This is a genomic window from Bacillus sp. FSL K6-3459 (genome assembly GCF_038003305.1).
Lineage (GTDB): Bacteria > Bacillota > Bacilli > Bacillales > Bacillaceae > Bacillus > Bacillus pumilus_O.
On record NZ_JBBOOW010000001.1, the window covers coordinates 2,992,670 to 3,696,298 of the forward strand.

The 703,629-nt window shown below is 41.4% G+C and carries 686 protein-coding genes, 5 tRNA genes, 1 other RNA gene, 5 pseudogenes, 4 riboswitches and 2 other annotated features (1 of these 703 running past the window's edge); of the genes and pseudogenes, 207 read left to right on the plus strand and 490 right to left on the minus strand.

Features of this window, described 5'->3' with window-relative positions; translation table 11 throughout:
- Positions 1-1,393 carry the 5' portion of a heavy metal translocating P-type ATPase gene (locus tag MHI35_RS15330; RefSeq protein WP_335349301.1) on the minus strand. It extends 707 nt beyond the left edge of the window, so only the first 1,393 of its 2,100 coding nucleotides appear in the window; it begins with the start codon at positions 1,391-1,393; the stop codon falls past the left edge of the window.
- Between the two features lie 431 nt (positions 1,394-1,824).
- Here MHI35_RS15330 and MHI35_RS15335 point away from each other — a divergent pair, with 431 nt between their 5' ends.
- Genes MHI35_RS15335 through MHI35_RS15345 form a run of 3 tightly spaced genes read left to right on the plus strand, consistent with a single transcriptional unit; the run spans position 1,825 to position 4,392 of the window.
- Positions 1,825-2,568 (plus strand): metal ABC transporter ATP-binding protein, encoded by a 744-nt coding sequence (locus MHI35_RS15335; RefSeq protein ID WP_144521952.1) that lies wholly within the window; start codon positions 1,825-1,827, stop codon positions 2,566-2,568.
- Positions 2,568-3,440 carry a metal ABC transporter permease gene (locus MHI35_RS15340; RefSeq protein WP_335349300.1) on the plus strand — a complete coding sequence of 291 codons (873 nt, stop codon included), beginning with the start codon at positions 2,568-2,570 and terminating at the stop codon, positions 3,438-3,440. The genes MHI35_RS15335 and MHI35_RS15340 overlap by 1 nt, the downstream gene beginning before the upstream one ends.
- Before the next feature lie 13 nt (positions 3,441-3,453).
- Positions 3,454-4,392 carry a metal ABC transporter substrate-binding protein gene (locus MHI35_RS15345; protein ID WP_335349299.1) on the plus strand — a complete coding sequence of 313 codons (939 nt, stop codon included), beginning with the start codon at positions 3,454-3,456 and terminating at the stop codon, positions 4,390-4,392.
- A 37-nt stretch (positions 4,393-4,429) separates the two neighbouring features.
- Here the strand turns inward: MHI35_RS15345 and MHI35_RS15350 are convergent, their stop codons facing one another.
- The gene (locus MHI35_RS15350) at positions 4,430-4,978 is read right to left on the minus strand and encodes a hypothetical protein (protein ID WP_144521948.1); all 549 of its coding nucleotides are present in this window, start codon (positions 4,976-4,978) and stop codon (positions 4,430-4,432) included.
- 89 nt (positions 4,979-5,067) lie between these two features.
- Between MHI35_RS15350 and MHI35_RS15355 the strand changes: the two genes are divergently transcribed.
- Positions 5,068-5,676 carry a TetR/AcrR family transcriptional regulator gene (locus MHI35_RS15355; protein WP_211063565.1) on the plus strand — a complete coding sequence of 203 codons (609 nt, stop codon included), beginning with the start codon at positions 5,068-5,070 and terminating at the stop codon, positions 5,674-5,676.
- Positions 5,677-5,692: 16 nt separating this feature from the next.
- Here the strand turns inward: MHI35_RS15355 and MHI35_RS15360 are convergent, their stop codons facing one another.
- From MHI35_RS15360 to MHI35_RS15400, 9 genes are all read right to left on the minus strand, one after another.
- Complete coding sequence (locus MHI35_RS15360) at positions 5,693-6,625, minus strand: response regulator (protein WP_144521944.1); 933 nt, start codon at positions 6,623-6,625, stop codon at positions 5,693-5,695.
- The gene (locus MHI35_RS15365; protein ID WP_144521942.1) at positions 6,622-7,938 is read right to left on the minus strand and encodes a sensor histidine kinase; all 1,317 of its coding nucleotides are present in this window, start codon (positions 7,936-7,938) and stop codon (positions 6,622-6,624) included. The genes MHI35_RS15360 and MHI35_RS15365 overlap by 4 nt, the downstream gene beginning before the upstream one ends.
- 116 nt (positions 7,939-8,054) lie before the next feature.
- Positions 8,055-9,500: an aspartate ammonia-lyase gene (gene aspA, locus MHI35_RS15370; RefSeq protein WP_088001228.1), complete on the minus strand. Its 1,446-nt coding sequence runs from the start codon at positions 9,498-9,500 to the stop codon at positions 8,055-8,057.
- A 16-nt stretch (positions 9,501-9,516) separates the two neighbouring features.
- Positions 9,517-10,794, minus strand: coding sequence for a cation:dicarboxylate symporter family transporter (locus MHI35_RS15375; RefSeq protein WP_003213370.1), 1,278 nt, complete (start codon positions 10,792-10,794; stop codon positions 9,517-9,519).
- A gap of 306 nt (positions 10,795-11,100) precedes the next feature.
- On the minus strand, positions 11,101-13,536 hold the full coding sequence (locus MHI35_RS15380; RefSeq protein ID WP_144521938.1) for a heavy metal translocating P-type ATPase: 2,436 nt from the start codon (positions 13,534-13,536) through the stop codon (positions 11,101-11,103).
- 80 nt (positions 13,537-13,616) lie between these two features.
- Positions 13,617-13,823, minus strand: a complete 207-nt coding sequence (gene copZ, locus MHI35_RS15385; protein WP_012011271.1) for a copper chaperone CopZ — start codon at positions 13,821-13,823, stop codon at positions 13,617-13,619.
- A 72-nt stretch (positions 13,824-13,895) separates the two neighbouring features.
- The gene (locus MHI35_RS15390; protein WP_012011272.1) at positions 13,896-14,201 is read right to left on the minus strand and encodes a metal-sensing transcriptional repressor; all 306 of its coding nucleotides are present in this window, start codon (positions 14,199-14,201) and stop codon (positions 13,896-13,898) included.
- Positions 14,202-14,302: 101 nt separating this feature from the next.
- On the minus strand, positions 14,303-14,758 hold the full coding sequence (locus MHI35_RS15395; RefSeq protein ID WP_144521936.1) for a DUF6376 family protein: 456 nt from the start codon (positions 14,756-14,758) through the stop codon (positions 14,303-14,305).
- A 275-nt stretch (positions 14,759-15,033) separates the two neighbouring features.
- Entirely contained in the window at positions 15,034-16,623 is a 1,590-nt protein-coding gene (locus tag MHI35_RS15400) for a histidine kinase N-terminal 7TM domain-containing diguanylate cyclase (protein ID WP_144521934.1), read from the minus strand.
- A gap of 64 nt (positions 16,624-16,687) precedes the next feature.
- Between MHI35_RS15400 and MHI35_RS15405 the strand changes: the two genes are divergently transcribed.
- Positions 16,688-16,930: a hypothetical protein gene (locus MHI35_RS15405; protein ID WP_144457080.1), complete on the plus strand. Its 243-nt coding sequence runs from the start codon at positions 16,688-16,690 to the stop codon at positions 16,928-16,930.
- 810 nt (positions 16,931-17,740) lie between these two features.
- Here the strand turns inward: MHI35_RS15405 and ssrA are convergent.
- From ssrA to MHI35_RS15440, 7 genes are all read right to left on the minus strand, one after another.
- Positions 17,741-18,103, minus strand: a transfer-messenger RNA (tmRNA) gene (ssrA, locus tag MHI35_RS15410).
- A 175-nt stretch (positions 18,104-18,278) separates the two neighbouring features.
- Entirely contained in the window at positions 18,279-18,749 is a 471-nt protein-coding gene (gene smpB / locus MHI35_RS15415) for an SsrA-binding protein SmpB (RefSeq protein ID WP_012011279.1), read from the minus strand.
- A gap of 139 nt (positions 18,750-18,888) precedes the next feature.
- Complete coding sequence (rnr, locus tag MHI35_RS15420) at positions 18,889-21,231, minus strand: ribonuclease R (RefSeq protein ID WP_335349298.1); 2,343 nt, start codon at positions 21,229-21,231, stop codon at positions 18,889-18,891.
- Positions 21,232-21,250: 19 nt separating this feature from the next.
- Positions 21,251-21,997, minus strand: coding sequence for an alpha/beta hydrolase (locus MHI35_RS15425; RefSeq protein ID WP_144521926.1), 747 nt, complete (start codon positions 21,995-21,997; stop codon positions 21,251-21,253).
- A 124-nt stretch (positions 21,998-22,121) separates the two neighbouring features.
- Positions 22,122-22,355, minus strand: a complete 234-nt coding sequence (gene secG, locus MHI35_RS15430; RefSeq protein WP_003212746.1) for a preprotein translocase subunit SecG — start codon at positions 22,353-22,355, stop codon at positions 22,122-22,124.
- 185 nt (positions 22,356-22,540) lie between these two features.
- Positions 22,541-22,831: an AbrB/MazE/SpoVT family DNA-binding domain-containing protein gene (locus tag MHI35_RS15435; protein ID WP_335349297.1), complete on the minus strand. Its 291-nt coding sequence runs from the start codon at positions 22,829-22,831 to the stop codon at positions 22,541-22,543.
- 26 nt (positions 22,832-22,857) lie between these two features.
- Complete coding sequence (locus MHI35_RS15440) at positions 22,858-23,091, minus strand: helix-turn-helix domain-containing protein (RefSeq protein WP_111291378.1); 234 nt, start codon at positions 23,089-23,091, stop codon at positions 22,858-22,860.
- Between the two features lie 153 nt (positions 23,092-23,244).
- On the opposite strand from MHI35_RS15440, the gene MHI35_RS15445 reads away from it, so the two are divergent.
- The 3 genes from MHI35_RS15445 to MHI35_RS15455 all read left to right on the plus strand — a co-directional run bounded on the left by MHI35_RS15445 (position 23,245) and on the right by MHI35_RS15455 (position 24,581).
- Positions 23,245-23,649 (plus strand): helix-turn-helix domain-containing protein, encoded by a 405-nt coding sequence (locus tag MHI35_RS15445; RefSeq protein WP_012011285.1) that lies wholly within the window; start codon positions 23,245-23,247, stop codon positions 23,647-23,649.
- Positions 23,650-23,779: 130 nt separating this feature from the next.
- Entirely contained in the window at positions 23,780-24,178 is a 399-nt protein-coding gene (locus tag MHI35_RS15450; protein WP_144522024.1) for a helix-turn-helix domain-containing protein, read from the plus strand.
- Between the two features lie 82 nt (positions 24,179-24,260).
- Positions 24,261-24,581: a winged helix-turn-helix transcriptional regulator gene (locus tag MHI35_RS15455; RefSeq protein ID WP_211063570.1), complete on the plus strand. Its 321-nt coding sequence runs from the start codon at positions 24,261-24,263 to the stop codon at positions 24,579-24,581.
- 81 nt (positions 24,582-24,662) lie between these two features.
- On the opposite strand, the gene MHI35_RS15460 is transcribed toward MHI35_RS15455, so the two are convergent.
- From MHI35_RS15460 to MHI35_RS15475, 4 genes are read right to left on the minus strand one after another with little or no spacing between them, the layout of a single operon-like run.
- A complete protein-coding gene (locus MHI35_RS15460) occupies positions 24,663-25,352 on the minus strand; it encodes an ABC transporter permease (protein ID WP_044138966.1) in 690 nt (229 codons plus the stop codon).
- Between the two features lie 21 nt (positions 25,353-25,373).
- On the minus strand, positions 25,374-26,291 hold the full coding sequence (locus MHI35_RS15465) for an osmoprotectant ABC transporter substrate-binding protein (protein WP_144521920.1): 918 nt from the start codon (positions 26,289-26,291) through the stop codon (positions 25,374-25,376).
- 13 nt (positions 26,292-26,304) lie between these two features.
- Positions 26,305-26,958, minus strand: a complete 654-nt coding sequence (locus MHI35_RS15470) for an ABC transporter permease (RefSeq protein WP_003213477.1) — start codon at positions 26,956-26,958, stop codon at positions 26,305-26,307.
- Between the two features lie 13 nt (positions 26,959-26,971).
- Positions 26,972-28,120, minus strand: coding sequence for a betaine/proline/choline family ABC transporter ATP-binding protein (locus MHI35_RS15475; RefSeq protein ID WP_211063571.1), 1,149 nt, complete (start codon positions 28,118-28,120; stop codon positions 26,972-26,974).
- A gap of 269 nt (positions 28,121-28,389) precedes the next feature.
- Here MHI35_RS15475 and MHI35_RS15480 point away from each other — a divergent pair, with 269 nt between their 5' ends.
- Positions 28,390-28,926 (plus strand): GbsR/MarR family transcriptional regulator, encoded by a 537-nt coding sequence (locus tag MHI35_RS15480; protein WP_012011291.1) that lies wholly within the window; start codon positions 28,390-28,392, stop codon positions 28,924-28,926.
- 55 nt (positions 28,927-28,981) lie between these two features.
- On the opposite strand, the gene MHI35_RS15485 is transcribed toward MHI35_RS15480, so the two are convergent.
- Positions 28,982-29,614 carry a MarC family protein gene (locus MHI35_RS15485; RefSeq protein ID WP_335349296.1) on the minus strand — a complete coding sequence of 211 codons (633 nt, stop codon included), beginning with the start codon at positions 29,612-29,614 and terminating at the stop codon, positions 28,982-28,984.
- Positions 29,615-29,731: 117 nt separating this feature from the next.
- Between MHI35_RS15485 and MHI35_RS15490 the strand changes: the two genes are divergently transcribed.
- Together MHI35_RS15490 and MHI35_RS15495 are read left to right on the plus strand one after the other, a co-directional pair.
- Complete coding sequence (locus MHI35_RS15490; protein ID WP_335349295.1) at positions 29,732-30,196, plus strand: hypothetical protein; 465 nt, start codon at positions 29,732-29,734, stop codon at positions 30,194-30,196.
- 15 nt (positions 30,197-30,211) lie between these two features.
- A complete protein-coding gene (locus MHI35_RS15495) occupies positions 30,212-30,676 on the plus strand; it encodes a GNAT family N-acetyltransferase (RefSeq protein WP_335349294.1) in 465 nt (154 codons plus the stop codon).
- A 20-nt stretch (positions 30,677-30,696) separates the two neighbouring features.
- Here the strand turns inward: MHI35_RS15495 and MHI35_RS15500 are convergent, their stop codons facing one another.
- The 13 genes from MHI35_RS15500 to MHI35_RS15560 form a co-directional block, all read right to left on the minus strand.
- Positions 30,697-30,978, minus strand: coding sequence for a hypothetical protein (locus MHI35_RS15500; protein ID WP_144457067.1), 282 nt, complete (start codon positions 30,976-30,978; stop codon positions 30,697-30,699).
- On the minus strand, positions 30,975-31,343 hold the full coding sequence (locus MHI35_RS15505) for a hypothetical protein (RefSeq protein ID WP_211063574.1): 369 nt from the start codon (positions 31,341-31,343) through the stop codon (positions 30,975-30,977). Before MHI35_RS15505 ends, MHI35_RS15500 begins: the two co-directional genes overlap by 4 nt.
- Positions 31,340-32,737 (minus strand): hypothetical protein, encoded by a 1,398-nt coding sequence (locus MHI35_RS15510; protein ID WP_335349293.1) that lies wholly within the window; start codon positions 32,735-32,737, stop codon positions 31,340-31,342. Before MHI35_RS15510 ends, MHI35_RS15505 begins: the two co-directional genes overlap by 4 nt.
- The gene (locus MHI35_RS15515) at positions 32,709-33,476 is read right to left on the minus strand and encodes an ATP-binding cassette domain-containing protein (protein ID WP_144521902.1); all 768 of its coding nucleotides are present in this window, start codon (positions 33,474-33,476) and stop codon (positions 32,709-32,711) included. The genes MHI35_RS15510 and MHI35_RS15515 overlap by 29 nt, the downstream gene beginning before the upstream one ends.
- A gap of 58 nt (positions 33,477-33,534) precedes the next feature.
- Positions 33,535-33,804 (minus strand): hypothetical protein, encoded by a 270-nt coding sequence (locus tag MHI35_RS15520; RefSeq protein ID WP_012011299.1) that lies wholly within the window; start codon positions 33,802-33,804, stop codon positions 33,535-33,537.
- A gap of 257 nt (positions 33,805-34,061) precedes the next feature.
- Positions 34,062-35,354 (minus strand): phosphopyruvate hydratase, encoded by a 1,293-nt coding sequence (gene eno / locus MHI35_RS15525; protein ID WP_012011300.1) that lies wholly within the window; start codon positions 35,352-35,354, stop codon positions 34,062-34,064.
- Positions 35,355-35,383: 29 nt separating this feature from the next.
- Positions 35,384-36,919 carry a 2,3-bisphosphoglycerate-independent phosphoglycerate mutase gene (gpmI, locus tag MHI35_RS15530; protein WP_335349292.1) on the minus strand — a complete coding sequence of 512 codons (1,536 nt, stop codon included), beginning with the start codon at positions 36,917-36,919 and terminating at the stop codon, positions 35,384-35,386.
- Complete coding sequence (gene tpiA, locus MHI35_RS15535) at positions 36,912-37,673, minus strand: triose-phosphate isomerase (RefSeq protein WP_119125386.1); 762 nt, start codon at positions 37,671-37,673, stop codon at positions 36,912-36,914. The genes gpmI and tpiA overlap by 8 nt, the downstream gene beginning before the upstream one ends.
- 30 nt (positions 37,674-37,703) lie before the next feature.
- Complete coding sequence (locus MHI35_RS15540) at positions 37,704-38,888, minus strand: phosphoglycerate kinase (protein ID WP_144457059.1); 1,185 nt, start codon at positions 38,886-38,888, stop codon at positions 37,704-37,706.
- Between the two features lie 213 nt (positions 38,889-39,101).
- The gene (gap, locus tag MHI35_RS15545; protein WP_012011304.1) at positions 39,102-40,109 is read right to left on the minus strand and encodes a type I glyceraldehyde-3-phosphate dehydrogenase; all 1,008 of its coding nucleotides are present in this window, start codon (positions 40,107-40,109) and stop codon (positions 39,102-39,104) included.
- 31 nt (positions 40,110-40,140) lie between these two features.
- A complete protein-coding gene (locus MHI35_RS15550) occupies positions 40,141-41,178 on the minus strand; it encodes a sugar-binding transcriptional regulator (RefSeq protein WP_012011305.1) in 1,038 nt (345 codons plus the stop codon).
- A gap of 314 nt (positions 41,179-41,492) precedes the next feature.
- Positions 41,493-42,908 (minus strand): amino acid permease, encoded by a 1,416-nt coding sequence (locus MHI35_RS15555; protein WP_335349291.1) that lies wholly within the window; start codon positions 42,906-42,908, stop codon positions 41,493-41,495.
- A 106-nt stretch (positions 42,909-43,014) separates the two neighbouring features.
- Entirely contained in the window at positions 43,015-44,208 is a 1,194-nt protein-coding gene (locus tag MHI35_RS15560; protein ID WP_144521892.1) for an ornithine--oxo-acid transaminase, read from the minus strand.
- Positions 44,209-44,417: 209 nt separating this feature from the next.
- Here MHI35_RS15560 and MHI35_RS15565 point away from each other — a divergent pair, with 209 nt between their 5' ends.
- Entirely contained in the window at positions 44,418-45,860 is a 1,443-nt protein-coding gene (locus MHI35_RS15565) for a sigma-54 interaction domain-containing protein (RefSeq protein ID WP_284553787.1), read from the plus strand.
- A 27-nt stretch (positions 45,861-45,887) separates the two neighbouring features.
- Here the strand turns inward: MHI35_RS15565 and MHI35_RS15570 are convergent, their stop codons facing one another.
- Both MHI35_RS15570 and rpoN read right to left on the minus strand, forming a co-directional pair.
- Positions 45,888-46,625, minus strand: a complete 738-nt coding sequence (locus MHI35_RS15570) for a FadR/GntR family transcriptional regulator (RefSeq protein ID WP_335349290.1) — start codon at positions 46,623-46,625, stop codon at positions 45,888-45,890.
- A gap of 172 nt (positions 46,626-46,797) precedes the next feature.
- On the minus strand, positions 46,798-48,096 hold the full coding sequence (gene rpoN, locus MHI35_RS15575; RefSeq protein WP_211063578.1) for an RNA polymerase factor sigma-54: 1,299 nt from the start codon (positions 48,094-48,096) through the stop codon (positions 46,798-46,800).
- Positions 48,097-48,166: 70 nt separating this feature from the next.
- On the opposite strand from rpoN, the gene yvfG reads away from it, so the two are divergent.
- The gene (gene yvfG, locus MHI35_RS15580; RefSeq protein ID WP_003213121.1) at positions 48,167-48,382 is read left to right on the plus strand and encodes a protein YvfG; all 216 of its coding nucleotides are present in this window, start codon (positions 48,167-48,169) and stop codon (positions 48,380-48,382) included.
- A 19-nt stretch (positions 48,383-48,401) separates the two neighbouring features.
- Here the strand turns inward: yvfG and MHI35_RS15585 are convergent, their stop codons facing one another.
- From MHI35_RS15585 to MHI35_RS15675, 19 genes and pseudogenes are all read right to left on the minus strand, one after another.
- Positions 48,402-49,727 (minus strand): MATE family efflux transporter, encoded by a 1,326-nt coding sequence (locus tag MHI35_RS15585; RefSeq protein WP_144521884.1) that lies wholly within the window; start codon positions 49,725-49,727, stop codon positions 48,402-48,404.
- A 62-nt stretch (positions 49,728-49,789) separates the two neighbouring features.
- Positions 49,790-50,605 carry an ABC transporter ATP-binding protein gene (locus MHI35_RS15590; protein WP_144521882.1) on the minus strand — a complete coding sequence of 272 codons (816 nt, stop codon included), beginning with the start codon at positions 50,603-50,605 and terminating at the stop codon, positions 49,790-49,792.
- Positions 50,606-50,618: 13 nt separating this feature from the next.
- The gene (locus MHI35_RS15595) at positions 50,619-51,434 is read right to left on the minus strand and encodes an ABC transporter ATP-binding protein (RefSeq protein WP_186325034.1); all 816 of its coding nucleotides are present in this window, start codon (positions 51,432-51,434) and stop codon (positions 50,619-50,621) included.
- 4 nt (positions 51,435-51,438) lie between these two features.
- Positions 51,439-52,272, minus strand: coding sequence for a nickel ABC transporter permease subunit NikC (gene nikC / locus MHI35_RS15600; protein ID WP_088001183.1), 834 nt, complete (start codon positions 52,270-52,272; stop codon positions 51,439-51,441).
- On the minus strand, positions 52,269-53,213 hold the full coding sequence (gene nikB, locus MHI35_RS15605; RefSeq protein ID WP_144502953.1) for a nickel ABC transporter permease subunit NikB: 945 nt from the start codon (positions 53,211-53,213) through the stop codon (positions 52,269-52,271). Before nikB ends, nikC begins: the two co-directional genes overlap by 4 nt.
- 18 nt (positions 53,214-53,231) lie before the next feature.
- A complete protein-coding gene (gene nikA, locus MHI35_RS15610; RefSeq protein WP_335349289.1) occupies positions 53,232-54,854 on the minus strand; it encodes a nickel ABC transporter substrate-binding protein in 1,623 nt (540 codons plus the stop codon).
- A 149-nt stretch (positions 54,855-55,003) separates the two neighbouring features.
- On the minus strand, positions 55,004-56,182 hold the full coding sequence (locus MHI35_RS15615) for a DegT/DnrJ/EryC1/StrS family aminotransferase (protein ID WP_211063653.1): 1,179 nt from the start codon (positions 56,180-56,182) through the stop codon (positions 55,004-55,006).
- The gene (locus tag MHI35_RS15620) at positions 56,182-56,868 is read right to left on the minus strand and encodes an acetyltransferase (RefSeq protein ID WP_335349288.1); all 687 of its coding nucleotides are present in this window, start codon (positions 56,866-56,868) and stop codon (positions 56,182-56,184) included. Before MHI35_RS15620 ends, MHI35_RS15615 begins: the two co-directional genes overlap by 1 nt.
- Entirely contained in the window at positions 56,831-57,424 is a 594-nt protein-coding gene (locus MHI35_RS15625; RefSeq protein WP_313960127.1) for a sugar transferase, read from the minus strand. The genes MHI35_RS15620 and MHI35_RS15625 overlap by 38 nt, the downstream gene beginning before the upstream one ends.
- 20 nt (positions 57,425-57,444) lie before the next feature.
- A complete protein-coding gene (locus tag MHI35_RS15630; RefSeq protein WP_335349287.1) occupies positions 57,445-58,959 on the minus strand; it encodes an MATE family efflux transporter in 1,515 nt (504 codons plus the stop codon).
- Between the two features lie 28 nt (positions 58,960-58,987).
- Positions 58,988-60,016 (minus strand): polysaccharide pyruvyl transferase family protein, encoded by a 1,029-nt coding sequence (locus tag MHI35_RS15635; RefSeq protein ID WP_144521871.1) that lies wholly within the window; start codon positions 60,014-60,016, stop codon positions 58,988-58,990.
- Positions 60,017-60,531: 515 nt separating this feature from the next.
- Positions 60,532-61,044, minus strand: a pseudogene (locus tag MHI35_RS18940) (glycosyltransferase family 2 protein); the annotation flags it as partial.
- 27 nt (positions 61,045-61,071) lie between these two features.
- A complete protein-coding gene (locus tag MHI35_RS15645) occupies positions 61,072-62,175 on the minus strand; it encodes an EpsG family protein (protein WP_335349286.1) in 1,104 nt (367 codons plus the stop codon).
- 14 nt (positions 62,176-62,189) lie between these two features.
- Positions 62,190-63,320, minus strand: a complete 1,131-nt coding sequence (locus MHI35_RS15650) for a glycosyltransferase family 1 protein (RefSeq protein WP_335349285.1) — start codon at positions 63,318-63,320, stop codon at positions 62,190-62,192.
- A complete protein-coding gene (locus tag MHI35_RS15655) occupies positions 63,313-64,152 on the minus strand; it encodes a glycosyltransferase family 2 protein (RefSeq protein WP_335349284.1) in 840 nt (279 codons plus the stop codon). Before MHI35_RS15655 ends, MHI35_RS15650 begins: the two co-directional genes overlap by 8 nt.
- A gap of 2 nt (positions 64,153-64,154) precedes the next feature.
- Entirely contained in the window at positions 64,155-65,294 is a 1,140-nt protein-coding gene (locus MHI35_RS15660; RefSeq protein WP_335349283.1) for a glycosyltransferase family 4 protein, read from the minus strand.
- Positions 65,260-67,134 carry a polysaccharide biosynthesis protein gene (locus tag MHI35_RS15665; protein WP_335349282.1) on the minus strand — a complete coding sequence of 625 codons (1,875 nt, stop codon included), beginning with the start codon at positions 67,132-67,134 and terminating at the stop codon, positions 65,260-65,262. The genes MHI35_RS15660 and MHI35_RS15665 overlap by 35 nt, the downstream gene beginning before the upstream one ends.
- A gap of 165 nt (positions 67,135-67,299) precedes the next feature.
- Positions 67,300-67,983: a CpsD/CapB family tyrosine-protein kinase gene (locus MHI35_RS15670; protein WP_119125404.1), complete on the minus strand. Its 684-nt coding sequence runs from the start codon at positions 67,981-67,983 to the stop codon at positions 67,300-67,302.
- Entirely contained in the window at positions 67,973-68,704 is a 732-nt protein-coding gene (locus MHI35_RS15675; protein ID WP_088001164.1) for a YveK family protein, read from the minus strand. Before MHI35_RS15675 ends, MHI35_RS15670 begins: the two co-directional genes overlap by 11 nt.
- Positions 68,705-68,961: 257 nt before the next feature.
- On the opposite strand from MHI35_RS15675, the gene slrR reads away from it, so the two are divergent.
- Entirely contained in the window at positions 68,962-69,432 is a 471-nt protein-coding gene (gene slrR, locus MHI35_RS15680) for an HTH-type transcriptional regulator SlrR (RefSeq protein WP_144471469.1), read from the plus strand.
- A gap of 86 nt (positions 69,433-69,518) precedes the next feature.
- Here the strand turns inward: slrR and MHI35_RS15685 are convergent, their stop codons facing one another.
- The 4 genes from MHI35_RS15685 to MHI35_RS15700 form a co-directional block, all read right to left on the minus strand.
- Positions 69,519-69,743, minus strand: coding sequence for a phage holin (locus MHI35_RS15685; protein WP_211063587.1), 225 nt, complete (start codon positions 69,741-69,743; stop codon positions 69,519-69,521).
- Positions 69,744-69,882: 139 nt separating this feature from the next.
- The gene (locus tag MHI35_RS15690) at positions 69,883-70,788 is read right to left on the minus strand and encodes an iron-hydroxamate ABC transporter substrate-binding protein (protein WP_211063654.1); all 906 of its coding nucleotides are present in this window, start codon (positions 70,786-70,788) and stop codon (positions 69,883-69,885) included.
- A 17-nt stretch (positions 70,789-70,805) separates the two neighbouring features.
- Entirely contained in the window at positions 70,806-71,807 is a 1,002-nt protein-coding gene (locus MHI35_RS15695) for a FecCD family ABC transporter permease (protein WP_211063588.1), read from the minus strand.
- Complete coding sequence (locus MHI35_RS15700; RefSeq protein WP_249407407.1) at positions 71,804-72,739, minus strand: FecCD family ABC transporter permease; 936 nt, start codon at positions 72,737-72,739, stop codon at positions 71,804-71,806. Before MHI35_RS15700 ends, MHI35_RS15695 begins: the two co-directional genes overlap by 4 nt.
- 414 nt (positions 72,740-73,153) lie before the next feature.
- Between MHI35_RS15700 and MHI35_RS15705 the strand changes: the two genes are divergently transcribed.
- Entirely contained in the window at positions 73,154-74,563 is a 1,410-nt protein-coding gene (locus MHI35_RS15705; protein ID WP_211063590.1) for a polysaccharide deacetylase family protein, read from the plus strand.
- Positions 74,564-74,577: 14 nt separating this feature from the next.
- Here MHI35_RS15705 and abc-f read toward each other — a convergent pair whose 3' ends face one another.
- The 5 genes from abc-f to MHI35_RS15730 all read right to left on the minus strand — a co-directional run bounded on the left by abc-f (position 74,578) and on the right by MHI35_RS15730 (position 79,235).
- A complete protein-coding gene (gene abc-f / locus MHI35_RS15710; protein ID WP_211063591.1) occupies positions 74,578-76,137 on the minus strand; it encodes a ribosomal protection-like ABC-F family protein in 1,560 nt (519 codons plus the stop codon).
- 398 nt (positions 76,138-76,535) lie between these two features.
- Positions 76,536-77,705, minus strand: coding sequence for a macrolide family glycosyltransferase (locus MHI35_RS15715; RefSeq protein WP_211063592.1), 1,170 nt, complete (start codon positions 77,703-77,705; stop codon positions 76,536-76,538).
- Positions 77,706-77,966: 261 nt separating this feature from the next.
- Positions 77,967-78,431, minus strand: a complete 465-nt coding sequence (locus tag MHI35_RS15720) for a DinB family protein (protein ID WP_335349281.1) — start codon at positions 78,429-78,431, stop codon at positions 77,967-77,969.
- A gap of 305 nt (positions 78,432-78,736) precedes the next feature.
- A tRNA-Arg gene (locus MHI35_RS15725) sits at positions 78,737-78,812 on the minus strand.
- Between the two features lie 117 nt (positions 78,813-78,929).
- A complete protein-coding gene (locus tag MHI35_RS15730; protein WP_211063594.1) occupies positions 78,930-79,235 on the minus strand; it encodes a TM2 domain-containing protein in 306 nt (101 codons plus the stop codon).
- 227 nt (positions 79,236-79,462) lie between these two features.
- Here MHI35_RS15730 and clpP point away from each other — a divergent pair, with 227 nt between their 5' ends.
- Positions 79,463-80,059: an ATP-dependent Clp endopeptidase proteolytic subunit ClpP gene (gene clpP / locus MHI35_RS15735; RefSeq protein ID WP_024719872.1), complete on the plus strand. Its 597-nt coding sequence runs from the start codon at positions 79,463-79,465 to the stop codon at positions 80,057-80,059.
- 59 nt (positions 80,060-80,118) lie between these two features.
- Here clpP and MHI35_RS15740 read toward each other — a convergent pair whose 3' ends face one another.
- Positions 80,119-80,697, minus strand: a complete 579-nt coding sequence (locus tag MHI35_RS15740; RefSeq protein WP_335349280.1) for an LOG family protein — start codon at positions 80,695-80,697, stop codon at positions 80,119-80,121.
- 137 nt (positions 80,698-80,834) lie between these two features.
- Between MHI35_RS15740 and MHI35_RS15745 the strand changes: the two genes are divergently transcribed.
- Positions 80,835-81,164, plus strand: coding sequence for a MazG nucleotide pyrophosphohydrolase domain-containing protein (locus tag MHI35_RS15745; protein WP_211063596.1), 330 nt, complete (start codon positions 80,835-80,837; stop codon positions 81,162-81,164).
- Between the two features lie 28 nt (positions 81,165-81,192).
- Here MHI35_RS15745 and MHI35_RS15750 read toward each other — a convergent pair whose 3' ends face one another.
- Both MHI35_RS15750 and MHI35_RS15755 read right to left on the minus strand, forming a co-directional pair.
- Positions 81,193-82,815: a SulP family inorganic anion transporter gene (locus MHI35_RS15750; protein WP_211063597.1), complete on the minus strand. Its 1,623-nt coding sequence runs from the start codon at positions 82,813-82,815 to the stop codon at positions 81,193-81,195.
- Positions 82,816-82,852: 37 nt separating this feature from the next.
- The gene (locus tag MHI35_RS15755) at positions 82,853-83,434 is read right to left on the minus strand and encodes a beta-class carbonic anhydrase (RefSeq protein WP_144521836.1); all 582 of its coding nucleotides are present in this window, start codon (positions 83,432-83,434) and stop codon (positions 82,853-82,855) included.
- A gap of 553 nt (positions 83,435-83,987) precedes the next feature.
- On the opposite strand from MHI35_RS15755, the gene MHI35_RS15760 reads away from it, so the two are divergent.
- Together MHI35_RS15760 and MHI35_RS15765 are read left to right on the plus strand one after the other, a co-directional pair.
- Positions 83,988-84,965 carry a 2-hydroxyacid dehydrogenase gene (locus tag MHI35_RS15760; protein WP_211063598.1) on the plus strand — a complete coding sequence of 326 codons (978 nt, stop codon included), beginning with the start codon at positions 83,988-83,990 and terminating at the stop codon, positions 84,963-84,965.
- Positions 84,966-85,149: 184 nt separating this feature from the next.
- Complete coding sequence (locus MHI35_RS15765; protein ID WP_417894681.1) at positions 85,150-85,638, plus strand: ribonuclease; 489 nt, start codon at positions 85,150-85,152, stop codon at positions 85,636-85,638.
- Positions 85,639-85,703: 65 nt separating this feature from the next.
- Here MHI35_RS15765 and MHI35_RS15770 read toward each other — a convergent pair.
- The 18 genes from MHI35_RS15770 to MHI35_RS15855 form a co-directional block, all read right to left on the minus strand.
- A protein-coding gene (locus MHI35_RS15770; RefSeq protein ID WP_340991683.1) for an IS3 family transposase occupies positions 85,704-86,854 on the minus strand; the annotation gives its coding sequence in 2 pieces (ribosomal slippage) (positions 85,704-86,581 and positions 86,581-86,854; 1,152 coding nt in all).
- A gap of 118 nt (positions 86,855-86,972) precedes the next feature.
- A complete protein-coding gene (locus MHI35_RS15775; protein ID WP_211063599.1) occupies positions 86,973-87,719 on the minus strand; it encodes an arylamine N-acetyltransferase family protein in 747 nt (248 codons plus the stop codon).
- A 39-nt stretch (positions 87,720-87,758) separates the two neighbouring features.
- Positions 87,759-88,016, minus strand: a complete 258-nt coding sequence (locus MHI35_RS15780) for an HPr family phosphocarrier protein (protein WP_335349279.1) — start codon at positions 88,014-88,016, stop codon at positions 87,759-87,761.
- Positions 88,017-88,042: 26 nt separating this feature from the next.
- Positions 88,043-88,993 (minus strand): DNA-binding protein WhiA, encoded by a 951-nt coding sequence (whiA, locus tag MHI35_RS15785; protein ID WP_003213321.1) that lies wholly within the window; start codon positions 88,991-88,993, stop codon positions 88,043-88,045.
- A 17-nt stretch (positions 88,994-89,010) separates the two neighbouring features.
- A complete protein-coding gene (locus tag MHI35_RS15790; protein WP_211063600.1) occupies positions 89,011-89,970 on the minus strand; it encodes a gluconeogenesis factor YvcK family protein in 960 nt (319 codons plus the stop codon).
- The gene (gene rapZ / locus MHI35_RS15795) at positions 89,971-90,858 is read right to left on the minus strand and encodes an RNase adapter RapZ (RefSeq protein WP_041816354.1); all 888 of its coding nucleotides are present in this window, start codon (positions 90,856-90,858) and stop codon (positions 89,971-89,973) included.
- Positions 90,859-90,897: 39 nt separating this feature from the next.
- Positions 90,898-91,362, minus strand: coding sequence for an 8-oxo-dGTP diphosphatase (locus MHI35_RS15800; protein ID WP_003213484.1), 465 nt, complete (start codon positions 91,360-91,362; stop codon positions 90,898-90,900).
- 357 nt (positions 91,363-91,719) lie between these two features.
- The gene (gene trxB / locus MHI35_RS15805; RefSeq protein ID WP_088001298.1) at positions 91,720-92,670 is read right to left on the minus strand and encodes a thioredoxin-disulfide reductase; all 951 of its coding nucleotides are present in this window, start codon (positions 92,668-92,670) and stop codon (positions 91,720-91,722) included.
- 233 nt (positions 92,671-92,903) lie between these two features.
- Positions 92,904-94,295 carry a PcsB-like coiled-coil domain-containing protein gene (locus MHI35_RS15810; RefSeq protein ID WP_151022497.1) on the minus strand — a complete coding sequence of 464 codons (1,392 nt, stop codon included), beginning with the start codon at positions 94,293-94,295 and terminating at the stop codon, positions 92,904-92,906.
- Between the two features lie 363 nt (positions 94,296-94,658).
- A complete protein-coding gene (locus MHI35_RS15815) occupies positions 94,659-96,116 on the minus strand; it encodes a tetratricopeptide repeat protein (RefSeq protein WP_335349278.1) in 1,458 nt (485 codons plus the stop codon).
- A gap of 131 nt (positions 96,117-96,247) precedes the next feature.
- On the minus strand, positions 96,248-96,877 hold the full coding sequence (gene hisIE, locus MHI35_RS15820) for a bifunctional phosphoribosyl-AMP cyclohydrolase/phosphoribosyl-ATP diphosphatase HisIE (RefSeq protein WP_144502978.1): 630 nt from the start codon (positions 96,875-96,877) through the stop codon (positions 96,248-96,250).
- Positions 96,874-97,632, minus strand: coding sequence for an imidazole glycerol phosphate synthase subunit HisF (hisF, locus tag MHI35_RS15825; protein WP_144485348.1), 759 nt, complete (start codon positions 97,630-97,632; stop codon positions 96,874-96,876). Before hisF ends, hisIE begins: the two co-directional genes overlap by 4 nt.
- Positions 97,629-98,366 (minus strand): 1-(5-phosphoribosyl)-5-[(5-phosphoribosylamino)methylideneamino]imidazole-4-carboxamide isomerase, encoded by a 738-nt coding sequence (gene hisA, locus MHI35_RS15830; RefSeq protein ID WP_335349277.1) that lies wholly within the window; start codon positions 98,364-98,366, stop codon positions 97,629-97,631. Before hisA ends, hisF begins: the two co-directional genes overlap by 4 nt.
- Positions 98,363-99,001, minus strand: coding sequence for an imidazole glycerol phosphate synthase subunit HisH (gene hisH / locus MHI35_RS15835; RefSeq protein ID WP_211063606.1), 639 nt, complete (start codon positions 98,999-99,001; stop codon positions 98,363-98,365). The genes hisA and hisH overlap by 4 nt, the downstream gene beginning before the upstream one ends.
- The gene (hisB, locus tag MHI35_RS15840) at positions 99,001-99,585 is read right to left on the minus strand and encodes an imidazoleglycerol-phosphate dehydratase HisB (RefSeq protein WP_335349276.1); all 585 of its coding nucleotides are present in this window, start codon (positions 99,583-99,585) and stop codon (positions 99,001-99,003) included. Before hisB ends, hisH begins: the two co-directional genes overlap by 1 nt.
- Positions 99,582-100,871: a histidinol dehydrogenase gene (gene hisD, locus MHI35_RS15845; RefSeq protein ID WP_211063608.1), complete on the minus strand. Its 1,290-nt coding sequence runs from the start codon at positions 100,869-100,871 to the stop codon at positions 99,582-99,584. Before hisD ends, hisB begins: the two co-directional genes overlap by 4 nt.
- Positions 100,868-101,509, minus strand: a complete 642-nt coding sequence (gene hisG, locus MHI35_RS15850; protein WP_211063609.1) for an ATP phosphoribosyltransferase — start codon at positions 101,507-101,509, stop codon at positions 100,868-100,870. Before hisG ends, hisD begins: the two co-directional genes overlap by 4 nt.
- Positions 101,502-102,677 carry an ATP phosphoribosyltransferase regulatory subunit gene (locus MHI35_RS15855; RefSeq protein WP_211063610.1) on the minus strand — a complete coding sequence of 392 codons (1,176 nt, stop codon included), beginning with the start codon at positions 102,675-102,677 and terminating at the stop codon, positions 101,502-101,504. The genes hisG and MHI35_RS15855 overlap by 8 nt, the downstream gene beginning before the upstream one ends.
- Positions 102,678-102,910: 233 nt before the next feature.
- On the opposite strand from MHI35_RS15855, the gene MHI35_RS15860 reads away from it, so the two are divergent.
- From MHI35_RS15860 to MHI35_RS15870, 3 genes are all read left to right on the plus strand, one after another.
- On the plus strand, positions 102,911-103,705 hold the full coding sequence (locus MHI35_RS15860; RefSeq protein WP_335349275.1) for a C39 family peptidase: 795 nt from the start codon (positions 102,911-102,913) through the stop codon (positions 103,703-103,705).
- A 199-nt stretch (positions 103,706-103,904) separates the two neighbouring features.
- On the plus strand, positions 103,905-104,471 hold the full coding sequence (locus MHI35_RS15865; RefSeq protein WP_144521811.1) for a MarR family winged helix-turn-helix transcriptional regulator: 567 nt from the start codon (positions 103,905-103,907) through the stop codon (positions 104,469-104,471).
- A gap of 70 nt (positions 104,472-104,541) precedes the next feature.
- Entirely contained in the window at positions 104,542-105,570 is a 1,029-nt protein-coding gene (locus MHI35_RS15870) for a serine hydrolase domain-containing protein (RefSeq protein ID WP_335349274.1), read from the plus strand.
- A 364-nt stretch (positions 105,571-105,934) separates the two neighbouring features.
- Here the strand turns inward: MHI35_RS15870 and MHI35_RS15880 are convergent, their stop codons facing one another.
- From MHI35_RS15880 to hprK, 6 genes are all read right to left on the minus strand, one after another.
- Positions 105,935-106,363, minus strand: coding sequence for an Rrf2 family transcriptional regulator (locus MHI35_RS15880; RefSeq protein WP_012011375.1), 429 nt, complete (start codon positions 106,361-106,363; stop codon positions 105,935-105,937).
- A 69-nt stretch (positions 106,364-106,432) separates the two neighbouring features.
- Positions 106,433-106,951: an acyltransferase gene (locus MHI35_RS15885; RefSeq protein WP_335349273.1), complete on the minus strand. Its 519-nt coding sequence runs from the start codon at positions 106,949-106,951 to the stop codon at positions 106,433-106,435.
- Position 106,952: 1 nt separating this feature from the next.
- Positions 106,953-107,603 carry a pyrophosphatase PpaX gene (gene ppaX, locus MHI35_RS15890; protein WP_335349272.1) on the minus strand — a complete coding sequence of 217 codons (651 nt, stop codon included), beginning with the start codon at positions 107,601-107,603 and terminating at the stop codon, positions 106,953-106,955.
- A complete protein-coding gene (locus MHI35_RS15895) occupies positions 107,600-108,544 on the minus strand; it encodes a nucleoside recognition domain-containing protein (RefSeq protein WP_335349271.1) in 945 nt (314 codons plus the stop codon). Before MHI35_RS15895 ends, ppaX begins: the two co-directional genes overlap by 4 nt.
- 19 nt (positions 108,545-108,563) lie before the next feature.
- Positions 108,564-109,388, minus strand: coding sequence for a prolipoprotein diacylglyceryl transferase (lgt, locus tag MHI35_RS15900; RefSeq protein WP_335349270.1), 825 nt, complete (start codon positions 109,386-109,388; stop codon positions 108,564-108,566).
- A gap of 11 nt (positions 109,389-109,399) precedes the next feature.
- On the minus strand, positions 109,400-110,332 hold the full coding sequence (hprK, locus tag MHI35_RS15905) for an HPr(Ser) kinase/phosphatase (RefSeq protein WP_003212943.1): 933 nt from the start codon (positions 110,330-110,332) through the stop codon (positions 109,400-109,402).
- Positions 110,333-110,509: 177 nt separating this feature from the next.
- On the opposite strand from hprK, the gene nagA reads away from it, so the two are divergent.
- From nagA to MHI35_RS15920, 3 genes are read left to right on the plus strand one after another with little or no spacing between them, the layout of a single operon-like run.
- Entirely contained in the window at positions 110,510-111,700 is a 1,191-nt protein-coding gene (gene nagA, locus MHI35_RS15910) for an N-acetylglucosamine-6-phosphate deacetylase (protein WP_335349269.1), read from the plus strand.
- Positions 111,700-112,425 (plus strand): glucosamine-6-phosphate deaminase, encoded by a 726-nt coding sequence (gene nagB / locus MHI35_RS15915; protein ID WP_211063615.1) that lies wholly within the window; start codon positions 111,700-111,702, stop codon positions 112,423-112,425. Before nagA ends, nagB begins: the two co-directional genes overlap by 1 nt.
- A 24-nt stretch (positions 112,426-112,449) precedes the next feature.
- Positions 112,450-113,175 carry a GntR family transcriptional regulator gene (locus MHI35_RS15920; protein ID WP_211063616.1) on the plus strand — a complete coding sequence of 242 codons (726 nt, stop codon included), beginning with the start codon at positions 112,450-112,452 and terminating at the stop codon, positions 113,173-113,175.
- 29 nt (positions 113,176-113,204) lie between these two features.
- Here the strand turns inward: MHI35_RS15920 and MHI35_RS15925 are convergent, their stop codons facing one another.
- The 5 genes from MHI35_RS15925 to MHI35_RS15945 all read right to left on the minus strand — a co-directional run bounded on the left by MHI35_RS15925 (position 113,205) and on the right by MHI35_RS15945 (position 119,183).
- The gene (locus MHI35_RS15925) at positions 113,205-117,062 is read right to left on the minus strand and encodes a metallophosphoesterase (RefSeq protein WP_335349268.1); all 3,858 of its coding nucleotides are present in this window, start codon (positions 117,060-117,062) and stop codon (positions 113,205-113,207) included.
- Between the two features lie 94 nt (positions 117,063-117,156).
- The gene (locus MHI35_RS15930) at positions 117,157-117,543 is read right to left on the minus strand and encodes a phage holin family protein (RefSeq protein WP_088001106.1); all 387 of its coding nucleotides are present in this window, start codon (positions 117,541-117,543) and stop codon (positions 117,157-117,159) included.
- A complete protein-coding gene (locus MHI35_RS15935; protein WP_044139369.1) occupies positions 117,544-117,738 on the minus strand; it encodes a PspC domain-containing protein in 195 nt (64 codons plus the stop codon). It abuts the gene before it with no gap.
- A gap of 6 nt (positions 117,739-117,744) precedes the next feature.
- A complete protein-coding gene (locus MHI35_RS15940; RefSeq protein WP_211063618.1) occupies positions 117,745-118,836 on the minus strand; it encodes a DUF4097 family beta strand repeat-containing protein in 1,092 nt (363 codons plus the stop codon).
- Between the two features lie 11 nt (positions 118,837-118,847).
- Positions 118,848-119,183 carry a hypothetical protein gene (locus tag MHI35_RS15945; RefSeq protein WP_144493042.1) on the minus strand — a complete coding sequence of 112 codons (336 nt, stop codon included), beginning with the start codon at positions 119,181-119,183 and terminating at the stop codon, positions 118,848-118,850.
- A gap of 197 nt (positions 119,184-119,380) precedes the next feature.
- Between MHI35_RS15945 and MHI35_RS15950 the strand changes: the two genes are divergently transcribed.
- Entirely contained in the window at positions 119,381-119,611 is a 231-nt protein-coding gene (locus MHI35_RS15950; RefSeq protein ID WP_144521791.1) for a hypothetical protein, read from the plus strand.
- Between the two features lie 227 nt (positions 119,612-119,838).
- Here the strand turns inward: MHI35_RS15950 and uvrA are convergent, their stop codons facing one another.
- The 3 genes from uvrA to MHI35_RS15965 form a co-directional block, all read right to left on the minus strand.
- On the minus strand, positions 119,839-122,715 hold the full coding sequence (uvrA, locus tag MHI35_RS15955) for an excinuclease ABC subunit UvrA (RefSeq protein WP_211063619.1): 2,877 nt from the start codon (positions 122,713-122,715) through the stop codon (positions 119,839-119,841).
- Positions 122,716-122,722: 7 nt separating this feature from the next.
- The gene (gene uvrB, locus MHI35_RS15960) at positions 122,723-124,708 is read right to left on the minus strand and encodes an excinuclease ABC subunit UvrB (RefSeq protein ID WP_335349267.1); all 1,986 of its coding nucleotides are present in this window, start codon (positions 124,706-124,708) and stop codon (positions 122,723-122,725) included.
- Positions 124,709-125,004: 296 nt separating this feature from the next.
- The gene (locus MHI35_RS15965) at positions 125,005-125,250 is read right to left on the minus strand and encodes a CsbA family protein (protein ID WP_012011392.1); all 246 of its coding nucleotides are present in this window, start codon (positions 125,248-125,250) and stop codon (positions 125,005-125,007) included.
- Positions 125,251-125,533: 283 nt separating this feature from the next.
- Between MHI35_RS15965 and MHI35_RS15970 the strand changes: the two genes are divergently transcribed.
- The 6 genes from MHI35_RS15970 to MHI35_RS15995 all read left to right on the plus strand — a co-directional run bounded on the left by MHI35_RS15970 (position 125,534) and on the right by MHI35_RS15995 (position 133,457).
- Positions 125,534-128,065 (plus strand): PEP/pyruvate-binding domain-containing protein, encoded by a 2,532-nt coding sequence (locus tag MHI35_RS15970; protein ID WP_335349266.1) that lies wholly within the window; start codon positions 125,534-125,536, stop codon positions 128,063-128,065.
- 90 nt (positions 128,066-128,155) lie between these two features.
- The gene (locus MHI35_RS15975; RefSeq protein ID WP_335349265.1) at positions 128,156-128,728 is read left to right on the plus strand and encodes a TetR/AcrR family transcriptional regulator; all 573 of its coding nucleotides are present in this window, start codon (positions 128,156-128,158) and stop codon (positions 128,726-128,728) included.
- Between the two features lie 40 nt (positions 128,729-128,768).
- Positions 128,769-130,103, plus strand: coding sequence for an MFS transporter (locus MHI35_RS15980; RefSeq protein WP_335349264.1), 1,335 nt, complete (start codon positions 128,769-128,771; stop codon positions 130,101-130,103).
- A gap of 275 nt (positions 130,104-130,378) precedes the next feature.
- Positions 130,379-131,362: a YncE family protein gene (locus MHI35_RS15985; protein WP_335349263.1), complete on the plus strand. Its 984-nt coding sequence runs from the start codon at positions 130,379-130,381 to the stop codon at positions 131,360-131,362.
- Complete coding sequence (locus MHI35_RS15990; RefSeq protein ID WP_335349262.1) at positions 131,359-132,045, plus strand: response regulator transcription factor; 687 nt, start codon at positions 131,359-131,361, stop codon at positions 132,043-132,045. Before MHI35_RS15985 ends, MHI35_RS15990 begins: the two co-directional genes overlap by 4 nt.
- Positions 132,042-133,457, plus strand: coding sequence for a HAMP domain-containing sensor histidine kinase (locus MHI35_RS15995; RefSeq protein ID WP_211063626.1), 1,416 nt, complete (start codon positions 132,042-132,044; stop codon positions 133,455-133,457). Before MHI35_RS15990 ends, MHI35_RS15995 begins: the two co-directional genes overlap by 4 nt.
- A 175-nt stretch (positions 133,458-133,632) precedes the next feature.
- Here MHI35_RS15995 and MHI35_RS16000 read toward each other — a convergent pair whose 3' ends face one another.
- Both MHI35_RS16000 and MHI35_RS16005 read right to left on the minus strand, forming a co-directional pair.
- Complete coding sequence (locus MHI35_RS16000) at positions 133,633-134,982, minus strand: amino acid permease (protein WP_144521775.1); 1,350 nt, start codon at positions 134,980-134,982, stop codon at positions 133,633-133,635.
- A 75-nt stretch (positions 134,983-135,057) separates the two neighbouring features.
- Positions 135,058-135,282, minus strand: a binding site (T-box leader).
- 90 nt (positions 135,283-135,372) lie between these two features.
- Complete coding sequence (locus MHI35_RS16005) at positions 135,373-136,047, minus strand: NAD(P)H-dependent oxidoreductase (protein ID WP_144521773.1); 675 nt, start codon at positions 136,045-136,047, stop codon at positions 135,373-135,375.
- Between the two features lie 228 nt (positions 136,048-136,275).
- On the opposite strand from MHI35_RS16005, the gene MHI35_RS16010 reads away from it, so the two are divergent.
- Entirely contained in the window at positions 136,276-136,641 is a 366-nt protein-coding gene (locus tag MHI35_RS16010; RefSeq protein WP_058013581.1) for a winged helix-turn-helix transcriptional regulator, read from the plus strand.
- Positions 136,642-136,650: 9 nt separating this feature from the next.
- Here MHI35_RS16010 and MHI35_RS16015 read toward each other — a convergent pair whose 3' ends face one another.
- The 3 genes from MHI35_RS16015 to ctpB all read right to left on the minus strand — a co-directional run bounded on the left by MHI35_RS16015 (position 136,651) and on the right by ctpB (position 140,053).
- Positions 136,651-137,838 (minus strand): PDZ domain-containing protein, encoded by a 1,188-nt coding sequence (locus tag MHI35_RS16015; protein WP_335349261.1) that lies wholly within the window; start codon positions 137,836-137,838, stop codon positions 136,651-136,653.
- 68 nt (positions 137,839-137,906) lie between these two features.
- Entirely contained in the window at positions 137,907-138,260 is a 354-nt protein-coding gene (locus MHI35_RS16020; RefSeq protein WP_007500014.1) for a swarming motility protein SwrAA, read from the minus strand.
- Positions 138,261-138,604: 344 nt separating this feature from the next.
- Complete coding sequence (gene ctpB / locus MHI35_RS16025) at positions 138,605-140,053, minus strand: carboxy-terminal processing protease CtpB (RefSeq protein ID WP_144523395.1); 1,449 nt, start codon at positions 140,051-140,053, stop codon at positions 138,605-138,607.
- A gap of 153 nt (positions 140,054-140,206) precedes the next feature.
- On the opposite strand from ctpB, the gene MHI35_RS16030 reads away from it, so the two are divergent.
- A complete protein-coding gene (locus MHI35_RS16030; protein ID WP_003213751.1) occupies positions 140,207-140,947 on the plus strand; it encodes a sulfite exporter TauE/SafE family protein in 741 nt (246 codons plus the stop codon).
- 50 nt (positions 140,948-140,997) lie between these two features.
- On the opposite strand, the gene MHI35_RS16035 is transcribed toward MHI35_RS16030, so the two are convergent.
- The 5 genes from MHI35_RS16035 to MHI35_RS16055 form a co-directional block, all read right to left on the minus strand.
- Positions 140,998-142,263 carry a murein hydrolase activator EnvC family protein gene (locus MHI35_RS16035; RefSeq protein WP_335349260.1) on the minus strand — a complete coding sequence of 422 codons (1,266 nt, stop codon included), beginning with the start codon at positions 142,261-142,263 and terminating at the stop codon, positions 140,998-141,000.
- A gap of 111 nt (positions 142,264-142,374) precedes the next feature.
- On the minus strand, positions 142,375-143,265 hold the full coding sequence (ftsX, locus tag MHI35_RS16040) for a permease-like cell division protein FtsX (protein WP_012011409.1): 891 nt from the start codon (positions 143,263-143,265) through the stop codon (positions 142,375-142,377).
- Entirely contained in the window at positions 143,258-143,944 is a 687-nt protein-coding gene (gene ftsE, locus MHI35_RS16045; protein ID WP_144523397.1) for a cell division ATP-binding protein FtsE, read from the minus strand. Before ftsE ends, ftsX begins: the two co-directional genes overlap by 8 nt.
- A gap of 380 nt (positions 143,945-144,324) precedes the next feature.
- A complete protein-coding gene (gene cccB / locus MHI35_RS16050; RefSeq protein WP_012011412.1) occupies positions 144,325-144,654 on the minus strand; it encodes a cytochrome c551 in 330 nt (109 codons plus the stop codon).
- A 48-nt stretch (positions 144,655-144,702) separates the two neighbouring features.
- Positions 144,703-145,551 (minus strand): YitT family protein, encoded by an 849-nt coding sequence (locus MHI35_RS16055; protein ID WP_144523398.1) that lies wholly within the window; start codon positions 145,549-145,551, stop codon positions 144,703-144,705.
- A 189-nt stretch (positions 145,552-145,740) separates the two neighbouring features.
- Between MHI35_RS16055 and MHI35_RS16060 the strand changes: the two genes are divergently transcribed.
- Positions 145,741-146,475 (plus strand): alpha/beta family hydrolase, encoded by a 735-nt coding sequence (locus MHI35_RS16060; protein ID WP_335349259.1) that lies wholly within the window; start codon positions 145,741-145,743, stop codon positions 146,473-146,475.
- Between the two features lie 16 nt (positions 146,476-146,491).
- Here MHI35_RS16060 and MHI35_RS16065 read toward each other — a convergent pair whose 3' ends face one another.
- The 24 genes from MHI35_RS16065 to MHI35_RS16180 all read right to left on the minus strand — a co-directional run bounded on the left by MHI35_RS16065 (position 146,492) and on the right by MHI35_RS16180 (position 168,570).
- Entirely contained in the window at positions 146,492-148,285 is a 1,794-nt protein-coding gene (locus MHI35_RS16065) for a M3 family oligoendopeptidase (protein ID WP_335349258.1), read from the minus strand.
- Positions 148,286-148,409: 124 nt separating this feature from the next.
- Positions 148,410-149,511 (minus strand): peptide chain release factor 2 gene (prfB, locus tag MHI35_RS16070; protein WP_144523401.1). Its coding sequence is split into 2 segments (ribosomal slippage): positions 148,410-149,438 and positions 149,440-149,511, totalling 1,101 coding nucleotides; the frame shifts between segments, so codons are not numbered across the junction.
- A 67-nt stretch (positions 149,512-149,578) separates the two neighbouring features.
- The gene (gene secA, locus MHI35_RS16075; RefSeq protein ID WP_144523402.1) at positions 149,579-152,104 is read right to left on the minus strand and encodes a preprotein translocase subunit SecA; all 2,526 of its coding nucleotides are present in this window, start codon (positions 152,102-152,104) and stop codon (positions 149,579-149,581) included.
- Between the two features lie 186 nt (positions 152,105-152,290).
- A complete protein-coding gene (gene hpf, locus MHI35_RS16080) occupies positions 152,291-152,854 on the minus strand; it encodes a ribosome hibernation-promoting factor, HPF/YfiA family (protein WP_003213481.1) in 564 nt (187 codons plus the stop codon).
- 189 nt (positions 152,855-153,043) lie between these two features.
- Complete coding sequence (locus MHI35_RS16085) at positions 153,044-154,729, minus strand: methyl-accepting chemotaxis protein (RefSeq protein ID WP_144523403.1); 1,686 nt, start codon at positions 154,727-154,729, stop codon at positions 153,044-153,046.
- A 32-nt stretch (positions 154,730-154,761) separates the two neighbouring features.
- Positions 154,762-155,142: a hypothetical protein gene (locus tag MHI35_RS16090; RefSeq protein WP_012011419.1), complete on the minus strand. Its 381-nt coding sequence runs from the start codon at positions 155,140-155,142 to the stop codon at positions 154,762-154,764.
- Positions 155,143-155,155: 13 nt separating this feature from the next.
- Positions 155,156-155,497 carry a flagella biosynthesis regulatory protein FliT gene (gene fliT, locus MHI35_RS16095; protein ID WP_211063632.1) on the minus strand — a complete coding sequence of 114 codons (342 nt, stop codon included), beginning with the start codon at positions 155,495-155,497 and terminating at the stop codon, positions 155,156-155,158.
- On the minus strand, positions 155,494-155,898 hold the full coding sequence (gene fliS, locus MHI35_RS16100) for a flagellar export chaperone FliS (RefSeq protein ID WP_058013567.1): 405 nt from the start codon (positions 155,896-155,898) through the stop codon (positions 155,494-155,496). The genes fliT and fliS overlap by 4 nt, the downstream gene beginning before the upstream one ends.
- 17 nt (positions 155,899-155,915) lie before the next feature.
- Positions 155,916-157,430, minus strand: a complete 1,515-nt coding sequence (locus tag MHI35_RS16105) for a flagellar hook-associated protein 2 (protein WP_144523405.1) — start codon at positions 157,428-157,430, stop codon at positions 155,916-155,918.
- A 20-nt stretch (positions 157,431-157,450) separates the two neighbouring features.
- A complete protein-coding gene (gene flaG / locus MHI35_RS16110) occupies positions 157,451-157,792 on the minus strand; it encodes a flagellar protein FlaG (RefSeq protein WP_211063633.1) in 342 nt (113 codons plus the stop codon).
- A gap of 162 nt (positions 157,793-157,954) precedes the next feature.
- Positions 157,955-158,179, minus strand: coding sequence for a carbon storage regulator CsrA (csrA, locus tag MHI35_RS16115; RefSeq protein ID WP_211063634.1), 225 nt, complete (start codon positions 158,177-158,179; stop codon positions 157,955-157,957).
- Complete coding sequence (fliW, locus tag MHI35_RS16120) at positions 158,173-158,607, minus strand: flagellar assembly protein FliW (protein ID WP_144523408.1); 435 nt, start codon at positions 158,605-158,607, stop codon at positions 158,173-158,175. Before fliW ends, csrA begins: the two co-directional genes overlap by 7 nt.
- A gap of 28 nt (positions 158,608-158,635) precedes the next feature.
- On the minus strand, positions 158,636-159,214 hold the full coding sequence (locus MHI35_RS16125) for a DUF6470 family protein (protein WP_340992695.1): 579 nt from the start codon (positions 159,212-159,214) through the stop codon (positions 158,636-158,638).
- Between the two features lie 48 nt (positions 159,215-159,262).
- Positions 159,263-160,174 carry a flagellar hook-associated protein FlgL gene (gene flgL / locus MHI35_RS16130; protein WP_144523410.1) on the minus strand — a complete coding sequence of 304 codons (912 nt, stop codon included), beginning with the start codon at positions 160,172-160,174 and terminating at the stop codon, positions 159,263-159,265.
- A gap of 9 nt (positions 160,175-160,183) precedes the next feature.
- Positions 160,184-161,704, minus strand: a complete 1,521-nt coding sequence (gene flgK / locus MHI35_RS16135) for a flagellar hook-associated protein FlgK (RefSeq protein ID WP_144523411.1) — start codon at positions 161,702-161,704, stop codon at positions 160,184-160,186.
- 15 nt (positions 161,705-161,719) lie between these two features.
- Entirely contained in the window at positions 161,720-162,202 is a 483-nt protein-coding gene (locus tag MHI35_RS16140) for a flagellar protein FlgN (RefSeq protein ID WP_034660146.1), read from the minus strand.
- A 17-nt stretch (positions 162,203-162,219) separates the two neighbouring features.
- Entirely contained in the window at positions 162,220-162,483 is a 264-nt protein-coding gene (flgM, locus tag MHI35_RS16145; protein ID WP_144523413.1) for a flagellar biosynthesis anti-sigma factor FlgM, read from the minus strand.
- Between the two features lie 79 nt (positions 162,484-162,562).
- Positions 162,563-162,982, minus strand: coding sequence for a TIGR03826 family flagellar region protein (locus MHI35_RS16150; protein ID WP_335349257.1), 420 nt, complete (start codon positions 162,980-162,982; stop codon positions 162,563-162,565).
- A gap of 56 nt (positions 162,983-163,038) precedes the next feature.
- Complete coding sequence (locus tag MHI35_RS16155; RefSeq protein ID WP_335349256.1) at positions 163,039-163,725, minus strand: ComF family protein; 687 nt, start codon at positions 163,723-163,725, stop codon at positions 163,039-163,041.
- Entirely contained in the window at positions 163,722-164,015 is a 294-nt protein-coding gene (locus MHI35_RS16160; protein ID WP_335349255.1) for a late competence development ComFB family protein, read from the minus strand. Before MHI35_RS16160 ends, MHI35_RS16155 begins: the two co-directional genes overlap by 4 nt.
- Positions 164,016-164,081: 66 nt before the next feature.
- Complete coding sequence (locus MHI35_RS16165; RefSeq protein ID WP_335349254.1) at positions 164,082-165,461, minus strand: DEAD/DEAH box helicase; 1,380 nt, start codon at positions 165,459-165,461, stop codon at positions 164,082-164,084.
- A 119-nt stretch (positions 165,462-165,580) separates the two neighbouring features.
- Positions 165,581-166,423, minus strand: a complete 843-nt coding sequence (locus MHI35_RS16170) for a DegV family protein (protein WP_144523417.1) — start codon at positions 166,421-166,423, stop codon at positions 165,581-165,583.
- Between the two features lie 217 nt (positions 166,424-166,640).
- On the minus strand, positions 166,641-167,330 hold the full coding sequence (gene degU, locus MHI35_RS16175) for a two-component system response regulator DegU (protein WP_008348273.1): 690 nt from the start codon (positions 167,328-167,330) through the stop codon (positions 166,641-166,643).
- 64 nt (positions 167,331-167,394) lie between these two features.
- On the minus strand, positions 167,395-168,570 hold the full coding sequence (locus MHI35_RS16180) for a sensor histidine kinase (RefSeq protein WP_003213166.1): 1,176 nt from the start codon (positions 168,568-168,570) through the stop codon (positions 167,395-167,397).
- 221 nt (positions 168,571-168,791) lie between these two features.
- On the opposite strand from MHI35_RS16180, the gene MHI35_RS16185 reads away from it, so the two are divergent.
- Together MHI35_RS16185 and MHI35_RS16190 are read left to right on the plus strand one after the other, a co-directional pair.
- Positions 168,792-169,460, plus strand: a complete 669-nt coding sequence (locus MHI35_RS16185) for a YigZ family protein (RefSeq protein WP_012011434.1) — start codon at positions 168,792-168,794, stop codon at positions 169,458-169,460.
- Positions 169,445-170,536: an LCP family protein gene (locus tag MHI35_RS16190; RefSeq protein ID WP_335349253.1), complete on the plus strand. Its 1,092-nt coding sequence runs from the start codon at positions 169,445-169,447 to the stop codon at positions 170,534-170,536. Before MHI35_RS16185 ends, MHI35_RS16190 begins: the two co-directional genes overlap by 16 nt.
- A 126-nt stretch (positions 170,537-170,662) precedes the next feature.
- On the opposite strand, the gene MHI35_RS16195 is transcribed toward MHI35_RS16190, so the two are convergent.
- The 15 genes from MHI35_RS16195 to MHI35_RS16265 all read right to left on the minus strand — a co-directional run bounded on the left by MHI35_RS16195 (position 170,663) and on the right by MHI35_RS16265 (position 188,239).
- The gene (locus MHI35_RS16195; protein ID WP_340992703.1) at positions 170,663-172,015 is read right to left on the minus strand and encodes an IS1182 family transposase; all 1,353 of its coding nucleotides are present in this window, start codon (positions 172,013-172,015) and stop codon (positions 170,663-170,665) included.
- Between the two features lie 131 nt (positions 172,016-172,146).
- Positions 172,147-173,214 carry a glycosyltransferase family 4 protein gene (locus MHI35_RS16200; protein ID WP_144523660.1) on the minus strand — a complete coding sequence of 356 codons (1,068 nt, stop codon included), beginning with the start codon at positions 173,212-173,214 and terminating at the stop codon, positions 172,147-172,149.
- A 131-nt stretch (positions 173,215-173,345) separates the two neighbouring features.
- Positions 173,346-174,545, minus strand: coding sequence for a teichuronic acid biosynthesis protein TuaH (tuaH, locus tag MHI35_RS16205; protein ID WP_211063640.1), 1,200 nt, complete (start codon positions 174,543-174,545; stop codon positions 173,346-173,348).
- A gap of 16 nt (positions 174,546-174,561) precedes the next feature.
- The gene (gene tuaG / locus MHI35_RS16210) at positions 174,562-175,317 is read right to left on the minus strand and encodes a teichuronic acid biosynthesis protein TuaG (protein ID WP_335349759.1); all 756 of its coding nucleotides are present in this window, start codon (positions 175,315-175,317) and stop codon (positions 174,562-174,564) included.
- Between the two features lie 24 nt (positions 175,318-175,341).
- On the minus strand, positions 175,342-176,019 hold the full coding sequence (tuaF, locus tag MHI35_RS16215; RefSeq protein WP_211063642.1) for a teichuronic acid biosynthesis protein TuaF: 678 nt from the start codon (positions 176,017-176,019) through the stop codon (positions 175,342-175,344).
- A gap of 72 nt (positions 176,020-176,091) precedes the next feature.
- Entirely contained in the window at positions 176,092-177,549 is a 1,458-nt protein-coding gene (gene tuaE / locus MHI35_RS16220) for a teichuronic acid biosynthesis protein TuaE (protein ID WP_211063643.1), read from the minus strand.
- Positions 177,550-177,588: 39 nt separating this feature from the next.
- Complete coding sequence (locus MHI35_RS16225) at positions 177,589-178,518, minus strand: NAD-dependent epimerase/dehydratase family protein (RefSeq protein ID WP_144523655.1); 930 nt, start codon at positions 178,516-178,518, stop codon at positions 177,589-177,591.
- A gap of 18 nt (positions 178,519-178,536) precedes the next feature.
- A complete protein-coding gene (gene tuaD / locus MHI35_RS16230; protein WP_144523654.1) occupies positions 178,537-179,871 on the minus strand; it encodes a UDP-glucose 6-dehydrogenase TuaD in 1,335 nt (444 codons plus the stop codon).
- Between the two features lie 79 nt (positions 179,872-179,950).
- Positions 179,951-181,135: a teichuronic acid biosynthesis protein TuaC gene (gene tuaC / locus MHI35_RS16235; RefSeq protein WP_335349760.1), complete on the minus strand. Its 1,185-nt coding sequence runs from the start codon at positions 181,133-181,135 to the stop codon at positions 179,951-179,953.
- The gene (gene tuaB / locus MHI35_RS16240) at positions 181,132-182,583 is read right to left on the minus strand and encodes a teichuronic acid biosynthesis protein TuaB (protein ID WP_335349761.1); all 1,452 of its coding nucleotides are present in this window, start codon (positions 182,581-182,583) and stop codon (positions 181,132-181,134) included. The genes tuaC and tuaB overlap by 4 nt, the downstream gene beginning before the upstream one ends.
- Before the next feature lie 18 nt (positions 182,584-182,601).
- Positions 182,602-183,261: a sugar transferase gene (locus MHI35_RS16245; protein WP_144468298.1), complete on the minus strand. Its 660-nt coding sequence runs from the start codon at positions 183,259-183,261 to the stop codon at positions 182,602-182,604.
- Positions 183,262-183,460: 199 nt separating this feature from the next.
- Entirely contained in the window at positions 183,461-184,039 is a 579-nt protein-coding gene (locus tag MHI35_RS16250) for a hypothetical protein (protein WP_335349762.1), read from the minus strand.
- Positions 184,040-184,272: 233 nt separating this feature from the next.
- On the minus strand, positions 184,273-185,763 hold the full coding sequence (locus MHI35_RS16255; protein WP_211063648.1) for an N-acetylmuramoyl-L-alanine amidase: 1,491 nt from the start codon (positions 185,761-185,763) through the stop codon (positions 184,273-184,275).
- 22 nt (positions 185,764-185,785) lie between these two features.
- On the minus strand, positions 185,786-187,894 hold the full coding sequence (locus tag MHI35_RS16260) for a SpoIID/LytB domain-containing protein (RefSeq protein WP_417894691.1): 2,109 nt from the start codon (positions 187,892-187,894) through the stop codon (positions 185,786-185,788).
- Between the two features lie 21 nt (positions 187,895-187,915).
- Positions 187,916-188,239, minus strand: coding sequence for a lipoprotein (locus MHI35_RS16265; RefSeq protein ID WP_012011448.1), 324 nt, complete (start codon positions 188,237-188,239; stop codon positions 187,916-187,918).
- 182 nt (positions 188,240-188,421) lie between these two features.
- Here MHI35_RS16265 and tagU point away from each other — a divergent pair, with 182 nt between their 5' ends.
- Both tagU and MHI35_RS16275 read left to right on the plus strand, forming a co-directional pair.
- Positions 188,422-189,345 (plus strand): polyisoprenyl-teichoic acid--peptidoglycan teichoic acid transferase TagU, encoded by a 924-nt coding sequence (tagU, locus tag MHI35_RS16270; protein ID WP_144523647.1) that lies wholly within the window; start codon positions 188,422-188,424, stop codon positions 189,343-189,345.
- 114 nt (positions 189,346-189,459) lie between these two features.
- A protein-coding gene (locus tag MHI35_RS16275; RefSeq protein WP_284553710.1) for an IS3 family transposase occupies positions 189,460-190,610 on the plus strand; the annotation gives its coding sequence in 2 pieces (ribosomal slippage) (positions 189,460-189,733 and positions 189,733-190,610; 1,152 coding nt in all).
- A gap of 61 nt (positions 190,611-190,671) precedes the next feature.
- Here MHI35_RS16275 and MHI35_RS16280 read toward each other — a convergent pair.
- The 5 genes from MHI35_RS16280 to wecB all read right to left on the minus strand — a co-directional run bounded on the left by MHI35_RS16280 (position 190,672) and on the right by wecB (position 196,740).
- The gene (locus MHI35_RS16280) at positions 190,672-192,504 is read right to left on the minus strand and encodes a CDP-glycerol glycerophosphotransferase family protein (RefSeq protein ID WP_249407334.1); all 1,833 of its coding nucleotides are present in this window, start codon (positions 192,502-192,504) and stop codon (positions 190,672-190,674) included.
- The gene (locus tag MHI35_RS16285) at positions 192,494-193,687 is read right to left on the minus strand and encodes a CDP-glycerol glycerophosphotransferase family protein (RefSeq protein ID WP_340992715.1); all 1,194 of its coding nucleotides are present in this window, start codon (positions 193,685-193,687) and stop codon (positions 192,494-192,496) included. The genes MHI35_RS16280 and MHI35_RS16285 overlap by 11 nt, the downstream gene beginning before the upstream one ends.
- A complete protein-coding gene (locus MHI35_RS16290; protein WP_144520625.1) occupies positions 193,675-194,700 on the minus strand; it encodes a ribitol-5-phosphate dehydrogenase in 1,026 nt (341 codons plus the stop codon). Before MHI35_RS16290 ends, MHI35_RS16285 begins: the two co-directional genes overlap by 13 nt.
- On the minus strand, positions 194,693-195,409 hold the full coding sequence (locus MHI35_RS16295; RefSeq protein ID WP_144520622.1) for an IspD/TarI family cytidylyltransferase: 717 nt from the start codon (positions 195,407-195,409) through the stop codon (positions 194,693-194,695). The genes MHI35_RS16290 and MHI35_RS16295 overlap by 8 nt, the downstream gene beginning before the upstream one ends.
- 197 nt (positions 195,410-195,606) lie before the next feature.
- Positions 195,607-196,740, minus strand: coding sequence for a non-hydrolyzing UDP-N-acetylglucosamine 2-epimerase (gene wecB / locus MHI35_RS16300; protein WP_144520619.1), 1,134 nt, complete (start codon positions 196,738-196,740; stop codon positions 195,607-195,609).
- A 269-nt stretch (positions 196,741-197,009) separates the two neighbouring features.
- On the opposite strand from wecB, the gene galU reads away from it, so the two are divergent.
- On the plus strand, positions 197,010-197,891 hold the full coding sequence (gene galU / locus MHI35_RS16305; RefSeq protein WP_034660174.1) for a UTP--glucose-1-phosphate uridylyltransferase GalU: 882 nt from the start codon (positions 197,010-197,012) through the stop codon (positions 197,889-197,891).
- A 26-nt stretch (positions 197,892-197,917) separates the two neighbouring features.
- On the opposite strand, the gene tagH is transcribed toward galU, so the two are convergent.
- Positions 197,918-199,519, minus strand: coding sequence for a teichoic acids export ABC transporter ATP-binding subunit TagH (gene tagH / locus MHI35_RS16310; RefSeq protein WP_335349552.1), 1,602 nt, complete (start codon positions 199,517-199,519; stop codon positions 197,918-197,920).
- 19 nt (positions 199,520-199,538) lie between these two features.
- Positions 199,539-200,366, minus strand: a complete 828-nt coding sequence (locus MHI35_RS16315; RefSeq protein ID WP_065097920.1) for an ABC transporter permease — start codon at positions 200,364-200,366, stop codon at positions 199,539-199,541.
- Between the two features lie 273 nt (positions 200,367-200,639).
- On the opposite strand from MHI35_RS16315, the gene MHI35_RS16320 reads away from it, so the two are divergent.
- A complete protein-coding gene (locus MHI35_RS16320) occupies positions 200,640-203,255 on the plus strand; it encodes a bifunctional glycosyltransferase/CDP-glycerol:glycerophosphate glycerophosphotransferase (protein ID WP_335349553.1) in 2,616 nt (871 codons plus the stop codon).
- Between the two features lie 52 nt (positions 203,256-203,307).
- Here the strand turns inward: MHI35_RS16320 and MHI35_RS16325 are convergent, their stop codons facing one another.
- The 3 genes from MHI35_RS16325 to tagD form a co-directional block, all read right to left on the minus strand.
- Positions 203,308-205,569 (minus strand): CDP-glycerol glycerophosphotransferase family protein, encoded by a 2,262-nt coding sequence (locus tag MHI35_RS16325; protein ID WP_211062557.1) that lies wholly within the window; start codon positions 205,567-205,569, stop codon positions 203,308-203,310.
- Between the two features lie 78 nt (positions 205,570-205,647).
- A complete protein-coding gene (locus tag MHI35_RS16330; RefSeq protein ID WP_340992725.1) occupies positions 205,648-207,648 on the minus strand; it encodes a glycosyltransferase in 2,001 nt (666 codons plus the stop codon).
- A gap of 119 nt (positions 207,649-207,767) precedes the next feature.
- The gene (gene tagD, locus MHI35_RS16335; protein WP_144520602.1) at positions 207,768-208,157 is read right to left on the minus strand and encodes a glycerol-3-phosphate cytidylyltransferase; all 390 of its coding nucleotides are present in this window, start codon (positions 208,155-208,157) and stop codon (positions 207,768-207,770) included.
- Between the two features lie 368 nt (positions 208,158-208,525).
- Here tagD and MHI35_RS16340 point away from each other — a divergent pair, with 368 nt between their 5' ends.
- Both MHI35_RS16340 and MHI35_RS16345 read left to right on the plus strand, forming a co-directional pair.
- On the plus strand, positions 208,526-209,296 hold the full coding sequence (locus MHI35_RS16340; RefSeq protein ID WP_044140062.1) for a WecB/TagA/CpsF family glycosyltransferase: 771 nt from the start codon (positions 208,526-208,528) through the stop codon (positions 209,294-209,296).
- An 11-nt stretch (positions 209,297-209,307) separates the two neighbouring features.
- Entirely contained in the window at positions 209,308-210,495 is a 1,188-nt protein-coding gene (locus MHI35_RS16345; protein WP_335349555.1) for a CDP-glycerol glycerophosphotransferase family protein, read from the plus strand.
- Positions 210,496-210,512: 17 nt separating this feature from the next.
- Here MHI35_RS16345 and MHI35_RS16350 read toward each other — a convergent pair whose 3' ends face one another.
- From MHI35_RS16350 to MHI35_RS16405, 12 genes are all read right to left on the minus strand, one after another.
- Positions 210,513-213,143 carry a glucosaminidase domain-containing protein gene (locus MHI35_RS16350; RefSeq protein ID WP_211062559.1) on the minus strand — a complete coding sequence of 877 codons (2,631 nt, stop codon included), beginning with the start codon at positions 213,141-213,143 and terminating at the stop codon, positions 210,513-210,515.
- Positions 213,144-213,268: 125 nt separating this feature from the next.
- Positions 213,269-214,219 carry a mannose-6-phosphate isomerase, class I gene (gene manA / locus MHI35_RS16355; protein ID WP_211062560.1) on the minus strand — a complete coding sequence of 317 codons (951 nt, stop codon included), beginning with the start codon at positions 214,217-214,219 and terminating at the stop codon, positions 213,269-213,271.
- 147 nt (positions 214,220-214,366) lie between these two features.
- Complete coding sequence (locus MHI35_RS16360; RefSeq protein ID WP_144520590.1) at positions 214,367-215,188, minus strand: carbohydrate ABC transporter permease; 822 nt, start codon at positions 215,186-215,188, stop codon at positions 214,367-214,369.
- Positions 215,185-216,150, minus strand: coding sequence for a carbohydrate ABC transporter permease (locus MHI35_RS16365; protein ID WP_417892629.1), 966 nt, complete (start codon positions 216,148-216,150; stop codon positions 215,185-215,187). The genes MHI35_RS16360 and MHI35_RS16365 overlap by 4 nt, the downstream gene beginning before the upstream one ends.
- A gap of 61 nt (positions 216,151-216,211) precedes the next feature.
- A complete protein-coding gene (locus MHI35_RS16370) occupies positions 216,212-217,477 on the minus strand; it encodes an ABC transporter substrate-binding protein (protein WP_144520587.1) in 1,266 nt (421 codons plus the stop codon).
- A gap of 102 nt (positions 217,478-217,579) precedes the next feature.
- Positions 217,580-218,998 (minus strand): response regulator, encoded by a 1,419-nt coding sequence (locus MHI35_RS16375; RefSeq protein ID WP_335349556.1) that lies wholly within the window; start codon positions 218,996-218,998, stop codon positions 217,580-217,582.
- Positions 218,992-220,434, minus strand: coding sequence for a sensor histidine kinase (locus MHI35_RS16380; RefSeq protein ID WP_211062563.1), 1,443 nt, complete (start codon positions 220,432-220,434; stop codon positions 218,992-218,994). The genes MHI35_RS16375 and MHI35_RS16380 overlap by 7 nt, the downstream gene beginning before the upstream one ends.
- Positions 220,431-221,372, minus strand: a complete 942-nt coding sequence (locus MHI35_RS16385) for a sugar-binding protein (RefSeq protein ID WP_335349582.1) — start codon at positions 221,370-221,372, stop codon at positions 220,431-220,433. Before MHI35_RS16385 ends, MHI35_RS16380 begins: the two co-directional genes overlap by 4 nt.
- 127 nt (positions 221,373-221,499) lie before the next feature.
- Positions 221,500-221,955, minus strand: a complete 456-nt coding sequence (locus MHI35_RS16390) for a GNAT family N-acetyltransferase (protein ID WP_335349557.1) — start codon at positions 221,953-221,955, stop codon at positions 221,500-221,502.
- Between the two features lie 121 nt (positions 221,956-222,076).
- Positions 222,077-222,676 (minus strand): bifunctional 4-hydroxy-2-oxoglutarate aldolase/2-dehydro-3-deoxy-phosphogluconate aldolase, encoded by a 600-nt coding sequence (locus tag MHI35_RS16395; protein ID WP_335349558.1) that lies wholly within the window; start codon positions 222,674-222,676, stop codon positions 222,077-222,079.
- Complete coding sequence (locus tag MHI35_RS16400; protein WP_335349559.1) at positions 222,648-223,664, minus strand: sugar kinase; 1,017 nt, start codon at positions 223,662-223,664, stop codon at positions 222,648-222,650. The genes MHI35_RS16395 and MHI35_RS16400 overlap by 29 nt, the downstream gene beginning before the upstream one ends.
- Positions 223,665-223,750: 86 nt before the next feature.
- Entirely contained in the window at positions 223,751-224,761 is a 1,011-nt protein-coding gene (locus MHI35_RS16405) for a LacI family DNA-binding transcriptional regulator (protein WP_335349560.1), read from the minus strand.
- Positions 224,762-225,023: 262 nt separating this feature from the next.
- On the opposite strand from MHI35_RS16405, the gene kduI reads away from it, so the two are divergent.
- The 5 genes from kduI (at position 225,024) to MHI35_RS16430 (ending at position 230,447) form a co-directional block, all read left to right on the plus strand.
- A complete protein-coding gene (gene kduI / locus MHI35_RS16410; protein WP_211062567.1) occupies positions 225,024-225,851 on the plus strand; it encodes a 5-dehydro-4-deoxy-D-glucuronate isomerase in 828 nt (275 codons plus the stop codon).
- A 4-nt stretch (positions 225,852-225,855) separates the two neighbouring features.
- The gene (gene kduD, locus MHI35_RS16415; protein ID WP_211062568.1) at positions 225,856-226,629 is read left to right on the plus strand and encodes a 2-dehydro-3-deoxy-D-gluconate 5-dehydrogenase KduD; all 774 of its coding nucleotides are present in this window, start codon (positions 225,856-225,858) and stop codon (positions 226,627-226,629) included.
- Positions 226,630-226,734: 105 nt separating this feature from the next.
- Positions 226,735-228,201 (plus strand): spore germination protein, encoded by a 1,467-nt coding sequence (locus MHI35_RS16420; protein ID WP_144520560.1) that lies wholly within the window; start codon positions 226,735-226,737, stop codon positions 228,199-228,201.
- Between the two features lie 3 nt (positions 228,202-228,204).
- Positions 228,205-229,305: a GerAB/ArcD/ProY family transporter gene (locus tag MHI35_RS16425; RefSeq protein WP_088002321.1), complete on the plus strand. Its 1,101-nt coding sequence runs from the start codon at positions 228,205-228,207 to the stop codon at positions 229,303-229,305.
- The gene (locus MHI35_RS16430) at positions 229,302-230,447 is read left to right on the plus strand and encodes a Ger(x)C family spore germination protein (protein ID WP_211062569.1); all 1,146 of its coding nucleotides are present in this window, start codon (positions 229,302-229,304) and stop codon (positions 230,445-230,447) included. The genes MHI35_RS16425 and MHI35_RS16430 overlap by 4 nt, the downstream gene beginning before the upstream one ends.
- Before the next feature lie 12 nt (positions 230,448-230,459).
- On the opposite strand, the gene MHI35_RS16435 is transcribed toward MHI35_RS16430, so the two are convergent.
- Positions 230,460-231,857, minus strand: coding sequence for a bifunctional glycosyltransferase family 2 protein/class I SAM-dependent methyltransferase (locus tag MHI35_RS16435; RefSeq protein ID WP_335349561.1), 1,398 nt, complete (start codon positions 231,855-231,857; stop codon positions 230,460-230,462).
- A gap of 137 nt (positions 231,858-231,994) precedes the next feature.
- The gene (locus MHI35_RS16440; RefSeq protein WP_144520548.1) at positions 231,995-233,359 is read right to left on the minus strand and encodes a sugar porter family MFS transporter; all 1,365 of its coding nucleotides are present in this window, start codon (positions 233,357-233,359) and stop codon (positions 231,995-231,997) included.
- A gap of 271 nt (positions 233,360-233,630) precedes the next feature.
- Here MHI35_RS16440 and MHI35_RS16445 point away from each other — a divergent pair, with 271 nt between their 5' ends.
- Complete coding sequence (locus MHI35_RS16445; protein WP_211062570.1) at positions 233,631-234,596, plus strand: LCP family protein; 966 nt, start codon at positions 233,631-233,633, stop codon at positions 234,594-234,596.
- A gap of 189 nt (positions 234,597-234,785) precedes the next feature.
- Positions 234,786-235,667 (plus strand): Cof-type HAD-IIB family hydrolase, encoded by an 882-nt coding sequence (locus MHI35_RS16450; protein WP_186325005.1) that lies wholly within the window; start codon positions 234,786-234,788, stop codon positions 235,665-235,667.
- A gap of 56 nt (positions 235,668-235,723) precedes the next feature.
- Here MHI35_RS16450 and MHI35_RS16455 read toward each other — a convergent pair whose 3' ends face one another.
- From MHI35_RS16455 to pgsB, 5 genes are all read right to left on the minus strand, one after another.
- Positions 235,724-236,947 carry a C40 family peptidase gene (locus tag MHI35_RS16455; protein ID WP_211062571.1) on the minus strand — a complete coding sequence of 408 codons (1,224 nt, stop codon included), beginning with the start codon at positions 236,945-236,947 and terminating at the stop codon, positions 235,724-235,726.
- Positions 236,948-237,054: 107 nt separating this feature from the next.
- Positions 237,055-237,225, minus strand: a complete 171-nt coding sequence (locus tag MHI35_RS16460; RefSeq protein ID WP_003213661.1) for a hypothetical protein — start codon at positions 237,223-237,225, stop codon at positions 237,055-237,057.
- Positions 237,222-238,388: a CapA family protein gene (locus MHI35_RS16465; RefSeq protein ID WP_144520536.1), complete on the minus strand. Its 1,167-nt coding sequence runs from the start codon at positions 238,386-238,388 to the stop codon at positions 237,222-237,224. Before MHI35_RS16465 ends, MHI35_RS16460 begins: the two co-directional genes overlap by 4 nt.
- Before the next feature lie 18 nt (positions 238,389-238,406).
- Positions 238,407-238,856 carry a poly-gamma-glutamate biosynthesis protein PgsC gene (gene pgsC / locus MHI35_RS16470; RefSeq protein ID WP_012011488.1) on the minus strand — a complete coding sequence of 150 codons (450 nt, stop codon included), beginning with the start codon at positions 238,854-238,856 and terminating at the stop codon, positions 238,407-238,409.
- A gap of 15 nt (positions 238,857-238,871) precedes the next feature.
- A complete protein-coding gene (gene pgsB / locus MHI35_RS16475) occupies positions 238,872-240,053 on the minus strand; it encodes a poly-gamma-glutamate synthase PgsB (RefSeq protein WP_012011489.1) in 1,182 nt (393 codons plus the stop codon).
- Between the two features lie 747 nt (positions 240,054-240,800).
- Here pgsB and MHI35_RS16480 point away from each other — a divergent pair.
- The 9 genes from MHI35_RS16480 to rbsB all read left to right on the plus strand — a co-directional run bounded on the left by MHI35_RS16480 (position 240,801) and on the right by rbsB (position 250,252).
- Complete coding sequence (locus tag MHI35_RS16480) at positions 240,801-242,282, plus strand: spore germination protein (RefSeq protein ID WP_335349562.1); 1,482 nt, start codon at positions 240,801-240,803, stop codon at positions 242,280-242,282.
- On the plus strand, positions 242,272-243,369 hold the full coding sequence (locus MHI35_RS16485; protein ID WP_211062573.1) for a GerAB/ArcD/ProY family transporter: 1,098 nt from the start codon (positions 242,272-242,274) through the stop codon (positions 243,367-243,369). Before MHI35_RS16480 ends, MHI35_RS16485 begins: the two co-directional genes overlap by 11 nt.
- The gene (locus tag MHI35_RS16490; protein ID WP_211062574.1) at positions 243,359-244,501 is read left to right on the plus strand and encodes a Ger(x)C family spore germination protein; all 1,143 of its coding nucleotides are present in this window, start codon (positions 243,359-243,361) and stop codon (positions 244,499-244,501) included. The genes MHI35_RS16485 and MHI35_RS16490 overlap by 11 nt, the downstream gene beginning before the upstream one ends.
- A 117-nt stretch (positions 244,502-244,618) precedes the next feature.
- The gene (locus tag MHI35_RS16495) at positions 244,619-245,599 is read left to right on the plus strand and encodes a LacI family DNA-binding transcriptional regulator (RefSeq protein ID WP_211062575.1); all 981 of its coding nucleotides are present in this window, start codon (positions 244,619-244,621) and stop codon (positions 245,597-245,599) included.
- A 2-nt stretch (positions 245,600-245,601) separates the two neighbouring features.
- Positions 245,602-246,480 (plus strand): ribokinase, encoded by an 879-nt coding sequence (gene rbsK / locus MHI35_RS16500; protein WP_211062576.1) that lies wholly within the window; start codon positions 245,602-245,604, stop codon positions 246,478-246,480.
- A complete protein-coding gene (rbsD, locus tag MHI35_RS16505) occupies positions 246,477-246,869 on the plus strand; it encodes a D-ribose pyranase (protein ID WP_144520516.1) in 393 nt (130 codons plus the stop codon). Before rbsK ends, rbsD begins: the two co-directional genes overlap by 4 nt.
- A 15-nt stretch (positions 246,870-246,884) precedes the next feature.
- Positions 246,885-248,366, plus strand: coding sequence for a sugar ABC transporter ATP-binding protein (locus MHI35_RS16510; RefSeq protein ID WP_211062577.1), 1,482 nt, complete (start codon positions 246,885-246,887; stop codon positions 248,364-248,366).
- A gap of 1 nt (position 248,367) precedes the next feature.
- Positions 248,368-249,321 (plus strand): ribose ABC transporter permease RbsC, encoded by a 954-nt coding sequence (gene rbsC, locus MHI35_RS16515; RefSeq protein ID WP_144520510.1) that lies wholly within the window; start codon positions 248,368-248,370, stop codon positions 249,319-249,321.
- Positions 249,322-249,334: 13 nt separating this feature from the next.
- Positions 249,335-250,252, plus strand: a complete 918-nt coding sequence (gene rbsB, locus MHI35_RS16520) for a ribose ABC transporter substrate-binding protein RbsB (RefSeq protein ID WP_012011498.1) — start codon at positions 249,335-249,337, stop codon at positions 250,250-250,252.
- A gap of 234 nt (positions 250,253-250,486) precedes the next feature.
- On the opposite strand, the gene MHI35_RS16525 is transcribed toward rbsB, so the two are convergent.
- Positions 250,487-251,089 carry a flavin reductase family protein gene (locus MHI35_RS16525; protein WP_417894689.1) on the minus strand — a complete coding sequence of 201 codons (603 nt, stop codon included), beginning with the start codon at positions 251,087-251,089 and terminating at the stop codon, positions 250,487-250,489.
- A gap of 65 nt (positions 251,090-251,154) precedes the next feature.
- Positions 251,155-252,051 carry an acetoin biosynthesis transcriptional regulator AlsR gene (alsR, locus tag MHI35_RS16530; protein ID WP_144520505.1) on the minus strand — a complete coding sequence of 299 codons (897 nt, stop codon included), beginning with the start codon at positions 252,049-252,051 and terminating at the stop codon, positions 251,155-251,157.
- Positions 252,052-252,201: 150 nt separating this feature from the next.
- Here alsR and alsS point away from each other — a divergent pair, with 150 nt between their 5' ends.
- The 5 genes from alsS to MHI35_RS16555 all read left to right on the plus strand — a co-directional run bounded on the left by alsS (position 252,202) and on the right by MHI35_RS16555 (position 256,469).
- Positions 252,202-253,902 (plus strand): acetolactate synthase AlsS, encoded by a 1,701-nt coding sequence (gene alsS, locus MHI35_RS16535; RefSeq protein ID WP_335349563.1) that lies wholly within the window; start codon positions 252,202-252,204, stop codon positions 253,900-253,902.
- Positions 253,903-253,937: 35 nt separating this feature from the next.
- Complete coding sequence (budA, locus tag MHI35_RS16540) at positions 253,938-254,708, plus strand: acetolactate decarboxylase (RefSeq protein WP_058013511.1); 771 nt, start codon at positions 253,938-253,940, stop codon at positions 254,706-254,708.
- A gap of 153 nt (positions 254,709-254,861) precedes the next feature.
- A complete protein-coding gene (locus tag MHI35_RS16545) occupies positions 254,862-255,338 on the plus strand; it encodes an Lrp/AsnC family transcriptional regulator (RefSeq protein ID WP_335349564.1) in 477 nt (158 codons plus the stop codon).
- A gap of 16 nt (positions 255,339-255,354) precedes the next feature.
- Complete coding sequence (locus MHI35_RS16550; protein WP_417894688.1) at positions 255,355-255,936, plus strand: chromate transporter; 582 nt, start codon at positions 255,355-255,357, stop codon at positions 255,934-255,936.
- Positions 255,936-256,469: a chromate transporter gene (locus tag MHI35_RS16555; protein WP_144520661.1), complete on the plus strand. Its 534-nt coding sequence runs from the start codon at positions 255,936-255,938 to the stop codon at positions 256,467-256,469. Before MHI35_RS16550 ends, MHI35_RS16555 begins: the two co-directional genes overlap by 1 nt.
- Before the next feature lie 236 nt (positions 256,470-256,705).
- Here MHI35_RS16555 and MHI35_RS16560 read toward each other — a convergent pair whose 3' ends face one another.
- Both MHI35_RS16560 and MHI35_RS16565 read right to left on the minus strand, forming a co-directional pair.
- On the minus strand, positions 256,706-258,025 hold the full coding sequence (locus tag MHI35_RS16560) for a UDP-glucose dehydrogenase family protein (RefSeq protein WP_335349566.1): 1,320 nt from the start codon (positions 258,023-258,025) through the stop codon (positions 256,706-256,708).
- Between the two features lie 116 nt (positions 258,026-258,141).
- Positions 258,142-258,285 carry a hypothetical protein gene (locus tag MHI35_RS16565; RefSeq protein WP_003214884.1) on the minus strand — a complete coding sequence of 48 codons (144 nt, stop codon included), beginning with the start codon at positions 258,283-258,285 and terminating at the stop codon, positions 258,142-258,144.
- Between the two features lie 186 nt (positions 258,286-258,471).
- Between MHI35_RS16565 and MHI35_RS16570 the strand changes: the two genes are divergently transcribed.
- Entirely contained in the window at positions 258,472-260,079 is a 1,608-nt protein-coding gene (locus MHI35_RS16570; RefSeq protein ID WP_211062581.1) for an SWIM zinc finger family protein, read from the plus strand.
- Positions 260,066-262,843 (plus strand): DEAD/DEAH box helicase, encoded by a 2,778-nt coding sequence (locus MHI35_RS16575; protein WP_144520484.1) that lies wholly within the window; start codon positions 260,066-260,068, stop codon positions 262,841-262,843. Before MHI35_RS16570 ends, MHI35_RS16575 begins: the two co-directional genes overlap by 14 nt.
- 70 nt (positions 262,844-262,913) lie before the next feature.
- Here the strand turns inward: MHI35_RS16575 and MHI35_RS16580 are convergent, their stop codons facing one another.
- The 3 genes from MHI35_RS16580 to MHI35_RS16590 form a co-directional block, all read right to left on the minus strand.
- On the minus strand, positions 262,914-263,702 hold the full coding sequence (locus MHI35_RS16580; RefSeq protein ID WP_144520481.1) for a PAS domain-containing protein: 789 nt from the start codon (positions 263,700-263,702) through the stop codon (positions 262,914-262,916).
- Positions 263,703-263,855: 153 nt separating this feature from the next.
- Positions 263,856-264,716: a Cof-type HAD-IIB family hydrolase gene (locus tag MHI35_RS16585; protein ID WP_335349584.1), complete on the minus strand. Its 861-nt coding sequence runs from the start codon at positions 264,714-264,716 to the stop codon at positions 263,856-263,858.
- A gap of 375 nt (positions 264,717-265,091) precedes the next feature.
- Complete coding sequence (locus MHI35_RS16590; RefSeq protein WP_335349567.1) at positions 265,092-265,448, minus strand: hypothetical protein; 357 nt, start codon at positions 265,446-265,448, stop codon at positions 265,092-265,094.
- A gap of 117 nt (positions 265,449-265,565) precedes the next feature.
- Between MHI35_RS16590 and MHI35_RS16595 the strand changes: the two genes are divergently transcribed.
- Complete coding sequence (locus MHI35_RS16595) at positions 265,566-265,976, plus strand: YwpF-like family protein (RefSeq protein ID WP_003215215.1); 411 nt, start codon at positions 265,566-265,568, stop codon at positions 265,974-265,976.
- Between the two features lie 198 nt (positions 265,977-266,174).
- Here MHI35_RS16595 and mscL read toward each other — a convergent pair whose 3' ends face one another.
- Complete coding sequence (mscL, locus tag MHI35_RS16600) at positions 266,175-266,570, minus strand: large conductance mechanosensitive channel protein MscL (protein ID WP_003215139.1); 396 nt, start codon at positions 266,568-266,570, stop codon at positions 266,175-266,177.
- 126 nt (positions 266,571-266,696) lie between these two features.
- Positions 266,697-267,131, minus strand: coding sequence for a 3-hydroxyacyl-ACP dehydratase FabZ (gene fabZ, locus MHI35_RS16605; RefSeq protein ID WP_106025530.1), 435 nt, complete (start codon positions 267,129-267,131; stop codon positions 266,697-266,699).
- Positions 267,132-267,349: 218 nt separating this feature from the next.
- Here fabZ and MHI35_RS16610 point away from each other — a divergent pair, with 218 nt between their 5' ends.
- Positions 267,350-268,405, plus strand: a complete 1,056-nt coding sequence (locus MHI35_RS16610; protein WP_211062583.1) for a tetratricopeptide repeat protein — start codon at positions 267,350-267,352, stop codon at positions 268,403-268,405.
- Between the two features lie 14 nt (positions 268,406-268,419).
- On the opposite strand, the gene MHI35_RS16615 is transcribed toward MHI35_RS16610, so the two are convergent.
- The 4 genes from MHI35_RS16615 to spoIIID form a co-directional block, all read right to left on the minus strand.
- Complete coding sequence (locus tag MHI35_RS16615; RefSeq protein ID WP_211062584.1) at positions 268,420-269,238, minus strand: flagellar hook-basal body protein; 819 nt, start codon at positions 269,236-269,238, stop codon at positions 268,420-268,422.
- A 30-nt stretch (positions 269,239-269,268) separates the two neighbouring features.
- On the minus strand, positions 269,269-270,108 hold the full coding sequence (locus MHI35_RS16620) for a flagellar hook-basal body protein (protein ID WP_144485572.1): 840 nt from the start codon (positions 270,106-270,108) through the stop codon (positions 269,269-269,271).
- Between the two features lie 124 nt (positions 270,109-270,232).
- Entirely contained in the window at positions 270,233-271,234 is a 1,002-nt protein-coding gene (gene mbl / locus MHI35_RS16625) for a cell shape-determining protein Mbl (RefSeq protein ID WP_012011515.1), read from the minus strand.
- A gap of 184 nt (positions 271,235-271,418) precedes the next feature.
- Entirely contained in the window at positions 271,419-271,697 is a 279-nt protein-coding gene (gene spoIIID / locus MHI35_RS16630; RefSeq protein WP_008343327.1) for a sporulation transcriptional regulator SpoIIID, read from the minus strand.
- Between the two features lie 338 nt (positions 271,698-272,035).
- Between spoIIID and MHI35_RS16635 the strand changes: the two genes are divergently transcribed.
- The 3 genes from MHI35_RS16635 to MHI35_RS16645 all read left to right on the plus strand — a co-directional run bounded on the left by MHI35_RS16635 (position 272,036) and on the right by MHI35_RS16645 (position 274,356).
- A complete protein-coding gene (locus tag MHI35_RS16635) occupies positions 272,036-272,449 on the plus strand; it encodes a MarR family winged helix-turn-helix transcriptional regulator (RefSeq protein ID WP_144493101.1) in 414 nt (137 codons plus the stop codon).
- Between the two features lie 15 nt (positions 272,450-272,464).
- Entirely contained in the window at positions 272,465-273,652 is a 1,188-nt protein-coding gene (locus MHI35_RS16640) for an MFS transporter (RefSeq protein WP_211062585.1), read from the plus strand.
- Between the two features lie 104 nt (positions 273,653-273,756).
- Positions 273,757-274,356 (plus strand): undecaprenyl-diphosphatase, encoded by a 600-nt coding sequence (locus tag MHI35_RS16645; protein WP_144520459.1) that lies wholly within the window; start codon positions 273,757-273,759, stop codon positions 274,354-274,356.
- Between the two features lie 37 nt (positions 274,357-274,393).
- On the opposite strand, the gene MHI35_RS16650 is transcribed toward MHI35_RS16645, so the two are convergent.
- The gene (locus MHI35_RS16650; RefSeq protein ID WP_211062586.1) at positions 274,394-275,782 is read right to left on the minus strand and encodes an MFS transporter; all 1,389 of its coding nucleotides are present in this window, start codon (positions 275,780-275,782) and stop codon (positions 274,394-274,396) included.
- A 178-nt stretch (positions 275,783-275,960) separates the two neighbouring features.
- On the opposite strand from MHI35_RS16650, the gene MHI35_RS16655 reads away from it, so the two are divergent.
- From MHI35_RS16655 to MHI35_RS16675, 5 genes are all read left to right on the plus strand, one after another.
- Entirely contained in the window at positions 275,961-276,848 is an 888-nt protein-coding gene (locus MHI35_RS16655; protein WP_211062587.1) for a transporter substrate-binding domain-containing protein, read from the plus strand.
- Between the two features lie 40 nt (positions 276,849-276,888).
- The gene (locus MHI35_RS16660; RefSeq protein WP_078061638.1) at positions 276,889-277,566 is read left to right on the plus strand and encodes an amino acid ABC transporter permease; all 678 of its coding nucleotides are present in this window, start codon (positions 276,889-276,891) and stop codon (positions 277,564-277,566) included.
- Between the two features lie 10 nt (positions 277,567-277,576).
- Positions 277,577-278,317 (plus strand): amino acid ABC transporter ATP-binding protein, encoded by a 741-nt coding sequence (locus MHI35_RS16665; protein ID WP_144499984.1) that lies wholly within the window; start codon positions 277,577-277,579, stop codon positions 278,315-278,317.
- A gap of 193 nt (positions 278,318-278,510) precedes the next feature.
- Complete coding sequence (locus MHI35_RS16670) at positions 278,511-279,719, plus strand: ammonium transporter (RefSeq protein ID WP_335349568.1); 1,209 nt, start codon at positions 278,511-278,513, stop codon at positions 279,717-279,719.
- A gap of 18 nt (positions 279,720-279,737) precedes the next feature.
- The gene (locus MHI35_RS16675; protein WP_003214763.1) at positions 279,738-280,085 is read left to right on the plus strand and encodes a P-II family nitrogen regulator; all 348 of its coding nucleotides are present in this window, start codon (positions 279,738-279,740) and stop codon (positions 280,083-280,085) included.
- 80 nt (positions 280,086-280,165) lie between these two features.
- Here MHI35_RS16675 and MHI35_RS16680 read toward each other — a convergent pair whose 3' ends face one another.
- A complete protein-coding gene (locus MHI35_RS16680; protein WP_335349569.1) occupies positions 280,166-281,062 on the minus strand; it encodes a M23 family metallopeptidase in 897 nt (298 codons plus the stop codon).
- Between the two features lie 116 nt (positions 281,063-281,178).
- Here MHI35_RS16680 and MHI35_RS16685 point away from each other — a divergent pair, with 116 nt between their 5' ends.
- Complete coding sequence (locus MHI35_RS16685) at positions 281,179-281,688, plus strand: GNAT family N-acetyltransferase (protein ID WP_211062588.1); 510 nt, start codon at positions 281,179-281,181, stop codon at positions 281,686-281,688.
- 233 nt (positions 281,689-281,921) lie between these two features.
- On the opposite strand, the gene MHI35_RS16690 is transcribed toward MHI35_RS16685, so the two are convergent.
- Genes MHI35_RS16690 through MHI35_RS16700 form a run of 3 tightly spaced genes read right to left on the minus strand, consistent with a single transcriptional unit; the run spans position 281,922 to position 284,807 of the window.
- Positions 281,922-282,452 carry a TlpA family protein disulfide reductase gene (locus tag MHI35_RS16690; protein ID WP_335349570.1) on the minus strand — a complete coding sequence of 177 codons (531 nt, stop codon included), beginning with the start codon at positions 282,450-282,452 and terminating at the stop codon, positions 281,922-281,924.
- The gene (locus tag MHI35_RS16695; protein ID WP_335349571.1) at positions 282,449-283,006 is read right to left on the minus strand and encodes a MauE/DoxX family redox-associated membrane protein; all 558 of its coding nucleotides are present in this window, start codon (positions 283,004-283,006) and stop codon (positions 282,449-282,451) included. The genes MHI35_RS16690 and MHI35_RS16695 overlap by 4 nt, the downstream gene beginning before the upstream one ends.
- A gap of 1 nt (position 283,007) precedes the next feature.
- Positions 283,008-284,807 (minus strand): ABC transporter ATP-binding protein, encoded by a 1,800-nt coding sequence (locus MHI35_RS16700; protein ID WP_335349572.1) that lies wholly within the window; start codon positions 284,805-284,807, stop codon positions 283,008-283,010.
- Between the two features lie 98 nt (positions 284,808-284,905).
- Between MHI35_RS16700 and MHI35_RS16705 the strand changes: the two genes are divergently transcribed.
- Positions 284,906-285,415: a thiol:disulfide interchange protein gene (locus tag MHI35_RS16705; protein ID WP_335349573.1), complete on the plus strand. Its 510-nt coding sequence runs from the start codon at positions 284,906-284,908 to the stop codon at positions 285,413-285,415.
- 44 nt (positions 285,416-285,459) lie between these two features.
- Here MHI35_RS16705 and MHI35_RS16710 read toward each other — a convergent pair whose 3' ends face one another.
- On the minus strand, positions 285,460-285,864 hold the full coding sequence (locus MHI35_RS16710) for a hypothetical protein (protein ID WP_335349574.1): 405 nt from the start codon (positions 285,862-285,864) through the stop codon (positions 285,460-285,462).
- A 33-nt stretch (positions 285,865-285,897) separates the two neighbouring features.
- Positions 285,898-286,092 (minus strand): hypothetical protein, encoded by a 195-nt coding sequence (locus MHI35_RS16715; protein ID WP_003215165.1) that lies wholly within the window; start codon positions 286,090-286,092, stop codon positions 285,898-285,900.
- A 299-nt stretch (positions 286,093-286,391) separates the two neighbouring features.
- On the opposite strand from MHI35_RS16715, the gene MHI35_RS16720 reads away from it, so the two are divergent.
- The 4 genes from MHI35_RS16720 to rpsN all read left to right on the plus strand — a co-directional run bounded on the left by MHI35_RS16720 (position 286,392) and on the right by rpsN (position 288,670).
- Entirely contained in the window at positions 286,392-286,814 is a 423-nt protein-coding gene (locus MHI35_RS16720; RefSeq protein WP_144520422.1) for a DUF5362 family protein, read from the plus strand.
- A 142-nt stretch (positions 286,815-286,956) separates the two neighbouring features.
- On the plus strand, positions 286,957-287,106 hold the full coding sequence (rpmG, locus tag MHI35_RS16725; RefSeq protein WP_003214771.1) for a 50S ribosomal protein L33: 150 nt from the start codon (positions 286,957-286,959) through the stop codon (positions 287,104-287,106).
- Positions 287,107-287,187: 81 nt separating this feature from the next.
- Complete coding sequence (locus MHI35_RS16730; protein ID WP_335349575.1) at positions 287,188-288,384, plus strand: GTP-binding protein; 1,197 nt, start codon at positions 287,188-287,190, stop codon at positions 288,382-288,384.
- A gap of 16 nt (positions 288,385-288,400) precedes the next feature.
- Positions 288,401-288,670, plus strand: coding sequence for a 30S ribosomal protein S14 (rpsN, locus tag MHI35_RS16735; protein ID WP_012011533.1), 270 nt, complete (start codon positions 288,401-288,403; stop codon positions 288,668-288,670).
- Between the two features lie 253 nt (positions 288,671-288,923).
- Here rpsN and moaA read toward each other — a convergent pair whose 3' ends face one another.
- Together moaA and fdhD are read right to left on the minus strand one after the other, a co-directional pair.
- Positions 288,924-289,931: a GTP 3',8-cyclase MoaA gene (gene moaA, locus MHI35_RS16740; protein WP_144520417.1), complete on the minus strand. Its 1,008-nt coding sequence runs from the start codon at positions 289,929-289,931 to the stop codon at positions 288,924-288,926.
- Positions 289,932-289,941: 10 nt separating this feature from the next.
- Positions 289,942-290,655, minus strand: a pseudogene (fdhD, locus tag MHI35_RS16745) (formate dehydrogenase accessory sulfurtransferase FdhD); the annotation flags it as partial.
- A gap of 208 nt (positions 290,656-290,863) precedes the next feature.
- Between fdhD and MHI35_RS16750 the strand changes: the two are divergent.
- Together MHI35_RS16750 and MHI35_RS16755 are read left to right on the plus strand one after the other, a co-directional pair.
- Positions 290,864-292,129: an L-lactate MFS transporter gene (locus MHI35_RS16750; protein WP_335349576.1), complete on the plus strand. Its 1,266-nt coding sequence runs from the start codon at positions 290,864-290,866 to the stop codon at positions 292,127-292,129.
- A gap of 82 nt (positions 292,130-292,211) precedes the next feature.
- Positions 292,212-294,560, plus strand: coding sequence for an FdhF/YdeP family oxidoreductase (locus MHI35_RS16755; protein ID WP_211062598.1), 2,349 nt, complete (start codon positions 292,212-292,214; stop codon positions 294,558-294,560).
- 52 nt (positions 294,561-294,612) lie between these two features.
- Here MHI35_RS16755 and MHI35_RS16760 read toward each other — a convergent pair whose 3' ends face one another.
- The 6 genes from MHI35_RS16760 to MHI35_RS16785 form a co-directional block, all read right to left on the minus strand.
- On the minus strand, positions 294,613-295,290 hold the full coding sequence (locus MHI35_RS16760; RefSeq protein ID WP_335349577.1) for a VWA domain-containing protein: 678 nt from the start codon (positions 295,288-295,290) through the stop codon (positions 294,613-294,615).
- An 82-nt stretch (positions 295,291-295,372) separates the two neighbouring features.
- Positions 295,373-296,071 carry a VWA domain-containing protein gene (locus tag MHI35_RS16765; RefSeq protein WP_335349585.1) on the minus strand — a complete coding sequence of 233 codons (699 nt, stop codon included), beginning with the start codon at positions 296,069-296,071 and terminating at the stop codon, positions 295,373-295,375.
- A 325-nt stretch (positions 296,072-296,396) separates the two neighbouring features.
- Positions 296,397-297,422: a stage II sporulation protein D gene (gene spoIID / locus MHI35_RS16770; RefSeq protein WP_335349578.1), complete on the minus strand. Its 1,026-nt coding sequence runs from the start codon at positions 297,420-297,422 to the stop codon at positions 296,397-296,399.
- 254 nt (positions 297,423-297,676) lie between these two features.
- A complete protein-coding gene (gene murA / locus MHI35_RS16775) occupies positions 297,677-298,984 on the minus strand; it encodes a UDP-N-acetylglucosamine 1-carboxyvinyltransferase (RefSeq protein WP_211062601.1) in 1,308 nt (435 codons plus the stop codon).
- A gap of 32 nt (positions 298,985-299,016) precedes the next feature.
- Positions 299,017-299,751, minus strand: a complete 735-nt coding sequence (locus MHI35_RS16780) for a YwmB family TATA-box binding protein (protein WP_211062602.1) — start codon at positions 299,749-299,751, stop codon at positions 299,017-299,019.
- A 128-nt stretch (positions 299,752-299,879) separates the two neighbouring features.
- Positions 299,880-300,110 (minus strand): DUF1146 family protein, encoded by a 231-nt coding sequence (locus MHI35_RS16785; RefSeq protein ID WP_211062603.1) that lies wholly within the window; start codon positions 300,108-300,110, stop codon positions 299,880-299,882.
- 137 nt (positions 300,111-300,247) lie between these two features.
- On the opposite strand from MHI35_RS16785, the gene MHI35_RS16790 reads away from it, so the two are divergent.
- The gene (locus MHI35_RS16790; RefSeq protein WP_249407337.1) at positions 300,248-300,754 is read left to right on the plus strand and encodes a hypothetical protein; all 507 of its coding nucleotides are present in this window, start codon (positions 300,248-300,250) and stop codon (positions 300,752-300,754) included.
- A 42-nt stretch (positions 300,755-300,796) separates the two neighbouring features.
- Here MHI35_RS16790 and MHI35_RS16795 read toward each other — a convergent pair whose 3' ends face one another.
- The 21 genes from MHI35_RS16795 to prfA all read right to left on the minus strand — a co-directional run bounded on the left by MHI35_RS16795 (position 300,797) and on the right by prfA (position 317,749).
- On the minus strand, positions 300,797-301,192 hold the full coding sequence (locus MHI35_RS16795) for a F0F1 ATP synthase subunit epsilon (RefSeq protein ID WP_003214592.1): 396 nt from the start codon (positions 301,190-301,192) through the stop codon (positions 300,797-300,799).
- A gap of 24 nt (positions 301,193-301,216) precedes the next feature.
- A complete protein-coding gene (gene atpD, locus MHI35_RS16800; RefSeq protein WP_012011546.1) occupies positions 301,217-302,638 on the minus strand; it encodes a F0F1 ATP synthase subunit beta in 1,422 nt (473 codons plus the stop codon).
- Positions 302,639-302,662: 24 nt separating this feature from the next.
- Positions 302,663-303,529, minus strand: coding sequence for a F0F1 ATP synthase subunit gamma (locus tag MHI35_RS16805; RefSeq protein ID WP_012011547.1), 867 nt, complete (start codon positions 303,527-303,529; stop codon positions 302,663-302,665).
- An 88-nt stretch (positions 303,530-303,617) separates the two neighbouring features.
- Positions 303,618-305,126 carry a F0F1 ATP synthase subunit alpha gene (atpA, locus tag MHI35_RS16810; RefSeq protein WP_144520392.1) on the minus strand — a complete coding sequence of 503 codons (1,509 nt, stop codon included), beginning with the start codon at positions 305,124-305,126 and terminating at the stop codon, positions 303,618-303,620.
- A gap of 16 nt (positions 305,127-305,142) precedes the next feature.
- Complete coding sequence (locus MHI35_RS16815) at positions 305,143-305,688, minus strand: F0F1 ATP synthase subunit delta (protein WP_012011549.1); 546 nt, start codon at positions 305,686-305,688, stop codon at positions 305,143-305,145.
- Complete coding sequence (gene atpF, locus MHI35_RS16820; RefSeq protein WP_003214532.1) at positions 305,685-306,206, minus strand: F0F1 ATP synthase subunit B; 522 nt, start codon at positions 306,204-306,206, stop codon at positions 305,685-305,687. The genes MHI35_RS16815 and atpF overlap by 4 nt, the downstream gene beginning before the upstream one ends.
- Positions 306,207-306,326: 120 nt before the next feature.
- Entirely contained in the window at positions 306,327-306,539 is a 213-nt protein-coding gene (gene atpE / locus MHI35_RS16825) for a F0F1 ATP synthase subunit C (protein ID WP_003214968.1), read from the minus strand.
- A gap of 49 nt (positions 306,540-306,588) precedes the next feature.
- A complete protein-coding gene (gene atpB / locus MHI35_RS16830; protein ID WP_088003385.1) occupies positions 306,589-307,323 on the minus strand; it encodes a F0F1 ATP synthase subunit A in 735 nt (244 codons plus the stop codon).
- Between the two features lie 7 nt (positions 307,324-307,330).
- Positions 307,331-307,714, minus strand: a complete 384-nt coding sequence (locus tag MHI35_RS16835; RefSeq protein WP_003215321.1) for an ATP synthase subunit I — start codon at positions 307,712-307,714, stop codon at positions 307,331-307,333.
- 496 nt (positions 307,715-308,210) lie between these two features.
- Positions 308,211-308,840, minus strand: a complete 630-nt coding sequence (gene upp, locus MHI35_RS16840; RefSeq protein WP_003214553.1) for a uracil phosphoribosyltransferase — start codon at positions 308,838-308,840, stop codon at positions 308,211-308,213.
- 147 nt (positions 308,841-308,987) lie between these two features.
- A complete protein-coding gene (glyA, locus tag MHI35_RS16845) occupies positions 308,988-310,235 on the minus strand; it encodes a serine hydroxymethyltransferase (RefSeq protein ID WP_144520389.1) in 1,248 nt (415 codons plus the stop codon).
- A gap of 177 nt (positions 310,236-310,412) precedes the next feature.
- Positions 310,413-310,952, minus strand: a complete 540-nt coding sequence (locus tag MHI35_RS16850) for a TIGR01440 family protein (protein WP_211062606.1) — start codon at positions 310,950-310,952, stop codon at positions 310,413-310,415.
- Positions 310,953-310,964: 12 nt separating this feature from the next.
- A complete protein-coding gene (rpiB, locus tag MHI35_RS16855) occupies positions 310,965-311,414 on the minus strand; it encodes a ribose 5-phosphate isomerase B (protein WP_003214714.1) in 450 nt (149 codons plus the stop codon).
- 140 nt (positions 311,415-311,554) lie between these two features.
- Positions 311,555-312,013 carry a low molecular weight protein arginine phosphatase gene (locus MHI35_RS16860; protein WP_335349579.1) on the minus strand — a complete coding sequence of 153 codons (459 nt, stop codon included), beginning with the start codon at positions 312,011-312,013 and terminating at the stop codon, positions 311,555-311,557.
- A gap of 63 nt (positions 312,014-312,076) precedes the next feature.
- Positions 312,077-312,631 (minus strand): manganese efflux pump MntP, encoded by a 555-nt coding sequence (locus tag MHI35_RS16865; RefSeq protein WP_144458927.1) that lies wholly within the window; start codon positions 312,629-312,631, stop codon positions 312,077-312,079.
- A gap of 60 nt (positions 312,632-312,691) precedes the next feature.
- Positions 312,692-313,744, minus strand: coding sequence for an L-threonylcarbamoyladenylate synthase (locus MHI35_RS16870; protein WP_144520377.1), 1,053 nt, complete (start codon positions 313,742-313,744; stop codon positions 312,692-312,694).
- Positions 313,745-313,905: 161 nt separating this feature from the next.
- Positions 313,906-314,349, minus strand: coding sequence for a GNAT family N-acetyltransferase (locus MHI35_RS16875; RefSeq protein ID WP_335349580.1), 444 nt, complete (start codon positions 314,347-314,349; stop codon positions 313,906-313,908).
- A 62-nt stretch (positions 314,350-314,411) separates the two neighbouring features.
- Complete coding sequence (gene spoIIR, locus MHI35_RS16880; protein WP_144520371.1) at positions 314,412-315,068, minus strand: stage II sporulation protein R; 657 nt, start codon at positions 315,066-315,068, stop codon at positions 314,412-314,414.
- 119 nt (positions 315,069-315,187) lie between these two features.
- Positions 315,188-315,667 carry a hypothetical protein gene (locus tag MHI35_RS16885; RefSeq protein WP_012011560.1) on the minus strand — a complete coding sequence of 160 codons (480 nt, stop codon included), beginning with the start codon at positions 315,665-315,667 and terminating at the stop codon, positions 315,188-315,190.
- Between the two features lie 137 nt (positions 315,668-315,804).
- Positions 315,805-316,692 (minus strand): peptide chain release factor N(5)-glutamine methyltransferase, encoded by an 888-nt coding sequence (gene prmC / locus MHI35_RS16890; protein ID WP_335349581.1) that lies wholly within the window; start codon positions 316,690-316,692, stop codon positions 315,805-315,807.
- Positions 316,682-317,749, minus strand: a complete 1,068-nt coding sequence (gene prfA, locus MHI35_RS16895) for a peptide chain release factor 1 (protein ID WP_144469734.1) — start codon at positions 317,747-317,749, stop codon at positions 316,682-316,684. The genes prmC and prfA overlap by 11 nt, the downstream gene beginning before the upstream one ends.
- Positions 317,750-317,960: 211 nt before the next feature.
- On the opposite strand from prfA, the gene racA reads away from it, so the two are divergent.
- On the plus strand, positions 317,961-318,509 hold the full coding sequence (gene racA, locus MHI35_RS16900) for a chromosome-anchoring protein RacA (protein WP_211062613.1): 549 nt from the start codon (positions 317,961-317,963) through the stop codon (positions 318,507-318,509).
- Between the two features lie 126 nt (positions 318,510-318,635).
- Positions 318,636-319,988 (plus strand): IS1182 family transposase, encoded by a 1,353-nt coding sequence (locus tag MHI35_RS16905; RefSeq protein ID WP_172692994.1) that lies wholly within the window; start codon positions 318,636-318,638, stop codon positions 319,986-319,988.
- A 125-nt stretch (positions 319,989-320,113) separates the two neighbouring features.
- Here the strand turns inward: MHI35_RS16905 and MHI35_RS16910 are convergent, their stop codons facing one another.
- The 10 genes from MHI35_RS16910 to MHI35_RS16955 all read right to left on the minus strand — a co-directional run bounded on the left by MHI35_RS16910 (position 320,114) and on the right by MHI35_RS16955 (position 330,506).
- On the minus strand, positions 320,114-321,070 hold the full coding sequence (locus MHI35_RS16910; protein ID WP_012011564.1) for an AEC family transporter: 957 nt from the start codon (positions 321,068-321,070) through the stop codon (positions 320,114-320,116).
- Positions 321,071-321,162: 92 nt separating this feature from the next.
- Positions 321,163-322,863 carry an oxaloacetate-decarboxylating malate dehydrogenase gene (gene malS / locus MHI35_RS16915; RefSeq protein ID WP_211062614.1) on the minus strand — a complete coding sequence of 567 codons (1,701 nt, stop codon included), beginning with the start codon at positions 322,861-322,863 and terminating at the stop codon, positions 321,163-321,165.
- 279 nt (positions 322,864-323,142) lie between these two features.
- A complete protein-coding gene (locus MHI35_RS16920) occupies positions 323,143-323,745 on the minus strand; it encodes a thymidine kinase (RefSeq protein WP_003214626.1) in 603 nt (200 codons plus the stop codon).
- Between the two features lie 87 nt (positions 323,746-323,832).
- On the minus strand, positions 323,833-324,033 hold the full coding sequence (rpmE, locus tag MHI35_RS16925; RefSeq protein WP_003215407.1) for a 50S ribosomal protein L31: 201 nt from the start codon (positions 324,031-324,033) through the stop codon (positions 323,833-323,835).
- Between the two features lie 130 nt (positions 324,034-324,163).
- Positions 324,164-325,447, minus strand: coding sequence for a transcription termination factor Rho (gene rho, locus MHI35_RS16930; RefSeq protein WP_003215202.1), 1,284 nt, complete (start codon positions 325,445-325,447; stop codon positions 324,164-324,166).
- Between the two features lie 364 nt (positions 325,448-325,811).
- Positions 325,812-326,777, minus strand: coding sequence for a class II fructose-bisphosphatase (gene glpX, locus MHI35_RS16935; RefSeq protein ID WP_039182142.1), 966 nt, complete (start codon positions 326,775-326,777; stop codon positions 325,812-325,814).
- A 32-nt stretch (positions 326,778-326,809) separates the two neighbouring features.
- Positions 326,810-328,099, minus strand: coding sequence for a UDP-N-acetylglucosamine 1-carboxyvinyltransferase (locus tag MHI35_RS16940; RefSeq protein ID WP_012011568.1), 1,290 nt, complete (start codon positions 328,097-328,099; stop codon positions 326,810-326,812).
- A gap of 246 nt (positions 328,100-328,345) precedes the next feature.
- Positions 328,346-328,984, minus strand: a complete 639-nt coding sequence (fsa, locus tag MHI35_RS16945) for a fructose-6-phosphate aldolase (protein WP_003215343.1) — start codon at positions 328,982-328,984, stop codon at positions 328,346-328,348.
- Positions 328,985-329,095: 111 nt separating this feature from the next.
- A complete protein-coding gene (locus MHI35_RS16950; RefSeq protein WP_012011570.1) occupies positions 329,096-329,953 on the minus strand; it encodes a class II fructose-bisphosphate aldolase in 858 nt (285 codons plus the stop codon).
- A 178-nt stretch (positions 329,954-330,131) separates the two neighbouring features.
- Positions 330,132-330,506 carry a response regulator gene (locus MHI35_RS16955; RefSeq protein ID WP_003214681.1) on the minus strand — a complete coding sequence of 125 codons (375 nt, stop codon included), beginning with the start codon at positions 330,504-330,506 and terminating at the stop codon, positions 330,132-330,134.
- A gap of 180 nt (positions 330,507-330,686) precedes the next feature.
- On the opposite strand from MHI35_RS16955, the gene MHI35_RS16960 reads away from it, so the two are divergent.
- Entirely contained in the window at positions 330,687-331,217 is a 531-nt protein-coding gene (locus tag MHI35_RS16960) for a DUF2529 domain-containing protein (RefSeq protein ID WP_335349723.1), read from the plus strand.
- A 42-nt stretch (positions 331,218-331,259) separates the two neighbouring features.
- On the opposite strand, the gene pyrG is transcribed toward MHI35_RS16960, so the two are convergent.
- From pyrG to MHI35_RS17030, 14 genes are all read right to left on the minus strand, one after another.
- The gene (gene pyrG / locus MHI35_RS16965; RefSeq protein ID WP_217016021.1) at positions 331,260-332,867 is read right to left on the minus strand and encodes a glutamine hydrolyzing CTP synthase; all 1,608 of its coding nucleotides are present in this window, start codon (positions 332,865-332,867) and stop codon (positions 331,260-331,262) included.
- A 238-nt stretch (positions 332,868-333,105) separates the two neighbouring features.
- Positions 333,106-333,645, minus strand: coding sequence for a DNA-directed RNA polymerase subunit delta (gene rpoE / locus MHI35_RS16970; RefSeq protein WP_217016020.1), 540 nt, complete (start codon positions 333,643-333,645; stop codon positions 333,106-333,108).
- 480 nt (positions 333,646-334,125) lie between these two features.
- Positions 334,126-334,629, minus strand: a complete 504-nt coding sequence (locus tag MHI35_RS16975; protein WP_335349722.1) for a hypothetical protein — start codon at positions 334,627-334,629, stop codon at positions 334,126-334,128.
- Positions 334,608-335,222 carry an ATP-binding cassette domain-containing protein gene (locus MHI35_RS16980; RefSeq protein ID WP_335349721.1) on the minus strand — a complete coding sequence of 205 codons (615 nt, stop codon included), beginning with the start codon at positions 335,220-335,222 and terminating at the stop codon, positions 334,608-334,610. The genes MHI35_RS16975 and MHI35_RS16980 overlap by 22 nt, the downstream gene beginning before the upstream one ends.
- Before the next feature lie 30 nt (positions 335,223-335,252).
- Positions 335,253-335,783, minus strand: coding sequence for a stage II sporulation protein M (locus MHI35_RS16985; protein WP_144520337.1), 531 nt, complete (start codon positions 335,781-335,783; stop codon positions 335,253-335,255).
- Positions 335,784-335,796: 13 nt separating this feature from the next.
- Positions 335,797-336,243, minus strand: a complete 447-nt coding sequence (locus MHI35_RS16990; protein ID WP_335349720.1) for a hypothetical protein — start codon at positions 336,241-336,243, stop codon at positions 335,797-335,799.
- Between the two features lie 695 nt (positions 336,244-336,938).
- A complete protein-coding gene (locus tag MHI35_RS16995) occupies positions 336,939-337,118 on the minus strand; it encodes a hypothetical protein (RefSeq protein WP_335349719.1) in 180 nt (59 codons plus the stop codon).
- A 150-nt stretch (positions 337,119-337,268) separates the two neighbouring features.
- On the minus strand, positions 337,269-337,559 hold the full coding sequence (locus MHI35_RS17000; RefSeq protein ID WP_025093875.1) for an uberolysin/carnocyclin family circular bacteriocin: 291 nt from the start codon (positions 337,557-337,559) through the stop codon (positions 337,269-337,271).
- A gap of 1,058 nt (positions 337,560-338,617) precedes the next feature.
- Positions 338,618-338,809, minus strand: a complete 192-nt coding sequence (locus tag MHI35_RS17005; protein ID WP_088003344.1) for a hypothetical protein — start codon at positions 338,807-338,809, stop codon at positions 338,618-338,620.
- Between the two features lie 307 nt (positions 338,810-339,116).
- On the minus strand, positions 339,117-340,259 hold the full coding sequence (locus MHI35_RS17010) for an acyl-CoA dehydrogenase (RefSeq protein WP_088003341.1): 1,143 nt from the start codon (positions 340,257-340,259) through the stop codon (positions 339,117-339,119).
- Between the two features lie 16 nt (positions 340,260-340,275).
- Positions 340,276-341,388 (minus strand): acyl-CoA dehydrogenase family protein, encoded by a 1,113-nt coding sequence (locus MHI35_RS17015; protein ID WP_144520325.1) that lies wholly within the window; start codon positions 341,386-341,388, stop codon positions 340,276-340,278.
- An 11-nt stretch (positions 341,389-341,399) separates the two neighbouring features.
- Positions 341,400-342,263 carry a 3-hydroxybutyryl-CoA dehydrogenase gene (locus MHI35_RS17020; protein WP_144520322.1) on the minus strand — a complete coding sequence of 288 codons (864 nt, stop codon included), beginning with the start codon at positions 342,261-342,263 and terminating at the stop codon, positions 341,400-341,402.
- A 19-nt stretch (positions 342,264-342,282) separates the two neighbouring features.
- Positions 342,283-343,458: an acetyl-CoA C-acetyltransferase gene (locus MHI35_RS17025; RefSeq protein WP_211062622.1), complete on the minus strand. Its 1,176-nt coding sequence runs from the start codon at positions 343,456-343,458 to the stop codon at positions 342,283-342,285.
- Between the two features lie 102 nt (positions 343,459-343,560).
- Positions 343,561-345,672 carry a heterodisulfide reductase-related iron-sulfur binding cluster gene (locus MHI35_RS17030; protein ID WP_144520316.1) on the minus strand — a complete coding sequence of 704 codons (2,112 nt, stop codon included), beginning with the start codon at positions 345,670-345,672 and terminating at the stop codon, positions 343,561-343,563.
- A gap of 143 nt (positions 345,673-345,815) precedes the next feature.
- On the opposite strand from MHI35_RS17030, the gene cls (MHI35_RS17035) reads away from it, so the two are divergent.
- The 3 genes from cls (MHI35_RS17035) to MHI35_RS17045 all read left to right on the plus strand — a co-directional run bounded on the left by cls (MHI35_RS17035) (position 345,816) and on the right by MHI35_RS17045 (position 348,315).
- Positions 345,816-347,012 (plus strand): cardiolipin synthase, encoded by a 1,197-nt coding sequence (gene cls, locus MHI35_RS17035; protein WP_144520313.1) that lies wholly within the window; start codon positions 345,816-345,818, stop codon positions 347,010-347,012.
- 12 nt (positions 347,013-347,024) lie between these two features.
- A complete protein-coding gene (gene uvsE, locus MHI35_RS17040) occupies positions 347,025-347,987 on the plus strand; it encodes a UV DNA damage repair endonuclease UvsE (RefSeq protein ID WP_335349718.1) in 963 nt (320 codons plus the stop codon).
- Between the two features lie 73 nt (positions 347,988-348,060).
- The gene (locus MHI35_RS17045; RefSeq protein ID WP_003215306.1) at positions 348,061-348,315 is read left to right on the plus strand and encodes a hypothetical protein; all 255 of its coding nucleotides are present in this window, start codon (positions 348,061-348,063) and stop codon (positions 348,313-348,315) included.
- A gap of 27 nt (positions 348,316-348,342) precedes the next feature.
- Here the strand turns inward: MHI35_RS17045 and MHI35_RS17050 are convergent, their stop codons facing one another.
- The 3 genes from MHI35_RS17050 to cls (MHI35_RS17060) form a co-directional block, all read right to left on the minus strand.
- The gene (locus tag MHI35_RS17050; RefSeq protein WP_335349717.1) at positions 348,343-349,341 is read right to left on the minus strand and encodes a S66 family peptidase; all 999 of its coding nucleotides are present in this window, start codon (positions 349,339-349,341) and stop codon (positions 348,343-348,345) included.
- Between the two features lie 72 nt (positions 349,342-349,413).
- A complete protein-coding gene (locus MHI35_RS17055) occupies positions 349,414-351,129 on the minus strand; it encodes an ABC transporter ATP-binding protein (protein WP_335349716.1) in 1,716 nt (571 codons plus the stop codon).
- A 105-nt stretch (positions 351,130-351,234) separates the two neighbouring features.
- Positions 351,235-352,737: a cardiolipin synthase gene (gene cls, locus MHI35_RS17060; protein ID WP_335349715.1), complete on the minus strand. Its 1,503-nt coding sequence runs from the start codon at positions 352,735-352,737 to the stop codon at positions 351,235-351,237.
- A gap of 156 nt (positions 352,738-352,893) precedes the next feature.
- Between cls (MHI35_RS17060) and MHI35_RS17065 the strand changes: the two genes are divergently transcribed.
- Positions 352,894-353,865: a S66 family peptidase gene (locus MHI35_RS17065; RefSeq protein WP_335349714.1), complete on the plus strand. Its 972-nt coding sequence runs from the start codon at positions 352,894-352,896 to the stop codon at positions 353,863-353,865.
- Between the two features lie 394 nt (positions 353,866-354,259).
- Positions 354,260-354,517 (plus strand): hypothetical protein, encoded by a 258-nt coding sequence (locus MHI35_RS17070; protein WP_335349713.1) that lies wholly within the window; start codon positions 354,260-354,262, stop codon positions 354,515-354,517.
- A gap of 70 nt (positions 354,518-354,587) precedes the next feature.
- On the opposite strand, the gene argS is transcribed toward MHI35_RS17070, so the two are convergent.
- From argS to speE, 5 genes are all read right to left on the minus strand, one after another.
- Positions 354,588-356,261 (minus strand): arginine--tRNA ligase, encoded by a 1,674-nt coding sequence (gene argS / locus MHI35_RS17075; protein WP_335349712.1) that lies wholly within the window; start codon positions 356,259-356,261, stop codon positions 354,588-354,590.
- Positions 356,258-356,680 carry a DUF1934 domain-containing protein gene (locus MHI35_RS17080; RefSeq protein ID WP_058013446.1) on the minus strand — a complete coding sequence of 141 codons (423 nt, stop codon included), beginning with the start codon at positions 356,678-356,680 and terminating at the stop codon, positions 356,258-356,260. Before MHI35_RS17080 ends, argS begins: the two co-directional genes overlap by 4 nt.
- A 124-nt stretch (positions 356,681-356,804) precedes the next feature.
- Positions 356,805-357,152, minus strand: a complete 348-nt coding sequence (locus tag MHI35_RS17085) for a hypothetical protein (RefSeq protein ID WP_335349711.1) — start codon at positions 357,150-357,152, stop codon at positions 356,805-356,807.
- A 76-nt stretch (positions 357,153-357,228) separates the two neighbouring features.
- Positions 357,229-358,101: an agmatinase gene (speB, locus tag MHI35_RS17090; RefSeq protein WP_335349710.1), complete on the minus strand. Its 873-nt coding sequence runs from the start codon at positions 358,099-358,101 to the stop codon at positions 357,229-357,231.
- 69 nt (positions 358,102-358,170) lie between these two features.
- Positions 358,171-359,001, minus strand: coding sequence for a spermidine synthase (gene speE, locus MHI35_RS17095; RefSeq protein ID WP_012011597.1), 831 nt, complete (start codon positions 358,999-359,001; stop codon positions 358,171-358,173).
- 225 nt (positions 359,002-359,226) lie between these two features.
- Between speE and MHI35_RS17100 the strand changes: the two genes are divergently transcribed.
- Positions 359,227-361,296: a transglycosylase domain-containing protein gene (locus MHI35_RS17100; RefSeq protein WP_335349709.1), complete on the plus strand. Its 2,070-nt coding sequence runs from the start codon at positions 359,227-359,229 to the stop codon at positions 361,294-361,296.
- Positions 361,297-361,421: 125 nt separating this feature from the next.
- On the opposite strand, the gene MHI35_RS17105 is transcribed toward MHI35_RS17100, so the two are convergent.
- The gene (locus MHI35_RS17105; protein WP_012011599.1) at positions 361,422-361,940 is read right to left on the minus strand and encodes a YwhD family protein; all 519 of its coding nucleotides are present in this window, start codon (positions 361,938-361,940) and stop codon (positions 361,422-361,424) included.
- 12 nt (positions 361,941-361,952) lie between these two features.
- Positions 361,953-362,609: a site-2 protease family protein gene (locus MHI35_RS17110; RefSeq protein WP_260982954.1), complete on the minus strand. Its 657-nt coding sequence runs from the start codon at positions 362,607-362,609 to the stop codon at positions 361,953-361,955.
- 113 nt (positions 362,610-362,722) lie between these two features.
- Here MHI35_RS17110 and MHI35_RS17115 point away from each other — a divergent pair, with 113 nt between their 5' ends.
- On the plus strand, positions 362,723-362,908 hold the full coding sequence (locus tag MHI35_RS17115) for a 2-hydroxymuconate tautomerase (protein ID WP_003214939.1): 186 nt from the start codon (positions 362,723-362,725) through the stop codon (positions 362,906-362,908).
- A gap of 49 nt (positions 362,909-362,957) precedes the next feature.
- Here the strand turns inward: MHI35_RS17115 and MHI35_RS17120 are convergent, their stop codons facing one another.
- Complete coding sequence (locus MHI35_RS17120) at positions 362,958-363,770, minus strand: zinc-dependent metalloprotease (RefSeq protein WP_144520286.1); 813 nt, start codon at positions 363,768-363,770, stop codon at positions 362,958-362,960.
- A 340-nt stretch (positions 363,771-364,110) separates the two neighbouring features.
- Here MHI35_RS17120 and MHI35_RS17125 point away from each other — a divergent pair, with 340 nt between their 5' ends.
- Positions 364,111-365,439, plus strand: a complete 1,329-nt coding sequence (locus tag MHI35_RS17125; RefSeq protein ID WP_335349708.1) for an LLM class flavin-dependent oxidoreductase — start codon at positions 364,111-364,113, stop codon at positions 365,437-365,439.
- Between the two features lie 38 nt (positions 365,440-365,477).
- Here the strand turns inward: MHI35_RS17125 and MHI35_RS17130 are convergent, their stop codons facing one another.
- Complete coding sequence (locus tag MHI35_RS17130) at positions 365,478-366,362, minus strand: LysR family transcriptional regulator (protein WP_335349707.1); 885 nt, start codon at positions 366,360-366,362, stop codon at positions 365,478-365,480.
- A gap of 150 nt (positions 366,363-366,512) precedes the next feature.
- Between MHI35_RS17130 and ssuE the strand changes: the two genes are divergently transcribed.
- From ssuE to MHI35_RS17170, 8 genes are read left to right on the plus strand one after another with little or no spacing between them, the layout of a single operon-like run.
- Positions 366,513-367,064 carry an NADPH-dependent FMN reductase gene (ssuE, locus tag MHI35_RS17135; protein WP_335349706.1) on the plus strand — a complete coding sequence of 184 codons (552 nt, stop codon included), beginning with the start codon at positions 366,513-366,515 and terminating at the stop codon, positions 367,062-367,064.
- Positions 367,048-368,073, plus strand: a complete 1,026-nt coding sequence (locus tag MHI35_RS17140; RefSeq protein WP_335349705.1) for an LLM class flavin-dependent oxidoreductase — start codon at positions 367,048-367,050, stop codon at positions 368,071-368,073. Before ssuE ends, MHI35_RS17140 begins: the two co-directional genes overlap by 17 nt.
- Positions 368,073-368,327, plus strand: coding sequence for a glutaredoxin family protein (locus tag MHI35_RS17145; RefSeq protein WP_335349704.1), 255 nt, complete (start codon positions 368,073-368,075; stop codon positions 368,325-368,327). The genes MHI35_RS17140 and MHI35_RS17145 overlap by 1 nt, the downstream gene beginning before the upstream one ends.
- Before the next feature lie 26 nt (positions 368,328-368,353).
- Positions 368,354-368,917, plus strand: a complete 564-nt coding sequence (locus MHI35_RS17150) for a GNAT family N-acetyltransferase (protein ID WP_335349703.1) — start codon at positions 368,354-368,356, stop codon at positions 368,915-368,917.
- Between the two features lie 13 nt (positions 368,918-368,930).
- Complete coding sequence (locus tag MHI35_RS17155; RefSeq protein WP_335349702.1) at positions 368,931-369,692, plus strand: amino acid ABC transporter permease; 762 nt, start codon at positions 368,931-368,933, stop codon at positions 369,690-369,692.
- A gap of 17 nt (positions 369,693-369,709) precedes the next feature.
- Positions 369,710-370,552, plus strand: coding sequence for a transporter substrate-binding domain-containing protein (locus tag MHI35_RS17160; protein WP_340992821.1), 843 nt, complete (start codon positions 369,710-369,712; stop codon positions 370,550-370,552).
- Between the two features lie 16 nt (positions 370,553-370,568).
- Positions 370,569-371,279: an amino acid ABC transporter permease gene (locus tag MHI35_RS17165; RefSeq protein ID WP_335349700.1), complete on the plus strand. Its 711-nt coding sequence runs from the start codon at positions 370,569-370,571 to the stop codon at positions 371,277-371,279.
- Entirely contained in the window at positions 371,276-372,019 is a 744-nt protein-coding gene (locus tag MHI35_RS17170; protein WP_335349699.1) for an amino acid ABC transporter ATP-binding protein, read from the plus strand. The genes MHI35_RS17165 and MHI35_RS17170 overlap by 4 nt, the downstream gene beginning before the upstream one ends.
- A gap of 93 nt (positions 372,020-372,112) precedes the next feature.
- Here the strand turns inward: MHI35_RS17170 and MHI35_RS17175 are convergent, their stop codons facing one another.
- The 3 genes from MHI35_RS17175 to MHI35_RS17185 all read right to left on the minus strand — a co-directional run bounded on the left by MHI35_RS17175 (position 372,113) and on the right by MHI35_RS17185 (position 374,337).
- Positions 372,113-372,613 carry a YwgA family protein gene (locus MHI35_RS17175; RefSeq protein ID WP_119125510.1) on the minus strand — a complete coding sequence of 167 codons (501 nt, stop codon included), beginning with the start codon at positions 372,611-372,613 and terminating at the stop codon, positions 372,113-372,115.
- A 30-nt stretch (positions 372,614-372,643) separates the two neighbouring features.
- Positions 372,644-373,945, minus strand: coding sequence for an HD domain-containing protein (locus MHI35_RS17180; RefSeq protein ID WP_007497716.1), 1,302 nt, complete (start codon positions 373,943-373,945; stop codon positions 372,644-372,646).
- 170 nt (positions 373,946-374,115) lie between these two features.
- Entirely contained in the window at positions 374,116-374,337 is a 222-nt protein-coding gene (locus MHI35_RS17185; protein ID WP_003215259.1) for a DUF1450 domain-containing protein, read from the minus strand.
- Between the two features lie 238 nt (positions 374,338-374,575).
- On the opposite strand from MHI35_RS17185, the gene MHI35_RS17190 reads away from it, so the two are divergent.
- A complete protein-coding gene (locus MHI35_RS17190) occupies positions 374,576-375,376 on the plus strand; it encodes an RsfA family transcriptional regulator (RefSeq protein WP_335349698.1) in 801 nt (266 codons plus the stop codon).
- Between the two features lie 34 nt (positions 375,377-375,410).
- Here MHI35_RS17190 and MHI35_RS17195 read toward each other — a convergent pair whose 3' ends face one another.
- The 5 genes from MHI35_RS17195 to MHI35_RS17215 all read right to left on the minus strand — a co-directional run bounded on the left by MHI35_RS17195 (position 375,411) and on the right by MHI35_RS17215 (position 379,950).
- The gene (locus MHI35_RS17195; RefSeq protein ID WP_119125513.1) at positions 375,411-375,644 is read right to left on the minus strand and encodes a DUF5970 family protein; all 234 of its coding nucleotides are present in this window, start codon (positions 375,642-375,644) and stop codon (positions 375,411-375,413) included.
- Positions 375,641-377,917 (minus strand): glycosyltransferase, encoded by a 2,277-nt coding sequence (locus MHI35_RS17200; protein ID WP_335349697.1) that lies wholly within the window; start codon positions 377,915-377,917, stop codon positions 375,641-375,643. The genes MHI35_RS17195 and MHI35_RS17200 overlap by 4 nt, the downstream gene beginning before the upstream one ends.
- Positions 377,918-378,035: 118 nt before the next feature.
- Positions 378,036-378,521 (minus strand): tetratricopeptide repeat protein, encoded by a 486-nt coding sequence (locus MHI35_RS17205; RefSeq protein ID WP_335349696.1) that lies wholly within the window; start codon positions 378,519-378,521, stop codon positions 378,036-378,038.
- A gap of 29 nt (positions 378,522-378,550) precedes the next feature.
- Entirely contained in the window at positions 378,551-379,396 is an 846-nt protein-coding gene (locus tag MHI35_RS17210) for a lipoate--protein ligase family protein (RefSeq protein WP_335349695.1), read from the minus strand.
- Positions 379,397-379,563: 167 nt separating this feature from the next.
- The gene (locus tag MHI35_RS17215) at positions 379,564-379,950 is read right to left on the minus strand and encodes an SMI1/KNR4 family protein (RefSeq protein ID WP_335349694.1); all 387 of its coding nucleotides are present in this window, start codon (positions 379,948-379,950) and stop codon (positions 379,564-379,566) included.
- 242 nt (positions 379,951-380,192) lie between these two features.
- On the opposite strand from MHI35_RS17215, the pseudogene MHI35_RS17220 reads away from it, so the two are divergent.
- Positions 380,193-380,374, plus strand: a pseudogene (locus MHI35_RS17220) (protein rep); the annotation flags it as partial.
- Positions 380,375-380,419: 45 nt separating this feature from the next.
- Here MHI35_RS17220 and MHI35_RS17225 read toward each other — a convergent pair.
- The 8 genes from MHI35_RS17225 to pta form a co-directional block, all read right to left on the minus strand.
- Entirely contained in the window at positions 380,420-381,052 is a 633-nt protein-coding gene (locus MHI35_RS17225) for a hypothetical protein (RefSeq protein ID WP_211062640.1), read from the minus strand.
- Between the two features lie 25 nt (positions 381,053-381,077).
- Entirely contained in the window at positions 381,078-381,320 is a 243-nt protein-coding gene (locus tag MHI35_RS17230; protein WP_211062641.1) for a hypothetical protein, read from the minus strand.
- A gap of 533 nt (positions 381,321-381,853) precedes the next feature.
- Positions 381,854-382,120: a hypothetical protein gene (locus tag MHI35_RS17235; protein ID WP_335349693.1), complete on the minus strand. Its 267-nt coding sequence runs from the start codon at positions 382,118-382,120 to the stop codon at positions 381,854-381,856.
- Between the two features lie 13 nt (positions 382,121-382,133).
- Positions 382,134-383,468, minus strand: a complete 1,335-nt coding sequence (locus MHI35_RS17240) for a TRAP transporter large permease subunit (protein WP_335349692.1) — start codon at positions 383,466-383,468, stop codon at positions 382,134-382,136.
- Between the two features lie 45 nt (positions 383,469-383,513).
- On the minus strand, positions 383,514-384,389 hold the full coding sequence (locus MHI35_RS17245) for a prephenate dehydrogenase/arogenate dehydrogenase family protein (protein WP_335349691.1): 876 nt from the start codon (positions 384,387-384,389) through the stop codon (positions 383,514-383,516).
- A gap of 12 nt (positions 384,390-384,401) precedes the next feature.
- On the minus strand, positions 384,402-385,073 hold the full coding sequence (locus MHI35_RS17250; RefSeq protein ID WP_335349690.1) for an RraA family protein: 672 nt from the start codon (positions 385,071-385,073) through the stop codon (positions 384,402-384,404).
- A 145-nt stretch (positions 385,074-385,218) separates the two neighbouring features.
- A complete protein-coding gene (locus tag MHI35_RS17255; protein WP_211062646.1) occupies positions 385,219-386,070 on the minus strand; it encodes a MurR/RpiR family transcriptional regulator in 852 nt (283 codons plus the stop codon).
- Between the two features lie 115 nt (positions 386,071-386,185).
- A complete protein-coding gene (pta, locus tag MHI35_RS17260; protein WP_144520240.1) occupies positions 386,186-387,157 on the minus strand; it encodes a phosphate acetyltransferase in 972 nt (323 codons plus the stop codon).
- Positions 387,158-387,397: 240 nt separating this feature from the next.
- Here pta and hemQ point away from each other — a divergent pair, with 240 nt between their 5' ends.
- Together hemQ and MHI35_RS17270 are read left to right on the plus strand one after the other, a co-directional pair.
- Complete coding sequence (gene hemQ / locus MHI35_RS17265) at positions 387,398-388,168, plus strand: hydrogen peroxide-dependent heme synthase (protein ID WP_211062647.1); 771 nt, start codon at positions 387,398-387,400, stop codon at positions 388,166-388,168.
- Positions 388,169-388,235: 67 nt separating this feature from the next.
- A complete protein-coding gene (locus MHI35_RS17270) occupies positions 388,236-389,396 on the plus strand; it encodes an MFS transporter (protein ID WP_335349689.1) in 1,161 nt (386 codons plus the stop codon).
- A gap of 211 nt (positions 389,397-389,607) precedes the next feature.
- On the opposite strand, the gene MHI35_RS17275 is transcribed toward MHI35_RS17270, so the two are convergent.
- Positions 389,608-390,087 (minus strand): Lrp/AsnC family transcriptional regulator, encoded by a 480-nt coding sequence (locus MHI35_RS17275; protein WP_335349688.1) that lies wholly within the window; start codon positions 390,085-390,087, stop codon positions 389,608-389,610.
- A 145-nt stretch (positions 390,088-390,232) separates the two neighbouring features.
- Between MHI35_RS17275 and MHI35_RS17280 the strand changes: the two genes are divergently transcribed.
- From MHI35_RS17280 to MHI35_RS17305, 6 genes are all read left to right on the plus strand, one after another.
- Positions 390,233-391,465, plus strand: a complete 1,233-nt coding sequence (locus tag MHI35_RS17280) for an MFS transporter (RefSeq protein ID WP_335349687.1) — start codon at positions 390,233-390,235, stop codon at positions 391,463-391,465.
- 149 nt (positions 391,466-391,614) lie between these two features.
- Entirely contained in the window at positions 391,615-392,217 is a 603-nt protein-coding gene (locus tag MHI35_RS17285; RefSeq protein WP_144520225.1) for a bacilysin biosynthesis protein BacA, read from the plus strand.
- A 1-nt stretch (position 392,218) separates the two neighbouring features.
- Positions 392,219-392,926, plus strand: a complete 708-nt coding sequence (locus tag MHI35_RS17290) for a cupin domain-containing protein (RefSeq protein ID WP_335349686.1) — start codon at positions 392,219-392,221, stop codon at positions 392,924-392,926.
- Positions 392,923-393,684: an SDR family NAD(P)-dependent oxidoreductase gene (locus MHI35_RS17295; RefSeq protein WP_335349685.1), complete on the plus strand. Its 762-nt coding sequence runs from the start codon at positions 392,923-392,925 to the stop codon at positions 393,682-393,684. The genes MHI35_RS17290 and MHI35_RS17295 overlap by 4 nt, the downstream gene beginning before the upstream one ends.
- 15 nt (positions 393,685-393,699) lie before the next feature.
- Positions 393,700-395,121: an ATP-grasp domain-containing protein gene (locus tag MHI35_RS17300; RefSeq protein WP_335349684.1), complete on the plus strand. Its 1,422-nt coding sequence runs from the start codon at positions 393,700-393,702 to the stop codon at positions 395,119-395,121.
- Between the two features lie 18 nt (positions 395,122-395,139).
- Positions 395,140-396,333 carry a pyridoxal phosphate-dependent aminotransferase gene (locus MHI35_RS17305; protein ID WP_335349683.1) on the plus strand — a complete coding sequence of 398 codons (1,194 nt, stop codon included), beginning with the start codon at positions 395,140-395,142 and terminating at the stop codon, positions 396,331-396,333.
- A gap of 14 nt (positions 396,334-396,347) precedes the next feature.
- Here MHI35_RS17305 and MHI35_RS17310 read toward each other — a convergent pair whose 3' ends face one another.
- From MHI35_RS17310 to MHI35_RS17365, 12 genes are all read right to left on the minus strand, one after another.
- Positions 396,348-397,139 (minus strand): SDR family oxidoreductase, encoded by a 792-nt coding sequence (locus tag MHI35_RS17310; RefSeq protein WP_335349682.1) that lies wholly within the window; start codon positions 397,137-397,139, stop codon positions 396,348-396,350.
- A gap of 102 nt (positions 397,140-397,241) precedes the next feature.
- Positions 397,242-397,697, minus strand: a complete 456-nt coding sequence (locus MHI35_RS17315; RefSeq protein ID WP_335349681.1) for a dTDP-4-dehydrorhamnose 3,5-epimerase family protein — start codon at positions 397,695-397,697, stop codon at positions 397,242-397,244.
- Entirely contained in the window at positions 397,690-398,544 is an 855-nt protein-coding gene (gene rfbD, locus MHI35_RS17320) for a dTDP-4-dehydrorhamnose reductase (protein ID WP_335349680.1), read from the minus strand. Before rfbD ends, MHI35_RS17315 begins: the two co-directional genes overlap by 8 nt.
- Positions 398,545-398,547: 3 nt before the next feature.
- Positions 398,548-399,513, minus strand: coding sequence for a dTDP-glucose 4,6-dehydratase (gene rfbB, locus MHI35_RS17325; RefSeq protein ID WP_335349679.1), 966 nt, complete (start codon positions 399,511-399,513; stop codon positions 398,548-398,550).
- Positions 399,510-400,250: a sugar phosphate nucleotidyltransferase gene (locus tag MHI35_RS17330; protein ID WP_335349678.1), complete on the minus strand. Its 741-nt coding sequence runs from the start codon at positions 400,248-400,250 to the stop codon at positions 399,510-399,512. Before MHI35_RS17330 ends, rfbB begins: the two co-directional genes overlap by 4 nt.
- Before the next feature lie 2 nt (positions 400,251-400,252).
- Positions 400,253-401,281, minus strand: coding sequence for a PseG/SpsG family protein (locus tag MHI35_RS17335; RefSeq protein WP_335349677.1), 1,029 nt, complete (start codon positions 401,279-401,281; stop codon positions 400,253-400,255).
- The gene (locus MHI35_RS17340) at positions 401,278-402,018 is read right to left on the minus strand and encodes a cytidylyltransferase domain-containing protein (protein ID WP_144520194.1); all 741 of its coding nucleotides are present in this window, start codon (positions 402,016-402,018) and stop codon (positions 401,278-401,280) included. The genes MHI35_RS17335 and MHI35_RS17340 overlap by 4 nt, the downstream gene beginning before the upstream one ends.
- On the minus strand, positions 402,008-403,132 hold the full coding sequence (locus MHI35_RS17345; RefSeq protein WP_335349676.1) for an N-acetylneuraminate synthase family protein: 1,125 nt from the start codon (positions 403,130-403,132) through the stop codon (positions 402,008-402,010). Before MHI35_RS17345 ends, MHI35_RS17340 begins: the two co-directional genes overlap by 11 nt.
- A 1-nt stretch (position 403,133) precedes the next feature.
- Complete coding sequence (locus tag MHI35_RS17350; protein WP_335349675.1) at positions 403,134-404,009, minus strand: GNAT family N-acetyltransferase; 876 nt, start codon at positions 404,007-404,009, stop codon at positions 403,134-403,136.
- Positions 404,006-405,184, minus strand: a complete 1,179-nt coding sequence (locus MHI35_RS17355) for a DegT/DnrJ/EryC1/StrS family aminotransferase (protein WP_144520184.1) — start codon at positions 405,182-405,184, stop codon at positions 404,006-404,008. Before MHI35_RS17355 ends, MHI35_RS17350 begins: the two co-directional genes overlap by 4 nt.
- A 21-nt stretch (positions 405,185-405,205) precedes the next feature.
- Positions 405,206-406,618: a capsular polysaccharide export protein, LipB/KpsS family gene (locus MHI35_RS17360; protein WP_211062660.1), complete on the minus strand. Its 1,413-nt coding sequence runs from the start codon at positions 406,616-406,618 to the stop codon at positions 405,206-405,208.
- Positions 406,619-406,624: 6 nt separating this feature from the next.
- Positions 406,625-407,395 (minus strand): glycosyltransferase family 2 protein, encoded by a 771-nt coding sequence (locus MHI35_RS17365; protein ID WP_335349674.1) that lies wholly within the window; start codon positions 407,393-407,395, stop codon positions 406,625-406,627.
- A gap of 175 nt (positions 407,396-407,570) precedes the next feature.
- Between MHI35_RS17365 and MHI35_RS17370 the strand changes: the two genes are divergently transcribed.
- From MHI35_RS17370 to MHI35_RS17380, 3 genes are all read left to right on the plus strand, one after another.
- Positions 407,571-408,245: a YIP1 family protein gene (locus MHI35_RS17370; RefSeq protein ID WP_144520178.1), complete on the plus strand. Its 675-nt coding sequence runs from the start codon at positions 407,571-407,573 to the stop codon at positions 408,243-408,245.
- A gap of 210 nt (positions 408,246-408,455) precedes the next feature.
- A complete protein-coding gene (gene gerQ, locus MHI35_RS17375; protein WP_144520175.1) occupies positions 408,456-408,998 on the plus strand; it encodes a spore coat protein GerQ in 543 nt (180 codons plus the stop codon).
- A gap of 129 nt (positions 408,999-409,127) precedes the next feature.
- Positions 409,128-409,745 (plus strand): cupin domain-containing protein, encoded by a 618-nt coding sequence (locus tag MHI35_RS17380; protein WP_144520172.1) that lies wholly within the window; start codon positions 409,128-409,130, stop codon positions 409,743-409,745.
- Positions 409,746-409,785: 40 nt separating this feature from the next.
- Here the strand turns inward: MHI35_RS17380 and MHI35_RS17385 are convergent, their stop codons facing one another.
- The 3 genes from MHI35_RS17385 to MHI35_RS17395 all read right to left on the minus strand — a co-directional run bounded on the left by MHI35_RS17385 (position 409,786) and on the right by MHI35_RS17395 (position 411,901).
- Complete coding sequence (locus MHI35_RS17385) at positions 409,786-410,157, minus strand: DUF423 domain-containing protein (protein WP_211062662.1); 372 nt, start codon at positions 410,155-410,157, stop codon at positions 409,786-409,788.
- Positions 410,158-410,227: 70 nt separating this feature from the next.
- The gene (locus tag MHI35_RS17390) at positions 410,228-411,535 is read right to left on the minus strand and encodes a purine/pyrimidine permease (protein ID WP_012011649.1); all 1,308 of its coding nucleotides are present in this window, start codon (positions 411,533-411,535) and stop codon (positions 410,228-410,230) included.
- Positions 411,536-411,568: 33 nt separating this feature from the next.
- A complete protein-coding gene (locus MHI35_RS17395) occupies positions 411,569-411,901 on the minus strand; it encodes a YwdI family protein (protein ID WP_058013403.1) in 333 nt (110 codons plus the stop codon).
- A gap of 160 nt (positions 411,902-412,061) precedes the next feature.
- Here MHI35_RS17395 and MHI35_RS17400 point away from each other — a divergent pair, with 160 nt between their 5' ends.
- Positions 412,062-413,420: an aldehyde dehydrogenase gene (locus tag MHI35_RS17400; protein WP_144520166.1), complete on the plus strand. Its 1,359-nt coding sequence runs from the start codon at positions 412,062-412,064 to the stop codon at positions 413,418-413,420.
- Between the two features lie 33 nt (positions 413,421-413,453).
- On the opposite strand, the gene MHI35_RS17405 is transcribed toward MHI35_RS17400, so the two are convergent.
- Together MHI35_RS17405 and MHI35_RS17410 are read right to left on the minus strand one after the other, a co-directional pair.
- Complete coding sequence (locus MHI35_RS17405) at positions 413,454-414,134, minus strand: uracil-DNA glycosylase (RefSeq protein WP_144520163.1); 681 nt, start codon at positions 414,132-414,134, stop codon at positions 413,454-413,456.
- A complete protein-coding gene (locus tag MHI35_RS17410; protein WP_335349673.1) occupies positions 414,131-414,958 on the minus strand; it encodes a glycosyltransferase family 2 protein in 828 nt (275 codons plus the stop codon). The genes MHI35_RS17405 and MHI35_RS17410 overlap by 4 nt, the downstream gene beginning before the upstream one ends.
- A 128-nt stretch (positions 414,959-415,086) precedes the next feature.
- Between MHI35_RS17410 and MHI35_RS17415 the strand changes: the two genes are divergently transcribed.
- Both MHI35_RS17415 and MHI35_RS17420 read left to right on the plus strand, forming a co-directional pair.
- Complete coding sequence (locus MHI35_RS17415; protein ID WP_211062664.1) at positions 415,087-415,392, plus strand: general stress protein; 306 nt, start codon at positions 415,087-415,089, stop codon at positions 415,390-415,392.
- A gap of 126 nt (positions 415,393-415,518) precedes the next feature.
- Positions 415,519-416,328, plus strand: a complete 810-nt coding sequence (locus MHI35_RS17420; RefSeq protein WP_012011655.1) for a bifunctional hydroxymethylpyrimidine kinase/phosphomethylpyrimidine kinase — start codon at positions 415,519-415,521, stop codon at positions 416,326-416,328.
- A gap of 293 nt (positions 416,329-416,621) precedes the next feature.
- Here the strand turns inward: MHI35_RS17420 and MHI35_RS17425 are convergent, their stop codons facing one another.
- The gene (locus MHI35_RS17425; protein WP_008359596.1) at positions 416,622-416,876 is read right to left on the minus strand and encodes a hypothetical protein; all 255 of its coding nucleotides are present in this window, start codon (positions 416,874-416,876) and stop codon (positions 416,622-416,624) included.
- Between the two features lie 273 nt (positions 416,877-417,149).
- Here MHI35_RS17425 and MHI35_RS17430 point away from each other — a divergent pair, with 273 nt between their 5' ends.
- Entirely contained in the window at positions 417,150-418,505 is a 1,356-nt protein-coding gene (locus tag MHI35_RS17430; protein WP_340991384.1) for an IS1182 family transposase, read from the plus strand.
- Between the two features lie 83 nt (positions 418,506-418,588).
- Here MHI35_RS17430 and MHI35_RS17435 read toward each other — a convergent pair whose 3' ends face one another.
- The 4 genes from MHI35_RS17435 to MHI35_RS17450 form a co-directional block, all read right to left on the minus strand.
- Positions 418,589-420,046: a sucrose-6-phosphate hydrolase gene (locus MHI35_RS17435; RefSeq protein WP_335349768.1), complete on the minus strand. Its 1,458-nt coding sequence runs from the start codon at positions 420,044-420,046 to the stop codon at positions 418,589-418,591.
- Positions 420,047-420,065: 19 nt separating this feature from the next.
- Complete coding sequence (locus tag MHI35_RS17440; protein ID WP_144520145.1) at positions 420,066-421,454, minus strand: sucrose-specific PTS transporter subunit IIBC; 1,389 nt, start codon at positions 421,452-421,454, stop codon at positions 420,066-420,068.
- Between the two features lie 254 nt (positions 421,455-421,708).
- Positions 421,709-422,542 carry a PRD domain-containing protein gene (locus MHI35_RS17445; RefSeq protein WP_211062667.1) on the minus strand — a complete coding sequence of 278 codons (834 nt, stop codon included), beginning with the start codon at positions 422,540-422,542 and terminating at the stop codon, positions 421,709-421,711.
- A 52-nt stretch (positions 422,543-422,594) separates the two neighbouring features.
- Positions 422,595-422,873, minus strand: a complete 279-nt coding sequence (locus MHI35_RS17450) for a hypothetical protein (protein ID WP_211062668.1) — start codon at positions 422,871-422,873, stop codon at positions 422,595-422,597.
- A 500-nt stretch (positions 422,874-423,373) separates the two neighbouring features.
- Between MHI35_RS17450 and MHI35_RS17455 the strand changes: the two genes are divergently transcribed.
- Both MHI35_RS17455 and MHI35_RS17460 read left to right on the plus strand, forming a co-directional pair.
- Positions 423,374-425,800 carry a S8 family peptidase gene (locus tag MHI35_RS17455; RefSeq protein ID WP_335349767.1) on the plus strand — a complete coding sequence of 809 codons (2,427 nt, stop codon included), beginning with the start codon at positions 423,374-423,376 and terminating at the stop codon, positions 425,798-425,800.
- 81 nt (positions 425,801-425,881) lie between these two features.
- Positions 425,882-426,109 carry a hypothetical protein gene (locus tag MHI35_RS17460; protein ID WP_335349766.1) on the plus strand — a complete coding sequence of 76 codons (228 nt, stop codon included), beginning with the start codon at positions 425,882-425,884 and terminating at the stop codon, positions 426,107-426,109.
- A 15-nt stretch (positions 426,110-426,124) separates the two neighbouring features.
- On the opposite strand, the gene MHI35_RS17465 is transcribed toward MHI35_RS17460, so the two are convergent.
- The 3 genes from MHI35_RS17465 to MHI35_RS17475 form a co-directional block, all read right to left on the minus strand.
- On the minus strand, positions 426,125-427,126 hold the full coding sequence (locus tag MHI35_RS17465; protein WP_335349765.1) for an LLM class flavin-dependent oxidoreductase: 1,002 nt from the start codon (positions 427,124-427,126) through the stop codon (positions 426,125-426,127).
- Between the two features lie 55 nt (positions 427,127-427,181).
- Complete coding sequence (gene nfsA / locus MHI35_RS17470) at positions 427,182-427,931, minus strand: oxygen-insensitive NADPH nitroreductase (RefSeq protein ID WP_335349764.1); 750 nt, start codon at positions 427,929-427,931, stop codon at positions 427,182-427,184.
- Between the two features lie 110 nt (positions 427,932-428,041).
- Positions 428,042-429,253 carry an FtsW/RodA/SpoVE family cell cycle protein gene (locus MHI35_RS17475; RefSeq protein WP_144520124.1) on the minus strand — a complete coding sequence of 404 codons (1,212 nt, stop codon included), beginning with the start codon at positions 429,251-429,253 and terminating at the stop codon, positions 428,042-428,044.
- A gap of 476 nt (positions 429,254-429,729) precedes the next feature.
- Between MHI35_RS17475 and MHI35_RS17480 the strand changes: the two genes are divergently transcribed.
- Entirely contained in the window at positions 429,730-429,996 is a 267-nt protein-coding gene (locus tag MHI35_RS17480; RefSeq protein WP_003215279.1) for a spore morphogenesis/germination protein YwcE, read from the plus strand.
- A 100-nt stretch (positions 429,997-430,096) separates the two neighbouring features.
- On the opposite strand, the gene MHI35_RS17485 is transcribed toward MHI35_RS17480, so the two are convergent.
- The 9 genes from MHI35_RS17485 to MHI35_RS17525 form a co-directional block, all read right to left on the minus strand.
- A protein-coding gene (locus MHI35_RS17485) for an IS3 family transposase (protein ID WP_340991683.1) occupies positions 430,097-431,247 on the minus strand; the annotation gives its coding sequence in 2 pieces (ribosomal slippage) (positions 430,097-430,974 and positions 430,974-431,247; 1,152 coding nt in all).
- A 118-nt stretch (positions 431,248-431,365) separates the two neighbouring features.
- Positions 431,366-431,746: a cytochrome aa3 quinol oxidase subunit IV gene (gene qoxD, locus MHI35_RS17490; RefSeq protein ID WP_012011667.1), complete on the minus strand. Its 381-nt coding sequence runs from the start codon at positions 431,744-431,746 to the stop codon at positions 431,366-431,368.
- A 1-nt stretch (position 431,747) separates the two neighbouring features.
- Positions 431,748-432,365 carry a cytochrome aa3 quinol oxidase subunit III gene (gene qoxC, locus MHI35_RS17495; protein WP_012011668.1) on the minus strand — a complete coding sequence of 206 codons (618 nt, stop codon included), beginning with the start codon at positions 432,363-432,365 and terminating at the stop codon, positions 431,748-431,750.
- On the minus strand, positions 432,365-434,323 hold the full coding sequence (gene qoxB, locus MHI35_RS17500) for a cytochrome aa3 quinol oxidase subunit I (RefSeq protein ID WP_003215069.1): 1,959 nt from the start codon (positions 434,321-434,323) through the stop codon (positions 432,365-432,367). Before qoxB ends, qoxC begins: the two co-directional genes overlap by 1 nt.
- A 27-nt stretch (positions 434,324-434,350) precedes the next feature.
- Complete coding sequence (gene qoxA / locus MHI35_RS17505; RefSeq protein WP_211062824.1) at positions 434,351-435,307, minus strand: cytochrome aa3 quinol oxidase subunit II; 957 nt, start codon at positions 435,305-435,307, stop codon at positions 434,351-434,353.
- 516 nt (positions 435,308-435,823) lie between these two features.
- Entirely contained in the window at positions 435,824-436,906 is a 1,083-nt protein-coding gene (locus MHI35_RS17510) for a M24 family metallopeptidase (RefSeq protein WP_335349551.1), read from the minus strand.
- A gap of 4 nt (positions 436,907-436,910) precedes the next feature.
- A complete protein-coding gene (gene galT / locus MHI35_RS17515) occupies positions 436,911-438,431 on the minus strand; it encodes a UDP-glucose--hexose-1-phosphate uridylyltransferase (RefSeq protein ID WP_335349550.1) in 1,521 nt (506 codons plus the stop codon).
- Between the two features lie 34 nt (positions 438,432-438,465).
- Positions 438,466-439,458 (minus strand): UDP-glucose 4-epimerase GalE, encoded by a 993-nt coding sequence (gene galE, locus MHI35_RS17520; RefSeq protein ID WP_335349549.1) that lies wholly within the window; start codon positions 439,456-439,458, stop codon positions 438,466-438,468.
- The gene (locus MHI35_RS17525) at positions 439,458-440,636 is read right to left on the minus strand and encodes a galactokinase (protein ID WP_417894686.1); all 1,179 of its coding nucleotides are present in this window, start codon (positions 440,634-440,636) and stop codon (positions 439,458-439,460) included. The genes galE and MHI35_RS17525 overlap by 1 nt, the downstream gene beginning before the upstream one ends.
- A 181-nt stretch (positions 440,637-440,817) precedes the next feature.
- Here MHI35_RS17525 and MHI35_RS17530 point away from each other — a divergent pair, with 181 nt between their 5' ends.
- A complete protein-coding gene (locus tag MHI35_RS17530) occupies positions 440,818-441,663 on the plus strand; it encodes an AraC family transcriptional regulator (protein WP_335349547.1) in 846 nt (281 codons plus the stop codon).
- A 35-nt stretch (positions 441,664-441,698) separates the two neighbouring features.
- Here the strand turns inward: MHI35_RS17530 and MHI35_RS17535 are convergent, their stop codons facing one another.
- Positions 441,699-441,956: a hypothetical protein gene (locus MHI35_RS17535; protein WP_088002509.1), complete on the minus strand. Its 258-nt coding sequence runs from the start codon at positions 441,954-441,956 to the stop codon at positions 441,699-441,701.
- A 27-nt stretch (positions 441,957-441,983) separates the two neighbouring features.
- Positions 441,984-442,367 carry a GtrA family protein gene (locus MHI35_RS17540; RefSeq protein ID WP_180992577.1) on the minus strand — a complete coding sequence of 128 codons (384 nt, stop codon included), beginning with the start codon at positions 442,365-442,367 and terminating at the stop codon, positions 441,984-441,986.
- A 456-nt stretch (positions 442,368-442,823) separates the two neighbouring features.
- Here MHI35_RS17540 and MHI35_RS17545 point away from each other — a divergent pair, with 456 nt between their 5' ends.
- From MHI35_RS17545 to MHI35_RS17570, 6 genes are all read left to right on the plus strand, one after another.
- Positions 442,824-442,964 (plus strand): anti-repressor SinI family protein, encoded by a 141-nt coding sequence (locus MHI35_RS17545; RefSeq protein ID WP_003215413.1) that lies wholly within the window; start codon positions 442,824-442,826, stop codon positions 442,962-442,964.
- 298 nt (positions 442,965-443,262) lie between these two features.
- Positions 443,263-443,952 (plus strand): class I SAM-dependent methyltransferase, encoded by a 690-nt coding sequence (locus MHI35_RS17550; protein ID WP_211062676.1) that lies wholly within the window; start codon positions 443,263-443,265, stop codon positions 443,950-443,952.
- Complete coding sequence (locus tag MHI35_RS17555) at positions 443,945-444,613, plus strand: glycosyltransferase family protein (protein WP_211062677.1); 669 nt, start codon at positions 443,945-443,947, stop codon at positions 444,611-444,613. The genes MHI35_RS17550 and MHI35_RS17555 overlap by 8 nt, the downstream gene beginning before the upstream one ends.
- Before the next feature lie 107 nt (positions 444,614-444,720).
- Complete coding sequence (locus MHI35_RS17560) at positions 444,721-445,035, plus strand: DUF485 domain-containing protein (RefSeq protein ID WP_144520101.1); 315 nt, start codon at positions 444,721-444,723, stop codon at positions 445,033-445,035.
- Positions 445,032-446,573: a solute symporter family protein gene (locus tag MHI35_RS17565; protein WP_058013379.1), complete on the plus strand. Its 1,542-nt coding sequence runs from the start codon at positions 445,032-445,034 to the stop codon at positions 446,571-446,573. Before MHI35_RS17560 ends, MHI35_RS17565 begins: the two co-directional genes overlap by 4 nt.
- A gap of 492 nt (positions 446,574-447,065) precedes the next feature.
- Positions 447,066-447,404: a DUF4288 domain-containing protein gene (locus MHI35_RS17570; RefSeq protein WP_211062678.1), complete on the plus strand. Its 339-nt coding sequence runs from the start codon at positions 447,066-447,068 to the stop codon at positions 447,402-447,404.
- 26 nt (positions 447,405-447,430) lie between these two features.
- Here MHI35_RS17570 and MHI35_RS17575 read toward each other — a convergent pair whose 3' ends face one another.
- The 4 genes from MHI35_RS17575 to cidR form a co-directional block, all read right to left on the minus strand.
- Positions 447,431-447,805, minus strand: a complete 375-nt coding sequence (locus tag MHI35_RS17575) for a nuclear transport factor 2 family protein (protein WP_211062679.1) — start codon at positions 447,803-447,805, stop codon at positions 447,431-447,433.
- Between the two features lie 134 nt (positions 447,806-447,939).
- The gene (gene thiE, locus MHI35_RS17580; protein WP_211062680.1) at positions 447,940-448,608 is read right to left on the minus strand and encodes a thiamine phosphate synthase; all 669 of its coding nucleotides are present in this window, start codon (positions 448,606-448,608) and stop codon (positions 447,940-447,942) included.
- Entirely contained in the window at positions 448,595-449,419 is an 825-nt protein-coding gene (gene thiM / locus MHI35_RS17585) for a hydroxyethylthiazole kinase (RefSeq protein WP_211062681.1), read from the minus strand. Before thiM ends, thiE begins: the two co-directional genes overlap by 14 nt.
- Positions 449,420-449,436: 17 nt before the next feature.
- On the minus strand, positions 449,437-450,324 hold the full coding sequence (gene cidR, locus MHI35_RS17590) for a cidABC operon transcriptional activator CidR (protein ID WP_211062682.1): 888 nt from the start codon (positions 450,322-450,324) through the stop codon (positions 449,437-449,439).
- Between the two features lie 165 nt (positions 450,325-450,489).
- Between cidR and MHI35_RS17595 the strand changes: the two genes are divergently transcribed.
- Together MHI35_RS17595 and MHI35_RS17600 are read left to right on the plus strand one after the other, a co-directional pair.
- Positions 450,490-450,873 (plus strand): CidA/LrgA family holin-like protein, encoded by a 384-nt coding sequence (locus MHI35_RS17595; RefSeq protein WP_012011691.1) that lies wholly within the window; start codon positions 450,490-450,492, stop codon positions 450,871-450,873.
- The gene (locus MHI35_RS17600) at positions 450,867-451,547 is read left to right on the plus strand and encodes a CidB/LrgB family autolysis modulator (RefSeq protein ID WP_012011692.1); all 681 of its coding nucleotides are present in this window, start codon (positions 450,867-450,869) and stop codon (positions 451,545-451,547) included. The genes MHI35_RS17595 and MHI35_RS17600 overlap by 7 nt, the downstream gene beginning before the upstream one ends.
- A 37-nt stretch (positions 451,548-451,584) precedes the next feature.
- Here the strand turns inward: MHI35_RS17600 and MHI35_RS17605 are convergent, their stop codons facing one another.
- Complete coding sequence (locus MHI35_RS17605) at positions 451,585-452,766, minus strand: class I SAM-dependent rRNA methyltransferase (RefSeq protein ID WP_335349546.1); 1,182 nt, start codon at positions 452,764-452,766, stop codon at positions 451,585-451,587.
- Between the two features lie 117 nt (positions 452,767-452,883).
- Between MHI35_RS17605 and MHI35_RS17610 the strand changes: the two genes are divergently transcribed.
- Positions 452,884-453,267, plus strand: a complete 384-nt coding sequence (locus tag MHI35_RS17610; protein ID WP_012011694.1) for a VOC family protein — start codon at positions 452,884-452,886, stop codon at positions 453,265-453,267.
- 81 nt (positions 453,268-453,348) lie between these two features.
- On the opposite strand, the gene MHI35_RS17615 is transcribed toward MHI35_RS17610, so the two are convergent.
- The 3 genes from MHI35_RS17615 to MHI35_RS17625 form a co-directional block, all read right to left on the minus strand.
- A complete protein-coding gene (locus MHI35_RS17615) occupies positions 453,349-454,077 on the minus strand; it encodes an amino acid ABC transporter ATP-binding protein (RefSeq protein WP_088002532.1) in 729 nt (242 codons plus the stop codon).
- The gene (locus tag MHI35_RS17620; protein ID WP_041816038.1) at positions 454,074-454,718 is read right to left on the minus strand and encodes an amino acid ABC transporter permease; all 645 of its coding nucleotides are present in this window, start codon (positions 454,716-454,718) and stop codon (positions 454,074-454,076) included. The genes MHI35_RS17615 and MHI35_RS17620 overlap by 4 nt, the downstream gene beginning before the upstream one ends.
- A 69-nt stretch (positions 454,719-454,787) precedes the next feature.
- Positions 454,788-455,552 carry a transporter substrate-binding domain-containing protein gene (locus tag MHI35_RS17625; RefSeq protein WP_144520083.1) on the minus strand — a complete coding sequence of 255 codons (765 nt, stop codon included), beginning with the start codon at positions 455,550-455,552 and terminating at the stop codon, positions 454,788-454,790.
- A gap of 528 nt (positions 455,553-456,080) precedes the next feature.
- Between MHI35_RS17625 and MHI35_RS17630 the strand changes: the two genes are divergently transcribed.
- Entirely contained in the window at positions 456,081-457,166 is a 1,086-nt protein-coding gene (locus tag MHI35_RS17630) for a Rap family tetratricopeptide repeat protein (RefSeq protein WP_144520080.1), read from the plus strand.
- Positions 457,167-457,185: 19 nt separating this feature from the next.
- On the plus strand, positions 457,186-457,326 hold the full coding sequence (locus MHI35_RS17635) for a hypothetical protein (protein WP_162900864.1): 141 nt from the start codon (positions 457,186-457,188) through the stop codon (positions 457,324-457,326).
- 48 nt (positions 457,327-457,374) lie between these two features.
- Here the strand turns inward: MHI35_RS17635 and MHI35_RS17640 are convergent, their stop codons facing one another.
- The 5 genes from MHI35_RS17640 to MHI35_RS17660 all read right to left on the minus strand — a co-directional run bounded on the left by MHI35_RS17640 (position 457,375) and on the right by MHI35_RS17660 (position 463,619).
- Positions 457,375-458,007 carry a GTP pyrophosphokinase gene (locus tag MHI35_RS17640; RefSeq protein WP_065097768.1) on the minus strand — a complete coding sequence of 211 codons (633 nt, stop codon included), beginning with the start codon at positions 458,005-458,007 and terminating at the stop codon, positions 457,375-457,377.
- A 94-nt stretch (positions 458,008-458,101) separates the two neighbouring features.
- Positions 458,102-459,115 (minus strand): ABC transporter permease, encoded by a 1,014-nt coding sequence (locus MHI35_RS17645; RefSeq protein WP_211062685.1) that lies wholly within the window; start codon positions 459,113-459,115, stop codon positions 458,102-458,104.
- On the minus strand, positions 459,112-460,608 hold the full coding sequence (locus MHI35_RS17650; protein WP_211062686.1) for a sugar ABC transporter ATP-binding protein: 1,497 nt from the start codon (positions 460,606-460,608) through the stop codon (positions 459,112-459,114). The genes MHI35_RS17645 and MHI35_RS17650 overlap by 4 nt, the downstream gene beginning before the upstream one ends.
- Positions 460,609-460,677: 69 nt before the next feature.
- Entirely contained in the window at positions 460,678-461,796 is a 1,119-nt protein-coding gene (locus tag MHI35_RS17655) for a sugar ABC transporter substrate-binding protein (RefSeq protein WP_211062687.1), read from the minus strand.
- Positions 461,797-461,965: 169 nt separating this feature from the next.
- A riboswitch (SAM riboswitch) is annotated at positions 461,966-462,075 on the minus strand.
- A gap of 116 nt (positions 462,076-462,191) precedes the next feature.
- Positions 462,192-463,619, minus strand: coding sequence for a DUF1565 domain-containing protein (locus MHI35_RS17660; protein ID WP_211062688.1), 1,428 nt, complete (start codon positions 463,617-463,619; stop codon positions 462,192-462,194).
- A 366-nt stretch (positions 463,620-463,985) separates the two neighbouring features.
- Between MHI35_RS17660 and MHI35_RS17665 the strand changes: the two genes are divergently transcribed.
- Positions 463,986-465,077 carry a branched-chain amino acid aminotransferase gene (locus tag MHI35_RS17665; protein WP_211062689.1) on the plus strand — a complete coding sequence of 364 codons (1,092 nt, stop codon included), beginning with the start codon at positions 463,986-463,988 and terminating at the stop codon, positions 465,075-465,077.
- Positions 465,078-465,184: 107 nt separating this feature from the next.
- Here the strand turns inward: MHI35_RS17665 and MHI35_RS17670 are convergent, their stop codons facing one another.
- From MHI35_RS17670 to sigY, 13 genes are all read right to left on the minus strand, one after another.
- Complete coding sequence (locus tag MHI35_RS17670; RefSeq protein ID WP_144520071.1) at positions 465,185-465,583, minus strand: hypothetical protein; 399 nt, start codon at positions 465,581-465,583, stop codon at positions 465,185-465,187.
- 118 nt (positions 465,584-465,701) lie between these two features.
- Positions 465,702-467,030, minus strand: coding sequence for a 6-phospho-beta-glucosidase (locus tag MHI35_RS17675; RefSeq protein WP_335349545.1), 1,329 nt, complete (start codon positions 467,028-467,030; stop codon positions 465,702-465,704).
- A complete protein-coding gene (locus tag MHI35_RS17680; RefSeq protein ID WP_012011706.1) occupies positions 467,027-467,353 on the minus strand; it encodes a PTS lactose/cellobiose transporter subunit IIA in 327 nt (108 codons plus the stop codon). The genes MHI35_RS17675 and MHI35_RS17680 overlap by 4 nt, the downstream gene beginning before the upstream one ends.
- 26 nt (positions 467,354-467,379) lie before the next feature.
- Positions 467,380-468,729, minus strand: a complete 1,350-nt coding sequence (gene celB, locus MHI35_RS17685) for a PTS cellobiose transporter subunit IIC (RefSeq protein ID WP_012011707.1) — start codon at positions 468,727-468,729, stop codon at positions 467,380-467,382.
- A 14-nt stretch (positions 468,730-468,743) separates the two neighbouring features.
- Positions 468,744-469,049 (minus strand): PTS sugar transporter subunit IIB, encoded by a 306-nt coding sequence (locus MHI35_RS17690; protein ID WP_012011708.1) that lies wholly within the window; start codon positions 469,047-469,049, stop codon positions 468,744-468,746.
- A gap of 119 nt (positions 469,050-469,168) precedes the next feature.
- Positions 469,169-471,115, minus strand: coding sequence for a BglG family transcription antiterminator (locus tag MHI35_RS17695; protein WP_211062691.1), 1,947 nt, complete (start codon positions 471,113-471,115; stop codon positions 469,169-469,171).
- Between the two features lie 236 nt (positions 471,116-471,351).
- Positions 471,352-471,963: a class F sortase gene (locus MHI35_RS17700; RefSeq protein WP_211062692.1), complete on the minus strand. Its 612-nt coding sequence runs from the start codon at positions 471,961-471,963 to the stop codon at positions 471,352-471,354.
- A 71-nt stretch (positions 471,964-472,034) separates the two neighbouring features.
- Entirely contained in the window at positions 472,035-473,417 is a 1,383-nt protein-coding gene (locus MHI35_RS17705) for a copper amine oxidase (RefSeq protein ID WP_211062693.1), read from the minus strand.
- A gap of 125 nt (positions 473,418-473,542) precedes the next feature.
- A complete protein-coding gene (locus MHI35_RS17710; protein WP_249407340.1) occupies positions 473,543-473,656 on the minus strand; it encodes a hypothetical protein in 114 nt (37 codons plus the stop codon).
- Between the two features lie 83 nt (positions 473,657-473,739).
- Positions 473,740-475,110: an NADP-specific glutamate dehydrogenase gene (gene gdhA, locus MHI35_RS17715; protein WP_211062694.1), complete on the minus strand. Its 1,371-nt coding sequence runs from the start codon at positions 475,108-475,110 to the stop codon at positions 473,740-473,742.
- A 314-nt stretch (positions 475,111-475,424) separates the two neighbouring features.
- Entirely contained in the window at positions 475,425-475,637 is a 213-nt protein-coding gene (locus MHI35_RS17720) for a transcriptional regulator (RefSeq protein ID WP_088002567.1), read from the minus strand.
- A complete protein-coding gene (locus tag MHI35_RS17725) occupies positions 475,634-475,945 on the minus strand; it encodes a YxlC family protein (RefSeq protein ID WP_144520053.1) in 312 nt (103 codons plus the stop codon). The genes MHI35_RS17720 and MHI35_RS17725 overlap by 4 nt, the downstream gene beginning before the upstream one ends.
- Positions 475,945-476,475, minus strand: coding sequence for an RNA polymerase sigma factor SigY (sigY, locus tag MHI35_RS17730; protein WP_144520050.1), 531 nt, complete (start codon positions 476,473-476,475; stop codon positions 475,945-475,947). The genes MHI35_RS17725 and sigY overlap by 1 nt, the downstream gene beginning before the upstream one ends.
- Positions 476,476-476,949: 474 nt before the next feature.
- Between sigY and MHI35_RS17735 the strand changes: the two genes are divergently transcribed.
- Positions 476,950-477,987 carry a pectate lyase family protein gene (locus tag MHI35_RS17735; protein ID WP_249407351.1) on the plus strand — a complete coding sequence of 346 codons (1,038 nt, stop codon included), beginning with the start codon at positions 476,950-476,952 and terminating at the stop codon, positions 477,985-477,987.
- A gap of 57 nt (positions 477,988-478,044) precedes the next feature.
- Here MHI35_RS17735 and cydC read toward each other — a convergent pair whose 3' ends face one another.
- The 15 genes from cydC to MHI35_RS17810 form a co-directional block, all read right to left on the minus strand.
- Entirely contained in the window at positions 478,045-479,778 is a 1,734-nt protein-coding gene (gene cydC, locus MHI35_RS17740; protein WP_211062696.1) for a thiol reductant ABC exporter subunit CydC, read from the minus strand.
- Complete coding sequence (gene cydD, locus MHI35_RS17745) at positions 479,768-481,504, minus strand: thiol reductant ABC exporter subunit CydD (RefSeq protein WP_335349544.1); 1,737 nt, start codon at positions 481,502-481,504, stop codon at positions 479,768-479,770. The genes cydC and cydD overlap by 11 nt, the downstream gene beginning before the upstream one ends.
- Entirely contained in the window at positions 481,504-482,520 is a 1,017-nt protein-coding gene (cydB, locus tag MHI35_RS17750) for a cytochrome d ubiquinol oxidase subunit II (protein WP_012011719.1), read from the minus strand. The genes cydD and cydB overlap by 1 nt, the downstream gene beginning before the upstream one ends.
- Complete coding sequence (locus MHI35_RS17755) at positions 482,507-483,922, minus strand: cytochrome ubiquinol oxidase subunit I (protein ID WP_012011720.1); 1,416 nt, start codon at positions 483,920-483,922, stop codon at positions 482,507-482,509. The genes cydB and MHI35_RS17755 overlap by 14 nt, the downstream gene beginning before the upstream one ends.
- A gap of 330 nt (positions 483,923-484,252) precedes the next feature.
- Positions 484,253-485,368 carry a heme oxygenase gene (gene isdG / locus MHI35_RS17760; protein WP_417894687.1) on the minus strand — a complete coding sequence of 372 codons (1,116 nt, stop codon included), beginning with the start codon at positions 485,366-485,368 and terminating at the stop codon, positions 484,253-484,255.
- A 7-nt stretch (positions 485,369-485,375) separates the two neighbouring features.
- A complete protein-coding gene (locus MHI35_RS17765; RefSeq protein ID WP_144455253.1) occupies positions 485,376-486,389 on the minus strand; it encodes a FecCD family ABC transporter permease in 1,014 nt (337 codons plus the stop codon).
- On the minus strand, positions 486,386-487,324 hold the full coding sequence (locus tag MHI35_RS17770) for an ABC transporter substrate-binding protein (RefSeq protein ID WP_144520033.1): 939 nt from the start codon (positions 487,322-487,324) through the stop codon (positions 486,386-486,388). Before MHI35_RS17770 ends, MHI35_RS17765 begins: the two co-directional genes overlap by 4 nt.
- Before the next feature lie 18 nt (positions 487,325-487,342).
- Positions 487,343-488,095: a class B sortase gene (gene srtB, locus MHI35_RS17775; RefSeq protein ID WP_335349542.1), complete on the minus strand. Its 753-nt coding sequence runs from the start codon at positions 488,093-488,095 to the stop codon at positions 487,343-487,345.
- 26 nt (positions 488,096-488,121) lie between these two features.
- Complete coding sequence (locus tag MHI35_RS17780; protein WP_335349541.1) at positions 488,122-488,892, minus strand: ABC transporter ATP-binding protein; 771 nt, start codon at positions 488,890-488,892, stop codon at positions 488,122-488,124.
- The gene (locus tag MHI35_RS17785; protein ID WP_144455244.1) at positions 488,879-489,865 is read right to left on the minus strand and encodes a FecCD family ABC transporter permease; all 987 of its coding nucleotides are present in this window, start codon (positions 489,863-489,865) and stop codon (positions 488,879-488,881) included. The genes MHI35_RS17780 and MHI35_RS17785 overlap by 14 nt, the downstream gene beginning before the upstream one ends.
- A 33-nt stretch (positions 489,866-489,898) precedes the next feature.
- Positions 489,899-490,786 (minus strand): heme ABC transporter substrate-binding protein IsdE, encoded by an 888-nt coding sequence (isdE, locus tag MHI35_RS17790; RefSeq protein ID WP_224925603.1) that lies wholly within the window; start codon positions 490,784-490,786, stop codon positions 489,899-489,901.
- A gap of 75 nt (positions 490,787-490,861) precedes the next feature.
- The gene (locus MHI35_RS17795) at positions 490,862-492,685 is read right to left on the minus strand and encodes an NEAT domain-containing protein (protein ID WP_335349540.1); all 1,824 of its coding nucleotides are present in this window, start codon (positions 492,683-492,685) and stop codon (positions 490,862-490,864) included.
- 18 nt (positions 492,686-492,703) lie between these two features.
- Entirely contained in the window at positions 492,704-493,357 is a 654-nt protein-coding gene (gene isdC / locus MHI35_RS17800) for a heme uptake protein IsdC (RefSeq protein ID WP_335349539.1), read from the minus strand.
- Between the two features lie 20 nt (positions 493,358-493,377).
- Positions 493,378-493,836, minus strand: a complete 459-nt coding sequence (locus MHI35_RS17805; protein WP_144520018.1) for an NEAT domain-containing protein — start codon at positions 493,834-493,836, stop codon at positions 493,378-493,380.
- 370 nt (positions 493,837-494,206) lie between these two features.
- The gene (locus MHI35_RS17810) at positions 494,207-494,539 is read right to left on the minus strand and encodes a winged helix-turn-helix transcriptional regulator (protein ID WP_224925607.1); all 333 of its coding nucleotides are present in this window, start codon (positions 494,537-494,539) and stop codon (positions 494,207-494,209) included.
- A 176-nt stretch (positions 494,540-494,715) separates the two neighbouring features.
- On the opposite strand from MHI35_RS17810, the gene MHI35_RS17815 reads away from it, so the two are divergent.
- The 4 genes and pseudogenes from MHI35_RS17815 to fosB all read left to right on the plus strand — a co-directional run.
- Complete coding sequence (locus MHI35_RS17815) at positions 494,716-495,609, plus strand: VOC family protein (protein WP_144520012.1); 894 nt, start codon at positions 494,716-494,718, stop codon at positions 495,607-495,609.
- Positions 495,587-496,348: a GTP cyclohydrolase II gene (locus MHI35_RS17820; RefSeq protein WP_144520009.1), complete on the plus strand. Its 762-nt coding sequence runs from the start codon at positions 495,587-495,589 to the stop codon at positions 496,346-496,348. The genes MHI35_RS17815 and MHI35_RS17820 overlap by 23 nt, the downstream gene beginning before the upstream one ends.
- Positions 496,335-497,426: a bifunctional diaminohydroxyphosphoribosylaminopyrimidine deaminase/5-amino-6-(5-phosphoribosylamino)uracil reductase RibD gene (ribD, locus tag MHI35_RS17825; protein ID WP_335349538.1), complete on the plus strand. Its 1,092-nt coding sequence runs from the start codon at positions 496,335-496,337 to the stop codon at positions 497,424-497,426. Before MHI35_RS17820 ends, ribD begins: the two co-directional genes overlap by 14 nt.
- Positions 497,427-497,472: 46 nt before the next feature.
- A pseudogene (gene fosB, locus MHI35_RS17830) lies at positions 497,473-497,868 on the plus strand (metallothiol transferase FosB); the annotation flags it as partial.
- 920 nt (positions 497,869-498,788) lie between these two features.
- Here fosB and MHI35_RS17835 read toward each other — a convergent pair.
- The 7 genes from MHI35_RS17835 to MHI35_RS17865 form a co-directional block, all read right to left on the minus strand.
- Positions 498,789-499,649 (minus strand): polysaccharide deacetylase family protein, encoded by an 861-nt coding sequence (locus MHI35_RS17835; protein ID WP_211062703.1) that lies wholly within the window; start codon positions 499,647-499,649, stop codon positions 498,789-498,791.
- 65 nt (positions 499,650-499,714) lie between these two features.
- Positions 499,715-500,044, minus strand: a complete 330-nt coding sequence (locus MHI35_RS17840) for a PTS lactose/cellobiose transporter subunit IIA (RefSeq protein WP_024423898.1) — start codon at positions 500,042-500,044, stop codon at positions 499,715-499,717.
- A 19-nt stretch (positions 500,045-500,063) separates the two neighbouring features.
- A complete protein-coding gene (locus MHI35_RS17845; RefSeq protein WP_012011735.1) occupies positions 500,064-500,387 on the minus strand; it encodes a PTS sugar transporter subunit IIB in 324 nt (107 codons plus the stop codon).
- Between the two features lie 12 nt (positions 500,388-500,399).
- Positions 500,400-501,833, minus strand: a complete 1,434-nt coding sequence (locus MHI35_RS17850; RefSeq protein WP_224925610.1) for a glycoside hydrolase family 1 protein — start codon at positions 501,831-501,833, stop codon at positions 500,400-500,402.
- Positions 501,830-502,894: a mannonate dehydratase gene (uxuA, locus tag MHI35_RS17855; protein WP_211062706.1), complete on the minus strand. Its 1,065-nt coding sequence runs from the start codon at positions 502,892-502,894 to the stop codon at positions 501,830-501,832. The genes MHI35_RS17850 and uxuA overlap by 4 nt, the downstream gene beginning before the upstream one ends.
- A gap of 14 nt (positions 502,895-502,908) precedes the next feature.
- Positions 502,909-504,219, minus strand: a complete 1,311-nt coding sequence (locus MHI35_RS17860; RefSeq protein WP_335349537.1) for a PTS sugar transporter subunit IIC — start codon at positions 504,217-504,219, stop codon at positions 502,909-502,911.
- 89 nt (positions 504,220-504,308) lie between these two features.
- Positions 504,309-506,267: a BglG family transcription antiterminator gene (locus MHI35_RS17865; RefSeq protein ID WP_335349536.1), complete on the minus strand. Its 1,959-nt coding sequence runs from the start codon at positions 506,265-506,267 to the stop codon at positions 504,309-504,311.
- A 135-nt stretch (positions 506,268-506,402) separates the two neighbouring features.
- Between MHI35_RS17865 and MHI35_RS17870 the strand changes: the two genes are divergently transcribed.
- Positions 506,403-506,618, plus strand: a complete 216-nt coding sequence (locus MHI35_RS17870; RefSeq protein WP_335349535.1) for a hypothetical protein — start codon at positions 506,403-506,405, stop codon at positions 506,616-506,618.
- Between the two features lie 45 nt (positions 506,619-506,663).
- On the opposite strand, the gene MHI35_RS17875 is transcribed toward MHI35_RS17870, so the two are convergent.
- From MHI35_RS17875 to MHI35_RS17900, 6 genes are all read right to left on the minus strand, one after another.
- Complete coding sequence (locus MHI35_RS17875; RefSeq protein WP_335349534.1) at positions 506,664-507,089, minus strand: YwqH-like family protein; 426 nt, start codon at positions 507,087-507,089, stop codon at positions 506,664-506,666.
- Positions 507,090-507,371: 282 nt separating this feature from the next.
- Entirely contained in the window at positions 507,372-507,635 is a 264-nt protein-coding gene (locus tag MHI35_RS17880; RefSeq protein WP_335349533.1) for a YwqI/YxiC family protein, read from the minus strand.
- 33 nt (positions 507,636-507,668) lie between these two features.
- A complete protein-coding gene (locus tag MHI35_RS17885) occupies positions 507,669-508,094 on the minus strand; it encodes a YwqH-like family protein (RefSeq protein ID WP_050944558.1) in 426 nt (141 codons plus the stop codon).
- 297 nt (positions 508,095-508,391) lie between these two features.
- Complete coding sequence (gene nhaC / locus MHI35_RS17890; RefSeq protein ID WP_211062708.1) at positions 508,392-509,798, minus strand: Na+/H+ antiporter NhaC; 1,407 nt, start codon at positions 509,796-509,798, stop codon at positions 508,392-508,394.
- Between the two features lie 144 nt (positions 509,799-509,942).
- Complete coding sequence (gene aspA, locus MHI35_RS17895) at positions 509,943-511,364, minus strand: aspartate ammonia-lyase (protein ID WP_144519984.1); 1,422 nt, start codon at positions 511,362-511,364, stop codon at positions 509,943-509,945.
- Positions 511,365-511,392: 28 nt separating this feature from the next.
- Positions 511,393-512,382, minus strand: a complete 990-nt coding sequence (locus MHI35_RS17900) for an asparaginase (protein WP_144519981.1) — start codon at positions 512,380-512,382, stop codon at positions 511,393-511,395.
- A gap of 207 nt (positions 512,383-512,589) precedes the next feature.
- Here MHI35_RS17900 and MHI35_RS17905 point away from each other — a divergent pair, with 207 nt between their 5' ends.
- Positions 512,590-512,937, plus strand: a complete 348-nt coding sequence (locus MHI35_RS17905; RefSeq protein WP_003214932.1) for a helix-turn-helix domain-containing protein — start codon at positions 512,590-512,592, stop codon at positions 512,935-512,937.
- A gap of 57 nt (positions 512,938-512,994) precedes the next feature.
- On the opposite strand, the gene MHI35_RS17910 is transcribed toward MHI35_RS17905, so the two are convergent.
- The 5 genes from MHI35_RS17910 to MHI35_RS17930 all read right to left on the minus strand — a co-directional run bounded on the left by MHI35_RS17910 (position 512,995) and on the right by MHI35_RS17930 (position 516,405).
- Entirely contained in the window at positions 512,995-513,462 is a 468-nt protein-coding gene (locus MHI35_RS17910; RefSeq protein WP_211062709.1) for a helix-turn-helix domain-containing protein, read from the minus strand.
- Between the two features lie 98 nt (positions 513,463-513,560).
- Positions 513,561-514,088 carry a YfjD family protein gene (locus MHI35_RS17915; protein WP_144519975.1) on the minus strand — a complete coding sequence of 176 codons (528 nt, stop codon included), beginning with the start codon at positions 514,086-514,088 and terminating at the stop codon, positions 513,561-513,563.
- A gap of 21 nt (positions 514,089-514,109) precedes the next feature.
- Positions 514,110-514,868 (minus strand): hypothetical protein, encoded by a 759-nt coding sequence (locus tag MHI35_RS17920; RefSeq protein WP_335349532.1) that lies wholly within the window; start codon positions 514,866-514,868, stop codon positions 514,110-514,112.
- Positions 514,869-514,880: 12 nt separating this feature from the next.
- Positions 514,881-516,077, minus strand: coding sequence for a DUF6861 domain-containing protein (locus MHI35_RS17925; RefSeq protein WP_119125732.1), 1,197 nt, complete (start codon positions 516,075-516,077; stop codon positions 514,881-514,883).
- Between the two features lie 4 nt (positions 516,078-516,081).
- On the minus strand, positions 516,082-516,405 hold the full coding sequence (locus MHI35_RS17930; RefSeq protein WP_144519967.1) for a WXG100 family type VII secretion target: 324 nt from the start codon (positions 516,403-516,405) through the stop codon (positions 516,082-516,084).
- Positions 516,406-516,631: 226 nt separating this feature from the next.
- On the opposite strand from MHI35_RS17930, the gene pepT reads away from it, so the two are divergent.
- On the plus strand, positions 516,632-517,864 hold the full coding sequence (gene pepT / locus MHI35_RS17935; protein WP_335349531.1) for a peptidase T: 1,233 nt from the start codon (positions 516,632-516,634) through the stop codon (positions 517,862-517,864).
- A 288-nt stretch (positions 517,865-518,152) separates the two neighbouring features.
- Positions 518,153-518,332: a hypothetical protein gene (locus MHI35_RS17940; RefSeq protein ID WP_041816054.1), complete on the plus strand. Its 180-nt coding sequence runs from the start codon at positions 518,153-518,155 to the stop codon at positions 518,330-518,332.
- Between the two features lie 84 nt (positions 518,333-518,416).
- Here MHI35_RS17940 and MHI35_RS17945 read toward each other — a convergent pair whose 3' ends face one another.
- A complete protein-coding gene (locus tag MHI35_RS17945) occupies positions 518,417-519,094 on the minus strand; it encodes a DUF3298 and DUF4163 domain-containing protein (RefSeq protein WP_041816056.1) in 678 nt (225 codons plus the stop codon).
- 161 nt (positions 519,095-519,255) lie between these two features.
- Between MHI35_RS17945 and MHI35_RS17950 the strand changes: the two genes are divergently transcribed.
- From MHI35_RS17950 to MHI35_RS17970, 5 genes are all read left to right on the plus strand, one after another.
- Positions 519,256-520,113, plus strand: coding sequence for a MurR/RpiR family transcriptional regulator (locus MHI35_RS17950; RefSeq protein ID WP_186325007.1), 858 nt, complete (start codon positions 519,256-519,258; stop codon positions 520,111-520,113).
- A 198-nt stretch (positions 520,114-520,311) separates the two neighbouring features.
- Positions 520,312-521,205: a 2-hydroxy-3-oxopropionate reductase gene (garR, locus tag MHI35_RS17955; RefSeq protein ID WP_144519955.1), complete on the plus strand. Its 894-nt coding sequence runs from the start codon at positions 520,312-520,314 to the stop codon at positions 521,203-521,205.
- Positions 521,206-521,212: 7 nt separating this feature from the next.
- Positions 521,213-522,634, plus strand: a complete 1,422-nt coding sequence (locus tag MHI35_RS17960; protein ID WP_335349530.1) for a four-carbon acid sugar kinase family protein — start codon at positions 521,213-521,215, stop codon at positions 522,632-522,634.
- A gap of 51 nt (positions 522,635-522,685) precedes the next feature.
- Complete coding sequence (locus MHI35_RS17965; RefSeq protein ID WP_088002647.1) at positions 522,686-524,005, plus strand: gluconate:H+ symporter; 1,320 nt, start codon at positions 522,686-522,688, stop codon at positions 524,003-524,005.
- Positions 524,006-524,085: 80 nt separating this feature from the next.
- Positions 524,086-524,198, plus strand: a riboswitch (SAM riboswitch).
- Between the two features lie 87 nt (positions 524,199-524,285).
- Positions 524,286-525,410 (plus strand): 5-methyltetrahydropteroyltriglutamate--homocysteine S-methyltransferase, encoded by a 1,125-nt coding sequence (locus MHI35_RS17970; RefSeq protein WP_335349529.1) that lies wholly within the window; start codon positions 524,286-524,288, stop codon positions 525,408-525,410.
- 54 nt (positions 525,411-525,464) lie between these two features.
- Here MHI35_RS17970 and MHI35_RS17975 read toward each other — a convergent pair whose 3' ends face one another.
- From MHI35_RS17975 to MHI35_RS18025, 11 genes are all read right to left on the minus strand, one after another.
- The gene (locus MHI35_RS17975) at positions 525,465-526,883 is read right to left on the minus strand and encodes a glycoside hydrolase family 1 protein (protein WP_335349528.1); all 1,419 of its coding nucleotides are present in this window, start codon (positions 526,881-526,883) and stop codon (positions 525,465-525,467) included.
- Entirely contained in the window at positions 526,855-528,762 is a 1,908-nt protein-coding gene (locus tag MHI35_RS17980; RefSeq protein ID WP_335349527.1) for a beta-glucoside-specific PTS transporter subunit IIABC, read from the minus strand. The genes MHI35_RS17975 and MHI35_RS17980 overlap by 29 nt, the downstream gene beginning before the upstream one ends.
- 327 nt (positions 528,763-529,089) lie before the next feature.
- Positions 529,090-529,923: a BglG family transcription antiterminator LicT gene (gene licT, locus MHI35_RS17985; protein WP_044140329.1), complete on the minus strand. Its 834-nt coding sequence runs from the start codon at positions 529,921-529,923 to the stop codon at positions 529,090-529,092.
- Between the two features lie 224 nt (positions 529,924-530,147).
- The gene (locus MHI35_RS17990) at positions 530,148-530,963 is read right to left on the minus strand and encodes a YwqG family protein (RefSeq protein WP_335349526.1); all 816 of its coding nucleotides are present in this window, start codon (positions 530,961-530,963) and stop codon (positions 530,148-530,150) included.
- Between the two features lie 172 nt (positions 530,964-531,135).
- Positions 531,136-531,975: a methyl-accepting chemotaxis protein gene (locus tag MHI35_RS17995; protein ID WP_088002664.1), complete on the minus strand. Its 840-nt coding sequence runs from the start codon at positions 531,973-531,975 to the stop codon at positions 531,136-531,138.
- Positions 531,976-532,124: 149 nt separating this feature from the next.
- Entirely contained in the window at positions 532,125-532,859 is a 735-nt protein-coding gene (locus MHI35_RS18000; RefSeq protein ID WP_144519936.1) for an energy-coupling factor transporter transmembrane component T family protein, read from the minus strand.
- Entirely contained in the window at positions 532,849-534,447 is a 1,599-nt protein-coding gene (locus MHI35_RS18005) for an ABC transporter ATP-binding protein (RefSeq protein ID WP_335349525.1), read from the minus strand. The genes MHI35_RS18000 and MHI35_RS18005 overlap by 11 nt, the downstream gene beginning before the upstream one ends.
- Positions 534,422-535,021: an ECF transporter S component gene (locus tag MHI35_RS18010; protein WP_335349524.1), complete on the minus strand. Its 600-nt coding sequence runs from the start codon at positions 535,019-535,021 to the stop codon at positions 534,422-534,424. Before MHI35_RS18010 ends, MHI35_RS18005 begins: the two co-directional genes overlap by 26 nt.
- A complete protein-coding gene (gene tenA / locus MHI35_RS18015) occupies positions 535,018-535,704 on the minus strand; it encodes a thiaminase II (RefSeq protein ID WP_335349523.1) in 687 nt (228 codons plus the stop codon). Before tenA ends, MHI35_RS18010 begins: the two co-directional genes overlap by 4 nt.
- 87 nt (positions 535,705-535,791) lie before the next feature.
- Positions 535,792-535,895, minus strand: a riboswitch (TPP riboswitch).
- Between the two features lie 56 nt (positions 535,896-535,951).
- The gene (locus tag MHI35_RS18020; RefSeq protein WP_211062721.1) at positions 535,952-537,079 is read right to left on the minus strand and encodes a hypothetical protein; all 1,128 of its coding nucleotides are present in this window, start codon (positions 537,077-537,079) and stop codon (positions 535,952-535,954) included.
- A 140-nt stretch (positions 537,080-537,219) separates the two neighbouring features.
- Positions 537,220-537,876, minus strand: a complete 657-nt coding sequence (locus MHI35_RS18025) for a type 1 glutamine amidotransferase domain-containing protein (RefSeq protein ID WP_144468094.1) — start codon at positions 537,874-537,876, stop codon at positions 537,220-537,222.
- Positions 537,877-538,130: 254 nt separating this feature from the next.
- On the opposite strand from MHI35_RS18025, the gene MHI35_RS18030 reads away from it, so the two are divergent.
- Positions 538,131-538,295: a hypothetical protein gene (locus MHI35_RS18030; protein ID WP_186314361.1), complete on the plus strand. Its 165-nt coding sequence runs from the start codon at positions 538,131-538,133 to the stop codon at positions 538,293-538,295.
- A gap of 34 nt (positions 538,296-538,329) precedes the next feature.
- On the opposite strand, the gene MHI35_RS18035 is transcribed toward MHI35_RS18030, so the two are convergent.
- From MHI35_RS18035 to MHI35_RS18045, 3 genes are all read right to left on the minus strand, one after another.
- Complete coding sequence (locus MHI35_RS18035; protein ID WP_050944576.1) at positions 538,330-538,701, minus strand: DUF1304 domain-containing protein; 372 nt, start codon at positions 538,699-538,701, stop codon at positions 538,330-538,332.
- Between the two features lie 5 nt (positions 538,702-538,706).
- Positions 538,707-538,961, minus strand: a complete 255-nt coding sequence (locus MHI35_RS18040; RefSeq protein WP_144468096.1) for an ORF6C domain-containing protein — start codon at positions 538,959-538,961, stop codon at positions 538,707-538,709.
- 208 nt (positions 538,962-539,169) lie between these two features.
- On the minus strand, positions 539,170-541,551 hold the full coding sequence (locus MHI35_RS18045) for an immune inhibitor A domain-containing protein (RefSeq protein ID WP_211062723.1): 2,382 nt from the start codon (positions 541,549-541,551) through the stop codon (positions 539,170-539,172).
- A 262-nt stretch (positions 541,552-541,813) separates the two neighbouring features.
- Here MHI35_RS18045 and MHI35_RS18050 point away from each other — a divergent pair.
- Positions 541,814-542,964 (plus strand): IS3 family transposase gene (locus MHI35_RS18050; RefSeq protein WP_340991683.1). Its coding sequence is split into 2 segments (ribosomal slippage): positions 541,814-542,087 and positions 542,087-542,964, totalling 1,152 coding nucleotides; the frame shifts between segments, so codons are not numbered across the junction.
- A 65-nt stretch (positions 542,965-543,029) separates the two neighbouring features.
- Here MHI35_RS18050 and MHI35_RS18055 read toward each other — a convergent pair.
- From MHI35_RS18055 to MHI35_RS18090, 8 genes are all read right to left on the minus strand, one after another.
- The gene (locus tag MHI35_RS18055; RefSeq protein WP_119125590.1) at positions 543,030-543,323 is read right to left on the minus strand and encodes a putative quinol monooxygenase; all 294 of its coding nucleotides are present in this window, start codon (positions 543,321-543,323) and stop codon (positions 543,030-543,032) included.
- 25 nt (positions 543,324-543,348) lie between these two features.
- Entirely contained in the window at positions 543,349-543,987 is a 639-nt protein-coding gene (locus MHI35_RS18060; protein WP_012011776.1) for a nitroreductase family protein, read from the minus strand.
- 14 nt (positions 543,988-544,001) lie between these two features.
- The gene (locus tag MHI35_RS18065) at positions 544,002-544,445 is read right to left on the minus strand and encodes a MarR family winged helix-turn-helix transcriptional regulator (protein WP_088002687.1); all 444 of its coding nucleotides are present in this window, start codon (positions 544,443-544,445) and stop codon (positions 544,002-544,004) included.
- 234 nt (positions 544,446-544,679) lie between these two features.
- Entirely contained in the window at positions 544,680-545,981 is a 1,302-nt protein-coding gene (locus tag MHI35_RS18070; RefSeq protein ID WP_144519924.1) for a pyrimidine-nucleoside phosphorylase, read from the minus strand.
- Between the two features lie 25 nt (positions 545,982-546,006).
- The gene (locus MHI35_RS18075) at positions 546,007-547,188 is read right to left on the minus strand and encodes a NupC/NupG family nucleoside CNT transporter (protein ID WP_144458143.1); all 1,182 of its coding nucleotides are present in this window, start codon (positions 547,186-547,188) and stop codon (positions 546,007-546,009) included.
- A 166-nt stretch (positions 547,189-547,354) separates the two neighbouring features.
- Positions 547,355-548,026 carry a deoxyribose-phosphate aldolase gene (deoC, locus tag MHI35_RS18080; protein WP_211062724.1) on the minus strand — a complete coding sequence of 224 codons (672 nt, stop codon included), beginning with the start codon at positions 548,024-548,026 and terminating at the stop codon, positions 547,355-547,357.
- Positions 548,027-548,109: 83 nt separating this feature from the next.
- Entirely contained in the window at positions 548,110-549,054 is a 945-nt protein-coding gene (locus tag MHI35_RS18085; RefSeq protein WP_335349446.1) for a sugar-binding transcriptional regulator, read from the minus strand.
- A 60-nt stretch (positions 549,055-549,114) separates the two neighbouring features.
- Positions 549,115-549,990, minus strand: coding sequence for an aldose 1-epimerase family protein (locus tag MHI35_RS18090; RefSeq protein WP_211062726.1), 876 nt, complete (start codon positions 549,988-549,990; stop codon positions 549,115-549,117).
- A 240-nt stretch (positions 549,991-550,230) separates the two neighbouring features.
- Between MHI35_RS18090 and MHI35_RS18095 the strand changes: the two genes are divergently transcribed.
- Positions 550,231-552,051, plus strand: a complete 1,821-nt coding sequence (locus MHI35_RS18095) for an acyltransferase family protein (RefSeq protein ID WP_211062727.1) — start codon at positions 550,231-550,233, stop codon at positions 552,049-552,051.
- Positions 552,052-552,079: 28 nt separating this feature from the next.
- On the opposite strand, the gene MHI35_RS18100 is transcribed toward MHI35_RS18095, so the two are convergent.
- Entirely contained in the window at positions 552,080-553,177 is a 1,098-nt protein-coding gene (locus tag MHI35_RS18100; RefSeq protein WP_211062728.1) for a saccharopine dehydrogenase family protein, read from the minus strand.
- Complete coding sequence (locus tag MHI35_RS18105) at positions 553,174-553,881, minus strand: class I SAM-dependent methyltransferase (protein WP_211062729.1); 708 nt, start codon at positions 553,879-553,881, stop codon at positions 553,174-553,176. The genes MHI35_RS18100 and MHI35_RS18105 overlap by 4 nt, the downstream gene beginning before the upstream one ends.
- Positions 553,882-554,010: 129 nt before the next feature.
- On the opposite strand from MHI35_RS18105, the gene MHI35_RS18110 reads away from it, so the two are divergent.
- Positions 554,011-555,018, plus strand: a complete 1,008-nt coding sequence (locus MHI35_RS18110; protein WP_211062730.1) for a helix-turn-helix transcriptional regulator — start codon at positions 554,011-554,013, stop codon at positions 555,016-555,018.
- Positions 555,019-555,257: 239 nt separating this feature from the next.
- Here MHI35_RS18110 and yidA read toward each other — a convergent pair whose 3' ends face one another.
- Positions 555,258-556,070: a sugar-phosphatase gene (gene yidA / locus MHI35_RS18115; RefSeq protein WP_211062731.1), complete on the minus strand. Its 813-nt coding sequence runs from the start codon at positions 556,068-556,070 to the stop codon at positions 555,258-555,260.
- Positions 556,071-556,379: 309 nt separating this feature from the next.
- Between yidA and MHI35_RS18120 the strand changes: the two genes are divergently transcribed.
- Together MHI35_RS18120 and MHI35_RS18125 are read left to right on the plus strand one after the other, a co-directional pair.
- Positions 556,380-556,739 carry a MerR family transcriptional regulator gene (locus tag MHI35_RS18120; RefSeq protein ID WP_012011790.1) on the plus strand — a complete coding sequence of 120 codons (360 nt, stop codon included), beginning with the start codon at positions 556,380-556,382 and terminating at the stop codon, positions 556,737-556,739.
- 144 nt (positions 556,740-556,883) lie between these two features.
- Positions 556,884-557,867, plus strand: coding sequence for a Gfo/Idh/MocA family protein (locus MHI35_RS18125; protein WP_144520637.1), 984 nt, complete (start codon positions 556,884-556,886; stop codon positions 557,865-557,867).
- A gap of 41 nt (positions 557,868-557,908) precedes the next feature.
- Here MHI35_RS18125 and MHI35_RS18130 read toward each other — a convergent pair whose 3' ends face one another.
- The gene (locus MHI35_RS18130) at positions 557,909-559,423 is read right to left on the minus strand and encodes a methyl-accepting chemotaxis protein (RefSeq protein ID WP_335349445.1); all 1,515 of its coding nucleotides are present in this window, start codon (positions 559,421-559,423) and stop codon (positions 557,909-557,911) included.
- Between the two features lie 320 nt (positions 559,424-559,743).
- Between MHI35_RS18130 and MHI35_RS18135 the strand changes: the two genes are divergently transcribed.
- Complete coding sequence (locus MHI35_RS18135; RefSeq protein WP_211062733.1) at positions 559,744-561,081, plus strand: amino acid permease; 1,338 nt, start codon at positions 559,744-559,746, stop codon at positions 561,079-561,081.
- A 32-nt stretch (positions 561,082-561,113) separates the two neighbouring features.
- Here the strand turns inward: MHI35_RS18135 and MHI35_RS18140 are convergent.
- The 6 genes and pseudogenes from MHI35_RS18140 to MHI35_RS18165 form a co-directional block, all read right to left on the minus strand.
- Positions 561,114-562,210: pseudogene (locus tag MHI35_RS18140) on the minus strand (hypothetical protein).
- A gap of 90 nt (positions 562,211-562,300) precedes the next feature.
- Complete coding sequence (locus MHI35_RS18145; RefSeq protein WP_211062734.1) at positions 562,301-563,629, minus strand: GntP family permease; 1,329 nt, start codon at positions 563,627-563,629, stop codon at positions 562,301-562,303.
- 24 nt (positions 563,630-563,653) lie between these two features.
- The gene (gntK, locus tag MHI35_RS18150; RefSeq protein ID WP_211062735.1) at positions 563,654-565,198 is read right to left on the minus strand and encodes a gluconokinase; all 1,545 of its coding nucleotides are present in this window, start codon (positions 565,196-565,198) and stop codon (positions 563,654-563,656) included.
- A 184-nt stretch (positions 565,199-565,382) separates the two neighbouring features.
- Positions 565,383-566,240 (minus strand): MurR/RpiR family transcriptional regulator, encoded by an 858-nt coding sequence (locus MHI35_RS18155; RefSeq protein ID WP_211062736.1) that lies wholly within the window; start codon positions 566,238-566,240, stop codon positions 565,383-565,385.
- 91 nt (positions 566,241-566,331) lie between these two features.
- Positions 566,332-567,267 (minus strand): nucleoside hydrolase, encoded by a 936-nt coding sequence (locus MHI35_RS18160; protein WP_211062737.1) that lies wholly within the window; start codon positions 567,265-567,267, stop codon positions 566,332-566,334.
- A gap of 94 nt (positions 567,268-567,361) precedes the next feature.
- Positions 567,362-567,862, minus strand: a complete 501-nt coding sequence (locus MHI35_RS18165) for a DUF1433 domain-containing protein (protein WP_119125602.1) — start codon at positions 567,860-567,862, stop codon at positions 567,362-567,364.
- A gap of 101 nt (positions 567,863-567,963) precedes the next feature.
- On the opposite strand from MHI35_RS18165, the gene MHI35_RS18170 reads away from it, so the two are divergent.
- The 3 genes from MHI35_RS18170 to MHI35_RS18180 all read left to right on the plus strand — a co-directional run bounded on the left by MHI35_RS18170 (position 567,964) and on the right by MHI35_RS18180 (position 571,639).
- Positions 567,964-569,457 (plus strand): lipase family protein, encoded by a 1,494-nt coding sequence (locus MHI35_RS18170; protein ID WP_417892267.1) that lies wholly within the window; start codon positions 567,964-567,966, stop codon positions 569,455-569,457.
- A 12-nt stretch (positions 569,458-569,469) separates the two neighbouring features.
- On the plus strand, positions 569,470-569,880 hold the full coding sequence (locus MHI35_RS18175) for a hypothetical protein (RefSeq protein WP_211062739.1): 411 nt from the start codon (positions 569,470-569,472) through the stop codon (positions 569,878-569,880).
- An 82-nt stretch (positions 569,881-569,962) separates the two neighbouring features.
- On the plus strand, positions 569,963-571,639 hold the full coding sequence (locus tag MHI35_RS18180) for a hypothetical protein (protein WP_211062740.1): 1,677 nt from the start codon (positions 569,963-569,965) through the stop codon (positions 571,637-571,639).
- 15 nt (positions 571,640-571,654) lie between these two features.
- Here MHI35_RS18180 and MHI35_RS18185 read toward each other — a convergent pair whose 3' ends face one another.
- A complete protein-coding gene (locus tag MHI35_RS18185; RefSeq protein ID WP_003214942.1) occupies positions 571,655-572,554 on the minus strand; it encodes a LysR family transcriptional regulator in 900 nt (299 codons plus the stop codon).
- 172 nt (positions 572,555-572,726) lie between these two features.
- Between MHI35_RS18185 and MHI35_RS18190 the strand changes: the two genes are divergently transcribed.
- From MHI35_RS18190 to MHI35_RS18220, 7 genes are all read left to right on the plus strand, one after another.
- Positions 572,727-573,722: a LacI family DNA-binding transcriptional regulator gene (locus MHI35_RS18190; RefSeq protein WP_211062741.1), complete on the plus strand. Its 996-nt coding sequence runs from the start codon at positions 572,727-572,729 to the stop codon at positions 573,720-573,722.
- A gap of 170 nt (positions 573,723-573,892) precedes the next feature.
- Positions 573,893-575,158: an extracellular solute-binding protein gene (locus MHI35_RS18195; RefSeq protein ID WP_119125607.1), complete on the plus strand. Its 1,266-nt coding sequence runs from the start codon at positions 573,893-573,895 to the stop codon at positions 575,156-575,158.
- A gap of 138 nt (positions 575,159-575,296) precedes the next feature.
- On the plus strand, positions 575,297-576,535 hold the full coding sequence (locus tag MHI35_RS18200) for a carbohydrate ABC transporter permease (protein WP_003214698.1): 1,239 nt from the start codon (positions 575,297-575,299) through the stop codon (positions 576,533-576,535).
- A gap of 1 nt (position 576,536) precedes the next feature.
- On the plus strand, positions 576,537-577,379 hold the full coding sequence (locus MHI35_RS18205; RefSeq protein ID WP_144459924.1) for a sugar ABC transporter permease: 843 nt from the start codon (positions 576,537-576,539) through the stop codon (positions 577,377-577,379).
- An 11-nt stretch (positions 577,380-577,390) separates the two neighbouring features.
- Positions 577,391-578,599 (plus strand): glycoside hydrolase family 53 protein, encoded by a 1,209-nt coding sequence (locus MHI35_RS18210; protein WP_211062742.1) that lies wholly within the window; start codon positions 577,391-577,393, stop codon positions 578,597-578,599.
- Positions 578,600-578,622: 23 nt separating this feature from the next.
- A complete protein-coding gene (locus MHI35_RS18215; RefSeq protein WP_211062743.1) occupies positions 578,623-580,689 on the plus strand; it encodes a beta-galactosidase in 2,067 nt (688 codons plus the stop codon).
- Between the two features lie 294 nt (positions 580,690-580,983).
- Entirely contained in the window at positions 580,984-582,312 is a 1,329-nt protein-coding gene (locus MHI35_RS18220; RefSeq protein WP_144519866.1) for a CitMHS family transporter, read from the plus strand.
- A gap of 45 nt (positions 582,313-582,357) precedes the next feature.
- Here MHI35_RS18220 and MHI35_RS18225 read toward each other — a convergent pair whose 3' ends face one another.
- The 7 genes from MHI35_RS18225 to MHI35_RS18255 form a co-directional block, all read right to left on the minus strand.
- Complete coding sequence (locus MHI35_RS18225; protein WP_144458308.1) at positions 582,358-582,789, minus strand: DUF4064 domain-containing protein; 432 nt, start codon at positions 582,787-582,789, stop codon at positions 582,358-582,360.
- A gap of 27 nt (positions 582,790-582,816) precedes the next feature.
- Positions 582,817-583,770, minus strand: a complete 954-nt coding sequence (locus tag MHI35_RS18230; RefSeq protein ID WP_151021153.1) for an ABC transporter permease — start codon at positions 583,768-583,770, stop codon at positions 582,817-582,819.
- Positions 583,767-584,696, minus strand: coding sequence for an ABC transporter ATP-binding protein (locus MHI35_RS18235; protein WP_335349444.1), 930 nt, complete (start codon positions 584,694-584,696; stop codon positions 583,767-583,769). The genes MHI35_RS18230 and MHI35_RS18235 overlap by 4 nt, the downstream gene beginning before the upstream one ends.
- Before the next feature lie 323 nt (positions 584,697-585,019).
- Positions 585,020-585,358: a zinc ribbon domain-containing protein YjdM gene (locus MHI35_RS18240; RefSeq protein WP_335349443.1), complete on the minus strand. Its 339-nt coding sequence runs from the start codon at positions 585,356-585,358 to the stop codon at positions 585,020-585,022.
- A 92-nt stretch (positions 585,359-585,450) separates the two neighbouring features.
- Positions 585,451-586,590 carry a glycerate kinase gene (locus MHI35_RS18245; RefSeq protein WP_335349442.1) on the minus strand — a complete coding sequence of 380 codons (1,140 nt, stop codon included), beginning with the start codon at positions 586,588-586,590 and terminating at the stop codon, positions 585,451-585,453.
- Between the two features lie 31 nt (positions 586,591-586,621).
- Positions 586,622-587,893, minus strand: a complete 1,272-nt coding sequence (locus MHI35_RS18250) for a GntP family permease (RefSeq protein WP_144519850.1) — start codon at positions 587,891-587,893, stop codon at positions 586,622-586,624.
- Between the two features lie 117 nt (positions 587,894-588,010).
- Positions 588,011-589,123: a CdaR family transcriptional regulator gene (locus tag MHI35_RS18255; RefSeq protein ID WP_335349441.1), complete on the minus strand. Its 1,113-nt coding sequence runs from the start codon at positions 589,121-589,123 to the stop codon at positions 588,011-588,013.
- Between the two features lie 161 nt (positions 589,124-589,284).
- Between MHI35_RS18255 and MHI35_RS18260 the strand changes: the two genes are divergently transcribed.
- The 4 genes from MHI35_RS18260 to MHI35_RS18275 all read left to right on the plus strand — a co-directional run bounded on the left by MHI35_RS18260 (position 589,285) and on the right by MHI35_RS18275 (position 594,357).
- A complete protein-coding gene (locus MHI35_RS18260) occupies positions 589,285-589,935 on the plus strand; it encodes a TetR/AcrR family transcriptional regulator (protein ID WP_211062748.1) in 651 nt (216 codons plus the stop codon).
- Positions 589,936-590,004: 69 nt separating this feature from the next.
- Entirely contained in the window at positions 590,005-591,258 is a 1,254-nt protein-coding gene (locus MHI35_RS18265; protein ID WP_335349440.1) for an MFS transporter, read from the plus strand.
- On the plus strand, positions 591,255-593,582 hold the full coding sequence (locus tag MHI35_RS18270) for an ABC transporter permease (protein WP_335349439.1): 2,328 nt from the start codon (positions 591,255-591,257) through the stop codon (positions 593,580-593,582). The genes MHI35_RS18265 and MHI35_RS18270 overlap by 4 nt, the downstream gene beginning before the upstream one ends.
- Positions 593,583-593,595: 13 nt before the next feature.
- Positions 593,596-594,357, plus strand: coding sequence for an ABC transporter ATP-binding protein (locus MHI35_RS18275; RefSeq protein WP_335349438.1), 762 nt, complete (start codon positions 593,596-593,598; stop codon positions 594,355-594,357).
- Positions 594,358-594,388: 31 nt separating this feature from the next.
- Here MHI35_RS18275 and MHI35_RS18280 read toward each other — a convergent pair whose 3' ends face one another.
- Positions 594,389-594,601, minus strand: a complete 213-nt coding sequence (locus MHI35_RS18280) for a hypothetical protein (protein WP_211062752.1) — start codon at positions 594,599-594,601, stop codon at positions 594,389-594,391.
- Positions 594,602-595,015: 414 nt separating this feature from the next.
- Here MHI35_RS18280 and MHI35_RS18285 point away from each other — a divergent pair, with 414 nt between their 5' ends.
- Positions 595,016-596,194 (plus strand): Rap family tetratricopeptide repeat protein, encoded by a 1,179-nt coding sequence (locus MHI35_RS18285; protein WP_335349437.1) that lies wholly within the window; start codon positions 595,016-595,018, stop codon positions 596,192-596,194.
- Between the two features lie 100 nt (positions 596,195-596,294).
- Here MHI35_RS18285 and MHI35_RS18290 read toward each other — a convergent pair whose 3' ends face one another.
- From MHI35_RS18290 to MHI35_RS18305, 4 genes are all read right to left on the minus strand, one after another.
- The gene (locus MHI35_RS18290; protein WP_335349436.1) at positions 596,295-597,143 is read right to left on the minus strand and encodes a PRD domain-containing protein; all 849 of its coding nucleotides are present in this window, start codon (positions 597,141-597,143) and stop codon (positions 596,295-596,297) included.
- A gap of 30 nt (positions 597,144-597,173) precedes the next feature.
- Positions 597,174-598,640 (minus strand): glycoside hydrolase family 1 protein, encoded by a 1,467-nt coding sequence (locus MHI35_RS18295; RefSeq protein WP_335349435.1) that lies wholly within the window; start codon positions 598,638-598,640, stop codon positions 597,174-597,176.
- 4 nt (positions 598,641-598,644) lie between these two features.
- Positions 598,645-600,504: a beta-glucoside-specific PTS transporter subunit IIABC gene (locus MHI35_RS18300; protein ID WP_335349434.1), complete on the minus strand. Its 1,860-nt coding sequence runs from the start codon at positions 600,502-600,504 to the stop codon at positions 598,645-598,647.
- Positions 600,505-600,851: 347 nt separating this feature from the next.
- Positions 600,852-601,730, minus strand: a complete 879-nt coding sequence (locus MHI35_RS18305) for a hypothetical protein (RefSeq protein WP_335349433.1) — start codon at positions 601,728-601,730, stop codon at positions 600,852-600,854.
- A 175-nt stretch (positions 601,731-601,905) separates the two neighbouring features.
- On the opposite strand from MHI35_RS18305, the gene MHI35_RS18310 reads away from it, so the two are divergent.
- Both MHI35_RS18310 and MHI35_RS18315 read left to right on the plus strand, forming a co-directional pair.
- Entirely contained in the window at positions 601,906-602,457 is a 552-nt protein-coding gene (locus tag MHI35_RS18310; protein ID WP_144458519.1) for a PadR family transcriptional regulator, read from the plus strand.
- Between the two features lie 4 nt (positions 602,458-602,461).
- Positions 602,462-602,944 (plus strand): DUF4188 domain-containing protein, encoded by a 483-nt coding sequence (locus tag MHI35_RS18315; RefSeq protein ID WP_335349432.1) that lies wholly within the window; start codon positions 602,462-602,464, stop codon positions 602,942-602,944.
- Positions 602,945-602,955: 11 nt separating this feature from the next.
- Here MHI35_RS18315 and MHI35_RS18320 read toward each other — a convergent pair whose 3' ends face one another.
- On the minus strand, positions 602,956-603,579 hold the full coding sequence (locus MHI35_RS18320; protein WP_335349431.1) for an NUDIX hydrolase: 624 nt from the start codon (positions 603,577-603,579) through the stop codon (positions 602,956-602,958).
- Positions 603,580-603,749: 170 nt separating this feature from the next.
- On the opposite strand from MHI35_RS18320, the gene MHI35_RS18325 reads away from it, so the two are divergent.
- The gene (locus MHI35_RS18325; protein WP_012011842.1) at positions 603,750-603,956 is read left to right on the plus strand and encodes a helix-turn-helix transcriptional regulator; all 207 of its coding nucleotides are present in this window, start codon (positions 603,750-603,752) and stop codon (positions 603,954-603,956) included.
- On the plus strand, positions 603,953-604,633 hold the full coding sequence (locus tag MHI35_RS18330) for a DUF3169 family protein (RefSeq protein WP_335349430.1): 681 nt from the start codon (positions 603,953-603,955) through the stop codon (positions 604,631-604,633). Before MHI35_RS18325 ends, MHI35_RS18330 begins: the two co-directional genes overlap by 4 nt.
- Positions 604,634-604,681: 48 nt before the next feature.
- Here MHI35_RS18330 and MHI35_RS18335 read toward each other — a convergent pair whose 3' ends face one another.
- Positions 604,682-606,028 carry an amino acid permease gene (locus MHI35_RS18335; RefSeq protein ID WP_335349429.1) on the minus strand — a complete coding sequence of 449 codons (1,347 nt, stop codon included), beginning with the start codon at positions 606,026-606,028 and terminating at the stop codon, positions 604,682-604,684.
- 161 nt (positions 606,029-606,189) lie between these two features.
- A riboswitch (glycine riboswitch) is annotated at positions 606,190-606,269 on the minus strand.
- A gap of 216 nt (positions 606,270-606,485) precedes the next feature.
- Between MHI35_RS18335 and MHI35_RS18340 the strand changes: the two genes are divergently transcribed.
- From MHI35_RS18340 to MHI35_RS18350, 3 genes are all read left to right on the plus strand, one after another.
- Positions 606,486-607,508 carry a LacI family DNA-binding transcriptional regulator gene (locus tag MHI35_RS18340; protein ID WP_335349428.1) on the plus strand — a complete coding sequence of 341 codons (1,023 nt, stop codon included), beginning with the start codon at positions 606,486-606,488 and terminating at the stop codon, positions 607,506-607,508.
- A 435-nt stretch (positions 607,509-607,943) separates the two neighbouring features.
- Positions 607,944-609,125, plus strand: a complete 1,182-nt coding sequence (locus MHI35_RS18345; RefSeq protein WP_144457271.1) for an MFS transporter — start codon at positions 607,944-607,946, stop codon at positions 609,123-609,125.
- Positions 609,126-609,143: 18 nt separating this feature from the next.
- Positions 609,144-610,046 carry a quinate/shikimate dehydrogenase gene (locus MHI35_RS18350; RefSeq protein ID WP_144457273.1) on the plus strand — a complete coding sequence of 301 codons (903 nt, stop codon included), beginning with the start codon at positions 609,144-609,146 and terminating at the stop codon, positions 610,044-610,046.
- Positions 610,047-610,286: 240 nt separating this feature from the next.
- Here MHI35_RS18350 and MHI35_RS18355 read toward each other — a convergent pair whose 3' ends face one another.
- The 3 genes from MHI35_RS18355 to MHI35_RS18365 all read right to left on the minus strand — a co-directional run bounded on the left by MHI35_RS18355 (position 610,287) and on the right by MHI35_RS18365 (position 614,100).
- Positions 610,287-611,480, minus strand: a complete 1,194-nt coding sequence (locus tag MHI35_RS18355; protein ID WP_335349427.1) for an MFS transporter — start codon at positions 611,478-611,480, stop codon at positions 610,287-610,289.
- A 332-nt stretch (positions 611,481-611,812) separates the two neighbouring features.
- Positions 611,813-612,427 (minus strand): hypothetical protein, encoded by a 615-nt coding sequence (locus MHI35_RS18360; protein ID WP_335349426.1) that lies wholly within the window; start codon positions 612,425-612,427, stop codon positions 611,813-611,815.
- 437 nt (positions 612,428-612,864) lie between these two features.
- A complete protein-coding gene (locus MHI35_RS18365) occupies positions 612,865-614,100 on the minus strand; it encodes a TerD family protein (RefSeq protein ID WP_335349425.1) in 1,236 nt (411 codons plus the stop codon).
- A gap of 163 nt (positions 614,101-614,263) precedes the next feature.
- On the opposite strand from MHI35_RS18365, the gene MHI35_RS18370 reads away from it, so the two are divergent.
- On the plus strand, positions 614,264-614,425 hold the full coding sequence (locus MHI35_RS18370; protein WP_335349424.1) for a hypothetical protein: 162 nt from the start codon (positions 614,264-614,266) through the stop codon (positions 614,423-614,425).
- A 4-nt stretch (positions 614,426-614,429) separates the two neighbouring features.
- Here MHI35_RS18370 and MHI35_RS18375 read toward each other — a convergent pair whose 3' ends face one another.
- Together MHI35_RS18375 and bglA are read right to left on the minus strand one after the other, a co-directional pair.
- The gene (locus MHI35_RS18375; protein ID WP_335349423.1) at positions 614,430-615,410 is read right to left on the minus strand and encodes a restriction endonuclease; all 981 of its coding nucleotides are present in this window, start codon (positions 615,408-615,410) and stop codon (positions 614,430-614,432) included.
- A gap of 155 nt (positions 615,411-615,565) precedes the next feature.
- The gene (gene bglA, locus MHI35_RS18380) at positions 615,566-617,005 is read right to left on the minus strand and encodes a 6-phospho-beta-glucosidase BglA (protein WP_335349448.1); all 1,440 of its coding nucleotides are present in this window, start codon (positions 617,003-617,005) and stop codon (positions 615,566-615,568) included.
- A 185-nt stretch (positions 617,006-617,190) separates the two neighbouring features.
- On the opposite strand from bglA, the gene MHI35_RS18385 reads away from it, so the two are divergent.
- Positions 617,191-617,901 carry a GntR family transcriptional regulator gene (locus tag MHI35_RS18385; protein WP_211062768.1) on the plus strand — a complete coding sequence of 237 codons (711 nt, stop codon included), beginning with the start codon at positions 617,191-617,193 and terminating at the stop codon, positions 617,899-617,901.
- Positions 617,902-617,943: 42 nt separating this feature from the next.
- On the opposite strand, the gene MHI35_RS18390 is transcribed toward MHI35_RS18385, so the two are convergent.
- Entirely contained in the window at positions 617,944-618,534 is a 591-nt protein-coding gene (locus MHI35_RS18390) for an Imm64 family immunity protein (protein WP_211062769.1), read from the minus strand.
- 173 nt (positions 618,535-618,707) lie between these two features.
- On the opposite strand from MHI35_RS18390, the gene MHI35_RS18395 reads away from it, so the two are divergent.
- Positions 618,708-619,604, plus strand: a complete 897-nt coding sequence (locus MHI35_RS18395; protein ID WP_335349422.1) for a PhzF family phenazine biosynthesis protein — start codon at positions 618,708-618,710, stop codon at positions 619,602-619,604.
- Positions 619,605-619,647: 43 nt separating this feature from the next.
- Here MHI35_RS18395 and MHI35_RS18400 read toward each other — a convergent pair whose 3' ends face one another.
- The 4 genes from MHI35_RS18400 to MHI35_RS18415 all read right to left on the minus strand — a co-directional run bounded on the left by MHI35_RS18400 (position 619,648) and on the right by MHI35_RS18415 (position 622,142).
- Positions 619,648-620,520, minus strand: coding sequence for a LysR family transcriptional regulator (locus MHI35_RS18400; protein ID WP_335349421.1), 873 nt, complete (start codon positions 620,518-620,520; stop codon positions 619,648-619,650).
- A gap of 5 nt (positions 620,521-620,525) precedes the next feature.
- Positions 620,526-621,035 (minus strand): LURP-one-related/scramblase family protein, encoded by a 510-nt coding sequence (locus tag MHI35_RS18405; RefSeq protein ID WP_335349420.1) that lies wholly within the window; start codon positions 621,033-621,035, stop codon positions 620,526-620,528.
- A 104-nt stretch (positions 621,036-621,139) separates the two neighbouring features.
- Complete coding sequence (locus MHI35_RS18410) at positions 621,140-621,481, minus strand: darcynin family protein (RefSeq protein WP_335349419.1); 342 nt, start codon at positions 621,479-621,481, stop codon at positions 621,140-621,142.
- 70 nt (positions 621,482-621,551) lie between these two features.
- Positions 621,552-622,142, minus strand: coding sequence for a Crp/Fnr family transcriptional regulator (locus MHI35_RS18415; protein WP_335349418.1), 591 nt, complete (start codon positions 622,140-622,142; stop codon positions 621,552-621,554).
- Between the two features lie 100 nt (positions 622,143-622,242).
- On the opposite strand from MHI35_RS18415, the gene MHI35_RS18420 reads away from it, so the two are divergent.
- Both MHI35_RS18420 and MHI35_RS18425 read left to right on the plus strand, forming a co-directional pair.
- A complete protein-coding gene (locus MHI35_RS18420) occupies positions 622,243-622,491 on the plus strand; it encodes a hypothetical protein (protein WP_335349417.1) in 249 nt (82 codons plus the stop codon).
- Between the two features lie 17 nt (positions 622,492-622,508).
- Positions 622,509-622,751, plus strand: a complete 243-nt coding sequence (locus MHI35_RS18425; RefSeq protein WP_211062774.1) for a hypothetical protein — start codon at positions 622,509-622,511, stop codon at positions 622,749-622,751.
- A 57-nt stretch (positions 622,752-622,808) separates the two neighbouring features.
- Here MHI35_RS18425 and MHI35_RS18430 read toward each other — a convergent pair whose 3' ends face one another.
- From MHI35_RS18430 to MHI35_RS18475, 10 genes are all read right to left on the minus strand, one after another.
- Positions 622,809-623,657 carry an MBL fold metallo-hydrolase gene (locus MHI35_RS18430; RefSeq protein ID WP_335349416.1) on the minus strand — a complete coding sequence of 283 codons (849 nt, stop codon included), beginning with the start codon at positions 623,655-623,657 and terminating at the stop codon, positions 622,809-622,811.
- Positions 623,658-623,726: 69 nt separating this feature from the next.
- A complete protein-coding gene (locus MHI35_RS18435; protein WP_335349415.1) occupies positions 623,727-625,556 on the minus strand; it encodes a hypothetical protein in 1,830 nt (609 codons plus the stop codon).
- A 258-nt stretch (positions 625,557-625,814) separates the two neighbouring features.
- Positions 625,815-626,834, minus strand: a complete 1,020-nt coding sequence (locus tag MHI35_RS18440; protein WP_335349414.1) for a hypothetical protein — start codon at positions 626,832-626,834, stop codon at positions 625,815-625,817.
- Entirely contained in the window at positions 626,819-628,405 is a 1,587-nt protein-coding gene (locus tag MHI35_RS18445) for an ATP-dependent nuclease (RefSeq protein ID WP_335349413.1), read from the minus strand. The genes MHI35_RS18440 and MHI35_RS18445 overlap by 16 nt, the downstream gene beginning before the upstream one ends.
- 129 nt (positions 628,406-628,534) lie before the next feature.
- Entirely contained in the window at positions 628,535-629,014 is a 480-nt protein-coding gene (rlmH, locus tag MHI35_RS18450; protein WP_335349412.1) for a 23S rRNA (pseudouridine(1915)-N(3))-methyltransferase RlmH, read from the minus strand.
- An 80-nt stretch (positions 629,015-629,094) separates the two neighbouring features.
- A complete protein-coding gene (locus tag MHI35_RS18455; protein ID WP_008360116.1) occupies positions 629,095-629,265 on the minus strand; it encodes a CxxH/CxxC protein in 171 nt (56 codons plus the stop codon).
- Between the two features lie 161 nt (positions 629,266-629,426).
- Positions 629,427-630,257, minus strand: coding sequence for an energy-coupling factor transporter transmembrane component T family protein (locus MHI35_RS18460; RefSeq protein ID WP_335349411.1), 831 nt, complete (start codon positions 630,255-630,257; stop codon positions 629,427-629,429).
- Positions 630,248-631,963 carry an ABC transporter ATP-binding protein gene (locus MHI35_RS18465; protein ID WP_335349410.1) on the minus strand — a complete coding sequence of 572 codons (1,716 nt, stop codon included), beginning with the start codon at positions 631,961-631,963 and terminating at the stop codon, positions 630,248-630,250. Before MHI35_RS18465 ends, MHI35_RS18460 begins: the two co-directional genes overlap by 10 nt.
- Positions 631,964-631,982: 19 nt before the next feature.
- Positions 631,983-632,540, minus strand: coding sequence for an ECF-type riboflavin transporter substrate-binding protein (locus MHI35_RS18470; RefSeq protein WP_335349409.1), 558 nt, complete (start codon positions 632,538-632,540; stop codon positions 631,983-631,985).
- Between the two features lie 14 nt (positions 632,541-632,554).
- The gene (locus tag MHI35_RS18475; RefSeq protein ID WP_012011872.1) at positions 632,555-633,415 is read right to left on the minus strand and encodes an SAM hydrolase/SAM-dependent halogenase family protein; all 861 of its coding nucleotides are present in this window, start codon (positions 633,413-633,415) and stop codon (positions 632,555-632,557) included.
- Between the two features lie 110 nt (positions 633,416-633,525).
- Positions 633,526-633,796: a binding site (T-box leader), on the minus strand.
- 192 nt (positions 633,797-633,988) lie between these two features.
- Here MHI35_RS18475 and MHI35_RS18480 point away from each other — a divergent pair.
- Together MHI35_RS18480 and MHI35_RS18485 are read left to right on the plus strand one after the other, a co-directional pair.
- Positions 633,989-634,678 (plus strand): ABC transporter permease subunit, encoded by a 690-nt coding sequence (locus tag MHI35_RS18480; RefSeq protein WP_211062781.1) that lies wholly within the window; start codon positions 633,989-633,991, stop codon positions 634,676-634,678.
- Positions 634,679-635,560 carry an ABC transporter ATP-binding protein gene (locus MHI35_RS18485; RefSeq protein ID WP_211062782.1) on the plus strand — a complete coding sequence of 294 codons (882 nt, stop codon included), beginning with the start codon at positions 634,679-634,681 and terminating at the stop codon, positions 635,558-635,560.
- Between the two features lie 36 nt (positions 635,561-635,596).
- Here MHI35_RS18485 and MHI35_RS18490 read toward each other — a convergent pair whose 3' ends face one another.
- The 11 genes from MHI35_RS18490 to MHI35_RS18540 all read right to left on the minus strand — a co-directional run bounded on the left by MHI35_RS18490 (position 635,597) and on the right by MHI35_RS18540 (position 643,735).
- Positions 635,597-636,064: a GNAT family N-acetyltransferase gene (locus MHI35_RS18490; RefSeq protein WP_211062783.1), complete on the minus strand. Its 468-nt coding sequence runs from the start codon at positions 636,062-636,064 to the stop codon at positions 635,597-635,599.
- 68 nt (positions 636,065-636,132) lie between these two features.
- Entirely contained in the window at positions 636,133-637,323 is a 1,191-nt protein-coding gene (locus MHI35_RS18495) for a S1C family serine protease (protein WP_417894684.1), read from the minus strand.
- A 78-nt stretch (positions 637,324-637,401) separates the two neighbouring features.
- Entirely contained in the window at positions 637,402-638,196 is a 795-nt protein-coding gene (locus tag MHI35_RS18500; protein WP_012011877.1) for an MBL fold metallo-hydrolase, read from the minus strand.
- Between the two features lie 6 nt (positions 638,197-638,202).
- The gene (locus tag MHI35_RS18505; RefSeq protein ID WP_106036268.1) at positions 638,203-639,066 is read right to left on the minus strand and encodes a two-component system regulatory protein YycI; all 864 of its coding nucleotides are present in this window, start codon (positions 639,064-639,066) and stop codon (positions 638,203-638,205) included.
- Entirely contained in the window at positions 639,053-640,432 is a 1,380-nt protein-coding gene (gene yycH, locus MHI35_RS18510; protein ID WP_335349407.1) for a two-component system activity regulator YycH, read from the minus strand. Before yycH ends, MHI35_RS18505 begins: the two co-directional genes overlap by 14 nt.
- Complete coding sequence (gene walK / locus MHI35_RS18515; RefSeq protein ID WP_169056093.1) at positions 640,422-642,260, minus strand: cell wall metabolism sensor histidine kinase WalK; 1,839 nt, start codon at positions 642,258-642,260, stop codon at positions 640,422-640,424. The genes yycH and walK overlap by 11 nt, the downstream gene beginning before the upstream one ends.
- 7 nt (positions 642,261-642,267) lie before the next feature.
- On the minus strand, positions 642,268-642,975 hold the full coding sequence (gene yycF / locus MHI35_RS18520) for a response regulator YycF (protein WP_003215017.1): 708 nt from the start codon (positions 642,973-642,975) through the stop codon (positions 642,268-642,270).
- Between the two features lie 348 nt (positions 642,976-643,323).
- Positions 643,324-643,396 (minus strand) — tRNA-Phe (locus MHI35_RS18525).
- 27 nt (positions 643,397-643,423) lie between these two features.
- Positions 643,424-643,500: transfer RNA gene (locus MHI35_RS18530), tRNA-Asp, on the minus strand.
- Between the two features lie 81 nt (positions 643,501-643,581).
- Positions 643,582-643,653: transfer RNA gene (locus MHI35_RS18535), tRNA-Glu, on the minus strand.
- 6 nt (positions 643,654-643,659) lie between these two features.
- Positions 643,660-643,735 (minus strand) — tRNA-Lys (locus tag MHI35_RS18540).
- Positions 643,736-644,063: 328 nt separating this feature from the next.
- Here MHI35_RS18540 and MHI35_RS18545 point away from each other — a divergent pair.
- A complete protein-coding gene (locus MHI35_RS18545) occupies positions 644,064-644,588 on the plus strand; it encodes a peroxiredoxin family protein (protein ID WP_012011881.1) in 525 nt (174 codons plus the stop codon).
- A 29-nt stretch (positions 644,589-644,617) separates the two neighbouring features.
- On the opposite strand, the gene MHI35_RS18550 is transcribed toward MHI35_RS18545, so the two are convergent.
- The 4 genes from MHI35_RS18550 to MHI35_RS18565 form a co-directional block, all read right to left on the minus strand.
- Positions 644,618-644,827 (minus strand): hypothetical protein, encoded by a 210-nt coding sequence (locus MHI35_RS18550; RefSeq protein WP_012011882.1) that lies wholly within the window; start codon positions 644,825-644,827, stop codon positions 644,618-644,620.
- A gap of 15 nt (positions 644,828-644,842) precedes the next feature.
- On the minus strand, positions 644,843-645,976 hold the full coding sequence (locus tag MHI35_RS18555) for a DUF418 domain-containing protein (RefSeq protein ID WP_335349406.1): 1,134 nt from the start codon (positions 645,974-645,976) through the stop codon (positions 644,843-644,845).
- A 136-nt stretch (positions 645,977-646,112) separates the two neighbouring features.
- The gene (locus tag MHI35_RS18560; RefSeq protein ID WP_144523322.1) at positions 646,113-647,402 is read right to left on the minus strand and encodes an adenylosuccinate synthase; all 1,290 of its coding nucleotides are present in this window, start codon (positions 647,400-647,402) and stop codon (positions 646,113-646,115) included.
- Positions 647,403-647,618: 216 nt separating this feature from the next.
- Positions 647,619-648,200: a TetR/AcrR family transcriptional regulator gene (locus tag MHI35_RS18565; RefSeq protein WP_335349405.1), complete on the minus strand. Its 582-nt coding sequence runs from the start codon at positions 648,198-648,200 to the stop codon at positions 647,619-647,621.
- A gap of 136 nt (positions 648,201-648,336) precedes the next feature.
- Here MHI35_RS18565 and MHI35_RS18570 point away from each other — a divergent pair, with 136 nt between their 5' ends.
- Positions 648,337-649,542 carry a cytochrome P450 gene (locus tag MHI35_RS18570; RefSeq protein ID WP_335349404.1) on the plus strand — a complete coding sequence of 402 codons (1,206 nt, stop codon included), beginning with the start codon at positions 648,337-648,339 and terminating at the stop codon, positions 649,540-649,542.
- Positions 649,543-649,574: 32 nt separating this feature from the next.
- On the opposite strand, the gene MHI35_RS18575 is transcribed toward MHI35_RS18570, so the two are convergent.
- From MHI35_RS18575 to MHI35_RS18590, 4 genes are all read right to left on the minus strand, one after another.
- Entirely contained in the window at positions 649,575-649,988 is a 414-nt protein-coding gene (locus MHI35_RS18575; protein WP_211062789.1) for a VOC family protein, read from the minus strand.
- 129 nt (positions 649,989-650,117) lie between these two features.
- A complete protein-coding gene (gene dnaB / locus MHI35_RS18580) occupies positions 650,118-651,482 on the minus strand; it encodes a replicative DNA helicase (RefSeq protein ID WP_012011888.1) in 1,365 nt (454 codons plus the stop codon).
- A gap of 209 nt (positions 651,483-651,691) precedes the next feature.
- On the minus strand, positions 651,692-652,657 hold the full coding sequence (locus tag MHI35_RS18585; RefSeq protein ID WP_335349403.1) for a DUF4885 family protein: 966 nt from the start codon (positions 652,655-652,657) through the stop codon (positions 651,692-651,694).
- Positions 652,654-653,601, minus strand: a complete 948-nt coding sequence (locus MHI35_RS18590) for a DUF4885 family protein (RefSeq protein WP_211062791.1) — start codon at positions 653,599-653,601, stop codon at positions 652,654-652,656. Before MHI35_RS18590 ends, MHI35_RS18585 begins: the two co-directional genes overlap by 4 nt.
- 109 nt (positions 653,602-653,710) lie before the next feature.
- Here MHI35_RS18590 and MHI35_RS18595 point away from each other — a divergent pair, with 109 nt between their 5' ends.
- The 13 genes from MHI35_RS18595 (at position 653,711) to MHI35_RS18655 (ending at position 673,094) form a co-directional block, all read left to right on the plus strand.
- A complete protein-coding gene (locus MHI35_RS18595) occupies positions 653,711-654,568 on the plus strand; it encodes a hypothetical protein (protein WP_211062792.1) in 858 nt (285 codons plus the stop codon).
- Positions 654,569-655,147: 579 nt separating this feature from the next.
- Positions 655,148-656,029, plus strand: coding sequence for an alpha/beta hydrolase (locus tag MHI35_RS18600; protein ID WP_211062793.1), 882 nt, complete (start codon positions 655,148-655,150; stop codon positions 656,027-656,029).
- Between the two features lie 7 nt (positions 656,030-656,036).
- Positions 656,037-656,822: a 2,3-dihydro-2,3-dihydroxybenzoate dehydrogenase gene (locus MHI35_RS18605; RefSeq protein ID WP_211062794.1), complete on the plus strand. Its 786-nt coding sequence runs from the start codon at positions 656,037-656,039 to the stop codon at positions 656,820-656,822.
- Between the two features lie 26 nt (positions 656,823-656,848).
- Positions 656,849-658,030: an isochorismate synthase DhbC gene (gene dhbC / locus MHI35_RS18610; protein ID WP_211062795.1), complete on the plus strand. Its 1,182-nt coding sequence runs from the start codon at positions 656,849-656,851 to the stop codon at positions 658,028-658,030.
- Positions 658,031-658,054: 24 nt separating this feature from the next.
- Positions 658,055-659,674 (plus strand): (2,3-dihydroxybenzoyl)adenylate synthase, encoded by a 1,620-nt coding sequence (locus MHI35_RS18615; RefSeq protein WP_211062796.1) that lies wholly within the window; start codon positions 658,055-658,057, stop codon positions 659,672-659,674.
- A 19-nt stretch (positions 659,675-659,693) separates the two neighbouring features.
- The gene (locus MHI35_RS18620) at positions 659,694-660,602 is read left to right on the plus strand and encodes an isochorismatase family protein (RefSeq protein WP_211062797.1); all 909 of its coding nucleotides are present in this window, start codon (positions 659,694-659,696) and stop codon (positions 660,600-660,602) included.
- Positions 660,603-660,617: 15 nt separating this feature from the next.
- Positions 660,618-667,766 carry an amino acid adenylation domain-containing protein gene (locus MHI35_RS18625; RefSeq protein WP_284553801.1) on the plus strand — a complete coding sequence of 2,383 codons (7,149 nt, stop codon included), beginning with the start codon at positions 660,618-660,620 and terminating at the stop codon, positions 667,764-667,766.
- A 20-nt stretch (positions 667,767-667,786) separates the two neighbouring features.
- Positions 667,787-668,014, plus strand: a complete 228-nt coding sequence (locus MHI35_RS18630; RefSeq protein ID WP_003215360.1) for an MbtH family protein — start codon at positions 667,787-667,789, stop codon at positions 668,012-668,014.
- A 125-nt stretch (positions 668,015-668,139) separates the two neighbouring features.
- On the plus strand, positions 668,140-669,765 hold the full coding sequence (locus MHI35_RS18635) for a helix-turn-helix domain-containing protein (RefSeq protein WP_335349402.1): 1,626 nt from the start codon (positions 668,140-668,142) through the stop codon (positions 669,763-669,765).
- 98 nt (positions 669,766-669,863) lie between these two features.
- Positions 669,864-670,829: an iron-hydroxamate ABC transporter substrate-binding protein gene (locus tag MHI35_RS18640; RefSeq protein ID WP_144523310.1), complete on the plus strand. Its 966-nt coding sequence runs from the start codon at positions 669,864-669,866 to the stop codon at positions 670,827-670,829.
- A 77-nt stretch (positions 670,830-670,906) separates the two neighbouring features.
- A complete protein-coding gene (locus tag MHI35_RS18645) occupies positions 670,907-671,641 on the plus strand; it encodes an alpha/beta hydrolase (RefSeq protein WP_335349401.1) in 735 nt (244 codons plus the stop codon).
- A 70-nt stretch (positions 671,642-671,711) separates the two neighbouring features.
- Positions 671,712-671,858, plus strand: coding sequence for a YycC family protein (locus MHI35_RS18650; RefSeq protein WP_003214589.1), 147 nt, complete (start codon positions 671,712-671,714; stop codon positions 671,856-671,858).
- 21 nt (positions 671,859-671,879) lie between these two features.
- A complete protein-coding gene (locus tag MHI35_RS18655; protein ID WP_211062802.1) occupies positions 671,880-673,094 on the plus strand; it encodes a CynX/NimT family MFS transporter in 1,215 nt (404 codons plus the stop codon).
- Between the two features lie 39 nt (positions 673,095-673,133).
- Here MHI35_RS18655 and rplI read toward each other — a convergent pair whose 3' ends face one another.
- Genes rplI through MHI35_RS18670 form a run of 3 tightly spaced genes read right to left on the minus strand, consistent with a single transcriptional unit; the run spans position 673,134 to position 676,528 of the window.
- Positions 673,134-673,583: a 50S ribosomal protein L9 gene (gene rplI / locus MHI35_RS18660; RefSeq protein WP_012011896.1), complete on the minus strand. Its 450-nt coding sequence runs from the start codon at positions 673,581-673,583 to the stop codon at positions 673,134-673,136.
- Positions 673,580-675,559 carry a DHH family phosphoesterase gene (locus MHI35_RS18665; RefSeq protein WP_041816092.1) on the minus strand — a complete coding sequence of 660 codons (1,980 nt, stop codon included), beginning with the start codon at positions 675,557-675,559 and terminating at the stop codon, positions 673,580-673,582. The genes rplI and MHI35_RS18665 overlap by 4 nt, the downstream gene beginning before the upstream one ends.
- Positions 675,560-675,589: 30 nt before the next feature.
- On the minus strand, positions 675,590-676,528 hold the full coding sequence (locus tag MHI35_RS18670; RefSeq protein ID WP_211062803.1) for a YybS family protein: 939 nt from the start codon (positions 676,526-676,528) through the stop codon (positions 675,590-675,592).
- Between the two features lie 302 nt (positions 676,529-676,830).
- Here MHI35_RS18670 and MHI35_RS18675 point away from each other — a divergent pair, with 302 nt between their 5' ends.
- A complete protein-coding gene (locus MHI35_RS18675; protein ID WP_335349400.1) occupies positions 676,831-677,757 on the plus strand; it encodes a manganese-dependent inorganic pyrophosphatase in 927 nt (308 codons plus the stop codon).
- A 47-nt stretch (positions 677,758-677,804) separates the two neighbouring features.
- Here MHI35_RS18675 and MHI35_RS18680 read toward each other — a convergent pair whose 3' ends face one another.
- The 3 genes from MHI35_RS18680 to MHI35_RS18690 all read right to left on the minus strand — a co-directional run bounded on the left by MHI35_RS18680 (position 677,805) and on the right by MHI35_RS18690 (position 679,962).
- Entirely contained in the window at positions 677,805-678,662 is an 858-nt protein-coding gene (locus MHI35_RS18680; protein WP_335349399.1) for a DUF3298 and DUF4163 domain-containing protein, read from the minus strand.
- The gene (locus MHI35_RS18685) at positions 678,663-679,157 is read right to left on the minus strand and encodes an RNA polymerase sigma factor (protein ID WP_144523304.1); all 495 of its coding nucleotides are present in this window, start codon (positions 679,155-679,157) and stop codon (positions 678,663-678,665) included.
- A gap of 148 nt (positions 679,158-679,305) precedes the next feature.
- On the minus strand, positions 679,306-679,962 hold the full coding sequence (locus MHI35_RS18690; RefSeq protein WP_211062807.1) for a hypothetical protein: 657 nt from the start codon (positions 679,960-679,962) through the stop codon (positions 679,306-679,308).
- An 84-nt stretch (positions 679,963-680,046) separates the two neighbouring features.
- Between MHI35_RS18690 and katX the strand changes: the two genes are divergently transcribed.
- Positions 680,047-681,657 (plus strand): catalase KatX, encoded by a 1,611-nt coding sequence (katX, locus tag MHI35_RS18695; RefSeq protein ID WP_392387443.1) that lies wholly within the window; start codon positions 680,047-680,049, stop codon positions 681,655-681,657.
- A gap of 48 nt (positions 681,658-681,705) precedes the next feature.
- On the opposite strand, the gene wrbA is transcribed toward katX, so the two are convergent.
- The 10 genes from wrbA to MHI35_RS18745 all read right to left on the minus strand — a co-directional run bounded on the left by wrbA (position 681,706) and on the right by MHI35_RS18745 (position 689,632).
- Positions 681,706-682,320 carry an NAD(P)H:quinone oxidoreductase gene (gene wrbA / locus MHI35_RS18700; protein ID WP_186299398.1) on the minus strand — a complete coding sequence of 205 codons (615 nt, stop codon included), beginning with the start codon at positions 682,318-682,320 and terminating at the stop codon, positions 681,706-681,708.
- Positions 682,321-682,392: 72 nt separating this feature from the next.
- The gene (locus tag MHI35_RS18705; protein ID WP_144503429.1) at positions 682,393-683,001 is read right to left on the minus strand and encodes an alpha/beta hydrolase; all 609 of its coding nucleotides are present in this window, start codon (positions 682,999-683,001) and stop codon (positions 682,393-682,395) included.
- A complete protein-coding gene (locus tag MHI35_RS18710) occupies positions 682,998-683,969 on the minus strand; it encodes a ring-cleaving dioxygenase (RefSeq protein WP_335349398.1) in 972 nt (323 codons plus the stop codon). Before MHI35_RS18710 ends, MHI35_RS18705 begins: the two co-directional genes overlap by 4 nt.
- A gap of 192 nt (positions 683,970-684,161) precedes the next feature.
- On the minus strand, positions 684,162-685,679 hold the full coding sequence (locus tag MHI35_RS18715; RefSeq protein ID WP_335349397.1) for an ABC transporter permease/substrate-binding protein: 1,518 nt from the start codon (positions 685,677-685,679) through the stop codon (positions 684,162-684,164).
- The gene (locus MHI35_RS18720; protein WP_144523558.1) at positions 685,672-686,637 is read right to left on the minus strand and encodes an ABC transporter ATP-binding protein; all 966 of its coding nucleotides are present in this window, start codon (positions 686,635-686,637) and stop codon (positions 685,672-685,674) included. The genes MHI35_RS18715 and MHI35_RS18720 overlap by 8 nt, the downstream gene beginning before the upstream one ends.
- Before the next feature lie 209 nt (positions 686,638-686,846).
- Positions 686,847-687,086 (minus strand): 30S ribosomal protein S18, encoded by a 240-nt coding sequence (gene rpsR / locus MHI35_RS18725; RefSeq protein WP_008347556.1) that lies wholly within the window; start codon positions 687,084-687,086, stop codon positions 686,847-686,849.
- A 44-nt stretch (positions 687,087-687,130) separates the two neighbouring features.
- Positions 687,131-687,676: a single-stranded DNA-binding protein SsbA gene (gene ssbA, locus MHI35_RS18730; RefSeq protein ID WP_003215157.1), complete on the minus strand. Its 546-nt coding sequence runs from the start codon at positions 687,674-687,676 to the stop codon at positions 687,131-687,133.
- Positions 687,677-687,712: 36 nt separating this feature from the next.
- Positions 687,713-688,000, minus strand: a complete 288-nt coding sequence (gene rpsF / locus MHI35_RS18735; protein WP_003215073.1) for a 30S ribosomal protein S6 — start codon at positions 687,998-688,000, stop codon at positions 687,713-687,715.
- A 108-nt stretch (positions 688,001-688,108) separates the two neighbouring features.
- On the minus strand, positions 688,109-689,209 hold the full coding sequence (ychF, locus tag MHI35_RS18740; RefSeq protein ID WP_012011909.1) for a redox-regulated ATPase YchF: 1,101 nt from the start codon (positions 689,207-689,209) through the stop codon (positions 688,109-688,111).
- A 216-nt stretch (positions 689,210-689,425) separates the two neighbouring features.
- Positions 689,426-689,632: a DUF951 domain-containing protein gene (locus tag MHI35_RS18745; protein WP_012011910.1), complete on the minus strand. Its 207-nt coding sequence runs from the start codon at positions 689,630-689,632 to the stop codon at positions 689,426-689,428.
- A gap of 285 nt (positions 689,633-689,917) precedes the next feature.
- Between MHI35_RS18745 and MHI35_RS18750 the strand changes: the two genes are divergently transcribed.
- On the plus strand, positions 689,918-691,237 hold the full coding sequence (locus MHI35_RS18750; protein WP_335349396.1) for a hydrolase: 1,320 nt from the start codon (positions 689,918-689,920) through the stop codon (positions 691,235-691,237).
- Positions 691,238-691,252: 15 nt separating this feature from the next.
- The gene (locus MHI35_RS18755; RefSeq protein ID WP_044139037.1) at positions 691,253-691,663 is read left to right on the plus strand and encodes a hypothetical protein; all 411 of its coding nucleotides are present in this window, start codon (positions 691,253-691,255) and stop codon (positions 691,661-691,663) included.
- Between the two features lie 25 nt (positions 691,664-691,688).
- On the opposite strand, the gene MHI35_RS18760 is transcribed toward MHI35_RS18755, so the two are convergent.
- Positions 691,689-692,744: a YkvI family membrane protein gene (locus tag MHI35_RS18760; RefSeq protein WP_144523554.1), complete on the minus strand. Its 1,056-nt coding sequence runs from the start codon at positions 692,742-692,744 to the stop codon at positions 691,689-691,691.
- 72 nt (positions 692,745-692,816) lie between these two features.
- Here MHI35_RS18760 and yyaC point away from each other — a divergent pair, with 72 nt between their 5' ends.
- Complete coding sequence (gene yyaC / locus MHI35_RS18765) at positions 692,817-693,443, plus strand: spore protease YyaC (RefSeq protein WP_144493287.1); 627 nt, start codon at positions 692,817-692,819, stop codon at positions 693,441-693,443.
- 25 nt (positions 693,444-693,468) lie between these two features.
- On the opposite strand, the gene MHI35_RS18770 is transcribed toward yyaC, so the two are convergent.
- The 10 genes from MHI35_RS18770 to rpmH all read right to left on the minus strand — a co-directional run bounded on the left by MHI35_RS18770 (position 693,469) and on the right by rpmH (position 703,009).
- Positions 693,469-694,323 carry a ParB/RepB/Spo0J family partition protein gene (locus tag MHI35_RS18770; protein ID WP_211062813.1) on the minus strand — a complete coding sequence of 285 codons (855 nt, stop codon included), beginning with the start codon at positions 694,321-694,323 and terminating at the stop codon, positions 693,469-693,471.
- Positions 694,316-695,077, minus strand: coding sequence for a sporulation initiation inhibitor protein Soj (gene soj, locus MHI35_RS18775; RefSeq protein ID WP_034620351.1), 762 nt, complete (start codon positions 695,075-695,077; stop codon positions 694,316-694,318). Before soj ends, MHI35_RS18770 begins: the two co-directional genes overlap by 8 nt.
- Positions 695,078-695,474: 397 nt before the next feature.
- On the minus strand, positions 695,475-696,350 hold the full coding sequence (gene noc, locus MHI35_RS18780; RefSeq protein ID WP_034660661.1) for a nucleoid occlusion protein: 876 nt from the start codon (positions 696,348-696,350) through the stop codon (positions 695,475-695,477).
- Between the two features lie 105 nt (positions 696,351-696,455).
- Positions 696,456-697,175 carry a 16S rRNA (guanine(527)-N(7))-methyltransferase RsmG gene (rsmG, locus tag MHI35_RS18785; protein ID WP_012011919.1) on the minus strand — a complete coding sequence of 240 codons (720 nt, stop codon included), beginning with the start codon at positions 697,173-697,175 and terminating at the stop codon, positions 696,456-696,458.
- Between the two features lie 13 nt (positions 697,176-697,188).
- A complete protein-coding gene (gene mnmG / locus MHI35_RS18790; protein WP_095286178.1) occupies positions 697,189-699,075 on the minus strand; it encodes a tRNA uridine-5-carboxymethylaminomethyl(34) synthesis enzyme MnmG in 1,887 nt (628 codons plus the stop codon).
- A gap of 17 nt (positions 699,076-699,092) precedes the next feature.
- Positions 699,093-700,472, minus strand: coding sequence for a tRNA uridine-5-carboxymethylaminomethyl(34) synthesis GTPase MnmE (gene mnmE / locus MHI35_RS18795; protein WP_044139031.1), 1,380 nt, complete (start codon positions 700,470-700,472; stop codon positions 699,093-699,095).
- Positions 700,473-700,875: 403 nt separating this feature from the next.
- Positions 700,876-701,499 carry an RNA-binding cell elongation regulator Jag/EloR gene (gene jag, locus MHI35_RS18800; protein WP_211062814.1) on the minus strand — a complete coding sequence of 208 codons (624 nt, stop codon included), beginning with the start codon at positions 701,497-701,499 and terminating at the stop codon, positions 700,876-700,878.
- Positions 701,496-702,278, minus strand: coding sequence for a YidC family membrane integrase SpoIIIJ (gene spoIIIJ, locus MHI35_RS18805; RefSeq protein WP_088002962.1), 783 nt, complete (start codon positions 702,276-702,278; stop codon positions 701,496-701,498). The genes jag and spoIIIJ overlap by 4 nt, the downstream gene beginning before the upstream one ends.
- A 158-nt stretch (positions 702,279-702,436) precedes the next feature.
- On the minus strand, positions 702,437-702,796 hold the full coding sequence (rnpA, locus tag MHI35_RS18810; protein WP_003214983.1) for a ribonuclease P protein component: 360 nt from the start codon (positions 702,794-702,796) through the stop codon (positions 702,437-702,439).
- A gap of 78 nt (positions 702,797-702,874) precedes the next feature.
- Positions 702,875-703,009, minus strand: a complete 135-nt coding sequence (rpmH, locus tag MHI35_RS18815) for a 50S ribosomal protein L34 (RefSeq protein ID WP_008360908.1) — start codon at positions 703,007-703,009, stop codon at positions 702,875-702,877.
- Positions 703,010-703,629: the final 620 nt, after the last annotated feature.

A 703,629-nucleotide genomic window follows, 5' to 3' on the forward strand; every position in this document is an offset into this window, starting at 1 on the left:
CATATGCTTCGATCTGGCTTTCATCAAGTGGCGAGTTGTATGCCGCTTTAATCGATTCTGCAATAGGATGAGAGGAATGGGCTTCTGCTAGTGCTGCAAAAGAAAGTAGCTCTTCTTCTGACCACTTGCCACTGGCTGGGGCAATATTGGTCACTGTAAAGTTTCCTTTTGTGAGCGTGCCCGTCTTATCAAATACCGCATATTTCACAGAATTTAATGCTTCTAAATAGTTACTGCCTTTGACAAGGATGCCTCGTTTAGACGCTGCCCCAATTCCCCCGAAAAATCCTAATGGAATGGATACAACAAGAGCACAAGGACAAGAAATGACGAGAAAGACAAGTGCTCGGTATACCCAGTCAGACAATTGGGCTGATGGAATAAGAAGCGGCGGTACAAAGGCAAGCAATAAGGCGAGCACGACGACAGCCGGTGTATAATATTTTGCAAACTTTGTAATGAAATTTTCTGTCTGTGCTTTTCGGCTGCTTGCATTCTCAACCAAATCTAAAATTTTCGTCACTGCCGATTCGCTTAACTCTTTTTGCACTTGAATTTCAAGTATACCGTTTTGATTCACAAATCCTGCAAGAACTTCTTTTCCTGCTTCTACATCCCTCGGCACCGACTCCCCTGTTAATGCGGATGTATCAACAAGCGAGAAGCCTTCGATAACGAGTCCATCCAGCGGAATTTTCTCACCAGGCTTCACGACAATACGATCACCAACTTTTACTTCTTCTGGATTCACTTTTTTCGTTTCATTTCCTACTTTTAGATTCGCGTATTCTGGACGTATATTCATTAATTCACTAATTGATCGTCTTGAACGGTTCACTGCCGCCCCTTGGAAGAGCTCTCCAATTTGGTAAAAGAGCATCACTGCCAGTGCCTCTGGATATTGCTGAATCACAAAAGCGCCGGCTGTTGCTATGGTCATTAAAAAGTTCTCATCAAATACTTGGCCGCGCACGATATTTTTCAGCGCTTTAAAAACCACATCACCGCCGACTAGTAAATATGCTGCGAAGAACATAAGGAACTTTAATACACCATCTTCAGGTATAAAGAAAGCGGCTGTTCCAATGACTGCACCGCCAATTAATTTCAGCACAATCGTTTTTAAATTTTTCGTCCCATGATCATGATCGTGATGATGACCATCTTCTTTCGGTGATACACTCACATGAGGTTCTATGGACTGAACAGTTTTTTCAATTCGCTTCGACATCGTTTCTTGCTTATCTGCATGCGTCACAGTTAAGGTGCCTGTCGCAAAGTTAACAGAGCAAGCTTCCACTCCATCCATTTTGCTGACACCTGTTTCTATTTTACGTGCGCAGTTGCCGCAATCAAGACCGCTTAATACGTATTCATCCTTCATCTTTTTCATGTTCTCACCTTTTTCTATATGATAAGTAACGTTCCCTAGATCGATTCAACCTATTAAAAATTAAGAGCTTTATATATGAGCATATATTCATATATTGGATTACCCTTATTATATGAGGATTTCTTATCTTCTGTCAATCATTTATGAAGAAATAAATGGTTTTTTTATGTCCCATTCTGTCACACGGATTTTCAATAAACCAAGCTCATGTCCCTCGCTCTGCGCATAACATAAAAACGATCGTTTGACCTCTGACAGAATAAGTACAGTTTTTCTCTTTACAAAAGAAGGACATACGCTTAGAATGAAATAAAAGTTTCCCTAAGGAAACAAATTAGCATTAGAGAATCATTTCATCCTTTAGTCAAAATTATTTAATGTATGCATATATCTTTAGGAAGTGCAATGATGATTGAAAGGGGCCGCAAGAGATGCCAAATGCTTTAACAATCGACCGTCTTCATGTTTCATATCACGGGCAGGATGCTTTAGAGAACATCTCTCTTTCCATACAGGAAGGAACAATGACAGGAATTATAGGTCCAAATGGTGCCGGTAAATCAACTTTACTCAAGGCTTGTTTGGATTTAATTGAAAAAGACCAAGGGGATATTCGCTTTTTTGAACAGCCCTTTAAACAAGTAAGAAAACAGATTGCCTATGTACCTCAGAGAAATGATCTAGACTGGACGTTTCCTATTCATGTGCTGGATACCGTCCTACTTGGAACATATCCGAAGCTCGGCCTGATCAAACGTCCAAAAAAAGAAGACCGGGCATATGCGTACCACTGTTTAGAAAAAGTCGGCATGCAGGACTTTGCCAAAAGACAGATTGGTGAGTTATCCGGCGGTCAGCAGCAGCGCGTCTTCCTCGCAAGAGCACTTGCGCAAAATGCACAGCTCTTCTGTTTGGATGAACCGTTTGTTGGGATTGATATGGCGAGTGAAGAAACGATGGTTCGCATTTTGAAGGAATTACAAGATGAAGGAAAAACCATTTTAGTGGTCCATCATGATTTAAGTAAAGCCGATGATTACTTTAGCCATCTCGTTCTGTTAAATAAAAAACTTATTAAAGCTGGACCGGTACACGACATCCTTCGCCCAGAGGTCATGCTGGAGGCATATGAAACGCAGCTACCATTCTTAAAATCAGCAGGAGGAGACGTGTAATGGAATTTTTAACCGGACTCTTTGAATATGCGTTTTTACAAAAAGCATTATTTACATCCGTCATGGTCGGCATTATTTGCGGGGTCATTGGCTGCTTTATCATTTTACGGGGCATGGCCTTGATGGGAGACGCCATTTCGCATGCTGTCCTACCAGGTGTTGCCATCTCTTATATGCTGGGCATTAACTTTTTCTTCGGGGCCGTCTTAACTGGCGTATTAACAGCGATTGGGATCGGATACGTGAGTCAAAACAGCCGTATTAAAAATGACTCTGCGATTGGGATTGTCTTCACCGCTTTTTTCTCAATTGGGATCATTTTGATCACCTTTTTGAAAAGTTCCAGTGATTTATATCATATCTTGTTTGGAAACGTTCTAGCTGTTCGATCATCTGATATGTGGATTACGCTTGGCATCGGCATTTTTATCCTGCTAGCCGTCATCGTTTTCTACAAAGAATTGCTCATTAGTTCATTTGATCCGGTCATTTCTTCGGTTTACGGTTTACCGAATCGAATGATCCATTATTTTCTCATGACGTTGTTGACCCTTGTAACCGTTGCTTCACTGCAAACTGTTGGGATTATTCTTGTCGTTGCCATGCTTATTACGCCGGCAGCCACTGCGTATCTTTTAACAGACCGGCTATCGATCATGATCTATCTATCTGCTTTTTTCGGGGCAGTATCAGCTGTCGTCGGACTTGGGCTTAGTTTTACGTATAACTTGTCGTCTGGCGCTTCTATCGTGCTGGTCGCGACCATTTTATTCGGAAGTGCCTTTATCTTTTCACCAAAACAAGGAATTCTATGGAGATCATTAAAATCTAAACGAAAACGAACGCAGCTAAAAAAGGAAGCGTCTATGTAAAAGGAGGACATATATGAAGAAGGTATTTGCAATCCGTTTGACCGCAGTATTCATTGCCCTTATGATCATCACAGGCTGTTCTAGTAAGCAAACTAATTCCGGCAAAGATGACGGCACATTAAAAGTCGTCACGACCTACTCCATTCTTTATGACATTGTGAAGGAAGTAGGCGGAGAGCACGTCTCTATTCACAGCATTGTTCCCATTGGTACAGACCCACATGAATTTGATCCACTGCCAAAGGATGTTCAGCATACAACGGATGCAGACCTTGTTCTATATAATGGTTTAAACCTTGAAACAGGGAATGGCTGGTTTCAAAAGTTGCTCGAATCGAGTGGCAAGGACGGGGATGATGCACCTGTAGCTGAAATGAGTAAAGGCGTCAAAGTAAAACATTTATCTTCAAAAGGACTAGAAAGCCAGCAGGACCCACATGCTTGGCTAAATGTCGAAAATGGGATTCTGTATGCTAAAAATACCAGAGATGCACTTATTAAAGCGGATCCTGAGCATCAAGAGGATTACGAAAAAAATGCAGAAGCCTATATCAAAAAGCTTCAAGCGCTTCACGATGAAGCAAAAGACAAGTTCGGCCAGCTGCCAAAAGACAAAAAGCGTCTTGTGACAAGTGAGGGAGCCTTCAAGTATTTTGCAGATGCTTATGGACTGAAGGCAGGCTACATTTGGGAAATTAACACAGAGAATGAAGGGACACCTGGACAAATGAAGCGCATCATTCATTTCGTCAAAGATCATCAAGTGCCTGCGCTCTTTCTCGAAACAAGTGTCGATCAACGCAGTCTCGAAAGTCTATCTGAGGAAACCGGTGTTCCGATTAAAGGAAAAGTATTCACTGACTCCATTGGTAAGAAAGGTGAAGATGGAGACAGCTACTATAAGATGATGAAATGGAATATTGACACCATTTACAAAGGATTGTCATCATAAGAAAAGACAGGTGGAGTGAACCCGCCTGTCTTTTTTGTTAGCCTGCTATATTTTCTGGGTGTTTTTTCGGCCAAATGACGTAGCTGATGCTAATGACGAAATCAATGGCTAAGACCATCCCCCACATACTGACAAGCTGTACCAACGATTCCGTTCGTTCTGGTGCTTGGATGAGATAGGTCAATCCATATAACAGTCCCGCTCCGATGACATAAGAGATTAAATGCCGCGTCCAGCCGACCATTTCATATACAGAACGCTCTTTACCGTACTTTGGTTTTCCCTTTGGCCTCGGGCCTCCTGCAAATCGATAAGCAAACCGGACATCTGCCCATTTCACCATCTGATGACCAAAAGCAAGACTCACCCCAATATAAACAGCCGCGAGCCCATGAATGACACTCGCCACAGCCCCCTGTCTTAAATCCAAATACGTCGCTACCAGAAGAATGAGATCCAAAATCGGTGTACAAATGAGAAAGAAGGCGCCCCACTTTTTCTGTTTAAACACATAACGCAGTGTTAACCCCACCAGAATAAACAGCCAAAAGCCAATTTCACATGCGACAATCAATAACCCGACCAATATTCCCCACATCCTTTTTAACACAATTGTATTAAATAAAAAATAACACAACTGTGTTAAAAAAACAATAGCTGTGCTAAAATCAATGTATGCCAAAAATCGTCGATCACCATAAACAAAAACAAAAAGTCGCTCAAGCTGCTATGAGAGTGATTAAACAGGATGGATTGGAGAACGCTTCTGTACGAAAAGTAGCGGTAGAAGCTGGCATTTCAGCGGGCTCTATGCGTCATTATTTCTCCACACAGCTGGAGCTATTTCTGTTCTCTATGACATTGATTCAGGAAAGAGTCAAAGAGCGGATGACTGAACTTCAGCTGAACGGTTCAACGGAAGAAAATGTCCTCGCGTTATTAGAACAGGTTCTTCCACTTGATGAAGAACGAAGATTTGAAATGGAGGTGTGGCAGGCTTTTACAGTCAAATCGATGACTGAACCTGATTTACAGCCGCTCAATGCAAAAATGTATGACGAGCTTTTCCAAATGACCCAATCTTGTTTAATGACATTAAAAGAAGATGGACTTTTGCTTGATGATATCGATCTTTTCGTCGAAACTGAGCGGCTTTATGCGGTCATCAACGGGCTTGCATTGAATGGAATCTTGCAACCTCATCGCTTACCGCCTCAGCTCATACGCTCCGTACTGCTGATGCACCTGCAATCCATCACCAAAAAAGACATGTCTCCCTCATAAGGGAGCATGTCTTTTTTTAATCTTCCATAAAAATACGTTTTGCTTCGTAATAGAGTACTTGCACAAATTTCTTCACATTGATACGGGTATGTTCTTCTCGACCACTCGTCTCTTTTGTTAATTCACTCATTTTCTTTCGCACGATAGTGAAATCAAAGAATTTAGATGCGTAATTTTCAAAAGTCGGATGAGAAAAATCAGTTAACCCAAGTGAAGCGATGTGTTTCAAGGATTGGTTGATCGCACGCCTCACCCGCTGTTCCGCTGCCTTCGCTTCTCTTGCAATGTCTGCCGATGTGTAAGGCTCATTTAATTTATCCTCCGTGACACCATTGAAAATGACCTTTAAAGAAGGAAAGGAATCATGATGTTCGGTATGCAGCGCTAAATACTGATCTGTGAAGAGAATCATATCTAATAAATCTTTAGATCCCTTTTCACCCACAATCCCAAGCTCTGCTAGCAAGAACTGACCTGCCTCTGCAAGCGTTTTCCCTCGCTGCTTCGTTTTCGTCTGACCGCGCTGCTGAAACTGCATGACAGATTTGAGTGAGTGCTGAATATTTTCAATGGAATGCTCTAAATGAAGCCGCTCAATCATGAGGTGGAGCACACTTAACACCTCTACACGATTGATTGGCTTTGTCACATAATACTCGACACCAAGCGTATACGCCTGACCGATTAATTCCTTTGTTTCTACCTGTGAAAGCATTAAGTATTTCCCATGAAACTCATCCTTTATAGCTCGAATCGTTTCAAGACCGTCTCTTTCCGGCATCAATAGATCAATACATAAGATATCAATGTGCAAATCATTTAAGTAGCTTGCTGTTAACTCTGCGCCATCCTCTGCTTCTCCTGCGACAAAGCCAAGCTCTTCATCTTCAATGAGCTGAGCGAGTGAAGAACGCACGGCTTCATCGTCATCCACAATAAAAAATCTCATCTCCCAATCCCCTCTTTTCTACTGACTTGATCCATTGGTATTGTTAACGTGAAAGTCGTTTGTTTATTTGGGATACTCTTCATCTCAACACTTCCACCAAGCTTCTCCGCTGTATCCTTTACATAGGAAAGACCGATACCACTTGATGGATTCCCAGCCTGATCGTATTTTAAAGTAAAGCCAGGCTTAAAAATCACATGATGATTACGCTCTTTAATGCCAGGTCCGTTGTCACTAATTTGAAAGATCACATGGTTCTCTTTCTGGGAAATAGAGAGTGACACCTCACCATCCACCGGAATGGCTTCGACAGCATTGGAAACGATATTATTTAACAAAGATAGAATGGTATACACGTGATAGACGGGATGCTGCCCATCTTCATCATAATGAAAGACAACGTTTTTTTTAAGAGATTCTGCGTAATTTTCATGAATACGGATCACAAGCCCAGCAATATGCGCAGGACTTGCATACGCCTGAAAATTTTCTTCATGAATCAGCTTTGATAAGGCAGAAAAAATCCGCTGGTTATCCTTTTTGATCTCATGCACCTCTCCTGCGATTTGCAGGGCTGTTTTTCCGAGCTTTTTCAAATCCAAAGATTCCGTATCCTTTGCGTGATGCAGGGATTGATACAATTGGTAGGAAGTCGCAGTAATGTGCTCAGCATGTGCAAGTGTTTTATGAAAGTATGTAGATTCCGTATATAGGTTAGACAGGAGCATGAGCAGATGTTCCTTTTCCTTTTTCATCTGACGCTCCCTCGCCTGCTCTTCATATAATCGAATCATTGTATAACAAGCCAACACGAAAAAGCTTCTGAAAATCGCTAAAACGAACAGTTGAAACAGCGTCCGCATCGTTAAAATTTCATCGATGGTACCACGAAGTGCAATCATTTCAACAACGCTCGCACATAGCTCCATGATGATGCCTGTCGCTCCAATCAGCCAAGGCTGATCGCGGAAACGTCTGACCTTTAATAAATAAAAGAGCGTGCCGTAGACGACGTAATAAAGCAGAGGAGGAAATCTTAACGAAACCGCTTCTTCCAGAGGAAGATGACCTGTGACGGCTATATCAAGGAGCACGCGAAACGCAAAAACAGAAACCCCTGCAATGATACCGCTCGCCCATGCCGGGAATTTTTTCATTTGAAGCAGGATAAAGAAAAAGACAACGGTTCCAAAGCTGACCCGAAAGCTGTCCTCAAATGGATAAAATTTAAACTCTCCGCCAATCGGTGTCAGTACAATGAGCATCACAATTAAATAAGGCTCTGTATTTAGCCATTTTTTCAGTAGATTCAAACGCAGTCACATCCCTAATAATTGACGATAGTATACTATGTGAGCTTGAGAAAAACAAACATCCATGAAAAAGCGCACACCGGAACTTTGTCGGTGTGCGCTTCTCATGATGCCGCTTAATCTTCTAAACGATCCTTTTCTAAAAGTGATGCGCCAGCAATACCTGGTTTAGTCATTTCAAAAGGATTTAAGATGACGTCAAGCTCTTCCTCTGTTAACACATCATTTTGCAGACAAAGCTCACGTACAGATGCGCCTGTAAGAATCGCTTCTCTTGCAATTCGTGCAGCAGCTTCATAACCAATATGCGGATTCACCGCTGTCATGACACCAGCACTTTTTTCTACATATTCTTTTAATCTCGTTTCATCTGCTTTTAGATCACGCAAGCAGTTGTCCATGAATGACTCAAATACATTTTTCATCATGCTGAGAGATTGTAGTAAGTTGAATATTAAAACTGGCTCCATGACGTTCAGTTCAAGCTGACCAGCCTCTGATGCAAGACAGATCGTGTGGTCATTTCCGATGACTTGGAATGCCACTTGGTTCATGACCTCAGGCATAACTGGGTTGACTTTCCCTGGCATGATGGATGAACCTGGCTGTCTCGGCGGTAAGTGAAGCTCACCAAAGCCTGCTCTTGGACCTGATGCCATCAAGCGAATATCGTTCGCCATTTTGGACATATTCATCATACATACTTTCAGTGCAGCTGATACTTCAGTATAAGCATCCGTATTTTGCGTGGCATCGACTAAGTCTTCTGCTCCAACTAACGGTAATCCGCTAATGTCAGATAGATAGCCGACCACTTGGCGAATATATTTAGGATCAGCATTCAGGCCAGTTCCGACTGCTGTTGCACCCATATTGACTTCATATAAATGCTGTTTAGACTGCTTGATACGTTTAATATCACGAGCAAGAACCTTTGCATAAGCACTAAACTCTTGACCAAGTCTGATTGGAACAGCGTCCTGAAGATGCGTACGTCCCATTTTGATCACATGATCGAATTCTTGTGCTTTTTCTGTCATGACTTGATGCATGTTTTCCATCGTATAAAGTAGTTTTTCAATCATATTCAATGTTGAAATATGAATCGCTGTTGGGAAAACGTCGTTTGTTGACTGAGACATGTTCACATGCGTGTTTGGACTTAGCTCAGTATAAGCGCCTTTTTCCTTTCCTAGTAGTTCAAGCGCTCTGTTAGCAATGACTTCATTGGCATTCATATTCATTGAAGTGCCAGCCCCGCCTTGAATTGGATCGACAATAAATTGATTGTTCCATTTTCCTTCAATAACCTCATCTGCGGCTTGAACAATTTTTTCTCCAAGACCAGAATAGAGTCGTTTTGTATCCATATTTGCAAGTGCGGCTGCTTTTTTGACAATCCCTAATGCTTTGATGAGTTCCTCATGAACATGGTAGCCAGTAATTGGAAAGTTCTCTACTGCACGTAATGTTTGAATTCCATAATACGCTTGAGTGTCTACTTCCTTTTCACCTAGAAAGTCTCGTTCGATTCGAACTTGCTTGTCCTGTAGCTTCGTCATTTGAAAAGATCTCCTTTTACGCTGCTTTTGTTTGTTGTTTTAATTCCTCAATATACTTCTTCGATTTCTCTTGATCAAACACTTTTTCCCACTTAGACATGACAATGGCTGCAAGTGAGTTACCAAATACGTTAACAGTTGTACGAACCATGTCAAGAATACGGTCGATCCCAACGATGAAGGCAAGTCCTTCAAGCGGCAGTCCCATTGCACCAAGTGTTGTGATGACAACAACGATGGATGCACCTGGTACACCAGCCATTCCTTTAGATGTCAGCATCAAGATTAATAGTAACGTAATTTGCTCATAGATGGAAAGTGGCATGCCATACATTTGTGCAACAAATATGGCGGCAATGGATTGATAGATGGCACTTCCATCTAGGTTAAAGGTGTAGCCTGTTGGGATAACGAACGACGTGATCGCTTTCGGGCAGCCGAACTTCTCCATTTTATCCATTAGTCTAGGAAGTACAGCTTCTGAACTTGCTGTTGAGAATGCAAGAATGATTTCTTCTTTTAGCACTCTAAATAGTGTAAAGACGCTTGTTCCAGCTAATTTTGCGATAATGCCAAGTACGACAATCACGAAGAATGCCATTGTGCCGTAAACGACAAGTACCAGCTTACCTAGCGGGAGAAGCGCTCCGACCCCGAATTTGATCACCGTCACACTGATGAGCGCGAATACACCAAATGGTGCAAACTTCATCACTTTATTGGTCACCCAGAACATGGCTTCGAGTATCCCCTCAAAGAATCCTAACACTGGTTTTCCTTTGTCTCCTACTGCGGCAATTCCTAATCCGAATAAGACGGTAAAGAAGATCGTTGGTAATAGATCACCTTCTGCAATAGATTGGAACACGTTTGTTGGCACTAGATGCACAATTGTTTCAGAGAAACTTGCTTTTTCGGAAGAAGCTTTTGATGTCTCTTCATATTTAGAGATATCGCCTTTTTCCATGTTGCTCATGTCAATTCCTGTACCAGGATGGAAGACGTTTGCTGCAAGCAGTCCTACTGCTAATGCAATCGTTGTCACAATTTCGAAGTAAAGAATCGTTTTTCCACCGAGCCTCCCGATGGTTTTCATATCTCCTACACCAGCTACTGCTACAATCAACGCAGCAATAACAATTGGAAGAACGATCATTTTAATTAAATGGATGAATATATCGCCAATCGGCGTTAACACATTAATAACGGTTTCATTTTGATAAAACAGTGCTCCCACGATAACACCCAGAACAAGCGCGATGAGTATTTGAGAAGCTAACCCTAACTTTTTCATACGTGAACCCCCTTTTTTTGATAACGCTTTCTTTGTTGCTTAATCGCATCTTAACGATGAAACTACAAAAAACGACAAAAAGGAACAAAAAGAAGTGAATTTTTTATGAAAAATCTTTTAAAAGGTGGGTTTTTCCACAAAATTGTTAAAAAAAGACTTCGCTTTTGGGCGAAGTCTACTGGTTTTGCAATTATTCACTTGGTGTAACTTGTTGTGGTTAAAGTCTACCGTATATCGCATAACCAATGAGAACAAGAGCAACGTAGAACAATGCACTCATCGTCCAAACCCATTTGACATTCAGTTTCATTGTGCCACTCCCTCTCTAACCGGTTTCAATCGCTGCAATCTGAGCGCGTTCAATACAACCGACACAGAGCTAAAGGCCATTGCTGCTCCTGCAAGCCATGGCGCAAGAAGGCCTAAAGCAGCTATCGGTATCCCGATACAATTATAAGCAAGCGCCCAAAAAAGATTTTGCTTGATGTTTCTCATTGTTTTTTTGCTAAATTCAAGCGCATCCGCAATGGCATGGAGGTCTCCTGTCATGAGCGTGATATCTGCTGCTTCCATGGCGACATCTGTCCCTGTTCCAACTGCCATCCCTATATTTGCTGTTGCAAGGGCCGGTGCATCATTGATGCCGTCTCCGACCATGGCGACTTTCTTTCCTTGTTCCTGAAGCGCCGCAATGTGTGCCGCCTTTTCCTCAGGCAGAACTTCAGCAATGACATGATCAATGCCCGCCTGTTTCGCAATCGCCTCTGCTGTCAGCTTGTTATCACCTGTCATCATCACGACGTGAATCCCTTGCTCTTTCAGACGCTTGATTGCTTGAGGGGAGGACGATTTGATCGTATCTGCGACTGCGACAATGCCGGCGACTTCGCCGTCAATTGCGACAAGCATAGCCGTTTTCCCCTGCTGCTCCAGCGTTGTGACGGATGCTTCGACTTGATCATATGGGATATGATGTTTCTGCAATAGCTTACGCGTTCCAATCAAAAGCTTGTGTCCTGCTGCCTTTGCTTCAATCCCATGACCTGGGTCCGCTTGGAAGGCATCAATCTCGACCGCTTCAAGACCTTGTTCCTTCATTCCATCTGTGATCGCTCTAGCAAGCGGGTGTTCCGACTGCTGTTCTACTGATCCTGCTAACTGCAGCAATGCATCTTCTGTCCACTTAGCATATGCCTGCACATCTGTCAGACTCGGTTCCCCTTTTGTCACAGTTCCCGTTTTATCTAACACTACCGTGTCGAGTGATTCAGTCACTTCTAAATGCTCCCCGCCTTTAAACAGGATGCCTGATTCAGCGGCACGGCCGCTTCCAGCCATAATCGAGGTTGGTGTAGCAAGACCAAGTGCACACGGACATGCGATGACGATGACCGCTATAAAGGTTTCAAGGGCTGCTGTCACATTTCCTGGATCAACAAAGAAGAACCAGATTATGAACGTGAGCACTGCAATTCCTACAACGATGGGAACGAATATCCCTGATATTTGATCGGCCATCCTTTGAATCGGTGCTTTTGAGCCCTGTGCTTGTTCTACGACTCGGATAATTTGTGAAAGGGCGGTCTCTTTCCCAACCTTTGTCGCTTTCACTTTTACAAACCCATTTTTATTGATGGTTGCCCCGATGACCGAATCACCAGCCGTTTTATCAACAGGCAAACTTTCGCCAGTTATCATGGACTCATCGATTGCGGTTGTGCCCTCCACGATCTCTCCATCGACCGGTACTTTCTCTCCCGGTTTGACAAACACAAGGTCATTTACTTTCACTTCAGTAATAGGCACGGTCATCTCTTTCCCATCTCGCTCAATGACCGCTTCTTTCGCTTGTAAACCCATCAGCTTTTGAATCGCTTCTGATGATCTCCCTTTTGCTCTTGCTTCCATTAATTTTCCGAGTACGATCAACGTAATGAGTACAGCACTTGTTTCATAATAGAGGGCTGCCTCATGTGTGCCTTGAACCGCTGACTGAATGCTTTCATATAAACTATAGAAAAACGCAGCTGATGTCCCAAGTGCAACAAGAACATCCATGTTGGCACTTTTATTACGTAACGCTTTATACGCACCTACATAGAAGGGCCAGCCGACAATAAACTGAACGGGTGCTGCTAACGCCAGCTGAACCCAAGGATTCATGAACGCTTCAGGCAGCCAAATAAAAGACGTGAAAGAAAAATGGCTGACCATTGCCCAAAGAAGCGGCAGTGACAGGATCATTGAAAATAGAAAGCGCGCCGTCTGCTTCTCTATTGCTGCTTGGCGATGATCTTTCTTTCCTTCCTCTGCATCGTCTACAGCTGGTTCAATTAAAGAATACCCAATGGACTGAACCACATCCTTTATACCACTTGTAGACGTCTGTCCTGGGTGATACGTGACCTGAAGGGTCTCCAGCGCAAAGTTCACAGATCCGTGATCGACACCATCCATACGATTGATTTTTTTCTCAATTCGGTTGGCACAAGCTGCACACGTCATTCCCTCTATATCAAATTCTGCTTGCTCCATCACTACATCGTAGCCGAGGGATTGAATTTTTTGCTTGAGATCATCTGGTGTGAGTTGTTCTGCTTCATACACAATATGAGATGTTTCCAGCGCCAAATTCACATTGGCATCCTCCACGCCTTCCAGCCTGTTTAGGCCTTTTTCAATACGCCCTGCACAGGCAGCACACGTCATTCCCGTAATTTGAAAGTCGATTTCCTTCTTCATTAATCTCACCTCTCCATATACACCATGGGGGTATTATATTTTGAAAAAAATACGTGCTGTTATGCAGCACGTATGTTCATTTATACGACATCATATCCCTGTTCTTCAATTACATCAGAGATACGGTGCAACGTGACTTGATCTGGGTGAAATGAGACTTCCACCTCTCCTTTGTCTAAATGAACTTTCACAGATTCAACACCTGCTAGTTCTCCTACATTTCCTTCGACTGCTTTCACGCAATGTCCGCAAGACATGCCCTGCACTTGAAGTGTTGCTTGTTCCACTTCTCATCGCCTCCATCAATCAATTTCTACAATTTACTATACCCTAGTAGGGTATCAATGTAAACATAAATGCTACGATTTTGTCAGTTTCGTAAAGACCGTCATTAACTCTTCAATGGCTTCATCCCCATTGCCGCTCTTGATTGCATCTGCTACGCAATGATGTGTATGCTTTTCCATCAAATGAAGACTGACCTTTTTCAAAGCCGCATTGACGGCCGAGATTTGATTCACAACATCTATACAGTAACGATCGTTTTCAATCATTTGCTGAATCCCCCGCACTTGTCCTTCCACTCGTTTCAACCGATTAATCAATTGGTCTTTTTCCTTCTCGGCTCTAGGCGAAGCCATATGTCTTTCTTCATGTTCTGTCATGTGATCACCTTTTTTCTAATATGACTTGTCTTTACCTAAATTAAAGCATATCTCCACCCGAAAAGGCAAAGATATGCTGAATACACTCTATCGTGTTTGCTTTAGTTTGTTAATTGTTCAATGTCCTGCAATAGATTAACGGACTGATGAAGCTGCTTGATCAACCCTTGCTGTTCCTCAAGCATGGCAGCAATGTCGATGTTGTCTGCTTTCAATTGCTGTAAATACGTCTGAATTTCCTCTGACAGCACTTCATTTTTTTCAATGATCTGCGCATGTAGGTCTTCTGCTATTTTTGGCGCTGTGACTTCATTAAATTCTTGAATGTCTGCCTTCAATGATTCTAGCTGCTGGGTTAATTCTGCCTTTTTGGTGGCGTTTTTCACAGCTTCTTCAGCGAGTTTTGGAAAGTCCTCTGTAAATTGCTGAATGTCTGTCACATACTCATTTACCTCAGTGACATATGTGGTTGTATCGTTGACTTGATTAAGTAAGCTGGAGCACCCGCTTAATACAAGCGTTCCGGAAAATAGGAAAGCCATCACATATTTTTTCAAGATCGATCATCCTTTCATCTGTGGGATTAAAAGCATCGGTTCTGCTTCTCTATCACACAGATGCAAAAAGACCTTAAAAATAGCCAGACCTTTGCCTCATGTGTGATAGGCAAAGGTCTGGCTAACATTGTTCATGCCGGAATGGCCGAGAAACAACGAATGTTTCTGTAATGACGACCAGACCGTAAAAGCTACTCCCCTTTAGGAAACCGTTCAAATGTTATGTTTATCATATCGAATGTTAGGACAACCGTCAATGAGAAGCAAGTGGTAGATCAATTCTCTTCATAAAGCATATAGTCCGCTCCAGTAGATGCATAAATACGGTTGCGTCCTTGGCGTTTTGACATATACAAGGCTTGGTCCGCTTCAAATAGAAGAGTTTCTAATACATTGGGATCATAAGCTGTGTGAGCAATTCCAAAGCTTGCTGTCACCCGCACTTTTTCCTCATCATTCTCAAAAAAACTCACCTCAAACGAATGTCTAATTCGCTCTGCGATATGACAGGCCTCTTCAAAAGAATGATGCGGCAGACAAATAGCAAACTCTTCTCCGCCATATCGACCGAATAAATCGTCCATTTGTAAATGCTGCTGACAAATGGTGACAACATGACGCAGCGCCTCGTCTCCAATATGATGTCCGTGCGTGTCATTGATTTGTTTAAAGAAATCAATGTCGAACAGCATAACAGCCGTATCCTGCGCATCCTCTTCCAGGATCATCTGCGTTCGTTCAATAAATGAAGAACGATTGAAGATATTCGTCAATCCATCAATATACGCACGACGCTCCAGCTCTTCCTGCAATAAACGCTGCTCTGTTACATCACTGATCACAATTTGCCTGCCCTCGACCTCTCCTCTTCTATTAAATAGAGACGATGCGGTCAAGTGATAATAGCTGGAATGATCTTTTTCCCTTTCCAACATTAAATCATATTGCGAATGATCCTGCGGAGAACGCAGCCATTGAATGAAGTCATGATCTTTGATGAACCCTGAGAATATATCGTCTATTTTAAAACCAATCCCCTTTTTATTAGAAAGGGCTGGAATGATCGATGCAGCAGCGGGATTGTAGTCTATGAGTGTTCGGTATCGATCTAAAATGAGAACTCCCTCAGACATATGCTCAAACACACGCTCCATTGCAATGGGAGAGAGCTTAAAGAGCTGGAACGACATAATCGCCCATAAATAGAGCGCATTGGTTAAAAACATCACCACAGGTACCGGATCAATATGGAGAGGTGTCACGCCTAATAAATAGATAAAAGATGTCGTGATTGGCAGTAACATGCCCACTAGCAAAATAAGGATCTGCTTTAAATACTCTTTTTTTGTCACACGCAAAAACCAAACCAGCATAAAAATAGCGAGCATCGAACAGCCAAACGTATAGACGCCATGAATGATATACCAATAGCCAATCGTAAAGTCAGCCAATAAAAATCCGTCTACTGGATTCATCGTAATGCTTCGATAAAAGAGTGAATGAAAAGAGTTGGTGAACACCATAATGGTGGTGAGAGTTGGAATCAGTAAGATGAGAAGCACGCGGCGCTTTGTGAAATATTGATGGAACCCCGTAAATTGCAGCACAATCATCAGACTGAATGGCGCGATGAACGGAAGACCTATGTATTGAAAACAAACCCAGAACATAATCTCCCTAGGTGTACTTGCTAATAATTCAAATGTGTGCCCAAAGATATAAATCGCAGTTGCTCCAGACATGTACATAAACAATTGACAGCCAATATACCGGTGGCGGTTCGCATGAGCAATGATTGATAATATCACGGACAGAATGCCAGAAACACTCATGATCACAATAAAATGTAAAACAATCGAATCCATGTAAACGCCCCAATTTCAGTTATTTAGAACTAGTCTAATCTTACTATATATGAGGAAGTCACAAATGGGAAGATGTGATTTTGATTTGGGTGGAGGTTTTTTGTACAGTTTCGGTCAAATTTTGTCCATGAAACCTTATATTTCCGCTACTTTTTGCTTAATTTTAGGGAGAGATATGTTGCGATTGGAGAAATATCTGTACAATGTGGAGATTGGGATCAATGAAGAGGAGGCTATCAAGGTATATGACTTTTTTGATTATAATGGCGGGGCTGTTTATGCTGATTTTTTTGGAGAAGCCGTTTGAGAAGAGAAGTTCTGGATTGATATTTTTGGTGAGTTATATACTGCTGATTGCGATTTATGTGATTCAGACAACGTTTGTGGAACTTGTGTCGGATGGATTTTTGATGTTGATTGCCGGGATTGTAGTTTTTCCTTTGTTTGTTCGGTTGGTGGTGCCTTCTCAAAAGACACGTTCTTGAAAACTATACAAAATTGAGAATATGTTAGTACTTATTTTGTCAGTTTAATTATAAGTTGAATAGAAAGCTAATTAATATTTAAATGTAAAAGATCACTTAAATTATATTCAATTGAATTACCTTACAAAAAATAAGCAAGCAGAAGCTTGCTTATTTTTCATAATCACTTATTAGTAAATAACTTATCAATAATGTTAATAGCAATAAGACAAATAGGAAGTGCAATGATAATGTACAAAAAGTTTTTTGGTACAAACATATTGTAATAATAGAAAAATACACTGATAAAGAGAATCATAACAGCATACTTTATTATACTTTTCACAAAATTCCTCCTAATAAATATCCACCCAACCATTATTAGGGCGTTTATCCCTTTTATCCAATTGTTTAGCAATTTGGGTTCCAATATCCAAATAATTTAGTGCAATTGCGACAGCAACACCAATAGAAACCGCTAATTTTTTAGCTCCCAATAAAAAAAAGACGCTAAAAATAGCGCCTTTTTTATTAAAGTTTTTAATAACATTCTTTTATGCTAACCAATCATTTAGAAAAACATGTTACCAAAATGTTGCCAATCCCGGACCAAGGGCTTTCAAACCCTTGATACGACTGCATTTCAAAAAAATAGATGGAGACGGTGGGAGTCGAACCCACGTCCAGAGACATCGATTACTTAAGCGTCTACGAGCGTAGTCAACATATTTGGTGTTCACTCATCCGCATGCCTGCTGACGGGCGCTTGGAGAGCTAGTCTGATGGATCTCTTCTTACGTCCTCAGACGAAAACGTAAGCGTAGCCTACTTCATTGGGCTCCTCACAGACACATAGGCGATGTCAGGAAGAGCTCGCTGCGCTTATTAGGCAGCTAGTGCTAAGTTTTGGTTAAAACTTTTAGTTTTGCCAGTTACATTTAGGTGCGTGTTAACGAGATCGCCTCTCGGCTCGCAGCCTAAGCTCGAACCATCCCTGTCGAATCCGTAACGTCCCCTTGTAAAAGGGATATACGGGATGGAAGTTCAGCTTCACTGCTTCCGTATATAATTATTATAACAATCTCATCACTTGAAACAACTGGTGGTTTCTGTAAAAACAGCGATGATTGTTTACTGCATAACATATTGTAGCATAATGCTTCCGCTCTCAGCAAGCCATCTGCATCAGGGCTAGAATTGCTTTTGACGATCACGGAAGGCACGCTCGATTTCACGTTTTGCATCTTTTTTCTTCAGATCTTCACGTTTATCGTATTTCTTTTTCCCTTTACCAATTCCGATCAACACTTTGGCAAACCCATTTTTCAAATAGAGTTTCAGAGGTACGAGTGAGTAGCCTTCTTCCTTTGTCGCACCAATCAACTTGCTGATTTGCTTACGATGAAGCAGCAGCTTTCTCGTTCTCAGCGGATCATGGTTATAACGATTCCCCTGCTCGTATGGGCTCACGTGCATGTTGTGAAGAAACACTTCTCCTCGCTCGATTTTGGCAAAGGAATCTTTTAAATTCACTTTTCCTGCACGAATCGATTTGATTTCAGTTCCTTGTAACACAAGGCCGGCTTCATATGTTTCTTCTATAAAATAGTCATGATTTGCTTTTTTGTTTTGGGAAACAACCTTTCCCTCTCCCTTTGGCATTGGCGTACACCCTCCTTTTGACACAAACACGGTCCAAATCGTACGGATTATTTTATCAAACAATCCAGCTTTCGACAATGATGACGCTATGTGGTCAAAAAGCAAATAGAGCGTGATGCCCTATTTGCTTTTTGTCACGTTACTTTTTCTTTTTACGCTTTTGTTTTGGCGCGTTATCAAATACGCGTTTTTTCTTTTTCTTCTTTTTACGGCCTGTGAACCAGTCACTTCCGCCTTTATCCTCTTTGGCTTTATCACCAGAAGCATTTTGACCTCCGCGCGTTTTTTTCGCTGGTGAATCTGTCCGTTTTTTAAACTTAAAATCTTTTGGCGATTTACGGCGGGTGCCTTTCATACCGACTATTTCAAAATCAATCGAGTGCTCATCTTTATTGACATTCACCACTTTGACTGTGATTTCATCACCGATACGGTAGACATTTCCTGTGCGTTCACCGATCATGGCAAAGTGCTGCTCATCAAAGCGATAGTAGTCGTCGGTCATGTAGCTGACATGGACAAGACCTTCAATTGTATTCGGCAGTTCAACAAATAGCCCGAAGTTCGTCACGGAACTGATCATGCCATCAAACTCTTCACCGATTTTATCAAGCATAAATTCTGCCTTCTTGAGATCATCTGTTTCACGCTCTGCATCGACTGAGCGGCGTTCCATGGTAGACGCATGATCTGCAATTTCAGGAAGCAACTGGCCCCACTTTTCTAGGGTTGCTTCGTCTGTCTTTTTCTGAATCAAATAGGTTCTAATCAGTCTATGCACGATTAAGTCCGGATAACGGCGGATCGGCGATGTGAAATGTGTATAGAATTCCGTTGATAAACCAAAATGGCCGATGCTTTCTGGATCATACTTCGCCTGTTTCATCGAACGAAGCATGACAGTTTGAATCACAACTTCTTCTGGTTGATCCCTCACAGCATCAAGTACACTTTGAAGTGCCCGCGGATGGATGTTTGTTGACGTTCCTTTCACAATGTAACCAAACGTTGTCACGAACTCTAAAAAGCGCTGAAGCTTCTCAGGATTTGGTTCTTCGTGAATTCGATAGATAAAAGGTACATTCATCCAGTGGAAATGCTCTGCAACCGTTTCGTTTGCTACAAGCATGAATTCTTCAATTAATTTCTCGGCGACAGAACGTTCACGAACGACAACGTCTTTCGCTGCTCCTTCTTCATCTACAAGCACTTTTGCTTCTTTGAAGTCAAAGTCTACAGCTCCGCGCTCCATTCGTTTCTCGCGAAGAATCTCTGCAAGCTTCTCCATCTCTTGGAACATTGGCACAAGCGGCTCGTATTTGTCTAAAAGCTCTTCGTCTTGATCGACTAGAATCTTATTCACATCAGAATAAGTCATTCTTTCCGTCGTTTTGATCACACTTTGGAAAATCTCGTGTTTGACGACCTTTCCATTTCGATCAATGACCATTTCACAAGATAGTGTGAGACGATCGACCTTCGGATTCAATGAACAAATACCGTTTGATAGGCGATGCGGGATCATCGGAATGACGCGGTCTACGAGATATACACTCGTTCCACGCTCATAAGCTTCCTGATCAATCGGAGAGTTCTCTGTGACATAATGAGAGACATCTGCAATATGCACGCCTAGCTTATATTTGCCATCATCCAGCTTTTGCACCGTAACGGCATCATCTAAGTCCTTCGCATCTGCTCCGTCAATGGTGACAATCGTTTCGTTGCGCAGATCACGTCTGCCTTCGAGGTCCTTTTCATCAATCGTTTCAGGTGTGTCTACTGCCTGCTGGAGCGCTTCTTCTGGGAACTCCCCTGGCAAGCCATGTTTATGAATAATTGATAGGATATCAATGCCAGGGTCATTTTTATGACCGAGGATTTCAGTCACTTCGCCCTCTGCACTCATTCTTCCTTCTGGGTAGCTAGTCAGCGTCACGACCACTTTATGCCCCTCTACTGCTCCATTTTTAGCGGATTTCGGGATGAAGATATCGGTTGTGATTTTTTTATCATCAGGAATGACAAAGCCAAAGCTTTTTGTTTCTGTGTAGGTACCGACAACCGTCTGAGTATTACGCTCCAGAATTCGGATGACCGTTCCTTCTTTTTTTGTACCGTTTGATTTGTGGCTGACACGAACCATGACCGTATCACCATTCATCGCTGTGCCTAGCTCATTAGGCGGAATGAAAATATCATCCTGTCCAAACTCTTCTGGTGTCACAAATGCAAAGCCTTTTGCATGAGCAGACAGCTTTCCTTTTACCAAGTTCATTTTTTCTGGTACACCGTAGCGGTCGCTACGCGTGCGAACGATGAGTCCTTGATCTTCCAGCATTACAAGTGCTTTGACGAGCTCTTTATAATCGTCAGGATTAGTAATCTCCATCATCACTTCCAGCTCTTGAACGGTTAACGGTTTATACGCTTCATCTTTCATAAAAGCGAGTAATTCATTCATAAATTCTTCTTTTTGCACACTCTAACCCCCTATATATTTAAACTGACCAATCAAGTGATTCTAAGAATGCATATACATCCTGATGAACTTTCTCACGCTCTTTATCAAGCGTGATCGCATGGCCTGATTCTTCATACCATGTCAAATGCTTTTGATCTGTCTCTACTTCGTTGTAAATGATATTCGCACTGTCTGTATTAATCATATGATCGTGACGTGCCTGAACAACAAAAGTAGGTGAATAAATCATGTCAACATTGTTTCTGACATCAGCAATGAGTTCTTGCAGGCTCCTCAGTGTACCCATTGGCGTTTTCTTGAACTCTTCCATTTCCTGTTCAATTTGGTCCTCTGACTTACCCTCGAATTTCTTATAGTTACGGGCATATTCTAGTACACCCTGGTACATGACCTCTTCACTTTTTATGTACATAGGTGCACACATAGGTACAATTCCCTTTACAGGTACAGTGTAACCTAATTTCAATGAAAAAACTCCTCCGAGGGATAGGCCGCAAACCGCAATTTCCTCATAGCCTTCATCTTTTAAGAATTGATAGGCTTCTTGCACGTCCTTCCACCAGTCATCCGGTCCAAAATGGACAAGCTCTTCTGGCGGCACACCGTGTCCTTTATATTGTGGTGCATGACACGTATACCCTCTTTCGTTCAAATAACGGCCAAGCATTCGAACATCGGCTGTATTCCCAGTAAAACCGTGAAGAAGGAGCACCGCCTTTTCTCCACCTTTAAACGTAAATGGTTTTGGTGTAACAACTTTCATGATGTGACTTCCTTTCCTTCTGATATGGTTTATATTTTCCACTTGTATGTATGAAACAAACACAAAAGAGTGCTGATAATAAAAAAAGGTCTGAAAAAAGATCAGACCTTCTGTTACTCGCGCTTTACACGCCTAAATATGCCAATGCAAGTGTCAAGATGAAGAAAAGCACTGACAAAATAACCGTTAAACGGTGAAGTATCAAGTCAAGACCTCTCGCTTTTTGCTTACCGAAAAGCTGCTCGGCTCCACCTGAAATAGCGCCTGACAGTCCAGCACTTTTACTAGATTGTAACAATACAACGATGATAAGTGCGATACTGACAATTACGAGTAATGTGATAACAAATGCGTGCATAAAAACACCTCCAGACAAACTGGTACACATAACTTTATTTTACATGAAAACAAGGTACATGTCACGAAACATCAAAATAAAGATTCCCTCTATATTGTCGACTTTATTCGTTATTTTGATTCAATTTCATTCCAAAGAGTAGTATGCAGCATTTTTTATATGCAATTTTCGATTAAAAACACGTTTTAACGGGTTGCTTCTTCTTTCAATAGCTGTTTTAATTCTACTAACAAACGTTCAGCTCCTTCTGGACTCAGCATCACTTGCCCATTTCCATAGCTTTTGTTGTACTTCGTCACTTGTCCAGTTAACAGGCAGCTCTTATCTGCATCATATTTTTTCAGCATAATGGTTTGATCTTCAATGAAAATTGCTAACAGCTGTTCTTCTTTAATATTGAGTACCTTGCGCATTTCTGAAGGCAGAACAATTCTGCCTAGTGAATCAATATGTCTGACCATCCCAGTCCTTTTCAACGACATTGCCTCCTTGATCATTCCATTCATTGACTTTTGTCAATATTTTCATAGTAAAATAGATCTTCAAATTTTTTATCAAAGTAATGAATCATTTTGCCAATGACAAGTTGGCCTGGTTTCCGATGACCATTTAATACCCTGCTAAGTGTGGCAGGAGAGATGCCAATTTCATCAGCGAGCTGATTTAAAGACATATCGTTTTCAATCATATACTGCATGACAAAAGCCCGCCTGATCTGAATCTTTTCGACCATCATTACAACCTCCTATGGAATCAATATGTACAACGTGTAGGTGCTCACATAAATCAGTTCCATTTACTTAAGTCAACACTTTTACCCTTCTGCTATTTCCTTTGGTCAATGATCATACTAAAATAAGTCATATACTGAAATGTGAGGTTCGATGTCATGAATCACTTTGGTGAACAATTACGCATTTTAAGAGAAAATAGAAAAATGTCTGTCAATCAACTCGCCATGTATTCAGGTGTAAGCGCTGCTGGTATTTCTCGTATTGAAAATGGAAAGCGTGGTGTGCCGAAGCCTTTAACCATAAAAAAATTAGCACACGCCTTGAAGGTGCCTTATGAGGATTTAATGCTGCTTGCCGGTCATATTGAACAGGAACAAGTTCATGAAATGAAACCAAAATATGAATCCGTGTTGAAAATCTATCAAACGGCGCTTCAAAAGGATGTAGAACATCTTCCCATGTTTGACGGAGACCTATGGGAAAGGCTATCCGCACAAGACATCAGCCAGCTGAATGAATACTTTCTTACGCTCATTAACCAAAAAAAGACGAACAAATAGCGGGGCATAACCCTAAGATACATTCACTATTAACTAATGTCAATATTTTCATGGTATACTTGTTGCCAATAGTCAATAAATCAAGTAAAATAGACATATCTAATCTATAACCATGTGAGGTTTTGCCTTGATGAACTTTGGTGCATATTTAAGAGCATTACGTGAGGAAAAGAAGCTGTCAGTGAACCAATTAGCCATGTATTCAGAGGTCAGTGCTGCTGGTATTTCTCGTATTGAGAATGGGAAACGCGGCATTCCGAAGCCTCCTACGATCAAAAAACTAGCCGGTGCATTAAAGGTTCCTTATGAGGAAATGATGCAGGCTGCGGGCTATATTGAAGAAGTCTCTTCAATCAATCAGCTGAAGGAAGAGGCAATGACACTATCTAAAATAAAGGAAGCCGCAGCGCAATATGAACTCGGCGATCTCGAACTATTTGATGGAGACATTTGGTCAACTCTTTCGAAAAAAGAAATAGAAGATCTCAATCGCTATCTGTTATTTATAATCAACAGCCGTTCGTCATAGAATGTTTTGATCATTGACAAGCTTTTTAAGCTGATTTATGACAAATTTACGGTATAATGGGATCAGATTGGAGTGAAGAAAGATGAATCAATCTGACATGTGCCCGCGGTTTGAAAAAGCAGTTGAGTTATTAAGTAAACGCTGGGTTGCACTGATTGTTTTTCAGCTTCTCTCAGGTTCGCAGCGCTTTAGTGAAATTGAGGCCGCTCTGACAAATTTAAGCGGAAGAGTATTATCTGAGAGATTAAAAGAACTGGAAGCAGCAGGCATTCTAAAACGGGAAGTTTTTGCTGAAACACCCGTGCGTATTGAATATTCTTTAACTGATATGGGGCGTTCCCTTGCACCCGTTTTTGAGGAAATTGCAAAGTGGTCTACGGAATGGATCACGCTTGAATCATAAAATAACTGCATGTGAACTGCCTGATCATCATAAAACAACCTCCCTTACAGATTGTAAGGGAGGTTTTATCTTTTCAACCGCTTAAGCAGATGTCATGTTTTTTTCAGCTAATGCTTTTCTTTCTTTTTTCTTGTTCGTTGGGCTTAAATAGCGTTCGAGCCAGCCCATGACTAGGTCAGCAATAATGGCCATGAGTGCAGTTGGAATCGCACCTGCTAAAATGATGGCTGTTCCGTTTGTGGCGTTTGATCCTCTGATGATGATATCCCCTAGACCTCCTGCACCAACAAATGTCCCAATCGCTGTAATGCCGATGGCGATGACCAGTGCCGTTCTTAAACCAGCCATTATGACCGATAAAGCAAGCGGTAATTCAACCATTCTCAGCACTTGCCATTTCGTCATGCCCATCGCTTTACCCGATTCTAAATACGCATGTTCAATGCTGACAATCCCTGTATATGTGTTGCGGATAATCGGCAGAAGCGAATACAGAAAGAGTGATAAGATGACTGTATTTGCGCCAAGTCCTAATACAAGCATTAACACGGAAAGCATCGCTAACGCCGGTATGGTTTGAATGACATTGGTAATGGCAAAGATCCAATTGCTTAGCTTACGGTAATGCGCCACAAAGATGCCTACTGGAATACCGACTATTGCCGCAAACAGCACCCCATACGCTGACATGAGAAAATGCCGATAAAATTCTTCTAACACATATGAACCGTTCTGCTGATAATACGTCCATAATTGCTGCAGTGTGTCCATCAGCCGTGACACCTCCCCATCTTACTCAAAGTAATTGTGCTTTTTCAGGAAATTCTTCGCAACGGTGGCTGGTTCTTGAAGCTCTCCGTCGACTTGATAGTTCAGCTCTTGCATTTGTTCTGTATCGATTTTTCCGATCAGTCTGTTGATCACCTTATCAAGCCCTGGGTTCTCTTTTAACACCTTTTCCGGGACAACTGGCGATGCATCATATGGCGGGAAAAATCGCTTATCATCTTTTAAAATTTTGAGGTCATAGGCTTTGATTCGTCCATCTGTTGAATAGGCAAGCACAATATCCATTTTTTCATTTTTTAGAGCATCGTAGACTAAACCAATCTGCATTGGATACGTGCTTCCAAATTCAATTCCGTATGTTTTTACGAACCCTTCATAACCGTCGCCTTTCTTTTTGAGCCAAATATTATCGACACCGAACCGATAATTCTTCGCATTCTTTTTCAAATCAGAGACCGTTTCTAGCTTGTTTTCCTTCGCCATCTTTTGCGTCACGGCAAAGGCATACGTATTATCAAAGCCATAGGAATCAAACCATTTGTAATCATAGCGTTTCTTAAATTCTTTTTGAACGATTTCCATTGCACGCTCCGGATCTTTTTCCGCATCCATTCCAAGCGTACTCGTCAAATCTGTCCCTGTATATCTTGTCGCAGAAATATCGATATCTCCATTTTCCATTGCTTTCTGCTGTACGGTATTAGAGCCTAAGTTCTTCACAATGGTTGTCTTTTTATCTGTGTAATGTTCGATGATATCGCTCACCATATAGGCCATGATTTCTGATTCGGTAAAGTTTTGTGCTCCCACTCGCAGCGTATTGCCTGAGGAGCCGGCTAGTCCAGGAAGTGAACAGCCGCTTATCAATAGCAAGCAACCGGCAAGCAGTGCACTGATCCAATTTATTTTTCGATTCTTCACATATGCCAACTCCTTATGAAACTTCCTTCAATCCTTTTAAGCCTTCTGGTGTTACTTTTTTCTCCAGCTTCATCAAAGTAAAGTCGATGATGACCGCTAAAATAGTGACTGGGATGGCACCTGCAATAATGTATTCCGGCTGATATAGCTGAAGTCCAATGAGAATGTAGTCACCAAGACCACCTCCACCGATAAAAGCAGCAAGTGTTGTCCAGCCAATTAAATAAATCGTTGACGTTCGGACACCTGCCATAATGATCGGTACAGCAAGCGGAAGTTCCACAAGACGAATTTGCTCCCAAGTCGTCATGCCGATCCCTTTACCAGATTCAAGGAGATTTTTGTTCACCCCTTGCACGCCGGCATACGTATTTCTCAAAATAGGCAAAACCGAATAGAAAAAGAGAGCAACGATTGCAGGTATTTTCCCAACTCCCAAAATAGGAATAAAAAATGCAAGAATCGCTAAACTAGGGAGTGTTTGAAAGATATTCACGACACCGATGACAAAACCTGCGCCTCGTTTCATTCGCGTGAGAACGACGCCTAAAGGAACGGCAACGATAATTCCTAGCACGACAGCAATTAAAGAAATATATAAATGCTCCCACATTTTTGTGAGGAGTTCCCCACCATTTTTCTCTAGAAAATCGATGATTTGATCCATGTGTCCACCTCCCTTAGTTCATTTCAATGGCAGACGCTGGCGTATCGTCTCCCCAAATGGAGTCGTACACAACATCTACAAGACTTGCCCGTGTCACAATGCCTTTTAAATGCCCTTTGGCATCGACAACCGGTACATATTTAATACCGCGTATTAAGATTTTCCGAACGGTGTCTCTGAGAAGTGCGCCTTCTTGTACAGTATAGAACTCTGTATTTAGGATCTCACCAACGAAAGCCGCTTTTCTGCGGTTCGCATCAATTGTTTCAATATCGATATAGCCTTTTAACACACCATGTTCGTCTACTACAAGCAAGGAATCGACTCGCTTTTCTCTCATGATGTAGATGGCATCAGTCAATGTTTGTTCGACAGTAATGGTGACTGGTGACGTGTTCATCATTTGTTCTACACGTTCCATATTCGGATTTGATTGAAGCAGGCGTTCTTTTCCAATGAATTCTTCTACGAACTCGTTGGCTGGGTTACGTAAAATATCTTCAGGTGTGCCTACTTGGACAATCTCTCCATCTTTTAAAATCACAATTCGGTCAGCTAGTTTAATCGCTTCATCCATGTCATGTGTGACGAAGACGATGGTTTTATTTAATGTTTTTTGCAGTTTTTTAAATTCTTCCTGCAATGTATCTCGTGTAATTGGATCAAGTGCACCAAATGGTTCGTCCATGAGGATCAGAGGGGGTTCTGCTGCCAGTGCGCGAAGAACTCCGATGCGCTGCTGCTGTCCTCCACTCAGTTCATGAGGATAGCGCTCTAAAAATTCTGGGCCCATGTCGACGAGCTTCAGCAGTTCGCGTGCTCGTTCGTTCCGTTTTTCTTCCGGCCATTTTAAGAGCTTCGGCACAAGTGAGATATTTTGCGCAATGGTCATATGGGGGAACAGTCCAATTTGCTGAATCACATAACCGATTTCTCTTCTTAATTGAACTGGGTCTTTTTTCATAATATTTTCTCCCTCGATGAAAATGTTTCCTGAGGAAGGTTCGATGAGTCGGTTGATCATCTTCATGGTTGTGGTCTTACCACAGCCACTCGGTCCAATAAAACAAATAAATTCTCCTTTTGCTATGTCTAAATCAATGTTTTTGACAGCTTTTTTTCCACCTTTATACGTCTTAGATACATTCTCTAGTTTCAGCAAATGAGACACCTCCAATTAGTTGGATCTATATATTCAGAAAATTTCCACCTTATTAATTATAGTGCAAACTTTATAAAATAAAAAGTTTATGATGTGTTTGTATTGCATAACATTTATATAAAATTTTCAGTTAACGCCGTCATATCTAGAGATCTCTCCTTTTTCCTCCAAATTACTAGCAATTACTCAATATTTATTGTTTTCATCAACAAACAGGTATATGATATATTGTGTTACAAATTGTCAGTCGTGAAGGGATGAAGCGGGGAGTGGACAAGCAAGCGCTAGGCGCCATTCAAAAAGCACAGGATCATTATATTGAAAAAGCTGCAGAGAACATGAATGCCTTTGGTCTTTCTTCTACAGTGGGTAGAGTGCTTGGTATCATTCACATGAACCGTAAACCAATGACGCTGGAAGAGCTATCAGAGGCGACCGGCATGAGCAAAACGAGGATGAGTCAAGTCGTTCGAGAAATGCTCGATTTAAATATTGCGGAAAAGGTTTATGAAAAAGGAATACGTAAAGATCTTTATGACGTTGAGCAAGATCAATACCAAACGTTTATTTCATTGTTTGCAGCCAATTGGACACGTGTTGTCAGTAAAAACCGTAAAGCACATAAGAAAACGTGCAAGGAATTGCAAGAGTTGCTTGAACAGGAAGATTTACCAGAAGAAACAGAGGATAAAATCAATCTGCTTCTGTCAGAAATCAAGGAAAGTCTTGATTACTATGATTGGATTAGCCGCTTAATTGAGTTCTTTGAAAGTGAAGAAGTGTTTAAGCATGTGCCGAAACCTTAAAAAAAGCTGTTTTATTTTACATCATTGTAGATAAAAACAGCTTTTTTATATACACTTATGACATAAACATCGGAAACATCCCTTTTAAGCCTGCGCCGATCATTTCAACTGCCACTACAGCCAGAATTAATCCCATCAAACGCGTCACGACATTCATCTCTGTTTTCCCCATTTTTCGCATAATAAAACTTGAATAATGAAAGGCATAATACGTCATGGCAAGAACAATGACAATGCCAATTAGAATCGAAAACATGTGGAGCATCCCTTGACTTCCGGGGGTTAAACTCATGACTGTCGCAATTGTACCAGGACCAGCGATGATCGGAATGGCGAGCGGCGTAACGGAGATATCTGCCTTCTCTTTGCTTTCTGCCTTCTCCTCTGAATGAGGATTTTGGACGTGTGATTCTTTTGCATTCAGCAAATTGTAAGCGATGCCAAAAATAAAAATACCGCCAGCGATACGAAGTGCATGAATATCGATCCCAAACAATTTGAAAATGAGCCTGCCTGCCAATAAAAAGGCAATCAAAATAATAAAAGAGACCACGGTGGCTTTTTTGGCTGTCTGGGAGCGCTCTTTCTCTGTATAGCCCTCTGTTAAGGTAATGAAAAGCGGTACGTTTCCAATGGGATTTGATACAGCAAATAATGAGACGACAACATGAATCATAAAGGAAATCAACAGACACCCTCCTTTTTTCATAGTGTCTGCCATTCTGATGTGAATATTCCCTTGTGATGTTAAAACCTGTATATCTTTAACCGATGATAATAGAGGTTTAAAGAAAGGGGTTCACACATGAAGAAAACAATGACGATCATTCTTCTTTCTGTAGCAGTTATTGCCTTAGGTGGCTGGATTGTTTGGCAACAGCAAACCATCGAAAAGGCAGAGAAAACTCATCAGCAAGAAAGCAAAACGAGCGATCTGAAGCTCAAGCAGTTAACATCAGATCAAACAGATATGAAGCATAAAAACGATGAACAAAAAAAGCGAATAGCCAACGTCACAAAAAAGCTCAAAAAAGAAAAGAAAGCCTATGAAAAAGAGGTCAAACAGCGTAAAGCGCTTGAGGTAAAAATCGACCAGCTTCAAAAAGAGCTGGCAGCAGCAAAAGCTACTGCTCAAGCAAATCAGCAGACCACTCAGTCTACAAGGAAACCAACTGTCAAAAAAGACCCGAATGTCACTCATCATCCTCCCTCACAGTGGGTACAGGACCAATACGATTGGGGCGTGAAACAAGGGTATATTAAAGAATAGAAAGGATGAAAAAATGTGATACAGATTCGGCGATTATCTCATGATGAATCTCTCCCAATGGAACTTTTACTATTAGCTGATCCTTCAAAGGAAAAGGTTCTTGCTTATGTACAATCTGGTTCTTGTTATGCCGCCTTTCATGAAGAGGCTGTGATTGGTGTCTATGTATTGACACCGCTCTCTCGGCATACAATGGAGATCATGAATGTTGCGGTAAAGGAGTCATGGCAAGGAAGGGGAATTGGGAAGCAGCTAATCCACCATGCGATCGCTGAAGCGAAAGTCGCTGGATTTCAATCGATTGAAATTGGCACTGGCAACTCCAGTATTCAGCAGCTCGCACTTTATCAAAAATGTGGTTTTCGTATAGCATCGATCGATCACGATTTCTTTCTGAAGCACTATGATGAACCAATTTATGAAAATGGGATTCAGTGTATGGATATGGTACGGCTGTCTCTCACATTTCAAGCAGACTGATTTTTTTCAGCCTGCTTTTTTTATGCTCTTCTTTTCTTCATAGCATGAATCACATATTGAATGAAAAAATAAAGCACAGCGCCAGCTAAAAAGCAGACAACGCATCCAAAAAGCGTCGCCTCAGAGCTGAATTGATACTCTTCAATTTTCATGATATAAAATGGCATGCCAAACAGCGTTGGACTTGATTCGATTTGATTGACCTCTAGCAGTAGTAAAAAGACAGGGGTCATAAACACAGCAAATAGATACAGCATCGCAAATGTTAAGCCGCTAGAAAACGAATGAAATACTTTAATCATCTCTTTCTCTCCTTCATCTCTTTTAAGCTGGTTGTGATATTTTTCCCATCTGGGCAAGCTGGATGCAGCATCACAGTGTTCAGTAAAGAAAAAAATAGCAGCTGATGACTCATCGGATCCTTCCACATCACAAAAAGTACAATCGAGCAGAGTACAGGAAACAACGGACCCGCAAGCGCCACCATCAGATTAAAGCTCGGTCTGGCAAATGTCTCATGGACGATCGCCACATGCTTCCAATCAATCGTTACCACAAAATCAAAGAGCGGCCTTTTTTCGAGTTTGTTACACACCATGATCATCAGCATATGACCGAGTTCATGAATGAGCACAACAGCTAGTAAACTGAGGATCAGCCCGATCATCGCAATATCGGCCTTTTTACCATCACAGCATATATACAACTGAAAAAGGCAAGTGAACCAAATAGATAAGCGGTGGCAAGAAGAAACATATTAGCTGACAGCCATTCTAATAAAAGCATATCGATGAAGCTGAATACAGCAATCATCATCACGATGACAAACAGTTTATTAAAATCACTGATTTTCACGACAAACCCCGTACAGGCTGCCATGACGGTCATGAATAAAATGGACAAACTCGCCAAGCCATGACCTTCACTTTCAATACCGATCACCAAATAAACAAGGCCAATATACATAAAATAAATGAATAAATTGATTGTGTAATAAAATAAAATTCTCGACAATATATACGTGCCCTTTGATGTATTTAACATAAAGATAGCCCGTAGATTGAGATGATATTCTCTGCCAATCATCAGCGGAAGCATGATCAATATTTCCTTTAACGCAAACTGCACAATAAAGGCATATAGCCAGCCAGTTTCTTCAGGTGTAAAAACAAATGGCAGCCCAACCGTCAAACAAACGAGAAAAAGGAACAAAATGCCTTGTTCTTTAAAAACAGCTGATCGGATGAAATAGACCATTTCTTGTCGCAAATGCGTCAAAAAGGAAGAGGTCGTCCTGATTTTCTGATAAGAAAATGACTTTATCTCTGTTTTCAGCTGCATAAACATTTGATGAACATAGCAAGCTGCTAAGCCCTTCACCCATAGCCATCCAGCGCTTAGAAGGATCACCAGCAACGTCAGATAGACAGCCGGCCATACATCGATCATCTCTATCGCTTTTTGAAAAAGAAGAAATATAAATACTTGAAATCCCGCAAAGCCGATCGTTTGTAGCAGTAAATGTTCCTTTGTTTTTGATACGAAACGGCTTACACCGATCCGCATCAGCATCCATGAAGAGAGCGTATAAAGTACCATAATGCCGCATGTGATGCAGACAACGATGATCCAATACAGAGTTGGGGTGACACCTGTAATCAAAAGACCTAATACAAGCGGTAAAAAAAGCAGTCCAGCCATGAGAAAACAAAAAAGCACTGGAAAGAAATAGGCACAAAGGACAAATGGTACACTTTGTATCGCACTGTTTAAAAAGTAGAATTGATATTCTTGACGCTTCAGTTTATTTCGGGATAACACAATCCCAGCTCCTAATAGTAAGAGCGACATTTTGACAAATTGACTGTATAGCGCAGCCGGCTCCCTTTCACCTACCTGCATATAAAAGCGCAAGCTGATGACAACGTATATCGCATAGATGAGCAAGAGAAAAACGGCGGCTGCGAGAAGCTGCAAAGGATACTTTTTTCCAAGCTGCTTTCCTTTCGTTGTCAGCATGCCCCATTCTATTTTATGAAGAACGTGTCGTGTCCAAATCATTGAGTAACCTCTCCACCTGCATATAGTAATCTCGATTTACTTCTTTATAAATCTCTTCAAGTGCCTGATGAGGATATGTCTCTTTCGTTTCTTGGCGGGACATATTCAGCTTGACATCACCATTTCTTAAGATCATGAGATGATCATATAATGTATCACCAAAGCTCAAATGATGAGTTGATATCAGGATGCCAGCGCCTTGATCTCTCAGCTTCATGAGCACCTTTTTTAAGATGATCATCATATCTGGATCAAGTCCGTTCGTTGGCTCGTCGAACACATAATAGTCACACGGTCTGAGGAGCTGCGAAATGATCTGTGTTTTCTTTTGATTGCCATGGGACAACTGAGCGATTGGTTGATCCATATACGGACTCAGCTCAAACAAATTGGTAAATGTCTCTTCACGTGTAACATCTTGCTCATGTGGTAGCTGAAGTAATTGAAAGTATTCCCTTGGTGTTAAATAATCGAACAACGCATGATCGTCAGGAATATAGGAAACGTGTTTTTTCAAAAGGGAAATATGTGCTGAGGATTGAAGGTTCAGCTGTTCACCATGTAAGGAAACGCAGCCATTAAATGGCGTGAGTCCAAACATAGCTTGGATCATGGTTGTCTTTCCTGCCCCATTGTGTCCTAAAAGAAGCATCGTCTGGCCTTTCTCCACGTTCAGTTGTATATGACGAAGAGAGAAGGTGCGGCTATACGTTTTTTCTTGTAATTGTAATGTCAGCATCATATTCCTCCGTTTGTTTCAGATGGAACAGATGACCTTGCATCTGTTCTCATCCGTGTTAGAAACCGCATTTGATTTTCACGTACATGCCTAAGAACTTGAATTCGCCTAAAAATTTAGAGCCTTTTCCAAAGGTCTTGCATGCCCAAATCAATGCTGCGACTGTCACAATACCTAAAATAGCGGCAAGGACATAAATCCAAAATGCATTTTTCTGTACGTTCTTAGAAGTTAGAATTCGTTGCTTCCTTTCATCATAAGCCGCCAATAGGTGAAGGACATACATATACACACCTACTGGAAAACGAAGGCTAAAAGGATTCAGCATCTCATCACCCCCTAATATATGTAAAATGATACCATCCTGCATACAGAAAACATAAGTTCATTTCAGATCATATTTTTAGTCGATTTTTCATGATCTATTGCTTATAAATGGTAAAGCTGCGTGCTTTCCCTCTGACTGAAGGACGACTTTTTACAAAAATAGGATGTGACTATTGAAACAGCTGCGGAATCTCTCTCAACACAAAAAAACGCTGCGCCCACTCTGATATAAGAGCGGAACGCAGCGCGTTGCTGGCATTATTTATTCAAGTTATAGAATGTTTCAATGCCGTGGTATTGAGCTGTTTCAGCCAATTGATCTTCGATGCGAAGTAATTGGTTGTATTTCGCCACACGGTCCGTACGAGACGGAGCACCTGTTTTGATTTGTCCAGCGTTTGTTGCAACAGCGATGTCTGCAATTGTGCTATCTTCTGTTTCACCAGAGCGGTGAGAGATAACAGCTGTGTATCCTGCACGTTTTGCCATTTCGATTGCATCAAATGTTTCAGTTAATGTACCGATTTGGTTTACTTTGATTAGGATTGAGTTACCAACGCCGTTTTTGATTCCTTCAGAAAGCTTCTTCGTATTTGTAACGAACAAGTCATCTCCTACTAACTGAACCTTGCTGCCAAGGCGCTCAGTTAATAGCTTGTGACCTTCCCAGTCGTTTTCATCAAGGCCGTCTTCGATTGAGATGATTGGGTATTTCGATACCATATCTTCATACCAGTCAACCATTTCAGCAGATGTTTTCACAACACCTTCGCCTGATAAATGATATTTACCGTCTTCTTTGTTGTAGAACTCAGAAGATGCAGCATCCATTGCAAGTTTCACTTCTTCACCTGGTTTGAAACCAGCTTTTTCAATCGCTTCAACGATTGTTTGAAGTGCTTCTTCGTTAGAACCAAGGTTTGGAGCGAATCCACCTTCGTCACCTACAGCTGTGTTTAAGCCTTTTGCACTTAATACAGATTTTAGGCTATGGAAGATTTGTGCGCCCATGCGAAGTGCTTCACGGAAGTTCGGTGCACCTACAGGCATAATCATGAATTCTTGAATGTCTACGTTGTTATCCGCATGCTCTCCGCCGTTGACGATGTTCATCATTGGTACTGGAAGCGTTTTGGAGTTGAATCCACCAAGGTATTGATAAAGTGGAATTTGTAAGAAATCAGCAGCTGCACGTGCTACAGCGATAGATACGCCAAGGATTGCGTTTGCACCTAATTTCCCTTTGTTTTCTGTTCCATCAAGTTCAATTAACATTTTGTCAATTGCTACTTGTTCAGTAACATCAAAGCCTAAAAGCTCTGGTGCAATGATTTCGTTTACGTTGTTTACAGCTGTCAGAACACCTTTTCCAAGGTAACGGTCTTTGTCTCCGTCACGTAGTTCTACTGCTTCATATTCACCTGTAGAAGCACCACTTGGTACTAGTGCACGGCCAAAGCCGCCAGATTCTGTGTAAACTTCTACTTCAACTGTTGGGTTACCGCGAGAGTCTAATACTTCGCGTGCATATACGTCAACAATGTATGGCATCGTTATTTCTCTCCTTTTGAATCAATTTGTTATTTCTGAATCAATGATGTTCCTGTCATCTCTTTTGGTTTTTCAACACCAAGTAAGTCTAAAAGCGTTGGAGATAGATCGGCTAGAATACCGCCTTCTCTAAGCGTTGCCCCTTTTTTCGTTACGATCACTGGAACAGGGTTTGTCGTATGTGCAGTATGCGGCTTTCCTTCTTCGGTAATGAGCACGTCTGCGTTACCGTGGTCTGCCGTGATGATGGCATGTCCGCCTTTTGCTAGGATTGCGTCGACAACAGCTCCTAAGCACTCATCTACTGCTTCAATGGCTTTGATTGTTGGCTCGAGCATACCTGAATGACCAACCATATCCGGGTTAGCAAAGTTCAAGATGATCGCATCATGCTTGTCAGCATTGATGTCTGCAACAAGTGCATCCTTTACCTCATAAGCGCTCATTTCTGGCTTGAGGTCATAGGTTGCCACATCTGGCGAATTGATCAAGATGCGGTCTTCACCAGGAAATTCTTCTTCACGTCCACCGCTCATAAAGAACGTCACGTGAGGATATTTCTCTGTTTCAGCAATCCGCAGCTGTTTCAATCCATTTTGCGCTAGCACTTCTCCTACTGTGTTATCCAAATTCACTGGTTTGAAGGCAACATAGCCATCAACCGTTTCACTGAAGTGTGTGAAGCAAACGAAGTGTAAATTCTTCGGATGTGCTTCTCCGCGATCAAACGAGCGGAAATCTTCATTTGTGAAAGTATTCGAAATTTGGATCGCACGGTCTGGGCGGAAGTTATAGAAAATCACAGAATCGCCGTCGTTAACTTTGGCAACTGGCTCACCATTTTCTCTCGTGATGACAGATGGAATAACGAATTCATCGTAGATTCCATTTTCATAGGAGTCATCAACGACATCATAGATGTTTTGATAACTTGGGCCTTCACCATACGCCATCGCGCGATATGCTTTCTCCACACGATCCCAGCGTTTGTCACGGTCCATTGAGTAATAGCGTCCTGAAAGTGTTGCCACTTCTCCAACACCGATTTCTTTGATTTGTTCTTCAAGCTGTTTTAAGTACACTTTAGCTGTCTTTTGACCAACATCACGTCCGTCCAAGAAGCCATGAATGTATACTTTTGTTAAGCCTTCTTTTTTCGCTAGTTTCAGCAAGGCAAAAAGATGCTGGATGTGGCTGTGCACACCGCCGTCTGACAGGAGGCCGAATAAATGAAGGGCCTTGTCATTCTCTTTTGCATAAATCATTGCCTCTAGGAACGTTTCATTTTTCTCAAATTCCCCATCACGAATGGCAACATTCACTCTTGTTAAGCTTTGATACACAATGCGTCCTGCACCGATGTTCAAATGCCCAACTTCAGAGTTCCCCATTTGACCTTGCGGGAGGCCTACTGCCTCACCTGAAGCCGTTAAGGTTTGATGCGGGAATTCGTTCCAGTAGCGGTCGAAGTTCGGTTTCTTTGCTTGGGCAACAGCGTTACCGACTGTTTCGCCTCTTAAACCGAATCCGTCTAAGATGATTAATGCAGCTGGTTTCTTACTCATATTGACCTTCCTCCAATAATTGAACGAAAGACTGAGGTTCTAAGCTTGCGCCGCCTACCAAAGCACCGTCAATATCGGATTCTGCCATATATTCTTTAATATTCGCAGGTTTCACGCTTCCGCCATATTGAATGCGAAGGCTGTCTGCCGCTTCTTGACCATATTCGCTTGCAACCGTTTGACGGATATGCGCGCAAACATCGTTTGCATCTTTCGCTGTAGAAGATTTCCCTGTACCGATTGCCCAAATTGGCTCATATGCGATAACAGATTCAGCGACTTGCTGAGTTGTGAAACCAGCTAGTGCTTTCTTCACTTGATCAGCAACAAGTTCATTTGTTTTGCCAGCTTCACGCTCTTCAAGCGTTTCACCTACACAGATAATTGGAACGATGCCATGCTTGAATGCAGCATGTGCTTTTTTGTTCACTGTTTCATCTGTTTCAGCAAAGAACTCGCGGCGCTCTGAATGACCGATCACTGAGTAGCCGATGCCAAGATCTTTTAGTGCAGCTGGGCTGATTTCACCAGTGAATGCACCATTTTCTTCAAAGTGCATGTTTTGTGCACCAATTTTAAGGTCTGTTCCGTTAGAAAGGCTGTTGAGCTTTTCAAGGAAAAGGGCTGGCGCACAGACAATTGCTTCCACTTTGTCAGGAGATGGAATGGATGACTTGACTTCTTCAACGAAGCTAACCGCTTCGCCAAGTGTTTTGTTCATTTTCCAGTTCCCAGCTATAATTGGTTTTCTCATGATTGACACTTCCTTATAGCAGTTTTGGTCTTATTTATCGTTTAATGCAGTAACACCTGGAAGCTCTTTGCCTTCCATAAATTCAAGTGAAGCACCGCCGCCTGTAGAAATATGGCTCATCTGATCAGCAAGACCAAATTTCTCAACAGCTGCTGCTGAATCTCCACCGCCAATGACAGAATATGTATCTTTTGCTTCTGCCAGTGCTTCTGCGATTGCTTTTGTTCCTTTAGCGAATGCGTCGATTTCAAATACACCCATTGGTCCGTTCCAAACAACAAGTTTGCTGTTTTTAATCACATCAGCGTACTTGCTTATTGTCTCTGTTCCAATATCAAGTGCTTCTAGATCACTTGGAATTTCAGAGATTGGCACAATGCTCGTATTTGCATCATTTGAAAAATCGTCGGCTACCAGAACATCTGTTGGAATCAGGAAGTTCACGCCTTTTTCTTTTGCACGGTCCATAAAGGATTTCGCTAAATCAACTTTGTCTTCTTCTAATAAAGATTTTCCCACTTCGTGGCCTAGTGCTTTCACAAATGTGTAAGCAAGTCCGCCGCCGATGATGAGGTTGTCCACTTTATCAAGAAGACTTTCAATCACACCGATTTTATCCTTTACTTTTGCGCCACCAATAATCGCTGTAAATGGGCGATCAGGGTTTGAAATGGCTTTTCCTAGAACCTCAAGCTCTTTTTGCATGAGGAAGCCCGAAACAGCCGGAAGATATGCTGCAATACCAGCAGTGGATGCATGTGCACGGTGTGCAGCACCGAACGCATCATTGACATACACATCAGCTAAATCAGCAAATGCTTTTGATAGTTCAGGATCGTTCTTTTCTTCACCAGGATAGAAACGAACGTTTTCAAGCACTAGCACATCTCCTTCTTTTAAATCAGAGATTTGCTTTTTCACGTTGTCGCCGTAAGCTTCATCTGCTTTTTTCACTTCTTGTCCAAGAAGCTCTTGCAGACGTTTCGCTACAGGTGTCAGACGCAATTCTTCAGTAACTTGACCTTTCGGACGACCCAAATGACTAGCTAGTAGTACCTTTGCGCCTTGTCCTGTTAAATACTCAATCGTTGGTAATGCTGCGCGAATACGAGTATCATCCGTCACTTTTCCGTCTTTCATTGGAACGTTAAAATCTACGCGGCAGAACACAACTTTACCTTTTACGTCAATGTCTTTTACTGATTTCTTATTCATGCTCGTCAGGAGATCCTCCTTTATTCTGGTTTCCTTACGCATTGGACAAGTCTCTCTTTATCCTTTTCCCATTTTGCCCTCATCAAAACGAGAAATCGTGCAGAACGGATAAAAACAGAGAAAAAGGGAAAGGGATGCTTCCCCTTCCCTTGTCCGTCTTCATTATATCGTGTCTCTAGGAAAGAACCAAGTGAGTTCCTTCAGTGTGACAAATTAAAGACCTTGTTTTGCAATGTAAGCTGCAAGGTCAACAACGCGGTGAGAATATCCACTCTCGTTATCGTACCAAGAAATGACTTTCACCATGCTGCCTTCCATTACCATTGTAGAAAGAGCATCGATTGTTGAAGAGTTTGCATTACCATTGTAGTCACCAGATACTAATGGCTCTTCGCTGTAGCCAAGGATTCCATTAAGTTCTCCTTCAGCTGCTTCTTTAAGTGCTGCATTTACATCTTCAGCCGTTACATCTTGGTTTAATTCAGCTACAAGGTCAACTAAAGAAACGTTAGGTGTTGGAACACGCATAGCGCCACCGTTTAATTTACCTTTAAGTTCAGGCAATACAAGTGAAACAGCTTTCGCAGCACCTGTAGAAGTTGGGATGATGTTTTCCGCAGCTGCACGAGCACGACGGTAGTCTTTGTGCGGAAGATCAAGAATTTGTTGGTCATTTGTGTATGAGTGAACTGTTGTCATCATACCGCGTTTAATACCAAATTTATCGTTAAGTACTTTTGCAAATGGAGCTAAGCAGTTTGTTGTACAAGATGCATTAGAGATGACATCGTGGCTAGCTGCATCGTATTTGTCTTCGTTGACACCCATAACGATTGTGATATCTTCTTCGTTAGCAGGAGCAGAGATGATGACTTTTTTAGCGCCAGCTTCTAAGTGTTTTGCAGCGTCTGCACGTTTTGTGAAGAATCCAGTAGATTCAACAACGATTTCTACGCCTTGTTTACCCCAGCTTAATTTCGCAGGGTCACGCTCAGCTGATACTTCGATTGTTTTACCGTTCACTACTAAGTTCGTACCGTCTACAGAAACCTCTGCATCTAGTTTTCCGTGAACAGAGTCATATTGTAAAAGGTGTGCAAGCATGTTAGCGTCTGTTAGATCGTTAACCGCTACTACCTCAACTTCAGGATTGTTTAATGCTGCACGAAATACGTTACGTCCAATACGTCCAAATCCGTTAATACCGACTTTTACTGCCATGATGTTTCCTCCTTTTATAGGTCACAATGTTTTATATTGAGGGATCAATTGACTCCCTTAATAACTCTTTTGCGGCTCCTTCGTCTGTGACGAGAACCGTTCGGCGGGGTTTTTTGAAATAAGCTTCAATGGCCCCTGCCTTTGATGATCCACCTGCAACAGCAATGATGTGTGGAATGCTTTCTAAATCATCTAACTGCATGCCGACGGAGTGCACTTTGTGGACGACCTCACCATCACGGTTAAAGTAATAGCCAAAGGCCTCTGTCACTGCGTCATGCTCATCAATCTTTTTTAAATCTTCAGCTGGTGTGTTTCGTCTCATCGCCATTGTTTTTGCTTCACCGATTCCATGAATAAGCATCGTGGATGATTTAATCGTTTGAAGCACTTCTTTGACGGACGGCTCTTCAATAATGGAAGAGTAAGCACCTTCTGATAACTGTCCTGGAACAAACAGCAGTTTGTAAGTACCGGAAGCTTTTTCAGCCATGTGGGCACAAATGGTGTTTGCCTGATTTTTTACATTCTCCCCAAGACCGCCTCTTGCAGGGACAAACATCATGTCTCTGTTTTTGGCATCAGGGGTCATCATTTCGGCAACGGCTTCCATCGTCGTTCCGCCAGTGACGGCGACGATATTATTTCCAGTAAACCTTTTTTTCATACATTGCACAGCAGCTCTTCCCATTTCTTGCTTTACCCACGGGGATTCGTCACTGTCACCAGAAACGATCATGACTTCTTCTAGGCCTAACTTCCTCTTTAATGTATTTTCCAAAAAGGTTAAACCTAAAACGTCCTTCATCATTCCTTCAAGCATTTCAAGCAAAGCATGACCTTCACTCGTCAGCATCATGCCGCTCGTTTTGACATCCAGCAGATTTTGCTCTTTTAAAAACTGAACTTCAGCTCTTAAGATGCGTTCGCTGAGACCTAGACTCGTCGCAAGGCTTCTGCGGCCGATTGGTTCAGCTAACCTGATGTATTGCAAAATGTCATAGCGTTTTTGCATAACTGTGAGAAGATCTGGCAATAATTTTTTTTGAGCTTCCAATAAACGATTCATGGCTAACGACCCTTTCTTTTCACGTTGGACTAAAAAAGTCCCACTGTGACAAAAAACGTCCCGCCACAGCCAAAAAAAATCAATCCCTGCTTTCTTTAATTATTTTAACAGGATAATCTTGCATTTTCAACTCCTACAAACACATTTAGACAAAAAATAGACACATTTTCATCGGTAACCTGCTTGTCATCAAGGTTCTTGCTATGATATTTCTTTTCAAGATATTTTATTTTCTTCTATATTGAATGAATTCAGCCATGAAAGTGTGCATGCGTAAGAGGTCCGCATGCACATTTTTTTGTATAGTCGATCTTTTATGTTTTTGGAATTCCTTCCTCTTCGGCGAAACGCTTTGCCTCTTCCTTCGGTTTGATTTTGAGATAATAAATGATATAGCAGGCAGCCATAAACGGTACGCCGCAATAAAGGCCAATCCGCTGATCCTCAATAAAGAATAAGCTGATGAGCACGATGCCAAAAGCGATGAAGCCTGCTAGTGGGACAAAAGGATAGAGCGGTGTACGGAAGACGAGATCCTTTACATCTCCACCGTCTTTTATGAATTGTTTTCTAAAGAAATATTGAGACAAACAAATGGACATCCACACGACAACAAGAACCATTCCAGAAATTGAAATAAGCCACACGTACACCGTTTTTGGCGCCACAACACTTGTAAGCAGAGATAGAGCGGATACACCCATTGTCACCAATAATGCATTGATCGGGATTTTACGCTTGGACAGTTTTTTCGTAAAACCGGGTCCTTTTCCGTCCTTTGAAAGTGACCAGAGCATACGTGATGATGCATACAATCCAGAGTTTGCTACAGATAAGACAGCTGTGATGATAATAAAATTCATGATATCTGCAGCATATGGGATGCCGACCTTGTCCAGCACGACCACAAACGGACTGTCGACAGCGCCTGCTGTCTGCCATGGAAGGAGTGCGGCTAGAACCGCAATGGATAAAACGAAAAAGACCATTGTTCTCCAAATAATGTTTCGTATTGATCGAGGCAATGTTTTTTCAGGGCTTTCACTCTCACCTGCTGCGATCCCTACAAGTTCCGTTCCTTGAAAGGAGAAATTGACCGTGACCATAGTTAATAAAATAGCAAAAACACCATTAGGAAATAGTCCGCCATGATCCGTCAAATGATGAAATAAAGGGGCTGGTTCCCCGCCTTTTAAATGAATCATTCCGAAAATTGCGCCAATTCCGATGATAATAAACAATAGGATGGCCGCAACCTTGATGGCTGAAAACCAAAACTCCGTTTCAGCGAAGCTGCGAGCAGAGATGGCATTCACGGCAAATAATATGACGCTAAATGCTAGACACCAAAGCCAAACTGGAATATCTGGAAACCACCTTTGGAGCAATATGCCTGCTGATGTAAACTCCAGACCAATCGTACACGCCCAGCTAAACCAATACAGCCAGCCGATCATAAAACCTGTGGACGGGCCGATATATTTGGTTGCATATTCCTGAAAGGAACCGGCGGTCGGCATCGCCACTGCTAATTCTCCAAGACACAGCATGACCAAATACATTAAAAATCCGCCAATGATAAACGATAGAATGGCTCCCCCTGGTCCTGCCTGATGGATAATCAGTCCTGATCCAAGGAAAAGACCCGTACCGATGACGCCGCCTAGGGCAATCATAAAGAGATGTCTGCTTTTCATGGAACGCTCTAATTCATTATGCTGTTCTTGCATCAAATCCACTTCCCCACTTTCTCTCTTCTATTCAGCATCCTTTGACAAAATTCGCTGTTTGTTGAAAAAGAAAGGGAGAAAGTGAAGCGTCCTCCCCCTTTGCCATTTAAGCTTGAAACAATGCTTCAATATGACCAATCGCCCAGTCTAAATCTTCTTTTGAAATGGTCAGCGGTGGTGCAAAACGGATAACTGTTTCATGGGTTTCCTTACATAACAAACCTGCTTGTTTTAGCTTTTCACAATAAGGTCTAGCTGCCTCTGTCAGCTCCATGCCTATAAATAGCCCGCGTCCGCGCACTTCTTTAATCATAGGACTTTGAATGCGTGACAATTTGTCTTTGAAATATTCACCAAGCTCCATAGAGCGTGCTGCAAGTTTTTCGTCGATTAAGACATCCAGTGCAGCAAGTGACACCGCACATGCAAGTGGATTTCCTCCAAAAGTAGACCCATGAGAACCGGGGTTAAACACACCTAAAATATCACGGTTTGCTACGACACATGAGATTGGGAATACTCCGCCGCCTAAAGCTTTCCCAAGAATCAGCATATCTGGCTCAATGTCTTCCCAATCACAAGCAAACATCTTACCTGTTCGTGCTAATCCCACTTGAATTTCATCTGCAATGAACAGCACATGTTCTTGTTCACAAAGCGCTTTTGCATCTTTCAAGAAACCTTCTGGCGGCATGACAATACCTGCTTCACCTTGAATTGGTTCAATGAGGAAAGCCGCTGTCTGTGGTGTGATGGCTTCACGTAACGCTTCAATATCTCCGTAAGGAATTAGCTTAATTCCAGGAAGCATTGGACCGAAACCTCTTTGATATTCTGCTTCTGAGGAAAGAGACACAGCCGTCATCGTTCTCCCATGGAAATTGCCAACACACGCAATGATTTCGGCACGATTTTCTTCGATTCCCTTTACATCATAGCCCCAGCGTCTTGCGGCTTTTACGGCTGTTTCTACAGCCTCAGCACCTGTATTCATTGGGAGTGCCATGTCTTTATTCGTCAGTTTGCAAATTTTCTCATACCAAGGGCCAAGCTGATCATTATGAAAGGCTCTCGATGTGAGTGTCACACGGTCTGCCTGCTTTTTTAGCGCTTCAATGATGCGGGGATGGCGATGTCCTTGGTTCACTGCGGAATACGCACTTAGCATATCCATATATCGATTGCCTTCAGGGTCTGTCACCCACACTCCCTCAGCCTCTGATATGACAATCGGCAGTGGATGATAGTTTGCCGCTCCATATTGTTCTGTTTGTTGAATCAATTCATTTGTCTGTGTCATCATCTATTCCTCCTTCTATCAGGTAGCTTCTTTCATTTGGATACATCTTCACCCATATGTTATGCAAGGATCGTGCCAACTTTCTGACCGCTTGATCACAAGGATCTAAATCACCCATTGAGCAAACTTTCTTTGCACATGCCAAATTTTTTAGAGGAAACCGCAAAATTTTTCATGTAAAATAGAAGTAACGTCAGGAGGTGGTGCAAGTGAAAAAAGATCTGCATACCGCAAAGCTTGAAAATGAGATTGATTTATATAAACAAATGCTCGATTTAATTGATGTCGGTGTTCATGCAATTGATGAGAATGGACATACAGTTGTTTATAATAAAAAAATGATGGAGATTGAGTCTTTAAAACGCTCTGATGTTCTCCATAAAAATGTACTCGATTTCTTCGCCTTTCAAGATGAAATGCACAGTACACTTGTCCAAGCGCTACGTACCGGAAAACAAACCGTACATGCCAAGCAGACGTATCATAATTACAATGGAAAAGAAATTACAACGATTAACCATACATATCCGCTCGTTCGAGACGGTCTCATTCAAGGGGCTGTTGAAATTTCGAATGATGTGACCAAGCTTGAACGGCTGATTCATCACAATATGAAGAAAAAAGGAAGCACTCGCTTTACCTTCGACTCCATTATTGGACAAAGCCCTGCATTTTTAGAGGTGATTGAGCATGCGAAACGAGCGACACGCACCTCTTCTTATGTGCTCATTGTTGGCGAAACAGGGACTGGGAAAGAACTGTTTGCTCAAAGCATTCATAACGGCAGCAGCCGGTCATCTGGACCATTTATTACTCAAAATTGTGCGGCACTGCCTGATAATCTGATTGAAAGTCTGCTTTTTGGTACACAAAAAGGGGCTTTTACAGGAGCAGCTGATCAGCCTGGCTTATTTGAGCAGGCACAAGGAGGAACCTTGCTTTTAGATGAGATCAACTCATTAAATCCTCATCTTCAAGCAAAACTACTGCGCGTCTTACAGGAGAAACGCGTGAGAAGGCTTGGCAGCACAAAGGAAATCGCTGTTGATGTAAGAGTGATTGCTAATATGAACGAGGACCCTGTGGATGCCATCGCTGGTGGACGCATGCGTAAGGATTTATTTTATCGTCTCGGTATTGTCACCTTATTTATTCCGCCGCTTTCTGAACGAAAAGAGGACATTCCTACGTTTGTGAATCACTTTATTCAAAAATATAATGAGCTGTTTCAAATGAAGGTGAAGACGGCTGATGAAGAGGTACTTGCCCTTTTTAAGGCGTATGATTGGCCAGGCAATGTAAGAGAACTGGAACATGTGATTGAGGCGGGGATGAATATGATGATGGATGAAGACGAATTAAGTATGCATCACCTTCCCTATCATTTTCGATTTAAGCAAATGGAAAGCCGTCCTCCCGCGCAATTGCAAACAAATTCTTTGCAGCAAACCGTAGCTGCTGACACCTTTGTCTATACAAGCCCTGAACAAACGACTGATTTTCAAACCCAAATGGAACGATTCGAAAAACAATACATCGTCCATTACTTAGAAAAAATGGACGATAATATTTCACAGACTGCAAAGTTATTGGGCATGAGCAGGCAAAGTCTGCAATATCGAATGAAAAAGCTACATATTTCTCGTCAATAAGAGAGCTGTGCCATCATTCGGCACAGCTTATTGTGTATCTGACTGTTCTGCTGGTTTTTGTAGCACATCACCGAGCAAGTTTTCTACATTTTTCAAATGCGTAAGCATCGCTTTCTCTGCTTCTTCTGGCTGCCTTGCCATAACGGCTTTGTAAATTTGTTCATGTTCTTCGTAAAGCTTCCGAATGGAGGCTTTCGTTGAGAATAACACGACTTTTCTCGTTTCCCGCATCGTTTCGACTAACAAGGTTGAGACTTGATTCATTAACACCTTTAATACATCATTCTTCGAGGCTTTGGCTAAAGCAAGATGGAAGGTGAGATCTGCCTCTTCACCAATTTCTTCCTGGGCTTCTGCTTGCTTCATTTGTTCGAGTGCATCACGCAGCTGATGAAGGTCATCGTCCGTCCGAAGCAGCGCCGCCTTTTTGACAGCACCTGTTTCAATAATCGTTCTCACTTCAAGGAGCTGTCTGACATCATGCTGCTTCATTAAAAATGCAGGAGATAAAGAAAATGCGAGCTGTTCAGGATCGAACTGCTTCACATAGGTGCCTTCCCCTTGTTTCATCTCTATTAATCCGATCGCTTTGAGAGCAGACAGCGCCTCTCTCACAGCGGAACGGCTGACTTGAAAGCTTTCTGAGAGCGCTTGAACCGAATCTAATTTTTCTCCCGGAAGAAGCTCACCCGTACGAATGGATTCGATTAATGCATCCGCAATTTCTTCGTATATTTTTTTGGTTTTGATTTGTTTATATTTCAATTGGTCTCACCTCATCACTGTTGTCTACCCTTTTCGGCTCATGCCCTATCTTATACTTTACCCCAAAATTTCCGTTCACACGTCTCCCCGATTTAATTTTCAAAAAATCTTCTGTATGCCTCGCTTCCAACTAAAAAAAAGCACCTGCCATGTTTCTGGCAAGTACTTCATTTTAATCATAGCGCTTCCGCAGTGTAGATGATGGAAGATTCATTTGTTCACGATATTTCGCAATGGTTCTGCGGGACACTCGGATGCCAAAGGTTTGCTGTAGTTGTGTCATCATTTGCTGATCTGAATACGGTTTTTTCTTGTTTTCCGTTTGGATCAGCTCTGCGATGTACGTCTTGACTGTGTAGCTAGATGCCTCTTCCAGCGAGGGTCCTTCTAGCTTTGCTTGGAAAAATTGTTTCATTTCCATGAGACCATAAGGGGTTTGCACCATTTTCCCTTTCACCGTTCGGCTGACTGTGGACTCATGCACTTGCAATATATCTGCGATCCGCTTCATCGTAAGCGGTTTCATTTTATGTTTCCCTGTAAGGAAAAAATCCGTCTGATGTAAGATAATCTCACGAACGACATGGGTCATCGTTTGTTTTCTTTGCTTCAGTGCTTGAACAAGCCAATTGTACTGCTGCTCTTTTTCCTTTAGATACACATATGCTTCATGACGCTTTTGGTCTTGAATCATGGCGAAGTATCTTTCATTCATTTCAACATCTGGGAAAGCGCGCTGATTCAGCTCAAATGTAATGTGATCCTGCACGACAGTAATCGTCACATCCGGCTCTATATACATATGGTCTTCTTCATATGAGAAATGGATGCCTGGTCTTGGTTCAAGCTGGGACACCTCATCTTGTACTGCTTGAAGTGTTTTCATAGAAATGCCTGTTTTCGCCGCGATTTCCTTCCAAGCCTTTCTTGCAAAGAGAAAAAAGTGCTCATCGATGATCAGCTCGGCTTCGTACCAGCGTTCCTTTTTTCTTCTTAGCTGAAGCAGGATGCATTCTTGTAATGATCTCGCCCCAATACCAGCAGGCTCTAGCGATTGAAGCTGATGAAGGACGGCTTCCACTTCTTCAGCTGACACCTTTAAGACAGCTGCCATCTCGTCAACCGGTTCATTTAAATAGCCGTTGGAATCAATGGACTCGATCATAAAATGAAAGATCCTTTGATTCTTTTCACTTAGATTTAAATCAATGGCTTGTTTCTTTAAATACATTTGCAGGCTTTCTTTTTGATGCGTTCGATACGGCTCTGTCATTCGGTCTTGAGATTTTTTATGATAAACTGGTTGATAGCTGTCCGTGTCTTTCCGCTCAATCAGAGGGTTCTCAAGCGCTAACTGGTCAAGATACTCGCCAAGCTCAGTGCTATTCAGCTGGAGCAATGTAATGGCCTGCCTGAGTTCTTGTGTGAGCACCTGCTTTAATACTTGTTCTTGCTGCAGATTAAGGCTCATTGTCTCCCCTCCCTCTCATCATTTTACATGAAGATTGACGGACCGTATATACGAAATAGGAGTGATTTCCATGTCTGAACTTTTTTCCGTTCCATACTTTGTTGACAACTTGAAACAGCACATTGCCATGAATCAAAATGAAGACAAAATTCATGCGATGAATGCCTATTACCGCTCAGTGGTGTCAACACTTGTACAAGATCAGCTGACCAAAAACGCTGTGGTTTTGAAGCGTATTCAGCATCTTGATGAGGCATATCAAAAGGTGAAAAAAGAAAGTGAATGAACGAAAAAAACACCCTTCGTCATAATGGCAAAGGGTGTTTTTCGTTTGCGAAAAGTTTCTGATCAAGCCTTGATTTGTACATCATCAAAAAGCCAGACCGTCCAACTGTATAGATGATAAAGGCAAACCATAATCCGTGATTGTGCCAAATAGGCGTAACTGCTGCTTGAACAACGATAAACAAGACCATCGCAAACAGCATCGAATTTCTGACAGGGGCAATTTCTGTCGCACCTGTAAATACGCCGTATATGACCAAACCGAAACAAGCGGCAAACGGATAGAGAACGAGCCAGTCTGCATAGCCTAATGTCACATCTAGAAGACGCGGGAGATTTGTAAACAAGCCCAAGATCGGCTCTTTTAAAAGAAAATAAACCGACGCAATGAGGCAAGCCATAACAAGTGCCCACTGCCTTGAAAGGGTTAAAGTTCTCTCATAAAGGGTGCGGTCATTTGCTCCAACTGATCTGCCCACAAGGATGCTGGATGCATTGGCAAAACCATCGAACAAATAAGCCATGATGTAGTGAATTTGAAATAAGATGGCATTGGCGGCTAGCATCTCTGTTCCAAAAGAAGCACCTTTTGCTGTAAACATGTTAATCACGACGAGCAGACAAATCGTTCGAATAAATAAATCTTTATTCACATGAAACATTTTCTGCACTGCCTGTGCATCCATGATTTTCTTAATAGAAGGCATCTGGAATCCGTTTTTTGAATGCTTCATAATGATCCATGCGCCTAGCACAAAGGCGGTTAATTCAGATATCAATGTTGCAGCCGCCACTCCTTTGACTGCAAACGAAAACACATGAACAAGCAGAAGGGCAAGGACCATATTCATGACATTGATCAAGATTTGTAAAGAGAGGGCTTCTTTCATTTTTGCCATTCCCATTAGCCAGCCTAATATCACATAATTCATCAAGGTAAACGGCGCACCCCAAATCCGAATATGAAAGTAATCTGCTGCAAATTGCCGAACATCCGCTGCAGGAGAGATCACGAGAAAAGCAGATTGAATAATAGGCCATTGCAGAGCAATAAAACAAAGGCCGACAATGATGGCGATTAAAAAGGGTCTTAGAAAAGCAAGTACGCCCTGCTCTTCACTCTGCGCCCCGTTTGCCTGAGCGGCAAAAGCAGATGTACTCACCCGCAAAAAACCAAAGAGCCAATAGAGTGTACTGAAAATAAGACTGCCAACCGCGACGCCTCCAATATAGGCGGGATTGGCAAGCTGACCGACAACAGCTGTATCAACAGCTCCAAGTAATGGTGTGGTCATCGTTGAGATGGTTAAAGGAATGGCTAAAGCTAAATACGCTCGATGGTTCACGATGACACCTGCCTTTCATGAAAAATAGCCTCTTCTAAAAGAGGCATTGCTGAAATAAAGAATTATCGAACCGGTCTGCCAATCGTTCGGGACAAAGGATGGTCTGCGAGCATTGCATCTCTCATCTTTTGCACCGATTTCTCTTCTGATGAAAAGAAATCATCCTTTGATCGAAATTGAGCAACAAGTTCACCTCGATCTAATATCGCCAATTGATCACTTAAGTGATAGGCTGCCGTCATATCATGTGTAATAAATAAGTAAGCGACACCTAGTTCCTTCTTTAATTCTACTAATAAATCTAAAATGACACCCTGTGTGACCATGTCTAAGCTGCTGACGGATTCATCCAGCACAACGAGCTTTGGCTGTAGCAATAAGGCTCTTGCAATGTTGATCCTTTGCAGCTGGCCTCCGCTGAATTGATGGGGATATTTAGACAAGTCCTTTTCACTGAGCCCGACTCTTTCCAGCCAAGGGATGAGCACGCTTTTGCGTTCTTTTCGGCTCATGGTTTCATAGTTTTCAAGCGGCTCGGATAAAATTTGTTCGACTGTCCATCTTGGATTCACCGCCGAGTACGAATCTTGAAACACCGCTTGCACATGCCGGCGATAATGTTTGCGTGTTCGTTGATCTGCACAATATATATCCTGCCCTTCAAAAAGGACCTGACCGGCTTTCGGCTTCTCTAGGCCGAGTATGATACGGCCTAGCGTGCTTTTCCCTGCGCCGCTTTGCCCCAGCAATCCGACGCACGTGCCTTCTTCAATGATTAAATCGACGCCGTTTAAAACTTGGTCTGCGCCTTTTTTTCTCATCAGAAACGACCGGTTGTTGTATGAATGACTAACTGCTTTCACTTCTAATAAATGCAAGGGTCTTCTCACCTCAAATCGGGCAAACAGCTGGGATGGATGGACGAGCTGCTAATAGTTTCTTTGTATAATCATGCTTTGGGTTTTCAAAAAGCTCCAGCACTTCTGCTTGTTCTACTATTTCTCCCTGCCTCATGACAACAACATGATCTGCCATTTCTGCAATGACGCCAAGGTCGTGAGTAATGAGCAAAATGGCGGTTCCATACTCATGACGAATGTGGTTCAGATGCTCCAGCACCAGCTTCTGCGTGTGTACATCTAAAGCAGTTGTTGGTTCATCTGCTATGAGGAGAGGCGGGTGCATACAGGCAGCCATGGCAATCATGACACGTTGCAGCATGCCGCCGCTTAGTTCAAAAGGATACTTGTTTAACAGCTTGTCTGGTTTTGGCAGATTCATCTGCGCTAACGCATCCATTGCCTTCGCTTTTGCCTGCCTTTTACTAACAGTGGTATGCCGGCGGATGGTCTCAATCAGCTGATGACCGATCGTCCATACAGGGGTAAAGCTGTTCATTGGATTTTGCATAATATACGAGATGTCCTTACCCCGAATAGAGCGCATATCCCTTTCACTCATACCGATCAATTCTCGTCCTTGTAATGTGATGCTGCCAGTAACATCCGTTGTTTTCCGGTCAAGCATATGTAAGATCGACATACTTGTGACTGTTTTCCCGCAGCCGCTCTCACCTATTAATCCAACGATTTGACCTCGTCCTACTTCAAACGATACGTCCTGAATAAGAGAGGTTGTCCCATGAGGCGTTTTCGTCTGCACATGCAGGTTCTCTATTTGTAAAATGGAATCTTGCACATTGATCATTCCTTTACACTCGGCGTTTGATACCATATTTCTCTGAAAGGGCTTCTCCTAGTAAATTAAAGAGGACAACGACAGCCATGATGACAAGACCTGGATACAGCATCAACTGAGGATTCGTTTGAATATACGATTTCCCTTCATGAATCATCGCTCCCCATTCTGGCATAGGAGGCTGAACGCCTAATCCGAGAAAGGACATTGCTGAAATGTCCATAATCGCCCAGCCCATTTCAAGTGTGCCAATGACCGCGAGTGGCGGCAGGACATTTGGAATCATATGCTTTCTCATGATGTTCCAGTGAGATGTCCCGCTAATTTTCGCCGCGGCAATAAAGTTCTGTTCCTTTAAACTGAGTACCATTCCTCGGAAGACGCGAGCATAGTATACCCATTGTACAAGCATCAAAGCCAGCACAACTTGAGAAAGTCCAGGACCGAAGATGCCGACTAGTCCGAGGATCAGCACTAGGTTCGGGAATGCCATGATCCCGTCGCAGATTCTCATTAAGACGTGATCGATCCAGCCGCCTTTGTAACCTGATAACAACCCAACGATTAACCCAATGAATAAAGAAGAGAGAAAGATTAATAACGCACAGCCTAGTGAAACACGTGCACCATATAAAATTCGTGATAAATTGCATCGGCCTAATTGATCTGTCCCAAGAGGATACTCCCACGATGACCCCTTTAGCTTCATCGCTAGATTGACAGCCGCCGGATCATGCGGGGCAATCCACGGTGCACATATTGTGACAATCAGCAATAGACCAAGGAGCACCACGCAGATCGAGATCATCTTTTGATGAGAGAAGAGATATTTTCCTTTTGTCATCATGACTGGCGGCCTTCCTTTCTGGAAATACGGGGGTCAATGATCAGCTGAAGTAAGTCCACAATCAAGCTGCTCAAGATAAAGATACATGCTGCCATGAGGACATAGAATTGAATGACCGGCAGATCCCGATTAAAGATCGCTTCAATAAAGAAGCGTCCAAACCCGGGCCATGAAAAAACTGCCTCGACGATAATGGTTCCTGTGAGTAGCTTGCCAAGATTCACCCCAAGCCCTGTCAGCATTGGCGATATCGCAATTCTCAATACATGCTTGAACATGATCGACCGTTCCTTTAATCCTCTGATTCTCGCATATTGAACAAATGGCTCTTGCAGCGCCTCACTAACACTTGATCGTAAGAGCCTTGTATACATCGCAATTAAAGGGACGGCCAGTGTGACCGACGGCAGGATGAGATGCTCCCATGTTCCGACCCCTTCAACCGGTAGAAGATCGAGCTTCACTGAAAAAAAGAAGATGAGCAAATACCCCAAGACAAACGTCGGGATAGATGCTCCTAAGAAAGAAACGAGCCGGCTCACATGATCAACAATCCCATTTTTCCTCATGCCGCTGAAAAAGCCGAGTGGAATGCTGACACAGATAGCAATCAGTAGACTAGTTAGCGCCAATTGAATTGTCGCTGGTATTCTATAGATTACCTCATGAAGCACAGGCTGGTTAGACATATATGACTTGCCAAAATCAAGATGAATGACTTTTTCAATGGTGTGAAGATACTGCATATAAAACGGTTGATCTAAACCAAATTCACTTCGTTTTTGCGCTAATATTTCATCCGTTGGCTGGATATGAGCCGCTGCTAAATATGCCTCAGCCGGGTCAACTGGCGAAAGGTGAATCATACCAGTCGTGAAAAGAGTGGCTAATAAAAATACAGGGATGATTGATAGCATGCGTTTGACGATATAGCGGCCCATTTCCTAACCTTCCTTCTATTACTTCAGCTTAATACCTGTGAATGGATGTTCATCGCGATTTGCTGGGAACTCAAAGTCCTTCACATTTTTTTGATAAACGGCTGTCTTTTTAAAATAAGAGATTGGCACAATCGCGCCTTGATCCTGTAATGAAGATAAGACAGACGAATAAAGTGCTTTTCGTGTGTTTTCATTGGTTGTTGATGGAATTTCGCTCATTTCTTTGATCAGCTTGTCCTTATTTGGATAGGCTGAGATGGCTTCTTTGAACCCAAAACCATCTGATGAGACGACGTTCATAAATGTATGTGGATCATATGGTGCTCCGTAGTTGCTAAAGAAGTTCATATCAAACTTGTTGGCTTTAAAGCGCTGCACCTGTGTTGCCAGCTCCACACCTTCAAGTTTGACGCCAACACCGATGGCACCCCATTCTGCTTGAAGCGTCTCCGCCATCGCTTTTTGAATTGATTCTGCTGAATCATACATCATACTAAATTCAAGCGTTTTTCCATCTTTTTCACGAACAGTTTTTCCTTTTGGTAGTGTCCAGCCTGCTTCATCCAGCAATGCTTTCGCTTTGTCTACATCATATTGGAACGACTTCACCTTAATATCGGATGTGTAAGGCATGTTGGTCGGCAATATGTGATCTGCTTCATCCTCTAAGCCAGAGGTGACACCTTCTACCATTGATTTCTTATTGATCGCATATTGAAGGGCGTGTCGCACTTTCTCATCTGACAGCTGATCCACTTTTGTGTTCATGACAAGCTGTCTCGTTGCTACAGGCTCTGACATTTTTGTTTCATACTTGCCGCTTGCCTCTAACTGTTTGTAGGCATCTAAGCTAATGGTTCCTTCTCCGTAAAGGACATCTACATCACCTTTTTCAAATGCCATAACTCTCGTTTCCGCATCTGGAATGACCTTAACTTTGATTTCTTTGACCTTTGGTTTTTCTCCCCAATAATGATCATTTCGTTCGAAAATAGCATAGTCATCTTTTTGATATGTTTTTAATACCCAAGGGCCTGTCCCTACTGGCTTTTCAATTCCTTTTGATGTATCTCCGTTTTTAGGGAAGCCTGCTTCGCCTAGAAAACGAACCGGGCGGACAACGGCTAATTCTTGAACAGTTGGATAATATGGCTCTGTTAATGTGAGCTTAAACGTTTTCTTGTCTACTGCTTCTGTTTTTTTGATTTTTTTTATCACACCTAACCAGCTATGTATATCCTTGTTTTTCAAGATGGAATCAAAGTTCTTTTTCACAATGTTTGCATTAAACTCAGATCCATCTGAAAATGTCACTTTGTCTCTTAGATGGAACGTGTACACCTTGCCATCCTTAGACACATCCCATGATTTCGCTAATTCAGGTTTTAGCTTTCCATTCTTTTGATAGCTGACCAATGGCTCATAAATCATTGATTGTGCGAACAATTGTGATGGATTGTATACGTGCGGATTCATTTCGCCAATATCTCTCGGCCAAGCCATTGTAATCATGTCAGAATGATCCTTATCTCCACCTGCTCCATTGTTTGCTTGAGAGCAGCCTACTAATAAAAAGATAAGTAGGAAAGGGATGACTGTATTTATTTTAATTTTCGGAAAAAAATGGCTCCAAATCGACATAAGATGTTCCTCCTAATTGATGCTGATAATCATTTTCATTTTAAGGAGGAAGGTCCCCGTTGTCAATATCATATTTAAATCGAATTGACAATACTTATTCCTAATTATTCCTTTAATTGATGAATTTGATAAAAAGAGAGGCAGGCTGCTTATGAGTGAGCAGCCTGTGAAGAGGTGAATGTTTTTTTTCGCAGGGCATGACGAAGTATGTCAATGATACGATCCTGTTCAGCTTCTGTCATACTTGTTCCAGAGGGGAGACAAAGCCCTGTTTCAAATAACAACTCAGATACGGGAGTGCCTTTCGCAGCCGAATAAAAGAGGCAATCACGAAAGAGCGGCTGCTGGTGCAGCGGCTTCCATACACGCCTTGCTTCGATCTGTTCTTTTTCTAGTGCAGCAATGATGTCCACTGGAGATGTTTGCTTATCACTATCAATAGTCAATGTCGTCAGCCAACGGTTTGACTTGGTGTTTTGATATTCTGGCATGAAATAAAGACCTTCTACTTTAGATAACGCATCCTGGTATCGCTTAAAAATGTGGCGCTTTTGTTCAACACGCTCGTCTAATATTTCCATTTGAGCGATCCCGACGCCTGCTAAAAGGTTGCTCATGCGATAGTTGTATCCTATCTCTTGATGCTCATAATGCATCGCGCGCTCTCTAGCCTGTGAAGCGAGAAAGCGGCAGCGTTCGATCACAGCTTCATCATCACTCACAAGCATTCCGCCGCCTGACGTTGTAATGATTTTATTTCCATTAAACGAATAGACACCGAACCTGCCCATTGAGCCGCTTTTTTTTCCTTTATATAGAGCGCCTAACGATTCAGCCGCATCCTCAATGACTGGTACATCATATGCTTCACACAATGCCATGATCTCGTCCATTTTTGCGCTTTGTCCATATAAATGCACGACAATGACAGCACGGGGTCTTTTTCCAAGTCGTTTTGATTCGATAAAGGCTTTCTCTAAAGCAATCGGGCACATATTCCACGTATCCCTTTCAGAATCAATAAAAACAGGTGTCGCTTGTTCGTATAAAATCGGATTTGCAGTTGCCACAAATGTGAGGGTGGAACAAAAGACAATGTCCCCTTTTTGAACACCAATAAGCTTTAATGCGAGGTGAATGGCTGCTGTTCCAGAAGATAAAGCCGCTCCTGCCTTCACTCCTGCATAGCCCGCGACTGCCTGCTCAAATTCATTCACAAGAGGCCCAAGCGGTGCAATCCAGTTGCTCTTGAAGGCTTCCTCTATTTTCAAATACTCTTTTCCGCTCATATGCGGAGGTGATAAGTAAATACGTTTCCTTTCTTGCATCATTTCCCACCCTCTCTCCGATCTTTGATTTCTCTTGCAGGAATGCCTACAGCGACTTTCTGATCGTGTATATCTCTTGTGACTGCGGCTCCTGCGCCAATGATTGTCCAGCTTCCGATCGATGTCCCTGGAATCACAACAGCACCTGCCCCTATATGTGTACCCTTTCGTACAGACACACAGCCAGTTAACACTGCTCCTGGTGACAGATGCACAAACGATTCTAGTATACAATCATGCTCTACGATTGATCCTGTGTTGATAATCGCATGTTCACCGATTGCTGCATCTGCTTGAACGACTGCCGTTGCCATCACGACAGCTCCCTTTCCAATGATCGCTGATGGACTTACGAACGCCCGTGGGTGGATGAGTGTGGCAAATGCCGTGTTTTCAAAAGCGAGGCGTTCCTTTACTAACTGTCTGCTCTCATTTTGTCCGATCGCAATCAGCCATTTCATATGTGGCATTGCCTCTCTCAGCTCTTGACTCATAGAGATCGGTCCATACAAGATACTGTTTTTAGTCGTAGTTTCTTCAAATTGATCATCTAATACAGCGCATAATGAGTAATCGGGATGGGCAGCAATCATGTCTTGAATGACTTTGCTATGCCCACCAGCACCAATTAAACCAATCGGTTGCTCTTTACATATCGGTTCCTTTGAATTTTTCAGCTGTGGCATGATGCGGCTGCTGCACCCCCTCTGTTTTGATCACTTTCAGCAAGGTCATCCATAAAATTTTCATATCAAGCCAAAATGATTGATGCTCGACATACCAGAGGTCATAGGTGAATTTCTCCTCCCAGGAGATCGTGTTCCTTCCATTCACCTGTGCCCATCCAGTAATGCCAGGCTTGACGAGATGGCGCCTTGCTTGCTCCTCTGTATACATTGGCAAATACTCCATCAAAAGCGGCCTTGGTCCAACGAGACTAAGCTCTCCTTTTAGGACATTGACTAGCTGCGGCAATTCATCAAGACTGAGCTTGCGAATCAAGGCGCCGGTTTTTGTTAATCGAAGATGATCTGGCAGGAGCCCCCCATGCTCGTCACGTTCATCGGTCATCGTCCGAAATTTATACAGCATAAATGGCCGGCCATATAGACCAGGCCGCTTCTGCCGAAACAACACAGGCGTCCCAATTTTCCACCGAATGAGTCCATACAGCAGAAGAAAAAGAAGACTGCCTGCGATGAGCAGCGTCAATGCCACCATCACATCTAACATTCTTTTCATCATGAAATCTCCTTATCTCACTAGCGGGAAACAGCTTGTTTCACCTTACTCACCAGCTGCTGCCGCTCTCGTTTTGTTCCTGCAAATTGATACAAGTAGCCCATATAAAGAAAGAAACAAAAACCGCCAATACAAAACAGCTCCCACCATGAGGTCACGTCATAAATCGCTTGAATTCCTGCACAGACGCCCCAAATCATGAGCGCTCCTGCAAGTGGAACGATTGTATGTTTATAAAAGATGGTCCGTTTCTGTTTCGTGATGCGGGCCGTATAAAATGGCAGAAACACGATATTTTTGATCAATAAAACAATCGCTCCCGCTGAAGCAATGCCATATAAACCAAGCTGAAGCATATGAGTCAATCCATAGGCAAAAAGCACATTGGATACACCTAATATGAGCGTGACCACCGCCGGAACCTTCAATCGATTAAAAGCGGTCGGCACATATGTCAGCGGTAAAAACATCAAGGTCAAGCATAAATAAGCAGCATGAATCATGAGCAGCCATTTCAGCTCTTCAAAGGCAGGTCCAAGCCATAAAAGCATGAGCGGACCGGCAAGTCCTCCGAGCAGAGCGGCTGGAAACGCGACAAATAATCCGCTCCACTTAATGGCACTGGCTGCATATTGGATGAGACCTTCTTCATCTTGATTCGAGTAAAATTTCGTAATCGTTGGGGCAAACACAACCGTCAATGTTCCTGCGAGTGTGCGTAATAGTAATGGAAATTGTAATATCGCCGCATACTGTCCCGTCGCTTCCGCTCCAATGAGCAGATTCGTCATCAATAAATCAATCTGTAGAAATAGTAAAATCCCCATTTGCTCAAAAGAATGCCAGACCCCTGATCGAACAAGTGTGAGACTAGAAGATAGTGAAACGTGCCGCCACTTAAACGAAAACCAAGGGATAAGTTTTTTAAAATAATAGATACCTATTCCCATAGCCGCCAAGCTTCCTATCACAGCCGCAAGTGGAATATGCCAGATGGCGGGTGCCGTCCATGTAAACAGCATCACAATCATCAGTGCCCTCAAAAACATTTGAATGGTCTGACCAATACTTGATACATATAACTTATTCGCATAAAACGGCGCAGCCCCAATACCGGACATGACAAAATTGAGCATAAATAAAAGACCCCCTAATATAAAGGCGGTCTGTGTATCCTTTGCGAGATCACCAGGCACATGAAGCCACTCTACTAACTGGCGGGACATGAATAGACAAAACAGAAAAAGACTGATCGATAAAAAAATGGAACTGACGAAATAAGATGAGAGATAGCGCTGCGCCTTCTCGATTTCCCCTTTATGAGCCGCCACAGAAAAAAAGCGCACCACAACAGCACTTAATGAAGCCGTGATAACCGATAAATAGTTGATCATATTTTGCGTCAGATGGATTAAGCCGAATGCTTCGACTCCAAGTGTATGAACGATGTACGGCGTTAAACAAACAGACATTAGCATCATCAAGACAAACGTCATGATGTTTGCACTGGCGTTGTAAAGAAATGCTCGATTCATTTTGATTTCACGCAGCGTGTAAAAGCCTTCATCCAGCTTCCTCTCCCTTTTGTCCGCTCATTTTCATTAGCTGATGAATGGCTTCTTTCACAGACGTCTCATTCGGTTCTTTTAATAGCGTCAAAAACGGAAGATGAGCCACCCATTCATACCCTTCCATCACCTTATGATCAAACGACCTGAGGACAACGCACGGTGTATTTGTAATCGCACAAAAAATCATGCCGTGAAGCCGGTCTGTCACGACGACCTGTGCCTTACGTAACTCTGTCCATAAGGCAGATAATTCATCTAGGCGAGTCGTTCGATCAACTCGTTTGCCAATTGTCGTTGTAATCAAACCGACTTGATCATACGTCTCTTGAATATGCTGCTTTAGCTGCCGCCGCTCCTTTTCAGTGAGATACGCTTCCTTATCCTCTCGCAAACAAAGTAGAACCCCTTCACGTTTTGGTTCCTTAGTCGATTCATCTAATGTCAGCACCATATCAGGCTGTTTCCATACATCTTGATGAGGGAAATGCTGCTTCATCCAAGTGTAGGTTGTTTGATCTCTAGCCATGAGAAGCAACCTTGGATGGTGTTTGTATGTTTGAATGGCGCGGCGTTCCTCTCTTTTCCCTCTCTTTGTTTCTGTAAAATGGGCAGTTGCCGGCAATTGAATCACGGGGTAGGACTTGAAGGTTTTCATGATAAATTGTCTCGTCCATTCTTCATAACGGTATAAGTCTCCCATATTGCCCCCACCGATGATACAGACGATGTCCTCTGGATGCCGCATACGCTTTAACGGACGGGCGAGGCGATAGATCTCTTTCATGTCCACTTCCATGATATCGTAGGCGGGAAAGTGCTCTTTTAAAAAACAATAACTCGCATAGGCAATCGCATGATCTCCTAAATTATCATGGCCTGGCAGCAGCGTGAGAATGATTTTCTTCTGATGACTTCGCTCTGGCAGGCTTTGGCGGCTCAGTCGATATTCAAGCGGATATTTCACCTTTAAGAGCAGCCACTCTGCGACGTGCGCCTTCAATTGTTGCAATGTCAATCTCATCACCCCTATTTCCTTGTTTGATATTCGATCCATTTTTGATAGCTAGAAGCGGCGGCAGAAAGTGGATAGACCAGCCGGCACTTCGCAAGGAATAAGATCATTCGCTTTCGAGCAGTGAGCTTTGATGGTTCCACTTGTTTGACGGCATGCTGAAAAGCCTCGTCTGTCACCATTTCCCGCATGTGATCAAGCTTTTCCCGAAGAGAAAGTGCATTTTGGCTCTTCCATTCGTTGAGCATACAATGAAGGGTATGATTGACAATAAAAAAATCAAGCGCCTTCTCATACAAAAAGATGTCATCATATTCTGTCAAAAACAAGCGCTGCGCATGATAAAAGGTGAGTCCATGATGAAAATACTGCTTCTGATATCGTTGCACAATAGAAGACAGATGAACCCGGTAGTAATAAAGAGGCTCATGAACAAAGGCAATGCCGCGAGATAAAGAAAAACAGCGTAGCGTCACATATTGATCTTCTATGTTTTCAAGTTCCTCCCGCAGCGGAAATCGAATGTCGTGTTCTTCGATAAAGGCACGCCGATACAGCTTATTCCATGAGAACCCCGTGATGTCTCCGTGCAATAACGCTTCAATTAAACTTGTTTTTTCGGCTGATCGCTCGGCTAACAGCGTCGTTGATATGGTTCTCTTTGACTGTTCAAATTGAATCCAGTATTCACTGATTACTAGATCTGCGCCGGTCATTTTAGCTTTTTCATATAAGGCTTCGCAGTAATGTGGTGCGAGAACATCATCTGAATCAATAAAGGCAATATACGTGCCCTTTGCTTCTTCGATGCCCCGGTTTCTCACAGCGCCTAACCCTTGATTGGTTTGATGAATGACCCGAAACCGCTGATCTTGCGCAGCAAATGCTTCAAGATATTCTCCGCTACGATCTGTAGATCCATCATTCACGAGAATGACCTCTATATCTGAAAAACTTTGATCTACAATTGATTGAAGGCATTGCTCCAAATATTGACTCGTATTGTAGACTGCGACCAATAGACTGATAGCTGGCATGACAACATGCTCCACCTTTCTCAAAATCTACTTTGTAAATATCGTCCTGTACGGTAACACGGATGAATCGAACGGCATCAGCATGATGCTGTACAGAATATAGCAAACAGCAATCCCTACATAGATAAAGACATTAGACCGCTGATCAAAAATGCGTGTGAAATATGGCAGTAAAATAAGCTGATACAAACCAAAATAAATATGAAATCTTGCATAAATGACATCCTTTGTGGCAAGGATGCCAAACAAGAAACCGAGCAAACAAAAATTCACAACGTAATCACTCTCAGGCGTCAGCTCACGAAGCCGTTTTCGATAAAAGAAGGCAAGCAAAAGCGGCAAAATCAATACACCGATTTTTGTCACATTCATTCCATTTGTATTCGTTGTAAGCCATTCCTCGTAATGCCCATATGAACTGCCTTGCAGCATCACGACAAAAACGGAAACAAAGCGGTCATAAAGAGCGGTTAACCCTAAAAAAATCATGCATAAGACTAGCATCATCCATGACCACGATTTTGTTCTCACGATAAAATACACAGGAATCATGATGAGTGCCGATGAATGAAACAATGAACATACGAGGACAAGCGGAAAATACAATTTCCACTGACCATTGATCACAAGACGGATGGCATAAAAAAGAATCGCTGCCACCATATATTGACGCATGCCATTAAACGAAGCGTAATAATGAAAGGTGCCGAGAAAAAGCAGCATACTCAGTTCAAAGGGACGGCCATATTGAATGAGCGTCTTGATGATAAAAAAATAGGTGATCGCCCCAACTGTTATATACATGATTTGCGGATCATGGGACAATTGATTGAGCATCCATAAAATAAACGTAAATCCTGGGTCAGTAGCCGCCTTGTCCACACCAAACCCGAAGATATGCCAAGGCTTTTCATAATTGATGGAGAACTCATACATCTGTCCATATGTGACAAAATCGGTTCCTACTTTGTACCGAATACCTGCGACAATACAAAGAAACAAAAACGGAAATAACACGAGAATCTTGTTAGGCCGCCATCCGCTTTGAATGGTATCATCACGCCTGCCGTAAAATGCAGCAAAACTCGACCATAAATAGACCATGATCATGTTCACCAAATATACCGCCATCTGCCATTCCTTCCTTACAGTCCATATCCATTCATCACACGTGTGATGTTCTGTTTGACATCAAATCCTCTTTGTTCAAGCTGGGACATAATGGTCTCTTGAAGAGGCGGCTCTGCATGATACGCTTCAAGCACCGCCTTCATCCATTCATGTGCGGAATCCCGCAGCGACATTCTTTTCACAAGACCGCAGCCTAAATCTACTTCCTCTGTAATATGATCTGAAATCACACAAGGCAATCCAGATGCCTGTGCTTCCACTAAAACGAGCGGAAGTCCTTCAAACAAGGAAGGCATGACAAAAACATCAAATGCTTTCATATATTCTGGAACGTCTGATACGACGCCTGTAAAGACAATGTCGTCTAACAAGCCGGCCTTGTCCGCATACGATTCAACCACCTGCCTCAGCGGTCCATCCCCTACAAGGACCAGCTGAAATGAGACTCCCTGCTTCTTTAAGGTCTGTGCCAGTTCCATAAAAAAAACGTGATTTTTTTGTTCATGAAAGCGGCCAATATGACCTATCACCATGCTCTTTTCGTGAAGACCTAGCTGCTTCTTGATCTTCACCTTTTCTTCTGGATCAGGCTGAAAGAAAAGGGATAAATCAATCCCATTCGGCAGCACCTCAACCTGTCCATTCTTCATTTTTTTCTGACCAAATAAAAAGGCACCGGCATCCTCACCGCATGCAACAAGCTTTGTAGAAAATGCAAAAATCAGCTGACGAAACCCTTTGAGCATCATATGGTCTACCCCATTTGGCGACTGTTTCCAAGCAGTATTATGCGAATGACAAATGCGTACCTTCACACCCGCCAATTTCGCAGCAAGGGCAGAGAAGCCTGTTTGAAAATCTGTATGTGCATGCACTGCTTGATACGGCCCTGTTCGCTTGATTGTCTTTGTCAATGTTCTGACAAATGCCAAAGGGGAGGAAGCTCCAATACTCGGGACATAAAAAATACGTCCGCCGAGTTTCTGAATTTCCTCATCATAATCACAGACATCCTTCCGGTGGGTAATAAAGTCAAATTGAAGGACATTTCGATCGAGTGCTCGATAGATGTTCATGATCATCGTTTCAGCTCCGCCGCGGTTCATCCCGCCCACAATATGAAGGACACGCTTTGGCTCACTCATCCCGAATCGGCCTCCTTTTCAACAAAGACGCCTCTAGCTTCCGCTGGTGATAAAATTTCATGATCTTCGGTGATAAACAGGCGCGGACTACCGGCTTTAGCGCAAACAGATAATGAATCGGTGACAATTTTAATATCCAGCATGCTTTCAAAACGAGCCAAGCATTATCTATTGAATATTGAAATTTACGACGCTGAAAAGCCGCTTCATCCTCTCTCACAAGGTATAACGGCTCTTGTAAATTAAAGCCTTTTCTCCCCTCAGCAAAAAAACGAATCCACAGATCGATATCTTCCATCCGCCTCGTTGTTTTCACAGAGCGATATCCATTTAAAGCATTGTACGTAGCAGCCCTCATCATAATGGTTCCATGACAAAAAGGCGTCCCTCTTGCCAGCACTTTTCGATCAGGCGCTGAAATCAGTGCACGTACACCTTTTGTACCCGATTCATCAAACACGGTCATCGCCGTCCCGACCACATCATATTCAGGATGTGTTTCAAGAAAATGCACCTGTTTTTCTAAACGATCAGGTACTGATATATCATCACCATCCTGCCTTGCAATTAAATCTCCCCTCGCTTCAGCTAGACAGCGATTTAGACTGGCAGCGAGCCTTTGATTATGCTCATTGCGGATAAGGCGAATTCTTTCAGGGTCTCGTTTTGTATAAGACAGTACTTTTTCATAGGTGCCGTCTGTTGAAGCGTCATCACATATGATGAACTCCCAGTTGTCATATGTTTGATGAAGAATGGATTCAATACTTTCTTCTACTGTGTCTTGGCAATTGTAGACGCCCATGATGATAGACACCTTTGGCTTATGCATGCTCACATCACCTTCTCTGCTTGATCCATATAAGTTGTATAAATTTCTTCCATCGCACTCACCGTCTGCTCTTGCGCAAATGCATGTGCTAAGGATCGCCCTGCTTTTCCCATGAGGGGCAGCTGATCGCTTTTGTGATAAAGCTGGTGCAAATATTCAGCCAAGTCATTCACATCATGCGGTTTGACTAAAAAACCATTTACGCCATGTTTGATCAGCTCACAGTGTCCTCTATTCTCTGTTGCAATGACCGGCTTTTCCGCAGACATTGCTTCTAGCAGATTCATGCCAAGCCCTTCTCTCAAGCTAGTCGACACACATACATCACTCAAATGCATCCATTCCTCAATTTGTTTGCAAAAACCAGCAAAGTGGACATGCTTTTCAAGATGGAGGTCGTGAACCAGCTTTTCATACATCGGCCGCATGGCCCCTTCCCCGGCAAACACGATCTTCACATTTGGTATTTTCCTATATAACTGGGCACATGCTTTGATGAGCATCCCTTGGTTTTTATTCGCATTTAATTCGCCAGCGCACAGCACAATAAAATCTTCTGAAGAAAAGCCATGGACTGCACGAAGACGGTGCTTTTCTTTTTCATTAACTGGTGCAAATCGTTTCATATCCACACCCATACCAGGAACATAATAGACAGATGCCCGCTCTTTTGATAGACGATCAGCTCTTTTAAAATCTTCTCCATTAATGGTGATCAGAGCGTCTGTATGACGAGCGAGCCATCGCTCAATCGGATAATAGAGCAGCCAGTTTTGAAGCGGCGCTCCTTGCCAAAAGTGAAAACCATGTGCTGTGTAAAGAACCTTCGTCCCTTTTCTGCGCGCGCTTTTGGCTGCAAGTCTTCCAATCACACTGCCCATTGGTGTGTGACAATGGATGAAGTCGTAGTGCTCTTTCGCTAACAGCTTCTTCAGCTCCACATACGCAAGCCGGTTGTGCACATGAAAAGGAGAGCGCTGAATCGGAATCGAATGCGCTTGATCCACATAGGGAAGCTCAAGCTGACCATTTGCCGCTGTATGCACTTCCCATCCTTGTTCCTGAAACCACCGGAAATACGGAAGGTGGAATGCCTGAAAATGATAGTCAACCGTTGCGCAAAACAAGACTTTTTTCTTCATCGGCAAGCGCTTCCCCCTCTCTTGTCATCGGTTCAGACAACAAATCATGCGATTCGATGGCAGCAAACAATGCTTCTCTCATTTGCTCTTCACTCATCATGTCAAATTCATGGATAAAGCGGTTCAGCACATATGGGTCCCCATCCAGCGCATGGCCGATATGAATTTTCGGGAAAATTTGTTCCTGTGCTTTTTCATGTTGGTTGAGTAATTCCTCATACATTTTCTCCCCAGGACGAATGCCTGAGAACGTAATCGGAATCTGGTCTGTGGTGTAGCCTGAGAGGTGAATGAGGTTTTCTGCGAGGTCGACAATTTTCACTGGCTCCCCCATATCTAATACAAAAATCTGTCTTCCTTCTGCTAGGGCTCCCGCTTGAATGACAAGTCTTGATGCTTCTGGAATGGTCATAAAATATCTTGTCATGGCTGGATGGGTGACCGTGACTGGCCCGCCTTGTTCGATCTGTTTCTTAAAAATTGGGATAACGCTTCCCCTGCTTCCGAGTACATTTCCAAACCGAACCGCAACAAATTTTGTGTCACTGCTTGCCCCCATTTGCATGATTAGCATTTCAGCAAATCGTTTTGTGGCGCCCATGACATTGGCAGGATTGACCGCTTTGTCAGAGGAAATGAGGACAAATGTTTCAATGCCATGCTCATGTGCCGCTTCTGCGACATTTTTTGTCCCGATAATATTGTTTTTCACTGCTTCTTTTGGACTGATCTCCATGAGCGGGACGTGCTTATGTGCCGCGGCATGATAGATCATATCTGGCTGAAACTGACCAACGATTTCACTCATTTTCTGTTTATCTTGGATATCCGCAATTTGCGGATAGAGACTGATGGTGTCCCCATAAATTTCTTTCAGCTCTAGTAAAATAGAATGAATGCTAAATTCTCCATGTCCCACAAGCACAATCGCTCGAGGAGCAAATACACAAATTTGACGACAGATTTCTGATCCAATCGATCCGCCTGCCCCCGTGACCATGATCGTTTTTCCCTTTAAATGAGCAGATAGACGGCTTGAATCTAATTGAATCGGTTCTCTCCCTAATAAATCTTCTGGCTGTACATCTCGTAATTGATTCAGCGCATGGGTTCCTTTTAAAATCTGCTCCATCTCCGGCATGATCTGCGTTTTGACCCCAGTCGCTACGCACTCCTTATACAGCCCTTTTAACGTATGGCTGCTTTTGGACGGAATGGCGATGATGATTTTTTGTATATCCATCATCACAACAGCTGTTTGAATCTGTTCTTTTCCTCCTAGAACAGGCAGTCCCATGATTTCAAGCCTATGCTTCGTCTTGTCATCATCTATGAAGGCCACTGGTTCAATATGTACATCACTCGATTGCTGAAGCTGACGTACAATGATGGTCCCAGCTGATCCGGCGCCAATGATTAAGGCCCGCTCTTTTTCTACCTGCAGTCGCTTTGCTCCATCATGAAATAGCCGAGACGCCATTCTAGATGCACCGATGAATAATACGTGGAAAAGCCACACAATGAATAAAAAACGAAAGGGCCATGTCTGCACGAAAAGGTACAGCGTTACCATTGAAAATAAAAAAGAACATACAAAGGTCTTCATTAAAGAAAATAGCTCTCTTACTCCTGTATAAGCCCATACTTGCTTGTACACATGAAAAATATACGAAAACAAATGGTGCCCAATGAGTAGACTGAGCGAAGAAATGACGAGCATTTCAAATGTATACACAGTTAACGCCGCTTCTTGGACAAATTGAAAGCCAAAAAAGACAGCCACTAAGATGAGATATGAATCTAGTGCCACGATGATTGATAATCTTTGGGCGTAAGTCAACGCTCCTCCCCCTTTTTAAAGCATCTCTATTCTTACGTAAAATGGGCATCAAACCCGTCCTCACATCCCACTATTGATGACGAGCATCTAAGGCATTGGTCATGCCCACAGCAGGATCGAGTGCCTCCATTGTTAAAGATTAGGAGACATCACCTATCAATCTTGTTAATACATATACAGCCTTCCCTTTTTCTCTTTCTTGCCATTTAGCATAGCCCCAAGCAGTTTGCCTGTTGTCCCGTCTAATACTTCTTTTGATTTCTTCACTGCAGCTATCTTTGTTTTGCCGCTTAAGACAACAAGAATGCTTCCATCTGTCCGGTTTGCTAGGATCTTTGCATCGGCTACTGGCAGAAGCGGCGCAGAATCCACAATCACCATGTCATATTGCTGTTCGATTTCATAAAACAGCTGCTTCATGACAGAAGAGGAGAGCAGCTCGGCTGGGTTCGGTGGAATGGTTCCGCTCGGAAGCAGCTCTAAATGCTCAATGGGTGTGGGTAAAATGGCTTCCTCCAAGCTGCAATTATTTAATAGCACATTGGTCAAACCCGTGTGATGACTCAGGTCAAAATATTCATGAACAGCCGGCTTTCGCAAATCAGCATCCATGAGCAGCACCCGCTTTTTCTGCTGTGCAAAAACAGCTGCTAGATTTGCAGCCGTAAATGATTTCCCTTCCTTCGGCAAGGAGGATGTCACCAATATGGATTTCAGCCTTGTTTGAATCGATGTGAATTCAATATTAGTTCGGATCGTACGAAATTGTTCTGCTATGACAGAGTGAGGATTTAATACAGAAATACAGGATAAATCTCTCTTTTCTCTTTTTTTCCTCTTAAAGATCAATGTTCTGTCCTCCTGTTATGACGGACTGCTTGTCTTTTTTTGCCCTCCTGTCTGCCTGCATCTGATAGACGCTACCGAGCGACGGCAATCCGATCTCTTCTCTTATTTGATGTGTTCGTTTTACAGTATCATCGAGTAGGTTCATTAAGAAAATGAGTGTTATCCCCCCTAATAAAGAGGCGCCTAGTGCCAGTACGATATGAACAAATTTTCTTGAATTCATGAGAATCGTATTGGACAGCTTGGCTTCAGACAAAACATTAATGCGATCCATATTCATTGTTTTTTTGATTTCTTCTTGCAGTACCTCTGTTGCAGTATTTGCGATGGCAACTGCCTTTGCGCGATCCACATCTTGTACAGAAATATTGATGACCTCAGACTCATTTTCTGTACTTGTGGCAATTTTGTGTTTTAATCCTTCAGCTGATTCTGTGAGGTTGAGTGTTTCTTTTACTTTTTCAATGACGATTGGACTTTTTAATAAAACTTGAAAGGTACGTGTATATTGAAGGTTCATCTGAATATCGTTTAAATCTGCTTGTGCGTCATTGCTGCGTTTATGAACAAGAATTTGAGTGGTTGCCTGATATACAGGAGTCGAGACATAGAACTGATAGTAGGCTGAAATGCCCGTTACGATCAGGACAATCAGGATCAGAAGGGCCATTTTCTCTTTAATGACAGAAAACAGCTGCTTAAAACCTATATTCTCATTCATAGATACCTCCCGATTTCATCATAAAAAGGTTATATATGGTTTCTTTTTGTTAATGATTGGATTATAAAAGATAATACCCGCAAAGAAAAATGTCATAATAGGTCTTATAGTTCTTTTTAAAGAACGAAATCGTTCGTTTTCTTTTGTTTACTTCCTGATTCTTACGTTTTTGAATTTTATAAAGAACAATTAATTTCTTATAATGAACGAAAAGGTCGCACTACGATTCGCCAGGGAGAAGGGAGATCATTGATCGAATGATAGGAAAGGTGATACGCATTTACCGAAAGAGGAAAGGATACTCCATTCAGCAGCTGGCTGAAGATGCCCATGTCTCTAAATCGTATTTGAGTAAGATTGAGCGCGGTGTCCACAGAAATCCATCTGTCCAGTTTTTAAAAAAGGTATCCTCTTCACTAGAGATTGATTTACAAGAGCTATTTGATGCAGAGACGATGATGTTTCATGACGCTGAGAGTGGTGAACACGAATGGCGGGAGCATATCGTCAATGCCGTCCAATCCGGCATGCCAAAAGAAGAACTCTATCAGCTGCTCCAAACGTCTCGAAAGGAGCAGGAAGAAAGAACGTTACATGTCACGCATAGAAAGCTGACGGATTCGAATATATCAGAGTGGAAGCGTCTGATGAGTGAAGCGAAGGCTATCGGCTTAAGCATTGAGGAAGTAAAAGCATTCCTCGCCAACATGGGAGAACGACGGGCGTAAGCCTTTCAGGAAGAGTCAAATTGCGGGGAGAGGCGTTTGACGCTTCGCTGAAAAAGAGCCTTTTATCTGAAAAGGCTCTTTTTCTCTTATTCTGCTTTTTTTGTTCGTGCTTTTTTCGTTATATCATTGTTTTTCCAATAGGCCCAGAGAGATGTAATCCCAAGAAAGGCTAACGTGATGAATTGCTGAATACCTTCTTCATCAATCGGTATTGGGCTTTTCCCCGCAGCGGTTAGCGCACTGTTGACAAGTGCGATCAAGAGCAGCACAAGCCTTGCGATTGTACCTGCACTAATTTTTTGAACCTCCAACTGTAACCCCTCCCTTTCTTCCCCTTCACGGGCAGTACGGCTCGTTCTCTTTCATATGTATGCAAAAGCCGAATGAATAGAAGACCGGTTAAAAAAAAGAGACATCATACCTATATAAGGAATGATGTCTGATTTCATCTTATTTTGATGTAGAAAACATCTCTTTCGCTTCATCCAATGCCATTTTATTGCCTAGTGCTGAGTAATCGAGCCATGGCTGATCGGCAATCGGATAGACTTGGTTGTTCTTCACGGCTTTTAGACCCTTCCAAATTGGCGTCTTTTCTAGTTGCTTGAATGCTTGCTGCGCTTTATCATCACGGTTCACGACGACAAAGATAGCATCTGCATCATAGTCAGGAAGAACCTCTTGAGAAATCACTTCAAATGGTCGCTTGCTGTCCAGTTTCTTCACACCATCGACAGGTGTCAGGCCTAAATCCTCGTACAAAATTGGACCCATAGGGCGCTTCATGCTAAAGACTCGAAGCTCCTTTGCTGTCACACGGATCGCCATTACTTTTCCGTTTCCAATCTTTTGTTTGATGAGCGATTTGACTTCTTTTGCTTCTTGATTGTAATCCTGAATATATTGATCGGCTTCTTTCTCTTTATTGACGAGCTTGCCGATTTTTTTCAAATGATCGCGCCAAGTGCCGTTATTTAAATCAAACACTTCCGTTTTGGCGATTTTCTTATATTTCGATAAATTTTGTCCAGCTAGTTCTTCATCGACATAAATCACATCAGGTTGTAAGGCAAGCAGTGACTCCATATCGGGATCGGCTGCGATGCCCAGCTTCTTCGTTCCACTCAGCTGCTTTTTCGCATGTGGAAGGAAATCTTTTAAATCTCCACCTACAACAGAACCTGCCGGCTTGATACCGAGTGCTAATAAGTCATTCGTTAAATGAATAGACAAGGAAGCAATTTTCGGTGTTCCATGATCATTTTGAGTTGCTTTATTCTTTGTTTCCTGTTGACCACAAGCAGCAAGTATGATGAAACAGAGCGTTAAACCAAGTACAAGTAATTTTTTCATGATGAGTTCCTCTTTCTTGTTTATTTCGTTTTTGCTAATAAATAGAGAAAATAAGGAGCGCCGATAAAAGCCACAACGACACCCGCTGGTATGGCATTTGGGGCAAAGATGGAACGTCCGATTGTATCGGCACTGACCAAAATTAACAGGCCAAGCAGCGCACTAACCGGTAAAAAATATTGATGAAGTGAGCCGACAAGCCGCCTTGCCAAATGCGGGGCGACAAGTCCAATAAACCCAATTCCGCCTGTCATTGAAACACTTGCACTTGCCAAACCAACAGCCAAGGTTAACAAAAGGAGACGCTGACGCTGGACACGTACTCCTACACTTGAGGCGACAGCATCTCCTAATGTCAACGCATTGAGCGTGCTTGACTGCATCAGCGTAAGCGGTACAAGGCATACAATCCAAGGCAAAAGCGCTAACACATGAATCCAGTCTCTCCCCCAGACATTGCCAACAAGCCATCTTGAAGCAAATGTATAAGTATCTTCATCTAGCTTGAGTGACAAAAATAATGTCAAAGCACTGAATCCCGCTGCCACCGCAATTCCTACTAGGATCAGCCGAATGGGAACGAGACCTTCCTGCCGGTCATACGCCAAAAGCACGATGACCGCTGCCGCAAGAAGTCCCCCGCCAAATGTGAAGAGCGGAATAAGAAGAGAGGGATTGCCTTCTAGTGCGTGAAAATACGTCACAAACACGATTAAGCCAAAAGCGGCGCCTGCATTCAGTCCAATAATCCCTGGATCGGCCAGCGGGTTACGAGATAGACTTTGCAAAATGCCTCCCGCAATACCAAGACCAATTCCCGCTAGCATCGTTACCACGATTCGGGGCAGACGATAGTCAAACAGCACCGTTTCACTTTGAAAATCTCCAAAGCCGAATAACGTTTTGACGACCACAAGAGGATTCAGTTTCAGCGTACCGGTATTTAAGCTATACAGCACAACAGCCGCACTTAGACAAAGCAAAACGACTGTCACAGCAAGAGCTCGCTGTTTCTCTCTCACGACAGGTTCCTCCCTTCTTTTCTGGCAATATATAAGAAGAAAGGAACACCGACAAGTGCCACCATCACGCCAATAGCAAGCTCTCGCGGCGGATTAACGGTGCGGCTGGCAAGGTCAGCAAAGACAAGCAGCACCGCGCCTAATATCGCTGACATCGGAATGACGAAACGATAGTTTACACCAACCAGCTTTCGTGAAATATGCGGGATAACAAGACCGACAAATCCAATGGAGCCGACTGCTGATACAGAAACCCCTGCTAATAATACAGCAGCTACCATTCCTAGTATTCGCACTTGTCGCGTTTTCACCCCTAAATTTGCCGCAACATCTTCACCAAGCGATAGTAGCGACAGTGACCGTCCTAATAGCATCGCCCATACGATCACTATGAGAATGACCGGGGCAAGAATAGTCAGCTGCGGCCATTTCACACCAGCCACTCCGCCTGCATACCAAAACGCAAGGTCCTGACTTAAGTCAAAATAAATCGCGATTCCAGAGCTAAGTGCATGAAGCAATGCAGCCACTACGGCTCCTGCTACTGTTAAGCGCAGTGGTGTCAAAACGCCACCAGCCGCACCAATCGCAAAGATCAGCAGCGTACTAAGCACTGCACCAATAAAGGAAAACAACATTAGTGCCGAATAAGGGATGCCTGGGAAAAAAGCAAAACAGAGAGCGACCACAAACATCGCACCGCCATTGATGCCCAAAATCCCCGCATCGGCCAGCGGGTTTCTTGTTATTCCCTGCATGAGCGCACCCGCTACGGCAAATGCCGCTCCAACAAGAGCTGCTCCTAAAACACGTGGAAGTCTTAATTCATGGATGATCTGTTGCTCTGTGACATCTGACTGATAATCAAATACAGCTGTCCAAACCGTTTGCAGAGACAATGTTTTGGCACCATATGACACAGCCAAAAACATGGCAGCCGCCAAACCAATGACGGCGAGAAAAAATATCAAAAAGAACAAAATATATGATGATCGTTTTTGTTGAGGTGTTCGCTTATCCTGCAAAATCGGTGTCATCCTTTTCTTCATTAAAAGTCTGTTTGAAAATGAGAATCATAATCATCAAAATTATATCTGCCTACCTCTCAAAAATCAATCTACGCCTTATTTTTTAATTAATGAAGGTATGCAGGTGACCGTGTCATACAGTGTCTTTGCTCGTTTGAAATGGCTTATCATTTTTTCTCATAGTTTAATAGGAAAATAGTTGACATTCCGCCTGAATATCCTCTAAAATTACAAAAGTAAGTCAAATGTTATAAAAATATTACAAACAGATGTCAAACTGATAAAGAATGGCCCGTCTTGAGAGGAGATTTGAACGTTGTGTCACTAAAGGGAAAATGGAGTATCGGCCTATTTGCACTTGCGATCGTCATTGGAGTCGTTGCTTTCTTTCAGAATCAACAAGCAAGTGGAACCGAGAAGAAAAATGTAAAGCAGGATACAAACTATAAAAACGTCGAAATCGTTACTCTCGTAAATGACGGGAAATTTATGAGATATGCAGTCAACTATCCTCTTTTTCATCAAAAAGAGCTAGATGACAAGATTCAAAGCTACGCCAATTCAGCTTTAGAGCATTTCAAGAAGACGTTTAGTGAAGCAAAGGACGTCGATGAAAACAAACGCTTTGAACTGAATATTGATTATGATATGGTGCATTATGCGAAGCAGTCGGCTGCGATTCGCTTTACCACTTATACCTATACAGGTCAGCAAAATGGGACCACCAATCATCTCACGATCAACTATGATTTTCAGAAAAAAACCTTTCTTGACACAAAAGATTTATTTCTGCCTAAAACCAACTTTTTGAAGAAATTATCCTACATTACATATTCGGAGCTTCAAAAGGACAAAACCTTATCTAAGGATCAGACGCTACTTCAGAAGGGAACAGCCCCTACTGCTCAAAACTTCAGCCAATTTGCCTTGAAAGAGAAATATGTAGAATTTTATTTCCCAGCCTCGCAAGTAGCCGATGAGGATCTTGGTCCGCAAACACTTGCGATTAAAAAGACGTTGCTGAAAGATATAATGAAGCCGGAATATATGAATAAAACCAAAAATCAAAATGAAATGAAAGAACCAAATCCGAAAAGAAAAGCCGTCAAGCTGCCGCAAAAATCAAAGCTTGATCCAAATCAAAAAGCCATTGCCCTCACATTTGATGATGGTCCGAACCCTGCGACCACCTCAAAAATTTTAGAAGCATTGAAGGAAAATAAAGGACATGCGACCTTTTTCGTATTAGGTAGCAGGGTGCAGTATTATCCTAGTATGCTTGCCGATATTCTAAAAGGCGGGAATGAAATCGGGAACCACTCTTACAGTCATCCTTTATTAACAAGACTGCCTTTAAAGGAGGCGGTGAAACAAGTGAAGGACACTCAGAAGCTGATTGAGAAAGCGAGCGGCTATACACCTACGCACTTTAGACCGCCATATGGCGGAACAAATCAAGACATCAATCAAGCGGTGGGAATGAAGGTCTCTTTATGGGATGTTGATCCAGAGGATTGGAAAATTCGCAATAGCCAGCAGATCACAAACCACGTTCTCTCACATGCAGCAGATGGCAGAACGGTATTGATGCATGATATTTATGACAGCTCAGCTCAAGCAGCAGTGAAGATCATTCATGAACTCACCAAACAAGGCTATCAGCTCGTCACAGTCAGCGAACTTGACCAATTAAAAAAAGAACGGAATGAACAATCCCCTGTGCAATAAACACAGGGTTTTTTTTATGACTCCAAAGATTTCTTTTGTTTCAATAATGCTTGAAATGTCTCCTCCAGCTCTTGAGACGGCTCAATACTTAACCGGCTGAGCACTTCAGACAGCTGTAAATCAATTAACAGCAACTCCTCTTCTCTTTGGGTCACAGCTGGTTTGTCGCCTTTTTGTTTATACGCTTCATATGTTCCATCAAATGCTTCAATACGCTTTTCATGAACATGGAAAATGCGAGTTGCCACCTTCTCAATCAGTCTGCGATCGTGGGAAACGAACACAACAGTACCCGGGTAATCCCTCAATAGACCTTCAAGCGCTTCAACTGCCGCCAGATCTAGAAAGTTCGTCGGTTCATCCAGTATGAGAACATTGGCATCGCTGACAAGCAAGGACGCCAGCATGGTCTTCACCCGTTCTCCCCCGCTTAACACCCCAACAGGTTTATGGACGTCATCCCCTCGAAATCCAAGTCTCGCTAAAACCGTTCGTACCACTGTCTCATCTTGAACTGCCTCTTTCAGCGCATTTTGTAAAATTGATTCATCTACCGTTAATCCTGAAAGATCCTGACGAAAATAGCCTAGCTTGACAGCTTCTGAGCGAGAAACTCCGGGATGTCCATTCACCAGCATTCGGAGAAATGTCGTTTTTCCGCTCCCATTCTTGCCAATGATGGCGACCTTGTCCCCGCCTCTCACTTCCACATTCGCCTGCTTCCAAAGCAATTGATCGCCAACCTTGCCATCTACATTGTTCACTCGCAAAATGGAACGGCTCGCTATTTCCTTCATTGTATGCTGCGTCATTTGAATGGGCTGAATGTCTTTTACTTTCTCAACCTTTTCTAATTTCTCCATCCTTGTTTCAATTGATTTGGCGGTTTTTTGCAGCTTTTTTTGCTTATTTGCATAGTAGGGCTTTGCAATTTTTGGCCCTGAGGATTTCAGCTTTTGAGATGGCTTTGTCGCTTTGTCGGCTTTTTTCTTTTTCTTTTCCAGCGCATGCTCTAACTGTTTTTTCTTTTGTGTATAAGCTTCGTACGCTTCCATCTGCTGACGATGCACCAGCTCTTTTTGCTGTGCAAATTGCGTGTAGTTGCCTTTGTATTGATTGAGCCGTCCTTGATCCAGTTCCCAAATCTCCGTACATACTGCATCTAAAAAAGCACGATCGTGTGAAACGACAACGAGAGCTCCTTGATAATTGTAAAGCTTCTCTTCCAACCACTCAATGTGCTCTGTATCTAAATGAGTCGTTGGTTCATCTGCTAATAAAAGGGCAGAAGGACGGTTTAACGCGCTTTCAATATAAGACTGGGTCATCTCACCACCGCTCTGTGTTCCTTCCGCTTGTTTTAGCTGAGGAAGCAGTGTGCAGGTCGTTGTGGCCGCAAACGTGCCACTGTCTAGTTTCTCTTTTCCTGCCAGCACATGTAATAATGTCGTTTTCCCGCTTCCATTTACCCCGACAAGTCCAATGCGGTCACTTTGATGGATGGTAAGTTCCTCAATATCAAATAACAATCGATCTTTTCGAAATACCTTTAACTGATTGGCTTTTACTAACATCCAACCCTCTCCTTTCGTATCTCAGGAGACATGAAAAAGCCTCCCATTCTCAGAATAGGAGGCAAAATGGTGTACAAAAATAAACGGATCAATCCCGGATGAAGTGCCGTTCCTATCTGAACACACACACATCCCCGTATCAATCACGTCATTCTTTGATTCCCATGCTGTACCATCCTATTCCGAAGCTAAAAAATGAAAACGCAGCAAACATGGCAAACCAATCGTTTGCTCACTGCCTTCGTTTTTTCATTTTGCTTACAGGTCATAGGATTAGTACTTCATTGCATTGGGTCACCCTTCCGTCGTTTGTTACGTATACGATAAAAGATTGGTTATTTTTTGTCAAGTTGAAATGGTATAAGTGAGTCCATTCAGTTTGCCTAACGCTGACCGCCTCATGATTGAGTCTGTTTCGTTTGCATAAATTGATCAATCGTCCGCAATGCTTTATCGGTTCCACCTGCTGTTTGGAAGCTTTCTTCAATTTTTTCAATTCCAGCACGGTACATGTCGCTTCCTAGAACAGATTCCACGGTTTCTCTTAGCTGCTTTGCTGTCAGTTGATCTTTATCAAGTGCTCGGGCAGCAGATAACTCGGTCAGTCTTTGTGCGACCATCGGCTGATCTTTGTCGACCGGAATGACGACCATTGGAACGTGATAATGAATGCCTTCATTGACACTGTTCATTCCGCCATGCGTCACAAACACATCTGTCAGCTCAAGCACTTCAAGCTGCGGCACATAAGGCTCGATCAGAAAATGAGAAGGTGCTTCTTTTAAGAGAGACCGATCCACTTTTTCACCTGTTGCGAGTACCACTTTTCCATCAAAGTCGGCAAAGGCATCAATACACATATTAAAAAATGCCTCTGTATCTCCAAGAACAGTTCCCATCGAAATAAAGACAACTTTTTCTCGTTCAAGAGCTTCCAGCGGGAAATCATGCTGATCTGCCCTTTTTAGAAAGCTTGGTCCAATGAAAACAAATGAGTCGTTCACTGCATCGACAGAAGGCTGAAAATATTCACTTGTATACACGATATTCAGTTCTCCGCGATTTTTCATAAATTGCATCAAACGCGTTGGCTGAACGCCAAAACGCTCTTGTATGCTTTCTAATAGATGATCAGCTCTCTCATCCTTTCTGTATAGCGGTGTATCAAAATGCGCCTCTTGTAGCACAAAGGATGGATTTGAACCGATCCCTGGAATTTGTAAGTAATCTCGAACAAGCTCTCCTGCCCCAAACATATCAAAATAGACAAAATCAAATGAATGCTGCTGAGAAAGTGTTTCTACCACTTCTAACATATCAAATGATGTTTTCAGCATGGCATGAAAGAATGGCTGCATGGAATCGAGATTTCCTTCATCTACGTGTAATGTCCGAATATAGTCTGGATGTTTATGTACGTGAGCGCCTAAGCGTTTGATTCGTTCCTCATAATGTACAGTTGTGACCGCATGCACTTCATCTCCACGATCCGCCCATGCTTTGATGATTCCTAACATAGGATTCACATGCCCTTCAGCAGGAAATGTAATCAATAAAATCTTCGCCACAAGAAATCCCTCCTCATTGTCAATTCTCTTCCATGTTAATCATATACAGCCAGCAGGCTCAACAAATACGCCTGTAAAGGAAAGAAATGAGTCTTATGGCTAGTAATTTTAAGAAAATATCAAAAAAAGACAAAGCCCCCTATTCAGTGCTTTGTCTTTTTTCTATTGTTTTTTGAGCAGCATTTGTTTAAACGAAGCAGACTGTTTTTCAATTGAGACCGGATCAGCATAGATAAATTTATTGATTGAAGTTGAAGAACATTATTCAAACATTGAAATTTTGGGGTCTTTATTGTAACAGTGAACAAGCATAGCATGTAATTGTCCCCTATGATGATATACATGTGCTAATATCTCTAACAACCATTCATACCTAGTATATGTCACACCCCAATACGAAGTGGTACGAGACAGTAGTTCTGTGTCCGATAATTTCATATAATTATTTTTTAATGAATGAAAATTAGTCGTTAAGCCATTTTCTATCGACTTTAAAGTTTTATATGATACATTAGCATAAAACTTTTCCATCTCTTCTTGGGTAGCCTCATTAGCAATACGCCAGTCCGCTTCACAAATGATCGCAATGTGTTCCAGCAACTCTCCGATAGACTGCTTATGAGGTGTTGGTCTTTTTTGTAAATCATCTTCTTCTAATTGACTTACTATTTTTATTAATGTTTTAACAGCTACTTCAATTTGACGTAAAACACTTTCACAATTCATTTGTACCTCCTTATTAAAGGGTTCTGCCCTTTTAGTTGAACAAGCTTTGAAAATATTGATGATTCAATGCTTTTATACTCCCATTATAGATTAACTTTACTTAATCACTATCATAAAGAAAATCTGTCTTTTTAACAATTTTAATCTGTGCTTTTTGATACAAAATGAACTACTTCACATAAACGATGATAAATACTGAAGTTCCTCTCAAAGTCCTCACACAATCCCACTCATAAACAACAAAAAACCCTTTATTTCAAAGGGTTTTCAGGTTCTTTCACAAATGATCAATCGGATACTATAGACGCGCTCGGAGGGATTCGAACCCCCGGCAGACGTGGTACCGGAAACCACCGCTCTATCCAACTGAGCTACGAGCGCACGATAAGTTTTTAAACGTCAGCATATCAAATTATAAGGGAAATGCTGCAAGAAAGCAATGAAATTCTGTTGACTTCAAAGAAGAAGCCTGCACCGAAAAGATGCAGACATGTCTATTTATGCACTTTTGACAGACGCAATAATTTTTCGTTCTATGTTTTCATTTACTTCATCCACTGTTTTGACAAGACAAATGATCCCATCAATAAATGGCCAAATGAAAAATGTCAACCATCCTAGTAGAAGCATGGTCACTGCATAGCCTTTCTTTTCATCAAGATAAAAACGATGAACGGCAATCGCCCCAAGGAACCACCACAAAATAAATACAATTAATTTCGACTTTTTTTTGGCTTGAAGTTCGGTTGATACAACAATACGTTGTTGATCAGTCAAACTACTTTTCTCCAAAAGATTATCCACTTTTCTTCCTTCTTTCTGACTATATATAATGATAACATAGGTAATATTACCTCATAGCAGAAAGTTTTACCATATTTTTTAAAAACTTTTCCATGGTTTAAGAAAATAAATTTTGGGAAAAATAACATGTGGCTGTCGAATTTTTTGATTGCGTTTTGTTTGACCTTTATTGACCAAAAATGTATCATTGAATTACATACTTACCTAAAAGGTGAAGGAGGAACATTATGAATTTAATACCTACAGTCATTGAGCAAACAAATCGTGGGGAAAGAGCTTACGACATTTATTCTCGTCTTTTAAAAGACCGTATTATCATGCTTGGTTCTGCGATCGATGACAATGTTGCCAACTCCATCGTGTCACAGCTGCTTTTCTTAGAAGCTGAAGATCCAGAAAAAGATATTTCTATCTACATTAACAGCCCTGGCGGTTCAATCACAGCTGGTATGGCCATTTACGATACGATGCAATTTATTAAACCAAAGGTATCAACTATTTGTATTGGTATGGCTGCATCTATGGGTGCGTTCCTACTTGCTGCTGGTGAAAAAGGTAAGCGTTATGCCCTTCCAAACAGTGAAGTCATGATTCACCAACCACTAGGTGGTGCCCAAGGTCAAGCAACAGAAATTGAAATTGCGGCAAAACGAATCCTTTCTTTACGCGATAAACTGAACCAAGTACTTGCTGAACGTACTGGTCAGCCAATTGAAGTCATTGAACGCGATACAGATCGTGACAACTTCAAAACAGCGGAAGAAGCACTTCAATACGGACTCATTGACAAAGTCTTGACCCGTAATTCAGAAGAACAAAAATAATATGACAAACCAAACCGTCTGCTCCTTGAACAGACGGTTTTTTGTCGTTGAAATACGCTTTAAGACAACTCCGTCCATTTCTGCTCAAGAGTTGGTGTTTGATAAGAAGCCATCTGTGTGATTAATTCCTCCGGTTCGCTGGAGGCATGTAACAATTGGAGGTGTGATTCATTCGAAAAACCTTCCTGTATACTAAATTTCACCATGTCAATGAGCGAATTGAAATAGTCATTCACTTGATACAAGCCGATTGGCTTTTGGTGAATGCCGATTTGAGCCCAGCATAGCACCTCAAATAATTCTTCATATGTACCAAAGCCGCCTGGCATCGCAATAAATCCATCAGCCAACTCACTCATTTTCGCTTTTCGTTCGTGCATTCCTGTTACTTCGATTAATTCTGTCAGCTCTTGATGCACAACTTCTCCTCTAAAAAGCCCTTTAGGCATCACCCCAATGACTTGCCCGCCATGTCTTAAGACCTCATCTGCAACGGCACCCATCAATCCAATTCGTGAACCGCCGTATACAAGACGGATGTCTTGCTCTGCCATATAATTCCCTAGCTCTACAGCCTTTTCTTTGTAGACGTCCTTCACGCCTGGATTCGAACCAGCAAACACACAAATCGTTTTCATCAAAAACAGCTCCATCTCTCTCTATGATTTCTTCACCCACTCATTCTACTATAATTTTTTTCTAAAAAACAGCCGATTCATCTATATATAGTGTAAAATCAAAAGGTGCACACCATATAAGGAGCTGTATAAAGAGAATGCAAACAAATGAGATGGAGAAATGGATCAAGGATTTTTACAAAAAGAGAAATTGGACAGAATACGGGCCGTTTATCCGGTTAGGGTTCCTGATGGAAGAAACAGGCGAACTCGCTCGCGCTGTTAGAGCCATTGAGATCGGACGTGACCGGCCTGATGAGCAAAAACAAAAATCAGCTGAGTTGAAGAGAGAACTCGTTGAAGAAATGGGAGATGTATTAGGGAATCTACTTATTTTAGCCGATCTCTATGATGTGACAGTAGAAGAGATTTTCTCCTCTCATCAACAGAAACTCACAAAGCGTTTTTCAGAACTGAAAAGCACGTGACCACATCGTCACGTGCTTTTTTCCACCTTTATAGATGCTGAGGTGAAATATCATCTGTTCGTTCAAAGAAATGCTGTTTTCCAATATGATGGAAAAGACCTGTTCGACGCAAAAGCTCTTTCGGCTGTGATTGAAGTCCGACAATCATCAGCTTACCATTATGATGCTTTAACCGATTGGAGATATTCATCAGCACCGCTTCTGCTGATGTGTCCATATAATTGACTTTATTCATGAGCAGAATGAGCGTTTTCGGCTTTGTCTGAACATGATCCAAAATTGAATTTTCGAGTGAATCTGTTGTTCCAAAAAACAGCGGCCCTTCAATGGCGTACATACTGATGCCTTGCTGGTCTGTCTGTTTTTCTAAAGCAGCTGCCGTTTCCATTTGGGGGACCGCAACATTTGGACGAATGCTGGTTGTCTGGCTCATTTTTTTGATAAAAGCGATAAAGGCCAAAATGAGTCCTGCAGTGACGCCAATAATCAAATCACCGATGACCGTCAGCAAGAAGGTGACAACTAGTACAAGAGAATCCGCATTTTTTACTTTTACAATATTGATAAACTCTTTTTTCTCACTCATATTCCAAGCCACAAACATTAAAATCGGTGCCATCGCAGCAAGTGGAATCATCGACGCATATGGTGCAAATAACATTAAGATGAGCAAGACGACGACGCCATGCACGACACCTGAAATCGGGCTTGCTCCGCCATTTTTGATGTTTGTTGCCGTACGGGCAATCGCCCCAGTCGCCGGAATTCCTCCAAACAGCGGTGCCGCCATATTGGCAATTCCTTGCCCGACAAGCTCTTTATTGCTGTCATGCTTTGAGCCTTTCATATTGTCTGCGACCATTGCGGATAAAATTGATTCCACGCCGCCTAAAAGCGCAATGACTATTGCTGGAGGGAGGAGATAGATCATTTTTTCAATCGTTATTTCAGGAAAAGCAAAGCTTGGCAACTGACGAGGAATCTCCCCGTATGCCGAGCCGATCGTTTCCACTTGTCCTTGGAAAAAGAGAACAGCTAGAAACGTTGAAGCCAATAGGCCTAATAGAGCACCAGGTATTTTGGGAATGTATTTTTGTGCTGCCAAAATCACAATAAGTCCAATCACTGCTGTGATGATGGCAAGACTGTTTGCGGTACCGAGATGGACCACAATTTCTCTCATATTGAGGAAAAAGCTTTCATGCTTTTCAACACCCTTTAATCCGAGGAAGTTGGCAATCTGCCCAGAAAAAATAATGACAGCAATGCCAGCAGTAAAACCGATGATAACCGGACGAGGAATAAATTTCATGAGCTTTCCTAGTTTGAATATTCCGAATAATACAAGCATACACCCTGCCATAAAACCGGCAATGAGTAAGTTTTCGATACCGTATTGGCTGACGATACCAAATAAAATCGGAACAAACGCCCCAGTCGGCCCGCCAATCTGATACTTTGAACCACCAAACAATGAAATCAAAATGCCGGCAACGATGACTGTGTATAATCCATATTCTGGTCCGACACCAGATGCAATGGCAAAAGCCATGCCTAAAGGAATTGCCACAACGCCCACGACAAGCCCAGCGATTAAATCACGTCTCAACTTTGATGTATCATATCCTTCAAATCTTCCATAAAAACGCATGGTATGTGTTGGCCTCCTTCAAGTATGTGTAGATGATTTAGGTATACTGTGCGTCAATCTGTTTATCTTTCACAACGACATCCAGCTTTCCCGTTGCTGGATGAATGACAAGTCCATGAACAGCCACATCACTCGGCATAAGTGGATGCTCTTTGACCAATTTCACACTTTGGGACACGCTCTCTTCAACCGAATCAAAGCCTGTCAGCCATCCCTTTAAATCAACCCCTGAGTTTTTCACAATGCTCAAACATTTCTCTTCAATGCCGCGTGCTTTCGCCTTTTCAAGTAATGGAGCTGCTGCAAGACCTGCCATCCCGCATTCATGATGTCCTACAATGCATACCTCTTCTGCCTTTAGTTCATAGATAGCTAGAAGAATACTCCGCATCACACTGCCAAAAGGATGTGTGACGATGGCGCCCGCATTTTTAATGATCTTCGCATCACCATTGCGCAGTCCCATGGATTGCGGCAATAATTCCAAAAGACGTGTATCCATGCAAGTTAATATAACGAGTTTCTTTTCAGGAAATTTCCCCGCTTTGTAAGGCTCATAATGTCTCTCGTGTACGAACTCTGAATTGTGCTGAAGAATCTGTTCTAATTTTGATCCCATTTTGCCATCTCCCATCTTTTCATAAGTCACGTAAACTCCTGCCTGACCTCCTTTTCTTTCGTGTGTTCTCAAGCATAAAGAGGAAAAATGATAGAAAAAAAAGAAAAAAATGAGAAAACGATGAGAAGACATGTGATCATTTTCTATCATTTACGATTCATCGCAAGAGGGGCGCGGTATTCCTTTCAATCTATCGTTCTCTGATTGCCAAAAGACGATGAAATGGTTTAGTAGAAAACAACCTTCCCGTTTAATATGTTTCAAATATAATCATTTTTCTATCAAAAAATCTCGATCTATTTTCCAGTTTGTCAGATAATCTCTCAGTAAATCCGGCGTTTTCATATGTCACATCTCCCATTAGCTGATTTCCATCTAAGTAAAAAATGCATCAGATGGCATATGAATATACCTTTTCACTAAGAAACTGTCTCTCTTTTCCGTTATTTTAGTATATTAAATATTTAGTAGATAACCTTCAAACGTGTTCAGTCGAAATGGTTGCTTTATAATAAAAGGAGCAAGATGATCATGTGAAAGGAGCGAGTTGACATTGACACCACACATTTTTGTCGCCAAACCATTACCCGCCTCATTTGAGGAATTACTAAAGGAACATTGTACATACGAGGTGTGGCAATCCAAAGACCCCATTCCAAAAGATATTTTGTTTCAAAAACTGCAGCATGCTGATGGTCTTTTAACGTCTGGAACGAAAATCGATCAAGAGCTATTAGATCACGCTCCAAAACTTAAAGTAGTGAGCAATAACTCTGTTGGCTATGACAACTTCGATATAGAAGTGATGAGGCAAAGAGGCGTAATTGGGACGCACACGCCCCATACACTCGACCATACTGTCGCAGACCTTGCATTTTCACTCATTCTTTCCTCTGCGCGAAGAATTGCCGAGCTTGATCGTTTTATCCGTGAGGGGAATTGGACGAAATTTGTACAGGAAGAGGATATTTTTGGCATCGATGTCCATCATCAAACGCTTGGCATTATTGGCATGGGACGAATTGGAGAGCAAGTCGCCAAACGAGCTGCTCATGGTTTTGATATGAATATCCTGTATCATAACCGCAGCCGGAATGAAAAGGCTGAATCAGCATATGGCGCTTTATATTGCACACTCGATGACCTGCTAAAGCAAGCTGATATCATTGTCTTGATTACACCGCTGACCGCTGAAACGTATCATATGATCGGCGAACGAGAATTGAAGTTAATGAAGCAAACGGCTTTATTTGTAAACATCTCCCGCGGGAAAACAGTAGACGAGAAAAGCCTCATTCAAGCGCTCCAAGAGGGATGGATCAAAGGTGCAGGTCTTGATGTGTTTGAGCAGGAACCGCTTCAGGAGAATCATCCTTTCAAAGAAATGAACAATGTCACCCTTGTTCCTCACATCGGTTCCGCTACTGAAACAACACGGGATCTTATGCTGAAACGAGCCATTCACAATGTGATTCATGGTATTGATGGCAAAGCCCCTGTAGATATTGTGAAAGAGCTTGCTTCATCTTAATCGGAAAAGACGCAGAATTCAGAGCTGCGTCTTTTTATTTATTTTATTAGAAGGCTATCAGGAGAAAAGCCTCATTTTAGCAAAGATCCTGTTTCTTTACATTTCCTTCATGTTCGGGTGCTATAATATGAGGTAGACAAGCATCAAGAGGACAGCTTCCGATTTCCTTAATAGGAGGATGAAGATGAAAAAAATCAGTTCGGTTTTTACTATGTTTGCTCTGATCGCTGCTATTCTGTTTTCTGGTTTTATTCCGCAGCAAGCCTATGCTGAAACACCACTTACACCGACCGCCACAAATGAAACAGCTTCTATTCAACTGACATCAGATGTCCATACCCTTGCCGTCATTAATACGTTTGATGGTGTCGCCGATTATTTGATTCGCTACAAACGACTTCCTGATAACTACATCACAAAATCACAAGCAAGTGCCCTTGGTTGGATAGCGTCAAAGGGAAATCTAGCCGAGGTTGCCCCAGGCAAAAGCATCGGTGGAGATGTTTTCTCTAATCGGGAGGGTCGTCTTCCTTCAGCAAGCGGACGCACATGGCGTGAAGCAGATATCAACTACGTCTCAGGCTTCCGCAATGCTGACCGCCTCGTGTATTCAAGTGACTGGCTCATTTACAAAACAACAGATCATTACGCGACATTCACACGTATTCGATAATCAATCAAAAAACAGCCCATTTGACGGGACTGACCCCCGTTTTTGAGACAGGAATCAAAACACCTTTATACAGCCAATTGCCGATAGTTTATCGGTGATTGGTTGTTTAGTTTCGTTTGAATACGAATGTTGTTATAATAATAAATGTATTCTTTGACAGTGCGTTCTACGATGGTGGTTGTAGTGCGATCAATCCTGTTAAGATAGAACGTTTCAGACTTTAGTGAGGAATGAAACGATTCGATGGAGGCATTATCAGCGGGCGTCCCTTTACGGGACATGCTCATGGTAATGCCTTTTATATGAACCGCTTTCTGATACTCGTAAGATGTATACACAGAACCTTGATCGCTATGTAACACGCAATTCTCAGGAAGTGCTGGGAGCTGATTAAGTGTGTTTAAGATAAAGTCTGTGTCCTGCTTATCACCAATCGTAAAAGCAATCACTTCTCCATTATATAAATCCAATATACTGGAAAGGTACAATTGTTTCTGTCCATAAGGCAAATACGTGATGTCCGTTACTAGTTTTTCAAGAGGGCGATCAGACTGAAAATTCCGATCCAGTATATTACCGGCTACGGCATAAGGCTGCCCATTCTTCTTACGCTTTTTCATTTTAACCCGGCATTGCCACTGGTTTTTCTGCATGATACGTTGAACAGTTTTATGGTTAATACGCATTCTCATTTTTAGTATGGCTGTGATTTTCCGATAACCATATCGATATTTGTGCTTTCGGCACAACGTGCCGACCTGTTTCTCTAGTTGTCTTTCAGAATGAGTCTGAGTCAAATCTTTTTTCCATCTATAATACGAAGTACGTAAGATGCCTAAATGGACACAGATGTCCTGTACCGTCATCGTTTTGCGAAATTCTTCTACCAGTTTGATTGACGTTTCCTTATCAACTTCCTTTCCAATTCGTTGTACTTTTTTAAAACTTCATTCTGTTGACTCAAATAGCGATTTTCTGCCTGTAGTCTCTCTAATTCAGAAGAGTACTCGGGACCCTTTCCATAGGTATATTGTTTTCCAACAGGTTGTTCGAACCTGTGTGTATCCCCAGCTTTATGCCATCTCACCCATGTCTGAACCTGCGTCTTATTCTTGATATTCAATTCCTGCATGATCTCTTTCATAGGTACGCCTGCCAACCTCATTTCCACAGCCTTCTGTTTGACTTCAACCGGATAACTCACTCTTGTCCCCATAGAAAAAACACCTCCATGTTTTATTTCGGATCACAACGATCCGTTTTCAAACTTGAAGGTGTTTTTTATTTGTCTCATCTTATGGGGTCAGTCCCGACGCAGGGCTGTTTTTTTGATGTTATTTAGGCAACAGAGTTTTCACATATTCGTCAAAAGGAAGGGGTAGCGGTTTTTTCGACGCTTCTTCGTGTTCATGTGTGGTGACATGATCCTCGGTGACAATGACACGTCCTGTTGGTGTAAGCTTTGAAGCAAGCGGTCTTTTGTTAAAAGGAGAGGCTTCATTTTCATAAATCTCCTGTCTCATTTGGACCAATGTAGGCTCGCTCACCTCTTGCAATGTGAATGCGTAGCCTATTTCAGCGCCTTCTCCTCTATCTAATTGGAGAAGATGCGTCCCTTTTTCGGTTTCCTCTTCTTTGACTCGAAACTGAATTGACGCTCCTTTGACCCATTCTTCAGTAAAAGGTACAGGCTGGAGAGGTAAATTCACACCAAAACCCGCATCAATCAGATACCGTTCATTGTGATGATTTAACGTCATGGCTACATGTGTACCATCAATTGCCCATGCTCCTGCTTCCTTGTTATACACGGTCCCTTGAACGAGCTGTACAGCGAGTCCTGCCTCTTTTAACACATAATATAAAAGAGGATTGAGATCGTAACAAAGGCCTCCTCTGTTTCCTTCAAGAAGATGCTGCTTCAATCCTTCTTGATTCAAGGCATAGGATTGTTTGTTCAGCACAGATCTATTTTCAAATGGAAAGGTGTAGGCCATCTTTTTTAATAACGCAGGTAGGTCCTCAAAGGTGATGGATTGTCCTTCGTATCCGATCTTCTGTAAAAATGCTAATTGCATCATGTTCATTCCCTTCTAAAAAAACTGAGTCTGTGAAGAGACTCAGTTTTCTTGATTGATAAAATCCGTTAACGCATCAATGGCTTCTTGTTCATCTGCACCATCTGCTATCAGTGTGATAGTGACCCCAGAGCTGATCGCAAGGCTCATGAGACCCATAATGCTCTTCGCATTGACTCTTTTTCCGTCCTTTTCTAGAAAAATTTCAGCCCCAAAGCGATTCGCTTCCTGTACGAATAAAGCAGCAGGACGAGCCTGCAAGCCTGTTTTCAACTGGATGGTGACCGTTTTTTCCACCATATGATCTGCCTCCCTTTTTCATTCTCCTATTTGAGTGTAACAGCTTGTCCATTTCGTAATTGTTCTGCAATTTGATCTAGCTTTCTTAAGCGGTGATTAATGCCTGATTTGCTGATCTTGCCGCTTTCCACCATTTCTCCCAGTTCCTTTAGCGTGACCTCTTGATAGTCGACTCTCAGTTTTGCAATTTCACGCAGCTTATCTGGCAGAGCATCAAGTCCAATTTTTTCATCAATGAATTGAATGTTCTCGACCTGGCGCAGTGATGCACCAATCGTTTTATTCAAGTTTGCTGTTTCACAATTGACGAGCCGGTTCACGGAATTCCGCATATCACGGACGATCCGAACGTCTTCGAAGCGAAGAAGTGAATTATGTGCACCTACAACACTTAAGAATTCAGTGATTTTTTCGGCTTCTTTCATATATGTGATGTAGCCTTTTTTCCGCTCAAGTGTTTTACTGTTGAGATGAAATTGGTTCATCAACTCACAAAGGGCATCATTGTGTTCTTTATATAGTGAAAAAATCTCAAGGTGATAGGAAGACGTTTCTGGGTTATTCACAGAACCGCCTGCTAAAAAAGCACCTCTCATATAGGAGCGTTTACAGCATCTTTTCTTTACAAGCTCTTCTGAGATATTACGCTCAAATACAAATTGCTCACCTAATATTTTTAAATCCTCTAAAATGGTTTTCGCTCGTTCTACCAGTCTGACAATATACACATTATTCTTTTTTAATCTCATTTTCTTACGAACGAGCAGCTCGACTGTGACATCATATTTCTTTTTTAGCAGCGTATAAATTCGTCTTGCGATCGCTGCGTTCTCTGTTTGTATATCTAAAATTAATTTTCGATTAGAGAAAGATAATGAACCGTTCATACGGATGAGGGCAGAAAGCTCTGCTTTTGTGCAGCAGTCCTTCACGTCCAGATTAGTCAGCTCTTTTTTTGTTTCGGATGCAAATGACATCCTTGCCACCCCCATTCCTATTTTTTCTTATGCAGCAGGTCGACAAGCAGCGCGGCTACTTTCAGCGTGTCGTGACGAATCACATGCTGGTCGTATGTAATGATTTCCCCAGGGATGACTTCCAGTCCCATTGCCTTGAGTACATCTATGTCGAACTGTACAGGCTGTGCCTGTTCTTCTGCATATTTTGCTTTGATCTCTTCTGGAATTTCTTTATTGTTCACAAAAATGGTATCAATAAATGGACGAACCATATGATCGTTTAATGCTTGCACATGATCAGCTGCACTGTAGGAAAGCGTTTCCCCTGGCTGCGTCATGACATTGCAAATATACACTTTTTTCGCCTTTGAGCGAATGACCTCTTCACCAATATGCGGTACAAGCAAGTTTGGCAAGATACTTGTATACAAGCTACCAGGTCCAATCACAATCAAATCAGCTTCACGAATGACTTGAATCGATTCTGGGAGCGGCTCAATCGTATCAGGTGTGAGGAACACTCGTTTGATTCGCTCACCGTAGGTTGGGATTTTTGATTCTCCTGTTACCACTTGCCCATTTTCTAATTCAGCGTGTAGAACAACACTTGAATTCGCTGCTGGCAAGACTTTTCCTCTCACATTTAAGACCTTGCTCATTTCTGTGACGGCATGAAAAAAATCACCGGTTATATTTGTCATGGCCGCAAGAATGAGGTTGCCAAGAGAGTGGCCTGTTAAGTCATTCCCTTTGTTAAAACGGTGCTGAAATAAGTCTTCTACAAGCGGTTCAACATCAGAGAGAGCTGCAAGGACATTTCGAATATCGCCTGGAGGCGGAATATTCAAATCATGGCGCAGTCTGCCTGAGCTGCCTCCGTCATCAGCAACCGTTACAATAGCGGTAATGTCCACTGGCTTTGTTTTTAGCCCTCTGAGCAAAACAGATAAGCCAGTGCCCCCGCCAAGAATGACCACCTTTGGAAGTGTCGTCATCTATTTTCTACTTCTCTTTTCAATGTCCCGGTGAGTGACATGAGTGTAGTAGTCATTTTTAAAATACTCCGATAAGTAGTTCGCTAGCGTCACTGATCGGTGCTGTCCACCTGTACAGCCAATAGCGATCACAAGCTGACTTTTTCCTTCTCGCTTATAGGACGGAAGCATAAAGCTGAGAAGATCAATTAATTTCTCTGTGAATTTTTGTGTCTCGCTCCATTTCATTACATAGGAGCGCACTTCTTCATCGTTTCCAGTCTGTGGACGCATGCTCTCAATATAGTAAGGATTCGGCAGGAATCTTACATCAAATACAAGATCAGCATCAATCGGCAGACCGTATTTAAAACCGAAGGACATCACATTCACTGTAAACACCTGTCCTTGGCTTGTGGCAAAGTGCGCGACAATTTTTTCTCGAAGCTGTTTTGGTTTTAAATCCGATGTATCAAAAATCATTTGAGCTCGGCCTTTTAACTCTTCTAACAGATCGCGTTCCATCGCGATTCCTTCGAGCGGCAAACCTGTTGTCGCAAGAGGATGCGAACGTCTCGTTTCTTTGTATCTTGAGACAAGCACCTTATCGTTTGCATCTAGAAATAATATCCTTGGTGTGATCCATCCAAGATCACTCATTTCATCTAAGGCTGCAATTAAGCTGTCAAAGAATTCACGTCCGCGCAAATCCATCACAAGGGCAACCTTGCTCATCTTCGAATTCGATTCCTTCATGAGTTCTAGGAATTTTGGTAAAAGTGATGGCGGCAAGTTATCTACACAGAAGTAACCTAAATCTTCAAAGCTTTGAATGGCAACGGTTTTCCCCGCACCTGACATTCCTGTAATAATCACAAGCTGAATATCTTCTTGTTTGTGTGTATTCATGCCTGCTTCCTCTCCTTCTTTATAAAAACGGTTCATGTATTAGTCTCCTTGAGGATCTAACCGATAAGCAATCAATTCAAAATCAGGTGTATACGTAAAAGTACCGTGAAGAAGTCCTTTTCCCTTTAGCATGAAATCAAGAATATGGGAATCTCCTGGTGCCATCGGTAAATGTGGTACATCCTTTACTTCATGCCACTTTAAAATGCCTTCCTCTGACTCTGTCACGTTTTTTCCAGTAAATGAATCTGCCATAAAGGTGAACATCATCCACTCTTGAACGATTTGATCGCCTTCTTTTATGATAAAGGTAAAAACACCTTTTAACTGTGGATTTAAAATATAAATTCCTGTTTCTTCTCTATACTCTCGAACGACTGAATCCTTGACCGATTCTCCGCTTTCCATTTTGCCGCCCGGCGCTACCCACCAGCCCCGTCTTGGCTTTTGCAGCAAGAGAACTTGATCTTCGTGATGCAGCACACAATTGGTTACTCGTTGCATCAGCTGTCACCTACTCTTTTATGTCTTTAACTTATTATACAGGTTCATCCTGACTCCCACAATGAACATGCCCCTTCTTCACCGAAAACAGATCGAATTTCATCTGAAAGGAGTGGCGGGCAATTTCTCTACTCTTTATTTTACAGCAACGAATGGTTATCCATGCGTCATTTGTGAACATCTCTTGAATTTCTGATTTTAAGCAAAAAAAAGGACACGGATTCTCATCCGTGCCAAACTTGTATTCCTTATAAAAGGGGGTCAATTACTAGCTTTATCATAACGGAAAATTGTTTCACCCGTGTTACATTCCAGTTAAAAGCCCATGACGCTATATTAAGGATTTACGACAGCCTTTTATTTCGCTGCTTTCAGCTTTTCAGCAAGCTCTTCTACATAATGCTGTGCACTTTGTGCAGCAATACTTCCGTCACCTGTTGCTGTTACAATTTGACGAAGTGTTTTTTCACGAATGTCACCAGCAGCGAAAATACCTTCCACTCTTGTTTCCATTCTTTCGTTTGTCTCGATATATCCTTCTTCATTTGTAATGCCGAGATTTTCAAATGGTTTAGATAGTGGAAGCATCCCGATATAGATAAAGACGCCGTCTGTTTTAAAGTCTTCTTCTTCACCAGTCACCGTATCAATCAAGGTTACACTGCCGACTTTACCGTTTTCTTCATTAATTTGTTTAACGGTTTTGTTCCACATGAAGTCGATTTTTTCATTATCAAAAGCACGTGCTTGTAAAATACTTTGTGCACGAAGCTTATCGCGTCTATGAACAATTGTTACTTTTGACGCAAAGCGTGTGAGGTACACACCCTCTTCTACCGCAGAGTCTCCTCCACCAATGACGACAAGCTCTTTGTTTTTAAAGAAAGCACCGTCACATACTGCACAGTATGAGACGCCTCGTCCGCCAAGTTCTTTTTCACCTGGTGCACCGATTTTTTTGTATTCCGCACCTGCTGAAATAATGACAGAGCGTCCTTTGTATTCTTTTGAACCGGCTTTGACGATTTTGTACTCTTCACCGTCGACGATTTCTTTGATATCGCCATATGCATACTCAGCACCGAATTTCTTCGCATGGTCAAACATTTTATTTGAAAGTTCTGGCCCTAAAATGCTTTCAAAGCCAGGATAGTTCTCGACATCTTCCGTATTAGCCATTTGACCGCCTGGAATCCCTCTTTCAATCATCAATGTTGAAAGATTTCCACGTGATGTATAAACAGCCGCTGTCATTCCGGCAGGTCCCGCTCCAATGATGATCGTATCGTAGATTTTTTCTTCTGACACAACTGTCACTCCCTCTTCAATTGCTGCTAGCATTTCTTATTAGAATGCCCTTGGGTGATGCTTCCATTCATGACAGAAAGCATCAATTCCACTCTTACTTTTATTCCTTACCCATATCCTATTAAATCTGCGGATAATAAGCGAATCATTTGCTCATATCTTCAAAAAAAGAAAAAGCTTCCTTAAACTGCTGTTTAAGGAAGCCTGTTTACGGTTATATAGTAAGTAATGATTTATTCAACGACTCTTCTTACAACGCCATTGAATGCTTTTTTCCAGTAAACATTGCTCATAGAGTCAACTGAAACACCGCGAGAGCTGTTATCGTTCAAGAATGTACCGTTTCCTAAGTAAATACCAACGTGTCCATTTACTTTATACGTATCAAAGAACACAAGGTCTCCGCGTTTCATGTCAGATGCACTTACAGCTCTTCCTTTACCTACAAGCGTATCTGTTGTTGTACCGCCAACTGGTCCAAGGTTGATACCTGCTGATGCAAATGCCCAGCGAACGAATGAAGAACAGTCAAAACGACGTGCGTCAATATCAGCTTGTGATCTGCCGCCAGCCCATTTATATGGAGATTGTCCAACAATGGTAGAACCTGTGCTGATCGCACCTTCGATTCCGCCTACGTTACTGCTGACAGGTGATCCACCGCCAGTAGATGGCTTCTTGCTTGGTGAACTGCTGTTGTTGTTATTATTATTGTTGTTTGAAGAACCACTGTTACTGTTATTTGAAGACGGGCTACTGTCGTTAGTTGAGCTATTGTCTTCTGCTTGAACACTAGCTTGACGCTGCTGTTGTCTTTGTACTTTTTCTTCTTTTGCTTTTTGAGCTGCTTCTCTTGCTTCTTTTTCAGCTTGTTTTTGAGCAGCGATTGTTGCGTCTTTTTCAGATGCAATGCTGTTAGCCTCACTGTTTAACTCGCTGATTTGAGAAGAAGCACTTCCTTTTTGCTTTTTCACTTGCTTGAATAGCTTGTCTTTTTCATCAAGCTGTTTATTCAAGTCAGTTTGAAGTGTTTCAAGCTTTGCAAGTGTCTTTTGAACATCTTCAAGCTTTGTGTTTAATTCGTTTTCAGACTTTTGAAGCTCAGCTTTGTCTTTTTCTTGCTCTTTAATGATTTCGCTGTCTGCATTGATCAGTGTAGATACTGCACCTGCACGACTGATGAAATCGCTAAAGCTTTTCGCTCCTAGTAATACATCTATGTATTTCGTAGAACCGCCGCTTTCTTGAAGCGCACGTACACGCTTTTTCAAGAATTTGTTTCTATCTTCAATACGTTTTTCAGTATCAGCAATGTCTTTTTTCAGTGCGTTGATTTCTTTTTTCGTTTGTTCATTTTCTTTTTGCTTTTCTTCGATTTGATCACTTGTTTTTAAAGCTTTCTCATCAATTTCTTTTAGCTTTAGTGCAAGTGCCTCTTGTTTTGCTTCAAGCTTTGACAGCTCATCTTTTTTCTTTTGAAGGTTTTTGTTGACCTCAGATTGCTTGCTGTCCAGCTCTTGTTTCTTTTGTTCAAAGTTCTGTGCGTTTGCTTCATGAGTAAATGGGATAAATAAACCGCTCGCTCCGATCACCGAAGCTAAACCGAAAGTAATAAACTTTTTCACGAATAGTTCCTCCTTTGACAATTTCCAAGCGACATGAGAAAGCAGCAAATTCTCTGCGACCAATCTGTGCTATCTATGTCTTTCTTCCTGATTGATCAGTCAGATGTTGACCAGATTGTTTCTATCACTAGGTGTTTCATTATGTATAGTAAAATATCTAAATATATGTCTTTGTTTTAATCCACGATTTTCATTATACATGAGACATCGACAAAATGAGCTAATATTTTTATTACATTTATGTTTCAAAAACATGTCGTGATTGTCATACTTCGCCAAATCCTTGCAAATCCCACCTTTTTAACCAAGAAAAAAGCATGACCTTTTCGGCCACGCTTCAATCCTCTAAATCTATTTACCTATTTATTCGATTAATGAGCAAATGACTTGTTCGTATTTAGACAGTGTTTGAACACTGATTTGAAAAGAGGTTGCAATCTCTTTTTTGCTAATAGACTCTTCTTGCTCCTGCATCCATACATAATAAGATGATGCTGCCCATGCAGGCGCATTTTTCTTATCTACGCCAGAAGCACGTGCCTGCTGAATAATATGGAATAACCAAAAATAAGGCATATGACTGTCAGGCTGAACAGCTTCTTCCAAGCTGGAGGCCGCCTGTTTTGCAAAAACCGCATCTTCTGAAAAAGACCGTTCTTCCATTTCACCTTCATATAAGAGCAGTTCAATGAATTGCTGTTCGAAGGCTGTTTTCGCTGCGCGTGCATCAAGGACAGATTGAAGAACGTCACGCTCTCCTTTTTGTTTACTTACATAGTACGCCGTCAGCCGCTCCTCAATAGAGACCATCGGCTCAGTCTCCTCAGGTTTATCCTGCCACGGCTTGATTTCATCTGCATCGATATCTTCATCGACCATCTTATCCCAAACCGTCTGTGCAAGCGTTTTGTGACCTGTATAATATGCTGCGCTTGCGAGCCAGTATAGAAATGTACTATCACCTTGAAAGCCTGTTTTATACAAAGAATAAAGCCATTTAAAAGCCCATTCAAATTCTCCAACTAGGGCAAATGTTGCGCCAAGCTTATAACGCTGTTCACTTAATATTGGATACACGTGCGTTAATTGCTTTGCTAACGTATTGACCTTCTCTTCTTCTTTTTCATAATGATAGAAGACTAGCTGGTTGCAAAGGGCATGCAGATTACCCGGATTTTCATGTAGAACCCGGTTCAGCATCTCTTTTGCCTGATGGATTTGACCAGAATAAAAATAGGCCAATGCGAGATTATTATACGCTGACCAAAATTCTGGATACTCGACAATCATCTGTTCCAGCATCTCAATGGCTTCATCAAGCCTGCCGCTTTCTAGCAAGTGGTTTGCTTGGTCCTGCTTCACAATCAGGTCGTCCTGATCGTAAGGGAAATCTTCGTCCTCTTCGTCACTCATATCGAGCAGGTCGAGAAGGTCATCATTTTCATCTGCAAATTCCCCGTTCTCTTCTAATGAAGCATAAGCAGTCGCTGACTTATATGCCTCTTGAAAGAGTCCTAGATTCGCATAATTATTGGCTTTAAAATAATGACACTCAGACATATTTTCATCAATATGCTCAAGGATGAAATCAAGCAGTTCATTTGATTGTTGGAAATGACCCATTTCAGTATAAATAATAGCTAGTTGTGACAGCATTTCTACATTTTCAGGCTCAAGTACGATCGCCCGTTGTATTAGCTTACTTGCTCTAGATAGATTTCTTTCTCTATAAGCTTTTAGACCTTTATGAAAAAAGTAATGCCCATCTTGGAATAGCTGGACGACTTGTGTGTGATTATTTTGAGAAGTGTATTTACTCACTGATACCCTCCATTTCGAACAGTGTACCGTGTGTAGTATAACATACTTCAAGAGTCGTCACATAGAACAAAAGAAAAGGAAGGATTTGTTTTTCACTTAGGAAATAAAAAGCCAGAGGTTTCCCCGGCTTTTCACTCACCTTGATGACGTTTTTTTAATACTTTTAATACGTCATCAAGCGGCAATTGCTGTTCACGTAATAACACAAGCAGGTGATACAGAAGATCAGCTGTTTCCCATTTCAATTCTTCTTGATCCCGGTTTTTCGCGGCAATGATGACCTCTGACGCTTCTTCCCCTACTTTTTTCAGGATTTTATCGACCCCTTTTTCAAATAGATACGTTGTATAAGCACCTTCTGGCATTTCTGCCTGACGTTTCGCAATCACCTGTTCAAGTTCATTTAAAATTGCAAAACGATCCTGCTCTTCCGTTTGACGCTTCACGCCTTCTTCCGAAAAGCAGCTATAGCTGCCAGTGTGGCACGCTGGTCCACTTGGTGTGACAAGAACAAGCAGCGCATCCTTGTCACAGTCATATCGTATGGACGTGACTTGCTGAGTATGTCCAGATGTGGCACCTTTGTGCCAAAGCTCGTTTCTTGATCGGCTGTAAAACCATGTTTCTCCTGTTTCTAGTGTTTTTTCATAGGATTCTTGATTCATATACGCCAATGTCAAGACTTCCTTACTTTGAGCATCCTGTACAATTGCAGGTATCAGGCCTGCTTCATTAAAGGATAATTCGTTTGCCTGTTTCATCTGACCTTCACCCCGTGTTCTCTCAAGTATGTCTTTACCTCTTGAATTGAAGTCTCTTTATAATGAAAAATGGAGGCTGCTAGTGCTGCATCCGCTTCTCCTTTTGTAAATGCCTCCAGCATATGCTGAGCATTGCCAGCGCCTCCTGAAGCAATGACAGGCACAGTGACGGCTTCTGACACAAGCTTTGTTAATCGATGATCAAAGCCCTTTTTCTCACCGTCGGCATCCATACTTGTCAGCAAGATCTCTCCTGCCCCCCTCAGCACAGCTTCTTTTGCCCAATCGCTTACCTCTATATCCGTTTGACGACGCCCTCCGTGTGTATAAACCATGTACGCTTTTTTCTCTTCATCGTACTTTGCATCTATTGCGACGACGATGCACTGGGAACCAAAAAAATCGGCGCCTTCTGAAATCAGTTCTGGCCTTAAAACTGCCGCTGTGTTCACAGATACTTTGTCTGCGCCCGCTCTTAATATGCGTTTCATGTCATCAAGGTGGTTAATGCCGCCGCCTACCGTAAAAGGGATGGCAAGAGTGGACGCTACTTGCTTGACCACATCCACCATCGTTTTCCGGCCTTCATGAGAGGCAGAAATATCAAGGAAGACGAGTTCATCAGCCCCCTCCTCATCATATATCTGCGCTAATTCTACTGGATCACCAGCATCCTTTAAACCGAGGAACTGCACCCCTTTGACCACACGCCCTTCCTTCACATCAAGACATGGGATGATTCGTTTTGTCATCATACGCGGTCAAGCCCTTCAAATGCTTCTGCTAAAGTAAACCGCTCCGTATAAAGTGCCTTTCCAATGATCGCACCAGAAACGCCTGTCTGCTTTTGTGCTGACAGCTTTTGAAGATCGGCTACCGAACTGATACCACCTGAAGCAATGACTTGTTTGCCAGTCGCTTCTGCTAAACGAACTGTACTTTCCACATTGGGACCCGCCAGCATGCCGTCCATTTGAATATCTGTGAAAATAAAGACCTCTGCGCCTTCCTTTGCCAATTCTTTGCCGAGATCCTCTGCCTTCACTTTCGACGTTTCAAGCCAGCCCTCAGTCGATACGAATCCATTTCGCGCATCAATGCCAATCGCTATTTTCTCGCCATATTGCTCAAGCATTTTTTTCACAAAAGCAGGGTTAGAAACAGCCGAGCTGCCAAGGATGACCCGAGCTACGCCATTGTTTATATAAAAGGCAACGTCTTCTTCTGTCCGAATGCCGCCACCAATTTGTACTTTTACATCTAAGGATGAAGCAATCGCCAGCACATGCTCATGATTGACGCGATTCCCCGCTTTCGCACCATCTAGGTCAACGAGATGAATCCACTTTGCACCTTCATTTGCAAATCGCGTCGCCATATCGAGCGGCGAATCTCCATAAATGGTTTCTTGATCATAATCTCCTTGTACGAGCCGTACACATTTGCCATTTCTCATATCAATCGCTGGATACAATGTAAATTCACTCATTTGTTCACCCTCTGTTCGTTTGCTAGTTGAATAAATTGTTTGAGCAGCGCCATGCCCGTTGTACTACTTTTTTCAGGGTGAAACTGTGCGCCTAGCACATTTCCCTTGCCGACAATTGCTGGCACTTGAACGCCATAGTCTGCGCTTGCTAATTGCTCTTCTGGATTCATATCCCTCACATAATAAGAGTGAACAAAGTACGCAAACCCTTCCGGTACTCCGTCAAACAATGGGGAGGGCTGATGAAATGTGAGCTCATTCCACCCCATATGAGGCACCTTCAGCCTTTGCCCATCTTGGTCATGATCCTTTAAAAGAACGACACGCCCTTTTAGCAGTCCCAACCCTTTCGTACGCCCTGCCTCTTCACTTTCTTCAAATAACAGCTGCATCCCAAGGCAAATGCCAAATAGCAGCTTTCCTTCCTGCACGACTTGGTGGATAAATCCCTCAAGTCCTGTCTGTTTTAACAACTGCATCGCATCACGAAACGAACCGACCCCAGGCAAAATATAAGCATCTGCCTTTTTGAGCTCCTCCACATCAGCGGAGACAATATAACGGGCACCTGCTCGTTCCAGCGCTTTTGATACGCTGAACAAATTTCCCATTCCGTAATCAATGACACCGATCATTAGAGCATCCCCTTTGTCGAAGGAATCCCTTTCACACGTGGATCAATGGTTGTTGCTTCATCCAAAGCACGTGCCATCGCTTTAAAAATCGCTTCAATCATATGGTGCGTATTGGTTCCGTAGTGAACAATGACATGAAGATTTATACGGGCTTCTAGCGCAAACTTCCAAAGAAATTCATGCACTAGCTCTGTATCAAAGGTACCGACCTTTTGACTTGGGAAGGCCGCTGTCATTTCCAAATGAGGACGATTGCTTAAATCAACCACGACCTGAGCAAGCGTTTCATCCATTGGAACAAAACTCGAGCCATATCGCTTGATTCCCTTTTTATCACCTAACGCTTCCTTAAACATTTGCCCAAGCACGATGCCAATATCTTCTGTTGTGTGGTGATCATCAACATCCGTATCTCCTTTCGCATCGACGGTCAAATTAAAGTGTCCATGCTTCGTAAAAAGATCGAGCATGTGTGTCATAAAAGGGACATCTGTTTGAATATCCGCTTTTCCTTCTCCATCAATCTCTAACGCTAATGAAATATTCGTTTCATTTGTTTTTCTCGCTGTTTCCGCCTGTCTCATGACGATTCCTCCCGCTTTCTCGATTCAATTGACCTTGCATGCGCTTCGAGCCCTTCTAATCTGGCAAAAGCCGCAATGCTATCCCTGTGAGTCTCAAAGGCTTCTTGACTATATGAAATAATGCTCGTTTTCTTTTGAAAATCGGTCACACCAAGCGGGCTAGAAAATCTAGCAGTTCCGTTGGTTGGTAGCACGTGATTCGGTCCTGCAAAATAATCGCCTACCGGCTCAGGGCTATAACGCCCTAAAAAAATCGCCCCTGCATGCTTAATTTGACCAAGAAATGATTCTGGATAGGCTGTTAGCACCTCTAAATGCTCTGGCGCTAATTGATTGACGACGTCTACTGCACGATCCATGGAATTCGTCACGTATATACGGCCATGATGTTGTATGGATTTTGCGGCGATTGATTTTCTTGGTAAGGTGTCTAGCTGCGCTTGCACCTCAGCTTGCACGTTTTCCGCAAGTGTCTTAGACGGGGTGACCAAAATACTAGATGCCAGCGCATCATGCTCTGCCTGAGAAAGTAAATCAGCCGCCACCTCATGTGCTATAGCCGTCTCGTCTGCTAAAACCGCGATTTCACTTGGACCCGCAATCATATCAATGTCGACCTGACCAAATACTTCTCGCTTTGCCAATGCGACATAGATATTGCCTGGACCTGTGATTTTATCAACAGGCTGGATGGTTTCTGTTCCATAGGCAAGTGTCGCAATCGCCTGTGCACCGCCCATTTTATACATCTCAGAAATACCGAGCTCCTTCGCAGCAACGAGTACAGCATCAGATAGGCAACCGTCTTTCCCTGGTGGTGTCACAAGGACAATTCGCTGAACACCAGCGACAAGCGCCGGAATGACATTCATTAAAACAGATGATGGATAAGCAGCGGTTCCGCCGGGGACATACACACCAACTGCATCAAGCGGTGTCACCTTTTGTCCAAGCATCGAACCATCTTGCTGATGATAAAACCAAGAGGATGTCAGCTGACGCTCATGGTATGTGCGAATATTGCGGATAGCCGTTTGGATCACCTGAATCATGGCTGGGTCCAAGCGTTCGAAGGCTTTTGTCATTTCCTCCTCTGTGACAAGCGGATCTTCAAGCAGCACCCCATCAAATTGCTTTGTAAAAGACTGTACCGCTTGATCGCCATTTATTCTCACTTCTTGTATAATCCGCTGAACAGCCAAGCGCTGCTCTTCCGTGCCCGTATCTAAAGTCCGTTTGAGTGAGAGTGTGTCTGTGTCACCTTCTTGTATGTAGGTGATGTTCATGATGTTTCCTCCCCTTCAATGATTCTTGCAAGGCGCTGCGCCATTTTATCAATCACCGCATCCTTCATCCGATAGCTCACAGGATTGACTATAAACCGTGACGTAATATCACAAATATGCTCCGTTTCAACAAGACCGTTTTCCTTAAGTGTTTGACCTGTAGAGACAATATCAACAATACGATCGGCGAGTCCGATGAGCGGTGCTAATTCAATGGAACCATTCAGTTTAATGATCTCTACTTGCTCCCCTTGCTCTCTAAAATAGGAAGATGCGACATTTGGGTACTTTGTGGCCACACGCGGCGCGACACCACCCCAGCTGGCTCCTGGCAATCCGGCAACTGCTAAATGGCATTTACTGATGTTTAAATCAAGCACCTCGTACACATCACGAGCTTCTTCGAGCATGACATCCTTTCCTGCAATGCCCACATCGGCTACACCGTGCTCTACATAAGTCGTCACATCCATTGGTTTCGCTAAAATAAAGCGGAGGCTTTCTTCCGGTACATCAATGATTAACTTTCTTGAATCCTCGAATTCCTCTGGCAGTTGATAACCCGCCTGCCTTAACAGCCCTGCGGCTTCCTCAAATATTCGGCCCTTCGGCATCGCCATCGTCAACACTTTACCCATTTTGCTCTCCCTTTCTAGCGCCGATAAAATAAGTCACCTGCTCAAATGCCTTGGTCATCGCGTCAATGTTTTCAATCCCTGCTAAGTCTTGCAGCACGATCTTTTTCCCTTTTGACCGCTCCTTTTCTGCAAAAGCAAAAGCTTCCAGACGTTGTTCTTTACTAAAAATCACTGCCTCCTGCGGCTCATTGATTTCTTTTGCATCAAGCGCTTCAAGCAGACGGTCTAATCGAAGTCCGAATCCTGTGGCTGGTGCAGGTGCATCAAAATGAGCAAGCAATTGGTCATATCTGCCGCCACTTCCGATGACTGACCCAACATGATCTGCAAATACTTCAAACAAAATACCCGTGTAGTAGCTCATATGACTCACCATGCTTAAATCGAGACGAATATATTCTGTACAGCCGTAATCTTCAAGTGTCTCCCAAAGCGACTTTAACTGCGCGAGTACCTCTTTTCCTTCTTGTGAAACGACGATGTCCTCTGCCCGCTCCGTGACTTCCTGGCCGCCTCTTAACTCTAAAAGCTGTAGCAGCCTCGTTTTATCGATGGAGGAGAGTGGCAATTGCTTCACATGCTGACGATATCCTACATAATTCTTTTCATATAAAAATCGGCGAAGGACGTTTGCACGCTCTGTATTTCCCAGCACATCTACAAATAACGTCTCTGCTAAAGCGACATGCCCTATTGCAATTTTGAAGGAATTGAGCCCAGCATTTTTTAATGCGAATACGACAAGCGCGATCACTTCAGCATCTGCACTAATCGAACCGTCTCCAATCAACTCAATTCCGACCTGCTCAAATTCTGATGGCCTTCCGCCTTCTCTTTCCTGCGCCCGAAACACATTGGCCGCATACCCAACGCGAAGTGGATACGCCTGTTCATGGAGCTTTGATGCCGCTACTCTCGCAATAGGTCCCGTCATATCAGGTCTAAGTACTAGGGTTTGCCCGTTCTGATCTAAAAGCTTAAAGAGCTGTGTATCTGTAATCGCCGATTGAACACCGACTGTATCGTAAAATTCAAGCGTTGGTGTCTCCATCAACCGGTAACCCCAACCATTCATGACCTCTGTTAAAGAATGTCTCACTTTTTTCTTCGTCTCATACAATCCTGGTAATGAATCCCGCATACCATACGGTTTCTCAAACATAAACATGTTCTTCTGCACCTCCAACACATTAAAACAAAAAATTCCGAATCCTTTAGTTCGCTAATATGATAATATGCTAACAAAATAAAGTGATTAAATCAATCATTTTTATTTTCTCTCTATTTTCATGAAAAATTTGTGGAATTATTACATTCAAGTGAAACCTGTCCCTATTCTGCATGTTCAGTGAAAGAACGTGCTATAATACATAAAAATATTGAATAAAACAGGAGATTACAGTGAAGTTCATCCAGACATTAATCCTAACTTTGTTGTGCGCATGCCTTGTTTATTTCGGCTTTATATACGTGACACAAATCGACCAAGTCAAAAAGACAGCTTCACCACACGAAGCAGCCAAAGAAAAAGAAAACGATACGGCACTTGCAGCTGAAGAAACACGATCAACGAAAAAAACAGACGCCTCTTATTCTTCTTTAAAAGGAAGTAAAAAAGCCATGGACGTCATCCTCTACAATCAAATGGATGCCCCAAAGCTTTATAATGGATGCGAAGTCACAAGCTTAGCGATGCTTCTCCATTACAGCGGCTTTGAGCAAGTGACGAAAGACGCATTGGCAAATGAAATCAAACGTGTTCCGCTCAATTATGAAAATGGTTTAAAAGGAGACCCACGTGACGGGTTTGTAGGAGATATGGAGAATGGACCCGGTCTCGGTGTATACCATGAACCTATTTATCAGCTTGCGAAAAAATATGCAGGCGCTCAAGTCGTCGATTTAAGCGGAAAACCTGTCAAAAAAGCCATATATCAATCACTTGAAAAAGGGTATCCTGTTTGGGTGATTACCACATCCACCTTTGACAAAATAGATAACATCGAAACATGGAATACACCAAATGGCAAAATCGATGTAAGCTTTAATATGCATAGCGTGGTCATCACAGGCTATGACAAGGAGCATGTCTACTTAAATAACCCATACGGAGAAAAGAATCAAAAAGTCGACCGCGATCAGTTTGAAGATTCTTGGGAACAGATGGGTAGTCAAGCGATTATCATTAAAGCGTAAAAAACAACCTCTATTAGTATGCATAGAGGTTGTTTTTAATTCTCCATTAATTATAAAAATTCAACTTGAAATATCCGGTTGCAAACTGGGGTCTTTCTTCTTCTTAAGAGATTTTTCGACCCTAAATAAAATAGACAGTATATTGACTAATGTGATACAGTTAATTTAGACAGTATATTGACTAAATTGGAGGTTAATTATGGATATTTACAGAGAACTTTTTTTAATGCAGCAAACGTACGGTACTTTATTTTCTCTAGCAAATAAAATTCAGATGAGAGGTGACAAGTTCCTTGAACTTTTGACATCCAGGCAGTATATGGCAATGATAGCAATTGCGCATTTACCTGAAGATGAAACAACTTTAAATAATATAGCTAGAAAACTAGGTACCACAAAACAGAGCGTAAAACAGTTAATCACAATTATGGAAAACAAGGGGTTTGTCCACGTAGTTCCTAGTAAGAAAGATAAACGTGCGATTAATGTAAAAATAACTCAAACTGGAAAAGAAGTATTGCTAGTCGTTTCAGAAAAAGGAATCTTTTTTTTAGAAGAACTATTTAACAAGTTATCAACTGAAGAATTAGAAACAATGTGGAACCTTTTAAAGAAACTTTATAGTTTTGACGGTGAAGAACAAGATGGATTTGAAGAAGATGGTCACTTACAAATGGATGAAGATCATAGTGAATTACAAATGAAAGTAATGAAGGAGTTTGAGAAACGAAGAATTCAAACAATTAATAAGAGAAATAAAATGTGAAAAATTTATTTTTTGAATAATAAATGAACTTTTCTAAATATCCCCACAACCAAAGAAAGGGAGATCAATTATGTTTGAAATCAGTGATGAAACATTACGATTAATTAAAAGAGCCTGTAGAGGAAAAAAACATTTAAAATTAACGGTTGGCTATTTAACAGACAATCATTCTGTAATAAAAATTTATAATGAACACGGTGAACTTGATTCATCAAAAAAATACCATTATGAAATTGGTTCTATTACAAAGACTTTTACTGCATCTTTGCTATCTAAATATGTATTTGAAAAAAAATTATCAATAAACGATTCAATACAAAAATTCACAGAAGAAGTTAAAGGAGACAATTATTATCCTACATTGCTCCGCCTTGCTACCCACTCTTCTGGATATTCAGCAAGACTGCCATTAAATAGACGGGAATATTCTAAGCTAATTTTAGATTTGATTCTTGGCAGTGGGGATTTAAATATGAATAATCCATTAAATATGGATTTTAACAAAATGAAAATGCTCATTAAAAATCATACATTAAAGGACATGGATTATTCATGGAAATATTCAAATTTTGGTATATCACTTATTGGGTATGCGTTGGGGATTGCATCAGGCAAAGGATATTGGGACACTATGAATGACTTTCTTCATCATGAGCTTGGACTAAACGGTACTTATTTAGGCACATCAAATAATAATTTACATGGTTATGACAGAAAAAATAATGAGTACGGTAACTGGAAATGGAACAAAGAGAATCTTATATCACCTGCGGGTGCAATCAGTTCCACTGCTGATGATTTACTGAAATATGCAAAAATCAACATTTACGAAGATCATCCATATTTGTCGCTTTGTCATAAAAAACATGGAAATGGAACAAAAAAATATGATATGGGCCTTGGATGGTTCCTTTTAAAGAAAAACAATCATGTTATTTTTCATGGTGGTGGAACAGGTTGTTTTAGTTCATTTTTAGTGATTGATAAAGAAAAGAAAGTTGCCTCCGTAGTTTTAGCCAATTATAGATTAGGTAGAAATGACGATGAAAATATAGGAATGTCCTTATTAGAAAGTCTACAAAAATCAGTCATTTCTTAATTACTCCATAAAATGACGCTCTTCTGAAGTAACGAAAGCCTAATTTCTCACTTATAACACTCGGGAATTTCGGCTTTTTATATTTCCTTAACATTGTGATTCCCCCGTAAGCTAACTAGATCAAAGAATGCAATTGGACTAAGAAGGTCCATTTCAAACCATCAATTCTCCTTGCTGTAAAGCCATAGCAGCAGACTCCTTAGGTAACACTGGTGTGTCCACAAGCGTTGTTGTTTTTGCCTCATTAACCAATAGATTGCCTGCTCCGCCAACTGCGATTAAAGGAGTCTCAGATACCTATTTTAAAATGCCAACCGTATTGTAATCAACATAGTTACAACAAGAGCAAAAAAAATTGAATAGATCATCCAATTTTTTTGATTAACACCTGCGTTAGTTCACTTAATTTGATCTCAGCAAGCACTTGCTCCATTGCACTTTGAGCGCGGCACAAGATTAACTCAAGCACAGCTTGGATATTTGCACCGATCGGACAGTCAGGATTTGGGCTTTCATGGATTTGAAACAATTCTCCCTCATCCACCACTTCAACCGCTTTATACACATCAAGTAGCGTGATCTCGTCTTCACTGCGGTTCAGCTGAGAACCACCTTTGCCAAGACTCGTCGAGATTAGGCCTGCTTTTTTTAATTTACTCATAATACGGCGGATAACAACTGGGTTTGTATTCACACTTCCCGCAATATCCTCCGATGTCTGTAATGATCCTTTTTCAAGTGATAGCAAGGCCAGAATATGGACAGCGACAGTAAATCTGCTGCTGATTTTCATGTTTTCTCACCTCTGTTGTAATCATTATAGTTACACCATAACATATTGTCAACAAAAAAGTCTGCCGAGCTACTCAGCAGACTTAGATTGACGTGCTTTCATTTCTTCTTTCGTATAAATCATGCGCATTGGATTTCCTCCAACAAATGAGCCTGCTGAAACATCCTTATGAACAAGTGTACCAGCCGACACGATCGCTCCGTCCCCAATGGTCACACCAGGTAAAATGGTAGAATTGGCTCCAATTAAGACTTCATCACCAATATAGACTTCCCCAAGTCTGTATTCTTTAATCAAATACTCATGGGTCAAAATGGTGGTGTTATAGCCAATCACCGAATTTCGACCGACCGTGATTTTCTCAGGAAACATGAGATCCACCATGACCATTAAGGCAAACGCTGTATCTTCGCCGACCTTCATACGAAGAAAGGTTCTGTATATCCAATTTTTCATTCCCATAAAGGGCGTGTACCGTGCGATTTGAATGAAAATAAAGTTTTTCACCACTTTGAAAAAAGGAACCGTCCGATAGACTTGACGTAACGAATTGACCCCTTTTACAGGATAACGATCTGTTTTTCTCAACTCAATCAGCTCCAACAATCGCCAGGAGATCACTCATTTTCTTTAACATAAAATCAGGGCGATGCTTTAAAAGGGCTTCTTCTCCCTTAATCGACCAAGCAACACCTGCTGTTTTTGTCCCTGCCGCTTGACCAGACAAAATATCGTGATAATTGTCACCGACCATCACCGCTTCATGTGGATCACTGCCAAGCTTGGATAATGCCAGTTGGACTGGCTCAGGATGCGGCTTTTCATTTTGGACATCATCGAGCGTCACAATCACCTCAAAGAATGGCTCTAAACCGGTCAGCTTCAATCCCATTAACACTGTGTCACGTATCTTTGTTGTAACAATGCCAAGCTTAAATCCTCGATCCTGCAAGATTTTCAATGTATCTATAACAGTCTCATATTCAGTCACGAGCAGATCATGCTGTTCATGATTAAATTTGCGGTACATCTGAATCATGTCATCCGTTAGATTAGGGTCCATCGCAGAGAATGTATCAAATAATGACGGACCAATGAAATGAAGGATTTCTTCACGGCTGTACTGACCAGGGTAATAATGATCAAGCGTATGTTGAAATGAAGCAATAATTAATTCATTTGTATTGATTAATGTGCCATCTAAATCAAATAGCACGGTGTTAATAGTTGATTCGTTCATATGGCTTCCTTTCTAACAGCTGCAAGTTCGCGCTTTCGCCAAATATAGCTAATGGCAGCTGTTAATAAAATAGCAGATATCAGACGGATGACAAGAAGCGGCCACACAGGAATCCCAAGAGGAATAAATATCAGCGTATCTTCGACCACTGCATGGCAAGCAACAAGGAAAATGAAAGCAAGGGTTAAATCCTTTTTACTCACGCCGTCCTCTTCCACTGCCTTCATCATCACGCCAGCTCCGTATGCTAGACCAATGGTTAACCCAGCGACCATCGTCATCGACGTATTTTCTTTCATTCCAAGCATTCTCGTAAATGGAGACATCCACTTAGACAGCGTATGGAGCCATCCTAAATCTCTCATGAATTGAATGATAATCATAAGAGGGATGACGATACAGGCGAGCTGGAGCACGCCGAGTACGGCTTTTTGTAAAGCGACTAGGACAATCATGTACCAGCTGGAAGGCACATCAGCCGTCTGAGCTGCCGTCAGTAGTCCATATTGTGCCGGCTCCTGGCCTCCCTGCCAAACGAGATGAATGACAATAGCTGAAACTACAGCAAGACTGATTCTGACCAGCAAAATGACTGACACTCTGAGTCCAACCTTTGCTGCCACTGTCGATTCGATGATCAGGTTATGACAAAAGGACAGCATCACAGCCAAAATAAACACTTCCTTCACAGGAAGATCTAGTGTCAAAATGGCGGCAATGCCCGCATACAAGTTCAGCACATTTCCTAATACAAGCGGAATGGCCGCTTCTCCTGAAAGACCAAACAACCCCATAAACGGCCGTATGAATTGAATAATCCAATCCATAACAGGCGTATGCTGCAAGATACTGACGAGAATGGTAACCGGAAAGATGACTTTTCCAAGTGTCCAAGTTGTCGATAGCCCTGCTTTTAAGCCGTTTTTCCATGTCTCCCGCATCCTTATGACCCCTCCTGCTTTAATTCGATGAGTTGTTTTCTTTATACGGAATTGATGCGTAACCTTTTATTCTTCTAAAGATAATCAGCAAAACAGCCACTGCAAAAATGGCAATCGAAATCATTTGAGCGATCCGAAGATGTTCTGTCAGCATCAAACTGTCCGTTCTCATACCTTCTATGAAGAAACGACCGATTGAATACCAAATTAAATAAGACAAGAAGATTTCGCCTCTACGCATCGATGTTCTACGTAATAAAATCAAGATCACAACACCGGCAAGATTCCATAATGATTCGTATAAGAACGTTGGGTGATAATAGGTTCCATCAATATACATTTGATTAATGATCAACTCAGGCAAATGTAAATTCTCTAAAAAGGCTCTTGAAACAGCCTCACCATGCGCTTCCTGATTAATAAAGTTCCCCCAGCGTCCAATGGCTTGCGCTAGTAAAATACTAGGTGCTGCCACATCGGCTATTTTCCAGAAGGACACCTTTTTCACTTTTGTGAAGATGATCGCTGTCAGAACAGCACCTATCAGCCCGCCATGAATGGCAATTCCGCCATGCCAAGTCTTAATGATTTCATTTGGGTGCTGCTGATAGTAATCCCATTCGAAGGATACATAATAAATTCGTGCACAAATAATCGCTATTGGAATGGCAAATAAGATTAAATCAATAAACGTATCTTTATTGATTCCTCTTTTCTCACATTCTCTCAGTGCGAGCCAGAGTCCTAGTAAGGCTCCTACCCCAATGATCACACCATACCAATGAACCGAAAGAGGTCCGAGCTGAAAAGCAATCGGATCAATTGGCTGAATCGCTTCGTTCATATAGACAACTCCTATTCATCTTGGCCATTGTCTTCAATGACATCGGCTAGTTTACTTGTAAATTGTTCCGCTGCATTATGTCCCATGCGTTTTAATCTGAAATTCATCGCAGCCACTTCAATGATAACCGCTAAGTTTCGCCCAGGTCGGACAGGAATGGTCAGCTTCGGTACATCTGTATCGATGATTCGCATCTTCTCTTCTTCAAGTCCTAAACGATCGTACTGTTTGCCTTGTTCCCAAAGCTCAAGGTTCATCACAATCGTAATTCTCTTATAGCTTCTGACAGCCCCAGCTCCAAATAAGGTCATCACATTAATGATGCCTAATCCACGGATTTCTAAAAGATGTTCAATCAACTCTGGTGCGCTTCCAACTAACGTATCCTGATCCTCTTGACGGATTTCTACGCAATCATCTGCGACCAGCCTGTGTCCTCTTTTTACTAATTCTAAGGCTGTTTCACTTTTTCCTACTCCGCTTTTCCCAATTAACAATACACCTACACCATATACATCTACGAGCACGCCATGAATTGCGGTCGTTGGTGCAAGCTTACTTTCTAAAAAGTTGGTCAAACGACTCGAAAGTCTTGTCGTTTTTAGACTTGAACGTAACACAGGTACGCCATTTTCATTTGAAGCTTCAATTAACTCCTTCGGCACTTCACGATCTCGCGACAAAATAATTGCAGGGGTAATATCAGTACAAAGAGACATCATTCTCTGCTTTCGTTCGCGTTCTGGGAGCTGTTCAAAAAAAGAAAGCTCTGTTTTCCCTAAAAGTTGAACTCTTTCTTTTGGGTAATATGTAAAATAACCAGCCATTTCAATACCTGGTCTGGAAAGATCACTGATTGTAATGGGACGATTAATCCCTTCTTCCCCACTTACCAGTTCAAGATGAAATTGTTCCATTATGTCCTTCGTACGAACTTTCGGCACGCTTCTTCCTCCTTTTATCACAGGCGATTCAGAAATACAGCTCTATTTTATCACTTTCAATGATGATCCCAAAACAGTATTTTATCCTGTTCCTGTTTCCGTTATTTTACTGGTATAGACAACTATACTTAAAAAAGGTAAACTAAATCAAAGACAATGACTAAAGGGGGCACAATCATGAGCAGCTCTTTATTGCTCTCCAATATTCATATTGTGACAAAGACTGAAATGATTGCAAACGGTTTTGTCGGTTTACGCGACGGCAAGATTGACTATATTTCAACAACACCACCGACAGGAAATTATGAAAAAGTATATATTTCCCGGGAAAACTTTTATTTACTTCCCGGAATGATTGATATTCACATCCATGGTGGATATGGAGCAGATATGATGGATGCGACATCAGAAGCCATGAATACACTCGCTGATCACTTACCATCAGAAGGAACGACAAGTTTTTTAGCCACAACCATCACTCAAAACCATCAAGAGATAGAGCAAGCACTTAAAAATGTCGCCCAGTGGAAACCACATAATGAAGAACAAGCAGGCGTTCAGGCACAATGTTTAGGTATCCATCTTGAAGGTCCTTTTATTTCAAAAGATAAAACAGGGGCACAACCTGTTCAATGGATAAAGCAGCCTGATCTCCCTCTTTTTAAAAAATGGCTGGATGCTTCTGAACAGCTTATTAAAATTGTCACATTCGCGCCTGAGGAAGACCCTAATTTTGCTTTTCTTTCCTTGTTGCAAGAAAAAAACATTATTCCTTCTATTGGACATACGAATGCCCACCATGACATGATTGAATTAGCAGCGAAACATGGTGCACGCCATGTCACGCATCTTTATAATGCACTGAGTTCGTTTCAGCATCGTGAACCAAACGCTGTAGGAGCTGCTCTTACGAACAAGGATCTTCATACTGAGCTGATTACGGATGGGATACACTCTCATCCACTTGCCATCAAGCTTGCGTATTTGGCAAAAGGAAGTGATCGTTTAATGATGATTACCGACTCAATGCGCGCAAAAGGACTCGGGAATGGCATGTATGAGTTTGGGGGCCAAACAGTCACAGTCAGTGGCGAAAAAGCTTTACTGGCAGACGGTACACTAGCAGGATCGATTCTGCGCATGAAAGATGGCGTCAAACGAATGAAACTGATCACACATTGTGAATGGACAGAGATAGCAAAGATGACCTCAACTAATGCAGCCATTCAGCTAGGAATTGATCAGCAGCTTGGTTCGATTGAAGTTGGAAAACAAGCAGACCTTGTCATTTGGGATGAGTCTGGCGAACTAATGATGACGATCTGCCATGGACAAATCGTTTATGAGAAAAAGGAGGCTAACCACTAATGAACATCATTGAATTTGAAGATAAAGAGCAATTAGGAAAAGAAGCAGCAGCCCTGATCACGCGTACAATCGCTTCTAAACCAGATGCCGTACTCGGCCTGGCAACAGGGGGTACACCTCTTGATACATATCAAGAGTTAATTCACCTTTATCAATCACAACAATTGTCATTCAAACAAACAAAAACAGTCAATTTAGATGAATATGTAGGTCTTGATCCAAATCATGAAAATAGTTATATGACCTATATGAAACGTCATTTATTTGATCATATTGATCTTCCACAGGATCAGTATTTCCTTCCAAATGGCGCTTCACCTGATTTAGAAAAGGAATGCTTAAGATATGATCAGCTCATTCAAGATATAGGAGGCATCGACCTGCAGCTTCTTGGAATCGGTCAAAATGGACATATTGGTTTTAACGAGCCCGGTACCCCATTTAACTCAATGACTCATGTCGTGCAACTAGATGAAAATACGCGCCAGGCCAATGCAAGATACTTTTCTTCTATTGATAAAGTCCCTACACATGCCATCACCATGGGCATTGCGAGCATTCTTTCAAGTAAAAAGATTCTCCTTCTTGCATCAGGAAAATCAAAAGCGAAAGTGATACAATATTTAGAACAGACGGAGATACATCCAGACTTCCCAGCATCTGCTCTGAAACTTCATGAAGATGTGACGATTTTGATTGATCGAGAAGCTGGTTCACTACGCTAAAGCTAAACACGAGAGGATTTTCACATGTTTATTGATAAGCAGTCACCTATTCCGATGTACCATCAGATTATGGAGAGCCTGAAAAAACAGATTGAGGATGGAACATTATCACCTGATACACTCATTCCTTCTGAAAGAGAATATGCCGAACGCTTTGGTATAAGTCGAATGACTGTCAGACAAGCCTTATCGAACCTTGTGAACGAGGGATATTTGTATCGCCAAAAAGGAAAAGGCACCTTTGTGAGCCGGAAAAAATTTGAACAGCCGCTTCAAGGCTTAACAAGCTTTACAGAGGATATGCGTCAGCGTGGGCTTAAAGCTTCAAGCCAGCTGATTGATTTCAATAAAATCGTCTGTCCAGATCACTTGCTTCCTGTCTTACAACTGTCAAATGGCGATGCTATATTTGAACTCAAACGGATACGCCTCGCAAATGATGAACCGATGGCGATTGAAACAAGCTATATCCCTGAAGCATTTGCAGGAGATTTAACAAGGGAACATTTAACTGGCTCTATATATGAATATATAGAGACTCAAACAGGCCTTACAATTGCTCATGCAAAACAAGAGCTTGAAGCGAATGTAGCTTCAAATGAAGAAGCACAGGTGCTATCAATTTCAACAGGCGATCCCGTGCTCTCAATCGCAAGAACGACTTATTTTCAGAATGACATTCCCTTTGAATATGTCATTTCCGTTTATAGAGGAGATCGTTACAAGCTCATTCATACAATGGAAAGATAAACAGTGCCCTTATAAAAGGAGCACTGTTTTTATTTCCTAAGAAATGTTGCTTCACGATCACTCTTTGTATGAATTTTCCATATTGGTGAGATTGCTTTTCCTTGAAAACGATCTTTTGCGACAGTGTACCAATAATAGTCTTCATTTGGCTTTAAGCCTTTCCACTCAAAGCTTGCTTTTTTGCCGCTTTTTACACCGCGCGCCTCTCCTATCAAAACATTTGTGTACACATTGAGTTCAAAATAGTTGGTTTTGACAGATTTCATTTTTGGTGTCAAATCCACATCGATTGAAAATTCATCTTGATCTCCATACGTTTTAGGATCGTAGAAATGCTCTTGATTCATGTAAGGTGAGTATGTCGTAAAATGAAGCTGGTTTTTTTCTTGATCGGCTGTTATCAATCGCATAAACCCTTGTCCACCTTCAGGACCTGACTGATAATCAGCGAGTATCTGATATACTTTCCTATCTACTTTGCCATCCTTGTCATCATCAAGCTCATCTACTTTCCTGCTCGCTCCGTGATAGTGTCCGCTAAATACCGCCACTATATTGGGGTGGCGTTTCACTACCTGATGGAAGATGAGGTCACCAATTGGGCTGCGGTTGCCACTGACCAACAAATACTCATGGAAATTTAAAATGACAATACGGTCTGGATGCTCAGAAATTACACGGTTCAACCAATCAATTTCATCTTGCTTAATCCCCCAGCCCATGTATACCATCATATAATCATTGCCACCGGCAGAGATGAGATCATAATGACCGCGATTGTTTTGATAGGACTCACCATAGTACGGTTTATTAGCAAAGCGTTTCTCACCGAAATATTTCCCGTATTCCGCATAAAAACCGTCTTTATGTCGAACATCATGATTTCCTGCTAAAACACCATAAGGAATCTGATGCTCATCTAACACGCGCATAAACATATCGGCACGTTGCCATTGTTTATCTTTTGAATCATCCACAATATCGCCGGTATGAAACACATATTGAATGTTTAATTTTTCTCTCTGGTCTCTGATCCACTCGACCATTTGTTTAAAGATATGAGGATAGCTCTTTGCATAATATTGTGTGTCAGACATCCAAACCATCTTATATGGCTTTTGTGCTTTACTAATTTCATCCTGTACAAGTAAATCAAACGTATGATTCTTCATATACTGTCTGACTGACAGCAGTCCTTTCAGGTAAAATTCCTTTTGATCTTTAGCAAAATGATGAGTGATTTTATCCCACTTTTCTTGCTGATGATTCCATGCATACATGGTCACCTTTCTCCCTGACAATGAACTCCCTTTCCACATCGCCTCGACGACATCCTTTTCACGTACGTCTTGATCAACCTTGATTTGAAAACGATGATAGGGAAAACGATGTAAATCCTTTGTTTCAACTGACTTACCATCAGCAAATGCAATGCGATTTCGTTCTTGATTAGAAAAAATCATTTCTCCTTTTTCGTTAAAGCTCTTTGGCGGTTCTGTCTCCGCTGCATATTTCAAAATCTTCATTGATGGATGCAACGATGTATATTGATAAGCACGGTAAAAGGAATAATCCAACTTATCATTCGTTGGGTCCTTGGTGAGCACAGTTTGCTTTGACGATTTCATTTTCGTCTTATCTGCTATGCGTTCTGGTGGCTCAGGGTGTTCATGTACCGTCTTGAAATCTTTTTTCAACGTTGACATGTTTCCTGCGGCATCTTTTGCTTTAATTGTCAGCGTGTGCTCCCCCGGGTTTAATTCGCTAGAGGACGTCTGGTATGGCAAGGAAATTGGCTTGCCATCTACATATGCCTTCATCTCCTCTATGTCACTCCAACGATCCGTTACCTTTGCTTTTAACGTAAAGGCTCCTTTATATGGATCCTTGGTTTGGACGTTGGTTTTAATTTTCGGTCCCGTATTATCGACGTTCACTTTAACAGATGCATGCTCGTCTGAGGTTTTGGCCTCAATCAGGTGCGGCCCTTCTTTCAACCTTCTAGTATCCCACTTCATAAACGTTGAAACATAAGCTTCTTTTGGTATTTCAAATTGAAATGTTCTGACCTTTTTGGCGTTACCGCTGTCTCCCATTCTCCATTCTTTTTGCGGGTTTGCATTGATTGGAGGAATTTGAGTTCCATTCGATAGAATCATTCGGACATTTTTTAATTCAAAATCATCGTGATTCTCTCCAGGCAGCCGATCAACTGGAGAGGATTTTGTTCCTGCATGGAAGGAGATCGATTGTAGACCTGCCTTTTTCATTTCTGCTTCTGGTATTGGCATTGTATAGGTGCGATACACTTTTGTCGAATCATCAAAAATTGAAAGTAAGTGCTTACCTATGGACACACCATTTTTAAAATATAAATTTGTCCCTTTGACATCAAATGCAATATATGGATCTGCTTCAAGGGCAGAAAACACTTGCTGATTCCGCTTTCCATCTATCAATAATTCAATGCTTTTTTTCTGATCAGACGTTGCCTTTAGTGGAAATAACCCTGAAACTGTATCTCCTTCTTCTACATTGAATCGTAGGCCATGAGCTTTGCTAACTTGCTCCACATCAATCATTTTTTTCATCGTCATCGCTGTATTTTCACCGTCTGACGCTTCAAGCTGATATTCCAATTGTTCTTTACCAATCAACTCGGGTGAGTAAATAATATGATGAAATAACCGATCGTTATGATCTTTTTGAAGCAGTATTTCCTTGAAATCCTCTTTCCGATTTGTTCGGTAGCGAAGCTTGACGGTTTTGACGACCTGATCATCCTGTACATCTGCTTTAATCTCTATGCTTTCAGTTGGTTTCACTGGTTTCCTCACTGTCATATCTTCAATCACAGGTTTATGGATATCTTGAGACATTTCTTTTTTCTCAGATGGAATTTGTGCTTTTAGCACTTTTCCAGGCGTAGGCTCTTCTTCAATTTTCGAGATTAGCTTCATTTGAGAAGTACCGTCCATTGGATATTTGAAGAGCAAAGATTTATGTTCACTAAACCATGAAGGCTTCAAGCGAAATGCTGCTGAAGAAATTTCCTCCCCTATATTCGTTGTAATGGAAACAAGACGAGATTTAGAGTTGGAAAGCCCTTTGCTTTCGATGACAGATACATGTTCTCCCTCTTTTAATTGACTTTTGTACATGGCATTGAAGTCCGCTACCGTTAAATGCTCCTGACCTTTTTTCCTCAGCCAGAAAACATACGGTTTTCCAGGTGAAAGAATGACTGGATTTGTGTGAAAGGAATACACATCATCCATGTCAATTCCTTGTGCAGGATTGCGGTAGCGAAGCTGATAATGTTTAAGAGAGATAGGCTCGTGTGTTGTGTTATATACCTCAATAAATTCAAATGCATCTTTGCCTTTGCGATTTTTTGAATTGACAACAATTTCTGTGATGACTAAGTCGGGAATACGCGAGAGATCCTCTTCAAATCCATTTAAGTGGACAGATTGTTCTGCTGTTTTGATCACGGACTTTTGCGTAAGAAACTCTGTATAGTAACGAACCGTTGAATTCCATAATTGATCTGGCGGAATTTTCGCTGTAAATTCTGGCTTCATACCTGGCAGCCGTTCCATTGGGATCAAACGGTACCCTAACTCATCACTTTGTTTATAATACAAGATTGCAGACAAAATTTGTTCCGGATCCGTAATAGATGCACGAAACTGAAGATCACGGCTTTTTTCCCCTAAAACTGGACGGACATCCACATGAAAGGGATCGAAGATAAAAGGAGAAAAAGGCTTGTCCGGTATATTGACTTGTGTTTGAATAAAAGGCCCTGCTGATGCAGGCTGATTGAAACAAAAAAGAATGATAAAAAAACATAAAAGCATGATTTGTCTGCTCACGTTCACCATCGTGCACCGCCTCCCTTCGGATATTGTGTCTCCTGAAGGAAGTTTTTATGTCTGATGATACGGAGAAACAATACAAAAAGGGTCAAAAAAACCGTTAGCTTTTTTTCGCTAACGGCTCTACAATTCCTTTTTGTATCAACAGATGGAAAATGGATAAGATGACAGCCATCCAAATGGCCGTTCCAAACCCATCAATGTTAAAACTATCGCCCATAAAGCTTGATGTCATCATGAGTGTGATGGCATTAATCACAAACAAGAACAATCCTAGTGTAAGGACGGTTACTGGAAGCGTTAAAATGATCAAAAACGGCTTCACTAAAATATTGAGCAAAGATAAAATGATACTTGCCACAATGGCTGCGCCAAACCCTTCAACATATACACTCCCAAGCCCTGGCAGAATGCCCGAATCAAAATATCCAGCAATGACGATTAAAAGTAATGCATTGACTAAAATACTGACGATCCATCTAAGCATTTAGTTAGTGCCTTCTTCCGGAACAACAAAATACCAGATGAAGTAGACTAAGAAAATTGGCATAAATGCTGTCATAAATCCGATGATGACCGTTAAAATGCGAAGCAGAGATGCATCGACACTTAAGTATTCGGCAAGCCCACCAACAACACCCGCTATTTTTTTATCTGTTGCTGAACGATAAAGCTTCTTCATGTAGAATCACTCCTTGTCTGATTGGTGCTTTACTTGTATTGAACCTGTTTTTGTTTCTGCAAAAATGGATATACTGTTCACTGCCTGTTGGTTGGCTTTGATCATTTTTTCTTTTTGTAATGTCTCATTTTTCTCTTTAATCATCTCTGCATCAAGCAAATCGTGAGAAATAGACCCAAGATTGCTTTTTAGCTCAGCGGTCACTGCACACGCACGCGGGATCTGGACGTCCACACTGCCTGTTGTCGTTTTCGCATAAATGGAACGGCACTTCTCATCCGACAGCTGAACAGCAATGTTTCCGTTAAAGCTTTGGGCATCAATTGACTCACTTTTCCCGCGCAGGTCAATCAGCCCATTAATGGTTTCTACTTCAATCATACCACACTCGTGATCCGCCAGTTTAATTTGTCCGTTTGCTGTTTCAATTCCAACCTTTTCCGCCTGTAATGAGGCAAAAGAGACGACACCATTGGTGGTTTTCGCAGCAAGTTCTTTTGTCTTTAGCTTTTCCCCTCGAATCGGACCATTAAACAGTTTCACCTTGATTTTATCGTATTGGATACGCGGTACATATAAAGTGACATTGACTTTCATCGTCTTCTTTTCGGTCCGGATAAAAAATTTATCTCCTTCAAGGCCGCAGTCCAATTGATTGAGAAATTGCTGTCTTGCCTGTTCTCCGTCTTCTGCTCGATAGATTTTTGCATGGCATTCTGCTCGAATATCGCTATCGCCCCAAGGCATCACATTGAGACTGCCGTTCGCCAATTGAATATCTAAATGAGAGAGTGAGGCGTCTTTGAACTGGAAAATGTGCTCAACGTCGACCGACTGTCCAAAATTCAAATCAAGATCTACGTCTTTCACCTTTTTCACCGCAGAGTCTAACCAGCCAAACAGCTTTGCACCAAGATTTTCGGTACCATTTCCTTTGCTCTCAGTGCCGGCTTTTTCTTCATGAAAGGTGTGATCAGCGGTTGACTTTTCTAATGAAACAGACGGACTTTCCTCTAGTTTTTCAAGTAGCGTAATCGCTTCTTTTGCCGATAATGTCCCGTCTTCTACTAATTTTAAAATGCGTTCTTTTTCATTCATACAAAGCCCTCCTACGATTTGATGGATTGAAGTACTTTAATACCTTGAATGATATTCCAAATGACAGAGATCAAAAAGCCAATAGCGACTAAAAAGGACAAGATGAGCATCATGATTACTGGCATGAGTGAGTCACTTGCCTGTGTCGACAATAAAAATGGGATAGACCCAAAAACCAGCAACACGCACGCTGCGACTGGCAAAACATGTGACCACAATGCCCGCAAGGCGTGCCGTTTCGGTTCCTTTTGGTCCACTACAAAATATGCCACGATCGGTACAATAAATGGCATAAAAAATACACTAAAATAACAAATTGATGCAATGATCGACTGATCTCTATTCATATATATTCGCTCCTTCATGATGAAAATTCCTTTCTAACTCATACGTTTATTGCGTAGCAAAAGTTTCAAAATCATTCGATTTACATATGACCTTAGACACAAATTACATCTTTTTGCACCTAAGTGTAGATTCTTCACGGATTACCCTTTAAAATATGTTGAAAAGATGGTGATTATCATTATAGGGGGTAATTATTTTGACAGATCATCATAATACTAACCAGACGGCTCAAGCGCTTTTAGACCTTATACAGAAACAAAAAAGCATGAACAGCGATATGATCAGGGAGCTTGAGACCATTCATCCGTCTCATCCTAAATATGGTGATATTCGTTATTTAAAGGTACTGCTCGACAGCAGCAGCACGCATATTTTAAAGGATTTAACGCAACTCAGTCATTTAATGCCAAAGGAAGATGCGCAATAAAAGAAAACCCCTCTTAATGAGGGGTTTCAGATTGTTGACAAAGGGCTAAAATGAACTTGATTTTAGCCCTTTGTCTTCTTTTCAGCGTGATAGAAAACCTTTGAAGTCTAGAAAGGACGAGTACCGGAGTGGAGCGAATTAAACATTCGTGAGCACCGGAACGCAGTCCTGACAAAGAATGCGAGGGTTTGTCTACACGCTGAAACCCCTCTTAACGAGGGGTTTTTTTATGATGAAGTCACACTTTCTGTTTCTTTGACCAACTGTTTCATCCGTTTACGGTCACGCTCTAAAATAGGCTTTAAGTATCGACCAGTGTAAGAAGCTTTTTCTTTTGCAATCTGCTCAGGAGTTCCAGAGGCAATGATCGTTCCGCCGCCTGCACCGCCCTCTGGTCCGAGGTCAACGAGGTAATCAGCTGCCTTGATAATATCAAGGTTATGCTCAATCACTAGTACCGTATCTCCGTTTTCGACCAAACGCTGAAGCACTTTTAATAAGCGGGCAATATCATCCACATGCAGACCTGTTGTTGGCTCGTCTAAAATATAAAGAGACCTTCCGTTTGAACGACGATGAAGCTCAGATGCCAATTTCACACGCTGCGCCTCTCCTCCAGACAATGTCGTCGCAGGCTGTCCAAGTGTAATGTACCCTAGTCCAACATCAAAAATCGTTTGAAGCTTCCGCTTAATTTTCGGAATGTTTTCGAAAAATTGGAGTGCGTCCTCTACAGTCATTTCAAGCACATCAGCAATGTTTTTCCCTTTATATGTGACCTCAAGCGTCTCGCGGTTATACCGTTTCCCGTGGCACACCTCACAAGGCACATACACATCAGGTAAAAAGTGCATTTCGATTTTAATGATACCATCTCCGCGACATGCCTCACAGCGGCCACCTTTAACGTTAAAGCTGAATCTCCCTTTTTTATACCCTCGTACCTTGGCTTCATTGGTTTGTGCAAACACATCTCGCACATCATCAAATACACCTGTATACGTGGCAGGGTTGGATCTTGGCGTACGACCGATTGGAGATTGATCAATATCAATCACCTTATCTAAATGGTCCATTCCTTTGATTTCTTTATGGTGTCCTGGCTTCGCCTTCGCTCTGTGCAGTTTTTGCGCAAGTGATTTTAATAGAATTTCATTCACAAGCGTACTTTTCCCTGAACCAGAGACCCCAGTCACAGCTGTAAAGACACCTAGGGGGAACTTCGCATTAACATTTTTCAGGTTGTTTTCTTTTGCACCTTTGATCTCAATATAGCGACCGTCAGGCTTTCTTCTTTCGATCGGTAGTGGGATAAATTTCTCTCCAGATAAATATTGTCCTGTCAAAGATTTCTTATCCTTCATGACTTCTTCCGGTGTCCCAGCTGAAATCACTTCTCCTCCATGAACTCCTGCTCCAGGTCCAATATCAATCAAATAATCAGCGGCTAGCATCGTATCCTCATCATGCTCGACGACAATGAGGGTATTCCCGATGTCACGCATGTTTTTCAATGTCCCGATCAATCGGTCATTATCACGCTGATGCAGACCAATAGATGGTTCATCTAATATATAAAGAACACCTGTCAGCCTTGAACCGATTTGAGTTGCTAAACGAATCCGCTGCGCCTCTCCTCCAGATAGTGTGCCAGCCGAGCGGCTCAATGTGAGGTAATCTAATCCCACATTATTTAAGAAAGACAAGCGCTCTTTGATTTCACGTAAAATGAGCTGGGCAATCTGCAAATCTTTCTCAGACAACTCGATTTGACCATATAAATCAAGGGCATCAGAAACAGACAAATCAGTGATTTCTCCAATATGTTTGCCATTGATCAGAACCGCAAGCGTCTCTTTTTTCAGACGATATCCTTTACATGTCGGACATGGCTGGTTCGCCATATATTTCTCCATTTGCTCACGAATATAATCTGAGCTGGTTTCCTTATAGCGGCGTTCAATGTTACGTAGAACACCTTCAAATTCAATTTCATTTTCACGTACCTGACCAAAATCATTTTCATATTTGAAATAAATCCGTTCAGAGCCGCTGCCATATAAAATTTTATCGAATAAATGCGACGGTATATCTTTCACAGGAATGTCCATATCGATACCATAATGTGTACATACTGCCTCAAGGAGCTGAGGATAGTATTGTGAGCTCTGCGGCTCCCACGGGGCAATCGCATGCTGTCTTAACGTCAAATCCTTATTAGGTATGACAAGCTCAGGGTCAACTTCTAGTTTAGAGCCAAGCCCATCACAGCTCGGACAGGCACCAAAAGGACTATTAAATGAAAACATTCTCGGCTCAAGCTCACCAATAGAGAATCCGCAGTGCGGACAAGCATGATGTTCACTGAATAACAGCTCTTCTTGTCCAATCACATCAATCATCACACGGCCTTCACCTAGTCGCAGCGCCGTTTCAAGGGAGTCAGACAGCCGAGCTGCAACGCCTTCCTTCACCACGATTCGGTCAATCACAACTTCAATGGAATGCTTCTTGTTCTTTTCAAGCTCGATCTCTTCTGACAGATCTTCCATCTCTCCGTCGACTCTTACTCGTACATAGCCTTGTTTTCGAATTTGATCAAGTACTTTAACATGTGTCCCTTTTCGGCCAGATACGACCGGCGCAAGCACTTGCAATTTCGTTCTTTCTGGATATTCTAAAATACGATCCGTCATCTGCTCAATCGTTTGGGACGTAATTTCAATCCCATGTATCGGACAAATCGGTTTCCCAACTCGAGCATACAAGAGACGTAAATAATCATAGATTTCAGTAACGGTTCCAACTGTTGATCTAGGGTTCCGGCTCGTCGTCTTCTGATCAATACTAATCGCCGGAGAAAGACCTTCAATGGCATCTACATCCGGTTTATCCATTTGACCGAGAAATTGGCGCGCATACGCTGAAAGAGATTCAACGTACCTGCGCTGCCCCTCTGCATAAATGGTATCAAAGGCAAGAGACGATTTTCCTGAACCAGATAAACCTGTGATGACCACTAACTGGTCACGTGGGATATTCACATCAATATTTTTAAGGTTGTGGGCTCTAGCACCTTTCACCTCTATTCGTTCCATAGCCATCAGGCAATCATCCTTCCGCTTTTAGCTCTAGCAATAGATCTCTTAATTCTGCTGCTTTTTCAAAATCAAGCGCTTTTGCTGCATCTTTCATTTCCATCTCGACCTTTTCGATCACTTTTTCTCGTTCTTTTTTGCTCATTTTTGACAGCTTTGGTGCTGCATTTGTTTCATATTCTTCCGATTCTTCATGTATCTTTGTTGCTTTAATGGCATCTCTAATTTTCTTATGGATGGTTTGCGGTGTAATTCCATATTTTTCATTATATGCCTCTTGCTGCTCTCGTCTTCGCTTCGTTTCTTGAATCGCAATATCCATTGATTTGGTCATTTTATCTGCATACATAATGACCCGGCCTTCTGAATTTCTCGCTGCCCGGCCAATCGTTTGGATAAGGGATCTTTCAGAGCGTAAAAAGCCTTCTTTATCTGCATCTAAAATCGTCACGAGCGACACCTCTGGAATATCTAGTCCTTCACGAAGAAGGTTGATTCCCACAAGCACATCATATTTTCCGAGACGTAAATCGCGAATAATCTCAATCCGCTCAAGGGTCTTAATTTCTGAATGCAGATAATTGACCTTGATTCCAATCTCTTTCAAATAATCTGTCAGATCCTCAGACATTTTCTTCGTCAGCGTCGTCACGAGCACACGCTCATTTTTCTCAATCCGCGCATGAATTTCTCCAATTAAGTCATCAATTTGACCTTCAATTGGACGCACTTCAATAATTGGATCAAGTAAACCTGTTGGACGAATAATTTGTTCCACAACCTCTGGGGTTTTCTCAAGCTCATAAGGACCCGGAGTGGCAGATACATGCACAATATGGTTGATATGCTTTTCAAACTCATCAAAGGTGAGCGGTCTGTTATCAAGTGCTGAAGGCAGACGGAATCCGTGATCAACCAACACTTGCTTTCTTGCTTGGTCCCCGTTGTACATCGCGCGGATTTGCGGGATCGTCACATGTGACTCATCGACAACAATCATAAAATCATCTGGGAAATAATCAAGCAATGTATAAGGGGTTGAACCAGGAGGACGCAAGGTCAGATGTCTTGAGTAATTCTCGATTCCTGAACAAAAGCCCATTTCTCTCATCATCTCAAGGTCATATCTTGTCCGCTGCTCAAGGCGCTGTGCTTCTAGCAATTTTCCATTATCTCGAAGCTTTTCGAGCTGCTCCTCGAGCTCTTGTTCAATATTAATAATCGCTTTTTCCATTTTTTCTTCTCTAGTGACGAAGTGAGATGCTGGGAAAATGGCCACATGTTCACGATCACCGAGTATTTCTCCAGTCAGTGCATCCACTTCACGAATACGTTCAATTTCATCACCGAAAAACTCCACTCTGATACAATGCTCATCACGTGAAGCAGGAAAAATTTCAACGACGTCTCCTCGTACTCGGAAGGTTCCGCGCTGAAAATCTATATCATTACGAGAATACTGAATGTCCACCAGCTTACGAAGAAGCTGATTGCGTTCAATCTCCATTTCAGTACGTAAAGACAGCACAAGCTCTCGGTATTCCTCTGGCGAACCTAAGCCATAAATACAGGAGACACTGGCAATGATGATGACATCTCTTCGCTCAAATAACGAGGACGTAGCGGAGTGTCTCAGCTTATCAATCTCATCATTGATGCTGGCATCCTTTTCAATAAATGTATCCGTCTGAGGGACATACGCCTCTGGTTGGTAATAATCATAGTAACTCACAAAATATTCGACAGCATTATTCGGAAAGAATTCCTTGAACTCGCTGTATAGCTGACCGGCAAGTGTCTTATTATGCGCAATGACAAGTGTCGGTTTGTTCACTTCTTTAATCAGGTTGGATACAGTAAAGGTCTTTCCCGTACCTGTAGCACCTAACAGCGTTTGATGCTGTTTCCCCTGATGGATCCCCTCAACAAGCTTTTCAATTGCCTTCGGCTGATCTCCTTGGGGCTGATAGTTAGAAACTAATTCAAAGCGGTCACTCACATCAAAGCCTCCGTTTCGTTACGAAATCTATCTAATGAATATATTATCATAAAAGAACACAAAAATACGAACTAAAGTTCGGCTCTTACTTGATTTTTATTTCCAATACAGTCATACCCTCTCTTCAATACCAAATAACCCTCTTGCGAAAACCTTCCTTTCAGTATGGAACATTTTGGTGAGAGATATGCGATGAGCAGAAAAAGAGAACAAAAAGAAAGCTGCACTCACTAAAGTTCGTAAGCACAGCTTAAAAAAACGTCACCTTTCGGCCTCACACGCTCTTGATAATGACATCAATGATGTTTTTCAGCCTTTTCTCTCTTTTCAATTTCTTTTTTAGCCATATATAATGCCCCGGCTACTAAAGAAATAATATCTAATCCCACAATAAAGTAGGTTTCTGTATAGCCTTTCATGTAAGAGGCAAATAAAAGCGCTGCTGTTAACGCAATGCCCACATAATGATTATAAGTAACCTTTGAAAATAAAATAACGAGCAGGAAAGGAAAAACAAGTGCAAATATGGCTTTTGTAATCACAAAAACCCTCCCTCTTCATGATCTACTCCCTTGATTATAGTAAAGTTTGGCATATTGAACAATTCACAGTTTTCAATTTCATCTATTTTCTTTCGGTTCGGAGACTTTTGTTTTAGATATAGAAGGAAATTAGTGAGAATGTCCCCTTTGTAAAGATAGGTCTTTCCGTCTTTGACAGTAACATCCAATAAATCCTATGATTAAAATGATAGTGCGCACTATCATTTTAGAAACGATAGAGAGACAGACAAACCATTGGCTATTTGGATAAGGGGGCATTCCCATGTATTCAGTTTTATTTCATGCGGCTGAAGAATCCGCAGCACTCGCAGGGGCAAAAGGCCTGAATTTAATCAAACTAAACAATCACGGCCTACCAGTCCCAGATGGATTTATTATCAAAACCAACAGCTTTTCAAGCTTTCTTTCATATCACAACATGCATCCAACTGAACATAACCTTGCTGACAAAATCAAAGGAGCATCGTTTCCTTCACAAATGGAAGCAGAACTCCTTTCGTCCTTTCAATCATTACGGAAAACTTATCCCTCAGTTGCAGTCAGGTCCTCTTCTGTTGCTGAAGATCTCAAAGGCGCCTCGTTTGCAGGGCAGTACGAGACCTATTTAAATATCAAAACAGATGAAGAATTCTTACAGGCTGTCAAAGAATGTTGGTCTTCTTACTTTGGAGTGAGAGTAACAGAGTATAAGGAAGAGATGGATGAAAACGAGGAAGAGATGCCGCTCATGGCTGTTGTCGTTCAAGGATTGATCCATTCTGATGTCTCCGGTGTCATCTTTAGTGAGAATCCCATAACAGGAAAAACAAATGAAATGATGCTGACAGCAAGCTACGGACTAGGAGAAGCAATCGTTTCCGGGCTTGTGACACCAGACACATTTGTTATAGACAAAGAGACACTTTCTATTGAAAAATCACTTGGAACGAAAGAGCTGCAAATTATTCCTTATCAAGAAGGTGTCATTGAACAAGCAGTGACGGAGGAAATGGCTGGTCAGTTTTGCCTGAATGATGACCAACTAGTAGAAATCACGCACATCACCAAACAAGTAGAAGCACTTTATGGTCATAGCGTCGATATCGAATTTGGGATAGCAAATGGCACATTTTATTTACTTCAAGCCAGACCGATTACCGCAGCTCTCTCAAAAGCAGCAGATGAAACAGTAGGGGCTTCTTTTCAAATGCAGCCAGACGAGCTGCAGGATTTCTGGATCTCAATGGACGATCATATGCCGGGTCCAACAAGTCCTCTCTTTTCAAGTCTGATCATCCCAGCATTAAAAAGTGGTATGAAGAAAAATGGTGAAAAATATCAAGTGCCTGATCTGAATATTAAGGATATCAAGCTTTATAGAGGACATCTGTATTCATCACCGTCCCTGCCTGAAGCAAGTGTAGAAGTTGCACCAGTTTTTGATGAGAGCATTTTTGAGTTATTTCCGCATTTAAGTGAACGTATGTATGAGATTTTAGAGAAAAATTTCTTTCCTTTTTACGAAAAGCTCGATCTCAAAATGAAGGAACCGATGACCATTGAAGAAGCCATCATCGGCTTCGAAGAATTAAAAGATTTTTATATACAAGCATATGATGATCATTTTGATATCGTCATACCTCAAGTCATTTTATCAGCTATGATTGAAGATATGCTTGTGACGTATACTGGTGATCAATCACAAGTGATCCTACTGCATGAGATGATGATAGGCGTGATGAACAAATCTCTTGAAACAGATAAGAAACTATCTGATTTTGCAAAGAGTGTCTCTCAAGATAAAGAGCTTCACCAAGCATTTATAAACAATAAAAAAAATTCAGAGCTGCTTGATGCACTCACTCAATCGGAAAAAGGCAGACACTTCATTTCGACATTAGAGGAATTTCTTCAAGTTTATGGCTGGCGATCTGTGAAAAGTCATGACCTTACGGAAGAGACGTGGGTGGAAAACCCTGAGTTTATACTAGATATCATTAGAAACAACATTCAACACCAAAGTGATTTTGATGAAGAATTTGCACAAGCCGTCATCAAAAGACAAGAGACATATGAACATTTTATGAGCCAAGTGAAGGATGAAACGTTTAAAACGAAATTTGAGACACTTTACCAATTTGCTCTACAGGCTGCTAATATCCGTGATGATCATCACTTTTACATTGATGCCATGTTAGATGCTAAAGCCAGGGTATATCTATTAAAGATTGGTGAACTTCTTGTACAAAAAGGAACGCTTCCTCATCAAGAAGACCTATGGTACCTCTACGATGAGGAGGTACACACAGCACTCACAACGTCTACATCATTTGATACGGTCATCGCACAAAGAAAAATTGACATGAAAGAGAATGAAGCCATCCAACCACCAGCTTATATGGGTACCCCAACTGAAGCTGAATTGCAGCAAGTAGAAAGAATGCTCGGTTCATTAAGAGAAAATGAGAACAACACAAGCGATATGATCTATGGAATTGGCGCATCTAGCGGTATTGTTTCTGGAAGAGTAAAAGTCATTACATGTGCTGAGGAATTCTCACAATTTCAAAAGGGTGATATTTTAGTTTGCAAAACAACCACACCTTTATGGACGAGCTTATTTAGAGTTGCAAAAGCAGTCATAACCGATGCTGGAGGCATTTTGTCTCATTCAGCTATTATCGCAAGAGAGTATATGATGCCAGCTGTCCTAGGAACCCGAATAGCAACTGAAACACTTCAATCCGGTGACCTTGTGACAGTAGATGGAAGCAATGGACGCATTCAGATATTAAAACAGCATGCACGTGTCTAACTTTATCGTTTTGGATCATATTGGCGTTCATAGGTTTTATCGGTATACTTACTTTGTTGCAAACACATTCATAACCTGAGGTGAGTATGCTTGTTAAAATCTACAAATCAACGAATCATTCGCGCAACAATGGATTTATTGACTGAAAAGGGCTATCAAAAAACCACAACCAAAGAAATAGCCACAAAAGCGAATGTCAGTGAAGCAACTATTTTCCGCAACTTTAAAAACAAACGCGGCGTTATTGCTGCTATTATGAAAATGAAATCAACGCCGACAAAAACCTTAGAAGCAGAATTAAAAGGGGATTTATACACCGATTTAATGTTTCTCGGTTCCTATATCCTTGAACATTTAACTTCAAAAAAAGAATTTATTTATATCAGCATGCGAGAACCGGCTATGTTTAAAGATCTGACTAGTCATGAAAAAATTTATCCTCAAGAACTAAGGGAAATGCTGATACAATACTTCAAAAAGATGAGCGCTCAGCATCATGTCTTAAAAAGTAAAGAAGACATTTATGCAGACATTTTCATTAGTACGTATTTCGGTTTTTTTATTCAGCAGCTTGAGCAAGACTTCCAGCTCGTATTAACACAAAAAGATGATTTTATTGAGACATACACACACATTTTCATGAGAGGAATTTCTCCCGCTTAAAGGGTGGAATTCTTCTTTTTTACAAAAGGTGGTATACACATTGAAATTGCAAAAAGAGAGTTTGATCATCTATTCTTTATTACTTGGAGCTATACTAGTCCCAATTAACTCAACGATGATCGCAGTCGCCTTATCATCCATATCAACTTATTATGATCAATCCATTTCAAACATTACTTGGGTTGTCACGATTTATCTTATTGTCATGGCGGTCACCCAGCCTATCGCTGGTAAGTTAGGAGATATATACGGACACAGACGCATGTATTTAACCGGAGTGACACTCTTTTTAATCGGCTCGATTGGCTGTGCTTTAGCACCTAATCTAGCATATCTCATCATCTTTCGCTCCATTCAAGCAGCAGGTGGAGCTATTTTAACACCGAATAGCATTGCTTTGATTCGTGCAACAGTCTCACCAGAAAAGCTATCTAAAACAATGGGTTACTTTGGGTTTGGTGCAGGTATTGGTGCTGCACTTGGGCCTTTTATTGGATCAATTCTCATTCAAAGTTTTGATTGGCATTCCATATTCTTAGTGAATATCCCATTCCTATTTCTTACACTAGTCACCGGTGTTTTACTTATTCCAAAGATAAAACATACACGTATACACACAAGAGTAGATATAATCGGTTCTTTGTATTTAACCATTGGAATTGCCACAGTCATTCTTTGCTCAAAAAGCCAGCTACTAAATGAATATTTCATTTATGGCATTCTCGCATTGATTGTCATTCCTTTATTTTTTAGACATGTACGGAAAGTAAAGAATCCGATCATCGATTTGTCCCTATTTAAAAACAGTTCATTTACAAATGCGAATCTGTCGATCATGCTAAGTAATTTTGTGATGTATGCCATCCTTCTCATAATGCCATTGTTTATGGAACAGCAACTTGCCCTTTCTCCTACACAATGCGGTATGATTCTATCCGTATTTTCTCTTTGTATGTCTCTTAGCGGTTTATTAGGCGCAAGACTCCATCCAAAAAAAGGCGCGAAAAAAATGATTCGCTTTTCATTTCTCTGCCTTACTTTATCAGGCATCCTGTTAATTACACTGAATCAGTATCCAACCTTACCACTGCTTATCGTGACACTAGTCGCAAGTGGAATTTCATCAGGAATTGGTATGACCAGTATGCAGATGGCATCTTTAACAGCTGTTGATCAAAGCTTATCTGGTTCGGCATCTGGTATTTTCTCTACCTTTCGATATTTTGGCAGTATCATTTCGTCGACATTGATTGGTATCATGAGTGGTTTCCAATCTTTATTTATTGTATTAATGGGCGCAGGAATCCTTGGCTTCCTTTTATCCCAACGCGTCAAAACGAAATCTATCCCCCCATCATCTGGGCATTCTGCCTAATGACTCCCTGCGCTCTATGTCGATTTAGAGCAGGGAGTTTTCATTATTTTTCTCACTGTAAGCTATAATTGGCAAAGGAATCAAATATTGAAAATCCTTTTTTAAAGATGAAAAAAAGCCATATGACTAGATAAACAAGAAACTTCAAATCGAATTATCCTCATTTATCCACCGACATTCTGTTTTTCATCTCTTTCAGCATTGATAACTTCGATTTTTTTTCACAATTTTTGTGGTATGCTTTTTGAAAATAGAGGACTCAAAGGAGCGGAAGAATGGCACATCTAAAATATGTTTTGATCTATTTATCAGCTCTATTGTTATTCCTGTCAGGCTGTGGAAAAGACCAGCAATTTACTCCACCTGGAAACTCTCAATCGATCGCGGTCATCTCTCAATTAAAAAAAGCCTCCTTTTCAATCGTTGATTTACAAAAGAATAAAATGATCTCTTCCGTTGATTTAAAACATCCGCTCACTGATCTTATCCAAATCAACAAAGACGTCATCATCGCAACTAGTAAAGAAGGAGAATCGCTGATTGAAATTAATTTAAAAAAAGGTACAGCAACAGATTATATGGATGTGAGTAAAGGACTGACTTCCCTTACATATGATGCAGTTTCTCACACCTTAATTGCAGCGGATTCACAGAAAAATGTCGTTTATTTTATTGATACGCAGCGTAAAAACATAAAAGCAACTGTGAAGACCGGAAAGTTACCTTCTTCTATGACACTTTCTCCGGCAGGTACTTTATTTGTATTAAATGCAGAAAGCCATACTGTCTCTGTTATAGATATTGAGAAGGAAAAACTTATACGTACGTTCTCTGTACTTGAACGACCATCTGGTATTCATTTTGATGGACAGTCCATTTGGATTGGTGGTCACGGAAAGCCAGGCACTTTAAATAAGAGCATTTTTGCTTACGACCCTCAAACAGGTAAAAAGCAACGAGAACTAAAACTAGGTGTTATGCCTGTTGCCTTCTTCTCAGAGAAAAATTCTTCTACTTTATATGTACTTTGTCATGGAGATCATACGCTATACAAAGTAGATACAGAGAAGAATAAGCAGCTTGCTTCTGTTGAGACTGGTCAAAATCCTAATTATATTAACGCTGATACCACATCAATATATGTGAGTAACTTAGATGACAATTCAGTATCAATTATCGATAAACATACATTCATGATGAAAAATCGACTGAATGTCCCATCAGGACCCTATGCTATCGTGTTGGAGGAAAAGAAATGAAAGAACAAATGCATATATTAATCGTAGACGATGAGTTAGATATGCTTGAGCTAATCGGAGCCTTCTTAAGAAGACAAGGCTTTCACATTATCACAGCTAATAATGGAATGGAGGCCTTACGTCAGCTTGAAAAGGAACCCGTTGATCTTGTTGTACTTGATATCATGATGCCTGATATGGATGGATTTGAAGTCTGCCAACGTATTCGGCAAACATCTCAAATCCCCATCTTATTCTTAACAGCTAGAAGTTATGAGGAGGATCGAATTAGGGGCCTAGAAATTGGTGCGGATGACTACATCATGAAGCCTTTCAGTCTACGTGAGCTTGCAGCAAGAATTGAAACAACTTTGAGACGAATTAGAGGTCTTTCGCTAAAGCGCAGCCGCATACAGTTTGGTGACATGGAGATCGATCAGGATGGTAGACAAGTTTATATCCTTCAGGAGCCCATTAATTTAACTAGAAGAGAATTTGATTTACTCATGTTTCTTTTACTCAATCAAGGCCAAGTGTTTTCACGAGAACAGCTCTATCAAAAATTGTGGGAATCACATTCTACGAGCGGCTCTTTACGAACAGTCGATACACATATCAAAACGCTAAGACTGAAATTAAAGGGAGCAGAACGGCATATTAAAACCGTTTGGGGTGTCGGCTATAAGTTTGAGGAGGAAGAATGAAACCTTTATCGATTAAAAAGAAAGTGCTCTTCTTGATCCTTGTAGTGACCGGAATCGTTGCTGCCTCAGCTCTTGCCCTCACCTATTATTTATACCAGCACTTATATGTTGATAAGCAGATTGATTCCTTAAGTTTACAAGGTAAGAAGCTGGCACAAATCTACCATCAACACGGGAAGGATACGTATTTTACCGATAGAGTAAAATGGGCTAACGATTCGAGTCAGGTAAACATTATTTTTACAGATGATCCAATGGAGCTTTCAAGTGGTCTTCCTTTTGATACGAACACGAATGATAATCTCATCACATTCAAAGAACGCCAAAAGCTCCTTCAAGGGGAAACCATCGTGTTGATTAGAGAACACTCACAGTTTCATCAAGATATTCTTGGCATCGCCATCCCTGTTTTCTCAAGCAAAGATGAACTATCGGGGACAATTTTTCTATCCATGCCCTTATCGGATGTATATGAACCTTTTGTCCAAATCAGATTGACACTTGGCATATCTATTTTATTAATCCTGCTCCTGATTTTCTTTATCGGATATAAAAGCTCCAATCAAATCGTGCGGACAATTAATCAAATGAAAGAAATTGCGTTGGAAATGGAGTCTGGTGATTTTTCAAAACGGATGGCTGTGACCAAAAACGGAGATGAGTTAAACCAGCTGAGCCGCTCTTTTAACAAACTGTCTTCTACCCTTGAAAAAGTTGAGCAGCACCGCAGGGAATTTCTTGCGAATGTCTCCCACGAACTTCGAACTCCCCTAAGTTATATGAAAGGATATGCTGAAGGTATTGAAGAAGGGATCATTGATCAAAAAAAAGGAATGCACATCATACAGGATGAGGCTGCACGTTTAAGCCGACTTGTGCATGATCTTTTAGACCTTGCACAGCTAGAAGGAGATTCCTATCCACTCAAGATGGAGCCAATTGTCTTTGCTCAGCTAATTCATGACGTTCTTGATCAAATGGCATTTATCGTCAATCAAAAGGGTATTTATCTGAAACGGACACTTGATGAGGATTGTATTGTGTATGGCGATAGCGATCGGCTGCAACAAGTGGTTCGAAATTTACTGGATAATGCCATTCATTACACTCCCTCTGGAAAATCGGTCTCGATTGAATTACTAGTTCACCAACACATAGCCGAATTGCGAGTGACAGATGAGGGCAACGGCATTCCAAAAGAAGACCTCCCACATGTTTCTGAGCGATTTTACCGAGTAAATAAGGCGCGTACAAGAAAAAATGGTGGCTCAGGCCTTGGACTAGCCATTGTCTATCAAATCATGAAAAAACATCATGGCACGTTTAATATTCAATCTGAGCCAGGATGCGGTACGACAGCTATCATTCAGCTGCCAAATACTCCAATCGATGAAGACCTGCTAACCAATTAGATTTTGTAGGTAGAGTCATTCATTTAATCCATATATACGCATCAGTCGCCTAAATTTGAACAGCTATTTTTATGCATCTTCTTTCAAAAGGAGATTCTGTTACTTTCGTTCAAACAATAAAACTTCATTAAAAAAGCGTGCCTGAACTTCTTCAAAAGTTCTGCACGCTTTTAAATTAATCAACTGTTTCAAACCTTTTTCTATTAATAAAGAAAGAAAGCGTAATGATTAAATAAATGCCCATTGTAACCATAGTTTGGACAATTGGTGTATTTAAAACAACGCCTACAAAAATGGCCATGATCGCAATGACGGAAAACCACGTTGTGAAAGGATACAGCTTCACGCGATATCCGCCTGGCTGTGCGACGCTTCGAGATTTCAAATGCCCGACGGCAATGATAAACCAGATGAATAGAACTGTGTAACTTAAAGAGCCCATCAAGTAATTAAACGTTTGACTACCCACAAAAAGAGAAATCAATACCGCTGCATACAAGGTTGATGTACAGACAAGGATCGCTCGAACAGGCACTTGTTGTTTTGACAGTTTAGAGAATCCTTTCCATACACGGCCATCCATTGCCTGTGTAAATAGTACCCTTGAAGAAGCATACAGACCAGAGTTCATAGAAGACAAGATCGCTAATAAAATAATCCCGTTCATGATATCACTTGCATATGGCACACCAATCGTTGCAAACACCGTGACGAATGGGCTCACTTGTTCATTGTTTACTTGATTCCAAGGAATTAAGCTGACGATGATGAAGAACGGAAGTACATAAAAACCGATGATTCGTACAAATGTACTTTGAATGGCCTTCGGGATAACTTTTTCAGGGTTTTTCGTTTCTGCTAATGTGACCCCAATCATTTCAGTTCCGCCATATGAATACACAACAACTAGCATTGCCGCAATTAAGCCGCCCGTTCCATTCGGGAAAAATCCTCCGTGGTCGGTTAAGTTGGATAACCCTGGTGCTGCATGCTGTCCGAATGAGACAAACAGCATCGTTAACCCAATGATAATAAATAAAAGAATGACAGCAATTTTAATAGAGGCTAACCAGTACTCTGTCTCAGCAAACATTTTGACTGAACAAACATTGATCAATGTCACAACAAGTGAAATGATTAACACAAGTGTCCAAATTGGTACTTGTGGGAACCAGTACTGAATAAAGATGGCAGACACGATCGCTTCTGCTGCAATGTTTAACACCCACATTTTCCAATAGATCCAATCTAAGAAATAGGCGGGGTATTTGCCCAACACAGGTTCAATTAAATCACGGAATGTTCTAGCGCCAGGTCGTGCAACTGTCATCTCGGCAAGTCCTTGCATAATAAATAATAGAATAAGACCACCAATCATATATGCCAAAATGACAGCAGGACCTGCGATATCAATGGCAGAACTGCTTCCTTTAAACAGACCAGCACCGATGGCACCGCCAAGTGCGAGCATCATGATATGCCTTGACGTCATTGTTCGTTTTAACTGCACATGTTCCTTTTCCATTTTCTATAGCTCCTTTAAATTTGAATCTTCAGACAAATATAAGATAAAAGCATATAAAAAGGCCAGTCATCTCCTTGAAGAGACGACTGACCTTGCAACCGCGTTACCACTCTTATTGACTCAGACATAGCTGAATCCAACTTGAAACCCGATAACGGAGGTCACACGTAAAGACTTACTATTCATTCAGTCTTGCCGCTCCTTGAGCGAGTTCAATGATTCGTTTTACTGCGTTGCACCACCCCGCAGCTCTCTTAGAAAACGGATATTCATTTACTATTCTCAAGTCAAAGCGTTTTATAGTCAATTTGTCTATTTATCAAAGATTTTATTTTTTAAATATACTGACTAACCACGCAATTGTCAACAGCCTTTTTCAGACATTTCCTTTTAACGAATCCAAACGGCTACTTGATCCATCGGACGACGCGTTTTGCCGCGCTTTGGCTCAATGACGCGATACCCAAAGGCAGCCATAACAGAGATGTCGTACTGACCATCTTCGAGTAATCCTTCCTCCTCAAGCATACGATGAATTTCGTCGTAGCTGAATCCCTCAATAGGGCATGAATCAATGCCAATTTGTGCTGCGGCCGTCATCATATTACCGAGGGCAATATACGTTTGTTTAGAAGCCCAATCAAAGAGCGTACGGTCAGTTTCCATCAAATGAAGATCATTCTCTTGGAATTGTTTGTAGCGTCCTTTTACCATCTCAAACGTTTCGTCTGTCATTCCCTTGATTTCTTTGTTGATGTACTCAGCATATGGTGAATCATAGCGGGCGTCTGTTCTTGCCAAAATGATCACAAAATGGCTGGCAGTTGGCAGCTGCTTTTGCGCACCCCATGTATATTCTTTTAATTTCTCTCTAAATGATTCATTTTGAACGACGAGGAACTTCCAAGGCTCAAATCCTACTGAGCTTGGGGAAAGTCTTCCTGTCTCTAAAATGAACGCAAAATCATCTTCTGGAATCTTTTTCGTCGGGTCAAACTCTTTTGTCGCATGACGGAATTCATACGCCTCAATGATTTCTTTTTTTAATTGCTCTTTGTCTCGCATGGTATTCATCCTTTCAATGAACGATTAGGGTGTGAAGTTTCACCAATCCAATTTCTTTCCATTCTCATATAGAAATTGTTATGATAAGAAAACAAACAACCCGAATGTGTGATGTGATAACTCTATGGTAAAAGAAAAGCTTCCCATGATTCAAGTACGCACATTTTTGTTCGTTAGGTACAATCATGTTCGTTTATCACCCATTTCGCCTTAGAAAGGAGTGTAAAGATGAGTGCACCATCCAATCCAGTCAGTATTGTCAATCATGGCTGTCCCGTTTCAACCACCTCGAGTGTAATAGGAGGAAAATGGAAAGGAGTGATCCTTTATCATTTGACTTGCGGTCCTAAACGATACAATGAATTACGCCGGCTCCTGCCAAGAATTTCTCAGCGTGTTCTTACACTGCAATTGCGCGAACTAGAACAAGACGGCATTGTTCACAGAGAAGTCTATGAGGAGGTCCCCCCTCGTGTCGAGTATTCACTCACTTCTCTAGGAGATACGTTAAAGCCTATCATCTTCGCTATGCGTGAATGGGGCGAATCCTATGGAAAAGAAGCGCGCCCAAAAGAAAAAAGCTGCCATCTCTAGCAGCTTTTTTTATGATGAAATCGCCGTTGATTCTTGCTGTGGATCATCCTTCACAAACAGGATGCCAAGCTGATGATGCTCCCCTTCGTAAGAAGCGCGTTTCTCAAACCTTGTCTGACCATTCAAGCCAATGATCTCAAGCTTTGTCAGAGCACGATTGGTTTGAAGGGCTTCGTAAAATTCCGAAACGGTTTTGACTTCTATTCCATTCACCTTTGTAATGACTTCTCCGATCTCAAGCTTTAAATCAGCTGCAGGTGTATTCGGAATGATTCCGAGCACCATTAGCCCTTGATTACGTTTAGAGAAGTAGAATGGAGCCGCATTGTCGTTGACTCTCTGTTTCCATGAAAGGAAAGCTCTTCCGGCAATCGCTATGAATACAGCTCCCCATACAATCGGCTCAAACCAAATACTTGCAGCACCTAGTAAAGCAACCGCGAGTCCAAGCATGAGAATACGCCGTGCTGTAATTTGAATGCTGACAATTGGCAGTGATCCTTGAATCCGCTGCCCAAAACCGATAATGTATGGAATCAAAATAAATGAAAAGCTTTGATCGTGCACTTGAAGCACCGGCCACCATGGCAGAGAAGAAGTAAATTCACCTGCCGGTATCAGCAAAACAAGCGGTAAAAGCCATAGACGGTTTGCCCGCTGCTGGCCAATCAAAAGTCCTCTCGCACTCATCACCATTGCAGGCGATGTTCGTAAATGTGCCGTTCGATAGGCTAGAATCCCCTCGGTCATTAATAAAAGACCTAGCAAAATAACAACGGCTGATGCATTCATCATTGAGAGCTGCGGCAGCCATGAATGGCTCACTTGGAAATACAACAGTCCAAGCGCCACAATAAAACTGAAACCGAGTGTGTATGCAGACGAAAGCGCACTCGCCTTAAAGAATAAAGAGCAAACGATGGTCATCGCTGCAATCAGCACGATGAATCCAGTCGGGAGGGCGATCCCTAAGCCTACTGAAATAATCGATAGGCAAATTCCTAGAATCCATCCTTTTGAATATGTAAATTTAAGTTCATCGTATACATCTTCTATTCTCGTTTGAAACGCTTTTCTCTCCCGCTTTACGCGGATGTAGCCATGTAACAGGCTGATTAATATCATGAAATAAAAAAGAGGGTGGATTAAAAACAGACCGACCGCTTTTAATCCAGCTCCCATCCACTCCGAGCTCATTATCGTTCACCGCCCAAGTCAAGCATTTTCTCTTATTCTATCAAATAAATCGATGCTTGACACCAGGTTTATTTCTCCTGATTCATCCAAAGTGTGACATTCGACAGTGAAAAATCTTTTAAGTAGTGATTGACATCTACATCTAGTATGCCGCCGAGCAGCTGCATCGATCTCTTGATGTCGGTTAAGTTTATACCAAGTCTCTTATGATTATCCATTAAATAATTGAAGTATATCTCAGCACAGTCTTCATCGATTTCGTCGACTGATTCTACCGTTGTGTAATTGACCAAGTACCTGCTTAACAGCATGAGCAGACTTAATGCCTTTGTAGCGGAAAACGTCACATCTTTCGTACGACTCTTAAGCTCCTCTACCAACTCGTAATATTTTTTCTCTCTCACAATACTTGCCCTTTTCAATTGTGTACCCCCATTTACTAGTTCTTTTAAGAAAAGCGCAAACCTCGGTACAGCTTAATGCTCAAGCTGAATATCCGCAAAAAATAAAATATTTAAAATGAGTGCTACTTTATATTGTAAGAATTATTTATGTAACATACAACTTTCAAAAGTTTCATTTTCATGACATGTTTAAATCAACAGAAAGTCTCTTATATAAATATGTTATCGGGTAAAATCGAAGGAATGTTATGTTTTTTGTAAAATAAATGAACATATTTCTCGATATAATTTATTTTTAAGAAGAAACTATTACATTTTTGTGACACTTATGAACCAAAAAAAAGAGGCAATTATTCGCCTCTTTATTTTTTAAGATATAGTGCTTTTAGTGCAGTTTGCAGTTGAAGGTCATTTTTTTCATAGGATTTCACTTCATCCACCATTTTGTTCATCATTTTCGCTGTCTTCAGATCAATTACACCTGATTTATCGAGATTGTATGTGCTTTGGAAGGCTAATACCGCCTTTTTCGTTTCTTCATCAAAGTAACCGTCTACTCTGCCGGGGTCGAATGACAATCCCTTTAATAGCGTCTGTGCTTGTCTCACTTCTTCATTGTTCATATCGAGCTGAAGTGGTTCTTTCAATTGAAGCGGTCCTACAGTAAAGTAATCTGGCTGATGAATCGCAATCGTTGGTACGACACCTTTTTTGTGAATCCAATTCCCTTTTGGCGTGAGCCATTTATACAACGTTAATTTAATGTTACTGCCGTCACCCATTGGAACCGCCTGCTGCACAGTGCCTTTCCCGAATGAGACATCACCGACGACTTCATATTTTCCGGCTTCTTTCATCGCACCAGCTAGTATTTCAGAAGCGGATGCACTCCCTTTATCAATTAAGACATTAACTGGGTAAGGCTTCTGTTCCTTCCGCTTTGAAAAATATCGTTTCCTGTCGCCGTTCCGCTCTGCAATTTGAATATAAGGGTGATCCTTTGTAATAAAGTGCTTCAAAATATCTTCTACACTTTGCAGATAGCCGCCAGGGTTTCCTCTTACATCAAGCACAAGACCCTCTATGCCCTTTTTCTCGAGTTGTTTCAGGCTTGACGTGAAATCCTTCGCAGTATCTTCTGAAAAGCTTGAGATCGCGATATAGCCTGTTTTATGACCATTTACTTCTTTCACAGAGGAAGTCACGGTTTCAAGTGGGATTTCTTCTCGTTTGATTTGGAACGTTAACTCTTTTTCAATCCCATTTCGTCTTATTTTCAGAGCGACGGATGTTCCTTTTTTTCCTCTTATTTTCAGTACAGCATCGTTTAGGCTTTTTTCTTTCATCGACTCACCATCAATGCTGATGATTTCATCTTTCGGCTTTAAACCTGCTTTTGCCGCAGGGGATTTTTTAAAGGCAGAGACGATAATGATCTTTCCTTCATCCATCCCCACTTCTGCCCCAATTCCCTCAAAAGAAGAATCAAGCGAATCAGAAAATTGCTTGGCCGTTTGCTTGTCCATGTATACTGAATACGGATCATTTAAAGTTGACAGCATTCCTTGAATGGCACCTTCAAGCAGCTTTTGGCGATCCACTTCCTCTACATATTCATTCGAAATAAGGTCATAGGCTTTTTCAATTTTCTCCATGCCATTCTCTTTCGCCTTATCACTTGATTGAGCTTGTCCAGCCACTGCAGCAGCTACTTGCGGAGACTCCGCATGAGTTCCCTCTTTATGCGTCATCACCCCTGCACTAATTAGTAGAACGACACTTGCCATAATAGATGCAATTTGTTTTTTCATATTTGGCCTCCTTCTTCAACTCTTCCTGATGACCTGAGTTATTATATGCCAGAAGAAGGGATTTCATGTAAAGACATTCTGCCGCGAAGGCTTGACTAATTATTTTATTAGGTGTAATTTTTATTTTGTTATGATCGAGAAGGAGTCTTCGCTATGTATATTATATTGACGATGCTATTATTAGGAATTTTATTAGGATTTGTAGGAGCAGGCGGGGCTGGTTTTGTCATCGCATTGCTTACGTTAATTTTTGATATCCCTATCCATACCGCACTTGGGACGTCTTTAGCCGCAATGGCATTTACGACGCTATCAGGTGCATACAGTCACTACCGGGAAGGGAATATTCAGCTGAAATCTGGTTTGATTGTCGGTGCTTTGGCTTGTGTGGCTTCCTTTGCAGGAGCTAAGATTGCCCCTTTTATTCCAGAAGGAAATCTGCACTATTTAACAGCCGGCATGCTCTTTTTATCCGCTGTGTTTATGATGATCAAATTATTTGTTCTGAAGGAAGAAGCTGAGCAGCAGCCGCTTTCTTCACGTCAACTGCTCATAAGGGGTATTATTTTAGGACTTGTATCCGGATTGCTGTCAGGTATGTTTGGTATCGGGTCCGCACCATTTATCCAAGTAGGACTTTTGATTTTACTGAGACTATCCATTCGACAGGCAGTTGGCACAACGATGCTTGTCATTATTCCGATTTCCATCGGTGGTGGAATTGGATATATTACAGAGGGTTATGTTGATTTTATCTTGCTGATTCAAATTTTAATCGGAACAGTATTAGGCGCATATATTGGCGCAAAATTTACTCGCCTTGCACCGAAGCTCTTATTGAAATCAGCTGTACTGTTAACACCTATTATTGCCGGTTTACTGCTGTTATTTTAATGTTATTTAGAATAAGAAAAGCCGATAACATGATGTTATCGGCTTTTTGTTTAGCGGATATATTGCGCTGGATTGACTGCATTTGATTTTGCGCCATTCCATAATCCTTTATGAATTTCAAAATGGAGATGCTGACCATGTGACTGGCCCGTATTCCCCATATAACCAAGGAATTGTCCTTGTTCGACTCTCTGCCCTGTGGACACACTTCTTGTAGATAGGTGGGCATATACCGTTTGATACGTCTGGCCATTGATATTATGCGTAATGAATATCACATTTCCGTAGCTCGATGAGTAGCTTGAGTTCGTGACTGTTCCAGATGCAGCTGCGACGACAGATACTGTGCCTTTTGCTGCAATATCTAATCCGAAATGATTCCCGCCAGAACGTCCGCCAAAGCCAGATGAGAAGCGTCCAGCCGCCGGTTTAATAAAACCTGAGCTGCTTGCTGGTGTATCAGATACTTGATCTGATCCGCCACTTTGAGGTGCAGGTGCACTTTTTTCAGCAGCTGCTTGTTCTGCTTTCTTCGCTTCTTCCTTTTGGCGACGTGCTTCCTCAGACTTCACAGCCGCTTTTTGGTTTGTTAGAATTTCTTGTTCATTTTCAAGTTTGCCTAATTCATCATGGGCATGGTTCTTTTTATCTGTTACATCCCCTAAGATTTTCTCTTTTTCTTTTTGCTGTTTAGACAAATCCTTTTTCAACTCTTCTAGCTCTTTCAGAGATGTTTCAAGTCCACTTAGCTGATTATTTAGCTCTGCTTCTTTTTGCTCCACCAGCTTTAAATCATTTTCATGTTCTGTAATCATGTCTTTGTCTGCTTCGACAATGGTTGTGACAGCTCCAACACGACCGACAAAATCACTAAAGCTGCGAGCACCCAGCAGCACATCTAAATAGTTAATCGTACCGCCGCTTTTTTGCATCGAACGAATTCGATCTTTGAAAATAGCTTTTCTTTTTTCAATTCGATCATTGATGACTTGAATGTCTTTTTTTAGTTTCTTGATCTCTTGCTTCGTTTGTTTGACTTCTTTTTCTTTTTCTGCGACTTTTTCAGTTGCTGCACTTACTTTGTGGTCAATCTTTTCAATTTCTTTTTTGAGCTTTGATTCTTTCTTTTCAAGCTTAGCCAGCTCTGATTTCTTTTTCTTCAAAGATGATTCAGTCTTTGATGTTTTCTCTTCGATTTGTTGACGTTTTTGATCTAGGTCTTCGTATGCGAATGCACGATTCTCGTTCCCTGGAATATATAGCCACGTTGTTCCAATAAACGCTGCCATTCCAGCCATCATCAGCTTTCTTTTCAAAACGATATTCCCCTCCTATGACAACTATCGACATGAAGAGTCGACCGGATGAATCGGTTCAACCGGTCACACCTTCTATCTAATTCTCGAGTGCTGCCATCAAAAATAGATTTATACTTTTAAGAATTTACGGATAGACGTCAAGCTTCCCCATACACCAATAATTGCACCGATTAAAAGAAGGACCAGTGACACTTGATAAACAAACGGGTTATATGGAAGCATGGAAATAAATGAGCCTTGTACTCTCGGTGCCACCCAGCCCACTGCATATTGATATGTGCCAAGTAATAAAGCAATCGGTATAATGGAACCAAATACACCAAGCAGTAATCCTTCAATAAAGAATGGCCAGCGGATAAACCAGTTCGTTGCACCTACAAGCTTCATAATCTCGATTTCTTTACGTCTAGCAAAAATCGTAATTTTGATCGTATTTGAGATCAAGAACATGGCTGTAAATAAAAGCCCAATAATAAGCGCAATCCCTACATTCCGCGCTACTCCGACCACATTAAAGAGTCGGCTGACTTCTTCTTTACCGTAGGTTACTTTATACGTACCTTTTAGGTTTTCTAATTTTTTCGCTACTTTTGGTGTATCGTGTGGATCTGATGTTTTCACAATAAACGCATCGTTTAATGGGTTTTCTTGATCAACAAGTCCCATGGATTGTCCATTTTCGCCAAAGCTTTTAATCAGTGCTTTGAGTTCATCATCCTTGGATGAGTATTTCACATCACTGATTTCAGGAATCTTCTCAATTTCTGCTTTTAATTCATCCTGTTGCTTTTGATTCGCGGTTAAATCGATCAGAACTTTTACTTCTACTTCTTTCTCAGCGTTCGATGCCATGTTATTCAAGTTGAGCATAATGACAAGAAAAACCCCAACTAAAATCAATGTGACAGTGACCGCACTAATTGATGCAAATGTCATCCACGTGTTTCTTCCAAGTGAACGGAAGCTCTCACGTAAATGCCGCGAGAGAGTTTTAATCATAAATGCCGTACTCCCCTCTTGCTTCGTCACGTACAATCATTCCATCTTCGATTGCGATGACGCGTTTCTTCATGCTGTTTACAATCTCTTTGTTATGTGTCGCCATGACGACTGTTGTTCCTCGGTTATTAATCTCTTCGAGTGTCTTCATGATTTCCCAAGATGTGTCTGGATCAAGGTTTCCTGTCGGCTCATCCGCAATGACTACCTCAGGACTATTCACGATCGAGCGAGCGATCGATACACGCTGCTGTTCACCGCCAGACAGCTGGTCAGGAAATTGTCGTGCTTTGTGCTTGAGTTGTACCAAATCAAGTACATCCAGCACTTTTTTCTTAATAATTTGAGGCTGTTCCCCAATGACTTCAAGAGCAAATGCCACGTTCTCAAACACCGTGAGGGTTGGAAGTAGTTTGAAATCTTGGAATACTACGCCAATTTCTCTTCTTAAGTAAGGTATTTCTTTTTCCTTAATAGAGCCTAAATCTTTGTTATTAATTAAGATTTTCCCTTTGGTTGGCTTCTCTTCACGATACATCATTTTGATGAAAGTGGATTTACCAGCACCACTGGGACCAACAACATACACAAACTCTCCTGGGTGGATAGAGACATTGATTCCATTGATCGCCTTTACACCGTTAGGATAGATCTTGTAGACTTCCTTCATTTCAATCATGTAATCACCTAATCTTTTCTTATTGCTGACTAACAGCTTATCATGATGTTTTGACAGTAATCGTCAAAACACGTTATGTATGGTCACGCACATACCCTTCGATACGTACAAGCAATTTATGTCCTTTTCATCCAAAAAGATGAAAAAATTGAATCGTCTAAATTTCAACAACTCCAATTATACGTCATGATTCGACGCAATGGTATTACATTTATATTTCAAAACTTATAGTTAAAAGGTAAAAAGGACATTCAAAACCGAAAAACATGTCTTTTTACCCTTATTTTTTAAATAAAATTTAATATAATGCGTTTTCATACTATTCAAAAGTCTTTTTCTACATATAAAAATAAAAAAACCTTGTCGATTAGACAAAGGTTTTATTTTTTCTCTGCAAGCCATTTAGCTACTTCTTTCGCTTGCTTCTCATCTACCATTCCGCTTGGCATAGAGCCTTTACCATTGTGTGCAATATCTGCAATTTGGCTTTCATTGTATTTTTTCCCTACTTCTTTCAGGCTTGGTCCGCCTCCGCCAGATAGGTCTTTCCCATGACAGCCAATACAGTTTTGCTGATAAATTTCCTCACCACTGCTCACGTTTGAGGCGCTCTTGCTGCCTTCTTTGTCACTGCTGCTTGAATTTCCTCCACAAGCCGCCAGCACAAGCAGCATCGCTGCAAACAACATCGTTAATCCGCTTTTTTTCATCTTATTCCCTCCCTTACAATCATTTGGTCATCGCTATTATATCCTTGTTTACGCCCTTTTAAAACCCTCACCAAGTACCTCTTTTGCATCCATTACGATGACAAATGCTGATGCATCGATTGCTTTCACCACTTGTTTCAACTTTGTGAATTGTGACTGCCCAACGACACACATAAGAATTGGACGGTCATGGTCAGTATATCCTCCGACGGCTGAAATCTTTGTGACACCACGGTCAATTTGATCAAATACTGCCTGTCTGACTTCATCCTCATGCCCTGTAATGATCATCGCCATTTTCGAATGACTGAAGCCGGCCTGTACGACATCAATCGTTTTACTTGAAATAAACACACCAATGACAGCGTACAGCCCCTCTTCAATCCCAAAAACAGTCATCGCAGCCAGTACAATGAGGCCATCCATCATCGCTAAACAAGTGCCAAGCGTGAGGCCTGTATATTTATTGATGATTTTGGCAGCGAGCGCCGTTCCACCTGTTGACCCATTTCCAAGGAACACAAGTCCTATACCGATCCCAATCACCACTCCGCCAAAAATGGCTGCTAAGAGCGCTTCATGTGTCACAGGTGAAATATTCCTTGTAACAAACACCATCAAAGGTAAAAAAATAGAGCCAACGAGCGTTTTCACGCCAAATGTACCGCCTAATAAATAAAAACCAGCGATAAACAGTGGAATATTGAGCCCCCACTGCACATATGCTGCCTCAAAGCCGAATGACTGCATAATCGTACTAATACCGCTCACACCACCTGCGGCAATCTGATTCGGTAATAATAACGTATTAAATCCAATCGCCACAATGGCGGATCCAATTAAAATGAACAAGTAATTTTTCGTTTCAATCCATAATTGTGAATGTCCCTGCTTCATGTCTTTCTTCCTCCGTTACTTCTGAATGCACACCTATTTTAAGCCCTCCTATTACGAATGTAAATAACAGCCAAATGCAGTGCTAATGGATTAATACTTTATCACACAAACGGGTCAGCGTACTTGCCGTTTGGCATAGGAGTAAATGATGGTATATTTAATATGTACATGAGAAAGAAGGGACATGCGATGAAGAAAATACTGAAAATCATAGGCATTACATTACTTGCACTGATCATTTTGGCTTTTGGTGCTTTCTATACATGGAGCCGCTTTACATACGGACCATCTGCCGCATTAAAAAAGCAAGTGAACATCGAGCAAGTAGAACATAAAAACGATGTATATACATTTGCATCAACAAAAAGCGATACGGGCATCATTCTCTATCCAGGAGCCAAGGTAGAACCACTTTCGTACGCCTATATTGGGAATGAATTGATGAAAAAAGGCTATTCAGTCTTTATCCCTGACATGCCTTTTTCGTTTGCGATTTTCCATACAAATAAAGCACAAGATATCATGAAAGATCATCAAATGATCAAACACTGGTATATTGGCGGACATTCACTTGGCGGGGCAGCTGCCGCTATGTTTGCAGAAAAAAATCAGAGCAAGCTCGACGGTCTTTTTTTCCTTGCGTCTTATCCAGCATCAGATGACCTGACATCATCGTCCTTGAACGTCCTCTCTATATCAGGTGAAAAGGACGGACTTGCGACGCAAGAGAAAATCAAGAAATCGAAAACAAATTTGCCATCTCAAACCGTTTATCATGAAATAAAAGGCGGGAACCATGCTCAGTTTGGCATGTACGGTAAACAAAAAGGTGATCAACCAGCGGACATTCCAGCCCTTACACAGCAAAAGGAGATCATTCAGACGATGCTTGAATGGCTAAAACCAGCAAAAAAGCTCCCGTAATGGGAGCTTTTCATTTTTACTTTTTCGTCGCTTCTAAAAACTCTTCAGCGTCTGCTACAGCCAGGCTAATGGCTTCCTCCCAAAAATCTTTTTGGGTAAGATCGACACCTAAGTGCTTAAAGGCCAAATCTTCTACTGTCATTGAAGCTGTATCCTTTAATAATGCAATGTACTTTTCTTCAAACGAAGTACCAGCCTGCAAGGCTTTTGCATAAATTCCTAGTGAGAACATGTAACCAAATGTGTATGGGAAATTATAAAACGGTACACCCGTGATATGGAAATGCAGTTTAGACGCCCAGAAATGAGGATGGTATTCATCTAATGAGTCGCCAAAGGCCTCTTTCTGCGCTTCTACCATCAGCTCATTCAAACGGTCCGCCGGCACTTCTCCTTGTTTACGCTCTTCATAAAAGCGCTGTTCAAATAAGAAACGAGATTGAATGTTCATAAAAAATGCGACGCTCCGCTGCAGCTTATCCTCTAACAAGCTGAGGCGCTCCTCTTCGTTTTCCGCTTCTTTTAATGAAGCATCAGCCACAATCATTTCTGCGAACGTCGAGGCCGTTTCAGCGACATTCATCGCATATTTGCGATTCAGAATGCGAACATCCTGCATCACTTCCTGATGGAACGAATGACCAAGCTCATGCGCGAGTGTCGCCACGTTGGATGGACTTCCTGAGAAGGTCATAAAAATGCGAGACTCTCCGCTGTCAGGGAAATTTGTACAAAAACCGCCTACTCGTTTGTTCGGGCGATCCTCAGCTTCTACCCAGCGCTCATTAAAAGCTTTTTCTGTAAAGGCAGCAAGTTCTTCTCCAAATCCAGCGAAATGCTTCACAATAAAAGCAGCTGCTTCCTGGTACGGATAGATCTTGGTTTCACTGCCAATAGGAGCCCCAACATCAAACCAGCTTAGCTTATCCACTCCAAGCATGTCAGCCTTTCGATGTAAGTAATCAATAAATGGCTGTTTATGCTCATCAATCACAGACCACATGGCATCAAGGGTCTCTTGTTTCATCCGACAAATATCAAGCGGCTCTTTTAAAATATGATCCCAGCCTCGTGCTTCATATACTTGCAAACGAAAACCTGCCAAATGATTGAGCGTGCTTGCAAATAGATGTTCGTCCTGCGTCCATGCATGCTCTAGGTTATGGTAAACAGCCTTTCTGACTTCACGGTCTGAATCATCCATCGCATTTTCCGCTTGGCCAACAGAGATCATCTGCGTTTCACCATGTTGTTCAAATGGAATCGTAATTTTATTTACTAAGCTAGAATAAAGCTCATCCCACGCATGGTAGCCATCAACCGCTAGCTTTTGAATCAATGTTTCTTGTTCAACAGGCAATTGATCCTTCACTCGGTCTCTTCGTTCATTTAATATGTAGCGAACATCTGAAAAGGCATCTGAACTCATGAGATCTTCCCATTTTTCAGGAGAGATGGCAGCAAGCGCCTGATCAAACAGCGTAAGTATGGTACCTAATTCAGCTTCTAACTTAGCAATCGTGCCTCGAAGACTGCCAGCCTTCATATCCTTTGTATTTTGCGATTGGAGACAGGATACAAATGAACCTGCTTGAGACAGTTTTTTATATGTGGTTTCATACGTGTCAAGGACAGACGTTAACCTAGTTTCAATGTGTGTATCTTCTTTTGAAAAGGCATCGGCCTTTTGTCGTAATTCATCTAATAGCTGCTCAATGTGTTGCAAATATGTTTTAAATTCTGGTGAAGAACTGCCTCCTTTAAAAAAGGCATCTAAATCCCACGTCTCTTGTAATGTTGTTAATCCCAAAATATTTCCCCCTTTATTTGCTAATTTCATCATACAAAGGATATAGAGTCAGTATGGCGTATGTATTCCTTTATATTCATTATATTTTCTCACAATAAAAAAAACCCGGCAAGAAGCCGAGTTTTTATGATAATTTCGAACGTAAATATGCGTCGATAAATGAATCTAAATCTCCATCCATGACCGCTTGGACATTTCCCATCTCCGTATTGGTACGATGGTCTTTTACAAGAGAATACGGATGGAATACATAAGAGCGAATTTGGCTACCCCAGCCAATTTCTTTCTGCTCTCCTCTAATTTCATCCAACTCAGCTTGCTGTTCTTCGATCCGTCTTTGATAAAGTTTCGATTTCAGCATTTTCATCGCACGTTCTCTGTTTTTGATTTGTGATCTTTCTGTTTGGCATGTCACCACGACATTGGTTGGAATGTGTGTGATACGAACGGCAGAGTCAGTCGTATTGACGTGCTGTCCACCAGCGCCGCTTGCACGATACGTATCTACTTTGATATCTTCTGTTCGAATATCAATATCGATTTCTTCATTGAACTCAGGCATGACATCACAGGAAACGAAAGAAGTATGTCTACGGCCAGATGAATCAAAAGGAGAAATACGAACCAAACGATGGACACCTTTTTCTGCTTTTATGTAGCCGTATGCGTTATGCCCTTTGATGAGCAATGTGACAGACTTAATTCCTGCTTCATCACCAGGAAGATAATCAAGCGTTTCAACCTTAAAGCCTCTGCGCTCTGCCCAACGAGTATACATTCTCAGAAGCATAGAACCCCAATCCTGTGATTCAGTACCCCCTGCTCCTGGGTGAAGCTCAAGGATGGCATTGTTTTTATCATATGGTTCACTTAAGAGAAGCTGCAACTCAAACTCGTTAAATTGCTTGGTTAAATTCTTCAGCTCTTTCTCAAGCTCTACATGAAGCTCTTCATCATAATCTTCCTTTAATAGGTCATGTGTCATTTGCAGCTCTTCATGAGATTCACTGAGCTCATGGTATGCATTCACATTATCCTTTAGTGCATTGGCTTCATTGATGACGCCTTGTGCCTTTTGCTGATCATTCCAAAAATCAGCCTCTGACATTGTCGCTTCGAGTTCTGCAATTTTGGCTTCTTTTGTTTCGAGGTCAAAGAGACCCCCTAAAATCAGCTAGCCTGCTAGCCATATTTTCAAGCTCTTGTCTAATTTCTACTAATTCCATATCCTTCACCTCATAGATGTATGGGGGCTGACATGAATAGAAAGAGGTTTTCACCTCTTTCCATTACTTATTCTGTCTTCCCATGACAATTTTTATATTTCTTGCCGCTTCCGCAGTGACATGGTGAGTTTCGACCAATGTCTACGACTTTACGTACCGGCTTCTTTTTCACTGTCTTCTCCTCATCACCCTCTTGAGGCTGATGAGCTGTTGTTTGACCTTGAACGACTTCTTCACGTTCTAAGTTGTTTTGGATTTCTGATTTCAAGACATATTTGGCCACATCATCTTCAATTGAAGCGACCATATGCTCAAACATCGCAAATCCTTCCATTTGATACTCACGAAGCGGATTCGTTTGTGCATACGCACGTAAATGAATTCCTTGACGCAGTTGATCCATTGCATCGATATGATCCATCCACTTTGAATCCACCGCACGAAGAACGATAACTTTTTCAAATTCTCGCATTTGTTCGTCACCATATGTTTCTTCTTTTGCATCGTATTTTTCTTTAATACGATCCATAATGAAGGAGGTGATTTCATCTGCTTCTTTACCGTAAACGTCCTTAACCGAAATGGCTCCTTCATCTAAATAGTTCGTGTTGATTAATTCAACAAGCCCATCTAGTTTCCATTCTTCCGGAAGCTCTTCTTTCGGCGTATAAGAACCAACAGCGCGCTCAATTGAAGACTGAATCATATTGATCACAATCGATTTTAAGTTATCAGAATCAATGACTTCAAAGCGCTGCTTGTAGATCACTTCACGCTGCTGACGAAGCACATCGTCATATTGCAGAAGCTGTTTACGAGAATCAAAGTTGTTCCCCTCAACGCGTTTTTGAGATGATTCAACGGCTTTAGACACCATTTTACTTTGGATAGGTGTAGTGTCATCCATGCCAAAACGGTCAAGCATTGCCATCGTGCGCTCTGCACCAAATCGGCGCATCAATTCATCTTCCATGGAGAGATAGAATTGGGTAATCCCTGGGTCTCCTTGACGACCAGAACGTCCACGAAGCTGGTTATCAATACGTCGTGATTCGTGACGTTCTGTCCCAATGACAGCTAGACCGCCAAGTTCTTTGACGCCTTCGCCAAGCTTGATGTCCGTACCACGTCCTGCCATATTGGTCGCAATGGTGACGGCACCCTTTTGACCAGCCTCTTCAATAATTTGTGCCTCACGCTCATGGTTTTTCGCATTTAACACTTGATGAGGAATCCCTTTATTTTTAAGCAACTTAGAAATAAGCTCAGATGTCTCAACCGCTACTGTTCCAACAAGCACTGGCTGCCCTGTCATATAGCGCTGCGCAACATCTTCAGCCACTGCTTTAAATTTACCTTCCATTGTGCGGTAAATTAAATCAGGTCTGTCATCACGAACGACTGGTTGGTTGGTTGGGATTGTCACAACCTGCATGTTGTAAATGTTACGGAATTCTTCTTCTTCCGTTTTCGCTGTACCGGTCATACCGGAAAGTTTTTCATACATGCGGAAGTAGTTCTGGAACGTAATCGTTGCAAGGGTCATACTTTCGTTCTGCACTTCGAGACCTTCTTTTGCCTCAATGGCTTGATGCAGACCTTCACTATAACGGCGTCCTTTCATGAGACGTCCTGTGAAAGAGTCAACAATAACGACTTGACCTTCTTCAACAACATAATCCACATCTTTTTGCATCGCAACATGTGCCTTTAGCGCCTGTGCGATGTGATGGTTCAGTGCGACATGTTTGACATCAAATAAGTTCTCGATGCCGAATGCTTTTTCCGCCTTCGTCATTCCGCTTTCTGTCAGCTGTACACTTTTTGTTTTAATATCATATGTGAAATCATCTTCTATTTTTAATGTACGAACAAATGCATTCGCTTGTACATAGAGCTTTGTAGATTTCGCAGCTTGTCCAGAAATGATAAGCGGTGTTCTCGCTTCATCAATTAAGATGGAGTCAACCTCATCAATCACGGCATAATGAAGCGGTCTTTGAACCATTTGCTCTTTGTAAAGCACCATGTTATCTCGTAAATAGTCAAAGCCAAGTTCATTGTTTGTTGAATACGTAATATCAGCGGCATACGCTTCTCTTTTTTCATCTTTGTCTAAGCTGTTTAAGTTTAAACCAACCGTTAAGCCAAGAAATTCAAAAATCTTGCCCATTTCCTCTGCATCACGGCTTGCCAAATATTCGTTTACTGTCACAATGTGGACGCCTTTTCCAGATAGAGCATTTAAATAAACAGGCATTGTTGAAGTCAACGTTTTACCTTCACCTGTTTTCATCTCAGAGATGTTGCCTTCATGAAGCGCGATCCCCCCCATGAGCTGCACCTTAAATGGGAACATTCCTGTCACACGGCGTGATGCCTCGCGAACCGTTGCAAATGCTTCAACCAATAGGTCATCCACGGATTGTCCTTTTTCTAGTTTTTCTTTAAATTCGATCGTTTTATTTCGTAAAGCCTCGTCAGATAATTTCTCAAAATCTTGAGCAAGAGCTTCAATTTCATTTGCTTTTTTTTCATATTTGCTGATCGTACGTTTCGTAGGATCAAACACTTTGTTTAAGATTCCAAGCATATAATAACGCTCCTCTATTTCATGCAATTTTTCGGCATGTCCAAAAGATTGACAGGTCCATATTTACCTGCATTTATCATACCATACCTTCCTTCATTTCCAAAGAATTTGCAATGATTTCGCACAAAAAACCCGCCCCTCATAGAGGGAACGGGTTTACTTTTTTTAGGTTGTTTTTAGATCAGATTAAGCGTTTGGCTCGATGAGTCCATATTTTCCATCATTTCGGCGATAGACCACATTGGTCAAATTTGTCTCAGCATTAGTGAAGACGAAGAAACTATGACCTAACATGTTCATTTGAAGAATGGCCTCTTCGCTATCCATCGGTTTTAAATTGAAACGTTTTTGTCTGACGATTTCTGTTTCATCAATTTCTTCGTCATCCTGAACAGCTACATCAGCCGTCCCATTTCCTCCAGCAAATAAGTGCTTTTTGGCACCTTGCTCGCGGAATTTACGGTTTACTTTTGTTTTGTGCTTTCGAATTTGACGTTCTAATTTACTGGCTGCTAGGTCTACTGCATTGTACATATCTTCATTATGCACCTCAGCTCGAAGTGCTAGATCAGTCATTGGAATGGTAACCTCAACTTTAGATTCTTGATCATTGTAAAACTTCAAGTTTACGTTGACTGAAGCATCTACGTCTGTTTCAAAATAACGCTCCAGCTTTCCAATTTTTTTCTCGACATGATCTCTTAGTGCAGGTGTTACATCGATGTTTTCTCCTCTGACATTGTAATTCATGTAAAGAACGCCTCCTTTAAAATTAAGGATATGTAAACCTATTTCTACTTTTCCCTCCTTTTCTCCTGCTCAAACGTAAAAAAAATGTGAATATTTATTGAAATTTGTCGAATTTTGCGGTGCTTCAACTGTTGCTTGATAGGTGATGAATATATATTCGGCTCATTCTTAAAAAAGACCAGCACACATTTAAATGGTGAAAGATGATATTGATGTTTTCAGCGAATGAGATAAGGTTTTTAAGTCCTCCGCCGCTGCTTTCATTTCTTCATTTGCTGCCAATGATTCTTCAACAGCTGCAGACATGTACTCCGTCTCTTCTGAATTGCGTTTGGCTCCTTCTTCAATGACACCAACCGTCTGAGATATTTCCTCTGTACTAGCTGAAATCTCCTCTGCAGTGGCTGAAAGTTCCTCTGCTTTCATCGAAATATCACGAATAGATTCTAGGATTTCATGAAAACTCTGTTCTGACAATTGCGATACTTTCACACCTTCTGCTACATCCTGCTCAACCTTTGTCATCGAATGTGATGATTTTTCAGTATCTTTGTTCACGTTCGCGAGCAATTGACTAATTTGATCTGTTAGCTGACTAGATTCTTCAGCCAGTTTTCTCACTTCATCTGCTACTACCGCAAATCCTCTCCCATGTTCTCCCGCTCTTGCCGCTTCAATAGCAGCATTTAAAGCAAGCAAATTCGTTTGGTCAGCGATGGCATGGATATGACCCAACAAATCTTCAATGCCAGTGAACTGGGCTTGTACATGAGCCATTGTGGAATGGTGCTCGTTTACGGACGCTTTGATAGAGCTCATTTGTTTTACGAATTGCTGAATAAGTGCTGCACCCTCTTCAGCCTTTTCAGTCACTGAAATTGAGTGACCCGAAACATCGGATGTGTGTTCAGCTGCATTTTGCATACCAGTCGATACTTCTTGAATGGCGGAAGCTACTTTTCCGACCGCGTCTGATTGTTCACGTGATGCTTCACTTACCTGTTCAATCGAACTAGATGTCTGCTCGCTAGCCGATATGGTTTGATGAATGGTTTCCTCAAATTGGGCAGCAGAATCAGCTAATTGTCTTGAGCCATGTTGCACCTGTAAAATGAGTTGTCGTAAATGTTTTGTCATTTGATTAAAAGCGGTACCGAGTTGACCAATCTCATTTTTAGAGGTCACTTCAATCTCTTCAAGTGTAAGATCACCATCTGCCATCCTTCTCGCAGCATTTGTGACAGACACAATTGGCTTTGTCATACGATAAACGAATCTTGTCCCAATCAACAAAAAGCCAACAATAATGACTCCACTAACTAGAATGAGAGTGAATAGTAATTGATTACTGTCTTGGTTGAGCTGTTTGATTTTTTGGTCCCGTTGCTTTAACTGCGTTTGAGCAAATTCTTTTGTAAAGGTATGTATTTCTTGTTCGATAGGTTGTAATTCTTGGTTGAGGCGTGTGTTGAATTCTTTTTGATTGTTAGTATTTAATGAAATAAATAACCTTTTTGTGGATTCATAGTAGAGTTCATTCTTTTGAGATATTTTTGTTAATAATTGTTTTGCCTTTTTGACTGTACTAAGTTTTAAAGCCTCCCCTGTTGTTTTATTGATATCAACATAGGTTTCTTCAATTTTTTGCGATATTTCCCTGTCTCTCATGACAACATATGTTTTAATTTGTGCTTCCTGCTTTTGCAAAAGTGCCTCTAATTCTAACGAGGTCTGATAAAGCTTCACTTCTTTGCTAAGAAGCGTCTTATAGGATTGATCTGTTTTGTAATAGATAAAGCTCGAGAAACCTAAAATACTGACAAACAATACACATATGACAATAAGCCCAAATAAAAATTGATTTTTTAGTCTCATAATTTCCTCCGACAGTCTGAATTGAACAAAAATTAATGAATGACATACGGCCTCATACAGGCATGTATTTCATCCATCCACTTTCTATATTCAGGTATAAAATATGATTTAAGGAATGATTGGAAGTGTATTGAAGGGAATGTATAGAAAGCTAGTATATCAAAACTTAAAAAAATTTGATCAAATGAACGAATCGTTTTGGCAAAGTGCTCATTTTCTATAATTGAAAGCAGAAGGGGATGTGTTGTGTCTAAATGAAAGAAGGCATGGATCAGATCATTAAAGATCCGATCCCCTTCAGTCTTAGCAAAATCCTTCTCAATTTCATCTAAATATTTTAGACTCTCTTCTATCGTAAAAAGAAGTTCATAATATGTGGTTAATAAAATATAGTCATCTGAACGATACGCCACAGGTCTCACCTAATTATTTCCGTTTATCGTAATATACGCCGTCACTCGTCATAGGCTGGTATGGATTTTGATAATTCAGCTGTTTCGTTTTCTTTTTTTGAATGGCTTGAATATCTGCTTTGATCCCATTTTGGATCACCGTTAATTGCTTCGCCATCTGTTGATCTGTTTGGATAATTTCTTTAATTTTTTCTTTTTCTTGCTCCGTCAGCTCATGCTGAATATCTCTCATTAATTCGTCTCTCTCAATTAAAAAGGCATCAAAGTCTTCAACCAAGGTGTCACTTTGCGGATTTGCCGTTATTTCGGCTGCCATTTTTAACGTTTGGTCATGCAGCTGGTCCACAATACTCATAGAGATCCCCCGATAGAGTGGTGACGCCCTTTTCGATCGGTTTGAATAACTTCCTTCCACGCATCACGAAAATCAGTTACGTATTGCTCTACTTCATTCAACATCTCTTCGTCATTTTGAAGATTGGCTTCAATCAGTCTGCGATAAATGTAATCATACATACTTGCCATACTCTTTGATACGTCATAAGAACGATTTAAGGTGACATTTAATTCTTGAATGATGTTTTGAGCCTTTTTCAGGTTCACATTTCTCGTTTCTGCATCCTCTTTTTGAATGGCATACTTCGCTAGTCTAATGAACTTTAAGCAGCCTTCATAAAGCATAAGCGTCAACTCGGCAGGTGTTGCAGTCTCAATAGAATTTTTCTGATAGGCGGCATAAGGGTTCTGAATTGCCATATGTTATAAACCTCCAATTATTGTCCAAGCAGTTGAGAAAGATAGCCAGATTGGTTGTTTAGCTTTTGAATCGCGCTATCCATGGCGTTAAACTTTTTGTAGTAGCGGGCTTCAACAAGTTTCAAACGATCTTGGAATGTATCCATTCGTTTTGCTAAAGAATCAAGGTCCTTACCAAGGACGTATTCCTTTAATTGCATTGTCGTGCTACCAGCCTTTTTTTGAATACTTTTCGTAAAGGCTGTTAAGGAATTTTGAACACGATAAATGATTCCTTGTTCTTTATATTGCTGCTGCGCTTTGTCTTTATCTTTTGAATCGACATTTAATTTACCCGAGATAAACATTTGACTGACATTCTGAGGGTCAGCTTCAATTGCTTTTCTTAATTTCTCTTCATTAATTTCAAGCTTCCCGCCATCTTTATATTTATTTGAAGTGGTAATTCCAATTTGTGTGATTTGAATTTTATTTGCATCACTTGTCGTAATCTCAGCATAAAAATCACTTCTTATTTTAGAGGCACCACCTCGTAAAATGGAATCACTTCTCAGCAAGCCAGACTTCGCTGTCGTTTCCCACAGCTCCACTTCTTTGTCAGACATTGCTTTTTTCTCTTCTGCTGTTAAAGGATGATAGTCTCTATTTCTTTTTTCATTAACTTTGCCATTGACTTGCTCAACAAGCTCATTGTATTTATCAACAAATTGTTTAATTTTATCAAAGATTGTATCGACATCTGTTGAAACGTTTAAGCTGACAGGCTTATCGGTCGTCCCTTTTAGCTCGTACGTAATACCAGCTTGCTCAAATGTATTATTGTTATTTTCCATTTTCAGACCATTAATCTCGTATTGTGCTTTTTGCCCCTGAGTGGTCGCAACTAATTTGTTATCTCCATCCACTTGGAAACCTAATTGAGTGAAGAATGAAGCTGAATTACCATCAGTTGCTTTAATGCTGACACCTTCACCTGTTGTCCGTGAAGTGAGAGCGACCGTATCGACATAGTTAGATCCGTCAAAGATCTGTCCTTTGTAGGCCGTCACACCTAATTGTGAGTTGTTCAGCTTTTTCACGATGTCATCAATTGTATCGGTATCAGTAGTATTGATCGTCACCGTTTTCGGTTTCGTCGAATCTGGTGTCGTCACCTCGAATGTAAACGTGCCATTTGCAGGTGTAAAACCAGAAGTACCAGACGATTTGAAGACAGAAGCTGTCGCTAGTTGGGTAACATTGATTGAGCCCGAGGCAGCATTTGTTGATCCAGTTGCTGTGACTGCAGATTCATTTGAGCTTGTCACTTTTTTGGCGCCATATGTGCTTGGACGACCTAATTCTAATTTGTAGATCAAATCATCTAATTCTTTGACTTTTGAGGTAACCTCGCGATAGCTGTCTCTTTGCCATTCAAGTGTTTGTTTCTGGCGTGTCATTTTATCAAGTGGTGCTTGCTCAGTTTTCATGAGTTTTGACACGATTTCATCAATATCAAACACATTTGAAAATCCAGTAATTCGATTGACCATTTTTCATGTTCTCCCTTCACTTACATTCTTTTATCTACAAATAAACCGACAATTTCTGTCATTGCCGCATAGAAATCAAGCCATTCCTTAGAAGGAATCTCTCTAATGACTTCTTCTGTTTGGTTATCTACGACTTTGACATAATATTCATTGAGTTTTTCATGTAATTCAAATTGCAGATGAAATTGAGTGGGTTCAATGAGCTTGTTTGCTCCTTGAAGCGTTTTTTCAATTTCTTCTTTTGAAACGACCTTACCATTTGCTTGTAAATCAGCGTTTACATTGTCTTTCTGGTTATTAGAAACACGGGTTTGAAATGCATCGATAATTGGCTCTAGCGATGTCAACTTACCAACAGACATAGTTATTCAGCTCCTGTGCTTTAATCTATCTTTTATATCGGCTTGGAATTGTCAAATTAAATATAGATGGACAGATTTGTTAAAGTTTCGTATAGATCATAAAGCACCCAAATCAGAACGCTTTCATACGGAGAAGGGCAGCTGAATCAGATAAAAAAATCCTCACTTTTTTTGTGAGGATAATTGAGAGAGGAGATCTAGCGATAAACTCGCAGCACGACTATTCTCTTCTTGAATAGAAAGGTACACTTCTTTCCTGTGAATATCAATGTGCTTAGGAGCTTCAATTCCGATTTTCACTTGATCGCCTTCGATTGAAATAATCTTGATTTCAATATCATCGCCTATTTGAATCGACTGGTTTAATTTACGCGAGAGAACTAACATGAGGATGCCACCTCTAACAAATGTTTTGTATGATAAGCTGAATCATGCAAAATCACCTGCTTGGCTTTCATGTTTTTCCGGTTCACGATAATAGGCGCTCTTAAATTGGCTGTCGTTTTTTCAATAGATGATTCCATTGTTAAGATCACCATGACTTCCACATCATTAGCATCTTCTACTTCCAAAATATCTACGACCGTCTCGTCTAGATCGAATTCATATTGGTTGAAGAATAAAAACGGACTGCTGACAATAAAGCCTAACTCTGCGTTTTTCAATGATTGAAGAACTAAAAATGGTGACTCTTCTGATAAAGGTAAAATGACAAACTGTTTTTGATCTAGAAATCCAGGTATTCCATTAGAGAAGTTGATCATTTGCTCCTCTTTAATTGTCACTTCACCATGGTATTTTGTTTGAATGATCATAATTCACGACCTTTTTCATTTTTCTTAACTATACCTTATCACCATTTTGGCCCGTTTCGTCAACTTCTATTTTTAAATTTGGGTACTGTAACATATCAATATTGACCTTACCTGGCTGGTAGTTAACGATTGGTTTATGAGGCGTTGCCTCTATAATAGCTTTTTGAGGCTCAACATCAATTTGAAGCTCAGATGGCTGATAGTGAATTTTCACACTAAAGAACGAAGGGATCACACCAATATTGAATTGTTTGGCTGGAGGAGCGCCATTGATTTTGGCAAACTCGGCAATTGCATTCCCACCATTCTCGATCTTGATGAGTTCACTGCCTTCTTCCGCTCTTCGACCCATTCCCTCTCCAACAGCACGTTTCCCCTCGGCTGCCCATTCCTCAGAACGCCTAAAAATCGACTTGATGTCCATATCGGTGAATGCCTCAGTTTGATCTATTGTTAATTTTGACGGTGTCCTTGTGATATTCATAACAGCTCTGGGTTGCTGAATCTCAAGGTCTGCTCTTGGCTGCTCTACTTCTTGCCGAGAAGGAGTTGTCGACATTTGCAGCTTTGCATAGGTTTGTTGCATTAACAATCTAGGGATTTGCATATAGGTACACCTCCATGATGCAAAAAAGCACCCAACGGATGCTTTTTATTATCTTAAGAAATCGACAAGGGATGGCTGAATGACTTTAGCCGTTGTTGCTAAAGCTGCTCTATTCACAGTCTCTTGTTGAAGAAGATCAAGGATTGCTTTTTCACTTTCAACATCTTCATTATCGGATTTAGCATCTTTCAGCACTTGGAATTGTGAAGTCAAACGGCTGCCTACTAAGTCAACACGATTTGAACGGGCTCCTAAGTCCGATCGCTCAGCACTCATCACTTCTTTAAACTGATCGATACTTCCTAACGCATCATCAGAATTTGCGAACGTTCCATTTTTTAATGAGTTCTCTAAATCCGTCAGCATTTCAATAACATTTTGACCGCTGGCAGACTGTCCGCCAAACGCTGAAATTGGATTTGAGTTCACATTTAAAGTGATACCATCAGAAATGTTTGACTTAACAGAATTTGCATCTGTATAGTTTTCAAAGTTAAACGTAAACGTACCATCTGCGTTCTCAACAACTGGTTTGACATTTGTATTTGTTCCATTAAATACGAACTTACCTAACATCTGAGTGTTCATCGCATCAATAATTTGTTTTTTCATCTGACCAATTTCCACTCCGACAGCTGCTAAATCTTCTGGCTGCTTTGTTCCATTAGCCGCGTCAAGCACTTTATCCCGTACATTTGACATAATATCAATAATTTCAGTGACACTTGTTTCAGATGTATCAATCCAGTTTTGTGCTTCATTTAAGTTTTTTTGATATTGTTCATTCCGAAACATGGCAGTACTATATTGAAGGCTTTTTACTGCTGCAACAGGATCATCAGATGTTTTTGTGAAACGTCTCCCTGTTTGTGCTTGCTCATTTATTTTAGAAAGTTTTTCATAACTTTTACTAATATTACGAAGTGAGTTTTGAGAAATCATACCTTGTGTGACTCGCATCAGTTATACCTACCTTCCTACGACACCCATGCCGTTTATTACTTTATCCAATATTTCATCTTGTAATGTCACAACTCTCGCAGCCGCATTATATGCATGCTGAAATTGAATCATATTCGTCATTTCTTCATCAATGGAAACCGCACTCGTCGACATTCTACGTTCATTGGCTGAATTGACAAGAGCGGCTGAACTGCTTTCTAGCGTCATGTTCTTCTTCCCTTGAATTCCCATCTCAGCAATGACATTTTGGTAGTAATCCTGAATCGTTGTTGTATTGCCGCCGATTGGTAACTTTAAGTCTTGTATATTCGCTAATTTCGTAGCATTCGAACCGTCACCCTGTGTTTGATTGAGAGATGCTGCAATGTTATCTGTTGATGCTAAAATGACATCACTCACTTTAATACGAGCAGCTAAGCCTTTATTCAGATCGTTGTTATTCTCGATATCAAAAAAGTCTTGTCCACTTGTACCATTTAACGTGTACCCCTGCTTATGCACATCGTTAAATGTATCCATGAATACTTGTGCTACTTCATCCAGCTCTGCAAGCATATCCGGATACATGCCTTTTTCAGCACCATTTGACATGTAGCCGTAGGCCTCAACAAGTGCTTTTACTTTACCATTCACTTGAAGCTGATCTGCTGCAATAGTTGTTGTTCCGAATTGAAGTGAGTTAACAAGTCCCGTTGTATTATCATAGGATATTTGCAGTTCAGATTTTTCATTCGTAATGCCATTCAAAATCGTTCCAGCAGATTGTCCATTTGCACCGATAATGTCGATATTGACAGTTCCTTCAGCAATTTTGAGCGCATTCCCACCAGATGGATTGTAGCTCACTTTAATATCAACAAGTGAAGATAATTGATCTACCAACGCATCACGCGTATCATATAGATCATTTGGAAGATATCCGTTTGGTTCAACTGCTGCAATTTGTTTGTTCACTTCATCTATTTGAGATAAAATCGTGTTCACATTTTTGGCTGTTGAATCAAGTTCTGTTTTTAAATTCTTTTGTATCGTTGTTAAAGAAGAATTAAGTAGACGGAATTGATCTACTAAAGCCTGCGCACTTGTTTTAACAACTGTACGCGCAGACGCTGTATCGGCATTTTTTGTTTCGGATAGGACCTGTAATGATTTCCAAAGGTTATCAAAAGCTCTGTTTAAGCCTTCATCCGTCAAATCATTCATAACTCCCTCCATTTGTGAAAGGGCGTCAGATTTTGTTGAGTAGTAAGACAAATTATTGTTATGATCCCTGAATTGCAGATCTAAAAAGCTGTCTCGAATTCTTTCAACGGTTCCAACTTGAACTCCTGTCCCCATTTGGCCATACGTCTTGCCGTCATAAACTGAAATGACTGGATAAGGATTATCTGCTTTAAAGGTAACTCTTTGTCTTGAGTAGCCATCTGTATTTGCATTGGAGACGTTGTTTGATGTGACATAAAGCCCTGCACGCTGGGCTGTGATTCCTCTTTTTGCCGTTTCTAGTCCCATGAATGTAGAACCCATTGGTATCCTCCTTATTTACGCCTTTGAATCAAACAAAGCCCTCTGCTGTTTAGGCTTTGAACTCTCAAGACCATTTTGTCCGTAATTCATATTTTCTTTATTAGGGTTAACCAGATCGAATGTCAGTGAAATAAATTGAAGCGACTGCTGAATGAGCTGTTTGTTCAGTTCATTTACATCTTTCAGTTCCACCATGATGTCATTTAATTTGTCATATAACGAAATGAGCTCTTCTTGATCCGAACCTTCAGCCTTTTCGATACATGCTGTGATGGTTGGCGGTTCATCACTTTGTAAAAATTGAACTGTCGCTTCAATTCGTTTTTCTTCTAATTGAGAAATGGCCTGAATATATTTTTGTTCTAAATTCAGAACCTCTGAAAGAGCATCAATCTCATTGCTTTTCAGCATTTCTGTTTTATCCTTCGACAGCTTCAAAAGCTGTTCATGCAATCCATAGAGACGATGCAGCTCTTCAATGATTATTTTAACTGACATTCACGCTACTCCCTTTTTTATTGTTGTTTATAAAAATTCAGCATTTTATCAGCAATGCCCTTTGTATCTACTTGATATGTTCCGGCTTCAATGCTTTTTTTAATTTGTTCTATTTTATCTTGACGTTCTTTCATGATATTCGGCACCTTTTGCATTTCGATTGCCTTTTTAGAAATTTCGACTTTATCAGTTGATTTTGCTTGATTCGATTGCAACGTTTGTTTCTCATATGTTTTCTTGTAAGGATTTACTGGTTGTGTTCCATATCGATTAATTTTCACGGGATTCCTCTCGCTTTCCGTTACAGTCTGTCTTGATTCTAACCATTTTATCGACCAAACTGCAACTTAGTTTAGGGAATCAATCGTTTTTAGGATTATTGGCATAATAGGTGTCTTTTTTCCTAGATTCAATCTCCCTTTCACGCTCTTCTTCTTGGTTCATTTGACTTAATTGCGACTGAATGTCCTGTTCACATTGGCTGCACAGCTTGTTTTTTCTGATCGGTTGGCCACATCTTTCACAAGGATAATTGATATTCGGAAATTGACTAATTTGAAGTCTTTTCAAGCGGATAAATTTCAAGATTAATTCTTCATCAACTTCTGTTGCATCTACTATTTCAGCAATGGTTGATTGTCTATTACTTTGCTTTCGTAAGAATTTATAAACGGTATCAAAAGAACGTTCTTCTTCTTCGAAGCATTTGTTACAAACCGTTTGGATAGTCGTTTTTAAAAACAGCTGATTACATTGTGGGCAGTTTGCCAATTGATTCATAACCAAAACCCCTTACGTTATTTTCTCTTATTAATATCGGTTAATGATCCTGAATTTTAACTACGGATTAACGTAAAAGAGGAAACACTTTTGGCACCTGCTTCTTTTAAAATTCTCGCCGCATCATAAATAGTGGCCCCTGTTGTATAAATATCGTCAATTAAGATAATATCCCTTTGAACGATCGCATCTATCTGCTTGATTTGAAACATTCCTTTTTGATCTAAACGTTCATTTTTCTTTTTCTTGGACTGTTTGCTTTGATGTATTTTCACAAGCGGCTGCAGAATCGGCTGACCAAGCAAAGACGCAATTATGACGGACTGATTAAATCCTCTTTCCTTTTGTCTTTCTTTACTTAAAGGAATTGGGATCAGCACAGGTTCTTTCATTGAAAAGGAGCGCTTAAATACCGCTTGGGCATCATGTTTAAAAAGCTCAGCTAAAGCTGTATCACCTCGAAATTTAAAGCGGGAAAGGACATCTTTCATCAAATCGTTGTAAACATAGACAGACCTGTTTTTCACAAGTACTGTAGTAGAATCAGGGCGTTCTTTCCACCTGGAACAGTCTTGACATAATTGATCATTCGACTGCGCTCTCCCACAAGCTGGACAAATTGGACGTTTAATTTTTTCTAAGTGATGCTTACATGCTATACATAAACGATCATCATTTAATAGAAGTAATGATTTCCATGTAAAAGAAGCGACAAAATGCCCTTCACAAATTAGGCAAATCAATTGTTATCCTTATTTATCGGCAGACGATTTTCGCATCTTGGAAATGCAGAGACCTTTGAAGAGGCTTCTGTGAGAATGACCAACATGGCCGTATTCTTCTGTTTGTCCACCATCTCAGATTTACTGTAAGATATTTTATCAATATCTGTTATATACTGAGGCTTCACTTGATTCAGTGAAATCGCTAATACATCTTCTATACACTTTTCACAGTGACAAATCATGTTTAATTGGTTGAGATATTGATAGAGGATTTCCTTGAGTAGTGTTTCTTTAGCATTGAGTAGCATATTTGTCTCTCCTGCCATTTGTGTATTGTGAATATAAATGTACCATGAAATTTAGTTGAACCTACATTATTTTTCGGAGAACTCTTTTTCAGCTGTATCATTCATTTTTACAATATGCTTCTTTGCTTGTTTCATACTTCTCGTTAAACCAAAATGAAAAAAGAAAACATCTCCTTTAAAAAAATCGGGATGTCTACCTGCTCTACCAGAAATCTGAACAAGTGCACTTTCTGTAAAGATAGTAGATTCTGCACCTAGTACTCCCACTTGCACATTTGGAATGGTTACGCCTCTTTCTAGAATTGTGGTTGTAACTAGTACATCGTATTTGTTATCTCTAAATTGCTGAACCTTTTGTTTCCTATCTGGATCATCAGCAGACACGCCTTCTACATTTAAGTGGTGCTTTCTAAGAACCTTCGTTACCTTCTTCATAGTAGAAATAGAAGGAACAAAGAGTAAAACCCTTCTCTTTTTTGTAATATGTTTCTGCATCCAATTCATTACTGTAGGTGAAAGCTGGTTCTTTTTTAATTTCTTCTTCCAATGTCCAATCCATTGAAAGGATGGGACCGGTAAAGGTTGTTGGTGAAAGCGAAGAGGAATTTTTATAGCTTGTAGTTGTCCACCTGTTACATCTCTTATCATTTTCTTAGACGGCGTCGCACTTAAATAAACCTTAACCCCTTTCTTTCTCACTGCCTTTAAAACAGCAAATTGGAAGCGTTCATCGATTGAATAAGGAAAAGCGTCCACTTCATCAATAATGAGCACGTCAAATGCATGTTTATATCTCATCAACTGGTGAGTTGTAGCGATTACTAGCGGTGCTATTTGGAACCTTTGAGGACTTCCTCCATAAAGAACAGCTATGTTCAGTCCGTGGAATGCTTTCTTAAGCCGCGGCTCTAGTTCAAGGACAACATCAATTCTAGGTGTCGCAATGCAAACGCTCATTCCTTGACGTAAGGCATATTCTATTCCGTGAAAAAGCACCTCTGTTTTTCCTGCCCCGCAAACTGCCCAGATGAGTAAATCAGATTTGCTTTTTATCGCTTCGATCAATTTTTCTGATGCTCTTTTTTGTCCTTTAGACAAGTTTCCCTGCCATGTTAATTCTGTGTCACATGTTTCTTCTATTTGTGGACCCGTCCATTCATAAAGAAAGCCACATTCCTTTGTTTTCCCCATCATGATGCATGATCTACAGTACACACAATCTTTTTGACACTTGTCACAAGGAGAGTGGGCAAAGTATTGATTTTTTGATACACCACATCTGCTGCAAATAAGACCATTTGCTTTCCTCTCAATAGCAGGTGTTCGGATCACTAACCCTTTCTCCTCCAACCAATCTAAATCAGATTGTAAGCATCTTGTTTCAGCGGTAAGCAGGTGGCGTGACTGAAGATGCTTCCCTATTTCCATTGCTTTATCCATGTTCAATTTCAACAAACACCTTTCAATTGATGTTTGCCTATTATGCGCAAAGATATGATCTTTCGTCCAACAGCTAAAAAAGAAAAACAAAACCCCTTTTCTAAGAGAAAAGAGGTTTTTAGGATTTATCTAATGACCCAGCCAAGAGCTAAAGAGCCTTCGCCTAGATGAGTGGCGATTACGGCACCAAAATAACTTTTATAAAATTCAACATGAGGATATTTTTCAGATAAGTGCGCGATTAATTCGTCTACTTCTTCTTCTCTATTACCATGTATCAGTGTTGCTCTCATCGGGACACCACGAGATGCATCTTCGTCAAATAATTCAAACATACGTGAAATGGCTTTTTTACGTGTGCGAATCTTCTCAAAAGGGACAATTAGCTTGTTGTCAAAATGCAGTATAGGCTTTACCTTTAAGAGGCTCCCAATGAAAGCCTGAGCACCATTTAATCTTCCGCCTCTTTGTAAATGAGTTAAATCGTCTACCATAAAATAAGCTCTTTGATTCTCTTTCAGGTAATTGAGATGGGCTAACACTTCTTCTGGAGAAGCACCAGCTTGGATTTTTTCAGCAGCTTCTATCACATAAAAACCTTGCGCCATACAGCTAGTTTCTGTATCAAACGGATAAATGTCAATTCCGTCAACTAGGTCATTTGCTGAGGCTGCACTATTATATGTTCCACTAATTCCGCTAGAAAGGTGAATACTAATCACGGCATCATATGTTTCACTTAGCTTTTCATATAATTCTATTAGTTCACCGAAAGCAGGCTGAGAGGTGGTTGGAAGGTCTTTATGCTTTTTGACTTCTTCATAATATGTCTTCCAATCCATTTCTATTTCTTCACGGTATGATTCGTTGCCAAAAATGACATTAAGAGGGATCATATGAATATGATGTTTATCACGCAGCTCTTGTGGTATATAAGCAGTACTGTCTGTTACAACGGCTATTTTCATTCTTAAATACCTTCCTTATCCGTTAAGTTGCTCTTTTTTATTTCCAAAGAATGATCATTGTTATTCATTAGATTTATAATAGTAATCAAAAAAGCCTGCCTAATCAATAGGCAAGCCCGTTATATCCGAAAAAGACTCCTTATCTACCTATCATTTCTCTCCAATTAACATGTGAGAGAATCAAAAACAGGCGAAAAAGGAGTACTTGTCCGAAATATTATCTCATTTCTACCCAGCCGTTCTTAATTGCGACAACAACAGCTTGTGTACGATCGTTTACATTCATTTTTTGTAAAATGTTACTCACGTGGTTTTTGACTGTTTTCTCACTAATAAAGAGCGACTCACCAATTCCTCTATTGCTCTTTCCGTCAGCTAACATTTGAAGTACTTCGCACTCACGTCTTGTTAATATATGAAGTGGTCTGCGAATTTCAGGATACACTTCATGCTGCGGATGTGCTGAAACGCCACTAGTCGCTAGGCGTCGGAATTCATTTACTAAGTTATGAGTAACTTTCGGATGTAAATAAGATCCTCCGTCAGCTACGACTTTCACGGCTTCAATGAGCGTGTCTGCATCCATTTCTTTTAGCAGGTAGCCTCTTGCTCCTGTTTTCAATGCATGTGTCACATAGTTTTCATCGTCATGAATAGATAGAATAATGACTTTTGATTCGGGATAAAGCTCAACTAGTTGCTTTGTAGCCTCTACACCATTTACATTCGGCATATTAATGTCCATAATGACAACATCCGGATGATAGTGTTCTACGATACGTGCAGCTTCGTCTCCGTCGTCTCCTTCTGCAACTACTTCAAAAGTAGGTTCAAAATCTAAAATCCGTTTGACACCTTCACGGAATAATTGGTGATCATCAATAATTACAATATTTACTTTAGTCACAAGCTACGCCTCCCCATGTTTATTGTTCTATACCTGAACTTTATGGTCAATATGTCTTTTGTCTCTATTTTACAATTTTATTTTGCAATGTTAATGGCACGCGTATCATGATGAATGTCCCTAGACCTATTTTTGAGTCTATGGTCATTTTGCCTTCCAGTAAGTCTACGCGTTCTTTCATGCCAAGTAAACCGAAGGATTTGTTTTTGTTTGTTTTCACATCTTTCATATCAAAGCCTTTTCCATCGTCTTTGATAATTAACGTGACAAAGTCTTTCGTCACTTCTACTTTCACAGAGATTTCTTCAGCTTCGGAATGCTTTAGTGAATTTGTGACAGCTTCTTGGGCTAGTCTAAACAGTGCCACTTCAAATTGAGAAGCAATTCTTTCACTTTCTGTATCTCCTAGGCATTGGAACGTGATCTTGGTTTTCCCATCATACTCTTCGATTGTGTTTAAATATTTTCTTAGCGTCGGAATGAGACCCAGATCATCTAAAGCCATTGGTCTTAAATCATAAATGATTCTTCTCACTTCGTACAGAGCATTTCGCACATTCTGTCTGAGACTTCTAATTTCTTTAAAGCCTTCTTCTGTCCCACGGTCTCTAAAAATCCGTTCAATTAATTCGGATCGCATCATCACGTTTGCCAGCATCTGAGCCGGACCGTCATGAATTTCACGGGATACCCTTTTGCGTTCTTCTTCTTGGGCTTCAATAATTCTAAGTCCAAAATCTTGTTTTGCCTGAGCATCTTCGAGTAACACGCCAACTTGGCGTAAGTCCTGATTGAGGTAGTTGAGAACAACTGTGATCTGACTCACAAGCGTTTCAGAGCGTTCAATGACGTCTTGTAGGCTTAACAATCGTCTTTCTAGATCATCTCTTCTTTCTCTCAGCTGCTTTTCGCGCTGCTGGATCATGGTAAGTTCCACTTGCAGATTATGTGCTTTTTCGTAGGCCTCGCGTATTTCTTCTTCGCTAAATTTGTTGAAGTTTCGGCTGACCTCAGATAAGCGATTTCTAGCATGTCTCGTATGGACTTCTAGTTTATCCCCAAAATCAATTACTTCGTTTACTTGCTGCTTGATTTGCTTCAGCTCTTCTACAAGGCTTTCATATTGTTGACGGGACTGTTCGCCTATCCTAAATACTTCGTCCTTGCTGCCATCAACTGTACTTAGCATTTTCATGATGATTGAATCCAATAATTTCGGATCCATTTTAGGTGTTGTCATGGCTTTTCCCTCCCGTAACAGTGATGTCATCTTTTTTTATTATAAATGTCATTGATCTGCATTTTATGTCGAATTATAATGAAAGAATGCGTATAAATCATGAAGTTTTTTTGACGATCCTTTTTCTACCCCTATCATCATAACAAAATACGCTGTAAAATTCTAAAACCAATGCAAATTTTCTCTATTCTTACAATTTGCTTTTCAGGAGGGTATGTCTTTTGCTGAACCGCTATCTTACAGTAAAAAGTCGTGGCGAGCATGAGATCGTCATTGAAAAATCACGTTTTATTTGTCATATACAGCGTGCTGTCTCAGAAGAAGAAGCACAAGCATTTATACAATCCATAAAAAAACAACATTGGAATGCCACACATAATTGTTCTGCCTATCTCATTGGAGAACATGACCTGATTCAAAAAGCGAATGATGATGGCGAACCAAGTGGTACAGCCGGTGTGCCCATGCTTGAAGTGTTAAAAAAACGGAAGCTGAAAGATACAGTCGTAGTAGTCACTCGTTATTTCGGCGGTATTAAGTTAGGCGCCGGGGGATTGATTCGTGCCTACGGAAAATCTGTATCAGAAGCCATCAACCATGTTGGGATGGTAGAGCGCTGTTTAATGCGTACGATGCACACAACAATAGATTATACATGGCTTGGAAAGGTAGAGAATGAGCTTAGAGCCTCATCTTTTCAGCTAAAAGAAATTCATTATGCAGAAGATGTTATTTTTGAGACATATGTAGAAGAAACACAAACAGAGCAGTTCATTGAATGGATGACTGAGCTGACAAATGGAAAGAGTGTTACAAAAGAAGGCGAACTGATTTATTTAGAAAAGGACATTGGTCCGATAAAGGAGACAGATGAATGGCACAACGAGTAAAAGTGCGTGTACGAAAGAAAAAGAGTAAGAAGAAGAAAATTTTCAAACGTATCCTGGTCTTATTTTTGCTTCTTATCATCTGTATGGGTGGATTTGCAGTATATAAAATAGTCAATACACTTCAAGCCGCTGACAAAACATATGATGAACTAGATCGCGGTGAGAAATCGAAGCTTCGTGATGCGGTCATTGATATTAAAAAGAAACCTTTCTCTGTACTGTTTGTCGGTATTGAGGATTATGCTACAGATGGTGATCATGGCCGTTCAGATTCACTTATTGTTGCCACCATTAATCCTCAAGACAAAACGATGAAAATGGTTAGCATTCCTCGTGACACACGCGTACAGCTTGCAAGTGATACGACAGGTAATAAAGTCAAGATTAATGCGGCATTTGCTAAAGGCGGTAAAGACGAGACGATCGAAACTGTCGAACAATTCTTGAATATTCCGATTGATAAATATGCGACCGTTGATTTTGACGGATTCAAGGATGTCATTGATGAAGTCGGTGGAATTGATATCGATGTGCCATTTGACTTCAATGAAAAAAGTGATGTAAAAAAATCGAAAAAGATTTATTTCAAAAAAGGAAATATGCATTTAAACGGGGAAGAAGCACTTGCTTACGCACGGATGAGAAAACAGGACCCACGCGGTGATTTCGGACGTAATGATCGTCAGAAACAAATTTTACGCGCAATGATTGATCAAATGTCGAAGGCAAATAACATCGCGAACGTCGATAATATCGCGAAAGAAGTCAGCGATCACATTACGACCAACTTCCGTATCACAGAAGGTCTAGCCCTTCAGCAGATCTACAGCGGGTTTAAGGGAGACGACACAGAAACACTTTCTGTTAAAGGGTCGGATCTTTATTTAGGACCAAATCGAACGTATTACTTTGAGCCAGATCAAACCAATCTAGCCAACGTACAAAATGAATTACGGACGCATTTAAAGCTTCCTACTGAATCTTCGCCTGAAACAGATTCACAAACGAATCCATCCTCTGGTGAAACAGGGTCAAGTGATTCAACTAATCCTTCGACCAACACATCAGGCCAATAATAAAAACAGCCCAGTTCCTAGGAACGGGCTGTCAGCTTGTAAAGAAACTCATGTTTTTCTACAGGCTTTTTTATTTTCATCGTAATTATGATGGATGAGATTAAATGAAAAAGGCCTCCCACACACCTAGCCTAGCTTCGCTAGGTGTGTGGAAATCTTTTTCATGTTCTGGCACGCAGCTGTGAGGAGAACTTGCTCACTCACATTTTGTTTCCCCCTTAACCGGCAGTAGCGAAGCCCATGCAGTTGTTTTGAATCTGCAAAGCTTCGCTCTATTTTTTCTTTTCTTTTTTTATATAGCTCTTTTCCAGAAACAGTTAGACGATTCTGTCTGATCTTTTCTTTATGTTCTTCCCATATGTGTCTTGAGATGACTCTTTGATGATTTTTCGACCTTGTGCATCTTTCAAGGAAAGGACACGATGCACATTTTTTAGGATCTGATTTGTAGAATCGATAACCTTTTCGATCTGTTGTCGTATATAAAAGCTTCTCACCTTTTGGGCATATGTAATGATCATTTTCAGAATCATACTGAAATTTCCACTTCTCAAATAATCCTCTTGTTGGATGAAAACGTCTATGGGCAATGACACCAAAAATATGTCGATCAGATAAACCTTTACAAATTGGTGTTGTCAAATAACCTGAATCAAGCGCAACAGCTTCTACTTGAAAACCAAATCGTGCGATTTGGTGATCTAACCGATCAAGATATGGAACAGAATCATGGACATTTCCAGGCGTGACATGAGCATCGGTGATGATATTATACTTCATATCTGTTGTCCGGTGGTCTAGGTAGAAAAAGCCTTCAGGCTTGTTTTCGCGATATAGATAGCCACTTTCAGGATCAGTCATACTTTGACGAATGTCTTTTTCTGTTTTCACCTCCTCTTTTACCTTTAAGGGCTTTTTTCCATGTGCCACCCGATCTTCTTGGACTGCTTCTTCTAAATCATTGATATAGTTCTGGGTATCTTGTTCAATCGTTTTTCTCGTATATTTATGTTTATTAGCATTGGCTTTAAGATGAGTTGAATCAGTAAAAAGAACGCGACCTCCTACCATATCATGATTGATAGCTTGAAGCACAATCTCATCGAAAATGTCTTGAAAAATCGTTGTATTTTTAAATCGAGTACGACGATTCCAACTAATAGTGGAGTGATGGGGAACGGGATCATTGATGTTCAAACCTAAAAACCATCTATACGCCATGTTATAGTAAATTTCTTTTTCGAGTTGTCTTTCAGAACGGATACCGTAAAGGTATCCGATAAACATCATTTTGAACAAAATAAGCGGATCAAGAGAAGGACGACCTTTATTCTCACTATAATAGGGTTTTACTTTATCTACGATAAATGAAAAATCAATGTACTGATCAATTTTACGAAGCAGGTGATCCTCTTCGACCAGTTGATCTAGCAATACAAATTCGGCTTCGTGCTGAGAAGAATTTCTAGTGTGGAACATGAGAAAAACACCTTCCTTTAGAATGCTTTTCTCTATTATAAAATGGAGTGGTGGAAAATTTAAGGGGAAAATAAAGCTGCCGAGATTTTCTCGACAGCCTGACAGCCCAGTTCCTAGGAACGGGCTGTTTTTTATTGTCTTTTGACCATTCGTTTATAGAATTTCGTAAATGGTTTGAATTCTTCGTTGACCAAACCCGTGACTTCCGCAATCACTTGCATAAACATCACCAGTAAAAAGATAATGATGAGCGATAACCAAATGGTCGCACTTGTCAGCAATATCGCACTTAAGCTAAAGACTAACCCAATCATGTAAATCACGATGACAGCCATGCGATGGGACAACCCAAAGGCCATTAGTCTATGGTGAATATGAGATTTGTCCGGTGATGAAATCGGTTGTTTGTTTAATATGCGTCTAATGATTGCAAAGGTCGTATCAAATATAGGAACACCTAGAATGATCACAGGAACAACAACACTAAACAAAGTGACACTTTTGTATAACCCTAAAAGTGACAGCACCGAGATCATATAGCCTAAAAATAGCGAACCCGTATCTCCCATAAAAATCTTCGCCGGATGAAAGTTGTAAAAGAGAAAGCCGATCGTACTGCCGATGACGACAAGAGATAAAGAAAGAATCAGAATCTTATCAGCAGAAAATGCCATCACTGCAATCGTTGATAAACCGATGACAGATATACCGGCAGCTAGTCCATCAAGACCGTCAATTAAATTAATGGCATTTGTGATGCCCACGATCCATAGCACGGTGAGGGGATATGCCATCCAGCCTAACTCAATTCGATCTGTCAAAAAAGGAACAGAGAAGAAGTCCATTTTTAAGCCCGTGCTCACAATCAAACAAGCAACTAGGACTTGTACGAGAAATTTAAATCTTGCACTTAAATTATATTTATCATCAAATATACCTAAAATGACGATGAGTACGGCACCAACTGAAATCGCTGTAATTTTATTATGTAGAAACAGCCCGCCTGCTAATGCTCCAGCCACTACTCCAATAAAAATTGCCAAACCACCCATTCGAGGCATTACTTTATCATGAACTTTTCGTTTATTCGGCTGGTCCACTGCACCAATCTTAATTGCAAACTTTTTGACGATTGGTGTCACAATTAAAACTGTAGCCAGAGAGACAAAAAACGCTAATAAGGCGCGTTCGTAATCCATAGGTCAGTCTCCTTCTAAATTGAAATCTGTATTTTGTATATTGGCCGCTCTTTCCATTATACAATTGAATAGAGGATGATCACAACCTCCCCCGGTGATGAAACAAATAAAAACGCACAATCCTGAATGAATTATGCGTTTTCTTTAATATTCGTTAGTTCCACCATGTTTGTGAACAGCGCGTGCCAATCTTTTTTCTTCGCTCGGCTTTGTCTTAGATGTTTATATTTCGTGTCGTCTTTTTTGCTGATCACTTTTAGGCAGGCTTCTACAAAGAGCGCAGGATCATCGCCCTCTAAATATTCATACACATCCTTCTCTTTTAGCCTTTCCGTTGATGGGAGATTTAAACCGACAACCGGTATTCCAGTGGCTAAAAATTCGTAAAGCTTGAGAGGGAACACCGCTTGATTGTAAGGAGATTGTTTGTATGGCATCATCCCTACATCAATCAGCTTCATATAAGCAGGCACTTCTTCTGGAGCAACAGCACCTGTCCAAATCACATTAGGCAGTTTGAGTGCATGCTGAAAAGATGGATCTCCATTCGTTCCATCTGGACCGACAAATAAAAATGTCCAATCAGGCCGCATTCGAGCAGCTTCAGCCATCATGTCAAAATCGAGCTTTGGCTTAATTCCTCCGATAAAACCAAGCACGGTTCCTTCTCTTCCTTCCAGCACATCTTCTTTACACGGAAGATTGCTTTTCGCAAACACATCGTACTCGACGCCATTTTCCACCGTAAACACATCTTTCGGTTCTCCCATCAGACGTTTTTTGATTTGGTCGTGTAAATATTGAGAAGAGCATGTAATGCTGTGTGCATATTTAATAATTCGATTTTCTGCTTTGACTATGACACGCTGCCTCATATAAGAAAGGATGTTATGGTTGCCGCTTATTGGCTCTCCCCACAGGTCACTGCAATCATAGACAATATGTTTCCATTCAAATAAAGAAGATAAGAGCGGAAAGCCCGGAAACGTATACCATAAACAAACGGCGATCCCCTTCTTTTCCTCCTGCCGTAAATGTTCAAGAAGAGGCGATAATTTATGAATATAGAACATGTCTTGATATCGACCAAAGCGAAATAATTTGCTCTTGAGCACATCAGGAATGGTCAATTGCTTCATTCGATCGGTTATGGGCTGAAAGGAAGCTGTATGACGAGACGATGACGGGCATACCCAGATGACCTCTTTTGTTTCTGGATCAGATGCTAGAAATTCGGCCAGCCGATGCCGTCTGTACCTCAGTCCGTCCTGTCCCCATTCTCCCGTCGCTACGACAACATGTATGATCGAGTCTGCTTTCACCTTTATCACCTTTTTTCCCTTCTGTTTATAAGCGCTTCTTCACAGCATTTGTCGCATAGTGCATAAAACACCAAGACGCTTTGACAAAATGAAGCTGCTCAATTTCCCTGTAGACAAACCACGTTTTTTTCGCTGCTTTCCACTTGTTACTAGAGATGGAGTTCCCAACGATGCGATATTCACTGAGCGGTTCACTCATACCATAGGCTGTAAACCCTCTTTTTAATATAGACAGCCATGTAGCTAAATCCTGTCTTGTGCGAATGTTCGGCATTTCCACATGTCCTACCTTTTCAAGATCAAGCATGACCGTTAAACAGCCGATAATGGTGTTTTTCAGGGCTTCATTATAGTCCAATCTCGCTGGCGCAGTGACGGTTTTTTCTAATGGTTCTCCATTTTCTGCAATGATGTCATATGCCGTAAATGTAAAGGCATAATCATTTGTCAGCATGAATTCTACCTGTTTTTCGAGCTTCGTCTCTTTCCACATATCATCGCTGTCTAGAAAAGCGATAAAGCGTCCTTTTGCCTGTTTGATGGCTGCGTTTCTAGCAATGGCAGCTCCCCCATTTTCCTCTAAATAAATGACGTTGATTCTGTCGTCCGCTTGACTTAAATCCCCTAATAGCTTTCTAGTTCCATCTGTAGAACAATCATCTGCAATGATTAGCTCCCAATTGGAATAGGTTTGGGCAAGGACGGAATGAACTGTATCCGTTAAATAACGTTCCGCATTATACGCAGGTGTAATGATGGATACTAACGGTTGATTGTTCACCTAAGACTCATCTCCAGTTCATTATTAAGATTCTTTGAACACTTCGGGTAAGACCACAAACATGAGCGAGATGCTAAAGCCAATGACAAGCCCAAGCAGTGCACGTTTTTTGGCTGACATGCCTTTATTGCCCTCATCAAGTACTTGGGCAGGATCGACAATCTTTGCCTGCTTCATTCCAAGCTTTGTAGACTCCAATTCATATAAAAATCGTTCTTTATCAACTTTGGAATCATTGCTGACCGATTCGTCTTCAAGAGCAGCTAATCTACTTTCAATGACTTGCTGCCTTTTTGTAAATAATGCTTTGTCTTGCTTGAGAAATGTAGCCGACACCTGCTTCACGACAGCCAAAGCACGATCCTGATCGGCATCCGTAAACGACAACTGTAATTGTGTATCTGATTGATTGTTGAGGATGAGACGGGTTTTCACATCCTGTCTCTCTTCTTCTTTCACATCACTGAGTGCTTCATTTAGAAAGGCATCGCTTTTTAATAGAGATGTCACTTCTGCCATGTTGTTATACACTCCGTCATCATATTTACCGAGAGTGAGGGTAACAGCAGCTGTGTAACTAGACTGCTGCGTAGTTCCTTTAGCAAAAAAGAAACCAAAGGCACCTAATACGACAGGCAGCAGTATGAGCCATACGATGTACTTTTTGATTCGCTTCCCTATCCTAGATATGAAACCAGACATGTTCATTCTCCCAACATTGACGTATTTGCTCTTTCATTAGTGTAGCCATACATACAAAGCGTCACACACGGTTTACCATAACTTGAGTCGTTGTTTGTTTTTTAGCATATTCACCGCTGCGATCACCAGCCCTAAAAATACCCAGTGGAAATATAAATTCGAGACGGAGCTAGGACTGATACTTGAAACGAGAAAACTCAGCATGGCTGCAAACAACCCCTCAATGATCATTTTTGCCGATCTTGTGTCAGCCCATTGGTACTGTTTGTAAAGTGTGAACATGAGATAGGCGTATACAGAGATATAGCCCAGCATGACTGCAAATCCAAAGTTCGTCATCAATTCGAGCAACCAATTGTGCACTTCAACGACCCGGTCTGTATCAAAGATCGAAAAGTGAGCTAAATAGTAAGACACATTCCCCGCTCCAACCCCGAATCCGTATGAATTCGTAAAGAAATGCCAAGCATTTTTCATCAAATTCGCTCTCGCGATGTTAGACGGGAGTGGTTCACTAAAAGAATGCGTGACCTGAGAAGCGAGAAACAAGTCATAAAAAGTCGAATAAATCTTGGCTGAAAAGACAGCAATACCGATGACGACAAGTCCGCTTGCTGCAATGATTGACCACTTTTTGAGAAAACGCGGGAGCAGTAGCCACACATAAATCGCCACTCCTGCAAATATGCCAAGCAGACTGGCGCGGGATTCGGTTAACAAAATGAGATACAGCGCGGCGATTGCACCTAGTAATCCAAACGCTTTGATATAACCGTTTTTCATTTGACGCATGCACGCTAGATATAAGAAGAAACTAATCGATAAAAACGTTGCAAAGTCATTCTGATTAAAAAAGACAGATGTAGGATAGTGCTGTTTATACGCTGGCCCTAGATACAATGAGGTATTCGGTAAATGGTTCAATGTAAAGTGATTATAGAACCCAATCCCCATCACAAACACAGTCATAACCAGCCAAATGCTATAAAAGGTCACCACTTGATCCATTCGCTGAATATACATAACGACCAGAAAGACAAATCCCATTCCCATTGCAAGAAGGGACATATATTTCAGGCCGTCTGTGACTGAATGCGCCCAAAGCAGTGAAATGAGTCCGTAAAGAAACCATGCTGCGAAAAAACCAAGAATTCCTTTGATACGAATCTGCTGCCACTGAGATATGTACGTCCCCTTTTCTCTCATCCGCCATATGAATAAAGCAAAGGCGGCGATGAGCATGATGCGGTAGAGAAAAAGGCTAAAGAATCCAGCACTAATAGAAAAAAAAGCGTTGTTGAGAAAGGTCAATGTCATCAAAAGATAGATGGCTGACATGAAGATTTGCTCACCATTCATGTACAGCTTCATCAACACGAGAGCAGCAGCCAGGATCAGAAGTATAACCGGAACAGCCACCATTTTCTTTAACCCGACGGGCTGGGTGGATGCCATTTGTACAAGCCCAATCCCTGCTGCAAACAAAATACATCCAATCATGATTTGCCATGCTGTTTGTTTCACACTCATACCCATTATCCTCCTAAACAACCCATCCGATTTAAGGGATTAAGCCTTGACTTCCTGTTCATAGTAGGAAATGGTACGAGCCAAACCTTCCTGTAAACTCACAACAGGTTCCCATGATAAGACTTGTTTCGTTTCCTCATTTGACAATGTACTATGCACAATATCCCCTGCACGCTGCGCCTTGTAAATTGGTTCAAGATGCGACCCCGTCACTCGCTTCATCGTTTGAAACAGCTCATTCACAGTGATCGAATCCCCACATGAAATATTTAAACAAACGTTTGATTGAGCTGTTAAAGCCGCAACATTCGCTGCTGCTAGATCACCGACATAGATGAAGTCTCTTGTTTGTTCCCCATCTCCAAAAATGAAAGGAGCCTCATCCTTTGCAAACTTATCAGAGAAAATCGAGACAACCCCGCCTTCGCCAAGTGCATCTTGTCGCGGACCATAAACATTGCTATACCGAAGAATACAATAGTCCACATCATACAATTTTTTTGCCATTTCTAAGTACCGCTCTACTGTGAGTTTTGATAAGCCATACGGCGAACCAGGCTTTAACTGGTGAGCGGTGTCTACTGGCAGATACACTGGATCTCCATAGACAGCGGCTGATGAGGCAAATACAACTTTCTTGACACCAGCCTCTGAAGCCGCTTTGATCACATGCAGAGATCCTTTAATATTCACTTCTTGATCATATATATAATCATTGACCGATACTGAGACACTTACTTGCGCAGCAAGATGAATGATGTAGTCTGGTGCGATTTGTTTAATAATTTCAACCACTTCTGGTTTTGTTACATCCTCTTCAATACACGGAACAGATAAATGTGCAATATTTTCCTTCCTACCTGTTGAAAAGTTATCAAGCACAATGACTTCATATCCTTTTTTTATTAATTCTTCAACAGTATGTGAACCTATAAATCCACTACCTCCAGTAACCAATACTTTCTTCATCCAAGTTCCTCCTAAAAATTAAGCTTCTAATAACATCTTAACATCCTGTACATGAGGACGACCGATCGAATGATAAATAAAGCCGTTTTTTCTCATTTGTTCTGGTTCAAATATATTACGTCCATCAATGATCACTGGACGTTGAAGTAGTCTTCTGACTTTCTCCATATCCATTTTTAATACTTCTTCCCATTCAGTCAAGATTAAACATGCATCTGAATGCTCTATAGTTTGATATAGGTTGTCACTGAATATCGTTTGGTTTCCAAGGATCTTCTTCGCTTCTAAGTGAGCAATTGGGTCATACGCTTTTACATAAGCTCCTAGATCTTGCAGCATTGGAATAATATCAAGAGCAGGAGAGGATCTTAAATCATTTGTATTAGGTTTAAATGCCAATCCTAATACAGAGATCGTTTTCCCCTTGATGTCACCATAGACATCCATCAATTTCTTCACGAGATACGCTCGTTGATGTGTATTTGTTTCGACAACAGATTCAATTAACTTAAAACGATAACCTACTGTTTCAGCAATTTTTAATAGCGCCTTGGTATCTTTTGGGAAGCAGGAACCTCCAAAACCGACTCCGGCTTTTAAAAACTTCTGTCCAATTCGGCTATCTAGACCAACGCCTTCTGATACTTTATCAACATCCGCACCCACTCGATCGCAAATATTGGCAATATCATTGATAAAAGAAATTTTGGTTGCAAGCATCGCATTTGCTGCGTATTTAATCATTTCTGCACTTTCTAGATTGGTTTCAACCACTACTGTTTGAAACGGTTCATGTAACGCCTTAATGATTTCCGATGCATGAGAACTTGTAGACCCTATAACCACTCGCTCCATATTCATCGTGTCTTTGATTGCAGACCCTTCTCTGAGAAACTCTGGATTGGATACGACATCAAAAGGATACTTACTGCGCGATGCTTTTTCGACAATGGCTTGAACGAGCCTGCCTGTTCCAACGGGAACTGTGCTTTTATTGACGATGATTTTGTAGCCATTTAAATGTTCACCAATTGTTTGGGCGACAGCTTTCACATACGTTAAATCTGCTTCCCCCTGTGCTGTCATTGGTGTCCCTACAGCAATATAGATAATGTCTGATTCCCGGATAGCAGCAGGAATATTGGTTGTAAAAAACAGTCTTCCTTCTTCCGTATTCTTTTCAATCAATTCCTTTAAACCCGGTTCATAAATGGGAACGACACCACTTTTTAAGCTGTTGATTTTTGATTCATCGATGTCACAGCAGATGACACGATTTCCGATATCAGCAAAACAAGTACCCGATACTAACCCGACATACCCTGTTCCAATCACAGCAATTTTCTTCAACATTTTTCATCCTCTCAGTAAAAGCATATTGTCCGTTCCAAGCTGTTTATCTATCTATCATTCTTTGCACATTTCGGCTTGTTTAAACGATGGATCTTGATTGATGAAGCACCTTTTCATATTGCTGTATGAGCTGCTTCGTATTATTTACTGATGAATATTCTGAATGAACGATTTGATGTAGATCGCTTTTTACTTTCTCATTCCATCTGTTTTCATAAAGGTAGGCGTGAATGGCCTCTTTTAACTGATTTGCCGAATGCGGATCAACGAGCAGGTGTTGATAGCTAGAAAATAAGGTTGGGAGACCACCGACTCTTGTCGCAATGACAGGTACTTTTAAAGCGAGCGCCTCCAGAACAACGGTTGGCATTCCTTCACTATAGGATGGGAGTGCAAACAAATCGGCTGCTATTAAATAGTCTTTCACCTGAGCATTCGGCACCTGCCCTGGAAGTAGAATGGATGCTCCAGCCCGTTCTTTGAGCTCCTTTGCAAGTGGACCTTTTCCGACAAAAACTGCTTTCACACCATCCATGCTACTGACAGCATCAGCTAATTCAAGTAAGCCCTTCTCTTTGACTAATCGGCCGACGAAGACAACGAGCTTGTCATGAAGGGGTAAGCCTAACTTTTCCCTGATGACTTGTTGATCTTCTTCCGTTTTAGAAAATGACTGGAGCGGAATACCGAGCGGGAGGCATTTCGCTTCTACTTTCGTCATGTTATTTGTTTTTTTAGCAAGCTCCTCACTCACCGTCAGAACGATAGATGCCTGTTTCACCGCCGTTTCAAAGGCTGCATATGCCCCTTTGCTATAGCTCGGATACACGTTCACATCACTGCCATGTAAGGTCAAAAGATAAGGAATTTGCGTTTTTTGCTGAATCACAGCCGACGCTCCGCCAGATGGCATCGCAAAGTGCGCATGGATAAAATCTGGTGACAGCTGATAACGCTGCATAGCGCCAAGAACAGAAGCCGCTATTCGTTTACTCGGCTGTGCCCATTTCAGTTGTCCAGGGAGTGCTGTATAGGGCGGCCTGTATACGGTCACTCCGTTTCTCACTTCCTGTTCGGGCAGATCTTTTTTCTGCCGATAGGACGCCTTCAGCATCCGCAAAATCGGTGGGTTGACCGGGTTGGGACAGATGACGGTGACTTGTATTCCTTGTTTGAGCAGCTCCTGCACTTGCGTTTCATGGAATACGCCTTCACTTGGATGTTTTTCACTAGGATATACACTTGTCAGCCATAGCACCTTCATGACGAACGACCTCTTCTCAATAATTTGCCTGCTACCCGCGGATACATTTTGATGAGCAGCAAGCCATACAATGCTGCACTGACACAAATCGTCAATCCTAATTGAAGTAAAATGTCCGCTGACGTCAGCTTCATGCCTTGATGCAGGGCTACCGTACAGGCGGCCATCAATAGCGTCATAACAGCAGGCTTGCCAAGTGATTTTAAATACACCTTCATATCTAGCTGAATGACATACGCCATGAGCCATCTGCCAACAATGAAGTTGAGCAGGCTGACACCTGAGTAAACCCAAGCTACTGTGGGCAGACTACCTGTGCTGACACCTGCATATAAGGCGCATCCATACACAAGAAGCATCCCCGTATCCCAATAAAAGGCTAAGTCCGCTCTCCCCTTTGCAAGGAGTATGGACCCGTTTGGATTCATCAGCACACGCAGAAGACCGACAATGCACAATATATTAAGAACCGGAACAGCTACGAGCCATTTCTCTCCAAACACCACTTCAATAAAGCTATCTGATACGGCGACAAGACCGATTAATAGCGGAAAGCTAATCAATGCGAGCATATTCGTCATACTGAGGAAGCCCTCTCGCAGCATGGAATGATCTCGCTGACTTTTTGCGAAAACAGGGAAAGCCACTCTCGTCACGATGGGGTTAATCTTCAGCACGGGAATCGTCACGATTTGATACGCCAAGCTATAAATACCTAACGCTTCTGCTCCAAGAAACCGGCCGATTAAAATCATGTCTATATTCGATCCTGCTCGATTGACTAGTCTGGATGCGAGCTGGAATGCACCGAATGAGAAAAATTCTTTCACTTCTCCTAATGCAAACACAGGTGCTGGGCGCCACTTCTTCCAATAAGCGGCGGCATACATAAGCCCCTTGCCAGATTGCAGCAGCACTTGAGAAATGACATAGGCTACAATCGGATTGATGAAGAAGGACAAAACGAGTAAAACAATCAGCGATATTATGGTTGCAACGGCTTCAATGGCACTTAATGTTTTAAAGGCTAAGTCCTTTTGCATCATGTATTGGTATTGCTGGCCAATAGGTGCAATCAGAAACATGATCGATAATAGTTTCAGCAACCCGTCGAGCTCTGGCCGGTTATAAAAGGCGGCAACCATTGGGCTAACTAGAATGAGTAAACAGAATAAAACAACTCCGGTGAGTAAATTAATCCAATATAATGTAGATAGTTGACGTTCTGTTGTTTGTTCTTTTTGAATGATCGCTGCCCCGATCCCTAGATCAAGTAAAATCTGCGTAAATATTGCGACAGTTGTGATCATGCCAACGAGTCCAAACTCCTTCAGTGACATCACATTCCCTAAAAAGGCGAACTGTGCAATTTGGATGATCGTAATGATGAATGCGGACAAGCTTGTCCATTTCGCCCCGCCTAGCATGCGTTTTTTCATACTTGCCATTTCTCTTCCCTACTTTACTTATCTGGCTCCGTCACCCGTCATGATGACTTTTAACGTTTTTACCATAATCTTCGTGTCGAGAGAAAATGTCAAGTTTTGAATATACTGTAAGTCATGTGTTAATTTTTCACTTGGACTCATTTCATATCCTCCATTTACTTGAGCAAGACCTGTCAGTCCCGGCTTGACCGTTAATCTTTTCGTAAAACCTGGAATCGTCCGGTTAAATTCTGCGGTAAACATCGGTCTTTCTGGCCGCGGACCTACGATACTCATTTCTCCTTTTAACACATTGATAAATTGCGGAAGTTCATCGATTCTTGTTTTACGAATGAAGGCTCCCACTTTGGTGATACGTGGATCATTTTTTTGTGCCCATTTCGCTCCTCCGCTTTCAGCATCGATTCTCATCGATCTGAGCTTCCATAATTTAAAGTAAACACCATCTTTCCCGACCCTCTCCTGCATATAAAAGGCTGGTCCCGGTGTTTCCAGCTTAATCAAAAGAGCAAACAGCAAAATGATTGGCGTACTCAACATCAATCCGATGAACGAGAACATTAAATCTATGAAACGTTTTGCAAATAAATAACGAACCATATGTTCTGTTAAGGCAAAAGAGTGGTTTCGTCTCACTTCATATTCTCTATAAAGATTCATCGCTTTCTCTGCACTCACTGACCTGCACCTCACCATTCAAAGTAGTTGTTGTGTAAAGAGATGTTCTATGAAAGTCAGTTTAGCAGAGCAACATTAAGCAAATGTAAATGCGCTGTTAAGTCTTGTAAAACTGTGTTAAGAATGTGCACTTATATCAAGTTATGCCCTTTTCAACGTAAAAAAGACCCGCAATTCTGCGGGTCTCCGGGTCTTTTCTTTATTTTGCTTTAACAGATTCGATGGTTTTTAATCGAAGGGTTCCGTTTGCATCTTTTGTATAAGTGACTTTCACTTTTGATTCTTCTTTTAAGCTGTTTACTTGTTTAGAAAACGTATTTCCGAATTGAATAGCGACTTCTTTGCCATCAATGTTCACAGCAATGGTATGTCCATCAGCCAAGCCGACATATGTGCCTTCTTTGGTGACTTCATTTTTCTTATTTGTTGTTGATTCTTTCTTTGTTTTAGATTCAGCTTTTGATTGTTCTTTAGCTGGTTCTTCTTTTTTGATTTCTTTACTTGAGCTGTCTTTTGCGTCTTCATCAGATTGACCAGATTGCTCTTCTTTTTGAGCAACTGTTTCTTTACTTTGATCATCTGCTTTTTCATTTGATGACTGCTCTTCTGTTTTTTTCTTTTCCTCTGATGCATTTTCTTTCTTTTGATCAGCGGCTTCGGTTGTTTCTTTTTTGCTGTCATCCTTATTGTTGTCGTTTGATTGATTTGTTGTGCCGCATGCTGTGAGTAAGACACCTAGAAGCAATACTAGAAACGGCATTGTGATTAATTTTTTCAAAATTGTCACCTCTTCATGATTTGTCGATTGGCTGTCGCTTGAAGATTCATGCGTAAACCATCCACCTTTTATATTTCAATTATAACAAAGATAACTAGAAATGAAATGTATTTTTAACTTGACACATCATCAGTGACTCGATTACTTCATAGACTTTTGAAAAAAGGCTGCCGAGAGACGTTCTCGAGCAGCCTAAGAGGAGTATCTGAGGCACCCCTCATCTTTGTATTTTCTTATCTAAAGTAACCTGACACACCGCTTGAAATGCCTGACGCTAAACGATCTTTATACGTAGCTGATTTTAAGATATTTGAATCAACTGGACTTGACACAAAACCAGTTTCTAAAAGAACACTTGGCATTTTAGAATATTTAATCACGTAGAATCCAGCTGTTTTCACACCACGGTCTCTTGTACCAAGTGCACTGACCATTTTCGGCTGAATGTTTTGCGCAAGCTTCAAGCTGTTTGCAGACGCATATGTTTTATCATAATACGTTTCTGTTCCGTTTGCACTGCTGTTATCATTTGAGTTCGCATGGACACTGATGAAGATATCTGCATTTGCTGACGCACCTTTGCTCACTCGTGTTTGGAGACTGTCAAATGTGTCTGATGTTCTTGACATGGTAACAAGTGCACCAGCATTGTTTAATTTCGTATTTAATCGTTTCGCTACATCTAAATTCAAGTTCTTTTCATATAACCCGTAGCCTACAGCTCCTGAATCATGCGCGCCATGACCTGGGTCAATGAATACTTTTTTCCCAACGACAGGGTTTTTCAATTGGGAAACCACAGTATTCGTCACAGTGGATGTACCACCTAGAATACTAAATGAAGTGATCTTCTTCGAACCAATAATTTGTCTAGTTGCTTTTGGTAATGTTTTTTCATTTGTGAAAATAAAAGCTTTACCTTGCTTAGCAGCAATACTAGCTCCTGAAGCGGCATCCGCATAGGCAAAACCATTACTAATATACGTAGTGCTTGTACTCATATTGTATTTCTTCACAATATTTGCTGCGACTTCATAACGATTTGCTCCACCAATTCTTCCAGGTGAAGGCAACTGAGCATAAGCTGATTTATTTACGCTAGACTCCCCACCAATGACAATGGTATTTTTAACTCCTCGGCTTTTCATGACCGCTGAAGTTTCCGAACGTAAACCTTTATCATTTGTTAATAAGATTGGATAGCCTTGTTTTGCAGCATAAGGTGCAATGGCAACGGCATCTGCATAAGCAAAGCCATTTGCTACAACAGCCGTACTAGAGCTTTTCATTTGTTTTGCGATATTTGCTGCTAAGTCATAGCGGTTCTTACCACTAATACGTTTCACAGAAATCCCCATCGATTTAAGCTGAGTTGTTACCTTTCCAGAGACGCTCTTTGTTCCACCAAGAATAATCACATTCTTTGTTTTCAGACTTTGAAGGCCCTTTTTCGTATCTGTAGATAAACTAGTACTGTTTGTAAAAAGAACAGGTGCATTTTTTTGATATGCAAAAGGAACTGCACTTAATGCATCCGCATATGCATCTTTCCCTACAAGAACAACTGTACTTGATGTTGTCCAACTTTTTTTCGCCGCATTCACCGCAACAGCATAACGGTTTTTCCCATCAATTCTTGTGACTGAATTGTCAGCAAGGGCAGATGGAAGAAACAAACACATGGTTACTACACTTAAAAATACAACTTTTAAGATAGAGCGCACGTTTATAACCTCCTTTGATGTTTTAATTCGTTGTTAATTTTGCACCTGGGTAATAGAATGACAAAATACTTGAGTATGAGCTTCCTGACTCAGCTCTCATTTTCGCTCCATATTGACTCATCCCAACTCCATGTCCATATCCTGTCCCTGAGATAGTGAAATCATTGGTGTTGTTCTTCACCGAAGCATATGTGCTTTTTAAATTAGTGGCACCAAGTATTGATCTAAATTCAGTCATTTTAAAACTAAGTGTCGCTGATTTATTCATACTATAGGAACCTGTTTTATTTTTTAAGTGATAGCTAACTTTCAAAGAGGCTGTTTTTGCTCTCTGTCCTTTTGTTTTCCCAGAAAAGGTGACACTAGAAATATTAGCAATCTTAATGTCTGAAGCTGATGTTTCTTTATTTTTTAGAATCCAGTTTTTCAAACCATTCAACTGACTTGCATTTGTTTCTGCTGTCTTACTCCACCAAGATGCTGGAGATGACGCACTAAGTGATGTACTCAATTGTGTTTTTGATAGTTTAAGTGTCCAAGCATTCTTTGGATCTTTTGTATCTGCTTTTGCGACTAAGTAAGGAAATGCACTTGACCACACTTCTTCACTAGCCTCGGTGTAGCCCCCATTACTAGAATAATAGGTTGCAGAAATCAATTGATTATTATATTTTAGTACCTTGCCTTTTGTAGCTTCTACAGCTTTTGTAGAGTTTGTAGACCAGTTATAACCGCCATATACTTGGAACGCTGTTGTATCTGGCACAACCTTCCCTATACTGCTTACAGAATATGTACGTGCTGCAACAGCCTGTGCTTTCAATGCCTCAACATGCCAGCTTGCTGGCATTTCATTTGGTACAACCCCTTTAAGATAATCTTCAAAAGGGATATTTTCATTTGTTGGTCGAATATAGCCTGATTCTACTGCAAAATTCATATTCCCCAAGTATGCTTTCCCAGCAACTCGAATGATATTTGTAGTTGAATATTTCTCTGGAACAACTCTTACTGAAGATCCAAACGTCTTAATGCCTTTGATTGAAATTTTTCCGTTAGAAACATTCAATTGATAATCCTTATTATTCTTCAAATAAAATTCTTTTGATAATTTTGATTGTAGACTTGCTGAAATGGATTTTACTCCACCAGACAATTGGAACGAGTACGTTCCCTGTTTTTTGACAACTGATGTCACTGGTGATGTTAAACTATTTTCTTTTACAAGTACCATAGGGCTGTTGTTCTTTGCTGCTAAAAGTGAAAATGTAATAGCATCTGTAAAGATAGAGCCATTTGCTAGGTATAACTTATCAGCATTCATGTTTAAGCCAGTTACAATGTTTGCAGAGACCTCATATCTATTAGCTCCACCTATTCTTTTCACAGTGGATGTTTTTTTAATTTGAGATTCAACTTTTTTGCTAACACTCTTTTCTCCACCAATAATCACAACTTTTTTCGGGAGTTTGTAAGTGGGTAAACTGTCTTTCTTCGTTAACAGAATAGGGTAGCCGTTTCTTGCAGCATATGGAGTTACTGAAGCACTGTCAGTAAAAATGCTTCCTGTTGCCACTATAGCTTCACTATAGTTGCCCATCTCTTTTGCAATGTTTTGTGAAACAGCATAACGTGATTTACCACTGATTCTTTTGATCTTTCCGTATTTCTTTAATGCTTTCTCAGTTGCTGAAGAAACACTTGTTGTTCCACCGATAATGAGAATATTATCAGGATTCATTTTTTTAATTTGCTTTTCAGTGGTCTTTGTTAATTTTTCAGCATTCGTATATAAAATAGGTGCATTCAGTTTATAAGCTAATGGTGTAGCGGAAATAGCATCTGCAAATGCGTCACGATTTACAATGACAATGGTAGATGGATTTTTCCAACCTGCTGAAGCGATACTATTGGCTACCTCATAACGGTTCTTACCATCATATCGAGCGACGGAAGATACATTTGTACCAGTTACTTTGTATAAGCCGGATGATGATATGTTAAAGTTGTTTTTATTCCCAACATAGTTTGATAATTTAACAGAAATTGATCTTGCCGCTGCAGCATCATTTGGCATAAATACAAGCAAAAGTAAGATGAACGTTGTAAATGTTAGACTTAATTTTTTCAATTTAATGATCCCACCGACTCTCTATTGTACTTTTTTGATTTCTTGAATTTCCTTTTGACCACTGTCATTAATAAAGTAAGAGATTTCTACTTTATCTCCTGGATTGAATTCATTTAATACATCTTTAAAATTATCCGTAAATTCATAGTTTAAGGTCGTATTCACTTTTTTCACTTCGACTGTATGTGCATCAGCCATTCCAATAAATTCAGCTTTTTCTTCCAGCACCTGAGGAGTTGAACTGCTTGTCTTGTTTTCTCCCGAGGACTGCTCAGCCGTTCCACATGCTGTGAGCACGATACCAAGTAGTAGTATTAAGAACGGTAAAACGACGATTTTCTTCATTTTTTTCACCTCATGTCTTTGTATCGTCTTATAACTTAATATTTTAAGGTAAATTTAAGGTTTTTTGAAACCTTTTTTTTGTTACAACGTCTATATCTAGGTTCAGAGTAAAAAAATAACTTGTTTATCAAGATTCGTAAACCTATAATCATGGAAGAATCATAGAAAAGGTGAGGGACATTATGAGAGCTGAAAGAAAACGAAAGAAGAAAAAGGTTCTTTGGATTGTTTTATCGATTATTGGCTTATTCGTATTAGCAACTGGCGGATATGCATATCATCTTTGGAATACAGCAGCATCAACCGTGGCAGGCATTCAGGAGAATTTGAAGAAGTCAGATAAGCGTGACAAAGATGTCGATTTAAATAAGAAAGACCCGATTTCTATTTTAGTCATGGGTGTTGATGAAAGAAAAAATGACCGAGGCCGTGCGGATACATTAATATACATGACCGTTAACCCAAAAACCAAAACGACTGAGATGGTGAGTATCCCACGTGATACGTATACGAAAATTGTCGGAAAAGGCACAATGGATAAAATCAACCACTCCTATGCATTCGGCGGCACACAAATGGCCGCTGATACTGTAGAGGAATTGCTTGATGTACCTGTTGATTACTTCGTGAAAGTCAATATGGAAAGCTTTAAGGATGTTGTCGATACACTTGGCGGCATTACAGTGAACAGCACATTTGCTTTCAGCTATGATGGCCACTCATTTGGCACAGGAGAAATTAATTTAAATGGTGATCAAGCCCTTGCCTACACAAGAATGAGAAAGCAAGATCCAAAGGGTGACTTCGGACGTCAACAAAGGCAGCGCCAAGTCATTGAAGGCATCATTGCTAAAGGGGCAAACATCTCATCTATTACAAAGTTCGGCGATATGTTCAAAGTTGTGGAAAACAATATGAAGACTAACATGTCATTTGATGATATGTGGACGATGATGAATGACTACCGTGACGCAAGACAGCATGTGGAGCAGCACGAGCTGAAAGGAACGGGAGCTCGCATCAATAATATCTATTATTATCAACTTGATGATAGCAGTCTGGCTAAAGTGAAGAAGGAATTGAAGGACAGTTTGGAAGCGTCATAATAAAAAAACACCTTTCTCCAAGACTGACCCCATAAGATGAGACAAATAAAAAACACCTTCAAGTTTGAAAACGGATTGTTGTGATCCGAAATAAAACATGGAGGTGTTTTTTCTATGGGGACAAGAGTGAGTTATCCGGTTGAAGTCAAACAGAAGGCTGTGGAAATGAGGTTGGCAGGCGTACCTATGAAAGAGATCATGCAGGAATTGAATATCAAGAATAAGACGCAGGTTCAGACATGGGTGAGATGGCATAAAGCTGGGGATACACACAGGTTCGAACAACCTGTTGGAAAACAATATACCTATGGAAAGGGCCCCGAGTACTCTTCTGAATTAGAGAGACTACAGGCAGAAAATCGCTATTTGAGTCAACAGAATGAAGTTTTAAAAAAGTACAACGAATTGGAAAGGAAGTTGATAAGGAAACGTCAATCAAACTGGTAGAAGAATTTCGCAAAACGATGACGGTACAGGACATCTGTGTCCATTTAGGTATCTTACGTACTTCGTATTATAGATGGAAAAAGGATTTGACTCAGACTCATTCTAAAAGACAACTAGAGAAACAGGTCGGCACGTTGTGCCGAAAGCACAAATATCGATATGGTTATCGGAAAATCACAGCCATACTAAAAATGAGAATGCGTATTAACCATAAAACTGTTCAACGTATCATGCAGAAAAACCAGTGGCAATGCCGGGTTAAAATGAAAAAGCGTAAGAAGAATGGGCAGCCTTATGCCGTAGCTGGTAATATACTGGATCGGAATTTTCAGTCTGATCGCCCTCTTGAAAAACTAGTAACGGACATCACGTATTTGCCTTATGGACAGAAACAATTGTACCTTTCCAGTATATTGGATTTATATAATGGAGAAGTGATTGCTTTTACGATTGGTGATAAGCAGGACACAGACTTTATCTTAAACACACTTAATCAGCTCCCAGCACTTCCTGAGAATTGCGTGTTACATAGCGATCAAGGTTCTGTGTATACATCTTACGAGTATCAGAAAGCTGTTCATATAAAAGGCATTACCATGAGCATGTCCCGTAAAGGGACGCCCGCTGATAATGCCTCCATCGAATCGTTTCATTCCTCACTAAAGTCTGAAACGTTCTATCTTAACAGGATTGATCGCACTACAACCACCATCGTAGAACGCACTGTCAAAGAATACATTTATTATTATAACAACATTCGTATTCAAACGAAACTAAACAACCAATCACCGATAAACTATCGGCAATTGGCTGTATAAAGGTGTTTTGATTCCTGTCTCAAAAACGGGGGTCAGTCCCCTCCATGAAAGGTGTTTTTTTTTAAAGAATTTCATTTTCATGACTTTTATTTGGCTCTAATAAGATTGCATCCACTACCCTTTTACTCGACTGACCATCCAAATCATCAAAGAAGTAATGTACAAACGAATCTAACTTCTCGAATTCGTACTGTTTATTTTTAACTATCGACACTAGCTCATTACATGTTTTAGCAAGTGGTCCTGGAATAAAGGAAAAATACTCATAATAAAAATCACGTGTCCTAATATACTCGTCCACATCATAGCTAAAGAAAATCATTGGTTTTTGTAGCAGCGCATATTCAAAACAAACTGATGAATAGTCAGTTATCAGAACATCTGCAAGTAAAAGCAACTCATTAATCTCTCTAAAATCAGAGAAATCATAGAAAAATTCACTATATTGATAAGGAATGTTTATTTGATTTTTAACAAAAGGATGGATCTTAAACAAAAAGACATATTCATCATTCAGCTCTTGATAGAGCTGATCATAATTTAATACTTCAAACGGATAATGTGCAGATTGCTGACCATTCCCTCTAAATGTCGGGGCAAATAAAATCACTTTTTTCCCTTTTAAAAAAGGATATTCTTCATATAATCTAGATCTGACTTCTTCTTTTTTTAATTCATCGAAAAAAAAGTCTGTTCTAGGTATTCCAGTCGAAATGACATTTTCAATATCTACACCAAAACCTTCCGCATAATGCTTGCGGATATGATCAGAACTTACAATGACCTTTGTATAATTCTTATGATTTTTTGATGTTGGTGACGGACCGCCCGGCAGACCTATTCGGCTGTAACCAAACGTCTTAAATGCGCCGACTGCATGCCATAATTGGACAAGATCCGCATTTTTTCGAATTTTCAATGGATAGATGATTGGGTAGAAATCATCTATTAAAATATGCCGACTTGTAGCAAAATGATAAGCCATTCGTATATATTCCGCTATGCTTTTTTTAGAATTAATGCTCTCTTTTAAGAAAAACTGAAAATTAAACGTTTCTTCTCTATTTAAAAGCTCTTGATAGACAAATTCAAAGTTTCCTGATAAATCAATGCGGCTATCAGACGCGAAAGTGATTTTCTTCTGTTGTAATGGCAGGAAACAAAATAGTTGATATAAGATTTGAAACATAATACGCTTCATTTTACGCGCTATTCGATTTTCATTTTTCATAGTAGTTTCTATTGCACCTTGGTCAATTTCTTGGAGTTTATGTGATGAAACATGTACGGTTTTTTCCTCTTCATCATATGTGACAATGAAATTATATTTCACTCTTTTCTTAGCTGAAAAGTGTTCCATTTTCGTAGCATAAATATCCTGCTTCAGAAATTGATTGATGTTGCCCAGCGTGTGGGTCTCATGGTACTTGATATTATTTTCATCCAGCACTTCTAATTCTAAATATAAATGAAAGTTTCCCTGTGGTAATGGCTTCCCCGTATTTACCTTTGAAAAGTTTATTTCCTGGTAGAAACCAGCCCATTCATATTCTTCTGAAAGCCCGAGCTGTTGTCGATTCGTTTCGTTTAATCTTTGATTTTTTAAAGGAATGGATTTTACAATATCCCCTTTTTGAACGATCAATAATTTTTTTCTTACTATATCTTCCCTTTGTAATGGAATGTCATCAATGTACATATATCCCTCAATCGTTAAAAATGATTCATTCCATTGAAACTGTGTGATTGCTCTTTGAGGAATATTTTTATTGACGATTACATCTTCTGCTTTATCGAATAGTGAGAATACTTTTTCTTCACTCACTTCCTCTACATGGTCAAGATTTTTTTGAACACTCTTTTTCTTAAAAAGTGTCCCTAGTTTAAATTTCAAAAACTCTCTCTCCTTCGTTCGGTGTTTCATTTATTAAACTTAGAATTAACGAAACAACTCGCTCTGTAGAATGTCCATCACAACGATTCATGAATCGATCTGAAAATGATTGATAGTTCATTTGTTTTCCATTTAACTTTATATTCCTCAAATCCTCTATTAGAGGCTCTATTTTCGTTCTTATAGGTCCTGGTGCAAACTCTGGAAATGAATAATAAAAATCTCTTTCTTTCACATAATTCTCTAAATCAGGACAATAGAAAAACATTGGCTTATTCAAAAGACTATATTCAAAAATAACTGAAGAATAGTCTGTAATCAATACATCAGAAACAATCATTAGCTCGTATAAAGAAAATTTTTTAGAAATATTGATGTCACCAACAAAACTTTTTTGCATATAAGGATGCACCTTTATTAGGAGCTCATAATGTTCACTGCTTAAATGCTTAAACAGCATTTCTCGATTCAATAGAAATTGCTCGCCATACTGCTTATTTACTCCTCCTCTATAAGTAGGAGCATATAATACTTTCATTTTATTCTTTAATTCGGGATATTCTTCGTGAAACCTCTTTTTCACTTCATGAATATGTTCCTCAGAAAAGAAAAAGTCTGTTCTCGGAACGCCTGTTGCTAATATTTTCTGTTTTGGCATATTGAATGCTTCAGAAAATGGAGCAATTGCTTCTTCTGAACTAACAATTGCATAATCATAATTAGAATGAACAGGAACTATTTTCAAATATTCAGATGAAGGTCCTCCCTGTTTGTCTGTTATACTGTGACCAAATTTTTTAAACGCACCACAAGCATGCCAAATTTGAACGACCTTTGTTTCTGGCCGCTTTTTAATTAAATAAAGAGGATAATAGTAATCATCTAATAAGAGCACCTTACAAGTAGCAATGTGATACAGAGATTTGAATAAATAAAGAGTATAGTAAAGCTTGCCCAAAAACCCGCCTTCCGACTTTCTAAATAAGAGAATAATCTTCAAACGGGGGTGACTTTTCAACTCATCATAGACATTTTTGAAATTTTCGTTTATCTCATTATCTCTATAAGAAGCAATCACGATTTTATGCTGACTTACTTGATATAACTTGGAAAAAATCGTGTAGACTATTTGGAAAAAGAATTTCAGAATTTTTGTCATGTGCATTGTTTTTAGATTTCCCATTTCATGATTGTTTTCCCCCAAGAAGAAGTCAGATCTTCTTCAAATGCCTTTCCAATGTCCTCTATTCTTCTCACTGTATGGACTGTTCCAATCAATGTTTCCAAATAATCTATTATCTCTGGAAATTCATTTAGTAGATTTACTGTATTTGCAAAATCTTTACTACCACTCCTGCTGCTTCCAATAAGAATAATGCCTTTCTCAAGAATCATTCTTGTGGCAATCTTCACAGGGTATTCAGACACACCTAATAAAGCAACAGAGGCCTCTGGTTGAGTGAAATCAATAATTTGTTCAATTGCACTTTCACTGCCACGCCCACCGACGCATTCAAATGCATGATCAACACGAACTTCTTTTGGGATGTCATTAATTTGGTAAACTTCATCAACAAAAGAGAAATGTTCTAGCTTATATTGGTTTTTCCCAAAAACGTATACTCTACAAGATGGATAACGTTTTTTTAGAATCAAGGAGGTGATAAACCCTAAATTACCATCACCCCAAACCCCAAATACATCTCGCTTTTGGTGAGCCACTCTTTCAAATCTACTCATTGCATGAACTGCAATAGTGATCAGTTCAATAAAAGCGGCAACATGAAGATTCATTTGCTCTGGTAGAGCTACAAGGCGATCTGGGTTCATGAACATATAATCCTGCATAAACCCATCAAAGCCACTTGATCTAAAATAGCTTGAGCGCAAGTAATTTTCTGCAATAAATTCATTTTCTTCATTTGGTATATTCGGAACCATCACCACATTTGTGCCAACTTTGAACGTCCCAGTAGGATCATACATTACTTTCCCTACACCCTCATGAATCAGAGCCATCGGAAGTTTTTTATCCATTGCTTCCTTCCCTCTTGTTCCTGTAAAATAGCGCTGATCCGCAGCACATATTGACAGATGGGTTGGTCTAACAACTACTTGACCAGACGTAAACTCCTTGTCCTTATAAGTCACTTCAAATTGTCTAGCAGAAACCAATCGATATGTTTGATTAATCATTTTTTATGTTCTCCTGTAAAATAGCATTCGCCACTTTTAAATCGTATGGTGTCGTTACTTTTATATTAAATACCTCGCCACGAACTAAATTTACTTTCTGCCCTGCTAAAATACAAATTTTACAAGCATCTGAGAGTACCTTTTTCTGTTCTTCTGTTAGTTCGCCATACAGCCGTTTTAAGAGAGATATCTTAAAACTTTGAGGTGTTTGGCCTTGATACATGTTGTCACGTACAGGTATATCAGTGATATTTGCACCGTCTTCTGAAGTCACAATTGTATCTATAGCAGGGATAACAGTATCGACAGCATCATGTTCTAGAACGGCATTAATATTTTCCTCAATAATTCTGTGGGTTAAAAATGGTCTTACTGAATCATGTGTAACAATGACATCATCATCATTTAATCCATACTCTTTTTCAATAAAACGAACTCCGCTCATGATTGATTCGTTTCGATCTATTCCGCCCTCGATTACTACTAATCTATCATCAGCATGTATGTATTTTTCCAGTATATTCTTTGTATGGTTAATCCATTCTTTAGGAGTTACAATGATAATTTTCTCAAAACGATCATTTAATAGGAATTTTTCAACAGTGTGAATAATGATAGGGCGATTATTTAACGGCAAGAACTGTTTTGGCATATTGACATTACCCATTCTAGAGCCTTTCCCACCAGCTAATATTTCTGCATAAATCATACTTAATACCCCTCTCAATCATGTCAAATAAAAAATGGCAATATTTCGATATGAATAGATTGTAAATTACATTACAAAAAAACCATTCATATCTTAATATATGCCATTATAATACCACATTTTTATAAATTTTTAATATTGATTTAAAAATTATAACATCTGTCGACAAATTTTCTAAAATGATAGTCCATCAGTATTTAGAAAGAAAGTGGTTTTATTTTCGTCAAGCCATATCGGTAAAGAAGTAGCTCAACAATTCGTCTGGATGCTTGTCCATCACCATAAGGGTTAGAGGCTTTCGACATTCTGTCATACTCTTTCTGATCTACTAGCAGCTCTTTTGCCATTTTGTAAATGGTCTCTTCATCCGTACCTGCAAGCTTAAGTGTGCCAGCTTTCACGCCTTCTGGACGTTCTGTTGTATCACGGAGCACTAATACTGGCTTCCCTAGAGAAGGTGCCTCTTCTTGTACACCGCCAGAATCCGTTAAAATAAAGTGTGAAGCGGCAGCAAAGTTATGGAAATCAACGACTTCAAGCGGTTCAATTAAGTGCACACGATCGAGACCGCTAAATTCTGTCTGAGCTGCATCACGTACGGCAGGGTTTAAATGAACAGGATAAACGACCTGAACATCTTCAAACTCTTCTACAACACGTCTAATGGCTCTAAACATATTTTTCATTGGCTGACCAAGATTCTCTCTGCGATGGGCCGTTAACAAGATCATTTTATCCGTGCCTATTTTCTCTAAAATAGGGTGCTGATAATGCTCAGTAACCGTTGTTTGCAGGGCATCAATCGCTGTATTACCAGTCACAAATATCGTTTCTTCTTTTTTATTTTCTGTTAGAAGATTCTGCTTTGCTTCATGTGTAGGTGCAAAATGAATATCAGCAATGCTTCCGGTCATTTGACGGTTCAATTCTTCTGGGAACGGCGAATATTTATTGTGTGTTCTCAATCCTGCTTCGACGTGCCCAACTGAAATTTGGTGATAAAATGCTGCCAAGCTTCCTGCAAAGGTCGTTGTTGTATCCCCATGGACAAGGACAATATCAGGTTTTTCTTCTTGGAATAATTGATCTAGCTTTAACAGTGCATTCGATGTGATTTCAGATAATGTCTGGCGTTCTTTCATAATATTTAAATCATGATCCGGTTGAATGTCAAAGGCTTTCAGTACTTGATCAAGCATTTGCCTGTGCTGAGCAGTGACAGTGACCGTGGATTTGATTTGCGGATGTTTTTTTAGTTCAAGGACAAGGGGTGCCATTTTGATCGCTTCAGGTCTCGTCCCGAATACAGTCATTACATGTAATGTTTTCAATAGTCGATGCCTCTTTCCTTCTCATTTATCATATGTTTATTATACAAAAGAATAGAAACGAATCCTAATCATTCAATTTTCAATCTTTACATCGCCTTTACCCTTTTCAACATAAAAATTTACACGGACCCTTTACAATAGGTGTTGTATCAGTTCATACATTTATCGTAAATCATTTGTCATTTCTATCATTTGTAAGTTACACTTTATGAAAGATGAAAAATGAAGTCAAATCATTTTTTCAATATGTAAGGAAGGTGCAAAGTTCATTGAAAAAAGTACGTAAAGCCATTATACCAGCTGCAGGTCTTGGGACACGTTTCCTCCCTGCAACAAAAGCGATGCCTAAAGAAATGCTACCAATCGTTGATAAACCAACCATTCAATATATTATTGAAGAAGCAGTTGAATCAGGAATTGAAGACATTATTATCGTCACAGGAAAAGGAAAAAGAGCCATTGAGGATCATTTTGATTTTGCACCAGAGCTTGAGCGCAACCTGGAGGAAAAAGGGAAGAGCGAGCTTTTAGAGAAGGTGAGGAAATCCTCTAACATTGCTGACATTCATTACATACGCCAAAAGGAACCTAAAGGACTTGGACACGCTGTTTGGTGCGCGCGCAACTTTATCGGTGATGAACCTTTCGCTGTTTTATTAGGTGATGATATTGTTCAAGCCGAAACACCGGGGCTTCGCCAGCTGATGGATGAATACGAAAAGACCCTTTCATCTGTAATTGGAGTTCAACAGGTGGCAGATAGCGATACGCATCGCTACGGGATCATCGACCCTCTTACACAAGAAGGACGCCGCTACCAAGTGAAAAACTTTGTGGAAAAGCCGCCACAAGGTACAGCACCATCCAACCTAGCTATTTTAGGACGATACATTTTCACGCCAGAGATCTTTATGTACCTCGATCAGCAAGAAATTGGTGCAGGCGGGGAAATTCAACTGACAGATGCCATCCAAAAGCTGAATGACATCCAGCGTGTATTCGCCTATGATTTCGAAGGAAAACGATACGATGTCGGTGAGAAGCAGGGCTTCATCGAGACGACTCTCGAGTTTGCCCTTCAGGATGAGGATCTGAAAAAGAAACTCATTCCATTTATGAAACAGCTTCTCGAAAAAGAAGAAGTGAATTAAAAAAAGCTGCCGAAATCGGCAGCTTTTTATTTGATCACTGAGATCGTCAGTGTATGCTGTTCATTATCAATGATAAACAAGTTCTTTTCGCCCTTCACTGCGAATTTCGTTTGTTTCTCATTCAACCAAACGTTCTGTTCTGTGAGACCAAGTGTAGATGGCGAGATCGGCATGACCTCACGGAATACCAACGTATTCGCCTGTCCATTTTCAATCACATAATCGGTTTTCTCAGTGGTCAGCCGCTCAATAGTAGCACCTTGTTCACTTTTGATCGAGCTCAGCGTTTGCATTTTTTGCTTCAACACAGATTCTTCTTTTCCAAGGAAAGAAAGTAAATACTCATACGAGCCAGCAGATGCGGGCGATACATACGAGTTGAACTGTCCAGGTCCAATGGATAAAGCCTTTAATTCCTCAGCATGTTGAAGCCCATCAGGTTTGACAAAATACGTCTCTGATGCTGTTTTGATTTGAACGGTTTGTTTATTTTCAGCGACTGCTTGTACCTCTTGACCAAATGGCAAAGTGACATCTGCCTTCTTTTTCATAGCTTGATCTTTGTACACCGTAAGTGGATCTGCTGTAACAATCGTCTGTTGATCCACCTTTTTCATAGCAGGTGCCCCCTTCGTTAGCGGGTTCTTTGATTGAGGTGATTCTGTCTTATCTGATGGGATGGCGCCGAATGTTGCCAGTGTACGAAGCGGCCGATCTGAAAACATCGATAAGGCAAGTAAAATCGTTAAAACAGCTATTATCGTTACTTGAAAGGCAGGCCCAAAAAATGAACGTCGTTTCCCACTTTCTTTATAACGGGTCACTTTCTCCGTCTTTTGTACGCCTTTTCTACCTTCCTTGTGTTCCATTTGGTATTTTTGTTTCTCTTTTTTCGAAAGCTTGTTAAACCAGTCAACAAACTCCTTATACTCTTTTACAACTTTCTTCGTATCATCAAACATACGAAGCTCACCATAATGCATCCAAGCCACCCGATCACAGATTTTTTGAATTTGACTAATGGAATGGCTGACAAAAAAGATTGTCTTCCCTTGTTCTTTGAATTCTGTGATACGATCCACACATTTTTGATAGAAGGTTTGGTCACCAACAGACAACGCTTCATCAATAATTAAGATATCTGGATCGATATGCGCTGAAATGGCGAAACCTAGACGTGATTTCATTCCGCTTGAGTAGCTTTTCACAGGCTGATCAATAAAGTCACCAATATCCGCAAACTCTACGATTTTTTCATAAAGCTCATCTATCTCTTTATTCGTTAGCCCCATCATTAAGCACTTGAGGCGAATGTTGTCTTTTCCGCTTAATTGGTTGTTCAGGCCTGCCGCAATGGCAATTAACGAAGGCTGACCATCCATATCAATTTCACCACTTGTTGGTGGAATAATTTTTGCTAGAAGGTTTGACATTGTCGATTTTCCAGATCCGTTGATCCCTACAAAACCAATTGTCTCACCTTCATATACATCAAAGGATACATCACGAACAGCAAAGAAACCTTTTTCATTTTTATTGGGTAAAAACAGTCCTTTGATCTTGTCCGACTGCTTTTTATATAAGACGTATTGCTTGGATACGTTTCGAAACGAAACCTTTAGTTTCATCGTATAATCTCCTTACTTTTTAAAGAAAATCGACAAATTTATCCCTAAATTTCATATGAAGCAACGAACCGACTGTTAAAAGAAGAAGCGTGATCAGCCAAAAGTAAAGCGTATATTTCACATCATGGAAGAACCATTCTCCCTTTAACAAGCTATTTCTAAAACCATCAATAATGTAGAAAAGAGGATTCAATTTTAGTATATCCCCGATCCATGCTTTGTCTCCAGTGAGCTTCTCTGAGATATTCCAAAAAATCGGCAGCAAAAAGAAAAGCAAACGTGTCACGGATTGTAAAAGAAATTGATAGTCCCTCACGAGTACGCTAATCGTAGAATTAAACAAGCTAAACGAAAACATAAACGCGATCATACAAATAAAATAGTATATATATTGCAGCCAGTGCGCATCAGGATATATGCCATAGGAAATGAGCACAATCAGATAGACACCCATCATGACAAAGTAGCTGAACAAGTTGGACATAATCACTACAGACGGCAGCGCACTAATCGGAAAGTTCATTTTCGATACCATATTAATGCGTTTAAACACACTGTTTGATCCATCAAGAATCGTTGGACTAATGAAGAACCAAGGGATTAATCCCGCAAGCATCCAAATGATAAATGGAACTTCCATTCCCCCAATAACAATGGGCTGTCCTCCGCGAATTCCCAGACCAAAAACAAACCAGTAAGCCAGCATTTGAATCAATGGATTTAAAAACTGCCATAAAACACCTAAATAATTCATCTGATATTTTGATTTAGTTTCATAAACAGCAAGCCGCATAATCAGCGGAAATGAGCTAATTTGCTCCTTTAGTATCGTCAACATTGCGTTCATTCGAATCTTCCTTAGATATAAGTTTTTGGAATTACTTTTTTTAAAAGCACCGCTCATAATTGTAACAGATGTTGAGGAATATTTCACTGATCAACAAATTCTTGAATATTTTTTCTGAATTGCCATGTTGTCTCTTGATTTCAATTGTATAATACTAATGATCTGTTCATTCACTCTAATTTGTTGTAATCTATTTATAGGATATTCATCACTTTTAAGATAATATCTACCCTATTGATTTATCCATTTATTAATTCAAAAGTGAGGAAGAAAATGAACTTTAATTATGATATGACTATTATTATTCCTTTGTTTAATTCAGAGGATTATGTAGAAGATACTATTAAATCAATAATGAAACAGACACATGATTTCACAAAAATACAAGTCATTTTTGTGGATGATGGTTCTACAGACCGCAGTTATGAGATTTGTCATGATTATGTAAAACAATACAAGAATATGGAGATTTATGCACAAGAAAATCTTGGCGTTTCAGCTGCTAGAAACTTTGGCTTAAAGCAAGCAACAGGCAAATACATTCTTTTCTTAGATTCAGACGACTTAATTGGAAGTAATACGATTCAAGGATTATTTAACTACTTTAATCAAGTCGAAGATGAGGTTTCAATTGTCGCATACCCCTTATATTCTCTAGTGAACGGTCTAGTCAAAGATCATCCTAGGACAAAAAACTATTCGAAAACCGGTGTTTATGATGTGTCTGTTTATCCCAATATAAATCAAACAACTATAAACGTTTGTGTGAAAAATTTGCCTTCTAATGAACGCATTTATTTTGACACAGATCTCGCATATGCTGAAGATGCAACTTTTAATACGGCTTATATAATGAAAACCGGAAGGATTGGAATTTGTTCCACTGGAAAATATATATACCGTACTCACCAATCTTCAACAGTTGTAAAGTATAGAAGCCCAGTGCACTCTTACAATATGCTTCTCTTGTATTTCGAAAAAATGATGGATTCTTATTCAGTTAATAATGTTGTGCACCCCTATGTCCAAAGTATGATCTTATACGAATTGAATTGGAGGTTTAAGTCAAAATCCTTAATACCATTTCATCTAGATCAAGATGAATTTTCAGATTGGAAAAAACGGATGTTTAATATTATAGAAAAGCTTGAAGATAAAGTAATTTTGAATCATGATTTTATTGATATATATCATAAAGCTTCTTTATTAAGCTTGAAACAACCTAAACCTACCATAAAATATGATTCTCAAGGTATCTATATTTATCGCTATGATCAACTGCTGTTTAAACAGCAGCGATTTGAGATAGTTATGACCGAATTCACTATTAAGGATAATCAATTATTAGTGTCTGGTTTTATTAAAAGTCCGCTGAATGAATTCTTAGATTTAAATTTACAGATTGAAGTTAATGGACAACCTTTTGTGCCTAGGCTCTCTGCATCTAACCATGGCTACTACAAAACAAGAATGAAAACAAATAATTTCCCTAGATTCAGTTGGAAAAAAGAGCTTGATGAACAAACATTACATTTGAAATTCAGCATCAATTATAAAAATTATGATTATCCTATTTCTTTCTATTTTATCAATAACGTTGTATTTCAGAGCTTTATGAAACATAAAGCATTCAAAAATGGTTATGCTTTAAAATTCTTGCCTGCACAACAAAAACTCATTGTTGAAGAAGCTAAAAAAGATGATGCCGATTCTTATACAAAAGAGTTTGATAAAATAGTCCGAAAACATGACAAGAAGCTATTTTTAGCTAGAAAATTAATAAACAAAAAAAGAAAAGATATTTGGCTATACAATGACAGAAAAAATATTATAGATAATGCCTACTATCAGTTTAAGCATGATTTCCATAAAAAAGACGGTGTAAAAAGATATTATGTATACGATGGCGATGACATCGATCTAGAAAAGATGTTTAATCATGAGGAAAGAAAAAACGTGATTAAATTTAGGTCTCGACAACATAAATATTTATTTTTAAATGCTTCTAAAATTCTAACATCATTTAGAACCGTTCAAGAGTATAGTGCTTTTTCTGAAAATAGAATGAAATTTATTAATGACCGGTTAGACTTTGAGTTAGTTTACTTACAACATGGTATTCTACATGCTCACACCCCCTGGATATACTCAAGTGAAAAGAATAAAATAGATAAATTTGTAGTATCCAGTAATTTTGAAAAACAAAATTTAATTGAGAATTATAATTATAGACCAGAAAGCATCATTGAAGCTGGGATGGCAAGATTTGATTTTGTTGAAAGTCATAAACCTACCAGCAATAAAATTATATTTGCACCTTCTTGGAGAGTATCATTAGTTAATTCCTCAAAAGGTGGAGAATGGACTATTAAAGAAGAAGCTTTTAAAAATTCTTCTTACTATCAAGAAATAAACACATTGATTTCATCTAAAGACTTTACGGATTTACTAGAAGAAAAGGATTTATATTTTGAATTAAAGTTACATCCTATTTTTAACTCTGTTATAAATGAATTTAAGAATGAGCATCCAAGAATTCATTTTATAACAAAAGATATAAATTTGAGTGATTACAAATTGTTTATTACCGATTTCTCTTCCTTTGTATTTGACTTTGCATTTTTAAATAGAGCTGTTTTATTCTTTATACCCGATTATGCTGAGTTCATATGTGGAAACCACCTATATAACAAACTAGACTTGGATTTAGAAGACAGCTTCGGGCCCCTTGTTACAAATAGTTCGTCAGTTATAGAGGCAATCACTAATTTAGCAAAGAATGACTTTCAAATGGCAGATATCCATAAAGAAAGAATGAATGATTTCTTCTATCAACACAAAAGCTATCGCGAAGCACTCTATCAAAAGTTAAAAAACCAAAAAAATTAGAAAAAGCTGTCGAGTTATGGGGCTAGCCCTATATTCTCGACAGCTTATTTCTTTATTGCTCTTTTTTAAGAAATACTTCAACAACACGCTTCGAAGATTCCCCGCTCTCTAAATAGCAGAATTTCTCATAAAACGGTGTGAATGAAGCTGGCAAAGTAAAGGTTGGCTGTTCTGTTTCTCTTACCCAGTCAATGACGCTCGCTGTTTCTTTCACAAGAGGTCCAGGTGCTTCTTGTTCAAAGTCGAAGTAGAAGCCTCTCAGCTTGTCACGATATGTTTCGATATCTGGCACATAGAATAGCATCGGACGCTTGAGGTTTGCATAATCAAAGAACACAGATGAGTAGTCTGTGATGAGCAGATCAGAAATCATATACAGGTCTCTAATGTCTTCGTAATGAGAGAAGTCATAGGCAAAGCCTTCATATGGTCCTAAATCAAAGTTTTCAGCAACTAGATAGTGCATGCGCAGAATGATGATATATTCATCTCCAAGTGCAGCTCTCATCTCATGCAAATCAAGGTCTAAATCAAATTTGTACTGCCCTTTTTTATAAAATTGATCGTCTCTCCATGTCGGAGCATATAAGATTAATTTTTTATCCAGCGGCAGGTTCATTTTTTGTTTGAGTGCCCTCATCGTTTCTTCATTGTTTTGATTGTGAAGGAAGTCATTTCTCGGATATCCTGACTCAATCATGGTCTTTTGAAATTGGAAGGCTCTTGTAAAGATTTCGGTCGAATAAGCATTTGGAGAAATGAGATAGTCCCAATTCGATGCTTCTTTCGTGAAATTCTTTTTGTATTTCTTTGTGTTTGTTCCAGGCATATGAACCTCGTCCATATCCATCGCCAGTCGTTTTAATGGTGTACCGTGCCATGTCTGCAAGTATGTTGTATGCTCTGGTTTTGGAACCCACAGCGGCAAACGGCTATTGACGACCCAATATTCAGCTCTCGCCATTGCAAAAATCCATTTCAATGACAGACGGTTGATATAGTAAATTCCCTTTTCTTTAAACGGTGCTTCATGCCCTTTTTTCACACTCCAGATCAACGTATATTCTGGATGATTTTCTTTCATATACTCATAGATCCCACGCGGGTTACAACTGAATTGTTTTCCATTAAAACTTTCAAAAACGACGGTTTTCTTTTTCACAGACAGCTTACTCGCAAGCTGAAAGGTCGTTTTGAATGTACTTGTCACAAGGCGGTTACGGACTTTTTTTATTTTACCGATTTGCTTTTTGAACTTCTTCCACTTGCTTTTGACGTAGTACTTCGCACGTGTTTTCATTGTATAATCATTAATTCGAATGCCAAGCGTTTGTCTTTTTTTCTTTCGATATACCTCATATCGAATCGGGACATTGTTCTTCTTTTGTATTTGGACGAGTCCCTTTAAATGTTTAGATCGATCTCCAAACACAAGCGACGGAGTTGTTAAAGTCTCTTCTGTTCCATTAACTTCACATATAAATTCAAAATACATTCTATAGTTATATCTCTTATCTGTAGAATAAGTTAATACTCCTAAAGGAACTTCCACTTTGAATGGATATATTTCTGGGTTCTCCCCATCCGTTCTATAACCATCCATATCGCTTTTTTGCTGATAGTTAACATGGAATCGATGCTCCACTTCGTCTCTTTTGAAAAGAATTTGAATGTTTTTGATTCGATAAGTGTGCTCAGCACTTATAACGCCACAATATCCACTGATAGTCAGAAGATTGGTCTCATCGAGTGATAGATGATTCGTTTTCGTGATCTTCATCTCTCGCTTGACCTTAATAGAAGCATTCCCTTTATCTGTACGATATGGTACAGCAAGAAGCAGAGCACTTTTATTTTCTATGAAACAGAGTTCGGGCATTTCCACATCTAGCTTTAGACGACACTTATAATACAGGTTGTTGCTTTCGCCTAAGAATTGGCCTTCATCACTTTCCATTTCAGCCTCTTCATCATCTCCCTCGGAGTCATATGAAGAGTCTTCTGTTTCTTCCTCGCTTTCACTATGATCAGTCATCATTTCAGAAAAATCCGTCACATATAAGTTATAAGTTTGTCCTTGTTCCATTTTATCCGAGAAAGAACCTTCATGAATCTCTATTTGAAATTGATTTTCCACTAGATGTTTAAGAGGAAGGTAAACCTCCTGCTTTGAGACCCTTTCTCTCATGAGTAAGTAAAATAATCGACCTTCTAATGGTCTATCATCATCTATCCTCAACAAAATTTCTATTTTTTGTTCGTGGTTCTTTAAACTTTCAACAACACTTTTCTTCTGAACGGTCTCTTCAATCATTAATCATTTATCTCCTCTGTTCATCGAAATCTTATGCTTATAACACGATGTATGATAATGAAAAGTTTCTATTAATTATTAATTCACCTTCCAAGAATAATTTCCTTTAATTGTCTTGTAAGAAACACCGTCAACTTTTGACACATCTTTTTCATTGAGCAAATGCTCGGCAATTGGTAAACGCTTAATGATTTCATTGTATTCTTCGTCTCTCATTCTAATATAGAAATCTACATATTTCGTTTTGTTTCGTTTCAATGCAGCTTGTATGGATGCATGACCAATTGGAGAGGATACCTTTAAATTTTCTATTTTTTTAGAGAATAACTCAGCATGGTTATGCCGATCATAACCGACAAGTTCTAATATAACCTTTTTTCGTTTTTCAATAGCACCTTCTATGTGCAAATCCAAGGAAAGAATATGATGTTCAACATCCATTTCCACTAATTTGAAATGAATAGGCTTCATCATCCTTTGAATTCGGTCTCTTTTTTCTCGCATTTCTATCATTTTATGAAGTGCCATTGTCCAGTTTTCATAATAGTTAGGAATAGAATATAATTCTGCAATCTCCTGACAATTTTGTGAAAAAACCTGATACTGTTCATTGCTTTTCAACAATTCAATGATTTTGTTAGCTAACTGTTTCACTTCATATTGCTCAACAACAAATCCATTATACTGATTTTTCACAAGCGTGCTAGCACCATAATCGTAATTATAGGTAATCACAGGGCAATTGTTAACAATTGATTCCATGATTGACAATGGGCAGCCTTCAAAAACAGAGGTAGAAAGAGACATTCTAGCTGTTCTAAATTCTGCATCCGGATTTTGAGTAAATCCTTTCAAGAAGACATTATTCCCCAAGTTTAACCTTTTAATTTCTTTTTTTAGGTGCTTTTCTTGAGGACCTGAACCAAAGATTTCAAGCCTCGCATTTGGTACTTCTTTTATCACTAATTCAAACGAACGGATGGCATCTATGACGTTCTTTACTTTGGTTAATCTCGCCATCATCAGAACCTTATTTGGATCAGGAGTATAGTGATCTTGTACTTGATGTGATGAACGATCTAGTGTATGTGGTGTTAAAAAGAATATATTTTGATGACCAAATTGTTTCACTACGTCTGTTTTTTGCTCTTCCGTGATAAAAAAGACGGCATCTACTTTTTGTTTTCTTACTTGGGTAAATAATTCATTATAATCAGAACGTAATTCTGTCTTTTCTGTTTCATAGTGTTTACTGTGAATAATTGCCGAAAAATAAGATGAACTCCTTTTTTTCAATTGGAAGACATACTTATCCTGCTTCCGGCTATCAACTAAAAAGAGCTTTTTCCGATCATTTTTATACTGAATAGTCGTAAGCCACTCTTGTCTTAACCCTTTTTCATTTTTAAAGGTTTTCATTCCATCTTGAGAATACCAAATGATGTCTCTTAATTTATTTTTAGTTTCGTCTTTAAGATCATCATACTCTTTTTTCATATAAATATGAGTGTTCTCATATATAAATAGTTCTCGATAGATTTTGCCCGTTTCCTGAGAGAAATAAGAGACTTTGTGCAGCTGCCCTTGTGAGTTATATTCCTCTCGTTTATCCAATTGCTGATTTGGTTGAAAATAATCAACCATCTCAATTTGATTTGATTTTTCATGCCTAATAAAACGAACAGATGGATCTTCATGATCACATGACACTTTATTGTTGTCCGCGTGATAAGTTGGCTGATACTGTTCCATTGGTTTACAATTTGGAATGAGGTAATCAACATACATATTTTGAATTCTTGTCATGTTAGGATCCACTACCTGTTTGTCAATGATCCCTTGCACTTTCTGAGGAAATTCTTGATCATATGAAAAGGTTAAAAAATGGGTTGTAATATTCTTTAACCCAAAAAGGTTCGCACGAAGCAATAACGACTTCGTCATACCACCATATTTCTCTTTAATTTTTCCGGTAATAAAGTAATACTCCATATCAGGAATTTGCAATTGTTGTTGCGGTTGACTTTGATTATTTTCATGTGTCTTTTTTCTAAGCTTGTTAAACCATTTTTGGATCAAAACACTCAACCTTTCATTGTTGTCCATTTATTCCATCGATATTTAAATAAATTTTTAAACGAAATATTAACATAAAAAAGCACTTCTCACCAAAAGATAAGAAGCACTATCTTAAATCATTAAAGTCCAGAAATTTCTTCCTTAATTTGTGTTGTCGAGATGCCTTCTGTTCTTTTCAAGTACACGACTTCGCAATGCTCTTTTAAGAAATCGAATTTACCTTCCCAGTCATCTCCCATGACAAACACATCAATATCGTGATCTTGCACGTCACGAACTTTTTGATCCCAGCTGTTTTCTGGAATGACTTCGTCTACATAACGAATCGTTTCAAGAATGAGCTTTCGATGCTCGTAGCTATGATAAGCCTTTTTTGATTTTTGTAAGTTAAACTCATCTGTCGAAATAGCCACCACTAAGTAATCTCCAAGCTGCTTTGCACGTTCGAGCAGCTTAATGTGCCCCCAGTGTAATAAATCAAATGTACCGTAAGTAATAACTTTCTTCATTGCAAACATGAACTCCTTTCTTCATTCCTTATTCAACTGCTCTCATGCAGTAATGTTTATCCGTAATCCTATTGTTTTCGTTCGTATTTCGCTCTTCGGAACCTCATTATATCACAGCGCCCATTAAACGTTAAGCAGATGTAAAGACAAACTATTTCCAATTTATTGGGCGGAGAAGGGAAAGTCCGAAGAATCAATGTTTCTCGCAGCAGCCTCCTTATGAATTGATGAAAATGTCATCAAATTTAAAGGTTTGTAAAGTTATTGTTAATATTTCATGGAGCATCTGTGATAAAATGATGAGTAGACGAAGAATGAATTTACAATGAACGTTCATAGATAACAAGATGAAAAAGGAGGTTTAAACAATGCAAACAGAAGTGGTCTCTAACCTTTCTTATGTAAACGGCGACCTAGATGAATTTATTAGCTATATGAATCACCATCATATTTCTCAAAGAAGAGGCGCCATGATTGCGACTGTCAATCCAGAGATTGGCTATGCTGTTATGAAGGATCATGCATATCATCAAGTTGTCTCTTCTGCGGATTATGTTCTGCCGGATGGTGTAGGCGTTGTCTTGATGTCACGTTTGACACAAAGTCCGCTAAAGTCAAGAATTGCTGGCTTTGATGTCTTCATGTCTATGCTTGATCTAGCAAACAAGCAGTCTAAAAGTATCTTTTTATATGGGGCAAAAAAAGAAGTGCTAGAGGCTGTTAAACAGCGAATTGATACAGAATATCCAAATGTGGTCATTGCAGGCAGCTGTGACGGCTATCAAGCGGATAAACGTTTCGTAGCAAAGCAAATCGCTCGCTCGAAAGCCGATATGGTGTTCGTTGCTTTAGGTTATCCTAATCAGGAGAACTTTATTTATGAATACCGTCATTTATTCCCGCAGGCTGTTTGCATCGGTTTAGGCGGAAGCTTTGATGTATTTAGCGGAACGGTGAAGCGTGCACCACGATGGATGATTAAAACAAATACAGAATGGCTATACAGACTTGTTGTGAATCCATGGAGATGGAAACGAATGCTGAATATTCCTAAGTACGCTTTTGCCGTATTGAAAGAAAACAAAGGGAAAAAACGTTACTATCCTGAGCAAGTAAAGGATCAGACGAAGCAGCTGTGAGAGACTGACCAATGAGAACTATTCGCTCAATGATCATTTCAGGCTATGCAGCTTTTGTTTCTTTCATTGGATGGCTGATGAGCGGCGTGAAACCACGGGAAGACCAGGTGACGCTGCTTGTTTCATTTCAAGAGAATGCAGCTGCTCTTATTGATACTTATCAACAACAGGCGAACATGACGATGAAGCTTACTGTCCTCTATACGAAGCATGCTTCTGCGATAGAAAAGGACGAGGCTCATCTGTCATTTCGCTATTTTCATGAAAAAAATCCTCTCCATCTCATTCAATGTATTTATACGATGTTTAAAAGCAAGGTTGTCGTGACAGATAATTACTTTCTCATGACAAGTGTACTCAGAAAACGCCCTTCTACCACCTGTATTCAAGTATGGCATGCCAATGGGGCGCTGAAAAAATTTGGTCTTGAAGATGCATCAAATTCAGAACGAAGTCCTCGTGACATCAAACGATTCAAACGAGTCTATGCGTCTTTCGATTATATTGTTACAGGCTCAGATCATATGCGTGAGATTTTTAAGTTTTCGTTTGGGGTAAATGATGATCGTTTTTTACCAACTGGTGTACCGATGACGGATGTGTACTATGATCAGCGCCGACATTCCTTGAAGCCGAATGATTTTCCTAAAGGGAAAAAGATCCTGCTTTATGCGCCGACCTATCGAGACTTTGCAATGGACGGTCTTGTCCTGCCCTTTTCAAAGGAGCAATTGCAAACAGAGCTAAACGGCGATTATATTTTGCTCGTCAAGCTACATCCTGCGGTCAAGCATTTAGCGAAGGCGGAAACAGACGGTGAATGGATATTTGATGTGTCCGATCAGCCGCTTTATCCATTGCTTTGTGCATGCGATGTCCTGGTCACAGATTACTCGTCGATCGTGTTTGAATATGCGCTGCTTGAAAAGCCTGTTTTGTTCTTCACTTATGACTTAGACATTTATCGCGAGAAGCGTGGCTTAGTCGATCAGTATGAGGACATCATTCCTGGGAAGGCTTGTGTCACTCAAAGCATGCTCTTGAAGGAGCTCCTTCAACTAAACGAATCAGATTACCAAGAACGAATCAAAACCTTCGCCGAGGAATGGAATCAATATTCAGAGGGAAGATCCAGCGAGCAGCTTTTATCCTTTATTGAACAGCAGCTCTTACACAAAAAACGTCCGGCTTCTCAATAGGAAGCACGGACGTTTTTTTATTTGTTATAAACCGGGATATCGTAATAGAGCGTATAGTTATCAAGTAAGTTATACAAGCTATACATACGAGTGACTTGCTTATATGCCCAGCCAATATCGGTTGCATATTGATGAGTCGCTGCACTAGACCAGCGCATTTTATAAATCGTATCTTGTTTGTATGTGGCGTGATTGATGTAGCTGTTTCCAATGAATTTTGCCCCGCCAATAATCGCTGCCTCTGGCGTGAACCATTGCTGTTCATACGCATATTTTGCACCGAGGTAATTTGGATTACTATCGTATGCGCCAATGCCATACATGTTATATACTTTCTTTCCATTAAACATCGTCCCATTCGCTAAAATGGAACCTCCGTTACCTGTTTCAAGCAACGCGTGAGAAATGAGATAAATTTCGTTGATATGATACGTTTTCGCTGCCGTAATAAAGGCTTGTCCTTTACCTGCAAGAATTCCTTTGCCTGCTAGAATCTTTGAATTGACTTCTGCCGGATTGAGATTTGCAGCTTCAGAGAGTTTTAGAAATTGGAAGTAAGATTGAGTGCCTTCAGCAATGTTAGCTGGATCTACATATTTTTGAACCTCTGCTGCACTTGCATTTCTCCAGCCAAGGCTGATCTTGATCCAGTTTCCTTCTTTCCCAAGCTGTTTCACTTTTGCTCCTTTATTCAGCTGCGCCACGATGTTGCTAGCAGAGCTCGAATCAGGTGTCGAACGAACATTTAAGCCGTCCGTGTTCACAGTTGACGTCGCCGCGTCGACATATGGTGCATATACATAGGCTGCACCATCGGTCTGTGGGGACACCTTCATTTGCTTGTTCACCATCTCGTTGACAGTGAGGTTGTAGTTCGTTTGCATGACCATTGGGCCATTTTTGATTTTTACGGCTGTAGCTGTCCAGCCATATTGACTTTTCACAAAAGCAATCGCCGCATTTACAGTTGGTAATCCTGTGAATTGCTGCGTAATGTTGATTTTGTAGGTTGGTTTCGTTGTTGTCTGATAGACAGCTGGTTCATTCCGTTTTTTGAAAAATGCCAAGCCTTGGTCGCGCAATGTAGCTGTTGAGATGGTACCTGTTTTGATCTGATATTGAGCATAATCAGCTGTGCCTGTTTTTTGAGTAGCTGCTTTCATTTTTTGTTTCGTTAAATAGCTTAGCGCTTGATTCAGTTTTGTCTGATTCACTGTCGGCTCTGTTGTGATCCGGTATTGTTTAACCGCTTCTGTCAACGTTTTTGTACTGCTGGCAACGCCATTTTTCTTGATAATCTCTTGCGCCTGCTTGACTTTACTTTGTTCATATACAGGTGTTGTCTTGAGACTATACGTTTTGCTAACAGCTTGGCCCTTACCAGTAGTAATACTGCTTGTTACCTTCTGCGTTTTTAAATATGCGGCACCTTTATTGATTTTGGCTTGCTCCGCTGATTGATTGACGACTAGTCGATACGTGCTGTCAGATGCTTTACCTGTTTTTTTCGTTGTCGCTGATACCTTTTTCTTTTGGAAGAAAGCTGCCGCTTTTTTCGCTTGATCATCTCCTAATAGGTTTCCAGTCACTACTTGGTATGGCTGTGTAGAAGAGATCTTTTGCGATGTGTAGCGCCATTTCTTTTTCTTGAAAAAGGCCACCGTTTTTCCGTATGCTGTATCGTTCAGTTGATTGAGCTTCACGATATAATTTTTTGTTTTTCCCACTCGCTGCACAGTCCCTGTAGCGCCGGTTTGTTTCTTTATCTGGGCCGCTGCGGAGGATGCTTGTTTGCTGTCTTTGAAATAGCCTGATTCCAAGCGATACACATTTTTTAAAGCGCCTGTCTTTTGAATCTTCCCGTTGATCTTTGCTTCTCTTTGAAGCTGGGTAAGAAGTGTCTGTGCTTTTGACTGGTTCACTTGTGCAGCTGATGTGACGATGTAATACGGCTTGCCTGCTGTCACCGTTTGAAGCACTGCTTTTAAACCAGACTCTTTTTGAAAGCCTTGCAGGATCGTATTCGCCTTACTTTGTCCAATGATACCACCTGAAATCAGCTGATACACAGTGCCTGCTTTGTTTTCAGTTTGGTATGTACTCGTGACACCGGCCTGCTTTTGTAATTCGGTTTGAATGTTTTTAACTTTCGTTTCAGAATCAATGGTTCCTGAAATGACCTGATAAGAAGGTCTGCTTTGATTGATGGCCTCATAGGTGCTATTGAGTCCTGATGTTTTCGTTAGCTCGAGTGAGAGCTTTTTCGCCTGAGCTTCATCATTGACGGGGTCAGATACGACCTTTTGTAAAGGGAGCCGGTCACCTACTGGCGACACTGTACCGCTCATGCCCGTCTCTTTTTTTAATGCAGCTGCACTTGCACTCGCTGCTGCTTGTGACTCATATCCTGAGGCAGTGAGCTGATAGGTCGACGTGTTTCCTGAGGTTTGATAAGTGGCTGTCCACTTTTTGTCCTTCTTCAATGTTTCCACTGCTTTTTTCACTTCTGATTCTGTTGTAAATACTTTTGAGGTGTTCATCGTATAAATGGATTGATCGACATAGGAGGCTGCTTGTGCTTCTTTGCCCGTATGTACTGTCATACCAAAGGCAGCTGCGAGTAACATAATCTTGATGGTTTTTTTCACGTTCACTGTCCCTCTCTTAACTTTGCATAATAGTCTACTAATCTCTTTATCGACAAAAACAAGTACTCTTTCAAGTCATTTATGCAATAGAAAAATAGAGGACCTCTTCGAAGCCCTCTTTTCCTTTAGATATGCGATACAATCAGCTCACAATTTCCTTCAATTGAGAAGCTCCCTGTTTCAGCTGGCAGGATAAAATGAGCTCCTTTAGGCAGTGGATATGTATGTCCATCATGCGTTAGAGCCCCTTCCCCGCTAATTACACTACACAGCAAAAACGGATAATCTTGCGAAAGCTCTACTGCTTGATCAATTTCCCATTTATACACAGAAAAATACTCTGCTTCAACAAAAGTTCGAATGGTCAGCCCACGGCGTGTTTCCACTGATTCATCTGCATAACCGTCTACATGAGGAACCGTTGTGACATCAATGGCTTGCGCAAAATGAAGTTCACGTTCATGGCCATTCTGATCTTTTCGTTCATAATCATATACTCGATAGGTTGTATCTGAGCTTTGCTGCGTTTCGAGGACAAGCGTTCCTTCGCACAGCGCATGAATGGTACCACTTGGCACATAATAAAAATCACCAGGCTTAATCTTCACACGACGCAAAAGACCTTCCCAATCTCCACTGTTCATCATGGTCACAAGCTCAGTTCTTGTTCTTGCGCTGTGCCCATAGATCATTTCTGCTCCTTCTTTGCAGTCAATGATATACCAGCACTCTGTTTTTCCAAGCTCGCCATTTTCATGTCTTTCCGCGTAATCATCATCTGGATGAACTTGAACGGACAAGTCTTGGTTTGCATCTAAAATTTTGGTTAACAGCGGGAATCGATCGCCTTCTATTCCCCCGAACAATTCTCTGTGATTGTCCCATAGTTCGATCAGCGTTTTCCCTTTATATGGACCGTCTTGTACGACACTTGGTCCGTTTGGATGAGCAGAAATTGCCCAGCATTCTCCTGTTTGATCAGAAGGAATATCATAGCCAAATTGATCTCTTAAGGCCGTACCTCCCCATATTCTTTCCTTCAATTCAGGCAGTAAAAAAATTGGTGACTGCTTCATTCAGGATGACTCCTCCCTTTGCTACCCTTTGATAATCCTTGCCAAGCCTTGATGAAAACTAGCAAGTCTCAACTTTTATTATGACGCTATCTAAAGAGAAGTCAATCCTTTCAGTACACCAAATGAAAACGATAACACGAAAAGATTTTATCCTTTGACAGAACCTGCAAGAAGCCCTTTGACAAAGTATTTTCCGAGCAGAATATAGACCAAAAGTGTCGGCAGTGCGGCCAATATTGCCCCTGCCATTTGGACGTTCCATTGCACAATTTGACTGCCCGATAGATTTTGCAAGGCAACCATCACTGGCTGATGCTCCGCAGTGGTCATCGTGACTGCAAATAAGAACTCATTCCACACATTTGTGAACTGCCAAATCGCGACTACAACAAACCCTGTGATCGAAAGCGGAAGAATCATATGTCTGAAAATCCCGATAAATCCTGCGCCGTCCATTTTTGCCGATTCAATCATTTCATCTGGAATGCTCACATAGAAGTTTCGAAACATGAGCGTTGTGATTGGAAGTCCGTATACGACATGAACAAGCACCAAACCCGGAATCGAATTGTACAATCCGACTTCACGTAAAAATTGAATGAGTGGAATGAGGATACTTTGATATGGAATAAACATTCCAAACAGCATTAGCGTAAAGACCACTTCTGATCCTTTGAAACGCCATTTTGATAGGACATAGCCATTCATCGCCCCTAAGATAGCTGATAATAGGGTGGCCGGAATGACTAGATAAAGAGAATTCATTAAATTGGGCGCTAGCTTTTCAAATGCGATTTGATAGCTTGAAAAATCGAGTGCTGATGGCAGCGCCCACATTTTCTCAAGGGTCACTTCACCTAATGGCTTCAAACTTGTGACGAGCATGACATAGACTGGCATGAGAAAAAAGAGGCTGCACAAAATCAATAAAGCATAAAGGACTGGACGGACAAACCATCTAGCTGTCATGATGACGCCCCCTTCCGGCTCGACAGGAGATATGGCACGATAAAGACCGCAACAGAGATCAGCATCACAATCGCGATGGCGGCACCACCTGCATAATGGTTTCCTCTAAAGGTCATTTCAAACATGTAAACGCCCGGAACATCTGTAACAAAGTTTGCACCCGGTCCTGTCATCGAGTAAATCAAATCGAAAATCTTTAATGAAATATGAGCCATAATGATAATGACACTTGCAGTAATCGGTTTTAATAGTGGAAAAATAATCTTCCTGTAAATCTGCCATTCGGTTGCGCCATCCATTCTAGCAGCCTCTCTTACTTCCTCTGGAATGCTTCTCAAACCTGCTAAATACATTGCCAGAGAAAATCCAGTCATCTGCCAAACAGCTGCAATCACGACGGCAATCATGGCCGCAGGGACACCAAACTCAATTTTCCCCCAGACAAATCCGGCTAAAATGTTCGTATCCGTGTACCACTTAGGCTGAATACCAAGCGTCTTTAAAAAGAGATTCACCCCAGTTGACGGGTTTAAAATCCATTGCCAGACGACCCCTGTCACAACGAAGGAAAGAGCCATTGGAAAGAAAAATAAATTCCGAAATAGAGATTCACCCTTGATTTTCTGATCTAGTAAAATCGCAAGTGCGAGACCAGAGGCAATCACGGCTCCAATAAAAAATAGAGTAAAAAAGACCGTATTCCGAAGATCTGACTGAAAGCGGAAATCTTGAAACAGCATCATATAGTTTTGAAGCCCTGCGAAAGAGAAATCAGGAACAAGCGAGGTCCAATTTGATAATGACACATACCCTGTCCAGCCAATAAAGCCGTAAACAAAGATGAATAATAACACAGCCGACGGGGCTAAAAATAGAAGCGCAAGTAGCTGATCCCCACTCCATTTTTTCCGAACGCGTTTGACTTTGGGTGTTGTTGCTTTTGTGATCGGCGATGTATCCATACGCATGAAGCTACACTCCTTTTTAAAAAAGAGGCGGTGCTTAGTCGCCGCCTCCTCGTCTTTATTTCATTGAATCTTTTAAAGATGAAACAAACTGGCTACTATCTTTTTGTGTGACGAAGATATTGACGGCTTGATTCGCTTTTGTCACAAACCCTTCTTCAGCAGCTGAACCATGCGCGAGAGACGGCGCCAGCTTTGATTCTTTAAATGCCTTCATCGCCGATTTTCCGTATTCATCATATTTAGAAACATCTGCATCCACACGTGCCGGAATCGATCCCTTCAGCGGATTGAATGCATCCTGTCCTTCCACAGATCCTAAGACAGACAAGAATTTCTTCACGTTTTCTGGCTGTTTCACGCCCTTTGGCAGTCCAAATGTATCGGTAATCACCATAAAACTTCCCTCAGTGCCAGGAGTCGCCACGTATCCAAAGTCTTCATTCACCTTCAGATCAAGATCATTCACAAAGTACCCCTTCGCCCAGTCGCCCATGACATTCATTGCTGCTTCCCCTTTTGCCACGAGCTGCGAGGCATCCTGCCAGTTACGTGAACTGTGATCATCATTGACGTATTCAAGCATACGTCCAAAGATGTCTGCCGCTTCCTTCACTTTTGCGTCATCCATTTTCATGTCGCCAGCCCAAAGTTTTTGATATCCATCAGCGCCTAAAACGCCGAGAAGTACACTCTCAAACAAATGTGTTGCTGCCCAAGGTTCTTTATCTCCAAGTGCAAGCGGTGTAATGCCTTTTTTCTTTAATGCATCTGCTGTTTTGAAAAATTCATCAAAGGTCGTTGGCGGCTCTAAGCCTGCATCATCAAATACCTTCTTGTTATACCAAAGTACATTGCCCCTGTGAATATTCACTGGTACTGAATAGATTTTCCCATCTTTGCTGACAAGGTCGATAAGTGATTCTGGAAATTTGTCCTTCCAGCCTTCTTTTTCATATAGATCATCGAGCGGCTCCATTTTGCCAGCTGCGACCCAGCTCTCATTCAGCTCCGCTCCGCCATGTACTTGGAAAGTAGCTGGCGGGTCATTTCCTTGCATCCGGCTAGTCAGAACAGCCTTAGCATTTGTACCAGCACCACCTGCGACAGCTGCATTTTCAATTGGGATGTCTTTATTTTTCTCTTCAAACAGTTGAATGAGTGCTTTTAGTCCGTCCTCCTCACCTGCTCCAGTCCACCAAGAGAAAATGTCGAGCTTCTCTGCTCCATCCTCTTTTTTTGCATCTGAGTTCGTCGTTGAACTACAGGCAGTGATGATAAGCATACAGAGCGCTAACAGCGTAAAGCCTAATTTAACCTTCATGATTGATCCCCCATCCCTTTTTTGTAAGCGTTATCAAAATAAGTATAATGGCAGATCCTTGCTTTTTTTCAGACAAACTTCTTCACTTTTTTATGAAATTCTTCATTTTTTTACGGTCTGTTTTCGATATTCCTTTGGTGAACAGCCGACCATCTTCTTAAACACACGGCTGACGTAATTGGGATCTGTATATCCCGCCTGATAGGTAATTTCTTTTAAACTAAGCGAGCTGTCTTTAAGAAGTTTTTTAATTTTATCCAGCCGGCAGGTCGTCACATATTCTTTAAATGTCAGCCCTGTCTCGTCTTTAAACCGTTTTGTGAAATAGGTTGGACTTAAATCAACATAGGCGGCTGTTTGCTCCAGCGTGATCTGTTCACAAAAATGCGTTTTGATGTAGCGCTTTGCCCGCTCCATATCATTCACAGTCTGATTTCTTGCTTCGTACACGTCAAATAAATATTCACAGCACTGGCGGCATTCTGCTGCGGTGTTGATCGTGAGTATAGGCCAGTCTGTTCGGAGCCGTGATTTAAATAAAATCAGCAACTCTTTTAGTTGTGACAGGGTGGCCCCCTCTAGTTCAAAGGCATCGAATAAAGCTAGTGCATCCTCTCTTCTCCCTTCTTCCATCGCCTGCATCATATCGTCTGCAAGCTCAGGCAAATGGATCAATGGATGAGACTGTTCTTCTGTTTGGTAAAAGCCATAACGAACAACGCCGGGGCTCTTTTTCCGCTGATAATAGGAAAGCTTCGCTTCTGCTGCACTTTTTTGAAGATAAAGCGGATTAGAGACTGGGTGCCCTATGCCAACGACCGGTGAAGGCTGATCGTTTGTGGTGGCAGTTCGAATCGCCTGTAGGATATCTGCTTTTAACTGACCAGACGCTTGGTGACGATAAATGAGACATGTAAACAGCTCACCACTCACCTGAATCGGTACCGTATGAAAAAGTGGAGATGTCTGTAAATCCATCAACAGTTGATCCCCCATTTTACGCTGCACAGCGATGACAAGACCTGCTTCGAATTCATGAAACAGTTGTTGGAATTCCGTGGAGGTATAGGATTGACCGTTGATGACATGGGCTTCAAGCCACTTTGACTGCTGCCCAGCCGCCACCGCCTGCCGCTGAGACGCCTCTTGCTGAATCTCTGCCGCAACCGTTCGAATGGCGGCGATGGTTTCATCTTTGTCAGCCGGTTTGACGAGATATTGCTTCACCCCTTCTTGCATCGCCTGCTTGGCATAAGCGAACGTATCGTAGGCTGTCAGCATAATAAATTTTGTATGAGGACTGATCGCTTTGATTTGCTTGATCGCTGTCAAACCATCCATTCCAGGCATCTGAATATCCATGAGCACAAGATGAACTGGCTTAGTCCGCACGAATTCAACCGCCTTTTTTCCATTTTCCGCTTCTCCCGCGATATGACACTCTGGAAGCCAATCCGTCATGAACTTCCGCATCGCTAGCCGTTCTATCTTTTCATCATCTACAATCAGCACGTTCAGCATACCGGTCCCTCCTTCATCGGAATAGCCAATTGAATGGTGGTCCCTTCGTTTGGCTTTGAATCAATTTGAAGAGCATTTTGTACCCCGTAAAACAAGCGCAGCCTTGATATCACATTACGAAGACCGATTCCCGTTGAATGCCCTTTACTCAAGATGTTTGGGTCTTCCTCATCTTTTTCTGATAGCAATCTCCTTTTCTCTTGTTCATTGATTCCCATCCCATTGTCCCGAATCCGAATCATCACATAGCCGCCTTCTTGATAGATCGAGAGCTCAACAAGTCCGTCTTCCTCCTTTGGTTCGACGCCATGAATAAAGGCATTTTCAACAAGCGGCTGTAAGGTGAGACTTGGGATAAGTACAGATAAACAGGATTCATCTATGGTTGTTTTGCATGTGATACGATCGGCAAATCTTGTTTCTTGTATATGAAAATATTCTTTGACCACTTTTACTTCTTGTTCTAGCGTAACGGATGCACTAAGAGCTGACAGCGAATAACGCATGAGAGTGGAAACAGATTGAATCAATCTCGATGTGGCATCCGCTGATTCTAAGTAAGCCATGCGTGAGACGATGTTTAATGTATTAAATAAAAAATGGGGGTTCATTTGGTTTTGCAGCGTCTTCAACTTCATGTCTTTGATTTTTTGATCTAAGGCTGCCTTTTGTTTCATCTCTTCAATCATCATTTTCATTTCTTGACGCATTCGCTGAAATGCCTCATTTAATACAGATATTTCATCCTTTGAGGTGACTTGCAAGTCCGCTCCATCAAAGTTTCCTTCCGATACTTCCTTTACGCTTCGAGAGAGATGGACGATTGGTCTTGAGATTCCGCCAGCAATCATATACGCCATCCATAATGCGACCCCAATGGACAACGTAAACAAACATAGGGTGAAGAGCGCATAGGTTTGGTGCCTTTTTTGCAGAGATTGATAGAGTACTTGATATTCAGACAATTCATCATCAAGCAAGGTCATCGTTTGCTCTTGTATGTAGGAGGAGACGGTTCTTACTTCCTTCACACTTGCTGCATATTCTTTGATTTTTCCTTCTTTTACATGTGTCATGGTCGCATCACTCTCATTGATGAGCGTACGCATCATATATTGATATTTTTCAATAGAAGGAATTGCCGCATGAAGCCCAGCATCTTTTCGCAATGCCTGGTCGTAGGATTTCATTTTTTGTTTTGAAGCTAGATATTCTTGGGCAAACTGCTGATCCTTTTCAATCGCATACGCATTGACCTTTTCATACATCGTTTTTGCCTCTGTCGATATATCATTAAGCAGAAGAAAAGAACGAAAGCTTCTGCTGTATTCTGATGTGATATTCGAGCTACTCCAATAGACGAAAAAAGCGGCCACGTTGCCAAGAAACACAAGGGTTAAAAATGCCAGTAGCAACTTACTTCGAATCCTTCTCACGGCTGCATCCCCTGCCTTCTGTCTGTTTGCTGGAGCGGCAGATCCTCGCGCCGAATCACACTCGTTCCTGTGTACTGAAGCGGTTCTTCTTTTTCTCCTTTTTGCAAACGCACAAGCGATTCCACTGCTTGATAGCCCATTTCATAAGGGTGCTGAACAACGACGGCATCAATCTCTCCATCATCGAGCGCCTGAATCGTATCTGGCAACGTATCAAATGCGAGTACATAGATATCTGTGGTCGATTGATATTGCGATGTTACTTGAATGATGCCTGCACCATCTAATGCACTCGTGCCGTAAAATGCAGTGAGATTGGCATGATCGTTTAATAATTTATAAGCAGCACCGGAGGCCCCTGATTTTGTAATGGCTGATTCTTCTATTCCAGCAATATGAATGCGTTTTTCAGCGGCGACGGCGTCTCGAAATCCTTTGACGCGTTGCTTTTGATGAACGGCATCAAGCCTGCCTGTGACAATTCCTACGTACTGTTCGCCTTTTGTATCTGCGATGAGTGCCTGTCCTGCGATAAAGCCTGAATAATAATTGTCCGTGCCAACATACACTTGGCGCTTGCTCCCCTCTGCATCCGTATCAACGGTGACAACATCAATGCCCTTTTCCCTAGCCTTCTGAAAAAGCGGTTTGTATTTTTTCGCATCAAGTCCTTGTGTCATAATGCCATCGACATGCCCTGCGATTGCCATATCAATGGTTTTCAAATGATCATCTATATCGGCTTGCTTCGGACCCAAATATTCTAAATACATGCGATGAGCGGCTGCCGCATCAGCAGCTCCCTTTTGTACTAGCTGCCAATATTCATTATCAAGTTCCTCTGGTACAAGGACAAAATGATATTGATAGGTTGATGACGCCCTTTCGGAAGCGCTTTCAATTTTAAATAAATCTTGACCTAATAATGTTAAAAACATGACAGACACGATACAAAAAGTGAGAAAGGCGCCCACCCCGATCCACTTTAAACCTTTCACCACATCCTCCCCCTTTCAAAGATTGCGCATAAAAAAAGAGCTGCTTATAAGCATACTCTCTCGACCTCTATAATTCCTTTGTCATAAATAAACTGTTTGGATCTTCTTCATATGAACCGAAAGGCGGACAAATATCAAACCCAACACTCTCATAAAGTTTTCTTGCCGGCTCGAAGAAAGACATCGCACCTGTCTCTAAACTGACACGTGTATAACCGCGCCTTTTTGCCTCTTGGAGAAGATGATTCAGCATATACCTTCCTACACCTTTTCTCATATGGAGAGCTGCGGTCCTCATGGATTTGATTTCGCCGTGATCACTTGACAGCTCCTTTAACGCTCCGCAGCCAAGAAGCTCCTCTCCATCCCGAACACTCCACACTGTGACACCTTGCTTTTTCAATTCAGCTAACGGAAGGGCATGAATGCTTTCTGGCGGGGAATGCTTTTTCATTTCTTCTAAATGAGCGGTAATCAGCTGCTCTATTTGTCCATCTGTAAGTGTATCTTGTTGAATGTACATGTCTTCTATCACTCCTTCATAAATATTGTACGTGATGAGTCAGCATTCACCTGCTGTTATGTCACATAAACGAACAAACAACCGGCATTCATCTGCCAGTTGTTCATTTGATAGCGCCTATTTATGAAGAAAGAACCGCTTGTAATTCTTTTGCCGTACTGCTTTCAAGCTGACTTCCGACCCCTACTGCCACTGCGCCAGCTTTGAGCCATTTTGGCACATCGGTTGGATGAATCCCTCCCGTTGGAATAAATTCAATGTCTGGAAATGGGCCTTGTAAGTTTTTCATATAGGATAAACCGAAGGAGCCGCTTGGAAAAAGCTTGAGCAAGCAGTATCCAGCTGCTTTTGCCTGCATGATTTCACTTGGGGTGAGGACACCTGGTACATAGAGTGTGTCGTGAAATGAGAGATGCTCTCCAATGATAGGAAGATATCCTGGACTGACAATAAATTGTGAGCCTGCGTCAATGGCTGATTGCGCCTGCTGAAGGGTGGTGATTGTACCTGCTCCTACAATCAGATTTTGTTCATGCTGAAAGGATGCGATGATGCGTTCCGCATTGGGCGTGGTATACGTCACTTCAATGGCACGAACGCCCTTTTTCTTTAAACGCTGAATGATCTCAATGCCTTCCGCTTCGCTCCCCGCTCTCACCACTGCGATTAGCTTACAAGCTGCGAGACGCTCTTTAACGCTCAAACTTGCTGACTTCCCCATACCCTTCGTCCCCCTTCATATATTCCCGTCTGTGATATCGTTTGGCTTCTTTTATAAAAGACTGAAGCTCTTCCCGAGTAGGCAGGCCGTCCTTATCGCCTGGAGACATCACCGCAAGAGCTCCTACAGCATTGCCTCTCGTTACAGATTTTTCACATGATAAACCGTCCAGTAAGCCGCTGATAACCCCTACGGCAAATCCATCACCGGCACCGACTGTATCCACGACATTGGGCACATAAAAGCCGCTCACCATCCCCTGATTGGCTGCACTTTTATAATAGGCACCTTCTGCACCGAGCTTAATGACCACAAGCTTGACGCCTTTTTGTAAATAAACATCTGCAATCTCTTCCGGCTCATGACAGCCTGTGAGCCTTTGTCCTTCTGCAAGCCCCGGAAAAAACCAATCCACTTGATAAGCGATTTGATTCACTGTATGGATCATATCTTCCTCCTCTTCCCATAGCTGCATCCGAAGGTTTGGATCAAATGAAATGGTTTTGCCTGCTTCTTTCATCTTCTGAAGAGCATGAAAAGAAAACGCTCTCGTTTCACTGGATAATGCAGGCGGAATACCTGTCATATGGAGATGCCCTGCCTGTTTGAAATAATCCGCAGGAAAGTCACTTGGACTCATGGTGCTCGCAGCAGAACCTTTGCGATAATACGTAACGTCAGGATCTCCATCCATCACTTTGGATTTAAGTAAGATCCCTGTTTTGGCCCCATCATTTGAACGAATCACTGCACTTGTATCGACTCCTTCTTTTTGAAGCTCTTCTAAAATAAATGTGCCAAGTGAATCTGCTCCGACTTTGCTCATCCATCCCACATCAAAACCTAGCCTCGCCAAACCGACTGCCACGTTACTTTCAGCACCAGCAAGCGCCTTTTGAAATGTATGCACTTGATGAAGCTCTCCGGCTTCTTTTGCGTAAAACATCGCCATTGATTCCCCAAATGTGACTGCATCCAATGCTTTCAATCATTTCTCCCCTCTCTTGGTACCGGTTTCAAATCAGTTGAAAAAGAGAGAGCATGCACATATGTATACTCTTCTCTGTTTGTTATTTATAAAGATTTTCTTACGATGATTTCTCCATCAAGTTGAATGGTTTGGGGCGCACTTTCATCCCCTTCAAGCCGAGTCTTGATTTTTTGCATGGCGGCTTTCCCCATTTCATGAGATGGCTGGGCAACCGTTGTGATTCCAGGCCCAATCAGCTTATACCATTCTGTATCATCAAAGCCTGCGACGCCTATATCTTCTGGAATCTTTAACCCGAGTTCTACAAGCTCACTGATCAGCTTCAGCATCAGTAATCCATTGGCTGCTAAAATTGCTTTTTTTTGCTGATTTGTTTGAACAAAATGGACAAGTTCTTCTCGCAATTGTTCTTTTTGTCTCAAATCAATTTCTTTAATAATAGGTTTCTTATGTTTACTCATGGCTGTCTGTTCATATGCTTCTTTTCGTTCTTCACGAGGACTGATCCCATCAACCGGCTCAGTAAAGAAGGCGATGTGTTCATAGCCTTTCTCGTACATTTGTTGAAGCAACTGGATTGTGATATCACGGTTATTCGTTGTCACTGTGTCGACTTTTAGTTCAGGTAATTTCCGGTCAACAAGGACAATCGGCACACCGTCTTTCTTAAAATCATGCAAAATGTCATTGTTCTGGCCTGTCGTATTGATGATGAGCCCTTCAATATAATGTGCATTCAGCTTGAGGAGCATTTCTCGTTCTTTTTCTGGCCGGTTATCTGTGTTGCATACCATGATGCTGTATCCATATTCATCACAAATTTCTTCGACTCCGCGAAGTGTTGTTACAGAGAATGGATTCGTAATGTCGGCTACAATAAACCCTATGACTTTGCTTTTTCTTACTTTCAATCCTTGAGCGAGCTGACTCGGACGATAATGCAGTTCTTCAATGGCTTTTTTGATTTTTTTGACCTTTTCAATAGAAATTTCATTTGTTCTGCCATTGATATATCTAGATACAGTTGATTTTGAAACACCTGCATAAGCGGCCACTTCGTTGATGGTCACTTTCGTTTGCTTTTTCTCTTTCATTCAAAAAACTCCCACAATCAATGTCTTCTCATTTGTTTCGAAACCGATTTCAAATAACTTAAAAAGAGCATAACATAACTTCTTGTATTTCAGAAGATTTTTTTGCTTGAAGATGTCAAAAAATCATTTAAATAAACAAAAAGAAAGCGATTTCAAATTAACGGTTGACGGCTCCCTCTTTTTCCTCTAAAATTTTCCTTGAAACCGATACCAAATAAAATATCCATACTTTGTTTCAGATGGAAAGGGAGGCTTATCTCAAATGGAAAATCGTTATGCTGTACACCCTGAGCAGGTCAAACGTTTTACAACAGAGGAACTTCGTCGTCATTTTCATATTCCTACACTATTCGTCAGTGGTGAATTAAAGCTCTACTATTCGCATGAGGACCGCGTGGTGATTGGCGGAGTCATGCCGTCAGCGGAACCTCTCAAATTAGATGCCGGCGACTTTTTACGTACGGAGTATTTCCTTGAAAGGCGGGAAATCGGCATTGTCAATGTCGGCGGTCAAGGAACGGTCACTGTCGATGGCGAAGCCTTTTTACTGGAGCACAAAGATTTCTTATATATTGGGCTTGGACACGAAGATGTACAGTTTGCTAGTTCATCCGGCGAGGAGGCCAAGTTCTATCTTGTATCAGCCACGGCACATCAAGCGTATCCTACGCAAAAAGCAGCCATCGCAGAATTAACACCGAATCACTTAGGGGAAGCGACTGCTTCAAACGTACGAAACCTATATCAAGTTATCCACGCAAACGGCATCCAAAGCTGTCAACTCATGATGGGAATCACTCAACTGGAAACCAATAACACATGGAATACGATGCCTGCTCATATTCATGATCGGCGTATGGAAGTGTACTTATATCTTGATATCGAAGAAGATGCTCGTGTCTTTCATTTTATGGGGGAGCCATCTGAAACAAGACATCTCGTTGTGGCTAATGAGGAAGCGGTTATTTCTCCTGCTTGGTCCATTCATTCAGGCTCAGGCACAGCGAATTATTCATTTATTTGGGCAATGGCTGGCGAGAACTATACGTTCAAAGATATGGACTTTGTCCCAATGGACCAGCTGAGGTAATGTGATGACGACAGCATCCTATGTAGCATCCCTCTTTTCTCTTGAAGGCAAAACAGCCCTTGTGACAGGTCCTGGAACCGGCATTGGGCAGGGCATTGCTGTGGCGCTTGCTAGGTCAGGCGCAAATATTATCGGCACATACCACCACACACCGCTAGAGGAAACGAAATCGCTCGTCGAACAAGCGGGCCGCTCGTTTCATGCGGTTCAGATTGACTTTTCCGACCCTCAAAGTGCAAAGCAGGCTGTCGATGCCATGTTACAAAAGCATACGGTCGATATTTTAATCAATAATGCTGGCACCATTAAAAGAGAGCAGGCCGCTCATTATTCAGAGGAAGATTGGCATACAGTCATGGATGTGAATATCAACAGTCTCTTCTTCCTCACACAAAAGGTTGGGCGGCAGATGCTGAAAAATGGGCAAGGGAAAGTCGTCAATATCGCCTCCCTTCTATCGTTTCAAGGTGGCGTCTTTGTCCCCGCCTATACAGCAAGTAAACACGCAGTCGCAGGGTTGACGAAGGCTTTTGCAAACGAATGGGCGAACCAGCATATACAAGTGAATGCAATCGCTCCTGGTTACATTGCGACCAATAACACCAGAGCCATTCGGGACGATGAGAATCGAAATGAAGAGATTCTCAAACGAATCCCTGCCGGACGCTGGGGAAAGCCTGAGGATCTAGCCGGTGCGGCTGTTTTCCTTAGCTCACCAGCCTCCGATTATATGAACGGTCATATTTTAGCTGTTGATGGCGGCTGGCTTGCGAGATAAACAGACGAGAGAATTCCTATTTGTAGGGATTCTCTTTTTTCTATTTGCATAATTTTCCGCAATCCGAGTCACTCTATAAAAAACATGACATGAGGGTGAGGTATTATGAAAAGTCGTATTGAACAAGATATAGCGTCCGTCATCAAGCGCGTCAAGAGCTTTGCCGGGAAAAGTGATGATATCGTGTTCCACTCATTTTCATTTGGCCCTTCTGCTATCTCTGCATGTCTCATGTACGTTGAAGGACTCACAGAATTTGAGATGCTTTCCAAACAAATCATTTCACCCATGCAAAAGGAACTGGATATCACCGAGGTTGATCCTAGTACGCTTCCGGCCCTATCTAAAACGTTCTTTGGCATCCAAAATGACGTACTGGAAGATATGAACCTTGCCATCGAGCAGTTATATAGCGGCAGGGCTATTTTATTTGTAGATGGTGCGACTCAAGCACTTGCGCTCCAAACGAACCTTTTTCAATTTAGAGAAGTAGAAGAGCCGCAATCGGAAGTCCTTGTAAGAGGGCCTCGGATCGGTTTTATTGAAAATCTTGAAAAAAACACGGCTTTAATTCGTGAGCGGGCAAACGACCCAAACCTTGTCATTCAAAAGGTGAATGTAGGTACTCGCAATAAAAAGTCTGCAGCCCTTATTTACGTTCGTGATATTGTTGATCCCAAATTAGTAGAAGATGTTTTATCACGGATGTCCGAAATTAAATTGGATGACATCCCTGAAACCGGCTATATTGAACAACTGATTGAGGACAGTCACATCTCCATTTTTCCGCAGATTCAAAATACAGAACGTCCAGACAGGGTGATTGCATCTGTGCTTGAAGGGAAAGTGTCGATTTTACTCGATGGCACTCCTTTTGCACTCATTTTACCGATGACCTTTACAGCCTTGATGCAATCACCTGAAGATTATTATCAGAGATGGACTAGTGCGACTCTTTTACGTTTACTCCGTTATATCGCTGTTTTGCTCACGATTTTTTTACCCGGGCTTTACATTGCACTTGTCTCTTATCACCCAGGCTTATTACCAACACGGATGGCACTCACCATCGCAGGCAGCCGTCAGAATGTTCCGTTCCCTCCTGTTGTTGAAGCTATTCTTATGTCTTTTACGATAGAGCTGCTGCGGGAAGCTGGACTTCGGCTTCCTAGAGCGATCGGGCAGACAATTGGGCTTATTGGCGGCGTCATCATTGGTCAGGCGGCTGTCCAAGCCAATATCGTCAGTGCCTTAATGGTGATTATTGTGTCGCTGACGGCACTCGCTGACTTTACGGCACCATCCTATGACTTTAGTTTCCCGCTGCGTATCTTGCGGTTTATGGCCATTTTCAGTTCAGCGATGTTTGGGTTATATGGCTTAATCATGTGTTATTTATTTGTGCTTTGTCACTTGATGCAATTAAAGACCTTTGGTTTTGACTATTTCACACCTGTTTTGTCTTCACCGTTTTCAGATTTAAAGGATACGTACGTACGTTTACCAATTGGGCTATTTAAATCGAGGCCGAAAACAGCAAAAATAAAAAATCTCAAAAGACAAGGAGATTAACCGATGTACAGAGCTGAGAAGCTATCATTGTTACAAGTCACCATTCTGTGCAGCTCTACAATGATAGGCGCTGGAATTTTAACCATTCCTCGCAGTTCTGCCAATTCAGGATTCCCTGATGGCTGGATCATTGTATTAATACAGGGAGTCATCTTTGCTTTCGTTGCTTTTTTGTTAGGATGGATTGCTGAAAAAAATGCGCCGGATACCATTTTTGAGTCAAATAGAAAAGGAGCCGGAGCCATCTTTGGCACGTTCTTCAATTTAATGCTGATTGTCTATTTACTAGGCATTGTCGGCTTTGAAGCGCGTGTTCTCGGGGAAGTCGTCCAATTTTTCCTGCTGGAATCGACTCCCATGGCAGTGATTGTGATGATTTTTCTTCTCGTCGCGATCTATCATTTGAAAAGTGGTATTTTTCCAATAGTCAAAATGGTGACATACATATATCCGATAACGATGATTATTTACATTGGGCTCATGCTGTTTAGTTTGAAAATATTTGATTTTGATTATTTGCGTCCTGTGATGGCTCACGGATTTAAGGATTTTAGTAAGCTGTTCTCTCAAACCTTTATTCAATTTACTGGCTTTGAGGTCATTTTGTTTGTTGTACCACTTATTTATAAAGACAAATGGTCAAAAGCAAAATGGGCAGCTGCGATCGGGGTTGGGATCACTTCTCTTATCTATTCTCTCACGCTCTTTATTGTGATTGGTTCTATGACCGTGGGTGAAACGAAATCCCTCACCTGGCCGACGGTATCCCTCATTCAAGCACTAGAACTTGAAGGGGTCTTCATTGAACGATTTGATATTTTTTTGCTGACGATTTGGACGTGCCAACAGTTTATTTGCATGCTTGGCTTTTTCCAATTTGCTATTAAAGGTTGCCACACAGTCTTTAAGACGACCAATGTAACGAGACTGCTATGGCTGCTGTTTTTGATTACCTCTGCCCTCTCTTTATTTCCGAGAAATATCAATGAAGTCTTTTACTACTCTACTTTACTCGGCTATGCGTTGTTCGTCGTTTTAGCCATTCCTTTTATTACAGCCATTCTGCTGATGATACGCAAAAAATGGGGAGGTCGATCTGCATGAGAGGAAGACGTGTACTGTTTATCTTTTTGTCCTGCTGTCTCTTCCTTCTATCAGCAGGATGCTGGGACTTAAAAGATATTGAAAAATTATCATTTGTGCGCGGTGTTGGAATAGATGAGGAGGATCAGAAAGGAGTTAAGCTCACTTATCAAAACCTGGTGCCGAAGATGGGCGGAACACAAGAGGCCGATTCTCCTGGCTATGTAAACGTCGTCTCGAAGGGGAAAAACGTGCTGGAGGCTGTCAGTAATGTCTCCTTAAAAGACCCGCCAATCTATAGTGATCATCTAAAAATCTTTCTATTCGGCAAAAATCAAGCGGAGCATCACGATATTCAAGGAACGCTCAATCATTTTATTCGAGATGATGAAGTTCGCCGAAGCAGCTATCTCCTCGTGTCACGTGGTGATGCATCAAAAGTAATCAATCAAAAATTGAAATCACAGCAAAAAGTTCCAGTTGAACATATCTTTGAAACATCCAAAAACCGAAACTTTAACGGAAAGATTTTGCTGCCAACACGTATAGGCCGGGCATCTGATTACTTCCAGATGGGCGTTAGCTTCCTTGTCCAAAGTGTAGATGCAATTGACGGCGAGCTTATCTATGATGGGGCAGGAATCATTCACGGTAAAAACCGAAAGCTGATCGGATTCATCCCTGCAAAGGATGTCCAATCTTTAAACTGGGTGATGGACCGAATCTCAGGCGGCGTTGTACCAGCTACTTACAAAGGCTTTCCGATCACATATGAAATTAAGAAAGCCAAAACTAAGATTGAACCTTATCTAAAAGATGGGCATATTTCCTTTAAAATTATTGTCAACACAAATGGAAAGCTTTCTGAAGATCAGTATCCTGCAGAAAATTCATATGATGAACAGTACATCCAAAGATATGAGCGTCTTTTTGCAAATAAAATCAAACAAAGGATTCAAAAAGCGGTTCATCATGTACAAAAAGAGGTGGGCGTTGATCCCATCTTTTTAAGCCGGCAGTTTCGTATTAAATACCCTGACTATTGGGAAAAACATCGAGACGAATGGGATACACTCTTTCAAGAAGCGGATATTGAATATGATGTCAAAGTCAGCATTTTGAACTTTGGTGCAGAAGGCGCAACGAAAAGCTTCAAATGGTAATGCAAAAGGCGGTTATCCCGAAGGGGACCCGCCTTTTTTACGCACGACAATTAAAAGCTGATATAGTGTCACTTGATCAGTTAACGCTTTTGTTTGCAAGCCAAGTGACGTTCCTACTCTTGCTATCTCATCAAAAAACAATTGCACGTTTTGATCTATCGGAACATTGATCCTCTGCTCGATCACCCGTTCAAACAAATGGTCTGGGAAAAGCGCACGCATTGTGTTTGGTGTGAAGAACCTCAAGTGACCTCGATCTAAAATTCCTACATCTTGATACGTAAAATCACCGGTCATTAACGGGAGTAGCACCTCCGCATGCATCATGTTGGGCAGACAGCAAATGATCACGCCTCCCGGTTTTAAAGATGCATGCGCTTGTTCAATCATGTGCCAAGGATCTGACACATGCTCTAAAACATCCGAAAAAATGACCGCATCAAAAAAAGCCTCTTTCTCTAACCACGGGTACTCATCTGCTTTTGCCTCGATGACTTCTTTGTAATATGCCTTTGCGATGGCTGCTTTTAATGGATCAGCCTCTACACCGTACATGTCAACAGACTGCCGGTTCAATAGTTCAAGCCCTGTTGCCCCTGCGCCGCATCCCGCATCCAGTACACAAGCAGTATCTTCAGGAAGCAGATCCGCAAAGTACGGATGAGGGGTCATCAAATTGAGATCAATGCCCCATTTATCTAAAAACCGCAGCCTGTTCTCTGCAAACAATGTCGAGATGTTCGTTTCTTGATTCGCTCGAAAGGTTGCATGGCCGTGATGATGCACAAATGAATCGTGAACGATTTGAAGCTGATATCCCTTTAGCAAGGATCTCAAACAAAGGTCGTCATCCTCAAATGATCCATACACGAACCGCTCATCAAATAACCCCACTTTTTCAATGAGCTCTTTTTTTACAAGCAGACAAAATCCCACAAGCCGATGTACATAAGTTCTCTGACCTTTTTTCGCAGCCGTATAATTCTTCGCAAAAGCTGGCAGTTCCTTCACATCTGAATACGATGGCTCGACCATTTGAGAACCGCTCACATAATTGGAGACTGGTCCTACCATCCCAATGCGTTCTGATGCAAATAACGCCTCCCTTAATGGAGAAAGCCAGTTTTCCGTGACGATCGTGTCGTTATTTAAAAAGAGAATGCTATCTCCTGTCGCTTTTTTTGCTCCTTGATTGCAGCCCTTTGCAAAGCCTAGATTTTCTTTGTTTTCAATGAAAATCACACCGTTCAACTCTCTCACATATTCCTTCGTCCCGTCGGTTGATGCATTATCAACGATGATGAGTTCATATTGGTCACTTCGGGTATGCTGCTTGATGCTGTCGATACATTTTTTCGTTAAATGAAGTTCATTGTACGTCAGCATGACAATGCTCGTTTTCCCTTTCATCTCATTTCCACCTTTCGCTCGCCTGTTCCATATGTATGTCATATGCAGCACATTCAGAAGATGAGAGATTGTCCTTTCTTGATTAAACGTTTGTTTAACAAAGAAAAACCAGCTGCATGCGGGCAGCTGGTCATGGTTCACACCGTTTTTCCTTCGTCACCTGTGACGGCACGGTTCCTCTTTTTTAAATCGTCTTCAATTTCTTCAAGACTTTTCCCTTTCGTTTCAGTCACCATATATTTCACAAATAAGAAGGCGCCTACGCCGATGACCGCATAAATGAGGAAAAGATTACTGATACCCATCGCGCTTAGTAAAGTTGGGAAAGTAAGCGAGATGATTAAATTCCCTGTATGAAGGAGGAAGGTAGAGACGCCTGTACCGATTCCTCGGACATGTACCGGGAAAAGCTCAGGAAGCATGACCCAAACGACAGGACCCCAGCTGACAGCAAAGATGACGATAAAGAGCCCTAAACAAATAATAGTTGTCCATCCTGCCGCTGTTGACCCCTCGAAAAATCGATTGACCACTGATAGGACAATTAAACTTAGGACCATGCCAGCATTCCCAAATAAGAGCAGCGCTTTACGCCCTACACGGTCAATGATTTTAATCGCCACAAACGTCATGACGACATTCACTGCCCCAATTCCGACGGTTCCTAAAATGGCCGCTGAATTGCCAAAACCAACGCTTGTGAATGTTTTTGGTGCATAGTAAATAATCGTATTGGTACCGATAAACTGCTGCAAAAAGGCAAGACCGACACCAGCGATTAATGCTGGACGCACCCATGGCTCAAATAACTCCTTAAAACCGCCCTTTTCTTCACTTTCTGCCTGTTGTATGTCTGAAATTTCTTCTTCCACTTCTTTCTTACTCTTTCTTAGTTTAGATAATATTTCTTTCGCACGGTCTGCCTGTCCATGGACAAACAGCCAGCGGGGACTTTCCGGCATAAACATAATCCCACATAATAAAAGCACAGAAGGAACAACCGCAATTCCAAGCATTAGTCGCCATGCCTCTGCATCCGCTAAAGTGTAATTCACAATATAGGCGAGTAGAATACCAAATGTGATCATGAGTTGGTTTAATGAGGACAGCGCTCCTCGCGATTCCTTTGGAGCAAGTTCAGATAGATATAATGGAACAATCGTTGTCGAGCACCCGACAGCAAGCCCTAGCACAATTCGGAATGAGACCATCACTTCTGTATTCGGGGCAAGGGCTGTACCAAATCCGCCAATAATAAACAAAATCGCTGCGGCGATGATGGCTTTTTTTCGCCCAAATTGATCTGTCAGCTTTCCAGATAAAGAGGAACCGAGCATCGCTCCGATTAAAATCGAGCTGACAACAAGTCCCTCTGTAAATGCGTTTAACCCTAAATCCTCTTTCATAAATAAGATGGCGCCAGAAATGACACCTGTATCATAGCCATATAAGGCGCCGCCAAGTGCGCCGAAGAAATAAAGCCATCCATTCCGATTTTTCATGTTCATAACCCCTCTTTTGTTCTGTATGTACTGGATGTTTCTCTATGAAAAATCATTTTCCTCACTTTCTGTTACTTCAAACATTTCGATGTTTTATGACAAATATATTTCATTTGCGTATCAATGAAACTTTTTACGATAAGGAAACGTCAATTAAGCGTTAGAGAAAAAAATGTCGCACTATATCCCGTTTTAAGGTATATTTGTTTTAGTTTGTAAGTAAAAAGAAGGACATCTTTACTATAAAAATCATAGCGAGGGTTTAAAATATATGGATCAATCAAGAAGCAAACGCAAAGGAAAAAAGCGTTTAAAACCATGGGTGAAAGTCACTCTATTTATAGTCGGTATTCTTTTACTGACAACCGCTTCTGTCACAGGCTATGCCTACTACAAAGTGACAAGCGCTGCAAAAAAAGCACAAGTTTCTTTAGATCGCGGCTCTCAATCTGTCAAACGGATTGAAGCATTCAATCCTGGGAAAGACAGCTTTTCTGTCTTGCTGCTTGGTATTGACAGCAGACCGGGCGAAACAGTGAAACAAGCACGAAGCGACGCGATGGTCTTAGCAACCGTTAATCGTACAAATAAAACCGTAAAATTATTAAGCATTCCAAGGGACTCATACGTGAATATTCCAGGGCATGGCTATGACAAAATTACACATGCACACGCATTTGGCGGTGCAGATTTAACCGTAAGTACAGTCGAAAATTTACTAGATATTCCGGTTGATTTTGTAATCCAAAGTAATTTCAAAGCATTTAAAGAGATCGTCAATGAACTTAACGGGGTCTCTATTAACGTCAAGGATGAATATGTGGTCAAACAGGTTCTAAAAGATACAAAGGGCAAGGTACAGCTTCAAACAGGAACTCATACGCTAGACGGTGATCAAGCTCTCGCATATGTGAGAACAAGAAAAGCAGATAGCGATTTATTACGTGGACAGCGTCAAATGGAAGTATTAAAAGCCATTTTTGATAAATCAAAATCGTTAACGTCTATTCCGTCGTATGACAATATCATTGATACACTTGGTGATAATGTTGCGACCAACCTTTCAATGAAAGAGCTAGTCGGGCTTTTCCCGCTTCTAACGTCATTGAAATCGATGGATACCATTCAGCTGAAAGGCTCTGATTACCAGCCAAACGGAGTTTATTATTTCCAATTGGATCAAAATCAGCTAAACGAAGTGAAGACTGAATTGAAGAAGCAGCTTGAATTATCATAAACAGAAAGCGTCCCTAAGGGGCGCTTTTTGATTGTTGAGATCTTTCCCCTTGGCTTATTTCCTTGATCATTCGATCATTTTTGTTTAGCCTTGATAGTGAGGAACAACCATCTCATTGCTCATGAGAATGAAGGAAATCGTACATACTTTGAAGAGGTTATTGCATGCATGAAGGAGGATTTGACAGCGATGAAAAAAATGATTGCGATTGATTTAGACGGTACACTTTTAAATACAAAAAGTGAAATATCTGCTCAAAACAGGGAGGCACTGATTCGCGCGAAGGAAGCGGGATATATTGTGACCATCTGTACAGGGCGGGCGACTTTTGATGTGAAGGAACTGATTGGCGATTTGGACATCCCGATTATTGCAGCAAACGGCGGAACCGTTCATACAGAAGGTTATGAACTTTTCAGCCGTATCACACTTGACCAAGAAGCAGGAAAACGAGCCGCTAAAGCATTAGTAGAACGAAACATTTACTTTGAGGTCTACACAGACGATGCACTCCTCTCTCCTTTTGATGGAAAAGAGAAGCTGAAAGCAGAATTTGATATGATCAAAAGCGCGAATCCAAATGAGGATATCGCTGATTTATGGGAAGGGGCAATGACTCAATTCAAACAATTCGGCATCAAACCAGTGGATGATATTCGCCAAATTTTTGAGTCGAATGAAGCGACCTATAAATTACTTTGCTTCTCATTTGATATGAACAAATTACAGGAAGCACGGGATCTTCTCGCGGAAATGCCTGAGCTTTCATTGACCTCTTCTGGAAAACATATCATTGAGGTACTTCCAAAAGAGTCTGGGAAAGGACATGCTCTCAAAAAGCTCGCAGCTCATTATGGCGTAGATCGCTCACATATTTATGCGATTGGTGACAGCCCAAACGATCTATCCATGTTTGAGGAAGCAGGCCACCGCATTGCAATGGGGAATGCAGTCGATATCATTAAAGAAAAGAGCACTTACATGACAAAAGGCAATCATGAAGACGGTGTTGCTTACTTTATTGATCTGCTTTTACAAAATCAATTCCACGAAAAAAAGACGCTTGTCTGATCAGCGCCTAGAGATAAGTCTAAAAGTCCGATAAGAGCATTGATCGGGCTTTTTCTTTATTTTTTAATTCGAATTGCCGTCTCATACTTATCCTTCCAGTACGTACTTGTTTTCATATTCGTAAGCACGACACCATTTGAGACGGTCACATGAATGACTTGGTTTGATCCTGCATAAATCGCCGGTATCAATGATGTTCCACTAAAGAAAACGAGATCTCCTGGCTTCAGCTCCGACCGCTTCACAGACGTACCTGCCTTGACTTGACCTGACGCATAGCGCGGCAGCTCAATACCAAGCACTTCTCGATACACATACTGTGTGAACCCTGCTGTGTCAAAGCCTTGCTTTGGATTCGTCCCACCTTTGGCATAAGGAACTTCACCAATAAACGTAGCAGCTTTTGAGACAATCGGGTCTTCTTTTGCTAATTTCAGCTCCGTTAATCGTTTCGCACCTGTCCATTTTTCGCGCCAATACGATTCGGACAAATAAGAAATCGTGACACTTTCTGAACGGCTCGCATGAATAAAACGATCGCCGCCAATATACATCCCTACATGCGAAATGCCTGGCTTGTATGTGTTGCTAAAAAAGACAAAATCCCCAGGACGTATATCATCTAATGCCACTTTTTCTCCAACCATCCACTGCTGTTCAGCACTTCGAGGTAAATAAATCCCTAGTGATTTCTCAAATACATATTGTAAAAAGCCTGAACAATCAAAGCCAATCTTAGGGTCTGCTGCACCAAATACATAAGGAATACCTAAATATTTCTTCGCATCTTTCACAAGGCGATGATCCGAGATTTCCGGTGTGCCGGGCAGGCGTTTGACTGCATAAAATCGGTCCGTCCAGTATTTGCTTTTGCTGACGTCTGTTTTCACCACACCTTGACTAAGCGTGATGTGAATGACCTGATCGTTACCAGCGTACAACGCCACATGTGTCGGGATATCCTTTGTTTCTTCTAGGCTGCGAAAATATACAAGGTCACCGGGCTGGGCTTTGTCCCATGATATCTTTTTCCCAATCTGATACTGGTCGATCACCTTACGAGGCAAATCAAATGCGCCTGATGTCTTGTACACATATTGAGTAAACCCTGATGCGTCAAAGCCCGTTTTTGGATTGGTTCCACCTTTATGATAAGGTGTTCCAATCAACTTTTCCGCCTGCTGCAAAGGAGACGCTGTTTGAGTAGCTGCTTCTGATTGAGACATGAACATCAGTCCTACGAGCGCACATCCACCAATCACTATACCTTTCCATTTCATGATCTTTCTCCCTCCTTTCTTTTATAGTTTCGGCATGACACCTCACCTTTTACACCTTTTTTCGACAAAAAAGAGCACGCAATGCGTGCCCTCTATGCTCGTTAGAGTTATTTACTTGCTTCCGTTTTTGACTGTTTTTGTTGTTCAATTTTCTGCATTTCAACCGAGATCTTTTGTTTTTCATGATCTGTGAGGCTGTCACTAAATTTAAAAGCAGACATAAAGACAAAGACTAAAATTAACGCAACAAACGGCCAGCTGGCTTTTAGAAATTTCATTTCTTCTCTTTCCCTCCGTTTTCTTTTAAGTGTTTAACTTTATCAGCGTGATCTACTTCAAAGAAAATGTGTCCGTCTTTTTCTTTCCAATCCGCATTCGTACCATTTGTCAGCATACGGATAATGGATTTTGATTCAAAAGATCCTGCTTTAACTGGTGCAGGTGTTGCTTCTTTGATGTACATTGGGACAACTTCAAATGTCGCTTTTCCATCTTCATTCAGATGATACTGAACAAGTGCAGAATCACGTGTTCTTGACCAACCTTGGTCAAAAATAAAGTTTCCTAAGCTATAGAAGATCGCCGTGCCGTTATAGACTTCCATTGGCTCAAGAACGTGTGGATGAGCACCGATAATGATATCAGCACCAGCTTTTGACATCGCTCTTGCCAATTCTCTTTGTCTATCGTTTACCTCATTGTTGTACTCCTGTCCCCAGTGAGCATGAACAACGACGACATCTGCCTTTTCAGCAGCCTGCGAAATCATCGGAATAAAGATAGATGGATCGGCTGGCAAGATACCCGCCTGGCGATTCGTTGCTTTAAAATCTTTCCCATACACATCAGTAAAACCAAGTGTAGCGATTTTGACACCATTTACTTCTTTATACGAAATGTTCTGCTTCGCATCCTGAAGGTTACGGCCTGCGCCTGTATAATCCATGTCAGCTTGTTCAAAGGCATCAATCGTTTTGTTCAGCCCTTTTTCACCATAGTCTGCCGCATGGTTATTCGCAAAGTTTAATGCAGAGAAATTTAAATCCTTCAACGCTTTAACAGAATCCTCATCTGTTTTTAAATGAATATTCTTTTGCGCCGCTTGTTCTTGATCTGATGCGACTGGATGCTCAAAGTTACCAGTCACATAATCTGATACATCAAAGTATGGTTTGGCATAGCGGAAGAGATGCTGTTTTCCATAACGGTCTGTTACTTTCTCTACGTTTCTTCCAAACATAATGTCACCGACAAACGAAGCGGTCAGGATGTTCTCTGGATTCTTTTGCACAGTTGGCACTTTTGCTTGCCCGATAAACGTAAATAGAAATGTACAAGCAATGACGATCGGTAAAGCAATCAGCACGTGTTTATTCGTTTTTTTCTTTTGGCTCTTTGTGATTTTCAGCAGCTTTTCCTGAAAGCTCAATTTTTTATTCATCATTGGACACACCTTATCTTAAAATAGATAGTAAACATACATGATGGCAAATGTTGCACCACTTAGAAGTAACGTGCTTCCAAGGGTAATCGTAAGACCTTGCTTTTGAATCGTGTTTGCAATCAATCCAGGAACGATAATACCGATTCCGCGGAATTCTGCTATTTCAAATGGGACCACTGGATAGAAGAAATCAAAGACAAGCTTTAAGGCAATCCCTGTAATGAGCATCGCAGCAAACTTTCTGCGTCCGTATAAAATCATAAATTTTGATAGACCAAAACGAACGATGACATACGTAAGCAAACTGACAGATAAGACAACTAAAATGAAAACTGGCTGGTTAAATACAAGCGCTAGATAACCTGGTACAACAAGTCCAGCTGGTACGATTCCTGTTTTTTCTGCAAAGATTAAACTAAGTAGAACACCTAAAATTAACGAGATATAAAGATCTGATCCGAACATTTTCTATATTTCCTCCTAGCTGACAAGCTGCTTAATTTTGTATTCTTGAATTTTTTCGATTAACGGTTCAGCGGCACCATGAATATTGCCGACTCCATAAACCACTCGATTATGAAGCTTTTTCTCAAGCATGTTCATAATTTCTTCTGTAGATTGATATTCAAGGTTGTGTAAGTGGTCAGCCGGAATTTTTCCATCCTCATATGCCTTTACAATTGGATCTGTTGTTTCACCAATTAAGACGAGATCACTTGCTTCAATATAAGGAAGTACATCCTCCGCAAACTGGATCGTTCGATCTACACGATCCGCACGGCAGTTCATGATAATAATCGGTTCATCAGTTGGATATCCAATTTCTTTCACACGCTTCCAAATGTTCAATGTAGATGATGCGTCATTTGCCGCAAAACCATTTACAAAGTGTCCAGGTGTTTTCGCATCCATTAATGGAAGAATTCTCATCGCTCCTGGATCAGGTGGCGCATTTAACATTCCTCGGAATGCCGTATCTTCATCAATTCCCAATGCCTGTGCAACACCAAGTGCAAGTGAGGCATTATCTGGGAAGACCATGTACTCAAATTTCCGTAAATACTCATCGGAAATCTTGGAATTATCTGCAACAATGACTTCTGTATTGCGTTTTTTCGCAATCTCTTTAAAGAAATCCGTATATTCACTATCCGTAATAACCAAGTGTCCATTGTAAGGAATTGTCGCTGTAAAGGCTTCTGCTATTTCATCAAGTGTCGGCCCCATGACATCCATATGATCTTCAAGAACGTTTACGATCACGCCAATATTCGCTTGAAGCAACTCTTCCTGAAAGATAATTTGGTAATCTGGATTGACCGCCATACATTCACTGACGATGGCATTTGCTCCTCTTTCAACGGTTTCTCTCATGACTTCCTTCTGCTCACCGATATTCGGTCCTTGCGGTTTCCTTTTAATCGGTTTCTCCTCTGGCGTATCCCAATAAATCATTCTTGCATCTGTTCCCGTTGTTTTGCCGACAGTTTTATAACCTGCCTCCATTAAGATACCGGTTGTCAATCTTGTAACGGTAGACTTTCCGCGAATACCATTAATATTGACGCGCACCGGTAGGGCATCGATATTTTTCTGGTGACGCTTCTTTTCAATAAAGCCAATCCCTAACATGATGACACAGGCTATAACGATTAACCACATCGCTTATCTACATCTCCTTTTTTTATGAGTGTGATATGTAAATTCAATCAACAGTATATAGGTTCAGCATAAAATCACAATCGGTATTATGTAACATAATCTTTCACTTCCTCGTATGCCAAATTCCTCTAATCAGAAGGTGAATTGACCTAGCTCCTCTTTAAATGAAAAGGTCAAAAGACGGACAAAAATCAGCCTGAATTTTGGCTTCAATTAAGAGTAAGCGTTACCATCAAGCATCGAAAAATCTTTTGTCCTTTTCTCCCTAAATTTTTTGACAATTAATAAGATGTATTTTGAATCAATGTTTTAAAGTCCTTTAAACTCTATAACATCAGTCATATCAGCGCTTTAAATGAATAGTGCGTGTTTTGGAATGTTTTCGTTTTTTGAATGAACAGGTTAGAAAGTCATCCTCATCGGTCAGAAAGCGATGCGTTGACCTATGACAAAGGTCACCTCTAAAAAAATCAAGTCATATGCTTATTTTCAGGTCACAAAAAAATGGGATAAGATGTAAACTATTGATCATTTTGAAATGCCTGTTCATTACGATATTCGCTCCTTATGACCTAAACAATGAAACATTATTCATTTGTTTTTATCAAGATTCATCATTTCTTAACATTTTTAATATGATTTTAGTTGAAAGTTGTCAGCTTATGTCATGCTTTCAACTAAGATGACGAATAAAATCGGTCTCTCCGCTCACACTATGGTTAAAAAAACTGTGAGAGGAGGCTAAAGATGCCAAACGCGAATGAACAAACACGCTTGCATTTTTTATCAGGCAGCTTCGAGGAAAAAATCCGGATTCTAAAAAAAACGTTTCAACAAAGCGGGGATTTTGAATACCGGGAGTTAATGGTGAATGAAACGAAATCTGTCTTGTTTTTTATTAAAACAAGAGTAGATGAAGGCAAGCTAAATGATTTCATTATCGGCAACTTGTTAGGACCTCCTGGAAAGCAGGATTATACGAAATCTCTCAGCACACTCGAAACTGGTGACTTAACGCTGATTACAGACAGTATCATTGCAGGAAGCATTGCCTTTCTTGAAGAAAATGCCTCACAGATCAAATTGTTTACCGTTGGGCAGCCTCCGCTGCGTTCTATTTCTGAACCTTCATCTGAAAGTATTATTGCTGGCGCACATGATGGGTTCGTGGAAAGTCTCGATACCAATATCTACTTACTGCGTTCTCATTTAAATGATCGGAAGCTCGCCATTCAGTATCATAAGGTCGGTACAAAATCGGAAACAAAGCTTGCGACCGTTTATATATCTGATATTGCCAATCAAGAAAAGGTCGATGAGGTCAACAGACGGATCTCTTCTATTAAAGTAGACACATTGATAAGTCCTGGCTCTATCGTTGAGGCAATTGAGGAAGATTCATTCTCTATTTTCCCACAACTGATTGATACAGAACGTCCGGATAAGGTGAGATCTGCGATCCTTGAAGGTAGGATAGTCATACTCATGGATGGCAGTCCAATGGCCATCATTCTTCCTATCACGTTCTTTAGCTTTTTTCAGTCACCGGATGATTATAATAGCCGCTGGATACCAGCAACATTTATCCGAATGCTCCGTTATCTCGCCTGCTTGATCGCAGTCATTTTGCCATCTTTTTATATTGCTGTCATTGGGTTTCATTATGAAGTTGTGCCAGATGAATTAGCTATTACGATGAAGAACTCTATCATTGGGATTCCCTTCCCTCCATTGATAGAAGCAATGCTGATGGAAATTACTATTGAACTCATACGCGAAGCAGGGGTACGTCTGCCAAAGCCAATCGGGCAGACCATTGGAATCGTAGGTGGATTGGTCATTGGGGATGCGGTTGTACAAGCAGGGCTTATTTCGAATGTCCAAGTTATTGTAGTTGCTGTGACCGCTGTCGCTTCATTTGTACTTCCGTCGTTTGAAATGACATCCACTATCAGGATGCTCCGTTTCCCGCTCATGTTTATGGCATCGATGTTTGGATTTATTGGCATTTCATTTGGGCTGGCCATTATTCTCATGAATTTATGCCGCTTAGAATCACTAGGGGTGCCATATTTATCACCAGTTGCTCCATTTAACTGGCAAGACTTAAAAGATACTGTGGTTCGACTCCCAATGTGGATGTACAAAAATCGACCTGTTTATTTAAATCCGAAAAAGAGCAAACAAATTGAACAACTGAGAGGGTGGGAAAAGAAAAATGAAAAATAAGATATCTCCACCTCAAGCTGTTTTTTTTATCATCCAATCTCAAATTGGTGTTGGTATTTTAGCGCTTCCCCATTTGCTCATGAAAGACATGGGACACGATGGCTGGATGGCAATTATTGTCGCATGTTTTTTTATCCAGATCATCAATACCATTTTTCTTTATATCATCTACAAGTATCCAGAAACCTCATTCTTTCAAGCGTTAATTGAGGTCTTTGGAAAATGGATTGGACGCGCCTTGGTCGTTCTCTACACGGTATACTTTGCCTCGGTTTGCATCGTTGTCCTTTCTATATTCACAAGGATTCTTGGCATATGGGTGCTCCCGCTCACACCAAACTGGGTGATTGATCTCTTACTGATGATATGCATTATCTATATCGCAAAGGAGAAAATTACAGCCATTGTCAGGTTTAACTTTGTCTTAACTCCCTTTTTACTCATGCTCTCTCTATTGATGTTCTATTCATTGAAAGGAACCAATATTGATTACCTCATGCCTTTTTTCCAAACGGATATCTCTCAATTTCAGCTTGGTTTGAAGGACGTGGTACTGTCATTGAATGGATTTGAGATGATACTCATCATCTCTCCACTGATGAAAGGCACTATTAAGGAACGATATAAAGTGATGACCATTTCAAATATATGTACGACGCTTTATTACCTATTTATTACATTAATCTGTTTTATGTTTTTCAGCCCGGCTGAGCTTGATGTGATACCAAATCCTGTTTTGTATCTATTAAAAACCATTACATTCGGAGTCATTGAGAGGACAGATTTAATTTTTCTCAGTTTCTGGGTCTTTGTTATTTTAGCCACACTGAGTAATTATTTGTACTTTTGTGCAAATGGAATCGCTATTATTTTAAAGAAAAAAAATCACAAAAAATATGTCTACTATTTCGCCATTTTAATCTATGCTGCCAGCTGCTTTCTTTCAACCGATAACTTTAAAATTCAGCGCTTTAATGACTTTACTACGGTTGCACAATATTCATTTATTTACACACTTCCGATCATGATGGCCATTATCATCTTGATCAAACACCGCAAAAAGAAGGTGAAATCACATGAATCATAGGTACATTTTAACGCTGCTCATGTGTGTTTCTCTCATTTTCATGCCTGGCTGCTGGGATCAAAACCTATTAAAAGACATCTCTCTTGTTTTAACTTCAGCTGTTGATCAAGGAGAGGATGACAATGCAAGATACTCGATTACTTATCGAAAGGTGCAGCAGTCTCAAAGTATGCAGCAAGGGAATTCTGGCAGCTACTTAACCACTGTTCTCACAACCGATGCACCTACTTTAAGAAAAGCAAGAAGCAACTTTAGCCGGAGTGTAGATCAAAAAATTGATATGTCGAAAATGCGGGTGCTTCTAATCGGGGATGATTTTGCCCAAAACCGGTTGCTTCCTTACTTAGATATGTTTTATCGAGATCCTAAAAGCCCTTTGCTCGCAAACATGGCGGTGGTTCAAGGGGGGAGCTGTGTGGAGTTGATCAATTCTCTTCTCAAGGAAAAACTCATTGTAAGCGACTATTTAAACAACCTGATCACTTCTGCATCACACTCTTCACAAGTTTCACCTAAAAACATCCAAAGTGTCCGATCCAAAATGCTGCAAACCGGAGAGGATTTCACACTGCCGTTACTCTACTACGATAAATCAAAAAAGCTAACGAGTGTAAGAGGGGTTGCCTTATTTGATAATGAAAAAAAGAAAGGTGAACTGTATGCTCAAGACGCCATTCTACTCACCGTTATGGATGGAAAAATGGGCAATTATGCAAACTTCACTAAAAAAGTAAGAAGTGATATGAAATCAAAGGAGAACAATTACATTACCATTCAAGTAACCGATGCAAAGAGAGACATAAAAATCGTCAATCCTGACCATCGAAACGTAACCTTCTCTCTTGAGTTTGAATTCAATACCTCTATTCTTGAATATCCAAAAGATAATTTAGATACAGATAAGAAAATCGAAATGTTAAATAAAAGGCTGTCAGCTATTTTGACAAAAGACGCCGAAAGAATCATTACAATCCTTCAAGAGGCAAATTCTGACGTCCTAAGCCTTGGCAGAAAATATCGGGTAAAACACTATGATGAATATATGAAAATGAATTGGGTTACCGAATACCCAAATGTAAAAATCATCCCAAAAATCAAAGTCAATATTACACAAACAGGGATTATTAGTTAAGAAAAGGAAGAAGCCATCTTTCTTTTCTTTTTTTATTTTTTTAAGATTGTCATTTAAAAGCTTTCATGATAATCTATTTGTGTAAACGGTTACACATCCACGAAGGGAGGCACTCCATTGGCTACAATTAAAGATGTTGCAAAAGCGGCACAAGTGTCTGTTGCCACTGTTTCACGCGTACTGAACGATACTGGATATGTCCATACAGATACGAAAACCCGCGTGACACAGGCGATGCAGGAGCTGAACTACTTTCCCAATGAAGTGGCTAGATCCCTTTTCAAACGAGAATCTCGCTTAATCGGTTTGATCTTACCTGATATCACAAACCCCTTCTTTCCTCAGCTTGCTAGAGGCGTTGAAGATGAGATTCATGCACAAGGTTTTCGGTTATTATTCGGAAACAGTGATGAAGATCGAGAAAAGGAATTGGCTTATTTACAAACCTTTAAACAAAATCAAGTGGTCGGTGTCATCGCTGTCACAAACGAACCCGAATCAGATCTATACAATGATGATGAATTGCCGGTTGTATTCTTAGATCGAACCGTCTCGCATGCACCTTCTGTATCTGCAGATGCTACAACTGGCGGGAAAATGGCCGCAATGGAATTAATCAGGCGCGGTAGCCGGCAGATTACACTGCTGAAAGGACCTGCCCACCTTCAAACAGCGAGGCAGCGATTCAAGGGGGCACTTGATGTACTGACGGAAAAAGGTGTCGACTTCCATGTGATGTCTAATGCTTCGTTTTCCTTTCAAGAAGCCCGTAAAAGCGCCAAGGCTCTTTTCCAGCTGTACCCTGAAACAGATGGCATCATTGCTAGTAATGACATTGTCGCAACAGCAGTCATACACGAAGCCCTTCGGATCGGAAAAGCCGTTCCAGAGGATGTTCAAATCATTGGGTTTGATGATATTCCGCAAAGCGAGCTGCTCTTCCCTTCCCTATCGACGATTAGGCAGCCTGCCTATGAGATGGGAAAAGAAGCGGCACAGCTGTTAATCAAAGCGATTCAGAAACAACCGATAGATCAACCAGTTATTCAAATGCCCGTCTCTTTTATTGAACGAGAAACAACAAGAAAGGTGGATTAACAATGAGTCATATTGTCGTAGTAGGAAGCTGTTCTATGGATTTAGTCGTCACTTCGAATAAACGACCAAATGCCGGTGAAACAGTGTTAGGCGAATCATTTAAAACAGTCCCAGGCGGAAAAGGCGCCAATCAAGCAGTCGCCAGTGCCAGACTCGGTGCCGAGGTATACATGATCGGCCGAGTCGGTGATGACGCTTATGGTCAGGATATTCTCAGCAATTTACAGGATCAAGGGGTTCGCACCTCATATATGAAACCGGTTACCGAAATGGAAAGCGGCACGGCTCATATCATTTTAGCAGAAGGTGATAACAGCATTGTCGTGGTCAAAGGGGCAAATAACGAGGTCACTCCTGACTATGTAAGAGAAGCACTTTCTACAATAGATGATATTGGAATGGTGCTTATTCAGCAGGAAATCCCTGAAGAAACGGTCGAAGCTGTCTGCGCCATTTGCAGCGAAAAAGAAATCCCTGTGATTTTAAACCCTGCACCTGCCCGCAAAGTATCACAGCAAGTGTTAGACCAGGCTACCTATATTACACCGAATGAGCACGAAGCTGTTCTCATGTTTAATGGACGCTCAATTGAAGACGCCTTGCGCCAATACCCTAACAAATTATTGATTACCGAAGGGAAAAATGGGGTTCGATATTTTGACGGATTGAAAGAAGTGCTAGTCCCAGGCTTTCCAGTCGAAGCAGTTGATACAACAGGAGCAGGCGATACCTTTAACGGAGCCTTGGCTGTTGCCTTAACAGAGGGCAAATCTCTCTATGACGCACTTGCCTTCGCTAACCTTGCAGCATCAATGTCTGTCACCAAGTTTGGTGCACAAGGCGGCATGCCAACAAGAGAAGAACTGGAGAGGAAGAAATGAAAAAAAACGGCATCTTAAACAGTCATATTGCCAAGGTACTTGCTGACCTTGGTCATACAGATACAATCGTCATCGCAGATTGCGGCCTGCCTATCCCAGAAGGTCCAGTCAAAATCGACCTATCATTAACGATCGGCACACCATCCTTTCAGGAGGTCACCTCCCTCCTTCTTCAGGAAATGGCGGTTGAACACATTACGGTCGCTCGTGAAATCCAAGAAGCCAATGAGCGAGATCATCTATTTCTAAAGAAAGCGTTCTCACAACCATTACATGATGTAGACCACGAGACGTTCAAAGACATGACCAAACAGGCAAAAGCAGTCATACGCACGGGTGAAGCCACCCCATACGCAAACTGCATTCTTCATGCCGGTGTCATCTTTTAAAAGGAGGAGCCAGATATGAACATTGAGATGCATAACATCCATAAGGCCTTTGGAAAAAACACCGTTCTTTCCGGGGTCTCCTTTGACCTCCTCACAGGTGAGGTCCACGCGCTCATGGGTGAAAATGGCGCAGGAAAATCAACTTTAATGAACCTGCTCACAGGTCTTTATTCATTAGACCAGGGAACGATTCATATTGACGGGAAAGAAACCGCTTTCAAAAATCCAAAAGAAGCGGAACAACACGGTATCGCCTTTATTCATCAAGAGCTCAACATATGGCCGGATATGACCGTCTTGGAAAACCTATTCATCGGGAAAGAAATCTATACGAAGTTTGGGTTGCTAGACACAAAAAAAATGAAAGTTCTTGCCCAAAGCCAGCTGGACCGATTGTCTGTGAACATTTCGCTTGATCAAGAGGCAGGTAGCTGTTCTGTTGGACAAAAACAGATGATTGAGATTGCAAAGGCATTAATGACGGATGCGAAGGTCATCATCATGGATGAACCAACGGCAGCTCTTACAGACCGTGAGATTGAAAAGCTTTTCCAGGTCATTGAATCTCTCAAAAAAGAAGGCGTATCCATCGTCTATATTTCTCACCGTATGGAGGAAATTTTTGCGATCTGCGACCGGATTACTATCATGCGTGATGGGAAAACGGTCGATACGAAAGCAATCCCTGAAACGAACTTCCATGAGGTCGTCAAAAAAATGGTCGGCCGCGAATTAACAGATCGATACCCTGAGAGAACGCCTTCTCTAGGAGATACGATCCTTGAGGTGAAGCAAGCGACAAGAAAAGGACAATTTCAAGATATTAGTTTCTCCGTTAAATCTGGAGAAATCGTCGGTGTTGCAGGCTTAATGGGCGCTGGCAGGACCGAAATGATGCGGTCACTGTTTGGTCTTGATTCTCTTGATCAAGGGGAAATCTGGGTTCATGGAAAAAAAACTGTCATTAAAAAACCAAGTGATGCGGTCAAGCGCGGCATCGGCTTTATTACAGAGGATCGCAAAGATGAAGGACTCATGCTGGATGCTTCCATTCGAGAAAACATTGGTCTGCCAAACTTAAAAAGCTTCTCTCCAAAGGGACTGATCGATAAGAAAAACGAACAGGATTTTGTTGACCTTCTTATCAAAAGATTGACGATTAAAACGGCTTCCTCTGAAATCTCTGCTCGAAGTCTCTCTGGTGGAAATCAGCAAAAAGTCGTCATCGCCAAATGGATCGGCATCCAGCCGAAGGTCTTGATTTTAGATGAACCGACAAGAGGTGTCGACGTCGGAGCGAAACGAGAAATCTACCAGTTAATGAATGAACTGACCGATCGAGGTGTTGCCATTTTAATGGTCTCCTCTGAGCTACCAGAAATTCTAGGGATGAGCGATCGAGTGCTTGTCATTCATGAAGGAACCATCAGCGGAGAATTAAATAAAGCAGACGCAACACAAGAACGAATTATGACACTAGCTACAGGAGGGAAGTAATATGAAACCACTTACTTCAAATGGACGATTTGACAACATCATGCAAAAGCTTGGGCCATTCTTAGGACTCATCATCCTTGTCGCCATTGTTTCTATTTTAAACCCGGCCTTTTTAGAGCCATTAAACATCTTAAACTTATTGAGACAAATCTCCATTAATGCCCTCATTGCCTTTGGTATGACATTTGTTATTTTAACCGGAGGAATTGATTTGTCGGTCGGTGCCATTTTAGCACTTTCTAGTGCGCTGACTGCCGGATTTATCGTGTCTGGTATGGACCCGATTTTAGCGATTATCGTTGGCAGTATCATCGGCGCTATTCTTGGGATGGTCAACGGTCTTTTAATCACAAAAGGAAAAATGGCTCCTTTTATCGCTACACTTGCCACGATGACGATTTTTAGAGGATTAACACTTGTTTATACAGACGGAAACCCGATTACAGGACTCGGCTCGAACTACGCCTTTCAGTTATTCGGCCGCGGATATTTCTTAGGCATTCCTGTTCCAGCGATCACGATGCTTCTCACCTTTATCGTACTTTGGGTGCTGCTTCATAAAACACCTTTCGGCAGAAGAACATATGCCATCGGTGGAAATGAAAAAGCTGCGCTTATTTCAGGAATCAAAGTACCACGCGTAAAAATGATGATTTATTCATTGGCAGGTTTCATGTCTGCTTTAGCAGGAGCCATTTTAACATCTCGTCTAAATTCTGCGCAGCCAACAGCTGGTACATCCTACGAGCTTGATGCGATTGCTGCCGTTGTTCTTGGCGGGACAAGCCTTTCTGGCGGAAGAGGACGAATTGTCGGCACACTGATTGGGGTGCTCATCATCGGAGTCCTGAACAATGGTATGAACTTACTTGGTGTTTCATCATTCTATCAATCTGTTGTGAAAGGGATTGTCATCTTGATTGCAGTCCTACTAGACAGAAAGAAATCTGCTTAAGGAGGCAGCCGCTATGAAAAAATATCTCATTCTCATTTTGACTCTCTCATTATTCATGCTTTCTGCCTGCTCGCTAGAACCGCCAGAGTGGGCCAAATCAACAAAAGATGGGAAGAAAAAAGACATCAAAATCGGGCTCTCGATCTCGACTTTAAACAACCCATTCTTCGTTTCTCTCAAAAACGGGGTGACGAAAGAAGCGAAAAAGCTTGGTATCGAAGTCGTCATTGCAGATGCACAAAATGATTCAGCGAAGCAAACAAGTGATGTAGAAGATTTAATTCAGCAAGGGGTCGACGCCTTACTCATCAACCCAGCAGATTCGTCTGCCATCTCAACTGCTGTTGAATCAGCGAATGCTTCTGATATTCCAGTCATCACATTAGATCGCTCAGCTGAAAGCGGAAAAGTAGAAGCACTTGTTGCCTCAGATAACGTCAAAGGCGGCGAAATGGCGGCCAACTTTATCATCGACAAGGTCGGTAAAGGAGCTAAAGTCGCTGAATTAGAAGGTGTACCAGGCGCTTCCGCTACACGTGAGCGCGGAAAAGGATTCCATCAAATAGCAGATAAAGATCTAAAAGTGACAGCCAAACAAGCGGCTGACTTCGACCGAACAAAAGGATTGAATGTCATGGAAAACCTCCTTCAAGGAAACCCTGACATCAAAGCCGTTTTTGCCCATAATGATGAAATGGCACTTGGCGCTCTAGAAGCAATTCAAAGCTCTGGAAAAGACATTCTCGTCGTTGGCTTTGACGGAAACGAAGATGCACTCAATTCAATCAAAGCAGGAAAACTATCTGCCACAGTCGCCCAGCAGCCAGAGCTGATCGGGAAACTGGCAGTCGGTGCTGCAAGCGACGTCTTAAAAGGGAAAAAAGTCGAAAAGAACATCGCAGCTCCACTGAAACTAGAACAGAAAAAATAAACACAAAACCCCCGATTTCACTCGGGGGTATAGATTGTTGACAAAGGGCTAAAATGATCTATATTTTAGCTCTTTGTCTTCTTTTCAGCGTGATAGAAAACCTTTGCAGTCTAGAAAGGACGAGTACTGGCGCGGAGCGAATTTGTCATTCGTGAGCACCAGAACGCAGGACTGACACCGAATGCGAGGGTTTGTCTACACGCTGAAACCCCCGATTTCCTCGGGGGTTTTCTATTATTCTGGTCTTTTTAACACAAATGACGTCCCTAAATGGGCGTAATCATTTCCAGCTAAACGTGCGACTGGCTTTAATTCATGAGTCGAAACATAACCTTTTTCCGCATCATACACAGCCTCATCTAAATGCGCACACACAACCCGGCCAATAATATGATCGACCGTGATCTCCCCTTCATCATTTTGAAAGGTAAGATGCTTTTCAAGCCGACATTCAAAGCGAATACGTGCTTCCTGAATTCCCGGTACTGACACGACATGGCTCTGTACTTGATGAAGACCCGTTCGATCCAGCTCACTCTCTTTCTGTGGCAGCGTAGCAGCTGTTTCGTTAATATCTTCTATTATCGCTTCATCACTCACATGGACCACAAATTCTCCCCTGTCAATCACATGTTGCGCTGTATCTTTCATCTGACCTTCTCGTCGTCCGATAGAAACAGCGAGGAGCGGTGGGTGTCCGCTGATGACATTAAAGAAACTAAATGGTGCGGCATTGACGACATCGTCTTTAGACAGACTTGTAATAAACGCAATCGGTCGTGGAACAATAGAACCCGATAATAATTTATATGCTTCTTTTCGTGATAGCTGATCCATTTGCAACGTAATCAATTCAGACACGCCTCCTTTTGGTGTATCGACATCATACCATACCTCTTTTTCTATGCCTCTGATTCAGACTCGGTGCGATGCAGGATATGGTGGACAAGATGAAATAAAGCAGGATTATGGTTTTCTCGTCTATAGGAAATCGTCCATTCTGCCAGAAGCTGTTCACCTTCAATGGACCGATACACAACATCTAGATTAAATAAACGCCGGGCTGATTTCGGAATGACCGCAATGCCGATCCCAGCTGTGACAAGGCCAATCACCATTTGATATTCCGCCGCTTCCTGCACGATATTTGGAGAAAACCCGTACTTTTCACATAGCAGGACAAAGTGTTGATAAAGGGACGGCCATGATTCCTGTGATAAGGAAATAATCGGTTCTTGACGAATATCTTCGATCGTGACCGCTTCTTTTTTCGCCAGCGGATGATTTTTCGGAATCGCAAAAATACATTCACTTTGCTTCATTAAACGGCTGACCAGTTCTTCATGAGGAGATGTAGGATGTAAAAAACCGATATCAATTTCCCCATTTAAAAGCGCGCCTAGCTGCTGCGGAACAGAAAGCTGCTCCAGCTCAATACTGACAGAGGGGTACAGCTCTCTGAATTCGCGTACAACTGGCGGCAAAATATCATACGTCGCTGTTCCAACAAATCCTATGATAATTTTCCCTAACTCTCCTCTTGCTGTATGCCGGGCATGATCAACGGCTTTATCAAGCTGATGCAGCACACCCCGCACCTCATGTAAAAAGACCTTTCCAGCAGCTGTTAGCTCCACCACTCGCTTTGACCGGTGAAATAAAGGAAATCCCAATTCTTCTTCAAATTGCTTAATTTGCTGACTAAGTGGAGGCTGTGTCATATTCAAACGTGCGGCTGCTCTCCCAAAATGCAGCTCCTCCGCTACTGTGACAAAATACTGCAAATGTCTCAGTTCCATCCTTTCACCCCTCGCACACTTATTCGTGAAACATATTAAAATCACGTTAAACATATATTGGAAATTTTCTATTTTGAAATGTATAGTAAATCATATCATGAAAATATATTTTCATAAAAAATTTTACTTGCCGAAAGGAGTGCGGGGTAAATGAATTCTCAAGCACAACCCCTAACAAGACGAGGAGCAGAATTGATTGTTGATACGTTGATTGCTCAAGGTGTGACCCATGTTTTTGCGATTCCAGGTGCAAAAATTGACGCCGTATTTGATGTATTAAAAGACAGAGGTCCAGAGCTTGTCCTATGCAGACACGAACAAAATGCCGCCTTTATGGCTGCTGCTGTCGGCCGCTTAACTGGCAAACCAGGTGTTTGTCTCGTCACATCAGGTCCTGGCGCATCTAATTTAGCAACAGGTCTATTAACAGCGAATACAGAAGGTGACCCTGTTGTCGCAATCGCTGGAAACGTCATTCGTGCAGATCGGCTCAAACGAACACACCAATCACTCGACAATGCGGCATTATTCAAACCAGTCACAAAATACAGTGTTGAAGTACAAGACGTTCATAATATACCCGAAGCCTTAACAAATGCTTTTCGCGCGGCACAAAAGGGGCAGGCTGGAGCAGCATTTATCAGCTTTCCACAAGATGTCGTGACAGAACACACCACACAAACACCAGTGTCTGCTCACCCTTCTCCAGAACTAGGTCCTGCACCGGATGCTCTCATCAGCTCGGCTATCGCCAAAATTCAAAATGCACACTTACCTGTTGCCATTGTGGGAATGAAAGCAAGTCGTCCAGCTGCTGCAAAGGCTACAAGAACATTATTGAAAACACTTGGAATTCCATTTGTCGAAACGTACCAAGGAGCCGGCGTTCTCTCAAGAGAGCTTGAATCTCAATATGTAGGCAGAATCGGTTTATTCCGAAATCAGCCGGGAGATCTTCTCATTGAACAAGCAGATGTCCTTTTGACCATTGGCTTTGATCCAATTGAATATGATCCGAAGCATTGGAATATTCAGCCGAAGCAGCGACAGATCATCCATGTCGATGACATGCAGGCAGATATCGATCATTTTTATGAGCCGGCCCTTGAGCTTGTCGGCAATATAGCTGAAACCGTTAATCATCTTGCCCATGACAGTGTTCCACTTTCTCTATGCAAAGAACAAATTGAATTCGTCACGGAATTGCAGGAGCTGTTAAGCGATATTGAAAAAGCACCAGAAAGAGAAAGTCATCTATCTCACCCGCTGGATGTCATTCATACATTAAGACGCTTGATTCCAGATGACACGAAGGTTACGTGTGATATCGGATCTCACGCGATTTGGATGTCGCGTCACTTCCGCGTCTATGAGCCGAATACATTCCTTGTGAGCAACGGGATGCAAACATTAGGCGTCGCCTTACCATGGGCCATTGCAACTTCCATATTGAATCCAGATGAAAAGATCATTTCGGTCTCTGGTGATGGCGGTTTTCTCTTCTCTGCAATGGAGCTAGAAACAGCTGTCCGCATGAAAACAAATCTCGTCCACCTTGTTTGGAATGACAGCACATACGATATGGTGGCATTTCAGCAGGAAATGAAATATGACCGCACATCCTGCGTTGAATTCGGACAGATCGACTTAGTGAAATATGCCGAAAGCTTTGGAGCGACTGGATTACGGGTAAACTCACCTGAAGAGCTTTCAACTGTCCTCCAAAAGGGTATAGACATAGAAGGACCCGTTATTATTGATATTCCGATTGACTATCAAGACAACCCAGACCTCGCCAGTCAAAAATGGCCAGAAGTCTTTCGTGAAACACACACATTGAACGTTAGATAAGATGTCCATACATTACACCAAAGGAGTGAGCGGATATGGGTATGATGCACCCAATGAATCAACAGAACGACACGAGACAACATGACAAACAGCAAGAAGTTTATCAAGTATCGACGATGACCTCTTTGCTGGAAGCCGTATATGATGGAGATTTCTCCCTTTCTCAAATTCCCGAGCACGGTGATTTCGGGATTGGTACATTCAATCAATTAGATGGAGAGCTAATTGGCTTTGACGGCGCATTCTACCGGCTGCGCTCGGATGGAACAGCAACACCGGTTACCGATCAAGACTATTCACCCTTCTGCTCTCTAGCATTCTTTGAAACAGATATCGTTCATCGAATTGATGCAGCCATGACGAGTAAAGAGCTAGAAGAAGAAATCGACCGCATTTTGCCGAGTAAGAATGTGTTTTATGCGATCCGCATTGATGGATCGTTCAAAAAAGTTCAAACACGTACGGTCGAAAAACAGGAAAAACCTTACGTTCCGATGGTAGAAGCAGTCAAGTCACAGCCTATTTTCGACTTCGAGGATATTCATGGTACGATCGCAGGCTTCCGTACCCCGCAGTATGCACATGGTATCGCGGTGAGTGGATATCATCTTCATTTCATTGACGACGATCGAAGTGTCGGCGGACACGTATTTGATTACACCGTCGATCAAGTGACCATCCGAATTTCTCAAAAGCGTCATATGAATTTACACCTGCCGAACACGCAGGAATTCTTCCAAGCAGACATTGATCGAGCTGACCTCGCACAGCAAATTGCCAGTGCAGAAAGTAGCCCAGATCAATAAAATCAAGACACCCCGGTGGTTGCGGGGTGTCTTTTTATGCGAAAGGAATATATATCACTTCATTAATTTTCATTTCGTTAGTAAATTAAAATTCACACATTCTATTCGTAATAAAATGTGTTAAAATATCAACAGAAGAAAGGTGGTCATACGGTGTCAAACGACTATAGCATTCCGAACTTAACATTAGACGAACGAGATAAACAAATTTTATCCCTATTACATGAGGATGGACGGATGTCCTATACAGATCTCGGGAAACAAGTCGGTCTTTCACGTGTTGCTGTGCAAGCTCGTATTCAGCAGCTGATTGAAGCAGGCATCATTGAACGATTCACAACAGTCATCAACCCTGCTAAGATCGGCATTCATGTTTCTGTCTTCTTTAATGTAGAAGTGGAGCCGAAATTTTTAGAAGCAGTCGCCCTTCAGCTTGAGCAAGAAACAGCTGTCACAAGCCTTTATCACATGACAGGGCCAAGCAAGTTGCATATGCATGGCATTTTTCAAAACGAACAAGAAATGGAGACATTTCTTACAAAAAAACTGTACCCGCTAGAAGGCGTCGTGAGTGTGGACTGCCAAATGCTCATTAAACGATATAAAAGCCGAATGGGCATGAAATTGTAGACAGGAGTTGAAGCACTTGCAATCATATATCGAACTCATCATCGCTATGGTGCGAACTGGTATTCTCGGTTTTGGCGGAGGGCCTTCCGTTATACCACTCATTCGCCATGAAGCGGTGGTGAAATACCATTGGGTCAATGATGACGAATTTGGAGAAACACTCGCCATCGCCAACGCATTACCAGGTCCAATCGCGACCAAAATGTCAGCCTATCTCGGCTATCGATTGAAGGGCGTATCCGGCGCAATTGTCGCAACAGCTGCTCATATTTTACCGACATGTCTCGCCATGGTGGCGCTCGTCACACTTGTCAGTGTCTTAAGCTCCTCACAAATCATTCAAAATATGATTGGCGCTGTGACACCAGTCATTGCCGTTCTACTTGGGATCATGGCATACGAGTTTGGACAAAAAACACTGAAAGGCTTCGGAATGATCTTTGGGATCGCTCTGTTTCTTCTTGCCTTTATCGGGCTGCAGGTGCTGTCCATTCATCCAGGAATCATTGTCATCATCTTTTTATGCTATGGCGCTTTTCATTTCAAACTGAAACAACGCTGGAACCGACCAAATAAAGAGAAAGGAGTGTCTTCATGATGCTGATTCTCTTTTTATTCTGGGCATTCTTCTTATCCAATCTATTAGGATATGGCGGAGGACCTGCATCAATTCCGCTCAATTATGAAGAAATCGTCAACCATTTTCATTGGATGACGAACGAAGGATTTTCTAATATGCTTGCTTTAGCCAATGCACTGCCAGGACCAATTGCGACGAAAATCGCGGCATATGTCGGCTATGACGTCATGGGCTGGCCAGGCTTTGTCGTGGCACTGCTTGCAACTGTTCTGCCATCAGCCATTGGATTGATTTTATTGCTCAAGCTGATTGACCGCTTTCGCCAATCGCCTGTCGTCAAAGGAATGACTTTATCCGTCCAGCCTGTCATTGCGATGATGATGCTTTTATTAACATGGGAAATCGGCGGGGATGCAGTGAAAGCCATTGGTTGGACGCAATCGCTCGCCATTGCTGCGATCTCCTTTTTCTTTATGACTAAATACAAAATGCACCCCGCCTTTCTCATTGTGGCTGCCTTTTTATATGGCGGGTTCATTCTACCGCATTAAAAAAACCGAACATGATCTGTTATCGATTTCAGATTGTTGACAAAGGGCTAAAATGATTTTATTTTAGCCCTTTGTCTTCTTTTCAGCGTGACATGAAAACCTTTGAAGTCTAGGAAGGACGAGCACCGGAGCGGAGCGAATTTGACATTCGTGAGCACCGAAGCGCAGACCTGACAACGAATGCGAGGGTTTGTCTACATGCTGAACCGATAACATGATCTGTTATCGGTTTTCTTTTACATATAGATTGGAGAAACTGGTCTGCGCCCAATCGAATGATATTCGACTCCTGCTTGTTCTGCCGCTTCAAGTGTATGACAGTTTCGTCCATCAAAAATAAGCGGCCGTCTCATCCATTCCTTATAGGACGTGAGCGGAAACGTCTGAATCTCTGTCCACTCTGTTAAAATACACACTGCATGGACATCCTTAATCGCTTCTTCAATCGTATGAGCAAACACGACTTGATCCGGTAATTCACGAGCGGCATGACGTGAGGCAACAGGATCATACGCCACAAGCTCCGCGCCTAATTGATAGAGTTCATGAGCAATTGGAACAGATGGTGCCTCCCTCATATCGTCTGTATTCGGTTTAAAAGCAAGACCAAGCAGTGCAATTTTCTTCCCTTCAAGATTCGCCCCCAGTCTCTCTTGAATACTTCGGATAAAACCGGCTCGCTGCTCATTGTTTACTTTGATAACAGCTTTTAGCAGCTCAAAATCATGCGACACATGCCCTGCGATTTGGACAAGTGCATTTGTATCCTTTGGAAAACAAGAACCTCCGTAGCCAATCCCCGCCTTGAGAAACGAAGAACCGATCCGTTGATCGAGCCCCATTCCCTGCGCCACCCATTCGACATCAGCACCTGTTTTTTCACAAATGGAAGCAATCTCATTCATGAAGCTGATTTTGGTCGCAAGAAAAGCATTTGATGCATACTTGATCATTTCTGCACTTTTTCGGTCTGTCTTAACTACCGGTAAGTGGAAATCAGCATACATCTCCTCGAGCCGGTCTAATACCGCTTTTGTTTCAGCCCCAATCACAAGGCGATCTGCCCTCAATGTATCTGAAATGGCAGAGCCTTCTCGTAAAAACTCTGGGTTAGATGCAATCGATAATGGCTCTTTCCGTCCTAATTCTTGATGTATCATTTGTTCGATTTGATCACCCGTTCCAACAGGCACCGTACTCTTCACCACAAGAACCGCACCTGATTTTGCTTTTGTACCGATCTCCTTTGCGGCTTGAAGCACATATTGTAAATCAGCTTGGCCATCTGCCTGCTGCGGGGTGCCAACCGCAATCATTAACACATCTGCCCGCGGGTAGGCTGCCTCTCCATTTATGTGAAAGTGAATTCGTCCTTGCGCAAGATTGCGTTTCAGCAGTTCTTTTAATCCTGGCTCATACATCGGTGGATGTCCCTGTTTCAGCTGCATGATCTTTCTCCGATCAATATCAATACACGCCACATTGTGCCCTGCCTCCGCTAAACACACACCTGTGACCAGTCCCACATACCCACAGCCTGCAATTGCAATATTCATGACACCATCAGCTCCCCATACGCCTTATGCTTGTAAAGACATCGTATGCCGGGAGCTTTCGTTCCATTCATAAAAGCATACAAAAACCCCCTGCCATCACTAGCAGGGGGTCACTTTTATGAAACAAGACCATTTCGAATATGAGCAATCAGATTTTCAAGCATTTCTTTTGTTGTGACATCATTTGAATTCTCACCAATATCATGAGCGTACATCAAAATTTTTAAAAACTCTTCTTGATTCAAACCCTTATTATCCATGTCTGTATCCTTTCGATTCCACTAATTTCATTATTATATGCTGTAAGGTTGGTTTATGCAATACTCTAATACATCATTCGACAGCTTTTGAAATTTATGACCATTTTCATGAAAAACTTTTTTATAAATCCCCATTGAGCTATAATAAAAGAATTGGAATCTTTTACTTGGTTAGGAGCGGATCAAATGCTTCAGCACAACATCAATGAAGAAGAACTCAAGCAAACAGCAGAACAAATCAAAGAACTTCTTCCTGCAACAGATGAAAACAAACAACTCATCAAAAAAGCATTGATTACTTATAGACAGGACAGTGTATATCGTCTCAAGCAAGAATCTGATACCGAATGGTCAGCTTATGTACATGATGTCGTGGCAGCCAGAGTCCACTTTCATGTGCTGTTTCCTGTGAGAAGCAGTTGCTCATGTCCGGCAGATGGACTTTGTAAACACATTCTCGCTGTCTTCTTTTCGCTATACGCTCAAGTAGAGAGTGTGACCGGATTTACAGAAAATTGGTCAGAAAAGGATGAATTACAACGCAGCAAAGAATTAATTCGCCAGCACTTCCAAGTGAAGCGCCCAGACGAACAATCACTTCAAAGCTGGTTGAATTTTTTCCAAGAGGAATTTAACCTCTGGCTGAAACGGACACCAAAGCACCAGCAAACACCGCAGCATTTGTATTACGGCTATTTATCGATCCTAAAAAAACACGCACCTCATTCACCTGAATTTAAGAGTTTGTATGCGATTCATACGTCAATCGATGTGTGGTTAAGGATTTATGAATTAATCGATCTTGGCCAGCTTGATGCCGAGAAGGACTATTATTCCATGAATCCATATGTCGAACAGCTCATGAACACCATTTTTGATTCAGTGGATCACTTGAAGACATACGCCCTTTCCTTTTCCCTCGATCCGTTTCTTGAAAACACACCAACTGCCGTTCGGACACTTCTTCAAATAAACGGACCTTTTCAACATGAACGAGTAGCGGTCTTTATGGAGATTTGGGGCACCATATTAAATAGAGGGAAATGGGTTAAAAAAGAAACAGAATTACTAAAGAACGCTCAGCAACAAAAACAAACGGTTGAACGTACCATCGGTTTGATGCACATGGATTATTTACTGAAAGAAGACGATCGCCTCTTTCAGCAATTAAAAATGCTCAATGCAGATATGCTTCCAAATGTGCTCAATTGGCTGAAGGATCTGACAAACCGCAAGGACTGGAAGCGGCTCAAGCTCTGGTATGAAGAGATCACCTATATTTTAGAGGAATATTGCCAGCTCGATCTTTCCTACAGAGAACTACGTGGAGCCGTCAGTGATTTCTTCTTCTATTTAGATGCATACTTTAAGCAGACGAAGGATCATCATTTATACGAACGCTACCTTCAAATCTGCATGCCTTATGCGTTTACTGAATATAGCCAGCTCTTATATGCACAAGAGCGTTATGCAGAATGGATTGAGATTCACAGCCTTGTTGGTTTCTCCATCAGTGAACTGGAGAAGGATCTGATCAAACAAATTGCAAAAGAGGAGCCTGAAGCGCTCATTCCATCGTATCACCGTGAAATCTCACAGCTTCTCGATCAAAAGAATCGAAGTGCATATCGAGAATCTGTGAAAATGCTAAAAAAACTGCGCACGCTTTATCATAAAACGAAAAAAACTGCGATTTGGGAAAGATATGTAAAGCAGCTACAGGATTCAACGAAACGGCTGCGTGCGTTCCAAGAGGAAATGAAGAAAGGAAAATTAATTGATGACACGCCATAAACAAATTGTCATTCATGCAGAACAAACAGAAGATTTCTCTTTCACCATTTCAGCGCAAGCAGAGGACGGACACCCTGTTCCGCTTAATGAAATGAAGAGGCAGCTTTTCCAATGGCACGAATCGTCTTTTTACGGAACATTTTTAGAAGATGTGAGCTTTATTGGCACACCTGCCTTCCTGCTAAGCCCTTGGATGACCGTTGAACTACTAGGAAAAAATTCATTTAATACCTTTAGTCATGTGACACTAACCGATGAAACGGAACCACTGATGAAGACAGCCTCCACCATTTATGAATTCATTGAGGATGAAGATTTTATTCCCGATTACGAGGCGTGGACAAAAGGTGTCCTTCGTTTTAAAGACAAAGAAGGACTATTAGATGGCTATACGGCTGAATGGTTCTCCTTTGCTGTACAGGATTACATTCAATATGATGATGCCTTACAGCACAAATGGAACCGCATGACAGAACAATCGCCTGCGCTCTCATCCTTCCAAGGACATTTTTTAGATGAGCAAGACTTCTTGGAAACGATTGGCTGGATTGATGACGAGACGCCTTTCACTGTCGGCTTGCGTTTAAATGAACCAGATTTCGACGGAGATGATTGGAAAATCGAATTGTTTTTGCGTGATAAGAAAAACAGCGATCTTCACTTTTTTGAAGGCATCCGTTCATTGAAAAGGTCTTGGCATCCGTATCAGGATAAAATCTCCAGAGAGCTAGAGCGATTTGGTCAGATTGTCCCTTGGCTCTCTTTCACATCTGGCACCACACTCATGTCAGAAGACGAAGCATGGCTCTTCCTATCTGAAGCAAGTGAAACCCTAGTAAATATGGGCATTGAGATCCTGCTCCCATCATGGTGGCAAATTGTCAAAGAAAGCACCATGATGCTAAAAGCAAGGATTTCCTCTACCCCAAGAGGCGAGTCGCATGTCGGAATGGATGCGTTGATGGACTTTAATTGGCGCTTTGCTACGAACGGAATCGAGCTGACAGAAGATGAGTTCAACGAGCTTGTCCAAAGTAAACGACGTCTTGTCAATATTCGTGGACAATGGATCAAAATCGATCCAACCTTCATCCAGCAAATGAAAAAATGGATGGAACGTGCCGAAAATGAAGGATTGCACATGTCTGATATTTTGTCACGCGAACTGGCAGATCAAGAAGCATCCTCTGAATCGATTCCAGAGCTGCTAGACAGCTCAGCATTTGCACATATTCAATTTGAACTTTCGTCTCAATTAAGAGGGCTTGTCCATCAGTTAAATGATACGCATGAGCTGCCTTCCTACGAAATGAGTGAGTCCTTTAAAGGCACACTCAGGCCGTATCAGCAGCATGGTGTCAACTGGCTGTTATTCTTAAGGTCTCATGGATTTGGGGCTTGTTTAGCAGACGATATGGGGCTTGGGAAAACGATTCAAATGATTGCTTATTTCACATATTTGAAGGAGCAGGAGTCTAATTCCGCTCCATCTCTCATCATTGCGCCGACCTCTGTTTTAGGAAACTGGCAGCGAGAGCTTGAAACGTTCGCACCGCATTTGAATGTTGCCTTACATTACGGGCCATCGCGTCCTCAAGGGGAACATTTTACAAAGGCATACGAGTCAACAGATATTGTCCTGACGTCTTATGGACTCTCACATTCTGATCGTGATGAATTAACATCAGCAAAGTGGGATACGATTTGTTTAGACGAAGCCCAAAACATTAAGAATGCCCATACGAAACAATCGAGAGCGATCAGACAGCTCAAAGGGCAGCATCACATTGCCCTTAGCGGGACACCTATGGAAAACCGTTTAACAGAGCTTTGGTCCATTTTTGACTTCGTCAACAAAGGGTATCTTGGCAGCTTGACGAGCTTTCATAAAAAATTCGTTCTGCCGATCGAAAAAGACCGTGATGAAAAAAGAATTGAACAGCTGCAGCAACTGATTAAGCCTTTCCTATTAAGACGAACAAAGCAAGATGAAGAGGTCGCCCTGAACTTGCCTGAGAAACTCGAAGAAAAAGAATTCATTCCGCTCTCTGCTGAGCAGGCTTCTTTATATGAACAGCTCGTGAAAGATACATTCGAACACATGGCTTCGTTAACCGGAATGCAGCGAAAAGCCATTATTTTAAGTATGCTCGGCAGACTCAAACAGATTTGCGATCACCCAGCACTCTATTTAAAAGAGAGTGGAACCGATGTGAAACTGCTGAAACGTTCATTAAAAATGGATAAACTCGCAGAGCTGTTAAAAGCAATACATGAGCAAGGCGAAAGCTGCCTCATCTTTACGCAGTATATTGGAATGGGGAACATGATCAAGCAGCTAGCGGAAAAGATGTTTGGAGAACCCGTTCAATTTTTAAATGGTAGTCTGTCCAAACAGGAGCGGGATAAAATGGTGGACCGCTTCCAAAAGAAAGAATTCAACATCTTAATTCTCTCATTAAAAGCAGGAGGAACAGGACTTAACCTAACCGCCGCAAACCATGTCATTCACTATGACAGATGGTGGAATCCCGCTGTGGAAAACCAAGCGACCGACCGTGCTTATCGGATTGGACAAAAACGATTTGTTCACGTCCATAAGATGATCACAACGGGCACGATTGAGGAAAAAATTGATCAAATGCTCGAAACAAAACAAACGTTAAATGATCAAATTATCCAAAGTGAAAGCTGGATTACAGAGCTATCAACAAACGAACTAGAAGATTTATTCACATTAAGTGCCGCCGCTCAATCATCTTAATCCAAGCAAAAAGAGGACTTTTCTCAAACATGATGAAAAGTCCTCTTTTTTCATTTCATATGAACATAGGTTAAATGTGCAGTTTTTTCAATGCAGATTTCACGTTCATATACGTATTCAATTCACGGAAATCTTCTCTCATTTCTCCCATTTTCATCGCAAGATTCGGTTTAATTCCTGTCACGATGAGTTCCGTACCTGTCATTAAAATCAAATCGTTCAGCTTAAAGATCGCATCTGCCACAAATGAATCGACTTCTAATAAACCAGACAGATCGACAATAAAATAATCATCCTTGGATTGAGAGATATAGGTCGAGACTGTTGAAATAATCTTATCAAATCTTGGCGCTGTTAACGTACCAATGATCGGTAACACAGAAATACCATCTTTCACAGGAACAATTGGAACAGAAATGTTCAGCACTTCATCAATTGATTGCTCAAGAAGCTCCTGCTGTTCCTTCTCTTTCGTGACATCCTTTTGCAGACCTACGAAATAAAGACGTTTCCCTTCATTTTCGTCAATCCAGAGAGGGGCTACACTTAACTCATTCCAAAACATCTGTCCAGATTTTTTATAATTTTTCAATTGAACAGTGACAGCCTCTTTATTCTCAATAGCTGTTCTAATTTGTTGGAGAGCGATTTGCTCTGTTTCATTTCCTTGAAGGAAACGACAATTCTTCCCCAATACTTCGGGTTCTTGATAGCCTGTCATATCTAAAAAGCCCTTGTTCACATATATTAAAGGATTATCAGGTAAAGACGGGTCCGTCACCGTCAAGCCAACCTGAGTATAGTCTAAGGCTTCCTTGATTAAATACAGATTTTCGGACTTATAAGATTCCAGCGCCATTCGTTTACTCTCCTTAATTTCCTTACAAGCGGGTTATGTTCATAATTAAATTATATGATGTTCCACATCATGTGTAAATAGAAGTAGTTCTGAATTCCTCTTTTGTAGAATGCGCTTTATCCTATGTGATTTATACAATGACATCTGATGCATCTATTTCAAAAGGTGTCGAATCATATGCGCCACACCATGTTCATCATTTGTTAACGTGACATGATCAGCGATTTCTTTTATATCCTGTCTCGCATTGCCCATCGCAACCCCAACACCAGCTGCTCGAAGCATCGATTCGTCATTTAAACTGTCTCCTACAGCCGCTGTCTGGCTTAAAGGAATATCAAGTCGTTCTGCCAGCCTTGTTAATGCCTGGCCTTTAGAAGCGTCTTTTGCACCAATTTCAAAGTTATGATCGGCTGAACTAACCATTGTGACATCTGAATCATTACCAAACATATCCCATCCTGCCTTCAATCTGTCTTCAAAGAAAGAGAAACCTAAGATGTTGTAGAATGAAAGCTTTCGATCCTCACGAAACAACTCTTTATATGTATCAATATAAGAAAAACCCGACTGACTGTATTGAACTTCTGCCGCTTGTTTTAAAACATTCAGGTCCGTTTCTGGGTTTGCACTTTTTAAGCGGTCCATTTCAATCGCCAGAAGCTCTCTACCACGATTCGGTGTGAAAATGGCCTCGTTTGTAAAAACTTCATAATAATAATCACGTTCTTCAAGCCATGACAATATGAGTTTGGCCTTTTCTTCTTGTAAAGCAGCTGAATGATATACTTGTCCAGCCGGTTCATGAATCACAGCTCCATTGGCACTAATCACCCATGTATTCATCCCAAGCTCATCAAAAATAGACCTCACATCAAAATACGCTCTTCCTGTAGAAACGACAACTTCCATTCCATTCGCCGCTGCTTCCTTTAATGCCTGCTCATTTTCTCGGCTCACTTTGTGTTCACTATTCAATAACGTTCCGTCCAAATCCGTTGCGATAAATTGAATGTTTGTCATCGTTCTCTCCTTTTTGTCTCCATTTTGGCTATCATACCGCTGATAAAATCCATCATCAAGTGGTGATCGGCTTATCATTGAATAAAAGGGTACCCGGCCACGCTACATGACCGGATACACACAAGGGGAATTAAGGGGACACATGACCTATAATACAAAGAAGCGATGGTTCTATTACGCAGTGTTCTTGTGCACAAGGCAGCGTCTATCAGCTTTAGCTAGAGGGGGGCTGTCAGATGCTAGACGTTACCTTTTGATTCAGACCGTACCTCCTTTCCTTTTAACTGCCCTTAGTCTATCGAGAAAGATTGTATATGACAAAACATGAAAATGTAAAAACGCCCCCTCAAATACTCTATTTCCTCTTTAATTTCTGCTTTTTACCGCTTGAGTATAAAACATCATCTTGTTTTGTTTGATGAAAAACTTATTTTTCATAAATTGATAAAAAACATCTGAATGAATCCAATTACTAGAAGGCATGTGAATATAATCAGATCCATCCCACGCAAACCAATAAAAACAAAGCTGCCCGTCATGAATCGACAATTGAAATTCAAAATAGTCCATTTGATCCTCTGTGACGTATTGAAACGTAAGCGACTCACCTTCTTCCATGTACACATCACAAAATGAAAGAATGTCTCCCCAGGAATAAATGCGTATTGTGCTCTTTGCCTTCCCCTCGCCAATATGTATGTTTCGCAATTGATAAGACTCCATAAAACATCTCCTTTCACTCAAATACAGCTCGTTCTAAGCAGGCAGCGGTTTCATTTATACAGATGTTGTATGCTATAATGATACTTACGAATAATGAACGCTTGTGAGGTGAAAAATATGAAAACCTTTAGGCTGATTGATTTAAAAATCGAACTTGATCCAAAGCAAGATAAAATGTCCAGCATTCCCCTTCGTGACGGTTTAATCATTAATAAAGAAGATGGAGAAAATCACTGGATGATCGAGGCACTCATCCCAAAGAAACATAGACAGGTGTTTGAGGTGCTCTTTCAGCAGCACACTGAAGTGAAGATTCTAGTAACGATCACGAAAGAAAACAACCGCCCTGTTCATCTATCTGTCCAAGTCAAAAACATTGTTGCTTTAGAAGAAAACATTTCTGTGCTGCTCGATGGTAAGATGATCACTAATCGCTACAGAACAGAAACCGAAGAAGTACTTAAAGACCTCGTCAAAGAGGGGCTTTCCGGAGAAAAACTACTAGATGCATTTAAACAAAACACATAAAAAAAGAGCGGGATTAGCCGCTCTTAGATAGTTGACGAAGGGCTAAAATGTATCTTATTTTAGCCCTTTGTTTTTCAGCGTGATAGAAAACCTTTGCAGTCTAGAAAGTGCGAGCACTGGAGCGGAGCGAATTGATTATTCGTGAGCACCGGAGCACAGACCCGCCTACACGCTGAGAGCGGAGTTAGCCGCTCTTTTTTATTGCACATCTTTCGATTGGCTTTGATGTTTCAAGAGATCTCTAATTTCAGTTAGTAAAACTTCCGTTTGATCCGGCGTTTCTACAACCTCTTCTTCCTCTACCTTTTTCCGTTTTAATTTATTCAAATAACGAATAAAGATAAAAATGGAAAATGAGATAATCAAGAAATCAATCACTGTTTGTATGAAGCTTCCATATAAAATTTGAGCAGATCCGATCTTAATAGATAGACCGCTAAAATCATGGCCGCCAATAATAATACCAACGAGCGGCATGATCAAATCATTCACAAGAGAAGTGACAATTTTGCCAAATGCTCCCCCAATGATGACACCTACAGCCAAGTCAATGACATTTCCCTTGACTGCAAATTCTCTAAATTCTTTCAGCATCTTTTATCACCTTCATCTTTTTTTGTCTAATATGACGTTTTTTTGTCAAAAATGCAAGTCCTGATCCGTTCAGACTAGTTGTTTCCAAATAAAAAGCGATTCATCCTTGATGAACCGCCAGGCAAATCATGATACTTTAGGACCGATAGAAAATGTGAGTTCTGCTTCACATGCCACTTCGCCATCTACTGTGGCTACTGCTTTTCCTTTTGCAACTGGACCCCTTAGGCGCGTCACTTCTACCTCTAAACGAAGCTGATCTCCAGGCTTCACCTGTCTTTTGAAACGGCAGGCGTCAATTCCTGCAAACAAACCAATTTTCCCTTTGTTTTCTTCTTTTCCTAACATAATGACCCCAAACACCTGTGCAAGTGCTTCTACAATAAGTACACCAGGCATGACCGGGTATCCTGGGAAATGACCATTAAAAAATTCTTCGTTCACTGTGACATTTTTAATCCCCACCGCTCTTTTCTCTCCCTCAACCTCTAAAATACGGTCGACCAATAAGAATGGATAACGGTGTGGAATAATGTCTTGAATTTGCTGAGCATCAAGCATATCTTGATCTCTCCTTTTTTCTATATCGATGATCTTCATTTGATTCCTATAGAAGTATATTATGAATGCTCGTATTTTTCAACGTCCGTTCCGCATATATGGTAAAAAATAGAATCTACTATTACCTATTGTCATCAAATATAATCCACACTACACTCATTGTTTTTTCACAAATATGGTAATATATATTACATCATTGATTGAATAAGAGGGTAAAAATGAATTTTATAAGTGATAAATCCATTAAAAAACTTCTCCATTCGTGGTATACACTGCTAAAGCATCGACATTTTTCGAAGGCTGAAGAAATCAAAACAACTCTATTAAAATATCAACGGAAAATATCAAAAAAACAGGAACTCTATTTACATTATCAGCTGATGCTTTTTCGCCATCAGCTCTGGATGAATCAGACAGAGGACTTAGAAAAAATAAAACATGAATTGATGCAGCACAAAGAGGATATGAACGAAGAACTGGCCTATTACTTTTACTTCTTTCTCGGACTTTACGAAGCTTTAAACAGCGATCAAAATGATGCAATCTACTATCTCGAGAAGGCGGAAGAACGACTGTCATTTCTAAACGATGAGCTGGAGGTAGCAGAGTTCCATTTTCGTACAAGTGGTGTTTATTATAACAACCGCTATTCGTTGTTATCGATTCGTCATGTTCAAAAAGCAATGGATATCTTTGCAAAGCATGGGGATGACCATAGCCTCTATCGTTGTAAAATTGTGCTTGGCCTTAATTATAGCGATCAAAAAAAATATGAAGAAGCAGAAGCCCTTTTTATTGAGATCATCGAATACGTGAAAATCATTGATGATCAAGAACTGCTCGGTATCGTTTATTATGACGCTGGCTTTATTCAGTCGAGACAAAACCGTCACAAGAAAGCGCTGGAATACTTTAAAAAAGCAATTCGTCTCCCAGCATACCGGAAGTCCGCACACTCCTATGTATCGTGCCTCTACGAAACTGTGCGTTCCTGTTATAAAGAAAATTTAACCGATGAAGGAATGAAGTATATTCAAAAAGGATTAAAAGAAGCCGTTGCTTCTCAATTTGATATATTAAGAATCAAGTTCCAAATCTTATTTCTCCTCTACAGCCAAACGCCAAAGGCAGATGAGCAGATTGCAAGGCTCGTCACATGCCTTGAACGAAAAGAAGCATGGATTGATCTTGAGGATCTGCTTGCCGATGTCTCAGATTTTTATAAAAAAAAGGGCGACTTTGAGCGAGCCGCCTTTTTTATCATGAGAGGCTGATGTCAGCCTGCTCATTATCGAATTGTATTCACTAATCCAAGCATCTGATCACCCATCGTAATCGTTCTTGAGTTCATCTGATAGGAGCGCTGTGTTGTCATGAGATCTGTTAATTCTTTAGACATATCCACATTCGACGTTTCAAGTGCACCTTGCTGAAGCTGAATCGCTTGGCGGTTTGCTCCATTTAGTGCCGTTAATGCACCTTGATAAGTACCGTCAACTGAGAATAAATTATCTCCTTCAGAGACAAGTGCTGAAGAGTTATTGACTTGTACAACACCTAGATTCACTTGCTGATTCGTTTGATTATCTCTTGAAATGGCTATCAGACGACCATTTTTATCAATTGAAATATCACGGAAATTCGCATTTAAGACGATTTCATTTCCATTTTCATCAAGAATCGGATGACCTTCGCTAGTGACAAGCTGCACTTGATTACGATTATTGCCTGGCTGTAAGTAAAGAGAACCGTCTCTTGTATAACGAATATTACCGCCGACATTGACCTGCATATACTGAGATGGCGCTCCAAATGCAACATCAAGATCACGGCCTGTTTCTTTAATCGAGCCTTGCAATGAGTTAATGGACGCATTGACCATCGTACCCGTCCCAAGCCTTAACCCATCAGGTGTCAGACGACTGTTTGCCACCTGCGCATTTTTTTCATCTACTTGGTTGAACTGTTGTCTGATCAGCTCTGAGAAACGGGTATTTTTCGCACGGTACCCTGTTGTTTCGCTGTTCGCGATATTATTACTGATAATATCAAGCTGCTTTTGTACTTCGTTCATTGATACCGCTGCATTGATCATCGTTCTAAGCATGAGAATCCTCCTTTCTTTGTCATTTCTTGATTAGTACACTCTGCCGATTTCATTTACTGCTTTTTCTAAGCTTTTATCATACGCCTGAACCACTTTTTGGTTTGTTTCAAATGCTCGATAGGCGGTTGTCATTTCTGTATATGATTTCGTCACATCCACGTTCGACAGCTCCGATACACCTTGGCTTAACGTATAGGACATTTGACCGTTATTGACTGCGCTTGGCAGGGGCTGGTTATCAGCTGTACGGTATAAATCATTTCCTTCTCTCGCTAAGTTCCTTGTATCCATCGCAACACGTACATCAATTTGCCCGAGGTTTTGTCCATTTTCACTCACAGTTCCATCTGCATTCACTTTGAAATTCTCACTCTGAACTGTAATCGGTTGACCTGTCACAGAAAGAAGGGCACGCCCATTGATAGTCAACTGATTTTGTGCGTTCAATGTAATCGAACTGCTTTTCGTATATCGAACGCCTTCTGGTGTATTGACCGCATAAAAAAGCGCTGATTTCTGATTGGTCTCTGGGTTGATCGGCACATTATTTTCGACTAGTGCGACATCCGTTGTTTGATCTGTTGTTTTTAACGTTCCTTGTGTAAATTGAGGGATCAGTTCCTGCATGTATGTCCCCGTATTAATGCCGCCAATCGGCGTTTGCTGCGGAACACTAAAACCTTTGCCTGAGGAAGTTTGGAAACGTCCTGACTCCATTCGGCTTAGCAGCATTTCTGGAAATGCCCGCATCGTCCCCTCATCCGCTTTATATCCTGGTGTATTCGCATTTGCGATATTATTTGAAAGCATTTCTGTCCGTCGCTCTTGAGCGATCATGGCAGATGTTGCGGTATATAGTCCTTTTAACACGTGCTCACCTCATTAAAATTCTTTCACATGACCTAAACACAATCTTCTATGAAATATATCGGCTTATTTGCAGGGTTCTTTAACAAAAATCCCCCATTCTTTCGAAAAAGAATGAGGGACATCATTAGCTGAGTTTACGCTTTGGCAGCTTGTCCATATTATCAAGCATGACGCCAGTACCAACAGCTACACAATCCATCGGATTCTCAGCAACGAATACTGGTACTTTCAGCTCTTCTGCAAGCAATTGATCAAGCCCGTTTAGAAGAGCTCCGCCACCTGTAATGATGACGCCGCGATCAATAATATCAGCTGATAATTCAGGCGGTGTTCTCTCAAGAACTTGCTTCGCAGCCTGAACAATCGCAGATACAGATTCACGCAATGCTTCTTCTACTTCTTTGCTTGTGACGGTAATCGTTCTTGGTAATCCTGTCACCATGTCTCGTCCACGAATTGAAATTTCTTCGTGACGTGCGTCTGGGAATACCGTTGCAACTTGGATCTTAATATCCTCAGCCGTGCGTTCACCGATCAACAGCTTGTACTCTTTTTTAATGTAATTGAGAATTTCCAGATCAAATTTGTCTCCAGCCATTTTAATAGAAGAGGCGGTTACAATGTCACCCATTGAGATGACAGCAATATCTGTCGTTCCGCCTCCAATATCTACGACCATGTTTCCACTTGGCTGAAAAATATCCATACCAGCACCAATAGCTGCTACTTTTGGCTCTTCTTCAAGAAATACATGCTTTCCGCCGCTTTTTTCAGCAGCTTCTTTGATCGCCTTCTGCTCAACAGATGTAATGTTTGTCGGGCAGCAGATGAGCATACGCGGCTTAGAGAATAGCCCTTTCACATTTAATGAGTTAATAAAATGCTTGAGCATCGCTTCAGTTACTTCAAAATCAGCAATTACGCCATCTTTTAATGGACGAATCGCAACAATATTCCCAGGCGTACGTCCAACCATACGTCTCGCCTCTTCTCCAACAGCCAAAACTTTCCCGCTGTTTTTGTCAAGAGCTACCACAGATGGTTCATTTAACACAATTCCTTTTCCTTTGACATGAATCAGTACATTGGCAGTACCAAGATCAATTCCAATATCCCTAGCAAACATCTATATATATCCTCCTTGAAAATCTGTTTCCATAGCAAATACCACATTCTGCCCTAATTATATATTCTATCATAATTTGCAGAAAAAAAGATATTTCTTTACAAAAGTCTTTACAAAATTTGTGGTTAGAAACTACCGATATGAGGAAGATATATATATCATGTTTATGAACAAAGAACTAAGCTTACTGTTTCACAGGCTCACCTTCTAAAATTTCTTCTTTTTTATACTTTAATTTAGTGGCTTCTCCCCCTCGCAAGTGGCGGATTGATTTATGATAATCCAGTATCTCCTTCACTTCATTAGCCAGATCTGGATTAATTTCTGGCAATCTTTCTGTTAGATCCTTGTGTACAGTACTTTTAGAGACTCCAAATTCTTTCGCAATTACACGAACGGTTTTCTTTGTCTCCACGATATACTTACCTATCTTGATTGTTCGCTCTTTGATGTAATCGTGCACACCACTCGACCTCCCTAAAATGGATGTGAGAAGTGTGAAATGAGATCCGTATCAATATTATCCATTTTCAGCGGCGCTTGTTCGTCTTAATTTCTCATCCATTAGGTAGCAAATGCCAAACACGATCCCTCACCTCAAACACTCTCTTTGTCAGGTTTGTAACAGTGTATTAGCATTGGATAGGGAATATGCTAAAAATGAAGAAGGGACAAGGGATTTATCAGAAAATGCAATCATTTCGAGTGGCGAAAATTTTCACTTTACAAGAATGGGTCGAGCACGTAGAATAGAAAAGGTGATTTTATTTACCTAGCTAAATATTTAATAAAGGTGAGCATATGGATACGTTAAATAGAGAGTGTTTACATCAAATACATCAAAGCGCCAGGTTGCTGTCTAAAAAGGCGAACGAAGCGCTTGCTACTTATGACTTGTACATGTCCCAATGGACTGTACTTTTTTGTTTGGATACATTCGGCCCGAAAACCCAAAAAGACATTTGGACATATTTGAACGTCGAAGCCCCAACCATAACCCGAACCGTAACCCGTCTAGAAGCAAATGGCTGGGTGCAACGTGTACAAGGAAAAGACAAACGTGAAAACCTGATCGTGATGACAGATGATGCTAAAGCCCGATTTGAAGAAATCAAACGTACGATGGAACAATTTGAAGAAGAATGTCTTTCAGATTTCACCCACGAAGAAAAACAACTCCTCCATACACTTTTACACAAATTATCAACTGAATAGGAAGTGACATACATCATGAACGAACGCATTTGGACGAGGGACTTTATCATGATTGTCCTGGTGAATTTATTTACGTTCACCTCTTTTTATGCCCTATTGACCTTGCTGCCTATTTACACAATGGATGAACTCAATGGAACAGAATCACAGGGTGGCCTTCTTGTAACGGTCTTCTTATTGTCCGCCATTGTGACAAGACCGTTTTCTGGAGCGATTATTGAGAAATTCGGTAAAAAACGGATGGCGATTTTCTCATCAACGGCATTTGCCTTACTCACTTATTTATACATCCCAATCGATCAATTCCAAACGCTTCTCATGCTGCGTTTCGTGCAGGGCATCTTTTTTAGCATTTTGACGACAGTAACCAGTGCCATTGCGGCAGATATGATTCCAAAACATAAACGCGGGGAAGGACTCGGCTACTTTGTCATGTCCATGAACCTTGCTGTGGTTATCGGTCCATTTATTGCGTTGAATCAAGTAGGAAAAGTAGGATTCCATTCCTTATTCCTTCTTTTCTCCATTATCGTTACAATCGGTGCCGCTTTTACGATGCTAATCAGACAGCCAGAGCTTGAAGATGGCGGTAGTGTCGTCTTCCGATTTACTTTTTCTCACTTGTTTGAAAAAGGTGCATTAAAAACAGCAGCAGTCGGTATCATTATTTCCTTCTGTTATTCGCCGATCATTTCATTTATTTCAGTCTATGCCAATTCCCTTGACTTGATGGGGGCAAGCAGTTATTTCTTTATTGTGTTTGCGGCAGCAATGCTTGGATCACGCCCATTTACAGGCAGACTTTTTGATCGAGTAGGACCTCACATTGTGATCTATCCTTCGATCGCTCTTTTTGCCATTGGTTTATGGATGCTGACAGCTACACATTCAGCTACAATGCTTCTTTTATCAGGTGGTGTCATTGGACTTGGCTATGGATCGCTAGTACCATGTTTACAAACACTTGCCATTCAGCACTCACCAGCTCACCGTACAGGCTATGCGACGGCTACTTTCTTCACTTTATATGATACGGGGATTGCTGCTGGCTCATTTGTATTTGGTCTTCTTGTCAGCTTCACCGACTTTTCAAATGTATATCTCATTGCAGGTATTGTTGTCTTGCTCAGTATGATTGTTTTTTATTGGAGCGAACGAAAGCCTCAAGAAGCAAAAGCACAGAAGATCTCCCTATCAGAATAGGATTCTATTTTAAACTTCAACGGAAACATGCTAAAATATAGGATGTTTCAAATAAATGATTATTTGAAAAATAGTTGGCATTAAGCGAAGGTATAGGTGATGTTTTGAATTACGAACTGTTTAAATTGATACACGGGATGGCTCATCATTCTGAGTTTTTAGATCAGGCCATGATTTTCATTACGAAAAAAGCCATTCTTGTGTATGCCCTTGTCTTATTGATTTGCTGGTTTTTTGGTAATCACAAATTTAAGAAGCATGTCTTCTTCTCTGGTGTAACAGGCATCGCGGCACTTATCGTCAATTTTGCCATTACACTGTTTCATTATGAGGAGCGGCCGTTTGTGGCGCATAAAGTCGACACTCTCATTCCGCACTCAGCAGACGCTTCCTTCCCAAGTGACCATACAACAGGTGCACTGGCTCTTTCACTTGCCATTCGATCTCGTAATAAAAAGCTCGGGAACATCTTGCTCGTTTTTGGATTACTCACAGGATTCTCCCGCATCTGGGTAGGTCACCATTATCCATTAGATGTTTTAGGCAGCTTGATCGTATCAATTGTGGTCGTGTTTATCATGAATAAATTATGGAAGTTTTTTGACTCTCCAATTGATCGCATCGTCACTTTCTATGAGACAATTGTAGGGAAAATATTCAGAAGGAAGCAAAAAGAACAGGGCTCTGACCTGTCTAACTCTTAAGCGGCTTGCGATAACGTGATGAAGATTCTTCTTCCACTTATCGCGCCGCTTTTTTTATTGACTGCCCTCCTCTGACCTTGCTCGAAAAGTAAAGACTGACTCCAATGCCGATAAGGGAAATGATAATCAACGTCCAGCCTAACTGCTCAAAATGAGGACCAGCAATTTCATCTCCAAACAGCATACCGAGAACAGCAGACGAAAGAATAGAACCAAGGTAGCGGCATGTTTGAAAAAGCCCAGAGGACGTACCAATCATATGCTGCGGACTTGCCTTGAGCATCGCAGCTTGCAGCGCAACATTTCCAATCCCATAACTAAGTCCAAGCAAAGCTAGAACCAGCCCTTTTCCCCATAATGGTGCAGGAATAAAAAAGAAGGTCATCGCAGACGCTCCAGCTAGCATCAATACCGTACTGGCTAATACCGGATGGCGTTCATCCCCGCGGTCCACCCACTTTCCCGTCAACGGAGAGACAATGATACTCACCCCTGACATGCAAAGCATAAAAAGACCTGTCATTTCCACACGCCAGCCTAATTCATCTTGGAAATAGCTCGGCAAACCAAAGAAAAGACAATAGAAAAAGATATTTAAAATAATAAATTGCACATACACAAGTGAAAGCCGCTGCTCCTCTTTGAACATCCGAATTTGAATAAACGGTTCATCCACCTGATACTCCCACCAAATAAAAGCGCCTGCACTCAAGAGACAAAGAATCCCCTGTACATATTGAATGCCATGACCTAGTGATAATAAAAACGAAAGCAACAGGACAATACAAACGGTAAAAAGAAGCATCCCTGGCAAATCGAGCTTTCGTACCGTTTCACCTATACGTAGCTTTCTCTTTTTTTGTTCCTTCGGAAACAAAGATAGTCCAAGAAAGAAGCTAATCAAAATAAAAGGCAGATTCACTAAAAAGATCGCTGGCCAGCCGCCGATCGTCATCAAAAATCCGCCAAGTGTCGGGCCAAGCGCCGTCATCGCGGAAGCAAAAATGGACAATACCGCTAATGCTGATGCCTGCTTTTCTTGAATATGATCCCGAATGAGTCCGACACCTGAAGGATAAATGGCACTGCTTCCAATTGCCTGCAACAGCCGGATCACAATCAGCACCGCAAACGTCGGGGCAAACGGCGCACAGATAGCTGAGACCGCCACAAGGCCCAGTCCAAATAAAAATAGTGTTCTCCGGCTCATCACATGATCCCCAATCCGGCCGCTCACCGGCTGCGTCACCGCACTAGCTAAATAAAAAGACGAAATCAGCCAAGATACAGTCGTAAATGACAAACCGAATTCATGCTGGATTTGATGCAAGGCCAAAGAAATCATTGATGAATTCAATGGATTTAACATCGTTCCAAAGGCAATAGCAGTTAAAAAGACTTTACGGTTTTCTCTCCACTTCTTCATACACCGACCCCCCTCTTTGTCTTCTGACATGTTTTTTGCCAATCCTCCCGTTATTATGAGATTCATTTCCCTTTTTTACCCTGATCAATTCAAGTTCTCTCTTGGAAAAGCAAAACATACATTTTAAAAAGGGCGAGTGTTGGAAAAACACATATAAAATTGAGAATATGAGGAACAAATGGTAAGATGCTACACATATTTAAAAGCCTACTTTCTCCTTATATGGAGAACGGCTGAAAAGGAGGAGAAGCTTATTATTAAGAAAAGACGGTTTTGGGTCCCAGCCCTTTTCTCGGTTGCAGTATTACTTCTGTCTTCGTGTGGTTCAAATGAAACAAATGGGAACGGAGATAAACGTAATTCTACAGCGAAAGGGTCGCCAATTTTGGAGGATGGAAAATTTATATTTGCAGCATCAGGTGAATTTCACCCGTTCAGTTACATGGATGGAAATCAGATGTCAGGCTTTGATATCGATGTAGGCAATGCGATTAGTGACAAACTGGGCCTCGAGCCTATACAGAAGAAATATAAATTCGCAGGTATTGTCGAAGGTGTGAAATCAGGAAAATTCGATGCGGCAGTTGCAAGTCATACCATCAATGAGGAACGAAAAAAACACGTCCTTCTTTCTAAGCCCTACTACTACTCTGGACCGCAAATTTTCACAAGACCTGGAGCAGACATTGAGCATGCTGATGATTTAAAAGGCAAAGAAATCGCTGTATCTAAAGGCTCTTCCTACGCTGATATCGCAAAGGAGCATAGCGGGGAGGAACCAAAATATTACGACAGTGATGTCGTCGCTTTAGAAGCACTAGCCAACGGAAAACACGATGCAGTCGTGACGGATTTTGCCACAGGTGCAGAAGCCATGAAGAAAAAATTAAAGATCGAAGCGCAGGAAAGACTCGGACAAAGTGAGCAGGCAATCGCTGTATCTAAAGAAAATGAACAGCTCATAAAAGAGATCAACGACGCGATTGACGCATTAAAAAAGGACGGAACATTAAAGCAAATTAGCGAGAAATACTTTGATGAAGACATCACGATCAAACAAAATTAAAACCACGATTGTGCGCCTTTTTTAGGCGCACTTTCTTCAAATGGAGATGATTGTTTTGCCTACCCTATCACATTTTTTTCAGACACTGATTGATTCAAGAGGTATTTTTTTAGAAGGAATGCTACTCACCTTACAGCTCACTGTGATCAGCATCTTCATCGGCATGTTCATCGGGCTTTTCTTTGCTTTATTGAAAATATCACGCGTGGCTGTCTTCGGTTATATCGCCAACGCCTATATCTTCCTTGTACGCGGCACACCACTGATTGTTCAAATCTTTATCCTATATTTTGGACTGACAGAATTAAATATCCCCGACTTCTGGGCCGCTTCCATTGCGCTCGCCTTTCATAATGGAGCATATATAGCAGAAATATTTAGAGGCGCCATCCAATCAATCGATCAGGGGCAAAAAGAGGCTGGACGCTCTCTTGGCATGGGACGTTTCCTAACAATGAGACGCATCATTCTCCCGCAAGCGATGCGGCGCGCCCTCCCCCCTCTTGGCAACCAGTTCATTATTGGCTTAAAAGATTCATCACTTGCCGCCTTTATTAGCGTCAATGAACTATTTAACGTCGCCACGACCCAAGGCTCAAACAGCTTTGACAATATGACCTATTTACTTGTTGTAGCCGTCTATTACTTAGTCCTTGTCCTGCTATTAACATTTGCTGTCCAAACCTTTGAGAAGAAACTATCAGTCAGTGACCATTAGGAGGAGAAACATGACAGAAGCAAAGGAACTTATTCGTGTTGAAAAACTCAATAAACACTTCGGAGAACTGCATGTTTTAAAAGATATTGATCTCACTGTTTACGAAAATGATGTGGTCGTCTTAATTGGAGCCAGTGGCTCTGGAAAAAGCACCTTGCTCCGCTGTATGAACTTTTTAGAAATCAAAAATGATGGGGAAATCATCATTGATGGCAGCCCAGTTCACCCAAAACGCGATCAATTAAACGAGATGCGGCAAAAAATAGGCATGGTGTTTCAGCATTTTAACCTCTTTCCGCATAAAACTGTGCTTGAAAACATCATCGAGGCGCCTGTTATGGTGAAAAAAACAAAAAAGACTCAAGCTGTATCAGAAGCCAATGTCCTGTTAGAAAAAGTCGGACTTGCGGATAAAGCCAACGTATACCCTTCTAAACTATCAGGCGGTCAAAAGCAGCGTGTGGCTATTGCAAGAGCTCTCGCCATGAAACCAGACGTTATGTTATTTGACGAACCTACATCTGCCCTAGATCCAGAGCTTGTAGGAGAGGTACTGCAAACAATGAAAAGTCTCGCAAAAGAAGGCATGACGATGGTCATCGTCACACATGAAATGGGCTTTGCGAAAGAAGTCGCCGATCGTGTCGTCTATATGCACGAAGGCCGTATCGTTGAAGAAGGCAGCCCATCGGAATTGTTCGATTCTCCTCGAGAGGAACGAACCAAGCTGTTTCTCAGCTCCATTTTATAGGTCAAACGCCCTTTATTTTTCATGCTCAACGTGTGTTTTTTCTCATTTTTTACGAACTTTCCATCCATTTATATTGAATATAACCAAAAACCATGTAAGATTAACTTACATGAATATGTTATATATGACTTTTCTCTCTATAATGAAGAATTAAGAAATCAATTAATTCTGAATGATTCAGGGGGAATGCAGCATGCAAATGGGTGATACAGTATTTATGTTCTTTTGCGCACTACTCGTGTGGTTAATGACACCGGGTTTAGCCTTATTCTATGGAGGCCTCGTGAGAAGTAAAAACGTCTTAAGTACAACCATGCACAGCTTAACTTCACTAGCGATTGTTTCTATCGTATGGATCTTGTTTGGCTATTCCTTGGCTTTTGCACCAGGCAATGCATGGATCGGAGGCTTAGACTGGATTGGACTAAAAGGTGTTGGCTTTGAACCTGGTTCCTACAGTGAAACCATTCCACATTCATTGTTCATGATGTTCCAAATGACCTTTGCCGTCTTAACAACAGCCATCATTTCAGGTGCCTTTGCTGAACGAATTCGCTACTCAGCGGTCGTCGTATTTACACTCCTTTGGGTCACATTTGTATACGCACCAGTCGCACACTGGGTATGGGGCGGCGGTTGGATTGGCGAAATGGGTGCGCTCGACTTCGCTGGAGGAAACGTGGTTCACATCTCATCCGGTGTGGCAGGTCTAGTCGTAGCGATTGTGCTCGGGAAGCGTAAAGAAGCATCAAGCTCCTCTCCTCACAATTTGATTTATACTCTTCTTGGCGGAGCTGTCATTTGGTTTGGATGGTTTGGCTTTAACGTTGGAAGTGCCCTTACCTTAGATAGTGTCGCCATGTATGCCTTCATTAACACCAATACAGCTGCTGCTTCGGGAATCATCGGTTGGCTGTTAGTCGAGTGGATGATCAACAAAAAACCAACCATGCTCGGCGCAATTTCAGGAGCCATCGCAGGTCTTGTGGCAATTACACCTGCCGCAGGTTTTGTCACACCTTTTGCTTCTATTATTATCGGAATTATCGGCGGCATCGTGTGTTTCTGGGGAGTTTTCTCGCTCAAAGCCAAATTTGGCTATGATGATGCACTAGATGCATTCGGTCTTCACGGAATTGGCGGGACTTGGGGAGGAATTGCAACAGGGCTTTTCGCAACAACCTCTGTCAATGACGGCGGAGCCAATGGCTTATTTTATGGAGATCCTAGCTTACTTTGGAAGCAAGTAGTCGCTATTATAGCTACCTATGCTTTTGTAGCTGTTGTGACATACGTGATCATCAAAGTGGTAAATCTCTTCTTTAAAATTCGCGCATCAGAAGAAGAAGAATCAGTGGGGCTTGATTTAACCATGCATGGGGAAAAAGCTTATCAAGATTAAAGAAAAAGGGGTGTCTCTATGAGCAAAATGTATAAGGTGGAGATTGTCACACGTCCAGCCAATTTCGAAACATTAAAGGTGGAGCTTGGGAAGATTGGTGTCACTTCCATTACCTTTTCGAATGTACACGGCTGCGGTTTACAAAAGGGACATACAGAGTTATATCGCGGCGTCAAAAAGGAAAGCAATGTGTACGAACGATTAAAGATTGAAATCGTCCTCAGCGAAGTACCTGTCGAACAGGTCGTTGAAACAGCTCAAAAGGTACTTCGTACAGGCGAACCAGGGGATGGGAAAATTTTTATATATGAGATAGAAAATACAATCAACATTCGGACAGGTGAAGAAGGACCTGCCGCACTCTAAACCATCCTCCGCCAAGTGCGGGGGATTTTTTTAAGACAGAAAAAAACCTCTGCATGATTCATATACAGAGGTTTCAAGACTTAAGATTGTTTTGTTTCTTCAGATTGACTGCTGTCTTTAGAGGAATCAGAAGACTTTTCTTGATCAGAGGATTTCCCCTTTTCATCAGACTTTTCTTCAGATTTTTCTCCAGCAGGCTCTTTGGCCTTATCTTCAGCAGCAGGTACCTTCGTTTTTTCATCAGCTTTTGGCTGAGCAGGTTCTTTTGCTTCTTCCGTCACTTCTTGTGCGGCCTTTTCAATAGTTGAAACAGGCTTGTCAATGAAGCTAAGTGGGTTAAGCGCTAAACCTTCCATACGAATTTCAAAATGCACATGGTTGCCGCTTTCAGCACCATAAAGATTTTTACCAGAAGCACCGATGACATCATTCTGCTTCACTTCATCGCCTTCTTTAACACTCACTTGTGACAACGATTGGTAAACAGTCGATAATCCATCTTCATGTTCAATTTCAACGACGTGACCGAGAACTGGATCTTTTTTCGCTTGAACCACTGTTCCACTAAGAGCAGCTGTGACATCAAACACTTTGCCATCTTTGTCTGCAAGATCAATACCTTTGCTCAAGGTATAGGTGTTATTATAGTTTACAAGTGCTGCTTCTTTTTCTTTTTGATCAGCATCTGCTTCATAGAACTTTTTCACGACAGAAACATTATCAGAATTCTGGACTGGCATGGCAACATTTTCAATTGGCTTTCCAACTTCAACGGCATCATCACGCTGTTCTTGCCCTGTTTGATTTCCATCAGATAGTTGGTCTTTCACATCTTTTGATACAGCTTGATACCAAAGAACGGCTGTTAACACGACCGCTGCGCTGACCAAGTAAATTGCAGGGAATACCCAGCGCTTACGGAAAAATTGCTGAACTTTTGTGATTTTGGAAGTACGTTTCTTTTCTTCCTCTCTCATTTTTCATCACCTCAGCAACATTCTGAACACTTTTCAAAAAATATATACACACGAAATCATTTTTCTTTTTATTTTGCGCAATCGCATCAATAATATGTATGATGAATGAAAAAAAGATGGGGGACTTTATTGTGAAAACTTTCAATCGCATAGCAACAGAAGATGACCTCAAAGCAATCGTTGATATTTACAATTCGACCATTGCTTCACGAGAAGTAACCGCCGATACAGAACCAGTTTCAGTTGAAGACCGCCGGGAATGGTTTTTGAATCATTCAGAGAAAAGACCTCTCTATGTGAAAACAGATGAGGATGGACATATTTACGGCTGGCTCAGCTTTGAAACCTTTTATGGAAGACCTGCCTACAACGGAACCGTTGAAATGAGTATTTACTTAAACCAAGACTATCGAGGGAAAGGCTTAGGGTCACTTTTCTTACAAGAAGCCATTGAGTTGGCACCTTCACTAGGCATTCGAACGTTACTCGCCTTTATTTTCGGGCACAACGAAGCCAGCATTCGATTATTTAAAAAGCACGGCTTTGAGACATGGGGTCACCTGCCACGCATCGCAGAGATGGACGGCAGCAGATACGATTTAGACATTCTAGGAAAAGAATTATAAAACGAGCGTCTCTTAAACAAAGAGACGCTTCAGATTGTTGACAAAGGGCTAAAATGATCTTGATTTTAGCCCTTTGTCTCCTTTTCAGCGTGATAGAAAACCTTTGCAGTCTAGGAAGGACGAGTACTGGCGCGGAGCGAATTGTCATTCGTGAGCACCAGCACGCAGGACTGACACCGAATGCGAGGGTTTGTCTACACGCTGGAACGTCTCTTAAACAAAGAGACGCTTTTTTATGATGCGTGTAACAGCTGTTCAAACTGTTTCACATTTTGAACAGCTTTTCTTTGCAGGATGGTGCCATGTTCATCTATCAAAATCGCTTGCGGAACAACCGTTACCCCATACAGCTCCATGATTTGCGAAGAGCGCACATACACAGCATGATCAGGCAGCAATTGAAGGAGCAATCCATCATCTCCTTGTTCATCTCCATTGATGAAAATAAATTGAGTATCATCGCTAGAGATGTGCTGACGCATATCAGACAAAATGCTTTTGCATGTCAGACAAGTGGTATTTACAAATAACAGCATCACGGCTCTTCTGTTCTGTAAATATTCCTTTAAAATGACCTTATCCCCTAAATGTGTATAGCTTCGAAATAACGGCGCAGCATCACCAACATCCGCTTCCTTTAATTCAATCCCATCAAAGGATTTAATTTTACTCATAAATTTCCCGATAAAGCGGGCAAGCAAAAACACGACAGCCAGCTGAGCAATGACAATGAATAACACAATAATTAGTAGAATATCAGTCATTTCACTTGGTCTCCTTCTATAAACGAATCAAATTGATTCACCCATTTTCTTTTGAACATCATGATTGTTTTCCCCACCGCTATCATCAAACAGACAGCCACCGCAATCAGAAAACAAATAATATGAAATGGCCACGGAATTGTTTCTACATAGGGATGTACATAAAACAACCCAATCACAAGAGCCAGCATCGACATATTACGAATCACAATTCCCCAGTGAAGATGATCATTTTCAAGCAAACCTCCACAGCCGCATGAAATGTTACGATGTCCTCTCAATAAATTGAAGGTGACCGCTCCAGTATAAATACATAAAAGTGCTGTAAGACCAACCGCAGGTACAAGATACATGTTCCACACGAACAATAAGCCCGTACAAGCCAGTTCAACAGTCAATAACAGATAAAACATGGGCGTCGTGAGCGCAGAAGGCAGCAGGCGATAAGCATTCATCTGCTGAATATGCGCCGTTTGTTTTCTCACTTTATCAATCCATGCACCTGCAAAGATGATTCCTAATAAATAGACACCTATAAAATAAAAGACACTCACCTTAAGCCATCTCCTTTTGTTGAAATAGTTGGGATTGTGCCTCGTAAAGCCTTTTGTACTCTCCGTCTAGCGCCATTAGCTCTTCATGGTTCCCCTCTTCAACGAAAGCACCATCTTTCATCACGATAATCCGGTCTGCCAAGCGGGCCGCTCCCATACGATGTGTGATAAACAAAACCCCTTGATCCTGCGTATGATCGAATAGCTTTCGAATCAGTGAAATCTCCGATAGCGGATCGAGAGCAGAAGTCGGTTCATCTAAAATGATAAAATCACTTTCTCTAAAAAAGGTTCTCGCCATCGCAAGCTTTTGCCATTGTCCGCCAGACAGTTCATGCCCTTCCTCAAAAAAACGGCCAAGCTGCGAATCGTATGTTTCTTCCATTTGATGGATTCTTTTCTCTATGCCTGCTTGCCGTGCTGCTGAGATCATGCGTTCTTCCTCATCTATTTCATCGATACGGCCAAATCCAATGTTTTCTTTCACAGTGAATTCGTACTTCATAAAATCTTGAAAAAGGACAGCCATTCTCGCATGATAGGATTTTTTATAAATGGTCGAAATCGATTCACCATTGACCTTTTGCATATTCGGCTTGTCCGGATCATATAAACCGGTCAAACATTTAATCAAGGTCGTCTTACCTGATCCGTTATCCCCCACCAATGCAATACGTTCACCTCTATTGATATGAAAATGTATATGCTCAATAGCAGGCGTTTTCATATTCGGATAGGTAAAAGAGAGGTTTTCTAGCGTGATGGACTGAATACATTCAATCCTCCGAAGCGATGCCCCTTCCTCTGTCTGCTCATCAATTTCTTCTTCTCTCTTTTGAAAAGTTCTCATTTCCTCAATATAGAGACTCGTTTCATATAAACTAGAACATTCCCTCGTCAAATCTTGAAAACCGCTTTGAATATTTTGCACAGCTTGGAGTACAGCGACAAACGTACCCGCAGCTAATTTCTTTTGAAAGATAAGAAAGACAATAAAAAGACCACAGCACACATAGGCAAATGTCATAAGCAATCCGCCTGCCATCTCCCAACGAACCTGACGTTTTAGTAATTTATATTTTTCATCTGCACTTTTTACATAATGACCTTTCCACTTTTGAAGAAGGTAATGTCCAATTCCATATAAACGGATTTCTTTCAATGAATCTCGCTGTGCAACAAGGTCGGACACATACATTTCTCTTCGATCGTTGGCAGTTAACATCCGGTTTAATTGATACCGTGCGCCTCCAAAGAAAAGCTCAATCCATAAGACAGGCAGAGTACATAAGATTAGAATGACCGCCAAGCCCCAATGGATACCAATCATATAAATGAGAAGTGATACAACAGTAATCAATGCGCTCATGATTGTAAAAATACTTCTAACCATACTCAGAACATGCTGATGACTGTTCATCACACGTTGACTTTCATTATAAAAAGACGGGTGTTCAAATGTAATATATGGAAGCCTGATCGCCTTTTGAAGCAATTCACCCTTCAAATGCAAGCCAATCAAATTTGTCGCTTTCTGCTGACTAAGCTGAAGCATGAATTGAAGCCCATATCCTAAAATCACAATGACCATTTGCAACCCAAATAACCTTAAGACCTTTTGAATATCTCCTGAAGAAGTCATGAATAAAATAATTTCATTAATCAATGTTTGAATAATCCAGACACTAGCCAAAGGCATAAAGCCAACGATCACTTGGATGAATAGAGTTAACAGAAGATATGATCGACTTCTTTTCCAAGTATAAGAGATTGCATATAAACAATGGTTCACTGTACTCATCAAACGCTCCACCTTACACCATTTAGTATAATTGACATATTTTTGATATTTATATTATGATAGCTCTGCGTAACTTCACTCTGAGAGGACGATATACGATGACTTCAATCTTACTTTTACAGCTAACCCTTATTCTTTGCAGCCTTTTATTGACGATCGGAATCATGATCTATTTAAAACACCAGATGGAATTAATCATCTTACCAATCCAGCATGTGGGGCAAAAACTTGTTCATCCGCTACTCGAAAAACCATCACCTATTCAAATGAATGATTTACTGCAAAACAACCACAAGCAACAGTTACTTATATTCACTGACACAGCATGTCCGCACTGCATCCCATCGCTGGAACAATTCTTAGAAACGAAAAAGCAGCGTCAATTAGACATTTCTTTTAGTATTTTGCTAAAGAATGGGAAAGAAGAGGATCAAGAATTATATCGTGATAACCAAACCAACATGCGAATTATCTCAGTAGATGAACAAATGATAGGCGCCTTTCATATTGAAGAGTTTCCATATTACATCATGGTAGAAGAAGATGAAACAATCTCATATGCAGCTCCTTTTCCGGATGGTCTTTATTCAAGGTTTTCTGCAAAATAAACATAAATGAGGCATGTGAAGATAAAAAACACACGCCTCTTTTTTTATTGGTTTGGATCTGCCTGTACATCTTGATCCTTTTCCCTTGCAGCAATTTCACTCGCTTCACTTGAAACTGTGGCTTGTTCCTCAGCTTGTTCAAACTCACTGCGAGCCTCATTTGAAATATCTACTTGGTCACCATGCTGATTCACAGTAACGGACGAAGAAGACGATTCTTTTTGAACCTCTTTCTCTAGTTCCTTTAATTTAGACACATGAAGCTCTAAGTCTTTTCCTTGCTGAACTAGAGTCAGTTGTTGGAATAATGCCTTTCTCTCTTCTGGAGAATGGTCGCCTTGAACTATTTTCGCTGCTTGGTTTAAAAAAGAATTAGATGGTTGACTCGCTTGACGACTATTTGACGTCTGCATAGCATTTGTTAAGAATGAAATTGAAGATATGCTCATGCGTTCACATCCTATTAAATAAAATCCTTGAATTTAGCAGCCACATCTAATACGTTCTTGGCTAGTACAAATCTCACCTGTATCACGATCCACATAGTAACGGAAAGTTCCAACACCTTGAAGGAAACAAGTTGGCGCTGATTTGCATGAAGTGACTAATTTTTGCAAAATACATCTTGAAGCTGCAGGTTGAACATTGGTCATTTTGTTTAAAAAACGATCTAACATATGAATTCCACCTTCCAATTTTTATGGTAATACAACACAATAATAACCAATAACAAGACAACTAACAACATATTTTGATAATTTTACTAATTATTTTTAACTACCAATCTTACTTATGACATAAATTGTCGTTAAAATTTATAGTAAATGTTACTTTTTTCTTATTCGAAGATAATTTATTTATCCATAAATAGTTAAGTGAAGATAGAATTTTTTAAAAATTGTTCTACATTCACTCTTCCTAAAGTACTACCTGCTCAAGTATGATAAAGGGTGAATACATAAAGGAGTGAACATCATTGCAACAAACTGAGAAAATCATTCAATCTCTTCATTCGATCACAAAGTGGGGAAAAGTTGGTAGTATATTTCTCTATATTTCAGGCGGCCTAGCTATTCTCGTTGGCTTTTGGCTTGTTCTTCCTGCTGCCCTTGGCGTCTTCCTCATTATGATGGGAATCCATGTACAAAAATCTGTAAACGCAGCTGAACAATTAATTCAAGCTCCTGATACTTCTTATGAAGAGTTATTAGAACAATATGCAAAGATGATGAAAATGCAGACGCTATTTGCCATATCAAGTATTGTCGCAGCCATTCTCTCATTCATCGCCATTATCCTGATGCTGATATTAGGCGGTCTAGCATTTCTTCAAGAAATTCCTAGTGACATTCAGCAATATGAAGGTGAATACGAAGAAGAGCTTGGTGACTTTTATTAATCGAGAGGGGTATCAATAAACATTCGATACCCCTGTTGTTTGATCATTTTGCATGATCACCCTACAAAGCTTGACATTCTATCTTGATCATTTTACAATACAAATCGTAACTATTACGAATTAAAGGAGGATCCTATTACTGATGCGTGTGAAAATTACCTTGGCCTGTACGGAAACTGGTGACAGAAACTATATCACAACAAAGAATAAAAGAACGAATCCGGATCGACTGGAGTTAAAAAAATATTCTCCTCGGTTAAAGAAATATACCCTTCATAGAGAAACAAAATAATTTTTCAGACTACAAATCGTAATCATTACTTTTTAAGAGAGGCGGAAATGAACATGATCGTTGGCAAAGGGACAGAAGGAAATGAATAAGCGAATACCGGTTACAGTATTAAGCGGTTTTTTAGGAGCTGGAAAAACAACCATATTAAATCATGTACTACAAAATCGTAAAGGGTTAAAAGTGGCTGTGATTGTTAATGACATGAGCGAAATTAATATTGATGCAGAACTAGTCAAACAAGGCGGTGAGCTCTCTCGATCAGATGAGAAGCTAGTTGAATTATCTAATGGTTGTATTTGCTGCACATTAAGAGAAGATTTGTTAATTGAAGTAGAGCGCCTATGTAAGACTGGTCATATTGATTATATTGTCATTGAGTCTACAGGTATTAGTGAACCAATTCCAGTCGCGCAAACTTTCTCCTATATTGATGAAGAAATGAGCATCGATTTAACACGCTTTTGCCGGCTAGACACTATGGTCACTGTTGTAGATGCCAACCGTTTCTGGACCGACTTCCAGTCAGGAGAAAGTCTATTAGACCGTAAACAATCCGTTTCCGATGATGACGAACGAGAAATTTCCGATTTACTGATTGATCAAATTGAATTTTGTGACGTACTGATTATCAATAAGTGTGATCTAGTATCAAACTCAGAATTAGACCGACTTGAGCATGTGCTGACAACACTTCAACCAGAAGCATCTATCATCAGAACCTCAAAAGGGCAAGTAAAGCCCAGTGACATTCTAAATACTGGTTTATTCAACTTTGAAAAGTCCAGTGCTTCTGCTGGCTGGATTAAAGAAATCAACGCTGGGCATTCTCAGCATACGCCGGAAACAGAAGAATACCATATCTCATCCTTTGTTTATGAGAGAAGACTTCCCTTCCATACTGGCAGGTTAAATAATTGGCTAGATCAGATGCCGGAGCAAATCGTTCGCGCTAAAGGGTTTACGTGGCTTGCCACACATCATGATTTAACCATTTTAATTTCACAGGCTGGAAAATCTGTTCAGATTGAACCAATTGCCTACTGGATTGCTGCCTTGCCTGAGCAAGAAAAAGCACAGATATTAAAGCAAGAACCAGAGCTTCTTGATGAGTGGGACGCAGAATTTGGTGACAGGCATACAAAACTTGTGTTTATTGGTGTAGATTTACCTAAAGCAGATATCATTCGTACACTTGATCAATGCTTACTCACACCTGAGGAATTTGATCAAGATTGGACTACGTTTGAAGACCCCTTTCAATGGAAAATCCAACATTAAGCCAGGAGGGTTTTAAGTGGCAAAGAAATCTAAAATTGCTAAAGAAAAAAAGCGGCAGCAGCTTGTATTGAAATATGCAGAATTAAGAAAAGAGTTAAAAGAACAAGGTGACTATGAAGCTTTGCGGAAATTACCTAGAGACTCTTCCCCTACCCGCTTAAAAAACCGCTGTGAATTAACCGGTCGTCCCAGAGGTTACTTACGAAAATTTAAAATGTCTAGAATTGCTTTTCGTGAGCTTGCCTATAAGGGCCACATTCCAGGAGTGAAAAAATCGAGCTGGTAAAGATTGAGTTGATCTTATCACAGCTCCCATAAAAGTAAAGCAGTAAAAAATGTTGAAAAAACTATTTTCTAGGCCTATCTCAACCTTTTTGAGCCACAAAATAACATTTTAAAAACCAGCAGAATCTCTGCTGGTTTTTGATCATGATAGGATTCTAAGATGAATAGACCTATTTCTATAAAAGGATTTTCAATCATGATTATGACATTTTTCCTACTTTTCAAAAAATCATGATCATGATACTTTGTTGTCACTACCCACCGATGTATGACATTTCAACTTTTTTCTGATCTTTCTTTTGCTCTCTCTCGGCTGAATATTGATCATCTCTATTCGACCATAGTTCCTTCAATATGTTCTTTATTTCTTCATTATCTTTTGTCGAACGAATCACCCGCTTCAGGTCAAAACCCGATGATGCAAAAAGACATGTAAACAATTCACCGCGAGCAGAAAGCCTCGCTCTATTACATGTTCCACAAAAAGCATCTGAAACAGAAGAAATAATGCCTATCTCTCCTGAACCATCTTGGTAAAAGAATCGGTTGGCTACTTCACCTGGGTATTGAGGAGGTTCTGGTTTGATGGGAAATGTTGAATCAATTAGACCAATAATCTCTTTTTTTGTCATGACATGCTCTAGATTCCATTTGTTCGTATTTCCGACATCCATAAACTCGATAAATCTGAGAACATGTCCTTCTTTTTTAAAGTAAGCTGCCATTGGCAAAACATCCTGATCATTCACACCTTTTTGAACAACCATATTGATCTTAATAGCAAGTCCAGCTGTTTTTGCAGCCTCAATTCCATCAAACACTTTTTGGATAGAAATATTCCTTCCGTTCATTTGCTTAAAACGGTCAGGATTTAACGAATCCAAACTAATGGTGACTCTTTGAAGACCTGCTTTCTTTAACTTATCAGCATATACAGGTAAAAGCGTTCCATTTGTTGTCATAGCAATGTCTTCGATTCCTGGAATTTTTGAGAGCTTTTCTATTAAGATAGGCAAATCTTTTCGCATTAAAGGTTCGCCACCCGTGATGCGTATTTTTACCACACCTAGGTCCTTTGCAAAAAGGGTAGCAAGCTGTTCAATTTCTTCGAAACTAAGCAGCTCTTCTTTTTTCAAAAAAGGATAATCTGGTCCAAAAATTTCAGCAGGCATACAGTACGTACATCTAAAGTTACAGCGATCTGTTACTGATATTCTTAAATCGCGCAATGGTCGATGTCTCTTATCCAATATACTGTCCATACTTTGCCTCCTATTCTGTTATACGCTGATGGTGGGTGTAGATATTAAAAGATTCCCCTCTGACAAATCCAACTGTCGTGATATTTAATTCTTCTGCCATATTAAGCGCCAGTTCAGTAGGTGCTGATTTTGAGATAACGATCGACACTCCTAGTTTTGCTGCCTTCAACAGAACTTCTGATGATATCCGGCCGCTAAACACAAGAATTTTATCTCTAAGCGGAATTTGATGAAGTAAACAGTATCCATAGATTTTATCTAATGCATTATGTCTTCCTATATCAGTTCTAGTGATGAATAGCTTTTCTGTATCACACAGTCCAGCATTATGCACACCACCAGTATGTTGAAACAATTGACTTTCTTCTTGTAAAGATTTCATTAGACGCATACAAGTTTCAGCAGAAATATTAATTCGATCAATGGCTGTTTTTGCTGTTTTCACATCTTGGAGGAAATAAAAGTGTCTCCCTTTCCCACAGCAAGAACCAATCACCCGCTTAGTAAAATCTGATGACTGAAATCCGCTTGAGTGAACTAAATCAACATAGGCAAAGCCCATACTTTCATCTATTGTAAACCTTTTAATCTCATTTTCAAATCGAATGACTCCTTCTGAAGCTAAAAAACCGATCACCAATTCTTTCAAATGATCTGGTGAACAAACAAGTGTTACAAATTCCTCACCGTTCACGATCACAGTTAAAGGAAATTCTTCTACAATTTCATCTGTTTTGCAAGTAAATTGACCTTCACGGTATTGGTGTATGACTCGTTTCTTTTTAACAGAAGGATTCATTGTATATCTTCCTTTCAGCACAAATTTAGTTATATGAACCAATCAAATTGTGATATTATTTTAAAAAGTCATAAAAATGTAACATATTTCTATCTTATCAAACTTTTTGATTGCTTTATATGGGGGGAACAAAATGAAAAAATCGAAAAATCGTTGGCTCATTGCAACAAGTGCTGTGGGAATTCATTTATCTATTGGGTCTGTTTATGCTTGGAGTGTTTTTACGAATCCTTTACATCAAGCCTTTCAGTGGTCACTCACGGAAATAAGCCTGACCTTCAGTATTGCTATTTTATTTTTAGGTTTATCTGCTGCATTCATGGGACATTTCGTTGAAAAGTATGGTCCAAGGGCATCAGGGCTCTTCTCAGCCATTTTCTTTGGTATTGGAATGACAGGGTCAGGATTCGCTGTCCACCTGTCCTCACTCCCTCTCCTCTATTTATTTTATGGTGTACTCGCTGGGATAGGATTAGGGGTAGGTTACATTGCACCTGTATCAACTTTAGTGAAATGGTTTCCGGACCGTAGAGGACTAGCAACAGGCTTAGCTATTATGGGTTTTGGGTTTGCGTCTCTTATTTGCAGCCCAATTATCCAATATCTCATTGAAAAAGTAGATATCGCAAATACCTTTTACATTCTTGGAATTTCCTATTTTATGATCATGGTGATTTCATCTCTTTATTTATCACCACCAACACCTGATGACGTCAAACAATTTGACGTGTTAAAAACAAATCAAAGAAAAATCCCTCAGGATTTATCACAGCTTACAGCAAATGAAGCGATCAAAACACGACGTTTTTATTATTTGTGGCTCATGCTCTTTATTAATATTACATGCGGGATTGCCATTATTTCAGTAGCATCGCCTCTTGCTCAAGAAAGTGTTGGATTAACTGCAGGTGCTGCCGCTACCCTTGTTGGCATTTTAGGTGCTTTTAATGGTTTAGGACGGATTGGCTGGGCTTCCTTCTCAGATTATATCGGAAGGCCGAATACGTATACAATCTTCTTTAGTATTCAACTCATTGCCTTTCCTTTACTTCCCTATTTAAAGGAACCGCTCGTCTTTTCAATTGTGATGGCGATCATTTATACGTGCTATGGAGGAGGGTTTGCCTCAATTCCAGCCTATATTGGCGATTTATTTGGCACGAAACAACTTGGTGCCATACACGGTTATATTCTGACAGCCTGGGCAGCTGCTGGTTTAGCAGGACCTTTATTTTCATCCTTTATCCGGGATATAACTGGTAACTACACGCAAAGTCTGATGGTGTTCTCTGGCTTATTTTTCATTGCTTTTATCATATCTCTTCTCATCCGGAAGGATATTCAGCAGCTTAGAGAAACAAACCTTACTGCTACTTCTTCTGTCTCATCCCGGTCTTAATTTGAATTTGACAGAATCACAATCTAAAGGTAATTTTTAGATATGAAAACGCTTTATAAAGTAATAGGAGGGTGATGTTATCATGGGGAAAACAAAACATAAGGGGCCTATAAAGCTTAATAAAAAACCCTCACCAAAGCTATGGGCCTCTTTTGCGCCTATGGGACTTGGAAAAGTAAAGCCGAAACACATTCGAGATACGATGAAAGTGGCGTGGGAGAACAAAGATAATCTCCCCTATGCATATCGTATTTTAACGCAAGGCGTGTGTGACGGCTGTGCCCTTGGTGTTTCAGGGTTATATGACCAAACACTCGCAGGACCTCATATATGCACCACAAGACTAAATGTACTTCGTCTTAATACAATGCCAGCTATTGATCCAAAGTGGTTTGAAGACATTCAACAGCTCAAACAAATGGACAGCACCACTCTTCGCAAACTTGGCCGTATCCCTTATCCACTGATTCGAAAAAAAGGTGACAATGCCTTTACGCGGATTTCCTGGGATGATGCATTAGATCAAATCGCAACGAAAATCAAATCAATTGATAAACGGCAGCTCGCTTTCTATTTAACAGCTAGAGGAATAACAAATGAAGTCTATTATACCGCTGCAAAGGCAGCTCGCTTTATCGGGACAAATCATATTGATAATGCGTCGCGCATTTGTCATTCACCGAGCAAAACCGCTCTTAAGCGATCCCTTGGAATAGGAGCTTCCAGCTGTAATTACAACGATTGGATCGGAACTGATGTCTTAATTTTTTGGGGATCTGTCGCAGCAAACAATCAGCCCGTTTCCACTAAATATATGTATGCGGCGAAAAAGAAAGGAACCAAAATTATAGTCATCAATCCGTATAAAGAGCCTGCCATGGAAAAGTACTGGGTTCCCTCTATTCCAGAAAGTGCTTTATTCGGCACAAAAATCGCGGATGATTTCTATCAAGTCAATATAGGCGGCGATATTGCGTTTATGAACGGCGTCATCAAACACTGGTTTGACATGGAGCAACATGCGCCCCATTCCGCTCTTGATCATGAATTTATTCAAGCCCATACTACCGGCATACAGGATTTACAGCAACATGTCGCACAGTTGAAATGGGAAGACCTTGAAGCGTCTTCAGGCTTATCAAAAGAAAGAATGAAGGAATTTGCCATCCTTCTTGCCAATGCGAATTCAGGCGTTTTCATTTGGAGCATGGGTCTTACCCAGCACCGCTTTGCAACGGATAATATATCACAGGTCGCCAACCTTGCTATGTTACGTGGATTTATTGGCAGGAAACATTGTGGTGTCATGCCAATTCGCGGGCATAGCGGTGTTCAAGGTTCTGGTGAAATGGGTGCTGACCCGTTTGTTTTGCCGGGCAGTGATTTTGATGAAGAGAATATTGAAAGAATCGAAAAGGTTTGGGGGTTTGACATTCCAAAATGGCATGGTGACACTATTGGGCAATCATTTGAGAAAATGGCGCTCCCAAAAGAGCATCCACAAAAACTCAAAATGCTGTTTACGAGCGGCGGGAACTTTTTAGAAACGATGCCAAATCCAGATGCGATCGAAAAAGCTTTATCTGAGCTTGAACTTCGTGTGCATCAAGATATCATTTTAAATACCTCTACACTTGTAGAGGCAGAAGAAGCGGTAATTGTTCTCCCTGCTATGACAAGATATGAGCAGCCAGGAGGCGGTACTTCCACTAGTACGGAACGCATGGTATATTTCAGCCCAGAAATTGAAGGACCTCGGATTGAGGAGGCCAGAGCAGAATGGGATATTTATATTGATCTTGCAAAAAGAGTACGCCCTGAAGATGCTGAGCTGATTCATTTCTCAACGGCTGAAGACATTCGCCGTGAGATTGCGATCGCAAATCGAAATTATGATGGCATCCAGCATTTACGTCATAAAGGAGACGTTTTTCAATGGGGAGGTGCCTGGCTATGTGAAGATGGGGAGTGTCCAACTCCGGATGGCAAAGGACACCTTCTTCCTGCCCAGCTGCCTCAATACCGAAAAACTGAGGGTCATTTTAATATCACGACAAGAAGAGGAAAGCAATTCAACTCGATGATCTATAGTGAAAAGGATGCCTTTAATGGTGGGAAGCGTCATTCTATCTTGATGAATGAAGAAGATGCTAAAGAGCTTTATGTTAAAGAAGGTGATCCAGTTGTTTTGTTTAATCAATATGGATCCTACCAAGGAGTCGCTCAATTTGGGGAGTTGAAACGTGGCAATATCGCTGTTTACTGGCCTGAAGGGAACGTTTTAATTCCAAAGGGTGTGTATGAGAGCTACTCACAGATTCCCGAATATAATACGGCGGCCATATTAGAAAAAGCCGAAACCTTTCATGCAAGAAAAGACCAGCACTACGTGGAGAAACGAATTGATGAATTAGAAACCACCTTGAATTGATCTTTAACTAAAAAACAGCTGGGGAAAACAATCCCCAGCTCCCTTTCATATCCTACTGACCAAAAGCGCTCGCTTCATTTTGTAGAATGTGATTCAATTCTTTGGCATTTGCAGCCGGTTGATATTGTCCACCGCCCGCTTTTGCAACAGACTTTAGACTTTTTGCTTCTTTTTCATTCACGTCAAAGCCGATGATATTAACAATGGTGTCAATTCCGTCTTCATGTAATTCCTTTGCTGCTTGTGAAGGGTTTCCTCCACAAGTTTCTTTACCATCGCTGACGACATAGACAATGTTTTTCCCTTCAGCCTGGTGATCTTCAAAATCTTGCTTCGTATCTGTTAATGCTTTTGCAAGTGGTGTCCAGCCGGTTGGCTTATACACATTCAGTGCTTGCTGAAATGTTGATGACTCATATGATCCAAATCCATAAACGGCTTCAGAGCTTCCACAAGAAATTGCTTTTCCTGCATTTTTATTGGTTCCTTCATGACCAAACACACGAAGAAGGACTTGTGTATCATCTGATAAAATACTTGCGAAGCTTTGAATAGAACGTTTGGCGATATCGATTTTCTTTTCGCCTTCAACTGATTGCGCCATGCTGCCGCTTAGATCGAGTAATATCACGACATGAGCCGGCTCCTGTTTTTTTGTCACAGCATGAGCTGGTGAAGAAAGAAGCAGGACAAGACTAGCCAAAACGGTTAATACAATATTGCGTTTCATTCATAAAAACCTCCCTTTTTACATTTGTACAGAAAAAGAGAAACGAAAGCATAAATCAATCGTTTCCCTTTTGTTCAGCAAGTTATTCGTGTAGTTTTAATGATTCTGCTGACAGGATAGAGCCCATTTCTTTACCAGTACTTGCTTGGTAGTAATGGCCTTTTCCAGCTTTGGCTACTTGCTTTAATTGACCTTCATAGCCATCGTTAAAGTCTAATCCAATGACATTCACAACAGTCGACCCTTTAGAGTTATGCAATTCTTTTGCTACTTTTACTGGATCTCCGCCACAAGTTTCTTCGCCATCAGTGATGAGGTACACAATATGTTTTGTACCATTATTAAGCTGTTCATCCGCTTGCTTTGCATGCTCAAGAGCACGAGCAATCGGTGTCCAGCCATTTGGTCCAAGTCCGTTTAAAGAGTTTTCAAAGCTTTCTTTTTCGTAAGGCTGTACGCCATAAACGCCTCTAATGACTTCACATGATTGAGCTTTACCTGAATTTTTGTTGTTTCCTTCAGAGCCAAACAAGCTCATACGAATTTTAGCGTCTTTTGGAAGTGACTGAGCAAATTTAAATACCTCTTGTTTTGCGAGGTCAAATTTGCGTTCTCCCTCTACTTTTCTTGCCATGCTTCCACTTGCATCAAGTAAGATGGTGACTCTTACATCTTGGTTATGTTTTTTGACTGTAGATGCTTTTGCAAATACTGGTGAAGAGATTGACATAGATAATGTCAATACAGCTAAGGTTACGAGTGTAACTACTTTTTTCAACATCATTTTCCCCTTCCTCCCTATGTATTAAATTGAAACATCTTAATCGTAAAATATTCTGTCTTGGAATGGTATAGGACTCGGTCCCTTTTTCTCTTTCATCAAAATCACTAAAAATCTGTCAGTTGTCTAGATACATTCACCTAACGCATCATTTTTTCTCTTGTTTTCTCCTTCTTTCGAGGGGCTTTGTATCGGCCATCGGTTCTTGTCGGGACATAAATGTTTAAGATTTCCTGAGGTGCGTCTTAAGTCGCAAATTGACACATTCTGTTCAAACCTCTTGGAACACACAAAAAAGATGCCCCCATTCTGAGGCACCTTTGCTTTATTTTTTAGCCATATACGTGTTAAGAAAACGATCAGCTGATTCAATTTGAATCCCTTTATAATAATGTTTCACGATAGCATCTACTTTTTTGCCTGACTGTGCCATATAATGCGCACCGTACTGACTCATTCCAACACCATGGCCATAACCTTTTGTCGTGATGATAATTTGCTGGCCCTGTCGTTCCCAAGTAAAGTCCGCTGAATGAAGTCCTAATGACTCTCGAATATCTCTACCTGTCAGTGTTTTACCGTTTATGACGGCTTTTGCTACTTGATTTCCTGGTGTCCGTTCTACTATCTGTCCTACCTGAGTCTGTTGAGTAAGCGTCACACCTAATTTTTGCTGAAATTCGCTAACTGGGATGGTTTTCTTGTTTTGAAATTTTGGCGACTTTTCGTCCCATTTACTTGAGACACTTTTCAAATATGGGATTTCATTTTTCCAATAAGCTTCGGCATTTTCCGTTTTCCCATTACTTGTTGAAAAGAATGAAGCATCAATTGGTTTTTCGTCATAAGTCAGCACTTTTCCTTGTGTGCTAGCGACAGCTTCTGTGACTTTTTTCAACTTCCAATTGTACGCTTTCCCCCAAATTTTCTTCAGTTCCTGCTTGTTTTTATACACTTGGAACATTTGGGTATCATCTACAAGAGAGCCCTTTGGTGATTTGACGGTCTTATCGATGATCATTTGTCTAACGATATACGTTCTTGCGGCGAGTGCCTGTGCCTTGAGTGCTTCCATCTCAAAATCAGCTGGCATTTCAGACGCTACGACACCGATCACATACTCTTCTAAGGGGATGTTTTCTACCTGCTGATGAGCTGAACGATAGACGGGGATAGCAACGGGTGATTGCTTCAATTTGACTGTGCCCTTCACTTCTTTTTTAACTGATGGCTCCGCTGATACATGCTGGCTTGCCTCCGGTTTCCCTTGAAACGTCGGCAACACAAGTAAAGTTGGAATCATTAAAATAATGATGCATATTCCTGCAATTGTCCATATCATTGGTTTCATATTTGGCTGCCCCCATTTGTCATTGGATCTCTTTTATCCTATGGGCGGGGACAAGCTAATATGACAGCTTCTTTCATTGAGTGGACAAGTCTTTTAATGAAGATAAGAGGCGGTTTACTAACTGAGTTTACTGTTCGTCTTTATGAATAAAATTTAAGATGGTTGGATACACTAATGATAAGCTTTAAACATAAAACATTCTATGATTCTAAAAAAAATCAGCATGCCCTATGGACACACTGATTTCTTTATCATTACGCGTTCAGATCTGATACAACTTGTTCTTGTGTCACATCTGCTGTTTCATCGTTTACTCTTTCAATATCGGCACCGATTGCTGCAAGCTTCTGGTGGAAGTTCACATAACCACGATCGATATGCTTCAACTCAGTGACACGTGTATGACCTTCTGCTACTAATCCAGCAAGTACAAGTGCTGCTCCTGCTCTTAAATCAGTCGCTGCCACTTCAGCACCTTGAAGTTCAACTGGCCCGTTGATAATGACAGAGCGACCCTCAATTTTAATATCGCCATTCATACGGCGGAATTCTTCTGCATGCATAAAGCGGTTTTCAAATACCGTTTCTGTGATCATGCTTGTTCCGTTCGCACGAAGCAATAGCGCCATCATCTGAGATTGCATATCCGTTGGGAAACCAGGATGTGGCATTGTTTTTAGATCGATTGGCTTAAGCTGAGATGGTCCAATGACTCTTAAACCTTCTTCTTCTTCAATGATCTGAATACCCATTTCTTCCATTTTCGCTACAAGTGATGTCATGTGCTCCGGCACTGCGCCTTTCACAAGAACATTTCCTTCTGTAATGGCTGCTGCCACCATGAAAGTACCTGCTTCAATTCTGTCTGGGATGATGTTGTGTTTTGCACCGTGAAGTGTTTCCACACCTTCGATTTTGATTGTACCAGTACCAGCTCCGCGAACTTTACCGCCCATGGCATTAATGTAGTTTGCCAAATCAACAATTTCAGGTTCTTTTGCTACGTTTTCTAAAATCGTTGTCCCTTCAGCTAATGCTGCTGCCATGATGATATTTTCAGTTGCACCAACACTTGGGAAATCCAAATAGATTTTCGCACCTTTTAAACGGCCTTTGACTTCAGCCTCGATGAAACCATTTCCTACTTGAATTTTAGCTCCCATTGCTTCAAAGCCTTTTAAATGCTGGTCAATTGGTCTTGACCCAATCGCACAGCCTCCAGGTAAAGCAACTCTTGCATGACCTGTTCTTGCTAAAAGTGGTCCCATGACGAGCACAGACGCTCGCATTTTACGGACATACTCAAACGGAGCCTCAGTTTCTAGTGCATGTGATGCATCCACTGATACTTCGTTATTTTCAAAATGTACTTCTGCTCCTAAATGACGTAACACTTCATTGATTGTATATACATCGGAGAGCGTAGGTACATCACAAATTACGCTTTTTTCTGTACTTGCTAACAAAGATGCAGCGATAACTGGTAAAACGGCATTTTTTGCTCCTTCTACTTTAACTGTGCCGTTTAACTTTTGACCGCCGCGGACGATGATTTTTTCCAAGGTCTTCCCCTCCGCGTCCCAAATTCTCTATATTAATATTCAGTCGTTACGATTGGTGTGCCAACCGTAATCGTATGATTTTCGTTCATTTCCGAACTTCTGATGGCAATTTGAACATTCATTTTATCATTTGAAGTCATAATGAACTGTTCCCACTTATCTGTGTAAGCGGAAAGCGACACAAAATTAGACTCAACGAGATACTCAACTGGTTTTGCTTGAAATTCTTTTGCTAACATTTCAGCCTTTTTTTGCAAAACAACATCCATCATACCATTTACATGACCATCGAGACAAGTGAAAATTACAAATTTCTCTTGTAATATGCTTTTTGCATGACGAACGAACTGATCATATGTATGCTTCCAGGTATTCAGTGGGCGAGCACCTTTTTGCTCATATAATAAATACGACTTTTGATTGGATTTTGTGTCGGTCTTCACGAGTAAAATTTTCGATAATGTATCATTTTTTTCATCTTTGTAAATTCCTGTGACTTTGGTGACACGTTCTTCTTCTTTTTCGGTCCACTCATACTGTCGTAGTTCGTCTTTGAAACGTTTCACTTTTTTTGAAAATTGTTCGGATGAAATGTTTACATTTGTTTTGGCGTGAAGAGTCCACCCATCTACTTCTATTTGCTGGTTTTTTAAACCTTCTGCTATTTGGGCGAGCGGAGAAGATTCTTCCGCACGAACACCTTGAATCATCAGAACAAAAAAAAGAATAAACGCAAATAATGGCCAACCTTTTATATACTTTCTCACTTGTCATTCCCCCTTGCTACAAGTGTTGCCGCAAGGAGGTCTATGCATACGTGGAAAAGTCATCAAAGGCCATACTTTTGACACTTCTTTTTACGTTCCCGCATAAGGCAGTGACCAAACCTTTTATGTTAGAACATATAAGGAATTTGTCTGGACAAATTTAAGTAATCAAGGAAGAAATTGCTGACTGCAGATGCAATAGCAATGGTAATGAGCATCATCAGCAATCTTGCCTGAACGATTTTCCCTTTTTTAATCAGTGGGTCAATATTTATAGCAAGCAATGCCCACCATGTTATTGCAATAAAAAACAGGTGGATCACAATACTCACGATTGCTTGTTGTCCTACGTCTTCCATACCGTTGAATCCTCCTTTTATTTATTTCTGTAAAGGAAAACTCCCTTTCATTATATCCTCGAAAATCGGAAAGATGAATCATTTGGAAAAAAGAGCTACATTTAGAGTAAATCCCCTCTTATCCTGGTGCCAAGGAGATGATATACTGCGTGTGGAAGGAGCTGAACACATTGAAAGATTCTTTTCCTGACTTTGTTGATTTGTACGGAGAACTGGTTCCCTCATTTGATCATGAATGGGAGGCCATTGCTTTCTACTTTGATTATAGACAGACACAGCTAGAAGAATTAGCGCAATTGTGTCATTTTCATAACATTTCTTTGGATTACTCTGAGGAGAGCCTGTATCAGTTAGAAACACTTTACTTTGATGCATTTACCAAGCAGCTGTTTGCCGAGTGGAAAATGCCAATAGATGCATTAGAAGCGATGATGAGTGTGTATATGGGAGAGGTTGTCCTTCGTCATCATACAGATGCTGACTGGGTAGTACGGCCTTATATGGACTCTCCGCATCAATATACGATGGGGTTACGCCGGCACAATAAAACGTGGCATAGTACGCAATTTTGCGAGCACTTATATCTTGAAAAACAGGATTCTCATCCATATGTGTCGATGTACCAATCTCTCATGTCACTTTAAAAAAAATCCTTCTTATCATTGTGATAAGAAGGATTTTCTGTTTTATTTCCCTGCTACATTTAAACGGTTTAACGCCCGTTTTAATGCGAGTTCCGCCCGGCGTACATCACTTTCATTTGGGTGGTTCAAATGCTCTTCAGCACGCTGTTTCGCTGATTTCGCACGATCGACATCAACTTTATCTGATGTTTCAGCGGCCTGAGCAAGAATGGTTACTTGTTCAGGGCGAACTTCAACAAATCCGCCACTTACTGCAACCAATTCAGTTGATCCACTATGTTTTAAGCGAACTGCACCGATTTTTAGCGGAGCAACCATTGGAACGTGGCCAGCTAAAATACCAAGCTCACCGCTTTCTGCTCTGACACTGACCATTTCCACATCCGCTTGATACACTGGGCCGTCGGGAGTAACGATATTGACTTGAACGGTCTTCATGCTTTTACCCTCCTAAGGACCAGATTAGGCCTCTACACCCATCTCTTTGGCTTTTTCAACCACTTCTTCAATGCGTCCAACTAAGCGGAATGCATCTTCTGGAAGGTGATCATATTTACCAGATAAGATTTCCTTGAAGCCTTTAACAGTTTCTTTCAATGGCACGTAAGAACCTTTTTGGCCAGTGAACTGCTCTGCTACGTGGAAGTTTTGAGATAGGAAGAATTGAACACGACGCGCTCTGTGTACCACAAGCTTATCGTCCTCTGATAATTCATCCATACCTAAAATGGCAATGATATCTTGTAGTTCTTTATAACGCTGCAATGTTTGCTGCACTTCACGCGCAATGGCATAGTGCTCTTCGCCAACGATCTCAGGTGCAAGTGCACGAGATGTTGAAGCAAGAGGATCAACCGCTGGGTAGATACCCATTTCAGTCAGCTTACGCTCAAGGTTTGTCGTTGCATCAAGGTGAGCGAACGTTGTTGCTGGAGCTGGATCCGTGTAGTCATCCGCAGGTACATAGATCGCTTGAATCGATGTAACCGATCCTACGTTTGTAGACGTGATACGCTCTTGCAGCTGACCCATTTCTGTTGCAAGTGTCGGCTGATAACCTACCGCTGAAGGCATACGTCCAAGAAGGGCAGATACTTCAGAACCTGCTTGTGTAAAGCGATAGATGTTATCGATGAAGAACAATACGTCTTGACCTAGTTCATCACGGAAATGCTCTGCCATTGTCAAACCAGTTAGGGCAACACGCATACGTGCACCTGGTGGCTCGTTCATTTGTCCGAAAACCATGGCTGTTTTTTCGATAACGCCAGAATCTTTCATTTCGTAGTAAAGGTCGTTTCCTTCACGTGTACGCTCTCCAACACCAGCGAATACAGAAATACCGCCGTGTTCTTGTGCGATGTTGTTGATCAATTCTTGAATCAGAACGGTTTTACCTACTCCAGCTCCACCGAATAGACCGATCTTTCCGCCCTTGATGTAAGGAGCAAGAAGGTCAACAACTTTAATACCCGTTTCAAGAATTTCAACTTCTGTAGAAAGTTGATCAAAAGAAGGCGCTTGTCTGTGGATTGGATCTCTTTGAGCTTCCACACCAAGTGGCTCATCTAAGTCAATGTTATCTCCCAGTACGTTGAATACACGTCCAAGTGTTACGTTACCAACTGGTACTGAAATTGGTTTTCCAAGGTCTACAGCTTCCATACCACGCTTCACACCATCTGTTGAAGCCATTGCGATGGTTCTCACTGTATCGTCACCTAAATGTAGTGCTACTTCTAAAGTTAAGTCGATATCAACTTCACTTTCACTTTCCGCTTTATGCGAAACTCTGATCGCATTATAAATCTCAGGCAAGTGACCATCTTCAAAACGAACGTCTACGACTGGTCCCATGATCTGACTGATGCGTCCTGTTTTCATTGCATTCCCTCCTGACAATTATTTCTATTCTAAGGCAGCTGCTCCGCCGACAATTTCTGTAATCTCTTGTGTAATCGCTGCTTGACGAGCACGGTTGTAAGAGAGTGTCAGGCTGTCGATCAATTCCTTTGCGTTGTCTGTTGCACTCTTCATTGCTGTCATTCTTGCAGCATGTTCACTTGCTTTACTGTCAAGAAGCGCACCGAAAATCAAACTCTCTGCATATTGAGGAAGGAGAACTTCAAGAATTTCTTCTTCAGAAGGCTCAAACTCATAAGATGCGGAACGTTTATTAGGTGTTGCTGCGGCCGAAATGTCCGTTAGCGGCAATAATTTCTTCTCTGTTACTTCTTGTGAAATGGCACTGACAAAGTGGTTGTAGAACATGTAAAGTTCGTCAAACGCTTCATCAGAGAACATTTGAACTGTACTGCTTGCTAATTCTTTAATATCAGCAAACGCTACTTCGTCTCCAAGCCCTGTTACTTCAGAAATAACTGGAATACCGCGCTTTTTGAAGAAGTCGCGTCCGATTTTACCAATCACAATCACCGCATATTCATCAGCTGACTGATGACGAGATTGAATGGTTTGGTAAGCGGCACGCAAAATCGAGCTGTTAAAAGGTCCTGCAAGTCCTCGATCAGATGTAATGACGAGATATCCTGTTTTCTTGACAGGTCTTGAAAGAAGCATTGGGTGCTTAGCACTTGTTCCAGTTGCGATTGCAGCAACCACTTCCTGGATTTTCTCCATGTAAGGAACAAAAGACTTCGCATTGTTTTCAGCACGATTCAGTTTCGCAGCTGATACCATTTGCATCGCTTTTGTGATCTGACTCGATTTTTTCGTTGACGTGATCCTTGACTTTATATCGCGTAATGAGGCCAAAGATTTCACCACCTTTTTTCAGGAATCCGTGTTCATTTACGTGAAAAGAGAGAAAAAGAGAATCTTTTTCTCTCGGAAAGATTACTAATTAGTTGCTTGGTGCAAACGTACGTTTAAAGCCTTCGATTGCTGTATTCCACTCTTCATCAGCAGGCATGTTTCCTGTTTGAGAGATCGTGTCAAACAATCCTTTATGATTTTCTTCAATGTACATGAATAACTCAGCTTCGAAGCGTTTGACATCAGCCACCGCAACATCGTCTAAGTATCCTCTTGTGAGTGCATAAAGAATCGCTACTTGTTTTTCAACTTTAAGCGGTTTGTTCAAGTCTTGTTTTAAGACTTCAACTGTTCTAGCACCACGGTTTAATTTAGCTTGAGTCGCTTGGTCTAGATCAGATCCAAATTGAGCGAAGGCTTCAAGCTCACGATAAGAAGCAAGATCCAGACGAAGTGTACCTGCTACCTTTTTCATCGCTTTGATTTGTGCAGAACCACCTACACGGGATACAGACAATCCTGCGTTTACTGCTGGACGTACGCCTGAGAAGAAGAGGTCAGATTGTAAGAAGATCTGTCCATCTGTGATTGAAATTACGTTTGTTGGGATATATGCAGAGATATCGCCAGCTTGCGTTTCTACGAAAGGCAATGCTGTGATAGAACCGCCACCCTTTTCGTCACTAAGCTTCGCTGCACGCTCTAATAAACGAGAGTGAAGATAGAAAACATCACCAGGGAATGCCTCACGACCTGGAGGACGACGAAGCAATAATGAAAGCTCACGGTAAGCTGCCGCTTGTTTAGAAAGATCATCATATACAACAAGAACATGCTTGCCGTTATACATGAATTCCTCACCCATCGTTACACCTGCATAAGGAGCAAGGTAAAGAAGTGGAGCTGGCTGTGATGCAGAAGCTGTGACTACAATTGTGTAATCAAGCGCACCATGCTTACGAAGTGTTTCAACAACACCACGAACTGTTGATTCTTTTTGTCCGATCGCTACATAAATACAGATCATGTCTTGATCTTTTTGGTTTAGGATCGTATCAATTGCAACAGATGTTTTACCTGTTTGACGGTCCCCAATGATCAATTCACGCTGTCCGCGTCCGATTGGAATCAAGGCATCAATTGCTTTAATCCCTGTTTGAAGCGGCTCATGTACAGATTTACGATCCATAACGCCTGGTGCTTCACTTTCGATTGGACGAGTTTTGCTTGTTAAAATTGGACCTAGTCCATCAACAGGCTGACCAAGTGGGTTCACAATACGTCCGATTAACTCTTCACCAACTGGAACCTCCATGATACGACCTGTACGTTTTACGTCGTCACCTTCGCGGATATCTTTGTAAGGTCCTAAAATAACGATACCTACGTTAGACTCCTCAAGGTTTTGAGCCATACCCATTACACCGTTAGAGAACTCAACCAGCTCTCCTGCCATAATGTTGTCAAGGCCATGTACACGCGCGATACCGTCCCCTACTTGGATGACTGTACCGACATCTTTTACTTCAATTTCAGATTGATAGTTTTGGATTTGCTGCTTTATCAGCGCGCTAATCTCTTCAGCTTTGATACTCACTAAGGTTTCACCCCTTCTAACGATTTTCGCCTGCAAGCTGACGTTCAATGCGGGAAAGCTTTCCGCTGACACTGCCGTCATAAATGCGGTTTCCGATACGGATTTTCACTCCGCCTATTAGATCCTTGTCAATCACATTTTCAACACGAAGTGATGTGACTCCGGCTTTTTTGGCAAATACTTCAGATAAAGATTGAATTTCAGCACCGCTCAGTGGTTTCACTGAGTACACGATCGCATCGTCTATTTGTTTCGTGCGGTTTGCCAGTTTCACAAACTCAGACGTCATTTCAGAGAAAATATTCGTGCGTCCGCGGTCAATCAATAAATACATTGTGTGCAACACATGTGTCGAAACACCTTTGAAAGCTTCTGCAATCAAATGTTTCTTTTTGTCTGCCGTAATCTTTGGATGAACAAGAAAGTCATTCAACTCTTGGTCAGCCTTTAGAACTTTTTTGATCTCATTCAGCTCTTTTTCAGTTTCGTCTACTGCCGAAGAAGCAAGAACGATGTCAAAAAGAGCAGAAGCGTAACGCTTAGAGACAATAGTCACGCTCATCGGCTTTCGCCTGCCTCTTTAAGATACTCTTGAATCAATTTCTCTTGTGCTTGCTCATCAAGTTCTCTTTCAATCACTTTAGATGCAATAAGTACAGATAGTGATGCAACCTGCTCGCGCAGTGCAGCCACAGCTTGTTCTTTTTCTTTCACGATTTCAGTTCTAGCAGACTCTTTCAAGCGCTCTGACTCTTGACGTGCTGCTTGAATGATCTCTTCTTTTTGTTTCTCACCAATCTTTTTCGCATTTTCGATGAGTGTATGTGATTCTTCGCGTGCTTCTTTCAATAAGACACGTTGTTCTTCAAGAAGCTTTTCAGCTTGAACGTGCTTTTGTTCAGCACTTGAAATTTCATTTCCTATATAATCTTCACGCTGTTTCATAATCCCTAATAAAGGCTTAAGCGCAAATTTCTTTAAAAGTGCAAGCAAGATGAGCATAGCGATCAGCTGGAATATCATATCTCCGGCGTTGAAACTTAAGCCACCTGCTCCTAAAACCACTGGTAACTGAGACATTTAGTACGGCAACTCCCTTCTTTAAATAATATGTTAAGAAACAAAACATAAAGGAATGGCGAAGTTTCGAACTAATCTGATCTTCGCCATTAAAATTCATATTAGAACGCTTCTCACATATTAACCAAAGAATGCCAAGAATGCGATAACGACAGCGATAATTGGAAGTGCCTCAACTAAAGCTACCCCGATGAACATAAGTGTTCTTAGTTCTCTACCAGCTTCTGGCTGACGAGCGATTCCTTCAACTGTTTTAGATACGATTAGACCGTTACCAATACCTGCTCCTAGTGCTCCCAAACCGATTGCAATTGCTGCTGCTATTAAATTCATTAAAAAGCTCCTCCTTTAAAATAACGTCCATTTTGGACTCTCAATTTTTTTAGTGTTCGTCGCTGACTTTATGAGAAATGTACACCATTGTCAGCATGGTGAAGATAAATGCTTGGATTGTTCCGACAAACAAACTGAATGCCTGCCATACAATCATTGGCACGATGGCACCTAATGTACCAACGATACCAAGCGCAATATTTTGCGTGTAGAAATTGGTCGCAAGTCCTGCAAGCAAACCAAGAAGAATCTCTCCAGCAAAAATGTTTCCATAAAGACGCAAACCGAGTGTTAACGTGTTTGCAAATTCTTCAATTAGTTTCAATGGTACTAAAAGCGGAATTGGTCTAAAGTAGTCTTTCGTATATTCCTTGACTCCTTTTGCCTTGACACCATAGTAATGTGTCAATCCCATGACCATAATCGCTAGTGTCATTGTGATTGCAGGGTCTGCTGTTGGTGATTTCCACCACAAGTTGTGATCGACCGAAATCGAAAATGGCAGTCCAAGCATGTTTGAAACAAATATGTACATGAGTAATGTAACGCCTAGCGCTAGAAATGGGGCTCCTGTTTTCATGTCCATCGAACTACCTATGATATTTCGAACAAAATCAACAATCCATTCCATGAAGTTCTGCGCCTTTGTCGGACGAATAGACAGAACACGAGTAGTCAGCACCGCTATGAGAAGAACGATGATACTAGCAATCGTAATCATGAGAACATTGGATAAGTTGAACGTTAACCCTAAAAATTCTGTCGTTTTTGAACTGTGACCCAAAGAGTATTCACCTCTCTTCCATAGTAGAACGTTTAAGTTGAATGAAGGAATCTATCATAATGACAGGATATATTGTCATTAATCCTATAACAACACCTGCCAGATGAACTTCATTAGGGTAACGCCAAGCAATCGCTACTGCGAGAATTGCGTTGGCCCACCTGGCTGTACTTCCCATTGAACGAATGGATTTTCCTTTTTTAACCGCTCGATCAAAAGCGTGCATTCTCCGTATAAGTAGGAATAAATTAAAGAAAGCAAAAATTGTGCCGATAATCAAACCAAGAAACAGTGGTTTAAAACCAGGCATGGCATAGCCAAACACAAAAATTGCCAATAGATAGAACATGTATTTACTCTGTCTGCGGAAAATCGCGTTTGGATCGTTCATTCATCTGACTCCCGATGAAAAGTATTGTAAAAAAGGTGATAAATGGTGATGAAAACTGCGTAGAAGACGCTTATGATAAGCAGTCCTGTTCGAAAAAAATCAATCACCCATCGGTCTAATTGCACAATCAGACTTGAAATCTAATGATCTATGGGATGTTGCTTCATTCGCTGATACAAACCCTGATAATTAAAGGGTTCACAATGAGGATTAGTAGAGTGCTATAGGCTATGAAAACCTTACCATAATACCCTCGTTTAGCATACAATAGCGTCTATGATGTGTCAATCCGTTGAAAGTTAAAAAACTTTTCTATAATGATAGAGCACACAAAATGTTCACAATTTCATCAAACTTTAGGAGACGCGTGACATTCATTGAAAAAAACAGCTAATGTTCAGTATACATTGATTTTTCTAAGAACGATATCAACCGTTTGTCATATATTTCAAAAAGCCCACATGCACGTTTGCATGTGGGCTTTTATTAAAACATGTTATTTCGTTCCATACATACGGTCACCAGCATCACCAAGACCTGGGATAATGTAACCTTTTTCGTTTAATTTCTCATCTAATGCTGCAATGTAGATATCAACATCAGGATGATGCTTTTGCATTTCTTCTACACCTTCAGGAGCAGCAATCAGACACATGAAGCGAATGTTTTTCGCCCCGCGTTTTTTCAAGCTGTTCAATGCTTCGACTGCTGAACCGCCAGTTGCAAGCATTGGATCTACTACGATAAATTCACGCTCTTCCACATCAGATGGAAGCTTTACATAATATTCAACAGGCTTTAATGTTTTCGGATCACGGTATAAACCGACATGTCCCACTTTAGCAGCTGGAATGAGTTTCAAAATTCCGTCCACCATTCCAAGACCTGCTCTTAAAATTGGCACAACACCGAGTTTCTTCCCTGAGATCACGTTTGATTTCGCTACTTGTACAGGTGTTTCTACATCTACTTCTTCAAGCGGTAAGTCTCTTGTGATTTCAAATGCCATTAATGTTGCGACTTCATCCACTAGCTCTCTAAATTCTTTTGTTCCTGTATGAACGTCACGAATATATGTAAGTTTGTGTTGAATAAGCGGGTGATCAAATACATAAACCTTTGCCATAGCTTGCTACAACTCCTTTTCTGTCATCTTCCGGTGAACTTTGCACACTTCCTACAATTCTACATAAAAAGACATCATCTTTCAATATGATTCGCAAATCCTACAAAAAAAACCCACATGCCAAAAATAGGCAAATGGGTCTGCTTTTTAATAATCTAATTCGTTATATAGAGGAAAGCGGGCAGTCAGATCAGATACACGCTTTTTCGCTTCTTCTAATTTCGCTTCATCTTCATGATGTTTGAGAGCAAGCGCAATAATAGAACCGACTTCTTTCATTGCCTCTTGATCGAAACCGCGGCTTGTCACTGCTGCTGTACCAACACGTACACCACTTGTGACAAAAGGTTTTTCTGGATCATAAGGAATCGCATTTTTGTTCGCTGTAATACCGATTTCATCAAGAACATTTTCTGCAATTTTTCCTGTGATGCCAAGAGAACGCAAGTCGATAAGAACAAGATGGTTATCCGTTCCACCAGACACAAGCTGAATATCTTCAGATAAAAGAGTTTCAGCTAGTTGCTTTGCATTATCAATGACGTTTTGTGCATATGTTTTAAAATCTCCGTTCAATACTTCACCGAAAGAAACAGCTTTTGCAGAGATGACATGCATCAGTGGTCCACCTTGAATACCAGGGAAGATCGATTTGTCGATCTTTTTACCAAACTCTTCACGGCATAGAATCATTCCGCCTCGCGGTCCACGCAATGTTTTGTGAGTCGTCGTTGTCACAAAATCTGCATAAGGAACTGGATTTGGATGAAGACCTACTGCAACAAGACCTGCAATGTGAGCCATGTCGACCATAAAGTAAGCACCGACTTCATCCGCAATCTCACGGAACTTTTTGAAATCAATTTGACGTGGGTATGCACTTGCACCCGCAACAATTAGCTTCGGCTTATGTTCACGTGCTTTTTCAAGTACATCTTGATAGTCGATATGCTGTGTTTCTTTATCAACACCATATTCTACAAAGTTGTACTGTACACCACTAAAGTTAACAGGGCTTCCATGTGTTAAATGCCCGCCATGTGACAAGTTCATACCTAGCACTGTATCGCCATGCTCAAGAATGGTAAAGTATACGGCCATGTTCGCTTGAGCACCTGAGTGAGGCTGTACGTTCACATACTCAGCGCCAAAAATTTCTTTTGCGCGGTCACGTGCGATATCTTCTACAACGTCTACATGTTCACAGCCGCCATAGTAGCGTTTACCAGGGTAGCCCTCTGCATATTTGTTTGTTAGTACAGAGCCTTGTGCTTCCATGACTGCTTCGCTTACAAAGTTTTCTGATGCAATTAATTCAATTTTGTCCTGCTGGCGTTTCCGCTCTAGTTGAATTGCCTTGAATACTTGTGCGTCTTGCTCAGGTAAATGTTTCATCAGCGAAATCCTCTCCAATCTATTTCCATTCGATGTTTTCACCATCTCATTGTACACGGTTTTTGAGTGAAATGTAAAAGTTTTTTTGGAAAATTGACTTCTTTTTTTGCGAAAAACCGAATATTCAAGTGGTTAAGCGCCTTCATCATTCAACATTATATTAGAAATATATCTAAGCTATGATCTTGTATAAACCGCTCGTTCTCCGCCAATCAGCTTCGGACGCGTTTTCGCAAATGTCACATGTGCATGTCCTAATTGATGACGACTAAGGCGAACAGGTACAGCGACTCTCTTTAGATGCATCCCAATGAATGTATCACCGATATCAATTCCAGCATGCGCCTCGATGGATTCAACTAACACTGGATGTTCCATGTGCTGATACGCATGAGTCGCCATCGAACCACCCGCCTTTCGGACAGGTACTGCCGCCACAATCTCTAGGTTAAGCCGGAAAGCCACTTCTTCCTCCACAACAAGAGCACGATTCAGATGTTCACAGCACTGGAAAGCCAGCTCAATGCCAGTTTCTCGTCTTAGCTGATCTAATTCTTGATAGATGGACGCAGCGATTTGCTCACTTCCTGCTGTCCCAATATGCTCCCCAGCCACTTCCGATGTACTGCAGCCGATCACTAAGATGTGCCCAGCACGCAGTTCGACCATTTGATGAAACTCTTTTAACATTTCAAGCCAATCTTGACCAATGTTCATGTTAAGCGCTCCTTATAGGTGCTTTTCTTCGTAATCAGCAATCTTACCAATCCGTACAGCATGTCGTCCTGCCGTAAATTCTGTTGTTAGCCAAATATGCGCAATTTCACGTGCTAATCCAGGTCCAATGACTCGTTCTCCCATCGCAAGGACGTTTGTATCATTATGCTCTCTAGTCGCTTTCGCACTAAATGTATCATGCGCCAGCGCACAGCGAATACCTTTTACTTTGTTTGCTGAGATACTCATACCGATGCCTGTCCCACAAATTAAAATGCCGCGGTCCACTTCTCCGTTTGCCACCATATTGGCTACAGGAAAAGCATAATCTGGGTAGTCTACAGAACCTGATCCACATTCACAACCCATATCAATGTATTCAATCTTCAATTCATCCATCAGTTGTTTGATTTCTTCACGAATATTCGTTCCGCCGTGATCGGATGCAATAGCTACTTTCATCGGGCAATTCCTCCTAAGGGTGAGTTGATCTGTTATGCCATACATTTATTCTTTATTTACAGTTATATTTTAACCTCTGCTTGGTCATTTGCAAACAAAAGCAGAAAAACCGTTGATGCAACGGTTTTACAGGTTGTCCATTATGAGGATGTCTGATCCTTTTTCAATTTCTCAGCCAGCTGATAGAGCAACGCTTCAAGTTCATCACGTGTTTCCTGATAAACAGACAGGCTACCTCCAAATGGATCGGATACATCGCCTTCTGTTCCTGTCGCGAATTCCTTTAGAGTAAAGATCTTGTCTTTTGCATGTGCATATTGCTCCACAATCAACTGTTTATGCTGCATGGTCATGGTAAAAACGTAATCAGCTTCTCGCAGAAGATCCTCTGTCAGTTTTGCTGAAGAATGATTCAGTGGAATGCTTTTCTCAAATAACGCTTCGACCGCTTGAGGAGAAGCCTTCCCAGCATCTGAGGCAAAAATGCCAGCTGATTTCACAGTGACCTCTAAACCTTTATCTTGTGCAATTGAAGCAAAAAGGGCTTGAGCCATCGGACTTCTGCATGTATTTCCCGTACAAACAAATAAGATTTTCATCTTTCGCCCTCCTTTTCTTCTATTATATAGCATTTCATTCTACATGTTATGTAAGGAGGCTGACTAGAGCGGAAATAATAATTTGATACCAAAGGCTAGTAAAATGATTCCGCCAAGCGCCCCGCTATAGGATCCCACCCATGAACGAACCTGTTTACCGAGTAATAATCCAAGCCAAGTGAGGATCATACTAAAAAAACCAAACAATAAAATGGTCATCCATACATGAGAACCGTAAATTCCGAGGCTTAAGCCAACGGAAAAACTATCTAAACTAACACTTGTTGCGAAAAGAACAAGACCAGCGCCAACAGGTGCAATAAATGGTTTATCTTCTTTCCGAACAGACGCAACGATCATTTGCAGCCCGAGCACCAAAAGCAGCGCCCCGCCGATATAGGTGGCAAGGAGACCGAGCCAGCCTGATAAGAGCTGACCTGTTAGCATACCAAAAAGCGGCATAAACATATGAAATATCCCAATGACAAGTCCAATATAAATAATCTGGCGGAACCTCAGCTGAATCATCCCCATGCCAAGTCCAACCGAAAAAGCATCCATTCCTAGTGCAAAAGCCATGATGCTGAGCGTCAGCAATTCGCCAGCTAGTTCGTACATGTAAATCCCCCTTGGACACGCATTCTCCTTTAACCTATGTTTGTCCAAGAAGGGTTAGAACTATTTGAATGAAGAGAGAGTGCGCCCTCCTGCCGCTTTTTGCAGACGGTTCATAATTGCTGAACCAACCCCCTGCTTTGAAAAGGCTTCTGAAATAATCACATCTACATCTGTCTCATCAAATTGTCTCAGCACACGATATAAGTTTGCTGCTATCGTTTCAGGTTTTTCTCTCCATCCACAGCTGAAAACAACATCTGCCGCAAACAACGATTTCTTTTCTTCTGTTGTCAGCACACCAACTTTTAAACCTTCTGCCTGGTATGTTTGAATGTGACGCTGCATCTCTTCATCACTTCCATGAAAAAGGTACATCTTAGCTTCAGGGGCATAGTGTGTGTATTTCATCCCTGGCGATACAGGCGCTTCGTCCTTTTTTGTCAGCCCTGGGTCAATACTGACCGTTCCTACTACCTCTTCTAAAGCTTCTTTTGTAATTCCGCCCGGTCTTAGGATGACTGGAATCTCGTCGGTACAGGATACAACCGTTGACTCAACGCCAATACCAGTCGAACCACCATCGACAATCCCTGCGATTCTTCCATCGAGATCACTCGCTACATGGTCAGCTTGTGTCGGAGATGGTTTGCCTGAACGGTTGGCGCTTGGTGCGGCAATCGGCAGACCAGCCGTTCGGATAAGCTCAAGCGCAATCGGATGGTCAGGCATTCTCACACCGACCGTGGATAAACCTGCCGTGACCTGCTGTGATAAAGCGCCCGGCTTACACGGAAGCACAATGGTTAAAGCACCCGGCCAAAAGGCTTTCATCAATGCCTTTGCTTTTTCGTTTTCTATTTGTGCAAATTCATGAAGCTGCTCAACCTCGGCAATGTGGACAATCAATGGATTATCACTTGGACGCCCTTTCGCTTCATATATTTTCATGACAGCTTCTGTCTCTTTTGCATTAGCCCCTAGTCCATACACCGTTTCTGTCGGAAAAGCGACCACTTCATTTTGCTTCAATAACAACGCTGCCTGTTCAATTTGTGGATAGTATGTGGATAAATCCTTTTCTAAATCCACAGACCACCTTTTTGTATTTAACATCATACAAACTCCTTTTAAAAAAGATAAAACTGTTGATATATCTCAATTATCCTTTTGAAAGTATAAAAGATGATGATCAATAAAACAAGCGTTGTCCACAATTTGTGGATAACGCTTGTTTAACGGTGGATAAGTTTGTGTATAAGTTCAATATAATGTGATTAACTGGCTTTTTTTTGAAGAACCACAGCCTGTTCTTTCTCCAAGAGCTCTTTTGCATGTACAGATACCCACATGCTTTCTGGAATAGCCTCTAAAGCTGTGAAGCCCATCAATGCCAAAAAATCATGTGAGGAGGAGTGATTGGCAATGACATAAAACGTATCCACACCTATTTTTCCTCCAAGTGTCTGAACACTTTGGAACAAAGACACGATATGCCCTTGACCTAGTTTATCTGAAATGACAAGAGACCGTAGCAAGCCCTCTTGTTCACTAAGCTGTTCAAGACCTAAACACCCCGCCAGCTGACCGTCCGCATCTTCCATGACAACAAATGTCGTACGCTCTGCAAGTGTGACGCCGCCTTTCGCTTGTCCTTTTTCAAGAAAAGCATTAATGGCTGGGGCATCTTCTTCTGTGGCTATTCTTAATTGATAATACATGCTTTCACCTCTTTTTGATCTCTTACTTCAACTCTATGAGGCAAAAACAGATTTATACCTTTTTAGGAGAAAAGACTAGAGACCCATTCGAATAAAAAGAATTTCACTTCACCCGCCTCTTTTTTCTCTTCTTTGACCACTTCATTCACAGACTCATCTGTTTGCTGGGCTGTCACTTCGTTATCTTCATCACCCTCTGGCGATGCAATGGCTTCTCCATTTGAAAAATCGATAAAGCAAAGCGGCGGGAATAACACACACCACCAATTGGCTCCATCCCCTTCTCCAAGCGTAATTAAAATGGCTTCATATTTCCCAGCAGGATAAACGAAATTTCCATAGAGCTTTGTTGGAAATGAGGCTTTTTGGAAACTGACTGATACGGATTGCTCAATGTGTTGCTCCTTCAATTTCGCTTTGGCAATACGATTGATTTCTGGCAGCTTGGACCGAATCACACGTCTTGCTTCTTCAATAGATGTAAGGTTTTTGACCCATTCCGTCATATTGGCATTGACTTCGTCACGAATACTTCTTTTCACATCCTGATCTGCTGAACGATCACTATTTGCTAAAATGCGTAATCGAATGGCTTCATCTGGTATCACAACAGGCTGATTTGCAGAAGCAGTCGCTGTCTCCTCCTTGCCAAGGTTTGCAAAAGCACCGCATAATAATAGAAACATATAAAGACAAATCATCATTTTACTTTTAAACATGATGTGTTCCCCCCCACTTTTTATCTTCGCTACAAACATTGTGTCCAGGAAACCCATCTCATAAACAGGAAAAATGATTTTTTTAATAGATTATGAGTCAAATGAAAAAAACCGTTCCATTAAGAACGGCTTTGGAGAGAGGATTGGTAATCGGAAGGGTACAGTCTTCCATCCCAATCTCGGCTAATTTTTAGCCCTGCATCTGTTTTGATGACAGTCATTGCTCCTTTTTTCTTGATTTCTTTTTTGACTTTTCCTTTTTGATTAATAAATTGAATCATCATTTCATAGTTAAATTCAATTCTGTCATCGCTTTCATCTGAAGGCGTAAACGTAATTTTCTTCAGCTTAATTTGACAATCTTGGTCCTTTGCTGCTTCTAATACACTCGGGAACATGCTGTCTTGTGTATATTCTTGATACTCATGCTCGGTTAAATAAGACTTCAACTTCTCCTTCATGTCAGTTAGGTCATCTGTTCGATTCACTGTGTATTGTGCTTTTTTATAGCTTTCTCCAAATGCTGCTGCTTCTTTTTTAAAGCTCGGTTTGCCACAAGCACTCACAATCAATAGTACACTGACGATGACCAACACCATCGCATACCTTCTGTTCACACCATTCGCTCCTTCAAAACAAATTTATGTAAAAAATCATGATCAGAATGTTCATTCTTCTATATATACGTTTCTCTTTTACCATAAGTTTCATCTTTACATAATAAAATAGTCCGACTTTATTCAGCCGGACTTTCCGTTTTGATGTGTGCGCAAACAGCTCGGTCTTTCCCATTAATATCCTTGACGATGCGGACATCTGCCGCGGGAAATGACTGCAAGAGAAGTGCTTTTACATCTTGCCCTTGCGTATGTCCGATTTCAAAGACAACAACCGCCTGCTCATGAAGTACATGGTGAAGATCACGAACGAGACGCTTGTAAAACCACAAACCATCACGTCCATCTGTCAGTGCATTTACTGGTTCATGCTTCGTTACCACCTCTGACAAACTGTCCATTTCTTCTGCCGCAATATAAGGTGGGTTGGAAATAAACAGATCCACTTTGATACCTTGGTCCTTGATCGGTTCGAGTAAGTCCCCTTGTAAAAAATGGACCTCTGCACCAAGAGCTTGTTGATTCCGCTTTGCTACCGCAAGTGCTTCATGTGAAATATCCGTTGCTGTGACAGATAGTGTTTCTTTCTCAAGAGCGAGCGTAATCGCAATTGCCCCACTTCCTGTGCCAACGTCCACTGCTTTGAGCGGCTGATCGTGCGGGAAGATGTCACTCATCAAATTCAGCGCTGCCAAAACGACCTCTTCCGTTTCAGGGCGAGGAATGAGAACATGTTTGTTCACCTCGAAGGGACGGCCGTAAAAAAATTCAATACCTATTAGATGTTGAACTGGCACGCCTTTCTTGTGCTGCGTGACAAACTCGCGGAATAACCGATCTTGCTCATCTGGCAACTGATCATGAAAACGTGCAAGAAGTTCACTTCTGCTTAGGTCCAGTACATGCATCAAAAGAAGCTCTGCTGCGTTTTGGTCTCTACCGGCTTCCGTTAACAAAGAAGAAGCCCATTTAAGGGCTTCAAAGATGGTTCGCTGATTATTTTGCATTTTGAAGCTTTCTTGATTGGTCTTCCATAATTAATGCATCAATGACCTCGTCAAGTTTTCCTTCTAAAATTTGATCAAGCTTTTGAATCGTCAATCCGATGCGGTGGTCTGTTACACGGTTTTGCGGGAAGTTGTACGTACGGATACGCTCTGAACGATCCCCTGTTCCAACAGCAGATTTACGTGTTTGATCATATTCAGCCTGTGCTTCACGCTGGAATTTATCATAAACTCTCGCACGCAGTACTTTCATGGCTTTTTCTTTGTTTTTGATTTGTGATTTCTCATCCTGACAGGATACAACCACGCCTGTTGGAAGGTGAGTTAATCGAACAGCAGACATGGTTGTATTAACACTTTGTCCGCCAGGTCCGCTTGATGTGAAAGTATCTACACGGATGTCTTTTTCGTGGATATCAATTTCAACTTCTTCAGCCTCAGGCAAGACAGCAACTGTCGCTGTTGATGTATGAATCCGTCCGCCTGATTCCGTTTCCGGAACACGCTGCACGCGATGTGCGCCGTTTTCAAACTTTAGTTTGGAATATGCGCCTTTCCCGCTGATCATAAAGATAATCTCTTTATAACCACCAGTTCCAGTCACACTCGCTTCCATGACTTCTGTTTTCCAGCCCTGCATTTCAGCATAACGGCTGTACATACGGTAAAGGTTTCCTGCAAAAAGCGCGGCCTCTTCTCCTCCTGCCGCACCACGAACCTCCACAATAACGTTTTTATTGTCATTCGGATCTTTCGGGATCAGCAAGATTTTCAGCTCGTCTTCTAAACGTTCTGTTTCCTCTGTGAGCTCTGAAATTTCTTCTTTGACCATGTCGCGCATCTCGGCATCCAGCTTATCTTCCAGCATTGCTTTCGCTTCGCTCAACTGGTCGTATGCCGCACGATATTGTCTATATACCTCAACAGTTTCTTGAATATCAGATTGTTCCTTCGAATATTCACGAAGTTTCGTAGGGTCGTTCACCACTTCAGGATCACTTAAATATTCATTTAGCTTTTCATAGCGTTCTTCAATTGATTTTAAACGGTCTAACATGGTCTTCACCTCTGTTTTGTGCGTAACAGTCTAATTATAGTATAGCGGGGTATGACAGTCAAAAAAATTTCCAAAACAATTGATTTTCTGCAATTTTCCGCTAGAAAACACGATCTTTGGCGATTGGTTACTTGTTTTGTCTAACGTGAAGGAACAGTTCCTCCTTAAAGAGAATGGTACTTATAATTGAAAAAAAGGGAGGGCATTTGGTTTGAATACAAATGAGGTTGCAAAAGAAATTGGCGTTTCTTCAAAAACGATTCAGCGTTGGGTCAAACAGCTCAACATCCCTGTCGCCCGGAATGAACTTGGACATTATGAATTTCATGAAGATATTGTACAGCTGCTCAAAGAAGTCAAACACCAAATGAGTGAGGGTGTGATCCTTCAAGACATTCGACTGCCAATCCACGCAGAAACCGTTCAACAGTTATCGCCTGCTGTAGAAACTGATGTCTCTACTAAGCGGATTGAAGCTTTAGAAAAGCAAGTGAATCAGCTCATTCAGCAGCAATTTCACAGCACTGATATAGAAAATCGACTGCAAGAACTCGAACGGAACGTGGCTAAAAAAGCAGATGAAGGTGTATCATACCAGCTGCTCCAGCACAGGAGAGAAATTGAAGAACTCACCACTAAACTTGAGCGTCTTACCGAAAAATTAAAACAACCCTCTCAAATAGAAGAAAATAAGGAAATCACGCACCCTAACATCAAAAAAAAGCGTGTGCTCTTCCCTCTGTTTCATTCATTTCGCTAAGAAAGGCTGCCTCATGAGGCAGCCTCAGGCTGTCGAGAAAATCTCGGCAGCTTTATTTTTCCCTTAAATTTTCCACCACTCCATTTTATAATAGAGAAAAGCATTCTAAAGGAAGGTGTTTTTCTCATGTTCCACACTAGAAATTCTTCTCAGCACGAAGCCGAATTTGTATTGCTAGATCAACTGGTCGAAGAGGACCACCTGCTTCGTAAAATTGATCAGTACATTGATTTTTCATTTATCGTAGATAAAGTAAAACCCTATTATAGTGAGAATAAAGGTCGTCCTTCTCTTGATCCGCTTATTTTGTTCAAAATGATGTTTATCGGATACCTTTACGGTATCCGTTCTGAAAGACAACTCGAAAAAGAAATTTACTATAACATGGCGTATAGATGGTTTTTAGGTTTGAACATCAATGATCCCGTTCCCCATCACTCCACTATTAGTTGGAATCGTCGTACTCGATTTAAAAATACAACGATTTTTCAAGACATTTTCGATGAGATTGTGCTTCAAGCTATCAATCATGATATGGTAGGAGGTCGCGTTCTTTTTACTGATTCAACTCATCTTAAAGCCAATGCTAATAAACATAAATATACGAGAAAAACGATTGAACAAGATACCCAGAACTATATCAATGATTTAGAAGAAGCAGTCCAAGAAGATCGGGTGGCACATGGAAAAAAGCCCTTAAAGGTAAAAGAGGAGGTGAAAACAGAAAAAGACATTCGTCAAAGTATGACTGATCCTGAAAGTGGCTATTTATATCGCGAAAACAAGCCTGAAGGCTTTTTCTACCTAGACCACCGGACAACAGATATGAAGTATAATATCATCACCGATGCTCATGTCACGCCTGGAAATGTCCATGATTCTGTTCCATATCTTGATCGGTTAGATCACCAAATCGCACGATTTGGTTTTCAAGTAGAAGCTGTTGCGCTTGATTCAGGTTATTTGACAACACCAATTTGTAAAGGTCTATCTGATCGACATATTTTTGGTGTCATTGCCCATAGACGTTTTCATCCAACAAGAGGATTATTTGAGAAGTGGAAATTTCAGTATGATTCTGAAAATGATCATTACATATGCCCAAAAGGTGAGAAGCTTTTATATACGACAACAGATCGAAAAGGTTATCGATTCTACAAATCAGATCCTAAAAAATGTGCATCGTGTCCTTTCCTTGAAAGATGCACAAGGTCGAAAAATCATCAAAGAGTCATCTCAAGACACATATGGGAAGAACATAAAGAAAAGATCAGACAGAATCGTCTAACTGTTTCTGGAAAAGAGCTATATAAAAAAAGAAAAGAAAAAATAGAGCGAAGCTTTGCAGATTCAAAACAACTGCATGGGCTTCGCTACTGCCGGTTAAGGGGGAAACAAAATGTGAGTGAGCAAGTTCTCCTCACAGCTGCGTGTCAGAACATGAAAAAGATTGCCACACACCTAGCGAAGCTAGGCTAGGTGTGTGGGAGGCCTTTTTCATTAAATCTCATCCATCCTAATTACGATGAAAATAAAAAAGCCTGTAGAAAAACATGAGTTTCTCTACAAGCTGAGGCTGCCTCATGAGGCAGCCTTCTACTATATTATACGGTAAGCGCAATAATGATCGGTAATGTAATGAGTGACATGATGGCACTGATCACAAATGCGGATGCCGTTTCTGCCTCTTGTTTCTCAAATCGTGTGGCGATCATCGCTGCAACAGCTGAACCTGGGAAGGCAACAAGCAAGACAGCTTTTGTAATTTCATCCGCCGAAAGACCCATAAGAATAGCAATAAGATACATAAGAAGCGGTTGAACAGCTACTTTTAATAGTGCAATACTGAAAGCTGGTAAGCTCAGTTTTATTTTTCGAATACCTACAGTGACACCGACTGCGAATAGTGCAACCCCTGACGTCACACTTCCGATTTCCTCTAGCATTTCATGTCCAATTTCAGGAAGTTTAAATCCTAAAAGAACAAGAATGATACTTGCTAGCGGTGCAAGTGCAAGCGGCTCTGATAAACCGTGCAAAATCGCTTTTGTCGTCATTTTTAGGAAACTTTCGCCGTCTTTGGCTTTTCCTTTTGTTTTTTCACCGACAGTTGACACAATAATCGCAATTGGATCAAGCAATGCATTTACAACTATTCCGGTAATAGCAATCGGAATTGCAACTTCTTGAGCCCCAAATAAACTGCCCAAGACCGGAATCCCCATAAATGCAAAGGTCGGTTGTGCTGAGTTTAACGAGAAAACAGATGAATCTGTTAAATCATATTTAAACGCAAATTTCGTAACTAAAAGGATAATGATATAAAAACCAACGATTCCGAAAATCAATGCAACGAAAAATGGAATTTGACTATAGAATTTATCTTTTGGTGTTGACAGAATGCTGGCGATAAAGTGCGCTGGCAAAGCATACTTTGTAACAAGTGTACTTACACCTTTTGCAGATTTAGCGTCATAGCTGCCGAAGTTCCCTGCGAACCAACCCAGCGCGATAACGAAAAAAATCGGTGCTAGGAGGATCAAAATATTTAAAAAGTCCATCTTACTATTCCTCCTTGAATCCTTTACATGTTTCTTTATTTTATTGCGGCATTGCTTAGATTACCCGAAACAATGCCGCGTTACACATTTTATTATGCTCTTACAATTTTTTTATATTCAGGAATCCACATTGCATCTTTCACAGCTTGTTCGATGTCGTCAGGTGTTTTTCTTGCGACACCATCTTTAATTGCTGCTTTTGCCACTTCAATAGCCACTTTGATAGAAACTTCTTGTAACTTATCAATGCTTGGAAGTAGGCCAGCACCTGGTTTATCATGATCAACCATTTCAGCAATCGCATCCGCAGAAGCAACGAACATGCCTTTTGTGATGATTTTTGATTCCGTTACGATTGAACCAAGACCAAGTCCAGGGAATACAAACGCATTGTTTGATTGTCCAATTTCATGTTCAATTCCGTTATACTCAACGTTTTCGAACGGACTTCCTGTTGCAACTAGTGCACGGCCGTCTGTCCATTTGAATAGATCTTCTGGAACTGCTTCCGCAAGTGGTGTTGGGTTAGACATTGGCATGATCACTGGACGCTCTGTATGAGCTGCGATTTCTTTTATGATTTCTTCAGTGAATGCGCCGCCTTGACCTGATGTACCAATTAGAATCGTTGGCTTCACCTTGCGAACAGCTTCAACAAATGAGATTTGACCTTTTTCATCACGTGCCCAGCCTTCTACTTCATCAGAAGAACGAAGGTATGGTTTTTGGAAATCAAATACTTCACCTTCGAATTGATCTGTCAGTAGACCCCTGTAGTCTAGTGTCCAGAAAGCATCGTTTGCTTCTTCTTCACTTAGACCTTCAAGAACCATTGTGTCACGCATTTGATCTGCGATTCCGATTCCAGCTGATCCAGCTCCGAAGATCATCACACGGTGATCTTTCAATTGAGTACCAGTTTTCTTGACAGCTGCAAGAACACCCGCTAAAGTAATGGCACCAGTACCTTGAATATCATCATTGAAAGTTAAGATGTTATCATTGTATTTTTTCATGATGTTACGTGCGTTTTTGTTTCCAAGGTCTTCCCAGTGAAGTAATGCTTTCGGGAAGAATTTAAGCGCTGCTTTTACATAAGCATCAATGAATTCCTCGTATTTTTCACCTTGTACACGTTTGTGGTGGTTTCCGATGTATAATGGATCATTCAATAATTTTTCATTGTTTGTTCCAACATCTAATACGACTGGAATCACGCGGCTTGGATCAATACCTGCTGCAGCTGTGTAAACAGCTAATTTACCGATTGCGATGTTGATACCACCGACACCCCAGTCACCAATTCCAAGAATGCTCTCAGAGTCAGTTGCTACGATCAGGTCAATATCTCCTGCTGTTGCATGTAAGTTTTCAAATGCTTTCTCAATGCCGTCAATGTTGTCGATTGAAAGATAGACACCATGAGGTCTTCTGTATTCATGGCTGTATTCTTGAATCGCTTCACCAACAGTTGGTGTGTACACAACAGGAAGCATTTCACGAAGCTTGTCTGATATAAGCTTATAGAACAATACTTCGTTACGGTTTTGCAAATCACTTAAGTATACGTTTTGACGAAGACGATCTGGCTGTGCTAGAAATTGCTTGTACGCTCTCTCCGCTTGTTGTTCTAAAGTGAGAACAGTTGGAGGAAGTAAGCCTTCTAGTCCAAGCTCTTGTCTTTCTTCTTCAGAGAAAGCAACGCCTTTGTTCAACGTTGGAATCGATAATACATCTTTACCTGTCAAAGTGGTTTCGAGGTACCCTTCTTTTGTTTTCTTCACGTTGTTCATCAAAAACTACCCTCTTTCTAAAATATAAATAAAGTGAACTATTAATTTAAAGAACGATTAAGGAGAATAATCCTTAATCAAAAAAATTATGACAAGAAATCGAACTTTTCGTTAAAATGCTTTACACTACAGTTAGTCATTTTATGCCTGCTTATGCTAAAACGCAAGCGTTGAAAATTAGATAATTTTTTCGTAGCGTTATTTAATTTATTTAAGTACAAATGATGGGTGTTCAGCCAAAATCTCAAAAAACGAAACACAGCGGCATTTGCTATTTTTTTAATTGTCAAGTGTTGTACCAACGTCAAGTCTTGGTACTTCATGGTGATGTCTGCATCGTGCTTCGTATGATTCCTGCGCACCTACTAAAATAATGGGATCATCATAGGATGCGGGTTTACCGTCGATTAAGCGTTGTGTTCTACTCGCTGGGGAGCCGCATACCGAACAAACTGCTTGAAGTTTTGTTACAAGCTCTGCACATGCCATTAAATGCGGAACAACACCAAATGGCTCTCCTCTGAAGTCTTGATCAAGGCCTGCAACAATGACTCGGTAACCTTTATCAGCCAATTGAGTGACAATGTCAATGATTGTCTCATCAAAAAATTGCACCTCATCTATGCCAATGACATCGGTTCTTTCTGATATGTGCGTTATTATGTCTTTTGGTGAGGCTACTGCAATCCCATCGACCGATGAACCGTTATGTGAAACAACTGAGCTAGTACTATATCGGTTATCAATCGCTGGTTTGAATATTTTTACTTCTTGTTTGGCAAAGGTGGCCCTTTTGGCTCTCCGAATCAATTCTTCCGACTTTCCAGAAAACATACTTCCGCAGATGACTTCAAGCCAACCGCTTTGTTTCATCACATACATAAGGTCTTCTCCCCCGTTTTAAAGTTCCATCAATCCACGTAAAAAAACAGGCAAGAACGGATTCCTGCCTGTTTATTGTATCTATTATTACTTAAGACCGTATTTTTTGTTAAAGCGGTCAACACGTCCATCAGCAGAAGCGAATTTTTGACGGCCTGTATAGAAAGGATGGCACTCAGAGCAAATCTCGATGCGTACCTCTTCTTTTACTGATCCAGTTTCAAACTCATTTCCACAAGCGCATTTGACTGTAGCTTTTTTGTAGTTAGGATGAATTCCTGTTTTCATCTACTGTCATCTCCTTCCGCCCTGAATCCAATTCGGAAACAGAGTTAATATCTCAGAATAAATTCTGAAACGCACATGATGAAATTATAACAGTGTGAGTCTATGATTGCAAATGTATTTTTTCAACAAGCTATCTTCTTGATGCAGACATGTTCGCTTGTTTCCATTCTTGCGTTAAAATATCGAAAAATTCTTGGTTTGTCTTTGTTTTTCTCATTTTGCGCATGAACTTCTCAGCAAAATCAGGTGTATCTGACATTGATTTTCTCATCGCCCATAAACGATCAAGATGCTCTTTTGGTACAAGCAGTTCTTCTTTTCTCGTTCCAGAACGACGAATGTCGATTGCTGGGAAAATTCTTCTTTCTGCCAGAGAGCGGTCCAAATGTAGCTCCATGTTCCCTGTTCCCTTAAATTCCTCATAAATCACATCATCCATACGTGATCCCGTATCAACAAGCGCAGTGGCTAAAATCGTCAAGCTTCCGCCTTCTTCAATGTTACGCGCAGCACCAAAGAAACGTTTTGGACGGTGGAAAGCAGCAGGATCAATACCACCGGAAAGCGTTCGGCCGCTTGGCGGGATGACAAGGTTGTATGCACGAGCAAGCCTTGTGATGCTGTCCATTAGGATGATGACATCTTTCTTATGTTCAACAAGACGCATGGCACGCTCTAATACAAGCTCTGCTACTTTAATGTGGTTTTCCGGTACTTCGTCAAAGGTTGAACTAACAACATCCCCTGCAACAGAACGTTCGATATCTGTTACTTCCTCCGGGCGTTCGTCAATTAAAAGGACAATTAGCTCTGACTCTGGGTGATTTTCAGAAATGCTGTTGGCAATTTCTTTGAGCAAAATGGTTTTCCCAGCCTTAGGCGGCGCAACAATTAAACCACGCTGCCCAAACCCAACTGGCGCCATCATATCCATAATTCTAGTAGACAGGTGATTAGGCTGTGTTTCAAGAATCATTTGACGATCAGGGAATAGCGGCGTGAGTGCAGGAAAGTGAACACGTTCCTTAGCTGATTCTGGGTCGTCCCCATTTACCGCTTCGACATGAAGGAGGCCATAGTAGCGTTCATTCTCTTTTGGAGGTCGTACCTTTCCAGACACCTTATCTCCGTTTCGCAAATCAAAGCGTCTGATTTGTGAAGCTGAAATATAAATATCTTCAGAACTTGGAGAGTAGTTAATTGGTCTTAAGAAACCAAATCCCTCAGACTGAATAATTTCAAGAACTCCCTCCATAAATAAGAGATCTTCTTGTTCAGCGTTCGCCTTTAAGATGGCAAAAATTAATTCTTTTTTTGTTAGTTTGCTGTAATAAGAGATTTTGTATTTTTTTGCTAACTCATACAGCTCTTTTAATTTCATATTTTCCAAAGATGAAATCGAAACATCTTTCAATATGGACACCACACTTTTCTAGTCAATGTATTTCATTACAAATGCATGACCATTGTATTTGATTAGCTTTAAATTCCGTTTTTGTTGGAATGACCTCGCTCTCATGGTAACGCTCCCACTCGTTTTATCGTAAAGATAGGAACAATGTGAAATTGAGCTTTGTCAACATAGAGAAGGATAATGAGTATATCGTCATGATGCGGCAGTATTTAAACTTGTTGAAGCTTAAAAGAAGTAAATTCGCAGAAAATTTCGCAGCACTCTTTAGTTTTACCTCATTTGCAGAGATTATTCAACTTTAAAAAGAAAATGATATATATTTGACACCTATATGAAAAGCGGGTAATGAATACCCGCTTTCAGATTACGGACGAATGACAAGATTCGGTTTTTTCTTTAAGCTATGTCTGCCGTCTACGAAGCGAACTGTACCTGATTTCGCACGCATCACAACACTATGTGTTGTTCCAACAGAGCCTTTGAATTGAACACCTTTTAATAGCTCACCGTCTGTTACACCAGTCGCTGCAAAAATGGCGTCGTCGCCTTTCACGAGGTCTTCCATTCTTAAGACTTTGCCAACATCCAGCCCCATTCTCTCACAGCGCCTGAGTTCTTCTTCACTTTGAGGAAGAAGCTTTCCGTGGATTTCACCACCAAGTGCCTTTAATGCAACAGCAGAAAGGACACCTTCTGGCGCTCCGCCTGAACCAAATAGAATATCAACACCTGTATGATCAAATGCTGTATTAATGGCCCCTGCAACGTCACCATCATCGATCAGTTTGATTCTTGCTCCTGCTTCTCTCAGTTCAGCAATGATTTTCTCATGTCGATCTCTGTTTAAAATCGTTGCAACCACATCTTCAATATCTTTGTTTTTTGCTTTTGCAACAGCGCGAAGATTGTCAATGACAGGCGCTTCAATGTCGATGCAGCCTACCGCTTCTGGACCTACTGCGATCTTATCCATGTACATATCAGGTGCATTCAGCAAATTGCCATGATCTGCAACCGCAATAACAGCTAAGGCATTCCAGCCACCGCTTGCCACAATATTTGTTCCTTCTAATGGATCAACAGCTACATCCACGCGAGGTCCATATCCGTTCCCAAGCTTTTCCCCAATATAAAGCATTGGTGCTTCGTCCATTTCCCCCTCGCCAATGACCACTGTTCCTTTCATCGGAATGGTATCAAATACATCACGCATTGCACTTGTCGCAGCATCATCTGCTTCGTCTTTTAGTCCTCTTCCCATCCAACGAGCAGATTTTAATGCAGCTGCTTCTGTCACCCGTACTAGTTCCATCGATAAACTTCTTTCCATTTTTGTCCAAATCTCCTCTCACAGTCAAAGCCTTATGAATTTTGAAGTTCTTCTATTTCTTGGTCACTCAGCTTTTCACGCCAGATGGTTGCACCCAAGCCTTCAAGCTTCTTCTCAAGCAAACTATATCCTCTGTCTATATGTTCAAGCCCTGTGATTTCGGTCACACCGTCTGCCATTAACCCTGCAACGACGAGACAAGCACCTGCACGCAGGTCACTTGCTTTCACCTTTGCTCCTTGAAGCTGCGTTTGTCCAGTAATAATGGCAGATCTTCCTTCGACCTTCATGTTTGCACCCATTCGACGCAATTCGTCAATGTGCTTAAAGCGGGCTGAGTAGATCGTATCTGTGACCACACTCGTGCCTTTCGCCTTTGTTAGCAGCGCCGTCATCGGCTGCTGAAGGTCTGTCGGAAAGCCCGGATACACAAGGGTTTTGATATCGACAGGCTTGAGTCCTTCGTTTCTGCCAACGATCAGCATTTGATCGTTGCTTGTTTCAATGGTGAACCCCATCTCTCTAAGTTTCGCCGTAATTGATTCTAAATGAGTTGGGATCACATTATCAAGTACAACTTCATCTCCCATCGCAGCACCGGCAATTAAAAAAGTGCCTGCTTCTATACGATCAGGGATGATGGAATGCTTACAGCCATGAAGAGATTCTACACCTTCGATTCGAATCACATCAGTACCCGCACCTTTGATTTTGGCTCCCATGCTCGCAAGCAATGTGGCTACATCAATAATTTCGGGTTCTTTTGCGGCATTTTCAATTAACGTTTTCCCTTCAGCCAGTACGGCTGCCAGCATGATATTAATGGTCGCACCTACACTGACCACATCAAGGTAAATACGGGCTCCGACTAATTTTTCAGCGCGCAAATAAATGGCACCCTGCTCGTTTGTTACCTCGGCTCCGAGTGCTTCAAAGCCTTTGATATGCTGATCGATCGGCCTAGGTCCTAAGTGGCATCCTCCTGGCAGCCCAATGACAGCCTGCTTGAATCTTCCTAGCATAGCGCCCATTAAATAATAAGATGCACGCAGTTTCTTCACTTTCCCATTAGGAAGCGGCATACTGATCATGGAAGCAGGATTGACGACCATTTCACCTTTTTCAAACGTGACCTTTCCCCCAATTTCTTCTAACAGATCTCGTAATGTGTCAATATCTGAAATATGCGGAAGGCCCTCAATCGTTACTGGAGAATCAGCGAGAATCGTGGCAGGAATCAGTGCTACTGCACTATTTTTCGCACCACTAATATGTACGGTCCCGCGTAAGGGGTCACCGCCGGCAATGTTTAACTTTTCCATATTTGTCTCCCTTCTTAAAGAAGATCACTGTTGGAGTTATACTGTTTGTGGATGTCGCGCTTTAAAAGGTCTTGTCCAAAATTTAGCCAATATCAAGAGAAAGAATACAGGTTAAACGAAATTTGTCGGAAGAAAAATAATCGAAGCTTTGCGAGGCTGTGATGTTCTCTTCTTTGCACAAAACATTTCTTAGCGTTTTAAGGAAAACTGCGGCAAACAGGAGACAATCCCGCCTGCCACAATCATTTATTTATTCCAGTCTGCTAAAAATTGCTCAATGCCCGCATCCGTTAATGGGTGTTTCGTCAGCTGCTTGATGACTTTCAGCGGCATTGTGCCAATATGAGCACCTCTAAGCGCAGCTTCTGTCACGTGCTGTGGATGACGAATGGATGCAGCAATGATTTGTGTATCTAAGCCATGAACATCAAAAATAGTTTTCACTTCACTGATGAGATCGAGACCATTTTGGCCAATGTCATCTAAGCGGCCGAGGAATGGAGAGACATACGTCGCACCAGCTCTAGCTGCAAGCAAAGCTTGGTTTGCACTGAAAATCAAAGTGACGTTTGTTTTAATTCCAAGGTCTGTTAACGCTTTGACAGCTTTAAGACCATCTGTTGTCATTGGGATTTTCACCGTGATATTTGGTGCAATGGCAGCAAGCTCTTTTCCTTCTTCAATCATTTCTTCTGCTTTGAGGGAAATGACTTCTGCACTGACAGAACCTGATACTACGTCAGTGATTTCGCGAAGACGGTCGTGGAATGATACGTCCTTTTCTTTCGCTACTAAACTAGGGTTTGTTGTGACGCCTGCTAAAATGCCAAGCTCGTGCGCCTCTTTGATGTCTGCGATATTCGCTGTATCTACGAAAAATAACATAACCGTGCCACTCTCCTATCAATAAATTGTCTGAAATGTAAATTTGATTGCGCTTTCTCAAGATATGGAGAAAACCGCCTGTGACTCAGGCGGCTTTCGGTTCTCATCAAATTATGCTTGGTTAGAAGAACCAAATTCACGCATTTTGCCGATAACAGTCGCTTTAATTGCGTCACGAGCTGGTCCAAGATATTTACGTGGATCATACTCTTCTGTTTTTGCAGCAAGTGTTTCGCGTACTGCTTTCGCAGAAGCAATTTGGTTTTCAGTGTTTACATTGATTTTTGCTGTACCAAGTGAAATTGAACGCTTGATGTCAGCAGTTGGGATACCTGTTCCGCCATGAAGAACAAGTGGAAGACCTGTCATTTTACCAATTTCTTCCATTTCAGTGAAACCAAGGTTTGGTTCACCTTTGTATGGACCATGAACTGAACCTAATGCAGGTGCAAGGCAGTCAATACCAGTGCGTTCTACAAGCTCTTGACACTCTTTTGGATCAGCATAAATAACGCCCTCAGCGATGACGTCGTCTTCTTGTCCGCCAACAGTTCCAAGCTCAGCTTCTACAGATACACCGTGGAAATGTGCAAGCTCAACTACTTTCGCAGTTGTTGCTACGTTCTCATCGAATGGATGGTGAGAAGCGTCGATCATGACAGAAGTAAATCCTGCATGGATTGCTTTTGCACAAGATTCAAAGCTTGAACCGTGATCTAAATGAATCGCAACAGGAACTGTTACATTATATTCTTCGATTAACGCTTTAACCATTGCGACAACTGTTTTGAAGCCGCCCATGTAGCGTCCTGCTCCTTCAGATACTCCTAAGATAACTGGAGATTTCTCTTCTTCAGCAGCTAGTAAAATCGCTTGCGTGAATTCTAAATTATTTAAGTTAAACTGTCCAACAGCGTAACCTTTTTCCTTTGCGTCTTTCAACATTTCTGTCATTGAAACTAAAGGCATGATGAAAAATCCTCCCTATGTAGCTAATTTGCTTACTAAAAAAAGCTCTCCACCCTAGCATGACCAGAATTTCTCGCCATATGTAAACTTTCAAAGTCAGATCGCTTTCTTCTTCTTATCTAGGATACCAATTATTCGACAAATCGGCAACAGAATGACTCGATTCAATCATTTCCATCTAACCATTTGTTTCGAGTGGCAAGTATTCTTTGACAGCATCTCGGATTTCATCAATATCAAAAGGTTTTGCAAAGTGCGTCAAAGCACCGAGTTCTTTGGATTCTTGGATCATGTCTAATTCCCCATAGGCTGTCATAATGATGACACGGATGTCTTCATCAATTAATTTCATGCGTTTTAAAATTTCAATTCCATCCATTCCGGGAATCTTCATATCAAGTAGCACAAGGTTTGGTCTATGATTTTTCACAATATCTAACGCCTGAAGTCCATTGGCTGCTTGGAAGGTTTGATAGCCTTCTTTATGAAACACTTCATTCAACAATATTCTAATACCATATTGATCATCGACAATTAAAATTTTCTCATTCATCTGTTACACCCCATTGCTTTCATTTTTCGCCATAAAAAGAGCTGTTGTTAAATAATTCTGTTTGATTTTCACATTTCCTTTATTTATAATAGTTTACTTTACGACATTTTCTGAGCATTTTTCCTAATATTCTCTTTATATTCTATTATAAAATGATCTGACCGAAGGAGGAAATCCGTCTTGTTAAAAATTTTCACGACACAGTTATCAGGTATTTTTTCACGTATTGGAGAAAAGCAGGCTGAAGCGATTGAGGATGGTGCACGCCTTCTTGCACAAGCCGTTGTCAGTGGACATGGTGTTTATTTTCACGGGAAGAATGAACTGGCTGCTGTTGCCCTAGAGGCAACTGAAAGCAAGGAGCCATTTCCAGGTGCGAAAGTACTGCCACTTGATCAAACGGAGCGCAGCTTACTTCATCCAAGTGATAGGGTGCTATTATTTTATTCAGACCCAGAAGACGAGGAGACTCAATCTCTTGTAAAAGAGCTGCACGCGCAAGGGATGCCCGTTGTTGGTGTCGGTCCCACACAAAAGGAGCCGTCCATCATTGAAGAGCATTGTGATGTCCATATTGATTTTCAGCTCAAGAAACCGCTTGTGCCTGCTGATGACGGAACAAGGTTCGGTTATCCTGCTTTAATGACATGCTTATACGTCTACCACGCTCTATCGTTTACTGTAAAAGAAATCGTTGAAGAATATGAATAAAAAAACTGCCGAGAAGATCATATTCTCGGCAGTTTTTTTGTTTTATTTTGATTCAGATGCTTGTAGTGAAGCACCAACAAAATCTCTAAATAATGGCTGAGGTCTTGTCGGTCTTGAGACGAATTCTGGGTGGAACTGAGAAGCAAGGAACCAAGGATGATCCTTCAGCTCGATAATTTCCACAAGACGTCCGTCTGGGCTTGTCCCAGAGAAAACAAATCCTGCAGCTTCCATTTGCTGTCTGAATTCATTATTGAACTCATAGCGATGGCGGTGGCGTTCGTAGACCACTTCATCATTGTATGCAGCAAATGCTTTGGAGTCTTCATTTAATTTACAAGGATACAGACCAAGGCGAAGTGTTCCGCCTAGATCATCTACATCCTTCTGTTCTGGAAGAAGGTCAATGATTGGGAATTCTGTTTCAGGATCAATTTCCGCTGAATGAGCTCCCTCAAGTCCTAGTACGTTTCGTGCATATTCAATCGACGCAACTTGCATTCCTAAACAAATTCCGAAGAAAGGCACTTTGTTTTCACGGGCATATTGTGTAGCAACAATTTTCCCTTCCACTCCGCGGTCTCCGAAACCTCCAGGAACGATGATGCCGTCGACATCTTGCGCGAAATCAGCCATATTTTCTGCTGTCACTTCTTCGGCATTGATCCATTTGATTTGAACGTCTGCATCAAATGCATAACCAGCATGGCGAAGTGATTCAACGACAGAAATGTATGCATCTTGCAGTTCAACATATTTCCCTACTAGACCAATTGTGACTTGTTTTGAGAGGTTTTGCACTTTATCGACTAGCGCTGTCCACTCCGTCATGTCTGCATCTTGGCAATCAAGTTTCATATGTTCACATACAAGCTTGTCTAGTCCTTGTTTTTGTAAATCAAGCGGAATAGAGTATAGCGTGTCTGCATCTTGGCATTCGATAACAGCTTTTGTATCAATATCACAGAATAACGCAATTTTGTCCTTCATGTCTTGGGTCATTGGCATTTCAGTTCTGACCACAATCACGTTTGGCTGAATCCCAAGGCTGCGAAGTTCTTTTACACTATGCTGTGTTGGTTTTGTTTTCAGTTCACCTGCTGCTCGGATGTAAGGAACAAGGGTACAATGAATGTACATGACGTTTTCACGGCCAATGTCACTCTTCATTTGACGAATCGCTTCTAGGAAAGGAAGGGATTCGATGTCTCCAACTGTTCCGCCGATTTCTGTGATGACCACATCTGCACCTGTTTCTTTTCCGGCACGGTACACGCGGTCTTTGATTTCATTTGTAATATGGGGAATAACCTGTACAGTTCCGCCTAAATAGTCACCGCGGCGCTCTTTTTTCAGAACAGTAGAGTAGATTTTACCAGTTGTAACGTTGCTGTACTTATTTAAGTTAATATCAATGAAGCGCTCATAGTGACCTAAGTCAAGGTCTGTTTCAGCACCGTCATCTGTGACGAAAACCTCACCGTGCTGATATGGACTCATCGTCCCTGGGTCTACGTTGATATATGGATCGAATTTTTGAATGGTGACATCCATCCCTCTATTTTTCAGAAGGCGGCCTAACGAGGCAGCCGTGATCCCTTTTCCAAGTGAGGAAACAACTCCTCCTGTTACAAAAATATACTTTGTCATTTCGTATGCTCCTCTCTTTTTTACCCTTGCATGACTAGGCATGCACAGCTTCATCCTTTTTAGAGTGTATCCCTAAATCTCTTGAAAAATAAGAAAGCTCCCTTTCAAATAAATGAAAGGGAGCGTAAATGAACGTATCTTTACGTACTCTTTTTAGAGAGCCCAAAATACATACTACATAGTTCGCTCTCGAAAGTCAAGACGGTTTTGTCCTGTTTTGAGGACCGGTTTATGAGGGTTATTTCTCTTCCTCATTATCGTCTAAATCGTCTTCGTCAATTTCTGTTAAGCCGTCATCATCTTCGTCATCATCTTCGTCGAAGTCTTCTATCTCTTCCTCGATTTCCTCATCATCGTCTAGATCGAGATCATCGTCGTCTTCAACAAGATCAAGGTCTTCTTCAAGCTCTTCGATTTCCTCTTCCTCTTCAATTTCATCGAAGTCTTCTTCAACGACAGCTGCTTTTGTTTTTTTCTTTTTCGCTTTTGTTTTCACAGCTGGCTGAACTTCTTCTTCGATTTGATCAACTGGATACCAGCTGCGAAGTCCCCATCTCTGATCACCTAACGAAATAAAGCGGCCATCTATATTTAAGTCTGTATAAAATTGAGCAAGGCGATCATCAAGATCAGATTTTTGGATTCCTTGTAAACGGACCATTTCATCTATTAACTCGGAAAACGTAATCGGTTTTTTGCTGTCTCTGAAAATTTCATAAGCAAGTTCAACTAAAGACATGTGCTTGAGCTGCTCCTGTGAGTATTCTTTCAAACTCAAGGTCAGACACTCCCTTTCTATTACATGTATGTATCCATTTATCAGTGAAATAATAAGTGTTTATCCCTTATTTTTACGACAAACCATACCTCTCATTATAAACAAATTAGGGGAGTTTATGCCACCTTTAATCATGTTAATTTTTGATTTTTTCTCCAGAGGCTCACCTAATGGTTCTTCATTTTGGTGAAATGGGTCTAGCTTTTGTGTCAGGCATGCTTTTTATATGACGTTTCTATTCATTCCAAACGAAAAAAATGAGAACAATCAGAGGCAGCAATGGAGAATGAATAAATGTTGGCTATCATTTGAACGAAATGTTTGTTCATTTTTTATAAACCATATAAAAAGGTACACGTCAACGGGTTCAGTTGACGTGTACCTGTCATGGAAAACATGTATAAACCTTTTTTCTCAAATTCCCTTGAATTCACTTTTATGTGCAAGCTTTGTTTCACTTGAAAGTTCATGTACTATTTATTATAGTACAGCGACTATTTCTTTTCCTAAGGAAATGAAAGCATCTATAATAAATGGTGCCGCAAAGAGAGTCGATGCTTTCCAGTTCGCTTTTTTGTATTGAAAAAAGAACAAGATGAACACTGCTCCTATAAGTGCCGTGAAGAGGTACAGCCATAAGTTTTGTATTTGCAAGATCCCCATACATATTACATTCATAAACATAATGATAATCTTAGGAATTAGAGCATAAAACAAATGACCCTTAACCTCTGGAGCAAAGATGATTAATAGGAATTTTGCGATGAGATACTGAACTAATAGGCTGATGGTGGTTAGAATTGTTGTAATGACAACAATTAGATTCAACATCGTTTCATAGGACATATCTTCTAACAAAGCTCTTAAATCATCTAGTTGCGAAATGTAGCCATTCACCTCAATAGCAAAAGTAACGAAATAGTAATTGGCCATAATAAAAATGACCAATGATATCAATGATGTTATTCTTGGACGTTGTTCCATAATAGCCTCCCATCCCCTATACTCACAATGCTTGAATGATCGTTTAAACGTTTATTTACCATGCTATGGGAAACATATATGATGGTTGAAATTTTTTTAATAGAGAGATTCACTAGCCTCTCAGATAGCATCTCTATACTCTCTGAATCTAGAGATGACATGGTTTCATCAATTAGGATGGTTTCCCAATCCTTTACGAATAATAAAGATAAACCTACCTTCGCTTTCATACCCGTAGATGCTCTGCTATACGAACCATCTAGGTTACCATCGAAAAATTCATTTACTTTCCCCATTTGTTCTTCATTCGGCACAATTTTAAACGTATTCCACAGAATTTCTAGATTTTCTCTAATTGTAAATGGGTGAATACCAATAGGATCCACATTTAAATAAAGAGTCGATTCTTTGTTTGCCTCAATATCTCCAGAGTATCTCTTATCTAAACCAGCGATCATTTTAAGGAGAGTGCTTTTACCTGCACCATTTCTCCCTACTAAATGAAAGAGACCTGTTGGAATTGAAAAATTCACTTTATCTAGTATGATATTGTTTTTGAACTTCTTCGTACATTCTACAAATTCTAATCCCACTTGAATCCCCTTCTCTGTCTTATAGAGTCTTCAATAAAACCATCTATGATTGATCATGATAGAAAATAATAAAGAGTCATACCCTTCAATAAAAGCAGCGATTATTAGGATGACTAACGATAGTAGATAATAAGGAATCATTTTTTTCATGACACCTAAAGCAGCTTTAATTGATTTCGTATAAATGAGAGTGAAAAGTACATACTGGCTTATTCCTTGATAAAACAACATATTTGGAAATTCTAATAACCCATGGGGAATGAGTTTACTTAAAGCTTCTTGTGCTCCTAGCGTTCTAAAACCCATCGTAATGACGAAGGACGAACCTCCAAAATCCATTATTTGAAATAAAGGCGACAACAAGAACCCCAGTAAATACATAGCAAAGTTCGTTAAGTTATGTTGTAGGACTACAGACATAAACTCCTGGCCCGATGTTGGCGGTGCGGCTTCAAATAAATCTTTGTTGACTATATTCCCAAGATAAATCCCTGTACCTATCAGCAAAATACAGTAGATAGAGTAGTACCACAGAAAACATTTCAATCTTTTATGTATCATTTTCCTCCTCTTTTCATGAAGTAATCGTGAAAATTGTAATGCATATGAGCAATAAAATCGGCAAGGACAGCTTCAGTAACTTATGTTCATAATCGTTGATTAATAGTTCTGTTTTTCTGAAATATACGACCCCAATAAAGATGATTAAAGGCAGTGATAACGTATTTTTAAGAATGATTGAGATATCGGACGTGTTTATCATTACTCCGACTATTCCACACACACTGACAAAAATCAGTACAAGACATAGCAAATAAATCGTACTGGATTTAAACCTCTCGTACGGAGACACAATCAAAGAGGATTGCAACGTCTCAATTCTTGCCCTATCAAGCACAACCTCTTCCTTTTTCGACCCTATTAAAATTTCTAAGATCGTAATAAAGTTGATATAGACTAAAATGAGCGCAGGCAGATTTTCTATTTTCGTTAAAAAGGATTGAGCGAAATAAGTAAGCACTGATACTGAGGCGCCTATTAAAATGATTAATATTTTATTACTAGTGATATAAGACAAAAATAAATACAGAATATTTCCAGATCTATATTGCTTATTCGCACTTTTAAGGAAGGAAAGCCCAGTTGTCAAAGGTATCCTATGAGAATTACTTATGTACATGTAAATAAGAAAAAATTGTACTATTTGGAGTATCAAAACTGCTTCAACAACGGACGTTATGACATACCAAAATTGCAACAAAAGGAGTATTCTGTTGATGATATTGAATAGACCTGACAATAATTGAGATGCAAAAGAAAGCATCACGACAATAAGTGCTAGTATCATAATGAAATATTGATTTTCTACTAACAAAAAGGTTAAAGCAATGAAACAAGCCAAAAGTAATTGAACTGAGTATCCTTTTTTTATCGTAAAGAATAAATGTTTCAACAACAATTGTTTAGAGACAAAGACCAAGCCAGGCTGCTGTCTTCTATACGGTAATACACAACGATTAATATTAGCTGTAGCTACAATGTATATTGAAATAAAAACAAAGCTGTTTAGGTAAGTGCCGGGAATCTCACCCCGATAGAAAATCAACGCTCCCATTACAATGAAAGAAAAAAGAACCATCCCAATATAATTGAGGTAACCCATTATACTTTGATCATATATTTTAAATAGTTTATTAGTTTTATGCATAAGTCATTTTAAAAAGCAGCTGCTTTGGCTTTCCCTTGTTTTTTATGTACAACCATAATTGCAGCGGCAGCCACAGTACTAACACATAGATTGGCTGCTATGAAAGAACCATTTCCAACGACTAAAGATGCCATGGTCACTGCAAATAACAATAGTGAGAATGAGCCAAATTTATTTGCTTTTATCATAAAATTTCCTCCTAATTAATGTTTTATTACAAGCCGCATGAGCATAAAACGTTAAATTAGTTTTTAAATCAATGTCTATTAAGCGCCATTTCACCTGACTTTTGGAAAAAAAATCATCTCAATTAAAGATTGAGATGATTTTTTTTTAGATTAAAAAGCAGCAGCTTTTGCTTTTCCTTGTTTCTTAAGGATAGCCAAAATAGTAGCAGCTACACCTGAACTAATTGTGCCTACGCCAGTGAAAACACCAACGATTGTAATGACTGTCGCTACTGAGGACCAAGTATCTAAGAAATTCACTACTGTTGCCGCAGTTGCAGTACTAACACCTAAATTTGCTGCAATCAAAGAACCATTACCAATCACTAAAGCTACTAATGTTACCGCAAGAAGTGATAGCGATAATAAAGCATAAAACTTAGAATCTGTTGCTTTCGTCATAATATGACCTCCTTCGATTATTTACTACTTCTTTAGTCTAGCAAGAAGGAAATGACATTTCAATATTTTTTTGGAAAATTTGTAATATTTATTTAATTAACGGTATTTGTAATCAGTTTTTATCAGGATTTACGTTCATTTTCCATTTTTACTGGGCACTTATGTAATAGCATAAAATGCTCTGATTCATTCAAATCTAGTCAGAATTTCTGATAAACACAAAAATTCAATTCGTTTCAAATCTTCAGTGCCTTCTTTTTAGAGGCAGGTAAACTTTCATGATGAATTTTTTTAAGAGATGCTCGTTGTAGTCCTTCAATTATTACTGAAATATTCTTCAACAATTGGAGCTCATCTTCGTTAAAGACAGAGACCAAGTTCAAAAATTAACTGAATCATCATTATGGATGTGAAAAAAGAGTTGATTTTATTTTGAATTCAAGAGAAGTGATGAATGGAATGGGAAGTACAGTTATACACATTGACCCTAAGGAGCGAAGTACTGTATCTGTATGAGAAAGTGATTCATTTTTGGAAAGATATCAATATCTTTATATATCTCAATTCCTATCATAGCTTTTGAAAAATTGTAACATTTAGAAAATGTGATAAACATACTATTTTCTAAAACACAACATAAGTCCCTATGAATCGAAGTCAAAAAAGAAGAAAATGGATTAAATTACCTAGTTAAATTGAATCAATTTCCTCAATTCCAAAAAAATCGAGACACTCATATTGAGTTGTCTCGACTTCGGTTTGATATCAAAATAGATACCCTTTATTCAAATCCTTGAACGTATGATGAAAAATAATGGCTGCTTTTTGCATGAATCCTCTGTATATTCATTTTTCTGTATTTCCTTTAGAAGATTCAGCTATTCGGGCAAAAAAAGAATTGCTTATTTATGTAGGAAGAATCATAACCATCACGTTAGAAATGAGGCTGAACTGTGACATTTCTGCAAAGTTTAAACACATTAGTGAACGAGATGAACTTTTTTATATAATCCTCAAACAGCTTTCATAACGATACACTTTTTTCGTTTATTTTAAAGCTATAATTTCTGAAGTAATGAGATGACTACTGCTATCGTCAATATGATGCCTGCAAACATTAAAACAATTAATTTTCTACGGCTATTTTCTTTTTCATTTTGATCTTTCTTTGAAGACTTTGATAGTTCTGCGGAAACCATGATCCATATCACCAAAGTTACAATCGCTAAGATAGTAGTAGTTGTGGTCATAATAACCTCCCATATTTTTATTTTCTCAATTTTAACATAATGCTCATATAATATGGTTCAATTCTGGAAATCATCTTAAATTCAGGAAAACCCGACTATTACCTTGTATGTGGATTATCGCTATATTATTCTTGAGGTCTAATTCTTTAGTAGGTATATTGCCAATTCACATGTACCAATACTCACTACTTCATCAGTTACAAATCACTCATACGTTAATGTGAATTTTGGATGGTGCTAGTGCAAAAACACTTCATGAACCACACCAAAAAAGACCACCTCACATCAGGTGGTCTTTGCTTTTTTTCTACATATCTAGTAGTTTGCGCGAGATGACTAGGCGCTGGATTTCCTGTGTGCCTTCATAAATTTGGGTGATTTTCGCATCACGCATGTATCGTTCGACTGGGTAATCCTTTGTATACCCGTAGCCGCCGAAGATTTGGACGGCTTCTGTTGTTACCTTCATGGCTGTATCTCCAGCAAAGAGCTTGGACATAGCTGATTCTTTTCCGTACGGGAGCCCTTTCGTTTCGAGCCATGCTGCCTGATAAGTGAGTAGCCTGGAGGCTTCAATTGCGGTTGCCATATCTGCTAGCTTAAACGCGATTCCTTGCTGTTGAATGATTGGTTTGCCGAATTGCTTGCGCTCCTTCGCATAATGGACTGCCGCATCAAGAGCGCCTTGTGCAATCCCAACAGCCTGTGCAGCAATGCCGTTTCTGCCGCCATCGAGGGTCATCATTGCTATTTTAAAGCCTTCTCCTTCTTGTCCGAGCCGGTTCTTTTCATGAATCCGGCAATCTTCAAATCGAATTTCAGTCGTTGGCGATGAGCGAATGCCCAGTTTGCTTTCCTTTTTACCGACCGAGAAGCCCGGTGTCTCTTTTTCTACAATAAAGGCTGTCGTATTTCGAGATGCAGCTTCTTGGTCTGTCACAGCAAACACAATATAATAATCCGCAATGCCCCCATTTGTAATAAAGATTTTCGCACCGTTCAGGACGTATTCACTGCCTGCCTTTACTGCCGTCGTCCTCATTCCGCCGGCATCCGAACCCGAACCGCTCTCAGTGAGTGCATATGCCCCTACCTTCTGTCCTTCTGCAAGCGGCTTTAAATAGGTCTCTTTTTGTTCATCTGTTCCAAAAGTATAGATGGGCCACGAGGCGAGAGAGGTGTGGGCGGAGAGGGTAACGCCTGTAGAGGCGCACACTCTTGAAAGCTCCTCCACCGCGATGACGTAGGCTAAATAATCACTACCGATCCCGCCAACCTCTTCCGGCCAAGGAATCCCCGTTAAACCGAGCTCTGCCATTTGCCGAAAAATAGCTGGATCATACGTTTCTGTCTCATCTCGCTCTGCTGCTGTTGGCTCTACTTCATTTTTCGCAAAATCCCTCACCATTTTTTGAATCATTTCATGTTCATCACTTAATTGAAACTGCATCATGAGCCACCTCGTTTCATATTAGCTGTTTACAAATGACCAGCCTTTGAATTTCACTTGTTCCTTCATAGATTTCACAAACTTTCGCATCACGAAAGTAACGTTGTGCTTGATAGCGATTCGTATAACCGTCCATGCCGAGTAAATGGATCGCTTCTGTACTGATCTCAACCGCCGTTTTTGACGCAAATAGCTTTGCCATGGATGCTTCCTTTGTCACCGGACGATTTGCCTCTTTATAAGCAGCCGCTTGATAGACTAATAGCTTGGCAGCTTCAAGCTTCGCCGCCAAATCTCCTAGCCGAATGGTCGTTTCTAGACCTGCTGGGTGCTGCTTTAAATACGCTACTGCTTCCGTTAAAGCCGCTTCAGCTATCCCAAGGCTTTGACCCGCGATACCGATTCTTCCCGCATTTAAACTAGACATGGCTATGTGAAAGCCCTCTCCTTCTGCACCGAGCAGTTGCTGTTTTGGAATCCGCACACCATCAAAATGAAGCGTGACCGTTTTTGATCCATGCAGTCCCATCTTTTTCTCATCTTTTCCGATCGTAAATCCTGGTGTACCTTTCTCGACAATGAATGCCGATATATTTTTTTTCGTAGAAGCGGGATCTGTCACAGCAAAGACAAGATACAGCTCTGCTTCCCCGCCGCTTGTGATAAACATTTTTGTACCATTTAACACATAATGGTCTTCTGTCCGCTCTGCCCTTAACTGAATACTAGAGGCATCTGAGCCTGCCTTCGGTTCAGTCAGGCAAAATGCGCCTAGTTTCTGCCCGGATGCAAGCAGCGGAACATAGAATTCTTTTTGTTCATTCGTTCCAAAAGCCAAAATAGGCATCGTCACAACAGATGTATGGACGGACACAATGACACCGATGGTCGCACTCACTTTGGATAATTCATGAATGGCGATGATATATGTTGTAAAATCTGCTCCTAAGCCTTGATAACAAGATGGTATTGGAATCCCTAGAAAGCCTTGTCGTCCCATTTCAGCTAAAAGTGTCCTTGGGAACTGACCTTGTTCCATGACTTCCACTTCCGGGAATACACGTTGTCTTGCAAATTCTGCTGCCTGTTCTCTCCAGAGTCGCTGTTGATCCGTAAGCAAAACATCCATTTTGACTCCCCCTATGAGTGGTCGTGGTATGTGTAAAAACCTCTCTTTGTCTTTTTGCCCAGCCAGCCTGCATTCACGTATTTTTTCAAAAGAGGACAAGGTCGATACTTGCTATCCCCAAGTCCCTCATGAAGGGTATTCATAATAAATAAACATGTATCTAGTCCGATGAAATCAGCGAGACGAAGCGGCCCCATTGGGTGATTCATTCCAAGTGTCATAACACCGTCAATGCTTTCTGCATCTGCCACGCCTTCATAAAGGGTGTAGATGGCTTCATTGATCATTGGCATCAATATACGATTTGATACAAACCCTGGGAAGTCTTCCACTTCAATTGGGGTTTTGTTTAATGTCTTTGCTGTTTCACAAACGAGTTGATACGTGTCATCACTCGTTTGCAGCGCTCGAATGACCTCAATGAGTTTCATGACAGGGACAGGATTCATAAAGTGCATGCCAATCACTTGCTCCGGTCTTCCTGTAACAGCTGCTAATTCTGTGATCGACAAGGAAGATGTGTTTGTTGCAAATATCGTCTTCGCCTCTGCAAATTGATCAAGGGTTTCAAAGATTTGTTTTTTCACACTCATTTGTTCAGATGCAGCTTCAATCACTAAATGAGCCTGCTGCACGTCCTTTAAATCTGTGGATACGGCAAGTCGTTGCGTAATATCTCGGACTGCCTGATGGGCTAGTTTTCCTTTTTCTGCTCGTTTCGTCAGTTGTTTGGTCATGGAGGAAATGGCCCGATGAATCTGCTTTTCAGATGCATCATGTAGCAGGACTGTGTAGCCAGACTGTGCAAAGACTTGGGCAATGCCTGATCCCATTTGTCCAGCTCCAACGACCATGACGGTTTCTTCTGTACTCATGACGATGAACGCCTCCCTTTTAATCTACCTTTATCATGATGGCATCTCCTTGACCGCCTCCACTGCAAATCGCCGCAATGCCAATACCGCCACCTCTTTGTTTTAATGCATGAATCAAGGTCAATATGATGCGTGTTCCGCTTGCCCCAATAGGGTGACCTAGTGCAACTGCACCACCGTTGATATTCATTTTCCGCCGGTCCAGCCCGGTTATTTTTTCACATGCCAGCGCCACGGCCGAGAATGCCTCATTGATTTCAAATAGATCAATATCCTCTAGACGCTTCCCTGTTTTCTGTAAAATCTTCTCGATAGCAAAGGCTGGTGTTTTCGGAAAATCCTTTGCGTCTACGGCTACCTGCGCATGACCAAGCACGACTGCCAATGGCTTGACGTCATGCTGCTTTGCATATGTGTCTTTCATTAAAAGAAGCGCACTTGCGCCATCATTGACACCTGGTGCATTTCCAGCGGTAATGGTACCCGTTTGATCAAAAACAGGCATGAGCTTTGACAGCCGTTCATATGACGTATCACGCCGCGGGGATTCATCTTCTGTGATCAGCCGCTCTCCCGTTTTCGTCTTGACGGTGACGGGGGTGATTTCATGTTCAAAAAAGCCGTTTTTCTGCGCTTCGATCGCCCGTTCATGACTTCTTAACGCCCAAAGGTCTTGCTCCTCCCGCGTGATACCAAGCTCCTTCGCAGCCATGCTCCCATACTCACCCATATGAACGCCTGTAAACGAACAGGTTAATCCATCTAAAATCATCGCATCTTGTACCGCACCATCTCCCATTTTGTAGCCCCATCGCGCTTTTTTTAGCAAATAAGGGGCGTGTGACATGGATTCCATACCGCCCGCTACGATGACCTCCGCATCTCCAGCTCGGATGATTTGGTCTGCTGTGCTCACACTGCGCATACCTGATGCACAGACTTTATTGATGGTTTGCGTCGGAACGGACCACGGAAGATCAGCATGCCTTGCTGCTTGCCTTGAAGGAATCTGACCTTGTCCTCCCTGCAAAACACTTCCCATGATGACCTCATCCACATGATGTGAACCTGGCACTCTTTCCAGCGCAGCCTTGATTGCCACTCCGCCTAGTTCTGCGGCAGTCAACCCGATGAAAGCACCGCCTAGTTTTCCAAATGGTGTTCTTGCTCCAGATACAATGACCGTCTGACTCATGTATGTCCCCTCCCATTTGTTACCGCTTACATATTATCTAATCAGCTGATGTACAGCGCCATGTATAAGCCGATGAACATTCTATTCATCGGCCTGTTTTGTTTACGAAACCTGCTTTTCAGCCTCGCCAAACACTGATTTTTCAAGAAGTTCAGCGACGTCAAATGTACCTACCTGCTCTTCTACTTCCTTCGCTTTCGTCCCATCTCCCAGCATCGTTAAGCAGTAAGGACATCCTGAACTGATGATGGACGGCTGCACCTGTAACGCCTGCTCCGTTCGGGCAGTGTTAATTCTGGTACCTGTCTCTTCTTCCATCCACATTAAGCCCCCGCCTGCACCGCAGCACATACCAGTTTCACGATGACGCTCCATTTCTCTCAGCGTCACTCCAGGGATGGCTTTTAAAATGTCTCTCGGCGGATCATACACTTCGTTATATCTGCCTAGGTAGCAAGAGTCGTGGAAGGTAATGACCTCGTTTACTTCATGTACAGGCGTTAGTTTCCCTTCTTTCACTAGCTCTGCCAGTAACTCTGTATGGTGGTACACTTCTGCCTCAAGTCCGAAGTCTGGATATTCATTTTTAAATAAATTGTAGGCGTGAGGATCAATCGTGACGATCTTTGTAACACCGTTTTTCTGGAATTCTTCAATGTTTTTCGCAGCAAGCTCTTGGAATAAAAATTCGTTTCCAAGCCTTCTTGGTGTATCGCCAGAGTTTTTCTCCTTATTGCCTAGGATGGCAAAGGAGACGCCTGCTTCGTTGAGAAGCTTTGCAAAGGCAAGCGCAATTTTTTGGCTTCGATTGTCGTATGCCCCCATTGAACCAACCCAGAATAAATAATCAAAGGTTTGGTCTGCTTTTTTCAGCTCTTTTACTGTCGGCACGTACACATCTTCTCTCAGTTCACGCCAATTTTCTCTTTCTTTCCGGTTCAATCCCCATGGGTTCCCTTGGCGCTCTATACTTGTCATCGCACGCTGTGCATCTGCATCCATTTTCCCTTCCGTCAGCACAAGATATCTGCGCATATCAATAATTTTGTCGACGTGCTCATTCATGACAGGGCATTGATCTTCACAGTTTCGGCACGTCGTACATGCCCAAATTTCTTCCTCTGTAATGACCTCACCAATAAGAGAAGGATGATACATCGAGCTGGCAGCCGATTCCTCTGCACCTGCTCCTCTTGCCTGAAGCGCCAGCTGATTTCCTGTTGTCTGCCTGAAGGCAAGTTGCGGTACCCAAGGCGTCTTCGAAGTAATGGCCGCCCCTTTATTGGTTAAATGATCTCTTAACCTTAAAATCAAATCCATTGGAGAGAGCATTTTCCCTGTACCTGTTGCTGGGCACATATTCGTGCAGCGCCCGCATTCCACACAAGCGTAAAGGTCGATCAGCTGAGACTGACGGAAGTCTTCAATTTTTCCCACACCGAAGGTCTCTTGTGTCTCATCTTCAAAATCAATTTTTTGCAGCTTACCTGGCGGGTCTAATCTGCTGGCAAATACGTTTACCGGTCCTGCAATGAGGTGAGCATGCTTTGACTGCGGGACATACACTAAGAATGTCAGCAAAATCAGAAGATGCACCCACCATGCAACATAAAAAACGACTGTTGCCGCAAGAGGTGAAATACCGCCCAGCAAGAACGCAATACTGGATGCGATTGGCTCAGTTGGTGATAGAGAGTGTCCATGCCAGATGATATTCATCCCGTTCCCAAGTAAAACGGTCAGCATCAAGCCGCCAATAAATAAAAGCACTAGACCTGATTTAAAGCCACGCTTTAAACGGACAAGCTTTTCCACATACCTTCTATGGAAAGCCCAAACAACGGCTACTAAAATGAGAAGTGTGACCACCTCTTGGAAAAAGGTAAAGACACCGTAAAGCGGACCTAAAGGGAGTCCGCTATCTGGAACGAGTCCCTTCATAATAAAATCAAGGGCTCCGAACTGCACAAGGATAAATCCGTAGAAAAACAGCACATGAATGATGCCGCTCTTCTTGTCCTTTAACAGCTTCTTTTGCCCAAATACATTGACCCAAACACGCTCTAAGCGCTTTTTCATGTCTTGTTGAAACTCTTCTTTTTTGCCAAGACGAATGTACGCTGCTCGTGTTCGAATGAGATAAATAAACAAATACACAGCGTAAGCGGTCACCGCCGCAAATGCGATCATGTTCATGATTAAAAGGCTATTCATCTTGCTCCCCCTTTCATTCCCCAAAACCCACTTTGTTCCGTTTCCATGTTGTACCTCTATCATAAATAATGAATGATTATTCAGTCAATATTTTTTACGCGTTTGGGTACACTATTGAAATATGCAAAAAAGGAGGAAGCTTCATGATCGCATTGATCATCCTACTCGTACTCATTGTCATCGTATGTCTCATATTGTTAGACCTTTATATGGGAAAGAAATATTTTTCTACCCGCGCTTTTGAACGATCTTTTGAACAAACAAGCGGTGATGCCGTCTTTTATCATGATGGTGAGCCACTTTTTGATCAGCTGCTCACCGATATACAGCACGCCTCTTCTTCTATTCATATGATGTTCTTTATTGTAAAGAACGACAAGATTGGTCAAAGGGTGTTACAAGCCTTGAAAACAAAAGCGAAACAAGGGGTTTCCGTCTTTTTACTGACCGATCGATTAGGGTCCTATCCGTTTGATCAAAAGTCCATTGACATGCTGGAGAAAAGCGGCATCCAATTTTACTTTTTAAATAAGCCTCGTTTCCCTTTTTTGATTTATCGGTTAAACATGAGAAATCATCGTAAAATCACGGTGATTGATGGAAAGATTGGCTATATTGGCGGGTTTAATGTTGGTGATGAATATGTTGGGAAAAAGGGTCGGTTTGGCATATGGAAGGATTATCATCTGCGCATGACAGGGCAAGTTGTCGCAGATCTCCAGCATGTGTTTTTGAATGATTTATACCGGACATCTGGCATTCACCAGCTGCAATATGAGGTTTTTCCTACTTTGGAACAGGGAACACTACAATGCACAACACGCGCGACTGCTGGTTTCTCTTTAGAAGCTTTGTTTCTCAAAGATATTCAGCAGGCGAGGAAACAGATCATCATCTGTACACCTTACTTTATTCCATCTGCTCCTCTACTGAATGCACTTCTTGATGCACGAAAACGAGGCGTCACGGTTGAAATCATCATCCCAATGAAAGCAGATCATCCACTTGTTAAAGAGGCTGGATTTCATTATTTGAAGGATCTCATTGCCTCTGGCTGCCTTGTTTATCGTTTTTATAAAGGGTTTTATCATGCGAAAGCCATTCTAATAGATCAGAGACGATGTATGATTAGTACGGCAAATTTTGATAAACGCAGTTTGTTTTTAAACGAGGAAGTTGACGTCGCTATTGATGATGTTGACTTTACTGCACACGTAGAGGAAAAAATTCGCGAGCACATAGAAGTGTCTGAGCTTATGACAGAAGAGAAATTGGCACAGCGTCCACTTTTGTCACGTCCGCTGGAATGGGCTGCCGCTATGTTTTCTTATTTTTTATAAAGGAGATGACCTATGCGTTATCGATTTGGTTATGTATCCAATGCCGTCACCTTGTGGGAGGCTTCTCCTGCCAAGTCGCTGACCTTTGCAAGATACAGCAAGCTCTCAAAGGAAGAGGGAAAAGAGGCTTTATTACGAACAACAAAGGCCAATCTCGTGAATACATTAAGAACGCTTTATTTTGCCATTGCTCATGATATCCCGCTTTACCGTTTTTCGAGTTCGATCGTTCCGCTTGCGACCCATCCTGAAGTACGCTGGGACTTTGTGACACCTTTTCAAAAGGAGTTTCTTGAAATAGGCGAGTTGGTAAAACGGCACGGGCTTCGTGTGAGCTTTCACCCCAATCAATTCACCTTGTTTACTAGCCCAAAGCCTTCAATCACAGAAAATGCCGTGATCGACATGACGTACCATTATCAAATGCTTGAGGCGATGAAGCTCGAAAAGGAAGGCTATATGAACATTCATGTAGGCGGCGCATACGGTGATAAAGACTCAGCGCTTCAACGTTTTGATGAAAATATCAAACAGCTTCCGGCGCATATCAAGGCGAGGATGACGCTTGAGAATGATGACAAAACGTATACGTCGTTAGAAACGCTTGGTGTCTGTGAAAAGCATGGTATTCCCTTTGTTTTTGATTACCATCATCACGTGGCCAATAAAGATGACAATGCCGCGCTTGATGACATCGTGCCAAGAATGTTCGACACTTGGACGAGGACTGGCATTCCGCCTAAAATTCATTTATCCTCACCCAAATCAGAAAAAGCCATACGTAGTCATGCAGATGGTGTAGATATGTCCTTTGTCTTACCGCTTTTTCATGCATTAAAACCGTATGGGCGTGATGTAGATTTTATGATTGAGGCGAAATTAAAGGATCAAGCCTTGCTCCGACTGGTCGAAGAGCTGTCTGCAATAAGAGGCAACAAGCGAGTGGGCGGAGGAATTATTGAGTGGAAATCATAGAGAAAGGTTTATCTCTGTGCAAACAGGGGTAACAAAGCTATTGTGAGAAAGTAATCAACAGGAGGATATGAAGATGTCTCAGATCTATTCAATCCAAATCGCTGCGAAAGCACTGAATTTACATAAGCTTATTTCTCTTTATGAAAAATGCCATCAAGCTCAACATCGTCTATATGTGTATTCTAAGAAAACAATGTGTAACATCAAAAATATCGTAGAGCTTGAAACCTTCAGGCTCACTCATTTAGAATCTGACTACTTAATTGTCGTAGAGGGAAAAAAAGCACAAGACCTCTTGCAGCCATTTGAAAAAGAGAAGGTTTCATAAAAAAAGAGCAGCTGCTGGCTGCTCTTTTTAGATCCACTCTTTCGTCAACCACACTTTTTTTGAAGCTGCATCCATTTTCACTTGTGCCCCTATTGGCATCGTAAGCATCGGGTGCGTATGGGCACAGTCAAAATCTGCGATGAGCGGTTTTTTTGTCTCTCCTAGCACCTCAAGTAACATTTCGTAAGGTTCTTTGCCTGTTCCCTCATCATCAAACAGCTCATGTTTCCCCAATAGAATCCCTGATACCCGCTCAAACACACCATTTACCTTCAATAAAGAGAAGTTTTTTTCTACAACCGAAGCGGTTTTCATGCAATCTTCAATGAGGAGAATGTCTCCTGTTTGGATTGCTGGCATGAACTCACTGCCCCATATGCCGTACATTGCATTGAGGTTTCCGCCGATCAACCTGCCTTCTGCTTGTCCTTCTATGACGCACAGCCAATCGTTCGGGCGCTGCTTTTTATCACGCGTTTTTTCTTCCCAATTGATTCGTTCATCCGTCCAAAAAGGTGGTTTTTTGATTTGATAAGGAATAGTTTGTGGCTGCATGAGGATGTCTTCGAACGACTGATATGTATACGTGACGAACGGTTCAAATTCCCCAAAAGATGGGACAAGCGCTGGTCCGTAGAATACAGGCAGCCCCGTTTTTTCATAGGCAGCCAAAAGAATCGCTGTCGCATCTGAATAACCGATCATGATTTTCGGATGTGGCTTCAGCAGCTCAAAATCTAGATAAGGCAGCAAACTATTTGAATTTGTCCCGCCAATCATTGACATGACGCACGCCAAGTCCTCTCGAGCCATTAGCTCATTCAATTCACCTGCTCGTTCTTGAATTGTACCTGAACGGTAGTGATCTTCTTTCCCTGTTAATGATCCTGGTACCACAATGAATCCTTTTTGCTCAAGCCACTTCTTCGCCCGCTCATACCTAAGAGGCGAGGTCGCTGATGCAGGACTTGAAGGTGAAAAAATACCGATCTTGTCGCCTTTTTGTAATCGCCGAAGGCCCTTCATTCCATCAGATCCTTCCTTCAAAAGTTTTTTCTATCCTAACAAAAAAAGCCCTTTATCAAAAGGGATTTTTCTTTAATGACCAAACTGCGCTTCGTGCAGTCTGCTGTATACGCCGCCCATTTGAATTAAATCTTGGTGGCGGCCTTGTTCTTCAATGCCTTCCTCTGTCACGACGATGATACGGTCGGCGTGTTTAATTGTTGCTAGGCGGTGGGCGATGACGAGTGTTGTCCTGCCGACGGCTAGTTCACTCAGCGCGTCCTGTATGGCTTTTTCTGTTTCTGTATCCAGTGCTGATGTGGCTTCATCTAAGATGAGTATAGAAGGGTTTTTCAGAAACATCCGTGCAATGGACAAGCGCTGCTTTTGACCGCCTGACAGTTTGACGCCGCGCTCACCTATCACCGTATTCAACCCTTCTGGGAAACGCTGGACAAGTTCCTCTAAATGCGCACGCCTGACAGCCTCCCAAATCTCTGCATCGCTGGCTTCTAGATTGCCGTACGCAATGTTTTCACGAATGGTGCCTGAGAATAAAAAGACATCCTGCTGCACAATACCGATCTGCTGCCTTAAAGAAGACAACGTCATCGATTTTGTACTTATACCGTCTATTGTGATCTCCCCTTCATCCACATCATAAAAACGAGGCAGCAGGCTGCAAATCGTTGATTTCCCCGCTCCTGAAGGTCCGACAAACGCAACGGTTTCTCCTTGTTTGATCTTCAAATCGATATTCTTTAACACATGACTGTGTTCATCGTAGCCAAATGTTACGTTTCGATATTCAATTTCACCTTTCAATCCGAATACATCACGTGCTCCCTCTGTATCCTTCACATCCGGTTCTGTTTCTAGCAAATCGACATAGCTTTTAAAGCCGGCAATGCCTTTTGGATACATTTCAATGACCGTGTTGATTTTATCAATCGGTCTAAATAAAACATTCGTAATCAAAACAAATGCGATAAAGCCACCTGCCGTTAATTGACCTTGCAGGACAAACCATGTACCTGCGAGAAGGACAAACAGTGTCACAAGACGTGTCAAAATATAGCTGATCGATCCGTTGACTGACATAATTTTATAGGAAAGAAGTTTCGCTTTCCGAAAACGGTTGTTGTTTTCAGCAAAACGCTTTTTCTCGAAATGTTCATTGGCAAAGGCTTGAACAAGTCGAATGCCCCCGATATTGTTTTCAACCCTTGCATGAAAGTCTCCAATGTCGTTGTTGAGCTGTGTAATCGCCTTCGTCATCTTTTTATTAAAATGAAGGGCGAGCCAAATGATGACAGGCATGATCAGAAAGGTTAAAATGGCCAGCTGCCAATTAATCATCAGCATGACTGCAAAGGCACCAAGAATCGTCATAATGGCTATAAACAAATCTTCAGGACCATGATGCGCCACCTCTCCAATGTACATGAGGTCGTTTGTCATCCGTGACATGAGCTTACCCGTTTTGTTGTTGTCAAAGAATTTAAAGGATAGGCGCTGAAAGTGATCAAACAGCTTTTTCCTCATATCTGTTTCAATATTAATGCCAAGCATATGCCCCCAATACGACACAATAAATTGCATAACCGAGCTGAGGGCATAAATGACAAACAGGGCAAGGGCCGTCCAGACAATGATTGTCCAGTTCCCTGTTGGTAACAATGTATCAATGAAGTAGTTCACGATAAGCGGGAAACCTAGTTCCATCAATCCAACGGCGACAGCGCAAAAGAAATCTAAAAAGAACAGACCTCGATAGGGCCTGTAATAGGCGAAAAATCGTTTTAGCATATGTAAAAGAACCTCATTCCCTCTATAATTGATAATCATTTTCAATTATAGAGGAATCCTCTTCAAAATACTAGATGAGGAAATGATTTCTTCGACTGGAAAACCTCATAGCACACCAGAAAACAACCGAGCAAATGATTCCTTTAAACGCTCTTTTAAGCCTCTTTTATAAAAATGAACTGGTCCCATTTGCTCACATTCTTTCATATCTTCTTCATAATGGGCCATCAGCTGCTCAATGGGCTTTTTCGCGGCCGTAAAGACATTGACCTCAAAATTGAGCTGAAAGCTTCTCATATCCACATTTGCGGTACCGACAGAGGCAAGTTCTCCATCTGCGATCATCACTTTTTGATGCATGAAGCCTTTTTGATAGTGATACACCTTGATACCCTCTTTTAGGAGCTCAGAAAAATAGGACCTTGTGGCGTATTGTGTGAGAAAGCCGTCATTGATCTCCGGAACCATCACGCGGACATCCACTCCTCTTGTCGCAGCAATTTTCAATGCCGTACGAATGGATTCATTTGGGACAAAATAAGGTGTCGCAATCCAGACAAATTGTTTCGCATTTGAGATGAGTGCATCATATAAATCACTCATACTTTCTTTCATATCAGGTCCAGTTGGTACAACCTGAATGACATCCTCCCCCGTCACAGGATGCGGCGTATGATACTTCGGATCGTCAATTAATACTTCATCTGATACATACTCCCAGTCGAGCATAAAAACAGAGTGAAGGGTTTGGACAGCCTCGCCCTTTAACATCGTATGCGTATCACGCCAAAAACCGATGTTTTCATCACGTCCGACATATTCTTTTCCGACATTTAACCCGCCGACAAATCCAGTTTTCCCATCAATGATCACAATTTTTCGGTGATTACGGAAGTTGAATTTTTGATTAAAGAAACCATATTTTAAAGGCAGAAAAGGAGCAACCTTGACTCCCGCCTGCTTCAAGCGTTTAATATCTTTTCGGGAGAAGCGAATGCTGCCAGCCGCATCATAGATGAAGCGAACCTCTACCCCTTCTTTTACTTTTTCTATCAGAATCTCCATCATCCGGTGTCCAAGGAAATCTGATTTGAACATGTAGTATTCTATATGGATGAACGATTTTGCCTTTTTTAACTCTTCAAAAATACGGGGAAACGTCTCCTCCCCATTTTTTAAAATGTCCATATCACTATTTGTGTTCACATGCATGCCTGTTGCCTTTTCTGTGTAATGAAAAAAAGTCCGCTGATTTTCGGTTAAACTTGATTCATCCGGCTTGCTTTCAAGCTCAGATATTCTGCGTAGTTTTTCACGGTTGTACATTCTCTTTGATTTGAATAAATGACCTTTCACATAGAGCTGTCCCGAGAACAAATAAAACATATAACCAATGATCGGGAAAAAGATGAGCACATACATCCATAAGAGTGTGTGCTGTGATGTACGGTTCTCTAGCATGAGTGAGATGATACTAAATAAAATAATGGCGATATAAATCGCTACGTACAGCTGAACACTCCACGCTGGAACCTGCCACCAATACACCACATAAGCCCCGAATATCATAAAATATAAAAATAAAAATTCCAGTCGTCTTTTTTTCACATTCTCCGCCCTCATTCGTTTCTGTCTTTTCTCTTCCATACCCTTTGCACAGCCTGTATGAAACGCACGACCTACGCCTTTCTTCTAGCTTTTACAGACTTGGGTCATTTGATCCGATATAATGGATAAATATGTGATGGAAAGGAAGATTTGTTTATGCATACACCCCCTCCTTTAAGAAAAGGCAGTCATCTTCGTGTCATTGCTCCAAGCCGAAGTGCCAGCATTTTAACAGAAGAAGGAATCGCTCAAGCAAAAAAACGTTTAGAGGCTTTAGGTTTCACTGTCTCTTTTGGACAGCACGTGTTTGAATGTGATCTTCATTCCTCATCATCTATTGAACACCGTTTATCTGATCTGCATGAGGCGTTCACAGATGATGAGGTCGACGGTATTTTGACCGCCATTGGTGGCTTCAATTGCAATGAACTTTTGCCTTACATTGATTACGACTTGATCCGACAGCATCCTAAAGTTCTTTGCGGCTACAGTGATATTACCGCACTCGCAAGCGCTATTACTGCCAAATGTAAGATGGTGACATACTCTGGGCCCCATTTCTCCAGCTTTCAAATGAAGCAGGGACAAGAAGAACAGACCGCTATGTTTCAAGCCTGCTTAATGAATAGTGGTGAGTCTTTTGATGTGACCCCTTCGACAAAATGGAGTGATGATGCGTGGTATCTTGATCAAGTGAACAGACAATTTCACCCGACAAAATGGGGAATCTATCAGGAAGGAACAGCCGAAGGCACCTTGTATGGAGGGAACCTTTGTACACTGAACTTACTGCAAGGGACAACGTTTATGCCTCAAATCAAGGATGCCATCTTATTTGTGGAGGATGATGAGTTAGTCTTCCCTGAAATGTTCGCCAGAGACCTCACTTCCCTCTTGCAGCATGCAGAATCCATTAAAGGATTGATCATCGGACGCTTTCAAAAGAAATCCAACATGACAGAAGAACATTTGAAGTTCATTTTAGATAAACACCCGATGCTTAAACACATTCCCGTGATCTACGATGTCGATATCGGACATACGCAGCCGGTTTTCACCTTACCGATTGGCGGAAACGTTCAGCTAACGTGTGAAAATGGAGACGTGAAGCTGCGCATTCATTCATAGCTAATAAAGACAAAAAGCACCCGAATATGTGGTGCTTTTTTCTATGCCACCAGTTTTTTTAAAATTTATTTTAGAAAAAGTGATCCAACCCTTCATCCCCTTCGTTAAGTAAATGTAAAAAGAAAAGAGAGGAGGCAAAAAAACATGTTCTCTGATGTCCTTAGCCAATTATTCGATTCTATCTCTAACATTATTAATACACTTGGATAATCCCATTAACGCACACATACTACATGCTTGCTGAAGGGAGGATACAAACTATGTTTTCTGATGTACTTAGCCAATTATTTGATTCTATTTCTAATATTATTAATACGCTTGGATAATGTTCAACATCCGCTGTCTCTAGTAGATAGCGGGTGTTTTTTATTTAACAGATTCTGAATCTCTTTGTATGATTGGATTAAGTTTCACTTCAAAAACTCTCACCCTTTCTGAAGAGGAATTAGATGATAAGGTCATCCACGTATTGGACTCATTATGGGAAGAGTATAAATTGTTTAACTATCAGATTATCAAGACAGAGCCCACAATATCCATTGGCATCGATACTTCAAAAGATATGGCAGGTTTGCATTCTGCATTAGAAAAGCAACTTCCTAAACAAGCATTAGAGGATTACGAAATTGAGATTCTCCAGAGACATAAGTGATCTAACAGCTGAACGATGAAAAATACAAATGAAAAACCCACTCTTTTTTCAGAGTGGGTTTTTCGTATAATTACATCTTTTCCGGAGCCGATACACCAATTAGTTTTAATGCATTCGCCAGCGTAATTTGTGTTGCTTTCATGAGTGAAAGACGTGCTGTTGTTTTTGTTTCATTTTCTACATCAATGACCTTTTCGGCATTGTAGAAGCTGTGAAGAGCTGATGCAAGGTCATAAATATAGTTCGTCACACGGTGCGGAATACGCTTTTCAGCTGCTTCTGCTACCACTTCTGGGAAGCTGCCAATGATTTTAAGAAGATCGTATTCTTTTTCCGATTGAATGTGAGAGAAATCTGCTTTTTCAAGATTTGGCTCGTAGCCTTTTTCTTCACCTTGACGCAGCATGCTGCAAATTCTCGCATGGGCATATTGTGCGTAGTACACAGGGTTTTCGTTAGACGTAGAAATCGCTAAGTCTAGGTCAAAGTCCATATGGGTCGCCGCACTTCTCATCGCGAAGAAATAACGAGTGGCATCTAAGCCCACTTCTTCAATCAGGTCACGCATGGTGACGGCTTTCCCAGTACGCTTACTCATCTTCATCTTTTCACCGTTTTTGTATAGGTGAACAAGCTGAATGATTTCTACTTCAAGCTTGCCAGCAGGATATCCAAGTGCTTGAATCGCCGCTTTCATTCGAGGGATATAGCCGTGATGGTCCGCTCCCCAAATGTTAATGAGCTGATCAAAGCCTCTGTCCAATTTGTCTTTATGATATGCGATATCTGGAAGCAAGTAAGTGAAGCTGCCGTCATTTTTAATGAGCACGCGGTCCTTGTCGTCGCCAAAATCAGTTGAACGCAGCCACGTTGCGCCATCTTCTTCAAAGACATAGCCTTTAGCGCGGAGTGCTTCCAGCGCGAGTTCGATTTTTCCGTTTTCATATAAAGAGGTTTCTGAATACCATACATCAAATGGGACACGGAAATTCTCAAGGTCTACACGTAATTTCTCTAATTCGTATTTCAAGCCGTATTCACGGAAGAACATCATACGCTCTTCTTCTGACTCATGCACAAAACGGTCACCAAATTCATCTGCCAGCTTTTGCCCGATGCCTTTGATGTCTTCTCCTCTATAGCCGTCTTCAGGCATTTCTTTTTCAAGACCGAGCGCTTCAAAGTAACGTACCTCTACAGATAAAGCGAGGTTATTGATCTGATTGCCTGCATCGTTGATATAGTATTCACGGCTCACGTCGAACCCTGCTTTATCAAGGATGTTGCAAAGAGAATCACCTACAGCTGCTCCACGGGCATGTCCAAGGTGTAGGTCACCTGTTGGGTTGGCTGAGACGAATTCAACTTGTACTTTTTGGCCGCCGCCTGTATTTGTTTCACCATATGCCTCTTTTGCTTCAAGGACAGCTGGGATCAGCTTTGTTAAATACTGATTGTTCATATAAAAGTTAATGAATCCTGGACCTGCGATATCCAGTTTTTCAATAGATGCTTTCCCTTTATCAAACGCTTTGACAATGTCCTCTGCAATTTGGCGAGGTGCTTTTTTCGCAATGCGGGCAAGCTGCATTGCCATGTTGGTGGAGTAATCACCGTGAGTTTTGTCTTTCGGCACTTCTAAAAGGACATCTGGTACCTGGCTTTCATCAGCAAGTCCTGCTTTGACGACTGCCGCGATAATTTCTTCTTTTAACGCATCTTTGACCTGTTCTGCGATATTCATGAACGTAAATCCTCCTTATATGAAATCGATAATGTATGTAAATGCTTTTGGTCTTCCCCTGTCAGCATATCGTACGTAATGTGCAGCAGTCCCTTGTCCACATCCAGATCAATGCCATGTGTGTGTACATCAAGCTGTAGTGTACCGAATGGCATCGTGTAATGTGTAATGGTCGTTTCTCCGATGAGAAAACGCTGCTTCATTTGAATGGCCCCTGATCTCATGACAAAAATTTCTTTTTCACTCATTTTCACAACGGTTTTTACTTGACCCATTTCATGTTCTTCATGGTAAGTGAGATACGTTTTGTCATTCTTTTCTTGATACGTTCCAGTCGTGCGGAATTCGATCGTTTCAGCCGGCTCCGTCTCTGGTTTCATCACTGACTTTACATGAATTGAAATTTGGTTTTGTGTCATTTTGCACTTCCTTTGCTAAGACCCGTTTAACTAAAATAGTATACCATATTCATGATCGCCTATCATCCCATCATTTCTCTTCTTCCCTGCGATTAAACTTCGTTTTTGATCTTACACCATCCCTTTAGAAAAAAAGGAACAGGAAACTCACTAATACCACCAATCCAGCCTTTATGCCTAAGTCTTTTCTTTTGATCAAATAAAAAAGAGCTTGTACGCCTGAACTTGCCAAAAATGCCTGAAAAAAATCAAATGGCACGATCTGCGCCTGCTTAAATACCACCTGCATACATAGCACAATGGCCGTCAGATAGAAAAAGCCTCGATCCTGAAACAGCTCCAACATCTCTTCCTTCGCTTCCTTTTTCGAAGCAAAAACAGGCGGCTCAGCTGCGAGCTCTCGTTTCAGTGTGAGAAAACCTGCCGCTAACACACAAAAAGCGAGAAGCACCATCAATATAGAAGAATACATGAACTGCCTCCTTTACTTTGATCCATGTAAAAAAAGAGCTTGTCCACATGAGATGACAAGCTCCTCTATCAAGGTGTTATTTCACAAATCCAAGCAGCATTTCGCGTAAAAGCTTGCTCGCTGTATTCGCTGTTTGGTCAGAATGATCGTATACAGGTGCTACCTCAACAAGGTCTGCACCGACTACTTGCACATCAGATCCTGCAATCGCATGAATGGATGCAAGTAGCTCTTTTGATGTAATACCGCCAGCATCTACCGTGCCTGTCCCAGGTGCATGAGCTGGGTCGAGTACATCAATGTCGATCGTCACATACACTGGGCGCCCCTTCAGCTTTGGCAATACTTGCTTCAATGGCTCCAGCACTTCAAATTTAGAAATGTGCATGCCCGCTTCTTTTGCCCATTCAAATTCTTCCTTCATACCAGAACGAATGCCAAAAGAGAACACATTCTCAGGTCCAATGAGTCCTGCTACTTTACGAATCGGGGTTGAATGAGACAGCGGCTCACCCTCGTATTCCTCACGAAGATCCGTATGTGCGTCCATATGGATAATAGCCAAATCAGGATATTTCTTATGCATCGCGCGGAAAACCGGCCAAGACACAAGATGCTCGCCGCCCATTCCTAATGGAAACTTTCCTTTTTCTAAAATGCTGTCGACATACTCTTCAATTAAGTCTAAGCTTTTCTGTGCATTTCCAAAAGGAAGCGGAATGTCACCGGCATCAAAGAATGCTACCTCGTGTAGCTCACGATCTAAATAAGGGCTATATTCCTCTAAACCGATTGATACTTCACGAATTCGGTTCGGACCGAAACGTGAACCTGGGCGGTAACTAACTGTCCAGTCCATCGGCATACCGTATAAAATGACCTTTGCATCTTCCCATGTCGGATGACTTCCAATAAACACTTTTCCTGAATAAGCCTCGTCGAATCTCATGCAAGATTCCTCCTTTTACGCTTCAAAAAATGCGCAAACGGTCATTTGCGCATTTCCACTTCGCTTGATTTATTTGATTAAGTCGCTCACAAATTTCGGCAGAACGAATGCCGCTTTGTGCAATTCTTTTGTGTAATATTTCGTCTCAATATCAAAGAAACGGCTGTCTTCTACAGCAAGTGGGTCATATTTTTTTGAACCAATGGTAAATGTCCAAAGTCCACTTGGATACGTTGGAATATTCGCTGTATAAAGCTTCGTGATTGGGAAAATTTCTTTCACATCACGTTGTACATTTGTAATCAGCTCAGGTGTGAACCAAGGGTTGTCCGTTTGTGCCACGAAAATACCGTCTTCTTTGAGTGCTTTTGAAATTCCTGCGTAAAATCCTTTAGAGAACAGGTTCACAGCTGGTCCAACTGGCTCAGTTGAGTCCACCATGATGACATCGTACTCATTGTCAGCTTCAGCAATGTGCATAAAGCCGTCTCCGACTTTGACATCTACACGAGGATCGTCTAGTTTTCCAGCAATCGAAGGAAGGAATTTCTTCGAGTATTCGATGACTTTGCCATCAATATCAACAAGTGTCGCTTTTTTCACACTTGGATGCTTGAGGATTTCACGAATGACACCGCCATCTCCTCCGCCTACGACAAGAACATTTTCCGGATTTGGATGAGTGAAAAGAGGTACATGTGCCACCATTTCGTGGTATACAAACTCATCTTTCTCAGATGTCATCACCATACCGTCTAAAAACAGCATATTGCCAAACTCTTCTGTTTCCACCATTTCTAAATGCTGAAAATCTGTTTGTTCTGTGTGAAGGGTTTTGTTCACCTTCAATGTAATACCAAAATTCTTCGTTTGCTTCTCTGTATACCAAAGTTCGCTCATTGTCCATCTTCCTCTCATCCAATAATAAACAAACATCTATTGTTAGCGCCTTTTATCGGCTATGACTATATCGATTGTCCAAGAAAAAAGTATAGTGGATTCATATCAAATTGTAAAGAACCGCATGAGTTCTCTTCAATTTTCATGCACGCTCTTGCAATCATTTGTTTAAAACGGTTTTCTTTGTTCCATACTGATAAAAAACCGTCAAAATGGGGGCTTTGCATGGACACAATCATGAGTAATAAAAAAATCCGCATGACCGTGAAAACGATTCGAGCCTGTTTTTTTATAGGCTTGCTCGCTTTTCTATTTGCAGGCACTGTCTTTTTGACGATTCTTTTAATAGCCAAATGGCAAGGCGCCCCTTCTGTTCAAGTTCCCCAATCTACGACGATTTATGCAGCCGATGGTTCAAAGCTTGGAGAATCTAGCTTTGGAGAAAAGAGATATTGGGTGCCCTTAAAGGACATGGCCCCTCATATCAGGCAGGCAGCTGTGGCTGTTGAAGACAAAACCTTTTATGAGCATCATGGCTTTGATGTGAAACGGATGGCAGGGGCTGCAGTGGCTGATATTCGCGCCATGGCTAAAGTACAAGGAGCCAGCACGATCACCCAGCAATATGCACGAAATCTGTATTTAGATCATGATAAAACGTGGAAGCGGAAATGGAATGAAGCCTTTTACACGATCCGCTTAGAGCAAAACTATACAAAAGATGAGATTTTAGAAGGATACTTGAACACCATTTATTATGGTCATGGAGCTTATGGCGTGGAAGCGGCATCCCGTCTGTATTTCGGAAAAAAAGCGAAGAATTTGACCCTCGCTGAATCTGCCTTACTTGCCGGTATCCCAAAGGGCCCTTCTCTCTACTCCCCTTATGTGAATGAAGAGAAAGCCGGTGCAAGAAAGAATATGATTTTGAGGCACATGCAAGAGGACGGCATGATTACGAAAAAGGCAGCCGCTGAAGCCGCGAAAGAAAAACTGTCCTATCGCCCTTTGCAAAAGAAGCAGCTACAAGCAAAACAAGCTCCGTATTTTTATGATGATGTGGTTCGTGAGTTGAAGCAAACCTTGGGGCTAACTGAGGAACAGATCGAAACCTATGGCCTTCATATCCAAACGACTTTACATCCAGAATTACAGAAAATTGCTGAGAAGACGTTAAAAAGCACAATCGATTCGAAATCAGACATCCAAGTCGGCTTTACTGCTATCCATCCACAAACAGGTCATGTACTCGCCCTCATCGGAGGAAGAGATTACGAGAAAAGTCCATTCAACCGGGTGACACAAGCGAAAAGGCAGCCCGGTTCAACAATGAAACCTCTTCTCTATTACATGGCCTTGCAAAATGGGTTTACACCAGCAACCGTCATGCGCAGTGAAGAAACGGTTTTTGAGCTCGATGATCAAGGAAACGGTGCTGCTTATTCGCCAAGCAATTATCATGGCTATTACGCGAATGATGGCATTACGATGCTTCAAGCCTTGGCGCTATCTGATAATATTTATGCCGTGAAAACCCATCTATTTTTAGGAATGGAGCAGCTTGTACGTGCCGGGAAAACATTTGGCATCAACGAAAAACTAGATCAAGTGCCATCACTTGCCTTAGGCACGTCTCCTGTCAAACCAATTGAAATGACCAACGCTTATGCCATGCTTGTCAATGGCGGAAAACGAGTCAAACCCACCTTTATTACAAAGGTAACGGATGCAAAAGGTAACGTGCTTTTTGAAGAAAAGCAAAAACGAGAGCAAGTCTTAGATGAAAAGGCAGCCTTTGTCACCACCGACATGATGTCAGGAATGTTCAATGATCAGTTAAACGGCTATACAAGTGTCACCGGCCGCACCATTATGAAGGATCTCACGCGAACATACGGAGGAAAATCAGGGACGACAGGAGCCGACAGCTGGATGATCGGCTTCTCTCCCCAGCTCGTCACAGGTGTGTGGACGGGCTATGATAAAGGGCGCACCATTGACTCGGTCGAAGAAACAGCCTATGCAAAAAAGATATGGGCATCTTTTATGGAATCAGCCCTCTCTAAACAGCCAGCGTCCTCCTTCATGCCACCAGATGGCGTAAAAGGTGTGTATATCAATCCAAAAACCGGCGATCTTGCGGGTCCAGGGTGTGAATCAAAGGTATTCACCTATTTTATAGAAGGAACGGAGCCGACAGGTGTGTGCTACGGCGCTGAGGATAAATCTTCTGAGGAAGATCCGGTTCAAGATCAAAGGCCAAAGAAATGGTGGGAAAAGTGGCTGAAACGTTAAAAAAAGACATGAAAAACCCCGAGATTTGCATCTCGGGATTCTCCATGTCCTAGCTTTAACACCAGTTTACTCAAAAATCAGCTGGAATTGGTAGTAATTCGCCATTCTTCACAAAAATTTCACAATTATTCAGGGACAGCCAATCCTTCTTTTAATTCGTCTGTGGATGCTTCCCACAGTGCTTCATTATGACTCTTCAAGAAATCAGCCAGTACCTTTTTCGATACATCATCCATATGACTGACAACGATTTTTCGTTTCATTGATTTATCCATTAAATTCACATGCTCTGGAAGCGACTTATACCCTCGGCGGATTGAACGATCAACGGTCATTTCGCAAGCCGTGACACCCGCATAGTAAGGACCTTCTTCTCTGCGGTCAATGGTCACCCATACGAGCCAATACGGTTTTCCGTTCGGCACTTCTTCTTTTGTTTTCAGAAATTTAATTCCTTTTTCAACGGCACTTCTCGCATGCATTGCACCAATATCAATGACAGCTTCCTTTTCCTCTACATCAATGATCACCGGCGAAATGTTATCTAGGCTGAGCGCACCCGCTCCAAAGCCTCCGTGTCCGTCAGTTGCGTCTGTTTTTTTAATGATATTAAAACCAATTGGTTTCTTCTTTTTACCTTCCATTCATTAAACCTCCTAAAGCAGCGGCTTCAAAATAAGATTAAACCAGTATATGATTTGATCCCGCATTCCGATCAATGGACCAAAAACAAACTGTCCTAACGGCGTAATCACGAATATGAGAAAGATAATGATCCCATATTGTTCAAATTGCGTCATTTTCGCCCGGATACGGGGGCTGACGACGTCCTCAATAATACGATACCCATCCAGCGGTGGAATTGGCAATAAGTTAAATAGGAACAAAATGACGTTCAAGTTAATAAAGATTAAGAAAAAATTATCAACGCCCGGCTCAAAGCGCATGAGCGACTCCCCGCCAAATTTTTGAAGAAGGACATACACGAAAAAGCCTAGAAACGCCAACACCAAGTTACTTAATGGGCCAGCAATCGAGACGCAGATTCCTGCTAAGCGTGGTTTTTTAAAATGGTAACGATTCACCGGCACAGGTCTCGCCCAGCCAAACCCAGCGACAAAGATCAAAATCGTCCCAAATACATCAAGATGCTTCAACGGATTTAATGTGAGTCTCCCTTGGTTCTTAGCTGTCGGGTCTCCGAAACGATACGCAACATATGCATGCGCCAACTCGTGCATCGTAAATGCAACAACAAGTGTAATGGCGACATATGGAATCAGTTCTAATGGATACACAAGAAATTGGTTCAAAGGCATGAATCCCTCTTTCTTTCTATACAATGATTTACTTCATTCAGTATACTATAAGAAGTCCCTTAAACTAAAGGGAAGCGTAGCATTAAAGGAAAAAGGAGGTTTTCGCATTGCCGATTGTCACCGTACAAATGCTTGAAGGAAGAACAGACGAGCAGAAAAGGGCGCTTGTGGAGAAAGTCACTGACGCTGTTGTTGAAACAACAGGCGCAGGTGCAGAAAAAGTCTCTGTTATTATTGAAGAAATGAAAAAAGAACACTATGCCGTAGCAGGAAAACGAATGAGCGATCTGTAAGCATAAGAAAAGGACAAGCACATGGGTGTTTGTCCTTTTGTCTCTTATTTTATCTGTACCACGCTTTGTTACGGTTCACTTGATTTTTATGAGCCGCATCAAAGAAATCAACTGAGTAAGAATAATCATAATTCATTAAGCAGACAATGCCGCTGCCTTGAGGGTCATGTGGTAAGCCAAAGTTATGACCGTATTCATGCGTAGCCGCTTTTGCAGTATTCGCTGTTCCTTGATCAAGGTTAACGGCGAATGCACTTCCGCGTGGTGCACTATTGTATACATACGCGATTCCGCCCGCATCAAAGTTTGGATTAGCTGTAAAGCCAGTGACAAAATCGTATCCTCTGCCATCAAAGCTGCGCGACAGGTTAGATAAAATTTGCTCTGCATTTGATCCAGAAGATGTCCAAGATCCTACTGCTTGTACGACAAAGTCCACATCATGATCACGGTTAAAGGTGACATCCGCTTGCTCGATGATGCTGACAATGCGCGTCTGCCAGTCACTATATTTCGCACGATACTGCGCATCTGCTACAGCATAGACTGTTACTTTTTGACTGCCTGTGCTTGCTTTTGTTGAAATAGAATCTCCTGTATTCGCCTTAAAGGTTCTAGAACCTACCTGCTTACCAGACTCATCTAATACCTTTGTTGTCACATCTCGTTCAATTGGAGGTGCTTTCGTCAAATCTTTAAAATCGTTTGCCTTTGGCAACCCCTCACTAATATGTGTTTCGAATGGCGCATGACCATGATCATGCCCATGACCAGCACTCGCGACTGGTGCTGAAGCTGAACTTACTCCCGGTAACAAACTACCTACCAATAAAAATGACAAAAAGACTGAACGCTTTTTCATTCCTATCCCTCCTTTGATTTTCACAAAGTTATATATTCACTGAAAATTCACCATTTTCCTTCTATTCAGTCAAAAACAGGGAATTAGATACACAGGAAGAAAGTCGAAATACGTCATATTCACTAATTTTCTAAATCATTCAGTACACATTTCATCGAAAATTAGCGCTTTTGGTCTAGGTCATTTACTTAGTAAACTCCCATGGTTTTAAGAAATGATGTCAATGATATTAGAAAAGATAAACTCATACTTTACTGATACCAATTATACTTCTTTGCGATTCTACTTTATGATGAAAAACATAAAACATGGCTATTTCAAAACAGAAGGGACGATCTGCATGTCTGAAAAAAAGCATATACAATTTGGATTAATGTTACATGGTCCGGGAGGTCACATGAATGCGTGGAAGGATGAATCAGTTCCAGCAGATGCAAGTGTTAATATCGATTACTATCAAGCGATGACAAAAAAGGCAGAAGCAGCGGGTTTCCGTTTTGTCTTTGTCGCAGATGGCTTATATATTCATGAACATTCGATTCCTCATTTCTTGAACCGATTTGAACCATTAACCATTTTATCTGCTCTTGCTGCGGTCACCACACAAATTGGACTTGTGGGTACCGTATCCACTTCCTATAGTGAGCCCTTTACCATTGCCAGACAATTTGCCTCCTTGGATAAGTTAAGCAAAGGCCGGGCAGGATGGAATGTTGTGACTTCACCGTTAGAAGGTTCTGCTGAAAATCACATCATCCGTTCGCATCCTAGCCACTCCCTTCGATACGAAATTGCAGAAGAGTATTTACATGTAGTGAATGGGCTTTGGAATTCATGGGAAGAAGATGCTTTTATAAGAGATCGTTCAACAGGTGTCTTCTTCGATCGAGATAAACTGCACACATTAAACCATCATGGGAAACATTTTTCTGTCAAAGGTCCTTTAAATATTGAACGTTCTGAACAAGGGCAGCCCGTGATTTTCCAAGCAGGCGCTTCAGAGGCAGGAAAAGATCTAGCCGCAAAAGAAGCAGACGCTGTATTTACAAATGCCGATTCACTTGAAAAGGCACAAGCCTATTACCGCGACGTGAAAAATAGAGCGGAAGCGTTTGGTCGAAAACCATCCGATATCAAAATATTCCCTGGCATCCACCCGATTACAGGGAAAACAGTCGAAGAAGCAGAAGAAAAATATGAAGCCATTAAACATCTCGTCTCTATTGAAGAAGCCCTGCATTACCTGGGCAGATTCTTTGATCATTTGGACTTCAGTCAATTCCCACTTGATGAACCTTTTCCTGATATAGGTGACGCTGGTTCAAACAGCTTTCAATCTACAACAGAATCCATTAAAAAAATGGCCAAAGAACAAAATTTGACCTTAAGAGAAGTCGCTTTACAAGTGACCACTCCAAAAAGTGCCTTTTTCGGCACTTACGAACAAGTGGCTGACAAATTGATTCAATGGATCGAAGAAGATGCCGCAGATGGATTTATTTTTGGCGCTCCGATTTTAGCTAGTGGTTTATTCGAATGGACAGAGCATGTGATCCCGATATTGATAGAAAGAGGATATTATGATCAAAATTATCAAGCTCATACCCTTCGCGAAAATTTGGGTCTGCCTATTAAGAAGAATCAGTTTCTTAAACAAACCGTAAAATAAACATAAAAGAGGGGTCAGCACAAAGGCTAACCCCTCTTTCATGTTGTTCGATGCAATCGATTTTCAATGAGATCAATAAACTGGAGTACAGCTCTTCCAGGGGCATCATTTGTTTTCCTCAATAGACCAACTGGCGGGGACACTTGAATGCCCTTTATTTCTAATACCTTTGTACCGGGGAGTGTAAAAGAATGGGCGGTTCGAGTAAAAAGAGACACTCCTAATCCAGCCTGAACATAGTGCTTATGGGACATGCTGCTCGTAATCTCTAACTTATTGTAATTGGTCCCAATGACGTTAACGATTTGTTGTTCAATTTGGATGCGGATGGGGCAATTGTGAGGTGTGAATAATATGGTCTCATTTTTTAAATCTGTTACCTCCGCTACATCTTTTTCCGCCAATCGATGTGAAGACGGGACCAGCAAAACAATATCATCTTGAAAAAGCGGCTTATAGCTATTTTCCATCGAAGCTTCTGGAGCGCCGCAAATCGCAAAATCAATCTCATCATGGGAAAGCAAGGAACTCAGTGTATTTGCATCTGCTACTTGCACAGAAAATTCTACATTCGGAAACCTTTCCTTGAATTCTGCAAGAAGCGATGGGAATTCTAAGCTGGCTGTGGGCTCAGAAACACCGATGCGAATGAACCCCGCAATGCCTATCTCTAAATCTTGTAGCGTTTTCGTGAGTTTCTCATATTCATTGAGTAAAGAATTGGCTCTTTCATAAAAAAGCTGACCTGATGCTGTTAACTTTAAGGTCTTCCCTCTTTCTAGAAGCTTCTCTCCAATTTCCTCTTCTAAATGTTTGATGTGCAACGTAATGGTTGGCTGAGAATAATTCAGTGCTTCTGCCGCTTTCAAAAAATTCCCGTATTTCACGATGGTGGCAAAAGTACGAATCGCTCGAATCTCCATGAAAACCCCTCTTCTCCCTGTATTTTAAATAACTAAATCGTGTATTTATGATTACTAATTATACTTTTCAATTGGTTTGCCTTATTATAATTTATATTATCAACTATTCCAAGTTGTTTAGAAGGAATTATGTGAAATGGAGGAGACAATTTGACGAAAGTAACGATTATAGCAGGCGGACATTCCGTCCAATCTCGATTAACCGGTGTTCTGCAGCATGTTCAGCAGCATTTAACGATCAATGGAATCGATGTACATATCATTCAAGTTCACCAGCTACCTAGCAGTGCTCTAATAGGAGCGAACTTTTCAAACGAAGAGATTGTAAAGGCCATTGAACTCGTGAATGAGAGTGACGGTGTCATTGTGTTAACGCCTGTCTACAAAGCGTCATTTTCCGGTATTTTAAAAACGTTTTTAGATTTACTTCCACAGAAAGCGTTACAAGGAAAACCCGTCCTTCCGTTCGTTTTAGGAGGAACCTATGGTCATCTGCTCGTCATTGAATATGCTCTTAAACCGATTATTCACCAACTTGGTGCAACGGTTGTTCAATCTGGTGTGTATGTCGTGGATCAACAGGTCACAAAGCAGGAATCAGGTCATTATTTAATTGATTCAGATGCCATAGAAAGGTTAAACCTCGCATTATCTCAATATCAAAATCTGATAGGAGGAACAGCCAATGTCGTTCATCCTTAGTATTCTTGATCAAAGTCTTGTCGGTCAAAAAGAGAACGCAGAGACGGGCATTCAGCATACTGTCAGATTAGCTGAAGCAGCGGATCAGCTTGGCTATCACAGGTTTTGGGTGTCTGAACATCACAATAACCCTCAAGTAGCAGGTTCTTCCCCTGAAGCTCTTGCCGGCTATCTCTTAGCAAAAACAAACAACATACGAATCGGGTCTGGAGGTGTCATGCTTCAGCATTACAGTCCGTTCAAGGTGGCTGAAACATTTCATGTCCTAGCATCATTAGCGCCTGGAAGAGTCGATTTAGGTGTTGGGAAAGCACCTGGAGGACTGAACCTATCGACACAAGCTCTTCAGGAAGATTATCAGGCGTCACGGAAGGATTTTTCTCAAAAATTAGTGGATCTCAACACCTATCTGACGGAACACACAAATGAATTGAATGCTCAGCCCATTCCTCGTTTATCACCTGACATGTTCCTTTTAGGGGGAAGTATAGAGAGCGCTGAATTTGCAGCAAAACTTGGTATCTCCTTTGTCTTTGCCTTCTTCATTAATGGAGATGAAGCCTTATTAAAAGAAGCAAGAGAGACCTTCCAAACATATCAAAAAGCGGGCACTCGCCAGCAATTCCTTCTTGCTATCACCGTTTCTGTAGCCGATGATCCCGAACAAGCACTTTCACATATCAAACAAAAGGAATCAGTAAAGGTCTCCTTTTCCGATGGAAGAAAGCTCAATGTCACATCAATAGAGGATGCAGAAAAGCTAGTGAAAGGAATGGAAAAGGAATACTACAGCATTCACGTACAAAAAACCGGCTATACAGCTGGCACAAAAGAAACCGTTCATCACAGGCTGACTGAGCTAGCCGAGTCATACGATATCAATGAATTCATCGCACTTTCGCCGATTGTAGATATTGATGAAAGGATCACGTCTATCACTTTATTAAAAGAAGCACTTGATCAAAAACAAACAAATCAAAAACCAATCAATCAAGAGGTGAACGTCTAATGTCAAACAGTCAAAAAATCATTTTATGGAGCAAAAATGGATGCAGTTATTGCAAGGACATTCAATCCTACTTCAACGAACAGCAGATCCCTTTTTCAACGATTGATGTCACTGAACATGATGATTACAGAAACATTTTAGAAGCAAAATACGGTGTCCGCTATGTGCCTGTAGTTGAGATCAGTCATGATCCCCACGTGTATCAAGCATTGCTGAATCCTGATATCGAGACTTTAAGAAAAGCATTAATCTGACATTACATTTTGAATGGAGGTTTGTCATGAGTCGAGATATTTTTCGCATCGCTACCGAAGAGGATGCGCCAGCTTTTTTAGAATTACTGTCCAGTGCATTTAAACCGCTTGGGGAAATGGGCATCGATTGGCCATCCACGAACGCCACACTTGAAATGGTCACAGAAAACATTACACAGTCTGTTGCCGTTGTATTAGAACGAGACGGCCGGCTCATATCAACCATCACCATACGTTTTCCTTGGGAGAGCACTCAACCGGTCTCAGGCTATCCATTTGTCTGGTGGTTTGCGACAGCTCCTGATTTAGCCGGTCAAGGGATTGGAAATAAGCTGCTCGATTATGTAGAAAACACCTTACTCCGGCAGACATATAAAGCGCCTGCCTATACACTGGGCACGTCTGGCCGAAAACACCCTTGGCTTTTAGACATGTACGAACGAAAAGGATATACAAAATATATTGAACGTGAGGCTGAAAATGGTGACTTAGGTATCTTGATGTATAAAGTACTCATCCCTGAACGGTTCGATGCTGCCATATTAGGCGCGCCACCCGCACAAGAAAAAGTCGAAACGACTTCTACATAGGAGGTGATTCAACGTGGGTGAGTTTTTCAAATGGGAGTATGTGGTCACACTCTTCCCTAAAGTATTATCAGCCCTTCCGACCACCTTGCTGATTGTTTTATTTGCCACTTTGATTGGCAGCTTTCTTGGTTTCATCCTTGCTTATTTTCGAATTGAGCGCATTCCTGTTCTGCATCAACTTAGTGCAATCTATGTTTCATTTATTCGTGGGACGCCTATCCTTGTTCAAATGTTTATTGTCTTTTATGGTCTGCCAGGTGTGCTCGCAGCAATTGGACTTGATATCTCCATGTGGAACAAATTGTTCTTTCTTTATATTACATATGGACTCAATACAGCTGCCTACTTTTCAGAAATATTCCGATCAGCCTTATCGAGTGTCCCAGCATCTCAATATGAAGCGGCTGCCTCAATTGGGCTGACGAAATGGCAGATTTATAGAAGAACGCTCATTCCTCAAGCAGGGAAAATCGCACTTCCGAATATTGGTGTGGCCATCGTCAACTTATTACAGAATACCTCTCTCGCCTTTACACTGGGCGTGATGGACATTATCGGAAAGGTTCAAACATTAGGGGCATTATACTACCGCGTATTAGAAGGATACTTTATTGCTGCCGTCATTTTTATTATGTTAAGTCTGCTACTAGAAAAAGCGTTTGACCTATTGGAAAAACGGATCAATACACCGAAAACGAGAAAACAGCGTCAGACGACATTCGTTTCCTTAAAAAGACCCGAAACGGCCTTTACAGTCGAAAAGCGTGCGAAGTAAAACGAGGAGGATTTCACATGAAAAATAACAAACAATTCAAAAAACATTCCATCATCGGTCTGCTTACACTTGGTTCATTGCTGCTTGCTGCCTGCGGAAATACGGAACAATCGAATGAAGTCAAAGCAGAAGCAACGAATAATGATCCAGATGCGAAAGAAATCATCGTTGCCACAGGGAATGCTTACCAGCCTTTCGTTTACTTAGATGAAAACGGCAAATTAACAGGCTATGAGAAGGCTGTATTAGATGAAGTGGATCAGCTTCTTCCACAATATCAGTTTAAATATGAATCCTTCGAATTTAAAAATATTTTGCCCGCTTTAGATGCTGGTAAAGTAGATCTCGCTGCCCATCAATATGAAATCAATGATGAGCGTCAGAAGAAATATCTATTTGGAAAAGTGGGCTACACAGACTATACAAGCTATGTGGTTGTTGATAAAGCATCTGGTCATGATTTTCAAAGCCTTGACGATTTGGCTGGACACAAAGTGCACACCTCTACAGGGAGTAATTTCGCTTATCTACTAGAACAATATAACGAAAAACACGATCGGAAAATTGACATTGTTTACGGAGATGGCGGGAACGAAATTCTCGTCAAAAATCTTCAGAATGGCACAGTCGATGCAGCCTTGCTAACAAAGTATGACGTCAATAAGCTGAACAAACAGTTCAATGCCAATCTTATGACATCTGGAAAGCCTGTAAACGTATCTAAAACGTACTACCTTTATCAAAAAGACAATACAAAACTTCAAAAAGACATTGATCAACCATTACAAAAGCTGATCGATAACGGCAAGCTCGCTGAATTGTCTAAAAAAATATTGGGCGGAGACTTCACTACATCATAAGAAAGGAGCGATCTGAGTGGATTTTGATGTCGCCTTTATGTTTCAGGCCTTTATAGCCGCACTTCATTATTTGCCAACAACTCTGCTATTGGGCTTTCTACCGCTAATATTTGGCTCTGTCTTTGGATTTGGTATTGCCCTTATCCGTTTTTATCAGGTGCCTGTATTATCTCAATTGTTCAAATGGTTTGTGGCTATTTTTAAAGCAATTCCTGTTGTTCTCATTTTACTCGTATCTTATCTTCTTTTTTCAGATTCGCTGGATCATTTGGCTGCATCTCTATCTCTTCAGATTCGTTTCAGTGATTTGGACAGACGATGGATTGCCATTTTCGCCCTTACTTTATATGCCGTAAGCGGGTTATCCGAAATATTTCGAAGCTCTCTTGCATCTATTCCAAAAGGTCAATTCGATGCCGCATTATCCGTTGGTTTCACCAGCAAACAGGTCTTAAGAAGGGTCATCATTCCACAAGTCTTTCCCATCTCCCTTCCACTTCTGAACAACATGTTGATCAGTTTAATTAAAGCCTCTTCTCTCGTCTCTATGGTGTCTGTGGTCGATATTTTAAACGGCGCTTTAATTAAAGCAAATGTGAACTATCGTTACCTTGAAGCATACATCGCCGTTGCCCTAATTTACTGGGCACTGTGTGCCTCTATTGAAGCCATCACAGCTGGATATGAGAAATATGGACAGAAAAACAAAAGGAGACGATTGGCATGATTAACATAAAACAGGTGCATAAAGCGTTCGGCAAGAACGAGATTCTAAAAGGAATTGATTTATCAGTGAAAAAAGGCGAAGTGGTTGTCATATTAGGTCCGAGCGGTTCTGGAAAATCAACCTTTCTGCGTTGCTTGAATTTTCTTGAACGTGCGGATCAAGGAGAAATTAGCATTAATGACACGACTGTCAAGTTCAATCAAGCCAAGCCTAAAGCCATTCTCGCACTTCGCAGAAAAACCGCCATGGTCTTTCAGCAATACGATCTATTTCTTCATAAAACAGCACTTGAAAACGTCATGGAGGGTTTAGTCATTGCCCGTAAACATCCGAAAGATCAAGCCTATGACACAGCTCTTCAATTACTTACAAAGGTTGGATTGCTAGAGAAAAAGGATGCTTATCCTCATCAACTATCTGGCGGACAGCAGCAGCGAGTTGGCATTGCACGGGCACTGGCTTTGAATCCAGAAGTCATTTTGTTCGACGAACCAACCTCAGCATTAGATCCCGAACTTGTAGGAGAAACGCTCGATGTGATTAAACAAGTAGCACAAACCGGGGTCACTATGATCATCGTCACGCACGAAATGAGCTTTGCCTATGATATTGCCGACAAGGTGATTTTCATGGAGGATGGGGTCATCGTCGAATCAGGTACACCGGAAGAGGTCTTTGAACAGACGAAAGAAGAACGGACAAAACAATTTTTAGCGAGATTCTCTTACCACCATTCATAAAAAAACAAGTCGACCGCTTGGATCGACTTGTTTCTGCACAAAATAAAAACCAGTCTGTTCTAGCCATTAGCTATCACACACTGGTTCCTCCTGTTAGTTCAATTCCTTCAACTGATCAATATAAGCAAGAGCATCCTCAAATTCTTCGTCCGTATAGCGCTGCTTGCTTTTAATGGTGAAGACCTTTTCCTTTACCTCATCTTTTGGCAGATCATCAAAGTATAAAATCGTAGAGACGAGCTCTAGGAAACGAGACGACTGCTCGTTCATCTGCTGCGTCAGCACTTTGAGGTCAGGCATGTCCACTTCGCACTGATCGAGAAACTCTTTCCCATTGTCCGTCAGCGAATAACGATACTGATAGTATCCACCTTTTTTTTCCTTCATTTCGTCCAAGAATCCAAGGTTGCACAGCTCTTCAATTCTGAGCGTCAACTCCTCTGAATAGGGGCCATAAAAGTGAAAATCGTATTTCTCGTAAAAAGGCAAATCTAGCTTTTTTGCTATGTAAATCATCTTTTGCAGCTTCTTCCGTCCAACGATTTCCCCAGATTCAGAGAATACCTTCATCAACTTTGCATGCTCTTTCAACAAATTCCCGACATCTCCTTTTTCAGTACTTCCTTATCCCAATCCAAGCAGCTTCATGATCGCCTTCTTTTCTTCAGCTTTTTCCGACATATCTACAATTAAGTCCATCGGGAAATAAAGTTTATGATCGGTTCTTCGTTTACCGGAAATGGCATCAACAATATCTGACTGTCTCGACAGCTCTTTAATATGACCACTTTGCGTCAAAAGGTGAATCGGCAGTCTCTCTTCTTCCTCCCCTGGTCTGTAGAAGTCGTAGGGCAAGTCAGAGGAAGAATCGACGACTAAATAATAGTCAGGATCAATGCCTGCCTCCTTGAACAAGGCGGTCAGCTTGAAATATTTCGTCATTTCTTCATTCGGATTAAACTCTGTATATTGGAACAATCGACGGTTCATAAAACGGCGGCACAAATCAGCCAGCACGTGATCTTCTTCATCTTCCCACGCCTGAAAATAAAATAAGACAATGGATTCATCTAATTTAATATAGTCCTCTGTGGTGACATTTCCCTCAAAAATCGAATAAAAATGAACAGGGGCATGTGTAAAAATATAGCCGGTTTCATGCAGCTCTTTTGCACGGTGGAGAATTTTCGTTAAAATGACTTCCGCACTGCGTGTCACTGGGTGGAAATAGACTTGCCAGTACATTTGATAGCGACTCATAATATAATCCTCGACCGCATGCATCCCGCTCTGCTTCATCACAATTTGATCTTCTCTCGGACGCATCACGCGCAAAATACGCTCCATATCAAAATGGCCGTAGCTGACGCCTGTATAGTAGGCATCACGCTGCAAATAGTCCATACGATCGGCATCGATTTGACTTGAGATCAAACTGACCACCTGTTTGTTTTGATACGTTTTCGCAATGACTTCTGCTACATGCTTCGGGAAATCATCACTCACCCGGCGAAGCACTTCATTGACTTCGGTTTGCCCTAAAATAATATCTCTTGTAAACGATTCATGATCTAAATGGAAGACCTTTTCAAAGGAATGAGAAAATGGTCCATGTCCGAGGTCATGAAGCAAGGCCGCACTCAGGACAAGCTCGCGTTCTCCCTCATCCCATTCCGGCCGTCCTTTGAATACATCATCCACAATCCGTCTCACAATCTCGTATACACCGAGCGAATGATTGAAACGGCTGTGTTCTGCACCATGAAACGTCAAATAAGTGGTTCCTAGCTGTTTAATTCGGCGCAGGCGCTGAAATTCTCTTGTTCCTATTAAATCCCATATTAATGCGTCCCGTACGTGAACATAACGGTGCACAGGATCTTTAAATACCTTTTCCTCAGATAATTTCCCTTTTGGATACGCCATCGTTTCGTCCCTCTTTTTTTAAGACGTGTTTCTATTATATCGGGTAACTTTTCCCGAAAACATCCTTGAATTTGCTCGTGAATGTGTTCTCAATGATTGCACGGACGTAAAAAGCCCGACCTGACAGGGACGGACCTCTTTTTAGGTCGACTGAACACATTCAGTGACATTTATTTGACTTTTTTTTGAACCTTTTCGAGTAACTCATCTTCTGTTGGTGCGGATAATGGGCGATTGTTTACAAACGCAAAAGCCTTTTTTCGTCCTGGACCACAATAGGATTGACAGCCAATTTCAATTTTTGCATCAGGGTCAACCGATTTGAGTCGAGGCAACAACGTCTTTAGGTTCGTCGCATCGCAATCGTCACATACGCGAAACTCATTAGCCATGGTCTTACGCTTCCTTTCAATGATGAACTTCATTTAATATGAAACAGTTGGACAACCAAGAGTCATAATATACCACCCAACATTGTACATCGAAGTTGCTGGACTTGCAAGACGCATGATAATCGCTGAGACGCGCTCATATAAAAGCTAGTATTTTCCACTATCCTTTTAGCAAACTTGTATAAACCGTCTTGAACTTGGCTAATCTAATACCATCAAATCATATGGGGGTTTAAACATGTCAAAACAAAGACAAGATGCTTGGTCAGAGGAAGATGATCTCCTTTTGGCGGAAACCGTCTTACGTCACGTGAGAGAGGGCAGCACACAGTTGAATGCATTTGAAGAAGTTGGAGATAAGCTAAATCGCACCTCAGCGGCTTGCGGTTTTAGATGGAATGCTGTTGTGAGGCATCAATATGAAAAAGCTCTAGCCCTTGCTAAAAAACAGCGGAAACAACGCATGCGTGCGCTCGGCAATGGCCAGCCTGCAAAGAAACGATTACTCTATCAGCCGCAAGTAGAAGAAACGGTCACGCAAGAGGAATTCTCGCAGGAGCTGGAACCAGCGAAGGAAGAAATGTTTGCACCAGCATCTGAAACGGCAGAGCAGCTCAAGTTTGTAGACCAAAGCTACAATGAAGAGTTAGCTAGTTTATCACACTTATTGTCACAGGCTTCTCATGTCGTAGAGAAAAAGCCAGAAGCCAATCCTTTTAGGCAGCAACAGGAGTTAACCATCGAAGATGTCATTGATTTCTTGCGACGCTATGAAGGCGATGGTCAGCAATCCTCTGCCTTACGCATGGAAAACAGCCGGTTAAAACGAGAAAATAACGAACTTTCACATAAAGTCACGCAGCTAGAAGCAGAAGTGAAAAAGCTTGAAAAGGATCAGCTCACGATTCAAGAAGATTATGAAACACTCGTCAAAATCATGAACCGTGCAAGAAAACTAGTTTTGTTTGAAGAGGACGACACTGCCGCTCCAACCTTTAAAATGGACCGAAACGGCAACCTCGAAAAAATGGCAGAATAACAAAAAGTGCTCCCCATCTGCGGGAAGCACTTTTTTAAATGCCCAAAAATAGCATCACACTAAATAGGACATTAATCAAAAAGACAAACATAAAAATATATCTGACTTGTCTCACCTGAAAATCACCAAATATAAAAATATACAGACCTGCGATGCCAAGTGTCAGTACAGGCTGAAGAAACGGCACTAAAAGCGAAATGCCGTAGCCGGCTCCTATGATAATGGGAAGCCATAGTAAATAGAGGTAACCGCCGTTTTTTGATTTCAAGAAACCACTCCCTCTCTTTCTTCTATCTGCTTGATGTCAGGTTGAACAAATTTGAATCCGACCATTGTGCGGCCGCGTCTTTTTGAAGTCCAAACGGCAATTGCGGGCTGATCCGTCAGAGATTCTGCGTCAATGGTGATCCGCACTTTCTCATGTAATTCAATGACAGCTTCAGACTCGATTTTACACCCATATACACTAATATCATGTATGACAAGCGGCACCTTCTCTTCTAATCTGCCCTCATATGATAACGTGCCTGTCACACCTTTTAAAGGTTTTCTCATCCATTTTCGCCGTATAGCCTTTGGCACTTTCTCCGTTTCTCTTATAAAGCGGAGAAACGTCCGAACAGCATAGGATTTTTTCTCACGATCCGTAATAGCTACATGCTCTCGTGTGAATAGGAAGCGGATCAGTGATAGATACTCTGATTTTTGTGTGTCAGTAAAAGCAACACCTACCATCAGCTTGTCTTCCTCTGGATAGCTCCAGACCACGTCACACGTCACGCTTTCATCCTCTGTAAAAAATAATTGCTGTTGTCCTTGATAAAGAGAAGAAGCTTGATCCAATGGAATGGAGAGTCGCGCTCCTGAATCACTCATATCTAGTAGAAAACAAGCAATCGACTGATCTTGATGATCAGAACGAAGCTGTCCCTCTTTTTCAATGATAAATCGCTCTGATTTTCGATAACGCGGACGGTCAAACGCCACAAGCAGTGCCATGAATAGACCTGCACCGTTATACATCACCCAAAATATATTAATCAATGTGAGATCAGCATTCATCGTCCCATTTACCTTCACATCGTATCCTATTTTCACTAAGACAAGCAATGAGAGTAGCAAAAAGATCAAATGGGGAATCATCGTTTTCAAATGAAAGTGTCTTTTGTCTGTTTGAATTCCCTTTGGTGTGACAAGAAATTCCACTCTCTTTTTGAAAAACAGCTCACTTAAAGCCACACCAGCTAGGTGAAATGCCATTGAGCTTTCATAAATATGACTCCAAAACATGCTTCTTTTTTGATTCGACACCAGTTTAAATGCTAAATAGGAACTAAAGAACGCCGGTAGCCAGAACATGAAAATGGACTGGAAATCTGCCCAGAAACTTTGAATACCAAACAATAAAAACAAAATCGGTGTGAGAATGTAAATCATTTTAAACAAACCGTTAAACCAATACACAATACCATCTAAATAAAGAACTCGCTGCATCAGCGTTAAGCCGCGAACCTTCAAAGGATTAAACTTACGGGCACACTGAATGTTCCCTCTCGACCACCGATCTCTCTGCTTTAACAGATCCAGCCAGCTTTCAGGTGCCAGACCGACGGCTAATACTTCTCCGACAGACACAGATTTAAACTTGCCTTGGAGCAGCATTCCTGTCGCCATGTCTTCTGTAATCACCCCAGTAGCAAATCCGCCAATTTCATCTAAGGCCATTCTTCTAAACACAGTATTACTACCGACATACATCACAGCATTAAAACGATCCTTCCCAGCTTGGAGGGTTTGCATGAAGAAGTCCTGCTCATTTGGAATTCGATCCTTCGAGAACATATTGTATTGAAAAGGATCTTCGTTATAAAATGCCTGTGGAACTTGAACAAACGCCGTCGCTCCATCATGAAAATAAGGCACTGTTTTTTCTAAAAAGGCAGGAAGAGGAACCATATCGGCATCAAGTGTGAGAATCAGCTCCCCATTCGTTTGAGACATCGCATGGTTTAAATTACCCGCCTTCGCAAACTTGTTATCGGTTCTCGTCAGATAATGAACACCAAACTCAGAAGCAAGCTGCTCTACAGACGCCCGTTTGCCATCATCACATAAATAAATGTGGACTTTGTCCTTTGGATAAGAGAGATTCACACAACCTGCAACCGTGCGTTTCAGCACTTCAATTGGTTCATTATATGTAGCTATGAAAATATCAACTGTTGGCAGCCTATCAAGATCACTGATCATGACTTGCTTCCGATTGGAAGGTTTCCAAACAAGTGTATAAAACACAAGCAGCTGTAAAAATCCAACGCATTCACAAGCAACAAGCAAAATACCCATCACAATGTTAAAAGTACCTTCATGCGGCAGTGTAAAGAAAAGACGCCAGCAAATATAGGCGGCATTTGTGAACACACAGAGCACAATGATGATTTTTTTAACCGTAGAGGCTATCGGTTGAATACGATACATCATATACAACACAGACAAAACGCAAAGCATAAACAGCGGGTAATACGTGGTGAATAATGACAATACATTTTCCTTCTTTCTTATGTCATAAATGACTATCGCATAAAAAATTCATAACGAAGGAGGGGATTCTTCTATAACAGTGCCCCTCCGTTTCTATTTGACTATTCTATTAAATGGTTTATTTCCACAATTTATCTAACTGATTCGAATAAAAATCAATCGCTTTTCGATAACTCAAAATAGTAGGATCTGTTGTCGTTTCAGTTAAACAATTCAGTAATATTTCCATTGCTTTCGTATGTTCTTTCAAATTATACAAAGTCATGGCATAAAACGTTTGAATGGCTTTGTTATCTGGATAAGTTTCTATCCCTCGTAGGAATATGTGCTTGGACTTTTCATATTCTCCTAAGGTTCTGTATGTACTTCCTAACCCTAGTAAAGCGTCTTCTAGTTCTTCTGAAGACAATCCTAACTCAATGGCTCTTTCATAAAAAAAGACAGCTTGCCTTTCCTCTCCTAGCAAGTCATAACTCCAGGCACATTGATAATGAATAGAGGCATCGTCTGGATACTCCTCTACAAGATGAGAGAGCATTTCATTTGATTCTTGAAGGTGTCCACTTTTTCGAAGTTCAATGGCTTTCTCGAGCTTGGTTTCCATCACTTCACCTCTATGCTTTTCAAGATTTTTTAAGAGAACACCTTTTCATTCCGCTCAATCATCCGCGTCATGTTTTTTTCAAATTCTAGCTGTTCATCTGCGTTCAGTCCTGACGCTGTCAGCTGATCACTTAACGTTTGAAGCTCTTCTAGTAAAAGACGCATAAGAAGCGCACAATCAATTGGTTCTCCAGTTAATTCTGATAAAGACGCCATCGTATCAGGTTGTATATCAGGAAATACGGCCTTCACTTCTTCTCGTTTGTCCTTTAAGGCGGCGTCATAAAAACGGCGGATCAAGTCAGCACGTTCCCGCCCGCTTCCATCTGCACACAAATAAATTTGCACAGCAACTCCACCACGTAATCTACGCTGAGAAATGCCTGCAAATTTCTTTCCATTGATGCTTAGATCATAACTGCCCGGACAATAAGAGCCGACAATCTCATAAGCTTCAATGTCCACCTCATACTTAGACAGCATCCGCCAGACCAATTCCACCATCGCATCATACCCGCGGTCAATATCAATGCCCTTTTTTTGTTCTGCAAAGATCAATGACACATTCAATACACCTTCATCCAGCACCACAGCAAGGCCGCCTGAGTTGCGTACAATGACGCGATAGCCCTCTTCTTCGAGGAGCTTTACACCATCTTGGAGAAAAGGAAGTCTTGTATCCTGAATCCCAAGCACAATTGTATTGTGATGCACCCAAGAACGCGCTGTCGCTGGTGAGAGTCCCTTCCCGACCGACGCACAAAGCGTATCATCCATCGCAAAGGATTGCTTCGGGTCCACATAAAGACCGAGGCTCGATTGATCTATGATTCGCCATTTCGGCTGTGTCAGTAACTCAATAGGTTCATTTTTCATGTCCTGCATATCCTCTCGTTCATAAACTGTGTTTATTATAACACGGGAAGAATGGAGGGAGAATCGAAGAGATCATTAAAAAGGCTCCATGACATTTAACGTCACAGAGCGTTCAGTTGGATGATTCAGTTTTACTTTTCAGTGATTCATACATTTGAAAACTGTGTTCATTCAACGATGCATCCTCCACTCACCCATTCCAACAAGTTTTCAGTCACCAACTCTGCATACTGATGGTCCATCACACCAGCGTCCACAATCCATACGCGTTTTTCTTCTTCGGTCTGACGCATGAGAAATACTTGTCCGCCACCATCGTCGCCAATAGCTACATAGCCGTTGGCATAATGATGAACTTCCCACGTTGCATTGCGTTCCGCAAGGTCCTCAGTGCCGTATATTAGGACATCGCCTCCAACGGAACATCCATTTGTCTGTTTAAGTAAGGTCTTATGAGCATGAGGGAGTACCATGTTTAGTTGGGATTCTGCCTTTTTGATTTGTTTGTCACTTGCTGGTTTAGGATTGTAGGGATTTTGAGAAAAATTGATCATTTCGGAAAGCCTCCTAAAGGGTTTAACTAGCTTTTAATCAGCTAATTTTGTCATGATCCTTTTATACATCCACATCAGCAACATCAATAGAAAATGATGAGATCAATTTTCAATACTTTCTAACCATCTATTAAAATTAATGTTCCAATTAAAGAACCACACCTCACGGTTAGTCTTACACCTTTAATGAGTACACGAGTTCGTTCATGATTTTATACTATCTGCCATGTAGATAAATCTAATTGAATGCGAGAATGCTCATCGGCTACAGCGGTATTTTGAAAGAGATTCATAAGGAACTGAATTTGACGGATGCCGAGAAAGGGGATCTTGTCAGAATTGAAAAAGAGATGAAGTAGCCAATGAGACGTTTGAAGTCATGGCACATTGGCATGTTGGTATTAAAAATTACATAATTAAGTAAAAATGCAGGCTAGAAGATAGCCTGCTTTTCTATGTTGTTTCATATTTATTTTTTTGCTACACAAGATACAGTTCCTAAAGGCATGTATATTGATCCTACGAATTCTCCTTTAAGATAAACTCCTTTTTTATATTTATTGCAAAGATTAAGACCACTTATCCCTAGAGAAGCAACTGCTATAATTAACAATGATAGGGCAGTTGGGTTTAATCCTAGTTTCATTCTAATTAAGCCTGAAGCCACTCCGAATATGCCACCACTAAAATTTGTAACATCGTTTATTCTTTGTATTTGTTTTTGAGAAATGTAAATACCACTTGCTTTTTTAGCTAAAGTTGAGATTTCTCCGTTATCTATGATTCTTGAGTTTAATGAATTGTTTTTTTGGTTTTCAGGATTTTCAATATAAGCTTTGTAATCTTGGTATACTTTTTTTTCTTCAGTTGTAAGAGATGCGATTTTTTTGTTGCTATTATTTTTTAAGTCTTGAAAATCAATTCCTTTAGAAACCATTTTTTCTAGTGTAACTATTAATTTGTTAAATTCTTTTTCAAATTTAACAACATCTGTTTGTGTTTTGTTTGAAACTTGTGCATGTGCGTTGGTAGGTGAAATTGATAATGATAGTGTTGCGCATAGGAACACTAAACTTAAAAATAAAATCCCGTATTTTTTCATAATATACTCCCCGATCCTTTTAAGTTTATTTTATACTTCGATGATTTTTATCATTTTTCATGTTTTTTGTTTTTCTGAATAAGAAGTCACTCATGAAAAATATGATTAAACCAACCATCAAGATCATAAAATATAAATTAAATCCTGTTTCCTTAAAAAATGAATATAAAGAACTTATAGATAATGCAATTAGATAGAATACAAATGCTATTCCTGCTGCTTTATCTGTGTACTTTCTTTCTTCTTCTGTCAATTTTTTAAAAAACAATGCCATTACCTCCTTAATAATTACATAATTGTTAATATATAGAAATAGATATCTTGTATATTTAAGGTTATTTTAAACAAAATGATTTTCTTAATTTACTTTATACAGTTTTGGCGAATATCGTTAGATTTTATCATACTCACATGTGAGTGTATAAGTGGACTATTGTCATGAATGTCTTATTTTCAAAATTTCCACCACTTTCTTTGTTGAACTACAGCAATCATTTTTTTGTTTCATGGATTCTTTCAAAGCAAGCAAGAGACTTTAATCTCGCTTTTTTTGTTGTTCATCAAATTGTTCGATTCGTTTAAGGATGGCCCAGTTAAATTCTTCATGCCTTTTAATGAGATCGGCGTCAAACACCTCTATTCCTCAAATAGCTCTCCTCTATTTTACCATTTTATAGAACGAAAGGAATATGATTGAAAACAATTTCAACGGAAAACGAATCGTATGTATTGGATTATCACACCTATTCCACACGCACAAAAAAGCTGAATTCACCAACTGAATCCAGCTTTTGACGACGCTTATTTGACCGAATCACCAGCTGATGCGGATGGTTGATCGCTAAATGATGTATCTTTCTTTTCAGGGATATAATGAAGAGAGAAACTGACAAGACTAAAAAAGGCACTTAACACCAGTGTTGGGTTTTTGAATAGATTCGTACTCGCAATAATCATATCTCCCTTTTGCAAGAGAATCCCTAGTATTTGGCCAAATACCAACATGGTACCTGAGGTTAAGAAAAGGACAAGCAACACTTTAAATAAACATTCCATCAATGCTCTCATGTGTTTCTCCTTTCTATACTGGAAGTATGCCCATTCCGATGAGCCAGCCAATTCCTACAATCGGCAGCAGATAGTAAAGAATGAGTGGTATAAATGTTTTCTCTGGACGGGCTCCTGCAAGACCAGAAGCGATGAAAATGGACCCTGATGCCGGCGGGGAAGCGCCTTCTGTTGATGAAAAGGCAAGAATGGCGACAACAGCGACAACCGGATCTACTCCGACTGAGATTAAAGCTGAAAATGAGACAAGTCCAACAGCTGTTAACGTGGCTGTTGAAGATAATGGTCCAGCCACCAGCGTGACAAGAACACCAACAATAAGCACCATGAGCCACTTTGGAATGGTAAGTACTGATGTGATATGTGTCAAATCTTCTGCGAGTCCTAATTCAGCAAGCACCTGACTAGCAGCAACAGCAAACAGCATCAAGGCACCGATCGTTGTAAACTTAGGAATGGCCGACTTGAAAAACTGAGACCAATCTAGTGCAGACGCCTTTTTTCTTCCAATTGTTAAACTAATCAGCATCATGAGAATCGGAATCCACGTAATTAAAGAAACTTGATCCATTGCCTCTGGTCCAATATTTGGATTACTTTTTAAATAGTTTGCCAGAGGGCCAATTGTGATGATGATCGGGATCAAGGCACCGAAAAATATAAAAATCGATTTCCATCCCTGTTTCACAGCTTCTCCAAAGGGAACAATATCATCTGGTGGCATCGCTTGGATTTTATTCTTTTTCACCAGAATATACACCAAAATAAACCGGTATATGACTTGATACAGTCCTCCTATTAAAAGAGCAATATATAAATCCCCTTCAGAGACAAGGGCTGCAACTGGTGCAAAGCCGAGCATGATAAACATAGAAGAATTCGGAGGCAGCGCGGCTCCAAGTCCGCCATTCCCGGCTAGAATCGTGGCCGTATGGGTTCGGCTCCATCCTGATTTAATCATCCAAGAAGCCGTAATAGAGCCAGTGGCAGCTGTATTTGCAGAATTTGAACCTGAAAGAGCACCTAACACTGCTGAACCTAACGTACTCATATAAGCTGCGCCACCTGGAAGTCTACCGATGACCGAATTCAGGATGCGCAAGAGTGCGTGAATTAATTCCAGCTTCTCGATTAAATAAGCCATGAATACAAACGCAACGGCTGCATAAAGCACCTCATAAGTAGATGCAAATAGTAAACCATCCCAAAACAGTCTAAGCGCATCCATTCCACCAAACAAAGTGGTTGCAATAAAGCCTAACAGCATGGCTTCTCCCATATTTCGTTTCACGATGACATTCCATATAATGATGACGGCTATGAATACAATCAATGCAATAAAACCCATGTCGTTTCTTCGCCTCCCCTTCATATAATAAAACGCTTACAAAGATCACCCTTGCTGCATCACATCAATGACTTCTTCCCAGCTGGCGGGTTTTTCCCCATTAAACCGTTCAACGAATTGAAAGTCTGCTAATCTCTCTAGCTTCTGTTGTGCCGCCCGTGACATGCTCGCATCAATATGAGCTGAATCCAGCATTTCAATAGAGCCAAGTAATTCGATCGCTCGTCTTTTTGCATGTAAGGCACTTCCTGTTACAAGACGATTCATCGTCTCTTCAAAACTTTTGCTGTCCAGCGTTTCGCTTAGTGAAGAAATTACTTGATCTTCGACATTATATTTTTTAGAAATTTCCAAAAATTCAATAAGTAAAGCGACGATTCCTTTCATATAAATGCTTCGTATTAGCTTTAAGGCTGAAGCATCTCCGGGCTGATCACTGATTTTTGTAATATTCATACCGTATTCTTTCGTTAATTCAATGAATTGATCTGTTCCACTACCGCTTGCCGTGATTGGAACCTTATGTTTATTGACTGGGAGAGGTCCTAGCATGGCGGCATCTACAAATAGAGCTTCTTGCTTTTTCATTTCGTCTGCCACTTGTTTTTTGATGTCTGGAGTTGATGCCGATACGTCCACATATACTTGATTTTTTTTCAAACTTCCTAATACCGATTGAGCCACTTCTAAGGTTTTATTCGCTGGCACAGCCGCAATGACAATATCAGATTTCTCAATGACCTCTCTCACATTACTTGTTAATTCGACGCCTGTACGAGCTGCTTTTTCTTGGATTGTTCCAGCCAGTTTCTCATTCTGTAATAATACATCATACGCATAAAAATGATTTAATCCTTCTGTTTTCAATCCCGTTGACAGCTCATATGCAGCTTCTCCATAACCGATAAAGCCTATCTTCATCACAGATCCCCCCTATCGCTGGAATTTTTTCATTTTGCCCTCTAGCCATGCAGGTGCTAGGAGACTGATATCCTGCTTTTCTTCGCTTATATAATGTTGAATGGTTTTTAATCTTTGATGTTCATATGCTTGTTTCTCTTCAGCCAGAGACAGCATCTCTTCTGCCTTCTCCTTCGGGACAATCACTACTCCATCATCATCTGCAACGACCAAGTCACCTGGTGATACTTTGACCCCTCCACACGAGATGATGTCATTCAATTCACCAGGCCCATCTTTAAAAGGTCCATTCGGCATGAATCCCTTACTATAGATTGGAAAAGCTAATTCCTCTAAAGCGACTTTATCGCGGACAAGACCGTCGATCACGATTCCTTCTATTCCAACAGCTTTTGCAGCACCTGCCATCAATTCTCCTAAATATGCGTGACCTTTATGATCTTTCCCATCAACGATGAGTACATCGCCTACTTGCGCAGAATAAATCGCTTGGTGAAGAAACAGGTTATCTCCTGGCCGTAAGCTCACGGTAAAAGCTGTGCCGACGATATTCATGCCTCTCGCAACTGGTTTGATTTGATGATCCATCGCGCCGGTGCATCCCATCACGTCTGACAGCAAGGTTGAATTAAGCTTTCTTGCCCTAGCTAAAAGATCATTTGACACGAAATGAACAGTACTCATTGTTTCCATCATCCCCTTAGAGTTATATTCATTACATCGATTTAATTTAAAGTAATATATATTACTTTTGTGATATGATCATACCACCTCATTTTTAAATAGTAAAGCGCTTTCAAAAAAAATAAAAAAATGAGTTATCACACGACTAATGTGTTGTGTGATAACTCATTTTCGTTAACATATGATTGATTTGATCTAAACGTGGTTTGGTTCTTTCTGGATCATTCATCGCTAATGCACTTAAAATGAAATCGACGATAAAGATAGCAGATACGACAGAGTTATGAGAGCCTACACTTGCTGAGGAACATGGTAATACATATTGTGCATATTTGGTTAGTGGAGAGCTGTAGCTGTCTGTGATTAAAAGAACTTCCACCCCATAAGACTTCGCTGCTTCCATCAAATTCTTCATACGCTTTGCATAGCGCGGATAGCTGACCGCTATAATGAAATCACCGGAATTGAAATGAACCAATTCATCCACCCAGTCACTTTGATCTGCATCAATATACTGGCAATTGCCTAAAAGCCGATTGATTCCGAACGACAAGTATTCGCCAACAGGTCTTCCACTTCGGACACTTGTACACAAAACGTGGCGCGCGCTAGCTATTTTCCCAACAATTTGTTGAAAGGTTTCTTCCGTGATATTGTCTAATGCGTACTGGATATTTTGAAATTGCAGTTCTACATGGTTATGCAGGAGCTGACTCTTATTTGAATGCTTAAGATTCGCTTCAAGTCTCGTTTGAGGGTCGGCTTTATGCTTCATAGCTGATTGGAGCTCTTTTTGAAACTCAGAAAAACCGGAATACCCCACAGCAGCAGAGAATCGCATGATGGTTGCTGTACTCGTCCCGACTTTTGACGCCAATTTATCAACAGTTAAAAAAGCGACCTCCATTGGATGTTGTACGATATAATCTGCAATTCTCCTCTGTGCATCGGTTAAACCTACGACCTTATGCTGAAGCTTATGTATTAAATCCTCCATTTTAGCACCTGCCCATCCTATCGACTTGATCTCTCTTTATTGTACACATTTGACCAAAATAAAAAAACAGCCAGCACGAATCTATCGCGCTGACTGCTTTAACGATGATACTATTTTATAGTGCTTGAGCTGCTGTGATAAGCGCAAGGTTGTAAACGTCTTCGGCATTACAGCCTCTTGAAAGGTCGTTTACTGGCTGGTTTAAGCCTTGCAAGATTGGACCTACAGCTTCAAAGTTACCTAAGCGCTGTGCAATTTTGTAGCCGATGTTTCCAGCTTCTAGGCTAGGGAAAACAAATACACTAGCATCGCCTTTAATGACGGAATCTGGTGCTTTTTTCGCTGCTACTGAAGGAACGAAAGCTGCATCGAATTGGAATTCTCCATCAAGTACAAGCTCAGGTGCCTTTTCTTTTGCAATACGAACTGCTTCAGATACTTTTTCTGTTTCGTCTGATTTTGCTGAGCCTTTTGTAGAGAAGCTAAGCATTGCCACACGTGGTTCGATGTCGAACATTTTGGCTGTGTTTGCACTTTCGATGGCAATTTCAGCTAGATCTTGGCTGTCTGGTGCAATGTTGATTGCACAATCAGCAAACACATATTGCTCTTCGCCACGAGCCATGATGAAGACGCCAGAAGTTTTCTTTACGCCTTCTTTTGTTTTAATGATTTGAAGTGCTGGGCGTACTGTGTCAGCAGTTGAATGTGCTGCACCGCTCACAAGTCCGTGTGCAAGACCTTTGTACACAAGCATCGTACCGAAGTAGTTTTCATCTAGTAATGCTTTTCTTGCTTGCTCTTCAGTTGCTTTGCCTTTACGTCTTTCGACGAAAGCTTGTACAAGCTCTTCAAAACCTTCATATGTATGAGGATCATACACGTCAACACCATCAAGTGTAAGACCTAATTCTTTTGCTTTTGCTTCAACTTCTTGTTTTTTACCCACAACAATTGGCTGCAAGACTTTGCCATCTGCTAGTTTTTGAACGGCTGTTAGAATGCGTTCGTCCATTCCCTCAGGAAAAACGATCTTTACTCCTTTACCTGCAACCTTTTCCTGAACTGTTGAAAAAATATCTGCCACTTATATACCCTCCTTGATTTTACAAAAAAAGCGTTCTCTTTTAAGCATACTCTTCTTCTACATAAATTCAAACTACCAACTTACATTATAGCGCTTACAAAATAAATTCTTATTTTTCAAACTAATTAAATCAATTTCCATAATAACTCACTTCGCCGTTCAAGTTTTGATCACATCTTCATTTGGACAAACTATGTTATAGTTGGAACAGATGGAAAACTGTTAATAGGAGTGAAATAAATGAGCGAACAACATACAACCAATGAAGCAGCTCAAACACTAGACGGCTGGTATGCACTGCATGATTTTAGAACCTTTGACTGGACAGCTTGGAAGCTGTTGACAAGTGATGAGCGTCAAGCGATTCTTCATGAGTTCACAGGTCTATTAGAAAAATGGAAAATAGCTGAGCACAATAAGACTGGAAGCCAAACAATCTATAGTATTGTCGGCCAAAAAGCAGATATTATGCTCATGATTTTGCGTCCAACCATGGAAGAACTGGGTGAAATTGAACTTGAATTTAACAAGACACGACTAGCAGAGTTTACGATCCCAGCTTATTCGTACGTTTCAGTTGTTGAACTTAGCAACTACTTAGCAGGAGGCGGAGATGGTGGAGATCCTTACGAGAACCCGCATGTACGTGCGCGTCTATACCCAGAGCTCCCTTCTTCTCAATACGTGTGCTTCTATCCAATGGATAAAAGACGTTCCGGCAATGACAACTGGTACATGCTCTCCATGGATGAGCGTAAATCTCTTATGAGAAGCCACGGCTTAATCGGCCGCAGCTATGCGGGTAAAGTAAAACAGATCATTACAGGCTCCGTCGGTTTCGATGATTATGAGTGGGGCGTCACTCTTTTCTCTGACGATGTGCTTCAATTCAAAAAATTGGTTTATGAAATGCGCTTTGATGAAGTCAGTGCACGCTACGGTGAATTTGGTTCCTTCTTTGTTGGAAACCGATTAGCAAACGAGCAGCTGGCGTCTTATTTCCATGTATGATAAACTCTTAAGGCTTCGGATCTTTCCGAAGCCTTTTTATGTATTTTTTTAGAAGGGTGATCACATCATGAAAAACTTCCCCATCGCTATTTTTGGTTTAACGCTCGGTGCGTTTTCGATTGGTATGACTGAATTTGTCATTATGGGACTTTTGCCAAACGTTGCTAACGACCTTCATGTATCTATCTCTGCTTCAGGGCAGCTGATTACTGGATATGCACTTGGTGTGGCAGTTGGCGGACCTATTTTGACGTTATCGACTGGGAAAATGTCGAGGAAACGTCTTCTCATTTTATTAATGATCCTGTTTGTGGCGGGAAATGCTGTCGCTGCTGTATCAACCTCTTATGGTCTATTAATGGCGGCACGTATTTTAACATCATTTGCTCACGGGACCTTCTTTGGTGTCGGAGCGATCATGGCAGCACGGCTTGTACCTAAGGAGAAAAGTGCAAGTGCGATCAGCTTCATGTTTACAGGACTGACGGTCGCCAATGTACTAGGTGTGCCGTTCGGTACCTTCATTGGAAATCAATTCGGCTGGCGTATGTCGTTTCTCGTCATTGCCGTCATTGGACTCATTTCCTTAATCGGTATCATCAGCTTAGTACCCAATCAATCGAAGGAAGAAGTACTGGATATTCGAAATGAAGTGTCTGTTTTGAAAAAGCCACAAGTGCTCGTCTCCTTTGCAATGACGATCTTTGGTTTTGCAGGTGTGTTTACAGCTTTTACGTATATTAGCCCGATCCTGCTGCAAGTGACTGGTTTTCAGGAAAATGGGGTGACGCTCATCCTTGTTCTTTTCGGACTTGGGGTCACCATCGGGAATTTAGTTGGCGGAAAGCTTGCCGACTGGAAGCTGATGCCAAGTATTATCGTGTCACTGATTCTGCTGATAGCTGTCCTATTATTGTTTACAATCACTTCAGAATTCAAAGTGCCCGCTGTGCTGACCATTTTTGTGTGGGGAATCATTTCATTTATTCTTGTTCCTACATTGCAATATCGCACAATGAACATGGCACATGAAGCACCGACACTCGCATCAACACTTAGCCATTCTGCCTTTAATATCGGGAATGCCGGAGGTGCAGCGCTGGGTGGTCTTGCCATTGAGCTTACACATTTACAGCTTGTACCATTATTTGCTGCAGCTGTAACCTTCATCGGACTCATCATTACAATCATGAGCGATCAGTCAGATAGACGAACAAAAAGGACCTGAGGCAGGTCCTTTCAGCGTGTAGACAAACCCTCGCATTCGGTGTCAGATCTGCGCTTCGGTGCTCACGAATGTTCAATTCGCTCCGCTCCGATGCTCGTCCTTCCTAGACTGCAAAGGTTTTCTATCACGCTGAAAAGAAGACAAAGGGCTAAAATCAAGATCATTTTAGCCCTTTGTCAACAATCTGACAGGACCTGAATCAGGTCCTTTTTTATTTCATTATGGTCATTTCTGGCTCTTCTATTTGTTTCACACGTTCCTGAACTGGGTGGAAAAAGGAGTGCTCGGATAAGACGATATGAGATACGGTTTTTGTAAACCCAGACACTGCCTGAATAAAGGCTTCAATTTCTTCAAGGGACGCGACTGACAGCTTAATGAAAAAGCATGACTGCCCTGCCACTCGATACGCAAAAAAAGCGCGTGGGTGCTGATTCATAAAAGCCACAAAACGTTGATACTCCCCGTTTAGCACTGTGACTTCCAGCAGACAGTCAATCATAAGCCCTAATTTTTTATAGTTCACCTGAACCGAATACCCTTCGATAATCCCTGCATCCTCTAATTTACGCACTCTTTCTGCTACCGCAGGGGCGGATAAATTGACTCGTTTGGACAATTCCCTCATAGATAAACGGGCATCTTCTTTCAATTCATTTAAAATATGCTCATCAACATCGGTGATTTTCATTTGTACCTCTCCTATCCAAAAATCGTTCCATTTGAAAAGTATTTTATGATATTACTTATGATGCGAAATGTAAAATAAAACTAAATAATGGTAGAATTTATTTTAACGGAATTGAATGAAAAAGCAAGTATGGAGGGATCACCTGATGAAAGAATCTTTAGACAGCCAGACTTCTAAAACATTTCCCATCACACTTGCCATTGCGCTGACACTTGGGGTCTTTGCGGCGGGATCGGAAGAACTGGTGATTTCACCACTGCTACCTGATTTATCAAACTCCTTTCAGCACTCTCTTGATATTCTCGCTCTTTCCATCAGCATTTATGGGTTAGCTGTGCTGGTTGGAGCCCCACTGCTTGTTCCTTTAGGGGACCGGTATTCAAGGGAGCTATGTCTGATCATCGGTCTTTCTTTCTTTTTGATTGGGACCGTGATGTGTGCGGCTGCCCCGAATTTGGCCGTGTTTTTTGCCGGTCGTGCTATTTCTGGGCTTGCAACCGGTGTATTTGTGCCAACAGCCTATGCGCTTGTCGGCGACCGGGTACCTTATGAATATCGAGGCAAAGTGATGGGACTCATTGTGTCGAGTTGGTCTCTTTCTCTTGTCCTTGGTGTACCAATTGGCGCCTTCATCGGGCAGAGTTTAAACTGGCGATGGACGTTTTGGATTTTCGCCATCATGAGTCTCATTGTCCTGCTGCTCGTCATCCTTGAATCTCGTAAACAAACCGCCACAGCGAAAACAGGAACACCTCAAACTACAGAGAAAGCTGGCTCTTTATGGGGAGCTTTAAAAATTGATCGTGTCCCCGCCTATTTGACTGTGACATTTTGTAATATGCTTGGATTTTATGGCATGTACTCATTTTTAGGAGCGTATTTGCAAAGTTTGTTTTCTGGAGGTCAATCAACTGCTGGACTTCTGATCATGGCTTACGGGGTCGGCTTTTCTATGAGTGTATTTACAGGGAAATTAGCAGACTGGTTTGGCAAAACTCGTTCTCTATTTTTTGTGCTGGGCGGCATTACGCTCGTTCTCGCCTTACTTCCTTATGCTCCTTTCTCATGGACATTGCTAATTTTAGCCCTATTTATTTGGGGGGCCATGCAAAGTTTATCCGTCACGCTTTTGAGCACTGTTCTAAGTGACTGCTCCCAAACCCACCGAGGCAAAGTGATGGCTTTTTACAGCCTTGCGTCCAATCTTGCCGTTATGCTTGGTTCCGCTCTGATGGGACCTGTCTATGTCCATTTCGGATATCATACGGTCGGGCTTCTATGTGCCCTTATTACGCTCGTTGGTTTTCTTATTAGCTTCGTCAGCTATAAACGTGAACGAACCTTACAGCAGAAACATAAAAAAACAATTGAAACGTAAGCTCCACCCACTGCACATCAAGGTATGTGCAGTTTTTTAGATCAATTTTTAATATCATCATAAAATACATTTTTTATAAATTTTGTTGACAATTGCCAATTTTATTTTTTATAATCTAGTAAAAATTTGAAAAAGATTGGATGGTAAACATGATCTTAAAGAATGATGTTTTTCATTTCAAAGAAGAGCCCATCGTTTCACCTAAGATGTTTACAGTCAATACACTAGGCCCTAAGGGGACAAGCAGTGAATACGCAGCAAAACATTTCATCTCTCATTCCGCCACTACACTCGGCACTCAAACGAAACTATCCCTTTACGACTCGTTCGAAACTTGCATTGAACATACTCTCTCTCACGCACTCCAATACACTCTCGTTCCACACGCATACGAAGGAATCAAACACTTCTACATGAGACCTGACCTACAGCTTTTACAAATTTTCAGATGTGACACACCCATGTATGGTTTGGCCGTCAGACCAGATTTTCCATTTCATGAACAAATGCTCCACCATTTAAAAATTGTCTCTCACCCTGCCCCTGTCAATTTGATTCAATATTTCATTCACCAAAATGCTGAATTTGAGCTAGTCAATTCAACAAGTACTGCCGCACAAAAAGTAAGAGACGGCGAATTTGATTTCGCTTTAACCAATGAGGTAGCCAGAGCCACATATGGCCTCACCTTCGTTCGAACGTTTAAAAGCATCCCTATGAGCTGGTCCATATTCGGAAAAGGAGAGATATAATATGCAAACTGAACAAAAGACGCAAGAACGATATTTTCCACAAGCCAAGAAAATAGAATGGGAGAATGGTGTCACACAATATTCCACAGTCAGAGGTGATACGGAAGTGTTAATCTCATACGTCCCTCCTCACACGATCATTGAACCTCACGAGCATCCCGAAGCACAAATCGGCATCGTATTAAAAGGCGAGCTTCAAATGACGGTCGGCCCATCGATCCAATTACTCACCCCTTTAGAATCAGCCTATATCGCACCACCTTTTGTCCCTCACGGCGCTTCTAACCTAACAGATGAAGAAGTGATTGCTATTGATATTAAGAGATTAAAAGATGGCGAGGAATACACAGCGCCTCCTACTTATTTCTTAGACATTTTCAAAACACGGGATTTACTCCCTGGCATGGAAGTGACCTTTTTTGTTGAGGATTGGATGGAGCTCATGATTGCCAACATTCCTGGAAATGGCGGAGAAATGCCTTTTCACAAACACCGCAATGAACAAATCGGCATTTGCATCAGCGGAGGTTATGATATGACCATTGAAGGCTTTACAGAGAAAATGGCATTTGGTACTACCTACTTCTGTGAACCTAAGGAAGACCACGGGGCGATAAACCCAAAGCCGGAAGCCTCAAAGTCTATTAATCTCTTCTTCCCTCCCCGCTATAATCGGTTGAAGCCAAAAGCGTCTAAGGTGAAGAAATGAACCTTGCCGGAAAAGTCGTCTTGATTACAGGAGGTGCATCAGGGATTGGGCTTGCTGCAGTCAAGCTTTTCCTTGAGCACGGAGCAAAAGTCGCAGTGGCTGATATCAATGAAAAAAGCGGCAAACAACTCGTCGAATCATTGGCGCGCGAGCATCTTGCGTTTTTCAAAACAGATATTACGAATGAATCTGACTGTCAAAAAACCGTTCAATCCGTGCTGAACCAGTTTGGGGCAATCGATGTGCTGATTAACAATGCAGGCATTGAAATTGTCTCTCCCGTTCACGAGATGACGCTAGAGGATTGGAATCACATTGTGCAGGTCAACCTGACAGGTGTATTTCTCATGAGCAAGCATACTTTGCCGCATATGCTTGAAAAGAAAAGCGGAAGTATTATCAATACTGGATCTGTCGGAGGTCTTGTCGGCTGGCCTGATATCCCTGCCTATAACGCAACAAAGGGCGGTGTCATCCAGCTGACGAAATCCATGGCGGTCGACTATGCCGCCCATCAAATCAGGGTGAACTGTATCGCTCCAGGCATTATTGATACGCCATTAAATGAAAAATCCTTTTCAGACAATCATTCAGAAAGCCTTGAGGTTGTTAAAAAGGAAAAAGCAAAGGTGAACCCATTACTTCGTCTCGGAAAACCCGAAGAGATTGCGGGCGTCATGCTGTTTCTCGCCTCTGATCTATCCAGCTACATGACTGGAAGTGTTGTCACAGCAGATGGCGGTTACACCGCTAGATAAAAAGGAGTGCTTTCATTGAGTAAAAAAACCGTACTTGTCATTGCTGATCTGGGAGGATGCCCGCCCCATATGTTTTATGAAAGCGTGGCTGCATCGTACCATATCGTTTCTTATATTCCGAGACCCTTTGCTATTACAAAGGGGCACGCTGAGCTAATCGAAAAATACTCTATTGCGGTCATCAAAGATCGAGATTATTTTGACACCACCCCTTCTTTTGAACACCCAGATTCGATTTACTGGGCACATGATGATTATCTGAAATCAGAGGAAGAGGTGGTGGATGACCTCGTTCGCATCGCTTCCTTTTTCAAAGCGGATGCGATCACCACCAATAATGAATTATTCATTGCGCCAATGGCAAAAGCCGCTGAGCGACTCGGGCTGCGTGGCGCTGGGGTAAAGGCAGCTGAATTAGCGCGTGATAAAAGCCAAATGAGGGCTGCATTCAACGCGGCTGGGGTCAAAGCGGTGAAAACTCAGCCTGTCACGACTTTAGCTGATTTTCAGCAAGCCATTGAACATATTGGCACACCGCTTATTTTAAAGCCTACATATTTAGCAAGCTCCATTGGCGTGACCCTTTTTCATGACAGAGCCGGCAGTGATGATCTCTTTTTACACGTACAATCCTACTTGCAAACGATTCCCGTCCCAAACGCTGTGACATATGAAGCACCATTTGTCGCTGAAACATACTTAGAGGGCGCTTCCGAGGATTGGTATCAAGACGACGGCTATTCTGATTATGTCAGTGTAGAAGGATTAGTTGTTGAGGGTGAATATATCCCTTTTGTCATTCATGATAAGACCCCTCAAATCGGCTTTACTGAAACGGCTCATATCACTCCGTCGATTCTAGACAATGAAGCTCAGCATATCATCATTGAGGCAGCAAAAAAGGCCAATGAGGGGTTAGGACTCGAAAACTGTGCCACTCATACAGAGATCAAGCTTATGAAACATCGGGAAACTGGACTGATCGAATCAGCAGCTAGATTTGCTGGCTGGAATATGATTCCGAATATCAAAAAGGTCTTTGGGGTCGATATGGCCAAGCTACTGATTGATGTATTAGTCGTTGGAAAAAAGGCTGATTTGCCAAAAGAGCTGCTTTCTGGACATACGCATTATGTAGCAGACTGTCATTTATACCCTCAGCATTTCAAAGAGAGTGGACACATTCCACCTGAGGTCACACACATCACCATTGATCATGTGCATATTCCGCAGGACACTTTAGTTGGAGATACAGTCATCATCAGTGAATCCGTCCCACCTAAAGGAACCTTTGTAGATCTATCTTTATTTGAAGCCTTTAATGGCATCGTATCTCTTGAATTAAAAGGATCGTCTTCTCAGGATGTTGCCGCCTCCATCCGCAACATTCAAAAGCAGGCAACCATTCAGTTAATGGATGAACTAGTGAAGGGATAAGAAAGAGAGGATGTCGTGGTGAAGATCTTACCATCTAACATGATTGAACGGCTGCCAGAACAAAAATTTGGAACCGTATTTGAGAAAATTGCGCATAAAACACAACACGGAGCGAACATCATTAACCTTGGTCAGGGAAACCCTGATCTTCCTACTCCTGCGCACATTGTGAGTGCCCTTCAAGAGGCAGCAGGCACTTTGCCATTTCAGCAATATGCACCTTTTAGAGGCTTTGACTTTTTCAAGCAAGCCATTGCGGATTTCTACAGAAAGGAATTCGGCATTGAGGTTGACCCGAAGAAGGAAATTGCCCTTTTCAATGGAGGAAAAACAGGCCTTTATGTGATGAGTCAGTGCCTGCTTGATCCAGGAGATATTGCCCTTGTCCCCGATCCGGGATACCCAGAATATCATTCAGGTATCTTGATGGCAGATGCAAAGCCATACTGCATCCGGCTAGAAGAGGAAAATGGCTATTTGCCGAATTTCTCATCAATTGATCCAGACGTGTTAAAAAAGGCAAAGGTCCTTTTCTTAAATTATCCGAATAACCCAACAGGTGCTGTGGCAAATGAAGCTTTTTTTGAAGAGGCTGCGGCATTTGCCTCTACTCACGGACTTCATGTGATACATGATTTTGCTTATGGTTCCTTTCATTATGAGCAAAAACCAGTGAGCTTTCTAAAAGCTCCTCTTGGAAAAAACGTAGGCGTGGAATTATATTCTTTATCCAAAACATTCAATATGGCAGGATGGAGAGTCGCTTTTGCTGTAGGCAATGAGGACATCATTCATGCCATTAACGCTTTCCAAGATCATGTGTTTGTCAGTATGTATGGTGGCTTTCAGCATGCCGCCACCGTCGCTTTACAAAGTGATGACTCTCATATTCAATCTTTGAAAGAAGTCTACCTTGAACGAATGGCTTTCTTCATCCGTCAAGCGGAGAAGCAGCTTGGCTGGATCATTGAACGTCCTACCGGCGCCTTTTATTTGTGGGCACCGATTCCTGATGAATTCGAGGATTCCCATACATTTGCCGATTATTTACTCGAGCATGCAGATGTCGTCGTGACGCCTGGGAGTGTGTTTGGCACACATGGAAGACGTCATGTCCGCATCTCAATGGTGGCGCCAATTGAGCAGCTTGCCCTTTTTATCGACCGGCTCCATATCCTGCCGATTCGCTTTCATCAAAAAACCCGCATATAGCGGGTTTTTCATATTTATATACTTTTCATCGAACCACCATCAACAGATATTTGCTGTCCAGTGACATAGGAGGCTTCCTCTGATGCGATAAATGCGGCCAATGAAGCCATTTCACTCGCTGAACCTACTCTTTGCATCGGGATTCCTGACGCAATAGCCTGTACAGCTTCTTCGCGTGATAATGACTGTTCACGTATCATGTTTTCGATAAATTGTTCATACCGATCTGTAGCAATAAATCCTGGGTTTAAACAATTTACTGTGATCCCAGAAGGCGCAAGCTGTGTGGCTGCATTTTTACTAGCATTGATGATCGCTGCATTCATCATACTGTTCGTAAACATTTGATGACCAGGTTCCTTCCAAAGGTTCCCGACAATTTGAATGATCCGTCCATATTCATGTCGTTTCATCATCACTGCCGCGCGTTTCATCATATCAATGTACGCAAGTGCTTTCTGAGAAAATGCTGCCAGCATCTGCTCACTTTCACATGAATCAAAAGTGTCTGGCTTCCCTCCTGGAATGTTATTAATCAACACATCCAGTCTGCCAAACTCTTTGTCTATTGCCGCAAAGGCTTCAGCTCGCACTCCTTCATGTGACATATCGCCACAGAAAAGAGACACCGGCTCCTTTGTTTCTGCCATATGTTCAATGTGCTGCCTTGCATCTTCTAGTGAGGATTGATTTCTAGAATTGATGATGACCTTTACATGGTCCTGGGAGGCAAGCTTTATGGCAATTGCCTTTCCGATCCCTGTACTTGCCCCTGTTACAAATGCAATTCTTTTAGACAAACTCATCCACATCCCTTTTCTGCTTAACTTATGAAAATACATAAAATGACACTTATAGAATGTATTTCAACAAAAAAAGACCTTTCTCCTGCGAAAGGCCTCTGTTCTTTATTTAAATGTCGTTTCCCAATCAAATCCGATTGTCTCGTCATTCCAAGCGATTCTCTTTTCATCTGGGTTTTTCGGGTCATAGGATTCTGTCGTGAAATACACAATTTGCAATGGTGTCTCGCCTAGTACCCGGTAACCATGTGCGACACCCTTTGGGATAAGGAGTAGCATTGGATTATCTTCCCCCATATAATACACATCGGTTTGACCCCTTGTAGGAGAGCCCTCACGCAAATCGTATAAAACGACTTGAGCATGACCTGCTGGGAAAAACCAAACGTCATCTTGTTTTTCATGATAATGAAAGGCTTTGATCACTCCTGGAAAGCTTTTCGACCACGATGCCTGCCCAAAACGTTTCAGCAATGGCTCATCATCTCGAATGAGCTCTGCAAAAAAGCCACGATCATCACAATGTTTCATGAGTTTTTTCGTTTGTACACCATCAATCATACTGATGCCATCTCCCTTCTTTCTGCAAATATTCGTGAAGCGCATCCTTCCAATGTCTCGACTGCCAACCTGTGGCTTCAATGGCTTGAAGGTCTAACACAGAATAGGCTGGGCGAGGCGTTTGGAATCCATACTCTTCCGTAGAAATGGGCTCAATGGTCGTAGACAGGCCGCTTTTTGCCACAATTTCTGACGCAAAGTCAAACCAGGAACAGCTTTCTCGGTTACTCACATGATAAATTCCTGCCTGTTGATCAAACAAATGAATGATGGCCTCTGCGACATCCTTTGTATAAGTAGGTGAGCCTATTTGGTCGTTCACGATGCGCAAATGATCCTTTGTTTCTGCGAGCCGAAGGATGGTATTCACAAAATTATGACCCTCATGTCCGTATAGCCACGATGTACGGATGATTTTCACTTTATCTGATACAAGATGAATCAATTCCTCACCAAGCTTTTTACTTTTTCCATAAATGGTGTGAGGATCTGGCTGTGCATCGACTTGGTAAGGTTTGTCTGCTTGCCCGTCAAACACATAATCTGTACTGACATGTAACACATCAGCCCCTACGTTCTTTGCCTCCAGCGCTGTATAGTAGGCGCCAATACCATTAACAAGATACGCCTTTTCCGTTTCTGTTTCACACTGATCTACAGAGGTATATGCTGCTGCACTGACAACAATATCAGGCCGAAAGTGTCTCATCGCGTGTCTGACTGCTTGCTGGTCTGCGATATTGAGCATGCTCCTTGTTAAGGCAATGACGGTGATGTCTTTCTTCTTGAGCTGTCTGCTCAATTCTTTTCCTAGTTGCCCGTCTGCACCGGTGATTAAAACTTTCATCCGTCACCCTTCTTCGCTCTGATCATATTTGGCACGATACCAATTGATCGTTTTTTCAATACCTGATTCAAATGACGTCTCCTGCGTCCAGCCGAGCTCCCGTTTTAGCTTACTGGCGTCAATGGCATACCGTCTGTCATGTCCTTTTCGGTCTTCAACAAACGCAATACGGTCATGACTGATCCCAAGCTGCTTCAGAATGGTTTTGGTCAAATCGAGATTCGTTTTCTCATTGCCACCGCCAATATTGTACACTTGCCCAGCTGTTCCGTTTTCAAGAACCTGCTTTACAGCTCTCGCATGATCCTCTACATACAACCAATCACGAATTTGCTGGCCGTCCCCATAAATCGGGATCTTTTCTCCATTGATTGCTTTTCTAATAATCGTCGGTATTAATTTTTCTTCATGCTGATATGGTCCGTAGTTGTTGCTGCATCGTGTGATCATTGCGGGTAATTGGTGAGTGTGGATATAAGATTTTACTAGCAGGTCTGAACTCGCCTTGCTTGCTGAATAAGGGTTATTCGGTGAAAGTGGTGTTTGTTCTGTGAAAGCCGGATCATCAAGCTCCAAATCTCCATATACTTCGTCTGTTGAAATATGAATAAGCTTTTTCGCCTTTCCTTTTAAGACTGCCTCCAGCATACGATAAGTGCCGAGCACATTTGTTTGAATAAACGGCTCTGCCGATTCAATACTGCGATCAACATGGGATTCCGCTGCAAAATGAATGATAGCATCATAGACTTCATCAAACGCTTGATCCAGCTCATGCTGAAGGGTGATATCCCCTTGAATAAAACGAAAATGAGACAGCTTTAATAATTCATCCATCTCCTCTGGATGACTGGCATATGTTAGCTTGTCAAAAACAGTGAGCCGGACATCTGTTTCCTGAAGCAGCAGCTTCACAAAATTCAGTCCAATAAATCCCGCTCCGCCTGTAATGAAATAAGACTTCGTCATTCGTATCCCTCTTTTTTCTTCATCGTTTCAAACATTTTCGTCGAAGCTTGGTGGAGAGATTCATGTGTTCCTGCATCAATCCACCACCCTTTTAACATATCATAGGTCAACTGGCTATTTGAGATATAGAGATTGTTTACATCTGTAATCTCTAATTCGCCTCGATCTGATGGCGAGATTTTCTCAATATATTGAAAGACTTCTTGATCATAAAAATAAATACCCGTGACGCAGTAGGATGAACGTGGAAGCTCCGGTTTTTCTTCAATTGTTACTATTCGTTGGTGGGCGGCATCAATTTCTGCAATGCCAAACCGCTTTGGATCTGCCACTTCTTTCAACAGAACCTTCGCTCCGCTTTCTTGCTGCTGAAAGGCGTCAACAAAAGGGGTTAGCGAATCTTCAAAGACATTATCACCAAGCATGAGTACAAACTTTTCACCTTCTACAAATGGCTTTGCATAGGACAAACCGTCTGAAATTCCAGAAGCTTCAGGCTGTACTTGATACACGATGTTCATCCCAAGTTCCTGATCGCCTTCAAGCAGTTTTTGAAACAACGGGATTTGTTCTGCTTGTGATATGACCATGACATCTAAAATTCCCGCTTCTTTCAATTTGAACAATGACCAATAAATCATCGGATATGGACCAACCGGCAATAAATGTTTATTGAAAATCTTCGTTAAGGGTGCCAGTCGTGATCCCTTTCCTCCTGCTAAAATAACTCCCTTCACATCTACACATCCTTATGTTCTTTTTGGTGATGATTCATGAGGTTTATAAGAATGTTTTTCACTCGTTCGGTTCCTTTTCCATCAATGAGTGAGCGTCCATTGAGATGAATGCTCCTACGGAGAAAGTAGCTGCCGGACAGTCTTCGAACGGCACGGCATATATCCTTTTCATCCACAAGGCTTCCTAATCCAAGATGGTAGCAGGCTCCCTTTTGTGCAAAACGAGTGGCTGTTACTGCTTGGTGGTCTACTTGTGAAAGGACAATGCTAGGCACCCCGATACAAACGGCTTCATATAACGTCATCCCGCCAGCAACAATCGCTAGATCGGCTTCGGCAAGATGGGCAGATAATTGATCCGTATGGCGAATGAATTGAATATGTGTAGCCTCGATTTCTTCTTTGATGCGAGAGGCTTTTCCTATAACCGCTAGAATGTGTAAATGGCTGGCTTCGCGAATTGCTGATACAGCCTTTGTTAATAACCCTTCTGGATCACTGCCTCCAAGGCTGATCACCACCTTCTTACATTCTTTGCGAACCTCATATGTGTCTTTTAATTTACTGATCTCGTGATCTAACAATAAATAAGGTGTTCCATAAAAGTAGTCCGTGCCATTTACTTGCAGGTGCTTTTCATCCAGTCCACCATAAATGCCGTTGACAATAGCATCAGCAATCTGGCAAGCTTCTGTTCTTTCTTCTTCAAATAAGACCAATTTTGCATTGCTGGAGGATGCTTTGATCGATCGAAGGAGCTGAAGTTCACAATGAAGGACATCGATCAACAGAAGATCAGGATTTATCTTTTTTATGTCCTGCTCTATCTGAAGGATTACATTTGATTCCTTCACCAAATGAACATGCCACGCTGAATGCGAGAGCATTTCTACACAAATCTGTTCATTTGTATAGAAATATAAGTCGTTTCCTTCTTGAATCAGTTCCTTTGCCAGCCGTTTCATTCTAACGACATGCCCCATTCCTCTTAAAAAACCACCGTACACAACAATCATGATTTTTCTGTTCATTCAGCATCCTTCTGCTTCACAAATTGATTCAACCGAACCATATCAGGATCCTGTTCACAAATGGTGATGAGTTCAGCTGTAGGCACCGCACTAGACCCACCGGCTTTTTCAAGTAAACGGGTGGCAAATACGTAATCTTCTTCTGTATCAATTGTGAATCGATAAGCAGGATATGCGAGTTCTTTGGGCGGTGTGAATAATTGCAGTTGAAATTGCTCAGGGTGCTTTCGGATATACAGCGTGACATGCTCACGCTCTGGCTGCGTAAGGGGAAAATTGTCGATTTTACACAAAATAGTGGCGTTGATCATTTCCCCGGAAATACCGAGTGGTGTTCCGGTCGTATACGTGTAGTCCGCCTTCTTCTGTTTATGTTCTTCAAGCATTTTCGACAAAAGCGCTGGATCTATAAATGGATTATCTCCCGTTAAACGTACAATGGTTTGTGGTTCAAAATGTTGAGCTATCTTTGCGAATCGCTGCAATACATCCATCTCACTGCCACGATATACCTTATAGCCCTTTGATAAACAATAATGAGCCAATAAATCATCTTCTGCTTCAACTGTTGTGGCGATCATGAGGTTCTGCGTTTTGTGATTGTAATGATCTGATTGCTTTACCCGTTCAACGATGAAATCGATCAATGCCATACCACCGATCGGCTTCATTACCTTTTTTGGCAGTCTTGTTGAGCCCATTCTAGCCTGAATGACAAAGAGCACATCATTGATCATTTGCAGACTCCTGCATGAGCACATCTTTCCACGAAACCCCTGTATGGGCTGGAATGTCTCTGACAGCTTTGGCACCAAGTAAAATCTCCATGTACCGCGGGTGAAGACCTTGGCTTTTTTGGCCTGGACGTAATACGGCTAGATTTTCTTCGGTCAATGTCTCGCCCTTTGCAATCCCTTTTGTCGTAAAAATCCCTCGATATGCAAATTCACGAATCTGCCCTTCAATGGCAGTTGTCGTTTTAAAAGAACTGCCAAGGAGCTCCTCTGACACAGATTGAGCGTCTGTTTCTGATTGATTCCGCTTCTTTTCCGCCGCTCGAATATGCTGAACCATTTCCTTTAATTCCTCTGGATCGAGCGCAAAGGAATGATCAGCGCCAGGCAGCGTCTTATCTATTGTAAAATGCTTTTCAATCATCGCTGCCCCAAGTTTCACAGCAGCAACAGGAGCTTCAGTAGGATGCTCACTATGATCAGAAAAGCCGATGACCGCCCCAGGAAAAGCGGAGGCTAAGGTTTGGAGCACACGAAGATTCGTGTAAACTCTAGGTGCTGGATACTTTGCCACGCAATGCATGATGGCGACCTGATCGTTTTGCTCGCTTGTAATCGCCTCATATGCTTCATGAACATCTGCAATAGTGGCGCCGGCAGTTGAGAAAATGATGGGCTTTTGAAAAGAAGCTGTGTGACGCAAAAGAGGCAAATGATTGATCTCATAGGATGCCAGTTTAAAAGCTGGCGGATCGGTTTGATTTAATAAATCTGCAGATTCCTCGTCACACACTGTGCTTAAAAAGATCAGCCCTTTTTCCTCACAGCGGGTTAATAACACCGGTAGCCATTCTGGCGGCAACTCCATTTGTTCGACTAAGGAAAAAATGGACACCTCTTCTCCCTTGGCTGTTTCGTATAAACCCGGTTCCTTTTGATACATCCGATCAGCTTGAAACATTTGAAACTTCACTGCATCGGCACCTGCTTCTTTTGCCACATCAATTAAAGCAAGCGCCTGATCCAGCTTCCCATCATGGTTAATGCCTGCCTCTGCAATGATAAAGACAGGCGCACCATCCCCTACTTTGCGATCTCCAATGTAGAAATGCGCCATCTTACCTCTCTCCTTTTTTCGGCCATACATGGTAATACAAAAAGGCATTTTTTATTCTAAAGCCCAGCTTTTCGTACAGCTGAATGGCGGTTGTGTTATGCATCTGAGTTCCGGCCGACATAAACCGGTGCCCTCTCTCATAAGAGGCTTTCACCATTGCCATCACCAGCTTTTTCCCGAGTCCTTTTCCTTGTGCATCTGGTCTAATGGCAAGTAAATCAAGCACCAATTCATCGTCCTTTATCAACCCTTGGATCAAACCAACGACTTCATCATTCACCTTTGCTGCGAGATTGATATCTGCACGTCCGAGCAAATTATTTTTCATCCATTCTTGAAAGAAATGCTGGACGGCATTCTGGTCTAAAAAAGGATCAAGGGCATACCGGCTTTTCACAAAAGCCTGATAAGCGAGTGACACCGCCTCATCGTATTCCTTTTCATCCGGCAGACTGATGACCACCTCTTCACCTGTTGATGGCATTTCCATGTGAATTGGCGGCGCTTCAAGACGAGTGAGACCGCCCACATAGTACACATGTGACAGCCTTTGGACGATGCGGTTTTTTTCAACATCTGCCGCTTCAAGACGTAAAAAGAAAAAATCGCATTTTTCTGATCTCATCCAATTGATGAAGCGTTCCATCAATTCCTGAAAAGCAGATGCTGACTCAGCTTCCGCAAACTTCACATGAAAAATATGCTGATCAAATATGCCGCTTTCCCATTTTGACCAGTCGTATAACAGTACTGCTTTGAGCTGGGCGCCACTGACAAGACCAAACTGTTTGAAGCCTTTCATTTGTTCAATTTGTTGACCGTATTTCCCAAGCCAAACAGATAACACCTGATCGTCTATTGCATGAACGGCCTTCATGAAGATGCCTTCTGTTCTTTTAAAATAGACAACACCGCAGCGATGACATCCTGCACATCTTCATCTGTCATACTTGGGTAAAGAGGCAGTGAGAGGGTCCGCTTGTAGTATGCGAGTGAATTAGGGAAATCCTCTGGTGAATAATGATAGGTTTGTTGATAGTATGGATGCAAATGAACAGGGATAAAGTGAACACTCGTGCCGATCTTATAGTCTTTTTGCAGTCGATCAATCAGCTCATCACGTGTGATGAATGCTTCTTTCGGGTCCACTTGCAGTACATATAAATGCCATGCATGTCTGCCCTCATGATGGACAGGCGGTAGGATCAGCCCTGTTTCTTTTTGAAATGCCTGATTGTACGCTTTCGCAATTAGTTCTCTCCGTGCTTGCATATCATCTAGACGGTTTAGCTGGACAAGTCCTAATGATGCCTGCACATCAAACATATTCATCTTATAGCCAGGTTCCTCGACCTCGTAGTACCACGTTCCTTTTTCTCCATAACGATTCCAAGCACCCTTGCTCATCCCATGGAGTGCTAGTTTTCTGATTCGATCGGCGAGTGCATCATCATTTGTCGTCAGCATGCCGCCTTCCCCGGTCGCTATGTTTTTCGTCGCATAAAAACTAAAGGCAGTCGCATCACCAATCGCCCCAATTGGCTGCCCGTGATACGTCGTATGCAGAGCATGAGCGGCATCCTCGAGCACAAATAGATCGTACTTTTTAGCAATGTCTAAAATCCGGTCCATATCGCACGATTGGCCAGCAAAATGAACAGGGACAATGGCTTTTGTATGTGGTGTAATCGCCTCTTCTAGTTTCTTTACATCGAGATTGAGTGTTGCTGGGTCAATATCGATAAATACAGGAGCTGCCCCTGTATGAATGATCGTATTAGCTGTTGCGCAAAATGTCAGAGGCGTTGTAATCACCTCATCCCCATTCCCAATCCCTCTAGCTTTTAAGGCTAAAAATAAAGCAGCCGTACATGAATTGACAGCGATCGCATGTTTTGCACCGGTCAGCTTCCGAAACTCTTCTTCAAACTGTCTGACTTTTGGTCCAGTTGACAGCCAGCCAGATTTTAATGTTCCTATGACTTCGTCAATTTCTTCCTGCTCAATCAACGGCAGGGCATAAGGAAGAAATTGTTCTCTCTTTTTTTCCATATCGCTTGCACACCCCTATCTTCATCTCTGAAAATCTACACCTGTTTTTGTTTTAAGCAGAGAAAGCAGCACATCGGTCGATCGCGCATGCGGATAATGTTGTTTAATGAACTTAGCTCCTTGCTGCTTTGCCAGCTTCATCTCTTGATCATCCGACAAAATACGAATGGCTTTCTCAGCCAGTTCAACAGGGTTTTCCATATGATAGCTGCCAAGCGACTCGTAATAAGGGTATCTTCTGCCTTCTGTCATTTTCCCGATCAGCACACTCTTTTCAAAGAGCATTGCTTCAAGACCGACGGTTGATGTAAGCGTAATGACCATATCCATATATGGCAGCAGGTCATACAAGTCGATTTCTTTTTTAATCAATCTCACATGATTTCCTGCTCGTTCAATGGACACATACTCATTTAATCGGTTTCGGGCAATTTCCCATGGATGCGGCTTCATGATCAACTGAATGTCTTTCCGTTTTGCAATCGTTTTAAGCACATCACCATAGAAAGCTTCTGAAAACGGCTGCGTTGCCACAAGCACGGTCTTTTTAGCAGGATTGAAGTTTAATTTACGAAAGATGAGTTCCTGCTGAAGCGGCGTTCGATCTTTCACCAAATCAAACCTCGGATGACCTGTGATCTCCACCTGTTCCGGCTGGCAGCCTTTGTCTACATACCAGTCTTTTTCATACTTTCCAAACACCCCGTGGCACGTCGTGAAAATCGGTAAAAAGGCTTCGTCTCCCATCAGTGCGCCGTGCTGAAGACAGATACTCGTGAGCTGGCGTTTCACAGTTTGCAGTGCAAGTACGCGGCTATATGCATCCTCCGTTGTCCCCACAACAATGGCTGCAATTGGCTCCATCTGAAATAGCGCTTCTGTCTGGTCAATCACATCAATAAATTGCACAATGTCCTTCCGAAGCTTTTCTCTAAAAAAGACATTGCCAAAGACCGGATGCTTTGCGTAAGGTTTAAGGAGAGCATTTGCTTTCTCAATATATTCAGCATGGGCTTCTTTATTAACCTCTCCCGCTAATTCCGGCTTGCTGATGACAGGTAAACCGAAATAGTCTGCCTTCTTCCAGCGAGCAAGCACCACGGTTTGACTTGGATGAAACCGCGTGTAATTTTGTTCAGTAAAACGCAGATGTTCAAAATGAAGCAAGACCTTTCCATTCGCCGGACGATACGCAATACGCTTGATCTGCTGCTTATGTTGATCAAAAAATGGCTGAATCTCTTCTGGCAATGGACAATCGGTTGTCAATTCTTGGCCGAATGCTTCATCCTCCATACGTTCCCTTACCTCAGGACTGATATATTGATAGAAATTGCTGATCAACCCAAGGGGAATTTGTTGATAGGACAAATCCTTCATGAGGTTAACAAACTCAAAGTACACCTGCCAATAATGATGAATGTAGTGCGACACTTAAGGTCACCTCCCATGTTTTTGTTTTAATATGTGGCGGAGCTCCCAGCAGGTAGACTGCTCAGGAAGTGCTTGAATAAAGGCACTTTTCTCTTCTTCCGCCAACTGATAGTGAATCGACTGTTCTGTGATGTAATTTGTATCTAACACTTCATCATAGGGATAGAACGGATAAAAATGATTTAATCGAAAAAAGAACCGGGCATCCCCTATTCGATAAAAATGCGGACTCTCGTCCCAGTAAGACCCAAATTCAGCATGAATTTTTGTTAAAATAGAAGCACGATGAACGACCGAGCAATGATCTATAGCACAAGGTGCATTCCATTGCACCGTTTGCGCAGGTCGAATCGTTTCCTTAACTGGCTCTTTTTTGCTATTTAAATAGATTACTTTTGAAGCAGAATAGACAATATCTTCACCTGGACGAGCATCTAGATAATGTATGAGTTTCTCTAAACGGTCCGGGGCATAGACATTGTCATCTGTGGCATAGGAAATATACTTGCCCTTTGCTAGTTCTAAAGCTTGATTAATGAGGACGGCGTATCGGGTTTTCGCTGTTCTCTCCTCCAGCGATTTGACACCGCTTTGGATAAAATGCACACGGGGATCTTTGCGAAAGGGCTCAATTGCAGCAAGGGTTTTTTCGTTTGAACCATCGTCCATGATAAATAGTTCAAAGTCTGACAGCGTCTGCTGCAAAATCGCTTCAATCGATCTGCCGACGTAAGCCGCCTTGTTGTAGCTCGTCATAATGACAGTTACTTTTGTCAAAGTTTTCACCTCGGTCTCTTTCAAACTATGGTTATCATATGTGTCTCCTCTTAAAGAGACTGTAGAGTGACCTATTTTTTATAAAATTGTATTTTTTTATTGATCTACCTTTGAAAAACGCGAACTTTTTGGTAATATAAGTAATCATTTGTGTGTATTAAAGGAGTAAAGAACATTGGAAGCTATGAAGAATGATCACTCCCAAGAAGAGGAAGCAAAAGGTTTTTTTCGATTTTTCAAAATTTTCGTCGCAACAAAAACGATTATTCGCTCATATCAACATTCCTCTATTCCCATTTGGCTGATGATGCTCCTTGCAAGTATCGCTGGTACAGGCTGGGTCTACGAAGGGTATTTTAGCGATTATATGGGCAATCATATTCCATTCCCTTTTATTCTGTTACAAGGTGCGGGATATGGTATTCTAGCAGGCAATCTCGGTCTTTTTTTCGGTGTACTCATCCTAAAGTGGTTAGGGCGTCTTTTTTTCGGCAGTCAAACGGCATATCGAGATGTACTCAAAGCCTGCACGCTGACAACCTTTTTCCCTTCCTCTTTATTTGCACTCAGTTGGATTTTTACGATTGGATTGCTCGGTCCGTATACGTTTGTCAAAATCTCACCCTATTTAGATCAGCATTATGGAGTTTGGTATTATCTTAGTCTGTTGCCTCTGATTGATGCTTATGCGAAGACGTGGATATTTGGAATGACCGTTTTAAGCATTGTCGCTGTGATGAAGCTCAGATTATGGCAAGCCTTTCTCATTGTGATCACACCGCTTGCGGTATTTTTTCTTATCATGACTCTTTTATTTGATGTCCAGCGCGCTGTAAATTGGATGATGTAAGGAAGGTTTCACATCATATTCGTAAGATTTGACAAAGAATACGGGGGGTTGCCCGCACCTAAGGAACTGCACAGCAGTTCCTTTTTTTCGTTCAATGTACATATTCTCCCCTCCTGTCTCATAGTGTGAAAGAGAGAAAGAATGCTATGGAAACAACAGGTGCTTAAGCGCCTTCTGTTTAGAACACCATGAGGAAAGAGGAGGAACGTTATGAAATTGAAAAATCAATTTGGGCAAGGTTCGGGTTTCGAAGGTCAAGATTTTCGCCAGCAACAATATGGAGCAAATCCGTATCCTGCGCAGCAGATGGGTTATTCAGTCCCTCCCCAAACGCAGGGTCAAATGCAAGGACAAATGCAACAGGGATTTTCACCAATGCCGTCTACTGGTCCTTCACAAGGGGGGCAGGGAACGCAGAGCGGCGGACAGCCGTATCAAATTCCTTCTGGACCGATTTATCAGCAGAATGTCACCGGTCAGCTGCCAATCGAGCAGTCCTATATTGAAAATATTTTACGATTGAACCGCGGCAAGGTAGCCACGATTTATATGACGTTTGAGGCAAGTAAGGAGTGGAACTCGAAGATTTTCAGAGGTGTCATTGAAGCTGCAGGACGTGACCACATTATCATTAGTGATAACAAGACAGGAACACGATACTTACTATTAACGATCTATCTTGATTACATTACGTTTGATGGGGAAATTCAATACGACTATCCATACTCCATGTCCACTTATTCTCCGAGGTAGCTAACGCCACATACAAAGCAAGGAGCAGGTGCCCTTGCTTTTTTCTTTTGAGTAGGTTTTTGTCACACCTCTAGGGCACTTCTCATAAGATGCCTAGTAGTTTTTATCAAATGCCTAGAGGTGACATTCATGACTGTTGAGCTAGATTATACATCACCAAATGTGAAATATTCATACGACCTGAATCAAAGTCCACTTGTGAAATACGATCAGCATAACCTGATTAATGTTTTAGGGAAAAAACAATTAAATTCGTTGGATCAAGTATCCCTGCTGGATATATATTTGAGTAAAAGCAAAGTCGTAGAGCCTCATTATCATCAAAATGCCGCAGAGCTTGTTTATTGTATAGCCGGTTCTGCTGCCGTCTCGATGCTGAATCCATTTACAAAAAAACTGCACACCTATACCATCACCCCTGGACAGGTGGCAAACGTCCCTCAAGGCTGGTGGCACTACGAAGTTGCCCTTCAAGACAGAACTCATTTGTTAGCCATTTTTAACGCATCTACGCCAGAAGTGATCCTAGGCTCAGACCTTCTCACCCTCACCCCTGCTCACATCATGGCACATACGTATTGCATGAACGAAACAAAGTGGAAACAGGCGACTCAGCCTGTGAAGCCAGGTGTGTTTATCGGACCATTTTGCCACAGGGAAGAGGAAGCACAAACGAGCCCTGTCCCTCCATCTCACTACATCCCATATTATCAAGCACCGCCAAACTACGCCCCTTACTGGAATTAAGAAAAAACCGATGCCCCTCTCAGAGCATCGGTTTTTTGGCTTATAAATTTTTTGCTGCTGCAATGACAAGCATGATCCAAGAAGCGATAAACGCCAATCCGCCAATTGGGGTAATGGCACCTAGAATCTTCACCTGAGTCAATGCTAGAACATAAAGGCTGCCTGAGAAGAAAAGGATGCCTGCAAGCATCACCCAGCCAGCGGTCGGAACTAGAGAAATACCTGACAGCTTATCTGCAAGAAAAGCGACAATAAATAGTCCTATCGCATGGAACATCTGATATTGAACCCCTTTGTTCCAAATCTCTATATACTTTTCAGGAATTTTCCCTTCAAGACCGTGCGCACCGAAGGCTCCGAGTCCAACAGCTAGCATCGCATTAATCGCACCTAAAATGAAAAATAGTTTCATTCGTCATTCTCCTTATCTCGTCAATTATGTTTATCATAGCGCGGGTGACCGACGATATTCAACTTTCCCTTTACGTTGACACGAGATTGTCGGATTTCTTTTTCTTTCGTAACAGAACTTGATCGACAGCGATCGCAATGAGTGTACCTAGAACAAGTCCATTGCTTAATAATGAAATAAGCACAGGGTGCATGCCTTTCAAGGCTCCCTGCGGTACAAACATCGCCCCTACACCTGCTAAAACGGCAATTCCTAGAACAAAGCGAATCCGCGGAATTTCTTCTTTCTCATACTGATCGAATTCAGACATCGCAATTCCAATCATTGAGGAGAAGACCACAAAGTTTACAGCAAGCCCCACAGGTGATGGCAATGCAGAGAAAAAGCTCATGAGCAGTGGGAATAAACTAATGAGTACAATGAGCAAACTTCCTATGAAAAATGGCTTTCTGGATGGAATTTTCGTTGTCTGAATAAATCCTGCTGCCCCGGAAATAGGTACAGGCGCAATCGCTCCGATCAAACCGCTCAGTAAGTGACCAAATGCTGCGACAAAACCAGCCGGACGAGCTCTCTTCCGCTCACGCAGTTCACCAAATGCCTTCACTGAACTTTCCACAATTCGAATACTTGCCAGCATATTCACAATGAGTAATATCGTAATGAAAAAGGACGTGACAAGCAATCCACTGTCAAAGACTGGCGTTCCGAATGGGAAAATCTTCGGAAACTCAATAATTTTTTCTGGAATTCGAACCGGCTTTGCCAGCCCAAGTAGAGCGAATAACAACCAGCCTCCTGCAAGGGCAAACAACACAGAAAACTGCCTTAAGTAATGCCATTTTGAGCGACTGATCATGAAGGTCAGGACAATAATCAAGATCGATAAGCAAAAGACAAGCCCGTCCACCTGATTTCCCCGATAGCCGATGCCCATCAGCCCTTTCATGATCGGCTGACTTAACTGGACAACTAATAGCAGCAAATAAATACCTGTGACGACTGGCGTAAATAACGACGCGAGCCAATTAATGATTTTAAATAAACTAAAAATAAAAAAGAAAGCGGCACTAAAAATTAAAGCTCCTTGTAAGGCTTGCAGGGTTTCAGGATACGTCGCAAAGATGGTTCCTGTCATACCTGCATAAAGGGTATACACACCCCACCAAAGCCCCGCTGGACTTTCATTGATCGGTAGCATATGGCCACATAAACATTGCACCATCGCCACAAGACCAAGTGAAAAGAATGTACTTTGAATCAGCTCCGCTGACTGCACTTGATTCAACTCAAATGCTTGTGCAATCGCAATTGGTACAGCAATAGAAGCTGCGATAAAAAATGCCATCCACTGAATGGCGCCCAAAAATAGTTTCAAACCGATCACCTTCCCTTTGTCGTGACAAGACCATTAAAAATCAAAGATAGAGTCGCCGTTCCCATCCTTCTCTTTTTGCCCCTCTTCTTGATGCTGAAATTTCTTCGCACCACTCGCACCCATCAGTTTCTCAAGCATCGCTTGATCTGAGGATACGGGCGGCGCGGACGGTGTCTGTATCGAAGAAGGTGGTGAGATAACAGGCGTTTGCGGCATTTGCACCTGTGATGGTGCATCGAGAATGACATCACATAGTGAAGAAATCGCCGCCACTTGACGTTTCACCTCTTCATCATTTCCACTTTGTTTCGCCTTTTGAACTGCTTCCTCCATTTTTTGGAGCAGGCTTGATATATGAATATTCAAGGGTAGACCCTCCAATCTAAAAAAGTCTCTTTTCAACATTATTTTACCAAATGAACAAACGAAATGGGTTCATTTTTTCAAACCCGCCTCTCTTATTTGACCCGACATAGCCCTTCACACATAATAAAAGAAACAGTATCGTTTATGAAAGGATTGAATAATGGATAAACTCACTGCTCTTTTTCAGAAACAAAAAGTCTTTCAAAAGCCGCCGGTTGAAGAACGCATCCGTCTCCTTAAAGACTTAAAAACAGCCATCAAACAGCATGAAGAGGATATTTTACAAGCCTTGGCCCATGATTTACATAAATCCGAACAGGAAGCCTACACAACAGAGATCGGGATGGTTTATGAAGAAATCAATCATACCATCAAGCACCTCCACAAATGGGCAAAGCCAACACGCGTGCGCACGCCTCTCACTCATATCGGGTCGAAAAGCATGATTATAAAGGAACCTTATGGCAGTGTGCTCATCATTGCTCCTTGGAACTATCCTTTCCAATTGGCCCTTTCTCCATTAGTTGGTGCCATTGCTGCGGGGAATGCCGTTATTTTAAAACCGTCTGAGCTGACGCCACAAGTTTCAGAAGTAATCAATACAATAATCGAACCTGTATTTCAAGAAGACCATGCAACTGTCGTAGAAGGCGGTGTAGATGTGAGTACAGAGCTGTTGAAACTGCCCTTTGATTATATCTTCTTTACAGGAAGTGTGGCAGTCGGCAAAGTCGTCATGGAAGCCGCCGCAAAGCATTTGACTCCTGTCACACTCGAACTTGGCGGAAAAAGCCCTTGCATCGTCATGCCTGATGCAGATATCAAATTAGCGGCAAAACGAATCACGTTCGGCAAGTTTACCAATGCCGGTCAAACGTGTATTGCGCCAGACTATTTGCTTATTCATGAATCCATAAAAGAGGAACTTTTACGGGAAATGACAGCCTGTATTCGTGACTTTTATGGTGAACAACCGGAAACACATCCGCACTTTGGGAAAAATGTCAGCCAACGTCATTTTGACAGGCTTTCCGAATTCCTCTCAAATGGAACGGTCGTTACGGGTGGACAACGCAACGAAGACGAGCTCAAAATTGCACCGACCATTTTAGACCACATCACATGGGAAGATCCCGTCATGCAGGAGGAAATTTTCGGACCGATTCTGCCTGTCATGACCTTCGATTCTCTGCACGAGGCAACTCATATGATCAAAGCAAGACCGAAGCCGCTTGCGCTTTACTTATTTACAACAAGTAAAGAAACAGAATCCTATATTCTAGATCATCTCTCATTTGGCGGAGGATGTATCAATGACACGCTCATGCATGTCGCTACTCCTTACCTGCCATTCGGAGGCGTGGGTGAAAGCGGCATGGGACGATATCATGGGAAAGAAAGCTTCTTTACGTTTACGCATGAAAAAAGCGTCCTGCGCCAAACCAATCGCTTCGATTTTTCCTTCCGTTATCCAAATGCGAAAAACGGACTCGACTTGGTTCGTAAATTTTTAAAATAAACAGGACGAAGGGTCTCTCCCCTCGTCCTCTTTTTATTCAATATCTTGGATACACCAATTAATTTCTTCTGTCCCCATTTGCTTTAAATACGCGTTTACCTTTGAAAACGGACGACTGCCAAAAAAGCCGTTTCTTGCTGAAAAAGGACTTGGATGAGGTGACTCAATGATGTAATGCTTGTTTTGGTCAATGCGTTCTTTCTTATTTTGAGCATGTCTTCCCCACAACACAAAAACGACAGGCTGATCACGTTCATTCAGCGCATCAATCACGCGGTCTGTCACACGTTCCCAGCCTTTGCCTTTATGCGAGTTCGCCTCGCCCTTTCTCACGGTCAGCACAGTGTTTAAGAGCAGCACACCTTGCTCTGCCCAGCTTACAAGTGAGCCGTGATTTGGAACAGGACAGCCAAGATCATCCTTTAGCTCCTGAAAAATATTTCTCAACGATGGTGGATGCTTCACGCCAGGCTGAACAGAAAAGCTTAATCCATGTGCCTGATCTGGGCCATGATAAGGGTCTTGTCCCAAAACCACCACTTTGACCTCTTCATAAGACGTCAAATGAAGCGCACGATAAACGTCATCCGGTTTCGGAAAAACGGTCTGCGTGCGATATTCTTCTTTCATCCATTCACGTAATTCCTGATAATATGGCTGTTCAAATTCACTTTTCATCACAGCCCACCAGCTATCATTTAAAAATGGCTTCATTGGGGTTCTCCTCCTTGTGTCTGCTGTGCCAATCTTGAGATCATCGGTTTTCCGTCCCATACAATCTCACTCTCTGATTCTCGCTTTTTCATCGCTGGTTCTTCTAATAAGACAGCAAAGTTCGCTGTCGGCAAATCGCCCAGCCCATGCTTTTCACTTAGATCATCTAAATAGTTCTTTCTTGTCTCACCAAGATCACTAGACTGATTTCCACCGCCGTCAAAGAACGCATAGATCACACTGGCAGCAGGCACTCGTTTGATCCGGGCATGTTGCGTGACACGTAAGAAAAAGTCCCAATCCCAGTAATGATGCATCGCTGGATCAAAATAGCCAATCTCATCGTGTATAGAGCGTTTGTACATACTGCCGGAAGGAACGTATGTAGAAAAGACACGCATATCCTCAATAGCAGCTGTATACGCAAACAGACGTCTTGACACCGGGAAGCGGGTCACGCCTTTTTCTTCAAATGACACAATTTCTGCATCAGAAAAGACAAAATCGGCATCCTCCAGCGCCTTACTCATCCGTTCAATATGACAAGGTGTAAAATAATCATCGTCATCACTCAGCATAATGACATCGCCTGTCAGCTCCCGCACCCCCACGTTTCTAGCATTCACATGCTGGACATTCTCATCTAAATGGATCAAGCGGATCGGAAGTTCGGGATAGAGTTCCTGAATGACCTCGACACGCTCTCCTGCATCATTCACAACCACAATTTCAAAGGGCTGTAGGGTTTGTCTCGTAATAGATTCAAGCAGCTCACACAGTGCCCCGAGCCGGTTATGTGTCACAATTAATAGGGAAATCTTCATATTCAGCTTACTCCTTTAATAGATTCGTCTTTTTCCATTAAAACATAAAATGACGTTCTTCCCATGATATAAAAGGCGGTTTGATGTGACGTAAAAATGGGAATTTTTGATGAAAAGGAGTGATGACAATGGAACATTTCACAGTAGAAAATAGCAAAGAAGCAAAACAGACCATTGAACAAATACGTTCAGCAAAGGATGATATTTTTGTTTTTGCGTACGATCCAGAACGCTCTGATACTGTCACAGAGCATACGAATGCCAAAAGCATGACAGCGGTCGATCAAGGGATTTTAGATCAAATCGCCAATGTCATCCGCACCCGAGATGACGAACTTATGGCCAAAATCATGTCAGTTGGGGCCGATCAGGAATTAGCCTTAACACTTTTAGACGAACTGAAAATGGGCAAATTGGTGATTTGTAAAAGATAAGCGGAAAGGCGTTCTTCCTAGGGCGGAACGCTTTTTTATGTCGTTTCATTGTGATAAATGGAAAAGCTGATTATAATAAGGGATAGAACAGTAACTGTTACACATCACATTGGAGGTTCAGCAACTATGTCTATGAATAAAGCACTCACCATCGCAGGCTCGGATTCAAGCGGCGGTGCAGGTATCCAAGCAGATTTAAAAACGTTTCAAGAGAAAAACGTCTATGGGATGACAGCTTTAACCGTTGTCGTTGCAATGGATCCACATAACCATTGGGATCATCAGGTGTTTCCAATTGATACGGCGACAATCCGTGCGCAGCTCTCTACCATTGTAGAAGGCATTGGGGTAGATGCGCTGAAAACAGGTATGCTCCCAACAGTCGACGTGATCGAACTTGCAGCGGACACCATCAAAACATACGACTTAAAAAATGTCGTCATTGATCCTGTTATGGTTTGTAAGGGTGCGAACGAAGTGCTTTATCCAGAGCACGCTGAAGCACTGCGCGAAAAGCTTACGCCACTGGCAACCGTCATTACGCCTAACCTTTTCGAAGCAGGTCAATTAAGCGGAATCGGTGAGATCAAAACGATCGAACAAATGGAAGAAGCAGCAAAACGCATTCACGAACTTGGTGCCAAGTATGTGGTCATCACTGGAGGCGGTAAGCTAAGCCCAGATAAAGCGATCGATTTGCTTTATGATGGACAAACCTTCGAACGACTAGAAACAGACAAGATCGACACAGAATACACACACGGCGCGGGCTGCACATTCTCAGCAGCAGTCACAGCTGAACTGGCAAACGGCTCAGACGTGAAAGAAGCCATTTATGCAGCAAAAGAATTCATCACAGCTGCCATCAAAGGCTCTTTCCAGCTAAATGAATACATCGGACCAACCAAGCATTCTGCTCATCGTTTTGATAAGTAGAATAGAAAAAACCGATTCGCCTTATTAATAGGCAAATCGGTTTTTATTTTTAACATATGTTTTCTAAATCGCCCAATTTATTGGTGAAACCAGAATAATCTACCTGCGGTGCTATGTTTTTAGAAAGCGAATGAACTCACGACCAGATTCAATAAAATAACTCACAAATGGTACAAGCTTTTTCTTTTCCTCCAAATAAATATACGTTTCTATTTTCAATTGATGTGACCCTTTCATTTCATGAAAAAAAGCATACCCGCGTCTGGGTACACTCTTTTATCCATAAGGAATACCTACTTTTGCTGATCAGATTCTTTTGCCATTTTCCGAATAAAGGCTTCAATAGATTCAACAAATAAGGCATATTCTTTCATTTGTTTATACGTATCTGACAGCTTCTCTTTTAATTCTTCCTGCTCTAGAGAAGGTTCACCGAGAATAGATTGGACTTGAATGAGCAATTCTTTATATTCTTCACGTTTATCTTCAACATGATCTGCCATTGTCTCCAAGCGTTTTCTAGTCGTCGGCTGCTGTTTTGAATTCAAGTAAACAACCCCTTTTTGCCCTACCGCATTTGGATAAACGTCAGCCTCAGCTGTATATATTTTAAAATGATACCATAATTCCACCTGTTATCATATATGTAAAACGTCATCAAACCGCTTCTGACCACCCTTGTATATACATGATATAGATCCTAAGATACGGTCTGAATTTACTAGAAAAAAGCAGATCAATGATCTGCTTCAGCTTGTAGACAAAGTCTACAAGCTTTTTTGTATAATAAGGGTAATAACAATAATCTGTGGGGGATAAACATGTTATCGAAACGTGAAGAAGAAAGAAGAAATCAATTAGAAGTAGTGGCTTTAGATGAATTAGTGCCTGAAGATCATCTTGTGCGGAAAATTGAACAAGCAATCGATTTCGACTTCATTTATGATCTTGTCAAAGATCATTATAGTTCTGATAATGGTAGACCAAGTGTTGATCCTGTTGTTCTCATTAAGATGGTCTTAATCCAATATCTATTTGGTATTCGCTCTATGCGTCAAACCATTAAAGAAATTGAAACCAACGTGGCTTATCGTTGGTTTATTGGATATGGGTTTTCGGAGAAAATTCCGCACTTTTCTACCTTCGGTAAAAACTACGTGAGACGCTTCCACGATACAGATTTATTTGAAGAAATTTTTTACCGAATCTTAAGAGAAGCGATGAAAAAAGGGTTCGTTGACCCGTCTATTGCCTTTATTGATTCCACTCATGTCAAAGCGAATGCCAATAAGAAAAAACTTGAAAAGAAAATCGTTCGGGTAGAGACGAGAAGTTATCAAAATCAGCTTCATGAGGAGATCAATGTTGATCGTGAGGAACATGGAAAAAAGCCGTTACCCCTACAGAATAAAGAGAAGAAAAAAGAAATGAAAGTCAGTACAACTGACCCAGAGAGTGGCTATTATGTAAAGGATGAACGTGAAAAGTCATTTGCTTATTCATTTCATACAGCTTGTGATTCAAAAGGATTTATTTTAGGCTCGCTGGTCACAGGCGGAAATGTTCATGATAGTCGTATGTTGGATTCACTCGTATCAAAGGTGACAGAGAAAGTCGGAAAACCAAATGTAGTCGCAGTAGATGCGGGATATAAAACACCTTACATCGCTAAGTTCTTAATGGATCAAGAGATAAGACCTGTCATGCCATACACTCGTCCAAGAACAAAAGCTGGTTATTTGAAAAAGAATGAATACGTATACGATGCATATTTTGATTGTTACATTTGCCCCAACGGGCAAATTCTCTCTTATCGTACAACGACTAGAGAAGGTTATAAGCAATATGCGTCCGATTCAGAAGTATGTAAGTCCTGCTCGTTTTTAGATAACTGTACCCAAAGTCAAAACCACACCAAACAAATTCATCGGCATATTTGGCAGGGTTACCTAGATGAAGCAGAAAATCTGAGACTTACTGAAATAAATAAGAGCATCTACGCAAAACGGAAAGAAACGATTGAACGCGTTTTTGCGGATGCAAAAGAAAAGCATGGTATGCGTTGGACGAAACTTCGTGGACTGAAAAAAGTTTCAATGCAAGCGATGCTTACTTTCGCTGCCATGAACCTTAAAAAGCTAGCAAACTGGACATGGAAAGTACCATGTCCAGCGTAAAACACATGATGTTTTTTCAAAAAAAGTGAAAACCCCATTTTTACTTGAAGTAAAGGTGGGGTTTGTCTACGGTCTGAAGCAGATCAATGATCTGCTTTTCTTTGTAAATGCCATGTTTTTAGTTTAAGTTTTGTTTCATTTCTGCCACTGATTGAGATCGATTTATTTCCCGGGGAAGGAAAGTATCGAGCAGTCAATACTTCTCGGCCCCCGTTTACAAAAATCTCAATTGACGATGCATCGATAAAGATGTGAAGGTCGTGTAATTCCTCTATTGCCACTTCTCGAACTTCTTTTGTTCGATCTTCAAATCGATCTCGCTCTAGTGTCAGTTTGCCCTCATCTTTATGATAAATAATACGGGCTGCCGCTCGAATACAGCATTCAAACCCTTTTTGTGTATCAATTTGATCAATGAATAACTCTGCACTCGTAATATCATCTACAGGAATCGATTGAACAGAGCGTTTGATATGAAAAACATGCTCTTGTTCGTTGGTTCTCATCGCCTGAAGCTCAGTGACTGGCTTTTGAATCAGATGTCCATCATCATCTAAACGCAGCTCCCTTGGAATGGTGAGGCAGTGTATCCATTGATAAGAAATCGTTGGGTGATGCTCTTCTCCTTGATCAGGCACTCCCATCCATCCGATTAAAAGGCGTCTGCCTGATTCGTCTAGAAAGGTTTGCTGCGCATAGAAGTCAAAGCCCCGGTCCAGTTCCTCAAACGCTCCGTGCGTATATTGATAGGTATGGTCATCCAATTTCCCAACAAAATAGCCTGATTGATGTGTATTATGATATTTTAAGCCATCCGGCTTGAGCCCCTGCGGCGACACAATCAATACTTCCCGGCCATCTAATTCAAATAGGTCTGGACATTCCCACATATAGCCGAAATCCTCTAATCCATTTTTCCCACTGCCTGCAATGATGCCTTGAAACGTCCAATTCTCTAAAGTATCAGAGGTAAACAAGACAAGATTCCCTTTCAGGTCAAGGCTTTGTGCACCTAGAACCATGTACCACTGGCCATTTCGCTTCCATACTTTCGGATCACGAAAATGGGCAGTGAATCCTTCTGGCAGCGTCGCCACAACACCTTTTTTCTGAAAATGAATGCCATCTTCTGAAACAGCTAAACATTGATACGTCTCGCGGTTCCCTTTTTCATCGCGAACATTGCCAGTGTACATCACATACATCTGTCCATCGTCAATGACTGCACTGCCAGAATAACAGCCGTTTTGATCAAACCAATCACTTGGCGCAAGGGCGGCTTCCTCGTGCTGCCAATTCACTAAATCCGTCGATGTGTAATGGCCCCAAAATTTTGCGCCGTGTCCCGTTTTGAATGGCTGCCACTGATAAAAAACGTGGTAAACCCCTTTCCACTGAATCAACCCATTCGGGTCATTTAAAAGACCAACTGGCGGCATTAAATGAAAATGTTGGCGATACACATCTTTTTTCACCAAATGCTCATAGTTTCGAATACGTTCTTCTACCTTTTGACGAAGTGCTGCGTCAGTAGTTGTCATGACTGTGACCACTCCTTGATTATTTTTCTACTTCTTTTACTTTAAAGATGATGGTGAGAGTAAATGAGACCGCAACAGCGATTAACATACCAATCACATAATTCATCACATTTTGCACACCGAATGGCGCTGCAATCGCAATCATCGGAATACCTGTTAAACCATAGGCGTTGGCGGCTACCTTTGTGAAAACAACAAATGCTCCGCCTAATGCGCCTCCAATCATTGCGGCGATAAACGGCTTACGATAGCGGAGATTGACACCGAATATCACGGGCTCGGTAATCCCTAGGAAAGCAGAGAAAGCTGCAGGAAGTGCGATTTCTTTTGTTTTCGCACGTTTCGCTAAGAAAAAGACTGCCAAGCCTGCCCCGCCTTGTGCTACGTTGGACATCGCCCAAATTGGCAGCAAATAGTTCCGCCCAATATCATTCAGCAGTCCAGCTTCAATCGCATGGAAGCTATGATGAACCCCTGTGAGTACAATGAGTGAGTAGGCTCCTCCGAAAATGAGTCCTGCTAAGAACCCTGCGTGATCATAAATAAATGTCAGTGCATTCGAAATTCCTGTACCGAGCATTCTTCCAAGCGGTCCAACAGCAATAAACGTCACAAATCCAGTCACAATCACCGTCACAAATGGGGTCACAAGTAAATCAATACTGTTCGGAACCACTTTTCTTAAATTCTTTTCAACAAGGCACATGATGTACACAGTCAATAACACTGGAATGACTGTTCCTTGGTAGCCAAGAAGAGCAATATCAAAATTGAATAAATGCATATACTCTGGTTTCGCATCCGTCAGTCCCCATGGGTTGAGCAGGTTCGGGTGAATCATAATCCCCCCGATGACGGCACCTAAATACGGATTTCCACCAAACTCTTTCGCTGCACTGACCCCAATTAAAATCGGCAAAATGATAAAGGCTGCACTTGAGAACATATCAAGCATTTGAAAAATCGCGGAGCTTGGATCCGCCCATTTGAAGGCTTTCATCATGCCTAATAGGCCCATTAATAAACCGCTTGCAACAATGGCTGGAATGATCGGAACAAATATATTTGATAGCGTCTTTGCAAAACGTGCAAGTGGATTCATTTTTTGTTTCACTGCTTCATCATGGCTGACAGGTTTTTGTTTCTCGTCGTCTGTCTCAAGGCCTGTCTCACGAGCAAAAGGTTCATATACTTTGTTGACTGCTCCCGTTCCAAAAATGATTTGGAATTGCCCCGAGCTTGAGAACGCCCCCTTTACCCCTTCAAGTTCCTCAATGGCATCTTTGTCAATTAGCTCTTCATCTTTCATCACCAATCTAAGTCTTGTTGCACAATGCGTGGCACTGATGACATTTTCTTTGCCGCCTAATAGTTCTGTTAATTCTTTGGCTGTTTTTTGATAATCCATGTTGTCTCCTCCTTTTTTAAAGCAAAAAAGACCTAAAATTCACCAACGATATAAGGACATACACGTCCCCTCGTTACGCAAATTTTAGGTCTTGCCTGCCTGACAGTCACAATCCCACAATATCAAGTTTTGATTACGCTTTCATCATAGTATAAGAGAGTGACCTACGTCAACCTCTTTTTTCGAATCTATTGACCCATATACACTATTTAAAGTAGTGTGCACACAAAAAAGCCTGCATGCAGGCACAACCACTAAACCAATTCGGCATCCTGCAGACGCTGGACATGCAGCGTGATGTAGCCGATCTCCGATTCAGGGAGATGAAGTTCATATTCATTTTTCAACAAATCAGCGAGTCCACGTGCACACTGGTAAGCCAAATCATACTTTGTTTGGATAAAACTCAGCATATCATCATCCATGATTTGAAATGCCTCATTTGATTCCAACCTGCCTAATGCATACCTCAAATGTGTCACAAGCCGCTGATAGGAAATACTATCCTCATCAATTGAATGCTGAAAATAGCTTTCTATATGCTCGATCATTTCTTTGATCATCGTTGTATATTTCACGGTCTTTTTCATAGACTCCGTATTCATTTTGGCCGTATGAATATGGAGTGCCACATACCCTGCCTCATCGTCCGGCAGTTCAACCCCGAGCCGCTCCTTTACATAACGAATGGCATACTTTCCAATATCATATTCCTGCTTATATAAGACTTTGATCTCACCAAGCAATTTATTATATAGCACAATGCCCTTTTGAATGCGCTCAATGGCAAAGGATAAATGGTCAGTCAGTGATATGTGGATATGATCACTAAGCGGCATCATCAGTTCACCCTCTGCATAACTGATGATATGCTCTGCCACCTCAATATGCGCTTCGGGCAATGTCGCAAGAATTTGTTTGAATTTCTCATTTTCTTCACGCACAACAAAGATTTTCTCTATTTTTTGAACGGGAACGACGTCATTTTTCCCCTTCTGAAAAGCAATTCCGGGCCCCATCACAATTTTCTCCTGATCACCTTCCTTTACAACCACTGCATTGTTATTCAATATCTTATATATCTTCAAGGGGTATCCTCTCCCACCAGATAACGTTTCTTATGTGGGATTTTACCCTGTTTCATCTCCCATGTAAAGATAAGAGCGGACCAGCACGCGCCTCTCTCGTCGTCTTCTCATCAAGCATTATCAGACTTTGCTTAAACGCTCTCTTTGACCTGCGCTTCTTGTTCTTTTCTTCTGCCAGCTTCTCTAGCTCTCTCTCTTTCTCGACTTGAAAGAAACGATCATCCGCTGCGGCCGCCTGAAAACCTTGCTGCTTCATTATCACACCAGGATTCACAAGCACATTCATCATGAAACCAAACCATACACTCAACCAGTTTTTGAATTTCCTCACTGAACATCCCTCCGCTTTTCTTACAATCTAGCAGTTCTAGCAAAACAACTGCTCCTATCATATCCCGAGAAAAAAGAGAGGTTTGTCACAATCTGGGTGAAAAAACAAACTAGTTTTCAGAAGTTTTGTTGAAAAGTGCAGAAGATCATCATGTACGAGGATGTTTCAATAAAAATTTTATACACACTATATCCAAAAGATAAGCACACCTTATCAACAGGGTTTATCCACATATCAACACCCCCTTACTAGATTTTGTGTATGAGATTTTTTTATTTTCCATATATATATCTAAATAATTGAGTTATCAACAGGAGTTTGTGCATAAGTGAGACTTTATAAACAAAATAGTTCTTTATAACTATGTAAAATAAGACCATTTTAGTAAAGGAATTGTTTTCATCGTATTGAATACTTAATAACGGGCAGTGAATCTTTCCTATTTATCCACAAAAAGAAAGGCTATCTCCCTAAAAACACATCTAGAAAGGGGAAAATTAATGAAAAAGGTCATCTCTCGTTCTTCCGTTCTATTGTTCTCCACTATTTTTGTTTTATCCACATTCTTTACAGGTCAACAGGCTGCTGCCGCTCCATCAAACAAACAGGTGGAACTGGAAAAAGCAGAAATCTTTGGTGAAATCAATGTCAAATCTAAAAAACATACCACTGTCATTGTTGAATTAAAGGAAAAATCTTTAGTTGAAGCAAAGCAAGAAGGCAAAGCTCAAACAAAAGCCTCCCTCAAAAAATCTCGAACAAAAGTAAAAAATGAAGCACTCAAAGAAATTGATAAAGCGAGTGTTCGTCAAGAATATGAAAAAGTCTTCTCTGGTTTCTCTATGAAACTTCCTGCAAACGAAATTCCGAAGCTGCTCGCAGTTGATGGAGTAAAAGCCGTTTATCCGGACGTTACATATCGAACAGATGAAGTGAAAAAGGAAAGCATTCAGCTTCCAAATGAAGATGTCTCCCCTCTTATGGATAAAAGCGCTCCATTTATCGGTGCACCAAAAGCTTGGGATTCCGGCTACTCTGGAAAAGGGGTAAAAGTCGCTGTCATTGATACTGGAGTTGACTATACCCACCCTGATTTAAAAGGAAACTTTGGTTTATACAAAGGCTATGATTTTGTTGATAACGATTATTCTCCGCAAGAGACACCTAAAGGAGACCCTAGAGGTGAATCGACAGACCATGGCACACACGTCGCAGGGACAATTGCTGCCAATGGACAAATTAAAGGTGTCGCCAAGGATGCCACACTTCTTGCGTACCGTGTTCTTGGGCCAGGCGGTTCTGGAACAACTGAAAACGTTCTTGCAGGCATCGACCGTGCTGTTACCGATGGAGCAGATGTCATGAACCTCTCTCTTGGAAACAGTGTGAATAACCCTGATTATGCTACAAGTATTGCTCTTGATTGGGCCATGTCTGAAGGCGTTGTCGCTGTCACATCGAATGGAAACAGCGGTCCGAACAGCTGGACAGTCGGATCCCCCGGCACGTCAAGAGATGCCATATCTGTCGGAGCAACTCAGCTTCCTTACAGCCTTTACAATGTGACATTCCCGAACTATTCTACTGCAAAAGTGATGGGCTACTACCAAGAGAGTGATTTAAAAGCACTTGACCAAAAACAAGTCACACTCGTCCATGCAGGGATTGGTGACGAAAAAGCATTTGAAAGCATCGATGTGAAAGGCAAGGTTGCCGTGATCGAACGAGGAGCCATTGCCTTTGTTGATAAAGTCGACAATGCAAAAGCTGCTGGTGCAATCGGCGTTGTGATGTATAACAACACCGATGGGGAAATCCCAGTCGATGTACCAGGTCTTGCTCTTCCAACGATTAAGCTATCAAAAGCTGAAGGAACGGCGCTTGTCAAAGCCATTGAAGCTGGAAACAATACAACGACTTTCTCCATTCAATTTGTCAAAGAGCTTAGTGAGCAAGTCGCTGACTTCTCCTCTCGCGGACCAGTTGTGGATACGTGGATGATTAAGCCTGATTTATCAGCGCCAGGCGTCAGCATTGTGAGTACAATCCCAACGCATGATCCTTCTCAGCCTTACGGATATGGCTCAAAGCAAGGAACAAGCATGGCTTCACCGCATGTGGCTGGGGTTGCAGCGATCATTAAGCAAGCAAAACCACCGTACTCAACAGAACAAATTAAAGCATTGCTGATGAATACAGCAGAAAAACTATTCGACGCCAACGGCAACCCATTCCCTCACAACACACAAGGGACAGGCAGTGTTCGAATCATCGAATCACTCCAAGCGTCAACTATCGTTTCTGATGCAAGTTATTCTTACGGCACTTTCTTGAAAGAAAAAGGCGTTCAAATCAAAACGAAGAAATTCAAGGTAGAGAACCTGTCAAAAGCACCGAAAACGTATACCATTGATTACAAATTCGATGGCAGCGGCATCAGCACAAACGGAACGAAAAAAATCACTGTCAAAGGGAATTCCACTGGGTCCTTTACTTCTGCGGTACAAGTGAAATACGGTAAAACCAAAAAAGGAACGTACCAAGGTAGCATTACCCTTCGCGAAAATGGCAAAAAGGTTACAGAGATTCCAACTTTATTGATTGTAAAAGAACCTGATTATCCGCGCGTCACTTCTGTTTCTGTAGAGCCGGATAACCGTGCTGGAAGCTATGTCATTAGCAGCTATCTGCCTGGCGGAGCTGAAAACCTTGCATTCCTCGTCTACTCGACAGATGGAGAGTATTTAGGTGAAGCAGGTGTTTATCAACATGTTGATAAAGGAGAACACCGCGTAAAATGGAATGGCACAATCAATCAAGGTCAAAAGCTCGAATCTGGTGAGTATACAATGCTTGCGTATGCAAGTTTGAAAGGGAAATCTGACACTGTTCAAACGAAGGAACCTTTCGATATTTACCCTGAATAAATGTGAATCACAAGAAAAGCCTTGAATGAGCGGATCAGCTCATCAAGGCTTTTTGATCATATATGGAGGAAAGAGAGACTGATGTTGATATTGCTATGGATCGTTTCTTTGTTTACTGCTTTTTTTCTAACGATCACCTTGGTGTATTTTTTCACCCTTTTATATGCGAAACATCCTCGTCCTTTTCATCAAGCATGCGCGCTGACGGTCTATGTGTCCTTCATTTACCCGCTTAGTTTGCTTGTGACAGCCTCGTTTATTTTCATCATGATGCTTCTCTTCCCTCTCTACTGGCTGCGTGGACGCTAACTAGACATACATACGTTATGCATCAAAGGCTTCTTTTAATAAACGATAGGATGTGAGCCGGTCTTGCATGCGGTGAGTGATGGTCACGGCGATCACTTCATTTGTACGATAAGCCTTCGTTAGTGCCGTCAGCTGCTTTTTCACAGAAGATGGCGTCCCAACCACCATCCTTTGACGATTGGCAGCCACACGTTTTTGTTCATATGGACTATAGGAATATACTTGTGCCTTTTCATATGAAGGAAATCCCCCGAGGTTTTGCCCCTGTTCATTGGCAAGTAAAGATAAATCTAAACTGACTGCCAGTTTTTCTGCCTGTTCCTCAGTTTCAGCACATAAAACGAAGACCGCCAGACTAACGCGCGGCTCATCACCGAACGCTGATGGTTCGAACCGGTTGATATATTGCTCTACAGAATCTTCTCCACCTTCACCATTGATAAATAGAGCAAACGTATAGCCTGCACCTGCTTTCGCCGCAAGTCTAGCACTCCCTCCAGAGGAACCAAGCATCCATACCTCTGGTGCAGTCTCTACTTTCGGAGAAGCGGTTAAATGAGGCAGTGGATAAAATTCATCTGCTAGGTCGTGTAAATAGACCTTCAACTCTTCTACTTGCTCAGGATATTGATCACCTAGACGTTTTCGTTCACCATGATGAAGAGCAATGGAGGAAATCGGCATACCACCAGGAGCACGTCCAATCCCAAGATCGATTCTGCCAGGAGCGAGAGCCTCGAGAACTCTGAAGTTCTCTGCTACTTTATAGGCGCTGTAGTGAGGCAGCATCACACCACCTGAGCCAATACGTATATGTGACGTAACGGCTGATAAATGACCGAGGAGCACCTCTGGACTCGATCCTGCAAGCCGGTTTGAAAAGTGATGCTCTGATACCCAAAAACGGTGATAGCCCCACTTTTCTGCCTGTTTTGCCAATTCAACCGTTTGCTTCAAGGCTTCAGCAGGTGTTGCATCTCCAATTAAAGGAGATTGATCCAGTATACTTAATTTCATCTTACTGCACCTCTTACAGAAATCCCCCTCTCTCCATCGAAAGGGGGATTTCTATTTATTTTCGATTAAAGCCCTTCTCTTTTACAAATTCCCCAAGGAAGGCACGCTTTGGCTGACTAAAGCCGCGAAGCATCTGCTTAGACCAAGTATCTGTTCTCTCGCCGTTTGTCCGTTCTTCATAATAGGATGAAATACGATCATCGTATTCTTTTAAATAACGATCCACATGCGCTTCATCTTGCTGATATGAATTTTCATGATAAATGAGTTCAACTGGCAGTCGTTCCTTTTGAGACGATTGACTTGCTGGGTGTCCGACAACCAGACCAAATAACGGCAACACATATGATGGTGCTTCAAGCAAATCAGAGACTTCTCTCAGTTGATTGCGCAGGCCGCCAATATAGCAGATCCCAAGTCCCATTGATTCTGCGGCTATACTCATATTTTGCGCAGCGAGCGCCGTATCAATGACGCTAATGAGAAAGGCTTCCGTATTCTCAAGCGCCTCCTGATGATTCTTCCCCGCTTTTTTTGCAATATCATCATGGCGTTTCAAGTCTGCACAGAAGACAAAGAAATGCCCATTCTTCTCAACGTACGGCTGATTCCCAGCCAGTTCAGCAAGCTTGGCCTTCTTCTCTTGATCTGTCACACCAATAATACTGTACGCCTGTACATAGCTTGATGTCGAAGCAGCCTGTGCACTTTTAATGAGTGTCAGCACCTCTTCTTCGGACAAACGCTCGTCTGTAAACGAACGAATGGACCGATGATTTAATATCGTTTCTATCGTTTTGTTCAATTCGAAGACCTCCTTCACTTCTCCTATCATAAGACAAAGACATATGGCTTTTCAAAAATTAAAACTCAAATGAAAAAAGACAGTCTATGCTTAGACTGCCCTTACCCGTTTTATTTAAATAAATAACTTTGGTATTTCGTTAATTGAACACTTGCGTTATAAGCAATTCCGAATCCAATGAGAACAGATAAAACAGAGCTTCCCCCGAAGCTGATAAATAGGAGCGGAATCCCTGTTACAGGCATTACGCCGATGTTCATCCCAATGTTCTGGAACGTATGGATTACAATAAGTGCTGTATATCCTACACAAAAGAATGACGCAAATCGGCTATAAGGATGGATACGGTCGATCAACACGACAAGCCGGTAGATCAAGAAGAAGAACATGATCACAACAAACGCACAGCCAATAAAACCAAAAGCCTCTCCTATAATGGAGAAAATCATATCTGTTTGTGCCTCTGGGACATAGACTTTTAAGTTTTTAACCCCATTCCCAAAAATCTGTCCAGCACCAATAGCCATAATGGCTTGGTCTACTTGATATTTATCAGACCCAGACGCATCCTGAGTCTGTGCTTGGTTGGCTGACGTAGAGCTATCAGGCAGCCAAGCGGTAATCCGGTTAATCTGATACTGCTGAATCCCAATTGTTTTCGCAACATCAGGGAAGAGAATGATCACAGCTAATACAGCGGCAACTAAAAGCACAACCACAGAACCGATGAGAGAAATCAGCTTCCAATTGACCCCTGATAAAAACACCATCACAACGACAATAAACATACAGACAGCTGCCGTACCTGCATCCTGTAAGAAAATCAGTCCAACTGGAATAGCTGACACCCCAGCAATTTTTAATAGTAGGAAGATATCATCTTCTAATGTCCGTTTTCCTCTAGGGCTTGACTTGCCGATGACAGATGCAAGCATCATAATCAAACCAATTTTCATAAACTCTGAAGGCTGAAGTGTTCCAATCCCTGGTATCACAAACCAGCTTTTTGCACCATTTTTAATTGGAGCAAAATCATGGCCTCCGATTTGTGCAGGAGCGACTTTCAGAAAAAGTAACAGCAGTATGCCGCCTATAAAAATATAGAGACTTAGCTTCTCTAATTGCTCCAAATCAAAGTAATTTATCGCTACAATACATATAACGCCGACCATGTAGTAAATAATCTGCCTCGACCATGCATTAGATCCATACTGCCCAAATTGACCCGCAGCATAAATCGCAATGACACTAATGGCAAAGAAGGCTAAAAATATAAAAATTAAATCCCCTTGATAGTACGGAGATGTATTCTGCTTGTTCATGAACTAACCACCCTTATTACAAAACATAAAAGCCCTTATTTATATTAGATTGAAATTTTCACAAAAGCAACTCACCTTAAATATGACGGAAGATACATCCGAAAGGTTCCAATCATTTTTCAAAAAATGAAATACTTTTCATCCTAACAATAGGAAAAAATTCCTCTATACTCTTTCCATTCAACCGATCATGAGTCCTTTAAAAAGATTATTTTACAGATATTAAGGGGAAAATTCAATGACCTATGTGGCGATATGACAAGCAATTATTAAACCAGCATAAGCTGTACGAAGAGAAAAGGAAAAAGCCACCTTCTACGGAATAAGGCCCATTTTCCAATTATTGAGTTTACTTCAAAGTCAATTGTGGTATAATACTTGTAACAAAATGTTCACAATATCTCCTAAAAACAGACACAATTGCATCCTGACCTCTCATTTGAATTGAACATCAACTTACAAAGGAGTTGGATACGATGGATATGTTCTTTGCGTACCTATGTATTGCAACGGCTACACCCCTGTTTTTATGGTTGGAAAACAGAAAAATTGCACTAGCTTCTATTCCACCCATTATGATTATGTGGATTTTCTTCGGTCTTTACATGACAAGCAGTTTATCTCCAGCAGGACATACCTTCATGATCGCATTCTTTGCCATTAACGTCATTTTGGCACACATTGCAGCGTTCCTCATTTATGGACTTCCATTCATTCGTAAAAGATTCAGTAGCACCAGATAAATAACGCCCCACTTATTGAAGGGCATTATCAACATCAATGATAAAAACCACTCACCTTTGGGGACTGACCCCCGTTTTTGAGACAGGAATCAAAACACCTTTATACAGCCAATTGCCGATAGTTTATCGGTGATTGGTTGTTTAGTTTCGTTTGAATACGAATGTTGTTATAATAATAAATGTATTCTTTGACAGTGCGTTCTACGATGGTGGTTGTAGTGCGATCAATCCTGTTAAGATAGAACGTTTCAGACTTTAGTGAGGAATGAAACGATTCGATGGAGGCATTATCAGCGGGCGTCCCTTTACGGGACATGCTCATGGTAATGCCTTTTATATGAACAGCTTTCTGATACTCGTAAGATGTATACACAGAACCTTGATCGCTATGTAACACGCAATTCTCAGGAAGTGCTGGGAGCTGATTAAGTGTGTTTAAGATAAAGTCTGTGTCCTGCTTATCACCAATCGTAAAAGCAATCACTTCTCCATTATATAAATCCAATATACTGGAAAGGTACAATTGTTTCTGTCCATAAGGCAAATACGTGATGTCCGTTACTAGTTTTTCAAGAGGGCGATCAGACTGAAAATTCCGATCCAGTATATTACCAGCTACGGCATAAGGCTGCCCATTCTTCTTACGCTTTTTCATTTTAACCCGGCATTGCCACTGGTTTTTCTGCATGATACGTTGAACAGTTTTATGGTTAATACGCATTCTCATTTTTAGTATGGCTGTGATTTTCCGATAACCATATCGATATTTGTGCTTTCGGCACAACGTGCCGACCTGTTTCTCTAGTTGTCTTTCAGAATGAGTCTGAGTCAAATCTTTTTTCCATCTATAATACGAAGTACGTAAGATGCCTAAATGGACACAGATGTCCTGTACCGTCATCGTTTTGCGAAATTCTTCTACCAGTTTGATTGACGTTTCCTTATCAACTTCCTTTCCAATTCGTTGTACTTTTTTAAAACTTCATTCTGTTGACTCAAATAGCGATTTTCTGCCTGTAGTCTCTCTAATTCAGAAGAGTACTCGGGACCCTTTCCATAGGTATATTGTTTTCCAACAGGTTGTTCGAACCTGTGTGTATCCCCAGCTTTATGCCATCTCACCCATGTCTGAACCTGCGTCTTATTCTTGATATTCAATTCCTGCATGATCTCTTTCATAGGTACGCCTGCCAACCTCATTTCCACAGCCTTCTGTTTGACTTCAACCGGATAACTCACTCTTGTCCCCATAGAAAAAACACCTCCATGTTTTATTTCGGATCACAACGATCCGCTTTCAAACTTGAAGGTGTTTTTTATTTGTCTCATCTTATGGGGTCAGTTCCTTGAGAGATGAGTGGTTTTTTTATTATTTCTCTGAGTGCTCAGATTGCTTTGGCGCAGAAGGTGAATAACCGTCTTTGCTGTTCTCTCCGTGGCTGTAGTGAGCCGCAAAGATCCAAACAGATCCGATAACGAAGATAATCGCACAAAACAGACCAAACAATGTATTTCCGACTTGAACAGTTCCGTTCTCGCTTTCTGTCATGTGCATAAACATAAATAGCTGCAAGAACGCTTGAATGAAAGCAAAACCAAAGATAATCCATAGTTTTGCAGAACTGCCAATTTCAGCTCCAATAGCAATCCAGAATGCTAAAACGGTTAGTACGATGGATAGAATGAAGCCAACTACGTGTTTCCAAGGGAAGTGTTCGTGCTCTGCTGAGGAATGTGTTTTTCCAGCCATATCACAAAAGCCCCCCTAATCCGATCAAGTAAACAGCTGTGAAGATGAAGATCCATACAACATCAAGGAAATGCCAGTATAGACTTGAGATAAAAATCTTCGATGCTGTTTGTGGAGTTAATCCACGTTTTTTAATTTGGAACAACACCCCGGTAATCCAGAAGATACCGATAGATACGTGTAATCCGTGAGTTCCTAAGAGTACAAAGAATGCAGACCAATACGCACTTGTATGGATGCTCGCACCCTCGTGTACATAATGGAAGAACTCAAAAAGCTCAAATCCAACAAATCCTGCACCTAGAAGCAGTGTGAGAATCGTCCAAATGACAACCCCTTTTGTACTTCCACGTCGCATTTCATGAACAGCAATCCCACACGTAAATGAACTAACCAATAGCAGGAATGTCATGATCAATACAAGCTTCATATCAAACAGCTCAGCTGGTAAAACGCCGCCAGCTGTTCTGCCATGAAGAACAAAGTAGGTCGCAAAAAGTGTTGAGAATAACACGATTTCCGCGCCAAGGAATATCCAGAAACCAAGGATGTTTAAACGTCCCGTTTCAGACTGATATTCAAGCGGTGCATTTGCATAGCTGCTATCATTATGTCCCATTACTTCTGCGCCTCCTTATTCTTTTTCTCTGTTTCAATCACTTCTTCAACAGGAATATAGTAGCCATCGTCATATTCAAATGAACGTAAAATCATTGTTGCGAATACACCGATTAAGCCAATAACGCCAATCCAGTACCATTCAAATACAAGACCGAATGCTCCAAGTCCGAAGAATGCAGACATGATAAGCGGTCTACCTGAATTGTGCGGCATGTGAATTTTCTTGAATTCTTTCTCAGGATGAACGTCTACATTGTTTTGCTTCCAATGATGGAATGCATCTGGTGTTGTCACTTCTGGAAGTGCTGCAAAGTTATAATGCGGCGGAATTGCAGAAGATGTCGCCCAGTCAAGAGTACGTCCTTCTCCCCAGCTGTCTCCAGACACTTCACGTTTCGCGTGTCTCCAGCTGTAGTAAATGTTGTAGCAAAGGATGATGAATCCGACACCCATCATAAATGCACCAATTGTTGAAATAAAGTTTAGTGCAGTCCAGCCATCTTCTGGTCCGTACGTATAAATACGTCTTGGCATTCCTTGCAGTCCTAAGAAGTACTGCGGGAAGAAACAGATGTTAAATCCGATCATGAATACCCAGAAGAACCATTTGCCGATTCTTTCGTTTAACTTGTAACCAAACATTTTTGGATACCAGAAAACAAGACCAGCAAAACATGCAAAGACAGTACCTGCGATTAATACATAGTGGAAGTGGGATACTAGGAAGTACGTATTATGGTACTGGTAATCCGCAGCTGCCATCGCAAGCATAACCCCAGTGACACCACCGATAACAAAGTTCGGGATGAAACCAAGTGCCCAAAGCATTGGTGAAGTAAAACTGATACGGCCTCGATACATCGTAAAGAGCCAGTTAAAGATTTTCACACCTGTTGGTACAGAAATCGCCATTGTTGTAATCGAGAAGAATGAGTTAACCGCTGCACTGTTCCCCATTGTAAAGAAGTGGTGAACCCACACAAGGAAACTAAGAACAGAGATTGCCACAATCGATACAACCATCGCTTTGTAACCAAACAACTGTTTTCTTGAGAACGTCGCAAAGATTTCTGAGAAAATACCGAAAGCCGGCAGGATAACGATATATACCTCAGGATGTCCCCAAATCCAGAAAAGGTTCGCCCAAAGCATTGGCATACCGCCTGCTTCGAGTGTAAAGAATGCAGAACCGAATAAACGATCAAATGTCATAAGTGCTAAAGCAACTGTTAGTACAGGGAATGCGAATACGATGATGACAGACGTGATCAATGTTGTCCATGTAAACATTGGCATACGCATGAGCGTCATACCTTTTGTACGCATTTTTAAGATGGTCACCATGAAGTTAATACCCGTCATAAGTGTACCAATACCTGCAATTTGGAGCCCGAGCAAGTAATAGTTCTGTCCAGGTCCTGGCGAGAAGTCATTTCCGGCGAGCGGCATGTAACTCGTCCAGCCTGCACTTGGTGATCCTCCAATAACGAAGGAAATGTTGAACAGCATCGCTCCGACCATAAATGTCCAGAAGCTCAGGTTGTTCAAGTAAGGGAATGCAACGTCACGTGCACCAATTTGAAGAGGTACAACGACGTTGATTAAACCAATTAAAAATGGCATCGCCATGAATAGAATCATGATCGTACCATGCGTTGTGAATATTTCATTATAGTGGTTGGAATCTAAAAACGTATTATTAGGAAGCGCCAGCTGTGCGCGCATCATCAGTCCGTCTACCCCACCGCGGAAGAACATAATCACAGCAGCAAGGATATACATGATCCCAAGCTTTTTATGATCAACTGATGTTAGCCATTCTTTCCAGAGCCATTTCCACTTTTTAAAGTAGGTTAAAACAAACACGATAGCAATGGAAGTAAGAGCGATAGAAATTTGCGCACCAAGAATTAATGGGTCTCCAGTTACAAAAAACTCATCCCATTTCAAATGCATAACGGCCTCCTCCTTTCCTTAGTCAGTTTATTCATTATCTAGTTTTCTTTTATAGTTCTTCACATTCTCGAAAGGATCTGTTTTGGAATGCGGAGAAACTGATTGGTAACCTAAACGTTTGCGTGCTTGGAGTGCGTATTCAGAATCCTCTCCATGCTTCGCAAAGGATAAATGTGTTGATGAGAATGTCTGCACATCTGCAGCATCAGGAAGCATCAAGTAGTCATACGTTTTCTTCGTTAACTTCGGTGCTTCTTTTTTCGTTTTGCTTACCCATTTATCATAGTCAGACTGCTTCATCGCATTGACTTTGAATTTTTGCTGAGCAAAGCCCTCGCCTGTGAAGTTGGCGTTTCTTCCTTCATATGTGCCAACTTGATCAGCTTGAAGATATTGTTCCATCTCCATTCCAGCCATCGCATACTTCTCCCCGCCTAGCTGAGGAATCCATAGTGATGCCATTGTATCAGCAGAAGTGATTTTGAATAAAACCGGCTGATCTTTTGGAATGTTTAAGTAGTTCACTGTCTCAATATTTTCCTCTGGATAGCTGAAAATCCATTTCCAATCAACAGCTGTAGCATAAACGACAAGAGGATCTTTATGGCTTGTTGCTTGAGGTGCCTCTTCCAAAGAGTAAATTGTTTTTACAGTTGGAACTGAAAGGGCAGCAACGATTAATATTGGGATCACTGTCCAGACAACTTCTAGAAGCGTATTCCCGTGTATTTCTGGGTTATAAGAGGCGTTTCCAACGTCCTTACGCTCACGGTATTTAACCAAAATGATGGTAAACAGTACAAATACCGCACCAACGATAAAGAGCATGAATCCGATGGATAAAAGGATTAAGTCTTTTTGTTGTGCTGCGACAGGTCCTTTAGGATCTAAAACAGCGATATTGCTGCAACCTCCTAATAGAAAAACACTCACGAGCATCGCTAATAAAAGCATAGGTTTAATGGCTCTGAACAAGAAGATCACCATCCTTCCTTAGATAATGTATAAATTGCTGAATAATTGTGAAAAGCCATCTGCCTTCGAAAACTTTTCTTCCCTTTGTAATGCTATCAAAATCTGTTAGAGTTAGCTTCCCTTTTTTCAAAAGTTCATTTATTTTTCAACAGATTTCTATTAAAATGTCATAAATTCGACATAAATTTATATTATTGCACACACAATAAATTTCTAGGATTTTGAAAAGTTGAGAGTTGAAGGCAAAGGACAAACAATCAAGAACTTTGTCAAATTTAGGTTTACCACAATAAAAAAGTTTGGTCAAATTTCAATTTAACTTAATGAAATTTTATCTAGGTAAACAATTTCGAAATAGGCATCCCCACATTTAACAAAAACCTTACTCATTTTAACGCAAGTTCACAAGAAAAGAAAGTATCGATCCTCTGTGTATACGCTGTAAGAATTGGTAATGATGCTGAATTAGTGGAATCTCTCTAAAGACTTCCAGCAAAAAACCGGCTCAGCGCCGGCAATCTACATTTATTCATCTCTCACTAAGATGTCAGGTCGTCTATAGATGTTCCCTTCATGCTCAATGTCCATGTACGTCCACTTGCCTGTATACGTTAAAAAGCGGTTGCCCTCTTTTTCTACAACCATCGTATCCTCTGATTTCAGTCCAGGCAATGAAGGATTCCATGTAAACACTTGATGCAGCTGAATTTCTTCCTTTGCTGAAGGAACAGCAATGATTTCCCTAGATACAAATCCCGTTTTTCCCCCTTGATGGAGCTTTTTCCAGCTATCAGGGAAGCCCTCTCTTTCATACTGAGCAATACCTGCATTCAAAACATCACCTAATGTTTTCCCAGGACGTGTGGCGGCATTCATGACAGTGTCAATTCGTGCTAGCCGCTCTTTGTTCTCTTCAAGCTCCTTCGGAAGCTGACCAAAGTAAACAGACCTTGTGACATTTGCAACGAGCCCGTGCCGTTCCGCGCAGAGAACAACAAGTGCGTGCTTTTGAAGGGCTTTATCTGTTGGAATCGGGTGACGGTATTGATGGATCCGATCATCTGTTGCCACAAGCAGGACTTCTATCGTCATCCCTTGAGCAATGGCTCTTTGAGCAGCAAGCGAAGCAATTTCGTTCTCAGTCTGCCCTGGAACGATTTCTTGACAGACACTTTCTACAATGACTGCTGTTTCATGACAGAGTTTTTCATATTGTCTGAGCTGTGAAGCAGTTAGGATCGAGCGAACATGCGACAAATCCGGTTCGATCCATTCGAATCCTTCCATTTGAATGTCCGTCCCAATTCGTTTACCTTTTGTGAGTTCTTGAATGTATGGGGTCTCATCCTCATACCAATCCATTGTGACCACTTGAAACGGATGATCGACGTACGCCATTTCTTCTTCAATGATCCGCTTTTCTTCCATTTGATTCACAATGAGAACGATGTCTTCTTTTAAGACGAGTAGCTGACACACGCCCTCTGGCGTATTTAACACAATATGATTCCTTCTTCCGCCTGTCAGCCATGAGAAGTTATTTCGCTTTTGAATCAAAACCCCATCAAGCTGCTTTTCTTCCATTAGCTGTCTTACTTGTTCAATCATCTAATCACCTGCCTGTTTGAAGTGTTTGAATGAAACGGTTAAAAGCTGTTTTCCCTTGCTCAGTTCTTTTAAACACACCCGCCTGCGAGAGAATTCGAGAAAAAATAACACCAATTTCTTTTTGTAAAATGGTTTCGGTATTGTCCTCTGTAAAGCTGTTCTCTTCAAGTAGCCGCTTTGCCCAAGCCTCGTGCTTCATGATTTCAGGACGGACTTTGATTTCTTCAAGTGGGCTTTCGGATAGCAAAGCCTCTTTTAATTGACTTAACTCCTCTGCTAATCTACCAGGAAGCACAGCAAGGCCCATGACTTCAATTAATCCGATATTCTCTTTTTTAATATGGTGAACTTCTTCGTGTGGATGGAAAATGCCGTCTGGGTGCTGCTTGTTTGTACGGTTATTACGCAGCACTAAATCTAATTCATAGTCATCCCCATGGCGCCGCGCAATAGGTGTAATGGTGTTGTGTGGAGTCTCTCCTGTATGAGCGATCACCCCCACCTCTTCATCTGAATACAGTTTCCACTCATGTAAGATAAAGTCTGCTGCGTCTGCGAGCGACTTTCGCTCACTGCTTCGAAGGCGGATTACAGACATCGGCCATTTCACAATACCAGCTCGCACATTTGGAAAGGCATTCAGAGAAAAGACTTCTTCCATCTCTGCTTTTGCCATTGGAAATTCATGTGCACCGCCTTGAAAATGGTCATGACTTAATATACTGCCTCCGACAATCGGAAGGTCGGCGTTTGACCCGATGAAATAGTGCGGGTATATAGATATGAAGGAAAGCAGTCGTTCAAAGGTCTTTTTGGTGATGCTCATTGGCTCATGTTTGCCTTTGAACACTATACAATGCTCGTTGTAGTACACATAAGGTGAAAATTGCAGAAACCACGATTCGCCTGAGAGTGTTACAGGGATTATCCGATGATTCTGTCTCGCTGGATGATTGATCCGCCCCTCGAACCCAACGTTTTCTTTACAAAGGAGACAAAGAGGGTATTGCTTTTGACTGAGCTTCTTCGCTTGAGCGATGGCTTTAGGGTCCTTTTCTGGCTTTGATAAATTAATGGTGATCTCCAGCACGCCATCGTCTGTTGGTGTAAACCACTGTACATTTTTGGCGATCCTGCCTGTATGAATGTAATGGGCATGCTGCTGCATCTCATAGAACCAGCTCGTAGCTGCCTTCGGTCCCTCCTGCTTGCGCTTCTCTTCAAACTTCGCATAGATAATACTTGGAGGAGCCACCAAGCAGCCCATGATTTTCGCATCTAGTAAATCACGATACGTATCCGTCCCATCAGGAATAAGTCCTGTTTCTACTGCCCAATCGAGCATCGGCATTAAGATGTCTTCAAGGTCTTCTTCTCCTGAGACCGTTCTTGCTTCCGCTTCATCGAGCCTGAGCACCTCAAGCAATCGATTTCTCGTATATTCGATATCTAGTGATGTCATGAGTTCTTTATTAACCCCGTATTGAATCAGCTGTTCCAGCTTTTCAAAAATATCAATTGCCATTCCCTCTGTCCCCTCTCTTGCCTGCCTTTACGTTTTATTCACTTTGATAGCCATCTGGATGCTTTTGGAACCAATCCCACGCACTTTGAATGATCGTGTGAAGGTCAGCATATTGAAGTGTCCATCCCAATTCATGCAGCGCTTTTTCAGAAGAAGCAATCAGCTTTGCTGGATCTCCAGCGCGTCTTTTTGTCACTTGTGCTGGGATCGCATGCCCCGTGACTTTTCTGACGGCTTCTACGACCTGCTTCACGGAGAACCCTGTTCCATTCCCTAAGTTGTACGTCGCACTGCCTTTTTCAGCACGCAGGCGGTCAACGGCTAAAATGTGTGCTTCTACTAAGTCCATCACATGAATGTAATCTCTAATACACGTGCCATCCTCTGTCTCATAATCATCACCATAAATCATGATTTGATCCCGTTTTCCTAAAGCAACTTGCAAAATAATTGGAATGAGATGTGTCTCAGGCTGATGATCCTCTCCGACAAGTCCTTCTGTATGGGCACCAGCTACATTAAAGTAGCGAAGTACCACGTATTCTATTCCATACGCTTCTTCAGACCACTTCAGCATTTTTTCAATCGCTAGTTTCGTTTCTCCATAAGGATTTGTTGGGTTCGTTTCATCCGTTTCAACGATCGGTACCCGCTTCGGTTCACCGTATGCAGCAGCAGTGGAAGAAAAGACGATGTGTTTCACATCAAATTCATTCATGACTTGTAGTAAAGCAGTTGCTCCACCGACGTTATTGTCATAGTACTTAAGCGGGTCTATTACGCTCTCCCCAACAAGTGAATCTGCCGCAAAGTGCATGACTGCTTCTATTGGATGCGTTTTGAACACCTGTCTTAAAAAAGCGTGATCTCGTAAATCCCCCTCCTCTAAGACAGCTCCTTCCAAAACAGCTTCTTTGTGGCCTGTCTGAAAATTATCCACTACCACTACTCGTTCGCCTTTCGCTAGAAGAGCCGCCACTGCATGACTGCCTATGTACCCTGCTCCTCCACAAACTAAAATCGTCATCACACTTCCCCCTTTGTAAGTTCTCTTGCGCCGCCTCCAATTCCAGCTGTGTAAAAAGAGGCTTGAATACCTGTTTTCTCTTGATATAGCGCACCAGTTTCTTCTATAAATGAATCGAGCAGCTCTTCTTTCACGATGCTGATCGTACATCCGCCAAAGCCTGCACCTGTCATACGGGAACCAATCGTCCCCGGGTGCAGCCAAGCGGCTTCAGCCAGTGCATCTAGTTCAAGTCCCGTTACTTCATAATCATTCTTTAAAGAAAGATGAGAAGCCTTCATGAGCCCACCTAGTTCTTCCATTTTATCATCTTTCAGAAAATTTACTGCTTTCATCGTCCGCTCGTTTTCCGTCACGACATGTCTTGCCCGTTTGCGGCAAATGTCATCTTCAATCAAGTGGGCAACCCCTGCAAATTCATCCGCATTGAGCTCACATAAGTGGGCAATGTCGATTTCTTTCTGAAGATCATTTAAAGCGGATTGACACTCTGCCCGGCGCTCATTGTATTTGGAATCAGCCAGTGCCCGCTTTTTGTTTGTATTGGCGATGACAAGCGCAAGTCCTTCTTGTCGAAACGGACTATATTCAAAGGCAAGGGTGTCACAATTGAGCAAAATGGCATGATCTTCTTTTCCAAGGGCAATCGAAAACTGATCCATGATCCCGCAATTGACACCAATAAATTCATTCTCTGCACGCTGAGAAAGGAGGGCAAGTTGGACATTTGAAACGCTGAATGAATGCCACTCATTGATGAGAACAGCAGTGACAAGCTCTATGGAGGCAGAGGAAGACAGACCTGCGCCATTTGGAATATTACCGCCATACACAATGTCAAAGCCTTCTTCTATCTTCATTCCTGCTTCTATAAACTGTTTGAACACGCCCTTCGGATAATTTGCCCAGCCGTCCGATTCTACGTAAGCGATTTCAAAAAGATTGAATTCTTTCATACCTTCGCCTTCAAAGTTCAAGGAATACATTCTTACGCGGCCATCTGAACGTTTTGCACAAGCAGCATACGTCCCGAGAGTAAGCGCGCACGGAAACACATGTCCTCCATTGTAATCTGTATGTTCACCAATCAAGTTCACTCTTCCTGGGGCAAAAAAATAGCGAAGTGCTTCTCTATCTCCAAATTGCTGGTGAAATGCCGCGCGTAACGTATCGATCATATCCATTCCCCTTTTCTCTTCTGATACCTTTATTTTAGTTGTCCCAGAAGCATCAGTTCAATGGTAAAAAAATCGTTAAAAAATACCCTTTTTTTGCTGTGAATGGTACGATGTGATATGAGGTGTAACATGATTCTAAATAGAAAAAGGTTGTTTTTTGCTGTGAAGGAGGGTTTCCAATTTGAAGAAAGAAGCATTTGCATTTCGTTTTCACCATTCTGATGTGACATTGCCGGCACAAATCTGGTCTGTTGGCTGGGAAGTTCAATCTTCTTCGTTATATAGCTGGAATGGCGTGGAGCGGAAGGATCAGGGCAAGTGCATTTTTCAGCTCACACTGTCTGGACATGGCATGATTGAAATCGGAGAGAAACGTTTCAAAGTATTGCCGGGTCAGGCCTTTCTCGTGAAAAGCCCTAGTGCCTACCAATATTATTTTCCAGAAGACAGTGAGCATTGGGAATTTCTCTATTTAACGCTTTACGGGGAAGCCTGCGATCTTTGCTTTGACCAATTTATTGACCAAGGAAAGCAGGTCATGCGTTTTCATCCGAATTCCAGACCGATCCGCCTGCTCAAGACCATTTATGATGAAGCCAGTGAAAGACGGATTACCAATCCATTTGAGGGGTCTAGCCTTGCTTATCAATTTGTCATGGAACTGTATTCATATTTGCCAAAGCTTGAGGGACAAATGGAGAAATGGCCCGAGCCCATCGTTCAAGCGTCCTTGTTTGCCAGCCATCATTTTCACGAGGAAATTGGCCCAGACGATATGGCAGCTGCGGCACGTTTATCCAAAAGTCATTTTACGAGAGAATTCAAAAAGGCCACTGGCTTCACACCTATTCACTACCTAACCAATATTCGGTTAGAAAAGGCGGAAACGTTATTGAAAACAACAAAATACTCGATTGAAGAAATCGCCATACAGTGCGGCTATAGAAATGCGAATTACTTGAATAAAGTCTTTCGAAAGAAAATCGGCATGTCTCCAAAGCAACTGCGGGAAACAAGCGATGCATAATAAAAAGCAGCCGCTTTCACAATTGGCTGCTTCTTTTACGCTTTCGTCAGGTCAACATGAATTCTCCCTTGTCTTAAAACAATGGACATTTGCGTGTCAGGTGTCATTAAGTTTTCCAAAATGTCCGTTGCTGTTTGAAGCGCAATGTCCATTCGGTTGATCTTTTCCTTTTCTTGTTCCGAAAACGCTTCTGGATGTGCGGTCATTTCTTTGACTAGCCTCAACACTTGTTCATGCTGCTTTTCTGTTTGCTGATATATGACGTCATATAATTCGTCTGGCCTGCTGCTCATTTCACATCACCTATCTTTTTTCATGTGTTAAATCGCATCTTCTTTTGTTTTCTTGAAGACGAACCATTTACTGGCGACATAATTCACGACCACAATCACAAAGTTGACAAGAATTTTTGCGACCGTTTCATTAAGCGCCAGTTGGCTCACAAATAAAATCATCAGTCCCAGATCGACACCTAGAGACATGAGACGAACACTAAAAAATGAAGAAAGCTCACGCATAAGGCTTTTCGTATCACGAGCCTTTTGCTTGAAGACATACTTCTTATTGGTGATATAGGCAAAGAGAACAGCAAATACCCATGAAACAACTGTAGCTGTTTTATAATCCATGGAAAACATCTCAACGAATAAGTAGAAGCTGACGATATTGACGATGGTTGTACACACCCCCATCACAAGATACATGACAACTTCTTGATACTTTTGAAAAAGGCTATACATGTCTTTCTTCATTCCTTCTTGGTGGTTTCTGTTTCTTTTAGAATACCATCTTGAGAAGAACTTCCCAAACGAACAATATGTACGTCCTGCACAGATGAAATTTGTTCTACTCGATGGCAAATGTCAACCTAATCGGTTTATATAAGCCAAATGATTTAGGTCTTTTTCATTATTTTAATTTATAATCTTTTAACTGACTGTACAATTGTTTATTATTAGAAGTAAGAAATCAATAATTATGGGTTTTTTAGTCATTTTTTTAGGAGCGTGGTAGGTGATAGATTTTACAAAATAGGTTAAATGTCATCATTTTTCGACAAAATCTATTTTGCGCTGTTTTCATCCACACGTACAGTTACTAGACGGTTTGTTCAAGTCATTGGTTGCAGATGAATATGTCTTATTGAACTGGAGGATATTATGGATACGCAAGTGAAAAGAAGAGTTGACGAAGAGTGGGTTTATTTGATTCAGGAAGCGAAAAAAATTGGACTAGCCATCGAAGAAATACAAGCTTTTTTAACATCCAACGGTGATCAGAAGATGATAAACAAACCGTAAATCAACGCCGTTATCCTTTGTCTTTCAGACTGCTTTGGCTAAAAGTTCTGACTTGTCAATTGACCTTTTAAAAATCCTTTCATGACGATACGCTACAGTAGAACACCCCTTCATACCAATCCCTTCCACTCATGGGGTTCTGTCTTTCTATATTAGGAGGACAGTCCGTTTCCCGTTCTTTATATGATCCCTTTTTAGCCACCATTCATGAAAATTGTCCTTCTCTCGTTATAAAACCAAGCTCCCCACCCATATATTAAGCATGAAAACAATGAGAAAGCAGAAAGGTGGGTAGAGCGTGAGTTCAGATTCCCTTTCCTATTATCACCAAAAAAAGGATCAGTATTATCATGGCGTGAACCCGGTCATTGTCAGCCGTATCCGCGCGGAATGGACGTCTTTATTGGATATCGGATGCGGCACAGGCAAGCTTGGAAAAGTCCTGAAACAAAAGGACCGGACCATTTATGGAATTGAATCGTTTGAAGATGCAGCAAAAGAGGCTGAGCAAGAGCTAGATCATGTGCTATGCGGAAATATTGAACAGATGACGCTCCCTTACGAACAGGAACAATTTGACTGCATCATTTTCGGAGATGTCCTTGAACATTTATTGGACCCGTGGGCCGTTTTAAAGAAGGTCAAACCTTTCCTAAAAAAAGAAGGAGCCATCCTGTCATCCATTCCGAATATCGGTCACATATCAACCGTTTTAGAATTATTAGCCGGCAGATTCACTTATACAGATGCAGGATTAATGGATCAAACTCATTTGCGTTTCTTTACTCTTCATGAAATTCATGCACTCTTTCATTCAGCAGGCTTTCGTATTCGTGAACTTGAAACCATTCGTGTACAGCATCCTTCCTATGAGAGCGTGATGAGTGATTTACATGAATTACTCATGAAGCATGGCATTCGTTCAGATTTTCATGAGGCCGCTACCGCCTATCAGTATGTGGTTGAGGCGGTTCAGCTTCATGAGTAACCCCACCATCCTGTTTGTTTTATGTGTAAATGATGAGTCTATGTTTCAGGCTTGCTTTCGGCAGCTCGCTTCACTTCCCGCTCCCCATGGATATCATGTGGAGGTTTTGCCGATTAGACATGCATCCAGTATGACCTCTGCTTATAATGAAGCCATCACTCATCCAGCTCAGTTTAAAATTTATCTTCATCAAGATACATTGATTGTCAAACAGCATATGCTTCTTGAGTTGATCCCGCTTTTTTTACAGCATCCATCACTTGGGATGGTTGGGGTCATAGGTGCAGAAAGCGTGCCTGACAATGGGATCTGGTGGGAGAGTTCTGATTGCAGGGGGAAAGTCATTGAATACCGTCACGACACCTATCAACTGCTTTCATTTGAAAATGGTCGTCAACAGGCCGAAGCGCAAAATTATATGAACGCTTCGGCGATTGATGGTCTTTTTATGGCGACGCAGTATGATGTAAAGTGGCGTGAGGATCTCTTTGATGGCTTTCATTTTTATGATGTTTCGCAATCCTTTGAATTCATGCAACAAGGCTATGAGGTTGGCATTGCAAGGCAAGAAGAGCCTTGGTGCATCCACAAATGCGGAGATCATTTTGATGCGGAAGCGTATGAAAAAGCGAGACAAACATTTCTTGCAAATTATCGATAGAAAGCACCCTTTTTGGGTGCCTTTTTTATGATATACTGTCATAAACAACCAGATCGTCTCATATGCATTGGAGTACCTTGTCCCTAATTCGTACAAAGGAGGAAACAATGGCAGACAAAAAAGTTCACTATAAGAAGGTTGCCGCTTCAGAGGATTTTCGAAAACTTCTCGAGGAAAAACGCAGATTTATCGTACCGATGACGATTTTCTTTTTTCTCTTTTACTTTTCACTTCCGGTTGCTACATCCTACTTCACCTTTTTGAACACGCCGGCAATTGGCGCGATTTCATGGGCGTGGTTATTCGCCCTCACACAATTTGTCATGACTTGGGTATTATGTGGACTTTATGCGAGGAAAGCAGCTCAGTTCGACAAATATGTAAGCGCTTTAAAAAATGAATCAAGAGGTGATGACGAATGAGCATGACCGCTTTTATTTTATTCATAGCGATCGTAGGTCTCACATTGGTCATCACGTATTTTGCTGCGAAAAAAACGAGCAATGCGAGCGACTTTTACACAGCAGGTGGAGGTCTGACTGGGTTTCAGAACGGACTTGCCATCGCCGGAGACTATATGTCTGCTGCATCATTTTTAGGAATCGCTGGAATGATCGCTTTGAATGGATTTGACGGCTTTTTCTATAGCATTGGCTTTCTCGTGGCGTATCTTGTCGTTCTTTACGTTGTGGCCGAACCGCTTCGAAATCTAGGTAAATATACGATGGCTGATATGATTGCTGCACGATTTAAGCGTCCTGCCATTCGAGGGGTTGCTGCGTTTAACACAATCACAGTCTCTACTTTTTATATGATTGCACAGCTTGTTGGGGCAGGTGCATTAATCAAACTGCTTCTTGGCATTGATTACTGGATTGCAGTGCTAATCGTAGGTGTCTTGATGACCATTTATGTCGTGTTTGGCGGCATGATCGCAACTAGCTGGGTACAGATCACAAAGGCTGTACTTCTCATGCTTGGGACACTGATTATTTCACTGCTTGTATTTGCAAAGTTTGATTTTAGCCTGCTCAAAATGTTTGAGGAGATGAAAACAGCAACCCCGCTCGGTGGGGCATTTCTTCACCCGGGAAATAAATATGATGTGCCTTTAGAGACCTTGTCTTTGAACCTTGCTTTAGTGCTTGGGACAGCAGGTTTGCCGCACATTTTGATCCGATTTTATACAGTGAAGGATGCCATTTCTGCGCGTAAATCTGTTCTATCCGCTACGTGGATCATCGGTATTTTTTATTTAATGACGGTTTTCCTTGGCTTCGGTGCAGCTGCCTTCGTTGGAACAGACGCGATCACAGCAGCAGATGCAGCAGGAAATATGGCCGCCCCACTGCTCGCCCAAGCCCTTGGAGGAGATCTATTATTTGCCTTTGTTTCCGCTATTGCCTTTGCGACCATTTTGGCGGTGGTAACTGGTCTCGTCCTATCCGCCGCGTCTGCCTTTGCGCATGACTTTTATAGTCAGATTATTCGCAAAGGGAAAGCGAGTGAACGTGAACAGGTGAAGGCCGCACGCTTTGCTTCTATCGGCGTGGCCATTCTTTCTATTATTCTCGCATTATTTGCCCAATCGTTAAACGTTGCTTTCCTTGTGTCACTTGCCTTCGCAGTGGCAGCAAGTGCAAATTTACCATTGATTATCTTCACTGTCTTTTGGAAACGATTTAATTCTACGGGTGCCATTGCAGGGAGCTTAGTAGGTCTGCTGAGCGCACTGATCATCGTCTCGCTCAGCCCAAGCGTCTGGGACCCATCGGGAGCAGCCATCTTTACAGGAGATCCGCTCATCCCGCTGTCAAACCCTGGCATTATCTCGATCCCGCTCGGATTCCTTGCCGCTTACTTAGGTACGATTTTCTCCTCTGAAAAAGCAGATGAAGACACCTTTACGGAAATTCAAGTAAAGGCACATACAGGGATGCATATGGATACTGATTCATAAGGAAAAGCCGGCTTCAGATTGTTGACTAAGGGCTAAAATGATCTTGATTTTAGCCCTTTGTCTTCTTTTCAGCGTGATAGAAAACCTTTGCAACCCTAGGAAGGACGAGTACTGGCGCGGAGCGAATTTGACATTCGTGAGCACCAGCACGCAGGACTGACACCGAATGCGAGGGTTTGTCTACACGCTGGAAGCTGGCTTTTTTGTGTTCTTCTTTTTCTTAGTAAGGTATAAATTGACCCTTCAACTTTTCTTTATACTTTTCTAATCTCGCAAATTTTCTACACGTGATAAGAGAGCATAAGGTGACGATGATCAACAAAATTTCATGCGTTTCTCCTCTGTTATCAATCACTTTCTTCATGCCTATCCCCCCGTTATAGATCTAATTCTCCTACACTACGTCATTCATATGTTATCATTTTAGTCACATATTGGAAATTATTTCACGCGTGTACAATGAAAAGCTGAAAGAAAGAAGTGACATGACTTATGCGCCAGCTATATTCTGCCAAGTTATTATTTGAATCCATCTCATCACCAAGCAATATGCCCGATAAAATATTTGAAGAACGAATCATTTTGGTGCGAGCAAAAAACCATCGCAAAGTAAAAGATATCGTCAAAAAAAGCTTTCCAGAAGAAACCTTTGAGAATGCTGCAGGTGGACAAACGACCATAAAATTAGCAGCCATATTAGATGTCTTTGAGCTTGTAGATCACTTAGATCAAGAATCGCTGCATTTAAGTGAAGTGTACAGCCGCCACCTTATTTTTGATAAAGAAACATCGGCGAAAGAAGCCATCGAGGCTTATTCTTTAGACAAATAAAAAAAGCCGGCTGATGAGCCGGCTTTTTAATAACGCTGAAATAACTCTGGATTTTTCGGAACGTTTTCTAAATAAACGATCTTTCCTTTGTCGTCTAGTTCTGCAATGTCAATTCCTTCTGCTGTATAAACACGGCCATCCGAAAGTTTTCCACAAACGGCCCAGTTGGTTTCATACTTGCCATCTTCTCTTTTTTTCCATCCATCCCACATATGTTTAATGTCTTCATGCACGTGGAAAAATGTGTTTAAAAACTGTGTAAACGCTTGGATACCACGCTTCTCTGCACCATTTAAGACAATCATGACATCGTCAGAAAACAATGCGAGCAATTCATCCATTTGCTTCTGCCCTTTTCCAGCTTCATCGTAGCGGCGAAAATACGTATCGAGCACTTCCATTGTTCATTCTCCTTTATTTACCTGTCATTTCGATAAAAATCGAACAATTTGATTGTACACAATTGTTTCTCACCTGTCTATTTTCCCCGAAATCAGAAAAGACATGAATTGAGTCAATCCATGTCTCTTCCACATTAAAGTAATGCTTTTTCTGATGTAACAAGTGCTCTTAATTCTTCTGCTGCTTTCTTAGGATCAGCGCTCTTGCTAATGGCGCTGATGATGCTGATCCCATCTGCCCCTGCTTGTATGACTGGTGCTGCATTATCGTATGCGATACCCCCGATGCCAACAATCGGAATATGAAGACCATGGTGACGCACTTCAGTGATCAATGAGACTCCTTGGACACTGCGTGTATCCTTTTTCGTTTCTGTTGGATAAACTGGACCCATGCCGACATAATCTGCACCATCCTTCATGGCTTGTTTCACTTCGTCTAGGTTATGCGTAGATACACCTAATATTTTATTCCCGATTTTTTGTCTGACGTCTTCTGCATTTGTATCTTCCTGTCCAACATGTACGCCATCTGCATCCAGATCTATCGCTAGTTGCACATCATCATTTACAATAAACGGAACATTCGCTTCTTTGCAAAGTACTTGAAGTTGACGAGCCAATTGTTTCTTCTCTTCTCCTTGCAAGGCTCCCTCGCCCTTTTCTCGAAATTGAAACATGGTGATTCCGCCTTGAATCGCCTCTTTCAACACATCAAGCGGTTGCTGGCTTGTATTCGCTGTTCCCATAATAAAATAAACCGATAATTGCTGTTTGATTTGCTGTTGATCAGTCTTTGTCATGTGACATTCCCCCTATTTTCCCTAGCGTCAACACATCATTGCCAGTTGTGTGTGAGAGTGCATTGAGCAATTCCATTTGAAACGTACCTGGCCCTTTATTCTGGGTGTACTGAGCTGCCTTTTCAGCTGCGACACCATAAAACAATAGAGCAGCTGCCGATGCGTGAAGCGGCCTTTCACCTGCTGCACAAAATGCCCCGATGACAGACGTCAGTAAACAACCTGTTCCCGTCACCTTGGTGAGCCATTCATGTCCATTATGAATAGACAACACGTCCTCTCCATCTGACACTACATCGACTTCCCCTGTGATCACCACAACGGTCTGAAATGTTCTCGCCGCTTGTTTGACTAATGCCGATACATCTCCGTTGGCCGCTTTCGCATCCACGCCTTTTGACTCCCAGCCATCCACTTCAAGCAAATAAGCAATTTCGGCAGCGTTCCCTCTGACAACGGTTATGTTCACTTGCTCTAACAGCTGTTTTGCTGCTTTCATTCGAAACGCTGTCGCACCAACGCCGACAGGATCTAATAAAACAGGTATCCCCTTTTTATTGGCAGATTGTCCAGCCAGAATCATGGACTCCACCGTCTCCTTGGTCAGTGTGCCGATATTTAGCACAAGCGCATCGGCTAATTGCGCCATTTCAGCCACTTCTTCTTTAGCATTTGCCATGACTGGCGATGCACCTAAAGCAAGCAGACCATTCGCTGTAAAGTTCGTCACGACTTGATTGGTGATATTATGAACAAGTGGATTTTCCGCTCGAACCTTCTCCAATAAATGAGATGCAATGTTTGTTTTCATCCGTATCGTCCTCCTTTTTACTCTGCTCCCCATACATAGGATTTCGTATGCTTTAACCATTCTCTTGCCGCAAACGACAAATAGCGATCCTTTCGCCAAATAACTCCTAAATGCCATGGGATCGACGTATTTAAGGAGATGACTTTCACCTTTTCAGGATCGAGATCACGGCAGATCCGCTCAGGCAGAAGGCCAATTCCCAAGTTCTCGGCTACCATCTCACTAATGAAATCCCATTGAGACGTTTCATAAATGACATTGGGCCGAAAGCCCGCATTCATACATTCATTCAATATCCGGCTATGCAAAACAAAGTCTTCTCGAAAGAAAATAAAAGACTCTTCCTTTAAATCAGCTAAATCAACCTTATCTCGACCTGCCATAGGATGTGATGGATGCGTCACGAGCTTCATGTCCTCTTTAATAATGGTGTACGTATGAAAGATTTTATCATTTGCAGGCAGAACAATGACACCAATATCTAACGAACCATCTTCGACCCCTTCCTCTACTTTAATAGAGCCGTGCTCCACCAATTGAAATGTGACATCTGGATACTGCTGACGAAATTCCCCCATGACATTCGGGAAAAAACTCGATCCAATCATCGGTGGCAGCCCAATGCGAATATGCCCTTTTTTGACATTCATTAAATCATTTAGCTCGCTCGTTAAATTTTGAAATGATTGTGTAATTTCACTTGCCTGGGTATACATCGTTTGTCCAGCATCTGTCGTTTCAACCTGCCGGCCATTCCGATAAAACAACTGTACCCCTAGCTCATCCTCAAGGTTTTTGACCATCTTGGATATGGTAGGCTGCGACACATAAAGAGATTGTGATGCTTTTGTGAAGCTTTTTAACCTTGCTACTTCTAAGAAATATGTTAAATGTCTAATGTCCACATGACTCACCCTTCCTATAGACAAAAGGAATACTACTTATTCGATATATGTATTTTACCTATAACTGAACGTGCTGTACACTTTAAAGTAAGCTAATCAATTGGAACGTTGTCATGTTTTTGTGAAACAGTGAACAATTTATTTAGAAAAAGGAGTGAACAGAAAGTGAAATTGCTCAAAACGCCGCTGATTGCTGTCCTTCAGATTATGGCTTTGTTTGTTTTTGCGAAATTGATGAATGTGCTCGCGGCCTTTTTGCATTTAAGAATTCCGGGCACGATATTAGGCATTCTGGTCATTTTCTTATTACTTCATTTTAAAATTATTCAATTAAAATGGATTGAACTTGGTGCCGTATGGCTGCTCGGAGAACTGCTGCTATTCTTTATCCCGTCGGCCGTTGGTGTTATTGATTATGGTACATTGCTTTCTCAATCTGGTACAAGTATTGTCCTTGTCGTCTTACTGAGTACCTTTGTCGTCATGCTCTCGACTGGTATCATGACGCAAATGATTGCGAAAAGAAAGGAGCGAAAAAAACTATGTTAGTTGGCGTACTATTTCTGATCTTAACGGTTCTTTTATATCTCGGATCAAAAGCGGTGTATAAACGACACCCGAAGGTTTATGTCTCCCCGTTACTTGTGACACCGCTTGTCCTTGTTGTCTTGCTATTAATCGTCAACATTCCTTACGACGCATACAATCAAGGCGGGAAATGGCTCACAAATATGCTTCAGCCTGCGACTGTTGCTTTTGCCATTCCCCTCTATAAGTATTTTCACATTCTGAAGAAGCATGCAGTGGAAATTATTTTGAATGTGGCTTGCGGTTCTGTCATTGCCATCCTATCTACGGCATTTATCGCGAAGTTGTTTCACTTGGATACAGGCCTTATTGAAAGTCTTGTCCCAAGGTCGGTCACAACGCCAGTGGCGATGAGCGTGTCAGAAATGATTGGCGGAATGCCGTCCGTTACGGCAGTATTCGTCATTTTAACCGCACTGTTTGGGTCAATCATCGGTCCAATGATCATTCGTTATTTCCGTATCGATAATGACATTGCCATGGGCGTCTTGCTTGGTACAGGTGCACACGGGGCAGGAACATCGAAGGCATTTGAAATGAGCTCCGTCTCAGGGACGATCTCAAGCGTATCTATGATTATTTCAGCCATTATTACTTTATGTGCAGCGCCTATCCTCATGTCGTTTGCCTTATAAAAAAAGCCATTTCCTTTATCGGAAAATGGCTTTTTTATTATGCTTGTATGAAGACAACCTTTAAATAATTTCCTTCAGGATAATTCTTCGTCGTACGGAAATCCTCAGGAAGTGTATATTCTTCAAGGATACGATAGGTTTGGCCTGATTCTTTAAAGGCCTGCGCAATAAATCCTTTGAATTTCTTCATACCAAATGCACTGCTATTCGTTGATGCCACAATGACGCCGTTCTCAGCGGTGATTTGGATGGCTTCTTTTAATAGCTTCTTATAGTCCTTCGCTGCACTGAATGTGTGTTTTTTCGTGCGTGCAAAGGAAGGCGGATCTAAGATGACAAGATCATAAGTCCATCCTTTTTTCGCAGCAAAAGGAAAATACTTAAAGACGTCCATAACTTTAATATCTTGCCCGTCCACATCTAGATCGTTGACTTCAAACTGTTCAGATGTTTTTTTCAAACTGCGGTTTGCGACATCTACACTTGTCGTCCGGCTCGCTCCGCCAAGTGCTGCTGCTACAGAGAATGCACCTGTGTAAGAAAAAGTATTGAGCACGGTCTTTCCTTTTGCATAACGATCTCGAATTGCTTTTCTCACATGACGTTGATCAAGAAAAATACCTGTCATCGCACCATCATTTAAGTAAACCGCTATGTTCATGCCATTTTCTTTGACGATAAGAGGAAATTCACCTTTCTCTCCCTTTACAAAATCATCATCTTCTATATACTGTCCCGACGTATCAAATCGTTTCTTTTCATAAATGCCTTTATAGTCTGGATATACATGCTCAAGTGCAGCCAATACTTCCGCCTTGAATGTATACACTCCTTCGCTATACCACTGGATAAGATAGAAACCGTCATAATGATCAATCGTGAACCCGCCAATGCCATCTCCCTCTCCGTTGAACACACGGAAAGCAGTCGTCTGTGCATCACGAAATAAATGCTTTCTGCCCTTGGCTGCCTGCTCAAGCTTGGAGACAAAAAAGGCGTGGTCTATTTTTTCGTTGGCATCAAAAGTAAGTACCCAGCCGATCCCTTTATTTTGCACACCATAATATCCTTTTCCTAAAAAGGCGCCTCGCTCATCCACCCATTCAATCAGTTCGCCTTCTTTCACACTGCTTACATGCGATACAGCATCTTTAGAAATGAGCGGATATCCCTTTTTCACTTGTTCTGCAAATGTTTGTTTTAATGAGATTTTTTTCATTTGTGTCATCCTTATCCTAAATTGACTCTCTCTATCCTATCATATGAATGTATACGTTACTTCTATTATGATAAGATGAGGAGAAAAATATCAACACACCATAGAGGAGGCTCTTTTTTGACGACATTACGATTAGATCATACAGGTATTATGGTTTCCAATATTGATACGTCCATTGATTTTTATGAAAAAGTCGTGGGCATGAAATTAAAGGATCGCATCACTCATACAAACGGAGTGATTGAGCTTGCATTTCTCGGCTTTAAAGATGAGGCAGAAACGGAAATTGAGCTCATCCAAGGGTACAGTAGCGATCTGCCATCTGAAGGAAAAGTACACCATCTTGCCTTTACAACAGACAATATTCATGCTGAATTCAATCGTATTCAAAAGCTGCAAATTGAATTGATTGATGAAGAAATTACGACGTTACCAAATGGATACTGCTACTTCTTTTTCAGAGGACCAGACCAAGAATGGATCGAATTCTTCCAGCGCTAATATTTCCTAGGAAATGGGGCCGATTCCCTTGATGCCCCATAAAAAAAGAGTAAGAGCAATCCATATGCCCTTACTCTTTTTTTATAACACCTTACTAAGAAATGATTTTGTACGCTCATGCTGCGGGTTTCCAAAGAGAGCTTCCGGCTTGTCTTCTTCGACAATATATCCGCCATCCATAAAGATCACGCGGTCTCCAACCTCTCTCGCAAAGCCCATTTCGTGTGTGACCACAATCATCGTCATGCCTTCGACGGCTAATTGTTTCATGACTGCTAATACATCCCCGACGACTTCAGGGTCAAGAGCAGATGTCGGTTCATCAAATAATAACACTTTCGGGTCCATTGCCAAGGCTCTAGCGATGGCGACACGCTGTTTTTGTCCACCAGATAATTGGTTAGGGTAGCTTTTGGCTTTGTCTTTTAAGCCAACCTTTTCAAGCAGGTCCATCGCTTTATCGACTGCCGCCTTCTTGTCGGTGCCTTTTACCTTCACCGGTGCGATCGTGATGTTTTCTAAAACGGTTTTATGAGGAAATAAATTAAAGTGCTGAAACACCATCCCCACTTCTTGTCGTACTTTATTGATATTCACCTTTGGATCTGTGATCGTATGTCCGTGGACAACAACTTCACCAGCCGTAATATCTTCTAATTTATTGAGACATCTTAGAAACGTGCTTTTGCCTGACCCAGAAGGTCCAATGACACACACTACTTCCTTTTCTTCGATGACTGCATTTATATCCTTTAACACTTCGTGATCACCAAAGGATTTCTTTAAATTTTTCACCGTAATCATACTCATTTGATATCAAATCTCCTTTCTGCATAGCTAGCCAGTAGAGAAAGTAAATAAATGATCACGAAATAAATGATACCGACAATGAGCCAGACATTCAAAGGATCAAATGTTGCCGATGCTTGTACTTGTCCCCGCTGCATAATATCGGCGATTCCGATAATTGATAAGAGAGACGTATCCTTCAAGCTGATAATGGCTTGGTTTGTAATTGCTGGAAGCATGCGGCGAAATGCTTGCGGAAGCACGATAAAACGCATGTTTTGTCCCCCTGTAAAACCTAAGGAACGTGCAGCTTCTGTTTGTCCCTTATCAATGGACTGAATCCCAGCACGAATAATTTCTGAGAAATAAGCCCCTGCATTAATCGCTACTGTAATAATCCCTGCCGGCACTCGATCAAGCGATATGAATTCAAGTGTATTCAAACCAAAGTAAATGAAGAATAGCTGTACGATAAATGGTGTGCCTCGAATGGCATTGACAAAGACTAGTGCGATGAAATTTAAGATTTTAAAAGGTGACAGACGAAATAATGCCACGATTAAACCGATGATAAATCCTAAAATGATGGCAACAACAAAGATATATAAAGTGGTTTGCAACCCATCCATTAAATACGGAAATGCATTAACAATCGTGTCCATGTTTCTCCCTCCCTAATTCACATACGGCGTATCATAAAGAAAGCGCGCTCGGAGCGCGCCTCGCTAGTGTTATGACTTCAAATATTTATCAATAATTTTGTCATATTCACCGTTTTTCTTTAGGTTCTCTAGACCTTTATTGATTTTTTTCAATAGGTCTTGGTTTTTCCCCTTCATGACAGAGATACCATACTTGTCTCCATTCAATCGGTCTCCAACTGTTTTCAATTTTAAATCCTGTTGTGCGATTGCATACGTAATGACAGGATAATCCTCAATTAAGGCATCTGCATTTCCATTTGAAACTTCTTGGAACATCGATGGGCTGTCATTAAATTGAACCACTTCATACCCATATTTATCTGCGTTATCTGATGCAAATTTCGCACCTGTCGTCCCATTTTTAACAGCTAGCTTTTTCCCCTTTAAATCATCAATTGATTTGATGCTGCTGTCCTTTTTCACAACAACTGTCAAACCAGCGTCGAAGTACGGATCTGAGAAATCTACCTTCTTCTTACGCTCATCTGTAATACTCATCCCGCCCATCCCTACATCAAGCTGGCCTGCCTGCATTGCCGGAATAATGCCTGAGAAGTCCATAGCTTCAAGTTTCACTTTGAAGTCTTGATCTTTCGCGATGGCGTTAATTAGATCTACGTCTATCCCTTGATATTTACCGCCCTTTTCAAATTCAAACGGCGGATATGTTGTGTCTATCCCTATTTTATATGTGCCTTTGCCTTCTCCCGAACCGCTGTCCGATTTTGATCCACAGGCTGCCATGACGAGCACAACTATGAGTCCCATGATCAGTAACATCGATTTTTTCATAAAACACGCCCCCCTATTGTCAGTTTTGTCTAAATATTCGCAATACCAATAATACTATACCACGCTAAATCTATAGTGTGTGATATTTTTTATCAATACCAAAGATCCATACAATCCTAGATCAATAGTCTCTTTAAATTTTACTTTTTTGCGAATAACTCATTTTATTCTAAAAGAAAAGCAATTCACAAACATAATGTGAGATAATCTCACAATAAAATGAGATATCACCTTGAAAACCGTTGTTTTTCATCACATCCGAAAACAGACTCTTAAATGACCTTCTTCTCTCTATTGATATCGTAATATATTTTTTCTAATATCCTCTTTTTACCTAAAATTATGTAAGCGTATACAAAAAGACACCTAATCCCTATTTCTTTCACAACTGGTTGAATTTACATCAAAAAACATGTTTTACAAATTGCGAGAGAGCGCTTAAAATATAAGAAGATACTGAATATGGAAAGTGAATTCAGATGAACGGAAATCGAACTAGATGGATAGATGAAGAAAGGAGGATATAAATTGTCAGAAACAGGTGTTTTGTCGTCCGTTGATGTAGCGAATATGTTAAATGACTGGTATGTCATGATGAAAAAAAGAGAAATACAAGGTGCGATCCAGCTAAAGGAAGAGATTCTTCAAGCGTTTGATCGCATGGAAGAGAATCAAGACGTCTTACTTTACTATCAATTGCTAGAGTACCGTTTTAAGGATCTCATCGAAGATACAGCTTCGTTGGATCATAGTCTTTTTGTTGATGAAAATGCAATCCGTACAGATGACATGCTCAGCTACTATTTCTATTTCTTTAAAGGGATGTATGAAATGCGCAGAGGCAATCAGGATACGGCATTTCACCTTTTGAAATTGGCAGAGGATAAATTAGATCTCGTCCACGATGACATTGAAAAAGCAGAATTTCATTATAAAACAGGATGTCTTTACTATAATATCAGATCAACGCTCCTCTCCATACACCACTTGAAAATGGCTTCATCTATTTATGACGCAGACCCATGTTATGTAAAAAAGTCAATCAGCTGTCAAATGATGCTCGCTTTGAATTATGCTGATCAATCAAAATATGATGAGGCAGAATCATTATTTGAAGAAGTAATTCATTCACTAGAACAAATGGAAGACCCAGATTTACTTGGTCATGCGTATTGCAATGCCGCTTTTATTAAAAGTCTTAGAAATGAATACAGTGAAGCTGTGCCGCTCCTAGAAAAGGCTTTATTGATCGAGACATTTGAAACGTCTTCTCCAGGCGGCTACTTACTTGCTATGTATGCCTACACAAAAGCACTATTCAAGCTTAAAAAGCCTGGTTTGTTCCACTATTATGTACAGCTTTCACTTCAAAAAGCAGAAAATTTAAAACAACGAAACATTTCTCTTAAATTATCTATTTTAGAAACACTTATGCTTCAGCAAGACAACATGATAGAGCAAATCAAGTCTTATTGTGATCAATTAGAATCTATGAATTTCCTTGTTGATCTTGAAGCCATCTGTCAGGATGCAGCTGCTTACTTAACAGATCTTGGACTTCATGAAGAATCTACTTATTTCTGGAACAAGGCGTTATCCTTAAAAACTTGTTAAGAATATGGAGTGATGTATGATGAAAAAATGGCTTATCACAACTGCGGTTTTGACACTTTTGATAACAGGTGCTTCCATTGGCGCTTCTATCCAAAAAGACAGCCAATCTGCACAATCTCAAGATATGATTCAAAAGAGAGACCGCGGTACCAATCCTTAAACATGTTAAAGAGCAGCTGTGAATATCGCAGCTGCTCTTTTTTATGCACTAATCGATTTCTCGTTTAATATTTTGCATTTTTTCATCTAAGTAATGGGCTATATCAGCCGCTTCCTTCAGTTCATCGGTTAGCTGATGAGGAACATCGTTTTGCAGTTTATAATAGATTTTATGTTCAAGACTCGCCCAAAAATCCATCGCTATGGTCCGCACCTGAATCTCCACCTTCACATGCTCCACACGATTCGTTAAGTAGACAGGAATCTCCACAATTAAATGAAGACTTCTGTAGCCATTTGGTTTTGGGTGTTGAATGTAATCCTTCACTTCAAGGATTTTTAGATCCTCTCTTTGCCTCAATACATCGATAATATTATAGATATCTTGAATAAAGGAGCAGATGATGCGGACACCTGCGATATCATGAATATACTCCTTGGCACATTGTGTTGTGATGTCGCATCCTTTTCTTGCTAATTTATTTACAATGCTTTCAAAGGATTTGATCCGTGATTTTGTATGCTCTATTGGATTGTGGCCATGGATTAAATTATATTCCTGGCTGATGATTGAAAACTTCGTATCCATTTCATCTAATGCAAATTTATATACTAATAATTCATTTTTCCAGTCTTCCATGACGTTTTTCAAATCTTCTACATGAGTTGCTGACATATTCATTTCTCTTTGTCATCTCCTTTTGGGAAACGGCGGCTGCACCGCTTTCCGTTTACTAGACGGAGACGAGACTCGAAAGGTTTTAAAAAATACATCGTCAGCCTCGCTGTTTGTAATAGGTCAACGCTAGCGCAAGCGCGAGTACAGAGCCTTTCACAATATCCATCGCGTAATAAGGGACAGACATCATCACAAGCCCATTTTGCAAAATACCGATGAGCACAGCCCCAATAAAAGTACCAAATGCATTTGGTTTTCCTGCTCCCATGACGGAAAAACCGATAAAAGCTGCCGCTACGCCATCCATTAAATAAGGTGTGCCCGCATTTATTTCCGCTGTCATTACCCTCGATGCCAGCACAATACCACCGATTGCTGCAAATAAAGCTGAGAGCAGATATGCCGCGATTTTATATTTATTCACATGAATACCGGACAATCGAGCCGCTTCCTTATTCCCTCCAATGATGTACATGAATCGTCCGTGCTTTGTGTAGGTCATGAAAATATGTGCAAATAGCACAATCACTGCCATTAAGAGAATGATATATGGCACCTGTCCGATTTTGCTGAAAAAGGAGGGAATTGTACCCGTTGAGAATGTACCGTCAGGCAGCACCATGTTTTCAGAAATGGTTGCCCCTTTCGTATACGTCTGAGCCAGCCCTTGAATGATAAACATCATGGCTAATGTCATGAGCATATCTGGAATTTTCATTTTGACAATCATGAAGGCATTGAGTAAACCAACAATAAGGGCAGCCGCTAGCGCAGAGAGGATCGCAATCAGCGGGTTTTGTGAAAACCACACAAACATAGAAATCACGATTGCATTCGATAACGTTGCGACTGATCCGACTGATAGATCAAAGCCATTGACTGCCAATGAGATGGTAAGGCCCACCGCAATTATGGTCACAATCGAGATAGACCGTAAAATATTGATGATATTCCCTGTTTGTAAAAACGCTGGATTCGCTGCCGCAAATACCACAATCAATACAACAATGGTTAAGATCGTGCCATATCGATAAAAGAAATCAAATAGATGAAAGGATGGCCGCTGTTTTTTCGTTTGCTGTACAGGGGCTAGAATTTGTCGTTCACTCATGATTGTCCTCCTGTTGAATGATATAAAAGCTCTTCCTCAGTCATTGGTGCCGTCATTTCCCGGGCAATGCTGCCATCATACAGCACATAGACTCGGTCTGCGATCCCTGTAATCTCCGACAGTTCACTTGACGCATAAATCACAGATTTCCCGCGGGAGGCAAGCTCTGCAATCAGCGTGAAAATATCTTTTTTCGCTCCAACGTCAACACCTTTAGTTGGTTCATCAAAGAGATAGACATCCGCCTCTGCCAGCAGCCATTTTCCGATGGCAATCTTCTGTTGATTTCCACCAGATAGATGCTTCACCTTTGCTTCAAGAGACGGGGTTTTAACACCAAGTCGTTTGACGATTTCATCTGCTTTCCGCTTTTCCTTTGAACGATGTAAAAAGCTGAACACACGTGAGAATGAACGAAGACTTGCTGCTGTTAAGTTCCACCCCACACTCTCTTCCGTCAGAACCCCTTCCTTTCTTCTTTCTTCTGGCACAAGGGCCATTCCAGCTCTCACAGCTTGATGAGGCGATGTGATGCGAACGGTTTGACCATGAAGCTGTACAGTTCCTGTCGTTTTTTCTGAGGCACCGAAAAGGGCTTTACACAATTCCGTTTTTCCTGCACCGACAAGGCCTGCAATTCCGAGAATTTCTCCCTTTTTCACATGAAGATGAATGTTGCGTAATTTATGCTGGTCGTTTAGCTGCTTCACTTCAAGGACAATAGGTGCGTCTTTCAAAGGTGTACGGAGCGGGAATTGCTCCTCTAATGGCGCGCCTAGCATTTCCTCAATGATCTGCTGGGGATTTGTATTTTGAACAAGATGAGCTGCGACATCGGTTCCATTTCGCATCACTGTCAGTTCATCACAAATGGTGAAAATTTCAGGCATCCGATGGGAGATAAATACAATGCCCGTTCCATTCTGTTTCAGCCGATCAATCATTGAAAATAACTTGTTTGTTTCTGTATGACTTAGCGGGGCCGTTGGTTCATCTAAAATTAAAATGCTGCATTTGGTTGAAACGGCCTTAGCGATGAGCACCATCTGTTTTTCCGCAAGGGTCAGATCACTCACAAGGCGTTTTGTGGAGATGTCGATGTCCAATTCTTTTAATCGTTGAGCTGCTTTACGGTGTAGCTCTTTCCAGCCGACAAATGTTTTATTCTCAAGCTGATGCATCATCATATTCTCACCAACACTTAAGTAAGGAACGAGAGCTGTATCCACTTCTTGATGAACCGTCTGCACACCATATGAGGCCGCATCCTTTGGAGTTTGAATTGATGCTGCCTGACCATTGATTTGGATGCTTCCTTCATAATGGGAATGAGCGCCAGAAAGAACCTTCATTAACGTGGACTTCCCAGCACCATTCGCTCCAATCAGTGCATGAACTGTCCCTTTTTCTAATGTGAAATTCACTTGATCTAACGCTTTTACTCCTGGGAATTCAATCGAAATATGCTTCATACAAACTAGCGGCGCTGTCATAGGTGTCCTCCTTCTCATGATCATCATTTGAAAAACGAAACACCCTCTATAGAAGAGAGTGCACGACGTTTATTTTGTATAATGCTTCTTCAAGGTCTTCATCCAATCTTCTTCAAAGGCAGTTGATGAGCCGAATCCCTTCACTTCGTCTGCAAGATTGACCATATTGATGGCTTTTCCTGATTGTTGAAGCTGTTTTTGTGAGATGAGAGAGGCCTCAAGGTCATAGGAAGATGGGGTTTTCTCGCCCGCTATTTTCTTCGCAAGAATTCTCACGTCAACTGCGCCAATGAGCTTCGGATCAACTGCTGCTGTGTACTTCCACGGACTGTCTTTTGCTGTCATTTCTTGAAGATCAGCATTTGACACATCAATCCCATAAATCTTCACTTCTGTTCTTCCTGCTTCCTTTAGCGCTCTTGCTGCGCCAATGGCAAAGGCATCCCACGTGGCAAAAATAGCATCAAGTTTACCCTTTGGATATTTATTTAGCATCGCTGCCACTGCATTTTGTGTTTGAACAGACGTATCAGAGGAGGCAATACCAAAGCGGTCAAGTTCCTTGATTCCTGAATGTTGTTTGAGGGTTTCTTGATAAACCTTGTTCCGTCTCACCATTGGCGGGAATCCATCTACCCAGAGGTACGCAATATTTGCTTTTCCTCTAAAATCAGACACGAGTGCGTCTAGTGATTTTTTCGCTAATTGTTCGTCATCTTGAGACGTCACTGTAACCCCTTTGATGCCTTTCAGTTTAGGATTTGAATCAAACGCTACGACCGGAATACCCTTCGCCGTAATCTTTTTCACGTCAGCGACAGTGGCCTCGTCGTCCCCATGAGAGATGATAAAGCCATCATAATTTTCTTCCAGCGCCTGAGAGATGGCGTCATGGAACTTCGCTGTGTCTCCATTTGCGGTGTAGACATCAACCGTAAAGCCAAGCGCTTCACCTTCTGCTTTTGTCCCAGCTAAAAACTGCGCGGTATGATCATCTCCGCCGATTTTACGGATGACTTTAATTTTTGCTCCCTGTCCCTTTGCGAATCGCTTCGGTACATTGTCAAAAGAGACTTTTTCATTCGCATTTGCCTTTGAGCCGGCACTCGATCCAGTGCCGCAGCCTGTTAATAGGACAGTCAATACCGTTAATAATATAAGACTAGATGTAAAATACTTACGCTTCATTGCTGTTCCTCCTCAAGTTGTTTTTATTTTTCACATCGGAAAACTAGGTAAAAATGTGGGAAGACGCCAGTAAACTGTTCTTCCTTTTGAAAAAGAGACGACAAAAAGCCTCTCTTAGAAAGAGAGGCTTGATCACCGTTGCATGAAACATGTATCGGGAATTCTTCCTCTCTTATCTGTCAAAGCTGTCACAGCTTTGCAGGAATTAGCACCAATTTCTATAGTAGAAACGGTTGCCGGGCGTCATAGGGCCAGTCCCTCTGCCTCTCTTGATAAGAGATCCGTTATGAAATTTTGTTTTCGTTGAAATGTCTTCTTTACTTTAATGTGATGTCACATCAATGTCAATGATTTTTTTGAAAATTTAAAACAATACGTTTGCGTTTCACACATGCTTAATTTCCGATGATTTTCTTAGCCGGTGATGATTTCTTCAGGCGAAAATCATATTTTTTCTCATTCACAAATTGTGGATTGAGGTGTGCTGATCCTTTATCTTGACCGCTTTTAGAGAGATACGTTTTGTAGCCTTCCATCCATTTCCCGCGCCATACCCACTGTGATGCCTTCGCACCTTTGCGGTCATCATATACGTTCTTTTGGAAGGTATTTTTTTGATTCACTCCATAGAGATTCACTACTAAGTAATGCGAGGCACTCGCTGTCATGATATTGCTCTTGATTCGATTGTTCACGGCTTGATATTGCATCAACAATTGACCGCCTTCTAAGCCAGCTGTGTCATTTTTGTATAAAATATTATGTGAGATCGTCGTATTTGTTGTTCCGCCTCGCTTTTTATCATAACCGCCAATTGAAATGCCTGTATAACGGTTCAAATACACTTGATTGTGTTCAATGCGAATACGATCTGCCATTTTTCCTTTATGTTCACTTGTGACTTCAATCCCAAGGTCATTGTGATGTGTGATGTTATGATCAATCACAATGTCCTTCCCGCCATCCACATAAATGCCACCAGCGGAGATGTCTTTGCCATAGGCTGGATTCCCTACACTCGTAATCTCGTACACTTTGTTTCTTGATACAACACCATTTCTGACTTGATCGTACTTTTTAGAAGGTGCTACGTTCTCAAAACCAATTAAATCAATGCCTATATTATCCGTGTGGCGAACCGTGTTATGTGTCACACGAAACTTGTTGACGTTCCCATTGAGCACAAGCGCTTCACTGAAGCCAAGCTTTAATTTTTCAACAGTGTTTCCTTTGATTTCAATGTCTTCAATGGCCGCTGGAGCTTTTGTTCCATAGACCGCAATACCGTGCGCATTCCCATTTTTGTGTGTCGTCTGAATGTCATACACTCGGTTGTTGAGAAGTTTGACGCCTTTCCCGCTTCCTTTGATGAAAATACCGACTGGGGTCAGGTCTTCTTTATTCGTCTTGAGATGTCCCACCGTCAGACCTTTGAGGGTAATGTAACTTTTTTGATCGATTGTGACAAGACCGCCATCTGCTTGATTTCCTTTAAGTGAAGCCCCACTAATAACAGGTTTTTCTTTTCCATAAGCTTGAAAGATAACTGGTGCTTTCTTTGTACCTGAATGGCGGACAATCAATTTCTCTTTGTATGTGCCGCCTCTCACGTAAATGGTTGTCCCAGCTTTCGCCATACTTGCCGCTTTTTTCAACGTACGAAAAGGTTTTTGCTTCGTTCCTGGGTTTTTATCGTTTCCGTTTGTCGCTACGTGATAGGCTGTGCTTTGCTTAGCGCCAACCTCCTCCGTCATCGCTTGACAGCCGAAGCTGATTAAGGTCATGAATAAAATAAGTAAAATACCTGGTATCGCTCGTTTCATCCTGTTGTTTGCTCCTTTCACTTCTATTTTCTTTATCGGTTAAAAAAAAGAGGATTAAAATATGAGAATGCCCCTTGCAATGTACTGGTCAAAAGGTGTATGGTTGAAAGAATATCTTACAGGAAATTTATCCGCTTTTAAATTGTCAGATTAATCAGTTAATAATGCATTTGGATTTTATTTCTTTATTAAAAAGGGGTGACTTGAGGCAGACTGACGGCAGAGAGAAGGAAAGCGCTTTAACAGATTTTTCTTGTCTGAATTCCAGAAAACCTATTGCTAATATTTTGTGAAGGTATAGAATAGAATCATAATTATTTCATATTATTAGAATTTTCAAATAATCAAACAGCAAGGAGATTTACGATGCCAAAACAACCCATCCGCGTTGAACTTAGTTCAACAAAAAAACCAAAACCTCAATCTGATCAACTTGAATTCGGAAAAATCTTCACAGATCACATGTTTGTGATGGATTATTCCATTGATCAAGGCTGGTATGATCCAAGAATTATCCCTTATCAGGCTATTCCAATGGACCCAGCTTCGATGGTCTATCATTATGGGCAATCTGTTTTTGAAGGCTTGAAGGCTTATGTTTCTGAGGATCAGAAAATTCTCTTATTCCGTCCGGAAAAGAACATGGAGCGCTTAAACAGATCCAATGACCGCCTGTGTATACCGCAAATTGATACAGAAACGGTTTTAGAGGGCTTAAATGAACTCATTCGCATTGATAAGGATTGGGTACCTGATGCAGAGGGCACTTCCTTGTATATCCGTCCATTCATTATTTCCACTGAGCCATATTTAGGCGTTGCGCCGTCAAGCACGTATAAGCTGCTTATTATCCTATCTCCAGTGGGATCTTACTATAAAGAAGGCATCCATCCAGTCAAAATTGCCGTTGAAAACGAGTTTGTCCGTGCCGTTAAAGGCGGAACAGGAAATGCCAAAACAGCTGGAAACTACGCCTCAAGCCTTAAGGCACAGCAAGTGGCTGAAACCAAAGGTTTTTCACAAGTTCTTTGGCTTGATGGCGTTGAGAAAAAGTATATTGAAGAAGTCGGGAGTATGAATATCTTCTTTAAAATCAACGGAGAAATCGTGACGCCTGAATTGAACGGCAGCATTTTAGAAGGCATCACTCGTAACTCTGTACTTGAGCTATTAAAACATTGGGGAATTCCAGTGACAGAGCGTAAAATTTCGATTGATGAGTTAATTGAAGCACATCAATCAGGTGAGCTTGAAGAAATCTTTGGAACTGGAACGGCGGCCGTTATCTCTCCTGTCGGGGAATTAATTTATCAAGATCAGCCATATGTGATTCAAGATGGTCAAACAGGTGAAGTATCGAAGAAATTGTATGAAGCCATTACCGGTATTCAAAAAGGAACACAACCAGATATCTTCGGCTGGACAGTAGAAGTCGACTCGGTCGTCAAACAAGCTTAATCATGTAAAAGAACCTTTCAATCATGAAGGGTTCTTTTTTTGTTTATTTACTTCTCCGAACACATTAAGGAGTGATAAATAGACTTAGATGTCCAGTCAGCCTTCTATTAAATCGTACACCAGAACAAGACCGATACACCCACAATCGCCCCTGCATATACCCACTGTTTCCCTTTGATGCTCCTCTTTTTTTCGATCAGTAAGAAGATCTCTGGTAAAAAGACGATGATGATTTCTATCATAAAAACAAGATAATAAACAAACGGCATCGGCTGAAAATCAAAGTCTCTTTCATCTCCACCAATTGTTGCGAAATACATCAACAGGTTGGTTACTGGAATGGTAAAACAAACGAGCAGGCGAAGAACATATATCCACACATACTGTCTATGACGAATAAGACCAATAAATGATGCGATGATGCCATACAAAAACAAGACCACTGTGCCATAACTCAACAGAGGTTGAACGACAAAGCCGTAAAGCATTAAACCAATTGCAACCATACTCAAACCGTCCCTTCTTTGAAGCCATACATGTTGTTTTTTACTATCATACACTTCTTTTTTGAATTTCCATATGGAGCAATGATAAAAAAACGACCCCATAAAGGGGCCATTTGTTTTAAGCTTTAACTGATTTGAAGAATTGCGGTAAATATTCACGATGCGCTTCGAGCATTTCATCTAAAATTTGCTTTGCAATTTCGTCAGATGGGACAAGCGGATTGATCGTCATTGCTACAAGAGCCGTCTCGTAATCTCCTGTGACTGCCGCTTCTGCTGCCACACGCTCAAATGATTTGATTTGTTGAACGAGCCCTCTCACAGCTACAGGCAGATCACCCGTCGCAATTGGTTTTGGTCCGTCCTTTGTGATGATACAGTTCACTTCAACCGCTGAATCAGCCGGAATGCTGGCAATGGCCCCTCTGTTCACTGTATTGACTGGTTGGATGTCATGCTTATCATTATAGATGGAGCTGATTAAGTTACATGCCGCATCACTGTAGTACGCCCCGCCTCTTTTTTCGAGTTGCGGAGGTTTAATTGATAAATCGGGATCTTTATAGAGCTCAAATAATTCGTGCTCGACCTGCTGGACAACCTCTGCTCTTGTTCCTTTTTCTTGAGCTGCCTTTTGCTCTTCTTCCAGCATATCTTTTGTTTTATAGTAATAGCGGTGATACGGGCATGGGATGACTCCTAAGCCTTTCACAAAAGAAGGTTCCCAGTTTTTCGCTTCAATGTTCTTCATAGACCACTGACTATTCGGATTTCCTAATTCATCGAGCACTTGATCCATAATGCTGACCCCGTCTAAATACACGTCTAATCCATAGACCATGTGGTTGAGGCCCGCAAACTGTACCTCGATCCGTTCAACATCCACATCAAGCGCCTTGGCAATCCCCATTTTTATCCCAATTGGAACATTGCATAGTCCGACTACTTTTTTTAGATTCGTGTAGCGCAGCACAGCTTCTGTGACCATACCTGCTGGATTTGTAAAATTCACAAGCCATGCATCTGGACAAAGCTCTTCCATATCCTTCACGATGTCTAGAATCACTGGAATGGTTCGAAGACCTTTAAATAAACCGCCTGGTCCGTTCGTTTCCTGACCGATGACGCCGTATTTCAGCGGGATTCTCTCATCCTTTGCACGTGCTTCAAGCAACCCTACACGAAATTGTGTTGTCACAAAATCTGCGTCCTTCAGGGCCTCCCTGCGGTCAAGCGTCAAGTGTACTTCAATCGGTAGCCCTGCTTTTTCGACCATGCGTTTCGCAAGAGCACCCACAATGTTTAACTTTTCCTGACCCGCTTCAATATCCACGAGCCATAATTCCTTTACTGGCAATTCATGATACCGTTTGATAAATCCTTCGACAAGCTCAGGCGTATAGCTCGATCCTCCGCCTATTGTGACAATTTTGATTCCTTCTTTCATGAATTGACACCTCCGAGTTGCTTCATTTTTTCATGGAGCTCGATGATTTCCGCCGCAAGCTCCTTGACAGTCATTGCGTTCATGAGATGATCCTGTGCATGGATCATTAAGAGACTGATGTCGGTCTTTTCTCCTCTAATTTCTCCTTGGATCAGCTCTGTTTGTGCGTGATGCGCCTCATTTAACGCGTCTTGTGCTTCCTGCAATTTTAGCTTCGCCTCATCAAAGTTTCCTTGCTTTGCACATGTAATGGCCTCCATCGCTGAGCTTCTGCCATTCCCGCCGTGTAAGATGAGTTGAAACACAATTTGTTCCATTTCCATCGGCCGCATCCCCCTTGTTTCCTCTATTACATGTTGACGACATTTTCATCAGTTGTGGCTTTTGTTTCTAGTTCACTTTCTTCTTTCAGTTTCTGCTTATCCCACATTCTAAAGAATGGGTAGTATAAAGCGAATGACAACGCCAGGTTAATCAGCTGCATGACAGCACCAGAGATTTTGCCTCCTGTGGCGAGATAGCCTGAAATAATAGGCGGCATCGTCCATGGGACCGCAATCCCCGCCGGTTTTGCGACAAGCCCTGTGCTCATTCCGATATATGTGGTAATGATCATCATGATTGGCGTAAGGATAAACGGAATCAAAAGCATTGGGTTCATGACAATCGGCATTCCGAAAATGATCGGTTCGTTGATGTTAAAGATAGCTGGCCCAATGGCAAGTCGGCCAAGCTGTTTCATTTGTTTACTTCTGGCACGTAAGATCATCGTCAGCACCAAGGCAAGTGTTGCACCGCTTCCGCCGACATTGATGAAGATTTCAAAGAACTGCGCTGTGAAGATATTTGGCAGCACTTCTCCTGCTTGGAATGCGAGACGGTTCTCATCCATCGCACCGAGCCAAATTGGTCCCATGACGCCGCCGACAATGGTTGCTCCATGAATACCGCAAGCCCAGAGAAGCATTTGCACGCCCATGGCGACAATACTTCCGCCTAAGCTTCCACCAAGGATGGAAAGCGGTGTGCCAATTAAGACCGTGATGATATTATGAATACTTTCAAATGGTGTCATCTCAATCAAAAGTCTAGCGACCCAGATCAGCGTGATGACCACAAAACCTGGAATAAGTGCGATAAACGATTTACTCACTGCTGGCGGTACACCATCAGGCATCTTAATGACGATATTCCGCTGGACGATGAATCGGTAAATTTCAGTTGAAAGCATGGCAATAATCATGGCAACGAATAACCCTTTACTGCCCATCAATGTGACTGGAATTCCCCCACCTACTAAGATGGCTTCTGTTGAGCCTTCAGGTGTGAAAGGAACTTGATATGGTGTCGCCAAAAGGAAAGCTGCAACAGCGATCGCACCAGATGATAGGGCATCCACTGCATACTTTTCAGCTAGCCTGTAGGCAATCCCGAAGGTTGCAACAAGTGCCATAATGTCAAAGGTTGCATTCACAGGGTAGGATAGTTTCGTGGCCCATTCTGCTCCGAAGATACTTGCCATAAAATCGCTGTATCCTGGAATCGGAAGGTTGGCTAAAATGAGAAACAGTGAACCGACAATAATGAGAGGCATGGTTAAAACAATTCCGTCACGCAATGCTTGTAAATGTCTTTGAGCGGCAATCTTCCCTGCAAACGGCATGACCTTCTCTTCTAGAAATCGGTTGAATCCATTCATCCCTTCCGCCCCCTTTATCCGTTCACTAACTGTTCAGCAGATTTTAAAACCTCAGCCCCATTACATACGCCGTAATGCACGGTATTGATGACGTCGACTGGAATACTTTTTTCTTCTCCTAGCTTTTTCATTTGTGGTAATAAATATCGAACCTGTGGTCCTAATAAAAGCACATCGGCTTGATCAATATGATTTTTTGCTGAATCTCCGGATACTGCCCAAATACGATAGTCTTTTCCTTGTTCTTGCGCGCTTTTCTCCATTTTTGTAACTAGTAAGCTTGTAGACATACCTGCTGCACATACCAATAAGATGTTCATGTGTAAACGCCCCCTTTTGAAAGTGTGTAGCTTTTCTTTACACACTCATCATATTATGAAACCGCTTTCATAAACACCTATACTTTTTCCTTTAGGAAGCGGAAAAAGTTAAGATCACACTATGAATTCTTGTACGAAGGAGCCTTCTTGTACATGATATCGAGCATGTCGTCAAATGAATCACAGGCGATGAGGTGCTGAATGAATTTCACATTGTGCACAAGCTCGCCCAGCAGACGGTACATCCCTTTTAAGTCTTTTGCATTCTCTTTTTCAACACAAAGCAAGCAAACAAATTGAACTTTTTTCTCTCCCCATATGATCGGTTTTTCTAGTGTACATATTGCCCAAAATGTCTCTTCTGTCAGCGGCGTCATTGGATGCGGAATGGCTGTATAATGCCCGAAGGATGTAGGAGCAGCCTCTTCTCTTTCCATCACAGAAGGTGTAAGCTCTGCTGGTGCTAATCCCATATCGATGACTTTTTTCGTGAGAAAGGCGATGACCTCTTCCTTTGTTTGAAAGGCGCGTTTTGTAAAGACCAATTCCTTTTTCATATATTGAGAGGCCAATGTCACCCTTGTTTCACTTGTCAGAGCTTCTTCAATTTTTAAAAAGTCGCCGCCTCCCAAAATAGTATTCACTTGTATGACGGGAATCGGTAGATCCATCTGAATCGGGACCGTTGTAATAATCAAATCCAGGGCATGTAAAGAGACATGCGGAAGCGAATAAAGCTCTGCTGTGCCTAAAATGGTCAGCTTTGACCCAAATTGTGACCGCAATCGATCCTGCAGCAGCCTCGCACTCCCTGCACCAGATGCACAAACAATGAGACATCGCTTCGGCGGAATCTCCATTTTTCTCCGCTCTAAAGCCGCACCAAAATGAAGCGCGATATAGCCGATTTCATTCTCATGAATACATAGCCCCGTCTCTTCTTCAATTACCCGGCTAGCGACAATCCCTGCTTCAAAAGCAAGTGGATACCCCGCCTTTATTTCATCCAGCATCGGATTTCTTAAGTTCATCCCATATTTACACCGAGTCATGGCTGGCTTTAAGTGCAGGCTGAGCCCAATCAGCAATTCCGCATCTCCTGCTAAATCCAACTGCAATTTTTGGTCAATCGCTTTCAGCATAAGCTGAACAAGACGGCTCGTGTCATCATCCACAATTTGCTTTTGACCGCTCGATGAAAAGGACTGCACCATTTTAGCTGTTCCTAACAAATGAATGGCGATATAGACGATCTCCTCTTGTGGAAAAGAGACGTCCAGCAGTCCTTCAAGACGTTCCACCATTTTTTTGGCGACCTTGTATTCCTTTGCCCGTGGAATTTCATTGATTTCCTCTGGTAAAACAGATACATAGTTTCCGTGTCTAATCCGTTTGCAGGCAATCGCGACATGTACGATTAAATTATTCATGCAAATGTCTGATAGGTTCATTCTTTCTTCATTGATATAATCAATGATTGTTTTCTGAATCAATTCCAGTTCATGTTTTGGCAAAATGGTCACTGCTGTATTCAGCATCGTTTGGTAGGAACGGCGTTCATTGAATAAATATTCTGACATACAATAACGGATTTTCATCTCCGATCCTTTGATCCGGCAGCCTTTATTCGGCTTTGCTTCCAGCTTTAGATCAAAGGGTTCGAGCTTGCGTTTGACCCATTTCATATCGTTACTCATCGTCGATTTACTAATAAACAGCTGCTCCTGTAAATCTTCCAGTTTCACATAAGACTCTGCAAGAAGCAGTTTTTTTAAAATAAACCGAACGCGTTCCTCCGGCAGAACGGCCAGCGGTTCTTCCTGTTCGACCTCTTCTTTCATAAAACGGCGAAAGGCATTCTCATCGTTGATCAACAGCTCATAACCAGCTCCTCGAACGGCTGATACAGCCGCTTGATAAGGAGCGAGACGGTCGTTCAGTTCCTTGATGTCTGTACGAATGGTGCGACTTGTCACTTGTAAGCTGACAGAAAGCGCAGCGCTTGTGAGCGGGGTCTCCGCTGCCATTAACTGACTTAAAATATGCGCCAGTCTTTTACTCAGCATCAGATCGGCCTCCTTATGTAAGGGTGGAGAATCTGCCTTGTCTGGACAGGTTGTATACGCTTGCAGTTCTCTTCATTACTCATATTCTACTGAAAAGAAATAAAAATTGCCAACTCATTTATATGACAAACGCCCCTATTTATACAACAAACCGTATCTAATGACCTATGAATCTTTTTATAGGACCGTTTGAAAACCATGAAAAAAGGCGCTGCACCTTCGTGCCATCGCCTTTATTATGAGATCAGCTGCGTAAAGACAACCAATCTTTTTTCATGAGTACCAGCTGCATGATCAAATGTCCCTGTACATGTGATTAAATTGAGATTTCGTGTAAAAGCATACCCGAAAAATGCATTTGGCTTTTCTTCACGCGGATAACTTTGCACTTTGATGACTTCAAAGGTTCGCTTTTTACCTGACGAGGAGGTCACGATTACCTTGTTTCCCTTTTTTAGCTCCTTTAGTCGATAAAAAACAGAAGGTCCCCATTTATTATCAACATGACCATTCATGACGGCATTCCCTTTATCTCCTGGCTTTGGACCATCTTTAAACCAAGCTGTGTTGTCCGTATTTTTTGGAACGCCCATACTGCCACCCTTAGATAAAATGGTTTTCTCTACTTTTGCTTTGACACCAATCGCCGGAATTGCAATTTCAGCCGGTACAATACCGGATGGTGCGTCTTTTAATATGGCTTTTGAATGAGATTGTTTTGCGGTTTGGTTTGTTGTCATTTCTTCAGGAGATGAGGTTGTTATAGCGGATGACGAATCATCCATCGATTTTGATGCACAGCCCGTGATGATGAGAAGCATCAGAAGACCAAACAGCCATCTTTTCAAGTCAATCTGCCTCCTTTGAAAGAAAGGAACGGCACGATTGTGCACGTTCCCCCTTTTGTTTTGATATGAGCTTAATTTGATGTCTTGCGGCGAATAAGGAAGAACGCACCCATTGCACCACCGGCTAGGATCAAGCTTGCGATTAATCCTGCAAAGGCTTCATATGACATACCTAAAGGACCGGCTGTACCTCCCATACCTGTTTTTGGCATTTCATTAGGCATCTTGGATTTAAACATTTTAGGATGCTGATCAACAATGGCTGCTGCCACATCTTGACCGACCATGAACATATGACCGTACGCTTCTCGCACTGTTGGATAAAGCTGATCATATTCGCCATTATGGTATGACGTATATGTTTTGATCAGTTCATCAATATGCATTTTTAAGCCAGCTTCTAAATCTGCTGCCTTCAAACGTCCATCTGTTGCTTGATCTAAAAATTTTGCTTGCTTCATTCGATACGCATCTAAGTTTTTCACCGCTTTTTCTTTCGCTTCTTTGTCTCCTGATGCATCCGCTTTGACATAATCAACTAAGTATCCGATATGGCTTGACCAAATGTCTTTGAATTGTTTTCCTGCATCCTTGCCATAAACAGAGGCAATCGCATCTGATAAATCATTTGTGTTTTCGTTCAAAGCTGCCGCTGCTTGATCAAAGTCCTTGCTGCCATCATTTCCTTTTTGCATAGCAACGACTGCAAGCGCCAAATGCTCTGAGAACAAGTAGTTTAAATCTTCACGAAGGTCTGCGGCTGGTGTGTCGACTGATTTGTGATCAAATTTCCCAGGAAATTGATCTGTGATCGCCCACGATACGCCTTTTCCTACTTCAAACATATGATGAATAGATTTTCTAACCGTTTCATAGGTCGTATCAAAATCCTTTTCAGTGTAGCTATCAAACGCTTTTAACAGTTCATTGACGTGCATTTTTAAGCCTTCTTCTAGTTCGCTAGCTTTCAATCTACCGTCTGTTGCTTGATCAAGCATATCGGCTTGTTTCATGCGATATTGGTCAAGCTGCTTAACTGCTTTCTTTTTACCTGCTTCATCTTTCTTTGCCGTTGCTTGTACATAATCAACAAAGTAGCCAATATGACTTGACCAAATGTCTTTGAATTGTTTCCCTGCTTTTTTTCCGTACACAGAAGCGATGGCTTCCGATAAGTCATTTGTGTTGTCATTTAGCGCTGCCGCTGCTTGTTTAAAATCTTTGCTATCGTCAATTCCCTTTTGCATTGTGATGACTGCTAAATAAGCGTGCTCTGAAAACAGCTGATCTAGAGTTGCTCGAAGATCGGTTGCTTTATTTGACACCTCTTGTGACGAAGACATCTTCTTTGCCTCTCCATGCATATGTCCTTCGTGTGCACTTGCGCTATGAGCTGCCGGAAATAGTAATGCTGCACTAAGCGGGATAGTTAAAATTGCTTTTTTCATGTTCATCTGTTATTGCCTCCTCTTTCCGTTTGTTATGTACTTAACGGAGTGAGGCATGACTTGGATCATTCAAATCTAACTTTTTTTTCATTCATTGCGCATTCGTTATGTATGCATAAAAAAAAGCCGGATTATCCGGCTGATACGTTACGACGTTTAGATTCTTTCCGCTCTTTATATATTTTTCTCACCACTGGATAAATCACAGGTGCCCATTTAAAAATTTGTTTCAGCCATTTTTTCATTTCTCCCGCGCCTCCTTATTCTCATTCTTACAAGGAAGATTCCCCATCTTGTCATGAAATAAACAGGTGCGGGAGAGCAGGAGTTAAATCACGCCTTGAGCGATCATCGCATCTGCCACTTTACGAAATCCTGCAATATTTGCGCCTACGATTAAGTTTCCAGAGTGTCCATATTCGGCTGCTGTCTCTGTACACTGACGATAAATCGTCTGCATCATTTGTTTCAGCTGATCATCTACTTCCTCAAACGTCCAAGAAATTCTTGCACTATTTTGCGCCATTTCCAGCGCTGAGACACCTACCCCGCCTGCATTTGCCGCTTTTGCCGGCGCAAACAGGATATCATTCTGTTCAAAAACTTTGACTGCCTTTAGAGTAGAGGGCATATTCGCTCCTTCTCCTACCGCAATCACACCATTTTCTACGAGCTGCTGTGCCTGCATTTCAGATATCTCATTTTGCGTTGCACATGGAAGCGCAATGTCACAAGGAACAGACCAAATTTGTTCACAATCTTCAATCAATTCAGCATGCGGGTGAATGTCTATGTATGCCCCAATTCGTTGATTGCTTTCTTCTTTCAGTTGTTTCACTGTTTCTAATGAAATGCCTTGTGGATCATAAATCGCTCCGCTTGAATCACTGCATGCTACGACCTTACCACCTAGCTCGATAACCTTCTCCATCGCATAAATAGACACATTCCCTGAGCCAGATACGACAACTGAACGTCCTTCAAATTGAAGTCCATGCGCTTTTAACATTTCTTCCATGAAGTACACCAGTCCATAGCCTGTTGCTTCTTTTCTCGCTAAGCTGCCTCCAAATCCAGGGCTTTTCCCTGTAAGCACACCTGCTTCATAAGCACCACGCATTTTCTTGTACTGCCCGAACATATAACCAATTTCGCGTGCCCCTACGCCAATATCACCTGCTGGCACATCTTGATCAGGTCCAATATATCGGCTGAGTTCACTCATAAAACTTTGAACGAAACGCATGATTTCTCCATCTGATTTCCCTTTAGGATCAAAATCTGACCCACCTTTTCCTCCACCGATCGGCATACCAGTCAGTGCGTTTTTAAAGATTTGTTCAAATCCTAAAAACTTGATAATGCTTGCATTGACAGATGGATGGAAACGAATGCCTCCTTTGTAAGGACCGATGGCACTGTTGAATTGAACCCTGAATCCACGGTTGACTTGTACTTTCTCCTCATCGTCTACCCATGGTACGCGAAATACTACAAGCCGCTCAGGCTCGATGAGTCGTTCTAAAATGCCTTGTTTTTCATACTCTGGATGCTTTGCAAAAACGGGAACGAGTGATTCTAGAATTTCTCTTACGGCTTGCTGAAATTCCTCCTCACCAGGATTTCGTTTTTCCACCTCTTCTAACACACGGTCGATGTAGCTTTGTGCTGTTTGTGCTGCTCGATCTAAGGTCAACATGTCTCATCTGCCTCCTTTGTATATCTTCACACATTTATCCTGTTAGATTTTCTAACGCATATTGAGATTAATTTAACACCATTTGTAAAAACTGATCAATACTGATAACAGATGAAAATGATGCCGAATTGAGATGGATCAAACAGCCGCCGTCATCGTTTTTAGAAAGTATCTCTTACAGAATGACTATTGAGCTAGAAATCATGTTTTAGACACTATATATCCCGCACTCTTTGACATTTAGATGAACCATGAAAGATTTCTAGTTGATCTTCAACACGAAAAAAAGGCCTAAAGTTTTATAGGCCGTCTGCTCAATCTTTTCGGATCTTCTCTTCTTTTTTTCGATCAGGGTACACGACACAAAGCCAATATAAAATAGAAGACGATGGGAAGTTAATTAAACCGACAATGCCCCAAAACCACTTGTAACGCCCTCTTTTCTTGGCATCCATAAATAAAAGCAGGCCCTGCGCAAATAGTAACGGCAATGCGCACAATAAGATGATCATCTCCGTCTGACTCATAAGGAAGACCCTCCTTTAATATGTTGATATTCCTTGATGCCGACAACGACGCAGAGCGGCACACTCACGACTTGAAGAAGAATGAAGATGATAGGCAAATGGGTGATGGCAGCGACAAATAGTGTGAGAATGGTCAGACTGATGAGAACATACGCCAGCACTTCTTGTTTAAAACGCCTTTTCTCTTGTTCCTTCGCCTGCTTTAGCAGCATCATGACAGCTTGTTCACTTGGTTCTTTCACTTCAATCTGTTCATCTAGTTGCTGTAACTCTTCCTTTAAACGTTCTGTGAACTGATCTTCCTTCATTAAGACCACTCCTTTCGAATTTTTTTTAACCCATGATGAACCCTCGACTTCACAGTGCCTTCTCTCATACCGAGCATTGAAGCAATCTCTGGATAAGTAAAGCCATAATAATAGTGCAAAATAATCGGCGCTCTCTCCTGAGCCTTCAATTCGTTTAGAGCATCCCACATCTCGTGCCAAGTATGGCCCTTTTGCTGAATCTCCCATTTAAAACGGCGTATCGTCTCTTGATTTGCCTTTCCTTCCCTCAATTGTTCACGTTTTCTTTTCTTCTGGTGATCCAAAAATTGTCTAGATGCAATGGATATGAGCCATGTTGAAAATAAGGAATCTCCTCTAAATGAAGAGAGTTTCATGTACGCTTTCAGCATCGTTTCCTGCATGATTTCTTCTGCAAGCTCTTGTTGAAGGGTGAGCTTCATTATATAACGGTAAAGAAAGGAATAATGATGACGATATAGGGCTGTAAATGCAGCATCATCCCCCTGTTTTGCCCGCTGAATCAATAATGTCTCTTCTGCCTGCTCCAAACACACCCCTCCTTCCCTTTTTCTTCTCTTATTCATGAGACGACACGTATGACGATATCGTTCAAAATGGAATTCATTTTTTTAGTTTGTCTGCTTTTCTCCCTGTTCGTCCAGTAATTGAAGCATTAAATATCCAGTTTTTTCTTATGAAATGATTATGACATTCTTTCGCCTCTAACAAAATAATGCGTTCTGATTTTCTATCAAGCGGAGAAGCTCTCTTTCATAATCACTAGGTCATCCCAATACCTATCGTCAATGATCCTAGTCTCATTTAGACGAAAATAAAATAATCATGGCCTTAGTTTTCTAGAAAATCACGGAATACACAGCGCCAATTCTTAGCCGATGATACCTTTTTGCGTGCTATGCTCTTCCTACATTCCGAAAAAGGCGATACTGGCGAAGGAAGGAGGAGTAGTTGAATTGCAGCTTATTTTTGGAAACGTTTACATTAAAACGAAATGAATGGAGATGTTGACTTTGAAGAAAAAATTTCCAATGTTAGCTGGTGTGTTAGCGGTTGGTCTCGTGACTTCATTATTTGCACCTAATGGAGAGGCAAAAGCGGCAGCAAAGTATCCCGAAAGCCCATCTATTATGGCCAATTTTAATCAACAAGGGTTCTCCACATTAAATGGCGGTACAACAGGCGGTGAAGGTGGTAAAACCGTCACAGTCAAAACCGGAAATGAACTATTGGCTGCCCTCAAAAGTAAAGGAACAAACGAAAAATTAAAAATTGTTGTCGACGGGACGATTACCCCTTCTAATACATCTGCCAATAAAATCGATGTGAAAGATACAAACAATGTCTCGATCGTCGGCAAAGGCACGAAAGGTGAATTCAATGGAATTGGCATTAAAGTATGGCGTGCCAATAACATCATCATCCGCAACCTGAAAATTCATCACAGCAAAATCGGTGACAAGGATGCCATCGGAATCGAAGGCGCTTCTAAAAACGTATGGGTCGACCATAATGAACTGTACAATACATTAAACTCTGGTAAAGATGATTATGATGGATTATTTGATGTGAAAAATGACTCCGACTATATTACCTTCTCTTGGAACTATGTTCATGACAGCTGGAAAACAATGCTCATGGGCAGCTCTGATAACGACAACTACAACCGAAAAATTACATTCCACAACAACCGTTTTGAAAACCTGAATTCTCGGGTACCATCTATGCGCTTCGGGGAAGGTCATGTGTATAACAACTACTATAAAGGTATCCATACAACAGCGATTAACTCTCGTATGGGCGCAAAAATGAGAATTGAGCACAACGTATTTGAAAATACAAAAAATGCGATCGGCAGCTGGGACAGCCGTCAAGTCGGTACATGGCATGTCATCAACAACTCATATATTAACAGCTCAGGCAGTCTGCCAACATCTTCTACAGGTACGTACAACCCTCCTTATAACTACTCTTTGCTTAACGTGAACAATGTCAAATCAGAAGTGGTATCAAATGCTGGTGTTGGAAAAGTAAACCCTTAAAACCACAAAACGTTCGGGCAGAAACCTCTGTCCGAACGTTCTTGTCATTTCATCTATTTATATTGTAGAAAACGGACGATCCATCTCATACAATTTTTGATAGCGCGGGTTTTCTTTCAGTAGTTCCTGATGCTCCCCCTGCATCTCAATTTGTCCATCTTCAATAAACATAATGCGATCACATGCCTCACAGCCAGTGAGATGATGGGTAATCCAAATGACCGTTTTCCCTTTTAACACACGGAAAATGGTTTCAAGCAACTCACGCTCTGTACGTGGGTCAAGCCCAACGGTGGGCTCATCTAATACAACAATCGGGGTGTTTTGCAGCAAAATACGGGCTAACGCCATCCGTTGTCTTTCTCCACCTGAAAAACGAATCCCTGTCTCCTGCACTCCGGTGTGATAACCCTCTGGCAAAGATTCGATGGTCTCGTGCAGCTGCACTTGTCTCGCTGCTTCTTTTACTTGTTCCTCTGTCGCATGAGGAGAGCCTAAGCGAATATTGTTTAAAACAGAGGTATCGAATAAATACGGCTGCTGATTGAGCACTGACACATAGGTAGACACGTTCTCTCGAATGCTTTCGACCGATTTCCCCTGAATGCTGACAGCTCCTTGATTTGGCACGAAAGCTCCTTCTAACAATTTCAAAATAGTCGATTTTCCTGCGCCACTTTTCCCTAAGAGAGCAAGTGATTCCCCTTGCTTTAGTGAAAATGAGAGATGCTTTAGCACGGGTTGGTGCAAATCATACCCAAAGGACACTTGTTCAAAAGAAACAGCTTTATCTTGAGAAACAGCCGACTGGTCAACTGTCTTGCGCTCAGATTCTCCTTCATACGAAAGCTTTTCATAATGATGTAATCTGCTGACAGCATGCTGATAGACTGGAATATCACCTGCTGCATCTGAAAGTGGAAGAAAGGCCTCTGTTAACGGAAAAAGCACAAGCACGAAGGCTGCAATTAGGGTGTGTGACATCGAGCCTGACTGGACGACGGAACCGCTCCAATACACGACAAGCACAACAGCTCCTCCAATGATAAGCTGTGCCAAAAACTGGCGCAGACGGATAAATCGGTGCTTGGCTGCTTCAAGCGCTAACAGCTGCGCTTCTTTCTTTTCATATTCATCCACAAAATCTTTCTGCCTGCCGCTAAACAGCCAATCACTCACGCCCATGACGGCATCTGTTAAATGGCTGTACAGTTCATTTCTGCCTTTTCTCATTTGAATTTGCCTCGCCCGGTTCACTAGCACTGTGACGTATGGGAAAACAAATACAAGAAGTGCCATATAAATCAGCATCAAGCCAGCAAAAGGCCACGAGAATAGACCAAGTGCCCCAATGGATGCGGCGTATAAAAGCAGTGCACCGATGGATGGAAAGATGGTTTTTAAATAGGCGTCCTGTAGTCTCTCAACATCATCTGACAAGAGTCCTAGCAATTCACCTGTACCCAGCTTTGTCTGTTTCGCACTTCGTTCAGCCATGTCATATAGGCGGACACGCATTTTTTCAATCATGGTCAAAATGAGCTGGTGGCTTGCCAATCTTTCTGCATAGCGGGCAGCTGAGCGTGAAATACCAAAGGTACGGACAGCTACAATTGGGACGTAGACCATAAGTATATTCTCAGGTCTTGTGGCAGCTTTTGAAATGAGAAATCCTGACGTATACATCAGCATAGAAGCAGAGAATACTGCAATTGCCCCTAGAAATAAAACCAGCGCAAACAGCTTCTGATTCTCCTTGATATAAGGTATAAACCAGCCTTTACTTACCATGTGTGACCGCCCCCATTTGCTCCTGTACCAATTGATAATACACGCCTTTTCTTTGCATTAATGATTCATGTGTACCCATTTCTGCAATCGTTCCTTGATCCATGACAATGATTTCATCCATGTCTGGCATCCAATGGAGCCTATGTGTTGCTAAGAACACAAGTCTATCTTCAAACAGCGGAAGCATTGTTTTCTTCAATTCATACTCTGTCTCAATATCGAGATGTGCTGTTGGTTCATCTAACAGCATAATGGATCGCTTGCCCAGCACCGTTCGCGCAAGCGCAATTCTTTGTGCCTGTCCGCCGCTTAGCCCTCTTCCCTGTTCTCCAATGACCTCATCAAGACCATTTGGCAGCTGTGCCACGAGCTGAGATAAGCCAGCTTCACTAGCAGCTCTTTCCACTTCTTCATCTGTTGCATGCGGTTCATAAAAACGAATGTTTTCTCTTAATGTCATGTGAAATAAATAAGGGTGCTGCGGCATATAGACGACTTCCTTTTGCCATTCCTTCATCTGTAAATGCACAAGCGGATTGCCGTTTAGTGTGATTTGACCTGAGGTCGGTTCAACAAAGCCGCCGAGCACATCGGTTAACGTCGATTTCCCTGAACCACTGGCACCAATGATTCCGATTTTCTTCTTCCCTTTGACAGTGAGGTCTACATCTTGAATCGAATAAGGGGCATGTTCGTCATGCTGGACACTCACATCATACAGGGTGAGTGCAGACTGTTCATTCCACTCGTTCAATTGCACTGATTGTGTCTCCTGCCTGCGGAAGCCCTTTTCTTCTAAAATGACCTGCATCGCTTCATTCGCTTCTTTTCCATTTAGCGTGGCATGATAATCATTTCCCACTTCACGTACTGGCAGGAAATATTCTGGTGCCAGCATAAGCGCTGTCAAAGCCGGCAATAAGAGAAGCTCTCCTTCAATTAATCGCAAGCCAAGAAAGACAGCGACGGTAGCAATCGACAGCATGGAAAAGAAATCAAGCGCAAATGATGAAAGAAATGCGACCTTCAGCGTACTCATGGTCGCCTTTCGATATCGCTTTGACACTTCCCCAATATTACGGGAATGGTTTTTGCTAATGCCTAAGTAACGAAGCGTTTCAAGGCCGCGGAGAGAATCAGTAAAATGATTGGATAATTTCTCATACGATCTCCATTGTTTGGCCGCTTTACGCTGAGCGACAAGACCTAGCAAAATCATAAAGATAATTAATATCGGTAGCGTCACGATTAAAATGACGGCAGATGTGTCGTCTAATGTCCAAACATAGATGAGGACCATTGCCGGTATCACTGCCATGTTCACCATTTTCGGTAAAAACAGCTGTAAATACTGACGATATTGAGCAATTCCCTCCATCGCTAATGTAACAAGCTTTCCTGTACCCTTTTTCTTTGTGAAAGCTGGGCCTAAACGAAAGAGTTGGTCTAACAGCTGTTTTCTGACGTCTGCTCCAATTCGGGAAGAGTAGGTAAACATGACCTTCTCCCGAATCAAGGTGAGACCGTGCCGCACCAGAAAGGCAGCAAGAAACAGCAGGACATAAGGCGTTGCCTGCGAAAGGCTTTTCCCGTCAAACAGCGTAGTAATGGCATGTGCCAGCCATTGTGCTTGGAAAATAATACTTGCTCCTTGGATGAGTGACACAATACCTAAGAGGGCAAGAAGCCCTCTTATTCCTTTTAATTGAAGCAAACGTTTATCCATTAGTAGGTCATTGGCTCCTTACCGCTTACACGTTTACGGAAGACGTAATAGCTCCAAATTTGATACCCAAGCACAAAGGGCAGCAAAGAAATGGCAACAATCGTCATGACCGTCAGTGAATAAGATCCAGATGCAGCGTTTTGAATGGTCAGATCAAATGTATGGTTGATTGAACTAATCATGACGCGCGGGAACAATGCAGTGAAAAGCATCGTCACTGTCACCATAATGCCCGCACCTGTGAATAGGAATGTCCAGCCATCACGTTCTTTTTTCATAAAGAATAGCGCCGCTACGTAACAAACCACAATGAGAACAGTTAACGGGATAGTGATGATCGGGCGTACCGTATAAATGTCTGTTTCCATGATAGATACACCAACAAATAGGACAAGTACAGGCAGTGCAATCAGCAGGACACGCTTGCCAAGCTTTCTCGCACGATCTCTTAAATCACCCTCTGTTCGAAGTGTGACGAAAATCAATCCGTGCAGAAGGCAAAGAACCGTTACAGCTAATCCGCCAATCACTGAATAAAGGTTCACAAAATCCGTAAAACCAGCGTACATGTTCATGTCTTGATCAATTGGCATCCCGCGTAAAATACTTGTGAATAACACACCGAGTAAAAACGGTGGCAATAGACTGCCAAAGAAGATGACCCAGTCCCATGCTTTGATCCAAGAGGCTTTCTCCACCTTCCCTCGGAATTCAAAGGCAACTCCGCGCCCGATGAGCGCTAAGAGGAGAACCGCAAACGGTATATAGTATCCACTGAACATCGTGGCATACCAGTGCGGGAAAGCAGCGAAAATTGCGCCCCCAGCTGTAATCAGCCAGACCTCATTCGCATCCCAGAAAGGTCCAATCGTGTTAATTAAAATGCGGCGTTCGTGCGCATCCTTTCCAAGTAGCTGCATGGACATCCCAACACCAAAATCAAATCCTTCTAAGAAGAAAAATCCAACAAACAATACTGCGACAAGAATAAACCAAATCTCGTTAAGATATGCCATGATATGCGCCTCCATCAAATGGATCTGTAGACAGGTCCGTTTCATCCTTTTGATCTGTATCCTCTTCCGAATGTGCACCTTTTTTAATTTCACGAATGAATAGGTAGGCAAGCAAGATGGCAAGAATCAGATAAATCGTCGTAAAGCTAATGACTGAGAATAACAGCATGCCGTACGATACGTTTGGTGAAATCGATTGAGCAGTCGTCATCATTCCAAAGACCGTCCACGGCTGACGCCCGATTTCGGTCATGATCCAGCCAGCTGAGTTCGCAATAAACGGGAATGCAATCATCCCTACCATGAAGCGTAAAAACCATTTGTTCGTTTCGAGTTTTTTTCTAAAGCTTAAATACAAGCCAATCATACTGGCAAAAATCATCAGCATGCCGGCACCAACCATGATTCTAAAGCTCCAGAAGGTTGTTTTTACTGGCGGAATGTAGTCTCCAGGGCCAAACTTCGCTTCATATTCTTTTTGAAGGGACAGCATGCCTGGCACATCTCCACTAAATTTCGAATAAGCCAAGTAACTTAAAGCAAACGGAATATTGATCTCCGCAGAGTTTTCTTTTTTATCTGTATCAATGTTGGCAAATAGTGTCCAAGCCGCTGGATCTCCACTATCCTTCCAAAGGGCTTCACTTGCTGCCATCTTCATCGGCTGTGATTCCATTAAGTGCTTCGCTTGATCATGTCCAGAGAACGCCACACCTAAGCCAGAAATTAAAGCGAGAACCATCGCAATTTGAAATGATTTTTTGAAAAAGGCGATTTCTTGTTTTTTGATCATTTTATAGGCACTAACTCCTGCAATAAAGAATGCACCTGTAGCCAGCGCACCAAACAGAACGTGCGGGAATTCAACCCAAAGCTGCGGGTTCGTTACAAGAGCGCCAAAATCATTCATTTCTGCACGGCCATTTTTAATGACAAATCCAACTGGCTCTTGCATAAATGAGTTGGCGAGTAAAATCCAAAACGCGGAAAAAATCGTACCAATTGAAACAAGCCAAATACACAATAAATGAATCTTCTTCGGCAAGCGATCCCAGCCGAATATCCAAAGTCCAATAAATGTAGATTCAAGGAAAAAGGCGAGCAGTGCTTCAATGGCAAGCGGTGCACCAAATACATCACCGACAAACCTTGAATAATCTGACCAGTTCATCCCAAACTGGAATTCCTGGAGAATCCCTGTCACCACACCTACTGCAAAATTGAGTAGGAATAGATGACCCCAAAACTTCGCCATTTTTTTATAAATCTCTTTTTTCTTGACGACATAAAGGGTCTGCATCAATGCAACGATAAACACCAAACCTATTGACATAGGAACAAAAATAAAATGAAATAATGTCGTTGAAGCAAATTGAAATCTTGCTAAAAACAGCTCACTCACAGCCTTACATCCTCCCTTACTTTCACATGCCGAATGATTCGAAACATCTATGCTCACCACTTCACAAAACGTTCACTATTTGTTCAATGGTTCACAAATAATAGCCTATTTGAAATGGTTTACTCGGTGAAATTTTACTCTTGCTTTTCATTCGGTTAGTTATTTATACCTGTACTTTACACCCATACGCTTCAAAAATAAAGTAAATTTTACCTAAAAATTGGATGGTATTGTGTCAGTTGTTTGAATACTTTGTCAAAGAAATGTGACAGAAAGTAAAAAAACGTAAAAAATAGCGCTACACGTGAGCTGCAGCGCTTTGTTTCTTTTTTAGGCTTTTTTCTGTAAAGCCGGTCTAGTCACTTGTACTTCATAGTACGTAATTTTGTTTTTCAATAGGCCTTCAGGTTTCGCTTTTCCATGAGCATGTGCATCACCAAATGCCTGAGATTTTGTCCAGTTCACAAAGTCTTCTTTTCGATTCCAGCGTGTATGAATGGTCACTTCATCGTAATCGGTTGTCTGCTGTGTGACCCAGACTTCCATGCCTAAAAATCCTTCCATGAATTCTACTTGTCCCTTCTTATTAAAACGTTTGACGAGGTGTTCGGCACTGCCTTTTTCTACTCTTACCTGGTTATTAACAATGATCATGTTTTGTTCATCTCCCTTTTGTTGTTGGATCGAAGCGATTGGAATAATCAGCGGATGCTCACCGTCTAAGTGAACCTCAGCCTGAATCCCAAAGACCTCTTTGAAAAAGCTTTCTGTTAATACGTCTTTTGGTGTCCCTATTTGATAAATCTGACCACGCTTCATCGCGATGAGGCGGTCACAATATTTTGCTGCCTGCTGCAGGTCGTGAAGAACCATTAAAATGGTGATTTCATGCATCTTATTCAGCTGTTTGAGTAGCTCTAGTAAATCAAGCTGATGCGCAATATCTAAGTAAGTTGTCGGCTCATCCAGAATAATCGTCTCTGTCTTCTGAGCGAGCGCCATCGCAATATACGCTTTTTGCCTTTCACCGCCAGACAATGTATGCAGCATTCTATTTTCATTGATACGGCTATTGGTCACATCAAGCGCCCACTCAATCGCTTCTTGATCTGTCTTCGAGCTTTTTTTCCAGATCGAACGATGCGGACTGCGTCCAAGTGCGACCAGCTCCCGTACGGTCATAGATGGAATAGCTGTCCTCGTCTGCATGAGAACGGCGATTTCCTTTGCAATCTCCTGAGCCGTCATCTCTTTTTGCGGTATATCGTGAATGTATATCATGCCACTTTCGATTGATGTAAGACGTGCGGCTGCTTTAATAAAAGTCGACTTCCCTGATCCATTCGGTCCAATAATGCCTGTCACGCTTCCTTTAGGAACAGCTGCTGATATAGATGAGAGCTGAAAGCCTCCTTGACTGAGACTCACGTCTTCCATAGCGATCACATCCAACTTAACCCCTCCCTTTCTTTTTTAATAAATAGAGGAAGAAAGGTGCACCGATGCACGCAAGCAAGATACCGACAGGCAGTTCAACTGGCGTAAACCATACCCTTGCCGCTGTATCTGCAAAAACCACAAGCACGCCTCCGCCCAGCATCGAGATCGGCAGCAGGTACCGGTAGTCATCTCCAATCAAAAGACGAATAAAATGAGGAACGACCAGTCCGACAAAGCCTATTAAGCCGCTCACACTTACTGCTGCACCAGCTAAAAGTGCCGCTAGCGCAATTAAGAAAAACCGGGTGCGCTCTACTCTGAGACCGAGTAGCTGAGCCGATTCGTCGCCAAGCAAAAGAAGATTTGCCGGCTTGATGGCAAAAAAACAAAGGCACAACCCAGCAAGCGCATAGGGCGACACGAAGCTTAGATGATGCCAGCTCCGTCCATTTAATCCTCCTGATAAAAAAGGCAGGACAGCCTGCACACGCTCACTATAAAGCACCATAAACCCATTCATCACCGCCCCAAGCAGGGCATTGACTGCCACTCCCGCCAAAATCAGCTTCAGCGGGGAAACCCCTTGATCAAATGAGAGCATATACACCACAAGTGCCGCTAATAAAGCGCCAAGGAAAGCAGAGGCTGGGAGCAGATACGTGAATTGCGGAAACACGATCATGCTGAGTACAGCAGCCAATCCGCCGCCAGCTGTCACACCGATGATGCCAGGGTCAGCGAGTGGATTTCGGACGACTCCTTGTAAAATCGCCCCTGATGCTGCGAGACAGGCCCCAACGATGAAACCGATGAGAACGCGCGGCAGGCGTAAATCCATCACTATTTTCTCATGGACAGGCTGACCTGAGCCCGTCAAAGCAGCCAGTAAGTCTTGCATTGTTAATTGAACAGAACCTAATGCAAGTCCTAGACATGCACCTACAACTAACGAAATGAACAGCCCAGGTATCAGCCATCTTCGCCTCGACTGTCTTTTTTGAAAATCTAATTCTGCATTCATTTTCATGATGACAATCGCTTCAATCTTTTCTCTAGTTCATCAATCGCTCTCATCACGTCTGCACCTGGATTCGTCCCAAATAGATCACTAGGCAGAATCTCGACATGTCCATGTTTGACGGCTGACACATCGTGCCATGCGGCATTCTGTTTCATTTCACTCATAAAGCCAGCTTTCACATCTTCAGGATTGCTGTGAGTCATAAGCAGGATAAGATCAGGATCAGCTTCGATGACCTTCTCTGCATTGATTTGAGCGTATTGAGGGAATTTCTCGAGTGCCGGTTCATTCTCCGCAATGTTCGTCCCTCCAGCGATGTGCAGTAAATCTCCGCTCAAGGATTGAGGTAGCGCCGCCATATATGTGCCAGGTGCCCCGTATACAACGAGTGTCTTCACTTTTTTCTGAGACTGTTTGACCTGCTTTTTCCGCTGATCGATTTGCTTGTTAAGCGCTTTTGCCTTTTGCTGCTTTCCTAGCAAATCTCCGAATAACGTAATTTGTCGCTGGATGTCCTTTACTGAATTGGCACTTGTCAAAAGAAGCTGTGAACCAATTCCTTCTATTGTAGAGATGTCCTTGCTGTTTAATTGTTCATTCCCAAGTACTACATCGGGCTTTAAGCTTGTGATGAGCTCTACATCAAATTGATGTGTTGTACCAATTGTTTGGACAGATGTAGCCTGTTGTAAGCTTTCTGGTAATTCGGCGGACGGACGACCGACCACCTCGCCTCCTAAGGCATATAGGATGCTCATGTCTCCAGTCGATAATGAGACAATACGCTGAGGGGAGTTTTCAAACGACAGTGTTCTGCCGGCAAAGTCCTTTATCTTCAGCGCACCTTGTCCGCTCCCTTTCTCTACGGGTGCTGCCTGACTGCATCCGCCGAGGAGAAGCATCAAGACAAGACCCATGAAGATCACATGTGAGAATTTCAACCGCCTGTCTCTCCTTTTCTAGTAAACTTTCTTTAGCTTTGCCTGTACCACGAGACGCCCGTTTTTCGGTGCAAGCACATGATCACAGGTCGATAGAGTGAGGATGAGGTCATCTGTGGACACGTCTGTTTTCGTTTGATAGATTGATTTTTTCCGCACAGCTTGCAAGTAGTGCGCATATTCGCCAAGATCTTGAAAATCGGTTTGAATATAATCGAAGTCCACCGTTGTTTCATACACGGCAAAAATCTCCGCCTCATAGCTTCGATACAGCGTATCGTATTGAAATGTCCGATGTTCATCGAAGAAATCCTTTTTTAAATAGTTTGTGAGTCCAGCGAACATGGACCCATCCCTCATTCGATGCCCGTACACCACAGTATTCGGGCTTTCATGCAAGACGTCATTGCGATAATCCATAAAAATACTGCCTACCCTGGTGTCATTTTTTAAATAATTACGGGTTAAGTAGAACGCATTATCGCGAGATTGGACGATTGGGTACTGAATCATTGTGTCCTTCATGTTGATCCAGCCGACAATGTCGTCGTTTACCTTCCGCAGTTCATCAAATGACGTACGAATGGTTCCTGGCTTCCGGCGTTCATTCATTCCTGGCTCATGTCCGTACATCGTCTGAGCCTTTGCAAGCACCTGACGATTTTGATAATAGCCGAACAATTCTAAGCCAATGACCGAACCGCTATAAATGAATACACCTAAACAGACGATTGTCAGCATCCGCTGCCAGACCCGTTTTCCTCTTTTCACACTGTCTCACCTGCTTTTTGCACAGCTTATATACCAACAGGTACGATGTACATCCCTGTTTCTTCATCCTGTTTAATCGTGACGGACACATCATAAATGTGCCGCACATTCTCTTCTGTTAACACATCGTTTGGCTGTCCTTCACTGATAATACGCCCATCCTTCATCGCAATGATGACATCGCTGTAGCGGACAGCCTGATTCATGTCGTGCAGCACCATAACGATTGTTAGTCCATGTACGACATTGAGCTCACGGATCAGCTCAAGAATGTCAAATTGATAGTAGATATCCAAATAGGTTGTCGGTTCGTCTAAGAAAAGGATCGGCGTTTTTTGCGCAAGTGCCATCGCAATCCATACTCGCTGCCGCTCACCACCTGACAGTGAGGCGAGCGGCACCTTTCGTTTTTCCGTTAGCTTTGTACTAGAAAGCGCCCACTCTATCGCTCTCTCATCCTCTTCCTTGTCTCCTCCGCGCATCGTCTGATACGGCGTTCTGCCGAATGCCACGACCCTTTCGATCGTTAAATCAAGCGGTGCTTCATTTTGCTGATGAACGACAGCGAGCTTTTTTGCCAGTTCCTTTGGCTTAAACGCATTCAGCGCTTGGCCGTCTAAGTGAATCTGCCCTTTGTTTGGCGCATGGTTATGCGCCATCAATGAAAGCAGTGTGGATTTACCCGAGCCATTCGGACCGATAATGGTTGTGATTTTCCCTTTTTCAATCTTTGTTGTGACCGATTGAACGATGTCCTTCTGCTGGTCATATGAGAATGACACCTCACGAATGTCCATGGAGACGATCCCCCCTTCTTAGTAAAAAGATCAGAAATGGTCCGCCAATCACGGCCATGATCGTAGAAGCAGGAATTTCATTTGGCGCGACAAGCGTCCTGCCGAGTGTATCAGCCGTTAGAATCAGCAAAGCCCCGCCTAACGCAGAAAATGGAATGAGTACCCGGTGATCCGAGCCGACAAGTCTTCTTGAAATGTGCGGGATAAGCAAACCGACAAACGCGATCACGCCCGCTACCGCTGCTGTCACCGCCGCAAGCAATACAGCTGTAATGGAAATTAAAAGGCGCATTCTGGTCACACGCAATCCTAAATTTTTCGCTGTCTTGTCCTGAAGAGCCAAGAGGTTACACCACCTACTAAAGAAAAGGGCTACGACAAGACCGACGACACCATAGACTCCGATTAAACGGACATCTCCCCACGTTTTCATCGTGAGATTCGACTGTCCTGACTGATTGATCGTGATATTGAAATAACTGCAAATGGTCACAAATGCTTCAGCCATTCCAGTAAACATGGCATTGATGGCGATCCCAACCAAAATCATACGGATGGGGCTTAATCCACCCTTCCAAGACAGAACATACACGAGGAAACACGCAATGGCTCCGCCTAACACCGAAAATAAAGGAGAGTAGAAATAAAATTGAGGAAGTGCTGTTATGGCCATTAAAGAAAAGAAGCTGGCTCCTGATGAAATCCCAATGACGCCGGCATCAGCTAATGGATTCCTCATGACCGACTGTAGCAGTACACCGGAGACTGATAAGGCGGCCCCTGTAAACATGGCAATGAGCATGCGAGGAATTCTGAGATCTTTAATGATTTCTACCTGTGCATGTTGACCGGTGATGAGCCCTTCCAATAATTCAATCGGGGTGACATGAATGCTCCCAGTAATGGCGGAATAAATAAACACGCACACTAGTAAGACACTGACTGTCAGAAATAAAATCCCTGTTTTTTTCATCTTAAACGTCCTTTTATCATTCAGATTCGCCGCTTATGACGGATACAGCATACGCGTTAGTTCATCTAATGCTTCTGCTGCCTTTAAATTGCCTGTTGTCCCGAATAAGCTTTCTTCGAGGTCATACACCCGGTTTTGCTTGACTGCATGAAAATGCTTCCAAATGTCATTTGATTTAAATTCTTGATCAAACATGCGGACGACTTCATCTGGCATCCCATGTGCGGCCCGGAGGATGATATCTGGATTGGCTTTTTGTAAATACTCCGTATTGGAAGCCAAATACTCCATTTTCTCACCTTTGACAATGTTCTCTCCGCCTGCGATACGTACAAGATCACCAATATATGAATGCTCTGTCGCCACCAAATAACTGCCTGGTACACCAAGCAAAATCAGAACGGATGGCTTTCGTTTTCCCTTCGTCTTCTCTTGTATGTCTTTCTTTTTTTGTTCAAAATCAGTCACGATGCGCTTGGCTTGTTTCTTTCTGTCATACTGATCTCCGAGCTTCGTGATCGCCTTCTCCATGTTAGCCATGCTCTCGAGATTTAAGTATGTAGCAGGGACACCTGCTTGCTGAAAGGGTGTCTCTAAATCATATTGAAGGGTTGTCACAGACAGGACATCTGTCGGTTGAAGTGATTGGATGATTTCCATGTCTGGGCTCATTGGATTACCGACTTCCGGCAGTCCTTTATAACGAGCTGGCAAGGATTTTTGGCTAGTTGGCACCCCGACAAGATCGATCTCTAAGGCATCCATGATCTCCACAGCGGCTACAGTCGTTGCCACAATGCGCGCATTTGATTCTACGCTTTTTTTGCTTTTTGCTGAGCTTTCAGCTGACTGTGAGCAGCCTGATAAGATCACGCACACACCGAGGGCAGCGATCAAGGTACATAACATTCGATGCTTCAAAAACAGAAGCCCCCTTTCGAAAAAAGAGAGTGGATGCGTCGATGATCTCGGCGCATCTCACTTCAACTAAATCATTTATCTTGTTCTTGTTTGATACTTTCTAACGAGGACGAATAATGACCCGCCGAATAAAAGAATATACACCCAAAGAAGAGAGGTATCTCCTGTTTTTGGATTCAGTTGTCCAGTCTCAGACTTGGTTTGGTCATCTGATGGAGTAAAAGTTAACTGCTCTGCACCTGTTTCCTCTGGCACTAAATTCTCAAGTTGATTCGGTTGATTTGGTTGAGAATCGCGATCATTTGGATTTTTAACAAAGCCGATACTCTCATCGTCACCAATGACCGATCGAATCCCACTTCCTTCGCCAAGAGCAATTCCTTTCGTGTCATAGACAAGTTTGACATCGTACTGCTCATGATAATTCGCAGCCGGAAGATCAATTTTTACGCGTGCTGCCTGAGCCGTACTTAAGCTTTTGACTTCATATTGAATCACTCGTGTATCTGATTTTTGATCTGTTTTTGCAACATGCGTCTCCTCAAACTTGCCACCTGTTCCTACTTGGAAGGACGTAATGGCTGAGCTATTCTTCACTGTATATGAAACGAAATGACGGCCATTTTTCACAACCAGTGTCGCAGGGCTCACGACGTAATCGTTCATACGAGAAAGCTCATCCTTGTCTGCTTTTTTCATAGAGAAAGGAAGCTTGTATACACCGTCTTTAAGCTGAGCTGTCTCTTGAGCAGCTCCGCCGTTATTTGTTTCTGGTGATGGTGTGTTTGGTTTTGGTGTTTCTGGTGTAGGTGTAGCAGGTGTTTCTTCCTCTACCTGTCCGCCTTTAATTGGCTCGATACTCTTTGCATCGAATTGAAAACGAATATCGTAGGTTTGCTCATAGTGAGCGGCTGCTACGACAACGTGTACTTTTCCTTTGACCGCTTTTTTCAAATCTGCGACATCAAATGACACCACTCTTGTGTTCTTTGCTTTATCTGTACTGACAGTCTTCACTTCTTGATAAGAACCGTTTTTCTCTGTTTTCAAGGAAGCGACAGACGTATCGTCTTTCACCGTAAAGGAGATGGTTCGTTTTCCATTTTTGATGGTTAAGGATGCAGGATGTGAGAAATATTGGTTCATCCGAGATGACTCATCCTCATCCCCTTTAAGCACACTGTAATTGATGCGGTACTCGCCATCTTTCAGTTGATTTTGCGTAGAATCCACTGGTTTTGTGCCATTATTATTACCTGGTGTCGTCTGCTGATCGTCTGGCTTTGTGCCAGTTTGATCATCCGGCTTTGTTTCGTTATCGTCTGGCTTTGTGCCAGTTTGGTCATCTGGCTTTGATTCGCTATCGTCCGGCTTTGTGCCAGTTTGGTCATCTGGCTTTGTTTCGCTATCGTTCGGCTTTGCAGGAGTAACGAGCGTTAGGCTGCTTTGATCGAATGCAAGCTGTACGTCATATGCTTCGTCATAAATAAGGCCGCCTAAATCCCAGTAAATTTTCACCCAGCCGTTTAATTTGGCTGATAAGTCGGCAACATCAAATTTAATCACACGTGTATTGGCAGTTTCATCCTCACTAACGGTTTCAGTGGTGACAAGATTGCCATTTTGTTCGACCTTGAAATCTGTAATCTCTTTGCTTTGCTTCAGTGTGACATAGGCAGTCGTTTTGCCATTTTCCACAATCAGCTTAGCTGGCTTTTCTGTATACGTATCCATCATGGACGCTTCAGTGCTGCCATTTTTTAAAACAGTGAATCCAACTGTGTATTCACCATCAACAAATGATGCAGCTTGAGCCGTTCCCTGAGGAATCTGAAATGCAGTCAACAAACTGAATAAAACGAACAGAATGGCTACCTTTAGATGTAAAAGACGTTTCAAATGGTGACACTTCCTTCCTTAATGCTTGATGATCCACTTTCTTGCTAAAAATCCGCCTGAGCATAGAGCAAGAACAAGGAGCCATCCTATCTGGTTTGAATCACCAGTTTGAGGATTCTCTTCTTGTTTTGTCGTGGATGAATCAGATGTTTTCGTTGATTCTTTTGCTGGCTGCTGATTTTCTGCTTCACCCGCTGATTTGTTTGTGCTGTTAGACGAAAGTGATTTCATGCTGCTCTCATCAAATTTCAGCTGAATGGTATAATCATGATCATAATCAGCAGATTTTACAGTGACATGAATTTTTGATTTGATTGGTTTAGACAAGCTCTGAGCTTGGAACTGAACAATCCTTGTGTTGGCTTTTTTATTGGTTGAGAGAACCGTTGTATCGACATAGCCGCCATTTCCAGGCACTTTAAATTCTGTCACCCAGCTGCTATTTTTAATGGTCATTTGTACTGTCAACTTCCCGTTTTTTGCAATCACTTTTGCTGGCTTCAGCCAGTAATCATTTGCCATGGAGACCGCATTTCCTTCAGCCTTGAGCACATTATAGTTGACGGAGTATGTACCATCCTTTAAAGTGGCAGCCTGTGCGTTTGAAAAAGGCAGCATGAATACCAATAATAAAGCGGTCATGAAGACTGATAGCCTCATCATTTTTTTCATCAAGCGAATTTCCTCCCTTTTTATTGAACAGATGCTGCATCAAACTTGAGTCGGATGTCGTAATTACCTGTATATCCGATGGCAGGTACAGTGACGCTCACTTTTGCTGGTACGACTTCTGTCAGGCTGTTCACGTTGAATTCTACTGTTCTCTTATTCGCAGCTGTGTTTGTACTGATCACCTTCGCATTTTTGTAGACACCTTGCTCAAGTGTTTTAAAGCTAGTGATCCAAGAACTATTTGTTAACGTAACTTGTGCTTTGATTTTTCCATCCTTCACGACAAGCTTGGCTGGTTTTTCAAAATACGTATTCGCTGTTGAAGTCGAATCGCTATCTGCCTTCCATACCACATATTGTGCTGAATGTTGACCATCTGCTAAGCCAGCCGCTGAGGCTGAGCTAATTGGGGCTAGAGCAAATAATAGAACAAAACTAAAAAGCAATAATGCGTGTGATGTTGAACGAATGACTTTCATATGAACCCTCCTAAATGATATTGATAATTATTCTCAACAGACAATAAAAAAAATAACCTTCATAAGCGCTGGATCACACTTATAGATGATTATGATAATCATTATCAATTGAGTTGAAAAAATAAATCTTTGCTTCTTAAAAGCCAAAGATGTCTGTTTCTAAATGATGTATTGACACGTGTTTTAGGCAATCTGTCCCATTCATGATTCCATGGCATGACCTCCATTCCATTACAGGGAAAAGAACCCTCTTCTTCTTGATCTTATATGATGGGTGAATTTATTGTCAACATCATTTTTCATACTATTGACTTAGATTTCTGGAAAATCGCACAAAAAAATTTCGATCAGACAGACTGATCGAAATCGATTAGGATGGGACATGTTCCTCTTTTTTGCTGTTTTTACGTTCTAAAGACCAAGCATACATTTCACGAATAATCGGCTCTACTTTCTTCCCTTGCGCTGTTAATTCGTATTCAATCCGTACTGGAATGTCAGGGTATACGTTTTTCTCAACAAGTCCTTCAGCCTCTAAATCCTTCAGCCTTTCAGATAATAATCTGCCACTGATGTTCATTTCATTTTCAAGCTGACAGAAACGCTTAGGGCCTGTCAGAAGCTGATTGATGATGAGAATGACCCACTTCTTGCCTAGAATCTCCATGGCATCTGTGATTGGACAGCCATCTTCTTGAGCCATACCTTACTCCCTCCCGCTTTTCTCTCTTTTTTTCATTATAACATAATTAATTACTTGAAATAAGTCACTAACTATTATATATTTTAGTTACTAAAAGTAACAAGGTATTCATTTTTATAGATTTTCAAAAACATTTGAACATGCCGATGCATATATCATGAAGGAGATGACCGAGCTTGAAGACAATTGAGGAACTAAGATTGGGTGTAACAGAGTTACATGTATCCAGCTTTGAGCGTTCTTTACCTTTTTATACAGACATTTTAGGATTTTCTATATTAAAAAAGACAGATTCCACAGTGACACTTGGCAGCAATGCAAAGGAACCCATTCTTTTGTTAAAAGAAGATGCACAGCTCAAGGAGAAGCCTGATCACGAGCCAGGACTTTATCATTTTGCTGTTTTATTACCTACCAGAAAAAACCTGGGCACATGGCTGGCACATGTGATCAAAAAAGGCTATCCTTTAATTGGAGCAAGCGATCACTTTTTCAGTGAAGCCATTTATTTAAGTGATCCTGACGGCATTGGCGTAGAAATATATGCTGATCGCCCTGAGGACGTTTGGGTAGGTGAGCATGGAGAACTGAAAGGTGGCGGAAATGCACCTCTTGATGGAGATGGTCTCCTGCAAGAAGCCGCTGATACGACGTGGGAAGGACTTCCGGCTGGTACCGTGATGGGACACTTACATTTCCATCTGAACCCAGAAGAAGCTGATTCCTTTTATGTCAATACGCTCGGTTTTCATATCCGAATGGCTCCACCAGCAAGCGTATTTATCGCCGCTGGTGTGTATCACCATCACCTTGCCTTTAATGCTTGGGGACGCGGACGAAAGGGAGCCATTGATCCACGCTTTTCAGGCATTAGAAGCTATACACTCGTATTCCCAAGAGAAGCAGACAGACAGTCCGTCGTTGAGCGCTTAACAAAAGCAGGCACTCAAGTGAAAACAATAGGGAAAAGTAACGAATTTGTTGATCCATTTGGCGTTCTCGTTCGTTTACAGATTGAAGAAACAGACAAAAAAGAAGGTGCAGAATATGGACAAACACACAGATCTTAAAACAGCCATTTTAAAAGATAAAATCAAACGAGTACAGCAAGAAGACGGGTATATATATATCACTGGACCCATTAAATTGCCAGTGAATTTAGACGGCAGAACGGTGATGTTCAACTGGTATTCATGGTTAAAAGACGATGGATTAGAGCCATTGTCAGATGAAGCTTTAATTGAAAGCCTCTCGTCCCGCCAGCTTGCTGATCAGCAGCAGTCAAGCGTGCTAGTGTATGGAGATTTCGAGCACGCTGACGAAGCCCTTATCCGTATGCATTCCATTTGCCATACCGGTGATATTTTCGGAAGCAAGCGCTGTGACTGCGGATTCCAATTGAAGCAGTCCATGCGAATGATTGAGGACAATGGCGCAGGTGCCCTGTTTTATTTAGCCAACCATGAAGGCCGCGGTATTGGACTTTTCACGAAAGCCATGGCCTATATCCTTCAAGAAAACGGCTACGATACAGTAGAAGCAAACGAAGCACTTGGCTTTGAAGATGACACGCGTCAATATGAAGAAGCCATCGCGGTTCTTCAAACTCTTCGTACAAAACCGGTCAGACTCATTACCAATAATCCAAAAAAAACAGATGCCATCAGCCATGCAGGCCTTTCTCTTTCTGGACGGATTCCACTTTGGGGTGATGTCTCTGAGTTCAATGAAAAATACTTGCAGACAAAAATTAACCGCTCGGGTCACATGAAGGCGGATCAAGAGGTGCATACGATTGCCACATCATGAGCGATATATGAATCTAGCACTTGAAAATGCACGGGCAATGAAAGGTCAGACATCTCCAAACCCGCTCGTCGGGGCTGTGATTGTGCGAGAGAATGAAATTGTAGGTGTCGGTGCTCACATGAAAGCCGGTGAACCACATGCTGAAATTCATGCACTTAAAATGGCTGGTGACAAGGCAAAAGGAGCCACCATCTATGTGACCCTAGAGCCTTGTTCCCACCATGGCCGTACAGGTCCTTGTGCGGAAGCACTTGTGAAAGCAGGCGTCGAAACCGTTGTCGTGGCGGCTCTTGACCCGAACCCGCTTGTCGCTGGCCGCGGGATTGCCATTTTACAAGATGCTGGCATCCAAGTGATTACAGGCGTACTTGAACAGGAATCCATTCTCATGAATGAAGTGTTCAATCATTTTATTACGAAAAAAACACCTTTCGTGACGCTCAAGGCAGGTATTACCTTAGACGGAAAAATTGCGTCTGCTACGTCTGACAGCAAATGGATTACATCTGAAACATCCCGTCATGATGCTCATCATATCCGCAGTATCAATGATGCGATTTTGGTCGGTGCTCAAACGGTTATTCATGACGACCCTTCACTAACTGCACGGATTCCAAATGGGCATCATCCGATTCGAATGGTTTTAGACTCTAAGCTCTCAACACCGCTGACAGCAAAAATCGTCACTGATCAAATGGCACCTACATGGATCTTTACAACAAAGCAAGCCGATGAGGAAAAACGAGCCGCTTTAGAAGCAGCCGGCGTCAGCGTCTTTGTAACAGACAGCCAGACGCGGGTGCCCCTGCAAGAAGTGCTTCAAATGCTGGGAAAAAAAAATGTCTCCTCCCTCATGATTGAAGGCGGCGGCCAGATCAATGCTTCATTTTTAGAACAGCAGCTTGTAGATAAATTGGTCATTTATATGGCACCTAAACTGATTGGCGGAAGGCTGTCTCCCTCCTTTTTCGGAGGCGAAGGCATACGTCTCATGAGTGACGCCATTGAACTCGATCAACTCTCAGTAGAAACACTAGGGAAAGATATCAAAATAACGGGCTATCCCGTTTATCAATAAACAAAAAAGCTTGTAGACCCCGTCTACAGGCTTTTTCAATTGGCATTTTTCTGTTTCTGATTTAGAAACCTCAATTGATTTTTACACCAAATTATTTGACGCCACTTTATTAGTAAAAGGAAAAGAGACAGCTTACTTTGACTTAAACGGGTTAAGGCTTGCCCTGAATGTGGAAAAGGACATTCCTCGTCAAGACATCCAGCACTCTTACACACACATCGCTTTTTCAATCGATGTAAAAGATATAGATCACATGTACAACAAGCTAAAACATTTGAACGTCAACACCTTGCCAAGTCGCCCAAGAGATGAAAAGGATCATCAGTCGATCTACTTTACGGACCCTGATGGACATAAATTTGAGTTTCATACAGGGACCATGAAAGATCGAATCGATTATGACAAGCAAGAAAAAGCACATATGGAATTTTTTAATGAGTGATAAAAAATAAGAGGAAACAACATGGTGCTATTCGTAATTTTATGGACATAATGGTAAAATATACATGGAAACGTAAAGTAATTGATAGTCCTCCCCCCTTCTGTAATAAAGGTGTTTTTATGCCAAGAAAGGAGGGGTCAGTTTGAGAACAAAACTTGTGCATTCACGCGTTGAGAGACGCAAGAACAAAAAGAAAGAAGCTTGCACCTGCAAGTACAAGCTTTGGTTTCTTATCTTAAATTCGATAAGAACTCTAGTCCAGTTCATAACATGGATGATAGATAAGAGACCGTTCTGAATTAACCCTTAAGATGATAATAAAAAATAAAGTAGCACCTTCATTACCCCTAGTCAAGGTAATGCTGGTTCTATCTCGTTTCTGCTTTTGGAGGGCTACTTTATTTTTTTCATTTTATCTCAGTGTATTCCTCAAGTTAAAAATGTATACATAGAAAAAGCACACGGTAGTCAGCCGAGTGCTCAAATTAAATTTCTTTTCAGTTATATGGTGACATTCAAGAAATTCACCTTGAAGCTCTCGTGCTTCAGTTTGAAAACTAGTTCAACTTAGTCCGAGTTGAACAAAAAACTTGTGCAATTACATGTTATCATAAGTATCAATTTGTTACCATAGATAAGCACACTTTTTAAACCTTTAAGTGTAAAAATTTCTAAGGACTGTAATGTATGAAATGAATTTTGCTGTTTTTATCAAGTACACCGAACAACAATCTATATCACTTAAAATTCTTATGTACCGCCCCCTTACTTTCTATTGGCAACTGTATGACCTAGTTTAGTTAAATAAAAAGGAATCAGTGGATGACAAAACTGATTCCTTCCCCTCCTTGAATCTATAAGTCCAAAACAAGTTTTATTCAAACCATGAAACTTGTCGTAAAATGTTTCATGTGAAACATTTATCGTTCATTCCCTTCTACCAACCTGCCAAAGCTTTCGGGTGAAAGTCCCGGTGACACGCGAACACGGTGTAAGGACATCATGCCCTGTTCCTTCTTCGCATGTCCTGGTTCAGTGGTGACAGCCATTTGATAACCGGCTTGCTTCGCCAGTCTTAGCGTGTCTTCGTTATAGCGCCCGACAGGATAGCTGACCATTCTCGTACGCTGAGCAAAACGTTGATCAAAGAATGCCTTTGATCCTTTTAATTCCTCTTTCTGCTGCTCCTTTGATAAACGATTGAGCTCTAAATGATGAATGGTATGACTCTCAATTGATAGCCCATTTGCGATCATTTCATCCATTTGTTCATCCGTTAAATGGTTCTGGCGGCCAATGGATTGCTCAATCATGAAAATCGTTGCCTTCATTCCATACTGCTTTAAAATCGGAAATGCCTTTGTATAGTTATCGGTATATCCATCATCGAATGTAATGAGGACACACTTCTCACTTGGCTTCGTATTTGTTGTGAAGACGCGGTACGCTTCTTCTGGCGACAGCGTGACATAATCGTTGTCCTTCAGCCATTTCATATGAGCCGCAAACTCGCTCTTTGGTACACGCAGCGAGTTACCGCTGGAGATGCTGTGATACATCAAAATCGGAAGCTCTACCGGCTCCTTTTGCTCAATCCAGCTTTGTGTATCAATCTCTATCGCTTCTTCCTGCTGAATCTCTTCTGTTTCTTTTAACCGTAATGGACCCTTTTCCTCTTTGACCACTTGCTGGTTTCCTTCCGTTCGCTCCTTCATTCCCATACAGCCCGAAATGAGCAGCGCCAAAAGACCAACCGTCATCAACATACATGTTTTTTTCATTCACCAATCCTGCTTTCTCTCTATCTATCGAATGATTATAACAGAAATTGGTTACTAGCTGATATCTATTTTGATAGGGTGTTCATTTTTTTACACATTTCAATCATTTCGATGGCAAGCAGATGAATGGTCTCTGTTGTGAGCATTTGATCTTCTGCATGTATTAGCAGTAGAGAAAAGGGAAGCTGCTCACCTGCCGCCTCTTTTTGGATCAGCGACAAGTGCAGGTTGTGGATGCTTCGAAACGCTTCCTCTCCTTTTTCAATCAACTGCTGTGCTTTTTCAAAATCATCAGCTCTTGCTAGACGAATGGCTTCGACATAATGGCTTCTTGCCTCGCCTGCATGAGCAATGATTTGAAAGGCCGCTCCCTGCATTTCCTCTAATACCGTCATCTGCTTCTCCTCCAATTACTTAAGATTCATTTGCTAGTTTCAGAGCATGTTCTAGTATTTTTTCTCCGTTCGCTGTTCCGTATAATTTCACATTGATGACATCAACAGGTATTTGATAAGGTGCCGCTGTTTTTTCTGCTGCCTTTTTCATAAAGCTTACTTGCGGTCCAAGTAAAATCACCTGCACATCTTCTCCATGCTCTTCTAATTCATCCGCAATAGCCCCTTCAGGTATGGCGTATATATCATATTCCAGTCCCTTAGCTTCTGCGGCTGCCTTCATTTTGGACACGACAATGGACGTCGACATTCCTGCGGCACAAGCGAGAATGATTCGTTTCATATCCCAACACTCCTATCGATAGTTGACTTCTGTTTCGACCTTCAGTTCCCTTGTTTTAATTAATGTCTGGTACCAATACGCTGATGCTTTCAACTGGCGATTCCGTTCATTCTCAAGCTGGATTTCGACTAATCCGTAGCGGTTTTTAAAGGCATTCATCGGCGATACATTATCCGTAAAAGCCCACAGCATATAGCCCGTGCAATTTGAGCCTTCTGCTTTCGCTTGAAGTGCCCGTTTCAAATGCTGGCTGATAAAGGAAATGCGATACTGATCATCGATGATACCGTCTTCTTTTTTAAACCGTTCTTCCTTTTCTACACCCATGCCGTTTTCGGCCACAAACCACTCAATATTTCCGTATTCTTCTTTTATTCTCATGCCCATATCATAGACAATGTCCGGGTAGATTTCCCAGCCTCTGAATGGATTCATTTTTCTTCCTGGTAGCTCAAACATATCGTAATAATAAGACGGATGAAATGGTGTGTGCTCATTCCACGCCTTACTCGGCGCCTTGACTCGATGCGGATAGTATAAGTTGAGCCCGACGACATCGACCGTATAATTCTTGATGACCTGAAGCTCTTCCTCTGTCGCATCGAAAAGAATATCATGCTTTTTCAACAGATCGAGCAATTCCTCTGGATACTCCCCTTTGATGGAGGGATCTAAGAACACTCGATTGAAAAACAAATCATATATCCGTGCCGCTTCTTGATCATGCGGAGCAGAAGATCTTGCATACGTCACTTCTGGATTGAGAATTACCCCAATTTTTGCACCTGTTGATTCCTTCAAACCCATCTCTCGAAAAAGCTTCACCACTTTTGCTGTTGCCAGCGCTTTATGATAATTCCACTGCATCCATTTCTTCGTATTTTGCTCAAAGGGGTAACGGATAGCATCTAGGTACACGCGTGTTTGGACAACAATCGGTTCATTAAAGCTAAACCAATGCTTGACCCTGTCTCCATATCGCTCAAACACCTTTTCCGCATAGAGAATAAACAGCTCGACGACGTGCTTTGATGACCATCCGCCGTACTTTTCAAGCAGCACGGCTGGAAGCTCATAATGCTCTAAGCAAAACATCGGCTCTACACCTGCTGCGATTAATTCATTGATCAAATCATCAATGTAACGAGCATAGTCCTCATCCACAATCCCCTTCTCGTAATCGATAAAAAATCTCGACCAATTGATCGATGTCCTATAATGAGTCAGGCCGATCTCTTTCATGAGGGCTACATCTTCTGGATAGCGCTCGTAAAAGTTCGTCGCACCAGCCGGCCCATATCCTTCGTGCCATACGTGATATCCGTTCTTATACCATAAATCGATGTACGAGTCCTGATGCGCTTTCTTTCCCTTCCATCCCTCCGTTTGCCAAGCAGAGGCCGCAGCGCCTAGGATAAAATCTCTTGGAATCTCAATTCTGTTCATGTCGCCACATCCTCTTTCCTCGTTTGAACGTGAAGTCCTTCCCACATTCCCTGCAAATACATAGCCCCAAGCGCCCGATCATATAAACCATAGCCAGGCCTGCCTGTCTCGCCAAAGATCATACGCCCATGATCTGGACGGACATAACCAGCAAATCCCTCTTCATACAAAGCCTTCACAATTGCCCCCATATCGAGACTTCCTGCTGATGAAAGGTGCGCTGCCTCTTCAAAATCACCATTTTTATGCACGAGAACATTGCGTAAATGAGCAAAGTGGATGCGTCCTTTTTTCGCATATTTACGCGCAAGTGATGGGACATCGTTCTGCGCATGACAGCCGAGAGAACCAGAGCAAAACGTAAAACCGTGTTGAGAGCGTCCATCGATCTGAAGAATACGATCCAACTGCTTTTCATGACTGACAATACGAGGCAGTCCGAAAATATCCCAGGGAGGGTCATCTGGATGGAGTGCCATGTTGATCTTTTCTTCCACTGCCACCGGAATGATATGTTGTAGAAAATAAGACAAGTTCTCGAATAGTCTTTCTGCCCCAAGCTCCCTGTAATCAGCCATCAATTGTTTCACTTCCTCCTGTGTATAAGAGGTATCCCATCCGGGCAGCGAAAATGGGTCTTTCTCAATGTCCATTTGTTCTAGTTGATGCTGAGAATAGGCAAGGGTCGTCGATCGATCTGCCAATGAAAAGTCCAGCTGCGTTCGTGTCCAATCGAGGACAGGCATGAAGTTATAACAAATGACTTTCACACCGTGCTTCGCTAATCGTCGAATGTTTTCTTGATAATGCTTGATATAAACGTCCCTCTTTGGTCTACCAAGTTTGATGTCTTCATGGACAGGAAGACTTTCGACAACCTCGAAGGAGAGATCATGTCTCTCAATCTGTTCTTTTACATGAGCAATCCTTTCCTCAGGCCACAGGTCACCAGCCGGGACATCATAGACGGCACTCACAATACCTTTCATGCCTGGAATTTGACGTATATGGGCGAGTGATACGGGATCATCCTCTCCGTACCACCTGAATTGCATGTTCATTCATGTCACTCCTTTTATTCTGAATCGGGTGCAGCTTCTGGTTTGCGGTTAGACAAGAGAACAAATGGCAAATAGATGAAGACTGCGACCACAATACAGATGAGCTGTGTGATGACAGCCCCCATGCTGCCAGCGGTGGACAGCCATGCATTCACGATCGGTGGTGTCGTCCACGGCACCATCACGACGGCTTTTCCAGCAAACCCTGTAGCTGTCGCAATGTAACCAATCGTTCCTGTCACAAGAGGTGTGACGATAAATGGAATTGCCATCACAGGGTTTAACATGACAGGTAAGCCAAAAATAACGGGTTCATTGATATTGAAGAGACCTGGACCAGATGAGAGCTTGGCAATACTTCGCATCTCTTCCCTTCTTCCAGCAATAAAAATCGCAATCAAAAGCCCAATGGTCACACCTGAACCACCGATGCTCATATACACATCCCAAAATGGCATCGTGATGATATTCGGAATCTCTTTTCCTTCTTGAAATGCTGTCATATTTACTGCGATCGACCCTAATAAGAGTGGCTCCCGGATCGGTTTGATCATCTGGTTGCCATGGATGCCGATCACCCAAAAAAATTGCGCCACAAACATCAAGGTTAAAATTCCCGGCAGACCCTGTACAACACTTTCTAGCGGGCGTTGCACCACGTTATACACTGCTTCATGCAAATAAATGCCTGTCAAACGATAAAATGCAAAGCCGAAGGAACTAATGATCGTAATCGTAATGATCGAAGGAAAAAGTGACGAAAAAGATGTTGCCACATTTGATGGAACAGAATCTGGCATCTTAATTTGTAACCATTTCACCTTAGTCAGCTTACAAAAAATTTCTACAGATACGATCGCAATGATCATCCCTAAAAATAAACTTTTTGGATCGGAAAATTGCCTTGCCAGTACATCTACAACTTCACGCATTGATCCATCCACTTCAAGAAGAAGTGTCGTTGGAATAACAGATATAAATGAAATCAATGCCATCAGTCCTGGGAACAGGGACTTGTGCCCGTTGATTTTCCCAAGCTCTATTCCGATGAGAAACACAGCCCCAATCGTTAAAAAGTTCAGCGTGGCATAATTGATTGCCTTCATAATTGGCTGAAGCTCCGCTAAAAATCTGAACATCTCAAAATGAGCAAGCCCTGTTTCTGGGCTCATAATCATATTTGCCACTAATACAGCAAAAGCTCCTGTAATGATGATTGGCATCAGTGTGACAAATGCCTGTTTAATCGCCATAATATATTTCTGATTCGTGATGCGATAAGCCACATTCCCCATGACGTCCGCTGCTTTCTCTTTGAAGCTCATGATCTGTCTCCCCCTTTGCAAAAACTCGTGATCATCCTCCTTTTTGATGTTATTTTAAAAGCGCTTTCATTAACATCTAATCTTTTTCCTCACAGATGCGGAAATGGGTGTCCCGTTTTTTCATTCGGATGCTCCAATACTTGTAGTGCCGCCGTCAGTTCCTCAAATGAAGCGGCCTTGATGAGTTGATCTACCACTTCCTTGCGCTCTGTCAGCCGTACAAGAAATTGATAAAGTGACTGTAATTCTTTTTGATACGTCTTCTGGATGCTCAACAAACAAACGACTTGTACCCGATTTTCACCCCACAGCACCGGTTTTTTCAACGTACAGATCGCACAAAACGTGTCATCTGTTGCTGGCTTAATCGGATGAGGAATCGCAACCAAATGACCAAACGATGTCGGTGACACTTGCTCTCTTTCCAGCAATAATTGTTCAAACTCTTCCGGGATACGATCCTGTTCCTTGAGCACGTTCACGAAAAATTGCAGAACCTCTTCCCTTGATTGAAGGTCTTGCTGAAAAAATGTCAGCGCCGGACTCACATATCGCAAAAACCCTGTATCCTGCGCGCCCTGCACAAACCGTTTCAGCCGAACAATATCATCGTCACTTAGAATCGTATGTACATCAATTACTGGCACCGGCAACGTGTTCTGAAGCGGAATGGTACTAATAATAAAATCAATGCTTCTCAAATCGTACGAAGACATTTCCCCAACACTTGCAGTACCAGCGATTTCCATCCTTCCGCTAAAAGCTGCTTTCAGTTTATGAAGAAGGAGCTGACTGCTGGCGACACCCGTCGCACACACAATCAGGCATCTCTTTCTCACATGCTGTGATTTTGTCCGCTCGATTGCAGCTCCAATATGAAGCGCCAAATACCCAATCTCATCCTCATGAATCTCAATTCCCTCTTTTTCTTTCAGCCATCTCCCCATATAAACGCCAGCTTCAAATGCAATGGGATAATGCCTTTTAATGTCCGTTAAATAAGGATTACGAATGTTCATACCGTACCTAAAACGATGAATAGCAGAACGTAAATGAAGACTTAACCCAACGATTAACTCTTTATCAAATTGAATATTAAGTGACATGTGCTCCTCTACATAAGCAAGCAGTTGATGGATGAAGCGAAAATGGTCTTCTTCTAGAAGGTGAAATAGCGTATGACCCGCATCTCCGTAAGCCATCATCTTCGCTCCCATCAAGTGAATTGCAATATACGCCATTTCAGATAATGGAAAATCAATTCCTAGAACATGCCGGATATCTCCTGCCATTTGTTGAGCTACTTGGAAAACAGGCTGCACTTGAATCTCTTTCAATTCCGTTTCTGGCATCTTGACTATTTTTTTCTCTTCAATTCTCTTGCATGCAATGGCGATGTGGGTGACCAAATTACTTAAACCGATCTCTGACAGATAAAGTCCGCTAGCTTTTGTACGTGAACGCACGATATCCTGAATCAATTGATACGTTTCTTCAGGTAACAGCGCAGAGTTCGCATGCGCTTTTTGAAACACATGCTCAGCCATACAATATCTTAATTTCATTTCATCCCCTGTCAGCCGCAGTCCATATTTAGGACGATGTGACACAGAAAGTCGATGTAATGAAAACAAATGTCTGACCGCTTTCAAATCATTTTTCACTGTTGATTCACTCACAAACAATTCCTCTGCCAACGCATCTAACTTTATATAGTCTTCTGATAGAAGCAGCCTTTTCAAAAGATAGGCTACACGGTCTTCAGGCTGATTGGGAATAACCTGTTCTTTTTTTTCATTTTTTTCTCCCAATGACTTTTTCAAAAATGTACGAAAAGACCCATAATCCTCGACGGTCAATGTATACCCTGCCCCGCGTTTGATATGAAGTACGGCTCCATGTTCGGCTAAAATAGATTTAAGCGCTTTCATATCTGTTCGGATGGTTCTTGACGTGACGCCAATCATGCGGGCAATTTCTTCACTTGTCAGTTCTTGTTCCGCTTGCATCAGTCGTTTCAGGAGTTCCTCCTGACGTAGAGATAGCATAGGCTCTCCTCCCTTGGCATTTACTTTGCCTATCATCATAAACGAAAGTAGAACTCTTTGCCCAGTTTTTCTTTCAAATCGGGAACCACGATATGGCTCATTCGTATGAATAGAAAACAAGAGGAGGGATACATCATGGGTTCTTTTATGTTTGTGGTTATTATGATATTGGCTTCTTTAGGCGCATTCGTTGCTCATCTGTTCACACCAAAGGGTCAACGTACATCTGCTAAGCGTTCTTCTCATCATAGTTCAACCACAAGTACCTATACTGATTCTTATAGTCATCACGCTTCTGATGCCTCCTGCGGGGGAGGAGATTCTGGTGATAGTGGTGGTGGATGTGACTAAACAAAAAAACAGCCGCTCGCTGATGAGATGGCTGTTTTTATTATTTTAAAGAGCCTTCCAGCCCCGTTCAATCAGATGTTTAACATCGAGCGCAAAATCCTCGCCCTTTTCCATCACGTCCTGGGCTCTTCCGGCAAAATTGCTGGCAACAGCCAGCTCCATTTTTTTCAATTCAAAGTGCAAGATTTTTTGATCAATTTCTGAGATATATTTTTCATACTCATTGTTCACGATGTCGTGCATGACTTGGTAGGCGTCTTTTCGGTGGCGATGAAAGTCGGTTCCTCTCTCACCTTTCCATGACGAATCTAGAGCAGGCTTCTTGATTTCCTTTATGTCTGACTGCGCAAGATCTTGTTCTGTTCGAATATTGCTTTTGGCTGTCTTTAACCGAGAGATCATGTCATCAAATTCTGCACGTCTGTTTTCAATTCCCATATGCAGATGGTGTAGCATCTCGGATAAACTCATGTCATCCACCTCTATCGGACCTCATACGAAAGCACTGCTTCAGAGCCTTAGAAACGATCGACTCACTTGATTTTTCCAAACCTGACATTTCTATCGTTTTGCTTTCATTAAGTATAGTATAAGGTGAAAAGCCTCAGTCTTAAATAGGGAAAAGGTGTCCTTTTAGTGACGCACTTGGAAGAAAAACGGAATAATACAAGGTCTTAAATCCTGAATGATATACGAGTCCTTAGATCTATATTTCGTATCATCCCATGAAACCCATTAGAAAAATGATTGCTATTATTTTGCCGCAATCGCTTCATCTTGTTCCTTTAAGGTTTTCACATTAGAGCGCGTATCGCGAACATTTTTGGTTAAAGCTTCTTTAAAACTTGAGACCATTTCGTTCACCTCTGCCTCACGTGCCGTCCACTGGGTCACAAATTCAAGGCTGTTTTCACCTGCTTTATCTGCTGCTTTTTTCATCGTTAAAGCTTCGACTGCTTGGGAGACTTCGTCTAGTTGATTCATAACTGTTTGGTAGTTTAACTTAATTTGTCCCATCGTGATATCCTCCAAGTTTGTTCAGCATGAAGCTTATAAGCTACTCCATGCTTTTGAGATCAAGCGTTTGGCATCCTCTACTGCGTCTTCTCCTTTTTCAGCAAGACGTGCGGCGTCTCCAGCTAAGGAACTGGCAAAGGATAATGCTGCTTGTTCAGCTTCTAACGTACTAATTTTGAATTCAATGCGGCTCACGTAGCGTGGGTACTTGTCGTTCACAATCGTTTGCAGCGCATCATGTGCTTCATTCCGCTCTGATTTGAAATCCTGGCTTCGCTCACCTTTCCAAGAGGTCCCAAGCTTTGGCTGTTTGATTTGCTTCAGGTCTGTCTCTGCCGCATCTTGTTCACGTTCGACCTTACTTTTCGCCTTTTTCAGTCGAGCGATTTTCTCTTCGATTTCTGCTTTTTTACTTGTAATGCCACCGTTTAGGGCAGACAGCATATCCGATAAGCTCATTAAGGGTTCCTCCTCCTGACAAAAAATAAAAACGCTGCTTAGAGATCCTCTAAACGAGCGTAAGGTGAATAGCACTTTTTCCAATATTGTTATTATAAGGTTCAAAGACTCATGTTTGAATAGGGATTTGTGCCCTTTTTATGGGATAAATATGCTTTCATTCTGCTTCACATTACCCCTTAAGGCCTCTTTTATAGGGGGTCTTACATCCTGATTTTTTGTTATATGTCACATATAGTCATGCAGACCTAGGACAAACAAAAGCCGCCCGGTTGAGGAGCGACTTTTGTAGACGGCTTATGAAGCTGATTCTTCACTTTGCTGTTGATCTTTCACATACCAGATGAATTTTCCTGTATATCCGTAAATAATAGCAAGAGCAATGGCAACAAAGCTCAACCACATAAATGGTAAATAAGAGAATGTGGACACGCCTAGAATTCCCGCCATGTAAATCCCGTTATCTGACCAAGGAACCATTCCTGACGTCAGCGTACCACCGACCTCTGAGTTTCTGGATAAAACTCGTCTGTCTAACTTTAATTTATCATAGCTCTTTTCCATAATTTTCGGTGTAAGGATAATTGATACATACATTGCACATCCAAAAACGTTGGCAAAGAATGCAACAAGAATAGTGGAAAGAGTAACATTTCCCGCATTGTGAAGCTTTTTCTCAAAGGTTGAGACAATGACTTTCAATACACCCAGATGTTCCAATACTCCCCCAAAACCAAGCCCAAGGATAATCACTACCAAAGAGCCAAGCATATTGACCATTCCACCACGATTAAGTAGTTGATTCAAGAAGTCTACATCTGATTGAATTGAAAATCCATTGTATGCTGCACCGATTGCATCACTAGGATTCGCACCCTGAAAAGCAAAGGCCCAGATTGCCCCAAACAAAGCACCAATTGCAATAACCGGTAGAGCAGGCTTTTTCATTACAAGTAAAACCACAACAATTAGAGCTGGAATAAGCATCCATACATTAATGTTGAATGTATCAAGCAACGCATTCTTTAAGTATTCAACCTTCTCTTGATCAATATTACGTCCTCCATAGATAAAACCAGTGACCGTAAACATGATAGCTGTAATAACAAAAGCAGGTATTGATAAAACCATCATCGCTCTTACATGAGCCAGAACTTCAACCTTTGATAAGGACGAAGCGAGAACTGTACTATCTGACAGTGGAGAAAGCTTGTCCCCAAAATAAGCACCTGACAATACGGCACCTGCAACGATTGGTAACGGAATTCCTAAGCCTTCACCAATGGCAATCATAGCAATACCAGCAGTACCAACTGTTCCCCATGATGTACCTGTAGCGACAGACATAATCGCACAAATAATGAGTGTTGCCAATAAGAAGATATTTGGATGAATAAATTCAAGTCCATAATAGATCAGTGTCGGTACGACCCCGCCAGCGATCCACGTTCCAATTAGAGCACCTACAGCAAGTAAAATCAAAACGGCTTCTAATCCATTTGAAATCCCCTTTGTAATAGCACTTTGTAAATCCTTATAAGCGTGTCCCAAATGAAGACCCAGCCCAATAGCTAGAAACCATGAAATAAATAAAGCCAATTGAATATCTAAGTTAAAATAAATAGTAAATGATAAGACAATCGCCAAAAATAAACCTAGTACAGCGATGATCTCTACCATAGATGGCAAGCGAACCGATTTCAATGTTGTTTCCTCCCTTTGTGCGTGCGTTAAGCGTTTTCAAAATATTGTGAAAAAAGTGCGTCAATTCGAAAGAAAGTGAATTGCCTGTTTTTCTCTATTTCACAGGCAATTCTACATATTAATAAAATAAAATTTTTGATATTATTATCGCTCTAGGAGCTCTGCACCCGCAATGCCAGGCTTTGTCATCTCGAATGGATTCAAAATAATATCAAGTTCTTCTTCTGTTAACACATCATTTTGCAAGCAAAGATCTCTGATCGATTGTCCTGTTAAAATGGCTTCCCTAGCGATTCTAGCCGCTGCTTCATAGCCTAAGTGAGGGTTCACGGCAGTGATGACGCCTGCACTTTTTTCAACATATTCTTTCAAACGTTTTTCATTTGCTTCAATGTCCACTAAGCAATGATCTGTGAATGAACGGAAGCCGTTATTCATTATACTAATAGATTGAAGCAAGTTAAAGACCAAAACAGGCTCCATCACATTTAACTCAAGCTGACCTGCTTCAGAGGCAAGACAGATGGTGTGGTCATTCCCAATGACCTGAAATGCGATTTGGTTAATGAGCTCTGCCATGACTGGATTGACTTTCCCAGGCATAATGGATGATCCTGGCTGACGAGCTGGCAATGCAATTTCAGCAAGACCTGCACGTGGACCAGAAGCCATTAGGCGAAGGTCATTGGCAATCTTAGACATGTTCATCATGCATACTTTTAATGCAGCAGACACTTCTGTGTAAGCATCTGTATTTTGCGTTGCATCCACAAGATGCTCTGCGCCTACAAGCGGAAGACCAGAAATATCAGCTAACTTTTTCACGACGATCTCAATATAACGAGGATCTGCGTTTAGGCCTGTCCCAACTGCTGTTGCACCCATATTGACTTCATATAAATGCTGCTTTGATTGGTTGATCCGCTTAATATCACGGCTGAGCACGCGGCTGTAAGCCTCAAATTCCTGTCCTAAACGAATTGGAACAGCATCCTGCAGGTGCGTACGTCCCATTTTGATCACATGATCAAATTCTTTCGCTTTCTTTTGGAATACGTCCTGCATCGTTTGCATTGTCTCAAGCAGAATGTCTAATTGCTTTAATACAGCAATATGGATAGCAGTTGGAAACGAGTCATTCGTTGATTGTGACATGTTTACATGTGTGTTTGGGCTTAAATGGATGTAATCACCCTTTTGATGTCCCATGATTTCTAGCGCTCTGTTTCCAATCACTTCATTGGCATTCATATTCATCGACGTCCCTGCGCCGCCTTGAATTGGGTCTACAATAAAGTACTCATGCAGCTTTCCTTCAATGACTTCATCAGAGGCTTGTACGATGGCATTTCCAATTCCTTCATATAAACGTCCAACTTCCATATTGGCTTGAGCTGCTGCTTTTTTCACGATGGCAAAGGCTCTAATCAGTTCCTCGTGCATGCGATATCCCGTAATCGGGAAGTTTTCTTTTGCACGAAGGGTTTGAACCCCATAATACACGTCTGCCGGAATTTCTTTTTCTCCAAGAAAATCCTTCTCATAGCGATAAGTTGCTTGAACCATCTGATATGACCTGCTTTCTATAGAATAGTTAAATCACTAAATCTTCTGCGATCGGCGTTTCCATAATCTTTTTCACTTCTCTTGGGTCTGTTGTTTTACCTAATGCCCACATGAGTTTCGGCACGATGGCTTCTGTGTTCATGTTTCGTGAACGTGCCACTAGTTCTTGATTGATTTTGCGTCCTACTTCATACACGCTCATGTCTTCTCCTTCTTCAAGACACTGAGTTGTGATGACAACAGAAATGCCTTCTTCGAGCAATTCGTTGATTTTCTCCAAAAGGTTTCTTCCTTCGAAAGGAATTCCGCCGCTGCCGTAGCTTTCGATGACGACTCCTTTGTATATACCTTTGATTGCATCTAAGAACTCAGGCTTTAGACCTGGGTGCAATTTCAAGAGACAAACGTCAGTGTTTAAGGATGCATCTAATTTAAGCGGTTTCATTGACGATCTTTTTACTTTGCTATTGTATTCAATTTGATGGTTTTCAATCGATGCAATATATGGATAGTTAATACTTTCAAATGCATCGTAGCTTTTCGTTCTTAGTTTGATTGCGCGTGTTCCTTGAATGACTCTGCCGTCAAAGACAACATACACACCGCCTACGCCATCACATGCAAAGCGAATGGCATCGGTGATGTTTTTCTTCGCATCTGTTTTCTTAAACGTAATCGGAATTTGTGAACCTGTAATCACGATCGGCTTATCCGGATTTTGCAGCATATAAGATAGAGCTGCTGATGTATAAGCCATTGTATCGGTTCCATGAGTGACGACAAAGCCGTCATATTGATCATAATTTTCATAAATGGCTGTTGCGATATCCACCCAGTATTCAGGTTGCATATTTGTACTATCTATACTCATTAGGGACTTTGTGTCCATTGTGTAATCTGCATTAATTTCGTTTAAATAGCTTAAAAGGTCCTCAGCTTTAACACCTGGAGCCAAACCATTTTCACTCTCTACAGATGCAATCGTCCCACCAGTGGTTAAAAGCAATAATTTCTTCAACAGGTCCACCTCTTTCAGTAAAATTACTTCGTTTGTCACACATATTATAAGCCAGCTTGTGCTATTCTATAATATACGCTTTACGCGTACCTTCATTGCCATTATAGTCACATAACGCGAATTAATCAAGAAATTATTACGCATAACGCGTACATTCTATCACAAAATATGATATACTGTTGTTGTATATAAAGGAGCGTTCATGTAATGATACTCGATCGTTTAACCACTCTTAGAAAAAAGAAAAAATGGTCTCTCCAGCATACGGCAGATCGCCTAGGTATCGCCAAAAGCACCTATGCCGGTTACGAATCTGGGTACCGACGACCTTCGCTTGAAGCAGTGAAGCGCCTGGCTGATTTGTATGATACGTCCATTGATTTTTTACTTGGTAGAACGGACGAGCCAGAGATACAACGTAAAATCTCTGATATCAAAATTGAACTGACGGAAGCAAAAGAAGGAACCATTCTTGTAGACGGCGTTCCCCTAAATGATGAAGAAATCAAACAGCTTGTTGCCTTTATTCGGGCGAAAAATACCCTAAAAGTATAAACACAGAAAAGAGAGGCCCCCTATCAATCGGGTGCCTCTCTTTCTTTTTTCAGCTACTTATGAATAAGGAGAAGACAGTTGACTTAGTTCCTCTAAGCGCCGCTTCGCTTCTTCTTTATTAAACGAACTATAATAGCGATAATTCTCATCATCTAAAATGCGGTAATGCTGACTCAGCACATTTTGCTGAAGACGAAATGTGCCTTTTTTGATAGACGTCCGCCACCAAACCTTTCCGCCGATTGTACGTTCCACCGATAGATGCAATTCATCATGTGCCACGACTTCCAGAATCTCAAGCGGATCATCCCCAAGTGTCCCTTTTAAAATGTCACTATCCCTGAATAATGCACATACGGCCGCAGTTTGCGTCCAATTGAGGCGCAGCCTGTTTTTTTCCACCTGCTGCAGATGCCGTTTCGATAGACCAAGTACCTCAGACATGCGGTCCTGCGTATAATTCTTTTCTTTTCGAATTCGTGCCATTTGTTCTGTGACGAGGTCGATTACCATCTCTTTATCCATCTCTCATCACCTCTCCGAGTCTTCAGTCTTTACTGACATCATACACGATTTTTCCGAAAAAGTGGCGCCTCATCCTTTAGGATATTAGAAAACACTACCTAGTTGATCTGTTCTTCGACCTGACCATGCTGATGTCTCCAGTTCTCTTGGGCTGCCTGATTTAAATATGGATAGATCTCTTGTTTGACGGTTTGCTCGAATACTTCTTCATCTAAAATACTGTACGCAGGAATCTTGATCAATTTCCCATCTATTTTCCGAATGAGCACATCCATGAAGAGAAATCCTCTTACACTGTACCGATGCCTGCGCATATCAATGGATTGAATGTCTCGAAAAGGGATCGTCCGCTCTCGATGCAGCACAGCACCATTTTTTCCGCGCTGAATGCGAAAAATCACATTTCCCCTCTTCGTAAAAGCTGGCAGAATCATCAAAAAAGAGATCAAGCCATAGACCATACCTAATAGTCCGCCTAAAAATAAAAACAATGTATAATTCGATTCAAATGTAAGAGCTTCTGAAAACAACCAAATTCCGATGATACCAAAGCCGCCTGTTGCTAAGAATGCCCATACCCTTAAAAAGGTCCTGCTTCTCACTTCTATTACTTCACTTGGATTCAAGCGTCATTCTCCTTTTCTCCATTAGAATATAGAACGTAATCCGTCTCTATGAGCCGTCTCCACGCGAAATTCACTTTCTGTTATTCCCGACACAAGCCACGACTGTTTCTCACCTGGAATAACAAATAACATAGATTCCACATCAGGCGTATTATTTTTGTCATAGACGACCTTCATTAGGGAGTCCATCTTTCCTTTTCTCGTCTGTACATCCGAAACAAACGCCTGCACGAGTTCTTCGTTCTCTGCTCGTTGAAGGAAGGAAGGCCACTCATTTTTCGCCTCACTTGCTTGCTCTAATAGCTTTTCAAATTCCTCTGCTTGCAGGGTCATGACAGATTCAGGATGATCACTCATTTGTATGTTGAAAAAGGCAGTCATTTGCTCCTCTGCCTGCTGGTCATCCTTCAGTTTTTGAATTTGATGGACTTGTTGATCATACAGCGTATGATGCGCATATATGCCCATCTGTGTCGTGTGAAAGGAGGTACTGATTTCTTCATCTTCATCCCCAAATCGAGACGCCTTGATGGTGTGAGACGCATCATTCATCGCCTGAATGAAATGACGGTATTCCGCTTTATAACGATATTGTCTGTTTTGAAATTCAAGTACACCTTTTGCGAGCAAAGAGCGGCACGCAATTTCAAATAAAAACCCTAGGCGCTCATCCTCTACATCAGGGTAATAGGCTTCCTTTAAGGACATGCCCTGTTCAAAATAGCCTTCACTGTAAAAACTAAAGATGAGTTCCTCAATACTTAGACTTAGCTGCTCCAACTTGATCTCTCCTTATCCAAAAGAAAATGCACCCTTAAAGAAATCGCCTGCACCTTTTATGAGCGAATCTGCGGTTTCTTTTGTTTTTTCTATCCCCTTATGTATCACCTGATTTGCCTGATCGATGGTGTCATTGACTGCTTTCACACCTTGACCCGCCAGCTCGAATGCTTGTTTCCCTTTATCCACGACTGCATGTATTGGGTCCTTTAATTTCACTGCAACCTGCTCAGCAAAGCCTGATGTCAGCTTGGCAACTTTTTCTCCTATAAATCCACCGACTGCGGAACCAATAGCTCCTCCAACGACAGTTCCAATCGGTCCTGCAAAGCTTCCAAGAGCTCCTCCGACAACGGCACCTGCGACAGACCCACCAGCGATAAAGACCGTATTGTTCACTGCATTTCCAACAGCCTTCGCATTTTCACGCTTCAGGACTTCTGGCTGATCACCGAATTCTGCATAGTTCTCTGCAATTTTCAAACCACAGCCGACCGTTTCCGTTGCACCAGTGACAACTGTTGCAATGATGGCATTTCCTTTGGCAAATCTTGATCCATTTTTCAAAACAGACTTGATCGCAGCCGTGTCCTTCCAATTGATACTTCCTTTTGTAAAATCACGGACACTATTCGTAAATGCAACTGTATCGTCAGGATAAAATTTTGTGAATTTCTTATGGACCAAATCAGCCATCGACCAATTTGATCGTTTTAATAATTCTTTATTGCTTAGCCAAATCCTTGCTAGTCGGTCAAATCTCGTTCCTTCTACCCGGCTCGTCAGATCAAGCAGTAGCTTTGAATGCTGCGCTGCATAACGGCCATTTTCTTTAATGAAGGTCGTCATCCCAAGCCCGTAGTATTTCGCCTGCATCATGACAATACCAGCTAAGCTCGTGAGTGTACCATATTGATCATAAATACTGTACAATTTCCGTAAAATATCATCTGCTTCGACCATTTTATCTTTTGCATGACGAATCGCAATATCATCACTGCTCAATTTACTGATCAATGCTTGTCCTGCTCCCCATGCATCCCCGACGCCTGAAAAACAGCTTCTATACCGAGGATCACAGCCTAAAATGAGACCATCCAGTTCACTATGTAAATCGCGATGCTTCGTTTCAATGGCAGAAAGTTCGCCTACAACATCATTCGCCAGCCCTGTCAGCTGATCTGGATCAACCACTATGTCACGTGCCATCACATCATCTCCCTTCTCGGTTTCTTTCTCTCCGTTCTTCTCGTCTCTTTCGCTCAAGCTCTTCCATTCTGGCTATTTCAGCTTTCCGTTCCTCGATTTTGACCGCTGCATCGCGCAGTTCCTGACTTGTTTCAAGCAAGTCCTTTTCGAATTGATCATAGCGTGCCGTTGTGTCTTCAAAGCTTTGATCAAATTTATTCCTTGCTTCTCCCTGCCAGCCTGATCCTACTGCCTTGAGCCGATTCTCCAGAAGCTGCTTTGACTGCCGAATCTCCTCAGCTGCTTCCTGAAACTTTTGAGCGAGTGCCAGCGTTTGACTAGAATCCAACTTTCGCACCCCTTTCTCCCAATTTAACGTACAAATGGATGATTTTATATGTCCTCATTATAAATAAAAAGACACCCAAAAAAATCACCCTAAAGAACCATTCAACACATCACAAAATGAAAGTAGGTCTTTTTCCTCTCTAATTGCCAGAGAAAGCCTTTCTTGTTATGAAGCGCATTCAAGACGTGATAAAATGAACGTATTCTACAAAAGGAGTGATGTATACATGAAAGAAGAAATGATTCAGCGATTCACAAGTTATGTGAAGGTAGATACGCAGTCGGATGCAGATAAGGAAAGTTGCCCATCGACTGAAGGACAGTTGAATTTAGCGAGACAGCTAGTTGACGAAATGAAATCCATCGGGATTCAAGAAGTAACAATGGATGAAAACGGCTATGTCATGGGAACAATCCCGTCTAACACAGACAAAGACGTGCCGACTATTGGCTTCCTGGCTCACATCGACACAGCGACTGACTTCACCGGAAAAAATGTGAAACCACAGCTTCATGAAAACTATCAAGGCGGCGACATCACCTTAAATGAAGATCTACATATCGTTTTATCTCCAACACAGTTTCCAAATTTACAAAAGTATCAAGGACATACGCTAATCACAACAGATGGCACAACCTTACTTGGTGCGGATAACAAAGCAGGTATCGCAGAAATTATGACCGCTATGCAGTACTTAATTGAGCATCCAGAAATCAAGCATGGCAAAATTCGCGTCGCCTTTACACCAGATGAAGAGATTGGCAGGGGGCCACACAAATTTGATGTTGAAGCCTTTGGCGCTTCCTATGCGTATACAATTGACGGAGGACCACTCGGGGAGCTGCAATATGAAAGCTTTAACGCTGCTGGTGCGAAAGTATCCATTAAAGGAAACAATGTCCACCCTGGGACAGCAAAGGACAAAATGGTCAGCGCTGCGAAGATTGGGATGCTCTTCCACAACAAGCTTCCATCTGATGAATCGCCGGAATACACAGAAGGCTACGAAGGATTTTTCCATCTCACGAAGTTTGTAGGAGAAGTCGAAGAAGCAGAGCTGCAATATATTATTCGTGATTTTGATAAAGACAAATTTAACGATCGTAAAGCACTATTTGAAAAAATAGCAAATGACTTAAAAGCCATTTACGGAGAAAACAGCATCAATCTCAAAATTCAAGATCAATATTATAATATGAGAGAAAAAATTGAGCCGGTGAAACACATTGTGGATATTGCCCATGAAGCAATGGAAAACCGCTCAGTGACACCTGTGATCGAACCGATCCGCGGCGGTACAGATGGATCTCAGCTTTCATATAAAGGTCTTCCAACGCCAAACATCTTTACTGGCGGTGAAAACTTCCACGGTAAATATGAATTTATTTCTGTCGAGAACATGGTGAAAGCAACTGAAGTCATCGTTGAAATCGCGCGTTTATTTGAAGAAAAAGCATAGATATGTTTACAACCGTTCCTGTTCGGGAACGGTTTTTTAATAAAAGTTTACAATTTTCTGAAACTTTCATGACACTTATTCGTACTAATAGAGACAACCCCAGAAAAATTCTTCTTGACGAGTGCAATAACTGGAAATATAATAGTTAAAAACAACCAGTATTTTAGACCCAAATTAGCAGATCACCTAAACCTTAAGAACTAAACCGATTCTGCTGCTTATTTTCAGTTATAAACATCACTCACCCTGTCTACACTTAAAGAATAGGATGAATTGGAGGAATGTCATATGATGATTTTATTGATTATCGCTTCACTTTGCTGCTACTTACTATTCTCTTTCAAAAAAGATAACCGCACACCAAAACGAAAAAGCGCAGAGCTTTCGGAGTTTGAAATCTTTCGTATGCGCCGCCACTACAACGGAAAACGCCGTCACCCACTAAACGAGGCACCTAAACAAGTATAAATCTAAAAAAAGAGCCTCATCAGGGGCTCTTTTTGATTGAGTAAATAGCAAAAAACGACCAAATGCAGTGGTCGTTTTTCTTTTTTATTTATATACCTTCGCAGGAACTTGAATCACCGGAATTCCTACATAGTAAGGTGAAATCTCGTATGGCTGGAAGACAACAGCAATTCCCTTTTTCGTGAAGTAATACTGCGTGTTGTAGTTGATTTCAATGTCTCTTTTTTTCAGGTTCGCATAGAATTTGCTTTTATGTTTCTTTGTGTAGTTATAAATATAATCTCTTACTTTCGTGCGCTTTTTCTTTGTTTTCACAACGTCTGTCAAGAACACTTGCTTTGTCTTTTTCTTCGTTAGCACATAGTTCATGCTGGAAACCATCGTATCGCCGTGCATTCCACCATCATTCATATAGTCATAGTTTAAGATACTGAGCTTCTTCCCATTGTTAAATTTTGTTTTAAACGATCTTTCGTACGTGATCTTCCCAAAGCCATCCTTTTTCGCTTCGTCCTTTAAGTATAAGTAAGTAGAATAAGAGAACGCGATGTCTTCTTTTAAATCACGATTGATGGTTTTCATATGCGCCTTACTTAAGTTTTTCACCTGTGCATATTTAAACGTTTTTTTCTTTTTATAATAGTGTGTGCTTACTTTCGCTTTTTTTGCTTGTTTGGCATCCGCAGATCCAACTGGCGCAAACAACGAAACAATCAGTGAAAAAATGAGCAGACTGATTGTTAGGCCTTTTTTCATTGTCATAGTAAAAACCCCCATTTTTGTCTATTACCAATTGAGTATACCATGACAAAAGAACCAAAAGAAGCAGTATTTCCATATTATTCTTCCTTTTTCCACTTCGGGTTTGTTTACCGTTTTCATAAGTTCCTGTATGCTTAATGTAGAATGCTAGATGAAGTGTGGTGTTTATCATAGAAGAAAATATTTTTAGTCACATTCGAACAACGTTTCATAGTTTGTCTCCGACCCAGAAAAAGATTGCCAATTACATTTTAGAAAACCCTCAGAAGGTTGTGCTTCATTCTATTAGTGCACTCGCTGCTGAATGCAATACAAGTGAAACGACGATCTTTCGGTTTCTACGGAAAATTGGTTATGAATCATATCAAGTGTTTCGTGTCCATGTCGCACAGGATATAGCAACCAATACACCCCAATCCATATACGGTGAGATCGAGGCATCCGATAGTGTAGCTGACATTAAACATAAGGTTATAGAGTTAACAACAAACTCTATTCAAGATATGAAACATATACTAGAAGACCATGCCGTCACGCAATTTATTGAACAAATGAATCAGGCACATAAAACCGTCTTCTTTGGAGCCGGTGCGTCCAGCTTTATTGCCGGGGATGCTTATCATAAGTTCCTCCAACTTGGTTATGAAGTGAGTCTATGCAGTGATCCCCATATGATGAACATGATTGCAACTCACGCCACGGAACACGATTTTATCGTTGCGATCTCCCATTCAGGAGAGAGTAGAGAAATTCTTGATGCCGTGCAATTTGCTAAAGAAAAAGGAGCAAAAATTGCCTCTATCACCAGTTATCCGAAATCAGAACTCGCAAAGCGATCTGACTTTCATCTGCTCAGTTCTTCTAGGGAAACAACCTATCGATCTGACTCCATGATCTCCCGTATTAACCAGCTTGTGATCATTGATGTTTTATACGTTGCCGCTGTTTTAGAACTAGGATCAAATGCCATTGAAAATGTGAAAAGATCTCGATTAGCAGTAGCTAAAAATAAAACATGAACGCAAAAGGCCGGAGCTGATTCCGGTCTTTTTTTGTGACTTTTCTCATATTTTCCGTTGACACGTTCCTATCACGTCATGTACATTAAATGAACAATAGTTTATTTCCTACTATAAAATATTATAGATAGTATATATACTAACAAATGAAAAAGAAAGCGCTCTTTGTAAGGGCTTTCTATATAGGAGGCGTTCAATGTGACAAAGAAAATTGGATTCATTGGATTAGGTATTATGGGAAGGCCTATGGCACTCAATCTATTAAAAGCCGGTCATACTGTGACTGTTTTCGATCTAAATGAGGAAGCAATTCAAGCGTTACAAGAAGCCGGAGCAAAAGGTGCTGTTTCAGCAGCTGATGCCGCTTCTGAAAGCGATATCATTATCACAATGCTTCCTAAAGGAGAGCATGTAGAAGCTGTTGTGTCAGGGGATCATGGCATTTTAACTACAGCTAAACCTGGCACGATTGTCGTAGATATGAGCTCAATTTCTCCTGTTACTTCTAGAGCTTTAGCTGCTCTTACAAAACAGCATCAGGTGGAATTTATCGACGCACCTGTTAGCGGCGGAGAACCGAAGGCAATAGACGGAACACTTGCCATCATGGCTGGCGGCGAAGAAGCCATCTTTGAGCAAGTGAAGGATGTCCTGCTTGCGATGGGCACAGAGGTTGTATTAGTTGGTACAAATGGGAGCGGAACAACAGCGAAGCTCGCCAATCAAATCATCGTCAACTTAAATATTGCCGCTATGTCCGAGGCGCTCGTTCTTGCTGCTAAATCGGGTATTGCCATTGACAAAATGTATGAAGCTATTCGCGGTGGGCTGGCAGGAAGTGCCGTTCTCGATGCAAAGGTCCCTCTCATCTTAGAACGTAACTTTGAACCAGGCGGACGCATCGACATCAACTTAAAGGATTTAACCAATGTGATGGAAACGGCTCACGATATCGGCGTTCCTCTCCCTCTTTCTAGCCAGCTGCTCGAAATCTTCCACGCGCTCAAAGCCGACGGAAAATCTGGGCTTGACCATGGCGGCATCGTTCAATATTACGAAAAAATGGCTCATGTCGAAGTGAAGAAAGGATGAGATGGTTATGAAGAAAAGCACTGACATACTGAATGCTCTTCCGAAAGCGGATTCAAAAATCATTCAAGCAGCATACAAACAAGCATTGAACAGCTTTCATCATAAAGTCATTGTATTAGATGATGACCCAACAGGAATTCAAACCGTACATGGCGTCCCTGTCTTCACCGATTGGTCAGAAGAAAGCATCGAAGCTGGTTTTCTTGAAGACAGCCGCATGTTTTTTATTTTGACCAATTCTCGCAGTATGACTGAGAAGGAAACGACCGCTGTACACGAAACAATTGCTTCAACAATTGTAAAGGTAGCGGAACGGCTTGATCAGGATTTCATCATTGTCAGCCGAGGAGATTCCACTCTTCGTGGACACTTCCCGCTGGAAACAGAAGTACTCAGAACCACGATTGAACAGCAAAGCTCCCGCCAATTCGATGGAGAAATCCTTCTTCCTTTTTTCCAAGAAGGTGGACGCTTGACGATCAACAATATTCATTACGTCCAAGAAGGACAAGAATTAATTCCTGCTGGTAACACAGAATTTGCACAAGATCGCACATTCGGCTTTCAGTCATCTCATCTCGGAGAATGGATTGAAGAAAAGTCAGACGGATCTTTCACGAAAGAGAACACCACTTACATTTCGTTAGATGATCTACGGGCTTTACGAATGAATCAAATAAAAAATCAGCTCTTGAGTGTGACTGATTTTAAAAAAGTGGTTGTAAACGCTGTGGACTATGACGATGTCAAAGTCTTTGTCACTGCTCTCATAGAAGCCATTCAAGCAGGTAAGCAACTTATGTTCAGAAGTGCAGCGGCACTTACAAAAGTTCTTGGCGGTATAGGGGATCGTGCCTTATTAACAAGACATGACTTGATACAAGAACAAAGCCCACACGGTGGTCTCATTATGATTGGTTCTCATGTGAAGAAGACAACAGATCAATTAAAAGCGCTTCAACAAAATAAAGAGGTAGCTTTTATCGAATTCAATACACACCTCGTGCTGGAGCCTGAAGCATTTCAACAAGAAATTGACCGTGTGATTCAGCAAACTGAAGAATTATTAGCATCTGGTCAATCTGTGGCTGTTTATACAAGAAGAGAACGGCTTGATCTTGGGGATGATCGACAGGAGGAAGAATTAAAGCTTTCTGTAAAAATTAGTGATGCTGTGACAAGCATTGTCCAGCGTCTCACAATTCGCCCTAAGTATCTCATTGCCAAAGGTGGCATTACCTCCAGTGATATTGGAACTAGAGGACTTCACGTGAAACGCGCAACCGTAGCAGGGCAGATCAAACCAGGAATTCCCGTTTGGCAAACAGGTGAAGATAGTAAATTCCCTTTCATGTCTTATGTGATTTTCCCGGGAAATGTTGGTTCAAGAGATACGTTAAAAGAAGCTGTAGACATACTTGAAGGATAAAGCATAGGGGTGTTTATACACTCCTTTATGCACCACAAAGGAGGAAAGACCATGTCGTTAGTGTTTATCGGACTTGGCGTTTTATTATTGCTTTTACTTATGGTTGTCTTTAAGTTAAATGCTTTCATATCTTTGATTATTGTTTCTTTAATTGTCGCTGTCTTAGAAGGAATGTCACCACTTGAAGCGATTGCTTCCGTCGAAAAAGGACTCGGCAGTACGCTCGGGCATCTCGCACTCGTTCTCGGTTTTGGTGCGATGCTTGGTAAATTGATGGCTGATTCTGGCGGAGCTCAGCGTATTGCGATGACACTCATTGATCGATTCGGTATTGGAAAGATTCAATGGGCAACGATGCTGACTGGGTTTGTGATCGGAATTGCTCTATTTTATGAAACCGGATTCATTATCTTAATTCCACTAGTCTTTACGATCGCTCAAGCTGCAAGACTTCCTGTGCTTTATGTGGGTATGCCGCTCGTCGCTGCACTCATCACCACACATGGCTTCCTCCCTCCTCACCCAGGGCCGACTGCCATTGCAAATGTCTTTCAAGCAAACATGGGACAAACCTTATTAGTTGGGATTATTTTAGCGATTCCTGCTGTTTTAGTAGGCGGACTTCTCTTTACAAAATTATTTAAAAAAGATCAGTTACACGCACATATTCCAATGAACTTATTTAATCCAAAGGAATTTACAGAAGAAGAGATGCCAAGCTTCGGCATTAGCATCTTCACCGCTGTTTTGCCTGTATTGCTCATGACATTCAGAGCAGTTTTAGAAATTTTCTTCCCGTCCTCCCCATTACTGCCAACCGCTGAGTTTTTAGGCGAGCCGGCGATTGCACTGTTAATCTCCGTTCTTCTTGCTATCTACACGTTTGGACTTGGCAGAGGAAAGAGCATGCAGGATGTGATGAAATCAATCACAGATTCTATCGGTTCTATTGCGATGATTTTATTAATTATTGCAGGTGGCGGCGCCTTTAAACAGGTGCTCATTGATAGCGGTGTTGATCAATACATTGCAGGAATCATGCAAGGAAGCACACTTTCGCCACTGCTTCTCACCTGGTTGATTGCTGCAGTCCTTCGTGTATCTTTAGGGTCAGCCACTGTCGCCGGACTCACAGCGGCTGGCATTTCTGCTCCTTTGATTGGACTCACAGGTGTGAGCCCAGAGTTAATGGTGATCGCAACAGGTGCCGGCAGCATTACGTTCTCTCACGTGAATGATGCGGGTTTCTGGATTTATAAAGAATACTTTAACCTGTCCATGGCCCAAACCTTTAAAACGTGGACATTGATGGTGACCGTTCTTTCACTTGTCGGACTAGCGGGGGTTCTCGTCGCTGATTTGTTCATATAGAAAATTAACTGTAAAAACCATTGACTTTCTCTCGAAAAAGTTGAATAATTATGTTTATTAAGAAAATTGAATCAAAGGTAACCTTATTAAGAGTGGTGGAGGGACTGGCCCTGTGAAACCCGGCAACCGCTGTTCCTCGGAACAGAATGGTGCTAATTCCTTAAGCAAGCAGATGCTTGTTTGAAGATAAGGCAGAGTTCTCTCAGTATATGATGCTCTTCCTTATCCAAGGAAGAGCTTTTTTATTTGATTTTTAACCTGTAGAAAGAAGGGATTCAGTATGACACAAGTACAAACCATTGGAAAGAAAACAACGAAACCGCCATTCCGCGCAGATCAAGTAGGCAGTTTACTTCGTTCAGAACGTATCAAGCAAGCACGCAAGCAAAAAGCAGACGGTACACTGACAGCAGAGCAACTCCGACAAATTGAAAACGAAGAAATCACTCGCATTGTGGAGAAACAAAAGGAAATTGGATTAGAGGTTGTCACAGATGGAGAGTTCAGACGTGCTTGGTGGCATTTTGACTTTCTTGAGGGATTAGATGGAGTCGAAGGATTTGAAGCAAATCAAGGTATTCAATTCCACAATACGACGACAAAGGCGCGAGGAATCAAAGTAACGGGCAAGATCGATTTTACAGATCATCCAATGCTGGAAGATTATCGATTCCTTCACAGCATCGCTGGTGATCATACCGCTAAAATGACGATTCCAAGTCCGAATATGCTCTTTTTCCGTGGAAAGCTTGAAGAAGGAGTATACGACAGCCTAGAGGCATTCCACCATGATGTGGCACAGGCATATAAAAAAGCCATCCGTGCCTTTTATGATGCAGGCTGTCGTTATCTACAGCTGGATGATACAGCATGGGCCGTGTTCTTTTCTGAAAAAGGGCATGAACAAATCAAAGCCTTTGGCCGAGAAGAGGATGAACTGCGTGAGTCATTTGCGAAAACAATCAATGAAGCAGTTGCCGATCGTCCAGAGGACTTGGTGATCACTATGCACATTTGCCGTGGGAACTTTAAATCGACGTGGGCAGCTGAAGGCGGTTATGAAGCAGCGGCAGAGACGATTTTTGCCGGCTTAGATCTAGATGGTCTCTTTTTAGAATTCGACGACGATCGTTCTGGCGGTTTTGAACCCCTTCGCTATGTGAAGAACCCAAACCTCCAAATCGTACTAGGCCTTGTCACTTCAAAATACGGTGAGCTTGAGCCGGCTGAACAGATTCAAAAACGGATCGAGGAAGCAGCTCAATACGTCGACATTAACCAGATTTGCTTGAGTCCACAGTGCGGGTTCGCCTCAACGGAGGAAGGCAATCTGTTAACAGAAGAGGAGCAATGGGAAAAGCTTCGTCATGTGATTGAGATTGCGGATCAAGTGTGGACTTCATAGTCCCCTTGACGAAAAAAAGACAAACCGCAGTATGAACGGTTTGTCTTTTTTCTTTTATGCATCTAAATGATCACCATTTGTCGCAATCACTTGTTTATACCAATCGAAGCTTTTCTTTTTCTTTCTATCTAATGTACCTTTTCCTTCGTTATCACGATCGACATAAATGAAGCCGTAGCGCTTTTTCATTTCAGCTGTCGATGCACTAACAAGGTCAATTGGGCCCCAGCTTGTATAACCCATCAAGTCTACTCCGTCTGCAATGGCTTCTCTCGCCTCTAGCAAATGGCTTCTGAGGTAATCAATTCGGTAATCGTCTTGAATGGACCCGTCTTCTTCTACTTGATCGACAGCTCCCAATCCATTTTCTACGATAAACAATGGTTTTTGGTAGCGGTCATATAGTTGGTTTAGTGTTGTACGAAGTCCTTTTGGATCAATTTGCCATCCCCAATCACTTGCTTCTAGATAAGGGTTTTTCACGCCTTCAAATAGGTTGCCACCAGTCACTTTTCCAAGAACCTCTGGATCTGTACTTGTCACAAAGCTCATGTAATAGCTGAAGCCAATATAGTCGACTGTATGGTTTCTTAGGATATCTTCATCACCATCTTGGATCTCAATATGAATTCCATTTTCTTGGAAGTATCGTTTCATGTAACCTGGGTAGTAGCCTCTTGCCTGTACGTCTGAGAAGAACAATGTTTTACGATCCTGATCCATTGCAGCAAACATATCTTCTGGTCTTGAGCTGTACGGATAAGTTGTCATCGCTGCAATCATACAGCCGATTTTCGCATCAGGAATGATGTCGTGGCCTGCTTTGACAGCTAAAGCACTTGCAACAAATTGGTGATGCGCTGCTTGATATTGAATGCTTTTCTCGTCATCACCCTCTTCAAATACAAGTCCGCCGCCAGTGAAAGGCGCATGTAACACGACGTTGATTTCATTAAAGGTCATCCAATATTTCACTTTGTCTTTATAGCGAGTAAACAACGTTTTCGCGTATGTTTCATAAAGATCGACAAGCTTACGGTTTCTCCAACCGCCGTAGTTTTTCACAAGTGCAAGAGGCATTTCATAATGAGAAATTGTGACAACTGGTTCAATTCCATGCTTATGCAGTTCATCGAATACTTTGTCATAAAAAGCAAGGCCTGCTTCATTTGGTTCTGCATCGTCGCCATTTGGGAAAATACGTGGCCAAGAAATAGAGAGTCTGAAGCATTTGAATCCCATTTCTGAAAAGAGTGCAATATCTTCTTTATAGCGATGATAGAAGTCAATCGCATCATGATATAAGTTTAAGTCTTTCATTGATTCATCGAATGGATGCATAATCCCGTGCGGTGATACATCTGCTGTCGATAGGCCTTTTCCATCTTTATTATAAGCACCTTCAATTTGGTTGCCCGCAACAGCGCCGCCCCATAAGAAACCTTTAGGAAATGTTTTTTCTAACTTGTTCATGTTGAATGCCCTCCTCATTTTCTTCTACACTGACTGTAAGCAGTGTCTCTTGTACTGAAATCGTGCCTTCTGTTTTCGCATCAACTTGTGCAAAATCGTTTGTGTTGGTCACAATAATTGGTGTGGTGACATCATAGCCTTCTTGCTGAATGCCCTCGATATCAAATTCAACGAGCACATCTCCTGCTTGAACAAGATCACCTGACTCTACATGACTTGTGAAATGTTTTCCGCCGAGCTTCACTGTATCAATTCCAACATGGATGAGAAGCTCAGTGCCATGGTCACTCTTTAAGCCAATAGCATGTTTCGTTTGAAAAATGGTTTCAACCTTGCCGTTGAATGGTGCTACTACACGTCCAACTGTTGGGACAATGGCTGTACCTTTACCCATGATTTCATTAGAGAATGTTGCATCATTTACTTGATTTAGCGGCTTTAATTGACCTTCAAGTGGGCTTTGTACTACTTCATTTTGAAGTGGTACTGTGTCTTTCTTTTCTTCTGGTTTGTCTGCTTTTGTATCATCTTTCACTGGTACATCTTTGAATCCTAGGACAAGTGTCATGATAGTCGCTACAACAAAACCGATGACCAATCCAATGATCGAGTAGACAAATGTTGGGCCAATGAATGTTGGAAGACCTGGGAGACCTGCTGATCCAGATATCACATATGATTTTACTTTAAAGATCGACATGAACACGCCGCCTGCTGCTGCACCAATGAGGGCTGCAAGGAACGGTTTTTTCAATCGCATGTTCACACCATACATAGCAGGTTCAGTAATACCCATTAATGCAGTGATACTTGTAGACATCGCCAATGATTTGAATGTTTTGTTTTTTGATCTTAAGAAGACACCAAATGCTGCGCCTGCTTGTGCCATATTCGCTACAAACATCATTGGAAGAATGAAGTCAAAACCGTTTAACGTAATGTTGTTGATCATGATTGGAAGTAGTGCATAATGCATACCCGTAATGATCAATGGTGACATGAAGCCGCCGATCAAGAATCCTGCCAAAATGCCTGCATGTTTGAACAATAAATCAATTCCACCTGAAAGACCATTTCCGATAATCCCACCAAGCGGTCCTACCGCGATCAGCATAATTGGTACTACGACAAGAAGTGTGACCGTTGGAACAAGGATGATCTTTAATGATTTCGGACTATACTTTTCTGCGAATTTTTCAACATATGAGCCGAGCCAGATGGTAAGTAGAATCGGAATGACCGATGAAGAGTACACAACGGCAACCACTGGTAAGCCTAGAAATTCTGTATTTCCTGCACCTAGTAAAGCTGTTAACTGCGGGTGCAGTGCGGCTGCAGCAATGGCAGCGGCGATATACTGATTTGTGCCAATTTTTTTGGCTACGCTTACAGCAAGTAGAATCGGTAAGAAGTAAAAGGCTCCGTCTCCGATAGCTGTTAAAATGGCATATGTGCTGCTTTTATCTGAAATCCACTGGAACGTAAGCATGAGTGCCAAGATCCCTTTGATCATCCCGGCTCCCGCAATGGCTGGAAGAATCGGAGTGAAGACACCAGAGATAAAATCGAAAAGCTTAGATATCACATTTTGTTTTGTTGCTTCTTCTGTACCGCCTGACTTTACATCTGTTGACAGGCCTGAGTCAGCAATCATCGCTTGATAGACATTCGAAACATCATTGCCGATAATGACATGATATTGACCCCCGCTTTGATTCACACCCATGACACCATCTGTTGATTGCAGCTTCTCTTTATCCGCTTTGCTTTCATCGTATAAGTTGAAGCGAAGTCTTGTCATACAATGCGTGACTTGCTTAACATTCTTTTCACCGCCGACAAGCTCTAGAACTTCTTTTGCTGTTTGTTTGTGGTTCATTGTATTACCCTCCAATCGTTGATTAAATCATGATATAGAAAAAACCTAAACATCCATTAATGTCCGAAAAATAGCGATTCAGACATTAATCGATATTTAGGTTTTGCCTGCTTAACCAGTAACAACCCTTCATAGCGATTGATCGTTATTTAATTTTTATAAGTCTTTGGATACAAAAAAACCTAAATCACGCCTTATCAAAGATAGGGACAATGATTTAGGTTTTGCCTGCTTGACCAGTAACAATCCTAAAAGATTGTGGGTTATGTTGTTTATAGTTATAAAGTATCATGTTAATTTTATGATGTCAACGCTTTCTTTTTAAATTTATTTTCTTTTTATCACTCTGTCGATATGCAAAGTTAAATACAGCATCTCATCTTCTATGAGGCTTCGGTTGTATTCTTTTTGAACATAATCGTTAATTTTCTCAGCACATTGGAAAGCTGCAGTGTTTTTCTCTTTTACGACTTCATACAGGAATTCATTTTGATTTTCCATTTGTGTTTCGTTAAACAGACGCTGTCCAAAAAACTTCAAATGCGTGACAAATCGGAAATAGTTTAATGATTCCTCGTCTAAATCAATTTGAAAGTGATACTTGACGATATTTAAAATATCTTGAATGAGTTTGGTAATTTGAATCACGTTCGGCATTTCCTCATTGAGCTCTGCATTGACAATGTGCATCGCAATAAAACCGGCTTCATCCTCAGGAAGATGAATGTTGAGCTTGTCCTGAATAATCCGAATCGCTTCTACACCACACATAAATTCATCTTTGTACAACCGCTTAATTTCCCAGAGCAGGGCATTTTTGATGTCCATTCCTTTTTGATGACGTTCAATAGCAAAGGTGATATGATCCGTCAGTGTCACATAGATGCTGTCATTCAAATTTTTATTAAGGGTTGTTCTCGCATGATCAATAATCGCCTCACACACTTGCATATACTCGATTGGAATATCATAAAGCAGGGTTTTGAATTTTTCTGATATATCTTTATTTTGAATGGAAAATACTTTTTCAATACGTTCTTCGTCAATTGGGTCTCCACTTTTCTTTTGAAAAGCGATTCCTCTACCCATAATGACCAGCTCATGCTGCTCGTCATCATACGCACTGACCACATTATTATTGATTACTTTCGAAATGATCAATTGATACCCCCCAGTACATTCCGCTTTTTCGAGCATCTCATTGTAGATTGATATGTCATGTTATTATTATTTTCAAAAAAGAGGACTTTAAGATGATTTTACATTTTTTTTTGATACGGTCAACTAGAAAGAATGACATATTACCTCTCAAAAATGACGAAATAGGGGCAAAAAAGTCTAAAAACATACACAAAAACACTCTATAAAGAGTGTTTTTTACAAAATCAGGAGCAATCCCAATTATAGACGACATTCTCGAAATTTTTTCGTTTGAGGTCTTCTGGTTTGATGAAAAAGTTGGCGATTCCGCAATCTCCCCACATCAGATCTACTTCATCATCTGAGTCAATTTGTAATAACAGAACAATATGGTCTTGATCTACATAGGTACGCGGATCTTCTTGTGTAAACCCTGGATACCCGCCCAATTTGTGACCAAAGCCACTCTCTGTCTCATAAAATTCATCTAACAAGGCATCCGCTTCATCTCCATCAATACCTTCTACATCTTCAAATAAGTCCCAGCTGTGCTTACCTGTGATTTTCTCAAAGCGGAAATCCCCTACACTAATGGTTTCACTTGATCGTTCACCTGTAATGGCGCCTTCCTTCGTCACAGGAAAATAAAAATCATCAGGAATTTTCACAAAAGAAAAATCAGTCAACAACTCTTCTTCTGCCAAGAAAGGTTCCTCAATATATTTGATCCGAAAATCTTTTTGTTCTGTTTTATGGTCAATATTCATCCCATAAAGATCATCATGCACAGAAATAAAAATTTGCAGGAGTCCTGTTTCGGGATAATCCTTCAGCTTCGGTAGCTGGCCAAAATTAATTTGTGCCAAAAGCTTCATAGGTTGTCCTTCTCCATCAACTGGATATTCATCGTTTTTAGGGAAGTAAGGATCACCTGCGATTTTGCTGTCGTAAGGTCCTGTTTTCCCTTGTTTCATCTGTAGTTGAATCATTGGCTGTTCGGTTTCATCTAACATTTTACGGTAAGGTGCTATGATTTCTTGCAGCTTTGCTGTTTGTGTCACGATGGTCTTCCTCCTTATGATTAGGTCTCCTGACCAGACTAGTATCTCTTTTTCTATCATACAGAAGTGTACTCTACCTGTCAGCGATAAATCGGTCAATATCCTAACAACTTTCTCACCTTCAAATGAAAAAAACCTCCGATTGATTTGGAGGTTTTGGTCGATCTATTTTTTATTTCACTTGATAATTCACTAAGTCTTCTGCGAGTGATTTCATCGTTTCATTTGTTTCATGAAGGCCTTCAATAATTTTTGTAAATGTGCCTACAAGCTCTGCTTGATGCTCAGAAGAAGCGACAATTTGTGCTATTTCTTCTTCCATTCCTTTAATCGATCCCTGCACATCTTTTAGCGCTGTTTCAATATCAGTCGTCGCTTGTTTCGCATGAGTTGACAGCTTTCTCACTTCCGTTGCGACCACTCCGAATCCTGCTCCTGCTTCACCTACTCTTGCAGCCTCAATTGATGCGTTGAGTCCAAGTAAGTTCGTTTGATCAGAGATACCTTTGATAAGATTGGACACTTGATTGATTTTAGAGGAATTTTCTACAGTGGTTTTCGTGTTTTGTAGAATTTGTTCACTTGTCGCTTGTAGTTCCTCTGAATGTGCAGCAACTTGCTGTACCATTGCGACGAGTTTTTCGGAAGCTTGGTTGCTCTCTGTCATGATGTCATCTAATCGTTGTTGATTGGTCTGATCATAGGCCACGCAGAAAGCAGCGACTACTTGACCCGTTTCATCTTTAATTGGAACGGCTACAATATCCATTGGAATCCCGTATACTTCTTTCGGAATTTGGATAAACGATGGCTCTCTCCCATTTTTCAACATAGAAAAGTTTTCGAACCCTGGAGCTACAATATCTCCAGCTTTAAACCCTAGGTCAATGTTTCCGTGTTGCTGATAATAAAGAACCTTCTCTTTCCCTAAAATAGAAAAGGTTAGTTGCTCTCTCATAGCTAGTCCAATGATTGGTAAAGCGTCTATTATGTTATCAATTCTCTGTGACATTCGCTCACGTTCATCCTCTCTTTTTCTCAGTACATCCTCTTTATCGGTTCGTTATAAGATCTGTTACAGCCTGTAATGTGTACTAATATCAATCAAATGACCTAAGACATATAAAAAGCCCACATTCTATCAAGAGAATGTGGGGGTTTTTAAAAAAAGGACATGCATATCCAGACACTGATAACGATGAGCAAAAGATACGTATAGTCGATCCATGAAGTGCTGATGACATGATAATACGTCCGCTCCCTCTCACCCGTGAAGCCTCTTGCTTCCATCGCAATGGCCAAACGTTCTGATTTTCGCACGCCCTGTGTAAAAAGAGGAAGTGCATAACGGATAAAGGCTTTCCAACTGTTTTTTTGCTTATAGCCTCTAATTTTATGTGCCGCCTTCATTTGCTTTAATTCACTTTGAAATAACGGAATAAACCGGAAGCCTGCAAGCATCCCATACGCCCATTTTGGCGATATTTTGCACTGATGAATGAGGCTCATCATAAATGCTGTCAAATCTGTTGTGGACGTAAACAGAAGACCGAATGTCACAAAGCCAAGCATTCTGAGAGCGATGGTGAGTCCATTTCTTAAACTCTCCTCTGTCACATGAAACCATGCCCATTTCCAAACAGTATGATCCCCCTTGCCAAAGGCCGCCATCATCCAAAACACGAGAATAAAAAAGAGCAGATAAGGGACAAGTCTTGTGAAAAGATACTTCAAATTCCATCCGCCTAAAACAAGCCCAATTCCAAGTGCAAACAGCCAGATGATGAAGGTTGTTTTAGGATCAGATATCGCCATGAGACAACACATCGCAAGTAGATGAGCGAGTAATTTGATAGTTGGATTCACAGTGGAAAGAAAGGAGTGATTACTTTGCAATCGTCAGCACGCCCTTTCTTTCAGCCATATATTGATAATGCAACGGGGCTCTCAGCTGATAAGCATCGACAAGGTCCTGATTTGAAAACAAATCATAAGGCGTGCCATCATACACATGCTTTCCTTGATGAAAAAGAAGCACTTGATCGGCACACTCATCGACAAGGTCCATATCATGTGTGACCATTAAAATAGTGGTGCCTTGGCGTTGACGCTCTTTTAAGCGCCTGATTAATTCCTTCGCTTTTCTTTCATCCTGTCCGAAAGTCGGTTCGTCTAACAATAGGACATCCTGATCAAAAAGGAGCATTGTAGCCACACTCAATCTTCTTTTTTGGCCTAAGCTTAAAGTGAAAGGATGAGCTTTTGCATGCTTTTCTAAACCGAACTCTTTCAATAGCTGAATGGTTTTTTCTTGTACAACGGACTCTGGCCAATTACGCTGCCTTCCACCAAATGCAATTTCATCGAACACTGTATCTTGTATGAATTGAAGCTCCGGATTTTGAAACACAAAACCTGTTTTTTCATATAGTTCTCGGTCTGACCACTTTTTAAGGATTGTGTCTTTTAAAAAAATGTGGCCTTTTTTCGTTGGCTCTAAACGAACCAAATGTTTAAGACATGTGCTTTTCCCACTTCCATTTTCCCCAATGATCGCCACCCAATCACCTGCTTTGATATCAAGCTGGAGATCACTCATAACCCTCTTTTTGCCGTAGCTTAATTGAAGGTCTTCTGAGCGAATGATGGTCTCCCGCTCAGTCGCTAGCACTTGTTTATGCTGCTCTTTTCTTACTTCAAAGGTTTGCATAAGCGTATGACTCATTGGATGAAATGGATCTTGAAGGATCGTGGACCATTTCTCGGGAAATAATTTCGGCCGCCATATTCCTGCCTCTTTCATTTCTTTTTCATATGTCGCGAGCACATCTTTTGGAGATCCATCTGCTAAGATGCTGCCTTGATCGTCTAATAAAATCACCCGGTCCATCCATTCAATGACACCATCTAGCACATGCTCTACAAAAATCATGGTTTGTCGCTGATCAGCTGCAAGCTGCTGTAGAAGCTGAAAGATCTCCATTCTGCCTGCTGGATCAAGCTGTGCGGTCGGTTCATCAAAGAACAGCACATCTGGCTCTAACGCGAGTAAACAGGCAAGCGCCAATCGCTGCTTCATGCCGCCAGATAATGTGTGGATGTCTGTATTCGGATCGACTTCGAGTTGGACTTTTTGCATGAGCTGCTGAATGATACCATCCATCTTGTCACGAGGGACGGAGCGGTTCTCTAAGCTAAAGGCAATTTCTTCATTGATGCGATGCATACAAAACTGGGAATCAGGGTCCTGAAACATGACGCCTGTATGTCTTTGCAATATCACTTCGCCCTGCATGTCCGCTTCTAAATGTTCTGGAATGATGCCAGCCAGAACCGAGATGAGCGTTGATTTACCGCTGCCGCTTGGCCCTAAAATAAGCACCTTTTCTCCTTTTTGAATAGAAAGAGAGACTTGATGCAAAGCGGGCTGAGGCTGTTCATAAAAACGGACAGTGAGATTATTGCACGCGAGAAATGAATTCATGCTGTTCACCTTTGTTTCGTTTTTCTTTCATGATGGCATATTGATTCAGTACACCGGTTTTAGATAATGTATCTACCACAACTTTCGCTAAACATCCGCCCAGTATCATTCCGCTAATGATTTGAGTCATCAGTGTGATGAGTAAAACTTGAGGTGTGTAATAACCAAAGCCATTTGCAACGAGGCTGTAAGCCATTGCTCCAACAGCCGCAAAGGCACCTGACAGCATCAGTGTCCACATACGATATCGTTTATACCCAAAAAGAGCAAAGGCGATTTCCGCCCCAAGCCCTTGGCATACACCAATCAGCAGGGCTGAAAGACCAAAGTGGCTGCCTGTCAGTAATTCCACAGCGGCAGCGGCTGTTTCTGCGATCAGGGCAGCTCCCGGCTTTTGGATGATATACGCGACGATTGGACTGGCAATTACCCAAATGCCAAACATGATATTGCCTCCTGCGGGACCAACCAGTGCTGTAATGGGTAAGTAAAGTGTGGACCACCCTAAATAGATGACACCGCATGCAACAGATAAAATGACAGCAAGGACAACTTCTTTCATCTTCCATGTCATGATGAATGCACCTCCAATGGAACTGGCCACTCTTCCACCGTAAACGCCATGTCCCAAAACTTGTACTCTAGCTGACAGCTTAAGATAAAGCGCTGTTTCATTTTTTCCTTTTCCTTCTCACTTGCTGCTTCCGCCAGCTGATCGAGCCGTTTGCAAAGCTCCACCGTAATAGAGTCGGTTAACCCTCCATAAAATGTGATCCACTCATAAAACGGATGTGACGGGTCGGGCTGCACATCTGTGAGCATTCGTTTCCCAATTTCCCAATATGTCCAAGGGCATGGAAGCAGGACAGCGATGATTTCTCCAAGCGTACCTTCCTTGGCGACTTGTAGCATGTGATGAATATAGTGATGAGCACTCGGAGCAAGCGGGGCACCTTGGAGCTCATCATATGATACACCTGCCACTCGGCAAAGATTTTGGTGAGGGTGTGTCTCACTATCTAGTACAAACGCAATCTGCTGATGGAAAAAAGCAATATCTTCTTTGTCTGTACATCTGCTAAGAGCCGCTGCGTAAATTTTAATAAAAGCCTGTAAATATTCTGCATCTTGTTTGACGTAATGAATGATCTGTTCCTTTTCCAGCTTTCCTTCTGCCAGTCCCCTGACAAACGGATGCTGATAAATGGCTTCAAATAATGGTTCTGTTTCTTCTCTTAATTGCGCTGAAAACGTCATAAAAAAAGCCTCCTCTTCTTCAGTAGAATAAATGAAAAAGCCACCCCAAATGGAGCGGCCTTCTTATCGATTCAATCATGAATAAGACGAGGTCCAGCTCCACTTCCCTCCGCTAGTACAAACTAGATCAGGTTCAAAGGGTCCAAGATTTTCTCTTGTCTCAGTCATACATGACTCCCCTAGTGGACTTTTGTCATTTAATTATCTTTACTCTACACATGTGTAGATTTGCTGTCAACCGCTTTTCTTAATTCAACGTTCTGATCGTAGGCAGCTTCTCGATCCCTGCAGCATAGTAAAAATTAAGGACGCTGAAGAAATCAATTGGCTTTCCTGTTTTCAAATCAACAGCTAAAATATGATCGCCGTAATTTGTCAGATCATCAATGTCTAAAGGTCTTGGCGTTCTCTTCCCAAGTGTATCCACAAAGCTACTATGGTAATATTGTCCGCTAGCAAACGATGATTCATGATACATAAATAACGTGTCCACATCTAAGTAGACGAGAATGGCCTCAGATGAACTCGCATAAGGAGCAGAGTACGATACTGGTGCCGAAATACTTTTCACTTTCACACTGTCAACAGAATGAGTTCTCTGTTCGTATTTTCCGTCATATGGGAAATAAAATACACGTTCCCATTTGTAATCGGCGGTCTTAGATTGTTTGTTATACACTTTTGTACCATTAGCGATAACATTCCCATCGGCATACTCAGCTACAAAGTATTGCAAGGTGGAAGAAAGGGAAACAGCCCCTGTGAAATTGGGTGGGTTTTTTGCATTCACTTGTAACGTGTAAGAGTCTCCAAAATCCCCACCGCTTGTGATACCGAATGCGTAGTCACCTGCTGGTAAATTGGTCAAACCAAGGAGACTGCCTGCTGGCTGAATCAAGTCCGTCGGATAAGCTTGTCCAGTTTCATAATCAACAACAAATAATTGTACGAAATAATCGGGATTTGAAGAGGTAATTCGGCTGATGAGTGCCTGAGGTGAAGTCGTACTTAACAACCATAAATCGACTGGGTCGTCTTCTGATAAGACAACTGATTGGTTGATGGCTAGTCCATCAATGGAGCGAACGGAAGATGTACGCATCTGACCATCTTTAGCGGCTTTTCGTTTAATACTGATTCCATTTTTCTTATCTACTTTAAAAGATTTTTTTAGCTGTTTCTGTTTGATAGCGATTCCTTCATCCTGCTTCAAAAACGAGTCTTGCACTTGCTGAATAGCTTTTTCCGTCAGTGGTGACAATTTTCCATCTGTTTTCGGTGCTTCTTCTGCTTTTAATGCTGGTGAAAATAAACCTGTTGTGACGAGTAGAATGGATAATATAGCGGCAGTCATTTTTCCATAAAAAGTTCTCACAGAAACATCCCCTTTTCCTTAATTGGGTTTTATACCCTGTGAATATTTTACCATTATTTCATTCGTTGTTATGGTCTTTTTTAGGAAATCTTTATGACAAAAAACCAGCCGTATTGTCTACGACTGGTTTTTTGATCACTTTATGAAATGGTTTTAACAAACAGGCGTGCTGTTTCTGCACTGGAACCTGGGTTTTGTCCAGTAATGATTTTTCCGTCAACTACAGCATATGGTGCAAAGGCATCTCCTTTTTCAAACGCTGCCCCTTGCTCACGAAGTTTTGTTTCCAATAAAAATGGAACCTTTGATGTCAGCTGAACAGCTTCCTCTTCTTCGTTTGTGAAACCTGTGATTTTTTTACCTTCAATGAATGATTTGCCATCCTGATCCTTCACATCAACGAATGCTGACACACCATGACAAACAGCTCCGACTGCACCATTTTTGTTTGAAATCGCTAAGATTGCATCGGCTACCAGTTGATTAGATGCAAAATCGATCATTGGGCCGTGTCCCCCTGCAAAGAAGATGCCATCATAATCAGCTGGGTTCACGTCTGTAAGCGCCTTTGTGTCTTGAAGTAATTTATATACATCTTCATATTGCGCAGGAACACCTTCTGGAATGGAGTTTTTATCAATAGGAACCATTCCACCTTGTATAGAGACGATTTGAACGTCTAGTTCATTTTCTTTAAAAATATGAAAGGGCTCTGCCAATTCCTCTAGCCATAAGCCTGTTGGATGTCCGTTCATTTCTGAACTACTTGTCGATACTAATAACACTTTCTTACTCATCTTGATCATCCTTTCGATTTATCATGTGGCTATTTTACATTTTGCACAATTAAATATCAAGCAACTCAACTTCGGTGCAGTTCTTTATGGTATACCCGATTTTCTAAAAAATATGGCATGACATCAAATCTAATCAATATGTCACATTCTATTAGTAGGGAATTTCATGTAAAATTGTCATTGAGTGATATCATATGAGGTAAGATAGATAGACCTCACGGATGTGTGGGGATATTTAAAGGAGTGGAAAAGAGATGAAAACCTATTCGATTGTGATGATCACCATCACACTCTGTATCATATTGGCTGTCTTTTTGATGAATTTAACAGGGGTCATGTATGGAAAAATTATTTTGGCTGTTGCCGTTGCTCTTTGTCTGACTTCCATCATTCGTCTGATGGGTCTTCGAAAAAGATAAAAGCCGCCCTTCAATAGGGCGGTTTTATTTATAGTTAAATTGCCAGGATAAGCGCAATTAATGCAAGCAACGCTGGTACTCCTTGCTTGACGATGATTGATTTATTAGAGGTCACACCACCAAATACAGCAGCGATGATCACGCAAATAATGAAAAATAGCTGAATCATATATCCAACAGTATTCGATCCGAGAATGAGCCCCCAAATGAGTCCTGCAGCTAAAAACCCGTTATAAAGCCCCTGATTGGCAAACATCACTTTTACATTTGGATCCTTTTGCAAGTGTTCTGGCAGCTTAAAGGATCTTTTTGCCATCTTTGATTCCATAAAAAACATTTCTAATAACATAATGACAAGGTGTTCTAATGCGACAATTCCTACTAGTATTATTGCTAAAATATTCAATTTAGTTAATTCCTTTCTGATAGACGATCACGAATCTCTATTTTATCCGTGTACAAATCAAAGTCTTGTATTAATTCAAGCGCTTCATTAAAGCGGCTTTGTGGAATGTCTTTCATTTTCCTCACACCAAACTCCTTTTTAATAAAAGCCATGATGGTATTAATATGAAGCTTACCGTGACCATCATACTCTAAATGGCTGCAAAAAGTCTGCATCGTCCCTCTTATCACCTTTAATTGCTTAGCAGTGACACAACTCATTGGTAACGCTCATCCTTTCCTTTGTTTTAACAGCTAAAAAGAACCATGTATGAAAGAAAAACCTTCCAGTCTCTATTATATAATGATTTCATTCGGATATCAAAAATAAAAAAGAACAGACATTCGATCAAAAAGCCGTCCTTTTCATCAAAAACAGTTTATGACCATATCAAAAAGCCGGATTCAATGCTAGAATCCGGCTTTCTGTTTAGTTACTTTTAGAAATTAATACCTTTCCAACAGAACGATCCTTACTTTGTCCAACGACTTTAAAGGATAGACCGTATGTTGGGACATCACGTCCTGCTTCTGGATTTTTTGGATTCACATAATTCTTTTTATCACTAAATGTACGAGTCGGGCGAATATAGCGATCTACCAACGTTAAGCCGGTTGTCGCTGTATAATCAATATTGAGCTTTGTACTTGGATTCAAAGAAAATGCAGCATCATGTACTTGGAAACCTGTAGCAGCAATGGAACCGTCACTCCACTTCAATACTTGCTGATCTGCATCTACTACCCCAAGGAAACCGTTCCCTGGGTGTTTTCCTACCCAGTTATCACTGTAGGATTGATCGACATACCACACGACCAAACCGTTATTATAGCTCATAAGGCTTGCTCCGCGTTTGATATGCTTTAACCCTTTATCAACGTCAGCATAAGAGCGCCACTCTAATAAATAATATTGTGCTGCATATTGTTTTCCATTTGATTTCGAGAATCCGTTAAACGTGAAAGTTGACGTACCCTCGGCATCATCTGACCATACGTTCGTCCCATCTGCAGTGATGTTTAAATCATCTACAAATAAGCCTGGCAGTGAATAGCCTGCATCGGTTGTATAGCGGAATTGCAGGTCAATTTTCTTCCCTGCATAAGCAGAAAGATCAAAGGTTGCATCAACCCATCCATCTGATTTTCCGTCAATTCCATTGCCTTCGTTCGCTCCAGCTTCATTTCGATCGTTTGTGATGTTACCAGCAATGGTCTTCCACTGATCGGTTCCTGTTTCACGAACTTCTACATATGCATAGTCATAATCTTCTTCGATATCGTACCATGCTTTAAATGTCAGCTCTGCTTTGCTCCCTTTCGACAAATCGATACCTGTTGTCGTCATGGTCGCATTTAAATTGTCACCCGTTCCACTAAAGTACGCATTTTGTCCTTGAGCAGGTTTTGTGACCTCAATCTCTTTATCTGGTAAATCTACCCGAACCGCATCATGGTTCGTTCCTTTTGTTGCTGCTTCATCAATCAGCACTGTTTTGCTTTTCTTTAAAGTTTTACCATCAATGGTTTGTCCAGTAAGCCAGTTACCGCCATGCAAGTTTTGAAGCATTTCTTTCGCATATGGACTGAAGCCTGTTGGTTCTGTTCCAGGGACTTTACCTGCCCAGCTTCCGCTTGACATGATCGACCAGTAGGAAACGGGCTCGCCTCCGCCTGTGTACTGTGTATCGTACTCATCAGGAAGACCGAGATCATGTCCGAATTCATGTGTGAATACGCCTGCCGCGCCATCTTCAGGCTCAATGGTGTAATCTAATGCGCCTAACTTTCCGCCTTGTCCGACTTCAGATTCTGTGTTTGGAATTTCAAATACATCACCAAGTGACCAGCGGTGCGACCAAATCGCATCAGAGCCAAGCTGTCCGCCGCCAGCTTCTTCACCTACACCGGCATGAACGACCATCAAATGGTCAATGATGCCGTCTGGTTCGTTATAAACGCCGTCTCCATCCATATCATATCGATCCCATTGATCATATTCACTAAGATCAATATTCGGGTCCTTTGCTGCAGCTTCGAGTGCTTCTTTCACCAATTCACGTGGTCTGCCGTCACTACCTGATTCATCAGGTACGTTCCCGCCATAATAGGCTGCTTCATGCTTCGCTGTATACCAGCCAGCAACCGTTCCACTGATCGTGTAACTACCGCCAGACTGTTTCTCATAATATTGCTTCATGGATACTTTTCGTTTCCCATCTGGACCGATGTAGCCATTTTTTCCGAAAAGCATGTCTTGATAGTGCTGTTGATCGTACTTGTCATAGTACATATCAGTCTCTTCTTTTTTAATACTATTATGCTTATAATCTTTAAAATCTACTAATAAAACCAATACCTTATCATTGCGAACTTCGCCTTTATACTTTTCCTTTTTGACCGGTTTTACATGATTGCTTTCTTTTCCATTATGCTTCTTTAACTTTTTCTTTTTGGCTAATTTGTTATGTACCTTTTGTTTGTATTCTTTCAGAAATTCAGGCTCTTCTGTTAAAGTGCTTGCACTTTGTTTCATAGCAGATTCTTCTTTTTTCTTTAGATAGTTCTTTAGTGCTTTTTGGGTTTCTGCTTCATTGGCATTCTTTTTGATCTTTCCTTGTTTTTTCAAGGCTTTGATGAGACGGTCTTCATTCACGACACTTGCGTCAAATGGAACACCTGAATAATGACCGCCATCTGAGGATGTTGATTTCTCTGTGGTGTGGGCAGATAGAGGGGTGCTGAAAGCTGCCAATGTGCCTAAACTGAGGACAGCCGTTAGTGCAATACTCGTCCATTTCCCTTTTTTCATTTTGGTTCCTCCCTAATTTGGTAATAAATAATATCTAATTCTAGCATATTCCAATATACTTAAGTCGAAAAACATTTTATTTTCAGAAACTTTGTGGAAAATGCACAATACGGGAATGAAATGAGTGGAACAAGGTGTCGAAAATAAAAGAACCCTAGACGATAAACGGGACTGACCCCATAAGATGAGACAAATAAAAAACACCTTCAAGTTTGAAAACGGATCGTTGTGATCCGAAATAAAACATGGAGGTGTTTTTTCTATGGGGACAAGAGTGAGTTATCCGGTTGAAGTCAAACAGAAGGCTGTGGAAATGAGGTTGGCAGGCGTACCTATGAAAGAGATCATGCAGGAATTGAATATCAAGAATAAGACGCAGGTTCAGACATGGGTGAGATGGCATAAAGCTGGGGATACACACAGGTTCGAACAACCTGTTGGAAAACAATATACCTATGGAAAGGGTCCCGAGTACTCTTCTGAATTAGAGAGACTACAGGCAGAAAATCGCTATTTGAGTCAACAGAATGAAGTTTTAAAAAAGTACAACGAATTGGAAAGGAAGTTGATAAGGAAACGTCAATCAAACTGGTAGAAGAATTTCGCAAAACGATGACGGTACAGGACATCTGTGTCCATTTAGGCATCTTACGTACTTCGTATTATAGATGGAAAAAAGATTTGACTCAGACTCATTCTGAAAGACAACTAGAGAAACAGGTCGGCACGTTGTGCCGAAAGCACAAATATCGATATGGTTATCGGAAAATCACAGCCATACTAAAAATGAGAATGCGTATTAACCATAAAACTGTTCAACGTATCATGCAGAAAAACCAGTGGCAATGCCGGGTTAAAATGAAAAAGCGTAAGAAGAATGGGCAGCCTTATGCCGTAGCCGGTAATATACTGGATCGGAATTTTCAGTCTGATCGCCCTCTTGAAAAACTAGTAACGGACATCACGTATTTGCCTTATGGACAGAAACAATTGTACCTTTCCAGTATATTGGATTTATATAATGGAGAAGTGATTGCTTTTACGATTGGTGATAAGCAGGACACAGACTTTATCTTAAACACACTTAATCAGCTCCCAGCACTTCCTGAGAATTGCGTGTTACATAGCGATCAAGGTTCTGTGTATACATCTTACGAGTATCAGAAAGCGGTTCATATAAAAGGCATTACCATGAGCATGTCCCGTAAAGGGACGCCCGCTGATAATGCCTCCATCGAATCGTTTCATTCCTCACTAAAGTCTGAAACGTTCTATCTTAACAGGATTGATCGCACTACAACCACCATCGTAGAACGCACTGTCAAAGAATACATTTATTATTATAACAACATTCGTATTCAAACGAAACTAAACAACCAATCACCGATAAACTATCGGCAATTGGCTGTATAAAGGTGTTTTGATTCCTGTCTCAAAAACGGGGGTCAGTCCCAACGCCTAGGGTGTTTGTTGTTTTACTATGAAAGTTGCTGGCCTTGAAAGGCAACAACGTCAAGTGGAGCGGCTAAGAATTCTTTTGCCTTCGCGACGAAGGCTTGGAAATGTGCACTCGCATTATGGCTCTGAACCGCAGCGTCATCTTTCCACACTTCTACCATTAAGAAGGTATTTTCCTTATCTGTATCCTTGAACAGCTTGTAGGATACATTGCCTTCTTCCGCTTGTGAAGCTGTCATTAATGCATTGATTTCTGCTAGAAATACGGTTTCTTTTTCTGGATGAATGGTCATCCCTGCATGAATAATAATCATCTAATCGTCTCCTTTTTAAAAGATATTATTTCCACTCTGTAATGCGTTCAATCGGTAAGCGGTAAGATGCATAACCTTCGTCAGCAGCTTTCCCAATGGATAACAGCATCACTGGTACATAACGTTCTTTATCCCAGCCAAATGTTTCAGCGATGACTTCTTTATCAAAACCACCAATTGGATTTGTATCATAGCCGTGTGCACGTGCTGCAAGCATAAGCTGCATAGACACAATTCCACCGTCAATTAAGATTGTTTCGCGGTTGACTTGCTCTGGAAGCACCTCAAAGTGTGCAGTTAGTGCAGCAATTTGTCTTTCTTTCACTTCTTGCGGCATGTAGCCATGCTCTACTGCTTTTGAATAAATTTCATCTAAGTATTCATTGCTTTTCATATCTGCAAATACGGCAATGACAGCTGCTGATGTTGACACTTGAGTTTGGTTGAATTTTGCAAGTGGTGCAAGCTTTTCTTTTCCTTCTGGGCTGTCAATGACCATGAAGCGCCAAGGCTGTGCATTCACTGATGATGGTGCAGTTGTTGCTTCTTCTAGAATCTCTGCCATTTCTTCTTTGCTGATTTTCACAGCTGGGTCATAGTTACGAATAGAACGGCGTCCTTTCATAATTTCCATAAAATCGTTTGTTTTTAATGTTGTAGCCATGTTGAAACACTCCTTTAAGTTGTTTGAATCTTTTCGATGTTTTGCTGTATTCGGCTGAGCACATCAGTGAGAAGCTTTCGTTCTTCGTCACTTACGTTCTCAAGCATTTCTGAAATAAATCGTTCTTTTTCTTTTTTAGAAGCTTCGATTCTTGTTCTGCCTTCTTCTGTCAGACGAACAAGTGTGACTCGATTATCTTCTGGCTTTCTTCTGCGCGTGACCATTCCTTTTGTTTCTAACTGTTTTAAGTGACGCGTCACAGCCGCACTATCAATATTTACTTTTTTCTGCAAATCTGACTGGCTGATTTCGTCTGCTTGAAATAACAGTGAGAGCAACTCTAATCTTGATTGGCTGATGCCCGTGCATGCTTCGAACTTCACGCCCATCATACGGTTCACGCACTGCAAACGGTATAATACCTCTGCTTCTTCAGAGCAAAATGCAGTCAATGCCATCCCCTCTTTTCTATTCAGATCAATTAGTTGATATATCAATCATTGACTCGTCAACTAATATACACCCATTATTTCATGATTGCAAGAGGTTTGTTTCATAAAGTGAAATTTTTTATATTAATAGAAAAAAGACGAGCTGAACGCCCGCCTTTTTAACACACCTTACAGGGATTCCCACCTAAATCTTACATAAAAAAAGGACAAAAGCGACGAAGCACTTTTGTCCTTTTTTCTTTATTCTGTGATCACCGTGTGAATAAGAGTTGGTGCATCAGCATGATCTGCGATGCGAATGTTGTCATAAATTTTCTCCATGACATTCGCAACATCTTCACGATTTGTATGAAGTGTTACGAGTGAATCTCCTTTTTCAACACGATCACCGACTTTTTTGTTCAGCATGATACCAACAGATAGATCGATATCGTCCTCTTTTGTTGCACGTCCTGCTCCAAGAATCATCGCTGCAACACCGATTTCGTCTGCGACGATTTCAGCAACCACACCTGCTTCTTTTGCAGGAACTTCGATTTGGTAAGGGGCTTGCGGCAGTTTTTCTGGTTGATCTACAATCGAGCCGTCTCCGCCTTGGTTTTCTAAGAATTCCTTGAATTTCTCAAGTGCTTTGCCGTTTTTCATGACTTCAATTAGCTTTTCTCTTGCTTCATCAAGCGTTTCTGCTTTTTTCGCAAGAACGACCATTTGACTTCCTAAAGTGAGCACAAGCTCGTTTAAGTCTTCAGGACCTTCGCCTTTAAGCGTGTCAATGGCTTCTTTCACTTCAAGGGAGTTTCCAATCGCTAATCCCAGCGGTTGAGACATATCAGAGATAACAGCCATCGTTTGTCTGCCAACGTTGTTTCCGATGCGGACCATGGCTTTTGCAAGCTTCTCTGAGTCTTCAGGTGTTTTCATGAAAGCACCTGCACCTGTTTTCACATCTAATACGATCGCATCTGCGCCAGCAGCAATTTTCTTACTCATAATTGAGCTAGCAATGAGCGGGATTGAGTTCACTGTACCTGTCACATCACGAAGGGCATAAAGCTTTTTATCTGCTGGTGTCAGGTTGCCTGATTGACCAATAACCGCTACTTTATGACGGTTCACGAGCTCGATGAATTCATCTTTTGTGATTTCTACGTGGAAGCCTTTTACCGCTTCAAGCTTATCCACTGTACCGCCTGTATGTCCAAGGCCGCGACCAGACATTTTCGCTACAGGTACATCAAGTGCAGCCACAAGAGGTGCAAGTACAAGCGTTGTTGTATCACCTACACCACCTGTTGAATGCTTGTCTACTTTAATGCCTTCAATGGCAGACAGGTCAATCGTGTCTCCTGAGTTCGCCATAGCGAGCGTTAAATCTGCACGTTCTTGATCCGTCATATCTTGGAAGAAAATCGCCATAGCCAAGGCACTTGCTTGGTAGTCAGGAATTGTTCCGTCCGTATATCCTTTGACAAAGAAAGAAATTTCCTCTGAAGATAATTCTTTTCCGTCACGTTTTTTCGCAATGATATCTACCATTCTCATTGTTTTCACCATTCCTTTTTTTAAATTAGTAAATCAAACCGACAACGCCTGCTGTTAAGAAGCTGACAAGTGTTGCACCAAATAGAAGCTTTAATCCAAAACGTGCAACAACGTTTCCTTGTTTTTCGTTTAAGCCTTTGACTGCTCCAGCAATGATACCGATAGAAGAGAAGTTCGCAAATGATACAAGGAATACAGAAATGATCGCTTCTGTACGAGCAGTGAAATGGAAAGCATCGCCAGACAGGATTTGCATTGCCACAAATTCGTTGGAAACCATTTTCGTTGCCATAATGCTTCCTGCTTGTACTGCTTCGCTCCAAGGTACACCAACAATGAAAGCAAATGGGGCAAATACATAACCAAGTACATCTTGGAAAGACACACCGATAACAGCTGTAAAAATTCCGTTAATCATCGCAATTAATGCAACGAATCCAATCAACATCGCAGCGACAACAATCGCTACTTTGAAACCGTCCATAATGTATTCGCCAAGCATTTCAAAGAAGGATTGTTTTTCTTCTTCAACGACTTCGAGCATGTCTTCGTCCTTAGCTACTTCATATGGATTGATAATAGATGCAATAATGAATCCACCAAATAGGTTCAGTACAAGTGCTGTGACCACGTACTCTGGTTTAATCATTTGCATGTACGCACCGACAATCGACATGGATACGGTCGACATTGCAGATGCACATAATGTATAAAGACGCTGCTGAGGTAATAATCCGAGCTGTTTCTTAATGGAAATAAAGACTTCTGATTGACCTAAAATCGCAGACGCTACTGCGTTGTAAGATTCTAGTTTGCCCATACCGTTTACTTTGCTAAGCAGATAACCGATTCCGCGTACGATAAGCGGAAGGATACGCCAATGCTGCAAAATACCGATTAATGCCGAAATAAAGACGATCGGCAGTAAGACGTTGATGAAGAAAGTTGATGCATTATCATTCATTAATCCGCCAAATACGAAGTTGATTCCTTCACCGGCATAGCCTAGTAGCATTTGGAATCCTTTTGCAAAGCCTCCGACTAGGAAGTTTCCAACACCTGTATTGAGCAGAATATAACCTAAAATAAATTGCAGTACAATCATGACAATTACTGGACGGAATTTTACCCGTTTTTTGCCGTTACTAGCTAGCCATGCAATGGCGAGAATCACCAGCAAACCGATGATACCAATCACGTATTTCATGTTTTTCCTCCTCGAATGAATTCGTTTACATTAATGCGCTTGTATGGAACAAACCCTATTTCGTAAACAAAGCGCGGAAGAAATTACCAGAATCGAGTTTCTTCCGCATATGACTTTTTCTTCATTTATGAGTCACGAATGTTATCCTACCATAGGATCGTATGAATTAATAGTCTTTCGAAGGAGCTGATTGATCCCCTTTGATAATAGAAACGCCTGCACTCGCACCAATTCGCGTAGCGCCTACAGCTAGCATTGCCTCAACATCTTCTTTTGTTCTCACGCCGCCTGATGCTTTCACACCGATGTCAGGCCCTACTGTTTTACGCATTAATGCGATGTCCTCAGCAGTGGCACCGCCTGTACTAAATCCAGTCGATGTTTTCACAAAATCAGCGCCAGCTTTCACTGAAAGCTCACAAGCTTTGACTTTCTCATCATCTGTGAGTAAGCACGCTTCAATAATAACTTTCACAAGTGCTTTCCCTTTTGCCGCGTCTACAACTGCACGAATATCTTGCTCAACTGCATCATATTCGCCGTCTTTCAATGCCGCGATATTGATAACCATGTCCACTTCAGTTGCACCATTCTCAATGGCATCCTTTGTTTCGAATGCTTTCACTGCTGTTGTGTTTGCACCTAGCGGGAAACCGATGACTGTACAAACATCAACGCCTGTTCCTGCTAGTTCTTTCGCCGCAATAGATACCCATGTTGGATTCACACAAACGGATGCAAACTGATGAGTCTTTGCTTCTTCAAGTAACTGCATAATTGCAGCTTTCGATGTATCTGGTTTTAGTGCTGTATGATCAATGAGCTTTGCTATCGTCATGCTTACACTTCCTTTTAATTATGATACTTTCATCATATATGACCAATGAACAATTGTAAACATAGTTATGAAATTTTGTTCATCTATTTTGTGACATTTAAAAGAGCCTTTGCTGTATGCTGATCAATAATCAAGAAGTTCGCATATTTTCCTCTTAGTGCCCCGTGGATAGAAGCAACCTTGCGATGTCCGCCAGCAACAAGAATAGAGCGTTCTTTTGTCCTTAAATCATCAAGCTCCACGCCAATCGTACGGTTGTTAATCGCTTCACTGCAAATGCGGCCTTCTTGATCATAAAAGCGCGAACAGATGTCTCCAACGCTAGATGCTTTGAGCAGTGCTTTTTCTTCTTCACGGAAGTAACCAAGTCTAAACAAAAGGGCTTCATCTCTTACCGTTCCAACAGTGAACACAGCAATATTCGCCTGTTTGCCCATTTCAATGATGCGCTGAATATGTCTGTCCTGCTCCACCATTTCCTTGACGGCAGCACTATCAAATACAACAGGAAGAGGCAAATAGCGCGGTGCTGTTTGAAAGGCCTCTGCAAACAGCTGGATGGTTTCCGCAGAATATGTATTCACATGGGAGTGGCTAATCCCACCCTTCAGCTGGACAACCTCTACACCTTTGACCTGTTTAGGTTGCATCTTTTGAGCAATTTGATACATAGTGGTTCCCCAACTCACGCCAACGATATCACCGTCTTTTACTGTGTTTTGCAAGTATTCGGCACCAAATTGACTCAAGTATTCGGTGATCGTTGGATAATCATCTTTGGGCGAAAACACCACATGGGCTTCGAGCAGGTCATATTTTTCCTTAAGCAATGAAGACAGCTCATTCAAGTCTTCAAACGGGTCCATTACCGTTATCTGGACGTACCCCTTCTCCTTTGCATATTGAAGCAGCCGAGATACAGTTGGTCTCGACAGGTCGAGCTGTTTGGCAATATCCTGCTGGCTGTAATCCGATAAATAATATAGCCTTGCCGCTTCAATACTCAGTTGTTGTTTCTCCCGATCCATTCGTACGCCTCCTTTTTTCTTCTATCATAACAAATTGTTCAACTTATCATGCACAAATGTTCATTTGAAGAAAATCGTAAAGGCGGCTAGGAAGGTTTCATTTTTCTCTAAAGTTTGAATACCGAACTTTTCCTTGTACTGTCCATTCGTCCCTTCCACATCGGCAATACCGTACCAAGGCTCAATACAAACAAAAGGAGCCATTGTGCCTTTTTCTTGATCATAAGGTGACCAAATACCAACGAACGGAAAACCAGTGAGATCAACCTCAACCCCGTGACCTGCTTGAGACGTCAATGACACTCGATTGATATGACGAAAGATCATCGCATCATGCTGAAAAAGCTCTGGTCGAAGCGGAATCGGTTTAAGCTGAATCCCTTTTTCTTTCTCCTTAATAAGTGAATTTTCCAGTTCATATTGGACAGGTAGTTGCTCAGTAGAAGGCATCAATGTCAGGGTATAATCCGCTGTACGTTCTCCTTCAACAAGCGGGACTTGAAATGCGGGGTGACCTCCAATAGAGAAATACATCGTGTCATCTCCGGCATAATCAATTTCCCAGGAAATCATCAGACCATTTTCCGACAGCTCGTATCGAATACGGGCGGTAAATTCATAGGGATACTGCTCGATATGACGACCTTTTGATTCATATTGAAAAGTCACTGTATGTTTCGTTTCTTCATGTACATCAAAATCAACATCACGCAAAAATCCATGCTGCGTGAGCTCATAGGTTTGATCATCTATCTTGTATTGGTCATTCTTTAATCGCCCAACAATCGGGAATAAGACAGGCGACACCCTGCCCCAGTATGCAGGATCGCCAGACCACATATATTGACGTCCACTTTCCTTATGAAGCACCTCTCTGACCTCGGCACCTCTCTCATTGATTTGAATCAATAACTGATCATTTTCAAGTCTTCTCATTTCACACATCCCCTTTCCATCTTCTTTTATTATGACAGGGATTTTGGTTTTGAGTATAAAAATAAGGCAGCCTTCCAAACCATCAATTCTTTCTTTATATAAAAATTTTAAAAAAAGACAGAAATTCGCCAACAAAATGTGATGCTGATTCGTCTAATCTTATATAAAATAAAAGAATCGTTGTTCTTTGGCGTAACAACAAAATAGAAGCGTTTTGACATAAATGGGGGATTCATTTTCATGAACAGTAAGGAGAATCGTTTACGTTATATATTAGGATTAGATGGGCTAAGAGCCATTGCTGTATTGGCGGTCATTGCTTATCACTTACATATTGGACCTGCGAGCGGCGGGTTTCTTGGCGTTGATTTGTTTTTTGTGATTTCTGGTTACTTGATTACGACGATCTTGTTACATAAACAGGATTTGGGCTATCAAGAGCTTTTGCCATTTTGGATGGGCCGGATCAGAAGGCTTCTTCCAGCTGCTTACGTAATGATTTTCTTAACCGTCAGCTGGTGTGCGATTGCGGGTTCGAATGCGCTTTTGTCCATTCGTGGCGATGCCTTATCGTCCTTTTTTTATGTCAGTAACTGGTGGTACATTTTCCATCAGCTGTCTTATTTTGATAGCTTCAATGCTGTATCTCCACTGAAAAATTTATGGTCTTTAGCGATCGAAGAGCAATTTTATATCATTTGGCCAGTACTATTGATTGCAGGACTAAAATGGGTAAAAAATAGATCCCATCTGCCAATGATCACCTTTGGCCTTGCGCTTGTCTCCGCCCTATGGATGGCGATTCTTTATTCACCAGATACGGACCCAAGCAGAGTTTATTATGGAACAGATACTCGTGCATTTGCGCTTCTGATTGGGTGCAGCCTAGCATTTGTATGGCCCATGCAAAGACTGTCCAGCAAAAAGCTACTTCCTGTTGGCAGGCGTATTTTACATATCGCTGGTTTTGGATCGTTTGCGGTTTTTCTTCTATGTGTTTATGCAGTGGACGAATTTGACGGCTTTCTCTATCAAGGCGGCATGCTTTTATTCTGTCTGAATGCAGCGATTTTAATTGCATGCATCTGCCACCCTGCAAGCCTACTAGGAAAATGGCTCTCCTATCAACCGCTCGTCTGGCTTGGGAAGCGTTCTTATGGTATTTACCTGTGGCATTATCCCATCATCGTGCTGACCACCCCTGTCATTGAAATTGGACAGCCTTCTCTGGGGCGTGTCGCATTGCAGATCATTGCCATTTTACTCATTGCAGAGGCTTCTTACCGCTTCATCGAGCAACCGATTCGCCGGCTTGGCTTCAGACAATATTTTGCCTCTTGGTCTATTTGGAAAAAGGGATTCAAACAATGGTCTACGTCTAATAAAGTGTTCCTTGGAATCACCGCGGCTCTTTTGATCTTATTTACCATTGGCATGTCCAGCTCGTCCCATACGTCCCCACATGCCAAGGAAGTGACACAAATTAAGACGACACCAAAAAAGGCAGGAGACTCTACGGAAGCGAAAACGAAGAAAAAGAAAGAAACACACGAGAAGAAAACAGCAGATCAGAAGCAGTTTCACCAAATTCTTGCTATTGGTGATTCCGTCATGCTAGACATAGCGCCAAATCTTGAAAAGACATATGCACAAATCACTATCGATGCAAAGGTTGGCAGACAAATGAACGAAGCCGTCAGCATCGCTCCTCAGTATGCTTCATTTAATCAATCTGATGCCGCTGTTATCATTGAGCTTGGCACGAATGGCTATTTTACTGAGGGCACATTGACAGCATTCATTCAGCAATTTTCAAAGGCACACATTTTCCTTGTGAACACGAGAGTCCCAAGGTCTTGGGAAAATGATGTGAATGCAGTCATTCAGCGAGTGGCCGATCAACATGCCAATGTGACCCTAGTCGATTGGCATTCAGCCGCTACCGGACAGCCATCTTATTTTCAGCCTGATGGTGTTCACCTTTCAACAAAAGGCTCTGATACATTGACACAGCTCATTACAGCGAGCATCAAGAAAAAAGGAGATGTGTCATCTTCATAAAGAAGACTAGCAACCTGCTAGTCTTCTTTTATGCTGTTAAAAGGCTTGCTTTCAGCGCTAACACACGCTTTTCCTTCGTTTTTTGATCCACCAACGCAAAATCACCATTTTCATACGCTAATGAAAATAATTGTTCGATATGAAACACATCTGTCTCAAACTGCCTGCTCAATAAATGCAGTGCTGCAGCAGAGGCGACTTGAGCTGTTGCTTGTGACTCATCATGCCCTTTTATTCCAAGCGTTGCTTGATGAATCTTGTTCCTCTCCATTCCTGACGCCTCCACTTTCACTGCATATTGATCTGTTCCCATTTGAGCCGATTGAATCATGGAAATGGCTCGTTCCTTGATTTTAGGAACAGTGAGAAGAGACGTCATTCCAAGACTCCTTGTGAAGGCAAATGCCCGCGTTGCCACGCGAGAATCAAAGCAAAGCCTTGTCGTCACAGAAGGCACGCTGAGCGTCGTAGGCAATGTCTGCTGATCCGAGAAGGGGAACTGATAGGCTTGCCTCTTTCCAAGTTTCACCCCAAAATCTATACGTTTGCCTCCGGTAAAGCTTTTGACTCTTTTACGTTGATGATGCTCAGTAAGCACATAGTCAGTATGAACATTGTCAAGCGTCCATTCAATGGCGGCTTTCCCATGCTGATCACCCAATCCAAGCATAATCCCTATATCTATTTGATTCACTGATGAGAGCATAGATGATGCTTTCGCTGCCAATAAATTCGTAAGGCCAGGCGCAAGCCCGACACTGAGTAAAGCCGTTGCGCCGATGTGCTGCTGATCCAGCTTTGCCACCTGTTCCATGTACGCTCCTTTCGCAGAGATATCGATATAATCAATACCTGACCGCAGAACTGTTTCAGCAAATGACGGGTCTTCTTGATCAAGGCACATGATCACCAGTTTTGTTTGATCCATCCAGTCCGAACATAACGGCTCACTGACGTCTAATTGATAGGGAAGAACTTTCCCTTTTGTCTGGCGTGAAAATTTCTCTGCCTTCTCATAGCTTCTGCCTGCCGCAACAATTTGCCCAGGATACACCTCGCTTAGCTGAAGACATATTTGCTGTCCAACATGTCCATAGCCGCCTATCACCATCACCTGTGTTCTCATTTCTCATCCGCCTCTCTACGACTCCGCTTGCAAACAAGCCCTTTGATCATTCCTGCCTGAAAATAAGGTCTGATGTCTTCAAATCCTGCTTTGATTAAATGTTCATTTATTTCTTCCTCGGGAACAGGGTGTGTCGTGTGCCCCAGCCTGTTTTTAAAGGACGTAAACACCTCTTTTTCTAGGCCTTGCCGCTGCATGAAAAGAGAAAGCATGTGAAGCTCCTGTTGACATGCATGGGACTTCATCTCGCCTTGTATAAATGCCAACAGAAACGGCGCATCTGGTTGAAGCCTACGGGCAACCTCCTCTAAAAAGAGCTGACGCTTTTCTATAAAATGAATAACAAGCAAGCTCACCGCTGCATCGTAAACAGGTTCAGCTGAAATCGTATTTAATGAGGCCTCATGCCATGTGACACGCGCCTCCATTTCTATTTGTGCCACTCGCTGTTTCGCCATGTCCAGCATAGAAGGTGACGGATCGACCCCTGTGATGAGCCAGTCTTCTTTTCTTTGTAACATGTTGATGATCTCTTCGCCCCCACCCGCTCCAACAGTTAGGATGCGGGAAGCCGCTCCCTTTAATTCAGTTTCTAATACGTCTATTGTCAACTCATGCAATAGCTGATAGCCGGGTACTTTATAGGCAATCGTCGCTGCATATGACTCAGCCACGGGATCGTGCCAATGCTGGTTTTCTTTCATATCCTTCTCCTCCAGTTCCTTTCCGCTTTACATCGTTTCCTGTACACTAACGATATGACATCTTTATTGTAAAAAGAGACATCAGAAAACACGATCCCTAAAAGTGGGGATTTTTGAGGAGGAGATCCTGTGGACAATCCAGCCACTCATTTTCAGCAGCTGAGACAACACATTCGGGACGAACTTGCTGCCGTCCTTGATTTTGATGCAGCCTGTATCACGACCATTGATCCAGCCACTCTCCTCTCGACAGGTTCCTTCACAGATGAACCGATTGAAGACATTCATAACCAGCTGTTTCAAAATGAGTTTTTAAAAAGGGACGTACATCAGCATGAAACGCTAGCCAAAGGCCCCGTTCATGCTGCGAGCCTTGTCCAAAGCGGAGAATACCTTAGTAGTGAGCGCTACCAAGACATTTTGTTACCTAATGGATGGTCTGATGAATTGCGGGCAGCTCTTGTGATTCAAGGGGAATGCTGGGGGATTGCTAGCCTCTATCGTCTAAAGGACAAGGAACCTTTTCAAGAAAAAGAGATCCAAGCGGTCATTGAACAAACGCCCAGACTCGCAGCCAGGCTAAGAGATGAACTTTTCAAGAAAAGAGATACGGAAGAAGACGCGGCGGCGGAGCAACAAGGCTTCCTCATTCTTTCGCACGATTACAACCTTCTTTATGGAAATGAGACAGGTCTTTATTGGCTCCAGACGTTTCAAGCCTTTGAACAAATCCATGACAAGGCGATCATGCCGCGCCCGTTTAGGGCATTAGGGGCAAAACTTTTATACGGCGATATTGAGCAAACCGCTGCAAGCATGACGAGATTGCCTACGGGGTTGTTCCTCTCTCTTCAAGCATTTCGATTAGCGCAGGCAGCCGGTCAGGAAGAGGCTGTCATGATTCACATCAAGAGAGCTCAAACCCATGATATTCTTCCTTATGCGGCAAAAACGTACAAGCTGACAGAAAGAGAGATGAACGTCCTCGACTGCTTATTAAAAGGACAGTCTACAAAGGAAATTGCCAGTACTTTATTTATTTCAACCCATACCGTCCATGATCACGTAAAGGCGATGCTGCAAAAGACAAATTTGAGCAGCAGACGGATGCTTGTTTACTTTTTCTCTCACATATAAAAAAGCGGCTACCTTAGTGGTAGACCGCTTCAGATTGTTGACAAAGGGCTAAAATGATCTTCTTTTAGCCCTTTATCTTCTTTTCAGCGTAATAGAAAACCTTTGAAGTCTAGGAAGGACGAGCACCGGAGCAGAGCGAATTTGAGATTCGTGAGCACCGGAGCACAGACCTGACAACGAATGCGAAGGTTTGTCTACACGCTGAAGCGGCTACCTTAGTGGTAGACCGCCTTTTTTGTTTATTTTCCTAAAACTAACTCATGCAGGATATGTGCAACTCCGGCTTCATTATTGGATTTTGTCACAACATCCGCTACTGCTTTGACATCATCAATGGCATTCCCCATCGCAACGCCGCAGCCCGCAAATTCAAGCATCGATACGTCGTTTCCATTGTCACCAATGGCCATGACCTCTTCACGAGCAATCCCCAGCTCTTTCGCTAGAAGCTTCACGGCATTCCCTTTGCTGACTTCAGGATGCAGGATTTCAAGGAAGAAATCTGTGCTTTTCACCATCATATACTTGTCTTTTACTTCAGATGGAATGGCTTGTATCGTTTTTTCCAACCGTTCTGGGTGATCAATATACATCATCTTCGGTAGTCTCATTGAAGGATCTGCCTCTTCAACAGGTAAATATTTAAGCGGCAGCTTTGTTAAATAGGATTCAAGTACTGTGTACTCACTAATATCTCGATTCGGTGTGTACAAATGAGCGGAATCGAAATAATGCATCGGTGTATCGAGCTCACGGCTCAGCTTATATAAAGAAGTTAAATCCTCATAGGATAACGTCAGTTCTGACACCACTTCATTTGTGTGACTGTTTTGGACAAGCGCCCCATTGTAGGCAATCACATAATCTCCCTCTTGATTGAGCTGAAGATCATCTAAATAGCGATGCACTCCGCCAATCGGCCGTCCTGTACATAATACGATTTTAACTCCCTCTGCTTTCGCCTGCTGAATGGCTTCAAACACCTCATCCGGCACCATATGTTGATCATTTAATAACGTACCATCCATATCAATTGCAACTAATTTATACATTCACTGGTCCCCTTTTCTCAGCAAAAAACGTGCTGCACTATTTTGAGCCATCATTTAGATGATGACAGGTTATATCATTACTATTTACCTATTTTAGCCTATCGTTTTTTCATCACGCTGTCTACTGGTTCTCACCTGTAACAAAATTGTCAAATGCCTTCTCTATTATATCGTATTCTATTCATCCTGCTGTAAATAGAGTTTCTGCCCTTTTCCAAAGGGGAAATGAAAACAAATGTTCACCGCTGAATATTTTGAAACTAGCAATTCTAATTGTATGATGGATAGCAAAGAAAGGAGGTGCAGGGAATGATTACGTTTACTAGAGGTAAATTGTCAAAAATGTCTGGTGTGCATATTGAAACCATTCGTTTTTATGAAAATGAGGGTGTGCTCCCCGAACCAAAGAGAGCACATAACGGCTATCGTTTATATGATAAAAAATATGTACTTATGCTTTCCTTTATCACAGAAGCAAGAAAGCTAGATTTCTCACTCAAAGAAATTCGCGAAATTATCAAATCGTTATTTGAAAAACAATCAAAGACAGAAGCTGAACAGCTGCTCGAACAAAAAGTGGAGGATATTCAACACTCCATTCATGAATTAAAGAAGAGGAAAGCTGCCATTCAATTGTTAACTAAACAAACATTAGCGAACATCAGCTAATTGTAAGGGCTGCCAAAGATGTGCCAGTGTTTGCCACTGGCGCCCCTCTCCGCCCAGGTGCCAAGTGCGCGTGCGATGCAAACATCAGTTATACTAAAGACAGCTTTACTTGATATCAAACAAGTGGAAGGGGTTTTGAATAGAATGAACATTGCAACCATTGGAACAGGTGTGATTGTGGAAAGCTTCCTGCAAGGGATTGAAGAGCTTGATGGCGCTTCTTGTCATGCCGTCTATTCAAGAAAGGAAGCAACGGCAAAGAAGCTCGCCGATCAATTTGGTGTAAAAACAACTTATACAGATTTAACGGCTATGCTAGAAGATCCAAACATTGAAGCCGTTTATATTGCATCACCGAATCGATTACATAGCGAGCATGCCACGGCTGCATTAAAAAAAGGAAAACATGTGATTTGCGAAAAGCCTTTCACCTCTAATGTCAAAGAGCTGGAAGCCTTAATCGCTCTCGCAAAGGAAAAGCAGCTTCTTCTATTTGAAGCCATTACGACCGTTCATATGCCAAACTATCATTTCATCAAAAAACACCTTCATCAGTTAGGTAAAATCAAACTGGTTCAATGCAACTATAGTCAATATTCAAGCAAATATAATCAACTGCTAGCCGGCGAAACGCCAAATGTCTTTAACCCTGAATTCTCAGGAGGAGCATTGATGGATATTAATATCTATAATGTCCATTTCATCATGAATCTCTTCGGATCACCGGAGCAGGTTCGCTACCAAGCAAACCGTCACCCAAATGGCATAGATACATCTGGTGTTTTGACTTTCACCTACAATGATTTCATTGCAACAAGTGTCGGAAGTAAGGATACAAGCAGCATGAATTTTGCATTGATTCAAGGAGAAAAAGGCTTCATTCATGTAAAAAATGGAGCGAATGGCTGCGAGGAAGTGCTGCTTCATATGAATGATCAGGTGATCTCACTCAATGCACAAACAAATTCAAACCGCCTATTTTATGAAGCAGAGGCTTTTCAGCACATCATTGAAACAAAAAATCATGAACTGTGCTATGCATGGCTTGATGAAAGTCTCTCTGTCATGAAAGTCCTTGATGCTGCAAGAAAAGATGCAGGTATTGTTTTCCCAGCAGATCAATTGTAATAAAAAAAACCGCCTTCTGATGTGAGGGCGGTTCTTAATGATTAAATACTCTTCGAATAGGCAACAAGGCGCTGAGACATGTGGTTTACTTCATCGACTGAAGCATTTACTTGCTCTGTTAAAGCAGCCTGTGTTTGCGTAAGAGCTGTCATGTTCGAAATATTTTCAAGGATTTCATCAATTTGTGTTTTCATTTCCGTTAAACTAGATTCGATATTCTCTGTTGCATTGGCACTATGAAGCGCCAGTTTACGTACTTCATCTGCAACGACTGAGAATCCTCTTCCTTGTTCACCAGCTCTTGCTGCCTCAATCGCCGCATTTAGACCAAGCAGGTTCGTTTGGTTCGCTACTTCTTTGATCAAGTCAGAAATATTTTTCGTCTCATCTGCACTATTTTTTGCTAGATTGGCAGCAGATGTTGACTGCTCTTGTGCAACAGCAAGCTCTTGCGCTTGATTTGTTACAGAGCTGATACCTGATACCATCTCACTGATTGAACTTGAAAGCTGTTCTACTTGTGACGCCATTTCATTCGCTGTTTTCTCTTTGTTTTTTTCTAACGTGATGTCACGAATGGTACCAGCGACACGAAGAGGAACACCTTTTTCATCACGAATGGTTTCACCACCAGCATGATACCAGCGATACTCGCCATTTTTGCTCTGCAATCTGTAATCAATATCAAATGGCGTGCGTCCAGAGTGATCATTCAAATGATCTGCAAAAGCTTGAAGAGCCTTTTCTTGATCCTCAGGATGCAGGCGGTCGCTCCAGCTGCTTAATACGTTCGGGAAATCCTTTTCGTCCGTAAAGCCAAGCGTTTTTCTGAACTGCGGAGACCACCAGAACTCGTTATTCGGATTGACTGGATCGCCGGCTTCTACGACCATGTCCCAAGGAGCTTCCACAAGCGCACGGTTGATCAAGTCATATCTCGTCACGAATGCTTGTAGTTCTTCTTCTTTCAATTTCTGATCATGAATATCAAAAAGAGCTCCCGCCACACGAAGAGGGACACCATTTCGATCACGAATGGTCGTGCCAGTTGCTTTGAACCAGCGATAATCTCCGTTTTTCAACTTCAAGCGATATTCGATATCATATGGTGTACGTCCCGAATGATCCAATAAATGCGCAGAGAATGCATTTAAGGTATATTCTTGTTCATCCGGATGAATTCGAGATGCCCAGCTGTCTAAAACATTTGGAAAATCGTGCTCGTTTTGAAAGCCCAGCATTTTACGGAAATCATCCGTCCATGTGAATTCATTTTTTGGATTGACCGGATCTCCAGCGATCACAACCATATCCCATAAACCAACTTGAATAGCTTTTGTCACCAAATTCATTCGCATTTGAATATCTTCATTTACTTCCTGCATCTTTTGCAAAGCTTCATTTATTTGGGCTGCTGCTTCAATCGTTTGACTTGAAGAGAATGCAGCAGTATCTATTCTTGCTGAAAGGTCTCCCTTCTCAATTCGTTCTACTAATCGACTACTCTCATTTAAAAGGGTTCCCGACGATGAATCATTTCCTTTTCTCATAAACATCTTTCATAACTCCTTTCATTCCTTCATGCTTTTTTGAAATATTTTACAGTTATAAATAATTCTTTATTAGGACTTTAGTAATACAAAAGATATATCGACAAAAACTGAAAATTGTTTATGTCAGAATGAAGGCAAATGTTCATTTTTTCACGAAGTTTCAGATTTTGGGGATAGGTCATGGAAAGGATTTATGGAAGAAAACGGTTCATTTGATAGAATCAACCGCCTCTTTTGTCTGAAAAATCTCTTTTTTTATATTGACAGTGACGTCCCGAAAAAAGAAAATGGAACATAAGCATTTTTTTAAAAAGGAGAACGTCATGAGCGCGAATCAGGAACAACAAGAATTAAAAAAGCTTTTATCACCGCGTCACATTCGCATGATTGCATTGGGCGGGGTCATTGGTACAGGAATCTTTAAAGGAAGCGCCGATACAATCGGTTTAGCAGGTCCTGGGGTCATCTTTTCCTATGTATTTGCCGGATTATTATTGCTCATCGTGATGGCAGCCTTAGCTGAAATGGCGATTGTCTATCCGGGAAATAACCTTCGCGACCTGATACAGATTGCGCTTGGTCAACGTTTTTCATTTGTCGTCGGTTGGGTTTACTGTTTCATGTGGCTCACTGTGTGTGTCATCGAGATTATTGCGGCAGGTAGCCTGCTTCAATACTGGTTACCGAACGTACCGCTATGGTCACTATGTTTACTCTGCTCGCTATTAGTCATCGGAATTAACTTAAATAATGTAAAATACTTTGGTGAAATTGAATTTTGGTTCGCTGGAATGAAGATTTTCGTTATTATTGTGTTTATTATTCTTGGTGCAGCTCTATTATTTGGGATCATTCCGAACGAACAAAGCACATCTGCACTCACCAATTATCATAACTTCGTCCCGAACGGATGGGGTGCGATCTTCGCCTCTTTATTAGTTGTTATATTCTCTTATGGGGGCTCTGAATTGATCGGGCTGACCATTACAGAAACTAAGGATGCCGAAAAGGTCTTACCTGGTGTTGTTAAAAGTATGATGTGGCGTATTATCTTATTTTACACTTTGCCAATTTTGATCATCTGTGGACTCATTCCTTGGAATCAAATTGATCCAAATAACAGTCCATTTGTGCAAGTCTTTTCAGCAGCAGGTATGCAAGGCGCCTCTCACTTCATTAATTTTGTATTGATTACAGCCGTTCTATCGGCGGCGAATTCTGGCATTTATGGCACAACGAGAATGATGCATTCTCTCTCTAAATCAGATGGCGGTCCGAAAAAGCTGGCACAGGTTAACAAAAGAGGTGTGCCCATTTTGAGTTTATGGGTGACCGTTCTGTTTCTTCTCATCGGAACATTCTTTGCTTACTTATATCCAGAGCAAATTTTCAGTTATATGCTAGCTATTCCTGGCTTTGCTGTTTCACTCATTTGGATTAGCATTTGCATGGCACATCTGAAACTTCGTCCGAAATATCCACAGGAGCCTTATTTCAAGGTGTGGCTGTTTCCGTATTTAACTTTATTTGCAGGTCTTGTATTAAGTGTGAGTTTTGTGATGTTTTTATTCAGACAAGAAAACTTGCCTAGCTCGATTATCAGCATCGGTTTCTTAATCGCAGCCATCATTGCTTCATTCTTAATGAAAAAGAAGGCTTAAACGCTAAAACCCGCCATTGAGGCGGGTTTTTTTCATGAGTAGCTATCTTCTGTCACTTCAAAATCAATCGACGCTTTTGGGATACCGTTGATGATAATTGTTAATGTATGGGTTCCTTCATAATGTTTTCTCGTCGTCATGTTTTGAAAAGATTGTGATCTGACGAATCCTCTATGTAACGTTGCGCCTGTTTCAAACTCTGTGATTTTAAATACTTTTTGATTGCGGGTCCCCCGAGCTTTGACATAGTCAATGGCATACTCTACACGCAGCTTTAACGGCTTATCGGCTTGTAGGGTAAAATGAAAAGTGATTTTCTCACCGATCCGAATAGGGTTTTGTACGATCTTCAAATCCGTTACATGAACGGATGGATCGTCCCCATACCCAAACAACGCCATAATAGCTGGATCTCCTTTTTTGAGTAAAGTACGGGATGCATGTTTAACAATCCAGTTCGTAAGTTCGTTGGTTCCATACCAGTTTTGAACCGTCTGCTTCATCAAATCTGGCTGAATTGCAGAAATATCATTTAAATGATTCGCTACACTTTTTTGCACATACCGCGACGGGTCTTTTCCAAAATGGGCAGCGTGACCAAGGGGTTCTTTTTAAGTGAAGGAACAGATAAGCCCCATGGCAGACGTGGTCTACAACCTTCACTAGCTAGCCTCCGTATGTGCTCATTTTGATCCTGAGACCATACGAGCATTTGCGCCAGCATTTTGTCTTGATCTTGAATCAGAAATGGCCGAACAGCAAATTCAGAAGTGGAAAAGGGTGTGAAAAATTCGAGCGCTTTGATCGAGAGGTCCCAATGTGCAAGGCCGTACGTCTCGACGTAATCTGGAAATACGAGCGCACTAAGCCCTGAAAAATGCGGGGCTGCCTGACGCAGTATCTCAATTGCCTTCTCATAATCTGCCGGCAGACAGGCATGCATCGATTCAGTGACTCTTCTCATCCGCCCTTTTAACTCAAGCTGCTGCCAATCCTCTTGAAATACGAGCCGCTTGAATGGCTCAGCATCAAATTCAGACGAAACCTGCGCAAGTTTCTCAGCTAATTCTTGGATAAATAATTCATTGTACACATGTTTTAATGGTTCGATCGTGTCCGCCTCCCACATTCTCAATATCATTATTTTACCCCAATCTGAAGAAAGTGGTATCACAACACGCAAAAACAGCCCAATTCCAAAGAACCAGGCTGTTGTTCGCTATATAAACATATTAATGATCATAATAAATGCAATAGCACTAACGGAAATGATCGTCTCCATAGCCGTCCATGTCAAAAACGTCTCTTTTATGGTCATACCAAAATACTCCTTGATCAGCCAAAAACCAGAGTCATTGACGTGAGATAAAATTAACGAACCTGCTCCTGTTGCTAACACAAGCAGTTCTCTGCTTACATCCGGCATCGTTGCAGCAATTGGCGCTACAATCCCTGCTGCTGTCATCATAGATACCGTCGCAGATCCTGTTGCCACCCGAATCACCGCAGCAATCAGCCAGCTAAGCAAAATCGGTGAAATCGGCGAGTGTTTGGCTAAATCTGCAATATAATCACCAACACCTGAATCAATGAGCACATTGTTGAAAGCTCCGCCTGCTCCAATGACAAGCAAGATGGAGGCGATCGGACCTAAGCACTCATTACTAAAGGAAAGCACCCTGTCACGGCTCATCCCTTGCATAAAGCCAAGACTGAAGAAAGAATAAACCGTTGCAATCAGCAGTGCTGTTATTGGATCTCCGATGTACTTGAATACTTGGAACCACATATTGTCCTCTGGTAAGATAATGTCCGCCAATGTGGCAAGAAGCATCAGAATCACCGGCACCAATATGGTAAACATCGTATTCGCAAAGCCTGGGAGTTTTCGATCTTCATTTCGTTCAGTGAATTGCTTTCTCAGCATCTCCGGAACGGGTTTATGTATCCGTTTTCCAATCCACTTACCATAAAGCGGTCCAGCAATAATCGCTGTCGGCAATCCCACAATAATAGAGAAGAAAATGGTTTTCCCCACGTTGGCATGATAGATACCAACGGCTGCCATTGCCGCTGGATGAGGCGGAACTAACCCATGCACAACAGACAAGCCAGCGATTAACGAGATGCCAATGGTCACGAGCGAAATGCCTGTTTCAATGGCAATTGTAAAAAGTAAAGGAATGAGAAGAACGAAACCGACCTGAAAAAAGACAGGTATCCCCACGATAAATGCAACAAACATCATTGCCCAATGTACATTTTTCGTTCCAAACCGGCCGATTAAAGTTTGAGCTATTCGTTCTGCTCCCCCTGATTCAGCCATCATTTTTCCAAGCATGGTACCAAGCGCTAGAACAATAGCCAGCAATGATAACGTATTGCCTAATCCCGTTTTAATTGATTGAATGATTTCCTGCAAATCCATCCCCGTCGCAAAGCCCACTAGCATCGAAGTAATAATTAAGCTCACAAACGGATTCAACTTAGCGACTGTAATGAGAATGAGTAAAAGGACAATCGCCGCAATCACGATGAATAAAAGCATGTTCTCCCACCTTTCCCCTGATGTTTAACGATTTTGTTTTAATTGCAGCGCGCTAATGACATCAAATTCATCCTTCAGTTTGTCGTAGAGGCGCTCATATAAATAAAACAGCTCTATGTAAGTTTCATTGTTCTTCATATTAGGTTCATGACGAGCAGAGATTCGAATCCACTCTTGAACCTCTTCTATCTCTTCCATATGACCTAAACTATAAAGTGCAAGGACTGCCGCCCCAAGTGCTGACGCTTCGTAACTTTCTGGAACTAGCACTTCTCTACCCATCGTATCCGCTAAAATTTGCCGCCATAGCGGAGATCGTGCAAACCCGCCCGAAGCTCTGACATCCTTTGCTGAACCGGTTAAATCTCTTAAGGCAACACCAATCGAGAAAACACTCATAATGACGCCTTCTAACACAGCTCTAATAAAATGCTCCCGCTTATGCTGAAGGCCGATTCCAAAGAAGGTGCCTCTCGCATTTGGATTCCAATAAGGTGCTCGCTCACCTGATAAAAATGGCAGAAACAGCAAACCCTCAGAACCAGCTGGAACCTTTTCCGCGATATCCATCATCAGATCGTAAGGGTCCACCCCTAGACGCTTTGCTACCTCCACCTCTGATGACCCGAATTCATCCTTCAACCATCTCAGCATGATCCCACCATTATTGGTCGGTCCTCCTACAACCCAATGCTTATCTGTCAGGGCATAGCAGAACGTTCTTGATTGCTCATCTGTGATTGGTTTTTCTACAACTGTACGGACCGCACCGCTTGTCCCAATCGTAACCGCCACCTCTCCTTGACCAATCGCACCCACACCTAAATTCGCTAGAACACCATCATTCGCACCAATGACAAATGGTGTATCTTCTCTAATGCCCATGCGCAGTGCAATCTCTGGCTGAAGTCCTCTCAGTTGATACGTCGTTGGAACAAGCTCAGATAGTTGACTCTCTTCAATTCCAGCAATACGAAGCGCCTTCTCATCCCATTGAAGCGTTTCCAATTGGAACAGTCCCGTTGCTGAAGCGATTGAATAATCGACGACATACTGACCGAAGAAATGATAAAGAATATATTCTTTGATCGAAATAAATTTTGCTGCCTTCTTGAAGACATCCGGTGCCATTTCTTTCATCCAACGTATTTTCGAAAGCGGTGACATTGGATGGATCGGTGTACCTGTCCTTTTATAAATGTGGAAGCCATCCATATCTGATTTAATTCGTTTCGCTTGTTCTGCACTTCTGTTATCAGCCCAAATGATACTGTTCGTTAACGTCTTTCCATCCTGATCCATCACAATTAAGGAATGCATCGCTGTACTTATTCCGATGCCTATCAGATTTTCTTTATCAAATGCTGCTTTCGTCAATGCACCTCTTACACTTGCAATGACGGCTTCTAATATCTTCTCAGGGTCCTGCTCAACCCATGCTGGCTGGGGCTGAATGAGCTCATAAGGAACTGAATGCTTCGCTAATACTTTCCCCTGAGGTCCAAACAGAACCGCCTTTGTACTTGTTGTTCCAATATCCAAACCAATTACCGCCTGGTTCCCCTTCATCTGTATCACGCCCAATCATTGATTTGAAGTCACATATGTAGTTTTAAATTGCCTGTTAAATCCCATTATAAAAATAATTTTTTCGACATTCAACGACTGAAAAGAAAATTATTTTCAGTAAAAAGCTCACAATCGTTACCACAACAGCATTTTTCATTATCAGAAAAATTTATTTTTAGAACCATCACACCCTTTTTTGTGAAATGGTTTCTCGCATTTGCTTTAAATTTGTTATTGTCTCCTGCTGCCTTAAGTGAGCAAGTGCAAAATATAGAACGTCAATGACCGTCAGCTGAGCAAGTCTTGCGGACATTGCTTCTGTTCGAAAAGCCGTTTCTTGCGTTGCTGTATACAACGTGACATCTGCAAGCTGGCTCAATGGAGAACGTTGATAGCTTGTAATACCAATGGTTTTAGCTCCTTTGCTCTTTGCAGTTTTCATCGCATCGAGCAAATCTTTATTACGTCCAGAATGAGAAATACCGATCACTGTACTATGCTGATCAAGAAGACCAGCAGACATCGCTTGAAAGTGAGAATCTGTGTGAACAATACAGTTGATGCCTGTCCTCATAAATTTATGAAAAGCGTCTGTTGCAATGAGGCCAGACCCACCACTCCCATAAAACTCTAAGCGTTTTGCTTCATGAATGATATGTATGGCCTTTTCCACATCCCCTGGATTCAACAATTGAAAGCTATCCTTTAATGCAGATATATTCGTCTGAAAAACCTTTTGCATAAAAACAGCCATATCATCATCAAGACTCATTTCTTCATCTACATAATTAGGCTTTGTTTGGTCTATTTCCTGGGCAATAGCAATCTTCAAATCTTGAAAGCCCTCAAATCCAAGCCTTTTACAAAGACGAAAAATCGTTGCCTCTGAGCTTGCAGTTTTTTTCGCAAGCTCGACAATAGACAAATGGATGATGTCGCGGGGCTCACTCGTAATATGCTCTGCAATTGCTTTGAGCTTTGGCGGCAATCCTCTGCTTGCTGCTCGTATTTTTTCAATACTACTTAAACTAACAGAAGCCAATTGACTTCACTCCTCCCTATTGATGTGAACGCATACATTTCCTCATGTTCTCATCTTATAAAAAAGAAGCCTGTTTGCACAGACTTCTTTTTTAAGCGTTCATTGTGTTGATCAATAAATCAAAGAAAGCGTCAGCATCTACATCCGTACATACTTGAACATTGCGCTCTTTCTTCCATTGATGCTGAAAATCACAGATCATCTGTCCATCACAAAACTCACTCTTTGTCTCGACGTCCACATGAAAAGCCTGTGTGCTCACGAGTTGCTTGTCAATGGCGAGACTGACAGCAAGCGGATCATGCATGGCACATGCCCACACACCATTCCGCTCAAAATAGCGCTGACGGTAAATGCTTGTGCTCTCTCTAATATAATGGGCTAACGTTTCATTCTGAATCGCATTGATTCTTTCATCCGTAAGCAAGACCTGTCTCGTGACATCTAATCCCACTTGAGTCAATGAAGGGAACCCTGCATTCAGCACTATCTTTGCCGCTTCTGGATCTGCATATGTATTAAATTCCGCTACCGGCGTGACATTCCCCTGACCCTGCACGACACCACCCATAAAAATGACTTCTTTCACATGATGAATCAGCTCAGGACACTTTTTCACTGCAAGGGCTAAATTCGTTAAAGGTCCTGTCAACACAAGCGTAACCTGCTTCGAATACTGCATCACTTGGTCGATGATAAAATCAGACGCAAAACCAGCATCTGCGGTCTTCTTAGGCTCGACATCCTTTAAAGCGCCGCCAATCCCATCCTCTCCATGCACCCGATGTTCATAATGAGGCGCTCTTAAAAGAGGCGTTGCTGAACCTTTGATGACAGGAATATCAGCTGCCTCAACCAGCTCAAGTACTTTACACGTATTCAATGTAGCCGCATCGACAGACACATTCCCACACACCGTTGTAATCCCCAACATATCAAACCGATTACTTTTCACTGCAAGCAATATCCCGATGGCATCATCGATTCCAGTGTCTACATCTAAGATCAATTTCTTTTTATTTGCCATGATTGAAATCTCTCCCTTATTTGAAAGTGTTGTTAGGGGAATGATAGCATATGCTTGTTTCAACTATTTAGGGAACATTACCAGGTTGATCTTATTACTCTTTTTCTCCAATGTCTTTCAGATATTGTTCGCGTTCTTTTTCGGTGAAGCTTTTAAGATAATCCTCTTTAACTTTAGGTTCATCTTTATATTCATCCCAGTCTATAAAGCGATCTGATAAATCAGGGGAATGACTCATCGAACCTATTTCATTAGATTTGTATATTAATGATGCAGAAAAATGATATTTATCAGGCTCATTATTTATATATCCATCAACTGTGACATAACCCATAGGGCTTATAGATACATTTTTTTTAAATGTGATGGTTTTGATAAAATTGTGAATATCTTCTTCATGTAAACGTTCTTCAATTTTTGGTTTCATCTTTTCTGCGAATTCTTCGGCCTTTTCTTGATCGCTTTTCTCTTGCACGGTACTCTTACCTCCTGAATCACTTGATTTTTTTTCCTTAACTTGTTGTAGTATAAGTGCCACTACCAAAATGATAACGATAGTAAACAAAATAAATACAATTTTCAATGTGTTTTTCATTAAAAAATATCCACCTTTAAATATTTTAATTGATAGATTCGCTCTTCTTATAGATATTTATTATATTTTAACTTATAATATTTAAGATAAATATTACAGGAGTGACAATTTTGTCTAAAAACATATCCCGCTTTCAGCTTAACGACAAAGACTATAATTTTATTTCCAATGCATCTTATAAAATAGATAATTACAAGAAGTCTAGTGACATAGTTATAAGCCATGGCAGGAAAATGTATGTGGTTGACTATAAAGAAACAGAAAAAGGGCTTAACTCACTAACTCTTGTATCAAAAGATGACTTTATTAGATCCGGTAAAGGCAAAGACCTCACCAAAATCAAAAACGCCGTCATCGCCTACCGCGGGTCAGAACCGATTGGCGCAGGCCAATATAAAGATACCATTAAAAAACATGGAAAAAAAGAGTCAGATGATCTTCTTTCTACCATTTTGACGAAGCTGCCTCCGTTTCGTCAGTCACAGACGTCAAAGGAAATCACGACGAAGGTGACGACAGGGACAACGACCTATACAAATGAGATTGTGCAAGATTGGTTGATATCAGATACAAAGTATTTGATTAAGAATATTCCCTTTGAACATGGTGCAGAGAATCAAATGGTTCAAGCGGATCGGTATGCGAAAGAAATACATAAGAAAATGCCAAATGCCAAGATGTATGTGACAGGGCATTCACTTGGCGGATCGAATGCGTCATATGTTCTTGTTAAAAATGATTTTATTAAAGGCGGGGTCACCTTTGAGAATCCGAATATTTACCCCAATCTATCGGATGGCCTTCAAGCCAAAGCATTAAAAGGTGATTACCGTAGTAAATTAACAGAATATATCAATCTCAATGACGGGCTTTCTCTTTTAAATCGACATACGACAGAAATCGGTCGTGTGAAAGTGATGTATGATGCCGCTTTACCTGAAGGCGTCGATTACTCCGAGGACCCCTCCAAAGCCGTCCAATTTATGAAAAATCTCCTCAATCGGGCAATGAGCGTTAATCCTTCATTGGATGCAAATTTGTTTCTTGAAGCCATTGCTGGCAGCCATGGCTTAGATCGGTATGCCTTTTCATCAGATGGCTCCGTTGAAACCATTGATGATATGTTGAGAAAAAACCCTTCTCTCACTGCCGCCATGTTACATCAATTGAGTCAGTCGAATGTTCATTCGCAAAGTGTGGTGGCAATTTTAATCAAGTCCCATGTTCTCATGAACACAGGTCGTAAATTCTCGACATATGCCGAGCACCATATGCAGCAAATTATTCGCAAAATCGAGAAGCTCGATGACAAAGTGGATCAGTCTGTGGAACGGGTACGCTCGAGATACAAACAGATCGTTGGCTTTGGTTCCTATGATCAGCTGACGGCTTCTGATGTGGATGCCGTGATTCGTCATTTAAAAACGGAGGGACTTGAGAATGAGTTCTATTCCGTCAAAGAGTATGATACAGCGATTGATAGCGCGATGAATATAAAAAGGTGGTTGGACTCAATATCAGATGATATGAGCCAGCTAGGTAAAGAATACCATGATGCAGATACAGCCCTAGCAAAGAATATGGGCATTTCATAAGGAGAACGAGGAATGGAATTTTCAAAGAAACAACCAACAGATGCAGACCGTTTTTTGCAACGAATGACAGATACGCATACATCAAGCTCCGTTTTTTCTCAAGCAAACTTTCACACTGAAGACATGACACCTGCAGAGCTGGCTGCTTTGAAAGCAAAGATTAAAGAAGAGCAGAAAACAGCGCTAATTAGAGCCATCCGGCATCAGCTTCAACTTGAATTTGCAGAAGACCGACAAGAAGCGGGAAAAATTTTAGATCTCATTGATGAACTTCAGAACAAAGTGTATAAACATCACAAGCATATTCATTCGCATATGTCAGGACAAGCCATTGACGCCTTAACAGAGAAAATCGAACAAAGACTCAAGTTTTACGAACTGAAAGAAGATGTTCAATCCGCCATTGACTCGATTGGCATTTAGATGAACCTTCTGTTCGATGAATCTTTTCCCCATCTCACTCGTATATACTAAAAGAGTGATTGATTTGAAAGGAGATCTGTTTGTGGGATATATTTTGTTATTTTCGGTTGTGATCGGTCTTGTCTTGACCCTCTTGCTCACACCGCTCAGGTTGATCGTTAGAAAGAAAGGAACAGAACAGCAGGTTCCGCTTATGTGGATTGCAGGCCTTGCTTTGCTGTTTATGATCGGTATTTTTGTTTTCTATTACATCACCAATTTGGATCGTAATCCTTCATCCCTCTGGTTGATTGGACTTGTTGTGACAGCAGCAGGCGCCTTTTTATCAGTTGGATTGGAGCGTAAGATCAAAGGCGTGCTGTTTCTTATTCTCTTACTGCTCGGCATTTATATGGCGACAGCTTTTCTATTTAATGCGAATGAGAAATTTGATGTCTCCAAAATGGATCAAAAGGTCGAAATCAAAGCGTTTGATGAGACGGAAACACCTGCGAGTGTCCCGCCTCAATTTGCGCGAAACAAAATGAAGAAATCGTTCGGACAGGTTCCGAATACAAGCTACTATGAGCTTGGCAGTCTGCAAATCCAGAAGGTCAACGGTGAGTATGTATACATCGCCCCAGTGGAATTCTCGGATTTCTTTAAATGGATTCGTTCAGGGAGTACACCTGGTTACTTTACATTAAGTGCGACCGACTCATCTGCCAATCCAAAGTTTGTGAAAACAGAGATGGTCTACACACCTTCCTCTTATTTCAACAAAGAAATTGAAAGACATATTCGCCTTCAATACCCTGATTTGATTTTCTACGGCGACACACAGCTGGAGATCAATGATGATGGAAAGCCTTATTACATTCGCACGTATGGCGATTTTATCTCTGCTCGAAACGGCTTTAAAGCTTCCGGCGTAGTCGTTGTTGATGCCAAAACAGGTGCAACGAAGAAATATTCGCTAGATCAAGTACCTGCTTTTATTGATGGCGCTGTTTCACCAGAGGCCGTTAGTCTGCAAAACAGCTATTTTGGAAACTATATTCACGGGTTCTGGAACAGTATGTTTGGAAAGTCAGATGTGAAGCTGCCTTCAGATGAAGGAACAGAAGCCAATGTGAGTCCAGTATTTGATTCAAAAGGAGATATGTACTACTTCACAGATTTCACAAGTCCGAAAGAGGGCGTTGATTCGATGCTTGGATACGCCCTGACAAATGCCCGAACAGGAAAAGCGACTTATTATACCGGAAATCTTGAAGCGTCCTACATGGATTCTCAAGGCGCTCTGCAAATTATTGAGAAACGTTTCATCGAAAAGAAATGGAAAGGCCGCATGCCGATTCTGTATAATTTCTATGGAGAAGCCAGCTGGCTCACACCGGTTCTCGATTCAAATGGATTCCTGCAAAACTACTTTATCGTGTCTGCAGCCAATCCTGAAATCGCTGCGTACGCTTCTACCCCAAACGAAGCACTGAGAGCCTATAAGACAGCTCTTCAAAAAGGCGGCGGTACCGTTAACAGTTCCTCTAAGCAGGAAAAGAAAGAAACGACAGGGAAAGTTAAACGAGTGTATAAAGAAAAGACCGGCGATTATACAACCGTCACCTTCCTACTAGACGATGGAAAAAGCTACACCATGTCATCTGAAAAAGAACCTCTCGTCATTTATTTAAAAGAGGGCGATCAGGTTACCATGAAATACACAGATACGGGTGAAATTTTCCTTCCAGTTGATGAAATCAACATCAAAGGGTTATAAAAAAAGACGTTTCTCCTACTGAGGAGAAGCGTCTTTTCTCTCTTTCCTTAACAACTCAACAAGCAATTCTTTATTTTTATTTCCCCCTGTCATCGGTGACTCGACATAGGAGAATTTTCGTTTGAAATCCATTCCTCTCACAGAAATGACAGCCAGTTCACCGCCAATGCTGCCTCGCTGGAGCACATATTTCGATAAAACAGAAAGCCCCATACCATGAATCACAGCTTCTTTAATCGCTTGGTTGCTGCTAAACGTCACAAAGGTCCGAGCTTTCAGTCCATTTGATTTCAGGACGTGCTGTAAGTATTCCCCGGTACCTGATCCCTCTTCTCTTGTGATCCATGTTTCGTTTTGCAATTGATCAATGGTGACATCCTTTTTCTTAGCAAAGGGGTGATCTAATGGCGCGACGATATAGAGCTCGTCTTCTAGAAAAGTTTCTACTGTCAATTCTTTGTCATTCGTCTGTCCTTCGATCAAACCGATGTCGACATGGAATAAGCGGACGTGACTGGCGATCGCCTCTGTGTTATCAATGACCACCTCAATGTCCACATGCGGATAGAGCTGATGAAACTCTGCCAATATTTGCGGCAGCACGTACTCTCCAATCGTAAAACTCGCCCCGATTGTCAGCTTCCCTCTTGCTAGATGATGATGCTCATAAATATCCTGCTTCGCCTGTTCATATAAACGAATGATTTGTTTTGATCGATGGTACAGCATATCCCCAGTTGGTGTAACAGTTAATTGCTTTGGCGAACGATTGAGCAGAACGGTCTGGAATTCCTGCTCCAAGTTCTTAATATGAAGACTGACACTTGGCTGAGAAATTCGCAGCTTTTGGGCTGCCTTTGTAAAGTTTTTCTCTTCCACAACTGTCACAAATGTCTTCAGTGCATCGTAATACATCGGTCCCTCTCCTATCAGAAATCTTAATCCAAAACCTTTCATATATATATCTTACTAATTCCTTCTCAGTGCGTAAAGAAGCGCTTAACTGAAAACAATATAATAAAAATATTTACTAATTTTTTTAAAGACTCTATACTAGAAGGAGATATTTTCTATAGGAGGTGCTGATTTGGCAGCTAAAATAAAGGACATTGCTGAAAAAGCTGGATTATCCATTGCGACTGTATCTCGCGTACTGAACCAAGATCCTAACCTATCTGTCACGGATCAAACACGTGAGAAAGTATACGCCGCCGCTGAAGCTTTGTCCTATCAAAAGAAAACATTCAAACATTCATTAAAAAAAATCGCCTTTCTCTATTGGATGACCGAAAAGGAAGAGCTTGAAGATATTTATTTTAAATCCATTCGTCTAGGCATCGAGGAACTTACGAATACTCGGAGCTTAAATGTCACCGCTTACAATCCAGCTGATGGACTTCACTCCATTGATCCTTCTACAGAAGGGATCATCGCCATCGGCCGATTTAAAAGATCAGAGCTTGATCAATTATATGCGATCACCCAACATATCGTTTTTATTGATACGTCACCAGATGAAGACCGTTTTGATTCAGTAAAGCCAAACCTGAAACGAATTGTTGAAAAGATCATCGATTCTTTTATTGAACAAGAACACACATCCATTGGATTCGTTGGTGGCACAGACCTAGACCTGAATACGAATATGCATATTCCTGATATTCGCGAAACAACCTTCCGTGATTATATGAAGGCTCACAATGTTCTTGATGAGCGATTGGTCTATGTCGGTCACCATTTCTCAGTGGATGAAGGTTATGCGCTGATGATGAAGGCGATTGATGAGCTTGGCGATGACTTGCCATCCGCATTCTGTGTCGCTAGTGATCCTCTTGCCATCGGCTGCTTACAAGCATTAAACGAACGGGGAGTTCCTCTTCCGAACCGCGTGAGCGTCTTTAGTATCAACGATATTCATGTGTCTCAATATGTGTCACCACCGCTCACCACGTATCATATCCACACGTCTTTGCTTTGTGAAACAGCAGTCGATTTACTGTTAGAAAGACTTGTAGACGGCAGAACATTACCGAAAACTGTACTGATTGCCTCAGAACCAGTCTTTCGAAAAAGTACGATATAAACAAGCGGAAGCCCCGTCCAATGTGGAGGGCTTCTTTTCTTTATAAGAGTAAAAAAATTTACTTAATAAATTTAATAAAATGTGTTTACTTTCTTTACTTAAGTTGATATTCTCACATTAAGAAAGCGTTTTCTTATCATCTGTGAAAAAAGAACGAGAGGGGATTATTCATGAAAAAGGGAAAATGGGCGACATTATCAGCAGTCGTTGGGACTGCTGTACTTCTGCTTTCGGCTTGCGGACCAGGAGATGACAATTCAAGCGGATCACAGCCAGCATCTACAGGTACAAAGACCTTGCTAGTGTGGGAAGACGTCAAAAAATCTGATGGGATTCAAGACGCTGTAAAAGAGTTCGAAAAACAACATAATGTGAAAATCAAAGTGGTCGAAAAAGCTTATGCCGATCAAATTGAAGCTCTGCGTCTAGATGGAGCAGCTGGGACAGGTCCAGACGTCATCACGATGCCTCACGATCAAATTGGATCAGCTGTCACTGAGGGGCTATTACAGGAAATGAAGCCAGATCAAAAAGTGATCGACTCCTTCACAGACGAATCGATTCAATCACAAACGGTAGACGGCAAGCTGTACGGTCTTCCTAAATCAGTTGAAACGACAGTGCTTTTTTATAATAAAGATATTGTCAAAAAGGCACCAACGACACTTGATGGCTGGTATGATCTTTCGAAAAAGCTGACAAAAGACGGAAAGTACGGCTTTGTTGCAAAATGGGATGAGATTTACTACGCACAAAGTGTTTTAGGCGGATCTGGAGGCTATATTTTCAAGCAGAAAAGCGACGGCTCTTATGATGTGAATGATATTGGTCTGAACAACGATGGCGCTATTCAAGGTGGAGAATATGTTCAAAAATTCTTTAGCGAAGGACTTTTCCCAAAAGGCATCATTGGGGAACAAGGAATCAATGTCCTCAACTCCTTATTCACAGAGAAAAAGGCCGCTGCTGTCATTTCTGGTCCATGGTCATTCGGTCCATATAAGGAAGCTGGGATTGATTATGGTGTGACCGAACTGCCAACACTCCCTAACGGAAAACATATGAGCTCATTCTTAGGTGTCAAGAGCTACAACGTCTCCTCTTATTCTAAAAATAAAGAACTTGCTGAGAAATTTGTTGAATTTATCACGAACGAAAAAAATGCGAAGAAGCGCTTTGAAGTGACAGAGGAAATTCCACCAGTGAAAAAGCTGATGAAAGATCCAGTCATCACAGAAAACGCCAACGCAGATGCAATTTCAAAACAAACGAAATATGCCACACTGACACCGAACAATCCTGAAATGGCAGAGGTGTGGAAGCCGATTGATAGTGCTTTAGGACTCATTGCAACTGGTCGTACAGATGTGAAAAAGGCATTTGATGATGCCGTCAATCAAATCGACTCTCAAATTAAAGCAAATCACTCCAAATAACCATCAAATGCGGGTAGTCTATCAAACTGCCCGTAGTTGATCTAATTTCATATGAAGTAGGTGTTAGACGTGACGGGTAACCTTGAACTAGACCGCACACACATAGTGGAATCAAAGACACACCGGAGACGGGCGCTAATGTTCTCCTTTATACCCGGAATGGGGCAGATATACAACAAACAGTACGGCAAAGGGGCACTCTTTTTCCTGTTCGGCGTCTCTTTTTTGATTGTATTTTATGATCTATTCAATATTGGCTTCTGGGGACTGTTCACGCTTGGGACGATGCTACCTCGTGACAACTCTGTTTTTCTTTTAGCGAAGGGGATTATTGCGCTGTTAACAGCTGGTTTTGGTATCGGCTTTTACGTCCTCATGATGCGTGATGCTTTTATGAATGGAAAGAAACGGGATCAAGGGGTACCACTTCATTCCATCCGTGCTCAATATCATCAGCTCATCGATCAAGGCTTCCCTTACTTAATGAGCACTCCTGCTTTCTTTTTACTTCTATTTTCTGTTGTCTTTCCTATTATGTTCAGCTTTGCGCTTGCCTTTACAAACTATGATTTATACCACTCGCCTCCTGCCAATCTGATTGACTGGGTAGGGATTAAGAACTTTCAAAATATCTTTTCCATTGATATTTGGAGAGACACCTTCATTGATGTACTTGGCTGGACCGTCGTATGGACCTTGGCTGCGTCGACCCTTCAATGTGCCCTCGGCATCTTTTTAGCGGTTCTGCTCAATCAGAAGGATTTAAAGGGAAAACGGTTTTTCAGAACCATTTTAATTCTTCCTTGGGCTGTTCCAGGTTTTGTGACGATTTTGGTGTTTGCTGGATTGTTCAATGATACATTTGGGGCCATTAACAATACACTTTTTGCATCGATAGGGATTGATCCAAAACCATGGCTAACAGATCCATTTTGGAGCAAAATTGCCCTCATTGCGATGCAGACTTGGCTTGGCTTTCCTTTCGTTTTCATTATGACAACAGGCGTTTTGCAGGCGATTCCAGAGGATTTATATGAGGCTGCGACCATTGATGGAGCCAATTTTTTTCAGAAATTCCGGTCCATCACATTACCGCTTGTTCTCTATTCGATTGCTCCCATCCTCATCACACAATATACGTTTAACTTTAACAACTTTAATATCATCTACTTATTTAATGGCGGGGGACCGCCTGTTGCAGGATCAACCGCTGGGGGAACGGACATCTTGGTGTCTTGGATTTATAAACTCACGATGCAGTCCTCTCAATATGCACTCGCTGCGGCTGTCACGATTTTACTTTCAATCTTTGTCATCGCCATTGCACTCTGGCAGTTTAAGAGAACGAATTCATTCAAAGAGGAGGACATGATGTGATATGGGATCAAAACAAACCAAGCTCATTCGCCTGAGTATTACTTATTTTATCCTTTTCATTGCCTCCATGTGTATTCTATATCCACTGCTTTGGACAATTGGTGCTTCCTTTAATCCTGGAAACAGCCTGATGAGTACAAGTATGTTTCCGAAGAATCCAACGTTCAGTCACTTTACCGAGCTCTTCTTCGGTCAAGGTGCACTTTATGCAAAATGGTATTGGAACTCCATGAAGATCAGTATTGCCACAATGTTGTTAACGCTGGTTCTTGTTAGTTTTACAGGCTATGCCTTTTCTAGATTCCGTTTCAAAGGACGGAAAAATGGGCTGATGCTCTTTTTGCTGCTGCAAATGATTCCTCAGTTTTCAGCGCTGATTGCGATTTTCGTTTTGGCTCAAATGCTTGGACTGATTAACAGCCATCTTGCACTGATTTTGATTTATGCAGGCGGACAAATACCGATGAATACGTATTTAATGAAAGGCTATCTTGATGCCATTCCGAAGGATCTCGATGAATCAGCCAGAATGGATGGCGCAGGGCATTTCAGAATTTTTATCCAAATTATTATGCCGCTTGCTAAACCCATTTTGGCGGTTGTCGCGATCAACTCATTTACAGGACCACTGGGTGATTTCATCATCTCCAGTGTCATTGTCCGCTCACCCGAAATGTATACACTCCCGATCGGTCTGTACAATCTAGTGTCAGACAAAATGGGGGCCAGCTACACGACCTTTGCAGCCGGGGCTTTACTCATTGCGATTCCAGTCGCTTTATTGTTCCTTGTGTTACAAAAACAATTTGTGTCCGGCCTCACACAAGGTGGGACAAAAGGATAAGGGGAGATTTGATGAAGAAATGGATACTTGTCACGGTTGTCGTTTTCTTTTTGATGGGGTTAGGGATTTTACCTGAAGCAAAAGCGGATGCAATTTCAGTTCAGCCGATCAATGGACTGCAAAGTGATTTCATTAAAGGAGCAGATATCTCCATGCTTGCGGAAGTGGAGAGAAGTGGCGGCAAATACTTCGACCAGAATGGAAAACAGGTGGACCCGCTCAAGCTATTAAAGGAAAAAGGCGTCAACTATGTGCGTATTAGACTGTGGAACCACCCATACGACAACCAAGGCCGTGCCTATAATGGCGGGACAAACGATCTCAATACAGCCATCGCTTTATCGAAACGCGCAAAAGCACAAAATATGAAAGTGCTACTTGATTTTCACTACAGTGATTTCTGGACCGATCCTGGTAAACAGTTCAAACCGAAAGCTTGGGCATCTCTTTCACAAAACGATTTAGTAAAAGCGGTTGGCACTTACACAGGAGATGTACTCAAAGCGATGAGAGCCCAAAATGCGCTGCCGAACATGGTACAGGTCGGGAACGAATTGAACTCAGGCATGCTGTGGCCGAACGGCAAAAGCTGGGGTGAAGGCGGCGGTGAATTTGACCGGCTTGCCGCTTTGCTAAAGGCTGGCACACATGCAGTCCGCTCTGTCGATTCAAATATCAACATCATGCTGCACCTTGCCCATGGTGGGGACAATGGGGCCTCCCGCTGGTGGTTTGATGAAATCACCAAACGAGGCGTCTCATTCGACACGATCGGTTTATCTTACTATCCATATTGGGACGGGGGATTTAGCGGTCTTACTAACAATATGAATGACATTAGCGCCCGCTATCAAAAAGACGTCATCGTGGTAGAAACTGCCTACGGTTTTACAACAGCAAATGGCGACAACCTAGAAAACTCATTTAACCAAGATTCAGTCAATACTGCTGGCTACCCAGCTTCACCTCAAGGCCAGGCATCTTTTATACGAGATCTATCAGAAAAAATATCACAAGTGAAAAACAATCGCGGGAAAGGATTCTTTTATTGGGAACCGCTTTGGATTCCAGCGAAAGGCGCCCCGTGGTCAAGTCAATATGGGCTAGCTTATATTCAAACGACCGGTACAGTCGGAAATGCTTGGGAAAATCAGGCGATGTTTGATTTCAACGGAAAAGCACTGCCTTCACTAGATGTATTTAAACAAATGACACCGTAATTATAAGGATAGGACGTGACAAAATGAGAAAGCGTTACCCACTCGTTCACCCAAATGTGAATGGCTTTTTGCATGGTGGCGATTATAATCCAGATCAATGGCTTCATATGCCGGAGATCATTGACGAAGATTTTCGATTAATGAAGCTTGCACACTGTCAAACATTCTCCATCAACATTTTCGGATGGAGTAAGCTAGAGCCAGAAGAAGGTCAGTATGATTTTGCATGGCTGGATGACATCATGGACCGCTTGGCAGCACAGGGGGCACACGCCATTCTTGCAACGCCAAGCGGGGCGAGACCTGCTTGGCTGTCACAAACATATCCTGAGGTATTGCGCGTCGAAGCGAACCGTCAGCGTAATTTACATGGACTTCGCCATAATCATTGCTTTACCTCACCGGTTTATCGAGAAAAAACGAATACACTCAATCGTTTGCTCGCTGAACGCTACAAGGATCACCCAGCACTAATCATGTGGCATATTTCAAATGAATACGGCGGCGAATGTCATTGCGATCTCTGTCAGGAAGCATTTCGAGGCTATTTGAAAGACAAGTACAATCAGGACCTTGAAGCTTTAAACCAGGCATGGTGGACGGGGTTTTGGAGCCACACGTATAATGATTGGTCACAAATCGAGTCACCTGCACCACACGGAGAGCACATGATCCACGGAATGAACCTAGACTGGAAGCGCTTTGTCACAGCACAAACGATCAATTTTTATCAAAATGAAATTGAACCGCTGCGGGAATTGACGCCTCACATCCCAGTGACCACCAACTTTATGGGCGACTACCCGCATATGCGACCATTTCTTGGGCTCGATTATCATCAATTTGCAAAAGAGGTCGACGTGATTTCATGGGATAGCTATCCAGCATGGCATAGCGGCAGGGAAACAACGGCTGAATTGGCGTCAAACGTTGCCTTCGTTCACGACTTATATCGTTCTTTAAAGGACGGTCAGCCATTTCTCGTGATGGAGAGTACACCGAGCCTTGTGAACTGGCATGAAGTGAATAAGGTCAAACATAAAGGCATGGCACATCTTTCTGCCATACAGGCGATTGCCCACGGATCAGACTCTGTGCTTTACTTCCAGTGGCGCCAAGGACGAGGTGCCTCCGAGAAATTCCACGGTGCTGTTGTCGATCATTCTGGACATGAGCATACACGCGTGTTTCAAGAGGTCGCTGATCTAGGGAAACAGCTGGAGCATCTGCAGCCCATCGCAGGGACTTCCGTTCAACCAGAAGTCGCCATCATATACGATTGGGAAAACCACTGGGCCATTGATGATGCGCAAGGCTTAAATAATACAAACAAACGCTACGTAGAGGCTTGTCAAACTCACTATCGAAGCTTTTGGAAAAAAGGCATCCCTGTTGACATTGTCGGCATGGAAAAGGATTTCTCGTCCTATCGTGTGCTCATTGGTCCAATGCTCTATATGATCAAACCAGGCGTTGCAGAAAAAATTGAAGCCTTTGTTAAAGCGGGCGGTATTTTTGTCGCAACCTATTGGAGCGGTATGGTCGACGAAAATGACCTTTGTTTTCTCGGCGGTTTCCCTGGTCCTCTCCGCCATGTACTTGGTATTTGGGCAGAGGAAACCAACACATTGATGCCAGATGAACATGTCTTAATGACCACAGGGAATGGACGCACCTATCATGTCGGGCAATATTGCGAATCCATACATCCTGAAACAGCCTCTGTGTTAGGGCATTTTGAGAATGGATGCTACGAAGGACAGCCAGCCCTGACTGTTCATTCTTTTGGAGATGGAAAGGCATACTATATGGCTTCCGAAAATGAGCAAGCTTTTTATGATGAGTTTTACGAGGACCTCATCGTAGGAATGGATATACAGCCCGTCCTATCAGCGGTGATTCCAGAGGGAGTCAGTGTCCAAAAACGAACAGATGGGTCGCAAGACTATGTATTTATGATGAATTTTACAGAAGAGCAGCAGAACATATCACTAGATTCAGCGGAAAGCTATGAAAATATGCTGACTGACGAGCAAGTGCCAGAGAAGCTTCAGCTTGACCCTTATGAGTACCTCATCTTGAAAAAATAATTTAAAAGAAGTGTTCATTCATTGGACGCTTCTTTTTTAATGATCTTAAATACCCATATAATTATATTTATTAGTAGAAATGTATTTGAAGCGTTATATTTTATCTAAATTTTTTGACATGTTTGACACCGCGTCACGAATGGATTCACCATCCTTTTTTACCATTGTATAGGTATGAAAGCGGTTGCCTAATGCTCATATTTTTGATACCCTTTTTTTCAATGCAGCTGTGGGACTGCATTGTGATAAAAAGAGCAAACAAATGTAAACGGTTTATTGTAGGGGGAGGGTCTTATGTTAACGTTTGTTGGATTGTTGATTATTTTAACGATTGTTGTATTGCTGATTTGGGGGAAAGCAAGTCCAATTGTCGCTATGGTCATGGTGCCTTTAATAGGAGCACTGATTGCGGGATTTGGGATAAATGACATTCAAACCTTTTTTGAAGAAGGAATTATCAAAGTATTGCCGGTGGCGACCATGTTTATCTTCGCCATTTTATTTTTCGGCATTTTACAAGATACAGGGTTCTTTGAACCTGTAATTAAAGCATTAATCAAGCTGACAAAAGGAAATGTTGTCACAGTGGCAATGGGAACAGCTTTAATTGGGATCATTGCTCACTTAGATGGAGCAGGGGCTACAACCTTTTTATTAACTGTACCTGCACTGCTACCGCTTTATAAAAAATTACATATGAGTCCTTATTTGCTTCTGTTATTAATTGGGACGAGTGCTGGATTAACCAATATGATTCCTTGGGCTGGTCCGACTGGACGGGCAGCAAGCGTCTTGAATATGGATCCATCTGAACTTTGGGTGCCGCTTATTCCGATTCAGCTCATTGGGGTGGTGCTCGTGTTAGGAATGGCGTTCATTTTAGGAAAGAGGGAAGAAAAACGAATTCGGGTGAAAATTGCTGCAAACGAAGTAGCTGCTGTTCAACTAGAAGGCGCCGATTGGGATCGTGCCATTCAGTCTATTAGCGAAACAGGAGACGCTTCTTTAAAGCGTTATCATCTCATCTGGGTGAACCTTATTCTATTTGTGTGTGTTGTAGTACTTCTCGTGTTCAACGTGATTCCTGCTAGTTATATGTTTATGATTGGCCTGTCACTGGCACTGTTGATTAACTTTCCGAATGTGAATTTACAGATGGAAAGAATTAAGGCGCACGCACCTAGTGCTCTAATGATGGCGGCTGTTATTTTCTCCGCAGGTTCATTTTTAGGAATTCTTGAAGGTACAGGGATGCTGAAAGCCATTGCGGTCGACAGTATTCACATTTTACCAGCTTTCTTACTGCCATTTTTACATATTATCGTTGGAATGCTTGGGGTACCGCTCGATATGCTGACTAGTACAGATGCCTATTATTACGCCCTTTTGCCAATTGTTGAATCTATTACATCTGAGGTTGGCGTATCTGGTACTTCAGCGGCTTATGCCATGATGATTGGGAATATTATCGGAACCTTTGTCAGTCCTCTTGCGCCTGCTGTTTGGCTCGCTGTAGGCCTGGCAGGGGTCGATATGGGGAAACATATCCGCTACTCCTTCTTTTGGATGTGGGGATTCAGTATTATCCTTCTGTTTGTGGCGATGCTGATCGGTATCATTTAAAAAAAGAAAGACATGCGTACAACGACGCATGTCTTTTTCTTTGTATTATGAAGGATATTCATTTGTGTGAATGTCTTCTGTTTTCGGCTTTCTAATAAGAGACATCAATCCAATGATAAACAATAGAACCATTGGAACGAATGCAAGGCCAACTGTTCCAATCAAAAGAGTCACAGCAGACACCAAGAAAAGAACACCTGAAATCACGGCACGGCGGTCTGTTTTCAAGAGAATCACACCGACAATCGATAGCACTGCTGCAATTGCGGAAACAACCATGTACTGAGTACCAAATGCATTAACCGAAGCCTGAAGCGTTTCAATTGGTAATGTTTCTCCTTCCTCTTGTAACACTTCATTGATTTGATCATACACTGATGGACCTATGGAGAGGAATAATGCTCCAATTCCAACACCAATGACATTGAGGACAATACTGATAATCCCCATAATCTTTTCACCTTTACGTCTAATCATGTGTAAACCTCCTAAAAATTTTAAAATTTAACTACCTGTTTTCACTTCTCGTTTCTGGAAGACAATTAAGGCAATGGCTAAGAAAATAGCCCAATAGATGACTAGGACGATTAGTGAGAATCCTAGAGACATGTCTTCGATAAAAGTAGGTGTGTCTGCAAAATATTGTGCAGGATCATTTGCAAACAATAAGTATTTCGCCCAATCAAAGAAGAACATCAAAATGCTTGTGATGGATGCTCCAACAATATATGCTAACACACTGATTGCGATAGAAATGGCCTCACTTCTAAATACCGTTGAGATGGCAAAAGAAAGTGTCCCTAATACAACAAACATAGCACAATGTGCCAAATAATAAGAGACCATATTTGCAAACTGAGACCGCTCAATGACTTCACCATTTTGATAAGCCAAATGCACATAGTCATGATTTAGTCCAAAGAATATCGCACCTAAGATAAATGATAGGATAAATAACACCGCGATAAGAAATAGAGAATAAAGTTGAACAGTAAAGTATTTAGATAAGAGAATCTTCATTCTTGATGGTGGACGAATTAACAATAATTTAATTGTACCATGCTTATATTCAGCCGAGACAATGGTGGCTGCAATGATAATCACAAACACACCGACCAGCTGCAGCAAATCAGCATTGATCTTCACATAAGCCCATGCATTTTTACCGAATTGATCCTCAGGAGGCAAATCATGCTTGATTCGATACTCATTGATCGCTATATCCTTTTCAAGAGATCTCTTATAAAATCCTATATTATCCTCTTTCAATTCTTGTTTCTTTGCTTTATTGATCGATTGCAGCTCAGTCTTCCAATCACCTGATGCCTGATCTCCGTCATTTGTCTTAACCGCAAAGATCAACGTGGCAATCATCCCTAAAACAAGAAGTCCAACCATAATCCAAGTTCCAATACGATAACTGATCTTCATCCACTCGTTTTGAATGAGGCGAATCATACGTCTGCCTCCTTTTTACTTGTTAAGCTTAAGAACTTATCTTCTAAGGTTTGTTTTTCTATTTTGATTTCGTACAAATGAATGGACGCGCCGCTCAAATGACGAATCAATTCCGGCATTTTCTCTTCTGCCAAGGAGAAGAATAAATACTGCTCCTCTTCTCTTACAGTCGTGCCTTCCTCAAATATACCAATGAGCTTCTGCGCTTCTTCCAGCTCACCAGATGCAACCTTCATTCGATAATTGACCAATTCGTCCTGGTTCGTCTCTGCACGCTGATCCTCAATCGCAATCAGCTTGCCTTTTTGGATAATCGCAAAACGATCACACATCAATTCCATTTCTGACATGAGGTGACTTGAAACAATGACAGCTAGCCCTTCTTCCTTTGCAAGCCTTCTCAAGTAATCTCGTATCATGCGAATTCCCTCTGGATCAAGTCCATTGGTCGGCTCATCTAATATCAGCAGTTTCGGTCTATGTATCAGTGCTTGCGCAATGCCTAAACGCTGCTTCATTCCTAATGAAAATGTTCGGACACGCTTATGTTTCACGTGCTGTAAGCTGACTAGTTCTAGCAGCTCATCAATTCGCCCTTCATCCACTTTCCCATTCATTCTGGCAAAGTGAACAAGATTTTGTCTAGCTGTTAAATGATTATACATTTCTGGGTTTTCAATAATAGCACCAACATCTTGAATGGCATGCTGATATGAAGATTGAATACTATGACCATTAATCAGAATGTCACCAGATGTAATTGGAGAAAGACCGACCATCATACGAATGGTTGTCGTTTTCCCTGCGCCGTTTGGTCCCAAGAAGCCAAAGACTTCGCCCGTTTGGACAGAAAAGCTCAAGTCTTGAACGATCTTTTTCCCGTGAATATGCCTAGATACATTATGCAGTTCTAAAACGTTCGTCACGTTACCTCTCCTTCTTTGTCTAAGTATCATCTATCATCTATTTCCTGATAAACACCATGATCCGTTAAAAATAGAAGAACACTTCCATATGGTACAGCAATGCCCAGAAGTTGTGAAGAGGATGAGCTAAAATTTAGCGAATCATCTGCCTTTTTTAAGGTTGGGTTAAGAAAACAGCCATTTTTTATGTGATAAGAGGCTTGATTTATTTAAAAATGAACCTTTTTCAACAGGTATATATGTATGGATTTCTGTTTAAGATTATTCCTTTCACCTATAAATAAAGAAAAAGAGGCTTCTGATTGACAGCCTCTTTTCTCTCATTATACCTTTTTCACAAACTCTGATTTTAACTTCATTGCACCAAAGCTAGGAATTTTACAATCAATGTTATGATCGCCTTCAACTAACCGAATGCCTTTGACCTTCGTCCCTATTTTTAAAACGGAAGAAGAACCTTTTACTTTTAAATCTTTGATGACAGAGACCGTATCCCCATCACTTAATAGATTTCCATTCGCATCTTTGACCACAAGCTGCTCCTCTGTTGCTTGTTCTTGTTCAAGTGACCATTCATGCGCACATTCAGGACAAACTAGGAGACTGCCATCCTCATAAGTATACGTCGAACTGCATGAAGGACAATTTGGTAGATTAGACATTTGTGTTTCCTCCAACTTTCTTATTCATTTCATACAATTTTACCACATTTCTATAGAAAGGATGTGATAGAAAAGGAAACATTTTTCAACCCTTACTTATTTTTTCCAATTGATATAGCAGCCGCAATATTCCGAGCGGTTCTCTCTACATGAGTAGCACCATCTCTCATCGCCTCAGAAAGAGATGTTACACCTGGAATGATACTAAAAAGGGCATCAATGCCATGCTCATGTACGACTGCACTGTCTTTTGAGAGGGAACCTGCGATGCCGATCACAGGCAGGTGATACTGTTTTGCTGCTTTGGCTACACCAATTGGGGTTTTTCCATAAATGGTTTGCTGGTCAATTCGGCCCTCCCCAGTAATGACAAGGTCAGCCTCCTTGATAACCTCTTCAAACTGAACAGCTTTCAGCACAATGTCAATTCCTCTTTGCAAATCAGCGTGTAAAAAGCCTAATAAACTCGCACCAAGTCCTCCTGCCGCTCCTGCCCCCGCTGCATCTTCAAAGGATACATGAAACTGCTTTTCTGCTATGTTAGCAAAATGAGCTAAATTCTCGTCTAGCACTTGAACCATTTCTTCACCAGCACCTTTTTGAGGACCAAATACAGCAGACGCTCCTCTCTCACCTGTTAAAGGATTATCCACGTCACAGGCTGCCTCTAGCCGAACAGATTGCAGTCTAGGGTCCAGTCCAGTTAGATCAATAGAAGCTAATTGATGAAGGGCTCCACCACCTGGCGACAGCTCCTGTCCTGCTTGATCAAGAAAAGCCGCACCTAATCCTTGCATCATCCCAACGCCGCCATCATTTGTTGCACTTCCGCCAAGCCCAATAATGACATGCTTTGCTCCTTGATCTAGCGCAGCAAGCATTAATTCCCCAGTTCCCCTCGATGTCGTGAGTAACGGATTGCGTTTTTCTTGCGGAACAAGGTGTAACCCAGAGGCGGCGGCCATCTCTATAACAGCTGTCTCACCGTCTCCTAACATGCCAAAAAAAGCATCGACGGGGTCACCAAGCGGGCCTGTGACCACATGATGGATTATGTGCCCACCCGTCGCATCAACTAGCGATTGAACAGTTCCCTCTCCTCCATCTGCCATGGGAAGTTTGATATATTCAGCGTCTGGCAAAATCGCTTGAAATCCTCGCTCGATGGCACATGCTGTCTCATATGCAGATAAACTTTCTTTAAATGAATCTGGTGCAATCACAATTTTCATCCTAAAGCCCCTCTTTTCTTATCAAATGTTATCAGCCAAACAACTGGAAAACGCCGAATATAATGGTCGATACGACGGTTAATGTCAAACCAATTAACGATTCAAAAGGCATGAGCTTCAACCGCTCTTTGATATCCATTTGAACACTTCCTGCTGTTGCATGGAAAAAGCTTCCGTGCGGCATATGATCAAGTACAGTTGCACCAGCATGAATCATCGCTGCCCCTGAAAGAGCCGATACGCCTAGGCCAAGTAATGTACCGCTAAATACGCCACTCGCTACTGCTGTTCCTGCTGTTGTCGAAGCAGTGGCGGCTGACATAAAGATCCCTGAAGCTGGTGCAAGTAAATACGGAGGTAATCCCGAAGCATCAAGCGCTTGAATAAACACATCTTTTAAGGAAGAATTCGATACAATGCCTGCTAGTGTGCCTGTCCCTAATAACATAATCGCTACACCCGACATTTTATGAAGCCCAGACATCGCATAATCATTGAGAAACTTCCCTTTTTTCATGAAAAGAGCACCTATAATGCCTCCGATCGGTAAAGCGATCATTGGGTCTATATTGATTTGAAAAAGCGGTCTTAATGCCAACAATAAAATGGTGACAAGTGGACCCGCAAGTGCTTGAAAAAAAGCCGGCACTTCAACTTTGCTTAGCGCGGTTTCCTCTTCAAGAACAGGTGTCCCTTTTTTTGCAAGCTTTTTGGCTAACACATATGTAACAGCCAATCCAAACACAGCCGGAATGACACCCGCAGCCATCATTGAAGTAAGCGGTACACCAAAAGCATCAGAAGCGGCAATGGCATTTGGATTCGGTGACATGATATTTCCTGCCTTCCCGCCTCCAATCATGGCGAGTAAAATCCCCGTTTTTGACAGCTTTGCCCGTTTGGCAATCGCAAGGGCAATAGGTGCTACCGTGATAACGGCTACATCTACAAAAACGCCCACTGTCGTTAAGATCATGGTTGCCAGTGCAAGGGCTAATAACGCCCTCGCCTCTCCAAGCTTTTTCACGATCGCCTCAGCGATAGATAAAGCTGCACCCGACTCAATTAAAACGCCAGCCAGTACACCTGCCGCCATAATTCTGAGGACAGCTGGAATCATATCCTTAGCGCCTTCCATCATGACGTTGACGGTCTGAACAATATCTACACCGCCTACCAAGCCGCCTATGAAAGCACCTGCCAGCATGCCATACGCAGGTGATACTTTTTTTAGAATAAGAACTATCGCAATAACCAGTGCCATCATGGCTCCCAGTGTACTTACAGTCACATCTCCATTCATACTCGATCCCCCCAAAATGTCTTTCTTTTATTGTAAGCGTTTACTAAATGGGATCGGGTTGTGAATCTAGATGAACTTTTTTCATTTATCACTTCAACTTATTGTGCATATGCACAATCAAGATAATTGATTCATCAACTGCGCCATATAAAGCTCCATCAACTGTTTTACATGACGAGGATCTTTTCCGGTCAAAGATTGTATCTTATCTAAACGATATCTCAATGTATTCCGGTGAATATATAAACGATCAACAATTCTTTGTAAATCACCGCCCTCTTCAATGTAAATTCTTAATGTGTGGGCAAGCTCCACTTCTTGCGTTAATGGCTTGTAAAAGTCAGTCCAGCTACCGTTTTCTTCAACAACTCCTGTAGTGATCAATAGCCTTTCCAACTGATAAGATTCAAAAAAATAAATCCTTTCCTCCGGATCAAGAGCCTTCCCCAACCGCAAGGAATCTCTTGCGTGCTCAAAGGACAATGACAGATGATTTATATCGTCTGCGACAGCCCCTATCCCCACCAGCACTTGGCCCCCTACTGCATTTTCCATTTTTCTTTGCAACTGCACAACCACATGTTTTAAACGATGATCAGAAAGCGGCTGCCTTAAAAGAACCAATTCATGACGAAAAGTCATGCCAAGCAAATCATCCGCATTCTTATCGTGTTGAATCGCATGCATCATTTTATGCACAGCGTCTTCTGAGGATGGAACTGGCTGAAAAATGATGGCCATTCGACGCTTATTTAAATCCATTCCCAGCCATGAAGCTCGGTTCTTTAGCTGATGATCACCAACCTCCGAATCAGAAATTAACTGATTGACAATTTCACTCTCTATCCGCTGCCGCCACTGCACTCGTTCAAGCAGAAAAGACTGCTCTAACACTAGCTCAGCTGCCATTTTCACCAGCTCGGCATGATGCCGAATATCCTTCGGCTCACCTGTAATGCCAATCACACCAACTACTTGTTCACGAAAGCAAATCGGCAAATTGATTCCTGGTCTTACTCCTTCTAATTGCAAGGACGCATCGTAGTCAATTTCTATACTGTTCCCGTTTGTTAGCACAAGTCGTGCACCATCATGTTTCTGACCAATCCTGTTTCGTTCACCAGAACCAATGATGACACCATCCGCATTCATTACATTAATATTTTTATCTAAAATACGCATCGTACGTTCAACCATTTCTTGTGCCAATTCAGTGGTTAAAAATTGCATGGGGCATCTCTCCTGAAGGTGTTTTCATTCAATGTATCATAGTGTCATTGCACAATGAATGCAAAGTGTTTAAAAATGAGTCATTGACAAAGGTACCTTGAAAAGTGTTTAATCAAATCAAAGGACCGACCGACAGTCTAGTCAAAAGAAAGGATGGCTTTATGAGAACCATTAAACATCCTGAAGAACGTAAAAATGACATCTTAAACGCAGCCGAAGAGCTTTTTTCTACCAAAGGCTATCAGCAAACAACGATCATCGACATTCTGAAAGCTGTTGGCATTGCAAAAGGCACTTTTTATTATTACTTTTCATCCAAAGAAGAAGTGATGGATGCCATTATTGACAGGATCATCAAAGCAGATATCATCGTAGCAAAGCGTATTGCGGCAGAGCCAGACCTTCCAGTCGTCGACAAACTATTTCGCATCATCATGGCGCAATCGCCAAAGCAAGGAAGCAATAAACAAGGCATGATTGAACAATTTCACCAGCCTTCTAATGCAGAAATGCACCAAAAAAGCTTAATCAAAGCGATTAAAGAATTGTCACCCGTTTTAGCTGATGTCATTCAGCAAGGGGTAGAGGAAGGGACATTTAAAACGAATTACCCGCAAGAAACAGTGGAATTCCTTCTTGCTTCTGCACAGGTCATATTTGATGAGGGCCTTTTTCAATGGACAGCCGAAGAGAGTATGCAGCGCGCACTAGCTTTTATCGATATCCTCGAATCCTCATTACATGCAGAACAAGGGAGTTTCTCCTTTCTTCTGAAACGTTTAACTGGAGAACTTGATGAACATAATCAGTGATTGGTCACTTCAATACCAATCCTGCATATATTATAGACTGACGGTCGGTCTAAAAGGAGAGTGATACCCTTGTCTTTATTATCCAAAAGAGGCTCATCCCACTTTATTTACCTCGTGCTTGGACAGATTATTTCCGTTTTTGGGTCTTCCTTGATTCGGTTTGTTCTATCTTTACACGTGCTGGATATGACTCAGCGTGTTGATTTATATGCCTTACTGTTCGCTTTATCCAATGTCCCACTCCTTCTTTCCCCCTTAGCAGGCGCAATCGCTGACCGGTTTAACAGAAGGAACTTGATGATTTTATTTGATGTTCTCACTGGCATCATGATTGTGGCTTTTTATTTTTGGCTATTCTCAGGCAATGATTCACTCTTTATGATCGGAGCAGTCATGGTACTTCTTGGTGTGATGAGTACGTTCTATGCTCCCGCTGTGATGTCTAGCATTCCACAATTAGTAAAACAGGAAAAATTAGAACAAGCAAACGGGATCGTCAATGGTGTGCAGGCACTTTCAGGTGTTCTCGCTCCTATTATAGGCGGGGTACTGTACGGACTGATTGGAAGTCAATCCATCATAGGTGCCAGTGCCATCGTGTTTTTTCTATCAGCATGCATGCTTTTACGGTTAAACATATCCTTCTCACCTAGCCCCTTAACGGAACCTATGGGCAAAGTGCTCGTAAAAGATATGAAACAAGGATTTTCCTATATTGGCAGTCAGTCATTTTTAAAAAGAGCCATGTTGCTTGCTGCAATGTTAAATTTCATCCTCACACCATTTTTTATCGTAGGTGGTCCGATCATTTTAAGGGTCACAATGAAAAGCAGTGACATCATGTATGGAGTAGGCATGGGCTTAATTGAGTTTGCGGTCATCGCAGGGGCTCTGCTAGTTGGACTTGTAGCAAAGCATTGGCGTATCCCTACTTTATATCGCTGGCTGATCGTCATCGCGATCATCTTGCTACCTGTCGCATTCTCAACATCAAACACAGCTCTTCAATTTGGCACTTATCCAGCTTGTTTTCTCTTTCTAGCAGGATGTCTTCCGATTGCTATGCTGCTTACAATGATCTCAATCGTTGTGATTTCACATGTTCAAAAGAAAACGCCAAATAATCAATTAGGAAAAGTGATGGCCAATCTGACAATGGTTTCTCAATGCGCTGCCCCGCTTGGTCAAATGATGTATGGGTTCTTGTTCAATACGTTTTCAGCAAACATGTATGTGACAGTTCTAATAGTCAGTGCTTCCATGTTTGCCCTTGCCTATTTAACAAAAAATATGTTGCAACATGAAGGGGAATCAGCCTCATGAGACTGACGTTTATCAAGAAGGACTTAACCCGCCACCGTCTCATTTCCATCGGTTTAACCATTTGCATAATGATGACATCATTTCTAGCAACAAGCGCCGCTCAAATGACAGTACAGCTGAATGGTTCCATTTCTAATCTGCTCCATTCAGCCAAGGCACCAGACTTTGTCCAAATGCATGACGGGAGCCTAAAGGAAAAAGATATTGAGGCATTCTCAAGCAAGCAGCCCATGATAAAAGCACATCAAATCGTCCCAATGATTCCAATTGAACATGCAAATATCAAGTTCGGAAACGAATCCGCCAAAGCAGGTGTGATGGATCATTTATTTGTGAAACAAAATCGTTATTTTGATTTTCTGTTAAATGAACAAAATGAAAAGCTCACTATCAGTAAAGGTGAAGTCGCTGTGCCTATTTACTTTCAGCAAAGATATCATCTGAAAATAGGAGAAACGTTACTGATCGTGAAAGGATCTAATCAATTCTCTTTCCGCATCAAAGCATTCTTGCGAGATGCACAAATGAATCCCAGTCTTGTTAGTTCGAAAAGATTCCTTCTTCACCATAAGGATTGGGACGCAATGAATCAAGTGTTTCATAAAAAGGAATATTTAATTGAATTTTTACTGCATGATGCCACTCAGGCAGATGCTTTTCAAGCAATCTACCAGTCATCCCAGCTTCCACAGCAAGGTCCAGCTGTCACTTTACCTTTGCTGCGTATGCTGAACGCATTGACAGATGGAATGGTAATCGCCATTCTCCTACTGGTTTGCATGCTGCTCATCGGTATAGCCCTTCTCTCTCTCCACCTTGCTATGACGGCTTCTATAGAAGAGGACGAACGTGAAATTGGGATATTGAAGGTGCTTGGGATTCCTTTAACAAGAATCAAGCAATTATACGTTGGAAAGTATGCTTTCCTAGCTGGTATAGGGTGTTTAGCAGGATATGGGTTATCTCTTATATTTGGTGATATGTTTACAATCAATATTCAGCGATATATGGGGGAACAACCTTCATTTACTTCTTGGTTTATCCCGCTTTGTGTTTCTATTGTGATAGCAATGATCATCATTTCTTGTAGCTATACTGTCCTGAGAAAGTTTGGTCGAGTATCGGCCGCTCAAGCACTTCAAGGCAACGTTATTTCAACGAATGATAAAAAACAAATACCTTTGCATCTCAAGAAAAATAGGTTCATACCAGTCAATATTTGGATTGGTTTAAAAGATTTGTTATCACGAAAGAAGTTGTATACAACGATTACTTGTATTATCGCCCTTTGTACATTTTTGATGCTGCTACCTATTCAGCTATGGTATACCTTACAATCGCCGGATTTCATCACATATCTTGGCTCTGGTCAAAGCCACCTTCGAATTGATATACGACAAGGAAATCATCTAGAGGAAAATACTAATAAAATAGAATCAATGATTCGTGAAGATCGAGATATTCATACATCAGCCATATATGAAACAACTTCTCTTCAGGCAAAATCAAAGGAGAATTCATTAGAAACACTCTATTTAGAAACAGGAAATCTCTCAGCATTTCCTCTCACCTATTTACAAGGGCGACAGCCTTTAAAGAATAAAGAAATTGCCTTATCAGTGCTCAGCTCAGATTCACTTCAGAAAAAGGTTGGAGAAAAAATTACTCTCGTAACAAACGGACAGGAAATTCAAAAAACTGTGACTGGCATTTATCAGGATGTCACCAACGGCGGGAAAACAGCAAAAGCAATATCACAGCCTTTTCCTCAATTAGCCCTTTGGAAAACCATTCAAATCCAACTAAATCAAGGAGTAGAAATTGCCGAGAAAAAGACAGTATTTGAAAAAGAGATATCTCCTGCAAAAGTGACAGATATGAAAGAATACATTCATCAAACAATCGGCAGCACAGCATCTTTAGTAAAAGTCGTCGCATTTTTGTCTACATTAGCTGCTTTTGGAACCGCTAGTTTGATGTTATTCATGTTTCTGCACATGTTAAAAGCAAAAGATTCCAGTCGAAACCATTTGTTAAGAACGATTGGATTTTCTAAAAAAGATGTAGCAGTACAATATCTCACAAGTTTTATCGCCGTTATCTCTTTAGGCACCTTTATTGGGACGATCGCTGTTCACACAATTGGACCAGCTTTAATGAGTGTAGGTGGAGCATCCTTAGGGGCATCAAGCCTCCAGTGGCTGGCACCACAATGGGTGTCATTTGTGTACCCAATCACACTGTTGATTGTCAGCTTAGCTTTAACTGCTTCGTTATTGAAGACGTTTTTTACTAGTCAAACTACACGTCATACACTTTCATAAGGAGATGTTTCACATGGAACACTTGATTGAAACAAAGCGATTGTCTTTGCAAATTGATTCTTTAAAAGGACAGAAACAAATCATTCTTAAAGATATCCATTTATCGATACGGCCTGGGGAATTTGTGACCATCATGGGACCTTCCGGATGCGGGAAAACCTCTTTACTTTATCAGCTTAGCGGGATAGAAACAGCCTCAACAGGAGACATCAAATATAAGGGCCGTTTACTATCAAAAATGACAGATAAACAGTTATCTGCTCTGCGTTTAACAGATATGGGATTTGTCTTTCAACACAGCCACTTACTAAAAAATCTTAATCTATTTGATAACATCATCGCTGCAGCTTACTTAACAAAGAAAAAGCCAAGAAAAGAAGTGAATGAACGAGCTAGATATTTAATGGAGAAGCTTGATATTGATCATTTAGCCGATAGATATTTGTCAGAAGTATCAGGGGGTCAGCTTCAAAGAGCCTCTATCTGTCGAGCGCTTATGAATGAACCAGACATTCTTTTCGCTGATGAACCAACAGGTGCTCTTAACTCCCATGCAACGAAGGAAGTGATGAATATTTTTTCGGATATCCATTCTGAAGGAGCGACACTGTTGCTTGTCACACATGACCCTAAGGTTGCTCTTCGTTCTGAAAGAATCATGTTTATGAATGACGGAGAAATAACAGCCAGCTTACATTTAGGGAATTTTGATGAGGCAAGTGCCGAGAAACGGGAGACCCGATTAAATCAATGGCTCCAAGGTTTGGGGTTTTAAGTTGTAGTAAAACAGGCATTTTTCGCCTGTTTTACTTTTCCTGGCACTCAAATGAATAATCCATAGAAAAACTATTAGTTTCTAATATGATTTTACCGCCTGCTTGTTGACAAGATTCTGTCAGCAATTCGATTTCTTTGCTATAAAAGTATCTCTTTGACATATAAAGAGTCATTAAAACGAGTAACAGCGTCGCAATAACCACTGTAATTTGCCAGTTTAGAATTTTAAATCTTTTTTTCATATCAACATCCTTTCCAACAGACGATTTTTTTTGTAATTAATAGCTATTTTTCTACTTCTATCAGTTTGTATTCCAAATTTGACCTAACATCATCATAACTGATTTTCTTTGAGAGATCGACCTTCCAACTTACCCACCGATCACCTAAAATCTCTTTATTTGTAATATACCAGTGGTATTTTCGATCATAATCATAAAACCCATTGTATATACTCCTTTTTTAGACAATTAAAAAAAGATTTTAATCATTTGTAAAAACATTCAATCACCATTACAATTTCGTTCATCACATGACCATTGGTCCTTTTTATTACCTCTTGGCAATCACCTCACAGAAACGATTATATTCTTCCAAAAAATGTGATATCGTTTTTTAGTGAAACAGGTGAAAGGATCTTAAAGAGGTGAAATTTCATGGCTATCATTTCTGCTGAACAGGTGGGGAACCGTTTAAATGATTGGCGAATTGCGATTCGCAAACATGATGTACAAAGTGCTAACGCAATTTATACAGAATTAAAGCAATTGCTTCAAGAAATGGAAGAGAATCAGGAGGTATTGACTTATTATTCATTGCTAGAAGGCAAGTATAAACTCATGATATATGAACGAAGAGGTAAAAAACTGAATGAACAGACAGAGCTAGATTGCCCCTCTAAAACAAACGACTTAATTGAATACTATTTTTACCTATACAAAGCCCTTTACGCTTCATATAACAGAGATTATGCATCAGCCATTGGACTGTTTAAAATTGCTGAGAAAAAACTACAAAACATTCCGGATGAAATAGAAGTAGCTGAATTCCATACGAAAATCGCAAACTTATATATGCTACTTCGTCAAAGCCTAATTTCTCTTCACTATATTCAGAATGCTGTAGATATTTTCAAAAGTCATGAGGGATATGAAAGAAGACTAGCAACAGCCTTTGTCATCGCCGCTGCTAATTATATGGATATTGGCGACTTCACAAGAGCAGAAAACTACTATATAAAAGCATTACACATCGCTGACAATTTAAATGATCATTTTCTAACTTCACAGCTTTTTCATAATATCAGTATTCTGTATGCTGAAGCTGGAGAATCGAAAAAATGTATCGATGCCCTAGAACAGGCTCTAAGTGATGAAAACTACCTCTCATCGTGCTATTTCCATCACACCATGTTTATGTTAGTCAAAGAGCTATTATCTATTGATGAAAGAACACAAGCTCTCTATTACTTCGAATTAGTCAACCAAAAACACGAATCAGAGAAATGCCCCATCTATACAGCAAAAATGAATTTGCTTTACCATCTATATTTTACTGAGGATATGTCTCAAAAAGCTCAAGCCTGTTTCGAGGAAATCAGCATTCTAAAAGAATTAAAGGATGCTGAAGGTGCATGTGAATTAAGTGCTCTGGCTGCAAAACACTTTGAAGATCTAGGTGCCATTCATCAAGCCTATCTCTTTTTGAAGGAAGCCTATCGCATGAACCATCCTATATTTGAATGGAGGATTTCTAATGAAAAAAATGAGTGTATTGATCATCGCTTTAACCATTGTCGTTTTCGGACAAACAGTGTCTTTCAATTCGTTAAATGACACAAATCCTGGCACAACAGAACGACCTATCGGAACTTAAACATAAAACTGATCACAGCAAAGAACCACTTGCCTGATCACAAGGCAAGTGGTTCCACCATTATTTCAATTGCTGATAAGACATGAGGCGGTGTATATGTACCGCAAGATAAGTAAGCTCATCATTCGGAATGACGATACTATGCACCTGTTTAATATAATCTTTGATTTTAAAAGCAACATCCATCGCTTGAGGATACAAGTGTGCAATTTGTTCAAACAACTCATTTTCTTGATCCGAGAGTAATTTATTTGCATAAAACCTCTCTACAAAGAACTTCACATGTGTAATGAACCGACTATAATGAATATTCTCTTGGTCCATTTTCATATTCAATGCATAGCGCACAAGATTGACAATGCTTCCGATCATTTTGGCATATTTCATGCTATCTTTTGAATCGGATTCTTCACCTAATGCATTGATTAAGTGAAAGGCGATATTGGCTGCTTCTTCTTTTGGTAATTGTATGCTCAATGTATCATTGACTAATTCAAGAGCGTACTTCCCTACTTCAAATTCTTCAGTATAGTAATTTTTGATTTCCCAGTACACGCGATTCGTAATATTAATATTCTTTTTATGTCGTTCAACAGCAAAATTCAAATGATCCATTAAGGTAAAATAAACACCTGAATTTAGATTTGAATTTAACCGTTTTTCTGCATATTGGACGATGCGCTGAGTTAAGTCGATAAACTCTTGAGGCATTGAATCTAACAATTGAAGAAATTCCTTTGCTCTCATATTATCGACTGACATAAAGACTTGGTCCGCTTTTTTCTCTTCTATCATTTGACCTGGTTTCTGTCCATAGCCGATCCCACGGCCAAACAAAACCATCTCCTGTTGGTTCTGATCTTCAGCCAGGACCACACTCGAGTTTAAAACTTTTTTGATTTTAAACATCGTCATCACCTGTTTTCAAGATTGTGGTGTTCAATCAAGCGATTCACCATTTGTCTCAATGACTTTTTGGTACCAGTAAAATGAGTCTTTTCGAGATCGTTTTAATGTACCGTTCCCATCATCATCTTGATCTACGTGAATAAAGCCATATCGTTTTGACATTTGTGATGTACCTGCACTAATAATATCAATTGAACCCCAGCTCGTATATCCAAAGAGATCGACGCCTTCTTCAATCGCTTCTCTCATCTGACGGAAATGCTCTTTAAAATAGTTAATCCGATAGTCGTCATGGATAGAGCCATCACTCTCAACTACATCCTTTGCTCCCATTCCATTCTCGACAATGATAAGAGGTTTTTGATAGCGATCATATAGTTCGATTAAAGAAATTTTCAGACCAACTGGATCAATTTGCCAGCCCCAGTCAGTTGAAGGTAGATAAGGGTTTTTGACTCCACGAATCGTATTCCCTTCTGTCTGCTCTAACCCTTCTTGAGCTGATTCAGTTAAAGACATATAGTAGCTAAATGAGATGAAATCGACTGTATTATCTTTTAGAATGTTGAGATCATCTGCTTCCATTTGAATATGAATATTTTTTCTCTCAAGCATCCTTGTAATCAGTGGTGGATATTCGCCAAACACCTGAACATCTGCATAGAAATAGTTTTCTAAGTTTTGTTTTAAAGCTTGTTCCACATCATTCGGATGGCACGTATGCGGATACGTTGTCAATTTTGTCAGCATACACCCAACCTGGCTACCAGGGATAATACGATGGCAATCAGCTGTTACAAGAGCAGATGCAACAAATTGATGATGGAGTGCTTGATACACGGTCTCTTCTACTTTACCTTCTGGGCAACGATCAGGAATAATTCCTGCTGTAATGAATGAGTGGCGGTGAATACTATCAATTTCATTAAAGGTGAGCCAGTATTTCACATCATGTTGATAACGTTCGAAACAAACATTGGCGAACTTCACAAAGAGATCGACCACTTTTCTTTCCACCCAGCCGTTATATTTCACACTAAGGGCTAAAGGCATTTCATAATGAGAGAGTGTCACAATCGGTTCTATATTGAGTTTTTTCATTTCGGCAAATACACGATCATAGAATTGCAGACCTTTTTCATTTGGTTCAGCTTCTTCTCCAGTAGGGAAGATACGACTCCACGCAATAGAAATGCGAAGTGTTTTAAAGCCCATTTCAGCAAATAGAGCCAGATCCTCTTTATAATGGTGATAGAAATCAACACCTCTGCGTTTAGGGTACTTTTTATCATCTGGGTCATTTATTGCACGTTCTATATTTTCAGAAGTCACAGCAAGATGTCCTTCATAATCTTCTACACTTAAGTTGGAACGATACATTGCAATATCTGCAACTGATGGTCCCTTTCCATCTATATTCCAGGCACCTTCTGCCTGGTTGGCGGCAATGGCGCCGCCCCATAAGAACCCTTTTGGAAAACCTTTAATTGTTGTCATATGGTTAGCCTCCTAATTGTGTGACAACCATCAAAGTATCTTGACGATTGACCTCTTGTAATGGCTGTACTTTTATTTCATATTGATCTGTATTTGTGATGACAGCAAGTGTAACTGGATCATAACCTGCGGCTATGATTTTTTCTACATCAAATTCAATCAGTAAATCTCCTGCTTGAACACGTTCTCCTGCCTGCACTTTTGGCTGAAAATACTGTCCTTCCAATTGCACGGTATCAATGCCAATGTGGAATAACACTTCAACCCCTTGGTTCGTTTTCATACCAAGTGCATGATTTGTTTCGAACAGCATGGTTACCTCACCATCTACTGGTGCGTAAAGCGCTCCTTCTGAAGGGACAATGGCAATTCCGTCTCCCATGACCTTTGAAGAAAAAATATCATCTTTTACTTCAGATAGAGAGATCATTTGACCAATCACAGGACTTTTGAATGTTTCGCCTGCTCCAATTTGTTCAGCAAATGCAGCTTGATCATTTGTCTTTTCTTCTACTGTTTTATCCTTACCTAATACAAATGCAGCTATAAAAGCGACAATAAAGGAAATGACTGCTCCAATGACAGCAAACATTAGATTTCGTGGGAGCTCATCTGATATAAACATCGACATACTTGCTAATCCAGGGCCAACAAGTACAAAGGCTTGTATACCAACTAATCCAATGAAGATCCCGCCAACAAACGAACCAATCATGACACTTCCAAGGACTCGCTTATTTTGAAGTGTCACACCATACAAAGCAGGCTCTGTGATACCAAAAAATGCTGAAATTCCTGCCGAAATAGCTGTTGATCTGAGTACCTTGTCTTTTGTGCGTAGTGCTACAGCGAAACACGCTCCACTTTCCGCAATATTATGCGCAAGTGATGCTGGCAGATAAAGTGCTTCTTTCCCAAGGGTACCCATCGTTGTGACTGCATAAGGGACCATTGCTTTGTGCATACCTGATGCGACCATGAATGGAAGGACTGCTGCTAAAATCGCGACAGCTACCCAGCCTACTGTATTAAACATTGCAAGAATGATGGATGAAAAACCTTGTCCTGCTGTAAAACCAATCGGTCCTAATAGAAGTAATGTAACTGGTACAGTAATGACTAATGACATCATTGGAACAAAGAAAATCCGAATTGGTTTTGGTGAAAATCGTGTGAAGAATTTTTCCATTTGAGCGTAAAGCAATACAGAAAGGATTGCTGGGAACACTTGATACGCATAAGCTATATTTTTCACGTCGAATGACAGCAATTGCGCACCTTCAGTAAGCATAGCCGTCATGTTCGGAAGAAGAAGCGCACCGACAGCTGATAATGCGACGAGTGGGTTCACCTTTAGTTTATTCGCCGTCGTTACAGCGACTAGTAAAGGCAGGAAGTAAAGCGGTGCGTCCCCTACCATGTTCAATATTTGATAGGTTTGACCCTTTGCATCCATCCAGCCTAATAGAGAGAAAAGGAGAAGAAATGATTTTAAAATCCCTCCACCTGCGATAGCTGGAACAAGCGGCTGGAAGACACCGACAATGAAATCTAATAGAACTGTGCCTATTTTTCTTTTTTCTTTTGGCTGATTAGATGGCATAACTTGCCCCGATGAGCTGCTTCCCATTAGTCTTGTTACCTCTTGATACACTTCAATCACGTCATTCCCAATGACCACTTGGCATTGTCCTGACATTCTGACAGCTATGACACCTGGTGTTTTTTCTAGTGCTGGTACATCTGCTTTTTTCTGATCAATTAGTGTGAAGCGAAGTCTTGTTGAACAGTGCTCAAGGTGCGCAATGTTTTCTTTACCACCAACATGCTTTAAAACGTCTTTGGCAACTTGTGTGTAATCCATTGTTTCTCCCCCTTTTCCCATACATGAGACCTATATTTTGGCAATAAAAAAAGGATCTAAAACGACAAATTAAAGAAATTCATCGTTTTTAGATCCTGCCTGCATGACCAGTCACATGTCTAATTTATTTATATTGGATTTGTTTTTAGTATATATCGATTATATGAAAGCGTCAACATTTATTTTTCTGAAATTTATTAAGGTCTATCTACCTAAATTAATTTTCTTTAATTTCATTAAAACAACCTTTCTCGCCTTTTTATACATCGATATCCTTTTATCATCAATAAGAACTATCTCCATGATAAAAAACCAGATAAGTTTACTCATCTGGTTTTCACCATTTATTATTTTTTCTGTTCTTCTGCTTTCTTTTTAAATGCTTTCGCTTGTTTTTGATATTCCTTCTTCGTGACCGCTTTTAACTCTACGGTACCGCCTGTCATTTTAAATGGAAGTTTGATTGATTTTACATCTCGATCAGTGGAACCTTTAATGATCCCATCTTCAATTGAAGGCTCATAGCCCATTTTAAAATTTCTTCCATCCGTTTCACCCGAGACTTCTAATCTCATTTCTTTATAAGGCTTACAATCTTCTCCGGGAACCGTTGTGATTAGAAGGGAGCCGGTCCATCCAATCTCAATATGCATGGTTTTCACCTGTAAAAATAATTGTTTGTCCTTTGCCGTATAGAGAAAGCCATATACCTTTGCCACTTTCTCCTTGAAGTTTCTCATACTATCATAAAACCTATCTTCCGCGGTATCGAATAGATAATCATACCGTTTTTGAATATCTTTATGATATTTATCTAGCTTTTTTTGATTGATCGCCTGATAAATCGTGCTTTTCTTTTCGCCTTGTTTTTTCACTGAAAGGTCTTTTCCTGAAAAATGAACTTCGTATACGATCGTTTCTTTACCTTGTGTGACTTTGAATTCATATCCATTTTCTTTTGAATTGCCGGATACAACAAATTGTTTTTTATAGATATGCGGATCCCATCTCACTTCTTCTACATACTTTTCATTCAAATGCCCTGTTACTTTCCCTTTGCTCTCAGATACCTTAAACCAGCTCATTCTATCCTTCGTTTTATACGCAAATGCATAGGAATGGTTCAATGAATTTTTTTGTGCGATTGCTTGATATGCTGTCCAGCCGCCTCCACCAATGACTAGCACTGTTAAGATAGACACGATCCACAATTTCAATTTACTCATACGTACCTCCTCTGTTAACATGAGTATTTTTCCTCCATTATCATGTCAAAACACAATGAACAAAATCTGTTATCTCTTCACCTCCTTTATAAAATTTGAAAACCAGCTTGTATTTTCTACTGAACATCGCTTATTATATATCTAAATGATATATCTTTTAGATAGGTGTGCTGAAATGAAAAAATACAATGATACGACGTATGCAATTTTAGGTATTTTAACGACAGATTGTAAGTCAGGGTACGAAGTGAAGCAATTAATTGATAGAAGCTTGCATCATTTTTGGAAAATTAGTTATGGACAAATTTATCCAGCTTTAAAGTTAATAGTCGAGGAAGGGCTTGCTGAGGTTTCACCTGCTTCTTCGTCAGGTCGCTCCGACAAGCGGGAATATCATCTGACTGAAAAAGGGCTGGAGACGTTAAGGCAATGGCTGGCAAAGCCTCTTGATCAGTTACCAACAGAACGAAATGAAGTGTTATTAAAGTTATTCTTCGGTCAATATCTTTCGATTGAGAAAAAACTGGTGCTTCTGCAGGATTATGAAAGACAGCTTCGTATCCGTTATGAGACCTATGTTTCGATTGAAGAAAACATTCAAGAGCTTTATCCCGATGAAGCAGATGCGAAGTATTGGCTGTTTACATTAGATTACGGAAAAAGAGTGGCTCAAGCAGGAATTGATTGGTGTGTGGAGACATCCCATTTGATGAAGAAGGAAGGGTAAATGTATGAAAAAAGACATACGTACTGGCAGGTTTACAACGGAGAATTCTGACTCGATTGTTGTGTTTATTATCGGCATGCGGATCAACAAACGCTGGGCGATTCATCAATGGATGCCTGTGTTCATGTCAATGCCTGGTATGATCAAAGAGCTGTATACCCATCAAGAAGAGCTTGGTTTCCTCGGGACAGAGAATTACTTTGGCTTACGCACGACAGCGATGATCCAATATTGGAGATCAACAGATGACCTTCTGGCTTATGCAAAGATGGAAAAACATTTGGCAGCTTGGAAGAACTTCCATCAGAGGGCTCAGAACAATGACGCAGTGGGTATTTATCATGAAACTTATCAAATTCAAGCCGGCTCATATGAATCCGTCTATGTGAACATGCCTTCTTATGGACTGAGCCAAGCGAGAGCGCCTATCCCAATTGGTAAAGGAAAACAAACAGCAAAAGAACGGCTGAAAACAACAAATTCCTAGAGAGCGAATCTCTAGGAATTTCTTTTTGCGACGGTCACAAAATGTTTTAATATGCGGGCTGTTAATCCCCAAATGGTGTAGTCTTCATAATCATAAAACCATTCCTCTATCGAACGACTCCCCCAGCGGTACTTCTCACCATTCATGATTTTTTCATAAGGGAAATCCTCAGCTGGTGTTGGCTGAACGGATACATGATGTAAGTATGGCTCATATTGATTTAACCATGATAAAGGCACGGTAAAGGTCTCTTCTACTTCTTCTTGATTGAAGGAGTGTTTTAATTTTTGTTCATCAATGATCCCGACATATGGATAGACCACGAAGGACGGAGATGCAATGTAAGGGCTGAGCTGTCCAAGAATCTCCACCGATTCTGGCGGAATGCCAAGCTCTTCATGTGTTTCTCGCAATGCAGCCTCCTGTGCTGTTTCGCTGCCGTCGAGCTTGCCACCAGGGAAGCTAATATCACCCGGCTGTTTTCTCATGATGAGCGATCGCACCTCAAATAAAATATGCCATTCTCCGTTTACTTGCACCAAAGGGACAAGGACTGCAGCTTTGAACGCTGTTTCTTCTCCAATAAATAAAGGTTGAGATTGATGTAAGTCATTTTTTAATTGGTCAATGAACACGGACATCACCTATTTTCTGTTTCTCTTTCTTTTAGCGTATCATGGTTCATCTTTTGAAGAAAGATGAACCTTCTGACAATTATCTTTATCAATTTGACAACTTTACTTGTCAAATTGATAAAGATGCTTTACAATCAAAGAAAGATTCAGATCAAAATTGAGGTGACAGAATGAAAAATCGATTAAAAGAGCTTCGTGCGCGTGATGGTTTGAACCAAACTGAACTTGCCAATCGTGCAAAGGTTTCTCGTCAGACCATCAGCTTAATGGAACGAGATGAATTAATGCCGTCTCTCTTGCTCGCTGTTAAGCTTTCACGAATTTTTCAGGAACCCATTGAACGTATTTTTCTATTCGAGGAGGATGAACTATCATGAAAACTGTATACAAAATGCTATTAGGTGCTCTCCTTGGCTTTCTCGGCGCTTACTGTCTGCTGGCAGCTGAATTTGAGATGACCCTTCTTGATGTCGCATTTGAAGCGACTCTTGTCATCAGCGGCTTGACGATTGTATTGATTGTTTATTGTTTTTCAGGGATTTCACGTATGAAGAAAAGAGTATCACTTTCGGTATCTGGAGATGAAGAGGATGAACTCGAAGCAAAACAGTATCGCACCTTTACTGATTCGACTTTAGCCAATACAGTGAGTACCATTTTATCCATTACTGCCATCGGTATGGCTATCGTTACCGAACTTCCTATTTGGCTGATTCTCGTCAATGTTGCTTTATTTATCATCACCATTATCAGTTCTTATGTAGCGTTATCCGTTCTAAAACTTGTCTACCCTAATCGCAATCTCCCAAGCCCGACTGACAAAGATTATAATAAAAAACTGCTTGCTATTTCTGACGAAGGTGAAAAGCATGTGATGCTTGGCGGACTGTTTCACACGTATCAAATGATGAACATCTTATTGACCGGTGCCATGTTTATTTTGATTGTGTATTCCCTTGGGGCCAATCACTCTCAGCTCTTCTCAATCATCGTGATTGGAGTTGTTTTAATCCTTTTGAATGCCAATTATATGTTCAGGATTAGAAATCGTTGAATGAACAAAAGCACAGCCTACTGCAAAGGCTGTGCTTTTTTCTATCTATTATGACGCACGGCGTTTCTTTCTTGCATAAATCAATAATAAGAAACCAAACCAAACTGGTGTTAACAAGAGCGCCGGACGTGTTGCATCCGCAAACAGCATGATCACTAAAATGGCAGCAAAAAGGACAAGAACACAAATGTTTACAAAAGGTGTGAACGGTGCTTTAAAGGTAGACTCCTTATGCAGTTCAGGACGTTTCTTCTTATATTTCAAATGGCAAATTAAAATAATACTCCATACCCAAATGAAACAAATGGCACTGATGGTTGTAACAATACCAAAGGCTTGCTCTGGAATCAGCTTGCTTAAAAGAGCACCGACCGAAACTACAATCGTTGAAACGAATAGTGCATTACTTGGTACAGCGTGCTTGTTCAGACGGCCAAAGGAAGATGGGCCTTGTTTTTGATGACTGAGATTATACAAAATTCGGCTCGTCGAGAACATACCGCTATTACAAGCAGAAGCCGCAGACGTTAGGACAACAAAATTAATAAGTCCCGCTGCTACTGGAATTCCAATCAGACCAAAGGTTTTTACAAAAGGACTTTCTGATGCACTGAGCTCAGTCCATGGATTGATACATAGTAAGACAAAAATGGCGCCCACATAGAAAAAAAGAATTCTTAATGGAATTTTATTAATCGCAGACGGGATGTTTTTTTGCGGATTGGCTGTTTCTGCTGCGGACACACCGACCAGTTCCACTCCCACATATGCAAAGATGACCATTTGGAATGACAGTAAGAAGCCTGTGACACCATGTGGGAATAGTCCGCCGTGTGACCAAAGATTCGTTACCGTCACCGGCCCTGTATCTGTTTGAAAACCAATGATTAAAAGAACAATTCCAACGCCGATCAGCAATAGAATCGTAATCACTTTAATAAGTGCAAACCAAAATTCCATTTCTCCGAAAAGCTTCACCGTTAATAAATTAAACCCTAGTAAAATCAACAAACAAATGATAGCAGGAATCCATTGCGGGATGTCAAACCAATACTGCACATACACTCCGACCGCAATCACATCCGCCATCGCGGTCATAATCCAGCAAAACCAATACGTCCACCCTGTCACGAAGGAAGCCCACGGACCAAGGTAGTCCTCTGCAATATCGGTTAATGACTGATAGCCTGTCTTCGATAAAAGCAATTCACCAAGTGCCCTCATGACGAAAAAGATCGCCATTCCGACAATTAAATAAGCAAAAATGATCGATGGACCTGCCAATTGAATGGCCTTTCCAGAGCCTAAAAACAGCCCAGTTCCAATGGTTCCGCCAATTGCAATCAACTGAACATGGCGGTTTGATAAATCTCGTTTTAATTCTTGTTGTTCCAACGCTAACGCCTCCTACGACACGATATTATACTGAAATAATGAACTCTCAAAAAGTCCATAAAAAAAGAGATTGGATGCGCTCCAATCTCACGGTCATAAAAGAATAGCAAAATAGAGAAAAGCAATACACGGCATCAACCATGCATTACAAATACAATATTTCGTACTCTTCTGTCCTTTTGCCTGAGATTGTGAACCCTTCGGCGCCGCACATACATGCGGTCTCTCCAGAAGCTGCTCCTGCTATAGTGTGACCCACAGCAATCATAGCCTTCGTTATTTTATTAAAATGTTGCTATTTCTGAATAATTTCATATTTTACGCCTCTAAAAGAAACCTGTCAATGGAAATTTTTTATGAGTAACGGTTGTAGCCATATAACTTCACTTCATCAATCCCTCTTGATTCATGTATAATAAATCAAAAGATGTTCGGCGAAGGAAGTTGGTGTAATCAAATGAAGAAAATGAACAAACAGCGCGTCACATTACAGGAAGTTGCCAAGCATGCCGGTGTTTCGACTTCAACGGCATCACTTGTTGTTCGAAATAATCCTAGAATCTCTGAAGCCACTCGAAAAAAAGTACTGCAATCCATGGAGGACTTAGGATACGTTTACGACCGTGTTGCTGCCAACATGCGATCAAAAAGCTCAAATATCGTGGGTGTGATTGTCACGGATATTTCTAATACCTTTATGTCTGAGTTTTTAATTGGCGTGCAAACCACGCTTGAATCACTGGGCTATACTGTTCTACTTGGTACGACCTTTGACAGTGTCGATAAGCAGGAGCGGCTCATTTCCACAATGGTAGAGCACCGAGTGGGTGGAATTATTTTAAACCCAGCTTCAAAAAGCTCTGCACGCACGGTCAAACAATTAAATCAAATTCGCACCCCAAAAGTACTGGCAAATCGAGAATTATCAGATGTGCAATGTGACTATGTCGGTGTTGATTATGAACAAGGTGCTTGGATGGCGATTCGTCATCTTCTTCAAAAGGGGCATCGGCGTATCGCCTTCTTAGGCGGCATCAAGACCTCATCAACTTGGATTGAGCGGATGAAAGGTTTCAAAAAAGCCCATGACGAAGAAAATCTGACGATTGATGATTCTCTTATTATAGACATAGAACCTACTCGTGAAGGCGGGAAAGAAGCACTTGCCCAAGTGATGGATCAGCCTGAGCCTCCTACTGCTATTTTTTGTTTTAGTGATCTATTCGCATTTGGAGTCATTCAAGAACTATCAGCACGGGACATTAAGCCTGGTGAAGATATCGATGTGGTTGGATTCGATAATGTTCCTGAAGCGGAAATGTACCATCCGCCGCTCACCACTGTTTCCTCCTTCCCCCGATCCATCGGGGTAAAAGCAGCGAACCTTTTATATCATAAAATGAACGAACAGGATGAAGAGCTGCAGAGATTGATCTTAAAGCCTCAACTTCATATTAGAGAAACCGCTCCCTCATCATGAAAAAGAGAATTGCGTACAGCAATTCTCTTTTTTATTGATCAAGTCAACGATTTCTTTGTTTCATTTTTCTTTTTTTAAATCACAAAGTCATAAACTTGACACATTTAAAACACAGGAGTATATTTATCTCGTTGCTTCTTTTAGTATATCGTTATACCTAATTCATCATATCGTTATTTCTATCAAAAAACAGTTGAGAACGATATTTTATGATTCTGATCAAATCATGAAGTTTCACTTTCTAATCAAGACTGTTATTATATTTTAAACTTTAGTAGAACGATGTACTTAATGAAAGAAGAGATGAATATTCATTAATTTACTCTCATCAATCACACAAGGGGTGTTGTGATGGACTTATGTACATGTAAGGAAATAACAAAGGGTAGACAAAGAATTTGACCTTAAAGGGGTTTCAAATATAGGAGTGGGAACATGAAAAATCCTTATATTAAATCATCAATTGGTATGTATTTAAACTACTTCATGCTTGGCATGATCAATATTATTATAGCTTCCAACATGGACAGCTTATCTGGACGCTACCATGTAGATATTCCGAAAATTAGCTTGCTTGTCTCGGCGATCGGAATTGGTAAACTCATTGCACTCTTTTTCTCAGGCCGGTTAGCCGACAGCTGGGGACGTAAGCCTGTCATTATTACAGGGAATTTTCTTTACTTATTATTCTTAATCGGTATTCCAACGACAACGAGTTATACACTGGCATTTATCCTTGCGATTTCAGCAGGTATTGCAAATTCACTGCTTGATTCAGGAACCTATCCTGCTTTGACTGAGTCATTTCCGAAAAAAGCAAGTTCTGCGTCTGTTTTAGTGAAAGCGTCTGTATCCATTGGGGCGACAGTTCTTCCATTTATCTTGGCGTTCCTAGTGGCACATGACATCTTCTGGGGCTGGGCGTTCTTTGGACTAGGGCTTCTTTATTTACTTGTTGGGATTTACTTAATCTTTATGCCCTTCCCGAATCATAAGCAAGTTTCTTCACAAGACGCTCTTCCAGTACAGGAGCAGCTGAAGGAAGAACCAAAAATGCTTGGCGAAGGCTTAGCTGTTGTACTCATGGGATTCACGTCGACTGCATTGTTTGTCGTATGGCAGACATGGCTTCCGCAGCTCGGGTCAAAACTAATCGGACTTGGCACAGAACAAGCCACACAGCTTCTATCTTATTTTAGTATCGGTGCACTGGTATCTGTTCTCTTGCTGTCGATCGTTTTAGATAAATTCATTTCACCGATTATGGTAGCGATCATTTATCCAATAGGGGCGTTCCTTGCAATGGTTTCACTTTTCCAAATCGAAACATACAGCATTGTCATTGTCAGCACCTTTTTCTTAGGGCTATTTACAGCGGGAATCTTCCAGCTAGCGATGAGTATCATGATGAAACTATTCCCGACAAACAAAGCAACGGCTTCATCCTATGTCAACATTGCGGCAAGCTCTGCGTTTATCCTCGTGCCGCTCATTACAAGTGGATTGGTCAGCACGTACGATATTAAAATGACGTTATTTTTCGATATGATCATTGCGGTTATGAGCGTATTGCTAGCGGTCTTTGTTCTTGGACGCATGAAAAAATTATTTAGATAATTGAAGGAGATGTCAATCATGACAAACATACATGAACGTAATATTGATGGGAAAACAAAATTAGTCGGTCTTCTTGCTACACCAATCGGGCACAGCCTTTCACCACGGATGCATAACCTTGGCTATACACTAACAGGTATCAACTATGCTTATCTTGCATTTGAAGTAGGGAATGATGAACTAGAAGCAGCCGTATATGGTATGAAAGCAATGGGTGCAGCTGGATTTAACGTCTCAATGCCGAACAAAATGAAAGTACTAGATTACTTAGACGAACTAGACGATTCTGCAAAATACACACGTGCAAGTAACACCGTTGTCAACAAGGATGGCAAGCTCATCGGTTACAACACAGACGGTCTTGGATATGTGAGAAACTTGGTTGAACATGGCGTTGAATTAGCCGGTAAAAAGGTCACTCTCGTTGGCTCTGGCGGTGCGGCGACTCCGATTGCGATTCAGCTTGCACAATCTGGTATTCGTGAAATCAGTATTTTTGCTCGCCAAGATCAATACTTTGTTCAAGCCGAAGAAAATGTAAATTACATCAACAATGAAATGAAATCCTTTGGCGTGAAAGCTAACATTTTCCCACTTGAAGACAAAGACGCGTTCCGTCGTGAAGTAGCAGAAAGTGCAATCCTGGCAAATGGGACAAGCCTTGGCATGAAACCACTAGATCAACTCAGCATTATCGATGATACACTTGATGTACTTCGTGAAGATTTGATCGTGACAGATGTCGTATACAACCCGCAAAAAACAAAGCTTCTTGCGCAAGCACAGGAAGCTGGCGCCAAAACCATTAACGGTCTTGGAATGATGCTATGGCAAGGTGCTCTTGCTTACAAACTCTTTACTGGTGAAGATATGCCAGTTGATCAAGTTAAACAAATTCTTTTTGAAAATGACCGTTTCTAAAACAAAAAAAGACGACTTCCTATGCGGAGGTCGTCTTACATTATTGACAAAGGGCTAAAATGATCTTCATTTTAGCCCTTTGTCTTCTTTTCAGCGTGATAGAAAATCTTTGCAGTCTAGGAAGGGCGAGCACAGGAGCGGAGCGAATTTGACATTCGTGAGCGCCGGAGCACAGCCCTGACAACGAATGCGAGGGTTTGTCTTCACGCTGAGACGATTTCCGACAGGGGTCGTCTTTTTTTAATCATGTACCATGATTTGACGGTATCGATACAGGATATACAATGCGCCGATAATGGCCGCAACAGCCACAACTGCATCGAACATAAAGATTTGTAAAATGGACGAGTGACTCTGAATTAAGCCTGTTACGACTGGGATGACGATAGCCGACACGCCGCCCGCTGTGGAAATAATCCCTGTCATCGTCCCTTTGTTTTTCCAGAAAAATTCAGCCATCACAGTTAACGTCAGCTGAAAAACTCCTGCTGTTGAAAATCCCAATATAAAAGCATTGACGGTTCCGATGACCGGGGATTTCACGACCAAGAGTACACAAATAGAAACTAGTGTAATGATTGGATAGATCAGCAGCACAGTGACCGGACGGACAAAACGGCGCAACAGAAATGCGAGCATCACGACAGACAGCAGCCCGCCCATGCTATAGTAACTGAGCAGTTTCACAGCACTGCCCGATGTCATACCCAATATGGCCTCACCGTAAGTAGGAAGCCATATTTGCGGCAACGCATATAACCCATTTGACGTAAAGCTGATCATAATGAGCGCCACCCCTTCTCTCCAAAATGTAGGCTCTGTCGAGAAGCGCGGACGTCCGTCCTGCTCCGTTACCTGGACTTGTTCCACCTTGCGATGATTTGGAAATGGCAAGGTCCATAGCATCAAGACATTCACAAGATAGATCAGAGCAGGAACAAAAAATGCCATTCCATAAAACAAATCATGCTCTGCCAAAAAGAAAATCGCAAGTGGCAAAATAGTTGCCCCAATGGATATAAAGGCCTTCACCATCACATTCGCAGATCCCGAGTTTTGCGGAAAAGCCTCCATTAATGCAGGATACGTTCCTGCGTCCATTGCCGAATTCGCGACCCCTGCCAAAATGGCAAATGCAAACGCGATTTGATAATTTGGAGACAACGGAATTCCGATGAGGAACACAGCCATCAGCACACCCGAAACCAAAATGACAGGCTTTCGCCCAAAACGATCTGATAGAACACCCGATAAACCATACGTGAGCACCCTACCAATGCCAAGAGCCGAAATCATATAACTAATTCCTGCACTATTTGTATCTAACTGTTTGATTAAAAATGGCATATTGGAAGCCAAAATGATATTGACCATACCTAATAAAAAGTAATTCATATATAGACTAGAAGCCGTTCTCACATACGGATTCCTCATCCTGACACACCCCTCAACACCATCGCAATGAAGTGACCATTTATAGATCTTATATGTGAGGAAGAACAGCTTTACAGCCTTCACGTTCATACATCTCATCATGTCATGCAGCTCACCGCTTACATGCCCTTCATGTATCAAGCATTTCTTCAATTTTTTACTGATCTTATTTTATATGAATGTGAAAGGTAATGATAGTGAATTGCTTAAATTTGAGAGGATTTGATACAAAAAAAGGAGTGGCAGGTGGCCACTCCTTTTTGATCGTCTACCAACTTTGACGGTTGACTCTTAATCCAATTAAAAGCTTTTTAAGTGTTCGATAGAAAACCTTAATTCTCGATTTTCTCAATATTTACGCTTGGAATTGTAATATTACCATCTGTCGTGGATTCATATGTAATGACACCCTCAGAAGTACCCATAAGAGTAATTACGTCTCCTTCTAAGACTCGTGATTTAACGAGATCAGCTTGATAAGCGCCATAAACAATATCATTGTAATATTCATCTACAGCTACTCTTATTTCTGTCGTACCGTCACCTTCCATGACTTGGACAACTTCACCTTTAAATTTCACTTTTTTTCCTTTATATTTTTCAGGTGTTCTAGCCAATTGATCGTAAGTGATACCAGTATCGTAACCCTTTTTCTCTTGTTCCTCAGCTTTTTTCTTTGCTAATTCTTCTTTCTTTTTCTCTTCTTCTTTTTTAGCTTTTGCTTCTTCTTCTTTTTTCTTTTCTATTCTCTCCATTTTTTCTTTTGCATCAGCTTCGGCTAACTTTGCATATGGAGCTAACTCATCTACTTTTTTCTGCAGAGTTTCGTTTTCTTTCTTTAGCTTTTCACTTGCTTTTGATGGGGATGAACCAGACATTGCCGATCCGATAAACATAGCAACAATGGCTACTACAATATACTTCCAACTTTTCTTTAAAAACTTCATTTTAAACTTCCTTCCCTCATAACGATATAGTGTTTCATCACAAATTCAATTTCCTGAAACGAACATTTTTGGATGATAATATCTATATCGGTTGGCAAAAGAAATTTTTAACAAAAAATTAGATATTTGTACTCAATTAATTGTTTATTCGAACCAAAAAATATAACTTTGGGACTATTTAAGCAAAAGTTAAATAAAAAAGCTATGGTTTATGCAAGCTGTGCACCAAATTTGTTATTTCTTACACACCCCAAATACTTAGCTCATGATAATATTCCGTTCGTTCTATGCATAATCCAATAAAAATGCGTTTTTTGGAAGTGTCATATAGCTTCGTTCATTAAGTGCTTTCTTCTGCTTTTTCTTTTTAGAGTTTCAATTTTTTGGGGCTTATTATTCATAGAAGTCACCTTTTTTGAGCTAGCCATACATCCTTTTTATTTGTAATCATTGACAGGTCCTTTATCCATCAATACCTCAATTTCATTAGAAGACTTCATTTTTAATTTCGGTCTGCGCTCAGAGTTTGGTTTGCTGTAAAGCTCAAGTGGGCGGATGATTACACCATCATTTGTATTTTGAAGCATACCTGGCACACAAGAATAAATACGATCATTGTCATTGGCATGTTTGGAATGAATCGTCACAGACGTTCCTTGATGATTATCGAGACTCATAGATACTCTATATCTATAAAAAGAACCTGTCCCGTTTGATTGAGCAGAATAAACAACCGGAACGACAGCAAGGATATCATCATTTAACCGAAGTTTAATCACTTCTGTTTTCATTGATTCATGGTCTCTACCGACATCTCCCATATGCTCAACAGCTCCGTTGCCGTAACTTTTGAGAGCAGGAATTCCTTTCGCACCAAACATAGCCACATCTTCTTGCTTTCCTGACTTTGTGTAGACCAATGCATAAATATCATAATCGGTGCCAGACTCCCAAGATACTGTCGCTGTGATCTCAGGCGTTTTCTCAATGATGATCGGTTTATGACCTTTGTCTAGACTAATTTTACCTTGAACTTTTTCTAAACTGATAGGTGCAGCGACTTGCTCTTTAGCTGTTGCCTTCGTTTGAGCAGGATCATCAATTGGTTGTTTTTCAGGAGCCATTGGAGGTGTAGACATCTCCTGTTCATCTGGTTCAACCTCCACTCCATAAAGCTTGCATAGGCCTTCCAGCCCAGAATCGAATCCCCGCCAGATTGATCGTGCTTTCGTATCACCGTTTCTAATATACAGCTCTACTACGACAATGCCCTTTTCATTTGTAAAGTTTACTGGTGTTAGATAAAACACCTCATCGCCTGTTCGAATTTCTGCTTGCAAATGCTTCACTTGAGAAAACCCTGTTCCTTGATCTTCTGTTAATGTAATAGCCATCTTTGTGATTCCAGCAGGCACTCTGCTCATATCAAAATTCAATTGATGCCTTTTCAATTGACCTGATACCTCTGCTGGTAGAAGTGCCGCTGCACCAGAAGCACTCTCTGGTTGATTGTAGAAAATAATGCCATGATCTCCTTCAACTTGATCCGAATCTGTTAAAAGAAACGCCGTTAAAGAAATATCAATGTCAGATGACACTTCATAGCTGATGGATACATGTCCCTTTGGAGAGTTTAGTACGGTATTGGCTCCCATTTGCAGAGTGTGATTCATTACAACAACTCCTATTCTTTATCTACCATTTAACGTTTTTATAGATCAATTATACCAAATCATGTAATGAAACCTATTCATTTCTTTATCTCTTTTCAACCTCTGCAGCGATATGAGACAATGCTAACTAAAAACAAACCATTCTCTCAAAAGGAGTATCAATATGTATAAAAAAATCATTCCTGTTGTTATGGTCATATTCGTCCTTTGGATTCTCCTTCAAATATCCTTGAACATGGAGATCTTTCACAATCCAATGAACTATTTTGTCGCCTTTACTCTCTTTTTTCTTTGTATTCAGGCATTAATAAAACTTAAACAATAAAAAATTACTCTGGCACATACACTTTTCTCAAAGGTAATAAAGATCTTGTCTCTGTTGGCATGTCCTCATACCAATGTACAATAAGATTGACGAGTTCTTCTAAGTCCAATAGATGAACTTCATTATGCTTTGCAACAGCTTTTGCATGAGAGGTAAATCCGCCAGTAGAAACAAATAAACTATTTGCATTCATGGGGTTGGCTCCTAATAGTTGTTGCACTTCTGGTGCACTAGCTGAAGTTTTTCGATGCTTGACTTGTACTTTAATAATAGGTTTTTCAAACCCAAATGCATCTTTATAAGCTAATACATCTACACCGCCGTCAGGACCTTTTGGACTTACACGAACATTGTATGACATGGCTTGCAGTAGGCCCCCGACTAAGTCTTGCATCTTCCATGGGTCTAATTTATCCACCTTATCTGCAATCATCACAGTTGCTTTGCTGACTAAATCTTCAATAATTTCATCTTCTTCGGTTTCATCTTCGGATGCCGGTATAGAAGTAGGGTTTTTCAGTAGGCGTTCAATTTCTTCTCCCCAATCATCTACACGAAAAACTGTGGATATAGAACCGAGGCTGTTTTTAGCTGATTGGCTAAGAGAATCTCGTTTCACTGCGATTGGTTCCCAGTTGACTTGAATATGATTTGGATACATTTTATCCCCTGCTGCTTCATCAAAAAAATGTGGAGCAGTCACCGTACCAACTCGGTATTCACGGCTTTCTTTTATGTATGTAATAATTCGATCTCCCTTTTGAATTTCTCTACTAAACCTCCATACCTGACTAACCCAGCTTCTTCTTGTAAAAGGTTTGCTCTCGGCGAAGATGACATCAGCTCGGGCATTCATTTCTTGCTTTGTTTGATATTGTTTTGGATTACCTAATTTCGGCCAACCGATTGATGCTAAGCCTTTCTCTTCCCACATCGGAATTAAATCATTTTGGTCGCCTGCACGAATCATCCACCATTTCGTCATTTATGATCTCTCCTATTCCACTCTTCTTCTTTCTTACTAAATTATAAGACTTATATCTAGTGAACAAAAGGATATACACACCAATTTTTCCGAAAGAGTACAAAAACCCGAACAAGCATATACCACGCTCATTCGGGTTTCTATTTTTTCCTTTATTACACTTCTTCACCATTCGTGGCAATGACGTTTTGGTACCAAGAAAACGAATCTTTTTTGAGTCTCTTCATTGAGCCGTTGCCTTCGTTGTCGCGGTCAACGTATATCATGCCATAGCGTTTTTTCATTTCACCTGTTGTGAATGACACGATGTCAATGATACCCCAAGGTGTGTAGCCAATCAGGTCAACACCGTCGTATTCGATGGCTTTTTTCAGTGCTTCGATATGAGAAGCGAGATATTGAATCCGTTCTGGGTCATGAATGGAACCATCTTCTTCCACTTGATCAATGGCACCAAATCCATTTTCAACAATAAAGAGCGGGATTTGATAGCGATCGTAAAAACGATTCAACGTATATCTTAAGCCTGTCGGGTCAATGGACCAACCCCAGTCGCTTGATTTGATATAAGGATTGTCTACACCATGCGGAAGAGCTCCGTTGACAATGTCTCCTTCGTTATCAGACACTGCATCACTTTTAACCGTTGTCGACATGTAGTAGCTAAAGCCGAGATAATCTACTTTCCCTTTTCTTAAGCTTTCTTCATCGCCTTCTTCAAATGGAATATGATAGCCTTCGCGTTCGAATTCTTTCAGTGCATAGCTTGGATAGTAGCCCCGAACTTGTACGTCTGGGAAGAAATAGCGTTGTCTCATATATTCTTCAGCAAGCATGACGTCCTCTGGATTTGAGGAATATGGATAGATTGGTACGTGAGATACCATTGCACCAATTTGAAAAGCAGGATTGATTTCTTTGCCTTTTGCTACTGCCCATGCACTTGCTAGTAATTCATGATGTCCTGCTTGATACATAATTTCTTTGGCATTTTCGCCTTCTTTGATAGATACTCCTGAGTTTGTCCATAGGAACAGCGGGTTGTTGACATCCATTTTGTTATTGATTTCATTAAATGTCATCCAGTACGTGACCTTGTCCTTGTAACGATTGAAGCACACTTCAGCAAATTTCGCGAAGTATTCCGCCACTTTTCGGCTTCTGAATCCGCCGTATTCTCTTGCCAAATGAAGCGGCATCTCAAAGTGAGACAGTGTAATCACAGGCTCGATGCCATGCTTGAGCAGTTCATCGAATACATCATCATAAAATTGCAAACCTGCTTCATTCGGTTCCGCTTCATCTCCATTTGGAAAAATTCGGCTCCAGCCGATGGATGTACGCAGGCATTTTAAGCCCATTTCGGCAAACATCGCGATATCTTCCTTGTAACGATGATAGAAATCGATTGCTTCATGGTTCGGATAAAATTTGCTTTCTTCTATCATCTCCGTAATTTGTCTCGGCACTCCATGAGCACCGGCTGTCATTACATCCACAACACTTGGACCTTTTCCTGCTTCATTCCATCCACCTTCAAATTGATGTGCAGCTAATGCGCCGCCCCATAGAAAATCTTTTGGTAATGTCATTATTTATTCCTCCAATTTCACAATAGTTATCATGACGTCCGTTGGCTATATCACTACTAGTATATGTACATTATAATTATACCGGTACAATTTATCAATACATATATAATTTCATTTAACATATCAAAGAAAAATCGGTATGTGCTATAATCAAAGACAATAAATCGTGAAAACAAAGAGGAATAGCTATGTTAAAGTATCAACAAATTGCGAGCGATATTGAAAAATATATTGTCACCCATGAGCTACAGCAAGGAGACAAGCTTCCTGTACTCGAAACCCTCATGAGCCAATTTGCTGTGAGCAAAAGCACCATTATCAAATCATTAGACTTACTCGAAAGAAAAGGAATTATCTATCAAGTGAGGGGCAGCGGCATCTTTGTTCGAAGACATAGGCGCAAAGGCTACATCAGTCTTTTATCCAACCAAGGGTTTAAAAAAGATTTAGAGGAATTTCAACTGACTTCAGAGCTTTTAATACTAGACACCATCAAACCGCCCGAAGAAGCAGCGCTTAATTTGAATATTGAAGAAGATGAGGATGTTTTTTATCTCAAACGCATCCGTTATATCAATGGACAAACCTTATGTCTAGAAGAATCCTATTACCGAAAAACCATCATTCCCTATCTCAACACAGAAATTGCTGCCGATTCTGTTTTTAAATTTATCAGTGAAGGCCTCGGGCTCAAAGTCGGCTTCTCGGATATGTACTTACAAATAGGAAAACTGAATGAAACCGAAGCAAAACACCTCGGCCTTAAACAAGACGATCCCGCTCTCCGCGTCGAAACCGTCTTTCATCTCACAAACGGTCAGCCTTTCGACTTCTCGAAAATCACATATAACTACATGCAATCCCAATTTTTTATTCAGGCGAATAATTATTATGGGTGATGCACAGAAAAAGCCTCCTGAATCAGGAGGCTTTCTTACGATTTACCTTTCAACCTTTACACATTCCATCCTTCTTTCTTGAGAAGAAAGACCGTCCATCGCTACATCACCATAATAAATGTCTATATGATCTCCTTTACCGATTAGAGCAACTGGAAAAGCATGCTGTTTTTGCAGGCACTTTTCGAACTCATCTGGATGAACCTCTACTTCAATTTCATGTCCAATGAACGCATATTCAAACATAAGCGTATGATAAAGATCCACAAGACAGCGTATGATCCCCTGTTGAAGAAGAATGACTTCATGAGAAACAACCTCTGTCCACTTTAAAGAGATAACGAATCCTACGTAACCTGCTTCTTTTTGTATATTGATGGTCATATCATTTAGCTTCGATCCCGACAATTCAAATTCCATATAATAACCTGAAAAGTCATCGTCTTTCATAAGATTCTCTTTTATACTGTGCTCAATCCACATTTCGCCATCAGGATCCTGACTAAACTTTACTTTGGTCACAGACATTTCTTTTTGAGCTAGATCATTAGTCAATTGGCGAAAAGTATTTGGTAAATGAATAGCCTCATAAAAAACGATGCCAATATTGATGTATCCACCTATAGCTATCATGCATCCCTCACTTTATTTTTTCTTTCATTATACTTTACTCAAACCTGTATTCTGAGAAAAACTTACCCTTTACATGAACACTTCCGATTTAAAGTATCAAAAAGATTCATTTTACGAATGCAATGATCAAACTTATGATAAACGTAACAAGATTCTATAGGAGGGTTCATTATATGAGAGACATTAGGGTGTATCATGTCGATGCGTTTACAACTGAGAAATTTGGAGGAAATGCTGCTGGGGTCGTGTTGGATGGTGATCTTTTAACGGAGGATGAGATGCAGAATATCGCCAAAGAGTTGAATTTACCTGAATCTGTCTTCTTGCTCCCTGCACATGATAAAGAAGCTGATTATCGAGTCAAATACTTCACTCCGACAGATGAAGTCAATTTCTGCGGTCATGCGACTGTTGGATTGACTTGGCTTTTGGCAACGGAGCTTGGACTGGCAAAAGAGAAAACAGGGGTCGTGTTAGAAACGAAGATTGGCAATGTTCCTGTTGTATGGCACGAAGAAAATGGCAAAGTCATCGGTGTGGAAATGACGCAGGTGACGCCGAAAACGCAAGATTTTATAATCGATTTAGAAGAGCTTAGTGACATGATTGGTGTCAGCAGTGACCGCATTGATCGATCTTATCCTATCAAATTAGCAAACACCGGAAACTGGCATCTTCTTGTTCCTATGAAGCACCAACAGGACATTGACCAAGCTGCACCAAACTTAGCGGCTTTAGGGAAAATGAATAAAGAGCAGAATATCACGACGACTCACCTTTATACATTTCACACCACAAAAGAAGTTGATCTTTACACGAGGGATTTTGCACCTGGGATTGGGATACCTGAAGATCCTGTGACGGGGGCAGCAAACGGGGCGTTGGCTGGTTATCTTTATGTAGAGGGTATCATTTCTCAGCAAGAAACCACTCGTCTAAACATTGCTCAAGGGGATGCCATTGGCAGACCCGGCATCCTTCGCATTACGGTTATTCCGAACGAATCAAAACCTGTGATCAAAGTGGCAGGCGCAGCGGTTATCACTATTCGCGGCGTGTTGACCATATAATAAATCATCAGCTTGAATGGGAGACATCTCGTTCAAGCTGAATTTACTTAAAATGATCTTTGACGACTTCGATCCATCTTTTGGCCGATGGCGATGCTACTTTAAATGACTTGAACGCCAAGTTGATTTCACGATATACGCTTGTCTCAAGTGGAATCACTTTCGTATGAGACATCTGCGGCGGCAAAATTAATGTCGGAATGATGGTCACTCCGAGCCCTTCTTGAACCATCGAAATGAGCGTATTGTTGTCTCCAATTTCAAATAAAACATGAGGCTTCACGCCTCTTTCTGTTAATAGTTTCTTAATGAGCAGGTCACAACCTGCCTTTGGCATAATGAATGATTCATCATGTAACGAGTCAACTTCTATCACTTTCTTCGTATTGAAGCGATGATCCTCTTGCATGAGCACCACCAATTCATCTTGGAAAAGTGGAATGGTTTCGAATTCTCTCGATGGCTGCGTTAAAAAACCAACATCAATCGTGCCAGATGCAATCCATTCCTCAATCTCCTCATAACCACCTTCATATAACTCTACTTGGATATTGGGATACCTTTTGGTAAAAAGATGAATCAGCTGCGGAAGCATTTTTGAAGAAAAACTAGAGAACGTTCCGATCTTGATACTCCCCACTTCCATTCCTTGAATTAGCGCCGCCTCCTGCTCAAGCAATGACGCATGATGAATGATTTGCCGAATATGCGGCATCACCCGCTCACCTGCGTCCGTTAACGACAACCCGTTTCGATTCCGCCGAAGCAGCACGACCCCTAACTCTGACTCAAGCTTCGCAATATTATGACTGACTCCAGACTGCGTCAAACCAAGCTTCTCCCCGGCTTTTGTAAAACTGCCGCACTCGACGACTGTTAGAAATACTTTGTATTGGAATGTGATCAGTGTGCTCACCTCACTTATGAATTCGTTGTTGCCGTCGACGAAGACCTAGACGCCGCTTCATCCGCCTTCACACAATCAATCGCAACAACGAGTGCAATCATCACAGGCTCCATCTCTTCTTTTAAAATATCGACCTTATAGCTATCCCCCCAAGTAAACCATTCCTTCTTCACTTGGCCGATCACTTCGCCGTTCTGGAGCACTTGGAAATTCATATCCCACCAGTTACCTTGTACTTCTACACCCGCGGCATCAATTGAATATTTTGCTTTAAAGAACGTAAACTCTTTTTTGATCGTCAATACCTCTTGACCACCAACTTCTACTAAAAACTTCGGCAAAAAGCTAAACATTTTCTTCGTAATCAGAGCAATTTCTTCTCGTTCTGTATTCAGAATGGTAAACGTCTTCGGCACCTTCATAAAGCTGCCTTCGACCACATACACATCGTTCTCCTGCTGATCCTTTACCGTAAACCTGCCGCTCAGACTAAATACCTTTTGCTTCATATAAAGCTGTTTCATATGTACCTCCGATTCAGTTCAAAATTTATCCGTTCTTCCCTTACCCTTGATTATACCAAAAAATAGAATGTACAAAAAACCACCTAATAGCAGGTGGTTTTCGATTACTGATCCATGTTCAGAGATTCTTTTTCATATGTTTGAAAAGCATTTTCCATTCCCATGATGACCTCTTTCATTTTGACATAACCACTTGTGTAAGGAATAGAATCTCTAATCTCTTCCCACATAAAATGATAGAATTTTAGGTCATCCGTTTCACACATCACAAAATCTGTGTAATCCTTACCTGGAAGAGCTTCGGCATCAAAAAAGCGCACCGTCACATGTTCCTCATATTTCTGTATCAACTCTTGCAGCGAAGCCGCATGGATTCTGCGCTCCTCTCGTGGTAAAGCAAGCCAAGATGGATAGAACTCTAATAAAACAACCATCATATATTTCATCATCATACCCCCGACTCTTCTACGATGTGATGATTGTACGTCATACCTAGAGAATGTGCATTAACATAGGTTAATGTTCAGCAGTATGCAGCAGCCTGCTCAGCGAAACAGGAGAAATACCGATATATGAGGCAATATGATATTGAGCGATACGTTGATGTAACCCAGGATATTTCAATAAAAACGCCTCATATCGCTCAATGGCTGGCAAATATAGCAGTTCCCTCTCACGCTCTTCCTTTCTCGTATACAGCCTTTCTACACTAACCCGAACAAACCGCTCCCACATATGACTTCTGTCCATCAACATTTGAAGCAGATCATACGGAATTTCAATCACGATAGAATCCTCCATCGCTTCAATCGAATAAGGAGATGGTTGCCCGTTGATCATACTTGCATAAGAAGTAGCAAAATCATCTTCCAACGTAAAAGCCACGTTGTACTCCCTTCCATCCGGTAACAAATAGAAGAGACGGAAGAGACCTGTTATGCAGAAATAGGCATGCTTCACCGGATCGCCAGCCTTGATCATGCATGTACCCGCTTTTAATTGTTTAATCGTTGTTCCATCTTTGAAGGCTTGCCAATGATTTTGTTCGATTGGATAGTTGGATATTTTGGTTTTGAACGTGGCGTATGGGTCAGGTATTTTGTCCATCTGTAAGTTACCTCTCTAGTATTAGAAGATTTGATAAAAAATTGTATCAGAAGACACTCAAGTTATAATGGAAATATAAGCGATGATGAGAGGAGATACAATGAAAAAGATCACTTTTTTTGATTGGACCATTCAATTACAAGCAGACTTAACGGCAATAACAGATCATCATGAAAAGAAGATGGTCATTTTAGAATCATCAATTGAATTAAACGGTGTGATCTGGATAGATGAAAACAACGAGCTACAAATCAAACCTACTTGGGATTGTGTCATTTCAATTGATCCGACCAACAAATCTCTGACCATCCGGCAAACAGAAGAAGTATTCGGAGAAGTGTACGAATGAAAAAAGCAGGAGGAACTATGAAGAAAACTACTTTTTATGATTGGACAGTTCACTATCCTGAACATGTAACAGCAGTCAAAGATGATACAGAAAAGAAAATGGTCTTTCTAGAACAGACTGTTGAATTTAAAGGGATTATCCGTATTGATGAGAATGATGAACTGCAAATTAAGCCAACTTGGGATTGTGTCATTATTATTAATGCTAAAAATATGTCTGTCACAGTTCGTGATGCAGAAGACTTTGTAGGGTTACCATAGAAATAAAAAAGTCTCGTTTGAGGAAAATCACTCAAATGAGACTTTTTTATTTATTATTTAATACCCATCTACAAAGTACTCTATAGTTTCTAATTCATCCTCTTTCAGTTCTCTGTTCACGTACTTTTTATATTCATTCGTTATTTTCTGCTTATCTCCACCACATAGATCAGTGAATTTCGCCATCATCCTAAGCTTATCTGTTTCCCGACGAAACTCCTCTTTTGACCACGGTCTTTGGTGTGAAGGAATATACGTTTCGGCATCAAAAGCATCTAACTCATCTAAAAGACGCAAGATTTCTTTCACCGTATAATGTACTTTTTCGGCATACATTTTCGGATAAATGCAATCAGCAAGAAACAGGATTTTCTCTTCTTTCACATACACAATCACTGAATCAGCGGCATGATCGCCCCCAACATGCTGCACAACACAAGTGACCCCGCCAAGATCAATCTCCATCCGACCATCAAACGTGACTTCCGGTAAAACCACCTGAATGTCTCGATGATCCTGATACTCTTCTTTTATCGCCTTCGCGCAAAACTCAATCTCCGTTCCTTCCCTCACCCGCTCATCAATCGCCTCATCAGACCACGAAAACGGAAGAAGCTTCTCCATTTCCTTTCTGGTCTTTGCAGAAGCAATTGAAACCGAATCAGACAGCGCTGGCAAACCAAAAATATGATCCCAATGCCAATGAGTGAGGACAACCATATCCGGCGTGGCGTTCTCTTGTTTTAAGGTCTTTTGGATAAAATAGTTCGCATGATCTTCCGAGTTACCGGCATCGATCATTAATGTTTTGTTATTGCCTTCGACCATGCCTAGGATGGGGCGGTCGGTTCTTGATATTGGTGTGATGTAAGAGAAGGTTTGGCCTATTTTTTTGATTGTGTGCATGGTGTGCCTGCTTTCTAATATTTTTAAGTTTTATCCCCGCTGAATTGTTATGCGGTACTTAATCAAATATTATTTCTTTAACAAATGTTTGGCTAATTTTCGATCTTCTTTATCCTTCGTCTTCACAGAAATATGTTCAATCAATTCCCTTGTGGCCGCTTGCTGTGAATACGAAGGAGACCATTCTTTTAATACACTTAAAGCATGATACTGTAAATTTCCATCATCTGATCTAAGTGCAGCTTGAATTAGTGACAATCCTACACCTTCGTGTTCATATAAATCTTGCACAATATATTGTAGACAAGCCACTTCATCATCGGAGAGGTTTGATAACGATAAATGTGTTTCTGCAAATGTACAAAGCTCTCTAATATGCTGGTGATGATTTGTGTCCATCACAGCAAAGTATATTTCACTATTTGCCGGATCTTTCTCAAGTAAAGCAAATAGATGTTCAATCACATCTAAACGATAAAAGAGAGCAATTTTAAGTGCTTGGGAGCTAAAACCCTGTTGTAACGAATCGATTGCAAGCTTTGGCCATCTACTGTCATTGATAAACGGTTGAACCGCTTCCTGGACAGCCTTATAATCGCCCTGTGTCCCTGAATCATTCAATCGTTCTCCCCAAACCTCTTGTTCATCATTTAAAAACTCATTTATTTTCAAAATTGGATAAAAGTCCTCAATTGTTTGGCAGTGCTTACGAGCATGATGAATAAAACGGCAGAGAACTGAGCTTGCATTTGGATACTCTTCGATACCGTAGATAGAAACCTCATCTTCTAATAATGCTTGAATGATGAGGTTCGCTCCATCATATAATTCTTTGGACATTTCATCTTCTGATAAAGCTGATTCCAGATCACCATGAAGAGCACAAGTATAGCCTAAGTATTCATTCATGATTGTATTTTCGCAGCCCTTTGTTAGTAGCCATCGTTTTATTTCTGGCGTCGATGCTTCCAATTGCTCAACAGCCGAAATCTTCCCCCATCCATCAACGGACTTTGCAAGACGCCAAACATGTTCGTTTCCTTGACTTGTGCCATTCTTCAATGCAAATACGACATAAGAAGTAAATTCTTCATGCATACCTATTGTGAATAAAAGCTCTTTGTATTTTTCACAGTTTGTACATCCCAGTATCATGACTGCAAATTTGACGACCTCCCGATGTGCCGCATGTTCAAGAAGCCATAACGCTTCTTGCTGTACACGGGATTCATCCCATTGTGTTTGCTGAAATCGTTCAATTAGCTCACTGTTGCGACTCGCCATATTGTTAGAAATGATTTTTTCATATGTATTTTTTCTAGTTTCGTTTGTAGGATGATTCAGTTGTTTTTCAAAAAGCTTCAATAGTTTCTTCACATAAAAAGGAGCAGGTCGTTCATCTACATAATAATCAGATAAACCGGGAGCCAATCGTGGTTCATTTTCGTCAAATAAATAATCTTCATCGGGTAAACGGTCGTCTACTATTTTATGATGTGATTGAATTTGTTGTTGAATAAAGGGAACGATTTTCTCTTTATGATCCCATGGGAGAAAGTCTATCTTCATTGATTCATCTAAAACCGTTTCATGATCTACCTTCACCATACAACGAAATCGTACATACCCACCAAGTTTAACGGACACTTTGTGTTTTGTACCATCTTGAAGCTCCAATATCCCTGACAATTTTGAATAAGGGATCATATGAGTCAATAAACTTTTTCGTTGTTTTTTATCAACTGTCACACCATCAATGATTAGTTGCTCTTCTTTTATTTGGTTTGTAATTTCTATAGAATGCCCTTTATATTTAATTTTCCATGTTTTATTTATTTCTTTTTCTACGTCTTTGATTACGTTACGTATTTCATGTTTAAAGTCAGCTTTGAAACTCATGGAAGTCTCCTTTAAATATGGATCGATTGAAATTCATTATTCTATTTATCTATGTTTCTAATCTCTACTATAAGTGATTTATACGAAAATTGTTTTCTAAATCACAAGAAATTTAAAGAGAGTTTTTAAAACTAAAAAGGTGTGGAATAATTAAGTTTCCGCACCCTTTTTGATCATCATATTAAAAATATTTTCAAGTAAAAATTATTCACTTATAGTATCAATTGATCACATATAACGTATTAATAGTATTCACTTCTAATACTTTTTAAAGTAGTTAGGAATATCTTTTTCTCTAATGAAATATATATCTCCACTACTTCTAGTGCATGCTACATAGAATTTTCGTAGTGTCTGGGGAGCTAATCCTTCTAATTCATTTTTATAATATTTATTAAATGTGGCATCATTTAAAATTATGCAGACAGTTTCAAACGTCATGCCCTTTGAATTTCCCCAATTCTCACCATTTAAATTATATCTATTCGAATTTCTATAAAAAAGTTTCTTTATTTTATCATTCTCTAATATCTGTTTGATTTCCTCTAAATCTGTTATGTTGACTATTTCAGAGGAAGTATCTGTTGCAGATTCTATATTTATTCTCAAATTATTTTCAATAAAATTACAGACAGTTGATGTGCATCTACGACTTTTCACCAAAGTAATTTTATCAAAATAGTATCCAGCTTCTTTAATTTTTCTTTCATAAGTTGAAAAATCATTATATAAATTACCTAAATGGTTTCCTCGTCGGCTTGAAGCAAAAGTTGATTGAAAAAAGTCACCTACTAACGTTACAGGTATTTTTAAATCTGTTAGGGAAAGCATCCATTTAAAATCATCAGAAGCTAAGTCCTGCATTTCATCAATAAAAACCTCATCAAAGTATTTATCCATTCTTTGTTTGAAATCTAACAAATCATTTAGTATATATTTTGCCATTCTACTATGAAATATTTTAGTTTTATCTCTAGTAAAAGGGATAGAATTTTTAAAATCCGGTGTCTCAAAGCATATATCTTTAACCGAATAAGGACATAAAGGTTTAATGATAAATTTCAATAAAAACTCAAAGTAACCATATATAAAGATATTTGATGGTAGATACCCAAATTTCTTAATTATCTTCTCTTTTAAATTTTCCTGATTTGCCGTTGTATATGTTAATATTAAACTTTTTTTATCTTCAAGTGATAACTGGTCTATTATATAGCTTGTTTTACCAGCACCCGCCACAGCATTGATCACTTTTTTATTATTCAATTCGTTATCCATTTAATTGAATCCTTAATATAAGGTGGTATTTGAAATTTTTCTATACTTGTATTTGGGTTTTTATCACTAAATAAACTTAATAGTCTAAAAGCCGATTCAGCTTTATTAGCAAGCATAAAATTCTGAACTCCGTTAGTCATAGAGCCAGTAGCCAAATAATTATTTATAAAAGAAATGTTATTTTCATATAAACTTACTTCAAAAGTATGTTTTAAATTGTCTTTATCTGCAAAAATCTCTACGTTTTCAGATTCAAAATCTGAATAATTGTTAGTTATGTTTTTTTCATAATCATGGTCATTATCTGTAATAACAACTACTTTTTTATTTAATAGTTTTGCTATTTTCAGATATCGCTTAAATGTCTTACCTCCACAAGATATTATAGAAATATCATCATTATATGGCTCATCTCCGATTAAGTAATTATAGAACTCATTTAATAATATATACTCCGCATCTCCCTCGACTAATATAGCCTTCCTGGAAAGAATAAAGTTTAAGACATTGTTATCTGGTGCTTTTTTGAAGAAATTGGCTGTTTCTTTTTCTAATTCATTTAAATTCATTATACTGTCTTCACTAAAAAAAATCGCATTTTGCAAATCTAATCTTGAAGCAGCAATATTACTATGAGTAGCGATAAATGTTTGTTTTTCATTACCTGCAGAGATCACTTTGTCAATAAGTTTATGCATGTTTAGATAACTTAGATGATTTTCTGGTTCTTCAATTAGAATAATCTCAGATTCCTCTTTAGCGTTTGAAAGCAAAAAATCGGTATTAATAAACATTTTTTCTCCCTGGCCGAGATTTTGAATTATTATACCTGATTTTTCAACAGTAATATTATCTTGAAAGCTATTCTCATTTTCAGTGTTTAGTTTAATTTTTATATCCTCTATAGGTTTTAAGTCAAACTCTGAATATAAATCAACTGAAAATTGTTGGGTAATATCTCTATACCTGTTATTTATTTTTTGTCTTAAAGTTCGATCTGTCTTACTTTCATATATTCGTTTAATATAGTCTTTCATTGCGTAACTTGAATTTACTCTTGAACTATCTAGATATGAGTATTTTATATAATTCGGATACTTCTTATAAATACTGTATGATCTACCTGAAAATGTACTAAACTCAACTTTATAATACTCAAAAGGAAATATATTTGTACTTTCAAGGGATTCTTTTATTAAATCTGAGTATTCTTCATTAGGACTTACATGTAAACTCAGTCCATTTTTTTCTTGATTAGTTGAGTTTTTCTTCCCATTAATTTCATGATTATTTATTTCTTCTGTTATAAATAATTCAATTTCCATTACTGGTAATTTACCAAATGTTTTATCACCCCTCATAAAATCATTAATTGCATTTATATTAAAAAGATTATGTAACCCTATTTTCTCTATAGTAGAATAACTGCCACTTAAAACACAGGATATAGCTAATAATACTGAAGATTTTCCAACTCCATTTTCTCCAATTAAAATGTTTCTACCTTTGTTAAAAGTTATTACTTGTTCATTGAATCCTTTAAAATTATGTAATCTTATTTTATCTATCAAATTAATCACTCCAAACTAGTAAATTTATTTCTCGGACAAAAACCTCTCAAATTCATTTAAATTCATTACTATAATTTGCTTAACTACACATATAAAATTATTTCATCAGAATTTACATAAATTTCGCCTCTACTTATGATAAGGCTCCCCCCGCACAATCCGAAACGCCCGATAAATCTGCTCCACCAACACCAGCCTCATCAACTGATGCGGGAACGTCATTTTCGAAAACGATAACTTCTCATTCGCACGCTGCATGACAGCGTCGCTTAACCCAAGGGATCCGCCTATGACGAAACAAACCTTACTTTTTCCGTATGTTGCCAGCTTATCTATTGTATCGGCTAATTCTTCGGAACTTTTCATTTTTCCTTCGATGGCGAGGGCGATGACGTGGGTGTCTGGGTTGATTTTGCTTAGGATGCGTTCGCCTTCTTTGTCTTTGATGATTTTCATGTCTTGATCACTGAGATTCTCGGGTGCTTTTTCGTCTGCGAGTTCAATGATGTCGATTTTCGCATAAGCCTGTAATCGTTTTGTGTATTCGGCTATGCCTTGCTTTAAATATTTCTCTTTTAATTTTCCTACTGTGATAATTGATATATTCACAGGTCATCCCCACCTTAAGAACAAGTTATTCATATAAGTTATCAACAATTGTGGATAAAATTTGTGTATTTTGTGTCCGATCATTCGTTCCCCACTATATATATTGCAGGTTCATCGCACAATTCACAGGTTGTGGATAAACTGTGTGTATGTTCGATTTTTCTGAATTCTGGTGGCGTTTCGTGATCATCTATGTACATGTCTAGTACGGTTTCTATATGTTCTGCGCAAGCATAAAGTGATTTGTTCATAAGTTTCTAATTCCTCCAATATGTTGTCTCGTTATTCACAAGTGTTTCGCTCATTGTTCAATATAACCGATTTATTCACATGTTAATAGTCTTTTACCATTTTCCACACCTTTTATCCACAAACCAAATAAAAAAGCCTCCACTCCTGTGAAGGCTTCCTTCTATAGAAACGGATTATAAAATCTCGTTCCTCTCACAATTGTAATCACTAGCGACACGATCAGTACCACACCAACAAATATGAACGCCACATAATCTGCTTTTTGAAAGTCTTTCGCTGTAAACCATGTGCGCTTTTTATGCTTTCCAAATCCGCGCAGCTCCATCGCATTGCTGATCGTTTCAATCCGCTCTAGGCTAGAAAATATCAACGGCATCACTATCGACAGCGCATTTTTGATCCGTTTTCCCAGTTTTTCATTCTTCGACAAATCAATGCCTCTTGCTTGCTGAGAAATCGCGATTGTGCGAAAATCACGCTGAATATCTGGAATATAGCGCAAAGCAATCGCTACAGCATACGAAATCCGGTAGCTGACCCCGATTCGGCTGAGCGATGAGGCGAATTCACTTGGATTTGTTGTCACAATAAATAAAAGCGCTGCTGGCATCACGGTCACGTATTTTAGTGTAATGTTCAACTGATAGAAAAGCTGTTCAAGTGTGACGTTGTACCAGCCGGCAATATGAAACAGCTCATGCTTTGCTCCGTAGATGGCGACACCTTGCTGAGGCGCAAAGATGTAAATGGCGATGTTATTAATCACTAGGAAAATCGTCAGGACGATCACCACGAAGGAAATATCACGAAATCGTACGTTTGATAGCTGAAAGAATACGATACTTGCGGCTAACATAAACACTAAAACGCCTGTATCATACGTGAGCATCGCTGCGGACGACCAGAGGATAAAGCAAATGAGTTTTGTGGCACCTGTCAGCCGGTGAATCGGTGACGGACGATCGATATAAGAAAGCATGTCTACAGCCATGTCATTCGTTCCTTTCTGTCTACCTCAATGAAGCGATCCACGAGTTCATTTGGATTTGGCCAGTCTGCTTTCAGTGCCAGTTCATACAGCGATGTTTCCTTTAAGCTCGCCTTTTGAACAAGCAGCTGATCTGTCAGCACTTTTGCCGGTGTATCATCTGCGATTTTTTCTCCATCTGATATGACAATGGTTCTTGTTGTGTATTCTAGCATGAGATGCATGTCGTGGGTGATCATCAAGATCGTGACGCCCTGCTGATTTAATTGCTCTAAAAACGTCATCATCTCTGTGTAATGTCTAAAATCCTGTCCAGCGGTTGGCTCATCTAAAATGATGATTTCTGGCTCTAATACAAGAATAGATGCGATGGTGACGCGCTTTTTCTGTCCAAAGCTGAGGGCTGAGACCGGCCAGTTCCGAAATGGATACAGTCCGCACACTTTCAAGACCCGCTCCACCCGTTCCTTGATATCGTCTTCCTTTACGCCTCTTAAAACGAGACCAAATGCAACTTCATCAAAAATCATTTGTTTAGAAATCATTTGATTCGGGTTTTGCATGACGACGCCGATTCGTTCGGAGCGCTGTTTGATCGTATCTCCTGTGATGTCATCACCATTTAGATGAATGGTTCCTTTTGTTGGCTTTTCAAACGCGCAGAGCACCTTGGATAGTGTCGTCTTGCCTGCGCCATTGGCTCCAGCGATGCTGACCATTTCTCCTTTTTTGACGGTAAAAGAGATGTTGTTCAGCGTGTTGGGTCTTGTCGGATAGTCAAAACTAAGCTCACGCACTTCTAGTAAATCCTGCGCTTCATTCTGCTCCGCTGATGGCTCAGACGCTTCCACCCACTGCTCGATTTTCATTTTTTCCTCATCATTTAAAGTGAGATGCTGTAAATTCGCAATTTGATCTCCTGCTTCAATCGGAATGCCTGCATATTTCATGGCTTTTACATATAAAGGCTCACGTAAATACGCCGCTTCTAATACATTTGAGGCGAGCAATTCATCTGGTGTCATATCTGCTGCAATCGTGCCGTCATTGACGACGATGATGCGGTCGACTTGGCGGAAAAGAACATCCTCTAATCGGTGCTCGACCATCACGACCGTTTTTTTCGTTTGTTTTTGTAGTCGATCAATGAGATCGATCACTTCTTTACCTGTTGCGGGATCAAGACTTGCAAGTGGTTCGTCGAACAGCAAAATGTCGACATCATTGACAAGGACGCCTGCGATGGCGACACGTTGTTTTTGACCGCCTGACAGCTCATGGACAGACGATGCCAGCTTACCATCTACCTCTGTTAATTTTGCCGCTTCTTCAACACGTGCTTTCATTTCTTCGCGTGTGACTTGATCATTTTCAAGTGTAAATGCGATGTCTTCTCCAACGGTCAACCCGATAAATTGTCCATCAGGGTCCTGCAGCACCGTTCCAACGAGCTGTGAGAGGGAGAAAATGTTCTCTTTCTCTGCATTTTTCCCGCCGATGTGAAGACTTCCTTCCATAGAACCTTTATAAGACGCAGGAACTAGCCCATTGATGCAATGGGCTAGTGTGCTTTTTCCCGATCCAGACGGGCCTGCGATGAGGACTTTTTCACCTTCATAGATGGTCAGGTTGATATCTTTCAATGTCGGTTCTGCCTGACTGCGATATTGGAATCCGAAATGTTCGAATTGAATCATCGGTTTCTTCATTTATGTGTTCCACCTTGCTTCATGATGTTTCTTTCGATAGACTGCCGCTTTTGCTTCTTGTTTTCGCATAAGCCGCAATGATGATGGTTCCTAGTACACCAACTGTGATGATGTTTGAGATTCCTGCCACGATGCCTTGAACAAATACTTTGTTCGCAGGTTCTGCATAGATCACAATGTCGAGTACTGGGGCAATGACAAACCAGCCCAATGCTTGTGCGCCTGCTTGTACGGCGTTGAAGAGCGTGATTTTTTTCCAGCCAAAGTCGCCCTCTTCTACTTTTAAACGGTTCGAAATGAAGCCGATCAATAACCCAACAACACCTGAAACGATAATCCAGCTCCACCAAGGGCCGAATGTGGTCGCATCTTTAATGAGATGACCAATAAATCCAATCAGTGCACCTGCAACAGGACCAAATAGCACGGCTATTAATGCAAGGAATGCATACGATGTCTCAATTTGTGTATTCGGAATCCCAGTTGGAATGGAGACGAAGCGTCCTAAAATGACAAAGACGGCTGCGCCAATTCCGATGGCAACGACAGTTTTCGTTGAAAGTTGTTTACCTGCCATGATGTATCCTCCTCTTATTCGTATATAATGCGCGGAGCTTTGCGAATCGAAAGGCGCCAGCCTGTGCCTGTACCGATGTTATAAGCCTTTGCAAATGACCCTTGATTGATCGCCACGCCTAAATGATCGAGTGAATTGACATATACGAGTGGTTCGCCTACCTTTAAATCGGCAAAAGATCGTCCATAGGTCATGATATTTTTATACACATTTTTTGGCCCGTTGGCAATGGTAACTTCTATTGCATCCCCATAATTGATTGAAAGCTGTTCAAATAGCGTGTGATGAATGTTTGTCCATAGGTTTCCGAACCGCACGTCTAAAATATCAATTGTCCCTGTGATCACTTCTTCTTTCGCATAAGCCTGTACGACTGGAAGGTGAATAATATCATCAATATTCGCCTTTGGCCCAACCTCTTCAAAAGAAATCACTCCTGAAGCAATTCTCGCCCCGGTATACGCGTAAATGTCTCTCCCATGGAATGTATGTGATTTTCCCGACTTCGGCAGCCGGTTAATGGTTTCATCTAAATAACGGGCTTCTACAATGCCTATATCCTGCGCGACGTGAGTGAGTGTCCCGTTATCTGGGGTAATAATGTAGTGCGAGCTTGTGGTTTTGACGACAAGACTCTTTCTTTCTGACCCAACGCCTGGGTCAACGACGGATACGAATACCGTCTCTTCCGGCCAGTACGTGACGGTTTGGAGCAAGCGGTAGGATGCCTCCCAAATGTCATATTGCGGAATATTGTGTGTTAAATCAAAAAGGCGGATGCTGCTGCTGACCGTATTTGCCACTCCGTACATAGCGCTGACCGCTCCATCATCAATGCCAAAATCTGATTGTAAAACCAATGCATGTTCACTCATGTCAATCTCCCTTTCATTTGAAAAAATGGATGTGGTGTTTCACGTGGAACATTTGAACATTTGTATGAAAAAAGTGGACAATAAAAAATACCCCATCCTTATCTTTGAATCATAAGGACGAGGTATTTGTCTCGTGGTACCACCTTTATTTACTGTTTGCTCGCGCTAAACAGCCTCTACAAGTACAAAGCTCCAATCTGGCTCATATACTGTGGTTTTGATAACGAGTACCAACTCTCGTCGTGTCCTACTAATATCATAGATATGTTCAGCACGAGGCTCAGAGACCATTTTTCGAATCATTATTTTTGCTTCTTTTCAGCTACCGAAGCTCTCTGTGGAAAAATTGATGATTGTACTTTCTCTCGTCATTGCCTGTTTAACTATCTTGAATTAAAGCTATCATACATGATGTTTTTTGATAAATCAAGATATTTTTCTGAACATTTTCAAAAGTTAGTCAACTGATGCTGGAAGAGTCTGCTTTTTATAAAATTTAAGCAAATGTTAAAGAGCAAGATATGGTGTCTTTCTTTTCTAGCGGTATAATAAAGATGAAGGGAGGTACAGCGTGTGTGGACCATCTGTATGAATGAGTTTAAGCAGCTCTTCAAAAGCACAAAATCTATTTTAACAATTGTTATTATTTTCATTTTATCTACTTTTGTTTCAACTCTACCGTTTATTGCTGCTCATCAGGACAAATGGGAGCAAGCAAAGGATCCTTATTCCATTGGGAATGAACTGGTGATGTCTCTATTTGGTTTCTTCCTTATTTTCTTATTGTCTCATGATATTTTGAGCCGAGAAATCCATTTGAAAACCATTCGTTTTCTCGTCAGTAAAACCACCCGTTTGAACATTATTATCGGGAAATATCTTGGACTGATGCTGTTTTGGCTTAGCTGTATTATGACGACATACGTACTGAATATGGTAATTTCACATCGGTTTTTGTTCTCTGATGCGTTAAAAATCTTAACCTTTATCAGTGTCGGTATCTCATGTGCTTTATTTTTGTCCATGCTCTTTCCAACCCCGCAGAAATCAATGTTTGTTGGGATGTTGTTTTCCTTTCTTTTCCCGATCGTCAGTATGATATCGGTTCTTTCTTCAGAACGATTGATTCATTGGTTCCAATATATAACGCCTTATTATTATGCGCGCTTGAGTGAACCGCTGACCTATGTACTCATGAATACAGCATTAACCATTGTATTACTTATTGGAACAGCACTCCTATTTCAAAGGAGGGATGTCTAAATGCTACATACAAAAGAACTCACAAAAAAATATCGGACAAAAGTCGCGATAGATCACATTACCCTTGATGTCAATCGAGGCGATATTTTCGGACTCATTGGACCGAAGGGGTCTGGAAAGACGACGTTTTTCAATATCATTACGGGAATTTGCCGGCCAACCTCTGGAACGTTTACGATGATGGATATGCCTTCTTTAAAAAAGGTGAGGCAGCATATCGGTGTTCTGCCTGAATATACGGATTTATATGAAGGACTGACGGCACTTGAACATCTTGCCTACTTATCAAAAATCACCGGGACGCGTCAGAAAACGAGTGATTATGAAGAACTGCTCGAATTTGTCGGCTTAGATCACTATCATCAGGAAAAGGTCGGTTCCTTCACACCTGGTATGAAGAAACGGCTCGGAATAGCGCAGGCTATCGCCCATCGACCCGAGTTTATTTTACTCGATGAGCCTTTTGCCGATATTGATGCAGATTCGATCTTGCACATCCAGCAGGTCATTGATACGTTAAAACATGAAGGGAAAACCGTCTTTTTAACGGCGGATCGCCCAATGTTCACAAATAGTATTTGTACCAAAACGGCTTTTATTTCTGAAGGAAAATTAGTGTCCCCCCATACACATCCTCAAGAGAAAACCATCACATCCTCAAACATACGTGCAACCTTCAAGCATGCGTGGATTGATGATGAGGTGAAGCCTGTTCTCACGCAGTACTTACAAACTGTCGGAACAGATCTTGTGATCAGTGATGACGAGACCTCATTGTTAATTCGTTCAGAAGCTCAAGTTCCAGCGATCATTCGCGCTTTCGTGAAATGCAAAGTCGATATATACAGAGTCACGGCTGAAGATGCCATGAGCTCCTCATAAAAAAGCACCGCATGCAATCCGCACGGTGCTTCTTCTTTATGATAAAGGTTTACTCATATAGATTCCGGTTTCTTCAAATCCCGTCTTCTCATACAGTGAACGGGCAATTTGATTATGTGCAAAGACATGAAGCGAAAGTTTTTGCACTCCTAATGACTTTGCCTCTTCCTCTAATGCAGCAATGGCCTGCTTTGCAAAGCCTTTCCCTCGATAAGTTTCGAATAAGAAAAAGTTATAAATGAATCCTTCCTTCTGCGGGTGATTCGGATCATAACAAAGCCAAACCCAGCCAATCGTTTCTTCTCCATTCAAGAGATTCCATAGCTCATGATGCTCTGTCTGTAGACCTTCAGGAAGGAGCCGATCAAATTGTTCTTCGGCGTTTGCAAGTGATTCTTCCTCTTCCCAAGTCCCTGCGCGTACCTTTTCTTCTGCGTACCGCTGAATGGCCTTCTCCATCAATACATCGTAATCCGTCTGTGACATTGGCTGTAGTGTAACCAATCGTATCGCCCCCTTTTTTCCATCATATGATGAGCATGCAAAAAAAACCAGTCCCCTCAAGGAACTGGTCATCCGCCGAATCGATCGGTTTGAGAAAGTTTGATTTCTACTGATTTTTTCTTTCCGCTTCGGTAAAACTGTACCTTTACCTTGTCGCCGACTTTCTTTTGATATAAATACTTACGAAGGTCTACGATATTCTGTACACTCTTGCCATCAAAGGAAGTGACGACATCCAGCTCTTTTAGCCCCGCTTTTCCTGCCGGAGACAAAGGCTCGACACTCATCACGACAACGCCTGATGTGACGTTAGATGGCAGCTTCAATGTTTCATCCCAGTGGTAGCTCGCAATATCTGCTAATGATTTCATGCCAACACCTAGGTACGGACGTTTCACCTCTCCGTAGCGCTCTAAATCCTCTATGACAGGGATGACAAGATTCGCTGGGATAGACAGCCCGATGCCTTCTACTTCTGATTCAGCAATCTTCATTGAGTTGATACCGATCACTTTTCCGTCCATATTGATCAGGGCACCACCGCTGTTGCCTGGATTGATGGCGGCATCTGTTTGCAGTACCTCAGCATTCCAATCTGCCTGTCCGTCTCCATTCGAGTCGACAGGAATCGCACGTTCCGTTCCTGAAATGACACCTTGTGTGACAGAGCCTGCGAATTCAAGCCCTAAAGGATTTCCAATGGCGATCACTGGCTCACCGGGCTTCACATGGTCTGAATTACCGAAGGCTGCGGTTTGCTTGATCTTATCACTTTTGACGGTGAGAACCGCTAAATCCATGAGCTGATCGCTTCCGACAAGATTGGCACCAATCCTTGTCCCATCCTGAAGACTCACTTCAAGCTGGTTGGCACCTTTGATGACATGATGGTTGGTCACAATATAAAAGGTATCACCCTTTTTCTTATAAATCACACCTGACCCGCTGCCTGCCTCTCCGCCTTCTTCCCAAAAGCTCGACTTTTGGATATTAATAACGCCAACAACCGTATCTGACATATTCGATACGACTTTTGTGACCGCATCATTGACGTTCACATTGACCGTCTTTAAAGGGCCCTGTGCTGCTTGCCCATCTCCGTTCTGCTGCCACCTAAAGGGACTGCCGCTCTGTCCTGATACATAGGGGAAAAAGAATCCCATTAAAAAAGCTCCTACCAATACACCGATCAGACCAGACAGGAAATATCCTTTTCTGCTTCGTCTCGGCTTCCACTCTACATCGCGATAATCCACTATGTTTCCTTCCTTTCAGTGAATAGATGATGTATATAGTGTTGGTAAGAAGCTCTTATCTTAATCATACGATTGTAAAAATCATACGGCGCAAAGCGGGGTTGCTTTTTTCGGGTCCGTATCATATAAATCAAAACCATCCCCGACAACAAAGCCTTTCATCTCAAGCGTCTGCTGGACCGCCATACGGGCTAAATCCTTCATGTTGTTGTCTTGACTCAAGTGAGCCAAGTAAATGCGTGAGGTGGCATCTCCAATGACATCTGTCATCGCAAGAGCGGCATCTTCATTTGAAACATGTCCGACATCGCTCAGAATTCTGCGCTTAATGCTCCACGGGTATCGGCCCATTTGCAGCATACCGACATCATGATTGCTCTCAAATACAAATGTATTGGCTGACTGAATGATCCCTTTCATACGGTCACTCACATAGCCTGTATCCGTCATTAGGGCAAGTTTGCGCCCGCCATAATGGAAGACGTAAAACATGGGCTCAGCCGCATCATGTGAGACGCCAAAGGACTCAACATCAAGACCGCCAAAGGATTGGACGGTTTCCATATCAAAATGGAATTTTTGCTCTGTATCAATCTTCCCGATATGAGACTCCATCGCCTTCCATGTTTTCGCATTTGCATAGACAGGAAGCTTGTACTTTCTTGCCATGACACCAAGTCCTTTAATATGATCTGAGTGCTCATGTGTCACAAAAATACCGTCCAAGTCTTCAGGCTTGCGGTCGATTTGACTCAGCAATTCGACCATTTGTTTGCCGCTTAAACCAGCATCCACTAAAAAGGCATGCTCGCCTGTTTCTAAATAAAAAGCGTTCCCCGTACTTCCGCTCGCTAGTACACTGAACTGCAAGCTCATGTTCTCTCACTCCATTGAAGATTTGTCATCTTTCTCTATATGATCAAGTGTTGAGCCATCAATGGCATTGATCAAATATTCTTCTTCTGTCTTTTTCTTTGAACCAGTTGATACGCCCTCAAGCTCGACTCGCCATACAGGCACCATAACCTGCGTGCTTGCACCTGGATATTGCGTATAGTACCCTAGCTCTACCTTTTTCACGGTCGTGTTTTGGCTCAGCATGTTTTGCGTATATAAGTCCTTCACAGTTTCAAGCGCTGGTACAAGGGTTTCTTTTCTCACTTCATTGATCGATGTCACCATCGACTGCTGATATGATACAACCTCGTTTTTATCATTTAGATCTAGGGTGATTTTTCCGATGGTTTCGGAGTCATCAAGCCCCTCTTGGAAAATGTATTTCCCTTTATACGTTTGGAAAAAGACGATTTTGCCTGTCTCTTCATCAATACTCCACAGCTTATAATTCTTCCCATCTAGCAAACGCTGGTTCACCAGGTTTGCCGCCGCTGTTTTCATATCTTTTTTCGGTAAGGCCACTGGTTTATTGAAAGTCATTTCAAGCAGCGTGACAGGGTCATCTTTGTCTGTTTTCGGGAATGTGCTTTTCGCCTTTTGATCAGCTAATTCGTCGACATCCTTTTTCGTATATTGCTTCTTTTCAGCTGTAATGCGGTAACCAATCTTCGCTTCATCTGATAGATTGCCATATTTGATCCCGTCTGCCTTCATTTCTTCCAGCGTATCCGTTTTTTCGATAATCGCAAAATGATCAGTTGATCGTTTTTCAAAGTATTGAAAACCTAGAAAGATATCGAGAACGAGAAAGGCTAGGATAAAGATCGTTTTGGTCTTATTCCACTCCATGATTCTCGCTCCCCTCTGTCAACAAATCATGCGATAGAATCACGGTTTTACCGTTGTATTTCATGCACCATACTGGCTCCAGCCAGACAAACATTGCTTGATCTTGATCTGATGCGGTGGAAACAGCTTGATAGGCCGGGAAAATTTGTTCAATTTTCTCAAGGTCATCATATTTCGTCTGCTTGACGATTAAGTCTTTCAACTCTGTCCCGTTCATCAGCTTGACCTGTTCACTTTGACTCGCCTTGTTGCCTAGAATATAGTTTGGACGCTTGTAATTTAAGATGTCGTCATTCGCCCACTGTACTTCAAGCGAGGTCATCCCAAATGGGTGCTTTGTACTGTTGACGATCGGCAGGCCATCCATAAACATATTAAAGGAAAGCTGCTGGTTGCTATTGATGCCAAAGTATTGATAGTCATCGGTAAAGCTCCCCGTATCATTGAAATACTTCACACTTCGCTTAATCAAATCACCCGTTTGGAAAACGGTGCTGCTGTTGATATTGCGGTGCTGATATTGGATGCGGTGGTCTTTTTGATTCGCTTCAAGACGGCTTGTGCCATCTGTGTACACCGTCCGGTTTAAATTAGACTCCTCTCCGACAAGACTCGGGTCCGTAAACAGAGCGTCCTTGAATTTGCTTGTCTTAATCGTTTCGATAAAGAACATTTTCGATTCGAGCTGCTCTTGCTTTCTCGGAAGGAGGAAATCTCGTTTCGAATTCGCAGAGAACGTATAGAGATCGTAGCGCGGCATCTCGTTTTGAGCGGCTGCGATACTGTCCATGAGATTCCGATAATTAGCAGACTCTATTGTTAGCTCAAGCACCGTTTCCTTGCTGTATGAAACCAGATAAACTTTCTTATTGGCCTTATCCTGCTGGGAGAACGGCACAATCATCCGATCAAACGAGTTGTATTCGATGGACTTGTTCGGCCATTTAAACAGCGCTTGGAATATATCAATCGGAATCGGGTCATTGAACACAAGATCCAATGTCTTCCCCTGTCCTCCGTTTCCATAGAAGAAATTCTTAAATTTCTGCTCAGAATATTGATCTGACACATCCGAAATCTCTTTCACATCCCAAAGGCTCACATCATTCCAGAAGTTTTGAAAGAGTTCCTTTTGATCCACTTTCAAATGCTCCCCATTTGAATGGATGAACATCTCCCGCGGCTTCACGACATCAATGAGGCTTCTAGGCTCATCGCTTGATATCTTCTTCGTTTCCACGACCTTAGTGCCGGCATCTGCCTGGTCCTGCATGACGGGCTGGAACATCCAAATATTCCACGTAAACACAAGACTGATCGCAATTAGGATTGTCAATATTATGGTTTTAAAGGTCTCACGCTTCATCCCAATCATCCTCTTGTTCTTCATTGTACGGAAGGGTAAAGGTCACTGTGGTTCCTTTTCCTTCAATGCTGTCAGCCCAAATGTCTCCGCCATGAGCCTGAACCATTTCTTTTGCAATCGCAAGGCCAAGGCCGGTTCCGCCAAGTTTTCTTGTTCTCGCCTTATCCACTCGATAAAAACGTTCAAAGATTTTATCCATATCCTTCTTCGGAATACCGATCCCTTCATCTTTGACGCTGAATAATACAAGGCCCTTCTCCTCATCCAGATCAACAGTAAACGTGATATGTCCACCCTCTGGAGAGTATTTCATCGCATTAGAAATGATATTATCGAGCACTTGTGTGATTTTATCTTGATCAATTTCCACATATATTTCACGCTGCGGAAGATTGCGGATAAACTCGACATGCTGCTCCTTGGTCATTTCAAAACGATCAATGACCAATGAGATAAATCTGATAAAATTCGTCCACTCACGGTTGAATTGATAATCCTTGCTGTCGAACTTAGACAGCTGCAGCAGGTCGTTGACAAGCCGGATCATGCGCTCTGTTTCATTTTGCGTCACACTAAGGAACCTTGGTGCAAGCTCTTTATCACCAATTGCGCCTTCAGCCAGCGCCTCAAGATAGCTTCGCATCGTCGTCAGCGGTGTGCGTAGCTCATGCGATACGTTCGCAACGAATTCACGGCGCTCTGCATCAATTTTCTCCTGCTCTGTGACGTCGTAAATGACCGCAATTAATCCATCAATTTTCCCGTGCTCTTTCTGAATCACTGAGAAATTTACACGCAAAACTGACAGCTGATCTTCGCGTTCGATTTCTAGCAGCATGGAATCTTGATTTTCGACTAAATCTTCAAAGGTATGCGTGTCCTCAAGGCCCAGTAAGGATGTAATCGGCATCTCTAGTGCTGTTTCACGTGAAACATTTAACAGCTCTAATGCCGGGCTGTTTAATAGAATAATGGCACCATTTTGATTCGTAGCGATGACGCCATCTGTCATATAGGCAATGACAGAAGATAGCTTCTTCCGCTCTCCCTCTGTCATGAGCTGCGCTTCCTCCAGCTCTCTCGTCAGATGGTTAAAGGTTGTCGCAAGCTGGCCAATCTCGTCATGTCCATACTTTCGAACCTTCCTGGAAAAGTTCCCTTTGGCGAGCTCAATTGCTTGCTTCCTCATATCCGAAATAGGATGAGTGATGGTTCTAAAGATGAAAATCCCAAGTAGTGCGGTCGTCCCAAGGGCGATCAGTGTACCCGTCGCCAAAATGGTGTTAATGGTTCGCATCTGGTTAAACACGCTCTCCATCGAAGACACAACATAAATCACACCGACAGTTTCTTGGTTTTCATTTTTCACGGCTGTCGCAGAAATACGCACCCGTTTATTGGATTCTGGGTCATAGAATTTCTTTTCGTAGTCTTTGCCTACTGCGAAAATCCGGCTAATGATCTGATCTGTGATTTTCTTGCCGGCAATCTCTTGACTGCCGTTATTCACAGAGGCAATCACCTCTCTGCTTTCGTCAATATAGCTGACTTCAGAAATTTCATTAGACTCATCTTTGTTATTAAAGTCGTTTAATATCTTTTGAGCATCCTCTTTTAATTCTGCCTTACTTTTCGATGAATCTTGTTCTAGATAATACGATAACGAGTAGATTCGCTGATTCAAGGAATTATCATATGAATTAATTAAGGACTGCTCTAGCTGCTTCACAAAGTACACGCCAATGATCTGCATGGCGACGATGATCAACAGCACGTAAATCAAGGTCAATTTAAAGTGAATCGAGCGAAAAAAACCTACTTTACTCATAAGAATCTTAGTCCTGCTCTGGGTTTCTTAAATAGTAGCCGACGCCTCGTCTTGTCACGATCCAGCTCGGGTGACTAGGATTGTCTTCAATTTTCTCACGAAGACGGCGGACGGTGACGTCTACTGTCCGGACATCTCCGAAGTAATCATAGCCCCATACCGTTTGTAGCAAGTGCTCACGTGTCATCACTTGTCCGATATGTTTCGCTAAGTAATGAAGCAATTCGAACTCACGGTGCGTCAATTCAATCGTTTCCTCGCGCTTAGACACCACATACGCATCTGGATAAATGACAAGTGATCCAATTTCAATATCATTTGATTCAGATTCTTCCTCTGTCTGCGGCGTAGCAATTTGTCTTCTTAAATTCGCTTTCACACGGGCAAGCAGCTCGCGCGTGCTAAATGGCTTCGTCACATAATCATCTGCGCCAAGCTCAAGACCGATGACTTTATCAATTTCAGAGTCTTTTGCTGTCAGCATGATAATCGGCATGTCATATTTCTTTCTCACTTCACGGCATACCTCAACGCCATCTTTGTTCGGTAGCATGATGTCTAGCAAAATAATGTCTGGTTTGATTTCTTCTACCATTTCAAGGGCTTCATTGCCGTCATATGCACAATGAACCTCATAGCCCTCTTTTCTTAAGTTAAACTCCAATATATCAGCAATCGGTTTTTCATCATCTACGACAAGAATCTTTTTTTCCATTGTGATTTCCTCCTGCATTTTTAGCATCTATGTCATTCCATTTTTGCATGTTTCGTCAGACCTTTTTCATTTGAGCAAAAAAGGCTCACTGTCTATTATAACGTTTTACGTGGCAAAGATAAAAATAATAACGGCTTTCTTTTCTAGCAATCGTTGGATAGGAACAAGATGCTCAAAAAAATGATGGTTTTTTTCCTTTTTTATTGAAACTTTTCCAGTCACCGATCGTCTATATAAATGTAACGTCTTCTTCTTATGGAGCCGGGCCCTACCTAGGTCCGGCTTCTCCCTTTTTATGCCTTCTTTTCATAAGAAAAACGCACCTGCGATTGCAGATGCGTTTGGAAGTGGCTCGGGACGGAATCGAACCGCCGACACACGGATTTTCAGTCCGTTGCTCTACCAACTGAGCTACCGAGCCATCATCAAAAAGATGAATAAATATAAATGGCGGTCCGGACGGGACTCGAACCCGCGACCTCCTGCGTGACAGGCAGGCATTCTAACCAACTGAACTACCGGACCTCAGTAACTTGCCCGAAAAAGCAATCGTGGTGCTCTTCCAAGCAAGTGAGGAAAAATTAGCTTAACGCTAAAGTAAATCAATGACCCGTACGGGATTCGAACCCGTGTTACCGCCGTGAAAGGGCGGTGTCTTAACCGCTTGACCAACGGGCCAATACATGGTGAGCCATGAAGGACTCGAACCTTCGACCCTCTGATTAAAAGTCAGATGCTCTACCAACTGAGCTAATGGCTCTCGGTTTGTGAAAAGTAATTCTGAAGAAGTTGTATTGCGTCAAACCAATCGCTTTAAAAAGCTGGAACATCGCATCCTAACAAGTTTCAGAGACCTTTGCAACAACGAGATTTATAATATCATAGAGTAATTACATATGGCAATACGTTTTTCGACATTTTTTTAAAAAAAGTGTCGGATTTGAAATCTCCTGCCAAATCCCTTCTGCTTGCAACCGCCTTCATTTTTATAACCTCTACCTATTCAAGCACATAGAAACGTTTTAGACAGATCGAAATTGGTTATACATGAAACAAGTAACATTGTGATTCAAAAAGGAGGAAGCAGTATGAGTTCATTCAAATTAGGAGATAAAATGCCCAATTTTTCACTCCCAACCATTCAGGGCGAACATATTGATTTTCACAAGCATTTAGAGGAGCATCAAAGCTGGCACCTCATCGTCTTCTTTAGAGGCTCATGGTGCCCAGTATGTGTGGAAGAATTAAAAGAGCTCGAACAGCAGCAATCATACTTTCAAGACAAGGATATCCACTTAATGGCGATTTCAACAGATCATTCTGATGACTTGAAGGAATTTGCCGATAAAGAAGGACTATCCTTCCCCATCATGTCTGACAAGGATCTCACTTCATTAAAAGCATATGAAGTCCACTATCACGGGGAAGATGCTCCTTATGAAGATCACGGGGTGCACGGAGAGCCAGCCTATTTCTTACTAAACGAAAAGGGCCAAGTCCTCTATCAGCAAAGGCAAACAAGTCCGTTTGGCAGACCGCATGCCAACGAATTGCGCAAAATCATTCAGTACATCCGCAAAAACTTAAAAGGCCAATATAAAAGCGTGAAATAAGAAAGAAGCCCTCGTCATGAGGGCTTCTTTTATGAACGTCTCTTATTGTATAGCCAATCTGATGTGAAAAATACAAGGAGACCCGCCATGAGAATCACAAAGGTGACGGGCGGTTTATCATCCTGGAAATAAGAGTACAGCGCATGTCCTCCTAATGCGAGAAGATAAAAGATAAATGCTGACACAGCTGCTTTACGCGCATTCGCTTGTTCTCTTTTCGTACTTTTTTTGAAAAACATTGTCACGATTCCCCTTTATCCTGCTTTCTTCATCGTCACCCGGCGAAGTGCCCGCGAACGAATATATTCCATCGGACCGATTCTCCAAATCTTTAGACAAAACGCTGATATGGCAATTTGCAGAAGAGAAATCAACAGCCATGCCAATACGATAAGAGGAGCGTTGATTTGTCCGCCAAGACCCAATCCCCAGCTATAAAAAAGAACCGAGCAGATGACATTTTGCAGGATGTAACAACTAAGCGCCATTTTCCCTACATATTCAAACCAATACCACATGAACCATGACTCTGTGTTAGCCAGGAGCTTCGCAATAACAGCAATATAGAAAAGAGAAAGGAATGGCGAAAACGCATAGCGCACCACGAATTCCACTAGTTCATTCGGAACGAATATCAGTGCATTCAACGGCAACCCCACCCACAGACCGACTCGGAATAGTCCTTTCCGTAGAGACTGCCCGCGTTCATTTGCATAAAATACACCGGCTCGCATCATCCGCACACCTAATAAAAACAAAAATGTGTTCATTGGAATGAGAAAGATCGCTTCCCCCCGGTACATGAAAAAGTGTTGCAATCGTTCTTGAACCTGCGAGATCCATGTCTCTGGCATCTGCTCTTCCAGCGCGGGTTCACTCCCTTGATCATACGATGCTGTTTCCATTTCAGAGAGGGCGAACATCATCAGACTGGACAGAACAAGCAAATGAATGACTCCAGAGAAGATCATGCCTCTTTTGATACGCTTGCTCCCTCCTCGTACAATAAATGCCACAAGCAAACCGGTGACAGCGTAACTCATGAGCACATCATATTCCATCACAAGTGCAAAATGGACAAAACCTTCGATAAATAAAAATAAAAGAATCCATAAATATGTACCTGGCCAAGGCGTGTTTTTTCTTTTGGCCTGCTGGTATTTCAGCTCTAGTCCTACACCAAACATGATGGTGAGCAGCGAGAGCATTTTCCCATAGACGAACATGGAAACAAGGCTTTCTAAAAAACTGCCATTCTCATATTCATCTGAAATCTGATCTGTCGCAAAGGTATCCCCTGCATACGCAAAAAACCAGACGTTCGTTCCCAATGTGCCTAATATGGCGAAACCTCTTAAAATATCTAATAATCTTATTCTTTCTTTCACTAGAACGCCCCTTCCCCCTATACAGTTATCATATTTTGGTAATGATCGGAAGCCTGTTCTACTGAAATTAAGAAATATTTAAACAAAAAAACACCAGTAAAATGTGTAATTTTACTGGTGTTTGATCAGTCTATGATTATGGACGGTACACGCTGCGGACAACATTCGTTTGAGAACGATCTGGTCCGACTGAGAAAATGGAAAGTGGAATACCTGTTAATTGTGAAATGCGCTCTAAATAATGACGGGCATTTTCAGGCAGTTCGCTTAAATTCTTCACGCCTGTAATATCCTCTGTCCATCCTGGCATTTCTTCGTAGACAGGCTCACATTTCGCTAGTTCATTTAGACTTGCTGGGAATTCTTCTGTGATTTCTCCGTTCAATTTATAAGCGACACAGATTTTCAATGTTTCAATCCCTGTCAGTACATCAATTGAGTTAAGAGATAGATCTGTAATCCCGCTCACACGGCGAGCATGGCGGACAACAACACTGTCAAACCAGCCAACACGGCGCGGGCGTCCAGTTGTTGTACCGTATTCACGGCCAACCTCACGGATTTGATCACCAATTTCATCATGGAGTTCTGTCGGGAATGGGCCATCTCCAACACGTGTTGTGTACGCTTTTGACACGCCGACCACATGTTGAATCTTCGTTGGTCCTACACCAGAACCAATCGTCACTCCCCCAGCCACTGGGTTAGATGACGTAACAAATGGATATGTCCCTTGATCGATATCAAGCATAACACCTTGTGCACCTTCAAATAGCACGCGGCGGCCTTCATCTAGTGCGTCATTCAAGACAACAGATGTATCCACGACATATTTTTTCACTTGCTGGCCATATTCATAATACTCGTCTAAAATATCTTCAATCTTGAAGCCTTCTGCTTCGTACATTTTCTCTAAAAGACGATTTTTCTCTTCTAGATTACGAGCAAGCTTCTCTTCAAATACTTCACGATCTAATAGATCTGCGACACGGATACCGATACGAGCTGCTTTGTCCATATAAGCTGGTCCGATTCCTTTTTTCGTCGTACCGATCTTGTTAGCCCCTTTCCGCTCTTCTTCTACCTCGTCCAATTTTAAATGGTAAGGTAAAATCACATGGGCTCTATTGCTGATTCTGAGGTTATCTGTACTCACATTCCGTTCGTGAAGATACGCAAGCTCAGTGACCAACGCTTTAGGATCAACTACCATTCCATTACCGATGACACAAGTTTTCTCTTGATAAAAAATACCGGACGGAATGAGGTGTAGCTTGTAAGTCACTCCATCAAATTTGATTGTGTGACCTGCATTGTTTCCCCCTTGATAACGGGCAATCACCTCTGCATTTTCTGAAAGGAAATCGGTAATTTTCCCTTTCCCTTCGTCACCCCACTGCGTACCTACTACGACTACTGAAGACATATCGTGCACCTCCGTTAACCTTTCAAAACGTTATCTCTTTCAAACACATTTATTTTATCAATGCAAACCGAAAAAGTCAACGTGAAATCCGAACATTAATATCTCGAAATCAAATTTTGTTCGTTTTAAATATGAGAAAAAGCGCTTTACTCACTTCTTCAGCGCTTAAAAAGGGAGATTTTGAGTAAAACCAACGTTTTTGATAGTTCTTACTTTCTATTGATTTTCAATTAAATGAATCATCGAATTTGCCATAAAGTCTGGTGAATAAGGTCTACCTGTCCTCAGCCACCATTCTGCCGTTCCAACGTAAGCAGAAATAACGAATTGCTTCTGCATGTCGATAGGAACAAGATGTGGATCAGGCTTTGAGCCTGCAACCCCCTCTTTCCCCAAAGAAAAGCTTTCTTCAAAAAAAGCCCGAACCGTTTCATGAATATTGAGCTCTCGCCCTCGTTTCAAAAGAATTTGATACTCCTTTTCATGTTCTTGCAAATGCTGATAAAATCGAAAAATATACACATATGCCGCATGCTCTTTTTTCAAATCGCCTTCTTGTACAGGCTTAAAAATAGCACATTTCATCACATCAAACATCTCATCCATCACCTGCTGGGCAAGATCAAATTTATCCTCATAATGCTGATAAAAGGTTGTCCGATGGATGCCTGCCACTTTCGTCAAATCCTGTACAGAAATCTTCTCCCATTCTTTCTCGCTTAATAACTGAAATAATGCTTTTCTTAATTGCTGCTTTGATTCCGTTGCGCGCTTATCCCCTCTGTAGCAATCCGCCACAAGCCGCTCTCCCCTTCCTATTTTCTTCAACAGATTTCGCTTTTCTGTTGGTTGAATCCTCCAGGCTGATGAATTAACTTTAATCTAACACAATGAAAAAAAGGAAGCATCTGACAACCTATAAGGAGTGATGATCATGGAAACAACGTCCCCAAGTGCTGTGCAAAAAACGTTATTAAGAGGAAAAAACAAGCAGGACCCGTATCACCCATTTGATTTGTATGCCAACATGCGTAAGACATCACCTGTTCATTTTGACGAAGCCAGCCGAACGTGGAGTGTATTCACCTACGAGGAAGCAAAGCGCGTGACAATCGATAAAGATACCTTTTCGAGTCAGCCTCCTAAAAACCAGCGGAAGCATTCACTGATGAAAACAATGGTGATGATGGACCCTCCCAATCACACTCGCATCCGCTCCATTGTCAGCAAAGCCTTTACCCCTCGAGTCATGAAATTGTGGGAGCCTCGTATTCATGAATTAATGGATGAACTGATGGCACAACTTGAAGGAAAAAAAGAGATTGACCTAGTGCAAGACATTTCCTATCCGCTTCCTGTCATTGTCATTGCAGAGCTTTTAGGTGTGCCGTCAGAGCATAAACAATCTTTTAAAGAATGGTCAGATATTCTCGTCAGCATGCCTAAAAGTGAAAGTGAGAAGGATGTAGCTGAATGGCAGAAAACACGTGACAAAGGGGAAGCTGACATGATGGCATTTTTTGCAGACACCATTGAAAAAAAACGTCACAACCTTGGTGATGATTTAATTTCCCTCATCATTCAAGCGGAGGAGAATGGAGACAAACTGTCAGCAGATGAACTCATTCCATTTTGTAATCTTCTTCTTTTAGCCGGCAACGAAACAACCACCAACTTGATCTCCAATATGATGTTCAGCTTGTTAGAACAGCCGGATGCGTATGAAGCGCTCGCCCAATCACCGGAACTCATACCACGTGCGGTGGAAGAGGCTGTCCGTTTTCGTGCACCAGCTCCTGCGATTGTTCGTTATGTCACAAAAGATACAGAACTAGGAGGGAAAGTGTTAAAAAAGGGAGACAATGTGATTGTGTTTCTTGCTTCCGCCAACCGGGATGAGCGTCAATTCTCAAACGCACATGAATACGATATAGACCGCCACCCTAATCCTCATATTGGTTTCGGGCACGGTATCCATTTCTGTCTTGGCGCACCACTGGCACGTCTTGAAGCATGTACAGCTATAAAGATTTTCATAGAACGATATGAGGCGCTAGAGCTCCTCTCTTACGTTCCGATGACCAGCAGCAGCATGTATGGACTGAAAGAGCTGAAACTGCGTGTCACACCTCGTTCATAACAGAAAAGACTCCTGGGCATGGGAGTCTTTTTTTAAACAGGGGTGATGCCATCTGTGTTCATGAGCACAATGCGATACCCATCTGGATCTTCAATGGTTGCTCCACCCCGTTCCCAATATGGATTTGTAGAGGTGACTTGCCGTCCGCCAAATGAGATCAATCTCTCTTTCATTTGCTGAAATTCCTCAGCATCCGGAATATAGAACACAAGGAGCTGTTCTGGATGCGGGGTGGGCAGGCTTTCTTCTTCTTCATGCTTTGTGATTTCTAAATGAACATGCTGATGAGGGAGCCCCAGCATGACACCATCATATCCTTCATGCTGATCAAACGAGCCTATTCGTTTGAGACCTAAGCCTTCTTCATAAAAGGACACAACCTCTTTCATGTTGACGGTTGGGCGTGCGATGCGTAATTGAGCGGCTTCAAACTGTTGAAATTTCATCAGTCATCACTCCTTTTCTTATTTTAGTATACGATTTCTCAGTCTTTCTCTCCTCCTCATTTCGATCGTTTTTCAATCATTCTTTCGATGTAGATCCATTAAAAAAAGCCCAGCTTGTTGAGCTGGGCTTTAAGCACCGGGCGGAACACCCGCATCGTCAAATCTTCTTTCCAGGTTGACGAATTTGTTATATTCTTTGACGAACGCCAATGATACTGTACCTACTGGGCCGTTACGCTGTTTGGCAATGATGATTTCAATAATGTTCTTATTCTCTGATTCTTTGTCGTAGTAATCATCACGATAAAGGAATGCCACGATATCGGCATCCTGCTCAATACTTCCTGATTCACGAATATCAGACATCATCGGACGTTTGTCCTGACGCTGCTCTACTCCACGTGAAAGCTGAGACAAAGCAATAACTGGAACTTCAAGCTCCCTTGCCAGCGATTTCAATGCCCTAGAGATTTCAGATACCTCTTGCTGACGGTTATCGCTTGATCGTCCGCTCCCTTGAATGAGCTGCAAGTAGTCAATCAGGATCATGCCAAGACCGTTTTCTTGCTTCAAGCGGCGGCATTTTGAGCGAATTTCACTTACTCTGATTCCAGGTGTATCATCAATGAAAATCCCACTATTCGATAGCGAGCCCATCGCCATTGTCAGCTTGCCCCAGTCCTCTTCAGTCAGATTACCAGTTCTTAGGTTCTGTGCATTGATATTCCCCTCAGCACAAAGCATACGCATAACTAGCTGCTCAGATCCCATCTCTAAACTAAAGATGGCGACACTTTCGTCCGTTTTGGTCGCAACATTCTGTGCGATGTTCAATGCGAAAGCCGTTTTCCCTACTGATGGACGAGCCGCTACAATAATTAAGTCATTTCGCTGGAATCCAGCTGTCATCCGATCAAGCTCGGAGAAACCTGTTGGGATCCCTGTGATATCGCCTTTTCGGTTATGAAGCTGTTCAATATTATCATATGTCTGAACAAGCACGTCCTTAATGTTTTGGAAAGCTCCTGAGTTTTTACGCTGCGCCACTTCCATAATGGTCTTTTCAGCATCACTCAACAGATCCTCTACTTCATCCTCACGCGTGTATCCATCTTGTGCAATGGTTGTCGCCGTGCGGATCAGACGTCTTAAAATGGATTTCTCTTCTACAATTTTTGCATAGTATTCTATGTTTGCGGCAGTTGGGACAGAGTTCGCAATATCGGTTAAATACGAAATCCCGCCTACCTCTTCTAGTAAATCTGTATTGGCCAGTTCAGAAGTCACCGTAACAAGATCGACCGGTTCCCCTCTATCACCAAGTACAAGCATCGCATTGTAAATCTTTTGATGCGACATTCTATAGAAATCCTCTGGAATTAATACCTCAGAAGCGAGCGTGAGCGCAGATGGTTCTAAAAAAACAGCACCTAATACGGCCTGCTCGGCTTCTATATTTTGCGGCGGCAGCCGGTCATCGAGAAGTTCCGTCATGCCAAGCACCGTCCTTTCATAAAAAAATACGCTACTCATCATTTTAACATTTTCACCGATAAAAAAGTGAAAAACATCGACTATAGTCAAAATTACCATGAGGAGGTTTCGTTGAACAGCCAACCAACGCATCTCAATAGAAAAGACTCTGTAACACCAATTGTTATAGAGTCCTTCATTGTGCTAATGGGATTTTTATCTGTTGACGTTCACCTTTTGTTCTCTATCGTTTTCTTCACTCCATAATTCTCTTTTTGCCCAATGTCATGTAACGACCCATTTTGATAATCAATAGATAACACCAAATCGGGAATAGAATCAAACCCGTTTTTGGCTAGATCAAATAGCTGTGCTCCGTAATGTGAAGCGGCAATTCGTGCATGTTCTGCTGTGTATGGGTTTTTCAGGAGATCTTCTTTGTATATATCAAAAATATTGACCCCTTTATCCGTTACAAATTGACCGTTTACAATACTTAAGTCTTTTAAATTGTAGCCTGTCACCGTTTTGATTTGATTCACAAGGTGGAATTTAGCAAGAGAATCAGGCGTGAATTGAGTCGAATCATCATTTCTACTTTTCATAATATGGAAAAATAATTCTCTTGTATTGTTGCTTGTATTTAATAGTTCTTCTATTTGTTTAGTCAGCGATTCATCTGTTGATCCACCCACCAATAATTTGAAATGATTTGGGTCGATGGTAAAAGTTAAATTCATGTTCTTAGGAATGGTTATACCATTTTTAGAGAACAAATCTTGCAATTGTTCGTTGACCTTTTGTCTGTTAAATATTTTCTTTTCTACGCTTTCTTGGGTAGGATCGTACCGTTTTTCATTACGGAAGATGGCATCATTAAAGTCATATTGACCACCCTTATTATTCCTTGCCCAACTCATTTCCATAGTGTATGCAGCTTCTCTTTCAACCTTGGTCAGATCATTTCTGAAATAAGAGGAGTATGGATTTCTATACTTATTATATATGTGGTCTTGAGGATCACTGAATCTTTTATTTTGTTCATTAATTTTTTGATATTTTTCATCAAGTATCTTCATTCGTTTATCTGCTTCGGTCATCGTCTCATTTGTACTTTTTATAGCTGAACGGCTATTGAAATCGGTAACGTTCTGATTGTTCAGAACCGCTGTAGCATTTGATGTATTTATCTTCATTTTGTTACTCCGTAATTCACCTTTTGCCCAATGTCATGTAACGACCCCTTTTGATAACCAATAGATAACACCAAGTCGGGAATAGAATCAAACCCGTTTTTGGCTAGATCAAATAACTGTGCTCCGTAATGTGAAGCCGCAATTCGTGCATGGTCTGCTGTGTATGGATTTTTCAGGAGATCTTCTTTGTATATATCAAAAATATTCGTCCCTTTATCCGTTACAAATTGACCATTTACAATGCTTAAGTCTTTTAAATTGTAGCCTGTCACCGTTTTGATTTGATTCACAAGGTGGAATTTGGCAAGGGAATCAGGCGTGAATTGAGTCGAATCTTCATTTCTACTTTTCATAATATGGAAAAATAATTCTCTTGTATTGTTGCTTGTATTTAATAGGTCTTCTATTTGTTTAGTCAGCGATTCGTCTTTTGAACCACTTACCACTAATTTAAAATTGTTCGGGTCAATGGTAAAAGTTAAATTTGTGTTTTTAGGAATGGTTATACCGTTTTTAGAGAATAAACTTTGTAATTGTTCGTTGACCTTTTGACGATTGAGTATTTTCTTTTCTACACTTTCTTGGGTTGGATCATACCGTTTTTCATTACGGAAGGCGGCATCATTAGAATTATAATGCCCTCCTGTTCCACTATTAGCCCATCCAATTTCAATAGAGTAAGCCGCCTCTCTTTCCGGTTTGGTTAAATCATTTCTGAAATAAGGGGAGTTTGGATTTCGATACTTATCAAATATATGGCCATGAGGATCTTTGAAACGTTTATTTTGTTCATTTATTTTTTGATATTTTTCATCTAATACTTTCATTCGTTTATCAGCTTCGGTCATCACCTCATTTGTACTTTTAATAGCTGATTGACCTTTATAGTCGATTCGGTTCTGATTGTTAGGCGCACTTGTCGGGTATGACGTATTAATATTCATTTTGATTCTCCTTTTTTCAAAAAATAGTGATTATTAAATATATCGGCAATTAAGTTAAAAATTGTTAGTTTAATGCCGATATAGTAATTATTACAAGGAGGGTTAAAATATGACAAATACTATCTTCAAACGTTTTTTATTACCTGCATTATTATTAGTGCTTGTTACTAGTTTTTTTGCACCTAATTCAGCAGAAGCAGCGATTACGGGGAATAACAGTCCTAACACAGCAAGCTCAATGGGATATTGGAAATATAGTCGTCCAGATACGACAATCTTACCTGAAGGTGAAAACGAAGCGTATTATCAGTTCACAATTAATAAGGGTGAAAAAGTTTATGTTAGAAGTTCATATGATAAGCAGTACACTGGGATGAAAATAGAGGTTTATAATTCGAAATATTCTGATGGTAGATCTAGAGTCATTAACCCTGATTCAGTTACACCATTTATTTTTGCTAATACTGATGACGTTACTTCAAATTCAGAAACTTATTTTGTGAAAGTGACCCGTGGTACATATACAGGAAATATGTATTTTACTGTCTCCATTCAAGATCGCATCAAATCTGGAAATGGAACATTCAATTTTACGGGAGCCGCCACCAACATGGGGAATACTTCTTTGAATTTTTTAGGAGTTGATTCTTCTGTCATTTCAATGGATTTAACGAAGAATTCTTCTATCCCTAAAAATGCAATCGTTAAATCGATTTCAACAACGAGTACACAATCGCCTAACCAAGGAAATGTCACACACAAACTGATGGCTGATGAAAACAAGATTTGGAACGAATCCATTGTTTCATCTGCAACAAGTGGTTCTTACCGTATTTCTCTGGAAAATCAATTAAAAGTCGCTCAAAAATGGAGCTTTAAGTACAATGCAAAGGCTACAGCAAGATCTACTATGAGCAATGTCAAAGCCGATATCCGTTACGAATATGATGTCACAGATGGATTCTAATTTAATGGTGTTTACAGACTTGTACACCAATTGACCAAAAAGTAAGGGGACAACCCTTACTTTTTTTAATTGTATAATTCGCACTCTAAAAAAAGCTCAGCATAATATTGAATAAGTTTTGAGATATGAGATCACCAACTTTTCGCAAAATCCTCCTCTTTTTCCCTAAAAATACAAGTGAGTCTATAGACTTATTTTTTCTCAAAATCTTTTCGAGAAGAAAAACCCATATTTATTCCTGTATCAAACAGAAGAAAATGGTAAAAATTCCGAGGCAGTCAAGGTCTTTTGACATTTCTCCTATTTTTAAATGACAAGGTCCGATATTCCCTATTTCAAATCATTTGTTAGTGAGTTAGTCCTTTATTTTCTGAATATTGGGATAAGAAAATCAAATACACAACTTTATGAGCATTTGACTTCATAATTGATAACCATTATCATTTGTTTTGCTTGCGGATAGTTGAGAATCATTTTCATTTGGAGGGAAATTTCTTCAATTTCTACACTCATCCAATATCCGCAAGCCTACTTTATCATCGTATGAGAGTCGAATTTGAGGAAGGAGACTTGTCACATATGTCCAAACGCCCCGAAGGAATGGGTACTGAGGGTTCATTTTTTGGAGAAAGCCGTCCTTTTTTTATACCTGGGACGGAGCAACTAGATATCACAGAACACCCATACAGACTTTTTATATTTAAACCGAATACTCCCCCTCCAGCGGCTGGTTTTCCAGTCATGTACGTGCTTGATGGGAATTCACTTTTTGGCACAATGGTCGAAGCCATTCGTTTACAGTCAAGAAGACCTGAAAAAACAGGTGTCGTACCTGCCATCATTGTTGGAATTGGCTATCAGACAGAAGGGCCCTATCATCCGCTCAGGCATTATGATCTCACTTTTACTAGCCCTGATGCTTCCATCGGCGGCAAAAGAAAAGACTTTTCCATCCATACATATGGCGGGGCCTCTACTTTCTTTTCTTTTTTAGAAAAGACTGTGAAGCCTTATATCGAGCAACGCTATCCGATCAACCTAAGTCGTCAAACACTTTTTGGGCATTCTCTTGGCGGTCTTTTTGTATTACACACACTATTTGAGCACCCTGATGCTTATCAGACATATATTGCGGGCAGTCCTTCTATCCACTGGAACAGAAAATTATTTCTAGAAAAAGAACACCAATTCACCAACCTCATACGTCAGGTGCCTATGAATGTCCGGTTGCTTATAGGTGTAGGTGAGTTAGAAAAACATCATCCATGTCAAATGAATGATCATGCAAAGTCACTAGCAAATCGCATGTTGTCTTTGTCCTCATATGGCTTACATACGGCCTATCACGAGTTCCCTGAAGAAGGACATACGTCCGTTTTACCGGTGCTGATGAATTACGCTTTTCGTTTTGCGCTCTATCATGATGATCTTTTAACAACTAGAAACACGAAGGAAAGGTAGTGAACGTATGAAACATAGTGGACTATCTCAAAAGATTGCCCTTATCACAGGCGCAGGGCAAGGTATCGGACAAGCAGTCGCAAAAAGACTAGCAGATGAAGATGCGATCATTGCAGCAGTTGACGCAAATGAAGCTCAGCTGCAAAGCACTGTCCAGCAAATGAACGATAAAGGCATACGTGCCTTTGCCTATCCATGTGACATTACCGATCAAGCATCTGTTCAGCACATTGTCGATCAAATTGAAAAGCAGCTTGGACCCATTTATTTACTGGTCAATGTAGCAGGCATCCTTCGAATCGGTTCTATCGACCAGCTTAGTGCAGATGACTGGCAACAAACCTTTGCAGTCAACACACATGGTGTCTTTTACGTATCACAAGCTGTCTCCAAATACATGATGAAAAGATCAGATGGGGTCATTGTGACCGTCAGCTCTAACGCAGGTGCCATTCCTAGAATGAATATGGCTGCCTATGCCGCTTCAAAAGCAGCAGCTACTTCCTTTACAAAAACGCTTGGGTTAGAGCTAGCAAACTATGGAATCAGATGCAATGTTGTCTCTCCTGGCTCTACCGCAACACCTATGCAATGGGCATTATGGTCTGATGAACAAGGAGTAGATCATGTGATTAAAGGTTCATTAGAAACTTATAAAACCGGTATTCCTTTACAAAAAATCGCTGATCCTCAAAACATCGCTGATGCAGTAATCTTCTTTGCATCTGAACAATCCAGTCATATTACGATGCAGAATCTCACGATTGATGGTGGCGCAACACTCGGAATCTAGCATTTCATCAAAAAGGAGGCCTTTTCATGAAACATTCATTATTGCCGTCAGAAGAAAAAGTACAGTTGATTCAAGACTATCAGCCAGGCGCTTTTTTCCTTGCTTCCCCTAAACGTACAATACTTGCAGAAGGGATTTTCCAGCATATTGAAACCAATCAGCTCAATGAACTATCCACAAGGGTAGCGCACGTATTTGACGATGCCAAACAAGCTGGTATCCAAACACCGATTGTGGCTGGTGCTGTCCCGTTTGATCCGGCACAGCCCGTTCGTTTAAATGTGCCATTCCATGTACAGTTTAGTGATCCCCTCGAATTTCATCAAGGTGATGAGGATTCGGAAGTGACATCACCATCCTATGAGGTGACACCTGTCCCTTCTCCTGAAGTCTATATGAATGGTGTGAACGAAGGGTTAGATAAAATTGAAAAAGGAGAGCTAAGCAAAATCGTCATTTCTCGATCTCTCCACCTCAAATCAAATCAAGACATTCATACGAAAGCAATACTCGAACGGCTTGCTCGTCACAATACGACTGGCTATACGTTTGCTGCAAATGTAGCTGATCCGAAATCTTCCCAAAAGCGCACACTTCTTGGGGCAAGTCCTGAGCTGCTTCTTTCAAAAACCGGTTCATCTGTGATTTCCAATCCACTCGCTGGTTCTCGGCCGCGTAGTTCAGATCCAGTAGAAGACCAGCGCCGTCACGATGAACTCCTTACTTCAGCGAAGGATTTACACGAGCATGCAGTGGTTGTCGAAGCTGTCACTAAAGCGCTTGCTCCTTACTGTCGTACGTTAGATGTGCCTGCATCACCATCCGTCATACAAACAGAAACGATGTGGCATTTATCTACTGTCGTAAAAGGTGAATTAGAAGATTCCAGTGTATCCTCAATTGATTTAGCGCTGAGCCTTCATCCAACACCCGCAGTATGCGGAACACCTACAGCAGATGCACGTGAAGCAATCCAAGCGATTGAACCCTTCGATCGAGGATTTTTCACAGGAATGATCGGTTGGGCAGATGCAAATGGTGATGGTGATTGGATTGTCACCATTCGTTGTGCAGAAGCTGAGGGTCAATCCCTTCGTCTCTTTGCTGGTGCAGGCGTGGTCAAAGGATCTAAGGCAGAAGAAGAGCTAGCCGAAACATCTGCAAAATTTAACACGATGCTTCGTGCGATGGGCATCCATCAGCTATAAAAATACATAGGAGATGACAAAAACATGTTTGTTCAACCACCTACATGGCCGGAAGAATTTGCAAAACGCTACCGTGAAAACGGCTGTTGGCTTGGGGAAACCTTTGGCGGTATGCTTCGTGAACGTGCCGTATCGTTAGGGAATAAAACAGCGATTACATACGCTGATACGCACATGAGCTACCAAGAACTTGATGAGCGCGTCAGCAGTCTTGCCGCCGGTTTTCATCAGCTTGGAATTCAAAAGGGAAGTCGAGTTGTCGTACAGCTTCCTAACATTCCTGCTTTTTTTGAAGTCGTTTTCGCTTTATTTCGAATCGGTGCTTTACCCGTCTACTCACTGCCATCTCATAGAAGCAGTGAAATCACTTATTTTATTGAATTTGCCGAAGCAGACGCATATGTCATACCAGATATCGATGGCGGCTTTGATTATCGATCACTCGCACGTCAAGTGAAAGAAAAGCTTCCCTCATTACCTCATGTCATTGTAGCAGGGGAAGCTGAGGAATTTCTTGACTTGGATGATCTGCGCAAGGACCCATCACTCGATCCCCGAATTCATGTAGAGGCAAGTGATATTGCATTTCTTCAGTTATCAGGAGGCAGCACAGGCCTTTCTAAGCTCATACCTCGTACACATGATGACTATATGTATAGTCTTTGGAAAAGCAATGAGGTGTGCGAGCTCACAAAAGATAGTGTGTATCTAGCTACACTTCCAGTAGCACACAACTATCCATTAAGCTCGCCTGGAGTCCTTGGGACGTTATACGCTGGCGGAAGAGTCGTTCTTGCACCTGGATCAAGCCCTGATGTCGTCTTTCCACTCATTGAAAAAGAACGGGCGACCATTACCGCTGTCGTCCCACCTATCGCATTGATTTGGCTAGAAGCCGCTTCTCATCGATCAGATGACTTATCGAGTCTTGAAGTCTTACAAGTCGGTGGTGCTAAATTCAGTGCTGAGGCAGCAAAACGAGTGATGCCTGCCCTTGGATGTAAGTTACAGCAAGTTTTTGGCATGGCAGAAGGTCTGGTCAACTATACCAGATTAGATGATCCTGAACATGTCCTTATTCATACACAAGGACGCCCGATGTCTGAATATGATGAGGTACTAGTGGTTGATGATGAGGACAAGCCCGTCCCGCATGAAGTGGCTGGACATCTTTTAACAAGAGGACCTTACACGATTCGCGGCTACTATAAAGCCGATGAACAAAACAAAAAAGCATTTACACCCGATGGCTTTTACAGAACAGGTGACATCGTACGATTAACTAAAGAAGGAAATGTTGTTGTAGAAGGCAGAGACAAGGATCAAATCAATCGTGGCGGTGAAAAGGTTGCCGCTGAAGAAGTTGAAAACCATTTACTTGCGCATCCTGACATTCATGATGCCGCCATGGTGTCCATGCCGGATCCATTTCTTGGCGAACGCTCATGTGCCTTTGTTATCGCGAAAGGAAACAACAAACCAGCACCGCACATCTTAAAATCATTTCTAAGAGAACGCGGGCTCGCTGCCTATAAAATTCCCGACCGCATTGAATGGATCGATGCGTTCCCACAAACAGGTGTAGGCAAAGTCAGTAAAAAAGCATTAAGAGAATTAGCTGCAATCCATACTGCCAACGTATAAAAAAAGAGGAGTGAAAACCATGGCAATCCCTACTATTCCTGCATATCCAATGCCGAGCACACATGATTTACCTGAAAATAAAGTGAACTGGATACCGGATCCGAAACGTGCTGTTCTGCTGATACATGACATGCAGCAATATTTTTTAAATGCATTTCAACAAGATACATCACCGATCACAGAGTTAGTTCAACATATTGAACAATTACGTAATACATGCAATGAACTTGGCATTCCTGTCGTCTATACAGCTCAACCTGGTGACCAAGACCCGAAGGATCGTGCTTTATTAACAGATTTTTGGGGACCTGGACTTGGTGATGATGAAGCATTGACAAAAATCATTGATCAGCTTGCTCCATCTGAAGCAGATACAATGCTGACAAAATGGCGTTATAGCGCATTCAAGAAATCTAATTTTTTGGATATTTTGCAAGAAGGCGGTCGTGATCAACTGATCATTACTGGCGTATATGCACATATTGGCTGTATGCTGACTGCCGCAGAAGCATTCATGCTCGATATTGAAACCTTTTTTGTCGCCGATGCCGTTGCTGACTTTTCACTTAAGCATCACAAAATGGCGATGACCTATGCAGCTGAACGCTGTGCGGTCACCACCACAACAAACCAAATCATTCGTCGTTTAACAGGACAGGAAGCAGAGCGTGATGATCTATCCTTTGAGGCAATTGTCCACCAAGTAGCTGAGTATCTCCAAATCGAACCGAATGAAATACCGCTTGACGAGAATCTCGTCTACCTTGGACTTGATTCTATTAGAATGATGAGCCTAGCGGAAAAGTGGAGACAGCAAGGAGCGACAGTCAATTTCGTTGAGCTTGCAGCAAATCCAACGCTCGCTCATTGGCGGACTCTTCTTTTCCCAGAAAAACAGCCATCTATTCCAAATATCGATTACTTGTAAAGGAGGTATAGACCCTTGTCGATCCAGTCAGTCGATTCATTCCCACTAACCGGTGCCCAAGCAGGCATTTGGTATGCGCAGCAGCTTGATCCATCTAATCCTATTTTCAATACAGCAGAGTATATAGATATTAAAGGTCCTATTGATCCCATACACTTTGAAGCAGCCATTAGAAAAACTGTCTTAGAAGCAGATTCTTTGTATATGCGATTCGTTGAGGGTACTGACGGTCCAAAGCAATGGTTCTCATCTAAGAAAGAGATTCCATTCCAATTAATCAATTTACAAAATGAAAAACAGCCGTTTGATGCGGCTATAGCATGGATGAGGGCAGATCTTTCAACGCCAGTCTCTTTAGAGAAAGATGTATTATTCCGTGAAGTACTTTTTCAACTTGCTGACGATCGATTTATCTGGTATCAGCGCATTCATCACATTGCCATTGATGGATTCGCCTTTTCGCTCATTGCACGCCGTGTTGCTGAGGTCTATTCAGCCCTATCGAAAGGGACACCTGTGCCTCCTCAAACATTTGGATCCTTACATGACGTAGTCCAAGAGGAGATCACCTACCAACAGTCCAATCGGTATGATGATGATCGAGCATTTTGGAAAAATCGCTTTGCTGATCAACCTGAAATTGTCAGTCTTGCTGAGCTTGCCCCAAGAACGTCGGATCATTTTATCCGCAAAACGGCTAGCTACGATGCCGAAAAGGTAAGCATAATGAAAAAAAATGCTCAAGCCTTCGGTGGTACGTGGCATGAAATGATTCTTGCGGCATCCGCTCTATATATGCATCGTATGACTGGTGCACACGATATTGTTTTAGGGCTTCCTGTGATGATGCGCCTTGGATCGTGCGCCTTACAAACACCCGGAATGGTCATGAACCTAGTACCACTTCGTTTAACATGCAAACCAGAAATGACACTCTCAGCACTTGTTCACCAAGTATCTGAGGAACTAAAAACCATTCGCCCTCATCAAAGATATCGTCACGAGGACATGCGGAGAGACTTTAAACTCATTGGAAGAAATCAGCGATTATTTGGCCCGCAGATCAATATTATGCCCTTTGATTATGATCTCAAGTTCGATCAGAGCATTGGGCAGGCACACAACCTTTCAGCAGGACCCGTGGATGATATATCGATCAACATATACGACCGCGCGGATGGGAACGGATTTCAAATCGACTTTGATGCAAACCCTGCCATTTACAAAGAGCAAGCAGTTGACGCTCATCAGCAGCGTTTTCTTCAATTGCTGGAGGAAATAACCGGACTAGAGCAAGATCAGACGATCAGTCAATTCAACCTTCTTTTGTCTAAAGAAAAAGAGAACATCCTCAAGCACTGGAATGATACAAAACGAAAATTACCAAAGGAATCTTTACGGGAACTATTTGAAAAACAGGTGAGCAATACACCACAAGCAAAAGCATTACAGTTTGAAGGAATCACTTTGACTTACGAAGAGCTAAATCAGCGGGCTAATCAATTAGCTCATTATTTGAAAAAGCATGGCATTGGACCAGAACAATTTGTCGCAATTGCTCTGCCTCGGTCCATCAATATGGTCGTAAGTCTATTAGCCGTCGTCAAAACGGGAGCCGCATATCTGCCAATAGACCCTGATTATCCTAACGATCGTGTCACTTATATGCTAGAGGATGCGAAACCGGCGTGTTTGCTCACAATCAAAGAGACAGCAGACGGTTTGGACCATCCGCACATCGTTCAACTGGATGATGCAACTGTTCATCAGGAGATAGCCGGCAGTCCGCATCTCAATCCGACCTGGAGCGAAGGCTCCCCGCATCACCCGGCTTACATCCTCTACACATCAGGATCGACAGGCAAACCAAAGGGTGTTGTTGTAACAAAACGAAATGTGATCAACTTTATATTGTCCATGCAAGATTCATTTTTATTAGATCAAGAAGACCAGCTTTTAGCGGTAACGACCATTGCCTTTGATATTTCAGGGCTGGAAATGTTTCTTCCGCTTTTACATGGGGCTGCTATTTTATTGGCAAAAAAAGAAACCATACAAGAACCAGCAAAGCTTTCAGACATGATTCGTTCTCATCACGTCACAATCATGCAGGCAACACCAACGTTGTGGCATGCGTTGGCAGATGAATACCCTGACGTGATAACAGGTATGCGTGTTCTTGTTGGAGGAGAAGCACTCCCTGCTTCCCTTTTGCACACATTGCAATCTCTTCACTGCGACATTACTAATTTGTACGGACCTACAGAAACGACGATCTGGTCTACGATGGAAAATGTCACCGCACATCGAGAGAATAGCGGGCCGGCAATCGGTAAACCCATTTGGAATACGAGCATTTACATTTTAGATGAAGGACTAAACCCAGTCCCAGCAGGATCAATCGGTGAACTTTATATTGCAGGTGAAGGAGTATCCAGAGGGTATCTTGGGCGATATGATTTAACGGCTGAACGTTTTGTCGCTGATCCATTCGGCACAAAAGGCACGAGAATGTATCGTACTGGTGATTTAGCCAGATGGCGTGAAGATGGTTCAATTGATTATATCAGCCGTGCCGATCATCAAATTAAAATCCGCGGCTTCCGTATTGAACTAGGTGAAATCGAAACCGTGATGATGCAGCACCAATCCATAAAGCATACGTCTGTTATCGTTCGTGAGGATCAACCTGGGCAGCAGCTTCTTTGTGCATATGTTGTACTCACAGACGGCTCTTCTCTGCACCCTTCAGAGCTCAGACAGTTTGTGGCTTCATTACTTCCTGATTACATGGTGCCTTCTGCTGTTGTCGTTTTGCCAGAACTTCCACTTACACCAAACGGCAAAATCGATCGCAAAGCATTACCAGCACCAAATATGTCTTTAGTTAGTTCTGAGCGGACCCCTAGAACACCACAAGAAGACATGTTATGTAGTTTGTTTGCAGAAACCCTTGCCCTATCTCAAATTGGCATAGATGATAGTTTCTTTGACTTAGGAGGACACTCCTTACTCGCCGCTCGTCTGCTTAGACGTATACGCGATACACTTGGTGCAGACCTAAGCATGAGAACCATATTTGAATCTCCTCGGGTTGCTGAGCTTGCGCAGCACATTGACAAGGCGAAAGACATTCGGCCACCGCTTCAGGTAGAAGACAAGCCAGATGAGATTCCATTATCCTTTGCCCAAAAACGGCTCTGGTTCCTTCATTGCCTTGAGGGGCCAAGTCCAACTTACAATATTCCACTTGTCATTCAACTGACAGGTACACTAGATCAAACAGCTCTCATTGGTGCTTTGGCAGATATCACTGAAAAACACGAAACCCTTAGAACCATTTTTCCAAATAAGAACGGCATGCCAAGACAGGTCATTTTACATCCGAAAAGTGTCCAGCCTGAACTCCATGTCACAGCTTCAACCGATCAACATATTGAGAATCAGTTAAACGAAGCCATTCGCTATAGCTTTAAAATTGAAGAAGAACCTGCACTGCGAGCAGAATTATTCACGCTTGATGCAAACCGATCCGTACTGCTTCTATTGTTGCATCACATCGCTGGTGACGGCTGGTCACTTGCACCACTGACGCGAGATTTAGCTGCAGCTTATGAAGCCCGTATACAAGGAAAATCCATCTCCTTGCCAGCGGAGCCTGTTCAATATGCTGACTATGCTATATGGCAGCAGAAGCTGTTGGGCAGTGAAGAAGAGACGAATAGTCTTTTTGCTAAGCAGCTCAGCTATTGGAAAGGCGCCTTACATGACCTGCCAGAAGAACTGGAGCTTCCCTATGACTTCCCTCGTCCACAGGAAGGAAGCTTTAACGGTGCTACGATAGACTTTTCGATTGAACCCGCTTTACATCAGAACCTCCTTGAGCTTGCAAAGCAGCATCAGGTGAGTTTGTTCATGGTGCTTCAAGCATCACTTGCAGCGTTAATGACACGCCTTGGGGCCGGTACAGATATCCCAATTGGCAGTCCAATTGCTGGACGGAATGACGATGCACTTGACGACATTGTGGGATTGTTTGTGAACACACTTGTATTACGTACAAATACAGCTGGTAATCCAACCTTTAGTGAGCTATTGAGGCGCGTGCGAGACGTTGACCTAGCAGCTTATGAGCATCAGGATCTGCCATTTGAACGGCTAGTCGAAATCCTAAATCCAAACCGGTCCAGATCACGCAATCCATTGTTCCAGGTCATGCTTGCCTTCCAAAATACACCGAAGGCGGAAATGAAGCTGACACAACTTGACTCAGATCTCTACGTGAAACCAGTAGGGTCAGCTAAATTTGATCTGACCATCGAATTAACAGAACAAAAAACGGAAACTGGGTCAGCAGCAGGTTTAACAGGATTGTTTGAATTCAGCACAGATGTATTTAAACAAAGCACCATTCGAGCCATCGCTGACAGAATGAAGCGCTTTTTAACAGAGGTAGCTGAGCAACCACATGTGCCGATTGGTCAAGTGAACATTTTAACAGATAAAGAGCGGCACACATTTCTCCCTGACAAAAAGACTTTTGCTCAGTTAGACCAAGCACATCGTCTCCCGGCCTTATTTGAAAAAACGGCGCAGCAATATCCTGATCGAGTGGCTGTAACGTATGGCAATAGGCAACTTACCTATGGTGAGTTAAACAACAAAGCCAATCGTCTTGCTCATTTATTAATACAAAGAGGCGTTGGACCAGAACAGTTCGTTGCACTTGCCCTGCCTAGATCAATCGACATGCTCGTAAGCTTGTTAGCCGTTCATAAAGCAGGCGCAGCCTATGTTCCGCTTGATCCTGACTATCCAGCAGACAGGCTGGCATACATGATACAAGATGCCAAACCAGTTTGCAGCATCACAACAAAAGTAAATGCAGTGCATCTCCCTGCTGATTGCGATTTGATTTTGTTAGACGAAAAAGAAACGAGCGATCAATTGCTTACTATGCCAAATCATAATCCGGCTGATATAGACAGAATCGAACCGCTATCTTCTCTGCATCCAGCCTATATTATTTATACATCCGGTTCTACAGGGAAACCAAAAGGAGTGGTCATCCCACATCAAAATGTCATCCGTCTTCTGACATCTACTGAACATTGGTTCCATTATGATGAAGAAGATGTTTGGACAATGTTCCATTCATATGCCTTTGATTTTTCAGTATGGGAAATATGGGGACCACTTTTATATGGCGGCAGGCTTGTCATTGTACCTCATACCATCTCTCGCTCTCCAGAAGAGATGCTGCAGCTTCTAGTTGAGGAAGGTGTGACTGTGCTTAATCAAACACCTTCTGCCTTCTATCAGCTCATGCAGATAGACAAGGAACATCAAACACTAGGTCAAGCATTATCACTCCGCTATGTCATCTTTGGCGGTGAAGCATTAGAGCTTAGCAGATTAGAAGATTGGTACAGCCGTCACTCAGACTGTAAGCCAAAGCTAATTAACATGTACGGCATCACAGAAACCACCGTACACGTTACGTACAATGAACTCAATCGAGACATGATCACAAAGAACTCCAGCAGTTTAATAGGCGAACCAATTCCTGATTTACACGTGTACGTACTAGATGAATACCTGCAGCCTGTTCCCCCTGGGACAACAGGTGAAATGTATGTAGCTGGAGCTGGCCTTGCAAGAGGTTATCTAGGTAGACCTGACCTGACATCAGATCGATTCCCTGCCGATCCTTATGGCGCACCTGGCACAAGGATGTATCGTACAGGCGATCTTGCGCGGTGGACAGAAGAAGGGGCTCTTGATTACATTGGTAGAGCTGATCATCAAATTAAAATACGCGGCTTCCGCATTGAACTTGGAGAAATCGAAGCCGTTTTGGCACGCCACGATGCAGTTGCACAAGTTGCCGTCATGATGCGAGAGGATCAACCTGGCGACAAACGCTTAGTCGCATATATCGTCACAACGGAAGAAGACCGTTTCGATACTGAAGCCCTTCGTCATTTTGCAGCAGCCAGTCTTCCTGATTACATGGTGCCCGCAGCATATGTACAGATTGACGCCATGCCGCTTACAGCAAACGGGAAGCTTGATCAAAAATCACTGCCAGCCCCTCAATTGCATTTACAGCAAGCGGATGGCCGCGGCCCAAGAAATCCAAAAGAGGAAATCCTATGTCATCTCTTTGAAGAGGTGCTTGATTTGCCTAAAATCAGCATAGATGATCGCTTTTTTGACATTGGCGGGCATTCACTGCTTGCGGTTCGTTTAATCAGCCGCATTCGTGATGCACTTGGTGTCAAACTAAGTATCGGAACATTGTTTGAAGCACCTAATGTGGCAAGTTTGGCAGAGAAACTAGAAACAGGCAGCGATGAAAACGCACTAGACATCTTGCTGCCGCTGCGAACAAATGGAGAAAGGTATCCTCTCTTCTGTGTTCACCCAGCAGGTGGTCTTAGCTGGTGCTATGCCGGTCTCTTGAATACATTAGAGAAAGACATCCCTATTTATGGATTACAAGCACGAGGAATCGCAAGAAAAGATGACTACCCACACACACTAGATGATATGGCTGCGGATTACATCAAGCACATCCAAACGATTCAGCCAAAAGGCCCTTATCATCTTCTTGGCTGGTCACTAGGTGGAAACGTTGTACAAGCAATGGCTACACAGCTCCAGCAGCAAGGTGAAGAAATCGCACTCGTTGCGATGCTGGATGCCTATCCAAACCATTTCTTACCGATTAAAGCAGCACCTGATGAAGAAGAAGCACTAATCGCTCTTCTTGCGCTCGGCGGTTATGATCCAGATACCTTAACAGGTGAACCGCTCACGATGAAAAGTGCCGTCGACATCTTGAAAAAAGATGGCAGTGCACTAGCAAGCTTAAGTGAAAATGCCATTAGAAATCTAAAAGAAACCTATGTGAATTCAGTTCGATTGCTTGGAGAATATCAGCCAAAAACTTATCAGGGAGACATATTATTCTTTAGATCTACCATTATCCCAGATTGGTTTACACCAATTGATCCCGAAGCATGGGCACCTTATATCAACGGAACAATTGAACAGCACGACATTCATTGCCGGCACAAAGACATGTGCCAGCCTAAACCCCTAGCAGAAATTGGTGTCATCTTAGACAACGCACTGCATCGGGTCAAACAAAAGCACTAAGAATAAAGGAGAGATGACAAATGACAAATCCCTTTGATCGTGAAGACGGTGTATTTCTTGTGCTTGTCAATGAACAAGGACAGCATTCACTTTGGCCATCATTTGCACCAGTGCCAGATGGATGGGAAAAGGTCTTTGGTGAAGACACTAGAAATGCCTGCATCGATTATATCCAGACACACTGGCAGGACTTACGGCCATTAAGCTTAACAAAAGAACCTGCGCTAGCACATGGAAAAACGGATTAAATCATCGCGCCCTGAGCTCACTCAGGGTGCTTTTTTGACAGAATAAACATCACCATCTTTCCAACTCTTTCTGCTACAATTTAATTGAGAATGCTTATCATTAAATAAGAGATCAGGTGGTTTTTATGGGAAACAGCAATCAATTACGTACAATGGCAAATGCAGAACAATTCATCTATCGATTAACATATACTGAAAAAATAAATAATGCAGAGCTTCCGCATAAGGAGCAGCAGCTATCAGATACATTCTGCTTCCTCTTCAGCATTAACGGCAGAGGTTTACTCACATTGAACGATCAAAAATGGCGGTTGAAACATCTGACACTCTATACAATCCTTCCTGGAGAAACATTTATGTTGAAAACAGAGCCTTATCAAAAACAAGAGCTTTATCTGTTTCGCTTTCAGCTTTACATGCTGCAAGATCAAAACATACGGGAAGTATCAACTGAACATGCCCGTTCTTTACTGAATATATGGCAATTTATTGATATTAGCTCAATTGAACAGATACATTCTTTACTGCCAGAAATGACAGAGGAATGGAAAAGACCTGAAGCCATTAGCTTTTTTAGAAGCCAAACTCTTTTTCAACAGCTTATTATGCAGCTTTTCACACTGCATAAAGAAGATATTTGTGACACAGCACATGCCCTTTTCAAAACAAAACAATATATCGATCAACATTCCGAAGAACCCCTCAGCCTGACAAGTCTATCTCAAATGGCTGGCATCAGCGCCAGCCATTACAGTGAGCTATTTAAAAAGCATTTTAATGTGAGTGTCACCGATTATATCACCAAGAAAAGGATGGCTAGAGCCAAACAGTTAATGGCAAAAGGCAACGCAAAGCTCAAAGACATTGCACTGGAAATTGGCTATCAAGATCCCTATTACTTTAGCCGCATCTTTAAGAAAAAAACGGGCATGACTCCTTCTACTTATATGAAAAGCCGTCAGCGGAAAATTGCAGCCTATGGCCATTCTATACTCGGTCAGCTCACACCCATTCATATCATCCCGTATGCTGCCCCTCTTCACCCTAAATGGACAGCACATGACTTTGAACATCATGCAGAAGAAATTCCGATTCATCTGAGTGCACATCGGATCAACGAGCACGCTGAAGCCAATTTACGGCTATTAAAGGAGACAAAACCTGAGCTGATCATTGCCAATGATCATGTGACAGAGGAAGAAAAACAAGTGTTGAAAACGATCTGTCCTGTTCACTTTGTTCCATTCACACAATTGGATTGGCGCTCTCAATTCAGACAAACAGCTATGTTTCTAAACGAAGCAAAGGAAGCAGAAGAATGGTTGATTCATTATGAAGAACTCGTCATTCAGGCGAAAAAGACATGCCTTTTTGATCATTCACCAAAAACGGTCCTACCTCTTCGTATCTTTCAAGATCAACTCTACTTGTCTGTAAATCGCACCATGTTAGAAGTGATTTTTCATGATATTGGTCTTCTGCCAGCTTTTCGGAATGATGGACAGCTAGTAGAAAAAAAAATCACCATTCGCTCCATACAACAGCTAGATCCAGACGCCATCTTCCTCTTCTTGCATAAGGAGCCAAAAACCATTGCATTTTATCAAAAGTTAAAGCAACAGGAAGATTGGCAAAATCTCAAGGCTGTGACTCAACAAGCAGTCTATCCACTCACTTCTGACCCTTGGCGTGAATACACAGCAGCCAGTCATCAACGAGTCATTCAGGACCTTTTATCTTTTTTTCCGTAAAAAGTCCATCATTCGACAGAGAATTGTCTATGGATAAAAGGACAAAAGCCTAATACAATCTTTAATTGAGAACAATTATCAGTTAAAGGAGAAAACAAATGAAAAAATGGTTCGCATTGCTTATCCTTTGTATCATGACAATCACCACAGCTGCCTGTGGTGCTGCAGAAAATAAACCTGCTTCAAACACAACCAAAAGCAAGTCAGCTGAAATAGCAGAAACAAACATCCATTATTTAGATCAAACGTACAACCTCAAAACACCAGTGAAACGAATCGTCATTGCTGGAAGCCTAGAATCAATGGAAGATGCAAAATTACTTGATATCGAGCCTATTGGTGCTTCTACTGTAGGCGGCACATTCCCTGAATTATTTAAAGACATCACAGCGAAAACAGAAGGCATCGGTGAAAAAACAGAACCGAATCTAGAAAAAATCTTAAAACTAAAGCCAGATGTGATACTCGGATCAACAAAGTTCCCACCTACAACAATTAAAAAATTGGATAAAGTCCAAACGACAATCCCAGTATCCCACGTCTCTTCTGACTGGGAAAGCAATCTTTTATTGCTCGGTGAACTGACTGGAAAGAGTAAAGAAGCCAAAAACATCATTTCTGATTATCAGAAAGATCTCAAACAAGCGAAAGAAACCCTAAAAGACAAAAGCAGCAACAAGACAGCTGTCATTTTACGCATTAGACAGGGCGACCTGTACGTATATCCTGAAGACGTATACTTTAACTCTACTTTATATGGAGACTTAGGATTTACAGTACCAAGTGATATCAAAAAAGCCAAAGCACAAGCATTGATTTCATTGGAACGCCTAGGCGAACTTAATCCTGACTATATTTTCGTTCAGTTTTCTAAAGAGGAAAATTCATCGAATCCAAACGCAATGAAGGACTTAGAGGAAAATAAAATTTGGACAAGCCTAAAAGCTGTGAAAAATGGGCACATCAATGAAAATGTCGTTGATCCTATGCTTCAAGGAGGAACAGCTCTAAGCAAAACAACCTTCCTTGACAAGGCTGTCACATGGTTAGAGAAAAACAACTAAAAAAGAAGACAAAGGGCTAATGTTTAGCCCTTTGTCTTCTTTTCAGCGTAGTTGAGAATCTTGAGGAGTGAATACATATGAACGGAACGTTTCTATATGATGAGTTTAACGGGCGTCAGCTTGATATTTACGTTCCACAGGACACCTCTATTGATGTCCCAGCTGTCTTTGTACAAGATGGCTCTTCTTTGTTTAGAACACACCTGCTAGAGATCGAAAGACTGATCGAAACGAAAACCATCTCGCCAATCATCATTATCGGCATACACCCCTTCAATCGACTTGACGAATATACACCATGGAAGGCGTCATCACTGCGCTCTGGGTTTCCTGACTTTAAAGGCGAGGCACAGACGTATGTGTCATTTTTAACGAATGACTTGCTCCCATATATCAAAAGAGAATATCCGGTCAAACAGACCTGTCATGAACATAGCCATGTAGGTGCTTCATTAGGTGGGCTATTTACAATTTATACTTTATTGATACACCCTGCCCTTTTTAAAAACATCGCATCGATCTCCGGGTCATTTTGGTATCAAGATTTTCTACCGTTTGCTAAACAACAAAGCATTCAGTATGTGGATCACCTTGTCTATTTGTCTGTAGGCAGTGAAGAAGGGAAAGGCAAAACATCTGCTCAACAGCACATGCCTTTATTCAACAAACAACTACATGACCTTTTATTACAGAAAGGGATGCAGGAATGGCAGCTACACTATCACATCGAACAAGGAGAGGGCCATCATCTGAAACAATTTCAAAAAAATTTCTTATCAGCCCTAAAGTGGTTTTATAAAAGAGAACGCTAATTTTTTATCTGCAAGGCATAAAGCCGATATGATATATTGGAACTTATAGATTGAAAGAGGAGGGATACGTATGAGACCTTTACAAATCTCAGCCGACACGGCACAAAAACTTGCGGCATCACTCAATGTACCCATTGAACAAATCATGCATATGCCGCAACATATCTTAATCGCTAAACTAGCAGAACTTGAACAGAAGAAAGATCGTTCTTCTTAAAGATTAAAGGAGTATACATTCATGGAACAACAACTAGAACAATCAACCTTACATCCTCGCAGTAAAGGACAAACCATCCTGCTGATTGCTGGGATTTTACTTATTGCATTTAACCTGCGGCCTGCCATTACATCCGTAGGACCTCTCATCGGCGCCATTCGTTCCGATTTGCAGCTTTCAAATGGAGTTGCGGGTTTCCTCACGACGTTACCACTGCTCTCATTCGCATTGCTTTCTCCCATTGCACCTAAAATTGGAAAGCGTCTGGGCAACGAACGAACCCTTTGGCTAGGGCTTGCTGTCCTTCTGTTTGGGATTGTGATTCGCTCGTTTGGCTCCATCACCTTCTTAATGATCGGAACTGCACTTATCGGTGTCGGGATTGCGATATGTAATGTACTCTTACCGGGGCTCGTGAAGCATAAATTTCCTGCACATGCTGGTTTGATGACAAGTGTCTATACGACCTCGATGTCCGTCTTTGCGGCACTTGCATCAGGTGTCAGTGTTCCGCTCAGCCATGCAATGCCTGGCGGCTGGAATACATCATTCCTCGTATGGGCTGGCCTTGCAATTCTTGCGATGATGGTCTGGGCTCCGCAGCTTCTTCATCAGAACACAGCGTCTGTCAAAAGCATTTCACTCACAGAGCAGCCAATATGGCGTTCACGTGTCGCATGGCAGGTAACTTTATTTATGGGGCTGCAGTCATTCCTTTTCTATAGCAGCATCGCTTGGTTTCCTGATATCTTAACATCGCATGGAATGAACCTATCAACTGCCGGCTGGATGCTTTCCATTATGCAGTTTGCTGGGCTACCATCCACCTTTTTAGCACCTGTTTTTGCAGAAAAATTAAAAACACAAAGACCGCTTGTCTTCGGCCTTGTCCTTGTGTATTTACTTGGGATGATCGGGCTTCTTCTCGGAGGATCGACGCCTATTCTGGTGATCTCTGTTTTATTGATCGGTATTGGACAAGGTGCAAGCATCAGTCTTGCCCTCACATTTATCGGATTACGGACAACCAATATGGAGCAAGCCGCTGCCCTTTCTGGAATGGCGCAGTCTATCGGTTATTTATTAGCCGCCGTTGGTCCATTCATGATCGGTATCCTTTTTGATGTCACACATACATGGACACCATCCATTATCATCTTTATCATCGTTCTATTTTTGATGTTTTTATTCGGTATGCGTGCTGGACGAAGCGTCTATATTTCAGATCGATCATAAAAAAGAACCCGCCTCCTCGTGAGACGGGTTCTTTTCTGTTTATGCTTGTTCTGTCACGTGTACCTTTAATGTTGCTTGTACTTCTGGATGAAGCTTCACAGGTACATTTGTGTAACCTAATGCTCGGATGGCGTCATTCAGCTCGATTTTGCGCTTATCGACTTTGATTTGATGATCTTTTTGCAATTTATCAGCGATTTGTTTGCTTGTAATTGATCCAAACAGACGGCCGCCTTCACCTGATTTTGCTGTTAGTTCCACTGTTAGCGCCTCAAGTGTTTCCTTTAGTTGTTTCGCTTGTTCAAGCTCTTGGACAGCATTCTTTTTCTCTTTGTTCTTCTGCCCTTCCAATGCACTTAGGTTCGTTGGGTTTGCTTCAACCGCTAACCCTTGTTTAATAAGAAAGTTGTGAGCGTATCCGTCAGCGACATTCTTGACTTCGCCTTTTTTCCCTTTGCCTTTTACGTCTTTTAGAAAGATGACTTTCATCTTTGAACCCCTCCTTCGAAATATTCATCAATGGCAGCTTTTAACTGCTCTACCGCTTCTTCAATGGTTATACCATACATTTGAGTTGCAGCGTTAGTCAAATGACCGCCGCCATCTAACGCTTCCATGATAATTTGAACGTTGATATCCCCTAATGATCTCGCACTAATGCACACCGTGTTGTCATCTCGCCTAGCGACAGCAAATGACGCTTCTACCTCACTCATTGACAACAGGGAATCAGCTGTCTGGGCAATCGTAATTTGATCATAATACTCCGAGCTGTCAGACGGTAATGAAGCAATCGCCACCTGATTTTGATACAAATCTGTATGCTGAATGAGCTTTGCCCGTTTGATGTAATGATCCACGGTCTCTTTTAGGAACTTTTGCACAAGGACAGGATCTGCCCCCTTCGCACGAAGATAAGAGGCTGCATCAAACGTTCTTGATCCCGTTCTCAGCGAGAAACTCTTCGTATCAACGATGATTCCCGCGAGAAGCGCAGTCGCTTCGATCATGTTAATGCGCAATTTCTTCGGCTGATACTCTAAAAGCTCTGTCACAAGCTCTGCTGTGGATGAAGCATACGGCTCCATATAGACAAGTAATGGATCACGGATAAACTCCTCGCCGCGTCTATGATGGTCAATGACGACAACATGTTCAATTTTATTGAGTAGTCGTTCTTCCATGACGAGAGACGGTTTATGTGTATCCACGACCACAAGCAGCGTGTCATCCTTTGCAAGCTCCATGGCTTCCTCTGGGGTGATAAAACGTGACCAAAGATCTTCATAATTCTTAATTTCACTAATCAAGCGTTGAACACTGTCACCAATCTGGTTGGCATCAATGACAATATAGCCTTCTTTCCCATTGGCCTGGGCGACCTTTAAAATCCCAATGGATGCACCGATCGAGTCCATGTCTGGAAACTTATGTCCCATGATCATGACATTTCCGCTTTCAGATACAATTTCTTTTAAAGCATGAGAAATAACTCGTGCGCGTACACGTGTCCGTTTCTCCATTGGGTTCGTTTTCCCGCCGTAGAATTTCACTTTTCCATTCGGCTGCTTAATGGCTACTTGATCCCCGCCTCGTCCAAGGGCAAGATCAAGACTCGACTGAGCAAGTGCCCCAAGTTCTTTTAAAGAAGGTACGGATGCACCGATCCCGATACTCAAGGTCAGCGTCGCACTATGCGCTCCTGTTTTCTCACGGACCTCATCTAAAATAGAGAATTTCGACGCTTCCAGCTCTGCTAAAATGCTTTCATTTAGAACCGCCATAAATCGTTCGGAAGAAATTCGCTTCAGGAAAATACCATATTCCTGTGCCCAATTGTTTAAAAGTGACGTCACTTCACTATTAATGGCGCTGCGCACCTGATCATCAAGACCCTGCGTGACATCATCGTAATTGTCTAAAAAGATATAAGATAACACCGTTCGTTCATTTTCGTACTGTCTTTCAATCTGTACCTGTTCTGTGACATCAAAGAAATATAAAAGGCGCTCTGACCGTTTAATAATGACTTTGAATTTCCGATCATTCAGCGTCACATTTTCTGTCTCGACCTCTTGTTTAATAAGAGGCACAATGGACTCGAATGTATCATACAAAGATCTGCCGACAAGCGTGCTTTCATGAAAACACGAAGCGAGAAATGGATTTGTCCATTCGATATAATACTGGTCATTAAACAGCATAATACCAATTGGCATTTCCATTAATGCTTCTTCTCCAACCTTTTTGACTCGATAGGATAATGTTGAAATATATGAATCAATCTCTTTTTGAACTTGCGTATCTGCCCACTTTAAGAAGTAGAGCACACCTGCAAGGACTAAAAGACCAACCGCTCCTATGATCCAATTATAATAAAGGTTGAGGAGGACTGTGACCACCGCAAGGACAATTAAAGCGATGATCGGATACTTGATGACAGGTTTTCTATAGAAGCTTGGCACTGATATCAACTCCTCAACATTCAGAGTGAATTATTTGTTTTTTACTTTTTCTCTTAAATCAAAGCCTATGTCAGCAATCCCTATGATACGCACAACCACACCGACTGGCGGAAATAGAACCGATAACACGATAGCGAAAATGGGGACTGCTTTTGAGATGCTTTTTTCGTGGCAATAATAGAAGATAAAAGAAAATCCCTGAATAAGCACCAGTATAAATAAAATTTGAAACGCACTCGTTTGAACGAGCCATAAAAAGCTGCCTTTTTCCGTCTGAATCAGCATCAAAAGCAGTGTGAGTAAATAATACCATACCATGCTTTTTGGCAGCCGCATATCCTTAAATTTCTTCAAAACCGGCATGTCTTTGACAAACCGTTTGATCAAAGGCTTCACAAACCAATGGTTCACGAACGACGTCAGCGTAACTAACATCAACAGTGCGACAGGCAAAGCACTCAATGCGGAATCCTGTATCTCTCTGAACTGCTTCAGCTGCTTCGCAATGTCCTGCTCAGAAGCGCCGGATTGCTTTAAGGCACTCTCTAACATTGGAATCATTTGCTCAATCGACTCTTTCGCGACACTCATAATATCGACTTGAAAAAGCTGAACACTGACAACAAAGGAGATGAGGAAACTGAATAAATAGATCAGCGCACCCGCAATGATGGCATTCCCAGGCTGCCGTCTGCTGTAGAAAACACCCATGCCTAATCCCACAGCAATCAGAATGGGCGCAGTCATAAGTCCATTAATAGACCCAATTAAAAAGCTGATCACTATCCCAATAGCGCCAGCAGCAATTCCTTTTTTCAAGCCGTGCCTGATTGTATAGAGGATAATCGGAATCGGAGCAGCTAGAAAGAAAATAATGGATAATAGCGGCACATACAAATAAAACAGCGTCATGACAGAGAAAATACTGATCATGATAGCGCCCTCTACTAACGCTTTTGTTTGTTTCACACCTTCACCTCTATCCAATCCTTTTACTATATCTTGCTCAATGTGTCCTTCTATGTATACGTACGATGTAAGCTACATCATGTCTTACCCCAACCTTTATTTTACCATAGCGGTAAATCGCAAGTAAAATGCAGGCTATCTTAAGAGCGTTTCACGTGGAACACTGATATCGATTCGTACATGCAACTTTTCAAACAGCATGTTACAATTTTTTAGATTATTCTTAGCTATAAACCCTGAATTCAAGGACAAAAGCTGTTAGAATAGAAACATCATCAATAAATGTAAGAAGGAGAATTCACATGGGAAAAACACTCGTATTCGGACACAAAAATCCTGACACAGACACGATTTGCTCTGCTATCGCTTACGCTGATCTAAAAAACAAAATCGGCGTCGAAGCAGAAGCGGTCAGACTTGGAGAAATCAATGGAGAAACTCAATTCGCATTAGATTTCTTTAAACAAGAAGCACCTCGTTTCATTGAAACGGCTGCAAACGAAACAAAGCAAGTCATTCTTGTCGATCATAACGAATTCCAACAAAGTGTAAGCGATATTGATCAAGTACAAGTGACTGAGGTCATTGACCATCACCGTATTGCTAACTTTGAAACAAGTGAACCTCTATACTATCGCGCTGAGCCTGTTGGCTGTACAGCAACGATCTTAAACAAAATGTATAAAGAAAACCAAGTGACGATTGAAAAAGAAATCGCTGGTTTGCTTTTATCTGCAATCATTTCTGATTCCTTGCTATTCAAATCCCCTACATGCACACAGCAGGATATTGATGCTGCGCATGAACTAGCTGAAATCGCAGGGGTAGATCCAGAAGTTTACGGCCTAGACATGCTAAAAGCTGGTGCTGACCTAAGCCAAAAAACGGTTCAAGAATTAATTACAATCGATGCAAAAGAATTCGCACTAGGCAATAGCAAAGTGGAAATTGCGCAAGTCAATACAGTAGATATCGCAGAAGTGACAGCAAGACAGACTGATATTGAAGCGAAAATCAATGAAGTCATCGCAGCGAAAGGTCTTGATCTATTCGTTCTAGTGATCACAGACATCCTAGAAAATGACTCTCTTGCACTTGCACTCGGTGCTGAAGCGGCAAAAGTAGAAAAAGCATTTCATGTCACACTTGAAAACAACACTGCTTTACTAAAAGGTGTCGTATCAAGAAAGAAACAAGTCGTACCTGCACTGACAGACGCACTTTCATAATAAACACTAAAAGACTGCTGACATGTTCAGCAGTCTTTTTTCTTCTTTTAATGAATGTACATATCGCTGACAAGAATATCCTTTAGCACACTTGTTGGAATCGTAAATTCAACTACACCCATATAACCAGGCGCCACATCATATTCATTAAAGGAAATCACCAGTTTGCCTTTTGAATTGATATAGAAGCTTTGGTCTGGCTGAATCTTCTGAAACGGCTCAACCGTATCTTGCTTAGTAATCCAGTAGATCTTATTTGAATCCTCTTTCATCTGTTTCTTCATTTGTTCTTTAATATTTTCACTAATCACATCAATATACCGGTCATCTTTAAACAGACTTGGCAATGTAATGAGTACATGGTTTTTCTTATCCACCGTATCATATGTCATTTCCTCTGCCGCAGAAGCCTGAGTCGTCACCTTGTATCGACCTAGTGAGAGAATTTGATCATTGTTTGTTTTTACTTCATACCCGCTCTCTACACTCAAATGACCATTTTTATAACCCTTTGTTTCCTTTTCAAAATCTTGATACAGCTTTTTGTTTTCAGCTAAATATTTTTGATTCAGGCTGTCTTGTAATTTTCCGTCCCCAAGCCCTGAAACGTGTGGTGTTTTAAGGTCAATATTCGTTCCTTGATCACTCTTTTTAAATTCTGTGAATGTCACAACTTTCACCAGCTCGCCAATGACTGGTATCTCCGAAATCGCTCTTGCCGCCTGTGGACTGACATTCACAGTCGTGACAAATATAGCAGCCGCAGCAACAAGTCCGATCGTCCATTGCTGAAAATGAGGTTTTTTGTTTTTTCGTTTTAATGTTCGTTCAACCATAGCATCGAATTCCGGCGGAATAGGGATTTCTAAATATTCCTCTTTTAACTGTTCCAAATGCTTATCCATTTATATTTCCTCCTGCGATAATTCTACTTTTAAAAGCCGCAACGCCTTATATAATCTTGTTTTGATGGTGTTTTCGTTTTCTTCGAGAATGTGGGCGATGTCCTCTAGTTTTAAATCTTCAAAGAATCTCAAGATAATGATGACCCGGTACATGTCGGGCAAATCCTCTATGGCTCGTTTGACATCTTGATCTTCATAAACATCTGATTCACCCTGCGATAAGAATTCAAGCGTGTCATCGTCTGTCACTTGCACACGCTTCTTCTTTCGTAAAAAGTCTAGGGCAGCGTTCACCACGATTTTATAAAACCAGCTATGCATCTTGGTCGCATCCTCTAACCTGTGAACAGATTTGAGTGCTTTATGAATCGCCTCTTGAACGACATCCATCGCATCTTCTGGGTTTTTGACATAACTATAGGACAATCGATAAAAACTGTGTTTATGCTCCATTACGTAATCAGCAAATTGATCCTCAATTTTTCGTTTCTTCATTTTACAAAGAGCTCCTTTATCTTAAATGCGCATCGGTTATTTCTTACAATGGATAGACGCGCACCTTTTGAAAATAGTTTGCGCTCGATTATTTTTTAACATGTCATCCCATTTCCGTTTCTATACAAAAAGAGCGAACCAGACAGGTTCACTCTTTCAAAGCAGATATTGTTTGATGGACATATTGTTTAAGTGGAGAAAGCGGATGAATGATCGGAACACCTGTCTCCTCTACTATCTGCTGTGCCGCATGAACCATTGATAGCTGCATCACGCAAATGTCCCCATCTTCTTTCATACATCTTCTGAGCTGCTTTTTAATTTCCTCCTCATAAGCGTGCAAATCACCGTTTAGGCAAAGGTGAAAGACACCCTCCATCACCATAACTTCTGCATCAATCTGTTTGCCGTGCTTTTTTGCATATGATCCAAGCCGCTCCATTGTCCCCTCCACTGTATCCGGGTTTGAAAACACCAGTTGAAGCGGCCCTTTTCTCTGACAAATCAGCTCAAATAAAGGTTCATCGATAGGAATAATTGGTTGTTTAAAGAGATGCTTTTGATCACCTAATGCGGCAATGTATTGTGTACACGTGAGCAGAATGATGTCAGCTTCATCTTCTTTCATCAGTTTGTTGATGGCATAGGCTTGTTGCTTGTGAGGATGAAAATCTGGATCTTGTGTGGCACGTTCTATAAATGATGAATCGACCGTGTGATGCAACTCAATATCTGGATCACCAAACACGTCTTCTATATAGGACTGATTAGACGGATGGGCATGAAGGCAGTGTAATCGAATCATCAGGTTCGCTCCTCGTGAAAGTTTTCAATCATTATATCAATCCTTGTATGAAATAGGGAGAAAGATGACCATATTGTTAGGGAGATATTGAAGGAGGGATTCGAATTGAAAGAAGATCAACACCCTAAATCATCTTCAGAGTCAGAAGACACTTTAACAAATCGGCAAGGTCACCCCGTAACAGACAATCAAAATATGAGAACCGTGGGAAATAGAGGCCCGACTACGCTTGAAAACTACGATTTCCTAGAAAAAATCAGTCATTTTGACCGCGAACGTATTCCTGAACGTGTCGTCCATGCACGCGGTGCCGGAGCTCACGGTTATTTTGAAGCCTATGGCACATTCGGTGATGAACCTATTTCTACTTATACAAGAGCGAAATTATTTCAGGAAAAAGGAAAAAAGACACCTGTTTTCGTCCGTTTTTCTTCTGTCATTCACGGCGGTCATTCACCAGAAACATTGCGCGATCCGAGAGGGTTTGCGATTAAATTTTATACAGAAGAAGGCAACTGGGATCTCGTTGGAAACAACCTAAAAATTTTCTTTATCCGAGATGCTTTGAAATTCCCCGATTTGGTTCATGCGTTTAAGCCAGACCCTGTCACCAACCGTCAGGACGGCGAACGTATTTTTGACTTCGTCTCGCAATCTCCTGAAGCGACACATATGGTGACATTTCTCTTTTCACCATGGGGCATCCCAGCAACCTATCGGCACATGCAAGGTTCAGGTGTCCATGCCTACAAATGGGTGAATCATGAAGGAAAGGCAGTACTGGTCAAATATCACTTTGAACCGAAGCAAGGCATTCGCAACCTGACACAAGAACAGGCTCAAGCGATACAAGGCGAAAACTTTAATCACGCCACACAGGATTTATATGAAGCCATTGAGCAAGGAGATCATCCTGAATGGGAGGTCTATGCGCAGATCATGGAAGACGATGCCCACCCTCACCTTGACTTTGACCCGCTTGATCCAACCAAGCTATGGTACAAGGATGACTATCCATGGAAACCGATCGGGCGAATGGTATTAAACAAAAATCCAGAAAATTATTTCGCAGAAGTGGAGCAGGTCGCCTTTGGGACTGGCGTTCTCGTAGACGGCTTGGATTTCTCAGATGATAAATTACTTCAAGGACGCACCTTCTCTTACTCTGACACGCAGCGATATCGTGTGGGACCGAACTATTTACAGCTACCAATCAATGCTCCGAAAAAGCATGTCGCCACGAATCAAAGAGATGGGCAAATGGAATACCAGGTCGATCAAGGCAAAGGGCAAAACCCCCATGTAAATTATGAACCATCGATCCTCGGCGGACTAAAAGAAGCTAAGCAGGACGGGAAGGATCATACGCCTTTTGTAGAGGGTGACGTCAAACGGGAAGCCATTGACCGCCCGAACAACTTCGGACAAGCCGGAGAAACCTATCGCCGCTTCAATGATTGGGAACGTGAGGAATTGATTAAAAACTTAGTCAACACCCTTGCGACTTGTCAAAAGGACATTCAAGAGCAGATGATCGAAAACTTTACAAAGGCAGACCCTGATTACGGAAAGCGTGTCGCTGACGGCTTAAAGGCCTTCAAACAAGAACAGCCAAGCGGGCCTATAGGCTCTACTGGCGCCGCTCAAGCAGTGGATGATGCGATTAACAACAGCACACCTTCAGATCCTTATTAAATAAAAAAGAATGCAGCGCCTAGGCTGCATTCTTTTTATATCCTTTGATTAAGCGTTTTGACCCTTTTTGATCCATTCTGCTACATTGACCGTACGTTTTGCTTGATGTTTTGCAGCAGCTTCTGCATCCTCTTGGATCTTTCCGTTTTGGTCAACAGTGACACTCACGCCGTATGGGTTGCCCCCTGCACCGTACAATGAGTCATCTGTGTAACCAGGAGCGGCAATAATCGCTCCCCAGTGGAACATTGTTGTGTAAAGGCTAAGAATGGTCTGCTCCTGCCCACCATTTGGGTTTTGTGCAGATGTCATTGCACTTACCGCTTTGTTTGCCAATTTCCCTTGGAACCATAGGCCACCAGTTGTGTCTAAAAATTGCTTCATTTGAGCCGGTAAGTTACCAAAACGTGTTGGCATGCTAAAAATAATGGCATCTGCCCACTCTAAATCACTTAATTGAACCTCTGGGACATCCTTTGTTTCGTCTAAATGTGCTTTCCATGCTGGATTTGATGCTACAACTGCTTCTGGTGCCAATTCAGCAACCTTTAATACTTTCACTTCGGCGCCAGCTTCTTTCGCTCCAGCCTCTGCCCATTTTGCCATCTGATAGTTTGTACCTGTTGAACTATAATAAATAACTGCTAATTTTACGTTTTCCATTTGTTCCATCTCCTTTTGTTTGGTTTGCCCAAAAATCTTCTGTAAAAATCCCACTTATTTTCCCTACCTTCATTAAAATTGACGACGATACCATAATGCTGCAGCATCCACTTCTTCTCTCGTTAACTGATGTCCGCGGTTTTCCCAATGTAGTGTGACCGAAGCGCCTGCGCCTTGCAGCAATTGCTCGAGTTCTTGTGATTCCTCTGGTCGGCACATTGGATCATTTTCACCAGCTGCGATAAAGACTTGTTTCCCCGCCAATGAAGGCAATGAAACCCCGCGTCTTGGAACCATTGGATGATGGAGGATCGCTCCTTTTAACGCATCCTCGTAATGGAATAAAAGACTTCCTGCAATGTTCGCCCCATTGGAATATCCGAGAGCCACGACATTGTGACGATCAAATCCATATTGATCTGCTGCGTCTCCGATAAATGTATACAGTTCCTCTGTCCGCTCAATTAAATCCTGCTCATCGAAAATACCCTCTGCTAAACGTCTGAAAAAGCGCGGCATACCGTTTTCCAGCACATTTCCTCTTACACTCAGAACAGAAGCGTCAGCATCGACTAAATCGGCAAGCGGCAATAAATCTTCTTCCGTTCCGCCAGTACCATGCAGTAATAACAAAACAGGTCTTTGATCATTCTTTCCTTTTCGAAAAAGATGTTTCATCATGCATCTCCTTTCCCTTTCAACTCTCTCACTTTTATTGGCAGCACAATTTGTTCAATCTGACTGCGCTGCGCTTCATATTGTGGTGGCAGTTTCAATGCTTCACCCATAGTTTCCAATGATTCATCGTGTGCAAACCCTGGAGGATCCGTTGCAATTTCAAATAATATGCCGCCAAGCTCTCTAAAATAAATCGCATTGAAGTAATTTCGATCTTGCACAGGTGTCACTTGATACCCGCTTTGTGCAATATGTCTTTGCCAATCTAACTGATCCTGATCATCTGTCGCTCTCCATGCAATATGATGCACAACCCCAACACCCATACGTCCGCGTGCAACAGGTGTCTTGTTCACATCAATGACATTGCCTATCTCACCAAACGAGCGGAATCTCACATAGTCCTCTTCTGCTCCAACTCGTTCGAAACCCATTGTTTGTTCTAGCAGCTGCATCGTTTGCTCTGGCTGTGATGTTAATAAAACAGCTCCCCCAAACCCTTTTATCGCTACATCTGGCGTAACCCCGTTAAATGTCCAATCATTTTGTTTTCCTTCCGCACGTTCTACTAGCTCTATCAACAAGCCGTGTGGATCTTCAAATGAAAGAAAGGCTTCATCAAAGCGTTCAACCATTTCATAAGAAATATCAAACTGCTCAAGACGTTCCTTCCAGAAAGAGAAAGCGCCTGGTGGTACAACATATGTCGTCACCCCCACTTGACCCGCGCCAATTTGTCCCTTTTGAGCACCTGGCCAAGGGAAGAACGTGATAATCGTTCCCGGAGACCCTCCTTCATTTCCAAAATATAAATGGTAAGTACCTGGATCATCAAAATTCACGGTCTTCTTCACGAGACGAAGTCCTAAAACACCTGCATAAAAATCAACGTTCTCCTGAGGATGCCCTACAATTGCTGTGATATGGTGAATTCCTTCTGTTTTCTTCACTTCTAATGACCTCCTAATCATGAAGTAACAAGCCTCTATTCATTATGTCTTGACTGACGTCTTTATATTATCTCGAATTCGAGATATTAAATTAAAAAAATATTATTTATCTCGAATTAAGGATATGATGTTTTTAAATAAAAGTCAACGATTTTTGTTTTTCCTTTTAAAAAAGCAGATCTGCTTTTACATAACAGATCTGCTCTTCCTTGATTAATGCAGTAATTTTTTCTTTTTTAAATAGGCTTTCGCTACCTGAAATGCATCCTTACCTTGCACATTCACTTCATAATTCATTTCTCTCATCTCATCGTCTGTAATTTGACCCCCGAGCTTATTGAGAGAGGTCTCAATCTCAGGGTACTCCGTTAATGTCTCTTGCCTTAACAGCGGTGCTCCTTGATATGGCGGGAAAACATGCTGATCATCATTAAGCACCTTTAACTTGTATTGCCTCAATTCACTGTCTGTCGAATAGGCATCGACTAAATTGATATCTCCTTTTTGAATCGCTCGATACCGAAGCTTCGGTTCCATCGTCACTACATCATCAAAGGAAAACTGATAGGTCTTTTGAATACCTCGATACCCATCCTGTCGATCAGAAAATTCTAAGGTAAATCCAGCCTTTATGCGATTCTTGAACTTGCCTAGATCTGAAATATTAGATACATCATATTGATCAGCCAACGACTGAGGCACGGCTAAAGCATACGTATTGTTGTAAGCCATCGGCTCAAGAAGGCGGAGCTGAAAGGATGATTCCAAACCGCGCCGCGCTTGCTCATACACTTTTTCTTTATCTGTGCTTTTCGCTGTTTGTTTGAGGAACTCAGAAATTGCAGTACCCGTAAACTCAGGATAAATGTCAATATCACCAGACCGTAAAGCTTGAAAAACAAAAGACGTCTTGCCAAGACCAAGCTTAAGATTGACTTGAATATCCGTATCCTGTTCAATTAAAAGTTTATACATCGAGATTAGAATTTCAGGCTCTGATCCTAACTTTCCACCGATGGTGATTTCTTTTTTTTCTTGTTGAAACAATAATGGGCCCGCGACAATAGCTCCTGCAATCACAGCAAAAAACGTCACAGAGATCACAGTCTTTTTAAAAGAGATTTTCTCAAACGTGCGCAGTACCACATCAAATAATAGTGCGAGCAAGGCAGCTGGTATAGCGCCAATGACAATGAGTGACATATCATTTCGATCAATTCCCAGCAAAATCAGACTTCCTAATCCCCCAGCCCCGATCAGTGCGGCAAGAGTGGCAGTTCCCACAATGAGAACCATCCCAGTTCGGATACCTGCCATGATGACTGGCATGGCTAGAGGCAGCTCTACCTTTAATAATCGTTTGCGGTGATTCATTCCCATGGCAAGCGCCGCTTCTCTCAGGGAAGGATCGACCTCCTGAATGCCTGTATATGTATTTCTTAAAATAGGGAGTAAGGCATACACGACAAGCGCAATAATCGCAGGCATTTGCCCAATCCCAACAAGAGGAATGAGCAAGCCAAGCAGCGCGAGCGACGGGATTGTTTGCAAGACCGCCGTCACCCCAATCACCCACTCTGCAAGCTTTGGCACCCTCGTTAAATAGATACCTAATGGAATGGCTATCAAAATGGCTAAAAATAAAGCAATAAACGAAATTTGAATATGTTCAAGTAAAGCATGCCCCAATTGTTCTTTTCGATCTAAAAACAGATTGATCCAATCATTCATGTGACTCGCCCCTCTCCCTAGGAGAATCAGCTAAAAACTGAATCACCGCTTGACGATTCACTAGTCCAATTCGCTCCCCTTCCTTTTCCACAGCCAATTCCTCATACTTTGCCAATTCGGATAAGACCTCATTCAGCGTGGCATGTGTTGTGATTGCTTCATAGCCTAAAAGAGACTCCTGAGGCATTGGTCTAGCCATGGCCTCTAGCTCAAACGCTTGTTGTCCTACATGGCAAGCAGCACCTGAGACAAACTCTCGAACAAAAGCATTGACTGGGTGTTGAACCAATTCCTCTGGACGACCAATCTGCACCACTTTCCCTTCCTTCATGATACAAATTCGATCACCGAGTCTCATCGCCTCCTGCATATCATGCGTCACGAAGACAATGGTCTTTTGAATACGGCGCTGCAAATCAAGCAGATCATCCTGCAATTTCTCCCTCGTTAGTGGATCTAACGCACTAAAGGGTTCATCCATCAAGATAATCTCAGGATCAGCTGCAAGTGCACGTGCCACACCAACACGCTGCTGCTGTCCACCAGATAGCTCTGACGGCTTCCGGTGTCGATACATAGCAGGATCAAGACCAACCATCTGCATCAATTCCTCCACTCGCTTATTGATCTCGTGACGGCTCCATCGTTTGAGCTCTGGAACCACAGCAATATTTTCTTCAATGGTCATATGAGGAAAAAGAGCAATTTGCTGTAGAACATACCCAATATCCCATCGCAGCTCATACATATCATAATCATTTATTTTTTGACCCTTTATGTAAATCTCACCTTCTGTAGAAGAAATGAGACGATTGATCATTTTCAATGTCGTCGTTTTCCCGCTTCCACTAGGTCCAATGAAAACAAAAAACTCGCCCTTCTGAATCTCTAAATCAACAGATTCAACAGCATAACGCTCATCTGAAAATTGCATCGATACCTTTCTAAATTCAATCATCTTTCCACGTCCTGACTGCAATTATTTTCTTGACTACCAATATGACAGATCGACCCCATATTTGTATAGAACAAACTGTCACTTTTACTCTCTTTTACATACTTCCCCTAGAATGCCCGCCAAAAACAGCTCTAGCCAGTTCAGATGAGATCTTCTTAGACAATAAAAAAAGCGGAGAGCTCGAGGCTCTCCGCTTTTAAGTCAACGACTTACTCACCAGTAACGTATGGAAGTAATGCCATTTGACGTGATTTTTTAATCGCTAATGTCAATTTACGTTGATACTTAGCGCTAGTTCCTGTTACACGACGAGGTAAAATTTTACCACGCTCAGAAACAAACTTTCTAAGAAGATCAACATCTTTGTAATCGATGTGCGTGATACCGTTAGAAGTAAAGAAACATACTTTACGACGTTTCGCACGACCGCCTCTGCGTCCACCTGCCATTTGTTTTCACACCTTTCTTTTGGTCATTATTTTTTTCAGATCAATTAGAATGGCAAATCATCATCGGAGATGTCAATCGGTTTACCATCATTCGCAAATGGGTCATCATTGAAGCTATTTCCCTGATTACGATTTTGTTGGTTGCTTTGATTGCCATATGGATTTTGACTTGGTTCATTTCCAAATGGATTCTGATCGTTTTGGCTACCGCCATAATACTGGCCTCCGCTATTGCCACCGCCGCTGTATCCACCTGAACCAGCACCGCCGCTCTTAGGCTCAAGAAATTGAACACTTTCAGCTTGAACCTCTGTCACGAAGACACGCTGTCCTTGCTGATTTTCATAGTTTCTTGTCTGCAAACGACCGTCTACACCGGCAAGACTTCCTTTTTTCAAGAAATTAGCCACATTCTCGGCTTGTCTTCTCCAAGTAACACAGTTAATGAAATCGGCTTCACGCTCTCCAGATTGATTCGTAAACGTACGATTCACAGCTAGAGTAAACGTGGCTACAGCCGCACCATTAGGCGTGTAGCGAAGCTCAGGGTCTTTTGTTAGTCTTCCGACCAATACAACACGGTTTAGCATATTGAAAGACCACCTTTAAATATATATTTCAATGATTTATACTTCTTCTTTAACAACAATGTGGCGAATGATATCGTCACTGATCTTAGCTAAGCGGTCAAATTCTTGAACTGCTGCAGCGTCAGATTGAACATTTACGATTTGGTAGAAGCCTTCACGGAAATCGTTGATTTCGTATGCAAGACGACGTTTACCCCAATCCTTTGTTCCAGTGATCTCCGCTCCGTTAGAAGTTAACACGTTATTGAAACGCTCGATAACTGCTTTTTTAGCCTCATCGTCAACTGTTGGGCGGATGATGTACATAACTTCGTACTTTCTCATCTGATTGCACCTCCTTTTGGTCTAAGCGGCCCTAAACGGGCAAGGAGCAATAAATTATATTACTCACAATTGTATATTATAACAAATTACTTGGCCTATGACAAGAACCTATACGTTAAAACGGAAATGAATAACGTCTCCATCTTTCACTACATATTCTTTACCTTCTAGACGGACTTTTCCAGCCTCTTTTGCAGCAGACATGCTCCCACCAGCAAGTAAATCTTCATATGCAACCGTTTCAGCACGAATGAACCCACGCTCAAAGTCTGTATGAATGATTCCAGCACATTCCGGTGCCTTCATTCCCTTTTTAAACGTCCAAGCGCGTACTTCCTGCTCACCTGCTGTGAAATAAGTAGCTAAACCAAGAAGTGAATAAGATGCTTGAATCAGCTGATCTAGACCTGACTCTTTAATGCCAAGCTCTTCAAGGAACATCTGCTTCTCTTCCCCTTCAAGCTCTGCAATTTCAGACTCGATCTTCGCACATACGACGATGACTTCAGCATTTTCACCAGAAGCAAACTCACGGATTTGCTGCACATACTCGTTGCCGTCATGATCTGCTACTTCATCCTCACTCACATTTGCTACATAAAGAACTGGTTTAGATGTAAGTAAATGAAGCTGTTTCACAAGTTTCTGCTGCTCCTCTGTAAATTCTACAGATCTTGCTGATTTCCCAGCTTCAAATGCATGCATTAGCTTCGACAAAATATCAAATTCAGCTACCGCTTCCTTATCCTTTTGTTTTGCAAGCTTACTCACACGAGCCAAACGTTTTTCAACTGTTTCTAAATCAGCCAAAATCAACTCTAAATTAATGGTTTCGATATCTGATACAGGGTCAACCTTACCTGATACGTGTGTGATGTTATCATCTGCAAAAGCTCTCACCACGTGACAGATCGCATCTACTTGACGAATGTGAGAAAGGAATTTATTCCCTAAACCTTCACCTTTTGAAGCCCCTTTGACAATACCGGCAATATCAGTGAATTCAAAAGCAGTCGGAACTGTCTTTTTCGGCTGCACCAATTCTGTTAGTTTTTGCAAACGCTCGTCTGGAACTTCTACAATTCCGACGTTTGGATCAATGGTACAAAACGGATAGTTAGCAGACTCCGCTCCAGCCTGTGTAATTGCATTAAATAGCGTTGACTTCCCGACGTTAGGTAAGCCAACAATACCAGCTGTTAAAGCCATTCTTTCATCTCCTCTATATCAAACGTGCTCGTTATACTGCGTAATATGAACCTAGAGCAATTATAAGTAGGTTTACATGAAAAGACAAGCTAACCGTTATGCATTATCAATAGAAGAAACATTGCCAAAAAGAATAAATCAATCCTTTTAAAAAGGAATTTGCATCTAATTCTTCTATAAAAAAGACAAATTTCATCAAAAAAGCATGAGGCCTACTTAAGCAGTTGGCTCCTCATGCTTGACGAGAATTTTCTTCATTTTTCGTTCAAAGTCTCTTCTGGGAATCATGACGCTATGCCCGCAGCCTTCACATTTAATGCGAATATCCATGCCCAACCGAATCACTTTCCACCGATTGACACCACATGGATGGGGTTTCTTCATTTCAACGACGTCATGTAACCCAAACGCTTTGTCTGCCATCAGCTTTCACCTCTCTTGCTCACTTCATTGAATCTATTGTACAAAAAAACGGCGATGAAGAGCAATGCACAAAGCAAAGACCCTTTTTCTCTTATTCTTGTTTATAGAAAAAACCCTTCTTTTAGATCATTTTATTTGTGACCAATAGTTACTTAAACTCCGCTTTTTTTCAATATTGTCACAAACACTGTAGGTCAAAAGGTTTTTATTGGTAGAACACTGTGGTTTTTCCATATTTTTTGATTTATGATATCTGCATAAATGTTATGTGAGGGAGCAGGTACGATGGTCAATCGAAAGGATAGATTAACTGATAAAGAATATAAAATCATATCCGATCATGCTGGAAACATAGATAATTACCAGCAGCACCATACGATAGAAATAGGTCAACAAACACTCACTGTCCATGATTTTCTCAAGGTCGATCATCAATTATATGGTTTAACAATGCAGCCGGAGAAAACAGATGAGTTCATCGTCGCTTTTCACTGTCCAATACCAAATCAAATGCCGGTGACCTCGCCACAAGATGTACACACCGCGGCACAGTCATTGCTTAAAACAGATTATGCCTATCCCATTCAAAGGAAGTCCCTTGATAGCAATCAAGATCATGTCTTTTATAAAGGGAAGGAATACATAGAGCAAATCAGTCAGAAACACCCCAATGCAGGTATATATCTCACTGGACAAGCCCTTGCCGGTGCTGTTTGTGCTTATGTTGCAACAGAGCAGCCAGCTGTCAAAAAAGCCGTCACCTTTGATAGCCCCAATATATGGAGCAGTCTGGCACCTTCGATTCAGCAGAAGGCGCAGCAAGGTCAATATAGGCGGGTCTTGACTGAATATATTCAACCTAGTCATTATGTAGGTTTACTCAATCGTCATGATCATGGAGTTGGTCAAGTTCAGTACACCGTGCCGCCACAGCAGCAAGGCGCCGTCCAAGAATCCGTTAAATATAAACAAAGAGAAATTGATACCTTTTTAAAATCAGCTTTTGCGTCTATGAATATTGAATGGAACGAATCTTTTGATACAAATGCTTTTTTAGCTCTTATTTCTGGGAGTTTAAAAGGAAATGGGTATTCGTTCCATAAAGATGGATCTGCTCGGATTTTAGATGAACAACTTGACCATAATACAAGTTTTACAGCCATGCTGTTGCAAGAAATCCATTCTGGACGTGCATATGCACAAAGCGGTCTAGAAATTATCATAAAATCCCATTTACTGAAAAATTCATCCTACGATCTCCAAAGTGTGATTGATCATGAAGTACACACTATATTTGATAAAATTGATGGGATCGATGAAAGTGTAAAAGACGCCGTCCAGCATGTAAAACAAGAGCTCAAAGGACTCGTCGGCTTTGGTCACTATGATTTATTAAGTCCAAGTGATGTGGAAGCACTAGTAGAAGAAGTGAGGATGGAACAACATCACTCCTCCTTTTATTCACATGAAAAACAACTGAATGCCCTGTACACCTTGAGAGATTACGAACAAGAACTTTCTTCTCTTTCAAGACATATGTACACAATGGGTGATGATTACGCCAAGGCAGATAGGCGTCTTGCGATGCAAATGGGTATTCATTAAGAAAGGAGTCGCCGCATGATCAATCAAAATAAACCTCCTAGTGACGCCCAGCGTTTCTTGCAAAATGTGAGTGCCCGCCGCTCCATGTCTGTATTTGAAAATCAATCGGCACCACAAACACAAACGCAGTCCCCAGAAGAAATAGCCGCCATTCAGGCCATACGAAGAGAAGGACAGCGAAAGGATCTAAAACGGCTGCTCAAAATGCGACTGCATGACGAATTAGCAAACACTCGCGTGCACTTGGAGTATCAATTGTCTAAAACAGAAGACATGATCAACCAGACGACCATTGTCAAACAGCACATCTCTCAACATTTAAAGGGACAAGCCATTTCAGAATTAGAGGAACGCCTTCAGCGTCTTAAGCAAATGCCAGTCTATGATGATATCAAAGACGCCATTGATTCTATTCGTATAAAATAAGCACAGCTCTGACAAAGAGAGGTGCTTATTTTATTTTATCAATATAATTTTTATTACAGAAAAATATCTTTTTACTTAAAATCGGATATAGCATTAAACAGACAAGCAAATAAAGATTCAGCAAGCTATATATCGGATACAAGAAAGCAATTAAATCGGCAAACCCAAGAGATGTTAAAGGTGCCATCAACAGAAGCATTACGAGCACAACCAGCCAGCGAGGCAATGGTATAAAAGAGAGCATTCGGCTGGATAAACCAAATAAACCTGCCGCTGTCGTCGTATAAATGGCTAGACAAAGGACAACGGTCATAAACACAAACAATGATGTCGGCGCTCCTTCTAATACTGTAAACAAAGGAATGCCTTCTGCTGATAGGCTCCCAGAAATATCAACCAGTATTTCGTTATACACGTACGAGATGACCCCAAAAATCAGACCGCTTAATATACTCGCCACTTTTGCCTCTCCAAGCCCCTTCATTTCTTTCCCAACCGAAGACAGTACTGCGACCACAGATAATATATTCAAAGAAGCAAAGACAATGCTGGCAGGCCAGTTGTACTGCTGCCCAAAATCAATTCGCCACATATGATCATGGTTCATATAATAAAAAACAAACGCATAGATGAGCCCCGCCACCAAAATTGGTATAATGAAAGCATTCACAGATAAGAGCCCTTTCACATCCCAGAAAAAAATCATAAATGAAAATAGACAAAATGCACCGATACCCACCCAAAATGGCACATGATACATCTCGAGTGTCACTCCGCCACCGGCAATCATGACTGTCGTTGTCGTGAATAAATAAAGGACAATTAAAACGTCATACACTTTAGCCAGCCATGGACCGACAAGCCGCTCTAGCACTGGCACAAAGTGATCGGCACGTACCTCATAACTGATTTTTAACACCACATAGGTAGACAGCATGAACATCAATGTAAACAGTAGAATGGCTAGTCCACTATCAATGCCAAAAAACTGCCAAATTTCTTGGCCGGAAGCATACCCCGCTCCTATTAAGCTTCCTAAAATTAAAAGCGTCCACCTTGAACCAGCCTTCCACACAATCATCACCTCATAGGTATAGAATTAAGCTTGTTTCCGTATACTGTTACTAACTACTATGACAAGGAAGTGAGACCTATGAATAGCAAGAACGGTCTTTTTTTTAGAAATAGGGTGAAAGAATACGTGTCCCATACGGATACAAACGCCATTCAACAGCTTAAAAGTATTTTATTCTCGCATCTTCAGAAAGCAGGAAAAAGACCCGTTGCCATCGTTTGTATTGGAACAGACCGCTCAACTGGCGACTCTCTAGGTCCACTTGTTGGTACAAAGCTTTCAGCTCTTGATTTGAAAAAGCTTCATGTATATGGAACGCTCTCTGACCCAGTTCATGCAGTCAATTTAAAAGAAAAGCTCGCTGAAATTGAACAAGCTCATAAACATCCATTTATTGTAGCAATTGATGCCTGTTTAGGAAGAGTGAAAAGTGTTGGCTCCTTCCAAATTGGAGATGGGCCGTTAAAGCCTGGAGCGGGTGTACAAAAAGAGTTGCCAGAGGTAGGAGATATTCATATTAATGGGATCGTCAATGTGAGCGGCTTTATGGAATACTTCGTTCTCCAAAACACACGCCTTCATCTTGTCATGTCTATGGCCAATACACTTTCTGAAAGTCTATCTCATATTGATCAAATGGATTGGACAAGAGAAAAAAGTCGTTCTCTCTTTGCTCCTATTCAAAATATCACTGGGAGAATATAAAAAAGACCATCTCGTATCAAGATGGTCACTCTGATGATTCTCTCGTAGAAAGCAATTCGAGGATTCTTTCTAAATCTTCGTTGGAGAGAAATTCAATCTCTATTTTTCCTTTTTTCTTCTGTTTCTTGATCGACACTGAAGTGCCAAAGTAGTTTTGTAAGAAAGACTCTCTTTCTTTCAACACTCGATCCTTTGGTGCTTCTTTTTTCTTTGTTTCACGTGGAACATTTTCGTTTAACTGCTGAACAAGTTTCTCAACCTGACGTACGTTTAACCCCTCGTCCACGATTTTCTTTACCAATGGTGCCAGCTTATTTTTGTTTTTCAAGCTAAGCAATGTTCTTCCATGTCCCATCGATAACGTTCCATCTGCAATCAGCTTTTGTACTTCATCCGGTAAAGTCAAAAGGCGGAGATGATTCGCAATATGCGGTCTGCTCTTCCCTAATCGCTTCGCTAATTCCTCTTGCGTCACACTTAGGTGATCTAGCAAAGAAGCATACGCTTGCGCTTCTTCTAATGGAGATAAATCTTCGCGTTGCAAGTTTTCTAAAAGGGCAATCTCTCTCATGAGCGTTTCTGAAAATTCTCTGACGATCGCAGGAATCGTTGTCAGACCAGCTTGTTGTGCTGCACGGTAACGACGTTCGCCTGCTACAATGTCATATCCTTTAATCGATTTGCGGACAATGATCGGTTGTAAAACACCATGCTGCTGAATGGATTCTTTCAGATCAGACAATGCATCTTCATCAAACGTTTTCCTTGGCTGATACGGGTTCGGACGCAAATCCTTTATTTTGATTTCTTCAACCGTTTCTTCATTTGAGTCTACAGTGTTAAATAGTGCATTAATACCCTTTCCAAGACCTTTAGCCATTCGCATCCACTTCCTTTGCTAAGTCTAAATAGACATCTGCACCTCTTGAACGTGGATCATACAAGATAATCGGTTTCCCATGACTAGGCGCTTCACTCAGTCTTACATTTCGCGGAATCACGGTCTGATAGACCTTATCTCTGAAGTATTTCTTCACTTCTTCGATGACTTGAATCCCAAGATTTGTTCGTGCATCAAGCATTGTCAGCAAGACACCTTCAATGGCAAGATCCGTATTTAAATGTTTCTGCACGAGACGAACAGTGTTTAACAATTGGCTCAATCCTTCAAGCGCATAATATTCACACTGCACCGGAATTAAAACGGAATCGGATGCGGTTAATGCATTAATCGTCAGTAATCCGAGTGATGGCGGGCAGTCAATAATCATATAATCATAATTTTGCTTAACAGACTCAAGTGCTCTCTTCAATCTCACTTCTCGTGAAATCGTAGGCACAAGCTCTATTTCAGCCCCTGCAAGTTGTATCGTCGCAGGAATGACATCGAGATTTTCGACCTCTGTCGTCTTAATCACATCAAGAACATCTGCATCATCAACTAAAATATCGTACACGCACTTTTCTACGTCGGCCTTCTCAATCCCAATACCACTCGTGGCATTACCCTGCGGATCAATATCAACTAACAACACTCGTTTACCTATGTATGCTAAACACGCACTCAAATTAACAGAAGTTGTCGTCTTCCCGACGCCGCCCTTCTGGTTGGTAATCGCTATGATTTTTCCCACGATGACACCCACTTTCAACTTAACAAGTTTCTCATTCATTCATACTTCCTATTCTATCAAAAAAAGTATGAAACGTTTGCTTTTTTTGTTTCTCCATTATATATTCGTCAGCAAATGTCTATTTTCGCACATGAAAAAACGAATTTAAACACAGTTAATAATATATTAATATAACTATTGAAGGGGAAAATCAGGATAAAAAACCTCACTTTCATCAAAATTGTAATCCACCGATTGTACGGCCTTCGTTCACAATGATCTTAGGGGTAACCGTTTTGTAGCTTCTCTTTTTTAAGAATCCATAGGGGATCTTAATGGTAAATGTCGCAATCGACTGTTTTAGCATAGCCTGAGAATCAATAAAAAAAGCTGACGAGTGGCTCTCATCAGCTTCTTTCTATTTAGGAATTCGAATTGTTAATTGGATATATTCCTCAAATTCTTCTTCCTCAGTATTTATTTTAAGCCCGCTGTCTTCTACCATATGGAGAGACTGACGAATGGTATTCATCGCAATTCGTGTATCACGACTAAACGCCTTACGCTTTGGCTTCGGTTTGCGATCTGTTTTTTGTTCAAGCATTTTCACTACACGCTCTTCAGTCTGTTTTACATTCAGCTGCTTTTCGATGATTTCCTGCAAGAGTGCGATTTGTAATTCTGGAAGCTTTAGGGGTACAAGAGAACGTGCATGCCTTTCAGAGATTTTTTTCTCTAAAATGGCCTGTTGTACCTCTTCAGGCAACTTTAAAAGTCTTAATTTGTTTGCAACAGTAGATTGTCCCTTACCTAAACGCTGAGCAAGCGCTTCCTGTGTTAAATCATGAAGCTCTAAAAGACGTGCATAGGCATGAGCCTCTTCAATAGCAGACAGCTCTTCTCTTTGCAAATTTTCAATCAATGCCACAGATGCCGTTTCCGTATCAGTAAAATCTTTTATAATAGCGGGGATTTTCTCCCATTGAAGAGTCTGTACCGCTCTCCAACGTCTTTCGCCGGCGATCAGTTCATATTTTCCTTCTTCTTCTGTCGGTCTGACGACAATAGGTTGAATAATGCCATGGGTATGAATCGTCGTGGCCAGCTCATGTATCTTTTCTTCTGAAAAAATGGTGCGTGGCTGAAAACGGTTTGGCATAATTGTGTCAACCGGGAGCTCCTGTATCTCTTCCTTTAATGTATCATGCTCAGCAATCTCTGCCTCTATTTCGGTTTCACGCTCAGGATGTTCTTTGTCACCAAGCCCGAAGAAGCGTGAGAGTGAATGCTTCATGAACCTACACCACCTTTAAAAACTACCTTTTTATAATTCTATTTTCTCATGTTTTTTCCTTCTGTAAAATCTTAAATATTGAAGAAAAACCGACCTTTTACATGATCAACCTTCTATTGGTGATTTATTAGGTGTTCCTGGTTTTCTAGGATATTTTTTTGGTGTTTGCTTTTTCTTTTCAATGACAATGATGTTCCGTTCGCTTTCTTCTAAAGGAAGAACAAAGGAATGCTTTTCAACAACCTCTCCTCCGAGGACAGTAACGGCTTTCTTCCCTGCTTGCATTTCTTCATCAGCAGCAGATGCTTTTAGTGCCACAAACAACCCTTCCTTTTTTACAAGGGGCAGACATAGTTCGCTCAAAACCGATAAACGCGCAACTGCTCTAGCAGTGACAAGATCATAGCTTTCACGCTTTTCCTTACGTTGTCCAAACGTCTCAGCACGATCATGATAAAAAGTAGTATCTTGTAAGTTTAACCCTTTTGCTAACTCATTCAAAAACGTAATTCGTTTCTGAAGAGAATCAACAATGGTCACATGTAGATGAGGGAAGCAAATTTTAAGAGGAATGCTTGGGAAACCAGCACCAGCTCCAATATCGCAAATCGTCGTCACTTTATGAAAATCAATGAAAAATGATGCGGAAATGGAATCATAAAAATGCTTTAAATACACTTCTTCCTTTTCAGTAATGGACGTCAAATTCATTTTCTCGTTCCATTCTACAAGCATGCGGAAGTAAGTTTCAAATTGTTCAAGCTGCACAGGAGAAAGAGTGATCCCTTTCTCCTCTAGTGCTGCTGTAAATTGTTCAATGTTCATGCCGACATCCTTTCTATTCTGCTATCTTCGCAATACGTCCCTGCTCTAAATATACTAAAAGGATAGAAATATCAGCAGGGTTAACGCCTGAAATACGAGAAGCCTGTGCAACAGAAAGCGGTCGGACTTCTTTCAACTTTTGTTTCGCTTCAGTTGCAATTCCTTTGATGGCATCATAATCAATACGATCAGGAATCTTTTTGTTCTCCATCTTTTTCAGCTTTTCAACTTGTTGGAGTGACTTTTCGATATAACCTTCGTATTTAATTTGAATCTCTACCTGCTCACACACATCAGAAGGAAGAGGTGTTTCAGCAGGGGCTAACGTCACAACTGATTCATAGTTCATTTCTGGACGCTTCATCAAATCACTTGCACGAATACCGTCCTTCAGCTCACTTCCACCAAGTGAACGAATAAATTCTTGTGTCTCAGCTGTAGGTTTGATGATGACTGAATATAAACGTTTTTTCTCTGCTTCAATGGCTTCTTTTTTCTGCTGGAAGGCTTGGAATCTTTCTTGAGATATTAATCCAATATGATAGCCAAGTTCAGTTAATCTTAAATCCGCATTATCATGACGAAGAAGCAAACGATACTCTGCACGGGATGTTAAAAGACGGTAAGGTTCATTTGTTCCCTTTGTGACAAGATCATCAATAAGTACACCGATATATGCATCAGATCGGCTTAAAATGACTTCTTCTTTACCCAATGCTTTTCTTCCTGCATTAATACCTGCCATTATTCCTTGACCTGCTGCTTCCTCATAGCCAGACGTACCATTAATTTGGCCAGCTGTATATAATCCAGAAATTTTCTTCGTCTCGAGTGTAGGCCACAATTGAGTAGGCACAATTGCATCATACTCAATGGCATAACCTGCTCTCATCATTTGTACATTTTCGAGCCCAGGGATGGTAGAAAGCATGCGCTGCTGTACATCCTCTGGAAGACTTGTAGATAATCCTTGAACATACACTTCCTGCGTATTACGACCTTCTGGCTCTAAGAAAATTTGATGTCTCGGTTTGTCATTGAAACGAACCACTTTATCTTCAATGGAAGGGCAGTATCTAGGACCAGTTCCTTTAATCATACCTGAATACATTGGAGAACGGTGAAGATTCTCATCAATAATTTGATGTGTTTCTAAACTTGTATATGTTAACCAGCATGGCAGTTGATCTGTAATATATTCAACCGTTTCATAGGAGAACGCCCGTGGAACGTCATCACCTGGTTGAATTTCTGTTTTACTATAGTCAATTGAGTGACTATTCACTCGAGGAGGTGTTCCTGTTTTAAAGCGAACCAAGTCGAATCCTAACTCTGCTAGATGATCCGATAATTTGATGGATGGCTGCTGGTTATTAGGACCACTGGAATACGATAAATCCCCTAAAATAATGCGGCCTTTTAAGAAAGTCCCAGTCGTTAATACAACAGACTTCGCACGATAGTTTGCCCCTGTTTGTGTAACGACACCTTTACATTCATCATCTTCTACAATTAAATGATCCACCATACCTTGAAGCATTGTCAGGTTCGGTTCATTTTCCATTGTTTTTTTCATTTCATGCTGATATTGGAACTTGTCTGCTTGCGCTCTTAAAGCACGAACAGCAGGCCCTTTCCCCGTATTCAGCATGCGCATTTGAATATGCGTCTTATCTATATTTCGTGCCATTTCTCCGCCCAGTGCATCAATTTCTCTAACAACAATCCCTTTTGCAGGACCGCCTACGGACGGATTACATGGCATAAAAGCAACCATATCGAGGTTGATAGTCAATACAAGTGTTTTAGCGCCCTGTCTTGCAGAAGCAAGAGCAGCCTCAACCCCAGCATGACCGGCACCCACGACGATGACGTCATAATTGCCAGCTTCATAACCCATTTCTTATGTTCCTCCCTTTACTTTCCTAAACAGAATTGAGAGAATAACTGATCAATCAAGCTTTCATGAACAGCATCTCCTATAATTTCACCGAGCTGTTCCCAGCAGCGTGTTAAATCTATTTGAACAATGTCGATTGGTACGTCCATTTCAATTCCTTCAAGAGCATCCTCAATTGATTGTTTTGCTGCCTGAAGTAAGGCAATATGCCTTGTATTACTTACATAAGTTAAATCTCCACTTTCAATTGATCCAGTGAAGAACAGTGATTGAATCGCCATTTCAAGCTCATCAATGCCCTTTTCTTGTAATAATGATGTAGTGACCACTGGACGATCCTTCGCTAACTGCTTGACCTTTTCTACATCAAGCTTAGGCTCAAGGTCTGTCTTATTCACAATCACGATGATATCCATACCTGAGACAGCCTCAAAAAGCTTAATATCTTCTTCTGATAGTTCTTCGCTATAATTGAGCACAAGTAAAATCAGGTCAGCTTCTTTTAAGACCTGTCTAGATCGTTCAACTCCTATACGCTCAACAATGTCCTCTGTCTCACGTATACCCGCAGTATCGACTAGACGGAGAGGTACACCTCTTACATTTACATATTCCTCAATAACATCTCTCGTAGTTCCAGGAATATCTGTGACAATGGCCTTTGTTTCCTGTACAAGGCTATTCAGCAAAGAAGATTTTCCAACATTCGGCCTTCCTATAATGACAGTGGATAAGCCCTCACGGAGGATTTTCCCTTGCTGAGAAGTCGAGAGTAACGACTCAATTTCTTTTTTGACCGATGTCGCTTTTTCCACTAATACGCGATGTGTCATTTCTTCAACATCGTCATACTCAGGGTAGTCAATATTGACTTCAATATGCGCCAGTGTTTCTAGGATCTCGCCACGCAGTCGCTGAACCAAACCGGAGAGACGTCCCTCCATTTGAGTGATTGCTACATTCATCGCTCGATCCGTCTTTGCCCGAATCAAGTCCATGACAGCCTCCGCTTGCGATAGATCTATTCTTCCATTTAAGAAAGCACGCTTTGTGAACTCACCTGGCTCCGCTAATCTTGCTCCTTCTCTTAAAGCAAGCTGCAATACTTTATTGACCGTTACAATTCCGCCATGGCAGTTAATCTCAATAACGTCTTCTCTCGTAAATGTTTTTGGCGCTCGAAGTACTGACACCATGACCTCTTCTATTACTTGATCAGTCCTTGCATCCACGATATGACCATAATGAATGGTATGAGAATCCACTGATACAAGTTTTTTCTCCTTAGGCCCTTTATACATCCTATCAGCGATCTGTACCGCTTCAGGCCCACTTAAACGAATAATCGCGATTGCTCCTTCACCCATCGGTGTCGAAATAGCTGCAATTGTATCCATCGCTCAATCACCTCTTTCTCTACTTTAATAGACAGTCTTTTATCTATTAAATGGACGTTGTCCATCTCTATATCAAAAACGCTTAATCCAAAATTTAAAGATACCATAAATGAAAGCGAAGTGAAAGTATCCTCTATCCAATTATCCACAGCTTTGCATCCTATCTATTTTAACACTTAACTTATCCACATGTGAATAACGACGTTCTAAACTTATCTTCACATCTTACACCGAAACCCGATAAATTTAAACGCCCCGATACCTTTGTTTACTTGTAAAAATGCCATTTTCCACTCAACTTACACCTTAACTTTTTAGAAATAAAGGATGAATCTTCTATAGAAACACAATTTTTCAATAAAAAAAGACTAAAATCCAGCTTTGCTGAATTCTAGTCTTTCTGTTATTTTTTATACAGCACCACTACATGACGCTTACTACCTGTATCTTCCGATGCCGTTGCTAGTTCTTTAGAAAAAGTAGCGATCGTATCATGAATTACTTTTCGTTCGTTCGAAGGCATTGGTTCTAAATGAACTTTTCTCTTCGTTTTTAAAACTTTGTTTGCCGTCTTAACGGCATATTGTTCAAGTGCTTCTTGTCGCTTTTTCCTATAATCTCCAATATCAATGGTAATATGATGATACTGATCAGAATAGCGATTAAACACTAATTGTACCAAGGTTTCTAAAGAGTACAAAGTTTGTCCTCTTTTTCCAATCATTAATGACGTTTTATCTCCATCAATGTGGAAAGAAATCTTTTTCGGTTCCTGTTTGGAAACAATCTTCGCTTTAGGATCAATGGATTTAACAATATTATCTAAATACTGTGTAGCTAATTTAAGAGCATTTCTCTTTTCTATCAATTTGACTACAGCTTGTCTTTTACCAAATAATCCTAAGAACCCTTTATTTCCTTCATCCACAATTGTGATATCTACTTCTTCTTTTAGAAGCTGAATTTGTTTAAGTCCGGAATCTACTGCTTCTTCGATTGTGCGACCGACAGCAGTTATTTCCTTCATTTTTTATTCCCGCCTGCTTTTTCTTTTGTATCTAATTTTACTTGAGGAGTTTTAATCACTAATGTTTGGATGATCATGAAAATATTACCTACAACCCAGTACAATGAAAGTGCTGCTGGGAAACTAATAGCAAATACAATGATCATAATCGGCATAACCCATAACATGATCGCCATTTGAGGGTTGTCCGAAGGATTTCCAGCCATCATCAGTTTTTGCTGAATGAAAGTAGCTACCCCCGCAATGATCGGTAATAGGAATAATGGATCTGGACTGCCTAAGTCAAACCATAAGAATGTATGCTTTTTAATTTCTGCTGTTCTCATAATCGCATGATAGAATCCGATTAGGATTGGCATCTGAATTAAAATCGGGAAACATCCTGCTAATGGATTGACGCCATTTTTTTGGAAAAGAGCCATTGTTTCCTGCTGAAGCTGCTGCTGAGTTTTTTGGTCTTTAGAGCTATATTTTTCACGAAGCTTTTTAATTTCAGGCTGCAATGCTTGCATTGCTTTTGTACTTCTTAACTGCTTAATCATTAATGGTAAAATGAGCAAGCGAATTAACAGTGTCACAATAATGATCGCAACTCCGTAGTTTTCACCAGTCAAATTTGCCATGTACGTGATTAATTGAGATAGCGGGTAAACAATATAAGAGTTCCAGAATCCCTTACTATCTGATGTGATTGGTTCATTAATTTGTGTACATCCAGCCAATAGAACCAATGCGCCAATCAAGCTAAATATTAGTAATAATCGCCTTTTCAACAAGATTCCTCCCATTACTTCAAACTTTATTTAAGTTGGAATTGATTACGAAAGTGACTCACCTAATCAGTATGGTAACATTTTTTCAATACAAAGTGGTGGTTTCATTTTAATTCACTAGATGAAGGAAGCGCTTTTAAAAATTGATTCAACGAAAGTTTCTATTACGAAGACTTTTTCGGTTGTTGTTGATAAACAGCGGATTTTCTAAATAAATGTTGGAGAGACTTCTTTGTTTCTTCAAAGGTCAATTCACTTGCTGGTTTTCTCGCAATGACAATATAGTCTTTTTCTTGCTTTAACTTATGACCTTCCTCTAAAAACACCTGACGGATCAGTCGTTTAATTCGATTTCTCATCACTGCATTACCAATCTTCTTACTCACAGACAATCCTAAACGCAGTTCATCTTGATTTGGTTGATCCAGCTGGTAAATAACGAATTGACGATTCGCCATTGATTGACCTTTTTTAAACACTTTTTGAAACTCTTCATTTTTTTTTAGCCTGTTTCGCTTCTTCATGTTTTCTTCCACTCCGATAAAAACTGACAGTTCATTTACGATTTTATGTAAAAAAGACCACTGACATTATTCAGTGGCCTAAGCTGATAATTTTTTTCTACCTTTACTGCGGCGTCGCTTTAAAACTAGACGTCCGTTCTTAGAACTCATACGGCTGCGGAAGCCATGAACTTTACTACGCTTTCGGTTATTTGGTTGAAACGTTCTTTTCATTTATGACACCTCCCTGAGGAATAGCTGTTTAAGACAGTCTAACTCATTATATTTGTGTAACCCATCGATTGTCAATATCAATGATAAAACTCTTATTATCAACCTTATAAGCATAACATAATTTATCAAACGAAGAAACCTTCTTTTTTAGTTTCTAACATTTTCTTCTCTTTTTCCTCCTAAAAGGCCTCTAAAACAAGGGTGTGGATATTTTTCCGGCATATTTAGACTATCCACATTCATTATCGACATTTTTTTCACACAAATAACTGATGTGGATAATTATTTTTCAACAGGATGTAAAGTTTGTGGATAAGTTTGTGACACCCATTGCGCCATCTTGTTTATTTTGATATTATATTTGTGTTTTAACTCTTAATTACTTATCTGACCTATTTAGGTTATCCACAAATTGTGGACAACCTGTGGAAAGATATTACACAGGTTGTTGAATTGTTTATCCACAGACTGTGTAATTTGTCGAAAAGACGTTTTTCTACTATATTATTTGTTTTCAACAATGTATGTGCACGAATGGTGATGACCATTTGCTCTTTTTCGTGTTCTATAACAGTTTGATACTGGTCATTTTAAAAAGAAAAGGAGGGGGGAGAAGCCTT

Excerpts from the sequence above, each read along its gene's own strand:
- MHI35_RS15500 (WP_144457067.1), bottom strand. The coding sequence starts at position 30,978 with ATGATTAAAGTATTTCATTCGTTTTCTAGCGGCTTAACATTTGCGATG.
- MHI35_RS18505 (WP_106036268.1), bottom strand. The coding sequence starts at position 639,066 with ATGGAGTGGAATAAGACCAAAACGATCTTTATCCTAGCCTTTCTCGTT.
- MHI35_RS16975 (WP_335349722.1), bottom strand. The coding sequence starts at position 334,629 with ATGGAACAACGTCCAAGAATAACATCATTGATATCATTGGTCATTTTT.
- flgK (WP_144523411.1), bottom strand. The coding sequence starts at position 161,704 with ATGGGTTCTACATTCATGGGACTAGAAACGGCAAAAAGAGGAATCACA.
- nagB (WP_211063615.1), top strand. The coding sequence starts at position 111,700 with ATGAACATCATTGAATTTGAAGATAAAGAGCAATTAGGAAAAGAAGCA.
- MHI35_RS15935 (WP_044139369.1), bottom strand. The coding sequence starts at position 117,738 with ATGAAGAAGCTTTATCGTTCAGCAACAGATAAAAAAATAGCGGGTGTT.
- MHI35_RS16765 (WP_335349585.1), bottom strand. The coding sequence starts at position 296,071 with ATGTTGAAAAAAGTAGTTACACTCGTAACCTTAGCTGTATTGACATTA.
- MHI35_RS17645 (WP_211062685.1), bottom strand. The coding sequence starts at position 459,115 with ATGAGTGAACGACAAATTCTAGCCCCTGTACAGCAAACGAAAAAACAG.
- MHI35_RS17420 (WP_012011655.1), top strand. The coding sequence starts at position 415,519 with ATGTCTATGAATAAAGCACTCACCATCGCAGGCTCGGATTCAAGCGGC.
- MHI35_RS16835 (WP_003215321.1), bottom strand. The coding sequence starts at position 307,714 with ATGAACGATCCAAACGCGATTTTCCGCAGACAGAGTAAATACATGTTC.
- MHI35_RS18690 (WP_211062807.1), bottom strand. The coding sequence starts at position 679,962 with ATGATTCGATTACACTGCCTTCATGCCCATCCGTCTAATCAGTCCTAT.
- flgL (WP_144523410.1), bottom strand. The coding sequence starts at position 160,174 with ATGCGAGTCACACAAGGTATGATTTCTCAAAACTCACTTCGTAATATT.
- MHI35_RS18470 (WP_335349409.1), bottom strand. The coding sequence starts at position 632,540 with ATGGCAGGTAAACAACTTTCAACGAAAACTGTCGTTGCCATCGGAATT.
- MHI35_RS18720 (WP_144523558.1), bottom strand. The coding sequence starts at position 686,637 with ATGATTGAATTTAGAAAGGTATCGATGCAATTTTCAGATGAGCGTTAT.
- MHI35_RS17905 (WP_003214932.1), top strand. The coding sequence starts at position 512,590 with ATGATACTCGATCGTTTAACCACTCTTAGAAAAAAGAAAAAATGGTCT.
- mbl (WP_012011515.1), bottom strand. The coding sequence starts at position 271,234 with ATGTTTGCTAGGGATATTGGAATTGATCTTGGTACTGCCAATGTACTG.
- MHI35_RS18705 (WP_144503429.1), bottom strand. The coding sequence starts at position 683,001 with ATGATGAAACATCTTTTTCGAAAAGGAAAGAATGATCAAAGACCTGTT.
- abc-f (WP_211063591.1), bottom strand. The coding sequence starts at position 76,137 with ATGTTAGTAAAAGCCAATCAGTTAAAGGTATTTCGAAAAGATCGATTG.
- fabZ (WP_106025530.1), bottom strand. The coding sequence starts at position 267,131 with ATGCTTGATGCTCAGCAAATTCAAGACATTATTCCACACCGTTATCCA.
- MHI35_RS16290 (WP_144520625.1), bottom strand. The coding sequence starts at position 194,700 with ATGATTAATCAAACATATCGATTGGTTTCTGCTAGACAATTTGAAGTG.
- glpX (WP_039182142.1), bottom strand. The coding sequence starts at position 326,777 with ATGGAAAGAAGTTTATCGATGGAACTAGTACGGGTGACAGAAGCAGCT.
- MHI35_RS15520 (WP_012011299.1), bottom strand. The coding sequence starts at position 33,804 with ATGCTGAATCCTTTTAGCCTTCGTTTTCCAGTAGGTGTGTATATGTAT.
- MHI35_RS16700 (WP_335349572.1), bottom strand. The coding sequence starts at position 284,807 with ATGAGTACAGTGAACCATTGTTTATATGCAATCTCTTATACTTGGAAA.
- jag (WP_211062814.1), bottom strand. The coding sequence starts at position 701,499 with ATGAAGGAAATAACTGCTGTCGGTCGCACAATCGAAGAAGCAGTAGAT.
- MHI35_RS17980 (WP_335349527.1), bottom strand. The coding sequence starts at position 528,762 with ATGAACCACAAACAAACAGCAAAAGAAGTTCTAGAGCTTGTCGGCGGT.
- MHI35_RS16425 (WP_088002321.1), top strand. The coding sequence starts at position 228,205 with ATGTACAGAGCTGAGAAGCTATCATTGTTACAAGTCACCATTCTGTGC.
- MHI35_RS18225 (WP_144458308.1), bottom strand. The coding sequence starts at position 582,789 with ATGATTAGACGTAAAGGTGAAAAGATTATGGGGATTATCAGTATTGTC.
- MHI35_RS16885 (WP_012011560.1), bottom strand. The coding sequence starts at position 315,667 with ATGGTGTTGGTCATCGTCAGTGTACTATTGATTGTGAGTGCTTGTGGC.
- prmC (WP_335349581.1), bottom strand. The coding sequence starts at position 316,692 with ATGCAAAATAATCAGCGAACCATCTTTGAAGCCCTTAAATGGGCTTCT.
- dhbC (WP_211062795.1), top strand. The coding sequence starts at position 656,849 with ATGAAACATTCATTATTGCCGTCAGAAGAAAAAGTACAGTTGATTCAA.
- MHI35_RS16345 (WP_335349555.1), top strand. The coding sequence starts at position 209,308 with ATGAGAACTATTCGCTCAATGATCATTTCAGGCTATGCAGCTTTTGTT.
- MHI35_RS15455 (WP_211063570.1), top strand. The coding sequence starts at position 24,261 with ATGAATCAATCTGACATGTGCCCGCGGTTTGAAAAAGCAGTTGAGTTA.
- tagH (WP_335349552.1), bottom strand. The coding sequence starts at position 199,519 with ATGAAACTAAAGGTTTCGTTTCGAAACGTATCCAAGCAATACGTCTTA.
- MHI35_RS15380 (WP_144521938.1), bottom strand. The coding sequence starts at position 13,536 with ATGAAGAAGGAAATCGACTTTCAAATTACGGGAATGACGTGTGCTGCC.
- MHI35_RS18125 (WP_144520637.1), top strand. The coding sequence starts at position 556,884 with ATGAACATTGCAACCATTGGAACAGGTGTGATTGTGGAAAGCTTCCTG.
- MHI35_RS16430 (WP_211062569.1), top strand. The coding sequence starts at position 229,302 with ATGAGAGGAAGACGTGTACTGTTTATCTTTTTGTCCTGCTGTCTCTTC.
- MHI35_RS16795 (WP_003214592.1), bottom strand. The coding sequence starts at position 301,192 with ATGAAGACCGTTCAAGTCAATATCGTTACTCCCGACGGCCCAGTGTAT.
- MHI35_RS16580 (WP_144520481.1), bottom strand. The coding sequence starts at position 263,702 with ATGGCGCTGGAATCTTATAAGTCCGAAAATCTGTATTTAATCAAGGAA.
- MHI35_RS17100 (WP_335349709.1), top strand. The coding sequence starts at position 359,227 with ATGGACACAATCATGAGTAATAAAAAAATCCGCATGACCGTGAAAACG.
- MHI35_RS16595 (WP_003215215.1), top strand. The coding sequence starts at position 265,566 with ATGAAAACCTTTAGGCTGATTGATTTAAAAATCGAACTTGATCCAAAG.
- MHI35_RS17145 (WP_335349704.1), top strand. The coding sequence starts at position 368,073 with ATGTCAAACAGTCAAAAAATCATTTTATGGAGCAAAAATGGATGCAGT.
- MHI35_RS18040 (WP_144468096.1), bottom strand. The coding sequence starts at position 538,961 with ATGAGTTGTGTCACTGCTAAGCAATTAAAGGTGATAAGAGGGACGATG.
- MHI35_RS15945 (WP_144493042.1), bottom strand. The coding sequence starts at position 119,183 with ATGAATAGAGATCAGTCGATCATTGCATCAATTTGTTATTTTAGTGTA.
- MHI35_RS15790 (WP_211063600.1), bottom strand. The coding sequence starts at position 89,970 with ATGACGACACTTCCAAAGGTGGTCATTCTTGGCGGGGGCACTGGCTTA.
- MHI35_RS16525 (WP_417894689.1), bottom strand. The coding sequence starts at position 251,089 with ATGGATCAGCTATCACGAAAAGAAGCATATAAATTATTATCGGGTTCT.
- MHI35_RS18715 (WP_335349397.1), bottom strand. The coding sequence starts at position 685,679 with ATGAATGATTGGATCAATCTGTTTTTAGATCGAAAAGAACAATTGGGG.
- hemQ (WP_211062647.1), top strand. The coding sequence starts at position 387,398 with ATGAGCGAACAACATACAACCAATGAAGCAGCTCAAACACTAGACGGC.
- isdC (WP_335349539.1), bottom strand. The coding sequence starts at position 493,357 with ATGAAAAAAATGATGAGGCTATCAGTCTTCATGACCGCTTTATTATTG.
- MHI35_RS18045 (WP_211062723.1), bottom strand. The coding sequence starts at position 541,551 with ATGAAAAAAGGGAAATGGACGAGTATTGCACTAACGGCTGTCCTCAGT.
- nikC (WP_088001183.1), bottom strand. The coding sequence starts at position 52,272 with ATGATGACAAAAGGAAAATATCTCTTCTCTCATCAAAAGATGATCTCG.
- MHI35_RS18585 (WP_335349403.1), bottom strand. The coding sequence starts at position 652,657 with ATGAAGATAAATACATCAAATGCTACAGCGGTTCTGAACAATCAGAAC.
- MHI35_RS18290 (WP_335349436.1), bottom strand. The coding sequence starts at position 597,143 with ATGTTTAAAATCAAAAAAGTTTTAAACTCGAGTGTGGTCCTGGCTGAA.
- yyaC (WP_144493287.1), top strand. The coding sequence starts at position 692,817 with ATGAATAGCAAGAACGGTCTTTTTTTTAGAAATAGGGTGAAAGAATAC.
- MHI35_RS16790 (WP_249407337.1), top strand. The coding sequence starts at position 300,248 with ATGATATACTGCGTGTGGAAGGAGCTGAACACATTGAAAGATTCTTTT.
- MHI35_RS17025 (WP_211062622.1), bottom strand. The coding sequence starts at position 343,458 with ATGAGTCAGACGGTCATTGTATCTGGAGCAAGAACACCATTTGGAAAA.
- MHI35_RS16180 (WP_003213166.1), bottom strand. The coding sequence starts at position 168,570 with ATGACAACACCTAAAATGGATCCGAAATTATTGGATTCAATCATCATG.
- MHI35_RS18595 (WP_211062792.1), top strand. The coding sequence starts at position 653,711 with ATGACAAATACTATCTTCAAACGTTTTTTATTACCTGCATTATTATTA.
- eno (WP_012011300.1), bottom strand. The coding sequence starts at position 35,354 with ATGCCATACATTGTTGACGTATATGCACGCGAAGTATTAGACTCTCGC.
- MHI35_RS16730 (WP_335349575.1), top strand. The coding sequence starts at position 287,188 with ATGAATAAGCGAATACCGGTTACAGTATTAAGCGGTTTTTTAGGAGCT.
- MHI35_RS17995 (WP_088002664.1), bottom strand. The coding sequence starts at position 531,975 with ATGTCACAGAGAATTGATAACATAATAGACGCTTTACCAATCATTGGA.
- MHI35_RS16995 (WP_335349719.1), bottom strand. The coding sequence starts at position 337,118 with ATGATAAAAGCAAATAAATTTGGCTCATTCTCACTATTGTTATTTGCA.
- moaA (WP_144520417.1), bottom strand. The coding sequence starts at position 289,931 with ATGGACAGTATATTGGATAAGAGACATCGACCATTGCGCGATTTAAGA.
- MHI35_RS18200 (WP_003214698.1), top strand. The coding sequence starts at position 575,297 with ATGTTCTCCTTTATACCCGGAATGGGGCAGATATACAACAAACAGTAC.
- MHI35_RS18280 (WP_211062752.1), bottom strand. The coding sequence starts at position 594,601 with ATGAAAAAAAGATTTAAAATTCTAAACTGGCAAATTACAGTGGTTATT.
- MHI35_RS18395 (WP_335349422.1), top strand. The coding sequence starts at position 618,708 with ATGAGAGACATTAGGGTGTATCATGTCGATGCGTTTACAACTGAGAAA.
- MHI35_RS17250 (WP_335349690.1), bottom strand. The coding sequence starts at position 385,073 with ATGAGTACTGTTCATTTCGTGTCAAATGATCTTTTAGCTAGGGCAAGA.
- secA (WP_144523402.1), bottom strand. The coding sequence starts at position 152,104 with ATGCTTGGAATCTTAAACAAAGTGTTTGATCCTACGAAACGTACGATC.
- yycH (WP_335349407.1), bottom strand. The coding sequence starts at position 640,432 with ATGAAGCGTGAGACCTTTAAAACCATAATATTGACAATCCTAATTGCG.
- MHI35_RS15720 (WP_335349281.1), bottom strand. The coding sequence starts at position 78,431 with ATGAATTGTGAAAGTGTTTTACGTCAAATTGAAGTAGCTGTTAAAACA.
- MHI35_RS16785 (WP_211062603.1), bottom strand. The coding sequence starts at position 300,110 with ATGGAAGACGTAGGACAACAAGCAATCGTGAGTATTGTGATCCACCTG.
- argS (WP_335349712.1), bottom strand. The coding sequence starts at position 356,261 with ATGAATATCGCAGAACAGGTCAAAGATGCGTTAAAAGAAGAAATTATC.
- MHI35_RS15930 (WP_088001106.1), bottom strand. The coding sequence starts at position 117,543 with ATGCTTAGATGGATCGTCAGTATTTTAGTCAATGCATTACTTTTAATC.
- MHI35_RS18205 (WP_144459924.1), top strand. The coding sequence starts at position 576,537 with ATGGGATCAAAACAAACCAAGCTCATTCGCCTGAGTATTACTTATTTT.
- MHI35_RS17410 (WP_335349673.1), bottom strand. The coding sequence starts at position 414,958 with ATGAAGATTTCCCTATTAATTGTGACACATAACCGGCTCGGGGCACTG.
- gdhA (WP_211062694.1), bottom strand. The coding sequence starts at position 475,110 with ATGTTGACCTTAGATCGAGCAGCACAAACAGCACAAAGCTACATCGAC.
- MHI35_RS17120 (WP_144520286.1), bottom strand. The coding sequence starts at position 363,770 with ATGAAAAAGCGTTCAGTCTTTTTGTCATTTTTATTGGTAGGTAGTTTG.
- MHI35_RS15765 (WP_417894681.1), top strand. The coding sequence starts at position 85,150 with ATGAAAAAAATCAGTTCGGTTTTTACTATGTTTGCTCTGATCGCTGCT.
- pgsC (WP_012011488.1), bottom strand. The coding sequence starts at position 238,856 with ATGTTCGGATCAGATCTTTATATCTCGTTAATTTTAGGTGTTCTACTT.
- speB (WP_335349710.1), bottom strand. The coding sequence starts at position 358,101 with ATGAGATTCGACGAGGCTTATTCAGGAAAAGTGTTTATTGGAAGTCAT.
- MHI35_RS17255 (WP_211062646.1), bottom strand. The coding sequence starts at position 386,070 with ATGGAGGATTTAATACATAAGCTTCAGCATAAGGTCGTAGGTTTAACC.
- MHI35_RS16510 (WP_211062577.1), top strand. The coding sequence starts at position 246,885 with ATGAACATTGAGATGCATAACATCCATAAGGCCTTTGGAAAAAACACC.
- MHI35_RS16005 (WP_144521773.1), bottom strand. The coding sequence starts at position 136,047 with ATGCGAGACAAAGAGCAATTAAAAAAAGAAATCATTGAGGCGTATGAA.
- MHI35_RS18055 (WP_119125590.1), bottom strand. The coding sequence starts at position 543,323 with ATGATTATTATTCATGCAGGGATGACCATTCATCCAGAAAAAGAAACC.
- rfbB (WP_335349679.1), bottom strand. The coding sequence starts at position 399,513 with ATGACGAAGTCTTATTTCATTACAGGCGGAGCGGGATTTATTGGACTG.
- MHI35_RS16555 (WP_144520661.1), top strand. The coding sequence starts at position 255,936 with ATGCTGATTCTCTTTTTATTCTGGGCATTCTTCTTATCCAATCTATTA.
- MHI35_RS17185 (WP_003215259.1), bottom strand. The coding sequence starts at position 374,337 with ATGGCTAATGAGTTTCGCGTATGTGACGATTGCGATGCGACGAACCTA.
- MHI35_RS17640 (WP_065097768.1), bottom strand. The coding sequence starts at position 458,007 with ATGAATATGTCAGCAACTCATGTAGAAGATTTGAAAAACGTCATGGAA.
- ychF (WP_012011909.1), bottom strand. The coding sequence starts at position 689,209 with ATGGCTTTAACAGCTGGTATTGTTGGCTTACCTAACGTCGGGAAGTCA.
- tuaB (WP_335349761.1), bottom strand. The coding sequence starts at position 182,583 with ATGGCAAGTATGAAAAAACGCATGCTAGGCGGGGCGAAATGGACAAGC.
- MHI35_RS16655 (WP_211062587.1), top strand. The coding sequence starts at position 275,961 with ATGGTAAGATGCTACACATATTTAAAAGCCTACTTTCTCCTTATATGG.
- MHI35_RS17725 (WP_144520053.1), bottom strand. The coding sequence starts at position 475,945 with ATGAAGGAAGATCAGTTCACAGAACGTTTAAAGGAAGAGTTACAGCAA.
- mscL (WP_003215139.1), bottom strand. The coding sequence starts at position 266,570 with ATGCTGAAAGAATTTAGAGAATTTGCAGTCAAGGGAAATGTCATTGAC.
- pyrG (WP_217016021.1), bottom strand. The coding sequence starts at position 332,867 with ATGACAAAGTATATTTTTGTAACAGGAGGAGTTGTTTCCTCACTTGGA.
- MHI35_RS16455 (WP_211062571.1), bottom strand. The coding sequence starts at position 236,947 with ATGAAATGGAAAGGTATAGTGATTGGTGGATGTGCGCTCGTAGGACTG.
- MHI35_RS16445 (WP_211062570.1), top strand. The coding sequence starts at position 233,631 with ATGGATCAATCAAGAAGCAAACGCAAAGGAAAAAAGCGTTTAAAACCA.
- MHI35_RS17085 (WP_335349711.1), bottom strand. The coding sequence starts at position 357,152 with ATGTATTCTTCTATATTGATGGTGCTTCTCGCTTTTTGTGTGTTAGCG.
- MHI35_RS18390 (WP_211062769.1), bottom strand. The coding sequence starts at position 618,534 with ATGATAGCTATAGGTGGATACATCAATATTGGCATCGTTTTTTATGAG.
- hisB (WP_335349276.1), bottom strand. The coding sequence starts at position 99,585 with ATGAGACAGGCGGAAACAGCGAGAAAAACAAATGAAACGAATATTTCA.
- MHI35_RS18465 (WP_335349410.1), bottom strand. The coding sequence starts at position 631,963 with ATGAAGAAACCGATGATTCAATTCGAACATTTCGGATTCCAATATCGC.
- MHI35_RS16170 (WP_144523417.1), bottom strand. The coding sequence starts at position 166,423 with ATGAAAATAGCCGTTGTAACAGACAGTACTGCTTATATACCACAAGAG.
- MHI35_RS17160 (WP_340992821.1), top strand. The coding sequence starts at position 369,710 with ATGAAAAATAACAAACAATTCAAAAAACATTCCATCATCGGTCTGCTT.
- MHI35_RS16715 (WP_003215165.1), bottom strand. The coding sequence starts at position 286,092 with ATGTTAGATCGTTTTTTAAACAAAATGACCAATGTTCAACCTGCAGCT.
- MHI35_RS17070 (WP_335349713.1), top strand. The coding sequence starts at position 354,260 with ATGATTGGATTAAGTTTCACTTCAAAAACTCTCACCCTTTCTGAAGAG.
- MHI35_RS17665 (WP_211062689.1), top strand. The coding sequence starts at position 463,986 with ATGCCAAAACAACCCATCCGCGTTGAACTTAGTTCAACAAAAAAACCA.
- clpP (WP_024719872.1), top strand. The coding sequence starts at position 79,463 with ATGAATTTAATACCTACAGTCATTGAGCAAACAAATCGTGGGGAAAGA.
- MHI35_RS18025 (WP_144468094.1), bottom strand. The coding sequence starts at position 537,876 with ATGAGTAAGAAAGTGTTATTAGTATCGACAAGTAGTTCAGAAATGAAC.
- hisG (WP_211063609.1), bottom strand. The coding sequence starts at position 101,509 with ATGGGTAAAGTGTTGACGATGGCGATGCCGAAGGGCCGAATATTTGAG.
- MHI35_RS17245 (WP_335349691.1), bottom strand. The coding sequence starts at position 384,389 with ATGAAGATAGGCTTTATCGGTTATGGAGAAGCTGCATATGAGCTGTCA.
- MHI35_RS16660 (WP_078061638.1), top strand. The coding sequence starts at position 276,889 with ATGGAGATGATTGTTTTGCCTACCCTATCACATTTTTTTCAGACACTG.
- MHI35_RS17835 (WP_211062703.1), bottom strand. The coding sequence starts at position 499,649 with ATGAAAAAAACATGTATGTTGATGACGGTTGGTCTTTTGGCGCTGCTC.
- MHI35_RS17660 (WP_211062688.1), bottom strand. The coding sequence starts at position 463,619 with ATGAAACGAGCGATACCAGGTATTTTACTTATTTTATTCATGACCTTA.
- MHI35_RS18215 (WP_211062743.1), top strand. The coding sequence starts at position 578,623 with ATGAGAAAGCGTTACCCACTCGTTCACCCAAATGTGAATGGCTTTTTG.
- MHI35_RS17030 (WP_144520316.1), bottom strand. The coding sequence starts at position 345,672 with ATGAATAGCCTTTTAATCATGAACATGATCGCATTTGCGGCGGTGACC.
- MHI35_RS17280 (WP_335349687.1), top strand. The coding sequence starts at position 390,233 with ATGAAAGAATCTTTAGACAGCCAGACTTCTAAAACATTTCCCATCACA.
- speE (WP_012011597.1), bottom strand. The coding sequence starts at position 359,001 with ATGAGCGAACTTTGGTATACAGAGAAGCAAACGAAGAATTTTGGTATT.
- MHI35_RS17960 (WP_335349530.1), top strand. The coding sequence starts at position 521,213 with ATGAAGAAAAGCACTGACATACTGAATGCTCTTCCGAAAGCGGATTCA.
- MHI35_RS18240 (WP_335349443.1), bottom strand. The coding sequence starts at position 585,358 with ATGTCTAATCTACCAAATTGTCCTTCATGCAGTTCGACGTATACTTAT.
- MHI35_RS17350 (WP_335349675.1), bottom strand. The coding sequence starts at position 404,009 with ATGAAGGCCGTTCATGCAATAGACGATCAGGTGTTATCTGTTTGGCTT.
- MHI35_RS15505 (WP_211063574.1), bottom strand. The coding sequence starts at position 31,343 with ATGATCGGGCTGATCCTCAGTTTACTAGCTGTTGTGCTCATTCATGAA.
- MHI35_RS15675 (WP_088001164.1), bottom strand. The coding sequence starts at position 68,704 with ATGAATGAGAATATAGGTTTTAAGCAGCTGTTTTCTGTCATTAAAGAG.
- MHI35_RS16650 (WP_211062586.1), bottom strand. The coding sequence starts at position 275,782 with ATGAAGAAGTGGAGAGAAAACCGTAAAGTCTTTTTAACTGCTATTGCC.
- MHI35_RS17315 (WP_335349681.1), bottom strand. The coding sequence starts at position 397,697 with ATGATTGATGGTGTACAAACGAAAAAACTCATGAAACATTGTGATGAT.
- MHI35_RS18065 (WP_088002687.1), bottom strand. The coding sequence starts at position 544,445 with ATGGCATTGACTGCATTTTGCTCTGAAGAAGCAGAGGTATTATACCGT.
- MHI35_RS18455 (WP_008360116.1), bottom strand. The coding sequence starts at position 629,265 with ATGAACAAATCACTTTATGCTTGCGCAGAACATATAGAAACCGTACTA.
- MHI35_RS18410 (WP_335349419.1), bottom strand. The coding sequence starts at position 621,481 with ATGAAATATATGATGGTTGTTTTATTAGAGTTCTATCCATCTTGGCTT.
- rpmG (WP_003214771.1), top strand. The coding sequence starts at position 286,957 with ATGCGTGTGAAAATTACCTTGGCCTGTACGGAAACTGGTGACAGAAAC.
- MHI35_RS17180 (WP_007497716.1), bottom strand. The coding sequence starts at position 373,945 with ATGGCGTATCCAAAAGGGAAATTATCTGAGGAAAAGGTATTTAAAGAT.
- MHI35_RS18260 (WP_211062748.1), top strand. The coding sequence starts at position 589,285 with ATGAGAACCATTAAACATCCTGAAGAACGTAAAAATGACATCTTAAAC.
- MHI35_RS16055 (WP_144523398.1), bottom strand. The coding sequence starts at position 145,551 with ATGAAGCAGGGACATTCACAATTATGGATTGAAACGAAAAATTACTTG.
- walK (WP_169056093.1), bottom strand. The coding sequence starts at position 642,260 with ATGAGTAAAGTAGGTTTTTTTCGCTCGATTCACTTTAAATTGACCTTG.
- MHI35_RS18230 (WP_151021153.1), bottom strand. The coding sequence starts at position 583,770 with ATGATTCGCCTCATTCAAAACGAGTGGATGAAGATCAGTTATCGTATT.
- MHI35_RS18355 (WP_335349427.1), bottom strand. The coding sequence starts at position 611,480 with ATGAGGAATCCGTATGTGAGAACGGCTTCTAGTCTATATATGAATTAC.
- MHI35_RS18175 (WP_211062739.1), top strand. The coding sequence starts at position 569,470 with ATGGAATTTTCAAAGAAACAACCAACAGATGCAGACCGTTTTTTGCAA.
- MHI35_RS16815 (WP_012011549.1), bottom strand. The coding sequence starts at position 305,688 with ATGAGCGTGACTATTGTCTCTAAGCGTTACGCTTCTGCTCTTTTTGAC.
- MHI35_RS16560 (WP_335349566.1), bottom strand. The coding sequence starts at position 258,025 with ATGAATATTGCAATTGCAGGCTGTGGGTATGTGGGACTGGTCACAGGT.
- MHI35_RS18095 (WP_211062727.1), top strand. The coding sequence starts at position 550,231 with ATGAACAGTAAGGAGAATCGTTTACGTTATATATTAGGATTAGATGGG.
- MHI35_RS18350 (WP_144457273.1), top strand. The coding sequence starts at position 609,144 with ATGACAAACATACATGAACGTAATATTGATGGGAAAACAAAATTAGTC.
- rpsF (WP_003215073.1), bottom strand. The coding sequence starts at position 688,000 with ATGAGAAAGTACGAAGTTATGTACATCATCCGCCCAACAGTTGACGAT.
- MHI35_RS16405 (WP_335349560.1), bottom strand. The coding sequence starts at position 224,761 with ATGAAAGAGAAAAAGCAAACGAAAGTGACCATCAACGAAGTGGCCGCT.
- hisA (WP_335349277.1), bottom strand. The coding sequence starts at position 98,366 with ATGAGTGAATTTACATTGTATCCAGCGATTGATATGAGAAATGGCAAA.
- upp (WP_003214553.1), bottom strand. The coding sequence starts at position 308,840 with ATGGCAAAGGTTTATGTATTTGATCACCCGCTTATTCAACACAAACTT.
- MHI35_RS16905 (WP_172692994.1), top strand. The coding sequence starts at position 318,636 with ATGTTCCACACTAGAAATTCTTCTCAGCACGAAGCCGAATTTGTATTG.
- MHI35_RS15510 (WP_335349293.1), bottom strand. The coding sequence starts at position 32,737 with ATGATTTGGACACGACACGTTCTTCATAAAATAGAATGGGGCATGCTG.
- tuaC (WP_335349760.1), bottom strand. The coding sequence starts at position 181,135 with ATGAAGGTGCTATGGCTGACAAGTGTATATCCTAGTGAAAAACATCCA.
- wrbA (WP_186299398.1), bottom strand. The coding sequence starts at position 682,320 with ATGGAAAACGTAAAATTAGCAGTTATTTATTATAGTTCAACAGGTACA.
- slrR (WP_144471469.1), top strand. The coding sequence starts at position 68,962 with ATGATAGGAAAGGTGATACGCATTTACCGAAAGAGGAAAGGATACTCC.
- MHI35_RS17510 (WP_335349551.1), bottom strand. The coding sequence starts at position 436,906 with ATGATTGAACAAGTAAGACAGCTAATGGAAGAAAAGCAGCTTGATGGG.
- tagD (WP_144520602.1), bottom strand. The coding sequence starts at position 208,157 with ATGAAGAAAGTTATTACTTACGGTACATTTGATTTATTACACTGGGGG.
- rbsK (WP_211062576.1), top strand. The coding sequence starts at position 245,602 with ATGAGTCATATTGTCGTAGTAGGAAGCTGTTCTATGGATTTAGTCGTC.
- MHI35_RS17020 (WP_144520322.1), bottom strand. The coding sequence starts at position 342,263 with ATGAGTACAGAAGAAACCGTCATGGTCGTTGGAGCTGGACAAATGGGA.
- fliT (WP_211063632.1), bottom strand. The coding sequence starts at position 155,497 with ATGAGTATTGTGGACCAGCTGCATGACCAAACGTTAAAAATGGCAGCC.
- glyA (WP_144520389.1), bottom strand. The coding sequence starts at position 310,235 with ATGAAACATTTACCTGAGCAAGACGCACAAGTATTCAAGGCAATTCAA.
- MHI35_RS17400 (WP_144520166.1), top strand. The coding sequence starts at position 412,062 with ATGGATAAACTCACTGCTCTTTTTCAGAAACAAAAAGTCTTTCAAAAG.
- MHI35_RS17285 (WP_144520225.1), top strand. The coding sequence starts at position 391,615 with ATGATCTTAAAGAATGATGTTTTTCATTTCAAAGAAGAGCCCATCGTT.
- MHI35_RS16390 (WP_335349557.1), bottom strand. The coding sequence starts at position 221,955 with ATGTACATTCAACAAGATACACTTACAGATGGACAAATAGAGCAGCTG.
- MHI35_RS15775 (WP_211063599.1), bottom strand. The coding sequence starts at position 87,719 with ATGATGCAATTAGCATTTTTACAGAAGATCGGATACGAAGGACAATCC.
- MHI35_RS16710 (WP_335349574.1), bottom strand. The coding sequence starts at position 285,864 with ATGAGCATATCTTCAATTTCATTCTTAACAAATGCTATGCAGACGTCA.
- MHI35_RS17480 (WP_003215279.1), top strand. The coding sequence starts at position 429,730 with ATGGATATGTTCTTTGCGTACCTATGTATTGCAACGGCTACACCCCTG.
- aspA (WP_144519984.1), bottom strand. The coding sequence starts at position 511,364 with ATGGTTCAAGCAACTTATCGCTATGAGAAGGATTTTCTTGGAGAAAAA.
- MHI35_RS17240 (WP_335349692.1), bottom strand. The coding sequence starts at position 383,468 with ATGGGTTTTATTGCATTGATTGTATTCATAGCCGTCATCATTATATGG.
- MHI35_RS17535 (WP_088002509.1), bottom strand. The coding sequence starts at position 441,956 with ATGAGCAGCAGGCCAGACGAATTATATGACGTCATATATCAGCAAACA.
- rnpA (WP_003214983.1), bottom strand. The coding sequence starts at position 702,796 with ATGAAGAAGCGAAACAGGCTAAAAAAAAATGAAGAGTTTCAAAAAGTG.
- MHI35_RS17015 (WP_144520325.1), bottom strand. The coding sequence starts at position 341,388 with ATGGATGTTTTGCTTACGGATCAACAGCGACTCTGGAGAGAACAGGCA.
- MHI35_RS16565 (WP_003214884.1), bottom strand. The coding sequence starts at position 258,285 with ATGGATAATAAGGGTTTGAATCAAGAAGAGTTTTTAAAAATTTTGATG.
- MHI35_RS18685 (WP_144523304.1), bottom strand. The coding sequence starts at position 679,157 with ATGAAGAAACGAAAAATTGAGGATCAATTTGCTGATTACGTAATGGAG.
- MHI35_RS16105 (WP_144523405.1), bottom strand. The coding sequence starts at position 157,430 with ATGGTCAATCGAATTACTGGATTTTCAAATGTGTTTGATATTGATGAA.
- rfbD (WP_335349680.1), bottom strand. The coding sequence starts at position 398,544 with ATGAAAGTTTTAATCACCGGTGCAGACGGGCAACTAGGAAAAGAATTG.
- MHI35_RS16950 (WP_012011570.1), bottom strand. The coding sequence starts at position 329,953 with ATGCCTTTAGTTTCAATGACAGAAATGTTGAAAGACGCAAAGGAAAAA.
- MHI35_RS18600 (WP_211062793.1), top strand. The coding sequence starts at position 655,148 with ATGTCCAAACGCCCCGAAGGAATGGGTACTGAGGGTTCATTTTTTGGA.
- qoxD (WP_012011667.1), bottom strand. The coding sequence starts at position 431,746 with ATGGCTGGAAAAACACATTCCTCAGCAGAGCACGAACACTTCCCTTGG.
- MHI35_RS18250 (WP_144519850.1), bottom strand. The coding sequence starts at position 587,893 with ATGAATGGAGATGTGACTGTAAGTACACTGGGAGCCATGATGGCACTG.
- MHI35_RS18100 (WP_211062728.1), bottom strand. The coding sequence starts at position 553,177 with ATGAGAACACAGGTGATGGTGATAGGCGGCTATGGACATGTTGGACAG.
- rbsB (WP_012011498.1), top strand. The coding sequence starts at position 249,335 with ATGAAAAAATATCTCATTCTCATTTTGACTCTCTCATTATTCATGCTT.
- MHI35_RS17385 (WP_211062662.1), bottom strand. The coding sequence starts at position 410,157 with ATGAAACTATTTTTCATTTTAGGTGCGATTAATGCGATGCTAGCTGTT.
- MHI35_RS18675 (WP_335349400.1), top strand. The coding sequence starts at position 676,831 with ATGGGAAAAACACTCGTATTCGGACACAAAAATCCTGACACAGACACG.
- MHI35_RS15515 (WP_144521902.1), bottom strand. The coding sequence starts at position 33,476 with ATGCTGACATTACAATTACAAGAAAAAACGTATAGCCGCACCTTCTCT.
- MHI35_RS15635 (WP_144521871.1), bottom strand. The coding sequence starts at position 60,016 with ATGAGATTGACATTGCAACAATTGAAGGCGCACGTCGCAGAGTGGCTG.
- rpiB (WP_003214714.1), bottom strand. The coding sequence starts at position 311,414 with ATGAAAGTAGCTATTGCATCCGATCACGGCGGAACGAATATTCGTGAA.
- manA (WP_211062560.1), bottom strand. The coding sequence starts at position 214,219 with ATGAAGCAGTCACCAATTTTTTTACTGCCTGAATTGAAGGAAAGAATA.
- MHI35_RS18255 (WP_335349441.1), bottom strand. The coding sequence starts at position 589,123 with ATGCAATTTTTAACCACTGAATTGGCACAAGAAATGGTTGAACGTACG.
- MHI35_RS18575 (WP_211062789.1), bottom strand. The coding sequence starts at position 649,988 with ATGAAATTTCAACAGTTTGAAGCCGCTCAATTACGCATCGCACGCCCA.
- MHI35_RS17435 (WP_335349768.1), bottom strand. The coding sequence starts at position 420,046 with ATGACAACTACTGACGCAGCACTTCGTCAAAAGGTAGAAGAACGTATT.
- MHI35_RS15895 (WP_335349271.1), bottom strand. The coding sequence starts at position 108,544 with ATGCGGGAGACATGGAAAAACGGCTTAAAAGCAGGGCTATCGACAACT.
- MHI35_RS17970 (WP_335349529.1), top strand. The coding sequence starts at position 524,286 with ATGACACAAGTACAAACCATTGGAAAGAAAACAACGAAACCGCCATTC.
- MHI35_RS18550 (WP_012011882.1), bottom strand. The coding sequence starts at position 644,827 with ATGTTTTTCAAAAAAAGTACGAAAAGAGAACAAGCGAATGCGCGTAAA.
- MHI35_RS16865 (WP_144458927.1), bottom strand. The coding sequence starts at position 312,631 with ATGTACGAACTAGCTGGCGAATTGCTGACGCTCAGCATCATGGCTTTT.
- spoIIR (WP_144520371.1), bottom strand. The coding sequence starts at position 315,068 with ATGTTTAAAAGTAAAATGATGATTTGTCTTTATATGTTTCTATTATTA.
- MHI35_RS17570 (WP_211062678.1), top strand. The coding sequence starts at position 447,066 with ATGCGCCAGCTATATTCTGCCAAGTTATTATTTGAATCCATCTCATCA.
- MHI35_RS15660 (WP_335349283.1), bottom strand. The coding sequence starts at position 65,294 with ATGAAGAAAAAAGTCTTGTTTTGCGCAACGGTTGACTATCATTTTCAG.
- MHI35_RS18195 (WP_119125607.1), top strand. The coding sequence starts at position 573,893 with ATGAAAAAGGGAAAATGGGCGACATTATCAGCAGTCGTTGGGACTGCT.
- MHI35_RS17870 (WP_335349535.1), top strand. The coding sequence starts at position 506,403 with ATGGGTTCTTTTATGTTTGTGGTTATTATGATATTGGCTTCTTTAGGC.
- whiA (WP_003213321.1), bottom strand. The coding sequence starts at position 88,993 with ATGTCATTTGCATCCGAAACAAAAAAAGAGCTGACTAATCTGGACGTG.
- spoIID (WP_335349578.1), bottom strand. The coding sequence starts at position 297,422 with ATGAAACCAATGATATGGACAATTGCAGGAATATGCATCATTATTTTA.
- MHI35_RS17460 (WP_335349766.1), top strand. The coding sequence starts at position 425,882 with ATGTTGATATTGCTATGGATCGTTTCTTTGTTTACTGCTTTTTTTCTA.
- MHI35_RS16850 (WP_211062606.1), bottom strand. The coding sequence starts at position 310,952 with ATGAACATTGGTCAAGATTGGCTTGAAATGTTAAAAGAGTTTCATCAA.
- MHI35_RS18645 (WP_335349401.1), top strand. The coding sequence starts at position 670,907 with ATGAACGGAACGTTTCTATATGATGAGTTTAACGGGCGTCAGCTTGAT.
- MHI35_RS17215 (WP_335349694.1), bottom strand. The coding sequence starts at position 379,950 with ATGATCAATTTTTCTCAAAATCCCTACAATCCTAAACCAGCAAGTGAC.
- MHI35_RS16485 (WP_211062573.1), top strand. The coding sequence starts at position 242,272 with ATGAAAAATAAGATATCTCCACCTCAAGCTGTTTTTTTTATCATCCAA.
- MHI35_RS17940 (WP_041816054.1), top strand. The coding sequence starts at position 518,153 with ATGATGATTTTATTGATTATCGCTTCACTTTGCTGCTACTTACTATTC.
- MHI35_RS18650 (WP_003214589.1), top strand. The coding sequence starts at position 671,712 with ATGAGACCTTTACAAATCTCAGCCGACACGGCACAAAAACTTGCGGCA.
- MHI35_RS16325 (WP_211062557.1), bottom strand. The coding sequence starts at position 205,569 with ATGATTGAAGAGACCGTTCAGAAGAAAAGTGTTGTTGAAAGTTTAAAG.
- MHI35_RS16680 (WP_335349569.1), bottom strand. The coding sequence starts at position 281,062 with ATGAGAGAGGAAGAAAAGAAACGTACTTCCAAAATCACAAAAGTTCAG.
- MHI35_RS17440 (WP_144520145.1), bottom strand. The coding sequence starts at position 421,454 with ATGGATTATCAAAAAACAGCCAAAGAATTAACAGAACTATTAGGCGGC.
- MHI35_RS18105 (WP_211062729.1), bottom strand. The coding sequence starts at position 553,881 with ATGAAAGAAAACCAGCATTGGCACGATCCCGTGGCTGAGTCATATGCA.
- qoxB (WP_003215069.1), bottom strand. The coding sequence starts at position 434,323 with ATGCATTTGAAATGGGATGAGTTTTTTGTAACTGGAGACCCATTAATT.
- MHI35_RS16315 (WP_065097920.1), bottom strand. The coding sequence starts at position 200,366 with ATGAACGCAATGTTGACGATACTAAAGGAGCAAATTAGCTCATTTCCG.
- MHI35_RS15490 (WP_335349295.1), top strand. The coding sequence starts at position 29,732 with ATGAAGAAAACAATGACGATCATTCTTCTTTCTGTAGCAGTTATTGCC.
- MHI35_RS18430 (WP_335349416.1), bottom strand. The coding sequence starts at position 623,657 with ATGCACACAATCAAAAAAATAGGCCAAACCTTCTCTTACATCACACCA.
- MHI35_RS17600 (WP_012011692.1), top strand. The coding sequence starts at position 450,867 with ATGTTAGTTGGCGTACTATTTCTGATCTTAACGGTTCTTTTATATCTC.
- MHI35_RS16480 (WP_335349562.1), top strand. The coding sequence starts at position 240,801 with ATGCCAAACGCGAATGAACAAACACGCTTGCATTTTTTATCAGGCAGC.
- deoC (WP_211062724.1), bottom strand. The coding sequence starts at position 548,026 with ATGACGATAGCAAAGCTCATTGATCATACAGCACTAAAACCAGATACA.
- MHI35_RS15925 (WP_335349268.1), bottom strand. The coding sequence starts at position 117,062 with ATGGTGAACGTGAGCAGACAAATCATGCTTTTATGTTTTTTTATCATT.
- MHI35_RS18500 (WP_012011877.1), bottom strand. The coding sequence starts at position 638,196 with ATGAGCTTGCAGTTCAGTGTACTAGCGAGCGGAAGTACGGGGAACGCT.
- MHI35_RS18220 (WP_144519866.1), top strand. The coding sequence starts at position 580,984 with ATGTTAACGTTTGTTGGATTGTTGATTATTTTAACGATTGTTGTATTG.
- MHI35_RS17105 (WP_012011599.1), bottom strand. The coding sequence starts at position 361,940 with ATGGAAGGTAAAAAGAAGAAACCAATTGGTTTTAATATCATTAAAAAA.
- MHI35_RS17010 (WP_088003341.1), bottom strand. The coding sequence starts at position 340,259 with ATGCAGTTTCAATTAAGTGATGAACATGAAATGATTCAAAAAATGGTG.
- MHI35_RS18120 (WP_012011790.1), top strand. The coding sequence starts at position 556,380 with ATGATTACGTTTACTAGAGGTAAATTGTCAAAAATGTCTGGTGTGCAT.
- MHI35_RS15360 (WP_144521944.1), bottom strand. The coding sequence starts at position 6,625 with ATGAGATTTTTTATTGTGGATGACGATGAAGCCGTGCGTTCTTCACTC.
- MHI35_RS16590 (WP_335349567.1), bottom strand. The coding sequence starts at position 265,448 with ATGGAGTCTTATCAATTGCGAAACATACATATTGGCGAGGGGAAGGCA.
- MHI35_RS17150 (WP_335349703.1), top strand. The coding sequence starts at position 368,354 with ATGAGTCGAGATATTTTTCGCATCGCTACCGAAGAGGATGCGCCAGCT.
- MHI35_RS16875 (WP_335349580.1), bottom strand. The coding sequence starts at position 314,349 with ATGTATTATCAATTAAGAATAGCCACAGAAGAAGATGCCCCAGCCATT.
- MHI35_RS15445 (WP_012011285.1), top strand. The coding sequence starts at position 23,245 with ATGAATCACTTTGGTGAACAATTACGCATTTTAAGAGAAAATAGAAAA.
- MHI35_RS17555 (WP_211062677.1), top strand. The coding sequence starts at position 443,945 with ATGAGTAACCCCACCATCCTGTTTGTTTTATGTGTAAATGATGAGTCT.
- MHI35_RS16060 (WP_335349259.1), top strand. The coding sequence starts at position 145,741 with ATGAAGAAAATACTGAAAATCATAGGCATTACATTACTTGCACTGATC.
- MHI35_RS15595 (WP_186325034.1), bottom strand. The coding sequence starts at position 51,434 with ATGATCAATGTGCAAGATTCCATTTTACAAATAGAGAACCTGCATGTG.
- MHI35_RS15630 (WP_335349287.1), bottom strand. The coding sequence starts at position 58,959 with ATGAATCGAGCATTTCTTTACAACGCCAGTGCAAACATCATGACGTTT.
- MHI35_RS15740 (WP_335349280.1), bottom strand. The coding sequence starts at position 80,697 with ATGAAAACGATTTGTGTGTTTGCTGGTTCGAATCCAGGCGTGAAGGAC.
- MHI35_RS15655 (WP_335349284.1), bottom strand. The coding sequence starts at position 64,152 with ATGCATAAGCCAAAGGTGTCTATCATCATGGGCGTCTACAATTGCCAA.
- MHI35_RS17140 (WP_335349705.1), top strand. The coding sequence starts at position 367,048 with ATGTCGTTCATCCTTAGTATTCTTGATCAAAGTCTTGTCGGTCAAAAA.
- MHI35_RS18245 (WP_335349442.1), bottom strand. The coding sequence starts at position 586,590 with ATGAAAATTGTGATTGCACCAGATTCATTTAAAGAAAGTTTATCTGCA.
- MHI35_RS16610 (WP_211062583.1), top strand. The coding sequence starts at position 267,350 with ATGAATTTTATAAGTGATAAATCCATTAAAAAACTTCTCCATTCGTGG.
- MHI35_RS17785 (WP_144455244.1), bottom strand. The coding sequence starts at position 489,865 with ATGAAAAAAACAGGGATTTTATTTCTGACAGTCAGTGTCTTACTAGTG.
- flaG (WP_211063633.1), bottom strand. The coding sequence starts at position 157,792 with ATGTCTGTTGGTAAGTTGACATCGCTAGAGCCAATTATCGATGCATTT.
- MHI35_RS15780 (WP_335349279.1), bottom strand. The coding sequence starts at position 88,016 with ATGGTGGAAAAAACGGTCACCATCCAGTTGAAAACAGGCTTGCAGGCT.
- MHI35_RS15990 (WP_335349262.1), top strand. The coding sequence starts at position 131,359 with ATGAAAGAACAAATGCATATATTAATCGTAGACGATGAGTTAGATATG.
- hisD (WP_211063608.1), bottom strand. The coding sequence starts at position 100,871 with ATGAACATCACCTACATACAAGAAGGTGACACAGACACACTCTCACTC.
- gerQ (WP_144520175.1), top strand. The coding sequence starts at position 408,456 with ATGAAATTGAAAAATCAATTTGGGCAAGGTTCGGGTTTCGAAGGTCAA.
- MHI35_RS17925 (WP_119125732.1), bottom strand. The coding sequence starts at position 516,077 with ATGGCACGTGACATAGTGGTTGATCCAGATCAGCTGACAGGGCTGGCG.
- MHI35_RS17965 (WP_088002647.1), top strand. The coding sequence starts at position 522,686 with ATGTCGTTAGTGTTTATCGGACTTGGCGTTTTATTATTGCTTTTACTT.
- kduD (WP_211062568.1), top strand. The coding sequence starts at position 225,856 with ATGACGACAGCATCCTATGTAGCATCCCTCTTTTCTCTTGAAGGCAAA.
- cccB (WP_012011412.1), bottom strand. The coding sequence starts at position 144,654 with ATGAAAAAAAGCGGATTAACGATGTTGTTTGCAGCGATGCTGCTTGTG.
- MHI35_RS17545 (WP_003215413.1), top strand. The coding sequence starts at position 442,824 with ATGGATACGCAAGTGAAAAGAAGAGTTGACGAAGAGTGGGTTTATTTG.
- MHI35_RS18770 (WP_211062813.1), bottom strand. The coding sequence starts at position 694,323 with ATGGCTAAAGGTCTTGGAAAGGGTATTAATGCACTATTTAACACTGTA.
- MHI35_RS17820 (WP_144520009.1), top strand. The coding sequence starts at position 495,587 with ATGGACAAACACACAGATCTTAAAACAGCCATTTTAAAAGATAAAATC.
- yidA (WP_211062731.1), bottom strand. The coding sequence starts at position 556,070 with ATGTATAAATTAGTTGCAATTGATATGGATGGTACGTTATTAAATGAT.
- MHI35_RS17080 (WP_058013446.1), bottom strand. The coding sequence starts at position 356,680 with ATGACACAAAACCAAATTTCAATTCATGTAAAGTCAGTGATGAAACCA.
- MHI35_RS16375 (WP_335349556.1), bottom strand. The coding sequence starts at position 218,998 with ATGCTGAACGTGCTGATTGTAGATGATGAAAAGATAGAACGGCTAGCG.
- uvrA (WP_211063619.1), bottom strand. The coding sequence starts at position 122,715 with ATGGCTATGGAACGAATAGAGGTGAAAGGTGCTAGAGCCCACAACCTT.
- MHI35_RS16440 (WP_144520548.1), bottom strand. The coding sequence starts at position 233,359 with ATGAAAAATCGGAATGGATGGCTTTATTTCTTCGGCGCACTTGGCGGC.
- MHI35_RS17380 (WP_144520172.1), top strand. The coding sequence starts at position 409,128 with ATGACTGTTGAGCTAGATTATACATCACCAAATGTGAAATATTCATAC.
- MHI35_RS18300 (WP_335349434.1), bottom strand. The coding sequence starts at position 600,504 with ATGGATTACACACAAGTTGCCAAAGACGTTTTAAAGCATGTTGGTGGT.
- MHI35_RS15940 (WP_211063618.1), bottom strand. The coding sequence starts at position 118,836 with ATGAATGAAAAAGAACGCATTTTAAAATTAGTAGAAGACGGGACATTA.
- MHI35_RS17065 (WP_335349714.1), top strand. The coding sequence starts at position 352,894 with ATGCATACACCCCCTCCTTTAAGAAAAGGCAGTCATCTTCGTGTCATT.
- MHI35_RS15920 (WP_211063616.1), top strand. The coding sequence starts at position 112,450 with ATGTTTATTGATAAGCAGTCACCTATTCCGATGTACCATCAGATTATG.
- MHI35_RS18270 (WP_335349439.1), top strand. The coding sequence starts at position 591,255 with ATGAGACTGACGTTTATCAAGAAGGACTTAACCCGCCACCGTCTCATT.
- uvsE (WP_335349718.1), top strand. The coding sequence starts at position 347,025 with ATGCGTTATCGATTTGGTTATGTATCCAATGCCGTCACCTTGTGGGAG.
- MHI35_RS15985 (WP_335349263.1), top strand. The coding sequence starts at position 130,379 with ATGGCACATCTAAAATATGTTTTGATCTATTTATCAGCTCTATTGTTA.
- MHI35_RS16910 (WP_012011564.1), bottom strand. The coding sequence starts at position 321,070 with ATGGACTTTTTAAATATTTTGATCCTCCTAGCACCGATTTTTTTCGTT.
- ftsX (WP_012011409.1), bottom strand. The coding sequence starts at position 143,265 with ATGATTAAAACTCTCTCGCGGCATTTACGTGAGAGCTTCCGTTCACTT.
- MHI35_RS17405 (WP_144520163.1), bottom strand. The coding sequence starts at position 414,134 with ATGAAGCCATTTTTAAATGATAGCTGGTGGGCTGTGATGAAAAGTGAA.
- MHI35_RS18060 (WP_012011776.1), bottom strand. The coding sequence starts at position 543,987 with ATGGCTACAACATTAAAAACAAACGATTTTATGGAAATTATGAAAGGA.
- MHI35_RS16690 (WP_335349570.1), bottom strand. The coding sequence starts at position 282,452 with ATGACTGATATTCTACTAATTATTGTGTTATTCATTGTCATTGCTCAG.
- MHI35_RS15870 (WP_335349274.1), top strand. The coding sequence starts at position 104,542 with ATGTTTGAAATCAGTGATGAAACATTACGATTAATTAAAAGAGCCTGT.
- MHI35_RS15800 (WP_003213484.1), bottom strand. The coding sequence starts at position 91,362 with ATGCAACGAGTAACCAATTGTGTGCTGCATCACGAAGATCAAGTTCTC.
- MHI35_RS16665 (WP_144499984.1), top strand. The coding sequence starts at position 277,577 with ATGACAGAAGCAAAGGAACTTATTCGTGTTGAAAAACTCAATAAACAC.
- MHI35_RS16985 (WP_144520337.1), bottom strand. The coding sequence starts at position 335,783 with ATGATACATAAAAGATTGAAATGTTTTCTGTGGTACTACTCTATCTAC.
- MHI35_RS16705 (WP_335349573.1), top strand. The coding sequence starts at position 284,906 with ATGACTTCAATCTTACTTTTACAGCTAACCCTTATTCTTTGCAGCCTT.
- MHI35_RS16570 (WP_211062581.1), top strand. The coding sequence starts at position 258,472 with ATGCTTCAGCACAACATCAATGAAGAAGAACTCAAGCAAACAGCAGAA.
- MHI35_RS18630 (WP_003215360.1), top strand. The coding sequence starts at position 667,787 with ATGACAAATCCCTTTGATCGTGAAGACGGTGTATTTCTTGTGCTTGTC.
- MHI35_RS16085 (WP_144523403.1), bottom strand. The coding sequence starts at position 154,729 with ATGAGACTAAAAAATCAATTTTTATTTGGGCTTATTGTCATATGTGTA.
- MHI35_RS15625 (WP_313960127.1), bottom strand. The coding sequence starts at position 57,424 with ATGAAAAGAATGTTAGATGTGATGGTGGCATTGACGCTGCTCATCGCA.
- MHI35_RS16125 (WP_340992695.1), bottom strand. The coding sequence starts at position 159,214 with ATGCAAATCCCTAGATTGTTAATGCAACAAACCTATGCAAAGCTGCAA.
- MHI35_RS18315 (WP_335349432.1), top strand. The coding sequence starts at position 602,462 with ATGAAAAAAGACATACGTACTGGCAGGTTTACAACGGAGAATTCTGAC.
- celB (WP_012011707.1), bottom strand. The coding sequence starts at position 468,729 with ATGAATGGATTCAACCGATTTCTAGAAGAGAAGGTCATGCCGTTTGCA.
- tuaF (WP_211063642.1), bottom strand. The coding sequence starts at position 176,019 with ATGTCTGGTTTCATATCTAGGATAGGGAAGCGAATCAAAAAGTACATC.
- MHI35_RS16920 (WP_003214626.1), bottom strand. The coding sequence starts at position 323,745 with ATGTATGTGATGAAACAAAGCGGTTGGCTTGAAGTCATCTGCGGAAGT.
- MHI35_RS17910 (WP_211062709.1), bottom strand. The coding sequence starts at position 513,462 with ATGGATAAAGAGATGGTAATCGACCTCGTCACAGAACAAATGGCACGA.
- MHI35_RS15390 (WP_012011272.1), bottom strand. The coding sequence starts at position 14,201 with ATGACAGAACATGAAGAAAGACATATGGCTTCGCCTAGAGCCGAGAAG.
- MHI35_RS18030 (WP_186314361.1), top strand. The coding sequence starts at position 538,131 with ATGAAAACCTATTCGATTGTGATGATCACCATCACACTCTGTATCATA.
- gap (WP_012011304.1), bottom strand. The coding sequence starts at position 40,109 with ATGGCAGTAAAAGTCGGTATTAACGGATTTGGACGTATTGGACGTAAC.
- MHI35_RS15615 (WP_211063653.1), bottom strand. The coding sequence starts at position 56,182 with ATGCAAGAAAGGAAACGTATTTACTTATCACCTCCGCATATGAGCGGA.
- MHI35_RS18435 (WP_335349415.1), bottom strand. The coding sequence starts at position 625,556 with ATGAGTTTCAAAGCTGACTTTAAACATGAAATACGTAACGTAATCAAA.
- yycF (WP_003215017.1), bottom strand. The coding sequence starts at position 642,975 with ATGGAAAAAAAGATTCTTGTCGTAGATGATGAAAAACCGATTGCTGAT.
- MHI35_RS17210 (WP_335349695.1), bottom strand. The coding sequence starts at position 379,396 with ATGAAAAATGAACCTATTGAGTTACTGACACAGCCGAAATGGCGAATC.
- MHI35_RS17415 (WP_211062664.1), top strand. The coding sequence starts at position 415,087 with ATGGAACATTTCACAGTAGAAAATAGCAAAGAAGCAAAACAGACCATT.
- hisIE (WP_144502978.1), bottom strand. The coding sequence starts at position 96,877 with ATGAAACAGGCAAACGAATTATCCTTTAATGAAGCAGGCCTGATACCT.
- MHI35_RS16420 (WP_144520560.1), top strand. The coding sequence starts at position 226,735 with ATGAAAAGTCGTATTGAACAAGATATAGCGTCCGTCATCAAGCGCGTC.
- MHI35_RS15970 (WP_335349266.1), top strand. The coding sequence starts at position 125,534 with ATGTATTCAGTTTTATTTCATGCGGCTGAAGAATCCGCAGCACTCGCA.
- MHI35_RS18680 (WP_335349399.1), bottom strand. The coding sequence starts at position 678,662 with ATGGATAAGCATTTGGAACAGTTAAAAGAGGAATATTTAGAAATCCCT.
- MHI35_RS17805 (WP_144520018.1), bottom strand. The coding sequence starts at position 493,836 with ATGAAAGTCATTCGTTCAACATCACACGCATTATTGCTTTTTAGTTTT.
- MHI35_RS18415 (WP_335349418.1), bottom strand. The coding sequence starts at position 622,142 with ATGGACAAAATACCTGACCCATACGCCACGTTCAAAACCAAAATATCC.
- tuaD (WP_144523654.1), bottom strand. The coding sequence starts at position 179,871 with ATGTTGAAGAAAATTGCTGTGATTGGAACAGGGTATGTCGGGTTAGTA.
- MHI35_RS18185 (WP_003214942.1), bottom strand. The coding sequence starts at position 572,554 with ATGTATTACGATGCACTGAAGACATTTGTGACAGTTGTGGAAGAGAAA.
- MHI35_RS15440 (WP_111291378.1), bottom strand. The coding sequence starts at position 23,091 with ATGATGGTCGAAAAGATTCAGATCAGGCGGGCTTTTGTCATGCAGTAT.
- MHI35_RS16225 (WP_144523655.1), bottom strand. The coding sequence starts at position 178,518 with ATGAAGAAAGTATTGGTTACTGGAGGTAGTGGATTTATAGGTTCACAT.
- MHI35_RS17295 (WP_335349685.1), top strand. The coding sequence starts at position 392,923 with ATGAACCTTGCCGGAAAAGTCGTCTTGATTACAGGAGGTGCATCAGGG.
- csrA (WP_211063634.1), bottom strand. The coding sequence starts at position 158,179 with ATGTTAGTTCTCTCGCGTAAATTAAACCAGTCGATTCAAATAGGCGAT.
- MHI35_RS15345 (WP_335349299.1), top strand. The coding sequence starts at position 3,454 with ATGAAGAAGGTATTTGCAATCCGTTTGACCGCAGTATTCATTGCCCTT.
- MHI35_RS18165 (WP_119125602.1), bottom strand. The coding sequence starts at position 567,862 with ATGAAAAACACATTGAAAATTGTATTTATTTTGTTTACTATCGTTATC.
- fliS (WP_058013567.1), bottom strand. The coding sequence starts at position 155,898 with ATGGCAATTCAGAACCCTTATGCCGCCTATCAGAAAAATTCTATTGAG.
- MHI35_RS18085 (WP_335349446.1), bottom strand. The coding sequence starts at position 549,054 with ATGGATCGGGAGAAACAACAACTGAGTATTGAAGCGGCAAGGCTATAT.
- thiE (WP_211062680.1), bottom strand. The coding sequence starts at position 448,608 with ATGACAAAGACTGATCAACAGCAAATCAAACAGCAATTATCGGTTTAT.
- malS (WP_211062614.1), bottom strand. The coding sequence starts at position 322,863 with ATGAACAACGTGAAGAAAACAAAAGAAGGGTACCTCGAAACCACTTTG.
- MHI35_RS15450 (WP_144522024.1), top strand. The coding sequence starts at position 23,780 with ATGAACTTTGGTGCATATTTAAGAGCATTACGTGAGGAAAAGAAGCTG.
- MHI35_RS16385 (WP_335349582.1), bottom strand. The coding sequence starts at position 221,372 with ATGTTTTTAACATTATTAGGTCAAGATTTATTTAAAATTGAAAGCGCT.
- MHI35_RS17045 (WP_003215306.1), top strand. The coding sequence starts at position 348,061 with ATGTCTCAGATCTATTCAATCCAAATCGCTGCGAAAGCACTGAATTTA.
- MHI35_RS17695 (WP_211062691.1), bottom strand. The coding sequence starts at position 471,115 with ATGCTGAGTAAAAGACTGGCGCATATTTTAAGTCAGTTAATGGCAGCG.
- MHI35_RS17705 (WP_211062693.1), bottom strand. The coding sequence starts at position 473,417 with ATGAACATGAAAAAAGCAATTTTAACTATCCCGCTTAGTGCAGCATTA.
- MHI35_RS17205 (WP_335349696.1), bottom strand. The coding sequence starts at position 378,521 with ATGGAAACCAAGCTCGAGAAAGCCATTGAACTTCGAAAAAGTGGACAC.
- MHI35_RS15375 (WP_003213370.1), bottom strand. The coding sequence starts at position 10,794 with ATGAAAAAGTTAGGGTTAGCTTCTCAAATACTCATCGCGCTTGTTCTG.
- yvfG (WP_003213121.1), top strand. The coding sequence starts at position 48,167 with ATGTCTGAACTTTTTTCCGTTCCATACTTTGTTGACAACTTGAAACAG.
- MHI35_RS18440 (WP_335349414.1), bottom strand. The coding sequence starts at position 626,834 with ATGGATAACGAATTGAATAATAAAAAAGTGATCAATGCTGTGGCGGGT.
- MHI35_RS18305 (WP_335349433.1), bottom strand. The coding sequence starts at position 601,730 with ATGAGTAAATTGAAATTGTGGATCGTGTCTATCTTAACAGTGCTAGTC.
- MHI35_RS18635 (WP_335349402.1), top strand. The coding sequence starts at position 668,140 with ATGGGAAACAGCAATCAATTACGTACAATGGCAAATGCAGAACAATTC.
- MHI35_RS17525 (WP_417894686.1), bottom strand. The coding sequence starts at position 440,636 with ATGATCGATACGTTACGCGCGGCATTTCACCAGCAATTTGGAGATAGA.
- MHI35_RS17690 (WP_012011708.1), bottom strand. The coding sequence starts at position 469,049 with ATGAACATCTTATTGGTATGTGCAGCAGGTATGTCTACAAGCTTACTA.
- MHI35_RS18425 (WP_211062774.1), top strand. The coding sequence starts at position 622,509 with ATGAAGAAAACTACTTTTTATGATTGGACAGTTCACTATCCTGAACAT.
- alsS (WP_335349563.1), top strand. The coding sequence starts at position 252,202 with ATGAATTCTCAAGCACAACCCCTAACAAGACGAGGAGCAGAATTGATT.
- MHI35_RS18385 (WP_211062768.1), top strand. The coding sequence starts at position 617,191 with ATGTTAAAGTATCAACAAATTGCGAGCGATATTGAAAAATATATTGTC.
- MHI35_RS17605 (WP_335349546.1), bottom strand. The coding sequence starts at position 452,766 with ATGAAAAAAATCTCATTAAAACAAACATTTGCAGAACAAGTGAAAAAG.
- alsR (WP_144520505.1), bottom strand. The coding sequence starts at position 252,051 with ATGGAACTGAGACATTTGCAGTATTTTGTCACAGTAGCGGAGGAGCTG.
- MHI35_RS17620 (WP_041816038.1), bottom strand. The coding sequence starts at position 454,718 with ATGGACACGATTGTTAATGCATTTCCGTATTTAATGGATGGGTTGCAA.
- MHI35_RS17050 (WP_335349717.1), bottom strand. The coding sequence starts at position 349,341 with ATGAAGGGCCTTCGGCGATTACAAAAAGGCGACAAGATCGGTATTTTT.
- nikB (WP_144502953.1), bottom strand. The coding sequence starts at position 53,213 with ATGGGCCGCTATATCGTCAAACGCATGCTATCAATCATCCCTGTATTT.
- MHI35_RS16955 (WP_003214681.1), bottom strand. The coding sequence starts at position 330,506 with ATGAATGAGAAAATTTTAATTGTCGATGATCAATATGGTATTAGAATA.
- MHI35_RS17170 (WP_335349699.1), top strand. The coding sequence starts at position 371,276 with ATGATTAACATAAAACAGGTGCATAAAGCGTTCGGCAAGAACGAGATT.
- MHI35_RS16200 (WP_144523660.1), bottom strand. The coding sequence starts at position 173,214 with ATGGATTACGAACGCGCCTTATTAGCGTTTTTTGTCTCTCTGGCTACA.
- hpf (WP_003213481.1), bottom strand. The coding sequence starts at position 152,854 with ATGAATTACAATGTCAGAGGAGAAAACATCGATGTAACACCTGCACTA.
- MHI35_RS16395 (WP_335349558.1), bottom strand. The coding sequence starts at position 222,676 with ATGGGGAAGTCAGCAAGTTTGAGCGTTAAAGAGCGTCTCGCAGCTTGT.
- pgsB (WP_012011489.1), bottom strand. The coding sequence starts at position 240,053 with ATGTGGTTAATCGTTATAGCCTGTGTCATCATGTTAGGGATTGGCTTT.
- MHI35_RS16365 (WP_417892629.1), bottom strand. The coding sequence starts at position 216,150 with ATGGATACATCGCCGATCACAAAAGCAACAACACCCAAAGTCAAACGC.
- MHI35_RS18345 (WP_144457271.1), top strand. The coding sequence starts at position 607,944 with ATGAAAAATCCTTATATTAAATCATCAATTGGTATGTATTTAAACTAC.
- MHI35_RS17850 (WP_224925610.1), bottom strand. The coding sequence starts at position 501,833 with ATGAACAGAATTGAGATTCCAAGAGATTTTATCCTAGGCGCTGCGGCC.
- rpoN (WP_211063578.1), bottom strand. The coding sequence starts at position 48,096 with ATGAGCCTTAATCTGCAGCAAGAACAAGTATTAAAGCAGGTGCTCACA.
- MHI35_RS16140 (WP_034660146.1), bottom strand. The coding sequence starts at position 162,202 with ATGTCAGTTAAAATAATCATTGAAGAGCTGCATCGTCTCTATGGATTG.
- MHI35_RS16450 (WP_186325005.1), top strand. The coding sequence starts at position 234,786 with ATGAAAAAAATGATTGCGATTGATTTAGACGGTACACTTTTAAATACA.
- MHI35_RS15995 (WP_211063626.1), top strand. The coding sequence starts at position 132,042 with ATGAAACCTTTATCGATTAAAAAGAAAGTGCTCTTCTTGATCCTTGTA.
- atpF (WP_003214532.1), bottom strand. The coding sequence starts at position 306,206 with ATGTCTCAGTTACCAGTGGTTTTAGGAGCAGGTGGCTTAAGTTTCAAC.
- MHI35_RS17430 (WP_340991384.1), top strand. The coding sequence starts at position 417,150 with ATGTTATCGAAACGTGAAGAAGAAAGAAGAAATCAATTAGAAGTAGTG.
- MHI35_RS18655 (WP_211062802.1), top strand. The coding sequence starts at position 671,880 with ATGGAACAACAACTAGAACAATCAACCTTACATCCTCGCAGTAAAGGA.
- MHI35_RS18340 (WP_335349428.1), top strand. The coding sequence starts at position 606,486 with ATGAAGAAAATGAACAAACAGCGCGTCACATTACAGGAAGTTGCCAAG.
- uxuA (WP_211062706.1), bottom strand. The coding sequence starts at position 502,894 with ATGAACATGCAATTCAGGTGGTACGGAGAGGATGATCCCGTATCACTC.
- MHI35_RS18330 (WP_335349430.1), top strand. The coding sequence starts at position 603,953 with ATGAAAACTGTATACAAAATGCTATTAGGTGCTCTCCTTGGCTTTCTC.
- kduI (WP_211062567.1), top strand. The coding sequence starts at position 225,024 with ATGGAAAATCGTTATGCTGTACACCCTGAGCAGGTCAAACGTTTTACA.
- MHI35_RS17615 (WP_088002532.1), bottom strand. The coding sequence starts at position 454,077 with ATGAGTATGATTACGGTGAAAAATTTAAAGAAATCCTTTGGTGATCAC.
- MHI35_RS17975 (WP_335349528.1), bottom strand. The coding sequence starts at position 526,883 with ATGAACAAGTTAGAAAAAACATTTCCTAAAGGTTTCTTATGGGGCGGC.
- MHI35_RS18090 (WP_211062726.1), bottom strand. The coding sequence starts at position 549,990 with ATGAGAAGACTTGAAAATGATCAGTTATTGATTCAAATCAATGAGAGA.
- MHI35_RS15340 (WP_335349300.1), top strand. The coding sequence starts at position 2,568 with ATGGAATTTTTAACCGGACTCTTTGAATATGCGTTTTTACAAAAAGCA.
- galE (WP_335349549.1), bottom strand. The coding sequence starts at position 439,458 with ATGACGATTTTAGTTTGTGGAGGAGCAGGGTACATAGGCAGTCATGCA.
- MHI35_RS15855 (WP_211063610.1), bottom strand. The coding sequence starts at position 102,677 with ATGTTTATGTTTGAGAAACCGTATGGTATGCGGGATTCATTACCAGGA.
- MHI35_RS17810 (WP_224925607.1), bottom strand. The coding sequence starts at position 494,539 with ATGGCTCAAGAAGATGGCTGTCCAATCACAGATGCCATGGAGATTCTA.
- MHI35_RS18370 (WP_335349424.1), top strand. The coding sequence starts at position 614,264 with ATGTATAAAAAAATCATTCCTGTTGTTATGGTCATATTCGTCCTTTGG.
- MHI35_RS16870 (WP_144520377.1), bottom strand. The coding sequence starts at position 313,744 with ATGTTAAATACAAAAAGGTGGTCTGTGGATTTAGAAAAGGATTTATCC.
- MHI35_RS17670 (WP_144520071.1), bottom strand. The coding sequence starts at position 465,583 with ATGGTTGCAATTGGTTTAATGCTTTACGGCTTTGTCGTTCAACCTCTG.
- MHI35_RS15650 (WP_335349285.1), bottom strand. The coding sequence starts at position 63,320 with ATGAGTGAGCCAAAGCGTGTCCTTCATATTGTGGGCGGGATGAACCGC.
- MHI35_RS16160 (WP_335349255.1), bottom strand. The coding sequence starts at position 164,015 with ATGCTACTCAATGCTAAAGAAACACTACTCAAGGAAATCCTCTATCAA.
- MHI35_RS17710 (WP_249407340.1), bottom strand. The coding sequence starts at position 473,656 with ATGAAAAAATGGCTGAAACAAATTTTTAAATGGGCACCTGTGATTTAT.
- tenA (WP_335349523.1), bottom strand. The coding sequence starts at position 535,704 with ATGACGTTTTCAGCGCAATTAAGAGAAGAAACAGAACCATTATTTGAA.
- MHI35_RS15460 (WP_044138966.1), bottom strand. The coding sequence starts at position 25,352 with ATGGACACACTGCAGCAATTATGGACGTATTATCAGCAGAACGGTTCA.
- MHI35_RS18590 (WP_211062791.1), bottom strand. The coding sequence starts at position 653,601 with ATGAATATTAATACGTCATACCCGACAAGTGCGCCTAACAATCAGAAC.
- MHI35_RS17465 (WP_335349765.1), bottom strand. The coding sequence starts at position 427,126 with ATGAAATTAAGTATACTGGATCAATCTCCTTTAATTGGAGATGCAACA.
- MHI35_RS15405 (WP_144457080.1), top strand. The coding sequence starts at position 16,688 with ATGGGAAGATGTGATTTTGATTTGGGTGGAGGTTTTTTGTACAGTTTC.
- MHI35_RS17310 (WP_335349682.1), bottom strand. The coding sequence starts at position 397,139 with ATGAGTTTGTCTAAAAGAATTGCATTTGTAACAGGGGCAAGTACAGGG.
- MHI35_RS18475 (WP_012011872.1), bottom strand. The coding sequence starts at position 633,415 with ATGAGTGAACATGCATTGGTTTTACAATCAGATTTTGGCATTGATGAT.
- MHI35_RS17680 (WP_012011706.1), bottom strand. The coding sequence starts at position 467,353 with ATGGAAATGGAACAAATTGTGTTTCAACTCATCTTACACGGCGGGAAT.
- smpB (WP_012011279.1), bottom strand. The coding sequence starts at position 18,749 with ATGCCAAAGGGAGAGGGAAAGGTTGTTTCCCAAAACAAAAAAGCAAAT.
- MHI35_RS18130 (WP_335349445.1), bottom strand. The coding sequence starts at position 559,423 with ATGTTTATGAGAAAAGGAAATGATTCATCGTCGGGAACCCTTTTAAAT.
- MHI35_RS16265 (WP_012011448.1), bottom strand. The coding sequence starts at position 188,239 with ATGAAGAAAATCGTCGTTTTACCGTTCTTAATACTACTACTTGGTATC.
- MHI35_RS17735 (WP_249407351.1), top strand. The coding sequence starts at position 476,950 with ATGTTGACTTTGAAGAAAAAATTTCCAATGTTAGCTGGTGTGTTAGCG.
- MHI35_RS18640 (WP_144523310.1), top strand. The coding sequence starts at position 669,864 with ATGAAAAAATGGTTCGCATTGCTTATCCTTTGTATCATGACAATCACC.
- dnaB (WP_012011888.1), bottom strand. The coding sequence starts at position 651,482 with ATGACGGAACTTCTCGATGACCGGCTGCCGCCGCAAAATATAGAAGCC.
- MHI35_RS17840 (WP_024423898.1), bottom strand. The coding sequence starts at position 500,044 with ATGACGGTATTAGAGGAAATGCAGGGAGCGGCCTTTCAAATCATTGCT.
- MHI35_RS16370 (WP_144520587.1), bottom strand. The coding sequence starts at position 217,477 with ATGAAGGTTAAATTAGGCTTTACGCTGTTAGCGCTCTGTATGCTTATC.
- MHI35_RS17235 (WP_335349693.1), bottom strand. The coding sequence starts at position 382,120 with ATGAGAGCATTGATGGAATGTTTATTTAAAGTGTTGCTTGTCCTTTTC.
- MHI35_RS17625 (WP_144520083.1), bottom strand. The coding sequence starts at position 455,552 with ATGAAAAAATCGATGTTACTGATCATGGGACTCATAGTTGTGCTCGTC.
- pepT (WP_335349531.1), top strand. The coding sequence starts at position 516,632 with ATGAAAGAAGAAATGATTCAGCGATTCACAAGTTATGTGAAGGTAGAT.
- MHI35_RS16465 (WP_144520536.1), bottom strand. The coding sequence starts at position 238,388 with ATGAATAAAAAATTGAGCTTTCAGGAAAAGCTGCTGAAAATCACAAAG.
- gpmI (WP_335349292.1), bottom strand. The coding sequence starts at position 36,919 with ATGAGTAAGAAACCAGCTGCATTAATCATCTTAGACGGATTCGGTTTA.
- MHI35_RS17885 (WP_050944558.1), bottom strand. The coding sequence starts at position 508,094 with ATGAGCTTATCGGATATGCTGTCTGCCCTAAACGGTGGCATTACAAGT.
- rbsD (WP_144520516.1), top strand. The coding sequence starts at position 246,477 with ATGAAAAAAAACGGCATCTTAAACAGTCATATTGCCAAGGTACTTGCT.
- MHI35_RS15555 (WP_335349291.1), bottom strand. The coding sequence starts at position 42,908 with ATGCAAGAACAGCATAATGAATTAGAGCGTTCCATGAAAAGCAGACAT.
- MHI35_RS18310 (WP_144458519.1), top strand. The coding sequence starts at position 601,906 with ATGAAAAAATACAATGATACGACGTATGCAATTTTAGGTATTTTAACG.
- MHI35_RS16285 (WP_340992715.1), bottom strand. The coding sequence starts at position 193,687 with ATGGGAAATCTAAAAACAATGCACATGACAAAAATTCTGAAATTCTTT.
- MHI35_RS17565 (WP_058013379.1), top strand. The coding sequence starts at position 445,032 with ATGAGCATGACCGCTTTTATTTTATTCATAGCGATCGTAGGTCTCACA.
- MHI35_RS18460 (WP_335349411.1), bottom strand. The coding sequence starts at position 630,257 with ATGGCTGTAGACATGCTTTCTTATATCGATCGTCCGTCACCGATTCAC.
- tuaE (WP_211063643.1), bottom strand. The coding sequence starts at position 177,549 with ATGAGTGTGAAACAAACAGCATGGCAAATCATGATTGGATGTATTTTG.
- fsa (WP_003215343.1), bottom strand. The coding sequence starts at position 328,984 with ATGTTATTTTTCGTAGATACAGCGAATATCGCAGACATCAAAGAGGCG.
- qoxC (WP_012011668.1), bottom strand. The coding sequence starts at position 432,365 with ATGGGACATAATGATAGCAGCTATGCAAATGCACCGCTTGAATATCAG.
- aspA (WP_088001228.1), bottom strand. The coding sequence starts at position 9,500 with ATGACGAAGCTACAGGACAAGCAAGTTCGAATCGAACGAGACTTTCTA.
- MHI35_RS18570 (WP_335349404.1), top strand. The coding sequence starts at position 648,337 with ATGGAAACAACGTCCCCAAGTGCTGTGCAAAAAACGTTATTAAGAGGA.
- MHI35_RS18360 (WP_335349426.1), bottom strand. The coding sequence starts at position 612,427 with ATGAAGTTTTTAAAGAAAAGTTGGAAGTATATTGTAGTAGCCATTGTT.
- MHI35_RS18750 (WP_335349396.1), top strand. The coding sequence starts at position 689,918 with ATGGTCAATCGAAAGGATAGATTAACTGATAAAGAATATAAAATCATA.
- MHI35_RS18745 (WP_012011910.1), bottom strand. The coding sequence starts at position 689,632 with ATGGCAGACAAAGCGTTTGGGTTACATGACGTCGTTGAAATGAAGAAA.
- tpiA (WP_119125386.1), bottom strand. The coding sequence starts at position 37,673 with ATGAGAAAACCAATTATAGCTGGGAACTGGAAAATGAACAAAACACTT.
- MHI35_RS17845 (WP_012011735.1), bottom strand. The coding sequence starts at position 500,387 with ATGAAACGAATCATTCTCGCTTGTGCCGCAGGAATGTCGACGTCCATT.
- rplI (WP_012011896.1), bottom strand. The coding sequence starts at position 673,583 with ATGAAAGTCATCTTTCTAAAAGACGTAAAAGGCAAAGGGAAAAAAGGC.
- MHI35_RS18605 (WP_211062794.1), top strand. The coding sequence starts at position 656,037 with ATGAAACATAGTGGACTATCTCAAAAGATTGCCCTTATCACAGGCGCA.
- MHI35_RS17675 (WP_335349545.1), bottom strand. The coding sequence starts at position 467,030 with ATGAAAGAAGGAATCAAAATTGTCACAATAGGCGGAGGATCGAGCTAT.
- MHI35_RS18325 (WP_012011842.1), top strand. The coding sequence starts at position 603,750 with ATGAAAAATCGATTAAAAGAGCTTCGTGCGCGTGATGGTTTGAACCAA.
- MHI35_RS18560 (WP_144523322.1), bottom strand. The coding sequence starts at position 647,402 with ATGTCTTCAGTAGTCGTAGTAGGTACGCAGTGGGGTGACGAAGGGAAA.
- cydB (WP_012011719.1), bottom strand. The coding sequence starts at position 482,520 with ATGGCATATCTTAACGAGATTTGGTTTATTCTTGTCGCAGTATTGTTT.
- MHI35_RS16760 (WP_335349577.1), bottom strand. The coding sequence starts at position 295,290 with ATGAAACGCAATATTGTATTAACCGTTTTGGCTAGTCTTGTCCTGCTT.
- MHI35_RS16685 (WP_211062588.1), top strand. The coding sequence starts at position 281,179 with ATGGGGGACTTTATTGTGAAAACTTTCAATCGCATAGCAACAGAAGAT.
- MHI35_RS18070 (WP_144519924.1), bottom strand. The coding sequence starts at position 545,981 with ATGAGAATGGTAGATATCATTGCGAAAAAACGTGACGGAAAAGAATTA.
- MHI35_RS17765 (WP_144455253.1), bottom strand. The coding sequence starts at position 486,389 with ATGAAAATGAATGCAGAATTAGATTTTCAAAAAAGACAGTCGAGGCGA.
- cydC (WP_211062696.1), bottom strand. The coding sequence starts at position 479,778 with ATGGTAAGTAAAGGCTGGTTTATACCTTATATCAAGGAGAATCAGAAG.
- galT (WP_335349550.1), bottom strand. The coding sequence starts at position 438,431 with ATGGCAATTGATATTTTTGAAAAGCTGGAACAGCTGATTCAATACGGG.
- MHI35_RS18485 (WP_211062782.1), top strand. The coding sequence starts at position 634,679 with ATGCTACATACAAAAGAACTCACAAAAAAATATCGGACAAAAGTCGCG.
- MHI35_RS15425 (WP_144521926.1), bottom strand. The coding sequence starts at position 21,997 with ATGAAAGTTGTTACACCAAAACCATTTACGTTTAAAGGTGGAGAAAAG.
- MHI35_RS17575 (WP_211062679.1), bottom strand. The coding sequence starts at position 447,805 with ATGGAAGTGCTCGATACGTATTTTCGCCGCTACGATGAAGCTGGAAAA.
- MHI35_RS17270 (WP_335349689.1), top strand. The coding sequence starts at position 388,236 with ATGAAAAACTTCCCCATCGCTATTTTTGGTTTAACGCTCGGTGCGTTT.
- MHI35_RS15620 (WP_335349288.1), bottom strand. The coding sequence starts at position 56,868 with ATGCCACAGCTGAAAAATTCAAAGGAACCGATATGTAAAGAGCAACCG.
- MHI35_RS18710 (WP_335349398.1), bottom strand. The coding sequence starts at position 683,969 with ATGATTAGGAGGTCATTAGAAGTGAAGAAAACAGAAGGAATTCACCAT.
- MHI35_RS16940 (WP_012011568.1), bottom strand. The coding sequence starts at position 328,099 with ATGGAAAAGTTAAACATTGCCGGCGGTGACCCCTTACGCGGGACCGTA.
- MHI35_RS18145 (WP_211062734.1), bottom strand. The coding sequence starts at position 563,629 with ATGCTTTTATTCATCGTGATTGCGGCGATTGTCCTTTTACTCATTCTC.
- MHI35_RS18755 (WP_044139037.1), top strand. The coding sequence starts at position 691,253 with ATGATCAATCAAAATAAACCTCCTAGTGACGCCCAGCGTTTCTTGCAA.
- MHI35_RS17475 (WP_144520124.1), bottom strand. The coding sequence starts at position 429,253 with ATGAACAAGCAGAATACATCTCCGTACTATCAAGGGGATTTAATTTTT.
- rpmE (WP_003215407.1), bottom strand. The coding sequence starts at position 324,033 with ATGAAAACAGGAATTCATCCTAACTACAAAAAAGCTACAGTCAAATGC.
- rapZ (WP_041816354.1), bottom strand. The coding sequence starts at position 90,858 with ATGAATACACACAAACAAGAAGATATTCAGCTTGTGATTATTACAGGA.
- MHI35_RS18160 (WP_211062737.1), bottom strand. The coding sequence starts at position 567,267 with ATGGCAAATAAAAAGAAATTGATCTTAGATGTAGACACTGGAATCGAT.
- MHI35_RS15335 (WP_144521952.1), top strand. The coding sequence starts at position 1,825 with ATGCCAAATGCTTTAACAATCGACCGTCTTCATGTTTCATATCACGGG.
- MHI35_RS18405 (WP_335349420.1), bottom strand. The coding sequence starts at position 621,035 with ATGAAACAGCTTTATATGAAGCAAAAGGTATTTAGTCTGAGCGGCAGG.
- MHI35_RS16675 (WP_003214763.1), top strand. The coding sequence starts at position 279,738 with ATGAGCAAAATGTATAAGGTGGAGATTGTCACACGTCCAGCCAATTTC.
- MHI35_RS16030 (WP_003213751.1), top strand. The coding sequence starts at position 140,207 with ATGTATATTATATTGACGATGCTATTATTAGGAATTTTATTAGGATTT.
- MHI35_RS18365 (WP_335349425.1), bottom strand. The coding sequence starts at position 614,100 with ATGAATCACACTCTGCAAATGGGAGCCAATACCGTACTAAACTCTCCA.
- MHI35_RS15745 (WP_211063596.1), top strand. The coding sequence starts at position 80,835 with ATGCAAACAAATGAGATGGAGAAATGGATCAAGGATTTTTACAAAAAG.
- MHI35_RS16360 (WP_144520590.1), bottom strand. The coding sequence starts at position 215,188 with ATGACAGCTAGATGGTTTGTCCGTCCAGTCCTTTATGCTTTATTGATT.
- gntK (WP_211062735.1), bottom strand. The coding sequence starts at position 565,198 with ATGAAGGGGAACCAGGCGGTAATTGGTTTGGATATTGGAACAACAAGT.
- mnmG (WP_095286178.1), bottom strand. The coding sequence starts at position 699,075 with ATGGGTTATGAAGCTGGCAATTATGACGTCATCGTCGTGGGTGCCGGT.
- MHI35_RS15540 (WP_144457059.1), bottom strand. The coding sequence starts at position 38,888 with ATGAATAAGAAATCAGTAAAAGACATTGACGTAAAAGGTAAAGTTGTG.
- MHI35_RS17125 (WP_335349708.1), top strand. The coding sequence starts at position 364,111 with ATGTCTGAAAAAAAGCATATACAATTTGGATTAATGTTACATGGTCCG.
- atpE (WP_003214968.1), bottom strand. The coding sequence starts at position 306,539 with ATGAATTTAATAGCAGCAGCAATTGCAATCGGTTTGGGAGCACTAGGA.
- MHI35_RS16000 (WP_144521775.1), bottom strand. The coding sequence starts at position 134,982 with ATGGAAAAGGAACATGTGCAGTTAAAACGAACAATGACGTCAAGGCAT.
- MHI35_RS18135 (WP_211062733.1), top strand. The coding sequence starts at position 559,744 with ATGAGCGCGAATCAGGAACAACAAGAATTAAAAAAGCTTTTATCACCG.
- MHI35_RS18010 (WP_335349524.1), bottom strand. The coding sequence starts at position 535,021 with ATGACATGGAAGATGAAAGAAGTTGTCCTTGCTGTCATTTTATCTGTT.
- MHI35_RS15750 (WP_211063597.1), bottom strand. The coding sequence starts at position 82,815 with ATGCGTTTTTATGGAAGATTTGAAGGATATGATACATCAAAGTTGAGA.
- MHI35_RS18620 (WP_211062797.1), top strand. The coding sequence starts at position 659,694 with ATGGCAATCCCTACTATTCCTGCATATCCAATGCCGAGCACACATGAT.
- prfA (WP_144469734.1), bottom strand. The coding sequence starts at position 317,749 with ATGTTAGACCGTTTAAAATCAATTGAAGAACGCTATGAAAAGCTAAAT.
- fliW (WP_144523408.1), bottom strand. The coding sequence starts at position 158,607 with ATGATCATTCAAACAAAATACCATGGTGAAGTGACAATTAAAGAGGAG.
- MHI35_RS16750 (WP_335349576.1), top strand. The coding sequence starts at position 290,864 with ATGAAAAAATCGAAAAATCGTTGGCTCATTGCAACAAGTGCTGTGGGA.
- MHI35_RS15645 (WP_335349286.1), bottom strand. The coding sequence starts at position 62,175 with ATGGCGGTATATTTGGTGAACATGATCATGGTCTATTTATGGTCGAGT.
- MHI35_RS18615 (WP_211062796.1), top strand. The coding sequence starts at position 658,055 with ATGTTTGTTCAACCACCTACATGGCCGGAAGAATTTGCAAAACGCTAC.
- cydD (WP_335349544.1), bottom strand. The coding sequence starts at position 481,504 with ATGGATAAACGTTTGCTTCAATTAAAAGGAATAAGAGGGCTTCTTGCC.
- MHI35_RS17130 (WP_335349707.1), bottom strand. The coding sequence starts at position 366,362 with ATGGAGATTCGAGCGATTCGTACTTTTGCCACCATCGTGAAATACGGG.
- MHI35_RS18210 (WP_211062742.1), top strand. The coding sequence starts at position 577,391 with ATGAAGAAATGGATACTTGTCACGGTTGTCGTTTTCTTTTTGATGGGG.
- MHI35_RS17275 (WP_335349688.1), bottom strand. The coding sequence starts at position 390,087 with ATGAAAATCACCGATGTTGATGAGCATATTTTAAATGAATTGAAAGAA.
- secG (WP_003212746.1), bottom strand. The coding sequence starts at position 22,355 with ATGCACGCATTTGTTATCACATTACTCGTAATTGTCAGTATCGCACTT.
- MHI35_RS18275 (WP_335349438.1), top strand. The coding sequence starts at position 593,596 with ATGGAACACTTGATTGAAACAAAGCGATTGTCTTTGCAAATTGATTCT.
- MHI35_RS16615 (WP_211062584.1), bottom strand. The coding sequence starts at position 269,238 with ATGCTTAGAACGATGATCAATGCAGCGGTATCAATGAACGAAGTACAA.
- MHI35_RS17720 (WP_088002567.1), bottom strand. The coding sequence starts at position 475,637 with ATGAGTCAGACGGAGATGATCATCTTATTGTGCGCATTGCCGTTACTA.
- MHI35_RS17005 (WP_088003344.1), bottom strand. The coding sequence starts at position 338,809 with ATGACCACAACTACTACTATCTTAGCGATTGTAACTTTGGTGATATGG.
- MHI35_RS17635 (WP_162900864.1), top strand. The coding sequence starts at position 457,186 with ATGAAAAAATGGCTTATCACAACTGCGGTTTTGACACTTTTGATAACA.
- MHI35_RS16460 (WP_003213661.1), bottom strand. The coding sequence starts at position 237,225 with ATGAAATTTCTAAAAGCCAGCTGGCCGTTTGTTGCGTTAATTTTAGTC.
- MHI35_RS16195 (WP_340992703.1), bottom strand. The coding sequence starts at position 172,015 with ATGTTCCACACTAGAAATTCTTCTCAGCACGAAGCCGAATTTGTATTG.
- MHI35_RS15560 (WP_144521892.1), bottom strand. The coding sequence starts at position 44,208 with ATGACACAGACAAATGAATTGATTCAACAAACAGAACAATATGGAGCG.
- ssbA (WP_003215157.1), bottom strand. The coding sequence starts at position 687,676 with ATGCTAAACCGTGTTGTATTGGTCGGAAGACTAACAAAAGACCCTGAG.
- MHI35_RS17225 (WP_211062640.1), bottom strand. The coding sequence starts at position 381,052 with ATGAAAAAATACGGGATTTTATTTTTAAGTTTAGTGTTCCTATGCGCA.
- MHI35_RS17190 (WP_335349698.1), top strand. The coding sequence starts at position 374,576 with ATGTCAAAACAAAGACAAGATGCTTGGTCAGAGGAAGATGATCTCCTT.
- MHI35_RS16190 (WP_335349253.1), top strand. The coding sequence starts at position 169,445 with ATGGCACAACGAGTAAAAGTGCGTGTACGAAAGAAAAAGAGTAAGAAG.
- MHI35_RS16635 (WP_144493101.1), top strand. The coding sequence starts at position 272,036 with ATGGATACGTTAAATAGAGAGTGTTTACATCAAATACATCAAAGCGCC.
- MHI35_RS16640 (WP_211062585.1), top strand. The coding sequence starts at position 272,465 with ATGAACGAACGCATTTGGACGAGGGACTTTATCATGATTGTCCTGGTG.
- MHI35_RS16295 (WP_144520622.1), bottom strand. The coding sequence starts at position 195,409 with ATGATTTATGCAGAAATATTAGCTGGTGGGAAAGGCTCTAGAATGGGT.
- MHI35_RS17455 (WP_335349767.1), top strand. The coding sequence starts at position 423,374 with ATGAAAAAGGTCATCTCTCGTTCTTCCGTTCTATTGTTCTCCACTATT.
- lgt (WP_335349270.1), bottom strand. The coding sequence starts at position 109,388 with ATGAACGAAGCGATTCAGCCAATTGATCCGATTGCTTTTCAGCTCGGA.
- rsmG (WP_012011919.1), bottom strand. The coding sequence starts at position 697,175 with ATGAACATTGAACAATTTACAGCAGCACTAGAGGAGAAAGGGATCACT.
- MHI35_RS17000 (WP_025093875.1), bottom strand. The coding sequence starts at position 337,559 with ATGACGAAAGCAACAGATTCTAAGTTTTATGCTTTATTATCGCTATCA.
- MHI35_RS16435 (WP_335349561.1), bottom strand. The coding sequence starts at position 231,857 with ATGAAAGGGAAAACGAGCATTGTCATGCTGACGTACAATGAACTTCAT.
- MHI35_RS15755 (WP_144521836.1), bottom strand. The coding sequence starts at position 83,434 with ATGGGATCAAAATTAGAACAGATTCTTCAGCACAATTCAGAGTTCGTA.
- MHI35_RS17880 (WP_335349533.1), bottom strand. The coding sequence starts at position 507,635 with ATGGGACAAATTAAGTTAAACTACCAAACAGTTATGAATCAACTAGAC.
- tagU (WP_144523647.1), top strand. The coding sequence starts at position 188,422 with ATGAGAGCTGAAAGAAAACGAAAGAAGAAAAAGGTTCTTTGGATTGTT.
- MHI35_RS16320 (WP_335349553.1), top strand. The coding sequence starts at position 200,640 with ATGAACTTTAATTATGATATGACTATTATTATTCCTTTGTTTAATTCA.
- MHI35_RS15470 (WP_003213477.1), bottom strand. The coding sequence starts at position 26,958 with ATGGATCAAATCATCGATTTTCTAGAGAAAAATGGTGGGGAACTCCTC.
- hisH (WP_211063606.1), bottom strand. The coding sequence starts at position 99,001 with ATGATCGGTGTCATTGATTACGGAATGGGAAATTTGTTCAGCGTATCA.
- rbsC (WP_144520510.1), top strand. The coding sequence starts at position 248,368 with ATGAAACCACTTACTTCAAATGGACGATTTGACAACATCATGCAAAAG.
- MHI35_RS16670 (WP_335349568.1), top strand. The coding sequence starts at position 278,511 with ATGCAAATGGGTGATACAGTATTTATGTTCTTTTGCGCACTACTCGTG.
- MHI35_RS17780 (WP_335349541.1), bottom strand. The coding sequence starts at position 488,892 with ATGGACATTCGTGAGGTGTCATTCTCATATGACCAGCAGAAGGACATC.
- MHI35_RS17335 (WP_335349677.1), bottom strand. The coding sequence starts at position 401,281 with ATGAACAGAAAAATCATGATTGTTGTGTACGGTGGTTTTTTAAGAGGA.
- rpsR (WP_008347556.1), bottom strand. The coding sequence starts at position 687,086 with ATGGCAGGTGGACGCAGAGGCGGTCGTGCGAAACGTCGTAAAGTATGT.
- MHI35_RS16340 (WP_044140062.1), top strand. The coding sequence starts at position 208,526 with ATGCAAACAGAAGTGGTCTCTAACCTTTCTTATGTAAACGGCGACCTA.
- MHI35_RS18285 (WP_335349437.1), top strand. The coding sequence starts at position 595,016 with ATGGCTATCATTTCTGCTGAACAGGTGGGGAACCGTTTAAATGATTGG.
- nikA (WP_335349289.1), bottom strand. The coding sequence starts at position 54,854 with ATGTCGATTTGGAGCCATTTTTTTCCGAAAATTAAAATAAATACAGTC.
- MHI35_RS16755 (WP_211062598.1), top strand. The coding sequence starts at position 292,212 with ATGGGGAAAACAAAACATAAGGGGCCTATAAAGCTTAATAAAAAACCC.
- MHI35_RS16860 (WP_335349579.1), bottom strand. The coding sequence starts at position 312,013 with ATGAAAATCTTATTTGTTTGTACGGGAAATACATGCAGAAGTCCGATG.
- MHI35_RS16575 (WP_144520484.1), top strand. The coding sequence starts at position 260,066 with ATGACACGCCATAAACAAATTGTCATTCATGCAGAACAAACAGAAGAT.
- MHI35_RS15700 (WP_249407407.1), bottom strand. The coding sequence starts at position 72,739 with ATGTTTTTGGCTGTGTCATATGGTGCCAAAACATTGTCTCTGCAAACG.
- MHI35_RS18075 (WP_144458143.1), bottom strand. The coding sequence starts at position 547,188 with ATGAAATACGTGATTGGTATCATCGGTTTGCTGGTGATTCTCGCCATT.
- atpD (WP_012011546.1), bottom strand. The coding sequence starts at position 302,638 with ATGAAAACAGGACGCATCAGTCAGATCATGGGACCAGTCGTAGACGTT.
- MHI35_RS16015 (WP_335349261.1), bottom strand. The coding sequence starts at position 137,838 with ATGAGCTCGGAGTGGATGGGAGCTGGATTAAAAGCGGTCGGTCTGTTT.
- ftsE (WP_144523397.1), bottom strand. The coding sequence starts at position 143,944 with ATGATTGAAATGAAGGAAGTCTACAAGATCTATCCTAACGGTGTAAAG.
- MHI35_RS17340 (WP_144520194.1), bottom strand. The coding sequence starts at position 402,018 with ATGATCAATGATGTGCTCTTTGTCATTCAGGCTAGAATGGGCTCAACA.
- nagA (WP_335349269.1), top strand. The coding sequence starts at position 110,510 with ATGAGCAGCTCTTTATTGCTCTCCAATATTCATATTGTGACAAAGACT.
- MHI35_RS18545 (WP_012011881.1), top strand. The coding sequence starts at position 644,064 with ATGAGTTCATTCAAATTAGGAGATAAAATGCCCAATTTTTCACTCCCA.
- cls (WP_144520313.1), top strand. The coding sequence starts at position 345,816 with ATGATCGCATTGATCATCCTACTCGTACTCATTGTCATCGTATGTCTC.
- MHI35_RS17055 (WP_335349716.1), bottom strand. The coding sequence starts at position 351,129 with ATGCTAAAACGATTTTTCGCCTATTACAGGCCCTATCGAGGTCTGTTC.
- MHI35_RS17865 (WP_335349536.1), bottom strand. The coding sequence starts at position 506,267 with ATGCTATCTCTACGTCAGGAGGAACTCCTGAAACGACTGATGCAAGCG.
- MHI35_RS17860 (WP_335349537.1), bottom strand. The coding sequence starts at position 504,219 with ATGAGCTTCAAAGAGAAAGCAGCGGACGTCATGGGGAATGTGGCTTAT.
- MHI35_RS18375 (WP_335349423.1), bottom strand. The coding sequence starts at position 615,410 with ATGACGAAATGGTGGATGATTCGTGCAGGCGACCAAAATGATTTAATT.
- MHI35_RS17345 (WP_335349676.1), bottom strand. The coding sequence starts at position 403,132 with ATGGCGCATTTCTACATTGGAGATCGCAAAGTAGGGGATGGTGCGCCT.
- MHI35_RS15550 (WP_012011305.1), bottom strand. The coding sequence starts at position 41,178 with ATGAATCGTTTATTGGAAGCTCAAAAAAAATTATTGCCAGATCTTCTC.
- MHI35_RS17945 (WP_041816056.1), bottom strand. The coding sequence starts at position 519,094 with ATGACAATGAAAAAAGGCCTAACAATCAGTCTGCTCATTTTTTCACTG.
- MHI35_RS16490 (WP_211062574.1), top strand. The coding sequence starts at position 243,359 with ATGAATCATAGGTACATTTTAACGCTGCTCATGTGTGTTTCTCTCATT.
- MHI35_RS17655 (WP_211062687.1), bottom strand. The coding sequence starts at position 461,796 with ATGAAGCGTAAGTATTTTACATCTAGTCTTATATTATTAACGGTATTG.
- MHI35_RS18295 (WP_335349435.1), bottom strand. The coding sequence starts at position 598,640 with ATGACAACAATTAAAGGTTTTCCAAAAGGGTTCTTATGGGGCGGCGCC.
- MHI35_RS15865 (WP_144521811.1), top strand. The coding sequence starts at position 103,905 with ATGGATATTTACAGAGAACTTTTTTTAATGCAGCAAACGTACGGTACT.
- MHI35_RS15880 (WP_012011375.1), bottom strand. The coding sequence starts at position 106,363 with ATGAAAATCAGCAGCAGATTTACTGTCGCTGTCCATATTCTGGCCTTG.
- MHI35_RS17540 (WP_180992577.1), bottom strand. The coding sequence starts at position 442,367 with ATGTATCTTGTGATGGGGGTGTGTACAACCATCGTCAATATCGTCAGC.
- MHI35_RS18760 (WP_144523554.1), bottom strand. The coding sequence starts at position 692,744 with ATGATTGTGTGGAAGGCTGGTTCAAGGTGGACGCTTTTAATTTTAGGA.
- MHI35_RS16150 (WP_335349257.1), bottom strand. The coding sequence starts at position 162,982 with ATGAATCAATTGGCAAACTGCCCACAATGTAATCAGCTGTTTTTAAAA.
- mnmE (WP_044139031.1), bottom strand. The coding sequence starts at position 700,472 with ATGGATACAATTGCAGCTATTTCGACACCGATGGGTGAAGGAGCAATC.
- MHI35_RS17290 (WP_335349686.1), top strand. The coding sequence starts at position 392,219 with ATGCAAACTGAACAAAAGACGCAAGAACGATATTTTCCACAAGCCAAG.
- MHI35_RS17560 (WP_144520101.1), top strand. The coding sequence starts at position 444,721 with ATGGCAGACAAAAAAGTTCACTATAAGAAGGTTGCCGCTTCAGAGGAT.
- MHI35_RS17650 (WP_211062686.1), bottom strand. The coding sequence starts at position 460,608 with ATGACAGCGCCGCTAGTTTGTATGAAGCATATTTCGATTGAATTCCCA.
- noc (WP_034660661.1), bottom strand. The coding sequence starts at position 696,350 with ATGAAGCATTCACTCTCACGCTTCTTCGGGCTTGGTGACAAAGAACAT.
- thiM (WP_211062681.1), bottom strand. The coding sequence starts at position 449,419 with ATGAAAACAAACATTGCATCTCATTTATTGGAGAAGGTTCGAGCGGAA.
- MHI35_RS17355 (WP_144520184.1), bottom strand. The coding sequence starts at position 405,184 with ATGGAAAAAAAGAGAGAACAATTTCTTCCTTATGCCCTGCCGTTGATT.
- rpmH (WP_008360908.1), bottom strand. The coding sequence starts at position 703,009 with ATGAAAAGAACGTTTCAACCAAATAACCGAAAGCGTAGTAAAGTTCAT.
- ctpB (WP_144523395.1), bottom strand. The coding sequence starts at position 140,053 with ATGAAAAAACAAATTGCATCTATTATGGCAAGTGTCGTTCTACTAATT.
- MHI35_RS15400 (WP_144521934.1), bottom strand. The coding sequence starts at position 16,623 with ATGGATTCGATTGTTTTACATTTTATTGTGATCATGAGTGTTTCTGGC.
- MHI35_RS18420 (WP_335349417.1), top strand. The coding sequence starts at position 622,243 with ATGAAAAAGATCACTTTTTTTGATTGGACCATTCAATTACAAGCAGAC.
- budA (WP_058013511.1), top strand. The coding sequence starts at position 253,938 with ATGGGTATGATGCACCCAATGAATCAACAGAACGACACGAGACAACAT.
- MHI35_RS16010 (WP_058013581.1), top strand. The coding sequence starts at position 136,276 with ATGAGTGCACCATCCAATCCAGTCAGTATTGTCAATCATGGCTGTCCC.
- hisF (WP_144485348.1), bottom strand. The coding sequence starts at position 97,632 with ATGATGACAAAACGAATCATCCCATGTCTTGATGTGAAGGAAGGGCGT.
- MHI35_RS17875 (WP_335349534.1), bottom strand. The coding sequence starts at position 507,089 with ATGAGTTTATCCGAGATGCTACACCATCTGCATATGGGAATTGAAAAC.
- ppaX (WP_335349272.1), bottom strand. The coding sequence starts at position 107,603 with ATGAACGAATCAACTATTAACACCGTGCTATTTGATTTAGATGGCACA.
- MHI35_RS18005 (WP_335349525.1), bottom strand. The coding sequence starts at position 534,447 with ATGAATTCATTTCTCGCGTGCAATAATCTCACTGTCCGTTTTTATGAA.
- MHI35_RS15355 (WP_211063565.1), top strand. The coding sequence starts at position 5,068 with ATGCCAAAAATCGTCGATCACCATAAACAAAAACAAAAAGTCGCTCAA.